Source organism: Bacillus sp. FSL E2-8868, assembly GCF_038005505.1.
GTDB classification, from domain to species: Bacteria; Bacillota; Bacilli; order Bacillales; family Bacillaceae_G; genus Bacillus_A; species Bacillus_A mycoides.
Genome location: NZ_JBBOTI010000002.1, coordinates 461,373 through 1,384,118 on the forward strand (window position 1 = coordinate 461,373; position 922,746 = coordinate 1,384,118).

Consider the following 922,746-nt stretch of genomic DNA (forward strand, 5'->3'; position numbering starts at 1 on the left):
TTCCTACTTACCTCTTAGATTACTATTATACTGCATTAAAATGAAGGAACTCCTTTTCTTTAACATAAAAATGAATTAGAAAAGATAATAAAATTAGGAGGATTACGATGCCCCAGCTTGATTCATTACATCCCATAGTAGAAAGAATAGTCAACAATATTGAAAAATTAATGGTCGGAAAGCGAAAAGAAACGATCTTAGCTTTGACAGCTCTCTTAGCTGAAGGTCATGTACTATTAGAAGATGTTCCTGGCGTTGGGAAAACAATGTTAGTACGTGCTCTTTCTAAATCTATTGATGCTGATTACAAGCGCATTCAATTCACACCTGATTTACTGCCGTCAGATGTAACAGGAGTTTCTATTTATAATCCGAAAGAGCTCCAATTTGAGTTCAAGCCTGGACCAATCATAGGGAATTTTATACTTGCTGATGAAATTAATCGTACATCTCCCAAAACACAATCTGCCTTACTTGAAAGTATGGAAGAAGGCAATATTACAATAGATGGCATGACAAGACCGTTACCAAAACCGTTCTTTGTAATGGCTACACAAAATCCGGTCGAATATGAGGGAACATATCCTTTACCAGAAGCACAGCTCGATCGTTTCTTATTGAAACTAAAAATGGGATATCCTACACCAGAAGAAGAGTTTGAAATTTTAAACCGGATGGAAAAAACAAATCCACTCTCTCATTTACAAGCTATTACTACAATAAAAGAATTACTTTATTTACAACAAAGCGTACGGGAAGTAAGCATGGACAAAGCAATCAAGCATTACATTGTAAAACTTGTTACTCAGACGCGTTCTTATAGTTCTATACAGCTAGGTGCAAGTCCACGCGGCTCAATCGCTTTAATGAAAGCTTCACAAGCTTATGCATTCATCCATGGCAGAAATTATGTTATTCCAGACGATGTTAAATTTTTAGCTCCTTACGTTTTAGCTCACAGACTCATTCTAAAAATGGAAGCAAGATTTGAAGGAATAACAGGAGAACAAGTTATCGCCAAAATCGTTGCACGAACTACCGTGCCGACTCAAAGGACGAAAAACCTTTGATGAAACGAATACTACGAGCACTATATCACGTTACGAAGTTATTGCTAATCCCTTTATGCCTAGTCTTAACATTTGTGTACGCTATGCTTCAAGGAGGATTTGTAAGTTGGTTTTTGTTTTACAGTACGATTCCTATTGGTCTTTATTCACTATTACTTCCCTTCTACGCTTTACGAGACGCTGAAGTAAAACGAATAACAAACCAAAATGAATATGCAGCAGGAGAACAATTTTTAAGCACCATTACAATAAAAAGAAGATTTCCTTTTCCCTTACTTTATTTAATTATAGAAGATGAACTGCCATCACAATTTACAAATTGTAGACAAACGAAGGTGAATAAGGTAATACTCTTTCCAGGATTGAAACGAAATATTTCATTTCAATATGCAATTGACACAATCCCTAGAGGAGAGCACACTTTTTCAAGCGTACGTGTCAAAACTGGTGATCTATTCGGTATGATGGAGAAAGAAGTAACTTTTTCAGTTCTAGATACATTTTTAGTCTATCCCCAGTACGTAGATATAACATATCGACAATTGGAAAATCATTTCGAACAAGGAGCGCTTTCAGCAAATATAAATTTAGCAAAAGACTCTACAATCTCTGTCGGTGTCAGAGACTATAAACCTGGTGACCGCTTTTCATGGATTGATTGGAAAACAACTGCCCGAACAAACAATATTATGACGAAAGAGTTTGAACAACAGCGCAGCCATAATATCATGATATTTATGGACAGAACTGAGTCCCCTCTATTCGAATCAGTCGTAACATTTTCCGCCTCTATTGTAAGGGCTGTCTTGAAGCAAAATTCACCAGCGTCATTCGTGTCTGTCGGAAAAGAACGAACTTTTTTCCCTTTAGACAATGGTGATACGCAGTTACAACAAATCTTTTGTCATCTAGCGAAAGTACAAGCAGACAGTGTATTCCCGCTCTCCCGGAGTGTAGAAATGGAATTAAGAAAAATTTATGAGCCCGTAACGATTATACTCGTAACAAGCGATCTTTCTCCCGATATTCAAAAGGCGGCTGACTTTGCTGCTATAAAAAACAGAAAATTAATGGTGTTTGTCGTGAAAGAAAAAGCAAATCAACTCTCACATCGAGAACTAAGTATTCTAGAAACTCTACAAAAACGAAAAATATTTGTAAATGTGGTTTATGGGAACCGGTATACAAACGTGTTTTTTGAGGTGAGCAAATGATAACATTACGAACAAAATACAAATGGGATATGAGCAGATTCTTCATGCATGTATGTGCATTTCTACTTTTACTAGAATGGCTAAGACCCCTTATAGGTATTACAAACGTAGGTAGATTAGATATTTTTGTAATATTTATAGGAATTTGCTTCACTCTCTCTTTTTTTCAAACAAGGTGGCAGATTCCAATAAAGATCGTCACGATCTTATTCATCATTCATTTCCTGTATTATAAAAATGCTTTTATAAATCCATCTTGGCTAACGAAATTTTTTGCTGATATTTCTCGAAATTCCTCTCTGTTTTTCCAGGGGAATTTGCTAGATATTTCTCCCGTTTTTCCAACACTTTTATTTTTTTTATCCTTTTGGTTTTTGAGTGCTTTCATCTCTTTTTGGATGATTCATAAAAAACGTGGGTTGTTATTTCTTATATTGACTATTATTTATATCACCATTTTTCATAACTTACATTTATACAATGCAAACTACGCTATTATTCGTACTATTGTCATCGGCTTTTTTATGCTTAGTCTTCTTCGCATAGAACGAATAAGAGAGATGGAACACTTACAAAATTTTGCTAGAGAAATCTCAAAATTACTTAGACCTCTTACAATATTTATTGTATTGTCAGCAACTATCGCATACTTTGCTCCAAAATTTGGCCCTCAATGGCCAAACCCAATGGATTTTTTAAAATTCAACACATCCGAAGCAAGTAAAAAACAAGAAGTTTCTAAAATTGGATATGGTTTAGATGACTCGCGATTAGGCGGTCCTTTTAAGGCAGATCCTACAATTGTTTTCACAGCACAAACGCAAAACAAACAATATTGGAGAGTCGAAACGAAAGATTTTTATACAGGAAAAGGCTGGGAAGTTTCTGAAAATCAAAAAAAGATTTCTTTTAAAAATAAAAACGACGTCGTGAGCTGGTACGAACAAAATACAAAAACGGAGGCCACTGAGGCGACAATCACCATGAAAAAAAGTTATCCACACCTTACCTATCCAGCAGGATTAATATCAGTTGAGGCTTCTTCTAATGTATCATACAGCGTTGACCCCTTTTCAGAAAAAATCTATACGATGGACGGAGATTCTTCTACTATTTTAAATTCATATAAAGTAACATATGGGGTCCCAGAGTTTTCCATAGAAAACTTGAAAGCTGTAAAAACAAATGAAGGTCAAGAATCAAATCCTTATTTCATGACAAAGTACACGCAACTTCCCGAATCATTACCACAGCGAGTAAAAGACTTAGCTGTAAATCTAACAAATGATAAAGACAACCGATATGATAAAGTATTAGCTATTGAAAACTACTTTACCGACCATTCTTTTGTATATGAAACAATGAATGTGTTGTTCCCTTCCAAAAAACAAGATTATGTAGATCAATTCCTTTTCGATACAAAAAGCGGCTACTGTAATAATTTCTCGACGTCTATGATCGTGTTACTTCGTTCTGCCGGGATTCCTGCTCGCTGGGTAAAAGGTTATACAGAAGGAACTCTTGATAATACACTTGCCTCTGCAGAAGGTGAGGATGTTTATAAAATCGCGAACGATAACGCACACTCTTGGGTCGAAGTATATTTCCCAGGATACGGATGGATTCCATTCGAACCAACAAAAGGATTTACTAATCCCTATAATTTTACAAATAATACTCCTGCTTCTACTTCACAAAATAACGAAGTAAATAATTCTAATAACGAGCCAATACACCAACGGAACAATGAAGCAAAGCTCAAAAGTTTAATAGAAAATACAGAAGAAGCCTCTACTAAAAAGATCACAAATTCCAAAAATGATTTTTCTTGGTGGTACGTATTCCTCTCTACGATACCGATTAGTATCATCGGATACATTCTCTTCACCACTAGAATGAAATGGATTATATTTTTAATTATTCTTTTCTATAAATACCGAAAAGATGATGCTGTTTATCAAAAAGCTTACGGTGCACTTTTAAAACAATTTGCGAGAATTGGCATACCACGGGGTGAAAGTCAAACATTCCGAGAATACGCTCTCCACATCGATACACTTTACAATTCGGCCGATATGCAACAACTTACTTTCAGTTATGAGAACGCTATGTATCAAAAGGAACAGGCCGCAGCCGAATGGAAGACATCCGTACACTTATGGGAAGTGCTTATGAAAAAAGCAGCTTCTCTGCCTAAATCAAACGACTACGATAGAGTGATTTAATCTTGATAATGTGAGTTTAAAGAAAACACCTCAAAGAACTACATTGTTCTTTGAGGCGTTTGTTAATAAAGTGAAACTCCTAATTATTCCCCAAGTACCTTCTCAATCTCAACCTCTAAATCCACCGGCTTCGTCTGCGGTGCAAAACGCCCTACTACTTTCCCGTCTTTTCCAATTAAAAACTTAGTAAAGTTCCATTTCACTGCTTTCATACCGAGTAAACCTGGTGCTTGTTCTGTCATGTATGTATATAGTGGATGAGCTTTATCACCTTTCACATCAACCTTTGCAAACATTGGGAAGTTCACACCGTAGTTCAATTCACAAAAACTAGTAATATCAGCTTCTGTGCCTGGTTCTTGTCCCCCAAATTGATTACAAGGGAAACCGAGTATTTCTAGTCCTTGGTCTTTATATTTATCATATACTTCCTGTAACCCTTTATATTGTGGTGTAAATCCACATTTACTAGCTACATTTACAATAAGAAGTGCTTTTCCTTCGTAATCTTTTAACGATTTATCTTCTCCTGTTATTGTTTTAGCTGAAAAATCATAAACTGTCATTGTTCATACCCCTCTCTTCACTATCATTCTATGTTTATACTATACTACATTCGTGAATATACAGCTCTTATTACGTATTCACATACCGTAATGATAGCGCTTTATTTCCGTTCGAAAATTCGACACAATATACTAGACTTTTATGATGGAAAGTTTTACAATTAATTTGTGAACAAAATGTGACAGTTTATATTTCCATTATAATAGAAAAGGATGGTGTTCATTATGAAAACTGCACAACATGAAACGATTTCAAATCGCGAGTTTTATTTCGTACTATATATGATGTTATTGTATGTTATTGGCTGGGTAATCGATGTAAATGGTTTATTTTTAAGCTCCTACTTTAATTTAGCAGGAGAAATTATGCTTCCGATCGTTGGTGGCATTGTTGGACTGTTCGTTATGTCTATCAATAAAGAACAAACGAAATAACTACATTACAAAAGGGCAGAAGACGAGCTTTCGTTTTCTGTCTTTTTCTGTTTTTAGCGTATAATAGATACATACCGTATATAAGGAGTGGTAAGTATGAAAAAAGTAGAACAACTATCTTCTCATCTATATCTTATTGATGATTATGACTTACAACATGATGAACGCACAGGTACATACGTTTTATTAGGTGACGATATTACTTTAATTGAAACTTGTGCGGCCCCTTCTCTTCCCTATATTTTAGACGGCTTACAGCAATTACATATTAATTTAAATGATGTAAAAAACATTATCGTTACACATGTTCATTTAGATCACGCAGGCGCAGCAGGGTTAATGATGGAAAAGTGCCCAAATGCTACTCTATTTGTGCATCCGCGCGGGGCTCGTCATATGATTGATCCAACAAAACTAATTCTTGGCGCAAAAGCTGTGTACAAAGAAGATTTTGATAAACTTTTTGATCCAATTCTTCCAATTGAAGAAGAACGTGTTCATATTGTACAAAATGGTGATACATTAAAAATTGCAGAAGACCGTACACTCACATTTTATGATACACCGGGACATGCGAAGCACCATATTAGCATTCACGATTCATTAACAAACGGCATTTTTACTGGTGATACAATAGGAATTTATTATAGAGAACTCGCAGACCTTGATGTAGAACTATATCTACCATCAACGTCTCCTTCACAATTCCAGCCAGATGCGATGATTGCTTCTAAAAATCATATTCAAAGTATGAATGTAGATACTATTTATTTCGGTCATTACGGCGCATCATCCAATGTTACAGAAGTATATAACCAACTTGAACATTGGTTACCTATTTTCGTTAATACTGGAAATGAAATTTTTCAAAAACATACTGATTTTGATGAGGCTACTAAGGCATTACAATCTTTGCTACTGGAGAAAGTCTCCACTCATCTTACAAAGCTAAATGTTCCATCCAATCATTCTGTTTATAACATTTTACATCTTGATTTAGAAATTAGCGCGATGGGAATTATTGATTACTTAACGAAGCAAACAAAATCCACAATTAACTAATAGAAAACGAAGATATATACAACGCCATTATCGTATATATCTTCGCTCCTTGAATATATTTTTTAATAAAGGATGGTGGAATGGAATGCAAAAAGTGATACTATACCTCTGCTTTACATTATTTATCATCTTATTATTAGTTGTAGGTGTTAAAATTCAATTTTATTTAGATACAGACGCGCAAGTGAACTTTAACGTCTATCCAAGATTATTCTACTTTACACTCTTCCCTCTTATAGTTGGCATTTTATTACGATTCCTTCAATCTATTAATCATTCAATGAATAAACAAAACTGGAGCTTTCAACCGGATAAATTTATTGCTATTACAGTGCCTACACTATTCATTTCCTTTTCCCCTGCATTACTCTTTTCACCACTTGGCGAATACCTACCTTATTTAGCTAATATTATTCTCGTGAACACAACTTTCGTTACTATAATTAGCCTAATTGCGGGTTATTCACTATTAGATTGTTTTATACAAAAGGACAATGCAACTATGAAAAAATATAATTGAGGACCAATTTTTTAAATGTCGTTGGTTACCGTGGTTTATTTATAAGTGCGATATTACTTGTAAGAGTAGCTATTCATGCGGTAAGGAAATTTAAATAATAACAAAACGAGTATGAAATCGCATAGATTTTATACTCGTTTTTTATTGTTCATATATTTAATTGGTAATAGGGAATTTATGTTAAACTAAAGAAAGTCGTGCACTAAATCAAAATACATTTCAAACAAGGGAGACTTATTATGAAATTAGGGACTTTCTCGTTTCTAACGTTTATCGCAAGTATATGTTCTTTCTTTGTTTTAAGAGGACCTAATGCAAATTTAACATTAATTATTGTGCTTCTAAGTACTCTTTCATTACTCGGTATTATTTTTGCGATCGCGTCAAAGAATTGGCTATTTAAAATAGTTGGTACTGCATTAAATGGAGTAATAATAGTATTTGTATATTTCTTATTGCTAGCAAAAGGAATAGGTGGTTAATATATTTACGTTTCAATAAGAAAAGCTCACAGCTTAAGCTATGAGCTTTTTTACTTATCTCACCTTTTCATCTACATACTCCATAAACTGTTCTGCTTTAATAAATCTTTCTTTATAAGCTTCAGGTACTTCTTCTACTGTTATCCCACCTCTCGATTTCGCTTTTACTAATACAGTTTGATATGACATTAACGCTTCCATATATTGTTCATACTCTTCTGAAGTTAATACTTCTTTACTAGATTTATGGCCATTTAATTTATCAAAATACGGCTGAAGTTCCATTTCTACCTTTTTCATTTCCTCTTTTTTAGCTGGTGATAATTGATCATAATCAATATTACCGTTCGAATCCCCGTACTCAAGCTTTGCATTCGTTAATTTCTTTAGTTCTTTTGTAAACTCTTCATATTCCTTCGCACCCATTTCGTCTTTCGCTTGTGATAACTTTGCATTAAAACGCATATACGCTTCTAATGTCATCGCTCCGGCATGTTTTTTTAAGTTCTCAAACGAACCGTATATACCATCCGCCATAATAGATTGGTAAGCAAAACCAGTCGTTGGGATTAAAAATGTGGCTGCAAGCACTCCTGCGATAAGGCGCTTCTTCCTTTTACTTCCCCCGCTCTTCATTTTTATTTGAACAATTACTTTTTCTTTTAACTCCGGCGGGGCAATAATCCCCTTCGCTTCTTCTTGTATAGATTCTCTAACTCTACAATCTAAGCTCATTTCACATTCCCTACCTCTCCTAAAAAGATTTCTTCTACTTGCTCTTTTTGACGTAGTTTCTTTAATGCCGCATGAATTCTAGACTTCACTGTACCGATTGGAATATGTAATATTTGTGCTACTTCTTCTTGAGAGTAATCGTGTAAGTATCTTAAGATAATAACTTGTTTCAATTTATACGGTAACTTATGAATGAGTTCGATTAATTTTTGATTTGATATTTTACTTACAACATCGCTAGAAAAATCAATTTGTACTGGTTTTCTTTGCTCTTCTGCTTTTTTTACAATTCGTAGTCGCATCCACCTCTTTCTTCTATAAGAATGAATTTGTTTAATCGCAAGTCCAATTAACCATGGACGAAATGGCTTCTCGCTATCATATTTACGAAGCGATTCATATAGCTGTATGTATATTTCTTGAACGACATCATCTACATCTGCTTTGTCTTCTATTAAAAAATGTGCTGTCTTATATATTTCTTGAATCGTTTTATCATACAATTCGCTATATGCTTCTTTATTGCCTGATAAAGTTAATTGGATTAAATCTGAATACACTGTTTCCCCCTTCATGTACCATCCCTCCTTTGTCCTACACTATATATTGGCAAGAAAACGATATTTCGTTCGATTTCTTTCAAAGTTTTTTCAAATAAATTAATATAATGATGCAATGACTTCATAAGCTTCACTTATAACCCTGCATAACAATTATATAATTTTCCAATTCTTAATGAAGATTTAAAATGATTTATATAGTCAAATTTAGGAGGATATTATATGAAAGCTATCGTTGTAACTTCGTTCGGTGGTCCTGAAGTGATGAAATATACGGACATGGATATTCCTACAATTTCAGATAATCAAGTTTTAATTCGCGTTGTTGCTACTAGTGTTAATTTCGCCGATATTAAATCACGTTATGGCAAAAAAGGAAACAAAGCATTACCTTTTATTCCAGGTATAGATGTAGCTGGTATTGTAGAACACGTAGGTTCTCAAGTGAAAAATATTCATTCTGGACAACGTGTCATCGCTTTCCCTCAAAACGGATCTTACGCAGAATACGTTGTCGCAAACGAAAATCTTACTTTCGTTTTACCTGATGAAGTTGATTTCCAAACTGCAGCTGCCTGCCCTATCGTATCTTTTACAAGCTATAATTTACTCGCAAATGTTGCAAGGATTCAACAAGGTGAATCTGTTCTAATTCATGCAGCTGCTGGAGGAATTGGTACTACCGCGATTCAACTCGCAAAATTATTAGGGGCTAAAAAAGTAATCGGGACTGTCGGAAGTGAAGCAAAAAGAAAAATTGCTTTAGATGCTGGCGCTGATTATGTTATTTGTCATCAAGATGAAGATTTTGTAGAGAGGGTAAATCAGCTTACACACGGAGAAGGCGTTAATATTGTTTTAGATTCTATTTCTGGAACTGTTTCTGAAAGAAGTTTAAACTGCCTTGCTTATTACGGTCGCCTCGTCCATTTCGGCAATGCTAGCGGAGAAGTTGGTAGTTTTCAAACGAAAGATTTACACGCAAGTTGCCGTTCTATACTCGGTTTCAGCTTTGGCACTACACGGAAAAAACGTCCTGAATTGCTTCAAGAAACTGCGAATGAAGTTTTCCGTTATTTACGCGATGGAAGTTTACAAATTAAAGCTACGAAATCTTTTCCCCTTCAAGATGCAGGGAAAGCACATGAATGGGTCGAAAGTAGACAAAGTACAGGGAAAGTAATACTACACGTTCAGACAGCTCCCTAAAATGAATACATGAAATAGAGGTGTTATTCATGGGATCACGAATTATGCATATCATTATCGCGAGCGGTATTGCTGAGAAACTTTCTATTCAAGATAAAACTTCTTTCTTACTTGGTGGTGTAGCTCCTGATGCTGTTCATTCAAAAAAAGAAAAAGGAACTTCACATTTTTACGCTGGTACAACGAAGAACTATACGAGAAGAATAGATTATGATTCATTTATTCATAAATACGAAGATCATCTGGATTCCCCTTATATTTTAGGTTATTATACCCACCTCATTGCCGATGATAATTGGCTAAGCGGCTTTTTTCTACCTTGGCTTAAAAACAGAATAGAAAACGACGAAACTATCGCACCTATGTACTATAACGATTTTAAATTATTGAACGCACAATTGTTGCATCATTACGATAAAGAACAGCAGCTCTTCGCCCTACTTAATCAAGAGGCTAACATTGTGAATATAGAGGAGATTTCTAGAAAGAATGTTTTAGCTTTTCGGCAATATATTTTTGAAGATATGCTATATCCTGAGCAACACTTGCACGAAAACTTACAAGTGTTTTCATTTGATCAAATCGTTGGTTATATTGAGACTGCAATTGAAAAAGGAACATTTTTTATAGAACAACTCGCTAATAAAAAATTGACTTCAAATATTTAATCCCCCTCATTATTTACGAGGGGGATTTTCACATAACTATATAATTATTTATTTTTTTCCATTACTGCAAAGTAATTCCCTTCACTATCAGCAAAGTTAAATACTTTACAGCCCTTTCCGAACGAGAAAGCCCATCGCCTTTAGGCATGGGCTAAAAGTAAGGTTGGATACGGAGTACCACTAAAAATCGTAAGGTTCATGGTACTTTATGTATACAAAGTATAGGTAGTTTCATTGGATCTTTTTGTTGTGATTTTTCGAAAATAAATGATACATTGTAACTATGGTAAATGATTATAGAAGAACGTTGCAAAGTTTATGGACACGTTCTTATTTTGTTTCTACAGCTAAAAATGTAGCAAATGAAAATATGTTGAAAATCAAAAACAAGGGGTGAAACGTATGTCACAGACCCTAACAGCGAAAGTGAAATTGATTCCAACAAAAGAACAAAGTCGTTTATTGGAAGAAAGTAGTCGTGAGTATATCAAAGTCATGAATATGCTTGTATCAGAAATGGTTGAAGCAAAAAAAAGTACGAAAAAAAGCACAAAAGATATTGAAGCAAATATCCCCAGCGCAGTGAAAAATCAAGCGATTAAAGACGCGAAAAGTTTGTTTGCTACAAAAGTAAAGAAAAGTCATTATAAAATCATTCCAATTATAAAGAGACCTGTTTGTGTATGGAACAATCAAAATTATTCATTTGATCCTACTTATATTTCAATCCCATTTAAGGTAAATGGAAAGTCGACTCGTGTAAAAATCCGAGCTTTATTAAGTGATAAAAACAATCGTAATCTGAATCTGTTAAAACATAAATTAGGTACACTTCGCATTACAAAGAAATCGAATAAGTGGATAGCCCAAATATCTGTCACACTTCCTATCAATAAAAGGACAGGAACGAAAATTTTAGGCATAGACTTAGGTCTCAAGGTCCCTGCAGTAGCAATCACAGATGATGATAAAGTTCGTTTCTTTGGGAATGGTAGGCACAATAAATATAAAAAGCGTAAGTTTCGTAGTGTCCGTAAGGAGTTAGGAAAAGACAAAAAAGTGAAAGCCATTCGAAGAATGGATGATAAAGAGCAAAGATGGATGCAAGATAAAGATCACAAAATAAGTCGTGCGATTATTAATTTTGCGATTGCAAATCATATTTCTGTCATTCGATTAGAACAACTAACGAATATAAGACAGACGGCAAGAACAAGCCGTAAAAACGAAAAAAACCTACACACTTGGTCATTTTATCGTTTGTCACAATTTATTGCCTATAAAGCAATGATAGCTGGTATTCAGATTGAATATGTGAATCCAGCTTATACAAGTCAAAGTTGTCCGAAATGTGCTAAAAAGAATAAGGCTCGAGATAGAAAATATAAGTGTTCGTGTGGGTTTAAGACACATCGTGATATCGTTGGAGCGATGAATATTCGCTACGCAACTGTGATTGATGATAACAGTCAATCAGCCTAAGCACCTTTATGGTCTGGTTTAGGAGGGGCAATGAGATGCCCTTATCTTGAAGGCTGTTCAAAGCAGAAATGGATTGCGAACGATTAGTCATTCAAGAATCCCACCCGTAAATCCGTAAGGATTCGGGCTTGCGACTTTAGTCGTGGGAGTCTCAACAGAAGGCATAGTTACCATCTCGCCAACTGTAACATTTTTATTTTATATGTATTTCTTCACGAAATTTATCAACTGACTCGTTCACTACTTTACCAATAAACATAAAAGACGTAACTACGCATAGTTACGTCTTTCTCATTATTTATCTAGGTTTTTTCTTACCAGTAAAGGCTGGTTTCTTTTTCTTTGGTGCTGGTGGTTTCGATTCTACAAATGTTCCTTTGAACATTTCTTGTTTCGTAAACACGATACCTAATTTTTTCGCAAATTGAAGTAATTTACGCTCTTCTTGTTCTGTTACAAGAGAAACAACTGTTCCTTCTTTGCCCATACGTCCAGTACGTCCTGAGCGGTGAATATATTGGTCTACTGTGTCTGGTAACTCTAAGTGGATTACGTGTGTTAAATCATCGATATCTAATCCACGTGCTGCAATATCAGTAGCAAGTAATATTTCTAATTTCCCGCTACGGAACGCGCGCATCGTTACTTCACGCTCTTGTTTGCTTGCCTCTGCATGAAGTGCTGCTGCTTTCATTTTACGGAACTTCAGTTTTTGAGTAATTTCATCTAAACGGAATGGATCATTTAAGAAGGCAACTGCTTTTACATTTCCCATATGCATAACTCTTCTAATATAATCATTTTTTTCACGACGCTCACAAACGATATACGTATGTTCAACTAGGCTCTGTGCCTCTGAACGTGTTACACGTACTAATTGTGGTTCAACTGTCAAATCACGTGCCGCATCTTCTGCAGCTTTTGTTATTGTCGCCGAGCAGAACACTAATTGACGATCGCGCATCGTTGATTTAATTACATCAAGTACAGCACCCATCATCTTTTGTTTTACAATTTGATCAAACTCATCAAATACAATCGTTTTCACTTCATGCATCTTTAATTTTTTCATGCGAATCAACTCTAAAATACGTCCTGGTGAACCGACAATAACTCTCGGATGTTTCTTTAATTTTTCAACTTGGCGCTTAATATCCGCACCACCAATTAAAGACGCACCTGAAATATCCGTTCCTGCTGTAAACTTTTGAACCTCTTCATGAATTTGCATAACAAGTTCACGAGTTGGCGCTAAAATTACAACTTGAGGTTGTTTAACTTCAGGATTAATTTTATGTAAAAGTGGTAATAAGTACGCTAATGTTTTTCCTGTTCCAGTTGGAGATTCAGCAATAACGTCTTGTCCTTCTAAAATAGTTGGAATCGCTTGTTTTTGAATTTCAGTAAATTCTTTAAAACCAGCCTTTTCCCAAGCTTGTTGTAAAAATGGTTGCATATCTTTTATCATTTGTTTTTCTCCTTTATCTCTATTTTTGAAGAAAATGTTGTATTGTTCGCACCGTTTCTATCATGTGTGAAATAACAGCTATTAAATCATCAACATGGTCTTCTGTAATCGATTTTTGAAATAGAACCTCTACCTTATTATGATATGAAATCGCTCGCTTATTATATTCGTATGAAATTTTTTGCGTAATCATTCGCTCTTTTCCCCATATAGAATGCAATAAAGTTTCAATTTCTTCGCATCCTATCTCTGGTTGCTCCATTTCGAACGAGAATTCCAGCTTCATTTCACAACCTGGTATAAACTGAGGTACTTCTAATATTTCACCTGATAAATTCTTTGCATCAACAGATAGTGAAAATGTCGCCTCTACCATCGTTTTAAATGTTTCTGTTAGTTGAAATGAAATACTATACATACGACTTAATGAAGCAAGGTCCATCACATCTTTTCGATCCGTTACGAGAATATCACCGTGTAAATCGAAATCATAGACAGCTCCTTCCACAATTACCTTTAAATTTTCAAAAGCAGTTGGATCAAACATAATTTCCTCCAAAAAACAGGCGCCTTTCGATGGAAAGGCGCCACTTGATGTATATATAGTTTACAGATAAACGAGATGAATTACAACCTTTTAGAATAAACCTACTGCTTTTCCATCTTCATTTACATCCATTTGCAGCGCAGCTGGCTGTTTTGGAAGGCCTGGCATTGTTAACATTGTTCCTGTTAACGCAACGATAAACCCTGCACCGATAGATGGTTTTAATTCACGAATTGTAACGATAAAGTCAGATGGGCGACCTAATTTTGTTGCATCATCTGAAAGAGAGTATTGTGTTTTCGCCATACAAATCGGTAGGTTACTCCAACCTTCTCCCTCATATTGAGCTAATTGCTTACGTGCTTTCGGAGCAAATTCAATATCTTTTGCGCCGTACACTTTTTGAGCAATTGTACGAATTTTTTCTTCTAATGGTAATTCTAATTCATAAAGTGGTGCGTAGTTGTTTTCACCTTTTTCAATTTCTTTTAACACTTTCTCAGCAAGGTCAACTCCGCCTTGGCCACCTTTCTCCCAAACTTCTGTTAAGGATACTGCATAGCCACGCTCATTGCACCATTCTTGTAAGTATGCAACTTCTGCATCTGTATCAGTAATGAATTTGTTAATGGCAATTACGAAAGGAACACCGAAGCTTTGAATTGTTTCAACATGCTTCTGTAAGTTCTCCATACCTTTTGCTAACGCATCTACATTTTCTTCTTTTAATTGATCTCTCGCCACACCACCGTGCATTTTAAGCGCACGAATAGTCGCAACAATAACTACCGCTTCTGGTTTAATACCAGCTGCACGTGCTTTAATATCTAAAAACTTCTCGGCACCTAAATCTGCACCGAATCCAGCTTCTGTAATAACATAATCACCTAATTTTGCTGCCATTGTCGTAGCGATAACACTGTTACAACCGTGAGCGATATTCGCAAATGGTCCGCCATGAATGATAGCTGGTGTATTTTCTAATGTTTGTACTAAGTTCGGTTTTAATGCATCTTTTAATAGAAGTGTTAACGCTCCTTCTACTCCTAAATCTTTAACTGTTACAGGTTGATTTGAAAAATTATAAGCGACAACAATGCGAGATAGACGTGATTTTAAATCTTGAATATCTGTTGCAAGGCAGAATACGGCCATAATTTCAGATGCTACTGTAATATCAAAGCCATCTTCACGTGGTACACCTTGAACCGGTCCACCAAGGCCAATTACTACATTACGAAGGGCACGATCATTTAAGTCAACACAGCGTTTCCAAACGATTTTACGCGTATCAATTCCAAGTGTGTTTCCTTGTTGGATATGATTATCAATGAACGCCGCTAATGCGTTATTGGCAGTTGTAATCGCATGAATATCTCCAGTAAAGTGAAGGTTAATATCTTCCATTGGTACTACTTGAGAATAACCACCACCTGCTGCTCCGCCTTTTAATCCCATTGTTGGTCCAAGAGATGGTTCGCGAAGTGCAATTACTGTTTTCTTACCAATTTTATTAAAAGCTTGACCTAAACCAACTGTTACTGTTGATTTACCTTCTCCTGCTGGAGTTGGGTTAATCGCTGTTACTAAAACAACTTTACCGTCTTTCTCATCTTGTAAACGCTTAAAAATATCAAGAGATAACTTGCCTTTATAATGTCCGTATGGCTCTAGTTCTTCTTCTAAAATATTTAAATTAGCTGCAATTTCTTGAATCTTCTTCATACTTGCTTCTTGTGCGATTTCAATATCAGATTTAACTGTTGTAGTAGTTGTCATATACCCTAGTCCCCCTTTAATTGATTCTGATGATATTGTATCAGTTTTTTGTATTTTCTGCACTTATTTACCTCCTAAAACCCTTCAATTTTGTTATACGTTTTTTAACATAAATACCCATAAAAATGTTAACGCTTGTTGTAACTCTGTAGGTAGCTGACCTAACATCTTCTCATTTACTCCGCGCTTATATACGCCGGTACCATCTACAACTTCAAATCCTTGTTCTTTTGCTAACTGTTCAAATTCCCAAGGCATCATCGTATTGCAAACAACGTCTTTGCCGTATAGGCGAGGATAACTATTTTCTCTCGGTTTTGCTGTCGGTCCTAAAATTGCAATACATGCGTATCCATCTTTCTTTAAAACACGCTTTATTTCATTTAATGCTCGCAACGGCTCCTCGGTCCATTCTAAAGAATTAATTGCCATAATTGCTTCAAATTTCTCATTTTCAAATGGTAATGAAGAAAGATCACCTTTTATAAAAGATAAGTTTGGGTCTTCTCCGCGCTCCTTACCCTTTTGAATCATAACTTCCGATAAGTCCACCCCAACCGCTTTGTAGCCAGTAAGACTTAATTTATATGTACCATACCCATCACCACAGCCAACATCTAACACTTGTACTTCCTTTTCCACGTACTGCTCAAAAAATGGAATGATTGTAATCCTGCTCCCGCTATCCCACATTTCTTGACTATTTTGATTCCAAAACTCTGCATTGTTATCCCATTTTTTCTCTGCCGATTCATGCCAATTAAACTTCGCCATACATTCCCCTACCTTCACGTATTATCATTCATTTCATTCTACATCATGTTCCAAAATCCCTGTTTATCTTCATAAGGAGATAAAGTGAAACTTTAATCAGTGGGAGTGTTTGTTCGTCCCCCACTGATTATTATTTGAGCAATCGGGCTTTCACTGGCAGCCCGCCTCCCATCTAACTTCTTTGCTCCAGCCGAATTTTGAGGCGGGGGTCTTACTGCACGGCAAATAGCGGGATAAACAGGATGACAACGGAATCTATTTTCTCCAATTTTTGCTTTACTTGGGTTTAACTCATACTCATGTTCTGCTCCTTATGAAAGATACTATAGATACACCCAATTGAAAGAGAGGGATGTACATGCGAAGAAAGAGAAATCATCATTTTAAAAGTGGTGAAAAAAACGAAGAGTATGCAGCTGAAATATCTCCGGCTGGTATTCCGATTAGACATGAGCGCAAAGAAATTGCAAATGAAAGAGAAGGTACAAATACCGGTGCAATGATCGGCTATGTCGCATTATTTCTTTCGTTATTCTCCATTGCTTTTTATCCTGTTACACTCGGCTCCCTTGCTATTTTAGTTGGCTTATTAGCTGTCAATTTTGGAGCGAGAACACTTGGATATACCGCAATTGGTTTTGGTAGTTTTTCTGTTTTATTTACTTTACTCTATCCGCTTGCTTTGTCAGCGTTTTAAAAAAAACACACCAAGTTATACTTGGTGTGTTCATTCGTGATACAACATAATATGACCGCATCCACAACAATGCTTCGCTGTAATTTCTTGAAAAACTGGATAATTTTCTTCATCTCTATGCTCAATAAACACCTTTTCAAATCGGTACATGTTTGGCGCATATGCCCAATCTTGTTTCGTACGTGCATATAATGTTGAAGAAAAAAACTCCTCACCACCACAAACGATACATCCCTTCTTCATCAATACCCCTCCTATGCTTGTCTTACTTCATCTATATGAACATAAGCATAAAAAAAAGACCTTCTATTACTAGAAAGTCTTCTCTGAAACAAAAAGAAATGTACCGAATATACCTACTCCGCTATATTCTTTCGTAACACCAGCTTCTGTTTTATACGTTTGCTTTACAGTCATAAAGAAAACACCATTTCGTGCATCAATACTTTCAAACTGTAATTTCTCTTTTTTTTCATCTACATTTTGCGTGCATTCAAAGCTACTCTCGTCACATTTCAATGCATACTTATCCTCTAAATACAATTTAAAATCTGATTCTTTCGGACAAGTTATAAGTAATATTGCCACGAGAATAATACTTACAATACCCACAATTGTATAATATTTCTTCATTTGTTCTCCTTTCAAAAGACAAGAAAACTTGACTTCATGCGCCAAGTTTTCTTAGTCTACAACCCATTGCCACTCTTGTTCTTTCTTATCAAAAATGAGCCAACCCGTTTCTGTTGCTTCCGCTTTCAATTCATCGATATTATCTAGTACCTCATCCGTACTTTCGAATGATCCTACTACATATACCGGAATTTCAAGACCTCTTCTCGACTCAATTTTCCCCGCTAAATCAATGTATAATCCATCTTCCATTAACGGCATAAGCCCAAGGATAACTTCCTTTGAAATTGCTGGGAAAATTTTTGATTTTTGGAAGAAAGTAAAACGTTTCTTTCCAAACGAACCGAGTTTATATGGAATCACTTTACTCAGCATTCCTACAAAATCACCGATTCTACGGTAATACACTTTGTTGTACCAACCGTCATCATGTGAAAAATAAACGAATCTATTCTTCAACAATGGGAAGAACGTTCTTCCAAGTGGTTCTTTTTTGTGAGCCAAATATAATAATTCTGCAATTTCTTTTGGCTCTAACTCATCTAAATCGCTTGCATCATCGAAATCTACCCAACAAAATTCATCAAATTCATCAATCTCTGCTTGAATGAGTTTATGTATGTTTTCTTCCTCAACATATTCAAATAAAGTATGATAATGAAAATCTGTCCACTCAAAATTATGCTTTAAAAGCAATACTTGATGAAGCGGTGAAGGGATGTTACTTGCAAACTCTTTAAACGTAATTCCAGATGTAATAAAACAATGACCCCGACGATTACCATTAATATATATCATATTGTTTACTTGGTCAGATCCTCCAGACAAAGCACCTAGCCACCTTCGTTTTATATGTTTCAATTCTATAGCATATTTTAACATGAAAAATTTTAGAAACATAGAAAAAACTTCAAAAACTATTTACAATTTCATGTGTTTTATTACATACTGATTACAAGAAAAAACGCCTGCTTATGAGCAGGCGTTTTTAAAGGATTTCATCTGGGTTTTGAGGGTGATGATTTCCCTCTTTCTTTTCATCTGTTTGGAACATCGATTGAATTTTATCAATTGTTTGTGGAGCTAATTCAATTATTTTTTCCGCTAAATGTGTCGCATTTTGTAAATGAAGAATATTTACCCCGTCTTTATTCACGACTAGAAATGCTACTGGTGTAATAGAAACACCACCCGCGCTACCGCCACCAAATGCAGGGTTACCGTTCGCTCTTTGTCCATCATTCGTTTGGAAATCAGAACCTCCTGCTCCAAAACCGAACGCTACTTTAGAAACCGTTAACACCACACCACCGTCAGCCGTTTGAACAGGCTCTCCAACAATCGTATTTACATCAACCATTTCTTTTAAATTTTCCATTGCTGCTTTCATTAACCCTTGAATTGGATGATCCACCGTTCATAACCTCCTTTGTCATATCTTTCCTAGTTTTTCCGAAAGTTTGTGAACTAAACATAAAATTTTATATTGATTTCAAAAAACTTAAGTTGTAATATTTAGAAAAATAAAAAAAGAGGTCGATTCGTTATGATGCGAAAATTAACAAAGAAAGATCATGAACAAGTATTCGCTTACCTAAAAGAAGAAGCAGCCATTAACTTGTTTATTATTGGAGATATTGAAGCTTTCGGTTATGACACAGATTTTCAAGAATTATGGGGCGTATATAAAGAGAATGGAACATTAAAATCGATTTTACTTCGCTTTCACGATACATTTATACCGTATAGTAAAGAAGAGTTTGTGGTTACTGACTATGAGGCACTTCTTTCCGCATATAAGCCGCTTAAACTCTCTGGTAAGTCAACTATTGTAGAAAGATTTGAAACTGCTCCAAGTGTACAACTAGGCGCCAAAAATGAAATGTATTTTTGCGAATGTCTAAATGACAACAACTTACCTAACACACCAATTCATGAAACAATCAAACTTGCCTCACTCGATGATATAGAACGAATTATGAAATTACGAAGTAACATCGCTGAATTCCCAACTGCTAATGAATCAGAGAAAATGTTAAGGCAAGCTATCGAAACTAAAACAGGACGTACATACTATATTGAAAAAGACGGTGTAATCATCGCATCCGCCTCTACATCCGCTGAAAATTCATTATCTGCTATGGTTGTTGGAGTCTGTACACATCCGAATCATCGCGGGAATGGATATGCTTCGCTCATATTACAGAAAATGATTCAAGACTTCACAAATGAAGGCCGAACGCTTTGCTTATTTTATAACAATCCAGCTGCCGGACGAATTTATAAGCGATTAGGGTTTAAAGATATTGGAATGTGGACGATGTATCGATAATAATGCATAATACACGCAGAAGAGGCTGCCTATTATAAGTAGCCTCTTCTGCGTATAACTAATATCTATTCACATGTACTCCGCTTGTCGTTACTATATGATATACTATGAATTTACTTGTTAACTCTTGTTAATTTCTATAACATAAAAAAACAATTTAAATCTTTTATCTTTACAACTGAACCAATTAGGAACGCTTTATCGTTATTCTCTGTTCTTATTTAGATATATTTTTCGACTTGCTACTGAAATTTTCTAATAAATAGGAAATTCCAATACCTACTCCACCAATAATTAGAGCAACAATAGCTGTTAAAACCCTTTTTCCCATTGGCTGCGGAAAGAAGAAGGAAGAAAAAAATAACACTGCGGTAAAGATACACAATAAAATACGCCCTTGTTTAAAACATGCTTGATTGCTCCTTTTTCAATAATCATAATGATTGGTTTCACCTCTTCTAGTTTAACTACTGTTCCAATTGGAGATAGTTTCATAGGTATTTATTCTCCTCTATTTGTAAATTTTTTAGCTAAACGGTCAAATAATACTGAACTTCCATATGCCAACATCCCAATGCCAATCATAGCAATACTGAAAAATAATTTCTGCCATAAATTAAATGGGAAAAACCACCCTGCAATAACAAGTACCATTGTACCAATAATAATAATCATAAATCTGCCTTATTTAAGCATAACTTCGCTCCTCTTTTTCAAAGAAAAAATGAACCCTCCATTACCATGAGGGTAACGTTAAAAGAGGCAACCAGTAGGCCACCTCCCAAGTAAAACTATTAGTCATACATGTTACATATTTTCAGCTGTTATTCCATACAATCTATCTCTATTTTGCCCTCTTCCTTTTTCGATTTCTAAATATAATCTCTAACACTACTACTGTGGTGAATCCTACAGTTAGTTGTAAACCTGTAAACAGCAGTTTATCATTTAAAGGAATATCAGGTGCACTCCACAGTAATACCGGAGGGATAAGTATACCTATGATTACAAGAGTTCTCATTATCTTTCCCCTATCATGTTTTTAAAATCTATATGTATTTTTCATTCTTTTTACAATTCTACTAATTTCTCACGTAGGATCAATTCACTCTCAGTCATATACCCTCTATGCATTTCCTCTATAATCTTGCCATGATTAAATCCCAACACTTTTTCATCACCTAAATATCCAACAGGATAAGGAACACCTACATAGTCAAAATCACGTTTATCTGCCGAGACAGCCATTCTTCCAATTATCATAATTAGGTGTTCTATACCCTCTAGTTTAACAACTGTTCCAATTTGAAAAAGTTTCATAGTTATTTATTCTCCTTCTTCTTATTGAATTTTTCTATGATATTTACAACAACAGAGTTCCACACCAAGGAAATTACAGTAAATAAAATTGCAACCAAAGCAACTACAATTCTATCTTTCCATGTGTCATGTACGACCATTGACAGTATCATCATTATTAGTCCACCAGTACATATAATTATTTTTGTACCTTTACGCATATTCAAGTTATCATCACTCTTCTTTCTGAAATTTAAAAGAAAATCCTCCACCATAACCGTTAGGAGCTACTGCGGACAAAGCAAATTCTTGACCTGCACGGATTTTATAACCAAATCCACCAAGTATTAATTCTCCTTTAACGGTGATATCATAGTCACCAATTCCAGGGATAAAATCAGGGATCTTAATTCTACTAACTTCAGCTTCGTACGTTTGTACAGCGACCATCACTTCACTCTTAGCAGTAAAACCCTCAAGTCCCTGTACATAAGAAGCTGTCCCTTGTTTACTAGTGAAAGTAACACTCTCACCAAGACCTTTGGGTGAATTATAATTATAGACAATAGACTCTTCCGCAACTGCACCTTCCAATTTTATTCCTATCATATTTTTTTGCAAAACGTCTTCTTTAATAGAATTTAAAGTGTAAGGTAGATTCATCTCACCCGAGCCAGTAAGCGCTTTGAATGTAAAGTTTGTTTTATCAGACAGTGTATGCTTGGAAGTCATTACAGTTCCGTTAAGCTTTGCACTAAATCTGCCATCCTTTAGCGCTTCTGCACTACCTTGGAAATACTCGACATCATTTTGAGATTTTGCCTTCGCTATCATATAATTCATTTGATCCACTTCATAGAAACAATTTTTATCAATACTAATAAATGCACCGATAGCTGATAAAGAGTATAAGGGGAATTCTGGTGTTAACCCTAGATTATTTGTACAAAAAAAGAGAAACCGGTGTGGGTTACTCCTCTTGAAATCACTCTTAATAGGTACTATTATCATGATGATTTTCCCCTATTGTATTAGCCTTATTTATGTTTAAATTTACTATACGTTCGTTCGTGAAGTTTATTAGAACCAAGGGCACATGCTCCTAAAATAAGAACACCTATAATAAATCCAATCTTTTTAGGTAATTCATAAGGAGACATAATAGCGACTACAAGAAATATAGCAATTGCGACATATGTAATATATTTTCCAGTCTTAAATGGTTGCATATTAATATGCTCCTCTCTTAATCTTCAAACTTAATGGTACCACCTAGTCCATAACCATCTCCAACATATAATACCGTTTCTTATCCTAATTATTATTGGATTATCCCTATCCTTTTTCAAACTTTATTATTGTTTAAATTTGTTATGTATTCGTCCTACCACTTTATTGGCCCCCAACGAAATAGCTCCTAAAATAAAAACAAAAATAATAAGAGCAATCTTTTTAGATAGGCTATATGGCAATAACATAGAAAATATAAGAAGTATCGCGACTGCAACATATGTAATATATTTCCCCATTTTAATTGGATCCATCTCAACTTCCCTCCTTTGTTTTTTCAACTTTAATAAATCCTCCAAGTCCAAATGCTTCTCCAAAGTAACCGTCTGTCTCAGCATCTAATTGCACCCTAGAGCCAGATGAACCTAGTTCAACTTCTCCTATTGCTATCAGATTATGATCTCCTATAACTAGAGTGAAATCTAATATAAGAAAAGATTTCATTCAACTTCTTACTTATTAACCGGAACTTCTATTGCTAGTTTGGCTGTCTACATAGTCAAAATTACATTTATCTGCCGATTCAAGCATTCTACCAATAATTATAAAGATTGTTTTATTTCGTTTAGTTTCAATACTGCTCCAATCGGAAAAAGTTCATTCATTTCACTTTTTATGTATCTTTTGATAAACTCGTTCAAATAGAACTGAAGACCCCACAGCTATTACACCAAATAAAAATACTACAAGTACATTTATTAATCTTGTTTTATTTTCTGCAGGCACCATAAAACTCGCGATGAGTGTTACTAATGTGCCAATAATAATTATAATTCTTCCTTGTTTTAACATTCAGTTACTCCTTTTTCTTTGTCCAAGCTACCTTTATAGCCATATTAACTGAATTTGTATTCATCTATATTTAGAATAATCTCAGAAATATCTATTTTTCTTCATTTCAATTTATAGAAAAGAAATGCTCGTGTAACTCTCCTTCTATAGAAATACTCATCAATCCAAGTTTCATTTATTTATCCTCCTGCTAATATAATCCATTAAAGTAATAGCTCCGATCCCCATAGCTCCCCAGAAAACCATACTAAATGTATATATTACCTTTTCCTTAATTGAATATGGACCCATTAGTCCAACAATGATTGAAATTACAACTCCTATAATCATTACAATTTTCGCAATTTTCATCATCCTACTGCCCCTTATCCATCTTCTTATTAAATTTTTGATTCACCATAATTAATTTATTAGCAGGATATACCTATAATAAATTAGATCCTTCCTTTCTTAAACAAACTAATTATTTCTATCTCTCTCTAAATTTATTAGTTATATATTCTACTAAGCTTGTAGTCCTAAGAGACATTACACCCAATACAAGTATAAAAGTGAAAGTAATAATTTTCCCTTTTAAATCGAAAGGAAAAAACAAACTAGCAATAGCCATTGCTATAAACCCAACAATTTTAATAATTTTTGACGATTTAAACATTCTCTTATTCCTCTCCCAAATATTCTTGAATTTTGCGAACAACCCACCAACTACTTTTCAACTTGGTAAAATTTTTATTTATTCCTCTTTTCTTTGCTTTTTAATAATGTAATCTAATAAAGTAATTCCACCTAACCCGATTGCACCATAAAAGACCATACCTAGTGTATGTACTATCTTTTCTTTTAACGAAAATGGAGCTATTAGTCCTGCAATGATTACTATTACAATTGCTATTATCATTACGATTCTTGCAATTTTTATCATCCTATTACTCCTTATCCGTCTTCTCAAGATTTACAAATCTACACCTTTGGGTTTTATTACTGTTCCCACTTGTAAAAGCTTCATAGTCACTCTCTTTCAGTTTTTATTTCCCTAATAAATTCCATTATGTATGTAAATCCAATTGCTAATCCGCAAAAAACAAGTACAAAAAAAAAGTAAGAATATGATCCCCTAATGACTGCGGAAAAAATAATGAAAGTAATGCAATAATAGGTACTGTTATTAAATATATAGTTCTCATATGTTTAAAAGGGCGCATTTATTTACTCCTTTTTCTATTGAATTTCTCCATAATATTTATAACAATTGAGTTCCATACTAGTGAAACCCCAGTAAATATAAGAACAGCTAGCGAAATAACAATTTTATCTTTCCACGTTTCTCCATTTATCATAGCGAGTGTAATGAATAATACTGCAGCAATACATATTACTATTCGTGTTACTCTACGCATTTTAATCCCATCCTCACTCTTCTCTCTTTAATTTAAATGAGAATCCTCCACCATATTCATTAGGTGCTGTTGCGGAAAAGCCTGATTCTTCACCTGCACGGATTTTATAACCATACCCACCCAGTATGATTTCACCTGTAACATTTATATCATGAAATACTGATATAAGGATAAAATCAGGGATCTTAATCTTCGTAATTTCCGCTTCGTATACTTGCAAAGCTATCATGTTTTTTTCTTCATATTTATAGTAATTTTTGCTACTTTCCCTCAATTTTCACCCCTATTATATCTTTTTCAAAAAATCTTATTTAACTGCATTCCAACTATTAGATAAATTAAATTCAACAAGAGCACTTCCCGCCGGAAATATTTCTCTCACTTCAAAGTCATAATTACCTGTCTTTCAACAAACCCAAAATCTTCGTACATCTCTTTTGCAAAATTCCCAGCAAATACATTCAAACGAATTTCGGAATACTTCTCCTTCAATTCCTTAATGCCAGCCTCCATCAATTCTCGTGATAATCCTCTCCCGCGATATTCCGGGAAAACGTATAACTCATATATAAATCCAAGTTTTTCACGAGAAAAATAATCAGTATTTTCCCCTATTAATATCCAACCCATTACTTTATTTGCTTCTTTAACGACTAAATAATATGCTCCCTTTTCTATAATTGGCTCTGTAATTTCAATCGCTTTCTCCGTACTTAACTGACAATTTCCTCTCGTCCCTTCAAAAAGCGATTGAGCTGCATATTTTAATATTTCATTTGTATCTTCTTGATTTGCCTTTATTATCATTTTTCACAACTCCCCTTGAATAATAGGCATTATTATCGCTTGTTCAAGATTCTCCACTTCCATAACAATTGCCATCAAGCCCTTTTCCGTACTCGTCTCATGTAACTCACCCTTCTCCCAAAATACAGCTTGTCCAGCTTCTACCTTCACTTTTTCTTTATCTGCCCCGCATACATATCCTTCACCATCCACAATAAGAAGCAGTTGAGATACAACTGCTTCATGATATCCGATGATTCCATTCTCTTGTAGATGCATAGAACCGATATGTATATTCCCTTGATGTTTTAATATTTTTGACATTATAAAGTTAGATTGAAATGCTGATATATGCTCTCCCACTTTTTCACTGAAATCAAAAATTTTCATTTCTGATCCTCCTTATATGTATAAAACCATTCTCACTGTTTGCAGCATATGTCCTTCGAAATCTTCTTCAAATTGCTCTAAAGCCGCAAAACCTTTTGCTTCATAAAATCGTTTTCCTTTTTCATTTTCCGCTTCTACATGAATGTACATTTTTCGAATCCCTTTTAACGTCGTGATCCCTTTTTGTAACAAAGCTGTCCCTATCCCTTTCCCTTGCTGATCTGGCAACAAATAAATTGCACCTAATTCTGCTTCGTTTTGCAGTCTAATTGGTGAAAAATTTGCAAAGCCAATTACTTCTCCCTCTTCTTCCGCAACAAATAAATGTGTATTTTCAAGGCGATATTTCATTTTTTCATCGGAATACGCTTCATTTAAAAAGTTGTCTTGAATCTCTCCCGGAATAATTCCTTCGTAAGTATCATGCCAAGCTATTTTCGCTACGTTTTGTACAGCATGAATATCTTCTTGCTTCATTTCTCTAATTACATATGTCATCTCGATGTCTCCATTCTCTTTAAATTACACTCTGCTAAAATACTAGAAGAAACGGCAAAACCATCTTCATAATTTACCTTAATTAATTTTAACTTCTCAATCGAAGCTAGTGTAACATCAAACTTTTCATATATATATTCCATTACACTTAAAAATTGATTTGAATTTAACCCATTAGCAATCGTGCAATGTGGAACCCATTTTCCTGGTACGTAATATGACTGTAGATTATCATGAAAAACTTTGAAATAATCATGATAAGAATGATGAAGTCTTAATAACTCATCAGTAATGGTTGGTGCTAGAAAGATCGTTCCGTTAGTAGGAAAAGTTCCAACTGAAGGAAAAGTTACAGCGGAGATGTTCTCTTGAAAAACTACAAACTCCTCTAATTTCTTCGTGTATAAATTAACATCTAACTCATTATAATCAGCCAATGTAATATGTGGTTCTACTCCAGCTAGTTGATTTATTCCAATTATATTTGTTAATTCATTTTGCAATTCTCTAATTTTATTAGTGAACACACAATCAAATGTAGCAATAATAGCGTACATGCTTCCTCACCCCTTCGTTACACATAGCACTTCCCATTCTTCACGAATCATTCCCATCCGAATAGAATCATAGTATGTCCCGTTATAATATCGACATTTTCTCATTCTACCTTCTAATCTCATTCCTATTTTTTCTGCTACTTTTATCATTCGTTCATTGCCAGACCAAGTCGTGAGCCCCACTCTACCAATCTCCATATTTTCAAATAGTAAATCTCTATATAGTGTTAATGCTTCTGTACCGTAGCCACCATTCCAGTATGCTGGATCATAAATAACGATGCCCATCTCTAACCAACGCGTCGGTTTATGTTCCCAATAAAAACCTACTGTCCCAATGATTTGACCGTCATTTTCGACAATTAAATTCGATAGCGGTTCTTCTTTTAAACGTTTTTGTGAATTTTCTTTATATGGCGTGTATTCTTGCATTGATATTGGAAAGTATGGTGCATCCCATTTCTTCCATTCTGGGTTTTCTTCTTTATATACAATACTCCATAATGTTTTTATATCTGATTCCTCAATTGTACGAATTGTAACTTTGTTCCCCTTTAATATAACGTTTTGCATAATTTCCTCCTACATCTCTCTTTATTTCATATATAATTATAATGTTTTTTCTGAAAAATCAAAACAAAACTATACTCTATATTGTATAATTTTGTTATAAGATACGAATTATTTATGTAAGTTCGCTAATTTTTTCGAGTTTAATTTAGAAACGGAACTTCGAAAAAAATTAGATGAAGTACGAACTCGTAACATAGTTAATAAAAAACAGGAGGTTATATCCCTCCCATTTTAGCTAAATATTGTATTTCCCTTCTTTTCTACCTCAAGTAGAATTCCTTTCTCTATCCAGCCTTCTACACCATCTTTTTTAATTAAATCATATCCCATGCAGCTACCATCCATTAAAGAAACTGTATCCCCTTTTCTAATACTGATTTGCGCACAAGAAATATCCGTTTTCACTGTATACTCACCTGATTCTAGTTGCTTTATATACTCGTTTTTCACATGAAGTAATTCATTTGTTCCTAGTTGTTTACATACGGTAAAACCTTTCATTCTCTCCACAGGTTCTATGTAATAATGTGGATATGTAACCCCGCCCTGCATTACTGAATTCGCATTAAAATCAGCCAATACTTCATACTGTGGAAAATGATCTACATATGTATAAGAAAACGTATCACCTGAAGTTGTCCTCTGAATAATAAATGCATTTAATTGCCCTGCTTCTTTAATCGCATTACCACCATCAATCGCAATAATTTTTTTCTCCTTATCAATAACTGGATTGTTAGACGGCGCCTCCTCGGAATAGTTCACAACAGGCCAATGTCCAACAATTACGTACTTATCCGCACTATGTGACTTATTAAAAAACTCCGGTATTGCAATTGCATTTTTCCTGTCTGTTTGTCTCCAATTCTCTCTATCTTCAAGGCCAGCATGTACAAAGATATAATCATCAGTTTCAATAGCAGTTGGCAATTCTGTTAGCCACTTTATTTCTTTTAAAAAATGGCTCATCAATATTTTTTTCACTTCACGAATATCACTTTCTTCATTAACGGTAACGTTCAATTTCGCTGACCATTCATTAAAAATTGTATTCTTTCTCGTACATAAATAATTTATTAGCGCAGGATTTTCATTTACAAGCGCTTCAACTACAGCTTCACAATTCCCTTCAATTACATAAACATTTGGCTTGCTAACTACTAGATCCATCACATAGTTTACGACGCCAATGCTATCGTTCCCCTTCTCACAAAGGTCGCCATTTATAATTAAATAATCATCATCTTTAAAATTAACTTTATGTAATAATTCCTTTAAAAGATTTAATTCGCCATGAATATCAGATATTACGATAACTCTTACACCTTTTGGGATTAATAGTTTCTGAATTTTTTCCAAGTATAAACTCCCCTAACCTTCTTTAAATTCAATATTATCGTCTCAATTATAAAGAAACTATTCGACAAAATAAGCAATTAACCCTCTTCATCTTATACTTCTAAATAAAAGTAGGTTCTATATGTTATCTCACATAGAACCTACTTAGTATTATAACTCTTTATAAAAAGAATAACTTACCTTATCATAGCCTTCTCTTTCATAAAAACGATGGGCATCAACCCTTGGAAACGCTGATGTAAGAACGATAGAACTGCACCCTTTTTCTTCCCCCCATTTTTCTACATATGATAGCAGAACCTTACCATACCCTTTTGATCTGTGAGCTTTCGCAGTTACAAGATCATATACGAAAACATGTTTCTCATTATAGAAATTCGTACAAATCGCTACACCAGCTAGACTAACAACTTCGTCATCTTCATTCTGTAACGAGAGTAGTTTATAATTTTCGTCTTTCATTTTTTGAAATAAAGAACTTGCTTCTTCTCTTGAAAGTTTCGTTCGTAGTTGCTGTAAAACGGGTAATACTTCATAGAACTCGCCTTCTGTTACTATTTCTCTAATATTCATTATGACTCTCCCCTAACTATTTATAAAATTTTCTAAATGTTATATCATTATTATAAAAAGTAACTGCCCCTTACTTAAGTGACAGTTTGATTCTTTTTTATAAGGCCAATTTTTAAAGGAGAATTCATAAAATGGATCTTACTATCCCATTGCAATTAGAAAGTAAAATACCAATTTACTTACAAATTTACGAATACATGAAACGAGAAATCTCTCAGGGATTACTACCTGCCGGTACACGCCTTCCTTCTCACAGAAATTTAGCGGTACAACTTAATGTTAGCCGTATTACTGTTGAATCTGCTTATCAACAATTACTAGCTGAGGGTTATGTAGAAAGTAAACCGAAACGTGGGATTTTTGTTGCGGAAGTTGATATTGATTTCATTCAAAATAAACAACACGTTGTGTCAAACAGCGCTAACAATATAAAAAAAGTACAATATGACTATGATTGTAGCCAAGGGCTGATTGATCAAAAAGCTTTTCCAATTACAAACTGGAAAAGAGCATTACAAGAAACTTTATTCCAGTATGAAAATGAATTATTTGCTAGAGAAGATCCTCAAGGTGAGTTCGTTTTACGAGAGCATATTTCAAAATATTTATATCATGCCCGCGGGGTACATTCTTCACCTGATCAAATTATTATCGGAGCCGGTACGCAGCCTCTTCTTTGGCTACTACTTCAACTGCTTGGTTCAAAAAAAGAATATGGAATCGAAAACCCTGGATTTCACCGTATAACTGCCATGATTCAAAGTTCTGGTCTTCCTGTTCACCCTATTTCATTAGACGATAAAGGGATTCGTATTTCAGCTTTACGTGAATCACGTTCCAATGTAGCATACGTCACTCCATCACACCAATTTCCTCTTGGAATGATTATGCCATTATCTAGAAGGCTCGAATTATTAAGATGGGCCAATGATTGCGGAGGATATATTATTGAAGATGATTATGACGGAGAATTTCGTTATGTAGGAAAACCTATTCCCTCTTTACAAGGACTAGATTCAAATGAACGCGTTATTTATATGGGAACTTTCTCGAAATCCTTCTTACCTTCTTTGCGAATGGGGTATATCGTTTTACCAACTCATCTATTAAAAATCTATACAGAGCTTGAAGGTATGTTTAAACAAACTGTTTCCACAATACAGCAACTCGCTTTTGCAACCTTTATTCACAATGGTGATTGGGAGCGCCATTTGAACCGTAGTCGTACGTTATATAAAAGAAAGCACACATTACTAGTTAAATCTATCAAAAATGAAATGGGATCTCGTGTTCAAATGCTTGGCGAACAGTCTGGACTGCATATCGTACTTCATGTTCATAATGGTATGAACGAACAAGAACTGATTCATACTGCTGCAAACCAACAAATCAAATTATACCCACTCTCTACATATGATTCTGTACATAATTTAAGCGAGGCGTCATATGTACTACTCGGTTTCGGCAGCATTCCCGAAGATAGTATCGAAATTGTAGTCAAATTACTAAAGGAAGCCTGGTTCCCTAAGTAAAATAACTCCACATAAGTTATACTTATGTGGAGTTATTTTACACACTATTTTTCTGATACGTCTCCTGATCGAGCAGTCCTTCCTGGACGCTTAACACCAGTTGTTTCTGTTGAATAAGAAGCTTCAATTATAGCGGTTGGATCTACAGAGAGAACGAGATCTTTCATTTTTGGATAAATGAAACGGTTTGTAATACAATAAATGATTTTCTTGTGCTCTCCTAAAAAACCACCTTCTCCATGTAGATACGTAACGGATAATTGCAATTCTTTCATAAGCAAATCGCCTATTTCTTTATTTTTCCCAGAAATAATCATAACGCTCTTTCCTTGATTAATACCGTCTAATATGAAATCTATCATCTTCGTAACAATATAGAAAATTGCTAATGAGAACATCGCTTGCTCAATTGAAAATAAAATAGCAACAAATACAAAAATAACCGCATTTACAGCAAGTAAAAATGTACTAATTGGTACTTTAAAATGCTTGTTCATCCAAACAGCTAACATTTCTGATCCATCAATTGCTCCGCCCATTTTTACAACAATCCCAACACCAACACCAAATAGAACTCCTCCATAAAGTACAATTAATAATTCCGAAGTCGTAATTGCTGGAAATGGTTTTAAATAAATCAATCCGAGTGTTGTAACAACATTTGCATAGGATGTACGGATAAAGAACTTCTTACCCATTACTTTTGCAGTAAATAACAAAATAGGAATATTAAGTCCTAAAAACACTCCGTAAAGCGGTAATCCTGCAACTTTATTTGCCATAATAGCAATCGCAGTTACCCCACCGTCTACTAGGCCATTAGGCGCTAAAATAAGTTCTAGTGAGCCCGCTACAATAATGGATCCAATTGTTAATAATACGTATTCGAATAATTTTTTCATTCATTACCCCCAAAACTTATATATTTTCTTAGTATTATTTTAACGTAATTTTACTACTAATTCAAAGATATCAGTTTATATACACAAAAGTTTCACCTTTATAGTGATTTTTTATGTAATTTATTTATAAAAACACACTTACGTATTTCAGTAAGTGTGCTCCAAACATTTATTTAAGTTTTAAGTATGAATTCACTTTCATTTTAAATATTTCATCAACTGCTCTATTATACCCACCAGCATTTCGAAGTGACTCTCCAACTTTACGACTATTTTCCTTAAACGTTACATCATACATTACTTTCTTTACAGTCTCACGTAACAATTCAGAAGTTAATTCTTTACGATTAAGCCTTATTCCAGCTCCTACTTCACTCACTCGTTTCGCAACTAAAGGCTGATCTCCTGTTACCGGAATTACAACTAACGGGACACCGTAATATAGTGCTTCACTCGAACTATTCATACCACCGTGTGTCACGAATACATCAGCGTACTGTAATACTTCTAATTGCGGCACATAATTATACAACTTAAAGTTATTCGGAATGTTTTCAAATTGACTTATATTTATCTTCTTACCAACAACTAATACGACTGTCGCTTCTACATCTTTAAACGCTTCAAAACATTTTTCATATAACTCAGGTTGTTCATTAAAAACTGTTCCCATAGAAATGAAAATCAATTGTTTATCTTTTAAACCTTCCATAGGAAAGCTATCTACTTCTTTTCGAGTAGCAATTGATGGACCGACAAACTTATACGATTCATCGAATACATCTGAACGCGGCTGATATTCCTTTGAAGTATATACAATAGTAATATCACCAGGATGATTCATAATATCATACATATTAATACATTTCATTCCATACTGCCTATTCCATTTTTCCATTCCCGCTAAACAAGATTGATATAATGGATTAGTTTCATCTACTTGTCTCGATTCTTGTTCATCATTAAAAGTAATGTACTGATTAAAAGCAAACGTTGTACAAGAAGAAACGCTAGGTAATTTTAAAACATTCGCTATAATACGTCCTACTGGAAAATGATTATCGTATATCAAGTAATCGTACTTTTCCCCTTTTGTTTCTTCTACAATTTGAGTAACAATACGCTCTGATGCTTCAATCATATGAGATAGCATCGTCAAAGGACTCCCACCTTCATTTACTCGTTCCATAATATTAATTTGAGAGAGGAAATTCTCAAACACTCGGAATTCTGCACCTGTTACTTCAATCTTCTTTCTATAATCTTCAATACAATACGAAACAACCGTTTCCCCTCGCCGAATTAACTCACTTACAATAGCTAAAGTCGGATTTATATGACCTTCTCCAGGGAAATTTATTACGAGTACATTTGCCATCATATTCTCTCCTATCTAATATGATTAATAGTTAATTATATTAATTAATTTAAAACTATTAAGTAATCTATTCTACTTCTTCATATTTTTCTCTTCATTTTATTATTGAGAAATATTTTTCATAACCTACATTATAACTCTTATAAAAGTAAGCTTAACCTTTCATTTATTGAAAAATACGGGATTTACATTCAGGCATTTTTACAGATTTATCATCAGAAACATCATTTTGATAATTCATACAAAACTAGAAAAATATAATTTTCACACTGATTTCTCACCATAAATTTATTTAAGTTCTATGTTGTCCCCATCATTATCCACTTGGTACATATTCTGTTATATAATGAATTTATAGAATTTACAGAATAAGGAGTCCTTTCATGCTACAACAACTATTCATTTCACCTATTATATCTGTTCAAGCACTACATCCGGGCTATGAAGACCATGCAAGCGACGTGTTTCTTGTTAAAACAGAAACTGAAGAAGTTATTGTTCGTTCCTCAAAAATGACTGAAGAGCCCAACAATGATTTTTGGTGGGGATGTAAAAACCTTTTTGGAATTGATCCAAGGCATGTACATCATTTAGAAACAATACACGCATTATTGAAAAAGCATACTACCTTGCCCATCCCGACTATTTTGCAAAAACATGTTTTAAATGAGCGAGAGTATGTAATCGTCGAAAAACTAACCGGAAATACGCTGCAATCATTTTTCGGACAACCTGATTCTATTTTATTCAGCCTTGGAAAAGGCCTAGCAGAAATTCATTCGTTTCAAGCAGAGTTTATAGGAAACCCATCAAATACTTTCCACATTCCACTAGAAGAATTTAAGTCTCACATGTTAAAAGTCAGTAAAGATCTTGTAAATAGGTTCTATTCCGATAACGCGAGCATCCAAAACGCATTTCATACTTTTGAGTCACAGCTCTCTTCCTTGCCGTCACCGAAGGAATCTACACTCGTTTTAATTGATATGGATCCTACCCAGTTTTTATCAGATGATCAATCTATTACTGGTTTAGTAGATACAGAAGCTTATGCAATTGCTCCACGAGAGTTTGATTTTATTGGATTAGAATATGTACTTACAGAAAAAGAGGCTCATGCTTTTAAACAAGGTTACGAAACCATTATGCCCATTCCTCGTCTTGAAGAATGTAGACACCCCTATCGATATTTGTACCGGTTATTATCTGTTCAGGGCAGTGTGGAGTTAGAAAAGTGGCTAAGTCATCCATCCTATTTTTAAATACGAATGAGAGGGATTATGAAATGAATATTGAAAAAAAGAAATCTTTAACAGCAAACGAAATTCAGCAAATGAAAGATTTAGCTCATATTTGCGGACAACACGATCAAATTGATTACTCGTCAGATTTACATGTCAACTTTTTAACTGCCCGTAATAAAGAAAGGATAAATGATTTTATATTTTATGATGGTACTCAATTAATTGGTGCATTAAGTATGTATGACTTTGAAAGACCGGCAAAACTGGAGTTAATAGGGTTTGTTCATCCAAACTATAGGAAACAACATATAGGCACCACTCTTTTACAAACCGCAATGAAAGAAATACGAATAAGAGAGGCAGATGAAGCTCTTCTTATTTTGAATGGGGATTCTGCTTCTGGGAAAGAATTTGCAAAACAAATGAAGTTACCTTATTTATATAGTGAATATAGTATGGAGTTCAAAGCAAAAGAAGTGCAAAAAACAACAAAGAATACTATACAGCTCACTCTTGCATCTTCAGAATCACTTCTTAATCTTATTGAAATTTCCAGTAAAGCCTTTGGAGATTCTGTAGAAAATACCGCTACATGGTTACAGAAAATGATGAATTCACCTTCTCATCAAGTTTACATTGCTCTTATTAATGAAAAAGCAATTGGAACGATTACAGTTACTGAGCAAGAGCAATCTACTACACTATCAGGATTTGCAGTTCATCCTTCTTATCAAGGTAAAGGATATGGTAAAGATATTCTTAGTTATATGGTACATACACTTATTACAGAAGGAGTTTCAACAATTGAACTAGACGTCGAAACGAAAAATAACAATGCTTTAAAACTATATACACAATGTGGTTTTGAAATTAAAAAGAAGCATGACTATTATAATTTAATGAATTTTGAGCAGAATACATATGTCTAAAAAACTAATTTATTCTGATTATGATATTTTTGCAGACATTTATAATAAACATTGGGGACATTTTGCAGAACACTCCTATCCAGCCTATCATAAATTTGTTTTACAAGATGCCGCTTCCCACTCCCGTATATTAGACCTTTGCTGCGGGACTGGTCATCTTACTAGGAAACTAATTGATAATAATTTTATAGTAACTGGTATAGATGGTTCTGCTCAAATGATCGAACACGCACGTCAAAATGCGCCAGATGCAACCTTCATCGTCGATGATGCTCGCTATTTCAATATAAATGAGCAATTCCACTACGTCATCTCAGCCGGTGATAGCTTAAATCACATTATGAAATTAAACGAGCTAAAAGACGCTTTTCATCATGTTTATTCAGCATTATATGATGGAGGTACATTCGCATTTGATATAAATACAGAAAAAGGATTTCTTGAAAACTGGAGTGCTTCTTTTCATATTTCAGAACGAGAATATGTTTGTACCATTGATTCCACGTATGATAGTGAAAGTAACAGAGCAGAAATGAACTTCATACTATTTAAACATGACATAGATGATAGTTGGAAAAGAAGTGACTTTTCTTTTGAGGAAGCCTGTTACTCCAATGAAGAAATAATTTCTTCGTTGGAATCTGTAGGATTTAAAAACATTCAACTACATGGTGCAAATAGAACATTTTTCATTTGTCAAAAATAAAAAAACTGAATCATATCGATTCAGTTTTTTCTTAATATATTTACAATTGCAGTCGTTTCATCATTTTCTTTATAGACACGTGGAATTCTTCTGTCCAACATGCATGTAACTTCATAGTTAATTGTACCTAGCATATCTGCTATTTCTTCTACCGCAATCTCTTCTTCATCTTGTTTGCCGTAGAATACAACTTCGTCTCCTACTTGTACTGGCATTGCATTTGTAACATCTAGCATAAGCTGATCCATACAAACACGGCCAATTACAGGTACTCGTACTCCGTTTATTAGCGCATGCCCTTTATTAGATAGCTGACGATTATAACCATCAGCATAACCAATCGGTACAGTTGCAATCCATTCTTCGCCCGTTGTTACATAAGTATTCCCATAGCTAACACCACGATTTTTCTTCGCATGTTTAACATGAGCTACTTTTGATTTTAAAGACAACGCTGGCTGTAAGGAAGCAACTGTATGATCCACTTCTCTTGAAGGATACATACCGTAAATTCCAATACCGACACGAACCATATTTTGAAATGTGTTACTAAGTTCCATTGATCCTGCACTGTTTGAACTATGAATATATGGAAAATGAATTCCTAATTCTTCCGCTGTATTTACAGCTTTCTCAAACAAACTTGTTTGCATATTTGTATAAGTTTTATCTATTTCATCAGCGGTAGAGTAATGTGTAAACATCCCTACTACTTCTACATATCGCATACGTTTTAACTCTTCAAAAAACGGTTTAACTTCTTCTTCCTGTAAACCAATACGGCTCATTCCTGTATCAATTTTCACATGAATTCGCACTTTCTTTTGAAGATGGTTTGCAACTTCATCTATACCTTGTAAATCTTCTACTCTATAAACAGTCATCATAACGTCATATTGAATTACATCTTCTACAGCTGCTACTGGTGTATATCCTAAAATTAAAATAGGTACAGTGATTCCAGCTTCTCTTAATTCAATTGCTTCATCTACAAATGCAACTGCAAGTTGGTTTATTCCTGCTTCAATAGCCGATTTTGCAACTTCAACTGCCCCATGACCATACCCATTCGCTTTTACAGCAGCCATCATTGCAATATTTTCATCATTCACACGTTTTTTAAATTCTTTTACATTATGTTTTACCGCATTTAAGTCAACTTCAACAATTGTATCTCTTCCATATTTCAAGCTCATTGGTCTAACTCCTAACTCAATAATTACATTCCATTCTATTTCACGTTTCATATGACCTTTTACAATATAATACTTTTCACTATGCTAGTCAAACTACTAGAATTTTCGGAATTTTGAGTATGATATAATACCCTTAAGAAACTATTATATACGGAGGTGAGAATAATTACAATGTTTGTTCCATCTGCATTGAATCAAGTTAAAATTGCTATCGATACTTCCATTCAAATACTGAACCAATATACTGAAAGTGATTTGAAAATAAAGTCGATTGAATCAAAGCGGTCATTATTTGAAATGTGTACACATCTTTCCCTTATTTGCCACGCTGATTTACTCATATTAAATGGTATTACGGAAAAAGACTTACATACCTTTTATATAGAACAAACACCAGAAACAATTACTCAAATACAGCAAACGATGATACAAGGGTACGATTTACTTTCTAAAACTTTTTTATCCTATTCCAATGAAGAATTAGCGGAAATTATGACTGCTTATTGGGGTATTTCTTACTCTCGATTCGAATGGTTGCTTGAAATCGTTGCACATTTTTATCATCATCGCGGGCAAATTCATATTTTATTAGTTGAGCATATTAAAGATCCTTGCATTCCTTTATTCGAATAAAAAGAGTGGAAACAAAACCAATAAAGAGTATCAATCCTAATAAAATAAACGTCTGAGCATAGTCCCCTATTTTCATAAGATAAATAGAAATAATAGGTCCTATACTAGTTCCTAAAAATAAAACGAAAGTATAAATAGAAACTGCTATTCCCCTTGATTTTCCTCCTAATTGGCCGACAAGAGAAACTAAAGACGGAACGGATATAGCAATACCTATTACAAAACAGATACTCATCATTACAAGTAGCGGCAGGTTCGAAATAAAGCCCATTGAACTTAAACTAAAAATAGCAACCAACAATCCGCCCTGAAGAACTTGCCTTACTCCGAACCTCTTTGTTAAACGACCCGCAAGTGGTGACAGCAACATACCAAATAGCCCTGCTAAGCGAAAATAAAGAATTTGTTCTGGAGTTAAATTGTAAGTAGGAGAGCTCAAATAATTCCCTAAAACAGTATACATGTTAACAAAAGCCATTAATAAAACAAATGCAATCATATAGCTCAATACTAAGCTTTTATGTGTAAAAACTTTACCCATCTGTTTAATTGGTCCCAAAATATCAGTATAGGACTGAGATATTTCCCCTTTCGGAAGAGAATAATGAATCCATACAGCAGTAATGATATAGACAATACTAAGAAGAAAGAACACCATATGCCATCCAAAATGCTGACTAACAGCTGTACTTATTACTTGCCCTGCAATTCCAGCTACTAAAAAACCGGTACTAACAAATCCTATTGTTGTAACCTTTTTTTCTACTGGAAACATTTCTACAACGTAAGCTAACGCTACTGGAGAAAATGTAGCTGCTGCTATCCCCTGTAACCCTCGAAGAATAACAAGCCAAAATAAACTATCCACAATCCCTAAGAAAAAAGAAACAATCGACAGTGCAAGCAGTCCAATAAAGATCACTTTTTTTCTCCCATATTTATCAGAGATTGCCCCAAATAACAAACAACCTATAGCAAAGCCAACAGAAAATATACTGCCTGTAGCCGCAGATTGTGCTAATGAAACCTTAAAAAGGTCTGAAAATAGAACGGTTAAAGGAATCGTCACATATAAGCTGGACATAACCACCATGCCCGCCCAACATAACACCGCTGTCATTATTGTGTAATTCCTTTCACTATTTACTTCTTTTGATATTTCCATCATACAATCTCCCCCTTACAATGATTTTCCCCATCGGTTTAAAACATCTAAAGTAAACTACTCAAAACGCCATTCCTTTAACACGTACTTAATTTGTTTACGTTAAAAGACATATCACCACCCTTCATCAAATTAGCTAGACATATAATAAGGTAACCTAATTATTTGTCTAAATAAAAAAGTTGACTCACACAATCAACTTCTTTATCTGCCTTCTCCTAATTTCTTCTGCATAGTTACTTGCATTTTATTTAAGAGCTTCTCTAAAGTTTGACGCTCTTCTTGACTAAAGTCATCAACTAACGACGCGCAAGATAACCAAAAAGTCGGTAAAGAATGCGCAACTAGTTCTTTTCCTTTCGGAGTAATTTTCACCTTTAATCTTCTTCGATCTTCAGAATGATTGAATCTTACGATTAACTCTCGTTTCTCCATCCAATCTAATAAGCCAGTGACAGAAGCACGTGTAATCCCTAATCGGCTCGCAATATCCGAAGGGCTCATGTTCACTTCTCCCCCATTCGATTCCATTTCACGCAAAATAAACAACAGTAAAAAATCTAATTTACTTTCTGAAATACCAAGCGGAGCTAAATCTACGTCAACTGCATCTAGAACATTATCAGACGTCCATAACATTAACAAACCAAGTTTTGCTGCGATTGGATCCGTATCCGCTGATGCTGTCTTTTTTATTAACTCTGCATAAGGCTCAATCCCTAAAGGAAGAGCATCTTTTTTTGAATCCATTCATTTTCACTCTCCTTCCTTTTATTTAATTAGCTTACCTAACTACTTTTCATTATACTCATTTTCTTCCTTCTATTGCAAGAATATTGTTAGACAAAAAAATCCTGTTTTTAAAACAGGATTTTCCACACTGACTAACTAATATTTCTAAATAATCCCAAACTCTTTTAAAGCAACAGAAATGCCACCTTCACTTGATTTCTTTGTAACGAAATCTGCTCTTGTTTTTAACTCTTCTCCGCCATTCCCCATCGCAATTCCTAGTCCTACATACTGTAACATCTCAACATCATTTCCACCGTCACCAAAAGCAATTGCTTCTGATTTACAAATTTCCAGATGTTCCAATACCTTTTGAATTGCAGTTAGCTTCGATACTTTACTATCTTCCAACACATTCATAACGTAACCATGAAAACGTTCAAACGTAAGTGCTGGATATCTTTCAAAGAATTTTTGAGCTTCTGTTTCATCAGCATACAGACATACACAATAAATCTCTTCTGATAAGTTTCTAACTTTGTCAGGATACCGCTCTAAATTTAACGTTTCATTTAATGCTCGTATTACACGTTCGTCTTTTGAGGCAATACCATTCATTACAAATTCCTCTGTAAAATAAGAAACACTGTGACCATGTAATTCAGCGAAATTTGAAATATCATGAACAATTCCACTTGAAAGTACCGATTTATGTATAACTTCATCAGCACATTTTATATGTGCACCATTTGCAGAAATAAACGTATTTATGCCCAGCTCTTTAAATTGTGAGCATAAACTATATGGTCTCCCTGTTGTAACAACTACGTGAATTTCTTTATCTATTAACCTTTGTATCGCTTCTTTTGTGCTTTCATGCATACTTCTATCAATCTCACTTAAAAGAGTACCATCCACATCAAAAAATACAACTTTGTACATATCCTCTTACATTCCCTCTAAATGATTTGTATCATTTATAAAATGAATAGTTTTCTGTTTATCCGTAAGTTCAATCAAACTAATTCCCGTATCTCCCATTTTAAAATAATAGTCCATGCTAATTGGCATTTGGAAAAACGCTCGTAAAATACTATTTATTACACCACCGTGTGCAACAATTGCAATTCGGTCATATGTATTCTCTGTCACGATTTTAGAAAAAATCCCTTCTATTCTCATTCTAAATTCAATAAATGATTCCCCGTTTTCAAAACGATCATGAAGAAATTTTGGCTCTGGATATTTTTTCGCTTCTTCAAATGATAACCCTGCTTGTACCCCATTATTAAACTCCATTAATTCTTCTTCTAGTTGAATTGGGCACCCAATTCCTTCTGCTAATGTTTCACCAGTTTCGCGAGCACGTTTTAATGTGCTTGCCCAAATGAAATCTGGCGGGAAATCTGCTTTCACTTTCTGTACAAGTCTTTGTACTTGCTGTCTTCCCTTTTCTGTTAATTCAAAGTCAGCTCGACCTTCATGTACATTTAAAATATCTGCTTCTGATTCACCGTGGCGTATTAGTAGTATTTGCATGTTTCTTCCGCTCCCTTGTTTTATATTCACAAAACTCCATTATATCACATTCTTAACTTTATATAACAAAAAAGGAACGGTTTCCCGCCCCTCATCCATTCACTTTCTCTGCATCATTCCAATAATACTTACTAAACGCTTCCGTTAACACATCAATAGTATTATATAGTTCGTCTAGCGTATTATCCACACCACCAACTTCAATTAACATCGCATTTTTAGATAAATCTTGATTATAAACGCCATTTCCATCTTTTTTATACTTTGGAAAGATCCCTCTGCTTAACCCGTAATAGTTTTCATCTAAATAACTATTGATTGCTCTTGCAATTTTTTCATTTTCAGCACGCCCTTCATTTTCCATCCCAATTATAAAATATAATCTTGCATACGATTTCCCGTTAATTACTTTTGTTGTTACCTTCTTCCGCTGATCATCACGGTGTATATCAATCGGAAACGCAATTTTATTATTTTGTGCTAATGTTTCTTTTACATATTCATGAGACGCTTTATATGATTGCGGCCATTTCCATTTTTTACTCGCTAATAAATCCCCCATATTCGTTTTATCATGAACTACCGGAATTCCTTGTCCTTCAAGTTGTTCTTTCATACGTTTCCCTAGTAAGGACACATTTACATCTGGACTTGATGGATCGGTAGCCCCTGGTAATAACGGAAAGAACGATTCCCAGCTATGTGTATGATAAATATATACTGCACTTTCACCTTTTTTCGCTCCGTTCTTTTTCTGAACCGGATTATTCTTTTCAGCTTCTGTAACTTTATCTTTTGCTACTTCTCGCTCTTTCGTTACTTCTTCAATCGGTACACTAGATTCATTTGGGATATTCGTAAAGTTTGTCCCTTCCCCAGCTACGATAATGTTAGAGTAATACTTTGACATACCAGGCACTTCTTTACCGACAAACGTTCTTAAATCTTTAATTTTCAAATCCGTCGCAATCGAGAACATTAAATTTCCAAATGACTCCCTTTTATTCTGCTTAAAATAATCAAATCCGTAATAGCGATTCTCACTTTCTATCATTTGAACAAAACCTTGCATCGATACTTTTCCAAACCATTGATTCACGTAATTCGATTTCATTGTATGTAAAAGCGACGTCAAAATCGACGCAATAATAATTATGACTAGTGCATATAGAAAGAGTAACGAGATTAGTTTCTTCCCATGTATACGGGTTGCATACTTCTTCACTGTATCACCTTCTTTATACATGGATATGTACAAGCTTTTCGTAATATACGCAAAAAAAAAAAGAGAAATGGCATCCCATTTCTCTTTCTCACTCTTATTATTCTTTTTCTGTATCTGACGAAGGTAATTTCTTCGCTTGTTTTTCTTTGAAGATTTCCCCAATTGCACCAAGAGTACCAAGTGTTTCAATTGCATTAGACGGAATAAAGACTTTATTCGCTGGTCCTTTTGCAACCTCAATTAATGATTCAAACGATTTATAAGCAAGTACGCGTTCATCTAAATCTGCTGCGCGAAGTAATTCAATTCGGTTTTGTTCTGCTTTTGCGATTTCCTCAATCGCTCTTGCTTCCCCTTGCGCTTCTAATTCTTTTGCTTCTTTTAAACCTTCAGCTTCTCGAATACGCGCTTCTTTATCCCCTTCAGCCATTAAAATTTTACTTTGTTTTTCCCCTTCAGCCCGAAGGACTTTATCTTGTTTCGCTGCTTCAGCTTCTAAAATGATCGCACGTTTATTACGTTCTGCTTTCATTTGTTTTTCCATTGATACTTGCACATCTTTTGGTGGATTAATATCGACTATTTCGACACGCTCAATACGAACGCCCCATTTTTCTGTCGCTTCATCAAGTGCTAAACGAATTTCTGTTGAAATTTTTTCACGACCTGATAATGTTTCATCAAGCTCCATTTTACCAATAATTTGACGCATTGTTGCAGATGTAATATTACGAACACCATATTCATAGTTTGAAATACCATATGTCGCAAGCTCTGGTTCAACAATTTGATAGAAAATAATTGTATCAATTTCTACTTGTACATTATCTTTCGTTATTACCTTTTGTGGTGGTACATTCGTTTGTTGAATACGCAAATCGTGATATACACGAACGCGGTCTACAATTGGGATTAGAATATTTAATCCTGGGTGCATAATCCGTTGAAATTTACCAAACCTTTCAACGACCCCAACTTTTTGCTGAGAAATAATTTTAATTGTCAATGCAATAAATACAACGACAATCAATGCGAAAATAATCGTTAACGTTAATGCTACTGCCATATTTATTCACTCTCCTTTTTCACTTGTAAAATAGTACTATGCCTCTGTATAACAACGACTTTTTCTCCAGCATCAATAGGAGTATCCGAAATAGCTGTCCAAGTATCTCCATCCACTTTCACAATACCGTTCACTTCGCTTGTAATCGTTTGCATAACAATTCCCTTTTTACCAACAAGTTTATCTACTGTATCAGTAAAACCTTTTGCTTCTCGAAAGTTTTTAGAAATTCTTTTCGTAAAGAAAGTCAATGTTAAACTTACAATTGCCCCAACAACAACTTGTAAAAATAGTGCATCAGGAGCAAACAAAGCAATAAGACCTCCGACAACAGCTCCAATTCCAAGCCAAAGCATGTAAAACGTAATCGACAACATTTCTGCAATAAATAAAATACCCGCTATTATAAACCAAATCACCCATCCAGCCATATGCAACCCTCACTTTCTTTCTCATTTTCTATATGTATATGAAGAAAAGAATGGTTTATCCGCCCTTTCTCATAGAGGGGGCGTTTGCTACAAGCTATTATATGTATTCACTGTTACAACAAGCATTAATATAATGCTATATTAATATATTCTTCATTATACACGAAAACCCCTTTCAAAAAATGACAAAAAATTTAATTCTTTCAAAAATATATTTTTCTGATTATAATTTGAAAAATATTATTGATTTGAAGATGGGCTTCTTATTGCCGAAACGTTCACTAGCTTACTATTTAGGCTCCAAAATGTGTATTATCCTCGCTGACATTGTATACAACTAAATCAGCTACAATTACCGATATTTTCGATGTTCGTACTATTTATATTATCGCTTCTTTTCTTATTTTATGTTCTACTTGTTTGTCTTTTCGTTTATTAAAGCATCAGAGATTGCCAAAGAAAGAGATTTCTATTTAACATATTGTATCTAAGTGATTTATTTCTTATATAAGACTTCCAACTAAATAGTCCAATGAATTTATATCAACGATTTTTCAATTATATATATTACAACTTACAATATATCAACGATTCGATATGAGATATCGATTCCTCAAAAGAAATTGACAATACTTTTAGCTATTAATAAGAGCAGGCTGGCCTCCATAAATCCATTTCAGGCAACCTTCTCTCGTTTCTATTTACGATAAGTTTGGCATTTTTCTATGTTTTGTCGCTTGTTCAAAAGCATATGCTAGTTTAATTAATGCCCCTTCACTAAAAGCAGCACTTGCAAGAGTAATTCCAAAAGGCCTCCCATTATCCATATATCCCGCAGGCATTGCTATAGATGGATAACCTGCTTTCGCACATATAGTAGATCCTATATAAGAAGGGAACAGTATCGCATCCAGATTATATTTTTCCAACGCAAAATCAATACCTTGTTTTTGCGAAAAATATATATCTTCTAATCTTGCGTTTAAATATTCTGGATTTCTTAACGTATTAGGAAAATCTTTTCTTCTTTCTAACTTAGTTTGTCCATATTTCAAAGCTCTTTCTGCTATGTTTTTATTAAACTCCATTAACTCCGAAATAGAATGTACTGGAATAGTAGAAGGTAATTTAGAAAGATAGTTATCCAAGCTGTGCTTCAGCTCATAAAGTGGAACTCCCCAACTCCATTCCCTATGAAAAGACGGAATATCAATATCTTCTACTACTGTCGCTCCCTCACTACGTAATACTTGGATCGTTTCCTCAAACAATTTTTCATCGTACTCACCATTTTCGTAATAGTCTTTTGGAGCATTGTTAAATACGCCAATCTTTGCTCCCTTTAATCCATTTACATCGAGATAAGGTGTATAATCTTGATATGCCATTCCTTCACTTTTATGAGTGGCTACATCCATCTCATCCACTCCCGTTAAGTTCCCTAATAGAATTGCAGCATCCGTTACCGTTCTAGCAAATGGCCCAGCTGTATCTTGTGAATAAGTGAAAGGAATAATTCCACTACGACTAATTAATCCAACAGTCGGCTTAATACCTACAACCGAGTTTTGAACAGCTGGACTTAAAATAGAAGCATCTGTCTCTGTTCCAACGGATAATACAGTAAAGTTAGCAGCAACTGCAACGGCAGATCCTGTACTCGATCCACCAACAAACATATCATCCTTTCCTGTACCGTAAGGATTAATCGTTTGACCGCCTCTAGCGCTATATCCAGCCCACATTTCAAAAGACATTGCATTTGCTAGTTCTGTCATATTTGTTTTACCTATTATAATTGCTCCTGCTTCTCGAAGTTTTGTAACGAGAAATGCATCTTCACTACTTATATTTTGTTCCAGGGCAATCGTACCTGCACTTGTATGCATCGAGTCATTCGTTTCAATATTATCCTTAAGTAAAACAGGTATACCATGTAATAGGCCTCTTACACCTTTTGTCTTTCTTTCATGATCTAGCGCTTCTGCAATAAAGATAGCATCCGGATTGATTTCTAAAATAGAATTGATTTTCGGACCATCTTGGTCATACTTTGCGATTCTATGAAGATAATACATGACTAGTTCTTTTGAAGTTAACTTCCCAGCTTCCATTTCCTTTTGAATATCATGAATTGTTAATTCTTTTTGCAATAATGTATTAAACTGAATTTCCATTTTCATTCTCCTTTTATAAGCCCTTATATATATGACGTGTATCTATTACTTTTTCATTTTCTCCGCTCCTCGCATAAACAGCTACAATCCCTTTAAAGAAATTCAACTCACCAGTTTAAAAACCTTTAATTTCCAGAGAAATAAAAAGAGTCTGAAACGAATACAATATCGCCTCAGACTCTTTTTATTATTTTACATATACCTCTTCTAACAAATGTAAAAACTCACCTTGTTTACCTGCTAATTCAGGGCATTTGTTAATATCAACCCATTCATAACAAAATACTAAACCTTTGTCTTCCTCACCAGCACTTACTATATGTTCCCACGTATCTTTCACATCTGTTAATAATGAAATGTGGAAAAAATGACGTTTTTGATATTCCTTTTTTTCTTTCATATAAATAATGTAATCAGAAAGGAAGCGCTCGATACAAAAATGGCGTAGTCCTGACTCTTCTTGTACTTCACGTAAAATTGCTGCCTCTAACGTTTCGCCTTCATCTACCGTCCCGCCTGGCACTTGGATACCAGCCTCTCGTATATCACGATGTTTAAAAACGAGTAGTTGCATAGCCCCTTCTTTTTCTCTCGTAATATATGCATGTACCTTTTTCTTATATAACATCGTCATCTTAGCCCTCTCCCCTCAATTCATTACTGCGTTACTTCTTCAATCGTCAGTTGGTTTTCATATAAATATGTAGCTTGCGGATTCCCAACATACCGTACATGCCACGGTTCATAACGATAACCGGTAATCCCTTCTTTCTCTTTCGTATATCTAATAACAAAACCAAACTTATGGGCATTTTCAGAAAGCCACTTTCCTTCTTTCGTCTCCCCAAAAACAGTTTCTAGCTGAAATTTAGCAGATTGAGATGTAATATCCATAGCTAGTCCTGTTTGATGTTCACTCGTACCAGGGACTGCACTAGACATCGCTGTCTTTGCTTCTCCATCTTGTCTTTTATACATTGTATTTAATGCTTTTTGTCGATCAAAAGATCTAAATCCAGAGACTGCAAAAAGGAAAATCCGCTCATTATTGGCTTGCTGAAACATTTCCTCAAGTGCCACCGCTGCCTCTTTCCTCATCTTTTTTTTCTCTTGATCACCTTCACTAGAGTAACGTACTTTCGGAACAACTAAATCTGGCGGTCTATATCCATCTGGTAAACGCCTATTTTTATTCACAAGTACAAGCATCGAACTTGGATTACTAATGACTGCGATATCCCCATCCATATTAGCAATCGTTTCTTTAGCTTTCGGAAATATATTGTTTACATTTACTTCCTTCGCCTCTTGCTCCTTGTACATCTTATAATTTATTCCTGCTACTCCAATGATCAGTATCATTGCTACGATACCAAGTAGTGCCCATCTTTTTTTCATATAACGACCTCTTATTTTAATAATTTGGCCATTTCATACTCATCGATACCTTTTCCATCGATGATAAGAGCAGATTTTTTGACACCTTCTTGTTCAAATCCAATTTTGCTATATAGTGCCTGAGCTCTTGTATTGTGGGCCATTACCGTTAATTCTAAACGCCATACATCATGTAATCTTGCCCACTTCTCTACTTCTTTAAACAAACTCGTTCCAATACCTCGGCCACTATACTCTTGCAAAATACCAATTACAATGCCTGCCACATGTCTCTTTCTTTGAACATCATTACCATTGGCTAAAATAAATCCAACTACTCTATCATCTTCAACTGCTACAAATATTGTTGCATATTCATTTTCTATAAAACGGTGGACCATCTTTTCTTGTTGCTCTACTGTGGTTTTTCTTTCCCCTGGTTCGTATAACATAAATTTCGTTTCTTCGTCTAACTGCTTACTTAATTGTAAAAATGATGCTGCATCTTCTACTCTAATCTCTCGTATCACCTTGATCCCCTACCCATTCTGTTAGTTAAAAATTTTCCTTGTAAAAAGATTTTCTCTATTTTTGCGAAAATCCCTTTCTAATTCTCCTATTATAAATAGACAAATTTCGATATTACTATAGCAATTACAAATTATGTCTATAATGTGACATCTTATCATCCTCATTTCATGACAAATAAAAAACGTAAGCTGTACACTTACGTTTTCCCCCAATTGATGTAGGCTGATAACCATCGGCAATGCCTACCACTAATTCAAATTTCACTTTATCCATTCACTTTTTCTGCTTGCCAAAAATATTCACCAAATGCTTTAGCAAGTGCATCAATTGATCGATTTAATTCTTCCTCTGTATTATCTACCCCGCCAACTTCAATTAATATCGCTTGTCCTGATAGGTCTTGATTGTAGACTCCATTTCCTGTTTGGAATCCTTTTTGAATTACACCACGGCTCATTCCCGGATATTTCTTACTAATCGTCTCATGTAACGCAGTTGCTAATTGTAAGTTTTTTTCATAGTTTTTGTTACCTTTCCCAATTACAAAAGCAAGCTTAGCATATGATTTATCTCCAATTGTTTTTGTTGTTACATTTTTCCGTGCACTATCACGGTGCAAATCGAAAAAATATTGGAGTTCTTTATTACCAGCCATCGCTTCTTGTACAATTTCTCGTGACAGTTTATAAGAACTATTACTATTTAATCCTTTACTTATTAATTTTTGACCAACATCAGTTTTATCGTTAGTAGCACCGATCCCTTCACTTTCTAACTGTTCTCGCAATCGATCGCCAACTATTGAAATATTCGTTACAGAACTCGTTGCTTTATTTGGATTTGGCTCATTCGTTAAGTTAAGTAACGGCAAATAAGATTCCCAGCTATGTGAATGATAAATCAATGCAACTTGTCTTTTTCCAGTCGTTTGAGCTGGTTGTTTCTTCTCTTTATTCGGATCAGGCTTAGGAACTTGTCCAGCTTCTCCAGTCCGTTCTTTCACTACTTCTTCAAGAGGAACACTCGATTCTATCGGTAAGTTGGAATAATTTGTTCCTTCACCTGCTATAACGATTTCTGTATCATATTTCCCAAATCCCGGAAGTTCTTTCCCGACAAAACTACGTACATCATCAAAACGAATATTCGTAGCCATCGAAAAGAGGAATGAAGAAATAGAAAAGTCTTGATTCAAATTCCGGTACTCCTGTGTAAAATAATGATTCTCCTTCCCAATAACGTACATGTAACCATTCATTGATAACTCATTTAACCAATTATATAAATACGTTGACTTTGTCTCTTTCATGGAAGTTACCATTACACTAATAAGAAAGAAAGTCGCTAATACCGTAGTAATAATAAATATAATTAACTTGCGTACACTTGTTAATTTCACGTAAAAAAAGCCTCGATTCATACTATCACCCTCTCTATTTCAAGTTATGTACAAGCTCTAGAGAATAGACCGCTTAAATTCCGGCTATATTGTTAATGAGGTGAAATGAATTGAAGCTACTTATAGGAACATTACCAATCGTCTTATCATTTATTTTTTATTTGTTTGCTTTACATCCTAAAATTCGTATTGTGCTACACATTTCCGCATACTTAGCACTGTATGTACTCGGGACAATTATTTCTATTAATATATATGATGTTTTAATACAAAATTTAGTTTTCATGACAAGCATTCATGGAATTTTACTGAATCCATTTTTCCTTATTGCAGGAGCGTATATAGGAACATACACTTTATACTTACTTTTGTCTTCCATTATTACAAATATAAAAAATGGAGCGTAATGAAATGCAGCCACCATTCATCTGTCATAAATGCAAAAAAAGAATAACGAGAAGGAAAGATCTTATTACCTCTACATGGCATTTCCGCTTTTATTTGTTTCACAACACTTGTTTCAAAAATCAGCAATTATTTGTCTCACGTTTTATTCCTATAAATACACTCTTTGGTTTCTTTCTTATTACATATGGGCTTATTGCTGGCAGCATTCTAATGTTCACGGAGCCCTCTATCAATTGGCTTATTTTTTTGCTTCCTATTTTATATCGGTTTCTTTCCTATTATTACGTTGAACGTTTTTTCTGTAAATAACTAGTAGATTGACCTCTAGGAATGCTTAAACACTCCCATTCATTTTCTTTTAACATTTTACCAATGTAAATGATTTGTCCAATATGTAAAGCATAATGAGAAATTTGCCTTTCGATCGCTTGCATGACAGTGTGTTCTTCTCCGCGAATGTATACTTTCTGCAAAATCTGCTCTGCTGTTAAAGTATCCATCGTTTTAAAGACATACTCCCACCCTTCTTGCCACGCAGCAAGCGCTTCTTGTTTTGAATTGTAGCCACCTTCAAATTCACCATCTCGGTTACGATCTATTTTTTCGCCATCAGACGTTAAAAATTCCGTCCATCTTGAACGCATATTACCATGTAAATGTTTAATAATAATCGCGATACTATTTGTCTCTTCCTGAGCAGACCACATTATCTGTTCATAAGATAATTGAGATAGTACACGTTCTCCTTGTTTTTGTGTTGCCTTGAAATTCGAAATGGCACATTGTAAATATTCTCGTCCGATATCCATGTTTACCCCTACCTTCACACTAACTAATTTTCGTTCCATTTGGCAATTCCATATTAGGCTGAAGCAACACAACATCACCAGCTTCAGGAACACCACCCAATACAAGCACTTCCGATTTAAATCCTGCCACACGCTTTGGCGGAAAATTTACAACAGCAACAATTTGCTGACCGATTAAGTCTTCTGGATTATATCTCTTCGTAATTTGAGCACTTGACTGCTTGACCCCAAGCTCCCCAAAATCAATTTCTAGTTTAATCGCTGGCACTCTCGCTTCTTTAAATTCCTCTGCCTGTGTTACTGTTCCAATTCTTACATCAAAAGTTAAAAAATCTTCAAAATTAGCCATTTTATCATTCCTCCCAATTATTACTTAGACAAAATACAAAAATCCCCTTTAAAAAAAGAAAGGCGCCTAAGCACCTTTCTTTTGTAATTCACTTAATTCATTTGATTTATAGAAGAAGAAACCGAGAATCCCGCCAATACATGCTGGGATTAACCATCCTATTCCTTCTTTATATAATGGTAACATTTGTAGTACATTTGAAACCCCGTCAATTTTTATGTTCGCACTTTCTAAGCCATTAAATAAACTAATTGACAATGCACCTAATATTGCACCAATATAAATTGTATTTCGCTTTCCAATCCATTTATGGAAATATGAAAGTACGATTAATACGATTGCAACTGGATAAATAATCATTAACACTGGTAAAGTGACTGCGATTAATTGTGTTAAACCTAGGTTAGATACAATTAAACTAAACACACATACCATTGTTACAATCGTTTTATGCGAAAGTTTTGGGAATAAGTTTGTAAAGAAGCCAGCACAAGCTGATGTTAATCCAACAGAAGTTGTTAAACAAGCGAGTATAATAACAAGTCCTAATAAAATTTTACCACTTGTTCCATATAACTCATTTACAACATTCGTTAAAATAAGTCCACCATTCTCTGAGACACCAAGTGATGTACTTGTTGAACCAAGATAAGCAAGTGATAAATAGATTAACGTTAAACCAAGTACAGCAATAATACCTGATACAACTGTTATTTTTGCAATTTGACTACTCTCTTTTATCCCTTTAGAGCGGATAACTTGTACAACGACAATTCCAAATACGAGTGCGCTAATTGCATCCATCGTTAAATATCCTTGAATAAATCCACCAAAGAAAGCATTTTCTTTGTATGCCGCTAGCGGCGCAGCTGGTTCTCCAATCGGATCAATAATTGCCTTTCCGACAATAACAGCAACAATCAATACTAACAATGGTGTAAGAAATTTCCCGAACCAATCCACTAATTTAGATGGATTTAATGATAAATACCACGTTATTCCGAAGAAAACTATAGTGAAAAGAAATAGCATGTACCACTCAGAAACCATTGTCTCTGATAGAAATGGCTTCATACCCATTTCAAATGAAACAGCTCCAGTACGCGGAATCGCGAAAAATGGTCCAATCGCTAAATAACTAATCAATGGGAAAATAAACGCAAATATAGGGTGAACTCTAGAAGATAGCGCTTTCAAGTCCCCCTCTACAAACGCGACAGCTGTTACAGCTAATAGGGGTAATCCGACTCCCGTTACAAGGAATCCAATTGTAGCAATCCAAACATTTTCTCCTGCTTGTTGACCTAAAACTGGCGGGAAAATTAAATTTCCTGCTCCTAAAAATAGTGCAAATAACATTAAACCAATCGCTACCGTATCACCTGGCCTTAAACGTCCCTTCATGCTTTTCATTTGCATAGCACTTTTTCATTGTTTATATCTCTTTTCACAATATGCTATGCATCCTCCTCTCTGCTCAAGATGATAAAATATGCCCCTTACAAAGCAGTGTCTTTCTCCATAATTTCTCCATTCCCCTTATTCTTACTCTAATTATTAATTTTTGATTTTTTCGAAAATTTAACTCATCAGAGTGGTATAACGTGGAGTTTAGTTGTCAGACCTCTTTGTTTTTATCACACATATAGTAACATATTTAGTTGAAAAATAAAAACATATTTTCAATTTGATTTTTTTGAAAATCAAAATTATCTACATATACTTCCTTTATTTATTCTATTACACAAATATTTTTTAAAATTTACGATTCATATATTTTATTATATTTAGATATCTTTATGTGAAAGAAAGTAAAAGCCATCAAAAATAAGATGGCTTTACTTGTTAGTCTATCGTTTCAACTTCACGTGGATTTTTCATCTCTTCAACATACACAACTCTAAATCCATGATCTTCTAAATCCTTTAGCAATGTTTCTAATTCACTATCTTCAAACTCTTCTCCCAATGTAAACATTATTCTACGTACTAATAAAGCATCATTATCAAAAGTCATTAAGCTTTGAATACCAGTGTATTTCTTTAGCACTGTCGATAATTTTTGAATGGCCCCATTATAATCTTGTGTTCCAATCATGACAGAATATTTACTAGAATGGACTCCCCATGCATCTTCTAATAGTTCAAAAACTTTTTTATGAGTTAAAATACCAAGGAAGACCCCTTTTTCATCAACTACTGATAAATACGGTAGTTTTTTAATTGTAAAAAATACTTTAAAGAAGGAAGAGTCTTCTCTCACGTACCCATTTTTATCGTTCAATAATTGTAATACATTATCTTCAAGTGAACCTTTATATTCTAAAATATCTACTTTATATACATTCCCTAAAAACTTCTCTTTTTTTTCATCTAAAACTGGTACACAACGATACCCCGTTTTATTTAAATGTTCCAGCGTTTCCCTTATCGTAATTGAACTTGAGCAAAACAAAACTTCCCTCTTTGGCACATAATTCCCTTTAATCCTCATAAAAAAGCCTCCTTATGCTAAAATACTTTCTGTGCCATAACTATATTATATTTTCAGAAAAAAATAAATATATTATTTTATTTTTCTGAAAATTATTCATTTTTTCGTCATAATTTATTCATGAATCATTCACTTGTACTCTCTTCAGCATCAAAAATCCCTTCTGCATTCTGGATCACTTTACTGCATCATTGTACGGACCTAATTGCTTTTTAGAAAAATAATGATTTGTCTCCTTACTTTTCATTAACATATTTCCTTTTATAATTAAAAAATAGGTTGCTACTAGAAAATAGATCAGCCCTAATATCCAATCCAAATTTGTAGCTAGATTGTGTAAAAGAACATATCTCATATATGCATAACCAATCGGAACATGTAGTAATACAACCGCACCTAATCCCGGATTGTATATTGTTTTAGCTTTTATATTCGCAAAAATACCATGCCATATGAATTGAAAAAACCCCATTAAAATAGGTGCCATCCCAAGCCATATTATATTTTGAAAGAAAACCGGAAGTAAATAAAAAACATACGCAATCAAAATATTTATTACCATAGCAGATTGCGTATTTAATGGATAGCGATCTGGTATATCACTTTTAAATATAACTACATTAAACAGACCAGCGAAATAACCTGGCCAACGATACTCTTCAAATTGATGCACTAAAATGGCTACAAAACTTAACGCTAACAGTACTTTTATTTCACTTATTTCTCCCAAATTCGCGACTAAACAAACAACGACAACAATAGCCACAACTAACCCTATATCATACCAATGCTTTCTAAAGAAACTAACCATCTCTATCACCCACTATCTCAATTTTTATAAAAATAGCGTTCAAATAGGAAATCAATCTGTTTTTCTATAGGCAGTACTCTGATATCTGCTCCTGATTCAAGAATTGGCATCATTAATGCTGGAAGAAAAATGGATCCAAATATTTGCACTGTCATCATCATTAAAATTTCCTGATCCGCTTCATTTGTTATTTCGCTCAAAATATTCTTCACTTTACTAAAACCTAGCCTCTTCAAAAAATCTCCATATTCGTATTGAGATGTAAATACCGTAGTTCCCATTGCAATAATCTTCCTGACTAACTCAGGATATTGCCGAATTACTAGTACATAATCAAATAAAAATATTTTTAATCTTTCTTTCGCTGGTACTGTAATATCATCTAAAATAGAAAAAGTGCCTTGGAAGCTAATTAACAAAACTTTAATCGCCTCACTAATCAACTTTTCTTTTGAACCAAAATGGTAATTTACAAGCGCAATATTTACATCTGACAATGATGCAATTTTCCTTATCGTTACCCTTTCAAAACCTTCGTTTTTAATTAACTCCAAGGTTGTATTTAAAATCTTTTCTTTCGTTGATATGTTTTCATTTCCCCCCAACTTATCTCCCCCTCTAGAATTTATCGATTAAACAATGATTTAAACACTGTTTAACTTTATGGTATCACTTTCCAATTTGAAAAATCAATTTAATCCTTTCGACATTTACCTACATTTCTTTTCATTCATCCCATACAAAAAACGTGAAAATGCTAAACTGTTCACGTTTTTTGTATGGATGCTGTTATATACCCTCTCCTGCTTTATATCCCACACATAAAATAAATTTCTAAAAATAATTTAAAACTATCCATATACCAATAGGTAAAGAAAAATATATTGTAACTTCCCCTGAAAAAAGCTAAAATAAGAATAAGAATTTTCTGAATATTCTAAGAGTAGGTGTTTGTATGTCCTTATTGCGCTCACATATATGTAAATTTATAGCCGGTGTTTTGATTATTTTTGTCATAAGTCCCCTTCCAGCATTATTCATTACACATAATTACTCCTACTTAACTGGATTTGTAAGCATTTTTCATAATTTAGCACAGCCTTCTTCCATTTCAATTCCAACAATTGATTGGATGCATGAGCCTATCCTTTTCTCAGCAAATCAGCTTGTACATACACAAAATATACTACATATCTCTAACCATTCGTCACCACTGTTCCCCTACATATGGGAAATATATTTTTTATCAATCGTTCGTTTCACATTCACTCTTGTAATCGGTTTCTTTATAAGTCTAGGAATTGGCCATCTATTTTTAAAAGCACCAAAATCATTAAAAAAGTGTAGTTCTTTATTTCGCTGGATACCGTATTCTTTTGGCACTGTGATATTACAATGTTCAGTCCTATTATCACTTCTCTACATATCTAAATTCATAAAGTTTCCTTTCTTCTCTTCTTTTATCATCGTATGTAGCACTTCGATGATAATCGTTATGCAAGCAATTAAAAAATGGCTACCGTTCTTAAATACTACTAATGAATACGAAATAAAAAATTCATCTTTCCTTGTTGATACGTTATTTATTGCGCTTACTTCCAATCATAAATCTATTTTGAGTTCCATTATTCTTTCATTCGTTTTTATGGAATGTATTTTTCATACAAACGGACTATTACAATTTATCGTCCAATTTGGTAGAAATGCACCTATAGTTGTCACAATTGGTTTATTACTACTTTATATTCCATATAGCATCTTATCGTTTCTCCAAGCTTTATGGACAACAAACCACTCTAAACAAAACACGTATACTTTAACTAGAAGTATTTCGAAACCATAACATAGAATAACCGTCTACTTAAATTAAAAGTAGACGGTTATTCCTATTATATAGAGGACAAAATAACAGCAAATTAAAAAACTACTATAGAAACCTACCATTATTTACCCATTTTCTTTGACTAATCTTTTCATTTGGATTTATTATAAAAGTATAACATAATTACAGGAGGTGACATCTTTATTCCAAATTAGGAATAAAGAACACACTTGGACATATTAAATATTTTTCTCATCTTTATACTTATCCTTATTTCTGGTTTTTTCGTTGCTTCAGAATTCGCTGTCGTAAAAGTACGAAAAAGTCGAATTGACCAGCTTGCTAATGAAGGTAATAAACAAGCATTAGCTGCAAGAAGCGTTTTATCTAACTTAGACGTTTATTTATCCGCTTGTCAGCTTGGCATTACTATCACCTCTTTAGGACTTGGTTGGCTTGGTGAACCAACTGTGGAACATTTACTGCGACCACTATTTGAAAAAATCAATATTACTGGAACAATGGCTAACACGTTATCCTTTATTATTGCTTTTAGTGTGATTACTTTTTTCCATGTTGTATTAGGCGAGTTAGTTCCTAAGTCTTTCGCAATCCAAAAAGCTGAAGCAATCACATTAAAATTTGCAAAACCACTTATTTTATTTGATAAAATTATGTATCCGTTCATTTGGCTTCTCAATAGTGCAGCTATATTTTTCACAAAATTACTCGGTTTAGAGCCTGCGAAAGAAAATGAACTTGCCCATTCCGAAGAAGAACTACGACTCATTTTAGGTGAAAGCTATAAAAGCGGCGAAATTAATCAAACCGAATATAAATATGTAAATAATATTTTTGAATTTGATGATCGTGTTGCTAAAGAAATTATGGTACCTAGAACTGAAATGGTTTGTTTATCTACTGAAAATACGTTAGAAGAAAATATGAAAATCGTTGCAACTGAAAAGTATACACGTTATCCTATTATTGAAAAGGATAAAGATGATATTATCGGAATGATAAATACGAAAGAGATTTTTCATAATCAAACAAAAGGCATTTACAAACCACTTGATGCCTACATACATCCTGTTTTAACTGTATTTGAAACAGTTCCCATTCGTAAAACGTTAATACACCTCCAAAAGAACCGCGTACAAATGGCGATTGTTATGGATGAATACGGCGGAACTGCTGGCCTTTTAACGATGGAGGATATTCTTGAAGAAATTATCGGAGAAATTCAAGATGAATTTGACGCAGACGAATCACCAATGATTGAAAAGCGTACTCCTAGGCTTACTGTTTTAGATGGGAAAGTACTCATTTCTGAAGTAAATGATATGTTTGGCCTACATATCGATGAAAGTGATTTAGATACAATTGGTGGTTGGCTTCTCTCTCAATCAATTGATTTAAATATTGAGGCTGGCTATTCAGTTGAATATGATGGTTTTCAATTTAAAGCATTAGAACTTGATGGGCATCAAATTAAAAAGATTGCTGTACATAAATTAGATACTACAAAGGAGCTATAAAGTGACTGTTTTACTAACAATTTGTATCATTGCTTGTTTCATTGTTTCATTTCTTGCCTTTATATACCCCATTATCCCTGGCATCCTTGCCGTATGGGCTGGCTATTTCATTTATCATTTTGGAATAAACGGCGGAGAGTTAACGACATCTTTTTGGATTATTCAAGTCATTTTTACACTCTTCATTTTCGTTGCTGACTTTATTGCAAATGGATATTTCCTAAAAAAATACGGAAGTACAAAATCGGGCGAACGTGTTGGTATGGTTTCTATCATTGTCGGATCGTTCTTCTTCCCACCATTCGGGCTTATTATCATACCGTTCTTATCTGTATTTATTACGGAACTAATGCATAAAAAGGCGCCAAAAGACGCCCTTTTAGTCGGAATTGCAACTGTTGTCGGTTTTTTAAGTAGTACAGTAGCCAAAGCCATTCTCCAAATCATTATGATTATCATCTTTGTATGCTATATCATTTTTTAGCCATCCCTATTTTGGGATGGTTTTTTAATATGAAATACCTACTCGGCTTTTCTCGTATAAGCTTTTATTACGTAAACTCCATGTAAACTGAGCTGTATCACCAACTGTGATTTTCGATCCATCTGTTGGCAACATATCTTGTTCAGTTCGATATACACCGGTTACATCACCATCTATTAAATGCGTCGGACAAACAACAGTCCAACATAGTTTACTATTATTCAGCGCTTCATAAGCAGCTAAATGATCTTCCGCAGCTGTTGTCATTTTTCTTTTCGATTCTTTTGATTGGAAACGATATATACTTGGGTTTGTTCGTGCTTGTAAAATACCAGCAGTTCCTATTGTAACAATTTTCTTTATGCCCTCTTCTTCCATTTGCTTTATAATAATCGGTACACTCTTCTCTAACGTCCCATTCCGATCAGTTCCAAGAGCACTAATTACAATATCACATCCTTTAATCGCTTCCTTTATATCATCTCCGCTTAATACATTTCCCTTAATAACTTGCAACCTTACATGCTCTGTTTTCACTCTACTCAAATCACGAACTAATACCGTTACTTCATATGAATCTTGTAATGCCAATTTCATAATGTGTGATCCTACTCTACCTGTCGCTCCTAATATGCATACTTTCATATATTATCCCCTCTTCCATTCTTTCTCTCTATTTTTCCGCAAAACTTACAAATATACAACAAAAAAGCTCCCTCGTATATGTGAGGAAGCTCTGTTATCCATTTATCCCGCTATTTGCGGGCAGTAAATTCGGCGAATGCGAGGAAATTAGGTGGGAGATAACTGCCCGTAAATGCCCGATTGGTGAAGGCTAGTAATCAGTGGGGATGGACAAAATCCCCACTGATTAAAGTTTCACTTTATTTCTTTTCTTTCGAATCAGAAGATTTTTCTGTTCCACTTGTTTCTTTATCTTTCTTTTCATCTTGCTGCGAAGTTGTGTCATCCTCTTTCTTTTTATCCTCATCTTTACTACAACCTACCATTAATAAAGAACTTGCAAGTGCCATAGCAGTTAATGACTTAACCCATTTGTTCATTTGCGTTTCCTCCCTTTGATAGAATATGTACAATCCCATATTACTCTTTTTTTTTAAAGGGAAGATTTAAAAACAGTAAAGATATTGTAAACTTTTGTAAATATTCCGATAACACAACTGGTTTTTCTCAATTCTTCTAATTGAGCCTTTCATTAGACATAAAAAAACTAAGACGCCTTTCATTCCGTCTTAGTTTTTCACGCAAACTTCTCACTTTCATTTTCATATAAATGTTTAATTTTATATTCCTTCTTCACAACATATTGCCAAACACTATAAGCATAACGATTCATTTTCACAAAACAATTTTCCAAGAAAGAACGAAACTCTGGGTTCGCAACTTCCACTGCAACTTGAGCAAACTTTAATGCTAATCGTTTCAAATGTGAAATATAACAAATAGCAATCCCAATATCCCCTGTATACTCATTATCTGTTTCCCTATCCATTTCAGTAAATTCCGGCCACATTTGTTTACAAGTTATATGTTGTATATTTTCTCCTTCTTGAAAATTCACTTGTTCATTATATGCTTGTAACATATACGGCAAATGATGCTGTAATATATCCTTTAATTCTTCATCTCGAACCTTGCTCGTGTATTCTCCAACTTTATATATAAGTGTGTAACTATATGTCATCAATTCTTTCATACAATCCATTAAAGCGCCTCCCTTCCTATTTCATCTCTATACTATAAATATGATGCGATAACATTTGATATTCTTGCTAGAAACCAATCCCATCTACTAATTTTCTCAAAATCTTCTTCAGAAAATCGTTTTGATTTATGAAAGTCTTCTTTTAATCGATTCCATACGTCAGCAACGACTGTCTTATCATATATGAAACAGTTAGATTCGTTATTTAAGTAAAAACTTCTATTATCAAAATTTGCTGTACCAATATCAACCATTTCCTCATCGATGATTGTTACTTTCCCATGAAAAAATCCATTTCGATATTGATAAATCTCCGCTCCAGCATCTAACATGTCTTTCAAATAAGGATAGGCAGCCTGTTTTAGCAATACTGCATCACTTTTAAATGGGACGAGGATTTTTACATGGACACCACGATTTAATGCATCTTTCAGCCCCTTCACCATTTCTTTACTCGGTACAAAATATGGTGTAGCGATAATTAAAGAATGTTTTGCCTTCTTTAAAAACGCTCCATACTCCTTCCATAAACCTTTTCCATTCGAAAATACGTATTGATATTTTACATTTCCTTGTACAGGTAACTCTTGGTGTATAGGAAACTTTTCTCCCGTATCTTCTTGCCAGTCTTCCGCAAACTTCCGTTCCATATCAGTAGCTCCATTCCCTTCGATGCGTACATGATAATCACGCCACGGACCAAATTTAGGATCCTGTCCAAGATATTCCTTTCCGATATTGAAGCCACCAATGTACGAAACTTTCCCATCTATAGTAACAATGCGTCTATGATTACGTTGATGCAAAGAATAAAATAAGTTTTTTAATTTAGGTTTTTTACTAAATGTAAACTTCACGCCTTTTTCTTTTAATTGATTAATTATCTTTTTCTTAAGCTTATATCCGCCAATGCGATCTACTGACAATTTCACATCTACTCCGCTAGATGCTTTTTTCTCTAATAACTGTAAAAACTTTTGGCTTACTTCATCTTTTCCTACAATATAAAAATGAACATACACATTCTTTTCTGCACGATTTATATCCTCAAATAAACTTTTATATAACTCATCACCGTTCGTATATACTTGAAAATCCCCTGATCGGATTTTTTCTAATTCATATCCACTAGCCATTTTCTTCCCCATTTCCACATCAACGTTCATCCATATGAATACACCTATAAAACAAATTATTACAATTAAAAAGCGCTTCATGGATACGTTCCTTTCTCTAACTACTGTTATTCCTATATCTTTCCTTTTTTAAAACATTATCATACAAAAAATATGTCATTGCATGATATACGTCCATATCAAACAGGAGCTCATCTGCATATTGTATGTTGTATCTTAAAATAAAAGGAGGAAATAACAATGGGCTTCGCACATGGTAATGGATTTGCGCTACTAGTCGTATTATTTATCCTCTTAATTATCGTCGGTGCTGCTTGCTTCTGCTAAGCAGTTATTGTAGTACGATATGGGGATGAAAAAACTATAAAAGCGGACACCTATTTTTAGGTGTCCGCTTTTCATTTCAAAAATCTCCTAACCTATTACAAAATAGTACCACTAGGAAAGTATTTTACATCAAAAAGTTAGCAGTGTAGCTACCTTCTTACTCTCTGCCTTACGAATATGGCGCTGTTCTGCACGTAACACAGCAATTCGATGCAATTCTTTCTCCTCTTCTGTCTCAGGGATAACACGCGGTACAGGAACTGGATTATTCTCCTTACTAAGCGCAACAAAAGTAACGAATGAAGTTGCTGCTACACGTTTTTTACCTGAAATTAAATCTTCTGCTACTACTTTCACAAATATCTCCATAGAAGTTCTTCCCGTCCAAATTACGAAAGATTCATAACTAACACAATCTGAAGAACGTACTGGATGTAAGAAATCTACCCAATCCATAGACGCTGTGACACATTCCATTCTCGAGTGTCTCGTTGCTGAAATTGAAGCAACCATATCCATCTCCGCCAATATCTTTCCACCAAATAGCGTGTTATGATCATTTAAATCCGTTGGAAATACTCGACTCGTTTTAAACACCCTTGATTCATTAGCTGTTTTACCCTTTACTTCAGTCATTGTTATCACCCCTTTAATTATTTATCCCTAATATCCCAATATACACTACACCTCATGAACTACACGTTTAATATTAACAATTTTTAGAACTTTTAGTCCATAAAAAAGAACCGATTTTATCAATCGGCTCCTCTAAATACATATTGTTCTTTCGGCTGTTCAACTTTATTCCATTTCGTTACTTCTAACACTGGAATATTCGCATGAAACGGCTGATAAAATTCAGTTGAAATTTCTCCCTCTATCTGAATCCAATCATCATTTTTCCACTCTACACCTTCTGGTTTTTTAACTAACATACCATATACACCCGAATCGGCAACACAATGTATAATGCCGAAACGGAATAAGAAATATTGTTCCTTTTTAGAAGAATCATCTCGGAAAACAAATCCTTTATAAGACAGGGTTTTACCAGTAAATTCACCAGGATAATTATAAATTGTCTCCATACCCTTTAAGAAATCTTCATCTTTTAAAGTGATATTATCTTTCGTAACAAACTCTTTCTTCCCTTTTTCCATTACACCACGATATCCTTCTTTCCCGTAATAAATACTCGTGTCAGGTCTTAGAAATTGCCTTGTCATAAATGGATCTTTACTTTCTGCTTGCGCTACTGGAAAATGGAATCCCTTCGCCTTAACAATATCGGAATCTAATGTTGCAATTGGGAAAAACAATCCTGTAATGATTGGAAAACAGAATAACGTGTAAGAAAACACTTTTTTCCACCATGTATTCTCATCTTTCGAATGATCATGCCCACAATGACTATGATCACAACTACAATCCTGTTTCTCTTTTTCCTTTTGGTGCTCTTTTTGGAAAACGATAATAATTTGTACAATCGTTAAGAAACCTAAAATAATAGCAGCAGTTTTTGATAAATAGGCGTACTTCATATTTATATACTTCGTAATGTTACCGGAAATATGAAGCTGTCCAATTAAAATTGTAAAGCCTAATAATATATATGCTCGAAACATAACCTACCACCCCATCGCATAAATGAGTAGTGAGCTTGCATAAACAACAAGTGTAACTGTAACCGTCACAACAATTACAAATTTCGTTTTAAACGTTGCAAGCATCATAAACATATTTTTAATATCCACCATCGGTCCATATACGAGGAACGCGACAAGTGACGCTGTTGAAAATGTACTTTGGAATGACGAAGCAATAAACGCATCCGCTTCTGAACAAAGTGATAATATGTAAGCAAGCCCCATCATAACAGCTGGTGAAGAGAACGGCCCTTGTCCTATAGCAAGAAGTGTTGAAGTTTGTACGAACGTTTGAACTGCCGCTGCAATTAACGCACCTAATACTAAATATTTTCCCATCGAGAAAAATTCCTCAACAGCATGCGTACATACATCCCACATTTTTTTACGTAATGGACGCTTATGATTCACTTCTGGGAAGTGATCATCTCGTAATTGATGTTCTTTAAACATAAATGATAATATAATTCCAACGATAATTGCTACGATAATCGCTACAATAGAACGATACCATACCATGTGCATACTACTTCCAAAGGCAACGTATGTTGCAAATAATACGACTGGATTAATGATTGGTCCAGTTAACATAAATGCAATCCCGGCATAGGGCGGAACCCCTTTTCCGATTAATCGCCTTACAATCGGAACGATTCCACATTCACAGCCCGGAAACATCATCCCTAAAAAAGTAGCCATTAAAACAGACAGAAATCGATTTTTCGGCATCCATTTTGCTACCATATCTTCTGTTACAAACATTTGAATGAATCCTGAAATAAATACACCAATGAGCACAAAAGGAAGTGCTTCGATCAATATGGAGATAAAAATTGTATTCATTTGCAGGAATGCTTTCGGTAATTGAAACAATTCCATGATGTATTTCCTCCAACTTTTCATTAACAATATGTAATTTTAACCTCATTTTATGAATTGGACAAGACTTATACGGAATTCACCCCTTTCATATACATTACATTTTATAAGTTATATTCTATTCAAAATTTAGGATTTCATAGCAAAAAAGCTGCTCTAGCGCAGTTACACAACTATGCTAGAGCAGCTTTCTTCTCGTTAAAAGTAACGTTTCTTCCAAAAAACAAACGCTAATGTGAAAGATAGTGTTACACATATTATGAGTACAATTACAAAACCATGTGCTTCCCCTTCAAACGGAACCTTTACGTTCATTCCAAAGAAACTAGAAACCATCGTTGGTAACGATAAAATGATTGTAATAGACGTTAACAGTTTCATAACACTATTTAAATTATTTGATATAACAGAGCTAAAAGTATTCATCATTCCACTTAAAATGTGACTATATATTTCCGCCATTTCAATAGCCTGCTTATTTTCAATTAATACATCTTCTAGTAAATCTTGATCGTCTTCATACATTTTTAAAAATGTACTGTTACGCATTAATTTTTGAATTACAATTTTATTCGCCTTTAATGATGTTGTAAAGTAAACTAAACTTTTTTCAAGGCCCAGCAATGTAAAAATTTCTTTATTTTTCATCGACTTATTTAATTGGTGCTCTAAATCGATTGTTTTTCTGTTAATTTGCTTTAAGTATCTTAAATAATAAGTAGAAATCGTATATAAGAGCTGAAGTGCAAAGCGCGTCTTTTTAAACGTATAAAATTCTTTAATACGTTGATTAATAAAGCGTTCAAAAATTGGATTTTCTTCTAAACAAATTGTCACAAAGCAATCTGGCATTACAATCATACCTATTGGAATCGTGTCATAAATCGAATTTCCTTCTTCATCATGTCTAACTGTTGGAATATCCACGATAATTAAAGTATTATTGTCTTCCTTTTCAATACGAGAGCGTTCTTCATCATCTAAAGGGTCTTTAATGAAATCTAAGTCTACATTTAACGTTTGTACTAGATATTGAATTTCTTCTTCCGTTGGATGAAGTACATTAATCCAGCAACCCTTTTGCATTTCCTCAACCTCTTGTAGTTTTCCGTTTCGGTCTGTTAAATAAATATTTAACATACTATCACCCCGATTCTTTTTACATGTAGGAATCTACCTCTCTTACATAACAGTTTTTGAACCGCCATTCTCAGCATATGAAACATACGTTTAAATTTCAATAGAAAAATTATTTTGAAAACGTTTTTATAAGAAAAATATTCTAAACAAAGAAAAAGACAGAGTGCTCTCTGCCTTAAAAAGCTTATGTTGCCTTTATAACATATTTAGAAAGCATCCACAAGTTAAAGCCAACTGAAATCGTATAACCAGCGTATGTTGAAATAATAAAACTTACATAATCGAAATACGGAAGCAATACGATATTTAAAACTATCTTCACAATAATACCAATTACTAATCCTAGCACTGTTTTCTGTTGTTGATTAATTCCTTGTAACATCGCAGCTGTTACTGTAAAAAGCGAAAATAGTATACAGGCAGGAGCATAATACTGTAAAATAACTCTCCCCATCTCCGGATCATTTCCGGCACCAAATAAAAGAGTATATACTGGTTTTGCTAACAACATCATTCCAATCGCCGCTGGTACCGTAATACCTACTACTAATACATTCGTCCTCGTAAAATGTTTGTACAGTAACTTCACATTCCCTGCTGTATAGGCTTTTGTCATCTCAGGTACGAGAGACATACTAAAAGCAGTCGCAACGGAAACCGGGATAAGTACAACCATCTGGACAAGACCAATTATCGCATTAATCTTCTCCGCTTCTCCTTGCATATACCCTATTTGTATAAGTAGTTTATTAATTGTAAATGTATCAATCGTCTGATATAACGGAATCGCTAATCCAACTACAACGAAAGGAATAGAATATGTAAACAGTTCTCTATACAACGAAAAAAAAGTTTTCGTCGTTTGTGGTATACTGGCAATCTCTTTTTTCTTTAAATGTTTTCTCCTTCTTATATAATACGCACTTAAAACACTTAATCCACCTAGTGCTCCCATAAATGCTCCAAACGTTGAAATACCAACTGCCAACGAAACAGAAGCTTTTATAACATATAAAACGACAAAGCTTCCTATCAAAATAGTTAAGACCCGAAAAAATTGCTCTACAACTACACTGAGCGCAGAAGGTCCCATAGATTGAAAACCTTGAAAGAAACCACGTAACAAGCTCATTACAGGAACGAGTATTAACGCAAAACTTACAATTTGAATATTGTGCGTGACAGCTACCACACTATTCCCCGACTGATCATTTCCATCAATCACAAGTTTAGCTAAATGTGGTGCTAACATATATAATGCTAAACAAGAAATAACGCCCATAATGACCATAAAAACGATACCACTCTTTAGCACTCTCTTAACAGTGTGATAATCATTGAGTTGATCATATTTTGAAACCATTTTTGAAACGGCAAGTGGTAATCCCATCGTTGCAATACTAAGCATAATTGTATAAGGACGGTATGCATACGTATATAATACGTACCCACTCGTACCCACCATTGCTGTAAATGGTATAACATATATAAACCCTAACATTTTAGATATCATCGTTGCCATCGTTAAAAATATCGTTCCACGTAAAAACGGTGATCCTTTCATCACATTCCCCCGCTACGCTTTATTATTACACATTATGGACAACTCCTTTTTTTTAGAACTGAAACAATAAAAAAAGCCAATGAAAAATCATTGACTTTAACGCGCTGCTTTTTTCTTTTTTAAATACTTTAAACCGAAGTATAGAGCAACAAAGAGAACAGCCCCTATAATTATGTAATGTGTGTAATCAGATGCATACTCTTTAATGTGTCGCCAATTTCCACCAAGCTTTTCACCTAAGTATATAAATAGTATTGACCATGGAATAATCGCAACTACTGTATATAGTGTAAATAGTTTTAACGGCATTTTAGCTAATCCTGCTGGAATAGAGATTGCATGACGTACTACTGGGATAAAGCGTGCAGAAAAGATTACTCCTGCTCCGTAACGCTTAAACCAACCTTCGGCTATGTCTAAATGGTGTTTATTAATAAGTAGATATTTCCCATATTTCTCTACAACCGGACGCCCTCCGTAATATCCAAGCCAGTATAAAAAGATTTGGGCTAAAGTACCACCAATAGTTCCGGCGATAACTGCACCGACAAAACTAATTTTACCATCCGCTACTAAAAATCCAGCATACGAAAGTACAATTTCACTCGGGATAATTTCAATCATTAAAGCTAGCGCTACTCCAAAGTAACCTAGGCTTGCAAAAAATTGCAATAACTGATCTATTATGCTTGCTAACATTTTATTTTCTATCTCCTTTTTTCTTCACATACCATCCCATTATTACATAAAGGTCGCATTCTGCCAATATCTTCATTTCAACAATATCATCGGCATAAGCATTATTAATCTATTAATGTTTCTTTTTGAGGTTCTTTCATGTAGGCAAACATTTCTTTAATTTGCTCTTCTGTATTTCTAGCAATCGATAAATTAGGCAATTCATTCTCACCAAAAAACTCCACATCTTCTGTTTCAATACTAGTTTTCTTTTCGCCACCAATAATCTTACAGCCAATAAAAATTTTATATACATGTGTTGCTGAAGGCGATGGTTGATGTTTTTCTTTATCAAATATAGCGAGTAGCTTAAAATCATCTACTTCATAGCCCGTCTCCTCTAAAACTTCTTTTGCAGCTACTTCTGTTGGCGTATAACCAACATCAGCCCATCCACCTGGCAATGCCCATTTCCTATCACTTTTTTCTTTCACAAATAATAGTTTTTCATTTTGAAAAATAACTGCCCGTATATCAACTTTAGGTGTTTGATAGCCTGTCTCACTTGCAAATAAATTCTCTACTACTTCCCAATCTGTCTTTGTGTAATGTGACATCATCGAGATGGAAATATCCCGTAATTGTTGGAAACGCTCTATATCATACACATCCTTAGAATACGTTAAACCCGCTTGAGCTATAGATTGTATTTGTTTTACCCAATCAATCCACTTGACCGTCATGTTTCCACATCTCCATTCTTTATTAAGTAAATATTACGTCAATTCAATTGATACATCTTTATTATACAAAAAAAGAGATTGATAATGTTCCAATCTCTTTCAAAATTAATCCAATTCATGTAAGTGGTCTTGTATATACTTCCTTCTTTTATTTATATATTCATCAATCATATCAGCTTCTTGATCAAATGTTTCTAATTTTTCTTTCATATATGGATCTTGTAGTAAATATGGACGAATCGATTCACACAAACCTTCTACTTTCGGCATCATAAACGAAACAGTAAATTGTTCTTCTAATATTTCTTCCAAAATACTTCGGTATTGTTTTCTAAATACAGGTATATCTAACAATCTTGCACTTAACGTATTATAACCTTGAATACGAATATATTCATGATTAAGTGGTCTCCCTTGTACATCTCGCCCCCAAGTCGCATCATAATCCCACGGTATCACTTCAAATAAATTTGTCTCATCGTTATGATATAGTGCATAGTTATGAACGAAACCATCAAAGTTTTGCGTAAAAATAACTCCAGCTAACCATCGTAAATATTTATCTACATGTAGAAACTTCCCGATTTCTTTTTCATAATCTTCCCTCGACAAAGTATTCGCTTGAAATACAAATTCACTCAGTTGTTCTTCACTATTTTTATTCGAATATTTAAATTCATAACCCGCAAAGAGCTCTGTCTTAACATCTTTATCTCGCTCACTCATTAACGAAAAATTCGCATCATCATCTATCGCATAATAAATAGAACCACTCGGTAACCCTCTATTTTTCAAAAAGTTTTCATCAACTGATTCTAACTGTAAATACACACCTTGAATTTGACCATTAATTTTTATAAATACATGTTGTGATTTTGGCGAAAGTACACCAATATCATGAAAAAAATCTAAAGATAATTTATTTCGTATGAGAGACGGATCCATAAACTCAGAATTCAAATGAAACTCTTTCGCGCCTTGAAATTTTTTCGGTTTATAAAACATAACATGATAAGACTTTTTCTCAAATTCGCGAATATGAGCCCCTCGGTATACGATATCAATGTCATACTTCTTTTTTCCATAAGTTAATTTTGCTGGCACTGGACTATCTGACCAAATGTCCTTTTTCAATTCCACTAAGTACATTGGATGAACAAAAAAATCATATGAAGGCAGCATGTTTTCTCATCCCTTCTCAGTTCTCTTCATTCAATGTATGCGCCTTGTCTTGTCCATACATCCGCTATCATCTATTTATATAAAATTACACTCTTGTCCTGTTCAGAAAGAAGTCGAATCTCATATCATGTTAAGGAAAAAGAATACCTTTTCAATTTAACACTCGATAAGGAGGATTTCTATGAAACGTGATATTAGAAAAGCTGTTGAAGAAATCAAAAGTGCTGGTATGGAGGATTTCTTACACCAAGATCCAAGTACTTTTGAGTGCGATGATGATAAATTCTCTCATCATAAATGTACAACAGGGTGTAAATGTACAACTGGGCGTAAATGTACAACTGGGCGTAAATGTCCAAGAACAAGATGTACTCGCGTAAAACATTGTACTTTCGTTACAAAATGTACTCATGTTAAAAAATGGACGTTTGTTACGAAATGCACTCGTGTACGTGTTCAAAAATGGACTTTCGTTACAAAAGTGACGCGTAGAAAAGAATGCGTTTTAGTTACAAAACGTACTCGCAGAAAGCATTGTACGTTCGTTACAAAATGCATACGCTTTGAAAAGAAATTTTTCTGGACAAAACGAAGTTTCTGTAAAAAATGCGAATTCTTCCCTCACGGACACGGTAGCTCTTGCGATGATGATTGTGATCATGGTAAAGACTGTCACGATGACGGGCACAAATGGAATGATTGCAGAGACGGACATAAGTTCCCATCTTGCAAAAACAAGAAATTCGATCACTTCTGGTATAAAAAACGTAATTGCTAGTTTTTTATGTCCACCAAAAAAGGTCGCTTTGCGACCTTTTTTACGTTTACTGAAAATGACTTATATCTGCAAATTGTTTTACTTTACCACGGTTTTCATCAAATTCAATCACACTAAGGCTCGCGCTATGCATAAATGGCTCTTCCCATACATGTTCAATTTCAAAACCTGCAAAATGCCCTACGAGTAATTTCGCTGCTGCAGCATGAGTAACTATTAAAATATTTTCTCCTTTATGCTTTTCTAAAAGAAAGTGTATCCCTTCAATTACTCTTTTATGAACGGCCGCAAAGTTTTCCCCTGATGTTGACTGAAAAAGATGTGGTTCATTCCAAAATAAATGTACTTCTTCTGGATATTGCATTTCCAAGTCAGCAATTGTTTGCCCTTCCCATATCCCCATGTTTATTTCATAGAAACGTTCATCTTCTATAATTGGCAGATCGCGTTCCCCTTTAATCAATTCAGCAGTATGAAGCGTTCTTTCGCTTGGACTACTATATATGGCATGGAGTGGTAAATCCTTCATACGCTCCCCTAATTGTTTCGCTTGTATCATACCATTCTCTGTTAATGCTGAATTTTTCCGTCCTTGCATCCGCCCTGCTACATTCCATTCTGTCTCACCGTGCCTTGTTACATATACCGTTGTCTTCATTTCACATGCCCCCTTACCCTTACCATTTTGGCCGCGATTCCCACGGCTCTACTCTCCCTACAATCCATTCTGTGCATTTACTTTCAATTCCTTTTATAACTCCGTCAGCAATCTCTTCATGAGTAAGCCATCTTGCATATGTATCTTCTAAAATAAACCCTAATATAATTCTATAATAACTACATAATGTCCCACCTATTTTTTGTGACTTCGTACGCGATGCACTACTACCTAATATATGAAATAAACTATACTTTTCCGATGACAATTCAACTTCATTACAAATGAGTCGTAATGCATGCTTTGCACTAGAGTGTATCCAGGCAACAACTAATGTTATTGGACCATTTTGTTCAATTGTATTTGTAATAGATTGCTTTACATCATCGTCATTTTGATAATCTAAAGGAAGGCACGTAATATTTCCCGGTACAGAACTCACTTGCTTAACATTTTCCAATTTCGTACTATCTCGTCCAATAATAGAAACATGAAACCCTTGATCACAAAGCCACATAGAAACTTTCTTTAGCATTCCTGTTCCACCAATTACAAGCGCATGCAACTTCTTCCCCCCTTAGTAAAATGTCATATAAGGTTTCTCATCTCTATAATAATTTAGACGGTCTTGTAACGTCCCTGAATGAAACTCAAATTTATGACCATCAGGATCAACAAAATATATAGACTCACAATCTCTCACATCACGCTCTCTTCCTTGTAAAATATGAACATTATTTTCTTCTAACCGATGTAACAGGCGTTCAAAATCTTTTTGTTCAACAGAAAATGCGAGGTGCGTATAAGATTGATGAATCTCCTTTCTCGGAATATGTGTTTCTTCATTAAGCGCTATCCATACTCCACATATATTAAAATATGCAAGTTTTCTCCCCTTGACTAATAATTCTCCTTCCAATACTTTCTCGTAAAATGTAATAGAGTTTTCTAAATTGGACACTGAAAAACAAAGATGATTGATTCCCTTTAACAACTCTAATTCCTCCTATACAAATAAAAGATGAGCGAAAATTCACTCATCTTTTATTGTACTATTTCTTTGTAATATATGCCCATTTATAACTGAAGTCTCCACCAAACGTATGGTTAGCGATACCTTTTACATATGTCTTCTCTAAATAAGCCGTACTTTGCTGATACGTAGGAGAGATTGCAGCATCTTGACCAATTAAGATTTTTTCAGCTTCCGCAAGTGCTTTCCAGCGTGCTGCATCATCTTTTAATAACTCTCCTTTTGATTTTGCTACTAAATCATCGTACTTCGGATTTGAATAATCCATTTCATTAAATGAGCTTCCAGTAACGAACATATCAATATATGTCATTGGGTCTGGATAATCTGGACTCCATGCAGATAATGAGAATTCATATTCAAATTTCTTTTCTAAATCTAACTTCTGCTTATATGGTTGTTGCTTCAGATTCACTTTAATACCAGGTAAGTTTTTCTCTAATTCTTCTTTAATAAAGTCGCCCACTTTTTTACGACTACCGTTATCATCATTTAGTAATTCTACTGTAATTGTATCTTGACCAAGTTCTTTCTTCGCTTCTTCCCACAGTTTTTTTGCTTTCGCAGCATTATCTTTACTGTCACGGAAATTTTTATTTACAGTACGGAAGTCTTTTCCATCTGGTCCTGTCGTAAACTTTTCAGGTACTAAGAAATACGCCGGCAATGATCCATCATTCAAAATTACATCCGCAATTCCTTTTTTATCGTACGCTAAATCAATCGCCTCACGAACCTTTTGATTTTTAAACGTTGCATTTTTTTGATTAAAACGTAGGAAATACATACGTGGGTCTAGCTTCGTTTTAAATTCATCTGGTTTATTCTTTTTATATTTGTCTACAAACTCAGAACTTAAAATGACACGATCTGCTTGATCACTATCATATAAATTTACCCCAGTACTTGTCTCTTTTACTATACCCACATTAATTTCTTGTAATTTTACAGCATCTTTATCCCAATAATTTGGGTTTTTCTTTAACTGGTAACTTTGTTCATGTTTCCATTCACTCATTGTAAATGGTCCATTGTACAATAATTTATCTGCTTCTAATCCGTATTTATCCCCTTGTCCTTTTACATACTTTTCATTTAATGGGAAGAATGTAGGGAACGAAGTAAGCTCAAGGAAATAAGGTGCTGGTTGCTCTAATTCTACTACCAACGTTTTATCATCCTTCGCTTTAACACCTAATTGATCCGACGGTACTTCTCCTTTATTTACTTTCTGTGCATTTTTCACATCAAATAAAATAAATGCATATTCTGCTGCTATTGCTTTATCTAATGTACGTTGCCATGCATATACAAAATCTTGTGCTCGAACTGGATCACCATTTGACCATTTTGCATCACGTAATTCAAATGTATATGTCTTTTTATCTTCACTAATCTTCACGTCTTTGGCCATACCTGGAGTTGGTTTATTGTCTTTATCTAGACGATATAATCCTTCCATTGCATTTACAAATACACGGAAAGATACAGAATCTGTTGATTTAGATGTATCCATTGAAGGAATTTCAGCTGTTTCTAGTAAGTTTAATACTTGCTTATCCGCTACTCCCTTACCTGCTTCTTTCTTCGTTGTAGATGCCTTCTCCCCATTTCCGCAACCTGCAACCAATACACTAGCCGATAATGCAACTGCAGCAATCGTTGTTACCTTTCTCTTCATTCTTCCTTCCCCCAATCTATATGTATAAGTTAAAACTTGTATAATATATTTTATTATACAAAAAATTCTGATTATTTTAAATATTTATTTTCATAAAAAGAAAAAAAGCGGTCAGAAATTGCTTTCCCTCCGCTTTGTTGAATATCATTTACTTGTAAGCCATCCTCTATATCAAATGGATTTTGAACTTTAAATATTTCCTCCATTATCTTCAAAAACTCTTCTTCATTTTTAGATTCACCGTTAATCGTAAGTGAATATGGTTCCACTTCTCCCAATTTATAATCAACAATAAATTGAATTCTCACCTTTTTCCTTGGCATCTCAGGACTCTCCCCCTGAAATTCTACTAATTCTAATCCTTCCGTTCCCCGATAGTATATCCATCCTGAATTTTGAAAATAATTTTCGAACGATTCACCAATTGAAAAGACTGGATATTCATAAAGCGAGCTTGTACGAACTTTTTGAATAATATCCCGATCAGTTGGGAAAAAGAAATGACTAAACAAAATACTAGTAACTGCTAAAATAGTAACGATTGTTGCTCCCATTTTACTCGTTCCACCACTATCACGGATGAGATAATTTTCAACCGATTCATCTTTAATTCCCCGTGCTTTTATTCGATATATACGCCTTTCTGCAAATTGATAAAATAATCCATTTGCAAAAATCCCCATCCCAAATAGAATGAAAACGAGTAATAAAAACGTGAGAGGCACCATATTAATAATTGGCAATGCTACGTTGAACCCCATATAATAAGAAAATGCATCACATGCTACTAATAACAGTATAAATAAAGCAGCAGGTACGTAATACTTACGATATCCAAGCCAACCTACATTAAAAATAGCAGCCAGACCATTCCAGCTCCACCTAGCAATTCGCTTATTCTCAAGCTCCCATTTTCTTTTGTAATATGGATATTGTCTCCCTACATATACTTCTAATTCTTTGTCTATTAGCGAGCTTTCTTCACCTTGTTCATTATGCAAGTTTCGTTGACAATTTGCACAATTCAGCTGATCATTAATACAAGGTCGCCCACAATTTATACATTTCAAAACAATCCCTCTTTCCATCCATACTTCATTGTGAACTACCCACCACTTAGTATCTCTTACGAGCTTACCCCGAAGTGGGGGCTTCTCGGTTCATCGTTACTTTTGATAGCTAACGAATTTGTCTTAGGACAGCCGAGCTAACTCCCTCGTTCCAAAGGTTGTTTCTTACGATTTATTTAAAATACCTTCATGTTTCAATAACCACTCTTTCCTCCATAAACCACCCGCATACCCAACAAGTTTTCCACTCTTTCCTATTACACGATGGCATGGAACGATAATTGAAATTGGATTCCGGCTATTTGCCCCTCCTATCGCTCGTACAGCTTTCGTATTCCCAACCTTCTCCGCAATATCTAAATATGAAGCACTTACGCCATACGGAACAGTGTAAAGTGCATCCCATACATTCTTTTGGAATGGTGTTCCTTCAGCAGACAATGGAACTGTAAACTCTTTTCTTTTTCCTTCAAAGTATTCATCTAATTCATTTATACATTGTTCAACAAGTTCATTTTTATGTTCTTCTTTTCTATCTTCAACAAATATAACAGACGTAATTCCTTCTTCGTTCGCTGTAATTTCTAACAAACCTAATTCACTATCATAATAAGCCTGGTACATATGTCATCCTCCAATTCATTACATATTATTTATTGTAACACGAATAGACGAAATTTTTCGTATAAGCGTTTTATTAGGGAAACAAAAAAGAGGATGATACAATGTAAGAAAATTCAATCAAGGGGGATATTTAATGGAGTTTCAACTCTTTTCACCTTATACAATTAAGGACGTTACGCTAAAAAACCGTATCATTATGTCACCTATGTGCATGTATTCATCAGAAAATGAGGATGGCCAAGTAACTAATTTTCATCTCGTCCATTATGGAACCAGGGCTGCTGGCCAAGTAGGTTTAGTTATGATTGAAGCAACAGCTGTGTTACCTGAAGGACGAATTTCTAGCAAAGACTTAGGCATTTGGGATGACACTCTAATTGAAGGCTTACATAAAACGACAACATTTATACATAATAACGGTGCAAAAGCAGCCATTCAACTCGCTCACGCCGGAAGAAAGGCTGAATTAGAAACAGATGCTTTCGCTCCCTCAGCAATTCCGTTTAACGATAGAATGAAAATACCAGTAGAAATGAATAAAAAGCAAATTAAAGAAACTGTTTCTGCTTTTCAAAAAGCAGCTTTACGCTCTAAACGAGCGGGGGTTGACGTTATTGAATTACATGGTGCTCACGGTTATCTTATTAATGAATTTCTTTCTCCGCTTTCCAATAAGCGGACTGATGAATACGGGGGATCACCTGAAAATCGCTATCGTTTCTTACGCGAAATCATCGATGCTGTAAATGAAGTTTGGAACGGACCGTTATTTGTTCGTATTTCAGCAAATGATTATCATCCTGACGGGTTAACGGTTCAAGATTATGTGCAGTATACAGGATGGATGAAAGAACAAGGGGTAGATTTAATCGATTGTAGTTCTGGTGCTGTTGTACCCGCACATATTGATGTGTATCCTGGTTACCAAGTACAATATGCTAAACATATTAAGGAGCATGTTGACATCGCGACTGGTACGGTAGGATTAATTACAACCGGATCACAAGCAGAGCAAATTTTAAATAATAACGAAGCAGATTTAATTTTTATCGGACGCGAGTTACTTCGTAATCCATACTTCCCAAGAATAGCTGCCAATGAACTTGGCTTTGAATTACAAGAACCATATCAGTACCGACGAGCACCTGGAAACATTAAAACTAATAAATAAAACCGAGAAGAATATGTAATACTGAATCTAAAATAATTAAAGATATATAAGATATACTACACGACAACACATGTTGTTTAACAATGTAGTTTTAAGGTGTATCAACACTTTGCTCTTTGCTTGATACACCTATTTTTTATGTTTTTTATCACCCATTTATCACTACATTCAAAATCTTTATTACCACTTTTATTACTACATTCATTAAGTCAACAAATATGTTATATCCTTTCTTTTAAAACTGCCCTCTTTACTTTAAGTACAATACTTCACAATTTTTTCACCTAAATAAATTCAATCTCTTAAAAGTGTTATCCATGTAAAAAGATGCCACCTTATTAAAGAAAAGCGCTTTATAGTGGAATAATAAAATAGAGAAATAGAAACAACTTAGGTTATTTCCCTTCAAGTAACGCAACCGTTGTAGCTTAGAAATAAAGTTTGATTAAATTAGACCTTAAAAAATTGAAATTAATACATAATAAAACAACACTTGAAATTATTCATACTTGCTTTAATTGTAATATACGTTCGGACACAATTTAGACACAAAATATCCGATTCCTTGTACGCTAAGGGATCGGGATATTTATTTTACTGTTTTATATAGTTTACAATTTCTCGCTTACGAGGTCTGTGTAGCAACCGAACCAAATCTTACGTTAAGTATTAGTGGACATCAAAAATAGTAATGACTAATCCAGATTAACATCCATCCGATTCACAATTAAATATACCAATATGTTAAACGGCTAAATAATACAAACGGTATGAAGAGAATTTCTACTCTTTTCATACCGTTCTAAATTTGTTTATAAGTTTCATACGAAATTCGTGGAAAGATGGCAGCATCTCTTTTATAAATAAGGCTCAAAAGTTACCATACCTGATAAAGGAAATATTAATGTAACTCTAGTTCCTTTATTCACTTCAGATTCAATGCCAATTTTCAATCCTAATTTTGAACACAGTTTTTCGCATAGATACAAGCCCATTCCTGTACTTTTGCTAAATCTCCTTCCATTCTCTCCAGTAAATCCTTTTTCAAAAACTCTATTTATATCTTTAGTTATTATCCCTACTCCATTATCCTCTATAGTTAGTATTACTGAGTTAGCTTTCTTAATTGAGTATATACGTATCATTTGTTCTTTGTTATTTGAGTACTTTATAGAATTTCCTATTATTTGATTAATAATAAATTCAATCCATTTTCCATCACTATATACGATTTCATCAATATCCTGTATGTCTAATTTTATTCTCTTATGAATAAAATCCCTATAGTTTCTTTTAATTACATTCCTTACTACATTATCAAGGTTGATTGGCTTTATAATATAGTCTTTATTAACGTTATTGCTTCGAGAATAATACAGAACCTGTTCTACAAACCCCTCGATTCGATCCATTTGAGAGTCAATTTTATTAGTTACTTCATTTTGATTATTTTCAATTATTAGCTTTGTAGAAGCTATCGGTGTCTTAATTTCATGCACCCATGTCTCTATATATTCTCTGTAATCTATTTGCATATCTCTATAATATTTTACATTTTCATGCATATCTCTACTTATTTCTTTCAGTATAGCGTTAAGCTTTTCCCCATGTATAAAGTTTGCTTCCTTTACTACCTCTGGAAGTAGGTATTTTTTCTCCAAGTTTTCTAATATACCATTAATCTCATTATAATAATTTTTACATTTTATAAATTCTATAGCCATATATGAAATCAATGGAAAAAACCAAATACAAAAGACAAAGAATATTATAATGAACTGAACATTCGCAGTCAGCAATATACCTGCTAGTATAATAAATACCAGTACATTAGATAGTATTACTACCATTTTATCTTTAAAAAATTCACCTATATTCATGGCATTATATACCCTAACCTTCTTCTTGTTGCAATTGGATTTTCTATACCTATCTCTTCAAGCTTTTTTCTTAATCTATTTATATTAACAGTTAAAGTGCTATCATCCACAAAATAATCAGATTTCCATAAGGTTTCCATGAGTGAATCTCTTTTTACAATATTACCGCGATTATTTATTAAGCATGAGAGTATCTTAACTTCATTTTTAGTTAACTCTACAGACTTGTCTTGATAAGTAACTGTTGCATTTGAAAGATTTAAATTAAAATCTCTATAAATTAAGATATTATTCGTCTTTAAATCTCCAGATGTTCTTCTTAAAATGTTTGTTACTCTTGCTAATAGTATTTCTGTATTATAAGGCTTTGTTATAAAATCATCTGCTCCTAAATTCATACTTATTAGTTCATCTACATCACTATCTCTGCTTGTAACCATGATGATTGGAACATCTGAAGTTTTACGTATTTCTCTGCATATATAATAGCCATCGAACACAGGAAGATTTATGTCTAGTAATATAAGGTCTGCATTCTCACTTTCTATATATTCGATAATATGATTAAAATCTGTGGGAGCCTTTACTTCATATCCATACTTTATAAAAAAATTTTGTAATTCTTCTCTGATGGTTTCATCATCTTCAATAAGAATGATTTTTTTCATGACTTTTCCCTCCCTATACAGAATATAAGGCTATTACATCTTGAGAAACAAGGTGTAATAGCCCTAATAAGCATTATAAAATCAAGTATTACTTTTTACAATATTTTTATACCCGACATATGTCGTGTATAAATATACTACATAAACTACAAGAAATACTAAGCCAGTCATCAATGCTGGTAAAGTAATATCTATTTCTTGAAACGCGTTAATAAAATCATTGACTACATAAATTCCAACTACAGAATGAATTAGGGCAAGAATAACTGGAAGACTAAAGTATACGAAAGTTTGAATAAAAATTGTTTTGTCGATCATTGTTCCGTTTGAACCAATTCTCTTCAAAGATTTATATCGATCTATGCTATCACTGGCTTCCGATAATTGTTGAAGAGCTAATACAGCCATACTCGTTATTAAAAATACAATACCTATATATATCCCAATAAACAGTATGATAGTTTTCAATCCCTTACTTTCTGCACAAACTTCATCCTTTGATTTGCCTGCTATACGATTAATATTTAATTTCGGTCCATTTTCGTCATAAAAGCCCCGTGCAACGTTATCATATTTTTTATTATATTCTTCTCTATTTCCACCTAAATAATTCACATTAAGTACGGATGCAATAATTTTGTAGTCTGATAAAAACTCATCATTTATAACGATTGTGAAGAAATCAAATTGTTCATCAGAAGTGTAAAGATTCTCTTGCATAATTTTAGCGTTTTTCACCAGATATTCTTTTTCTTTAATATTCACCTTATTGCTATTTTTTAATCTTTCATTTATCGAATTAAACAACCGCTTATTATTTGATAAAAGTAAAACTTCATTGTTATTTAAAGTGATTACCTTTTCACCTTTAAGATTTAAAATTTTATTATAATCAGATACTTTAATGAAATTCATACCGCTTTTCTTATAATCTTTACGTACTTCTGGTACTAAGTCCCCCACAGACATCTCTGTTGGATATACATTATAAGATACATATTTTTCGTCTTTACTTATTTTAAAATTAACTTTATTTAATACGTCTTCTATAGTGTAACTTTCATCCTTATTCTCCAATTTAATACTGGCATCAAATGGTGTTGTTTCTTTCATTCTTGCGTCCATAATTCTGTTAAAGCTTATTCCTGTAGATAAAGCCACCATTGTAAGGCATAACATTAAACAGATTAAAGACATGGATATAAAATTTGTATTAACCTTACTATTTATTTGTTTGATGATAAATATATTTAACCCTTTAAAATAAACTTTTTTATTCTTCTTTACAACATATAATATAAATCCAGATAAACTAAAGAAAAACAGAAATGTACCTAATATGCCAAGAATGATTGATACCATGAGCATAGGATTTTTAAAATTCAATCCGATTTTTAGTACAGTCACATATGCATATCCAAGTGACGCTACACACATAATAAATGTGATTACATAGATAAGAGGATTTATAAATTTTACATCTTCGTTTTTTCTACCTGCTGTTAACATATCAATTATTTTGTATTTAGAAACAACATATACATTAAATAACATAACAAGCAAAAACATGATTCCAAAGTATAATACGCTTTTACCTATAGCACCTGTTGAAATTGTAAATTTATATTTATTGATGGACAATTCAAATAACTTTAATGCAAATGTAGATAATCCCTGAGATACTCCAATACCTATTATAAGCCCACTCACTAAAGATATAACACCAACTAGAATTGTCTCTGTTACTAATATTCTAGATATGTTTCTTCTTCCCATACCTAAAGTCATGTATATTCCTAATTCTTTTTTACGTTTTTTGATTAAGAAATTATTTGCATACAATATTAAACCACCTAATATTACCGATACAAATACTGACACATTTGAGATAACACTCATTATTGCAGACACATACTTTCGATCTGAAGCGTTAATTTCCATAAGTGCCTTTTGTGATTCTATTGAGTTAAAGCTATAAAATATACAAACAGCCAGTGTTAGTGTTAAGAAATATATTGCATAATCTTTAAGACTTTTCTTTACATTCCCAATAGCAATCTTAGAGTACATTATTATCGTCACCTCCAAGAAGGGTTATAACTTCGATAATTTTAGTAAAGAATTCTTTTCTGGAATCATTCCCTCTTACCAACTCGATAAATATTTTTCCATCTTTAATAAAAAGAATTCTACGAGCATAGCTTGCTGTAAATGCATCATGAGTAACCATAAGTATTGTAGCTTTTAAATCCTTATTTAGACTTTCAAATCTTTCGAGTAATAATCTAGCTGATTTAGAATCTAACGATCCTGTTGGTTCATCTGCAAGTACTAAAGATGGATCTGTTACGATAGCTCTTGCCGAAGCAACCCTTTGTTTTTGTCCGCCTGACATTTGATAAGGGTATTTGCTTAATACTTGTTCAATGTCTAAATATTTTGCAACTGCTTGTATTTTCCCATCAATTTTTGAACTTTTCTCACCTTTTATTGTTAACGCTAGAGCAATATTTTCATAAGCAGTAAGGGTATCTAATAAATTAAAGTCTTGAAATATAAACCCTAATTCATTTTGTCTAAACTTATCTAGTGACTTTGATTTTAACCGAGTAATGTCACTATTATTTATTATTATTTTTCCCGTAGTAACATTATCAATAGTTGATATACAGTTAAGTAATGTAGTTTTGCCACTTCCTGAAGGCCCCATTATCCCAACAAATTCTCCCTCATCTACCTTAAAACTAATATTATCTATAGCCTTTGTTACATTATCTTTATTACCATAATATTTTTCGATTTTTTCTACACTTAATATATTTCGCATTAATACTTCTCCTTTTTCATTATAAAAATTCTTTAACTCCCATTCATTTATGTAATTCATTTTATATAATTTCATTTATAGTATCGATGGAATTACATTTCATTAACATTACATTTTTGTTATATTGAGCGATACCTCTACATATAAGTTACCAGAAATCGCGATGGTATAAGTAAGGATTATTCGATGCCTTACCAAAGAGGCAGATAAATGTAGGGGTATCGGTTCTGGTGCAAAAACGATAATACTTATGTAATTATAGGTAATAAAAAACTCTAAATTTTCTATGTTACATAGAAAATCTAGAGTTTTCATTCCAAATATTGATTAAACATACTTTATCTACGTTTTACAACCATATTAGAGAAAGAACTTTACTAATAATAAAATATCATTAATTTTCTCCAAAAAAAACATTTTAGATCAAAGGACCAATTATCCATTTCTAATCTAACCTAATCTTAAAGTTCAAATTTTATTTAGAAACCCCCATCTTTTTTTGCTTTTTAAACATAATCCCAATCCTAAACCAATTACCGCAACCACAATTGATTATAAGAAAGTGTCATTGTTCCCAGCAATAAAGGCATCTATTGAAATTGTTTTTTTCAGCTTTTGAATCGCATCAGCTGACATTCCGATCATCTCAGATTTATGTTCTTTTAACATTTCTGTACCATGAAACTGTGTACGATTCGATATCAACGTGACAATAAGACTTGAAGTTATTGCTCCAACTGTTTGCCCTAACGTACTGTTCATCGCAGTACCATGTGATACTTCTTCTGGCTTTAATGCATTGAGTGCATTTGTTTGAAGAGACATTTGAACCATCCCCACGCCAATTAAACGAATAGCATACGTTAAACAAATAACCCACGAAGCGGTTTCTAGTCCTAGATTCCCTAAAATTACAGATGCCACAATCATTAAAGAAAAACCGATTAGGATAAGTGGACGAATTCCAAAACGATCAAATAACTTACCGTTAATTGGTGCTAATAATCCCATAATCATCGCACCTGGAAGCATAATTAATCCTGATTTTAATGCTGTCATGCCTTGAATGTTCTGCAGAAATAACGGTACAGAAATCATCACCGAATACATTGCAAAGATAGTTGTAATTAGCACGAAAATAGATAATGTATATTTAGGGTTTAGGAAGATCTTAAAGTTTAAAATTGGTTTTTCTAAGAAGTTTTGACGAATGACAAAAGCTGCAATTCCTAAAACTCCTGCAATTAAACTAACAATAACTACTGTGGAATCCAAGCCTTCTTTACCCACAGCACTAAAATACCCGAACCAGAACAAAAGCATGAATTACTAAACTATATAGAATGGGCAGAAAAAACGAAGGGATTTTACGAGGAAAAAGGTTTTAATTTGGAAGTAATGAAAATAAAAAAAACCATAAAAATGGTTTAGAGTGTGATTACGAAAAACGAGGGATTACCTCCTTCGAACTAGGTAAAAAAGCAATAGACGCCCTTCTTGCGGAGGGCAAAGAAGTTACCTTGCACAATGTATCTAAAAAGACAAAAGAACTCGATGAACAAGGCCAAGGGATTCATTTTAATACTATAAGAAATCATGAAAAAATCTATGCGTATTATAAAGAAAAGAGTAAGAGTTATAAGAAAAAACAAAAAGAGATCGAAAAGCACCTTCCCTATCGAAAAAATGAAAAACATGCTTTTCACGAGTTTGAACAATTAAAGTCTGACAGGAATTTAAAGAATGTTTACAGACAGTATATACGTCTAACGAAGTCCGAATTAGCAACGCGTTTAATAGAAACTGAGCAGTATATCGCGAAAGGAAATCAGGCGTATTTGAAAAGGTTATTTGAGACGTATGAGGGATAAAAGTGGAATAAAATTGTCGTGATAAAAGGAGTGGATTCCCCACTCCTCTTTCATTTTAATATAAGTGTTAAACAACGTGTATTTACTGTTAATCCAAGCCTAAAACTCTATTTCCTTTGTCTTTCAGTAAAAGTCATTCTTCTCGGTTTTATTTATTCTATCGTTGTAATTTTATTTGAATTATAAATATGAATACCAGATTCTTCACGTAGCGCTGTTATATACATTCCTTTCGCCACATCTTTAGCTGAAATTGGTTTATACTTTTTAAAAGCCCCTTTAAATATAAACGGAAGAATACGAGATAATTTCTCAGCCATTCTTTCCCCAAAACGATATTCTTGTCGATTTCCAACTAATAATGACGGCCTGAAAATATGTATGCCACCAATAACTAACTTTTTCAGCTCCTCTTCCATTTTCCCCTTCACTTGCGAGTAAAAGAAAAATGATTTAGGTTTTGCTCCCATTGATGAAATAACAAGAAAATTTTGCACGCCTTGTTTTTCAGCTAAGCAGGCAGCTCGTAATGTATATTCATAATCTACTTTTTTAAAATTCGACTTCGACTTCGCTTTTTTTATCGTTGTTCCTAAGCAACTAAAAACATCATCTACTGCAAAAAATTCTTTGTATTCCTCTAATACTGAAAAATCCACCTGTTTCTGTTGCAATTTCTCGTGCTGTAATTGTAATTGTAATGGTTCCCTTACAAAAATAGTAACCGAATCGTAGTAATCTGAGTCAAGTAATAGTCGCGTTATTTCTTGTCCAACTAACCCACTTGCGCCAAGTACTAACGCTGTTCGCTTATTCATATATGTGTATACCTCTTTATTTACTATTCTCTCCTATAGCTAATCGTCGCTAACAGGAGTTTCCGTTCTCCCATTTTACCATAAGTAAAGCACTATGCGTATGCATAGTGCTTTACTTACTCTTTTTTCTCTTCTTTTTCTTCCGCTGGCAATTTTGTAATTGTTGTAGCATCCCCTAAATTACTTATTAGTCTTCTTAAAAAAATTAAAACAAAAGATAATGGCAAAACAACCGCAAGTATTAATAAGATAGCTTCCATGAAGTAACCCAAGCGCTCATCCCCTTTTTTCTGCTCCCTCCCAATATATGAAAGTAACATTGTCACATATGCACCAATCATAAAAATTAATACCTTTCTTTTTGACAGATTTATTACAAAATCAAATCGTAATGATTATTATTTATTGCAACTTTCATAAAGATGTATTATACTAGGTTCGCAAACTAAAACGTAATTATTCCGTTTTGTATCAAAACGATATTTTCTTCTTATATTTGGAGAAAATATAATTGTAAAAAAGAAAAGAGGAGAATTATATGCCTAAAAAATTAGCTCTATTTTCATTTATACTTATTTTCACACTCATCTTTGCTGGATGTTCTAACAACAAAGATAGTACAGCGAAAAAAGATGGGAAACTTTCTGTTTATACAACCATTTTCCCACTCGCTGACTTTGCAAAAAAAATCGGTGGTGATTATGTAAATGTAGAAACAATTTACCCACCTGGTGCGGATTCTCATACATTTGAACCAAGTCAAAAGCAGACTGTACAAGTGGCGAAAGCCGATTTATTTGTTTATAACGGCGCAGAATTAGAACCATTTGCCGAAAAAATGGAAAAATCATTAAAAAAAGAAAACGTAAAGATTGTAAATGCATCTAAAGATATCGAACTTCGTGCTTCATCTGAAGAAGAGCAGCACGATCATGGAGACGGTCATAAAGAAGATGAACATCATCACGATAAAGACCCACACGTTTGGATAGACCCTACTCTTGCGATGAAACAAGCAGAAAAAATTAAAAATGCACTTGTAGAATTACAGCCTGAACATAAAAAAGAGTTCGAAAAAAACTTTGCAGCACTACAAACAAAATTTACTGATTTAGATGATCAATTTAAAGCAGTTGTTGCAAATGCAAAAACGAAAGAAATATTAGTTTCACACGCAGCTTACGGCTACTGGGAACAACGATACGGTTTGAAACAAATTCCAATCGCTGGAATTTCAGCATCTGATGAACCATCTCAAAAGCAGCTTGCTGACATTACAAAAACAGTAAAAGAGCACGGTCTACAATATATTTTATTTGAAACATTCTCTACTCCAAAAGTAGCATCAGTTATTCAAAAAGAAACAGGTACAAAAATTTTACGCTTAAATCACCTTGCTACTATTTCTGAGGATGATGCAAAGAACAATAAAGATTACTTCACATTAATGGAAGAAAACGTAAATACTTTAAAAGAAGCAACAAACTAATCAACTATATTTTCTAGGCAGCTGAATATGTCATCCAGCTGCCTTTTTATGTATTTATCCTTGACTTGATCGAAATAACAAGTAGAATTATCCATATTAGCTTGTAAGCTATACTAATTTAGAAGGTGAGTTGGAACTATGAATCTTCACATTTGTGAAGTAACAGCAAATAATTGGCGTTCAGTTGCTGCTTTAGACGTAGCAAAAGACCAGCAGCAGTTTATTGAAAGCAATGCGTTTTCTTTAGCGGAATCATTATATGAAGAAAACGGAACGTCAGTAGGCTTATATGACAAAGAAACACTCGTTGGATACGCAATGTACGGTTGGTATTCCCAAAAACATGAAAGCGTATGGTTAGATCGTTTTATGATTGACCAACAATTTCAAGGAAAAGGATACGCAAAACGTTTCCTTCGCTTACTAATTCAATTCTTGCAACAAAAATTCGAATGTAAAATAATTTATTTAAGTTTACATCCTGACAACAAACACGCAATGGGACTATATGAGTCATTTGGCTTCCGTTTAAATGGGGATATTGATGACGAAGGTCCAGTTGTAGGTGTTGTAATGGAATTACTTATAGATGAAAATACAAGTCTGTGAAAACAGGCTTTTTATTATGCATTTATCAATGTTATGTTTTCTATTTTTAGTTTCGTTCCCTTATTACTTCATTTTTGTAATCTAGTATTATCTCATTAAAATGCTCATAAAAAATAAGCCTGCGATTTACGCAGACTTATTTCACACATTCTTCAAAATGTTCTTGGAACCATTCTTTATTAATATCTCTTCCGATGAAAACTACTTCGCTTACTCGCTCTTCGCCCTCTTGCCACTCTCTATCGTACGAAGCAGCAAATAACGTATGCACACCTTGGAAAACAATACGTTTATCTACTCCATCAATAGATAAAATTCCTTTGTAGCGATATAAATGCTCCCCTAGTTCTTGAACGACAGCTGACATCCACTCATTCAATTTTTGTAAATCTAACGGACGTTCTTCACGTAGTACAAACGATTTTACACCTTCTAGATGGTTATGTTCTGTATGAGGGTAAATTTGCAGCGTATCTTTCGTTTTAAACGTTTGAATTTGTAATAACGATGGAATATCTACCTCACAGTTAGTCGCCTCGATTAACTTTGCAGTCGGGTTAATTCCTTGAAGTTCATGCAAGAGATTTTCTTTCTCATTTTCTTCAATTAAATCTAATTTATTAACTAACACAACATCAGCAAAGGCAATTTGTTCTTTTGCTTCTAGTCCCTTTTCAAAATGTTTATGTATATGATAGCTATCTACAACTGTTACAACACCGTTAATTTGGTATGCAGATTGAATAACTGGATCTAAAAAGAAAGTTTGAATAATCGGACCTGGATTTGCAAGACCTGTTGTTTCGATTACTAATCCATCAAAGTCCATTTTCCCTTCTGCTTTCACATCCAGTAATTGTTTTAAAGCAACAAGTAAATCTTCACGCACAGTACAGCATAAACAACCGTTTGTCATTTCCATAATTTCTTCTTCAACGTTCATAATTAATTGATTATCGATACCAATTTGTCCTATTTCATTTACAATCACTGCTAATTTCTTGCCGTGATCCTCTGATAAAATTCGATTTAATAATGTCGTTTTCCCTGATCCAAGAAAACCAGTTAGTATTGTTACTGGAATCATTCCTTACATCTCCTTATAGCTATATGTTTCTACATTATAGCATACAGAGAAAAACGTTTTTGTAGCAAAACATATTTATTGTATGTACGACCCTGTAACTATATAATAATACGTAGTAAGAAAGCCTTTTCAAAAATATTATTCATTCATATAGGGGGTACTTATAGTGGAACGAGTTCAAATGGCCGAAACGCTAGAATTTTCTCGTATTATTCAAGGTTTTTGGCGTTTAGCAGAATGGAATATGCCAAAGCAAGAGTTACTTTCTTTTATTGAAGACTGTATGGATTTGGGGATTACTACTTTCGATCACGCTGATATTTATGGTGGGTATACGTGTGAAGGATTGTTTGGAGAAGCGTTACAATTAAAGCCTTCCTTACGCGAAAATATGCAAATCATCACTAAATGTGGAATCGCTCCCCCATCACCGAAATTTCCAGAACGATATGTTGCTCACTACAATACGAGTGCTGAACATATCATAAAGAGCGCGGAGGATTCATTACAAAACTTACATACAGATTATATTGATGTATTGCTCATTCATCGTCCTGATCCATTCACGGACCCAAACGAAGTGGCAGAAGCGTTCTCACGCTTAAAGCAAGAAGGAAAAGTTCGTCACTTCGGTGTTTCTAACTTTTTACCTTCTCAATTTAATATGTTAAGTTCATATTTAGATTTCCCGCTCATTACAAATCAAATTGAAGTATCTGCGATGCAAATGGAGCATTTTGAAAAAGGTACGATTGATTTATGCCAAGAAAAACGAATCAATCCAATGATTTGGTCACCTCTTGCTGGTGGAGAAATCTTTACTGGCCAATCAGAACGCGCCGTACGTGTACGTGAAACTTTACAAAAAATTGCTACTGAGCTAGGCGTTGATAGCATCGATACTGTTATGTATGCATGGTTACTTGCTCATCCAGCTAAAATGATGCCAATCGTTGGCTCTGGTAAATTAGATCGAGTAAAAACGGCTGCAATGGCAACAAAAGTTAATTTAGACCGCCAACAATGGTTTACAATTTTCGAAAGCTCTAACGGTCATCCTGTACCATAATAAACAAAAAGAAGAGCTGTTGTATTTTATCAAGACCTAATTTTAAAAAAGATAGAAAAATTAAAGGGTTCTACATATTAGATATGACTAATATGTAGAACCTTTCTTCTTTTACTAAAGCCCCCGTTAGTTGAATAAGTAATTTATCACTTTCGAATATATTTATATACGATATAAAAAAACACCTATTAGAAATATATAAGTCATCCCTAATGATTCTTCAACTTCTTTAAAGTCTTTATATTTCAATAGAATCAATTATTCCCCATTTTATTTGGTTAGAAATGCAGTACACAAGTGTCCTGTTTTTACTTTTAAATAATCAAAAAAAGCGAGTATTTTCTACTCGCTAGTTACCTCCACTGTTGGTTTCTGATTTTCCTCTTCCCTTATGCCCATATCAAATTGAATTTTTTTTAGATGCCTTGGTATTACATAAACATATTCCAAAATTATCTCTGTAAATTTGAATAGGGAACTTACTAATTGTTGATCAAATTCCACATCATCACCGTGTGCAGCTTCGTTGCCAATATCTTTGATGATAGAAGACATTACTGAAAGAATCGGTGGGATTACACCATTATCTGATAAATATTTCAATTTACGATATAGATCTTTCCCTTCCGCACCTTTATCCTTACACATTCTTTCAAGTGTTCTCCTTAAAGCCAGAGATGTTATAGCTCCATCAATATTTCTCACTTTATGTGCTGCTTCAAAAGCCTCTTTCACTCCGGAGGGAAACTTTATTACTTGAGATTCTATTAGAGGATATAATACCTTTTCGCTCCAATATTCTGTTCCATCTGGTCCGCACTCAAAAGTACTTGAGGATTTCAGTTCTAATGTAACTTTCTGACATACTGGACAAAGAAAAAGGTTATAAACATCCCAATATTCCCCGATTTGTATTTCTCCGTAACCTGGTTCATATTCAACTTCAGGAATATTATGTTTATACGTAGTCACTAACTCCATCTGTGTTTTATTTCCACAATGAAAACAAAGTCTAACTTCTTTCATTCCTCCTCACTCTCCTCTCATAAAATTTCTACAATAGGATAGTTTTCCTCTTTAAATATAAAAAAACGAGGAGACACCTATTTTTAGGTCAGTTAACTTGAACGTATCATAATAAAAGATACCCACAAATTAGAACATATCTAATATGTGGGTTATTTTTGGCTTTAAAATTCAACTAAAGCACTCCGTTAGTTGAATAAGAGTTGTAATATCATTACTAATCAAATTTATCTTTATTTAGAAAATACAATTAAATCATTCAATTACAATTACTTCTCCATCCCTTTCCCGTTTATTTGTAAGAGCCCCTCTTATTGGTTATACTAACTTTATTAGGGAAAGTAGTGTTGAGAATGAAAAGAAAAATCTTATTCGGTTCTGCTGCTATTGCCGTTATACTTATTGCCACACTTGGAGTTCGTGAATATGGGGCTCTTAAATATTCAAGCGACAAAGATGACTCAACAAATAGCAACATTGTAGAAGCATCTAAATCCCAAATTTATAATGCTGAAATCGGAGAATGGGTTTCAAAGATGAACGTATTACTTTCCGAACCGATGAACGACCCAAAATTGAAAAAAGCTAGTAACGCTGAAGGTTTCGAGTATTACTTGAAGTCACTAGTAGTCAATGATGAATCACCAATCCATTTAATTAAAGGAAATAAAGAATTGGAAAAAGATTATATAAATTTGTTCCTTTTAACAAGTTATATATCTAATAAGCAAGTTGCCCGTACGGTACATTTAGATCCTAATGGTGAAGCAATGGAATCAACAGATTTAGTTAATCAATGGGCACCTACTGATGAAAATACGCGTATTGCATTCGAATACATGAAGCAAATTATCAATGATTTAGACGTTGTAATTAATCATAATGGAAAAGGTGAACTATATGGTGTGACGCATGTATTGAACACGCGTTTGGCTTCGCAACAAACGAAAAAAAAGCCAGTCCTATTCGCTGTAGGACTGGCTTTCGTGTTGTCTTGCTAAATTTCATAACGTTTCGCACTTAAAGTATATCATGATTTAATTTCTCAATCAAAAGTATTGAGTATTCTTTTATCATACTTGTTACGTAAAAAAAGAACCTCTAAGCATACAAGACTTGAATAATATTTTTGTATATGAAAGATTAGTTCTTTTGAAAAGTTTTTTTAATGTATCATCATATTGTGTAGTGTAGAATGAAAAGAAACCTTATCTAAGGAGAACAAAATGAAAATAGAACGTATGTTAACCATTATTGTGATGTTACTTAATAGAAATCGTATAACAGCCAATGAATTGGCTCAAAAATTTGAAGTGTCGGTTCGGACTATTTACCGAGATATTGAAACAATCAATCTAGCCGGAATTCCTATCATTTCCCACTCTGGAAACAATGGTGGATTCAGCATTTATGAAAATTATAAATTAAATCATCAAGTACTGACTCTTAATAATCTGTCCTCCCTTCTTTCTGTTCTCAAAGATATTAATTCCACGGTTGACGACATTGAGCTAGAATCATCCATAGAAAAGTTAGAAAATATCATTCCTAAAAACAAGGCAGATGAACTAAAGCTGCATATGGAACAAATCATCATTGATTTACATCCTTTTGGAGAATCTCTAGAACAAAAGTCATTAGTTAAAACGCTAAGAAAATCTATTACACAGACTGATATACTGACGATTGACTACAGAAATTATAATAATATTGTCAGCAAAAGACGAGTTGAACCTATGTCACTCATATTTAAAAATTATACTTGGTACTTATTTGCTTATTGTCTTTCAAAAGAAGATTTCAGAATATTTAAAGTTTCCCGTATAAGTGATTGTTATATCGAAAATCAATCATTTGAACGTCGAGAAAAATCGTATCATGAGATTAGGACATTATTAAATGAGCAAACAATAATGACAACAATTGTCTTAAAGATTTCCTCTATAATGCAGTCTCGTGTGGAGGATATTTTTAATAAAGAAGATATTTCGGTGTTAGAAACAGGTGAACTTCTTGTTAAAGCTACACTCCCCGAAAAAGAATGGTTGTTCTCTCTCATATTTAGTTTTGGAGAGCATGTAGAGGTCTTAGCTCCAAAAGAAATGCGTGAAGCAATTGCTTCAAAACTCAGATTGATGGCTGAAAAATATCGTTAATTGCGTTTCTCAAAGTTGACAGACTGTTGTCAAATCACCGTGATAATATTGTTGTTATAAGACACATTTATTTTAATTAGGAGGAACGTTAAATGACAAACAATTATGAATTTCCAACACCAACACTTATCTCAGTTAACGGTGTGAAACTAGAAGTTTTTGAAGCTGGACAAAAAAATTTGGGGCGACCTATCGTTCTCTGCCACGGATGGCCAGAACATGCCTATTCTTGGAGACATCAAGTGACTCCTCTTGTAGAAGCAGGTTATCACGTTATTATTCCCAATCAACGGGGATATGGAGAATCTTCTTGTCCCAAAGAAGTTACAAAATATGATATTAAACATTTAACCGGTGATCTTGTTGCTCTATTGGATCACTATCAGTACAAAGATGCCATTTTTATGGGGCATGATTGGGGTGCAAGTGTTGTTTGGAGCATGGCTTTGCTGCACCCAGAACGTGTTCGTAAAATGATTAACTTATGCTTGCCCTATCAAGTTCGTGGAGAGAAACCTTGGATTGATTTTATGGAAGAAGTTTTTGGAGACGATTACTATTTTGTTCACTTTAACAAACAACCAGGTGTTGCAGATGCTATACTAGATGAAAATTCATCACAATTTCTTAATAACTTATATCGAAAGAATGCTCCATCACAAGTTCCTGGTAAAGGAATGGAAATGATTAATCTAGCTAAAGCAACCAAGCCATTAGGTAAACCTGTTATGAGTGATGAAGATCTTTCTGTTTATATCTCAGGGTTCAATAAGACAGGTTTCACTCCAAGCATCAATTGGTACAGAAATCTAAATCGTAATTGGCATTTATTAGGTGACGTCTCTCCTATTATTCATCAGCCAACATTGATGGTATATGGCGAGAAAGATATTATTCCGCCACTTCAAAATATAAAAGATTTTGTACCTAATATAGACGTTAAGAGTTTGGACACTGGTCATTGGATTCAAGAAGAAAGACCTGAAGAGCTTAATCAAATGATTTTAAAATGGCTGATAAAATGAGTGAAGCCTTATTTTTTATTAATCAAACAGAATTTATTGATTGGTTAGATATTCATCACCAAACAGCTAGTGAGATTTGGGTAGTTTTTTCAAAAAAAAAGACCAATAAAGCTAGTCTTACTTGGTCAGAATCAGTAGATTGTGCACTGTCGTTTGGTTGGATTGATGGGATACGAAAAACAGTTGATGAAGATAGCTATAAAATCCGCTTTACTCCACGTAAGTCTAATAGCCTCTGGAGTAAAGTTAACGTGCAAAAGGTGCATAAATTAATAGAACTTAATCAAATGAAGCCTGAAGGATTGACTATTTTTAATCAAAGAAATGATCAAACAGGTTATTCTTCCGCTAATAGGAACGTTACTTTAATAAAAGAATATGAGGATGAAATTAAAAAAAATCAAAATTCTTGGAAATTCTTTAATCAGCTTCCGGATTCTTACAAAAGAGATTCTATTTGGTGGGTAATGAGTGCCAAAAAAGAAGAAACTAGGCTAAGAAGATTGAATCGATTAATCGATTCATGGAAAGAGGGAGACATGTTAAGACCGTAGTTTTATCAATCAACAGCATTAATTTATATATACCTGGATTGTTTAGAGAGAAGAATATGTAGCTTTTGAATAAAGTTCGATTAAAAGTAAGTTGCAAACGCTGATTTTATACAGAAAGAAACCAACTGTTTTGAAACAAAGTTTGATCAAAACAGTTGGTTCTTTATTTATCTAGTTTGGTTTTTATAATAAAGATTGATTATTTCTGGTTGCGAATCTTCAATTAAAGCACCCTATAGTTTAAGTAGATTTCTTCACAAACTTGTCTTTTTTAAGCCTAATTAATTATTACTATCTAATTAACGAATATAATATGCATAGGAAAAGAGGATATATGCTCATATATTGAACATAATATCCTCTTATTAGTTTAGTCTATATAGTTCTTTACAGCTCTTCTTTTTCATACGTATTTCTCGTCATTGCAAATACACACATATCCCTTAATCCATTTCCATCCACCGCAACACTCGCGCTTTCTAAAGTACCCTCTAATTTAAAGCCTAATTTCTCTGGTATCGCTCTACTCTTCTTATTTAGAGAATCACAACGAATTTCTACCCGGTTTGCTTTCAGTTCAGTGAAAGCATAATCCGTTATTCCTTTTGCAGCCTCTACCATATAGCCCTTTCCACTAAACCTTGAATCAATCCAATACCCGATTTCAAATTGAGGTATATCCCAATTAATACGATGTAATCCGGCAGATGCAATAAATTCACCTGTTTCGTTCGAAAAAACTAGTAATCTCAAATCCTCACGCTGCAAAAATTGAATATGCGATTTTCTAATACTCTCTTCTATTTCTTCCTCTGTTTGCTCTTTTTGTGCAAAGACCATCCAAGGTTTTAATTCTTGTATTGAAGCTTGAATTGCGTCATATACAACTTTACCATCACCTGGTTTTGGCATTCGAATAAAAAGCCTGTCAGTATAAAATTCAGAAGGAAAATCGAATAATAACGGATTCACTGTAAACACTCCCTATAATTCTTTTATATATAATAATATCCATCTCAAGTTATACAGTAAAGAAATTTCTGAATTTTAAACTTTTTGATCATTCACTTCCATCGCCACACGCACTCCGGATTCAATCGCACCTTGAATCCATCCGTGATACAGCGTTGTATGATCTCCGGCAAAGTATATTCTCCCCTCAGGTTTTACAATGACTGGCTGTAATTCAGATTCTTGACCAGCTTGAAATAGTGCAAACCCTCCAAGCGCATATGGATCTAATGTCCAACTTTTTGATATTCCAGACATGAACTCATCATATACTTGACCACCTAATATTGTTGCTAAATTTTGTAGTGTGTAATAGATACGATCCCCCTTTGATAACCCATCCCATAACAACGCATCATAAGACCATGTATAGCTTCCTAACATCATAGCAGGCCCTTTCTCTCCGATTCCATGGCTTGGATAATACGCATAACGTATAGGAAGATCTGTTATAATTCTCCCACCTAATTGCCCTTGTTCCTCCCAAAAACGACTTTTAAATTGAATTCCTATTTTTGTAGCTGGCATATAATGCAATTCGCGAATTGTTTTCCACTTCGCATGAGATATCGAATCAAATGGATCTACTTCTACAAATCGCATTGTTGAAAAAGGAATTGTAACAATAACTAAATCCCCTGTAATACTACTATATTCAAAAGTTTCCTCGTTCCGGTAATAGGCTGTTACACTATTGGCTTGTTGATGAAGCTTCATTAATTTTTGATTATATATAATATTTTCTTCTAATTGTGGTAAAAAAGACTTTGGTAATCTATCATTCCCACCTATTATTTCGCAAAATCCGCTCTCCTCTTGCATAATGTATAAAAAACGTAACGTCTCAACGAATGACCTTTCTAAAAAACCTTCTAAATCTAATAGAACACCTATCATCTCAATCGTTACTGGCGAAAAATACGTATTATATTGATAAGGATGATATTTTAAAAATTGACCTGTAGAATATTTCCCAAAATCCTTTACTACAATATCCCAATTTTTCTCTGGGTTCTTTTTTATAAAATTTATAATGGGCTGTACCGCTAACATTAATAGTTCCTCAGACGTTTTCCCAACTTCATTCATTTCCACTGGATATCTTAAAATACTTGGATCTTTTTCGTATTGTTTTAATGTCGTTTTCCGACCATTTACGTAGATAATATCTGTCTCATTCCTATTAATAAAAGGGCTCACCTGTAGCCCAAACTTTCTTATATATGCCATCGTTAATGTATGCGAATACGGAATTCTCATCGCTCCAACATCTAAATATAATCCGGTATCTTCCATCCTAACTGTCTCTATGCGGCCACCTACACGGTTGTTCGCTTCAAAAACCTTCACTTCATGCCCTGCTGCTTTTAATAAAGATGCCGAAACTAATCCAGCCATACCAGCCCCTACTACAATGATTTGTTTCGGACGTGTCGTCTTCTTCAATCCCTTATTTATAACTTTTAACGTTTCATCCATCTCATTGTTAAACATTATATCTTTCTGCACAATCCCACCCCTTACTTCATGAAATACAAATTAGTGGTTTAGTGCATTTTATTCATAAATTCACTTAAACATAACACCACCACAATTTGAAAATTCACTAAAAATACATAAGGTGCAGCTCTCCCCCTTCCACATGCTTCATATTATAAACATACAGATAGTAACTGTATGGAAAGGATGGATACACATGAAACGTACTTACGATTATCAGGCTACAAAAAAACATTTAGAATTAAAGAAACAGCAGTTATGTAAAAAACTCACTAGCGTTAAACTAACTGAAGAAGAACGCAAGCAAATACATTTAGAAATTGATAACTACGAATATATATTAAACTTAGTCGAAATGAATCATTATGAACGAGGGTTTTCTCATTAAAAGCGGATAAAAAATTATTCACTTTTCCTTTTGAGCATTTCATTACGCATTTTTCGTAAGTAAATATATAATAGGATGTACATTAAGATTGAGAGGTATATTCTATGATCAAATTAAGTGTATTAGACCAATCACCTATTTCAGATGGTAGCACAGCAGCCCAGGCTATTTCGCATACAGTTACGCTTGCACAAGAAGTTGAGAAACTCGGATTCACACGTTTTTGGGTATCCGAGCACCATAATTCAATTAGCTTAGCTGGTTCAAGTCCAGAAATACTCATTTCACATATTGCCGCGAAAACTGACCGTATTAGAGTTGGTTCTGGTGGTGTTATGCTGCCACATTATAGTCCATATAAAGTTGCCGAGAATTTCCGCGTTTTAGAAGCACTTTATAAGGGCCGCATCGACCTTGGTGTCGGGAGAGCGCCTGGTGGTATGCCGATAGCAACTCGCGCACTTCAAGAAGGTAAAATGGTCTCACTTGATCAATATCCAGAACAAATTGCAGATGTTGCTATGTACTTACATGATCAAGTACCAGAAAACCATCATTATGCAAACTTAAAGGCTACTCCAGTTATCCCAACATCTCCTGAAATGTGGATGCTCGGTTCTAGCGGAGAAAGTGCAATGATTGCCGCAAAGCAAGGCGCTTCTTTTGCATTTGCACAGTTCATTAACGGATACGGTGGCCCTGAAGTAATGAAGGCTTACCAAGAACAATTCCAACCTTCCTATTTAGGTGATAAACCAAAATCAATCGTATCTATTTTTGTTATTTGCGGAGAAACAAATGAAGAAGCGGAGAAGATTGCATCAAGCCTTGATTTATCGATTTTACTATTAGAACAAGGAAAACGGACTACTGGTACTCCTTCTATTGAAACTGCTCAAAATTATTCGTATAGTGCTTATGATCTATTCCGTATAAAAGAAAATCGTCAACGTATGATTGTCGGTGATCCGTCTTCTGTGAAAGAAAAAATATTAAACTTAAGCAAAGCGTATAATACTGACGAATTTATGATTGTCACGATTACTCATCAATTTGAACATAAATTAAACTCTTATCGCCTATTGGCAGATGCTTTTAATTTATAATAACGAAAAGGAGATGCATCACATATGATGCATCTCCTTTTCTTACTACCAATCAATTGTTTTTGCTTCCTATATATTCAATAGCTTCTTTTAATAACTCATCAAAATTATGAGGATAATCATGATTTAAGTTAGGCACAACTTTATACTTATGTTCTATATTTTTATCCTTTAATAACGTTACAAATTGCTGTGTACCTTCAAAACAATCTTCATCTTGATCCCCACATATTATATATCCTTTTATGCTTTTATCATGCAATATTCCAATCATTTCTTCCCATTCTTCCATTTCCGGGAGCCACGGTGCCACAAAAATAAAACCGTTCACTTCTATTTCACCTTGTAACATGGAATGTAACGCTACTCTTGCCCCAGCAGAAAAGCCACCAATAATAATATTCCCAAATGTTTTATTCACTTTAATCTTATTGTAATGTCCTTTTAACTCTTCTCTTCCTCTTTCGATATTATCCCAAACATATCCATCTGAAAATTGAATTTGGGAAGATTGAGGCAATGCCAGCATAAAACCTTGTTCCATTACAGAGTTCCAATATGGTTCTATTATTTGTATATTTTCTTGATCCCCATGCAGTGTTATTAGTAGATTTTCATTTTGTTTGCTGTATTTATATTTCACGTCTGCTTGTTCCGATTTCTTTGCTAATTCTTCTCTTTCTTTACATAATTGAACCATTCTATGAAACTCTTCAAATTTATGTAGTGGTTTTAAATCATCATCGGAAATTAAATACTCACTTCCGTACCAAAATCCATTTTCTATAATTGCTTTCTTCATTAAATGCAACGCTTCTTCTTCAAGTCCTGCTGCACTTGCTAATGCATATTTAAAATTATATATTTGTGCTTCATTACCCATTACATCTTTAGCATTATTCATTATATAAGAATACGCTTCAAAACTTCCTTTATTTGCATAACAATGTAACGTTTCATTTAATAACTTAATATAAGTCATATTATTTTCCATATAGGAATTCCCCCGTAACCTTTTATAATAATTGCTTCTCCAATCTTCCTATCATTCTAGGGTCACGGTATAAATAGTTAAATTCTACAATTCAACTTAACAATACCTGATTCTCAGAATGATATTTAATAGTTAATGTATGTATACGCATAATACACCACTCCTTCCTATCCACTAGTTGTAGTATAAAGCTGAATAAACTGAAAAATCAATATTTTAATAAAAAAAAAGACAACAATAATATTATTGTTGTTCTCATAACATCTGCCCACTATTCTTTTTTTTCTTATCTGGTTTACTTGAAACTAAATAATGCTTTTCTGAAATATATAAGTTTCTTTTTAATATACGATTTAAATATGGTCCTAGCTTCACTCCGCATATGAGGCGATCTTCGCTATCTTCAACAATTGGGAACATTTCTTTTTCTGTTACATATTGATCTACGGCCTTTTGTACGATATCAATTTCTTTAACTAGGTTTAAATTTTCTTCTGTATGTTCAAATACTTCAAGCGTTTCCTTCGTTATCAGAAAAAAATTTGTTGGAAATGCAGGTAAATAGGGCTTTAACAAATCATAATTTACTGTGTAATCATCATTTACTAAAACTGTATAAACGATATTAGCATTCGTTTCTAGAAACTTCGCCATCGCTTGTTCTAATTCATCTTTCGTAATTTCCCTATCTTCTTTTCCAGTTCTGAAAAAGCGAAACATTGTATCGCCTCCTTTTTACTATATTATAGCATAAAAGAAAACTGAAAAATTATAAAAAACTCTATTGAAAGAATTTTTCAATAGAGTTTTTCTTTAATCCATTTATGTTTATTTTAAGAATGCACTTAACATCCATACATGTTGTTCTAATGTCGTATGAATTGCTAATAGCATATCAGCCGATGTTTCATCATCAGCTTCATCAGCTACTTCCATACCTTCTTTTAATTCTTGAATAAGTGCAGAAAAATCGTTTACTAAAATTTGCACCATTTCTTCTGCAGACTCTTTGCTTGTCCCTTCGATTACAGTTGAAGTTGCTAAATACTCTTTCATTGTCGCTAACGGTTTTCCTTCTAACGCTAAAATACGCTCTGCTAACTCATCAATGTATGTTCCTGCTTCATTATAAAACTCTTCAAATTTCTCATGTAATGTAAAGAAGTGCGGTCCTGTCACATACCAATGATAATTATGCAGTTTGACATATAATACATTCCAGTTTGCTACCTGCTTGTTTAATACTTCAACAACATTCGTTTTCGTACTCATACAATCCACTCCTCTTATCATGTTACTATCTTTTTAATGACCTAACTTCATTTTACCATACATTCCCTATTCTTTTGAATGAACAGCTTATATGTAACAAAGTTTTAACAACCTTAATATTTCCCTAATATCATATAATTCATGTATCCTTTCAACTACTTCATATGTCTAATTGTCCAAGCTCACACATATGCATAATAGTAAGTCAAGCTCATCATAGAAGAAAGAGGGATAACATGGACAATCAACAATGGCAAGTAGCAAAGAAAGTCGCTGCTACTTATATCGGAACGGTCGTTGGAGCTGGATTTGCTACTGGGCGAGAAATTGTCGAATTTTTTACAGTTAACGGATTGTACGGAACCATTGGCATATGTATAAGTGGATTTTTTTTTATTTGGCTCGGTACAAAAATGATGTTACTTTCATCACAAATCGGGGCATTTTCAGCGCAAGAATTTAATAAATATTTATTTGGGGATGTATTTGGAAATGTCGTAAATACTTTATTATTACTCGTATTATTTGGCGTAACTAGCGTTATGTTATCAGGAGCCGGGGCAGTATTTGAAGAACAACTTCGTCTCCCGAGACAACTTGGTATTTTCATCACAGTCATCGCCTGCCTCATTATTGGGAGCCGGGGATTACAAGGTGTTTTTGAAGTGAATACACTTGTCGTACCTATTATGATGATTTTCATTATCGGACTTGCTATTACAACCTTTATTCATGGTACAACTCCTATTATTGACACCGTTCCTACAGAAAGTTGGAATATGAAATGGATTACTAGCCCTATTACATATGTTGCATTAAATCTTTCTCTCGCCCAAAGTGTTCTCGTCCCATTGGCCAGTGAAGTAAAAGATCGAAAAGCTATTTTATGGGGTGGTATTTTAGGCGGCGCGGGGCTTTGCTTTATTTTATTATGTAGCCATTTAGCAATATTATCAGTTGAACAATTTTATCAATACAACATCCCAATGGCTGAAGTTGTAAGAAGGTTTAATGCAACTTTCCATTTTTTCTTTGTTCTTATCATTTTTGGTGAAGTATTCACAACATTAGTTGGGAATATATTCGGAATGACAAAACAAATGCAATCCATTACCGGATGGAAAAGTAATAACATTATTTACTTCATATTACTAATTAGTTATTGCTTTAGTTTCATTGGATATAGTGAATTACTTCATATTCTATACCCTATTATCGGTTGGGTGAGCATCATTTTACTACCGATTATTGCCTTTAAACAACTTCAAAAAACATAAAAAAACATCCGTGTATACGGATGTTTTTCATCTTCATTCACAGTCTTCACATACTTCCCAGTACGGCCCCATTTCTACTGCAAGATATGGCTTTAATTGCAAACGAATCATTCGACTTGGCATGCGTTCCAATACGAATTGAATGCCGTCTTCCTCTTCATCCAACTCAACTTTTGAAATAGCAATTCTTTGCATAGTAGTAATAGGGCTTCCATCTTTATATAAAGTGATTTTCACCTCATCATACTCATTAAAATACAATTCAACATTCATTTGCTTTTTTAACATTTCATCAACAATTTCATAATTATCATTTTGTTCCTGGATTATATATTTCCAGCCACCTCTATCTAATTTTATCGGAGCAGCTTGGAATAATGTCATCAAATCCTCGTATAGCATAAGATAACCCCTCTCTTACTAAAAAACGATGAGTATTTTATATACCCTTTATCTCTATCACTATCCATGTTTATTGTACCATATATCACAAATCTTACCGCATTCATTTGCTTTATAAACACATACAAAACATATAGTATTTTCAGTTCACTCTCTATTCACTAGTACGTCCTCTTACTGATAACTTATCACTTTCCTTATTTCCTACACACTACTTATAACTCTTAAAAAACCACAAAAAAGAAGAGTAATTTATATCACTCTCCTCATAAGACTTTTCCTGTAGCTGCTAATGCTAACACTATAATTAAACTTGCAAATAATAGTGATACAATTAAACTAAAAATCGGTAATATTTTCTTTTCATTCTTCTTAAATAATAACCTTAAACTAAGAATGATATTTAATGGAACAAATATAAAATAAAAGTATTTAACGATTTGTAATGAGCTATTTGAAAGTGTTTTAAATACAAACACTTCAATTAAAAAAGCAACAAAGAATAAAATGCTTAACCAAAACGAGACATAGCTAAGCCAAGAATGTCTTTTCGTTCCCCAATACACTCCCATACTGATCTCCTTTAAACGTAGTCTATATTATATTAATTATACACCCGCTTAACAAATTCCTCTATTTTTCGACAAACATTAAATACATTGAACCTCTAATCCGTTTATCAGCTAAAAGACTGTCTCTAATAGCACTAATGCTATTTTGAGACAGCCTCCCCTTTTTATACTTTAAATCTTTCAATTAATACTTGTAACTCTTCAGCCATTTGAGATAGTGTACCAGCCGCAGAACCAATTTCTTCCATAGAAGCTAACTGCTCCTCAGCTGACGCTGCAACACTTTGTGTACTCGTCGCATTATTTTGTGCCGTCATAGCAATTTGACCAACCGAAATAGATACTTCATTTGCACCTTTTGACATCCCATTAGCTGTTTCAACCATCGTTTTAATTTGGTCAGCAATTTCATTTGTAGATTGTAAAATTTCAGTGAAATTTTGTTTTGTTTCATTTGCGATAACAAGTCCAGATTGCACTTCTTCATTTACATTATTCATAGATTTTACTGTCTTACTCATATCATCTTGTATTTCACAAATTAATTTACTAATTTCACTTGATGATACACTAGATTGTTCTGCTAATTTTCGTACTTCATCAGCAACAATTGCAAAGCCTCTTCCATGCTCACCAGCTCTTGCAGCCTCAATTGCTGCATTTAAAGCTAGAAGATTTGTCTGATCTGCAATATTTTGAATAACTTCTAAAATATCACCAATTTGCTTTGATTTGTTATTCAACAACTGAATAACAGCATCTGACTGTGAAACAGATTCCGCAATAGATTGCATTTGATTTACTGTTTTTCCAACTAGCTTTCCACCATCTTCTGCTTTTTCGCGAGTGTGAGCAGAAGCAGTATTAATAGATGATGAGCTATTTGCTACATGCTGAATCCCTTCTGTTACATCAAACAGTAACATAGCACCATTTTCTACGCTTGCTGTTTGCGTCGTTGCACCACTTGATATTTCATCCATTGCTGATGTAATTTGTTCAGTCGCTTCACTCGCTTGTCTCACACTTGCTGTTAACTCTTCAGATGCAGCTGCAACATGCCCTGCTGAAGTATTAATTCTTCCAATTAACGTTCTTAGTGAATCTGTCATTTCATTAAAACCTTTTGCAAGTTGACCGATTTCATCGTTTGAATTAATTTCAATTGTTTGCGTTAAATCTCCTTCACTTATTTCTTTAGAAGTGGCAACTAATCTCTTTAAAGGTTTTGTAATAGAAAGAGTTACGAAATAAATAATTGCCCCTCCTACAACTAATGAAATAAGCATAACAATTAACATATTATAAAATACAGGCTGAGCAGCTTCAATTACTTCATTTGAGTACATCGTTCCACCGATTTTCCAACCTGTTTTTAAGTTTGTAGCAAATACCATTTTCTTTTCACTACCATCATACGTGTATGAAAAAGTGCCTTGATTATCTTCGTAGATTCTCTTTGCCCAAGAATCAGCTGCTTTATCTCCTGGTTTTTCTTGAGGATGCGCAATTATTTTTTGTTTTCCATCTAAAATGAAAGTATATCCTTTTTTACCAATATTGATTAACTTTGTTGTTTTCAATAAATTCTCTAAACTTAAATCTACCGCAACAACACCATTTTTATCTTCTGTTTGTTTCGCGATCGTTACGACAATATGTCCATTTCCTTTCGCCTTATACGGTTCAGTGACCACGATTCCACCTTGTTTACTCACTGCATCTTTATACCAAGAACGAGTTGTTGGATCATAATCTGCTGCCATTTGTATATTTGGTTCTTGCACAAACTTCTTATCATTGCCGGCAACATATACTTGTTCAATATCTTTATTTAAATTAATATATTGAGATAATACCTTTCTTAATTCATCTTGATTATCTCCTTGATACATATCACTATGAATCACTCGTGCAAAGTTATTTACTTCGTTAAATTTCGCCTCAATCATTTGATTGATTAAATTATCTAATATTTTTATATTATCGTGAGCACTACTCGTAATTTGTGATTCAAAATTCTTTTTAGCCGTTTGATAAGACATTCCTCCAATAATAGAGACAGCCGCAATTAAAATTATCAAAAATGAAATTAATAGCTTTTTTGCTACTTTTATATCTCGAAACCACCTTAACAGTTTACTCATTATAAACCTCCTACATTTAAATATTAAGTTTTAAAGATAAATAACCAATTATGAATATATCCCATTCCCTATCCTCTATTTTTACAATTCGTTTTTGATAAACACCTTGTAAAGTTTAAACAAATATCCCCCCTTTGTCTATATATATGAATAATATTATTATAAAATTTACAAATACAAAAAACCAAAGGAATAGTCCTTTGGTTTTTTACATTTTTTTATGTTGTTTAGAAATCTTCTTCCATCTATCTCGTTCCGCCCTTGCCAGAGTAATGTTTTGTTTTCTCATAACATATGCCAATTCTCTTTGCAGCTTTTTATAGCTTAGTAAGCGCTCTACGGGTATAGTTCCGTTATCTATAGCATTTCGCACTGCACATCCTGGTTCACCTTCATGTTTACAATCTCGAAAGCGGCAAGTATTTGCAAGATCTTCAATATCGGAAAATGTAGTTTGAATTGCCGTGCTTCCTTCCCAAAGCTGAAGTTCCCTCATACCAGGCGTATCAATTACTAAACCGCCACTCGGTAATTGGAACAATTCACGGTGAGTTGTCGTATGTCTTCCTTTACTATCTTCTTCACGTATATCTCCAGTTTTTGCTACAGCTGTTCCTATTAATGCATTTAATAAAGTAGATTTCCCTGCACCTGAAGATCCAACTAAAGCAATTGTTTTTCCTGGTGAAACAAATTGTTGCAATAATTCTATTCCGACGTACACTAAGCTATCAACAACAAATATAGGAACACCGATTGCTACCGCTTCAGTTTCTGCAATTTTCTGTTCCACATCTTCACATAAACTACTCTTCGTTAAAACAATAACAGGCATTGCACCACTCTCATAAGCCACCAGCAAATAACGTTCCATCCTTCTTACGTTGAAATCATGGTTAAGTGCATTCACTAAAAATAGATAATCTACATTTGTTGCGATAATTTGTTCTTCAGTTCTGTTACCAGCTTCTTGTCTTGAAAAAGAACTTCTTCTCGGAAAAATACGGTGAATAATTGCCTTTTTCTCATTTTCTATTTTCTTTATATATACCCAATCCCCAACTGCCGGATAATCTCCCTTCGTTAACGCTTCATGACGAAACTTCCCAGACAGTTCCGCTACATATTCACCATCATTACAAATAATCCGATATATATGCTTATGCTCAAGTAAAATACGCCCTACTTCATAGTTCTCTACAGCTTGTTCTTCAAAAAAAGAATCCCATCCGAAAGATTCTAAAATATTTTGATCCAAATTGATATCCTCCCTAGTTTGTACTAAGTGGAAGGATTGCGAACTATCTTATATAATATCGCCCTTTCCATCCACCTTTGTATTTAATTTATTATTCATTACAGTCATATTCGCCATAATACATCACTCCGATCTTATTTTAATTACTCTCATTATATGGAATATTGATTTAAAAAGCTACCTCATTTGACGTAATTTTCAAATAACTTTCTTTTTAACATTCTAATTTGTCCACGATGACTAATTTCATCTTCTATCACATGAAACCAAAGATAGTGCTGGTTATACGCTACACCGTTAGGCCACTTTCTTTCTGACATTAGCCATGTATCATCTACTTCACTCAAATACTTTAGCGACTCTTCTCGAACACTTTGCAAAAGTTGTACATAATACTGTATTTCATGACCATGAATCGTTCTCCCAACTTCCCCTAAATACAGTGCATCTTCCCATATTTCTAATTCTTCTTTTGTAAAGTCACGATTTTGAAATGAAATAAGCTGATGGGCTTTTTCTATGGCTGCTATATGTTTTAATAAGGCGCCAATTGAATTCCCACCACTTGGCATAATTAAATCTAATTGCTCAACTGATAGATCGTTTATTTCCTGTAATGTTACAGCCCTCGTATGTTCCAGCATGCTTACTAATTCCCCTATATTTTTTGTATAACCATCTACACTTCTTATTCGATAATCTATATTCATATCACGCACCCCTTTCTACATTCATATTAAGGAATAACCGCTTCATACAATAGACTGAAATATATCAGATTTTTCTGTTAAAATTAAATTGAATACGGAATAAACCTAAACAAACTTTCTCAATATGCTTATATGAAATATTAAAAGGAATCAATATAAAATTATCGAATCTTATTCACTAAAAGGAGTGGATTCGATGGAAATGTATCAATGGCTAACCGCAGTTCTCGTTGGTGGCATTACTGGCTTCGTTTCCCATCTAATCAATAACCAAGGCAAGTTATTGCTTCCACGCCGTTTAAAAACTTTTTTTCATTTTGGATTTTTAACTGATATCTTTACAGGTAGCCTCGCCGCACTTCTTGGACTCGTTTTATTCGATGTCACCTTAATAAAAGAAATTATAAAAGTCTCCATTGTGACCGCTATTTCCGGTCAAACGTTTTTACTTCACCAAGCTCTTGGTGGTGAACAGGCTAAAAATACGCAAATTGGGAAAGCTGATGAGAAAATCCAAGAAATTGACAAACTATTACGACGTTAGTCTATACTTTCTCTAAAAATTATTGTTATAATAAAAAATAAATATTTTCTATTGCGTCGTTTGTCAGAAGAAAGGGTGTTTCGTATGACAAAAAAGAAAATAGAAGATTTCTTAACAAACACCGAAAAAGAGGAACTGCTAGAAAACTATAAATGTTTACGAGAAGCCCGCACAAAAAGCGAAGCTAACTATTTTGGTGAGGCAGTAGACCATCTATTAAATAAAGTAAAAAAACGAATTATTGAAGAAGCAGGAATACATGATGAAAATGCGGCAACAGTTCAATCTAAACGAAAAGCACTGTTTTAGCTAAAACAGTGCTTTTTATTACGGCATTTTTCACATTACTTTCACATCTATTTCACAAATATAAGTATTCCTATATGTTAAACTAAGTATATCCTTTTCCAAGGAACTATATGCCGATATATAAATCCCTATCTCTTTAGGGATTTTTATTTTTTTGGATTTCCCCGATTTATTTTTAAAGGCTTTATGATGCAATTCCTGTTTCACTATCTTCACTAAGCTTTTCACTTTTTCTAAACAAAAATAAAGCTCCTATATATAGTAACGCAGTAAAACTACCTACAAGTATAAAATTGTGAGATGCTGCAAATAACATTCCTGCTATTGCCGCTCCAATCATTTGGCCAATATACATAGAAGCATTAGCAAGAGCGGCTCCTGTTCCTCTTGCTATACTAGACATATTTTGTAAGCGCCCCATCATCAATACAAACAAAATTCCTGTCACAAAAAATAAAACAAAGAATAATAACTCCACAAATATAATGTTCTTTACATGAGGAAGTAATACATATAGCACAGCTGTAAATACAATTCCACCATAGAAAGAAAGGTTATAACCAATTTTATTTACGATTCTTGGGCCAAAAATATTCCCTGTTAAATTTCCTAACCCTAATACGAGCATAGCTGTTCCTATTTCATGGACTTGTAAGCCAAATTGAATGGAAAGCCATACACCAAAAAATGAAAATGCAGCAAAATTACCAGTTTGAAAAACAAAATATGCAAAATAAGAAAGTGAAACCTTTGAATCTGTAAGTAATTGTTTATAGCGCTTTAAGATGTTTGTTTTACTTCCACCTATATGAACCGGTTGTATTTCTGGTAATACTACATAAATAAGAACGACAAGTAGTGCTGATAATATACCAATGACGAAGAATGGTGTTGTATAATGTATCGTTGCTAAATATGCTCCAATTGGCAGGCCTAAAATTTGGGAGATTGATAACCCTGCTGTTGCAATTCCAATTGCTTTTACAATTTGCTTCTTCTCTATAAGGAGCGGAATAGATGCCCATACTTGTGGAGATACAAAAGCTGCACTTACACCTGCTAAAAATCTAAATGTTAGCATCCATAAAAAACTCGGTGCCATTCCACACAAAAATGTACTTAATGCAAAAAAACTCATTCCTAATACCATCAATTTTTTTCTGTTTAAGCCATCTGATATAGGACCAGCGATAAGCGCAAATCCAGCGTATCCTAAAGCATATGAACTCACCATCCATCCTGATAATTCAGTTGATACATGATACACCTGTTGTAATGTCGGCAAAAGTGGTGAAATTAAGAAAGTATCTGTACCAAGCATAAACATTATCGTAAAGAATACAGCTAGCACTCTTTTCATTTAAACCTTCTCCTTTTATATAAAAAGAGGGAACTATCCCTCTTTTTAACTAATCTTCTAAAATAGATTCAATCTCTTTCATAACTTTTTCATTCAATGAAACATCCACTGCTCTTACACTTTCTCTTATTTGCTCCGCTCGTTTCCCACCAGGAATAACAGTATCAATTCCTTTTTTATTTAATAGCCACGCTAAAGCTAAATGTGATACTTCAAGATTCATTTCTTTAGCTAAATCTTTTAACATCTCAACTTTTTTAAAGTTATTTTTATATGTATTTTCTTCAAATAGATTTACACTTTGACGCCAATCGCCTTCGTTTAATTTAAAATTTTCTGTATATTCCCCGCCTAGTATCCCAAAGGCAAGAGGCCCGTACGGTATAAATGAAATACCTGATTCTATACAATATGGCAAAAGTTCTTCCCCAGCAGCACGATCCAACATATTATACGGTGATTGTACAACATCTATATGTCCGTGCTGATTCGCTTCTTTTAGTTGCTCTACATTTACGTTAGATATTCCAATTGAACGAATTTTCCCTTCCTCTTTTAGGCGAGTAAGCTCTCCAATTGAATCTATGTAACTTGTTTCAGGATTTGTAAAATGTAAATAATATAAATCAATATAATCAGTTTGTAATCTTCTTAAGCTATTTTCCACAGCATTTCTTAAATAGCTTCGTTCATTATTAATATGAACCTCTCCATTTAATAACGGCTGAATTCCACCTTTTGTAGCAAGTACAAACTCGTGGCGTTTTCCTTTTAATACTTCTCCTACCAATTCCTCTGATCTACCAAAACCGTATGAATCTGCTGTATCAAAAAATGTAATCCCTTGCTGAATTGCTTCTTCTATTAATCTTTTTCCTTCTTCCTCATTCACATCAGCATATAAATTATGTCCCCCAACAGCGTTTGTTCCTAACCCCAACTTCGAAATATTTAGTCCTGCCTTTTGCAATTTTGTATGCTTCATTTTTTATCCCCCTATATTTCTATTGTTCGATTATATTCGAACAATAGAAATATACCACTTTATATGTTATAGTGCAAATATATTAACTTATACAAGCAGGTGAAAAAATGCGTACTCTCTATCATCCAAATCGAGAAGAAATTCAATTCTCTTCTGTCTTATATGCACTTAGCGATCAAATTCGTTTACAAATTGTAACTATGCTACTAGAGAAAAATGAACAATCTTGTGGTGCGTTAAACATTCCAATTGCGAAATCAACTTTATCTCACCATTTCAAAGTTTTACGTGAATCTGGTGTTATGTTTACACGACTTGAGGGAACGCAACGTTTCATTTCAATTCGTGAAGAAGATTTAAATACTAGATTCCCTGGTTTATTAGATGTTGTAATACATGCGACAGAACCATACTAAAAAACATCTCATATAAATATGAGATGTTTTTTAGTAATTACTATTCTTTTAATAAATCTATTAATCCATTCCCTTCAGATGTACGTTCATACCCTAAAGGTACAGTCCTTTTTATAAGTTGCGCATATATTTCCGGCTCTGATAATTTTCTACCATACTCTCTCTCACACTGCTTTATGAGAAGTGCTAGCGCCCCAGCGACATGCGGCGTCGCCATTGAAGTACCACTTAATACCGCATATTTCCCCTCTGGATACGTAGACAGTATTTCATCACCCGGCGCTACTAAATCAATTTCTTGATTTGAATTACTAAAGCATGAAATTTTCCGCTCTAAATTAACAGCACCTACTTCAATTACTTCAGAATAAGCACCTGGAAAATCTAATTCTTCAGTATCATCGTTACAATCTCCATCATTTCCTGCAGCGCACACGACAAGTACGTCTTGTTTTACCGCATTTTGAATAGCTTCATGTAACTCTGGTACATCTTGCGGACCACCAAGTGACATTGAAATAATTCTTACTTTCTCTTTATTCGGTCCTCTCCAATTTACAGCATAATGAATGGCCTCAATAATTTGCTCATAACTTCCAGAACCATCTCCAGCTAATACTTTTAAAACTAACATTTTAGAAAGTGGTGCGACTCCTAGTACACCCACTCCATTTTCAGTCGCTGCAATTGTCCCCGCTACATGAGTACCATGCCCATTATTATCAAGATAAATATTGGGATTTCCTTCATAATCTTTTGTGAAATTTCTCCCACCAATAATACGATCTTTTAAATCTACATGATTTACATCACAACCTGTATCTAAAACAGCAACGACAATGTCTTTTCCTTTCGCGCTCTTTTCCCATACTTGCGGAGCATGAATCAATTGTACACCTGGTGGAATTTCATTTACTTGTTCAACCACTTTATTTACAGTAAACGGAATTAATTTAATGCCTTTTTGTTTATTCGCTGTACTACTATTCATCGTAATCCCTCCTGAAAATATATTATTTTCATTTCAGACCACTATTGAATGCGTTTAGATTTAACATTCGTTTTATTCGTTCCATTTCCCTTCCTCTCAAATATTTCTCAATAAACAAAAGAAAAGGACCCATTATGGTCCTTTTCTTTTTCAGTTTTTCAAAAGAATAATATAAAGTGAAACTATAATCAGTGGGGGGTGTTCATCCCCCACTGATTATTAGCCCTCATCAATCGGGCTTTTACGGGCAGTTGATCTCCGACCCAACTTCTTTTCTTCAGCCGAGTTTTGAGGTGGGAGTTTTACTGCCCACAAATAGCTGGATAAATTAAGACTAAATCTTACTCTTGTTCAAAAACTGCTCAATTTCTTTTATTACATGTTTTGCGCCTTCTATACTAACAGTAATGTTTCCATTTGCTAATGAAATATTTTGGTCTGAAACATCACCTGTTATTTGACAAGCATTGTAAGGTTGATATTTTTGTAAAATGACTTTGTCTTCTTCTACAAAAATTTCAAGTGGTGATTTGATTTGTATTCCTAATACATCTCGTAATTCTTTAGGAATAACTATCCGTCCCAATTCATCTACTTTTCGAATAATTCCTGTTGCTTTCATGTTACTCCCCCCTTACTCTCTATTATTTTTTTCACCTCGCTATTTTCATTTTATCACTATATATTTGGTAATGCCTTACTCTTTTTAGAAAATATAGTACAAAAGTTAAAAAAAAACATTTAACGAATATTCAATCTTTCTTTCAATTGTTTTAAATAACGCGATCTTATAATTAAGAAGTATACAACTTGAATACCTACGAAAATACTTAATACAATTGTATTTTCTTTAAACAGTGAGTACTCAAACATTTGTCCTAACGCAGTTAATGCTACTGCCCCGTGTAATGTTGCAACTCCAACTGGAACGAAGAATAAAAGCGCTAAGCGGATTGTGACTACTTTCGATAATTCCCCTCTCGTCAATCCAACTTTTCGAATCATTTCAAATAAACGAGTATCGTCCTCCAAATCTGAAAATAAACGGAAGTAAAGGAAGCTTCCTGCACAAACGAAAAATACAATACCAATAAAGAAACCTACAAATAAAATGGGTCCTGCGATTTGTAGACTTTGATTTTGATCGTACTCTTCTGCACTAAACGTTGAATGTTCTTGATAAGGCTTCATCTGAAGCGTAAGTTCCTTACCGACCTCAATTTCATCTTTCGCGGATTGTGTTTTATACATATAATCTTTTTCTTCTTTAAATCCATCTTGTAATGAATCATATTGATTTTTAGAGATTACATACACATTACCTCTTAGTATTTTACTTAATGAAGAAGTATTAACTTTTTTCACATTTAAACGTTCATTCATATTTGGTAAAGTAATTTCTTTTCTTTCTTTCATCGGTGGTCCGGGTATTTCGACTGACAAAAATAAAGCCTCTTTATTTGATACACTATTAAATGGTTCTCCTGTTAACTTTGCATATTCTTTATAATCTGATTCTTTTATAAAAATGGCGCTTCTTAACGACTGCTCCTCCGTTTTCTTCGATGAAATATTTATTTTTGAAGCTGCTATATTATGTTTCTTTAATCCTTCGTCAATGATTTTCAGATGCTGTGACTCATTGCTATTACCTTGCTTAGACTGATAGTGAAACGCAATTGGTCTGTCCATAATTTCTTTCGTCATCGAAGCAAACCCAACCAATGTACCTATTGCTGAAAATGCTACAGTTGAAATAATCGTTACAATAAAGAACATCCTTGCATTATCTCTCATACGGTATGCTAAATCTGACAAAGTAATAATATTTGTCTGTGTCCAATAGAAACGTTTACTTTTTTTACATAATCGAATAATAAAGACACTCAACTGCTTGTACAGCAAATACGTACCAATAATTACTACCGTTGTAACAGGAATCATCATTATAAATACCATTGCACCATGTGACATAAGAGCTCCTGCATAACCAGCACTAAGCAATACTACTGCTAATATAGAAGAAATTATAGATGCCTTCGGTTCTGGCTTCGCCTCTGCTGATCCTCTAAACAATTTCATAATTTTATTTTTACGAACCATTCCTGCACTAAACAATGAAATGATCATAAATAATACGAAAAACATAATACTCGTTACAACAATCGCTTTCATCGGTATGTAATAGGATAAAGAGATATCTAGTTTTAATATCATCGGAGCTACAAATATTAATATTCCTGAAAACAACATACCTGAAAGAATCCCAAAAATTATTGCCCCTATTCCAATCATTATATTTTCAAAGAAGATAAGACGCTTTAATTGATATTTCGTCATACCTAGCATCATTAAAATTCCTAGTTCACGCTTTCTCGTTTTCAAAAACATTCCCATTGAATATAAAATAAAGAAGAATGTAAATAAGTAAATAATAGACTGCGCAAAAGACATACTTACGAATACGTACTGTCCTAATTCTCCAGCACTTAATGCCGGATGAAACGCAAAAAATGAATACACGAAAAAGGCCATAATTGCAAATGCACTACTCAAAAAATAAGCTGAGTATGTTCGTCTATTTCGCGTTACATTTCGAAATGCGAGTTCTCTAATGTTCATACTACTTCTCCGCCCTTCTACTAACTATACTTTTATATTAGTAAAGTTCGGAAATACCTTCCATCGAATCAAATGACAAAAACCTTACATTATTGAAAGATTTTAAACAATTGCTTATATAAAACAGTTTCATTATAATGACTACATTCATACACGCATCCTATTGTATATTCGTTAGTTTTGCGAAATAATAAAGGATAGAAGTATGTACCAATATACATATAAACTTATTTACCGCTTTAATATGAATAGGAGGAAAACATAATGACATTACAAGAACAAATTATGAAAGCATTACATGTTCAGCCTGTAATTGATCCGAAAGTAGAAATTCGTAAACGAATTGATTTCTTAAAAGATTATTTAAAAACTACAGGTGCAAAAGGATTTGTACTTGGAATTAGCGGCGGACAAGACTCTACACTGGCAGGACGTTTAGCACAGCTTGCAGTCGAAGAAGTTCGTAATGAAGGTGGTAACGCAACGTTTATCTCCGTACGTCTTCCATACAAAGTACAAAAAGATGAAGATGATGCACAATTAGCATTACAATTTATTCAAGCTGATCAGTCTGTTGCTTTCGATATCGCTTCAACAGTTGATGCTTTCTCAAATCAATACGAAAACTTATTAGACGAATCATTAACAGATTTCAATAAAGGGAACGTTAAAGCGCGTATCCGTATGGTTACACAATACGCAATCGGCGGACAACAAGGGCTACTCGTTATCGGAACTGATCATGCTGCTGAAGCTGTAACAGGTTTCTTCACAAAATTCGGAGATGGCGGTGCAGATTTATTACCATTAACGGGATTAACGAAACGCCAAGGACGTGATTTATTACAAGAATTAGGTGCAGACGAGCGACTTTACTTAAAAATGCCAACAGCTGATTTATTAGATGAAAAACCAGGTCAAGCTGATGAAACAGAGCTAGGCATTACTTACGATCAATTAGATGACTATTTAGAAGGTAAATCCGTTCCAGCTGACGTTGCTGAAAAAATCGAGAAGCGTTACAAAGTGAGTGAACATAAAAGACAAGTACCAGCGTCAATGTTTGATGATTGGTGGAAATAGAACATAAAAAAGAAGCTAATCTCATTTAGCTTCTTTTTTATACGTTAACGATATACCCCTACTCTTTTCTCTAATAAATCCTGCAAGCAATCTTCATGTTGTTTATTAAACAATGGCGGCATTTTGTCTAAAGGGAAAAACTGCAAATCTAACGTTTCATCACCGTCTATTTTTGTATTCCCTCCAACGATTGAAAACTTAAAGAATATTACAATTGCCTGTGCCTGATCTCCATTCGGATATGCTTGAAAATATTTCGTATACACACCAATGAGCTCATCAATTTTCACATCATATCCTGTTTCTTCTTTTATTTCTCGAATCGCAGTTTCTGCCGCAGATTCCCCGATTTCCATTGCACCGCCTGGAAATCCCCAAGCATTAAAGTCTCCTCTTTTTTGCAGAAGCACTTCACCGAATTCATTAAATACACAACCTCCTGCAAAATTCAAAATAACATAATCATGCCCTATTTTTTCACGTAATTCCTTTATATAATTCGCCATCTGCTTCTCCTTTTTATCCATCTTCCATTATTCTTTTTTATCTTTTTCAAGCAATTCAATAATCCGATCTAACTTCTGATTCATATTAATCACATGTTGTTTTTTCATAGTGTTGTTTTGCAATAATCTTTTAATGAACAGAGTAAATGATACAAAAAACAAAACGATAAGTCCGATTACTAGACAAAAATATATCAATGCAAATATATTATTTTCGAACAAATTCATTCAGCTATCACATCCTCTATTTTCAATTATTTTATCACATAATTCTAAATAGTCACTAGAATTATACTCAAACGTAAAAAGAGCACCTTTTAAAGATGCTCTTTTTCATTAATACGTAAATGTAATTGTCGCTAATGAATAACCTGTCATTGCACTATATGGCGCAACTTGATAAGATACACGCTTTGCACCTTTTGGCCAAGTTATTTCATTTAATACTTTCTTTATATCTTGCATCGTTCCATCCATGGACTGCTTATATCGTACTTCTACTTTTTCTGGCTTGGAAGCAAATTGTTGCTGTAATTTTTTCTTAAACTCATTGTAATTTTCCGCTCCGTATTGTGCAGATAAATACTTTAAATTTGTTTCTTTTAACATTTGTTCATATACAGCAGTTTTTGAACTACCGGCTTTTATTTTGCTTGTTAATTCGTTGAAGTAGCTTGTAGTTGCCGCTGGATATTCACTACGATCCCATTCATGGTCTTTGCTTAATTGTTCATCAGACATATTAAAATATGAATATGTTACGCGCCCAGCTTTATCAGGAACTGGATCATCGAATGTAGTATCAAGGTGGTACCACTTGTTATCAATGTTCACTAAATTCCATGCGTGAGCTTGTCCATTCCCTGTACCTGTTACAATATGATTTTGAATACCTGCTTCTTTTAGTAATTGATATGTTAACAATGTATATCCTTGGCAAACGGCAGAACGATTCGCTAACGCTTCATACGCTGTATATGCTTGATAAGAAGTATCATATGATACTTCTTTCACAACATAATCATGAATAGCTTTCACTTTTTCATGTTCATCCATGCCTTGTTTAATGATAGAATTTACAATTGCTTTCGCCTGAGACTTTACATACTGTGTTTGCTCTTTTGATTCACGATACTTCACTTGTAATGTAAATGTATAATTCCCTGGCATCCCTTTTATAGAATATTTAGTAGACGCTACATTATATTTTACATACTCATCAGCATCTACAATTTTATTAAACTCGCCATACAATTGGTCCATAATATTTCTAGCATTTCTATCTTTTGTTTTATATGTGATTGTAATATTTTCTTCTCTATTATCAATCTGTTTTTTTAATTCTTTTCTGAAATCATTTAACAACTTTGCATCTGATTGTGTTGTCACTGTAGTCGGATTCGTAGCCGCATAAGATACAGCTGACGCCTGTAAGCCTCCCATTACTATAGTTGAACAAAGTGCGGCAGCTGTCACATACTTACTTGTCTTTCCCATCTTGTCACTCCTTACATTCTATAACTATACAAAAAAGTATCGTATAGTTTCAGAGTATACAATACTTTTCAAAATAGGTCATATGAGATTATGCATATTTAACATTTTTAAAAGGGTTGTTCTTTTAGAAAAAGAACAACCCTTTTTTTAGCAAGTTTGTAACACACAGCATGTATTTTCAAAATGGCGATTTTTCAAGTCTTCATTTCCAATACAGAAATAAAGCATCCCTAAATCTCCCCACATCATATTACAATTTTTAGTATCTGAATCAATTTGGAATAAGAGCGTCATATGCTGTGGATCTATCCCCATATATTGTCCAGTCTCGTACAATACCTCATCTTGTACAGAGAATGGTTCTCCAAACATTTGATGATTATCATAGTTGTCTGGGATTAGCTCTTCAAGTAATTGCAAGAAACGATCTGAATCCGCCTCATCTTCAATGAAAAGCTCCGGTAATTTATACGTCAGTTCAAAAGTAATTGCGCACTGGTTATATTTCGCTTGTATTTCATCTGCTCTACGTAATTGCTCTACAGGGATATCATAATAAAGTACACGTCCAGCTTCGGTTGGATCCACATCTTCTTCAAAGTAATTTTCAATACTAAAGAAATATAACATCCCTGTCTTAGGAAGATTATGATCCATACCAACGTTTTGTAAATCACTTAAATTAAATTGTGCGATAAAACGTAACGGATTCTCTTTGTATGTTGGATATTCAAATGTATTTGGCAAATCAGGAACTCCGCCCATTTTCGAACTGCCTATCGCAATTATTTCCTGTTGTTTTGGCACAACTTTTACACAAGGAAATACAGTATTAATAAGTTCCTGTTTCAAATGTGTTAGTTCATATTTATCAATTAATATTTCAATTTTCTGTTCCATAAATTCTCCTTACATTTACATACTTATTTGTATCATAGCACAAAGATTATACTTCATTCATTGTAAATTCAACAAGCCCTCCAAAAAACGGGCTTATCCCTCGTACGCGAACAAGTTTAAAAAAGCATAGTATACATTGTTCCTACAAACACGATAGTTCTTTATTTCTTCCAGTACATTTTCCCCTCGTTCATTTTTATTTTTAATTTAAGGAGGAATTCCACATGGGTTACGGATATAGTTGCGGCGGTTACGGCGGTGGTTACGGTTACGGCGGTAGTTGTGGTGGCGGTTGTGGTTATGGAGGTTTCGCTTTATTAATCGTTTTATTTATCCTTCTAATCATCATCGGAGCTAGCTGTTGGGGCGGCTTTGTAGGCTGCTAGTAAACTTAAAAACTATTGTAAAAAAGCACGTACAATACGTGCTTTTTTTCCATTTTCATTTTTTAGAAAGGAAGTATGTTCAATGAAAATTGATGGTGTTTTTGAAGGAGGCGGTGTACGCGGAATTGCTCATGTAGGGGCAATTTGCGCGTTAGCCGAAAAAGGATATGAATGGGAACGTTTAGCTGGAACATCAGCCGGCGCTATTATTGCAGCTCTTCTAGCAGCAGGATATTCTTGTTCCGAATTAAAGACGATTGTAACAGACATTGATTATGAAAAATTTACCAAAAAAACTTTTCTTGATAAAATCCCCTTTATTGGTAAAGGATTAAGCGCTTGGTCTACTCTAGGTATTTATTCAAATGTATTTCTCGAAGAATGGCTAGAAGACCTGCTTAGAAAAAAAGGAATTCATTTGTTTACAGACTTACCCGATTTGAATAAACTCAAAATTATCGCTTCAGATATAAGCAATGGGAAAATGGTTATTTTTCCCGATGACTTGCCAAACTACGGATTTTTAAATTATCGCTTCTCTATCGCTAAAGCAGTAAGAATGAGTGGAACCATTCCTTTCTTCTTCGAACCAGTGAAATGGAGAACCCCAAAATGGAAACAACCTTGTTATATGGTTGACGGCGGTATTTTAAGTAATTACCCAATTTGGATTTTCGATTCACCGACTTCTCCTCGCTGGCCTACCTTTGGATTTCATTTTGTAAAAGATGAGATTCAAGCTGATCCCGCCCACTATGACGAACCTATTTCCATGTTCAAAGGATTATTTAAAACGATGATGCAAGCTCATGATTTACGTCATTTAGATAAAGAATCAAAGGCTAGAACTATTACAATTCCAACAGGAATCATTACCAGTACTAATTTTCAACTAACTAAAGAAGAGAAAGAATGGCTCTATAACTCTGGTTATAATGCAGCTAATAAGTTTTTACAATCCTGGAACTTCAGACAATATGTTGATGAATATAGAGACGGCAATCAGGATCGAAAAACAAATCGGTATTTCCGCCAACTTGACTCATAATTATATTATTTTCCCTGTCACACTTTAATAGTAAATAAGCCTAATAATATAGTACATTATTAGGCTTATTTACTTCTTATGTACTCTCCCATTATTTAAGGATAAGTTAACCCTTCAGCTTCTTCTGCGGTAATTACTATGTAACGGTTTCCGGTTCTTAATCCTAACAGTTCTGCTTTTTCAACTGCATCCTGTTTTGTCTCTGCATAAGCAGCTAAATATTTATCCCCATCGATAATTTGGCAAATCACATATTGTTTCATGGTTTTCTCCTTTTACCCTTTAATTAATTGCGCAATCTTTTTTATTCCAACTTCAATTTCTTCTACAGTTGCATAGGAATAAGAAAGACGTAAAAATTGGTTAGCACTTCTATCATACAAAGTGCCTGGGTTTAACAACACCTTTTCTTGTAAAGCTTTTTCAAATAAACTACGATTCGAAATTGGTAGATTTATATGTAGCCAAATGTAAAAGCTTCCTACTGGCTCATGCCAAGTTGCAATGCCACTACAATACTTTTCTAACATACTTATCATAAAATCTCTACGTTTTTTCAATGCACTTCTTACAAACTGTAAATGTTCATCATACAATCCATTTTCAAACCACTCCGCTGCAATCTGCTGGGATATAGAACTTGAACCATAATCAGTTTGCATTTTTATATCTGCTAATCTTTGAATAACTGATTCTGATCCAACAACCCACCCAATTCTTAAACCAGGACTAATGACTTTGGACATACTTCCAATATGTAGCACGATACCATTTTTATCATATGCCTTTAAAGGCTTTGAAACTGGTGCATCGAACCATAAATCTTGATATACCGCGTCCTCAATAATAGGTAATCCAATTTCATTACATATCTCCATCACTTCTTCCCTCTTCTTAGCGTTCATACTAAAATTGGTCGGATTATGAAAAGATGGGATTGTATATAAAATAGATGCGTTAAATTGTTTCTTATATTTTGTGATATAGGAAGTATTTATACCATTCTCATTCATTGGTATTCCAATCAAGCGCATTCCTGCTGATTGAAATACATTAAGCGAATATAAATATGATGGTTTTTCTAATAAAATTGACGCTCCTTTCGGAAGAAGCCCCATTGAAATAAGTTGCAGTGCTTGGATTGCTCCCGAAACAATTAAAATAGAGTCAGGAGATACATATACCCCATGCCCTTTTAAATATTCCGCAATTTTTTCTCTTAAATGGAGATTTCCTTTCGGTTCCTCATACCCAAGTGTAACATTTGATTGTAGAATTTTATTAATAATACCCTTCATCTTTTTCTCAGGCAAGAGACTCGGTGAAAGTTCACCTGTTCCTAATCGAATTACATTGGGAGTAAATTCAGCTTGATTAATCTCTTGTACAGCAGGAAGATTCGGATAATGAAGTCCTGTTTCTACATAAGACTGCCAGTTTGGAGGCGGGGCATATGTAGAAGTACTCTCACTATTATTTATAACAATTGTTCCCTTCCGGCCATTCCCCTCAACATACCCTTTTGCTACTAATTCATCGAAAGCCATTACAATTGTACTTCGATTCACTTCAAACGTATGCGCCAAATCTCTTTGTGAAGGTAATTTAGTTCCAATTGTCCATTCCCCATTAACAATTCTCTCTTTTATATAAGATTCTATTTGTTTATACAAAGGAACAGATGAAGACATATTAGGTTTCCAAACGAGCCTTTCCATTATCTCACCTCACATACTTTATGGTTGGTAACCTATCCAACCATATGGATGGATACAAATTTTCATTTCTTCTATACAATATAGACTATCATAATTAATCAAATTAAGTAGGAGGTAATCTGATGAGTGAAGCAATTATTCACGGTATCATCCTTGCATTTGGTCTTATCATTCCATTAGGTGTCCAAAATGTTTTCGTCTTTAACCAAGGCGCTAGTCAACCAAATATTTGGCGAGCTGCTCCTGTAGTCTTGACTGCATCTATATGTGATACATTATTAATATTAATTGCTGTACAAGGTGTCTCCCTTGTCCTCTTAACTTTCTCTTGGTTAACAACCACCTTGTATATGATTGGATTTTTCTTTCTTATGTATATGGGCTTGGTTATTTGGAGAAGCGATCCTTCAAATGATGTAAAACAAGAAAAAAGCATGCCTTTAAAAAATCAAATTATTTTCGCCGCATCAGTTTCATTACTAAATCCACACGCAATTTTAGACACAATTGGTGTAATCGGAACAAACTCTATACAGTACATAGGAAGTGAGAAATGGGCTTTCACTTTTGCAACAATTATAGTTTCTTGGATCTGGTTTATTAGTTTAGCTTTTGCTGGAAAATTTCTTAAAGGATTTGACTCGACAGGAAAAACGATTATAGTATTAAATAAAATTTCAGGGCTAATCATATGGGGAGTCGCACTTTATATGTTAAAACAAGTTATTTTTCCTAACTAATTAAAGAGAATTGCATGTTATGTAATTGGCATGCAATTCTCTTTCGCATTATGAAGTTGGTTCCGGTTTCTGTTTTAACATCATTTTATCTTTTGCTGGTTTAATCCAAATAATTGCTATGACAGCACCAATAGCAGCGAAGATGCTTGTTAAATAAAACACTTCATGGTCTGCCCCTTTCATAAAAAAAGAATACAGGGGTGGTCCAGCTGCTACACCGATAAATCGCATTGAACTATAAAATGACGTAACTGTCCCCCTCTGCTCTTTTTCAATCCCTTGTGTAATAAGAGCATCTAGACATGGTAACGCCATACCAATTCCTCCCCCCATAATAACGAGACAAAGAAGTAGCAAATAGATTCCTTTTAGAAATAAAGGTAAGAAGACAGATGCAGCAGCCAGTAAAAATCCAATATAGATACACTTTTTCATAATATCTTGTTTATCTCCAATTTTTTTACCAGCCATATATGAGCTAAGTGATAGTACAAGTAAAGGAATAGCGAGTACACACCCTTTCCATATACCATGAATATCGTACTTCGACTCCAGTATAGTTGACAGATAAAAAAGTATTCCGAATAAAATAAGCATAATAATTGCACCTAGTATAAAAATGGCAATTAACCATCTTCCCTTTTCTCGAAACGTAGAGATAATAGATTGAATAAATTCCTTAAGTGGTGGGGCTTCTTCTTCTTGTTTCTTCGCCTTTACTAGTACCAGTAGTAAAACAATCGATATTACACATAAAACTGGAATCGCCCAAAATGGTAAGAACCATACAATTGCTGCAAGAGCTGATCCTAATATGGGACTCAATACTTTTCCAAATGTATTTGACGTCTCAATGATTCCTAAACCTGCACTAACCTGTTTTTCATCTTTGTATAAATCACCGACACATGGTATGACAACTGGCATAGCACCAGCAGCACCTATCCCTTGAATTGCTCTTCCGATAAGAATCCAAACATAAGGGTTATCAACTTTCCATGATACCCATCCCGTTATCGCTCCTCCAATAGCTGCAATTAATAAACTTGGAACCATTACCATCTTTCGTCCCCATCTATCTGATAAATAACCAGCAATCGGTATAAGTATAATTGCAATGATAGAATAAATTGTAATTATCATGGATACTTGGAAAGATGAAATATGTAATTTCTTTTCAATGGTTGGCAGGATTGGAATAAGCATTGAATTACCTAGCGTCATAACAAGTGGAACTGATGCAAGTGCAATTAAACAACAGTTTTCTTTTTTTAACATGTTGATTTCGGAACCTTTCATCATATATTTCTTACCATATAATAGCCCTGCTGGAAATTATGTTTACATTCCACCAGGGCTATTTCATCTTTACTACTTTCCATTTACAACAAAAGAAATTGGGTAAATTATAGCATTACTCCTATTCTTTGAATCCTGTTCACAATATATCCATACCAATTAATTGAAAATAAAAAAGAAAGGAAGAATCCTTCCTTTCTCCTATAACCTTCTACATTTAGCGAGTATATCCGCCACCAAGCTGTTGTTCTGCCATCGCTACAAGGCGTTTTGTAATTTCACCGCCTACAGAACCGTTTGCACGTGAAGAAGTATCAGCCCCAAGCTGTACACCAAACTCTTGTGCAATTTCATATTTCATTTGATCTAGAGCTGCTTGTGCTCCATGTGATGCTAATTGATTAGCGTTACGATTTCTAGCCATTACCGATCACCTCCTTATATATATTAAACTGTATCAAATCCGAAATTAAATACATGGTAATTTTTGGTTATTGATAAAAATAAAAAAAGAGTCTCCTAAACGAGACTCTTTCATCATTTCACCTTATGAACTTACTACTTCTAATTTTCTATTCGTTAATGCTTTCATTTCTTCTTTCAATATATCTTTCGCATTATGCCCAAACCATTCAAGCGAAGCAAAATGATCAGTATCTCTCACTTCCCGGATGATTTCATCATAGTTTACAATACCTTCAAATAATGGAACCATTCCTATACGACTTCCAGCAGCGGCATATACATTATTTGGTTCAAACACGTGTAAATACTCCGCTGATGATATATTCTTAAAATGGTAATGTTGTATCCACGGCTTTAATCGATGAAAACTATCTACAGGGTCTGCACCAGACTCCCATATATGAAGAAAATCAAGGTTTATTTTTAAATATGGATGATTTACTTCTTCTAACAATTTCAAAGTAGACGGCAAAGTATCCGTTAACGTATTTGGATGTGTTTCTAATAGTATATACATATTATGCGGAGCAAATAGATCACAAATCATGCGAATTCGCTTCACATACTCTTTTCTCTCTTGTTCCGAGAAATCCTCACTACCTTTTTGCCCGGCAAATGTACGAATTTTATTTGTATTAAACCAATTAGCTAGTATTACCAGCTGTTCACATTTTTCCATCGTTTTTTGAAAATCTGCTGATAATGATATGTCCAAGTAATCACTTATCATCGTGACCTCTAAATTTTTATCCTTTAAATAATCTATTTCTCGTTCTGTCGTTTCACGCTCTTGCATATATAAATTTTGTGCATGGGTCCCCCACAACTCAATTCCTTCAAAACCGTTTTCATATGCAAATTGAACAATATCAGTAAATGAAATTAGTTGATGGCGAAATGAAATTGTACATAGCGAATATTTCATTGGTTTGAACTCCCTTATCTTAAATTCAATGAACTTGTATTAGTTAAGAAAGACTGATTTGTTATCATTTCTTTCCATAACAGAAACTGTTTCTCTAGTTCATCCTTAATTTGCAGTTCAATTGTATTCATTTCATCAAGTTTCTCAACAATTGGTAATAACATATCTTTATTATTTGTCATTGCCATTTTAATAGCACGGTACTGTACATTTGTAAATCCTTGTACAATGTCTTCCACTCGATCACACCAATAATCAAATTCTTGCTCCGAATATTGTAAAGTTTCACGGAAGTATGCAAAGGCATGTTCATAGCTATATTTACGTATTGCCAATACGGGTATTTGCTTTACTGCCGTTACGAGCCCGGAAAGTGAATACCCATCCTCTTCATTTACCATTTTTATTATTAATTTTTTTAATTCCATTGTTAGTTCATTATCATCTTTTTTGAATGTTTCCATGAAATAACTTTCTACCATCTCTTGTGTTGGCTCCTGAATTCCTTCTATATCAATGAAATAGCCTCCACCAAATGGGTTGTCTTTAACAGAATGGAGCACTTTTTCTCTTTCCATATTCCCTTCCCAGCGAAAATCAGGATCAAGCATGAACCATTCCTCTTCTTTCTCTGTCTTCGATATCATTAAGTAATGCGGAAACGGTTTTTGATGAAACTTATTTTCTCTCTCAGGCAATAAAGACATATCAACCATTACAATTACGTAACGATTTTCCGGCTTATTTTCTACTAATTCTAAAAATGTTTCTACATTGCTACTTTTATCTTTTGAATGATCGTACCATTCGTTCACTTTAATGCCATACAATTTTTCATACCAAAGTAAGTAGTTATCATGATTAATGTTTTCGGAATGATAAGAAATAATCCCGCCTTCTGTTATATCAAAATCTCCATCCCATAATCCGAAATAAAATGGACGGAAATCTATATCGCTACGCCTTTTTATAATTTCACAAAAACAACTCACTAAACAGTGAACTTTAATTGAAGTCATACTCTCATCCACTTTCCTAAAAGGTTAGTTATTCACATTTATTTCGTGTAACGGCTGTAACTCTTCCATAAAGTCAAGCAAAGATCCTACAGTAAGAAACGCCTTTGGGTCTATCTCATCCTCTGGAACGCATAGCTTTAAATCCATTTCTATGTATACTATAAGCTGTAACATCATTACCGAATCTATATATAAATCTTGATTTAAACGCATCGTTTCTTCTAAATGCGTTACATTTTTCAGTTCCATTTTTTCTCTCATAATACTTAAAACTGCTTCTTTTAACATTTCACGACTCATGTTGTTATCTCTCCCATCTCTAATAACTTCCGACTTACTTTCCCTGTTTTATTTTTCGGAATCTCTGCTACATTTTCAATTTCATGTGGCACTTTATAAGACGGTAAATGCTGTATGCACCATTCTCGTATTTGTACTGGTTCAATACGAGAGACTACTTTCGCTTTTACTATTTCTCCCATCACAGGATGCTTGCCCCGGTATACAATCGCCTCCTGAATACCTTCTAATCGAAGCATCGTTTCTTCCACTTCTATAGGAAATACCTTTAGACCGGACACATTAATAACATCATCTATTCGCCCCATGAAATGAAGGCCTTGCTCAGATCTATAACCTAAATCTTTTGTATAAATCTCCTTTTCAGCAATTTTCACTACGATTTCTTCAGGTTCATCTTCATTTGAACCTATGTTAATACTTACATGAGGAAGTGGTTTTCCTAAATCCAAATGTGTTTCCATAGTATGACATATACTAATGCAACCAGCTTCAGAACAGCCGTACTGCTGCATCATGTATTTCGTCATGCCCTTTAACTTATAAAATAGCGTTTCTGGCAAAGGTGATCCTGATGTCATAATTTTATGAAACTGAAAAGTCCCTTGTGGAAAACTCCCCATAATATGTAACATAAGTGGTACTGCGTATATGATATGTTTTTCGGTATTACGAACTATATTTAATGCGAATTTAGGGTTTTTATTTGTAATGATTATAGGCTTACTACCTCTCGTAATTGCTGATAACGTGCCACAAATTAATCCGTATGAATGTGAAACTGGAGCCATTACAATTGGCACTTCGTCTTCTTCACATTTTAAAGCTTCATTGTAAGCAGCAATTTCTGTTTCAATTTCCGTCCATGCTCTACGAATCAGTTTTGGCTCTCCTGTTGTACCTGAACTATACTGCAATAAAGACGGTTCTTCTTGTAATAGATTTGGAACTTCTAATTTTGTAAAGTCGTTACTTTCTCCGTATAAAAGTGCAGTACACTTTGCGCGCTTTGCCATTTCAATAGCTGTATCCTTTGGCGTATCTTCATGAATAAGTAGTACAGATGCTCTTTTTTCTTTTAGGAAAAACACAAGCGTAATAATATCGAATGGATTTTTCAGACAAAGTGCAAATCTATTTCCTACTGCTTCTTGAAATTGTTCCACTCCCTCGTAACCTTGTAATCTCAATTCAAAATCATATTTGCTAAATTCTTGTTTATTAACGATTAGCATGATTTCCCCCTGTAACAACTGATTTTTGTATTGTAAGTTGCTTTGCTCTATACAATGGATTTGGAACTTCATGAACAAGCGATTCCATATCCATATATAAACGACGCTTCGTTAATTGCTCTGCATGAAATGTAGGTGCATATAATTGTAATGCTTCAAAACGTTCTTTCAAATGCGAAAATCTTTCAAAATGATCTTCTATTTCTTCAACGAGAATGATCCAAAATTGTTCCTCTTTCAACTGATACTCATCTGCCAGCACGAAAGCCAGTTCACCTAGATTGAATAGGAAAAGCGCATCTAAAACCATTTCTTGTAAACATTCAATACGGTCCATTTCAAAGAAATCATTCATTTGACCATTCGCATATGTTTTATGCATTTTAGTAAAGTCTGGACATTTTTCGAGTTCTTTCAAAAATGGACGATAAAACTCCAGTCCTTCATGAAAATCTTTTAGTGCAATACGGACTGGTATTCCCTCTTCATGAACTAAAATCATGTTTTGTCCATGTGATTCTAATGCGACTCCATGCTCTACAACGAGGTGTACAACTGGGATAATTGCTTTTTGAATAAGCAATTGTAACCAGCTTTCTACTCCATATCTCTTTAACCACAAGTCAATAGTTGGTGTCCCATCTTTTCCCTTGGCATATAAACCGTTAAATGGGATTGCCTCTTCTTTCTTATCTAAATATTTGTGAACGCTTTCGCGCCAAATACATCCTAATGAGCCATACGTAGCTTTTTTATTCGCATCGTACGTAACACTCGAAAATTCATTTAACAAAATTAAACGCGATTCATCCCTTAAATAAGGGTCATGATTTACTATATCTTTTAACCAATTCGATATAGCAGGTGCACTCACAACCGAATGTGGTTTTAATGTACGGATAGTTGAAGTATTGAGTAAATTCATTGATAACTTTACATATGGTTTCTCTCGATTCGTAACATTTCTTAATGTCCGCATCGACTGCTGCGCGCAATAATCATCTTCTGATTTCCCTAAATAAATAATATATTTACCCTGTATATGGTCAGTATAATTCGGAATAATAAAGTTCTCCCACTGCCAAGGATGAACAGGTATAAACATGTACTTCTTCGAATCACAGTCCATTGTTCGAATACGATCCATATACTCTTCGATTTTCTTTTCACCAATTTCTTCTTTAAAGGTACAGTTATAACTCTCTTCACTTTCATATCCTACAGTCGTATATTTCTCATGAACTGCAATCCATATAATTTTCATTGGTTGCATAAATTCAAATCCATATTGAAAATTATCACGATATTGAAACCCAATGCGTGCTTTATAACTAGGATGATACGGGTGTCCATCTATTAAATGACTTTCAAGCTCATCATAAGATTTCGCAAGATAGTCTTCTTCACAACTTCTCTCATATTGTGCAATCGTATCTTTAAAGATTGTTTGTTCTAATTCTTGAATAAAAGAATCCAATTTCGTTCGATTCACTTGAACAATCCGAAAAATCTCCTGTAAAAATTGTGAAACTGATTGTATTTCTTCTTCCTCATCTTGAACTCTCATTATTAATGAGTCATGTAAACAAATACGCCCAAATGTCATACGTTCTTGCCCATAGCATTGGTACATTACATTTTGATCCTTTTCATCAAGACCTTGTATAATAAAAAGTATTTGCTCTCCCTTTTGTATACGAATCGGCGTAATGACTTCTTCATAAATTAACGATTCTACTAATTGCCGGAATACTCTTCTTCTTACTGAAATGTACTCTTTTGATTGGAGTGCCTTCAATATTTTTATGTGATAAACTTCTTCTTTCATAAATCCCTCCGCTATAATACGGAATATCAAATTCCATTATTTGTATTACGTGAAATTTTAGCACTACTTATGAACGAACAGCCACTTCTCTAACGAGTGGATTATCTACTTGTACATAAATTGCTTGCTCTAAAGGATTTGTCAGTTCATCAACATCGAAAAATCTCGTTAGCAAATTTGCTTTACATGCCAATTTATTTTCTTCCAACAATTCACTTAAAAATGTAGAAGGTTCGCGGTTATATGGAAGGAACGCTTCAAGTACAGACCTTAATTCCGAAAGAAGAATTTCCTCCTTTATTAATCCTGCTGTACCAAAACCGTTAATTAGTCCAAACATATGATTAAAAATTAAATAGTAACGAAATCTTTCATCTACAATGTAATCGTCATATAAATTCCCAGTACGTTCGCCAATACCCGCTAGTTCATTATCTAGCACTGACTTCATTGAATTGCAGAAATAAAAACCTTGATTATCACGGAAGTAAAACTTAACTGGATAACCATCTTTCAATTGAACAACACTATTTTGTTGATGCGCTTCTAATGCAACGCCATAACGTAAATACATCCATACCATCGGCTTTAAAGAGATATTCATATATCGTCTAAACCACTCTAAACTTACTTCTTCACAGCTTCTACCTTCTAAATCCGCTAAGCGGTGGATAATATTTGCTAAACGAGTTCTTTCACCCGGAATTGCATCTTGTACTAATCCAGCGATAAGCGTTGCATCATTTTCATTTTCACTATAAAATGTGTTTTCTCGAATAATCACTTCAAATCCAGACTCTTGTGCCCCGTATTTTAAAGTAATAAATGCCGGATCACATATAAAATCAAATCCCGGAAACTTTTCTAGCACCTCTCCAATTTTAGTATTCAATATTTCCTTACCTTCAAGTCCACTCTCAAGTTCCTTCAATTTATTAATACGCATTGAATTCGTGACCTTTACAGGGAATGAAAACTTGAACATATACTTCGAATGAGGATGATATAGCGTTCTAAGTGATGATGTCGCCATATAACACTTACCTACTGGACCGATATATTCAAGTACACCTTGATTCATCCAATTTTGCACATAAGATTGATGTAATAGCCATTCTGCTTGTAGCGGATGGATTGGAATTAATGAATATTCATCTTCTTGACAGTACTCTTCAATAAATTCTTGACCTACCTTTTCATCGTTCTTTAATTCCTTTTTTATCATCGCCGTTGTAGAATCTTGTAACAATGACTTTTCACTTACTATACTTTTATGTGCCCGAAAATAGTGAAGTTGGCACTCCCCTTTTAATTCAGGAGAATACATTGAACTTTTCCAATCCAATATACCTTGTCTACTCTTTGGTGTAGGATGAGTTAAATGTCCAAATAATAAAGATTGCTCCGCCTCTATAAAAGTCGTATGGAAACCATATAATTCAGCTGTATCCTGCTCCCTTCCTTGTATAAACTTCTCAATATTTTGACAACTACAGATAACTCGAAGCATAAGTTCATCAGGATTCGTACCTTCTCCATAGTTAATAGACATTTCCTTTATTAAAAACATAATAACCGTAATATAATCTGCTTTAATAACATTTTTATTTTCGCCAATTTGGTAATAAAATTGTTCTCCAAATAGATGACGGTCCGTTGACGATCTATATATAACTTCCCCATACAAAGTAACGTTTTGTGCCGATAAAGGGCAGCATAAATAAGTGGGGATAGCGTCTCTTTGAAATGAATGGCAGAAAATATTTTCTATCCTTTTATCCTCCGTAATCCATTCTCCACTTCCTGTTTCTCTTAAATAACAATTTAAAAAGCTTTGTATTGTTGCATGTTCCGCGATTTGTTTCGCATGCTGCATACTGCTCCTCCTCTTTTAGACGAACACTATCATTTTTTTGTGAAACTTCTGACAGTTGAATTTTATTATCAACTATGATTTTAATTGATAATGATAATCATTTCAAGATATATTTCAGAATTTTTTTATCTAGCTAAACTTTTCACCTTTTCAAAACATTTAATCCGTCAACAAAAAAATACACCAATATAATAATTGATGTATTTTTTCATTCTCGTAAATTAAGTTTACATAATAAAATTATCGTTTTCTAGATTGATAGTGATTTGTATAAACAATCCATATCTCGCCAAGCATATGCTATTTCTTCTACATTTAGTCTTTCTAAAAGTTTCGTGTCAATTTTTTCCGGATTATATTTTTCATAAAACTTTTTAGAAGGGTTATTAGCAACAACCCAAACTAACAGAGATTGCATATTATCTTTTTTACATTCCGATAGCAATGCTTGAAATAATCTTTGTCCTATCTTCATTCCTTGATATTTTTGTAAAATGTATATTGCATATAATTCTCCATCACAATTATATGCACCTGTTCTTCCAACTCCCCCATCGATAAATCCAATTATTTTACCATTTAACGTTTCTGCTACAAACCTAAATTGATGCCCGTCTTCTTTTTGAAATATACTTTCCCATAGCTTTTCTCGTTGGTCATACGTTATATTGTCTAAAATTTCATTAGAGAATATCCCCTTATACGTTGTTTTCCAACTATCCACATGCACTTTTGCAATTGCCGAAATATCATCTTTTATTGCCCTTCTAATATGTATCTCCACCATACTCATCCCCCTTAGAAAATAATTATAGCAAAATGTTTTGTATGCATTAAAAAAAGAGTGAATTTTCATCACTCTTTTTATCTACTTTCAACTTCTACTGAAACAACATGATCGATTTCTTTTAAAGAACTATATAATTCAGTTGTATATAAATCTTCTGGAGCTAAAATGACCATTTCCAATTGCTGAGATGCCCCATTATCAATATCTTTAATTTTCACTCGTTTCACTTGCATATTTAAATTTTTAATTTGCTTAAAAATCCCGTCTAACTCTCGATGTTTGTTTACGGTAATTTTTATAGATAAGTCCTTTTGTCTTAATGAATAAGGGCCTGCAATTTTCACAATTTGCGGAAGTACGTTAATCGCTAATATAATTAAAATCATAGCAACCGTCGCTTGTATATAAAAACCTGCACCAATCGCAATACCTAGTGCTGAAGCGGCCCATACCATAGAAGCTGTCGTTAATCCTGAAATAACGTCATTATTTCTTCGTAAAATTACCCCTGCCCCAAGAAAACCAATCCCACTAACAATTTGAGCGGCGAGACGCATTGGATCCATGTTTGTATGACCCGGTACAGAATAAACATTCACTGATTCAATTGAAACCATTGTAATTAAACAACTCGCTACGGAAATAACCATACTTGTTTTCACACCAAGCGGTTTATTCTTTAGCTGCCTATCTATTCCGATGAATAATCCTAAAAAGAGTGCTAAACCTAATTTGAATAAAAATTCATATGACATAATTCCTTCTGCTACTAAGAATATAGACAAATGTACATTCTTAGAGTATTCCTGCTTCTGCGTGTCCTGTCTCGCCACTAACTCGCTACTGCAGTTTGCTGTAACACTCCACAGGCATAAATTCCGATGTAGCCCACCGTACATATATACAATCTATTTACGTTAGTATTGTATATTTTTTGCTTGTAAAAGGTTGATTGACGCGTTCAAATCTCTACCTATTACATTTCCACAGTCACATTCATATACTCGTTCGGATAGTTTTAAGTCTACTTTCTTTTGACCACAACATGAGCATAACTTCGACGAGGGATAGAACCTGTCTACTTGACGTAGTTCAATTCCATATTCCTCACATTTCGCCAATAACCATGTTTGAAATGTATAAAAGCATTGCTTCGCAACTGCTTTAGATAGATGTTTGTTCTTCATCATACCTTTCACATTCAAATCTTCTACTGTAATAAATGTTGGCTTGGTTTTCACCACATCATTTACAATAGACTTTACATACGCTAATCGAATATTTGTTAATCTGGCATGTAGTTTTTGCACTCTAAGAATATTTTTATCTATATTCGCTCTTTTGTTAGTAACAGATTTTTCACCTCTCTTTTTTATATTTTCAAATTTACGCGATAAAGAACGTTGCTCACGTCTTAACCGTTTTTCTATCTTTTTTACTCTTATTGTTTTGTTGATGTTTTCATGAACGATACCGTCGCTACGTATAGCGAAATCCTTCACCCCTAAATCAATACCTAAACCTGTTTGCTTGAAAGTTGGCTTCGTTTCTGTTTCTTCCAATTCGCAAAGCACGGATACAAAATATCTTCCTGCTCTTTTACCTATCGTTCCACTTTTTACAATCGCATTTTTGGGAATATACCCATATTCTTTTAACCTTACCCAACCAATTGTGGGGATTTTTACTCTATGCCTTTCTACTGTCCAATCTGTTTGTTGTTTTTAGGAAAATAGCACTTCACATCTTGCTTCTTCTTTTTCTTATATCGTGGAAATTTAGATAAACCCTTAAAAAATCGCTTAAAAGCTTTATCCCCGTTCATAATCGCTTGTTTTACAGCTTTACTTGATACTTCTTTTATCCACTGGTCACATTCTTTTGTATAGACATTGTTCAACCATTTTGAAAAGTCATACCCACTTAAAAACTTTCCTTCGGCTTCATACAACTCTTTGTTTTTAGAGATATACAGGTTGTAAACATATCTGCACACACCAATAGTCTGATTTATTCGAGGTATTTGTTCTTTTGTCGGATGGATTTCTATTAGATATGCTCTTTTCATAAATCTTTATCCTCCGGTATTTTCTTCTTGAATCCCCATATAGTCTTTATACTGTTTATCTGTATAAAATCTTCTTCCTTTAGGGTTTCGGTAAGCAGTCAATACACCCTCGTTATCCTTCTCTGTAAAGTTCTTACAGACACATTGATTATTTCAGCGAATTCTTTTGATTTATATTGTTTCATAGGTAGAATGTAACATATTCATCTGCATTTGCGTATGTTTTATACAACTGTATTGATCTCCTTACTTCCTAATGTTTCCCTTTGAATATTTCACTATAACTCTTTTATGATATCAATTCCAGTCTTTTCTATTCATTTAAAGTAAAAAACCGAAAAAACATTTTTGACAATGTTTCCCCGGCTTTTTATTATAATTAAGATCTTTCTTTATTTTTGTTCTTTAATTTTAATTTGTGCCTCTTTATAAAATGCTAATTTATTATCATTATACTCTTTTGTATGTTTATTAAATTGTTCTTTCGCCTTTTGCGCTTCCACATTTAACTCATTAACAGTTTTAACTTTTTCACCAATTTCTTTTAACTTCGTTTCTTTTACTTTTAACTTTTCATACAGTTCTTTTTCAGTCGCTAACGCCTTCGTGTAATTCTCATTCATCTTTTGGAAGGCATCATAACGATTTTTATACGATTCTTCTACTGTTTTTGCTTGTTTTTGTAATTTCTTATCTTCGAGTTTTTCAATATTATTTTGAACGGATGTCGTTTCTTTCTGCGCTTTTTCTAACTGTTCCTTCTCGTTTTTCAATACTTTTTCACGCTCGTCTACATTTGCAGTAGCTTGCTCTATTTTCTTTGAAACTGCTTCATTATGCTCTTTACCTTCTTGTAAAATTTGAGAATAAAGTTCTTGTCCTTGCTTTTCTAACTTCTCTAATTTTTTTGTGTCATCTGCTAAAGATTTTTCTTGTGTAGATGCTGCTTCAAAAGCCGTAAATAAATTTTCTTCTGGCTTTTCACCGAAACAACCTGATAATAATCCTACTGATAATGCTCCAACTACTGCTACTTTTCCATATTTCAACTTCAATTCCTCCATTACATACGGTTATCATGCCAGAGGTTCACGGGGAAGTGATTCTCTTCATGATATGCTTCAAACTCATAACCCTTTTCTTTTAGACCCTTTAATATTGCTGGCACAGCTGCGACTGATTGCGGATGAATATCATGCATTAAAATGACTTCTTGAGGATTTGTTGCACCAGCTAATACATTTTGAGCGATTTGTGCTGCCGCTGCATCGACTGGTACTTTGTTGTATTTCCAGTCTAAAGAATCAATTGTCCAGTCCCATACTTTAAGACCACCCTCTACTACTTTGTTTCGAAGGTCTTCATTTAAACCAGGCTTCGACCCGTATGGTGGACGTGTTAATTGAGGTGATTTTCCAATAATATTTGCGATCAAGCTTTGATCTTCTTTCATTTCATTAACATATTCGCCATTTTTATATAACTTCGCAAAATTGTGTGTCATGCTATGCATTCCAACATAATGCCCCTCTGCATTTTGACGTTTTACTAAATCAGGAAACGCTTTTACATTCGCTCCTATTAAAAAGAATGTCGCCTTCGCATCATGCTGTTTTAACATATTTAATAATTCAGCCGTATATTTTCCTGGCCCATCATCAAATGTAAGATACGCAACTTTTCTTTCCACTCCGTTAAAACGACTTGGTGCCGTTTTATTCATTTCAACTTTCGATTGTTCACTTGCAAGCTGCACTACATTTTCTTGTTTCGCTACAGCTTTTGCTGGTGAAGTAATAGATTGAAACATGAAATACCCAATAGCTACTATTGCAATCGCTATTAAAACAACTACAACTCGTTTAATTTTAAAAGCCTTTTCCATTCTATCGAATTCCTCTCCCTATTAATCTTATATATAAATCACCCAATATAATTATACATCTATTTATTTTCATTACACTATATAAACATATTTTATATAAATTATAGTGGGAGTTTTATCAAAATTGTTGTTCCTACTCTTTCTCTACTTGTAATACTAAGCGTACCACCATGAAGCTCCACCATTTTCTTTACGATAGCTAATCCAATACCTGCGCCTTCAATATGGTTATTAATCTGATAAAATGACTGCTCTATAAATGGTAGATGCTCTTTAGCAATTCCAATACCTTGATCTGTCACCTTAATCACGGCTTGTCCCTCACTTTTGGTCGCTTCAATGTAAACTGTACTTTTTTCATTTGAATATTTAATAGCATTATGAATAATATTTAGGAAAACTTGTTTTAGTCTATTTCGATCTCCTACTAGTTCTACTCGTTCTAAATTAGCAACTAGATGAATCTGTTTCTCTTCTGATTTAGGAGTTAATTGCCAAATCGTCTCTTCTAGTATATCGTATAATTGCACCTTTTGTTTATATAAATTAAAATGATTTGACTGCAATCTTGAAAAATCTAGTAACTCTTCTACTAAATGAATCAATCGGTCTGTTTCACCTGAAATAATTCCCATACCTACCTTTACTTCTTCATCTGTTAAATGATCTACTGTTTTTAACGTCTCACTCCACCCTTTAATTCCTGTTAAAGGTGTTCGTATTTCATGAGAAATAGAGGCAATAAATTCATTTTTCAGTTGCTCAGCCTTTTCTATTTTATCGGCCATATAATTTAAACTATGCGCTAACTCACCTAATTCACCAGGATAATCCTCTTTAATTTGCTCCTTTAATGTACCTTCCGCAATTTGCGAAGAAGCATGAATAATAGATTCGATAGGTTTCACAAACGAATTCGCCAATCGTCTACTGATTAAGAATACGATACCTGAAATGACAATTCCAACTGAAATAGTAAACAAAATAATTTCAATAATCTTTGCATTTACATGTTTTAAAACAGTCGTATATTTTAAAACACCGATAGTTTGCCCTTGATGAATAAGTGGACTAAATACTTCTAATTGTTTCACGTTATCTTTCGTAGTAATAACTTGGTGATACATTTCCCCCTCTAGTAAAGAATAAGGAATACTCACTTTACCTTCAACCTTTTGCCCACTTGACGATTGTATAATTGTACCGTGACGATCAATCAATTGTAATTCCGTTCCTTCTAATTGGAAACTCTCAATTATTTCTCCGCTATATTCTTGCAAACGAATAAAATATAGTGAATTGTATTCCGAGAAAAAACGTGTACTGGTCTTTGCATGAGATTCAACATATTGCACAATGCCGTTATAATAATATCGATAAATAGAAACTGAAAATGCTACTTCAAATAATACAAGCATTAGTGTAATGACCGTCATAAAATATAAAGTCACTTTCCGTCTCATCTTATAGTTTCCTTCCACACATATCCTTTTCCCCACACAGTATGGATAAACTCTGGTTCTGACGGATTACATTCTATCTTTTGACGTAATCGTCTCATATTTACATCGACTACTTTCGTCTCGCCTACGTAATTGGTTCCCCAAATCATATTTAGAATTTCATCACGCGAGACTGGCTTTGAAGCCTGATTCATTAAATACTGTAATATCATGTACTCTGTAGGGGTTAAATCAACTAATTGTCCACCTTTATATAATCTTTCTTCTATAATATTTAACGAAAACGGACCAGACGTGATTGTATTCGTTTTTTCTTCATGTACTTCTATTCTTCTTAATAAAGATTGTATACGTGCAGTTAACTCTACTGGACTAAACGGCTTTGCGATATAATCATCTGCACCAATTCCTAACCCTTGTACTTTATCTTCATCTTGTACACGTGCGGTTAACATAATAATACCCATTTTTTTATTTTCTTCTCGGATAGCTTTACAAACTTGAAAACCATCAATCCCTGGTAACATAACATCAAGTAACGCTACATCAACAATATGTTCACTTAAAATCTGTAACGCTTCTTCTCCAGTACTAGCTTCTAATACATAAAATCCAGCATGTTTCAAATTTAAGACAATAAAGCTACGGATTGGTATTTCATCTTCTAAAACTAAAATTGTTGACATAATTCCCACCTCCCTACTCTTGTTGATAATCCGCTAGCGGTTTTATATATGCTTTTACCTTTTCAAATTTTGATTGCTTCGGTACTGCATATACATGAGAAGCCGTTTTAACTGCTGCCTCGTATCCTTTTATTTTGAACCATTCTTTCCGCTTAAAAATATGGACTTCAAGCCATGTTTCATTTGTAGTTGCATCTATAAATTTTTGAACATCCGGTGCTTCTTGCTGAACTGGGACAGTTATTTTTCCAATTAGCGCTTGAGGGATTTTGACAAAATAACCTTTCTCTATATTGACATATCTTTCTTCTATCAGTTTAATTCCCTCTTCACTCCACTGTATATAACGCTCAAACATCGTGCTCTCTCCGTACGATACCTCCTCCCAACCTTTTGGACGCACAGTACGAACAAATTCAATAATGCCGTCTTCATTAACGTCTTTACTTTCCACAACATAATCATTGAATAAATCTTCTTTCCCGTCTATAGGTAGCCCCTCATAATGATCCTGATCAAATTTTGCTACATATGTTATACCTGAATGAGCCCCAACTCCTGCATCAATTACAACTGCCTTTGACTTGTTAGAAATACGTCCCATTTGTATTCGTTGAATACTATTTATATATGGATCAAATGTAACTTCAGACATAGTGTTAAACTGTTCAATGAACTCAACTTTCAATTGCTCATCTTTTTTATAAGTAACAAGGCTTATATCATTAAGGCCATTTTTATTTAAATCCTCTATAAATAACTTCGTATATTGCCGATTATAAATCTCCTTCATATCATCATTTTCTTCCGAAAAGACATACATTACATGTTCTAAAGATTCACGACTTACAGAGATTCCAATTAATAACTCTCGCTTCCCGTTCCCTGTAAAATCACCGACTTTAACGATATCTATATTCTCACCATCAAATGTATGAGTGGACTTTAATTTCCAGCCATTGCTGCTTTCCGCATAAATAGCTAAATATATACTCCGATCTTCATTCGGTACTTTATAAAATACGATCGCTTCTTTCTTATTATCTTGTTTAAAATCCATTGACCAAATCATCTGTTTATCTTTATTAGACATTGGAGTAAGCAACCGATAATTAACTGGCAAATCTTTATCTATTTGCTCTTTTAATTCATTAATCCACTTTTCATTTGCAGGAGCTCCCATTAAACTTGTTGGAGCTTCAGACATTTTACATCCAGTCAATATAAAAATGATTCCCAAAATGCTTATCCATTTCTGCATATGATATCTTTCCTTACTACAAATTTTAAGTATTTTTTATACTATGTGCCTCTCCAATATTCTCATACATATGAGTATAGTTTTTCTAATATAAAAAATCGTTACAGAAAAGTTACAACTATATTTCCATAAAAAAAGATTGGCAAAGGCCAATCTTTTTTACTATTCGTTTCGAGCTGGTTTTGGTGTTATACCCAAATGATCATTTAATTTTTTTGAAATATCTTTTACATTTTTTTCGTTTGGACTGTAATAATAAATACCACCAATACGTTTATCAGTACCTTCAATTTGCATTTTTTCCATTTGCAGGTCAGATCCAGCCATATTTTTCGTAATAGCAAGCATATCATCAAACGTTAAGTTTGTTTTCATGTTGTTATCCACTGCATCAAGTAAAGAGCCCATTTTACTAATTGATTGAACAGACATTGCTTTTTTCGCAATTGCTTCAATTACAAGTTGTTGCCTTTGACCACGCATTGTGTCACTGTCAATTTTACGCGTTCTAGCAAGTGCAAGGGCTTGTTCACCATTTAAATGTTGGTAACCTTTTTCTAAATGGATCATACCTGCTTGGTCTTTACTATCTTGTTCTGTGAAAGTAACCGGTACATCAATATCAATACCACCAATTGAATCTACAATTTGTACAAATGACTCAAAGTTAAACTTCACATAATAATCAACTGGAACATTTAAAAATCTTTCCACTGTATCTCTTGTACTTTCAACACCGCCAAATACGTGTGCGTGTGTAATTTTATCTAATTTCTTTCTAGATGGAATATAAACGCGTGAATCACGCGGAATACTTACTAATTTAACGGATTTATCATCTTTATTAATTGTCGCTAATAAAAGTGCATCTGTCCGAACTGCTTCGCCGTATTGGCTTTTTCTCATTTCACTTCCGTCTACACCCATGATTAAAATCGAAATATTATCCTTTAAAGGTTCCACTTCTTTGTCCCTTTTTGATGACTTATCAATTTGTGCATATGCATCACTTACAACAGCTTTTGCTTTGTTATATATAAACGATCCATATCCTACTCCTCCAAAAACAAGTAGGAAAAATGGAATTAAAATGAACCATTTTATTGACTTTCGTTTAGAACGTTTTTTATTGCTTCTCGTATTTTGTTCTAATTCAGAGCTCATACCCATTCGCCTCTCTTTCTCTTTCCCTAGTATAATGTAAGTCTATTAATCTTCATATTGAATTTCCTTTCAATTACCTTACATTTTTGTAAGGTTACTTCTTGAATCCAACATGTATTCCATTTCACATTATACTCTTGTGCTTATTTTTGGCAAGTCACTATTTATCAACTTAAAAAATCCAATACTTCGGAATATTCGAATTTACATATTTATTATTCTGTTATTTGCAGGTAGTAAGATTTTCACCTCACAATTTAGCAAGAATAAAGAGTCAAGTTTGTGCCGTACCATCTTGATTGGTGATGACTAATAATCAGTGAGGGATAAATCCCCCACTGATTAAAGTTTCACTTTATTATTTCTCATTTGGTGTGTATATCATTTGCTTCCCATTATTATTAATTAAAGCTGACTTTGCTTTTATTTTCGTTTTTTCTATTTCTACATCTTTATTTGAGAAATTCACAATGATTTTAATATCTTTTCCATATGAAGTAGATTGTACTAGCTTATCTTCTGACAGATATGCAAAGTTCGTCATTTCTTCTTTTACTGCCTTTTCATGAACTTCATTCCAAACTTTCAGATGCTCTGTAATTTCTTTTTTATGCTTATTCCACTCTACTTCATCTAAATGGTACAACGGAGGAACATTATACAATAACTCATATAACATACGATTTCCAACCTCGTCCTTTACCTTCAAACTTCCCCATTCCCAGTGGTGCGTTGTAATAACCGAATCATTGTATACTAGTTTATATAATGGCACCGAATATACTGGATTTAAATATACTTGCTTATATTCTTCTTTTAACGGTACTTGTTTTGCATATTTTTCTGGAACATTTTGATTTGGTGACCAATATCCACCGACATAATACGGGCTTGTTTTATTTTTTCTCATATCTTCATCGTCCCACTTAATAACTGGTGTTTCAATTCCATGAGCAAATGCAATCGTACTACTTGCAAAATCATTTCCGCCCTCAGAGCCAACTACCATACCTTTTTCTTGTGCAATATAATCCATTCGTTTTAATCTTGCTTGTAAATCTTGTTCTTGTGTCGTTAAATGTTTTGTTGAATAATCATCATAAATTTCGCCCGTCGCGTCACAATCAATAAACCATGAATTATATTTAGGGCCATTTTGTAATATATCGTTCATTCGTTCTTTTACACTAGGAAGTGATAATGTCGGATTTAATTTTCGGCCTCTCCCTAAAAACCCTTGCACTTTCTCACCATTTTTCTTCGTTACAGTGGCTTCTTCATATAACGATGGGTCATTAAAAGAAGCTGTGTTCCAATTTTTATCACCTTTTTCGTGAATAGAATGGTAAGAATCATACGGACCAACTAAATATCCCATTTCCTTAGCTTCTGTAACGAAATTAGGCTGCATAAATCCTTGTTCCCAGTTCGGTAGACCAATCCACGCTTTGTCTATCCCTACTTTTTTCATTTCCTTTATTATATCCGTTCCATCTGCTTTACCCCATTTACTTACTTCTTCAACTGCATCACCGAGTACTGACTTTAATAAATGTTTATTTAAGCTATACAGCTCTGTCTTCGATAAGTGATCTACACCTTTCTTTAATAACACACTAGCTTCCTGATTAACTTTCGGGAAAATATCCTCTTTATACAATTCTTTCATAGATAATACTTCGTTTGTATAGCGTAAAATAACATTTTTTTGGTACTTATCGATAAAGTCTTGTTTACTCACCTGCTCAAATACATTCAATTCCCCAGGCTCTGAACTATTCTTTTGAATAAGGTCTTTTATATGGCTAAACACCGGGCTATTTATTTGCTCTCTTAGCTTCGGCCAATTCACGTTACTTTCTGATAAACCATTTTGATTCCAAAAGTAAAAATGAGCTGCCCCGTAAAGTTTTTCGATTTCTTTATTTTTTCTTGCCTTTTCTTGTAATGTTTTAAATTCACCTTTTCGAGCAATATTATCCTTATACAGTTTAGCAATACTTACTGCATCATTATTTGTCACATATAATTGAAATCCATATGTTTTATTTTTATTTATACTCGGGAATTCATGTGTAAAATCAAACCCTATTTTCGGATCTGAATGAAATTTCAATTCATTATTAAACATATTGTTCGCAATATATACGATCGAATATTTAGAACCATTTAATGCAAAAAACTTCATAGAAAATGATTCAGCAAATGAATATGCATCATCCTTTAAAAACTTCTTCCAATTCTCATCATTACTCGGAATTTGCTTACCTTCCCATAACGGAAGTGTATAATTTTCAGCTTGCACTTTTGGCCATGTAAAACTTTCTGCACCAGTCGATTCCACTTCAATATTTAAGTGGTCTTTTTTCTTTTCTAAATTTACTTTTACTTTTTGATCCGGATATTCCCATGATGTATGATCCTTGTCTTTTTTCAAATTCGATACCTTCATTTTTGGTAACGGTTGTGATGCCTGTTCTTTTACACCATCATGTTCTACAGTTAACGTAAAAGTCTCAGGATTTACATCGTAAGTAAAATCTTTATACGTCGCTTTCTTTATTTTAGACTCTTGTAAAGCATCATTACCTTTTACATCACACCCGACTAAAGTCGAAAGTGACAATGTTGTAAGAAGACATATCGCTATCATTTTTTTCATCTTCTGCACCTCCACCACTGAATATACAGGAGGTTTGTTACAGGAATATGGCAAAAAATAATAGAGCTAGCATTATGCTAGCTCTATTATGAGCAAAAAAAATTTACGTATTACTATAATCTGTTTAAAGAAAATATGTAATACAGGGGGACTTTAATCCTTTTTTTTATTCTCACTAATAATTAGATCAAGCAAATCTAAATTCCATCAAGCTTTCCTTAACTGAAAAAGTAACTATATATAATATATCCTAAAACTAGCACTAAAATTAATATCCCTGTACCTTTCCAATTCATACCACCTGTCATATCAGCGGGGCTACCTGATTCCGCCCTGTTGAGTCCATCATTCAAAGAACCGGTAGGATTATTTTTCAATTCACTTTGTCTCATGCGTTCTCTTTTTTCTTCTGGTGACTCTTTTGAACTCATATAATCACCTCTAAAATTAATGTTCATTCCGAAAAATCCCCTTTAAAATAGATTCTCCATAACGTAAAGAAAGCTAGCGATGCTAGCTTTCTTTATAATCCAATATGTTCTTCCTTATTTACAGTAATCCCTTTATGATCAATTTCAAGCTCACATACTTTCATAGCTGCAAATACTCTCGCTAATTGGTCAGCTATTTCTTTACGCTTCTCGTACGGAGTTAAAATAAAAATGGATGGTCCCGCACCACTAAGCGCTGTTCCATATGCTCCGAATTCTTTTGCACATTTACGAATTGATGGTAATAACGGTACAAGTTCTAAACGATATGGCTCGTGGAAATGATCTCTTTCCATCATTTCACCTACAACTTCCCACTTCTTTTGACATAACGCAGCTACTAATACGTTACTTATCGCACTAGCCTTAACCGCTTCATGAAACGGAAACATCTCTGGTAATACAGATCGACTTTCATCCGTATTTAGCTCTTCATTCGGAATAAGAGAAATTACGCCTAATTCCTTACTTTCAATCCTTACAACCGAAACATTTTTTCCATCAAGTGCTCCGATTACAGTTCCACCTAAAATAGAAGCAGCGACATTATCTGGATGTCCTTCAAAGTTTGTAGCAATTTGAACCTTTTGATCAGTTGTTAAATATAAATTTCCAAGTTGATTCGCAAGCTCTATTCCTGCTACAATCGCTGATGCGCTACTTCCTAGCCCTCTTGTCAGCGGAATATTACTAGTAACTTCTATTATATGGGGTGATAAAGAAGGACATACTTTACATGCCGTGCTAACAATTAAATTTTTATCGTCTTTTGGAATTGAATCGTCAAAAGAATGTATCACTTGCCACTTATCAGCTTCTTCCTTTACACTTACTTCTAAATATAATGACAAAGCTATTCCAACAGAATCAAATCCTGGTCCAACATTCGCTGTACTAGCAGGAACACGAACTCTTAATGGTATCACGACATAATCACCCCTTTAATATGATCTTTAATTTGTTCTATATCATTTGACACACTTGCAATATCAAATTTATTAGAAGAAATTGCGATATCAGGATCTTTTAAACCATTTCCAGTTAAAACTGCAACAACTGTTTCGCCTTTTTTGATTTTTCCAGATTGAACATGTTTAATTACGCCCGCTAATGAAGCATTTGATCCTGGCTCTGCGAAAACTCCTTCAGTTTTTGCTAACAATCTATACGCATGTAAAATCTCCTCATCTGACACCATATCTATTTCACCATTAGACTGTTCGGCAGCCTCTACTGCATACGGCCAACTTGCCGGATTACCGATGCGAATCGCTGTTGCAATCGTTTCAGGTGCCTCAATGACATGTCCTTTTACAATTGCCGCCGCTCCTTCCGCTTCAAAGCCGTGAATTCTGGGCTTCTTATAGCCTTTTTCTTTCTCGTATTCACAGAACCCTTTCCAATATGCTGTAATATTCCCAGCATTTCCAACAGGGATAGCTAGAACATCTGGTGCGTTTTGCAACTGGTCACAAATTTCAAATGCCGCTGTTTTTTGCCCTTCAATTCGGTAAGGATTTACTGAGTTTACTAATGTAATCGGCTCTTCTGCAGCAATATTTCTTACAGCCTTAAGTGCATCATCGAAATTCCCTTCTATTGAAATGATCTCCGCTCCATAAGCAACTGCTTGCGCTAATTTCCCATGCGCAATCTTTCCTTCTGGTATTACGATAATACATTTCATTCCGAGGCGTGCCGCATATGCGGCAGCTGATGCCGATGTATTACCTGTAGATGCACAAATAATTGCCTCTGCCCCTTCTTCTTTCGCCTTTGCAACTGCCATTACCATGCCACGGTCTTTAAAAGAACCTGTTGGATTCGCTCCTTCATATTTCCCGTATAACTGAATTCCTAATTGCTTTGATATATTTAATAATGGAATCAGAGGTGTATTCCCTTCCATTAAGCTGACATCAGGTGTGTTTTCATTCACTGGTAAATAAGAAGCATACTGTTTTAATAGTCCTTTATACATATTGTTTTTCCTCCTCAATAATGTAGTAACTGTTTATTTCACTTGCGACATCTTCTATCGCCCCTAAAACTTGTTCGAATTGATATTTTGAAGTTCGATGCGTCACAACAACGACTTCTGCAAGTTCGCGATTTAAAGGTAATTGAATAACTTCTTTTAAACTTACAGAATAATTAACGAAACATTCCGTTACTTTTCGCAACATCCCTGGCTCATCTCGTAATGAAATACGTAAGAAATATTTCGAAACTACTTCTTCATCTCCTTGTAATTCGTAAGGCTCTGGTTCTTTTAACGCACTTTTATTTTTCGGAACTTGATTCATATTTTTAACGATTGAAATAATATCACTTACTACAGCAGAACCAGTTGGTAACTTCCCAGCTCCAGGTCCGTAAAACATCACTTCCCCTACTGCTTGACCGTGAACATACACCGCATTGAATTCATTATTTACATTCGATAACGGATGATGCCTTGGTAATAAAGTCGGTTCTACACTTAAATGAATGGCTGATCCTTGTTTCTCTGCTTTACCAATTAATTTCATTGTAAATCCTAATTTTTCGGCCATCTCTAAATCTTCTTTTTCAACCTTTCGAATACCTCTAACTTGAACATCATCTAAAGAAACATTCATCGAAAAACCTAAGTTTGCAAGAATTGCTACCTTTCTCGCAGCGTCTAGTCCATCTACATCCGCTGTCGGATCTGATTCTGCAAACCCTAATTTTTGCGCTTCCTGTAAAGCCTCTTCATACGACCATCCATTTTGACTCATCTTTGTTAACATATAATTTGTTGTTCCATTTACGATTCCCATTATTTTTTCAATTTGATCTGAAGCTAGCCCGTCTGATAATCCTCTTAATATTGGAATCCCACCGGCTACACTCGCTTCGTAACATAGGTCACATTCATTTTTATTTGCCAGTTGCAAAAGCTCCGCACCGTATACGGCCATTAAATCTTTATTTGCTGTTACAACATGTTTTTTATTTTGTAAAGCCGTAACAATATGCTGTTTTGCTTCTTCAATTCCGCCCATTACCTCTACTACAATATCAATATTTGAATCATTTAGAACTTCATCTACATTACTTGTTACTACGATTCCATCAATGCAAACATCACGTTCCTTTTCCAAATCACGTACAACGACTGTCTTTACCTTTACTTCATATCCTGTATCAAGAGCGATCTTTCGATAATGTTCTTTCAAAATATGGACAACACCACTTCCGACAGTACCTAATCCTAATACCCCAACATTAATAACGTTATTCATTTTCTAATCTCCTCCTAAATAGTTTAATTGTTACACCTGTGAATCACCTTACTCTGCTTTTTAATCATACAGGTGGTGGTTATTTCCGTACGTACTAATCGTTTCATGTTACCGCACCTCCTTTCAAAGTAATAAAGTGAAACTTTAATCAGTGGGGATTTTGTCCATTCCTCACTGATTATTAGTTGAACCAATCGGGCTTTTACGGACAGTTGATCTCCCGTCTTACTCCCTCGCATCCGCCAAATTTTGAGATGGGAATCTTACTGACCGTTAATGCGGGATAAAAAAACACACTCATCCCTAGGAAAGGGACGAATGTGTTTTCGTGGTTCCACCCTTGTTCCAACCTAGACTTACTTTCTTCTAGATTGCTCAAGTTCAGATAACGGCTGATACCGTCAATAATTACTAGATTACTCGTTCACTATTGAAGTTCAAAGGTGGTAAGATCATTTTTCGTGTTAGGAAGCTCACAGCCTTGTCTTCCCTCTCTGTAAACCGTAAAAATCATCTCATGTCCTTATCGTTACTTTTTCGTTCATGTCTATTTGTTAACTTATTATAGTTATCAACTTTTTAAAAAGCAAGCCTATTTTTCTTCACAATTTTTAAGAATATGAATAATTATATTTTAAAATAATAAATCATCTAATACAGATGTATTCTCTTGCACATATATTCATCACATACAAATTAACAATATTCATAGTTAAAGTCTCACTCTAAAACGTTTAGAGTTTCATACTTCAACACTATATTTAAAAAATAATTTTTAATACAATCTTTCCCTATAACTTTCTTCTAAAGAACGTGCAACTTCCTCTTCTGAAGCATTCACTTTCGCATGCTCCATTAACATTTTCGGTGCTGAAGGTAGCTCTGTTTTATTTAACCATGACTCTGGATCCCACATTTTTGAACGAATAAAAGCTTTTGCACAATGAATATAGCATTCTTCTATTTCAACAACAATTCCAAGTAACGGATTGCGTCCATTCGCCTGCATTTCTTTCAAAATTTCTTCATCGTTCGTAATATATGCTTTACCGTTTATTCGGAGTGTTTCCCCAAGACCCGGAATAAAAAAGATTAACCCTACGTGCGAATTTGAAATTATATTTAAAATAGAGTCTATACGACGATTACCCGGTCTTTCTGGGATGATAATTTTATTTTCATTTAATACATATACAAATCCAGGTGCGTCTCCCCTCGGCGAAGCATCACACTCTCCGAATTTATTTGCAGTAGATAATACTAGAAAAGGCGATTTAGACAGGAAATCTACACAATGGTGATCAAGTGATGAAATAACTTTTTTCAAAGCCCGTTCACTTGGTTGCCCCAATATTTGTCGTAATTCTTCCTCAGTTGAAATTATTGATTTTATTTCCTTATTCTCTATCTTCACTAATAATCACTCCTTTTTCTTTATTTTCCCAAAATTCAATACAAATATTGTATAATAAAATTTGCAGAAAGGGGAATTAAAATGACAGAGTGGTTAACAATATTTGATCCTGAAAGAAATACACTTGGAAAGAAATTACGTGATGACGTGCATCGTGACGGTGATTGGCACGAAACATTTCATTGCTGGTTTGTAGAAAAAGATGCTGAGGATATGTTCTTATATTTCCAATTACGCTCTAATAATAAAAAAGAAGCCCCGGGTATATGGGATATTACATCCGCCGGACATATTATGCATGATGAAGATGTACTAATTGGCGGTCTACGTGAAATTGAGGAAGAACTGGGTCTTTCCTTCCAAACGAATGATTTAACATACAAAGGAATCTATAAAATAGATTATGAAATTTCAAGCCTTACTGATCGTGAGTTTTGTCATATGTATTTCCACAATGTAATAAAACCACTTCCATTTGCACCAGGTGAAGAAGTAGACGATGTGATGAAAGTACATGCGGCTTCTTTTCTACAACTATTAAGAAGAGAGATTTCATCTTTAACGACTAATTCTGTTTTAAACAATAATCCGATAACGATAACATTTGAAGATATTTATCCTTATGATCTTGAATACTATGAATTTGTTATAGTGCAAGGACAAGAATCGCTAAACAAAAATAGTTTATAAAAAAATAGGACTCCCAGCTTACTTTATTCGGGAGTCTTATTTTTTTATTGCTCAAGTATCTTTAATTTTTTCTCTACTCGTATAAATAATCGTATAATTAATAACAGCATAACAATCATAATCGCAATCATTGTATGTGGATATCTAAACAGTATACTAATCACACTTCCAATTAATATCATGATGAATCCATTTTGTTTCATCACTTCTGCACTATACTTGTTACCTGCATCCCATAATTTCTTATTTTTCATAGATCGTTTCGTACGGTAACCATATGCTGCGTTAATATCCGTCGGTGGATTTTTTTGAAGAATAAGTGCCGCAAGTATAAATATAATACCAATCAATATGCTCATTCCTACGTTTACTAGTGCATCCATCAATTATATCCCCCCTAACTTACACCTTCATTATACTATACAACTCTTAAAATTCCAATTATTAACATTTTTATTTTCTCTCTTTAGATGTCTGGAACATACTTGGAAGTGTTACAAAACGTGCCCCTTTCGTTTTTAACTGTGGAATGATTTTGTCTAGCGCATCTACAGATCCTTGTAAGTGTCCACCTGGAGTTGAATGCTGAAGTATGACACTTCCTGGAAATGAATTCCCTAGCACATTATTTGTAATCGTATCCGCACTTACCCCTTTCCAATCAACTGTATCAACACTCCACTGTACAATCATAAAATTTTGCTCCGTCGCCCACTTCAATTGATTTTCAAGTATTTCACCATACGGTGGACGTATAAATTTAGGAGCATAACCAGCTAAACGATTTAATATTTCTTCCGTTTTTATAATTTGATTACGGTACTCAGCCTCATTTACTTTCGCTAAATTCGGATGATTATACGTATGATTACCAATTACATGCCCTTCATTCGCGATACGCTTTACTACATTCGGAAACTTTTCTGCATTTTCACCAAGTAAGAAAAAAGTAGCTTTTACATTATATTGTTTTAACTTATCTAAAATTTTTGGCGTAAATACTAAATCTGGTCCATCATCAAATGTAAGAGCTACTTCCGCTTTATTGTATGGTCCTGAAAATGCATACGCATATTTTTCAACCCATGTAAATGGTGTCCATGACCCTCGATCCTCTTCTTTTATTTGGGCTTCATAATTTTGAGGAACATGTAATGCGTATGGCATCGCATTTACATAGTCTCCATAATAAAATGAATGATATGGCATATAAGCATACGAAATATTGCGTTCTAGCCCCAAAGGAAATGGAACGAACATTTCTGGCGCATAAAAATAATACATGATAAAAACCTCCCTAAAATTTCATATGTGATTCATCTGTACTTTGTTAGAGAAATTCTTATTCATGAACAAAAATAAGACTGTCCGTAATTAGGACAGTCTTACTGCTTTATACAATTAATAAAGTGAAACTTTAATCAGTGGGGGTTTTACTGCCCGTTTATGCGGGATAAATCGATGTACTATCTTTCGGCAAAACTTTCACATGTTTTAAATAGCTTGTCACTTTGTCATCATCATCTTGCGGGTATTGATATCCATATGTGTTAGCAATTTCGTTCGCAACTTCCCTAAATAAATCACCCATTACAAAGAATGACTCCCATATATTTTCATATTCTGCATTTGAAAATGTCTTTCTAAATTGCTCCCACGTATCTTTTTCAACATATTGCTCGAAATGCTTACCAAACTTTCCGGTATTCACTGTAAAATTTGTTTTCATGCCAATATGCCATTCTATCATTACGATTAACATATCTCGCATTGGGCCTTCAAGCATTCCTTTCGCATAAGAAAGTTCCTCTCTCCATAACCCTTTCCCTACATTTGTGCTGCACCACCAAAATTCATTACAGCAATCGAAAAACTCTTTTTCTGTAGGATTTTTTATAACGTAATCTTTATCACTTGCTGGCGGAAATTCTCCAATACAATTGTCTTTATCCAGTAGTAATTCACTTAAACTATCCTGTCCAATAAATTTATTTATTAAATCAACTGGAACTAGCATTAAATCAATTCGATTCCCATCCATGAACTGCATTAAATAAGGAAATTTCCCGTCTTTATCAGCTGGAAGTAACGACATTTCTTCCGGCATTTGCACAATCATTATTTCTCCAAATCTATTAATCCAACTATGATTACACGTAAAAGATTGTATATCTTTTACAACATAAATAATATCATAGTCTTGAAAACAATCTTTTTTCACATTTGGATTCACACGTGACCCATTCATGATGACAGCTCGAATTCTTTCATCCTCTTTTGCTGTATTTATAATTAAGTCTAACATTTCTTTTTCAGTTCTCATCTTCTTATAGCCTCCAAGTTTTTAATATATAATATAAAGCTATGTAAATTGGAGGTCCACGAGCTAAATTCGTTGTACAAGATACACGTTATAATTTTTGAAACTTCTTTTTCATCCCTTTTTCCTCCTTACATTACTCTGTTACGACTGCCATTACAAACCCATCGTACCCTTTACTTCCTACAGTTTGAAGCGCAGTAGCACTTACACGCGGCTCAGCAGCTATTAGCTCATAGAAATGGCGTATCCCTTGTACACGAGGGTCATTACTAGTATTGTCAATAACTTCACCTTCACGTACTACGTTATCCCCAATAATTACAGTACCAGGGCGTGATAGTTTCAGTGCCCATTCAAAATAAGCAGGGTTATTTTGTTTATCCGCATCTATGAAAATAAAATCAAATGGTTCATACTTCTCATTTTCTATTTGTTTTAAAGAATCTAACGCTAATCCTAATCGTATTTCAATTTTATCATTCAAATTGGCACGCTCAATATTGCTCCGTGCAATTTCAGCATGCTTTTCACTTGCTTCTAATGTAACAATTCGCCCTCCAGATGGCAATGCTCTTGCAAGCCATATTGTACTATATCCGCCTAGAGTGCCAATTTCTAATATGTTACGAGCTCCTTGGATTTGTACTAATAGTTGTAAAAACTTCCCTTGCGTTGGCGATACATCATGTGCCGGCAAATTAGCTGAAGCATTTGCTTGAAGAACTTCTTCTAATGTAGAGTCTTTCGGTATTAATACATCACTCATATATTGATCAACAGCCGTCCATTTCTCAATCGTACTCATGTAAATACCATCCCCTTAAAGTTTTTAATACTTATCTACCATTCACATTTAATTATATCGAAAATTCCGTTTCATACACAAAAAATAAAGAAGGGACACCCACTCCATTACAGAATAGATGTCCCTTCTTTGTACTTTATATTTATCCCTTACGGATTAGTAGACCAAAGTCCTGCTGATTTAATAAATGTACGTTTATTTAATTTCAGCTGCGCTACGATAAACTCTGCAATATCTTCCGCTTGCATTACTTTATCAGGATTTCCATCAGTTAATCCTAAGTCTACAGCCATGTCAGTTGCTACTGTACTTGGTGTTAAAGCTGTTACACGGATATTATGTTTACGAACTTCCATCGCTAACGATTCTGTTAAACCAAGAACACCAAATTTAGAAGCACTATATGCACTTGTTACAGGTGCACCTTTTTGTCCTGCTGTAGATGAAATATTAATAATATCACCAGATTGTTGTTCAATCATACTTGGTAAAGCTGCACGAGTTGCATAGTATACACCCATTAAGTTTACTTGAATGATTTTTTCCCAATCAGCAACTTCTAATTCTAAAAACTTACCGAATTTAGAAATACCAGCGTTATTAATTAAAATATCGATAGATCCTAAACCGTTTTTTAATGTTTCAATTGCAGTAGTTACCTCTTCATATGAAGATACGTCAGCAGTCGCAATAACAGCTTTTACGCCTTCTGCTTCTACTTCTTTCGCAACTGCTTTTAAGTTTTCTTCTGAACGAGCTAAAAGACCAACATTTACGCCTTCTTTCGCTAATGCGATCGCTACAGCGCGACCAATCCCTCTACCTGCTCCTGTAATTAAAGCATTTTTTCCTTGTAATAATTCTGCCAAGTGTAACACTCCTTAATCTTCTCAGTTGTTTATTATATTAAAAGTGTAGCTATGTTTATGTAAAAAGGCAATGATGCACTTTTATGTGCGTAGGTTACTTATAGGTAACTATAGTAATGGTAAATGCATTTTTAAAGAAAAATAGTGTTAGAAGGCCTCCTTCTAACACTATTTTTCTTCATGATTTGGAATACGCACAATAAATTCTGTACCATTTCCTTCTACACTCTCAACTTTTATTTTTCCTTGATGAAGGTCGAGTACTTTTTTTACAATTGCTAGACCTAATCCACTTCCTCCATAAGCACGGTTTCGTGAAGAATCCGCTTTATAAAAACGTTCAAAAATATGTTGTTTCTGTTCTTCGGATATACCAATTCCCGTATCATGAATACTTACTTCCAGGAATTCTTTATGTTCTTTTAAATGAATTGTAATCATGCCACCATTTGGTGTGAATTTAATACTGTTATGAATTAAATTAATCCATACTTGGCTCATACTTTCTTTGTCTGCAGTAACACACACTTTATCCATATCAAGATCTAGCTCAAGTCCTTTTTCATCCCAAAGAGGCTCACTATTTAACACAATTTGTTTCAACTGTTGATCTAATCGATAAGTAGCTCTTTCTGGTGAATACTCCTCTGACTCTAAAAGTGTTAGCTTCAATAAATTTTGACTCAATTTAGATAATCGCGTTGTTTCAGTTTCAATAATAGTAAGATAATGTTTTCTTTTTTCAACTGGTAGATTATCATCTTGTAGCGCTCGAGCAAATCCCTTAATAGATGTTAATGGCGACTGTATTTCATGAGAAACATTCGATACAAATTCTTGTCTCATTTTCTCCATTGCATTAAGTTCATCCGTCATATCGTTAATACTTTTTACAAGCACACCAATTTCACCATCATACTTTTCTTCATTCCGTATTTTTACAGAGAAGTCCCCTTTTGCAATTTTTTGTATCGGTTCAATGATCGTCCAAATCATCGCCTCTCGCTTCGGTCTCATTAAAATTCCGATTAATGTCCAAATAAGAACGATAAAAACAAAGCCGACCATATCACTAATTAGAAAAGTAATAAAAGGCGATACGTTTATTTCAAAAGCTTTCATTACACTAGACGATACAAAAAAGGCTATTGACCAAATTATAGTAAGAAAAGCAAAGAGCGCTACTATCGCCCCCATTACTTTTAACATCTTCATCTTACTCATTCTTTCTCTTTTTCTCATTTACTTACCTCTAAGCGATACCCTAAGCCCCTTATCGTCCTTATACTAAACTTTGATAGCTCTTCTTGAAACTTTTCACGCAACCGATTAATATGAACGTCTAGCGTGCGTTCATTCCCTTCAAAATCATATCCCCATACGTCTTCTATTAATTGCTCTCTTGAACAAGTTCTTCCCGCTTTAGATCCTAATGTAAAGAGCAACTCAAATTCTTTTAGCGGCAGCGTCACCGTTTGTTCTCCAACGTTAACTTCAAATGTTTTACGATTTAACAGTACATTCCCAACTTGAATAGATTGCGATACTGTAATTTGGTAACGTTTCAATAATGCCTTCACTCTCACAACTAATTCTAAAGGATCAAATGGTTTTACAAGATAATCATCTGTTCCGAGGTGAAATCCTTTTACTTTTTGAGATGTTTCACCTTTAGCAGTCAGCATAAGAATTGGGATATCATAGTATTTTCTTAATTCATAACATAAATCAAACCCATCCATATTTGGCATCATAATATCAATAATCGCCATTTCGACTTTCACTTCTTCTATTTTTCGAAGAGCATCTAATCCATCAACGGCCTCATATGTTTGAAAACCTTCTCGTTCCAAAAATACAGAAACAAGTTCTCTAATGTGCGGATCATCATCTACAATTAAAATTTTGGGTATCAAGGAATCATATCCTTTCTGCTTAACATACTTTTTAGCACTCTAAAATCAACAAACAGTGAAGTGCCCCTTCACTGTTTGTTTTCATTCTATAATGCTCCTTCTTTAATTTTCAATTGTTGCATTGCAAATTCACGGTACATGTCATGTGTCCGTAATAACTCATCATGTGAGCCACTTCCTGTAAGATTCCCTTTTTCAATAAAGATAATTTTATCTGCATCTACAACAGTAGAAAGTCTATGCGCAATAACTAAAGTTGTTCTACCTTTCATTAAGTTATTTAACGCCTTCTGAACAACCGATTCCGATTTACTATCAAGACTTGACGTCGCTTCATCTAACATAAGGATTTGCGGGTTTCGTAGTAACGCTCGAGCAATCGCAATTCGTTGTCTTTGCCCTCCAGAAAGCTTCACACCACGCTCTCCAACTTCTGTTGCGTATCCACTTGGTAAATCATGAATAAACGCATCAACATACGCCATCGCTGCTACTTTTTCAATTTCTTCATCCGTCACTTCACCCTCAACACCGTAGCAAATATTATCACGAATCGTTCCATCAATTAACGGACTATCTTGTGAAACGTAACCAATTTGACGTCGCCATGATTGTAATGAATATGCTGTAATTGGTTCTTTCCCTAATTTTATGAAACCACTAGTTGGCTCATAAAAACGTTCTAACAGCGAGAATAAAGTTGTTTTTCCGCTACCACTTGGTCCTACAATCGCCGTTACTTTTCCAGATTCAATCGTGAAGTCGATATTTTTCAAGATTTTCTCTTCTTCGTTATACTCAAAATGTACATTTTCAATAACGATCGGCTGCTTCGCATTTGTAACATTCATACCTGTTTCATGATCTTCTACTTCATATTCTAAAATCGTATTAATTCTTTCGGTTGCACCAATTGCTTTTTGGAACTGAGTAAAGAACATTGATAACTGACTCATTGGCATAATAATTTGAACCAAATACAAAATAAATGCTACAAGTTCACCTGTTGTTAATGCACCACTAGAAACTCGCATTCCACCATACCCTACGATAATAACAAGCAATGCCATTAAAACAAACGACATAACAGGTGAAATTAATGCTTGCACTTTTCCTTCTTTCAAACCAAATTGCAATAATTTTTGGATACCTGTATTACCTGTTTCATATTCTTTTTTTTCCGTATTTGAAGATTTTACTAAACGAATTTCTGATAGTACTTGTGTTAATACACTAGTAAAAGAAGCCGTTTCATCTTGAAGTGCTTTTGAAATCTTATACATTTTCCGTCCAAGTGGAACTAAAATTAGTACCGATAATGGAATAACCGTTAAAAGTAAAATTGTCATTTTCCAGTCTAAAACAAATAATACAATTAATGACCCAATAATTGAGATACCGCCTGTTAATAAGTTTGACAAATGCTCAGAAATTAATGTTTTAACAACACCTGTATCATTTGTCATACGACTAATTGTATCTCCCGTTCTGTTTTGATCATAATAAGACACTGGTAAAATAAGTACCTTTTTCCACAATCGTTCTCTAAGTCCAGCTACAATTTTTTGTCCAATATAATTCAGTAAATAAATTGACAATCCTGCAGCAATTGTTTGAATAATAAAGAATGCAATTAATCCAACAATTTGTCCCGTACTAATTGAAGAAAGTGAAAAATTATCAACTAAACCTTTTGTCAGCATTGGAATAAACAAACTCGCTCCAGTAGAAAGTAAGCTCATTATTAATGCAAAAATAAGAATGCCTTTCGGTGGATTTGTATCTTGAATGAGACGTAAAAACTGCCTCCAATTCCCTTTTTTCTTTTCTGTATTCCTAACTTCCATTGTCGTTCATCTCCTCGTTATAAACAAAACTATTCTTTCTAAAACTAGAATACGCTATAAATGTAAACTGAATGTAAACACACTTTTTTCTAATTTTACAAAATATACATATAAACTCATCTTTACAACAAGTATAAATATCTGATATTATTACCTGGTACTTATTATTATTCTATGTAAATTATAGACTACGCATAGAAAATATATAACTAATTTTATCAATTAGCTAATTTAAAACACTATATAAATCTCCAGCATTGAAAGGAGTATCCTTTTTGCAAACAAATACACATTCCGAAAAGGAAACAATCATTTTTATTCATGGATTAGTTGGAAATCGCCGCGCCTTCAAAAAAGAGCATAAACGATTTTCTGCCTCCTACAACATTATAACTTATGATTTATTAGGTCACGGCGACGATAAAGGAGAAGCTATCGACTTTTCAATACAGCGCCTCGTAGATCAATTATTGAACTTGTATGAAAAAGAGGGAATTAAAAAGGCTCATATTTGCGCTCTAAGCTATGGCTGTTATATCTCTACGACATTTGCACAAATGCATCCAGAAAAAGTATTGAGTATTTGTCATATTGGTGGACATTATAATAACCCTTCCCGTTTATATAATGTTTTTCAGAATTTTTGGGAAAAACGTGGTGATGAATATTCATCTTGGCTTTCTCAGTATGCTAGTACTATTTTTCCAAGTGGAATACTAAGGGCAAATCCATTCGCTGTTATTTCACGAAATATTTATTACCGTTTCGGATTACAATTACACTCGTCCATTATTGCTGAGTCATTACGACACCGCTTAGAATTCGACTTAAAATCTAAATTAAAAGCACTTCCCCATCCTATATTATGGGTGATGGGAGAACATGATCATCTCTATAAATCTTGTCTCTTTGATTTGAAGTCCATTCTTCCGAACGTTTTATATAAAGAAATTCCATTAGCAGGTCATGCAGCAAACTTATTCCGTCCAAACTATTTTCATGATTTATATGCTAAGTTTTTGCATGGAAAATTGACATAAAGTGAAACTTTAATCAGCGGGGATTTGTCCATCCCCGCTGATTATTATCCCGCAAATAGCAGGATAAATACTACTATACTGTTAGTTTATCCAACTATGAAAAAGGCTTCCCAAGTTTCCCTGGAAAGCCTTTTCTCTATACGAAAAGTATATAAAATACTTTTTCTTAGTATGCTTTTGTGTAACCTAATAGGTGCTTACTCCAGTAAGAGTTGCTTACAGAGCTAATGCGTACACCAGTTGCGTCAGTTTCTGCACTGATGAACTGTCCATTACCTAAGTAAACGCCCATGTGAGAAGGACCTGATTTATAAGTATTTTGGAAGTATACTAAATCACCTGGTTGTGGACTGTTAGTCTTTGTTTTAGAGCTCCAGTATCCAGCAACTGTTTGACGAGCGCCTTTATGACCAGTTTGATTTAATACGTAGTGAATGAATCCACTGCAGTCAAAACCAGCAGGTGTTGTACCAGCAGTTCTGTATGGTGAACCATTTAAAGATCTAGCGAATCCAGCGATTGAAGATGTATCTCCACCTGTTGGTGCTGTTGGTTTTTGTACTTGGTTCGTACCTTGGTTCGTACCTTGGTTACCACCAGTAACTACATTATTCACTCCGCCTTTTACAAACTTAACAAAGTCTGCACTTACGTAACCAGTGCGGCCATTATGGTTAATTTTATACCAACCATTTTCAGCGCCAGTAACGTTTAATACTGTACCATTTGTTACCCCACCAATTACAGGGTTATATGTAGCTGGACCTGTACGTACTTTTAAAGCACCTGTGTTAACAACATAAGATCCACCAGTTTGAACTGTAGTAGTATTGTTGTTGTTTGTAGTTGGTTGCTGAGTTTCGTTAGATACAGCTGAACCACCTTTTGTTACGAAGTCTTTACTTACGTATCCAGTTCCACCATTGAAGTTAATTTTAAACCAATCTTGAACTTCACCTACAACTTGAACTGTTTTTCCTTTATTTACAGAACCTAAAACAGTATGAGATGCACTTGGGCCTGTACGTACGTTTAATGAAGAAACGTTTACTGTGTAAGTACCTGTTCCTTGCTGAACAGTAGTAGTAGTTCCTTTATTGCCACCAGTTGTTACGAAGTCCCCACTTACATAACCTGTTTGACCATTTACACTAACTTTGAACCAACCGTTTTCTTGTCCAATTACTTGAAGTACTTGACCTGATTTCACTTTGGAAATAACGTTATGTCCTGTACCAGCACCTGAACGTACATTTAATACATCAGCTGTTACTGTGTATTTTAATTCAGAAGTTGTTTCTACCGTTTTTGTTTCAGTTACAGTCGTTTGAGTTTGAGTTTGTCCATTAATTTCTTTTAGCGCATCATTTGAAACTTGTGCATGAGCAGAATCCATTCCAGGAACTGCTACACCTACTACAGATGCTGCTGCTAAACCTGCGATTACTTTTTTCATAAGTTGTCTTTACTTCCTTTCCCTACTATCCTCTTGAGAAAACTATAAACTTAGTACTTTACAATATTATCAAAGTAAAATATTCATCCAGTTCCATTTTTTAGCAAGAGTTTTATTTTTCACACATCGTTTATTTTAAACGATTGAAGTGAATTTAGTGTGAACTTCATGTGAACTTTATCATTAAACAGTGTGTTTTTGCAATGCTTTTTTCAAATTTCTTATGTATTTCATTGAAAATTCGACATTCCATTCATTATCTTAATATATATTTTTCTTTTGCTATCCACTTTAAAAAACTCTATTAATCTAATACAATGCAAAGAATGTATTTTCTAGTAAAGTCCCTTCCATGAAGCATACTCTTATCATGACAAAAAATGCTTTTTTTATCAATAGTATAATATTTTTAGAAAACTATTTTTGATATTATCCATCGTTTTTAAAAGATTTGACGATTTGTAAGATTTAACTCCAAAAATTCTGTTCTAATTTGACGAAAATACACATTCCACTATCTATTTTTCACTATCCATGGAATTTTCAGGATATTTATATTATCATATATAAAGTAGGATTTTAATCCATACAAATTTTATTCACCCCACACTGAAACCAATCGAACTTTTACAGGTCGGTATTCTATACGTATCATTGAATTTTGATATGGAAGCCTTACTGCCCGCAAATAGTGAGATAAAAAAAGGAGATATATTTATGAAAAACATAATAGATGATCCTATAAATAAAAATATAGAACTGTACTATGCTTTTTTTCAATTCGTTTCAATTATAACATTACAAAAAGTATCAACTATTGAAACACGTAAAAACAAATTAAAAAATCAGATGAAAAATTCCTACAAAAAAAATCCTTACTACTTATAAAAGGTGAACAGATTATATCTCTGTTCACCTTTTATTTTTTATTTTATTTGTAAATTTTCACACGAGTTTCTAATGGCTGATATTCTTTATCTCCTGCCGAAACTACCGGTTTACCAAATGGCATTTGCGCAGTTAACTTCCAGTTTTCAGGTACATCCCATTCTTTTTTTACTTCCTCATCAATCAACGGATTATAATGCTGTAGTGTAGCACCAAAACCTTCAATCTCTAATGCTGTCCAAATCGCAAATTGCAACATTCCAGAAGATTGCTGAGACCATGTAGGAAAATTATCTTTATATAGTGCAAAGTTCTCTTGCAAACTTTCTACTACTTTACTATCTTCGAAATACAAAACTGTTCCATAGCCACTTTTAAATGCATTCATTTTCTCTTCAGTAGGTGCAAAATTATTTTCAGGCACAATTTTTCGTAACGTTTCTTTCGTAACATTCCATAATTTGTCGTGTTGTTCACCTAGTAATACAACAACTCTTGCACTTTGAGAATTAAAAGCCGAAGGTGTATGTTTCACAGCATGATAAATCACTTCTTGAATTCTTTCATCAGAAACTACTTGCTCTTTACTAATCGCGTAAATAGATCTTCTGTCTTCAATTGCTGAGTAAAAATCTTTTGCCATTACAATTCCCTCCAATTTTCATTTGAGGCAGTATCATATGTACGAAGCATATAATGCCTCTCGAACTTATTATTAATAAGTTCTTAACTTAATAATATCAACAAACAAAAACAAACTCAAATGATATCACTTGAGTTTCCACTTCCTATACGTCAAAAAATAAAAAAACAGTTTATTGTCACCAAAATCAAGGTTCAATAAACTGTCTGTCTTATTTTTATAACAATCTAAATTACTTCTTTCTTCACCTAATTAAGCAATTGAAATGCATAGGACATTAATTTATTTGTTTCTGTAAAACGTTTTGTTTTACTTTTTGTCCCCATAACAACTGTAATAACACGATTATCGCCTTGTTTTGCAGTACCTGTAAAACAATACCCTGCGCTATCTGTAAACCCTGTTTTTAAACCGTCTATTCCTTCTATATATAAAGCTTTATTATTTTTGTTTAACATCTCATTTGTGTTTGTAACATTAATATTATTAAATGCTAACTGACTTTGACGTAAGTGAGTCACTTCTAATATCTCTGGGTAATCTTTTATAAGATGGTACGCTAATTTCGATACGTCAGCTGCTGTCATTTTCGTTTCACTTCCGTCAGGCTCCTGCAATCCGGAAGCATTCGCGAATTTAGCTTTATCTGACATTTCTAACTGCTTTGCTTTTTCATTCATAAGTTGAACAAAGTTTTTTTCTGTCTTAGCTACATGTTCCGCTAAAGCGACAGCCGAATTATTAGCCGATTCAATCATTAACGCATGATATAAGTCCTTAACAGTTAATGTATCATTTGCTTGCATCGGGATTTTTGCACCCTCTGTTTGTGCCGACTTTGCACTTATTTTCACTGGATCTTCCCAGTGGACTTTCCCATTATGTATACTCTCTAAAACGAGATATGCTGTCATCATTTTTGACATACTAGCAGGGGCAACAGCTTCATTTTCATTATTTTGATAAATAACTTCTCCATTACTCGCATCGATAATAATAGCTGCTTTTGCATCAATTTCTGGTGGTATATATTTTGGTGGAACTACTTTTTCAGATAGCCCTGTTTTAGGTAGCTCTGCCACTTGTAAAGGCTGAGTATCTACATTTGTTTCACTCTTTTGAACTCCTTGGAAAAAGAACCAACATATACCCAGAATTACTACTAACAGGATTGTTAATCTTCCCCATTTTAACCGCTTCATTCTAAAACTCCTTTAACAAACCTTTTATACACTCATGTTTAACCATAACAACAATTACTTTATATCGTCAAGGTAAAAAGCATATTTATTCATCTATAACAATTATAATTTCAACCTCGTTCTCTTTTTCATATGTGTTACACTAAAAACAACGAAATATAAGAATATTCAATTACATTTAAACACAAAAACACTATATAATAGAAAGGATTTATACAAATGATACTTCCAAAAGCATTAAAATATGGCGATACCATTGGCATCTACTCTCCCTCTTCACCAGTAACCTATACTTCTCCAAAGAGATTTGAGCGCGCAAAATTATACTTACAAAAGAAAGGATTTCATATATTAGAAGGTTCACTAACAGGTCAATATGATTATTATCGTTCCGGGAGCATTAAAGAGCGTGCTGAGGAATTAAATGACTTGATTAGAAACCCTAACGTCTCTTGTATCATGTCGACAATCGGGGGACTGAATTCAAATTCATTATTACCTTATATTGATTATGAGACTTTTCAAAAGAATCCTAAAATAATGATTGGCTATTCAGACACAACAGCATTATTACTAGGTATTTATGCAAAAACAGGAATTCCTACATTTTATGGTCCAGCACTTGTTCCTTCTTTTGGTGAATTTGAGCCTTTCGTAGATTGCACGTACAAATATTTTGCGGATACTTTATTAACTGATCAACACCTTCCTTACAACATAAACCAGCCGTTATTTTGGTCAGATGAATTTATTAATTGGGAAGAAAAAACGAAAGAAAAAGATCTTCGACCGAACAATTGGATTTCAGTAATGGGCGGAAAAACTACTGGACGTATTATTGGTGGGAATTTAAACACTATACAAGGTATTTGGGGTAGCCCCTATATGCCACTTATTCAAGATGGTGACATTCTCTTTATTGAAGATAGCTCAAAAGATGCAGCTACTATCGAAAGAAGTTTTTCATCACTTAAAATTAACGGCGTTTTTGATAAAGTTTCAGGTATCATCCTTGGAAAACATGAGCAATTTGATGATTGTGGTACAAATAGAAAACCTTACGAAATATTATTAGAAGTATTACAAAATCAAAAACTTCCTTTTCTAGCCGATTTTGACTGTTGTCATACTCATCCAATGATTACTTTGCCAATAGGTATTCAAGTAGAGATGGATGCAACAAATAAAACGATACAAATTATAGAACAGTGGAAAATCTAACTCTACTAGCTCTATTATTTTCAGCTCTAAAGCTACGCATTGCCTTCTATTGTTTTACATTAGAAGACATGATACTATATATTTTGGAATGTGAAGAAATAAACAAAAATCATTTCAATATGCCTTTTATATATAATAAGAAGCTATTGATTATATACATCGAGTTTACATACGTGTATATAAAGTAAAAGAGAGTGAATATATGAAACCAACTATTAAAAACTATGTATTTCTACATGTAGCCTTCTTGATATATTCTATCATTATGGTTTACATGAAATGGGCATCTCAATTCCCTATTGCATCAATTTCATTTTTTATTGCTTACTTCGGACTTGTTGTACTTTTATTCGGATATGCAATTCTATGGCAACAAGTCATTAAGAACTTTGAAATTTCTAGAGCATATTCACACCGTGGGATTATCATACTATGGTCAATGCTTTGGTCAGTATTCCTGTTTGGAGATACGATACAGTGGAATCACATACTTGGCGCAGCTATTATTATCGTCGGAATTGTGGTGGTGACAAAAGATGAATAGTTATATGTTATTATTGATATTTGGGATAATTTTAGCCAATTACTCACAAATATTATTAAAAAAGGCTACTTTACAACAATACGATTCTAGAATAAAAGAATATGTGAATCCTTATGTTATCATCGGCTACTTTTTATTTGTAATTAATGCCGGATTAAATGTGATCGCCTTAAAGGGCATGGCATTAAAGCAAGCATCTGCATTAGAATCATTAAGTTATATCATCATTTTAATTTTCAGTTGGTACTTCCTAGGGGAGAAAATCACGAAACGAAAAATCATTGGCAACATTATTATTGTCATTGGTGTAATCATCTATTGTATTCAATAACAAAAAGATCCGTTTATGATAAACGGATCTTTTTGTTATTGCCCTAAATTTTGAACCTTATCTTTCAAATCACGAACTTGTTCTATCGTCTGCATAAGCTCAGAGTTTTTAAACTGCTCTACATTCATTTTCCCTTCCTCTATCTTTGTCATAGATGTATCAATTAATGTATTTAACTTTTCATTATACCCGACGATTTGCTGGTGAAGATCCTTCGCTACATCTGGTGGTGTTAATTCATTAAAAGCTGGTATATCTTGTTTAATTTCAGTAAGTTTCGTTTCTAGTTCTTTCCGGGCTTCCCCATCATTAACGGCCTTTTCTGCTAATGCTGGCGCTTCATTTGCAAATGCACTTATTTCATTTACATAGTCTGTCGCTTTTTGAGCGTAATCTATGGAGTTCTTCCCTTCCTCTACTAGCGAACATCCCATCAAACCAATTGAAACTACAATTGAAAGTAACATTGTTTTTGTAAACTTCATTTTTACCTCCTAAATAATTGCCATACTTTTATTCATTTATAAACACTTTATTTTCTTCTTATACACTTTATCACATCATATCTTATTTTTTTAATCTTCCTCTTATACATTCTAGAAAAATCATTATTATCCTGTTCAACATGTACCTCGAAACTATCTTCATTTAAATATAAAAACAGACATACTTATTTTAAGTACGTCTGTTTTCCAGGTACGTATAGCTCTCACTAATTAAAGTTTCTCTTTATCCTCTCACATGCCCTATTACTGTTATAATATCTATGTCTATATGTACACTAATAATATCTTCTATAATGTCCGTATATCCTTGACCTAAAGGTGTTCCGTAATGTAATAAAATTTCTTTTTTTTCATAAACTGACTTCGGTACTGTAAAAATAAATTTCCTCATATTCCGCTCATCAGCAGGCTCCAGTATTAAAACAATGCCATCCTCTTCAAACATATAATCACGCCTTCCAACAATCCATTCACTATGGCTCAAGTATTGCCTTGAAAGGATAGGTTTTAAACACCCTTTCTAACAATATATAACCATTTCATGATCAAATAGCTTATACGGCTTATATGATTTCACCACAAATACAAAAAAACACAAACCTTGAACTACCAAGAATTTGTGTTTTTTTGCATTTCATTCCTATATACCTTTATCAAGCTCATATAACCTACGATATTTCTCATTTTCTTTCAGTAGCTGTTCGTGACTACCTTGCATAGCGATTTGGCCACTATCAAGGAAAATAACTTCATCTACATGTTCAATTCCTACAAGATGATGTGTAATCCAAATAACAGTCTTTTCTTCTGTTGCAGAAAACATTGTTTCTATTAAGGCTAATTCCGTTTTAGGGTCTAAACCGATAGTTGGTTCATCAAGCACAATAATCGATGCTTCTTGCATAAGAGTTCTTGCAAATGCTACCCTTTGCCTTTCTCCGCCAGAAAACCTCTTTCCCATTTCATGCATTTTTGTTTGTAATCCATCAGGAAGAGAAGCAATGTGCGGCGCTAGCTGTGCTTTCTCTAAAGCTTTCCATATCTCTTCATCATTAGCCTCTGGTTTACCGATCCGCACATTATTTCCAATTGTCGTATCGAATAAATGTGGTTTTTGGTTTAATACAGAAATATATTTTGACAAAAAATCCGTATGAGCTTGTTCACCATTCAATATAACTTGCCCACTCACCGGACGTAGCGCACCAGTTAACAGTTTTAGTAAAGTAGATTTTCCTGTTCCACTTCTACCTAAAATAGCAATTTTCTTTCCTGCCTTTATTTGCAATGATACATCTTTTAATACAGGTTCATTACTATCCGGATAATTATACGACACATTACTCAGTTCAATATCTATATGTTTTTGTGCAACGTAATCTTTATCTCCAGGTAACTCATTTCCATCTTGCAAAATGATATCACTTTCTACGCTTTTAAGCCTATGAGCAGATTCTACATAAGATGGAATTCGATCAATAGCATCTGATATAGGGATAAGCGCATTTGTCACAGATAATGTCATTAATACGAAAGCTGCGATAACTGTAGGTGCAATCTGTTCACTTGCCGCTTGATTTCCAGTCCACATAATCATTGAAATAACTACAATGCCGACTATTAAATGAATGATACTGTCTCGAATATGGTACCAGCGTTTCACTCTCTTTTCTGTCTTTAACAACTGGACATTTTGCGCTACATACTCATTAATAAATTCATCTTTTCTACCACTCGCCTGCCAATCAGATAACCCAAATACAGCATCTGTCAATTGTTGATACAAACGATTTCTTCCTCGCTTCAAAGCAACATGATGTCGTTTCATCAAAAGTAGTGATACGAATGGGAGAAGAAAAACAATAACAGCTAACATACAAGCTGCGATAAGTGCAAATACTAAGTCAAATGCACCTATAACAATTACGAAAATGCTATATACAACTAACGCTAATATACTAGGGAATATTGTACGTAAATATAGATTCTGTAAATGTTCTATATCATCAGACAATACACCTAGTACATCACCAGTTTGAAATCGAGAGCGTAAAAATAACGCCTGTGGTTCTACAATTCTATATAGTTTTGTTCTCATTTTTTCTAAAATTCGTAGAACGACGTCATGCCCTACTAAACGTTCTAAATAATGAAAGACAGCTTGCCCTATACTAAACGCACGCGTTGCAACTATAGGAACATATACAGCCATTACATTTTCTGGTCTGAGAGCAGATTTAGAAATTAAATAACCTGAAATGAAAAGTAGCATCGCACCTGAACTAACTCCAAGAAGCCCGAGGAAAATAGTCAACGTCATTCTACCTTTATTTTGCTGTATATAAGGTTTAATCCAATTACTCATCGCTCTCCCCTCTCTTCCCTATGAAAATGTAATGTCTCATTCTTTAAAAGTTCTTCATATGTTCCACTTTCTTTAATTTCCCCTTTATTTAAAATAAGAATATGATCCATTTGCTTCATCCAATGCAGACGATGCGTTGCAAGAAATACTAACTTACCTTCAAACAGACGTAACATCGATTGCTTTATTTCAAATTCAGTTTCAATATCAAGATGTGCTGTAGGTTCATCTAATAAAATGATTGGCTTTTTACTTAAAAGTGCACGTGCCATAGCGACACGTTGTTCTTGTCCGCCACTAAGCATACGTCCACCTTCTCCAATTCTTTCGTACATCCCATGTGGTAATGATGCAACGAGCGAACGAAGACCAACTTCATTAATAACTCTCTCAACTTCTTCATCAATTGTATTCGTTTCATAGAAACAAATATTATCTTTTAATGAAAGCGGAAAAATATAAGGTTGCTGCGGAATATAAGCAATATTTTTTTGCCAATCTTCTCGAGTAGATTCACCAATTTCCACACCATTTACTAACATCTTCCCACCCGAAGGCGGTAGAAATCCTGCTAACACATCGATTAACGTTGATTTCCCTGCCCCACTTTCACCAATAATGCCTATAGCACCGTTACCTTGCCAAGTAAAATCAATTCCCTCTAATATAGCCTTTTCAGATTCATCATTATTTACTTTTACATCTTGTAATTTCAAACTACTAGAAGAATTCCATACTATATCTACATTTGAATCTTTCTTTTCTATTTCTTTTTGTTTCTGTAAAATTTCTTCTATTTGCTCCATTGCAAGTTGTCCATCTAATGTAGCATGATAATTCGCTCCAACTTGCTTAATCGGCAGAAAATATTCCGGCGCTAAAATTAAAATCGTAAGAGCTGGCAACAGTATAATTGTCCCATCTATTAACCGTATCCCTAATCCAACTGCTACAAATGCAATTGATAAACTCGTAAAGAAATCTAATGCAAAAGAAGAAAGAAAAGCAACTCGCAAAGTACGCATCGTTGCTTTTCTATATCGTTTACTTACTTTTTCAATCTTTCCTTCGTGCTGTTTACTTTTCCCTAAATACTTTAATGTTTCTAATCCTTTTAACGTATCTACAAAATGATTAGAAAGTACACGATATGTCTCATATTGGCTATCCGCCATTTTCTGCGCTGCTAATCCTAGAAGGATCATAAATATGATCACAATTGGAATCGTTACAACTAAAATGATTCCAGACTTAATGTCCAGTGTAAAAACATATAGAACAATTAGCCCTGGAACGATACTACTTCTAATCATTTTAGGAATTGTCAATTCAATATATGTTTTAAGTTTCTCAATACCTTCTATCGATAAAGTAACCAGATGACCAGTCCCATTCGTTTGGACAAATCTCGGCCCTAACGTAAAATATGCTTCTATTAACTGTTTACGTAATGCAAATCCTGTTTTTTCAGCGAAACGCTCAACCAATATTTGCGATGTTCGCACTAACATTTGGCGTGCTGCAAACGTGATCCCAAAATAAACAGTTTCATTTAGCACAGCTTGCACTGTTTCTCCATGAAATAAAAATGTGATCGCTCGTGCTAAAAATACTGTCTGCGCAATGATACTACACGCCTCTAAAATGCTAATAAGACTTAAAGTTACATATAAAACTCGGCTACCAGGATACGACGGAAGTCCTCTTTTTCTTTTCATTAGTACTCCAAATCTTTGTCTGACTTAACAGGTTGTCTAAATACATAGAAACTCCATATTTGACTACCGATAACAAACGGTAAAATAGCAAGAGAAAAATAGCTCATCAATTTTAATGCATAAGGTCCTGATGCCGCATTATAAATTGTCAAATCATTTACCGCTCCTAATGAGCTAATCATGACACGCGGGAACATACCGATGAACACACTTGCACTTAACAAAATGATTGTTAAACTCGTCATAAAGAAAGCCCAACCATCTCTTCTTCTTTTATTTAATAAAGTAGAAACAAATAGCGCTACAAAAGCTCCAATTGGAACCATTAGCCACTCTGAACCATGTGCGGTGAAAATATCTGTTTTCCATAACCCTACAGCTGCAAAAACAAGAAGTGTTATTAATGCAAAAGGTGCAATCTTTGTCGCGGCAATACGTGCGCGTTCTCGTAATTTTCCTGTTGTACGTATAGTAAGGAATTGCAAACCATGAACAATACATAGAAGAAGAAACATAACTCCCCCAAGTAACGCAAATGGGTGAAGTAATTTCATAAATCCGCCTACCATATTTTTACTTCCATCAATTGGTACACCTGTCATAAAGTTTGCGATTGCAACTCCCCAAAGTATAGGAGGTAGCAAACTTCCAATAAACATGCCCCAATCCCAGAAACTCTTCCATTTATGATTTTCTATTTTCGCACGGAATTTAAAGGAAACACCTCTTATAATTAATGCAAGAAGCATAAACACAAATGGAATATAAAACCCACTAAATAAAGTTGCATACCAGTGCGGGAATGCCGCAAACATAGCGCCACCAGCACAAACAAGCCATACTTCATTTGCGTGCCAAAACGGCCCAATTGTATTTAAATATATACGTTTTTCCAAATCGTTTTTCCCTAAAAACCTTGAAACGATTCCTACACCAAAATCGAAACCTTCAAGTACAAAGAAGCCAACGAATAAGGTTGAGATAATTAGAAACCACAACTCATTAAGAGATAACATACTCTTCCTCCTTATCAAATGGATCATGGCTTTGATAATCCTTTTTCGTTTTCTTATTCGCATGTCCTTTAATGATACGAACGAATAAGTAAACAGTAATTCCTCCAACAATTAAATATAGTGATGTGAATGAAACAAGAGAGAATAATACTTCTCCAAATGAAACGTTTGGAGATACAGCATCTTCTGTTTTCATAACACCGAAGACAACCCAAGGCTGACGTCCCATTTCAGTCATAATCCAACCTACTGTATTACCGATAAACGGTAGTGCAATTGCATATACCATTATTTTTAAATACCAAGGGTTTTCAGTTAAGCGATCTTTTCTTGATAAGAACCAGCCGTACATTCCTAAAAGAAGCATGAATGTTCCACTCATTACCATCGCTCTAAAACTCCAGAACATAGTATGTACTGGCGGAATATAATCTCCAGGTCCATATTTTTCTTCATATTGTTTTTGAATTTGATTCATCCCTTCAACTTGACCGCTAAATTTATCGTATGACAATAGACTTAGCATATAAGGGATTTGAATTTCAAACGAATTTTCTTTCTTCTCTGTATCAATTTTTGCAAATACTGTAAATGGAGCTGGATCCTCACTCGTATTCCATAATGCTTCAGCTGCTGCCATTTTCATCGGATGTGTCTTAATTAAATTTTGTGCTTGTGCATGACCGAAAAATAATACCAATGCAGTTGTAATTGTTCCAACAACGATAGAAACTCGGAACGATTTTTTAAACACCGCAGTTTCTTGGCCTTTTGATATTTTCCATGCACTTACACCTGCAATAAAGAATGCACCAGTTGCAATCGCCGCTGTAATTGTATGCGGGAATTGCACCCATAATTGTGGATTTTGAATAATCGCCCAAAAATCATTCATTTGTGCACGTCCATCTGCTGCCATTTCATATCCTACTGGGGCATGCATAAATGCACTTGCAGTTAAAATCCAAAATGCTGATAACATTGTTCCTATTGAGAGGAGCCAAATACATAAAAGGTGAACTCGCTTCGGAAGTTTATCCTCACCGAATACCCATAAACCTAGGAATGTAGACTCAATGAAAAATGCTAATAAACCTTCAATTGCAAGTGATGGTCCGAAAACATCACCAACAAAACGTGAATACGTTGACCAGTTCATACCAAACTGAAATTCTTGTAAAATACCTGTTACAACACCTACCGCGAAGTTAACAAGGAATATTTGTGTCCAAAACTTTGTCATCTTCTTATAAATTTCTTGTCCCTTTACCACATACAACGTTTGCATTAACGCAATGATAAAAGCTAAACCTATAGACAGCGGAACGAAAAAGTAATGAAAAATCGTTGTTGATGCAAATTGTATTCGTGCCAATTCGAGCGTTTCCATGCTAAAGTCACTTCCTTCATATTTTTTTATATCGTAATATCGATTGAATTGTATGAATTCATTTCATAACGAACAATTCAATCATTTGGAAATACAAAAAGATAAATTCGTTTATGTACTTTCTGAAAATATAGATTGTCAGTTTTTTAGATAATTACAAAAGAACTTTCTTCATACGATTTACCTTTTCACTATTTCAGTAGTGTTTTATTCGTTAATCGAATTGTATAATATACTTACATAATAAATTCAGGTGATTTTTGACGTATTATTGACAGGATTTTGTCTGAAATATGTCTTTTGTAATTTTTTTGAATTAGATTTCTCACATTTTAAAAACGTACTTTTCAAACATACAACACACTCTTATATCAATTGTTATTATGTTTTTCTCTTCATACACTTGACTTTCTCCTTGAAAAATGTCCTCGAATTAAACCTAGAAATATGCTAGTTTTTTGTCAAGAGAAAAATGTATTTCCAAAATTCAAATCAACAATATTGTTATTCACAAATAGAAAAAAACTCCCCTTTCTCTAGACATAAAATTCGTTTTTTTGTCATTTTTCAAACAGACTAAATAAAAAAGTACCGAGAATAAATTATATTCCCGGTACTTTAATCATTATTTCGTTGTATATTTTCTAACAGCCGGCATAATTTCGGTAGCAATTAATTCAATATTTTTCTCAATCTTATCAAATGGTACACCGCCAAAATCAATCTGTGCCATAAAACGTTGCTGTCCAAATAATTCATATTGATAAAGCATTTTTTCAATAATTTGTTGCGGGCTACCAATCATTAACGCATCACGGTGATCTACTGCGTTAGTAAATTGTTGTTTTGGATACCCACCACCGCGTAGCGCAAGCATACCAGCATTAATATGAGGATAATATTCACTAAGTGCATCTTGTGAATTTTCTGCTGTATAAAATAAACTTGTTGTTGCAATTGGTAATGTTGCTGGGTCAAAACCACTTTGCTCAGCTGCTTCACGATATGCATCAACCGAAACTTTAAAATTAACAGCTGGGCCACCAAGTGTCGTAAGCATCATTGGTACACCTGCGCGTCCTGCCTTAATTGCACTAGCAGGTGGCCCTCCAACAGCACGCCAAATTGGCATATTGTTATTTTTAGCTCTCGGTATAATTGCCGCATGTTCAAGTGGCGTTCTAAACTGCCCTTTCCATGTTACACTTTCTTCTTTATTTATTTTTAATAAAAGATCCATCTTCTCTTCAAATAGTTCTTCATAATAATTTACATCGTAACCAAGTAAACTATATCCCCCAATACGAGATCCACGACCAGCAACGATTTCAGCACGACCATTAGAAATTAAATCAATTGTGGCAAAATCCTCATATACACGAACCGGATCTGACGTGCTTAATACTGTTGCAGAACTCGCGATTTTAATGTTTTTCGTAGCTTGTGCAATAGCTCCTAAAATAACTGTATGAGCTTGCGTTGTAAAATGCGCTTGATGACTTTCACCGACAGCAAACACATCAATTCCAGCTTCATCTGCTAACTTAGCTGTTTCAATTAGTTCATGAATTCTTTTTTCTGCACTTATTTTCGAGCCATCATGCGGATTTAAAATATGATCTCCAATTGAATATAATCCAAATTCAATTCCCTTACTTGTATCAATACGGTATTTTTCCATAGTTGCTCTCTCCCTTTTAATAAAGCGGTATTAATTTCTCTTCAATCTCTTTTCTTCTCTCTTCTAAAAATGGTGGTAAATCCAGCTCTTTTCCTAATTCTTCAACTGTTGAATCTACTGTAAATCCTGGGCCATCCGTCGCAATCTCAAATAAAATGCCATTTGACTCACGGAAATATAAACTTTTAAAATAAAAGCGATCGATAATCCCTGTTGATTGGAACCCTTTATCTTTCACCGCTTCATTCCAATAACTCAGTTCTTCATCATTTTTCACACGAATAGCTAAATGATGAATACTTCCTTTTCCTGGTCTTTCACTCTCTCCATCTTGCTGTTTCACCAAAATTTCTCCAAAAGATTGACCATCAATAGATTGATAAATCCCCTCATCGTCTGAACGAGATACTTCTTTATAACTAAACAAACCTGTTAATGTTTTTGATAATTTATTTAAACTGCGCACTGTCATTTCAACTGTTCCCATGCCTAAAATACGATGATTCTGCTCTACAGAAGATTCATCCCATGCAGTCCAATATTCAGGCACCTCTTCATCTTTATTATTTAACAGCACTAACCGTAGACCATCTGGATCTTCAAGGTGCAGTGCGTCTCTTCCGGCGTAAGTTGTAATTTCCCCATGCGCCACCTGGAGTGACTCAAAACGTCTCTTCCAAAATGTAAGACTTTCTATTGAAGGTACGAGCAAGCCTATTTGTGTTATTGCATTTGTACCACGGATTGTTCTACCTACATTCGGCATTTCAAAAAATGATAATTCAGTTCCGGCACTCCCTGTTAAATCACCATAAAACAAATGATACATAAATGGATTATCTTGATTGACTGTCTTTTTCACCCGGCGTAATCCTAAAACATCTCGATAAAAATTATTATTCGTTTTCGCATTTTTAGTCACCATAGAAATGTGGTGATGTCCTGGAATTGTATACATAAAACTTCCTCCCCTTTATCACTTGATTAGTCAATTGATTAAGTAAAAAAAATTACTCATTCGGTAATTCTTTTTTTTCACTATGCTTATGAACTTTTGACATCAACTCGTATAGTATTTTCTGCTCTTCTTCATTTAATACATCATCAAAAAATGATGATTGAAATGCAAGTTGCTCTGGCAATGCTCTTTCTAAAGCCGCTTCCCCTTGCTCTGTAAGACTAATTGTTTTCGTTTTCCAATCTTGTTTTCGTATAATATATCCTTCTTTTTCAAGACGTGTTAACATTCGAGAAATACCGCCTTGTGTAACGGTAACCTTTTCTGCTAACTCCATTTGTGTTAATGGCTGATAAGTCCGTATTTGCAAAAGCACATCAAATTGGGCTGTTGTTAAATCAAAACGTTTTAAAAACTCATTTGACATTTGATTACTTTGGTTCGTAAATCGTATTAAACGTAGCCATATTAACGATCCTATCGTATTTTCACGCATGTTTCATCACTTCCTAGCGTTGATCTTACTATCACTTTACCACTCAAGTGATAAAAAAGCAAGTAAAGAGTAAATACATATTTAATCCCAAAAATCTTAACCAGCTATTTTTCCAATTAGAAATAATAAATTAGCATCAATTGAACTATTTAATTAACGCAATAGACTTTTATACAAAATAACAATCTCACGAATTCCATACACCCAAGTTCTTTTCTAGAAATGGCAAACCCTCCTTTAGATAAGTTAAAGGAGGGACTTCATATTATATAGCTTCACCTAAAACCTTTTTATCTTATATAGAGCTATTCCTTATTACCAAAACCTTATTCCAAAGGGTTTAAACGTTCTGCTCCACCCCTGTGCTCTTCTCCTTCTTACTTCTTTTAAAATTCTTCAACTTCTTAACTGTTCCAACTAACCCTTTCGGAAAAACTAGTAGCACGATAATGTATAATAAACCAAGAATGATCGTCCATCGTTCAAAAATTGGATATTCCGTCGCTAATTCGGATAAATAATATTTCAATGATTCAATAATCCCAGCTCCAGCGATTGCTCCGATTAAAGTTCCAACTCCCCCAATCATTGTCATCAATAATGCATTTAATGTCATTTCAATTGAAAATACAGTTGTATTAACAAAGCGTAAAGTGATAACAAATAAACCACCGCTAATCGCTGCAACTACTCCTGCAACAACACTAGCAATAATTTTATAATGAAGAACTTTATAGCCAAGTGCTTCAACTCGTTGTTCATTTTGTGAAATCGCCTTTAACACTTTCCCAATTGAAGATTTTGTGAAAAGACGTAACAAAATGAAAATACTGATTAGACATATAAATGTTATATAATAAAATGTAAAACGATCACGGAATATATCTGGTACACGAAATGTAAATCCATCTCCTCCATGAGTCAGTGAACGCCATTTTTCAGCAAGTACAAAAAACAGCTGGGAAATAGCGAGCGTTAACATTGCATAAAAATGACTTTTCAGCCGTAAAGAAAGCAAACCGATTATATAACTAACGATGGCTGATACAATAATTGCGGCTGCTATTCCTATAAAAAAGTTTGTGATAGACACCCCTTGTCGATCAAATAAAAGTGCTACCCCATACGCCCCTATACCAAAGAACATACAATGACCGAATGAAACAATACCTGTATATCCAAGGAGAACATCAAAACTCATAGCGAAAATAGCAAAGATGAAGATTTGAGTGAACAAAATTAACAAGCTCCGTGAATCATTTACGAATGGAAATACACTTAAACAAATGAGCATAAATACTCCGAAGTATACTTTAATTCGATTCGATGTGCTGTTCACCATTTCACCCCTTTTCACCAACAAGTCCCGTTGGCTTCACTATTAAGAAAAATAGTAACATTAACATATTAATTGCAAGAGATAAATCTGGCAAAAAATACGCTGTAAAAGCACCGGCTAATCCGACAATTAAAGATGCTAGCGCTGAACCTTGTACGCTACCTAATCCGCCAATAATAACTACTATAAAAGCTAAAATTGCGTACTGCATACCCATCTCAGCAAAAATAACTCCTGAATATGGTGCTAGTAGAAAACCACCTAACGCCGCCATCCCTGCTCCTAATAAAAAAACAAACGAGAATATCGCTTTTACGTTAATTCCGAGAGCTTGAACCATCTCTTTATCCATTACACCAGCGCGAATCATAAGTCCTATCTTTGTTTTTTTCAGCAGCAATAGTAAAGCGATGTAAATTAGTATCCCAACTAAAATAACGAATAGGCGATATTTTATTAAGATAACTCCTCCAAATGTAAAACTGCCTTGAAGCCATAACGGTAATTTTGCAGCAATTGGATTAGGACCCCAAAATATTTTGATGCACTCGCTAAGAACGAGCATTCCTCCGAGTGTCACGAGAAGCTGCCGCACATGGTTTCCATACACTGGTCTAATAAGAAATCTTTCTAAAATGAAACCGAGGAACATACCCATAGCGACTGCCCCAATTAGCGCTAATAAATAACTATCTGTCATATTAAACAACCAAACGCCTGTAAATGCTCCCCATGCAAATAAACCGCCATGCGCAAAATTTAGTACGCTCATTAAACCGAAAATAAGTGATAGACCAGACGCTAATAAAAAAATAAGCATCCCTGTCGAAACGCCATTTACAAATAAGTTAATTAGCACATCCACGTTCTATCCCCCCGTATCAATGTTAAGAAATACCTAAATATTTATGACATGTTTCCTTATCCTCTCGCAGTTCCTCCATGAAACCGTTATGCACAATGCGCCCATTATCCATAATGTAAAAATAATCACCGATTTGACTAGCCATCATAAAATTTTGTTCAACAAGTAAAACAGTCGTTTTTTCCTTCATTTTCAAAATGGCTATCATTAATTTTTCTATCATAATGGGCGACAAGCCTTTACTCGGCTCATCAATAAGTAATAAACCATCACTATTAATAAATGCTCTTGAAATTGCTAGCATTTGCTTTTGCCCTCCGCTTAAGAGTCCGCTTTTTTTGTGCCAAAATTGCTTTAAATCTGGAAATAATTCAAGCATCCAGTCTATTTTTTCTTCCGCTTCTGCTCCCTTCCCACTAGCAAGAGCGAATGTTTCTTCTACTGTCAGGTCGTGAAAAATACCTTGATTTTCTGGTACATACCCTATTCCTTTCCTTGAAATTAAATGTGTAGATAATCCATTTACTTGTGTACTATCATAATAAATTTCACCATGTGCGATATGGTGAAATCCCATAACCGAACGTAATGTCGTAGTCTTCCCTGCCCCATTTCTTCCAAACAGTACAGTAATCGTTCCTTTCTCAACAGTAAGAGATACCCCTTGTAAAATATGAAACTGATCTAAATACGTCTCTATATTATTCACTTGTAGTAGTGCCACTATATAATCCCCCTAAATAAGCACTTTGTACTCGCTCGTCTTTCATCATTTCTCCCGGCAATCCTTCAGCCAATAACTCCCCATGAAATAAAACGATAAGATGATCTGATAAATCTAGCACCATATCCATTTTGTGTTCGATAAGTACGATTGTGCTCTCTGGATTCTTTTTAATATTTTCGATTACTTGTAATATAGCCGGAACTTCCTCAACAGAAATACCTGCTGTCGGCTCATCTAGTAGTAATACATCCGTTTTTAATGCTAATAACATAGCAAGCTCTAACTTTCGTTTTTCCCCATGCGCTAGATCTTTCGCTAATACATATTCTTTCTCGTGAAGTAATACTGTTTTTAAGAAACGTCTCGCCTCTCCAACTTGTTGCTTAAATTTTGCCGAACTCGGAAAAAAACTATAGTAATCTTGCACAAATGATTGAACACTTAAACGAACATTTTCAAGTACCGTTAACTCTGGGAATATATTTGTAAGTTGAAAAGAACGACCAATTCCTAATCGAGTACGATCCGAAATTGATAAATTTGTAATCTCTTGTCCTTTAAAATATACTTCACCCTTTGTTGGAGAAATTTGTCCACTTAGTAAATTGAATAGCGTTGTCTTTCCAGCACCATTCGGTCCAATTATTGAAATGAGCTTTCCTTTTTGTACCGTTAAATTAACATCCTTAATAACATGATGATCCCCAAAAGATACACAAAGATTTTTCGTCTCTAACAAATGTGTCATAAAATCCCTCCCACTGAAAGCCATGTTTATGAAAGAAACAAGTATAAAGAGGGTATTCCCTCTTCATACAAAGACAACAGAAAATTCAGTCTATTTATTCTGAATTGATGGTTCTGTCTCTTTCATCGTTAATTCTCTCTCTAACACTGGTACTGGATAATCAACACCATCTTGCTTTTTCAGCGTTATAGAATATAGAGTTTGTAATGCTTGATGATCCTTCTCTCTAAATTTCATCTTTCCTTTCGGTGTCTCAAATTCCATCCCTTCCATTTTCTTAATAAGTGTATCTACATCTGTATCGCCCTTCGTTTTCTTTAAAGATTCGACGATAGAAATTGCCGCTGACATTCCTCCTGCTGTAAACAGATCTGGAACAGCACCATTAAAACGTTTTTTATGTTCTTCTACTAGCCAATCGTTCACCTTATTCTTTGGAAGTGAGTGATAATAAACAGAAAACCCTTGCATCCCTATTAGTGCATCCATCGTTTTTAATGCTGGTATATCAGGTGCACCAGTAGAAATTTTAATACCTTGCGCTTCCACATTCATATCTTTCAACTGTTTCCATGGTGAATTCGCACCTGCCCAAACGATAAATAAATAATCTGGCTTTGAGCTAATAATATTTTGAATATTTGCAGTGAAATCAGTTGAATTCGTATCCGCGTATTGCTCGTTTACAATATTCGCACCTAATTTCTTTGCTCCCGCTTTAAATGCTGCAATCCCTTCACGACCGAAAGCATTATCTGGAGCAAACGTCGCAATCTTTACATCTTTTTTAGCAATTGAGGCAGCCCCAGCAATCGCATCTTGCGAAGAGTTTCTACCTGTTCTAAAAATATATTTATTCCAGTTCTTCCCGGTAATACTATCAGCAACTGCTGGTTCTACAACCATTATTTTTTCATATTCCTCTGCAAGTGGTAAAACCGCTAATGTATCACTTGAACTAGACGATCCGACTAAAAAATCGACTTTCTCTTCTTCTAATAACTTCGTAGCTTTTTTAACCGCTACATCAGCTTTCGTTTCCGTATCTTCTACAACAAACTTAATCTTCTTCCCTTCCACTTTCCCAGTTCCACCAGTTGCATAGTCTAACCCTAATTCAAATCCGTTCACTGTTTGTTTTCCATATGATTCTAATGGACCTGTTAATGAAGCAAGAACCCCTACCTTAATCGTCTTTTCATCTTCTGTACTTGTCTTCTTTCCCGAACAAGCTACTGTTACTAATAATGACCCTAAAACACAACCAGTAACCACCGTTCTTAGCCATTTACGTTTTTTCATCGACATTGTGATCCTCCCCATACTTTACTTTCTGATAGAATCAAACACGCCAAATTCCCCTGTCCGTAATCATGACTTTAAAATTGGTAATGGAAAACTCTTGTAGTAACCTCTACATTCGGCACAAATCTATAATCACCTTCCTATTAAATGGAAACGGACATACAATCAATATATATTCCGTTGTTCAAATGAAATTACTGTTTCATTACAGTAATCATCACGCAAAAAGCTGCAAATAATTGACTTAATTCATTAAGTCAATTATTTGCAGCTTACCTAAAAAAATGATTAGAAAAACCGATTAATTATTTTCGACTTTCTCTAACCCCTCAACCAATTGCTTCTTATCTAATCCTTCCCCTATTACTACCAAGTTTGTCGGGAAACCGAAGTCTTGTTCCAGTAAAGTTGGTACGCCAAATGAATATTGGAATAAGTGAGGGTATTTATCTCCATGGAATTTCACAAATCCTTTTACACGATAAATACTATCTGGTAAATTCGAAAGCCATTCGTATAATTTATCTTGATCAATCGATTTCGTAAATTGATACGTCATCGTTTGTATATGTAAATGCTGTTTGACATGTAGTGTCTCATGTTCCCCATCATTCGTAAATTCAGCTTCTTCTATGTCTTCTAAAGATATATTACAATATTTTGTTTCAAACAATTTCGCATGATTATTTATTGCTTTTACTTCTTCAATTACTTTGTTCTTATCCGTATCTGTTAGTAAATCTAATTTATTAATTAAAATGTGGCTACCAAACTTCAGTTGCTCATGTAATAATTGCTGAACGTTTGCACTTAATACACTTCGATTTAACCACCTTACTGCATCTAAAACGACGACAATTGATTTCACTTCAAGGAAAGGAGCTAAAATTGGTGATACACATGCATCTAACACTTCAATTGGATGTGCGACACCTGTTGTTTCTATATAAATTACATCTGGTCTTTCTTGTTGATATAAAGAATGTAATTGAATTTCAAGCTCTTCTTTTAACGTACAACAAATACATCCTTTCAGAAGTTCCCTTAACACATTCTCTTTTCCAATAATATCTGTATCTACCGAGTATTCACCGATTTCATTCATCAAAACTGCAACTTTTCGATTTTTCTTCTTTTCTGCTAATAATAAATTTTGCAGCAATGTTGATTTTCCGCTACCTAAAAAACCACCTAATATATGAATTTCTACTTTACTCATTCGACCGACCATCCATTTCTCTACTTCAAATTTCTTCAAAGCGTAATTATTACGATTTATATTTATCATTTTATTAAAAGAATACCTATTTGTAAACAAAACTGCTAGATTATCGTTTCATTTCCATTCACTTCATGAGCAACTCTAATTCCAGACTCGATTGCCCCTTGCATCCATCCATGTGTTAATGTCGTATGTTCTCCTGCAAAGTGCACTCTACCCGCTGGCGGCGTAATATATGGAAACAATTCAAGCTCTTGCCCTGGTTCAAAAGCTGTAAATGCTCCGCAAGAATACGGATTTTGACTCCAGCTAAAAGATTCTCCCGCAACATACTCACTATAAACCACATTTCCATATATTTGCGCTAAATTTTTCAACGCATAACGAATACGTTCTCTATTCGAGAGACTATCCCACATTAACGCCTCATCTGCCCACGTATAACTCACTAAAACGATAGCCGCCCCTGGTGTATGAATGCCGTAGCTCGGATAATATGTAAAGCGGATAGGTAAATCTGTAATTGACTTACCACCATATTGTCCTGCTCTTTCCCAAAATCTACTTTTAAACTCTATCGCAATTTTAGTTGAAGCAATATAATTTAATTCACGAATTGCCCGCCTTTTATAATAAGAGAATAAATGATATGGCTGAACTTCTACAAATCGCAAAGCTGAAAATGGAATTGTGACAATAGCGATGTCACCAGTTACTATAAATGAATTTAACGTTTGTTCATGTGTTACTTGCATCATTACTTTATTATCTTCCTGTATAATTTTTTCTACTTTATACGACATAAAAATATTATCCTTTAGCTCTGGTAAAAATGAATTTGGTAATTTATCCATTCCGCCCGTTATCTCATAATATTTCGTCGTTGAAGTGAAAAAGATCATTTCGCGTAATACTTCAATTAATGACATTCCCATGTATGCTTCCATATCAAGAAGTACTCCGATCATATCTATTGCCCCATCTGAATAATACTCGGTTAAAAATGAACCGAGCGAATATGTTTTATACTTTTTTTCAACAATAATCCAGTTTTTATTAAGATTTTTCTTAATATAATTAAGTATCGGTTCCAATACCTCTAACATTAACCCTTCTGCTGTTTTCCCTCTTTCTTTATCTAAAACTGGATATCCAAGTACACTTGGATCCTTTTCAAACACATCCAATCTCGTTCTTTTGTTATTCGTATAAATTATATCTGAAGAAGTTTTATTAATAAAAAGGTTTAACGGTAGTTTAAATTTATGAATGTAGGCTAAAGTTAAATCATGAGTATCTGGAATACGCATAGGGCCTGCGTTAAAATATAACCCTGCGCTAAATGGTTCACGAATCGTATACACCCTGCCACCTATTCTGTTATTCGCTTCTATAATCGTTACCTCGTGTCCAGCCTCTTTTAATAAAGATGCTGCAACTAATCCAGACATCCCTGCACCGGCAATTGTAATCCGTTTGGGGTTATTTGTTTTGGCAAGCCCTTCATGAATAATTTGAAGCATTTCTTCCATCGATAATGGATTCCCCATGCCAATTCCCCTTTTATGAAGGATTTTACTGAATTATATTCGTTTAACAGGATTCCTATGTTTCATTCAAGTAATTGAGCGGATACATTTTCAATTACTTGAATATCTTTTATAAAATGTAATAAAATAGATATGAAACTATAGAAGTAAGACGTATTATCTTACATAATAAAATTAATGAAATTGCGAGGAATTTTGAAATGAAAAAAGGTATTAACCGTGTTGTATTAGTAGGAACAGGAGCAGTTGGGTGTAGTTATGCTTACTGCATGATTAACCAAGCTGTAGCTGAAGAATTTGTTTTAGTGGATGTAAATGAAGCAAAAGCTGAAGGAGAAGCAATGGACTTAAGCCATGCCGTTCCTTTCGCACCAGCTCCAACAAAAGTTTGGAAAGGTAGTTATGAAGATTGTAAAGACGCAGACCTTGTTGTAATTACAGCTGGATTGCCACAAAAGCCAGGTGAAACACGCTTAGATTTAGTTGAGAAAAACGCTAAAATTTTCAAGCAAATTGTTCGTAGCATTATGGATAGCGGCTTTGATGGCATCTTCTTAATCGCAACGAACCCTGTAGATATTTTAACTTACGTAACTTGGAAAGAATCTGGTTTACCGAAAGAACGCGTAATCGGTTCTGGTACAACTCTTGACTCAGCTCGTTTCCGCTATATGTTAGGTGAGTACTTCGATATTGGACCTCATAACATTCACGCTTATATTATCGGAGAGCATGGTGATACAGAACTTCCTGTGTGGAGTCACGTATCAATTGGTATTCAAAAACTACAAACGCTTCTTGAAAAAGACAACACATATAACCAAAAAGATTTAGATGATATTTTCGTAAACGTTCGTGATGCAGCTTATCACATTATTGAACGAAAAGGTGCTACATACTACGGCATCGGCATGTCACTTTTACGTGTTACGAAAGCAATCTTAAGCAATGAAAACAGCGTATTAACTGTATCAGCATATCTTGAAGGTCAATACGGCCAACAGGATGTTTATATCGGCGTACCTGCTGTTTTAAACCGCGGCGGTGTTCGGGAAATTTTAGAAGTTGAACTAAGTGAAGAGGAAGAATTAAAATTCGATCACTCTGTTCAAGTGTTGAAAGAAACAATGGCTCCTGTTCTTTAATCATATTTTCCAATCAAAAAAGCAATCCGATTTATATTGGATTGCTTTTTTATACTTTTATAGTTCCCCCTCAATTTAAACGGTAATATTATCTATAAAAAGGGGTGATTTCATGAATGATTCTTTGACGATTGCAATCCTCTTGCTAGCTGTAGCATCCTTAATACTTTTCCTCTTCTTAATCATCAGAACGCTATTTCCAACTAAAAAATATGATAAGAATCTCGGATTGATTCTAATTATTTTAAGCTTGTTAGCAATACCGATAAGTATCTTCCTTGTAGGAGGATGGGCAGGTATGGGAGTTAGTGTAATTGCAGTCTTTATTTTTGCTGCTGTTATTATAGCTTTAATTGCAAATACCTTCATTAAACTACCTCCTCCAAAGAAAAAATAATAAATGACCGATGTTTTCATCAAGAGAAAACATCGGTCATTTTCTATCACTTATTATCTTTAATCGGTTCATCATTATTTACATCAAGTACATCTAATAAAAAGATAAAGATTGGAATCCCAATAATAAGCCCCCATATTCCGAGGAAATGCTCTGAAAAGATAAGAATCATAAATGTATAAAAAACAGGTAAATTCGTTTTTGCAGACATAAATTTTGGATTTAATAAATAACTTTCAAGAGCGTGGATTACTGTAATGAACACTAGTATGTAAACAACATACACAACCCCGCCGACGTTATAGGCAATGATACAAAGTGGAAACAATGAAATGATAACACCAGCAACTGGAATCAAACCGAGTAGAAAGACCATGACAGCCAATACAAGAAGCTGTGGAAATCCTAAAATGACAAGTGCAATTACAGTGAGCACACAATTTACAACCGCAATTAAAAACTGTGCTTCAATCACTTTTCCGAACGATCTTGCAAACCTTTCACCGAAATATGCAATCTCCTCATAAAAAATTTTCAGCTTACTATCTTTAAATTTCGAAGTAAATGCTATAATGCGTTCTTTTTCTAATAAGAAAAATAAGCTTAAAATAAGAGAAAGTAGTATTTGTAAACTGACTTTTCCTATGTTTGCTATCGATTGATAAATGACATCTACACCTTGTTCGATATATTTCGATACTTCCATTCCATTAATTGTCGAAAGTGCATATTTAATTATCTCGTTATCAGGTGGGTTTTGAAAAAACAATTTAAATTGATAAATTAATTGTGAAATTTGTATCGTTAGTACAGGCAAATATTTATATAGTGTAGTTACAATAAACGTCACTAACACAATATATAAACCAGCAATAACCACTTTCCTATTTACTTTCAATTTTTTTGAAATAAACTTTTGAAATCGATCCATCAAAAACGTGAGAATAAACGTAATTAATATTAAATTAATCATACTTTTTAATCCATACAATACAAGCACTAATATTATTAAAACGAGAAACCGTTGAAACCCTCTGCTTCGAAAGAAATTTTTCACTTCATTCATTAAGAATTAACCTCCCCCTTCAATGGATGGAAATTGGATATATTACATTTTATGAACTTCTATAGACAATCTTTCTTACTAATTGGAAAGAATCCTTTTTTTCTTTTTTATTGTCGGATTTTTTTATCTACTACTTTTCTAAAAACTACTTTATCAACTCTATATTTTAGGAGATCGTCTATTTTTAGACTGCTGTTCATACGCATATCCAATATTAAAAAGTTCTTTTTCACCAAACTGTTTCCCAACAAACACTACACCTACCGGCTGACCATCAGAATCATATCCTGCCGGCACTGCTAATTCTGGATAACCAGCCACAGCTGATAGAAGAACTTCATCGTTATTAATCATCACAAGAGCATCCAAACCTTTTTCTACTAAATACCTATCTAGCTCTTTTCTTGCATTTTCTTGACTCGTTTGAACTATTTTTTCAAACTCATCTTTCGTTATAGCAGATTTCTCAGAACCCTCAATTAATGTTTGTCCATACTTTATTCGTCGTTTACTATCCTTTTTATTAAACGCTATAATCTCTTCTAACGATTTTACTGGCACATTTTTTTGCCGTGAAAGATAATCGTTAACATTATGCTTGAACTCATATTCTAATGTTTGCAGATTATCTACACCCTCGCTGTTTAACTGAACATCATCAGTCAATATTGCACCTGCATCTTCAAGGTCCTTTCTAATCTTTTTCGCTACTGCTTTTCTAATTTCATCTTGTTGTTCTATAGAAAAAAGAATCCCTATCTTTTTCCCTTTTAATCCATCTATCGATAACTCCTTCGTATAATCCATTCTATCTCTATCTTTCATTTTTTCTATCATAGCATCTTTTCCATCATAACCTACCATTGAATTAAATAGCGTTGCTGCATCTTTGACCGTTCTTGCCATTGGCCCTGCTGTATCAAGTGTTTCAGCTAACGGGATAATTCCTGTTCTGCTAACCATACCTAAAGACGGACGTAACCCAACTACTGATTGTTGCGTTGCCGGTGCTACTATGGATCCCGTCGTTTCCGTCCCGATTGCAAGCGGTGCAAAATCAGCTGCAACCACTGTAGCAGATCCTGAACTCGATCCTGATGTATCAAATGTAATCGGGCCATATGGATTTAAATTTTGTCCTTTCTTCCCACTATATCCACTTGGCATTGTAAAAGATAAATAATTCGCCCACTCAGACATATTTGCTTTTCCTAAAACAAACGCCCCTTCTTCTTTCAACTTCTTCACAATCATCGCATCTTCATCTGCAATCCAATCTTTTAATACATAAGTTCCAGCACTTGTCGGCATAACATTCGCTGTTTGTACATTATCTTTTACGATGACAGGAATGCCGTATAAGTTCGATTTCTTATTTAAAAATCTCTCTTTATCTAACTGTCGTGCTTCCTCCATTGCATTAGGATTAATCTCTGTAACAGCATTTAATGATATTCCATTTTGATCATGTTCTTGTATTCTAAAAAGATAAATACTCGTTAATTCTTCATATGATAATTTCCCATCATCAACCATTTTTTGAAGCTCATCCACAGTCGCATTTACAACTTCTTTTTCTTTTATCTTTATATTATCTATGTCGATCCCTTTAAGCTGATTATGTATCGGTTTTAACACTCTGTCTTTATCATATACAATACGCTCAGGTTCCTTTGGAAAATAATTTTTATACACGTAATATCCTCCGGCACACACCAATAGAACAATACCTCCAGCGATAGACAACGTTATCTTTACCCATTTTTTCATGTTGCTTCCTCCACTCTAAAAGTTGCTCATTTATATAAAAAAGAGAGTTACCTTTTACTTAACTCTCTCCAATCAAAATGCTAAATGAAAAAATGAAAGATTTCAATCTAATTACTTTTTTTTTGCATTTGCTTTGCTAACAATTCCTTCACCTGATTATATGTTAACCCTGAATTTTTATTTAAACGTTTCACTTCATCAACATCAGTACCGACAACTGTATATTTTTTCTCATCATTCATGTTCCCACTTCCTTTCTCACCAGATTATTTCTTATATTTCTTCCCTAAATGCACATAAATTAACACCAATACGAATAGGGAAGCTGGACTAAATTAAATAGACGAGACAGATGATATAGTATTCAATAACTAAAAGGAGTTCTGTTGCGTAAGAGGAATAGATAAAAATATGTCGAATTTATATACTTATTGAATTTAAGGACATGGAGGATGCATTTTGAAAACATATGAGTTTAAACATAACATTCCAACATTGGAAGAGTACAAATATTTGTGTGATTCTGTTGGATGGACTAATTATATGAATTTTGAAGTAGCGGATACTTCACTGAAGCATTCTATTCACTGCATCACGGTCAAAGATAATGAAAAAATTGTGGGCATGGGGAGAATTGTTGGTGATGTATCTATCTATTTCTATATTCAAGATATAGTGGTTCATCCGGATTATCAGAAACATGGTATTGGGAAAGAAATAATGCATCTTTTGGTTGCATACTTAAATGAGAATGCCCCTGATAAGGCGTTTGTCGGTTTATTTGCATCACAAGGTAAAGAATCGTTCTATGAAAAATTTGATTTTAAAAATTACTCACCAAACATGACGGGGATGTTTACTGTCATTTCAAAAACATGATAGATTTTTAATTGTAGGGAAAACTTCGATTCATATGAAAGAAATTATTCTTGCAGTAACCTTTTCCACAATCGCATTTAAACATTACATACGAAAGGAGAGTACATATATAGCTATATATGTACTCTCCTTTCATTTATTTAACTCTGTATATATTAAATTTCTTAATAAAATTTCACTACATCTTCAGTAGGTAAGAATGTTCTTTCCCCTGGTTGTTCATTTGGCTCACCAAATGGCATTTGTCCTACTAAACTCCACTCCGCTGGAATATTCCATGTTTCTTTCACTTCAGCATCTACGATTGGATTGTAATGTTGTAATGATGCACCAATTCCTTCAGCTGATAATAACATCCATACAGTATGTTGTAGCATTGCATTTCCTTGATGAGACCAGAATGGGAATTGATCTTTATATAACGGTGCATTTTCTTGCATTTTTTCTACAGTTGCTTGATCTTCAAAGAATAAAACGGTACCTACACCTGCATGGAAACCTTTTAGTCTTTCTACAGTCGCTTCAAAGTTTTCTGCTGGTACGCGTGATCTAAGCGTTTCTTTTACGATATCCCAAAACTTTTCATGCTCTCCATCCATTAATACGACCATACGGCCACTTTGCATATTGAAAGAAGTTGGTGCATGTAAAGCTGTTTTTAATACTTCTTCAATTCTTTCCTTTGTAATTGTAGCGTTTTTTGTTACTTTACGAATTGAACGACGGTTCACGATTGCTTCTTTTAAGTTTGTTGTAGTTGCTGACATTTTAATTCCTCCAAATATATGTTTTATTATTTTTATTTAAACAAATCAACTTGAGTCTTTCATGCAAGACGAATTAGCAATATCCATCCGTCTTACATTGCATCCCTTCAAATGAATTTGTTTTATCCTTTTCGATTTCTTTATCAATTACTCTTTCTAGCGTTTCTTTACTAGCAAGTCCTTGAATGACTTCATCTCCAATCATGACAGTTGGAACAGCCATAATATTCGCTTCATCATATGCATGCTGAATTGCTTCTTGATGTTTTTCTTTATATTTACGATTTACTAAAGCATCTTTAAATTCAGCTTCAGGAAGCCCTACTTCTACCGCTAATTTCGTTAATACATCAATATCTTCAATGTTTTGCTCTTCTTGGAAAAACGCAGTAAATACTCGGTGATGATACTCATTTCCAAGTCCACGCTCTTTCGCAAATTGGCACCCTTCAAAAGCTAAATGTGTATATGGATGCGGAGAAACACGTGGCAGACGCATTTCAACCCCTAATTTTTTTGCAGTAGGAAGAATGAAAGAATCCCATGAACCTAACTTATCTGGCTCGTTCCAAGGATCTATTTTAGAATATGGACTTGGACGCAATTCAAATGGCATCCATTCGATTTCTACATCTTTCTCTTTCGCTACTTCATCTAATGGACCTTTTGCTAAAAAGCAAAACGGGCATATAAAATCTGAGTATACTTTCATTTTCACAGTCATATTATTTGCACCTTACCTTCTTTTTATTTTTAGATGTAACCGAAACGGTTACAATTTTGAGAAAAAAATATGCATTCCCTTTTAGAGACTTGCAATTATCATATTATGCATTCATTTTTTGTTGTAAAGATTCAAATAACTGCCCCATCGTAATATTTCTCAACACTTCTTCCATCGCAGATTGCGCCTGAACTAAAATAACCTCTAAAACAGCTTGAATATTCGCCCCAATTGGACAGTCTGGATTCGGTTTTTCATGAATGTGAAATAGTTTGTCTTCTTCCACTACATTCACTGCATGATACACATCTAATAATGTGATTTCATGTAAATCCTTTAATAATCCCGCGCCACCCGGACCGCGTTTGACGTATACAAACTCAGCTTGTTTCAAGTAAGACGTTATTTTTCGAATTACTACCGGATTTGTATTTACACTTTCGGCCATATAGTCCGAAGTACAAACTGAAGATGGATTGTTTTTCAAAATAGATAAAATATGAACAGCTATAGAAAAGCGGCTACTAATTTTCATTGTGATTACCACCTCGATGTAATCATTATAGTTACAACTAGAGTATAAGTCAATCCTTTTTACAAATTTTTTAAAGCAAATAAAAAAGTGCCCCATTACAATATATGAGACACCTCTTCTTATTCTGCAAACAAGTCTTGAAATTCTTCAATAAATAGCTGCACAGCGATTGAAGAATCCTTTAATGAAGGAACAGCTAAAGCAATTTCTCTCCATACTTGTGGTTCCAATTCTCTCGTTTGTATATTCTTTGGTAAACTCGTTAAAGATAACTCAGCCAAAATTGCGATTCCTAATCCTTCTTGAATCATATTTAAAGCTGTTGTAACTGTGGAAATTATATATTCAGCCCGAAGTGGTACGTTCGCTTGTTTAAACATATCGATAATGGGTGGTTCGTACCCACCCTTACATAATATGATCGGTTCATTCTCTAAATCACCTATTGTAATAGAATCATTCTTACAAAGAGGATGATCCTCTCTTAAGACAACAACCATTTTCCCCTTCGTTAAGGGCACGATCTCCATATCTTTATTAGGCAAGATAACAATTCCTATATCAACAACCCTCGATACTAACCAATCTTCAACTTCTTTAATCGTGCCTTCACAAAGAACGACTTCTAAGTTCGGATACTTCTCCTTAAAAAGATTTATCATTTTGGGTAAGAAATGTGCAGAAGCACTCGGAAAACTCCCAATTCGAATCGTCCCAACTTCGTGCCCTTTCTCCATCGCTACTTCTTGTTCAATCTTCTCAACGCCGTTTAAGATTTCTCTAATATGTACAAGAATTCTATTTCCAACATCCGTAACGATTAGCCCTTTTCGTTTATCGCGTATAAGAATGGTAACTCCTAACTCTGACTCAATGCTTGAAATCGCATGACTTACAGCTGGTTGTGTCATATTTAACATCCCGGCAGCCTTCGTAAAACTCCCTAATTCAACCGTTTTAATTAAAACTTGAAGTTGTGTAATGGTCATAACTAATCACTTATACTCCTTATAAAAAAGATTCATTTTATTTATCATAGTCGATATCATATCATAGTGAAATGGAATACAACAAGGAGGGATTACAGTGACACAGCTTTCTCGAACTAAGACGGCCATAATCCTTACATTTCTCGTTATTATGTGGGGAATTAATTGGCCGTTATCAAAATTCGCTCTGCATTACACACCACCCGTACTCTTTGCAGGGATTAGAACATTAATAGGAGGATTTATCTTACTTACTTTCGCATTACCGAAATACAAACAATTAAATTTAAAGGAAACTTGGCATTTATACTTTATTTCATCTTTACTCAATATTATTTTGTTTTACGGACTACAAACTGTCGGACTTCAGTATATGCCCGCCGGACTCTTCTCCGCAATCGTATTTCTCCAACCTGTCTTACTCGGCATTTTCTCATGGATTTGGCTTGAAGAATCTATGTACGGCTTGAAAATTTTCGGACTTATTCTTGGATTTATTGGTGTTGGGGTTATTAGCTCTAGTAGTTTAACTGGACATATTTCTATTATCGGTGTACTACTTGCTTTAGGGTGCGCTATCGGCTGGGCACTCGGCACAGTATTTATTAAGAAAACTGGACACCGCGTTAATGCCATTTGGATGGTAACACTTCAGCTTATTATTGGCGGACTTTGCTTAATCGGATTTGGTTCAGAATTTGAGAGCTGGTCTAACATCGCTTGGAGTATACCATTTGTAAGTGTACTACTATTCATCTCGTTCTTTGTTATTGCAATGGGATGGCTCGCTTACTTTACACTTGTAGGAGCTGGTGAGGCAAGTAAAGTTGGGGCTTATACGTTCCTTATCCCACTGATCGCTATTATTGTAAGCTCTATTTTCTTACATGAGGCCATTACAATTAGCTTATTCATCGGACTTTTATTTATTATCGTAAGCATTTGTTTTGTAAATATAAAGCCGAAAGCACTTGCTGTAAGGCAGCAAGTTGAAGTGAAATAAATAGATATGAGAAAGAGTCTACCACTTTGATATGATCCCCTTATAGTAGACAGGAAAAAGAAAGCACATTAACCTGTTTACTATGGAGGGGATTTTTTCATGGGAAAAATTAGAGTCACTTACGATGTAGAATTTAAGAAACAAGCTATAGATTTATACTTAAAAGAAGGCATGAGCTATAAAACCATTGCGAAAGAATTAGGTATTCATCACTCGGTTGTAAGTCGTTGGGTGAAACACTTTGAAGCTGAAGGAATCAAAGGACTAGAAGAAAAACGCGGTAAAGCGAAAGGACCAGGTTTAGGTAGACCAAGGGTTAGACCCGAAGATCCTGAAGCTAAGATCAGACGATTAGAAGCGGAAAATGAAATGTTAAAAAAGCTCTTAGGGATGTAAAAGGAGGAATGAAAGTCGTATCCAAAATAAAAAAATTCGAAGTCATCCATGAAATGACAAAAACAGGTTATACAGTGACCATTCTATGCGATATTGCTGGTGTAACCAGAAGTGGATACTACAAATGGCTAAAACGGCATACGACGCCTTCTAAAAAACAATCAGAGGATATCGAAATTAAGAAAAAGATATTGGAGTGTCATAAAAAATTAAGAGGAATTTATGGATATAGAAGAATACAAGTGTGGCTGAAAGCCACATATAACCTTCATTTGAACCATAAGCACATCCAAAGATTGATGAGTGAACTAGGTATCAAAGCCGTAATTAGGAAAAAACGACCTTATTACGGAAAAAAAGAAGCTTATGTGATTTCAGAGAACCATCTAAATAGGGAGTTTCAGGCTTCAAAACCGAATGAGAAATGGGTAACCGATATTACCTATTTGATTTTCAATGGACAGCGCTTGTACTTATCCGCTATTAAGGATTTATACAATAATGAAATTGTTGCCTATGAAACCAGTCGTAGAAACGACTTAAAGCTTGTGTTAGATACGCTTAAAAAGGCAAAGAAAAAACGAAATGTGAAGGGAATCCTCTTACATAGTGATCAAGGATCCCAGTATACATCTCGTCAATATAATCAATTACTTAAAAAATATCAGATGAAGGCAAGTATGTCTCGAAGAGGCAACTGTTGGGATAATGCTTGTATGGAAAACTTCTTCAGTCACTTTAAGGCAGAGTGTTTTCATTTATACTCCTTCCGTAAAGCGAATGAGGTCAAACTTGCCGTGCGTAAATATATGCACTTTTATAATCATCAAAGATTTCAAAAGAAATTAAATAACCTGAGTCCATATAAATATAGAACTCAGGTTGCTTAGTTGCGCTTTTTAAATACTGTCTACTTGACAGGGGGCACTGCACTTGTAGGCTCTTTCTTTTTTACCATTTTATCAGTACAGTCACTTAACATCTTAGCAAAAGGAAAATTTTCCTTTTTTATTGTATGATGATAATTAAGTAGAAAATAGTATCTCTAATACATATGTATGGACTAACAATTCTAATCATAAGGGGGAATTATATGGTTTTACAGTATAAGGAATTTGGAGATTCAAGCTCTCCACTTATGGTTTTTATTCATGGGGGCGGAGTCAGTGGATGGATGTGGGACAAACAAATTAAACATTTTACTAACTTTCACTGCCTTGTTCCTGATTTACCCGAGCAAGGGGAAAATAGTAGTAAGGATCATTTTTCAATACACTTTAGTGCTGAAAAAATCATTGAATTAGTTGAAGAAAAAGGACAAGGTAAAACTGTTATAGTAATCGGTTTTTCGTTAGGTGCTCAAGTATTAATTGCAATGCTCAGCATGAAACCAAACTTAATTCAATACGCTATGATAAATAGCGCATTAGTTAAACTAATTCCTTTCGCTAAAACATTAATAAGATCCCTTGGCTTAACCTATCCACTTATAAAGAGTAAGACGTTTTCCAAAATACAAGCAAAATCAATGTACATAGATGAAACAAAATTTGATAACTATTATCATGAAAGTTGTCAAATAAGTAAAAATACATTTGTGAGGATATTAGAAGAAAATATGTCGTTTACAATACCAAAAGGTTTCGAGAATGCTAGTAGCAATATATTAGTGACTGTTGGAGAAAACGAAAAAAGAATCATGAAAGACTCGATGACTGCAATCCTTGAAAGCAATCCTACTTGCACAGGTATTATCATTCCTAAAATCGGTCATGGAATCCCTTTAGCAAATCCCAAACTATTTAATACTTTAATTGAAAACTGGCTTAAGCATGATAACCTACCAGAAGAAGTAATGACAGTCAATTGAGTTCCTTATCTTAATAAACCATGTTGTATTTGTAGCTCTAATCCCCCTCGAAGCTGCTTAATCTCAAAATTTTATTAACAAAGGTCTCATTACTTTCAATGAGACCTTTCAATGTTCCCTACTTTTTACGACGTACTACAAAAACACACGTACCTACGGAAGATACAATCGCTAAAACTGATAAGACAATTGCTATTGTTTGCATATTACTTGTACTTTCATTTTTTTCCACACTAGATACTTCACCATGTTCTCCTGTTAATGATGTACCTTTTGCAATCGTAGTAAGTGAGTGGGGCTTTTCAGCTTTCTCATCGCCTGTCCATTCAACAATTTCTCCATCTTTATATTGTTGATATGCATTCCAAGCTATTTGTTGCTCTTTATCTGGATTTTTAGCAACGAAAGTAAATCGTTGGAACTGACCAGGTAAAATCCCTTCTCCTGTTGCTTCCCATATTACAGTTTTAACTTTTCCAGCTGCATCTTTTTGTTCTTCCACTTTCCACCCTGGCACTGGCTCGTACTGTTGAAACTCGACTCCAGACGGTATTTTCAGTGTGACTTTTGTTGTTGCCATATTCTTTTCAACAGGTACCTTTATTGTATAAGTCTCCCAAGAGCCAACGTCAGAAGTTGCTGGTTTCACAGTTACGTGAGCACTAACAGGTAACGAAAAAATCCCCATTGCAATTATTGTTGCGATCATTGTTGTTCCTAATTTTTTTATACGTTTCATTTTCTATAAACTCCTTTTCATTTATAACGTCTTTTTTATCTGCCACCTACAATAAATTTATAATCCGTATCGAAACTATCAAGAGATTTTGTTAATCCGTGAACTTGTATATTCCAGTTTCCTGTCATGTTAATATACATACCTTCCGCTTCATATTCTCCCGGTGACACTGCCGAAACTTTAAATGAACCTTTGCCCATATTCATATCTAAAGATTGAGTCGTCAATACAATTTGTTCCATATCAGTAACAGGCTGTCCATTCTCATCCTTCAAAGTAATATGAAATGTATTCTGTCCTACCTTATTAGGACTTACATGTAAAGTAAGTTCATATCCATTATCTAATTGTTTACTCTCTGTAAAAGGTCCCGTAGGAGGCATCGGCGGCGTTTGTACATTTGTCATAAACGCTACGATTACAAAAACGATAATTCCAATGATAAACTCTACTTTCACCGTGGCTCCTAACCTTTGCTGCGCTCGCATTCTCCCTTTCACATAATGAATAATTCCCAATATCCCCATACACACGAATAAAAGTATCTTTGCTAATAAGGCCAATCCATACTTCGTATCAAATAGGGAATGGATCGTGGGAATAAAAAATGTACTGTTAAAAAGACCCGTTAATAAAATCACTATGACAGCACCTGTTGCCCATGGCGAAAAACGCTTAATCGCATCCCAATACATAGTCCACTTGTCATCCTCTTTATGTAAAAGAAGAACAATCGATGATAGCCCCCCAATCCATAACGAAGCTGCGAATAAATGTAGAAAGTCCATAACGACAGCAATTTCTTTAAACTTTAATCCATATGCATGACTATTGAAAGCTTTCATAACCAGTAACCCCATAAATAATACAATTGGAATGCTCCATACTTTAAACGACGAAAGCCTCTCACTCTTCACTGCAAAATATGTAACAATTATAATCGTACTAATAAGAGCCATTTGAGTGATCCATACATAACCAAAAACAGATAGCTGTAATGTTTCTTTTAATAATAAAGGATCCAATGCTTCTAACCATGAAACATCAGCATTTATTTTCGCCTGCAATGGTAGATTGAATAGTAAACTAATAAATATCCCAAATAATGATATCCATATTATTCTCTTACTCCTTGATTGAACTGAGGTTGCATTCCCTTTATACATAATAAGATTAAAGAATAGAACTCCTAAAAATAGTGAGAAACTTGTATATAGAACCCCACGTTCCATGATCATATCGATTTGCGGAACATAGCCCATCTCTTCTACTTGTATATCATCTGTTCCCGCTTCTGCTAATCCAATACGGAATGGAATAACTCCTTGAATCGGATGTCCATCAGCTGAAATAGCTTTCCACTGAATAGAGTAAAGACCATTTTTGAGATTCTCTTTTAACCCAGCCTCTAATATTTTTTTGTTTTTCTTATCAATATGTGCATCTTTTAAATCTACTCTTTTACCTGAGGTGTCTCTTACGAACAATGTATTAAAACTTGAAACTTGTATGTCCTCATCGAATTCAATTTTCACAACAGATGGTGCTTTCTTTAACGTTTCATTTTCAGCAGGATTTGATTTCACAACATACGCATGAGCAGATGCGCTTTTTGGTATCAATATGATAAACACGCACGCTATTAATAGCCATGCCCCTAACCTTCGTATTACTTTCACAATCATTTCACTTCTTTCTTCTTTCTCGCTACACTTTCATTACTTTATACTTCCTAGTTTGATTCCCTGACGAAATATTAACCTGATTAAGTATTTTTTTATACAACATGACGCTTTCTTTCTCCCCACCTTTAAACTTCCAATATAATAGCAGCTACTTTAATTAAAACAACTTACATTTTTAAAGTCGATTGTTATTATATCATAAAATATATTTATGTAAGTTTCCTAAGAAGAAAAGTTCTCGTGAATCATTTGTGAAGAAAATGTGAAATACATAAATAAAAAGGTGTTACGTTATTACGTAACACCTTTTTATTTATAAATCGTGCCATTGGAGAAGGTATAGTATTCGTTGGTGTAAGTAATTCAATTCTATCACCATCCACTTCAAGAATGGCTGCTTCTCCTTCCACACCTAGCACCTCACTTACGTAACGCTCTATTACTGTTCCTTACCAAACCTTTTCGTAAAAACGTATAACTATCTAGATCATGAACTACGATACCGCTATCCTAAACAAAATGAAACACTTCTTTAAGTCTCTCCATGATAGAGAACTCCCTTTATATCGCCACTTCTATATCATCGTTTTAATTATAATTAGAAGCTAACCTTTTCTATACAATATATCCTTTTATTTTTTATAGATATTTAAAGAATGCATTTATATGAAACGGCTATTCCTAAAGTATCATATTAGGAATAGCCTCAATAACCAATATCTTATCTATCTTAAAAATTAAATTTGACATTTTCAATTTCTGTATTCTCGATTACTAACCCTTCAATCTCAATATTTTCTAATTTTATTTCTTTATTTGAACTAATCGTGTCTAAGATACCTAAAAAATTCTCCGCTAATTTTTTTATAGTTTCCATTCTATACAAACTACTTGCATATTCAAATTCAAAAAACAACTCTTTTTTTCCTTTTTCTACAAATAAGGTTAAATCAAATTTCGAAATTTTATTTCTATATTGAACAGGCGTCATTTTCAAATTCCCCATTATACTTTCATTGATTTGAGATTCTTGAAAAGCTAACATTGTAGAAAATATAGGGTTTCTCCCTAAGTCTCTCTTAATTTTTAACTTATCAATAATCATATCAAACTGGTAATCTTGATTATCATACGCTTTAATTAACTGTTCTTTAATCTCTGACAAAAATTCCGTAAAGTTTTTTTTCTCAATAGGGAAACTTCTAATTGCAATAGTATTTGCAAACATACCAATGATATTTTTCAAATCAGAATGTGTCCGCCCTAAAATAGGCATTCCTACAATTATATCGTGCTGCGAGGAACATTTTGATAACAAAATACTATAAGCTGCAGACAAAATCATGTATAATGTCGTATCTGTTTCTAAACATAAATTGTCTAAACGTTGCTTTAATTCATTTCCTCCTTCAAAAATAAAACTATTTCCTTCAAAGCTTTGTATAATTGGTCTAGGAAAATCCGTAGGCATATCTAATACTGGAAGATCCCCTGAAAGTACATCTAACCAATATTTTTCTTGTATACTTGCAGCACTTGTCTTTAAAAACTCATTCTGCCAATAAACGAATTCTTTATATTGAATAGGGTTTTCCTGTAACAGTTTTCCTTGATATAATTCTGATAACTCCTGCAGTAAAATATTGACTGAATATCCATCTGAAATCAAATGGTGCATATCTGTTAAGAGCACATGTTTATGACTACTTAAGCGAATGATCCTAACTCTTACTAAAGGGGCTTTACTTAAATCAAAAGGTTCAATAAATTCATCAATTATATTTTCCAGTTCGACATTCAGCTTACTTGATGGATTAGAACATAAATGTTCATCTAAAACAGAATAACTAATTTCTATATCCACTTCTCCCTGAATTCGTTGTTTGGGCACACCATCTACTACTTCAATAGATGTTTGAAATGCCTCATGTCTCTTTACAATCTCACAAAAAGCTTTTTCCAATTTATCCAGATTGATTTCACCTTCTAGTAAGGTTGCTCTTGGCATATTGTAACTAGTTCCAATCCCTTCCATCTGTTGTAGTGTATATATCCTTTTCTGAGCTGAAGAAAGGTCGTAATATTCGCACTTTTCCACAGGTTGTAATGACACATACTTACTTTCAGATCTTTTCTTTATATGCTTACTTATACCTCTTACTGTTGGTGCTTTAAACGCTTCTCTTAACGATATATCTACACTAAACTTTTTGTGAATTTCTGCCATTAAAAGCATTAACGACAATGAATTTCCACCCATTTCAAAAAACGAGTCATTCATACTAATTTGCTTAACATTAAGAGTTTCTTCCCACATTTGTGCAACAGTTTTTTCAATTGGATCCTCAGGCAGTTCATAATTAGTTTTTATCAATAATTCATCCTTAATTTCTGGGAGTGCTTTAACATTTAGCTTACCATTTGGAGTCAAAGGAATTCTATCTAACTTAATAAAGATAGAGGGCATCATGTAGTAAGGAATCTTACTTGAAAGGTATTCCCTTATTCCCCACCCATTCTCATTCTCTTTCAACACAATATAAGCACATAGTATATTATTATTTTCTTTATCTTTTTTTGGAACAACAATTGCATCAAGTATCATATCGTGTTGCAACAGTACTGAATTTATTTCTTCTAACTCCACTCTATATCCTCGAATTTTTAATTGATTGTCAATTCTTCCGAGAAATTCTACTTCTTGATGGCATGTGAGCCTCCCTAAGTCTCCCGTTCTATAGAGTTTGATTTTTTCATGTCCCAAAGGTGAAACCGTAATAAACTTTTCGCTATTTAAATCAATTTGATTCAAATAACCTTCTGTCACTCCTACTCCCCCAATACAAATTTCACCAGCCATTCCAAGTGGAACAAGTTTTTGACCTCTATCCAAAATGAATATTTTCGTGTTATCTACTGGTTTTCCAATAACCGTTCCCTTGGATACAAGGTCAAAATCAGTAGCATTAAATTTGTGAAATAGAGCGCCAATAGTAGTTTCTGTAGGTCCATAGTGATTCATAATTACAGTTTGCGGATACACCCTATTAAACTTACTAATATCAGCTGACTTCACTTCTTCACCGCCCAATACGATTAACCTTAGCGCCATGCAATTCTCATAATCTTCAACCATACGATGGTTAACTAAATAATTAAATAGTGAAGGAGTCAGTTTTATATAACTTATCTTTTTCTCTTTCAAATATGTGATAAGGGTTTCTGGGAGCATATAATGTTCTTTTGGAACTAAATGTAACTCACAGCCATTTAATAAAGCTGTATACAAACTTGTATATCCTAAATCAAATGCAAAGGAAGATAATAGTAGTGTTTTATCCCTATACGTTATACTTGCTTCTCGTGTGAACCATGAAATATAATTTACCAAGCTTTGATTCTTAATCGGTACCCCTTTTGGGAGCCCAGTGGTACCAGATGTATAAATAATATATATTGGATTATCAACTGTACTTCTTTCCTCTATATTTGAAGGACATTCAAAAAATAAGCTCTTATCTTCCAATTCCATAACCTCACAAGTAAAATCATTAGAAGTTACTAAGTGAGACTGGGTCAAAAGAAGAATTGTATCACTGTCTTCAATCATGCTATTTATTCGTTCTAATGGAAACTCCGGATCAAGAGGTAAATAAATTGCCCCGCTTTTAATAATACTCCATAGTCCAATGATCATTTCAATAGAAGGCTCAGCTAATAAAGCGATTACTGTATCACTTCCTGCCCCCTTCTTAATCAAGTGTTTAGCTAATTGATTTGCTTTATCATTTAATTCCTTATAAGTTATTGTTCTCTGTCCAAACACTACAGCAGTACGATTCGGATGTTTTTCCACCAGTTCTTCAAATATACGTTTAATCGTTTTTTCTTCTGGATACAAAGTATCAGTATTATTAAAAACACCTATTCTATTTTTTTCTTTCATGGTTACTAGATCAATTTCCTCAATTGGAATAGTAATGTCCTCTATGATAGTATCAATAATTTTAACGAAATGTTCCGCCATTCGTTCTATCGTTTCTTTACGGAACAAACCTGTACTATATTCAAATATAAAACGAAGTTGTCCATCCTGCTCAGTTACTTTCAGCTCTAAATCAAATTTAGATGTACGATTCGTATACTCGTACGGTTTAATTTCAAAATCACCTATTTCCGCCCTTACTGCATCAACATTTTCAAAAGCAAACATCACATCAAACAGAGGATGACGATTCACATTTTTTCGCAATTGTAGCTTATCAACGAGCATCTCAAATGAATATTCCTGATGTTCGAGAGCTTGAAGTGTGTGGCTTGCAACTTCTTTCAAAAAATCCTCAAACCGTTTCTCTGAAGTAGGATAATTTCTGAGCGCAAGTGTATTAACAAACATACCTACCACATTTTCTAATTCAGAATTCAGTCTTCCTGCTACCGGGCTTCCAATTATAATGTCTTCTTGTCCGCTATATTTAAACAATAGTATATTGAATGCCGAAAGTAATAATGAGTACAGAGTAGCTCCTTTTCGGCTTGAGATTTCATTTAATTTAGATGTATAATATGCATCCAAATTAAATTGAACTACATCACCTTCAAACATTGGCTCATCTAATCTTGGATAATCAGTTGGTAAATTGAGTAATGGTATTTCTTTTGAAAATATTTCAAGCCAGTACAGTTCTTTTAGTTTCCAGTTCCCGGATTCTATCATTTTGTTTTGCCAGTTTGAAAAATCTTTGTATTGAATTCTTACGTCTGGCAAATTATTTTTTTGATAAAGAGATGCAAACTCTCTAATTAAAATTCCCATTGATAAACCATCGGATATAATATGGTGCATATCATAAACAAGCAAATATTTCGATGATGGTAGCACCTCCACAATTGCTGCTCTGAACAAGGGCCCTTTCTCTAAATCAAATGGTCTAATAAATGTTTCAACAACACTCTCAAAATTTTGTTCATCTGCATACAAGTGTTGCATATTCCATTCAGGATTCTGATGGATTTTTTGAACTATTTTCCCTTGTACTTGTTTAAATGATGTTCGCAAGCTTTCATGGCGATTAATTAAAGCTTGCAATGCCTTTTCTATCTGTACTATATTAACTTCCCCTTCAAGAAATACTGCTCCGGTAATATTATAGTTTGTAGATGCACCATTCAATTGACTAACAATATACATACTTTTTTGTGCTGGAGAGACTTCATAATACTCCTGTGGTGGTGCTAGACGAATCGCTTCATATGTTTCTTTTTTCCCCATCATTTCTTCAATGATTACAGCCAATTCCTTAATAGTAGGAAATGCAAATATATTTCCAAGTGGAAGTTCAACTTCAAATTCCCTATGAATTTCAGAAACAAGTGTTATTGCTTTTAATGATTGTCCCCCAATTTCAAAGAAATGATGATTAATGCCTACACCATCAGTTCCCAGTATCTTTCTCCAAATACTTACAAGTTTTTGTTGTATCGTATTATAGGGTTTTTGATACTCTTCATCAAACTCTACTTTAATCTCCATATTTTCTAGGGACTTCCGATCAATTTTTCCATTCGGACTGAGCGGAAGGCTTCCTAGTTGAATAAAATAAGAAGGAATCATATATTCAGGAAGTTTTTTCCGCAAAAAACCCCTTATACTGCATTGATTATTTGTACCATGTGAGAGGGAATCATAGAATGCAACAAGATACTTATCATTTGCTACTCCATTCTTCACGACAACTATAGAGTTTTTTATGTTATCACATTTGTTTAAAACAACTTCAATCTCTCCTATATCAATTCGATGCCCTCGTATTTTTGTTTGGTCATCCTTCCGCCCCAGAACCTCAATGTTACCATCGCAAAGTAATTTCCCCATATCTCCTGTTTTATAAAGCATTTTTCCATAATTATGATAATACGGATCTCGAATAAACTTATCCTTCGTCAACTTAGAATTGTTAATATAACCTCTAGCTAAAGGTATGCCACCTATGAATATTTCCCCCTTCACTCCAATCGGCAAAGGGTGCATGTTCTCATCAAGGATATAAATGCGCCTGTTAGCAAGTGGTTTTCCCACGGGAATAACTTTTAAGTCGGCACTTTTAGTTCCTTTTCCAGACACTTCATATAAAGTACTTGTCATCGCCGTTTCAGCAGGTCCATATGCATTTAACAAAATAATATCTTCTAAAGGTAACTGTTCCCACATCCCTACTTTCTCCGCTGGCATTTGTTCCCCACCAACTATGACGAGTCTGAGGTTACTATCTGGAATTATTTCTGGTCTTGTATACCATTCTTGTACAATTTCGCCCCAATAATTTGTAGGCAGATTAACAACTGAGAGTCCAAGTTCAACACATTTCTGAGAAAACTGATAAGGAGTCCATATATTCTTATCACGCAAAACAAGAGAACTTCCTGCAGCTAGTGTTGTAAAAATCTGTTCAAGTGAAATATCAAAACTTATCGAAGAAAACTGAAGAACACGATCCTCCGGTGTCAGCTCATAACGTTTGCAAATATCAATGGAGTGGCTTACAACTGCTTCATGAGACATCATTACACCTTTTGGTCGACCAGTAGAACCCGAAGTATAGATGATATATGCCAAATTCTGGGGTTCAATTCTAACACTCGGTTGGTTTTTTGGTTCTTCGCGCACTGAATCCCATTCTATATCAAGACAAACGGTATGCCCCTGATAATCTCTAATCTTCGACTGTAAATTATTTTGGGTGAGTAATATAGGTACTTGGGCATCTTTCAACATCAAATTTATTCTTTCGCCAGGATAATCCATATCTATAGGTAGAAAAGCTCCACCAGCTTTTAAAACAGCTAAAATTCCTACAATCATTTTAGGTGAACGTTCAACATACACTCCCACAGGTATTTCAGGCCCTACCCCTAATTTAATGAGCTTATGCGCTAACTGGTTTGAAAGTATATCTAATTCTGTGTAAGATAAACTTTCATTCCCCTGTATAACAGCAGGTTTGTTTAAATTTAATTTTACTTGATCAGTAAATAAATCCTGAAAACATTGATTCTTAGGATAATCCAATGAAGTAGAATTATTATCACTTAAAATATGTGTAAGTTCTTTTTCGGAAATCATTGAGATATTCTCTAACTTACCATCTTCGCTAACAAGCATTTCCCACAAAATATTGATTAAATGTGAAAGTATCTGATTTGCTTCTGTTTCATTTAAAAAGGAACTATTGAATAGTAGCTTCAATTGAAGCTTTGGTTGTAGATTACAATAAACAACCAAAGGATAATCCATTTGTTCATCTATACGTACTGATTTCACTTGTAATGAACCAATTCCGTCTTTCAATTTCACATCGAATGGATAGTTTTCAACAATTACAATACTCTCATACAAATCATATAAGGCAGAGCTTCTTGGCATATCAATCCAACTTCTTATATCAACGAGTGAGGTATATTCATATTGACGCATTTCAACCTGCTTCAGTTGTACATCTTTAAGCCATTTAATCAAATTTACATTTTTATTTATCTTTACCCTAAAAGGAAGAGTATTCATAAAGCAACCAATTATTGAATCCGAACCTTCTAACTCAGCCGGACGCCCTGATGAAGTTACCCCAAAAATAATATCTGTTTCTTGGGAGTAGCGATTTAAAAGAATTGCCCAAGCCCCCTGAATCATAGTATTTAGTGTAATCCGATTCTTTCTAGTAAAGTCTTGAATTATCTGCTGTTTGTCTTCAGATACTTCGTATACTACATCTCCAAAAGCAGATAACTGATTTGAATTTTTTGCAGGAAAAATATTATTGAATCGTATAGGTGTTTTAAATCCATCTAACTCGGTTCTCCAAAATTGTTCCGCTTTCTTCTTGTCTTGCCTACGTAACCAGTCGATATAATCTTTAAATGAATATACATGTCCAAATGTTATCTTTTCGTCAACACATAATGCTTCATAACACTGACCCAGTTCCTTAAAGAGGATGCTATTACACCAACCATCTAACTGAAGGTGATGATGCGTCCATACTACATCATAGGCATACTCTTCTTGCTTAATGACCAAAATTCTCATAAGTGGTGGTTTTGAAAGGTCGAATCCCTTCTTACGATCTTCCTCAATAAGTTGTTCTAACTTTTGCAATCCTTCAGATTTCGAAAAATTTGTCCAATCTAAAACTTGAAAAGGAATTTTTAGATCTTTATGAACAATCTGTACAGCTTCTTCTAGCCCTTCCCAATGATATGATGTTCTTAAACTTTCATGTCTATCTAAAAGTTTTTGCCAAGCCTTTTCAAATATCTCAATATCTAGTTTTGATTTTATTGAAAATATTGTTTGCTCCACAGTTACTGACGATTTTGGTGAATAGATATGATGAAAAACCATACTTTGTTGTACAGGTGAAAGCATGTATATATCTTCTATATTTTTATATACCTCAATCCATTCATCAATTTTCTTTTGATCTATGGAGACAAGTGGGAAATCTGAAGGCGTCAAATATGTACCTTCTTTTGTTTGACAGTGGTCAATTATATTCTTCAAATTGTTGACAAAGTCCTTTGCCAAGCCTTGAATGGTTTCAACCAAATGACTATTCGCACTATATTTCCATTCTACACATAATTTTTTATCAACGATCATACATTCAATTTCAAGCAAGTGACTTCTAATTCCATTCAAATCACGGGTTGGTCCTGTATTCACATCCGCTATATTAAATAACTGCTGTTTTTTAATTGCTTGTTCGAACTGTCCTAAATAATTAAAGCTTATTTGTCCCCTTTTCCTAGACGAAATTTGCCCTCGCATCTCTTTCTCTGCTAAGTAATATAAAATTTCATAACCAATTCCACCATTTGGTATAGCACGATACCGCTCTTTTACTTGCTTCAATATTTCTGCTATGCCCTTCTCTTTTTCAATGTCGCCCATAACAATAGGATATACACAAGTAAACCATCCTACAGTTCTTGAAGTGTCGTACTCTTTTAACAAAGGATTCCTACCATGGCCCTCCAAATCAACTAGTGTTTCACCACTCCAATTTGCTAATGTACTAGAAAGTGCGGAAAGCAGAATATCATCAATTCTCATTTTAAATAATTGATACGTGTCATGCAGTAAATACTTTGTTTCTTTCTCCGTCAACATAAAAGAAAGTGTACGAGCAGAGTTTTCATCATTTCTCCCCCCTTCCATGTCAATAGGTATAGTATTTACAGAAGAAGGGACATTGTTCTTCCAAAAAGCAAGTTCATCTTTTAATTGATTGGAATAAGCATATTCATAGAGATGCTCAGACCATTTTTTAAAAGAGAGGCCTTTCACTGGAAGTTGAACAGAGCCACTATTTGTAAGCTGTTCATATATCATCTGTAGAGTGTCCAGCATAAGTCGCCATGAATATCCGTCTATTACAAGATGATGTACTGTTATAAACAACCTTCCTTTTTCCTGATCCCCAGAATCAAAATATGCAACTTTAATTAATGGCCCATCTGTAATGTTTAATTCATACTGCAATTTTGATAAAATTTCATGCATATGACTATTATTAAAATCATGTAATTCAAATAACACATTCTCATCGGACTCTGAATAAACTTGAATCCATTCTCCAGCCCTTTGATAATAACGGAGCCTAAAACTATCATGATAATTTGTAAGTATACGAAAACTTTCATGCAACAAATTCGGATTTATACCTGCTCGTGTTTCCAATAGCACAGATTGATTCCAATGATGATAATTTTCCAAATCTTGCTCAAAAAACCACTTTTGAATCGGTGTAAGAAGCACTTCTCCAGTCTCAGGTTCTTCTATTTGATCTTCACTATAGCTTTCTTTAATATCTGCAATACAATCCGCCATTTCTGCTATCGTTTGGTTCTCAAACATCTGACTCACGGTAATCTCTATACCCTTTTGAAGCGCTTTACCTACTATTTGAATACTTAAAATTGAGTCTCCTCCCAACTCGAAGAAGTTATCATGTATACCAATCTCCCCCTGATGTAGACCCAATACTGCAGACCATACCTCTACTAGTTCTTCTTGAACTTTATTTTTTGGAGCAACGTAACCTTTATAAGTATGAATTTGAGGAGCCGGTAAGTTCCTTCGATCAAGCTTTCCTATGGAAGTTAAGGGCAGACTCTCTAGCTGAATATAGTATGACGGAAGCATATAATCTGGTAATTCTTTTGCTAAAAATCCCTTAAGTTCCTCCATGTTAACCTGAACATGGGAAACGATATATGCACAGATAACTTTTTTCCCATTATTAATTTCCCAATCAATTACAGCAACATCTTCAATGTAGTTCCTTTTTAATATTAAATTATGAATTTCTGAAAGTTCAATCCGATACCCTCTGATTTTCACCTGATGATCCTCTCTTCCAAGAAACTCGATTTCTCCGTTTGGAAGCCATCTTCCTAAGTCCCCTGTTTTATACATACGATCATTTGGATTAAAGGGATCATTCATAAACTTTTCATTTGTAAATTCTGGTAGATTCAAATACCCTCTTCCTACACCGTCTCCAGCAATATACAACTCACCAGGAACACCTATTGGACTAATATTTTTATCTTTATCTAATATATAACATCTAACATTTGAAATCGGCCGTCCTAAAGAGACGGTATTTTCTGAACATTCAACACTTAAAGCATCCACTGTCGTTTCTGCTGGACCATAATTATTATATAATTTATATCCTCTATCAATCAGTGCATTTTTTAATGATTCTTCTAGTCTTTCTCCACCTGAAATAACTGTGTGTAAACTCTGCAATTTGCGATCATGACATAATAATTCTTTTAATACAGTCGGTATGAAATTAATAATATGAATTTCATGTTGATCAACATAATCACAAAAATGCTTCTTATTTAAAATTAAATTCTTTTCGGCTATATGTAATGTCGCTCCATAAAGTAATGTACCGAAAAAATCCTCAATACTCGGATCAAACACATAATTTGTTAGTTGTAATAGATTTGTTTTTTCCGTTATATTAAATGTTTTTCCAAACCACTGAACAAGATTAACAACATTTCGATTTTCTATCATTACACCTTTAGGTTTTCCTGTAGTACCTGAAGTATACAAAACCGTAAATAAATCATTCGGACTAAGGTTTACTTTTGGTAGAAGAGTCTCACCCGAAATTTTTCTACTATTATCCAATATAAAAATACAATCATTGTTGAATTTTCCAATTACATAGTCGTTTTTATTAATTACATCCTTACTGGTCAATATGAACTTTGTTTGACTATCCTGTATCATATACATTTTCCTTGACTCTGGATATTCTGGATCAATTGGCAAGTATGCAGCTCCGACTTTTAAAATAGCAATTATCCCTATTAGCATTTCAATTGATGGATCCGTCATGATTCCAATAATCTCACCCTTTTTCACTCCTTTTCTAAGCAGTTCATTTGATAAGTTATTGGATATGTCATTTAATTCTTCATAAGTCATAGTCCTATTTTTATATACAATCGCAACATTATCCGGGGTTTTCATCGCTTGTTGCTCAAACAACTGACTAATCGTCAACTGATGTGAATATGTTTTACGAGTATTATTAAATTCCAAAAGGATTTGTTTTTTCTCTTCAATAGATACGATATCAATCTCTTCTATTTTTTTATGAGGATTTTTTATGACTGCTTCTGCAATTATAGTAAAATGCTGAGCTAAACGCTCAATTTTAGATGATTCATATAATTGTTCGTTGTAACTGAAACATATCTCAATATCTTTGTGCAAACTTATACTAATAGATAAGCTATAATTAGTCATTTCAAAGGTGGAATATGAGTTCAAAGCGATTCTATTTTTGTTTGTCAGTATCGTCTGATCTAAAGGGTAGTTTTCAAAAACAACAATAGTATCAAAAAGGTCGATTTCCGTATCCAATTCACTATATTTTTTTATATCTACTAAAGATGATGTCCCATACAATTCCCAATCCTGCAATGTCTTATTTAACTTTTTGATAAGTTCTATAGATGTTTCGCCAGAATCCTTTTTAACTCTTAATGGAACTGTATTTATAAATAGGCCTACCATTTCTTCAATCCCATTAAATGTTCCTGCTCTACCCGAAATAGTTGCGCCAAAAATAATGTCATCGATATTATGATTCTTTTGTAGCACAATTCCCCATAAACTATAAACAAGGGCGGCAAGAGTAACTTCATTTCCCTTCGCAAATCCTTCCAACTTATCCCTTGAAAATTGAATACGATACTGATGATCTTTTCGAATTGATTTATGTTTCTTTTTTGTTACTTCCAATCTATTTTGCGAGTTAAATCCTTTTAAATACTCTTGCCAAAATACTTTCTGCCCTTCTTTATCCTGTTTTTGAATATATTTAATAAAATCTTTATATTTTTTTTTAGTAGGCAGATTGTAAGTTTCTGATTCACTAAGGCATCGATATGCGTTTAGGAATTCTTTTAAAATAATTCCATTACTCCAGCCATCATATATAATATGATGATTACTTATAATCATTTCATGTCTTTCTTCTGCTAATATGCACAAAGTAACCCTGAATGGTATTTCTCGAAGATTAAACTTTTTTTCACGATCTTTAACTTTTATCTCTTCTAGTAAAATATTTTTTCACTTTCACTCTTGTGTGTAAGATCAATTATTTTAATATGAGGGGTATGTTCTTTCAATACTATTTGAACAGGAGTTTTCACTTTTTCCCAACGAAATAGTGTACGTAACTGCTCATTTGTTTGGACAACCGCGTCCCAAGCTTTCGTAAACAATCCTGCATCAACTCTACCTAAAATCCCCAAACATATCTGTTCAAAATACTCATCACTTTGAGGATTTTTTAAGTAGTGAAATAACAACCCTTCCTGTATTGGTGTTAAACCAAGAATATCTTCCAAATTTTGTTTATCCAATTTTATCATCATTGAGCTCCTCCTTGAGACAATCAAATGAATCTAAATAATTATGCTTCTTCATATTTTCTATAATTTCTCCTCTTTCCATCTTGATAACTTTATCCGCGATATGAAAATACCTATCATCATGAGTAATAGCAATGATAGCTTTTCCTTTTTCCTTTAATTCAGCCAATAGTTCTGTATAGAAAAAATGTCTAAATTCAGGGTCTTGATCTGCCGCCCATTCATCAAATAGATAAATAGATTTATCCTCTAAATAGCTAATTAATAGTGCTAGTCTTTTTCGTTGTCCTGTTGAAAGTTTAGTTGTACTAAATTCTCCATTTTGAATTTGTACTTTTTCATCGATACGTAATATTTTCAAATATTTTTTTATTTCTTCTTCCTTTGAGCTATAGTCAATACCATAGACTTTTGTAAACAAATAAAAATCACTAAATATTGCGGAATATAGCTCTCTTAACTGTTCCTGATTTATTTCTTGATTGTTAACAAATATGTTTCCGCTATTTGCAGAATACAAACCTGTAATTAGTTTAGCAAGAGTTGATTTACCACTACCATTGCCACCGGTTATAAATACAACCTCTCCTGATTTAAGTTCAAAATTAATTGGCCCAACTTGAAAAGGTTCTCCATGTTCACTTTCGTATTGATATACTACCTCTTTAATCTCCATGTTTATTTTACTTTGAGGTATCAAAGTACTGTTTACGTCTGTCTTATTAGTTTCGGTTTTTAAATACCTTGAAAAATCATTTATTCTCTTCCAACTAATTTTCATTTGAATCGCATTAGGGATAGTATTGAGTATACTATGTAGAGGTCCTGTCATATAAAGAAAAACAAAAACATAGCTTCTTAAAAACTCACTCTGTACCCCTTTAAATAAAAGCGGAAATAAAAATGTAACAGCCCCAATTACCATAACAAACAGCAATTCACCAATAATAAAAACATTAGCAAACTTAAGACCACCTTGAATCCGCTTATCCTTATAATCCTCACAGCTCTCTTGCATCCCTTGTCCAAACTCTTCTCGTTTTGACTTTCCTATGCTTAACTCTTTATAACCGCCAATGAGATCGTTTATATATCTAAAAAAAGTGTTTTGGATGTTTCTTGTTTGTTCCCAAAGATTATTAGCTGATTTTCCAGCTACATAATACATACCTGCTGCAACCAAAATAACTGCAATAGAAACAAGCAGTCCATAAACATTAATTACTCCCAAATAAACCAAACAACATAAAAGTGTAATTGAATCAGTCAAACCAGTAATTATGGTGGCAGCATAATTACTGATAGCTTCTGTATCATTATTTAAGGTGGTTTGAATTCTTTCTGACTCTATTTTTTCAATTTTTTCATAAGAATTTTTTAATATACCGTTAATTAACTGGATTCTTTTTTCATAAATCAGATTATTTGTAATGGTAATCAACTGCGTCCGTACCAATTTTTGCGCTAATACATAAGTAATAATTCCTAGCAAAAAATATAAAAACAAACTATTGTTGCTTGAATAATTACTTCTAGTTAAAGCTTCATTAATAATAAAAATAATCATCGCATTTCCAAAACCACTGGTTACACTCAACACAAAAATCGGAAAAAAATTTTTCTTATTATGCAAAGGAAAAACAGTTATTAAAGATAAATATAGGCAGAACAGTACAATACTAATTAAAGTAGCACATACCGCAAAACTCATACTGATAGGTAACCAAACATTAACAAAATCCCAAGAAAGTCTCCCGAAAAATACAAATGGAATTTTATAAAGGGCATACCCAGCTAAGAACGCAAACAGAAACGTTATAAAGGGAATACAAATACTTTTAAATTTATTTTTTTCCAACTTCCTTTTTTTCTTATACACCTGAATCATAACTATGAAAATGAAGTATAGAGTAATAATTGAAAAAGGAACCATAAACAAAAGTACAGTAACAGAAAAGGCATCAATACTCTTATACGTATCTTTACCGTTTGTCACCACACTCTCCCCCACAAGTGTGTCCATAATAGCCTGGCCAATATTTTGAGTGTAATCGGAGTTCATGTTAGCCATCACCGCAACTCCTAACTTCTCTTGAGGATGAAATACAACGAAAGAGGAGAAATTCGGATTACTTCCTGCATGTGATATTTCACCAGGACCATTTTGAAAAACTTGCCACCCTCCGGCATAAGAAGAGCCATCCTCAGATGGTGGAACTGATCTGTTTGGTATATGTGTACTATAAATTGCCTTTTGGTGATCATCACTTAGTCCATATATCCCAAGCTGCATACGAAGCCACTTTTCCATGTCTTCATTATTTGAGATAAAATAACCTGCGGGTGTATTTCCTCGATAAATAGGTGCATTAAACTCTATAGGCTTTAAAAAACCTATTTTATATCCCTTTGACATATCATATTTAGCGACATCTTTTCTAAACAAAAAAGTATTACCCATATTAAATTGGTTTAATATATTATTCTGAACGTATTGTTCAAAAGATTGATTGGTAACTTTTTGTATAACTAATCCTAGAATATCGTAGTTAATACTGGCATAATTGAATTGCTCTCCTGGATATGTCTCCAATTTTTGATTTAATATTTCTCTAACTGTATTTTCCAACGCATCATTGTCATTTGAGATAGGTATGTCCCCAATGGTATGAAAAGGGATCCCACTCGTATGATATAAAAGCTGTTCAAGAGTTATTTCAACATTTTTATTAAGTTGTTGTCCTTTATAATTACCTTCATATATCATTTGAAACCACTGCAAATATTTGCTAACAGGGTCCTTTAAATCAATTAACCCCTTTTGAACAAGTTGATATATTGCGAGAGCTGTAAACGCCTTACTATTCGAACCGATTTCAAATAATGTTTTTTCCGTTACACGTTGCTTTGTCTCAAGATTTGAATAGCCAAAACTTTTTTTATATACAGCTTGATCACCTTTGACTACTATCACTGACATTCCAGGAATTTTGGCTTCTTGCATTTGTTTTTTTATAAGCGAGTCTAGTTGTTCTTTATCGTTTTCCGTAAACATTCTATCATTCTCTGCATTTGCTATTTGAATCCCAAATAGCATCTGTACATTTAATAATATTACAAGGGTAATCAAAACAATTTTTACTCTCATCATGATTGAATGACTCCTCTCTAATATCATATATTAAATATATTTTCAAGATCTTCACTCGAGAGGTTTGCCGTTTCAAAATCAGATGGGGTGAATTCAGCATGTTTTCTCTGACAACAATGTTGAATCAAATCTCTCAATTGATTCATATACTCCATGAAAAATTGCGATATTGTTTCTTGTTTAAATTTGTTTTTGCTATACGTAATCGACAAATTCAACTTTTTATCTACTGTATACGCAACGATATCTAGCAAACAATCCATCTCATTTTTATTGCTGTTATCTTGACCGGAATTTTCATACGCAAATTCAAAAATTCCATTGGAAAATGTAGCATTAAAATCACCTAAATAGTTAAAACGAACATACTTTCGAGATTCAGAACTTAATTCCTTCGAAATATACTTTAAAACTCCATAATTTAGACCTTTACTTGGAACGCTACGCAATTGCTCTTTTAATTGTTTAATTTGTTGTGATATATCTACATCCTCAAATTGTAACCGAATTGGAAATAGGCTCGTAAACCATCCAATAGTTCGCGATACATCAATTTCATCATTTAATTCTTCACGCCCATGCCCTTCAATTTCAATAATCACATCATTTGTTTTAATATACTTAGCCATTACCAATGATAGCGCTATAATCATTAGTTCATTACCTTTTGTTCGATAAGCTTCATTTGCTTTTTGTAACAGCTGCATAGTTTCTTCTTCTGTTAACTTCTTAATCATTTTCTCGCAAAATTCCATACGATCCAATCCTAAATCAAAATCATTAAATGAATTCTCTTCATATTGATATACATGCTCCCAGTATCGCTTTTCTGATTCTGGAATTTTTTTACTCATTCTCTTTAACTCAATTGCCCAATCCTGTACCGAATTATCTTTTGGCGGCAAAGAAGTTTTCTGCTTATTTTCTATCTGTTTATATAATTGATTTATATCTTCAAAAATAATTCGCCAAGATATACCATCAACAGCTAAATGATGAGCTGTCATTAATAATCTTTTACCAAAATCGCCCAAATCAAATATACAAACTTTAAGAAGAATTTCATTTTCAATATTAAAGCTCGATTTCAATATTTCTCCAATACTAGCAATACGAATACTTTGCTCTATTTTTGATAATTCGGATAAATCTAATGATTCTATTTTTATTTTTTTATTGTAATTATTTTGATTATAAAATAATTCCTTCGTTTCCATCCGGTAATTCAAGCGAAAAGCGTCGTGATGACAAACTAATAAGCTAAATGCCGATTCAAGTATCCCAACCTCAACGTCATCCTTTACTTTGACTAACACTGACTGTGTATAATGGTTTATATTGTTCAAATCTTGCGAAAAAAACCATGAGATAGATGGTATCGTTTCAATACTACCAACACATTGTTGATTACTCTTCTGCTCTTTTGTGCTAGTCATTTCTAAATATAAAATCATATCTTCAATAACTGGATTAGCCAAAATATCCTTTGTTTTTATTTTAATCCCTTTCTCACGTATCTTAGAAGAAATTTGAATTGCTTTAATGGAATCCCCGCCTAGATGATAGAAGTTGTCTCTTATACTTACTTTTTCAACATTTAATACTTCACGTATAATACCTACTAAATCACTTTCTATCTCACCTTCAGTTTTTTTCTCTATTTTAACTTCAGGTTTCGGCAAGGCCTCTCTATCCAGCTTTCCGTTAAACGTCAACGGTATTTCTTTCAACACAATAAAATACGAAGGAATCATATAAACTGGTAAGATCTCTTTTAAGAATCTAAATAGTTCGGATGTCTTCACCTTAGCATTCTCAGTATAGTAGGCACAAAGATAGCGGTTTCCATCATAATCCTCTTGATCAATCACTACCACTTCCTTAATGCTCGGATATTTTTGCAAGTTTATTTCGATTTCTTTTAGTTCTATGCGGAACCCACGAACTTTTACTTGATCATCTTTCCTTCCCAAATACTCAATCTTATCTCCTTCAATAAATCTAGCTAAATCACCCGATTTATACATCTGCTCTTTTTCCGAATATGGATTTACAATAAATCTCTCTCTTGTTAAATCCTGATTGTTAAAATATCCTCTTGCAACACCTTCCCCAGAAATATAAATTTCTCCAACAACTCCCATTGGTACTGGGCGAAGTTCGGAGTCCAACACATATATTTTCATATTTTGTGCAGGTACACCAATAGGAACAGATACCCCTTTATCTTTTTCAATATCGAATTGATGAATCATACATCCTACAACTGTTTCTGTGGGCCCATATTCATTATATATTTTTGTTTCTCTACCTAATTTTTTCTGTATGTTTGCGGCAAGGTCTACTGTTAAATTTTCTCCACCAACAATAATTTTTTTAATTGAACACCCAACAAAGTCTGAATCTTTCAATAAAAACAGGTGAGATGGAGTTAATTTAATAATACTTGCTTTTTTTTCTTTAAATATTCTATATAATACATATTCGTTTGCATCAGCAGGATAAATAATAATCTGATTACCACTAATTAATGGGGTAAATATAGTTGTAACAGTAAGATCAAAAGCAAGAGATGAATACAATGGGAAAACTTCATTTTCACTTGCGCCTACATATACTTGATTTGCCCAGGAAATATAATTAACCAATCCTTTCTGTTCAATCATTGTACCTTTAGGGTTTCCCGTAGAACCCGATGTATATATGATGTAAGCAAGGTCAGTCGGCTCACTTCTATTTTTAATATTAGAAGTATCTCCCATATAAATATGAGCTGCATTTATATGGATAACCTCAACCGCATACAAAGAAAGATCCCATTGATGCGAAATATCAAAATTAGTGAACAGAATATTGATATCTGAATCTTGCAGCATATAATTGACCCGTTCAGATGGATATTGTGGATCAATAGGTAAATATACCGCTCCTGCTTTTAAAATTCCTAAAATTCCAATAATTGTTTCTAGAGAATGCGTAGTTGATATTCCTATTACTGTACCTTTTGTTACATTTTTCTTTAATATATACCTCGCTAATTGATTAGATCTATCATTCAATTCACGATACGTAAGTTCCTTATCTTCCAGGCAAATCGCAACTCTATCTGGTGTCCTTTCTACTTGTTCTTCAAAAAGCTGATGGATTGTCTTGTCCTTTGGATACTCCCTATTCGTTGCATTAAATTCGTATATCAATTTATTCCACATATCTTCTGGTAAAATTTCTAATTCCATCAACTTTTTATTAGGCGACTCCAACATCTGATTCAGTAAATGACTGATTCCAAGATACATTTGTTCAATTTGCTTTTCTGTATACATATGATCCTTATAATCTATATCTAGATTAAATCCTCCTAATCTAGACCATTCTCGAATAATCAATTGAATTGAATAAATCTGATTCCTATTGTAAAATTCTTCATTTTCTATTGGTGTACCATTAATTTCAGTAGGAAGTTTTGTATTGTAATAGTTAATACATGTATCAAATAAATCACCGTATCCCTTTTTCTTTAATTCCAAATCTTTCACCAATACATCATATGGATATTTTTGATGATAATAACAGCGAACCAATTCACGATTAATGCCTTTTATAAAATCTAAGACTGTCATTTCACTATCAACAGTATGACGAAATGGCATAGTACTTGTTAACATCCCCACAATATTTTTTTCATTTTTCCCCGCTCGATTAAGTACAGGCATTCCAATAATTAAATCATCCTGCCCATTTACTTTATTTAAGTAAATATAATATAGGGCAACAAAGAATGCGTACACAGAAACATTTATGCCAGTAGCAAATTGTTTAATTTCATCCGATTGATTATTTGTTAAAGAATATGTTTTTCTATTTGCCTTTGCACAATCTACTTCGTTCTTCCGCTTCACAATTGGGAGCTTACTAAACTTCTCATTCCAAAAATTTTTATCCTTCATAAATCTTTTTGAAGTTAAATAGGATTCTTCCTTCTCAAGGCAATACATATAGGTACTATTAAGCTGATCTGTTATTTTTTCACCTTTCAAAATTTGAGTGTATGCATTACAAATCTGTTCAGTTAAAAGATTCATAGACCAACCATCAGAAATTATATGATGGACCTTAACGAAATATCCCCCTTCTTTAGTATCTTGTAACTTGAACAAAGCAAAATCAAATAAGTCTTGTTCATTGATATCGAAAGGTTTTGCAGCTTCCTGCTGAACCCAGGCATCTAAATCCTTCTGACTATTAAAAATAGTATATCGAACTTGATATTTATGATATTCCTCCACATATTGATGAACCTTCTCATCCGATTCTACAAATCGATGCCTGATTCCATCATTTTTTTTTATAAAATAATTAATTGCTTTCTCAAGACAAACAAAATCCACTTCTCCTTGTATCTTTACTGTTCCCCCAATATTATGCAATGGCTGATGAGGATTAATTTTCTCCATATACCAAATCCTTTGTTGAGGATGAGTTAGTGAAAAATATTCTCTATACTTCAAATTATCACCCCTTTATATTTAATGTTTTTCGAAATAATTAACTTTTTGACCATATCTAATCATTTTTTTCGTCATTTCATCCGTAATATTATTCCATACAAAACCCGTTTTTCTTAACAGCATATTCGTTTTATCCCCCATTATATGGAATAATGTTTGTTCGACATCATTAAATGTTTTCAATTCATCTCCTATACAATGCAGCTGTAAATTATATATATCTGATGCATATTGATTAAATTGCTTTTCATCAAAGATATAATCTATAAATTTATCAATTGAAGTTTCTTTTACATCTATGTCTAATCCATACGTTGTTAAAAGAGCTGATAAGCTTACATAGTTAGGATTGAAAATGTGATGAGTCTCATTCATTAATTCTTTTTTATTAAACAACTTAATAATTGCCTGACTAACATCATTCACACATGCAAAATCTATATCTCTTTCCATTTCTGGAACCAATCCAATTCTTATATATGATTTCATCATTGAGTATAATGCATTCTGCTCTATGTTTTCTTGAAACCTTCCTGTTTTAGAATCAAAACCAATGTTTCCCACCCGAAAAACATTTACATTTATTCCCTTATCTCTCGTTTCCAGTACAATCTTTTCAGCTTCTAACTTTGTCTTTGGATAAGGATTTTCAATAATTTGCCCTAAATCATTATCATACTCCGTATACAATATATCTTCGTTATTCTTTACTACACCAGAAGCTACAGCCAATGTAGAAATATGATTCACATCTTTCTTTACTCCCTTAAGCGAAAAATCAATTACATTTCTCGTAGCTAGAACGTTTGCTTCATAGGATTTTTCATATTTCCCATAATGACTAACACTGCCTGCTGAATGTATAATACATTGGATTGTTTCACTCAAATATTGATAGTTCGGCAAATCTAAGCCCATATATTTTTTTGTCAGGTCGCCACTATATACAAAAATTCTTTTCTTATACTTATCATAAAAAGATGTTCCAAAATAAGAGCAAACTTTTTCTTTAATGCGATTTTCTGCTTTTATACAATTGTCACTTCTTACAATCAAATGTACATTGCAATCTAATTCAGTTAATAAATCATGTAATAAGTAAACGCCCAAATATCCCGTGCTTCCTGTCAATAGAACTTCCTTATAACCGGTTTGGCAAGAAAGGTTGATTTCGTAATACTTTTTGTTTCTATCATCATATAAACTTCGTATCGCTATGTCGCCTCTTATCTTCTCCTCCATTAACCGATGCCTTTCTCCTCTAGCAATCAGATAAGTTGCTAATGCATCTGGAATGGTCTTCTCCTTTTTATATGTCATATGCTGCGCTAGATCAGAGACTCTAGGGTATTCAAATAAATGATTAATAGAAATATCAAAATCCTTCTGTAAGCTCGAAACAACATTGATAGCCGTTAATGAGCTACCTCCTAATTCAAAGAAATCATCATGGATACTAACTTGTTTTACTCCCGTAACTCTCTTATATGATTCTATAATTTTCCGCTGTTTATCATCTTTCGGAACAACATTCCTCTTTAGCTCTTCTACATAGTCACTTTGCGATAAAGGGGAACTCTCTTCCATTTCAATATCCTTAGAAAGGCTAAAGAACTGCCGTTCAAAAGGATACGTAGGGAGTGGAACACGATATCTTCTTTCTTGCGAAAAATACTTGGACCAGTTAATCTTCACGCCATGAATATGCAACTTACCAATATTTTGAAGCAAGTAATTGTCATCAAAAATTTTTTCTTTAGGATGCCTTACAGTATTAATAATTGGGCATTTTGATTCTCCTTGAGTATGTTGTCTAACAAAACTACTTAATGTTCTACCTGGTCCAACCTCCACAAAAATACTTTCCGTACCCGATAGTAGATGCTTAATGCCCTCAGAAAATTCCACTACATGTCGCAGATGATTCACCCAATAATCTGCACTTTTTGCTTGTTCTTCCGTAATCCATTCTCCTGTAGAATTGGATATAAATGGTATTTTAATGTCCTGGAAATTAATTTCTTTTAACTTCTTTCCATAGGTATCTAAAATTGAGTCCATCATGGATGAATGAAAGGCATGGGAAGTTGTAAGTTTTTTAAACTGAAAACCTTTCCTAATCAATTCCCCCTCAAAAGTATAGATTGCCTCATCAGAACCTGAGATTACGCATGATATTGGACTATTCACTGCGGCAATAGATACATCTTGATTCATTAGTGGTAAAATTTCATTTTCCGAAGCCATTACACTTATCATGCTGCCTTTAGGTAATTGTTGCATTAAGGTCGCCCGCTCATACACCAACTGAAGCGCTTGCTTTAATGAAAACACTCCCGCCAAACAAGCAGCCACATATTCCCCTATACTATGTCCAATCATGCCGTCCGGATAGATGCCCCATTCCATTAGTGTTTTTGCTAATGAGTATTCAAAAATAAATATTGCAGGCTGTGTATTAGATGTTTGATTTATATCATCTCTCATTCTAGCTTCCAGGTCCTTTGGATATAAGACTTCCTTCCAATCAATCCCACTAATCTCTTCTAAAATCTCACAACAAAGATTCACTTCATCTCGAAATCTCTTCTCTTCTTTATATAAATCCAATCCCATATTTACATATTGCGCACCCTGCCCGGGAAACATGAAAATTATTTGCTTACTACCGCCATCACAAATGTTAGTTTGAACCTTAGCAGAATTTTGAATAAAAAATTCTCGCTTCGCTTCCTCTATATCCGAAACCACTAATGCTCTTCGATATTTTAAATTTTTCCTTCCATTTAAAAGTGTATAAGCTACATCAGCCAAATTCACATTATTGTTATGATTTAAATATTCAGCTAACTTTTTAGTTTGCTCTTCAAGAGATTTTTTCGTTTGTGCAGAAAAAGAAAGTAATTGATATCTCCTACTCCGCTCAGAAGCTTCTCTTTGGGGAGGTTCCTCAAGTACAACATGGGCATTTGTTCCTCCCATACCAAATGAACTTACTCCTGCTCTTAAAGGAAACTCTTGGTTCTTCCATTCCGCCAATGTATCCTGTACATAAAATGGACTATTACCAAAATTAATTTTTTCATTTGCTTTCTCGTAGTTAATGCTTGGTGGAATCATGCGATTCTCCAAAGCAACTACAGTTTTTATCAAACCTGCTATACCTGCAGCGTTATCAAGATGACCAATATTCCCTTTAACCGATCCAATACCACAAAAATTATTCTTCTCTGTATTAAATGCCAACTTCAAGGCTTCAACCTCAATCGGGTCACCTAGCATTGTTCCAGTACCATGAGCCTCTACATATGATATACTTTCAGATTCTACCTCGGCCATGTGATGAGCTGCTCTAATAACAGCAGCTTGTCCTTCTACACTTGGCGCATTAAAACTAACCTTATCAGCGCCATCATTATTTATTGCGGATCCTTTCACAACAGCATGGATGAAATCTCCATCAGCAATCGCATCCTCCATACGCTTCAAAACAACAATTCCCGCTCCATTTCCATTGACCGTTCCCCTAGCATTATCATCAAAAGGTCTACAGTGTCCATCTGGTGAAAGAATCATGCCATCCTTGTATAAATACCCTCTTTTCTCAGGTAATGTAAGTGAAACCCCTCCAGCCAAAGCAATGTCACAATCTCCACTTAATAGAGCTTGACATGCCAAGTGCACAGCAACCAATGAAGAGGAACATGCAGTTTGAACTGTATAACTAGGACCTTTCAAATTTAATTTATGTGATAATCTGGTGCCGAAAAATTGAGAACCATTTAAAAATTCTGCTTCTTTTATAAAATCTTTCGCTCCATCATATACCGCTTCTAACCAATATAAGTTTGTAGATGCTCCAATATAAGTACCAATTAAACCATTAAAGGTATCCGAAAAGTAAGCACTACTCTCTAATGCTTCCCAAGCACACTCGTGCAAAATTTTCAGCTGTGGATCCATTACCTCTAATTCCCTAGGTGAGTAATTAAATAATTTATTGTCGAACCATTCTGTTCCTGTAATAGCCCCACCAGCCTTTATATAATTGGGATTTTGGATCGTTTCTAGATCAATTCCTCCTTTCTGTAACTCCTTATCTGTGAAGAAAGTTACCGATTCTACACCATTCTTCAAATTTTCCCAGAATTCATTTATAGTATCTCCACCAGGAAATCTGCAAGACATTCCAATAATAGCAATCTCTATACCATTTCTTATCGGTTCCTGTGCACTATCATTCATTCGAATCCCTCTTTCTTTGACGTCTTTGTTTTAACCTATTTTTCGATTCCTTTATTACCTGAACTCTATTTGAATTCATTTTTTCCTGTACCCTGCTCTCAGCGGTCATCTTTAATTGCTGGGATAGAGAATAAATTGTAGGATATCTAAATAGCATCATTACAGTTATGTCGATGTTCAAATCATTTTTCAACCGTTCATTTATTTGAATAATATTCAGTGAATTCCCACCAAGTTCGAAGAAATGATCATAAATACCGACCTGATTTACCCCAAGTACCTGTTTCCAGATCTCCGCTATCATTTTTTCTAGATTCGTTCCAGGTGCTATATAAGTAGTACCTAACGATATATAATTCTCATCATCCCTTTCTTGCAAGGCTCTTACGTCGACTTTGTCGTTATTCGTTACAGGCATACTCTCTAATTGCACAAAATGTGACGGAATCATATATTCAGGTAACTTATTCCTCAAATACTCCCTTAATTCTGTACTGGTAACCTCTTGGTTTGTAATTAGATACGCACACAAATAGCTTTCATTACTTTGATTTTGTTTCGCAACAACAATTGCATTATCAATATATTCATGATTTAAAATGTGGTTTTTTATTTCATCTGGCTCTACTCGGACTCCCTTAACCTTTACCTGATGGTCAATCCTTCCAATATACTCAATGTCCCCATTAGGGAGCCACCTTGTAAGGTCTCCCGTTTTATACATTTTCTCACCTGGAATAAATGGATTGGACATAAATTTTTCATCTGTCAAATCTGACTTATTGATATATCCCCTTCCTACACCTGCCCCAGCAATATATAACTCCCCAGTCACACCAATAGGTACAGGATAATAATCTTGATTTAAAATATATGCCCTATAGTTACTTAGAGGCTTACCTATTGGTATGCTCGAACCCTCTTCATTTTCACGACAAATATAGTATGTTGAAAAAATCGTCGTCTCGGTTGGACCATACAGATTAATAATCATCTCAGCATTAACAGTACTCTTTAATTGATCATAAAGACTCTTTGTAAAGACCTCACCGGCTACAAGAACATAGTTAAGAGGTTGACTTATGACAATATTATCTATTAAAACTTTCAAATGGGTAGGTACAGCGCCCAAGACATTAATTTTGTTTTTCTCAATAAAGTTCCACATATTTCTTGGCCCAGCGATTAGCTCTTCCTCAGGAATATATAACCTACCCCCAGAGAGAATCGGGAGAAGGATTTGTTGAACAGAAACATCGAATGTGATTTTTGCTAGCAATAAATGATTCATTTCTTGATTAAATTTTAATTTCCGAATGAGTCCTATCAACTGATTCACAATATTCTTGTGTTCGACCATAACCCCTTTAGGGTTACCGGTTGTTCCAGAGGTATAAATTACATATGCCAAATCGTCGGGCTGGTTTATGTTTTCAAGATAACAACCATCTTCTTTACAGTTTATTTCATCATCCAACCTAATTACTTCCTGTTCAAAAGTAAAGCGTTCCTTCATATTATTTCGGGCCAGAACCAACTGACAATCACTGTCTCTCAAAAAATATTTTATCCTGCTTATTGGAAGAGTGGGATCAATCGGTAAAAATGCCCCTCCTGCTTTTAGCACACTGAGAACTCCTATGACCATTTCTAAGGAAGGCTCTGCAATAAGTCCAACAACGCTATTTCTTTGCACTCCCTTTTTTCTTAAAGTGCGGGCCAGTTGATTTGCCCTTGCATCCAGCTCAGAGTACGTTAGTGTCATTTCTTTATACACGATGGCATTTTCTGATGGACCTTCTTTCACTTTCTGCTCAAATATCTCATGCACCGTCATTTGATACGAATATTCATCCGTCGTATTATTAAATTCATAAAGAACGGTTTTCATCTCTGATTCAGACATCATCTGGATATCTTGTAATGGTATATCCATCTTTTCGGTAATCTCATCAAGTAGATAAATAAAATGTTCTGCTAATCTTTGTACTGTATCCTTCTTGAATATATCCTTACGATACTTCCACTTAAAATGCATATCTTCATTAATTTCTAATACATGAATGAACATATCAAATTGAGTCATACTACTTTCAAATGGGAATTTTCGGAAAGTTAATTCCCCTTTATCCTTAAAGAAATACTCATCATTATCCAAAGAAAACATAATATCAAATATTGGATTTCTCCCTGTATTTCGATAAGCATCTACTTGATTTACTAACAATTCAAACGGATATTCCTCATGATCAATGGCTTTTATTGTATTATCCTTCACTTCATCCAGAAAATTCAGAAATGTTTTTTTACGACATGGGAAATTTCTTATTACTACCGTATTCACAAACATACCAATAGTCCGTTCCAAACCTGGACGAGATCGGCCAGCTGTAGGGGTACCAATCGTAATATCTTCTTGACCCGTATATTTTAAAAACAATACATTTAAAGCAGCAAGTAGCACCGTATATAGGGTTGTCCCATTCTCCTTCGCTATCTTTTTCAAACGCTTTGTCAAATCGTATCCCGCCATAATTGGTACATAATCACTATCATAAAGTTGCACCGGGTGTCGTGGATAATCTGTATTTAACTCCAGTAATGGAGGTTCATCTTTAAATATGTTTAGCCAATACTTTTCTTTACTCTTAAAATCATCAGTCTGAAAAAATTCTGCCTGCCATACTGCATAGTCTCTATATTGTAATTTAATCGGAGGCAAATCTTTATTTAAATAACTATCATAAAATTCCTCCATAATTATGTCCATCGATATACCATCAAAGACAATATGGTGAGCATCAGTTAACAGCAAATGCTTATTTTCTCTGATTTTAATAACTTTGATTCTAAATAGAGGAGGTTGTCCCAGATTAAAAGGTGTAGCAAACCCATGTACATACTCCATTAATTCTTCTTCCGATGCTTCAACGATATCAACAATAACCTTTAATTTAGGATGTACATACTGCACCACTTGTCCATTGATGAATGAAAACGATGTACGTAAAGATTCATGACGATCAACAAGATGTTGGAAAGCTCTCACCAACATATCATATTCGAGATCACCCTCTATGATTGTCCCCGACGGTAAATTATAAGCTACTGAATCACGATTAAGTTGCCACATAATAAATAGCCTTTTTTGCTGTGATGAAACAGGATAGTATTCTCTTGCTTCAACAGGTAATATAATTGAACTTTTATGTTGTTCCCCATCCAGTATTAGAGTTGTAAATTCTTTTATAGTTGGCTTTTTAAACATTTCACTTAAGTGTATATTCACGTCAAATTCTTGGTTAACTTTCAATATAATCGAAGCAGCATTTAAAGAATGCCCACCTAACTCAAAAAAATTATCATACACTCCTATCTTTTGAATATTAAGAACATCTCTCCATATATGTGCAACCTTTTTTTCCAATTCGCCTTCTGGTGCAACATAGTCGAAGTCTGATACTGGATCCAAGTTGGACACTGGCAATGCTTTACGATCAATTTTCCCGTTTTGATTGAGTGGCATTTTTTTCAGTTGAGTGAAGTAGGTTGGCACCATGAAATTCGGCAAACTTTTAATAAGGAAATTTCTTAATTCTGAGTTTGTTATATTCACATTGGCAACAAAATAAGCACTTAATACTTTCGTACCGAAAGTATCTTCGATTGCAACAACAACAACCTCATCTACATCTGGATGCTTCATAAGACCAGTCTCTATCTCCCCAACTTCTACCCGAAACCCCCTTATTTTCGTAAGATTATCTTTCCTTCCAATAAATTCAATATTCCCATCAGGCATCCACCTTGCCATATCTCCTGTTTTATAAACTTTTTTTTCGGTAATTTTCGGAAACTCTACAAATTTTTCTCTCGTTAAATCTGGAGCATTATAATACCCACGTGCCAATCCAACCCCAGCAATACACAGTTCTCCTGTTACACCAATAGGTACAAGATTCATTTCTTGATCAACAATGTATATTTCGACATTATTAAGAGGCTTCCCGATTGGAATCACCTTCAATTGTTCTATCTCTTGATTACTAATTCTATAGAAAGCGGCTAAATCCGTGCATTCCGTGGGACCATACGTATTTATAATTTCGCTCTTGAAATTTATTGATTTAACTAAAGGTTTGAGTTTTTTACAATTTATTGATTCACCACCTAAAAAAATACGCTTCAACGTGATTAACCTGCTAAAATTAGTTCTCTCATTATAATCAACCAATGGATAAAAACCACTTGGGGTACAATTAACGCTCGTGATTTTATGAATATTTATATAATCAGACATTTTATTGTAATCATACATACCTGACTCAAAAAGGTGCAATCGCCCCCCTTTTATCAATGGAGCAAATAAATTTTTATGCGCTGTATCGAAACTAATTGGGGCAATTAATAATACATTATCGGTTGGATTCATATCAAATTCATTGGTATACCAGTTGAGCAAATTCATAAATGAATTTCTTTTCACCATAACTCCTTTAGGGTCACCAGTGCTTCCAGATGTATAAAGAACATACATTAAGCTCTCTAATGGGATTTTCAATTCTAAATTCCCACTCATTTCTATAGGTGTACCGTCTCTCAAAGTTGTATCTATATCAATAAATCTAGTGTTTTCATTTATAAAATTAAATTCATTATTGCTGTACTTCAATATGATATCTACATTAGAATTACTTAGAAGATAATTAATTCGTTCATTTGGATAGTTTGGATCAATGGGTAAATATGCAGCTCCTGCCTTTAAAACACCTAATATACCAATTGGAAGTTCGAGCGATCTATCTAACATAATTCCTATTACAGAATCTTTTTTAGCTCCTAATTCAACTAATTTATGTGCTATATGATTTGCTCTTATATTTAATTCCTCGTAAGTTAAATTTTGATTTTGGTAAAAGACTGCTAGCTTATGGGGACTTTTAGCTACTTGAAATTCAAACAAGTCAACAACAGATTGATCCTTAGGAAAACCTGTTTTTGTGTTGTTAAACTCATTTAGAATACGATTTCTCTCATTGGATAAAATATCAATTTCAGAGAGCCTTATACTCGGATTAGCTACTACTGCTTTTAACAAATGAGTCAATTGATTTATAACTCTTTCAATCAAGTCTCCTACACTTTCTTTACAAGTGATACAACACTCTAGTTTATCTCCATGCCATGTAAAATTAAAGACGGTATCTGCATTTGTATAATGATTAGAAATATTATGTTGAATATTTTCAAACTGTATGACTGTACGAGGATTCAGTTTATTAGAATTTGCATTCTCATCTCCTAAAAGTTTTGCTAATCGCTTATGCGATACTTTCTGATTTTTATTTGCCTCTGTAATGTTTTGTTGTACTTTTAATAGAAGCTCTTTAAATGCCATATTACTATGGACATTACTTCTTATAATCAAAAGATGATCATAATATGCTGTGCCAGATTTTGATTGAATTACTGGCGTTCCAATAGAAATATCTTTACTATCCGTGTATATTGAGAGCAAATATTTCACACTAGCAATCAAAATGATAAGCATTCCATATTCAGAATGATTACTTATCTCACTAATTTTATGTGATATGTTTTCTGATAACCTATATGTAAATATTTTTTCTTCCTGATTTTTCACACCAACTTTTTTATTAAAATTTACAAAACTACTCATTTCTAAATCCGTTGATAGTTGATCCAACCAAAACTTCTCCTCTTTAGTTAACAAATCTGCATTATAAACATCATTGCTCATAATAATCTCCTCTCCCAACCAATGTTGAATTAATAAGATTTATAATATCAATGTAATTTTCATTAATAAAAAAGTGATCTCCTGGATAGCCATAAACAACAGTATCTCTCGAAGTAAACTCACACCATTTTTTCATGTATTCCTCAGTAACATCATCCAGCTTACCGTACATTGCAGTAATACACGTATTTAACTTGTACAATTCATTACTGAATTTATATTCTTCTATCAATTTAAAGTCAGATCTTAAAATTGGGATAAATATATCCATTAACTGCTGATTATTAAGAATTTCTTTTGGAGTACCATTTAAATTTAATATCACATCTTTAAATTCTTTTTCTGGTAAGTTAGACACTTTTTGTTCTCTAATAAAATTTGGGGGCTTTACACCTGATAGAAAAATATGCACAGGAGCATTAAGATTTCTACTTTCTATTTCCTTACAAAGTTCATAAGCGATAAGCCCGCCCATACTGTGACCAAAAAACGCGTAATCGCAATTACCTACAACTCTATATATACATTCGAATATATCATTAATCGCGTGATTCATATCATCATAACAATCTTCTTGAAATCTTTTACCCCTTCCTGCGTATTGAATTGGTTTCAATTCAATACTAGGATGTAAGTAATTTTTCCACTTACTATATATCGAACCGGATCCACCAGCATAAGGAAAACAAAAAAGCATCGTGTTATTCATATACTCTCCTTTCCTATGAATCAAAATTATTTACTAAATTTTAAAAGGCTCTATAGAACTTAATTAGCCACCTAACATCTCCTAATTTTTTTTATTAATCTAGCTCCCATTTATATTTTAGGGTGCAATCAGGAATTATCTTTGGTAAACCATTAAATTTCCATACAGCCTATGTAGCACAACATGTATAATGATCTATTTCCCTTTCACTTTATTCCAAAATGGTATCCGTCCTTGTATATCATCTATTACAGAAGAGAATCCTGGTGCAGTGGAAAAAAAGAACCCTGTACAATGATGCGCTTTTTGATATTCTTCATCTTTCATTAAAATAAGATGAGCCTTCTTTATATTAAAGTGTGGAACAGCAGGGAACAAGTGATGTACCAAATGGTATGAGTTTCTATGAGGATGAATGAGAAAACGCTCAAAAAAATTCCCAAAAGAATTTCTTGATGCAAATATCTCATTTTCCGATTCTAGTCCTGCATGTTCGGCCATTTCAGCCCAATATTTTAACATTTGAAAAGTTGTTAAAAACGGAACTACCCAAAATAAAATCAACTCTTGCCAGAAACCGAAAACAATTGAACAAATAATGATAGCGCCCCAATATAGAGTCCTGATTATTTGATCAAATCTAGGTTCCTCTTTTGCATATGCTGTTACTTTGATCATTCCAATCAAATAATTCGGCACATGTACTAAGAACAAAGGCTTTAAGCAATGCTGAATAAAAAATTCCATTTTATTTTTAGTCGGTTTATCTAACCCAACAATTTGATACCTTTGCTTATCAGGGTCTATCTCACTCCATAAATACCTGTGGTGATTCATGTGACTCTTACAATATGCTTTATAAGAAATCATTATCGGATAAGCAGCAAAGAAACATGCAACCCACTTATTTAATTTACGATTTTTAAAAAGCATACGATGACTTGACTCATGCATCATAATATCAAGGCCACGCATACGGCTACCAATGATAACAATACTAATCAAATACATCCACATAGTAGGGATAAAATAATTCAATGCAATTACTAAGGACACAATACCCCAATCCAATCCTATGGCAAAAAAATTATACCAATTGTTGGTTTTTTGTAATTCGCGAATTTCCAAGTTGATTTCTTTCGAAAAACGATGCTTCTCTAACTCTTTCTTTTGACTTTCCCCTAAATCGGTAGTTCCTCTAATCATATTATTAACTCCTTTATATAGAAATTAATGCTGTTGATTTATATCAGGAATCCTTCATTTAAATCCTTAACAAACACCCTTAGGCTCTCAAAATTTATACTCTAATTAATCATTTAAAGCGAACAATCCAACAGTTTTTATAAGCATATTAACTCTTAGTTAAATATTCATATCCTTTTTTATTTTGTAGGTATCAAAAAACATCCATGAATCTCAAAAACTAAATCTTTTTTTCAGAAATTAATTTATCAATCCCACTTTTAAGAGGAACTACATTTCGTTCCACATTAGACATAATATGGAATTGCATCTTAGACTTTGCATTTACAGATGAATGAACCCTCACACCTGGATCAAATCCAAATACAAAATATTTGAGAACCTCATCATTTTCCATTGAAATCCAAACACCATATCCATAATGTAAACTATTATTTTTCACATAAGGAGTTAACAACTGATTAGTGTACTCTTTATTTAGGAGTTTCCCATTAAATAATCCATTCCAAAATTCTCCTAAATCTAAAACTGTTGTAAAAGCCCCTCCATCTGGCCCACCAACTATAGGGACCGAATAGATATTAGTTCTCCAAGTGTTATCATCTTTATTATCTATATATCCAAGTGCAGTTCGTTCCGGCAGTTGATCCATCCGGAAATATCCTGAATCTGACATGCCACAAACCTGAAATATATTCTCTTTTACATATTCTGCAAACTTCATCCCTGTCAATTTTTCTACAATCAACCCAAGTAAAATATAACCTGCATTACTATAAGAAAATTTACTTCCAGGATTAAACTTCATATGATAATTTTGAAACATAGGCAGAAAATCTGCAGGAGATTTAATAGAATACATTGGGGTATCCTTCCATAAATCTTCAAAATCATCCATTTCTTCTTCATCAAAATAATCTGGTATGCCCGAAGTATGAGTTAATAAATGATGAATTGTAATGCCTTCATAAAAATGTGGGAATGAGTCTTCTAAACACTCTTTCAAACAGGTATCAAAAGTTAAAACACCCTTTTCAACTAATTGACATATTGCCACTGCAGTGAAAATTTTACACCCAGAAGCCATACCAAACCGAGTACGTGATGTATTAAAAATTTGTTCACTTCTATTCGCATATCCAAATCCATCTTCAAAGATCTTTTTTTTATTTTGAATTAAAATCGCACCTGAGAATGGTAATTTATCATCATAATTCTTTATAAATTCTTTTATTTCTCCAGAAATTATCACTTACCCAATCCCCTTTTATTTTTCTGATTTTTCCAACTATTAAACAGGATTAATTGTAACTTCATTTAATTTTCAAAGCAATCTAAAATACATAACAAACCTTGAGAAACTTTTTTAATAATTGAATTGACTTCAAAAAAAAAATAAAACATAAGTTTGTTCATTTCTTCAAAATAGCTATACAATAACACTTAATATAATTCACATGATTTCTCAATAAATCTTATATCGCTCTCTATAATTTAATGGTAGTTGATAAATAATAAAATTAATTATACATTTAAATTCTCTTGAGACTATTATTTATATTGTTAGTGAGGTCATTATGAAAAAAATTGATAGTTACTTAGAAATTATTGCAGTTAAATTAGGAATTTTACTACCCTACAAAGACATAGAGCTGAAACTCACAGAATTACCTAAAAATGAAAGGGAAAGAATTTTAAGATTTCATAAATTAGAAGATCAACAAAGAACATTATTAGCTCATCTATGCATCAGAAAACGTTTGCAAAGATTATTGCTCATACCTGCAGATACTATCTCTATTAAAAGAGATCGAACAGGCCGCCCTTTTTTAAATAAATATCATGGTTGGAAGGGGGATTTTAATTTATCTCATTCTGAAGAATGGATTATATGTGGACTTGCTTCAACTGGACGAATTGGTGTAGACATTGAAAAAATTCAACCTATAGATCTTTCCGTAACCGAACTATGCTTTACTCAAGAAGAAATTGACTATTTTCAGTATATTCCTCACGATAGACAGTTATCGTTTTTCTTTGATATTTGGACTCTAAAAGAATCATTTGTTAAAGCAATTGGAAAAGGACTTCTATATCCATTAGATAGTTTTGGCTTCAATATGGACGATTGGTCCCAAAATAAAATAACCTTACGGAACACTAATTCCGATTTTAGTCAATTCTATTTCTGCCTAAATCGGTTAGAGCAAAATTACACTATCGCGGTTTGTTATACAGATTTGGAACAGATAAACAATTCATCTATAAAGATACTAGATTATTCTGAGTTCCTATAATTATTTTACGTTTTTTCTAGAGCAATGATACACCCGTCGTTATAAAAAACTGAAAATACAGAAAAATAACAACTTATAATAATCACTTTAATTATTATAAGCTCAATCTTTTTTAAGTTCATATTTTATTACGTTTTATCTTCTGTATCCAAAAATATTTTAAGCTTCAATCATCGTATAACAATTTAAAAATCACCTATATTGGAGGATTATTAGAATGAGTATTTTAAAGTCATATTGCTCAAGTGAATATAGTACGTTAAAAAAAGTTGTACTATGCGAACCATTATATATGAATATTTCTAGCGGTATAAACAAGACCCAAAAATATTTTATCAATTTAGGCTTTAATGTAAATCTAGCGAGAGAACAATACTCAAAATTTATTGATATACTTAAAGAAAATAGAATACACACTTTAATGCTACCTCCTGAAGTACGCTTTCCCGAACAAGTTTTCACGAGAGATATCGGTTTTACTGTAGGGGAAACTGTTTTCATTTCTAACATGAAAAATGAAGTTCGTAAAGGAGAAGAGCAAATTTTCAAGAAAATATTATTAGAAAAAGATATTACTTATATAGATTGTATTAATAGTCATATAGAAGGCGGCGACGTCATTATCGATCAAGATATTGTATATATTGGCGTAAGCAATCGAACGTTATTTAACTCTGTAATAAAACTTCAACAGTTGCTCACACACTATAAAATAATTCCTGTTCCTTTTTCCAAAGATTTTTTACATTTAGATTGTGTTTTTAATATCATTTCAAAGGAAGAAGCCTTAATATATCCACATGCATTTAGTAATAGTACATTAAAAATGTTATCAGATCGTTATAATTTAATAGAAGTATCTAAAAAAGAGCAATTTACTTTAGCAACCAATGTATTATCTTTAGGCAATAAAAAGATGATTAGTTTACCCATTAATACTACAACAAATAAAGAGCTGAGACTTAGAGGTTATGAGGTTATTGAAATCGACTTTGGAGAAATTATAAAATCTGGCGGATCTTTTCGCTGCTGCACTCTTCCTCTACAAAGGGGATGATTAAAAAACTAAAAATTAAAAGCTCACATTATAAAGGTGTTACGTTATTACGTAACACCTTTTCTCAAGGATAAACTTCCTTTACTTCTCTTCCGGATAATCACAGTACTCAATGATTGTTCCCTCTGTATCCGCTGGGTTAAGATAAATTAATCGTCTACCATGTTTATTAATTCGAAGCGTATGTTCTAACGTTCGAATCCCTTGTTCCTTTAATTCTTCTAAAGCTACATCTAAATCGTCTACACGATACGCAACATGATGGACACCTTTCCCTTTTTGCTTTATAAATCGTGCTATTGGAGAAGTCGAATTATTCGTTGGCGCAAGTAATTCGATTCTATCACCATCAACTTCAAGAATAGCTACTTCGCTTTCAACACCAGGTGCTTCACTTACGTATCGATCTATTAAAGTTCCTGATAAAACCTTTTCATAAAACTGTATCGTACTATCTATATCACGAACTGCGATCCCGATATGGTCAATTGTTTTTTTCATTTTATTTCCCCTATTACTTTATTTTTTCTATTCTTATCAATAGTAACAAAAAAAGTTATAGAATCAAATTCTATAACTTTTTTCATTTAACTTATTTTCTTATTCGCACTAGCTGCTGGGCGAACTCCATTTTTCATTTTCACAACGCTAATGCCGTATCCAATTAATCCACCAATTACTGCTGGTAACACCCAGCCTAATCCAACCTCATGCATTGGAAGTAACTTAGTAAGAATATCGCTCACTACTGCTAATTTCACACCAGCAGCACTTAATCCATCAAACATACTTACAATAAATGTTACTAATAAACTTCCCTGATACACTTCAGCTCTTCCATTGAACAATGGGTGAAGGAACGTTAGGAAAATTAATACGATTGCTAATGGATAAATCGCTGTTAATACAGGAACTGAAATTGAGATTAATTGTGTTAAACCTACATTTGCAACAACTGCACTGAAAACTGATAACATAATTGCAATCGTTTTATATGGAATACTTGGGAATAGCTTATGGAAAAATGAAGAACACGCTGAGACAAGTCCAACACTAGTTGTTAAACACGCTGCTATAACCATTATACCTAATATAACTCCGCCATATGAACCAAAATAATAGCTTGAAACTTTTGCTAACACTGCACCACCGTTATCTAAGTGACCAAGTTTTGCAACACTTGAAGCTCCCATAAATGAAAGTGCTGAATAAATTATTGCTAAAATAGATGCAGCGATCAATGTTGCTTTTGCACAAACAATCATAATTTCTTTTTTTGTTTTTGCGCCCTTTTCTTTAATAGCATTGATAATGATAATACCAAATACGAATGATGCTAACGTATCCATTGTTAAGTATCCTTCTTGGAACCCTTTAAAGAATGCATGTGATGTATAAGCCTCTGCAGGTGCTTGCATTTCTCCCATTGGATGAATAAAAGCAAAGACTACCAAAATTCCAATAAACGTTAATTTAATTGGCGTCAAGATTTTTCCAACAATATCGACAATTTTCGCAGGATTTAGCGAAAAAAAACAAGTGATGCTAAAGAATACAATTGTAAAAAGAATTAGCGCTGTAGAACTTAAGCCTTCTGGCACGAAAGGCTTAATACCAATTTCATAAGAAACGCTTCCTGTTCTAGGAATAGCGAATAACGGACCGATTGCTAAGTATAAAACTGTCGTAAATACAATTCCGAATACTGGATGCACTCGGCTTGCTAATGACTGTAAATCTTCTTTACCTGAAATCCCAAATGCTAATACACCTAGTAATGGTAAACCTACTCCTGTTACTAAAAATCCAGCGTTAGCAATCCATACATTCTCACCAGCTGATTGACCAAGCATTGCTGGGAATATTAAATTCCCTGCTCCAAAAAATAGTGCAAATAACATTAATCCGATAACTACTATGAACGAAAACGGTACTTTATTCGCCATAATATAACCCCCATTCAAAATTTCTTATCTCATTTCCAATTTTAACTAATTGAATTTTCTGAATATTTAATTTAAGTATCAACTATTCTTGAACTCATTATAGTTTGTTATATAATATTTTGCAATACTATTTTCAAACTTTTCATTTATTTTATGAATATACATTTTTTAACATGGAAACTAGACTAAAAAACCAACATGGTCATCCATGTTGGTTTTACATTTACTATCATTAATTAAAATTTCGCCGCTACTTTCTTAACGTTATCTAAACCTTCTTCAACAATTTGCTGTGAACGATCTGGATATTGATTGTGTCCTTCAATTACAACTGTCTCTGGATTTGCAATTCCCCAGAACCCAAGTACGTTTGTAACGTAATTAACAGCCATTTCCATAGGAGCCATTTGTTCAGAAGAGTAATCTGAACCACGAGCACCTAAAACAACTACTTTCTTATCACCAACTAAACCTTCTGGACCGTTCGCTGTATATTTAAACGTTTTTCCCGCTTGAGAAAGATATGAAATATACGTGATTAATGGTGCTGGTACTGTAAAGTTCCATAATGGGAATGCAAATACTACTTTTTCAGCTTCTAAAAACTGGTTTAAGTACTTATCCACTGTAGCAACTGCCTTCTCTTCTTCAGCTGTTATCTCCATTCCTTGACTACGTTTATATCCACCTGAAATAGCGATATTTCCGTAATACGGAAGATCTAATGCGAATAAATCTAACTCCGTAATTTCTGTATTCGGATTTACTTCCTTATAAGCACTTACAAATGTTTCATACATTTTTGAACTAATCGCTTGCTCCGCTGGACGATCGTTCGCTTTTACAAATAATACTTTTGACATAGTTTTATTCTCCTCTACTTTTGTATTTTCTTCTTTTTTACCAAATAACGAGCTAAATAATCCCATTTTCTTCACCTAAACTTTCTTATCATATTCATTATTCATCATCATAAAAATTCTTATTCTAATAAAAAGTTCCAATAGATACCTTAACCTAAGTAACTCAAAACTTTTGTTATTTAATTACCTTATGTAAGTGATTGTAATACACACGCTTACTTTAGTCAAGTAACTTCTCAAAAATAAAAATATCTCGGATTAAAAATAATAAAGAAATATATTTCCTCATTCAAAATGATAAATTCGAAAACACATAAGTGAAATCCCTTGTATAATACAACTAGAGAGAGAAATTCATCTATAGAGAGGATTTATTAATGAGTACTTTAGAAAAGATTCAAACCTTTATCATTCTTGCAGCTGTTATATTCGGGGTTATATTAGGACAATTTAATATGATACATATGTATTCGGAAAAATTTATTGTTCCCTTCTTATTTTTCATGCTTTATGGATTATTCCTCAGCATCCCATTGAAAGAAATAAAAAATGGATTCCGTAATTTAAAATTCGCTGGAACGAGCCTCACCATTAATTTTTTATGGACACCTTTACTCGCTTGGGGGTTAGGAGCACTATTTCTTTCAGATCACCCGGCACTTTGGGTTGGATTTATTATGTTAATGGTTACTCCATGTACAGATTGGTACTTAATCTTTACTGAAATAGCAAAAGGAAATGTAGCACTTTCTACTGCAATTTTACCTGTAAATTTAATATTGCAAGTACTACTCCTTCCCATTTATTTATTTTTATTTGCTGGTGTCATGAAGACTGTAGCGTTTTCTGTTTTAGTGGAAAGCATTGTTATCGTAATCGTCTTACCATTTGTACTTGCACACGCTACAAAATTCATTATGAATAAAATGAAAAAAGCTGAAACACTCGAGAATAAACTCATTCCGTTTTTCAGCTCTGCGCAAATTGTATTTTTAAGTTTAGCAATAGTAGCGATGTTCGCCTCACAAGGTAAGTACTTATTACAAAATATGAATGTTGTTTTATTGTTACTTATACCAGTATTACTGTTCTTCATGATTAACTTTATACTAGGACAGTTTGTAGGACGTATGATGCATTTATCCTATGAAGACACTGCCAGCCTCAGCTTAACAACATTAGCGAGAAACTCGCCTGTTGCACTCGCTATTGCTGTAACAGCTTTTCCAGACGAGCCTCTTATTGCACTTGCACTCGTTATTGGGCCGTTAATTGAGTTGCCCGTTCTGACTTGTGTTTCACAAGTGTTATTGCTTATCAAGAAAAAGCAGCAATACACATAAAAAAGCGTCCTACTTTGGGACGTTTTTTTTGTCGAGAAATTATAGAAGTAACGATAATTATCGGCTTTAAGGATTTTATACGTTATAGAAAATTAATTTATCGTTACATTAACAAAGTCTTTCTAATTAAACATTATAGGAAAAGTAAATATAACGAAAGCTGCCCAAAGTCCGTAGATTGGCAAATACTTCGTAACAGCATCTTGGATAGCTGTCGGTCCTGATTTATTTTGTAGAAAACGCATATAGGAAAACATAATCCAAATGAGATTCGCCCAAATCAGTATGTTTACGCCTAAAACAGCAAGTCTATTAGGTGTAATCCCGAAAGAAGAAAGTCTGAATACGATAGCTGACAAAGCGACAGTGTCAATAATAAGCGCCAGAACAATTAAGGCAAAATTTATATAATCTGAAATGCTCTTTTTCTCATCTGAATCACTCTCAACGATAGAAAATATAGTAACAGCCAGTACACCAAGGAGTATTCCGTTGAAGGCCATTAGGAAATTGCGGTCCAAGAACGGATTTTTCCCGACCCATATAACCGTTATAAGATAGATCAACAATGTGATCAGGACGAGAGGACTAAAAATTTTAGATATGTATGGTGTAATATTTTTAGCAAGTTTAAGATTCAATGATACTAAGTATGCAGCCACTACAGCGAGAGCGGCAGCTCCAAATAAAACAACATTACTAAAATAGAATTCTCCTATATCCAAGTCAACAAAGCTAAATAATCGCATAGTGAATACTGCTAGTATCATTCCGCTCACTGCCATGCTCGCGTAGAGAAGACAATATTCTAAATTAAATTTAATATAAGCTAATCTCGTACTGCCTTTTGAATATTCATTTCCCGTAAACGCAAGTCCCAATAAGACCCATAACAATATAGGAAGATGTAAATAAGCAAGGATACTGCTGTCTTTATAATTTAATGGCAACATATTAAGATACAACCCGGAAATCAGGAATAACGATGCAAGGAAATAAATAATACTTTTTTCCGGAGTATTATTGTAAACAAAATAGGCAGCGATAAAGGGAATTATACCAAAAGCCAGGTTAATTGGAGCAATTGCTTCCTGCTCGACAAAGTGGAAAATGATTCTAGTGCTTATCCCAGCTAGAATAGCTAACATGCCCATGAATAAGAAACCTTTTTGAAACAGCGATATTTTTTCTTTATTTGCCGTCTCCTTGAAATGCAATCTTTCATACCAAGTAGCTAGCACCTGAGAATCAGGGTTTTCATCCCATGCTTGTGAGAATGATTTTTTAAAAGCTTTCGGGTCTTTTCTATACATTCTCTCCAGCTCATGAGGCTTATCAATATTTTCAATAATTAAATTGTTAATGTCCATAGTTATACCTCCTCTAATTTTAAAAACAACGCTGTTACCTTTTCCATAAAAAGCACCTCACTTATTTATTCTGATTTTGATTTTATTATATATTTTATTGTTTTACAATAAAATTTTATTATTTTATATAATATTTTTGTTGTATATTTTTATTCCAAGCAAAAACAAAAAGCATTCCTCATTCAAAGAAATGCTCTATAACTTTTTATAAACATCGGTGTAAGCTACTTTCAGCTGTTCTCTTCATTGCTTGTTTTTATTTTCTAATTTCTTATTTTTCCTTTATATAAAAGAAATGATATAAACGTCCAATTTAATAACACCTTTTCAAACAATTATTTCAAATAAATTTTAGTGCTAGTATACAAAACTCTGTAATTATAAAATAAAAAAGCATGACATAAAATTGTCATGCTTTTTCTTTTATATCTATATTTTTAAACCTAATACAGAACATTTTACTCGGGAAAGAGCTTTTTCATTTGTTGAAACCACTTATGTCCTTATATAAAAAGCTCTTTACTAATAAGTAATGTAATTACTGCGTTTTTCAAATTAGTAAAGAACTTTTTATCCCGGCTCAATTTTTCGTAAGATGTCTTTATTACTTGATTGAAGGCTATTTTTGCTTTGTTCATATCTCCTAATCAACCATTTCCCAAAATTGAGATGCTACTTTGGAAATTCTTTGGTCTTTTAATTTTACTATTACAGGCTCTAACTGAAAATCAAATTGTTTCAATTCAAAAAGCGTTGTATGTTCTAAAAATGATGATGTGTAATCCATTCTTGGAATAACGGATAATCCTAGTCCTCTACTAACAAGTGCTACAACCATCCTTATATCTTTACACTCGATAATGATATTTGGCTTGACTTGATGTTCATCAAATACTTTGAAAAGGTCTTCATTGAAGGAGAGTCCTTCCATTGCTCCTAGCATAATGAATGGAAACTGGGCAATCTGTTCAATCGTCACATACTGTGATGAAAACGATGTTGCCCAACTTGATGGAATAATCACAGCGGTTGGTTGTTTTTTTAATATTTTCATCTCATATTGTTCACTATTGCCCAATCGTAAAAGTAAGGCAACATCAATTTCTCTTTGTTCTAATCTTTTTAATAATTCTTCTGAATTTCCAGTTACTATTTTTATTTTGACATTAGGGTATTGTGTTCTAAACGTACTAACATAGTCAATGAGCATATTCGAACATGTAGACGATACACCGATACTTACTGTTCCGCCTATACCTTGTTCAATTTCTTGAATTTTCTGCTTTACATCTTGAATTTGCATTAACATTTGATTGGCATATTGGTATAGTATTTCACCTGTTGCTGTAAGCTCCCATTTTTGACGATATCGATGAATTAAAGTTGTGCCAAGATCAGTTTCAAGCTTTTTTAATAATTGGCTAAGTGGGGGCTGCGCGATATGGAGCACTTCTGCTGCCTTAGAAATGCTTCCTTGTTTCACAATTTCTTTAAAGTAATATAATTGCCTGAAATCCATTGTATCTCTCCGTCATATGTTTTTTGATATAATTAGTTTATCATATATATATTTTTCATATGTCGAATTTAGCGTTATATTTAATTCTATAGCTATAGTCTTTATATTGCTAATATTAACTAGAAAGTGAGAGATACTATGAATCATTGGAGTAGAACCTTGAAGCGCATCATCTTATACGTGCTCGGGTTATTTTTTATGTCGATTGGCATTAGCATGTCGATTCAAGCAGGATTTGGTGTATCGCCTGTGTCATCATTAGCATATGCAAGTACGCTAACGATTGGTTTATCGGTTGGTGTGACAATGGCGCTTGCAAATGTTTTATACATTATTATTCAAGTGATATTAAGTAAACGAATGGAGTTAAATGAATTTGTGAGTCAATTCATTATTTCGTTTTTATTTGGTTTTTTCATGGATGCAACGCTCTTCCTTGTACAACTTTTCCCTGCACCTGAAACTCTCCTTGCTCGAAGTGTATATTTGATTGTTAGTTTATTTGTTATAGCGGTCGGTTTAATGGGCTATACAACAGCGAAACTGCCATTAATGCCGTATGATGCGTTAACTTATGCAATTAGTGAAAAATTTAATTTAAAATTCGGTAAAGCAAAAATTTTGAGCGATTTAATAAACATTTGTGTGGCTGGTGCAATCTGTATAGTTTTCATTCAATCATTAGGCTCAATCGGAATCGGCACACTAATTGCCGCCTATTTTATCGGCAAAATTTTAGGGTGGATGCTACCGTATTATCAACCACCTCTCCAACAATGGGTATTTAAAACAGAAAAGGCTGTCTAAGGAATCATAATAAAGTACAGGAAAAATAGATGAATCAAATTCCTCAGCCGAAATCAAATAATGAATTTTACACCTTACCAAGTGCCAGTCCACATTAGGAATGGCACTTCTTTATTACTGCCTTTTCTTTGACCTTCTATCACTTTGGTTAAATGATAAAACAAACATTGTATTAAAACTAACCTGCCGTTTAGTTAAAGAAGGATCTTTAAACAACTTTTTTATATTTTAAAAAACTTTATTGCTACTTAACACTATTTCATACCATCTTTTCAAACAATTATTTCAAATAAATTTTAGTGCTAGTATACAAAACTCTGTAATTATAAAATAAAAAAGCATGACATAAAATTAATCTGTACCCTTTGTAAAGGACATTTTGAAAAAAGTTAGGCAACATCAAGGAGATGATTTCTGTATCCAACAGGAGTCATCTTTTTTAAATTCCATTGATATCTATAGTGATTATAGTACGTCATATATTTCTTAATCTCTTGTTTCAACTCAGTAAAAGACTCGCAAGGTTTTATATGTGCTTCATCTTTCAGATGACCAAAAAATGATTCCTGTGGAGCGTTATCCCAACAGTTTCCTCTTCTTGACATAGATTGTCCGAGCTTTAGCTTTTTGACTAATTTTTGGTAGGTAGGGCTTGTGTAGTGGGCTCCTTGATCTGAATGAATATATGCACCGTTAGTCAATCGAATCCTCTTATTCCGTTTTAGTTTATGAAGAGTTGTTGTTACGAGGTCTAATGTCATCTGTTCTGAAACATGGTAAGCTAAAATTTCATTGGTTGAGCTATCTAAAATTGTAGATAAATAAGCTCTTTTATTCTTACCGTAACGTAAACTAAATAAGTGATATCTGTAAGAAGTGTTTTTCCTGGGGTGTTTTGTTTAAATTCTCGATTTAATTGATTCGGCACTACTCGATGTTCTTTTGAAGCTTTCAGCATTCTTTTATAAGGGTTTGCTTTCCGAATCGGACAGACAATCTCATATTTCTTCATGATTCTACGGATACGCTTTAAATTGTAGACAACTTGAAAATGACCCGCCAATGTCATTTTTATTTGACGAGCCCCTTTCTTTCGATTTCTAAATCGAAGTGCTTTTAATATGATTTCTTTCACGATTTCATCTTGATCGTTCTTTTGTTTCCGTTGTTCTTGAGATGAAATGGAAAAATAATTATAGTATCCCGAACGGGATACACCAGCTACTTTACACAAGTAACTCACCATATTTCTTAAGTTATATTTTATGATGACAGAACAAATCAGGATATATTTCTGACTAGGTGATAACGTTATTTCCTTCTCATCCTCCCTTCCATAAGTTTGATCTTTTTTAACAATTCATTTTCTGCCTTTAGTAAGTTCCGTTCGGCTTCTAAACGAGCATACTTCTCTTCTAACGTAAGCTCTCTCTCAAGAGTTCTTCCCGCGTTTTCGGTGCGTGTATCTCGTAAACCAAATACACCATTTTTTCTGTAAGCAGCACGCCATCTACTTCCTGATGACATAATTCGTTTCATTCCAATCATATCTATATCAAAACCACATTCTTCAAAAATATTTCGGGGTAGTTTTCCTTTCGCATTCTCCTCAATAAAAATACGCTTAAATTCATCTGTATAAGTGATACCTTTCTGACTTACAGATTTTATATATGGGTTATTTGATAGAATTTGAATGTCTCTTTCTGTAAATAGCTTTTTTGTCATTTTAAACCTTCTCCGATTCCAATTTTCTCTCATTATACAAGAAATACCCTATAGAATAGACTTTTTTTCAGTGTCTATTCTATAGGGTACATTTTAAATTGTCATGCTTTTTCTTTTCTATCTATATTTTCAAACCTAATACAGCACATTTTACTCGGGAAAGAGCTTTTTCATTTGTTGAAACCACTTAATTCTCAAACACAAAATTAATCTTATTATCTTTCCACTCTAACTTCGCATCAAACGTTTTCTCGCCTTTTTTAAAGCCTTTAATTAAATCGGTCTTCTCACCTTTTAATAGTTTCGTCATGTTTTTTTGCGAAATAGCTTTGCTTAAAATCTTCTTCGAGATGGTAAAGTCACATTGTGTTGTATTGTAGTTAGAACAACCGTAAAACGTCGACTTATCAATAACATCGCCATCGCATTTTTTACAGTTCCCGACCTTTTTACCTGTTGTAAATTTCGATCCTTTTCGCTCAATCGATTCAACATGTAATCCGGTGAAATCCCATTTCTCCGACATTTCTACCGCATCTTCAATAATTTTAGCTGATAGCTTTTTCGTTTGCTCCATAAATGTCGCTGGTGAAGCTGTACCTTCTCCAATTTCCGCAAGGCGTTGCTCCCATTTTGCTGTCATTTCTGGTGAAGCCAGTATTTTATCACCGATTGCTGTAATTAATACTTTCCCTTTATCGGTTGCGTACACTTGGTTTTTCTGTACATCTATATATTTACGGTCTTTCAGCATTGTAATAATACCAGCACGAGTGGCCTCAGTACCTAAACCTTCTGTTTTCTTCAATACTTTCTCAAGCTCTTCATTTTCTAAATACTTACCGGCCGTTTTCATTAACGTAATGAGTTGTCCTTCTGTATAACGTTTCGGTGGCTGTGTTTTTCCTTCTTTCACTTTCACCTTTACAACTTTTCCTTGTTCACCTTCAGCTACAATTGGAAGAATCGTTTCGTCATCTTTATCGTCTTGGAAAATAACTTTACGCCAACCTTCTTGAATTTGCTGTTTTCCTTTCGAAATGAACGCAGCACGTTCGTCTACAAGAGTTGTAATCGTTGTGTAATCAAAGATTGCTACTTCATAATGCGCCGCAATCAGCCTTCTTACGATCATATCGTAAATTTTCTTTTCATCACCTGATAGTTTGCTTGGATTTGTAACTTGCTCTGTCGGTATAATTGCGTAGTGATCTGTAACTTTCTTTTCATTCACATAACGCTTATTATTCATAATCGATTCAATTGGTGCTGGCAATAAACCTTTATATTCATCAAACTGACTTAACTTCTGTAAAATATCAGGGAACGTCGCTGCCTCTCCTTGTGTTACATAGTTAGAATCCGAACGAGGGTAAGAGACAATCCCTTTTTGATATAGTGCTTGCGTTATATCAAGTGTCTTTTTTGGTGAAAATTTAAAGGCTTTATTCGCTGTCGCTTGCAGTGCTGATAAATTAAATAAAAACGGCGGCTGAAACTCTTTACGCTCCGTTTTCATTTCTTTTACTACAGCCGGTTTGTTTTGACAAAACGCTGCAATTTTATTTGCCAAATCAGGGTCATTTAAGCGGGACTCATTATCTTTCTCCCATTTCCCCTCATATTTCTTTCCTTCTATATTAAAGGTTGCGAACACTTCCCAAAACGGCTCTGACTTAAAGTTCTCTATTTCTTTTTCACGCTTTACAATGAGTGCTAATGTTGGTGTTTGTACACGACCAGCGGAAAACACATCATTCATTCCTTTTTTCTTTAGCAAAATACTAAAGACACGCGATGCATTCATACCAACGACCCAGTCAGCGCAAGATCTTGTATATGCTTCGTAATACGTATTAATCGTATCTGCTTCATCTAGTAAGTTTTTAAATCCTTGATAAATAGCTTGCTTCGTTAAAGATGAAATCCAAAGACGCTTCATTGGCTTTTGCACGTTGCAAAGATTAATAATGTTTCTTACGATCAATTCCCCTTCACGCCCAGCATCACCCGCGTGAATAATTTCTGTTACCTGTGGATTATGTAACAGCTGTTTCACAACGTTAAATTGCTTATACTTTGACTTTGTTACCTCAAATTGAAAACGCTCTGGAATCATCGGCAATGTATTAAGTGACCATTTCTTCCACTCAGCGTGATAATGTTCTGGATTACATAACTGCGTCAAATGACCAATTGCCCATGTACAGTACGCTCCATTTGGAAATAACTCATTTGCTTCTACTTCTAAATACCCATCTTTCCGGCGATATTTAAACTGTGAAACAAGAGCCAAACCTTGATCTGGTTTCTCGGCAATAATTAATTTCATCTTCTAACTCCCTATCTGTATTCCAGTGTTACTTTCATTGTCTATATGTTTAGAAGCGATGATAAAACAACCATCTTATTTATCATTCGCGGTTTGCCTCACAAATGGGAGACCTATAATATTATACGCTTATTCTTTATGGCTTCACAATAGAAACTCATTATATAACACTTTCTTTCTCATGCTTATAGACAAAAAAGACGCTCAAAAATCGAACATCTTTTCCATTCACTACTACTTGCTTACATATATTCTCTCAAAATAAAAATACAACAATTCTTTATGAAGCATCGTCCACTAAGAGAACCATCATTATTTGAAAATTATATTGAACTTACCTTTTTTAAATTGTGCAGATAATTTGCAGATATATATTAGCATAAGTACTCTCCATTTGAACATATGATGAAGTGAATGATAGGACAGGGAGGTATCATGATGTTCGCTTATACGTTAACTGCCTTAACACTTTGTTGTATCTCGATTATTATTACATCATATATTTCTAAACGTAAGGGTACCCTAATGGAGTATATGGTATTTATTATGTCTTTTAGTATGTGTATCGGTTTAAGTATAGGTTTTTATTTAGGGATTCTCTTCAAAGGAGAATTACTATATTCTACTTTGCTTGCTATTTTGATTAGTGGGTTTATCGGTTTTTTAGTCGGTCTACGGTTTCACCTATATACTGCTTTAGAAGGACTGTTCTCTGGATTAATGGCAAGTATGATGGGAGCAATGATTACAGAAATGTTAAACGCTCAACAAGCCCACAGTATACTGTTCATTAGTCTTTTACTTACGATAACAATAACTATGTCATGTATAATTCAACTTTTATCAGAAACCTTTTCTACTTTTATCCAACGGCGTTTTTTATTATTACTTTCAATTAGTGTGGTAATTATCGTTGCCGTGTTCGTGACATTCCCCGATCATACTCCCCCATCTTCATCCGGACACGATCAACATATGCATTAACACTTGCAACGAAAATGAATAAGCAGCTATCCATAGGATAACTGCTTCATATTATTCTGGCTTATTAGGAATGTTAGGGTTTGGAACATAATCAGATTTATAATCTGTATATTTCACTTCTGTTACCATCCCCGCTGAAGCATGGTGTAAATCATGACAGTGGAACATCCATTCACCCGGATTGTCTGCTACAAAGGCTACTTCATATTCTTCTCCTGGTTTTAAGTTCAAAGTGTCTTTAACAATTGGAGAACCTTCTACCGGTTTTCCATCTTTACTTAACACCTGGAAGAAATGACCGTGTAAATGCATCGGATGATCGTCCGCTTTAGAGCGATTTACTAATTTTACTTTTACTAAGTCACCCTTTTTCACTGAAATTGGGTCAATATCTGGGAATACCTTTCCGTTAATTGTATATACCATTTCATTTCCATTCATTTGTGTATTCAAGTCCATATTATATGTGGCAATATACTGTTGATTTAACGTGAAACTACCTAATTTTTTAGCACCATATTTCGTCATATCTAATTTCGGTAATTTTTCTTTTTCATCTGCTTTGTCTTTCATCACTTTGCTGCCATCATATTCAATAATAGCTTTCATTCCTTTTGCACCTTTACTTTCTGAATGGTCTTCAACGTACCATTTCCCAGGATTGTTAGCTGTAAATTCAATATCATAACGTTCACCCGGTGCGATTGAAATTACTTTGTCTTTTATAACTTTTGGATCGTTAATTGGTTGACCATCTGTCGCAATTACTTTTATATCATGACCGTGAACATGTATATCATGTGATAGATAACCAGCATTAACGAGTCGAAGACGAACTTTATCCCCTTCATTCACTTTTAACAGCTCTACTAAATCTCCGCTTTTACCATTGATTGTGAATAAGTCATACATACTCATATCATGACCTTCCATCTTCATATTTCCATGGTTCATTCCTGCCATATTACTAGAGTCTTTTTTATCACTGTCCATACCGGAATGATCCATGCCTTTCATATCATCATTCTTTTTCGTATTTTCATTACCCTTAGATTTATTACCTGTTGGCCCTTTTGTCATTTCTTTTAACTGCTTATTAATTTCTTCTTTATCTGTAACCCATTCATCCAACATTAATGTGTAATCTTTATCATATTTTTCATTAGTATCTTCTACAATGAGAGCACCATATAAACCTCTATCTAGTTGATTCACAGAATCTTGATGCGAATGATACCAATATGTTCCTGGTACGTTCGCTTCAAATTCATAGGTAAAACTCTTTCCAGGTTCAACCGCATCTTGCGTCACACCTGGAATTCCATCCATGTTATTTGGGACAGGATACCCATGCCAATGAATAGATACTGGTGCAGATAATTCATTTTTTAATGTCACTTTAACCTTTTCACCTTTTTCCACTCTGATTTCTGGACCTGGGGATGAGCCATTAAATGTCCAGACTGGAACAATAACACCGTTACTTAGCTTTTGCTTTTCTTCTTTCGCTACTAAAGTAACTTCTGGCCCTTTTACAACTTTCAATGGTTTTGTAGCCGTTTCAGTCTGTGTTGTTTTTTTATCGTCCATATTTTTATGATCATTTGTTGTATTTGTGGTCGCAGAACATGCAGCAATTAAAGATATTACGGAGACTGTAACTGCTGTTAATATAAATCTCTTCATTGAAAATCCCTCCTTTTTCTTTTTCAAGATTATTATAGAAGACAATTTTCAAGAAAATATGGAGGTTTAAAATGGCCTAAATAAAAAGACGCCCAAAATTGAGCGCCTCTTCTAATAATTATTTCGTAACAACTTCATCTTCTTTTACATTCACATTATTTTCACTCATAAACTCTTCAATCTCTTCAACTTCTCTAATGATATCTTTTGACAAGTTTTCATACCCATCTTTTGTTACAAGGATATCATCCTCAATACGAATTCCAATTGATTCTTCTTCAATATAAAGACCAGGTTCGATTGTTATAACCATACCTTCTTCTAACACTCTATCTTTGTATGTTCCTACATCGTGAGTATCTAAACCAAGGAAATGGCTGACGCCATGATAATAGTATTTTGATAACTCTTCATCTTCTTGAATTAAACCAATTGCTTTACACTCTTCTGCCAGTACCTTTTTTGTATGCTCATTTAATGCAGTAAACTTTAATCCTGGCTTAATAAGCTCAGTTGTTTCTTTCAATGCTTTTAACACTATATTATATATTTGTTTTTGGCGACTAGAGAATGTTCCACTAGCTGGGAATGTGTAACTAATATCAGCGTTGTAGTAATCTTTTTGAGCACCTAAATCGAGCAGCACTAAATCACCATTTTGAATTTGTGCATCATTATCTTCATAATGAAGGACTGTAGCATTTTTACCACTCGCCAAAATTGTATTGAATGCATGATGTTTAATTCCAGATGATTTAAGCGTAAAATCAAAATGAGCTTCTAATTCATATTCCATCACATCTGCTTTTGCATGCTTCAGCACGTTATAAATACCCTCTTTAGTTACAGCAATCGCTTCTTTAATGATTTCAATTTCTTCTTCCGTTTTAAACACTCGTAATTCACAAATATGCGGATATACATTACCAATTAAAACGTGTGGATACTGTTCTCTTACATATTTAGCAAACGCTAACGTTTTCGTCTCCGTACCCTTCCACTCACGACGCTCTAAATCTAAATACAGATGCTTCACATTTTCTGTGAAAAGTGTATTTGCCATTGTCTTCTCAAAGCTTTCTATATATACAACTTTTTTTATGCCTGAAATTTGTTCTGCATCTTCTTTAGAAACTGTTTTACCGTCCCATTTTTCCATTACTGGATCTGATTTTTCAATGAAAAGAGTTTCTTCCACACTATTTCCAAACTTTTTCAACATGAAAATAACATTTGGCTCATCGATTCCCGTTAAATAGTAAAAATTTCGATTCGGCACAAATTTATAATGTGCATCGGCTGACATATGAGGTGCTTGCCCAGCAAATAAAATAGTAATAGATTCATCCGGTAATGTGTTTACTAATCGTTCTCTATTTTGAGCAAAAAATGTTGATTTCATAATAATCCCCCTAGCATTCTATGTATAATTTTGAAACTGATTATCCAATATAATTCATTCTATTATTGTTATAATTTTTCGTCAATTAATAGTGCTCATAGAGAAAAGAAAATCTTCATTACTAGGGCCCCTTCCACTCTAAATTATGCATACCACTCCACAATTTCTTGACATTTATTCCATATACTTAAAATCTCATATATATGGAAAGGAGTCTACAAAAGTGAAACATTATGTAGCAACAGGGTTAGCAATTACTTCTTTATTCATAATTTCAGGATGTTCTAGCAATGCTGAAACAGCACCAGCTAAAAAAGAAACGGTGCAATCTCAGCCAAAAAATAAAGAAACAGCAAATACGATTCCGCAAAACTTCTATAAAGAAATTACCTCTGGAAAAATCGAGCACATTCATGGAATTGGCTACGCGGGAAATATGCCTGGGGTTTCTATCGCAACTCACAGTGGTATAAAAGTTTATCAAGATGGTAAATGGTTTGAAACTACGACTGAGCTACATGATTACATGGGATTTCAGGCAACAAAGAATGGATTCGTTGCCAGCGGTCATCCTGAACCAGGTGCAAATTTAAAAAATCCTTTAGGGCTAATGAAAAGTTCTGATGGCGGTAATACCCTCGAAAAGCTAGCGTTTTATGGAGAATCTGATTTTCATAACCTTGCTGTCGGATATAATACGGAAGCAATTTATTTATACAATGAGCGTCCAAATTCTAAATTACAACAAGGTTTTTATTTCAGTACGAACAACGGACAAGATTGGAAAAATAGTAAATTAAACGGTCTTTCAAGTACAATCCATTCCTTTTCAGCACATCCAGATCAATCTAGTGTAGTCGCGGTAAGTGCTAAAGACGGTGTATATTTGTCTACAGATTATGGAAATACATTTGAACTATTTTCTAAACCAGTTGAATCGACCGCAGTTACATTAAGTAATGAAGACATTATCTATACCTCTATTAATAAGCAAACTGAGCAACTGATTACGAAGAAATCAATTGCTACAAATGAAGAAACAAACTTACAGATTCCATCTTTAGATTCTAAAGATACAATTATGTACATATCACAAAATCCTCAAAAGTCAGCTGAAATAGTTTTTGCTACAATGAAAGCAAATGTCTTTCTTTCTATGGATGACGGTAAAACGTGGAAGCAGATTACTAAAAATGGAACATTACAATATAACTAGTTAGAAAGGTGAATATAACGTGTTTTCAACAGTTAGCGAGTGGAGTTATCAACTCATGTCTCCTTTAATGGATATCGCGAATGCTACGAAATCAATTCCTCTTTTATTTGCGTTTTTATTAGGCATTGTAGGTACCCTTGCTCCTTGCCAATTAACAGGAAACATTAGCGCTATTACACTTTATCCCGCATTAACGGGCAGTAAAACTCCCACCTCAAAATTCGGATAGTACAAAGAAGTTAGGTGGGATATCAACTGCCCGTAAATGCCCGATTGGTTCAACTAATAATCAGTGGGGGATGAACAAAACCCCCACTGATTAAAGTTTCACTTTATGGCAATCAATCTTTACAAAAGGGACATGCATGGAAACATATATTGTTATTCATTTTAGGAAAAATAATAGCTTTTACGACACTTGGACTATTAGTATGGTTCTTAGGAAAAGAGATTCAGCAAATATTAACTTTGTATTTCCCATGGTTACGAAAAATAATTGGACCTTTATTAATTTTAATGGGGCTAATGTTGGCAGGTATTATAAAAGGAAGAAGTTTCTTCTCAATCAAATTTATACGAAAACAAAATGAGGTTGGCTCATTTTTACTTGGATTCTTTTTTTCCTTAGCCTTCTGTCCGACTATGTTCGTTCTATTTTTCGGAACGTTAATCCCTTTATCTTTCTCATCTAATTATGGATACTTGTTTCCGACATTCTTTTCGATAGGAACTGCTCTACCTATCGTTGTACTTATGTTCATCATCTCCTACCTTGGATTAAATGGGACTTTACTGAAAAAGAGCCGAAAAATAGGAAAAAACATTCAGCGTATAGCCGGTGTTCTCCTTATATTAATCGGGCTTTATGATACTGTCCTATATTGGTAATACACACAAAAGGTAAGCTTCAGTGAAATGAGCTTACCTTTTGTATCATTTTATTCATTTTTTCTTTTGTTGTAGTTGGCTTAGTAAATTCGTAACAAACGCCAGAAACAGTGAGTCATTTTCTTTTTTAGGTGACCATTGCATAATAAGTTGTCGTGCGATTTTAATTTCTATCGGTTGCACAATGAATTCATGAATAATTTGCTTATGTAGTCCTGATACTGGAACAATTGTTATACCGTTAACCTGTAAGGCAAGTGCTAATGCTGAACTAATGGTCTCTGATTCCATCACTTTATTAACTACTATTTCATTTTTCGTCAAATATGGTTCAAGTACTTCTTTACAACCAGAGAGCGGCATTATAAAAGGATAATTTTTCAACTCTTTCATTGTAAGACCAGATGGAACTGACTTAGAAGAAACCATAACATACGGATCTTCACCAATTACATCATAATGAAATCCTGGTATTAAATTTTCTTTTATAGAAATAGAAAAATCTGCACTTCCAGAAGACAGCCAATCTAACACTTCTTGATAGCTTCCTTCTCGAACTGCAAGCACATACTGACTTTGATCAAAATTACCTAGTTCGATACACTCCGCCAAACAATATACAGTAACTGAAGGATATGTAGCTAATACAATCTTATACAAGTTATTATTTTTTAATTGTAAAGCTGTTTCTTCAAGGTTTTCATACTCCATTAGAAGTCGATCTACACAAACTAAAAATTCTTTTCCATTTTCAGTTAAAACAGTTCCTTGTCTAGAGCGATCAAATAATGTTATAGCATATCGTTTCTCTAATTTGTTTACGATATGAGTTATAGCCGGCTGTGTCATATGTAACTCCTTAGCTGCTAAACTAATGCTGTTCAAACGAGCCACGTATTTAAAAACTTTAAAATCAAAAACGTTCATTCTGTTCTCCTTATATAAAAGTTATTTATATCATCTATAAATAAGCTTCATTATATTTATCAACCCACTTCATATACACTAATTATACATCATCAATATTACGAAAAAATAAACATATAAACATTAGAGGAGTGTTGATTAAATGAGTACTTACGTTTTAGTACATGGAGCATGGCAAGGTGAATGGGCATGGGATTTAGTAAAACCTCAACTAGAGGCTTTCGGACATACAGTTATTACACTAGACTTACCTGGAAGTGGGAAAGATACAACTCCATCACAAAATATAACATTAGATTCCTATGTTAATGCAGTAACAACTATTATAAATCAACAAAATGAAAAAGTTATTCTTGTTGGACATAGTATGGGGGGAATTGTGATCACTCAAACCGCTGAGCTTATACCAAATAAAATCGATAAATTAGTATATCTTTGTGCATTCTTGCCACAAAATGGAGAAAGTCTTGGTAGTAAGTTAGACGGAGAAGCTGGCCCACAATTCTCTATAAATGAGAATGACATGACCGCAGAACTTATACCAGAGTTGATTGAACAAACATTTTTAAATGCTACAGAAGACGGTTCTATTAAAGGAGCATCTTTTAATCAAATGCGTCCTCAACCACTAGGACCGTTCCAAAAAGAGCTAAAAATATCAGAAGAGAACTTTGAAACTGTAAATCGTATTTATATCGAAACAACTCTAGATAGAGCGATTCCGATTGATTTTCAGCGCCGAATGCATACAGAAACTACTTGCACAAAAATAATTACTTTGGAAGCTGATCATTCACCATTCTTTTCTAAAACAACAGAACTTGTGAATTGCTTAAATGAGTTAAGCTAAATTTCATTTAATGAAAATAGACACCCGCGGGTGTCTATTTATTATGCTAACTAGGGATTGTATTTTCTTCTCTACATTTGCGTTCCCTTTTTCTTCATCTCCCACTTTTTATACAGTAGTACTACCCCAAATAAGAATACCCCCGCAATGAATGAGCCTACAGGTAACATTTTTATCATTTCATCAGGAAATACGAGCGGAAGTAATGGAAATGCATAAGCTGCTGGAATACGTACTCCAACGATTTTTAATAAAATTAGCATTAATATCATATTTAATAAAGTAACTACAATCCATGAATCAATCGCAAAGTACAATAACGTTCCAACAGTTGCTGATGTAGTTAATACTAGTATTTGTTTAAATGCCATTTTTTCATTGTACATCGGTTTTTGAAGTGATTCATACACAACGACTAGAATTGGCGGAATAACCGCTAATTGTTCATAACCAGTTATCCAACATAAACTGATCCATACAAAATTTAAAAATAGAAATACAACCATATATTTATATTGGATTTTAACTTTTCTCTCAATACCGTTATTCAATTTAAAAATAAGAACACCAATCATTAAAATAAATGTCAAAACGAAGACTGAGATAACAAATGACCATTCCGTCGCATTTGTTACTAATGGTAATAAACCTGTCGCAATAGATGGTGCTAAATTGGATTGAATAACACGTAAAAACAACATCATTAATATAAGTGTTAAGCTAACTTTTCCTATATAGGAAATATCCATTTGATTCACTGCAAAACCAATAACAGCTGTTATTGACGGCGCAATAAAGATTTTTTCTGGTTGTCTTAGCCATCCCGGCTCACGATATACCCATAAAGCTATTGCCATCGCAGCTATTTCCGGCAAAATTACTTCTGGATCATCTAATAGTACACCAGCTGTAACCATCGCTAATATAAATAGAATTGCAATGCTATATGATATGATTGTTTCTTTCCTTGAAATTACTGAATTCATTATTACATACTCCTTTTTGCTTATTACTCTCATAAAGTAAAACAATACCCTATATACCCTACTTAGGTATTGTATATTAACATCTTTTCTATTTCAAGTATTTGTAGTGTTTTCATTCTTTATCACCCCATACACTTACAAAACAAGGAATGTTTATAGGCATTGACACTTATTAAAAGATAGGTTAAAATAACTATACATTAGTAAGTAACTAATGTAATTAAATCTAACTAGAGGTGAAAACAAATGAAAAACATTTTATTCCGTATTAACGAATTATCAAAAAAAGAAAGAACATCTGGATTAACAGTTGATGAAAAACAAGAACAACAAATGTTGCGTCAAAACTATACAAAAACATTTCGCGGGAGCTTAGATTCCATTTTATTAAACACAAAAATCGTTGATCAAAATGGTCTTAACGTTACACCAGTTGCATTACAAGATGCTCAAATCCGTTTAAAATTAAGCAAATGAAATCAAAGCTAAAAAAACAATCGTATAAAACATAAAAAGAGCTGAAATTCCTATATAGAAATTCCAGCTCTTTTTATTGTCTTTTCTAATTTAGTAAACGAGCGATACATCGCAATTCTCCACGATACGATCATCGCAAAAGCGAGTAAGAAAAACATTCCACTTAATTGGGTTAAATCAATCGACTGACTTAAATATGATTTCAATGCTACCCGGACAGCTAATAAACCAACTAAAATAAATATGAACGCTTTTGATGGTTTCATATATATGTCTTCGCCTCTTATTTCGAACTTAGATGTTTTAATAAGAAATATAGAGAAAATAAGTCCTACGCTAATTGCCTCTACTATTTCTAAAGACGTTAATCGAAACTCTGGTAAGAAGTACATCATTGCACCAGTGCTCATAAAAATTGGCGGTAATATAATTTTCTTTTTCGTTACCGGTTTTTTCGCTGACTTAAAGCGAAGAAACATAACTCCAACGGCCATACAAACCGCTACTATACTTGATAAAAGTGCTAAACTCATACTCTCCACTCCTATCTATTTAAAAGATTTTTTGAGCAAAATCATAAACCAAACGAGCCCAACACTTATAATGATATGACCTAATCCAGCCATATGGCTTAAACCATTAAAGTCAGTTCCATTCACTTGTAGAATACCTCTAAATACCATTGTAGCGATTGTAAAAATAAGTCCTATGTTATAAACAACAAACCACGCACGAAAACTTTTTGTTTCACGGACATTAAATACTTTAAATAGAGCTAAAGCGATCAAAAAGAATACGAAGCCGAGCACTAATACGTGTGTATGCACTAATTGCAACATAGTGGATCCTTTAATTCCTTGCGCTTTCGTATACTCTCTTGCAAATACACCTGATAATAAACCAATAATTAAGTAAATGAATGCTGCATTATATAATTTCTTCATCATATTCCTCCTGCTGTAGAACGACAATTTATATCGTCACTTTCCATATTCACTGCAATCATTTTACGCAAAGTTTATGAACGGAATATGAACAGATTATTACATTCTATTATTTGAAATAAAAAAGGCCATTCCACAACTATTCATTGCGGAATGGCCTTTTAACTTATTTTAAATCTTCAATTGAAAAGGCACCAGGCAGTAACTGCTCTACAGTCACTTCTTTTTCATCACCTTTTACATTCGTTAGTAATACAGGCATTTTCGGATCACAAAATTCAGCAATAACTTGTCTACAAGCACCACATGGTGAAATCGGTCCGTCTGTTTCGCCTGTAATGACTAAGTAACTAAAATCGCGCTCACCTTCTGATACGGCTTTAAAGATCGCTGTTCTTTCTGCACAGTTACATAAACCGTAAGAAGCATTTTCTATATTACAACCAGTATAGATTTTACCTTCTTTCGTAACTAATGCTGCACCAACAGGAAATTTAGAATACGGAATATATGCTTTTGACAACATCTTATTTGCTTCTTCGATATATTTTTTCTTATCCATATTATTTCCTCCTCAAAGTAAATGTAATTATGATTAGTCAGTAATAACTGTATGAACTAATTTAGGAGCCACTGCTGTTTCAGCGATAGAAATGTTTTCATAAATTTTAGCTTTTACATCTTCTACATTTTCACGATTTGCATAAATCGTTACGAATGGCTCGCCTTCTTTTACTGCATCACCAACTTTTTTACGTAACATTAATCCTACCGCTAAATCGATTTCATCTTCTTTTGTCGCACGACCTGCACCTAATAACATAGCTGCGATACCGATTTCATCTGCAACAATGTTAGAAATAACACCTGAAGTTTTTGCAGGTACATCAATTACATACTTCGCTTGTGGCATTTTTTCTGGATTGTCTACAATTGAGCTGTCTCCGCCTTGGTTGCTTAAGAACTCTTTAAATTTCTCAGTTGCTTTTCCGTTTTCCATAACTTCAATTAGCATTTCACGAGCTTCTTCTAATGTATTTGCTTTTTTCGCAAGTACGACCATTTGGCTTCCTAATACAAGTACTAATTCTGTTAAATCTTCTGGACCTTCGCCTTTTAAAGTATCAATTGCTTCCTTCACTTCTAGAGCGTTACCAATCGCAAAACCAAGAGGTTGTGACATATCTGAAATTACTGCCATCGTTTGACGTCCAACATTATTTCCGATACGTACCATTGCATGAGCTAATTCTTTTGCATCTTCTTCGGTTTTCATAAATGCACCAGCACCTGTTTTTACATCAAGTACGATTGCATCAGCACCAGCTGCAATTTTTTTACTCATAATTGAACTTGCAATTAGAGGAATTGAATTTACTGTTCCTGTTACATCACGTAATGCATAAATCTTTTTATCAGCAGGTGTTAAGTTTCCTGTCTGTCCGATAACAGCCACTTTGTCACGGTTTACAATATCAATGAACTGTTCTTTCGTAATTTCAACGTGGAATCCTTCTACCGCTTCTAATTTATCAATTGTCCCGCCCGTATGTCCTAAACCACGACCAGACATTTTTGCTACTGGTACATCTAAAGCAGCGACTAATGGTCCTAATACTAATGTTGTTGTATCACCAACACCGCCAGTTGAATGCTTATCTACTTTAATGCCTTCAATTGCTGATAAGTCAATTGTTTCTCCAGACTCAACCATTGCCATCGTTAAATCTGCACGTTCACGATCCGTCATATCTTTAAAGAAAATTGCCATTGCAAGTGCACTCGCTTGATAGTCAGGAATACTTCCGTCTGTATAACCGTTAATAAAGAAATTAATTTCTTCAGTTGTTAATTCTTTTCCATCACGTTTTTTCGCAATAATATCTACCATTCTCATTACAATCACCATTCCTTTTTATATTATATGAATCTGTTAAAATAATAAGCCAACGATTGTTGCTGATAAGAAACTTACTAATGTTGCACCGAAAAGTAATTTCAAACCGAATCTTGCGACTACATTCCCTTGTTTTTCATTTAAGCTCTTAACTGCCCCTGCAATAATCCCGATTGAAGAGAAGTTTGCAAATGAAACTAAGAATACAGATATAATCGCTGTCGTTCTATCTGAGAAATTAAAGTTTCCTTGTGCTAAATCTGTCATCGCAACAAATTCATTTGATACAAGTTTTGTCGCCATAATATTCCCTGCGTTAACTGCTTCATGCCATGGAACACCCATAATAAATGCAAATGGTGCAAATACATAACCAAGAATTTCTTGGAATGAGATACCGATTACACCTTTAAATACTGCATTAATGAATGCGATAAGAGCAACGAAACCAATTAACATAGCTGCCACTGTAATCGCAACTTTAAATCCATCTATAATGTATTCCCCTAATACTTCAAAGAATGTCTTTTTCTCTTCTTCTTGTACTTCTAACATATCTTCTTCTTCAGTAACTTCATACGGGTTAATGATAGAAGCAATAATGAAGCCACCGAATAAGTTAAGCACTAAAGCGGTTACAACATATTGCGGTTTTAATAACACCATATATGATCCAACGATAGACATAGATACTGTAGACATTGCAGATGCACATAATGTATACATTCTTTTCTCTGGCAATAATCCTAGTTGTTTCTTAACTGAAATAAACACTTCAGATTGTCCTAAAATCGCAGAAGCTACCGCGTTATATGATTCGAGTTTCCCCATCCCATTTACTTTACTTAATACTAGACCGATAGATTTCACAATAATAGGTAATACTTTAATGTGTTGCAAAATACCTATTAAAGCTGATATAAATACGATTGGCATTAATACACTTAAAAAGAATGAAAACTCTTTTTGATTTACTAATCCACCAAATACGAAATTCACACCATCAGCGGCATATTTTAATAATTCTCCAAAACCATCTGCTATTCCGCTAATTAATATATTCCCTACGCTTGTATTTAATAATAAAAACCCCAAAATGAATTGTAATATAACCATCGTTATGATTGGGCGATATTTGACTTTCTTTCTATCATTACTAGCAAGCCAAGCGATACCTAAAATCAATACGAGGCCTAAAACACCGATTAAGTATTTCATAAGCCGTCTCCTCCCATTCGTATCCGCTTACATTCTTTTCAATTGTTAAAGCAATAGATACACTTTACTTTAAACGTGTATCTATTGCTTTTCACACTTTATTAATTAGTAATTATCTGTAGCACCTTTTGCATCATTTAATACGATTGCAACACTAGCACTTGCTCCAACGCGAGAAGCTCCAGCCTCTACCATTTTGTCTGCATCTTCACGTGTACGAACGCCGCCAGATGCTTTCACGCCAACGTTTGGTCCAACTGTTTTACGCATTAATGCGATATCTTCTGCAGTCGCTCCGCCAGTTGAGAATCCAGTTGAAGTTTTTACGAAATCAGCGCCAGCTTTTACTGATAATTCACAAGCACGAACTTTTTCTTCATCTGTTAGAAGGCAAGTTTCAATGATTACTTTTACAAGAGCTTTTCCTTTTGCTGCTTGTACTACTTCATAAATGTCTTTTTCAACGAACTCATTGTCGCCATCTTTTAAAGCACCTACGTTGATTACCATATCAACTTCAGTTGCACCTTTTGCGATAGCATCTTTTGTTTCGAATGCTTTTGTTTCAGTAGTGCTTGCTCCTAATGGGAAACCGATTACAGTACAAACGTCTACATCATGTCCAGCTAATTCTTCAGCAGCTAGCTTTACCCATGTAGGATTAATACAAACTGAAGCAAATTTGTATTGCTTTGCCTCTTCGATTACTTTCATAACATCTTCTTTTGTAGAATTTGGTTTTAAAATTGTATGATCAATTAACTTTGCAATGTTCATTATCTTCACTCCTCATATCTTTTAACAACTTCATTCTAACCCTTAGTTGAACAAATGTAAATACACTTTTGAACTTTTGTTCATTCTTTTTCAGAAGGGGATTTCTAGTAATACATTGAAAGTAGTATAAGCTTGTAAATAAAGGATGTGAATCACTTGTTTAAGTCAAAATTCTTTATATTCACATTGCTAGTATGCACCTCACTATCCATATTTATTTTTTATAAAAGAGATGCTATTTTCCAAGAAGGAAACCCAGTTCCATTTGCTTTAGCTATGTCTAAGATGGTTATTCAAGATAAAGAAATGGTGGAAGTAGAACCGATAGATAATCAATACCCCTACTTAGTAAAGCGCGGAAAAATGGAACCTTTTATCGATATGATGGAGCAAGATGGCTGGAGTTTTGTAGATAGAGATATTATGGCTAACTCACTAATTTTTGAAAAAGGAGATCAATCAAAGAGCGTTCCTTACAAATACTTTACAAGGTACTACACATTGATTTATTCATACTAAAAATAAAAGGCTTTCTCAAAATTAATATTTTGAGAAAGCCTTTTATTTCTAACCTTTTTGATAATGTAACAATTCTTTCGCTGTATGCTGATCTATAATTAGTACATTTGCATACCCGCCACGTAACGCACCGTCAATTGCTTTTATTTTTCTATTACCACCTGCAACTAAAATAGAACGTTTCTTTAACTTTAACTCTTCTAACTCAATTCCAATTGTACGCTTATTAATTTCTTCGCTACTAATATTTCCGTCTCCATCAAAGAAACGTGAACAAATGTCACCGACAGCTTGTTCTTTCAAAATGTTCGTTTCATCCTTATCTAAATATCCTAATCGGAATAATAACGCTTCATCACGCACTGTTCCAACAGTGAAAATTGCAATATTTGCTTGTTTCCCCATTTCAATAATGTGATGAATATGTCTATCTTGCTCCACTAATTCTTTTGTCACCGCATTATCAAATATAACTGGAAGAGGTAGATTTCTTGGCGTCGTTTGAAAAGCATCTGCAAATAACGCGATCGTTTCATTCGCATATGTATTTACACTTGAGTGACTAATGCCACCTTTTAACTGGACAACCTCTACACCTTTCACATGTTGCGGTACGATTTTTCTAGCGATTTCATACATCGTCATTCCCCAGCTTACACCAACGATATCACCAGTTTTCACTGTCTTTTCCATATACTCAGCTGCATATTTACTAATATACTCAGTAATCGTTGCATATTCTGGCACTGGAGAAAATACAACATGCGCCTCTAACAAGTTGTACTTTTCTTTAAGTAAGTTCCCGACGTTATCTAAATCAGCAAATGGATCTGCTATACTAATTTGAACAAATCCTTTTTCTTTCGCGTACTTTAATAATCTAGAGATTGTCGGTCTTGAGATATTTAATTTGTTAGCAATTTCTTGCTGACTATAATCTGATTGATAATATAATCTTGCAACTTCAACGCTTAATTGTTGTTTATCCTTATCCATAGTAACTCATTACATATCCTTTCCTGTATTTCCTTTTCGTTACAAGCATTATACAGCTTTATGCAAAAAAATTCGACTACCGAATTTTCTCTAACTGAACTTCTACTACACTTAGTATTTACAATGAAACTTTTATTTTTTAGCTTCATACACTCGATACAAATGATCTTGAATCAGATAAAGTGAAACTTTAATCAGTGGGGGTTTTGTTCATCCCCCACTGATTATTAGCCCTCACCAATCGGGCTTTTACGGGCAGTCCGACTCCCACCTAACTCCCTCGTATTCGCCGAATTTTGAGGTGGGAGTCTTACTGCCCGCAAATAGCGGGATAAATCGATTCATATTTAATTCATTCTTTTTGTTCTTTCTGTAGTAACAATAACAAACATTAAATATCGTTTATGGAACTTCCTTAACGTACGGTAAAGCCAAGTTTTTTAATATAGAAATTCCTTAGCGTGCGAAATTCACGTTTTGATGGCGAGACCCCATCGCCATCAAGCTAAAATTTTATAATACCCCCAGAACGAAATTTTGTGCTACTTGTAACAAAAAAGCACATTTTTTCGTTTTGGGGAGCAACCAAATTCTTAACTTGATGGTGATGGGATATTTACTTTTCTGAGCTTGATAGCGATGGACGATATCCCTATTACGTAATGATTGTTAGACGTCCAATTTGATTACACTCTTCAGCGAACCAAAGATCGCCATCCGGACAAAACGTGATACCATGTGGCTCTGCATTATTTGTAGGTATCGTATATTCCGTAATAACTCCTTCAACTGTAATACGGCTGATTTGGTTACCTCCCCATTCTGTGAACCAAAGATCTCTGTTCTTCCCAGGTATTATGGCATGAGGACGAGCGTTCGGCGTCGGTATAACAAATTCTTTGATCTCACCTTCGAACGTAATTCTACCAATTTTATTGCCTATGATTTGCACAAACCATATTGCTCCATCTGGGCCGCTCGCAATTCCAACTGGCCCGGAGTTGGGTGTTGGGATTGGATATTCTTTGACCTCACCTTTAGTGGTTATTCTCCCAATCCTATTGTTCTGATTCTGTGTAAACCATAATGCACCGTCTGATCCCAGAGTAATAAAAGAGGGAAATGATTTGGAGTTAGGCAATTCAAACTCGGTGATTTCCCCTGACTTTGTTATTCTTCCGATCCTACCATTATTCATTTCTGTAAACCATATTGCTCCATCTGGGCCTTCCGTTATGCCAAAAGGTGCAGCGTTCGTTGTAGGGAGTACATATTCTTCAAAAAGACCGTTCATCGACATTTTACCGATCTTGCTTGAGTTATATTCCGTAAACCATAAGTCACCGGTCTGGTCCGAGATAATTGACATAGCTCCTGCATTTGCTGTCGGAATGGGAAAAGAATTTATTTCACCAGTAGCATTTATTCTACCAATTCGATTCCCTTTCTGTTCCGTAAACCACAATGCTCCGTCTTTTCCTACGGTTATTCCATATGGTCCTGAATCTATTTCATTGACCACATATTCTTGTATCGTGATCCTCATATCATTTCCTCCCATTGAAAATTTCGAGTCTTGTTTTTCGGTATAATTTAGTTTAAAAAAGGACATTCCTGGTATTACAGTGGATGCCCTTTTTGCTAAATTATAAGATATTTTGTTAGAATTCAAAGTCTAGAATCATTTTACTGGTTTGACCTGTAAACTTATAATTATAGGACCCTTTCAGGCTTTCTAATTCACCAGTAGCTTTGATGATTGTTGCAGGGGAATCTAGATTTCCTTTATCAAATATCCCTTGCTCTATAGCTATAAATGTCCCTCGTTTTCCCTTATAAATTCCTTCGAAATGTAAAAATCCAGAAATTTTAGCAGTAGCCAAGTGACCATCATCTATAGTTGATTCTAAATAATATAATAAATATTCAACAAAAGCTTTTCCTTTTAATTCACCGTCAATATCATATTCGACATGGGCAATATTAATAGGGAAATCTTTTCTAGTGTCATTGACTGGCTTTTCATCCCATTTACTTACTGTAAATGTTACTTCCATACGCGTAAACCTCCCTTCATCATTAGATGAGTAATCTACCTCCAGTATATCACCTAAAAAGTACCATCAATAATTATATCTCATAGGAGTGTTTCTAAAGTAACGGATGCTGCTGGTAAGACCCTGTTAAGAGCAAAAGACGACTTATTTTTTGTTCTTCTTATATGACATTGAAAGTAAATTTTTATTTAACAGTTTACTTTCATTTTTATTAAAAAAGAACACGTAGAAATTACTACATGTTCTTTATGAGACGGTTCATTTTTAAATATTACGTATCTTCTAGATTTTTCTTATTATATAGTTGTGTCCTTCTATTTCTTTTCCCTCATTTCAACAGCAAAGTTCATGATCTCTTCCTCTGTTAATTTTTCTTCAGTGGTTAAGATCGGACGGATTACTCTATACGTTTCTTAATTATTTCAATTGTACTAGAAATTGTGAATTAAAAAAGAGAGCCGTAGCCCTCACTTTCAATTAATAGCAATTAAGGATGCTTCGAGGGTATTTAATAGTCTACATTTTAAGGAATGTAGGCTAAGTAATATAAGTTAATCTGTTATTAATTTTGAATAAATACTTAGATCAATAAACTTTTCATTAGATTTTTCACACTTTCTCATCGTCCCTTCGAATGTAAAGTTTAACTTTTGTAAGACTTTTATTGAATTGATGTTTTCAGATTCAACTTTTGCTTCTATTCTATTGAATTCTAAAGTACTAAACGCATAATCCATTAAAGAGAGAATGGCTTCTGGCGCATACCCCTTACCCCAAAAAGCTTTACTAATATCGTAACCAATTTCTGCTTTGGCGTTTTTGAAATCAAATGAATTATAACCACAAGAACCGATAATTTCATTTGATTCTAATTCAATTATTGAATAACGAATAGCTCTGTTTTCCCGAGATAACTTATCAAGCATTTCAATCATATCTACCGCTTGGCTTTCATCAGTAAAACTATTGATATTCATAAATTTTGTAACTTCTGGATCCGCCCAAATTGTAAACATGCTAGCTGAGTCTGATACTTTCATTTTTCTTAAAACTAATCTTTCGGTTTGTAGTTCTGTAATCAATATTTTTACCTCCATTATGTTTTTATTTTGGGGTCAAGATATTGATATCTGCGCATAGTTCAGTCCCTTCGTGTTTCAAGATAATATTATTATAAAAGCTATAAAGGATGAACCAATAAATTTCAAAAATTTGGTTATGTTACAGTTTATGATAACTGCGTAATAAAGAAAAATGAAACAATTGTATTGTGATTTTTAAACATCTTTAATTTTATTCTTATTTACCGTTCGTTGAGAGCAATTATTTTTTAGTTGCTGTATTTCCCATTGCAATAGAAATTCTATTCCAACTGTTGATTTGATTAATTACCAGAACAAGGTCAACATATTGTTTCTCGTCATAGTGTTCACGTACTCGCTTATATAGGTCTTCAGGAACTCTTTTAGTGGGAATTAGAGTAATATGCTCAGATAGTTCAAGAGCAACTTTCTCTTCAGGTGTATAAAAATCACATTCATTCCAAGCATTCAAGCAATAAATTCGTTGTTCGGTTTCACCTATCTTACGGGCATCTGATGTATGCATATCCATGCAGAAAGCACAACCGTTAATTTGAGAGACTCTAATCTTTATAAGTTCTCTAGTAATTCGATTAATTGTAGATTTCTTAGTGTACTTCTCCATATCCATCATAATTTTCATGCCATCAGGTGCAACATCATAGTAGGAAATTCTTTGACTCATAAGGCAAGACCTCCTTTGATTTTAAGATACTTATAATTATACCTTAATACGAACATTCGTGCTATTTTTTTGTTTGTAAAGCATTCGAAATCAAAGAGAATTTCAGTTATAGACAGTGTAATTAGTTGTTTCATGGTACGTAAATATCGCAAATGAGTAACCGTATTTTCCAAACAAATATTTTCACTTTTTAATTACTTTATTATTACCGTCAGAATAAATTGAATAACTCTATTAATTTTTAAATGATTTTATTATAAATGAAACAATTTTATTATCACCAAACAACTACATAATTTTGATCAAACTTTATTCGAAAGCTACAGTGTTTTTATCTTCCTATAGTTATTTATGGGGATTTAGTTAATTTTTTCGTTTTGGAGAACAACTAATTTCTTAGCTTGATAAGCATGTGACGAGACCCCCTGCCCGTCAAGCTAAAGTTTTAATGTACCCCCAAAATAAAAATTTTCTTTCACTACAGTTAATTACTTTGAGAAGTCAGCGGATTTTTTCATTTTAGGGGGATTTTGTTTTGTTAGCTTGATAGTGATGGGATACAGCCAACATTTTGGAAGTTTTATATGCTAAGCGAATTTTAACCTAAAAAAGTCGAATTCCTGTACGTTAAGTGAAGTGGCATTTCATTCACATAATCCCTATTATCTGAAGTTAATAAAGTCTGTTACACTCTCTTCTTTAAAAACGTTTCCATAATATCCTTCTTGAATCTTTTATAATCAAGCTGAAAAGCTACATTATGCGTTTTATAGCCTGGATTAGTAGCAAAACGAAAGTCTGCAATACTTTGACCAAATCCTTCTCCTTGATCAGGAATTACTTTAATGGGTACTCTTGAAAGGCCAACAGCCTCTTGATTCAGCAAATACCACACTGTTACAAAATCATGCATAGGGCTTCCACTTATACCAGGATTAGACTTAGAGTAGAATTTATAATAATAGTCTAACATAGGTTTGATGATGAGTCCTGCAAGATCCTGTGTATTCCGATGAAATGCATCGATTTGCTGGACCATTTCGGGTGTAACAATCGCATGTTGAGTCACATTTAAAGGAATAATTGTCAAGTTCTTTGCATGCTGCAGAATTAAGTTTGCTGCATAAGGGTCTGAGTAAAAGTTAGCTTCAGCCACAGCAGTTACGTTACCTGGATAGAAAAAAGCTCCCCCCATGCAAATACATTCTCTTACGTTTCGCATTGTTTCTAAATTCAACACAAAAGTCGTAGCTAGCGAAGAAAGTCTTCCTAAATTGATAATTGTAAGATCTTCTAAATTTGATTCTATAATTTGATAAATATCATTTAAAGGATACACTGGATATGAAATTTCAGGGGGAATGATAGGTCCTAATCCGACTTTTCCATGTACCTCAGGGAAATACTGAATCAATATACCTGTCAACGGTACAGAAGCACCAAGGAATACGGGTATCTCTTCTCTTCCCGCAATGTACTTCAAATAGTTAATATTTCTTATTGCATTTTCTCTGGATACATTTCCATAATCGGCTACAATTCCTACAAGTTGAATGTCTTTACGAAAAAAAGTGTACAGTATAGCAAACGCATCATCAATCCCCAAATCTGTAAACAGGAGAACCTTTTTTTTCATATCTCTTCCTCCAAAATCTATAGAATCCTACTTTCACTAATGATGTAGTGATCAGACTAAGCTTGTATGTATATATTTTATGTATTCTTAAAGAGTGGATTCTATTCACTTGAAATAGCTTTGCTCATCTAAATTTGATATTATGTTCAAGCGTAAGTTTCTGTTCTTAAGTTCATAGGCATGGTGTGCTATCCCATGCCCATCAACTTAAGAATTTTTTAACACCCCAAAACGAAAAAACAAGTTAAATTCTCATAGATAACTATCTTATAATTAATTATATAATTTATTTTTTAAATATAATAATATAAAGATATTTCTCTTAAAAGGGGGGGATTCAAATTGGTTAAAAACTTACCTTTATACTAATAGTTATTTTAATACTAGATGTAAGTTCTTCTACATTAAGTACGGACGGATACTTTTCTCCAGTTATAGAATGGTCTTTAATGATTATAAGTATTATTTTAAACATTACTGCAGTTATAGGCTTATCACTACACGTCTTTGTATATCAACCTATGAAAAGATTTGAAAAAATTAAAATGAAATCTTCAAATAAAATAATTATATTTGAGGTAACACCACCTCGCCATCGAGTGTTGATTTAGAAAAAAGTTTAATTATAAATATTTTATGATATTCAATAAATTTAACTTATAAAAATATTTTTATTCTTATTCAACTATCCTGCCCCGTTAGTTTAAGTACATTTCTTCACAATTTTTACAGTGATAGTAACATAAATACCCAACAAAAAATCATCTCACCTCTAGAAATCTATAATGATAGTTTTAGAATAAGTGAATAAGAGAAATAACCACCATTGATTATTTCTCTTTTCATATACATATTTATTTTTGGAAAAATAACCTAACTCCAAATACTAACAATACTGCGCCAGTAATACCTTCTATTGTACGGTTCACTTTTTCTTTTCTTAAAAAAGTTCTTAATTGACGTATTAGTGAGATATAAAGTAAATACCATATTGCTGTCAAAGTCGTAAATGTGAGTCCTAACAAAAGAAATTGGAAGAGATGACTTTGATTGTTCACAATAAATTGGGGTAGAAAACTAAGGAAAAATACAGCAGTTTTTGGATTTAAGATTGCCGTGGTAAATCCTTGTCTAAAACTTTTAATCGTTCCAATATCCTTAGAGTTCATTCCCACTGAACCTGACATATCTTCTTTTTTAGAAAAGGCACTTTTAATTGACTTTACAGCTAAGTAAATTAAATAAAAAGCCCCAGCATATTTTATTAATGTAAATAGCATAGCAAATTTCATTAGGATAGCAGAAAGTCCTAGTGTAGCCATTATTGTATGAATCATCATTCCAGATACCGTTCCTAAGACGGTCTTTATCCCACCATTTTTACCATGCGAGATAGTGTTTTTTGTAACTAAGGCAAAACCGGGACCAGGCATTATTATGATTAGGATTGCTGTAAGGATAAATAACAAATAATTTTCCATGTTCTAGTATTTCCTTTCCAATTTTTAGTTTTGCCTATAGTATAGCTTTTTTACTTAAAATATTAAATATAAAAAGCGTGATCAGGAGTTTATCGAGTTTATTAGTATCAATTTGACCAAACATTATCCTAAAGTTACATTGATAAAATGCACGGCAAACTTATGGGTAAAATTACAAGATCGGCTCTCACAAAAAACGGGATAAAAAAATAAACAGTGGAACTACTCCGCTGTTTATTTCGCCACGCCTTCATGTAATTTTTCTGTATAATCTTTTACATCCTTCCAGCTATCTTTCGCTGTATTTAAATCTTCTTTTATAAAGGTAAATTCTTCAGGACTGATTCCTTTTACGTTTTGTAGTAAATTATTATATTTCGCACCTACCGTATACCACTGATTTGATATGTTTTGCAGTGCTGTAATTGCTGCATCAATTGTTTCTGTCATATTAGTCGTTTTATTTTTCACATCTGTCAAAATTGCCACTTCTGCTTGTGCTCCTGAAATTCTATTCTTTAAACTGGCTATTTCTCGTTCTGCATTTGCAATATCTTTTTTCGCAATCGCAATCATCGGTCCGCCAGCAAGACATGTTATTAGCGCTACGCAAAGTACACCACCAGCGATAACCATATCATTACTCTTTTTAATCGAATCATTATATGTATTTATTTGTTGCTCTAATGCTGGAATACCAGCATTCGTACTTGCCAAAATCGCTGTTAATTGATTTGTATCCTCTTTAAAACTATTTGTGTCTTTCGCCATTCTATCGCGAAAAGCTTTCAAATTCCCTAATAATACATCTACCTCATTTTGATTCTTTAAAATGTCCGCATACAACTTTTCTAAATCTGCTTTTAACTTTACGCTATCTTTTTGATCAATCGCTAATAGCATGTCACTATAGTACGCTTGAAAAGTATTGTTGTAATCAATAATATTTTGATCCGTTTTCATAATTTGAGGCTTCATATTATTTAACCAATACGCCGCATTAATTTTTGCATCTTTTTGATGCTGAATCATATTCCCTCTTAAATTACCATTAATTGAACTTATTTTACTCAAATCAGTCTCTTGTTGATTTTGAATTAATTTTGCATATGAATCCATTGCGAATATGCTCGATGTCGTTTGCGCCATTACATCTTGGAGCCCTGCTGGTCCGAGAGAATAATTTTTTGCACTCTCTTGTAATGTTTTTATGTTTTGTTCTGCTGCGAAAGGATGTAAAGGAAATGCATTACTCGTTGCCACTCCAGCAATCATTATCGTTAAAATGCATTTCTTATAAAATCTTTTCTCCATACTTTTCACCTATTCTCTTTATAAGGATATCAAAAGCTCCTGCTCACAACTGAACAGGAGCTTCAACTCATTCATTAATACTTAACGCTCTTACGATTCTTATTCAATTATGCTTTTTTCGTATCTACTACTTTAATATCTTCAGCATAAATCTTTTCTGCATAGTCTTTAATGTTTTTCCAGCTATCTTTAGCTATATTCAAGTCTTCCTTAATGAAAACAAGGTCGTTTGGACTAATAGAGTCTACATTTTGAAGTAATGAATTATATTTCGATCCCATTGTATACCATTGGTTTGAAATATTTTGCAACGCTGTAATTGCTGTATCAATTGTGTTTGTTAAATACTCAGTTTGTGTTTTAATGTTCGTTAGTCCTGCCACTTCTAATTGGGCAGTTGTAACTTGTCCTGTTATCTTTTGAATTTCTGCCTGTGCATTATCAAGCTCTTTCTTCGCTAATACGATTCCAGCTGTTCCACCACCTACAGCTGCTGCACCACCTGCAATTAACGCGACTCCTAGCGGCGTTCCTGCACCTGTAGCAATAACTACTGCACCACCGATAATTGCAATTGGCCCTAGAGCTGTCGCAACTGATGAACCGATAATAATTGCATTATATTTACTAATCGCTTCATTGTACGTTGTAATTTGATTTTGCAGAAGCGGGATTCCTGCATCTTGACTAGCTAATATAGATGTAATTTGATTTGCATCACCTTTGAAGTTTTGCGTATCGGACGTCATTTTGTTTCGGAATTTTTTCAAGTCTTCTACTAACTGATCTACTTGCGCTTTATTTTCATTAATACTACTTGATAATCTAGTTAAACCTTTCGTAAGAGTCGCTTTATCTTTTGCATCTACCGCAGCGACTAAAGTATCATAATAGTTTTGGAATTTCGTATTGTAATTAATAATATTTTGATTCGTTGAAATAAGCTGTGGTTTTAATACATCTAACCATTGCTTCGCATTTCCTCTAGCTGTATCCTGGTGCTGAATCACTTTCCCTTTTAAAGCCGCATCAACAGACGATACATTACCAAAGTTAACATTACCTTGTTTAATAATTGTTAAAGCGTACAGATCCATTACTAAAGCGTTTGAACCCGTTCTTTCCATTGCATCTTTTAGGCCTTCTGGTCCTAATGAGTATTCCTCATAGTCATTATAAGCTTTTGCTACAGCATGAACTGGAGCTTGTTTCACTGTACTTTCAGCTGCATACGTATGGGCCGGCATAATATTCCCTGCTGCAAATACTGCCATAAGTGCTGATAGAGCCATTACTTTATAAGGTTTTTTTGTCATTTTTCTTCTCTCCCTATATCGCTAATTATTTTTCTGTTTAATGTACTTCAACGTTTGTAATGTAATCTTCAAATTGATTTGTTTGCTTATTCATTTCATCACTTACTTTTTTAAGTTGATTGAAATGTTTTTGAAGTAAACTACTGTCTGTATACGTGCCTTCTTCAATATTCGTTTGAATTTGGATCATATTATTATTTAAAACTTTCCAATCCGTTAATAACGTTTCTAAAGTTGCGATTTGGCGATCAATCAGTTCCGTAAAGCTACTTACTTGATCTTCAACGAATGTGATTTGAGTCGCCTCTGATTCAGTTTGTGATAACTTTTGAATAAGTGGTAGTAGCTCTTTTTGTTTTTGCTGAATACGAAGAGCTGCTTCTCTCGTTTGGCTATCTGCAGCATTTACAATTTCATTACTTAAAGTACCGATAGAAACGAAATCAATTGTTTTCGTTTGTGCAGTTTGATTTGTAATTGTAAATACTTGTTTACCAATATTAATAGAACCTTTAATAATTTCTTGAGGTCTATTCAAAATAGTCGTTAATTCCGCTTGAATTTCCCCTTGAATTCTTTTTATGTCTTCTCTTAATTTCACAATATCTCCACTTGATCCTTGCAGTGTTTTTATTGCTTCATCAGCTTTAATTGATAAGTTATTACTATCTTTGTCTAATACCGTTTTAAATCGATTTAACTCTAATAAATCTTGCTCCATACTCTCTTGAATGCTTTGGACCTGCAATTGTAATTTTCCATATGCGTTTGTAAAATCTGCTTTTGCCTGTTCATCTTCATTTACTTTTCCTGCTAGTTCATAGAGCTTACTATAATAGCTATTAAATCTAGTGCTGTATCTCATCATCTCTTGATTTAAGTCGATTAGCTTCGGATTATATTCATCAATCCACTCTCGTACATTCGCCTTTGCAAATTTTTGATGATTCGTCAAACTACTCATCGCATTTACCTTAATGTCTGGCTGTTGCAAAATAACTAATCCGTATGCTTGTATAAGCGGTGACTGTGATCCTAACATTCTAATTGAATTGGATAATGTATTTGGAGCAATTACATTTTGCGCATATACTGTTTTCACTTCTGTTTGCCCCTCCTTAGCGTAAGCGCTTACAGGAACGAAGCAACTCGTAGATACTGCTGTAACCAATAACCCTGTAATTAAAGTCTTTTTCACTTTAACTCCTCCTATGTATTAGCAACTATTACTATCGCATTTTAGTATTCTATTTTCTTGCAAATGATTTGAGATGGTTAAAAATAGAGAACGTTCTCACCGTGAGTCATGTACGAACCACCTCTCTCAAACTTTATTTCTACAGTACTTACTTATTGTTATAAAACAATTCATAACTTTTCAAATGTGCTTAGTATGAATAAAACTGTATAAATTTTCTATTTTATTGCGATTTCCACATTCACACAGTGAATATATTACATGAAAATATTATTCATTTTAAACTAATTAACGTGTGAAAGTATGAAATTTCGTTTTGTTTTCATGTAAGTTTTGTACTGTAAGGTCATTTAAACACAGCTATTTATATAACGTAAAGAAGTATTTTAATTCCCTTTATTTTCAAGCTCTCATGTCCTTATCCCAAAATAAAATTCAATTCACTTTCTCGATTAAACTATCTATATACCACAACAGGAAACACTACATATTCATAACCATTAAAATTATACTAATATATTTTTTAAATCCATATGCAATTATGCATAGCATATACACAAAAAGGATAACTTCACTTTCGTGAAGTTATCCTTTAAAAATTCCCTTACTTTTTCAAATGATACGGTACTGTCGTAATAACAACATTTCTTTTATAGAGTAAATACGCACGAATGAGTAAACTAGACTGATTATGAAGAATGTTATGCCAACCTTTTTTCGGAATAAACTGTGGTATAACGACCGTAACTCGGTAATTTGATTCACTCGCTTTATATTGCACTGTGTCAATAAATTTTGTAAGCGGCTGAATAATGCTTCTATAATGAGAATGTAATGTAACAAGCCTTACTTCAGGTTGCCACTTCTCCCATTTCTCTTCAAATTTCTTTTCCTCTTCTCTGTCAAAAGCAACATATACAGCGATAACTTGATCTGCAGAAAGAGCCTTAGCATAGTTCAGTGAATTTTCTACTACATGAGTCATACCTGCTACAGGAACGACAATTACATTCCCTTCAATCGGAACAAGTGGTTCACAAGTTTTTAAACTTAATTGATCGCCCACTGCATCATAATGCTTCTTAATTCGATGGAACAAGAAGATAATGAAAGGTAAGAAAATAAGGATTGACCAAACTTGTGCGAACTTAGTTAAAAAGAACATGCTCATAACGATAAAACTAATGACTGCACCAATTAAATTAACCGTTAATCTTAAAGCCCATCCTTCAGGCTTTTCACGAAGCCATTTTAGTACCATTCCAGTTTGAGAAAGTGTAAACGGAATAAATACCCCTACTGCATATAGCGGAATCAAGTGTTCTGTTTTCCCCTGAAAAGCTACAATTAAAATAATCGAAGAAATCCCAAGTATAATAATACCGTTTGAATAACCTAGGCGGTCTCCTCTAATCGTAAACATTCTCGGTATGAACTTATCTTTTGCAAGATTAACCGCTAATAGTGGAAATGCAGAATAACCTGTGTTAGCCGCAAGAATTAATATTAAAGCTGTTGTACCTTGTATGAAATAGTACATGAAATTACGTCCAAAAGTTTGTTCAGCAATTTGTGAAACGACTGTTACTTCCTTACTTGGATTAATTCCGTAATAATAAGCTAAAAAGACAATTCCAGAAAATAAAACTGCAAGTAATGCACCCATTGCAAGCAATGTTTTCGCTGCATTGTTAGGTGCAGGATCTTTAAAGTTTGGAATTGCGTTAGATATCGCCTCAACACCCGTTAAAGCAGAGCTTCCTGAAGCAAATGCTCGTAACAGTAAGAACAAACTAATTCCTGCAACTGGCGTTCCAATTGGCGAATGCAAAGCCTGCGAAACGTGTCCCGTTAAAATATTGTATATCCCTACACCAATTAATATAAATAGTGCTAAAACGAATAAATAAACAGGATATGCTAAAACGGAAGCTGATTCCGTTACGCCTCTTAAATTTAAGATGGTAATCAATATGACAAATATAATCGCAATGATTACATTATGTGCATGTAAGCTAGGAAAAGCAGATGTGAGCGCATCTGTACCCGCAGATACACTTACTGCAACCGTTAAAATGTAATCAACTAATAAAGATCCTCCTGCTATTAAGCCTGGATTCATCCCTAAATTCTCTTTTGATACAACATATGCTCCGCCGCCATGAGGGTAAGCAAAAATAATTTGTCGATAAGATAAAATAAGAGCTGTCAATAATACTAATACCCCAATTGCAATCGGAATGGAATACCAATAAGCTACCGCTCCAAGGCCTGCTAGTGCAATTAATATTTGCTCTGGTCCGTATGCGACCGATGACAATGCGTCAGAAGATAAAATGGCTAGCGCCTTTGTTTTATTAAGTTTTTGCTCTCCTAACTCAGTTGATTTTAACGGCCTTCCAATTAAAAACCTTTTGATAGATGAAACCAACGCTGTCCACTCTCCAATAATTTTGCACGAATTTTTCTGCTAATTACAGCGGATAAACTATTTCTTCAGAAAACAAAAAATGTCTACAAGCCATAACGAAATAGACTTGTAGACATTATTTTTTTTGTCGCACAAGCTCCACCTTCCTTCTCAATATAACGCTTACGAGGTTAGCTGTCGGATTCGGGCCTATGAGTAGCCCTACCTTTTTCAAGGATTCACCCCATTGGATTATGTACTAATCCATAAGAACGGGTCCCCCGCACCATGCGGCTTCAGCGATTTAGAAAATTGAAACTGTGGATTATAATACTCCTTTATTTTCAAAAAGTAAACAAAAATTTTAAAAAAGAAAAAAATTAAAACGATTGCGCATAATCCACCGAAAAATATACATAATGAATACTAAAAATCCACAAAGGAGACCCGTATGTCTAAAGAAAAGAAGCCTATTTTTTCCGATTCCTATTTAGATGCATTAGCAAATGAAATTAATCAGTTGTATGGGAAACGCGAACAAGAAATAAACTTGACAGAAAGAGTTAAAAGAAATAAATAATTTGTCATAAAAAATAAAAAAGAAAGCAATACATTTATATATTGCTTTCTTTTTTATTTTTTCATACATCCAATTCTATTGCCGATTTGTTAAAGACCATTTCTTCATACACTTTTAAATTTTGATATACTGCTCCTAATAATGGTGCTTCTTTAGAAAATTGCTCTGCTAAATCCAGTAAATATCCTTGTAAGTACTTCGCTTCAATGGACGAACCTTTTTCCATATCACGCTGCATCGATGACTTCATATCATACGAAATTTTATCAATTGTTTTCATATGTTCCTCAACAATGTTCTCCTTTACCGGAGCTCCTAATGCCCTCATGATTTGCACAGATTCTTCAAATAAGTTTTGGATAAAATCGCGTCCACCTTCGCTTTCGCGAATCGGTCCTATTGGTGCACGCATTAATGTTGTCACACCTGACATTACAGTAATAAATAAATATTTATGCCACATATCTTGCGTAATATTTTCACTTAAAACAAAACTAGATTTCGTACCTGCAAATGCTTTGGAAATATGATTGATTCTCTCAGAATCTTGAGACTTAATTTCTCCAAATACAAGTCTGTTGGCAGCACTCGTTTGTACAATTTCTCCCTGATTGTTTAATGTCGTCTCGATAAAGCATAGACCGCCAATTACTTTCTCTTCACCGAATTCCTTTTGTAATAGTGATAAATGAGCGATACCATTTAACAATGGGATTATTACAGTATTTTTACCTACAAACGGCTTTAAATCTATGGTCGCCTCGTGTAAATGATACGCTTTTGTTGAAAATAAAATCACATCAAATGGAGTCGTTCTATCTTCTTTCGTTACCAATTTCGGTTGAAATGAAAAATCTCCATTAACACTACGAATAACAAGGCCTTTTTCTTCTAATTGCTGTTTTCTTTTGCTGCGAACGAGAAATGTAACATCTTCTCCCTTTTCTACTAATCGGCCACCGAAAAATCCGCCAACGCCCCCAGCTCCTAATACTAAAATACGCATACAACATCCCCCTTTTTCTAACACAATTATACTAATTTTAGTATACATAACATTATACATGTCCTTTGTTAAATAAGCTGAATTTTCATTCTTAATCTAATGAACAAGAGAGGTTATTTTCAAGAAAAATTGGGCATGTTGTTTCTATAGCTTATACGGAAAGGAAACAATGTAAATGGAGGCAATACAAACAATCGAGGAAAAAGATGTAACAACAGCTATATTTCAATTTATATTCCCGTTTTCGTTTAAAACTGGATATGAACAAAATATGTTCCCTTTCTTACAAAAAAATGATTTTCGACCTTTTCGACTCGATCATCTTGAAGATGAAAATACATATTACGGGAAATTTCAAGTTTCACATCAAAATATGGAAGCATACTATCTTTCCTTTACAAATAAAATTCTCTTTCCTCATTCAGAACATCAAAAAGGATTACAGCGCTATTCTAAAGACCTTAATTTAAATGGACATTTAACAACTAACCTTATTTCCGTTCCATTCAAGATACATTCTATTGATGTAACACTTTGTCCTTATGAGCTTGGGTTCTTAACAATTCGGACAGAAATAAAAACCGCTCCTAACATGACATTATCAGAAGCGATTGAATTCGCGGCTCGCTTCCGTGTACTTGAAACTAAAAGTGATACGACTGAGACTATTTGTATTGAATGTGATGGAAAAAAATATTCACAAGTAGAAAAACTTATATTCGGTGATTTATTTCATGGTTTAACAGACTTCTTTGAGAACAAGAGATTGCGGAGTTCTTACTTTCAAACATTCCCTTTCTTTGAAGACCAGCGAATGTATGTACAAACTCTATTATCCATAAACAAAGAGTCAGACCTTCATATAATCGATGTATATCGAGCTTCCAGTCTTTCCGGATTATCAGATGATGGTAAGCCATATATTAGTGCAAATAATGTTCCTTATATTCACGATTATTTAACAAAACATTCTTATCAAAGATGGGCTCCTAACCGTTACTTTATTATGGAAGAACATATTTTCACATGTATTACAAATGAAGGTGAACAAGCAGTCACTAAACTTGCTAGCCAAATGTACGGGGAGTTTTATTACGCTTTATTATTAAATTTATTTCATAAAGTTGTTTTATTAAAGATGGCAAACGCCTATGCTGAATTAAATATTGAGCAAGATACAAATGAGATTGAGAAATTAATTTATTCAATAAATTCGTTTACAGCTAATTATTTTTCTTTAGAATTAGTATCCCAATCACAAAGTGAAGATATTTTCTTTCGTCTAAGAAAACTTTTTAACATTGAAGTACTGTACACGAACGCGAAACAAAATCTCGATAGTTTATTTAAATATCAAGAAAATGTTGCTTCAAAAAAAGATAGCCTCTTATTATTAATTTTAACGCTCTATTCTGTTGTAGGCCAAATGTTAGGGTTTACTATGATTGATCTTTTAAGAAACACCGATTCAAACAAAATATCATCGCCTTTTGAATTTTTTGCTCTATTAATAGCGATTAGTGGCATAGTCATTTCACTTATTTTAGGTATACAAAGTTTATACCAATGGAGTGTACAACATAAACGAAGAAAAGCATGGGTAAAACAAACTGTACTTTCTGCTGTGAAAGAGAAGGATAGTACAAAGTAACTAAAAAACAGATGGCAGCACGATGCTACCATCTGTTTTCTATTATGCTTACTTACCTGCTTCGATTTTTTCTAATGTAGCAGCTACTTGCTCTTCTGTTAATTCGTGTTGCACGATATAACGATTACGTGGGTGTACACGACATTCATGAGAACATGCACGTAAATGTTTTGCTTCACTTTCTTCAGAACATAAAATTTTCTTGTTACATTCAGGGTTTGCACAGTTTACATAGCGCTCACAAGGTTCACCTGTAAAGTGATCTTTACCAACGATAACATGTTCTTTTTGGTTTACTGGTACAGCGATACGCTCATCAAATACGTAACATTGACCATCCCAAAGTTCACCTTGTACTTCTGGATCTTTTCCGTACGTTACAATTCCGCCATGAAGCTGGCTTACATCTTCATAACCTTCACGAACTAACCAACCTGAGAATTTCTCACAACGAATTCCACCTGTACAGTACGTTAAAATCTTTTTACCCTCAAGTGTTTCTTTATTTTCTCTAATCCAATCTGGTAATTCACGGAATGATTCAATATCTGGTTTAATCGCACCTTTGAAGTGTCCTAAATCAAATTCATAATCATTTCGTGCATCAATGATAACTGTATCTTCTTGTTTCATTGCCTCATAAAAATCTTTTGGTTCTAAATACTTCCCAGTAATTTCTTTCGGGTTAATGTCGTCTTCTAGACGAAGTGTAACTAACTCTGAACGAGGACGTACGTGCATTTTCTTGAATGCATGTTCATCTGCCTCATCAATTTTAAATACGATTCCAGCAAAACGTGGATCATTATTCATCGCTTCCACGTATTTTTCTGTTTGCTCAACAGTTCCAGAACAAGTTCCGTTAATTCCTTCTGTCGCTACAAGAATTCTTCCTTTTAACTCAAGTGATTTACAAAATTCTAAATGCTGTTCAGCAAATTCTTCTGGATTTTCAATTGTTGTGTACATGTAATACAGTAATACTCTATATGGTTTTGTAGTTGCCAATGTATTTCTACCACCTATCTAAATTTTAAAATCATGTATAAGTTAACGTTCATATCAAAACATATATAATAAGAAAATACATACTAAATTGTACTTAGCCTATTTTCTTCTATTTACAATTTTTTCTATAAGTTAACAAAAATAAAAACAAGATTACAGAACAAAACACTACGGTTAGGTTGTAATCCCAATATATTATATATCATACAATTTCATTTCCATCAATTAATATGCTGTAATATAGGCTGTATGTTCACATAAATTTCAAAAACAACCCTATAATTTATTATCTTCTCCCTTATTCAACAACCATAAACTCCCAAAATATTTTTGCATCGTCACACCATTCATTGCACACAGTCATATAATTTGCATTAAGGAAACTTTTATGTTCAAATGAAATTGCCACATCATATATCTAAATGTATTGAAATAATGAGTAAAAATAAAGTGAAACTTTAATCAAGTTAAGATTTCAAAGGGGAATACTACTATGAATAAAGATATAACAAAAGATGAACAAGTCCCTTCTCAAAGTACAACAGTTCAATCAGCCCATTTAGCGTTAAGTGGACAAACAAAAGGCTTTAAAAGACTGTTACCATTCTTAGGACCTGCTTTTATCGCATCAGTTGCTTATATTGATCCTGGGAACTTCGCTACAAATATCGCAGCTGGATCACAATATGGGTATTTATTGCTTTGGGTAATACTCGCTTCTAATTTAATGGCTGTATTAATTCAAACTTTATCAGCTAAATTAGGAATCGCTACTGGGAGAAATCTTCCTGAAGTAGCTCGCGAAAACTTCCCCAAACCAGTTTCCATCGGTTTATGGATACAAGGGGAACTCGTTATTATGGCTACAGATTTAGCTGAATTTATTGGGGCAGCACTTGGCTTATACTTACTATTTGGAATTCCGATGTTACCAGCTGCTTTAATTACAGCAGTTGGATCATTTATTATTCTTGAATTTCAACGCAGAGGCTTTCGTCCATTAGAAGCTATTATAACAGGTATGATTTTTATCGTTGTTATCGCTTTTGGTATCCAAGTCTTTTACGCAAAACCGGAATTAAGCCCTCTACTCTCAGGACTTTTCACTCCAAAATTCCAAGGTGTAGATAGCATCCTTTTAGCAGCTGGAATTTTAGGTGCGACAGTAATGCCGCACGCGATATATTTACATTCGGCCTTAACGCAGCGCCGTGTAGTCGGAACAAATGATGAACAAAAGAAAAAGATTTTCCGCTTCGAATTCATCGATATTATTATTGCAATGGTTATCGCTGGAGCAATTAATGCAAGTATGTTAATTGTAGCAGCTGCACTATTCTTTAAAAACGGCTTGCACGTTGAAGACCTTGATGTTGCTTTTAACCAGTTCAGTAATTTAGTCGGTCCTGTATCGGCTGCATTATTTGGGATTGGACTTTTATCAGCAGGTTTATCTAGTTCTTCTGTTGGTACGATGTCTGGTGATATTATTATGCAAGGATTCATTCGAATGCATATTCCGTTATACTTACGCCGATTTATAACAATGATTCCGCCTCTCGTTATTATCGCTTTAGGTGTAAATCCAACTTACGCTCTCGTTATGAGTCAAGTTGTCTTATCTTTCGGTATTGCCTTTGCATTAGTACCACTTATTATGTTTACAAGTAATAAGAAGATTATGGGTGCACTCGTCAACCATCGCATTACAACATTTATCGCGTGGTTAATCGCTGCACTTATTATCGTTTTAAATATTTTCTTACTGTATCAAACATTTGTAGGTTAATAAAAAAGGGTATTCCAAATTTGATTTGGAATACCCTTTTTGTATGAAATGATTTCCTTCTACTTACCACTTATGTATGTCCCTCTTTCCGGCATTATCGCACCTTTTTCAGTTCGAAAATAAAGTGGTAAGCCTTCCGTGAAAAACATACTCACCTTGGATGGATCCTGCCTTTGATGATGGATATGTAAATGTGGTTCACTTGAACTTCCTGAGTTACCGACTTGGGCAAGAACCTCCCCTTCATTTACACGTTCGCCTTCCCTCACTTTAATTGATCCTTTCTTTAAATGGGCAAGAAACAAAAATGTACCTGTTTCATCCAGTCGTAAATAAATATGATTTCCCGCCATCGATTGAAAATCATCCGATCCCGGAACTAAATCTATTTCATCATTTTTAATTGATACAACTGTCCCAGAAGCTGGTGCCATTACTTTCGCTCCATATATTCCATAATCCTCTAACTTACTACTTTTCACTTCAGCTGGTGGAATGAGAATATCGTATGCCCATCGTTCATTTGGTTTTATAACGTGATAGTTCGTTTCTAATTTATCGCCGCCCCAACCTATCAATGCTCGTTCATTCAAAGGAAAACGAACGACTACTTTAGGACTCATAGACTGTACATCTACTGGGTATGCAATTCTCCCAATGTTAGCGAACCATCCCACGGGCCAAGCTCCAATGGTAGAAAACAGAACTATTAATAGTAGCATTCCATCTATCCGCTTTCTAAAAATGCCTTTCCAAACAAACATTACTGCTGAGCCTATTAAGAGAAAAACTGAAATTACACTAAAGGCCTGTATAATCCACCAAACAAAGACTGATGTAACGCCATTACCTAAATAAACTAAACTCCAACTTATAATTAAAAAAGCAACTATAATCGCTAATAAAAATCTCTTCCACATGCTGTATCCCTACTCTCCTATCTTTGTTCCCCATGATACGAAGTAAAAATTACGACATATGAAAGAAATACTTACGACTTTCTTACATTTCTTTATACTGCGGTAAAACGATAGTGAAAACCGTTTCTTTATCGTTACTACGTACAGTGATATCTCCTTTATGAAGTTCCGCTATACTTCTCGCAATTGCAAGCCCCATTCCTTTTCCACCCGTATGAGAGCTACGTGATTTTTCACCACGATAAAACTTTTCAAAAACGTAAGGAAGGTTCTCATTCGGAATGCATTGTCCAAAATTTTTAATTTCTATTTCAACATTCATATCTCTTTTAGAAACTTGAATTAAAAGCTCCTTTCCGTCTTGCCCGTACATAATACTATTACTAATTACATTTTCGAATAGCCTCACCATAACCGCTACATCCATTTCCACATGTAACACCTTATCACCTTTAATACAAAAGCTCATATCAGCATCATCTAGTTGTGGTAAAAAATCAATCATGATTTGTTCAATGAACGCTTTCATATTTATTACACTTTTATGTAATTCGATCTCTCTATAATTTATTTGACAATATTCTAATAAACCATCTACTTGATTTTTTAATTCATAACTTTTTCGCTTTAATATACTTACATACTGTTCACATTCTTCTCTATTTGAATGAAGCTGATTTCCTAACAGGTCCGCGTAACCTATTAGGGATGTTACAGGTGTTCGTAAGTCATGAGAAATATTACTAATCATTTCATTTTTCATTTCTTGCGATTTTTTTTCATTCTCGATAGACTCTTTTAAACTTTTGGCCATTCTATTAACATTCGCTGCTAATTCACCAATCTCGTCATTTTTTGAAATAAGTATATGTATTTCAAAATTACCATTACTTATTTCCTTCAGACTCTTGTTAATTTCAGATAATCTTTTCATCATTGTTTTTGTCATGAATGCAAAGTATATTGTAGTAAAAATTAAAAAAACTATTAAATATAAAAATGAATATTTTTCCTCTAACGCAGTAACATGACTATATATATTTCCAATTACAATTTGAAACGCTATTATACTTACAGTTGCTAACAAAATGCTACATATGAATGCGATAAAAAACTTAGCTCTCATGCCTTGTAATGATTTAATCTTCAATTTTATATCCGACTCCCCAAACATTTTGAATAAACTTCGGCTCTTTTGGATTCTCTTCAATTTTATTTCTTAATCTTGCAATATGAACCATTACTGTATTATTACTTTCATAGGCCCTTTCTTTCCAAACGCTTTCATATATTTCTTCAATAGTAAACACACGATTCATTGCAGCGGCCATTAAGTACAAAATATCATATTCAGTTTTCGTAAGATTGATTGTTTCTCCATATAACATCACTGTTCTCGACACTTCATCTATTTCTAAACCTCTAATGTTTATTTTCTTTTCTATTACTTGAACAGCATTTTGATTGAAGTATGTATACCTTCTTAATTGAGCTTTCACTCTTGCTATAAATTCAATTGTACTGAACGGTTTCACAATATAATCATCTGCCCCAGTACTAAATCCAACGACTTTATCTACGTCCGCTGATTTCGCGCTTAAAAACATAATTGGTAAACTATATTTCTCTCTTATCCTTCTACACAATTCAATCCCATCCATTTGAGGCATCATAACATCAAGGATAGCAAGTTGAACATCATTATTATTCAATACCTCTAACGCCTCTTCTCCGTTGTCAGCACTAAAAACACTAAAACCTTCTTGTTTTAAATTTTCATTAACGAATCGAATAATATCTCGATCATCATCTACAATTAAAATTGAGTTTTTCTCCATATACAAACCTCTTTTTGAAATATATTCCACAATCAATTTTATCACAAATCAAAACCATACTTTCCTCTTGAATAATCTTTATTTTCAGATTAAATTATATAATAACAAATACATTCTAGTTTCATAAGAAATGGAGTGAAAATATGTTTCCTATATTAAAAACCAACCGACTCATTTTACGAGAACTTACCGACGAAGATGCACCGAGTATATTACAGTGCTTTTCTAATACCGATGTCCTGCGCCATTATGGTCAAAAACCATTGAAAAATTTGGATCAAGTAAAACAAATCCTTACTAATTTTAAGTTGGGGTACAACGCAAGAAGCGGCATTAAATGGGGAATCGAATTAAAAGACAAGAAAGGGCTCATTGGAACAATTGGTTTTCATGATTGGTCTTCTGAACATAAACGAGCAAATATAAGTTATGCCTTTTTGCCTGAACACTGGGGAAATGGATATGCTACTGAGGCAGTTTCTGAAATTATATCTTATGGCTTCCATACGCTCCATTTAAAACGTATCGGGGCAATTGTATTTCTTGAAAACGAAGCTTCAAATAAAGTGCTATTAAAATTAGGATTTGAAAAAGAAGGGATTCTAAAAAACTATATGTATCAAGATGATATCCCATATGATACGAATTTTTATTCTTTATTAAAATCCGTTTAATAGATATAATTCCAAAAAAAGAAACCTCACTTTTAAAAGTAAGGTTTCTTTTTTGATTAATAGTTTTACTTATTATCGATATAAGCATTCTTATAAGTATAAACGCCACCAAATTGATGCTTTTCAATTCCTTTTACATAATCCTTTTGTACATAAGCGGAACCAATATGATAAAGCGGTGCTACCGCAGCGTCCTCTAATATGACCTGCTCAGCTTCTCGCAACGCTTCCCATCTTTTCTTTTGATCTAGTATAAGATCATTTTTAGCTTTTTTTATTAGCTCATCGTAATGAGGATTAGAATAATTCATTTTATTATTTGGATTACTTGTCGTAAATAGCTCTAAATAACTAATTGGATCTTTATAATCTGGTCCCCAATTTACCATAGATATATCGTAATCACCTGTTTGTTCTAATTGTAATTTTTGCTTAAATGGCTGTTGTTTAATTTGTATCGTTAATCCATGCAAATTCTTCTCTAAGTCACCTTTTATATATTCCGCCATACGTTTTGCGTTATCTTGTTCAAACGTTAAAAACTCGAGTTTTATTTGTTCTACTCCAACTTCTTTTTTCGCTTCTTCCCAAATCTTTTTCGCATTTTGCAAATCATATGGAGAAAGATCTCCGTTTTCTTTTCTAAAATCTTTACCAGTCTCTTCATTTACATGACCAACTGGTACAAGTCCACTTGCAGGTTTTGCCCCGTTATTAATAAAGTGAGCAACAAAATCCTTCTTATTTAACGCTAATGAAATAGATTGACGTACTTTCTTATTTGCTAACGCATTATTTTTTTCATTAAAACGTAGCATAGCAATTCCAGGATCGCTCGACATATGCAATTGCTTATTCCCTTTATACTTGTCTACAAATTGAGAATTAATTGGTACTCGATCCAAATCGCCAGCTTCATATAAATTTACTGCTGTCACTGTATCCTTCACAATTTGAAAGTTTATTTCTTCTAATTTCACTTTCTTTTTATCCCAATATATATCATTTTTCTTTAATTGAAATTCTTGTTCATGCTTCCACTTCTCTAATACAAATGGACCGTTATATATGAGATTACTAGGTTCCAATGCATAATTCTCTCCTTGTTCTTTTAAAAATGATTCGTGCTGTGGTAAGTATATAGGTAACGCTAACAACTGTAAAAAATACGGAATTGGCTGTTCTAGTTCCACTTCTAACTTATAATCATTTATAACTTTAACCCCAAGTTCATCAAGAGGCATTGTTCCCTTATTTATCTCTTTCGCATTTTTCACGTAAAAGAGCATATACGCATATTGAGACGCTGTTTCATGACTTACCGCCCGTCTCCACGCAAACATAAAATCATTGGCTGTTACACTGTCTCCATTTGACCATTTTGCATCTTTACGCAAATCAAATGTATATTTTTTACCATCTTCACTTCTTTCAAACGATTTTGCTACTGCTGGAATAGGCTGATCTTGATCATCTAATACATATAACCCTTCAAATATGTTTTGCATAACGTGCGCTGATGTACCATCCATCGTTTTTGTAGTATCAAGAGAAGGAATTTCTTCTGATACCGTTACATTTAATACTTGTTTTTTTGCCTCTGTGTCACTTTTATTCGCTTTATTATTACAAGCTGCTAATAATAAAGTTGTAACAAGTGCCATTACTATTAAATGGCTCTTTTTTCGCTTCATGAGTTGTTCTCCTTAAGTATAAAATATTATAAAGCGTTATATATTATAGCAGAAATACTAACAGAAAGATGCGACATTCTTTTGAATATTTATTCGTTCAAGAAAAAAGCTATCCTTTTAAAAAAGGATAGCTTTCTCAACTGATATATAATTACCTATCTTTGTAAACCTCGTTTATAACGACTTGCTTCAAATATAATACGCTCTTCATCTAATGTTTTACATTCACCATTCCAAACGACACGTTTACCATTAATAATTACATCGCTTATATCTTTTCCACTAGCTGCATACACAAGATGTGATAACACTTCATCTGCCGGTTGTAAATGCGGCTTATTAGATGGGTCAATCGTAATAAAATCAGCACACTTTCCAACCTCAAGTGAGCCCGTTTGTTTCATCCCGATTACTTCAGCAGCTCCTTTAGTCGCAAGTGTAAGAGCTGTTTCAACTGGTAACGCTGTTGCATCTTGATGAATACCTTTTTGTAATAATGTTGCAATGCGCATTTCTTCAAACATATCTAAATTGTTGTTAGACGCCACACTATCTGTTGCAATTCCTACTTTTATTCCTGCTTCTAGCATCGCTTTTACATTCGCTATACCAGAACCTAGTTTTAAATTACTATTTGGGTTATGAGCTACTCGAACATCATGTTCTGCTAAAAATGCACGCTCATTTTCATTTAATACTACACCGTGCGCAATAACTGTTGGGCGTTTAAACAATCCGCAACTTGCTGCATATTCTACTGGACGCTTCCCATACTGTGCTTCAATATCACGTACTTCACGCTCTGTTTCAGAAAGATGAATATGAACCATCGTTTGATTTTCTACTGCAATACGAGCACACTCTTCTAACAGTTCTGTGGAACATGTATATGGACTATGCGGTGCAACCATCGTAGTTAACATACCACTTTCGTTATAGTAACGCTTCACATATTTCTCAGCTTCTTCAATTGCTTTCTTTTCATCGTCTTTCGTTCCGAAGCTAAATAAAGTTCTTGAAACAGCAGCACGCATTCCACTCCTTGATACCGTTTCCATAATTGCATCTTGGTCTACTCCAATAGGATTAAACATATCAGAGAATGATGTTGTACCACTTTTCACCATTTCAAGTAATCCTAATTCCGTGCTAGCGACCGCAAGCTCTGGCGTAAACTGACTTTCAAGTGGCCAAATTCTCGTCTCAAGCCATGGCTGCAATAACATATCATCTCCGATACCTCTCAAAAGGCTCATAACAACATGTGTATGTGTATTGACAAGCCCTGGTAAAACCCACTTTCCTTTCATGTCAATTACTTCATCTACTTCAAAATCGTTAGCGAATTCTCCGCTATTTACATCTATAATTTGATCATTTTCTACAATGATATATCCATTTTCTATCACTTCATTTTGTTCATTCATCGTTGCAATTGTAGCGTTTACATAAGTTGTTTTCAAAAGTATTTCCCCTTTCAACTCTATGAAGTCCCCTTTAATTAGTTACCACCATTATAGTAACTTATTGAAGATTAAGAGTCAAAAGATAATTTTAATTCTTTCGTTGTCTTTTCCTTCAAAATGCTATATTGTTTTTCATTTGTATCTGCAAATGCTTCTTCACGGCTCGACTTCATGTCCATATAGTTTAATGTTTCATGAAATTGGGTCCTAGTAAAATCATACCTTTTCCCATCTACTTTATTGTAGAAATGCCATACTTCACCTATCTTCGTCTTTATTATCTCTCCCCCGCACAATTCTTGGACAATAAGGGCCGTTACACCACATTGTCCCTTTGCTGGGCTTTCGCTCGTCCACTTAGAACTCGTTTCTATTGACCAAGATTTTCTTAATGCTTCATATAGTTGTTTAATCTTTATGCTATCCATATTCAGCATCTCCTGACATTAGCAATTTCACACATCATATTATAAAAGCGGTAAAAGGCAATTTTTAAAAATCATTACTATTTGTAACACCGTTCAATATATTGAACGGTGTTACAAATGATTTAATTCACCTTTGCTCCATAACATCTCGCAACTGCAACCGCCTGCGCTATATCTAATTTCACGTTTTTTAAATCAAAAGCTTTAAAATCAAATCTATCAACTACAGCTCCTCTTAAATCCGCCCCACTAAGTTTCACCTTACCTAATTGTGCGCCCGTTAAATCCGCTTCACGCAAATCTGCTTTTTCTAAATTACATTCATATAGGTCAGCTTCAATTAAACGAATACCCTTTAACATTTGTTTACTTAAGTTTGCAAACCTTAAATTCGTATATGACCAATCGCCTGATATAATTGTTATTCCGTCTAAATTCGCCTCTTCGAAATCCGAACCAGTCATTTTACATTCTTCAAACTTAGATACAAATAAATTCGCACCAAAAAACCTACAATTAGCAAACGTAGTTCCTTGATGGATAGAAGCATTAAAAAGAGTACCAGTAAAATCACATTCTATGAAATTACAATTTTTAGTAAAAACTTCTGATGCATCTATCCCTCTAAAACGGCATTTTATGAAGGTACAATTTTTCAATTCCTCTTCTTTTATCCAGACATCTTGAAAATCTATTTCTACATATTCTTTATTTACAAATTCACTCATAATCAATCCTCCAATTTTTCAAAAAACCTCACTTCAGCATGAAGTGAGGTTTCTTCTTATACAATATGCTCATCTAACCATGAAATCAAATCTTGAAATACATCTTCTCTATTCACTTCATGGAACATTTCATGTCTACCATTTTCATATAAACGAAGTGTTACATCTTTCACACCACATTTTTTATAGTTTTCGTATACTTCTTTTACACCTTTCCCCATATCCCCAACAGGATCACAATCACCAGAGAATATATGTATTGGAAGATTTTTTGGTGTCTTCTTGTATTCTTCTATTTTATTTACTTCTAGAACTCCATGAAACAATTCTCGGTAAAAACTAGTCGTGCAAATGAATCCACATAACGTATCCGCAATATACTTATCAACTTGATGAATATCTGAAGATAACCAATCAAATTTCGTACGATTTGGCTTAAAGTGTGAGTTGAAGTTTCCGAAAGATAAGAAGTTCAGCATCGGACTTTTCGTTTTCTTTCCGCGAAGTTTCATCTCAATTGTCGCTACTTTATGACCGATACTTCCTAAAAGCCCTGGATTTCCACCAGTTCCTGAAATAAGGAATCCATCATATAATTCACCTTTAAGTTGTACAGCACGTCTTGATAAAAAAGAACCCATACTATGTCCAAGTAAAAATAACGGGCATGTCTGCTCTTCTTTTATCATTTCCGAAACAAAGATAACATCAGACACAGCCTGATTCCAACCTACATTTGGTTCAAAATGACCATAGTCTTCTTCCCTTTTCACTGTTTTTCCATGCCCTTTATGATCATGAGCATAAACACCATATCCTGCTTCTAATAAAGCATCAATAAATTCTGTATAAACACCTGCATGTTCTGTCATACCATGTGCAATTTGAACAATTCCCCGCGGATTTCCTTCTGGTAACCATTTACGCAAGTAAATTTCCGATTTATCCAATGCCGTAACGAAATTTTCCTGTATGCTCATTCCGACAGCCTCCAAATCTATTATGTATATCTTTTTTTATAATGAATAAACATTCATTATTCTTATTATGTATTATATGCAATTGCTTTCATTATGACAAATGATCTATTTTTCCGATTACATATTAAACTATTATCTTGACGAATTTAAAATAAAATTATATAGTTACTTACATAAAGTAATTAATATATTTTTAGGAGGTTTTAATCATGATGCCCTCACTATTTTTAGCACATGGATCACCTATGCTTGCTATTCAAGATACAGACTATACACGCTTTTTAAAGACACTTGGAGAAACATATAAACCGAAAGCTATTGTTATTTTTACCGCTCACTGGGAAAGTGAAGTATTAACGATCTCCTCTTCAGATGAAGTATATGAAACAATTTATGACTTTGGAGGTTTTCCTCCTGAGTTATACGAAATCAAATATCATGCGAAAGGCTCTTCTAGCATTGCGTCTATGCTAGAAACAAAATTTAAAAACAAAGGCATTCCAGTCCATCATAATATGACGAGAGGTTTAGATCATGGCTCATGGACACTCCTGCATCGTATGTACCCAGAAGCCAATATTCCTGTCGTACAAATATCAGTAAATCCATTCCTTCCTGCAAAAGAACAATTTGAAATTGGAGAAGCACTAAAAGGACTTGGACAAGAAGATATTTTAGTAATCGGCAGCGGAGTTACTGTTCATAATTTACGAGCATTAAAATGGAATGAAACAACTCCGGAACAATGGGCGATTGAATTTGATGATTGGATTATAAATCATATGCATACTAGCGATAAAGATGCATTGTTTAACTGGGAAAGAAATGCTCCTCATGCACAATTAGCTGTACCAAGAGCGGAACATTTTGTTCCTCTATTTATCGCGATGGGTAGTGGTGAGAACGACGGTACGGTCATTCACCGTAGCTACGAGCTTGGTACATTAAGTTATCTTTGCCTTCAATTTTAATGAAAAAGGATGAAGCAATATTGCTTCATCCTTTTTCTGTTTTTCATTCACATAGTTAACTAACTTCCAAATGTCGTTTCTCTGATACCTCTTCGTTCTTACTATGAAAATAAACCCAAATGCACGCAATAAATAATAGTGATGATGTAGAGAAGAAAACATATTGGAAGCCTGCATGAGCTGCAATTTGTCCACCAAGTACTGGCCCAATCATATTTCCTAAAAACTGAAATGATTGATTATATCCAAATATTCGTCCCGTTACATGGGTTGGCGTATGTTGTTTTAGTAGAGTTTGTACGGAAGGTAATAGTCCTGCTTGTGCAATACCTAATAAAAAGCGAAGAATTAATAGTTGCCAAGCTGAGGTTACAAATGCTTGCGGAATAAAAATAATTCCTGCAGCAAACAACGCTACAACTAACGTTTTTTGAGGTCCAATATGATCTGATAATCTTCCTAGCTTAGGAGCTGCTAAAATAACTGCTAATCCTGTCGCAGACATGACTGCACCTGCAAGCATTTCAATATGATCTGTTCCTGGTCCTGCCAAATGCTTTACATACAACGTAATAATAGGTTGAATCGACATATTTGCAAGCTGAATAATAAACGTTGCTACAAATAAACTTATTATTAAATGTTTTGCAGGGACCATCGTCCATACTTTTTTCGGCTGTGCCTTTTTTTCTTTAGCAGAATGTTTCTCCTCATGTAAGAAGAAAAAGACGATAAGAAAGGACAGGAATAAGAAAGCTCCTGTAACTAGAAAAACATGGCGCATTCCGATTAACTCTGACAAATAACCTCCGAGTATCGGCCCAAGTAACGAACCGCTCACGCCTCCAGTTGAGATTGTAGAAATTGCCCAACCTGAATGTTCTTGCGGAGTTTCTGCAGCAATAAGTGTCATCGCTGTAGAAAGGAAACCTGATACCGATCCCATTAAAAACCGAAGTGCGACTAATTGATACACATCTGTCACAAACCCCATAAGCGTCATAATTATCGCCATACCAAGGCTAGCACGTATAAGCATCAATTTCCGTCCATGTATATCACCCAGCTTTCCCCATATCGGTGATACAATCGCACCCATTAAAAATGTTACACCAAATGCAAGTCCCGACCACTGTGCAATACTAGAAGTGCCGGTCACCCCTAATTCCTCAATATAAAAAGATAAAAAAGGAATTACTAAACTCATACCGGCTGCAGTGGTAAAACAACCTAGCCAACAAATCATTAAATTTCGTTTCCAGCTGGCCATTTTCACACCTTCTTTCATTAGATACCCATTCTACACCGTTTCCTGGAAAAAGTTTAGTAATTTGATTTATACATAATAAAACTCTATCCCTTTGCATTCTTTGCAAAGGGATAGAGTTAATTATCTCCTATGGGTATTAAACGTGCATTACAGCACCTCTCATAAAACTCAATCGGACCTGCTTGTCCTATAATTGCATACTCATATCCGCTTTTCTTCATGTTATATAAACAATGATTCAATAACGTCTTCCCAACACCGTTCACACGATTATGTTTCGCTGTACCCATCGGGCCAAACAACCCTTTTTTTCCTCTCACAACATCGTAACAAGCGAAACCAATGATTGCTCCTTCCTGCTCAGCAATAAAAATAGGCAACTCCTCTTTATATGTCCGAAATCCATAATCTAAAGATTTTAACCAACGTTCACCAAATTCATCCTTAACAAAACGTGCCAACTTTTCAAAATCAGAAAAGACAGCTCTTCTAACATTAAAATTTAAATTATTATAAATAGGATTAAATCTTTTTAAATCAACGGTTAAGTCTCTTGACTCAGATGTAATACTCAGCAGCTCTTTTTGCACGTTTTTACTTATAACCTTTTCAATAACTGTATCAACTTGAAACAGTGCATATAAAACATGCCCTTCATTTATTAATACTTGCTGAAAACGGTCCATCCGTTTCTTTGCTACTTGTAAAACTTCTATCGTCTTATTTGAAACTTTAAACTCCCCAACATTTATGTATTCTATTTCATTTGCATAATATTGTTGAAGTAGCGATACCTTTGCTAAAAAATCCATACCCACCGTGTGAAATAAATACATATGTAACTCCGCGCAAACTCCATTACCTTCCTTACAAGCTCCTATAAATAGATGCATAGGATGAATAATACCTTTATTACACTCAACCTCTCGCGTTGCAATCTCCAATATTTTATGTGCACGTTTTGTAAATTGAAATTCCTCCATATACATCCCTTCCCCCTAATAACTTGATATCAAGCCGTAAATATATATAATTGAAACAATTATTCCAACTACTAATATCCCTGGAAGTAAATTTGCTACTTTAATTTTAATGAATCCAAGTAAGTTTAATCCAATTGCAAAAATCATAATACCACCAGTTGCTGTCATTTCAACTATAAATTGATTCATTAATTTCTCTGGTACAAAACTATTAATTTGTGTTGCAAAAACTGCAATACCTCCCTCATATAAAATCACTGGAATTGCTGAAAATACCACTCCAATTCCTAGAGTTGTCGTTAATATAATAGAAATGAATCCATCGATAATCGCCTTTGTAAATAAAATATCATGATTTCCGCGAATCCCACTGTCCAATGCACCAAGTATCCCCATCGCTCCGATTGCAAAAATAAGCGTGGCTGTTACAAAGCCTTCTGATATGCTCCCTTTCCCTTTCGATCCAACTTTATTTTCTAGCCAATCCCCTAACAGTTTTAACCTTTCTTCTAATTGTAGCCATTCTCCGATTACCGTACCAATAACTAAACTTAGTATGACAACAAGAAAATTTTCACTTTTTAATGCCATTTGAAGTCCAAGTACAGTAACCGCTAAACCAATTGCATGCATAATTGTTCCCTTCATACTTTCTGGAATCGCACTAAATAATTTACCAAGTAAAGTACCAAATATAATACAAATCCCATTTACAACTGCTCCTAATATAACCATTTCTCATTCTTCACCCTTCGAATTCTTTATTTCTATATTTTGGTTTATACATTGATTTACAGGTTACCTATATGTTAACGTAATATTGTGAATATTAACAAACGTTTTTCACTACATAACCCGCTATTTTTTTGTAACTATACAAAGACCGATTGCCTTTAGTAGATTCATTGTTAATCTAATTGCGGGATAAACTCAAAAGGGAAGGTATTTATGAAAACTTTACTAAAACGATTTCTGTTAATAGCCTTTTTCATTACACCAATTGTTTTATTAATCAACTACTCTTTTATTTCAAAAGCGAAAGACAAACCTGATATGCAAAACAAATCTAGTAAAACAGCTTCAAAAAGCGAAAAGAAAACCGAAGACCCTGAAATCACACTCACCTTCTCTGGTGATACAATGTTCGATTGGCAATTACGTCCCGTAATCGAAAAAAATGGGGCTGATTATCCATTCCAACACGTAAAAGAAGAAATAACGAAAGCTGATATTTCTTTTGTTAATTTAGAGTCAGCATTTACAACGAGAGAAAAAAGAGTACCTGGGCAACAATTTTGGATTAAAAGTGATCCATCCACACTACAAGCCATTAAAAACACCGGATATGACATCGTGAACATTGGCAATAACCATACGCTTGATTATGGGCAAGATGGACTACTAGACACCATTTCTCACGTCGAAAAATTAAAACTACCTTACACTGGAGCCGGAAAAAATGCTGAAGATGCTTATACTGCTCGTGAACTAACTGTAAAAGGAAAAAAGTTTAAATTTCTTTCCTTTGTACGCTTTATGCCCAACTTTAATTGGGTAGCTGGTGACAATAAACCCGGCGTTGCAAACGGATATGACCTAGATCTTGTAACAAAAACGATTCAAGAGCAAAAGAAAGATGCTGATTATGTAATCGTCTATATGCATTGGGGCGTCGAAAAATCTAATCGTCCAATAGAATACCAGAAACAATATGTTCCAAAAATGGTAGAGGCGGGTGCTGATGCAATCGTTGGAAGTCACCCGCATTGGTTACAAGGATTTGAGTATTACAATAAAGTTCCTATCGCATACTCGTTAGGAAACTTTTTATTCCCGAATTATGTAAATGGAAAGAGTGCCGAAACAGGTGTATTAACTTTAACCTTTAAAGGTAAGGATGTCCAAATGTCATTCAATCCTTACATCATTCGCAACAACCAAGTTTCTCCTGTAAATGAAGAAGAAAAGAAAAAAGCACTGCAATATTTACAAACGGTTTCAACTGATGTAGAAATTGATGATACTGGGAAAATAATAAACAAACGCAACTAAACAGCACGAAATTCATTTCTCTGTAACATACATTACGGGATAGGTGATGAATATGCTGAAAAACTTATTAGAAAATATAAGTCTGTTAGAAAACGTGTATAAAATATCTATAGCGATCCTGCTTTTATGTTCATTTTTTTCTGTTAGACTTCTAAGAAAAATAAGGCGAGAGAGAAAACTTACTCCCTTTGAATTTACAATGTATGTAATCATTCGTATTGCAATACTTTTTTGGTTAACTAGCTTTATCCTTCTTGAATATGGAGCGTATTTCGTTTAACTTTCAAAGAATAAAAAAGATAGAACAAGCAGGATTTCCCTCCTGTATCTATCTTTTTTATTTCAAGTAGAATTGTATGTTAACTCTTTTCTTTTATTAAATAAGTAAATCAAACAGCACAGGATTTTTATTAAGCTCCACGAATTGAATGTTATTTTCTTGAAAACGAGTAATTAAAGCTTCATAGTCTTCCTTATGCTTTAATTCTACCCCCACTAAAGCTGGACCATTTTCTTTATTATGTTTCTTAATATACTCAAAGCGAGTAATATCATCTTCCGGTCCTAATCCTTTATCAAGAAACTCTCGTAGTGCTCCTGAACGTTGCGGAAATTCAATGATGAAATAGTGCTTTAATCCTTCATGAATAAGGGATCGTTCTTTCATTTCTTGCATTCTATCAATATCATTATTTCCACCACTTAACGTGCATACAACTGTTTTTCCCTTTATTTCATCTCTGTATAGATCAAGTGCCGCAATAGAAAGCGCACCAGCTGGCTCTGCTACAATCGCATTTTTCTTATACAGTTCTAAAATCGTTGTACAAACCTTTCCCTCCGGTACTAAAACAATATCATCAATTACATCTTTACATGTTTCAAAAGTTAACTTTCCTACCTTCTTAACAGCTGCTCCATCAACAAAACTATCAATCTTTTCTAATGCAACATTTTCATTTTGAAGAAAAGCTTCTTTCATAGATGCAGCTCCCATCGGTTCTACACCGATTACCTTTGTAGTAGGACTAACCCCCTTTACATATGTACCAATACCAGATGCTAATCCACCACCGCCAATTGCTGTAAATATATAATCAACTGGTTTCTCCATATCATGCATAATTTCAACAGCGACTGTTCCTTGACCAGCAACGACATACGGATCATCAAACGGATGTACAAATGTCATCCTATTTTCTACACAATAGCGCTGCGCCTCTTGGAAAGAACTATCAAATGTATCACCAACTAATACAATGTCTGCGAAATCACCACCGAAAAATTCAACTTGTGATACTTTTTGCTTAGGTGTCGTTGTCGGCATGAAAATTTTTGACGGAATCTTCAATAAATTACACGTATAAGCAACTCCTTGTGCATGATTACCAGCACTTGCACAAACAACACCATTTTGTAACTTTTCTTTCGGTAAACTTTGAATTAAATTATACGCACCACGAATTTTGAAAGAACGAATAACTTGTAAATCTTCTCGCTTAACATATACGTCACATTCATATTTCTCAGATAAAACTGAATCTCGTTGTAACGGTGTTTTAATAACGATATCTTTCATGCAATTATGAGCCATTAAGATATCTTCAATTTTCACTCTCTCCTTTACATTTTGCACCATTTTATATCATCCTTATCTCTTTTTATATTGGCTCAATCAAAATTCGGGATTTTCAGAACTGCACCTGTATTCGCCGATGTTACCATTTGTGCATAACGTCCAAGCCACCCAGTTTTCACTTTTGGTTCTGGTCGTTTCCACCCTTTTTTACGCTTCTCTAATTCCTCATCACTAACTCTCACTTCTAACAAGCGTTCCTCAACATCAATACATACAATATCTCCTTGTTCAAGAAGTGCAATCGTTCCGCCAGCTGCTGCTTCTGGTGAAATGTGCCCTACTGAAATACCACGTGAAGCACCAGAGAAGCGACCATCAGTTAAAAGTGCAACATCTGCTCCTAATCCCATACCAGCAATTGCTGATGTTGGTGCTAACATTTCCGGCATACCAGGTCCGCCTCTTGGTCCTTCATAGCGAATAACAACTACATCTCCTTTCTTAACTTTCCCAAGCATAATGCCGGCAAGCGCCTCATCTTGTGAATTAAAGATAACGCAAGGTCCTTCAAATCGTTTTACTTCTGTTGCTCCGCTTTTAATAACCGCTCCGTCTTTCGCAAGGTTTCCTTTTAATATACGTAATCCTCCTTCTTCACTATGAGGATTTTCTAGAGAATGAATAACTTCCTTATCTTGAATCTCTGCATGAGCAATGTTTTCTCTTAATGTTTGCCCAGTAGCAGTTATACGATCAAGGTGAAGTACCCCTTCTTTTCGGCTCATCTCTTTCAAAATTGCACTAATCCCGCCTGCGCGATCGATATCTTCCATATGCCAATTAGAAGCTGGACTTACTTTACATAAATGCGGTACACGCCTTGAAACTGCATCAATGCGGTTCATATCGTAATCTAACCCCGCCTCTTGTGCGAGTGCTAACGTGTGTAATACTGTATTCGTCGATCCACCCATTGCCATATCAAGTGCAAACGCATCATCAATTGCTTCTTCTGTTACAATGTCGCGTGGTTTAATATCTCTTTCAATTAAAATTTTTAATTTTTCTGCTGCTTGTTTAATTAACTCCTCACGTCTTGGATCAATCGCTAAAATACTCCCGTTACCAGGAAGAGCTAAACCTAACACTTCACATAAACAGTTCATAGAGTTCGCTGTAAACATACCGGAACAAGAACCACAAGATGGACAGCCATGATCTTCAATATCCTTTAATTCTTCTTCTGAAATTTTCCCAGATTGATAGGCTCCTACCCCTTCAAAAACAGAACTTAAATCGACAACTTCCCCTTTAGATGTTTTCCCCGCTGCCATCGGACCACCTGAAACGAAAACAGTTGGAATGTTTATTCGAAGTGCAGCCATCATCATACCTGGTGTAATTTTGTCACAGTTTGGAATACAAATCATTCCATCAAACCAGTGTGCATTTACAACTGTTTCTACTGAATCTGCAATGATTTCACGACTCGGAAGCGAATAACGCATACCGATATGACCCATCGCAATACCGTCATCTACTCCAATTGTATTAAATTCAAATGGAACCATGCCTGCTGCACGTACTGCTTCTTTAACAAGTTTCCCAAACTCGTTCAAGTGCTTATGCCCTGGAATAATTTCAATAAAAGAATTACAAATCGCAATAAACGGTTTATCAAAATCCTCATCTTTCAAACCAGTTGCTTTTAATAAACTACGATGCGGAGCTTTATCAAAACCTTTTTTAATCATGTCACTTCTCATCTTGTCAAATCCCTTCTTACACATTTTTTCTCTTACTTAATCTATTTTTTAAAATAAAAACTCTCACCTCAGCAATCAACTACTACTTAATAGTAGCTTTGATTGCTGAGGCGAGAGTTTCGCGTTACCACTCAGCTTCCTTACACTTCTCACGAAATATAAGCTTTGTAGGTCCAACCAGACCCCCGTCCTTTTACCGGAGACGATACCGCCGCCCTCTACTCAGTTTCCCTTTCGCAAGCGATGCTCCGAGGTGATATTCAATGATTCGATGCTTACTACTCTCGCAGCCTTGAAGTAGCTCTCTGAAACGATCATAATCATCTACTTTCCTCTTCTTTGCATATATATAATATAAAGTCTGAAAATTCATAATTGACTTTTATTTGTTAAACGTATTATAGGACTTTGTTCTTTTCATTGTCAACATTTTTTTAAAAATTCATTTTTAAAGTTCAATTCATACACTAAAAGGTTGTTTATTTTTCTCAAAACAAAATTGGAATGAACTTCTTACACGTACTCATATATTACTTAAGTATGTTTGCTTTTCTACATAAAGAAAAACAACTTAAAACATATAAAAATTTCATGAGGAGATGAGGGAACTATGTTAAAAGGTAAAATAGCATTAGTTACTGGAGCAAGCCGAGGAATCGGACGTGCTATCGCAAAACGTTTAGCAAACGATGGTGCATTAGTTGCTGTTCATTATGGTAACCGAAAAGAAGATGCTGAAGAAACTGTTCATGAAATTCAATCAAATGGCGGATCAGCTTTTTCTATCGGTGCAAATCTTGAATCTTTACACGGTGTAGAAAACCTATATAATTCTTTAGATACTGAATTGCAAAAGCGAACTGGTGGAACGGAATTTGATATTTTAATAAACAACGCTGGAATTGGACCTGGTGCTTTTATTGAAGAAACGACTGAACAATTTTTTGATAGAATCGTTTCAGTAAATGCAAAAGCACCATTCTTCATCATCCAACAAGCTCTACCGCGTTTACGTGACAATAGCCGGATTGTTAATATCTCATCAGCCGCAACTCGCATTTCTTTACCTGATTTCGTTGCATATAGTATGACGAAAGGTGCAATTAACACAATGACTTTCACTCTAGCAAAACAACTTGGCGCACGAGGTATTACTGTAAATGCAATACTTCCAGGCTTCATTAAAACAGATATGAATGCGGAACTCTTGAGCGATCCAATGATGAAACAATATGCTACTAACATTTCAGCTTTCAATCGATTAGGTGAAGTAGAAGACATTGCCGACACTGCTGCATTTCTCGCTTCTCCTGATAGTCGCTGGGTTACTGGACAATTGATTGATGTTAGCGGAGGATCTTGTTTGTAAATTCATTTACAATAAAAAAGCCAGCAAAAATGCTGACTTTTTTATTAGTGTGTAAAACGATATCCTACTCCCCAAATTGTTTCAATGTATGATTTATCAAATGGATCGAGTTCAATTTTTTGACGAATATTTTTCACATGTACAGCAACCGTTGCTGCATCACCAATTACATCCATCCCCCAGACAGTTTCAAAGAGACGATCTTTACTAAATACTTGGTTTGGATGTTCCGCCATACAAGTTAATAAATCAAATTCTTTTCCTGTTAACATGACCTCAGTTCCATTTATAAATACACGTCGTGCCGATTTATCAATAAGCAATCCTCGAATACGAATTTCATCTTTTATTTGTTCTCGCTTCCCTGTTAAACGATCATAACGGGCTAGATGAGCGTTTACACGCGCCACCATTTCACTTGGGCTAAATGGTTTTATAATATAATCATCTGCTCCAAAACCTAACCCTTTAATTTTATCGATTTCCTCTTGTTTTGCGGACACCATAAGTATTGGTATGTCCTTTTTCAATCGAACTTGTTTACAAATTTCATATCCATCTATTCCCGGTAACATTATGTCTAAAATTAACAAGTCATAATCCTCCAGAAGAACTCTTTGTAAACCTTTTTCGCCAGAGTAATCAATATCTACTGTATACCCCGCAACCTCTAAATAATCCTTTTCTAACTCTGCTATAATAGCTTCATCTTCAATAATTAAAATTCTTTTCAAGATGCTCTCCTTTTTCTAATTGATTTTTTGTAATGTAAATGCCAGCGTCGTTCCTTTACCTTTTTTGCTTTCTACCCAAATATCACCACCATGTTGTGTGATAATCTGATGTGCAATTGACAAACCAAGTCCGCTTCCACCCGTTTTAGAATTTCTAGAATGATCTGCACGATAAAATCTTTCAAATATATAAGGCATCGCCTTCTCCTCTATTCCTATCCCATTATCTTTTATGTAAATCGTTACATAATCAATAGATTCGGTCATGCGAATTCCTATATATCCTTCTTCTTTATCCATATACTTCACACTATTCCAAATGATATTTGTAATAACACGACGTAATTTTTCACGATCACCTTTTACCAAAATGGAAGTATCCTTTTGAGCATCCCAACTCACTGCAATTCCCTTATCTTGCAATTCAAGCTGTAGTTCTTCTATACAATCAGATAAGTATTGATTAATTTCAACCTCTTCAAATTGAAACGGTTCCTCTTTCAAATCAAGTTTTGAAAAGAGAAAAAGCTCGTCAATTAATTGATCCATATCAAACACTTTATGATAAATAATCGTTAAATATTTATCTAATTGTTCTGGAGTTCGAGCGATACCTTCTTTAATTCCTTGTACATAACCTTTAATAGCCGTTATTGGCGTCCGTAAATCATGAGAAATATTTGAAAGCAACTCTTTACGATTCTTTTCATATTGCATTTGCAACTCGACCGATTCCTTCAACCTGCCACGCATCTCTTCAAACGATAAACTTAATTCACCTATTTCATCTTTCGCAAGTGGCTTTACTTGAAAATCTAAATCACCCTTTTGAATTCTTTCCGTTGCCTGCTTTAATGAATGCAATGGTTTAATAATACTCCGTGATATAAAATATGTTAATATTCCATTCGTAATAATTAACCCAAGTATTAAAGAGAATACGAAATACGGGAAAAATTCTCTAATCATTTCTTCTAAAGGATTTACATACTCAAATACAAAAATACTAACCTTATCCTTCTCTTCATCGTAGTAATCAAATTGCTTATAGTAAAAAGAATTACCCTCTATTTTCACATCCATTCCCTTTCTTTGTCCTTCCGTTTCAAATGCGGGTAGGTATTTATCAAACGAAGAGATTTTAAAATATGGGGATGAATATTTAAGCTCATCATTTTTTCGAATTAGTAATCCTGCTTGATTATCATTTAATTCTTTATCAGTTTCCTTTAAAAAATTTATATCCTCCAATTTATCTGGAGCATACGATGAAAGAATTTTCAACCTACTAAAAATATCATCTTCATCTTCTTTTGTACGAATAGCTCCCTCCTGCTCTTTATCAATGAGAGAATGACTATTTTGATCAAGACCAATGATTGCTTTTGCAATACGAATATCACCAAATAAAGTAACACTAATTAACATAACTGCTATACCGCAAAAAACGATTGGAATAATTACCATCGCAACATACGACAACAGCAATCTAATACGGATTGACATTACAGAACTCCTATGAACATTATAATTTTAGCTAGTTACAGAATTCACCGGAAACGAAACTTGACTCATCCAAATACCAGCTAATAATACGAGTATAGCTAGAACAATTTCTAAGAGCAATAAACGGCGATTAACTGTTCCGATATCGTTACCCCATGTTTTCGTTTGTCTCCATGCTACAATTGTAATTATACATACAGTAAGAATCTTTATATTTAAAAGGTTCGTCCATATTGAATTAAAATTAAAAAGTACCCAATTCCTCTTCTGTAAAAACACAATTAATTCCCCAGAAAGAAATGCTAGAATAAATGAAGTACCAGCAATAATGCTAAAATGCTTACGGAAACTCTTTTGATCAAATGTAATTTTGTATAATGTTGTCCACGCTATAACAAGAGCTAAATAAATAAGTGCTCCTAGCCACACTGCAATACTCATTACGTGGACCATTCTAATTATAACTGCTGCCCAATTTGGATTAGTAATCCATACATGACCTGTGAAAGAAAAACTCGCAACAAGAAATCCCCAAATTAGCGCATACCATTCGTTCCCCATATGCCGCAAAGACATAAGAACCAATAATAGCAGTTGAATCATAATAATAACTGAAAATGGCGAATGAATAAGTAAACTCTCCTTCGGAATAATTGACTTATACACTATTAATTCGGCTATTAATCCTATTACAAGTATAGAGAAAAAAATCTTTTTCATATTCTTCATTCTTTGCAATATGGAAGGTAATCTATAACGCTTTACAAACATATCGAGCCACTTTACTCCTGCTCCAATTAAAATCATTCCCTCTACAATATAGCGTAGTGTTACTATCATAACATCTGAAAATACTGAGCCACTCCCACTCGCATTTTCCTCTACCACTACATTAGTTTGTACTTCTTCTCCAATTGAAAAGGGATAGCCTCCCTCACTCGGATGTCCGTCTGCAGAAATCATAGACCACCTTACTGTGTAAGTACCATTATTTAAGTTTGGTATTTTCACTTTTATTTTTGCTGGGTTATCTAATATTTCAACCTTTGATACTTGCACTCTCTTTGCACTTGCATCTAGCAATTCAATATTAACTACATTTCCCGCAACTGGTTCACTAAATTCAAGAATAATCTGTTCCGGTTGTACTGTAAGAACCTCACCCTCTTTAGGGGTGGCTCCTACAACACTTGTATGAGCAAATACACTACTATGAGAAAATAAAAATATACTTGTACTTATTACAATAAATACTATCATTCTATAAAGCATGAAAACCTCCGTATTATTATTCTGGATGATTACCCGCGTGATCTCCTGTAGAAAACGGAGTAGTTACCCCCTCATAATTCATCATCGTATGCATTCCTTTTTCCGCATGAACGAGATGATGACAATGAACCATCCATAGTCCACTATTATTTGCCTCTAGAGCAATTTCATATTCTTCTCCCGGAAAAACATTAACTGTATCTAAGTAAATCGGACTTCCCTCCATTGGTTTACCATTTTTAGAAATAACCTGGAATGTGTGTCCATGCAAATGCATTGGATGAATTTCTTCCCCCTTATTTTTAAATCGAATCTTAACTTTATCCCCTTTCTCTACTTTAATTGGTGGAATGTCAGGTGATGTCTTTCCATTAATCGTATACACCCATTTTTCTTGTCCATTTACATCTTTCACACCTTCTGCCAAATCCATATCATAGACTTTTGTAAACTTTGAATCTATCGTAAACTTGCCAACTTCTTTTTCTCCATATTTCGTAAAGTCAAACCATGGATAACTCTTTATATCAACAGGTTTTTTCGGCAAAGAACCGTTCCCAATAGTCGTCGTTAACATTCGATTCATTTTCTTAGATGGATCAACATTAATAAGTTTTACACTCGTTGTTTCTGGCATTTTAAAAACAAGGTCATAACGTTGTGCAGCTCCCATCGGAAGAATTGCTTTATCTAGCTCGTCCCCACCTTTTATGTCACGACCATCTAATGCAATAATTTGAAATGGCGCCCCAACTAATGTCATTAAATGCGTATTATTCCCAGCATTAATTAAGCGAAGGCGTACTGTTTCACCTGGTTTTGCATCCAATCGTAGTCCCTCACTTGTATCATTTAATGTAAATACATCGTAATCATCTCCATCAGATAAATCTTTGAGTTGATCATTACTTGGCATCATTAACGGTCCTTCTAAAGTTTGCGCCTTTTCATTTCGAATATGATTGCTAGGATAGCTATCCCAATCTTTATCTTGTTCGCCATTATGCTTACGGGTTTTTATGGCTCCTGTTTTCCATTCATGGATCGCCACTGTATAATCCTTTTCATATTTTACAGCTGGTTTATTCGGTTCAATAACAATGGTTCCAAATAGTCCCCGTTCCGTTTGTATTGCACTTTTTTGATGTGAATGATACCAATATGTCCCCACCTGATCAGCATTAAATGCGTATGTATATGTTTCACCTGGTTTTATAGCATTTTGCGTAACACCTGGAACACCATCTACCGCCGCAGGAACATCTAATCCGTGCCAATGGATTGTAACCGGTTCTGGTAATTCATTTTTCAAATTTACAACAATACGTTCACCTTGTTTAACTCGAATTTGAGTACCCGGTGATGTTCCATCAAAGGTCCATGCATCTACCTTTTTCCCATTTCCCAAATCTACACTTGCTACTTTCGCCGTAATATTAAAAGTTTTTGTAACCCTTTTTTTGGCATTTGAATTCGTAAGAGATGTAATTGATTCTGAAGTAGATGTTACGTCTCTTAACTTCTTTTTTTCATTTGTACCTGGGTAATTATTAATTAAAAAATATCCGAAAATAACTAACCCTAATAGTAAGCATGCCGCAATCAATATATTTCTTAAATCACTTTGTATAAATTCCTTTTTCATATTAGTCTCTCTTTCATTTTTTGTTGTAAACTATTAATTTTCATACGTGGATTCATTGCCTATCACCTCACATATTCACTTCGATTTACATCATAACACTCAGAAAAAAAGAAACTTTGAAGGAATTTTAAAGACTTTATAAAGAAATATATTTCAATTTTTATTCACTTCTAAATCTTTTTTATTGCGCAATAAAATATTTTATATAATACTGTATAAAACATATATATTTAGGAGGATTACAGCAATGTCTGAAAAAGCATACGAACTGGCAACCTTCGCAGGCGGTTGTTTTTGGTGCATGGTAAAACCATTTGATGAGCTTCCCGGTATTCAAAAAGTACTTTCCGGCTATGCAGGTGGTCATGTAGAAAACCCAACATACGAACAAGTAAAAACTGGAACATCTGGACATTTAGAAGTTGTACAAATTACATTCGATCCTTCTATTTTTCCTTATCAAAAATTACTAGATTTATATTGGCCACAAATTGATCCAACTGATGACGGCGGACAATTTTTCGATCGTGGTCCATCTTACCGCACAGCAATTTTTTATCATAATGAAACACAAAAAGAGCTTGCAGAAAAATCAAAGCAAACTCTAGCAGAAAGCGGTATGTTTAAAGGTCCTATTGTGACTGAAATTCGCTCAGCTGCACCTTTTTATGAAGCAGAGGAATACCACCAGCATTTCTATAAAAAGAATCCAGAGAAATATGCTACTGAGCAAAAAGAATCTGGCCGTGAAGACTTTATAAAAGAAAATTGGCAAAAATAATAATAAAAATGCATCGTACCTTTTAAGTACGATGCATTTTTATCTTTGAAAAAAGTACCATACAATGATGAGAACAACCGCTGTTAATGTCCAAAGTGCTATTTCATTTTTCACTCTACTTTTTTTCTTAGTCATTTCCTCTCCTCCTAATAGCAATACAACGTATTCAAGATTTCCTCTGTTTAATTGTCCACCTTATATACGTGAATACATCCTTACAAATTCTTATAACAAAACCACCGACGATTCCGATTGCAATTGAAATTACTAACATCTGTACAAAACTAAGAGTAGTTGTGTATGTTATGTAGATAACAATGCATACAAGTAAAACATCCGGTAAAGAAAGCAAAAACTTTTTAAGCATTTCTTCAGCTCTCCTATGCTTTATTTGTAATTTATACTTTCTACTGTAGCTTTGAAATAAAGTTTGTTCAAAAATTCCATTTAGACACTCATTTTACGGAAAAAGAATAAGAACCTCTTTTAAAAAGGGATTCTTATCTACATATCCTATTCCATAATTACTCATAAAATAGAATAATATTACTGGTGATTTATTGTAAATTATCTATCAACAAATAGTTATTAAAAACTATTTACCGGGCAATTGGATACTGCGCCAACTACCTACATCGCATTGACCGTATGTATTATCACCTACTGCTACCACCGTGCCATCTAATTTCAGACCGACCGTATGCGCACAACCCGCCGCTATCGCTACAATATCACGCCAATCGCTTACATTACATTGACCATACTCATTCCAGCCGACTGCCACCACGGTACCGTCTGATTTAAGTCCGATTGTATGATTCGTACCAGCTGCTATTGCCATAATATCTTTCCAGCTGCCTACATCACATTGACCAAGTTTATTATTACCCACTGCCATCACTTTGCCATCCGATTTCAAACCAACAGTATGAAGATAACCTGTCGCCAACTCCACCATACCACGCCATCCACTTACATTGCATTGGCCATATCGATTATTACCCACAGTCGTCACTGTGCCGTCTATTTTAAGACCGACTGTATGCCAGTCACCCGCCGTGACCGCCACAATATCTCTCCAGCTACTTATATTACATTCTCCTTCTTTATTTCGCCCCACTGCTATTACTGTGCCATCCGGTTTAAGGCCAATGGTACGACGCCACCCTGCCGCAACCGCTACAACATTATGCCAATCATTCACATCACATTGTTCATGCTTATTCCAACCCACCGCTACCACAGTACTGTCACATGCAAGACCGATTGTATGTGCATTACCCGTGTTCGTCGCCATATGAACATTACCCGCTGCGACTGCTTCAATATCACACCAGCTGCTTACATTGCATTCTCCTTCTTTATTTCGCCCCACTGCTACCACCGTGCCATCCAATTTAAGAGCAACGGTATGACCACGACCTGCCGCTATCGTATCTTTAGGCCACCGTTTCGCTTTTAACATTTCTTTTTTCGGTGAAATGTAATTCATGTTTTACCTCCTTGTATATGAGCAACTGTATCCAAATAGATATTTTTATCTAATTTCATTATAAATGACCCGACTTTTTTTATAAATTTACAGCTACAAAAGAAGCCTATTATTACTTCTTCAAAAAATAAAAACCTCTAGTTTAAATACTAGAGGTTCCTTCTTTATTTCTTCAATCGTTCAATAAAATCGTTCAATTTATCAAGTGATTTCATATTCTGATTACAAGCTACACCATCTTTGCAAATATAGTTTCCCTTTTTCACGAAAGTTCCTGGTATATTACCTTTAATTTCAACTAAAAACATCCCTACTTCTTCATGTCCATGACATAATGAACAAATGCTCTTTTTATTTAAACTTTGGAACGTTCCTTGCAGACCAACAAACTTATTTTTATCATTTTTCGCTATAATAAATTTCCTGCTTGACCCTTTATCAATCCAGCTTAAATAAGATAATTCTTTCATGTCCAGTTCTTCCATATCAGGAAGTTTTAATTTTTTCGCTTTAGGAAATAATTTTTTTAATGTTTGCGCTGTAACTTCCTGAAACGGAATGACATACGGATTTATTTTCAGTAAAAACGATTCTGCATCTTCTCTATTTTGAACTGTTAATACCGTATCAATTAACTCTTTCTGTTCATCTGTTAAATTTTCAAATACATGTATTATTTTTTCAATCGCAAGTGATTTTAATGCTTGAATTACACCTCTATCATTTGCCGTTGCGTGCCCATTTGCTAAAATATAAGCTTGTGACTTTATAAAATTATATTGATCACTTCTAATAAAAGCTTCCATCTTTATCACTCCATACAAATTGTTGATCTAGTCTTATTGTATACAATGATTCAGCTTTTTGATATGTAAAAGATAACTTAGAAATGAACATTACATACTCTGACTATGTTCTACCGAGGCATTTCCTGACAAAAGAAACCATCATCTGTTTTCCATTCTGCATATAATACATCTTCAAATTTAGTAATCCCTTTTTGCTTTATTTGTTTATAAAGCCATCCTTCATCAAAACCTGCTTCCCTCAAATTATCTTTCACTACTTTTCCATCACTAATTAATGAAATCGGTAAGTATACAGGTTTATGTTTTAAACTTAAATCATTTATAGTAGGAGATTCATATTTGCTTTTCTTCAGAACACTTATGTTTCCATTAGGTTCCAAAATCATATATTCAACTTCTCGGATTGAAAATATATCTTTTTGTTGTCTTAGCATTTGTTGTAGTTGATTAATATCCAAATGATTTGAACTTAGTTGTTCCCGGTCAATATATCCATTACGGATAATGATTGACGGAGAGCCTTCAAAAAAACTTCTCGTCCCCCTAAATTTTTGCGTTATCACTTCTATTGTATAAATTAACACTACCCATACAAGTACTGCATATAAAATAGACCATACTTTTATTTCCGGATCATATATAGTATTTCCTACTAATTCTCCGAGAACTATGGCAGAAATAAAATCAAATGGCGTTAACTGAGATATTTGTGTCTTCCCTAATATTTTAGTAGCAATCAATAGCACAAAAAAACCAAAAAATAGTTCTATCGTTATTTGTCCTAGATGATTCATATATGCTCACCTTTCTGCTTTTCACTCAAATGCTCTATATTCTATTTAGTAAAAAGCCGGCACATTTTTTCTATTATCTTGCCCATTCATATCCAATAGATACAAAACAAAAAGAGTCTAGTTCAATTTAATAATTGAACTAGACTCTTTTATTTTCATTTAGAATACACAATCTTTTTAATCGTTTCTCCGGAAAGAAAATGCTCCTCCGCAAGTTGATGAATGGAAATTCCACTTTTAAACGCTTCTTTAATAGCTTTGTTTCTTTCATCTAGTTGTTTTCTTCCTCCAGATTGTGTACCCCATTTATAATGTTTTGTTTCTTGTTTTGGAATGTAAATTGTTTCACCTTGTATATACTTTTGAATTTCAGCAATTAAACTTTCTGGTAAAACCGTCGCAGCTTTAACGTATTTCATTTCTGCTCGCCCCTTATTTTTTATGGTTCATTTCAATAAGGTGCAAAGCCAAATATAAAAAATGATACGAGCTCATTTAGGCGATTGTATATTACTTGTCTACCCCACGCAAAGTATCGCCATTTCCATACTTGGCTTTGCATGAGACGCTGCAGTGTCTGGCAATTGAATTATAATCGCCATATAAACACCTCCTAATATACCTTTTGCATTTTATTATATGATAAATTTCTTCCCCTTGCATCCACATCCTTTTTAAAGCACGAAGTTACTTAGTTTGATATAATACTTTTTAGTCCCATCCAAAAGTATAGTGAGGTTGCGTTATGAAAAAGAATATAATCATTACAATCGTTACATTATTCATTATTACTGTAGCATTATTCGGAACATACAAATTGATGAACACAAGAAGTTTTCAATTGTTTGAAGGTTTAACAAACCGAGTAGAAACAAATGAAAAAGTGATTGCTTTAACTTTTGATGATGGTCCTACTAACAATGTAAAACAAATATTACCGCTACTAGATCGATACAATGCAAAAGCTACTTTCTTTTTAATCGGAAATGAACTAGAGAAAAACCTATCGTTAGGAGAAGATATCGTACAATCTGGACACCAAATTGGAAACCATACATACTCTCATAACAGAATGGTTTTCAAAACTCCTTCTTTTATTAAAGAAGAAATAGAAAAAACGAACTCGATAATCCGTCAAACAGGATATACAGATAAAATTGATTTTAGACCACCTAACGGTAAAAAGCTAATTGGTCTGCCCTATTATTTAAATAAAAACAATATCGAAACAATCACATGGGACCTTGAACCTGATACTTTTTATACATCTACAGCTGATAAAATTGAATATGTTAGTAAAAATGTAAAACCAGGTTCTATCATTTTATTGCACCCTATGTACGATGAATCTAATGAAAATCTGCAAACTATTGAAGGTATTTTAGACTCTTTATCTAAAAAGGGCTATCAGTTCGTAACAGTAAACGAATTACAAAAAAGAGCAAAATAAAGTGAAACTTTAATCAGTGGGGGCTTTGTCCAGCCCCCACTGATTATTAGTTGAACCAATCGGGCTTTTACGGGCAGTTGATCCCCCACCTAAATTCTTCGCTTTCGCTGAGTTTTGAGGCGGGGGTCTTACTGCCCGTTAATACGGGATAAAAAGGTAGCGTATCATATCTCGATACGCTACCTTTCTTTTATATAATTCCAAGCACATTTAGGAATACGATAATAATCGCAATTGGTGCAATATAGCGAAGTAAGAATAACCATAATACGAATAGTTTATAGCCTTTATTTTTACTTACACCAAGCTCTTTCATTAATACATCTTTCTTCATTTTCAACGGAACAAAGATAGAAACTAATAAAACACCAAGCGGCATTAATATGTTACTAACCGCATAGTCTGCTAAATCAAAAATTGTTTTCCCAAATGGTTTCACATCACTTAACAAACCGAATGATAAGGCTGATGGAACCCCTACAACAAAGATTAACAAGCCAACAATTAATGCCATTTTTTCACGTTTCCCTTTACTTTTACCTTTAGTTGTTAAAGACGCAACACTAATTTCTAACATCGAAATTGCTGATGTAATAGTAGCAAAGAAGAATAGTAATAAGAAAACAATGAAGAATAACTTCCCGAACGCCATTTTACTGAAAATAGCTGGCAGTACGATAAATAATAGCCCTGGTCCTTGAGATGGTTCCATCCCAAATGCGAACACTACTGGGAAAATTGCAAGCCCTGCAAGTAATGTAATCACAAGCGTTAAAGCTACGATAGAAAATGCTGAACGTGGTAAGCTTTCTTCTTTCGGTAAGTACGAACTATACGTTACCATAACGGCTACCCCGACAGATAACGAAAAGAACGATTGCCCCATTGCATATAAAATGATTTCTGATGTTACGTTTGAGAAATCAGGTTGTAAGAAGAATCGAACTCCTTCTCCAGCACCATCTAACGTAAGTGCACGAACAATTAATACAAAGAATAAAACGAATAATGCTGGCATGAAATATTTATTTACTTTTTCAACACCATTTTGTACACCTTTACTTACGATAAAAATAGTAATAAGGATGAATAATAGCTGTGATCCAACTGCTAAATACGGATTGGAAATGATTTCACCAAACGTAGCTTCGTATGCTCCATTTCCTTCCCATAGTCTACCTGTAATTGCATTCCATAAGTATAATATAATCCATCCTCCTACAACACTGTAGAAAGAAAGTAATATGAAACATGTTACAATCCCTAACTTCCCTAACCATGGCCATAATGTTTTTGGTGCGATTTCTCTATATGCATCAACGGCCTCTTTTTGTGTACTTCTTCCGATAACGAATTCAGCTAATAATAGCGGTAAACCAATTAATAATGTGAAACCGATGAAAATAAGGAAGAACGCGCCGCCTCCTCCAATTCCGGCCATATACGGGAACTTCCAAATCGCTCCAAGACCAATCGCTGAACCTGCTGCAGCTAATACGAAACCTAATTTCGATGTCCATTGCTGTGAATTCATTTGTTAATCTCCTCTCTTTATCTTTTTCTGTTTTACAATCCGGTATTTATATTGTTCTATCCATACTCTTTTCTAATACGTTCACTTCCTCCCTAATAAAAAACGTCCCTACGTAAATACGTAGGGACGACAAAAATATCGCGGTACCACCCTAGTTGTGAAGATACACCAAAGTTAGGACCTAAATAAAAAACGTCCCTACGCAAATACGTAGGGACGATAAAATATCGCGGTACCACCCTAGTTATGAAGCCACACCAAAATTAGGACCTAAATAAAAAACGTCCCTACGTAAATACGTAGGGACGATAAATATCGCGGTACCACCCTAGTTGTGAAACAATCTTCACCACTTTATTTGATAACGGTATAAACTACCGTCTTTCATTTCCTCAAAACATGAGATTTATGAAAGATGCTCCAGGACGAACTTCATGAATAATCTATATACTGATTCACACCAACCATCAGCTCTCTGAAATAGGGAGATATTCACTACTATACCCTTTCATTGCCCAAATATTATTTTCCGAATTGATTACTATCATTTTTATCATACATTAAAAATAGTGTCAACTTATATTTTGAAATTTTATGCATTACATTCTATTTAAAAATTCAAAATATGACTTTTGTATGAATAGTATTAGAACATTTATGGTTTATACTGTATTAACTTCTCTAGCAGGTTTATAGTAGTATACGATAAATGCAAGACAACACGAGTAGGAGGAAAGAATTTTGTCTACTTCAAAAGTTTTAAAAGGTACCGCTTTATTAAGTGGTGCAACAATGATTTCACGAATTTTAGGTTTTATATACTTTTTCCCCTTTCAATTATTAGTTGGAACGCAAGGGGTCGCTTTATATGGATACGCATACTCTTGGTACGGTATTTTATTAAGCTTTTCAACAGCTGGTATTCCTATTGCCGTCTCAAAATTTGTTGCAAAACATAATGCACTTGGTGATTATAGTACAAGTAAAAAATTGTATAACTCGAGCGTAAAATTAATGATGTTTATGGGCTTTTTAGGATTTTTAACTTTATTTATTGGAGCACCGTACATATCACAATTTATTATTCGCTCGAAAACACCAGATCCACAATTTATCGCAGACGTAACACTTACAATGCGAGCATTAAGCTTCGCGCTTATTATCGTACCAGCTATGAGTGTTACACGTGGTTATTTCCAAGGTTTTCAACATATGAAACCAAGTGCTGTTTCTCAAGTCGTAGAACAAATCGCACGTGTCGTTTTCATTTTAGTTGGTAGTTTTATCGTCTCAAAACTATTAGGAGGTTCAGTAGCTTCTTCTGTTGCAGTTGCTACATTTGGTGCTGTTATCGGGGCACTTGCAAGCGTCTCTATTTTAATGATGTACTGGAAAAAATATAATGGATTAAAACCTCCTGAAGGTGAGCTGAAAACGAGATCATCAAACATTCCGTTAAGAAGTATTTATATGGAATTACTACGTTATGCAATTCCAATTGTATTTGTAGGCATTGCAATCCCGCTCTATACGTTAGTAGATCAATATACCGTAGCTGATGTCCTTAGAGCAATGGGAGAACCTTTAGAAACCGCGAATGCAGTTTTCGCTTATATAACGAACTATGCCCAAAAGTTAATTATGATTCCGGCTTCACTTGCAACTGGATTCTCATTAACAATTATTCCGGCTATAACGAAATCATTTACAAGCGGGAAGCTAGATGAATTACAAGGACAAATTTCAAAGATATTTCAAGTGTTGTTATTCTTCACTATCCCAGCCGCATTCGGTCTTGCTAGTATCGCTTACGATGCATTCCGCATGGTTTATGTAAATCCTGAAATTGCACTTGGTGGATCACAATATTTAATTTCATTTGCACCTTCTGCTGTATTAAGTGCAATTTTCACAGTTTCAGCCGCTATATTACAAGGAATTGATTATCAAAGAAAAACAATGATTGCATTCTCAGCCGGTATTCTCGTTAAAATTGTGGTGAACACACCGCTCTTACATTTATTCGGTGGACATGGTGCTGTACTTGGAACAATTCTTGGATATCTCGTTTCAAATATTATTATGTTGTACTGCATCGTTAAGTTTGCGAAATTTAAAATTGGCGAAACAGCAAAAACAGTATTTCTTATTACGATTTACTCCGCAGCAATGTCTGCTGTTGTGATCGTATTAAGAGCAATTATAAGCTGGATTATTCCTGGACAATCTTATGTAGAATCACTGATCATTGTGTTTATATGCGCCGCAGCAGGAGGACTTGTTTATCTTTTATTCGTATTAACAAGTGGACTTGCTTCGCATATTCTCGGTGATAGGATTCAACGATTACCTGTATTAGGAAAGTTAGTAAAATAAAAAAACAAGAGATGTAACGCGTTGTTATATCTCTTGTTTTTTTACTTCGCATATTGAATGCGCTTTTGTTGTTCAGCAATATTTAATTTTGGGGCATATTGTTCTACTAAATGTAATACCTCTTCGATCAACACTTCTAACTCCTGTACACTATACTCTGGTTCCCCTATCAGCGTATTCGCCATACGCTCATATAGATTTTCAGGTTTAATATTCATACGCTCTACATTATAAGCCATCCATTTAAATGCAGGATGGTGCACGTACATTCTATTCAAACCGAATAAAACACCGAATAAATCCCTTTGTACTTCACAAATAACATCATAAAGCATAAGCCAATCTTTCCGTTTTAAAAGCGCCTCTCGATTATGCCAACGATTACTAAACCAAAGTTTTTCTGAAATCATCCTTTTCGCCAGTTCTTCTGGATATGCTTCAACTCTATCTTTTAGAGCATGTACTTTTACTTCTCCATACAAACTCACACCATCATGAACCGATGATACAATACATTGTTTCTCATAATTTGTATCATACTGCTCTATAACTTCTGAAATAATTTTTTCTACTGTCAATGTTAAAAAGTTACTAATCTCTAGTTTAATTCCTTCTTTCGTCAAATACGTTTCCGACCATTCTTCTTCCTCGTATGGATGATATGACAAAATAGTGCCACCTATAGTTTCGATTGGCTTTTGACGGTCTTTATCCTCAGGTGATGCTGACCATAAAATATGTAATTCGATATCCGAATGTTCATCTTCTAATTTTCTCGCTACAGAGCCTGCTAAAATAATAGCTTCGACTTTCGGATTTCGCCTATAAATCTCCGATATTTCTATCGCTTTCTCTTTTAATCCCATCTCATTTCCCCCCCTATAACTATACCCTTCTCTTTTTTTATATTTATCTATTTCAATTTTACATCTTGTATTCCCTTTACCACTTTCAGTTTTTCAAAATTCACTTAATCAAATTTCTACCCAATAACGCTGCACAATTTCGCCAGAATTAGAAGAAACTACTTCATTTTCTAATACACCGCCAACCTTTTGTATTGTTTTAGCCGAACTGATATTTGATTTATCGCAAGTTATTAATACTTTCTTTAATTCTAATTTTTGCGCCTCAACTAATGAAAGTTGCAGTTGCTCAGTTGCATAACCTTGGCGACGTTTATTTGGATGGACACTATAACCAATATGACCGCTTTCTAGCAATAATTCTGGATTTAATCGATGTCTAATATTCACAAAACCGATAAGTTCTCCTTTTTCAAAACTTAAAAACTGACTAGATGGCACTCGATTTGCTCGTAAGTTTTCTCCTACTTCTTGTATACTCACTTTTTCAAACCATTCATCTAGAGAATCAAAATTTTGTAAAGAGCTACTGCCGTGTGGTTGTTCTCCTGCATGTAAAAATGCCTGCCTATACTCCATAATTTGTTCGCTATATTCGTATGTTGGTTTCAATAGCTTTATTGTCATTCTCCCCACTCACCCATTATCTATTTTTCTAAAAGAAACACCTTAATAGCGGATTTTCATCCTTACTATTAAGGTGCTTCTATCACTTTTATTCAAATAGCCCCATACTTAAATAGCGCTCCCCTGTATCAGGTGCAATACATAAAACCTTTTTACCAGCACCTAAACGCTTCGCTATCATAATCGCAGCGTAAACAGAAGCTCCTGAAGATGGCCCTACTAGTAATCCTTCTTGTCTTGCCAAGTTCCTCATTGTAGTTAATGCCTCTTCATCTGCAATTTGCATAATTTCGTTATACACTTCTGTATTTAAGTTTTTCGGAATAAACCCTGGGCTTGTTCCGACTAGTTTATGAGGGCCTGGAACACCACCAGATAACACTGGTGATCCTTTCGGTTCTACTACGGCAATATATAAGTTTGGTAGTTTCTCTTTTAACGTTTCACCGGTCCCTGTAATTGTTCCACCTGTTCCTGCGGTTGCTACAAATGCATCAAGTTCTCCATCCATTTGTTCATAAATTTCAAGTGCAGTCGTATAACGATGAATATTCGGATTTGCTGGGTTTTCAAATTGCTGCGGAATAAAACTATTTGGAATTTCTTTTTGTAACTCTACCGCCTTCGCAATTGCTCCTGGCATTCTTTGTTCTGCTGGTGTTAAAACTACTTCTGCGCCGTATGCTTTCAATAAATTAATACGCTCTTTGGACATATTATCGGGCATAATTAAAATAGCTTTATATCCTTTAGCAGCTGCATTCATCGCTAAGCCAATTCCTGTATTTCCACTTGTCGGTTCAATAATTGTATCACCTGGCTTAATGAGACCGTGTTCCTCGGCAATATGAATTAAGTTATAGGCAGCACGATCTTTCACACTGCGTGACGGATTAAACATTTCCAGTTTTACATACACATCCGCTGCGTCCTCTGGAATAAATTTAGATAATCGGACAACAGGTGTATCTCCTATTAATTCTGTAACGTTTTCACATAATTTCATAGCGCATCCCCTATTCTATCGTTTTCTTATCATTTGGCAGTAACAATGAAGTAAGTCCAATTAATGGTAAACCACTACATAATAGCATAATAAACTGAAGACTATACATATCAGCTAATTTCCCAAGGACTACAGCACCTAATGCTCCAAGACCAAACGCAAGACCGACAATTAATCCTGACACCATTCCAACTTTCCCTGGAACAAGTTCTTGTGCATATACAACGATTACACTAAAACTACTAGAGCTAATAAATCCAATGCATAAAAATAACGGTACAACCCACATAAGAGAAACGTGAGGTAACAATAGTGCAAGCGGCGCTGAACCGAGCATCGAAAAGACAATAATCTTTTTCTTACCGAATCGATCCGCTAGCGGACCACCAAAGAAAGTACCTAATACACCAGCAATCATAAAAGCGAAGACGAAATACTGTGCATTTTTTATAGATAAACCGTAATGCTCTATTAAATAAAATTGATAGAAATTCCCGATACCAGCACCGTACCAAGAACGTACGAATGTTAGAAAAACAAGAAGTATAATAACAAATTTAATGTGCGTACTTACAATCGCATTTTCAGCCTCAAGTGCAGCCCTCTTTTTCCTTCTTACAGCACCAGTGGCTAATTCATTTTTATACCAATTTGATACGAAAATTAGTAATACAATTCCTACTGCTGCAAAGGCTGTAAAACCTAAAGAACCAATTTGACCGAGCGGAACGAAAATTAATGCTGTAAAAATAGGTGCTAGAGAATTCCCTGTATTTCCCCCCACTTGATAAATCGCTTGTGCTAAACCTCGTTTTGCACCGGCTGCCATGTAAGCAACACGAGCGCCCTCCGGATGAAAGACCGCGGAACCTAATCCAATAAATAAAACAGAAATAATAACAACTATAAAGTTCGGTGCAAATGCGAGTCCAATCATCCCAAGCATACTCGAAAACATACCAAGCGGTAATAAAAATGGTGACGGCTTCTTATCTGAATACATCCCAAAAACCGGCTGCATAATCGATGACGTCATATTTAACGCAAACGCAATCCACCCTACTTGCATATAGGATAAATTCATCGTTTTTTCCAAAATAGGAAACAACGCTGGCACAACTGCTTGCATCGAATCATTCAAAAAATGTCCGAAACTAATCGCAAATAATATTCGATATATTGTCGGTGTTTCTACTGTATTTTTTTGTGAAACTGCCTGCATATGTGTATTTCTCCTTCCTGTACAAAATATATATTTATTACAGTTAGTGTAATAAATTTAGACTTTAATCAGAATAAATTCTGAGTTTTGAAACATTTCTATTCTATACTGGTTTCATTTCTTTTTCCAGAAATATCACTTCATAAATATTAAATTTTCCCTATCTGTTTTATCAGATTTATTCATATGAACTCTCTGTACTTTCTTTTATACTAAGTTAGGACGACGGGAAGGCTTGCAATTATGAAGAAAAAGACGACCCTAAAACATATTAGGATCGCCTTTTTTTATTAAATAGAAAAACGCTTATATTTCTCATAATCACTCGTCTTACATTCTAGTGCCATTTTCGTACCTTCGTTTTCATAACTCGTAGATAAAACGTGTGCATGATTGTTGAAATACGAAACTACCTGCCCTTGATCATACGGAATTAACATTTCACACTTCGTATACTCTTTATAAATGTGTGAACGAACTACTTCTACAAGCTCTTCAATTCCAACATGTTTCTTCGCAGATAGATAAACGCGATCTTCTTGCACTTTCGGAATTTCAACATCTACCAAATCTGATTTGTTATATGCATAAATCGTCGGGATATTTTCCACGCCAATTTTCTTTAACGTTTCATTTGTAATATCAATTAATTGCTCATAATTGGGATTTGAGTAATCTACAACGTGAATAAGTAAATCTGCTTCCGCCACTTCCTCTAGCGTTGAACGGAATGCTTTCACAAGATGATGCGGTAACTTACTTACAAATCCAACAGTATCCGTTAATAAAAATGATTTATTATCCGGCAAATCAATATTTCGTACAGATGTCTCTAACGTCGCAAATAACATATCTTTTTCAAATACTTGTTTCTCTACAGTACCATTAAAAATTTCAAGCATTGTATTCATTATCGTTGATTTGCCTGCATTCGTATATCCTACTAACGACACAACTGGAATTTCATTTTTCTTACGTTGTTTACGCTGCGTTTGGCGCTGTGCAACAAGTGCTTCTAATTCTTTATTTAGAGCCGCAATTTGTTCTTCAATTTTACGACGATCTAATTCCAACTTCTTCTCACCGACACCTTTATTTTTCGTGCCAACTCCCCCGCTTTGTCTTCCTAAAGATTCACGAAGACCGATTAAACGAGGCATCATGTACTGAAGATGGGCCACTTCTACTTGCAACTGCGCTTCTTTCGTTTTCGCACGTTGCGCAAAGATATCTAAAATTAAAATGGTACGATCAATTACTTTACAATCTAAATCCTCTTCTAAATTTCGAATTTGTGAAGGAGATAATTCGTCATTAAAGATGACCATATTTGCATCTGCTTCTTTCACATACGCTGCTACTTCTTCAATCTTCCCTTTTCCAATATAATGCGACGGATTTACTCGTTGTAAATTTTGCGTCACTTGACCGATTACTTCCACATCACAAGCTTCCGTAAGATTTGCTAACTCTTCCATCGAATATGCAAAATCAGCTTCCTTACCTAAATTCACTCCAACTAATATTGCTCTTTGTAATAATTCTTCCATATATTTATTCCTCCATTTCGATTACGCAAAATAAAAAACACAGGTCACTGCCTGTGTTTTCGTAAACGGATAAGGGTTCACCAAAGAAATAGAAGAAAGCAGTGCTTTCGTCCTATACATGGTCAAAAAGTCCCAAGATAGTATACGTATCCAACAAGTGTTCACCTATACTATCCCATTCTATTTATAAAGGCAAAACAAAAAGAGGGCGTATTCGTCCCTCCCTCTTTTTCACATATAAGCTTAATAAAGGGTTCCTTTAAAATAGGCAGACCAATCCCGTTCACTCTGTACACAGACAGAGCCTTTGAGCGCTATTCAATTATTGGCACAAAGTATTGAGACGTAATCTGATTAAGATCAAAGGAAGCCCCTCCGTTCATTTTAAGTTACATAAAGTGTAGCATAAGTAATTCGCTTTCACAAGATTAAACCACCCATAGAAACAGAAAGAAAATCTTTATATTTTTACTTTAATCGTCATTTTTTGCGAGTTCTTCTCACAATAAAAATAACAACAGCAATTAACAATAACACACCTATAGAAATGATAGTTACTTGCCACCAACTTAAACCGCTTACCATTTCATCTTTTAAATCCACTTTCTTCGTCGGAACAGACTCTTTTGCAATATGACTTAAAGCATTTTTCTCAATCTCTGCCTCATCTAATCTCTTCGTTCCACTGCAGATAGATGTCTCTAACTTTTCCTCTCCCCTATAAGAAGAAAAGACTACGTACTCTCCTCCCTCTGCAAAACGAAATGCACAACTACTACTACTGCTTGTATATATAATAATTTGCGAAGAACTTGTCCCTTTCCAAATTTTCTTCACTTCAAATAATGTTTTCATTCTTCCGTCCTTCTCTTGAACTTCTAATACCTTACCTTCAAACACTACATCATTTTGTTGTAACCTCTCTTCTGGTGATGCTTTAGTACAATCACAAGCATAAGATTTCTCTGGTAAAATAAAATAAGTAAAGCTACAAATTAAAACAAGAGACAATACATATACGATTCTTTTCAAGAATCTCAAACCCCTTCATTATCAAATTTAGAAGCTTTCCGTATATTATTTGGATATCACTCCTCAAATCCCTTTCCGTTTATTAAAATATATTAATTTTATTAAACAGAAAATCTTTATCAATATTTTTACGATCTAATATTAGTATCAGATTATAAAAAATAAGTTAGGAGATGTTCTTATGAATTCTCAATCTCGTATTACTGCAATTGGTACTTATGTTCCAGATCAAATATTATCTAATAACGATTTAGAAAAGAAGGAAAATTAAATAATGGAGATACACTTTTACTGTAGGGATTTGGCGATGGATGTATGCATTTAGGACTTATTGTGGAGTGGGATTTAAACTGAAATTTCCTTTTATACAACTAACATTACGGTAAATGAAATTATATCAACGATTCCAGTTAGACTATTAGTTGATCACAAAAAAGCGGCATTCAAAGATTGATTATCTCCCTTTGAACGCCGCTTCTTTTATCTGAATTTTATTTACCTGTCCGAGACCATATCACAACTGGAATAAGCAGTAAGGCTACAGCCCCTCCCGCTAATGATAATGTCGCATAACTTGAATTAGCTACTACCATACCTGACATCGCTCCACCAGAAGCTCCAGCTAACGCAACAAATACATCTATTTTCCCTTGTGTTTTTGCACGTGTAGAAGGTATAGTTGCATCAACAATTTGAGCTGTACCACTTATTAAACCGAGGTTCCACCCTAACCCAAGTAAAGACAGAGCAACAATTAATAATAGTAAAGAATCACTCGGCGCTATCGCAGCTATGACACCCGCCGCTAGTAAAATTACTCCACCAGCTATACTCATCGTAGTTCGGCCGATTTTATCAATTAACATTCCTGTAACGAGAGACGGAAGATACATTGCACCTACATGAAAACCAATTACAAGCCCTATTGCACTTAAACCATGACCATGATGCCCCATATGAACTGGCGTCATCGTCATAATCGCAACCATCACTATTTGAGTAAGTATCATTACGATTGCTCCAACAGTAACACCACGTTTATTTTCTATCATTTCTTCTGTTACTGGTTGCCCTTTATATGTATGTTCTTGTTTATATGTTTCTATTATGTTAGCAATAATTAACGGATCTGGACGAAGCATAACAAAAAGTACAAGACCCGCAAGTATAAATGCCGCTGCTGATAATATGAACGGACCAGCAAGGTTAGGAATTCCAATTGAATGGGCAAAATCTCCCATTACGCCTACTAAATTTGGACCAGCTACCGCACCAAAAGTCGTCATAACCATCGTAATACTAATAGCAGTTGCTCGTTGTTTCTTATCTGCTAAATCGGTACCAGCATAACGAGCTTGTAGATTCGTCGCTGTACCCGCACCATATATGAGTAAAGAAACTAGTAATAGAATAATACTATTTGTTAACGCAGCCAATACAACTCCAATAGCCCCTAGTCCCCCTACTATAAACCCTGTTGCAAGTCCTATTCGGCGACCATATTTTTGCGATAACTTCCCAACAAAGAAAGCGGCTACCGCAGATCCCATTGTAAACATAGCAGCCGGTAATCCTGCATACGCATCCGTCCCAAGCATTTGCTGTGCAAGAAGTGCACCTACTGTAATACCAGCAGCTAATCCCGCTCCGCCAAACATTTGTGAAATACTTACGATTATTAACGTTCGTTTATATAATTTTTGTTGCTCTTCTTCTGTATACATACGCTTACTTATTAAAGCATCTGCTGTATCTATCATTTTTTTCACCTACTTTATATAATGAATTCTCATTGTTAATGTACTATAATTATTGTTTCATATTCAATAATTATGGTAGTTATTACTTCTCTTTGATTCGTCTCATTTAAATACAAATATGCCCTCATTCCTTATTTTAGAAATGAAGGTATTTCTAAAATAAATAGACTTAAAAAATCTCTGAAATTTTAAAACTATATTCTGAAGGTAATTTATCTCGTTTTCTCGAGATTTCTGCTCTGAAACTTTCTCTGCCTTTAATAATAATTTCTTCTTTTTTTATTAATATTTCCCCAAAGCTATAGGGTGCCCAATATGTATCAATAAAGTCAATATGAACAATTTCTATATTCCCTGATTTTAAATCTGTTACTTTAAGTCTATATTCTGCTTTATCGCTAAAATCTTTAGGAACTTTATAAATAACTTCAACCCTGTAGTTTTTATTCTCCTTTTCTGCATAAACTAAATCAATATCTTCTCCATTATTTTTTATATAATTAATTACTTTTTCTATTTTCTCTTTTTCTAAATGATCAAACTCTGCAATTAGTCTCATTCCATCACATACACTCTCAAAAAGCATTTGAGATTTTTCATATTTGTCGCTACATGTATACTTAGATATATTCAATGTAGCATATGTGTATTTATGCCATGTTTCTAATGATATTTCTTGTTTTGCATCTTCTATTGTTTCGCCAATATTAACGTATATTTCACTGTAATTTGGAAGTTTCACCTCGGCACGCCTCAGCAAATTACTAAATAACTCCGAATAGATATAATCAAAAGGTGCTAATATTCCATTTTCAAGTTGGTCATATATCCGAATACCAACTATATTTCTGTTCAATTCCGTTGGATTAGTTTTATACTTATAGATTAAACAATCACTTCGTTTTGCATTATTATAAAATTTCTTTTTTTCTTCTTCTCGAGCATAATCCTTTAGCTCTTCCAAATTTTTCGGTGCTTTTTCAATTGCTTTATAATAATCATTTAAAAGCTCATTCTCTTTATAATCTAAAGGTTCTTTCAACCTAATATGCCGAACTTTTTTTATTGCTTCTTCTATTTTTAATAACGCTATTTGAAATTCCTCAAAATTTAATTTATTACTACTTTTAAAGTCCTCTATTAATTCAATCTCAGCTATTATTTTATAAAGAGATTTATTTTTTAATTTCCGTGTTACAGGTGAATTATTAATAAATCTGACCAGAATTGTATCGAAGGTTTGTCCATGATATTTATCAATTAAGTGTTCGTTTAAAAATGTATCAAGTACATTTAAGGTTTTATTTTTTTCCTCCTTACTTTTCAAATCTTTATATTTAATTAGAAATCTCATATTAACTCCTTTACACATTCTCTTTTTAACAATCTTAATATCAAATCATACTATTTTTCAATTGTCATCTCCCAGTTATTTAAGAAATTTAGAACATATTGATGAAATTGAAAATAACACTTCAATTTTAAATTACGTCGGAATTGATTTTGCTGGTTTTAATAATAAAAGACATTGTAGTAATAAGTTTAATGAACTAAACCCAGATCTTCCATACTAGTGTAAAGAAAAACAGGCTAATTATAGCCTGTTTTTCTTTACACTTCCCCTGCTATTCGTTTGTCTCTTCTGTTACTTAAAGCTTTCCCTTCCCAAAATAACAAACTTACTAAAGCACAAATTAAAATAACTGGAACACTCGCTTTATATAAATCAGTAAAACTCATAGCCATCTTATTTTTGGCATACCGACTTACATCTTTTGAAAATACAAGTACTTCTTTCTTTATACTCTCCTCTTGTTTTTCAACTTCTTTTGTTACTTGATTCGTAATTTCTTCTCTTTTTATATCTCTATATTCTACTGGAACACCACTTAATACTTCATCCACTTTTTGGTGAATTAGTTCGTCTTTTTTCTCTTTACTTAATCCCACCAATGTTTCATTTTGTTTCTTTTCTACATTTGTTTCTATACTTTGTTTCTCTATTTTTTCTTTTGTTACCTGTAATATCTCAGCTTGCTGAGCACTATTCACATGAATATTACGCACTTTTTCTTCTGCATAACGATATACATTCTCTTTATTTAAAGATAAGTTGTGAGTTAAATTAGATACAAATATTGCAACCGCTAATACAATCCCTACTTGCCGCAACATTGATACAACACTTTGAGAAGCAGTTAATAATTCTCCTTCAAACGAAGATGCACTTAAAACTGTAATTGGTCCCACTACTAAACCATATCCAACACCTAATATCATACACGGAATAATAATTTCTATATTTGTTGAATTGACGTCAATCATTTGCAACCAATAGTAGGATAGGCCCATAACAAGAAACCCTGACAAAATAATAGTTACTTTTCCAAATTTTTTAATTAAAGTTGCTGCAACTGGTGAGACAAAAAATATCATCGCTGAAATAGGTGTCACTAAAAAAGCAGCTTCAATTTCCGTTCGGTATTGTATTTTTGTCAAGAATGTTGGAAGTAATACAGTTACTCCAATTAAAAATAAATTACTTAATATAACAACGATAGATGCCCCTACAAACATTCGATCTTTAAATAATTTTAAATTCACCATCGGATTATGAATCTTTCGTTCCACTAAAACAAATAGAATAAGAGAAATAGTGCTAATTGCATAACAAGACCAAGCGATATTACTTTGCCATCCCCACGTATTGCCTTTCACTAATACGAGAGTAAAAGAAAAAATCGCTAAACTACTTAATATGAGTCCAATCCAATCAATTTTTGAAATAATACGTTCTTCATTTTTTACTTGTAACATAATACAGCATAAAATGATTCCAAGAATACAAATCGGAACATTGACGAAGAACACCCATCTCCACCCTACATTTTGCGTAATAATTCCGCCTATTACCGGACCAAGTGCAGCTGACAATCCTTGCGTTACTCCTAAAATAGCAAGTGCAACATGCCTCTTTGCTAACGGCATAGCTGATACACCAATTACCATACTTGTCGGAAATAAAATTGCTGCTCCAACACTTTGTATAAAACGAGAAAAAATAAGGAAGTCACCTGTATTAGCAAAAGCACAAAGCACTGATCCACCACCAAAAATAATTAAACCGAGAATATACACCTTTGCTTTCCCAAAAATATCAGCTATCCGTCCTAGCGGGATTGCGAGTACTGCAATCGTCATTGTATAAACATTTAATACCCAAGACATCTTCTCTAATGAAGTATTTACACTCGATTGTATTGCTGGTAAAGCTATATTCATAATCGTTGTATCAATCATACAAAGAAAAATACCTAAGCACATTAAAAAGACAATCTTAATACCCTTTGACTGCTCCATGTTAATCTACCCCTTTATTTATTGTGAACGTGTTTTTCATTCTTCCGTTTTATTGTTTTCTTTTGCTTCTAATTGCTGTAACTTCCTCTTCAACATCTCTACTTGTGCACTATATGATGCAATACCTACATCGAGCGAAATTTCTTCAACGAAAGTAATACCTTCTCTCCATTTTTCATATTTCAAACGAAGATCCGCAATGTACGCTTCTTTCCTTTCAATTTCGTCTTCAATCCATTTTTTTATCGCCCTATCATCACTATAATTACCAAAATACATCCTCATTAAAAAATCTGAACGTAAAACGTCTTTCTCTACATCCGTTTGCATGTATTTATAAAACTCTTCACGCCCTTCATCTGTAATAAAGTACATTTTCTTATTCGGTTTCCCTTCTTGCATGACAATTTCTTTTTTAATTTTCCCCTCCTTTTCCAATTGTCGTAACGTTGGATAAATCATTCCAAAGCTTCCATCAAAAAAGTAAGTAAATACATCCTCAAACACAATTTTAATGTCATAACCAGACAATTCTTTTTCCATTAATAAACCTAAAACAACATCTCTTCCCTTCAAAATAAGACCCCCACACAGTATATAATCAACAATCATATTAACAATATTAATATGATTGTTGATTATATACCTTATTCTGTAAATTGTAAAATGTTTCTAACTAAAAAAGCTGTCTTGTAATTTGGTAAAACCAAATTACAAGACAGCTTCCCTTCATATTTCCTATACAAACCTTTTTACTATTTGACTCCTGCATCTTGCACAGATCCAATTTTCTTTTTCTTCCCTTCTTTTATTTCATTATAATAAGAAGGTAATTCTATATTATGCTCTAAGAAATAATCCTCAATTAATGAAATAATTACTTTCAATGTTTTCAGACGGGCGTATAATTTATCATTACTCGCGATAATATGCCATTTTGCATTCGGCTTATTTGTATTTTCAAACATGTCTTCTATTGCTTCGACATACTCATCCCATTTTTCACGATTTCGCCAGTCTTCATCTGTAATTTTCCACCTTTTAAGAGGGTTGTTCTCTCTTTCTGTAAATCTCTTTAACTGCTCATCTTTACTAACATGATAGAAAAACTTTCCTATTATGTAATGATCATCTGTTAATAGTTTTTCGAAATCATTAATTTCATCATACGCTCTCGTCCACTCTTCGTTTGTAGCAAAGCCTTCAACACGTTCAACTAATACACGTCCATACCATGAACGGTCGAATATAGTAATTTGCCCATATTGAGGAAGTTTCCGCCAAAAACGTTGTAAATAATGATACCGTTTTTCATGAGGAGCAGGCGCCCCAATTGGATTTACTTGGAATCCACGCGGATCAAGATGTTCAGTTACTCGCTTAATCGCTCCGCCTTTACCTGCCGCATCCCAACCTTCCATAACCATCATAACGGCTATTTTCTCTTCTTTTAATATTTGCTGTAGTGCCAATAAGCGCATTTGATATTTTTCAAGTTTCTTATTGTACTTAGATTTTGATTCAATTTTTTTCGTTAAATCTACTTTAGCAAGATGCTCTTTTTCCATCAAACGAATCCCCCTTGTTATATGACAATGTTATTTTAACATATTTATTGGTAATATTTTCATATTAATATCTCGTTTAACTAATACTCGTACCCCTCCACCTATATCTATCTTTTATAAGTTGGACGCTACTTTATATTAATAAATTAATCCCCCTGATATGCTTTTTCGTATCCTTTAGCAAGCATTTATTATTAATCAAAAAAACAAAATAAGGAAACTATGCCGAAAAATCTCTACACAGTTTCCTTGTTTTTTTAAATGTGCGTGTGACATACTTGGGAAGATTAATAACGAAAAGATAGGAGCTCTATCGATTCACTTATACTACAAACGAATTACAGCCGGAATATCTCCTTCTCGTAAAAAGTAAGCAAACACTGTAAATCCAATAATTAATATTGAAAATAATGTTATTATAATTCCATCTGGTAGTATTAGAAAAATAGTATTCAAGCTACTCTTCATAGGGAAAGCAATCGAGTATATTCCTAGCAGAAGACTGATTATAGCAATAGCCACATAAACCACTACCGCATACCATGGATTGAGTTCCAATAAAACAACAGAAATAAATATATACAAAAATAACAGTTGTAGAAACATGCCGCTTCCCATACTTACTAATTCTTTCAATATACCCTCCCCTAAACTACATGGTATATTATCTTAAAAAGAGAAGATAATAACAAATAAATCCTTTAAAGAATGGGAGCTCTCTAAAGATGAAACGAAAAATATTTTCTCTCTTTGCACTAATCTGCTTAGCACTACCAATACAAGCTAGTGCATACACATTTCAATCACTACCAATTGCGTCAAAGTCTAAACAGTGGTATATCGAAATTGACAAATCTCATAACTCAAACAAGCAAGCCGTGCAGCCAAAACAAGGTGTATATGATACGTATAGTTTACTCTTAAAAAATATTGGTAATGATGTTGCAAATGTATCGGTGGAAATACTTGATAACACACCTACATCTAAAGCTACCTTTAATCCTACTTCATCTAATAACAACGTTTCAAAAAGTCATACAAGCTTTGACTACATGGTATTCCCATTAGACTTTAATAGCCATAATTTTAAAGTTGTCATTACTTGGGAAGAAAAGAATTTCTCTTACAACGGTCATCCAGTACATGAGAGTAAAAAAATGAAGCAAACATTTGTGTTTAATGAAGAGTAAGTCCTAATTTGATTAGGGCTTACTCTTTATTTACAAAACCCGATTGAATTGCTTCTGTCACTTCTTTTGCAATATGTATTTTTGTAGCGTCTACACAGATTTTCTTGTCCCAAACATGTACTGAAGGCTCTTCATTAGACAAATGCTTAATTAAGATGAATCGATTATATGTCATTTTATTTTCTATAGGAGTAGCAATATACACCGTGAAATTCCTTGCTTCAAATACCTTTTCTCCCAAAACGTATTTACATCCCAACTCATGTACTACTAAATCATGTAGGTTTTCTATAGTCATATACCATCCCCCCTTTTTGCCTACATAATCAATCGAACCGCCGAATACTTGGTACAGACAATGCCATTCCAATAGTTATGAGTACTAAAATAGCTAGCATTATAATTGTTATCTTTCCACCTATTACAGTAGCTAACCAGCCTACCACCACATACCCTAATGGTAATAAAGCAAATGAGCCTAACATATCAAGACTTGCCACTCTTCCAAAAGCTTCTTCTGGTACAAGCTCTTGTAAACTTGTTTCCCAAATAAGCCCAAATATCATAATACCGAATCCTTCAATTGCCATTAATCCAATTAAGGCGGGTGCCCAAGAAACGAAAGGCATAATTAATAACGCCATTCCACTAATTAAAACACCACCATACGCAAGTAATCCTCTCTTATGCCACCGCTGCCTCCCACCAAAAATTAGTGCTGCAATTACAGCTCCAGCACCAGAAGCAGCCATACCTAAACCATACACGTAAGCTTCAAAATGATGATGAACATTAAACAACCATGGAATTAATACAACGATAACGCCTGCATAACAAATATTAACGAAAGAAAAGACTAGAATGGTAATCCACAACCACGGATGACTTTTTAAAACTAAAATACCTTCCATAAACTCTTGTTTGTAATCGATCTTACTCTTTTCAATGGGTTTTACTTTTTTAAACTTAATTTCTTTTAAAAATAATAAACATAAAAATGATAACAAATACGTTGCTGCATCTAGTCCGAAGCCTATCCCTGCAGATGTAACTGATACTATTAACCCACCAAGTGCTGGGCCAATTAATCGTATTCCTTGATTACTCATTTGCGTTAATGCATTAGCTGCATTTCGAATTTCCGGTACAAATACTTTCGCTCTTACAGCTGAATATGCCGGCTGAAATATCCCTTCCATAAGTCCATATAATGCAACAAGTACATATAAAAGTGGAATTGTTAAAATGTCCATAAATATAAGTGTTGCAAATAAGAGCATTAATATACAGCGAATTATATCTGTAAATAACATCAATTTCACCCGGTCAATTCGATCCACGACTAATCCAGCAAACGGTAACGCAAGAATATTAGGAAGCATGTATATTGCCATAGTCATTCCCATTACAACTGTTGAACCAGTTAATGAATACACAACGACTGGCAGAATAACCATCGTTATCGAACTACCTAAAGTCGAAAGTAATTGTCCAATCCATAAAAACTTAAAGTGCGGTGACACTTTAACTGGCAATAACAATTTACCGACATAACCTAAATTTTTCTCTGTTGGTATTTCTCCTTGCATATCTCTCTCCTCTTTTCAAATTAAGTTAATACCCGAAGATAAACACAGAAAATTCAATCTTTAATAACTTTAATTATATATGAAACTGTTAAATTATTGGTAGAAATATAAAAAAGAAAATCATAATGAATCTACAAATATTACGTGTTGAATATAAATAAAAAAGGTGTTTTCATATATGAAAACACCTTTCCACTTTATAATTTTAAGTTCTTCTTCAATGTCCAATATTTTTCTGGAGCATTTTCAAGTGAGAATTCTACCCAGCCATTTGGATCTTCACGATATACGTTTACTTTTGTACCATTTTCTAATTTTCCAACTTCATTTTGTGTAACGTTTGGTACACTCTTAATTGGGTTGTTAAACGGGAATGGAACTTGATAGTAAGATCCTACCGACTGAACAGTAGTTTTTGCGTCTTTTGCATAATCTTTATATGGAATTGTTTCGTCTAATGCATCTACATTTAATGTATTAGGGTTTTTCGGTAATCGTTTTACATTTTGATAATCTTTGTTATTGAAAGGCTTAATACGTTCCATAATATTAGCAATTTTTCCAGCCCATGCTTTATCTGTTGCATATTTTTCATTCATATCAGGTAATGTGTAACCATTGAAATGAGGAGCACCTTTCTCTAAGTAGTTCTTTCTTACATAATCAGCATTGTACGAAATACTTTGCCCGTAAGACGTTAAATATTTTGCATTTGCGAATGGATCCCAATCAAATGCCTTTAGCCCAAATAAATTATGTTTACGATATGCAATTTCTGATTTTCCGTACCCAGATTCTAAGATCGCATGTGCTGCTAAATATAAAGCGTTCACACCATACTCATTTTGTGCTTTAATAAAATCTTGTCCATTTCCAATAAGGGGACTGTCAGAATGAAATTCCCCAATAAAATCTTCAATCTCTTGCGCTGTTACATTAGATGGTAACGTTACATCTAGATTGATATATGATGGCTGTTCAACGGGAACATCATTTTTAATTTTCATCGCTTTATATAATAGTTGTGCATAGCTTTCACGTGTTAATACACCTGATGGATCAAATCCCCCAAGCCCATTCCCTACCGATACACCATTGGATTGCAATGCACTAATTGCATCTTTTGCCCACCAGTGTGTTGCATCTATATCATTAAATGTATGTGGTGCTTTTACTTCTAATTTAAATGCTCTTTGCAAAATAACAGACATTTCAGCACGGGTTAATGATTCTTTCGGTCTAAACGTCCCTTTACCATCACCTATGAAAATCCCCATATCTGTTAATGCCAAAATTTCTTTTGGGAACATTGTCGTTCCTGCACTAATATCAGAGTATGGATTTTTATAATCGCTTTTTGCTTCTGGTTTTAATGCGCGATACATTAATGCTGCTACTTGCTCACGAGTCACAACATCTCCAAAGCCAAATTTACCATTATCGTACCCTGCAATAACCCCTTTTGACGTTAAATCAGTAATCGCTTCAAGTGACCAATGATTTTTCGGAACGTCTGGAAATTCTTTTGTAGCTGCAAACGAAGTTGCTGGAGCCATCACTACTTGAAGTGCGACTGTCACTGCTAACACATTAGAAATAACTTTTTTCATAAATTTTTTAACACGTTATATATATGCTTGTCCCGTGTTAACTTGCCTCCCTTTATCGTATAATTTTCCCTATTAAACTAACAAACTCTTAATTAGTCAACAGTAAAAGTATACGTGATAAAAATAAACTAATCTAGCATTATTTTATTCATAATCAGCATAATACGATATATCTTTTTATTCCGATAAAAAATTACAGAAACTTACATAAAAAGCCCATCTCTATATAGACGATGGGCTTAGCAATCAACATTGTTATTTCGTTAAACGAGATTTTGAAACATCAAAACCCTTCCACTCATAATAATCTAAAATCCCCGCATAAATTGCCTCAGCAGCTATTTGTCTTCCAGATTCTGAGGCTAACTTCTCATAATCTGCGCTGTTATCTAAAAATGCTAGCTCCGTTAGCACTGCCGGCATCTCATTTTCTCTTAATACATAAAGATCTCCTTCTCTCACACCACGATCTCTTGTATCTAGAGCTTTAACTAATCTCTTTTGTATTTTATCGGCTAACATATAACTATCTTTTTCACGCTCATTTACTTCTTTCTTTTCAGACCCTTTATAATAAAAAGTTTCTGTTCCATATCCATCATGATTTTTAGAAGCATTTGCATGGATGCTTACAAAAACATCTCCATTATGTTCTTTCGCGAAATCCACACGATTTTTAAGGTCTTCACCTTGCTTTTCACCAAGACGAATATCTGTTTCACGCGTTAACAACACACGGAATGGAGTATGTTTCTCTAGTAAACTTTGTAATCTTTTAGATGTATCTAATACAATATCACTTTCATGTAACCCTTGTGTTGCTTTCCCAGGATCTGTTCCTCCATGACCTGGATCAATAATAATCATCTGTTCTACTAAAGGATTACCTACTTTAAGTGAATCAGCCTTTGCAATAAACTGCGCTGCTTCTGCTTTCGTTACAGTTTTATTAGGTAACCAAGCTGTTTTAGTTATACCTTGTGAAATATTTAATTCTACTAAAATGTTGGCTTTATCTTTTCCCCAACTATCATTTAAATCTGCAAATTTTGTTTGTAACGGTTGTTTTACTTTTGCATCTAATTTATATGCTTCAACAAGCATCGATGCCATTGAAACTCGGTCAATTTTCCCAGTTGGATCAAATACGCCTGGGCCTTTACCTTTAACAACGCCAGCTTTTTCTACAGCTGCGATGAATGGAGTATACCATTCGTTTTGAGAATCACCGAAAGATGGTTTAGCATTATTATCGATTGGTAAGTTTAAAATTCGAGCCATCATTGTAGCTGCTTCTGCACGAGTGATTTCTTTTCCAGGCTCGAACATTCCTTTATCATTACCTTTAACTGCACCTTTCTCTACTAAATAGTAAATAGAATCTTCTGCCCAATGTTTAGCTGGGACATCTGGAAACGTTTTTGTTTGTGCAAAACTACTAGATGAATAAGATAATATACTAGCTGCAATTACTCCTGCTGCGATTATTCTATTTTTCATAGAATATATTCCCCTCTCAAGTACAATGTTTTATGTAACAGAATAATTATAGTTCTGAAAATTAGTAATAGTCAATTGCATTTTGTATAATTTTGTATTATTATTGTATTTTTTGTCATAAATAACTATAGTAAAAAACTATAAGATTTTATAAAAGGAGAGATTCGTATGAGCAAGAATTGGAAAGATATAGAACACCGTATTTATACAATGTGTATGATTCAGCATAATAATGAAGTATTACTAATACAACGCCCCGATCATCTAGGCTTCCCTGGTTACATCGCTCCGGGCGGAAAAGTAGATTTCCCAGAAAGTATCGTTCAAGCCGCTATAAGAGAAGTAAAAGAAGAAACTGGATTACTTGTTTCAAATTTAACTTTTAAGGGATTAGATGAATACGTAAATCCGAAAGAAAATGTTCGATATATGGTATTTAACTATTGGACAGATTCATTTGAAGGTGAACTCCTTTTGAATCCTCCTGAAGGCGAATTATTATGGGTGCCAATTGATACAGCACTCAATCTTCCTATGCAAGATTGGTTTAAAGAGAGATTCCCATTATTTTTTGAAAAAGGTACGTTTGAAATTCAGCGTGTTTGGGACCGAGACTTGAATAAACAAGTTGCTATGACAATTACCCATACATAAAAAAGCTTGGAATCTCTCCAAGCTTTTCTTACTTTCCCTCTATTTTCTTAATCTCATAATCAATTTCTAAAAACTTAACTCCAAATATCCACATTCTATGATTAGCTTCTAATATTTGATCCTTGCTCTCTTTAATAATAAAAGTCTCTGCTAATGGTAAACGTATTGTAAAGAAACGAGTATGTAAATAAATCCCCTCATCTCCCCTGCCATTCTCTCTTAACTTACTTGTAATGATTAAAGCATTATCATCATTGCATAACTTCAAAATACCAGTCATATTTGAATATGGTAACGGTAATGCGATATTCATATATTTATCTTTCTTGTATGTATGCTTTGAATAAAGAGCTACAAAAATTGTCTCCCCTGCTTCATTTTTTCTTAGCCAAGCCCTTACATTTTCTCTTCCATCCTTCTCATCTATTATCCCAATGATAGAGCCATGCATCGTTTCCCACTTGCCGCCCATTCCTAAATGTATTTGTCCTACACGCTTACTCATTTTCTCATAACAAAATGCAACCGGGCGGAACCAACGAGTCCATTTAATATGCGATTGTAACTCATACTCTTTTGTATTTTCATAGAAACGAATAATACTTAAAGGAATCTTCGCCACGTCAAATGCCTCACTATGAAAATCATTCATTTTATCAACTAAACCTTTGTATTCCTTGCTATCTATTAAATTTCTGTTATGTAAAAATACTTCACCAACTGTCGCATTTCCTCTTAACCTGCTCATTGGTTTCCCGTAATATTTATAATTCGGAGTACTCTTTTCAATCATCCAGCCAAAAAATGCTGGTAACGCTACTCCAATTCCATTTACAACACCGTGAATCCAGACCATTTGTGCAATTGTAATCGTCATTACTTGTTTGAAATTTCCGTATGAATATATGAGTGAAAACATTATTGTTACCATAAGTGTACTGGATGAAAGAGTAAGGAGAATCTTTGCACTTATAGCATTGAATTTCGTTCTCCACACGTAAACTCCATATCCATAAATCGCACATAAATATATGAACACTGCAAAAAATTCAAATATCCTTGAGTATGTAATTCCTATCGCAACTGTCATAGGTGAAATGACTATGATAAACATAATAGCATCATACACTTTACTTCTCTTTTCTCTTTTCCTTCCAAGTAAACCAGCTGATAACGGCAATAGAAATGCCGAGTAATGAAAGTGTGCCGCTGTAAGTAAAACAATGTCAGAACTAAAGTGCATAATTGAAACCTTTGCTACTGAAGCAAAAAACCAAAAACCACCTAAAAACAAATAAATAAACGCACTATCGATAGCCGTCTCTTCTATCGGTTTCCATCCTCTTTCTAACAATCTACTTACACCAAATAACGCAACGATTCCTGTATATGCAAACCAAAGTAGCGCAAAGAAATAGTGATTTGTTACGAAAGCTAGCATTGCACTGATTGCTGCGATTGGATATAAAAACGATACAAATTTATAAAATAATGCATACGATCCATTTCTTTTTTTCTTGTCAATAATACAAAAAGACATCGGTATAAATAACAAAATAGATAATAAAATAATTGCTTCAACTGGGTTTACATTTGACCACTCACATATTAGAAAAATAATATAGCAAGCAAGCCCAAATAGTATATTTTTCATATCGTTTATTCCCTTTCCACAAATGTTCCCTTATATGAAAATAACGAACCAATTAACGGATTCCGTACTTGTACATGAATTCGAAAACATTGCAGTGCATCATCATAACTTTCAACAATTTTTGCCTCTCCATATAAAAATTTTGGTAACGGGATTTTTCTTCCAAACATAAAAAACCATTGTTTCTTTGAAGAAATATGCATCCCGCCTTTTTCATCAATATAAAAATTCAATGTAGAAACGAGTAAATGTGGCTCACCAAAATAATCTACAATTTCATTATTCTCTTCATCCAACTGCATAACAGCGTTAAAATATCTTTTCTTATTATGAAAATAAAAAGTACGATTCCACCGTACAAACTCATTTCCATGTTCATCTCGCTCAGCGGTATTATGTATCACAAACGGAACTTTTTGCCCTCGCTCAGAGAAAAACATTCGAAACTTCGATGTAATTTTTAATATTAATTTAACGAAAAAAGATCCTCCATAAATTTCATCCATTTCCCCTTCCCCAATAAAGCTATTTTCCTTTGTTATCGCATATCGTTCCTGCAATTTTGGATGAAGCCTTTTATAAGAATCCCCTAATAATCTTTCATAAATATTAACCATATACTTATCCCTTTCTCGTCCTCTTGCAATTTTTTGCGCTTGGCAAATTCGTGCTATTTATATAACCGACAATCGATAACCCTATTAGAAGAAAATTTAATGTAATCGGATTAAACGGTTGCGTAAAACTAGCGATATTCGTCGATCCTGCCGCTAATGTTAAAACTATCAACAATATAATATGCAATATAAATAGTTTTCGCTTTTGAAGTGGCAATAGCCACATAACACCCCATATTATTTCTAAAAATCCAACTATTTTAAGTATAAAAATACTACTTTCATTCGATCCGATTAGTGCTGAAAGCATCTTTACTTCTTCTGAATGAGTAAACATCAATTTCGGTACAATCCCTTGATATAACCATACGAAAGCAAATAAAAAGCAAACTAGCCAATACGTCATCGTTCTTCTAATTAGCAACTTAGGATGAAGTCCCTTTTCTAACCATAATTTTAAAGCATCAAAACTCCATGCTGTCGCCCAACCTAATAGTGGACGAAAAACATATAAATCTATCACATTTCCTATACGACCAAATCTCGTATCATAATCATATTGCGTTTCAAAATGAATATGTTCTTCATTCGGTGTATACTTCCAATAACCACGCCCTATTTGTATAAGTGATAATTGATTGTCTGTCCAAAATTTTAAAGAGGAAATGCTTTCTCCAGTTTCTTTTCTTATTTCACCTATCGATTCCCCTTCTCCGGCTATTTCAAGTCCAAATCCGATCTTTGTTTTATATAAAAACTTCTGTGGTTCTCCCTCTTTTTTTTCTAAATACGAAATCTCAGTAAAACGAGCATCCCACTCTGTATGTATATCAGGCTCTTGTGTATATGCCCATAGTTTCTCCATTGTTGTGTTCATTTCTGTGGCTACATAAATAGGCTTTTTCTTCCCCATCCTTCCACCTCCCATGCGCTATATTTTCAATGTACATGCAATGAATCGATTTTGCTACATTTTTCACAAACTAATTTAATAAAAAGATAGAATTTCAAAAAAATACAAAAAACACTTGATTCCCTGAAAAATTTAAATTATTATAAAACAAATGTTACCAACAACTTCATAAATCATACACTCTCGCCTAAAACGTGAGATAGAGGTTGCAACGCTTATAAGTATTCTAAAGGAGACACAGAGATGTCTATGATTTTAGAGGAAAGGAAGTGTTGCCGAAATTGATAAATTTCTCTGCATTTATCAATTGGGGCTGTTTTCGAATAGAAACAGAACTGTCATATGTACAGACGTGTACGTATGAAGAGCTATCTACAAAAAAGAGATATCATTTTTATGATATTCCTTTTTTGGCGGTTTTTTTATTAGCTCCGTTTTCTGTTTCCCTTTTCCTGTAACAGCACCATCCTCACTTATTTGAGATGGTGTTTTTTGTTTTTCTCTCTGGTAACTACAGGAATATTGGGATTTGTATATGTCCTAACCTATTCTTAAAAATGGACGAAAGAAGGAATTCGTAATGGAAACGATTGTACAAAAATTTGGCGGTACTTCTGTCGGAAGCGTCGAACGCATTCAACATGTAGCAAATTTAATTATTGAAGAATATGAACGAGGACATAGTATTGTCTCTGTCGTTTCAGCAATGGGAAAAAGTACGGATAAACTTGTAGCACTTGCTAACGCTATTACTGAAAATCCAAGTAAACGTGAAATGGATATGCTCCTATCTACAGGAGAACAAGTAACCATTTCATTATTAACAATGGCACTACAAACAAAAGGTTATAACGCAATTTCATTAACAGGATGGCAAGCTGGTATTACGACAGAATCTGTACATAGTAGTGCACGGATTATTGACATTAACACTACTCGTATTCAGTCTCACCTTACTGAAGGCACGATTGTTATAGTAGCTGGTTTCCAAGGAGTAAGTGAAGAAAATGAAATTACCACACTTGGCCGCGGTGGCTCTGATACGACTGCTGTCGCATTAGCTGCTGCACTAAAAGCAAAAAAATGTGATATTTATACGGATGTGACCGGCGTATATACGACTGATCCACGAGTTGTACAAGATGCTTATAAATTAGATGAAATTTCTTATGACGAAATGTTAGAGCTTGCCAACCTCGGTGCTGGCGTATTACACCCACGCGCTGTTGAATTTGCTAAAAATCATAATGTAATTTTAGAAGTTCGCTCAAGTATGGAACAAGAAAACGGAACAATTGTAAGGGGAGAATGTAACATGGAACAACAATCAATCGTTAAAGGTATTGCATTTGAGGATAATATTACACGCGTCACAATTAAAGGATTAGAACAAGGTGCACTTTCAACAGTTTTCTCTACATTAGCAGCAGCACATATTAATGTGGATATTATTATTCAAAGTATTACAAATGAAGGAACTGTTCACCTCTCATTCTCAATCCATTCTAATGATTTAAGAGAAACATTAGAAGTATTGGAACAAAATCAAGAAGCACTTCACTACGAATCTGTAGAACATGAAAATCATTTAGCAAAAGTATCAATTGTAGGATCTGGTATGGTATCTAACCCAGGAGTTGCTGCGAATATGTTCACTACTTTAAAAGAAGAAGATATTCATATTAAAATGGTAAGTACATCAGAAATTAAAGTATCTGTCGTTATTGACCGTCTTCATTTAGTAACGGGTGTTGAAGCACTTCATCAATCATTTATGGCGAAAATTGAACCTTTAGTGCAAATGATTTAATTTCCACCAGTAAAACTTACAACAAATTATATGAATCTATTTCCTTCCTATATAAATAGAAAGCTGTTTGCATAGTGGAAAGTGAGAAAAAGGTTATTTAGTTTAAAATAAAGTCGTTTGAAGAACAATAAAATTGTTAAAAAACGGAAGCAAGTCATTCTATTCAACAATCGGGCAGTTATCTCCCACCTAACTTCCTCGCATTCGCCGAATTTTGAGGTGGGAGTCTTATTGCCCGCAAATAGCGGGATAAATTTTTACACATAAGGAGATAAAGACTATGGCCAACAACAGATTACTAAGAATGGACAATGTCAGCATCGTTGTAGAATCTCTTGATAACGCAATCTCTTTCTTCAAGGAGATTGGATTAAAACTCGAAGGGCGAGCTACTGTCGAAGGTGAATGGGCTGGTCGCGTAACTAGACTCGGTTCTCAGTGCGTAGAGATTGCTATGATGGTTACGCCAGATGGTCACAGCCGAATTGAACTTTCGCGATTTCTCACCCCACCTACTATAGCAGATCACCGGACAGCTCCTGTAAACGCCCTCGGTTATCTGCGCGTCATGTTCACCGTCGAGGACATTGACGAAATGGTATCCAGACTTACTAAGCATGGTGCTCAGCTCGTTGGAGAAGTAGTTCAGTATGAGAACTCGTATCGACTCTGCTACATTCGTGGAACCGAAGGAATTCTAATCGGTTTGGCGGAACAACTCAGTAACAAATAAGTAAGTGACGTTTTATAAAAGGCCTTTACTGAAATATACATTACTGAAGTAAAAATATTTGAAGAAAATTCTTATTCAATAAAACTTAGATTTTCAACCCCGTCCTAACTTTAGAACGGGGCTATACTCGTTTGAGCTTTTAAAATTAAATAACTTTATTATCATTTTACACATAGATTTCAAGACTCTATACAAACAGCTTTTTAACATATTACCTATATCTAAAAATCATTATAAAACAATTAGATTATTCGTAATACCTTTTCCTAGGAAATATAACGGACTCTTCTCACTTCTTATCATATATATCTTTCCCTTTAAATAACGAGCGAAATTCATGCAAAATAACTTTCTTCACGTCGGAATAAAAGACCATCATGAATAGCGCAGCCCCTAATAAAATCTCTTGAATTCCTTCGTAATCAATGAAAGCACTCATAATTAGCAAACCAAATCCAATATAAAAACCAAACTCATTCTCTTTCTCAAAATCCTCATCTTCTTCATCAATATGTATTTTCTCTTTAAAGTTTTGATTCCCTTTTATTAATTCATCGAGCGTAACGTTGTACATTTCGCTCAATAAAATTAAATTATTAATGTCAGGGTAACTTTTATCATTTTCCCACTTATACACAGCTTGCCTAGTTACCCCAATTTTCTTTGCAACATCCTCTTGCGAAAAACCCTTTGACTCTCGTAATTTTTTTAATTGTTCTCCCAAGTTCATAACGCCCCCTCCTTTAACAAATTATTACATAAAAGGAGATAAAAAAGAAAGAAACTATTAGTAACACTCACTGTAAACCACCAGTTTACACAATAAAAAAGGGAGAGTAACTCTATTTTCGAGCCATTCTCCCTCTCACTTATATTAAAACAAATGAATGTTTTCTTTCTTACAAGCTTCACGTAAATCATCAGGCCATACAGAAGATTGAACTTCACCGATATGTGCTTTACGTAAGAAGTACATACACATTCTTGATTGGCCGATACCACCACCAATTGTTAATGGTAGTACGTCTTCTAAAATACCTTTATGGAAATCATACTCACGTTTGAAGTCTTCACCAGTTTTCGTTAATTGCTCATCAAGTGCTTTACTATCAACACGAATTCCCATTGATGATAATTCGAACGAAGCTTGTAGTACTGGGTGCCAGAATAAAATGTCACCGTTTAATTTCCAATCATCATAATCGGACGCGCGTCCATCGTGCTTTTCACCTGAACGGAGTGCATCACCAATTCCAATAATAAAGACTGCACCGTGTTCTTTCGCAATTGCATGTTCACGATCTTTCGGTGTTAATTCTGGATATTTATCTTCCAGTTCTTGAGAAGTAATGAAAACAATTTCTTCTGGTAAATACTTTCCAAGGAACGGATACTTTTCAAATAAGTGATCTTCCAATTCTTTGAATATTCCATAAATTGTTTGTACTGTTTTTTGTAAGTAATCGATAGTACGCCATTCTTTTTGAACGATTTTTTCCCAATCCCATTGGTCAACATAAATGGAATGCGTTGCATCAAGTTCTTCATCACGACGAATCGCGTTCATGTTTGTATATAAACCTTCACCAGCTTCATATCCGTATTCATGTAATGCGAATCTTTTCCACTTCGCTAGTGAATGTACAATTTCTAATTCTTCTCCTGAATGTAACATATCAAATTCAATTGGACGTTCTACACCGTTTAAGTGATCGTTTAATCCTGATTTCTTCGTTACGAATAATGGTGCAGATACGCGGAATAGTTCAAGTCGTTTTGCTAATTGATCCTCAAAAAATGTTTTAACTTCCTTAATTGCGATTTGAGTCTCTCTTACTGTCATTAATGATTGATACATGGTGGTTTCCTCCTAAAATGTTTGGATGTTGTGAAAAGAAGCCAACAAAAAAAGCCCTTCTTTCCCAAAAAACTGGGACGAAAGACTTTGGTTCCGCGGTACCACCCAAATTAGCAACAGAGGTTGCTCACTTATACAATACGGAGATTAAAAAATCTCGATACTGTTCTTCTTGTAACGGCGAAGTTCCCGGCTAAGTCTACTTTCCTATAAAGGATTTCGGTTAGCGACTCCAGGAGGTTCTTCATAATAGGCTTCGTATCAGGCTCACACCGTCCCTGACTCGCTTAAACTACATCCTACTACTACTCGTCCTTTCATAGTCGTTTTATTGTCACATCTCTGAAACATTTTATTAATGATTATTCTATACAAAAAATCGATAAAGTCAACAAAAAGTTTTAAAATATTTTTCAATTCTTTATTTTATGCCTTTACCGACTGTTCTTAATATAACATTTTTATTTCCTTTGTCTCTTCAATCCAAAAAACATTTCACTAATTGAAACTAACATATATACAACAACTAGTGTGATTGTTCGAAATATAGAATCCGCAGTATTTCTTATTATTTTCATTTTCTTTATAATTCCTTTCAGTTTACTCGCAATTTCATGATATACTATAGCATTCAAGCAGTTTGTTTTTATTTAAAGCAAGCATAGTCATTTATCGATAGTATTTTTCTAAAACATTGGCTATTATCAAATCAGATTTTTTATATAACGGAGTGATCATATGAGTAAAACGAAAGCAAAACCGAAAAAAGGTGTAGGACAAGGTACAGGAAGTAAAGGATGGAACCGTTGGCAATCAAGTGCGAAAAAGAAAGCTGCAAAACCATACAAAAGTAAAGGTACAAAGAAATAAAATAAATAGTGGGAGACGAACAACTCCCACTATTTAAAGTTTCACTTTATCTCTTTACTTTGTACAAAACAAAATATAATTATTACAACAAAAAAGCTATGCTTTCATCTCTATGAAAGCATAGCTTTTTGCATATTAAATCATAAGAATATCGCGGATTTCTTCCTCCGTAATAGAAGATAACTTCTCTTCTCCCGGCTCGATAATTTCAGCGATTAAATTTTTCTTACTCTCTTGTAACTCGTGCATTTTTTCTTCAATTGTTCCATGTGCTACTAACTTAATCACTTGCACTGTATTTTTTTGTCCCATTCGATACGCTCTATCCGCAGCTTGTTGTTCAACAGCTGGATTCCACCACAAGTCGTACAATATAACTGTATCTGCACCTGTTAAATTTAGTCCTGTGCCACCAGCTTTTAACGAAATAAGAAATAGATCCCCTTCTCCTTCGTTAAACCGATTGCATAGCTCTACACGTTCTTGCGCTGGTGTACTCCCGTCTAAATAAAAGTATGGAACTGCTTGACGATTTAATTCACGTCCGATTATCGAAAGCATCTTCGTAAATTGGGAAAAGATAAGAATTCTCTTCCCTGTACTTCTGCATTCCTCCAAAATTTCTAGCAGCTGATCAAATTTAGCTGAACTACCTTTATAGTCATCAACAAACAAAGCAGGATGACAACAAATTTGCCGTAGTCTCGTTAAACCAGCTAAAACCCGAATTTTATTTTTACGTAACGTATCTTTATCCAAATGTTTTAACGTTTCTTCTCTTAACTTTGCTAAATAAGCTGCGTAAAGCCTCTTTTGATCTGGTAAAAGTTCTGATGATTGCAAGTGCTCAATTTTTTCTGGGAGTTCGTGTAATACATCACCCTTTAACCTTCTTAACACGAAAGGTTTTACCCGCTTCGCAATATCTTCACGTCTTAAATCACCGAACTCTTTTCTTCCCGGTAATAATTCTGGGAAGACGACGTGGAAGATAGACCATAGCTCTTCTAATGAATTTTCTACAGGTGTTCCTGTTAATCCAAAACGGTACTCCGCCTGCACTGTTTTTACCGCTCTTGCAGTTTGCGTCGTATGATTTTTAAACGCTTGTGCTTCATCAAGAAATAGCGTATGAAATGGCTGCTCATATAACCTTATATCTCTTCTCAGTAGAGGATATGACGTAATGACAACATCAAATTTCGTTATATCTTTTAAAATTTTTCGGCGCTCTGCTTGATTTCCATCGGCAATAACTGCTCTAATATGTGGAGCGAATTTTTTCAACTCACTAAGCCAGTTGTAAACGAGGGACGACGGAGAAACAACTAATATAGGCAGTTTCTTCTCTCGAATTTCCGGCAAAACAGAGTCTGTAAAAGCAATACTTTGCAACGTTTTCCCCAGTCCCATATCATCAGCTAAAATGCCGCCAAAACGATAATAGGCAAGTGTTTTCATCCACTGGAATCCGTATGTTTGATACTCTCTCATTATCGCATCTAAACCACTTGGCACCGCAAACTTCAGCTTTTTAGGGTTTTGAATGTTCTCTACCAATTCTTGAACAGACTCATCTAAACTTAATACGTTTCCTTCTTGCAGTGAATTCATCCATTTCACACTACGAATAAGAGGGACATCTATTTCTTCGCCCTTTAAAAATCCTTTTCGAATACTAGATTCTTTTATAAACTGATTAATATCATTAAACTCTTTACTCTCAAGTGATAGTAGAGCACCACTTGCTAAACGATAATATTTTCGTTTCTCTTCAAGTGCCACTAATACCCCTTTAATTTCTGCCTCTGGAATACCTTTTATATCAAAGCGAAATGATAACCAATCAATTCTCTCTTTCCTTCTAACTCTTATAAGAGGAGCTGTGTCTCCCTTATGAATTCGTAATTTGATGGCTGACGTCGCATAAATATCAACTAAACCTTTTAACGGTGGAACAGCATGATATAAAAAGTTATACTCAGCTTCTTCATTATGCATAAAATAACCGCCTTCCGTTTTCGCAAAGGCACTTTCACTCATAATGTCTAAAATCTCTTTTTCCTTTTTCTCATCACGATTAAAAACAGATGGCTGCCCATCCTCTTCTAACGGATTAATCACGACGTTTCCATAATGAAATTCGAGACCTGCTAACAAACGATTTTTCACTCGATCTAAATACAATTTTGCTTTTAATGCGGGTGTTTCAACACGATCTGATACTACCTCATCTATTCGCACAGTTCCTAGCTTCATTAACCCTGGTACAACTTTTGCTACAAAGTGCTCCATCTTATCTGCTGGAATATACAATTGGTTACTACTAGAACGATTCATCATTTTTTGTAATTCGATAAGTCGCTTACAATCCTCAGCATTCAACTGATACAGTTTCCCTCCAAATAGAGCATAACTATACGTATCCATTACTTCTACTTGTTGTAAGCCGTCAATATAAAGTGTAAACCCACCGTTACTCCCTTTATTAAACTCAAAATGTAAAGGAAGTAGCCCTTTTGAAATTTGTAAACCGTGAAAAGATTTTCCATCTTGATTAAGTCCCACAAACTCAACTTTAGAAAGTAAAGAAAGCATATCCTTCCATGAAGCTGGCGGTATTAAAATCATACTATCATCTTGTTTTGCATGTACTTCCAGTGTATCCTCATACATTTTTTCATTATGATAAATTTTAATGAGCTGCTGAATAATCGCATCCGTTTCTTGCTTAAAGCTATGTACATCCGGTGTATATGTAAATTTATTCGAACAATTATAGGACTCTCTTTTCTCCACATTGGAAAGAAATTCTCTAATATGATTTACAAAATACATCTTGGCGAGTTTAAACTGAATACCTAGCAGTGCCCCACCATTTTTCGTAACTACTGGCGTACATATAAATTCAACATGAAGTATTTCACGTGTATCAAAACGGTGTTGTTTACTTTTTGGTCTTAATGGTTTTTCTGCAAATAAATGAAACATCCCGCTTGTTAATTGATCATTTCCACTCATATTCCCGCTACTAATAGGCACCATTCCACCGGTTTGCTGATTATAATTTATTTGTATCAATACTGCCGCAACATGTTGACAGTATGTTTGAAAAGACGCTAACGAAGGACAACTACATTTCGCAACAACATCACCTTTTTTAGCTTTTTCTACTGTAACATGAAAATCTTCGTTCCCTTTTACCGTCGCTTCGCAAATTTCTTTATTTTCATCATAATGATTTATTATTACTTTATTTGATTTATAATAAGCTTCGCCTCTTTTATATGAGGTTTCTCCGCATACTTCTTTAATAATCGATTTATTTAATGTAAAACCCATTGTTTTGACACTTCCTTACTTTAAAACCAGTTTCTCTTAACTAACATTTTACATGCTCCAAGAGAAAATATAAAATGTAGATTTAATAAAAAAAGATGCTTGTATATAAGCACCTTTTTTCACTCTATCTCCATCAACCTTTTCGCCTCAAAATACAACACTTGAATAAATTTCTTCGTATTAATTCGTATATGGCCAGAAGTTGCTACTTCATCCTTTGTCATTTCTGTCATTCGTTTTCTAACTACAGTGAAATCAAAAAATTTCGGAGCATAGCTTTCAAATTTCGGATTTGAAAAGTCTGTTAATCCAAGGGAAGCTAAGTGATTCAACGATTGATAAATCGCTCTACGTACCCTTTGTTCAGATGCTTTTCTCTCCTTATCTATATCTGCATCTGAAGCTATATTCTCTAATTTTCTTATAGTTATATGGTGAAAGATATCTTTTAGCGCAGGAAATCCAAATTCAAACGTTTGCTCTTTTTCTTGTCCATATAAATATTCCAACATACTAAGTAAATCTTTACTTCCATTCTCTCCCGCAATACCGAGTTCTGATAATAAATAGCGCCCTGAATCTGCTATTCTTTTTCCTTCCTGCATTGGCTCATTTCGAACTTGCGGCTGTTCCCACTTAAAAACGTTATTCAATGATTTTTGAATATCATGTATAGAGCGCTCTAAACGAATACGTTCCATTACTTTACGTACAACAGATATAACCTCAATTTTATTTAATGGTTTCGTAATATAATATTCAACACCAAGTGTATACGCCTCACCAATAAGCTGTTTCGATTCAACTTGAGAAATCATGATGATTTTCCCTGAAAAAGAGGATGCAATATGGCGAACTGTTTCAATCCCATCTCGCATTGGCATTAATAAATCAATAAATAAAATATCTACTTTTTTAAAATTTAGTTGATCTGCTTCAATAAAATCTCCATCTTCCGACTCTCCAATTACTTCCCCAAGATCTCCATCTTCAATAATTTGTGAAAGCATGGAGCGGAAAACTTCATCATCATCTACGATATAATAAAACAACTTCATTCTCCTTCCCGCTTTAAACTGCACTCCGGTAAACAAACGACAAACTTACACCCTCCGCCAGTTTCTCGGTCTTCTAATCTCACTTCTCCTCCGAGCTCTGTTACCATTTCGTTTATGTAAGAAAGTCCAATTCCTGTTGATGGTGTTCCCGTTTGATCATACTTTGAAGTAAATCCAGGCTTAAATACTAATTTCTTATATTTTTGTGCAATACCAGGTCCATCATCAATTACTTCAAAGAATATATGGTTATCAAGTTTATATAACTTAATAATAATAACGCCATTATCCGCAATTGCTTCAACTGCATTTGCAACTAAATTATTAAAAATTGATAAGACCGTATACACATGATATTCTGCATGCTCACCTTCTATATGTTTAGAAAAACGTATATCTTTTCCCAACATTTCAGCGTACTTCTCATTTATTCTCACAATCATTTCCGCAAGCTCATGTCCTTCTACATACTCAGCCACATTTTTATCTAATAACAGTTTAGATAATCCTGCAAAAATTCTTTGATTATCCTTTTTTATTTCATGTACTTCTCCCGCTATTTTCAATGCTGTTTTACTACTCGAATCATCGTTCGCTTGTAAATTCCGATATAATTGATACGCTGTTTGTGTAATTAACTCCGCATTTTGTAACGTTTTTTTCAAATGAACAGATTCCACATATAAGTTAGAAAGATGCAGCAACATTTTTTCATTTTCTTTTCGCACTTGTGATTCTTTTAATTTTGTTTCATACAAGTTCATCATATTTAAAAAACCAAGCGCAAAGAAACTACGAAAAATAGCAATAATAATTAGTTTATTCACTTCAGAAACTGTTATCGTTGTCCCCAGCACTAACATATGATAAAACGCAAGTTCAGACATACTTGCGATAATTTCAATTGTAATTCCAAGACATCCTATCACAATTGGCTTCTGATGAAACTTATTCACCCTACAAAGCGAAAAAAGACTTCCATAAATAAAATAATAAAAGAACACAGGATAACGCAAATAAAATGATTCTGTCATATGGAATGAACCTTGCAATACCCAGTCAAGACATACACGAAATAAGACTACAGATATACCTACAAGAATACCTGCAGCTGCTGCTGGCACTCTTCTTAAAAATAGTAATAAAAAGAAGAAAAGCGGTGTCCCGAAACTAACACGAAACATATCATTAAAAGGATGAAAATTCAGCTCTCCAGCAATCGGAACAACAACCATTAATATAATTAAAAGATACATATCTTTCTTCCATAATTGATTCCAATTCAAAGGTGCCACTTCCTATGCTTTTTTTCAATTGTAAAAGTGAAAGCCCGCTTATAATTATAAACGGGCTTTATTTCTATATTCTAACCTTTTCTACCGCTTTTATTTGGCGATACTCCGGTTCCCATATTGCTTCTTTTACTGCAATCTTAATATCGTCATCACTTAAGTTCTCTCTAGCAACACCTTCTGCAACTGCGACTTTCGCTACTTCAATCGCAACCAGTTCAGAGATATTACGTAACTCTTCAACTTCTGGCAAAATAGGCGCTCCTGGCTGACTTGTATCTACCATACTTGCAACTGCTTCTGCTGCTGCTGCGAACATTCCATCCGTCATGACGCTTGCACGAACAACAATTGTACCAAGACCTAGTCCTGGGAAAATAAGTGCGTTATTTGACTGTCCAATCACATACGTTACACCGTTATATGTAACCGGTTCAAACGGACTTCCTGTTGCAACTAATGCTTTTCCTTCTGTCCACTCGATTAAATCTGCTGGTTTCGCTTCAGCAAGTGGCGTTGGATTCGACATTGGTAAAATGATTGGTCTTTCTACATGAGAAGCCATTTCTTTAATAATTTCCTCTTTAAATGCGCCTGCAACAGTAGATGTACCAATTAAAATTGTCGGTTTTACATGTTTCACAACTTCAGCAAGTCCGATAGCATCATTTTGTTTCCAATCACTTACTTCAGCTTCTTTTCTTGCATATGGAATTTGGAAATCAAGAAGATCTTCCATATTATCTGTAACCAACCCATTACGGTCAATACACCAGAAACGATTATGTGATTCTTCGTCTGATAAGCCGACACGAACCATTGCATCTCTTACTTGATCTGCGATACCGATTCCAGCCGTACCAGCACCAAACACAACTACACGGTGTTCACTTAACGGTACACCAGAAGCTTTTACTGCCGATAATACAGCAGCAAGTGAAACTGCCCCTGTACCTTGAATATCATCATTAAACGTACAAACGTCATGACGATATTTATCTAAAATTTTTCGTGCATTACGAGAACTGAAGTCTTCCCAATGTAGAAGTGCTTTCGGGAATTGTTTATTTACCGCTTGAACAAACGTATCAATAAATTCATCGTAAGCTTCACCTGTTATACGAGGGTGACGATTTCCAATATAAAATGGATTGTTTAATAATTCCTCACGATTTGTACCTACATCTAAAATTACCGGTAATACACGGCTAGGATCGATTCCAACTGCGGCCGTATATACAGCCAATTTCCCGATTGCGATGTTAATTCCACCAACACCCCAATCACCAATTCCTAATATACCTTCTCCATCCGTTACAACGACTAAATCAATGTTTTCAGCTGTTGCACCGATATTTGCAAATGCATCTTCAATACCTGATGGATCGTTAATTGATAAATAAATGCCACGTGGTTTACGGTATTCATGACTATATCTTTGAATTGCTACACCTACAGTTGGTGTATATACAATCGGTAACATTTCACGTAAATGCTCTGTTAAAATACGATAAAATAACACTTCATTTCGATCATGTAACGCTGTTAAGTATACATTCTTTAATAAATCATCCGGCTGAGAACTAAATTGTTCATATGCTCGGCGTGCTTGTTCTTCTAACGTTAAAACCGCTGGCGGTAATAACCCTTTTAAACCTAACTCTTCTCTTTCCTCTTGTGTGAAAGCTACCCCTTTATTTAAAAGTGGTGTTGATAATACTTCTGCTCCTCTTAATGTTGTTTCTAATGCACCATTAGAAGCCACTGTAAACTTACTCATAACATCCCTACCTCTATTCATATATAGCATTTCTATATTGTAAACAAAAAAGAGGGGATTGTCCCCCTCTTCTTTTAATTTTTCTTTAAAAGAGTTGCTCCTGCAATCCCTGGGTGTGTCATTTCGAATGGATCTAGAATTAACTCTAATTCTTCTTGTGACAATACACCATTTTTCACACATAGTTCTCGAACGGATTGCCCTGTCGCAATTGCTTCTTTCGCAACGCGAGCTGCTGCTTCATAGCCGATATGAGGGTTCACGGCTGTAATAATTCCTACACTCTTCTCAACGTACTCTTTTAAGCGATCTTCATTCGCTTCAATTCCTTTTAAGCAATTATCTGTAAAGGCACGGAAACCGTTATTCATAATGCTAATAGATTGAAGTAAGTTGAAAACAAGTACTGGTTCCATAACATTTAATTCTAATTGTCCTGCTTCTGAAGCAAGGCAAATTGTATGGTCGTTACCAATTACTTGGAACGCAATTTGATTAATTACTTCTGGCATAACAGGGTTTACTTTCCCTGGCATAATAGATGAACCTGGTTGACGAGCTGGTAGCATAATTTCCGCTAATCCAACGCGTGGACCTGATGCCATTAGACGAAGGTCGTTCGCAATTTTAGACATGTTCATCATACATACTTTAAGTGCTGCAGATACTTCAGTGTACGCATCCGTATTTTGAGTTGCATCTACTAAATCTTCTGCACCAACAAGTGGTAGTTCACTAATTGTAGCTAAATGTTTTACAACTGCTTCAATATATTCTGGATCTGCATTTAAGCCTGTACCAACTGCAGTTGCTCCCATATTTACTTCATATAAATGTTGACGTGATTGCTTGATACGTTTCATGTCACGTTCAAGTACGCGGGAGTATGCTTTAAATTCTTGTCCAAGACGAATTGGCACAGCATCTTGTAAATGTGTACGACCCATTTTAATAACATGATCGAACTGTTCTGCTTTTAATTCAAATACATCATGCATATAACCCATTGTTTGTAATAAGCCTTCTAATGCATTTAATGTTGCAATATGAATCGCTGTTGGGAATGCATCGTTTGTTGATTGTGCCATATTTACATGACTGTTTGGACTAATATAATCATAGTCTCCCTTTTCCATTCCTAATAATTCAAGGGCACGATTGGCAATGACTTCATTTGCGTTCATATTCATTGAAGTTCCTGCACCACCTTGAATTGGATCAACGATGAAATGATCATGCCATTTCCCCTCAAGGATTTCTTGTGATGCTTCTGCGATAGCACCACCCTTTTTCAATTCCAATCTTCCTACATCTGCATTAGCAAGTGCTGCCGCTTTTTTTACAATTGCTAACGCTTTAATTAAACCTTCATGAACTTTGTATCCTGTAATCGGGAAATTCTCTACTGCACGCATTGTTTGTACACCGTAGTACGCATAATTTGGTACTTCTTTTTCACCTAAAAAATCTTTTTCAATTCGTACTCCATTTTTAACTTCAGTTAATGTTGCCATGATTACTCACTCCTTAACAATCTCTTACGCTGCTTTTGTTTGTTTGACCGTTTCTACATATTGTTTTGCTTTCTCATCATCGAATTCGCCTTCCCACTTCGACATAACAATGGCAGCTAATGCATTTCCTAATACATTGACAGCTGAGCGAATCATATCTAAAATGCGGTCAATTCCCGCAATTAATGCGATGCCTTCTAGCGGTAAGCCCATTGATCCTAACGTCGCTAATACAACAACGAATGATGCACCCGGAACTCCCGCCATACCTTTGGATGTTAACATGAGAACGAATAATAGCGTTATTTGCTCCGTCAGTGACATGTGTACACCGTACATTTGTGCAACAAACAATGCCGCTAACGCTTGATAAATAGCTGATCCAGTCAAGTTAAATGTATAACCTGTCGGAATTACGAAAGAGGCAACTGCCTTTGGACAACCGAACTCTTCCATTTTTCTCATTATATTAGGTAAAACAGCTTCTGAACTTGCTGTCGTAAATGAAAGAATAAGTTCTTCTTTTAAAATTTTCATTAATGTAAAAATATTTACTCCAACCATTCGCGCATTAATACCTAATACAATCACAACGAATAGTATAACAGTTACGTATACAGCTAGCACTAGTTTTCCTAAAGGAAGTAGTGTTGCTACACCAAATTTTGCAACCGTAACAGCAATTAATGCGAATACACCAAATGGTGCGAATTTCATCACTTGATTTGTAACCCAGAACATCGCTTCGAGCACACCTTCAAAAAAGTTAAAAACAGGCTTTCCTTTTTCTCCGATTGCTGCAACTCCTAAACCGAATAGTACTGAGAAGAATATAATCGGTAATAAGTCACCTTGTGTAATAGACTCAAATATATTTTTCGGTACAATATGAACAATCGTTTCTGCAAAGCCTTTCTTCTCTGTTGCATCTGCTGTTTGTTTATAAGAAGAAATATCACTTTGCTGTAAATTACTCATATCAACGCCAGTACCTGGTTGGAATATATTTGCTGCAAGTAATCCCATTAAAATAGCAATCGTCGTAATAATTTCGAAATAAAGAATTGTCTTACCGCCCAGTTTCCCAAGCTTTTTCATATCACCTACACCAGCTACCGCAACAATTAATGCTGAAATAACAATCGGTACTACAATCATTTTAATTAAATGAATAAATATATCCCCAACTGGTGTGATATAAGAAATCGCCGTTTTATTGCCATAAAAGATTGCCCCTACTACAATCCCTAAAACAAGTGCGACAAAAATTTGTGTTGCCAATCCGAATTTTTTCATTTATGTTCATCCCCTTTTATGCGAACGCTTTCATTTCGTATTTATAAAAGCTTACTCACACATCATATAGGCGAACCTACAAAATCATACAAAAACCTACAAGTTCGTCACAAAAAATTCAAATTTATTTCTTATAATATTCATTGACACTTTTTTATAAAAAAGAAATAAAATAACCTTGATAAAACATCAGATTATTTCGTATAATCTAAAAGATATACGTATTCTAAATAAATGGGGATGAAAAGGAGTGGATGTTATGAAAAATCACGTGAAGAAGTTCATCATATCTATTTCTTTTCTATTTCATTTTCTTACGAAGGAACAAAGGCATTCGCCTTTGTTCCTTTTTTATTGCAATCTATATAGGGGGAATTGTTATGAAACCATATAAACGCGTCCTAATTAAACTAAGTGGCGGCGCACTTGCTGATCAATCTGGAAATAGCTTTAACTCCAAACGATTAGAACATATCGCAAACGAAATAATATCCATTATTGACCTAGATATCGAAGTATCCATTGTCATCGGCGGCGGTAACATTTTCAGAGGTCATCTAGCTGAAGAATGGGGAATTGATCGTGTAGAAGCTGATAATATCGGTACGCTAGGTACGATTATTAACAGCTTAATGCTTCGTGGCGTTTTAACAAGTAAAACAGATAGAGAAGTACGCGTTATGACTTCCATCCCTTTTAATGCAGTAGCTGAACCATATATTCGCCTACGTGCAGTACATCATTTAGATAACGGTTATGTTGTCATATTCGGTGGTGGTAACGGGCAACCATTCGTTACAACAGATTACCCAAGTGTACAAAGAGCCATTGAAATGAATAGCGACGCCATTTTAGTCGCAAAACAAGGAGTAGACGGTGTCTTTACAAGTGATCCGAAACATAACAAATCAGCGAAAATGTACAGTAAACTGAACTATAACGATATTGTTAGGCAAAACATACAAGTAATGGATCAAGCAGCTTTATTGCTTGCTCGAGATTATAATTTACCGGCACACGTCTTTAACTTTGATGAGCCTGGTGTTATGAAAAGAATTTGTTTAGGTGAACATGTTGGGACGTTGATTAATGATGATGTTTCGATGCTTGTGCATGAAAAATAGTTATTCCCATCAAAAAAGGGTGTCCTTTATAGACACCCTTTCTTCCTTAATTATTATAAATAAAAATCAACTAATCCCGCCAACCTCTCCTTAAAACGCTCCCAAAAAGATAAGTTATCAAAAAACTCTTTCGTCATTTCTTTCGAATCATGAAAATCTTGTGTTAACGCCGCATTCACTTCTGATACGATAGATCCACCATGAATATACAAATTCATCTCATCATTAATATAGAAACTACGTGCAGTAAAGTTTGTTGTACCGATAACAGTTAGTTCATTATCAATCAGCATTAACTTTCCATGAAACATACCTTTTTTATAACCATATACCGTAATCCCGTTATTAACAGCTTGACGAATATAAGGATACGCTGCCTCTTTAATAAGAGGAATATCTGGTTTATATGACCATAGTATTTTTACTGTAACACCACGTTTTTGCGCTCCAATTAAAGCATTCATTAATTCTTTATTTTTCGCTATAAAATAAGGTGTTGTAATTACAATTGAATGTTTCGCTTGTTTTATTAACTTTATATATTTTTCAGCGACGTGATGTCCATTGTAGCTAACCATCGTATGTAATGTATTCCCTTTACTCGCTTTATTCGTACTTCTTTTTATATGTTCTTTCGTATCTCGTTTCCAATCTAAAGCGAATTGCTCTTCTAAATCTTTTGCTCCTTCTCCTCTAAGCCGCACATGATAGTCACGCCAATATCCAAATCGCTTATCTTTCCCTAAGTACTCATCCCCCATATTAAAGCCACCCGTATAGCCAATCTCCCCATCAATCGTCGTAATACGACGATGATTACGATGGTGAAGTGAATAAAATCCAAATGGCAATTCCGGTTTTCTACTATATGTAAAATGAACACCACTTTCCCGCAATTCATTTTTCATCTTTCTTTCAAATGATAAATCATTAATTAAATCAACCGATAAATATACGTTTATTCCTTCTTTCGCCTTCTCCTTTAATAAGTTTAAAAAAGTATGGCTACTTTTATCATCCGATAAAATATAAAAATAAGTGTAAATAGATCGCTTCGCTTCTCTTATATCAGTAAACAACTGTTTATAAAACGACTTCCCTTCCACATATAATTGAAAGTCACTATAATGAGGCGCATACTCTGTCGGCATATTTTTCCCGGCTTCCATTTTCCTTCCGAGCGTAACGTCAATATGCATCCAAATTAAAATAACAACGAAAATAGCAATAATAATAGAAGTGACTCGCAATATTTTTTTAATCATTTTGATTTCCTTCCACTCATATTACTTACTATTTCGTAGTGTTTCATTAAAGTATGTTTTCATACAAAATGTATTTCTTACTTTTTGTCGGATGTTAAAAACTTAAAGGAGAGCAGACTATGAAAAGAGCAAAAACTCCTATTATTTTTATCCCAGGTCTTTTCGGTTCAATGAGTAATATTATTATTCCTGGTACCGGTAATTGGAACTTTGGGCTTTCTTCGTTTATTTATGAACCATTCATTATGATGTTAGAAAGTATCGGCTATGAACGAAATAAAAACTTGTTTATCTGTTTTTATGACTGGCGTCAGCGTATTGCTTTTTCCACTCAAAAATATTTATTAAAAACAATTGCCTATGTTAAAGAATTTACAGGGTGCGATAAACTAAATTTAGTTTGTCATAGTATGGGTGGACTTCTTGCACGTTCTTACGTTCAAAGTGAAGAATATGAAAATGATGTGGAGCAACTTATTATACTTTGTACACCAAACGCTGGATCTCCCCCCAATTATAGTTATTGGACTGGAGGTAGTCTCCCAGTACATGCATCTTCTAAAATAAATATTGTTCGTTCCTATATGGAACAGTACATACACTACTTAAGTACCTTGTATAAAATGAATAAAGTCGAAGCGATACACCGTTACTTTCCAGGATTACAAGATGTTATTCCTTGTAAAGATTATGGAAATTATTTATTTATAAGATCAGGCTCTTCTATTACATTTCTTCCTTATAGTAAGATGCAAATGAAAAACCCTTTCCTCGATACATTAAATGAAAATAGATTTATTATACAGAAAAGAAATATTAAAACTACACTTATTGCAGGAGATGGAGTAGAAACGATTCAATATTTACAAGTCGTCCCTTCACATTCAAAACTAGAATGGACAGACGGAAAAGTCGTCGGTGATATACTTACAAAACATGGTGACGGTAACGCTGTTCTACATAGCGTTTTTCTTCTAGAAGGAAATAAATATGTTGTGCATGCTTCACATAACGAAGTGCTCTACAAAAGCATTCCTATATTACAAAAGATACTTTAAATTACGAATACAAAAAAGGTGTGGCATTGCGCCACACCTTTTCATTAAATGAAGTTCCTCGCATCATTATTTCTTCCAAACTTATAAATAGCAATTAAGAAGAATGCTATCGCGAAAGCGAATAAAATTAAAATATTTAAATACAACTCAGAAAATGGAATGCCTTGCTGTAGTTTTGAAATCGTATCTAGTAACCAACGCTGCGGAAGGAAATCAGCTACTTTTTGTACTGCTTTCGGCATAATGTCGTACGGGAAATAACATCCAGCAAGTAAACATGTTGGTACTATTACTATATTTTGCATTGCATTTGAAGCAGTTGAACTTTTTGAAAAAGACACAATGACTAATGATAAACCAATTGCAATTAAAGCGAATATCATAAGCACACCAATCATAACTATGAAAGGCATATTTATAGTTGTGTGAAAAACATTCGTCATAAAGAATACTGCAATTACAATTTGTACTGTTAATATCATCATATTTACTGCGACATTAGATAATATAAATTTCTTTCCGTCAATCGGCGTTGATAATAATCTAAAATACGTTCTGTTCTCTTTTTCTTTTAAAATAAATCCTGATAAGTTCACTGCTGAAAATAACATAAACATAATAAGATAACCCATCGTTTGATTTGTCATATCTTTATTTTTTGAAGTATCTTCAAGTGTCTCAGACTTTACTTTAAATGAACTTTTTTGATAACCCGCGTACATACTATTAAACGTACTTTGATCGGCCCCTGCCACTTTACTAATTGCAGCGATGTTATCAACATAGTTATATAAATACGATTTTATAAATCCTGTTACTTGATCGCCTTTAATCGATGAAATCTCAATATGACTCGGTTTCCCTTCTCGAACACTTTCAGAAAAACCAGACTGTAATGTAATAACACCATCAAGTTTTTTTGAAGTGAGTTTATCTTCCACTTCAGATTCCTTAATTTTACTAACATTTACATGATTGAGTCCTTCTAAAAATTTCACTGTATCATTTGCGATAGGTTGATTTTCTTTATTTATAACCCCAATATTTAACGTTCCTTGCCCTACATTCCCATATATCGAAAAGGAAATGAGCGTTCCTATTATCGGCAAGCTAATAATAATGAGTAACCCCTTTTTATTTTTCAGAAGCACAGATAACGTTTTTTGTATGAGCCATAAAATATCTTTCATACTATAGCCCCTCCCGTCTACGTAATGCAATAATCGCAATTAATAAGAAGATTGCTGAAATCCCAAGATTTAAAGATATTACCGGCAGTGCCGCTCCTACATCATTTGCATAAATAATTTTCATAATAGCTGTGTTTGCCCACGTTAATGGTGATAAATTCGTAACGGAATTTTCTTCCACTACGAAATACGCACCACCAAAAATAGACGCTAATTGCACAACAACCATAATAATCGCTCTAGATGCCTCACCTGTTTTTGTAATATATCCGATTCCTAAACCGAAGCTAATTGCTAAAAAGACTTCTGTTAGTAAAATAATAAATATGATTCCAATATGGTCGCCCCAATTCGCTTGAAAAACAAATTTACTAAATAAAACGACAAGTAATAGACAAAGTGCATTCGCTACAAGACTACCGAGCACTTTCCCAATGAAAATTTCAGCCTTACTTATAGGTGCTGCAATTAAACGATCTCCTGTTTTACGTATTCGTTCTCCTCGAATTAAAAAACTCGCCCCCATTGCAGCGTACAGTGCAATCATCGTCGTCATTACAACCGCATAGTAATCCATAGAACCTGGTTTTTTAGCAGCTTGTAAAGATGTTTCTTTAATATAATCATTATGATTTCCGTTTGAAATAACTGCGCTAACCTTACTCGGATCTACTTTTGCAACTTCGGCCACTACGTTGTACTTATCAACAAATGTTGTAAGCATGCCTTCCACAATACTTCCCTCAATACTACTTTTGTCACTTCCATAAAATTTTGCACCATCTTTATTTAACTCTACATAAGCAGCATATTTATTTTGCTTCACTTCTTCTTTCCCATCTATACCTTCGGAAGCTTTTTTAAAATGAATACCTGATTTATCGACTTCTTTCGTAAATGCTTCAAATGATTGAGAAAACGTGCTACTTGCTTCATCTTTATATAGCACTTGTATATCCTTAAACGATTGACTATCGCTATTAAATGCATTCGTTAACGCTGTTCCTAACACAAGCATAAGTACAATCGGAAATGCTAACATAAAAACTAAAGTTCTTACGTCCCTGAAATCTCTTTTAATGTGCATCACTGCAATGTTAAAGATGTTCAATTGATGAACCTCCCTTTACCTTTTCTTCATTTACCTTTATTTATCTCGTAAGTTTCTTCCAGTTAACGTAAGAAATACTGTTTCTAAGTTTGGAGCCTGCTCCTCTAACGAACGAATTTCAATGTCATGATTAATGAAATGCTGAATAATTTTATTTAAATTATTTAATCCTGCATCCGAGTTTACCTTGATTACGTTCTCTTCAATTTGAACAGCTTTCACACCATTTATCTCTTTTAAATTTTCTACATCTAAATTTTCTACTGACTTTACTTCAATCCAAATATCTTTCGTATCTGTAATAATTGCTTTTAACTGTTCTTTCGTTCCTTCTGCAATTACTTTACCGTGATCGACAATTGCTATTTTCGTACAAATCTCTTCTACTTCTTCCATGTAGTGACTCGTATAAATAATCGTACTTCCCATTTCATTTAATTTTCGGACAGACTGAAGAATGTAGTTCCTTGACTGCGGATCAATTCCAACTGTCGGTTCATCCATAATAATTAACTTCGGTCTATGAGCGATTGCACAAGCGATATTCAGTCTTCGTTTCATCCCGCCAGAAAAGTTTTTCGGATAACTTTTATGTTTATCACTAAGGCCTACAAATTGAAGTGCTTCCTCTACTCTCGCTTTTAGCTCGGCTCCTCGTAATCCATACAATCCAGCAAAGAATTTCACATTTTCATAGGCAGTTAACTCTTCATAAATCGCAATATCTTGCGGAACGATACCGATATTCATTTTCGCAAATCGATTATGTTTCTTTATATTTTTTCCTAATATGCTAATTTCACCTTCATTACTTCTTAACAAACCAGCAATCATATTAATCGTTGTACTTTTACCAGCACCATTTGATCCTAAAAAGCCAAATATCTCTCCTTCTTTAATAGATAAAGACATATTATCTACTGCGATGAAGTCACCAAATTTTTTCGTTAAATTTTTAATTTCCAATGTATTCATCATTTCACCCCTATTTCGGTTTCTCTGCTTTTATTATAAACAAAAAGAATGAACCTGCTCAGTGCAGAAGTTCACCCTTTTCACATGAGATTATTCACTTTTTTCATATGAGATGATTCATCCTCGTCTCATCCTCTTATATCGGCAATAACATTGTTACTGAAAAACCACTTGTTCCATCTACAATAATTTTCCCGTTTACTGATGCTGTTCGCTCCTCCATTCCCATAATACCGAGGCCTTTCTTAACAAGAGCTGCCCCTTTACCATTATCCTTCACTTGTACTTTCACCATCTTGTTCAGTACATGAATATCTATTGAAATGACTGTCGCATCAGCATATTTCATCGCGTTTGTTAATGCCTCCGTAACATTTTCACCAATAATCTTCCACTGAATCGGTGAAATCATATCTAAATTCCCTTTATATACGAAAGGAATATTTATATCATGCTTACCGGCAAATTCCTCTATGAATAATTTCATACGATGAATACCAATTTGCTCAGTTGGTGGCTTCATATTTTTTAATGTAATCCGAATGCTTTCAATTCCATCTTTTGAAATATGAATTGCATTTTGTAATAACTCAGCAGATTTCACTTTATCTATTTCCATTAATCTCTTCGCTGCTTCCATTTGAATTAGTGCACCTGTCATTGAGTGACCGATTTTATCATGAATTTCTTGAGATAGTCGATTTCTTTCCTCTAATTTAAATGTGTATTCAGATTGCCTTATGTAATCTTTATTTTCATTTAAGCTTTTCGTAAGTCTTTGTATGTCTTTTCTCATTTTATCATTTTGCATTTCTAGTTTTAATAATCGTGCTATATAGCGGTGAGCTATCGTTAAGGAAAAAAAACAAAATGCACTAATAAGTCCATACGTCATTTGAATACCTTCACCTATAAAAATAATAGGAAGAATCATAATGAAAAAGATTAACCATTTCTTTTTTATGTAATAATTTGCAATTTCATATAAGTTCAAAGGTAAAAACAAAATAAAAAATGGATGAACCTTCCATGTAAATAACATAACTACGCCAATTGACACACAAGTTAATATGTTTTTGTACGTATCTTTTTTAAATATAGAGATCAACACATTGACAGAAAGATATAAAAGCAAAGTAAGTATAATCCACGGTAAGTTCGTAACATTTAAATGAATGTAGCTAAACACTATATATAAAAAGACAATAAGTTTACTTACAGTTAACCAAAATTCCATAACATTAATCTACTTTCCCTGTTAAGTAATAAATCGCAATTTGTGTGCGATGTTCTAGTCCAGTTTTCCCTAAAACTGATGTAATATAATTTGCAATCGTTCCTTCAGATATGAAAAGTTGCTTCGAAATTTCTTTATTTGAGAAACCTTTCGCAATTAATGCGATAATACTAAGCTCTCTTTCTGTAAAAAGACTCTTATCAATTTTAGATTCTTCCTCTTTACTTTCCATTAAATTAGACTTAATTTTATCAAGCACTACATCTTGCATAACAGTTTGACCGTTATAAACTCCTTTTATCGCATCACGAATACGCTCAGGATCATTATTTTTTAACAAATAACCTTTCGCTCCGTTTTTTACTGCATCCAAAATATATTCATCATCATCAAACGTCGTTAAAATGAGAGGCTTCGTTTTTGTCTCTTCACAAATTAACTTCGTCGCCTCTACCCCGTTCATGTTTGGCATACGAACATCTAAAAGCGCGATATCAACTTCATACTTTTTACAATACGCTACAGCCTCTTTCCCATCATTTACAGTATCTAATACTTCAAACTCTTCGTATGTATTTAAAATAATTTTCATGCCTTCTCTAATAAAAGAATTATCGTCCGCTATTAATATTTTAATTTTCATGTTTGTTAGTATGGACCTTCCCCTACTAACATTCACATCCTTTCTCTGTGTAACATTTCCTTCTTGCTCATTATATACTTCTCTTTACCATTTTTTCACACCTTTTTCATATAGCCCTCCTGCTAAAAATATATTATTCTTTTTTTATAACATGTGTAGGGTGACTTATCATTTCTTACGTCTATATAATAGAATGCGTCAAAAAGGAGGGAGAGACCGATTGAGGAAAAACAATTAGTTGAAAAAGCACAACAAGGAAGCGAACATGCTTTTCGTATCCTTGTACAAACATATCGTCATTATATTTTTCAAGTTATCTTTTCTATTTTAAGACATGAAGAAGATGCTAAAGATGTTACACAAGAAGTATTCGTAAAAATTCACGCCTCTCTCCCAAATTATCAATTTCGCGGATTAAAAACGTGGATGGCACGTATTGCCACCAATCACGCTATTGATTATAAGAGAAAAAAAGCTAGAGAAAACGAAGAACTCTCCTTATGTAAAGAAACTGCGGAAAATATAAAATCCTCTCATAATATTGAGGCTTTATTATTGACGAAAGAGCAAAAATTACTCATTGCTCAAAAACTGCGAGAACTTCCCGACAATTACCGTGACGTCGTTCTCGCACATTACTTAGAAGAAAAAAGTTATCAAGAAATTGCTTTGCAAGAAAATATTGAAGTGAAAACAGTCGAAATGAAACTGTATCGGGCAAGAAAATGGATTAAAAAACATTGGAAGGAGGAAGAGTTTCTATGATGCATTATTCAAAAGAAGATTGGCGCAATTATACATTAGATGTTATATCAAACAATGAACGTGAATCTATGGAAGAACATCTTTATGAATGTGATCATTGTTTAGCACTTTATATGGAAAGTATTGATGAACAACATGAAAACCTTCCAATGATAAATGATGATTCATTTACGAACGAAGTTATGACGCAAATTAATTTTGAAACACTACAATCTAATGAAAATATAAAAACAAACTCACTAAAGCGCACAATTATTCACTACATAATTGCGACTGCGGCTACAATTATTTTTATGGTAAGTGGTTTATTCCAGTATATTTTCACAGCGACATCAAATTTCGAGAAATCTTCAAAACATAACGAGTCTTCTATCTCACAACAAATTGTAAACAAATCGGTAGACACATCAAAAAAGGACGGAGGTTCAAAGCATGAATAAAAATCCCTTTTTAGCACTTGTGTTAGGGCTAATTCCTGGGCTTGGACATTTATATTTAAAGAAATTTGGACGATTTATTTTATATAGCGGCGGGGCTTTATTTCTATTTATCCTTGCAGCATTTTGTACAATAGCATTAGGAGCGCGTGATATTGCTTTTCTTTCTCTATTTTTACTAGTCGTGTTATGGGCGATCAATTTATTAGATTTAGTTATCACTATTATTAATCAATCGAAAAAACAAGCAGCCGGAGAATTTACAGAGTCCTCTAAAGAAAGCGAACGATTTTATATCATTCTTCTATCAATCATTCCTGGGCTTGGTCATTTTCAATTAGGACTTATGCAACGCGGACTTACATTTTTAGTCGCTTGCACAGGAATCGGAAGTATGATTATATTCGTTGCACTCTTAACATCTCAAGGAAGTTTCCTTATCTTTCTTATTACATTACCTGTTTTATGGATTTATAATTTCTTCGATGTTGTTCAACAACTACAGAAAAAAGAACGCGGCGAGCAATTAGTGGATCGTACTATTTTTGAAGAATTTGAAGAGCACCGAGAACAAGGAAAGAAAAATAAAACATTCGCTTCCATTTTAGCAATGTTTCCTGGAGCAGGACATATGTATTTAGGCTTACAGCGCCGTGGTCTTCAGCTTATGGCAGCCTTTTTACTATCTATTTATTTGCTCGACTTATTAAGACTTTCTGCGTTTTTATTTTTAGTACCAATCATTTGGTTCTATAGCTTTTTTGATGCGTTACAGCAAACTGCAAAATACGGAAAAGAACGTGTAAATGACGAACCTATCATTGACTATTTTATCAATCATCAAAGATGGATCGGTATTGGGTTAATTACACTCGGTGGTTATTATTTATTAGATCAAACAGTCCTTCCTATTTTGAATGACTATTTTGCAACTATATTTAATATTCATCTTAGCGAACTATATTATCGCTATTTCCAAACATCTATCGTTGCTCTCCTTTTAATTGGTGGCGGCTTTAAATTGTTACTTGGAAATAAAGAAAACAAAGGTGGTACAAACGAATGAGAACATGGCGCGTTGGAACCTTCTCAATGGGGCTCTCCATTATTACATTAGGTTGCTTTTTACTATTTTCAGTCGTAAAAGGAGTTCAAGCATTAGATACATTAACAGCCTGGTGGCCTGTTTTACTTATCATACTTGGCGCTGAAATTTTACTATACCTTCTATTTTCTAAGAAGGAACATTCATTTATTAAATATGATATTTTTAGTATTTTCTTTATCGGAGTTTTAGGAAGTGTTGGAATTGCTTTTTACTGCTTATTATCAACTGGATTGCTAGAAGAAGTTCGTCATTCTATTAACACAACTAGACAAACGAGTAATATTCCAGACGGACAACTTGATATACCTGAATCTATCAAAAAAATCGTAGTGGATGCGGGGCATCACCCTCTAACGATAGAGGGAGATAATACAAATCAAATTCATCTTTTTGGAACATATGAAATGACGACAAAAACAAATGAAAAACCTAATTTAAAAAGAGATGATTTCCTTTCAGTTCAAACGGCTGGAGAAACGATGTATATAACGTTAAAACCATTACCGGTTCAGCATACGTTTTTTAACTTCGCACCACAGGTGAAACAAACACTCGTTCTTCCGCAAAATAAAAATGTAGAGATCCGCGCTTCGAATAACGAACTATCTCTTTATCCAGGTCAATTACAAAATAATTGGTTTGTACAAAACAGTTCAAACGTATCTGTTCATTTAACTAAAGAAAGTGATGTTTCTTTAACAGCCGTAACAAATCAAAAAGAAACTCACGGAAACACACCTTGGGAACAAGTAGATGATTTAGCGAAAAAAGAAAATAATTCTTCAGAAGAAAATCCAGAATTAAATGGGCAAGAACATTGGTATAAAAACTCGATAAAAACAGGAAATGGAACGTACAAATTAAATATTGAGAAAGCTTATAATTTAAATATGAGCGTTATCGAAAAATAAGAAACCTTCCACAATTGTGGAAGGTTTTTCTCATATAATCGCTTTTATTCCTTCTAAAATTAATCCAATCATAAAACCACAAACAGCCCCGTTCACACGAATCCACTGCAAATCTTTACCGACATTATTTTCAATCATTTCGATTAATGTTTTATCATCTAACTTATCAAGGTTTTCTTGCACAAGCTTTCCAATTTTCGAATGATTCTTTTCAACAATAGTAACAACTTGTTTTTGTAACCAATCTTCTATTTTTTGAACAGTCAATTCGTCTTCTTTTATTTTATTCATTTGTGTTTGTAAGAATGGAACAACATATTTATCAGCAAATTCTTCATTCTTCACAAAAGTAACTGCCCTACTCTGTACTTGCTCTAGCATCTCTTTTATTTTGTCAGTAGCATCCCAATTTGCAATCCATTTTTCTTTCCACTTCTCTAATTCCTGTAATAAAGATTCATTTTCTTTTACATTTATAATCTCTTGACGAATTTTCGCTAATATAAGTTGCCTTGTGCTATTATCTGCATCTTGTAAGCTGTTAATATTGCTAATGATAAACTTCTGCAAAATGCCGCCGATTTTATCCTCATCAACAATATTCATAAACGATTTCAAAGTAAACTGTAGGAATCCATCTACTTTTATGTTTTCCATCGCCTTCATGCCTAAGCTTCCGAGCTGATAACGTGCTTCATCTTGAGCTGTCCAATCTTTCACTTTTACTAATATGTAATCAAGTGTTTTTTCATCATATTCTTGCACTACTAATTGATCCACGAGAACTTGTAATATGTTACTTGTATTAATTGTATGCAAATACGTTTTTAATTCTTTTTCAATAATAACTGCTAATTTTTCCGTATCTATTTGAAGAATCGCTTTCTCAGCAATTGTTACAATCCCTTTTTTCACAGCGTCAGACTGTAACTCTTTCTCAGCAATTTGCAGTACCGTTTGTGCTAGCTGCATTTCTTTTACTTTACTTGTAATACTTTCTTTCGTCAGCCATTCATTTTCTAACGTAGAAACGAGACCCTTTGTTACCCGCTTACGATTTTTCGGTAATAATGCTGTATGTGGAATTGGAATTCCCAACGGATGACGGAATAAAGCTGTAACCGCAAACCAATCCGCAAGTCCACCAACTAACCCAGCTTCAAATCCCCCTTGAATAATCTCCCCAGCTACCGTTCCTTGAAAAGGGATGGAAGCCGCAAAACCTACGCCCATAACCCCAAGCGAAATACCCGCTATATATTTAGTCTGTAATGACATCGTATACACATCCTCTTATTATGTAAAATAAAGCTTTTTGTTATTTTTATTCGATATTAGCAATCCTTTATATCTATACTATAAAGAACTAGTGCGAAAATAACAAAGAATTTTATGTACATGAAAAAAATGAGGCTGTAAATAGCCTCATTTTTATTTACACGTTAATTCCAAACCTTTCTTATAATACCCATTCATCACGTCTTCCGGAACCATACTCCCACCAGTTCCCCACACAATATGAGTACCTTTCTTCACCTTCTCTGTTAACTGTTGTTTTTGTAAATACTCATTTTCAGCTTTACATACATTCAACGGCCCTATCATACCCGCTAATGCAGAAGGCTCTAAATAAATATTTTCAGTATCAGCCAGTTCTTTTAATAATCTATATAACTCTTCATCACTTACTGTATAATTTCCACTCAAAAATGGTTCCATCGTTTTACCGACAAATCCAGATGGTCTTCCTACTGCAAGCCCATCCGCATCAGTTACATTGTCAATCCCGATATCTTGAACGGCAATTTTATCGTGAAGCCCTGTCATTAAACCGAGTAACATACACGGAGAGTGCGTAGGCTCCGCAAAGAAACAGTGCATATTGTCTTTGTACAATAACTTTAAACCAAATGCTACTCCGCCAGGCCCGCCACCTACCCCGCACGGAAGATAAACGAATAAAGGGTGCTCTTCATCTACTACAATTTCTAACTCTTCTAATTGTTTTTGTAAACGTGACGCTGCTACTGCGTATCCTAAAAATAAATCATGTGAGTTTTCATCATCAACAAAATAACAGCTAGGATCTGCATCTGCTTGCAGTCTTCCTTCTTCTACTGCTTTACTATAATCAGCTTCATATTCAATAACGTTTACACCTTTACTTCTTAATAAATCTTTTTTCCATTGTTTTGCGTCTGCTGACATATGGACTGTCACATTGAAACCTAATTTCGCACTCATAATACCGATGCTAAGCCCTAAATTCCCAGTAGAACCTACTGCAATTGAATACTTCGCAAAGAAACCTCTAAATCTATCACTATCTAAAATTGAATAATCATCTTTCTCTGTTAACATTCCATGCTGCAATGCTAATTGCTCTGCATGTTTCAACACTTCATAAATGCCGCCTCTTGCCTTTATTGATCCTGATATCGGAAGATGACTATCACACTTTAATAATAATTCTCCTAAAATAGGCTGCTCGTAATTTTTCTCTAAAGATTGTTTCATAGAAGAGATTTTCACTAAAGGTGATTCTATAATACCGCCTGTTTCTTTCGTTTCAGGAAATACTTTCGCAATATATGGTGCAAAACGCTTTAATCTCTCTTCCGCGTCTTTTACATGTTCTTCATTAAGTGGCGAATTTTTTATTGCTGTTTCATACTTTTCCATATTCGGGTTTACCCAAAATACTTCTTCTGTTGCGATTAAGTTATTTACTAGTGGATATTGCTCTTTTAATGCCTCTATCTCCTTCATTCCTCTTCCTCCTCATATCCTTGTAGATAGCCATATAATAAATTATAATTAAATTAATTTTAATATAGTTTAACATAAATAATTCATTTTAGTTAATTTTAATTTAATTTATTTAAATATAATTTAATAATTATTAAGGAGCATTTATTATGGAAAATATAGATATTGGTAAAAAGATTGAAAAACAAAGAAAAGAAAAAGGATTAACTAGTAAAGAATTAGCAAAGATGGCCGAAATCACACCATCAATGCTTAGTCAAATTGAACGTGGTTCTGCTAACCCTTCTATTCAAACATTAAAGGTACTTGCAAAAGCTCTTGATGTTCCAACATTTAGTTTTTTACTTGAAGAAAATAATACAGACGATTTAATTGTACGTTCTCATAAAAGAAAAAAAATGATTATCGATAATTTATCATATGAATTGTTATCACCTGATTTCACAGGAAATTTAGCAACAGCAATTATGACTATCCCACCAAATACTGCTTCATCAGAAAATGTTCTAGAACATAAAGGTGAAGAATTAGCATTTGTATTAGACGGAAAAATCACATTGCACTTAAATGAAGAAGAATACACATTAGAAACTGGTGATAGCGTAAAAATACCAGCTTATTTAAAACATAAATGGGTAAATCAATTCGAGAAAAATGCGATTGTTTTATTTTCTGTTACTCCGCCGATTTTTTAATTCATATGATGATACAAAAGTAGCCATGCTCTCCGTGCATGGCTACTTTTATTTTTTTGGTACTAACAAAATCCCTAGACTAATAACACAAAAACTGAGTATTTGCTGTATTGAAAGACCAAATAGAACTGAATTTTGTTCACTAATAAGTGAAATAATGATATGAGCAATTCCCTCGCAAATTAGAAAAAAGCTTATATTCTTTCCATTTCCTAATCTTTCATTTTTAATCCATAACGAGCCAATTATACCGAGTGCGAGTATAATCTCATACATGAAAATAGGATGATACAAAAATTTTGATTCATATATTTTCATCCCCCACGGCAGTGTCGTTTGTGCACCTACTTCTTGATGGAATATAAAATAAAAGATTATACTCACGCAAAATCCAAAAGGTAATGTATCAAGTAAAATCCGAAGAGAAAATTGCTCTTTTTTACTTTTCCAAACAATATATATACTCGCAATTACGCACCCTACTATAATATGCTGAATACTTCCTACAGCTAATAATGCTGGCATTGGCGCCCCAATGGCCCATACCGGATTTAAAATTGCCGGTGCGAATTTCCATACTAATACAATGATAAGAAAGCCATTCGTTACTGCATCCATCATTTTTTCATATTTAATATTTTGCTTTTTCATCCTTAGTTTCATTAAAGTAAATCCAAATAAACTTCCTATTATAAGAGAAACGGGTTGTAACCTCACCATCCACTCCATCACTATGAAATCCCCTCTTAATTCTCAATTATTTTCTTAAACTTCTCTTCTAATTGATCTGGAGGTAATACACCTCGTGCATGATCTACAATAATTCCATCTTTATTAACAAAAAATGTTGTTGGTAAAGAAAATACTTTATAATCTATTCCAGCTACTCCGTCCATATCTAATAGAACAGGAAATTTAAATCCGTGACGATCTGCAAATGCGCTCGCTTCTTGTACTGGATCCCCGATTGTTGCATTTACCGCAAAGATTTCAACATCCTCCTTATATTTATCATACAAACGAACTAGATCAGGAGCCTCCATTTCACATGGACCACACCATGATGCCCAAAAATTAATAACATATGGTTTTCCCTTTGCATCATTTAACGAATAAAGCTTCCCGTCCAATCCTTTTAATGTTATGTTCGGCGCTTTAAATCCCACTTGTGGTAATACTTCCTTCTCTTGTAACTCCGCTTGTTTCGCTTTTCTTTCTTTTTCTTCTTTCTTAGTATTATAAAAGTTAACTCCTGCCCAAATTAGTGCCCCAGCTAGTATAATAGCAATTAGTTTCTTCACTTTTTTTCCTCCTCATTTCTAAAATCCCGTAAATCCGCCGAATAGACGAATAAAGAACGCTGTAATTTTCGTCATTTGATTTGTATATAATAAAACCCCTGTTAAAATCATCATTCCACCGCCGATTTTCATCATGACATTGGCATAAGTAACAATCCATTTTACCTTTCCAATAAAAAATGCCATCACGAAAAACGGAACTGCAAAGCCAAGAGTATATGCCGTAATATAAAGAAGCGCACTTTCAGGATTGGTCGCCCCGAGCATAAGCACTGCAGAAAATATCGGACCAACACACGGTGTCCATCCTGCTGCATATGTCATGCCGACCAAAACTGAGCGAATATATCCTGTCGATTTACTTCTATACTGCACTTTTTTCTCTGCCATAAGCCATTTAGGCTGAAACAATCCAGTCATAAATAACCCCATCAAAACAATAAAAACCCCACCAATTTGCTGAATCAATCTTTGATTAGATGAAAAAGTAATCCCAATCCAACTCACCGATAAACCTAACGCATAAAATATAACCGAGAAACCGATCATAAAAAATACTGTATGTATAATCGCTGACTTTTGCATAATCCCACGATTTTCTTTTAAATCTTGAATAGACACACCTGTAATATATGATAAATAAGATGGATATAGCGGTAAAGAACATGGTGATATAAATGAAAGTATCCCAGCCCCTACTACTAGCCAAATTGTTAAATCCGCCGCATTCATTTTATCCCTCCTAAATACACTACAACGTGTAGTGTTAATTATTAAAAAAAGAGGCTATATGCACTCTCCGACAATAAGTACAATCGACATACAAAATAGCCCTAACGTTACATATACTGAATTTGTATGTAATGGTATATTCAGCTTAACAACTTTCTCATTCAACACTTGCTCAATTCGTAAATTAATTGCGGTTTTCGCAAACGACGCTGTAATACATTGATTTTCCATCGTCTTTATTTTAATTAACTTTAATAATGCACTACCTAGCTCAAATGAAGATTTCATTTTTTGCATCGCATATTTATCTGCTGATAGCTCTTGATATACATGATAACGCTGCAACATCCCTTTTAATATAGGAATATACATCATTCCCTCAGCTAACAATGTAAAGAAAAATAACTTTAATGGATCTCGATTTTTTTGATGATATTCCTCATGTAATACAATCGCATCAATTTCTTCCTCAGAAAATGCCTGAAACATTCCTTCTGAAATGACAATTTTCGGTCGAAATAATCCAATTGTAAATGCCGTAATCTGTAACGTTGATAATACGTACACTTGCTTTCCTTTTCTAGTAATAGACACGAGATTTCTTTTCAATCTTTTACTATAAAAAAATTGCTTCCAAATTCTTTTACTCATAATGATTACAGTAAATAACAGTAATCCGGCTATCATTATACGAAGTATTGATAGTTCCCTCATATGTTTTTGTAATTCAAATAAACAAAATTGAGAAAGGAAAAATGCTTTATTTTGAAAAAGAAATGGGTATGTAACGTAGTATACTAACATGCTTAAAAAAAGCACACTAATAGTCACTGCTAACAAAACGATTTTACGCATTTGCCACTTCATTTTATCGGTCCTCTTTTTTTAGCCGACTTAATTTCTCTTCTAATTTTTTTATTAAAGATGGATCAGCTTGTTCTAACTCATCTATCATATGGTTCACAACAAGATCTCCAAATTCACCCATTAATTCCTGTGTCATTTTCTTCGTTTGATTAGATAAAAATTCTTCCTTCGTTTGTGTAGTACGATACATACCACTTCTTTTCACAATATGCTTTTCTAAATGTGCTTTCTCTACTAATCTGTTCATAACTGTCATTACCGTATTAAAATTCACCGGGGATTCTTCACTTAATCTCTGTTGCACATCTTTAATGGTAATACCCTCAGTAGCCCAAACAATTTCCATTATTTTCGCTTCAAGCGGTCCGAAAAAGTGATTTAACCCTTGCTCATTTAACTTGTAGTTTTGAGTAAACATCGTATGGCCCCTTTCACACTACAGATTGTAGTATAAAATATATAGAAGGTCAAACATAAATGATATTAACTGATACTTAAATGAATCCTAATCTCCACTAATTAGTTATCTGTACCACGTTCGATTCATTGTAAACCTAACTTCTCTCCAAATGTATCATAGAGATAATATTCTAATATTTGCACACTAAATTTCTCATTACGCCCAAGTGCAAATAATTCCCGATCTTTAGCTACGATAGTATCTAATGGAATCACCACATTATCCACTATTTTTGTAATTTCAATTATATTACTTTCTACGTTTACTTCTGTTTTAAATTCAATATTTTCTAATACTATATGTGAACGTCTTCCTGATGCAAAAAAAGTAAAGTTAGGGTTTTTAAAAATTCCAATTTCACTCTCTAACGGATATAAATATTTATAAATTATATCTCTGTGTCCATCTTTTATTATTTTTTCATCTTTTTCATCATCTAAATATTCTTTCACCTTCGCTGCGAACTCAAATCGAAAATCCACTCTTTCACGCTCCCTCTTTTTAGTCTACGCTAATAATTATATTGATATAATTTAACTATATTATAAAATAAGTTCCTATAAAAAGTAAAAAACACTTTTGTAAAACTTTTGGTATTCCCTGTACTTTTTAAATATAAATACTCTTTCAACATTCATTAGTACGTCGTTATATTCATTTAAACATATTGTCCCCATATTTTGAAACAATATTTTCCAGTATTATATATCAATAAAGTGAAACTTTAATCAATGGGGATTTTGTTCATCCCCCATTGATTATTAGCCCACACCAATCGGGCGTTTACGGGCAGCAGGGCTCCCACCTAACTGCTTTGCTCCAATCGAATTTTGAGGCGCCCGCAAATAGCGGGATAAACTGCTTCTAATTCCTTTCTATCCACAGCTATCGACTCCTTATGCTATTTCAATATATTGTTCACTTTATTTCCCCTTATTCATTAAATCACAGAAGGAATGTAACTCCCCACTATCGAATTTTTACATAACAAATATTATTAGGTGGTGCTTTACTATGAAATTAGCTGTCATTGGTGGCGGTGATTTACAAGATCCAAATCACTTGCATATTAATGAACGACTTATAGAATTAACGAATAAACAATACCCAAAAGTATTATTCATTCCTACAGCTAGTCGTGATGATGAAGGATATATAAAGTTATTTTTAGCAACATTTGAAAAGCAATTACATTGTGAAGTTCAAATTTTACGCATTTCAACCGAAACACCTACTAAATATGAAATAGATGAGATGATTCATTCTGCCGATTTAATTTACCTTGGCGGTGGAAATTACGTTCACATGCTTGAACAATGGAAAGAACATAAACTAGATGAAAAGTTACTATTTGCTTTAAAACGTGGAACACTTATTGCAGGATATAGTGCCGGTGCTATGTGCTGGTTCACATCTAGCATTCGTTCAGATTATGAAGGTTCCGGTTATATAGAAAGTAGTGGCTGGGGTATTGTTAACAAAAGATTTTGCCCCCATTACAATCAATTAAATAGAATGAATGCCTTCCATACGTTTTTACAAACTCACCAAGGTAATATAGAAGGTATTGCATTAGAGGATAATTGCGCTTTATATATTACAGAAGGTTCATTTGAAATTATCGGTGAGCCAGATACAGCTTGGGAGTTTTATATGAATAATGGAGAACTCATTAGACAACATTTTGACATAACTTTAAAAAGTTATTTATAAGTATTCATAAAAAAATGTCCCTAAGTATAATGACTTAGGGACATTTTCATCTTTTAACTCACTAATCGTGTAATTCGTTTCTTCTGCCATGAAAGCTTATAATATGCATACTGTAATATTAAGCTGACGATGAATGCAGCTGGATACCCAATCCATACCCCTTCTATTCCAAGGCTCGTATGGTAAGAAAGATAATACGCCACAGGTACTTCAACAAGCCAAATTGATACAACACTGATTACAGTTGGCCATAATACAGTACCACTTGCTCGCATTGTCGCACTAATAATTTGTGCATGACCGAAAATTAAGTAGCTCCATAATGTAATCATGATTAGACTATGAGCAATGTCAATTGTATTTTGACTTGTTAAAAATAGTGCTAAAATATCTCTTGAGAACAAGTAAATAAGAGATATTAATACACCACCAATGATATAATTCATAATAATTCCTGCCTTAACAACTTTCTGCAATCGATCAAATTGGTTCGCACCAATTGATTGCGCTGCAAAAATTGATACCGTAATGCCGAGGCTAACTGCTGGCATTTGTACATAACTTGCAACTTGGTTCACAACGCCATACGCCGCTGTTGCATCTGAACCGTACCGATTTACAAATGCGATTACCGCGATCTCTGATAATGAAACTAATATCATATTAATACTCGCTGGAATACCGAGGCGTAACAATAATTTTAATAACTCCCCGTCCATACGAAGATATTTTCTTACTGTAACGTCTAATTGCAGTGGATGATTTTTCTTCTTTAAATACACTAGCATGACAATAAACGTAATAACTGTAGATATAACAGAAGCATATGCTGCTCCATAAACATCTAATTTCGGAGCTCCTAACCAGCCAAAAATAAGAATTGGTAATAAAATCATATTTAGCGCTGTACTTACGATTAAAAAGTAAAATGGCGTTTTTGAATCTCCTGTACCTCTCATAAATGTTGTATATGCAAAATATAAGAATAATACTGGCATAGATATAAATAAAATTCTTGCGTAATGCACACTTATTTCAATAATATTTTCTGGCGTTCCCATAAGACGCATAATATCCATCGCAAAAATACTACCTATTATCGCCAACACGACTCCGATAATAAAAGTAAACGTAAGCGTCGTACCAACGATAGCTTTTAAGCGCTCCTCATTTTTAGCACCAAATGCCTGACCAATTAAAATTGAACTACCAGAACCAATTCCAATTACAAATGAAACGAGTAGGAAAAATAACGGGAAAAATGCCGATATAGCTGCTAGATCATTTACGCCAAGCCATCTTCCTACTACTACCATTCCAAATAACTGTCCAACTGATTGTAATACATTACTTAAAAGTAACGGCACTAAAAACATGGACATCGATTTCCATATCGGCTTATGTTCCGTTTCTGACTTCTGTGACTCTACACCTTCTTTATTGTTATCTGTAGGTGGTTTCAAATTTCATTTCTCCTTTTACTAAAAATCTGTTTTTCAACTTCTATCTCTTTGTATAGTTGTTATAACGATGTGCTTCCATTCATTTTCTTTTCCGTATTATTATAACTTCACCCAATATTGGCTTCCATCAGCTGTTCTATCTAAAAACCCATATTCGATTAAATATCTTCTTAAAGTTACAAAATCCGGGTATACACTTTCTATGACAGTATTTACTTCTTTTTCATTGTACTTTTTATTACTATCAAACTTCGTCACTAAATGGCGTAATATAATTAATTTACGCTTTTGCTTCTTCGGAAATTTAGAAAGCGGTCCATCTAATCCTTCTGTAAAATGTGCTTTTAATACTTCCTCATTTTCTTCTTCCGTAATATTGTAGCGATCATCCACCATCGTTGCTGTTCTATGAATGGGTACAAATTTCGTTTGTACTTTTGATTTTTTTTCTGACAGTTCCATTAACGCTAAAAACACTTTCGCTTGCTTCATTTTTTCTCGAAGTGTAAATCGATGATTACGAATGGTTGATGTACTTCCGCCATCCATCTCTTTTACAATCTCTTTATCATTTAGCCCCATATGGAAAAACTGAACCATTTTCTTTTGCAAATCCGTTAAACCCGTATACTTCTTATCAAGATTTAATAAATAATCAAACATAGACGTATGTTCATTTTGCACATGCAATTGCACAAACTTCTCTGCTTCATACAAAACTTGATTATCTTGATAAATAACCCCCTTAATAAACGCTTCTCCACAAGCTAAACAAATATATTCCTCTGCTTCCGCTTCAAACACATACCCTTTCTTCAATTCCTCAACCGATGCATCCCAAAACTTCTCTGAAATATCACTCACACTAAACACTCCTTCAAAACGTTTATTCAAAAACCAAACAAATCACAATAACGTTTATTACCACTTCACCATCTTAACATAGCACAAACAAACATTTCAACGTTCCGTTTACCCATTTTATAAACTTTTATAAAAAAATCTATTAAACAAATTAAAAAAGGACTTAAAGCAACGAAAAGCGAATGTGTTTAATAAATGAATTTAGGATGTGAAACAAAACATGACTATTCTGCACGACCCTTGGTTTACTGTTAAACAAATCGCTCGAAATACATATGCGATTAGTGAATATGGACATTGGGAGAAAGTACATTCCTTCTTACTTGTAGGCGATACCACCGCACTCCTTATCGATACTGGACTAGGTATCGATAAGATGAAACGTATAACGGACCAACTAACAAACTTACCAATTACAGTTGTCACAACACACGTTCATTGGGATCATATCGGTAGTCACTCACAATATGAAGAAATCTATGTACATGCTTTAGAAGAAGATTGGCTCATTAACGGCATAAAAGGACTTCCTATTACTCAAATTAGACACGACATCGCTCGTGACATTACTAAACCTACACCTAAAACATTTCAACCTGAAACATTCAATCCATTTCAAGGAACACCAACAAAATTACGACAGGATGGAGACATTATTGATATCGGAAATAGGAAAATTCAAATTATACATACTCCAGTTCACTCACCAGGATATATTTGTATATACGATTATGAAACTGCGTTTTTATTCACAGGAGATTTACTTTATGAAGGCACGATTTTTGCGTTTTATCCATCGACAAATCCTGTAGACTTAGTTCAGTCTCTAAACAAAATTACAAACTTCTCTCCTATTAAACAAATTTACGGTTCACATCATACACTTGGTCTTTCTCCTACTATATTGAAAGAAGTAAAATACGCTATTCAATATTTAAGTGATAACAACCTCGTTCAACATGGAACCAACATTCACTCATTCCAAAACTTCAGTATTCAATTTTAACTACAAAAAAGGTGTTTCCACATATAGAAACACCCTTTTTACCCTTTATATATTTTATAAACAACTTCCACTAAAACTTTACTCGCTTGTACAAATACATGTTTTCGCTTTCCATCCCCAGCGAATCTATTTGAGCAGCCATTCATAATCATCATACAACTAATTATGACTAGCACTACACTTCTATTCTTGTTAGTCACTTTATGCCACTCCACTATTAAAAACTTCATTTAAATTTATCCTATCAAAAAATTTTACACGAATAACGAGGTGACTAACTTGAAGTTTAAAGCGAAAAAAAATCCATTTCACGTCATTTTTATTACATTATTTATAATTATTTTTTTCATTTCGCTATTCTTCCAAAACGAAAATTCTATTTTTTTCACTCTTATGATGCTGTTAAACATCGTGAATCTCTCTTCATTCTATTTCTCTCACTACAACATAACGGAATCTTCTCTTATTGTAAAACACGGTTTCATATTACGTACTGAAATTCCATTTGAAGATATTCGTCACATTAAATACTCTGGCAAAACACTCCGTTCAGAAAAATGGACTAGGCAGCAATTAGAAATTGATTATAATTTATTTGACTCTGTGACAACTTTCGTACCACAAGAAGAAGAAAAATTCATTTCACTCTTAAAAGAGAACTGCCCACATATGAAAGTAATGAATACGTCTTCTAACAAATAATATCTTTTGGAGCTTGCAGTAGTACAAGTGGCGGAAACATAAAATAAATATCAAAAAAAGCCAAGATTCTAAACTAAGAACCTTGGCTTTTTCTATTACTCTTTCGGAGCAATCATTTTTTTCGGATCTACAATTTCATCAAATTGCTCTTCTGTTAATAGGCCCGATTGCAATGCTGCTTCTTTTAAAGTTAACCCCTCTTTATGAGCATGCTTCGCAATTTTCGCTGCATTTTCATATCCTATATGCGGGTTTAATGCAGTAACAAGCATTAATGAACGATTCACATTCTCTTTAATTACTTCTTCATCCGCTTCAATGCCAACTGCACAATTATCATTAAATGAAACAATTGCATCTGCTAATAAGTGAGCGGATTGTAAGAAGTTATATGCAATAACTGGTTTAAATACGTTTAGCTCAAAATTACCTTGGCTCGCAGCAAATCCGATTGTTGCGTCATTTCCCATCACTTGCGCTACAACCATCGTTAACGCTTCACTTTGCGTTGGATTTACTTTACCTGGCATAATAGAGCTTCCTGGCTCATTTGCCGGAATAATAATTTCTCCTAGACCACTACGTGGACCACTTGCCAGCCAGCGTACATCGTTAGCGATCTTCATTAAATCAGCTGCTAATGCCTTTAATGCACCATGCGTATATACAACTTCATCATGGCTCGTTAATGCGTGGAACTTATTTGGTGCAGAAATAAATTGCTTACCTGTAAATTGGCTAATTTCCTCTGACACCATCTCACCAAATTTAGGATGAGCATTAATACCTGTTCCAACTGCAGTACCACCAATTGCAAGCTCTTTCATATATGTATTGCTCTCTGCAATCATACGCTCTGTTTTTTCAAGCATACGGTGCCATCCGCTAATTTCTTGTCCTAATGTTAACGGTGTTGCATCTTGTAAGTGTGTACGACCGATTTTAATAATATGTTCAAATGCAGTTACTTTTTCTGCTAATGTTTCTTTTAATTTCGTAATAGCTGGCAATACATGATTTTCTACCGCAATTACACACGCTACATGAAGTGCTGTTGGGAACGTATCATTGGAACTTTGAGACATGTTCACGTCATCATTCGGATGAATATGTACGTCAGATCCCTTTTCTTTCAAAATTTGATTACCGCGGTTTGCAATTACTTCATTTACATTCATATTCGATTGTGTACCACTACCCGTTTGCCATACGACAAGTGGAAAATGTTCATTCCATTTTTCTGCGATAACTTCATCAGCAGCTTCCACAATTGCTTGCGTCTTCTCTTCTGATAGCTTTCCTAAATTTTGATTACTAAGCGCTGCACTCTTCTTTAAAATCGCAAATGCTTTTACAATTTCAAGCGGCATATGCTCTGTTCCAATCGGAAAATTTTCCTTACTACGCTGCGTTTGTGCTGCCCATAATTTATCAGCTGGAACTTTTATTTCTCCTAATGTATCTCTTTCAATTCTGTACTCCATTTTTTCATCCCCTTGAAAATATAATACCTACATCTCTTATATTAACAGACTTTTAATCAAATGATAAGAATTCTCACTCATATATACAAATATTCAATATTTTTTTCATAAATTCCTCTTGACCTAAACTTAGGTTTAGGCTGTATCCTTTCCATTGTAACCTACTATAATGACACTGGAGGAATTCAAAATGAAAAAATATGCTTTCATAACAGGTGCGAATAAAGGGATCGGATATGAATTGGTTCGTCAATTAGCAGAAAAAGACTATCACGTATTTTTAGGTGCTCGTAATAAACAACTTGGACAACAAGCCGTAGAATCTTTAAATGTTTCAAACGTTTCCTATATTCAAGTAGACATTTCTAGTGCTCAATCCATTCAAGAAGCAATCAAAAAAATCCATGAAACGACTGACCACTTAGATTTATTAATCAATAATGCAGGCATAGCACTCGACTTCCATACGCTACCTAGTGAATTAAATATTGAAACTTTACGCCAAGGATTTGAAGTTAACTTTTTTGGAACATTCCAAATGGTGCAAGCCTTTTTACCATTATTAAAGAAATCAAGCAACAGTAAAATTATAAATGTAACAACTGACATGGCCTCACTAACAATGTTTGCTAGCGGTGAAACACACCCAATTAATACATTAGGATACAATTCTTCAAAAACAGCTATTAATGCTTTAACATTAGCATTTAGCAAAGAATTTGGTACTAACGGTCCAGCAATTTTCGGAGTAACCCCTGGTTTTACAACTACTGACCTAAATGGAAATTCCCCAGGTGGCCATACGACCAATGAAAGTGCTAAAATTATTATTAAATATGCATTAAGTGAAACAAACTATAATGGTAAAATACTAAATAAAGACGGCATTATACCTTGGTAATAAAGGGATGAATGATATGTATTATACAATTGGGCAAGTCGCCAAAATGCACCACTTAACTATTTCTCAAATACGTTATTACGATAAACAAGGACTGTTCCCTTTTCTTAAAAGAAATGAAAAAGGAGATCGCGTTTTTGATGAAGAAGCACTGAAATATTTAGAGATGATTTTATGTTTAAAAAACACCAGTATGCCAATTCAAAAAATAAAAAAATTTATCGAATGGTCTATGGTGGGGGAATCTACCATCCTTCAACGGTTGGAATTAATGAAACAACAGGAGACCAATGTCTTACAGCTCATTCAAGACACTGAAAAAAACTTAAAAAAGATACAACAAAAAATTGCTAAATATGAGGACGAAATAACTTCTTCAACTCCTATTATAAAATAAAAAATCACCTTCTACATATTGTAGAAGGTGATTTTTTATTTTATGATGCTTGCTTTCCTTTATCCGCATCATCTACATACCAAATGAACTTGCCTGTATATCCATAAATAACTGCTAAAATGAGTGATACGAAGCTTAGCCACATAAATGGAACGTATGATAATGTTGATACACCTAAAATACCAGCCATAAAAATACCATTATCAGACCATGGAACCATACCAGAAGTCAAAGTTCCACCTACTTCTGAGTTACGTGCTAATACGCGGCGATCTATTTTTAATTTATCATAGCTTTCTTCCATAATTTTTGGTGTTAAAATAAGTGATACGTACATCGCACAACCAAATATGTTAGCTAAAAACGCAACGATTAATGTAGACAATGTTACATTACCTGCAGAATTTAATTTCTTCTCAAATTTCGATACGATTACCTTTAGAACACCTAACTTTTCAAGTAATCCACCAAAACCTAATCCGAAAATAATAACAGCTACTGAACCAAGCATACCATTAATTCCACCACGGTTTAATAACTTATCGACAAACTCGACACCAGATTGAATTGAGAATCCGTTATATGCTGTTCCAATTGCCTCTCCAAAGTTCATTCCTTGGAAAAGTGTTGCCCAAATTGCACCAATTAAAGCTCCCATAGCAATTGTTGGCATAGATGGTTTCTTCATCGCCAATAGCACAATAACAATTACCGCTGGAACAAGCATCCATATTTTAATATCAAAGTGCTTTAATAAAGATTCTTTTAAAAACTCAACTCTATTTAAATCTACATTATCCCCGCCATACATCCATCCAGCAACAGTAAACATAATGCTGGTAATAATATAAGCTGGAACGTCTAATACGAGCATAGCTCGAACGTGAGCAATAACATCTACTTTCGCCATAGAAGCTGCAAGAACTGTGCTATCAGAAAGTGGTGATAATTTGTCTCCGAAATAAGCTCCTGAAAGGACTGCACCCGCAACAAGCGGAAGTGGTAATCCAAGCCCTTCACCTATCGCCATCATAGCAATACCTGCAGTTCCAACTGTTCCCCATGATGTTCCTGTCGCGATAGAAGTGATTGAACAAATAATTAAAGTTGCCAATAAGAATATGCTAGGGTGAATGAATTCTAATCCATAATAAATTAATGTAGGTACAACCCCACCAGCAATCCACGTTCCAATTAAAGCCCCAACTGCAACTAAAATAAGAATTGCTTCTAATCCATTAGAAATCCCTTTCGTAATTGCATCTTGCAATTCTTGATAACGAAATCCTAATCTTAATCCAAGCGCAATAACTAAAAACCATGAAATAAATAGCGCTAATTGAATTGGGAGATCAAAAATCGTTTGGAAGGAAAAGACGACAGCAAGAAATAGGCATAAAAGAATAATAATTTCTAGCATCGATGGTAATCTTACACTTTTCATTTTTTTCTCTCCTTACAAGTCGATAACATGATGTATGTAGTCTTACGTGTATGTAGTATACAATTAGCGAAGACAAAACAAAATTTTCATATTATTTCGATTTATTTTTCCAGTATAATATATTCACAACCCTTTCTATTGTAAAAGTAGATTGCGCTTTTCGCAATGAAAAATATAAAAAATGTTGTATTTTTATTTATTTAGATAAAAACACCTAATGAAATAAAACTTTAATCAATGAGGGTTTTATCCATCCCCACTAATTATTAACCCATAATAACCTTTTTAATATTTGCCTCAACAAAACTTTTTACTACCGCTTTCACCTCATATGTAATAATATATTTCCACATAAAAAAAGAGCATACATCATTTAATCGATGCATGCCCCTCTTTTATTTATACATATTTTGTATCTCTTCTTTATTTTTAAGTATTTCCGAAAACTTATCGCTACAACCTTTCGGAAATAAAACTCCGAGTCCATATGAATGCCCAAACTGAAAATGAGGGTATTTCACCTTGACCTCATCCCAAAACTTATACACACCGAAATCACCGTTTTTAACTTCAATATCATGAAATAATACAATACCGTTTTTCGCAACTTTAGGTAACCATGTTTTATAATCATGAGAAACAGCTTCATACGTATGATAGCCATCAATATGCAAAAGATTTATCGTTTCATCTTGAAACTCATCCAGAGCATCATCAAAAGTAGACCGAATTAAATTCCCTATATTCAGGTAGTTATCCCTCACCACTTTTTCTACTATTTGAAAAACCCCTTCTCCATATGGACCTGTATGCCCATCTCCAGCCCAAGTATCTACAGCAAAACATTTTGTGGCTAACCCACCATCTTTTACCCCCTGGCAAAAACTAAAAAATGAAGCACCTAAATGCGTACCTAACTCAACTAAAGTTGCTGGTTCTTCAAATCTTACTAAATCATATGCGAACTCTAAATGCCCACTCCACGCAGATTGTGACCGAATAATAGGACTAAAATTTTCAAATTCAAACGATGGTTTATGAGTAACCCAGTTCATCACGTATCTCCTTATACACATATTTTTAACAAACCAAATTACTCTTATCTTTATTTTTTTGGCGTCGCGATTATGATTATATTTCATAAAAAGATGATCGTTCTTAATAAAATGAAAATTGAATCAGTGGGGGTTTTTCCATCCTCCACTGATTATTAGCCTCACCAATTGGACTTTTACGAGCAGCACGACTCCCACCTAACTTCCTCGCATTCGCCGAATTTCAAGGTGGGAGTCTTACTGCCCGTTAATGCGGGATAAACAATTTTATTTTAAATTAGAAATTTCAGTTTATTGATATTCCATTCTGTGATATATTGCATATTGTATTCAATATATTTTTTTAAAAAGGAGGACTTATATATTTTATGGATTCAAATCGTTTAAAAGGAATTATTATGGTTGTAATCGGTGCTTGTTTATGGGGCTTATCCGGAACAGCTGCGCAACAACTTTTTCAGTATGAAAACGTTTCTACTGAATGGTTAGTTACAATCCGTTTGCTTATATCCGGTGCTATTTTGCTCATTATGTCATCATTCGGAGCGAACAAAAAAGAAATATTTGGAATTTGGAAACAAAAGTCTGATGCAAATAAGATAATTTTGTTCGGTCTTTTAGGCATGCTTGCTGTACAGTACACGTACTTCGCTTCTATTAAAGAAGGAAACGCTGCTGTTGCAACTTTGTTACAATATTTAGCCCCTATATTTATCACTGTATACTTACTTTTCAAATGGAGCGTTCGTCCATCAAAAATTGATTATATTTCAATTACCCTCTCATTAGTAGGGACTTTTCTCCTATTAACAAACGGTTCTGTTCATAACTTAGCTGTATCTACACCTGCTATCATTTGGGGCGTTTTATCTGGACTATCTCTTGCATTTTATAGTTTGTATTCAAAAGAATTGTTAGAAAAGTGGTCTTCATCCGTTATCGTTGGATGGGGGATGATCATTGGGGGGATTGGCGTAACGATTTTACACTTTATTTCCACAAACGAATTCATTTTATTATCAACTATGAAATATGTAAAACTAAGTACCCTCCCGCTCATTACATTTGTCGTCATTTTCGGGACACTCATCGCATTTTATTTATACTTAGATAGCATAAGATACCTTACGCCTAAAGAAACAACATTATTTGGCTGTACAGAACCACTCGCAGCTATTATTTCTTCTGTGCTTATTTTGCACGTACCGTTTCAATCTTTTCAGTTATTAGGTGCTTTTTGTGTAATTGTAATGGTGCTCATATTAAGCCAAAAACCGGATAAAGGAAAACCAAAATTAAAGCTTGTTAATACGAAAAAGAAACATATACAATGAAAGGATTGAATTCACTATGCCTGTCCCTCAAAATTATAAAAAACCAGGAAGAGTTTCAGCAAAGTCACTCGTTTTAAATCAACTGCAAGATTGGATTATAGAAGGTGTTTTACGACCTGATGAAAAAATAAATGATGGGGAATTGGCAGAAGCACTAGGAGTAAGCAGAACACCTGTTAGAGAAGCTTTACAAATTTTAGAGCTTTCTGGATTAGTTGAAATGGTACCTGGGCAAAAAACGAAAATCGCGCCTATTAAGTTAGACGACGTATCTATCATTTATGAGACGATAGCTGGTCTTCACTCAATTATAGGAAAGCAAGCACTTCAAAAAGTTACAGACGCTGATATTAAACTACTTTCCGAGATAAATGATGCTTTTCAACAATCTATACATGAAAAAGATTCAAAAAAAGCTTTAGAACTAGATATACGATTTCACAATACAATTACTTCTATTGCTAAAAACCGATATATTGAACCTTTTCTAGAAAATATGCAACTTCACATTTTACGCCTTGAATATTTATTTTTCCAAAACTTCGTGCCTGCAAGTCAATCTATTAAAGAACATCACTCTATAATTCAAGCACTACAAAAACAGGATGAAAAACGAATGGAACAAATGATGTCTCAAAACTGGCTCCGTCCAATGAAAGAAATACAAAAAATAATTTCTATGAAATAATAAAGCTGGTTACACAAAAGTGTAACCAGTTCCTTCTTTAATAATCTATATGCTATGCCTGAATATTTGCGTAATCTTCAATATGCTCGTACTCTTTTTCCAATTCCTCTAAAGATAGCTCGTATAATTGTCGGTCGCGAATCTTAAACACCCCTGCTCCAATTAACTCATCAATTAAATGTCTCTTACGATTTTCAACAGCAAAACGGAGTTGACTACTCATCTTTTAAAAAACTCCTTTCTACGATCATTGAAAATGATAATCTTTATCAATTAACACTTTTGATTATAAAAGATGATTCTTAATAAGTAAAGTAATCTTATGAAATATTTACCTTACAAAGTATTTGTGGCCACATTATATATATGTATGCCACGCGAAAAATGTTATGACACTTTTTCATACCCTTTTTCTTTCATACTTTGCAAGTTGTCTCATTATGGTTAAATTCACCTTCTATTTCAACTTGAATGGTGACATGTTCTACATGAAATTTCCCCTTTAATACATCCGTTGCTTCTTTCAATACGCTTTGCGTTTCATTACCTTCGATAATAAGATGGCAAGTTAATACTTGAAAATCTGATGTTACAGACCATATATGTAAATCATGAACTTCTTTTACAATAGTAATATTTAATAATGTATTTTTCACCTCTTCAGCATCTATGTGCTGCGGTGCACCTTCCATTAATATATGAACTGTATCACGTGTTACACGCCATCCACTTATAATGACTAAAATAGACACAAGAATACTAGCAACCGCATCTGCAGCAGTCCATCCAAAAAATTTAATAAGTAACGCAGCAATAATCGCCCCAACTGAACCTAATAAATCGCCTAGTACATGTAAGAACGCACTTCTTAAATTTAAATTACCTTTCACATCTCCGCCTCTCATTAATATCCAAGCTGATACAATATTAATAAGCAGACCAAGCACAGCAATAATGAGCATTCCATTACTAGCGATTTCAACTGGTTCCTTAAAACGACGAATTGCTTCAATAAAAATATATACTGAAATGACAATAAGAACGACACCATTACATAATGCCGCTAACATTTCGACTCGCTTATACCCATATGTTTTCGCAGCCGTTGCCGTTTTTTCCCCAAGCTTGAACGCAAGTAAACTTAAAGCTAAGGATACTGCATCACTTAACATATGCCCTGCGTCAGACAATAGTGCTAAGCTATTTGTTACAAATCCACCAATAACTTCAGCAATCATAAAGCTTGTTGTTAATAAGAAGGCAATTAATAACGCTTTTTTATTTTTTGAATGACCGTGATCATGTGAGTGTCCCATACAAATACTCCTTTAAGTGCAATATCTGTATGTTAGTATGAAACAAATCCCCTATCTTTATCCCCATTAACGCCCGATAGTGAATGCTACTAATCCGTAGAAGATGAACAATATCCCACTGATTAAAGTTTCACTTTATCCCGCTTCCTCTGTATACAAACTTCGCTACTTTTCAAACAAGTCCTTTTTCTCAACTAAAAACAAGACTACTTCTTTTTTATTTTCATATTGTTTACTAATGAAAGAATTTTTAAGGGGGTTACAAAATTGAAACGACTATTTCTCTGCATGGAGCGTGAACTTGTTGTAGTAAAAGAACAATATGGTAACTATGAAACCACATATCATTTACAAAATATGCAACCTACCTGTATTGTGGTTGATCCATTCCAAACAAATCGTGTTTATTGCGGCACATTTGGACGAGGTTTATGGCTAAGTGACGATGGCGGGGATTCGTGGAGACCAATTGGTGATTCATATCGTTACTTTGATTTCCCTAAAGAGGATGGTATTTTACACTCTTCTATTACTTCTATAACGATAAGCTCAAATGAACAAGTTAACGGCTACGGCGTCGTTTATGTCGGCACAGAACCGAGTGCTTTATTCCGTTCAGAAAATGGTGGTGAAACGTGGACTGAACTTAAAAATATGAAATCATTATTATCTTCCTATACGTGGGCTTTTCCGCCTAGACCTTTTACCCATCACGTACGCTGGATTACAGTTGATCCCAACAATCCAAATACACTCCATGTTTCAATCGAAGCTGGTGCTGTTATTCAAAGTAATGATAAAGGGCATACATGGATTGATAAAAAATTCGGTGCTCCTATCGATGCTCATCAATTACTCATGCACCCTGAAGCCCCAAATCGCCTTTATGCATCATGTGGTGACGGATTTATGGGCGGACCTGATCGTGCATATCTTGAAAGTTATAACAGTGGAAACAGCTGGATCTCATGTAGTGACGGACTTGAGCATCATTATTTATACAGCATGGCTATCGATCCAGCTGATTGCGATACAATTCTCGTTTCTGCCGCACCAAGTGCCAACCTTGCTCATCACCGTATTCCTTATGAATCTTATATTTATCGAAAAACGAAAGATACTCCGTTCCAGCAAGTACAGCAAGGTCTACCATCTGCAATTGGTACAGTCATTTCGATGTTTGCTACAAATCCAGCCGAACCACATACGTTTTACACTTTAAATAACAATGGCATCTTTCAATCCACTGATAGCGGTGAAACGTGGGAACAACTAAACATTACATGGAAAGATGAGTATAAAACGCAGCATCCGCATGCATTGCTCGTTACTAGTTCTTAACAAAAAGAGCCTGCCTTCATTTAAGGCAGGCTCTTTATTTATTTCTTTAAATCAATGACAATATCATCTAACACTATATCTTTACTCTTCGCTTCTTTTTTCGGCACTTCTATTTTCTTCTCTTTCCCATTCACATACTCCACTCCACCATGATTTTCAGGTGTATGAACTCGCAAATGCACATGAGGTGTAACGATAAGTTTTGTAGCATTTTCGTTTAACTTTTGGAATGTAGCACTCCAACTACTTTTATGTGGCTCTGCTACTGTACTACTTCCGCCATTTCCTTCACCAGCATAATGATTTCCTAAATCATCTTTTATTTCTAACTCAACATCCGCACTATCCCATATACTTCTTAATGCCTTAGATTCTTCTTGATTGAAAAAAACGATAAATGACATTGGGGTTACTTCCATTTTGTCTATATTTACTTTTATTAATTCATTTTCAGAAACCCTATTAACCTTTACTTCCGTACTATCCATTGCTTTTAAACTAAGCGCGAAATTCCAGTTCCCCTTTATTACATTACCTTCATAATCCAACTCAATTGCCTCTATATCCCACCAAACATTTGCAACATCTAACCTTTCACTACCATGACCACTCATCGTAGTCATACCTACATATTTTCCCTCTCCAACTTTTGAAACGTTCGAACTACCTCCTCCGCCATTAAAGCCCATAACTTGCGGACTTCCAAATAGGAACGGTTTCTCTCCTAAATCTTTTTCACTCTCAATAGAATATGTGATTGTAATTGTTCTACCATCGAACACAGCATCATTAATTGTAACTTTAACCCCCTTACTCTCTCTCGTCATATTCAATTCAGTCGAAAACTCTTTATAATTTTCATATAATCCTGTTCTACCGTTATCTAAAAAGCGGAATATGTCACCTACAATTGGCAATCCTCCAGCATATGTAGGAAATCCGATACCGAGTGTTACAACTGATAATCCTACTAAAATGGATGCAGCAGCGACACCTTTTTTCCAAGTTTTCATCTTTTTCTTCGTACGTATAGATCGTTTTAAATTACGTTTCACTTTTTCTTTTTCAATTTCAGAAGTCTCAAGTTCTTTTTCATCTATATCAATATCATTTAATAGTTCATAAATGTCTTTCATATTGCACTACCTCCAAAACTAATATTCGTAGCATTTTGTTGTAGTTTCTTTTTTCCCCGGTACACACGATTATCGATCGCTGCCCTGGTTAATCCTAACTTGTCACCGATTTCCTCTGTCTTCATGCCGAGGAGATATTTCATAACGAACACCTTTTGATCTAACGGTTCTAATTGATTAATAAGCTTCAATAACTCTTCCCTATCTTCCATAACGATTAATTCATCTTCTGCCGATTTTTCTGTACTAATATGAAACTCATCTGAAATAATTTCTACTGTTCTAGTCGCTTTCCGGTAATAATCAATCGCCTTAAACTTTGCAATCGCTGCAATCCATTTTTTAAAATCATTCGGCTCTCCATGAAATTTATTTGCATTATTCCAAATGGAAAGAAATATATCGTTTACACATTCCTCTATGAGTCCATCATTTTGAACCGGAAGAAGAACTTTGTGCGTTATCCCCTTTATGAGCGGTAAGTATGTATCGACAACAAATTCTAGCGCATCTTCCTTCTGCCGCTGTAATCTTTTTATAAAATTTTTCTCATTTGATTTCATGTAGCGATTCCCCTTATTTTTTTGTAAAAGCTTTTACACCCTATATAACGTCTAAAAAAATATTTTCTCTCATCTTTTTTATTTTTTGTATGTAATGGAATACTTTTCCTTAGCCATTGTCTCATATAAATATAAGCTTGAAGAAAATTTTCTCAAGTCTGTAATTCAATTAGTGTAGTACACTATTTATGCAGACATTCTTTAACCTGATGTACATTTCATTTAATTAATCTATTTTTATAATTTTAAATTAGGAGATGAGATTTGTATGTGTGGAATTACAGGTTGGGTAGATTGGAAGAAAGATCTTTCAAATGAACATGTTATTTTAGAAAAGATGGCGAATAGTATTCAGCATCGCGGTCCTGATGCTGAAGGATTTTGGTTTTCTCCTCGTGCGGCCTTTGCACACCGACGTTTAATTGTTATTGACCCAGAAGGTGGGACGCAGCCGAAGACATTTCGTGCTGGTGATTATACGTATGCTCTTACTTATAATGGAGAAATTTATAATTTTCGTGAGCTGAGAGAGCAGCTTCAAAAATGTGGGCATGCATTTGAAACGCATTCAGATACAGAAGTATTACTACATGCTTATTTAGAATGGAAAGAAGACTGCGTACAACATTTAAACGGAATTTTCGCTTTCGCCTTATGGGATGATCAGAAGCAACAACTGTTTTTAGCACGTGATCATTTAGGCGTAAAGCCACTCTTTTATACAGAAAGAAATGACAGTATTATTTTCGGATCTGAAATAAAGGCATTATTAGCTCATCCATCTGTTCCTGCTGAAATTGATGCGGACGGCATAAATGAAATATTTGGATTAGGCTTATTTCGAACTCCAGGATGTGGCGTCTTTAAACATATCCAAGAAGTTCGTGCTGGACATTCTATAACATTCACACGTGATAAAAAAGTAGTTCAAAAGTATTGGAATTTAGAAAGTAAGATTCATACAGATTCTACTGATGATACATCATCACATATTTTATCTATTTTACAAGATACAGTAAAAAGACAATTAATTGCCGATGTTCCTCTCGTCTGTATGTTATCAGGCGGATTAGACTCTAGCGGTATTACTGCACTTGCGGGTAAAGAATTTGCAGAGGAACACAAAACACTTCACACATATTCAATCGATTTTTTAAATAGCGCGAAAGATTTCGAACTGACATTTGCTCGAACTGGTTTAGACGCTCCTTGGGTAAAACGTGTTTCTGAACATGTAGGGACATCGCATCATGACATTATTGTGAATGCTGAAGAGTTAGCAAATCACTTATTCGTTCCCCTTCACGCGAAAGATTTACCCAGTGCTGGCGAAATGGAAACTTCACTTTATTTACTATTTTGCGAAATGAAAAAAGATGCAACCGTAGCTTTATCTGGAGAATCTGCTGATGAAGTATTCGGGGGATATCCTTGGTTTCATCAAGAAGAACTATTATATGTAGATAAGTTTCCGTGGTTAACAAACTGGAAAAACACATCTTCTCTATTATTAAACGACGTAACAACTCAATGTAATCCTGAGCAGTATATTAATAAACGATTCCATGAAGCTGCTCTTGAAGTACCTACTCTTGAAGGTGAAAGTAAAAAATCCGCGAAACAACGTCAAATGTTTTATTTATTTTTAACACGATTCCTTCCGTTCTTACTCGACCGTAAAGACCGTATGAGTATGGCTGTAGGATTTGAAGTTCGTGTACCGTTTTGCGATTATAGACTAGTTGAATATTTATGGAATGTTCCTTTCAATATTAAAAGTATTGATAATATCGAAAAGGGAATTTTACGTAGAGCGCTGAAACCAGCTTTACCTGATGATGTGCGAAATAGAAGAAAAAGCGCTTACCCTACTTCACAGGATCCACACTATTTACAAACAATCCGCAATTTAACGCTTGATATGTGCAGTAATAAAAACAATCCTGTTTTCTCACTCATTAACCATTCCATATTACTTGCAATTGCTGATCAAAGTAACAAAGGGATTACCAATTTTGAAGCAAGAAGTGCTATGGAGTATATGCTACAAGTAAATGAATGGTTAAAAACGTATCATATTCATATTGCTTAACAAAAAAGAGTTCAAGGACAAAAACCCTTGAACTCTCTTTCATTTATTAATTGGCACATTGTCTATTTTCAGTATCGATGGACCATCCAATAATAGTGGCACAATCTCTACCTTTCCACTGAAGTACATTTGTTAATACAGGCTCAATCTGTAAACAAGATCCGTCGTGTAATATTTCTACTAAAGATTGATCATCATCAAACTTTAGTTTATCACACTCTAAAATACCATCCGTTGCCATTACAATGTGATTCTGACCTTTTTCTAATCCCCTTACCCCTGATGTAAAACAAGGTGTATTCGCTGCAAAAACATTTTTTCTTCCTATATACTCATAGTTCTTACGCTTATTTAGCCTACCTTTTCCATTTTTCGTTTGCTCTGAATGGAATAAATACGCGAAGCAATCACCAACTGATAGCCAATATAAGAACTCGCCTTTTCGTAAACAAATTAAACATGCAAGTTCCTCATCATCTTGGTCACATTTCTCGATAAAGAGCTCATCTGTAAATAACGCTAATAAATACATATGTGTATGATGAAAAGCTAAATGGATTGGGTATGAAAATAACTCTTTTAGTTTTTCTTCTCTTTCTGAAATCGCTTCTATTATATAATGTATATTTTTCGTTTTATGATGTGTATCAAAAATCATAACAAATTCAAATTCTAATTTCGGATCCCACCAAGCTAGCACTGCATCTCCTCTTTCATATGCATCACTCTCTTGATTTCCTCCATATACGCCGACTGAAAGAGGACCACATTTTTCAACATGTATTTGATCTACATACATCTTTTCATGACTAATCCATTTAAATGTATTCACAGCTATCATCCTCTCTCTTGCTAAATGTATACCTTTACACATAGATTACCTTATATTTCAATAAAAATAAACTTTTTCAACATTTTTAATGAAAATAAAAGGATTTTACTTCTGAATCAACGAATATATCTTACTATACGATATAAAAATAGGAGGATTTATCATTATGAAAGACATTAATCAACATTGGGAAAGTATTTATTATCACTTACGATATGAATATGAAGACAACCTTTCTCACCAAGCTATTCGTATTTTACAAATCGTTTCTCGTGAGAAAGATATAACAATTGGAAAAGTTGCTACTGAGCTTAGTCTCTCTCATAACACAGCATCTGAACACGTAAAGCGCCTTATTCAAAAAGGATTTATTATAAAAGAAAGAAACAAACACGATGAAAGGGTTGTAAACCTTACTTTAACGAAAGAAGGCATTGAAGTATTAGAAAAGCATACTTTACTAGATAAAGAAAAGATAAAAATATTAGAATCACAGTTATCAAAAGAAGAACAACAACTAATAGAAAAAGCCTTTTCGTTATTAGCTAAGGAGGCAAAATATGCATTTCCTCGTTAAGGTCATCGTCTCCGCCCTCATTATTGGGGGTGTAACCGAATTTGCCAAATATTTTAGTACGCTTGGTGGCTTTATCGCAGCCCTTCCTCTTATTAGTTTACTTAGTTTATTTTGGATTTCTTTCGAAGGTGGGAGTAAACAAGAATTAAGTCAATTCGCTTTAGGCGTATTATATGGATTTCCTGCATCTGCACTACTATTATTTATTGTTTATATCGGTTTAAAAAACTCCTTTTCACTTAGTACATCTATACTCTTCGGCATATGCGCCTGGTGTATCGTCTTTACTTGCCAAAAAGTATTTCAAGCTTAGGGGGAATTACTATTAATAGATCAGTAGAGATATTTGGACAAACTGTAGAAGTATATATGAGAGGTAGTAGTAAACAAACTGTAGTCATTCAAACAGGAATGGGATGCTCATTTTATGATTGGCTTCCTATTATAGAAAAGCTTTCACAAAAATTCACAGTCATTTCATATCATCGCCCAGGTTACGGAAAAAGTGAGCTAGGAACTAATCGACGTACAACAATGCAAGTTGTAAAAGAACTACATATGTTACTACATGAACTAGATATTTATGAGCCAATCATTTTAATCGGTCATTCCTATGGAGGTTTATGCGCACAACATTTTGCAATGTTACATGAAGATAGGCTGCAAGCACTTCTTTTAGTTGATTCTACTTCCATGAACTTACACCGATTAGATGAACTGCATTTACCGGTTTCTGATCAAACTGATTCTGATGATATGTGGCTACAAAAATATCATACCTACTCCAACATGAATGCAGACGCGCTTTATACTGAACTAAAACCTATGCTCGTCAATACAACAAAACAGCATATCAAATTTTCTACCTCTCCTTCATTATATAAAGCGACAGCTTCTGAACTGTCCGAGTGGAAAAATTGTGCTCGCTCAATAAAAAAACAACATAAAACATTAGAAATACCATTAATTGTTATCAGTAGAGATCCTCAATATTCTATTGCTCAATTGATTGAGGGCGGTATGCCAAAAGAAGAAGCTACACAACTTGAAGATATGTGGCAAGAACTTATTCGTGAACAATTAAATCTCTCAATAAACAGCCAATACATTTTGGCTGAACATGCTAGTCACGGGATAGAAAACGATCGTCCAGATGCTATCATTGAAGCCATTCACTTATTGTAAATAAAAAAAGGAAGCAACTAAAGCTGCTTCCTTACTTATCTATTCATAGTCTTCTTCATCATCGACTTCTTCATAATACGAACTCCCATTGCTTACATATATAGGACCGTTCGCAACATCAATACGTAGTACCCATGCCCATGGCACAGCTAAACGTTTATGTATTGCTCTCCAAAAGTTCATTGATTTTCTTTCGTACTCCTGGAACTCCTGAAGTAACTCTTTATAGGAGGAACCGTCTAACTGAATATTTGCTTCTAATAAACGAGAATGGGCATAGTACTGTAACTCTAGTTCAGCAGCAATCTCCATTTCTTCTTCCGTTGCCATACCTATAATTGCTCCATCTGCTGGTGCGATTTCATATACGTTGTGAACTTCAATAAGCCCTTCTTTCTCTTTCTCAAACATGTAAACAGCCTCCTTTAACCAATATTTTTTATGTTACAAAGTCATACTTCTACAATACCTTCTCCCTTTCCTCTTTTTTTGATAAACTTTTACAAATTATTTATCTGATAATCTGTAGACTGTATTCTTTCAGCAGAACTGAAACAATTATTATCAAAAGTTAATTTATACACATCAGGCATATGAAGGGTTTTCCAAAACTGAAAACCATATTTCGAATCAAAATAATTCATTAGTAATACCATAATATTCCCATGAGTACCTATTACAATATTCTTACCTTTATATTTTTTTAATATACTTTGCATACATATTACAGCGCGTCTTTGCGCTACATCATTTGATTCTCCGCCTTCGTATGCAAAAGTCCAGTCTTCCCATACCTTCTGAATAGCATCGTTAAAATCTGTTACTGGCTCTTTACTTAATAACCTTTCCCGTAAATCTTCTTCCAGTTGTATTGATAAATTATATGTATTCGCAATTCCTTGCACGGTTTGAATCGCCCTTTTATACGGGCTAGAAATAACAACATCAATGTTTTTATCCTTTAACAAACTTGTTACATTACCTGCATCAATCTCTCCTTCTTCAGATAAGGGACGTTCCCTTTCTTCCTTTGTATATGTAGAGTGAGCGTGGCGAACGAAATATACTGTAGTCATTATTCAGCTTCCTTTCTTAGTTTCAATCTATATTCCATGCAGTAAATAGGAAATCCTGTATCATGAATAGAAAAGAGCGCCTTTTAAAAAGCGCTCTTTTGTTTACATAATAAAATTATTCCATTATAACTTTCTTCTGAATTCTTCATCTGTTATAGCATCTTGAATAAAATAATCTATATTATTTCTCAGCTTTTGATATGCAACTTGATCTTCTATATCGTTAAACATAATTACAACTTCTACCTTATTCCCTTTCTTATCTGTAGTATACAAACTTTTTGTCAATACGAATGCGGTAGAACCACCTTTTTGACCAGCATATTCCAACTTACTATTTTCAACTGTTCCTTTAAAAACATTATCAATTTCATCTTGCATTGATTTTGGAAAATAATTTCTACTATTTATCTTTTCCATTAAACTCAAATAATCTTTAGCATTTGCACTCACTAATCGATCTGACCAAATACGCTGGAATTCCATATCTATTTTTAATGGTATATCACGTTTCTTCCATTCACTTTCATCTTTCATCCATTCATGTATTTGTAACACGTGTTTATTATATTCATCATTAGACATGTTACGTATCATTTCTAACGATTGATTTTCTGGCTCATTAAGCTCTTTTTCTACATACCCTCTCATATATAGTGAAGCAGTATACGAAGAGAACTTGTCATGACTAGTAAGTTCTAACTCTTTTAAACTATCATTTACTCTTTCTATTCCAAGCTTATCTAACAAATATGTTGTATTCGCATTAGAACTATAATGAATCATCCCTTTAGCCACTTCTTCTAAAGCAATCTGTCCATTTTGCACTAACTCTCTCACTTTTGAATCTTCTAACCAGTCAGGATGCGCTCCACCATCAGTGTTTTTAACATAATATTTTTCTAAATCCTGCAATGAAATTTGTTCATCTCGACTTATTTTTCCTTCTGACACTTGCTTAGCAAATTCAACTGCTATGACGATTTTTGCCGTACTCGCTAATGGCAATTTTACATTTTCATTTATAGATGTTAATACTTCCCCATTTTTTCTAATTAGTAATGAACACGTTTCATCACCTTTATGTTCTTTTATGTAGTTTAATACGTAATCAGGATCTTCTTTTGACAAATAGTACTTCATAATAACAAAGAAAGCTATAACAGCTACTATAATGACTCCTGCAACAATTCCTATAATCTTTAATATGTTCACAATATGCCCCCTCTATAAATTCCCTTCTATATAATAATTATAACGAATAAAAATACAAAATTATACAAAACAGAGTAACTCTTCCTAAAAAAAGAAAGAGTTACTCTATTTCACATGATGTTATTTGTCCATTTAACGTAACAACTATATTTGAGTCGTCACTTTCTTTAACGCTATTTAGTCGATTTGAGTTAGGAGGACCAATTACAACTGACTCCTTAATTGGCGAAAGGTCCTTTCCTAATTTTTCTGCACTTACACCGTATGCAGCTTGAAATACTTCTGGCGGTGTTAATCTAAGTATGTCTGATCCCTCTGCTGTTTCAAACTGATCGTTATTAAAGAACAAATGTAATTGTACTTCTTCTGTTACCGCTGTAATCCAATGCCACCATCCCATTGGAATAAAGACAGTTTGTCCCGCTTTCACATGATAATTTTGCAATTGATTCGTTTCGGGATTTAAAATGGATGTAACTGCTTCTCCTGATACAACAACATCTAATTCCCACGCATTCGGATGCCAATGTGGTTCCCGCATATGCCCTTTCGTCATAAATAAATCAACAAACGCCCCTCCTATCATCGCAGGTAACTGCGTTGAGGTAACTTCATATGCAACGTTTTTCTCATCTCTTTTAAAAAAGACATTTTTTCTCGAATCAAAGAAAAGATTTGGCGTTCCTGAGCTTTTCTTTAAATTTTTATTATCTGTAACATAACCTGAACTACTCATTCAATCCCTCTTTCCCGCTCCGAACATTTCTGATTTTACACTGTATCGTATGGAAAAAATGTATGAATGTGCCTATCATTCACATAACAAAAAAACATGCCTTCATGATGAGAGCATGTTTTGTGATTTTTTTCACATTATTTAGTTAAAAAATAAACTTTTTACTTACCATGATGTAACATTAAATCACTAAGTTCTTCTTCAATGTGATTTAATTTCGCAACTCCTTCTTTCCACTTATGAATATAACGCGATACCCCGACAATAAATAAAACAATAATTGTAGAAAGAATAATACCATATACGATTGTTACAGTACTCATAGTTACACTTCCTTATAATTAGTAATGTTGTTATTAGTTATATTTTTATTATAAACCTTTTTCTTTTAAAATACTTCGATTTCAACTTTTTGTAACAAAATTGATTTTTCTAATATTTCGTTCATAAAAATGGAATATTTTTCACAAATTATACAAAACTTCACCATATGTACTATTGCCACCTGAGTTATATTGTTAAATAGGATAAAGTGAAATTTTAGTCAGTACGGGGTATCTATCCCACACTGATTATTAGCCCGCACCAACCAGGATTTTACGGACCGTTACTGTGGGATAAAGGGGATGAAATACTATGACGACTTGGTTTATTGTAATGTTAGTTGTATTTGGAGCATTTAAAATTATTGTTTCTAGCCTTCCTAACTCTGCTATTGAATCCATTATTAGCAAGTACGAAACACATCCACAACTTGAAGAAGAGAATGTGACTGTTACAATCAATGGAAATAACTTAGAAGGCGAAAAGAAATCCAAAATTATTCATGATTTTAACGAAGGATTATTTTTAGATCGCTATTATGCACCACCACACAATGAAGGCACTCCTTTAATTATCAATGCAAAACGTGGCAAAAAAGATTTTACATTTTATATTTATAGTCATGAAGAGCATGTTGATGTAGTAAAACAACATAAAAAGAAGGTAGTTGCTTATAGTTTACGCTCTAAAAACCTTCAAAATAATGATATGTTCGTGTCAGCTGATTTAGCTTAATGCTCATATATTAGAAGAAGGAATCCATGGCACATAGATTCCTTCTTTCCTATTTACTGAAAAATAAGCTCTGTCTTCAAACTATCTTTCGGTAACAACCATCCTTTTTGTTCTAAACTCTTCATTAATAATTCTCTTTGTTTTGTTGCAATACTTTCCTCATTTGTTTTAAACGACACTTCTATTACGAAATCATCTTCTATTTTCCCTGTATTACTTAGTGGCCAAACTTCAATATTCGTTTTTATATTTTCAAACTCCCCTGTATACCGTTTCATTAATACAGGACCGTAAATACGAGAATTCTTGAGCATTTCTTCTCCCCAATTCGTATACAACCATTTGTTCATTTTCCCTGGCAACTTTTCTATTAACATGTTTTGAGCGGCTCGTTCGTTTGGTAAATCAAGTACTCCATACCCTTTAGCACTGTAACTTTTCTTATTTGAAATACTTAACGTTTTTTTCTCAAATCCCCAATCTATTTCTGCCTCATAGTTATCAGTTTTACTATCAAATCCATCCTTCTTAGCTACTTCTAATGCATCTTGAATCATACCATTTTGAATCGGGTATCTCTTTTTATATGTTAGCTCAAAATCTTTACTAAATTCTTTCTTTCGAATCCTCGCAAACCAACCTTCATTACTTAAACTTTTATTCGCCGTATCTAAAAATTGCACTTGTATTCTTTCATAATTTGTACCAGCCTGGAAATGTTCTAGTACCTCTTGCTTCATCTCTTTGTTATAACCTAATACTTGTTCTGGCTTTAATAATAACTTCACTTCAAAGCTAGGTTTCATTGGACTAGCAGCAAAACCTTCCTTAACGTTATAAAGGAAACAACAAAAGAAAATACTTACGAATACAAATACTTTTTTCATATACCGATCTCCTTTACATTTTAAATTACTTCTATACGTTCCATTGCAAGTGAATATATATTTTCATATCCTGCTGTACTAAGCTTTTGCTGTAATCGATCCGTATCCTCTTTCAGTGCGTGTACTAACACCGTATGTTCTGGTAATAATGTATTTAACATCGCCTTAACGTCACTTATACTTTGATGAACCTTATATGGAACTCGCTCTACCCTACATTCTCTACTTACACATTCTTTCATCACCTTTTCTGCAAAACTCCCTTTAGCAATATGTCCAGTAAAGATAATGGAATTTCGTTCTTCATGCCGAAGCTGTTCATAATACAACTGTGCTCGTTTCGTTTGCATATTCGCATCACTCATTACAACTATTCCGTAACTATTTTGCATACAAATGTCATTATCCATAACTATTATGTTTCTTTTTAAAACCTCCACAACCCGTTCAAGTTTTTCTTTATTTTTTAACCAATCTTTATATATGAACATCTCTTCAAATCCAGCCAAAATTTCTTTATCTACTATAATTGGAAGTTCTTTATATCGTTCATATAAATAAAATACTATATCTTGCGCCCTACCAAGTGAGGGCAGTGGTAGTAATACTGTTCCTTTATTTTGAGCAACTCGTTCAATTTCTGCACATAATTCGTCTACTCGTTCCTTTTGTGAAACATCATCAGTGTGATAAGCGGCATCTACAATTGCAATTTTTATATCGCTTCGCAAATTTTCAGGTAAATTAGCTCGTAGTATATTAGATTCTGCTGAATAATCACCAGAATAAAATACGTATGTATTACACATATCCACTAAAAACCAAACAGCTCCTAATACATGCCCACTATACCCCCATTGAAACCTCAACGTCGGTGTAATCTGTATCCATTCATTTGGATTACTAATCTCATCAATACATACATAATTTAAATCTTTAATATTTTGATCGTTATAAGGTAAATTCCACCCTTTTGAAAGATTGTAGTTTCCCCATTTTTCAAAATAAGCTGGAAGTTGCTCCTTCGTATAACGAGTCGTCCAAATTTTTTTCTTATATCCATACTTCGTCAATAAAGGTAAACCCATCGTATGGTCTTCATGAATATGTGATAAAAATACTGCATCCAAAAATGGAACAACTTCTCTTTCTATTTTGGGATAACTATCCTCATATGATCGATTAATACCACAATCAAATACTATTTTTGTCTCTTTATTTTTTACAAAATAGCAGGAACGACCGTATTCTCCCGCTCCTCCCCATACTTCCATCCTCATCATGCTACCCCTTTTCGTTTTTGCTCCATATGTTGCAGAAGTAATAAGCACATTGTTGTAAGCCCCACAGAAACAACAGCCATTGCCATTCCTATAGATACTTCTCCTTGTTCAAATTGAGCAAAAATAAACGTTGCTGACGTTTCTACTGATGGAGGTAGTACGAGAAGCGATGCTACTAACTCTCGTATCGAAATCGTAAATGTCATCGCCCATCCAGCAAGAATTCCTGGAATAATAAGCGGCAATATTATTTTTCTAAAAATATAAATGTAATTCCCGGAAAAAATACTTCCTGCCTGTACAAGAGAATCATCAATTTGTCCGAGCGATGCTTTTACATACTGCACCGTATAAGGTAAAAAGAGAACAACATACGTTACGATAACCATGACTGGTGTATTGTAAATTGACATAGGCATATAGGGTGAATTCCAAAATAAAATAAGCCCTACAACCATCACTATTCCTGGTACCATATTCGGTAACATGCCGCACATATCAAGCCATTTTTCAGAGGACTTTTTCCCCTTTCGAATCATAAGCGCCAAAAATACGCCAATAATTACAGCAACAATCGCCGTTACGAGTGAAAAAAGAAAACTGTTCCATAAAGCTTCTAATCCCGGAGAACCAATTGTAAATAATGCTTCATAATGGCTTGTTGTAAAGTTATTAAAATGTAAGCCACCGCCTCTTAACTTCGACAAAGAAGCAATAAGTATAGAAAAGTATGGGATTCCAATTGCTACTATTAGTAAGCCAATTACATAAACCCATGCTATAACGCGCGCAAATATAGACAAAGTATACCTTTTAGATTTCACACCTTTTCCACTAACCATTGCATATGTATACTTTCGATTCAATACATTTTGCATATACCAAATGAGCATACACGCACTAAGTAATAAAGAAGATAGTGCTGTGGCACTGCCAAAATCAATCGGCCAACTAGAGATAAATTTATGAATCTCAGATGTTAACACATGGAATCCTATTCTACGTCCGAATGTAGCTGGTGTTCCAAATTCAGCAATCGTCTTTACGAAAATGAGTAAAGCACCCATTACATAACTTGATAACAATAACGGTAGTATTATTTTTCTTAAACGATAGAAAAAACTTCCACCATGAACTGCTGCCGCTTCTTCTTTACTACTCCCAATCTGAAGTAACGTGTTTTTCAACATGAAGTAAAGGAATGGGAATAAATGCAGACTCATAATTAAAACCATACCGCCTAAACTAAAAAACGATGATGAAATCGGCTTTAAAGCCGGAAAAAATTGTTCAAAATAACCGTTAGGTTGCATGAACAAAATCCATCCCATCGATCCGATATAGGGCGGGGTCATAAATGGGATCATAAAAACAATATCTAACTTACTATACTTTCCTACATCTGTTTTGCTCATAATGAACGCCAATGGAAACGCAAATATTGTAGCTCCTATTACAACGAGTACACCTAGAAGCATCGAATTTAGAAAAATCCCAGCTAATCCACCACTCTGCATGACTTCAAAAGGCTTTAAAAAATTCCAACTGCTATTTTCATATACACTAGAAAATAAAATGAGAAAAAGCGGAATGACGATTAACATCGCCACAAGTAACAACGCTACTGTCATTCCAACTTGTCTTACTGATACGAATCGATTTACCATGTAATCACCATCTTATTGAAATACTTTCTTAAATTGTTTTGCTATTTCATCTTGTTCTTTCTCAACTGTTTTCCAATCAATATTTAATACTGGAATCTCTTCTACATTCGGTCTATTTTCAGCTTTTATATCTTTTCTACCGGGCAACAAATACGCTTTAGAAACTTGTTTTTGCACATCATCTGATAATAAATAATCAATAAACTCTTTTGCACCTTCTACATTTTTACTATCCTTCATAATGCCTGCTGCACGTGGACTAATGACTGTTCCGCTTTTTGGATATACGATATCAACCGGTTCACCCTTTGCTTTTGCACTGTACGTCATATAGTCAACACCCGCAATTACCATATCTTTCGCACCTGTTACAACTGGGTCTAACGCTTCTTGGTTTGCCCCAGCTACTGTAACTTCATTTTTCTTAAGCTGTTCAAATAAATTCCATCCATCTTGTCCATTCTTTTTCACATATCCTGTTACAAAGTCTAAAGCTGAACCTGAAAGTGCTGGATCTGGAAGATTCACTTTCCCTTTCCATTCTCCTTTCGTTATATCGCTCCAATCTTCAGGTGCTGTCTTCACATTTTTTGTGTTATACACAATTCCTAATGCTGAAGCACTATATCCAAAATAATGTCCTTTATCATCCGACCATTCAGAACGAAGCTTATCAGCTTGTTTTGCTTCTTTATAAGCTAACGTTTGCCCATCTTTTTTTAATCCTTCCATCGCTGGTAAAGAAGCAAGTACGACAACGTCAACGACTGGATTTTTCTTTTCAGCCTCCATTCTTGCTAAAATCTTACCTGTTGTTCCTTGAAACATTTCTACTTTTATCCCTGTTTTCTTTTCAAAGTCCTTTTGAATTTTTTCTGCTAATCCTTTTGGTCCTGCACTATATACAACGATTTTTTTTTCATTAGCGTTTTTATTTTTTGCATCTACACTGCCTGTCTTTGAGCTACAACCTGTTACTACAGCAGAAAATAGTAAAGTACATACAAATAAAGACTTAAGCGAACTGAATTTCTTCATACGATTCTCCCCCTATATGATGAATACATTTTTTTGGTACATATAACGATACCGGTTTACCAACGCTTAGCTTACTATTGTGATAAGCTGTCCATACACCGAGTGTCCCCATGTTTACTTTCACTTCATAACGTTCTCCTACATATGTAACGTGCTGAACTTCACCTGTATACATTTCGCATAAGTCATTTTTTGTCCAGCTCACATGCTCTGGACGAATCATTTTTTTCCCCTCTACAAGCCAATTTGCCTTACCAACAAATTTTGCAACAAATTCATGAGACGGTTTCACATAAATGTCTTCTGGTGTTCCTTTTTGTAATACTTCACCCTGCTTCATGACAATAATTTGGTCTGACATTGACATAGCTTCTGTTTGATCATGTGTTACATACAATGCCGTTAAACCAATTGAATGAACGATGTCCATAAGTTCTAATCGCATTTCTTCTCGCAAAATTGCATCGAGTGCACTTAACGGTTCATCGAACAAAATAAAATGAGGTTTCGTTACAATTGCTCTAGCAAATGCGACACGTTGCTGCTGTCCACCTGAGAGTTCATGCGGATATCTTTTCTCCATACCTTGCAAACGAACTCGCTTTATCGCATCTTCTACCTTTTCTCTTAATTGATTCGTTTGCTTTGTAGCCCTTAAACCAAATGCAACATTTTCAAATACAGTCATATGCGGCCATAAAGCAAAATCTTGAAATACCATGCCGATATTCCGTTCATGAGGAGATGTTTTTATCTTTTTAGCAGAAGAATACATGCACTTATCTCCAAAATATATTTCACCTTTATCCGGTTCCTCAAGCCCTGCAATCATTCTAAGTAAAGTCGTTTTCCCGCATCCTGAAGGTCCTAAAAGTGTGGTGAATTCCCCTTTTTTCATTACAATCTGTAACGGCTTTAACGCCTGTGTTTTCACAAATGCCTTTTCTAATCCATGAATTTTAATATCCATCGTTTCACCTCTCTCCCCTCATTCTTAACCTGCTTTCATTCTATCTGGAAGTTTTATACTGAATGTTAATGTACTGTAAAGATTAAATTAAAAAATCTCTAATAAACTATTTATTTCTATAGATTTTTTCTATAGTTAGAAGAAAAAGGGGCCAACTTATCATGAATCTCTTAAAATTAGAAATTGTAGTGCTTATTAAGAAATACAAAAAGCTTACTATTGTTGCAGAAAAACTTGGCGTTAAACAACCTACTATTACGTTTCATATAAAAAGCTTAGAAGAGGAACTTGGTGTGCCTTTATTTGAATTACGTTCCGGAAGGTATTTCTTAACAGAAGCTGGTGAAGCGTTGCATCATTATGCTTGTAAAATAGATGCACTTATGAAAGAAGCTAGGCGGGTCACACAAGAGTTTAAAGATTTTAATAAAGGCGCTATAACAATTGGTGCTAGTTATGTACCCGCGACTTATCTTTTACCAGAAGTTGTTCACCAATTTCAATGCGAATTTCCAAATATAAAAATAACACTCATAGTAAAAACAGCTCCTGAAATTCGAACGATGCTACAAAATCATGAAATTGATCTTGGGATAATTTCTGCGGCACCGTTTGACGAACCACTTCTAAAACAAATGAATGTAACGCCTGATACACTTGTTCTTGCCTTTTCCAAAGAACATCACCTTTCTAAAAGAACAAATGTATCATTACAAGATATCGAAAAAGAACGTATATTATTGCATCGTAACCCATCTACAACGAGAGATTTACTTACACAATGGACGTTAGCACATAACATTACATTCCAATCAGAAATTGAACTAGATTCATTAGAAACGATGAAACAAATTTTAAAATATGGTAATGGGGTTGCCTTTATTTCAAAACTTGCTATTGAGCAAGAAGTACAACGAAATGAGCTATGCTATATACCGATCCCTGATTTTGAATTTCAGCGTAATATTTATACCATTCATCATGAGGACAGATGGAATTCTAAAATAATTTCTTTTTTACTACACAGCATTACTTCTTTTGCAGAAAAAAATTAAAAGGCTGTCGTTATACACGACAGCCTTTTAAACTATAACTCTATTTGTTTTTCTTATCCTCAATTTTTGCTTGTGCCTCTTCAGCCTTATCTAATGCTTCTGAAACTTTTTTCTCTTTTTCTTTTACATCATCTATACTATCAACAGCTTTAATTAATTTATCGATTCCTTCTTCATTTACCTTTTTTCGTTTCGCTACTCTTTCATTTACTTTCTCTTCCACATCTTTTGCTTTTTGAAGCATATTCTCTGCATTTGATGTCACAGCTTTTTCAAGTGCATCATCTTTTTTCTTTTGTAACACTTCATTTGCAATATCTTTCGTTTCTAAATACTTACCGTCTTTTAATGCTGTCGCACCACGATCTAGTAACTGAGCGACTTCTTTATATGCCTTCGCTTCATTTCCTGATTTCTCTTTTTCCGCTTTTTCAAACCACATAATCGCATCACTATATTTTTCATTTTTCAATGATTGCATACCTGTTTCAATATACGTGTCATAATTACTACATCCAGTCATTACGACTAACAGAAAAAGCATTACAAAACTTAATTTTCTCATGATGTTTTCTCCTTTTCTTTGCCTGCTCACTTTACTGTAACATACATGAAAAGGAGTTTCAAAAACTAAAATACTAATATGGTCATTTTTATATTGTTAAAATTTTCTTTTAAACCGATACATCCACTTGTTTTTTCGCCATATGCTGCTTTACTCCAACTAATACAACTAACAATAATCCTCCACCTAATGTCATCATAACAATGCTAGTCGGTAACATATCTAATAATAATCCATATACAATCATTCCAAGCGGTGCGATTGCAGTAGAAATTGTTTCAAGTAGACCGAATACACGTCCTAAATAGTTTGGATCTGTCGTCTTTTGCATATGTACTTGCATCGGGATATTTACAACCATCATTGATATACCGGTTAAAATCATAAAAGTGATATAGTAAATAAAACTTGCTACTTTCGGAATGATAACTAATAACGGAAAGACTGTGCATAAACTCAAGCCCGCAAATAAAAACAGTCCAATATAAACAGAGCGAAACGGATTATTCACTTCTTTACGTACTGATAAAACAATTGCACCAATTAGCATCCCGACTGCTAACATTCCCTCTACAACACCGAGTTGCTTCGAGGATAAATGCAAATTTTTAATAATAATATATGGAAGCGAAACGAAAAGTGCACTCGCAAAAAAGTTTACCCCTACTGCAATTTTCATTAAACCATATATTTCATGCTGTCGTTTCACATATGAAAAACCTTCTTTTATACTCGTCAAGAAATGCTCTTTACTTTCGGCCAATTCTTTTTTATATAAATCAAATACGATGAATAATTGTACAATAACTGCTAAAAAGAATGTAATACTATTTAACAGGAAAAATGTTTTGATTGAAAAGAAACCAAATACAACTCCTCCAATAATCGGCGCTAAAATATTCGATAAAGATGATGCCGTCTGATTTAAAGCACTCGCTTTTTGAATACGCTCCTCATCTACTAAATTAGGAATAGACGAAGTTAATGAAACAGAATAAAAACTTGCACAAATTGATAATAATGCCGCTGATACATAAATAAACAGAAGTGATGGTCCAAATATAGTAGCAAGAATAAACATGATAAGCATTGTTAAGCTACTTAATAAATCAGTGCCAATTACAAGCCATCTTCGGTTCACACGGTCAGCTACAGCACCTGCAATTGGGCCACAGATCATTCTTGGTATTGATCCGCAAATAAGAGTAGTTGCAAACCCCATTCCTGAACCAGTTGTCTTTAATACGTATAATCCCATTGCAAACGTATAAATACCCGCCCCTAACAAGGACGTCATTTTTCCAATCATCATTAAAATAATATTTCTCGTTGCAATCTTCATTTTCCAATCATTTTGACCTATACTTACATCCCCCATTATGACACTCTCCCTTTAAAAGTTAAATTGTGTTAAACTTATTATATATAAAACTTTCCAATTTTTACAACGAAAAGTTTAATTATATTTAACTTTTTGATTATAAAGGAGCATATGATGGCTACTCTCGGCGAGAAAATTAAAACGTTACGAAAAGAAAAAAAGCTTACTCAAACTGAATTAGCAGGTTCAGAACTGACAAAAAGTATGTTAAGTCAAATTGAAAATGGAAAAGCTACACCTTCCATGAAAACATTACAATACATCGCTGAAAAACTTGGATGCGAAACGAGTTTTTTACTAGAAGAAGATGATGTAGAAATTGTAGAAATCATTCAACAAATGGAACAACTAATAAAGGCAAATAAATGTGATGAAGTATATGAGACTTTACTACCTATCGTTCAAAAAGAGCTACCTTCTACTTTAAATACCGCTCGTTTATATAAACAATTTGTAACAGCTGCGGCGATTATGAAAGATTACAACATTGAATATTACGTTGAAAAGGCTACTTCTATTTTTGAAAAATATACGTTATACCGGGACAGTACGGAAACAAAATTAAAATTATCCTTTACGATATTCACACGTAAAAAGTATGGTGAATGTTTACAACTTATAGCTAGTATTAGAAATGATTATGAAGAGAAACATTTAGAAATGGATCTCATTATACATATCGAGTTATGTTTATATGAAGCCATCATTTTACTAGCATGCGGCGATTATGAAACATGTGAAAAAACAATATTAGAGGCACTCGAGTTTTCAAAAAAGCATCAAGTATATTTTAAAACAGACGAATTTTATCGGATTTTATCTTACCAAAAAGTCATTACAGCTGATAAAGAACAATATTTATATTACATAAAAAAATCTGAGCAATTTGCCATTTTTACAGAAGATACTCTATCCATTGCGATTATTGATATTTTAAAAGCTTACTACTACAACACGATTACTAATGAATATACAATCGCATTAAAACATCTAGAACAATTTCGAGAGAAACTAAAAGATGAGCCACTTTTTCAAGACGACGGATTGTATTATCTTGAAAAAGGAAAAGCTTTATACGGATTGAAACGTTACGAGGAAGCTTTACAAGCATTGCAACGTGATATCATGCCGGATTATATGAACCATCCACTTGATCAAGCGTGGCTTACAACAGCAGGTGCATATCGTGCCCTTTGTTATGTAAAACTTAACGATAAAAAAAGGGCTCTGGAGGAAGCTACAGAAGCCGCTCAAAAGATACAATCCTACCCGGATTCCATCTTTTCTTCTTTTATTAAAGAAACATTACAAATAATACAAAAACTTTAAAAATGTCTCGAAATGGTATATTATTCCTCCTTTCTTGCAAAGATAATAATGATGGGAGGAATATAAATGAATATACAACGCGCAAAAGAGCTTTCCGAGTCATCTGAAGAAGCCAATGTCAGTTTTCAAGGCATGCCTGTTATGATTCAACACGTCGATGAAAGCAACGAAACCGCCCGCATATATGAAGTAACAAATCCAAAACGCGAATTAACGGTTCCAGTTAATAGCTTAGAGGAAATATAAAAAATGCCACTTCGATTTTGAAGTGGCATTTTTCTTACTTTAGATTACTTAATATAAATCCCTTCTATCCTCTGTTTTACAACACCTAAAAAAAATAAGAATCTTCTACTTCTTTTTTTAACCTGCTAAAATACAAACTATGAATTAATTATTCGCACTATACATTAAGGGGGGAAAATAATGAAATATGATTTAGAAAAAAACAAGCCCTATTATGCAGTTATATTCACTTCTAACCTATCAAATGATACAACAGACTATAGTACCGTTGCTGAAAAAATGGAAGACCTTGCGAAACAGCAACCTGGATTTTTAGGTGTCGAAAGTGCACGTGATAATTCCGGACTCGGAATTACAATTTCTTATTGGGAGTCACTTGAAGCAATTGAAAATTGGAAAAGGAACGCCTTACATAAAGAAGCGAAAAAAAGAGGCCGTGAGCAATGGTATGAAAATTTCCACCTGCGCATCTGCCTTGTTGAGAAAGAATATAAGTTTCATAGAGGCACATTGTAACTATGAAGAAAAAACTAGCTCTCGTTGTTGTTCATGAAATATACGGTGTGAATGATCATATGCATCGTGTTATAGACCACTTCACTACATCTCATATAGATGTATTCTGTCCTAACCTTCTACAATTACAAAGTGCATTTCATTATAGTGATGAAGAAAAAGCATATCAACATTTTATGAACCATATTGGATTTGATAATGGAAAAGAGCAAATTGAAGAATTCATTACTTGCCTTTCCAATAGTTACACACATATTGGACTTATTGGCTTTAGCGTTGGAGCTACCATCTCATGGCTATGTAATAACAATCCTAGAATAGATTTTATCATTGGATGTTATGGTTCCCGTATACGTGACTATGTTCACATTAAACCTACATGTGCTACATTACTTATTTTCCCTGAACAAGAAGCTAGTTTTTCAGTATCCTCTTTAATCCAAACATTGCAGCAACAAAATAATCCTTTATTAGAAATAAATCAACTACACGGTGAACATGGATTTTTAAATCCGTACACTGAAAAATATAACGAGCACTCTACAAAGCAAGCATACAACCTAATAGATTCGTTTCTTACGCAAACAATATGATAAAGGAGTTTTATATGTCACTTACATTACTTTTACGCATATTCCTAATAATTCCCTTCATTTCAGCAATAGCTCTCATTTTTATGACGGTTAAAAAAGGAACTTTTCTAAACCGACCACACTTACAATCATTTATCGTATGCACTCTATTCTTTGCGAATTGGATATTATATTTAACAAATTTTTATTCATTACTACCTGAGAAAGTTAGTCAATTTATATTCCTACCCATTTGGTTTTTCCTTTGCGTTTTAGGTTTAATCGTTTTCACACGCGAATGGAAAAACAATCGTGTTTTTTCCATATCTATCGGTTTTCTTTCTTTTATCCCGCATTAACGGGCAGTAAAACTCCCACCTCAAAATTCGGCTGAAGCAAAGAAGTTAGGTGAGAGATTAACTGCCCGTAAACGCCCGATTGGTGAAGGCTAATAATCAGTGGGGGATAAACAACCCCCCACTGATTAAAGTTTCACTTTATTAGTTTTCTATTTGGATTATTGTTGTTAGTTCTTTCGGGAATGTAAAAATAGAAGGAAGAAAAGCCCAACATCAACTTTTCTTCCTTCTATTTTTACCTTTAGATTTTATTGTCATAGTTTCACAAGGTGTATAATAAATTTGAGGTGTCGCCTTATCAACAAACATCATAAACGTAATAAAACCGATAATAAAAAAAATAAACAACGTTAACAATATTGCTCCTATCGTTAAAAGTATCATAACACCACCCCTATATATTTCATGTTATTACACCTTTCGCTATTATATGAGCTGAATCCTTTTTAGAAAAATAAACGTAACAAAATAATTACAATGACTCCTGTTAATACTGTTCCTAATAAACTACGAGTATATATCGCTACGAAAAATGTAGGAATTGCCGCAATGATATAATCCCACTGCACTGTCTTATGCATAAATAATACTTGTGCTAAAAGTGCTGCTAATATCGCAATTGGTATGTAATTTAACCATTTTAAACCCCAGTCTGGAATTTGTAGTTTACTAAATACGAGAAGAGGTAAAATACGTGGTACGAGTGTGACAGCTCCTGCTGCTAGTAAAAGGAATAATACGTCCAATCTTACTTCCATTTTTCAATCACCACCCCGATTGTCGCAGCTAACAGCGTCGCGATAATAACTGCTATACTATCTGGCATAAATAAGTGTGAAACGTATGCGATAATAATTGCTACAATTGCAACACTTAGATGAATGGCTAGTTTCGGTTTACTACTTATTAGCTGAAGTACAAATAATCCGATAAACATCGCTGGTAACGCATAATCCATTCCGTACGTATGAGGATCTGGTATCCACTCTCCAAAAAGTCCTCCGAGAACTGTAGCTAAAATCCAATTTAAATATGCTGTTACATTAAGTCCCATCATCCATTTCTCGCCTAAATGGCCTTTTTGTGCTGCTTGTTGCACTGCAACGCCGAAAGTTTCATCTGTAATTTGCGAACCAATTATTAAATTTTTAAAAAGAGGTATCTTGGTGAAGTAAGGTGCGAGTGCAGCACTCATTAATAAGTGACGTAAATTAACAAAGAACACAGTAAAAATAATTGCCGAGGCTGGGGCACCCGCTGCATACATACCCGCTAATATAAACTGAGCAGAACCTGCGTAAATTAATGTGGACATAAAAGCAATTTCTATGATCGAGAAACCTGCTGTTTTCGCAATAACACCAGCCGCTATACCGATGCTCAAATATCCAAATACAGTTGGTAAACAATCCTTTACACCTTGCTGAAATGAATCATCGCTCTGCAGTGTCATATGTGCTTGAGCTTTATTCACCATTATCTCCCTCCATTTCTTCCATAGTACGTTTTCCTGTTACGACATGAACTAAATCTATGTTTTCACGCCATAATGTATCTAATTTATCAGCTCCAAACTCCTTCGTAATCTCCTCCACCATAATGTCGTGCCGAACATATTCTGTAGCGACGAGAACTAAAGCTGGATCATACGTTGTAACGGCCCATGAAGTGCTATCATTTGAAAAATTAGCAATTAATACTTCTTCCCCATCACGCGCGATAACAGTTAAATGACCACCCATTCTCTTTTCAACGACGTGAGGTGTCATATAATTATGGTGAAATGTCGCTCCTATTTTTGTTTCTGGAGCACCAAATAAAATTGAAAAAATATGTACGCCTTCCGCTTCCTTTTGATGAATGAACGGCTCAATCTCGTGCACTTGATTTTCCCATACAGAAATCCATAACTCTTCTTTTGCTCTATTAATTATATTGCATATTTCTTTCAAAACACGATCATTTGAGCGAATATGCGAAATTACATCAATTTGTCGCTCTTGTTCTAAACAATTTAATTTTCGGTCTAAAAATTCAAAGGACTTTTCAAAATCTTTTCGCATTCGATCCATTAATTCCGTAGCTGGCACTGGTACATATTTCACTGGTTCAGAAGGAACGATATGCACCGCTCCTTTATCCATCAACTTGCCAAGTACTTCATAAATCATTGAACGGGGTACTCCTGTTTGTTTACTAACTTCATAACCTGTTACTGGATAATGTTTTAATAGTCCAATATACGCTTTACATTCATACTGGGAAAAACCTAACTTTTGTAACTCCTTTATTATTTCATCCATCGGTAACCCCTCACAATTTATATAGCTCTAATTTCAAAATGACGATCTCATTTTCCATTAGTAGTTATTGTTATACCTACTAATATAAAAAAGAAGCCTCCACAAGTCAACTGACAATTCTGAATTTTAACTCGAAATAAAAAGCCTTCTTTTTAAAGGCTTTTTGTGCATAATGAATTATTTCAACTGTAGAGCATTTGATATATTACCCTCCAAATGTTCACGCAAGGTTGAACCTGTATACTCTTCTCTAAATACACCTGCTCTCACGAATAAAGGAATGACTTCACTAAAGAATAAATCCAATGATTTTGGAGGACCGCCTGGAATTGCAATAAATCCATCTAGTGCCCCTGCTTCAAATCTTTCTATAATTTGCTTACAAACATCTTGTGGTGTGCCTATAGCGACCCAATGAGCAGAACCAACAACTTCTGGTCGTTCTAGTATTTGCTCAACAGTTGGTTCATTTTTTATGATGAAATTCCGTAATAATTCGGCATGCGTTTTACTACGTACAGCTTGATTTCTACTTGGTAGCATATGTTCAGTAACCTTACTTTCTAATGGCATCCCTCTAACATCTAATCCGAGAACCATTTCGAGTAAAGCGTATCTCTTCTCTTTTGTTAGATGTTGATGAGCTTGTCTGTGCATTTCTAGTGCTTCTTCATATGAATCACCAATAAAGAAATATAAACCAGGCAATACACGTATATCATCTTGCTTTCGGCCATGCTTTTCTGCTCTTCTTCTTAAATCTTGACGAAGTTCGATTCCTGATTCTACATCTGGCATTGCGGCAAAAATCGCATCCGCAACAGAAGCAGCGAAATTCCGGCCAGACTCTGAAGCACCCGCTTGAAATAAAGGCATTTCCCCAGAAATATGTTGCGGGATATTAAGTGGACCTTTCACCTCAAAATGCTCACCACGATGCTCAATTGGCTGTACCATCTCTCTAATTACATCTGCGTTGTCTTCTTTCAAAACTTCATAAGGATGACTCCTCCAAAGTTTTCTTACTAACTCTGTACATTCTGCGGCTTTTGCGTATCGTTCCTCAGATGGTGGCATCCCTGCCTCACCAAAGTTTTCAGCACCATCAATTGATGTGACAATGTTCCATCCTACTCGGCCGTTACTAATCCAATTTAAAGATTGTAGTTGCCTCGCTAGTATATATGGTGGATAAAATGATGTTGAAGCGGTCGTAACGACTCCAATCTTTTCTGTTGCATACGCAATAGCAGTAAACAATAATGTCGGATCTAAAATTACATTCCCCTTATTACGAGCAATTAAATCGGGATGCGCTACTAAATAGTCAGCTTTAAAAACAAAATCTAACTTCGATTTTTCTGCTTGTTTTGCTAACTCTACTTGTTCATCTATCCCTGAATTAAACATACTCTCTTGTTCTTTCTTTCTAGAAATCAAACATAGTCCAATGCAAAGCTGTTTTTTTGTAGACATATGTACACACCTTCCCGATACGATAAACTTAACTAAATCTATACAATTCAATCAAATTTACACAAGTTAGTGCTTCATCGTGTTCTCGCAACCCCGAAGGGACGAGGGGTATAACACTCCACACGAGGTAGTATCGTTACCTCCTATTATCAAGCATTTATTTTACCCATCTTGATAAATTTATCGAAGCATTTAAATCCCTATCGTGATGGCTATTGCACCCAACACAACACCACTCACGTATTTTTAAACTCCACTGTCCTTCTGGTTGAACTGAATGGTCGTATTTAACTCCACAATTTGAGCAAATCTTGCTTGAAGCGAACCATTTATCAGCTTTTACATATTCAATGCCGTACTTCTCACACTTGTATGATAAACATTGAAAGAAGAAGTTTAATTTTTGAAATGAAAATGCTTTCGATAGTTTTTTGTTTTTTAACAGGTTTGAGATAGGTAAGTCTTCCACAACAATCCTCATTGGTTTGGTTTTCACCAATTTAGCTGTTGCTTGATGGATATGGTTATTTCGGATATTCGTAATTTTCCTAGATAACCGCAGGTGCTCAGTTTTAGCTTTTTCATATCCGGCAGATTGAAATTTCACACCTTTTTTAAATCTCCTAGACATATCTCTTTGCGCTAACTTTTTCCTTTTCAAAAGTTTTTTAACCTTAGCATCTTTGTTTATATTTCGTTCTTTCGTACCATTAGAAGCTACAAATAACTCTTTTAAACCAACATCCACACCAATCGACTCATTGGTTAGTTCTTGCGGTTCGAATTCTTCTTTGAACCCTACACTAATCCACCAGTGACGACCATCAAATGTAACTCTTGGATTTGATGGTTTTTTGTTTCTTGGTAGTTGTTGGCTTGTTTTCACTTCTCCAATGGACTGAATATCAACTACTTTCTTTCCTATAATCAGTCTTTCATAATTGGCATAAAATCCTTGGATTAAATCTTTTTGGTTTTATAAGAAGTGTGATAGCCATTTTTGTACTTTTCGAACGAATTTTTTCTCGCCTTGTCAAAATCTTTTGAAGCCTGTTTGGGAACTTGTGCGTTGATGTCTTTTAACCACTCATATCGCTTTCGCTTCTTGATCTTTGTAAATCGTTTCTGTAAAGCTAACTGTGAAACAGATTTTCCAAATAGCTTATAGTATCTATCACTCATTCTTTTACAATAGTTATAAGCGAATCTTGAAGCTCCAGCATGGTTTCTCAGCACTTTTTCTTGTTCAGGCGTTGGAATCAGTCTGACTTTCTTCGCCAATATCATCAGAAGTCAACTCCTTGATTATCTGTTTAGTCTTTTTAGAGCGCTTGCCTTGAAGTTTACAACTAAATACTGTAATGATTTGAACAAGGTCTTCTACGACCTCCTGTTCTTCTGTTTTAGCAGTATTGTCAATTACTTCAATCGCTGTTCCGTGTAGTTGACAGATCTTTTCAACCAACTCATAACCGAACCTCACAAGCCTATCTTTGTGCATGATAACAACTTTTTCAACCTCATTGTTCTCAATGCGTTCCATTAACTTGTTAAAGCCTTTTTTCTTATAATTGATCCCAGAGCCAATATCTTCAATAATTTCAAATTGATAACCTCGTGCGATGAGATATTGCTTCATTCTATCGACTTGTCTTTCTAGGTCATTTTTTTGACTCGAAGAACTAACTCTACAATAGCCAATTATGATGCGGTTATTCGGTCGCTCACCTTTTAGATAATGAATGATTTGTTCTTCTGAATAATAGCGTGTTTTGCCAGCAGTAATCTTTTCAGGCACTAATTCACCACTTTGGTGCATTCTCCTGAGACTACTCGGATGCAAACCTGTTAATTCTGATACTTGACTAACTCGTAAAAATTTCATTATTATTCTCACCTCATTGAATCCGCAATAGTACATACATTCGATAGATTCAATGAAGTTTGATAGATTTAATTAAATTTATCTCGTTCAACTAAGGGCGCAATTCCTTAGCCAGTTCTCTTATGAACTTCTCATGTTTTCACATGAGCGCAGACTATATGTTTATCTCTTTAGAGATAGAGGATTTTTCCATCACCATAGGCTTGTGATGTACTCTCGTCAGTTATACGAGATAGTCGTTGAACGTTCATCTTATCAATTTTGACTTAGACGATTCGATGCGGAAGACCCATTATTCTAGTGTTTAGGATTTAACCGTGCACGATCTGATTGATTTTTTCTGCTTTCGCGACATTCACGCTCGCTATTTCTAGCCACGTTGTAGTTCAATCAGCTTTAGGGATTGCCCGCAGTTAACCCTCACTACTAGCCAATCACTTGACTAGCAGGGCTTACTGATATATTTAATTACCTTTAGTTATAATTGGTTAAATAAATCGTAACAGTTAATTACCCTTATTTTAATTCACCTAGTTAACCAAAGACTGATACAATCACAACGTCCATTCTTTTTAAAGAATAACAATAATGATAATGATATCGATAATCATTATCATTTTATGATGTTACTGAAATAAAAGCAACAAAAAAAGACTCCCACTAATGGGAAGTCCTTTATCTCAATATTTCATTCGCTTCTTTTTCATAAATTTTATCAAACGAAGTCATGATGCGTTGCGATGCTTGAATCATTTTTTGATTCGTCATAAGGTCAGCCATTTCTTTCGTCATATCCACATTTGAATTTTCTAGCATATGATTACGTACTGCCCCTGTTCCATTCGGTAAATCAGCGAGGTTACCTTCTGCTAGTGTAAAACTTTTATTTTCACGTTGCATGAGGCGAGCGTTCGCTTCTGCGTCTACTGTTTTCGTTTGCAATTGTGCAATTACTATTCTCTTAATATCTGGATCTTGCAGCGTTCCTTCGTTAATTTCTCTATAAATTTCTCCATTATTAGATACGAAGAAATCAACATTTTCAGGAATACGAATACGTTCATTATTTACATCCATAACATAAGCACCTGCAGATGTTTGTAAATAACGATCACTATTTAATGTAAAACTACCGTCTCTCGTTAAAAATGTTTCATCATTTTTAGATGTAACGAAAAATGATGATGTGCCAGCCGCACCGTCGTCTAAAAAGAAATCTGTAGCACTATTTGTCATTTGTACATTTCCTTGTACTAAGTTCACATGCGTCGCAGCTGGTACGACAGCGTAATCGACCGAGCCGATATTTGTCGCCGATCCGTCTCCGCGGCGATATGTGTCTTGCACATCAAATACTTTAGACGTCATGTTTTCTGCTTTAAATCCTGTCGTTTGGGCATTTGCGACGTTATTCGAATGAACATTAATATGCTGCATGTAATTCATCATACCCATAGAGCCTATATAAAGACCGTTCATACTCGTTTGAATAAGGCAAGCGCCTTATTCTTCACCTCTTTTCTTACGATGTTTGTAACATTTGTTTTGCTAAATGTTCAGCTGTAGCGATATGTATATGTTGCTTCACGTCTTGTCCGTCTGTCATTAATACAATTGGAGCTGATGATACAGCTGGAATTTTCAACAATTCACCGCTGCTCGCTGTTTCATCAAATTTCGTAAACACGATACCATCAATATGAATATCTTTAAAGTTCGTAATGATTTCAATCATATCTTTACTTTTCATAGAAGCTGATAATGTTAAACAAATATAATCTGGCTCTACTTGTCCCATCGTTTCAATCATTTCTTCAACCGTTTCTGACGTACGATAATTCTTCCCTGCTGTATCTATTAATATATAATCGACGCGTGCTTCTTCTTTAAAATAAGTGAGCGCCCTTGTCATAGCTGCTTCATCTCGCACAGCTATTACTTCTGACCCAATTGTTTTTACGTAATCTTGTAATTGCTGCACTGTTCCAATGCGAGAGTGGTCCGTCGTAATAAAACCAACTGTTTTTCTCTTAGCATGAAACTGCCACGCCATTTTCGCAAGTGTCGTCGTTTTTCCAACGCCAGTTGGACCGATTAATGCAATTGTTTGTACCTCTTTTTCAAAGACGTTTTCAGTATTGAAATGAGATCTCATATCTTCCAATATGTATCCGATGACTCCTTCTTCTGTAATCATCGTTGCATTCTCAAACTTCACTTTTAATTTTTCAGCATATGCATGAATGAAATATTGTTCCACATCGTTTTGTTCTAACATCCGAATTACTTTTTGAATAATAAATGGTACAGATTCCTGTTTTTCTTTTTTTATAACTACTTCTTCTTTCTTTACAGGAATAGCTTGTTTCACAACAGGCTGTTTTTTAGCTACTTTCGTCTCCTCCGTACGTTTCACAACGACAATACCTTTTTCAAACAGTTGTAATAGTTTCTCTTTTTTTCTTGCCCATTCTTCACTATTGCCTGTTTGCATCGCTGCGTATGACATAGAAGTCGTTACGTTTTCTAAATTGTGCAAGACAGATTGAATTCCATTCACCTTCACGATTTCTTCTGAAGATTCACCTACAACATCCATTAATTGTTCATGAAATTGAGTTGTTCCTTCGCTATTTTCATCCTGTTTACCTTCAGGAAAAGCGACTAACATTTCATAATTCTTTTTCCAAAAAAACGGGATATTTCGTTTTACACTTTCATCGACAACGTAGTAATAATCTGTACCATATTGGTCAAATAATTTTCGATACAATTCATTTTTCGAAGCTGCTTTTATTCGCATTAACGCTTCTTTTTTTTCTGTACTTTCCATTACTTCACCTCCTACTATTCAATATAAGCAATTTGATCTACAACAATTTCTGGTGCTAATTCACTAATACATAATACTTTAGCTTCTATTTGATAACGTTCAAGAAGTCTCACAATCGCAAACCTGAAATCTTTTCTACGCGTTAATAATACTGGCTCTCGTCCCATTAAACGAGCTTGTTTGAAAACGCGCTGTACTTGTTCTACTACACGCGTTTCTAAATCTAAATCCCAGTTTAATAAATAACCTTGGTATGAATTATTAACAACATCTGCATCTAACTCAAGCGAATCAGCGAAAAGTGCTGCATAAATTTTCCCATCAGGATTTTTCGCACTCTCACAAATAACTTTTGAAATACATTCACGTACAAATGCAGTGACACCATCAACATGGTTTTGATAAATTTCTTTCCCGTCAATAATACCTTCAATAATCGTTGGTAAATCACGGATTGAAATTCCTTCTTTTAGCAATTGTTTAATAACATTTTGAACGAGTGATAAATCGATTTCTTTCTTTTTAATTTCTTCTAATAAAACGCCATTATCTGTTTCAAGCGAGTGAATCAAGTCTTTTACATGTTGACGCTGAATTAACTCATGAAGGTTACGTCTAACGACAACATCTAAATGCGTAATTAATATGCTAAGCGGCTCTAACACTTGATACCCTTTCATTTGTGCATCTTGTACCATATGCTCCAAAATCCAATATCCATCTTCACCAAAAATTGGATCTTTCGCTGGTTCTGCATCTAAATCAGCCATTACGTTCGGTGTTTTCAGTGCTAGTAAATAACCTGATTTTAAAACACCTTCAGCAGCTTTCGCACCTTTAATACGAATAATGTAACGTCCGCGCGGTCTAAAACTCGTATTATCTTTAAAGTTAATTCCAGGAACGTTAATACCAAGGTCGGTAATAATTGATTTCCTCATTAGAACAACTTTATCACGAGCTGTTTCCCCGTTAATTTTCTGCTTTACAAGTGCCGCTAAATCTAAACCGAGCTCTACAATAATTGGATATTTATCTGTAAAAACTCCGAATGAATCTTCCACTTGTTGCAGTTGCTCTTCATCGCCTTGAATCATTTCTAATTCTTTTTGAAGCTCGTCTTCTTTTTCTTTCTTTATTCGCTTTTTATTACGAACTCCTAAGAAAATAATCGTGCCTCCAACGAGAGCAAATGGTAAAAATGGTAGCGGTGTAAAAACACCCATTGCGATAAATAAACCACCGAGTGCATATACAACAACTTCATGCGCTAATAACTCTTTAAAGATTCCTTCAGTTACTGTATCTGCTGAACCGTCAAATACACGCGTTACGATAATACCTGTTGAAATCGCAAGCATTAACGAACCGATTTGGTTTACAATTCCGTCACCGACAGTTAACAGTGTATAGTGAATAGCCGCATCTGCAAAGCTCATTCCTTGCTGCATTATACCAACAATTAAGCCGAAAATAATGTTTACGAATAAAATGACAATCCCGAAAATAACGTCCCCTTTAATGAACTTTCCGGCACCATCCATCGCTCCGTAAAACTCTGTTTCCATATTTAATTTTTTTCGTTTCGCCTGTGCATCTTTTTCTGTAATAAGACGCTGATTCAAGTCAGCATCGATAGACATTTGTTTCCCTGGTAAAGAATCAAGTGTAAAACGAGCTGCTACTTCAGCTGTACGAGACGCACCGTTTGCAACGATAAACTGGAATATGATTAATACTATAAAAATAACGATACCAATTAATAAGTTCCCGCCAATTACGAACTGGCCGAACTCTTCAATAACATGACCCGCATTTCCGTCTGTTAAAATCGCTCGCGTCGTCGAAACGTTAATCGATACGCGGAAAATCCCGATTAATAACAACATCGTCGGAAATGACTTTAATTCATCCCACTCGTTAATACTTGTAGCTCGCATATAAATAAGCACTGACATACTTAGTAGAAAAACGATAACGATATCAAGTATAAATGGTGGAAGTGGAATTAAGAGCGCCACAACGAATGACGCTGCTAAAAAGATAGAAAAATAGGTTCTTGCAGAATCCATCTTAAACAAAGAGATCCCCTCCAAACGCGCTATTATACTTCAAGTTCTTTCGTTTGAATTAAATAGCGCATAACTTCAATTACAGCTACATATAAATCTTCTGGAATCGTCTCATCTTCCTCGACTTGATAATATAAAGAACGAGCGAGCGGACGGTTCTCTACCATTGGTATTTCTTGTTCACGGGCAAGCGTTCGTATATATAATGCGAGCTCATCTTCCCCTTTTGCAACGACAATAGGCGCTGCATCAACTTGTTTATTGTAACGAAGCACAACTGAAATGTGCGTCGGGTTGTTCACAATAAACGTTGCGCCATCCATCTTCTTCGCAATTGTCCCTTGCAAGATGGCATGCATAAAGTTTTTTCGTTTCCCCTTTACTTGCGGGTCCCCTTCATTATCTTTATGCTCCCTTTTCACTTCTTCTTTTTTCATCTTAATATCTTGTTCGTACTCCCATTTTTGATAAATGAAATCAATAATAGAAAGAATGATTAAAATAATTAAAATGGCTAAAAAGATAAATTTAATTTGGCTAATAATTTCAGTAAGTGACGCTGTCCAGTTAAATCCAATCATACTAACAATCTTCTCTAAATTCTTTTTAAAGAGAACGTACGAAACGTAACCGATTAATCCCATATAAAATAGTGATTTCAAAATATCTACTAAACTTTTACGACTAAACAATCTCGTAAAATAGTTTTTCGGATTAATACGTGATGCTTTCGGCTTAAGTACTTTAGAAGAAAATAAGAAACCAACTTGAATCATATAATTGAACAAATGAAAAGCATATACAAGTATTAATATAGGAGCCGATACTTTCAGAAGTAATATGCCCATTAAATAAAAATACTCGGTCGAATCTGTATTTTTTCCAATTTGATTAAACAGTACCGCTACGGAATGTGCGATTTCATAACCGAGCCAATCTCCGAAAAAGTAAACGACAACTGCTAATACAAGAATGGAAAATAAATTATTTAAATCTTTACTCCGGGCGATATTCCCTTCTTCACGCGATTTTTTACGCTTCTGCGGGGTGGCCTTTTCTGTTTTATTATCCTTTGCCATGCGCGTCCCCCTACTTCGTTAAGAAAAAGTTAAATAGTTTCGTATACTCTTCCAGTAATACGTCTGTCATATTTTTAAACACATAACCGAGCATCGGTACACTCATCGCAATAAACAAAATACCACACGTTATTTTAATTACGTACGCATTCATAAAAACGTTTAATTGTGGTGCATTTTTTGCAATTAAAATAAGGACGAAATTAATAATGAATAGACTGCCCATAAGTGGCAAAGCAATTTCAACCGCTGATGTAATTGCAAATAATAACGTTGCGAGTAGACTATCTAAAAAACTAGTCGTCAACAATTTTGAAATCGCCTCTGTATATTGAAACGACTTTAAAATCGTGGCAACGAAATAGTTAATGCCGCCCAGTGAAATAAAAATAATAAGAAAAAATATATCAAAAATTGTTGATAGTAAAGTAGACTGTGACCCTGCATTTACATCAAATAAACTCGCCTGCGATAAACCGATATCAAAGTCTAAAATATGCCCTGCCATTTTCGGAATGTTCCACAGCATCTCTACAATTTTTGAAAGTGATAATCCAATTACAATTTGCGTTCCTGCATAAGCTGCTACATCCCAAACTGTCTTTATGTGAGAGACATCCACTTGATCTGCCACTGTAATCGATAGAGCGAGTCCAAATGTAACCTTTGCCATCGCCGGAATTGATCGCCCTGAGAAAAACGGTAGAAAATATAAAAATGAAGTAATGCGACAAAACGCAAAAAACGTCGCCGCCCATAATTCCATATTCATTTCAGTTCACCTATCTTAGTACGAACGCAATAGCGATGGGATTTTATCAAATAAATCTAAAATAAGCATCGTTAACTCTTGAAACATCCACGGACCTAAAATGATAATAACGAGCACAATACTCGCCATTTTCGGTAAAAACGTCAGCGTTTGCTCTTGAATTTGCATCATCGCCATAATAACGGCGATAATAATAACGACAATCATACTTACAACGGCAATCGGCATTAAAATCATAACCCCTTTATAAAAAAAGGTTTGGAAAATATCTATAATTGGTGACGTATTCATTTATATGACTCCTATCACATAGCATCAAACGCTTCAGGCGACTGTTTTAAACATAATATCGACGATTTTTGTATATCCACCTAAATATACGAAAACGAGTATTTTAAATGGTAAACTTAAAATCATCGGCGGTACCATCATCATCCCAAGGTACATTAAAAGTGTACTAATAATTAAATCAATAAATACAAACGCTAAATAAATGAACATCCCTGTAAGTAAACCTTTTTGAATTTGTGTTAACGTAAAGGATGGCACAAGCGTAAACAATGAAAGATCCTTTAAATCTTTCGGCAACTCTTCTCCGCGCACTTTCAGCATCATTTTCAAATCGTGCTTATACGTATGCTTCGACATATAATCTTTCATAATCGGAGCTGTCGTCTCCGCAGCTTGACTTACTGTTATTTTTTCTTTCGTCATCGGGTCCCACACATCACTCTTTAATTGACCAAGCACTGGCTGCATTGTAAACAGCGATAAAAATAATGCGAGTCCAACTAGCACTTGGTTCGGTGGTAAATTCATAACCCCAAGCCCTTGACGAGTAATCCCAAGAACAATCATAAAATAAGTAAAATGCGTAAATAAAAGAACGATAGAAGAAGATAATGATAGAAGGGTAACGAGCGCGAATAGTTGTACACTTGAATTACTCGTAAACTCTTTTCCATTTTCGAAATTAATAAAGCCGTTCGGGGCTGCATACGCTGGATTTACAAAAACAAATGAAAAAATAATAGAAAATGCGAAAATAACGGCAAATAACGATAACTGTTTCTTTATTCTCATGATGGATCCTCTACTTTTTTCGTTTCACTCTTCACCGCGTCTTCTAGCGCTTGTTGAAACTGATTTCCTGTTCCTGTTAATTGCACAGACTGCACACCATTATTACTAATAACAGTGAATACTTGCTTGCCATCCACTTCAAATAAAAAAGCACTCGTTTGATGATTTAAATATACACCGTCTTTTACTTGAATATGGCCATTTTCACCTTGCTTAAAAAACTGCTGTTTGCGCGTCTTTTTCGTCATATAATATGCACCATAGCCGAGCGCACCAAACAGTAAAACGACTTGAAATAAGGTCGTCATATACGACATATGACTCCTCCTCTACTCTTTATCTTGCATTTGATTTTGCGCCTTCATAAGCGCCGCGTGTTTCTTGTCAGCTTCAATTTCAGAAATAATAATGCCAAACTTCTCGTCCATTACTATAGCTTCACCAATACCGACCTTCATATCACTTAAATATACATCTACTTTATGACCTAAATTTTTCTCTACTTCAAGAACATCGCCAACTTTTAATTGTTTCACATCGCCAAGCTGAATCGATGACTTCCCAAGCTTTACACCAAGTTCAATCGAAATATCCGAAACGGTATCAATATGTGCTTTACCTGCTTCATTTCGCTTCCCTGCAAATTCTTCTAATCCCATTAATGACACAGGAGATACTTCATGCTTCATATGGATCCTCCTACTCTATAAAACTTTTAAATAGGAGCGCCTTACGCGTTCCATCTTTCCCGATAAAACAATTAAATTTATGTTTCCCATCTACATAACCACGTAGTTGATCTGAAACTTTCGTATGAAGCGGAATAATATCGCCTTCTTCAATTTTCTCAATCTCACCAATCGTCATCTTTTGCTCACCAATCGCAACGTGAACAGGTTTGTACACTTGATTTACTTTCACTTCTACTTCAGACGTATACTTTTTACGCTTATCCGAAGAATGTTCGACAATATTTTCAGACGTTAACTTATCCATAATTTCTTCAACAGATAAGAACGGAATTCCAATACGAACCGTCGTATTCCAAAACTCTGTTTTCATATTTACGTTCAGTAATGAAATAATATCGCTCGCTGTAGTAATCTTTAGCGCATTCGGATCTGTCTCCGTCGTTACAAACTTCGGTTCAATCGCAACAACGCTTTCAAATGATTGCTCTAAATTTTTACAAAGAAGCAAGAATATATTATCAAGCGTTAAAAATTCAAACGCCGTTAACGGTCTACGCATCGTAAAGTTACGCTTACTATCTCCGCCAAGCCAGCATTCATGAATATATATAACGAACGCTAAATCAATCTCAATAACAATTTCTCCAAGCTCTGGTAAACCGAGATCTATCACGCAATATAAATAATAATCTTTCGGCATTTTCTCTACATACTCACTCGTAAATGGAACTTGCTCAACCGTTGAAGGCTCTAGTTCAATTGGAATACGCATACGAGCTGACAACGTCTGTGACGTCTGCTTTCCAAATGTAGACGCAATCGCCTGCAAACTACGTAAATGTTCAACACCAAACTTCTCTGGTCTATTAAAATCATACTCTTGAAATTTATCTTGCTTCCCTGCTTCTTGTGCGAAAGCTGGCATTTCCTCGCCTTCATTCACCGCCTTCAGCAGGGCATCAATTTGCTCTTGGCTTAATTTTTCGCCACTCATGACAATCCCCTTCCCTACCTTTTCAATTCAACGATTTCAACGTACATTTTCCCATTCTTCGTCAAAATCTTTCCGGTTCCAATCTCTTCATTCTCAAGCATAAGACGCACCGTATTTTTCGTTGAATTTTCAAGACGATACAATGTACCTTTCGTAATATGAAGCAGATCTTCAATTTTCTTTTTCGTATTTCCGATTTCAAAATAAATTGTTAACGGAATATCATCTTGTAATTTCAAATCTAGCCAACTCCCATATCATGTTCACGAAAATTTCATGTTCTCTCTATATATGAAATTTCTTATTTTGAAACGTCGATATTTAATATTTTTTTAATATATCCTTGCGTTTCTTTAAATGGTGGTACGCCTCCGTACTTTCTCACATTACCAGGGCCAGCATTATAAGAAGCAAGCGCCAATACGAGATCACCGTTATTTTTCTTTAAATAACCGCTCAACTCTTTCACACCGCCCTCAATACTTTCAGCTGGTGAAAATGGATTTTTTATACCCATCTCTTTCACATTCGCTGGCATAAGTTGCATAAGCCCCATCGCCCCTGCATGTGACACCGTTTTCGGATTAAAATTAGACTCCACTTCAATCATTTTTTGAATTAACGTTTTCGGAATTCCGTATGTATGACTAGCGCGATCAATAATATCCTCATACTTACCTTCATTGGAAGAACGTATTTTTTGAATATTATACTTCTTCGTTAATCCCCACGTATCAGCAGGCTCATTTTTCGTTTCTGGGAAACGTCGTTCAAACTCTTTTTGTGCGACATGCACTTCATCTACTTTCTTCGTTTCAGCTTTCTCCGTCTCCTCAGGCTTACTCGCTTCCTCTACTCTATTAATAGATTCTTCCGGTTTATTAACAACCGTTTCTATTTTCGTAGATTGTACCGGCTGACTCATATCCTCTACTTTTGCCGGCTCTTTAGCAACTTTCGACTCCTTCGCAGGTTCACTCTGCAATTGATCTTGAAAACGGCTACTAACGAATGCTTGCGGACTACTTAACTTCTCCTGAAATTGTCCTTTTTTATATGCAAGAACTTCTTTTACTATATTTCCAACTACCATAATATCACCTTTTCGGTAAACAAAGATAATCTAATATTAGAGTTTTTTTAAAAAGTTTGCAATAATCCTTTTAATAATATTTTAATAAAAAAATGAATAGATTGTTAAACTGTTATTTTTTTATATTCATTAATTCGAATTTTTAGTTGACACCCGTTGTAGCAAGGATTACAATAAATCTCGAAATCGATTTTTTCGCATATTACCGTTTTTCAATTTGCAGAAAAGTCAATATAAAAAAATGGGGGTTCTTAACATGAGAATCAATACAAATATTAACAGCATGCGTACTCAAGAGTACATGCGCCAAAACCAAGCAAAAATGAGTAACGCTATGGACCGTTTATCAAGCGGTAAACGTATCAACAACGCTTCTGACGATGCAGCAGGTCTTGCTATCGCAACTCGTATGCGTGCTCGTGAAAGCGGATTAGGAGTTGCAGCTAACAACACACAAGACGGTATTTCATTAATCCGTACAGCTGATTCAGCAATGAACTCAGTATCTAACATCTTACTTCGTATGCGTGACCTTGCAAACCAATCTGCAAATGGTACAAATACTAATGAAAACCAAGCTGCATTAAACAAAGAATTTGATGCATTAAAAGAGCAAATCAATTATATTTCTACAAACACTGAGTTCAATGACAAAAAATTATTAGATGGTTCAAATACAGAAATCGCAATTCAAACATTAGATAACGCTGATACAAGTAAACAAATTAACATTAACTTATCTAATGTATCCACTAAAGAATTAAAACTTGATACTTTATCTATCGGAACTGATAAAGTTAACAAAGCAACATATGAGGCAACTACACTAGCATTTACTAATCTTGGAACAAAGACAGGAACTGACAAAGCAGCACTTGATCCAGAGGTAACTAAAACTATGAAAGAATTTGACAAGGTTAAATCTTTCATGTCTGCAGACGATGTAAAGAAAATTGAAGAAAAACTTGCAGACTATACTAAAGCAGATGATACTGGAGCAGAAGCTGCAGCACAAGCATTAGGTAAAGAATTTGCTAAATTAACAAAACTGGAAACTTCAGATCTTAAAGCTGATGCTTCTGGTGCAATCGCGTCTATCGATACAGCACTAAAAGACATTGCATCTAACCGTGCAACTCTAGGTGCTACATTAAACCGTCTTGACTTTAACGTAAACAACCTGAAGAGCCAATCTTCTTCTATGGCTTCAGCTGCTTCTCAAATCGAAGACGCTGACATGGCGAAAGAAATGTCTGAAATGACTAAGTTCAAAATCTTGAACGAAGCTGGTATCAGCATGCTTTCTCAAGCAAACCAAACTCCTCAAATGGTTTCTAAATTATTACAATAAGCCATTTGAGTTAGTTTCATGAATGAACCACTCTGCTTGCGGAGTGGTTCATTTTTTCTATATAAATGAATTATTTGTAAAACCTATCTTTTTTTAGGTGGAAGAGAGAATCCGCGATGTGTAGAAGCGGTCAGTTCCTATCTCTATCCCCTCTCATGTTTAAACATAATAGGAGCTAAGCATAATTCCCTTTTTCTTTTTATAGCCATTTATTGACTTTAAGACCATATATGAATCTATAAGGAGTGTCCATTATGCGTATTGGTACGAATGTTTTGAGTATGAATGCTAGGCAGTCGTTGTATGAGAATGAGAAGCGTATGAATGTTGCGATGGATCATTTGGCGACTGGTAAGAAGTTAAATGCTGCTTCTGATAATCCGGCGAACATTGCAATTGTGACTCGTATGCATGCGAGAGTGAGTGGTATGCGCGTTGCGATTCGTAATAATGAAGATGCGATATCGATGCTTCGTACATCGGGAGCTGCTCTTCAAACTGTTACAAATATTTTGCAACGTATGCGTGATTTAGCTGTTCAATCTGCGAACGGTACAAATTCAAATAAAAACCGTGATTCGCTGAACAAAGAGTTTCAATCTTTAACAGAACAAATTGGCTATATTGGTGAGACAACTGAGTTTAATGATTTATCCGTATTTGATGGTCAAAACCATCCTGTTACATTAGACGATATCGGCCATACCGTAGATATCACGAAACATATTCCCCCTTCCCCTACACAACATGACATCAAGATTTCAACTGAGCAAGAAGCAAGGGCGGCGATTCGTAAAATTGAAGAGGCTTTACAAAATGTATCACTTCATCGTGCTGATCTTGGGGCTATGATGAATCGTTTACAGTTTAATATTGAAAATTTAAATAGCCAAAGTATGGCCCTAACAGATGCTGCATCTCGAATTGAAGATGCGGATATGGCGCAGGAAATGAGCGATTTTTTAAAGTTTAAATTGTTAACTGAAGTTGCGCTTAGTATGGTTTCACAAGCAAATCAAATTCCGCAAATGGTTTCTAAGTTACTACAATCTTAAATATACTTTCATATTTATTGGAATGATTCATAAAAAAGTAAGAGGGAGATACATAGCGTTTATGTATCTCCCTTTTACTTTTACACTAGTTTATTCATTATAAATAATATCCTCAGCTAAAGAAGTAAATATCTCCCCAACGATCGAGTCTTCGTCATATACACATGAGCCTTTATTTTCTTCACGCTTTGCAAAAGGTATTTGGGCGATTACCTCTGTTTGCAGTTGTTCTGCTAACATTTCGCCGCCACCTTTTCCGAAGAGATAGTTTATTGAACCCTCTTGTTCTTCGTAATATGCCATATTTTCAATGATACCTAAAATATCGTGTTTCGTATGTTTTGCCATTACTCCTACTCTAGACGCGACAAATGAAGCTACGTTATGAGGAGTTGTAACGATAATTTCCTTCGCTTGTGGGATCATCGCAGCGACATCTATCGCAACGTCTCCTGTTCCAGGTGGTAAATCCAGAAGAAGATAGTCTAATTCTCCCCAGTGCGTATTCGCAAGGAAGTTTTGAATCCATTTGTTTAACATCGGTCCGCGCCACATAACTGGGTTGTTTCCTTCTGTGAAGAATCCCATCGACATAATTTTAACACCGTGACTAACGACTGGAATTGCTGTTTGATCGATCATTGTTGGTTTTTCATTCGTTTCCATCATTGCCGGGATGCTAAATCCATATATATCTGCATCTAAAATTGCAACCTTTTTCCCCATACGTGCTAAAGCAGTAGCAAGGTTAATCGTCACAGTTGATTTACCAACTCCTCCTTTTCCGCTCGTTACAGTAATAAAACGTACACCCGAATCAGGTCGAAGCATACTAGGCATTCCTGTTTCTGTTCTAGCCTCTTTCTTTAAAGACGCTGTTAATGCTGCTCGTTCTTCTGGCGTCATTGAACCGAATGTTAAGGAAACCTTCGACGCTCCAATGTTTCTAAGTGAGTCTTCAATATCTTGTTGTATTTTTGCTTTCAGCGGACAACCTTGAATTGTTAAAACTATTTCTAGCCCAACTTCTGTGCCATCTATTTTTATATTTCTAACCATATTTAGTTCCACAATACTTTTGTGTAACTCTGGATCTTCTACATGGCTTAACGCGTTCATAATCTGTTCGTGAGTAATCATCATATACATTCCTTCCATTCTAATTATTTTACCTTGTGAAAAAAGTCTCCGCTTTTCCCACCCGTTTTTTGAACTAAATATGTTTCTTTCATAACCATCGTTTTATCAACAGCTTTACACATATCGTAAAAAGTAAGGGCGGCGATTGATACGGCCGTTAATGCTTCCATTTCTACTCCTGTTTTCCCACTGCATTTTACTGTCGCTCGTATGATTAATTCATAGCCATCAGTTTTCTTTTCATAATGAAACGTAAAGTCTGTTCCTTGGATTAATATCGGGTGACACATCGGGATTATATCCGCTGTTTTTTTAGCACCAATTATACCAGCAACTTGTGCTACTTGAAGCGGGTCTCCTTTTTTCAACCCACCACTTTGAATTGCTTCAAATAATTCATTTGATAAAGAAATTGTACTTTGCGCAACAGCTGTGCGTGTTGAAATGTCCTTTTGAGAAATATCAACCATTTTAGCTCTTCCCTCTTCATTCCAGTGCGAAAATTCACTCATAATGATCCTCCTTAACGTATGAAAATTTTGATACTCGAATAGAAAAAATTAACCTCCACTTACAGGCGGGATAAACGCGACAGTATCTCCAGCTCTTACAATATTTTCGTCCGTTACAAATTCTTCATTAATTGCCACCATAACTGTATCCAGCGTCTGTAATTGAAAGTAATCTTTCAGCCATTTTTTCAATTGCTGAACATTCATCTCTCGATTTTCTATTATTACTAATCTCTCTAAACCAACTTCTTCTCGTAAATTTGCAAACAGTAAAATTGTTATCATTCTCTCATTCTTCTTTCTCTGGTTTTCCTTCTGGATAGGGAGTATTTTCAAGTTGATCACCAATCCACTCCGTTCCATCTTCCCAAAATTCTTTTTTCCAAATTGGGACGATTCTCTTTATACGTTCAATTGCGTATTCATTCGCTTCGTACGCTACTTTACGATGCGGCGACGATACTGCAATGACAACGGCGATATCCATTATTTCTAGTCTTCCTACTCGGTGCGTAATTGCTATTTTTGCATCTGGCCACTGTTTCTTAATTTCTTCTCCAATTTCATTAAGCTTTTTTACTGCCATCGGTTTATATGCTTCATAATCAAGATGTAACGTTCGTTTTCCTTTCGTTAATTCTCTAACCGTTCCTATAAAAGTTGTAATGGCTCCTGCTTCTCGTCTTGCTACTTTATTCGTTACTTCTTGAACTACAATCGGAATATCTACAATTTCAAATCGTGCTTGTCCCATCAAAACCTCTCCCCACTTTTCGGAATGTCCAAGGCCATTCACTACCTTCGTTATCTTCTAATAAAAGAACGTCCACAAACATCCCTTTCTCATATCCTCTCGTACCACCTAGTAATACGATAAAAATGTTTGATTCTGCTAATGAAGAGACGGAACTAGATTTATCAAATCCTGATGGATAAGCGATTAGTTGTCCTTCGTTATACTTCAGCTTACCTCGTACAAATCTTGTAAATGGATTAGGTTTTAGAAAGTCTTCTCCGAGCATTGCTTTTTCTCGTTTTACATGTGGTGTTTCGCTAAACATATACGCACGAATGCTAGGTTTTACGAATAATTCAAAGCCTACGTAACAAGCAGATGGATTACCTGATAATCCGCATAATAATTTTCCGTTTAATTGCGCTACAGTCGTGACACTTCCCGGCCGCATGGCTACTTTATTAAAAAGAACCGACGCACCTAACTTTTCGTATATAGCTGGAAAATAATCATAATCTCCTACTGAAACACCACCAGTTGTAATTAACATATCCACTTCGCTTAACGCTCTTTTCACTGCTTCGTAGCACGTATTAAAATCGTCGCTAAACTTCCCAAAGTATTTTACTCTTCCACCAGCTCTTCGAATTTGAGACGATATCATATACGTATTACTATTTCGAATTTTTCCGGGCTGTAATGATTCATCAACATCGAGAAGCTCACTCCCAGTCCCTAACAGTCCAATGACAGGCTTTTTCGCGACGGGCACTTCGCTATAACCGAATGTAGCAAGAAGAGCAGAAATACCTGGATTAATGTAACAACCCCTTTTTGCGAGAACGGTTCCTTTACGTGCATCTTCACCTTGAAAGGATATATTGTCCCCTTCTTTAAATGAGCGTTTCACTTCCATATAGCATTTTCCGATATTCTCATATTGACGATGACGAGTCAGTTCTAGCATGACGACCGCGTTACATCCTTTCGGAATTTGTGTCCCTGTCATAATTCGAACAGCTTGAAACGCTCCTACTTCTTTAGGAAATACGGAACCTGCTCCAATTTCACCGATGACTTCAAATACAATTGGATTCTCACGACTTGCAAGCGAAGTATCTTCTGCTCTAATAGCATATCCATCATATGGCGAGCGGTCGAAAGAAGGCACATCGTGATCCGCTACTATATCGTCTGCTAACGTCCGTCCGTATGCTAATTCCAGTGGTACTAGTTCTTTTACACCACAATTAGCAAATTCCATCACTTTACGAACAGCCTCTTCAACTGTAATTGGCACTCTTCTTTCCATCATTACCAATCCCTCTCTATTATCCTAATAACCGATAGTATAGTTGTTTCGCTTTTTGAATTTCATTCGTGCCATGAATAAATACACGACCATCATGAAAAATGACGATGCGATACTCTTCTAATTGGCAAGAGAGCAAATACGGATTCCGATCAACTTTCCCGTGGTTCTTTAATACTTTTTCTAACTCATCAAAGTTGTAATGTCTATTATGCGCCGGTCTAATTTGAACTGTATTTCTTCCACATAAAACAGCTGTCTTCGTTTGATTTTCGTATGATAAATAAGGATAAGTTCTATTTGTTCCGCACGAAGGACAGTCTTCCGTTTTGATTTTTCCTAGTTTGATAGAATGATGTTGATTACTCCATATATCAAACATTAAAAATGTTTTCCTAACCGCTTCATAGTCTTCTACTAAAATTTTGAATGCTTCTGCCACTTGGTACGCTGCAACGATTTGAACAGCTGGACTAATAATTCCAACTGTGTCACACGTCGCCCCTGTAACAGGAACACTTTTCAACACACAATGTAAGCACGGTGTTTTCTTCGGAATAATTGTATAGCTCATGCCATAACTTCCGACACAAGAACCGTAAATCCAAGGGATATTGTGTTTTTGTGATATTTCATTAATCACGAACCGAATATCGAAATTATCTGTTGCATCAATAATGATATCGACACCACCTAATAAAGCTTCCATATTATCTACTCTTGCATCCATTACTAGCGCTTGAATTTGCACGTCTGAATTAATTTGTTTGAGACGATTCTGCGCTGCAATTGCTTTTGGCAACTTTTCTATCGCATCTTGTTCAGCGTAAAGTTGTTGCCGCTGTAAATTACTCCATTCTACGTAATCGCGATCAATAATCGTTAATTTCCCGATACCTGCACGTACAAACGCCTCTGCACTTGCACTTCCTAACGCACCTGCCCCTATTATTAATACATGCTTATTTCTAATCTTCTCTTGCCCTTCTTTTCCAATAGGAGTGAACAACTGTTGTCGTGAATACCGCTCTATCATGAGGTGCCTTCCTTTCAAATACTGTTATTTTTTCAATACATCTTCTTCGATAGCACTTTGTTTCTGATAACAAGAAAAATAAGCGAATCCAACAAATCCCGCTCCGCCAATTACATTTCCGATAAAGACAGGCACAAAGTTTTTCGCAAGATCCATCCACGTAAGGTGACCCGCAAAAATCACGGCTGAAATGACAAACATATTTGCTACTACTTGTTGAAATCCAATTACGACAAATGCCATAATCGGAATCCAAATTCCAACAATCTTCCCAATTAAATCGTTCGTTCCGTATGCTAACCAAATCGCAAGGCAAACGAGCCAGTTACAGCCAATTGCTAAAATTAACGTTCTCCCAAAAGATTCATGTAACTTATCTTGAGCTATCGCTATCGTTTTATTTAAATACGCTCCCTCAGTTAACCCGCCAAGATGACCGAAACAATACGCTACGAAAAGTGCACCTACAAAGTTAGTTAAAGTAATCCAGGCCCAATTGTGTAACACATGTTTCAATGAAATTTTCCGTGCATAAAGTGCCATAGACATTGACATCATATTTCCCGTAATTAATTCTCCTCCTGTTAACACAACTAGCATCAGTCCGATAGGAAAAACCGCTCCTCCTATAAAATTGACTAAACTTCCCCATTGCTCCGGTACATTACCGAGAACACGAATATTAAGTAAAAATCCTATCGAAATGAATGCTCCTCCTAAAAAACCAAGGATAAGCATAGCTGATAGCGGTTGCCTTACCTTTTGAACACCGGATTCAATCACAAGCGCAGCAATTTGTTCCGGTTTATGAAATGCCATAACCAATTCCTCCATTTTTCTCATCTAAAAAAAGCAGCACCAAAAACCCTTATCATCGTAAGGATTTTTGAATGCTGCTTAATCTCTCTGCATATCTCTTACAGAAATATCAATCATCATTTTTACTATACTCATAGAAAGTGTACAAAACTTGCACATTTCCCACTATTTACGTTAACAAAGAGAATCTACATTCTTAGTAGCTTCTCAGCCACCGATATGCGACATTTCAATTTTCGGCATTGCTTTTTTATTCGTATTGCTTAACCGTTCATCTGAATAACGGTCTGAACGATTATTCCAAATGTCACGAATAACATTAGTAATCTCCTCATCCGTATATCCAAAGCGAAGTAATTCTTTAAGATTGTTTCCTTTAGACGCAAACAAACATGTATACAATTTTCCTTCTGCTGAAATACGCGCTCTTGTACATGATGAACAGAACGAATCTGTTACAGATGAAATAATTCCTATTTCTTCATCACTACCGCTATAGCGATAACGTGTCGCAACTTCACCAGGATAGTTCGCCTCAATACGTTCAAGCGGCATCACTTTATGAATCATCTCTACTATTTCTTGCTTAGAAACTACTTCGCCTAATTCCCAGCCATTAAAATTTCCGACATCCATATATTCAATGAACCGAAGGATATGCTTATTCTCTTTAAAGTACTCTGCCATCTGAACGATGTCTTGTTCATTTTTCCCTTTTTGAACAACCATGTTCATTTTAATTTTCATTCCGGCTTCCGCCGCAGCCTGTATTCCTGCAAGAACCGTTTTTACTTTACTTCTATTCCCATTTAAATAAGAGAAACGTTCTTCATTTAACGAGTCTAAACTAACTGTTACACGAGATAAACCCGCCTTATATAAATCTGGAGCAAACTTTTTAAGTAATGATCCATTTGTCGTTAAACCGATATCCTCTACTCCATCAATTTCGTTTAACCGCTGTATGAGTTCAGGTAAGTCTTTTCGAAGTAAAGGCTCTCCTCCGGTAATACGTAACTTTCTTACACCTAAAGAAACGAAAATACGTGTAATCCTTTCAATTTCATCAAAAGATAAAATTTTATCATTAGACAAAAAAGAATAATCCCGACCAAATATTTCTTCTGGCATACAATATCGACAGCGAAAATTACAGCGATCAGTAACAGAAATACGTAAATCCTTTAAAGGACGATCTAATTTGTCTAATGTAACAGATTTCATGATTATTGCCTCGTTTCTACTTATTTTATATTTATAATCCGCTCTGGATGCGTATATACATTTAAAGATTTATTACGAATGAAGCCTATTGTAGTAATCCCTAACTGCTCCGCTAGTTCTAATGCTAACTCAGTTGGAGCTGATTTTGACAATATTACTTCACAGCCAATTTTCGCAACTTTTAATAGAATTTCAGAAGAGATACGTCCACTAAAAACAATAATTTTATCACCAATCGAAATGTTATTTTTTAAACAATAGCCGTAAATTTTGTCTAAAGCGTTATGTCTTCCTATATCCATGCGGCTTAAAACAATTCCACTCACATTACATAAAGCTGCATTATGAACGCCGCCTGTATGTTGAAACGTAGACGCAGATTGCTGCATATCATTCATTAACCGAAAACAATCCTCGGCAGAGATCTTTACGCGAATATCATTCATTTCTTTCGCAGTCAGCGCATCGTTCGTAAAAACAAACCCTTGCCTACTCATTCCACAGCACGAAGTAATATAACGTTTGTTTTGTATGTCACGATAATAAGGATTGATTTTCGTCGTTTTTACATGTACATAGCCTTCTTTTTCTTGCATCCATATTTCATCAATATCTTCATACTTTCGGATAATGCCTTCAGAGGCTAAAAAACCAATTACCATGTCTTCAATATACTCTGGAGTACTAACCATTGTAACAAATTCCTGGCCGTTAATTTTAACCGTAACAGGAAACTCTGTTACAATGCTGTCCTCTATATGTTTAAATTCCCCTTGCTCATATTTGAAAATTTTCCGTTCCACCTGAATCGATTTCACGATGAGCATCCTTCTCTCACGTTATATTTTTATCAAAAACAAACACGGAAACTGCAATATCTTCATCTACTTTCATATCAGAAAACAGATGAACTAACTTCGCACCAACAAGTTCTTCTAAATGTTCATGAGGATTAGCCACATACACTTCTTGAATCATTTTCGTTCGAGCCATATGAACCATTTCCGCCCCATCCGTAGTTCCCGAAATAAATTTCTCAGTAGGTGTTAAATTCCCATAAAGTGTTGCAATAGCCATGTTCTCGGTAAATACAGTATGAATTCTTTCCGGCCCTTTCCCGAACAACTCTTTTCGAAGCTTTCGGATCATATCATTAAATTCATGTACCATTTTTGACATACTCTCATTCCTTCCTAGTTATTCCATCACAACTATTTTAACAAAATGATCATTTCGTCTAAACTATTTAATAATGAGACGAAATGGATCACCTTTTACAATTATCTCAAGTACGTAAACAACATATGAAATACTATTATTGTTGCTTATCTATTCTTCTTTTAACCCTTTACCCATACCTTTTAAGAAATGAAGACCAAATCCGATAGCACGATTAATATCTGGATCCTTCAGTACTTTCATAAGGTCTAATATTCCTACTTTTTTATTGCTTTGCAAATGCTGGTTTCCTTCATCCATACCTGTTAATACACTACCTATAAGCTTTTTCGTAAGTGCCGGATCAAGTTCTGTTAAAGCTCCTGCAGCGCCCATCATATTATTAATTAAATTTGTAACTGGTTCACGAGTGACTTGGCCTAGAACGATTTTTGCGATTGGTTCTTTCGCTTTCAGCATAGAATTTGCAGCTTCCAGCATCCCGATGTCATTTAGTTCACCTACTATATTAAACATTTGATTTAAAGCATCTTCATTATTAGCTAGCAGTTCTTTTAAAGCTTCGAGTTTTTGTTGTTTAAGTTCTTCCTCGGTTAGCTCCTGCTTCTGGATCGCTTGAATAGGTGCTGCCATATTCTTTTCTCCCCCTTAGTTATCCCGCATTAACGGGCAGTAAGAACCCTACCTCAAAATTCAGCGAAAGCAAAGAATTTAGGTGGGGGATCAACTGCCCGTAAACGCCCGATTGGTTCAACTAATAATCAGTGGGTAATAAAGAAAACCCCCACTGATTAAAGTTTCACTTTATCCGTTAAATGTACGTATCCTGGACGATCCCACTTACGATTTACCTCAATACCGTTTTGAGGGTGACGCTTTTTATTACGCGGGTTCGTTTTTGGCATCGGATTTTCGCCATCAACTTGTAACACTTCCATACGCACTTTCGTTTGTTTATATGCAGGCGTATTCGTACGTTGATCGACCGCAGGACCTGTTAAGAAATTAATCGCCGTTTCATTATCTGTCGAGTTCATCGGTAAATACAGCTCATTCGCTTTTACACGATCCGTTACGAGTGCACGTAATTTAAGTGCTCCGAATGGAGAAACAAGACGTACTAACGAACCAGTTTTCACTCCACGTTCCCTTGCCAATTCTGGAGAAACTTCGACGAAAACACCTGGTACTTTCGATTGAATACCAGTTGATTTATTTGTCATGTTCCCTTCATGGAAATGTTCAAGCATACGACCGTTATTAATGTGAAGATCGTATTCTGCTGGAAATTCAGCAGGACGTACCCAATCAGCTATCGCAAAACGAGCCTTTTTGTCCGGGAAGTTAAATCCATCTTTGAATAGAAGCGGTGTATTCGTTCCATCAAAACTTCCCCAGTGGAAACTGTTCCACCCTTCAAGCACTTCATAGTTTGCGTGTGCAAATAGTGGTGATAAGCTTGCCATTTCCGCAAAGATTTCACTTGGATGACCATAGTTCCAATTTGCACCTAATTTATTAGCAATTGCCTGCACGATCCACCAGTCTGGTTTCGCATCTCCTAGCGTTGGAAGCACTTGATATAATCTTTGTACACGACGCTCTGTATTTGTAAAAGTACCTTTTTTCTCAAGAGATGGCGCTGCCGGTAATACGACATCAGCGTATTGAGCTGTTTTAGAAAAGAACACATCTTGAACGACAAAGAATTCAAGGCTTGATAACACTTCATGTACGTGATTTGCGTTCGAGTCTACAAGAGCCATATCTTCTCCAACAAGATACATAGCTTTCATTTTTCCTTCATCAATTGCGTGAAGCATTTCAATGTTATTAAGACCTGGTTTGTTATCAATTTTTACTCCGTAAGCTATTTCAAATTTCGCACGCTCTACATCGTCAGTAACGTGCTGATATCCTGGAAGCCAGCCTGGAAGTGTTCCCATATCACAAGCCCCTTGTACGTTATTATGACCTCGAAGCGGATATGCACCAGCACCTGAACGGCGATAGTTTCCTGTTGCAAGAAGTAAGTTTGAAATCGCAGCGGAAGTATCTGAACCACCTGTATTTTGCGTTACGCCCATTCCCCAAAGAATACACGTACCGTCTGCATCACGAATCATTTCTGCCATTTTAACGAGCGTTTCTGTTGAAATGCCTGTAATCTCTTCTGCATATTCAAGCGTATATTCCGCGAGACTATCTTTGAAATCATCAAAGAAGTTTACATTCTCATCGATGAACTGCTGATCGTGCCAACCTTGATCAATCATATATTTCGTAACAGCCATTAACCATACTTGGTCTGTTCCTTGCTTTGGACTAATAAAGATATCCGAACGCTCTGCCATTTCAGTTTTACGAAGATCTGCGACAATTAGTTTTTGACCGTGAAGTTTATGCGCACGTTTCACACGAGTCGCTAACACAGGATGACCTTCTGTTGGATTACAACCAACGATTATAACAAGACCTGATTGCGCAATATCTTTAATCGTTCCTGCATCTCCGCCCATTCCAATAGTGCGGAACAATCCATCTGTTGCTGGCGATTGACAATAGCGTGAGCAGTTATCAATGTTGTTCGTTTCAAACACTTGTCGAGCTAATTTTTGAATGACATAGTTGTCTTCATTCGTAATTTTAGAAGAAGAAATAAAGCCGATAGAACCTTTACCGTACTCTTCTTTAATAGAGCCCAATTTATTCGCCACTACATGAAGCGCTTCTTCCCAAGTTGATTCCACGAACACTCCATTTTTACGAATTAAAGGTTTCGTAATTCGTTTTTCGGAATTCACGAAATCCCAACCAAACTTTCCTTTTACACAAGTAGAAATCGCATTAACTGGTGCTTCAGAAGATGGTTGCACTTTTAAAATTTCACGGCCCTTCGTCCACACTTCAAATGAACAACCTACACCACAAAACGTACATACTGTTTTCGTCTTCTTCGTACGAGTGTCACGCATCGCAGCTTCTACTTCTGACACAGCGAAAATACCGCTATATCCAGGTTCAACCTCTTTAATAAGATCGACCATAGGTTCAAGAATATCCGGCTTCAGCCCAGTCATAAATCCAGCTTCACCAAGCATCGATTTCTCCATTAAAGCATTACAAGGACAAATCGTTACACATTGACCGCAGCTTACACATGAAGAATCGTTAATATCTACTCCTTCATCCCAAATAACACGTGGGCGCTCTGCCTCCCAATCAATAGATAACGTTTCATTAACTTGTAAGTTTTGACATACCTCTACACATTGACCGCACGCGATACATTGATTCGGGTCATAGCGATAAAATGGATGGGACATATCAACTTCGCCTGTATCAACTTTTGGCTCATAAGGATATTTTTGATGCTCAATTTCCATTAATTCTGCCGTATTATGCAGTTTACAATTCCCGTTATTGTTGTCACAAACCGTACAGTAAAGTAAATGATTTTCTAGTAAACGGTCCATCGCCTCATGTTGTGCTGCCTTCGCACTAGTAGAGGACAGCTCAATATTCATACCGCTCGTCACTACAGTAGAACAGGATCGCACAAGCTTTCCGTTAACTTCTACAATACAAGTATCACACGTTTGAATAGGATTCACTTCCGGCACATAACAAATTTGTGGATGCTCAATTCCGTTCTCATTAATAATGCCCAGTATAGTTGAACCAGGCTCAGCATTATACTCTTTGCCGTTAATTGTAATATGAACCATGCTGTCGTTCATGGTTACTCCCCCTTTTTGAGAATAAAAAAACTCCACCACGAAAATATACGCACCACATTTTTGGCACGTTATCATCATGGTGGAGTAGTTTATTAGCACATCTTGCTAAAATACCAGTCCATTTATTCATAAATAAAATGATAGATTCATAACAGGTCATATCACGATTCCATCTTTAACACTGTAATTATAGCGTTAAATCGAAAAATACACAATATAATTATCATTACAAAGGACAAAGCACATAATGCTCTGACCTTTGTATTACATTTTAGGATTATTCTGAGATGACTTACTTCCCGGTGCAAACCAACCAATTAGTGCGATGGCAACTAATACTCCGTAGAAGATTAAAGTCCAAGTTGTACTGTGTGGAAAATCATGATCTAAAATACCTATATCCTCATGGGCAAGTGTAATTACAGCAAGTTTGACGCCGACCCAGGCAACAATTGCATATGCTGTTGTTTCTAGTGCTGGACGTTTCTCCAGTAATTGTACAAACCAAGTTGCCGCAAATTTAATTAAAATAAGTCCAGCTATCCCTCCAAGAAGTACAACAATGAACTGTCCTCCATCCATACCTCCGAAATCGTCAAGCGGAGAATCCGGAAGACCGAGGGCAAGAGCGACTGCGGCTAATATTGAATCAATCGCAAAGGCAAGGTCAGCTAATGCAATCTTTCCTACTGTGAACCAGTAGCTTTTTCCTGCTGCTTCCTTTTCATCTTCCTTGTTAATATTTTGATTATTTTTTCCGAATTGCGCCTGAATGACATGCTTTAATCCTAAGTAAAGAAGATAAGCTGCTCCTATCGCCTGTATTTGCCAAACATTTGCAATAAATGATATAGCAAAAAGGGCTGCGAATCGAAAAACAAAGGCCATAATAATTCCGTAATTTATAGCTCTTTTTTTCTCTTCTTCGGGTAAATGCTTGGCTATAACTGCTAGTACAAGGGCATTGTCAGCCGATAACAATCCTTCTAATCCGATTAAAATTAACAATGCCCAAGCATACTCTAGCCATATTGAATCCATCCGCTTCTCTCCTTTCTAAAACTAAAATCAGATAAGGTCTTTGCTCATTAGAATTTCCTATTAAGCCAAATTAAATGCTAAAACATTTTGGCAGTTACTTTGCTGTCCTCTATTTGTTATAATTTCAACAAAAAACAAATCTAGATTGTGGTTTTCTTAGAAAAGGTGACGCGACATTGTGCTTAAAAACTTGATGAATTCATCTTCACTTACAGGTTTACTGTAGTAATAGCCCTGAATTAGATAACATGCGTTACGTTGTAACACTGTTAATTGTTCCTTCGTTTCCACCCCTTCTGCGATCACTTTCATGTTTAAAGTATGCGCTAGTGAAATAATGGTATGAATAATTTCATTTCCATCAGTAGAATTTCCGATCCTATTAACAAATTCTCTTGGAATTTTTAAGGTATCAATTGGATACAAAGGGAGATATGCTAATGAAGAATACCCTGTGCCAAAATCGTCAATTGATAAATGTACACCATATGATTTTAATGCTTTTAACTTCGCTAACGTTTCTTTTTCATCTACCATTGCTATCCGCTCAGTTAATTCTAAATCGATCGAACTAGCAGGTACCCCTACTTCTTCTATAGTAGATATGATTGTTTGAACAAAGTCCTTCTGTTCAAACTCTATAGCTGATAAATTTATCCCCATTTTTAGATTTGAATAGCCCGCAGAATGCCATTCTTTCAGTTGTCGACACGCTTCCTGTAACGTCCATTTCCCAATTGAAATAATCTGCGATGTTTCTTCCGCGATAGGTATAAATTCAAAAGGAGAAATAAGTCCCAGTTCTGGATGTTGCCAACGAATTAAAGCCTCTGCACCAATAACCATACCAGTCTTACTGTCAACTTGTGGTTGATATAATAAAAACAACTCATTATTTTCTAATGCCTTCGGTAAATCCTGTTCTAATCGTAATCGTCTTGTTATTTTTTTTGATAATGTCTCGTCATACATGCAAACAGCATTATTACCTTTTTCCTTTGCACTATACATAGCAATATCAGCATGTTGTAAAAGTGTAGTAGTATTTATTCCTCCAAACGGATACACCGCTATTCCTATACTAAGAGATAAATAAAAACTATGTTGATTAACTACAAATGGTTCTTCAGTTATACGAAATAGAGTTTCACACAAATCCAATAGCTGTTGCTCTGTGTGGTTATGGACTATGATCGCAAACTCATCTCCCCCTATTCTCGCTAGAGGAATAGCCGGTGACAGACATGTCCTAAAACGTTTAGCAACTTCTTTTAAAACACTGTCACCAATTGAATGTCCCAGTGTATCGTTAATGGTTTTAAAACGATTTAAATCTATATACAAGAGTCCAAATTCACCCTGCGTTTTTCGTGCACGCCCAATGGATTTTTCTAATTCTTGTTGGAAGAATATTCGATTTCCAATCCCCGTCACTGTATCATGGAATGCTAGATAATTTATCTCATCTTGTTGTTGCTTCATTCTCGTAATGTCTTTTACCATTACATAACTCCCAAAAGTTTGCCCTTCTATCATAATAGGAACAATGGTGACGTACCAAAAATGAATGTCCTTCTCATTATTATTTTTCACACGTAATTGTAACGAAGCCGAACTGCATCGTTTCCCTTCCTGTAGAGCCGCTTCCAATTCAGATCTATCTTCATCTAAAAAAATTGAGAAGCACTCTTTACCTATTAATTCATCGCTGTTTTTTCCTAATAACATACTTCCAGCCTGGTTTATATTTAACACAGTACCATTTGAATTAATCGTTAAAATAGGATCTGGATGATACTCATATAATGACTTAAATCTCTCTTGATTTTTGACCAAGTCATTGGATTTGTTTATTAAATCTTCTGTTCTTTGAGATACTTTTTGTTCTAATTGATTATTAAACACTTTTAACATTTCGGTTAAATCGCTGTTTTGCATTCGTACGATAGTATGACGAATCAGCACAAATACAAATGCAATACAATTCCCAGTAATAAGTGTAGCCGAGGAAGTTTGCTCTTTTAAAGTAAAGCCAATTAATACCGCAACTGCAAGATAAGGAAATATAACAAGAAGTTTCTTCCCAAATGTGGGATTGATAATGAAATAATTCCTTCTAGAAGATGCATTCTTTGAGATCGAAGCAGCAATAGCAATTAATAATAGGAAAACTCTATACAAACACCTTAATAATAAAAGTGAACGATCTGACAAATCATCTTGTAAGTAAAAATACAAGTAGTCCGTAATAGCCAATCCAGTTAATACGAGAATAAAAATAAATAATTTACTTTTCGCATTAAAAATAGCTGGTCGAAAGATCAGGCTAATTCCTAGTAAAAGAAGCAATAAATCTATAATCGGAAAAATAAATGAAAGAAAAACATCTCCAATTGATAAGAATAAGATATTTGCAGAAGGTTTATTAAACAGGTACCACTCTAATGTAAAAATGGCAGTAACAACAATACATAAATCACAAATTAAATACGCTTTTTCCCACTTGTTACATTCCATAATGATTTTATAAAAGAATGCAAAGAGAAAGAAGAATAAGAAAAACAACAAAAACACATCAGAGATATTAAAATTTTGTATCGGCAATTCTACATTAAGTACTTGAAAAGCGGATATAAAATTCCCTATCAAGAAACACCCTATTGCAATAGTAATGCAAACCCAGAATACTCCTAACTTAATTTTTCCGGATAATATAGAATAAAGTAATGAGATAAATACAGTAGTTTCAACAACTAAGGATGATAGTCGGATATTAAAATCTGATACAAAATAATGATTCGGAAAAACAAATAAAAATATAAAACAAAAGCTTATATAGAATATTAGAGCTATTGTTAATAAGATAAATTGCAAATGTGAATGTTTAAGCAATATATTCACCTTCTTAAGTCTTTCATCATTTTTAAAAAATTTGTTTCTAATTATTATTCATATTATGACCATTTCAAAAGATTTCTTTCAAAATAAAGCAGCCTTACATTACACCTGCAAATATTTAACAATTCCATAACAGGAATTACAAAAAAATATGAACAGCTATGTCCTTAACACTATCAATTATTGTTATACGATCTATTTATGTAACAAGTAGATTTAATAGCTAATTAGTTCAAAGAATGTTTTCTTTGAACTAATTGTATACTGCCCATCTGAATCATATAACTTAACTATTTTCAAATTAAAATTTCACGTAAAAATAATGAATGTAGGTGTATGCCCCTATCTATTTATCTTTTTTTCTTCATAACTTCTATAGTATTCATTAAGTACGCTAACTTAAACACTGACTTATTTATAATCCTTAATAAGTCGGTGCTAGTATGCACTATAAAACTAAAACACATTTCAAATAACAAAACTATACTTTAGCAATTTATAAATCTCATATTCCTAGAATTACTAAACTTTCTTTTACCTATTACAATCTATATTCAGATACATTATTTCCTTTCCATTCATAATAATCTAAAACCCCTTCATAAATGGCTTCTGCTGCAATCTGTCTGCCGTTTGCCGTAGATAGTTTACTGTAATCGATACCATTATCTATAAAAGCCAGTTCCGTTAACACAGCTGGCATGTCGTTTTCTCTTATAACATGAAGATCTCCATGTTTAACGCCTCTATCACGTGTTTGAAGAGCCTCTACTAAACGTGTTTGAATTTTTTCCGCTAACACACGACTTTCTTCCACATGAGGATTTGTTTTTTCGGATTCAGAAGATTTATAGTAGTATGTTTCTGTCCCTTTTGCATTACCATTAAAAGCATTTGCATGAATGCTTATAAAGATATCCCCCTCATTTTGCTTAGCAAATTTAACACGTTCCTGTAAAGAGCTTTTTTGGTCATGTCCAGGTCTAGTATCAGATTCACGAGTTAGTAAAACTGTAAATGGTGTATGTTTTTCGAGCAATTGTTGTAGGCGTAAGGAAGTGTCTAATACGATTTTACTTTCAGGCAATCCTTTTGTGGACTTTCCGGGATCTGCACCACCATGTCCAGGATCAATAATGATTGTTTTACTTTCTAAAGGGTTTTTCGGACTGTATTGAAGGGTATCTGTTTTGGCAGTAAGTTGTGCTGCTTCTGCACGTGTTATGAATTTATTTGGTTGCCAGCCATTATCTGTACCAACTGAAATTTTTAAATCAATTAAAATATTGGCGAATTTTTCACCCCAATGCCCTTTTAAATCTTCAAATTTACTTTGTCCATTGCTAGTGCTTATATTTTGTAATTTATATGCATTCACTAGCATGGTAGCCATAGCAGCACGAGTAACTTTTCCAGAAGGATTAAATATTCCATTTCCTTCACCTTTAATTATTCCTGCTTTTTCAGCTGCGGCAATGTATGGCGTTCCCCAGTGGTTTTGTGAATCTGTAAAAGATGGTTTTGCATTTAAGTCAATATGTATACCAAGGGCCTTTGTCATAATTGTTGCCGCAGAAGCCCTATCTAATGTATCACTTGAACCAAAAGTTCCATCTGGATAACCACTCAATACTTTTTTATCAACTAAATAATTAACGGATTTGTCAGCCCATGCAGGAACATCTGAGAATTTATGAGTATTTGCAAATGCACTAGATGAGTAGGATAGTAGACTTCCAGCAAGAATTCCTGTAGCAATTAATTTTTTCTTCAAAATTTAGCACCTCTAAAAAATTATTACAAGTTGGTAAATATATCATTTATAGTTAATTTTCAAATCATACGACCTAGAGTAAAGAACAGATTTATTATGTATTACCACTATATTACATATAACAAATTTAAAATCGAACTATTATTCCGAAAAGAATCCTCAGACATACACTTATAGATAGCGACTATTAAATATATTCACCAACATCGTGTAACCAGTATAGTTACTTGTATGTACGAGTGTCAATTAAAAAAACCTTACATTTTTGTAAGATAACCATGTTAATAATGTAGTAAGTAATTATTATATAATGTGAATAATTACTCGGTATAATAAAATAGTAATCTTATATTTTAAACAAATATTGATTATCTTGGTAGGCAAATAACTTATAACAGCCACCTTTTTGGCCATGCTTTGGAATCCTACTTTACTCTTCAATTCTCCGTATTAAAAGTTGGTTGATGAAATGTAATAACAACTGTACGATTATACAACTTATTCACCTCAATTAAATCAGTTAAATCTTGATGAAGAGTCGGTTTATCTTTAAAATCATTATGTATTAAGTCCTTTCACAGTGACAATACGCATATTCCTAGTATTTTTCTGATGACAATACTACAAAGTAAGACCTAGCTCCTTCCTTTTGTACAAATTTTTGATTTACTAAAATTAATTGTAACTTTTCCTCTGTCCGAAACGATTCCATACAAAACAAAAGGGAAATACATATACACTATGTATCTCCCTTTTATTTTGTACCCAATTTTTTTATTGTGTTACGGTCATAACTTGTCCACTACGGTCAACCATAATTTTCATTTTTCCGTCTTGAGCGTTATATAACCCTAGCTTATGTAGATCTTGTTTGCATTCTTTTACGAAGTAAGGCAATGTACGAATTTGATCGATATCAGAGCTCGTAATAAAATGAATTAAATGATGCGTCATCTCTTTAATATCATGAACGAGTTCTTCCTTCTCTCGTTTTAATCTTTCATTTTCAGCTCGTAATGAATGTAATTCACCTTCAAGACCACGTGCATTCTTTTCATCTTTTGAACGCTCTGCTGCCATACTGGAAAGCTTATAGATTCCCTCCATGAACTGATGCAATTCGTGTTCTCTCTTTTCACTACATTGACTAATTGTTTCAAAGTTATCCACGATGCCAGACATAACTGTTACGAGGCTTTTTTCATCTTCTTCATTTCGAACGTCTTCATTTACTTCCTGCTTGCTTTCTTGTTTTGTCTCAACAATTGTCTCTTTTACAGGTGTATACTTACGTTTTCGCCCCGGCTTTTGCTTTTCAATATTTTCAAACGGCATCTCTTGTTTTTTTAATTTATAATACGTGTTTTGCAATTGACTTTCCGTTTTTCGGAAAAGATTCATTTCATTTTTACTAACATATTTTGAAATATTTGCGATGTTTAAGCCATGACGTTGACAAAATTGATACACTTCATACAATAGTTCTAGTTCAGACTTCAACCAAGTAATCGCTGATTTTTCATATACTCGCATACCGCCATTTTTTTCTATATCTATTTGAAATAATACCATTCTATTATATAAATCGATTAGCTCTTCATACCTGACTTGGAATTGTTTCTCTATTTTTTTAAATTCCGCCTCTAATTTCATTTCGTTCGTTTTATTATTTGACATGTTTTGTAAAAGACTTAATACATTGATTGCTGTGTGGTGATACATAATATGTGTCACTCCCCCTCATCCTTTCACAATTCTCATCTGACTCCCATGTCTTTTAAGAAAATAGAAATTTCCACATATCCATATTATAACATTTCGAAATTATCTGTCAAATAATTAACATACAAAAAGGTATAAAAAGTATCGAAATAAAAAATGATTTTTAACAAATATTAAAAAATAAAAAATAGCTAAGCAAAATATTATATCAGAAAAATTCTACTTAATTATATTATATGGTATTTCTAATATATTTTCACCGAAAAAGCTTGCGTCACCACGAAATCTTATAGATGAAATAATTGAACATCATGTAAGAAAACCCTCACCTTTATAGTAAAGGTGAGGGTTTTACACAACGCTAACTAATTAACCGAAAGAATGACCATTATTACCACGGTGGCTACAGAAATACAAAAATATCTCAGAAACACTCAACCTTTCTGTCTTTATACACATGGCTGGCTCCTCTCTTCCAACTAAAAGAAGCTTTATAGTACTAACTTATCAACTAGCCCGATTAACTCTTGAATATCAGGCTTACTCACTTGAGCATTCGCTCCAACTGCCTCACCTTTATGGAACAACTCATTTGTAATTAATGAAGAGAAAATAATGACTGGTAATTGATTCATTACTTCACTATCTTTAATTACTTTCGTTAAATGGTGTCCATCCATTTTCGGCATTTCAATATCTGTAATAAGCAGGTGAATATGTTCATACATTTTTTCACCTTGCTCTTTTGCTAATTTTTCAATTTGAGCTAATGCTTCTGCACCATTGCTGAAGAAGTTCATTTTCGTATATCCAGCTGATGATAATGTTTCTTCTAGTATTTGACGAAGCATCGCTGAATCTTCTGCAATATAAATAACTTTTTCAGCTCGATCTGTTTTTTGCTCTAATCCTGCAAGTGATTTATTGTCATAACCAGTACCGCTAATTTCACATACAATTTTTTCATAATCTAATAATAAGATGATTTTCCCATCTAGCTTTACAATTCCAGACGTCGTTTCTTCTAGTCCCATAGATAATGAAGCTGGCTCATCAATTTGTTCCCATGAAATACGTTGAATACGATGCACTTCATCAACACGGAAAATAACTTTCATTTGGTTTAATTCTGAAATGATAAATTTCGTTTGATCAAGTGGTTTTATAGATTTTAAATTAAGAGCCGTTGCTAAGTTAATAACAGGTAAAATTTCACCACGTACTTGAACAACACCTTCAACTGCATGATGAGATTCTGGCACAGTTGTAACAGGGAATGGATTAATAATTTCACGCACTTTCATTACATTGATGCTAAATAAATTTTCACCAACAGTATAAGTTACGATTTCTAATTCGTTTGTTCCACTTTCTAATAAAATACTTTGTGCTTGTGACATAAAGGTGTCGCTCCCCTTTCATTAATTCCGTATATTTAATTATTAAGCTTTATTAAAACCAAAAAGTCAACTACCTATATGAAAAATATAGATAGTTGAGTGATCCTCACAGTTTTAAAGTAGAAATACTACCAGTAAAACTTAATCTTGTATAAACGAAGCAAGTGCCTCTAATAACACTTCTTGTGCTCCTACAATTTCTGTCGGCATCGCTTCCCATTTTTTTGAAAGCTCTGTTTCCACTCTCATTCTTAGCTCTGGACCCATTTCTCCTAGCACATATTCTTTCGTCGCTATATCAACATCAAGGAGTGCAAGTGCATATAATTCCGGATCGTTTATTTTTTTAAATAATTGTTTCAATACCGCCGGTGCTATATGTTTTAACTTTTCAATGTGAATTTCCTTATCCGAAAATAGTAATTCATATTGAATATACGTAACATTTTCTTTAATAACTTTAAAATAGCAATTATTTTTTTTATCATTTACAAAATAACCGTTCGGATCTGCAATAATACTCTCTACTTGACGTATTAAATTAGGTAAACTACTCGCCGCCATTACAGTACGTTGCTCAACCTCACTTGGCGAAATGAATGTAACGCGATACTTATTCTGCGCCATCCTCCTCACCTCTCCTTTTATATAAACTTAGTCTAATTGTACAATATCTTAATTAATCTAAATCTATTTCAAATCAATGCTTCTAGACTCGGATAAATCCTCTCTCCCAAAAGTGAAGAGGCACCACCTAAACACTTGGCTTTTGGCCTCTTCAACTACCTTAGAACCACTCCACACCTCTCGTCTTACAATGTACGAGCCGCTCATAGGCAACTTGACCTCTACTACACTCAGCTAGGTCCTCGCCCCTCTTCAACTAACCTAGAACCACTCCATATCTCTGTTCTCACAATGCCCGAGCCACTCATAAGCACTAACCGCTACTTACACATCGCTGGGTCCTCTCTCAACACCTTAAAAGAAAGCTTTTAAGCCCCTTTCAACAGCTCAATGTTATTGAACCAAAAAGCAAGCTGCTGATCCGTAATATCCGGCAACATAACGAAAAACTCACGGCACTTCATCTCATCTTTAAACAGTTGATACTTCCAAACACTATCGCTACCAATACTTACGAAATAAAACTCGTGTATACGGCCAATGATTGCTTGTTTTTCACCAAACGAATATGGAGGCACTTGTTTGATTTCAAATTGATCTGGTAAATATACATGCTCTTCTCGTTCTATTTTTAACACTTGCTCAGCAAGCTCACGTTTATTTTCGAAAAAAGGCAATTGTAAAATTCGCTCTTGTCTTGTCATACGAATATAAAACCCTTTCTACTACGTTACAATTTTTCTTTACGATTTATTATCGAATTAAGTTTACAACTTCATTTAATACTTCATCTGAAATTTTGATTACTTTCGCATTTCCTTGGAATCCGCGTTGGTATAACATTAAATCAACGAATTCTACAGATAAATCTACGTTTGCACCTTCTTGTGCACCACCACGTATTTTTCCTGCACCGTTTTGGCCAGATGCACCTAACGCTAAAATACCAGTTGTATTCGTCGCTGTATAGTTACCATTTCCAGTTTTCATCAAACCGCCTTCATTCGGGAACATCGCAACAGCTAATTGACCAGCAGATTTCATACTTCCATCAGAATATTTTACCATCACATATCCACCGTCAGCAATAAAGCAATCTTTAACAGTCGCCGCCGCTCTACCATCTACGTTTGTTACTGATAATGTTTTATCTGTCGGATGATTCGTTAAATGACTTAAGTCTAACTTTATAGAGCCACCATCAAATGGAATATTGGCCCCTTGCTCTTTCGGATTTGGATTTCCAACAGCATCAAATGTCATATTACCACCTGCACCTGGAACATCCTCAAACTTTGTATCCTTTTTCGAGTCATTACGCATCTGTACTTTATATGTATAATTGTGTTCGCTTGTTTGTGTAAATTCTACACGCATTGTCCATGTATTACCGGCATTATCGTATACAGGTAAGTCTTGCGTAATTTGTTTTTCACCAGTTGGAATATTCCCTTTAATTGTCCCTTGCGATGTTCGAATACCACCAATTGCCGTCCCCATTGGAATTTGCAATGGGCCTGGAATACCAGATAAATCAACTTCACCAGTCGCCTCATTAGCAGGGTATGCGAATACGTATTGACCTTCTGTGTTCGTAATATAATAATCTGAAGATATTCCAAACGTACCTTTACGCGTAAATTCCATGTTTCCGCCTTTTGAATCACCTACAACGAAGAAACCATTACCTTCCATTGCAGCTTGTGTTTTGCCACCTGTTAACGTAATTGTACCATCACTGTAATCCGTAACCGTACCACTCATTTTCACACCGTTACCGATACTTTTCGGATTCGTTCCTGCGTATTTACCGTCACCTTTTGCACCGATTGAATTGTTATATAGTAAATCATCAAACATTGCTTTTTGTTTTTTATAACCAACCGTTTGTGCATTGGCAATATTATTTGAAGTTACACTTAATGCATTTTGTGTTGCGTTCATTCCTGTAATACTTGTATATAACGCTTTAATCATAACGTATGTACACTCCTTATGAATTTGTAGTTTTTACTTCTTCAGTTACTTTTTGATCGTCTTTCTTTGCATCTTCTGGATTCGTTTCTCCAATCGGTTTATCAGACACCCTCTCAACAAAGCGAAGAGATACAATCTTATTATCAATAACGAGCTGTACATCGTTATTTTCCGCAAGGCGAACTGTCTCTACTTGACCAGTTACTTTTTTACCGTCACCGTCGATCCCTCTTACGTATTTCCCTAAAAACTTCATTCCGCCATCAAGCGCTGTCGAATACATCGTCGTTCTTAAAGAATCAACTGCTTTTGTCATATTTTGCACTTGTTCCATAAGAGATAACTGCGCTGTCTGATTCATCATTTGATTCATATCCATCGCATTGAATGGATCTTGGTGCTGAAAACTTGATAAAAACAATTTTAGAAAATCATCTTTCCCCATTACACCAGGAGTCTTTTGCTCTCCTGCTGAAACTCCATTTGTTTGTTGAACTGGCGATTGTACACCGTTAACAGGTACATTACTTTTTTGCGCTCCTGCTTGTAACGGAATATGATTTGTACTCGTTGTATTTAATCCAACTGTTGGCACGCTTTATTCCTCCAATAATCCCGCAAATTCTTTTGATTGTTGTTTTTCATGTTTCGTATTTGCTAATTTTTGTTTTTGCCTTTGCTCTTGTTCTCGCTGTTCTTTACGTTGTTCATCTTTTTCTGAATAACTTATTTGAATATTAATTTCTTTTTCTTTTAATTTCAGCTTCAATTCGTCAAAAATTATTTCAACACGCTTTTTCGCATCGTGTTTTTCCATTTCTACATGGACTTCAATTTGATCTCCATGCTTTTTCATAAATACAGTTAATGAACCAAGTTTCTCTGGATTTAGCTGGAATAAAACACGTTCTTGTTTCACTACAAACTTTTGCAGAGCCTCTACTTGTGCTTCCATTTTCTTGCCTAAGTCAGGTAATGTAACCTTCTCAGCTCCACTATTTTGTTTTCCTATTTGGTCAGTACCCGTTGCTTTATTTAATAACTCAGCTCCGGCCGAACTTGAGTCATTTAACTGATCGACTTTTGGTAACTCTACCTTCACATCATCGCTCTCTGCTTTCGGGAGTTCTACTTCCTTAGACTCCTCTTGTTTCTTTGCAATATTACAAGTTTCTGATTCTACGACTTTTAATACTTGCAACGTCTGCTCTGGCATCGTCACCTTGACTAGCGCCATTTGCATTGTATCTTCTAAACATATGGCATTTTTAATATTCATGTTAGAAAAAAGCTCTTGTAATTGCTGTAATTCAGCTGCGGGCAATTCGTTCAGTTTAATATTTCCGTATTCTTTATATAACGCCTGTATTTTTTGTATGTATTGATATAACAATTCTGGCTGCACACGCAATTGCTCAATTGCAACCATCTGCTCAGATACAGCTAACAATAACTGTTCTGTCTCTTTCTTTTCTTCTTTCTTTACAATCGGCTCTTCTTTCGTTACCGTTTTTTTTGCGAGAATATATTCTTTCTTCTCTTCTTCTGGTGCTTCTTCTCGTTTCGTTTTCTCCGTTTTCGGCTGTTTTTTATTTTCAATTCTCATTGTATTATCGAATGAAGAATTTTCATTTTTCGATTGTACTTCTAGCCCTTTTTCTTTTTGCGGAGGTAAACTTTGCTGCACCGGTAATACAAACTGTATCACTACATCCACCTCATCCGTTCATACACATTTTTAAATCAAGAAGCATTTTTTCTTCCAGCTTTTCTTTTACTTTCGCAAGCTTCTTACAATCTTCTTCATACATTTCATCAATGACACGTTCTTTTTCTTTTATTTGCTCTAAAAAGCTTTCATTTTTTTGAATAAAACCTTCTGTTTTTTTAATTTTTCGATTCCATTCTTCTATTCTTTCAGGTGAAAATGTATGTGATGAAAGCATACCAGCCATAATACGTTGTCCCGTTTGTACAACCTTATTGCGTGATTTCACAACATATAGATCATATTCTTTTTTTCGTTCTATTTTTCTTTTTTCAGCTGTTAGTTCGTACACTTCTTTCAAGATATGTTCTTTCTCTTGATTAATCTGCAATTTAATCGTGTCGTACTGCTGCTTATCCACCCGTTTTCATAGCCCCTTCCTATTATAACGTTACCTTTTTCTATTATATAGTTTTTTTACAAAAAAATCTGTGAAATATTAAAATCAAAAAAATAAGACCTCAAGGGCGAGGTCCTATACAATATGGTGCATCGCTTGGACAACATCTTCAAAATGAAAACTATCCGTTCGACCTTGTTTTAAAAACGTATTTATAGCTTCTACTTTATTTTTACATTCAAAAATATAAGCATTTTCTTCATTCTCTTGAATTGTTCCTAGTTTAAAATACAATTCATTCTCTTTATAAATAGATAGAATTTTTCTCATTTCATTTGCAAGTTGCCAATGATTCGGCGATACGATTTCTTCCATAATCCTACTTACCGAATCTAATACCGAAATGGCAGGGTAATGACTAAGAGTTGCGAGCTCACGTTTTAATACAATATGTCCATCTAAAATACCACGAGCTAAATCTGGTACAGGACCATTTAAATCATCACCATCAACTAACACTGTATAAATACCTGTTATTGACCCTTTTTGCGTTTTTCCTGATCGTTCTAATAACTTTTTCATATAACTTTCCATTAACAGTGTTTTACCACCGATCGGTAATTCCTTTACCGCAATATCAACACTTCGGCGTGCATCAGCAAAACGAGTGACAGAATCCATCATAAGTAATACGTTATTACCTTGGTCACGGAAATATTCAGCAATAGATGTTGCAAGCTTAGCCGCACGAAGTTGCATAAGGTGACTTTCATCTGACGTTGCTACAACAACGACACTTTTTTTCATACCTTCTTCGCCTAATTCTTTTCGAATAAAGTCTTTTACTTCTCGGCCACGTTCTCCTACTAAACTAATAACGTTAATATCAGCTTTTGCGTTTTTCGCAATCATTCCAAGCAAGGTAGATTTACCAACACCCGATCCTGCGAAAATACCAATCTTTTGACCAATCCCAATCGTTAACATGGAATCAATCGATTTAATTCCCGTTTCAAATACATCTGTAATTTCTTCACGCTCAAATGCATGAATCGGCGGTGCATCTAATTTTATTTTTTGTAGTGGAATGTTTTCAGTGTTCTCATTTAACACTTCACCATTCGCACTTAACACTTTCCCAAGTAAATGATTACCACGAGGTACAACAACATCTTCTTCAATTAATGTAACTGCATCTCCGTAACATACTTTTTCTGTCTGTCCAAATGGAAGTAGCATATTATTTTCTTTTTCAATCGCAATTACTTCACATAAGACACTATGTTCTCCAACGAGACAAACATCTCCAATCTTTGCTTTCGGACCTTTCGCTACAAAAAACTGCTCTTGTACACTATGAACTTTGCCAACTTTCGTATAAAACGGTGTTTCAATAAATGTATTCCATTTATTATGTTCATTCATTAGCTCGTTGTTCATACATTTTGCTCCTCAAACAACTTCTCTTCTTCCCACCTGTGACGAAGCTTCGCAAATATAGGCGCAAATTTAAACTCAAAAAACTCTTTCTCTTCTTCCAGAACAAATTCGCCAAACTGTAAAGAAAAATCATACTTCCATTCTACTAATTGTAGTAGCCAATACTCTTTCGTATTTTCTTTCTCTTCTTGTATACGTTCAAATGTTTCTGGATGAACCGTTATAATTAATTTTTCAAATGAAGTAGGCAATGTTTGCACGATGCCTGTTAAAATCGGCAAAACGTCTAATAAGCGCGAATCTACCGCTTGATTCACTACTTTTTCTGCTAACTGAAAAGATTGATTCCATAATAACTCTGTCCATTCGTATGCTGTTTCTTGTTGTTCTTTTTGAAACTGTATACGCGCTGCTTCCATCTGTTCCATTTGTTCATGAATATGCATTTGAAACTGTTCTTTATCTTGCAACAACTGCTGACGCTCTCGTTCTAGCATTTGCTGCTGCTGCCTTAGCTGATTCATTTCAATATGTAATGCATCTTGCTGTGCAAGAAGTTCTGCATGATCCACTTGTATCTCTTCTTCAATGTGAACTGATACTGGTTTCGGAAATTGTAATTCATACGTTTCTTCAGAAAAAGAAACAGAATTCTTCGGAATTCTGTTTTTAAATAAGGACATCATCTTCACCTCTTTGAACGATAATTCTTCCTTCTTTTTCTAACTTTTTCACCGTACCTGTAATCGTTTGTTGTGCTTTTTCAGCATCCGTCATCTTAAGCGGTCCTAAGCCATCTAACTCTTCAAGAATCATCTCTCTACGGTTTGAAGACATACATGTAAATAGTTTCTCTTTAATTTCTTCTTTTGCAATTTTAAGTGCTTTCGCGATAACACCGTTATCTGTAATTTCCTCTAATACACGGCGAAGCGCAAGATCCTCAAGACCAAGTAAGTCTTCAAAGACAAACATATTTTCTTTAATTTTCTCAGATAACTCATAATCGACTTCATCCAGCTTTTGAAAGACTGTTTTTTCAACACCTCGTGAAACATTATTTAAAATGTTCACTATTGTTTTCAATCCATCTGTTTTATTAATAGCACTAAATGCCATATTATTTAATTTTGCTTTTAATAACTCACCAATTTGATTAATTAATTCACCATCTACTTGTTCAAGCTTTGCAATACCCATTACCGTCTCTACACGTTTATGATCTGGTAATCTCTCAATTAACTGAGAAGCAAGTTGCGGCTTAATATAAGAAGCAATAATCGCTATCGTTTGTGGCGATTCATCATTAAGCACTGTAAGAAGTGGCTCTAAATCTGTAAGGGAATTTAAGAATTCAAATGGATTATCTTTGTTATACCAAAGGTCTTCCAATAATTTTTCCAACTCGTCTTCTGGCATATTTTTAAATATACGACGAATGTATTCTTTATCTGGAGTTACTAAATTCAACTCTTTTACATTTAGTTCGTACAAAAACTCCCCTAGTACATTTTCTAACGTTTCTGGTTTATATACACGAAACTTCGCGATTTCGCGAAGTAACACTTCTTTTTCCTCAGCCGTCATATATTCAATGACTTTTGCTGCCACCTCTTCGTTTAATGTACGAATGAGGATGGCAGCTTTCTCTTTGGAGGAGATTTCATCTAACATTGTTTTTCCTCCCTTACTGTCCGTTTAACCATTTTTTAATTACTTTTGCAGTACCTTCTACATGCTCTTTCGTAGCTTCCTGCACTTGATCATCTAATGTAGGTTCTGATGGTTCTACCGGTTCTGGCTTTGGCTCTGGTACTATTTTTTCTTCAGGAATTTCCAGGATACTTTCATTACTTGCAGCAATTTCTTCTTCTGCTAAGTATTCTTCATATTCCTCTTCCTCTCTCTTTTTCTTACGTCTTGCTAAGAAGAACCATACTAGGCCAATTAGTGCTAGCAAGCCAGCTGTAATTCCACCGAATAACCACCAGTTCATACCACTTTTTTCTGGCTCTTTCTCTTTTTCAACTTTCGGCTGGTCGAACTGAACAGTTACAACGTTAACTTGACCGTTTGTAAAGTTTCCATTCGGATCAGCTTGCAGCCCAGCTGCTGTGCCAATCGCTTCTTTAAATGTTGTCATATCAATTTTTCGTTTTACTAACGTATCGTTATCTACCCATACAACAACATTTGTTTTTGTTAATTCCGGATGTTTCTTAATTGTTTCAACTGTTTTATCTATTTCATAGTTTTCAATTTTGTTACCATTTTTATTATCGTAGACAACTTTACCGTTTTGATTATTGTTCGTACCGTAGTTCGGCACTTCACCGTTCGCTGTAATACCCGCACCTTGCTTCGTATCTGCTCCTTCTTGCGCAGTAGAACTTTCCTCTTGCTCTTGTTTACTGCGAAGTACACCTTTATCGCCATATTTTTCTGACTGACGTGTAACTTCATCGTAGTTTACAGACACTTTCGTATTCACTTTATATTCATTTGATTTAAACATCGTCATTAACGTTGCGTCAATATCTTGCTTTAATTTACCTTCAATTTGATGCTGCATCTCTACTTCTTTTTCATAAGAAGAGGAACTGTTAGAATGCGCTTCATCTGTTCCTTTTGAGATGATACCTTTTTTACTATCAATAACACTTACTTCTTCTGCTTTCACGCCAGGAACTGCCGCACTAATCATTTGCTGTATACCCGCAACTTGATCAGCTGTTAATAGTTGTCCACGTTTCACACCAACAGTAATTGCCGCTGTCCCTTTCGCTTTTTCCTCATCAAAAATTGTTTCTTTTTCAGGTAATGTAATTTGCACATTTGCCGTTTCAACTGTCGCGAAGTTTCGTACAATATCTTGCTCCAATTGCTTTTTCGTGCCGACAATCTGCTTCATTTTCTTATCTTGTTCACTTGAACCGAGTGAGCTTTCTAATAGAATTTCCTCACCGCTTTTTGAATTAAACGGCAAGCCCATTCCATTCATTTCTTTTCGAACCCATGGAGCATCGTTCTTTTGCACTCGAATCGAACCATCGGCTGCTAATTGGTAATCAACACCTAGCTTCGATAATTCTGCTGTAATCTCTTGCTTATCTGTATCATTTAAATTTTGATATACAACAACATATTTATCTGGCAAGGTGAAGTATAAAAGTGCTCCTGTTGCAATCGCTAAAAGCGCAGCACCAATCACTAACTTATGCCACGTTTTCAGCGATTGGAAAACATTTTTTATCTTTTCCATTTAAATACACCCGTCCATTTTCCTAAATTTGCATATTAATTAGTGACTTATAATTTTCAATAAGATTATCGCGTACGAGAGCAGCTGTTTTCATTTGTGATTCAGCTTTCTTCTGCTGAATTAAAACGTCATGCGTTTCTCCTACCCCTTTTGTCAGTAAATCATATACTGCTGTTTGGGCATTATTTTGCGTTTGATTCATATCTTCCAATAAATCAATAAACTTTTTGCCTTCAACTACAGATGTTTCTGAAGTTTTCTGTGTGCCAATCGGCTGAATCGCTCCAAATGGCTGTGTATTTAACATTGGTTGAATTTTCATATTTCCCCTCTTCCCTCTTATCCTCGGCCGATTTCTAAATCTTTATCGAGCATTTTTTTGTTCGCATTTAATACGCTTGTATTTGCTTCATACATTTTTTGAGCAACCATTACATTCGTCATCTCAGCTGTCACATCAATGTTCGGATAACGTACATATCCTTCTTCATTTGCATGCGGATGCGTCGGATCATACACAAGATTTTCATTTCGATCCGTTTCAATACTTTTTATTTTCACTCCGTTAGTAGGAGCTCCATCTAGCATGCTTGCAAAACTATTATTTGATTCCAACACCACACTTCGGCGGTGATACGGCTCTGCGCCCGGTGCTCCCGTCGTATTTGCATTTACGATATTGTTAGAAGTAACTTCCATCCATTTTCTCGCTGTAGTTAGCCCTGAGCCACTTGCATTAATTGCCTGAAACATCGTTGTCTCCCCTTTTACTATTAACGTCCACGTGCTGCTTGGTTAATAGCGTATTGCGTATTAATTGCATTAATTGAAACACCGTATAATTGGTTTGTTTTCATTAAATCTAGCATTTCTGTCGTTACATCAACACTGTTTCCATCTTTATTCGTTTGCATTGATTTCGTTTGAATCTTTGCGTATGTATTTTTCATATTTGCTGTCGGTAAGTGCATTACATTCGTTTGATATAAATCTGGATTACTCTTTAAATCCGCAGCATTTTTTTTGTATAATGCACTGCTCATATTCATTTTCTCAGCAAATGTTACATCTTGTGCTTTATAGCCAGGTGTATTCGCATTTGCAATATTACTAGAAACGGTATTTCGCTTCGTTACTAAATAGTTCATATAATGACTTACATCACTAACTAAATCTGGCATATTCCACACCCTTCCTTTTCCATCATGCTCGTTTAGCGCATGATCATCCACTGATGGAAGTTTCACTTTATTATTCATTTTCCTATATGTATTTATTTATTAAAATATTATCTATTATGTACCCTTACATATTTTATTCCATTTTTCCATTGTTGTCTTTAGAAAAATACAAAAATATAAAAAAGAATATAAAAAACTGTATACGCGTAGTAATCCATGTAACATTTTGATATATAAACAATAAAAAAAGAGCTTCCATACACTTCTCTCTATAAAATAAAGACATCTTATTTTTCATTGTTTGGATTATTACCATTCTTTTTATTACAGTCATAAAGTGAAACCTCAATCAGCGGAACGCCTTATTCAAACAATGGAATGGATCCCCTTTTAAAAGGGGTATCCATTTCCGTAATTTACCATTAAAATTTACCGTAAAACGAATTCGCTTTCATTCGTCCATCATTTGTCATAATCATTTCTTCCAAAAATTTTTGCTTATCTCGAATATGCTGTGCTGCCTTAATTATTAATGGACTCACTTCCGCTGCAACATCTGCGCGCGTCTCTTCATCCAATGTCATCATCCAGCGATTTAACATTGCACTCTTCTCAGCAAATTCCCCATCTGATACTTGCAATTCACCGATTTCATTAAAACAGCCGACAAACGCTCGATAAATATCATTGTTCATTTTCGAGTGCTCCGCGGTAACCGTCTATTAAATCTTGTAACACTTGTACAATCGCATCCATGTCTTTTGCTTCACGCGTTACTTTCATCGTCTGAATTTGAATGCTAATCCAATCGTATAAACCGAATAGACTATCGTATAAATCTTTAGTAATCTCAGGATTTAATTGAAGCTTTAACTCTTCAAAAATACGTTCTAATTTTTCAAGAAGCGCATCTCCTTCTTGTAGTTTAAAAGTATTTAAAAGTTCTTCTAAATTACGAAACTCAACGATACATCTTTCATAAATAAAAATTGTATTTTTAATTGGATTACTCGTCATAATATCATTTTGCATATAACGTTGCCATGCTTGCATACAATCACTTCCTTAACTTTCATTAATCATCACTTTTTTGTTTTGTCATTGCTTTAATTGTTTTTAGTTGGCTATCTAGCGCCGCTAATGTACTTTCTAGCTTTTGATACTTCTTCACAATCTCATCTTGTTTTTGCAGATTTTGTGTTTCAATATCTTTAATCTTTTTATCTAAATCACTTACACGTGAATCGATGTTTTTTACACGCTCTCCGACTACACCTTTATCACCAAATAGTTTATCAAGTGGTTCTTCCATCATCTTCCCTAAACCGTTAGAACCAAAGAAAAATTGCTTCGCTGCATCCGGCTTGTCTTTTAACGCTTTTGTTAATTGTTCATCATTAACTTCCATCGTCCCGTCTTGCTTTAATTGGATACCAAATGAGAATAAATAATTACCGTCTTGAGAAAATGTCACGACATTATTCATCGCTTGACGTACACTTTGCATAATAGCTTGACCTTGGAAAGCTCCACCTTTCCCAGCAAAAATATCTACTGTAGAAACAGCTTTATTATAATCCGCCACCATCTTTTTAATAACATTCGATGCATCTGTTACGTTTGAGTCACTTACTGTAAACTTCAGATCTATACCTTTTGCTTTTGGATCTGTTGTTGTACCTGCATCTGGTGTTCCTTCTGCTTTCGGCTCAGTTACTTTTAACAATTCAATTTTCACGCCCGGAAGAGCTTCAATTGTATTGGTAAAACTTTCAGTTTCAATACCATTAATACTATATTTGGCATTTTGCGCTTCATTAATTGTATTGACTGCTGTCCCATCCGCCTTAGCTAAACCAATATCTTGAAACAGTGTAGATGTGTTCCCCTTAAAATTAATTTCTCCATCTGTTCCTTCTTTTTTCGAGGACATAAAGATTTTATCTCCAAGTGTATAAGCCGATACACCATAATCTCCGTCATTAATTTTGTTAATTAAATCTTTATATGTCATATCAGTTGTTACTTTTAGTTCTTTACCGCCTAGTTGTAATGTTTCATCTTTAGGAAGCTTCGCATTTATATCAGCAATCTTATTAGAGGCTATTTGATGACGTTGTGCAAGCTGTGTAATCGTCATATTAAAAGTTCCTGCAATCGCTCCACCATCAGCTTTTACATTAATATAACCGTCTTGTGATGTTGTTACCTTTTTCTCATTTCCTTTAAAAGCTGCTAAGTTTTTAAAAGTTTGTGTGAAAGAACTAAATTCTGATTTTAAGCTTGTATATAATAGTTTATCTTGTGAAAGTTGGTTCTTTTCATTAGTATATGGTGTTTTTCTCATATCTAACGCTTGCATTTCTAATTCTACAAAGTTAGAAGTATCGATCATATTATTTCCGAGGTTCCAAATCTGTTGTCTACCACCAATACCTGTTAACGTCCCTGCCATATTTCTCACTCCTTATTGTTTACATGTAATCTAAAATGCTCGTTTTACTCATCGTACTAACTGCTTTAAGCGTTGCTTCATAAGTTGCATTAATATACGCTAGGTCAGAAATTGCTACCGCTAAATCAACATCTTCAATTTCTTTACGATTTTCTTGAAGCGCTAAATTTTGCTCGCTTAAAATCGTTTTAAACGTCTCCATTGTGTTCATAGTTGAACCAACTTCAGTTGTACGGTTAATGACGCTATCTAAGTTTTTCTTATTTTCTCCTAATAACGGTTGCAAAGCTTTTTGATCACCGTTATTCAGTGCTTCACTCATCTGTTTTAACGTTTTTATAACTGGGGATAATAATTCTTCTCCGTTACGAAATGCTTTTAATTGATAACCGTCATTTAGTTGCCAGTTCACATCATTTTTTCCACCTTGATACGTACCATCTTCTGTAAATGGAGCTTGTTCAGCACTATCCCCACCGAAAATATAACGGCCTTGCTCTTTCGTATTCGCTAAATATACAACTTGTTTTAAAATTTGATCAATCTCTGCACCGATTGCCTTCAATTCTTTTTCACTATTCGTCCCATTTAGCGCTTGTACTGTTAATTGATCCGCTCTTGTTAAAGATTTAAAAACACCCTGTAATGTATTTTCAGTTTGTGTTAATACATTTTTCGAATCCGCTAAATCTTTTTGCATTTGTTCAATATTTGCTAACGAATGCTGAATCGCAAATGATTTACTTGCCGCAAGTGGGTCTTCGCTCATAAAAAGATTTTTCTTACCTGAAGTTACTTGATTTCGATGATATTGCTGTTGCACATTCAAATCCATCATCTGATTCTTTGCCCAGTTTGCATTTTGAAATGTAGATACTCTCATCTTTACCTTCTCCTTTATCTATATTTGAATTGGTGCGGGGAAGCAACCACAACTATATACGGCTCTCTGCTTCTACACTACGACGGATACTCTCTTTCCTCATAAAAGAGAGCTTTGTCATTTTTATTTAACACGAGGGCGATGCATTCACTAAACATGGCTTTCCTCTTAGCTAACTTACCCTTCAACCATCTCATATCTCTGGTCTCACATCGATTGGGCCACTAATAGGCACTGACCGTCTCTACCCTTCGCGGGTCCTCTCTCCAACCATAAAAGAAAGATGGGTTCGCTTTTATTACTCATTATCTAATAATCGAAAACAAACTATCAAACACTTCATTCATCGTCGTAATAGCTTTAGAGTTTGCAACAAAATATTTTTGGAAAGCCATTAAATTAACCATTTCTTCTTCCATATTTACGCCTTCAATACTCATTTTTTCTTGTTGAATACCTTCTAATAAATCTTTATGAATATTTTGATAAGCATTCACTGCACTTTTATCAGAAGCTACACCAACTATAAATTGGTCTAATGCTTGTTTATAAGAAAGACCTTCTTTATAATCTCCATCTGTAATTCCTGCTAGTTTATTTGCTGTTTCAGCGGAGATTTTCATTTTCGAAACATCTTTTGCGAATTCAGGGTTTAACTGAATATCTTTCGCATGATCTCCAACGAAGAAATCTTTTCCCATCACTGTATTCACTTGACCTTTTACAGAACTCATTAATTCTTCAAGGTTTTTCTTATAACTAGCAATCTTCGCTTTCGTATCTATCGCTGATTGAATTGCTCCACCATTTAAAGGAATATCCGATCCATAAATCGCAACAGACATTGGTTCTTTTTCTTTATTTAATTGAAGTGGATATGTATCTTGTCCATTTACTGTTAAAACACCATTCATTCTAACACTCGCGATATTAGGATTCATAGATTCATAAGATACTTCAATATTGGCATACTTAGACATCTCTGTAACGATGCGATCACGTTCGTCTAATAGTTGATTAGGTACTTGTGTCCCTGCTTGCCCAATTTTTTTATTCGCCTCTGCTAAACTAGCACCAAGACGATTAAATTCATTCACATGTGCTTCAATATCTTCTGTCGTCTGTGCTTCTGCTGTATCTAAGTTTTTCGCAAGACGATTTATCTGACTTGTGAACTTCCCAGTTTCAGAAACTAATGTATCGTAGTAGTTTGGTTGTTCTGGATTTTTTGCAACTTCACGAAAAGCATTGAAGAATCCATCCATTAAACTAGATAATGAATTTTTCCCTGTCGTTCCTACCATAGACTCTACTCGTGATAAAGTAGAATTCATATATGCGTAGTAAGAGAACTGTGACAACTGATCATTAAATTGCTTCGTTTTCACTTCATCTGTAATACGGTCAACTCCTAATGTTTGTACACCATAACCGATTCTCTGTTCAGGCGTATGACCGTTACTTGCTCCAACAGATCCGTAATTTACCATTTGACGAACATAACCCGGCGTATGAATGTTAGATAAGTTTTGTTTTGTCGTTTGTAATCCCATTTGGGCCGCTAGCATACCAGATAACGGCGTATTATAATCAGATAATCTCATAATGCTTCACTTCTCCTTTACAATAGTTCATTCATAAAGATTTGCGAATTATTGTTTTTCTCCAAATTGTATTCAGAAACGGAATCCACAATACTTTCTGTAGTTTTTAATAGTACGTTTAAGTAATATTGATTTTTCAAAAGAATCATTTTTACATTTTCTTCTAATTCATTTAAACTTTTTTGTAATTCTTCCATTTTTTCATTTTCTTCCTGTGAAAAATACGAAAATAGCGAACGCATACGCAACGGTTCAACTTGTTTTTCTTTACAAAGCTGAACAACCATTTCCTCAAAAGATCGCGATAATCCTTTAACACCTTCTATGTACTGCAATTGCTCTACTTGCAACTTTTGAACTGCATTTACATTTTTATTTTTTAAATTCTCATATATTTGTTCCCCAAGCGTTTGAATATTTTCATATGCCTTTTGAATAATAACGAGCTTTTCATATAATTGTATGTACATATAGCTTCCTTTCCTTTACAAGACTAAATTTACAATTAAACCATGAATTTCTCCAATTTGATTTAACATTTCTAAATGCCCTGTTTTCGTATTAATTAAATTCATAACATCTTCTAACTCAGTTAATCCCATTTCAGCTTGTTTTACGATCGTCATTTTCTGCGAATATCCGTAACGCGGATGACGAGACATAACATCTTTATACTGCAATACGTTATCAACGTAAAAATTCAAAAATGATTTTACAGTATTTTTGTATTCCATTACATTATCGAGCGTTAACTCTAATTCGATTTTCTCTTTAATTTCTCCAATGTTATCAACAAGTGCTTCCATTTGTTCTAACAATTTATCGTTTTTCGGATCTGCATGCAAATTATCCGAAAAAGCAAGTCCTGTCCTGACATTTGCTTCTTTCGGCATTTGAGTAGCAGGCGGTATATGCGATAAAATTGGATTATGCGAGATAGAACGCAGCATATATATCACCTATTTATTTTTTTATTTCCTTCTAAACTTAATCGTAAAATCTAGTTATTTATAATTATACTCTGTACAATGATATTTTGCAGTTATTTTTTATAGAAGATATGTTACAATTTAGCATGAGGTGGCACAAATCTATGAATATTTTTCTTTGTGGTTCAAATCAATTAACAGCATTAGATCAGGAAGAAATAAAAAAATTTTTAATTGACTATGCTCACAAACATAAAATTTACATATTATGTTATAAATCTATTGAAAATGAGGTTCTTCGTTTTTTCATTGAAAATGAAAGGCTCGCTCAAAATTTATGCCTTTACACACTGCAACCGTTACATGTATTAACAGACGAATTTCAAGAAGTCGTTGATTATTTAAAAAAACACGGAGCAGAGTATATTGCTTTTGATCATCCTTCCGACTCCATTTATCGATCAGATTATATGTTTTTTGTAAAGCAAATTATCGAAGATACCGATTTAGTTCTCTGTTTTTATAACGGCGATAAACATACGTCTGTTATTCCCGTTGACGTTGCAAAAGAAGCAGGAATTGATGCTGTTATTTATGATTTACCAGGCTTACATGAAAAGCAGATGAAAAAAAGCTTTGAACAAAAAATTCGTATGATGTAAAGGGGGAGGCACAATATCGTTATTGTGCCTATTGTAAATATGATAACTGAACAAGATTATAATCAATTTGTCGTAAGTTTTAAACAGCACTTTAATATGGATATCGCTTCCTATAAGCAAGATAGAATGCGCCGAAGAATCGACGCTTTCATTTCGAGAAAAGGTTTTGAAAATTACACAAATTTTTTAAATAATTTACGCACCGATCAAACGTTATTTTTAAGTTTTATTGACTATATTACAATTAACGTATCAGAGTTTTTCAGAAATAAAGAGCGCTGGCAAACGTTAGAGACGAAAGCTCTACCAAAGCTACTTGAACAAAATAACGGTAAATTAAAAATTTGGAGTGCTGCTTGCGCTGCCGGTGAAGAACCGTATACACTTTCTTTAATATTATCGAAGCATCTAGCTCCGTTTCGTTATGACATTCAAGCAACGGATCTTGATTTTCATGTTTTAGAAACTGCAAAACGTGGTCAATATACAGAACGCTCTTTGAAAGAATTACCTAATGATTTAAAACAACGTCATTTCACAAAAGAAGATGATACATATATATTGCATCAAAATATTAAACAGCAAGTTACATTTAAACAACATGATTTATTAATGCAGACATTTGATACGAACTACGATTTAATTATTTGTCGAAATGTAATGATTTACTTTACAGAAGAAGCAAGAATAAAGCTTTATGAAAAGTTTAGTCGTTCTTTACGAAAAGGCGGCGTACTATTCGTTGGTAGCACAGAACAAATTTTAACACCCGAACGCTACAACCTTCAGCGTTTTGATACATTCTTCTACGAAAAAATATAGAAAAAGGTCGTCATAATTGAAATGACGACCTTTTTTTATTATATAATACGAATCAATATAATACCTATAACCCATATAAAGAGAAATAGAGCTGTAACAGACCATTTATGCTCTTGAATCGTATGTTTCAACGCATGCGATAATTGCGTCATATTCATTTCTGCAAGTGCTCTCCACACACTCACATCACGTTCTTTAGAAATACGATCCGTACCGCTAATTAAAATTGTTTCGTTAGACAATTTTGTCATGTAAGCTGTAATAACTGTTATCATTAAATTCGTATTTCCTTCTGATGTATCTTGTTCCACTCTAGAAATGAGCGCACTTACATCAAGTAACGGAATATGCACTTTTCTTCCAAACGAAAGCTGCACTTCAGCGAAATCATACGTTCCGTCTAATAACGGAACTCCCTTTATATGAGCTTGTTTAATAAGCCCCTGCAAACTTTTAACAATTTGTTCATATATTTTTTCCGATTGCTTTCCTTCCTCAGACAACATATGTAGCTTTGAAAACAACTGCAACACCGTATCCATTTCCTTAGAAAGCATATCTTTTACAATCTTTCCATCACCTAAACTCGCAAGTAGAATCCCTATTTCATTATTTTTCGAAATGATTTGGGACCGCCCGGTAAACACAAGATTACTCCGTTTTCGCTCTTTTTGAATTTCATGTTCTGAAATAGCTGCAGGCTGTTTTAATGGGTGTAGCGTCTTATTTTCAATTGTAGTACGTTTAATTTCCATCTAAGCGCCTCCACTACTATCAAATTATTAGCCCCACTCTTTATTACTCTTTAAAACTAAAAATAGTACAAATAATCCTGACATAACAGCAAACACATTAGAAGCCTGTACTCCCTGCTCACTTTTTTCCTCTTTCTTTTCTTGTTGTTCTTCTATTTTCTCTTTCTTTTTAGAAACGACTTGATTGTCATTTCCGCTTTTTTTCTCTTTATGAACCTTCACATTATTTACTTCCTTGTTGTCTGTTAACGACTCTTTTATAACGTAGTTGATTACCTCTTTTTCTTTCAACGGCTCTTTTATATAAGAGTTCACTTTCTCTTCTTGCTTTGGAATTTGAACAACTGGAAGTTTTTCTTCTGGAAGCGGCATCTCTATTTTCGGATCTTCCTGCTTCTCAATTTCTTTCTTATCTTCTACTTCATTTTGATTCTCTTGCTCTTCTATCTTTTCATCATCTTTCACTTTTTGTTCGATGATAGAAACGATATATTCACTCTCTGTCACAAGTTTGTTACCTGCCCCATCTGTTACTTCCACAATAAGTTGATGCGGCCCAACAGGTAAAGCTTCTGTTATTTCAAATATTTTCTGCCAATCCATGTCGCGTTTATTATAGTCTAATAAAAAAGTAATATCGTTACCGTCTTCTTTTCCTTTTAATATAACGCGCACTTCTTTAACAACCGATTCTTTATCTACCGTTTGTACTCGTATATGAACGGATTCTCCCTTTTTCCGTTCAATTAAGTTCCCTTTTGCCTCATCAATACTAACTTTCTCTAACTTTGGCAATTCTTTATCTATAGTTGGTGCTTCATTGTTTATACGAATGAGCGGGACATTTAATTCGTTCTCTATTACTTCTTCCTTCTCATCTTCTTTATAGCTTTCAACAAGCCTAAGGTTCCAATCACCTTGTAAATCATATATTCCGGCCTTATAATTAGCGATCCATCGCTTCGTTTCTTCTTCATACTCAAAAGATATTATTCTCTCTTGTCTGTACTGCTCACCATTTTTTTGTAATTGTAATATACCTTTTACACTTTGAATGTTTTTTTCATTTGATTCTACAGCAATCCGCACTTCTTCGCCAACCTTTAGCTCCTGCTTATTAACTGTAATAACCCCTCGGTCTGTTTCTATCGTTCTTTCTTCTTTTTTTTCTTTCCCTTGCTCATTTTCTACTGCTTTTTTTTCATCTTCAACCGAGGGCATTTCCACTTGTTCTGGCTGTTCCTGAACTTCTTTATTTTTTCCCTCTTGGTCATTCATTTCGCTTATATTTTGATCTTGTACACTTTTTTCTTCTGCCTGCCCTTGCGATGGTAAAATTATACATATATGTAAGAATAGCCAACTAACTAGAAAAAACTTTACGTTTTTCATCTATTTGTTCAAACTCCTATTTTGACGCCTTATAGCGATTTCGTCATTTTTACTCCGAAAAACCCATCTACATTTACAAGTTCTCCATACGCCACTAATACATCGTTCACATAAATTTGAATCGGTTCATCAATATCTTCATCAAGTACGACCGCTTCATTTTCTTGTAGACTTAAAATATCTTGAATTGTTCTCACTGTACTTCCAAATACAAATTTAACATTCATTTCTACATTTTGTAGAATAGATGTATCCATATATACTGGCTCAACTTGCTTGACTTCTTTATATTCAATTGGCTGTACGACTGGTGCAGGAATTTCTTCCTCTTCAACAACTTCCTCAACTATTTCTTCTTGCTCTTCCACCATCGGATATAGAAGTCTTCTAACCATTTCTTTCGCTTCTGATATCGGTAGTATTTGATACATCTTTGATTGAAGGAGATCACCAATTTCAAGATTAAAAGTAATTTGAACGAGTTCGTCAACTGCCATCGACTCTCCCAAATATTCCATTTCTTCTTTTAAAGAAACAAATTTAACGTCTGGTGGTGTCATATCCATTTTTTCTTTAAACATTTCTGACATCGCTGTTGCAGCATGCCCCATCATTTGGTTCATAATTTCTTTAATGCCACTTAACTCTAATTCACTTAGCTCTTTCTCCGGATCAATTTCACCCGTTCCCATCATCATTAAATCTACCATTGTTAAAGCAACATCTTTCGTAAATACGAATACATTCTCATTTTTTAGTCCTTCAACAAAATCGACATTTAAAATAACAAACGGAACCGGTACTCCTTCATAATGACGAACATTAATCGCCTCTACATTTGGTGTACTAATAGTGACAGGCTGATTTAAAAGCGTCGATAGTACTGTTGAAGCCGAACCGATTGAAATATTCGCAATTTCACCAAGCACATCTTTCTCTTCTTGTGTTAATTGCTCTTTTTCTACATGCTCTTCTACAATCTCAGTTTCCTGCACTTCCGCCGGCTCATCTATTTCTTCTTCCACACCACCAGATAATTGTAACAATTTATTTATCATTCGCTTCGCATGTTCAACTGAAACAACCTGTACAAGCTGAGAATTCACAAGATTATCTATTTTTAATTCAAACGATACTTTAACAACCATATTATTCCCATTAATACCAGAAATCTTCTCCATCTCTTCTGTAAGTTGCACAACTTTAATTGTTGGCGGAGACATGTCTACCGTATCTTGGAAGAATTCTGACATAGATGTTGCTGCGAATCCCATCATTTGATTCATAGCTTCTTGTACTGCACTTAGCTCTAATTCACCAAGCTCTTTTCCCTCTTCAACTTCACCTGTTCCCATCATCATTAAATCAGCAATAGATAAAGCAACATCTTGTTGAAGAACAAGAAGATTTTCCATATCTAATCCTTTTGTGAAATGGATATTTAATACAACATGTGGAATTTCAACATCACTTGTATCATATAAATCTACCAATTCTACTTGAGGAGCAGTAATACTTACTTGCCTATTTAAAATTGTTGATAATACAGTCGAAGCTGAACCAAATGATATATTAGCAATCTCACCAAGAATATCGCATTCTTGAGGCGTTAAATGTTCATTTTCTTTTTCTAGCACAATTGTGCCAGTATCCCCTTTTGTGTGTTGCTCAGGCATTTTTCCTGCCTCCTCATTTTTGTTTTTCTATCAAATGATTTAAACTCTCTATTACACTCGTTATATTTTACCAAACTTATCATCCGAATTGTGAACATGTATTTATTTCCACAATATGTGTAAACGACGGTTTTCATATACTTATATTATTAGTTCTACCCAAAAAGCTCCCCAATTGTATACAAGTGGGGAGCTTCCTTCATTCCTATTATAAACCTTCTGGGTTTAAAATGAGGACCACTCGTCCATCACCGAGAATTGTCGCACCAGAGAAATAGTTAGAGCTCTCTGCAAAGAAATCACCTAATGACTTTAAAACTATTTCTCTTTGACCGATAATTGTGTTTACGATAAGTCCATAGCTACGATGTGTATTACGAACAATTAACACAGGAACCATTTGACTATCATATGATGCGAACGCCTCATCTACTGTTTTTTCACCAAATACAGTACTTAAATGTTTCACTTCAATAATTTGATTGCGATAGTTTAAAACGTCTTTTCCTTGTAACGATTGTATGTCTTCTTTCTTAATTCGAATGGCTTCAGCAATATTGCCAAGAGGCAAGGCATAACGCTTATCATTTGTTTGAACAAGCATTGATTGAATAATAGACAATGTTAAAGGAAGTTCAATTCTGAATGTACTTCCTTTTCCTTCTTCAGAATCAATAATTAAATGCCCACCTAAACTATGAATCGTATGTTTAACAACATCTAATCCAACCCCACGTCCAGAAAGGTCAGATACAACTTCCGCTGTACTAAATCCCGGTTGGAAGATAAGATCAAACACTTCACGATCCGTTAATTTATTTGCCTCTGATTCCGTTACAACACCATTTTTTATCGCTTTTTCTAATACTTTTCCTTTATGAATACCATTTCCATCATCAGTAATTTGAATTACGACATGATTTCCACTATGAAACGCCTCTAATTTAATAGTACCTGTCTCATTTTTCCCGGCATCACGTCGGTTTTCGACAGTTTCAATACCATGATCAATTGCATTACGAATTAAATGAACGAGTGGATCACCAATTTCGTCAATAACAATTTTATCAACTTCAGTATCTTCACCTTTAATTTGTAAATCGATTTTTTTACCTAAATCTTTCGCTAACATACGTACCATACGCGGAAAACGATTGAAAACCGTTTCAATCGGTACCATACGCATATTTAATAATACATTTTGGATATCTTTTGAAATATCCCCTAATCGATTTAAATGCTCGATTAACTCTTTATTTTGAATCGTTTCTGCTAATTCATCAATTCGTCCACGCTCAATTACACTTTCTTCAAACATATTCATTAATCTTTCGATTTTTTCTAACTGAACACGAATAGAACGATTCTCTACTTTAGCATTTTTCGTTTTTGTAGTACTTTTAGCCGGTGTAGTACTAGCTGTTGGAGTTCGTGCCTCTAGAGATGGATCCAGCTGCGTTGCTGCAATAGATTGTACGATTCCTTCTTCAGCTATATTTCCTTGCTTCACTTCTACTTTCTCAATTTCAGAAACGTGAAGCACCACCTGTTTCAATTCTTCAACACTACGATCAGTATCCATATATACTGTAAACTCAAATCCAAAAGCATCCGCTTCGATTTCTTCAATGCTTGGAACCGTTTTTTGTATATCCCCTACATTTTGTAATGCTTCAATACACATAATGGCACGTACTGCTTTTAAAATGGCTTGTTGTTCGACGGTTATATATACTTCATGTGAAACTGTATCATCATTGTTTATACTACTTTGCTCTACTTGTTCCATAGAAGCTTCTACATTCCCATTTAATAATGCTTCTAATTTATGCTTTGTAGATACAACATCAATATTACCCATTCCGCCCTGCTGCACATCTGTAACCATCTTTTCTAAATTATCAATGCACTCAAAAATAACATCAATAATATTAGCATTCACCATCATATTTCCGTGACGGATTTCGTCTAAAACATTTTCCATCTTATGAGTTAAATCTGCCATTTCTGCAAATTCCATACTCGCAGACATACCTTTAAATGTATGAGCTGAGCGGAATATTTCCCCTACAACACCCATATCGGCAGGATTCTGTTCTAAATTTAGCACATTTTCATTTAGCGACTGTAAATGTTCTTCTGCTTCTTCAAAAAATATATTTAATAGATCTGTTTGCATTTTAATCCCCTACCTGTCTAACAAACATTTCATTTATGTATAACAATTTAGTGTTTTATAACGAGAAAAAAGGGGGCCACACGTCTATCCGCTATCATTGATTTGATTCTTTGTGGCACCCCTTCTATATTAGCTATTTGCTACTTTTGTTAAAGCTTCGATAACACGATCGGCTTGGAATGGCTTTACAATAAAGTCTTTTGCCCCGCCTTTAATTGCATCTAATACCATACCTTGTTGTCCCATTGCAGAACAAATAACAACCTTTGCACTCGAATCAATTTTCATAATTTCTTTTAATGCTTCAAGTCCGTCCATTTCTGGCATAGTAATATCTAGTGTTACAATATCAGGTTGAAGTTCTTTATACTTTTGAATCGCTTCTACCCCATTCTCTGCTTCACCGATAACTTCAAATTCTGAATTACTTTTTAATAAGTTTTTAATCATTGTTCGCATAAACATTGCATCGTCTACAACTAAAATTTTATGTGCCATTCTTTTTGGTTCTCTCCCTCTATGTATAAATATATCTTAATATTTCACCTTATCATTCTCACTCATTATACAAAATAAAACGAGAAAATTTAATATTTTTTTAAAAGAATTTCTGTATTTTTATTATTTTATTAATAAAATGGAAATATATTATTCTTTAATATATATTACAACGCGCCGGTTTTTCTCCCAATTTTGCGGTGAATCATTTGATGCTACTGGTTTTGTGTCCGCATATCCTACCGCTGCTAATCGTTTATCATCTACATTATACACTTCAATTAAGTGGTGAATCATATTAGCTGCTCGTGCTGAAGATAATTCCCAGTTGGAAGGAAATTTTTCATTATGAATCGGTCTACTATCTGTATGTCCTTCTACAACAATTGGGTTTGGTACCGATTGAAAGAACCCTACTAATTGACTAATTACTTCTTTTGCTTCCGGCTTAACATTCGCATCACCTGTATCGAATATTAAGTTATCTACTATAACGATGCTAACACCTGTATCTTCTCGATATACATTCACTTGACTAACACCATTATTATCTACATATGCTTTTAACTTTTTATACAATTCATCCATTCGTTTTTTTGAAACTGCTTTTTCGTCATTTTTTTCATGTGAAATATCTGGTATTGTACCTTCCATTACTTTCGCATCCACTTGTTCTGCATCACTAAACTTTTCAAGCATCTTCGATAATTTTACTGTATCTTGTTTTGATGTAGCAACTAATAGTACAAAAAAAGTCAATAACAACATCGTTAAATCAGTAAAAGTCGTCATCCAACGAGGCGATCCTTTTTGCGGTCGTTTTATCATCACCATACCACTCCTTGAAATATTAGGCTGCTCGTTTTTCTTTTTTTATCTTCGTTTCATATACGTATGTATCAAGTTTTAACTTTAACTTAGAAGGAATTTGTCCTCGGTAAAGCTCTGTGATTGCTTCTATTACAAACTTCTTCTCTGTATACAAATCTTCAATGCCACGATACACTTTTTCAGATAACGGTATTGCAATCATGTTTGCAATAACAGATCCATACAATGTCGTCAACATAGCAACTGCCATTCCTGTACCAATTTGCGATGTATCTTGCAAGTTTTGAAGCATAATAATAAGACCAATTAAAGTTCCTATCATACCCCACGCTGGAGCGAAATCACCAATCTTATCTAATAATGTTGCTCCTTTTCTTAACTCATATACTTCTGTTTCAACATCTCTCATTAATACTTCTTTTAATTCTGCTTCATCATATCCACTTAACATTAAACGAATCCCCTTTTGAATAAAAGGATTGTCTACTTGCTCTCCATCAACTTCTAACGAGAGTAAACCATGTTTTTTAGACTTCTTTGAAAAATCAACGAACAAATCCGTTAACTGTTCTAGATTTTCCTCTCTTCTATGTAAAACAGTAAAAATACTTTTCGTATATTTTTTTATTTCTCCAAATCTATATGCCACAATAATTGTCGCTGTTGTTCCCCCTATAACGATCAAAATAGATGAAACATCTAAGAAATTTTTAAAAGCTTTTATTCCACCACCGCCAAGCATGATCGCTGCAATTAAAATAACGAAACCTACTACAATGCCAAAGGGGCTAGAAATATCAAACTTCCTTTTTTTCCTTTGCGGTCTAGCTAATCCTTGATTTTCGTCTCCCATATTCCTACCCTTCCTTTTTCGTTTTCGTAAAACATTTTTTTATTTTAATAATGCGTTTTCACATATAACAATCATTATACGCGTATCATCTATTTATCGCAATATACTCATTAAATTGACACATTTCATTTCTATATTAGAATTATAGTATGGAAATATGAGGAGGATCACGATGGAACATAACATTTTACAAGTCATTGCATTAGCAGAAAAACTAAAATATGAAATGCGACATAGTTGGCTTTCTAACGGACGTCAAGAAAGTGTTGCTGAACATACGTGGCGTATGTCCCTAATGGCTATCTTAGTTGAGCCTTATTTGGATCAAAAAGTAAATATAGAAAAATTACTTAAAATGGTTATTATTCATGACCTTGTCGAAGCAGAAGCTGGTGATATTCCTGCCTTTGATACGATGAATAGCCGTGAATTACAATTACAAAAACAAAAAAATGAGCAAAAGGCTATTTCAAATATTAAACGTACACTAGAAGGTTCTCTCGGCGTGGAATTATACGATTTATGGATGGAGTTCGAAGCGAAAGAAACGTATGAAGCAAAAGTTGCTAACGCACTTGATAAACTTGAAGTAAAAATTCAGCATAACGAAGCTGATATTGATACTTGGCTACCAATTGAGCATAAAATGACTTTCCAAGTTGGTAAACATACAGATTTTGACTCTTTCTTATCTAGATTACAAAAAATCATTGAACAAGACGGAGAAAAAAAATTACTAGCTGCTGGCATTGACGTTGAAGCATGTAAACAATAACCATTTAATTATGAAATAAGACACTCAAAATGAGTGTCTTATTTCATAATTGTTGATATTGCCTGCTTATAAATAAGTTGTTGTTTTCCATCTACTAATATTAATACTGTAAATCTATCTACTCCAACTACTTCCCCTACTATTCTTACTCCGCTCTTTAAAAATATAGTAACTGCACCTTTTTCTTCTTTTATTTGTTTATACAACTCTTCTTGTAAATGTTCCAATAACTGTTCTCTCCTTTATCAGTAAATAATCCTAATATAAAAAATTAAAGATTAATCACTTACATACTTTGTCTTTTATATTCATAAACTTATTAATTAGTATATCTAAATCTCGACTAAATAACAAAACTTTATCATGATCTAATCCATGCCTAGCAACAAGTTGAATTAACTCTTTCTTTTTGTGTTCTATTTTATTGTGTAATTGTCCCATCTCCATCTCTATACTAAAACTCCCTTTTCCCATAATATTACTTGTAAAATTATAGTACATTTCCACTCATAAAAAAATAAAAAAATGGATTTTTTTACAAATTTTATATTTATGAAAAGAAATTTTAATGTAATTGTAAGTTACATACCCCTTTCATTTGCAATACATTCACCTAGTATACACTTCCATATTGTTTTACCATTTTAAAAAAAGCGCTATGAAACAAAGTAAATATCACATTTAAATCCGATCACAGGCTCTTGTCTAATTAGAAGTAAGACTTGCTCCTTTTCTAAATAAAAACATATCTTATAAAGTAATCCATTAGTTATATAGATTAATTTCCTAAAAAGGAGGAAAAAACATGAGCTTTGGTGGTAGTTGCGCTGGTTTCGGCGGTGGATTTGCTTTACTCATCGTGCTATTCATCCTTCTAATCATTATCGGATGTAGCTGTTGGGGTGGCGGCGGAGGGTTTTAAATATAATACGTATCCTTTTCGCTAAACTCTAAATGAATGAAATAGGTTAATTAAAAACTATACGAAAACAGCTCATATTTGAGCTGTTTTTTCATACTTTCGTATGAATTTATGTCCATCTTTTTTGTGATTTCAACTAACAAGAAATCGTTTACTATGGAATAAGAAACATTTTTACTAAGGAGGATTATAATGATTAAAGGTCTTTATGAAGCACATTTACCTGTCTGTAATTTAGAAATTTCGATACCTTTTTATGAATCACTGGGGTTAAAATTATATAAAAGAGACAACGATATCGCCTTCTTTTGGATTGTAGAAAATGAAAGTTGGATTGGTCTTTGGGAAGGAAAAGAATACAAAGTCAATTATCATCCATCCTTACGACATATCGCTTTCCAAGTAAGCTTACACGATTTAGAAAACGCAATACACTGGCTCAAACAGAAAGGAATTCCAGCGCGAAAAGACTTTGGAATGGAGCCAATTGAGCCAATCGTTTTTCCAGAATTAGCACACGCCTCCGTATATTTTAACGATCCTGATGGAAATAGTTTAGAATTCATTGCACAATTACCTGTTGGACTACCTAAAGCAGAGAAAATGTATTTAAGTGAATGGAAAAAACAAGTACAGGCATCACTTATAGATAAGGTTTAATTTCTCATGTCAATTTCTTATTACAGGCTTCTTAAAACAAATACAAACTTCAAAAGACTATTTTTTGGTCAAACATTAAGTGTACTTGGGGATTGGTTTCATACTGTCGCTTTATTAACACTCGTCTATAGCATAACAGAATCTTCATTTATGTTAGCACTCACCTTTATGAGCAAAGGGTTACCTCAACTTCTTCTGAGCCCATTCATAGGCGGAATTGTAGACCGTTTTTCAAAAAAGAAAATTATGATTTTTACCGATATTTTACGAGGAATTATCGTCCTCACTTATTTATTAGCATTCTACAAAATTGAAATTATTTTCGTTTCTAATATATGTTTAGCGGTACTCTCTTGCTTATTCGAGCCTGCTAAGCAATCAACCCTAAAAAATATCGTACATCAAAAGCATTTAGTAACCGCTAACTCTCTTTCTAGTACAATCAATGGTTTTATGTCTATTATGGGAGCCTCTTTAGGTGGGCTCATTGCACAATCTTTAAGTATCGAGATTGCCTTTTTTATTAATAGCCTATCATACTTTATTTCAGCCTATATTATTTATAAAATAAAGATCCCTTCTCGTGACACTTTTAGCACGAAAAAAGCATTTTTTACTGATATAAAAGATGGTTATACATACATATTACAAAGAAAAATTATTTTATCATTAATTCTCGTCGGAATTTCATGGGGAATTATTGGAGGTGCTTATCAACTACTCTTAACAATCTATGCCGAAAGAATTTTCCACTCTAACATTGGAATTTTATATACGGTTCAAGGGGCTGGACTTATGATTGGTAGCCTTCTCGTTAACCTATATATATCTAAAAATGAAGACAAAATGAAAAGAGCATTTGGTTGGGCCTATTTACTACAAGGAATTTTCTTTCTCGGATTCGTTCTATCCGATCAACTTATTATCGGTATCATTACATTACTCTGTATGCGTATAGCAGGAGGAATCATCGTTCCACTTGATACGACATTGCTACAAATGTATACAGAAGAAAACATGATTGGTAAAGTTTTTTCATTTCATTATTCCATTTATGGATCTCTTATTCAGTTATCTATGTTTATAACAGGATGGCTTTTAGAAATTCTTTCTCCGCAAGTTATTGGTAGCCTGTTAGCTATATGCTGTATTTTTGTTAGTTTTATATGGCTTTTCTTGTTTTATCGCGGTGAGTTTGGTGAAGAATCTATTGATAATCAATAGATTCTTCACCAAATTTTATTTGATCTCATTTATTAGCGCTGCGTAACAATACAATTATTTGAAAATGTCAACCATATTCGTTAATGGGCCCTATACGTGAATGCTATTTGAGAAGAAACTAAGTTTTTATGTTAAAATAAAAATAAGATTGTGAAACATTGCACTTATGCTATAGGCTCAAAATAGCTAAATTCGATTTTCATGGTATTAAAATATTTATTGTATTTGATTAAATAGGAGGGCTATTTTGGAGATTACATTAAGTTTCATATGTATTATATTGGTGGCTTCTGTTTTGCAAACAAGTACAGGTTTTGGCTTTTCCATAATGGCAACACCTTTTTTACTAATGTTATTCTTACCACAAGAAGCTATACAAATTAATATTATTTTATCATTAGTTATTTCAATATCACTCATTTGGAAAATAAGAATGGACATTGACTTTATTCTACTGAAAAGGTTAACTATTGGAAGTATAGTTGGTGTACCTTTTGGTATTTTACTCTTCATTTCCATTAATATAAACGCTTTTAAATTAGCAATTAGCATCCTGCTCTTACTATTAACATTGATGCTAATATGCAACTTTAAGGTTAAATCAACACCATTTAGAGATTTTATAGTTGGTGGATTATCAGGGCTTTTAACGACCAGTATCGGTATGCCAGGACCACCCCTGTTACTTTACTTTACAGGAACTGATACGAAAAAAGAGACGTTGAGAGCAACTACTTTAGCTTTTTATCTATTTATATATTTCATTAGTCTACTAACTCAAATACTCTTTACTGGCACAAACAAAACAATTTGGGAATCAAGTTTTTATGCTATTCCAATCGTATTTCTAGGTTTGTATATAGGTCAAATTATTTTCAAATGGCTTAATCAACGGATTTTCAAAATATTTACGTACATCCTTTTAAGTTGTACGGGGGTTTATCTTCTTATTGAAAGTTTGAACTTGTTATAGAGGGTGCTTTAGGTAGTGCACAATAATAGATAGGTTCAAACGAAATTATTGCTGCATTTTCAAGTGCGATGGGGCATTCTATATCAAAACTCAAATAACTTTATTGGCAGTTTACAATTAGCAATAATCGTTCTTTCATAAGACAAATATTTTAAATCGAGTACTAAATAAAACGATAAAAAGCGGCTATTATGCCGCTTTTTACATTAAATATTTTATAAAGCAAAGACCTGCACTTACTATCACGAATATATTAAAAAATAAGAAAAACCCTTTTTATTTAAATCTTGCACTATTTCCATAATCTCTTCTTCTTGTTCTATTTCATAACTATCATGGATACCTTTATCTATTTCTGCGTCTTTATCCATTTTGTTCTCTCTATATACTTTCTTTTTATATTCCAATGCCTTTAATTTAGTAATACCAATCATCCAAGATTTTAAGTTTCCCTTTGCTATATCAAATTGGTCGATATTAAACCAAATGATAGTAAATACATCGTTATAACAATCATCTACATATTGTTTCTCAATAGGGGTACTTAATGATTTATGAATAATGTATAAAACTAATTTTCCATATTGATCAATGACTTCTTTCAAAGCATCTTGATCACGTTTTTTCATAGCTATAATTAAATCCTCTTCAGAATTAAAAATCATAAACATCTTCCTTCCTCAGTTCCCCTTTAGCAGCTGCTTTTACTTACTATTGGCATTTCATTCTCATTTTCTATCACTTTTGTAAAAAATTATTAATTTTTATTTCTATGTATATGATAGAAAAAAAATACATTTCTCCTCCAAAAAAGACAAACCCGCATTCCAGGTTTGCCTTTTTACTTATTTCTTATTTAATCCTTTTTCATTTAAAAACTCTTTCATATGCATTCTTTTCTCTTTGGACATAAATGAGCTCATTGATTCCGTCCATGTTACGTTTTTTTGATTTGACGATCTTTCTTTGTAATACGCACTCATCGTTTCATCATATTCGTTTAATAATTCATCATATTTCTTTTCATCGTATCCATTTTCATGAAGAATGGCCGCTACCGGTAAACGTGGCTTAACTCCATGATCTTCATTTGGTACGCCCACTGTCATTCCGAATACCGGATATACTTTATCCGGTAAATGAAGCAATTCACTCACTTCTTTCGGGTTATTACGAATTCCGCCAATATAACAAATGCCGTATCCTAATGATTCAGCTGCAAGTGCTAAGTTTTGTGCAAATAATGAGGCATCTACTGTTGCTACAATAAAGTCCTCTACTCCCTCATGTTTAATTTCTGTTCCATGTTTCTCACATGCAGTTTCTAGACGTTTTAAATCCGCACAGCATACAAAGAATGCTGCGCAGTCTTTCACATGACGATTCCCGGATAATTCAGCTAGTTTAGCCTTTAGTTCCTGATCTGTTACATATATAAGAGAATACGCCTGTACAAAATGTGAGGAAGCTGCATGCTGCGCAGCTTGCACCAGTCTTTCTACTATCTCTTTTGAAATTGGTTCTTCTTTATATTTACGAACTGAAACGTGTTGCTCCATTTTATGTATCATCTCATTCATAAAAACCACTCCTTTTTTCTCTTCATAATAAAAAATTAACATATCTTTTTCATTATTCACAACTTATAAGCAAAAAAAGAGCACTCCTTTGTGAGTTGCTCTTTTTTAAATACATATTAATATGGTAAATGAAATTATATCGACTTTACACACATAACGACAACGTTAAGCTGCTTTCAATACTTTAATACCTTTAACAATATTCCAAATGAAGTAGTAAATCCCTACAAGAATAAACACTGCATACGTTATAACCATCCCAATTCCAACGCTCTCAGACTGATTGAAACTTAAACCGTATACTCCTGATAAAGCTAACCCTCCAAATAAAATTGCATATGGGAAAACATGTGACCAAAATGCTTTTTTCGCATGATATTTCACTTCATCTTCCGCAACGAAGTACACGATAATTGGTAGTAAAAATGGTGCAAAAAAGATACTAAAGTAACATAGCGAAGATAAAATATTATTTCCTTTCAACCGAATCACCTCTAAAGTTTTTGTTACCTTCATTATGTCAGGAAACCTTTCCAGAAACTATCGCTTTACCTTTCATGAACATGACATTTTTGTAAGATTTCCCTCGAAATAAATCCCGCCTCAAATTTCGGGCGGGATTACTTTAACTATATTCGATTCATAAACCAATATTGTGTAATCGCTAAATATTCTCGTACATTCGATGGAATGATAATTGGCTTCGGTGTTTTGGCCGGAAGCCCTTCTAATTGCAAACCTTGTTTTGCAGCTATTTTTTTCGCTCTAAACATATGGAAATCGTTTGTTACGATCATACCTTTTTTCATATTGGCTGGAATTAACGGTTTTGAGAATTTAATATTTTCATCTGTGCTCGTCGACTTATCTTCCATTATAATACGGTCTTCTGCAATATTTTGTTTCATTAATCCTTGTTTCATCGCTAATGCTTCTGTAATATCTTCACCTTTTCCTTGGCCTCCAGATACAATAGCAATTGTTTTATCATGTAATTTTAAATACTCAGCTGCTTTATCAATACGATATTGCAATGAATAAGAAGGTTTTGTTCCATTTACTTTCGATCCTAGTACAATTATATAATCCGCATCATCAATTGCATTCATATGCCCATGCTTATAAATGTTATATTGTAAAAACCCCGCATATACGGCGCAAATCATTATAACAACTAAAATATACTTGATTATTTTCTTCTTTCTCATATCCATATACCCCTATTCCCTTTACTCCCTTCATCATAATATCCATTTATTCGTTTGTATACAGACGAATTCCAATTAAGCCTAATTTATCCTCCAAAAGGTAATATTTCTATTAATTTCGGGAATAGTAAGTACAACTTCGCACGAAGGAGTGTCCCTATTGCTTCTCTTTTTATGTAACGTATCATTCTTTTTTATCTTATTTTTACTATCACTTAAGCTACTTGGTAAATCTGCATTAGCACAACTAACTCCTCATGATTTTGGGGCTATTATCTTTTTATCTTATTTAGCTTTTCAAGCCATACCAGTCGCTGGTGCTTTACAAGCATTTCTCGGTATGGTCGTTATTACATGTTTGCATTTGCTTCTTACAAAATTAAGCCTACTCAACAAACTAAATCGTTTTATTCTCGGACACCCCATTATTTTAATTAAACATGGTGATATTATTTTTGAGAACTTACAAAAAAGTAGATATCCGATCCCTGAATTGCTTTCTAACCTTCGCGTCGCAGGATATCCAAGTGTTCATGAAATTGAGTATGCGATATTAGAAGCGAATGGAGCTATTAGTATTTTACCAAAAAGAGAACTTGTGCCTCTGACTCCAAAAGATTTGAATATAAATGTTAAGTATGCAGGCTTACCAATTGCTCTTATCGTTGATTCACAAATTCAATACGATAACTTAAAATTAATCCATAAAAATGAAAAGTGGTTACATGCAGAGTTAATGGAGAAAGGCGTTACAAATATTAAAAATGTGGCTTTCGCTTCTGTGCAGGAGACAGATGGATCTTTTGCGATTAGTTTAAAAGAATGAAAAAAAATCCCCTTACTTGTTCAAGGGGATTTTCTTCACTATATTGCTTTTTTCTCTCTCGCCATGTTTAACGGAACAGGATGTTTCATACGATTCATCGTAAATACGATAATTGCTGTCAATACTTCCGCTACTGGCATAACGAGCCAAATTCCGTTTATACCAAATACTTTTGGCATAATCCATAACAATGGGATAACAAATAGTAAACCTCGGCTCATTATTATAAGTACTGATTTTTTCGTTTGTCGCACTGATTGGAAATACTCTCCATACACAATGTTATATCCTAAAAATACATATTGAATAAAGAATAAACTAATACCTGTTAACGTTAACTCCAATAGTTCTGGCGATTGAACATTAAATAAACCTATAATATATTTCCCGAAGAATAAACCGACAACAATCGCAATGCCTCCGAGTACAAGCGCAATTTTCACAGCAAACTGTAATCCTTCACGCAATCTTTCTGATAAGTTTGCACCGTAATGGAAACTAGCGATTGGTTGTAATGCTGCACCAACACCGAAGAATAATAGTAATGTCATTGCATGAATACTATTCACCATCGCATAAGAAGCTACACCTAGTTCTCCTGCATATTGAACGAATGCAATGTTAAAACCGATCGTTACGATTGCAACTGTACTTTCTGCTGTAAAGCTTGGGAAACCGATCACCATAATTTGTTTAACCGTATCCCATTCAAAATGGAATTTCGTCCATTTTAAAATACTACTTTTTCTAAAGAAGTGAGTTAATAATACAAGGAAACCAATTGCCGCTGAAAGAATAGTAGCTGAAGCAGCACCAGTTACACCCCATCCAAAGATGAAAATAAAAATATAGTCGAACACTATATTTAATACAGCCGTTACAACAAGACCTGCCATTGCTAAATTAGGATTTCCGTCATTTCGTATAAATGTACTTAAAATATTTTCTAAAACGTATATCATTCCAAATGTTAATAACACCTGTAAATAGTCTAATGCGTATGGTAAAATCACTTCATTCGCACCAAATAAATATGCTAAATCTTCTATTCTCCATAAGCAAATAGCCGCTAAAACGCCAACGATAACAACTGCTACTGTCATAGATTGAGTAAAGATAGACCTTGCTCTTTCCAGTTTATTTTCACCTAGTGCAATGGAATATAGCGTTGCTCCGCCCATTCCAATCCATAATGAAATAGAGAAGAAAATTGAAAAGGCTGGAATAGCTACGTTTACTCCGGCTAAACCGTTCGCTCCAACTCCTCTACTAATCATGACTGCATCAATCACAATATTAACCGACATTAATACCATCCCAAGAACAGCTGGTATTAAATACGTAATAAATAAACTTTTAATTGGTTTTTCTCTTAATTTTTCTGTTGTTTCCATCATATAAATGCTCCTTTTTCAATGCTCTGTTCACAGTTTAAACCTTAAAGTTACTTGAAGGTCAATAGAGAATCAAAAAATATATAAGCCTATTTTTTAACAACAGGTATTTGAATTTCCGTTACTTGCTCCTTCGGATTTTCTGTTACGGACCAATCAATTAATGCAAGTTCCAGTGCATCTCCGCACACTTCATATCCTTCGTTATCAATGTGCTTTAATAATTCCGTATACGTTGCGTCTGTTTCTTCATATGGTCCATGGTGATAAGAACAGGCAAATATCCCTTCTTTTATTTCATCTGAAGTATGCGCTTCAAAAGGCATGTAATCCAATAAAATAAACACACTGTTATATGCTTGAAACTCATTTTGCATTAATGCTTTTTTTGAAACTGTTACACCGATATCACCTGAAAATAAACTATTATCAATTTGCTTCATATTTTTTTGCAACGAATGGATATAATATTCAAACATATCATCCGTTGTATTTGGTGCAACTGCAATTGCTGTAATTTTTCGTTTCGGTATCTTTTTATAAATAATTTGATTTGCTTCAGATTTCGTCGCTTTCTTCATTAAATGGATTTTATGTTCCATTTTTGCCAAAGCATACTCGATTTCTCTTTGTTTTTTCAGCATCATTTCTTGTTGTTTTTCAAGTAAATTCAGCGCATAAGATGGATTTCGTTCATCAATATATTTCTTTATTTCCTTTAACGGGATGTTCAATTGGCGTAAAAATTTAATCGTATCTAATAGTGAAAACTGATCAATTGTGTAATAACGATAATTCGTTTGAGGGTCAACAATTGACGGATGAAAAATCCCTTTTTCATCATAATAACGTAATGTAGATTCCGCTATATTATGCATTTTCGCCATTTCCCCAATTGTAAAACGTTGATTTAATAACATTTTTCTTTCTCCATTCATTATATGTAAACTTTATTACTTCCTATTATATATCTATATCCCCCGTTTCTAAAACGAATCCTCTCATGAAAATCTGCTATTTTTTCATTGATTTTTAATAAATTTTATTATATATTAATTACAGGTTCAAATTACAAGTTCAAAAGAACTCGTAATAAGACCCTTTGTTTAATGGATCTTTACATATTATCATTAGGCAAATTCCGAGAAATCGTATGATAAAAATAAAAAATGATGAGGAGAGGATCAAATGGAATTCGAATTTTTCTTTCAGATTGCACTTATTTTATTAAGTACAAAGCTCGCTGGTGACCTTAGTGTTAGATTAGGTCAACCTTCTGTACTCGGTAAATTAATTGTTGGTATCGTTATCGGTCCAGCTATATTCGGATGGATTGAAAATTCAGAGCTTCTAACACAATTAAGTAATGTCGGAGTTATTCTTTTAATGTTTATGGCAGGACTTGAAACAGACTTAGAAGAATTAAACGCAAATCGTAATTCTTCTTTAGCTGTTGCACTTGGAGGTATCGTTCTTCCATTCGTAGGTGGTTACGTTGCCGGTCTTGTTGTCGGTATGGAACAAGGGAATGCTGTCTTTTTAGGATTACTTCTATGTGCAACAAGTGTTAGTATTTCCGTTCAAACACTTCGTGATTTAGGTAAAATGAAAACAAGTGAAAGTACGACGATGCTTGGAGCCGCTGTATTTGATGACATTCTTGTTGTTATTTTATTAGCATTTGCAATGAGCTTCTTAGGCACAGATGACGTTAACTTAACAATGATTATCTTGAAGAAAGTAGTATTCTTTGCTTCTATCATTTTAATTGGTTGGAAGGGTGTTCCAGCAATCATGCGTTGGTTATCACCGCTTCGCGTATCTGAGTCTATCGTTAGTGCTGCGCTTATCATCTGTTTCTCATTCGCATACTTCGGCGAACTATTAGGAATTGCTGGTATTATCGGTGCTTTCGCAGCTGGTATCGCTATTTCTCAAACGAACTACAAACATGAAGTAGAAAAGAAAGTAGAACCAATTGCTTACGCTATGTTCGTTCCAGTATTCTTTGTTAGTATCGGTATGAATATTACATTTGACGGTATTGGCGATCAAATTTGGTTCATCTTAGCATTAACAGTTATCGCTGTATTCACAAAACTAATCGGTTGTGGATTCGGTGCACGAATCACTGGATTTGATGCAAAGTCTTCTGCAATTATCGGTGCTGGTATGGTTTCTCGTGGTGAAGTTGCACTTATCATCGCAGGAACAGGACTTTCTTCTGGCCTATTAGCACAAGATTACTTTACAGCAATCGTTATCGTAGTTATTTTAACAACGATGATTACACCACCAATGTTAAAATACACTTTTGGTGCAAAAGATAAAGCAATGAAAGCAAGTAAATAAGTTTACTATAATAAAAGGAGATTGCTATCTTAAAAGATAGCAATCTCCTTTTTCATTTTCTCTTTAAACAATTCCATTCGTTTTTAACCATTTTTCAAAAATGGAGCGTGCTTCTTCATCATCGATATCATCACGAAATGAATAGACTTTAATGCCGTAATCATCTATATATTCACCTAGCTTCATTTCCTCCACTTTTTTGTAAAAATCATCTACCTCATAGTGTGGAATATAGGCATCCCAAATTGGTTCATTTATTTTTTTATACGCTGTCACTTCTAAATCATATCCATCTTCATAATATCCGATGTGATAATGTTTACTAGGGTCATATTTCTCCATTAATATCCCTTCCTTTAAAAAGCTATCCTATTTCACGTAATAAACAAAAGCGAGCTGTATATTACAGCTCGCTCAATTAATTAAATACGCTCCATCGCCGTCTTCAACGTACCAACAACGAAAGCAATTTCTTCACTTGATATAACGAGCGGCGGTGCCAATGTTAAGACATTATTATATCCTGCTGTTGTCATACCGTTACGCCCAATAATGAGCCCTTTTTCTTTACAAGCATTTACAACACTTGCAATTTTGTCATTATCAATTGGTTCTTTCGTCGCTTTATCATTTACTAGTTCGATTCCAACTAATAGCCCTTTCCCTCTAATATTACCAACAAGTGGATGTTCTCCGATTTCTTCTTTTAATTGATTTAATAAAAGCGAACCCATTTGTGCAGAGCGCTCAATTAAATTTTCATTTTCCATAATCTCTAAGTTTTTAAGCGCTAATGCACAAGCCGCTGGATTTCCACCAAATGTATTAATATGGCGGAAGAATTCATATTCTCCTGTTCCTTTAAATGCCTCATAAATTTCTTTTTTTACAGCTGTTGCTGATAATGGTAAATATGCGCTCGTAATACCTTTTGCCATCGTAACGATATCAGGCTTAACGTCATAGTTCATAAACCCAAATGCTTTTCCTGTACGCCCGAAACCACAAATAACTTCATCACTTATAAGTAGTGCTCCGTGTTTTTGACACGTTTCATGAACAGCTTTCATATAGTCTTGTGGCGGCATTAAAATACCTCCGCCTGTAATAATTGGCTCCATAATAAATGCTGCTATCGTTTCACTTAATTCCCATGTCATAACACGATCTACTTCTTTTACGCATTCTACATCATAAATATTTTGTGGTTCCATTTCTGGCATGCGGTAACAATCTGGAGGCGTTACGTGTAAAAAACCTGAAGCAAATGGCTCATATTGGTATCTACGTTGTGCTTGGCCAGTTGCCGCCATCGTTGCCATTGTGTTTCCGTGATAACCACGATAACGTGACATAAATTTGTAACGATGCGGTTCACCTTTTTGAGCATAATATTGTCTTGCTATTTTAAAAGCGGTTTCATTCGCTTCTGATCCACTATTAGAGAAGAAAATAACATACTCTCCACCAAGCCACTCGTTTAACTTTTCAGCGAGCTTAATTGCTGGTTCATGTGATTGTGACATCGGAAAATATGATAATGTTTGCAATTGCTTATAAGCTGCCTCTGCAAGCTCTTTTCTTCCATATCCGCTATTTACACACCAAAGACCACTCATACCATCTAAGTATCTTTTTCCTTGTATATCTTCAACCCAGCACCCTTCTGCTTTTGCCCCTACCATTGTACTACTTGGACTAAAGGGACGCATTCCGTGCCACACATATTGCTCATCTTTTGCTAATAATTCATCGGTTTGTTTTGTCTTCATCATTTCTTCCACCTTCCATAACAACTTATTTTTCACAAAGCTGCGTTGGTGCCATGATGAGTTAAATTTCTCCCTGCCTATTTTCATTCCACAAACACAAGACAAATCCTACCAAAATTTAAGTAATATTTATAAGAAAATGTCAAAAGAAAGAGGAGCTTTTCTTATATTTCGAAAAGCTCCTCTTTTTTAATGCGAAGATGCATCACTAATACCATGACCAGTATTAGATTTCACAAGAATTTCATCAAATTTCGCTGCATCTTCTTTCTTACTAGAGAAAACAGTTCCTAAATATGCTGCAAGAAACCCGAGTGGGATCGAAATAATTCCAGGTGTCGTATATGGGAATATCGCTTCTCCAACAAAAATAGCTTTTCCAGCTACTGGGTTCCAAACATTTGGACTTAACGCTACAAGAACAATCGCTGATACAAGACCAACAATCATACCAGAAATTGCTCCTGTTGTATTAAAACGCTTCCAATAGATTGTAAATAATATAACCGGTAAATTTGCACTCGCTGCAACCGCAAATGCTAGTGATACTAAAAATGCTACGTTTAATGTCTGAGCAAATAAAGCAAGTATAATAGATACTATCGCTACTCCAATAGACGCATAACGAGCCATTGACACTTGCTCTTTTTCCGTTGATTTTCCTTTACGGATAATCTCATTATAAAAATCATGCGCGAATGCTGATGCTGCTGTTAACACAAGTCCTGCTACTACAGCTAAAATAGTTGCAAAAGCAATTGCTGATACGAAAGCAAATAAGAAATCTCCGCCTAATGCTTTTGCTAATAAAGGTGCTGCCATATTACCAGCAGGGTTTGCTTTAATAATCGCCTCATTTCCTACAAACGCTGCTGCTCCAAACCCTAAGAAAATTGTCATAATATAAAACGCGCCAATTAACCACGTCGCATATACAACAGATTGACGTGCAGTTTTTGCATCACGTACTGTAAAAAAGCGGACAAGAATATGTGGTAATCCCGCTGTACCAAGGACTAGTCCTAAATTTAAAGAAAGTGTATCAAGACCATCCTTATACTTTACTCCTGGATTTAAAAACGAATCTTTTAATGGAGTAGCTGTTTTCATGTGAGCGAACATTTCAGTCACACTGAAATTAAATTTGGAGAAAACGATAACAGAAATAATAAATGTCCCTGCCATAAGTAGTACAGCCTTTACAATTTGAACCCAGCTCGTAGCTGTCATTCCTCCAAAAATAACATACACAGTCATAAGTGTACCTACGATTAATACAGATGTTGTATATTCAATACCTAATAATAGTTTAATAAGTGCACCCGCACCAACTAATTGTGCAATCATATAAAAAATTGAAATCGTCATCGTATTAAGCGCTGCTATACCACGAACTTTTTTCGCATCAAAACGTGCCGCAATCATATCCGCTAACGTGTACTTCCCTAAATTTCTAAGCGGTTCTGCGACAAGATATAGAACAACTAAATAAGCAACTAAAAAGCCGATACTATAAAAGAACCCATCAAACCCAGTTAACGCTATCGCTCCGGCTATACCAAGAAATGACGCAGCAGACATGTAATCCCCAGCAATAGCCAGACCATTTTGCCAGCCAGTTAATCCCCCTCCAGCCGTATAAAATTCACTCGCATTTTTCGTTTTTTTTGATGCAAAATAGGTTATGACGAGCGTACCAAGGACAATAATTAAAAATAGTGCAAACGCAGTAGTATTCAAATTCAGCCCCTCCCTTTTTGCATATCTTGCAGAATTTTTTGCGAAATTTCATCAAAGGATTCGGCTTTCTTGCTGTAAATCATACATAATGACCATGTCATAATAAATTGCGCAAAAGCAAATACCCATGCCCATGTCACATCACCAAACGCCGGTGTATTAAGCACCTTTGAATACGATGTTAAAATAGGTAGTGCTATAAAAAAACTTAAAAAGAAAATACTCATTGGAATGATAAACTTCTTTTTCGTATTTAATAACAATTGAAACTCTTCAGACTGAACAACTTCTGTATAATTCACCTCATTTTTTAACTTACGTGCTGACGTATCATCTCGTTTCATTCTCTGGTCCCCTCTCTTAACTTAAAATACAATTCCCCTTGCATACACAAAGACTAAATTTTATAAATATTCAGAAACTTATTTTCATTTTAGACAATCCGTACATTCCTGCAAAGATTTTTCGATAGACATTTTTCGTCATTTTCTCTTAAATTCCCAATATACTTTTTTAACATAAAATTTGATTGATTCGATTAAACTTTTATTCCCATTAAAATAGAAGAAAGAAGTAGTGCTTATCGCACTACTTCTTTCTTTGTCTCCTTTTCTAAATTACGAGCTGTTTCACTTAATTCAACGTCTTTTCCATCTTTAAGTGTTCCAAATATAAAATCGAATACTGGATTTGAAACTCCGAACCAAAACTTTTCATTTTTATAATGGTGTAATATGTGCTGTTTTTTTAGCCATCTTCCAAACTTAGTGAAGGGACGAATCGGTTTATGTGCAATATAATGTTTCCATTCATAAACGAGGAGCATGATAATCATTCCGATTCCGAATGAAAGTGTAACAGTAACACTTTTTGTAATACCATACGTTATAAGTAAATATATAGTAAAGCTAGGTATACTAAACCATACAGGCAAAAATAAAAGTTTTAAATCATCTGGATATACGTGATGATCATAATGTAATCTTCTTAACATTTTTAATAAAAATGCGTTTTTAGGCGGCTTTAAATGGAATAAAAAACGGTGTGTCATATATTCGTTAAACGTATAAAAAACAATCCCAAACATACACGCTAACATACCAATCCATGTGAAAAATTGCATTTTTAAAATAATAATAAAAATTAATAGAACACTATACATAATAACAATATCATGTTGTAAAAAAAACTCTTTCACCACTCTCTTCATCTTACTTCCCCCTTTTCCACAAAAACAGCCGCAACATATCGTTACGACCATTTTTTTCTATTTCATTCTTATTCTATTCACTTTACAAATTTGCCTGCTGTTCTATTGTCGAGAAAAAAGTGTTCGGACCAAATATATTTTGCTTCGGAATAATGTGTTCTACTGCAAACACTGTTACTTCTCCTCTTTGTACTTCTCCAATAATGAGACCAAATACTTCATGATTTACCGCAAACGTTGGTTGTTTCGTTTGCAGTAACCTTGCTGCATTTTTAAATACCGCTTCATATAGTGGATTCCTATCAGTAATTTCTTTTCGGATTTTTGGTGCTAAAGTGATGATAATTTCTTTTCCGTCAATAGTGGTTCGATACATAAAAATCTCCCCTTCAATCTTATATGAACAACTGTAAAGCTTTGTATGCAAAATGGATAGAATATCCTACTAAAATAATACCTGCTCCGGCTGTAATATAGCCAAGTGCTTTTTTCTTTAATAAAGTTCTTCCAAAATGTACAGAAAAAGCAATATTTAAATTCCACAAAATAATACCAACAATAATACAAAGACTGTACAAAAAAGCTTCTTGTTTCGTTACCTTTGTAAGCAACGAGCTAAGTGTACTTCCATATATACCAAACCAAAAAACGAGATTTAATGGATTGGATATCGCAATTAGAAATCCTGCCATAAAAGATTGTTTAAGTCCACCTATCTCTTCTTGTTTATATTCCATATTAGAGTGAGAAATTCCTTGTTTTACACTTTGAAACCCTAAATAAAACAACAAGAAAAAACCAGCGCAATACATAAAAGCTTGTACATATGTATACATAAACACAGAAGATAAACCAAAATAAATAAGCAGCATAAACAAAATATCAGCAGTCATTCCTCCGATTCCAACAATCCACGCATGCCAAAATCCACGTTCAATTCCTCGTTTTAACATTTCAATATTAATCGGACCTACAGGTGCAGCTAATGAAATACCTAATACTATTTGTTGTATAATTGCTCCAAACATCACTCTATCCTTTCTACTTCTTTTACTATTAAGTAATGATGCAAATAAAGAAAATAGACTAGCTTTCATAAAAATTATTCACTAATACAATACCCTTTTTTATCCAAAATATGCAAAAGAGCCATCCAATTGATGGCTCTTATTTCTCTACTCTATGATGAAAAGGACATTTACCTTTAATCGGCTCAATATCATCCCCTATGAAATATTGTTTCCATTCACGATGATTAGGATCGCCGTAGTGACTAATGTTAGGGTGCTTCGGCAACTGATCCCACTTTTCAACTCGTTCACGGACCATTTGTCTTGAATACGACCCTTTAGGACGATCTCCTTCTAATCCATCGAAAATAGTTCGTGGCTGGAATCCAATAACGAGAGAATTTCCTAAATGCCTAGTCTTTCGCTGTTTATAAGCTGGCGCATTCCCAAATGCAAATATTGGTTCACCACCAAATGAAAATTCCCATAAATGATGGTCTGGATTTTTCGGGATTTGCTTTGGCCATAATTGATTATCTTGTTCATGCAAATATTGTAGTACTTTCCAAAAATAATCTCGATAATATTCGATTGATTTTTCTTCACATTCCGGTTCCACAAAAAGAAAAAATCCTCTTCTTACAATCGGCCGCTCTTTCATTAGCTCCAAAAAAGTTAACATTGTATTGGGCAAATGACTCCAATCATTATGAGAGAGAAATGAATAACGAAGTTCATTCTTCTTCAAAGCTGTTAAACCGAAATAACACGGGAAGGTTGGTTCTAACACGACACTCGAAAAATCATGAAATTCTTTTGCAACCCAATTTGGTATGTCGACTCTATTTTTCATCCCTTCATTATCTAATAAATAAGACTTATCCATTCTTTCACCTCATTATGTACAGCATTCACTTAAGAATATTACATACTCGGCTTGTCCTATACCTTTTTAAAAATTCGAGAAAAATTAATTCAAAATACAAAATTTTAAAAACGCTTACTTGACTAAATTCTACCAATTCATGTATATTTAAATTAATCATTTAGCAGAATATTCGATAATATAGCATTTTTTATTTTTATTATTTTTTAATGAATTTCACTAAATGAAAAAAGGAATCGTTTTTAGGAGGAATTGTGACATGCAAGGAAAAGTAAAATGGTTTAACAATGAAAAAGGTTTTGGATTTATCGAAATGGAAGGCTCTGAAGATGTATTCGTACATTTCTCTGCTATTCAAAGCGACGGCTACAAAGCTTTAGAGGAAGGTCAAGAAGTATCTTTCGACATTACTGAAGGAAACCGTGGACCTCAAGCTGCTAACGTAGCAAAACTTTAATCCCACATATGACAGGAGGTTACCTTACTTGGTAACCTCCTTTGTTATTCCTTTGTATATTTCCGTTTTCCAGAGCAAAAACTATGTGAAATGCGCAAAATACAAAGGAGGCAATAACAATGGGGTCACATGTAAATGATTTTGAAGAAGTAAAATTCCGTGTAGAAACTGCACAAAAAATGGTAGGTTCTGCAACAATTTCAATGGATCCAGACACATTAGAGCATGCCACTACTGCAGTAGAATCGGCTCGTTCTCAGCTTGAAATCATGAAATCCGTTGCAACGGATTTAGATGAGCCATTTCTAATGAATGAAGAAAAAAAATTAAGTAAATGCGAGCATCAATTACACGAAGCGAAGCACTAAAAAACATCCAGAGAAAATTCTCTGGATGTTTTTTTATGACAATTGCTCCCCATACTTTTTCAACTTCTCTCCAACCGTACATTGCCGTATACAAAAAGAATGGGCATAGTATTTACTATGATTTTTCCGATTATGTTCTTGCAGGAAACACCCTCCGCAATACGTTTCTAATAAGTCATTTACCTCTGTAATGAGTTGCTTCTTCTTCACGTGTGCACCTCTCTATTCGGTTATTTCTTTATGACTATCAATTGTCGTCCCTTCTAATGCTTGCGCTGCTAATTGATGTGCCTCTTTATTTTGTTTTCTAGATATCGGTTCACAAATAAGCTTTAATTTCATTTGCTTCGCTTTTTGTTCAATTTGATCTAAGTAATGATTTAAATGTTCATCATAGCAAGGCCATTCACCAGCTAATTGCTGCAGTACAACTTGAGAATCTCCACGAAGTGTAACTGCTTCATATTTAATTCCTAATTCCTCGAGTGTATTCATCCCGTATAATAATGCTGCATACTCTGCTTCGTTATTATCATATATACCTTCTATGTATGCATTGCGACGAATTCGGTAATTTGTATTTCCTTTTTTATAGTATACACATATACCAACCCCAGATTCTTTCGTCTGTACATCATAACCACCATCAAAATAAACTTGAATTTCTTGCGGATCTTCCTCCACTTGCTTACTCAGTTTTTTCATTTCTTTTAATGACCATTCCGCGTCCATTTCATCGAAAAATAAAAGTTCTTTCACCCTACCTGTTTTCTCAAAATCCTCCGCAAATTGAAGCACTTCTTCTATGTTCATATAATCTGTTGTTAATTCAGTTTGTAAACCACGCTTCGTTTTATACAACCAATGTATTTTATATTTCATACTAGATTCCCCTTTTATAAGACTTCTTATATTTATCCCGCATGAACGGTCAGTAAGACTCCCACCTTAAAATTTAACGAAAGCAAAGAAGTTAGGCGGGAGTCGGGCTGTCCGTAAATGCCCGATTGGTGCGGGCTAATAATCAGTGGGGTCCCCCCACTGATTAAAGTTTCACTTTATTTTATTATATTTTATCAAGAGTCACAGTATTATATACAATTTAATCACATACAAAAAGAGCCATCCTAAGTAAGGACAGCTCTTTCATCTATTGCATAAATCTTTCAAATTGCACTCGCTTATTAATCCAGTACATTACAGGCATACCAATTGCCATTACAACAAATTCACCAACTGCACAAGTTAGCCATGTCAATAAAAATGGCAGATCAAACGCAAGATGAAGTTCAATTGCAATCATAAACATTGTGACTGTAAAAATAACTGTATTAAAAATCATACGAGCCCAAACACCTTTAATGAAGCGCATAGAAATAATAGTTGCAAGTAATGCAAGAATTGATTGCCCTACTCCAAATACTAAATCATAAGCGATCATAGGTGAGAAAAAGAGATTCGTTAAAAATACACCTAATACAATCCCGTAAATTGCTTTCTTATTGAATACAACGAGATGATTAAACATCTCTGAAATACGAAACTGTACACTCGTAAAGCCAAATGGCTGAATAAGCATAGAAACAGCAATATATAATGCCGCTAAAATACCATTACCGACTAATGTTCTTATATTCATGACAAAATCTCCTTAGTTTTTTTACGTGGGATGGTTTCGAACCACGTTATTCGTTTTTTAAGCAACAAGATTATATTTTACGCAATAGACACTCTCTCGTCAATAGATTCCTATCATTAACTACCTTTTTTCTTTTAGAAAACGTATAATAAAACATATGAAAGTTTTAGGAGGTTTCACTTCATGACAGCAACAATTCAAAATGAAAAAGTGATCGTTTCCATTTCTGACAAAGGTGCAGAATTACAAAGCGTTCGCTTAAAAGAAGATAACACTGAATACTTGTGGCAAGGCGATTCTACTTATTGGGGGCGCCGCGCACCAATTTTATTCCCAATTGTCGGCCGATTAGTAGATAATACATACTACGTGGATGGTAAACCGTATTCTTTAACACAACACGGCTTTGCTCGTGATCTTACATTCTCTGTACAAGAACAAAGTGAAACGAAAATCACTTATATTGTAACTAGCAATGAAGAAACATTAAAAAAATACCCATACGAATTCGAATTACTCGTTTCTTATGAGCTAGACGGACAAATCGTCCATGTAACATATGAAGTAAATAATCCTGCTTCAAAAGAGATGTTCTTCTCAATCGGAGCACATCCTGGTTTCAACTTCCCCTTATTAGAGGGCGAATCATTTACTGATTATCATTTAGCATTTAATGGTTCTGAACGCTTAGAAACAAGCGTATTAGAAGGACCTTATCTTTCAAGTAAAAAGCAATTAATTGCTGAAAATACGAATGAATTACCACTTACATACGATTTATTCAAAAATGATGCGCTTATTTTTGAAAATATGAATACGGATGAAATCTCTATTCGTTCTCATAAACATAATAAATTTGTAAAAGTAGAATTTGACGGATTCCCATTTGTCGGCGTATGGACACCAGGCGAAAACGCACCTTTCTTATGTATTGAACCTTGGTACGGTATTGCTGATGAAGTAAATCCGGCAAAAGATTTCAAGGAAAAAAAAGGAATTCAATCTTTACAAGCGAATGAAACATTTACATGTCGTTATAGTATTACAATCGGCTAAAGTACTCTATCCCCTACTTCAAAGAAACATATAAGTAGGGGATCATCTTATAATTTGGAGGTTTCTCATTTTGATTGAAGTATATATTGATGGTGCATCAAAAGGAAATCCTGGTCCTTCTGGTGCAGGAGTGTTTATTAAAGGCGTGCAACCAGCTGTACAGTTATCATTGCCCCTTGGGACAATGTCCAATCATGAAGCAGAATACCACGCTTTACTTGCGGCATTAAAATATTGCACGGAGCATAATTATAACATTGTCTCTTTTCGTACCGATTCGCAGCTTGTCGAGCGAGCTGTCGAAAAAGAATACGCAAAAAATAAAATATTTGCACCACTATTAGAGGAAGCATTGCAGTACATAAAAAGTTTCGATCTCTTTTTTATTAAGTGGATTCCAAGTAGTCAAAATAAAGTTGCTGATGAATTGGCTAGGAAAGCTATCTTACAAAATTAACGGGGGTATGAGTGTGAAAAAGGATTGGATTGCTCCTCTTGCTTTATTATTTGTCTCTTTTATTTGGGGAGCTACGTTTGTTGTCGTCCAAAATGCTATGTCTTTCGTTGGTCCATTTACTTTTAATGGGATTCGCTTTTTATTCGCTGGAATTATTTTATTATTCGTTCAAATGATTTTCTCAAAAAAAGCTTCAAAACAAGATATAAAACAGAGTAGTCTCGCTGGATTGATTGTTGGATTCTTTTTATGTGTTGGCTATGTATTACAAACATTCGGCTTACTTTATACAACTTCTTCAAAAGCTGGTTTCTTAACAGGGCTTAGTATCGTTATGGTACCAATTTTGTCTTTTATCTTTTTAAAACAAAAAGCTACCATTTTCATCGTACTTGGCATTGCTGTAGCAACAGCAGGTTTATACTTATTAACGGCTGGTGATTCTTTTCAATTAAACATTGGAGATATACTCGTTCTCGGTTGTGCAGTTGCTTTTGCTGCCCATATTCTTGTTAACGGTTTCTTTTCTAAGAAAATATCACCTTTATTACTAAGCACCTCTCAAGTATTAGCTGTCGGTATATTTTCTTCTATTTGCGCTTTTTTGTTTGAAGATTGGGAAAAATTATTTTCAGTTTCACTATGGACGAATCAATCCTTTTTATTCGCTCTATTTCTAACTTCCCTATTTGCGACATCCATTGCTTTTTTCATTCAAACATCGGCACAAAAACATACTTCTCCAACAAGAGTAGCAATTATTTTCGCAATGGAGCCCGTTTTTGCTGCATTAACAGGCGTTCTAGTTGCAAATGAACAGCTTTCTATTTCTGCTATTATTGGATGTCTATGTATTTTCCTAGGTATGGTTTTTGTTGAATTACCTTCCAAAACAAAAAAAGAAGCGCAGGCTGCGTGAAGTTACGCTTGTAACTTCCGCATAAAAGCCTTAGCGCTTTTTTTATCTGTAATTTCTTCTTCTTTCAATCGTTCTAATAACGCGACAAAATAACTGCCATCAAACTGTAATTGATGTTTAATCGTCGCTTCTATTGCTACGTTCACAATCCCATCAGATGCAGCAGTATATCCTTGTCCGAACATAATAAATCCTTGTGCTTCCTCTGATAATTTAAATCCTTTCGTATGTAAGAATGAAAGATAATCTTCTACTGTTTGCATGATATTCCCACCTACTCAAAAATTCTCCACTTCTTATCATACATGTTTTTATACTCTATGAGAATGAAATTTATTTGACAACTTTGTAAATCTATCGTCTACTTCTTAGAAAAAAGAGGAGTTCCTTACAATATAAAAGAATATGTAAAGTGGAATTTATTTTATATTAAAGGGGATATCGAATGAAACAAGCACTATTAATTATCGATGCTCAGCAAGAATTAATGGATGGAAATGAACAAGAAAATGAAGTTTTTCGTAAAACCGAGCTATTATCTACACTAAATACAGCCGTACAGAAAGCAATAGATGCAAATGCCCTTACTGTTTTCGTAAGAGATATCGATGTTGCTTCTGGTAGCGGAGAAGGATTTGAAGTACATAATCAAATTAAAGTACCTCAGTCTGCAATCCTTATTAATAAAGCAGCAACAAACTCATTCTATGGCACTTCTTTACTTGAACTTTTAAAAGAAGAAAAAATTAATCATATTGTTATAGGTGGATGTAAAACAGAACATTGCATTGACACCGCAGTTAGAACAGCTACTGTACAAGGATTTGACGTTACATTAATTAAAAATGGTCATTCCACAACTGATTCTGACGTATTGTCTGCAGAGCAAATTATTGGTCATCATAATAAAACTCTACACGGTCATTATAATGTTGATCATTTTTCTATGGTGAGAGATATCGAGGAAGATCTCTTTCAGCCAACTCACGACCAATATCGTGATTAACGAAAAAGAATCCTTTTCACAAAAGGATTCTTTTTTATCCAAAAATTTGCGCTGCAATACTGTATAGTTCTCCATTTCTTTTCAAAAATTGATCACTATTTTTTATCATAATTGGTGGGGTATTAACCTTTTGAAAACCAGTAATCTCTAATTCTTTCATGAAACCTTTCTTTCCTTCTGGTACATCAATTCTTAATTTACCATGATGCTCTCTTGCTAAATAATGTACCATTCTCATTGCCATCGCATCATTTTTAGCAACGACCGGTCCTATTATTTTATTTTCTGGCGTTTGTATACTTAAACCGTAACCTAATACATTTTGTTGTGCATCCTTTGTAACAATACATTGTTCAATTTGAATAATTCGATACTTTAAAAACTCTTCTCTATTTGTTCCAAATGCATCTTTATCTATTTGTATTATTTCTTCTAAATCACGTTCTTCATAATTCACAATATACTCTTCATTTCCTACACAATGGTAGTTCGCATTGTACGAGTTACATATGTATTTAGAAACATAACTAACAGCCCTGAATCCTAGTTTTTCATATAAAATTTTTCCCTCATCCGTGGCAATAAGCATAATGGGGGTTTGAGTTAATACGCTTTTAACACATAAATCCGTTATTATCTTTCCAATCCCTCTTCTTTTATAATCTGGATGTACAATTACCATTCCAATTGAGGCTAATCTCTCCCCGTATAGTATAATTGCTGCGCTAGCAATAAGCTCTTCTCTCTCATTTACTACACCATATACTATACCCGTATTCAAAATCATCTCAATTTCCTCTCTCTTGTAATCCCAGCCAATATGAGAAGATAATGCTACAATATCCTCTATTCTCCCTTTCCTAAGACGCTCCACCCTAATCTCCACTTCAATCATTCCCCATCTCCTTCTTTAGACGTTTGAACCATTCTGCATGAATCAACTTGTACATGTTTCCCTTTATCACTCACACACATATCCTATTTTGACCAAGACTATATTGTAAATGAGGTGACAACATGCCCATTACGAATCGATTTTCTACCACCACTAACGGCGCACTCGCTATTACAGGAAATACACTAGGCTTAAGTAAAATTAGTAATCTAAACCGTGCTGGTACAATCGGGGCAATTGGTGCATTCGTAACTACGAATACTGCTTTACAAGTACCTACTTTTCCTGCTGGTACAACGTTAAACTATACACAAAATAGTTCTACCGCTCTTTTAAATATCCCTGCTGGTAGCACTATTCTTTACGCAGAACTTGTTTGGGGTGGAAACTATTTATCTCGTGATCAAAACATTACGAGTGTATTAGGAAACCCAGTTTCTTTTACAACACCTGTGTCAACATACTCGATTACCCCTTCAGCTGTTACAGCTTCAAATCAAACATTCGTTTCTGGATCTGTCACATTTGGATTTTATACACGATCAGCGGATGTAACATCACTCGTTCAAGCTGCTGGATCTGGATCTTATACAACAGGTTCTGTTCCTGGACTTGTAGATCCTTTAGACGCTTCTAATGGAGCCATTAATTCTGCAGGATGGACGCTTATTGTCGCTTATCAAAACGGTTCATTACCCGCAAGAAATTTAACAATTTACGTAGCTGGTAACCGTGTTTCTGTAGAAACCGGTAGTGCAGATGTATCTGTCTCAGGGTTTTTAACACCTGCCGGGGGACCTGTAAGCGGGAGATTATTTTTAAGTTCTACTGAAGGGGATGCTGATTTAACTGGGGATCAAGCTTTATTTGGACCAAATTTCAGTTCATTAAATGCATTATCTGGGCCAAATAATGCTGTTAATAATTTCTTCGGTTCTCAAATTAATAATGCTGCAGGGAACTTAGATACAACTGGTACATTTGGAACGCGAAACCAGAGTGCCTCTACAAGTACAAATATCTCCGCTGGAAGACAAGGATGGGACATTACTTCCATTGATATTTCTCCTTATTTAACAAATTCCCAAGTATCTGCCGCAATTCGTTTAACTACTAACGGGGATGCATATATGTTAAATACAGTCGGTTTACAAATCAATATAAACTCACCTAATATACAAGCAACTAAAAGCGTGAATAAAAGTGTCGCTACAATTGGAGATATTCTAACCTATACAGTTACTGTTCCTAACACCGGGCTTCTTCCTGCAAATAACGTTACTTTTACAGATGTTCTCCCTAACGGTACTTCCTTTATACCTGGAAGCGTAACGATAGATAACGTACCACAAACAAACGCAAATCCGGTCGCCGGTATATCTCTGGGGACAATTAATAATGGCTCTTCTCGTACAGTAGCTTTCCAAGCGACTGTCGTTTCTCTTCCAAGTCAAAATCCTATCTCTAACACTGCTAATATTACATTTCAATATACACCGATTGCCGGAGGAACGACTTTTAACGGTCTTGCAACAAGTAACTCTGCAGGAACACAAATTAACCTCGCAGATATTAATGGCACAAAATCAGTTAACAAACTTTTTACCGATATTGGTGAAACGTTAACTTACAGTATTGCCTTAGCTAATATAGGAAATATCGCTGCAACTAATGTTATATATACAGATCCGATTCCTAGCGGGACTACTTTCATTCCAGGGAGTGTAACTGTTAACGGAGTTACTCAAGGGGGAGCAAATCCCGCTAATGGTATATCAATTGGATCTATTGCTGCAAATTCTACTACTACTATTTCCTTTCAAGTATTCGTTCCTTCTATCCCACAAACAAATCCAATATTAAATAGTGGTACAACAACATATCAATACATTCCTGTACCAAACCAGCCGGCAGTAAGCGGGACTGACACGACGAATATTGTCTCCACGCAAGTGAATAATGCTACTGTAACAATGACAAAAGCAGTAGATAAAAACTATGCAGATATTGGCGATACACTGACTTACACTGTTGCCTTTACAGGAACAGGTAATACGAATGCGAACAATGTTATTTTTACAGATGTCATTCCTACAGGAACAACTTTTGTCCTAAACAGTTTAACAATAGATGGTACGACACAAGTTGGAGCAAATCCGGCTAACGGTGTGAATATAGGATCCATCGCAACTGGCACAACCAAAAACGTTTCATTTCAAGTAGTAGTTAATACAATACCCGCGTCAAATGTCGTATCTAACGGATCAAGCGCTTCTTATCAGTACACCGTCAACCCTAGCCAATCGCCCGTTACGAAAAACATTTCTTCTAATCTCGTTTCTACTCAAATTAATAATGCGAATTTATCATTAACAAAATCTACAAATAAACAATTTGCCACAATTGGCGAAACGATAAGTTATACAATCCTTATTACAAACAGTGGAAATACGCCCGCTAATAACGTTCAACTAACAGATCCACTTCCAAACGGAACGATATTAACATTAGGTTCTGTAACGCTCAACGGCGTTTTGCAAAATGTAGATTCTCTCGTTGCTTTACCTATCGGCACAATTCCTGGTGGAGCTACTTTCACCTTATCCTTCCAAGTAACAGTCATTAACATTACTGCACAAAACCCTATCATTAATAACGCTTTCTCCTCTTATATTTACACTGTAAATCCAAGCCTGCCACCAACTTCAAAAACAGCAAATTCTAATTCTGTTACATCAACAATTAGACTAGCAAATCTTCATGCTAATAAATCTGTAAGTCAAACGTTTGCGGAAGTTGGAGATGTATTAACTTACACCTTTGCTCTTACAAACGCTGGAAATGTTACAGCGGACAATGTATTACTATCCGATTCCATTGCGAATGGCACTTCCTTTGTACCGAACAGTGTTATAGTTAACGGTGTTACTCAGCCGGGCGCAACACCAGCTAGCATCAATATTGGTAGCATCAATGCTAATACTACAATTACAGCTTCATTCCAAATATTAATAACTAGTATTCCAAATCCTAATCCTATTTTGAATAGCGCTTCCATCTCCTATAACTTTATCGTTGATCCAAACGCTTCTCCTGTAAGTACAAACACAACTACAAACACTACATTTATCCAAGTTAATGATGCAAATGTAATTTCGGCAAAATCAGTGGATCGAGCGTTCGCTACTGTTGGAGATATATTAACTTATACCGTTATTTTAACGAATGCAGGAAGCGTTTCTGCTGATAATCCTACTTTCATAGATATAAATCCAGATGGTACTACCTTTATTCCAAATACTTTTCTTATTAATGGCGTTTTGCAAAACAATGCAGATCCAAATATCGGTGTCCTGTTACCTTCTATTCCTGCTAGCGGATTAATTACCGTTTCTTATCAAGTAACTGTCACTGCTTTACCAGCCCAAAATCCAACAACTAATTCATCGAGTACACAGTATAGTTTCGTTCTAAATCCAGGTGATCCACCAATTATAGAAACATCTTTAAGTAATACTGTAAGTACACAAATTAATTTAGCAAATGTAGTTATTGTCAAAGAGGTAGATTTAACTATTGCCGATGTCGGGCAACCAATCACATATACAATTTCCTTAGCTAACCTTGGGAATACTACAGCAAACAATGTTGTTGTTACCGATATAATCCCTCCCGGCACCACTATCGTACCAAATAGTATTTTTATAGGTGGCGCTTTACAGCTAGGTGCAGACCCAAGTACCGGCCTTCAAGTCGGCTCCATTCCTGCAGGTGGTTTTACAACGATTGTTTTTCAAATAAGTGCAAATGGGCTACCTTCACCAAATCCAATTCAAAATAGCGCTTCACTTCAATATAACTTTATCGCTGATCCAAATTTACCTGTTGTTGTGAAAAACGCTACTAGTAATATAGTAACTACACAAATTAATACTGCTAATATTGTTGCTACAAAACTAACGAGCACAAATTTCGCTGATGTTGGTGATGTCATATTATATGCGACTATTTTAACAAATAACGGGAATATCCCTGCTTCTAATGTAACGTTTACAGATATCATTCCAGCGGGTACCCTGTTCATTCCTAATACTGTAACGATTAACAATGTCCCTATAGCAAATGCAAATCCTGCTAACGGTATTTTTATCGGTACGATAGGAGCGAATTCATCACGAACCGTTGCATTCCAGGTTCTTGTACCAACTATCCCTGCTGTAAATCCGATTACGAATCAATCAAGCACAACATTCCAATATACGTACGATCCATCCAAACCAGCTGTAATGCAGATGGTGGCTTCTAACACGGTACAGACAACTATTAATAACGCCTCAATTGCCGCTACAAAATCTGCAGATAAACAGTTTGCTAACGTAAATGATATTATTACGTACACGACTACTTTAACAAATAGCGGGAATACACTTGCATCAAATATAGTATTTACAGATGCCATTCCAAGTGGGACTTCATTTATTCCAAATAGTGTAACAGTAAATGGTACTACACTCCCTAATATAAATCCAGCAAATGGCGTAGCAATTGATCCAATAAACCCCAATACAAATACAACAATCTCATTTCAAGTAATAGTAAATTCCATCCCTAATCCAAATCCAATCCCGAACCAAAGTAATACAACGTACCAATATTTCGTAAATCCTAACTTACCTCCAGCATCCGCCAATGCGTTAAGTAACGTAATAACAACTCAAATTAATAACGCTACGATCGTCGCTACTAAATCAGTGAATACACCGACAGCTGCAATTGGAGATATCGTTACCTATACGATTGCAGTTACAAACACAGGTAATATCCCTGCTAGTGCAAATGTTTTAACGGATGGACTTGGCGCAGGAGCTTCATTTATCCAAAACTCCGTAACTATCAATAATGTTCCACAACCAGGATTAGATCCATCACTTGGTATTCACTTAGCAGATATTCCACCAGGTAATACTGTATTTATTTCTTTTCAAGCACAAATTTTAGCGATACCGCCTAGTGGCACATTAACAAATAACGCCCTTGTAAATTATGAATATACAGTGAATCCAAACCAATCACCTGCTGTTGGTAGTACAATTACAAACACAACAGTTACTCCAATCATTGATGCTACTCTATCTATAAATAAAACTGTCAATTCAACATTCGCTACTATTGGAGATACACTTACTTTCACTTCCACCATTACTAATTCCGGTAACACTACCGCAAACAATGTTATTTTTACAGATTTAATTCCAGATGGCACAACGTTTATTCCAAATAGTTTTACAGTAAATGGAACAACCATTCCTAATGCAAATCCACAAAATGGTATCAATATCGGTAACATAAATTCAAATGCATCAGTTATACTCAGCTTTCAAGTAAACATTACAACGCTTCCAAATCCTAATCCAATCCCTAATAAATCATCGCTTCAATATAGTTTTATTATAGATATTAATGAACCACCTGTTTCACGAACAGTTAAATCCAATAAAACTTTTACACAAGTAAATACTGCTTCCGTTATCGCAACAAAAACTGCGAGTAGTGCATTTGCTGCTGTTGGCGATACAATTACGTATACAACTACTCTCACTAATAACGGAAATACAACTGCAAACACACCTGTTTTTATCGATATATTACCACCTGAACTTTCATTCGTTCCTGATAGCGTACAAATTAATACCACCCCACAACTCGGATTTAGGCCAGATAACGGGGTTCCTTTAGACCCAATTCCAGTTGGAGGAACGACAACCATCAGCTTCCAAGCTATTGTCGGTTCAATACCAGCTTCAAACCCTACGATGAACCAATCTAGTACAACATACTCTATTATTATTGATCCTACCGAGCCGCCTGTTACAGAAACGGCTACTAGTAACCCCGTCTTAGTTCAAATAAATGAAGCAATCATTCAAGCAACGAAAAGTGTGGATCGTATCTTTTCTGACGTAGCACCTGGAAATTCATTTTTAACGTATACTGTTTTATTAGAAAATATAGGGAACACGACTGCTACTAATATCATTTTTACAGATCCGATTCCAAATAATACAGTATTTATAGAAGATAGCGTTCGAGTAGGTGGGGTTTTATTACCTGGAGTAAATCCAGCGAATGGGATACCAATTGGAGATATTATTGCAGGAGATTTTATAAACGTCACCTTCCGCGTGCAAGTAGTTAGTATTCCAAATCCAATTTTCACAATTGGGCCTGGGGGACCAAACTCACCGGTTGTAAACGGTGCTTCTATTAATTATCAATTTATGACAGGACCTAACTTACCACTCGTTTCACGAAGTACAACATCCAATTCTGTTTCGACACAAATAAATTCCGGGGAAATTGCAGCGGTTAAATCTACGGATAAAAATTTCGCAAAGATCGGCGATACCATTTCTTATACAATTACATTAAATAACCCTGGAAATGTCACTTCACAAAATATAATTTTCACGGATATTTTGCCTGATGGAACGACATTTATTTCCGGGACTCTTACAAGCGATTCTGGTACACAGCAAATTGGAAATCCAGCTAGCGGGATACAGATTGAAAATATAAATCCAGGTGGAACGGCCATTATTACTCTCAACGTACTTGTTACAAACATTCCAAGTATAAATCCAATTTCTAATTTTAGTTCTGTACAATTTGCACATGTGGTCGATCCTAGCCAACCTGCCGTATCACAAACGAATGTATCTAATGCGGTTTCGACAACTATTAATAGTGCAATTTTAACAACCCAAAAAAGTGCTGATAAATCTATAGTTTCAGTTGGAGATACGATTACGTATACCACTACTATTACAAATACAGGGAATACAGCAGCAACGAATATAACATTCACAAGCGCTATTCCAGCTAGCACTACATTCATACCAAATTCAGTTACAGTAAATGGAGTTCAGCAACCTGGTGCGCAACCAGCACTTGGAGTAAATTTACCAAATATCGCTCCTGGCGCGACAGTAACCGTTACTTTCCAAGTAAATGTTATTTCTGTGCCCCCTTCAAGCTCGATTATGGGTAACGATACAATTTTATATTCTTATACTGTTGATCCAAGCGGAACTCCTACTACAACTTCTACTTCAACGAATATTGTTACAAATCCTGTACTAGATGCCATGATAACGATGATTAAATCAGTCGATCAAACGCTTGTAACACTAGGTGATGCCATTACCTATACGACCATTTTAAAGAATAGTGGTAATACAAATGCAACTAACATTACTTTCACTGACCTTATTCCAGATGGTACAACGTTTATTACTGATAGCGTTACAATAGATGGCATCACACAAATTGGTCTTAATCCTAATACAGGTATAACGATTGGATCAATTGCTCCTAACAGCTCAATATCTATTGCATTTCAAGTTACCGCTACTTCTACACCAGCCCAAAATCCTATTGCCAATTCCGCGACTGCTTCTTACACATTTATCGCTGATCCAAATGCACCAATTGTTTCAAGAAATGTTACTTCAAACACAACGTTTACTACAATTAATACAGCTACCATTCTTTCATCAAAGCAAGTTGATAAAGCATTTAGCCATATCGGAGACACACTCACTTATACTGTCACTTTAACAAACAATGGAAATTCCTCCGCACAAAATGTTATATTCACAGATACCGTGCCGAGCGGAACTACTTTTATTGCAAACACATTTTCTATCAATGGAATTCCTCAAAGTGGTGCGAACCCAACGAACGGTGTAAATATTGGGCCTATAACAGCTGGGTCTACAGTAAATGTTTCCTTCCAAGTAAACGTGACCTCATTACCAACTGAAAATCCAATTGTAAATTTCTCATCGACATCGTACCAATTAGTCTCACCGCCTGATGCAGAAACTTCAATTAGTAATCCTGTTTCAACACAAATTAGAGAAGCTATATTATCTATGACGAAAAATGAAAGTGTATCCTTTGCAGATGTCGGGCAAACTGCTTTTTACACTACTTCTATTGCCAATGTAGGCAATACGGATGCAACTAATATTGTATTCACAGATGTATTACCAAGTGGACTCACATTTATTCCTAACACATTAACTGTCGATGGCATTTTACAACCTAATGCGGATCCAAATACAGGTGTATTACTTGCAGCACTTCCACCAAATGAAATATATAGTATCGTCTTTCAAGTTACAGTGAACAGCATTCCACCTATTAATCCAGCACCGAATACAGCATCAACGACATATGAGTTTACTGTTGATTCAGGTAATCCGCCGGTATCGAATACAGCTAGCTCCAACACTACACTTCTTCAAATAAACAACGCAAATATTATTAGCACAAAAACAGCAAATCTTACTTTTTCGGATGTTGGTAATACAATAACATTTACACTTAACCTTCCTAATACCGGGAATGTGGCTGCTACTGATGTTACCGTTATCGATATACTTGATAGCAATTTAAGTTTCATTCCAAACAGTTTCACAGTTAATGGGCAAACCATTCCAAACGCTGATTTATCTACTGGTGTAAATATAGGTTCAATTAATGGTGGTAATGCGGCAATCGTCACATTCCAAGCAACTGTTACTACACTTCCAACACTTAATCCAATTTCTAATTTTGCTTCTACCACATATCATTATGTCGTTGATCCTAGCCAGTCACCTATTACAACTTCCAATCAATCGAATACAACGACAACTCAAATTAATAGTGCTATCCTTACTGCACAAAAAAATTCAAATGCGGAAACGGTAGATATCGGGCAAGATATCGTCTACTCCGTTACAATTACAAATAGCGGAAATGTTAGTGCAACGAATGTTATTTTTACCGACCTTATTCCAGCCGGAACTTCCTTTGAACCTAATAGTTTTACACTTAACGGAATTAGCATCCCAAATGCAAATATAATTACAGGTGTTCCAATTGGTGATATCGCGCCAAACGAATCTGTCATCGTAGCATTTCATATTAATGCCAATGAAATTCCGCCTATAAATCCAATTTCCAACCAAGCTAGCGTTAGCTTCCAACATATCGTTAATCCAGCAAATCCTCCAGTTTCAAAAAATATTACTTCTAATAGCATTACAACAAAAATTGAAAGTGCTATTTTAAACACTATTAAAATAGGAGATAAAGCTTTTGCAACGATCGGTGATACGATTACGTATACAACCACTATTACGAATACAGGAAATATCTCTGCTAACAACGTTGTTTTCTCAGACCCTATACCGACATGGACACAATTTGTTGCAGGATCAGTCATTGTTGATGGCACTTCATTACCATCCGCTTCTATTATTAGTGGTGTTGGCATAAATACAATAACTCCAAATCAAATCGTAACAATTATGTTCCAAGTCCAAATAATAAGCAATCCAACAACCTTCACACCTGAACTCCAAAACTTAGGATTTGTTAACTTCCAATATAACGTAGGCAATTCATTACAGGCTCAGCCTGGCAATGTGGAGACGAACGTCTTCGTTACTTCTATTAATTCAGCAATACTTTCAGCTGTAAAAACTGCTAATACAGCCTTTGCGAATATCGGAGACACAATCACTTATACAGTTTTGATTCAAAACAGCGGCAATACAACCGCTACGAATTTAAATTTCTCAGATCTTATTCCAGCTGGAACGACCTTTGTTGAAAATAGTTTTGCTGTAAATGGAAGTATCATTCCAGGGGCAAATCCAAATAACGGAGTTAATATCGGAACCGTTAGCGCGGGTAGTACCTTAACTGTTACTTTTCAAGTCATAGTTACATCTACTCCACCTTCAAACCCAATTACAAACGTAGCATCTATTCAATACGCGTTTATTGTTGACCCGGCAGCTCCTCCTGTTACAAGCACAATAAATTCTAATGGCGCTTCAACACAAATTAATAACGCTACCGTTACTACTGTTTTAGAAGCAAATCGAGCGATCGTATCTATCGGAGATATAATTACGTATACAGCAACATTAACGAATACCGGAAACTTCCCTGCAAATTCTGTATTACTCATTAACGGAGTTCCTGAAGGGGCATTATTCGTTCCAAATAGTGTTACACTCAACGGGATTTCACTTCCAGACGCAAGTCCCACTCTCGGTATTCCAGTTGGTATTATCGCACCAGGTGATTCTGCTACTATTACGTTCCAATTTCTTGCAAGTTCTATTCCACCGCAAGGGACGATTATAAATCAAGCCATTACAAGTTACACGTATATTGTCGATCCAAATCAACCTCCAGTTACAGCAACATCCTCATCTAATACGGTTAATACAGCTGTCGTTGATGCATCGTTATCCGCAATTAAAAATACAGATTCTCTCGTACAATCTACCGACGGTACAATCACTTACACAGTAGTCGTTCAAAATAACGGAAATACTACTGCAAATACAGTTACTTTAACAGATTTGGTCCCAGAAGGAACTGCATTTATTCCGAATAGCGTGACCATTAATGGCGTTTCAGTTCCAGGTGCCGATCCAAACGTAGGAATACCATTAAACTCCGTTGCGCCGTCAGAAATCGTCACCGTCACATTCCAGGTTATCGTTCAATCCATTCCAAACGTAAATCCAATTTCTAATATAGCCCGTATTGACTATACTTTTATCGCCGATCCAACCTCTCCTATCATCTCTCGAACAATTACGTCTAATCCAGCTTTCACACAAATTTCGGATACGAATGTTCTTTCTTTAAAAGCTGTCAATGCACAACAAGCAACAACCGGTGACATTTTGACCTATACGATAACGCTAGAAAATACCGGAAATATTCCAGCTACTAATCTCATATTTTCAGATACACTTCCAGAAGGGACTACATTCGTAGAAAATAGTTTTACACTTAATGGAACAGCTATACTTGGTGCAAATCCAAATGTAGGGGTTGCTTTGCCTAACCTAGTAGCAAACGCTACTCACCTTATTTCGTTTCAAATTCTTATTAACGATTCATTCTCGCAACAATCGATTACAAATCAATCCAATACAACATATTCAATTCAACCAGATCCAAGCCAGCCGCCTATTACTGAAACATCTACAAGTAATATTGTCATTACAAATTTCGTGCAAGCACAATTGACAATTACAAAAACATCCAATCCAATAACTGTAGATATTGGCGGAACTATACTTTATATTTCTGAAGTGAAAAATATCGGCAATGTTGACGCAATAAATATTATTTTTACAGATTCTATTCCAGCTGGGACTACATTCGTTTCCGATAGTGTCACAATTAACGGTGTCCTGCAGCCAGGTGTAAATCCAGAAAACGGAATACCACTTGGAACAATTCCAGCAAACAGTTCCAAAACGATACTATTTCAAGTGCAAACAAACAATCCACCTACTGAAACCGAAATTGTAAATCAATCTTCTGCAAATTACCAATATGTAAGTATTCCTACAGCTCCACCGGTGAATCGCTCTGCAAATTCTAACATTGTTACAACATCACTTCAAAATGCAAATATTATTTCTGTTAAAAGCGCGGATGTAACTTTCGTATCAATTGGGCAAATTATTACCTACACAAATACACTACAAAATATAGGAACCATTCCAGCTAACAATACCGTGTTTATTGATAACATTCCAGAAGGTACTATATTCATTGAAGATAGCTTATCAATAAATAATGTGATTCAGCCTGGCGCGAATCCTGAAAACGGAGTAACTCTCAGCACGATACAACCAAATGAAACAGTCACTATTTCATTCCAAGTACAACTTACAAATATACCGTCCGGCAATACAGTCATTAATATTTCAGACACTTCGTACGAATACCAAATTGACCCTAGCTCTCCGATTATTCAGCGTAGATCGTTATCAAATGCAGTAAACACGGAAGTGCGGACGGCAAATGTTAGTGCAATTAAATCCGCCAATAGATCCATTACACGCATCGGTCAAATCATCACATATACAGTCGCCGTTACAAACGCTGGTACAGTACCTATTACAAATACTCTCCTAATTGACGCAATTGCTGCTGGCACCACATTCGTTCCAAATAGCATCCTTGTAGATGGCATACCAAGACCTAACGAAAATCCAATTACCGGTATCAATCTTGGTATTATCCTTCCAAATAATACGATTATTGTTACGTTCCAAGTAAATGTAGTCTCTATACCTGCACAAAATACTATTAATAATATCGCTGTTATACACTATGAATATCAACCGGAACCAAGCGCACCACCAATTTCAGAAACGACCTCTTCCAATACTACAAATATACAATTTATTGATGCTATTCTTATCGCTACAAAATCTGCTAATAAAGTATTAGCTAACATTGATGACACCATTGAATATACAGTATTCATTCAAAATAACGGATCTACTACAACTAACTCCATCTTTTTTACAGATACTATAGAAGATGGAACAGTATTTATTCCGGGAAGTGCAACAGTTAACAACACTGTACTTCCTGCAGCAGATCCGAATATCGGCTTTTTCATTCCTAATATTGCGTCAGGTCAATCGACAACAATAACGTTCCAAGTTTCCGTTACGAATTTACCAGCTTTAAATCCAACGCCTAATACTGCAAACATCGTCTACGACTTTATTTTCAATCCTGACTTTGCACCAATTCAAAAATCTACTACTTCCAATACTACTTTCGTCCAAATTAATGATGCCGATATCGTTTCACTGAAAACTGTTAATTCGACTTCTGTAACGATTGGCGACATTTTAACTTATACAACAACTTTAACGAATATAGGAAATACAGATGCTACTGCTGTTGTATTTACAGACAACATACCTGATGGAACAACCTTTATAGACGGTAGCGTTTTAGTAAATAATATTCCTCAGCTTAACGCGAATCCAAGTACTGGTATACTTGTAGGAACGATTGCACCTAACGTTTCTATCCCAGTCACGTTTTCCGTTACTGTATTAGCTCTTCCAGCTAGCGGTCGTATTCAAAATCAATCCACTTCTCGTTATACAATTAATGGTGAAGAACAAATATCGACTAGTAATATTACCTTCACTGAAGTTATTTCTGCTAATGTAATTGCAACAAAAACAACGCCTATCCAATATGCTGACCTACAAACTATCATCCCTTACACAATTTCCATCACAAACAATGGGAATATACAAGTAGAAAACATTATCGTTACTGATATCATCCCAGCAAATACGAGCTTTATAGAGAACAGTGTTATTGTGAATGGCACCGCTCGTCCAAATGACAATCCACTTAGCGGTATACAAATTGATAACATTCCGCCTAATACGACAGCAACTATTCTATTCCAAGTCCGGGTTACTTCCATTCCGCAAACAAATCCAATCTCTAACACGAGTACAATTGAATATGAATACACGGTACCAGATAGGCCACCTATTACCGCAACTATTATTTCATCAGCTGCCGTAACAGAAATTCATCACGCGAATTTAAATAGCAATAAAACTGTTGACCTTGCATTTGCAACGGTCGGTGATACGTTAACGTATACGATTACACTAAATCAAACTGGTAATGTTTCAGCAGATGATGTAGTCATTCAAGATATTATTCCTCAAGGTACTACGTTTATAGAAAATAGTGTCATTGTAAACGGAGAAACTGTTCCGGGAGTTAATCCAGTAAGCGGCATACCAATTGGTACTATAATTGTAGGTGGAGATGCCATCGCTTCATTCCAAGTAACTGTAACTTCTATTCCAACACCAAATGAACTCAACAACAAAGCAATTACTACTTTTAACTATATAGTCAATCCAAATAACTTACCTGTTACAAATACGACTACAACAAATACTGTCACAACAACTGTCCAAAATGATAATGTCGTTGCCATAAAATCTGTTAATGCCACGAATGCATTACCTAGTCAAACTTTAACGTATACAATTACAATTACTAATAGCGGTAATGTAACGATTGAAGACCTTCTTGCCATAGACACCGTACCAGTAGATACAATTTTCATTACTGGCAGTGTTACGATTAACGGGATCAATCAGCCTAATGCGAATCCTGAAAATGGTATTCCATTAGGAAACCTTGCTCCTAATGAATCTGTTGTCATTACGTTCCAAGTAACAATATCTTCTTCGACTCTTCAAACTGCTATCAATAACGACGCTTCTGTTTCCTATACTGTTACCATTGATCCGAATGAACCACCTATTACAATTACACAGCAAACAAATACCGTTACAACAACGATCGTTGATCCAATGGTGCGCATTGAGAAAAACGCTGACAAATCTTCTGTCGTTATAGGAGATATTATTACATTCACATTAGAGGTATTTAATCATTCCCCAATTCCTACAGTAAGTACTTCCGTTTTAGATATGATTCCAGCTGGTACAACATTTATAGAAAACAGTGTAACAATTAACGGTACTCCGGTTCCAAATATTCGACCAGACACTGGTATTAACATTGGTTCCTTATCGGCAGATGGAGTAGCAACTATAACATTTAAAGTTCTCGTAACTTCTATCCCTTCAAACAGTACAATTATCAATTCCGCAACAGTTACAGCTGCTTTCCAATTGACACCACAGGATCCGATTATTACTTTCATCGTTAATTCGAACATTGTTCGCATACCAGTTCAATTTATAACTGCAACTGTGCTTAAAAACGCTTCCGTTAGCTCAGCTTATTTAAACCAATATTTTGATTATACAGTGCGTATTACGAATACTTCCGAGATTTCACTTTCAAATATTTCATTACAAGACACCATTCCAGCAGGTTTACAATTTATGAACGGTACGGTCTTCATTAATGGGGAACGCTCTCCACTAGCGAATCCGAATATCGGTTTCCTAGTCGCTACTAATTTGGAACCGAACGAAACAATTATCGTGTTATTCACAGTACAAGTGATAAGTCCACCTATTAATAATGAATTTAAAAACAAGGCAAACGTTTCTTTACAACTTCAAGTCTCTCCTACCGATCCACCAATCACAGTAACCATTACAAGTAACGAAAACATCGTCACCTTCATTCCAGAAAATCCAGATGAAACACTTCCAAATTTAAATTGTTTCTTTGACGGTGAACGTTTCATACGCATTACTCCTCGAAATATACGAAATTACTTTTGGACTTGGATTTGGTGGCGTTAATCAAAAAAGAAAAAGCTTGTAGTTCGGATAATATCCAAACTACAAGCTTTTTTCATAAACAAAATTATCAATTGCTAGCAGCACTATATGCTACATGTCGTTTCTCAATCCGTTCTTCAATTTCTTTCATATTCTCTTTATTAGTTAGTAGGGATTGTTTATTTTCTATTAATAATTGTTTAAAGGATTTTCTCACTTTTTTTCGCATGTTTATTTTCCTCCTTGGGGGATGGTTTATATAAAAGATAACTTGAAACTTTAATCAATGAGAGGATTTACCCTCACTAATTATTAGCCTACATCAATCGGGCTTTTACAGGGAGTTACTCTTCCATCATCACTCTTTATTCAGCTATAATACTGAGATAGAAGTCCTATCTCCCGTTAATGTGGGATAAGGATTTATCTGTGTGTCCTTATAATAATTGATTGTTGTGAATTCCATTTGAACTTCAGATGAAAATTCCGTTTATTTTCTGACAACTTTGTGAACAAAAAAAAGAAAGGTTAATCAAAAATATATTTGATCAACCTTTCCATGCTCTTTAAAGCATATTAATTAATATTTCAGGTCTTCCCCAATTCATTTCGTTACAAACAAAGCGTAGTTTTTCTTCGTCCATTGTGTGTAACCCTTCTTCTAATAAGCATGAAATTGGAACTTCACAATGAATTTGCGCTAATTGTAAAGAGATATTTAAATTCTCTAAATCACTTTCAATTTTTGTGCGCTGCGCTTTCGTTAATGATGCTATATTTTCTAGCACTGCCGATACTGTCCCGTATTCTTGAATCAGCTTATACGCTGTTTTTTCACCAATACCTTTTACACCCGGATAATTATCACTTGTATCTCCCATGAAAGCTTTCGCATGAACAATTTGCCAAGGTTCTACACCTTTCTCTTCCATGATTTTTTCCGGTGTGTAATACTCGTAATTTCCAATTCCTTTACGAAGAAGCATAACTGTAACATTCGTATCAACAAGTTGAAGTAAATCTGTATCACCTGTCAAAATATAAACTTCCGCTTCATTGCAATATTGTTTTGCAAGCGTACCGATACAATCATCCGCTTCATAACCTTTCATACCGATTACAGGCATAGATAATTTCGCAGTCATTTCTTGCACTAAATCAAATTGCGGAATTAATTCTTCCGGCGGTGCTGCACGATTTGCTTTATAATTCGAGAAAGATTCCGTTCTAAATGTCGTACTTCCCATATCCCAGCACGTTACAATGTGCGTTGGTTCGATTGCTTGTGTTGCTGTTAATAAATGCTTCATATAACCATGAATCCCATTCGTCGGGGTACCATCTTGTCGTTTCATAAATTGTCCATATACACTTGTTGCGTAAAAAGCACGAAATAATAGTGCCATACCATCAACTAATAATACTTTTTTCATAATTCCTCTCCTACTAACAAAAAATAATAACCTCACGTTATCACGTAAGGTTATATATAGATTACCATTCTACGTTTTTGTTCAACTTTGTCTATTATACATTGTTTTTGTATATTTAGCATCATTAACACATTAAGGCATTCTACCGCAACAAGTATGAAGTATTCCTGAATACGTATTTTTACCTGTCGAAACAACTACAGCCTTTGCATTTCCGTCAACAATATACGTACCTTTGAAACATACATTTTCAAGTTCAAGTGGATTATAGTCTTTCATCCGTTTTAATGGAATAAATCGTTTACGTTCAAGATGATAGCAACTTTCAAATTTCTCAATACTAGCATCGTTTCCTGTCAGCATAGATTCATTTACTAATAAATCATTTGCATAAATAATACGTACATCTGCTGGCACTGTATCGCCCTCTGCAAGAAAAATCATATCTCCAGGTACAAGCTCTTGTACTGGTAATTTCATCATTTTTAGTTCACTGTTTAGCCCTGTTACGCTACAGCCAGCTACTCTAGAAACAGTAACTGTTTCACATTGTAATTCATCACCCATATTTTGTTTTGAAAGACCTGGGATCATTCCACTTAGCTTCATCATTACTTCCGCAATACGCGCTCTTTTTGAAGTTAATTCATTTCGTCCGTATACTTGAATACGCTTTTGTGCCTCTTTCATAGATAGTCCGTCTCTTGTTGTTTTAAAATACGCAAATACAGATTTTACATCTCTTGTTGCGATTTCAATTAATAAATCTTTATTTTTTTGAAGCATTGTTTGTTCTTTCATTGCTTTTTTACTTAATTTATACGAAGTGTTACCCACACTTTTATTTACATATAACATATTATCGTCTCCTCCTTTACAACATAGGAAGAAACGCTTTGTTTCTCAATTTATCCACTTTACTGTGAAAGTGTCTAGCGCTTAAATACTCGAATAAACGCTACATTATGATAAATATAGAGGGAGGAACAAGTCGTTTCCTGCCTACATCATATATTTTTGATTTGAAGTATATGGGTAACGGAACCGAGTCAGAATTTGACATGCTCCTCACCTCCTCTTTAATTTTTTAGTTATAATCTATACTATGAAATTACTCATAGTTTGCTAACAAAAAAGACCCTTACTCATAAGAGAGCAAAGGTCATTGCATACACAAATAAGCGATTCCTAATATAATACAATTAGAAATCTATGGACCTCTCCCTCGCCGAGTTTTAGCACTGTATAGCATAGGTTCATTACCAGCTACGTTAAGAAAAACCTTAATTCGATCATTCCTGTTGACCCATTGGCGTCTCTCGACATTTTTGGGCAGTAGCATTTCTCTATACAGGAGCCTCACCTAACAGAGACTTATTATAATTACATAGAAAATGTTACTCTTATTTAAAATAGATGTCAACACTTTGTATGGAAACTTGTCCTTATTACAATAACTATCTCGAGTTTAGTACACTAATACGCATCCTGCTCAGCGTTCGGCTACATAAATTAATTGAACACATATTGCAAAAAATTAGCAAATGAAAAATAAAACCCTTACGTTAAAATGTAAGGGTTTTAATACGTTACACAACCAGCAATTACAATTCCGATGGAAAGTGATAAAAACATAAGGAAAAGACCAACTGCTTGATTATCTTCTTCAAGACTTTTATTAATATTAAAACGTGGTGTAAGCCATTCCGCTAAATAAAAGACAATAATTTGAGCTAAGATCCCAACAGCTCCCCATGAAACCATATCAAGAATTGAAATAGAATTAGCAGCCGTTGAATATAAAACGATAGCAAGACCAAGTAGTCTTCCTCCAAGTACATAGCTTACCGCTTTATTCCCTTGAGCCATTAACTTAAATTCCTTAACTTTCGTTGTCACTTCCATAAGAAAAAGACCGATACACAAAAGTACAAGTGATACTGCTAAATATAGTAAAAAATTAATCATTTATTTTCCTCCTTCTTAATACCTACCGGTAAATAATACGATTCATTTCCCGTAATTTTTTCTCCGGCACGTATACCGATGCTGCTCGCTTTTCCAGCAATTAAAAAAGCCCCAAACACGTACGACAGCTTCTCAATTCCTTTTTCAGTTTCCAAAAATACAACTGGAAGCTCTGTATATTTCTGAAATATAGGCAGTGACGATTTATACGTTTTATGTGCATTTCGAATCATAATATTTGTATCCTTATTACGAATCGTAATCGTGTCACCTTCCCTACCGAACGAAGGTTTTTGAACGAAAGGACTTTTCCCCAAAAATAAATCTGGCTCTAAATATGTAGGAAGCATATATTCTTTAATCCACTTTTGTTCCTCACTTGTGTAAAAAGCACCTTCTTCTGCTAATCCCCAAATAAGACATTGAATTGATTTCGGCTGAAGTAAAAAGGCCGACAAAGGATTTATAATAAAAAGCTTTCCTTCTTTTACAAGTTGCAAAAGTTCTACTCCCACCAAATCCCCCGTTTCGGGATCTTGATCTTCAATTAAGTCTTCAATTGGATATGTTTGGCGATACAAAACATCAATTGGTACACCATCTCTATCTACTAAAGCATCATCTGTAATTCTAAGTTCTGTCATTGGCATCACTTTATTTTCAACATGGCATAGCCCACTCAAATACATAGTCGTATTCCAATCTTCTATATGTTCAGGATGAGCTGTGAAAACAACATTTGGATCTTCCATTCCTTTTGTAAACTCCATTACGGCTTTTGTAATACCAGAAGAAAGTAAGCGCTCTTGATTTGCATTTGGATCATCATAGCCTAATTCTTCACAAACTTTTCCATTCATTTGAAAGCATTCCACAATAAAAGTTGGAGTATCACTATTAAACTCAAGCATTTTAATACGATTATCCTCTGTTAAAGCAAAATCAAATCGTGAAATAACAGATTCAGGATACATCCCTTTCAGTCTAATAAAAGGCAAGCTTGCAGTTGGAAAACCGAGTTCAAGAAGCTGTTCATTAGATACATTCCGAAGAAGTCTAGCAGTCTTAAAAAATATTTTCCCCATTCGTTCAGTTGCTACTTGTAATTGTTTCATCGTTTGCTCTGTTATCGGGAAAACATGAAACAAACTATACTCACATTCATATAAATCCGACCAGAAATGAGGATAATTCGAATAAAATTCTTTTCGTTTCTTTATGTATTGCGACATATTTCAACCTCCAAATCCACCTTTTGAACCGCTTCCAATTCCACCTTTAAATTCGGCCGAAGATTGATAAGTTTTAAACTCTGATGAATTTTTGAAGGTGGATTTATTTTGATAGTATGTACCACCATAAAAGTAATGTCCACGATAACCTGAACTACTATCATCACACTGCCAAACACCAAGTTCATCATCCCAATCCCAATCAGAACAACTATTATCATTCGGTTCGGGGGGAATATCTTGCGCGCAGCCAAATAAAGTGCCCGTCATTAAAGATGTTAGGACACTACCTACTAGCCATTTCGTTTTTGTCACCTTTGCACTCCCCTTTTTAAATTATATTTCTATTATATAAGATGTCATGATAAAGTAGAAGAAAAAGGAAGAAGAGGGATAAAATGCGATTGGAATATCGGCTCAATGATGAAACAAACGGGTATCCAGCTTTATGGAACTACGCAAATATTTCTAATTCTGAAATTGTCGCGCGCATGACTTGTGAATATTTTATAAAAGATGGAAATACATATATCGTTACTGCAACTTCAGTAGATCCAGACGGGACAGCAGTGTTATATATACAAAAAGAAGTTTTTTCCAACGACCCTTCAGATCCTACATACTCGCACATAGGTTTTGAAATTAGAGAGCTAAAGGAAACCTGCTCAATTATGATAGAAAGTAAAGATATTTGGAATTACGAGGATATCTTACCCTCTCTCCATTCAGATATTATATATATTCAACGGGATGGAATACATTTGGAATTCACCCTCGATTCAAGAGAAATTGATGAAGACCGCAAGTGCTATATTTATTATGGGAACTTTACAGGTAAATCGAGATAACATGAGTATATTTATTCAACAAAAAAACCTTACGTATAAAACGTAAGGTTTTTTATATAGTCCCACATATGCCGTTATCTATAGATGTCCATAAACCTGCTCTCACAGGTGGATGTTCTCACAAATGTTTGTAACTTCCTTCTTAAAAAGATGGCCTGCTATCTACATTTAAATATTGAACTTCCGCATTATACTTATTGGTTTAAGACATACACAAGCTACGTACACCGTAGGAATTTTATATACTATTAGTTGAAATAAGACCCCCGCAAGTGCCGTCTCTCGTAAATGTCCAAAAACCCGCTACTCGCAGGTGGATGCCCTCACAGTTACCGTATATCTTCCTCCACAAGGAAGGCTTGATAATGGTCACTAAATATTGAGCTTCCGTAAAACTAACATCGGTTTTAGACATAAATAAGTTACGCACACCGCAGGATGTATTATTTACTTGTCGTTATATTATCACATTGTTTCCAATGTGTAAAATATAATTTTTTTGAAGCAATCTCTTGCTTGTGACCTTATTTTAATACAAATTATTTTTGCATGCAAGTGATTAATCTTCTTCTTTTGCAATTTGATTTTCTGGATAAGAAATCCAATCACTCCAGCTACCTGTATACAATTTAACATTTTGAAAACCAGCTAATTTTAATGCAACTATGTTCGGACACGCTGTAACACCAGAACCACAATATACGATTGTTTCCTTCTCTTTATCAAGATTTTGGAAACGCCCTTGCTGTTCCTCTTCGTTTTTAAAGTGTCCCGATTCTAAAATCCCATCTTTCCAAAAATAGTTTACTGCCGTCGGAATATGCCCTGCCTTCGAATCAACGAGCTCTTCCGCACCAGCATAACGTTTTGGTTCCCTAGAATCAATTAATGTCATATTTGCACCTGCACGAATTTCCCCTCTCACATCTTCCATCGTTACAAGCATATTTTCTTGTATTTCCGGTATAAAAGGTTTTCGTGCAATAACTGGGATATTCGGCGTTGTGTGTAATCCATTCTCTTTCCAAGCTGGAAATCCACCGTCTAATATATACACTTTCTCATGTCCTACATAGTTTAATAACCACCATAAACGAGAAGCCATTGCACCAGCTTGACTGTCATACGCAATCACTGTCGTATGTTCATCAATTCCGGCCTGTGAAAGCTTGTCTGCAAACTCCTCAATATTTGGCAACGGATGGCGGCCACCATGTTCTGCTACAGGACTTGATAAATCTAAATTTAAATCAAAATATAACGCATGAGGAATATGTTCTTCCTCATACTTCTCTCTACCCCAATTAGGATTCGCTAAATCAAATCGACAATCGATTATACGGACATTCTCATCTTCTATATGCTCACGTAACCATTCGACTGTAACAACCATCTTTAACGACCTTCTTTCTCTTGCAAACGACCTACATACTCCATAACCATATCTTTTGTAACAAGTTTACGCTGCAGTGTAACACCATTTTTTGCAAGATCATTAATTTGCTTTGTTACAACATTAATGATATCAACCGAAAATTCTTTCCCCTTTGACGCAAGAGATACGGCTGCTTCAATAGCTGCTTCACGCTGCGCATCTAATTGTAAACATGCTTTTACACTTTCATTTTGTTTACGAGAATGTGCTGTAATTGCTTTATGTACTTCCATCTTCTCTTCCCCCTAAATAAGTTATACGTTCTTATTCAATTCCATTGCAAGCCGAATCATATCACGACATACAATCCCATTTTCAATAATCTCTTCTTCATAATGCTTTGAAAAGTAATCAAAATCAATAGAAAAAATACGAAATCCACATTTTTGATATAAAGCAAGTTGTGAAACACTAGAATTGCCTGTACCAACTTCAAGTTTTGACATACCATATCCTTTAGCAGTTTCTATGGCATGACTTAATAGCTTCTTTCCAATCCCTTTTCCTTGCAAATGCTCTACAACCGCAACGTTCATAATTTCCATCGTCTTCGGCCTTGTTTCCAAAAGAACATATACACCGATAACACTCTCCTCTTGCTTAGCTACATATGTTAAGCCTCTTTGTGCATATGCATCAATTTGCTGCTCACTTGGATCAGCAAGCAATAATAAAGGTTTCGGTATAGCTTCTTTCGAAATATACTCTATTACTACGCCCATAAAAAATTCCCCTTTCTCTATTGTTCTAATCCCTCCTTGTCTACCATAAATAATAGAAAGGAGGGATTCATCATGGACAACAATGAAAAAAAGTGCAACGTCATCTCTATTGATGGAAAGAAGAAGAAAAGCGACACGTATTCCTACCCAAAATTAGTAGTAGAAAACAAAACATATGAATTTTCTTCATTCGTCTTATGCGGTGAAACACCAGACGGCAGACGCCTCGTTCTTACTCATATGATTTCTACCGATGAATTTGCTGGGTTTGTAAAATCTTTAGATACTGTACTACAAAAGAAAATTGAACGAATCTTTTTTTCATAACAGCTATTTAATATAAATTTCTTTTTCAATTTCTACTAACTGCCTTTGTAGCTCTTCTTTACTTTGTTCGTATAGTGATACATCAATTGTTTCAGCTAAAGCGAATAATATACTTTCATAATAATTCTCAACATCTTGCTGCATCACTTTTTGGAATAGGTTCCATTTTGCATCCCACTCTTGCTTATAATGATGAACGAATAAATCTTCTTCATCAACTACATAGTTTGATACGAAAGGTTCTAACACTCCTTTAGCGTCTTCTTGCATAAAAGCTTTATCATTTTTTTCAAAAAAGCTTTTCTCATTTTTAAAATGTGCTAGTGCCTTTTTAAAATCTTTTATTTCTATTGAAGGAAACGGCTCTTTATGTGTAATAATTTTATATTCATAATCCACTGTTCCACCCATAGAAATCGATTCATTTTCCACTTTGCAATTCACAACAATTTCATCCTTTGCACGCTTCATCGCTTCATCTATCCATTTTTCAAGACGTAATGATGTCGCACGCATTTCTTGTAATAAATCATGTTGAATAAATGAAACTAATTCCATTACACATTGCTGCAACTGCATTTTCACATTCCCATCTGTTCGTAACGACGCCGGATTAATAAATTCAGTAAACACATCGTTATAGCGTAAAAATAGACGTTGGTGTACATAATAAAGCAATTCTTTCACTTCATTTTGCATTGCTTGCTCTTCAGCAAGTACACTATATGATGAAATAATATGAAGTAGCTGATTACGCTCTGCTTCATATTTTTTTGTTTGCTTCTCTTTCTCATCATTTCCCTGCTTTGCGCCATTTATCATATTTACAAGAAGCTGATTCGCTCCTTGCAATGCACCATATAAAGCATGCACAGATACAAGCATTAAATCCCTCATCATAAAGGACGTAAATGATTCTTCAAACTTAGTAATCCCGGAGTTTTGTAAAATACCATACTTTTCTTTATCAATACTTTTCCCTTGCTTTTCTTCAAGCGCACATAAACTTGAAATTGCAAATAAACGTGGATTTCTAATACCGTATTGCAGGAGCTGATCCGCAATATAACCTTTTACCATTTCAAGTTCTTCTTCAGATTGTGCTAAATCGGCAGCATTTATTAAGAAGAACATTTTATCAAGTGCAAATGTATCCTTTACACGACCGAGCTGAATTAAAAATTCACGATCTGCACGAGAGAAAACATGATTATAGTATGTTACGAATAAAATAGCATCTGCGTTTTTAATATACTGGAATGCAACATCCGTATGGCGCGCGTTAATAGAATCCGCCCCTGGTGTATCTACAAGAGCTACTCCTTGCCTTGTTAAAGCACAATCATAATAAAGCTCCATATACTCAACAAAGCATGATTTTTCTTCATTAGCTACATAATCAGAGAACTCCTCTAACGTAACTTGTAATTGTTCCCCTAAATGATTAGCAACTGCCTCATATCCTTTTTGTACCGCTCGCAAAAAGCTAAATGTTGTTTTTTGCTTCCCGCTTGGTGAAGGGTATTTCATAATTTGATCAATTTTCGTTAACGCTTCTTCCAATGTAGCAATTTCATAATGAAACATTTTATAAACAGCTTTCATATCTTCTAACAGCGCTTGCTCTGATTTAAACTGGACAATTACCGTTCCATGTTGTTTATCTTCTGTAACTGGCAAAATTTGATTTATTGTTGCTGTCGTTGGGTTTGGCGATACAGGAAGCACCTTTTCACCGAGCAATGCGTTAGCAAATGATGATTTCCCAGCACTAAAAGCTCCAAATAACGCTACTGTAAATTGCTTCGTTTCTACACGCTGTCTTTTTCCAACTACTTCTTGCTGTAGATGTTTCAGTGTAGGCAATGGATCTAATATCGTTTCGGCTTTCTTCACTTTTTCTAATATACGCTGAATATTTAAAGCTTTCGTTCCTTTAATCTCTTCTGCACTAGCCGCTACGTTATCATTTACAATTTCTTGCTCTTGTAGTTTAAACTTCTCACTAACAACTTGTTTTTTACTTTGTAATATTTCGTCTATTTGCAATCCATCTGGTATAGAAACATTTTCATTCCAAATATCTCCTAAATAGCTCTCATATTCCTCATACGTCTTAATGTACTGTAATTTTGTTTCTTTTGCTGTTTGTAACATCGTGTATTTTTCAATTTCTTCTTCAATACGAGCAATCTCTATCTTCACTTTCTTCTGCAATATACCCGTACTTTTTCCAAAGATTTGCTGTGATTTCATAAAGTATCTTTTCTTTAACTCATTTGCAACGTCAGCAGTATAAAGAAGTAAGTAATCACCGGTAAATCCAGCCCCCTGTTTAATTGTTTCAGCCAACACTTCCGGTCCGAAAGCAATTTCTAACGCATATATGTCTTTCCCTATTTCCTCTGTAAATAACCCTTCTTCTTTTAAGAAGGATACAATAAATTCTTTCACATGAAAATCAAGTTGCGTTTCAACAGTCTTTTGAAGAGCAGAATAAAAAGCATCTACACGTCTCTGTTTTTCTTGCTCCGTCTTTCCTTTCGCAAATAACAAGCCAACTTTAAACTTCGTTAATTTCGTTTCTAAATATTTATTTGCCAATTCTCTCATTTCAAATGGCATTAAATACGCGTTATCTAATATGTCTTGTAAACCTTTTATAAATTCATTTCTCACATCAGATTCTTTACTAGCCACCCGATTTTTATTTTCAGTTAACTCTTCCTTTTTTTCAACTATCTCTGAAAGTGACAGTGGTGATGTTAATTCTTCTTCATATTTCATGAGATGTTTTTCATTTTCAGAAAGAATAAACGAACAATGTTCTTGCAGTAAATATTCTGTTTCTCGCTCCATTCCCTTTCTTACATACTGCTCTTTTTCTTTCATGATAGAAAAGATTAATGCTTCTAAACTTTGAATTTCATTGTATGGATGATTCATCATTCGCAATGATGTATAGAAAATACCATCTACTTCAATATCCCAGTTAGAAAAAGACTGTTTTACACTATCTCTATACTCTTCAAACGATAACTCATTTGCTTTATGTTTATCTATTTGGTTTACAACGAGATAAACCGTTTTATTACGTTGTTTCAATTCTTTAACAAACTGTAAGTTAACCTCTGATTGGACATGGTTATAATCCATCATATAGAAAATAACATCTGCTAGATGCAGTGTTGATTCCGTCGCTAATTGGTGGGCATCATCCGTAGAATCAATTCCGGGCGTATCAACTAACATAACCCCATCAGGAATTGGCGCATCATTTCGATAAATATGAACACCAATTACTTCATCACCGTCTTTACATATTTGTTTTAATTCTTCTGCTGAATATGCGCCGTCATATTCATACTGTTCTCCTGACTTAATCGTTACAACAACACGATCAGATCCTCTTTCAATTTTAACAACGTTAGCACTCGTTGGAATCGGACTTGTCGGTAATAATTGCGCTTTATATAGGTGATTCATCATTGTCGATTTCCCCGCAGAAAAATGACCACAAAAAGCTAGCATAAGCTGCTCTTGTTTATATTTTTGAATCACTTCAAACAACTTCAAACTATTCTCTACATCGCCGTTTTTTTGCCACTCTTCATAAAAACAAACAAGTTTTTTCATACCGTTTGTCTGTACTATGTTTGTCATCCCCTTGTTCCCCTTTATCCAAGATGTATATACTTTATCCCGCTATTTGTGGGCAGTAAAAACCCGTTTCGTGCGGGCTAGTAATCAGTGAGGGATAGACCTCCCCGCTGATTAAAGTTTCACTTTATTATCATACTAAATTTTCAGCATATTCACATCAAAAATAAAAAATCCCTTTCATTCTTTTTACAAATGAAAGGGATTTTATGTAATATTATTCATTTTGTTGTTCCTACTCCATTTAAAACATACTTTGTAACACCAACATATATAGCAATCGTTCCTGCAACAAGTGCATACACCATATTAACACACCAACCTTTTTTGATAATGATTATCACTTTTGAATACATTTTATCATTAAAGAGAATCATTATCAACAAATTTCTAAAAAAAGAAAGCTCCTTCGGGAAAAGGAGCTTTACTGCCTGTTTTAAAGAAGTTTAAAACTTGCTGTGCACTCTTATTATATCTCATAATACACATCTTAGCAGTTTTAAAAATTGGAAATAACCTATATACCCTCCTCTTTACATTTTGTATAATAGAGTGAAACTGTAATTAGTGGGGATATTTCCCATCCCCACTAATTATTAGTTGAACCAATCGGGCTTTTACAAGCAGCCCGACTCCCACCTAACTTCCTCGTATTCACTGAATTTTGAGGTGGGAGTCTTACTGCTTGTTAATGCGGGATAAAAGGGAATTACTTAATAAGGAGGAAAATAATGACACAAAATATTTCACAAGGCGAGAGGATACATTCCATCGATATTATTAGAGGAATAGCTGTACTAGGTATTTTTCTTGTTAACTGGCCTGTTATCGCTGGGATCGACTCACGTGATCTTTCAGGAGTCTATGAGGGGCTAAATAGCTATATCCGTCTATTTTACGATATGTTTATTCAAACAAAGTTTTATACTATCTTTTCGTTTTTATTCGGCCTAGGCTTTTACATTTTTATGACTCGTGCTGAAGCGAAAACGGATCGCCCAAAAACTTTATTTGTTCGTCGCTTGCTCATTTTATTATTATTTGGTTTCTTGCATTACGTTCTTTTATGGGACGGAGACATCTTACATAGTTATGCCATCGCTGGATTTTTCTTATTGTTATTTTATAAGAGAGAGCCTCGTACTATTTTAATATGGGCAATCGTTTTATTAAGTATTTTTCAATTTCTTATGCTAATTGCTAGTATTGGTATTGCCTTCATGCCAAAGGATGAACTTGGGTTATCCTTACCAATCATGCCACTTGAAGACTGGGTGTCACAAATACAAAATCGTTTCCATGCATTTTATGCTGATGGAATTGGACTAAACGCATTCATGCTCCCAGAAACAGTTGGGCTATTTTTACTTGGTTTATATGCCGGTAAAAAGGATATTTTCCGCCGTACGAAAGAGTTAGATCCAAAGCTTAAAAAATGGCAAATTATTATGTTCATTTTAACATTGCCAATGTGGTTCTTCATGGTCCGCTATTTCTTATCAAAACCATCTTATGAACCAATTTATATGCAGGGCTTTACAATGTTTAGCGGAAAAACATTATTCATCTTCTACATTTTCACGCTTATGCGTTTATTACAGAAAGAAAAATGGCAAACATTATTACGACCATTCCAATATGTTGGTCGAATGGCGTTAACAAATTACATCTCGCATACAATTGTTACGTTACTTGTATTCGGACTATTGTTCAAAAATGATTATCTTGCTCCATTATGGGTAGGTCCTCTATTTTGCATTAGTTTCTATACGTTACAAATCTTTATTAGCCGCTGGTGGCTATCACGTTATCAATACGGGCCACTTGAGTACATTTGGCGTCTTGGTACGTACGGGAAAATGATGCCACTTAAAAAGAAAAGCAAGGTCTCGTAACGAGACCTTGCTTTTTTACGCTTCCCTTACTGCACTTTGCATAGACACTGGCTCTTCTTTTACTTTCACTTTACGTTGCGGCACCATATTAAATACGATATTTAAAAGTACTGCTGACGCACTTCCAAGTACAATTCCGTTATCTGTTAAAATACGAATGTTTTCAGGAAGTTGTGAGAATAATGTAGGAACAACTGTAACCCCAAGCCCAATTCCTACAGAACATGCAACGATTAATAAGTTTTCTTGTTTACCAAAATCAACGCTACTTAACATTTTAATACCATATGCCATTACCATACCGAACATCGCTAACATTGCACCGCCAAGTACTGATTTCGGGATAATAGTTGTAATAGCTGCGATTTTAGGAATGAATCCAAGAACGATTAACATACCACCACAAGTATAAATAATAACGCGATTTCTTACTCCAGTTAATTGAACAAGTCCTACGTTTTGAGAGTATGTTGTATATGGGAACGCGTTGAAAATACCACCTAACACCATCGCTAATCCTTCTGCGCGATAGCCTTTTGTTAATTCTTTTTCACCGATCTTTTTATTGCAAATATCAGATAATGCGAAATATACACCTGTTGCTTCTACAATCCCTACGCAAGCAACTAAAATCATCGTAATAATTGGCGTTAATTCAAATGTTGGTGTACCGAAGTAAAATGGCTGAATACCGTGGAACCAATCCGCTTCTCCAACCGCTTGCAAACTTACTTTCCCCATAAATGCTGCAACGATTGTACCGAACAATAGACCTAGTAAAATAGAGATTGAACGAATAAATCCGTCAAAGAAACGATACATAATGATGATAAATAATAATACACCAAATGCTAACGCTAAATTTTCAAGACTACCGAAATCTTTACTTCCTACTCCTCCAGCCATATCATTAATTGCTGCTGGAACAAGTGTAACTCCAATTACGGTAACGACAGATCCTGTTACGACAGGTGGAAACAGCTTTACAAGCTTTCCAAATAATTTCGCAAAAATAACAACGAATAACCCAGCAGCAATAATCGCTCCATAAATAGAAGACACCCCGTATTGTTTTCCGATTGCAATCATCGGTCCAACCGCTGTAAATGTACAACCAAGTACAACCGGAAGCCCAATACCGAAAAAGCGATTTGATAATGCTTGTAAAATCGTTGCTACGCCGCACATTAATAAGTCAATCGATACTAAATACGTTAATTCTTGTTGATTTAAACCAAGTCCCCCGCCGACAATAAGAGGAACAATAATTGCACCAGCATACATAGCAAGCATATGCTGCATACCAAGCGATGCGATTTTAAATGGATGTTGCTTCATCGTTTATTTCACCTCCGCAGTTTCTTGCTGTACAAATGTAACTGTGCCGTTATCAAGTGATGCAATTTCTGCTAGTGACTCAACACGAACTCCTTGTTCGCGAAGCTTCTTTCCTCCATCTTGAAATGCTTTTTCAATAACAATACCAATTCCTGCAATACTTGCTCCAGATTGCTCTACTAAACTCATTAAACCTAAAGCAGCCTGACCGTTTGCTAAAAAGTCATCGATAATTAAAACGCGATCATTTTCATCGATATGATTTCGAGATAATGAAATTTCATTCGTTTCTTGTTTCGTAAATGAGTATACGTTTGCAACGTACATATTATCTTGTAACGTTAACGATTTACGTTTTCTTGCAAAGATTACTTTTACACCAAGCTCTAATGCAGCCATAACTGCTGGTGCAATGCCTGAAGATTCAATCGTCACGATTTTTGTAATGTTCTCTTCTTTAAAACGTTTAGCAAATTCTTTTCCGATCTCTTGCATAAGTACTGGGTCAATTTGATGATTTAAAAATGCATCTACCTTTAATACGTCACCAGATAAAACCTTTCCTTCGTTCAAAATCTTTTCTTGTAATACTTTCATGTTTGTTCCCCCTCTTATGCAATAAAAAAACTCCAAAAGCCGCCACCACTCGTTACAAGTGAGAGACGCGCTTTTGGAGTTTCGCAAAAAAGAATGCTAAACAAGCAAATATATTCGTCCTCACTCATAGTCAAAGTATTTACGGTACTTCGGTAGAAACTTGCAGGCCATATCCCCGCGATTATATGAGTGTAGCTAACTATTTATTTTATAGAAGGATTATAACGCACTTTTTAAATTTTGGAAAGCATTTATTAAAAAAACACGTACGAATTTTATGAAAATACTATTTTCGTTCGAGTTTTGCAAACTCTTACATTTCATATTTAAGCGTCGTTAAAATGATTGGACCATCTTTTGTAATCGCAATTGTATGCTCATATTGAGCTGATAATTTACCGTCCATCGTTCTTGCAGTCCACCCATTTAAATCTACTTTAGAATATCGCATACCTACATTTACTATGGGCTCAATTGTAATTACCATTCCTTCTTGTAACTCAGGCCCTTGTCCTTGTTTACCAAAATGAAAAATCGCTGGTTCTTCATGAATCTCTTTACCGATCCCGTGTCCCGTAAAGTCTCTTGCGACAGAAAAACCTTCAGAGGCTACATAACTTTCAATTGCGTATCCAATATCTCCAACATGGTTACCACTTATTGCTTGCTCAATCCCTTTATATAAAGCACTCTCTGCTACTAACAATAACCTTTTTGCTTCATCAGAAATATCTCCAACTATATACGTCCATGCAGAATCCGAGAGCGCACCATTTAAGTTTACTACCATGTCAATTGTCACAATATCTCCTTCCTGTAAAGGTACATCACTAGGGAAACCGTGACACATTTCATCGTTTACAGATGCACATATCGCATATGGATACCCGTTGTAACCTTTCTGTTCAGATGTTGCACCATGCTTTTCTAAATACGCTTCAACAAACGTATCAATTTCTTGTGTCGTTATTCCTGGTTTCATCATTTTTGCAATTTCTCTATGACAAGAAGCTAGTAACTTCCCAGATTCATGCATCAAATCTATTTCATTTTTCGTTTTAATTGTAATCATACTACCTCTCCTTACTAAACTTGCTATTTGCTACTAAACTTCAATCATACACATCCTCTTCCAAAATTTCAAAACTTCTAATTACAACAAGTACAAAAACAAACATCATTTATTTCTACATCAAAATAAAAAAACAGAAGCTCTTCTCTGTTTTTTAATCATTTTTACATATATAATTCATTTTCAAAAACTCAAAACAACTACCATTTGTTTTCTGTATAAACGTTCCAACAGCTTCGAATCCTGCTCTTTTATACACGTTAATCGCTCTTTCATTAAATGTCGCTACTGATAGTGTTATATAATTGCATCCGTATTTTTCTTTACTAAAAGCTAGTCCAACTTTTACGAACTGTAGACCAAATCCATTCCCAGTTATATCAGGTCTCATTCCAAGACCTATATCAACCGTTTGATTATTTATGTTACTAAAACTAAAGAAACCAATGAAAGTACCATTTTCCTTCACAGAAAATGTATGATTCCCTCTACTCTCATCCTCTAAAAACTCAGCTAAATCTTCTTCATCTGCCTCTATATCATAAAAGGAATACTCCCCTTCATAATGCCAGTTATATGCAATTTCTTCTGCTTCCGCTTGCGACATTACTGTAAACATATAGCCCATTTCTCTCACTCCCTCATAAAAAAAAGCTGCAATTAAGCAGCTCCTGTTTTATAACTCATAAATCTCTTTATATTTAGCTTCTAAATAATCTGCTAAGTAGTTTGCATTTAAACCTTCACCTGTCACATCTTTTAAAATTTCAAGTGGTTTTTTCGTTTTGCCATATTGGTGAATATTCTCTGTTAACCATTCACGAATTGGTGTCACGTTTCCTTCTTCTAATAATGCATCAAAGTTTGGAATATCCTTTAGCATCCTATGTTTAAATTGCGCTGCATACATATAACCAAGCGCATAAGATGGGAAGTATCCAAATGAACCACCAGCCCAGTGAACATCTTGCAATACACCTTGTGCATCGTTTTCCGGACGAATTCCTAAATATGCTTCCATCTTATCATTCCAAGCCGCTGGCAAATCCTTCACTTGTAATGTACCATCAAATAATTCTTTCTCAAGTTCATAACGAACCATGACGTGAAGCGGATATGTAAGCTCATCTGCTTCTATACGAATAAACGATGGCTTCGATTCGTTAATCGCATCATAAAACTCGTCTACTGATATATCATTGAATTGACCATCGCTATACTCTTTTAATAAATCATAATTTTTCTTCCAGAATGATTTATTACGACCGATAAAGTTCTCAAAGAATAATGATTGTGACTCATGAATACCCATAGAAGTTCCACTACATAGCGGTGTACCTTCAAATTCCTCTGCAATATTTTGTTCATATACAGCATGACCACATTCATGAATCGTACCGAAAACAGCCATACGGAAGTCTTTCTCATCGTAACGAGTCGTAATACGAACATCCCCTCTATTTAATGTAATTTCAAAAGGATGTACCGTTTCATCAAGACGACCCGCTTCAAAGTTATAGTTCAATTGTTTTAATAACTCTAAAGTAAAATTCTTTTGTTTTTCTTTTGAAAAATGTTCAGCTAAAGCATTTGTTTTTAATTCTTTTTTAGACTCAGAAATTTCTTTCACAAGCGGAACGATACGTTCACGTAGTTGACCAAATACATGATCTAACACTTCTACTGTGATTCCCGGCTCATACATGTCTAATAGCGTGTTATATTTGTACGTTTCGTAACCCCAATATGTAATAAACTTTTTTTTGAATTCAACAATTTTTTCTAAATACGGACGGAACATTTCGAAGTCAGATTTTTCGCGAGCTTCTTCCCATACACTTTCCGCTTTCGCTTCTAATTTCACATACGCTTCATATTCCGCTTGTGGAATTTTCTTATTTCTATCATATTCTTTACGACACTCTTCAACCATTTTCTTTGTCGTTTCAGAAAGTTTATTTTCAACAATTAAAGATTCTAGTTCAGTTAAATAGTTCCCCATCTCATCTGAAGTCGACATCGCAAACACTTCGGATGAAAGCATTCCAATTACTTCTGAACGCTGGTCTACTCCTTGCTTTGGTGCACCTGTTCTTAAATCCCAAAACATTAAACTTAATGCCTCTCCGTAATTCTCTATCTTCTTCACATATGTTAAAAATTGTTTTTCCACTTCATATGTAGCAACTGTCATAGTATAAAAAACCTCCTTTTTCTACCTCAAACTTATTTCGACACTGAAACATAAATTCCTTTTCTAATAGAAAAAAAGCTTGGCAAATGCCAAACTTTTCCCTACAACATTTTTTCGCTTAAAGTACTTTTCCTTCTACCGGAAGTACTTTCTTCACTGCTTCTATCACTTTTTCATCTTCATTATCTGATAAGAATAATGATATAGCACCTTTATCTTCACTTGTACGAATTAAACGTCCAATTCCTTGGCGAAGACGTAAAATCATATAAGGCACATCTACGTCCCAGAATGGATCATTCACATGTTTACGCTTCGCCTCAAACACAGGATCGTTTGGAGGGAATGGTAATGACCAAATAATAACATGTGATAATGATGAACCTGGAATGTCTAAACCTTCCCATAAATGAACGGCACAAAGTACAGTCTCTTCTTCATTTTGGAAACGAGAAACGAGCTGACTAATTTCTTGATCTCCTTCATATAGGAACGGAACTGACATTTGCTCTTTACTTACATATTCTTTAAACGCTGCAAGTTCTTGCGTTGTACGGAATAATACGAGTGTACGTCCATTTGTTTTTTGTATATTTTCAAGTGTATATTGACACTTTCTTTCCCATTCATTTTCTTTCGTATACGGAAGTAAGTTTACTGTCATTTGCTCTTCATAATCAAACGGCGAAGCAACTGAGAATGATAAGTAATCTTTTACCCCTAGACTATTTGCAGTAAATGCGAACGAATCATTGTCAGATAATGTCGCAGAAGAGAAAATATATGGAATCTTCTTCGAGAATACTTTTTCTTGTAACACTTCTTCAACTGCACGCGGCATAATAACTAACGTGAAAGCACCATCGCCTTCTTCACCCCACGTAATTACATTTTTCTCGTGCATGAAAAGACGAAGTGAATGCTCTAACACATCTAAATGCTCATCAACAATATTTAAATCGTATGTGTTTACTGTATGCATTTCACTTTCAAATACTAATGCATCACCGACTTCACCGATTTTCGCATAAAGTCTTTTCGCTTCTGCAGTTACCTTTTCTGTCACAGTAATTTCTAAACGATCAGAACCTTCAATTTCCTTTTTATTCTCTTGTAGTACCCCAAAGAATTGTTCAGTTTGCCAAATTGTTTCTTCTACTAAATGTGCGAACTCTTCACGAATATCATTTTGTAATAATCTCGTTAAAAGTTGCTCCATCATCGTTTGTTTTAAACGGTACGTTAAAGCTTTTTGAGCTGCATATTCTACAAGATGCCCTTCATCGAATACAACGCAACTACTTTCTGGTAATAACGGAATTTGCCCTTCACGTTTGCGAGCTTCGTACGTCCAAATATGATCCATATAGAAATCTTGAGAACAAATGATTAAATCTGCCGCTTTACGATAATGCTCGCGCGAAAGAGTTTGACCACAACGATGACGAGAATCACAAGTGAAGCAATCTTGGAAGTAATCCCAGTTTACCTTTGACCATTCCTCGTCATTTAACAGTGGAAATTCTTTTCGATCACCATAGTGAGTAAAGTTCTGCATCGTACCATGATCAAATACGAACTGAGGTAATTCGTAATATACATCTTCAATTACTTCTGGAGCTCGTCCACTCATAACATCTTCAAGTTTACGTAAACATAAATAATTATCCATTGACTTCGCAAGTCTAACATCAACAGATAGCCCTAATGCTTCAGATAACTTAGCAATGTCTCCTTCTTCTTTCACAAGCTGCTCAATTAACGTTTCATCTGCACAAGCGATAATAGCCGGCTTCCCTGTATAACGTGCATAACAAATTGCATATAGAAGATATACAATTGTTTTCCCTGTTCCTACACCTGCTTCTGCAAACATAACTTTCTTCTCTTGGAAAGCGCGCTCTAACTGAAACGCCATAAAAATCTGTTCATCACGCTCTTCAAAGCCTTTTTCCGGAAGAATGTCGTAAAACACATCTCCAATCCACTCATTCAACTTATCATAAAAATTATCTTGTTTTCCTACTTCAAATGGTAACCTATTCTCAGTAAACATCCTTAGCCTCCAACCAAACAGTTTTTCTATAAAAAGATATAGCAACTGCTACTCACATGTGTGCAGCCACTTTCCCCTGTTACAATACATAGAAATACACGAAAAAAAATTTCCCTTTCGAAAAAGGAAAATTTTTTTCTATATTAATGACCTTAAATAACGTTTATCAATCGCTGTTTCATGTGAAAGAGCTGACAAATATTCTTCCTGCGCTTTTTGTATTCCATCTACAATTGCACCTTGACTATCCACTTCTTTTCCGAGCTCATCATACGTACGGTGAATAGCTTTTTGAATCATCGATAATTGGAAACTATCCATATCACTTCCTCCTTTACGCATTACATAATAGCCAGTATATGCGTGCTGGAGGAGTTTTATACTATGAATTACGCGGTGGACGCTTTCCGAAGTATTGATAGTAATCTGTACGGATAAATCCGTTAAACAGTTTACGCTTTTTCGATGCATCTTTCCCATAACATTTCTCAAATGCTTCATAACTTGTTAATAAATACATTGACCACGTATCTAATGGGCGGAATACCTCTCCCATTTCTTTATATAATTTTTCAACAAGCGCTCTTTCACTTAAACGTTCTCCGTATGGAGGATTCGTTACAACATAGCCATATTCCTCTTTTGTCGTGAAATCTTTTACTTGCATTTGTTTAAATGATATAAGATCCCCTAATCCAACTTCTTCTGCGTTATCTTGGGCAACTCTTATCATACGGTGATCGATATCTGATCCAATGATTTGCAATGGTTGATTATAATTAGCTAAATCTTCAGCTTCTTGACGAGCTTCGCGCCAATTTTGTTTACCAACCCAGCCCCATTCATCCGATGCAAAGCCTCGGTTAAATCCTGGTGCGATATTTTGTCCAATTAATGCAGCTTCAATTGGAATTGTACCAGATCCACAGAAAGGATCAACGAAAGGACGATCCGCCTTCCAGTTTGTTAACTTAATTAAAGACGCAGCTAATGTTTCTTTTAAAGGCGCTTCACCTTGCTCAAGACGGTATCCACGTTTATGAAGACCTACACCACTCGCATCGATTGTTAACGTCGCAATATCCTTGAGCATTGCAATTTCAATACGGAATAACGGTCCATCTTCTTCAAACCAAGTTGTGCGTCTATACGTTGTTTTTAATTTCTCAACAACAGCCTTTTTAACGATACGTTGGCAGTCTGAAACGCTAAATAATGTTGATTTCAAAGATTTCCCAATAACAGGAAATTCTCCGTTCTCTGGAATATAATCTCCCCAGTTTAACGCTTTTGTTTTTTCAAATAACTCATCGAATGTTGTTGCTTTAAATTCGCCGACTTTAATTTTCACACGGTCTGCAGTACGTAACCATAAATTCGTACGACAAATCGCTTTTTCATCCGCTTCAAACGTTACCTTTCCGTTTTCCACTTCACATTCATAACCAAGATCGCGAACTTCTCGGGCAACTAACGCTTCAATACCCATTGCCGCTGTTGCAATTAAAGTAACTTTTCCCATTTGCATTCACCTCTTATGTATAATCAAACAATAATTAATAACATGTTGTCCTATTAATTATCACATATTACGAAGAATATTCTCACTTACCATTTTAACTCACAACTTATAACTTCATACAAATAAAAAGCCCTCCTCTAACAAAGGAGAGCTGAGTTATTTCATAGTTGGTTCATAACGTTCTGTAAGCCATGTTCTGTTCCTTTGTACTGCAAACGGCCCACGCCTCGTACTCCGGTGGTAATCATCTATCTACAGGTTACGAAAACCTGTCCTTTTCCGTCGTTCATTTCCTTGGAAAAGATTCCCCTACCATTATTTGGGTTTCTCGCTCGTGGGGTTTACCTCGTTCCACTCCTATCATTTCTTCAAGGACTTCGTCACTGTGGCACTTTAAAGGTAGTCAAACCATATCCGAAAGGACTTAGGTTTTTTCCCTGCCGTTAAACCAGCCTTGCAGCCAGAATACCCTAGCTTATGACTTGGCTAGGCACGAACACTACAGCCATCTCAGGCCGTGCGAGCATGGACTTTCCTCTACAACGTTGGCGTTGCAGCGATTACCCAAACGTTATGACAAACATTAGTATAGTGGAAACAAAAAGATTTTGCAATGTTTTTTTCTATGTAAAATGCTTTAACCTTTTTGTTACCTTAATTTATTCGTATAACTTACTTCCAAATACAGCTTTTTCTAAATTAGATAGACGTTTTAAAATATCCGTATTCGTATTGTTATACACTGGTTGTGCAACTGGTGTTTGTACCGGTTGTTGCGGAACTTGTGTTGCCGCTACTTTTTGTTCTTCTAATTCACGTTTCAAACGAGCATTTTGTTGTTTTAATTGATCAAATTCCTTATGAAAAGCTTCATAATCTTTAATAATCATATCAAGAAACTTATCTACTTCTTCTTGTTGATAACCTCTCATACCTGTTTTAAATTCTTTTTCTAAAATATCTTTCGCTGTTAATTTAATTTTATCCGAAATCATTTTCTTCACCTCAAATTTTTGCCAAAGCTTTCATTAACTAAATTTTTTCAGAAACAACGCCTTTTGTCAATCAAATATACGAGTACTATATTACATATTACTCTGCATTATTCCACTGTTCCTCTTCCATTATATCTTGTAAATCAGAAAAAAGAATGAAATAACTGTGATAATTTTCTATTTCTCCTTTTTTCTTAGCTGCTTCTACAATATATTTAGGGCTCCCAGACTTTTCTTCATCATATACAGCTAAAAGTGCATCGCTTTTTTCAATAAAAAATTGATTCTTTAATTTAAATTGCTCTGGGCTTTCGTACTTCCGTTTCGTAATACTATCAATATGATCTGCTTGTGAAAGAATAAATTCGTAATATTCACGGTTATCTTCCTTCCAATTTTCCTCTTGTTCTAAAAAAGGAGTAAATACAGCTAATTTTAAATTTGGATATTCTACTTGAATTTCAAAAACAACTTCAGCAGCCCATAGCTCTACTCCTAACTGACCACTTATAATAACCCACTCCAAACCTTCTTCTACAAAAACAGTTAATTTACGACGCAGCGCCTTTTTTATACACTCTACTCCTGGATGATCATTTTTAAATATTCCAAGTTCAAACGGCTTATATCCTGTTACAGCAACAACCTTCATATCAACACTCCAATTACAAAAAAAGAACTAGCATTTCGCTAGTTCTAACATATCATTTACTTTTTAAACATTCCACCAACGTTTGGTCCGATATTTGGTCCAAATGGTGATACATTCGGTCCTGGTCCAAATGGTGATACGTTCGGTCCTGGTCCATATGGTGATACATTCGGTCCTGGTCCAAATGGTGATATTTGATGCCCATGGTGATGATGGCCATGACCGCATGGTCCACATCCACCGCCAAATCCACCAACAGATCCACCGCCAAATCCTGGATCACCAGGATCTACAACGTTTACGTTCGAGTTTGTTTGTGGGAAGAAGCCTTGATTTTTAATTTGTTGATGATGAACATGCGTTGTATGGGTTGGAAAAATGTGTGGCACCACCGTTGTTGAAAAAGAATGTGTTACGCATTGTTTCGTTGGATGAATGACAGGAGCTGTCGTACAAATAGGTCCTACAGGCTTATGCCCTCCAAAGCAAGGATGACAATGATGCATAGTTTTTTCTCTCCTCTCTCATTAAAAAAATCTGACTACACTTTACAATATGAGCGAGGGGCTAAAGCCGCTTGTTATATATACCCATTTATTTCATGGAAATTTGTCTAGTATCCAATTTCATACGTAATACCTATTATAGACAACCCCCTACTATTATTTACCAAAAAAGCCCCCGACTTGCTTAACAATCCCTGTTACTTGATTCATCGCGTTCATCATTTGTCCAGCTGTGTTCATCATTTTATTTACATCGTAGTTACCATCTGATGATTTAAATTGTGAAACAAAACTAGAAAACTGACTTGGTTGCTGTTGCTGTTGCTTTTGTTTATTCATCGTTGGATATGGTTGTTTTGGTGGATAAAACATAGCTTGTTGATTTACATATTGAGCTGGCGACATGTAGTTTTGTGAATTCATATACGCTTGCTGTGGTTGATTCGTATACATTTGCTGCGGCTGATTCATATGCGGTTGTTGCGACTGATCCATGTGCGGTTGTTGCGGTTGATTCATATACGCTTGTTGCGACTGATTCATGTGCGGTTGTTGCGGTTGATTCATATGCGCTTGCTGTGGTTGATTCGTATATGCTTGTTGCGGTTGATTCATATGCGCTTGCTGCGGTTGATTCCCAAAAGACACTTCAAATGGTTGATAATAATTTTGGTTTCCATAATGAGGCTCGAAAGGATACATATTATATCGCAAATATGTATCCTCATTATATTGGTACATATTTTGCTGTGCATATGGATTTGCTTGCTGATATACATTAGGTTGTTGAAACATGCATTCTCTCCTCCTTGGCATAAGTTTCTACATATAGAATATGTACCTATAAAATAAAATGTGTGACGGAGTACCTGTCTGTTTTTGTCGGAAGTTTAAATTTTTAAAAAAATTAGAAAGTAAACCCTTCCATGCTATGATAATAAGGAAGAAGATTCTCATGGGGGAGGAATCAACATGGTATTAGGGGATTTAAAACAAGCGTTTTCTCAAAAAAAGGGGTATTACACAGAAAATTCGAATGAACTGTTAGACTTTGCAAGACATTGTTATCTTGAAGGAAAAGTATGCATATCAGATTACCGAACATTAATACGAGAGTTAGAAATAAACGGTGCAACAAAACCTACAACAGTGACAGAGGCATAAAAAAACAAGAGGGTTTTCCCTCTTGTTATTTACATTGATCTACGATATTTTGCAAAGTATACGAAATAGCTTGATGAGTTTCAAAGAAACGTTTGCCTTTTCCCTTATTAACAAAACATTGTAGCACATTAGTTTGTAAATTATCATACACTTGATCAATTTGTTGTACATGTATATACTTAGGTTGTTCTTCCTTTATCCACCTATAAGCTAATTCTTTCCACATCTCTAACTCCGCATCTACAATATCAACAAATGGCTTCATATCCTTATAAAAATCATATTCAGCCATCTCTCTTTTTTTCACATTCGCTTCATCATTATACTGCATTAACTTCTCCGAAGACTGGATTAATGCTTCATGTCCCATTTTGTTCCCACCTTATTATGCACTCACTACGACGTTTTGAAATGTCTTTACCCAGCTCCCTTTTTCTTCGTGATGCACTAATTTATTTTCCATATGTTCTATATGCATTTCTGTTATTTCTATCTTATTGCATATTTTTTCACCTTTATCCTTCAATGCATGATTCATTCTAATCCCAATCTTCATTTCCAGCAAATCGAGAGAACTTAACATTTGATCCATTTTTTTCATAACATCTTCCTTCTGAACCATCGCCATATTTAAAACGCCCCCTTCTTTGCCTTTCCTTTGTCATGTAATTTCGCCGATTGATTAATTACTCCTTCTCACATGACAAAACTAGTTGATATTCGTCAAAGAAATCATTTAGTATGCCATTTTTAGAAATGGTAACAATACAAAAAGGAGGTGTATTACGATGACAAAAAATAAAAACGAAAAAAAGAAAAAGCAAAACAAACAACAAAACAAACCTGAGACTGGTAATCCAAAGCTTGATGGTCCAAATTTCCCCGCTACATAAAGTGAAACTTTAATCAGTGGGGTTTTGTTCATCTCCCACTGATTATCAGCCCGCACCAATCGGGTGTTTACGGACAGCAGGGCTTCCACCTACCTTCTTTGCTCCAGCCAAATTTTGAGGTGGGAGTTTTACTGTCCGCAAATAGCGGGATAAAATGACACTTTAACCAAAGTGGCTTTTACAAACAACTATTTTCTAGTCTACCTTACCTCTTCGCTTTCGATAAGTGTTGAAGTTAAAGTCGTACTGCTGGCAAATAGCCGATTAGAAAGTAACTTGTTGTAGAGCATATTACTTTTAATAAAGAAGTCCCGCCTTCATTTAAGAAGGCGGGACTTCTTTATTATATCATGAACTCATCTATTCTTTTAACAAAACTACTTAATATAGAAAGAGTATGTATTTGCTCCCTCTTCTTTCTATACCATTCTGTTATATTAATTTTCCCCTTAGGTTTTTCAAGTAAAAATAATGAATCTATTTCCAACCCTTCACTAAACCAATCTTTTTCAATTAATTTTTCATGAGTGACAATAGAATACACTTCCCGAAGAGCCGGCGTACATGATTTTCTAATTCCCCTTATATTACATTCATAATCCATTCTTGACCCTGTATGCCTAGTTTGCACTGCAAATTTATAAAAAGAAGACTTATACTTTGAATGAAATAGTAACCAAGCTAATTGCTTCCCCAGTTCTATACGTTTTTGCAACGTTTCAAATTGATAAACTGAAAATCCATACATTCCCCCTTCCACCGTTGGAAAAATAACTGCACTAACATGAAATATTTCTTGAAATTTGAACAGTGCAGTATCAAATACGTGTTTTTGAAAGTATGCATTCTCAATTACTGGTTTTTGAATTTTATTTTGTTCATTAATAATAAGTGCCGTCATAAGCCTATTTATATCTTTTTTCTCCCAAAACGCGACCCATTCTTTTTCCATAAAAATTGATATGTTGAAAAATTGTAACAAATGGAAGAGCGGCGCACATCTCTTTTTACTTTCCTCATACAGTAATAGTTGAGGAAATGCATCTAAGAAAATGAGCCAATTGGCTTTCTCATACAAAAGAAATAATCGTCTCTTAACTGTTTGAGATAAAAGATTAGAATAATATTCTCCTTCTAAATCTGTCATGTTCCATCCCCCATTCCTTGAAACCATACTCGCTAAAAAAGACCATCTAATTTCTCTATTTCTCAAATAATATTCTTGGTAAGATTGTGTACGTGAAATATTATCTACGTTAGCTACATCCGTGCTCTCCTTAATAGTAAGAACTATAGCTTTTTCCTCTTCTGTACAAAAAATATCATTACGGGTCTGTTTAATTTTTTCGTAATCATTCCATCGAAACATGAGTAAGTCACCATACCTTTCTTGAAAAAGGTCACATCTTTTTTCATTTTTTGATATAATCACCTTTGTAAGTAATTCTTATCAAGTTGGGAGTGGACAAAATATGACCATTCGTTACCCAAATGGAAAAAGGTACGATCAAGCTTCACAACCTCATAAAACACCAATAAAAAAACATACTTACAGTAATAGAGGTATGTCCCTTGAAGAGGAATTGAATGAAACCAATCAATATTACTTAACCCATAATATTGCATGCGTACATAAAAAACCTACACCTCTTCAAATTGTAAAAGTAGATTACCCCGCTCGAAGTGCTGCAGTGGTAAAAGAAGCGTATTTCAAACAACCTTCTACAACAGATTACAACGGTGTATACAAAGGGAAATACATCGATTTTGAAGCGAAAGAAACTAAAAATAAAACCAGTTTTCCACTTCAAAACTTCCACCTTCATCAAATTGAACATATGAAGCAAGTAGTCGCTCATAATGGAATTGCATTTGTTATTATTAAATTTACACTTTTTGATGAATTTTATTTATTAGATGCAAAACATATTATTGCATTTTGGAATCGTCAAAATACTGGTGGACGTAAATCGATTACAAAACAAGAAATAGAAGAGCATGGGTCTTTATTATCATGCGGTTATCACCCTCGAATTGATTATATCCGCGTACTAGACACGGTTTATTTTTCGTGATAGAGTCATCACTAAGGCTCTTTTTTCGACTTTTGGGGGAGAGAATGAAAGGTAGGAGAAAGTATAATGTCAGATAATTATCGTTCTCGTACAGAACGAAATCATGTAAAAAATCAAACGAAAGAAACAAATAATAAAGAAGAAAAACCAAAGAAAAAAGGTTCCTTTTTCAAGAGATTTCTTATAGGTTGTCTACTTCTTGGTATCGTCGGTCTCGTAGCTGGCGTTTCGGCCTTCTTTGTTATGGTAAAGGACGCTCCAAAACTAGACAAATCAAAGCTAGTCAATCCTTTATCAACAAAATTCCTTGATAAAAACGGGAATTTCTTCTATGAATACGGTGCTGAAAAACGAACCCATGTTACATACGATCAAATTCCAAAAGTAATTGAAAGTGCATTCCTTGCGACTGAGGATGCTCGTTTCTACGATCATAATGGAATTGATTTTAGACGTACTGGAATGGCAGTCATGGAAAATGTCACTGGTGGTTTTGGATCACAAGGTGGTAGTACGATTACACAGCAAGTAGTTAAAAACTATTTTCTAACGATGGACAAAACTGCAAAGAGAAAAGTGCAGGAATGGTACTTATCTTATAAGTTAGAGCAACAGTACTCAAAACATGAAATTTTAGAAATGTACTTAAATAAGATTAACTTAGGTAATCGCTCTTATGGTATTTCCACAGCTGCCAAAAAATATTACGGCAAAGATTTAAAAGACATACAACTACACGAAGCTGCAATGCTCGCTGGTTTACCCCAAGGTCCTAACATTTATGATCCAACAAAACCAGATAACGTTGATAGAGCAACGAAACGTCGTAATATCGTATTAACATTAATGAACCGACACGGGTATATAACGAAACAAGAAATGAATGATGCAATGCAAATCCCTGTAACACAAGGACTTCTTCCATCTTCAGAAGTGACTGAAATGAAGTATCAGGCATTTATAGATGCTGTTGTAAAGGAAGTTGAAAAAGAATACCCTGATATAAATATCGGTTCAGACGGTTTAACGATTCATACAACACTTGATCAAGATGCTCAGGATTACGCTGAAAAAATTATGGATGGGAATCTCATCAAGTATCCAAACGATCAATTCCAAGGATCATTCGTATTTATGGATACTCAGTCTGGAGAAGTTCGAGCAATCGGCGCTGGTCGTAAAGAAAGTAAGTCTACTTTCAAAGGTCATAATATGGCAGTTGATTTAAAACGCCAAGTTGGTTCAACAATGAAACCAATTTTCGACTATGGTCCTGCAATTGAAAACCTTCAATGGTCTACTTATCATCAATTAAATGACTCTGAATATACTTACTCTGATGGCACAAAGATTAAAAATGCTACAGGTAATTTTAAAGGTGACGTTTCACTTCGTGAAGCATTGAAGAAGTCATTAAACATCCCGGCTTTAAAAACAGCTCAAGCAGTCGGTATTCCTAAGGCACAAGAGTTTGCTGAAGGTTTAGGAATGACGTTTAAAGATGGGAAAGCATATGAATCTACTGCAATCGGTAGTAATGAAGGCTCTCCGTTAGATGTCGCTGGAGCTTATGCAGCATTTGGAAATGACGGTGTTTATAATAAACCTCACTTCGTAAAAGAAGTCATCTTCCCAGACGGGAAAAAGAAAAGCTTTAAACCGAAAGAACAACGTGCAATGCACGACCATACAGCTTACATGGTTACTGATGTTCTTCGTGACGTAGTAAAACCTGGTTCTGGCGGTACAGGGCCAACAGCATATGTTTCTGGATTCGACGTTGCTGGTAAAACAGGAACACAAAACTTTGATGCAAAAGATATAAAAAAATATGGCATCCCAGCTGATGCGAACAGAGATAGCTGGTTCGCTGGATATACACCACAATATACGATGGCTGTGTGGACTGGTTACGAAAAGAATGGTCCAGAAAATTACATTAGCGATCGTTATACTAAAATTGCACAACAAATGTTCCAAGTAATGATGAGCAAATTCGCTACAGATAAATCTCGTTTCGAACGTCCTTCTTCTGTTCAAGAAATAAACGGAGAATTGTACGTAAAAGGTGCGAAAAAAGATGCAGTTAAAGAAATTAAAGTAGATCCACCTAGTGGCCTTAATGTCGCTTTCGATGGCGCTAGCACAGTGACACTGAACTGGTCTGGACCATCATCAGATGTTGATGCATACGCAGCAAGCTATAAAGCTACTGACGGTTCTAGTGGTAGCTTATCAGTAAGCGGTACGACAGCTACTCTTGGTGGTATTAAACCAGGTGTTACTTACAGTTTCTCTGTAGTAGCGAAAAAGGGTACTGGAACAAGCCCTGCAGTTGGTGCATCCTTCACTGCCCCTGGCGGAACTCCAGATGCGAAAAAAGCTGACGAAGAGGCTAAGAAGAAGGCTGACGAAGAGGCCTTGAAAAAGGCCAATGAAGATAAACTAAAACAAGAAGAAGCTAAGAAAAAAGCTGATGAAGATCAGCGTAAACAGCAAGAACAGCAGCAACAGCAACAACAACAAGAACAACAACGTAAACAACAAGAACAACAGCAGCAACAAGAACAACAACGTAAACAGCAAGAAGAAGCTCAAAAGAAAGCCGCTGACGAAGAGGCTAAGAAGAAAGCTGACGAAGAAGCTAAGAGAAAAGCCGACGAAGAAGCTAAAAGAAAAGCTGACGAAGAAGCTAAAAGAAAAGCTGACGAAGAAGCTAGAAAAAAAGCTGAAGAGCAACAACAGCAACAAAATACCGGAGGAGATATACCTCACGCGGACGGAAATGTTGTTACAACAGAGTCTTAATAAACAAAAAAAGAAGTCGGTTTCTCTTAATGAGAAATCGACTTCTTTTTTGTTATCATTTTCTTTACATATAGCTTTTCTATTTCGATATACAACTGTACTAATTGAATATACGAATGGTAATTACTCGGTTTCTTTATAATAAATGAATATCGCTCCATAAAATTAACAGGTTGTACTTCCAATTTATTCGTATTTACTTGCATCTCATTCAAACTATGAACAGGCTGCTCATTTAACCAATATATAACCGATAGAAAGTGCGCTGCAAAAAGAATCATCGGACCCTCAGCTTCTTGTTTTTTTCTGTTCCGAAATAGTATAGCAATTTCTTCATGCTTGCTTTTCCATATATTTAACACCGCTGGAATACTTGTTTCAATTTCATTCCATGGCTCATATTTTCTTTCAATATCAAATATAAAGTAAGTATTTTGTATTATTTCTTCAAAAGATTGGTCTGTGTGATACGTAATCGAATTTGCACTCTCTTTAAAAAATGGTACGCACCGAAACTCTTTCGGTATTTCTATAACTCGCTCCATCCTTTATTTCCCCTTCATTCGTTTCTTTCCTTCGCGACATATTTCTAGTAATCGACACTCTTCACATTGTGGTCGCTGCGCCTTACAGTAATAACGTCCGAAGAAAATCATACGGTGGTGTGTAACTCCCCACTCATCCATTGGAATCTTCTTCATCAATGTCTTTTCCACTTCTAACACAGAATCTTTCCATCTACAAATTGCTAACCGTTTACTCACTCTCTCTACATGCGTATCAACAGCAATCGCTGGAATCCCAAATGCTACCGAAACAACTACATTCGCTGTCTTTCTCCCTACTCCTGGTAATTTCGTCAGCTCATCACGGTCTTCTGGAACTTTCCCGTTATAATCATCTAGTAACATCCGGCACAATTTTTGAATATTTTTCGCCTTATTTCTAAACAATCCAATGGAACGTATATCTTGTTGTAATTCTTCTAAAGACACACTTAAATAATCTTCTGGTGTTTTATATTTTTGAAATAAGTTTTTCGTCACTTTATTCACAAGTGCATCTGTACATTGCGCAGATAATGCCACTGCGATTACAAGTTCAAATGGATTATCATGAATTAATTCACAATGCGCTTCTGGATACATATCCGCCATTGTATCTAAACAATAACGAATTTGCGTTTTGTTCAACATATCTTTCCTCCTACACTACTGCTCCAACCAATTATAAAAAGGCACTTTCCCAGTAAATTTCGTCTCTTGTTTTGTCGTTTGCTGTGTGCGTTGTTGATTCGCTCTAAATTTCTGGCCTTGATTTTGCGCTTGATCTACCGTTTTAATTCCGTTCTTTTTCCACTCAAACAAAATACGATCAATATACCGGAAATTAAGTTTACCACTCATAACAGCTTCACGAAGAGCCGCTTGAATTAAATTCGGATGGTGTTGATCTTGATCTTCCCACATCCCTAATGTTTCACATTCAAATGGCGAAAGTGGTCTTCCGAATTCTTTTTCAAATACTGTATATAAATTTACTTGAATTTGCTTTTGTTCTTTTTGCTCTTCCTCTATAGATTCATTCATTAAAAAGTGCAATATTTTTTCCCACAGTGGTTGTAAAGAATAACTTTCACACATCATCGCTTCAGATCTTCGTCCACCTTCTAGTGCTAAAAAACCTTTTTGGATTAAAGTCTGAATCACTTCCATGCATTTCATTTCTGTTATCGTCATCCGTTCTGAAATCTCTGAAGGAGTCGGGAACGAATTACCTGATTCTAAAAATGTGTGTACATGAAGTACTACCATAAATTCCGTCTCATTTAAACCTAGCTTTTTATAATGCATCATAAGCAATTTAGGAATCGCTATGCTTCCCTGTTCAAACCATTGTAACATCATTTTCTTTTTCATCACCAAACACCTCGTTCTCTAGTATAACACACCTTTAGCCATTTCTTTTTGCCACAATTCGTCAAAAAAACCTCCCTATATATAGGGAGGTTTTTTGCCATTTACTACAAGAAACAGACGATTAAGCCTGTACTTTACTTTTCATGAACGTATGAATTCGTTCTAATGCTTTCTCAACTTGCTCAAGAGATGTCGCATACGATAATCGAACGTTATTTGGTGCACCAAATCCTGTACCTGGAACAAGAGCCACCTTTTCTTCTTCTAATAATGCTTTTGCCCACTCATCAACTGTATCATACCCAGCTAACGCTACGGCTTCTTTTACATTTGGGAATAAGTAAAAAGCACCTTGTGGCTTAATGCAAGTGAAACCAGGAATTTGAATTAATTTATCATAAATAATGTTCAATCTTTCTTCAAACGCTTGACGCATTGTTTCTACAGGTTCTTGTGAGCCTGCATACGCAGCAATTGCACCGTATTGAGCAATTGAAGTAGGGTTTGACGTACTATGACTCGCTAAGTTCGTCATCGCTTTAATAAGCTGCTTATTTCCTGCTGCATATCCAATACGCCAACCTGTCATAGAATGTGATTTAGATACACCATTAATAATAAGTGTTTGTTCTTTTAATACATTAGAAAGCTGGGCAATTGAAGTATATTCCGCGTCACCATAAATTAATTTTTCATAAATCTCATCTGAAACGATTAAGATATCATGCTCTAAACATACTTCTCCAAGCTGTTGTAATTCTTCTTTGCTGTAAATCATCCCTGTTGGATTGCTCGGTGAATTAATAATAACAGCTTTCGTTTTCTCTGTAATTGCCTCACGCAGCTGCTTTGCTGTAATTTTGTACTCATTGCCTTCTAGACCTTCTACATAAACTGGCTTACCACCAGCAAGCTTTACTTGCTCAGGATAACTTACCCAATAAGGAGTTGGGATGATAACTTCATCTCCTTCATCAAGTAACACTTGGAATAATGTATATAATGCATGCTTGGCACCATTACATACAATAATTTCAGATGGATCATACGCAATTCCTTGATCACGAGTAAACTTCTTCACAATTTCTTGTTTTAACGCTTGTAATCCACCTGTTGGTGTATATTTCGTATGTCCTTCTAACATCGCTTTATGCGCAGCATCCATAATATGTTTTGGCGTATTAAAGTCAGGTTCTCCTGCTCCTAATCCAATTACATCATGACCTTCTGCTTTTAATGCTTGTGCCTTTGCTGTAATTTCTAAAGTTGCAGATGGTGTTAAAGCAGCTACTCGCTTTGCTAATTTCATTTGTAGTTCCCCCTACATCTATTTTTCAATGCTGTATCGTCTTAAAAAGTTCCCATCTTTAAATTCAAGATAGTAGTAACTATAACGATTGTCATCATCAATATATGTAACTTCCCATAATGGTATATTATTTTCAAAGCCTAATTTTGCTTTTAAAATTTCTTTCGGCTTACTTTTGGGTTCTTTACTTTCATCTCCGACTTGTTCAATCGTTCTTTGTAAAGCATCTTTTTCAGAAATACCTTCGCTCTTTTTCCTTACTATAGTTTCCCCTTTTTTCTCAGGCACCCAAACGATAAGTTGTTCTCCTTTTTCATCTGTACCTTGTACGACTGTATATGAAGATTTTCCATTATAATAATCAACAGTATTTACCTTTGTAAGCTTTGCCTTTTCTTTCGCAATTTCTACAGACTTTGACTCTTTTGGAATTTTCTTTTCCATCGCTTTATTATAAACATATGCCCCATATATTCCGCTAGCAACGATAACGATAATGATTGTAAAGATCCACTTTTTCATTGTATCACTACGTTCTGTAAATCGTAAATACAGCTGTTTCTTTATCTTTTTCGTCTAATGCTAATCCGAACATGAGGTCCTGCTCTTTTAACGTACGATTCAAACCATCAACAATTTTATACAAGTCAGACGAATATTTAATACGCGTCGTTGATAGGACTTCGATTTTCTTATCCATGAAAAAACTCCTCCGTTACACAAAAATTTCTAATTATAGAAGAACGCAATGCGGTTACAATAAGAGTACATTCTTTACAACCCCTGCTTCATCACCCATCTATTATAGCAGGACATGTACAGCAAAAAAAGGTTTCAAATCGAAAAGCAATATATTTTGTATACAAGAAGTAAGAAAAATAAAATTCCTCCTACCCACATTTTTTACGCCTGAAGTTTAAATGTACTTCAGGCGTATTTTTCTTCCAATTTTATTCATTTGACGATTCTTCTAACTGTACTAACAATTCTTCTAACGGTCCTTCATAGAGCGGTACAGTTGGGATTGATTGTAAAAATCGTTTTCCATAGGAAGAACTTGTCAAACGACGATCTAATACAAATACAGTTCCCGTATCTGTATTTGTTCTAATAAGACGACCAAACCCTTGTTTGAAACGCAAGATTGCTTGCGGGAGCGCCAACTTATCGAATACGTCTTCTCCTTGATTTTTTAACCACTCTCCTTTTGCTTCCATCATCGGCTGATGAGGAGGGGTAAAAGGCAGACGGACAATGACAAGACAGCTTAGGGCATCTCCAGGTATATCTATCCCTTCCCAAAAACTACTTGTTCCTAACAAAATCGATTTGTCGAACTCCTGGAATTTGCGGATTAGACGACTTCGGCTCTTATTATTCACACTTTGCGTTAATAATAAATATCCTTCTAATGTCTCATCATTTTTCAAATTCGTATACGCTTCTTTCAACATTTCATACGAAGTGAATAAAACGAGCATTCTACCTTTTGTAGCTTTCGCTATTTTCGCAATATGTGCCGATATAGACTCAATATATTCTTCATTACTTGCTTTCTTAATAAAAGGTACATCCGTTGAAACCATTAATTTCATTTGCTCTTCAAAACGGAATGGTGATGGAACCTTTAATGTATTGGGAGCAAAATCATGTAAACCTAGCTCCTCTTTTATATAGTCGAATGAATCATTAACTGTTAACGTTGCTGATGTGAAAATAACACTCTTTTTCTGGGTTAAAAATTCATCAGCAAATCTTTCACCAATATGAACAGGCTGCGCATATAGAACTGTTGAATGAATCGTTCCCTTCGTTTCAGTCTCCATCCATGTCACGTATGAATTTTTTTCTAAAATGAGTAATTGTAAAGATTGTGCCATCTTTCTCAACAACTCAATTAAATGCATAAATTCACCTGTAACGACATGCATCTCCCATTCTAATTTACTTTGCAATATTTCAGCTTGCTTCTCAAGTGTAGTCAATAACTTTCTTACATCATACACAAATCGATTTGTTAACTCGGTAATGCTATCCCATAACTTACCTTTCTCTACTTCCGTGTTATATCGATAAATGAGTGGCATATTGCTCATCCCTTGTTCCTGCTTTGTTTGTTTAAATACGAAAGTCCGTAACATTTGAAATAGTTCATCCGCATCAAATTTCAATTCCTTCAAACTATGACTCACCATACGGAAAGTCGAACGCGATGCTTGCTCTGATTTTTTCATCATTTTATATACTTTAGAAAGTACATCATCTGTTTCTAGCGTACCAAGACGAGATAAAGCTAATTGAAAATACATGCATGAGAACTGTTCACCTAATGTTCTACTCGCCGCTTCCTCGATATGATGAGCTTCATCAAAAATAATATGTTCACATGAAGCAAATAGTGGTTCTTCACTTGAAAAATCTTGAAATAATAACGCATGATTTGTAATAACGATATCTGCAAATAATGCTTTATTCTTTGCTCTTTGATAAAAACAACGACTATACCAGTTACTTTGCATCCCGCCTGGACTATGTACATCACTACAAATACGGTTCCAAAGTAACTTGCCGCCCTCAGGAATATTCAATTCATCACGATCGCCAGTTTCCGTTTGCAATAACCACACTAAAATTTTTGCCTTTGTGAGCGCCATATCATAATTTTTCTCTTCCTCTTGCAAAGCATATTCAAATTTGTGTAGACAAAGGTAATGCTTTCTTCCTTTCAGAAGAGCTACTTCAAATGAAAATGGCATTATTTTCTTTAATAAAGGAATTTCTTTTTCTAGTATTTGTTGTTGCAATTGTACAGTTTGTGTACTTATAATGACAGGCTCTTCTTTTTTCTTTGCGAAATAAATACTTGGAAGTAAATATGCAAGCGTCTTCCCCGTACCTGTTCCTGCTTCAATCAGTGAAAACCTAGAATCTCTTAGCGCTGTATATATTTCCTTCATCATAATTTGTTGGCTTTCTCTTTTTTCAAACTTTGGCATATTCAATTCAAGTTTATCGATTGTCTTATGTAAGAAAGCATCAAATTTAGATGAGTATGTTTCACTGAGGCTTAAAGAATAATTCCGCTTTCGAAGCGCAATATTTCGATACACCTCACACTCCTCTGCCTCTTCTTTACCATGCATCATTTTCTTTAAAATATTTTCAGAAAGTACATCAGCTATATCACTTTGGAAAACATCACTTAATTCATAAAGCGATTGTAATGTGACAAGTGGTAACTTTTCAATTTCACTTAAAAATTGTAAAAACAACTCCGCTGTTGCAAGAGCATCACTATCCGCACGATGTGGTTGATCGTGCTCTAGTTCATGCTGCTTAGCTAGATCACGTAATTTATAACTATCAGCTGTTGGCAAAAGAATTTGCGCCAATTCAACTGTATCAATTTTAGGACAATGTACTTCTGTATATCCAGCCTGCCTTAATTCTTCATTTAAAAAATTCCAATCAAAGTGAACGTTATGTGCAACAAAAGCCGCACCTTGTAATAGCTCAACAATCATCGGGGCTACATCTCGAAATAACGGGGCTTGTTTTACAAGATTTTCATCAATCCCAGTTAATTCTGTAATAAATAGGGGAATCTCTCTCTTCGGATTAATAAAAGATGAAAAAATCTCTAATATCTCTCCATCTTCCACTACAACAGCTGCAATTTGGGTGATTTTATCCTTCCCATCCTTCCAGGAGTTCCCTGTCGTCTCTAAATCAACAACGACATAACGCTTACTCATATATGTAACACCTCAATTTCTTACCTATCAAACACAAAAATTATATAATGTTACTATACCACGTTTTACCTCATCTTAATGAAAAGATGCACAAAAAAGCTATCTCCTTAATTAGAGATAGCCTTCCTACTTATAATATCGTGCCAGCTTTTTCAGCACCTAACATTTCAATAATTTGATTATCATCGTCTAATACTGCAATTTTCGGCTCTTGTTTATGAATATTTTCTTCTGCCACTAAACCATAGCAAATAATAATAACTTTATCACCCGGTTGTACAAGCCTTGCAGCTGCACCATTTAAACACACAACACCGCTACCGCGCTCTCCTTTAATAACATATGTCTCTAAGCGAGCTCCATTGTTATTATTTACAATTTGTACTTTTTCATTTTCTACAATATTTACCGCATCCATTAAATCTTCATCAATTGTAATACTACCTACATAATTTAAATTTGCTTCTGTTACAGTTGCACGATGTAACTTCGCTCTCATCATTGTGCGAAACATAGATGCTCCCCCTTATTTCCCCATTAATGTTATATTGTCAATTAATCGTACATTTTCAAACTTAACTGCAATCGCTAAAATGATTCTTCCTTCAATTTTATTTATTGCTTTTAATGAAGGATATGCATATAAATCAGCATAATCTACAGTGCCTTTCGTATACTTCTCAATATGCTCTTTCACAAGATTCATAATGATTTCCGGATTACGTTCGCCTGCCTCAATTCGTTCTTTCGCTATACATAGACTGCCGTATAAATGAGGAGCCTCTTCACGTTCTTCTAGTGATAAATACACATTACGAGAACTTTTCGCTAATCCATCTTCTTCCCTTACAATATCAACTGGTACGATCGTAACGGGAATATTAAAATCAGTTACGAATCCTTCAATTACAGCTACTTGCTGTGCATCTTTCATACCGAAATAAGCACGCGTTGGCAATGTAATATTAAATAGTTTCATTAGTACAGTCGCAACACCAGCGAAATGACCAGGTCTTTGTTTGCCACATAATACGTCGGTACGCTTCACAACTTCTACTGTTGTCGTTTGTTCTGCTGGATACATCTCTTCTACACTCGGATAAAATAAATAATCAACACCATTTTCTTTTGCTACATTTTCATCTCTATCAATATCACGTGGGTATCGATCTAAATCTTCATTTGGTCCAAATTGTAGTGGATTTACAAATACACTTAAAACTACAATTTCATTTTCTTCCCTTGCCTTACGTAGTAACGTAGCATGCCCTTCGTGTAAATACCCCATCGTTGGAACAAAACCGATACTTTTTCCACTTGCATGCAGTTCGTTTGTAATTTGCTGCATCTCTTGCACTGTAGTTATGATTTTCATTATTGTTTTCCTCCGTATAACGCTAAGCACTCTTCCTCTTTCATTGTAAATGAATGTTTTTCTTCAGGAAATTGCCCTGTCTTTACTTCAGTAACGTATTGCGAAATCCCTCGCACAATCTCCTCTTGAACAGACGTATATTGCTTCACAAATTTCGGAACACGATTTACGCCGTACGAGATAAGATCGTGGTATACAAGAACTTGCCCATCTACTTTTTGTCCTGCTCCAATTCCAATTGTAGGAATTGTTAACTGCTCTGAAATAAGTTCTGCTAATTGCATTGGCACACATTCTAGCACAAGTGCTATCGCACCAGCTTCCTCACATTTCTTTGCATCTTCTATTAATTTTTTTGCACTTTCAGCATCTTTCCCTTGTACTTTATACCCACCTAGCACTCCTACAGATTGAGGAGTTAAACCTAAATGCGCCACAACGGGAATTCCCGCATTCGTTAAGTAGTGAATAGTTGATATAACTTCTCCAGCACCTTCTACCTTTAATGCATGTGCCCCGCTCTCTTGAACAATGCGACGTGCATTAATCATCGTATCTTGCAATGAGACATGATAAGACATAAATGGCATATCAGTTACAATAAAAGTCTCTTTCGCTCCGCGGCGTACAGCTTTCGTATGATGAATCATATCCTCTACTGTTACTGGAACTGTTGAATCATACCCAAGTACAACCATTCCTAGAGAATCACCCACTAAAATCATATCGACTTTAGCTTCTTCTGCTAATTTAGCAGATGGATAATCATACGCCGTTAGCATTGTAATCGGCTCACCTTGCTCTTTCATTTTCAAAAAATCTGTTTTTGTTTTCAAAAACTACTCCTCCTTTATGCAGGAGAGAGGAGATGGCCGAAATCATATAAAAAACCCCTCTGGCCATAAAAGGGCAGAAGGGTTGTGTGTTAGTCGGCATTATTCATCCCTCTGTCCCAGTCCATTATTGGATCAAGGCAGAATCCAAATTATTATTTTTTCATACTGCGTAAAATAATGGTGCAGTTCGCTTTGATACTGCCCATATTCGAACTAATTATAGCAAACTCTGAAAAGGAATTGCTACATTTTTTCGAAAAAATAATTTTTTATCCCTATTACGGTATGTGAAATTTATTAGTATCTAAATGACAAAAAGAAGCTCCAAAATAGGAACTTCTTTTACTTAATTTCTATATCAGCAGAATGAATGTGGTGCACTTGTCCTTGATGATCCTCAAGTAACAATACACCATCCTCCGTAATTCCTTTTGCTAGCCCATTAATAGTTTCCTTCATCGTTCGAGCTGTAATTTCTTTTCCGATACTTACTGCGTAACTTTCCCAAAGAATTTTAATAACAGAGAAGCCATTTTTTAAATACTCTTCATACAATTTCTCTAGTTGCAAGAAAATTTGTTGCATAAGTTCCGCACGAACAATCGGCTTACCCGATTCAATTGCTAATGAAGTTGCAATTTGCTGAATTTCCTCATCAAAATGTTCTTGTTTCTGATTTGCATTAATGCCAATTCCCATAATAACAGCATTAATTTTATCTGGATCAGCTTGCATCTCCGTTAATATACCGACAGCTTTTTTACCTTGAATTAAAATATCATTCGGCCACTTAATCCCTACGTTTACACCGGTACATTTTTCAATTGCTTGCGCTACGCTAACCGCTGCTAATAAAGTAAGCTGTGGTGCATGATGAACTGGAATCGAGGGACGCAAAATAATACTCATCCAAATTCCTGTTCCTTTTGGGGAATACCATTTTCTACTTAAACGTCCTCTACCTGCTGTTTGTTCTTCAGCAACGACAATTGTTCCCTCTTCTGCGCCTTCATAAGCAAGTCTCGCTGCAATATGCTGAGTAGACTCAACCGATTCTTCAAAATAAACCGTTCTACCGATACGCTCTGTTTGTAATCCTAATTGAATCTCATTCGCAGTTACTTTATCTGGTTTACTAGCAATTCGGTACCCTAAGCGGCGTACAGCTTCTAGTTCATACCCTTCATTACGAAGGTCCTCCATATGCTTCCATACAGCGGTTCTCGAACAACCAAGTTTGTCACTAAGTATTTGACCAGATACAAATGCACCATCTGCTTCAGAAAAAACTTGTAATAACTGCTTTCTTATAGTAGATTGCATCTTTGTAGCCACTCCCTTATATCCTCTTTCTTATTAACTAAATCTCCTTGTACGATTGCTTCTTCAATATTTTGAAGCATTTCGGCAACCCACGGACCTGGCTTTTTATCTGTCCAGCTTAATAAATCATTACCAGTCACATTCATTTCTTGACGATTTTTTATCGGCAATGCATGAAATAATGATTGTACTTGCTTAACAGACGCACTATTATAACTTTCTATTATCACTTCATATACTCTTTCCGCCATCTCAGCGATGCGAATCCCAGTTTTATAAAGAAGGATTGTATCCCACTCCTTCTCCTTTCTAGAACGAATTGCTAATAAAACCGCTACGATATCTTTAATCTTTTTATTCGAGAACTTCCATTGACGCAGAAAGACAGATGGATGCTCTTCTCCGATACAATATAGGAAAAATGCCCACGCCTCAACGTCTGTTTCGAAAGAATCCCATTTATACTGCGTAGCTTTCAAGAGTCTTTCTTCTGACATTTGCAAATATGGCAGATGAGAAAATAGCTTAGTTTCTACTAACTCTTGAAGACCATTCACACAATATGTACCGGTCAACAATTTTTCAAATTCAACTGTAATTCTTTCAATCGCTATATGTTCGAGCAAATGCCCATACGTTTCAATTGCTTGTTTCGTCTTTATTTCCAAAGAGAAACCTAACGTACTTACGAACCGAATACCACGCATCATTCGCAGTGCATCTTCTTGAAAACGGTCTGCAGCATCTCCAACCGTTGTAATTTCCTTCAGACGAATCGCTTCTTTCCCAGCAAATAAATCAACCATTTCGCCTTCCTCTGTCATTGCAATTGCATTCATCGTGAAATCACGTCGTTTTAAATCCTCTTCTAATGAACGGACAAATTGAACACTACTAGGTCTTCGAAAATCTTCATATTCGCTTTCTGTTCGAAAAGTAGTTACCTCATACGGTTCACCATTTTCTACAACAATTACAGTTCCATGCTCAAGACCAACCGGAACATGTCTTGGGAAAATAGCCGTTACTTCTTCTGGTAAAGCAGATGTTGCGATATCGATATCTCCAATCGGTCTATCGATAATAAGATCGCGTACACTTCCACCAACGAAGTAAGCCTCATGTCCGTGCTGTTTTAACATCTCAATAATTGAACTAGCTTTTTTAAATCTTTCCATTCTTGTCATCCCTTAGTATGTCATAATAAATCGCCTCATACTGTGAAACGATTTTTTCCGAACGAAACTGCTCATATACAGATTTCATCGCTCGCTCTCCCATATTACGGTGAAGTTCTTCATTTTCTAGTAGCTGAATTGCTTGCTTAGCGATTCCGTCTGTATCTCCAACTTCACATATATATCCTGTTTCACCATGTTGAATGACCTCTGGAATGCCCCCAACCCTCGTTCCGATACTAGGCACACCACACGCCATCGCTTCTAATATAACAAGACCAAAACTTTCCTTTTCTGATAAAAGTAGCATTAAATCACTCATCGCAAGAAGCTCTGCAACATTATCTTGCTTTCCTAGGAATAAGACACGTTCCTCAATATGTAAACTTTTCACCAATTGTAAAATAGTACAGAACTCTGGTCCATCACCAACAAGAAGCAATTTCGCATCTACTTCCTTTACAATTTTGGCAAATGACTGCACAACATCCTGTACACGCTTAACCTTTCGGAAATTTGAAATATGAATCAACACTTTTTCATTTTCTCGTATACCATATTCTTTTTTTAATTGAGACATATCACGTTTGAAATAAACACGTTCATCTACAAAATTGTATACCGTCTCAATTTCTTTATCTGGTTTTACAAGTTCATTTGTTTCTTCAATTAACGAATGTGACACAGCTGTAACAACATCAGATTGTTCAATACCAAAGCGAATTAAATTATTTAACGAAGGGTCGGAACCTAATACAGTAATATCCGTTCCATGTAAGGTCGTAACAATTTTAATACGCTCCCCAATCATTTGTTTTGCTAAATATGCACAAATAGCATGCGGGATTGCATAATGCACATGTAAAATATCAAGGTTTTCTCTTTGAGCAACCTCTGCCATTTTACTCGCTAATGCTAAATCGTAAGGTGGATATTGAAAAACAGAATATTGATTTACTGTTACTTCGTGAAAATAAATGTTCGGGTACACTTTATTCAACCGAAATGGTACACCCGATGTAATAAAATGAATTTCATGCCCGCGTTCCGCCAATTGCTTTCCTAACTCTGTCCCAACAACCCCAGAACCACCTACAGAAGGATAACATGTAATACCTATCTTCAATTTCATTTACATCCCCCTATTAAATCAGCATGTAATAAAACCGGTTTCTTACTCATAAATCCTTCGGCATACAGCACTCCAACTTCTTTCCCAAACATCTTCTCCCGAGCGATTACAGTTTCAACGTATCCTTCGGTTAATGGCGTCTTAACACCATCACTCCCTGTTGAAAACTGACTTTCATACGCTTCTAACGCTTCCACCTTTTTAGAAAGGTATTCACTAATATCTATACAAAAATTCGGTTTATGAAAACCATTAATCATATAATTATAAAAAGACTCTACACGGTGCGGCGGAAGTTCAGGCATATATTTACGAATTCCCGCTGAAAAGATAGCTTCTTCCACAAGTTTCGCGCAATTAGCATGGTCTGGATGACGATCTTCGTAATATGGTGCGAAAATTAGTGTTGGTTTATATGTACGAATAATCTTTACAATTTCACGTATATATTCTTCTTTCATATACAAACCACGGTCTGGCATTGCTAAATTAATTCTCGTTTTTACTCCCATAATACGAGCTGCAGCCTTTGCTTCTTCTTTTCTTAGTTCTACCGTTCCATTTGAAGAAAGATCAGCTTCTGTTAAATCGCAAATGCCTACTTCATATCCTTGCTTCGTATACTTTGCAATGGTACCTGCCATGCCGATTTCAACATCATCGGCATGAGCACCAAACGCTAATATATGTAATCCACTCATAATTGTTCCCCTCATTTTCTTAACTTTCGGTAATCTAAATCTCCCCGCTCTAATGCATGCATTAGCATTTCAGCACTTGCCATATTTGTTGCTAATGGGATGGCGTATACATCACATAAACGAAGTAACGCATTAACATCTGGTTCATGCGGCTGGGCTGTTAGTGGATCCCGGAAAAAAATCACCATATCCATCTCATTTTTTGCAATCATTGCACCAATTTCTTGATCGCCACCAAGAGGACCGGATTGATATCTTGTTACAACTAAACCAGTTGCCTCCATAATACGAAGTCCTGTCGTTCCTGTTGCAAAAAGTTCATGTTTTTCAAAAATTGGTTTATATGCGTATGCGAACGAAACCATATCATCTTTCTTTTTGTCATGTGCGATTAAGGCAATTTTCATCCGTTGTCTCCCCTTTAGTCGATAATATTTTCTAAACCGTACACAAGATGATCAAGGTTCATTACTGTTTCAATTGATAGTTTTACACCTGACATAAATGATGCACGGTTGAATGAATCATGACGAACTGTTAACATTTGTCCATCTCCGCCGAACATTACTTCTTGGTGTGCAATAAGCCCTGGTAGACGTACGCTATGAATGTGAATACCGTCTACATTTGCACCACGTGCCCCTTCTAATTGTTCCGTTTCATTAGGGTGCCCTTGCTCTTTTGGTACACGATTTTGACGGATTAATTCTACTGTTTTTACAGCTGTACCAGATGGTGCGTCTAATTTTTGATCATGGTGTAATTCAATTACTTCAACATCTTGGAAGTACTTCGCTGCCATTTGAGAGAACTTCATCATAAGAACTGCACCAATCGCAAAATTTGGAGCGATAATTGTTCCTACTTCTTTTTCTTTTGCATTTTCTGTTAATTGCTTTAGTTCTTCTTCAGTAAATCCAGTTGTACCAATAACTGATCGAAGTCCACGTTCAACTGCAAGTGTCACATGTTTCTTTCCAATTTCTGGTGTTGTTAAATCTAACAATACATCTGCTTCTACTTCATCTAAACAAGTATGTAAATCCGCGTAAATAGGTGCATCTAGCGCTGGCATTCCCGGTAAATCAGAAATTTTTTCTCCGCCATGCTTATAATCAATTGCTGCTACTAAATTGAAATGCGCTGTTCTTTCCATAAGAAGGACTGCTTCATATCCCATGCGTCCTCGTGGTCCAGCGATAATTACTTTAATTTCTTTCATGCGTCTTTCTCTCCCTCATCAATACGTGTCCAACGATCTTTATCACGTGTATTAAATTTATTCATTACAATGTTATGCGCTGTTTCTAAATCAATATTTAAACTATTTGCCATACAAATCATAACAAATAAAACATCTCCAAGCTCTTCCTCAACACTTCGTTCTTTCTCAGTCGTTTTCTTTGGTTTCTCACCATAATAATGATTAACCTCTCTTGCAAGCTCTCCCATTTCTTCAGTTAAACGAGCCATCATTGCAAGCGGACTAAAATAACCTTCTTTAAATTGACCGATATATGCATCTACTTCTTTCTGCATATCTTTCATCGTTTTTGCTTCCATACTAGTCACCTCTTATTCCTTCCTCTTTCATGTTAGCCAATTCATCGCGATTTGACAAATATTATTCCCTCATATCACTATTTACGACTCTTTTTAGGATAGACTATAATAAAGTGAAACTTTCTTTTGCAGTTTTTCCGCACAATATCAGGCTGAACTAATTAAGCTCTTATACCATTCTCTATTTTTACTATCAACTAGAAATAACTTATTATTATGTTCTATCGTTTAAGAGGAGCAATGCAATCATTACATAATTAGGGGGATTTCTAAATGACATCAAATTTGAAGATTCGGAATATCATTTTTATTTTAATCGGTTCCGCTATTTTTTCTTTCGGTATTGTGAATATCAATATTGAAAATCATCTTGCAGAGGGTGGATTTACCGGCATTACGCTATTATTATATTTTAAATTTTCACTTGATCCTTCCTATACAAACTTAATTTTAAACGTCCCTCTATTTTTCATTGGCTGGAAATTACTCGGCCGAACAACATTTTTATACACATTAATCGGTACATTTAGCGTCTCTTTATTCCTTTGGGTGTTTCAGCGCTACGAGGTTCTCAACTTACATTTAAACTTGCAAAATGATATGACACTGGCTGCTTTATTCGCTGGGGCATTTATCGGCATAGGACTTGGAATTATATTCAAATACGGCGGGACTACTGGCGGTGTTGATATTATCGCAAGGCTAGCTCACAAATATGTTGGCTGGAGTATGGGAAAAACGATGTTTATGTTTGATGCGGTCGTTATCATTATCTCTATTCTTACATATTTATCATATCGCGAGGGCATGTATACGTTAGTTGCTGTTTTTATCGGGGCTAAGGTTATTGATTTCATGCAAGAAGGTGCTTATGCAGCAAAAGGAGCAACTATTATTTCTGATAAAAACGATGAAATTGCTTCAAAAATTTTATCAGAAATGGAGCGCGGAGCAACCTTTTTAAAAGCAGTTGGATCCTATACAAAAATAGAACGTAATGTACTATATTGTGTTGTTGCTAAAAATGAAATCGTAAAATTAAAAAATATCATTATTTCAGTAGATCCACATGCCTTTGTCGCTGTAAGTGATGTACACGATGTTGTTGGTGAAGGATTTACATTAGATGAAAATAAAAAACCGTTACATAATTAAATTCAGCTAGAAAAGCTCTGTAGCTTTTCTAGTTTTTTATTATAAATCTTTTAAGTTTCTCCAAATCCTCATAAATAAGCTCCAACAAACTCCGATTATAGAAAATAGAAGCTGGATGAAAGGTCGGAAAAATATGATATTCTTTTTCTGACCAAATAAATTCTGTACTGCTGCTATCTTTCAATCGCTGCACAGGTTGCTTTAACAATTCTCCATGAACATCCGTAATTTTATTATTTTTACCAACTAAACGCTGTAATGCAATATTACCAAGTGTGACAATAACCGGCTGCTGTATAAATTCCAGTTCATAATCTAGCAAAGGTGCATGGGCAAGTATCTCACCTTGATTCGGTGTTCTATTGTACTTCTTCTGTATTATTTCGCCATTTTGTTCCCTTTTCTCTCTCCATTTATAAGGTCTACTCCGGACCGCACTCGTAATATATACTTCTTCCCTTGTAACGTGAATACGTTCTAAAAATTCCATTAAATGTTTTCCCGCTCTCCCACTAAATGGAATCCCATTATGAATTTCTGTTTCACCAGGTGCTTCTCCAACAAGCATTAATTTCGGGTTTTTAGGGCCCTGTCCACTTAAAAAACCTTCTAATTGGTATATAGCACTACACTCCTTCACTTGTTTAACTAAATGATATGGATATTCTATGTCCGTCACCTTCTTTCATCATTCCATACTTATCTTTATTTTAACTAGTTCTATACCCCATATTCTCTCTATTATTTCCATTTGTAACATATTATAAGATTCAATCCACAAAACAAAAAAAGACTATCAAAATTGATAGTCTTTAATCGTCGCTACGCTGCATACCAGTATAAATTAATACGAGACGTAATAATTCAAATACTGCTACAGCAGCTGCTGCTACATATGTTAATGCTGCCGCATTTAATACTTTACGAGCTTGACCGTACTCATCTGTTGATACGATACCAAGTGCTTCAATTTGTTGCATTGCGCGTTTTGATGCATCAAACTCAACTGGTAATGTAACAAGTTGGAAAATAACACCTGCTGCCATTAAAATAATCCCTAGTAACAACAAACCAGACATTTGTGCAAATACACCAATTAGGACAAAAACCCATGACATGTTTGAACCAAAATTAGCAACTGGCACTAACGAATGGCGTACACGCATAAAGTTATAATCTTTCGCATCTTGAATTGCGTGTCCTACTTCATGTGCTGCTACAGCTGTACCAGCAACTGAATGACCATAATAGTTATCTGTCGATAATCTAACCGTCTTTACACGCGGGTCATAATGATCTGACAAATGACCTGGCGTTTCTTCTACGGCTACATTGTACAATCCATTTTCATCTAAAATTTTTCGAGCCACTTCCGCTCCTGTCATACCTGATGTTGAATAAACTTGTGAATACTTGCTATAGGCACTACGTACTTTTGACTGTGCATACAACGGTATGATCAAAATGATCGCGAAGTAAATTAAATAAAACATCATAAACCTCCATTGAAGTTTTAATTATAGTACTTCTCATTCTATTTTTTTCTTCCACCGTTGTCAATAAATAAACCTTACAATCCGTATCTTTATTTATGCGTATTATCTATCTTTAGAATGCAAGTTGCTTCTCCGCTTCTCTCTCTCCCCTTTATACTTTCTCCATCCAACATACGTTAAAGTGAACAAAATAAGTCCTCCAGTAATTGTCATAAACCAAATGAGAGAGGGAGCAATCTCATCTTTTTTTACTGTATGAAATATTTTTTGCAAATCACCTTTAATAATCCCTAGTTGCATTTGTCCACCTTTCGTTTTTAACATAACGTTACGAAATTCATCCAAATAAGATAAATGTGCATTTACACGCTGCGCTTCGTTTTCTGGCAGAGCAATCATTAAACTAGGATAAATAATATTAAATTCATTTAAAAATGTATTTAGCGTCTGTTGGAACTGTCCATCATCGTCTTTTTCCATCGCCTTTTCTACTTGAGAAAAAGCATTCATTATCTTTCTTTCTCTTTCCATCCAAAGTGGCTGATATTTAGATACTTGTGCATCAACAGCAAGTTGTAACGCTAACATATTATCCACTTTAACTTGCCTATCTGAATCTTCCGCGAGAGATTGTTTCGCCTTATCGTATGCTAAAGAAACGACTCTAATTTGTCCCGGAGTTACTTTTGAATTATTTTCATTCTCCTTTGATAGAAATTGCTCTGAGAAATGGTACAGTACTTGTATTGCCTTTTCATCTTCTTTTTTCTTCACTAACTGCAAAGAGTCATCTAGCAATCCAGTTAGTTCACTCCACTCTTCAGCATATATACGTACTGGAAACATTATAATTAGAAATGCTATCAGTCCAATTAATGTTCTCTTCATCCCGGTCCCCCCTATAACTACTAGTACAAAATATGTGGAATTGGACAAGAATAGAACAGAACAAAACCAAAAAATATATTATCTCTATGAAAACAAAAAAATTCTCTTTAAACAGAGAATTTTTTCTTTGAAACCCTTTTCTTTTTCACTAAATATTTATACACACCGTAACAAAGCATGCTACCACCTAAAATCAATAATAAAATAATACATGCAGCATGCATAAAGAATTCTTCCGGTAACATTAAAATAACCGGATCTGTTTCAATATCAAACATCCAATAATCATTGCTAAATAAAAGCTTATGAAATAATACGAAACTCTTTTCAAAATTAATAGCAATTGGTAACGTAAGAGCTATTGGAAAAATAATTGTAAGAATCGCTCCGTGAAGTAAAAACTTTTCCTTTTTCTTTTTTAATAAATACGCTCCTCCTAATACAGCAATTACAATCGTTCCATACATTATATATTGAATCTTGACTACAATATTTTTAACATCTACAAAATGAATGCGTCCATTTGTGGACATATCTAATGTCGGCAATTGTAATGTACCTTCATAAAACGGCGATAAATATGTAATAAGCACATCATAGTTTCTCTTAATTTCATCTTTCGTCATATCCGCTAAATCTGGAATATTTAAAAAATCAATTTCAAAATAATACAACCATTTTCCATATATAACTACCGTTGTCGCGAGAGCGAAAACAGAAAATGCTATGCTATAGGAAACTACTAAAGTGATCAATCGATCCAATATGTTTATACCGCTCTTATTTTTCTTCATTTTCTCCCCCTAAATGTTCTCACCATCATAAAGAAAACTGTTTTCGGTTCTCACGTAAGCAATAATAATATGTAATACACAGTACAGCAATACTTAACCAAAACGTAAAATAACCAATTTTCTCTACAAATAAATGCATAATCCCATATCTCGGCATTTGCCAAAATAAATAATCAATTGCATCATTATGTAATGTCCATATGCCAGCTACAGTGAAGTGCCATTTTTTTATCCGATAAAACGGAGCATATAACATTCCCTGCACTGCCATCGCAAAATGAGATAACATTAACATATATCCCATAAGGCCAATAGGGCCTTTTACATAAATCATAATTGCATTTACAACAACAGCCCAAACACCATATTTTATTAAAGTAACTATCGCTAGCGCTTCTATTAACCCCCAGTTCTTCTTCATCAAGAAAGCAATTAAAACAAAGACAAAAAAGAGAGTCGCCATAGGGCTATCTGGTACAAACGGCCAAAATATAGGTGAGGTTTCTTTTAATTGATTTCCATACCATATGAATCCGTAAATTGTACCTAATATGTTAACAACCAATAAAAATAATAGTACCGAACGTTGCCTTAACATTGCATACAAGTAAGCCAATCTGTATGTCCAACACCTTTCAAACAAAGTAATTCTTTCATCGAACTCTACTCTATTATATAGCAAACTTTCCGTCATCGTAGAGTAGAAAACTGAAACAGATTAAATTTTCTTTAGAGATGGCTTTGCTATCCCTTTTCTGTTTCAGCTTCCCCTCATCAAACCGTACGTGAGGTTTTCCCTCATACGGCTTTCCGATGCTCTTCCTTCTTTAGCTTTCAGTTTGTTCTAGCTTCCTACTTTCACGAGTGTGTATGTTATTTTCTTCATCAAGTCCTTGATACGACCATGTTTCTTTCGAACATTTCTTTTCTTATTCCAAAAAAGGTTAAGCCGTTCTAAGACGTACCAATCTATTTTACCGAGCCACTTCTGTCCAATTGAAGATAGGCTATAATAATTTTTGAATCCTTGTAGAATTCTATTTAAACCTTTCACCATCAAACAGTGCCCAGCTTAGCTGGGCACGCAAAATAAAAAGCTGACTACAGATTTTGTAGTCAGCTTTTCTATTATTTTTTATTATACTTTGCAACGAATTCCGAAAGCTTTTTCAGTTCCTCATCTGTACCTTTAAATACACCTTTAGGCATTGAACCTTTTCCATCTTTCGCAATTTTAGCGATTTCTTCTGGTTTTAAAGTTAAGTTTTGTAAAGCCGGTGCTGCCGCTCCGCCCTGTAAATTGTCACCATGACATGTTAAACAAGTATTTTTTTGCATCAACTTGTAGCCGTCATCATTTTTATCAACTGGTGCTGTTTTTACAATTGCTCCTTGTTTTTTTGCAGCTTCCCAATCGTGGTGTGCTACAGATTCCCAAGTTAAAAAAATAATCGATGCAATTGCTAAAAGCATAAACCCCGTTGCTACAGGACGCTTCAATGGTGCTCTTTCTGGGCCTCGATCTAGAAACGGAGCTAATAGTAACGCTCCAAACGCAATCCCCGGCATAATAAACGCACCAATTACAGTAAATGAGCCTGAAGCATACGAATACTTTAATAACTGATACAAGAATAAGAAATACCAATCTGGAAGTGGTATATATCCTGCATCTGTAGGATCCGCCATTCTCTCAAGCGGTGACGGATGCGCCACTGTTAAACATAAATAACCGACTAAAAAAACTGCACCAACCATCCATTCTTTTAACAAGAAATTCGGCCAAAACGCTTCTGTTTTCCCTGGATATTCAGAATAATCTTTTGGAATATTTGGTTTCCGGGCTACTGGTACCCGAGAATCTCCTACAAACTTCATCCCTTTGCCGCGATGCATAATCTCCCTCCTTTTGTTCTTTCCCCTTTAATTTAGCAATCTCTTATAGCGGACCGGAAATACCTTGTTTGCGAATCATGATGAAGTGGAAGGCCATTAAACCTAGAAGTGCTGCTGGTAAGAAGAAGACGTGAATAGCAAAGAAGCGAGTTAATGTTTGAGCGCCAACGATTTCGGAATGACCAGCGAGTAATGTTTTAATATAAGGACCAATGAGCGGCGTTTGCTCTGCAATTTGAATCCCTACTTTCGTAGCAAATAACGCTTTCATATCCCACGGTAATAAATATCCGGTAAAACCAAGACCTAACATAACAAAGAAAATAAGAACACCAACAATCCAGTTTAACTCACGAGGCTTTTTATACGCACCTTGGAAGAAAACTCTGAGTGTATGTAAAAACATCATTACAATTACGAGACTAGCACCCCAGTGATGCATACCACGAACAATTTGCCCGTAAGCTACTTCATTTTGTAAATAATAAACCGACTCCCAAGCATTTTTAATATCCGGCACATAATACATCGTCAAAAACATTCCGGACAAAATTTGAATTACTGTAACGAAAAAGGTAAGTCCTCCAAAGCAATAGACGAATGCAGAAAAGTGATGTGCCGGGTTAACATGCTCAGGTACTTCATGATCAGCGATATCACGCCATATCGGTGTAATATCTAAACGTTCGTCCACCCAATCATAAATTTTATTTAACATCTACTTTGCACCCCCTCTTGGCTTCGCTTTTCCTAAATACAGCGTTCCATCTTTCACTTTAGACTCGTACACATCAAGCGGAGCAAGAGGCGGTGTGCCTTTAATGTTCATCCCATCTTTTGTGTAACGTCCCCCGTGACATGGGCAAAAGAATTGATTAGGATGTGCTTTGTCCGAATTCCAGTTCACTGTGCAACCTAAATGTTTACACACTGGAGAAAATGCAACAATGTCTCCGCTTTCATCTTTATGCACCCAAGCAGATTTTGGCTCTTCAGACTTGTACCATCCGTCAACCTGCTTCACCTTAAAATCGAAGCGCTTCGGCTCTGTTGTAATATCCTTTACTTGTCCAACAGCAACCATATCTGTTCCCACTTCTTTTCTTAACACCGGATCAAGCGCAAACCTCGTCATCGGCATTAAAATACCCGCCGCCATAAAGCCTCCTACCCCTGTAAGTGTGTAATTTAAAAACTGTCTTCTTGACACACGATGTTCTTTCTCGCTCACGAAAATTTCCCCCCTCTATCAGAAATTGTCCCCTCGTGAAAAAATTATATAAAAAATAAAAACTAGGACACTATCATGATATAATACCCTCTTGCATAGGTCAATATCATACTACTCATAATAATAAGAACTTTCTGTTTATTATTATTTTATCCATCTTTCTTCCAACATTTCCATAATATTTTTTATGTGTGCACGAATAACTTCCCTTTTCGCTTGGTCACTAAATTGCTCTAATGATAACGATGGAAACCAAAATAAATCACCCTGCACATCTCTCATATCTTCTTTCCATGAAAAGTCACTTGTCACATAGGCAATATGCTTAAAACCTTGCCTTTTTAAATGATCTGTCCATTCTTGCAAACGGTCTTTTTCATTCTTTTGGCTCTCTACCAAATACGTAAATGCGGGCAGTAAAAGCACTCTTCCTTTATACTCCCTTTCCAACTCCATACTCAAAGCCTCAATAAATTCACCTTGCTCTACAACCATTTTCATCTCTTTTGCTGCCGAAATAGACAAAAGGGGTATAATCCCTGTATCTACATACTCCCTCGCTTGCTCAAACTGTTCTACATCTTTTACAATCCATTTCACCTTTTCTCCCCTCCTCCATTCGAAATAACAGAACTTTCACTTTATATATATTAAACCATACTAAAAGAGGTAAAAAAAGAAAAACTACCTATTATTAAGTAGTTTTTCTTAAAAAGTCTGAATTTCGTAAAGATTACATAATCAAAATGAATTCTATAAAATTTTCAACTCTGCTGTTAACCTATGAAATGCTTCCTTATCTTGCTTATCCAAAGCTTCATCAATTTGTTTCAAAAGACGTTCTCTTCTAAATGAGAATACACTTTCTTCTAAAAATCGTTCTGCAAGCAATCGATCTTTTTCATTCACTTCAATATGCTTTGGCAAATATGGGTTTTCTTCTAATACAGCTACATAGTTTGCATTTTGGAACGATGATTTAAAATTAAGCTGAATATAAATATCCTCATCTCGATTCAAACGAATATCATGAAACGATTTTTCTGCATCTGTTGTCATTACATTTTGTTTGAAAAAGTGAAACGGTGTGTCTTTCACACAATTTGCTGACATTACTAAGCCACGCGGACAATATTTTGCATGTTCTACGAAGTGGACTTTATGCATTAATTGATCGTGACTCATTAAATAATTCAAAATCCATACACATTCACGCTGTTTCAGTTGGTAATTATTCAAAAACCATTTTACAAAATCCTTCTTCTCGTTTACAGAAACAGGGGTATTCATAGCGATTAAGTCCCTCCTCTGTCTTTCTCTTTTCTTTTTAGATTCAAGAAGCGGCATTCAGTTTCCTTCCAACTTATGAAAAATCCTCTAAATTATATAACAATTCTTCAATATGAATTTGTGTCGGGTCTAGTTGTATTAACTGCGTAAATACTTCTTTCGCCTCTTTTCGCATTCCTTCTTCTAATAAGAAATAACCGTACTCTTCCAAGAAATCTGGATGATTCTTAAAAGAAGTATATGCACTTTCATAGTGTTTTAATGCATCCGAATACATTTCTAATTGTTTTTTTGCAAATGCAAGATCCCAAAGTAGTTGTGTATCTGGTTCTCCACTGTCAATTGCACGCTCTACAACTGCAATTAGCTCTTCGTATTTCTCTTGTTCTTTTAAAATATACGCATATTTTAATATCGCACCTAAATGTCCCGGATCTAGCTCCAGCGCTTTTTGAAGCACTTCTTCTGCCTCCGCTATTTTACCTAATTTCGCCGCAATATTCGCTAATTCTACATAGAAAGGAACAGACAGCTCATCTACTTTAATTCCTTCTTGAAGTGTTTCATAACTTTCTTGAAGCATGCCTTCTTTTTCATAGCTTTTCGCTAAATACATGTATAACGATGCGTATTCAGGATCTAATTCTTTTAATTCTTGCCAAGCACCAATTGCTCTTTGATATTCTTCTCCTTGGTATAATGTGAAGGCATATCCAAATAATGAGTGAATATCTTTTTGCTCTTCTAACCCCGCTTCATAGTAAGAGATTGCCTCTTCCCAGTTTCCAATAGCACTTAAAGTTTCTGCTAGACGAAGCGCAATGACAACACCACCCATAACTTTATGTTCTGCTAGTAACGATTCATAATAAGTGATCGCCTTTTGCTCTTCACCTTTACTACTATATAATTCTGCTAACCCAAACGTAATAACAGGTTCGTCTGGCATCATTTCTTTCGCCTTTAATAGTTTTTGTTCTGCTACATCATCAAAACCTTGCATTTGGAATAAATCCGCTACAAGTAATAACGATTGAACATATAAATCATCGTTTTCTGGAATATCATGAAGCACTTCAATCGCTTCATCTTCTTTATCTAAATCAATATATAATTCTGCTAAAAATACCGTAAATTCACTTTCTTCCGGATATAGCAAGCGTAAGTCTTCAGTAATTGCTAACGCCTCATCCATAAACCCAAGTGTATGATAGTAACGAGCGATATCATACTTCTCTTCATCATTAGCAACTCGTAGTTGTTCTTTTAATAATTGTAATCCTTTTTCAGCTTCACCGTTTTCAATATAAGAAACAGCCTGTTCAAACTTTTGCATAAACGTCTCCTTTAATTCAAAAAATATTCTCTTCTGTTCATTTATCATAAGCAACTAGGTGTAAGAACGCAACCTTTTGAGTGAGCTACCTCTTCCTATACTTTCTCTCATAGCGCAGCTAATTGTTCGAAAAATTCCGGATACGATACAGCGACCGCATCACTATTCTCTATTTTCACTTCTCCATCTATAATACACGATGCGATTGCAAGCATCATCCCAATACGATGATCGCCGTGACTATTAACAGTATTTCCTTTTAAACTTTGTTTACCATATATAATCATACCATCTGGTGTAGCTTCAATCTTCGCACCTAATTTGCCTAATTCATCTACAACCGTATCGATACGATTTGTTTCTTTTACTTTTAACTCCTCAGCGTTTTTAATAACAGTAATTCCTTCTGCCTGCGTTGCCAATAAAGCAATTACAGGAATTTCATCAATTAATCTTGGAATAAGAGTTCCACCAATTTCTATTCCTTTTAGTTTAGATGTTTCAATCGTAATATCCCCGCACGGTTCAAACTCTTCATTTCTAATATGATCGATAGAAATAAGTGCACCCATCTTTGTTAATACCTCTAAAACCCCTGTTCTCGTCGGATTTAAACCAACGTTTTCCAATACAAGCTTACTATTTGGGACAATTGCACCAGCTACTAAGAAAAATGCCGCCGAAGAAATATCTCCTGGAACTTCTATGTCTGCACCTTTAAGTTGTTGTCCACCTTGTAATGAAACAGTCCGTCCATTAACATCTACGGTACAACCGAATGCACGCAACATTCTTTCCGTATGATCACGAGATTGCATAGGCTCTGTTACCGTAGTAATCCCTTCCCCTTGCAAACCCGCAAGTAAAACTGCTGACTTCACTTGTGCGCTTGCTACTGGTGAATGGTAATGCATACCTTTTACCTTACCACCGCGAATAGATAAAGGTGTATATTGTCCGTTTTCTCTACCATCAATTTGAGCATTCATCTTACTAAGCGGGTCTGTAACACGTTTCATAGGACGTTTTCCAATTGATGCATCACCAATTATCGTACTATGGAACGGCGTATTTGCTAAAATCCCAAGCATAAGACGAATAGTCGTCCCTGAATTCCCCACATCTAATACTTCTTTCGGTTCTTGTAAATTATGTAATCCTTTACCGTAAATCGTGACATCGTTACCAAACTGTTCAATCTGGACACCTAGTTTTTGAAAACATGCAATTGTACTTAAACAATCTTCTCCTAATAAAAAATTTGATACTTTCGTCGTCCCTTCCGCTATCGCTCCAAACATAACAGAGCGATGCGAAATAGATTTATCTCCTGGAACAACAATTTTCCCATTCAAACTATTTTTTCGTCCTACTAGTTTCAAACTGTATCCTCCTCACATTTTAAATAAGTTATATGTACAATAGTTCTTCTTATACGTCTACTTCTATTGTAACGTTTTCTTTCTTGAACGTGCAAACAACTCCCCTTATTGCAGTTCAAATGAAAAAGGCTCCTGTAACAGGAGCCTCCACCATTTCTTAAGAATACGTTTCTTCTTTCTTCACTTGTTCTTTTACAAGTTCCGTAAGTAATTCAATAATCTCATCATTTTCTTCTTTTAATCCAACAGTAATACGAATACCATCATGCATACCAAATGCTGCACCAGAACGAACGATATATCCTTTTTTCATTAATCGTTCGAAAGCTTCATTACCAGGTATACCAAGTTTCAAGAAAATGAAATTCGTTTGAGATGGATAGTAGAATACGTTATATTCCTTACAAAATGCATAATATTGATTTAATCCTCTGGCATTTTTCTTCACACACTCTTGTAAAAACTGTTGATCCTCTATTGCCGCTAATGCTACCGCTTGGGCGATAGTTGATGTGTTAAATGGTAGTCTTGCTACCTCTAGCTGCCCAATAAGCTTTGCATCACCAATCGCATATCCAATACGAAAAGCAGCTAATCCATATGCTTTTGAGAATGTGCGTAGCACCATAAGATTTTCGTACTTTTCAAGAAGAGGTAATGTTTGCGGATAATCTTCTGCCCCAGCATATTCATAATATGCTTCGTCCATAATAACGAGCGCTGACTTTGGAACTGATTCTAAAAATGAAAGTAATTTTTGTTTTTCTACATATGTACCTGTCGGATTATTCGGATTACAAACCCATACAATCTTCGTTTTCTCATCTACTTGTTGTAACATTGCATCTAAATCGTGAATGCCATCTTTAAGTGGTACTTCACGAACTTCTGCTCCTTCAATAACAGCATGGTGATGGTATTGCGAGAACGTAGGGTTCGCCATTACAACATTTGTTCCATTATGTAGCAAAGCACGACTAATCATTTGAATGACTTCATCTAGCCCACTACCAAATAAAAGTTGTTCCGCTTTTACACCTAAATGCTCTGCTACTTTCTCACGAAGCTCAAATGCCGCCCCGTCCGGATAGAGTGCATATTGATTAGCTAACGAAGTTAATACTTCTGTCACACGCGCAGAGCAGCCAAACGGATTTTCATTCGATGCTAGTTTTACAATTTTTGATAATCCGTATTCTCTTTTTACTTCCTCAATATTTTTCCCAGGTACATATGCTCTCAAAGTTAACAATTGCTCTTTTACTCTCACTTTTCTTCCCCCAGTCATTGATATGATTTATAATGTCTTACTGTCATCTTTAATCATAACCGTCACCATTACGAGAATACCTTTAAATATGCATTTCATACCTGTTCTATGACTTTTTACACCATATCCTTTTGAAATGCTTCTAACGCAATATGAACAGTCTCATCTGAAATAGATACGACATTCACTCCCCCATATTCCTGCATAAGCACCATATGAATTGTTCCAGCATTTGCTTTTTTATCTTGTTTCATCAACTGAACGAGACGTTCTACATTCAAGTCACTTGGCATTTTTGGATAACCGTATTTCAAGAACCACTGCTTCATTTCTTCATAAGAAAGATCAACTTTGTACACTTGCTCACTTAAAAACATAGCAAATAGCATGCCAACCGCTACTCCATCACCGTGAGTAATATTCCCATATCCTAACTCTTTTTCAAGAGCATGTCCTAACGTATGCCCAAAATTCAAATGGGCACGTACACCTTTTTCTGTTTCATCTTGCGACACAATATTCGCTTTCACAGGAATCGCCTTCGTTAATATATGAATTAACTTTTCATCACGAAGATCCGTTAACGTTTGCACTTCTTCTTTTAACCAATGATATAGCTCTACATCACCAATAAGAGCATGCTTTATCACTTCTGCATAACCTGATCGCCACTCTTTTTCAGGAAGTGAATGTAAAAATGGCGTATGATATACAACAGCTTCTGGCTGATGAAATGCTCCAATCATATTTTTTCCTAGTGGATGGTTAATTGCTACTTTCCCGCCTACTGCGCTATCGTGAGCTAATAAAGTCGTTGGCACTTGGACAAAGCGAATACCACGCATAAACGACGCGGCAACAAATCCAGCCAAATCTCCAATCATCCCGCCTCCAAGTGCGATGATTAAAGAATTTCTATCTAATTTATTTTCAAGAGCCGAAGTGTGAGCCTCATAGAAATTTTCAAAAGACTTCTCTTTTTCGCCACTCGGTACAACAAACGAAAATACTTTTTGCTCTACTTGCAATGCATCAACAACTGTCTGTAAATGCAGTGATGCAACAGCTTCATCAGAAATGATCATTATGTTAGATACTGCAGGATTCATTTTTTGAATAAGCGTTGTTAAGTGTGACAACGCCTCCCTTCCAACATGTACATCATATTCTTTTGATTTCGTTTGAATATGTATGTTCTCCATTAAAATCCCCTCGCATATTCATTATGTTTCTCAATATTTTCACGTATAAGATCGATACGATCTAATCCAAATTGTTCAATTAAAGCTGTTGCGAGCTCCCAAGCCACAACAGCTTCAGCCACAACGCTAGCTGCTGGCACTGCACAACTATCTGAACGTTCAATACTCGCTGTAAAAGGTTCTTTCGTATCAATATCAACACTTTGAAGCGGTTTATATAATGTCGGTATCGGTTTCATAACACCGCGCACAACAACCGGCATACCAGTTGTCATGCCACCTTCTAATCCACCTGCATTGTTCGTTTTTCTTCTGTAACCTTGCACTTCATCCCAAAGGATTTCATCATGCACTTCACTTCCAGGTCTATGTGCTGCTTCAAAACCAATTCCAATTTCAACACCTTTAAAAGCGTTAATACTCATAATTGCCGCTGCTAATTTTGCATCTAATTTTCTATCATAATGTACATAGCTACCTACTCCAATTGGCATTCCTTCTACAACTACTTCAACAATACCACCGATAGAATCACCATTTGCCTTCGCATCATCAATTGCTTGCATCATCTTTTTACCGGCCTCTTCATCTAAACAACGTACAGGAGATGCTTCTGTAGTACTTTGTAATTCCACAATAGAGTTATATTTAATATTTGCTGCCTGTACACCACCAATCTCGATAACATGTCCCGCTACTTGTATACCTAATTCCGCTAATATTTTTTTTGCAACTGCACCAGCTGCAACACGAACTGTCGTTTCACGTGCTGAAGAACGCTCTAATACATTCCTCATATCTCTATGACCATATTTAATCGCACCATTTAAATCTGCGTGTCCAGGTCTAGGTTTCGTAACTTGCCTTTTCATTTCTTTCTCTTCCTGCTCAGTTAACAGCTCTGCACCCATAACCTTTGTCCAATGTGTAAAATCACGATTTTCAACAACAAGTGCAATCGGTGACCCCATCGTCTTCCCATGCCTAACACCACTTACAATTTGCACTTGGTCTTTCTCAATTTGCATGCGTCTACCGCGTCCATATCCTTTTTGTCTTCTAGCTAATTCTTCATTTATATCATTCGCTACTAAAGATAACCCTGCCGGAACACCTTCTAAAATTGTCGTAAGTTGCGGACCATGGGATTCACCAGCTGTAATATATCGCATACGTTATTCCTCTTTTCGCATATGTATTTATCCCGCTACATAAAGCAGCTATATTACCTTCCATCACTCTTTAAAATACAAAGAAATTATATAGTAAATCGAATGTTTGCTTTCACTACTTGTAATTGTTCGATTATTTTCATAATAGTAGACCTTTTACTTTACATACCAATATATCATAACAGTCCTAACTTCGTAACTGATCGAAATAAAAAAAGTGCAAGAAGAATACCCCTATTCTTCTCGCACTTTTTACTATTATCACAGTTATTAAAGCGTTTACAAATTATTTCAAAATAATTAGTAAATCCATTGATTCATTAATTTTGAGTAGTCTACTAATTCTTCTTCCTTAAAGAAAATAGCAATCTCGCGTTCTGCACTTTCTAAAGAATCCGAACCGTGGATAATGTTTTTCGCAACAGTTACACCGAAATCTCCACGAATTGTTCCAGGAGCAGCTTCATGTGGTCGTGTTTTACCCATCATATTGCGTGCTGTATCTACTACACCTTCACCTTGCCATACCATTGCGAATACAGGACCAGATGTAATAAAGTCTACTAATTCACCAAAGAAAGGTCTTTCTTTATGCTCACCGTAGTGTTGTTCAGCAATTTCCGGAGTAACTTGCATTAATTTTGCACCAACTAATTGAAAGCCCTTTTTCTCAAAACGAGCTACAATTTCCCCAATGAAGGCACGTTGTACACCGTCTGGTTTTACCATTAGAAATGTTTTTTCCATAAAAAATCTCTCCACTTCTGAATTATGTATGTAATTGTATATCCCCACACACATATTAACACCCTTATCACAATTGCGCAATAGTTTTGAAATAGAGAGATTATTTTATTTTTTAGACAAAACACTAAAATTTTCGTTTTCCAATATACTTTGCGACATTTTGCAACGCATACTTCGCCTGTCCACGAGGGAGTGGTTTTATTATTTCTAATGCTTTATGTAAATAACGTTCACTAAACGAAAATGCTTTATCAATAGCTTCGCTCGCTTTAATATCATCAATAATTTCTTTCATTTCACTTGCTGTTGTATTTTCATGCACAGATGTAATTTTTTGACGAAGAACTGGATCTTCCATGGCATACAAAACAGGTAATGTAATGTTACCTTGTAATAAATCACCACCAGCAGGCTTTCCAAGCTTCTCTTCTGTCGATACGAAATCTAAAATATCATCAATAATTTGATAAGACATACCAACAAAATATCCGTACCAAAATAGACGATTTACAGTATCACGATTAGCACCAGCAGCAATCGCTCCCAACTGACAACTTGCGGCGATTAACAATGCTGTTTTTCGTTTTATCCTTCTTAAATACGTTCTTAAATTTTGATCATAGTTATACTTATCTTTAATTTGTTCGATTTCACCTTTACAAACTTCTAAAATTGTATGAGACAACGCTTGATGTGCATCTGGAATTTCTATATTTGTTATACATTCAAGAGACTTTGCAAACAAGTAGTCTCCTGTATACATTGCAATACGATCTCCCCATTTCGCATTCACTGTTGCGCTACCGCGTCGTAAAAACGCAGCATCAATGACATCATCGTGAACAAGCGAAGCCATATGAATTAGTTCTAATGCAACCGCAACATGCTTAATTGCATCTAACTTATAATCCCCAAATTTCCCTGCAAGCAAAACAAAAACAGGGCGAATCCGCTTCCCGCCTGCTTCAATAAGCTGTAATGCCGCTTCTTCTACTAACGGCTGCTCAGAAGCAACTGTCTTCTTCAATTCTTTTTCTATAACATTAATATCCGATCGTAAAAAAGAGTACATAAGTTGTAACTTCATATTGTTCACCTTAACCTAAAACGTCTTTTTTCTTTTTTCTTTTTTCTTTTTTCTATTTTGATTCTGGTTTAATACCTAAATGCATAGCTGCTACACCAAAAGTAAATGGTTTCACTTGCACATTCTTAAGCCCAGCTTCTTCAAACATACATGCTAACTCTTTCATCCCTGGGAATGTACTAGCAGATTCCTGAAGCCATGAATATTCTTTATAACTTTTCGCAAACATCTTTCCAAATAACGGCATGATATATTTAAAGTATAAGACATACCCTTGACGAAAACCTATCATCGTTGGTTGAGATGTTTCCAGGCAAATTACTTTTCCACCAGGCTTTACTACACGCGTCATTTCTTTTAATACTTGCATGTAATCCGGAACGTTACGTAACCCAAAACCAATTGTTACATAATCAAACGTATTATCTTCATAAGGAAGTTCCATTGCATTTCCATGTATAAGTTCTACTTGCTTTAATTCTAAAGCTTCTACCTTTTGTTTACCGACAGCTAGCATATTTTCGCTAAAGTCTAAACCGTAAACCTTCCCATCTTCACCTACAGCTCCCGCTAGTGCAATTGTCCAATCTGCCGTCCCGCAGCATACATCAAGTGCCTTACTCCCGGGTTTCACATCCATAATTCGCATCGTTTCTTTGCGCCATGCCTTATGCCTTTGAAAACTAATTACAGAATTCATCACATCGTATTTATCAGAAATTTTCTCAAATACGTCATGTACTCTTTCTTCTTTTGATTGTTGCATGCTCGTACCTTCTTCCAATGTAAAGTTGCTTATGTCCTTGATTTATCTCTTAACATAGAAATTATCTCATTAACTTCTGTATGATTCTCTAAAAAATTTTCTTCCTGCTTTCTCATTTCCATAAGCCATTCATTAATAACTGTTTCCAAATTTTTATCATTATCCAATGAGATTTTTTGGACTGCTTGAAAAACAGGTGAATTTTGTTTATCAGCATACAATTGACACTCTTTTTGAAGACGATTTTTTCCTAACACATAAGTTATATATGGTTTCCAATTAGATAACTGAAAATGATCACATGTTTTTTGCAAAAGCGCAGATTCAATTATTACTACACTTTCCATTATGTCTTGAATCGTCACATGTGCTTTTTGATATAGCATAATTTTATGTTCATTAATCTCCTTAATTCCTTCAGCAAGTGCACGAATTAAGATAATATCACAATTCATTGACAATAAGTAATAGTATAGACCACTATAATAATCCCCTGCAAGAACTGTCAATTGACGACGCTTATGGAATCCACTCGTCTCTTCGTTTGCTTTATTTGATACTTTTTCATGTGTATCAAGAGCAATTTGTACAAGCATAATCGTTACGACATAATGATCAATTTGTTCTTTATGTATATTTGCACTTTTTAATGCACCGTATAACAGCGCTATTTTTTCTTCATCAATAAATGGTTCTTCAATATAGTTTATAAAATAAGGATGGCGTAATTTCTCCATCAATTTCTCTTTAATACCCGCATACCCTCCGTAGATGTCACACACAAAAAATCACCCTTGTTTTCTAATTCATAAAATTTATTATAACACATACATTCTATTTTCTATAATCAAAACTTGGCTACTTCTGCCAAACTGCCACCGAATAAAGCCTCAACTTTTATTCATACAAATTATCTTCGTCTCTAACAACTACAAACATTCATTTACACAAAAGGCAGAAGTAATTTTCAACCTTTATATTCTTGCTCTTTAACATTAAAACTATATCATTTTTTTGTATATAAAAAAAAGAAAAGCAGTTTCCCGCTCTTCTTTAATTCGTCTTAATAAACGATAAAATTTCACTACGTGCTGCTGCATCATTTTCTAACACGCCGCGCACTGCAGTCGTTACTGTTTTCGCACCAGGCTTTTTCACACCACGCATCGTCATACACATATGCTCTGCTTCTACTACTACCATTACACCATGCGGCTCTAGTACTTCCATAATAGAGTTAGCTACTGTTGATGTAATACGTTCTTGTAGTTGCGGACGACGCGCAATTGTGTCTACAGTACGAGCTAATTTACTTAGTCCCGTTACTTTTCCACCTTGCGGAATATATGCAACGTGAGCAACTCCATAAAACGGAACAAGATGATGCTCACACATCGAATAGAATGGTATATCTTTTACTAGCACAAGCTCTTCGTGGTCTTCTCCGAATACTTTGTGTAAATGCTCTTTCGGATCCTCATGCATTCCTGAGAATACTTCTGCGTACATTTTCGCAACACGTTTCGGTGTATCAAGTACTCCCTCGCGATTTGGGTCATCTCCGATTGCCTCTAAAATAAGACGTACTGCATGTTCAATTTGTTCTAAATTAACTTTTGCCATCCGCTAGCCCTCCCGAAAAACCTAAAAGTGATACGAACACATTCTAGCATATTTATGTTTTTAAAAGCAAAAAGAAGAGTTTCCAAAAAGGAAACTCTTCTTCCCTGTTAATATGTAAGGATTATTTAACCGCATCTTTTAACGCTTTACCAGGTTTGAATGCAGGTACTTTACTTGCAGCGATTTCAATCTCCTCACCTGTTTGTGGGTTACGACCTTTACGAGCCGCACGCTCACGAACTTCGAAGTTACCGAATCCGATTAGTTGTACTTTATCACCTTGTTTTAAAGCTTCTAAGATAGAATCAAAAACAGCGTCCACTGCTTTTGTTGCGTCCTTTTTAGAAAGGGAACTTGCTTCTGCAACAGCATTGATTAAATCTGTCTTGTTCATGCCATTCACCTCCTCCCAAAGATAAGACTGTATAATGATCATAAAATGAGTCTTACTTTCATTTGTAGGCAATTTTTACAAATTCTATACTACAAAGATGTAGATAAATCATTATCAACGCCTATATTATACGATTCTCCTTTATAATTCAATATTTTTAAGGAAATTGTTACTCTAAAAATGTGAAATTCTGATGAAACTTGACAATTTACAACAAAATATTAGATAATGACTGTTTATTTTTCTATTACGTACTCAAAAAGAAAAAAATCCCTCTACAATTAGAGGGATTTTTTTCTTATAATATAATCGCAATTAATCCGCCAGATCCTTCATTAATAATTCTTTCTAGCGTTTCTTTTAATTTATAACGAGCGTTTTCTGGCATTAGAGATAACTTCGCTTGAATTCCTTCTCTAACAATAGAGCTAAGAGAGCGCCCAAATATATCAGAATTCCAAATTGATAGCGGGTCATCTTCAAAATCTTGCATCAAGTAACGAACTAGTTCTTCACTTTGTTTTTCAGTACCGATAATTGGTTCAAATGTTGATTCTACATCCACTTTAATCATATGAATAGACGGCGCAACCGCTTTTAATTTAACACCGAACCTTGAGCCGTGACGAATAATTTCCGGTTCATCTAAGCTCATATCAGCTAATGCAGGCGCTGCTACTCCATATCCGGTTTGTTTTACCATCCGCAAGGCATCCGCCACTTGGTCATATTCTGTTTTCGCATGAGATAAATCGAGCATAAGCTTTAATAAATGATCTTTCCCTCGAATCTCTACTCCTACTACTTCTTTTAAAATTTGATCATACAATTCATCTGGCGCATATAAATCAATCTCTGCCACACCTTGCCCCATATCGATGCCAGCTAGACTTGCTCGATCAATAAATTCATATTGACTAAACTGCCAAACGACACGGTCCACATCACGAAGACGTTTTATATCCTTTACAGTCTCTTGAACCGCTTCCTGATAACTTTGGCGTAACCAATGCCCTTCATTTAGCACCATTACCCAGCTTGGAAGGTTTACATTCACTTCTAAAACCGGGAACTCGAATAATGCTTCTCGCAGTACGTTATACACATCTGTTTCTCTTAAACTCTCTACACTCATCGCAATTACTGGGATATCATATTCTTCTGATAAACTTTGACGTAACTGCTCCGTATCTGGATGGTATGGCTGTACAGTATTGATAATCATAATGAAAGGCTTTCCTACTTCTTTTAACTCATTTACAACGCGTTCTTCTGCCTCTATATAATCTCTTCTTGGAATTTCACCAATTGTTCCATCTGTTGTAATAACGACACCAATTGTTGAATGCTCTTGAATTACTTTACGTGTTCCGATTTCTGCAGCTTCATGGAATGGAATAGGCTCTTCATACCAAGGAGTATTAATCATGCGCGGACCATTCTCATCTTCATACCCTTTTGCTCCTGGAACCGTATATCCAACACAATCTACTAATCGAATATTCACTTCAAGACCTTCATCTACTTCGATAGAAACCGCTTGGTTTGGAACAAACTTCGGTTCCGTCGTCATTATTGTACGACCAGCAGCACTTTGAGGCAGTTCATCCTGCGCTCTTTGACGGTCTGACTCATTTTCAATATTGGGAATAACAACAAGTTCCATAAATTTTTTAATAAATGTTGATTTCCCTGTTCGAACAGCTCCTACAACTCCAAAATAAATATCACCGCCTGTGCGTTCCGCAATATCTTTAAAAATATCTACCTTTTCCAAGTGATTCCCTCCCTCAATATTTTTGGGAATAATTCCACGTTTATAGTCAACTAATACCTTCTCTAATGTTGCCTATAATATCTGATATAATATAATGGTATTCTAGAAGTTCGGACAATATATCATATAATTTTGTCCAATTTCATATGACTATTTAAAAATACCTTTTGTTTGCATCGCAAGTTGTATAACATAAAAAACCTTTCTTCTAGAACTTATTCACTAAAAGAAAGGTTCATGACTTATGATTTTAAAAAAATTGGTTCTCCATTTTTTACTGTATACGGCAAAGAGTATGCAGGAACAAACGGGGAATCCTTCGATAGTATACTCCGGATATCTTCACCTTCTTTAAATTGTCCTTCATTTTTTTTCAACGCTTCATATAAGTCGATTCTATAATCAACAAACAATTCTCCTTTTTCATTAATTACAAGAGGGAGACCTTTTCCTGAGTACGGACTTGTCACTTGTGGTACATCTTTATATCCTAGTTTTTTGAAGTCTAATTCATAAACACCATCTGTGATCACTTTTTTAAAAGGTGGATATTGATGTTCATCACGATACATTCTTAGCTTCAATGCCACTTCTTGAATTTGTTCCGCCATTCTCACATCAATTAACTTTACTGTCGGATTTTTTTCAACATCTATTAATACATATTGATATACTCCACCACTTTCATACGCATTCCCTGGTGCCTCTTGTATGTACCTTGGAGCAATTTTTTGAAAATCAATTGGATACTTCTGATAAATCGGCGTACTCATATCACGCGTCTTAATTGGTAATAAACCATCCGTTTGCTCCTTATATGTATTAATGGCTTTTTGTACAACTTGCAACTGGTCTTCATAAGGAATAGCACTTTGTTTCATATTTTCTCTTGGATACATACACCCTGTTAAAATGCTCATGCAACAAAATATTAAAATAATATGGATTTTTTTCACTGACAATCACCTTTTCATGCTAGTATGGACTGTTGCTTTTGTAACATTTACCGACTACACATCCTTTATTGCTCAATAGGGCCACTAAATACAACAAGGAAAATAACAATTCCCGATACAATCATGAGGGTGTACGCTACTAAAGCTGTAATCCCTTTCAAAAATTTATTCTTCATTTTATGCCTACTCAATAAAATAAAACTTACTGCAAGAAACATAAATCCAATTGCCCCTAAAGCAAACCACATTTTCATAAGTCCTTCCGACATATATACACCCCTTTACTTTCAATCTATTTTTATACTATTTTAACAAATTAAAATCTTTAAACAAATAAAAATCATCATTTTTCCGTGAATTGATGATTTTTATTTAAAATAATAAAACCGAAGCACGAAATGATGCGCTTCGGTTGACCAAATATGCCCTTAACAGCTCTATTCCCATTCTTTCATAACTATCATATGCATTCTCTAAACTCTTTGTTTCTCATAATTTATTTTTTAAACATTTTACTTAACGAACCAAAATCCGCCGGCATATTATTGTTAATAATCGCTTTTACAATTTGATCCTCTTGCTCTTTCGGCACTTCGCGTCCTGCCATTAGAGCAACTTGATGAATCAATTGGCGAAGCACTGTCTCATCACGTAAGTTCGCATTTTGAACAGACGACGCTAATTTAAAAATATCTTCTTTGTTCACTTTCGCTTCTTTTTCAATGTTATTAAAAATGTTGTTATCCATTCTTTTCACCCTCTCCTCAAGTTACTCTTCATCCTATGCAGAGATGAAAAATTGGTGAAAAGACCCATAAAAAATAAAAAACGGTAGAAGTACGAAATGTACTTCTACCGCTTTCTTTATAACAAATCAGGTATCGCTTCAACTTCATGTTTTCGAACACGTCCCATCAATGAGCCTACTGCGTCTTTCACATTATTCCCATTGAACAGCACGTCATATAAAGCAGCTGTAATCGGCATTTCAACTTCCATTTTCTCTGCCAATTCATGAGCAGCTTTCGTTGTTCTTACACCTTCTACAACCATACCCATACTTTCTAGCACTTCTTCTAAAGAGTGCCCTTTTCCAAGCATATTTCCAGCGCGCCAATTTCGGCTATGCACACTTGTACAAGTTACAATTAAGTCTCCCATACCAGTTAGACCAGCAAATGTTAACGGATTTCCGCCCATTTTTCTTCCTAAACGAGCAATCTCTGTTAAACCACGTGTCATTAATGCCGCTTTCGCATTATCACCTAATCCAAGCCCGTCAGATATCCCCGCAGCTAGTGCAATAATATTTTTTAAAGCACCACCAAGTTCAACTCCAACGATATCTGGGTTTGTATATACACGGAAATAGCTATTCATAAACAAATCTTGTACTCCCTCAGCCGCTTCCATACGCTTTGCTGCAGACGTAACAGTTGTCGCTTGACGCAATCCAACTTCTTCAGCGTGACTCGGCCCAGATAGTACAACAACATCCTTAATCAAGCTCTCTGGAATTTCTTCCTCAATCACTTCCGAAATACGTTTTGACGTACCTGGTTCGATTCCTTTACTTGCATGAATCCAAGTAATTGGCTCTGTAACAATTTCTTTCATCTCTTGCAATACGTCTCGGTACGCTTTCGTCGGTACTACTAGCAGTACTGTATTTACATCTACTAATGCTTCTTCTAAAGAAGAGTAGGCTACGATTGTGCTTGGCAATGTAATCCCTGGAAGATATCTACTGTTCTCACGCTTCGTATTAATTTCATTCATGAGTTCAGGACGGTTTCCCCAAATACGTACATCATGCCCATTGTCAGCTAATACCATCGCTAACGCTGTTCCCCAGCTACCTGCTCCTATTACTGTGATTTTTGTCATAAAATCACATCCTCTCCATTAGTCTCTTGCTCTAGCGATAATGTGAATCGGCGTTCCTACAAAACCGAACGCTTCACGTAAACGGTTCTTTAAGAAGCGCTCATATGAAAAGTGCATTAATTCTGTATCGTTTACAAATATAACAAATGTTGGTGGTTTTACCGCAACTTGTGTCGCATAGAAGATTTTCAGACGGCTACCATTATGTGTCGGCGTTGGATTCATCGCTACCGCATCCATAATTACATCATTTAATACATTCGTTTGTACACGGATGCTATGGCTTTCATTTACCTCATTGATAACCGGTAATAACGTTTGTGTACGCTTTTTCGTTTTCGCAGATAAGAATACAATCGGTGCATACTCTAAAAATTGGAAATGAGCACGGATGTTTTCTTCAAATGCTTTCATTGTTTTTTCATCTTTTTTCACTGCATCCCATTTGTTTACAACGATAATAACAGCTCGTCCTGAATCATGAGCATATCCAGCGATTTTTTTATCTTGCTCAATAATTCCTTCTTCTCCGTCTAAAACGACTAAAACAACGTCAGAACGTTCAATCGCTCTAAGTGCACGAAGTACACTATACTTTTCTGTACTTTCGTATACTTTCCCTTTTTTACGCATACCAGCTGTATCGATGATTACATAATCTTGATCATCTTTACTATATGGTGTATCAACAGCATCACGTGTCGTTCCCGCTATATTACTTACAATTACACGTTCTTGACCAAGAAGTGCATTTACAAGTGATGATTTCCCTACGTTTGGACGTCCAATTAAAGAGAAACGGATTGTTTCATCGTCATACGCTTCTTCTTCAATCTTTGGAAAATGATTTGCAGCTTCATCTAACAAATCACCAAGTCCTAAACCGTGTGTACCTGAAATCGGGAATGGCTCGCCAAATCCTAATGCATAAAAATCATAAATATCACTACGCATGTCTGGATTATCAACCTTATTTACCGCAAGTACAATTGGTTTTTTAGAACGGTATAAAATTTTAGCAACTTCTTCATCTGCTGCAGTTACACCATCGCGACCATTCGTCATAAAAATGATAACATCTGCTTCATCAATCGCTACTTCCGCCTGTTGACGAATTTGTGTCAAGAACGGCTCGTCTCCAATATCAATTCCACCTGTATCAATAATGTTAAACTCATGATTTAACCATTCTCCCGCACTATAAATACGGTCTCGCGTTATACCTGGTATATCTTCTACGATTGAAACTCTTTCTCCAACAATTCTATTGAAAATAGTAGATTTCCCTACGTTCGGGCGGCCTACTATCGCTATTACTGGTTTCGGCATATACTTTCATCCTTTCAACTTGCTTCTGTTTATTATGTAAAAAACCCTTCTTTGTGCAAGAAGGGATTTGCATTCCAGAATATTTCTCAACGTATCAAAACACCTCACATTATACCACACGTTACTAATGTTTCACAATAATATATACATTATCTTGTAAGCGATGTGCAATACCATCTAAAATAGCCTCTAAATTATTTGCAACAAATTCCAGTTCCTCTGTCGACTCGCAAATAAATAAAGGGGCACCACCTGCAAATTTCTCTGGCGTTGTTGTAATGACTGCGAGAATAACACTTTCTAACATCATCTCTTATCTCCCCTTCCTTTCGGAGCTTCTGATGACATATGAACAGCACTCTCTAATGTTGGTACATTTCCGATTACCCCTATCGCTTTTTCTGCATCTTGATCTTGCGGCAGAACAAAAATCCCAACTCTCCCATCCTCTAAATCACGCTTCGCTAACGGTACAAGTGCCGGCGTTCCAGAATCTCTATATATTCCTAAAGCAACCGAAACATCATGTAAAATAGCTTGCCGTTGTCCTAAGTTTGAGATTGTAACCATCGCATCTATCGATTTCGGTTTTAAAATAAATCCCATTCCATATTTCATAATTTCTTCTTGCCTTGCTGGCAATCCAATATTCATAATGTAAATATTATCAATATAAAGTCCCGCTCCTTCAAAACGAAGTGGAACGTGCTCTATTTCTACAAGGTCATGAAGTCTTTTACCTGACATTAATTTTTTCGCAATGAAAAAACTTACTATACCAGTAATTACCCCGGCAATCCATGAATCGAATCCTATATACGCAAACGTTGTTACAAACGACGTTAACATCGCCAAGTAGTTACGACTTTCAAATACTAATGCAATTCCTTCAATGTATGTATTACCACGTGGTACGAGCTCATATCCATCTAATTGTTGAAGCGTATTTCTTTCCATATTGCGCACATCACGAAATTGCGTCGCTGCTAACGTAAGAAATGTAATTGCAGAGAAATCTTTTTTCAAAACAGACGGAATCGCAATTGCTCCTAAGGCAGCCGCAATTAATCCCATCGCGATATGAATAATTTTCCCGTGAAGCCTCGTCGGATATTGCCTCGTATCGGTACGAAGCATTAACAACCTAGTTATTGTACCTGCAATTACGCCACATAAAATAGCTGGTGTATATTCAGTCATGTATTACCCTCGCCTTTCTTTTACGTGTTTTCCTCTTAAATTGTTCCATATATACCGATGCCTTTGTAATCCAAAGTAAAATCGCCATAAATAAAGTGGAAACAGCAGCAACATCTAAAAAAGCTAAACTGCCGTATTCATAAGGAAAATGTAATTTACGAAAAATCAGCGTCACCAATAATTCTCCTTGTAACATCCCTATATATAAGGAGCATAATCGTAATATGCGATCCCCGTGCAATAAAACCGATGCATACACAAGTGCACCACTTAACAGCAACAACCTATCAACCACAATCCAAATTGGATCATATACTTCTAACAAATGAAAGCTTGTATATAACATTGCAATAATAAGTGCCGAAAGTAAGGTATATAATTTTTTCCAAATAGAATATAACGCGATACCTACAAAAGAAATAATACAAAGCAAAAGGGCATTTACCGATATTGTGAAAGAAGCAATCGTCACATTTAACGGAGAACAAATAATAAAAATTAATATACAAGCACTTATCTTCCAACGAATAGATTCCTTTTTCATAAAAAAGGTCACGACAATCCACCCTATCCAAGCAACAAAATAAAAAGTACTCCCATCCATCATTTCACCTCCTATGATTTCCATTATGGGAACTTTTTATGAAAGTTAATCCTCCTTTTCTTTGTGCATAGTTTTTCTCATAACAGCAAAACTTTTAATAAGGAGGTGTAACTCACAATGGGTAAAGATCGCCAAGAACGAAAGCTAAGAGAATCACGCCGCGTTGAATCTGATCGCGACCAATCACTTCAATATCCCGGTGCAACAAGTCTTGATACACCAGAGCAAGCTCGAAAGCAGAATCAGCATTAAATAAAGTGAAACTTCAGTGGGGGATTATTAGTCCACACCAATCAAGCTGCCCTCAAATAGGCAATACAAAAAGACGGTTTCGATATTGTACGAAACCGTCTTTTTACACAATTATTTTATTTATTTCTACTCGTAATATAATTCTTTTGTTTTCGCATTATAAACCCTATCACTCAACGAGGCATCAATCGTAACTACACCTGTTGGTTTTTTAGAATATGTAATAACATAATACGTATGTAGAGAAGGATCTTTACTCTTTACCTCTACACGTACATAATCCATCTCTCCTATCTCATTTAACTTTCGCTCAACCTCTTTTTTCGCACCTACAATATCTTCTTTTTCTCCTTTAATTTCCCTACTCACAATGGTATTTCCTTGATCAGAAAGTAATACTACTTCAGCATTACTTAAACTCGCTTCATTTGGTATATTCAAATAATAAATTACATACGAATCTTCCGATGGATTTTTGTCTTCTCCTAATTCCCTTGGCAAAATTAGTGCTTCTATTCCACTTCCTGCATTCACCGTTGGATTCCTATACAATTTATTCCCGACTGCGATTGCAATATTTGCCGTTTTAATTGCTGATTGCGCTGTTGTTGAACTAGAATCTCCTTCTCTTACATTTGAAGTTAATGAAATTTCAACCTTTTTATTATATCCAGAAACCGCTGTATCTTCTCTTATATTTCGTGCATGGATGTTAAAATATTCACTATTATATGTAATGCGTCCTATTGAATTTTTACTATTTGAAGATACATTATCTCCTTTTTTATTAACATCCTCATCCCCAAAATTATCGTAAATTTTCCCTTGTTTCTTTTGACTCTTAAATAGCAATCTCTTATCTTGTTTTATCGCTAACCAGCTATATAGAGAAGAATACCTTCTTACTTTTATCATGTTTTTCCATAAAATATTTATATATACTTTTATTATAATGTAAATTCTCTCTTTTTTCCATTTATAGAATTATATAGAATGATAACTTCTCGCCCTCCCTCTTCATTTTACGAAAATAAAACGCAAAAAAATCAACCGGATGGTTGATTTTTTATCGCCTACTATAATGTACAGTGTCAATCCCTCGCTGCGCTAACCAATGGTACGTTTCACCTTTTACAACAAGAGGTACAGATTGTAACTCTTCTATCGTCTTCACGCCAAGAGCTGTCATAATAAATTTTAAATCTGTATGTAAAAGATCAATTTCATCCACTAAATTCTCAACACCATCTTGCATTAAAATACGTAAAAAGTATCCAGCAAACGCAGTTGTATTCGCCCCTAATGCGATTGCCTTCGCCACGTCAAGTGCTGTTTGTATACCCCCAGATGCAATAAAAGAGAGGTTATTATTTGTAGAGGTTGCTTCAATAATCGAGGTAGCTGTTTGTATGCCCCAGTTATTAAAATAAGAAAGCATTCGCTGTCTTCTTTCATTTTCAACAGCAGCAAAATTCGTACCACCTTGTCCGCCAATATCAATTGCTGTTATACCTATATTCGCTAACTGTTGTACTGTTTCCTTACTCATTCCAAAACCGACTTCTTTTACGATGACAGGTACTTTACTTTTTAAAACTATTTTCTCAATCCGCTGAAGTACACCAGTAAAATCACGGTCTCCTTCTGGCATCGTTAACTCCTGTATGACATTTAAATGAATTTGCAGTGCATTCGCTTCAATCATATCAACGGCACGCTCTGCCTGTTCGACAGTTGCCTCACTTCCTAAGTTTGCGAAAAAAATCCCATTCGGATTTACTTTCCTAACAACTTTATACGAAGCCGCTTCACTTTCATCTTTTAAAGCTGCCATTTGCGAACCTACAGCCATAGCAAGGTTATGATGTTTCGCTACATATGCTAATTGCTCATTAATATGTAATGTTTGCTCTCCTCCACCACCAGTCATCGCATTGATAAAAATCGGCGAACTTAGTGAAAGTTCGCCGATTTTTGTTTCACATGTTATAGTGTCATAACTTGAATTTGGCAAGCTTTGATGCACAAAATCAATATCATGAAAGCCATGCGTACGAGACTGACCAGTAGAAAGAGCATATTCAATATGATCTAATTTACGTTTTGCCCTTACCACTTGTACCCCTCTTTATTTCTTTAATTTTTTCAGTTGTTCACCAATAATATCACTTAACTGGAAAGTAGCCGAATCAGCATTTGGCTCATATTGGCTATAATCTTCTGTTACATTATTTTCTTCAAGCGTTTCTTTTATGCTTAAAGAAATACGTTTTTCTGCTACATGGACTTCAAGTACTTTCACTTTTACTTCTTGTCCCATTTCCAATACTTCATTTGGATTTTTCACGTGACGATTTGCAATTTGAGATACATGTACAAGCCCTTCAACACCAGGTAAAATTTCAACAAACGCACCGAATGTAACAAGGCGTTTTACTACTCCCTCACGAATATCTCCAGCTTTTATTTCGCCAGCAACATTTTCCCAAGGTCCTGGCTGAGCTGCTTTAATTGATAAAGAAATACGTTGCGTATCAGCATCAACAGATAACACTTTTACCTTTACCTTTTGACCTTGCTCTAATACCTCAGAAGGTTGCTCTACACGTTCGTGTGAAATTTGTGAAATGTGAACTAAACCGTCCACACCACCAACGTTAACGAAAGCACCAAAATCCGTTAATCGTTGTACTGTTCCTTCAACAATGTCCCCTTCTTTTAACGAAGAGATTGCTTCTTTTTTCTTAGAATCTAGTTCTAGTTCTACTACCGCTTTATGTGAAAGAATAACACGATTTTTTTCACGGTCTAATTCAACAATTTTCACCGCTAATGTTTTTCCTTTATAGTCAGCAAAGTCTTCTACATAATGTACTTCTACAAGTGAAGCTGGGATAAAACCACGAACACCAAGGTCCACAACTAACCCACCATTCACGATATCTTTTACAATAACATCAAATACATGACCAGAATTAAATTTTTCTTGTAATTCTACCCACGCTTTTTCTGCGTCAACAGCTCTCTTAGATAAAACAAGATCATCATCTTCTAATTTAATAATTTTCAATTCAAGTGTTTGATCTAATTCTACAACATCGCTTGCTTTTTCAATATGAACGTTAGCTAATTCACTAATCGGAATTACGCCATCTGTTTTGTATCCAACATTTACAAGAACTTGTTTCTCTTCAACTTTCGTTACAGAACCTGTAACAACGTCACCAACTTGTAATTCTTTTGAATTCATAACTTCTTCATTCATTTTCTCTACCATGGAAATACCTCCCTACAGAATTGACAAAGCATTTTTATGTATATACGAAATGAAAACAAATGTTTTCATTTGCATGTTTAAGAATTTATCATCACATATTCTGTTTCAATACAGTTCACAAGAAACTATATTAAATCTATATAAATAGTATACAGCAAAATCATCTTGAAGAAAGTATGATTTGAAATATAATAGCGAATATATTCTGACATTTTTTCCCCTATGTAACTAACTTCTTACAAATTAGCCCATTTGTCAAGAAAAGAGACTTATAATTCACTTATCCTTTACATTTCAAAAAAAAAAAAAAAGAAAGAGGATAGTCCTCTTTCTTTATTTCGCAAATACTCCTGAAACAATACCCATAATTTTTTGGACAACTTCTTCAATTGATAAAGAAGTTGTATCTAATTCCAATGCATCATCAGCTTTTTTCAAAGGAGAAACTTCGCGTTCTGAATCTAATTTATCACGCCTAGCAATTTCTTCTCTTAACTGCTCTAAATTAGAATCGAAACCTTTATTCATATTTTCTAAATGTCTTCTTTCCGCTCTTTCTTCTACAGAAGCAAGCATAAAGATTTTCACTTCAGCATCCGGTAGTACATGTGTACCAATATCACGGCCATCCATTACTACGCCGCCTTTTTTAGCTAATCCTTGTTGACGACGTACCATTTCTTCACGAACAAGACGATGCTTTGCTACAATAGATACACGATTCGTCACATCTGGCGTACGAATCACTTCAGAAACATCTTGTCCATTTAAAAATACAAGTTGTGTATTTTCCCCTTGCTGAAATTCAATATTTACATTTTTTACAACTTCCATTAACTTTTCTTCATTTTCAATATCCACTTTTTGTTCAAGGGCTGCATATGTAATAGTACGGTACATTGCGCCTGTATCAATGTAAACATATGAAAGTTTTTTTGCAACAACTTTTGCCACTGTACTTTTCCCAGCAGCCGCTGGACCATCTATAGCAATCGAAATTCGTTTATCCATTGTAACACCTCATTTTTCACTTATAAAACAAAACGAAAAGCAGGTATTTTCCCCCTGCTTCTTCTCATTTGCCTCACGTCATTAAATCCTCAATAATTGTAGCATAATCCATCATAGAAGAAAATGAAAACTACTTATTCACCTGTAAGATTTCCGCCTTATTTTTCGTGACGACACCTTCGTAATAAACAATTTTCGATAAATATTTCACTGAAGATTTATGTATAAAAAGCAGTTGGACGACAGAAAGAAAAATAAATTGAATCAGTAATATACGAATTATAATTTTCTCCACTTTTTTCAAAAAAACTCACTCCTTCCCTCTCTACACTTACACATCCACTCTCATAAATTTCCATAAACAAAACCTAACCTAATAACCACTTACCGGAGCACACTTAAGGTAATTTATTTTATTGTCATTTTCTAAGCATACTTTTATACATTTTCATTGTCGAATTTACTCAAAACATGTTATGTTCTAAATGTATTTTTCAACTTGAAAGGGGTATAAGCATTGAAAAGAATCCTAGTTTTACACACAGGTGGAACAATTGCAATGGAGGAAGATAAAGAAACTGGGGTCGTACAACCAGGTAAAAAGAATCCTCTTTTAAAATTCATTCCTGATTTAGAAGGCGATGTTGATTTAATTGTCGAAGATGTGTTCCATCTTCCATCTCCTCACATGACTCCTAGCGAAATGCTACAATTGCAAGTCATCATTGACGAAAGAGTAAAACAAGACGATATTCACGGCGTAGTCATCACGCATGGTACCGATACATTAGAAGAGACAGCTTATTTTCTTGATTTAACAGTTCAAGCAACTATCCCAATCGTTGTGACAGGGGCAATGCGTTCTAGTAATGAATTAGGTGCCGATGGTCTATATAATTTCTTATCAGCTGTAAAAGTTGCTAGTAGTAATGAAGCTGCTGAAAAAGGCATTCTAGTCGTATTAAATGACGAAATACATTGTGCTACAAATGTAACAAAAACGCACACAAGTAATGTCGCGACATTCCAAAGTCCACAGTACGGACCAATTGGCATGGTAACAAAACGTGGTGTTGTTTTCCATCATGCTTTAGTGCATCACGAAACATGCACAGTACGACAGATTTCTAAAAACGTTGTCGTTCTAAAAGCATACGCAGGTATGGATGATACATTATTATCAGCAATCGAAACACTACCAGTAGACGGCATTGTTATTGAAGCACTTGGACAAGGTAATTTACCTCCAAGAACACTTCCTAGTCTAGGGCGATTAATAGAAAAGGGCATTCCAATTGTATTAGTTTCACGCTGCTTTAACGGTATCGTTCAAGACGTATACTCTTATGAAGGTGGCGGAAAACAATTAAAAGATATGGGCATTGTTTTCACCTACGGTTTAAACGCTCAAAAGGCGCGAATTAAATTACTAGTCGCACTAGAAAACACAAACTCTCACGAAACAATCCAACATATGTTTATGCACGATTAAAAAGAAGCTGTCGAAGATTTCGACAGCTTCTTTTTATTCTTCTCTTGATGCAATGGTTTGCGCAATCGCATCTCCATGGAATCTACCGTTCTCGATAAATATTTCATTTGCGTTATTCCCCGCAGCAATTACACCTGCAATAAAAATATTTTCAGCGTTTGTTTCCATACTACCCTCTATATAAATCGGGCGCCCTGTTTCTTCATCAATCCGAACTCCCATTTTTGTTAAGAAGCTGTGGTCTGGATGGTAACCCGTCATAGCAAATACAAAATCGTTTTGAATTGTATTTGCCTCACCATCTACTGTATACGTCAACGTATGCTCAGTAATTTCTTTTACATGCGCATGGAAATGCATTTGAATTGTCCCATTTCGTACTAACGCCTCAAATTCCGGCAAAATCCACGGCTTAATACTTGGCGAGTATTCCCCACCACGGTATAGAACTGTTACACGTGCACCCGATTTAACAAGCTCTAACGCTGCATCTATACTTGAATTTTTACCACCTATTACAACGACATCTCGATCAAAATAAGGGTGTCCTTCTTTGAAGTAATGAGCTACTTTCTCAAGTTTCTCACCAGGTACATTCATATAATTCGGATTATCATAATATCCAGTTGCGACAACAATGTATTTCGCAACATATATTTCTTTATTTCCATCACGCTTCGTCGTTTCAACTTTAAAAACATCACCATCTTTTTGAACTTGTTCCACTCGTTCAAATGCATTTACACGTATAGATTTACGCTTTACTACTTCACGATAATACGCAAGCGCCTGATTACGAAATGGCTTACGATTTTCTGTAATAAAAGCAACTTCACCAATTTCTAATTTTTCACTAGAGGAGAAAAATGTTTGATGAGTTGGATAATTATAAATTGCATTTACAATGTTTCCTTTTTCGATTACTAACGGATTTAACCCCACTTTTTGCAACGAAATCGCCGCTGCTAATCCGCATGGACCGCCTCCGATAATAATAACTGTTTCTTTTTGCATACTTAGTTCACTCCTAGTCTTCTACCTCTGCTCTATTTATATAAACAAGAAAAAACCTACTTACAGCAGTAGGCATCTATCTTTATTGTATTCATTTTTCATATATTTGTCATCTAAACGAAACATACATCCGATAGACATCTGCTAAAAACTGCTGAAATTTAATTCCTTGTTGCCCTAATACATTCTCAGGATCGATTTTCCGAGTAGGATCCAACGTTTTGTGTGACACAATAGCCTTTTTAGGATTTAAACCGAAATTTTGACATAAATAAGCGTGATACCACGTAAAACGAGTATACGCCTCCCAAAAGTTTACGTCGCCACCATAGCAAAGTTCAACCCCAATTGCAGCCTTATTCGCATCATAACCGAATAACTCATTATCCGTTGGCACATTGTATCGAACATGGTACGCAACTTCATTTATAGGGACAATTTCTAATATTGTTTTATCATCAATAAATGTATGCGCTGAAGCTTTCGGTTGTATTTCATTAAAGTAATCCCGATTTCCTATCGCATTGCTACCAGGGTTCCCCGTGTCATGACTTACAATAAATCTTACTTTTGAAAGAGGAATTCCTGGTCGTGAATTTCCATACCCAATATAGTTACGCTCTATAGGGAACATCGAAAATATTTGATGTGAATACCATAAATAATACAATACTTACAGCCACTCCGTAAAAACCGTAAAACCAAATACAATCTTCTTTCGTATCTAAACCGAAAAATTTATTTACCGATTGTAATAATGTGCCACGCTTGCTTTGTTTGTTTCGTAATACTTCCACTCGTTCTACAACATCTGCTGGCATCATAAATCTTTGGTCTACTGTCATTTTCATCATTTATCTCTCCTTAAAATCATTTCCGTTTTGCTTATCTAAGGAAAGTATAGCACGTTTGTTCGTGTAGAACAAGCGTTCTTTTTTATTTTTTATTCTATTTTTCACCAAACCAAGTAATAATTGTGAATATAAACGCGATAATTGGTCCAACTACAACTGCACCAAATATTAAAAATAATAATCCTTCGCCGAACACCCGAACGACACTTGTTTTTCGGGCTCTCTTAGCTCTTGCAAGTTCACCCTCTAACACCTTAACCTTTTCTTCTAATTGGTCTACTCGTTCCATTATTTCATTCCCCATATACAACACCTCATTTAATACTTCAACAAAAAAACGCGATTCCCTCGAAAGGAAATCACGTTTTCTCAAAACATTATATATTATACCCAACCTCTGAAGCGACTAGCCTCAGCCATTTTACGAACACCAATCATGTATGCAGCTAAGCGCATGTTCACTTTACGAACTTGTGATGTTTCATAAATTGAATCGAATGATTTTACCATTACTTTTTCTAAACGTTGTTCTACTTCTTCTTCAGTCCAGTAGTAACCTTGGTTATTTTGTACCCACTCAAAGTAAGATACCGTAACGCCACCAGCACTTGCTAATACGTCTGGAACAAGTAAGATACCACGATCTGTTAAGATTTTTGTTGCTTCTAATGTAGTTGGACCATTTGCAGCTTCAACCACAATTTTCGCTTTAATCTTATCAGCATTTTCTTCTGTAATTTGGTTCTCAATTGCAGCAGGAACTAAAATGTCGCAATCAAGTTCTAACAGTTCTGTATTTGAAATTGTATTATTAAATAGTTTTGTTACAGTACCAAAGCTATCGCGACGATCTAGTAAGTAGTCAATATCTAATCCATTCGGATCATGTAATGCACCGTAAGCATCTGAAATTGCAATTACTTTCGCGCCTGCATCATGCATAAATTTAGCTAAGAAGCTACCCGCATTACCAAATCCTTGAACAACAACGCGTGCACCTTTAATATCAATGTCACGTTTTTTCGCAGCTTCACGAATACAAATTGTTACACCTTTTGCAGTCGCTGTTTCACGTCCGTGTGATCCACCTAATACAAGTGGTTTACCTGTAATAAATCCTGGTGAATTAAATTCATCGATACGGCTATACTCATCCATCATCCATGCCATAATTTGTGAGTTTGTAAATACATCTGGAGCCGGAATATCTTTTGTCGGACCAACAATTTGGCTAATTGCTCGTACATAACCGCGGCTTAATCTTTCTAATTCACGGAAAGACATCTCACGTGGGTCACAAATGATTCCACCTTTACCTCCACCATATGGTAAATCAACAATACCACATTTTAAACTCATCCAAATAGAAAGTGCTTTCACTTCATTTTCTGTTACGTTTGGATGGAAGCGAATTCCACCTTTCGTTGGACCAACAGCATCATTATGTTGTGCACGATATCCTGTAAATATTTTAACAGTCCCGTCATCCATACGAACTGGAATTTTCACTGTCATCATACGAATTGGTTCTTTCAATAATTCATATACTTCGTTTGGATAACCCAATTTTTCTAATGCTTCATTAATTACAATTTGTGTTGAATTTAACAATTCAAAATGTTGTTCCCCTTGTTGTTGTGTTTTCGTTTGAGTTCCCTTTTCGGCTACCATAGTAAGTAAACCCCCTGTAATTTCACTTGTTTAGTAAACCTTCATTGCCTAGTATACACCGTTAAATTTGGAATGCAATAGAAAACGCTAACAAATATATACAAACTATTTTGTATTGCAAGCGTTTTCACTATTATTATAGTCCTTTTATTGCTTTTAGAAAAGTAAAATACTTAAATATTTAAATATTTTTTATTTTCATCAAAATACATTCGATAAAACCATTATTTCATCAAGAAATACTGATTACATTTTAACATACAGATCGGCTAGTCTTGTTACCTACACTTCGTTTTATAGATTTTAGATTTTCAGCTGAATAAAAATAAAACCTCAAGCTACGTTACATTAGCTGAGGTTTTGTTTTTTCACAAAGTAATTGTATATTTGTTCAATCGCTTGAGAATCCATTAATTCTTTACCATATTCCATTACGCGGTAAATTGTTGCTGTTGACGGATTACCGTACTCCGCTAAAATAGCTATAAAATCCGCCTTCAATAATTGAAATTGCTCTTCTTCTTCTATCCAAAGATAAAAACGATCATCCCACGTATACAACTTCCCATCAGTTACACCAAGGTTATATAAGCGATTTGACAAATTGATTACATCATCTAATGTAGCAAACTCGTAAAGTATATGTTCACTTTCATCAAGAGTCACTTGCATTTCAATAAACTCGTCACGGAACTCATCTTCTGTGTCCACTTCGTGATTTTCTTTTGTTACAATTACAACCATACCTTGAGCTTGTAGAGAAAATACTTCAACAGCAATCGGTCCATCCGCTTCAAACCCTAATTCTGTATTTGCTTCTTGCATCATATCACGGAATAGTTGCTGTACTTTCGGTGCATTTCTCCACAAATCTTCTTTCGTTAATCCTCGTTCAGATAAATCATCAAATGTTAGGAAAATTTTAATCTTATTATAATTTAAACGTTCCAGTCTCATCTCATACCCTCCCTACGTAACCATTGCATCTAATTTTTATTATATGAAATAGAAAATAGATGGTTCTTTTCGAACGACTATTCCGACATCTTTAACCATCCATCCCATTCTTCTTTCGTGTTACCAATTAGGATATTTTGAAGATTTAATTGATCTCCAATGCCTTTTCTTCCTATAAAACCACCAGAGATGTTTTCATTTTTTTCTTGCAACAAGTCAATAAACTCTACTGCCTCTTCAAGTTCTCGTTCATCATCAAAAGATATAAACAAATATTTAGGTTGTAATTGTTCAATAGCTAGTAAAATACCTTCTTCATCTAAACTTGTCCCCATATACATTGTTTGATATCCTTTTAGTCGTAAATACGTCGCGAAAATAAATCCTTTTAATATATTATTTTCTAAAACGAAAACTTTGTTAACGGAAGAATACACCGACGCATTATGATAGATCATTCCTAAACGTGTTTGTAAGAATGATACAACATATTTGAATTGCGACATTGTAATCTCATTATTACTTTTTAAAGTTAACAACTTGTTTGCCACTTGAAGAATGATGCTTGCAACAACCTTTTCCGTTGAATATATACTAAAAACCTCGTTTAATAATGCAGAAATTGTAATTTCATCAAATTCTAACAAAGCTTGTAGTATATCGTCCACTAAAACAACTTCTGTATCAGTAATTTTTTCTTTTTGAACGTTGTTCTGCAACCGATTCCCTTCTAATAACTGAACTGCTTGTCCAATCATCATCCCCTCAGAAACTTTGTTCATTAACCATTTCAAAATATGAATATGCTCTTCTGTATATAAACGATGCCCCGCACGATTTCTCTTTGGGGCAATAATATGATAGCGTCTTTCCCATGCGCGAAGTGTACTCGGTTGAATTCCGAGTATATTTGAGACAGCTTTTATATTATATTTTCCATTTGAATTCGGCATTATTTCCCTCCGCATAACGTAATGATATGTGTTTGGGAAGGTGCCCGAAAACGAAGAGGGAACAATGTTGTTCCATACCCATTACTAACAAAGAGAGTCGTATTAGAATGCTTATATACGCCACCCTTTAAATACTTTTCAGATGGAAACAACCGAATCTGGCCTCCATGTGTATGTCCACTTAATACGAGCGAAATTTGTTCATTACCAGACATTTTCTTTATTATATCTGGGTTGTGACTAATTAAAATGCGAAAACCTTCTTCTTTACAATCAGACAACGCTAAATCTAAACGATCTCGTTCTAATCCAACATCATCGATACCGAGTAAGCAAATTTTCTCTCCTAATTCAGACTCAAATACAACTCTTGTATTATCTAATACCTTCACATTATTTTCTATTAATAAAGCATCTAATTCGTGATATTCAATTTCATAGTCATTATTTCCCCATACAAAATATACAGGGGCTATTTCTCTTAACTTTTGAATATTTAAAGAGATTTGCGATAAAGGTACTCCTTTTTCAGCTAAATCACCGCCAATAATTACGATATCTGCTTTTCCTTTCACTCGTTCAATTAGCGAGCTAGAAATGATCCTTCTATGAATATCCGAAATAAAAAAAACTTTAACTTTTTGAAAACTTTCCGGAAATTCTTCGAACACTAAAGTATGTTCCAACACTGTATTACGCATCGCTTCTTTATACATTCCAAAAAGACATACAAAACCAATGCATATGAGAGTACATAATAATATAATCCATGACATATATTTTTTACTCTCCCTCCTCGTAAAGTATAGTCCTTAATTTTATGTGGAGCTATATATCACTCATTTAGCTAGCTCTCATACTTCGTGGACTTATCTTTTATAGGAATTTTCAATTCTTGTCCTACCTTCACTTCGTCTTCTTGTAAATCATTATACTTTTTTATTATTTCTATCCCATCTTCATCTGAGAAATATTGCTTCGCTATACTTTCTAAAGTTTCTCCATCTTTCACAACATGAGTTGCTACTTTCTCAGACTGCTTCTTTGATTCAGTCTTAGCGGAATCAAAGAAAATTACTTCAAACGCACTTTTCTCAGCATTATTACTATCACTTTTTACCTGTATATACTTATCCGTATACCATAGGATACTAATAGGTAACAATATGAACAAAAATGTTAACACTCGGACGAAAATGTGATTCATTTTAAACTTTGGTTTGTTCTCTTTATTTCTATGAATTTCACTACGCGGCGGTAAACTTTCATCTTCTTCCACTTGCTCAACTTCTAACTCCTCTTCAAAATCAGGAATTCGTTTTCTCATGTTGTTCACCACCACCTTCCATTTATTTTCTTAATTGGAGCCCCATTATAAAATCAACAAGAAAGTGTGCAAAGATTGTTATAAACAAATTTCCTGTCCACTCGAATACATAACCAAAAACAAAACTAATAAAGCAGACGAAACAAAACAAAAAAGGCTTCGTTATATACCGAATATGTAACACAGCAAAAATTAAACTCGCTATTACAATTCCGAAATGAGTCTGCACTACACCTCTAAATAAAAACTCTTCCGCAAAGCCAATAATAAACGTGATAACGAGTAAATGCATGACAGAAATCCCTTGAAACATTCTATCGTTAATGCCACCATCATCAAACCAAGATTCTGGAAACACTCGCATTGCAACATAATCTAATAACACAATACAAATCGCTAACAAGCTACCTATTAAAAGTATAGAAACCGGTTCCCATTTCCATAAACTATAAACTTCTCTTTTATCTTGAAATAATATATATGCTAGTAAACAACCGATACCAATAATGATTAGTTGTGTTATGTAGAGATTCAGTCTTATTTCTCTCGGACTCATATCTTCAACATTATGCCTTTGAATGTTCATCATTCCTCCATCTTTCTTAGGCCGAAAAGCTTTTGTAACTCTGTTTCCCAATTATAGTCGAAAACTAACTGTTGCGCTCGTCTTTTTTTATAATCCGTTTTTGTAATACCACAGTAATCACAACAGTTTTCTATCTCTTTTTCTTTTCTATAACCGAATTGTTGTAATAAATATTCACGTCTACATCCTTGAACTTGTATCCATGACTTCATATTTTCTAACTCACTATATTTATTACGCATTCTCACTTCCACTTCCGCTATTAATCTGTGCATTATTTCATCTGACAAGCTCTCTAACATGAGATTCCGCTGTTGTATGATTCCAAGATGTTCGAGATGATAACGTGTAAAGCGCCAATACTGTTCATTAAATCTTGCTGCATTATAACAAATTTCTTCTACATCTTCTAATGGTAATACTTTCGTTTGAAACATTCTTTCTTGTAGTAACGAAAATAAAAATTGTATTTGCGATTTACTTGGTAATTCATCTTCAATGATTGAAATTGGCAAATCGTGATCCAATGGACTACATAATAAAATGGCTATACTCAATTCTCCATCTCTTCCGGCTCTTCCAATTTCTTGTAAATAGGAAGCTACATTTGTCGGATATTGAAAATGAATAATATATCTTGTATTCGCCTTATTTACCCCCATCCCAAAAGCACTTGTACATATTACAATTTGCAACTGGTCATTCATAAACTGTTGTTGAATTAACATACGCTCTTCATGTTCCATACCACCATGATAAAAAGCTACACCTGTAATTCCTTTTCCTCTTAAATACTCGGTTAAACGCTCTGTCCAGGCCCTACTTGAACAATAAACAATACCAGGCCCTTGCAAATACATTACATGCTCAAAAAGCGCCTCTTTTTTTTCTTCTATTGTTTCCACAAATTGCACTTCCATCGCAATATTTGGACGATCAATTGAGTACACATGCTCAGCAATATTTTTTAGATTTAAACTTTCCGCTATATCTCGCAGTACATCCTTTGTCGCAGTTGCTGTTAATGCTAGTACTGTCGGAGATCCGATACTCTCAATTACTTTATCTAATTTTTTATAATCTGGCCGAAAATCATAGCCCCATTGTGAAATACAATGCGCTTCATCTACGACAAATAATGAAATATGAATTTTTTTCAATTCTCTTATTAGAAGTTCCGACTGCAACATCTCTGGCGATACGAAAACAAATTTATAAAAAGATAGCTTTTTCATTGCTTCTCTTTTTTCAATTAACGTCCGAAAACTATTCAATGCAATAACTCGATTTTTCACGACATACTTTAATTGCGTAACTTGGTCTTCCATTAAAGATAATAATGGTGATACAACAAGCACCGTACCCTCTTGCAGAAGCCCCGGAAGTTGATAACACATTGACTTTCCCCTTCCAGTCGGAAGCATTGCTACAACATCTTTTCCTTCCAATAAGTCCGTAATAACTCCTTTTTGCCCCGGACGAAATTCAGAATATCCAAACCACTTATATAAATATTCCTCAAGCTTCATTTATACCCTCCATCCGTGCCAATACAAGACGTACTTCAAAATAAGAGATTTCCTCTCCAACCGCTTGCTTCAACACACGCAATTTACGTGTTTGTAATGCTTCAATTACTTTTGTTACTTTTTCCATTTTTTCTTTTTCCATAAACATTTCAATAGAAAATTCTTTTTCTCGTAAAGCAATTTCTACAAAATGGTCTTCTATCGTGGCAACCTTCAAATTCCGAATTGTTGCTATTTCTTCTAAAGAGCGTCCTTGTCTCCAAAGATTATATGTTTTTTTTGTTGATAAACTAAATAAATCAGCTTTCTCATTTGGATAAGATATAATTTCAGCTAATAATGGAAACTCATTTTCTTTATTGCGAACTTCTTGAATAAGGAAATGAATTGTACCCCAAAATAAAAAATACACTCGAAATATATCTTGTTTCGTAATTTCCGCTAATTGTTGTAAAGTACACCCAATACGTTTATACCCAGTTAACCGATATATTACGATTGTCGCCTCTACTGGATTATTTTTTTGTAAAAGAGTATGCATTTCCTTCCATAATCTTTTAGCCAATTCACTTCTCATATACGGTATTCCAGTGAGAAAACGTTTCACCCACATCATTATTTCTGTATCCTGTTGAATTGGAATAAATTTCGTATTCGCCTGTTGTAAATTCGAAATGGTTTGAACGATCAATGATAATCTCTTCCAAAATGTTTCACCTATTTCACCATAGTGTAAACCATTTAAATATGTCGGAAAGGCAAAGTCACCTTCCCATTTGTTTAATTGCACGTTACCAGCAGTCGTTAACACATATGTATTATCATGTATACCTTGAACTAAATCCGTTTGTAACAACTTTGCAACTTCTTGATTATAATCAGCTCTATTTAATGACTTATAAATCCCAAACAAAAAAGAAATTTGAAACATATTCCCATCTTGTAATGTTTGCGACGATCTCTTTCCTTTTAATAAATAATAAATCGAAGAAACGGTTCTTTCACCATTCAATTGTTTTAAACAATATAATAAAGTATATTGTAGCTGCATTACCGCTTCCACCTCTCAGTCTAACTTCATTCCTTTTTCAATACGATTGCACATTAACTGCTATTCATTGAACTTATCATATTCACACTACATGCTTGTATATATTCTATTGTATCAAACGAAATAACATTTAAGTATTTTGAAAATCTTATGAAATAATTCAAAAATAAGTTGACACTCTAATTGATAAGCATTATCATTATAATTTTATGTTGAAAAGTTTTTAAAACCGTTTTACAATAAGATTATAATTTTTTGGCGAACTTTTCACATACATATTATCAGGAGGGAAAAAATATGGCAAAATATACAATCGTTGACAAAGATACTTGTATTGCATGCGGTGCTTGTGGTGCTGCTGCACCAGACATTTATGACTATGATGATGAAGGCATTGCATTTGTAACATTAGACGATAACCAAGGTATCGTTGAAATTCCAGATGTATTAATTGAAGATATGATGGATGCATTCGAAGGTTGTCCAACTGACTCAATTAAAGTTGCTGACGAATCATTTGATGGCGACTCTTTAAAATTCGAATAGTCTTTTATTAACTTCAAAAAATCCCCCTCATACTTATGAGGGGGATTTTTTGAACTCTTTTTCATTCTCACTAACAAAAAAACCATTAGCAGTTACGCTGCCAATGGTTTAATATTTTTAAGCATTTTTCATTTTTGCAAATACCCATACTTTCAAGCGTGAAAATAATGCTACAAATACAATTGTTACAACAATTCCTTTAATTACATTAAACGGTAATATCGCCGTTACAATAGTTTGTCGCATAATATCACTAGACATAGCTGGTGAATTTAAAAACCAAGTGTACGCTGGTAAAATAATAAAGTAGTTTAACACACTCATAATAACTGTCATAGTAATTGTACCTAGCATTAATCCTGTCGTTAAACTTTTTACTGTGCGATACTTTCGGAATAAGAATGCTGCTGGACCAATAAATAAACATCCCGCTATAAAGTTTGCTACTTCTCCTACTGGTACTCCCGTTAAACTTCCTTGAATTCCGTAATGCAAAATATTTTTTATCGCTTCTACAATTACACCTGCAATTGGACTAAAAATTATCGCCGCAATTAAAGCTGGCACATCACTAAAATCAATTTTTAAAAATGGCGGAAGCCCTGGGAATGGAAAATCCAACATCATTAGTAAATACGCAATACTACTTAGCATCGCTACACTCACCATCTGCACTACACTGTTTTTTTGTTTCATCTTTCTCTCTCCTTTTCCATCGATCTTCTCATGGAAAGTGGAAAGGTTCTGCTATGCCTATTTTTTCATAGAACGAAAAAACCCTTTGTGATTTACACAAAGGGAGAATTTTAAGGCACATCAAACAGACGTTCAAATACTTATCTTTTTTGAACGCTTGAACCTCCATCTTCTCCCATCCAGACTGTACTGTCGGCTTTGGAATCACACCAAATCCTGCCTTAACGGCTCGCGGGCTTAGAACGAAATTATTAAATGTTCATCACCGCCGGTCGGGATTTTCACCCTGCCCCGAAGATAGACCGATATTCTATTTTCCACTTCATTATACAACAACATGATCGTATTGTGAACAAAAAAAGTGTAACTTACTAAAAATAAGTTATTAATTTTATATAATTAAAGAAACGATCACTATATTTTACAATACAACCCATATTTTTTATAATTCGGTATTTCTCTTATGAATCCCCCTAGTCATATGTCGTCAAAAGTGATAAGATGTTGAATTGTTAAGATAAGAACATTTTCTGAGTTATGGAGGAAATGTCATGAAGAAAGATAAAAGACACTCTATTCGAGAAGCAATGAAAAAGAACTTAAGAAAAGAATACTTTTATTTGAAAAAAGAATTACTTTTCTACTGTCCAATTGATCTAGGCACATTCTCAAGAGAGACATACTACGCTACTTTTGACCAAGATGGCATAAGTATTTATCAGTATGATAAAAAAACAGAAAGTAAATTAAAATTGTGTGAGCGTCATCCATGGAAGAGTTGGAATAAGGTAAAAGTTGATCACTATTTAACAACTTCTCAATTTATTTTCCAAGGTGAGCGAAACTGGATTTTATCCCTTTTCCAAAAAGGAAAAGAAGCTCAAAAAATAATTGAAGAACATACATCTTTACAAACGGAAGTTGTTTCCCGTCCGTTTTCCAAAAAACTTCCTGGTTTCCGTTCTGATACACCATTGAATAAATACATCGGTTGCATTTGTTACACTGCACTTATTGCATTTTTATTAAAATGGATGATTCCATTTCAAGCACCACAAATCGCCCTGTATTCTCTTTCAATTGGCTTTATGCTTCTTGGTTTACTTTGTCTTACAATTGGTCTAATCGAACCAACTATCGTACTATTTCGGACAAAAGAAAAAACAAGAACAAAAGTCTTTTACTTATATAGCTACTTAGCTATTACTGGATTTATATGTGTCTTTATTTTTTGGTAAAAGAAGCCGTCCCAAAAGATCTTTTGGGACGGTTTTTCGTTAGGAATAGGTTGCTCTTACTGTCGCATTTTATTGTTAGTCGACATTTCTTGTCGAAATGTCGATATAATAATAGCTATGTTCGATATAAATTTGCGTCGATATAATTTCATTTACTATCGCAATCTTAAATAAGAAAAAAATAAATTTATTCAAAAGTTATGCTTTGGGGACGTTGCCTTTACTTGACGTATAGTTGTTGGTTCGGATAGATTTGCTCTTGTCGCAATCCATTCCTCACTTTAATTTCCTCAACTGTCATACTAAATTTCCGGGCAATACCAACTAAAGTATCACCTTTTTGTACAATATATAGTGATGATGACACAACTTGATTTTTTTGTTCATTTAAAACAAGCAACGGATTCATCGCATTCCTTTTCTCCATCGTCCATCTCCCTTGATGCACTTCTAAATGTAAATGCGCTCCTCGCGATTCTCCTGTATTCCCTACCTCTCCAATTAGCTCTCCTTTTGAAATGTTATCACCTTGAACTACATATCTCTTATTTAAATGCGCATAAACAGCCTCATATTCTCCATGTTTAATAAACACAACATTTCCATAACTACTTGAAAAATAAGACTTTGTCACCTTACCATTTTGAATAGCTGCAACAGGCGTTCCAATAGGCGCAGCTATATCAATACCATAGTGTTTCCCATGTCTTGTCCCAAAATAATCACTTATCTGCCCATCAACAGGCCATATCCACTGATTCCCTTCAGCGTAAACATGTAATTGAGATAAAAATAATACACTCAATATCACCACGCCACATTTTAACGCTTTCATATACATCCTCCGTTTTCTAATAGCCGTCATACCTTCTCTATTGTGGGATATTACAGAAAAAAGTATACAAAAAAAAGAAAGTGTATTACTCCACTTCCTTCTCTTCTTTATTACGAAAAACAAGTGCACTGCGGTTATACTCCACATCTTTCACTTGTAAACGCGCATTTATTACTCTAGCAAGCGCAAATAAATAATCAGATAACCTATTTACATACTTTAGAACAATTTCATTGGTTTCTCCTTCTTTTTGCAATGACACTATACAACGTTCTGCTCTTCTTATAACTGTACGTGCAATGTGTAGTGCAGCCGATATCTCGCTACCGCCTGGTAAAATAAAACGCTCTAAAGGCGGCGCTTCTTCTGTATACGAATCAATTCGTCTCTCTAAATACTCGACCATCTCTATCGTTACTTTATAAGGGATTTTCTTCTCTACTATTGCTAAATCCCCTCCACAATCAAATAGTTCATGTTGAATATTTTCAAGTTCGTTATAAATGTTACGAAAACATTCCTCTTGTAATTTAGACATGGCATATCCGATATGAGAATTTGCCTCATCAATTGTTCCATAAGCTTCTACACGTATATGATCTTTATCCACTCGGCCACCTATGACACTCGTTTCCCCTTTATCACCTGTTTTTGTATAAAGTTTCATTTCATTATGACACCTCTCTTTTTATTTTCATTCTGATTATTAAAGAAAAAAACTCTACCATTCTTTATTTAATTGCACTTACAAAAAAATAAAAAAACAGTAAAGCTTTTATTCATAATCAACTTTTAAAAAACATATATATCTAAATTATACGATTTGGTAAATATACAGAGAATGTAGTTCCTTCTCCAACGACACTTGATACAAAAATCTTCCCGTCATGACCTTGAACAATATTTTTAGCAATCGCAAGCCCGAGTCCTGTTCCAATTTTTTTTCCGCGAGTTCTCGCTTTATCAGCTTTATAGAATCGATCGAACAAGAACGGAATATCTTCTTCTGGAATACCAGCACCTGAATCTTGCACTTCGAAAGTAAGGCCACTATTTTTCGTATTAATTACAAGTGTAACATGTCCACCTGCATTTGTATGACGGATTGCATTATCAATTAAATTCGTCAGTACCTGTTCCATACGGTCTGCATCAAACGGATATTGTTCAATTGGACTTTGGAAATCCACTGTTAATTGGACTTCTTTATCCTTTGCAATCCCCTGGAATTTACGGCCAATTTTTTCGACAAATGGATGAATATCTACTTCACCTATATGTAACTCTACATGTCCACTTTCCATACGGGCTAAATCTAATAACTCATTTACAAGTTTACCTAAACGAACAGATTCATCATAAATAATTTGAACAAACTCATTAATTTCTTCTTTCGTTTGCACAATATCATCTAAAATTGCTTCACTATATCCTTGAAGCATTACCATCGGTGTACGAAGTTCATGTGATACATTCGCAATAAAGTCTTGACGCATTTTCTCAAGACGACGCTCCTCCGTCATATCTCGCAATACTGCTACAGCTCCACGAATTTTTGTTTGATTGTAAAGCGGTGTCATAAGAACTACGTAGTTACCTTTTTGCAAATTAATTTCAACAACTTGTTGTTGCTCACTTTTTACAACGAGATGGAATAGTTCAACAAGTTCAGAAGGCAGTTTTTTAATTAACTCTACTTCTTTTTCTTCTTGCCAAACTTGTAAGAAGTGTTCTGCCGGTGGGTTGATAACAACGACTTCACCTTCTTGATTTAACGTAACAACACCATCTGCCATACTACTCAAAATGCTAGCTAACTGCTCTTTTTCTTGCTGCAGGGCATTCATATTAAACTTCAACTGTTTTCCCATTTGATTTAAAGCAGTTGCAAGCTCACCAATTTCGTCCTGCGACACCATAGGGGCTTTCGTATCAAATTTCCCGCGCGCTACCTCAAATGCAACCTCACGCATTTTACGAAGTGGTGCCGTAATTCGAGTAGATAAGAAAAATGCAAAGAAAGTCGTTAAAATAATCGCAATCCCGGCTGATAAGAAAATAAAATCAGTCGTTCTCTCCATACCTTGTATTGGAACTTGCAATGATTCATATACAAACACTGCACTTTGATTTTTTGACTGTACTGGCTTCCCGACGATCATAATATCATTTTCAGTATTTTTATTCTTCCTACTATTAGAAGCTTTTCTAATATTATTCTTAATATCCTTTTTATCTGTAAAAACAGCTGCTAATTCTTTATCATTTTTCAAATCATCTATTGTAAGAGTAACTAATCCTTCTTGTTTCGGCGAAGAAGAAATTTCCTTACCGTCTTCTACAATGATAATCCTTGAAAGTGGATCAGAAAATTTGTAAGCAATATCCTCAATCGTTTTTACATCGGCACCTTCTTCAATTAATTCCGTGACACTTGTTGCAACTTTCTGAAGCCTAGCTTCACTCATATCAACATAATACGTTCTAAAAAACTGTGAAAGTAAAATAGCAACAAATCCAAGAACAAACGAAACGAGAAGTAATATGGTCATCCATAACTTCCCTACTACACTTCTCCAAAGCATCAGTCGTTCACAACCTCAAACTTGTAACCTACGCCCCAAACGGTAACAATCATTTTCGCTGCATCTGGTGATTGTTTACTTAACTTTTCACGTAAACGCTTTACATGCGTATCAACTGTACGTAAATCTCCGAAGAACTCATATTGCCATACTTCTTTTAACAATTGCTCACGGTCAAAAACTTTATCCGGGGATTTCGCTAAGAATAATAGTAATTCATATTCTTTCGGTGTTAAGTTTACTTCATTACCATCCGCTGTAACGCGGTGCGCATCATTATCAATTGTTAAATGAGGGAAAACAGTAACATCTTTCGTCGTTGTATCTTGTGTAAAGAATGTCGTTGGTACAGCGCGGCGTAATACCGCTTTCACACGAAGTACTACTTCACGCGGGCTAAACGGCTTTACAATATAATCATCAGTTCCAACTTCAAACCCTTGTACCCTATTTACTTCTTCACCTTTTGCTGTCAGCATAATAATTGGCGTCGCTTTCTTCTCACGAATCCCTTTACACACTTCGATACCATCTTTACCAGGCATCATAATATCCAGTAGGATTAAATCATAATCATTTTGTAACGCCATTTCTAAAGCTGTATCACCATTATCCGCTTCTTCAATTGTGTATTGCTCTCTTTCTAAATACATCTTTAATAAACGACGAATACGATCCTCATCGTCTACAATTAAAATTCTTGATTCATTTTCCATTTCTACCCGCTGCGTACTTTTACCACAACGGTTTACACCTACCCTTCTACAATATAATGTTGCACCTATCCTCGTTTAATTAAGCATTTTTTAACGTTCCACTTCCCATATTATGCTTCACAAGAATAATAAAGTTTGTTCATTTTTTTTCCAAAACTATGTATTTTTTTTGAACAGTATATTTGGTCCTCGACATCATTTTACAGAATCAACCGCTACTTTGTCATGTTTTTCTCAAAAAAGAAGAAAATTTGACAAAAATAAAATAGGAAAGTGACATACACTTTCCTATTTTATTTCTCTATGCATATGAATGTAAACCCGCGATAATTAAGTTTACTACAATAAAGTTAAACATAATGATTGCAAAACCAATCACTGCAAGCCAGGCGGATTTTTCTCCATGCCATCCTTTAGATAAACGTAAATGTAATACCGCAGCATAAAAGAGCCAAGTAATAAGCGCCCAAACTTCTTTTGGATCCCAACCCCAAAAGCGCGTCCAAGCGATTTGAGCCCAGATCATTGCAAAGATTAATGCTCCTAATGTAAACACCGGGAATCCTATCGCAATAGAACGATATCCGATTTCATCTAATAAATCACTATTCGTATTCTTTACTAACGGCTGAAGTGCCGCTGACACTCGCTTACGTAAAACAAGTCTTAATACAATATAAAGTAGCGTTCCCACTAACACTGACCAAATAACAGTATTTAATTTTTTCGCATTTACAATCGCTGGAACTTCAACTGTTGGCTCTAATTTATTTTCTGTCATTAACTTCCCTTCATGCGGTCCAACTAAAGCAGGGAGATTATACTTCATTTCAACTTGTTGTTCATTTTTATCAATCCATTGAAACTTCGCTTCGTATTTCATACTAGAAAATACCGTTGTTATTCCAATAAACCCAACTGTACAAACAAGTGTGAAAACTACTGTCTCTAACCAAAATGTACGCTTACTTCTTGTTGATTGATCTACATTTTTCAGTAAATACATTACGCCTGTAATAAAACTAATTGCTAATATTGCTTGTCCCGCTGCCGCTGTCGTTACATGAATATGTAGCCAATTACTCTTTAAAGATGGGATAAGCGGCGAAATTTCTCTCGGGAACATACTTGCATAAGCGATTAATAAAAGAGCTACCGGTAAAGCAAATAAACCAATAATACTTACACGATATACAAAGTACATAATGATAAAAGCTCCCACAAGCATCATGCCAAAAAATGTACCAAATTCAAAAAAGTTACTAACCGGTGCATGTCCTGATGCGATCCATCTTGTAACAAAATATACTATTTGTGCAATAAACCCCAAAATTGTTATAGTTATACCTATATTTGCCCACTTGTTACCTTTTTCTTTAATTGCTCCTCCAAAAAATAAAGTTGCAATTAAATATAAGATAAACGCCGCGAACAGAAAATTACTACTTATTTGTACCATATCGTTTCCCCACCTTAACTAATTTTTTTCATTCATTTTATCGTGTGGTTGTGGAATCGCTGTTCCTTCTAGTACTCTTTCAATATCTTTCTTTAAGCCGAACCAATTTTTATTCGTATGGCCTGCAACCCACCATTCATCATTAACACGTTGTATCCAAATACGGCGATGGTTCCAATACATACCTTGAATCACACCAACCATAAATATAAATCCTCCAATACCGAGAATCCAAAGCGTCAAATCTTTTCTTACTGTAAGAGCTGTTGCATTTTGCATTTCCACACCTGCAAATGACATTTTATATTTATTATTCCCGTCAGGCTCTATGTTTTGCTGAATACCGACGAAACTAACTTCACCATCTGGTGTTTCCGGGGTAAACATTTTAAAGACGAATGCAGGATTATTCGGTAATTTTGTTTTCGTATTCGGCCTTCCATTCTCATCAAAATAAAAATCAGGAAAATAGCTTAATAGTTCTAGAGAATACCCATTTCCTAAATCATATTTTTCTGTAGGATTCGCTAAATCTACTTTAATCGGTCCCAACTTTTGATTATTTTCTTTGTTTTGCAAATGGAAAGACATGCTTTTAAATTCACTTTCTTTGTAATCCACTTGATAAACAGCAAATTGATCAAATTTCAGTGGCTCATTCACTCGAATTTCAGCTTCTTTTACCTTTTCTAATTTTGGTTTTTGACCCGCTATATTTTCTCCTACCGCTTTATATAATACAGCATTTGTTTGGAAGTTTTTCGCAATCATTTTATCACCAACACGATCAATTGCTTCATCAAAAACTTCTTTATCCTTACTCTTATCATAAACTTCCTTGATAAACTTTTCGTTTTTCAAATAGTATTGACCATCTGTTCCTGGTATTTCTTTCGTTTCACCATCACGTAACCAAAGTGCTTCATCTACATACATACTCGGTAAAAAACGTAGCATTGCACCGAATAGAAAGATAATAAGACCAATATGGTTTACATATGGACCCCAACGTGAAAAACGTCCCTTTTCCGCTAAAACGTTCCCGTCTTCCACTTTTACATTATAATTACGTTTCTTTAAATTAATTTGAACTCGTTCTAAGTCACCTTCATGCGGCGTACCAGTCCCGTGCACTCTCTGTCTTTTCAAAAAACTTGGGTGTCTTTTCACCCCTTGTTTTTTTAAAGCTTTATAAAGAGGAATGACACGGTCTAAACTACATATAACAAGTGAAATACCAATGGAAGCAATTAAAATCATGTACCACCATGATCCATATAAATTATTAAATCCTAATTGATAGTATAATTGTCCTAAAAATCCATACTCGGTCTTATAATATTCAGCTGGTTCGATTCCTGGAGTTATGTACATTTCTTGGGGAAAGATAGTTCCTATTGCCGATGAAGCTAAAGTTATTACGATTAACCATACACCTACTTTTACAGAAGAGAAAAAACTCCAAATTTTATCGACTATCGTTTTTGTATGTGTGAGAGATCTCCGAGCACTCCCCTCATATCTCATATCCAATAATTTTATATTTTCATTACTTTCAAATGGTTTCCCACATGCTTCACAAAAAATGGTTCCTATCGGATTAACATGTCCACATTCACACTTAATTTCTTTCAAAGCTCTCACCGCCCTTTTATCTATATGTACTATTGTATATTCCAGCCTAGAGTTACCGCAATACTCAGAATTTTTAAAGCGAAGGCGCTATACGTAAGCACCTCTTATGTAAAGGCTTTCTTAATTATGGAGTGATTTTCTTTAAGTACTCTTCCAATTGTTCCTTCGTTTGCTCACCTATAATTTGCTCTACTACTTTGCCTTCTTTATCAATTAAAAAGGTTGTTGGTAATGGTCCCACTCCATATGTACCTATGATTTTTTGCCCTTTATCAATTGCAACTGGGAATTTCAAATCATATTGTTGCACAAAGTTCTTCACTGCGATATCCGTTTCATCTGCATCTAAGGCAATAATTTCAACGCCTTTTTCTTTATATTTCGGATATAACTCATTCATATAAGGCATTTCTTTTTCACAAGGTTTACACCAAGTTCCCCAAAAATTTAAAAATACACCTTTTCCCTTTAAATCTTTTAATTCAATATTCTTTCCTTCTAAATCAGTTACAACAAAGTTAGGTGCTTCTTTTCCAATTTGCATTTTCTCTTTATCAGTAAAAAATCCTTGATATAGCGTAAACCCTACCGCACCGCTTAAAATGAGCAAAATGATAACACGAAATAATAAGCGATTTTTTTTCATGTTGTCTCCCCTCTCTTCGACGAGTGATAAATATATGTATTTTTTAATAAATCACCAGCGGAGCATTCCACTGGTGAAAGTTTCACAATATAGATTAGCGAGGCTTTGTAGAAGCCAATGCACGTAATTGTTTCACCTCATGTGGTGTCAATTCTCTTGCATCGCCAGGACGCAAACTACCCACTTCTAAAAAGGCATACCGTTCACGTTTTAATTTCATTACTTTACAATCTAACGCTTCAAACATGCGGCGTACTTGACGGTTACGTCCTTCATGAATCGTTAATTGTACAATTGCCATCTCTTTACGCTTGTCCCAAGAAATAATTTTCGCTTGTGCTGGTGCTGTTTTCCCATCTTCTAATGCAACACCTCGTTCTAACATGCGAATTTTCTCACCTGTTAATGGCCCTTTAATTTTCGCAACATACGTTTTTTCAACTTTATATCTCGGATGCATTAATACATTTGCAAATTCACCATCATTTGTCATCAATAATACGCCAGACGTATCATAATCTAAGCGTCCGATTGGGAATAAACGTTGTCTAATTTCAGGGAAAAAGTCTGTTACAACATTTCTTCCTTTATCATCTGATACACTTGAAATTACACCAGTTGGTTTATATAGTAAAAAATAAACAGGTTCTTCTTTTTCAAGAGGGATGTTATTTACTTCCACTTTATCTTGAGGAGTTACTTTTGTTCCTAACTCCTTCACTATTTTCCCATTAACTTTCACTTTCCCTTGCTGAATTAATTCCTCAGCCTTTCTTCTCGATGCAATACCTGCTTGCGCAATCACTTTTTGTAATCGTTCCATTTCTTTTTTTCACCTCAAATTTATCTTACCTTACATTAGAAAGACTTGGCAACCGCCTAAGCTTTATGCCATTTACTTCGCCTATCTTTAACAACATAGCAATGATGATAAACGTCTAAAGGCATATCACGTTTTCACCCTTTATTATTGTTTACACTTTTTCATGTTGTCCACGATAAAAGTTCATCATTTTGTCAAAAACACCGCATAAAAAAACCACTATTAAACTACACGTTAATAGTGGTCGTATACGTATTATAAGCTAAATAGCGCAAAAAATGAATAGCATTACTGAAACAATAGGGAAACAAACACAATTGAACAAATAATTCCGATTAAATCTGCAAAAAGTCCTACCTTTAATGCATCTCCCATTTTTCTAATACCGACAGCCCCAAAGTATACTGTTAATATATAAAAAGTCGTATCTGTGCTACCTTGCATCGTTGAAGCTAACCTACCAATAAACGAGTCTGGCCCATATGTAGCGATTAAGTCGGTCGTAATACTTAAACCAGCAGATCCCGAAATCGGACGTATAAGTGCAAGTGGAACGATTTCGGCTGGTACATGAATAAAGTCTAACATCGGCTTCATTACCGATATCATCGCATCTAAAGCACCTGATGCCCGGAAAATAGAAATAGATACAAGCATTCCAACCATAAACGGCAAAATGGAAACCGCAATTTGAATCCCTTCTTTTCCGCCCTCAACGAACGATTCGTACGTTGGAACTTTCTTTATCGTGCCATACAAAAGGATAAAACCAATTACACAAGGAATTACCCATAATGAAATTGTATTTACAATACTCATTTTTTCCGCCCCTTTCTACTCCTTCTCCGGTAAAAATAGCGGTCAATCCAAATCGCTCCAATCATCGATAACACTTGTGCTATAAATGTTACGCCAACGATTTCAGTAGGGTTTGCTGATTCATAAGTCATTCGAATCGAAATGACAGTAGTCGGAATTAATGTAATCGCTGAAGTATTTAATGCTAGAAACGTCACCATAGAACGACTTGCTGAATCCTTTCCACCATTTAACTCTTTCAGTTGTTCCATTGCTTTAATACCTAAAGGTGTTGCTGCATTACCTAACCCAAAAAAGTTCGCCATCATATTTGATAAAATGAATCCCATTGACGGGTGATCCTTCGGTATTTCTGGAAATAATCTTTTTACTATCGGCATAAAAAGTGATACTAACTTCTTTAACAATCCAGCTTCCTCAGCAATTTTCATTAAACCGAGCCAAAATACTAAAACACTAATAAGTCCAATACAAATCGTTACAGCATCTTTTGACCCTTCAAACACTGCTTTGGTCACTTCTTCCATCGTTCCATTTATCATGGCATACACAATCCCTATAACTGCCATCGCTGCCCATACGAGATTAACCATCTATCCCAACACCTATCATGTAAGAGAAGATTTCTTTTACGTTATTCCAATACATTCCCGTTGTAGCTACTAACTTTCGTTTACTGTAAAACAAATTTCGTTCTCCAACTTTCTCGTTCCCTACATAAATTTCTGTCTTCCCAATCTTTACTCCATCCGTAAGTTTTGCACTTTTATCGAGCTCAACTTTCAATAACACGCTCTTTCTTTCCTCTTCAGTTAAAGGTACAGAAAAACTATTTTTCGTATAAACATGATTGGCATATTTCTTTTCATTTATTTCAGCGAGTGCGCCTTGTCCTAAAACTTTCGCTTGCTTATAGCGTTCAAAGCCTTTATCAAACAAATTCATATGATCATCCCAGTCACTAGAAGCACTCAAAGTTACGACAATTAAATCTAGTCCATCTTTTGAAGCTGTTGTGACAAGCGTCCGTCCTGCTTTCTTCGTAAAACCTGTCTTTCCCCCTGTTGCAAATTCATAATAAGATGTCACAAGCTTATGTTTATTTTTCCACGGATAATCCCAAGAATCTGATTTATACGTTTTTGTTCCAAAAATTTTCTTAAAGGTCTCGTTCCCCATTGCATATTTCGTTAATAATGCCATGTCATAAGCCGACGAATAATGCGATCCATCCCCATCCAAGCCATGCGGGTTTGAGAAATGCGTATCTTTCATTCCGATTTCTCTCGCCTTTTCATTCATTAAATATACAAATCCTTCTATACTCCCTCCCACATTTTCAGCAATTACTTGTGCTGCATCATTACCAGATCTAAGCATTAATCCGTAAACTAAATCTTCTAACTTAACTTTTTGTCCAGGTTTTAAATAAATTGCCGATCCTTCTACTCGTACCGCTTCATTACTAACCGATACTAACTCTTTCATTTTTCCTGATTCAGCAGCTAACAATGCTGTCATAATTTTTGTTATACTAGCAATTTTTTGTGGCTCATGTTCTAATTTCCCATATAGCACACGACCGGATTGTTGTTCCATTAAGACTGCGTTACGAGCACTAACACCACCGTTCATTTTTGCATATGCAGGAATTGGCATAACGCTTGCGTACATTATAATTAGCGTAATTATTATACAAATTCGTCTCATATTTCCCCCCACGTCCTTTTGGCACTTTTTGTACAAGTGTATGCTTGGCCTTTTAAAATATGAACGAAATCTTCCTTCCACCTCCACTAAAAAAGACGCATGAGATATGCGTCTAATACGGTGTCCATTCAATTTGCTTCGCACTTTCAAATCTCTTTTCTACATCTGGCCAATTTACAACATTCCACCAATTTTTAATATATTCATCTTTTCGATTTTGATATTGTAAATAATACGCATGTTCCCATACATCCAGTACAAGGAGTGGTATCGTATCCCACTGTGTAAACAATTGATGAAGCGTGCTTTGCAAAATTTCTAACCTTCCTGAACGGGGTACCCATACAAGAATTGCCCATCCTGAACCTTCCACTTTAGAAGCGGCTTCCGTGAAATGCTTTTGAAAACGTAAAAAACTTCCGAAATCTTGCTCAATTTGTTGTGAAAAAGCCCCTCTCGGACTTCCACCCCCATCTTTTTTCATGTTATTCCAAAATATCGTGTGTAAGTAATGACCTGATCCATGAAAAGCCGCTTCTCTTTCCCAATGCTTAATTAAATCAAATTGATTTGTTTTTCTCGCTTCTTCCATCATCTTCTCTGCTTTATTTAATCCTTCCACGTAACTACGATGGTGTTTATCATGGTGTAACATCATAATTTCTCGTGAAATGTACGGTTCTAGCGCATTATATGGATAAGGTAATGGCGGAAGGGTATGCCCCCCAATCGGAACAGCTCGTTCGCTATCCCCTCTTTCACATAGTTCATATTCCTCTCCTTCTTGCATAAATACTTCCTGTAAATGGTGTTGAATATGTTCTACATCATCACTTATTTCATACATAAACTCGGCATCTGTGTCGTATTCATGCTCTTTCATACGCTCTAATAACGTTTGAATTTTATAAGCAAGCATATGGACATCATACACTTCCATTGCACGGCTATCTAATACTTGAAGAACACTTTCACACCAGCTTTCTACTTCATGAAAGTAATCTGTAAATACACCTTGCTGACTCATGTCACACCTCCTTGATGCTATCCACTTTAACTATATTCAATTAAAATCCCTTATATAACTGGACAAAAGGAAAAGAAGCTAAGTATCCTTAGCTTCTTTTCCTTAATTAGTATTTGTGCAACATTTTTGTTTGGTAATCTGTCTCATAATATTCTAGTTCTTCACGCATCAATTGAAATTTCCCTTCTAAATCCTTCATCATTCGTTCTATAGATTCAGGGGGGATTTGCTGAAAAACAATAGAATTTTTCCCTGTATAAGCAGAACGACTATTTTCATACCAATGATCATTCTTTGGCGAAAAAAACTCTGCAATTACTTGATGGTAAATCTTATATAAAACTGTTTCAGCTGCGGTCTTTCGAAATGGTTGGCTATTCAACAAAACAAAACATGCATCAAGTCCTTCTTCACAAAAAACAAGAAGTCTTCTTATTGATGCTAATATCCCTTTATAGTATTGCTCGTTTCCTGTTGGTGTCTCCTCCAATAAAGAAGGTAACGTATGATAATTTACATAATTAGTTATCAAGGAAATTACATCTTCTAAAAATATAGAAACTTGTTCTGTTTGATTCTCAACCATCAAATTAGACATGGCTTCTCTCTCCTTTGCCGTTTTACGCTATTTCTACTCTTTTATTTTTATGTAATTCAGCTAATATTTCTTGTACTTTCACCACTGTTCCCTCATCAAAGTATCGTTGAAAGTCTGTTACTTCATTGAGATACAAGCGCTTCTGCGCGCGTAGCTCTTTATCCTTCACTAAACAAGCGATCGCTACAATATCTCGTAAATATACGTCTTGTTCTTCTACTTTATAAACTGGATTTCCTTCAAAAGGGATAATTTCTTGTAAAATTCCTTCAAAATATCGAACATATAAGACAGAAAAGGTTTTCTCTTGATTATTTAATATATATGTTACTTCAGATCTATTAAAAAAATCTTCTGATGTATTCGGTTTTGCTTTTTCTAACTCATATCCTGCATAACCTATTATAATCATCTACTTCCCCTCTCTTCCTTCTTTCACCTTATCTTAACTCAATTTTCTAATAAACGAAATATTCTTTTAAATATAACCTATATAAAAAATAGCTTCCCTATACAGGAATTTACCTTTTTATTTTTCTTGAAGTTTGTCATAATAATATTATTGTCTCAGTTTTCTTACACAAGGAGAGTTGTATTTATGTCGTTTTCATGGAAACGTTTCTTACAAATCGGGAAAATAATCTTCCCATTTGTTGTCTTAACAATTGTTTTCTTTCAAGCTAAAAAAGAATTAGCAGGCATTTCTTTTTTAGAAGCAATTGAAACAATTAAAAACATTCCAACTGGTGGGGTATTTTTAGCGATTACACTCGGTGCATTTGCCGTTTCAACAATGTTCTTTTATGACTTTGTTATGCTTCGTTACTTAAAAGCAGATATACCTGTACAAAAGATCTTCCGCATCTCATGGATTGCCAACACTTTAAATGGATTTATCGGTTTTGGTGGTCTTGTTGGTGCCGGTGTACGTACAATGCTATATCGTCCGCATATAAAAGATAATGGAAAACTTATTAAAAGTATTGCTTGGATGACAACCGCTTTTATTAACGGATTAGCCATTCTGTCATTCCTCGGCCTTATTGGAATATTAGACACTAGTTTTATTCTGCACGAAAAACCGTGGTTATGGCCTGTTCTTATCTTCTTTGCTCTTTTCGTTCCTATATATATTGGGTTTTCTAAAATTAAAAATAGAAAAACAAAACAGCTAGACGGACAAGAGGAAGAAGAAGAAGAGAAAAATCCAACTGTTTTATATTCATTAGTTTCATTAGTCGAGTGGGTATCTGCCGGTATCGTTATGTACGTCATTTTAATATTGTTTGGAATTGATATCGAATTTCAAAAGTTTTTAGGTGTTTACGTAATTGCTGCTTTAGCTGGTGTCGTAAGTCTTGTTCCTGGTGGCCTTGGTTCATTTGACCTTGTTTTCTTAACTGGACTAGGACAATACGGCGTTGATACAGGCGTATTACTACCTGCTATGTTATTATACCGACTTGTCTATTACATCTTACCATTCTGCCTAGGTCTCATTTTTGCAGCCTTTGAAATGACAGGAGCTGCCATAAAAAAAATTGAAGATAAACCATTTATTGCACCTGCGTTAGAAACAACTGGTGTAATTTGGACTTTACAACGTGATTTTTTAGGGAAATTAGGTTCATGGGCATCCGCCGCTTTAACAGTATTCGCTGGCTTAATGGTTATTCTATCAACAATTTTACCGACTAGTATAAATCGAGCTCACGCCTTACATATTTTAGCTCCAAAGCACCTTATTCAATTTTCTTTTAGCTTATCATTAACATTCGGTATTCTCCTCCTGATTCTTTCGCGAGGCATATATTATGGAACAAAGCGTTCTTACTATATGACGATTGTTTCTTTAATTGGAGCAGCAATCTTTAATACCCTAAAAGGAATTGACATTGAAGAAACCTTTATTTTATTAATCGTACTTGCTGTGTTGTATATGCTTCGTAAAAGATTTATACGCGAGAAAATGGAAGTCTCACTTTCTGATATCGTAAAAGTATTTATCTTCTTATTACTTACGCTATATTTATATAAAAACTTAGGTATTTTATTTGCGGGTGCAAAAGAAGCGTTCCAACCTGATTTTGTCGTTCGAAATATTACACAAGTTAAACGAAGTGCATTAGCAGCAGCCTTTTTCGTTCCTACTTTTTTACTTATCGGCTCACTAATTGCCAATCGTTACCGTAGTCAATTTCCCGGGCAACCAGCTAATGATAAAAGGTTAGAAAACTTCTTAGATGAACATGGCGGGAATGTACTTAGTCATTTAGGTTTTTTAGGAGATAAACAGTTCTTCTTCAGTAGTGACGGAAAAGCACTTCTTCTCTTTTCAATTACTGGAAAACGTCTTGTTGTACTAGGTGATCCAATTGGTGATCCATCCTCCTACCGCACTGTGTTGCAAGAATTTTTAACTGAAGCTGATCGATTTGGGTATATTTGCGTATTCTATCAAATTGAAAGCAAATGGATGAGCTTATACCACGATTTTGGCTACAACTTCTTTAAACTTGGTGAAGAGGCTGTCGTTGATTTAAATACGTTTACAATAACAGGAAAGAAACGTGCTGGTATGCGAGCCACTTTCAACCGTTTTGAACGAGAAGGTTATACATTCTCTATTCATCAGCCACCATTCTCAGACGAATTATACGAGGAATTAAAGAAAGTTTCTGATGCTTGGCTCGGCGGAAAAAAAGAGAAAGGATTTTCACTTGGGTACTTCGATCGTGAGTATATTAGTCGTGCCCCTATCGCTACATTATCTGATGCAGAAGGAAAAATCATTGCATTCACAACCTTTATGCCAGTATATCAAAGTGGCATATTATCTGTTGATTTAATGCGTTATTATCCAGATGCCCCTAGCGGAATTATGGATGCAATTTTTATCCACTTATTCCACTGGGCAAAAGAAAATGAATACCATTCCTTTAATATTGGTATGGCACCACTCTCAAATGTCGGTTTATCAACGCAATCGTTCTGGTCTGAACGAGTTGCTGCTGCAATATTTAATAACGTTCGTTACACATATAGCTTCAGCGGTTTACGACATTTTAAAGAAAAATACAAACCTGCATGGAGTGGAAAGTATTTAGCATTTCGAAAGAATCATTCTTTACCAATTACAATGCTCTCTGTAACAAAATTAATAGGAAAACGAAAAAACAGCTAAGTACTTAGCTGTTTTTTCGTTTTTGCACTTGTATACTAAACTCCTTTTCATACTTCTTACCATTTATATAGAAATCCCCCCATATTTTATATGTTCCTTCTTCTGGAAATGTAATACGATATTGTAATTGCTCATCCGTATCAACAGGAATGGCATATAAAAAATGTCCCCTCGTTTCATCAACGATATACAGCGCGTTGACTTCACCTCTCCCTGAATTTAATTTCAGTTTTTCTCCCTTTTTCGCTTGAAACTGAAATGTTAATGTCGTTGCCTCATTCGGATGTAATGCACCAAATAAAAGAGACACTTGATGCTCTCCTATATTTTTTGTGAGTACAGTATCGACAGGTAGTTTCTTTTTATTCTTGTCCTTGTTTTTCTCCTTTTTTTCTTCACCAAAATCTTGCTTAGAAAATGATTCCACGGACTTGTTTTCATCTTCATACAAAAATATCGTGTGCTCTTCACCTTTTGCTACATCTGAAGATAGCTTATACGATCCATTTCCAGCAAATATAGGCTTCGTTTGTTGTATGTTTTTCAAATTCCCATCCACTATCACTGCTCGAATTTGATCGTTCACACCACGAACTTCATTATTCATTTTATTTAGCAATTGAAACGAAATATCGACTTTTTCATTTCCTTCTTTATTCTTCACATCCCATTTCACTTCTTGAACATCTCCGGTCGTTTCTGCAGTTTCTTGATATTTTTTTATGTAAAATCCTCCTGCCACAATAAGTACTAGTGCAATAAGCCCAATGACAAGATTTTTCAAAATATCACCTACCATTTTTATTTTCTTTATCCATGCAAAACCTCTTAAATATATATTCTAGATTATGATTTATGAAATCCTCCTCTTTTGCACATATTACAAATAAAAAAGATTTTAATTGAAAGGAGTCGTAGTGTATAATGCAAATGATATTGATTTCTATCAATACATTATAAGGAGGATTTTTCATGAGTGTACATATTGAAGCAAAACAAGGCGAAATTGCTGAATCTATTCTATTACCTGGTGATCCATTACGTGCAAAATATATTGCTGAAACATTTTTAGAGGATGTTACTTGTTATAATAACGTGCGTGGCATGTTAGGTTTCACTGGAACTTACAAAGGAAAGCGTGTATCTGTTCAAGGTACAGGCATGGGTGTTCCTTCTATTTCTATTTATGTAAACGAATTAATTCAAAGCTACGGAGTGAAAAATTTAATTCGTGTTGGGACATGTGGTGCAATTCAAAAAGATGTTAAGGTACGTGACGTTATTATTGCGATGACGGCTTGTACAGATTCTAATATGAATCGCTTAACATTCCCGGGTTTTGATTTTGCTCCTGCTGCAAACTTTGATCTTTTAAAGAAAGCCTACGATGCTGGAACAGAAAAAGGATTACACGTTCGTGTTGGTAACGTATTAACAGCAGATGTATTTTATCGTGAGAGCATGGACATGGTTAAAAAACTTGCAGATTACGGTGTATTAGCAGTAGAGATGGAGACGACTGCTCTTTACACATTAGCAGCTAAATATGGTGTAAATGCATTATCTGTATTAACAGTAAGCGACCATATCTTCACTGGTGAAGAAACTACATCTGAAGAGCGTCAAACTACATTTAACGAAATGATTGAAATCGCTTTAGATGCAGCAATTCAGCAATAGTACACTAAAGAACTCGTCATACGTCTGGCGAGTTCTTTTTTATGCTAAAATACTTCTATAGTCACTGCACCTTCTCTTTATGTGACTTTCTATAAAAAACTACTTTAGAGAGAGACAGATTTATCTCCTCTACTTTTTTGTAACCTTTGTTATAATTAAGAAATCATTTGTATTACAGTATTTTTCATACGAGGTGAAACAGTGAAGAACAGAAGCATCGTCTTTAAACTATTTTTATTAACATCAACTTTATTTACAATCATATTTCTCCTTTTTTTCCTTGGACAATCTCTATTTTTAGAGAAGTTTTATATTAATAAAAAAATAAAAACCGTTCAAACGGCTTTTGAAAAATTCGTAGATAATTATGAAAAAAGCGACAAAAGTTTTGAGGAAATCAGAAAGCTAAAACAAGAATTTCACGATAAAACGAATGCTGAAATGCAATTTTTAGATTCTAACGGCATTATTAAAAGTGAAAACAATTACTACATTGAGGTAATTAACCCTAATAACAATAAAACCTATTCCATCCCACTTAATAATCTTTTAACACCCGAAGAATATAATAAATTCGAAAATTTAGGCTTAAAAAAAGAGGGCATGATTCACGTAGAGGGATTTTTACAAGATAATATAATAACGCCACTAGAACTGACGACTAATTATAATCGATGGCGAAATGAAAATGGCAATTCGGATTTTCAATCAATTAGTGGTAACCCCTCTAAAAATAGACTCACAAATCGATATAAAACTACGTCTCAGATCAGTTTTACCGGTGTGATATCTAAATTACATATCCCTTCCAAATCTGAGGTTCGCCTTGCAAATGATTTTGAAACATTACAAGCTGTTGAATATTTTGCAAGTACTATTAGACAAGGTACTTCTAATTCAAATCAATTAAACACGTATATTTTAGATAGTGGGGAAAATATAAAAAACAGTGTCTTTGTAAAGCCTATTATGGAAAACGGAAAAATTAAGGATTACGCTTTTGTGATAGCATCTTTACAACCTGTTAATGAAGCGATGCTCGTTTTAAAAGATTATTATGTCTATGCCTTAATTATCGTGTTTCTCGTTATTATTTTGTTATCCTTCTACTACTCAAAAATCATTGTTAAACCATTAATTAAGATAAATCGTGTTACAAAAAAAATGGCAAACTTTGATTTTAGCGAGAAGTTACCTGTTACGGCAGACGATGAAATTGGCGGGTTATCAAGTGGTATTAATACACTCTCTGTAAATTTAAAAGATCGAATCGACCGATTAAATGTTGCCAATACAAAATTACAACAAGATATTGAACGCGAACGTCAATTGGAAAAAACGAGAAAAGAATTCATTTCTGGTGTATCTCATGAATTAAAAACACCACTTAGTGTTATTCGTAGCTTCGCTGAAGGTATTCAAGATGGCGTAAGTAAAGATACGACATATTATACAAATGTTATTTTGGAAGAGACAGATAATATGAACAGGCTCATTGTTGAAATGTTAGAATTAGCAAAACTAGAATCAGGTACGTACAAACTAGAAATGTCGACATTCTCGATTGGTGAATTAATTCAACAAGTCTATACAAAATTATTATTTAGCATGGAGGAAAAACATTTACAAGTAGACATCCATGCTGACTCTTCTCTATTTGTTAAAGCAAATCGTAGCCGTATTGAGCAAGTCGTTGTAAACTTACTTAGCAATGCAATTCGATATACTCCAGATGGTGAAAAAATACACGTCTCTGTTATAGAAACGGAAGATACAGTGAAAATCAAAATTGAAAACACAGGTAATCCTATTCCAGAAGAAAGCCTTGAAAAAATTTGGGATCGCTTCTACCGTTTAGACGCTTCTCGTAGCCGTCATACTGGGGGTACTGGCCTTGGGTTATCCATTGTGAAAAACATTTTAGATCTCCATCACGCTGAATACGGCGTGTATAATACCACTAATAGCGTTGTATTTTATTTTAATTTACAAAAAGTAAAAGAAGTCAAATAATTTGTCTTAATTTCACTAGGAGTTCACATGAAATTCACACTCTCCCTTTATAGTAAGAAACAAGTTAATCCTTTCCTTTACACATATAAAAGAGGAGAGTGCGTGAAATGAAACAAGCAGGACAACCTATTCAAAATGAAAAACAATTAGAAACTATCAAAAATATACTTTTACAATCTTCGAAACGTGATGGCTTATTATTCGTATTAGCTGTAAATTCTGGCTTAAAAGTAAGTGAAATCTTACAATTAAAAGTTAGTGATGTAATCGATGAAGACGAAAATGTTCGCCATTCCATTTTATTTTACAATGAAAAAGTAAAGAAACATAAATGGTTTGCTGTAAATGAAGACTTACAGCACGCAATCGAAGACTACATGAAAGAACGTAAAACTTGGAAACGTAATGAACCATTATTAAAGTCTCAAAAAGGAACAAAGTCTATTACGAGACAACATGCATGGTACATTTTAAACAAAGCTGCAAAAGAAGTTGGATTAGAAGGGATTAGCTCACATACACTTCGAAAAACTTGGGGCTATTGTGCATACAAATCAGGTGTTGATATTGCATTTTTACAACACTTCTTTGATCACAGTACTCCATCCAAAACTTTAAAGTATATCGGTATTGCTTAATAACTCTTATACATAAAAAGGTTACCATTTGTAAATTTGGTAACCTTTTTTATGTTTCATATTCTCTTTTCTTGTCTTGTCTCTCCTATACTGTAGTGGTACTCTAATAGTAAGGGGGAGAAATTATGAACACATTAACAATTGAATTACCGAAAGAAACGGCTGAAAAACTTGATTTATTAAAGAAATCTTATGAAAAGAAAACAGGTGCTACAATTTCTGAAAGCACTCTCGTTCAAACACTTATCTCAAAGGAATTTATCCAAGCGATAACTCCTTTTGATTTACAACAAATCATCAATGGAAAAGAACAGCAGTAATTGCTGTTCTTTTTTTATTACTATTTAAAATATAAAATGAAACTTTAATCAGTGGGGGTTTTACTGCCGCAAATAGCGGGATAAAAATTTTTTTACTTATTTTCCGAAAAACCATTGACAATGATAATGATAACCATTATCATTTATTATGAAGCCAACAATTGATGAATCAACCAAACGCTCAGTAACATTGTTACCCCTCTTTTTCATATAGAAAGGCACTGTACATTCCCCCTGTTTGTACAGTGCCTTTCTTGTTTATCATCATTCAAACAAATTTAATTGCTCAGGCTTCGGCTCACCGTATGTAATGTTCATCATTTTCATAAGCTGTTTCGCATTATCCGCTGCATCTCCACCCGAATTATTATTAAACAATACAAATATATCCTTCGTCTTCTTTTTCAATCGCTCTAATCGTTCTACCCATTCCGCCAATTCTTTACTATTATAACGATATAAACAGCGAACCGATCTCCAATTTCCTCCTTTATCCAGCCAACCATGAACATTTCGGCCATGAAAACGTATTAACGCCATGTCCGAGTTTGTTGCATCTAATATAAGCGGTACTGATCCTATTCCAGCCTGAGGCTCATCGCAAATTGTATGAATCCAGTTTTCTTTTTCTAAAAACTGTAACGTCTTATCTCTCATTTCTGGATAAAACCATGTTTGATTTCGAAATTCTATTGCACATGGTAAATCTTCCATTTTTTCTTTCGTGTATCGAAGTAAATCTACATTTTTCACTTTACAATCAAACCATGGTGGATATTGAAATAAAATCATTTTTAATTTATTTGTTTCTATTAAAGGAAGAATGGATTGTTTATACACATCAAACATCTCATCGAACGTAGAAAAAGGGATTTCCCCTTTCATATGTCCTGTCATTCCTTGATAGGCTTTTACTATAAAAGAAAAATCTTTCGGCGTTTCCATCGCCCATTTTGTATAATTCCGCGCAGGTTGTATCGCATAAAATGAACTATCTACTTCCACAATGGGAAAATGTTCACTATAAGTTCGCAATTTATTTCTATTTTCATAGGGATTTATATATAAAGAATCATGATCTCCCCACCCTGTCACTCCAATGAAAAGCAAATATATCCCTCCCTTTTTAACTTCACCTTCTATCCATTCTACTCACTTCCCGGACATTTCAGCTAATCAATTTCATTAAGTAGCCCCTTCTTTAAGAGTATCCGTATAAAAATATGATATACTAAATGGAAGAATTTTTAAATTGAGGGGTTATTTATTTATGCTTCCAAACGATGATATTGTATCTCATGAAAAACGAATAGAAGAACTAGAAAATAAAGTGCGGTTATATGAAGAGCTTGTGAATCAATTACCACATCATTTCACATACAAAAATCCACATATTGGTTTACAAATAAAGAAAACGAGAACGACTCACTCCATTCAAAACATACAAAAAGAGAATAAAAAGGCTGATTTTCAACTTACTTGCGATTCATTATTTTTATTTGAACAACTTGAAACATACTTTGTTCATATTTTTGATGCTTTTTCACATCATGTCACCTTTGTTGATAGTAAAGGAAATATAACTTTATGTAATCAAGCTGCAGCAGATGATTTTGGTGTAGTACGAAATGATATAATTGGAAAGCCAATTCAACAATTACTAAACTTGCCAGAAGAACAAATTAAAGCGATTGAAACATTAAGAACAGGAACAGAAATATATAATGAAGAAGTGTTAGACAAAAACTATGGTATTTTAAACAATCGAATTATTCGGGATTATAACGGAGAGATTTTTAGAGTTATTAGTGTCTTCCATTATTTAAACACAGAACGTGATGCAGAAAAATTTTCATTAGCAGGACGAATCGCAGCTGGGATTGCTCATGAAGTACGAAATCCCCTTACAACGGTACGTGGATACTTGCAATTTCTACAAGATAACGTTTCTCCATCCAATAAAGAATTGTTTAAAAGTCTACTCATTCCTGAACTAGATCGTGCAAATAGTATTATCACAAAATTTTTAGCCATTTCAAAAACACGTGAATTTACTAGAGAACCTTTTCCCATCAATACGTTTTTACGCGAATATATTCAACAACTACTTGCTAGTGAAGTTTTTTTACACAATATTTCTATTGACTATGAATTTTCTACGGAATTAGATGGTGTACTTGTCAATATCGATCGTCATGAACTTGTGCAAGTTTTTTTAAATTTATTTCAAAATGCTATCGATGCTCGAGGCGAAAGACCTCTTTCCATTCAAATCTCTAGTTATCGCCTAGATAACTTTGTTCGGATTACTTTCACAGATAACGGAACTGGGGTTCCTCCAGCTATTCAAGAATATATCTTTGATCCATTCTTCTCAACAAAAGATTCAGGAACAGGACTGGGCTTGTCAGTAACGAAGAAAATTATTCAAAATCATAACGGTACATTAAAAGTTACTAGTAATCACAGTGGGACAACTTTTACAATATCTATCCCATCGTTGCCCAAAAGAGATAGTTAAAGTGTCGATAAACAAAAACAGTGGGGGCAGTTTTTAACTGCCCCCACTGTTTTTGTTTAACTCATCATTTTCCTAAAAAACTATACAAAATGAAACTTTAATCAGCGTTTTTTGCATCTCCTACTGCTTATTAACCCTAACTAATCAGCCTTTTGCTAGATAGAAATCTTTCAATCTCTTTAATTCCCCTTACTAAGTAGGTAAAACCCTTATTTTTTTTGAAATAGTAGTTTGTCCATCACGAATTTAGTTTTATTTTCATTTTATTATATTGAGACTATTTATTCTATAAAAGAAAGGAATGAAAAGATGAACAATAAAAATAGAGGGAAAGTATTCTTCGGTAACGATTGTTGCGAAGTCCGGGCTTGTAGTTTTATTAACATCTCTAAATCTGAACTTAAAGAATTTATTAAAATCCTTCAAGCTCTTGGACAAAATATTAAAGATATATTCCAAAATCCTTCTCAAAGTAATATTGATAAACTTATAGCTACCCTAGATAATCTACAAAAATCCCTCAAATGTTTAGACTTATCACCTGCACAAGAAAAAATCGGAACTTCTATTATTACTCACCTATTAACTATTCTAAAAACAAAACCTTTCTCGTGCGGAGCATTATACGTTGAACTGCAAAGCCTGCTTAATTTTTTACTGTATATCGCTAAGTTATTTAAAGTTAATTGCTGTACTATAGACAAACTTATTAAGCTGATTATAGAAATCCAAACCATTTTAGTTAAATATGGCTCTGGTTGCCTTGGTGGAGGTGCTACTGGTGCTACCGGCGCTACTGGACCTCAAGGACTTCGTGGGGCTACTGGCGCTACTGGACCTCAAGGACTTCGTGGCGTTACTGGCGCTACTGGACCTCAAGGACTTCGTGGCGTTACTGGTGCTACCGGCGCTACTGGACCTCAAGGACTTCGTGGGGCTACTGGCGCTACTGGACCTCAAGGACTTCGTGGGGCTACTGGCGCTACCGGCGCTACTGGACCTCAAGGACTTCGTGGGGCTACTGGTGCTACCGGCGCTACTGGACCTCAAGGACTTCGTGGCGTTACTGGCGCTACCGGCGCTACTGGACCTCAAGGACTTCGTGGCGTTACTGGCGCTACCGGCGCTACTGGACCTCAAGGACTTCGTGGCGTTACTGGCGCTACCGGCGCTACTGGACCTCAAGGACTTCGTGGCGTTACTGGCGCTACCGGCGCTACTGGACCTCAAGGACTTCGTGGCGTTACTGGCGCTACCAGCGCTACTGGACCTCAAGGACTTCGTGGCGTTACTGGCGTTACTGGCGCTACCGGCGCTACCGGCGCTACTGGACCTCAAGGACTTCGTGGGGCTACTGGACCATCGGGCAAACCACTCCCTGTAACTATAGCAGCAATAGGAAATTCTAATCCACAAACTATATCACCTGGAACGAATATCCAATTTAATCAAGTTTTCGAACTAAATAATCTCATTTTTAATGACACTTCAGATACTTTAACTATTTTAGAAACAGGAGTATACGATATTAGTTTCTCAGCATCTACAACCTTCCCGGGTTCTTCACCATTTGGATTCGGTATTTCATTCAACGGTCAACCACCTACTCGTAATTTTTCAACTAACGTTATCGGTAGTGCGGTTTCTTTCTCCACAATTGTTACTTTAACAGCTGGTACAACAATCTCTGTACAACCTACAGTAAATACTATTTCCATCCCTAACACTGGTGACACAACAGCTACACTATCAGTCTTCCGAATTTACTAATTTTAGTTTTCATTTTATTTTTGAACGACCAAGAATGTTTGATTTATAGTAATTTGTATTATTTTGATTGTATGTTAAATCTTTCTTTTAATAAAAAGGAGCACTTATTTTGGAGGATAAGTGCTCCTTCTTTACGTTTCTTTACTTCAAATTTACTCTAGCTTAATCCTCTTTTTGTATGATGAATAGTGAAGACAAAGACATGAAAGAGGGATGACAATGCGAATTATATCACTGACACGTTTTTGGTTTGTTCTTATGGTATGCATAATTTTATGTATAGGGTTTCTTTTAACTCTAAACTATTCAAATGTTTCAAAAGCAGAAAGAAAAACAATTCCATACGAACTTCTGTATACAAAACAAAACAACATCCCGTATTCCTCTTCCACACAAAATGAAAAAAAAGTTATAAAAGGAATGCTTATTACAGAAGCTTCTAGTTATGAAAACCTACTTCAAATCGCTGAAACGATTAAAGATCAATATAAAAATAAAGACGTTGATGAAATAACACTCTCTATCCATAATGAAAATACTGGAAATTTCGAAGAGGAATTGCCATATGAACCTATTAGTAAAGGAATAATAACCGTCACGTATGATTCTCAATCCTTCGATAGGACCAATGTTACGCTAAATAAATAAACTGAAGCTTTAATCCGTGGCGCTTTTCCCATCCCCACGGATTATTAAGTTAAACCCATCAAATTTTTATAGGCAGCTCGATTCTCACCTAACTTCTTTTCTGTTGCCACATTTTGAACCGAGATAAAACCGCTCATTTCTCATAAAAAAGAGGCGAACTCGTTATTCGCCTCTTTTTTTACCAAAATGGAATCCACTCTTTCACTTTATCTATCCATTCATTTTGCTGTTCTTTTCTTTGTTGTTCCTCTTCTTTTCGTTTTTTCTCTTCTTCTTTCCTTCGTTTTTCTTCCTCAATCGTTTTTAATTGTTTTGTATAATCCGCCTCAGGTATTAGTGATAACTGAAATGCCTTTTGAGTTGGATTTCCATTCGCTTTCTTCATAATATCCCGGAACATTGTCGTTGTAATTTGGCTGCCTCCTGGCACATAATGCTCACTATCCGTTTTATCATACCCTACCCAAATCGCACCTACTAAATCCGGTGTGTATCCAACAAACCACGAATCCTTCGCACCAGTGCTTGGTCCATTTACAAGCTGGGTAGTCCCTGTCTTGCCTGCGGTATCGATATTATTAACTTTCGCTTTTTCACCTGTTCCCCTTTCAATAACACCTTTTAATAAGTATGTCATCTTTTGGGCAACTTTCTCGTTCGTCACACGAGTTTCTTTCTTATACCATTTTCCAATTGTTTCCCCTTCAGCATTTTGGATTTCTCTAATGGCATGAGCTTCTACTTGGACACCATCATTTGCAAGTGCGCTATACGCTTGAGCCATTACAAATGGTGAAGTCCCTACATGCATACCTCCTAAAGCAATCGGATACGTATGGTCTTCAGGCTCTAATGGAATACCAAACCGCTCTAAAGATTTCAATCCTTTATCTAATCCAATTTTCTCTAATAGCCAAACTGCTGAAACATTATATGACTTTGCCACCGCTTCATACATCGTCACATTACCATGGAACGTATGATCACTATTTTGTGGTGCATATTCTTTAATATTAAACGGTTCATCTTTTAAGACATCGTATACTTCATATCCTTGTTCTAACGCTGGTACATACACTGCAAGAGGCTTTAACGTTGAACCTGGCTGTCTTTTTAATTGTGTTGCATGATTAAACTGCAAAAATTGATAAGGACCTCTGCCTCCAACTAAAGCCGGAACACCGCCAGTTTTTGGATTCATAAGGACCACTCCAGTTTGCATAAGCTGATCTGAGCCACTATCTTTAAAATAACTATCATTATTCACAACATCTTCAACCGCTTGTTGTTTTTTCGAGTCAAGTTCCGTATAAATACGATAGCCACCTGCTAAAATTTCATTTTGTGTTAATTCATACTTGTCCATCGCTTCTCTAACAATATAATCTACGTATTGAGAATATTTCCCCTTATATTTATCGTCAACACCACGTCGTAATACAAGACCTGATTCTTTCTCCTGATTATATTGTTCTTCAGAAATATATCCTTGCTCCTTCATTAAACCTAATACGACATTACGTCTTTCAATTGATTTATTAAAGTTTTTATACGGCGAATACGCAGATGGCGCTTTAATTAATCCTGCAATCGTTGCGGCTTCTGAAATCGTTAAGTCTTTTACTTCTTTATCAAAATAAGATTTAGCTGCTCTTTTTATCCCCCAAGCACCTTCACCAAAATAAATTTGATTCATATACATTTCAACAATTTCATCTTTCGTATAAGTACGTTCTATTTTTTTCGTTAGAAAGTATTCCTTTATTTTACGCGAGAATGTACGGTCTTGCGTTAAAAATACATTTTTCGCAAGTTGCTGTGTAATTGTACTACCACCTGCCACAACTTCACCGGCTGTAATGTTCTTAAATACAGCACTTATAATTCCACTATAGTAAATACCATGATGACTAAAAAATTCCTTATCTTCTACTGCAACAATTGCTTGAACCATAATATCAGGAATATCTTTCCTTTTGACCCCTTCTGTTTTAGAAGAAGCTAATTTAGTCGCAACTTCATTATTTGCATCATAAATTAAAGTCGGTTGTGGAACAGCTTGTTTTAATTCAGATATATCTTGAATGGAAATTATTATATTTACAACAATAAATAGAGTAGCAAGTAAACTCCCCAATACAATTAATGAATTGCGTAGTTTCTTCCTCTTATTGAACCACTCAAGCGTTTTTTTAAAGTGAGTGTTCTTCAATTTCATTGGTTCACTTCCTTCATTTGTTTACACTCTTCTTTTTAAAAGGAAGAATATACCTCCTTTTAAATTTATTATAATAACGTAGTCGTTCCTATAGTGTAAAGCTTTTCTTTCACATTCATACTTTTTGCAAGAAAAGGACATTCTACAAGTAAGATATTCATCGTTGAGTATTAATATTATTAATACAACAATGAGAGTTATGTTAAGTTTTTGTAAACTTTTCGATAAAATGTTTTAAAAAACGACAGTTTTTTGTTAGAATTGATTAGCCAATATATTTTACATATATTACTTTTGTGGGGGTAACAATAATGGTCTTTAAATCAAAAAAAGATAAATTTTCTGAAATGCTTATGAACGTTTCCGAAAATTTAAAAGAAGGCGCGCAGTTTTTCGTGGAGTATAAAATTAAAAATGCTAGCGATTTAAAAGAGTTTTCTATGCGCATGAAAGAGTATGAGTCAAAAGGTGACTCATTCATTCACGAAATCATTATGGAGCTAAACAAAGCGTTTATTACTCCTATTGAACGTGAAGACATCCTACAACTTGCAATGAGTATGGATGATGTATTAGACGGATTAGATCACAGTGCTAGTCTATTCGAAATGTATTCTATTACAGAAGCTGATGAATACATGATTAAATTCGTTGAAGCAATTAATCAATGTGCGATTGAGATTGCAAATTCTGTTGAACTACTTTCTAAAAAGAAATTAGTCGATATTCGTACAAATGCGATCAAGATTAAGGATTACGAGTCACAATGTGATGATATTCGCCGTCATGCGATTAAGCACTTATTCTCTCGTGAGAAAGATCCGATTAAGATTATTCAATTTAAAGAGATTTACGAAGAGCTTGAAGAAGTAGCTGATAGCTGTCAAAGCGTTGCAAACGTATTAGAAACAATCATTATGAAGAACGCGTAAGGAGTTTGATCATGGATACACTCTTGATACTGACCGTTTTAGTAGTCATTTGCGCTTTAGCTTTTGACTTTATCAATGGATTTCACGATACAGCAAACGCTATTGCAACGGCTGTTTCAACGAAAGCTCTAAAGCCTAGACATGCAATTGTTATGGCAGCTATTATGAACTTTTTAGGTGCGATGACATTTACAGGTGTAGCAAAAACGATTACAAAAGATATTGTTGACCCGTTTGCTTTGCAAAATGGTTCTCTTGTAATTTTAGCTGCTTTGCTTGCGGCAATAGTCTGGAATTTGATCACTTGGTACTATGGCATTCCAAGTAGTTCTTCGCATGCAATCATTGGCGCAATCGCTGGTGCAGCAATTGCTGCTGCTGGTATTAGCGCATTGAACTATAAAGGGTTTATAAAAATTCTTGAAGCTTTAATCATTTCACCGATCATCGCTTTTGTTATTGGTTACATCGTATATAGTATTTTTAAAGTGGTATTTAAAAACTTTAACTTAACGAAAACGAACAAGAACTTCCGTATATTCCAGATTTTCACCGCTGCATTGCAAGCTTATACGCACGGTACGAATGATGCACAAAAAGCAATGGGAATCATTACGATGGCTCTTATGGCCAATAACTATCATACTTCTGGCGATATCCCTTTCTGGGTACAATTATCTTGTGCAATCGCAATGGGTCTTGGTACTTCTGTCGGTGGTTGGAAAATTATTAAAACTGTCGGTGGACAAATTATGAAAATTCGTCCTGTAAATGGTGTAGCTGCCGATTTATCATCATCACTTGTTATTTTCGGCGCAACATTTATTCACTTACCGGTTAGTACGACGCACGTTATCTCTTCTTCTATTTTAGGAGTTGGTGCTTCACATCGCGTGAAAGGTGTAAAATGGGGAACTGCAAAACGCATGTTAATTACATGGGTTATTACACTTCCTATTTCAGCTTCTTTAGCTGCATTATTTTACTACTTATTACACTTAATCTTTTAATCAAAAGTCGTCTTCCTTATTTTTCTAGGAAGACGACTTTTTTGTGAACAAGCCTATTTCTTATTAAAAAGCGTGTATAATGATTGATGGATAAGTTATATAGAGGAGTTGGCAATTTTGGAATACATCACGTTACTTTTCATCGGATTAATCGCCGGGACAGTCGGGAGCCTAGTCGGACTTGGAGGCGGAATTATTATCGTTCCGTTATTAATTGGATTACACAGTTTATCACCACAACTCGCAGTAGGAACTTCTATGGTAACAGTCGTTTTTACAGGGCTGGCTTCTACCCTTACTTATATGAAACATAAACGGGTAGATTATAAAAGTGGACTTATTTTATTTATCGGGAGTGGCCCTGGTGGTATTATCGGATCATGGGCAAACAAATTTTTAAACCAAGATACATTTTCTTTATACTTTGGGATTTTTCTTATATTCGTCTCCATTCTTCTTATACTACGAGACAAATTGAAACCTCTTTCCCTATCAAATATGACTGTAATTAAGCGATCTTTTACAGATAACGAAGGAAATACTGTAGACTATCAATTTCCACCATTTCTCGCTATCTTTATTGCCTTTATAGTTGGATTTATATCCGGATTATTTGGAATCGGTGGTGGTGCCTTACTTGTGCCAGCGATGATGCTCCTTTTTGCGTTCCCAGCACACATTGCTGTAGCAACTTCAATGTTTATCGTATTTCTCTCAGCAATTGTAAGTTCTTTAACTCACATCTCTCTAGGAAATGTCAGCTGGGCTTATGCATTAATTCTTATTCCTGGTGCATGGATTGGCGGAAAAATCGGGGCTTATATTAACACAAAATTAAGCGGTAATGCAGTAATTAATTTATTACGTATCACATTAATTATTCTTGGAACTAGATTAATCATTACTTCATTTTTATAACGCGTTCTTTCTAGAATGCGTTTTTTCTTATACACATGAATATAAAAAGGCTCCTAGGAGAACAAATAAAACTAAACAAACACTTAATAGCATAAAATTTGAAATATGTAATTTCTTCAAGTTGATCACTCCTATAGCTATGACTGTTATCTTTATGATAGCGAAAAAACAGTTATCTTACAGTTACAAAGCGCTAACAATGCAAAATCATTTATTACAAATTTTATCCTTATATTTCATTTCTTTGTACAATCTATCGATTCAATAAAAAAAGATGTCATATTGACATCTTTTTAGTGAAGAAGTGACCATCCCATAAAGTCTTCATGTACCTGGCACGCCCTCTTATCGTTTCGATCATATAATTCAGCATAACTATCTGTTTCTTCATCATAAGCCATCGTATAAATAATTTGGCCGTCTATTTCAACGGATAAAACGACTCCACCTTTCATCTCTTCCACATGAATGATAGCATTCGCCGGAATTCTCATATCCGTCATCTTCATCGCATCTAACAATATACTAAACCCCCTACAGCGTATTCATTGCTAGTACTATTACACACTAAATAGTATACTACTGTAATAGCATACATTTCGTCAATGAAATTGCTGTTTAAAAAGCATATTGTCTTTATACATATACGCTAAAATATAAGAAATAGAAATGTTTTAATGGGGGGCTAACATTGATTCTACATAAGGGAGATGTATTATTCCGTCAAGGTGAGGACGGTCCATTATATTTTATAAAAACAGGTTTATTAAAAGTTATTCGGTTAGAAGAAGACGGAACACCTTTTTTATTTAATATTATCGTTCCTGGTGAAACGATACCTCACCATTCTTTAATTTCACCGAAGGAATATCACGGTACAGCTATCGCTTTAATGAAAACAGAAGTGGAGCCTATAATTAGCAATGAATGGTACGACAAACTTCAGGCAAATCCTGCATCATATGAAAATATCGCTATACAATTACAATCGAAGTTAAGAATGATGCAACAGCGTATCGATCAATTGACAACTGTCTCTCCTAAAGAGCGCCTTCATCGTTTACAAGAGTGGTTCACCTTTTATTTAGGTGACATCCCTATTTATGAAATATTAACACAAACTGAAATTGGTCAGCTCATAGGTGTACGCCGCGAAACAGTAAATCGCTTACTTAGAGAACAAGCAAAAAACGAGGTAAAATAATACCTCGTTTTTTGCTTGGCAACGTTAACCTATTGTAAGCTTGCTGCGGGACCGAAAAATTCATAATGAATGTTCTCTTGTTTAACACCCAAATCAATTAATGCAGCATTTATATGCTTCATAAATGGTACTGGACCGCAAAAATAAAATTCTGCTTCAGTTGTTGGAATAATAGTTTGTAACCATTCACGTTCAATGAATCCTTCTTTATCAAAATTCTTCATTTCCACATCTTGCTCTGTCGGTGAAGAATAGCAAGTATATGCTTTAACTTGTTCATACTCTTTTTCTACTGTCTCAACATGCTCTTTCATCGCATGTGTATTACTATTTATCGCCGCATGAACAAAGCATACATTACGCTTTGATTCTTGTTCAATTAGCGTATTTAACATGCTCATCATCGGTGTAATACCTACCCCACCACTAATTAGTACAACAGGTAATGTTGAATCCATATTTAAAACGAAATCTCCCGCTGGTGCACTTACTGGTAAGACATCTCCTTCCCCTACATGATCATGTAAGTAATTAGATACTTTACCATCTGGTGTATCTACACCTTTTTCTTCCTTTACACTAATACGATAATATTCTTTTCCTGGAGCATCAGACAAGCTATATTGACGATTATGTGTATATGTCTCACCTTTAATATTTATTTGAATCGTTACATATTGTCCTGGGATGAATGAAGAAACTTTCCCGCCATCTTCAGGTTTTAAATAAAATGATGTAATAACGTCGCTTTCCTTCACTTTTTTAACAATCACAAAGTTGCGGAAATCTTTCCATCCACCTTCTTTATGTGCAGCTTCTTCATACATACCCGCTTCAATGCTAATGAATGCATCAGCAATGACGCCATACGCTTCTCCCCATGCATTTAAAACTTCATCAGGTGCGCCTGCGACCTCTTTAATCGCTCGTAGTAAGCATGTACCTACTATTGGATAATGCTCTGCTTTAATACCTAAACTTCTATGCTTATGACCGATTTGTTTTACAACTGGAATAATAGCTTCTAAATTATCAATGTACATTGCAGCTGCATAAACAGCATTTGCTAATGCTTGTTGTTGTCTTCCTTTTTTCTGGTTCGTATGGTTGAAAATATTCAATAACTCCGGATGCTCCAAAAATAAAATTTGATAAAATCTCGTTGTAATCTCAACGCCTTTTTCTTGTAATAACGGTACTGTTGACTTTACGATTTCAATTGTTTTTGCACTTAACATTGTATCCCACTCCTCTATTTCCTTAACTGTTTTTAGTTTAACTGAATTGTATAATACATATTGTGATTTTAATCACTATTAACATGGTGTTTTTGTGAAAAATATATGAACAATGCACATATTAAGTAAATTTTAATTAGCCATCATTAATAGTGCTCAAAAAAAAGCTAACTAGAATTCTAGCTAGCCTACTACTTCGTTTGTATTGCTTGTTCAATTACTCTTATATTCTGCCCATCTCCAAACTCGGTATACCCCCATACATTCGTCTCACCTTTATATTTATTTACAAGTATATCCAAGTCATGATATACGCGATGAGCATAGATTACATACTCCATATTCTGAAGCTCCACACCTTTTTTTACAATTTCATAACTTCTATTCACATCGCGTTTTATTTTTTCATTTTTTATTTCTTTATGTATATTTTTTAAAGAGGCTTCTTGCTCTTGAAACCATTGTTTAAAATGTTTCCAATCCCCATCTGTATATTTCTCTGCCTTGCCATAATTCAAGAAATTATTATAACTTTCATGTGTCGTACGAACAAAATCGAGTGTCTTCTTCTTCTCTTGCACCTCTTCTATTTGTGCTACTGTATTTACTCCAGCAGACTTATTCGCATAATATAATAGTACTTTCATAAGACTATAGCTCGCTATTGCCATCACAGTAATAGTTACCAATACACTTAACAATTTCTTCATATACAGAACCCCTTTTCTACTATGAATATTACAATGTACTGTTACACTTGTAACATTCTCTCGTAGAAATGTAATTCCTGTTTAAATCCTCCTTTTCATTTCGACACTATTTTTCTACAAACTTCTCCTTGGTAAATGCTCTTGTAAAACAACATAACCTTCATAAGCTGTATAACCGAGTATAGCCATTAATCCGATATAACAAGCAAATACTGTCCATTTCGTTTTCGTATCGACTTTATAATAATTTTCTTGTTGTTCCTTTTCTGTTTCCCATTCATTTAATTTTCTTTCTGACATTTCAAATGCTTCTCTTATATGAATTGTATGCATTTCTTTTTCATCTTCATATGGGATATAATCAAGTGGCTCAAATTTTGGTAAAAGGTAATCTAGCACTTCAATCTTTTGAAGTTCTCCTGTTTTTAATTCTTTTTCACGTTCTCTTTGTCTTAATACATTCATTTCATGGTGAATCATATAAATCGTTCGATGCACCGCACCAGTTTCTTTTAATTCCTCTTCAAGCCTAGCAGCATATTCTTTCATTCCATCGATTTTATATCCTAATTCCTTAATCGGCTCATCTCTCTTTATTACTCTATATAGTTCCATACAGCCGATAATAAAAATAAATCCTCCTAAAATACTTTTGAAGTAAATAGAATAGCCGAGTAGTAAAACTAGCCCTGCTCCCCAAATTTTCGTGCTTACAACTGAAATTATTCGTCCACCATCTAATGGAGAAACTGGAATTAAGTTAAAGAAATTAATCATACTTCCAAGTAAAATAATAAGCGCCCAAAACGGCTCTTTCGTGATTATATACAGTGGGATCGCGGGTAAAAATGAAAGCAACCCGAAAAGAGGTCCCATATATGCAATGTAAGCTTCATCTTTTGCATTTTTCGGCATCTCTTTCATCCCAATAAGAGCTCCCATAAATGGTATGAAGATTGCCGGCGATGTTGGTATCCCTTTCTTTCTCGCTGCCCATAAATGCCCCATCTCATGTACAAACAATAAATATACGAGTGCTACCCCAAACTTCCAACCATATATGACTGCGTATGCACCAAGCGATAAAAACATACTAAATACTGTTGAAAATTTTGCTAACTTAAAAATTGCAAATACCCATTTTAACTTAGATAGTAAAAATAACCCTATTGCAACGATAACTCCCCATAATCCTTTTTTATTATTTTTCATATTCCTCTCCTTTATCTCGCTTTATTGAGCCATATACACTCATCAAAACTTATTCTTTTTCTCTATTATGACATATTTTTTTCTATTGTTAGAAATAATGTTTATTCCATCCATTTTTAGCCAAAAATAAAAATAAAAGGAGGTAAATACAAATGAAATTACAATCTCTTATGATAGGCGCTCTATCGTTTTTAGCTTCAACTCTTATTTTTTATACCGTCAGCTACGTATTATTATTAGATTGGTTGCCAAATCACTTATTTATAGCCCTTATTATTCTTTCTGCTCTTATGATTTCCTTTCTAATTACACGAAAATCAATGAATGAGCCATCTGCAAAAGCAAAATAATAGAGGGGATCTTTCCCCTCTATTATCATTTCCTAGGAAAGGCCATATAGACTTTATGATTCTTACTGCCCGCTATTTACGGGCAGTAAGAATCCCACCTCAAAATTCGGCTGGAGCAAAGAATTTAGGTAGGAGTCGTGCTAATAATCAGCGGGGGATGCCCCCGCTGATTAAAATTTCACTTTATCTTTGTAAATTCATTTTTTCACCATACTCTTTAACAATTTGAATAATGTTTTGAAATGCTCCTACTTTTTCTTTCTTACTATTTAATATTTGTAAATCGTGATTATCATAATAGGTTTCTAGGGATTTTAATTGTGATTCTGAAGCATCTTTTATCGGAACAGTAACATTCAACTCATACTGTTTATACCCTTCCTTTACTTTTTCAGCTGAAATTATCTCACTCTCTTTTGCGCCAATTAATTTTTGGACCTTTTCTGGGAAAATTAATTGCAAATAATATTCTTGTTCCTTTGCTAACTTATTATATAGTGATTGTGAAATCGTATAACGTACTGTATAATTCATTTTTTGATCACCTGCTTTAATATGAAACGCAGTAATCTGCATGTCTTTTTTTGTTACTTCCGTTAAAGTACCTACCTGCATCTCATCTTCTTTTTGTTCTGGAATCTTTGGAAAGATAGCCAAAAGCTTTTCCGTATCTTTTTCGTTAAGCATATACATATCTTTCTTATATTGAATCCATCCTCGGCGATCTTCTCCTCTTAACCATGCATAATATGTTTCTTTTTTTCCATCACTACTAATTTGTATTTCATATTCCGGTTCACCAAAACTACCCGTTACTTCTTGTTTTTCCGCTTTGTTTATAATATCCACCACCAACTCCGCATCCATTTTCTTTAAATTTTTTTCTTCTTTACCTTTTTGCATAACAGTTACTTGTAATGGTTCTCTCATTTCATTCACTGTCTCCTCTACTTGTTTCGGTTCTTTCTTTTGCTCGGATTGACCACACGACGCGAGTAAAATAACACATAAAAACATTAAATATTTCCCTTTCAAATCGATTCTCCTTTTCCAATAAGAAATCCTTATAATCCTCATGCATAAAACAAAAACGTTACATTATATAGAATGAGCTATACTATAAACTGAAGGGAGGATTTTACAATGTCCATTAATTTTCATGATGCAAATAATAAGTATACGTATGCAAATCGTAACGCACATATTTCATGGCAGGAAACAATAAACAATATTGTAGATGTACAAAACAAACAAATAATTGATATAGGTTGTGGTGGAGGCATTTATACGAAAGAACTTGCTCTTATGGGAGCCAAAAATGTTGTTGGGCTTGATTTTTCAAAAGAAATATTACAAGCTGCAAAAGAAAATTGTAATACCTTCCCAAACATTTCATTCATTCACGGTGATGCACATAATATCTCATTCCCTAATGAAACATTCGACCTTGTCATTTCTCGTGCAGTCATTCATCATTTGCATGATATTCCCACATTTATACGAGAGGCTTCTCGTATATTAAAAAAAGACGGTCTACTTATTTTACAAGACCGGACCATTGAAGATTGTATAATCCCAGGAAGTCCTGAACACCTTCGTGGATATTTTTTCTCGGTCTTTCCAAAACTCATTGAAACAGAAGCGCAAAGAAGACCAAAAACCACTACTATACAGCAATTATTACAAACATATCCTCTTCAAGCGCTCCCTATTCAAACACAATGGGAAGTACGAAAAGTACATGATTCTGTAGAGGCTTTGCTACAAGATTTATCTCCTCGAACAGGCCGATCCATTCTATATGAACTAACAGATAATGAACTTTCTCAGCTTCTACATCATATCCAAACGGCATTACAAAACGTCTCTCCTATCATCGAAAGAGATCGTTGGACAATTTGGAGCGCGAAAAAATTGTAAGGAAGGAAGCCTCACAAAATAATGTGAGGCTTCCTTCTTTCATAATCTAATTTTGCAACACTCTTGATATCCTCCACTCCTGGCCTGTGCACTTCCACACTTCGGACATACTAAATATCTAGACTGATTTGTCAACAAACTACCTTTTTGAAAGAGTAAAACTTCTGCTTGTTTAAACGAACGCGAATAATATAACCACATAAAACCAATTATAGCAATAATGCCAAATAATACTCCCATCGCAAGCATTTCAGTCACCTCTTTTGGTTTGTTCTTTCCAGCAAGTGGATTGTTGTATTATTCTCTGCAAATTCAAACAATTCCTTCCTTACTCCTATAAATATCGATTTTCTCCATAAACTTTACAATTCTCTATAATGTTTTACAGCATTTTTACAAATAGTATTAACCCTTATATTCTCAGCTATATTTCTACAGGAAAGTGTATTTCTCAAAAAATATGTTGACTTTCTAAAAAAAACATGTAAAAATGTTGTCAGAATACTTGAATAAAAATTCATTGACGAGAACGAGTATGTTATAGAGCTGTTCCCCAGAGAGTTGGTATTTTGCTGAAAGCCAACGCTCAGTTCGTAACCGAAAATCATCTCCGAGAAGTAGAACCGAATGCTAAAGTAAGTTCTTACCGGTCGTCCCCCGTTACAAGGAACACGTATCATGTTGTACGTTGTAAAGCCGTATACATATAGATATATTTCTACATGTATAAATTAGGGTGGTATCGCGGGTAAATATAACTCGTCCCTTTCTTAAGGGGCGAGTTTTTTGTGTTCTTACAATGAATTTACAAAAAAGGAGGAAAAAAACAATGAACACTGTATCAAAAAAACATGTTTTTTTCACAGGTCTTATGCTATTTTCTTTATTTTTTGGAGCAGGAAATTTAATTTTCCCTCCAATGCTTGGACAAAATGCTGGTGAAAACTTTTGGCCAGCAATGATTGGTTTTTTACTAACAGGAGTCGGCTTACCACTACTTACTGTTATCGCTATTTCTCTATCAGGAAATGGAATGCAACAACTTGCAAGTCATGTACACCCATTATTCGGAATATTCTTTACGGTAGTTGTATACATTGCAATCGGTCCATCTATGGGCATCCCACGTGTTGCTAATGTCGCTTATGAAATGGGAATTAGTTCTTTCTTACCAGAAACTATTCGCTCTAGCAGCCTAGTGCTATTTTTATACACAGTCATCTTCTTTGCTATCGTATTTTGGCTTAGTTTAAACCCTTCTAAGCTCGTCGATCGTATCGGAAGTATATTAACACCTATTTTATTACTCTCTATTTTTTTATTATTCGTTAAGAGTGTATTTACACCCCTCGGGCAATCTGGACCAGCAATGCAAGAGTATCAAACTTCTCCAATTTTCAAAGGTTTTATGGAAGGATACTTAACGATGGATACCATTTCAGCACTTGCATTTGGGATTATCGTTGTAAATGCAATTCGCTCAAAAGGTGTGAGTGATCGTAAATCAATTGCCATCGCAACAGCAAAAGCAGGACTTATTGCCGCTACTGGTCTCGTACTTGTATATGGTGCACTTGGCTGGCTCGGTACAACTAGTGTCTCTCTCGGATACGCAACAAACGGCGGACAGCTACTTACCGTTATCGTACAACAATTACTCGGTCCATATGGTCTAATTCTATTATCTCTTATCGTTACACTCGCTTGCTTAACAACATGTATTGGACTTGTATCTGCATGCAGTCAATACTTCTCAACATTATTAACGAAATTTTCATACACAACGTTAGCAAGTGTCATTTGCACATTAGGATTATTAGTTGCCAACTTAGGTTTAACAAAAATTATCGCAATCTCTGTTCCTATTTTACTTGTTGTATATCCAATTGCGATTGTACTCGTATTACTATCATTACTTCATAAATATTTCGGTGGATATCGTTCTGTTTATGTAGGTGCGTTAATTGGTTCTGCAGTTGTGAGCGTATTTGATGGATTAAAACAAGGGAATATTCCTGTTTCATCTATCACATCTTATTTCGAGTTTATTCCATTATATAATGAAGGAATCGGCTGGTTAGTACCAGCATTAGTTGGGGCTATTATCGGTTTTGCTATCGCAAAATTAAGTGGCGCCAAAGCAGTACCATTAACGGATCATTCACCTGAATCGAAAGTATCATAAAAAAACTCCCATTTCGGGAGTTTTTTACATTTGATAAGAAGTATGATTAAAGCTACTTACTTTATAAGCTTTCGTATAGTAATCAATATTTGTATCTACTGTTTCTACTTTTACAACATCATAGCAATCTTCTTGCTTCACTAGAAATAAATAATATTCTTCTGTTGCCTCAATAATTGCAATACGATCTGTTTCAATATCATATTGTTCACAAAGTGCTTGCAACGCATTCACATAGTTGCCTAATTTTTTCGTTTCATCCATTCCAAATATCGTTTGAACTAACATACACTCTCTCCCCTTTGTATGTACTGTTAACACCTTAACGATAACGCTTACATTAATAACCGTCAATAAAAAGCTTTGACCATATATAGTCAAAGCTTCCTTCTTATTTCGTCAATTGGTGTCTAAACGCATAAATAACCGCCTGTGTCCGGTCACTTACATTTAGCTTATTTAATATATTACTCACATGTGTCTTTACTGTTTTAAGGGCAATAAACAACTCATCTGCAATCTCTTGATTACTTTTCCCCTCTGCAATTAATAACAAAATTTCAGACTCTCTTTCTGTTAGCTCCTCATGCAAAGGTTGTTCTTTCTTCTGACGCATACGAGACATCATTTTGCCAGTAACTTTCGGCTCTAATACCGTTTCCCCATCATAAGTAGCTCTTACAGCATCTGCAATATCACTCGCTCTTGATGTTTTTAATAAATAACTTGTCGCCCCCGCCTCAATAACAGGATATAACTTTTCATCATCTAAAAAGCTCGTGACAACTACAATTTTCGCTTCTGGCCATTCTTGAATAATAGCACGTGTCGCTTCAACCCCATCCATCTCATCCATAACAAGGTCCATTAAAATAATATCCGGTCTTAATTGCAACGCTAACTCTGAACCTTTTCTTCCATTTTCAGCTTCTCCAACTACTTCAATATCTGGCTGCGTTGATAAATATGCTGATACACCCATTCGAACCATTTCATGATCATCAACTAGTAATACTTTTATCATGATTCTCCCCCTCTCTCAATCATAATAGGTACTTTCACTTCTATTTGCGTACCTTTATTCGGAAAACTAAGAACTTTTAATGTACCACCAATTTCATGAACTCGCTCTTGCATTGACCTTAAACCGTATGAACCAGCCTTATTAACACCAACTTTAAACCCAACACCGTCATCAATAATTTTCAAAATCGCATATTGATCAATTTTCCGAAGGCGTACTTCGGTTTTCTTTGCCTTCGCATGCCGTAAAGTATTAGACAGCGCCTCTTGTACAATACGGAATAAATGATCCTCTACACCTTTTTTTAATTGAATCGGTTCAATTAACCATTCAATTTTCATATGTTGCTTTCTAGACAGTTCTGTTAATAATTCTTCTATACCCTCTGTTAGTTTCTTACCTTCTAACTGCACTGGGCGTAAATGAAGGAGCAATGCTCTCATTTCTGATTGTGCATTTACAACCATATTCTCAACAAGCTGCAACTGTTTTTTCGTCGTGTCTGGAATTTCAGCTGCTTGCTCATTAATGGCTGACATCATCATCGACATTGCAAAAAGCTGCTGACTTACAGAATCGTGCAGCTCTCTCGCTAATCGATGCCTTTCTTGAGAAATCGCTTCTTGTCTCATCTCTTCATTCCAATGGGCTCGTTCATTCGTTACTTTTTGAAATAGCCCAGCTTGCTCCTCTAAGCGCCGAGCAAGACCAATTACTTTTCGTTCCACTTCATGAAATTCATCGTCCGCAGTAAATGAAACATCACTCGGAAAATTCCCTCGCTCTACTTCAAATAGAAAAGTATTTAATCCTTGTATACGCTGTTCTATATAATAACCGATTGCATATCCTACAATTCCTCCGATAAGAAGACTCGTACTCATAATAAACAAGCCAATTGGAACAGAAGCAATGGATTCTTTCCAGAGTAAATCATAAACTTGTTGCTCGCTTTTCCATACATATACAATTGTACAAATAAGTGCGATACTCACAGAGGACAACATAGAATAACGAATATACATCCACGAAATATTCCTTTGTTTTTTCATTATACTTTCCTCACTTCCGTATCGCCTACGACAAGCGAAGAAATAATTTTAATACGACGAGGGGCTTCTTTATACTGTTCTGTTCTAAACGTAACATTACGGTTAAATCCAGTTTCTTCGTGTCCTGGCAGGAGCACTCGCCCAACAATAACAGAATGATTTAAAGACAATTCAATATCATATGGTACATATAAGCGAATATTACCAATGACGCCCCGAATCACAATAACTGTTTCTCCCTCTGGAATCATAGCAGTTGTTAAATCAATCTCGACGTCACAAGCACCATATTGGACGTTAATATCCTCTATTTCATAAATATGATCCATCATTCGTACATTACCTACAAACATATTTTTTATATACGGTTCTGTACGATATATTTGTTTTTCTTCATTTATATATCCTTTTTCTTTAATTTCAACTTTCATTGCTTTTTGCCGATGTCCTTGTTGAATAAGTTGATAACCAATTAAAGCTAAACAAGCAAACACAACAAGTACGAATGCCGCTGATGAAAATAAGAAGAATAAGAAGACAATACCACCGACAAATAAAAATACATTCCCTCTTACATAACGGTTCTTCTTTCGATAATGTCTTCCAAACATAATCATAATAAATGCAAATATTAGACCACCTGGTTCAAAATGTCCAAGTATCATATCAAGAAAAAGACCGAATCCAAATATGATGAGGAGCATCCCCATAAATTGTGTTTTTGAAAATTGCTTCTTCATTTCAGCTCCCCCCTCCTTGTCACATATACATAGAAGAAAAGGCATTGCTTTCCAACACCTTTTCTCCTATCACTATATCATAAGCCTGTTTTATTATATACTACAATTATTTTGTTACTTCTTTCGTTAACGATACTTCATTTTTCTCTTTCATTTCACTCTCTAGTTTTGCAATTTTCATATCAAATGTATCACGCTCATGCTCTTCATTTATACGAAGCTCTATGTCACGAATGTGATCTTCAATTTCTTCGAATCGTAAGAACGGATTATTTTCATCCATTTTATGCATAGCAGTATTCATACGGCGGTTTGCATGCGCCATATTTTCACGTGCCATTAATTCCATACGCTTTGCGTTCATTTCTTTTAATTTATTTTTCATTTCTGAAAGACGACGCTCTAACTCATCAATTTGCTCTACAACACCAGCATACATTTCTTCTAAGCGAGTTACTTGCCCTTCATAATACGCTACTTCTTCTAATGCACGTTCATGCAATTGCAATTCGCCTGCTTCTTGTGCGATGATAGCTTGCTTTGATCTTTTATTAACGAAATAACGTGCTTGCTCAAGCTCACGAGCGAAGTTAGATTTTAATGCTTTATGACGCTGAATTAACTTCTCAATTTTTGTTATTTCACGCTCACTATCGCGTAAATATTGGTTTAACATAGCAATTGGATTTTTTCTTTCTTTCTCATCTAACACATTATGAAAATCAGCTAAAATTGCATCGCGTACACGTCCGAATAAAGATTGTTTCATTATAATCTTCCTCTCTTCTACTTTATAATTTGATTTATTTTATATTAGTTTTTCATTAACTTGTTCCACTCATCTTCAAAGTTGCTATATGGTTTAGCACTTTCTGGAGCAGAATCAACAACTACATTTTTTCCTTTTTTCCACTCACGGTATCCGTAGTATAAAACTACTAATGCTGCGATACCGATTAATGCTGGGGAATGAGAAAGTGCAATGGACAAACCGATTAAACCAACAATACCCCAAGCTAACTTTCCAAAGAATGATTTAGCTCGCACAAATGATTTATAGCTCCAGTACACAACTCCTGCTCCAATGGCGAATCCTACAATACCAGCAAGACTACCAAGAGCAATTAAAGCCAAAATACCGGCTGCGATAAACGCTAGAAATTGTTTCATCTTGTGCTTGCCTCCCTTCGATTTGATACTCTTATCTTAACTATTTTTTCATTTTTTCATAACGAGCTTAAGAACTGTTTTCGACTCAGACTTAAGACTGAGTTGCATTCAGCCTTTTGCAAAACGAACATGGATGCGATGCGTATAGATACAGAAAAATTCTTATTCAATAACGGATGAAAATCTCAACTTGCGCGTCCAAAAAATTAGCAATACATACAAACGTTTATTAAATTACATTAAATATATTATTAAGAAAATTATGTTAAAATAAATCAGAAGGCTACATTTAAATTAAAGGGGATATATCATGAATTTACACATTACGAAAGAAATCAATACCGCCGCTAAAAACTATATAAACAATCAGCTTTATGAATATAATTTAAAGCACTTTCCATCTGATTTAAGAGACAGATACTTAGAGATTCATTTATTTCTTAAGGATGAAAATGGTAAAATATGCGGGGGAATATTAGGTGAAGTCTGTTGGAATTGGTTAGAGATTCACTCTTTTATCATCGATGAAGATATACGTGCATTAGGGTATGGAACTAAACTGTTATTAGAAGTAGAAAAAATCGCTTTAGAAAGAAATTGTGATTTTATAAAAGTTGACACTTTAAGCTTTCAAGCATTAGATTTCTATAAAAAATATGGTTATAAAGAGTATGGTATCCTCGATAACGTAGGAAGAGATTATAAACACTACTATTTGAAAAAGGATTTATAAATAATAAAAAACGCTCAGAGAATGTTCTCCGAGCGTTTTCAACTGCTAATAATAAATGTCTCTTTATGTTATGCAGTTTTATGATACTCTTTTTTTTCCGCCACTTTAGAAAATCTCGGGAAACCAATTAATATAGAAATGATTCCACATACTCCAACTAAAATTGGATAAAATGCATATGGTAACAATTCGACCGGAGATAACGCAGCAAATCCTGCCGCTGTTAACATTTGAGCACCATATGGGATTAACCCCTGTACACAGCAAGAGAAAAGATCCAGTACACTCGCTGATTTACGGGGATCAATTTCATACTGATCCGCAATATTTTTCGCAAGCGGACCTGTAAAAATGATAGAAATTGTATTATTTGCTGTACACATATTCGTCATACTCACTAAGCCAGCAATACCAAACTCTGCTCCTTTTTTCGAACGAATATTACGTGTTAAAAGATTCATTAAATATTGAATGCCACCATTATATTGGATAAGTTCAACCATACCACCGATTAATATAGCAAGTAGTACTAGCTCCATCATACCGCCCATTCCAGTCGTTACACTTTTAAAGAAACTCTCTAACGTGTAACTTCCATCTATAAGGCCGATAGCACCTGATAATATTGTTCCACCAGTTAACACAATAAGTACATTCCAGCCAAGTAGTGCTGTAATAAGTACTCCTGCATACGGTAAAATCTTTATCCAGTCAAAACTATGGGCTTTAACTTGTGTATCACTTCCTAAAGTAATTATTACTAATAGTACAATTGTAATAATAGCGGCTGGTAATACAATTAAAAAGTTCGTTTTAAACTTATCTTTCATTTCTGTTCCTTGTGAACGAACAGCAGCAATTGTTGTATCTGAAATAAATGATAAATTATCACCAAACATCGCTCCGCCCACAACAGTAGCCATCGCAAGTGCTATTGAGATATCAGTTTGCCCACTAATACCTACAGCAATCGGTGCTAGTGCTGCAATTGTTCCCATTGAAGTTCCCATCGCTAATGAAATAAATGCCCCTATAACAAAAATTCCAGCAACGATAAATCCTGGTGGCAAAATAGATAACGCTAAGTTAACAGTGGAATCAACTCCGCCCATTCCTTTTGCTGTTTCAGAAAACGCCCCTGCAAGTACAAAAATTAATACCATAATCATAATATCAGGGTTTCCTGCACCTTTAGCAAATCGTTCTACTTTCACATTAAAGCTTTCCTTACGATTCATCACTAAAGCAATTCCTACGGCAATTGAAATTGCTACAAGTATCGGCAATTTATAGAAATCACCTGTAATAATTCCAGAACCAATAAATAGCGCCAAAAATATTCCAAGTGGTAATAACGCTAAACCATTTCCTCTCGTTTCTTTCAAAGTATCATCTCTCCCTAGTTTTAAACCTTTTCTAATGAACAACAAAAGACCTCTTCCGATGAGAAGAGGTCTTATACATCTATAAGAAACACTCTTCTCATCTTTCAAGCACATGCTTGCTGGATTTGGCACAGCACTCTGAAATCGAGTCCGCTGCCGAGGCATCGTAGGGCCAGTCCCTCCGCCTCTCTTTATAAGAAGGTTTCATATTTATTTTTTAATAATAATTTCTTTCCTAACTTTACTCGCTTACAAAACAAAAGTCAATTATTTTTTGTATAGATTTTTTTGGTAATTATACAAAAATATGAATAAACCAATCATTTTAACTTTTCGATTTCTTTATCCAATATTGAGATCCAATAAAATTTTCTATTTTTTATCGTCGCGATAATCCATTTTGTTGTATTCCATGCTAACTCATATTCTTCTTTTGTAACATCACCAATTTTATAGGCATCCTCTAACTCGTCTTCATCCAGTACATAGATCTCACCGTTCGGTAACAATACTACATCTAAATATAAATCATCAAAATAAGGTAAACCACGCTCGTCTATTTTATATTCTTTCGTCACGTCGATATAATATTGTACTAATTGTTTTTGATTGTCTAACATAGCTGTAATTGCAAAGTTTTTCCCGTTTATAAAATATTGCATCCATGTATACCCATCACCTGCAATGCAAAGCTGTTTACCATTGTATTCTTTATGACTAGGTTCCCTCACTTTTTTTATGTCCAGTATTCCTAACATTCCATCCTCTACTTGCTTAACCCTATAATCCTTCTCTATTAGTCGCTTCCACGAAGAACCGTCACCATATTTACGTTTCATTACGTCCGCTCCTCTTCTATATATAGAAAAGCCCCCACATATTATGTGAGAGCTTTTTCATATTATAATTAAGCTGCTTGACCCTTTTCAGATATCTCTTTTAAATAGGCTTGTCCTTTTTCAGCGTCATATTGACCTTCCCACTTAGACATAACTACAGCCGCTAAAGAGTTACCTACAACGTTAACTGCTGTACGAGCCATATCTAGAATACGGTCAATACCTGCAATAAACGCTAAACCTTCAGCTGGAATACCTACTGTACCAAGTGTTGCTAATAATACAACGAATGATACGCCCGGTACACCCGCGATACCTTTTGATGTAACCATTAATACAAGTAATAACGTAATTTGTTGTGTAATGGATAATTCAATACCGTACATTTGCGCTAAGAAAATTGCCGCAATTGCTTGATATAAAGTTGATCCATCTAAGTTAAATGAATAACCCGTTGGAATAACGAAAGATGTAATTGCTTTCGGACAACCGAATTTCTCCATTTTCTCCATAATTTTCGGTAAAACCGTTTCTGAACTTGCTGTAGAGTACGCTAAGATCAGCTCGTCTTTTAAAATTTTAAAGAATTGGAAAATGTTAATACCGAATATTTTCGCTGTAAGTCCTAATACAACTACAACGAAGAAGATCATTGCTCCGTATACTACAATGAGTAATTTTCCTAATGGAATTAATGAAGCTAATCCGAATGTAGAAACTGTAACACCAATTAATGCGAATACACCAAATGGTGCAAACTTCATAACTTGGTTCGTTACATAAAACATTGCATCTGCTACACCTTGGAAAAATTGTAGAACTGGTTTGCCACGCTCACCAATTGCTGCTACACCTAAACCAAATAATACTGAGAAGAAGATAATAGCAAGCATATCACCTTCAGCTAATGATTTCATAATGTTCGTCGGAACAATATTTACAAACGTATCTGCGAACGAATGACTTTGTACTTGCTCTGTCGTATGTGTATATTTAGAAATATCTGTTTTTGTTAACTTATCCATATCAACGCCTTTTCCAGGTTGGAAAATGTTTGCTATTAATAGACCGACAGCAATTGCAATCGTTGTAATAATTTCAAAGTAAATAATTGTTTTTCCGCCTAGTCGACCTAACTTTTTAATATCGCCAACACCAGCAACCCCAACAACAATACTCGCTACAACAATCGGTACAACAATCATCTTAATTAATCGGATGAAAATATCACCAATTGGTTGTAAGTACTTCACCACTTCCTGATTGCCAAAGAAAATCGCCCCAACTGCAATACCAAGCGCAAGTCCTATTAAAATTTGCCATGCAAGTCCTATTCTTTTCATACTTGTGGTAACCCCCTCTTCGATGTGTCACTCTATCTCTCATTCTATCTCTATAAAACTTGAAATTAAGAGTATTACATATTATTCGACAATTCACTACATTTTGTCCCTGTTGAAAATCATAAATCAAAATTTAAAATCTGACAACAAAATAAGTTTGCACGAATGCAAATAATTTTCTTGACAAAAACAAACTTCATGTCAGAAAACCTCACATGAAATCGATTCCTTACTAGTGATTGATAGGTTTTTAAAATACTGTTTCATTACGGAGAATTCCATCATTTCCCATGTTTTTTTAAAAAAAATATAGAAATTGATATCTTTTTCTATACATTCAAGAATTTTAAATTTATGACAAACACTACGAAAAGATACTAAATTCCGACAAAACTTAGCAAAATTATAAAATTTTCTTTACATTATGATTACAACGATAGACACTCTTCTTCTTATGATATATAACATTCATAGGGAAAGGAGCAAGACAACCATGAAAAAGAAATTTGCAGCATTTAGTGTTTTAGCAGCTGGAACGATTTTCGTTTCCCCGTTACTTTCACCCGTATACGCTGAAACGAATGAGAATAAATTATCTAATATTCAATCCGAATTAGAAGGCAAACAAAATGACTTACAAAATAAATCAGCTGAGAAAGAACAAATAGAAAAAGAAATCCTGGAATTACAAAAGAAAATCGACGAATTAACTACTTCTATTAATAAAAACGAAGCTGAATTAAACGATACAAAAAAAGAAATTAGCAACACACAGCAAGTTATTACTGAAAAAAAGAAACATATAGAGCAATTACAAACGAACATAGATACACGGCAGGAAGTTATTAAACAACGACTACAATCTATGCAAGAAAAGCCTCGTACGAGTATCATTACAGAAGTAATAACAAGTTCTGCAAATATTGCCGATCTTGTTGATAATATGTATTCTGTAAGTTTAATTTTAAATAACGATACAGATATTGTGAAAAAACAAACAAGCGATCAAAATGCTGTGACGACAGAAAAAGAAGCTGTTGAGAAAAAAGAGCAACAATTGAAAGAATCCGAGCAAAAATTAGTACAAAAACAACAAGAGTTACAAAGTAATCAACAACAGCAACAAACTTTTATTAACGATCTACATACGAAAGTAGCAAAAGTAGATTCAGAGATTGAAGGGTTAGAAGAATCAAAAGGCATTTTAGAAAACCAGCGTCAAGCTGTTCAAAAAGCAATTGAAGAAGAAAAACGTGCAGAAGAAGCGCGTAAAGCTGAAGAGGCACGTAAGGCTGAGGAAGCAAAAAAACAAGCCGCCGCTTCTGCTAAAGAAAGCACACAATCCGCACCAACACCGCAAGATACGAACAAAGGTGGATTTATTAAACCTGCCGCTGGATCGAAAACTTCAGGATTTGGTACACGTTCTTTAGATAACCATAAAGGAATCGATATCGCAGCTTCAGGAACAGTGCCAATTATTGCCGCTGCAGATGGCGTCGTTATCCGTTCAGAATTATCATCTAGTTACGGAAATGTTGTATACTTATCTCACCGTATAAACGGAAAAACATATACAACTGTATATGCACATATGAGTAGCCGTTCTGTATCTAATGGACAAACTGTAAAACAAGGCACTCAACTTGGCTTTATGGGGAACACTGGCCAATCATACGGACAACATTTACACTTCGAACTTCACCTTGGGGAATGGAATGTTGGTAAGACAAACGCAGTTGATCCGTCTCCTTATATCGGATTATAAAAAACTCGGTGCATACCGAGTTTTTTTTACTACTTCACACTTTTTAGGCGTTTTACATAAACTACAACTAAATGCCTATATTTTGCGGGGTGATAAATATGAATACACAATTACAAGAAGAAATAGAAGAAGCTAGAGAAACATACATTGGCCGGCTATTTACATTCGGCGGCTCAGCGTTATTTTTAATTGGATCATTTATCGCAGTTGTCACAGCTTATAAAGCATATAATCGCTTATTAAATACTGCTACAACATAATAAAAAGACGGAGAAATCTCCGTCTTTTTATTATGCAAACATTTTAAATACGCCTATCGCATTTAAAAATACGATAATTACAGTTACCGGAATAACATAACGAAGTAAGAAGAACCAAATGTTAAATAATGTTTTCCCTTTCGTTTCCGTAACTTCTAATTCTTTCATTAATAACTCTTTACTCATTTTATTTGGTACGAATAGCGAAATGGCTAGCACTCCGAGTGGCAGTAATACATTACTTACCGAAAAATCGACGAAATCAAAGAATGTCTTACCAAATATTTTTACATCACTCATAATTCCAAACGATAACGCTGATGGAATTCCAACTGCAAAAATAAGAATACCAATTAATAACGAAGCTGACGGACGCTTCTTCTCATTATCTTTCGCAACAGATGCTACTACAATTTCAAGCATTGAAATCGCAGATGTTAAAGTCGCAAAGAAGAATAAAACTAAAAACATAATGAAGAAAAATTGTCCAAATGGAATTTTTGCAAAGACAGCAGGAAGAACGATAAACAGTAGCCCTGGTCCTTCTGTCGGTTTAACTCCTAATGCGAAAATCGCCGGAAAAATCGCTAATCCTGCAAGTACTGTAATAAATACAGTTAAACTTACAATAGATGTTGCTGATTTAGCTAAATGCTCTTCTTTCTTTAAATACGAACTATACGTTACCATTACCGAGGCACCTACCGTTAGTGAGAAGAAAGATTGCCCCATCGCATATAAAATAGTATCTGCTGTAAGCTTTGAAAAATCTGGTTTTAAGAAGAACTCTACCCCAGCCATAGCACCATCAAGTGTTAACGCACGAATAATGATAGCAATAAATAAAATGAATAATAGCGGCATCATGTACTTACTTGCTTTTTCTATGCCTTTTTCCACACCTTTACTAACAACAAAAATCGTACAAAGCATAAAGATGAATTGCGCCCCAATCGCACTTACTGGATTTGAAATTGTTTCAGCAAACAATTGTCCATAATCGACTACTCCGTTCCAGAAACTACCTGTGACACTATAGTATAAATAAAGTAAAATCCATCCACCTACAACACTATAAAAAGATAGTACGCTAAAACAAGTAACAACCCCCATACGACCAATCCAAGGATATAACTTGCTATTCGGTACTAATACTTTATAAGCTGTAACGGCCTCTTTTTGAGTACTACGGCCAATAACAAATTCAGCTAAAAGAAGAGGCATACCAATAAATAAAGTTAATAGTAAGAATACAAGGAAGAATGCGCCTCCCCCACCATTACCTGCAACATATGGAAACTTCCATATTGCACCAAGACCTACTGCGGCTCCGGCTGCTGCGAGTACAAAGCCAATTTTCGACGTCCATTGCTGTGTTTCTTTCATCATAAATTCTCCTTTTCTGAATATTATAACTTTTATCAATTATACACTTTCATTTCATACTCGCACACCTCCTTTAGAAAATAAAAAAGTCCCCTACACGCAAATATGCATGTAGAGGACGATATATGTAATAGAATACCGTGGTACCACCTCAATTGGATCAATAAATCCCACTTGTTCAGGTACAGGAAAATTCCGATACCCTATCCTTTTAACGGCGGAACCCGGGTTGCCTACTGCAATGTTCAGCATACCTCTCGCAAGCCCATTCTGTATATTTTATCGTACCGGGCTCACACCTTACCCCAGCTCTCTGAACGCATCAAATATACGTACTCTTCTTGCTCATCGATTTCATCTTTTGAAGTTACTTGTGATTATAAATTATATTTTTATATTTGTAAAGCACAATTCGCTCACTATCCTATATAAATTCCCCTCTCTAATTCTTGTAAAAAAAGCTCTCTTTTTTGTTCACTTTGAACATATATCGACTTTAATACTTCTTGTAACAATATATTTTTTTGCCTTTTCTCTACTTGTAATTCTTTCACTTTTAGTCTAACTTCATATAAAAAATCAAGATACGATTCATACTTCTCATCATATTTATTTGCGATATCATCACGAATTTTTTTTGCAAGTTTCGGACTTGCCCCTCCAGTAGAAACAGCTACATTAAGCAATCCACGATGAATTGCCGCCGGAAAATGAACATTTCCACTTTCCGGATTCGTAATAACATTTACCAATTGATTCACTGCGGCATCTTCAGCAATTTGTTCATTTAGTACCGAATTACTAGTCGCTGCAACTACTAAAAAAGCATCTTTAATATCACTTTTCTCATACTCTCTTTGATACCAACGAATTTGCTTTTCTTCTACAAGTTTCACTAAATTTGCATCTAATTCTGTACTTACTACAACAATATCCGCACCTTGTTTTAGTAAAGGAATAATTTTAAACCCCGCTACTTTCCCTCCACCAATGACAACAACACGTTTCTTATCAACTCGCACTGTAAGTGGATACATATTGATCTCCCTTCAATATTTCCTCTGTTTTCTGAATTAACATCTCTCGAAACGCTACATTCTTTCCTAAATAGGGACTTATTTTTATCTCTTCCGACTCATATTGACGCACTTCTTTCTCAACATGTTTCATGAGTAAGCCTGTAAATAATAAGTAAGGTAACACAACAATGTTCCGTTCTTTTTGTTCTACAATTTCTTTCAACCTCTCATCAAACTTCGGCTCCGCGGCTGCTAAATAACAAACTTCCACCTCTTTAATGTTCTCTTCTTTTTGAAATAAAGAAGAAATCCACTTTATGTCTTGTAAAGTTTCCGGATCACTACTCCCTCTTGCAACGAGCAAAAGTGTTACTTCTTCTTTATAGTCTTTAATACCACTTCCGTTATATACCGCTTTTACAAGCACTTCTGATACACCAAATGGATTACCATACACTATTTTGATATCCGGATATTCCTCGTTTAACTTTCGTAATTCAAACGGAATATCTTTCTTTACATGTCCTGCCGCTAATAAAAAAACAGGAATAGCGACAATCTCTGTAGCACCACGCTTCACACATGTACGAAATCCTTCTTCAATAGAAGGATTCGCTAGCTCTAAAAAACAAATTTCTTGAATATTTGCCTCTACACGGTTCATACATGACGTAATAAATGCAACCGCTTCTTCTTTTGCTGCTTTCAAACGGCTTCCATGACATATATATATAACAGCCTTCATTTTACAATACTCCGCTTACTTGATATGCATTTTCCGTTTGTTTCTCAAACCAATGTATCTTTTCTCTAAAACGGACAACTTCTCCAATAACAATCATACTTGGATTTTGAATTCGTTCTTTTTTGGCAACATCTACAATTGTTCCTAACGTCGCTGTAACAGTACGTTGCATAGATGTCGTTCCCCACTCAATGATAGCGGCAGGTGTACTTTGATCTTTTCCATGTTTTATTAGTTGTTCACATATGTAAGGTAAATTACTAACCCCCATATAGACCGCTAATGTATCTACACCTTTCGCTAAACTTTCCCACTTCACTTCCTCTTCAGCCCCTTCTTTCCGGTGCCCTGTCACAACAGCAAAACTTGCGCTTGCATCGCGATGCGTTACTGGAATTCCAGCATAAGCAGGAGCAGCTATACCAGCTGAAATACCAGGAATAATTTCAAATGGGATACTTTGCTTCGCTAACGCTTCAGCTTCTTCTCCACCTCTTCCAAATACAAATGGATCTCCGCCCTTAAGTCTCGTTACAACTTTTCCTTTTTTCGCATATTTAATAAGAAATGTGTTAATTGTCTCTTGCTTCATCGTGTGATAATTTGGGAGTTTCCCGCAATAAATTAAATCCGCTTCAGGCTTTGCATGAGAAAGCAATTCTTTATTTACGAGACGGTCGTACAATATAACATCAGCCTTCTCGATGCATCTCAACCCTTTAACAGTAATTAAATCCGGATCACCAGGACCCGCCCCGACGATATAAACCTTCCCCATAATCTCTCCTCATTTCTACTATAAAATGAAACTTCCACTCTTAATCACGAATGGAAGTTACTATTATTTCGTATTACATGTTCTCTACTCATGAATAACAAATGCCGCCCCTTTTCGAATCTTCTTTTTTTCAAACAAAGAAATCTCTTTCACTTCTGGTAACGGTAAAAAATGTTTTTCAAGCTCAATTTCCGCAAGCTTAAATGCCTGTTCTTCACTCTGAGCAACGACAACAATTGGAACAATACTATTTACTAATACAGCTTCAAATCGATATAAGTCCATATTGCCCCTCCTAAGATGCTATTACTTCTTCTAATACACGATTTAGTACAATTTGTAATTCTTCCACTCCAACACGTCCTACGAAATCATAAAACGTTTCGGCTAGTAATTTGTTCTTTTGGAAATAACTTAAAAAGGACACGAGAACATCCGGCAAATCTTCTCCATCTATTTTCCCTTTTAACTTTTCGTTATATGCTCCTCCGTCTAATAGTGTTCCGCCCACATATATTTCAAACGCCTCAACGATTCCCTTTTCCTTCGTTTTCAGTTTTATCCCTTGCAAACCAATATCAGCAATTTGACGTTGACCACATGAGTTCGGGCATCCTACCATATGAATTCGAACTGGAACATCGAGTGCAATTTGTGTATCTAAGTACTCTGCGATTTTGCGTAATCTTTCTTTCGTTTCTACTAACGCAAGATTGCAATACTCAATGCCAGTACATGAAACCGCATGACCGATAAACGATTTCGGATTTGCTGAAATTGCTTCAAACAACGGTTCACTTAATAATCCTGCAACATTTTCTGGCGGAACATTCGGAATAATGAAGTTTTGCGAGTTACAAGTTCGAATTTGCCCGTTTCCATATTTCTTTGCAATTCTTGCAATCTCAAACATTTCCTCTGCGTGTAAACGCCCTACTGGTACATTAAAGCCGACATACTTTAATCCTGCTTGTTTTTGATCTTGAACGCCATAAAAGTATCCTGCATTCCAGCCTTTGAGAGCACTTTCCCCTTTACTTTGCAATGATCCTGTATACTCTACTAGTTTCTCTTTAAATTTCTCCGCACCCCAGTCAGCAACAAGAAATTTCAAACGTGCTAAATGACGCTTTTCACGATATCCAAAATCACGGAATATAGTAGCAATTGCAATTGCTATCCCCTTCACTTCTTCTGGTAAAACGAATACATCTAATTCTTCCGCTAAGTACGGACGAGCTGATAAGCCTCCCCCTACTTTTATATGAAAACCAATTTTTTTCTCACCATCTATTTCTTTCGTAGCGGGTGTAAATGCCATACAGTTAATCTCTGCATTTGCTGAATTATAAATGTTAGAACTAATAGACATTTTGAATTTACGTGGTAGATTAGAAAACTCTTCATTATGTTGGAAGTAATCGTATATTTCTTTAACAATCGATGTTGTATCAAATAGTTCATTCGCATCAATTCCAGCAAGTGGATTACCTGTAATATTACGCGTAATATCACCACATGCCCCTGCTGAAGATAAACCAACTCTCGCTAATCTTTTAAAAATATCCGGAATTTGCCCAATTTCTAACCAATGAAACTGAATCGCCTGTCTTGTCGTAATATCTAACACATCACGCCCATAATCTTCAGCGATAGAAGCAAGTGCTTCTGCCTGTGCATTTGTAATAATTCCAGAAGGAATGTTGACACGCATCATAAAATAGCCCGCTTCTTTCGGTCTTTGCAAATACAATCCCGCCCATTTAAAAGCGTCCCACTCTTCTTTCGGAATAGATTCAAATCCATTCTCCGCATAGTAAGGAATATCATTAAAGATTTCTAATCCGTCTTTCTCTAATTTCTTTTTCTCTGTTTGATTTAATTTTTCATTATTAGCCCACACTTTTTCATAACTCATCTTTTATCCCCCTATATGAAACTACGCTCTTGCAAGTACTTCACAATTTGCTCTGCACATTCTTCAATAGAATACTTGTGCGTTTCTACAATTAATTCTGCTTGTTTTGGTTCCTCATACGGTGAATCAACACCAGTAAACTCTTTAATATCACCTTGTCTCGCTTTTTTGTATAACCCTTTTGGATCACGTTTTTCACACTCTTCAATTGGACATTTTACAAACACTTCTATAAACTCATCTGCCGCTAATAAATCCCTAACTTGTTTTCGATCTACTTGAAATGGTGAAATAAACGCTGTAAGGACAACAGTACCTTGATCTACAAATAGCTTCGCCACTTCGCCAATACGTCTTATATTTTCCATACGATCACTTTCAGAAAAACCTAAGTCTTTATTTAAACCGTGCCGAATGTTATCCCCATCTAGCACATAATTTCCGATATTCTTTTCAAATAGTTTACGAGCAACCGCATTCGCTACTGTAGATTTGCCCGAAGCTGATAAACCAGTAAACCAAACTACAAAACTGTGATGCCCATTCTTCACTCTTCTCTCATCTTTTGAAACAGAAGCTGTATGCCAAGTAATATTCGTATCCATCTCATTCTCTCCCTATTCTGTTACTACTTCTTTTTTCAAACCTTTAATTAGCACTTCCACTACTTCTTTACGACTAAATGTACTTGGCGGAATCTCACCATTTCTTAACATTTCTCGTACTTTCGTACCCGATAAGATGACACGGTCTTCTTTTCCATGCGGACATGTTTTCGTTGAAGCCATTGCTTCACATTTCGTGCAGTAAAAACTATGTTCAAAAAATAACGGCGTAATCCCTAACTCTTCTACTGTAAAATTCGTAAAGATTTCCTGCGCTTCATATGTTCCGTAATAGTCCCCTACCCCAGCATGATCACGCCCTACAATAAAGTGGGTACAACCAAAGTTCTTTCTTACTAGTGCATGAAATATCGCTTCCCTTGGTCCTGCGTAACGCATTGCTGCAGGAAATACACCTAAAAAGACACGATCTTTCGGATAATAGTTTTGAAGTAATACTTCATAGCTTTCCATCCTTACATCAGCAGGAATATCATCTGACTTCGTTTCCCCAACGAGCGGATTTAAAAAGAGACCATCTACAATTTCAAGGGCAGATTTTTGAATATACTCATGGGCACGATGTACTGGGTTTCTCGTTTGAAATCCAACTACTGTTTTCCAACCGCGTTTTTTAAATTCTTCTCTCGTTTCAATTGGATCTAAATGATAAGAAGGAAACGGATTATTTCCAAAGCGTTTTGTAAGAATAATAGCTCCTCCAACGTAAACGTTTGGTCGTTCATATAATTTTTTCACCCCTGGATGTGCTTCATCCGTCGTTTTATATACAAGTAACGCTTCTTTTTCTTTATCTGGTACAAAAATATCTTCTATTTGAATAACACCATATACATTTCCGGCGTTGACAAGTTTTACTTCCTCTCCAGCCTGCAGTTTCTCGGCTACTTCTTCTGTTACCGGTAGTGTAATCGGTATACTCCATACGCTACCATTTGCTAAACGAAGCGTTTCTACTACTGAATCATAATCTCTCTTCCCTAAAAATCCTGTAAGAGGGCTATATCCTCCTGTCGCCAAAAGTTCTAAATCACTAAGTGCAATTTTGTCTATCTCGATTTCCTTTACAATGTTCGATATTTCATATGTTTCATCAATGCGGTTTACTAATTCATTTGTTGTACTCATCTTCTTATATCCCTTCTTAGCTTTATTTCAAAATCTATCTCATTGAAAGTGAAGGCCACATTCCGTCTTCATTTTCCCAGCCCATCTTCCATCTCTTGAGTTGCCACCATCACCTACAGGTAATGTACATTTCTCACACCCAATACTCGGATAGCCAACATCATGCAATGGGTTATACGGCAAACTATGTTTATATACATATCGCCAAACTTCTTTCCAAGTCCAATGAATGAGCGGACAAACTTTAATAGATTGAAAACGACGATCTTGATTTATAAACTGTGTATGCTTACGCGTTTCTGATTGTTCCCTTCTTAAGCCTGATATCCACGCTTTTTCCGCTGCTAATGATTTTTCTAACGGTAAAATTTTTCTAATACTACAGCAAAGATTCGGATTACTTTCCCATAACTTCTCTCCATGAAGCTTCGCTTGTTCATCGAGTGTAAGTTCTGGCTGTTTTTCTATAATATTTAATGAAGGAAATCTCTCGCGTACCTTCTTAATTAATTCGTACGTTTCTTGAAAATGAACATTTGTATCCAAAAATACAACTTTAGCAGATGGATTTACTTGGTTTATAAGATGCAATAAAACCATTCCCTCCACCCCAAAGCTACATGCATATACAATTTCATCTTTATATTCGTTATAAGCCCAACTTAATACTGATAGCGCGCCTTTCGTTTCATCTTCTTCAGAAAATGAAACACTATTTTCTTTCCACGTTTCGTACGTCAACATGTTTTTTCCCCCTGTAAAAGCAAAAAGACGGCTTTAACCTATTAAAAATAGATTAAAACCGCCTCTAGTTTTTCTAGTCAGCGCTTTTTACTTTAAACGAACCTTTTCACTTTTTTCTAATTGAATCACTTTTCCATCTTGCACAACAATTGTAATGGAACCATATTTCATATCAGCAAGCATCGCTTGAATTTTCTCAGATACTTCATCAAAATGCTCCCGTACGCTCACGCAAACAGCCCCCCTTTTTATTCATAAAAAAAATCTTTCCCATTTCGAAAAGACTGTTCGGTAATATATTTTACCTTATCTTTCAAAATGGATTCCATTTTGCTGGATTTAGCACCTTGCTTTCTATAAGCAGGTTGCCGAGCTTCGTAGGGCCAGTTCCCTCAGCTTCTCTTGATAAGCTTTGTATTTGTATTTTATCACAATTCTGATTTTTTTCAATCCTAGTTTTCCGATATATTTAATTATTTTTCTTTTTTTAAAAGGAGTTGCCTTTACTAGACAACTCCTTCTTTCTCATTCACACCAGCTCTTTAATACGTATGCGATCGTTCCCAATGATATTTTCATATGTTTCACGTTCTACGACAATTTGTGACGTCCCGCCTTTTGCAAAGACGACAGCTGGTCTACGAATACGATTATAATTATTCGCCATCGAGTACCCATATGCCCCCGTACAAGAAATTGCTAGTAAATCAGAAGAAGCAACTTGCGGTAAGTTAATATCCCAAATCAGCATATCTCCACTTTCACAGCATTTCCCAGCAATCGAAACGAGTTCCTCATTCTCATCATTCCCTCGATTCGCCAACATCGCCTCATAACGGGCTCCGTATAGAGCTGGTCTTAAATTATCTGTCATTCCACCATCGACTGAAACATATTTCCGAATGCCAGGAATCTCTTTCACCGCTCCGACTGTATAAAGTGTTGTTCCCGCATCACCTACGATACTACGACCTGGTTCAACCCATATTTCTGGAAGCGGATATTCACATAATGTAAATTGTTCTCTTATCGTACTTGTTACAGCGTGCACATACGTTTCAAGTGTTAACGGTGTATCTGAATCCGTATAACGTATACCGAAACCTCCGCCCACATTTAATACTTTCATCACATAATGTGTTCGCTCTCTCACTTCTTCTAAAAATTGGCGGAGTACTTCAATTGCTCGAACAAATCCAGCCGTTTCAAATATTTGTGATCCGATGTGCGAGTGAATTCCTAGCACATTATAATTTGATTTTTGCAAGGCAAGCTCAATTGCTTGCATCGCTTGACCATTTGAAACACCAAATCCAAATTTCGAATCCTCTTGACCTGTTGTTATATATTCGTGTGTATGTGCCTCTACTCCAGGCGTTACACGGATTAATATGTTCACAAATTTCCCATGTTGCATTGCTAAATCATGTAAGATTTCTAATTCTAAGAAATTATCTACTACAAAACAACCGATATTCGCCTGAAGAGCCATAATCATTTCTTCTTCTGTTTTATTATTTCCGTGAAAATGAATACGCGATGCCGGAAAACCAGCTTGGAGCGCAGTATATAATTCTCCTCCAGAAACAACATCTAAAGACATATTCTCTTCACGAGCTACTCGGCACATCTCCATGCACAAGAACGCCTTGCTTGCATATGCTACTTGATAAGAGAAACCACTTTCTTTAAAAGCACGATGAAACGCGCGGCACTTTCCTCGAATAGACTCTTCATCGTATACATAAAGTGGTGTTCCGTATTGTTTTGCTAGTTGCGTCGTATCGCACCCACCAATTTCTAAGTGTCCTTGCCCATTGATTCGGCTTGTGCCGTGTAAATACATTTAAATTCCTCCCTTATTTCCTCTAAAACTCATAACCCCAATCTTCTATTCATTGCAGCACGCTTTTAGATAGACAAAAAACGCGCGGAACAATGTTCACACGCGTTTCTTATTAGGAAAAATATATATTGAAAAAATAAACGAGTTGTTATCTCCTCAAAATAAGAAACCGCATCAACATCTCCAAATAGCTCTTCATAAAATAAATCTTATGACAGTACTACATTTATTCAATGCAGTCCCAATATATGAATAAGATGGTTATTCTTACATTTCGGCAATAGTCCCTTTCAACCTATGATCACAGATTCCATTAAATCTCCCATAGCTTACTCTTTCCTATCGCGGCCTCTACCTTTGAGAGTAGATGAGGTAAGTCTATTTAATTTTCAAACATCTAATTGTTGCTATTAACAATACCAAAGGACCATTTTATTTGTCAAACAATTTTTTATATTGTTTTTTTACAGTTTAATTTTGTATCATTTGGTAAGCGCTTTACTGAAACCTTTGTCACTTCCCATTCGCCCTCTTCGTTATTAAATGTAATCGTTACCTTCTCAAATGGTGGAACAATTTTCCCACCAACCTGTTCATACTTCGTTACTTCAATACTCGCTTGAAATAAATATGTACCACTATACACTTTTTTTAAACTAATAATTTTAGGACATTGATAAGACTTCAAGCTCCCATATTGTTTTTCAATTGCCTTATTTATTTTTGGAAATAAAACAGAATAAAGGGCATCTTCCATAAGGGGTGCATCATATTGTGCTACCGACACACTCGGTGAAGCAAAAAGTATAACACTACTGCATACTATAAAATATAATAATTTTCGCATTATAACCTCCGTTTTATTACTCGATTCTTTTTGCGCACGATAATTATCATACATAGAAACTCCGTTTTATTGTCTCCCACTGCCCTTTTTCTACTCAATTATTATAAAAAAGCCCACAACTCTCTTTTATTTTCGTATAATGATACTCATAGTATAATAAACATAATAATAAAGGACTGTTCGTATATATAAAATGAGGCGCTAATCAAACCGGCTCACAAGAACCGTCATGCTTTTAGGAGAGGAGTATATTATGCTACAAAATCTGTTTCCAAAACTGCGATTTGCACTAGTTGCAGTCGTTTTATTATGGATAAAAACATATATTGTGTACAAGCTAGCATTTGATATTAGAATTGATAACTTCTTTGAAGAGTTTATGCTTTTTATTAACCCACTAGCTTCGTTACTTTTATTTTTTGGTTTCGCTTTACTTGCATCTAAGTACCGAAACCGAATTATTATTGTAATTAGTTTTATACTGTCATTTATTTTATTTGGAAATGCAATGTTTTACGGGTTCTATAACGATTTTGTTACTTTCCCTGTCTTATTCCAAACAAATAATATGGCTGACTTAGGGACGAGTATAAAAGAACTATTTACGTATAAAACATTACTTTTATTTGCAGACGCAATTATTTTAATGTTTATTTCGCGTAAATTCCCATCATTTGGTGATAAAACACCCCTTTCTCGCTCTGAGAAGCGAACTTTCTTTAGCGGTGTAACAGTATTATTAGCACTACAAATTGTTGTTTCAGTTATATATAAACCACAAATGTTCTCACGCTCATTTGATCGTCAAACTGTCGTGAAAAATTTAGGGTTATACACATATCATCTATTTGATATTACACTTCAATCTAAGTCTTCAGCTGAGCGTGTATTTGCAAGTGGAGACGGGTTCTCTGAAATTAAAAACTATACAGACTCAAAAGATAAACAAGTTGATAAAAACTTATTTGGAGCTGCAAAGGGTAAAAATGTAATTTTAATTTCAATGGAATCTACACAAAGTTTTGTTATTAATAAAAAAATAAATGGAAAAGAGATTACTCCATTTTTAAATGAGTTTATTAAAGATAGTTTTTATTTCGATAACTTCTATCATCAAACGGGACAAGGTAAAACTTCTGATGCTGAATTTATCGTTGAAAATTCCCTTTATCCGTTAGACCGTGGTTCTGTATTCTTTACTCATGCAACAAATGAATACACTGCCACACCAGAACAATTAAAGAAATACGGATATTCTTCTGCTGTCTTCCATTCAAACGATAAAACGTTTTGGAATCGTGACGTAATGTATCCTGCGCTTGGATATGATCGTTACTTTAATTTAAATGATTACGTAGGAACGGAACAAATGTCTGTCGGTTGGGGATTAAAAGATAAAGAGTTCTTTGAGCAATCTATTCCAAAGTTAAAATCTTTACCACAACCGTTCTATACAAAATTCATTACGTTAACAAACCATTTTCCATTTCTTCTAAATCCAGAAGATCAATATGTTGATGAATTTAATTCCGAAAGTGGTGTTTTAAATCGCTACTTCCCAACCGTTCGTTACACGGATGAAGCTCTTAAATTATTTATTAAACAATTGAAAGACGAAGGACTATATGATAATTCCGTTATTGTCATTTATGGTGATCATTACGGCATTTCTGAAAACCATAATACAGCTATGGCTCAGTTCCTTGGGAAAGACGCTATTACACCGTTTGATTCTATGCAATTACAACGCGTCCCTCTCATTATTCATGTGCCTGGCCAAGAAGGAAAAGTCATCTCTAAAGTATCTGGTCAAATTGATATTAAACCAACGTTACTTCATTTACTTGGTATTAAAACAAATCAATCCGTAGAATTTGGAACAGACTTATTTACGAAAGAAAAAGACCCTCTTATGGTAATGCGGGACGGCAGTTTTGTTTCGGAAGATTATGTTTATACAAAAAATATGTGCTATAAAAGAAGCACAGGTGAAGAAGCTGATTTAACACTATGTCAGCCTTATATTGAAAAAGCAAAAACAGAATTAAAATTATCCGACAAACTCATTTATGGAGATTTATTAAGATTTGATCCTAACAATCGATATAAAACCGGAACGATGACAACGAAATTTGAATAGTGTAGGAAGCAACTTTACAAAAGTTGCTTCCTTTTTTTACTTATTTTTCAAATTTCTCTTCTATACAATCTTTCACAAATTGGGAATTTTTTTCGTATGAGAAAGAAATTTATGGTATGATAAAATAAGTAAACTTTCATACACTAATTAAGAATTTATAACAGAAAGCAAGGGATCAGATTTTGTATAGAGCAGCTATTCCAAACTTATTTACGCTCGGGAATTTATATAGCGGATTTTTGTCAATCGGCTATGCATCTTTAGGATATTATAAATCAGCTGCTATTTTAGTACTGATCGGGATGATGTTAGATAGTCTTGATGGTCGTGTCGCTCGTTTATTACGCGTTGATTCACAAATGGGAAAAGAGCTTGATTCACTCGCGGATGTTGTAACATTTGGCGCAGCACCTGCTGTTTTAATGTATTACACATCTTTTTCCAACTACGGAATCATTGGACTATACATAGCGGGATTATTCCCTCTGTTCGGAGCATATCGCTTAGCACGATTTAATGTAACACCATCTTCTACTTCTATGAAATATTTCACTGGAGTTCCGATTACTGCAGCAGGAGGGCTTGTTGCTTTCTTAACATTATTTTCACATACCATTCCAAAAATCGTTCTCATTACCGTATTCGTAACGTTCGCATTTTTAATGGTGAGCCGTGTTCGTATCCCAAGTTTAAAAGATGTACCAATTCCACGATATAGCATAATTATTACACTATTTTTAGTTGGAATTATTATCACAATGTACCAAACAAGTTTTGGCAACATTTCTGTTTTCTTATTCATTGCCATTCCACTATACATTTTGTATATGTTATCTCAATTTATTAGACAAAGACCTTCTAAAAAAGCGAATAAAGAAAAATAAAAAAACCTTCCGTATTTCGGAAGGTTTCTTTTTTATTTTGTAACTAATACTTTTTGATTTACAGGTGTTACAGGTTCTTCACCATTTAATACAGCTAAAATATTTCTTACTGCCATTTCAGCCATTGCATCACGTGTTTCGAATGTTGCATTCCCCACGTGAGGAGCAAGTACTACATTCTTTAATCCTTTTAGCTCTTCTGTAATTTTCGGTTCAAATTCAAATACGTCAAGAGCTGCACCTTCAATTTCATTCGTTTTTAGTGCATGAGCAAGTGCTGATTCATTCATAATTGGTCCACGTGAAGCATTTATAATATATGCTGTTTTCTTCATCATTTTAAACTGTTCTTCATCAATCATATGATGTAATTTCGGATTATAAGCACAGTTAATTGTAATAAAGTCCGCTGTTTGTAATAATTCTTCCAACGTTACGTATGTCGCTTCCAGTTCACTTTCAGCTTCAGGCTTTCGATTTGGTCCTGTATATAAAACATTCATTCCAAATGCTCTCGCACGCTTTGCAACTGCCTTCCCGATTTCTCCAAGGCCAATAATTCCGATTGTCTTACCGTGTACTTCGCGACCCAAGAAGAATAACGGTGCCCATCCGTTAAATCCAGTTGTACGACATAACGTATCACCTTCAGGAATTCTACGTGCAGCTGCTAAAAGAAGTGCAAACGTTAATCCTGCTGTTGCCTCTGTAGATACTTTCGGCGTATTTGTAACAGCAATACCCTTTTCTCCAGCATATGTGTAATCAATATTATCGTAACCAGCACCATAATTTGCGATAATTTTCAAGTTTGGTGCTGCGTCAATAACCTCTTTCGATACCTTCGTAGAAAGTAAGCTTAAAAGTGCATCTTTATCTTTTACACGTTCTCCTAACTCTTCTACACTAATTAATTCTTCTTTATTGTACATTTCTACATCATGATTTTTCAATAATTCTAATCCGATTTCTGGAATTTTTCCTGCTACTAATATTTTCGACACTACTAACACCTCTTCTATACAAAATATGATATCTCTTATATTTCATTGTAAGAAATCTACATATAAAAACCAAGGAATTTGATTATAGTTTTGAAAATCGACACTTTTCCATAAAAAAAGAGGAGATGCAACTCTCCCCTCTTTTTACGCTTTTTCTTGCGATTCTTTCCCAAGCTTCGCATCGATTGTTCCTTCTGCAACTGTATCGCTAATTTGTTCCTCAATAACTGAGTTAGCAGTATTATTTGTTTCAGAAGTATAGGCTTGATCTGCCGCTTGTACGTTTTGTTTATTTTGTTGTTTCGCCATTTTTCATCCTCCTTTTCATTCTTTCTTATTTTGAACAAAAAGGGTGATTTTCATCAAAAAATCGTGTTTCATTTTGAAATTATTCCTTCTTCTTCAAGCAATCTCATCGTTCTTACTCGTTTCGTAAATGTAGCTATGTGAGAAATATCATGATTGCGTAATGTCTTTATATTCTCTTCCACATACTTTCCTAAATCATTCGGATAATGGGCATCTGAGGATAGAGTAATCGGAACTCCATGCTTAGCTAATACTTGTAAATAAAGCGGACTTGGGCACATTTCGCGCACAGGATATCGATAGTACAATCCCGCATTTATTTCTGTTGCTGTATTTGTTTCCACTAACGCACGAGCAATTTCCTTATAATAAGAAAGCTGTTCATTCTCATCTAACCGGTAATTAAATACTTTTATGTTATCGAGGTGAGCTATAATATCAAAAAGCTCGGAACGAACAGCACTTTCAACTGTAGCGAAAAACGTGTGATATAAAGTATGTAACTCATGCGTACCAAAATACTCTTTCGTATCTGGATTATCAAATCCCCATCCATCTATAAAATGGACCGAACCGATTACATAATCAAAGTCTCCTAATGCTAGTAAACCTTTTAACTCTTGTTCACCCCCAATAAAATAATCCGCTTCAATTCCAAGTTTGAGCGTTATCCCTCGTTTACTCCATCGCTCTTTTGCCTCTTCAATCGCCTTTGTAAAATCATAAATAGACGTTACTCTTACTTGATCTAACCATTCTTTTTGCAGGCGACCAAGCTTAGAATCACTAATATCTACATACTTTTCATAATATCCTTTCGCTTCATGAAAACGATATAAATGATCGACAATACCAACTTCTTTTATACCTTTTCGCACAGCTTCTTCTAAATATAAATCAATCCATTTCGCTGTAAATGGACCTTCCTTCACACGTCTTTGCAGGCGTTCTTGTGTTTTCATAAGCCATTCCATAGAATGTTTTTCTTCTTTAAGCGGTTCAAAATATTGTAGCGCATCATTTATTTTAGCTAGCCACCCTATTGAATATGGTCCTTCTTCTAAATGAATGTGATAGTCCACTTTCATCCATATTCCCCCTTATAATGTATCTATTTCTCTTCTGTCCCCTACTCGCGAAAGCTTTCCATTTCTTTCTTTCACTTCTTGCATGACATCTTCTAATGGAATATTTTTTTCGGCTAATAGAACAAAACAGTGATAGAACACATCAACCATTTCTTTTACTATTTCTTCTTTATCATTATTTTTAGACGCAATAATTACTTCGGTGCACTCCTCACCAATTTTCTTTAAAATTTTATCTTCACCTTTTGAAAATAAATAATTCGTATATGATTCAGAGAGTGGATTTTTCTTTCGTTCTTCAATTGTTTCAAATAATAACTTAAGGATATCTTCCATATGTATCCCCCTATATAATTTTGTAGTGAAAACACGTTTTTTCTCCCGTATGGCAAGCAGGCCCTACTTGCTTTACGACAACAACGATTGCATCTTGATCACAGTCTAAATAAAGTGATTGCACATATTGGACATTTCCCGATGTACCTCCTTTATTCCATAACGATTGTCTCGAACGGGAATAAAACCATGTTCTTTTCGTTTCCAGCGTCTTGTCATACGCTTCTTCATTCATATAAGCTAACATTAAAACTTCTTTCGTATCTTCCTCGATAACAACAGCTGGTATCAATCCTTTTGCAAAATTAGGTTTCATAACCGCACCTCAACGTTTGCTTCTCTTAATTTTCTCTTTACATCTTGTACAGTCGCTTCACCATAATGAAAGATTGATGCCGCTAATGCTGCATCAACTGTTGTCTTTTGAAATACTTCTATAATGTGATCCACATGACCACATCCACCTGATGCGATTACTGGAACAGAAACGCTGTTTGAAATTGCTCCTGTTAAACGAAGATCATATCCGTTTTTCATTCCATCTGCATCCATACTCGTCAACAAAATTTCTCCTGCCCCGAGCTTAACAACGCGCTTCGCCCATTCGATTGCATCCATCCCTGTATCGACTCTTCCGCCGTTCACGTATACATTCCATTTATCTTCCTCTACTTTTCTAGCATCAATTGCTACGACAATACATTGTGAGCCAAAATGTTCCGCACCTTCCTGGATTAACTTCGGATTGCTCACTGCCGCTGAGTTTATTGAAACTTTATCTGCTCCAGCTCTTAGTAAATTGTACATATCTTTAACACTTGAAATCCCCCCGCCAACTGTAAGAGGAATAAACACCTTTGAGGCTGTTTGTTCTACAACATCTATAATCGTTTTTCGCCCTTCATGCGTCGCAGTGATGTCTAAAAATACGATTTCATCTGCTCCCGCATCATTATATAATGCGGCTATTTCAACAGGATTACCGACGTCTTGTAACCCTATAAAATTCACACCCTTTACTACCCGCCCTTCTTTCACATCTAGACATGGAATAATTCGTTTTGCTAACATAGTTTTGTTACCTGTAACACTTTTTCTAAATCAATCGTTTTCTCGTAAAGTGCCTTCCCAATAATGACGCCATATATGTTCATATCATTTAATCTTTTCACATCTTGAATAGATGCGACACCTCCAGATGCAATCACACGAATACCCACGCTTTTTTGCAGTAACTCTAATTGCTCAAAATTTGGTCCTGCAAGTGTCCCATCTTTTGAAATGTCCGTAAACACAATCGTTTGAACACCTACACTTTCCATTTGCTTCGCTAAATCGATGTACGAAATTTCAGACACATCTAACCAGCCCCTCGTTGCTACGAAACCATTTTTCGCATCAATTCCAACTATGATTTGCTCCTTATATAGACGAACCGCTTCTTCTAAAAATGATTTATCGTAAAGGGCAGCCGTTCCTAATATCACTTTTTCTACACCTACTGACAACAACTTCTCCACTGCCGCGAGTGACCGAACTCCTCCTCCAATTTGCACCGGAATACGTACCGCCTTGCATATTTTTTCAATGACAGGTAAATTTACTGACTCCCCAACAATTGCTCCATCTAAATCAACAACGTGTAGTATTTTCGCTCCAAGTTTTTCAAATATGATTGCTTGTGCGACTGGATCTTCATTCATCACCGTTTCTTTACTAAACTCTCCTTGATAAAGCCTGACGCATCGTCCTTCTTTTAAATCGATAGCTGGGAAGATTTCCATGCTTCTACCACCCCTTTGAAATTTTTTAACATTCGCATCCCAATTTCCCCACTTTTTTCAGGATGAAACTGTGCGCCAAATATATTTCCTTTTGCTACAAAACCAGGTACTTTCACTCCATATTCACTTGCCCCATACACAATTTCATTCGGACAATCTGCATAATAAGAGTGGACATAATATACGAAAGAACCGTCCTCTACTCCATTCCAAAGCGATATTTCTCCTTCTTTTTTTAATTCATTCCACCCCATATGTGGAATTTTATAAGGAACTTTTAACTTTCGAATAACACCTGGCAATAAATTTAATCCGTTACAATTTTGTAGTTCCTCACTTTTTTCAAATAAAAGCTGCATTCCTAAGCAAATACCCAGAAGCGGTTTTCCTAAGCTCCCAACTTCTTTTAGCACACATACTAAATCTTTTTCTTCTAAAACGCCCATCGCTTTCGGAAATGTGCCTACTCCTGGTAAAATAACTCCATCACTTCTCAATATTTCTTTTTTATCATCCGTTATGATGTACTCTGTTCCAATATATTTTAATGCTTGTTCCACACTACGAATATTTCCCATTCCATAATCTATAATTGCAATCAATTACAACATCCCTTTCGTTGAATTTACACCATTAATATTGGCATTTTTATCGACTGCCTCTCTAAGCGCTCGACCGAACGCTTTAAATAAAGCTTCAATTTTGTGATGTGTATTGCTTCCGTATAAAATGCGAGCATGTAACGTAATATTTGCAGCATGAGCAACTGCTCTAAAAAATTCTTCCGTTAATTCTGTGTCAAAATCCCCTAGCTTCGGATTTGTTAATTCACCTTGAAATACAATATATGAGCGCCCGCTTATATCAATCGCGACAAATCCTAAAGATTCATCCATCGGTACATACGCTGAGCCGTAACGGTTAATCCCTTCTTTATTTTGCAATGATTCTTTCAAGCAAGTTCCGAGTACAATTCCAACATCTTCAACCGTATGATGAGCATCAACGAATACATCACCTTCAGCTTCAATTTGCAAACCAAATCTTCCGTGTCTAGCAAATAAAGTTAGCATATGATCAAAAAATCCAACTCCTGTTTGCACAGAAACATTCGTACTTTCATCAAGTTGCAAACTTAATTTAATTTTTGTTTCCGTCGTCTCACGTACTTGACTAGACTCGCGCATTATTCTTCCTCCTTAAACCTAATTTGGATTGCTCTTGCGTGTGCATGTAAACCTTCTTTATTTGCAAGTTCTACAATATGATGCTGTACACTTCTTAACGCTTCTTCCGTATACGAAACGAAGCTTGATTTTTTTACGAAATCATCGACGGATAACGGAGAAAAAAATCTTGCCGTTCCACTTGTCGGTAATACGTGATTCGGCCCCGCCAAATAATCTCCGAGCGGTTCAGGTGCATATGGACCAAGAAAAATTGATCCAGCATGCTTTACATAAGCTAGAGCATTCATTGGCTCTTTTATGTGTAACTCTAAATGTTCTGGAGCGATTTCATTTGATAAATGAAACGCCTCTTCTAAAGAAGGGACAATAAAAATTGCTCCATTTCTTTTTATGGATTCACGAGCGATTTCACTTCTAGGCAACGTCTCTAGCTGCCTTTCTATTTCTCTTTCTACTTCTTTAGCAAGCTTTATATTTGTTGTAATACACATAGCTGTTGCCCTCTCGTCATGTTCTGCCTGTGATAATAAATCAGCAGCAATATATTCGGCATTTCCTGTTTCATCTGCGATAACTACAATTTCTGATGGTCCAGCAATCATATCGATATTGACTATCCCATATACTTCTCTCTTCGCTAGCGCGACATATAAATTCCCTGGCCCAACTATTTTATCTACTTTAGGAATCGATTCCGTTCCATATGCTAGAGCAGCAATTACTTGAGCACCACCGGCCATATATATTTCATCTACACCTGCAAGACTTGCAGCAGCTAAAATATGCGGATCAATTCCTCCTTGCTTCGGCGGTGTTACCATTACAATTTTTTTCACTCCTGCGAGTTTTGCTGGCAATACATTCATTAATACTGATGAAGGATACGAAGCAGTCCCGCCCGGCACATATACACCTACATTTTCTAACGGACGAATAAGCTGCCCTCTAATTACCCCTTCACTCACGCAATCAAACATAGATTGTCTTTTTTGCTTTTCGTGATACGAGATAATATTTTTCTTCGCCTCTTTTAACGCTTCTAAAAAAGCTTGTTCTACAAACTTACTTGCTTGTTTTATTTCTTCCTCACTTACACGAAAATCTTTTGTCTCTACACCATCAAACTTTTTTGTATAGAACGATAAAGCCTCATCTTTACTCTTCCTTACGTTTTGAACAATTTTACTTACACTTCTTTGAACAGTTTCTTCTATTATATTAGCGCTTTCTCGTAGCGATTTTATTTTCGATAAAGCCTCTTGGAAATCTTCAAAAACTATCTCCATTTAAAGTCCCCCTATTTCCCTGACAAAATTTCTTGTTCCATCATATTTATAATACAGAATATTTCGTCTTTTTTAGTTTTCAATGCAGCCTTATTCACAATCATTCGAGCTGATATGGAGCACATTTCCTCAAATACAATTAACCCGTTTTCTTGTAATGTTTTTCCTGTTTCAACAATATCAACAATGGCATCTGCCAAACCTAGAAGTGGAGCAATCTCTACAGATCCTTCTATTTTAATAATTTCTACATCCTCCCCTTTATCATGAAAATATGTAGAAGTAATGTGCGGATATTTCGTAGCAATTCGTTTTTTTCGATAACTCTTCGGATTATACGTAGGAATAGAAGCGACACAAAATTTACACACGCCCACTCCTAAATCGACCATCTCATATATATCTTTCTCAAATTCCATTAATATATCTTTTCCAACGACTCCAATATCAGCTACGCCATGTTCTACATAAGTAGCAACATCTACCGCTTTCACTAAAATAAATGAAATGTTTGTGTTTTTACTTTTAAACACAAGTTTTCTTCCTTTATCTTTGAGCTCTGAACAATCAATTCCAATTTTTTCAAACAGTGGAATAACATGCTTTTCTAATCTTCCTTTCGTTAACGCAATTTGAATGTTACGCATGAAGCCTCCCCTTCTTTCTGGATGATCCATTTCTCTCTCCATACATATTCCACTAGTGACTCACTCTTCGCCTCAACGACTGTCATTATTTTATTCTTGTTTGCAAATTGAAAAGTATCGTTTAAATTAGAGAATAAAGATAACTGGGCATTCTTCCCGTCCTTTTGAAGTAAATTTCGTAACCTTTCCGCTTCTGCTAATCTATTTAACTCATAATGAATCATAATATCTATTCTCTTTCGTTTATATGGTTCTTGCTGCTCTTGAAGTGCCTTAACTATTTGATTTACTTGCACCGCGAGCCCAACCGCTGGCATCATCTCTCCAAAATTTCCAATTAACTCATCATATCTTCCGCCACTAACAATCTCTTCTCCAATTTCATATATATACCCTTTGAAAATAACACCCGTATAATAATCCAAATGTTGAACCATACCTAAATCAATTGATATGTAAGAGCCATATCCTAACTGTTCAATTGTTTCATATATTTCTTTCACTCTCGCAATGGCCATTTTCATTTCATTACTTGAGGCGAGTTTTTCTGCTTCCTCAACAACATCTAAACTCCCGAATAACCTTGGTAGTTTCTCAAGTAACCTTACTGTTTCATCACACCGATTTAATTTCTTTTCTTCTATAAAGTGTGAGAGTGCGGCATAATTTTTACTTTCAATATACGTTCTAAGTAACTTCTCTTCTTCATCATTAATGGGGAGCTTTTTTACGATACATTTATATAACTGCACTTGCCCAATCTCAATTGTGAAAGATTGCACCTTTAATTTTTGAAGTGCTTGAATTACGCTTATCACACATTCAATTTCAGCCCTTACATTTTCAATCCCGATAATTTCAATACCACTTTGCACTATTTCATTATATTTCCCAGTAAGGGACTCATTCGCCCGAAATACATTCCCGCTATAAGTTACTTTAAGAGGAATATCTCCTCTCTGTGTTCCAATTACTCTTGCTAAAGGAATTGTCATATCTGGGCGTAAAACGATAATCCGTCCTTTTTCATCGAAAAATTTATACATCTTTTCTTCATCTATCGGCCTGTTTTGAAATGCAAAAACATCATAAAATTCAATTGTAGGTGTCCTTATTTCTTCATAACCTCTCTCTAAAAAGGTCCGTCTTAATTTTTGTTCCACTTCTTCAATTAACGTACATTCTTCGAATAAGTAATCTCTCGTTCCATTCGGATTTGCCCGTTTCCACTTTGTCATCTGAATTCACACACCCTTCCCTCTTTAATTTATGCCCATTCCATCCACCCAAACCGAAAATAAAAAGAGCCTTGTAGACAAAATACCTACAAGGCTCTTTAGTAGAGTGTAGGTACAACGGGAATAACCCTTGTGCCTACACGTTTTCACGTTAGGTTCAAGGGTTTCATGTATGATGATGTAATTTTGTAAGCATTTTAATAGATTGCACGATATTCATAATACTTACTCCCTTTCTCCTCTGATTTTTTACATATTATATAACAGTTAATTCTGAATGTAAATACATTTCGAATATTCTACTTTTAGTTAATATGAAGCTACTTTTCTTTCATACTCTTCAATTTCTTGTTCATATTGCATTGTAATGCTGATTTCATCTAGACCATTTAATAATTTTTCTTTCCACATTTTCTCGATTGTAAAATGAAACCTGTGCGTATTCGTAATAATTACTTCATTCTCTAAATCAACTTCCATTTGATCTCTCGCATTCGTTTTGGCAAGTTGTTCACGCATCTCTTTATCCATTACAATCGGTAACATACCATTCTTCATACAATTCATATAAAAAATATCTGCAAATCCTCCGGCGATAATAACGCGGAAACCATAATCCGCAAGCGCCCACGGAGCATGTTCTCTTGAAGAACCACATCCAAAATTATCACCTGTAATTAATATACTTGCTCCTTTTCGTTCTTGTGCATTAAGGGGGAAATTAGGATTTTCATGGCGCTCATTATCGTAACGCCACTCATCAAATAAATATTTTCCAAATCCCGTCCTTTCAATTCTCTTCAAATATTGCTTCGGAATAATTTGATCTGTATCAATGTTATCATTCATAAGTACTGCGGCAATACCTTTATGAATATGAAATGGTTCCATCGTAACCCTCCTTTCTAATATCAACAAAATGACCATATAACGCAGCTGCTGCAGCCATAGCTGGACTTACTAAATGTGTTCGTGCTCCTTTCCCTTGCCTTCCTTCAAAATTACGATTTGAAGTAGAAGCACAATGTTCTCCTTCAGGTACTTGATCTGGATTCATCCCAAGACACATTGAACATCCAGGCTCTCTCCATTCAAATCCCGCTTCTTCAAATATGCGATGTAAGCCTTTTTGCATCGCCCGCTCTCTCACACTTTTTGATCCTGGTACAACGAGTGCTCGCACACCTTCTTTTACCTTTTTCCCTTTTACAACAGATGCAGCAATTTCTAAGTCAGATAAACGTGAATTTGTACAAGAACCAATGAAGACATGCTTAACAGGAATTTCAAACGTACTTTGCCCAGGGCTCAATCCCATATATGAAAATGCTCTTTCATCATTTTCGTTATGCTTCTCTGGTAATTTTTCATCAATAGGAACACCCATACTAGGATTTGTTCCCCAAGTGACATACGGTGCTAAATCCGTAACATCTACCGAAATATGTAAATCATAAATTGCATCTGAATCTGTATAAAGCTCCGACCATTTCCCCGTAAACGTTTCATAGTCTTTCGGTGCATATTCACGCCCTTTTACATAAGAAAATGTTTTCTCATCTGGTGCAATGATGCCAGCTTTCGCTCCCCCTTCAATTGCCATATTGCAAAGTGTCATTCTCTCTTCCATACCCATATCACGAATCGTCTCTCCGTAGAATTCCATTACATGCCCCGTTCCAACCGCTACACCGTACTTTGAGAGAAGATGCAAAATAATATCCTTTGCATAAACGCCTTTCGGTAACTTTCCTTTTAATTCAATCCCCATCGCTTTCGGTTTTCGTTGCCACAGCGTTTGAGTTGCTAATACATGTTCTACTTCACTCGTACCAATACCAAACGCTAAAGCACCGAAAGCACCGTGGGTTGCTGTATGGCTATCACCGCATACAATCGTTTTCCCCGGTTGTGTGAGCCCAAGTTCTGGTCCTATAACGTGAACGATTCCTTGCTCTTCATCACCAATATCGGCTAATCGCACCTTAAATTGTTTACAATTGTCACGAAGTGTATCCAATTGCTGCTTCGCAATGCGATCGGTAATATTCCAAACATCTTTCGTTGGAATATTATGATCCATCGTTGCAAACGTTAATTCCGGTCTCCGAACAGTTCGATTTGCAAGCCGCAAGCCTTCAAAGGCTTGCGGTGACGTTACTTCATGAACGAGATGAAGATCGATATATAATAAATCCAATCCATTTTCATTCGTTACAACTACATGTCTTTCCCAAAGCTTATCTAGTAACCTTTTCCCCATTATCTTCCTCTCCCTACTAGTGCCTGCTCTTCCATTTCTTGAATAACTGCCCTCGTAAATGAAGTTGTCGTCTCATTCCCCCCAATATCAGCTGTACATTTCCCAGATTGAAGAACTGCAGAAATTGCCTCTTCAATCGCATACCCTTCTCTCGTTAATCCAAATGATTGCCCAAGCATCATCGCTACTGAACGCATCATCGCAATTGGATTCGCTTTATTTTTACCTGCAATATCTGGCGCTGATCCGTGAATAGGCTCATATAAAGACGGCCCGTTTTCCGCATGGCTCGCTGATGGAAGCATTCCTAATGACCCTGCTAATACAGAAGCCTCGTCGCTCAAAATATCACCAAATAAATTTTCTGTTACGATAACGTCAAATCTCCTTGGGTTTCGAATTAACTCCATAGCAGCTGCATCTACTAAAATGTGCTCTAATTCAACATTAGGATAACGAAGAGCTACTTCTTCCGTAACAGCTCTCCACAATTTACTAGATTCTAAAACATTCGCTTTATCAATAGAGGTTACTTTTTTCTCTCTCTTACTCGCTAATTGAAAAGCATACGACACGATACGTTCAATTTCATGACGATGGTACGTAAGTGTATCAGTTGCCGATTCTTCCGTTCTTTCTTTCGGATAAGAGAAATAAATACCGCCTGTTAGTTCACGAACGACAACGAAGTCAATTTCATCTGCGTTTTTTAATGGCGATAAATGTGCAGTTGCGCTTTCTACTGTTACAGGACGAACGTTCGCAAATACACCAAGTCCTTTTCTTAAAGCTAATAATCCTTTCTCTGGCCTTTCTTTCGCATCATCCCACCGCGGTCCACCAACCGCTCCAAGTAAAACCGCATCACTCGCTAAACAAGCGGCAAGTGTTCGCTGTGGTAATGGTTGCCCATTTAAATCGATAGCCGCTCCGCCAAAGTACTCATCTTGTAAATGAAAGTGATGTCCATATAGCCTCTCTACCATATGCAATACTTCCTTCGCGCTTTCCATAATTTCCGGACCAACACCATCACCCGCTAAACAAACGATACGTTTTTCCAATTAAAACACTCCTTTTTATCTGAATTTTCAGAAATATATTTTGATAAGTAAGGGACGATCCCCTCACTTATCAAACAGTTACTTCACAAGAGTAATAAAAGATTTTAATTTTCCGGCCGCATGAACATACGCTCTCGCCGATGCTTCTAATACGTCTTGCGCAACACCAAAACCTGATACTTGATGAGTTCCTTCTTTTAATTCAACATGAACATGTGCAAGTGCATCTTGACCTTGCGTTATAGATTGTATGCGATAATCCGCTAAGTCACATTCTAATCCTAAAATTCTTTGAATTGCATTATAGATCGCTTCAATACTTCCAGAACCAGTTGCTGCATCTTCGTACATATTTCCTTCCTCATCTTTTAGTACAACCGTTGCACACTGTGTACTATTTGATACGAAATGTACTTGCAATTGAGTAATGCTATATTGCTGGGCCGCAAATGCTGCTTCACCAAGCATAAGCGCACGTAAATCTTCTTCTGTAATTTCTTTTTTACGGTCAGCCAAGTTTTTAAATGCTTCAAACACCACATCTCGTTCTTCTTTTGTAAACTCATAACCAAGTTCTTTCATTTTTTCAGTAAACGCATGGCGCCCGGAATGCTTTCCTAATACAAATAAATTTTGTGACTCTCCAATCAGTGATGGTTCAATAATTTCATACGTCGTTACTTCTTTTAATACACCGTCTTGATGAATACCTGATTCGTGAGCAAAAGCATTTGCTCCAACAATCGCCTTATTTTTCGGTACAACCATACCCGTTAACCGACTTACTAACGTACTCGTCGCTTTAATTTCTTTTAATGTCATAGAGGATTCTGCTTCATAGAAATCTTTTCTAATATGGAGAGCAACCGCGACTTCTTCTAGCGCCGCATTCCCCGCTCTTTCTCCAATTCCATTAATCGTTCCTTCTACTTGTAACGCTCCGCCTTCAACCGCAGCTAACGAATTCGCTACTGCCATCCCAAGATCATCGTGACAATGACAAGAGAAAATTGCTTTTTCATACGACGGAACGGATTCTTGTAAGTATTTAAAGAGAGAATAATATTCTTCTGGATTCGTATATCCAACTGTATCAGGAATATTGATTACATTCGCTCCTGCGCGAATCGCGACTTCTACTGCTTCCGCTAAAAATGCTCTCGATGTTCTTGTTGCATCTTCTGCTGAAAATTGAACTGTTGGAAATAGTGATTTCCCGAGCGTAACCGAGCGATGTATGCTATCTAATACATCTTCTTTTGACATACAAAGCTTATATTTCATATGAATGTCACTCGTAGCTAAAAATACGTGTAAACGAGGAGAGACAGCGCCTTTCACAGCTTCATAGGCTCTTCGAATATCACTTTCTTTCGCTCTAGCTAAACTCATAACCGTAGCATTTTGAATGGTATTTGCGATACGTTTTACCGATTGAAAATCACCTTCAGAAGCTGCTGCGAATCCAGCTTCCATTACATTAATACCAAGTCTCTCTAGTTGCCTCGCAATCTGTAATTTCTCTTGTTCATTTAAATTAACTCCTGGTGATTGTTCGCCATCACGTAGCGTCGTATCCATGAACAAAATTTGCTTCATATTATTTGACCCCTGCCTTTACTCGGGGCTGTACGAAAGGCATCATTTCACGTAATTTACGTCCAACTACTTCGATTTCATGTTCATTTTCTTTCTCATTTGTCGCATGGAAATTTGGTTTTCCTGCTTTATGCTCTGCAATCCAGCCTCTTGCAAATGTACCATCTTGAATTTCTGCTAGCACTGCACCCATCGCTTTCTTCGTATCTTCCGTTACAACGCGTGGTCCTGATACGAAGTCGCCCCACTGCGCTGTATCTGAAACTGAATATCTCATATTTTCAAGTCCGCCTTCATACATAAGGTCAACGATTAGTTTTAGTTCATGTAAACATTCAAAATATGCAACTTCCGGTTGATAACCAGCATCAACTAACGTTTCAAACCCAGCTTTTACTAGTGCAGTCACTCCGCCGCAAAGTACAGCTTGCTCTCCAAATAAATCTGTTTCTGTTTCTTCTTTAAACGTTGTTTCTAATACACCTGCTCTCGTCGCCCCAATTCCATCTGCATATGAAAGTGCATTTTCAGTCGCAACTCCTGTTGCATCTTGATATACTGCAAATAATGCAGGAACAGCTCCCCCTTCCGCAAACGTACGACGTACTAGATGCCCTGGACCTTTCGGTGCTACTAGAAATACATCTACATTAGCTGGCGGTTTTACTTGATCAAAGTGAACATTAAATCCATGCGCGAAAACGAGAGAATTACCGCCTTGTAAGTTTGGTGCAATTTCAGCTTCATATACTTCCGGCTGTAATTCATCAGGTAGTAGAATCATTACTACATCTGCTTTTTCTGCTGCTTCCGCTACTGTATATACAGAAAAACCGTCTTCTTTCGCCTTATCCCATGACTTCCCTTTCCTCAGTCCTACTACCACATCAAATCCGTTATCACGTAAGTTTTGCGCATGCGCATGGCCTTGCGATCCATATCCGATGATTGCTACTTTCTTTTCCTTTAATACATTTACCGTTACGTCTTTTTCATAATAAACTTTCGCCATTTTCATTTCCCCCTATTTTTTAAATAATTATTGAATTAACATAACTTGTTTATCTTGTTTTTTCATACTACGTGTAAATGCTGTTACACCTGTTCTAGCAATTTCTTTCAAACCATATGGACGAAGTAATTCAATTAACGCTTCTACTTTCTCCTGGGTACCTGTTACTTGCACCACTATGGAATCCTTCCCAACGTCTATTACAGCGGCTCGGAACGGTTCAATTAAACTATATAATTCTGCTCTTGCTACAGACGTTGCTACTTTAATAAGTGCAAGTTCTCTAGCGATCATCGCTTCTTCTGTAATATCTGATACTTTCAGTACATCGATTTGCTTATGAAGTTGTTTAATTAACTGCTCAACTTGCTGTTCATTTTCAACGTGTACAACAATCGTCATTCTCGAAATATCCGATGATTCCGTATGACCTACTGAAATACTTTCAATATTAAAATGTCTACGTGTCATAACACCTGTAATTCGATTTAACACACCGCTTTGATTTCGAACTGTCGCTGTTACAATTCTCTTCACCTTTTCTCCACTCCCTCCATTTGATGAACGCCTTTTCCTGGGGCAACCATCGGCATTACCTTTTCCGATTGAAGTACGCGGCAATCAATTACAACAGGCTCTCTTAACTCAATTGCATACTGTAATTGTTGCTTTGCAAGAAGTGGGTCTTCAATACGAACACCTTTTATGCCATAAGCATTAGCAAGCGCAACAAAATCTGGTTGGCATGAAAGTAAGGAGTGCGAATATCGCCCATTATAAAATTCCTCTTGCCATTGTCTTACCATCCCTAAAGCTTCATTATTTAAAATAAAAACTTTAACTGGTAAAGAATGCTCTTTTAACACACTAAGTTCTTGCAGGGTCATTTGAAATCCAGCATCACCGACAATTGCAATAACTAGTTCTTCAGGCTTTGCGATTTGTGCACCTATTGCTGCTGGAAATCCGAAGCCCATTGTTCCTAAGCCTCCAGAAGTTACCCATTTATCTGGATTTTTCAGCGGATAATATTGAGCTGCCCACATTTGATGTTGCCCAACATCTGTCGTTACAATCGCTTCCCCTTTCGTAATTTCGTATAGCATATCAATTGCATATTGAGGTTTAATACGCTCTGCATGTTCTTTGTAAGAAAGAGGGTACTTTTCTTTTCTACTATTCAATAACGAAAGCCAATCATTGTGATGTACTTCCCCTTCTTTAAAGTTGAGTAGAGCTTCTAATGCTTGCTTTGCACTCGCAACAATAGGGATTTCAGTCGGCACATTTTTCCCAATTTCCGCTGGATCAATATCTATATGTGCGACAATCGCCTCTTTAGCAAAATAAGCTAAATTTCCAGTAAGACGATCATCAAACCTTGCACCTATATTAATAAGTAAGTCACATTCGTATAACGCCATATTTGCGGTGTATGAACCGTGCATTCCTCCCATCCCTAGAAATAGTTCATCATCTGGCGGAAACCCACCAAGACCAAGTAATGTATGAACAACTGGAATATGATATTTGCGAGCAAAACTTGTTAATTCTTTCGATGCTTTCGCATGCAATACACCTGCTCCAGCTAAAATTAACGGTTTTTTTGAAGTCGCAATCGCTTGTAATAATTTGTTTATTTGTAGTAGATTCGGTTCGTAATTAGGCTGGTATCCTGGTAAATCCATTTGTACATCACTACATCGCTCACCTTTCTCTACTACCATATCTTTCGGAAGGTCAATTACGACTGGGCCTGGTCTTCCTGTTCTAGCGATATGAAATGCTTCTTTAATAATTCGGGGTAAATCCGATGCTTTTCGTACTTGATAATTATGTTTTGTCACCGGCATCGTAAGCCCCATAATATCAGCTTCTTGGAAAGCATCACTCCCGATTAACGTTGTTGCTACTTGCCCTGTAAATACAACAAGTGGCAATGAATCAATCATCGCGTCAGCTAGACCAGTAATAACATTTGTAGCACCCGGTCCACTTGTTGCAATTACCACTCCTGGATTTCCTGTAATTCTTGCATATCCTTCAGCAGCATGAATTGCACCTTGCTCATGCCTCGTTAAAATATGCGGAATTTCACAATCATAAAGCGCATCATATAGAGGTAAAACCGCACCACCTGGATAACCAAAAATCACCTCTACTCCTTCCTTTTCTAGCGCTTCTAACAATAGCTGTGCACCAGTTGCCAGTTTCTCTTCCGTTTTTGAAGACATTTTTCTTATAAGCCCCCTTTTTTAAAACATTTATAAAATAAAAAAATCCTACGTCCACACTCCAGCTATGTGCTGAAGGGACGAAAGATTTCGCGGTACCACCCTTCTTTGCAAGATTACTCTTGCCTCAGTGACTCGGGATATGAGTCTAGCTAATAACGGAGCTACCGTCTAAGCCTAAACAAACGTTTCAGCTTAGCACTCAAGGGTGATGTTCGTCGACGTGAACCATCGGTTTCCAGCAACCACCGACTCTCTGTGAGGCTTCACAGTCAACTACTCCTCCCTATCAACGCTTTATCATGTCATAAGAGCTATTATCCAACTTTATTTTCTTCGTAAATTTTCTCTCCATCTTCTACAACTAATTTACGGAATTCTTCTAATAAACGATTCGTATGTGGCCCTGTTCTACCTAAACCAATCGTTCTTCCATCTACTGTCGTAACAGCAATTACTTCAGCAGCTGTTCCTGTTAAAAACACTTCATCAGCTACATATACATCATGCCTTGTAAATAATTCTTCTCTTACGTCATATCCAAGCTTTTCGCCGATTTCTAAAATCGCGTTTCGTGTAATACCTTCTAACGCTCCAGCAGAACTTGGTGGTGTAATTAATTTATTTCCCTTCACAATAAATACATTATCTCCAGAGCCTTCAGCTACATATCCTTGGTCATTTAACATAAGTGCTTCTTGTACTCCAGCTAATTTCGCCTCAATGCGAACTAAAATATTATTTAAGTAATTTAAAGATTTTACTTGAGGCGATAAAACATCCGGGCGATTGCGACGCGTTGCAACTGTTATAATCGGAATCCCTTTTTCATAATATTCTTGTGGAAATAAAGATAATTGCTCTGCAATTACTACTACATTTGGTTTCGTACAAGAATCGGGATCTAATCCCAAGTTCCCAGGTCCTCTTGATACAACGAGGCGGATATATCCATTAGATAGTTTGTTTTGTCGAATCGTTTCAACAACGATTTTCATTGCTTCTTCTAACGTATATGGAATTTCTAACATGATGGATTTCGCTGATTCATATAACCGGACAAGATGCTCTCTCAAACGGAAAACATTACCGCTATATACCCTAATTCCTTCGAACACTCCATCGCCATATAAATAGCCATGATCATATACTGAAACCTTTGCTTCGTCTTTTGGAACAAATTCTCCATTTAAGAAAATCCACTGCTCGTTCACTTGAAAGCGCCCCCTATGTTCTATGAGTTTTTTATTGTTTCCTAGTCTACTCTCCTTTTCAAATAAATCAAGTGAATTTTTAGAAAATTTTTAATTTTTAATCGTACGTACATCTTTGTTTATATTGATTTAATAACATTGTTAACGTTTACAAAAAGTCAAAAAAATTTTTTCGTCAAATTCTACTAAAAAAATATTTGTTTAAAAGAAGGGTTTTCGCCAATTGATACGAATCTATTGTATTCAATAAACGGACGTCCGATTTTATAAATCCGGGAATATACAACGACTTTTGGTGAAAAAGGGGGAAAATAACAAAAATAACGCTGTCTAAAAATAACATTCATATTTTTCATTTAGTAATCATAATCCTATTTTTAAAAAACAATTTGTCAAATTGAAGGAGGAAATAACAATGGCGTGTGTACAAATTAAAGGAACGAGACAAGAGGTAGTAGAAATGCTACAACTATTTGATCTAATGGATACGAAAGGATTTTGTAAATTCAATAATTACGTTGAAGTAGAACCAAATAGTAGGAAACATAACAACTACACAGCTTCAATCGATATTCAGTCTAATAACAGCTCAGCACAAGATACATTAAATGATCAATTCGTTAGTCAAATGCTTACTGGTGTATATAACGACTAAACAAATATTCTCTTCCTACCATTTTTTCATAAATATATGCTATGGACTTGAGCATACTAGCAACTAGATGGTAGGAGGTGAAAATTATGGCTAGAATTGGTGTTGAGAACTCTTTAACAGATGTTCAACAAGCTCTTCAGCAACAAGGACATGAAGTCGTTTCACTTAACTCTGAAAATGATGCACATGGGTGTGATTGTTGCGTTGTAACCGGGCAAGATTCTAATATGATGGGTATTGCAGATACATCGATAAAAGGATCTGTAATTAAAGCACATGGTTTAACAACAGATGAAATTTGTCAGCAAGTTGAAAACCGCACTTAATCATTTTTATCACATTATTTGTGAGCTAACATGTAAAGGGAATGGAATGGTCCCACTGATTATAGTTTCAATTTATTTATAGAAAGAGGGCTCCTTTTCAAAAGGAGCCCTCTTTTTTATATTCACCTAACGGGAAAGTAACATATACTGGATGAAAGCCCTACCTCTCTCTCATCATTACGGTTCCACTGACCGCTCCTTGATTCACTAGTATACATATAAAGCTTACATATACAATTTATAGGGTTTGTTCACAAAAGTTGTTGGTAAGACTACCCGATCTTTCGCAAACTTTTCGTATTATATTCATAAGATTTATTTACTTTACACTAGCTTTAACCGAGACACGAATTAAAATTCTAACACCAATACAATAACTTGTCAACATTTTTTACAAATTAAAAACAGACATTAACGGTTTGTCTGTTTTAGAATGGAGCTTTTTCTTTTATTACATATACAACAAAACCGCTTACTAACATACATAAGCCAACTACTAAGTTTTTGATATTAATCATAAATTCCTCTCCCTTATTCCACACATCATATATATTTACAGTTCAATTATTCCGATCGTCATAAAGCGCACTTTTTCTAATATATCATAATTCCTAAAAAATGCAAGTTCACTTTTGGCGACCATTCACAAATTTATCCACAGTGCTTGGCACAGTATTTAACGCTTTTTCAATTAAATGTGTACTACTATTGAGATGCAACACTTGCACACCGTTAGAACCAACTACTAAAAAAGCAACTGGGCTAATAGAAACCCCAGCCCCGCTTCCGCCTCCGAATGGATGACTTTGCTTGTTCTCTTTATGCTGCCCTTGTCCGCCGTTATGTTTTTCGGAAATAAAATCACCTTTAAAGTCACTTCCACCAGCTCCAAAACCAAAAGCCACTTGAGATACTGTTAATACTACATTTCCGTCAGCTGTTGAAACCGGACTTCCAACAATCGTATTTACATCTACCATCTCTTTTAAATTTGTCATTGCTGTTTTCATTAAATTTTCAATTGGATGTTCCATTATGTACTACACCCTTTCCTCATTATTCTTTTTTATACTTTCCAAAATAGAGGAAGTCATACTAAGTTTTCCTATTTTGAAAAAACATTTCCCACTTTCCAATTGGATATTACTCCCTGTACAAGTTCGGATAAAGTGAAACTTTAATCAGTGGAGGCTTTGTTCATCCCCCACTGATTATTAGCCCACACCAATCGGGCGTTCACGAGCCGCAGGGCTCCAGCCAAATTTTGAGGTGGGAGTCTTACTGCTCGAAAATAGCGGGATAAAAACAGTAAAGAGAAACATACTACTATTGAACCTTGTTATGAAAGGAGTCCTTACTTTGACTGAGAAATTTGATGAATATAAAAAAAGAGATCGAATAGATAGTGATTATAAAGAAGAATACGCAGCTGAAGTTGCACCACAGCGTATCGATTATGATGATAAAGATAACGATGATGTAAGATCGTCTGCAGCTGGATCGACTGCTGGTTTCATTGCTCTTGCCTTAGCAATATTATCATTATTCACATTCCCAACACTATTTGGTCTTGTTTCTGTTCTACTTGGTATTTACGCTTATAATCGCGGGGCTACTGTAACTGGCGGTACCGCTGCCATTGTGGGTGGTATCGCTGCACTCATTGCGATTTTATTCCGAGTGGCGCTTATTGGTTTATTGTTCTCTCTTTTTTAAAAAGAAAAAGGTATCTCGCTTTATGCGGGATACCTTATCCTGTAAATACATCTTCTGATGGATATTTAATTTTTTGTTTTGCTGGTCGTGCCAAAGAGAACACAAGTGTTAACGGTCCGATTAATCCACAAAACATAACAAACATAATAATACATTTTCCAAACGCCGATAGCTTCGCAGTAATCCCCATTGTTAACCCTACTGTACCAAACGCTGAAATTGTCTCAAATAATAACTGAATAAAACTGAAGTCTTCTGTAAGCATTAATACAAATACCGCTGTAAAAATAAGTATTTGACTAGCAACGACAATTGCTAACGCTCTCGTTACTGTCGACATTTTAATCGTACGCTGAAATAAAACAAAATCCTCTTTCTTTCTAAAGAAAGAAAGAACTGATGTAATTAAAATAACGAATGTCGTTAACTTAATTCCACCGCCTGTCGATACACTTCCCGCACCAATAAACATTAATACCATTGTAAATAGTATCGATGACTCTTCCATCCCCCCATAATCTACCGTGTTAAAACCAGCTGTACGAGGTGTAATTCCTTGGAAGAACGAAGCCCATAATTTTTCATTTAAAGATAAGTGCCCCAAAGTCTTCACATTATTATATTCCAATACAAAAATCACAATCATCGCAATAACATTAAGTGCTATCGTTCCAACAATCATGATTTTGGAGTGCAGTGATAATTTTCGGAAACTACGGCTATACCATATATCAATTAATACCGTAAATCCTAACCCTCCTATTACAATTAAAGAACAAATCCCAATATTAATAATAGGATCTCCTACGTATCTTGTTAAATTATCTGGCCAAAGCGCAAAGCCGGCATTATTATATGACGCAATAACGTGAAAAATACTATAGTATAAACCTTTTCCAAAACCAAACTCTGGAATAAAGCGAATCGATAAAAAGATAACTCCAATTAGCTCAATACAAATAGAAAAAATAAAAACACGTTTTACTAATTTCACAAGACCACCAATATTTGTTTGATTAAATGCTTCTCCAATTAATAATCGGTGGCGTAAACCAATTTTTTTCCCTAATACCCAAACAATTAAAATGGCTATCGTCATAAGACCGAGACCACCCGTTTGAATTAAAAACATAATAACAATTTCACCAAACATCGTAAACGTACTCGCAGTATCTACAACACCTAAACCGGTTACAGTCGCTGCCGACGTAGCTGTAAAGAAAGCATCTACCCAACTAATATGTACTTTCGTTGCAAACGGTAACTTTAATAACAATCCTCCGACCACAATTAAACAAAAAAAGCCTAATGCTAAAATTTGTGGTGGATTCAATCGTATAAAACGATTATACAACCCTTGTTTTTTTGCTACTTCCATATCACTAACTCCCTTTATCAAGTGAAGCTTTTATCCCCTCATAAATAAAGACTCTTTAAGAGCCTACAAGTAGCGGGATAAACCTTATATTCTTATAATATAGTTGAGCATAATCCTTTTTTTCATAGATTTCAACTTTTATTTATATTCAGACTCCTATCGTTTTACAAAAGAATATTTTCTATTATATCTCCACTTATACTATGACTCTTACAACAACTATTTTATCCCTTTTCAAATTCCCATATCTTTCACTCCAAGTTCACACGAGGGTCACATCTACCTTTTATAGTATATGTATCGGAGCTGTTCCTCCCTAATTTATAAGACATTCCCCAGTGTCTTGAACAGCTTTCCATCCCTAATTAAATTGACATAAATTGTCCCCTTCCTTGACCATCCTATATGTGATGGTCTTATTTTTTTATTCTTTCTATCTTTTATTTGAAACTCCCTCTCTCTTTCACTCCATGTTCACAAGAGGATCACATCCACCTTTTATAGTATATGTATCGAAGCTGTTCCTCCCTAATTTATAAGACATTCCCCAGTGTCTTTGAATAGCTTCCATCCCTAATTAAATTGACATAAATTGTCCCCTTCCCTTGACCATCCTATATGTGATGGTCTTATTTTTTATGCTCTCTTTCTTCTTACTTAAAACTCCCTCTCTCTTTCACTCTATGTTCACACCAAGGTCACATCCAACTTTTATAGTATATGTATCGAAGCTGTTCCTCCCTAATTTATAAGACATTCCCCAGTGTCTTGAACAGCTTTCCATCCCTAATTAAATTGACATAAATTGTCCCCTTCCTTTGACCATCCTATATGTGATGGTCTTATTTTTTTGTTTACTCTATCTTTTATTTAAAACTCCCTCTCTCTTTCACTCCATGTTCACACGAGGATCACATCTACCTTTTATAGTATACGTATCGGAGCTGTTCCTCCCTAATTTATAAGACATTCCCCAGTGTCTTGAACAGCTTTCCATCCCTAATTAAATTGACATAAATTGTCCCCTTCCTTTGACCATCCTATATGTGATGGTCTTATTTTTTTATTCTCTCTTTCTTCTTACTTAAAACTCCCTCTCTCTTTCACTCTATGTTCACATCTATCTTTTATAGTATATGTATCGAAGCTGTTCTTCCCTAATTTATAAGACATTCCCCAGTGTCTTTGAATAGCTTCCATCCCTAATTAAATTGATATAAATTGTCCCCTTCCCTAGGCCATCATGTGATGGTCTATTTTTTTTCCAAATACATAAATGTATTCTTTCCACATATTTCAGCAAAACTGGACTATATACATTGAAACAGACATTTTTATACTAAATATTCAGAAAATATTGTCAAAATAGGTATTTTTTCGGTATAATTAATTTAGAAAGCAATTTTACAAAAACAAAAGGGGGGTTTTTATTGAAACAAACAAAGGCAATCTTAATTGCATTATTTCTCGGTCTAGTTGTCGGACTCACTTTAAATTTAGCTGCTCCATCTATTTTTGAGCCATTGAATCAATATGCATTCAATCCACTTGGTCAACTGTTTATTCGCCTTATTAAAATGCTAGTTGTTCCTGTTGTGTTCATTTCTATCGTACTTGGGGCTGCTGGTCTTGGAGATCCGAAACAACTTGGAAGAATTGGTTTAAAATCAATTTCATTCTTTCTCGTAACAACAGCTGTCGCTATCTCTATTGCAGTTACATTTGCACTTATCATAAAACCAGGAGCTGGCGGTAACTTTAAAACAGACGGGCTTAAGTATGAAGGTGCAAAAACTGAAACATCTTTCGTTGATACATTGCTGAATATTGTGCCAGATAATCCAGCAAAAGCGATGGCTGATGGGAACATGCTACAAATTATTGCCTTTGCCGCATTGATCGGACTCGGTTTAGCTGTTTTAGGAAAACGAGTTCAAGGTGTCCATTCATTACTTGAACAGGGCAACGAATTAATGATGTATCTTGTTAATCTCGTCATGAAATTAGCTCCAATCGGAACATTCGGGTTGCTCGCTTCGTCCGTTGGTAAAATGGGTCTTGCAGGCGTCGCTGCGATGTTCAAGTATATGATTGTCGTTATGTTGGTACTCATTATTCACGGTGTCTTCGTATACGGCGGCTTATTAAAGGTACTAGCCAAAGAAAGTATTATTCGTTTCTTTAAACATTTCGCTCCGGTAATGGCAATTGGGTTTAGTACATCTAGCTCTAATGCGTCCCTTCCATTTGCCATGAAAACCGCCCAAGAAAAACTTGGAGTTCCAAAAGCGATAAGCTCTTTTGTACAACCACTAGGTGCAACGATTAATATGGATGGTACTGCTATTATGCAAGGGGTAGCAACTGTATTTATCGCTCAAGTATACGGCGTTGAACTTACATTACCACAATTAGCTATGGTCGTATTAACTGCTGTACTAGCTAGTATCGGTACTGCAGGTGTACCAGGTGTTGGACTAGTAATGCTTACGATGGTTTTAAATCAAGTAAATCTACCAGTAGAAGGCATTGCTTTAATTATCGGTATTGACCGCATTCTAGATATGTCTAGAACTGCTGTAAATATTTCCGGTGATGCAATTTGTGCAATGATTGTTGCAAAATCAGAAGAAAAATATAATACGGATCAATCTGCAGCATCTTAAATCAAAAAAGGAGTGAATCATTTCACTCCTTTTTTGATTTACTTCCTTTTTTCGAACGATATTCTTTTCCTTTATTATCATTTCCCGTTTCAAATTCAGTACTAAACTCCTGCTGGAATTGCCCTGATTTTGGTGAACCTTGATTTCCACTTCCTTGACTACCATTACGATTCGTCATATTTCTCCCTCCTTCCTTTATTAGTAGTATGGCGCTCTATCTTTTTTCATACACATTTTATTTTTTATCATCTATTACACACAGAAGAAGACCTTCCATATATGAGGAAGATCTTCTTTTTAATTAGGTAAGCGTTTTCTTATTTGTAATTATTTAAATAAGTTTTTTAGAAATAGATATCATTATATCCATTTCATCTTCTGAAAGTGCGGAAAATCTTTCTTGTAAATATTTCTTTTTCTCACCTTCCATTTTCGCAACTAACTCTTTCCCTTGTTCTGTAATCTCTAAATATACAACTCGGCGATCTGATGTAGAACGTGAACGAGTTACAAAGCCTTTATTAATTAATTTTTCTGTAACAGCTGTAATATGACTATTCGACACATTTAACTCATTAGCTACACGTGAGACCATTTCTTTATTCGTACGGTTCAATATTCTAAGGACAATGAACTCATTCCACGGTATGTAACCACCAAATATTTTTCCAATATCATTACGCAACGTGCGAAACATTGCAAAAACATTTGTCGATAGTTCTTCCATTAATTGTTCTCGATTTTGAGACAACTTTGACAGCCCCTTTTATTTAATTTAGTTAAATAAAAACCTTATTAATAATTTTACACGAAATCTTACTTTTTGTCACCTTATTTCCCCATAATTCGTAGTTTTTTAATAGATATTTCATGGTACAATGAAATTGATTTTCCAGAAAAAGGAGTTGGGGCAATGAGTGAAGAAGACAAACTTTCTAGTCTCAGTCTAAAAGATAAGACTATTATTATTAGTGTTGTTATTCTTATTCTCATTATATTCTTTGCATTTATATTTTTTGTATATGTAGGAATCTTTCATATTACAGGTATAGAATATTCATCAAGAACAGCTCTACTACTCTTTTTTTTACTCATTCTTTTATTAGACGGTATTACATATTTTATATTCATTTTCTTTAAAGTGCTCCTACATCCAATGATGACAAGTATGCCCAATTGGCTCTCAATTGCTCTGCTCTCTATAATTGAAATTACGTTAGATTGGTTTGTCATACATACCGCCGATGACTGGATAGAGAGTGTACAAATGCCCAACATAGCTGAATTATGTGTCGCACTATTCCTTTACACACTAAATAAATTATTTAGTGATAAGAAAGAGTAAGAATACAAGCTTTTCTATATAAAAATTGGTACAATAAAAATAAATCATACTAAAGAGGTGTTACTTATGAACTTACTACAATGGGCTGATAAAGGCATGTCCTTTGATACATATGTGAATGAAATGAAAGTAAACCAATACGAGCTACTACACATTTACAATAACTTTTTAATTCCAAATGAATTACTTCCAGTTTTAGAAGAACGTCAAAATGATGGCTGGCGCGTTATCGTATTAACAGCTGACTGGTGCGGCGACGCTCTTTTATGTGTACCTGTTATGAAACGAATTTCTGAAGTTGCAAATATTGATATGCGTTTATTAATTCGCGATGAAAACTTAGAGTTAATGGATCAATACTTAACAAACGGAACAGCACGTGCGATTCCAATCTTTATTTTCATTGATAAAGACGGAAATGAACAAGCCGTCTTTGGACCACGCGCTCCAAAAGTACAAGAATTAGTAACTTCAATGCGCGCTACATTACCTGAAAAAGAAGATCCAACATTCGAAGAGAAACAAAAAGAAATGTATGCTAATTTCCGTGCTACATTAGCTGATGATACTTCTCTTTGGGAACATGTAATGGAAAGCATGATTGAGAAAGTAGTAAAATAAAAAACCTGCCGATTTCGGCAGGTTTTTTATTTTACTAAATTATAATCCTTTTTTCTGAGAATATACAGCATCTACGCACGCTGCTAAACGTTCCATTTCACCCATGTATATTCCACGTGTCATCCACCCAGTCAACTTGTACATAATCTTATATAAAAAATTCTTCGGTTCAAATTCTACGATTAAAGTAAGAGATGTACCTCCTTCATCCTCTTCTAACATATAAGTTGCAGCTGTATAACCTTGCTTCATCTCACATCCAACTGAAACGATATACGGTTCATCATACTCTAAAATTTCCGCCTCAAATTCATATATTTTCTTCCCCATCTTTTGCACAGATATATATTTGTCACCTTCACGAGGGTTTTCAACATCTATATTTGAAGGATACCTATTTTCTACCATAAAGGTACTCCATTCTAGTATTTTCTCGTCATTGTGTACATAATCAAATACAACATCAATTGGTGCTGGAATTACTATTTCTATTGCAAAACTCACTAAATTGCTCCTCTCAAATACCCTATCGATTTCCTTAAAATTATTATAACGAAATCATTATGGCATATTTCACATGGTGAAATACAAGTAATTGAAGGTAAAAGTTTCATTTTTCTCTCTCTATAAAAAAATACCCTACAGAGTAGACTTTTTTTTCAAGTGTCTATTCTATAGGGTATTGCTGATATTTTATACTTACATAATGAAGAAATAGAATACCGCAGCTAAAATGAAACGGTAGTAAGCGAACGGTGTTAGTTTTACACGACCTAATAATTTTAAGAATGAAACAATTGCAAGCATCGCAACAACGAATGCTGTAATAAATCCAGTTGCAAATAACGGTATATCAGCCACGCTTAATATATCCCAGCTTTTAATTAAATCTAAGGCACTTGCAGCTACCATCATTGGCACCGCTAGAATAAATGTATATTCCGCTGCCGCTGTATGCGAAACACGTGCTAATAAACCACCACTTATTGTTGATCCAGAACGAGAAAATCCTGGCCAAAGTGCTAAACATTGGAACATTCCGATTGTAAATGCTTGCTTATATGTGATTTCATCTAACGTTCTTGCTGTACTTGGTTTTGAAAACTTCTCAGCAACAATCATTAAAATACCACCAGCTACTAAACTAATAACAACCGGTCCTGGACCGAATAAAACTTCTTTAATTGCGCTATGGAATAGTACGCCGAGTATGCCGGCAGGAATCATCCCGATAATAATATGTAATAGATTTAAAGATGGTCCATCAGTTACTTTCCCTATTCCAACTAATGACCATAAACGTTTCCAAAATATAACAACAACTGCTAAAATCGATCCCAACTGAATAACAACTTCGAAAACTTTCGCTCTATCGTCTTCAAATCCAATTAAGTGTCCTGTTAAAATCATATGTCCTGTTGATGATACTGGTAAAAACTCTGTTAAACCTTCAACAGCACCCATGATTAATCCAATTAACCAATCAGCCACAAGTAGTGCCTCCTTAATAACGAATATGTAATTTTTCACACCTTATCATAATACCTTATCCCTTTTCAAAGTGCATCCTTTTTTTATTGATTTCATTTGTTGTATACGCTTATTTCTTTTCTATTTTCTGATTAAATTGTATGATAATAAGAGTTTGTTTTTTACGTTGAAAGGGGATTTTATGAAAGAAACTACTTCATTCTCACAAAAGTTAAAGCAATTTTTATTACTCTTTTTCCCGATTTTTGTAACGCAAATGTCATTATTTGCGATGAGCTTTTTTGATACGACAATGTCAGGACATGCGAGTCCTATTGATTTAGCGGGTGTTGCTATCGGAACAAGTATATGGCTTCCCGTTAGTACCGGCTTAACAGGAATTTTAATGGCTACTACTCCTATTGTTGCACAGCTCGTTGGATCAAAGAAAAAGGAGGACGTTCCCCACATTGTCATTCAAGCAGTATATTTAGCAATTTGTGCTAGTTTCGTTGTTATCCTTATCGGATTCTTCGCTGTTTCACCTATTTTAAATGGCATGCAATTAGAAGAACCCGTGGAACGTATTGCAGCACAATTTTTAATTATTATTGCAATTGGAATTATCCCTTTATTTACTTACACTGTTTTACGCGGGTTTATTGATGCATTAGGAAAAACTCGAACAACGATGATTATTACATTACTATCATTACCAATTAATGTAGTATTAAATTACTTATTAATTTTTGGTCACTTTGGCTTTCCAAAACTCGGTGGTGTTGGTGCGGCAATCGCTTCTGCAGCAACCTATTGGTGTATTTTAATTATTACGGTTATTATTATTCGTACGAAAGAGCCTTTCGCTTCTTTCAATATCTTTAAACAGTTATACCGCCCTTCCTTTACAATCTGGAAGGAATTCCTGAAACTTGGCGTCCCTATCGGATTTGCTATCTTTTTTGAGACGAGTATTTTCGCTGCGGTAACACTTATGATGAGTAATTTTAGTACGACAACAATAGCAGCACATCAAGCAGCTATGAACTTTGCTTCCTTGTTATATATGACTCCTTTAAGTTTAGCAATGGCAATGACGATAGCCGTTGGATTTGAAGTTGGAGCAAAACGATACAATAATGCGAAACAATATGGGTTTATCGGAATTGGGTTAGCCCTTGCTTTCGCTCTTTTATATTCAATCCTTCTTTATTTCTTTGATGATGAAATTGCTTCTATTTATACGACAAATGCAAATGTCCATCATTTAGCTAAAGAATTTCTTATATTCGCGATTTTATTTCAAATTTCAGATGCGATTGCAACTCCAGTACAAGGAGCACTTCGTGGTTATAAAGACGTAAATGTTGCCTTAATTATGACATTAATAGCTTATTGGGTAATAGGTCTACCTCTTGGCTACATGTTAGCAACTTATACTGACTGGGCAGCAAAAGGTTATTGGATCGGTCTTATTATCGGTCTAGCATTTGGAGCAATCTTCCTGCTTATCCGTCTCTTTCAAGTACAAAGAAAATATACAACGCAAAGCAGCCGCTAATGATATAGCGGCTGTTTTCTTCATGCATATTTTTTCTTGTAACGTGTAACATAATGAAAAAGAAAGGTGGATACATATGGACGAAAAACAAAAGAAACAATCATTCGATGAAGAATTCGCCCCTGAAATTTCACCTGGATATCGGCAAGATGTACATAAGCCACCTAAATATAAAAATACTTCTTTTTTAATGGGCATTACCATTTTCGCAGCTGTATTACTCGTGCTCATCATTTTCGTCTATTTTTAAGGAAGGGTGGTCTATTATATGAAGAAACAAGATTCAAATCGTTCAAAAAGAACTGTTAAAACAGAAAAAGGATATGCAGGAGATTCTGTTCATACACTGAAACAAGTTGAGCAAGGAAATTTATACATTGCTCAAAAAGAACTTGGTCAACAAAATGAAAATCTTTAAAGTCCCTCTGCTTCTAGAGGGTTTTTTATTGTACGTACTGTTTTTGATCTAACACCATAAATATATTATTAACCTTTACAATTTTCATGTCATAATTTAATTTCATTTCACTTCTCTTACCATTTTCAATACCAGCAACGTACGCTACAGCATGATAGCGAAAACTCTCATCTGTCTCTTCACGTATCTCTTCGTTTGTAAATTTATACTCTAAATCCCGAAAACGGTTTGGGTAATAATTTTCTATTAACTGTTCATACCCTCTATTTACAAATATTTCTTCACCTTTTCGTTTCACATCTTCTTTATTATTAAACTCAAACACTGATAGTTGCACTGTCACAAAGTGTTCTCCTATCATTTTCATTTCTTTATCAGTTAAAGTTTCTATACTTTTGTTCTTTAATTCCTTATTTAACTCGTAGCGATCTATCGGTTTAAAGGTAGCAAAAACCTCCTCTTTATATGGCCAAAACAATCCAAAAGCGATACATAGAGAAATGATTAATATTCTTTTCTTCGTAATGCACCCCACCCTCCTCCATAATGATAGTTATATTTTAACATATAGAAAGAAAATTCTGATATCATAAAGTGGAATAACCTACCTTTAACTTAGAAACGAGGAACAATTATGGACTCTTACAAACAATATATAAAAGAAGCTCTACCAGATCTTTCTATACATTCATATATGCAAAATGAAGAAGGGTGGGATAATATAACGGTTATTATAAATGATGAACTACTATTTCGTTTCCCACGAAAACTTGAATATGCAAACCGAATTCCGTTAGAAAAAGAACTGTGCACAATTCTTTCTCATTCATTACAAGAAATCGAGATTCCTAAGTATCATTTATTGTATAAGAATGATTGTAATACTGTTCCATTTTGCAGCTATTATCCTCTCATTCATGGTGAACCGTTAACAAGTGAACTAGTTGCAAAGCTAGAGAAAAAAGAACTTGAAGTAATTATTACACAATTAGCCACTTTCCTTGCGACTTTACATAGTATTCCTTTAAAACGTGTTGAAACGCTAGGATTCCCTATTGAAAAAACACTTATCTACTGGAAAGAGCTACAAACAAAATTAAATCAATATCTTACTAACAATCTTACTTCATTACAGAAATCAGCCTTAAATCGTTTATTCGAAAATTCCTTTGCCAATATAGCTAAATCTACCTTTCAAAATACAATCATTCATGCTGACTTTACACATCATCACATTTTATTTAATACGCAGAACAAAACCATTTCAGGTGTTATCGATTTTGGAGATGCTCAAATTGGCGATCCCGCTTTTGATTTTGCTGGGCTATATTATGATTTCGGTCATGAGTTTACTACATCTGTATATGAACAATACAGTGCACTTATTTCTCACCGCGATCCATTACTCATTCACCGCATCACTACCTTTTATCAATACAGCCCTTTACTACATAACCTTATTTATAACATTGAAACAAACAACGAAATAACATTAAAGAAGAATGAAGAACAGCTTAAAGCAATACTACAGGGACGAGATTAAATTCTCTCCCTATACTCTCTCTCCTCATACATCATTAACTTTTTATCCATTTCAACAATAACTTTATACAATTGAAATGCCTGTAAAATTTGCAGTTGAATTCCAAAAGGAGCATTCTGTTCTTTTAACCATTGAAATACTGCCGTTTCATCTTTCATTGATTATTCCTCCTCTTATTAAAATCTGCTACTCATATACCGTAAATGATGAAAAGCTTTTCATGTCAATAATAAAAAGGATGCAACATTGCATCCTTTAATGTACTATATTTTTCTTCTGCTTCGCTTCTTTCTTTACTTCTTCCCTTTGGCATTCACTACGAAACGCACAACTCATACACTCAGAACGAAAATGACGCTCTGTATAGTGCTCAGGTTGCTGCAACATTTCTTTCATTCTAAATAAATCATCCATTCCAGTTATAATATCTTCCTGCTTTGGAATGTACTCATACTTAGTTCCTTCTATTAAATTAATAACTTCAATTTTCCCCGGAAGAATACCGAAAGCTTTATAACTGAATACTGTCATTAGCTTCTGACAAAGAGCAAGCATTTCCTCATCCGCATCGACAACATACTTTTTAATTACAAACGATTCAGCACTCCACTCACCAACTTCAAATGTCAATGACATGTGGACACCTAACTCTTCCATATATGTTTGAAACTTCTCATATAAAAATAACGGCGGTGCCTGACTATCATCCCTTTCAACAAACTGTAATAAGTGATCAGTTAGCTTCGCTAAAACAATATAGTACTCCGCCTTTGAAGCAAACATATTGATTCTTACTTTTTTCCAATACTTTTCTATTAATATTAAAAGTACAATTTTCGTTTGTTGGCCCGCAGGTAGCGTGTAATATTCATTAATAATTTGATTCACAATCATTTGCGCTATTTGTTGCCATTCAAATGAAGAAGGTTCTCTTCTTTTTATATGACGGAAATAAAATTTATGCGGACAACGCATAAAATCATACAAATGGTAATCTGTCATCGTTTTGATTGAGATTTTCTCATGCAATTGCTCTTCATCTCCCTTCTGCCATTAAGAAAGGTGTTTTACGAATTCAGCTCCAAACTGTAAACATTTTTCTACATCTTCATCTTCTGGCGTTAATTCTACTTTCAATCCTTCTAACACAACTGCTGCCCCGCGCTCCTGCAGCTTTTCTATTAAAATATCAACCGCTACCCCGTATTTCGGATAAGCCGAATCACAAGAACCGAATGCAGCTGCTTTTTTACCAGTTAAGTTAATAGAATCCATTGCATCATAAAAATCTAAAAAATCATCAGGAAGATCACCATCTCCCCAAGTATAAGCGCCTAAAATAATCCCGTCATATTGCTCTAATATAGAAGCTTCTGGTGTATCCATAATATCAATTACTTCAATCTCATTTTCTGTTTCACGAATCGCACCCGCAATATGGTCAGCCATTTCCTCTGTATTTCCACTCATACTTGCAAAAATCATTACTAACTTACTCAACTGAACCTCTCCTTTTACCTTGTATCTCTTTTTCGGTTTGAAGCGTACTCTTCTCATCTACATATTCAGAACGAATTACATTTCGTTGCCATTCAATATGCTTATCAACATCTTTATTTTTTAATCCCCTTCGTAAAAGGTGAAATGTTTTTCTCATTAAGGTTCCTCATCTGTTTCATTGATAATAATTATCAATTTCAATTATACCATTAGATTAATTGAAATTGATTATCAAAGTCAATAACTATTTTTTAAAAAATAGTTAAAATGTACAAGCTTGTCCGTTAGCTATTCATATACTATAAATGAGCATAGTTCTTTCTCAGCCCTCTCTGACGGAAGAAATAAAAGCAACTGCAATAGAGTGCAGTTGCCTTTTTTTATGCTTTATCAGTTTCTAGTAGTCTTATAGTTGTCTCTAAAAATAGTTCCACTCCATTAATTAAAGCCGATTCATCCACATCAAATTTCGGATGATGATGTGGATAACAAGTATCAATATTTTTATTCCCTGTTCCTAATTTAATGAAACAACCAGGTGCTTTTCTTAAATACGCTGAAAAATCTTCTCCTCCCATAGAAGGTTCAAGATGCACAATACGCTGATTTCCGAACAATTTTATCGCACTTTTTTCTACTATTTTCGTAATGTACTCATTATTAACAACTGGATCATATCCGTAACGATACGTATATGTATAATCTCCCCCATGTGCTTCTGTAATTCCTTTTACAATTTGCTCAATTTTCTCTTTTGCTTCCTCTCTTAATGTTTGATTAAAAGATCGAACAGTTCCCATTAAAGCTGCTGCACTAGGAATGATATTATCGGCCATCCCCCCATGAAATTGTGTAACTGACACTACTCTATGCATAAAAGCACTTGTATTTCTTGATACGATATGTTGTAAATTTGTAATAATTTGTGCTCCGATAGCAATAGGATCTATCGTTTCTTCTGGTCGTGCCGCGTGACCACCCTTTCCTAAAATTTCAATTGTAAATACGTCTGGTGCTGCCATCATAGGGCCATATACAATTCCTATCTTTCCACTTTCTAATCCAGACATAACGTGCAAACCTACTACATAATCGACGCCGTCCATAACACCGGCCTCCACCATTTCTTGTCCACCACCGGGATACACTTCCTCTGCGTGCTGAAAGAACAGACGGATTTCGCCTGCAAAATCTTCCTTCATATTTGCTATCGTCTCTGCTGTACTTAATAAAATAGCTGCGTGAGCATCATGCCCGCATGCGTGCATTACACCTTTATTAACCGATCCATATGGCTTTAGTGTCTCTTCTTGAATTGGTAATGCGTCTATATCCGCTCGAACAGCAACTACTTTTCCTTTTTTCACGCTCCTTTTAATTGCTAGTACACTGTACTTAGTCGGTCTTGTTACTTCAAAATAAGAAAATGAACATAATGTATCATATATAAATTGCGAAGTTTCTTTTTCATGAAATGATAATTCAGGATATGTATGGAGATACCGTCTCCATTTAATGATATTTTCCTCTGAAATAAAACTCCTCCACTCTCTTTTCATAATAATTACCTCCTTTTAAAAGGCTCTATACCTTGAAAATGTACTAAGTACCCAGTGATTATTAACCCACTCCAATTCAGGAATAACAAAACAAATATTATATTTTCCCGCCTTCTCACAATCCACTTTTATACATTCACACAATCCACTTCCTATTTACATGTCAAACCCATTACAAATTTATGCTGAATGTAATATAATTGCTAAGTTAGGGATTTTCTTTTTTAGTATTTAGTGCTAATATCAGAAAAGAGCCTTTTGACTTATTTTTACCTAAAATGTGGGATTTTGTTTTTTTCACAATAATGTAGGACATGATACCTACAAAGAGCTATTATTTCATTAAGCGAGGGAAAGACATGGAAAGATTAAAAGAGATATGGTCTCAACCACTCACACAATGGGTTGCAAAGACGGTTTATTACCTTGCAATTTTATTTGCATTGCTTTGGTTGTATGGATTCCATGATACAAACACAAGTACATTTATTTACAACGAATTTTAGGGTGGGAACGTTATGAAGTTATTAGAACAAATTGAAAAGTGGGCTGTAGAAACGCCTGATCAAACCGCTTTTGTTTGGCGAGATGCGAAAATTACGTACAAACAATTAAAGGAAGATTCTGATGCGTTAGCACATTGGATTTCTTCTGAGTATCCAGATGATCGTTCACCAATTATGGTTTATGGCCATATGCAACCTGAAATGATTATTAACTTTTTAGGTTGTGTAAAAGCTGGACATGCTTACATTCCTGTAGATTTATCTATCCCAGCTGATCGCGTACAACGTATCGCTGAAAATTCTGGTGCGAAATTACTTTTATCAGGAACTGAAGTAACTGTAACTGATTTACCAGTTCGCATTGTAAGTGAAGACAACTTAAAAGATATTTTCTTTACTCATAAAGGGAACATTCCAAATCCTGAACATGCGGTAAAAGGTGATGAGAACTTCTACATTATTTACACATCAGGAAGTACAGGTAATCCGAAAGGGGTTCAGATTACTTATAACTGTCTTGTTAGCTTTACAAAATGGGCTGTAGAAGATTTCAACTTACAAACAGGGCAAGTATTCTTAAACCAAGCACCTTTCTCATTCGATTTATCTGTAATGGATATTTACCCATCGTTAGTAACAGGTGGTACACTTTGGGCAATCGATAAAGATATGATTGCACGTCCAAAAGACTTGTTTGCTTCTTTAGAGCAATCGGATATACAAGTATGGACTTCGACACCATCTTTCGCAGAAATGTGTTTAATGGAAGCCTCTTTCTCTGAAAGTATGCTACCAAACATGAAAACATTCTTATTCTGCGGTGAAGTGTTACCAAATGAAGTAGCTAGAAAATTAATTGAGCGTTTCCCGAAAGCAGCAATTATGAATACGTACGGTCCAACAGAAGCTACTGTTGCTGTAACAGGCATTCACGTTACAGAAGAAGTGCTTGATCAATACAAATCACTTCCAGTTGGCTACTGTAAATCAGACTGTCGCCTTCTTATTATGAAAGAAGATGGTACAATTGCACCTGACGGTGAAAAAGGTGAAATCGTAATTGTCGGTCCAAGCGTAAGCGTTGGCTATTTAGGAAGCCCTGAATTAACAGAAAAAGTATTTACCATGATTGATGGTGAGCGTGCCTATAAAACAGGTGATGCTGGCTATGTAGAAAATGGTCTTCTATTCTATAATGGTCGTCTTGATTTCCAAATTAAGCTTCATGGTTATCGAATGGAATTAGAAGAAATCGAACATCATCTTCGCGCGTGTTCTTACGTAGAAGGTGCAGTTGTTGTTCCAATTAAAAAAGGTGAAAAGTATGATTACTTATTAGCGGTTGTTGTTCCTGGAGAGCATTCGTTTGAAAAAGAATTCAAATTAACATCTGCAATCAAAAAAGAACTCAATGAGCGATTACCAAATTACATGATTCCACGTAAATTCATGTATCACTCTTCTATTCCAATGACACCAAATGGAAAGGTAGATCGCAAAAAATTATTGAGTGAGGTTACAGCATGACCGCATATGGATCATTTTATTTTTTCGCTATAGTAGGCATTTTATTAATACCTACTATCATAGCTGGATTAAAAGGTAAAATGTTGCGTAAATATAATGCCGTTTTAACATTAGTAATGCTCGTTATTATCTTCTCTGATAAACCGAAGCAAGCAATCATGTTAGCCGCATTTATTATTTGGCAATATGCCCTTATTAAAGGCTATTTAATTTTAAGAAAACAAAATAATAGTACATTCACGTTTTGTATAGCTGTTATTTTATCGATTTTACCGCTTATTTTGGCAAAAATTGCACCGTTTGTACCTGAATTGCATTTTATTGTTTTCGCAGGTATGTCTTACGTAACATTTAGAGCTGTACAGATGGTCTTTGAAGTTCGTGATAATTTAATTAAAGAACTTTCCTTCTTTAATTTCTGGGAATTCGTTTTATTCTTCCCTGCGATTTCAAGTGGACCTATCGATCGTTACCGTAGATTCCAAAAAGATATTCAAAAGCCGCCTAGTGCTGAGGAATATCAAAAGTTACTATATACAGGGATTAACCGTATTTTCCAAGGTTTTCTGTATAAATTTATAATCGCGCACTTGATAACAACATATCTTGTAAAGGCAGTATTCGCCAATCAAGATACACTTTTATCTAATGTGATTTTTATGTACGCTACTAGCATGCAGTTATTCTTTGACTTTGCAGGTTATAGTGCATTCGTAATTGGTATCAGTTACATGATGGGAATTAAAACTCCAGAAAACTTTAATAAGCCATTCCTTAGTCGTAACATTAAAGACTTCTGGAACCGCTGGCATATGAGTTTATCATTCTGGTTCCGTGATTTTATTTACATGCGTTTCGTCTTTTTTGCAACGAAGAAAAAGTTAATTAAGAACCGTTACACAATTTCGTATATCGGTGCATTTTTAAACTTTTTCATTATGGGAATTTGGCACATCCAAGGAAGCGCTGTTGCGCAATATGTTATTTATGGTCTATATCATGCCGCACTGTTTATTTTATTCGATATTTTCGAACGAAAAAACAAGAAGCATAAGTTTTGGCCAAACAATAAATTTACACACGTCCTTGCGATTGTAATTACGTTCCACGTTGTATGTTTCGGTTTCCTGATCTTCTCTGGACACCTTAACAGATACTTTTAATGCACCCTTCTTATACTATTAAGAAGTTGCACATATAATATATTTCGGATATAAAGGAGATTTTAAAAATGGCAGAATTCAAAGAGCAAGTATTAGATATTTTAGAAGAAGTATGTGAAAACGATATTGTGAAAGAAAACTTAGATGTTCAATTATTTGAAGAAGGTATTCTTGATTCTTTCGCTGTAGTATCTTTATTAGTAGAATTCCAAGAGCGTTTAGAGATTGAAGTTTCTATTTCTGATTTTGACCGCGATGAGTGGGCTACACCAAATATGGTTATTAAAAAGTTAGAAGAAATCCGATGAACAAAGTGAAATTTGGTCCGATGCTTTTAGCATTGGCCCTTTTTGCTGTATTCTTACTTATTCCTACGCGCTTCCTACTCCCACTTTTAAGTGATGAGAAAGTAGAACAAGCTGCGACTTCTTTAAAAGAAGAAAAGATTCAAAGTATGATTTTACAGCAAAAGATGTTAGCAGACCCGAAATATCTTCCGATGTACGGTTCATCGGAATTCGCACGTATGGATGCTTTCCATCCATCGAATTATTTCAAAGTAAAGCCTGAAGGATTCACACCATTCCTACTTGGGCGCGGTGGAACACAAGACCTTGTACATGTATTAAACTTCACATCTACAATGGATCAATTGAAAGATAAGAAAATGATATTCGTTCTTTCTCCGCAATGGTTTGTACCACAAGGTATTGATGAGACACACTTTGCACCTAACTTTTCAAAACAACAAGGTTACCACTTCATTTTCAACGATGATTTAAAACCTGAAATGAAAAAACAAATTGCAAAACGCTTATTAAACTTTGAGATTGTTAAAAAAGAAACTTTATTAAAAATTTCGCTTGAAGGTATCGCCTACGATGATACAAAGTATAAAGTAAAAGCACTTGCTGCTAAACCTTTCGCTTATATTTATCGTAACATTCTAGATCGTAAAGATTTATTTACAGTTATGTTTAATATTAAGCCGCATAAAGAACAGCTTGATCCATCATTGAAACAAATGAACTGGGAAGAAGCTCGTAAGCATGCTGATCAAACAGGTGCAGTAGAATCAAGCTCTAACGAATATGGCATCGAAGATGATTACTTCAATAGCAAAATTAAGAAGAAATTAAAACAACGTGAAGGTTACTTAAAAAATGATGCTTATGACCAATCACCAGAATATGAAGATTTACAAATTGTACTTGATTTATTAAAACAATCTGGCGCAAAACCGCTCTTCATTTCTGTTCCTGTAAAAGGTCCTTGGTATGATTACGCTGGCTTCCCGAAAGAAAAACGCGAATTATACTACAATAAAGTTCATGAGCAAATTAAGCAAGCTGGCTATCCAATTGCTGATTTCTCAAATCATGAATATGATAAGTACTTCTTAAAAGATCATATGCACTTAGGTTGGAAAGGCTGGGTTTACATCGACGAAGCTATCCAACAATTTTATAAAGCAAACTAACGAAAAGACCGCTTGAATTATTCAAGTGGTCTTTTTTTATATACATCTTGTAATTGTTCAATTACGTTCTCTGCTTCTTTCATGACACGTTTCACTACGTGCTGAGCTGATTCCGTTCGTGCTAATGATGATGCTTGTCCCGCCCAAAGCGACATATACTCTTCCTTATTTTGCTTCGCTGCTTCTTGACGTATTTTTGAAGTTAATACGTTTTGCACTGGATACATCGGTAAATTCTCTTCTCTTCCTTCATGTTTCTCTATAAATTCATTACGAATACCCCGTGCATATTTCCCGGAAAACGCACGGGTTACCGTTGTACTCGTATCTGTACTATGTAAAATCGCCTCTTTATACACGTCATGCGTAATACTTTCTTCACTCGTTAAAAAGGCTGATCCCATTTGAACAGCCTCTGCCCCTAACGCAAATGCCGCAACAAGCCCTTGCCCATTCATTACACCACCTGCTGCAACAATCGGGATATGAGGTACTTCCGCTACTAATTGCGGGATTAATGCAAATGTACCAATCATCGCATCTTGTTCTTTCCCAATAAACGTTCCTCTATGCCCTCCTGCCTCGCTACCTTGCCCGACAATAATATCTACCCCTAACTTAGCAAGTGCTTTCGCTTCCGCTACATGGGTAGCTGTTCCGATAACTTTTATCCCTTCCTTTTTCAAATCATCTATTTCTTCTTTTTCTAACGTTTGAAATGCAAAACTAACGACTGGTACCTTTTCCTCTAATAATACTTGTAATTGTTCTTTATAGCTTTTTGGAAGTTTTAAAGTCTTTTCTTCCTCTATACCTAATTCTCTATTCACTCCACTAAGTAATACTTTCGCCTCGTTTACCTTCTCTTCTTCTATCTGTATCTCTTTCGTTAAAAGTAAATTAACACCGAAAGGCTTATTTGTTAGTTCCCTTATTTTATAAATCGCTTCACGGATTTGTTCTGGGCTCATATACCCTGCTCCAAGCGTACCTAATCCTCCGCTATTACTCACAGCTGCAACAAGTTCTGACGTTGTAATCGCTCCTGCCATACCTGCTTGAATGATCGGATACTTAATTTGTAATATATCTATTACTCGACTTGTAAACATCATTTTCCCTCCTACTTTCCCTATACCTTCTTTATATGACATGCTTTCCCCTTCTTTTACAAGGATTGAACTTTCGCTCAAGCGAATATATTGAAAGAGAAGGAGGCTGAGAACAATGATTTATCCAAATGCGTTGCAAAAAGGTGATACAGTAATGGTTATTGCACCGTCTGGTCCACCAACACTTGAGAATATATTAAAAGGTGTGAACGTATTACAAGAGATGGGATTATCCGTAATAATTGGAAAGAGTGTTTATGAAAAATATGGATATTTAGCTGGAAGTGATCAAGTTCGTCTTGATGATATACATGAAGCATTTACAAATACTGAGGTCAAAGCAGTCTTTTGTGCACGAGGTGGTTACGGCAGCGCTCGTCTCCTCCCTTACATTCAATATGAAATCATTCAACGGAATCCAAAGATTTTTTGGGGATATAGCGATATTACGGCTTTACATACTGCCTTTTCACGTTATGCGGAGCTGGTTACTTTTCATGGTCCAATGATTGAAGAATTAGGAAAAGGTATAGATTCTCTCTCCTTATCTTCTTTCAATCAACTATTCCATCCGTATTCATCTATCTTATATGCATCAGAATGTATCGTACCTACCTCTCCATGTACAGTTACAGGCACATTAGTTGGAGGGAATTTAACTGTGTTAACAAGTATAATTGGCTCGCCCTATGAGATAAATACGTCAAATAAACTTTTATTGCTTGAAGATATTGGTGAAGAACCGTACCGCATTGACCGGATGTTAAATCAACTACTTTTATCTGGACAGTTTAATGAATGCAGCGGCGTTATTTTTACAAGTTGTCACGACTGCAACCCTTCTAAGCCATCTCAATCATTGCAAACAATATTATATGAATATTTCACGCCATATAATATACCTGTGTTATTCGGTTTACCGATTGGACATATAAGTCCAAATATCGGTATTCCCCTCGGAGCTACAGCAACAATAAATACAACTAACAAAACTGTTTCTATTTCTTCTGGTATAGCCACTCCATGTTCAAATTAAAAAGGAAAAGCTTAGCAGCTTTTCCTTTTACTTATAATAATTAAAGATTCGTCCTGATGCTATCTCTGCAATTTCTTCTGGAATAAATGTTTTACTCATATCTGTTCCAACATTTAATACAGCTGTCGCATCTTTCTCGATGCTACCCAATAATTCTTTTCCACGTATCGTAATAAGGGGTGTACCTTCTGGCAACACATCTTTTACAAATTTCAATTGTGTAAAGAACGGAACGATCCATCTACCCTCTCCTTGGAAATGACGCAAACGAAGTGTTCCTTCCGTTGCCCCGTCTTCTGCTTCAAGTGAGCCAGCAACATAAAACTCCGTTGTTAAGAGCAATTCATAAAATTCCTTTTGCTTTTGTTTATCATCTCCTGCTAAAACGAGTACTTCTTCTATTTTCTTTACTGGAATTTGCTCCATATGATGCCACCCCTATTTTCAAAATGATTATACTTAGATTATACGAAATATTCTTATTTTTTTCTACATAATTCCACAATTATTTTCTTAAAATAATTTTAAAACACCTTCAGTCGTAACGATTTTGGCAAATTCATCATGTAAGTTTACAAGTGTTATATTGTGAATGTCCTCTGCACTATACTCTGTCCCGTCCAGACCTTTACGATTGAATGTAGCCGTCGCATCGCTCACTAAATACGTTGTAAGCCCTAAATTACCTGCCATCCGTGTTGTAGTCTCCACACAATGATTTGTTGTTAATCCTACAATCACTACCGTATTACAATTTTGTTCTCTTAATTGTTCTTCCAAATTTGTCCCAATGAACGCGCTATTAACGGATTTCTGGATAATTATTTCATCTGGCATTGGTTGCACTTCTTCTTTAAAGTTTACCGTTTCCGCATGTTGATAAAACATCGATTGAACATTTTCTTTATTTACATGTTGAATATGAAAAACTGGTAGTTTTCTTTTTCTCCATTCTTCTAACAAACTTTTCATATTTTCTTCCGCCAAAAGGTTATTCCTCACGCCCCAGTATGGTAAGTTGAATGCTTCCTGTACATCAATGATTATAAGTGCTGCTTGATTAAGCATAATATCCTCCTAATTAATTGGGCTGTAATTGAAACAGAAAACCAAGTTGCTGTGAAGCAGTAATAAAACAAATATAGGCACAAAGCTCTACAATTTCTTTTTCAGTCCAATATTGTTTTAATATATGAAACATATTATCATCTATCGCCTTTTGGTCATGAACAAATGCATGCGCAAAAGTAACGGCTACGCTAATTTCTTCTATTTTTTGTATATCATCCGGCTTTCCCTTTGCCATACAGTACGGACATTCATTCCCAAACGCTAATGTTCTTCTTACTTGCTCCTTTAACTCTACGGAAAGGGCCCCTGTACTATACAGTGTATTCTCTAACGTACTCCACGAATTTAATATATCTGGATTATGACCTAATAATTTTTGAAACTTTGTATCTCCTACATTTGATAATGTAATTCTCTCCATCATTTCCCCTCCTATTTCCTTCTTTTTTATTGTAAAATAAATAAAGTTCACTTTACATTTCATATGAATCTTAATTTTAAATTTTGCTTTACAAAAATTATCATTTTACTGGAGGTATATTTACAAATGCAATTAGACCGTGTTGATCGAAAAATTTTAAATGAATTATATAATGATAGCCGCCTTTCGATGCGTGAATTAGCAAAACGAGTAAACTTATCGGCTCCGTCTACTACAGAACGTGTACGTAAACTTGAAAGTGAGGGGATTATTCAAAAATACACAATCGATATCAATTATAAAAAAGCAGGACTTGTTTTAGATTGTATTTTAGAAATCACTTTAAAAAATGGTGATACAACACGTATGCAACAGTTTATTCAGTCTTATCCATCTGCAAGTTTTTGTTACCGAGTAACAGGAAGCTTATGCTACATTGTAAAAATCTCTGTTCCTTCACTCGTTGAACTTGAAGAATTTATCAATGATGTTTCTTCATATGCAACGACAGTTTCTCATATCGTATTATCAGAAGTAGCTCTTACTCCGGACATTGAACATATATTCCCAGAAGTTTAATTCATCTTTATTCACAAAAAGAGTAAAAACCCCTTACATTAAGAATAAAAATGATATATCATGTATTAAAATACATAAAGTTCGAGAAAGGGGCTTTACATTGAAAATCTGGTTTTATGAAAAAACGGCACAATTAGATGACTTGCTTGGTATTTGGGACAATGTTCCGACCATCCCTCGAATTGGTGAAAAAGTTGAACTTCTAAAAACCGTTCGGATCGTTACAGATATTAAATATGTAAAGAACGGTAATAATTTTCGTGTAGAGATTATTACAAATTAAAAAGTAGCTCTTTAGGAGCTACTTTTTAATTATCTATTATGCGCTTTCTTTATAACAATTTTATCTTCTTCTACAGAAACTGTTACATAATCATTTTCTTCTAACCGAAGCTTATTTACAGCTTCATCAGGTAGTTCTACAGCCATCAATCTATCTGTTACTATCACTTGGCTATATATTTCATTTTCTTCTGATGTATTCACTACTTTTTCTTCATTTATGAAACGAATCGGTGGCACACCAACTTCTTTTACTGTACGCCATTGGTTCCAAGTAAAAGGAATGAACCATAATAAACCGATAATCACAAGACCAATGCCGATCCATAAATTACTTTGTGCTTGTAATTCAGTAATCGAGATTGCGTCACTTCCATCTCCACCTACAAATTGCATACTCGTTGCAATCAAATTATTTAGAGCATGCACAGCAATATTCGTCCATATATTTTTTGTCTTTATGTATAGAAGGCACATAATAACACCGAACATGAAAGCACCGATAACATCAAAATGTCCTAGTCCAAAAATAAGAGAGGATATAATAACCGCTCGTTTAATCCCCCATTTGTACGCCATTCGCTGCAAGAAAAAACCTCTAAAAATAACCTCTTCCATTATTGGGGCTAATACACATGCTGAAATGAAAGTAAATATCGTCATGTATATGTTACTCGTATTAATTACATTTCCATCTTCTAACATGGTAACTAAGAAATTAGGTAAAGTATGTGCTAAAATATAAAATTGAATTTGGGATATACCGACTGCAAAAATCATTCCCATGATCGTTGCTAATACAATTAACCCCCAATGTAAACGTCCAGGCTTATCAAAAAAGCTTTTAAAAACAACATTATTTTTACTTGTTTTTAAATATAGCCACAATAGTGGAAATGCAAAAAATATTGATATTTGTGACAGTAACTCTATCGTATTGTCAGAAGCACCTGATAACCTTAATGGAATCATCGTCAGGAACATCCCTATAATCATCCATCCAAAAAAACTACGTAGCCTTATACGTGAAAATGCATGTTGCATATGGAACACCTCCAGAGATGATATAAAGTGAAACTTTATTCAGTATTTTATGGGTAGCCCTTCTCCACAAATGGCCGGATAACTAAATTATAATATGAATATAGTTGAAAATCTTCCTATTTTTCTCACTTTTTTCCGAATAATATACGTATTAAATTATATAATAACGATCCTATTTGATATACCATATCAATGTTCTTCAACTTAGTTACAATTATGTTCCTAAGTAAATATGTATCTGCCACACTTAAAAGCTACATAAATCAAAAAAGCTGGTTAATAAAAATCCCCGTTAACACGGGGATTTTTTCGATTATAATACGTCACGTTTTTGGAATAATACACTTGATGCTACAAGTAATACAGCAAAGTATGCAACTACAAGTAATAATGAAGTTATAAACGTAAATTCTGTAAATGGTGGTTCTACTCCGCCACTTACTAATTTATTGCTGTCGTACACACTTAAATTTAAATGCGAGAATACAACAAACTTTGCAACACCTTTAGCAAACATCATAAGCACCATTGTAATTGCACTTTGTAAGAAGAATAAGAACAACGAAATAATTAATGGTAATACAGAATTTCTAAATACATTAGCTAAGCAAAATGAAAGAGTTGCAAAGAAGAACGGTGAAAGTACTTGATATAAAATGGACTTCATTACGATTCCTAACGTTACTCCTGTTTTACTACCATCCATTACAATCCCGCCAATAATCATTGAGATTAACGTGCTAGCAAATATGATAAATAATATAGTAAGTAACACTGTAATATATTTAGAGAACAAAACTGTAATTCGTTTTCTCGGACGGATTAATAACTGCTTAATTGTACCTTTTTGGAACTCATCAGTAATTGTACGAGACGCAATCGTAATTCCAAAAATTGTTGCAAATAAGGTAATTAAACCAATCTCTGAACTTACAAAATCTAAATATGATCCTTTAAACTCATTTCCTCCTCCCCATTTCAGCATCGCTAAAACTCCCAAAATCTCCAATGCTGCAATTACACCTATTAAAATGTACATACCTTTTTTCGCATGTAACTTTAAAAATTCATTTTGAATTAATTTAAACATTACGCTTTCACTCCCCCTGTAATCGCTAAGAACTCATCCTCTAACGTTTTATTTTGAACAGTAACACCATATACGAGTACATCAGCATTCACTAACTGTTTTACAATTTGCGGAATCTCTTCTTTCATTACAGATGCCACAGCTACATTTCCTTGTACTTTACCTTTAATAATTTCGTTCGCTTTTTGAACTTGATCTACTTCAAATGCAACTACAACTGTTTCATCATGCTTCGCTTGTTCATGTAAGTTATACTCTTGTACAAACTCACCTTGCTTTATAATAACTACACGATCACACATTAATTCAATTTCACTTAATAAATGACTTGATACAATGACTGCAATATTTTCTTCTTTCGCTAATCGTTGTAAATAATCACGAATTTGGCGAATACCAGCTGGATCTAATCCATTTGTCGGTTCATCTAAAATTAAGATTTTCGGCTGATGAAGTAACGCCTGCGCAATTCCTAAACGCTGTTTCATACCAAGTGAGTATGTTTTCACCTTTTTATGAATCGCATGCTCTAATTCAACAAGCTTTACAATTTCAGCGATGCGCTCTTTACTAATTGGGGTAATCGCCATGTTCGCAAAATGCTTTAAATTTTGCATTCCAGTCATATAATCATATAGCTCGGGATTTTCTACAATCGCTCCAATTTGCTCTAGCGCCTTTTCACGCTCTGTGCGAATACTATGACCACAAATTGTAATATCGCCTTCTGTCATAGAAATAAGACCTGTCATCATACGAATTGTCGTCGTCTTACCGCTACCGTTCGGTCCAAGGAATCCGTATACCTCTCCTTCACGAACCTCAAATGATAAGCCCCGAATAATTTCTGTTCTACCGATTTTTTTTCGGACATTTTCTAATTTCACTACTACATTTCCCAATGATGATTCCTCCTTTAAACTTCTAGTTTTTTGTCGATGATGCGACCTGTAACTACTAATAATATAATTGTTAATAAACAGTTAAAACATAGATTTAAAACTGTAATATCTGTACCAGAATAAAATGATGTATTTAAAAAGCCGTTTTGATCTATAAATCCAATATTATTTATGGCAAACACATACTTTTCTATTTGCTGAAAGATATACGTTATTCCCCCATTAAATGCGATAAAAACAACGAATAAGATTACGCAAACAATCTTACTCATCGATGATTTCACATTGAATAGCTTCGTAATTACTATAATTAAATAAATAGAAACTAGCATATTAACAAAATCTAGTCCCCATAAGAAAATAGATAACATATGATGTAATATTCCATAATCATATAAACTGTGGATTGCTTGCTGAACACCTAAATCTGTTTTTCCATTATAAATATTTAAAGAAAAATAGTATAGAAAAATGATTCCTATTCCTAGCAAAATCATAAAGAGTAGTACACAAAATAAAACATTTGCACATATATACTTTTGTGCTGAAATAGAAGTACAACGTAGCATAGAGTTTTTTAGCATTTTTCGAAAAGACGATATACCTGTTAGAAGAATTGCGAATCCATTTATACCTAGTACGATAAAAAATATAATAATGATTATATCTTGCCTACCTGAAATTCTAGCTCCTGAAACTCCTTTCATGTTAAATAAAAGAATTAATGAAACTGTAATAAATCCGAAGTAAATAATGGCTATTTTTCTCTTATTACAATTATACAGATAAAGAAAAAGCTGACTCATTTCTCATAGGCCTCCTTAAACAGCTCATGTACTGCTTTCCCCTTTTGAAATCGTAGTTCTTCCACATTTTCATGCAATATTATTTCTCCATCTTTCAAAAAGATTACTTCATCAAATATATTTTCGATTTCTCTTATTAAATGAGTTGATATAAGCAGCGTACAATCTTCACGATAAAATTTAAGGATTAGCTCAAGTACATGCTCCCTAGAAACGAGATCAATCCCGCCAAGCGGTTCATCCAGTACGTATAACTTCGCTTTTCGAGAAAATGTTAAAATAATTTGCAGCTTCTCAATCATCCCTTTTGACAATGCTTTAATTTTTTCTTCTAACGGTATTTTGAATTCCACAATCGTATCTACTGCTTTTTGAATATCGAAGTCTTTATAAAAATCTCTATAGAAAAATAAAGCATCTTTTACAGTCATCCAATCATCAAAGACTGGCTTATCGGACATAAATGAAACGATTTTTTTCGTCTCTAATCCTACCTTTTTACCATCTATTGTAATACTACCTTCAGAAGGGTGCTGCAAGCCTGCAATCATTTTCAATAACGTCGTTTTCCCGCTCCCGTTATCTCCAACAAGCCCAACGATTTTCCCTTCTGTAATCTCTATGTTTAATTCCCGGATTACTGCTTTCAATCCGTATCGCTTCCATAGATTTTCTATTCTTAATAGCTCTGTCATTCGTTCTCCTCCCTTTTCTTATTTAATGAAGAACTAAGAATTGAAAGAATTTCTTCTTCTGAAAAACCTAAATTGTCCATTCCATTTATAAAAGAATGAAGCAATTCTTTCGCCATATCTTTTCGCAGCTCCATAATTTTCTCCCCTTCATTCGTTACATATCGCCCCATTCCTCTACGTGTTACAACAACTCCATCCCGTTCTAGTTCTTGAAATGTGCGTTGAATCGTATTTGGATTTACTTGTAATTCACTCGCTAATTCACGTACGGAGGGAATTTTATCGCCAGGCAATAAATGACCCGTTACAATTTCTTTCTTTGTGTATTCCATTACCTGAATGTAAATTGGTGTATTTGGAGAAAACTCGATTTTCATTTCTCCACTCCTGTCTTAGTGTGTTAGTTAAATAGTACACTAAGACAAATTATATGTAAATACTCAACAACAAAAAATGTAATAAAAAGGCAGTGTAACTTTTCGTTACACTGCCTTCCTGTAATAAAATACAGGTAAATCTATTCTAATTATAGTTTCAATCGTTTGAATTCACATATAACCTTATGCGAAATTTATTTTACTTTTACTTGAGCTAGCACAGATTTAAACGTATTAATAACTGTATCTACTTCTTCATAACTAATTGTAAGGGATGGTTCAATACGAATTGTTTTTGAGTTAATTAATGTTCCCGCAACAAGAATACCTTGATCAAACATCGCCTTTGACACTTCATAACCAATCTCGTCTTTATGGAATTCAATCCCAATCATTAAACCTTGACCACGAATTTCAAAGATTTTATCTTCGTGCCCTTCTGCAGCTTGTTTCAATCCATTTAAGAAATACTCCCCAACTTCCATAGCTCGTTCCGGTAATTTCTCTTCCAATAATACATGGATTGTTGCAATTGCAGCAGCACATGCAAGTGGATTTCCTCCAAATGTTGTTGTATGCATAAATGGATTTTCAAACCAACTTTTGAATACTGTTTCTTTCGCAACAATAGCTCCCGCTGGCATTACACCTCCACCAAACGCCTTCGCAAGACAAATAATATCCGGCACGACATCATATAATTCTGCAGCAAACATTTTTCCTGTACGTCCCATTCCAGTTTGTACTTCATCAAAAATAAGGAGTGATCCAAACTCATCACAAAGCTCTCGTACTTGTTTCAAATAATTTTCTGGAGGTAAAATAATACCGCCCTCTCCTTGAATTGGTTCTAAAATAACTGCTGCAACATCTTCTCCCACTAATGCACATGTCTCAAATGTTTTTCTCATCATATCAATATCGCCAAACGGAACATGACGGAAACCCGGAATTAATGGTAAAAATGGCTTACGGAACATTCCTTTTGCCGTCCCAGATAAAGCACCAAGGCTCTTACCATGGAAAGCACGCGTTGTAGCAATGAAAGTTGTTCGTTCACTATACATTTTTGCTAGTTTTAATGCTGCCTCTACGCTTTCTGTTCCACTATTTGTGAAGAAGGCATATTTCAAATCACCAGGTGTAATATCCGCTAAAATCTTTGCAAGCATTGCTCGAAGTGGATCTAGTAAGTCCTGACTATGCAATGCTTGACGCTTTAATTGATCCGTTACAGCTTTTACCACTTTCGGATTACGGTGACCAACATTATAAATTCCAAATCCACCTAAACAGTCAATATACTTTTTACCATTAATATCCATGAAGCAAGATCCTTCATCTGACCATTCTACTGCTGCAAATTGTCCATCTTTTGTTACTGTTTTTCTATAAGCAAGAAAACCAGGGTTTACATGCTCTCTAAATCCATCTACTGTTTCTTTTTGAATCCAGTTTGCCTCTTCTTCAGTAACCTTTTCTTTTTCAATTAACTGTAGTACTTTCGTAATATACTCATTTACATTTGATTCTTTCTCATTCAATTTATTTTTCACGTTCGTTTCCATCTAATTCACCTCTACATTTTTTTTATTTGCAAACCAACCAATAGGTTCTACTTCTAGATTTATATTAATCTGCTTAATCTCTTGAAATTCTTCTAAACCAAACGTTCCTAGACTACGACCTATACCACTTTGCTTATATCCGCCCCAAGGCGCCTCATTGTATGTTGGATGATAGCTATTAATCCACGTAATTCCTGCGCGAAGTTTGCGAATCACACGCATTGCTTTTGCACCATCGACTGTAAATACTCCTCCAGCCAAACCATAGTCTGTACCATTTGCCAACTCAATTGCTTCCTGTTCGTCTTTAAACTTTTGAATTACTACAACAGGACCGAAGATTTCTTCCTGGACAATGCGCATATCAGGTTTTACATTGACAAAGACTGTTGGTTCAATAAAGAAACCATCACCTTTTCCATCCTCCATTATTCGTCTACCTCCGCAAGCAACGTTTGCACCTTCGTCTTTCCCAATTTCAATATAGCGTAATACTTTTTCCATATGTTCTTGACTTACAAGTGGCCCCATTTCTGATTCTGGATTATCACCAGGTCCAACGTTAATTTGCTGTGCTCGCTCTACAAAACTATTAACAAATTTATCATAAATCTTTTCTTCGACAAGGATTCTTGATCCCGCTGAACATACTTGTCCGCTACCTGCATAAATACCGAATAGAGCATAATCAATAGCGGTCTCAAAATCTGCATCTGCAAAAATAATATTTGGAGATTTCCCTCCAAGTTCTAACGAAATCTTTTTCATATTATCTGCCGCTGTTCTCATAATGTGCTTACCTGTTTTTGTTCCACCTGTAAAGGAAATCATATCCACTTTATTACTCGCTGCAATTTCATTTCCTACTATTGGACCGGCCCCCATTACCATATTGGCAACACCTTTTGGTATCCCTACTTTTTCAAGGATTTCGAATAGCTTTGTTGCAGTGATTGGTGTCACTTCAGAAGGTTTAAACACAATTGTATTTCCAGCTGCTAAAGCAGGTGCAATTTTCCATACACTCATCAATAGCGGATAATTCCATGGAACAATTAATCCACAAACACCGACTGGCTCTCTTACAACCATCGCTTGCATCGGATCGGCTACATGATATGTTTGACCATCTGGCTTTGTAATCAATCCGGCATAATAGCGAAAACAAGCCGCTGCATCTCCAATATCTCCTTCTGCCTCACGGTACGTTTTTCCATTATCCATTGTTTCAAGGTATACTAATTCTTCCATATTTTTATCAATTTCATCTGCTATTTTAAATAAATATGATGCCCTTTCAGCAGTCGATGTCTCTGACCAAATTCCGCTATCAAAAGCCGTTCTTGCCACTTCTATCGCGTATTTTGCATCCTCAATCGTCCCCTCAGGTGCATATGCTATACCCTTGCCATTCGCAGGGTTAATAATCGTTCTTTTTTCTTGATCACTAGAGTCTCTCCATTCACCGTTTACATACATTTTTAAATCTAGCACTATATTGAATCCTCCTTTATCGATCGTTTATATATTTATAAGCAATTTCCATGCCAATATTTAAAATTCAAAAGAATCATACATAAAGTGAAACTTTAATTAGCCCTCACCAATCGGGCGTTTACGAACAGCAGGGCTTCTACCTAACTTCTTTGCTCCACCTGAATTTTGAGGTGGGAGTTTTACTGCCCACAAATATCGGGATAAACTGACTATTTTCTTAAAAACAACAAACATTTTATGCATTTCCGCATACACTATTCCATTTTGCATAAAGTGAAACTTTAATCATTTCCGCTACCGCCTTCACCACTCGGGACTTGAATCCCAGAGAATATGTACATGCTGAGCGCACACAAAAAGGAGAAGTCTATGTGACCTTCTCCTTTTTTAGGAATATGAGATGATATCAGCCGCTATCTCTTTTTCACTAACAATCTTTTGATATTTACGACTCACTGAAGATTGGCTGATTCCAAGAGCTTTTGCAGCCTTAGTCGTTGTTTTATACTGCTTCATTGCAAGCAAAATCAATTGTTCTTCTACAGAATGTAGTGCTTCTTGTAATGGTAATACTCTTGTAATAACTGGTTTTGATTTATTAAAGTCATAACCGGGTGTTAAAAACTTACTAACAAACTCCGCTTCAATTACTGGATCGTCTGCTGATACTACTAAACGTTCAATCATATTTTGTAATTCACGGACATTTCCTGGCCATGAATAGAACTCTAGTAAATTAAGTGCATCTGGAGTTAAATGATAATTTTTATTATATTTTTCATTTAACTGTTGTAAGAAATGAAAGGCAAGTACCGGAACATCTTCCATTCGCTCTCGTAAAGAAGGAACTCGCAGTGGAATTACATTGAGGCGATAAAATAAATCTTCACGGAATGTTCCAGATTCGACCATCTTTTCAAGGCTCTTATTTGTAGCAGCAATAATTTGTACATTTATTTTCATAGGTGTTGTACTTCCAATAGGAATTACTTCTTGTTCCTGCAGGACTCTAAGCAATTTTACTTGCAAATGTAAAGGCATTTCTCCAATTTCATCTAAAAATAAAATACCTTGATCAGCTCGCTTAAAATATCCTTCTTTTCCATTTTTATCGGCTCCTGTAAAAGCACCTTTCGTATAACCAAATAGTTCACTTTCTAGCAAAGTTTCTGGAATTGCACCACAATTTAATTTTAAAAATGGCTTTGAAGATCGGTTTCCAAGTTGATGAATTGCCTGAGCAATTACTTCTTTTCCGACGCCAGATTCTCCAGAAATAAGAACATTGGAAGAAAAATCTGCTATTTTTTTAGCTTGGTTAATAATTTGCTCCATTTTCGGACTACAGTAAATAAGCTTCTTAAGAAAACGATCTTTATTTTTAAAGTCATCTAACTCCTTCTTATATTGCTCTGATATCTTCTTTATTTCATGTAATTCCGTCTTCAATCTCGTTGCTTCGGTAATATCCCTGGAGGCAATAATAATACGATGAAGCTCTCCGTTTTCATTAAATACAGGGTTTCCAACTGCTAATATTTTTCTTCCGCTTTTTGTTTCTTGTACAACTGATACCTTTTTTTGTTTTTCCAACACTAATCGCGTAACCGATGGACTAAATAATCCTTTCTTTTCTAGGTCTAAAAGATTTTTTCCTAACAAGTCCTTCAAATTACTCCCCCAAAAATCATTGATAACAGTTTCACTATAACGAATTAATTCCCCTTTATGATTAACAACTAATATTTCATCATAAATGCTAGACAAAATTGCATGTAAATCTTTATTTAAATCCTTTATATATTCAATTTCCATCGCCATGTCCTCGACCATCGGCAAATCTTGCACAATAATAACCATTCCTTCAATACTTTGATCAAAGTTTGGAATCGGACTATAGTCAACTAATACACCCATCTCATTTGTGATTTGTAATTGATTCAAGATCGTTTTTCCCTTTGTAAATACGTTATTAATGTGTTCTCCATTAAAAATCAGTTCTGCTGGTACATTCATAACTTTTTCAGGAGTCGATTTAATCATCTTCAAACCAGATTCATTACAATTTACAATTTTCTTTTCTCGATCTACTACAAAAATCCCCATTGGAATAGACGTTAAAATAATTTTCAATATATCAACACTCTGATTTTCTTGTTTAAATAGTTCTGCAAAAACATCCTCTCTTCTTATATATCCTGTTAGCTCATCCACTTCATTTTTTACTATGGCAATCGGCGCTCCAATAATTTGAAAAAGAGCTGTTAAAGAAATATCTTTACTAAGATGACATATTGTATCTAGTGAAACAGCATTTGAAAGTAATAGCTTAGAAGTTAATTCCTTACTATTTGATAGCAGATCCTTCACATGAACGTATGCAAATAATCTCTCTCCTCTTTTTAAAAATAGAAACGATTCTTTTATATTTTTAACATCTATATTCCATTCCTTTTCAGATTGATCGATAGGTAGAGAAACTATGGGTCTAATTTTTGTATGAGCGATGGAAAACATTCTGCTATTCCTCCTTTGAACTATTTAATTTGTATTGTATCATTAAATACAGATTTTTTTAATTAATCTGAAAATAAAACATTTCTTTCTTTATTTAATAAAAAAAGGAAGATGAGTGCCTCCATCTTCCTCATAGTTCTATCATTAATCACTACCACTAACGAAAAGATCTTCTTGAATATAAGCTAATACCATACCTGGAATTACTTTATCTCCCGCTTCTACTTCTAAAGATTGAACTTCTCCACTACATCCCATCTTAATTACTTCCAGTTTACCATTCATATCTTTAATAGCGAATAATGGCTCCCATTCATAAATTCGAGAATCCTTATCGATAGACACTTTTTCAATTATTCCATAACACGGACTCGTAATAATATCATAATACATAATCAATCATCCCTTTCTTTTATTCTATTAATATTGTTCTTCTAACCTTTGTGACTGAAGAATCATATAGAAAAAGCTTTGAAACTCTTCTATGTCCTCTACCTCAATGCCTAGCCTTGTTGCCCAATATTGTTCCTCTCCAATATCTTCTTGGCTTAATAAAACCATTCTCCCATTTTGAATTGAGGTAACCATTGCTTTTCCAAGAAACTGTTGCGAATACGTAACAGCTATATCGTAACGATGACTATTCGACACAATACAGTAATAACCGATTTGTTGTCTCTCCACTTCTTCTAATAAAATATCCAGTTTCATTTTAGCCCTCCCTTTAGGTTAAAAATGCAACCAACCTCTTAGGCGCGATGCTTCTACAATCTTGCGAACCCCTTCCATATAGGCAGCAATTTTCATATTTACTCCATAGCGTTTAGAAGTATCAAGTACGTTAGAAAAACTAGATGTAATTTTCTCCTTTAAACATTGATCAACATATTGCTCCGTCCAGTAATATCCTTGGTTATTTTGACACCATTCAAAATATGAAACAATCACGCCACCAGAGTTTGCTAAAATATCTGGAACAACCAAAATTCCCTTTTCTTCTAACATGGTTATAGCCTCTTTTGTTGTTGGTCCATTTGCAGCCTCAATGATAATCTTACATCCAAGCTTTCCTGCATTATGTTTTGTAATGACTCCTCCAATTGCCGCCGGAATGAGTACATCACATTCTTTTTCTAACAACTCCTGATTAGAAATTGTTTTACTAAAGAGATTCGATACTACACCGAAAGAATCTCTGTTTTCTAGTAAATAAGGAACATCTAGACCGTCTGGATTATAAATTCCTCCTATAGCATCTGATACCCCGACTATTTTCACACCAATATCATATAAATATTTTGCCAAATAACCTCCAACATTCCCAAACCCTTGAATAATAACTCCCATATTTTGTAGCGGAATTTGTTTTAACTCACTTACTAACTGAAGTGTATACAATACACCTTTAGACGTTGCTGTTTCCCGCCCTTGTGATCCTCCTAGCATTAATGGCTTCCCGGTTATAAATCCTGGAGAGTCAAACTCCCTGATATGGTCATATTCATCTAGCATCCAAGCCATAATTTGCGCATTTGTATACATATCAGGTGCTGGAATATCTTTCGTCGGCCCCACAATTTGACTTACTGCTCTTACATACCCACGACTCAGTAACTCTAGTTCTCTAAAACTCAACTCCTGTGGATTACAAATAATCCCGCCCTTTGCGCCTCCATATGGCAGTCCTGTCACTCCACATTTCAAGCTCATCCAGCCAGCAAGTGCTTTTACTTCTTCTGCCGTAACATCTGGATGAAATCTAATACCACCTTTTGTTGGCCCTGCTGCGTCGTTATGCTGAGCGCGATACCCTTGAAATACCTTTGTTGTTCCATCATCCATTCGAACAGGAATGCTTACTTCTAAAAAACGCATTGGTTTTTTCAGAAATTCGAATACTTCTTCTGGATAACTTAAAAAATGAAGCGCCTCTTTTAATATAGCTTGAAATTCCTCTAAAGGATTTTCAACTTCAACTGTATTTGTATGTTTTTCTGATTGAATCGGCACGATAACACCCCTCTTTATACTTTTACTAATTGTACAAAGCAATAATCGTGCCAAGTGAAAATACTACGTTAATCATATCGTGTCATCCCCTTTACTTATGAATCTTTGAGTGACTTATGCAATGCTGCATGATTATCAAATATAAAAAGAAAAAGGCATCGGAACTTATCCGATGCCTTTTTCTTTTTATATTTCCTGTGCTTCTTCAAAATGCATTTGCGGAGGAGCTGAACGGAACATATTTGTAACATATAGAAGGTACCCAATTCCAATAGCAGCCCAGCAAAGTCCCAAAATAAGTGAATGGATATTGAGATTAAACCATAGTACGGCTACAGTAGCAGCACCCAAAATAGGCATAACTAAGTAATTTAAGAAATCTTTTATCGTCTTATATCTTTTTTGCTTGATTATATAGTAAGAAATTACAGACAAATTAACAAATGTAAATGCAATCAGTGCTCCAAAGTTAATAAGAGATGCTGCTGTTTCTAAATCAATGAATATAGCGAAGAGCGAAATAATTCCTACAAAAATAATATTATATACTGGAGTTCGCCAGCGAGGATGAATGTACCCGAATATTTTTTTCGGAATTACATTATCTCGCCCCATTACGTATAATAACCTGGATACACTTGTATGAGAAGCTAAACCAGACGCAAGTGTCCCCATAAGGGTTCCTACTAAAAAGAAAGCTTGAAATAATTTCCCACCAACATATAGCGCAATTTCTGGAGATGCTGATTCTTGATTTTTAAATACAGATGTATCTGGAAAAATAGATTGTGTAAAATACGTTGTAGTAATGAATAAAACTCCGCCGATTAAAGCAGTAAGAAAAATAGCTCGAGGAATTGTTTTTTTGGCGTTTGGTGTCTCTTCTGAAAATGTAGTTACTGCATCAAAACCTAAAAATGAGAAACAAAGAATTGTTGCACCTGCAACTAACGATGATATTTGTATATCTGATTGAAAAAACGGCTGAATGGAAAAAACTTCTCCTGTTCCCTCTCCCGCTAATAAGCCTTTTATAACTAGAAAAACAAATACGGCCATTACTAACACTTGAAATATTACTAAGAACGTATTGAAATTAGCAGTAACATTTACGCTAATCATATTTATTAATGTAACCAGGAGAACAAAGCCAATGACCCATACCCAACTAGGAACACTTGGGAAAAATGCTGACATATAAATTCTCGTTAATAGTGCGTTCACCATTGGTAGAAACAAATAATCCAATAACGCGGACCATCCAACAAGAAACCCAAGCCTTGCACTAATTGTCTTCTGTGTATACGTATAAGCAGATCCTGCGGTAGGAAAAGCCTTTACCATTTTGCCGTAGCTTGCAGCGGTAAACAACATCCCCGCTAATGCAATAAGATAAGCTCCTGGAACATGACCACCCGTTTTTTCAGAAACGATTCCAAATGTATCAAACCCAACCATCGGTGTCATATACCCGACCCCTAGCATAACAATTGACCAAAGCCCTAATGAACGTTTTAAACCAACTACTTTCCCCACCTATCATTCCTCCTACGTTCTCTATCTAATTTCCATTTAAAAATCGACAATCAAAAGGAAGCGTTTTCAAATAACTATATATCACACCGAGTATTACCTCCCTTTTTGTTACTTTTTAAATATTCATGCAATTTTCAAGCCAAAATTTCTAGCATTTGAAAATTCAATACTAGAAAGAACGTATAGGTGGAGTTGGTCCTCATTTCTTCTCATTTTTTATTCATTTTGACATAAGTTATTCAATCTCTCATACGACTAAATATGAAAAATACAACTTTAATCCTTGTTTTTTCATTCCCACTTCCTCAAAAATTGGGCTTTTACAAGATTAAAATATTCCCATGAAATAATAACATTATGTAAACTATTCATAGCAAAAAAGCTGTCTTTTCTATAAAGACAGCTTTTTCTATAACACTATATTAAAAATTGAATACGAAGTCATCGTCTGCTAACTTTTCAACATTCGTTGCTTTTACGTAACCATTTCCTTTTACAGAGAAGAAGTCATGGTTTTTCGTATCTGTACGTAAACCATTTAAAACGATTGGGTTAATTTCTTCTTCCTCAAACTTCGGCTCAAGTCCTAAGTTCATAAGTCCTTTATTCGCATTGTAACGAACGAAACGATTTACATCCTCTACAAGACCGATAGAAGTGTAAATTTCTTCTGTATATGCCAATTCAATTTCATACAGTTCCATTAATAACTCTTGCGTTTCCGTTTGTACTTCTTGTTGCTCTTCTGCAGAAAGTTCTGTGAAGATTTGTTGTGCTAAAATACCAACGAATACGCCGTGAATTGACTCGTCACGAATTATTAAGTTAATAATCTCACCACTTGCCGTCAATTTACCTTGACCCGCTAAGTAAAGTGGATAGAAGAATCCACTATAGAATAAGTAACTTTCTAAGAACACACTTGCTACCATTGCCATGTATAACTCTTTTTTCGTTACTTCAGGCTTTAATAAGCGACGATAGTAACTAGTAACAATACCAGCTTTTTTCTCAAGTAATGGATGGTTATCTACCCATTCAAAAATATCATCAATTTCTTCTTCAGTAGCTAACGTTGTGAAAATATGGCTGTAACTCTTCGCATGTACTTCTTCCATAGCGCCCATGAAAGCTAATACACTTTTCGCTTGTAAATTTTCAAGATGAACAAGTACAAGTGGCATCCCTTCGCCACCTTGTTTCGTATCTAAAAGTGTTAAACCACCTAATACACGCTTATAAGCAATTTGCTCTTCTTTTGATAATTGTGCCCAAGTATTTTTGTCAGAAGACACTGCGATTTCTTCTTCTGTCCAAAACTGAGCGATGTTTTGCTTCCAAAACATTAAACTAAAATCATCTTCTTTTTTGTTCCAGTTTACCGCACGCATTAAATCGCCCCTTCTCTAAATAAACATAAAAAATTGATAACTAAGCATGAGCAGGGTTCAGAAAAACCCTGCTCATAATGTCTCACTTTTTATATTAAACGGTACAAGCCACGCACTCTTCCACGCTTAATTTACGTGTTCTCGTATAATAAAGACTCTTCAAGCCTTTTTTATGTGCATAAATGTAGTAACGTGCTAACTCACGTGTTGAAATATCACTATTAACATAAAGAATTGTACTAATTCCTTGGTCAATATGTTCTTGAACTTCTGCGATTAAATCAATTAATTTAAACTGATTCATATCATAAGAAGATTTATAGTACCAGAACGTATCTTTTGATAAATACGGCATTGGATAATATGTTGTCGCATTCGCATACGTTCTTGATTCAATTTGACTTACGATTGGCATTACGCTTGAAGTTGCATTTTGAACGTAACTGATCGATTGTGTCGGAGCGATTGCAAGACGATATGAGTTGTATAAACCATTCTTCTGTACTTGCTCTTTTAAACTTGTCCAATCTTCTTTTGTTGGAATATGAATTCCTTCAAATAATTGCTGAATTTTTTCAGTTACTGGGCTGTAATCTGTCGTTTCATACTTTTCAAAGTATGTGCCGTTTGCATAATCAGACTTATCGAAGTCTTTAAATGTTTCGCCTTTTTCTTTAGCGATCTCCATACTTTTCTCAATCGAGTAGTAATTTAACATCATAAAGAATGTACGAGCGAATTCTTTCGCTTCAGCACTTTCATAAGCGATTTTATTTTTTGCTAAATATCCATGTAAGTTCATTGCTCCAAGTCCAACTGAATGAAGCTCATCATTTGCTTTTTTCACAGTTGGGGCATTCGGAATGATCGTCATATCAGAAACAGCTGTTAAAGCTTCCATTCCCGCATGAACTGCTTCACGAATTTCTTTATTTTCCATTACGTTTACGATATTTAACGATCCTAAGTTACAGTTAATATCACGGCGGATAATGTCTTCTGTACCGTAATCATTTATTTCAGAAGTTTCTTGTAGCTGGAAGATTTCTGTACATAAGTTCGACATCTTCACAGTTCCAATATCCTTCAGTGGATGCTGGTTATTTGCATTTGATTTAAACATTAAGTATGGGTAACCAGACTCAAGCTGAATCATAGCAATTTTAATAAGCATATCACGCGCACTAATATCTAGTGGCTTCTTCTTCACTTTCGGATTGCTCATTAATTCATCGTACATTTCGTCGATATCTATATCATCTAAATGTTTTCCGTACTCTTTAAATACTGTATAAGGCGCGAAAACATGGAAAGGTTCGTTTTTCTCAGCAAGCTCAAAGAACTTACTTGGAACGATAATTCCGATTGATAGAGACTGAATACGGCTCTTCTCATCGGCATTTATTTTTTTGGTATCAAGGAATTCAATAATATCCCAATGGAAAATGTTTAAGTATACTGCACCTGCACCTTTTCGTTGCATATTGTTACTCCATATCGTCAAAACGTATGGGGGATAGTCATTTCTGCTATCCTCTCTATATCGCTATAGAGTTCAGACCATATCTTCTTCTCGCCAAATTCTTCATTTAACCATTTATCATATGTTTGATGCACATGAATATGGCATAAACTATAATAAATGTATACACCCTTTGAATTTGTTTGTTTTGAGAAGCCAGGTTCGAGCTACTTAGTCACCTACATAGCCACTTGGTCGTTGAACCTTCTCCTTATCTAATAAATTTAGGAGCTCGGCTGCTGATTTCCTGCAATCTTGGATTTTCAGGGTTCGCTACGTAATTTCTTCGTAGTATCCTACCTTGATATACTCAGGCGTTCCAGCAATTGACCTGGTTTTATAGTTGAGCCATAAAGTTAACCCAACTGATTCGCATACGAAAACGAATCTTCAAGTAATTTCATAACAGGTACTACACCACTTGCGGCGTTATCAATACCTTTAATTTGCTCACCACGTGCACGTAGCTTAGATAAGTTTAAAGCTACTCCACCACCGATTTTCGATAATTGCATTGCAGTATTAATGTTAAAGCCGATTGAATTTAAGCTATCATCCATCTCTAACAAGAAACAAGACACCATTTCTCCTCTTCTGCTTCGTCCCGCATTTAAAAAGGTTGGTGTCGCTGGTTGGTAGTTTTGTTTTACAATCATGCTTGCGAAGTGTTTTGCCTTCGCAACATCACCGCGTCCTAAGTATAATGACACAATTGCTACACGATCTTCATAGCTTTCTAAGTATTGTTTTTGATCATTCGTTTTTAACGCATAATCTTTATAGAACTTAGATGCTGCCATATAAGATTGGAACTCGAAGTTTTCACCATAAGCGATGTTATAAACTCCTTCTACTTCCTCCAAGCTATACTCGTCCAGAACGTTGTAATAGTAATCATGTTCTTTCATATACTCCATTCGCTCTGCCACGCTATTAAAATGAACGGTATTCTCTCTAGCTTCTTCCATAAAGACTTCTAATGCCTCTTTATCTTTATGAAGCTGATAAAAACCGTCCTGCATTTGCGTGATTTCATTATTCAGTTCAATGTGTCGCAATCTCCCGCACCCTTTCTTTAAAATATTCTACATCATTATTTGTTCCAGATAACTCAAATTTTGATACAATAGGCACTTCATATTTAGTAGAGATTTTGTCAGCACTTGCACCAAACATGTCTCCCCAATTACGATTGCCACTTGCAGATACGCCTTTTAATTTTTCATTATTGCGTTCTAAAAAGTCTAAAACACGTTCCGGTACATTTCCAAAACCTGTTGTATACGTAATAAGAATAAAGTCTTCATCTAATACTAGAGCTTCATCAATTTGAACGGCCGGCATATTTAATTTGTGAATGAAACGCTTCACGTTTCCTGTCATAGAATCATATGCAACTAACATTTCCGACCCTCCCTCTCCAATCTATATTCTCTGTATGTCGTTTCTTGATTTCTCTATATATTGTATTACGTTTCAAAATAAGACACAAGATATATGTATAAATTCTTTCTTTTTTTAAATTTTACTTTTCGACATGACCGTCGATTTTTTTCAATACAAAGACTATGAAACAACATTCTAAAACTCATGTCAATAAAGTGCTTTTCAAAAAAGTTGTCAACGAATTTAACCTTATTTTTAAAAAAGTTACCAATATTTTTTGTCATAAAACAGTAAATGCTGGAGTAATATATTTCTCCAGCATCACGCAAAAAAGAACAGATATTAAACGATAATCTGTTCTAACAAACGATTACATTTATCAATTTTACTTTATTAAATATTATACATATTCTTTCGTTCCTCGTTACATACTAAAAGATAACTATTATAGAAAAAGATTATTATTATGGAACTTCAATTTATTTATGAAAAAAATTATTCAGGGTGCTCAATACGCAAAATATCTCTTACAAATATATGATGTGGATTCTCATCTTTATCGAGCATTGTACATATAGGAGCTTCTTCATCAAAGTATACGATCATTCCTTCTACGTACTGATATGTATGTTGAACTTGTACCGTTACTTTAATTTCTACTGCTTGTTCATACGCCCTTTTTATTTTCTGAAGCATTTTTGCTGAACATTTTCGTTTCTCTGGATACATAACCATTCCCATAAACCTATTCCCAGCTCTATCTTTCCACATATAATCCCAATGTGGCAATATGCCTTGTTTAAAATCCCCCATAATTCTCCTCTCCTTTATCTTCTATTTATGAACGTGGTGTTTCTGAATATGTATAAATTACCTGTCCACCGCGCTGTGCGTTCCCGATAATATGTTTAAAATCTTCTCGATTCACAACAACTTCTCTGAACGTATAAAATACATCTTTCGTCGCAACATACTCCTTTATTTCATCATTTTTCAGCTGATCCAAAATTGTATTTGCTAATTGTTTATCCATGTATTTCACCTCTCTGCAATATTTTATTCTATCGCATCTTCTATAGGTCCACAACGGTAAAATTATCCCGTTACTATTATGTAATTCACTTTCATTATTTTTATATCTATATCACTTTATTATATTCGCACTAAATATCATATACTAACATAGCTACTTCTCTATATCAAACTTTTTGATGCCCTGTATAACAAAGTTCCAAATCACTGTTTGATATTTTATTTTATGCTACAATATACATTTAGAACTAGGAGGGATACTATGATTCGGAAAGCAAAAAAGACAGATGCGGTAGAAGTAGCACCTTTATTGTATAACGCTCTGCACGAAATTGCTGAAAAAATCACAGGTAGCACAGTTGAAGCAAAAGTAATACTAGGACTTGAAACATGGTTCGTAAAAGAAAATAATCGATTGAGCTATGAAAACTGTTTAGTGGCTGAACAAGGTGGAAAGGTAGTTGGGGTTATTGTCGTTTATCACGGTAGTGACGCTGAACAACTTGATGCACCAATCCTACACTACTTAAGAGAACTACATGAAGACGAATCCATTACGTTAGAAAAAGAAGCTGAACTTGATGAGTATTATATTGACACGTTGTCAGTTTCAAGTATTTACAGTGGACGTGGTATTGGCTCTAAATTAATCGATGCAGCTGAACTTCATGCAACTGAAAAAGGGCATGAAAAAATCGCCTTACTTGTTAATTTAGAAAACAAACGCGCTTTTTCACTATATGAAAAACTTGGTTTCAAAGAAGATAAAACCGTTATGCTCGTCGGTGAACCGTATGCCCATCTAATAAAACCATTACGGTCATTGGTTTCTATATCTTAAAAGGACAATTCTTTTTTACTTGTTATGCAGAGAAAGAGGCTGCCAAAGGGACAGCCTCTTTTAAATTAATTTTGTATTTAATACATTTCCATCCATCGCCTCATGAAATGTATACGTTGTACACCCCCATGGCTTCCTATGGAAAATAGGCGAACCAGACCACCCCATTGCCCTCAGTTCAGTCCCAATCATCGCATTAAAATAACTATGACCTACAAGGGCAATATGTCCATGTACGAGCGCATAGCGGTGCAACATATTAGTGGCTTGCCTTGCTCTTTCTCGTACTTCCTTATAAGACTCAACCTCTTTGCTATAACCAACTATCCATCGTGTACGTCCAATAAACATCCATACATTCGGTTTACATTTCAACCATTTTGGAGCATAAAAACTCGTTGGAACTTCAGCTTCCCTAAAAAGAGGATTTTGCACAAAAGATAGGGAATCCAATAACTCAGCCGCTGACTGTACAGCGCGCCTTTGATCACTCGTTACAACCAGTTTCGCTGATTCAATCGCCTCAATTGTTTCAATTGGTATAGGAGTTTCTTTTACTGTAGTCCCTAAATCATATTGCTTCATCCATTCACGAAATGAAATAATTGTCATTGGCTCTATAGTACTGTCCAAACGACCATGACGAATAAAAGAAATTCGCATTCTTTCCACTCCCCATTCATCACTTACGAACTATATTACGTACTATTTCTTCTTGCCATCATACCATGCATAAAAAGAAAGTTATATATCCCCACCACTATCATGTGTTATCGAAGTGTGCACACCATCCAGTCCATCAAAATATGTAGTTGTTTCATGATGACGCACTTTCTTCAACTGTATATATGAAAATAAAAATAATAAAATCGCTATAAAGCTCCCCACAATTTCAAACATCATTTTCCAGCCCCTAATTTCTCCCACTTTAGTAGGTCATTGTATCTTTTATTATACTCCCGTATAAAGATGTATGCATTTTCATCATTCTTCTCCTAAACAATATTTTTTACATATTTCCTTACAAAAAGTGAATATTTTTCGAATTTTTACTTTGGAAACATTTACAAAGTAGTAAATATAGTTCAAAATAAGAAGAAATAAAAAAGCCCAAATTATTCTTTTTTTGGGAAAACTGGAACAAGGAGAGTTGCTTATGCAGATCGCAGAAACTGGAGATATCATTGAATTTAAAGGTGGAATGCAAGGCCGTGTTCAAAAGGTAAATCAAAACTCCGTTATTGTTGATATAACAATTATGGAGAATTTTAGAGAACTAGATATGGAACCTCTTACAGTTGTAAGCCATAAAAACTATACTGTCATTAATCAACATGCATAATATAATAGAAAGAAAGGATCTGTATATCATACAGATCCTTTCTTTCTATATTAACGATTATCGATCTTTTCTGGATATAAATCGTGATTCATCATGCGGTAGTCTGCCATTTTCTCATACTTAGTTCCTGGGCGGCCGTAGTTACAGTAAGGATCGATTGAAATACCACCACGTGGTGTAAATTTCCCCCATACCTCAATATAGCGTGGATCCATTAATTTAATTAAATCATTCATAATAACGTTCATGCAATCTTCGTGGAAGTCACCATGATTTCGGAAGCTAAATAAATATAGCTTTAAAGATTTACTCTCTACCATTCTTTGTTCTGGAATGTAGCTAATATAAATTGTTGCAAAATCTGGTTGTCCTGTTTTCGGACATAAACTTGTAAATTCAGGACAATTGAATTTTACAAAGTAATCACGGTTTGGATGGTTATTATCAAATACCTCTAAAATTTCCGGGCTATATTCAAATACATATTTTGTATTTTGATTTCCTAATAATGTTACATCTTTTAAATCTTCATCTAATCTTCCTGCCATTTTAAACATCCCTTCTCATTATACCCCTCGTTTATTTCCCCATACTAACGCATGAAGCTGAGGCAGTACTTTCGCATCATTCATTTCTTTACAATTCACAGCTTTTTCAATAAGCCACTCATATTTTTCTAATAGTTTTTTTATAAGCACCGCATCATCCACTGTTTTCGTATCATCATTCCCTACTTGTAAGAAAAATGGTACATTCGGATAACGCTCGTGCATCTTAACTGCATATTCAAAATCTTGATCATCGAATACTACTACTTTTAAACTAAAATCTTTCCCTGCTAGTTTATGAATAACAGAATCTAACATATGAAAATCTGTTTTCATAGTTGAACTTGGTGGTTTTGGAGAAATCGTTACCTCATCAATTTGAAGCAACCAATCTTGCCATTTACTCCCTTGCGTTTCTACCGCTGTTCGCATTCCATTCTCCTTTAATATAGAAAGAAGAAATTGCATATTTTTCAGCAAAACAGGATTTCCACCCGAAATCGTAACATGAGAAAAATTTTCTCCACCAATTTCTACAAGCTCATTCCAAATGTCTTCCGGTGTCATTTGTTTAATTTGATCTTTGGCCGATCCATCCCATGTAAAAGCAGAATCACACCAAGCACAGCTATAATCACAGCCCGCTGTACGGATAAACATTGTCTTTTGTCCTACAACCATCCCTTCTCCTTGAATGGTTGGACCAAATATTTCTAAGACGGGGATTTTACTCATCGAGCATCCACTCCCGTCTTACTTCCGCATAACTAGTCGGCGTCTCAAAAAGACGAACAAATTCAACACGAGCTCCCTTATATTCGTTCGCACGATTATCTTTCGTTAATGCTTCTGCCATCTTTTCATAAATCCAAACGACCATATTTTCAGCAGTCGTATTCATTTCTGGCAATGTTTCGTTTAAATAACGATGATCTAAATAAATTTCTATTTCATTTTTCCAAATCTCTTTTATATCTCCAAAGTCAATTGCAAGGCCTATTTCATTTACATATCCGCTAATTCCAAATACGACTTTATATGTGTGTCCATGTAAATTTTTACATTTCCCTTCATAGCAGTGTAAATGGTGCGCTGCGTCAAATGTAAATTCCTTGCTGACCATTACTCTTTTATTATGATATTTGAGTTGTTCACGCTGAATATCCTTGTCCATTTTTTGCAAATTTTCTACGATGCGAAATCCAAAAAAGTTATCCATTAGTTGCTCGCTCCTTCGCGTTCTTGTAGATACGTATCTAATCCCGCTTTACGAAGTTGACATGCTGGACATTCACCGCAACCATCACCAATGATTCCGTTATAACATGTTAATGTTTTTTCTCTAACAAACTCAAATGCTCCAAGTTCATCAGATAATTTCCATGTCTCTGCTTTATCAATCCACATAAGTGGTGTATGAATAACAAACGGATAATCCATAGATAAATTTAATGTAACGTTTAATGATTTCACAAACACGTCACGACAATCTGGATAACCACTGAAATCAGTTTCACATACACCCGTTACAATATGACGTGCTCCAACTTGTTTTGCTAATACAGCCGCAAATGATAAAAATAGTAAATTTCGTCCATCTACAAATGTTGATGGCAATTCACCTTCTTCATGTGTAATCTCCATATCCGTTCTCGTTAACGCATTTGGAGCAAGTTGATTTAATAGGCTCATATCTAGTATCGTATGTTTAATTCCTAGCTCTTTCGCAATTTCCGCTGCACAATCAATTTCTAATTTATGACGTTGATTGTAGTTAAATGTTACAGCTTCCACTTCTTCAAACTGCTGTATCGCCCAAAATAAACATGTTGTACTATCTTGTCCACCACTAAAAACAACAACTGCTTTTTCTTTTTTCATTTCACTCATTCTCCTTCTCTACTACGAATAAGAAGAAAGAACGTTCTTGAACTGTCACAATAAAAAAACAAAACAATACCTAATGATATTGTTGTTTCCATAGTTTTTTATAGAGGGAGTTCGCGAACCTCTCCCATGCAGTGCACGGAATTTCTTCTTTCATTGACAAAGATTATTGTAACATATTGTATACTACCAGAAAAAATTTCTGATTTTTTCCGCTATTTCGCATTTCATTTATTTCATTTTATAGTATGATTAATTTAATGTTAAAAGAGAGGAGGCATCCCACTGGAACTCTTTATTATTTACCTCTTTTTAAATATATTATCTATTCTCGTTACAATGCTCGTATATCATTTATTTTGGAATCAGAAAGGGAAACGATCTCCTAAATTAAATTCAGCCATATTTATTGTATTGTGTTGCCTCGCTACCATACTATGTATCACTTTCGCAGCAAAAACAAATAATGGTTTTCAGTTCGACATGCGACATATCGTATTAATTGTCGGCACGTTAACGGGAGGGCCTATTGCTGGTGGTTCTATTTTAGCTGTATTAAACATTTATCGCTTTTTATTGGGAGGAATAGGTGCGTTTCCATCCTTTATCGCTTCTATTCTCCTATTTATTGTTCTACTATTAACATACAAATTTTTCAATCGAAGTTCTAATCATATAAAAATAACACTTGCTATTTTTTACAGTCTTACTTATGGATTTGGTTGGATACCATTTTTCCTTGCAAGTGTTACAAATGAGGCAGATTATATACCACATATCATTGTGTACGAACTATGTACGATGATTGGTACAATCCTTATTTTATATTTACTACACATATTACAAATGCAAGTTCGTCTCCAAAATGAACTTATGAACGCTGAGAAATTTCATTTAATCGGCGAAATGGCAGCTTCTATCTCTCATGAAATTCGTAATCCTTTAACTGCAACGAAAGGTTTTTTACAACTTTTACAGTCAGATGCATGTTCTGAGAAAGAACGAAAATTATATATCGACATAGCCATTAATGGTATCGAACAAGCAAATCACGTTCTTACAGACTACTTAACTTTTGCAAAACCGAGTATTGAAAAAGAACAAAAATTACAAGTAGAGGAAGAATTACTTCATGCGTTGTCTTTGATCACACCTCTCGCCAATTTAGCAAATGTTCGTATAAATTATATAAAACAAAGTACATCTTTCTTTATCGCTGGCGAAAAGCAAAAACTGAACCAATGTTTATTAAATATTTTTAAAAATTGTATTGAGGCTATGCCTACAGGTGGCGACCTTATTCTTACATTAGTTCCAGACCATAAACATATACAATTATATATAAAAGATACAGGAGTTGGTATGGATCAAGAACAAATAAAACGCCTTGGATCACCTTTCTACTCAACGAAAGAAAAAGGTACCGGACTCGGAATGATGGTCGTCTTCAGCGTCATTCAAGCAATGGATGGAAAGATTGATATTATGAGCGAAAAAGGTACAGGTACAACTTTCTTATTAACTTTCCCACTCATACAAAAAACGTGATGAACTTCATCACGTTTTTTCTGTTCCTTCAACTAATTCTGCAAAAGCTTTCACTTTCCCATGCGGCTTTTGATTTTCTTTCCGAGCTTTCCAGGCGCGCTCTTCTTCTCTCTTTTTCTTTGACATGCTTTTCAACTCCTTCTTTTCTTTTCTCCATGTAGTATTCCAAAATGAGAAAGAAAACTATGCATGAGTAAAAAAGAAAAGAAGCGGTTCCCCACTTCTTTCATTTTAACGCTGTAAAATTGCATGTTTCGCTTCTTTTAGCTGTGTAAGATGTCTTTGTTCGTGTAAATCTAGAAATTGAACCCATTGATATAAATTCAAATCATTAAAAATAGGATGTTTTAATCCATTTTCAAATAATTCTTTTTCATCTATTACACTATGAAGGGCATGTAATAATTCTTGTCGTGAATGTTCTAGTAATTGAATTCCTTGCAGTTTTTTCATTAATGTTTCTGTTGGTTTCATTTGTTGAGGAGCTTCCCTTTTATGTGTGCGATCAAGCGTAAGTTGGAGGTCTTTAAATGGAGCAAGTTTTCTTTCTTTTTTTTGCAAAGCATATACAAGGGCAGATGTGACAGACTGTTCAACTAAATGCAAATGATGCAAAATTTGAATAATACTCCATTTATCACGGCGTGGCTTTACATTCACCTCCGTATCATTTAACATTTCAATTTCTGATAACAGCGTGCTTCGTGTAGACTGTAATGAGTGGACTAAAGTTTCTAAACTAACATCCATATTAGATTGAAGCATAGTGCTTTCCCCCCTTTTGTTGGTGAAAAGGGGCGCTCCCCATTAGAAACACCCCTAAAATAATTCTGAATTTTCTTTTATTATCTCATCATTTTTCTATTATGTCGATGTTAAACATAGGAAAAAAGTGCATGTTTTTTACAATTTTGTGTCGTCAACAGCACGTAACCACGCTTCAATTTCTGTAATTACACTTTTTACACACCCTTCAGCGAATGGTGATGTTAAATTTGCAACTTCTACTAATTCTAAGAATGATTTACTTCCACCTTGTTGACAAAGATTCACATAATCTTCCCAAGCCTCTTGTCTATTATCTCTTGCACGTTTCCAAAATTGCAGTGCACAAATTTGAGCTAACGTGTAGTCAATATAATAGAAAGGTGAGCTATAAATATGACCTTGACGTTGCCAGAAACCACCACGCTCTAAATAATCATTATCTTCATAATCACGATGTGGTAAATACTTCTTCTCTATGTTACGCCATGCTGACTTACGTTCTGCTGGCGATGCTTCTGGATTTTCATATACATAATGTTGATATTCATCTACAGATACACCGTACGGTAAAAATAGAAGTGCTGAACTTAAGTGTGAGAAATAATATTTATCCGCATCTTCTTCAAAGAATAACTTCATCCATGGCCATGTAAAGAATTCCATACTCATTGAATGGATTTCACATGCTTCATATGTTGGCCAATTATATTCTGGAATTTCATACTTACGACTTTCATATACTTGGAAAGCATGACCAGCTTCATGTGTTAATACATCAATGTCCCCAGACGTTCCATTAAAGTTTGAGAAGATGAATGGCGCTTTATAATTCTCGATATATGTACAATATCCACCACCAGCTTTTCCTTTTTTCGCAACTAAATCTAATAAATCATTATCGAGCATGAAATTAAAAAACTCATCTGTTTCAGCTGATAATTCTTTATACATTGTTTTCCCGTGATTAATAATCCAATCGGCATCGCCTTTTGGAGTTGGATTACCTGTAGCAAACTCAAAGTTTTCATCATAATAAGCGAGCTTTTCTACACCAATGCGTGCTTTTTGTCTATTTCTTAACTCGGTTGCAACTGGAACGATATAATCTAATACTTGCTGACGATAGTTCGCTACCATTTCAGCATTATAATCTGTACGATACATTCTTGCATATCCTAATTCAACAAAGTTTTTAAAACCAAGTGTTTTTGCGATTTTCGTTCTCACTTTAACAAGCTCATCATAAATACGATCTAACTCTTCCTCGTTCTCAGCTAAAAATCCGTAGTATGCTTCACTTGCTGCTTTGCGTTCACTTCTTTCTTTTCCTTGCATAAACGGAATAAGTTGCGATAACGTTCTTTCTTCTCCTGCAAAGTCAATCTTTGCAGATGCTAATAACTGTGTATATTGCGAAGACAATTTATTCTCTAATTGTAAATCTTTCACTACTTCATCTGAATATGTTTTTAAATCACATTCAGCTAGAGCAAATAATTGCTTTCCATAATACGCTTCTAATTCTTCGCGGAATGGAGAATGAATTAACACATTATAATACTTTGTACCATACCCTTGTACAACTGGAGAGAATTCATCAAAGAAATCCTGCTCATCCTTATAAAAGGCATCTGTCGTATCAACAGAATGACGAATGTAACAAAGGTTCCCCATTGTACCAAAGTCATTACGAATTTCGTTAATTGAATTGATAACTTGTTTTTGTTCTTCTACAGTTTTTGCGTTATCAAACTTCTCTAAAGCAACAGTAAATTTCCCTTTTAATTCTTCAATATTTGGCCGTTTATATTCATAGTCTTTAAATGACATGAACGAGCCCCCTCTCCATTATATGCATCATTATTATAATTCAATTCTTACTTACAAATCTCCTCTTATTCTTCAGCAAAATGCGGTAGATGCTGTCATAAATACATGCACACAAAAAAGCCTTGGATTTCTTTATCCAAAGCTCCTTTGGAACATATCATCATTTTTCATACTTTCCAATTTTTTTCAATAGCTCGAGTAATTCATCCTTCTCATCCTTCGTTAACATTTCAAAAGACTGATATATAACTTGCTCATGACCTGGAAAAATAGAAGCAATAAAGCTCTCTCCAGACTCCGTTAATTGTGCATAAATAACACGCCTATCATTTGGGCATGGAATTCGTTTTACAAGCCCTTTTTTCTCTAGCTTATCTACAACGTATGTAATGCTGCCACTAGCTATTAAAATACGCTCACCGATTTGCTGAAGTGGTTGGCCTCCTTTATGATATAGTAATTCTAATACAGCAAACTCAGTTGGATTTAATCCGTTACTTTGTATGGATTTATTTGTAGTATCCATAACAGAACGATGTACACGGGATAATGCAATAAATACTTTTAAAGATTGAGAAATGTCTTCTCGCTCATTATTTGATGTCATACCATTTCAACCCTTCACTTAAATTCTCCGCAACAAAAAGAAAAGCAACGTAGCACTTCATTACAACTTCCGAATGAATATTCACTCATTCCTTTTCCTTTCCCTAATGTAATGCAAATGATTCTTGAATAAAAACATGACAATTTTAACATAGTTTATATATAATGATAATAAAAAAAGAAGGAGTACCAAATTTGAAAGTCAAATTACAAAGCATAGTTTTTTACATACTGCTTGTTATACTGCCAACGATAGGGATTGGTGCCACATTTTTTTCATATCACACTTATCAAATGAAACAGGCAAACAAACTATCTGCTCACACTGTTCTCTTTTTATATAGAGACTATTTAGACCATCACCTTGGTGAAGCTATATCTGCCTTAGAAATGCTCGCAAAAGTCGTAGGGACCGAAACTGGAAACATCAATGGGATTAAACAGATTGTACATGATACCGATGGAAATGATGAACGTTTTTCCGGTCTATATTACGCTACGACAGATGGGATGATTACACTCGCATCCCAAGGCGATTCGCCGCCTATTGACGTTTCTGACCGCCAATACATCCAAGATGCTTTGCAATCTAAGAAAACAACTGTATCATCAGTTATTACAGATCGCGTTCTTGGACATCAAGCTATTATGATTGCGTCTCCAATATTTAATAGACAAAAGGAACTCTCAGGCTTATTATTAGCAAGTTTACGCTTTGACTACATTTCAGCCTCTTTAAATGCTATTAAACCACAATATCATTTCGAAGTGACTGATAAACATGATGTAGTTTTTCTAACCGATGATAATAACGAAACAAGCGATGGGCATTCTAACATGCTTACTACCCCACTCCAAAGATTAAATTGGAAAGTCTCTGTTTCTCCGTTACCTATTCATCAACAAACTTTATACCAGTTAGTTTCAATAGAGTGTATAGCTACTTTATTTTTAATGTCTATTTTATTTTTACTTGCTCAATATATGTTATTAAAACGTCAAACAAAACTAGAAAGACAACAAAATGAACTACAAAAAATTGAATTGGTTGGAACTTTTGCAGCTAGTACAGCTCATGAAATCCGTAACCCTCTTACTGGAATTAAAGGACTCGTTGCTCTGTTAAAAGAGAAATATAAAGATGAACAGGATCAGTTCTACTTTTCCGTAATCGAGCAAGAAATAGAGCGGATTAATGAAATTGTAAGCGAATTTCTTATTCTTGGAAAACCAACTGCCATCATTGAACAAACATATGATGTAAGAACGATTCTTAATGAGGTAGCATTAATTATCCAATCTGAATCGAATCTACATAACATTGTATTTCATTTACATTTGCCAGACCATCCTGTTCATATACGTTGCTCAAAAGACCATATGAAACAAGTGGTTTTAAACATTACAAAAAATGCAATTGAAGCCATGGCTTCTGGTGATACATTAACCATTGTAGTAACAAACAACGAAAAACACGCACACTTGCAAATTATTGATACTGGAAAAGGGATTCCTAAACATATTCAAAAACACCTCTTTCATCCGTTCTTTACTAATAAAGATACTGGAACAGGTCTTGGGCTTGTTATATGTAAACGAATTGTAGAGATGTACAATGGGCATATATTTATTGATAGTAAAGAAAACAAAGGAACGACAGTTCATATAGAGATTCCATTACACATAGTATAATTATCCTTATCCTAAAAGGGTAATTATACTTATTTCATAAAACCAGCTACAAACATTCTCCAAAAATTGTTTGATTTCCCTTCATACTCAATTTGAAAAATAGGAACCTTTATAATTGAAAACCATTTCGGTGTTTGTTTTTCTTTGTAACGCTGATACTGTACGATAAGCTTGTCCAATTCTTGACTAACTTGAATTGTCTCCATACTATTTAACCCACTTGTTAATCCTAAATGAATCATTTCTTCACGTTTCATATGAATATCATGCGAAAGCTTTTCTAATGTGTACTTCCTTTTTACAGTAAACATCCATATCCCCCTTATTTTTCTTCCATACTCTCAACGCCTCATCTACTTTAGCCCTTTAAACACTTAATTCTATTTAAAATTGAAGAATCAGAAAATTTAACATTTTTCCCCTGTAATTTACAAATCTTTACCCTCACTTTGAGAATTATTACAAATTATTCTATCTTTGTAAATACATTCGCAATAATAGACATTTTTTTCATCTTCTTTTTTGTAAATACTCAGTAAACAGTGGATTCTCTATTTTCAATGTACTTTTCTTCGACATTTTTTGTTTAATTTATGTAAAAACGCAAAACATAATGATGATTGATAAAGTGAACTTTAATCAGTGGGGGTTTTGTCCATCCCCCACTAATTATTAGGCTTCACCAATCGGGCGTTTACGGGCAGTGGATTTTCCACCTAACTTCTTTACTCCAGCCAAATTTTGAGGTGGGAGTCTTACTGTCCGCAAATAGCGGGATAAAATAGAAAGGAAATATTTATATGCGCAAATATACTATTACAGTTCTCATCTTCACCCTGTTCATACCATTCTTCCTCTTTCCTATTCAAGCAAACGCTCATACGAATAAAGTTGCTATTGTCATCGATGATTTCGGCAATAATATGAAAGGCACAGATAAGATGTTATCACTTCCTATTCCACTCACTGTTGCTGTTATGCCATTTCTTCCTTCTACTAAACAAGATGCAATAGCTGCCCATAAAAAAGGGCATGAAGTTATTATACATATGCCAATGGAACCAATTAGAGGAAAAAAAGAGTGGCTTGGACCAAAAGCGATTACAACAGATTTAAGCGATGAAGAAATAAACAACCGACTCGAACAAGCAATTCAAGAAATACCTCATGCAATAGGAATGAACAATCATATGGGATCAAAAGTAACCGCTGATGAAAGGATTGTACGTCTTATACTTTCTGCCTGTAAAAAGCACGGTTTATTTTATTTAGATAGTAAAACAAACCCTAATAGTGTTGTCCCAAAAATCGGTAAAGAATTAGGCGTTCCTATTATTGAAAACCAATTATTTTTTGATGATGTATATACGGTAAGTCACATTTCAAAACAAGCACAATTACTCATAAAAAAAATCCAAGACAAACCCATTATGGTAGCTATCGGACACGTTGGGGCTCCAGGTGAAATTACATCACGTATTATCGAAACTTCTATTCCTAAAATTCGTGAGCATGCAGACTTTATTTTTTTATCTGATTTAGCATTATCTCCACCTTCTGTTTCAAAATAAAATTCATTTCTCGTACTAAAAAAGATACCTATCTACACATAGCAGATAGGTACCTTTCCTTTTCAACTTAAATATAATCTACATGACTCACCCTAAATCCCTTTTTCTCTATCTTTTCAATTAATTGCTTTAATTTTTTTTCATTTAACTCATCCGATATATTTACGATAACACGGCGAATATATTGATCACCGTTATCAAGCGTAAACAGTCCACCGATATTATATGCTTTTAATAATGTCCCAAGCTCTTTAATTGTTCCCTTACAATCTTGTGTTGCAATTGTTAATATATAACCACCCGTCCGCATACCGAACGAATCCTCAATAACATCAAATACATTAGAGTGTGTTAAAATGCCGACAAATTCATTATACTCATTTAAAACCGCTAAAAACGGGAGACGACGAATAACGTAAAAAGCTCTAAAAAAAGAATCCTTTTCAAAAATAAACGAATTTGGATTTTCCAGTACATCTTCTGTACTTACATCCTCTAATCTGCTATTACACTTCTTTTCTAAAAGATCTACTTTATAAATAATCCCCGTGAATTCCTTCTCATTTTCTGCTAATACAGGGATTGCGCGAAATCCCGTTTCATTCATAATTTGTAACGCCTTTTCACCAGAATCATTCGTTTTGCAAAATGTCACCTGCTGTTTTGGCAGAAAATGATATTTAACTCGCAAAATATGTTCCTCCTTACATGTCAACATGTAATCTATATATAATAAGGAGACCTATATTTTATGAGTGAAATTTCTTTTTAAAACGCTTTCATTTTTAGGGGATGGTAATCTCTGTGAATACATCTTTATATAACAGAACTTTTTGCCCCTTTTATCATTAAAAGCTTTACGTGATAGTTCATTAAATACTCTATACCTTCCAACCATTTTTTCGCTTCTTCTGGAGTTTTCCCCCACACGATCATTCCGTAATTATGAACAAGGACTACTCCTCCACCTTCAATAAAATTCGGAACATTATTTTCTAATAAATTAGCGAATTTCTTTTCATCTTCTACAATTGGAATTGTCATTTCTGTAATACCGTCTTTTCCAAAAACACGTTCCACACTACGTTTTTCGAATGTTACTTCTCCTTCTTTCCCATATAGCTCTGACATTAAATGACTATCTACAGTCTGTACTTGTAAAATGCATTCTGCACTACTTTTTTTATAAATATCCGCATGCATAAATGACTCTATAGCTGGTTTTTCTTCGTTTTCAAATACTGGCTCACACATGCAATTTACGACAATAAAATCTTCTTCAGAAAATACCCCTTTATCTCTTCCCTCTACATTCACTAAAAATGTTAATGGCTCTTTTGACGTACACATCGATAAACTAATTTTCGTACCATAAAACCAATCGCGAAGTGCCAATTCTGCTTTCACATCTTTTAATTCGTTCCATTTTTTCAGAAAAAATAACATTTCGTCACCCCCGGCGTAATATTAATATAATATTCAAATCCTTTCTATATAAAAGGAATGTTTTTTGATTATTCTAAAAATTTAATTGAATTATCACACGAGAATGCCTTTTTGTCAATATGGTTTCAGCACCTATCGGAAAAATAGGCCTATCACATGTAAACACTCCTGTCTATTTAGCACTTGATTTTGTACATATAAAAAATACGTTATTCTTCTTATTAAAGAATAACGTATTTTTCTCATTTATTATTTTTTTATTGCCCTATACAGAAATTGCGCATATTGCTCACGTGTTACGAAATCATCCCCTAAAAAGTTCCCATTCCCGTCACCTTTTGATATATTATTATCCACTAATGCTTTCACATATCCTTCTGCCCAATGACCTGTTGGTACGTCTGTAAAGTTCTCCAAATTATTTTCATTTTCATTTAACTGAAATACTTTTTGTAATACTACTGACATCTCGTACCTAGTTAATACTCCTTCTGGACGAAACTTACCTGTACCATCTCCTTGCATAATTCCTGCTTGTGCAACTGTAGCAATATCTTGCTCAAACATATGCCCTTTCGTATCAGTAAACATCTCTTTCTGCTCTACTTTATTTTCTAATTTCAAGTACCTTTGTACTAAAGACGCAACTTGTCCACGAGTAATACTATCCCCAAATCCAAATTGTCCATTTCCATATCCCTTGAAAATATTTTCTTTCGCTAAATAATGAATTGCTTCTTCTGACCAATGTCCTTTTGGTACATCTTTAAATTCTACTACCTCTACTTTCTCATCTTCTTTAGAAGTATTGTCTTCTTTAGAATTGTTGTCCCCTTTACTTTCTACTACATTTTGAATTACAGATCCTGTAAAGAAGATTCCTGTATCCGCAAATGGATCTTTCACTCCAAATTCATATACTTTCTCACCTGGTGTACTCCATTTCACTACACCATTACTATACGTACCACCATCACTCTTCAGACGGATTTTTGTAGATACCTCGCCGTCTTTTTCGTATATAGGTACTTTTACTTCTTTATTTACTTCTGTATCCTCTAAAAAGACTTTTTGGTTTTGGACATTAATATAAGCTTTCTTACTTAGTTCTATTACTGGTCTAACATCGCGGATTTCATTTGCAACAAAACTTAAATATACTAACTTATTCAACTTACTAACTGGCGATAAGTCTGAAATATAATTTGCTTCTAAATCAAGTTTTTGTAAGTTTACTAGATTTGATAATGGAGTAATATCCTTTAACTCATTATTAGGTAAATCTAATTCTGTAAGCTGAGTCATTTTAGCAAGTGTTGTCACATCTTCAATTTGATTTTTACCGATAAATAATTTATTTAATTGATTCATTTGATCAATACCCGATAAATCTTTAACCTTATTACGCGTTAATACTAAGTCCTTTAAAGGTAATGAATATAACGGTTTAATATCTTCAATTTGATTACCTGCTAAAGTTAAGTATGTTACATTTTTCAATGCGCTTAATGGAGCAACATCCGTAATTTTATTATTTGCTAAATTCAAGTAATTTAGTTGTTCCATTTTCGCTAATGCTGTTACATCTTCTATTTGGTTGCCTGATAGATATAAACTTTTTACATTTTTCATTTCAATTAGTGGTGCAACGTTTGTAATTTTATTATTACTCAAATCAAGAGATTCTAAATTTTCCATCTTAACAAGTGGTGTTACATCTGAAAATTCATTACCACGCAAAGCTAAATGATTTAATTGCTTTAAATTCGCAAAGAACGACGGATCTGTTATCTTCGCATTCGCAACTGTTAAAGATTTTAAATTTGGCATATATTTTAATGCACTATAATCCAGAATCTCATTCGTGTTTAAAAACAAGTCCTTTACTTGTAATAACTCTTCTTTCGTAATTGGTGTATTTAAATCTTTTCTATTAAATACTTTTTTATTAACAAGTTCTCTTAATTTGTTATCTATTATCATATTTTGATTATCAACTGGATTATCTGTTTCCGTATTGCCTGAATTAGAGTTATCATCTGGTTTCTCTGTTTCTTTTTCACCTACAGTTGGATCTTTAATTTCAAATTGAACTTGATATTTGTGATCATATCCAATAGCCGGAATAAATATATGCATTTGCATATTGTGCTTCTGCTCAAATTCGCCAATTTCAAATTGGACTACTTTCGTTCCATTTTTTCTTTTATCTTCTGACAGAACTTTCACATCATGAAATACACCAGGTTGATTTCTATCTTCTATTCTAAGATATTGAAAATAATCGCTATCTTGTATTGTTACAGTAACGATTTTTTTCCCATCTTCAATTGCTACTTTAGGATTTTTTATGTACTGAGAAACCATAGATGGCTCATCTTTTTGATCCTTATATATTTTAATCTCAGTATCATACGTGCGATCACTGGCTGCTGCTACCGACTGGTTTGCTTCAATTTTTATTGCTGCTAACGCTGGAGTAGAATACGCAGCAAATGGAATAGCTAATGTTGTTGCTACTACTAGAGCTTTAATATAACTTTTTTTCAAAATAATATCCCCTTATCTTATATATATTCCAATTGATAATTACTATCAATCGCTAACATAATAAATGATAATGAATCTCATTATCATTGTCAACAAGAATATTACATTAAGTTTATATTTCCATAGATAAAAAATAAAAAACCCTTTACTCAAAGGGCTTTTTTGCCTATCGTATGAAGGATTTCACTTTTTTCTTTTTCATTAATAACACCAATTTTTTGCAAAATGTTTGCATACAATACAAGTTTATTATATATCCGTTCCGACATACTTTCCCTTCTTTCCTTCGACCAACTTTTTTTGTATTGGTAAATTATATGAACGAGATGAGAAAATGTGTCCACTTTTTGCATAAATACAAAGCTTTTATTTTTTTACTTGCTGATAGTAAAACTCCCACCTAAAAATTAGGTGGGAGTTTTAACGTATTCAATTCATTTAGCAAACTGTCCATTGAATATTATGCTTTTTGACTTCTTCTTCAAAACTATAGGGCATTTTCTTATCACAAATAATATGTTGAATACGAGAAAATCCTGCTATTCGGTAGTTCCCTTTTACGCCTACCTTTGTATGATCGCATAAAATATACGTTTTCTCAGCTAATTTCATCATCGCTTCTGACAGTTTCGCCTTTTCTAATTCAAAGCTAGAAACCCCAAAACCTTGCAACAACCCATCAATCGAAACGAATGCTTTATGAAAATGAAATTGATGAATTACTTGCTGTGAAATAGACCCCGACACACGTGAATGTTTTGGAGATACTTTCCCGCCTATAAATAAAACTTCACCGTGAAACATCTTTTTATTAATAGAAGAAATTAATTGTGTTGCTACTGGAAATGAACTTGTTACAATCGTTAAATTTTTACGATGAACAAGATATGGCACCATTTGAAGTGGTGTACTTCCATCATCAATCGCAATAACATCTCCATCTTCCACAAACGTTGCTGCTTTATACCCAATTCTTTTCTTCTCTTCTATATGCAGCATCTCTCGTTCTAACATCGGTGCCTCTATCCCAGCTCCCGGAAGTTGAACGGCTCCACCGTACACTTTCTTCAATTTTTTTTCACGATCTAATTCTTCTAAATACCGACGAATCGTCTCTGTTGATACTGCGAACTCTCTCGCTAATTCTGAAACTTTTACTTTTCCTTTAAACTCTACCTTCTCAAGAATTGTCCTCTTTCTCTCTTCACCTACTACAGACATAGCCTCACCCCATTTATATCTACCTCATAAACTGTCTTACTTATACAAAGTTATAATTTTCTTTTTCAGTGAAAATCTCTTCATGAATATAAATACCGCGCTTTTCTAGTTCGTCAAAAATAATTTGTGGATTTTCGAAAGCTTCTTCAGGAGTAATAACACCGACTTTATTAACTACTCCTTTTGCAATTAACTCTGTAGCGATTCCAAATGGGATACCAACATTTCTTGTATAGGCCCTTAATTTCTCCCAACCTACTACAGAACCGTCAGATAGCGGATGCGTATGGTATAACACATGCCTTTGTTTTTGATTATTTTTCATACCTACTACTTCTACATGAAGTGCATAACCATAAAGCTCTGTTGCTTGTCCTTCTTTCGATTTTAATAGATACTTCGAAATACAATCCATAATACCAATTTCTTTACCGTTTATTTCAATTTGATCATTACGCAATATACCATAATCATATAAAGCACGAACGAGCTGCATATTTTGCTCTGGCCAAGTTCCTCTTGTTTCAATAAGCTGTACACCTTTATCTTCCAGTGCCTTCGCTAACGTAATCGTTTCTGAATGCGGGATTATATACTGCATTGTTTTTCCGTAAGGCGCTGGTAATTCAATTTCTCTCGGGCGCGCAAACGGAGGTACTTGCTTAAATTCATCTTCCTCATACACTGTACGCGTCGGCAAATGTGGATCATATTCATATGTCGTTGTCTCTGTAATTGATGCAGAAAAAGCAATTGGACGATACGAGCCATGACTTACTCGAACTGACTCTACAGTATCTAACTGATTTGCTGCATACATGGCCATCATTTGCGTTACACCTGGTGTCATACCAAATCCAGGTAAACATGTTGTTCCATGTTGGACAAATTTAGAGTGGGATTCATTTTCTTCACCAAATCCATTTAAGTTCACACCGTGACAACCGGCATCTGCGATACAGCGAGTAGACAATCCATTTAACTTTATCGTCGTACCATCCATTACAATGTTATAGCCCTTCATTTTTGCGACCGTATCCTCATGATTTGTCACATCGACTTTCACAAAATCAACACGAGGATCATTTAACCACTCTACTACTTTTCGGCCTTCCTCTTCATTAAAATCGGCTACCGTAATCGTCTCAAAAGATGAAAATTGAACTAAATCTAAAATTGCTTCACGACAAATTTTACCTGCTCCACCTAAGCAAAATACTTTCACCCTATAACAACCCCTTTAGCAATACTATCAACTAAGCGATTAATATCGTCTTCATGTACATCACCGATATTTCCAATGCGGAACGTATCTACTTTCGAAATTTTACCTGGATAAATAACAAATCCATATCGCTTTAATTCATTATATAGCTGCAAAAATTCAAATCCTGCTTCTGGATAAATGAAAGATGTAATAATAGGAGATTGATATTTTTCATCTACTAATGGCTTAAAGCCCATTTCTTTCATTTTGTGCACTAGCAGTTTTTGATTGCTATAATATCGATTGTAACGGGCTCTTACCCCGCCTTCTTCTTCTAATTCAAGCAATGCCTGATAAAAAGCATGTACAACATGTGTAGGTGAAGTAAAGCGCCATTTCCCATTTTGCTCTTCCATCGTTTCCCACTGATCATATAAATCTAATGATAAAGAACGAGCTTGCCCTTTACATTTCAATAGTTCATCACGATTTGCGATGACAAAACCGAATCCGGGAACACCTTGAATACATTTATTCGCACTACTAATTAGAAAGTCAATTTGCAACTCAGCGATATCTATTTCAATACCACCGAAACTACTCATTGCGTCAACCAGTGTAACTTTTCCATATTGTTTTCCCAATTTACATACGTCTACAATTGGATTAATAATACCTGTAGTTGTTTCACAATGAACAACTACAATATGCGTAATCTCTTTATCTTGTTGTAATAACTGTTCTACTTCTGCAATATTAGTAGGCTCCCACTCTTCTGTTTGACTGACCACCACATCTATATGTAACATCTCTGCCATTTGTACAATACGCTTACCATACGCACCATTTGTACAAACTAGCAGCTTTCCTTTTCTAGGAATAACAGAACCAATTACTGCTTCAACCGAAAACGTACCGCTTCCTTGCATTAAAACTGTTGTGTACTTTTCTTCTTCCTTTGTCGCTAACGATACAAGCCTATTTCTTACATCTTGCACCATCGTGTTATATTCAACATCCCACGTACACCAATCGTATAACATAACTTCTTTTACAGTTTTTGTTGTCGTTAATGGTCCTGGTGTTAATAATAAATAGTGATTTTCATTCATGATCGTGTGCCCCCCTTTATGAAATAATAAGTTCTTGTTTCTCGATATGTTCAATTACGTTTTCGAGCTCCTGCATCGTTTCAATTGTAAAATGAGCCCCATTTTCAATGAAACGATTACGAACTACTTCTATTTTTTCACGAAGCTCTAACGGATCCATATTCTCAACTTCCTCTTCCGTTAAACCGAGCTCACTACTACCGAGGATTACACCAACTGTCCACATTCCAGCATTTCTTCCCTCTTTCATATCTGACACGGTGTCTCCAATTTTTATCATATGATTCATTGGGTATACACAGAGTTCCATCGCATTTTTATAACACATCCACGGATATGGACGACCTGCTGGAACATCATTTGGCGTCACAAGAAAATCAGGTTTATACCCTTGTATTTCTGCTTCTTTTGCAACAATGTCCATCATTTCTCTCGTATAACCAGTTGTTGATCCAATTTTAATACCTCTTTCACGTAGTGAAGAAACCACTTCTTTTACCCCATCAATTGGCGTGGCATAGTACGGTAAAATAGCAAAGAGAATTTCTTCAAACTCTTCATACATCTCATGAATATCTTCTTCTGTTGGTAATTGTCCGAAGACATGCTTCCACTCATTCGAAATACGGGGCATTTCCGTTAATACCCTAATATGATCAATCTTCAATAACCCCATTGGTTTGCGAGCTTCTTCTGCTGTAATTTCAACACCGCGTTTATGAAAAATCTTCATGAATACTTCTAATGGTGCAAAACATCCGTAATCAACTGTCGTACCTGCCCAATCAAAAATAACTGCTTCAATTTTCATTCTATCCATCACCTTTCTTACTTATCTTTTTTGCCATTGTGACGTTCGGTTACGAAGTGCTTTCGTTCCCCATTCATATACAACCCTCACTACAATATTTGTAACAACAATAAGTACACTCATTGCAGCTGCTGGTGCTACATTTCCTGCATCGTCCATATTTACAATTGATACAGCAGCTAGTTTAAAATCAGCCGCATATAAGAACACTACTGCCGATACAGTCACCATTGAATTTACGAAATAGTACATAACCATTTCTAAAATAGCTGGTAAACACATCGGTACTGTTACTCGAAAGAAAGTTTTATAAAACGGTACGCTCATCGACTGTGAAACAAGTTCAAACTCTCGGTCTAGTTTCTTTAAAGCAGTCGTTGCGGTAACAAACGTTACAGAGTAAAAATGAATGATATTTACTAATACTAAAACAGCAATTGTGCCATATAAGGAATGAAACGGATTTGTTACTGAAAGTCCTAGAATTTGAATTGTTGGTTGACTAAAGAAAAAGACATATCCTAATCCAAGTACTAATCCAGGAATCGCTAACGGTACAATAGAGAAAAAGTAGCCTACTTTTCTGAAAAACTGTAGCTGTTCTATTTTTTCAATCGCATAAGCGAACACAAATGTTAAAATCGCCCCGATAACTGCCGTAATAGCTGAGACAATTACACTATTTTTAAATGCTTCAATTCCGTCTCCTGTCAAACTTGAAAAATTAAAATGCTCAAGTGTAAAACTCATATTATATGGCCATACTTTCACACTTGCAGCAATACCAACTGCCACAAATAAAAGAATGATCATAAACGTGACTATGCTACAATATACGAATGAAATAACATCTCTTTTCTTATTATTTATTATTCTGTAAGGTACTGCTTTTGAAGATAAGAGATTCGCCTGTTTTCTTTGCGTAATACGATCAACTGCAAATGCGAAAATAGCTGGGATCAATAAAATCATTCCGACAGTTGCGCCCATGGACATATTTTGCTGTCCAATTACTTGCTTATATACGTCAGTAGCAAGTACGTTATATTGTCCTCCAACAATTTTAGGTGCCCCAAAATCAGTGAAACTAAGTGTAAATACAACGAACATCGCACTAATTAATCCGTATTTCACACTAGGTAAAGTAACCGTAAAAAACTGTTTCACTTTACTTGCACCCAACATATTAGAAGCTTCATATAAACGATAATCAGAACCTTGGAGAGCAATTAATAAAATAAGGAATGCTTGCGGAAATGTATACATAACTTCAGCCATTACAATTCCTACTGGTCCGTATAACGGTATTTGTATTCCTTCAAATAAACCAAACATTCCTTTTGTTATTAACCCTTGATTACCAAATAAATATGTAAGCGCAATACCGTGCATCATCGTTGGTGCGAATAATGGTAATAATGCTATGTATTGAAATACGCGCTTTCCAAAAACATTTGTACGAGCGATCGCATATGCGTAAGCGAAAGCGAGTGTAACCGAAATAATTGTTGTAGCGCCCGAAATCCATATCGTATTTTGTAGTGATTGAACTAGCGTTGGTGTTGTGAAATATTTACTGAAATTCGCAACACCAACAAAAGCTCCATCTTTATCATAAAAGGCTTGTGTAAACAGTTGTAATAAAGGCAATACAAGCATGATAAAAAATGAAAGAAGCATACCAATAATTAATAGTCTTTGTATCCACTCTTCTTTACCGATACGTCTCTTAATCTTTTTTTTTGTACTTTCTGCCTTAAAGTTTTCTAACATCTCCATCTATACAATGACCTTCTTTCCATATGACAACATATGATTTTCTGAGAAAGAGATTTGAATTGGCTTTCCTTTTCTAATAGCAGTTTCCTCTACTTCTGATGCCAATATATCCACTACAATTTTCTCATTATAAAGGTGTGTTTTCTCTTCTATGACCCGCACTTCCATCCGGTATACAGAACCGCGAAATTCCATGCTTTCTACAACTGTTTTAATACCATTATTTTGTACAACTGTTACATGTTCAGGACGAATCGCATGTTCTTCGTTATTTTTCGAAAAGAAATTAATAGAACCAATAAAATCTGCCACAAACGGATTGGCTGGTCTTTGATAAATCTCCTCTGGTGTTCCAATCTGCATAATTTCCGCATGATTCATTACAACAATTTTATCAGCCATCGTTAATGCCTCTTCTTGATCATGCGTTACCATAATAGTTGTTACTCCCACTTTTTCTTGCAAATCACGCATTTCTCTGCGCAACTTTTCACGCACTTTTGCATCTAAAGCAGATAACGGCTCATCAAGTAACAAAATATCGGGAGACAGAGCGAGCGCACGTGCAAGTGCTACTCGCTGCTGTTGTCCACCAGACATTTGAGCAGGATATTTATCTTTTACATTCAGCAAATCAACAAGTTCTAACGCCGATAGCGCTTTTTCTTTTACTTCTGCTTTTCCATATTTTTTTGTTTTTAAGCCGTATTCAATGTTTTCAAGTGCAGTTAAATTCGGAAATAATGCATACGATTGAAAAACCATTCCGAAGTTCCTCTTTCCAGGTGGTAATGCTGTAATATCTTTTCCATTCACAGCAATACTACCTGTTGTTGCCTCTTCTAGCCCCGCTAAAATTCGGAGCAATGTCGTTTTCCCACAACCACTTGGGCCTAATAAACAAACAAACTCATTTTTTTTCACAGTAAAAGAAATATCCTTTAACGCTGTAAATGCATCAAACTGTTTTTGGATGTGTTGAATTGATAAATATTCGCTCATTTTTCTCTCTCCCACTCACTTACTTTTTCGGTTCTGCTTTTTGGCCAAACTCTTTTTCCCATTTTTCTAAAATTTTGTCACGATTTTCTGCTGCCCATTTAAAGTCATTCTTTTTATATAACTTTTCTGTCACATCTTTAGGGAATCCATCTGGAAGTTTATAATCATTTTTAATTGTCGCAAATCCATTTTTCTCGAAGTATAACTTCATTACATCATCTGTAATTGCCCAATCTAAAAATGCTTGCGCTAATTTATCATTTTTAGCATTATCTTTTTTAATAAGTGCGTTCGCTTCTACTTCCCAGCCTAATCCTTCTTTCGGCAGTACAACTTCAACTGGTGCACCTTTTTGTTTCTCTTTCAAAGCACTATAAACCATTGATACACCAACTGGATATTCACCTGCGCCTGCTAATTTCGCTGGTTTTGAACCTGAATGAGTATAAGTTGCCATATTATCATGAAGTTTCTTCATGTAATCCCAGCCCTTATCTTCTCCCATAATTTGTAGCCATGCAGAAACTGTTAAAAATCCTGTTCCAGAAGAAGCCGGATGCGGCATAACTAGCGTTCCTTTATATTCTGGTTTCGTTAAATCTTCATATGATTCTGGCATCGGTAAATTTTTCTTCTTCAATTCTTCTTTATTTACAGCAATCCCCGTCATAAATGCAGTATTTCCTACCCATTTTTCTGGTTTCTTATCGTCTTTAAATTGCGAAAGGACACGATCTGCTCCTTTTGGAGAGTATCCTTTTAACATATCTTTTTTCTCTAAAGCTAATAGACTAGACGCTGCAGTTCCCCATACAACATCTGCTTGTGTATTTTTTCCTTCAGCTAGCAATTTCGCTGTAATAACTCCTGTTGAATCACGAACAATGTTCAACTTCACGTCTGGGTACTTCTGTTTAAAAGAATCAAGATAAATCGGTACAAGCTCTTCTTCAATCGCTGTGTAAACAGTTAATGATCCAGATAATTTATCATCTTTTACTTTTGCTCCAGCACTTTCTTCTTTCTTTGCACCACACCCCATTAATAACGAAAATACCATTCCAGTTGCTACAGCTTTAAAGATTGTTTTTTTCACTGTCTCTCTCTCCTTTTACAAATCTTATGTACAACTCTAATATAAACAACTAGTGTAAAAGCAGTATTAAACCAACATTAATCTTTTGTTTGTTGTTTGTTTTTGTGTAATACGTTGCTACTTCTATGTTTTTTCGCATTTTTCTGCTAATATCAAACGTGAAATTTACAAATAATTAAAAAAACCTTTATAATCCCACAAAAAAATGAGGCGTTTGTAAAAAACGCCTCATTTTTGTTTACCTTTTTTTGAATTACGATTTGCATACTTCGCACTATTTTCTCCTTCATACTCTAATGCAAATTCTGCATCTGGTAAGCTTTCTTTCGGAGTTTTATTATTATTAATTGCTGCATTTTGTTTTACTTTTCTTTTTACCAACATATTCACCTGCTCTCACGAAATAACTTTCTATTCTAGTTTGAAACAACTTACAGTAATTATTACTGGGAAGTGTTAACAAGTACATAAGAGCTTATAGATGGAAATACTACATACGAACAAGCCATTACAAAAAGGAGCGATTACTTTGAAAGAAAAAGAAACGATACAATCGCCAATTTTAGACGAGACGCTCCCTCATCAAATGAACTTTCCTTCTTTTAAAGGCACAGGCAAAAAGATGCAACAACCTTTTATAAATCAATATGATGTTGTAATTGGAGACAGTAAATACGATTCCACTAACAGTCCTCTTAATAATTGGAGTGATGAGGTAGATCCTGCTATTATGGCTGGGGAAGAATGGATCCATCCTACAAATGATATCGGATGGATTGCAGAAGAAAATCAAGAATTACTTAAAAACGAAGTTGATAATAAAAATGATGCTTTTATGCATCCCCAATTCGGAATTAACGACTAAAAAACCATTCTACCTAACGCAGGTAGAATGGTTTCATACTATCCAATAATAATTCTCTCTTTCGGATATTTATAGCGAGGCGGTTGCTCTCTTCCGCCACTAGCTAAAATAAATGTCAAAATACCGACGCGTCCGATAAACATAAGTACAATAAGTACAAGTTTACCAACAGTTGTTAAATCAGGAGTAACACCTGTTGATAGTCCCGTCGTCCCGAAAGCAGAACAAACTTCAACGATTAAGCTCATAAGCGGTACATTTTCCGTAATAGATAAAATGAATAGCGCTGAGGCACATAATAAAATCCCCATCGTCATAACGACAGATGCTTTCAACACGTCCTCTTCATGTAGCTGACGTTTGAAAACTCGGACTGTTCTCCCGCCTCTTGCAAATGTATATAACGATAATATACTAACTGCAAATGTTGTTGTACGTATTCCGCCCCCAACTGAACTTGGAGATGCCCCAATGAACATTAATATACTCATAAATAAAAGCGTTGGTTGTGATAATTCACGTATGTCCATTGTAGCCAGTCCTCCACTTCGCGTCGTCACAGATTGGAATAATGTATAAAATACAGTTTCATGCCATGACTTTCCTACTAAAAAATGATTTCGTTCCAATAGAAAAATCATAATTGTTCCAACAATAACGAGTACAAAAAATGTCGTTGTCGTCAATTTTGTAAATAACGAAAAGCGAAATAGTTGTTGTCGTCTTTTACTAAGGAATTGTTTTACTTCCATTAACACTGGGAAACCGATAGCTCCTAAAATAATAAGCAACATATGAATCATTTGAACAATATAATCTTTTTTGTACGGAATAAGTGATTGTCCTGTTAAATCAAATCCTCCGTTCGTTGTTGCGCTCACAGCGGCAAAGAAACCGTGAAAATAAGCTTCTTGCCAAGTCGGGAAATATAGTAAGAACCTTGTACCTAACAGTATTGCTCCAATGAGTTCTATCGAAATAATTACAATTAAAATAGAACGCATCAATTCTACAAGGCCCGATAAATTCCCTTGGTTATGGTCTGCCATAATTAATCTTCTTCTTTGCAAACCAATCTTTTTCCCCGTTATAATCCAGACGAATGTACCAAGCGCCATAATTCCTAATCCGCCTAATTGTAAAATAAGGGCTAAAGCAATAATTCCTGCCGTTGTAAACGTATCTGAAATCGTAACAACAGACAGTCCCGTAACACTTACCGCACTAACAGATGTAAATAGTGCATCGATAAATGTCCATTTCACTTCAGGCTTCGTAACAAATGGTAAACTAAGCAAAATTACCGATACGACTACTGCTAGTAAATAAAATACAACGATAAGTTGTACGGGACGTAACTTTTGTAAAAACTTTTTTATATCTCTCATTCCATCACTTCGCTACCTTTTTTCTATCGATTAAATAAAGAAAAATCATCACTTTCTTCATTTGTAAATAACTGCTGAAATAGTTTCGCAAATACCATTCCGTATACAGTTCCATTTCCCCCATACGGCAGTGCGTAATATAAATTATGTATTTTTTTATCTTCTTTTAAAATAGGAAGACCGTCATGACTGCCACCAAATGCTGCTGCCCAATAGTACTCTGCCCGTATATTTTTATACTGCGGGAACATTTCTTTTACAATGTTAATAAGAAGATCACGCTTATGCAATAATTTCGTATCGCCGATTTTTTGAATTTTCAGCGCCTCATCTAATCCGCCTATAACAATGCGGTTTTGATACGTTCGACTATACAAATACGGACGTGCTGTTTCCCAAATTAACGATTGCTCATGCCAGCCTTCAAAATAATCTATCTTATTTGTCACAACGGCATAAGACGTTTCTACTGTTGTATTTTTTTCTTTCTTTCCAAAAATTGCTTCATAACCTGTCGCCATAATAATATTCTTTGCTACTATTTTATTTCCTGTATTCGTGTAACAAATTAAATCATTTTGGATTTGTTTAATATGTAATGCCTCTGTATGTTCGTATATAGTAGCGCCCATTTGTTTCGCTTTATGCAAAAGACTATGCGCTAATAAATACGGATTCACTTCTGCATCACCGCTTGTATATAACGCTGCTTGTTTTGCAAATGAATAACGTTTCTTAATATCAGACTCTGTAAAATATTCAACCGGAAATCCATAATGGCGTAACGTATTATATTCTTCTTGTAAAAATGAAACATCCTCATCTCTACTTGCATAATACAAACTATTTCGCGGAATAAAATGGGGATCAATATCGAGAGTTGGCACAACCTTCTCCATTGTTTGCAGCGCTTCATAACAAAGTCTATATGCTCGTACCCCTTTCTCTTCACCAAATGTATGAATAAGAGAGGTTAACGATTTATCATGAACAAATTGTAATAATCCTGTATTTGCAGCTGTGCTACCACATGCAATTGCTCTTTTTTCAATGAGCATAACACGCATTCCAATTTTAGCTAACGAATACGCTATATGAGCACCTGCTTCTCCACTTCCAATTACTAGTACATCACATATCATATCATTTTCTAACGTTGGATAACAAGGTACAGAAACTCCAGCATTCCAAAACAACTTACCAGTCATAAGCTTCATAATTATACTCCTACAATGTAATTTTCTCCTTTCTATGTTTCGTCATTTTCCATAAAAAAATCCAACTAACATACGCTAGTTGGATTTCTTCTCTTTAATTAGAACGCTCTTCCAGCCAATTTCCAACCGTCGGATATGTTTGCTTTACAGCCGTTCCACCATACACGATAGACATATGTCCTGTCGGTAAACATACATACTGTTTATCTGTGCTAGAAATATGATCAAGTAAAGCTTCTACTTGACATGGCAGAGCAATGTGATCACGTTTCGCAGAAATATTTAAGACATTCGCCTTAATATTTGCAAGGTCTACCTTTTGTCCGCGAATAACGAGTTCACCCTTCACTAATTTATTATTTTGATAAAAATCACGAATCCATTGTCTATACGATTCACCTGGGAACGGAATACCATCGCCTACCCACTTTTGAACTAATTTCCAACTTTCGACGAAGCGCTCATTTTCTGAACGATCGACTAAAGCAACATATGGACCGACAAAGTTTGTAATTGGTTTTAACATCTTATTTCCGAAATCAATCATTTCTGGCGGAATATTTCCGAATGTATCAACCGCTTTATCTAAATTGAAATATTTCTCATCTAATAAAGGACCGTATAATCCTGTTTCAGAGAAATCAAAAGGACTTGTCATAAAAATCAAGTTACGAATTGGCATGTCCGGATGAAGCGCTGCATAAATAGATGTTAACGTTCCACCCATGCAATAACCAAGTAAAGAAATCTCGTCCGATTTTGCAGTTCTCATTACTTTTTTCACTGCTTTTGCAATATAATCGAACACGAAATCATCAAACTTCAAATGACTATCTTCTAAACCGAATGTGCCCCAATCAAGCATATACACATCAAAACCACGATCTACTAAATATTCCACTAAACTATTTCCTGGAGTTAAATCCATAATATACGGTTTATTAATAAGAGCGTATATTAATAAGATTGGAACTCTCTGGGTTTTTTCTTGTTTTGGAATGTAACGATACAGCTTCGTTTTATTCTTCGTCCAAATAACCTCTTTCGGTGTTAAACCAACTTGTGGTTCTGGTTCGCGTAATAAAACTTCGCTCGCTCTTTTCACACGGCGATATGCTTTACGATATTCTTCTGGGTACAACTCCAATTGCTTTTCCCATTCCGTTACGAATGTAGTCATTTTTCCTATCTCCTTTTTGGTCAATTTCTTTCTAAAAAAAGAAGTGCATTCCTGCTATGGATATGCACTTTTTTCTTACTTCATTACATGTATAATCCGCCGTTAATGTTTAATTGCTGACCTGTGATATACGCACCGTCACGGCATAGATATACTACACCTTTTGCAATTTCATCAGCTTGACCAAAACGTTTTTTCGGGATTTTCGCAACGATTTTTTGACGCACTTCTTCTGGTACTTCTGCTACCATTTCAGTATCAATAAATCCTGGGCAAATTGCGTTTACAGTTACATTTGTTCTTGCAAGTTCTAACGCTAATGATTTTGTAAATCCTAGCATACCTGCTTTTGCTGCTGAGTAGTTTGTTTGTCCAAATCCACCAGCTTGGCCAATAATAGAAGAAATACTAATGATTCTTCCTTCTTCTGCTTCCGATATGTATGGAAGTACCGCGCTTGTCGTATTAAATACACTGCTTAAGTTCACGTCAATTACGCGCTCCCAATCTTCACGATTTAACTTCTTGAATGTACGATCTCTTGTAATACCAGCATTATTAACAAGAATATCAACTTGACCAAAATGATTCACAGCTTCTTCTACAAGTCTGTTTGCATCTTCTACTTTAGAAACATCCGCTTGAACTGCATAAACGTCATGTCCTTCTTTTCCTAATTCATTTACTAAGTTTTCAGCTGCTTCTTTACTGCTGTTATAGTTAATAACTACTTTTGCTCCCTCTTGTGCTAATGCTACTGTGATTGCTTTTCCAATTCCTTTTGCCCCACCTGTTACGATTGCTACTTTGCCATTTAATTGAACCATTTCTTTTCCCCCTTAAATGAATTTGTGAACGATTGTTATGAATCATTTTGGTACTCATACTAATTGAGTCCATATATTAATTATGTTTCGTTGTTTATACATGAAAAGAGATTCTCCCTCCCTCTTTTACACGTTATAAACAAACGCCATTATCATTTTTTATTTTCTGGCTTATTTACAGGCTTTACTTCTTCTTTTACAGGTACTTGTAGTTTAGCTAGTACTGCATTTTGCTTTTCTAGCAATTCTAAAATTTGATCAACTTTCGTTTCTAACGTGCGCATATCTTGTTTTACTTTCGTAACATCACGCTTTAATGTAGGAGCTTGTCCTAATGAATCCACTTTCTCTTCTAGAATTTCCTCGATGTTATCAACTTTATTTTCTAAGTTAATAACAAGCGTAGCTACTCTAGCGATATCCTCTCTCGTCGGCACATTCACCTGTTCTAAATAATTTTTTGTCGTATCATTTAATGCTTTTTGATAAAACAAATTCAAATCTAGAACGCTGCCCATCCAAGCAGAATATTCTTCTGTTTTAATTGTTTCATTGAGCGCTTTTCCCCAAAATGTTTCGGTTTGTTCATAAGCATTTTTCCATGCTTGCAATGGATCGAATTTTTGATCAATCACTTCGACTACACTCCCTTTTTCGTTTTTGAAACAATTCAACCTATTCACTATTTTCTAATATTCCGAATAAAACTTCAAGTATATATTTTATTTTTCTTTATTTTCTAACAAATGTATTGACATTAAAAACAGATAGGTGTAAATTGCACTTATAAGCAAAAAATTCCATCTAACTGATTCATGAGGTGATGTACAATCATGCTACATAATGAACCAGAACACCCAGAAAGTTTGGAAAAAAACCAAGCGAAACAACCAAACTCCATGCCAAAAAACTTCTTAGTTCCTTTCTTACTTCTCTGTCTAAAAGACTGGAGTCTTCATGGTTACAAACTTATTCAAATGCTAATGGACATCGGCTTTTCTTCTGTTGACCAAGGTAATGTGTATAGGACACTACGCAAATTAGAAAAAGAAAATCTTATTTCTTCTACTTGGGATACAAGCGAAGGCGGGCCAGCGAAACGAATTTATTCTTTAACAGAATATGGAGAGCAATATTTAACAACATGTGCGACTTCTTTTGAACATTATCAAAATATGTTGCGGACGTTTTTCACGTTATACACCAATGCATTCTTTCCATTTTCTACTTCTCCAGAAAAGGATGAAAAGGATTCTTCATCTTCACCTGGTGGTACAGCAGAGTAATCTGCGTTCACAATATGCAAAAAAACATTTGGAGGTCAAACAATGGAAACTAAGCCATACGAATTAGTCGATGCATTTTGGAAAAACTGGTCTCAATCTCTTTCCCTCTTCTCTTCAGCTGGGAAACAATTAGAGCAACTTACTTTAGAAACGTTAAAACAACAACAAGACGCTTTGCATAAATTAACATCAGGAGTAGATGAACTAGAAAAAGAACTACACCAATTCACTGCTCAGTTCAATAACCAATATACAGACTATGTGAAGCAATTAACTGGAAACTCCTTAAATGATCAAATTAACGAGTGGCAAGAAAAGTGGAATGAGCTTTCTAATCAAATGCACCAACTTACTGTTTCGCCTACGAAAACATCTTTGTCTATTCTTACTCAAACTAGCGGCCAATTTGAAGAAACAACAAAACACTTTATCGAACAACAACAGTCGCAACGTGAAGAGGTTCAAAAACAGTTAGAAGTTTTTTTGGGAGAGTTCAAGTCCAAACAACTAGAACTCGCAAAGCAGTTCGAGGAAAACTCAAAAAATCTATTTACTTCCATCAAGTAAGAAAAATGTGGCAACTAACTGCAGCACAAACAAAACTCTTTCTTCCTCCTACTACATCAAGATGGCTTACATTTTTCGATATGGAAAAGAAGGAGGACAAAATGAATCCATTTCAAGAAGCACAAACTGTTCCGGAGCTTCGTTACGATGAGATTCAAGTCGGTGATCAAGCATCACTTACAAAAAAAATTACGGATGAGGACGTTATCAATTTTGCAAAATTGACTGGAGATGTAAATCCTATTCACATTCTAGACTCTTTTGCAAAAACGACAATGTTCAAAGAACGTATTGCCCATGGCATGCTCGTTTCAAGTTTTATTTCTACCATTCTTGGAACGAAACTTCCTGGCAAAAATACGATTTATTTATCACAAAACGTTTCATTCCGTGCTCCTGTCAAAATCGGTGATACACTTCGCGTTGTGGCAGAAGTTATTAAAAAACGGGACGATAAAAAAATTATCACATTGCAAACAAACATATATAATCAATCTGATGATATTGTCGTAGAAGGTACAGCGACAATACTGAAAAAAGAGTAGCAAATTTGCTACTCTTTTTTCTATCCAAGAACTTCTAATCACACCGTTTACTTCCGTGTATGAGTACGTCGTTTACACATAAAATAACATTACCAGATAGCACTTAGCTAAACTGGATTACTCTTTAAGGATGTGTATCAACATGGTGAAAACAAACAAATTACTAGTTCCGGGTGCAGAGCAAGCACTTGAACAATTCAAATATGAAATCGCACAAGAATTCGGTGTAAGCTTAGGATCTAATACAGCATCTCGTTCTAACGGATCAGTTGGTGGTGAAGTAACGAAACGTCTTGTTGCTTTAGCTCAACAACAATTACGCGGATAACTATATAACCTATGGCTTAGAGGCAGATATTCTCTGCCTCTTTCTTTTTTAACATACATAATAGTGCTTCTTCACATACTAGTAAGAGCAAATCGAAAGGAACGATATGTGAAATGAAACGGATTAACATTAGCATGAGTCCTCCCCGTGTTCTTACTGTATCTTTTATTATGCTATCAATTATCGGTACAGGCCTATTGAAATTGCCAATTGCTACAACAACGTCTATTTCATGGCTCGATGCTTTATTTACAACGGTTTCTGCTTGTACGGTTACAGGGCTTGGTGTTGTGGACACTGGTAAAGTATTTACCTTATTTGGCCAATGTGTCATTTTAACACTTATACAAGTTGGCGGGCTTGGCATTATGAGCTTTGCTGTTTTAATCGCAATTATGCTCGGTAGAAAAATCGGCCTTCAAAACCGGATTTTATTACAACAAGCATTAAATCAAACAAATGTCGGCGGAATCATTCGTCTTGCAAAAGCATTATTTTTATTTTCTTTTACTGTAGAATGTATCGCTACTTTACTTCTCTCTTTTGAATGGGTACCAAAATACGGGGTTGCCAAAGGTATATATTATAGCTTTTTTCATTCTATCTCAGCCTTTAACAATGCTGGGTTTTCTGTGTGGAGCGATAATTTAATGTCGCACTCCCATAGCATTCTCGTCAATCTCGTTATTTCTTCCCTCATTATTTTAGGTGGGATTGGTTTTACGGTTATCGTAGATATAAAAAGAAAGAAAAACTTTAAAAACCTTACTTTGCACTCAAAGCTTATGCTCTCTTCTACTCTAATCGTCAATATTATTGCTACAGCTTTTATCTTTATATTTGAGTTCCATAATTCAATTTCCATGAGAGGTTTTACACCATTTGAAGAAGGTATGGCTGCTTATTTTCAAGCGGTTTCAACACGTACTGCCGGGTTTAATACTGTTGATATCTCTGCATTATCAAAACCTTCACTTTTATTAATGATGCTTCTTATGTTTATTGGTGCTGGCAGTGCTTCAACTGGTGGTGGGATTAAATTAACGACTTTTTTGATTATGTTTTTCGGCGTATTTAAATTTTTGCAAGAACAAGATGATATTGTCGTGTTTAAAAAATCCATTAAAGATACGCTCATTGTCAAATCATTAACGATTACTATTATTTCAATTTCGTTTATTTTTCTTTCCATTTTAATTTTAAGCATCACTGAGAAGGTTCCTTTATTAATGAGTGCTTTTGAAGTATTTTCAGCATTTGGAACTGTCGGCCTTAGCATGAATTTGACGCCACACTTAACAATTATCGGCAAAACAATTATTATCTTTATGATGTTTTTTGGAAAGATGGGGCCTTTAACATTAGCCTTTTCATTTGCACGTAAAAAACAAAGAAAAATAAAATATCCCAACGAAGATATTTTAACAGGTTGACAACCGTATAAATTATCCATATAATGAGAGTACAATAGCATATCTCCAAAGGGGAGTAGCGTCCAAGAACTATTTCTTGGAAACAAAGTCGTCATTACGTAGAACTTAGTTCTTCCGGCTTTGTTGGCATTTTCATTACATATGTCTAGCAAGACCTTTGCCTATCAACGGCAGAGGTCTTTTTTGTTTTCAAATTCCTTCCACCGTTGATACGCAGGAGTATGGGGAAACTAAACAGTGGGGAACTTCTTCACTTGTTTAGTCTTTATAGAAATGAGAGGAGAATGTACATGGATGTATCATTATTATTGGAGTATGGTTGGGTATTACTCATCCTAATTGCACTAGAGGGGATTTTAGCGGCTGATAACGCTCTCGTTCTCGCAATTATGGTAAAACATTTACCAGAAGAAAAACGAAAGAAAGCACTATTTTATGGATTAGCAGGAGCGTTCGTTTTCCGCTTCGGATCACTATTTATGATTTCGTTCCTAGTAGATGTATGGCAAGTGCAAGCAATTGGTGCGATTTATCTTATGTTTATCGCGGGGAATCACTTATTTAAAACGTATGTTAAAAAGAATACACATGAAGAAACAGAAGAAAAAGAAGCAAAGAAAAAACAAGAGAACTTTTGGTGGACTGTATTTAAAGTCGAAGTTGCTGATATCGCCTTCGCAGTTGATTCAATTTTAGCTGCTGTTGCATTAGCAGTGACTTTACCGAAAACAGGATTAGGTACGATTGGTAGTCTTGATACAGGTCAATTTATCGTTATCTTTACAGGTGGACTTATCGGATTAGTTATAATGCGATTTGCAGCAACTGCTTTCGTACAAATATTAAAACGTAAACCAGGACTTGAAACTGCAGCATTTTTAATTGTAGGTTGGGTTGGTGTAAAATTAACAGTTTATACGCTAGCACACCCTGCTTTAAATGTCCTTCCGCATTCATTCCCAGAATCCACTCCGTGGAAGCTTACATTCTGGATTGTATTAGTTGGAATCGCAGTTTGCGGTTGGTTCTTCTCGAAAGAAGTAGAAGTAAAAGTAGAAAAGAATTTAGACGAAAAAGCGCTGTAATTACAGCGCTTTTTCTTTTTTCTCGTTTCAATTCCCCTCTCTATTTTTAGAAAAAATTCCATTATACTACCTTTTGTAAACGCTTCCTTTCTAGATGTATGTCCTTTTTGTGAAATATTGCACAAACTTATTGAAACTATGAACAAATCCATGTACCTTATTCATATAAGGAGTATTTATAGACGATGTATTAAAGGAGCGTATTACTCATGCTAGAACAAGGATTAGATTACGTTGTAAAACTGGCTAAGAGCAAAAAACAAATGCTAGATATAAATCCAATGCAATATTTCATTCGTGCTGCACTTGCGGGCATTTATATCGGTTTTATTATTGTACTATGTTTTAAATTAGGTAACTTTTTTCATATTGCAGATTCACCAGCAACATATTTAGCTTCCTCCATGTTTTTCGGAATTGCTCTCGTACTTATTATATATGGCGGCGCTGAATTATTTACTGGCAATACGATGTACTTCACAGTGGCAACTTTAAGAAAAGAAACAACGATTTCTGATACACTTCGTAACTGGGTTGCTTGTTATGCAGGTAACTTAGCTGGCGCTTTATTCTTTGCCTTACTATTTTACGCAACTGGAATTTTCGAAGCAATTGATCACAGTCATTTAATGAATAAAGTTGTTGAAGGAAAGATGAATACACCTACAATGCAATTATTCTTTAAAGCGATTTTATGTAACTGGCTCGTATGTCTTGCCTGCTTCTTACCTTCTCAAGTGAAAGGTGACACAGCAAAAATATTAATGATGATGATGCTCGTTTTCACTTTCTTTTTATCTGGTTATGAGCATAGCATTGCAAACTTATCACTGTTTGCTTTATCTTTAGTATCACCACATCCTGAGACAATTTCTTTTGCGGGCGCTATTCATAACTTAATTCCAGTTACAATCGGTAACATTATTGGCGGATCCGTATTTGTCGGTATGGTATATCATTACTTAACAAAGAAAGCACCTGTTGTTGAACAAGAGAAAACTCAATTAGTTGGAGCTCAAACGGAGGAAATTATTCCTTTACAAGCACATATGAAACATTAAAAACTCCAAAGTTTTACTTTGGAGTTTTTAGCTCCCTACATATTTCAAGGCAATATAAGGATTAATTTCCCCGTTTTCCTTCCCTCTCTCTATGCTCTTTTTCATCTGATGCATACCGATGACATCATTTGTATGAAGGTGAATTTCATTAACATATAAACCTTCGTTGCAGAAAGCTTCTACGAAATCTAACCCACTTTTTTCTCCCCATCCCATATTAAAATCAAGGGAAAGAATATTTACATCATAATCCCGAACCATTTGCAAAGCACATTCTACTGTAGTGGCGAGTACATACCCGTATGGACAACTTCTTTGATCATCCATATATACATTCATGTTCTATCCCCTCTCTATTTTGTATACGTGACCAGCATGTAACATATTGCTCCAAGACTAATAAAAGGACCAAACGGAATTTGGCTCCTCTTTTTCATACGTTTTAATACTATACCAGCTCCAAAGAAACAAAGGCTAAAGCAAGATGCTAAAAATAAAATCATAAAAATCCCTTTCAGTCCCACTATAAATCCAAGCAGCGAAAGTAATTTTATATCCCCTCCACCAAGCCCTTCTGGATATATCTTTTGCATGCAATATAACAAAATGAATATAGTTCCACTACCAGCTAAACTATCTATCCAAGTAACTAACGGTACAAAAATACATTCTAAAATAAGCAAAAGTGCAAACCAAATTAAAATACGATTAGGTATTAACATATATACTAAATCTGTAACTGAAATAATTAGAAGTAACGAAAAAAGCGATAAAATGATGATGAGCTCTCTTTCCATTCCTATTACATATACAGTAAGAAAAAATAAACTGCCTGTAACAAATTCAAATACTATGTACAAACTTGAGATTTTGCTCTTACAATTCGTACAACGCCCTTTTTGTATACAAAATGAAATGATTGGAATAAGTTCTTTCGGCTGTAACGTATACTTGCAGTAATGACAGTACGAACGCGGTGTAATAATAGATTCCCCTACTGGAACTCTCATCGCAATCACCATAAAAAAAGAACCAAACACCATACCTATTAACAATGCATATAAATAAGTGAACATCCCTTCCTCTCCTTTCCAAAAGAACATAACAAAAAAAGGAGAGAACTTCTACTTCATATTATCTTTATTCTATTAAAAAAGCAGGCCGTTTTCCGGCCTGCTTTCCCCTATTTTATACGATGAAATATACTGCTTTTAACGGCCCGTGTACTCCGACAACAAGATTCATTTCAATATCCGCAGAGTTACTTGGTCCTGTAATAAAGTTAATACAAGATGCGACTGCTTCACCTTTTTCCACACGTGAGTTCATATCCTGAACTGCTTGCGTAATACGAGGTACAAGTGTTTCACGTGGAATAATAGCAAAGTATACAGTCGGTAAAAAGTGTAAAGAACGCCCTTGTCCTTTATGACTTTGTACAACAATCGTACCAGATTCAGCTAAAGTATAATCACTAAATGCAATACCGATATTCGCTTTTTCCGCTATACGCATATTCTCTTCTTTTTTCTCAGGATCCCATACATTTACCTCAACATTTTGCTTTGGAAGCTCTTCTTTAAATAAAGAAGTCAATCCATAGGAATCAAAACGTTCATCTGCTGATAATATAATAGGTCCTCCACCGTTTTCAACGATTATTTTTTGAATATCTTCACGTAAGCGGTCGTTTGTCGTTTCCACAACAGTTGTATGAATGTTTGTACATTGCTTTTTAAATACTTCTAACAATTCTTCTTGTGAATAATCTTTTAACGTTTCTACATTCACATTACTTTTCCATGCTGGACGTTCTACGCCTTCTGTTTTACGCGCGCGCCCAAGTTCTTTTGCGATATTATCTAGAAAGGACTCACGGTTTTGAATTAATCCTGTCATTATTTGTCCCCGCCTTTCTTATGATCTTTATACCAATCACGGAATCGTTCTTTACTTGGAGCTGGGAATTCACGAATATCCGTCCAGTTTTTAAGTGGTCCAACACCTTTTGATACACGGTTACCAGATGTAAATGGACTCATTGCTGCCGGTGCCATTTTCGATCCCATTTTATATAAAGCTGCTGAAGAAGCACCCATACTAAACATTTTCATTGCTAATTTTTCTGCAAGTGGGGCACGACCTTCTTGCTCAACGATGACTTGACGATGTTTTAATAATAAATCATGTAATGGAATTTTTACTGGACAAGCTTCTGTACATGCTCCGCATAAACTAGATGCATAAGGAAGCTCTTTGTAATCGTCATACCCACCTAAAAGTGGTGTTAATACCGCACCGATTGGTCCTGAATAAATAGATCCATACGAATGTCCACCAACGTGACGATATACGGGACATACGTTAACACAAGCGGCACAACGAATACATTGCAATATTGAACGGAATTCCGATCCAAGAATTTGAGAGCGGCCATTATCAACAACGACTAAATGAAACTCTTCCGGTCCATCTACCTCTTCCTCTTGAATTGGTCCTGCTACTGTTACATAACTTGTTAATTTTTGACCTACCGCACTACGACATAGTAAACCAACTAAAACATCTAATTCTTCCATTGTCGGAACCATACGTTCCATACCCATTACTGCAATTTGTGTTTTCGGAATCGACATGACAAGATCGGCATTACCTTCGTTCGTCACTAAACAAAGAGAGCCAGTATTTGCAACAGCGAAGTTACAACCTGTCACACCAATTTCTGCATCCATAAATTTCTCACGAAGTTGTTTACGAACAAACTTTGTCATTTCGTATGGATCATCAGAATTTTCATATCCAAGTTTTTCTTTAAATACATCACGAATTTGCGTTCTGTTTTTATGAAGTGCAGGCGCAATAATATGTGATGGTGGGTCGTTATCTACTTGCAAGATATACTCTCCTAAGTCACTCTCTAACACTTCACAACCAATCTCTTCAAGGGCATGATTCATACTAATTTCTTCAGTTACCATTGATTTTGATTTTACAACTTTCTTCGCTTGTTTCTTTTTTGCAACGTCTTGAATATACTTTGCTGCATCCTCTTTCGTTTTCGCAAAGTAAACGTGACCGCCTCTTTTTGATACATTTTCACTTAACTGCATTAAATAATAATCAAGATTTTCTAACGTATGTTGACGAATTTGTTCACCTAGTTCACGCCACTCTTCCCAGTTTCCCAACTCGTCAGCTGCTTTTAATCGATTTGTATATAAACGCGTTTGTGCAGAAGATACCGCTCCGCGCATAAACGAATCTTGAATTCCATCGCCAACGCGATCATTAAATTTTTTCTCACTGATTTTCATAGACATAGCTTATGTTCCCCCTTCATGAGCGACTATTCAAGACCTCAGCAATATGCATTACTTTTACTTCTTTTCCTAAACGCTCAATACGTCCGCCAATGTTTAACAAACACCCACAATCTGCACCGATTAAATAATCAGCACCTGTTTCCATTACACTATCTACTTTTTCATCTACCATTTGCTCAGAAATTGGAGTCATCTTAACTGAAAACGTTCCCCCAAACCCACAACAATTTTGCACGTTCGGCAGTTCTCTCACAATTAATCCTTTTACGCTTGATAATAAAATTCCTGGTGCCTCTTTTACTCCAAGCAGGCGTGTCATATGACAAGATTTATGAATAGTAGCTATCCCTGGTAAACTTGCACCAACATCTGTAACTTTTAAAACATCTACAATAAATTGTGTAAATTCATATGTTTTATCAGCAACCTTTTGTGCACGTTTAGCCCACTTCGGATCATCTTTAAAAACATGCGGATACTCATGAAACATTGTCGCACAAGATCCAGATGGCGTAACGATATATTCTGCATCTTCGAAAGTTTCAATCATATGTTTCATCGCTTCTTTTGCTGCTTCTACATGGCCGCTATTATAAGCAGGCTGACCACAACAAACTTGTGCTTCTGGAAATTCAATTTCACAACCTAAACGCTCCAATACTTCAACTGTTGCTTTACCGACGTTTGTTTCAAACATATCGACTAAACAAGTAACAAATAAAGTAACTTTCATAACTATAATTCCCCCTCATTACAACTCCGCCAAAAATCATATGGTCATCAGATGACTAAGATTAGAAGAAGTAGGCTCAACCATGGCCTATCCTCTCCCTCTTCTAAAGAAAACGCTTACTTAATCTCTCTATTTTATCAGAAAATTAGATTTTTAAAAGATTAAATTACGAATTTATATCGCTTTTACCTGTGACAATATGTTCTACATTTGTTAAATGATCTAGCATCGCTTGCTGCGCTAATTCCACATCTTGCTTTAACACCGCATCATATATAGATTGATGCTCTTCTAAAAGTCGTTCTGATGTTGTTTGTTCACCATATAAAATAATGCGTCTTGATTCACCAATCGTTTCAGCAATCATCTCTGAAACATGATTCATGAGCTCAAGCAAGATGTTATTATGCGAAGATTCTGCAATTCCCATGTGAAAATGAAAGTCTGCTTTTTCGCCAGCCTTCTCATCTCCAATGCTCTTTGCCATTTCATCTAACCACTGCTTCATATTTTGCAAATTAGCTTCCGTACGTTTTGCCGCTGCCGCTCGAACTGCCCCCACTTCGAGCACCTTCCGTACTTCTAATAAATTCAAAATATCCTCTTTCTTCATTAATAACTTGTTATTTAGTGATTTTGTTAATGAAGAAGGATCGAAATTCCTTACATATGTACCTTCTCCTTGTTTCATTTCAATTAAGCCCATTGCTCTTAGCGCACTTAGCGCTTCACGAACAGCAGATCTGCCAACTTGAAACTGCTCAGCTAATTGATGAACAGGAAGTAGTTTGTCACCAGGTTTTAACGTACCATTTTTAATCATTGTTAAAATAGCTTCAGATACTTCTTCGTAAATTTTTTTCGGTTTAATAGATTTGTACTCCAGTTAAATCACCTCAGTATCTTCCAAACAACAATTGTAACGTTTTATAAGAACTTAGCATCCATAACTATTTTAGAACGAATTAGTAAGAAGTACAAATGTTTTGTTCATAAAATAGTCAAATTTTTGATATTTGTTTGATATTAATTAATACATTTACGCGTAACTATTTACCTTCAATATGAAGAGCATATTCCAAAAGTTAGAATATGCTCTCCTCATCTTGTGCTTTTAATTTAATACTAACTGTCGTGCCCTTACCTTTTTCACTTTCTATTCTCCACTCACCGTCATGTATATGAACAATTTGCCTTACAATTGCAAGACCTAAACCTGTTCCACCGTGTTGACGACTTCTCGCTTTATCTACTCGGTAAAAGCGTTCCCCCAGATTTTCTAAATGCTCTCTATCAATACCTATTCCTGTATCTTTTATGTGCAATTCACAATAATCATCGATTTGCTTTAATGTTATTATGATATCCCCGTTTTGATTTGTATAACGTATCGCATTATCTAATACATTATGAAGTACTTGTTGCATACGATCCTCATCAATCATTACGATAATTTCAGGATTTAAATTCGTTGAAATACGAAGGTTTTTTTCTACAAACTGTAACTCGTACGTATTTAGTACATCTTCAATAAGCTGTGAAAAAACGATAGGTTGTTTCTTTAAGGGAAAGTGTTCACCTTCTAGCTGCGCTAGATCTAATAAATCATGAACGAGGCGCTGCATGCGACCTGCTTCTTTATGAATAAGTTGCGTTACTTTTTCCTGCTGCGGCCCCTTCGCTACACCGTCTAAAATAGCTTCACTATATCCTTTAATATAACTAAGCGGTGTTCTAAGTTCATGCGAAACATTAGCTAAAAATTCCTTACGCTTTACATCTTCTGTTTCTAAGGAATTTGCCATTTTATTAAAGGCTTTTCCCAATCGTCCAATTTCATCTTCTGAAGAAATTGTAATCCGCTCTGAGAAATCTCCAGTAGCCAAATGATTTGCAACTCGTTCCATTTGCGAAAGCGGTCTCGTAATGGCGATAATAATTTTTCTACCAATCCATATTGTAATTAAAATCATTGCAAGTGCTAACGGCGCTAAAATAAGACCCATATCAAATATTAAGTCTTTTATACTTTTTAAAGGAATATAAGAGTATACAATACCAACTAATTTTTTATTATCTAAAACAGGGATGACAACACCCATAATATTACGATCAAAATGTTCTTCATACCCTATCTTTGTCACTGTTTTCCCATCTAATAGCGCCTGTCTATCCCCTTCACTTATAAGAGAATGATGGTGAACATCAAAAGGCAAACATGCGCTTAAATCACGCGGATTGTATACGAAAAGGACATCTGAACTAGATATTTGATCATATGCCCTTACTTTCTCTTCAAAAGTGGATACTCCTTCACGTTTATCATATTGCGTGGCAAGACGTTTCCCTTCCATTACTAATGAATCTTTTAAATTATCAACGTATAACTTTTCATATGAGTATAAAGATACAAAATAAAGAAAGGAAACTGTTACACATACTGCACATACTACTGTAAGCCAAAGCTTTTGTACCATCGTAAACATACGTTACACCTCAAATTTATAACCTACACCCCAAACGGTTTGAATGTAGTTTCCACTTTCTCCTAGCTTTAGACGCATCGTTTTCACATGCGTATCTACCGTTCTTGTACTTCCTGCATAATCATATCCCCACACCTTTTCAAGCAATTGTTCCCGGCTAAATACTTGTCCATTATGTTGGCAAAGAAAATATAGTAAATCGAACTCTTTTACCGTAAGAGGAATCGTCTCACCATTCGTCTCGACCCTCCTACTTTTTTCATTAATAAGAATCGGTCCAAATTGAATCTCTTCTTGCTGTTCTTGCTTTGTATATCGTCTTAAAACAGCTTCCATACGAGCAATTAGTTCCCCGGGACTAAATGGTTTTACAATATAATCATCTGCTCCCATACGTAAGCCGTTCACCCTATTCCACTCTTCACCTTTTGCTGTTAAAAATATAATAGGTACATCCGACGTTTTTCGAATCTCTTTACAAACTGAAAGCCCATCCATCTCAGGCATCATAATATCTAGTACAACGAAATCGTAATGATCCGTCTCTAATTTTCGAAGTGCCTCTTTTCCATTTTCAGCTTCTCCCCACTCGTATCCGAAGTTATCTAAGTACATTCCGACAAGTTGCCTCATATCACTTTCGTCATCTACGACTAGCACGTTATATTTACTCATTGTCCTTCCCCTTCTCTCTCTATGAGTTGAAACGGTCCTTTTCCGACTTTAATTGTTTGTTTTATTTTCATATTCTTCATATCCATTACGCATACTTCATCGCTATCATAACTAGCTACATATCCTTCTGCACCGCTTTTCAAAAATGCAAATGGATTAGATCCTACTTCTACAAATCCTACCTCTTGATACGTACTTGCATCAAACTTTCTAAGCGTATTTGAACCGTGACTTAGCGCATATACATACTTATCATCCTTTGTTATATTCACAGGCATAAACGGAGCATGTAAAGAACGCATCATCTCTCCGCTCTGTAAAGAATACACTAATACTTTCTCATTCACTTGACTTCCATCACCATGTCCACCAATCCATATTTCTTTCCCATCAGCGCTAACCGTTGCTCCTGTTGATGCTGGTGGAATCATAAAGGACTGTATCACTTCTTTTTTCTTTGTATCAATGGTCGTTAGTTTCGTATCATAAAAGTTGAGTACAGATAACTGGTTATGATGCTCTACCATCGTTATCGGCCCTTTTCCTGTTGAAACACTCCCTGTCTCTTTTCCTTTTATCGCAAAGAACCTTACCTTTTGTTCATTTTGATCGGCAGCAAATAATTGTGTTCCATCATCTGATGCGATAACATTAGCAATTCCTTTTCCAGTCTTATATTTGTCCACTTGTCTTCCTTCTGCTAGTGAATATACATACATATATTCTAATTGCTTACCATAAACAAGTATTTCCTCACCATTTGGAAGTAGCGTAACCCCCGCAATCGGCTCATTTAATTCCCATGTTGTTAATAGCTTCTTTGTTTTTTTATCAATAAAACTAATACTACCTTCCTTTATATTCGTTGTTATAATAACACTTTTATCTTTAGCAATCGGTGTATACGAACTTCCTTGACACCCTACTAATAGAAATAAAAAACAGAGAAGAAAAACATACTTTCTCAAAAGATTCCCTCCATCTTCGGATGATTTCGTTATAATTGTAAAATAACAAATAAATGTGTGGAAAATGTGAAATCTTCCTTTATTAATAAAGTGAAACTTTAATCAGTGGGGGTTTTCTTCATCCACCACTGATTATTAGTTGAACCAATCGGGCTTTTATGGGCAGTTGATCCCCCATCTAACTTCTTTGCTTTCGCTGAATTTTGAGGTGGGGGTCTTACTGCCCATTAATGCGGGATAAACTTACATATATAATGTACAACAAATAGAATTTGAGGTGTGTAAATTATGCTTTTTCCTGATTTAGCGAATAAAATTGTACGTGAAGTACGCAGATTAATTACTGAAAACATTATTATTATTAATATACAAGGCGTTATTATCGCAAGTACAGATGCGGAAAGAATCGGTCAATTTCATGAAGGTGCACTCCGCTGTGCGAAACAAAAGAAAACTGTCATTATTACAAAAGACGATGAACGACGACTGCAAGGTGTAAAAGCTGGGATGAACCTTCCTTTACTATTCCATGACGAAGTAATCGGCGTGATTGGAATTACAGGAGAACCTGAAAATATTTCACAATACGGAGAAATATTACGTAAGATGACCGAATTATTAATTCATGAAAACTACTTTTTAGAACAACTAGAACTTGAGCACCGTTCTTATGAAGCATTTGTCTTTGATTGGCTTCAAAATACAGACTGGTCTCCAAGTTTTCTCGATCGTGCAAAAACGCTTGGCATTGATTTATATAAGAAGAAACAACTTATTTTATTATCAATCGCCCAAGATAATACGATGCTCCAGCGTAAAATTTGGCAACATATGCGCAACATTTTAGCAAAAGAAAATTTATTTGTTCGCTGGGGAAATGATCGGTTTATTTTGTTTACAACAATCCAATCCAAAGAGCAAACCTTTCAATTTTTAAAACGGTTAAAACAAGACTGTGAAACTTTATTTTCTATTACTTTATATATCGGGATTGGACAAACAGTTACGCCAAGCAATATGAACTTATCGTACGAACAAGCATTACGCGCCCTTTCAGTATCACTTGAAACGAAAAAAATTGTATTTAATGAAGATTTACGTTTAGAAATGTGTTTACAAGATATTTCTACTGAAACTCGAGAACAGTTTCTAGAGCGTACCATTGAAAACTTAGTATCATCTCCTGAGCTTATGCACACTTTACGTTTATTTATCGATTATAACCAATCTTATAAGCAGACAGCTGAGCAATTACATATACACATTAACACATTGCATTACAGGCTAAAAAAGATTGAAGAACATACAGGACTTGACCCGAAACAATTCAAAGATTTAAATGTTTTATACTTCGCACTCCTCTTATTAGATAATCATACAAAAAATAACGATAAAATTGATTAATCTTTAGATGATTGTACATAGAAAGAATCCTCCAACTTTTTTATCATTATAATGAAAGCACTGTTACAACGTTTTTTATTATGACGAAATACGTTAACAGTTTGAGGGGGATTTCCAATGTTAGAAAAGCAAATTATTGATTCATTCGTATCTATTGTTGGCGAAGATAATGTAGATACATCCAATATGGGGCGTTTAACTTATAGTTATGATGCCACTCCAAACTTCCAAGCGATGCCTGATGCAGTCATTGCTCCTCGTAATACAAATGAAATAGCAGACGTGTTAAAAGTGTGTAACACTCATAAAATCCCAGTATACGTTCGCGGGTCTGGAACAAATCTTTGCGCTGGAACGTGTCCACTTGAAGGTGGTATCGTCCTTATTTTCCGCCATATGAACAATATTTTAGAAATTGACGAAGAGAATTTAACAATTACTGTACAAGCTGGTGTTATTACACTTGATATTATTAAAGCAGTAGAAGAAAAAGGTTTATTTTATCCACCAGATCCAAGCTCTATGAAAATTTCTACAATCGGCGGTAACATTAATGAAAACTCCGGCGGATTACGTGGTTTAAAATATGGCGTAACACGTGATTATGTAATGGGGCTTGAACTTGTCTTACCGAACGGCGATATCATTCGTACTGGTGGTAAATTAGCAAAAGATGTCGCTGGTTATGATTTAACTCGTTTATTTATTGGTTCTGAAGGAACACTTGGTGTTGTTACGGAAGCTATATTAAAACTTGTCCCTATGCCTGAAACGAAGAAAACGATGCTTGCGCTATATGAAGATATTAACGAAGCTGCTCGAGCTGTTTCTGCTATTATTGCAAATAAAATTATTCCGGCGACACTTGAGTTTTTAGACCAACCAACAATTGAAGTTGTAGAAGAGTTTGCACAAATCGGTTTACCAACTGACGTTAAAGCAATTTTATTAATTGAACAAGATGGCCCGCCCGAGGTTGTCAATCGAGATATCGAAAAAATGGCTAACGTTTGCCGTGCTATGAATGCGGTCGATGTTCGCGTTGCAAAAGATGAAGCCGAAGCAGATGCGCTTCGTACAGCACGCCGGAGTGCACTATCAGCACTTGCAAGACTAAAACCGACAACAATATTAGAAGATGCAACTGTACCACGTTCACAAATCGCTCCAATGGTTGAAGCAATTAATGCAATTGCAAAGAAATATAATATTCCTATTTGTACTTTTGGTCATGCTGGTGATGGTAACTTGCATCCGACTTGTATGACAGATGCCCGTAATGAAGAAGAAATGCATCGTGCCGAACAAGCTTTTGCTGAAATATTTGCGAAAGCGATTGAGCTTGGTGGTACGATTACTGGTGAACATGGTGTTGGCGCAATGAAAGCTCCGTATTTAGAAATGAAATTAGGTAAAGAAGGTATCGCTGCTATGCAAGGGATTAAACAAGCCTTCGACCCAAACAACATTATGAATCCTGGAAAGATGTTCGCGAAAGACTCTCGTAAAAGAGTGGTGGTTGAGCGATGACCACATTAAATAAAGAAAACATTCAAAAGGAATTTAAAGAACGATTAAGTGAAGATGAACTACTAAACTGTATGCGATGCGGCTTTTGTTTACCAACTTGCCCTACTTACATTCAATCTGGGTATAAAGAATCACATTCCCCACGCGGACGTATCGCCTTAATGAAAGCCGTCGTTGATGGTTTAATTGAGCCGGATGAAGATGTTGAAGATACATTAAATGTTTGCCTTGGCTGCCGCGCTTGTGAACCTGTTTGTCCATCTGGTGTGAATTATGGACATTTATTAGAAGAAGCTCGTGATATTATTAATCAAAATAAAAAGTTCTCCATGCCCGTGAGAGCTGTTCGTAAAGTTGTTTTTGAAGGACTATTCCCGCATCAAAACCGAATGCGAACATTAACAGGACTAATCGGATTTTACCAGCGTTCTGGTTTACAAACGCTAACACATAAAACAGGTATTATGAAGTTATTCCCTGAAACACTTGCAACGATGGACCTCGTTTTGCCAAAAGTCCCTAAAATGAAAGCAATGAAAGATCGTCCTGAATTTTTACCTGCTGAGGTGGCAAAGAAGAAACAAGTTGCATTCTTCACAGGCTGTTTAATGGATACGATGTTTTTAGAAACAAATAACGCAACGATGAAACTTCTTCAGTTAGCTGGTTGTGATATCGTTATTCCGAAAACACAAAGTTGCTGCGGGGCATTACATGGGCATGCTGGTGAAAAGAGTGGAGCAAAAGAATTAGCAAAACGAAATATAGAAGCATTCGAAGATTTAAACATCGACTATATTATTACGAATGCAGGTGGTTGCGGAGCTTACCTCGTAGACTATGATTATCTGTTAAAAGATGATCCCAAATGGGCTGAACGCGCAAAGCAATTTGTTTCTAAAATTAAAGATATTACTGCTATACTAGTAGAACTAGATTTCCATAAACGTAATGACTTACGACTCACGCCGCAAATCATTACGTATCAAGACTCTTGTCATTTACGCAATGTTATGCGAACATCTTCGGAACCTCGTATGTTACTAGAGGCCATTCAAGGCGCAACATACCGCGAAATGAAAGATGCGGACCGTTGCTGTGGTTCTGCTGGTATTTATAATATTGTCCATTCGGAGTTATCAATGGAATTTCTAGATTACAAAATGGACCGTGTACATGAAACAGATGCAGCGACAATTGTTACTGCAAACCCTGGATGTCTATTACAAATGAAACTAGGTATTGAACGTGAAGGTCTTTCTCATAAAATGAGAGGAATTCACATTGTTGATCTATTATTAGAAGCAATTGAAACCAACTCGTAATAACTCGTAACATACGTAATAATAGGAAAACGGCTATCTCCTTCGTCTACGTAAAGAGATAGCCGCTTTTTTGTCCGCTACAACATTAAAAATATGTTACTTTATTATAAAAAAGAACAACAGAAACATTACAGTTTTGTAAAAATACATCCAGTATATTCCTCAAAAAAATGCTAAAATCATTGATACAATAGGATTCTTCATTTTTAATATAGGTACATTTATCCAAAAACCCCCTCTTAAAACCAAGTATAAAAATGCTAAAAATTCCTTTTATACTCTATGTTTCTCTTATTTCATCCCTTTCCTCCTCTTAGGATAAATTAGGAAATTTTTAAGTCTATGAATTTTTTTCCATCTTTTTTCTCGCAAATTGTATGCTACGATGAATTGGTCAGTCAGACAGGCTGTCAAAAACAAATCGTGTGAAAACAAATTAAAACTTTATATAGGGGGACACACATCATGAAAAAGCGTGTTTTATTATCTGTAGCTGCTGCAACAGCTCTTACTTTAGGAGTATCTTCTTTAGATGCACAAGCTGCAACAGTACAACCATCTAACATAAAGGTTCAAAATATTCAGCATTCAAAAATGATGATGAAGCAAATGAGCCAACAAGAATTACAAGCATTCTTACAATCTATGGGAGTTGAATCATTAGCACAATGGAACCAAGGACAATTCCAACAAGATTGCTTCATTCCTGGTCAACAGCCTACTGAAAATGTTGTTACTGAACAACCAACAGCTAAGCCAGAAGCTCAAAAGCCTGCTGAGGAAACTCAAAAACCAGCTGAACAAAAGCCTGCTGAAGAAGTTGCTAAACCAGAAGCTCAAAAACCTGCTGAAAACAACAATACTCAAAACGAAACACAAAAGCCTGCTGAAGAAGCAAAATCTTTAAGCGAATTCGAACAACGCGTTGTTGAATTAACAAACGCAGAGCGTACAAAACAAGGCTTATCAGCATTACAAATCGATACTGAATTAAGCAAAGTAGCACGCATTAAGTCTGAAGATATGCAAAAAAACAACTACTTTGATCATAACAGCCCTACATACGGGTCTCCGTTTGACATGATGAAGAAATTTGGTATTTCTTATAAATCTGCAGGTGAAAACATCGCCCAAGGACAACGTACTCCAGAAGAAGTTGTACAAGCTTGGATGAACAGTGCCGGACACCGTGCAAACATCTTAAATAGTGGCTTCACTCATATCGGTGTTGGCTATGTAGAAAGCGGCAACTACTGGACACAACAATTTATTACGAAGTAAATAAAAAGAGAGTCTTCTAGGTAATCTGTACCCTTTGTAAAGGACATTTTGAAAAAAGTTAGGCAACATCAAGGAGATGATTTCTGTATCCAACAGGAGTCATCTTTTTTAAATTCCATTGATATCTATAGTGATTATAGTACGTCATATATTTCTTAATCTCTTGTTTCAACTCAGTAAAAGACTCGCAAGGTTTTATATGTGCTTCATCTTTCAGATGACCAAAAAATGATTCCTGTGGAGCGTTATCCCAACAGTTTCCTCTTCTTGACATAGATTGTCCGAGCTTTAGCTTTTTGACTAATTTTTGGTAGGTAGGGCTTGTGTAGTGGGCTCCTTGATCTGAATGAATATATGCACCGTTAGTCAATCGAATCCTCTTATTCCGTTTTAGTTTATGAAGAGTTGTTGTTACGAGGTCTAATGTCATCTGTTCTGAAACATGGTAAGCTAAAATTTCATTGGTTGAGCTATCTAAAATTGTAGATAAATAAGCTCTTTTATTCTTACCGTAACGTAAACTAAATAAGTGATATCTGTAAGAAGTGTTTTTCCTGGGGTGTTTTGTTTAAATTCTCGATTTAATTGATTCGGCACTACTCGATGTTCTTTTGAAGCTTTCAGCATTCTTTTATAAGGGTTTGCTTTCCGAATCGGACAGACAATCTCATATTTCTTCATGATTCTACGGATACGCTTTAAATTGTAGACAACTTGAAAATGACCCGCCAATGTCATTTTTATTTGACGAGCCCCTTTCTTTCGATTTCTAAATCGAAGTGCTTTTAATATGATTTCTTTCACGATTTCATCTTGATCGTTCTTTTGTTTCCGTTGTTCTTGAGATGAAATGGAAAAATAATTATAGTATCCCGAACGGGATACACCAGCTACTTTACACAAGTAACTCACCATATTTCTTAAGTTATATTTTATGATGACAGAACAAATCAGGATATATTTCTGACTAGGTGATAACGTTATTTCCTTCTCATCCTCCCTTCCATAAGTTTGATCTTTTTTAACAATTCATTTTCTGCCTTTAGTAAGTTCCGTTCGGCTTCTAAACGAGCATACTTCTCTTCTAACGTAAGCTCTCTCTCAAGAGTTCTTCCCGCGTTTTCGGTGCGTGTATCTCGTAAACCAAATACACCATTTTTTCTGTAAGCAGCACGCCATCTACTTCCTGATGACATAATTCGTTTCATTCCAATCATATCTATATCAAAACCACATTCTTCAAAAATATTTCGGGGTAGTTTTCCTTTCGCATTCTCCTCAATAAAAATACGCTTAAATTCATCTGTATAAGTGATACCTTTCTGACTTACAGATTTTATATATGGGTTATTTGATAGAATTTGAATGTCTCTTTCTGTAAATAGCTTTTTTGTCATTTTAAACCTTCTCCGATTCCAATTTTCTCTCATTATACAAGAAATACCCTATAGAATAGACTTTTTTTCAGTGTCTATTCTATAGGGTACATTTTAAGGAGAAGACTCTTTTTTTATGTTTCATAGCTTTCTAATATGTATGCGTATAAAATGTAGAACATAAACAAAATAGACCCGCAGCTTATTACACTAATTAACAAGTAAAATCCCCACTTCAGGCTCAAAAGCAGCGAAAATAATATGCTACATGCCATCACTTGAAAGATTCGCCTACTAACTAAACGGATTTTTTGTAATTTGATCGGTTCTTTCTATCTATCCTTCACCTTTTTAAACACTTTACTAAACATAAAAAGAAACATACTAATTCCAATCGTTAGTCCTGTCTGAAAGGATATAATACTTCCCAAATTAATAAAGAGAATTAGTAGATGGACAAACATCATAAATAAAGTAATACTCTTTATAAATCCATTTATAATGAAATACTCCCCTTCATTAAACTTATATATATTATGTAAAATAACATATACTAATCCATGTAAAATAATAATAAGGACAGGGATAAATAATGCGACAACTTGTTTACTCATAAACTCGTTCGCTCCACCATTCTCGTTCCAATGCACTGCCATACGAGTTGGTAAATATGGATAAATACATAGAGTAAGTAAAAGACAAGCGAAAAATATCCCTAGCATATATTTATATTTGATCAAGTAATTCTCACCTCTCTTTTCTCTTAACGGCTTCGCCTCTTTCAGAGAAATCCCTGCAAAAATCTACCTTTTTCAACTTTAAACTTACACTTTACCTATTTTCTCTTTCAAATTTTTTCATTGTATCGTTTAAATTTGTAGGGAAAGGTACGTCAACAACGATCTCTTCTTTCGTAATCGGATGCAAAAAATTAATCTTCATCGCATGTAACGCTTGCCCGGACATATATGTTGTTTGCCCACCATATAATACATCCCCAACTAATGGATTTCCATTATAGCTCATATGAACGCGAATTTGATGTGTTCTACCGGTTTCTAACTGTAACGTTACGAGTGTCGCATTTTGTTTTTTAAAATATTTCTCTACTTTATAGTACGTTATAGCTTGGTCTCCCTTTGGAGAAACACGGCGCCTTGTAGCATGATGTCGATCTCTTCCGATGGCCGCGTCAATTGTCCCCTGCTTCTTTTTTACTTTTCCTTCAACAAGTGCCATATACGTTCTTTTGATTTTCCGTTCCATTAATAAACGATCCATAATTGCACCCGCAATTCTATGTTTTGCGAATACAACACCACCTGTCGTATCTTTATCTAATCTATGGATATGCCGAACCTTCGTCTCTAAACCTTGCATTTGAAAATGAAAAGCAACAAGATTGGCAAGTGTTCCCGTCCCATTTTTTTCAGAAGGATGTGTATCCATTTGCCCCTGCTTATTTACAATGAGTACGTGATCGTCTTCAAACACTACATTTAATTCACCATATTCCGGCTCTACGCCGTACTCCTCCTTCATAAACATATGAACTTGTAACTTATCTCCTTCTTTTAAAAGTTCATTCCATCTCCTTTGTTCTCCGTTAACCGTAACACCTTTTTCCATACGAAGCTGATGTAATAACTTTTTTGGTACTTCCCATTCCATTTTTAACAACGACTCAATACTTATACCATTCCACGTCGCTGGAACTGTAATTTCGCACCATTCGCCCTTTTTCTTTGTTTCCATACTATAATCACCTTATTTCTATTGATTCTCTCATTGTAACGGAAAACATAATTTGATGCACCGTCAAAAATAGAGGACAGTCTTATAATCGACTGTCCCCTCACGCTCTAAGCCTTTTCATCTCCTGCAACACTTCTTCAGCTTTTTGTTCATACAACAAATCTTTAAAGAAATCCGCCAATCGTTTATAGTCGTTGTACGTATCTAATAAGTCGTCTATTTTCTCTCCTTTCATAACTTGCTGCTTTTGCTTCATTTTTACTGGATAACGATACCCCGATACTTCTTGTATTTTGTAATACTCATCCTCTACTTGAATGACTTTTACAATTTCTTCTTCTTCCGCATCCATCGTATACCCGTCAAAGTCTCTAAGTAGTTCATAAATAATATGAGTCCATTCATCTTTTGGGTAAAACCCTTTTTCTAACCGATAACCGACAATGCGATACATATGCCCATCGTTTTCAGCAAACTGTACTGTATCATTTAGCTTAAACTTAAAATAACGAAACATTGCCTTCACCTACTTGTATGTAATGTTCTTATCACATACTATGCGCAAAATATGGGCCCTGCTATTCATAAAAAAAACTCATCTTATAGATGAGTTTTTTTTACGATGATTTTTCTCTTTTCTTTCGAAATGGTAGCCACCAGTTCCAATCCCCAAACAATTTCATTAAACTTGGTACGAGCATAAGACGGATAATTGTTGCATCAAGAAATATTGCTAATGCAACCCCAAGCCCCATCTGCTTTACTGGTAAAATATCAGTAAAGGCGAACGCACCGGTAACAACAATCATAATTAAAGCGGCGGACGTAATAATTCTACTTGTCGAAACAAGTCCTTCTAACGTTGCTTGATCGTTATCTCCTGTTTCTTCATAAAGCTCATGAATACGTGAAATAAGAAATACTTCATAATCCATGCTAAGCCCAAATACGAGGCCGAAAATAAAGATTGGTAATACAAATAAAACTGAACTCTCTTCTAATCCGAAATGACCACCTTCAAATAACCAAATAACAATTCCAATTGTTGCACTTAAACTAAGTACGTTCATAATAATAGCTTTAATTGGAATGAGTATAGAGCGGAATGCGAATAATAAAATGACAAAGGTTGATCCAAATATAACAGACATACCAATTGCAACTTTATCTTTAATTTCATCTTCTAACTCTTGCTGGAACGTCGTCATACCGCCCAAATAATAAGTAACATCATTTTCTTTATAATTCTTTTTGAAATCACGAACCCATTGTTTTGCGGTTTCTGTACTTGGCTTAGTATCCAAAAAGACTTCCATTGTTGTTTTATTCCCTTTCGTATACGCTTCAAATACAGGAGCTATTTTCGCAGCTTCTGGCGACTGTAACATTCCAGCAACTTGATCTGCTTTCATTCCATTTAGCCCGTCATATACACTTTTCACCTTATATACTTGCTTATCGTCTTTTAACTTTTGAACAACAGCTTCTATCTTTTGTAAACTTTCTTTTTCTGTTATATCTTTCTTCGTCTCTACTACTAATGTAACATCAGCGTGTGTTTGGACAGTTTTATTAAAGGCTTCTTCATACTTCTCAAATGCAACTCTCGTATCACTCTTTTCAGGTAACGCTTCAACACCAGGAAACTGCAAGTTAGCTGTACGTAGCGGTAATAAACAAATAACAATAAATGTTGTAACAACAATAATCATGACGATTGGATGTTTCATTACAAACTGTGCAAATTTACGCCATACATTTGATGGGGTAGGCGCCGCCTGATTCTTTTTTAATATCCTTTTACCAATTAAAGATAATAACGCCGGAAGAAGTGTGAGCGAAAACAAAATGCTCATAATAACGACAATCATCCCACTAATAGCAACAGACTGAATATAATCTATCTTAAAGAAAAATAAGCCTGATAAACCGACGAATACACATAACCCTGAAAATACGATAGCACGCCCTGCCGTTTGATACGTAATCGCTATCGCTTCTTTCACTGTTCTCTTCGCAACTTCCTCTCGAAAACGATTTACAAATAACAGTGCGAAATCAATTGATAATGCGAGTCCAATCATCGGTGCAACATTTAACACGAAAATAGATAGCTCTTTATCACTACCTATAAAATATAAAATCCCCATCGTACTAATGACACTAAGCGCGCCATTTACAATCGGTAAAATAGACGCAATCAGACTACCAAATGAGAATAATAGTACGAGAAAAGCAATAGGTAATCCAATCATCTCTGCTACTTTTAAATCATTTTGCGTTCTTTCATTAATCTCTTGATTAATTTTCGGATATCCTGTCGGTGTTACTTTTAATACGCTATTACTTTCCTTCTCGATTTTTCCGGCAAATTGTAATGTCTTTTCCATTCGTTCTTTATTTGTTTTCCCGGAAAATAAAATCGTCGCATAACCGATACCATCTTGTAGCATCTCTTTATTTTGCATTGGATGATGGAAAGATTCGTATTTTTCTTTCTCTTCAATTTGATTTATTATCCCCTCTATACGCTTTTGGAAATCCTCATGCGAAGTATCCTTTTCCTTCTCAAAAACGAGTAAAAGTGTATCTTGAGACTGCTTAAAATCTTTATCTAAAATTTCTTTCGTCTTTTGATAATCCCCTTCTGTTTGGAAACCATCACCGCCCAATACTCCTGGAAGTTTTGGAGCAAAAATTCCGAGCACTATCGCAAGTAGTAGTAATACTACAATTACCGTATAACGAAATTGATACAAAAAAGTTCCTAACTTCCCCCACTTATCAATTTTATGTACATTTGTCTTCACACAGTTTCACCTACTTTATATAATTCACTTGTCATTTATACTTTATCACATCTCCCCATAAACAAAAAACGTCTAGAAAAACTATAATACTAGTTTTTCTAGACGTTTTTTTATCTCTCGTTATTAAGTCCCAATCTCTCGGTAAGTAAACGATGACAATAAATTGCGATGATTAACAAAATGCCACCTGCGCAGTAACCAGCTAAAATATCAGTCGGGTAATGAACATTTAAAATAACTCTACTTAATCCAATCAATATAATTAATATGCCCATCGAAATCGTAATACCACATTTTCCAGCTATGCTTTTCAAATTGGCAGCAATGATATAGGCAAGAAAACCGAATGTTATAATAGATAGCATTGCATGTCCGCTTGGGAAGCTATACCCAAGTGCGTCAAGTGCCTCATTTAATGATGGGCGGTCTCTTTTTACAATTTCTTTTATCCCTTTATTAACAAGGTGTGTCGTTAATATAGCCATTGGATACACAATCATAGCAGCATAATAACGCTTTTTCCAAAAAACGAGCAAGCTTATAATTAGTGTCGTTATAACTCCAATTGCAGATCCTAACTTTGTAAAATATGTGAAGAATGTAACTGAGCTTTCTGTTTGTAATCCTTTTACCATATCACGTACGTATGTATCCATCATTGTAACACCACCTACATGTACCCTCCAAGCGATGATGCTAAATAGAACAAACAATAAAATGATACACATTAACTCATACTGATGTAACTTTTTCTTCAATCGATTTCCTCCTACTATGAAAAAATGCGATTTCTACTTTAGAAACCGCATTTTCTTACTTATTTACCTTTTGTTTTCAGCTCTGTCCAGTAGCGATCGTAGTCTTTTAACTTATCGTCTACATCAACAAGCCATTCTGTACGATCTAATTCTTCTTTTGTTAAGAAGATCATGTGATTATCACGATATTCTTTACTATGAAGAGGATGAGCTTTTTCATTTGGATTACTGTAACCAATTGACTCGTAGTTTTTCACACTTACTTTTTCATCTAATAAGTAGTTCATAAACTTCTCTGCAAGTTCTTTATTTTTCGCACCTTTTGGAATTGCTAACGTATCAGCCCAAATTGTGCCACCTTCTTTTGGTACAACGTATCCTACATCTTTATTGTCTTTCGCAATGAATGCTGCGTCTCCAGACCAAACTGTCCCGATCCAAGCATCTTCTGTAATGAATTTTTGTTTAATGTTATCTGTATCGAATGCTAATAAGTTTGGAAGTAGCTTCTGCAAATCAGCAGACGCTGTCTTTAGCTGTGCATCCTCTTTCGTGCTATTAGAGAAACCGTTTTTCTTAAGTCCCATTCCTAATACTTCACGAGAATCGTTTAATAAAGTAACATGTCCTTTATACTTCTCGTTCCATAAATCATTCCAGCTTGTAGGTGTTTCTTTCACATACTTTTTATTGTATGCAATTCCTGTTACACCCCAAGTATATACTAGAGAATACTTATTCTCTGGATCAAACGCAGGTGTTTTAAAATTAGAAACAAGGTTCTCGATGTTCGGGATATTCTTCTTATCTAAAGGCGCTAATAAGTCCATCTTCGCCATCGTTTTCACCATGTAATCAGATGGCTGAATTAAATCATATGTCGCGCCACCAGCTTGTAATTTCGCAAGCATTTCTTCATTACTTGCATATTTATCGTAGTTAATTTTCACGTTATATTTCTTTTCAAAATCTTTTAAAACTTGCTCATCAAAATTGTCAGCCCAGCTATAAATGTTTAATTCTTCTTTTTTCTCACCACAACCAGCAAGTACACCTGCAGCAAGACTGAAGCTAATTGCTATACCAGCTAATCTCTTCACTAATTTCATCGGTTTATTACCTCCTCGTTCTTTCTATATCATTCGTATTATAAAGGAAGGTGTCCTCCAGAGTTCTCTTCACCGTCTGCACCTTTATTACGGAAGATTTCCGATAGCACCATTAATCCTACAATTACAACAATTAATATTGTAGAAAGAGCATTAATTTCAGGTGATACTCCACGCTTAACCATACTATAAATGTATAATGGCAATGTTGTTGATCCTGGTCCTGATACGAAGAAACTAATTACAAAATCATCAATCGATAATGTGAATGTTAATAATGCGGCTGAAATAACTCCTGGTGCAATTGCTGGAAACGTTACATAACGAAACGTTTGCCACGGCGTTGCTCCTAAATCGTTTGCAGCCTCTTCTAAATCACGTCCCATACCAGAAAGACGTGCCGCTAAAATAACAACAACAAATGAAATACTGAATGTAATGTGTGCAATAATAATTGTTGTTTTTCCAAGTTCCATACCTAATTGACTAAATAGGATAAGTAAAGATAATCCCATTAAAATATCAGGAATTAAAATTGGTAAATATACAAGACCGTTAATGGCCCCTTCAAAACGATATTTGTAACGGTGTAATGCAATAGCAAAAATCACACCCAGAACTGTCGTCACAATTGTCGTTATAACAGCAATCGTCATACTATTTACAAACGCATCAATAACATCTTGTTTTTGAAATAAATCTGTATACCAATGGAGTGTAAAGCCCTCCCATTCCGCATTAATGCGAGAATCGTTGAAGGAATATACCATTAAAACCATCATTGGAAAATACAAAAACAATAAGATTAACCAAGAATAAGAAACTAAAAACTTCTTCATTTTTGCCTATTCCCCTCCGTTTCCATCATATTTATATACTTTCGTTGCACGATAATATAAGTAAATTAACAGAACAGAGAATAGAACAACAATCATAGATAACGCGGAACCAAACGGCCAGTCACGTGAACCTAAGAATTGGTTTTGAATTACGTTTCCGATTAATGCTACTTTCGATCCACCCATAACGTCTGATACAACAAACATTCCGATAGAAGAAACGAATACTAAAATAGAACCAGTTGTAATCCCTGACATCGTCATCGGTACTGTTACATTCCAAAATGCCTTTACTGGTGTTGCTCCTAAATCATAAGCCGCCTCTAGCTTACGCTTATCAAGCTGCTCAATTGCTGCATACACTGGTAAAATCATAAATGGTAATAAAGAATATACCATTCCGAGTATTACAGAAGGCGTATTATATAGCAGATTTAAAGGTTCACTAATAATACCTAGTTTCAATAGCAATGTGTTTACAAGTCCTTGTGAACGTAAAATAACAATCCATGCGTATGAACGAACAAGAAAGTTAATCCAGAACGGAATCGTTGCCAATAATAGAAGGATAGAACGATATTTACGATCAACAATTGTAATTGTATAGGCGAATGGATAACCGATTAATAAACATAGTACTGTCGTAATAACAGCTATCTTCACTGTTTCCCATAACGTCCCCATATATAATGGGTCAAACACACGTGCTATGTTATCTAATGTAAATTTCATTTCCACTGTCCCGTATGCTCCACGCTGCATGAAGGCAAATGCTAATACGAACAGAAGTGGAATTAGGAAGAAGAGTAACAGCCATACGACTGTAGGTAATGCGAGTAATTTCCCTTTCTTCAATTTAAGGTCACCTCGTCCTCTTGCTCCCAGCCTACATATACATTATCTCCAATGCTCCACTGCGTTGCTTCTTCAGCAGTTTGGTATGCCATTAGTAATTCCGCTGTTTTCTCCTCACGTACATATAGCTTTTCCATATTTCCAACAAATTCAATATCTTCAATATGTCCAAGATGGTATTCTTTTAAAATTGGTTCTTCAACCGAGCGAACTTTTACATTTTCAGGGCGAACTGCTACGTAGTTTTCCCCATTTTTCACGATATTATTTTCACCGATGAACGTCGCAACAAACAATGTTTTCGGCTTATTGTAAATTTCCTTAGGCGTGCCGACTTGTTCGATATGCCCTTTATTCATAACGACAATACGATCACTCATACTCATCGCTTCTTCTTGATCGTGCGTTACATATATGAACGTAATTCCTAAATTACGTTGTAAGTTTTTCAATTCACGTTGCAAATCTTTTCTTAACTTAAAGTCAAGCGCTCCAAGTGGCTCATCTAATAGTAATACACGTGGATTGTTTACAATTGCTCTTGCAATTGCTACACGCTGCTGCTGTCCACCAGAAAGCTTCGAAGGTTTACGATTACGGAACTCAAGTAACTGCGTTAAACGCATTGCCTCTTCCGCACGTTCTTTCTGCTTTGCTGCTGATACTTTTTGCATTTTCATACCGAAACAAATATTTTTTTCAACATTCATATGTGGGAATAGTGCGTAATGTTGGAACACTAAATTCATATGACGCTTGTATGGCGGCAAATCGTTAATCTTTTCATCATCTAATAAAAGATTCCCTTTAGTTGGGGTTTCAAATCCTGCGATCATACGAAGTAAAGTCGTTTTCCCGCAACCACTCGGTCCTAAAATTGTTAAAAATTCTCCTTCTTTAATATCTAAAGAAAGAGGGGGGATAATCACTTGATTTCCAAAATGTTTTTCTACTGCTTCAACTTTAATAATCTTTTTCATTTTCCCGTCCTATCTACCTTAAATTTTAATTTTTATATTCATGAATAAATATTTATGTTCTATAGACTATTTTTTTGTTTCGATCCAAACAAAAATGGTTGTTTAGCAGCGTTCTCTTCTATTCTTTATGTAGTATGTTTGATTCATTTTCGCACGATACATATGTCGAACAGAAAAACCCCTTCAGTTGCGAAGGGGTTTTTATCATACGGCTACGCCTACTGATAAACACCATCATCATTTTAACAACTTTCGTATGAATTTTAAAGCACTTTTTGTAGAAGAGTAACGAATTTTCATGTCGAATGCTGTAGATTGGGACAAAATGCTTTTATAATGGGAAAAAGTCCGAAAACTTTGTTCACCATGATAGCTGCCTAATCCACTACTTCCAACGCCCCCAAAAGGTAAATATGGCGTTGCAAGATGATATACGACATCATTTATACATCCTCCGCCATATGAAATATTACTCGTCACTTTCTCTTGCACTTTTCTATCTTCAGAAAATACATATAGTGCTAACGGCTTTGGATGGTGCTGAATCGTTTCAATTACCTCTTCTATTTTGTCATATTCTATAATTGGTAAAATCGGCCCAAAAATTTCATCTTCCATAACAGCACTTTGCCATGTAACATTCGTTAATACTGTCGGCTCGATGTGTAATGTTTCTTTCGTATAATTCCCGCCAATCACAGGTTTACCGTCTTTTAAAAATGTACATAGACGTTCAAAATGACGCTCACTCACAATTCGCACATAATTTTCATTTTGCAAAGCATCTTTTCCATATTGCTCTGCGATTTCATGTCGTAATGCCTCGATTAACTGCTCTTTCACTGAAGAATGAACGTACATATAATCAGGCGCTACACACGTCTGCCCAGCATTCAAAAACTTGCCCCAAACGATACGTCTTGCGGTTACATCTAGCTTTGCATCTTTATGTACAATACATGGGCTTTTCCCGCCAAGCTCTAACGTAAGAGGCGTTAATTTTTTCGCCGCTGCTTCCATCACAACTTTTCCAACACCAACACTACCTGTAAAGAAAATATAGTCAAACGGTTCCTTTAAAAGTGCAGTGCTTTCCTGAGCGCCGCCTTCTACTACCGATACAAGCTCTTCTGGGAATAATTCACCTAACATTCTCGTAAGCACTTTTGAAACGTTTGGCGTTAACTCTGACGGCTTTAAAACGACTGTATTGCCAGCTGCCAATGCTCCTACGAGTGGCGCAATTGCTAATTGAAACGGATAGTTCCACGGTGCGATAATAAGCGTCACACCATACGGTTCTGGCACCACTTTCCCCTTCGATCCAAAATGAGTAAGAGCTGTGCGAACACGCTTTGGTTTACTCCAAGATGAAATATGCTTCATTTGAAAAGAAATCTCTTTTAGTACATATCCAATTTCTGTTGTAAATGATTCGTGAACTGATTTATTCAAATCTAATTTCAACGCTTGAAAAATCTCCTCCTCAAAACGCTGAATTCCATCATAAAGCTTTTTTAAATTATTTTTTCTTGTTTCTATACTTCTCGTATATCCATTATAAAAATATTGCTTTTGTTTATTTACAATAGAAGAAATGCTCATCTATTCACCTTCTCCCACTATTTTTATCCAATTCTTTCATTATTTATATAGACTTCATATGTAACAAATTTCTATTCTTAAAGTTACATTATATATAACTTTTCCCTTTATATAAAATTCATTGCTCACAAAAAAACTACCGAAAGAAAATCTCCCGGTAGTTTTACTGTATTAACGATATAAACGAACAGCACCTGCAGAGTTATCATCAGCTTGTCCTACTACTTCAAACTTCAGACCAAGCTTCGGTAAAATACGTCCTGCATCTGGAATTTGCTCATTAATATACTTTTTAGAGTCATCAAACTTCGGTACTCCTGGTAATCCATCGTATACGAATGTTCCACGCGTTGGAGATACCACTTTCCAAGCTGGTGTTTTGTCGAATGAGAACGCCGAATCAGCAATTTGGAATCGCGTACTGCTTTTAAATGTTGGTTTGCCATTTAAAGTTCCTGCAATTGCTTCTGGATGAGAGTCAACTACACCAAGGAAACCATGTCCTGGATGTACGCCAACCCAGTTATCTGTGTAAGCTGAATCCGCATACCATACAACCATACCAGTGTTATATACTGGACCGCGAGCAAATTTCAATGCGTTATCTGAACCCGCATAGTTTCTCCACTCTACATAGTAGTTATGCTTTTTCTTATCCATTCCGTTAGATGCAACGAAACCGTCCAATTTGAATTGTGGTGTACCTTCTGCATCATCAGAGAATGCAACATTTCCATCTACAGTTAGTGACGCATTATCAAGTGTAAATCCATTTAACGCCAATCCACCGTCTGTAATATATTCAAATACTAGTTTCACTTTCTTACCTTTGAATTGACTTAAATCATATGATTTATCAACCCATTTTCCATTTGTCGTAGCTGCATTTCCACTATTTGCTTTCTCACCAATTCTTTCAATCAACGTTTTTTGTCCATCTTCTGTTACAGCGTGTACTTCAAGGAAATCGTACTCTGCTTCGATTTCATACAATGACTTATAATCGAATTTTGCAGTCGTTGCTTTCGTTAAATCGAATAGTGGCGTTTCCATCGTTGTATGAAGGTCATCACCTTTTGTGCTGTAGTAATACTGTTTACCAAATGCAGGCTGAATTCCTTTTACATCTTTATCTGGTAAGTTAACACGAATCAGACCTGGACGATCTGACTTCGTAACACTTTGGTCTAAGTATGTTGCAAGACCGATACCTTTATTTAATTTCTCGTAATCTACTTCTACGATGTTCGCCCAGTTACCACCGATTGTTTTTTGGAAAAACTCTTTATTTTGTGGTGATAAACTCGTTGGCGTTGTTCCTGCGATTTTACCAGCCCAGCTTCCGCCACTCATAATAGACCAAGCTTCAACCGGTTCACCCTGACCGCTATACTGTGTATCATACTCATCTGGAAGACCTAAATCATGGCCATATTCATGTGCGAATACACCAACCGCGCCATCTTCTGGTTCAATTGTGTAGTCGAATGCTGCCATATTTCCGCCCCAATATGGAACTTTCGCTTTTGTACCTTCAATTGCGAATGGTTTTGGTCCAACTGTCCAGCGATGTGACCAAATTGCATCATCACCTAATTTACCACCGCCAGCTTCTTGTCCAACACCTGCATGAATAATCATTAAGTGATCGATTAAACCGTCCGGTTGATTTTGATTCCCATCACCATTGACATCATATTGATCGAACTGATCAAACTGTGATAAATCAAGGCCGCTATCTACAGCTGCTTTTAATGCATCTTTTACTAGATCACGTGGTCCTTTTGGTCCTTTATTATCATGACCTGTACCAGCATCAGCGCCGTAATCAGCTGCTTTACCTGGAACTGTTAACCATTTTGTAACTGTTCCGTCCACTGTGTAACTACCACCAGATTGCTCTTCATAATATTGTTTAAACGTTTCAATTTTACTTCCATCATCTAACGTAAACGGCTCGTTACCGAATAACATTTTTTCATAATGCTCTTTATTAAAATCGTTCGAATACATATAGCCAGGCTCTTTATCAATATTGTTATGTTTGAAATCAGCGTACTCTACAAGTAAAACGAGTACTTTGTCTTTACGAACTTCACCGTTATATCCTTTTTGTTTTGCTGGTGAAGTTGGTACTTTACCATTTAAGCCCCCTTTAACTGGACCTGTTCCTGCTGCAGTCCCGTTTGCTGGTTGCTCTGATTTTTCTTTCGTTTCTGCTTTCGCATCTTTCACTTTCTTTAAAAAGTCAGATGCATCTTTCGTAAGTTGGTCCCCATTTGTCGCTTCTTTTCCAGGATTTTCACCCTTTTTCTTCTCTACATACTTTTCGACAGCTTTCTTTGTTTCTGTCTCTGAAGCCGACGAATCAATTACCCCACGTTCTTTTAGCGCATTTGCTAATCTCTCTTCTGGGATTAAGTGATCATCAACTGGGCTTGTAGCTGTCTTGTTCTCCGGCGTTTCAGCATATACAGACTGGCTTCCAGCACCAAACGACAAGCCTAGAACAGCTGTCAAAGCAATTGATGATAACACTTTAAATGGTTTCTTGTTCATCCCTTATTGCCTCCCCTAATATAAAATATGTATTACATACTCTATATTATTAAAAATTCAATATATTTTCAATATTTAGTTATATTATGTAATTTTTTTAATATATTTGTAAAAATTTCATAGTTAGTATACGAATATATCACAATTCAACAATGTTTTCAGAAAATATTGAAAATATTTGTCAGAAACTTTATAATCGCCATAGAGGGAATTTAATGGGGATTTTATCTTTGTTTCATCTACAAAATATTTGATAATTCACTATATAAAATACAAAATCCGATTGCATTATCATATATTCTGTAGCAGCAATTATGACCAATAATTAGGGAGGAATTACATTTGTACAAAGATAAGACTGACTCACTAGATCAAGAATGGATTGATTTAATACTTGAAGCTCTAGATGCTGGCATTGCCCTGCAAGATATTGAACACTTTTTCCAACGTATGAAGCATACGAGCCAGGCTCAATAGCCTCGTTCTTTTTAACGAAGTTTATGTTATAATAATCACATCATAAGACGACTACATATTGATAGAAAGGTGCGCAAATATGATAGGAGAACGTATAAAACGCCTTCGTTTACAAAAGGGCATTTCACTAACAGAACTCGCCGAAAAAGCTGGTGTAGCTAAATCTTACATTAGTTCTATAGAACGAAATTTACAAAAAAACCCTTCCATTCAGTTTCTCGAAAAAATTTCAGCTGTTCTACAAATTCCAGTTGATACGTTACTTCACGATGAAACAACAACAGAAAGTCATCTAGACTCCGAATGGACACAACTCGTTAAAGATGCGATGAGCTCCGGTGTCTCAAAAGAACAGTTTCGTGAATTTCTTGAATTTACACAATGGAAGAAAAATCAACAATAATATATATGAAAGAGTGCTTAAAACGGGCACTTCTTTTTTTCTTTATAAAAAAAAGCGGGGAATCCCCCGCTTTTTTTATTTATTATTTTTCTTCTCCATCTGTTTGGTTAGCATTGAATGTCCATTCTAAGTTCAATGAATCGCCTTGGAATTTATTTTGATCTTGACCATTCTCTTCGAATACAAATTGTACCCATAGATAGTCCTCTGTACCAGCTTCTAAGCCACCTTTTTCTCCCCACTCAGGAGCAAAGATGTCTTTAGCTAAAAGATCTGGATCAGCATTTTGTAAATCAGCTAAAGTTGTTTCATATACAGGCTCGCTTTGTTTATCCCAGTTCCAAAGGAATTTCACTTTAATATGCTTACCGAAGTCTTCACCAGCATTATCGCCCTTTGCATCTGCAACAGTGTACTTTGTAGCTAATTTAACATCTTTAATTGCTAACGTACCGTCGTTCTTTAATAAGAACTCTTTCTTAACAGAATCCCCTGGTTTTAAATCTTTAATATCTACAAGCGTTTTAGGGTTTAATGTAAGATCTAACGTCCCAGCTGCAAATGTATTGTTCGATACTTCTTTATCACTAAAGAATGCAAATGTTCCTCCACCAATTAAAGATAACCCCAATGCTGCTGATGCAACTCCCATACCTAATTTCTTTTTCAGACTCACAATCAATTCCCCCTAGCTGTTTTTTGTATTTTTATCTCTTATTTCAAAATAAGAGGTGTAACTAAAACTATATTAGCTTAGCTAATATTTGTTCTTTTTTTAAAACCTTAAGTTCATTATAACGAACAAGACTATATAAATACAATATATATTTTGATTATTTTTATTTCTCAACATTTTTTCCTTTTTTTCAGAAAAGTATTGAGAAATAAAGTGAAACTTTAATCAGAGTTTTTCTGTCCATCCCCACTGATCATTAACCTTCACCTAGCGGTGGGCTGCCAACTAACTTCCTCGCATTCGTTAAATTTTTAGGTGAAGACCTTATACCCACGAATAGTGAAATAAGAAAAACAAAGCAAATAGGTGAGTCGTAGGGCTCTCTCACCTATTTGTCTTATCATTGTATTTATTCCTTCCGAAATGCTGCTGTATTTTACTTACTATTCCTTCTGTTCTTCTTGCTTCTTACTCTCTTCTAGTTTTTTCGCCTCTTCTTGCTTCTTACTCTCTTCTAGTTTTTTCGCCTCTTCCTGCTTCTTACTCTCTTCTAGTTTTTTCGCCTCTTCCTGCTTCTTACTCTCTTCTAGCTTTTTCGCTTCTTCTTGTTTCTTACTCTCTTCTAGTTTTTTCGCTTCTTCTTGTTTCTTACTCTCTTCTAGCTTTTTCGCCTCTTCCTGTTTCTTGCTCTCTTCTAATTTCTTTTTCTTCTCTGCCTCACTCACTTGCTTTGCTGTTTCATCTACTAATGATTTCTCAAAAGCTTGAATTTGTTTATCAATCTCCTGTAAATTAACCTCTTTATCCACATACTCGCAGTATTCTTTAACTATATGAAAACCAGCATTCACATACGAGAATACTTGCTTATTAGATTCACTTTTATCTCCAGTTAACTCTTCTTTCACTTTGTTATAGGGATTTTCTATTGATTCATATACTTTTTGTAACAACTCTCTCTCAGCAGCTATTTTCTCACGCCCTTGCTTCCACGTAACAAGCACCTGTTCTAACTCTTGAGTGGAAGTGAAAGTTACTTTCGATTTCATCTCTTCATACTCATGCAAAATAACTTCCTTATGTTGCTTAGCTTTTTCTGTCAACTGATCAACTGTTTTTGGAAAAATACTTGCTGTCGAAATAGTAGCCTGCACTTTCGTCTCATGAATGAAAGTTGCCTCTGTATAAGTCATCATTTGAGAGCCTAAATAAAAAGTAATAGAGCACAAACATGGCAATATAAGCATCTTTTTGAATTTGCGAGGTGTCTTCAGCATTTTAATCTCTCCTATCGAACATCTTGTTCTTTATCAAGAACTATAACCTTATTATAATAAAGCGAATTACAAAATGATATAAAAATTATGTTTCTTTTTACATTTCTCTTTTAACACAAAAAGAGACTACCACTTTTGCAGTGACCCCTGTCAAGTAGACAGTATTTAAAAAGCGCAACTAAGCAACCTGAGTTCTATATTTATATGGACTCAGGTTATTTAATTTCTTTTGAAATCTTTGATGATTATAAAAGTGCATATATTTACGCACGGCAAGTTTGACCTCATTCGCTTTACGGAAGGAGTATAAATGAAAACACTCTGCCTTAAAGTGACTGAAGAAGTTTTCCATACAAGCATTATCCCAACAGTTGCCTCTTCGAGACATACTTGCCTTCATCTGATATTTTTTAAGTAATTGATTATATTGACGAGATGTATACTGGGATCCTTGATCACTATGTAAGAGGATTCCCTTCACATTTCGTTTTTTCTTTGCCTTTTTAAGCGTATCTAACACAAGCTTTAAGTCGTTTCTACGACTGGTTTCATAGGCAACAATTTCATTATTGTATAAATCCTTAATAGCGGATAAGTACAAGCGCTGTCCATTGAAAATCAAATAGGTAATATCGGTTACCCATTTCTCATTCGGTTTTGAAGCCTGAAACTCCCTATTTAGATGGTTCTCTGAAATCACATAAGCTTCTTTTTTTCCGTAATAAGGTCGTTTTTTCCTAATTACGGCTTTGATACCTAGTTCACTCATCAATCTTTGGATGTGCTTATGGTTCAAATGAAGGTTATATGTGGCTTTCAGCCACACTTGTATTCTTCTATATCCATAAATTCCTCTTAATTTTTTATGACACTCCAATATCTTTTTCTTAATTTCGATATCCTCTGATTGTTTTTTAGAAGGCGTCGTATGCCGTTTTAGCCATTTGTAGTATCCACTTCTGGTTACACCAGCAATATCGCATAGAATGGTCACTGTATAACCTGTTTTTGTCATTTCATGGATGACTTCGAATTTTTTTATTTTGGATACGACTTTCATTCCTCCTTTTACATCCCTAAGAGCTTTTTTAACATTTCATTTTCCGCTTCTAATCGTCTGATCTTAGCTTCAGGATCTTCGGGTCTAACCCTTGGTCTACCTAAACCTGGTCCTTTCGCTTTACCGCGTTTTTCTTCTAGTCCTTTGATTCCTTCAGCTTCAAAGTGTTTCACCCAACGACTTACAACCGAGTGATGAATACCTAATTCTTTCGCAATGGTTTTATAGCTCATGCCTTCTTTTAAGTATAAATCTATAGCTTGTTTCTTAAATTCTACATCGTAAGTGACTCTAATTTTTCCCATGAAAAAATCCCCTCCATAGTAAACAGGTTAATGTGCTTTCTTTTTCCTGTCTACTATAAGGGGATCATATCACTTTTGATAGTCTCTTTTTGTTGTCATTATTATTTCGTTTCACCATCGCCTTGCTGTGCATCAAACGTCCAAGTTAATTGTAACTTATCGCCTTGGAATTCATTTTGATCTTTTTTATTATCAACGAATTCAAATTTCACTTTGAATTTATCAGATTTACCTGCAGAAATACCTTTTTCATCCCAGAACCAAGCAGCTAAATCATTATTTACTGCTGTAAGTGTATCACCCTTCAATTTATCTAATGTAGTTTCTTTCACAATCGTCTCATGCTTATCTACATTTTTTAAGAATGTTACTTTAATATGTTTACCAAAATCATCTTTATTATCTTTCTTCGTATCTTCTACATTATAGTCTGTTTTTAATAGAACCTTTTTAATATCTAAAGAGCCTTTATTTTCTAGTTTAAATTCTTTTTCAATTGTATCACCAGGTTTTAAATTCGATACATTAACAACTGTTGATGGATTTAATGATAAATCAAGCGTACCAGCCGCAAATGTATTATTTGACACTTCTTTATCGCTAAAGAATGCAAATGTTCCTCCACCAACTAATGCTGCTCCTAATACTGCTGATGCGATACCCATTCCTAATTTTTTCTTTAAAGTCATGTCCATATCCCCTTAATATATATATATATATATTTGTTAACTTCCTAAACGGAAAGTATAACCAAACGAACTAGACGGATTGTTCTACTTTTTTATCTTTCTTTTCTCCGTCAATGCTACGAATAGCGCCAAAAATAGAAATTGCGGAATAGCCAAGTAAAAAGACTCCAGGAATAATGAGAAGTAATGCTGCTCCCGCTTTTGAACTCGCATAATTCAGTCCATAACCAACGTATGGAACTGTAATATCTGCATACTTTCCAATTACATTCTCTGCAAGTACTGGTGCTAAATCTGGTCCGTTGTTGTTATCCCCTTTTGTTTCATACATTACTTTTCCATTTGTATCTTTCACACCGATAATACGGTGAGTGATAATTTTGTCATCTTTCTCTTTAAACGTAATAACATCACCTTTTTTATATTTAGAACCATCTTTCGTTGGCTCTATCGCAATGATTGATCCTGTTAAAAATGTTGGTTCCATCGATCCTGAAAGAACGCTCTTAAATTGATATCCCATCACTGTTGGATCCCCGCCACTCGCTTTTGAAGAAATAACTACAAAAGCTAAACAAACCATTACCGCAAATAAAACAAATGAGATAACGTTGCTAATCACCTTCCAAATTAATTTCATCGTCTCTCTCCCTCTCCGTTGTTTTATGTTATTTGAAGTATACAATATCCATTTCAGTTCTCTAACAAGAACACAAGTAAATAATATAACGAACGATTTGGAAATGCAATAAGAAAATTTACAATTATTAGTTAAATCATTTTTGAAATGCATACAAAAAAGACCGTGACAAAATCTCATCACGGTCTACTAGCAATTTATTTTTCTTCTGATTTCATCCCTTGGTTATTTCGGCGCAGCACTACATATAAAATCGCTCCAAATAATAAAATCGCACCTATTCCAACACTTATCACTTTCACATTTGATTCCTTTACTTCAGGTGCAACTGTATCTTTTTTAGGCATCGCAAAAGTAACATCTTCTTTTGAAAGAACATTTATAGTCGCAATCGTTTGATTATTCTTTATAATATCTACCGCACCAACTACTTCACCGCGATGAATTCCTTTTTGATACAAAGATTCTTTATCCACTGAATTAACCCGAAAAGCCGTTTTTATATTTTTCCCTTCATCTTTCTTTAGCATAAGCTCTGCACTTTTTTCCAGCTCAGAATCAACATCTTTATTTAAATACTTTGCCTTTTGGTGCCAACTATGTTTATCTAGTACAGTTTGCTTCGTAAATTGCCCAAAAGAATATTCCGCCATCTGCTTCAAATCTTCATAAATTTCAGGTCTTTGAGAAGCCATTACTACATTTATAATACGATTACCATCCTTCTCATTTAATAAAACGAGCGTATTGCGTGCTTCATTCGTAAATCCTGTCTTACCACCCATGCTATATGGATTTTCAAAATAAGTAGACTTATTAAAAATAGAAACTGTTTGCGTAGATGTCGTAACCGTCGTTCTTTTCGTATTCATCGCTTGTAAAATTTCAGGATACTTTTGCACACCTCTCGTAATCATGGCCATATCATATGGCGTCGTATAATGATTTGGATCATGCAATCCATTTGGCGTTACAAAATGACTATCTTTAGCCCCTAATTGCTTCGCCCTTTCATTCATCATATTGGCGAAGTTTTCAACACTTCCTCCAATACGCTCCGCAATCGCATACGACACATCATTCGCACTCAGCACCATTAAAATCATAAGTGCAGTATTTCTATTAATAGTCTCACCAGGGTGAAACTCAATTTGATAATTACTCTTCTCTTGATCTAATGCTAATTGTGAAAACGTAAATTGATCCTCTGGCTTCGTATGCTCCATCAGTAAAATCGCCGTTAACACTTTCGTCATACTAGCGGGGAACGCACGATGATGTGCATTTTTGTCGTACAACATATCTCCTGTTTTCGCATCAATCGTAGTCGCAAACTGACTAAAAACATTCGGCCCTTCCGCAGGTGGAGGTGCCACTTGCTCCGGATTTACTCCAATATTCGTCTCAGCATATAACGTCATAGGTGTCAAAAAAAATAAACAAATAACCATAACAAAAACCGAAATTTTCTTAAAATTTACCATATGACTCTCCCTTTTCCCTTTACTTTCACATTCTATAAAATACCTCTACCAACCTATATGTAATTTGTATTAATTTGGAAGAATATTCACTTTTTTTACTATATCACACTTTTACGATTAGGAACATAAATATACAACAAAAAATAAGAAGGAATTACTCTTTCTTATCCTTCTCATCAATCAACGAATCTATTAACTTTTGCCCAGCTTCTTCGGGCGTAATCTCGTCCGTCATACCCATAAACGACCAACCTTTAGAATCGACCCACTCAACGAACTCTTGTAAAAACTCATCATGCGTCACATCCACATCAAGAATCGAACCATCAATCGAAATCGTTCTATTTCTAGACACACGCATCTTAAACGTTTTTCTTACCATTACAATTATTCTCCCTCTACTCCTGAATATTTATAAATATCTTGTACTTCTTTTATACATGATTTCTTAAAAATTGTAAAAAGGATATATTGGCCAATTTGCATATTAAAAATGAAAATCTCTTATTATATAACCCTCACACTACATTCATTTAGTCATAAATTACGGAATACATCCATATAAAAAAACAAACCACCTTATATTCTATCACACTAAATACACTTGACTTTAGTACAATCAAATGGAATATATTAGAAAACACCTTAAAATGAGGAGGAACTCCATGGCGCGTTGTACATATTGTAAAACGAAGTGGAAAGTAAAAGATGTATGGTCGATACTCGTAACATTTGAAAAAGATTGTCCGTATTGTTTCGGAAGACAATATATGTCAAAGAAAACATTGAACGCTATGCCAGAACTTATAAGCTTACCTTTACACTTCTTATTCCCTTTTCTTGTTGACTTAAGCGATGAAGGTCCTTTGGATTGGTATCGAAAATCATAATATACCCGGTTTATTCAAAATTCACTTTCAATTAAATGCTCTTCTTATATATTCCTTAATACGCTACTAGCGTGATTCCAAATACTTTACCTTTAAAAGATTACCACAAAAATATTGTAAAATTTCAGTTAATTATATATAATTGCTTTAGCATAATGATTAAAGATGCTGTTACATAAGCATTTATTGAAGATCCCGTAGCTCAGCAGGGAGAGCGCCACCTTGACAGGGTGGAGGTCGTGAGTTCGAGCCTCTCCGGGGTCATAAAAAAGAGATACCATATCAACCTATTAGGTGATATGGTATCTCTTTTTATCCAAGTCACTTCTTATAAAAACTAAAAATCTTTCCAGTTAATCACTTCCCACCAAACATCTTCTCCAAAGACTTCGCATTAGCAAACAATACTTCTTTCAAGTTATCATCTGCAACGATTTTATAGTCGCCATCATTGTTCTTCTTTAAGTTCAATGTAACTTCGCGAGTTGCCATGATTGCATCTTTATCTGATAAGTGTTTGACGATTGCTGATGTCATCGTTTTTTCAATCGCTTTTTCAGATTGTTCTTTGTCTTCACTAAAGGCACTAGCGAACGCCATTGGCATAACTTCTCCCACTGCTTTTGTTACAGCAACGGATAGATCTGCAGATGTAATTTTCACTTTCACTTCTGCTTTGTCATCCTTTTTCGATACTTCTTCTGGCTTTTCAAATTTAAAGTTTTTCGTAATTGCACTCAGCATTGCTTTTGCCTCAGCATCATCTGTTTTTTCATTTAGTTTATTAAATTCCTTGTCACTCTCAACAAATGTACGAGCCTTTTCTACATCACCTTTTTGTATCGCTGTTAAAAATTCTTCTGTAGTATCTTTCGGATTTGCACACCCTGCTAAAACACCTACTGTTAATCCTACTACCATCATTAACAGCAATAATTTTTGTATCTTTTTCACGTTCATTCTCCTCTTATCTTTTCTAGTAAGTCAGCATTATACAATAGTATGAAACTGACATTACAAACATTTTTTAGTATAGCATTTATATGATTTGTTTTCTATTCATTCCCAAAAGATAACGGGCCTTGTAGCATTTCTACAAAGCCCCCTCTTCTATCAATCCGTATCCGTAGCACAAACTAACCACATTTTATGCTCCTTACTATCTAACACCATCCAAGTATTATCCCATGCAACATCGTAAAACCAGTCTGTCCAAGGGCTTTGACTTTCGAACACTATAATATCCTCATAACGATCTTCGAACATGTATTGGCATACATCGCTCGCTAATTGCTTCGCAACTACCATTCTCTCTGAAAAATATTTATATGCTCCGCCTCTTATAATTTGAAATGCAATACTCCCATCAAGTATTACCGCACTATTATATTTAAATTGAAACTTATATTTTTTTGATGTATGTATTTTTAATTCCTCTAAGTTATTGATTATATCTAAAGAGTTGAAGACTTTTTTGAAAAAGTGCTCGTATCTATCTATTTCATAAGGTATTTCTTTGAAAAAATTTTCGTTATGTACTTTAAAACAGCTTATTACTGCTCCACCATTTAAGTTTTGTTGCTTAAATGTGTTTATAAGTTGCTCAATAGATGAGTCATTCGTTTCTATTTTTTCAAAAGTTCCTGCTTTCCATCTCATAACGCTCACTACTCTCTATTAAAAATTTGTTTCTTCATTATTATAGTACTTACTTTAACATCGGCCTTACTACTCCACATTCTTCACTATGAGGCTCTTTTACGGGTATGGGCAGCCTTTCATCCTCTTCTTCTAAAATCATTTCAAATACTTCTGTTTTTTCTTCTAATATGCTGGATTCACTATCTTTAGTAGGCTTTTTGCCCAACTTCTTCTGCTTTGGCAGGTTCATTCGTAACGTAGTATTCTTGGTTCTCCCATACTAACATAGGTGGCACTTGTTCTCGTTTGTTACATATTATATAAGTAATACTAGCTATAAGTAGTAGACATGTTAATTAAAAGAAGATAGCTTTTTTGTTCATATACTATTCTCCTTATCTATCATTTTATTGGATTATATAATAGGAAATATAGTCACTAAATAGTTTTCATGGTATTTTTTAGTATTAATTTCAAATAGAAAAACCTTACTATAAAGTAAGGTTCCGTTTTTAAGTTCTATAATGTTTTATTAATTAAAACGATCATTACGATAATCGCTATAAACATAACAACTAAGCAGCCGATCATTTTATAAAATCCTCGTTTCGTTAACGTTCCACCCTGAACGTCTTTACGAATGAATAGGAACACCCCTAAAAATAAAACAAGCCCCATGCCAAAAGCGTACATCATTTGCATATGTTAATCTTCCTTTCTCTCTTACATCTTAATATCTTTTCGATAAAACAACAAACGATATAAAAACTGTACTCATCGTAAGTGCCATAAGTATGTTCAATAGTTCAGTAGCAGATAGTGTAATTATTTTTAAGTTTAAGCCGAAAGAGAAAAGAAGATAATATGCGGTTAATGCAAAAAAGCTGAAGAACATTCCTTTATAACGAATAAGTTTCATTCGCTCATCTTTTTCTTTAAATTGCGGGTGTAAGTAACTTAAGCAAAAACACATAATCATCATCGCAAGCAATGTATACGTTGGAGCCGGTGGTGCAGAATGCGTCATTATACCTGTTAATATCATAAATCCACTCATAAATAGAAAAATAATTCCCATAATAACGAAGTACTTTTGTGAATAATTCATCCTTTCTCCCCCTCTTCTTTTCCTTCATAAATAAATACATGTTCTATCGTTGTCTGAAATGCTTTTGCAATTTCAAATGCTAACGGAAGTGATGGATCATATTTTCCTTTTTCAATTGAAATGATGGTTTGTCTGGAAACTCCAAGTTTCTCAGCCAATTTTTCTTGAGATAGTCCAAATTTTTTTCGGTATTCAACCATTTTATTTTCCAAGGAAATTTCTCCCTCCTTCCTTATACCGAGTATACATGTAAAGGAAACTTTACGTCAAGTTTCCTTTACATGTATTTCGTCTATTTTTCATTCTATTTATATAGAAGAAACTTTTTCAAATTCAGCACGTCTATTTTGAAATGAAACATGGAACAATGTATATAGCCGTTACTATATCTCCTCTCCGTTTTTATGAAAATTTAATATCTCCATATTTGTTTTATCCTTTTAAAATGTTTCATTCTGCTCTTTATCGGGTGAAATGCGCTATTGTTTTTACGTTGTTTTTCGCCATATTTATAGAAACTAACGATTTATGAAGCATTTTTTATGTTTAGCCACTTTTTTTGTAGAAATCCTTCATTTTCCTTTCGATATTTAACACTATCGATATAAAGTTTATGGTAAATTCATAATTTTTTATTTTTTATACTATATTCCGTTATATTGTTGTATAATATCAATGAAAGCGCTTATTATTCCAATATACATAATTCGAACTAAACTTTATCGAAACATTCTGATAGTTATACTTATATTTAAATGCAACAATTATAGTTATTAATGTAGGTATACCAAATATATCCACCCCGTTTTCCCGTGAAATTACTTTATAACATGAAAGATTAACTTGGGTGATAAGTTATTGTGAATGTTTTTTTACAAAACAGATAAGTAATAGTGTTTGGTATTATGTAAATTATTGTAATAACATAAGAGTAAAGAAAAACATTTACATTGATTATTGGTTCATCAATTATTGAAAAGAGCAAAATGCACCTTTTTGTATGGAAAAAGGATTATATGCATTGGGAGGTTTAAACAAATGACGAGGAAGAATACAACGACAAACCCTTGGGCCAAGTTCCATGGTCCGAACCTTGGTTATGTTATTGAGCAGTATGATCTTTACGTAACTGGAGCAGGTTCTGTTGATCCGGAATTACAAGAGCTTTTTGAAATTTTTGGAGCTCCTTCGTTTCAAGATGATGTCGTAACAGGGGACAACACAGCAACACATTTTTCTCCTCAAAACACAGGGAACATTGAAAAGATTCTTAAAGTCGTTCAACTTGTTGAACAGATCCGTTCTTTCGGGCATACATTGGCTCACATTAATCCGATGGAAGATGCTGCAAACGGACAATCTCTTATAGAGAAAACAATGAACGAACTGAGCGATGCTGACTTGAAAGCGATTCCAGCAAAAACAGTATGGCAAGATGCACCAGAGGGCATTCACACTGCACTTGATGTAATTCATAGATTAAAAGACGTTTATACAAAATCTTTAGCTTATGAATTCTCACATATACAAGATAGTGAAGAACGCGCGTGGTTGCATCAAATGGTGGAATCAAATTCATTGCGTCAACCATTATCAAATAAAAAACGAACTGCTCTTTTAAAACGTTTAACTGCTGTTGAAGGTTTCGAGCAATTCTTGCATAAAACATTCGTTGGTCAAAAACGTTTCTCTATAGAGGGCGTTGATATGCTTGTACCTGTACTAGATGAAATTGTTTCAGAAGGTGCTAAAGGCGGAGTAGAAGATGTCATGATTGGTATGGCTCACCGTGGTCGTCTAAGCGTACTCGCTCACGTATTAGAAAAGCCATATAGTCACATGTTTGCTGAATTCAAACATGCAAAAATAGAAGGTGCAGTGGCAAATGCTGGCTGGACTGGCGACGTGAAATACCATTTAGGTAGAGAACAAGTCGTTGGTAATGAAGAAGTTAGCACTCGTGTTACATTAGCAAATAATCCGAGTCATCTTGAGTTCGTTAACCCTGTTGTTGAAGGTTTCGCACGTGCAGCTCAAGAGAATCGTAAAAAATCTGGTCTTCCAGAACAAGATACTACAAAATCATTCGTAATTTTAGTTCATGGTGATGCTGCATTCCCTGGTCAAGGTGTTGTGTCTGAGACACTCAACTTAAGTAGATTGAATGCGTACCAAACTGGCGGAACTATTCATGTTATCGCAAATAATGCAGTCGGCTTTACGACTGATAGCTATGATTCTCGTTCTACTAAATATTCAAGCGATCTTGCAAAAGGTTTCGATATTCCGATTGTCCACGTGAATGCTGATGATCCGGAAGCTTGTCTTGCTGCTGCAAACCTTGCGATCCAATATCGTACGCTGTTCAAAAAGGACTTCTTAATCGATTTAATCGGTTACCGCCGATATGGTCATAACGAAATGGATGATCCAGCAGTTACGCAACCACAAGTGTACAAAAAAATTAAAAATCACCCAACTGTAAGAGCAATTTATGCAGATCAATTACAATCTGCTGGCGTTCTGAATGCAGATGAGGTTGAAACAATTACTCAGTTTATGCAAGAGGAATTAAAGGCTGAATACGCACAAGTGCCACCAGCTGATACGAGTGCTGCAACAATTCACGTTAAAGTTCCAGAGGTTGTTGCAAAAGGAATTCAACCGATTGACACTGGTGTTTCAATTGAATCACTTCGTGCAATTAATGAAGGACTATTGTCTTGGCCTGAAGGCTTTAACGTATATCCAAAAGTGAAGAAAATTCTTGAGCGCCGTAAAGATGCTCTTGAAGAGAACGGTAAAATTGAATGGGCACTTGCTGAATCGTTAGCATTCGCTTCTATTTTGCAAGAAGGTACGCCAATTCGTTTAACTGGTCAAGATTCACAGCGTGGTACATTCGCGCACCGTCATATCGTATTACACGATACTGATACAAACGAAACATATTCACCATTACACCGTTTACCGAACATTAACGCATCATTCTCTGTTCATAACAGTCCGTTATCAGAAGCTGCTGTTGTTGGTTACGAATATGGTTACAACGTATTTGCTCCAGAAACTCTTGTGATGTGGGAAGCTCAATACGGTGACTTCTCAAATACTGCGCAAGCATTATTTGATCAATATGTTTCAGCAGGAAGAGCAAAATGGGGTCAAAAATCTGGTTTAGTTCTTCTATTACCACACGGTTATGAAGGTCAAGGGCCAGAACACTCTAGTGCACGTCCAGAGCGTTTCTTACAATTAGCTGCTGAGAACAACTGGACAGTTGCAAACTTAACGAGCGCGGCACAATACTTCCATATTTTACGTCGTCAAGCATCTATCTTAGGAACAGAAGCTGTTCGACCGTTAGTGCTTATGACACCAAAGAGTTTATTACGTCATCCACTTACGCTTTCAACTGCTAGTCAGTTAAGCGAAGGACGTTTCCAACCTGCTTTAGAACAAGAAAACCTTGGTGCAAAACCAAACAAAGTAAAACGTCTTGTTTTAAGTACAGGTAAAATGGCAATTGACTTAGCAGCAGAAATCGAAAGTGGTAAGCATGAGTACAGCCTAGATGAAGTTCATATGGTTCGTGTCGAGCAGTTGTACCCATTCCCTGCTGAAAAAGTTCAATCTATTATTAAACGCTTTAAAAACTTAGAAGAAATCATTTGGGTTCAAGAAGAACCTCGTAATATGGGCGCATGGCATTACATGGCTCCAATTCTGTTCGAACTAGCTGGGGATAAAGTGAAAACAGGTTACATTGGACGCCCGGATCGTTCTAGCCCATCTGGTGGCGATCCATTCGCTCACAAAGCTGAGCAAGAATTAATCGTTGCACACGCTTTAGATGTGAAGTACAACTTCCGTCAAGATAAACAAGAAATTGAAGTTTTCAGCAACTGAAAGTAACAATGAGTTTTTCAGGCTTGGCTGAGGCAGATAGTCTGCCTCAGCCAGGCTAACAAATGGAGATTACCGAAGATTAAAGAAGACAAAACACACCGTTAGGCAAATAAGGGGAGGACATTTAAAATGATCGAAATTAAAGTACCTGAGCTTGCAGAATCTATTTCAGAAGGAACTATTTCACAATGGCTTATCAACGTAGGCGACAAAGTTGAGAAAGGTGGCAGCGTTGTTGAGCTTGAGACTGACAAAGTCAATGTAGAAATCATTGCAGAAGATTCAGGTATTGTATCGAAGTTACTAGGCGAACCTGGGGATACAGTTGAAGTTGGCGCTACTATCGCAATTTTAGATGCCAATGGCGCAGCAGCTGCAGTAAGCACACCAGCACCACCTGCTGAGCAACCAAAACAAGAAACTACTGAAGCACCGAAAGCAGCAGCTCCAAGTGCTGAACAAAATAAAGCGTTGCAAGGTTTACCAAATACAAATCGTCCTATCGCATCACCAGCTGCTCGCAAAATGGCTCGTGAATTAGGAATCGATTTAAACGAAGTACGTAGCACAGATCCACTTGGACGTGTGAGACCACATGATGTACAAGCTCACGCTGCAGCGCCAAAAGAAGCACCAGCTGCTCCAAAACAAAGTCCGGCTCCAGTTGCAAAAACTGAATTTGAAAAACCAGTTGAGCGTGTGAAAATGTCCCGCCGCCGTCAAACAATTGCAAAACGTCTTGTAGAAGTTCAACAAACATCTGCAATGTTAACTACATTTAACGAAGTTGATATGAGTGCAATCATGGAATTACGTAAAGAACGCAAAGATGCTTTCGAGAAAAAACATGATGTACGTCTTGGCTTTATGTCATTCTTCACAAAAGCAGTTGTTGCAGCATTAAAACAGTTCCCATTATTAAATGCTGAAATTCAAGGCGATGAGCTTATCATTAAAAAATTCTATGATATCGGTATTGCAGTAGCAGCTCCAGATGGATTAGTTGTTCCAGTTGTACGCGATGCTAACCAATTGAACTTCGCTGAAATTGAAAGCGAGATTCGTAATTTAGGTCTGAAAGCACGCGATAATAAACTTTCATTAAAAGAGCTACAAGGTGGTACATTTACGATTACAAATGGTGGCGTGTTCGGTTCTCTAATGTCAACACCAATCCTAAATAGTCCACAAGTAGGTATTCTAGGGATGCATAAAATCCAAGTACGTCCAGTTGCAATTGATGCAGAGCGTATGGAAAACCGTCCAATGATGTACCTTGCACTATCTTACGATCACCGTATTGTTGATGGTAAAGAAGCAGTTAGCTTCCTTGTTGCTGTTAAAGATATGCTTGAAGATCCAAAATCATTATTATTAGAAGGTTGATAGATTATTAATCTATTAAAGGCTGTAGAATGAATCATTCTACAGCCTTTTTTCATTATGTTCATACGGGACAAATCACACTACATAGACTAACAATGTATGCCTAAAACGTAAGGGGGATAAACATGAATAACCTTCCAGTTCATGCAAAACTTAAAGCAAATAAGGATACTTTCTTCCTCCCCGATTCAAACGGGGGTGTTTACTTTCGAAATAACTCCAGTTCATTCCGTATGGATGGTGATGGAATTTATGACTGGATTGAGAAATTAATGCCTATGTTTAACGGTAATCATTCTTTGACAGAGATAACCGATGGTCTCCCTCTCCCCTATCAAAATCGTGTATTTGAAATTGGAGAGATTTTATATGAAAATGGTTTCATTCGTGATGTAAGCCAAGATGCTCCCCACGAATTAACCAGTGCATTACTCGACAGATATGCTTCGCAAATTGAGTTTTTAGAAGCTGATTCCCATTCAGGCGCTTTAAAATTCGAAACGTACCGCGCAGCAAATGTGCTTATAATTGGTTCTGGCGATATGCTTACTTCCCTAGTTTCTTCTTTATTAGAATCTGGTTTACCTACATTCCATTATCTTGTTACAGATCGTGCTGAAACAAACTACGATCGAATTCATGAACTAAGCGAACGTGCATATGCAAATGATGACAATGTACTTATTCAAGAAATAGATATTACAATTGATCGCCCTTTACATGAAGTATTCGAGCCTTTCGACTGGATTTTATACGTTTCCCAAAATGGAGATATTGAAAGTTTAAGAGCAATCCATACTATTTGTAGAGAGTTTAAGAAAAATTTCATACCAGCTATTTGCTTATCAAGAATTGGTTTAGCTGGACCCGTCGTAACCAGAGACCGTGAAGAATGCTGGGAATCAGCTTGGCATCGTCTACACGAAACTACTTTACAAAGTGAAAATCCACCTGAACCTTTCTCACCAATTGCATCTGCAATGTTAGCAAATGTTATCGTTTTTGAGTTATTTAAACATGTCGCTGAAGATTCACATAGGCAGCATAATCCTCAATTCTTTTTATTAAACTTGGAAACACTTGAAGGAAAGTGGCACCCTTTCATAAAACATCTTCTCGCAACCGATGAAATCTTTACAATTGATACGGTGCAAAATCTTCAAGAAAACCTTGCCCATCGTTCCGGACAATATACTTCAACTGAACTTTTTCGTTTTTTTGATACGTTAACTTCTAAAGAAGCTGGCATATTTCACATGTGGGATGAACAAGATTTACACCAATTGCCTTTATCACAGTGCAATATTCAAGTTGCAAATCCATTATCAGACGGACCTACCTCTCCCCTTCCTACTATAACTTGCGGTGGATTAACTCATAATGAAGCACGCCGCGAAGCTGGTTTAACAGGAGTTGAAACATATGTAGCTGAAATGATTCATCGTCTTATCCCCGAACATACTGATATCGGTATTGGTGCTGGGGAAACGATGACAGAAGGTGTATACCGAGCACTCCAAAAACATTTAAATAATAAGCTATATGAACGCCAATCACATATGCTAGAAGAGATTACAGAACTTTATTTAACCGAAATTCATGATAAACATTGTAGGTTTTACTACGATGCTCTCTCTACAATTCATGAAATACCTAAAGTAGGAATGAGTGAGGAGTTACTTGGTTTTCCTGTCGTTTGGATCGGTATTAATGATAGATGGTATGGTGCGGCAAATATTAATATAACACTCGCATTAAGAAATGCTCTGCAACAAGCACTCCTTCATATTCAAAATGAAGAGATTCCTTATAAAGCTAATATGTTACCGGAATCATCCATTGTTTTATATAGCACGGATTCTGTTAGAGTAGCAATACAAGAAGAGGAAGAAATTCCAGGCGTACAGTCTTTACAAGTTGCTTTGCAAAATTTAGCGGAAAACAACTTGTATCCATTCGTTTTTGATTTAGCTATTGAGTCATTTTTAAGAGACAGCTTAGACGGTGTATATGGAGTATTAATTGCAAAGGAGGATGACCAATGACTCAAAACATACTACTTATAGGAGATGGCCTACTCACAGACTATGTACATGAGCAATTGTGTAAGCAATATTCACTCATCCGCCAGCATACAATTACAGAAGCTCTTCCTGAAAACATTCATCTTGCTCTCGTTTTACATGACGGGTCTCCTTCTTCCGTACATCATGATGCTGAGCTTATCTTTCGCTCAAATAATATTCCGTGGCTTCGCGCGTTTACTTCGTTTGGTGAAGGTATTATCGGTCCTTACGTGAAGCCTCTTACAACTGGATGTTCCCACTGCGCTGATGGACGCCGGTTTATAGCTGGCTTTGATCAAAGAGAAATGTGGGAACTACAACGAAAATATGCATTAAAAGCAGATAACGTGACGAGGCGTGATGTACGCGCCACCCAAAATGGAATGCTACAAATGTGCCAGCTCATTCATGCTGAAACAGAGAAAATATTAGCTCATGGATATTCTTCTTTAGAAAACGAACTCATTTTACTGGACTTACAAACGTTACAATGTACCCGGAATTCGTTTCTTCCAGACCCTCTCTGTCCGGTATGCAGCAATTTGCCTGACGATACAGCAGATGCAGCGCAAATTTCTTTACAACCAAGTTTGAAAACGAGTACTGAAACGTATCGCTGTCGTTCCATTCATGAGCTAAACACATTTTTAACGAGAGACTATTTAGATTACCGGACTGGTATTTTAAACGGCCAAATGCAACATTCTTTATTACCGTTTGCTGATGTCATTATAAACATGCCGTTACTGTTTGGAAATGAAGGTGTCGCGGGCCGGACTCATTCATTTTCACTTAGTGAAGCAACCGCTATTTTAGAAGGATTAGAACGCTATTGCGGTATGTCGCCTCGTGGGAAAAAAACAAATGTACATGGCAGTTTTCGTGAGCTAGAAGATGTTGCACTGAATCCCCTCACACTTGGTGTACATACAAATGAGCATTACAATCGTGATAGTTTTCCATTTAAGCCGTTTGATCCTGATTATGAGCAAAACTGGGTATGGGGATATTCTTTATTACAAAGCAGGCCCCTTCTAGTTCCAGAATCAATCGCTTATTATAGCCTTGGTCATAGAGATGCTTTCGTGTATGAAACATCAAATGGATGTGCCATTGGTGGTAGTTTAGAAGAAGCAATTTTTCACGGCATTTTAGAAATTGTAGAGCGTGACGCCTTTTTGCTCACTTGGTATGCCGAATTACCTCTTCCCCGTCTCGATCTTAGTTCAGCCAATGATACTGAATTGCAACTAATGTTGGAACGCTTACGCACAATTACTGGATATGAATTATACGTTTTCAACGCGACGATGGAACATGGTATTCCGAGCATATGGGTCATTGCGAAAAATACAAGGCAAGATGGTATGAATCTCGTCTGTGCTGGCGGCGCACATATGGAACCAATTCGAGCTATAAAAAATGCAATTCATGAAATAGCGGGCATGTTACTTATAACAGATGAAGAGCTTGAACAAAAAAGAGAGAAATATGAAAACTGTTTACAAGATCCATATCTTGTTTCGCAAATGGAAGACCATAGTATGCTGTATGGATTGAAAGAAGCGGAAGAACGTCTTCACTTCCTTTTACGTGATGATGCTCCGGTGCAAACGTTCCAAGAAATGAATGCATTACAATCATTTGATATGGATTTAACATCTGATCTTCATCAACTTTTAAACAGGTTACATCAATCCGGACTTGAAGTAATTGTTGTAGATCAAACGGTCCCCCTTATAGAAAAGAACGGCTTACATTGTGTAAAAGTAATTATTCCAGGCATGTTACCGATGACGTTCGGTCACCATCTCACTCGGGTTACAGGACTGGATAGAGTGTATACCGTACCGATGACACTTGGATATTGGGCTGAGCCTTTAACGAATGAAAGTTTAAATCCACATCCGCATCCGTTTCCATAATTCATAGTGAGGGGGAAATTTGATGCAACCTGATACTTTTTTACATCATCTCCATTTTTCTATTAATGAAATTATGTCGTCCGATAAAGAGATTGACTGGGAAGACGCACCACTTCCTTATAAATTATATCGAAATTTACCAGTAATCCCTCTCTCTTTAGAAATCCCATTAACTTTGCGGAATTCTTCTACTAAACCTAACTTAGAGGAAATCGGTCATTATCTTTGGTACTCATTTGGTTTAACACAATTATGTCAGCCTACTACCAACCTAGAAAATAATAAAACAACGACTCTATTTCGAAGATTCATCCCTTCTGGGGGTGCTTTATATCCGAATGAATTATATATGTATTTAAAAATTGATCATTATCCAGACGGCATTTACCATTACGACGCCGCGCATCACCGTCTTATCTTACTTCGCGAAGGAAATTTCGATTCTTATCTTACAGAAGCACTCGGCAATCGTTGTAACGTACATTCTTGTTTTGGTGCTGCATTTGTATCCACTATGTTTTGGAAAAACTTCTTTAAATACAATAACTTTTCGTATCGTCTTCAAGGATTAGATAGCGGTGTTCTAATCGGTCAATTACTTGAATGCGCAAAACAATTTGGTTATACAAATGGTGTATATTTTCAGTTTCTAGATCGGGCAATGAATCATTTACTTGGACTGTCAGAAGGTGAAGAAAGTGTGTATGCTGTTATTCCTTTAAGTACAGAACCGAATACAGATTGGTTTCATGATGATCATCGTAAAAATAAAACTATTACTTCTCATGACTTGTTGCAACAAATCCCGCCGTTAACACATGAGCATTTCGTTCGCTCAAAATATGTAGATGAATATCCGATGATAAAAAAAATAAACGCGGCTTCTATGATTGAATCAACAGAACACTTCCAAACATTTACCTGTGAAGAACGACAACAATATAGTGCACACGCTATGCAGCTACCTAAAGTGGAACGTTTATCATATGATTTTTTACAACTTTGTAAAAAACGATATTCACCTGATTCTGACTTCATTTTAACGAAATGGGATGCAGCCGAGCTCGCTACTTTACTACAAGAAGCGAGCCTCTCCTTCCCTTATTACAACGACCTTGATGGCAAATATTTAAATGAAAACGCACGAGTCTCACTATATGGATGTTTTTATAACGTAAAAGACATAGAAAACGGCGCTTACGCTTATAACAGTAGGACACATTCCATACAGCCAATTCGGTACGGAGACCTTCGTTATTCTCTGCAATCCAGTATGACGATGGATAACGTAAACCTTTTTCAAGTACCACTTTGTCTACATGTAATCGGAAATAAAGATTACTATAAAAACAAATTAGGTTATAGAGGATATCGCATTCATCAAATGGAAGCTGGCATGCTCGTTCATAAACTCGTTTTAGCTGCGACAGCTATGGGGATGGGCGGGCACCCTTTACTTAGTTTTGATACAAATTCATGTGATCAGTTGTACGGGATAGATGCTGGAAATGAAACTTCACTCATTCAAATTCCTGTTGGGGCTTACAGGGCGCGAAATTGGCTAAAAGGGTCCTTGCATAATTAGAAGCACGCCGATTAATGGCGTGCTTTTTTTAAAGGAGTTAAATTATTAAAAGCGAAATAAATACATATTCTTATATAAAAGGAGAGTTTGAATTGAGTATTTTACAAAGATTAATCGAGCAAGCGAAAAATCCTCGCGGGACAATTGGTTCCTCTATGCTTTGCATTATGAATGCTGCGCATACGAGACTAACAAATTGGGCTTTACAAAAAATACATATACGTGAAAATGCAGTTATTTTAGATATTGGTTGTGGGGGTGGTAAAACCATACAGACTCTTTCAAAACAAACTCCGCTTGGGAAAATATACGGGATCGACTACTCCAATCAAGCTGTTGAAAACTCAAAGAAAGCAAATATGAAGGATGTCAAAGCAGCGAAAGTAATTATTCATCAAGCAAGCGTCTCCTCTATTCCATATCATCCGGACTTCTTTGATCTCATTACCGCTTTTCAAACCCACTACTTTTGGCCTGATGTTGAGAATGATATGAAAGAAGTATTTCGCGTCTTAAAACCGAATGGCTCCTTTTTACTAGTCGCTGAAACTTTCAAAATCCAATATCATATGGATAAATTTAAGACGACCGAAGAATTAGTAAACCTTTTTTATAAGACGGGATTTACAAGCGTGAAATGTTACGAAGAAAGAGGGTGCCTTTGTTTAATAGGAAATAAGTAAAAAAACAGACCTTTCAAGGTCTGCTTTTTTACTAGATTACTTTAAAAATACTCTTAATTTGTCTTGCAAATAACCAGTTTTTCGTACCGTAGTTATCATTTAGACTATCTAAATTAATAGCTTTCCCGTTAGAAAACTTTAGTTCTAACGTTGTATTTTTGTCATTTGTTTTTAAGTTGCTATTTGTAATGTCATCATACTTTAATTTTTCAATCTCAATATACTCTTCCTTCTCTTCTCCGATAACGACGTGATCTTGGAAGAAGAAGAATACTTCTACTTTCTTACCGAAACAAAATACGTTTTTCGTATAAATTAATGTCGCGTTATCAAGTCCGACACATACTTCTTTCATCTCTTCAACAACGTTTCCTAAGTCTTCTTCGTTTCTTGCATTTGATTCAGCAATCCATTCTTCGATTGTATTCATGTTAATTGCCATACTGTGCCCCCTGGTTCGTTCATTGCTTTATTAAAAAATAAATACTATATGACAATATAAGCGATACGTACTATGTTTTCAAGGGTGAACGGTATATTCAAAATAAAGCGAAAATTTAATTAGTGGAGGTTTTCTTCATCCCCCACTGATTATCAGCCCTCACTAATCGGGCTCTTACTGCCCGCAAATAGCGGGATAAAGTTAAATTTCAAAGTAATCTACTAGGGGCACCGATTTTATTATATTTTAAACGTTTGAACGAGACATTCTTCATCATCGATTAACTGTGTTTTCTCATCAAATTCGATGTTTAGCTCCCTATATACTTTCTTCCAAAAAGAAACTGCTGGTATATTTTTCACAAGTTCGATAACGAAATATTGCCCTCTTTTCTCTTTTAATACATTCTCAATAACTTGTTTACCGATTCCTTTTCCTTTGTACTGATTCAATATGAAAATGTCATTTATACCAAAGTCGTTTTCCTTCTTCAAAAACGGGCGTTCCAATAGTAATAAAAATCCTACGATATCAGTATCACTTTTAATAAAATACGGAGTGATTCCATCATTTACCCAAAACATATGCAAATCTTCGTATTCAAAAAATCCATTTGCCCCAATCTTTATATTAGGAGTGAATGTAGAGAGGTCATGAAGATATAGTGCATACAAATTACGTAATATTTCTTTTTCTGATTCTTGAACTGTTTGAAGTGTTACAAACATTTTTAATAATCCCCTTCCCTATATGTAACTGTTTCTCCCTCTTTATTATTCGCTAAAAAGTTTACCTACCTTTGCAAAAAAAAATAGCACTTAAAAAGTGCTATTCCGCTCTCCTTGCTGCTTGTTGAATTGGATCCCAAACGCTGTTATATGGTGGTGCGTAACTTAAGTCGACATCTTCTAAATCGTGAATACTCATTTTATTGAAAAGTGCCATCGCGATAACATCAATACGTTTATCTACGCCCTCTTCTCCAATTACTTGACCGCCTAATAATTGTTTCGTATCGGCGTGATATAGTAATTTCAAGTGAAGTGGCGAAGCACTCGGGTAATAGCCTGCCATATTTGTTGAATCTACTTTGACCGTCTTATACGGGATGTTTAGCCCTTTCGCTTCTTTTTCATTTAAGCCTGTTCTTGCGAGCGTCAGATTCATAAATTTAATAATGCCCGTACCTAACGTACCTTTAAATGCTCTTCGTTTATCAACCATATTGAGTCCGGCAAGTCGCCCTTGTTTATTCGCAGTCGTTCCGAGCGGGATATGGTCATGAGTTTCCTTTATAACATGGTAATGCGTTGCACAATCACCAGCAGCGTATACGTCTTTCACATTTGTTTGCATATAAGCATTTACTTCAATTGCACCTTTATGAGTTTTACGTATATTTGTCCCTTCAAGAAAATCAGTATTTGGCTGTACACCGACAGATACTAAAACGAGATCTGTTTTATACGTACCTTTATCTGTTTCAATTTGTTCCACTCTTTCTTTTCCTTTAAATGCTTTCACATTTTCATTCGTTAAAATTTCAATATTGTGTCTATCTGCTTCTTTATGTATATATTCAGCCATATCTGCATCATAAATTGTGCCAATATGATCATTTCGCTCAATCATTCTTACTTTCTTACCAAGTTCGACGAATGTTTCTGCCATCTCTAGTCCAATTGCACCGCCGCCAATAATAGTTACATCCTCAACTTTATTCGTTTCTAGCGTTTTTAATATGCGCTCAGCATCCGGAATTGTTTTTAAAAGATGAACGCCTTGCAAATCTCGCCCTTCCCATTCTGGCATAACAGGACGCACTCCAGTCGCAATTAATAAACGGTCATACGGAAATTCAAAAACATCTTTCGTCTCCGTATGCTCTGCGTACACCATTTTCTTTTCCGTATCTACTTTCGTTACTTCATGACGTACTTTCGCATCAATTCCATATTTATCACGAAACGTCTTTACATCGCGTGCAATTAACTTTTCAGTAGAAGCAATAACACCACTAATCACATACGGTAATCCGCACTGAGCGTATGAATAGATTTCACCTTTTTCTAACGTTACAACATTTGCAGTTTCATCGTTTCTAACAATTTGCATTGCTGCACTCATACCTGCTGCATCTCCGCCAATAATGACATAGTTCACTTTACCACTCCTTCTTTTTTACATACTCTTTACGATTTCCATATTTTATAGAAATAACACCTACCTCTATTGTAAAGAATGAGACTTCCATCTTCAAATTTGGTGCACTTACCTATGCTTTACTAGGTAAGTGTCGTGTCTTATAAACAACATGTTTAATATGCTATAACAGTAACTATTGAAAGTAGGTGAAACATACATGTGCGCCGGCCTTCTCGTCCAGCTTCCAGAGGAACCGATAGAACCGAGACCAGCCCTCCCGCTTGAACAAGAGTTTACCGTTAGTGTAACTTTATACAGTGCACGTGCTTGGTTATCTGATAATGACACTTTCTCACAAACTATTTGGAAATCGACTCGCTTTGCTTCTGCCTCACACGCTCGCAAATCCATCTTCCCAGTTGGTACTGTTAAAATTGTGAACTTTTCTGAGGATACAATAACGGTTACTATATCATCAGAATCAGATGATGCACTCAAAATAGTCGTTCCCCCTCGTTCTGAAGCTGCTTTAACGTCTAGTTCTTTATCTGATGTGCAAGCAAGTACATCAGGAGGAGCAAGTAAAGTCACATTCCTCTTTCATATCTTTTTCTCAAGGGATCCTGGTCCAGCTAAATAACCATCGAAAAGGTACAGCTATGCACTGTACCTTTTTCACGTGTTTATTCTCTTGATTTGATCAATTCAACATTATAAGTTTCAATATCTGTTAGCTTTCCTGTAAAATACGGATTTTCTCTATACCAAGACTGTTTTGAAAAATACGCTTGCATATCCTTCGTTTGAAACATATGTCCATGTCTTGCGTATATTTCGTTTCTTGCTATTTTCAATTGTTCTTTCGATAAATATGTTAAGTCCGTACTCGTTAATTTTCGAATATCACTATCAGGGAAGATGAAACCATTATATACATACCCAGTCGTAGGCGGAGTAACATTGTAAACAACTGTTTTTTCTATACTTTTCTTTTGGAATGGAAGATTATAAGCCGACAGTGCCGTTACCGTTTCTACCTTTGTCGTTTCCCTACCGTTTTCTCCATTTCGTTCTAAATAAATCGCCGCACTTCCATCAGTCGCTATCGGTCCCCACGTAATTTCTTCTCCGGTCAACGCTGTAACTGGCTTTTGATTCACGTATAATGTCGCACCAGATTCATTCGTTTGAACTGTAATATATTGCCCTTGCAACGTTAAATCTACCGTTACATTATTTTGACTTTGTTTCATAAGTACAACCTTTTCCTCACGTGATAGTTTTACATAGTCATTTTTATATTCAGATTGAAATACTTGAGTTCCAGGAAGAAACGGTCCATATTGCTTCTCAAACTTTTTGTCATTTGTCTTATCAATTTCTTTTCCGTTCAATTTTAAAGATGTACCTTTTTCATTTGTAAGCAGAGTCGTATAATACGTCTTTGCTTTCAATTTATACCGATCAAATAAAAAGAAATGTTTCCCATCTTTCGTTAAAGAAAAATCTGCTCTTTCTATTCCATCCCCTTGTTTTTCACCTTGCCTCAAATATTCTTTCAATTCATTCACATAAGATGGATTTTCTTTTATATATGAAAATAGAGGCGTTAAACTCTCTCTCGTTACAATAACGGCTGGATCATCTGTCGTGACGATTTCAGCTAATTTCTCCCCGTTCCTCTCTTGTAAAATAGTAATCATTCGGTCTACTTGTGCCGTCTGCTTATAATACGATGATCCATACAAATACAATCCAACAATTACTATAACAAGTAATGTTAAGAGTGTAATGCCAACTTTTGTACCGCCGCTCATTTTCTTCTTTACTACAAGACTTTCCCTCCTCATCCCGCAGTTTTGGCAAAATTGCACTCCATCTTCATACTGAGCTCCGCATTTTGTACATACATTCATCCATTCAACCACCTTTTCGTTAGAAGCCTGTTAATCCCCCGATAAAGGTTTGGATTATCGTTTTAATGTAAGACCAAAACACGATAAACGTTGCAATTCCGATTAAAACATTTGCGATAATAAGTGTGTAAACAGGATCTACTCCGCCGTTGTCTAGTTTTAATATAGCTACAATTATACTAATTCCCATATATGTTGTAGCCAGCCCTAATAAGATTGGTAAAAAAAAGATCAATAGGAAACTAAATAGAAAAGAAAGAACTAGTATAGCAATAGCTGGCGTCGCTATCGTCCCCCATATACCGAATGCTTCAAGAAAAGAAAAAGATGATTTCATCATCTTACCACTTACAAAAATAATAAATCCGACAAATAAAGTTAAAATTAATAAAAAGAAAAAGACCATTACAGATTCTCCAAAGAAAGTAGGAGTAGCTATATCTGGCACTAATGTCCTCGTAACAGTCGCCGCTGCGCTCATCATTCTATAAAAAATACATGCTCCTAAAAAGCAAATAAGCACAAGACTTACAATTCCATTTCGCACTTCAATATTTCCACTTTCCATAATGGCCGATGGTGATTTAAAAGCATTTTTAAAGAACTGAAAATAGCCACTTGCAAATTGTTTCACTTGCTCTACCGTTTCATTCGGACGAGTTTCCTTTACTCGTGCCGGGCGCGATAGCTGCCCTTCTTCCTGCCCACCACTCGCTACCACTTCTTCCGTTAACGAATGTCCACAATTTCCGCAAAACCTTGCTTCCGCTGCATTTTCAGTATTACATGCCGGACATTTCATTCTCTCATCCCTCCTTAAGCATATACCTTATAGGGTGTTACAAATTCAATATATGACTTTGTACATAAAACATGACTACAAGAAAAAGAATATGAAATCCTTCTTTTAAACGAAACTATGTGTGCTAGTATTATAGAAAAATAATGGTATTATGAAACAGAGCAAATAAAGTGAAACTTTAAACAGATTGGATGAAGACAGTGGAATTTGTAAACTCGATTTTTCAAACACTCCTTACAAGCGTGATCCAATTATTTTCTTTAATTGGTGTCATCATTGTAATTGGATTTATATTAGGTTATTTAGAATCTCTCACACGAACGTATTGGTCGAGAGCTTTTGGTAGGAAGGGATTTCTTTTAACTGCATGGATCGGTGTTCCCGTTCATGAGCTTGGACATGCAATTATGTGTCTATTATTCCGCCATAAAATTGTAGCAACTCAGTTCTTCCCGACAGATACAAGTCAAGGAGCTTTAGGTTACGTCCAACATCAATACAATCAAAAAAGCGTATATCAACGGATCGGTAATTTCTTTATCGGCATCGGTCCTATTATTTCTGGTATTACTGCCTTAATACTTTTAATGCGCTATTTCGTACCAGAGTCATATTATTTATTTAATACGAATCTGGAAAAAACTGTTACATCGACTTCTATTAACTTAGACATGATCCAAAACATGCTACTATCGACGTTTGTATTATTGAAAAGCTTATTTACATTTAACAATTTATTGAATCCTTCATTTTGGTTATTTTTATTTATCGCCATTTGTATTTCTGCACATATCGCTTTAAGTAAACCAGACATTAAAGGATCAATAGACGGTGTTATCGTCATGTTTATCATGTTATTTTTATTCAATATAATTGCAGGACTTTTTCAGTACGATAGTAACCAACTAATCGGAAAAATGATGAAGTATAATATGTATCTCATTGCGTTTTCTAGTGTGGCGCTTCTTTTCTCTTGTATTTCTACACTTGTGAGTTTTGTGTTTTATAAAATGAGAGGAGGACGTTCGTTTTGAACGTCCTCTTCTCATCAATTATTTCTCTTATAATCACAATGCTCAACCGGAACACGAGCATGCCCTTCTTCATCCGTACACCATGACTGTGACTGAAAGGCAAGAAAAATACCAATCCACTCTTCCTTCTTCTCAAAGTGAATCAATATCCCACCGTCTTGCCATTTGCCATCATCACCTTGCCATTTCTCTACATTCCCTTGATTCATATGAATATCGTGTATACCGTTTCCAGGTGTAAAGTGGAAATACGAATCCGGAACCTTTTCTTCTGGTCCCCACCTTTCACCAAACGCGTAAATAATTGCTTTTTCTTCTATTGCTCGTTTTATATAACGTTCTATTTTTTCATTTAAATCATTATCCAATCCTGTTTTTTCAGCAGGTAAAGGAATCATTTGTTTTGAATCAAATACATTACCTCTTACGTAGTCTAAAGCTACTTTCGGTTCATTGTTTTTTATTTCTGTAAAACCGAATGGTAATGTCGGTAAAATGTGAATAGCTTCTGAATCAATATGTTCGCTTGCAAAATATAAAACTTCTGACGGATAACTTTGCGACTTTACGTTAATTGCAATACGATAATCTACTTCTGCTTCGCCTTGTAAATGAACTTGATAATGAGGTGTTTTCCCTTTTCCAATCTTAGATTGTACAACTGTACCTTTTAATACACCGTAGTTTTTTAAGGGCATCTCTTTCATCTCCTATTCATTTAGTAGAAGCTGTTCATACTTTAGGCATTATCCATATAAAAAGAAAATCCTCCTTTCCCAGGAGGATTTCTTATTTTCTCAACATATACCAAACAATAACCTCCACCACTACAAGCAACACCGCACCAAAAATCATTAACGTCGTCTTCTTTAATAGTTCATTTTCACGATAAGGGATATTACATAAATACGCGCCTAGTGTAATCCGTGATGGACAAGCGATTGTGGCTACTGATGATGCGGTGTTTTGGAGCGTTGTGACGTATTGCCACGGGAGTGCTACGTTTTGCGCTGTTTGCATTTGTAGCTTTATAAACATCGCATTTGATCCTGCGTTACTACCTGTTAAAAAGCCTCCGATTCCCCCAATAAACGGAGCAACGAAAACGAAAAACGTACCAAATGTTTCACCAGCTGTTTTTGCGAGTAATGAATGCATACCAGATGCGCCCATTAGTTCTGAAATGGCGATGAACATCGTCGTTGTAATTGCGAATGGAATCCATTGTCTTATCGTTTGCGAGAGTGATTGTTTCATAATATTAGATGGAATGCGGAAGAAAATAATTGTAAATAAACAAGTCATGGCGAGCCAAAACCCTGGCGAATATAGTAACTCTAGTTTGTAAGAGTATGATTTTAAATCGAGAACTGCATATGACCTAAGAAAATCATGTAATGCTGGAACGAGGCGAGAAAGTAAAATACAAACTGTTAAGAATATATAAGGGCTAATAATTTTTATAATAGATACTTCTCTCTCTACAGCCGCAGCATGTTCTGTTATAAAGTTTTGCTCACTTTTCCCTTTTAATTTAATGATTAGAAAGCCAAATGTAATGGTAACGATAGAACTTAATATCCCTGCTAGTTCAACACTTACGTATGCGTTAGAAAGATAGATTCCGAGAGAAAATAATAGAAAGAATCCTACTCCTTCCTTCCACTTTTCTATAACTGCCTGCCAGCCACCGACAACGTATAAAGAAAGGAAGATAAAATATGCGAAAATCGGGATGCTTAATAATGCTGTATTTGTACCAAGAATTGTGAGCGGCATGTTAATAAGCTGAGAACCGATAATCGTACCCGTTGCCATTGCGCCCCATGAACTTGCAAGTAAACCGATAAACGATAGTAGCACAGCTTGAAACGGTTTATAACCGAGCGAAAGAAAAATAGGTGCTGCGACCATAAAACCAATTCCGAATCCACTCACTGATTCAATAAGTGGACAAATACCAAAACACATAAGAAGCATTTGCAATAATCGATCGCGCGTGACTTGTTCTAGAAATCGTGCTACTTGATCGATGTATCCCATTTTGTTCATGAGGTGAAATAAAAAAATACCGAAAAATAAAACGTATCCGACAATAAAACAAATTAACCACCCTTTAATTGTTGCGTGTACAGTTTCACTTATCCCTAATTGAAACGTTGGCGAGAGTAAAACGATTCCGACAGAAACGGCATAAGAGATTAATGAGGCTCTTAATGACGTTTGTTTAAACAAAAACAAACAAATAAAAATCATCATAATCGGGATAAGTGCCAACAATATGGCCATGCTATCATCTCTTTTCGTAAAAATTGCAATTTTTAACTATTATATAACAGATGTTATGATTTTCAATTATTTTTATAACAGATTTAAAAAAGGAGCTGCTTGGCTCCTTTTTTGAATAACTAATATTTTATCTTTTATCCTGAAAAACCGTCTGCTGTCCAATCATTTTTTCTAGTACAACAAACACAATATAAGCACATATTACTTGCAATACAATATTCCCAAGTTTTATTAATTCAAATGAATGGATCCATTGGAATAATTCACTTAATAATACAATCGAAACGATACTAAATAGTTCTATACTAACCGAAAATATACATACTTCTAAAATAGATTGCTCTTGTATTCGATTTAATTGGGAAAAGATGAATACATATCCTAAAAACAGAGCCATCAACTCTATTTTCGTCATGCTAATGAGCCAAGCGTATAATGGTACAGTTAAAAGAAGATATAATAGTTTACGTCTTAGCATGCCTTCTCACCCTCTAAGTTATAAGTATTTTCTGTATATTTTAACATTTATTACACAAAAGAAACAGAAGAGACTTAAGCCTCTTCTGTTTCTTTTACTGCATGTATTAACTCACAAATTTCTTCTCGCTTTTCATTTTCTAACAGCTCAATGACTTTACTTCCAACGACAACGCCGTCACATATTGTAATCATTTCTTCAATTTGTTCTCGTGTTGAAATACCGAATCCTGCGACTACTGGTAAGTGGACGTGTTCTTTTACTTTTTCTAAGTAACTACGAATCTCATCTTTAAAGTTTTGACGTACTCCCGTTACGCCCGCTACTGTAACGGCGTAGACGAATCCTTGTGATTCACTCGTAATTTTTTCGATTCGTTCAATAGGGCTCGTTACGGTAACGAGTGGAATTAAAGCGATATTCGCCACGCGAAGGAGCGGTGCAATAATGTCTTGTTCTTCATACGGTAAGTCCGGAACGATAATACCGTCCACTCCTGCTTCAAGACAGCTCTCAATGAAACGTTCCTTTCCGAATGCGAGTACTGGATTTAAATATGTCATAAGTACAAATGGAATTTGAACTTCTTGCCTCACCTCTATTAATGCTTGAAAAATACCTTTCAATGTTACACCGCTATCTAATGCTCTTTTTCCTGCCCTTTGAATAGTTGGACCGTCTGCGACTGGATCTGAAAATGGGATACCAATTTCAACGATGCTTGCTCCTGCTTCATCAAGAAAACGAATTCTTTCTTTTAACTTTTCAAGTCCACCATCTCCGCCCATTACATACGGAATAAATGCTTTCTTGCCATTTTCAAACGCTGCTATAATTTTTTCTACTCCCATTTTTTACACCTCTTCCATATAACGTTTTATACTCTCTACATCTTTATCACCGCGGCCGGATAAACAAATGACAAGTCCTTCGTCTTTCTTCATTTGCGGCGCTAGTTTTAAAGCGTATGCAACAGCATGTGAACTTTCTAATGCCGGGATAATCCCTTCTTTTTTCGTTAATAATTGAAATGCTTCTAACGCTTCTTCATCTGTAATGGAATGATAAGAAACGCGGCCAATATCTTTTAGCAAGCTATGTTCTGGCCCAACACCTGGGTAATCCAGCCCTGCCGAAATAGAGTGCGCTTCTTGAATTTGCCCTTCTTCATTTTGCAGAAGGTACATCATCGATCCGTGTAAAACACCGACACTTCCTTTCGTTAAAGTGGCTGCGTGCTTTTCTGTGTGAACACCTTTTCCAGCTGCTTCAACACCGTAAAGAGCAACTTCTTCATCGTGTACGAACGGATAAAACATTCCCATTGCATTACTACCACCGCCAATACAAGCAACGACTGCTTCTGGTAATTTCCCTTCTAACGCTTCGTATTGCTTTTTCGTTTCTTTCCCAATTACACTTTGGAAATCACGAACAATTTGCGGGAATGGATGTGGCCCGAGAACTGATCCCATAATGTAGTGCGTATCGTGTACATGTGAAACCCAGTAACGAAGCGCCTCGTTTACCGCATCTTTCAACGTGCCGCTACCTGCCGCAACGCTTTCTACTTTTGCTCCGAGTAATTCCATTCGAAACACGTTTAATTTTTGTCGTCTCACATCTTCTTCTCCCATGAAGATGACGCATTCTAAACCGAAAAGTGCACATACAGTAGCTGTTGCAACTCCGTGTTGTCCTGCTCCTGTTTCAGCGACAACTTTCTTCTTACCCATTCTTACCGCAAGAAGTGCCTGACCGATTGTATTGTTAATTTTATGAGCTCCCGTATGGTTCAAATCTTCACGTTTCAAATAGATTTTTGCTCCGCCGCAATACTTCGTCATATTTTCAGCGAAATAAAGCGGTGTTTCTCTTCCAACATACGTTTGTAAATAATGATTTAATTCCTTTTGAAACGCTTCATCTTGCATCGCTTCTTTATATGCTTCTTCTAATTCTAATACGGATTGCATTAACGTTTCTGGAACGTATCGTCCTCCGTATATACCGTAATGACCTTTTTCATCTGGATATGCGTAGTTCATTTTGAACACTCCTTCGCTTTTTTAATAAATTGTTTTATTTTCTTTAGATCTTTCTTTCCTTCTGTCTCTACTCCGCTGCTCACATCGATCATATATGGCTGAACGGTTCGAATTGCTTCTTCTATATTAAGGATGTTTAATCCGCCAGCTAATATCGTTTTCTCTCGCAACTCGTTTGGCATATGTGCGAGTAACTCCCATGAGAATGTCTTTCCGTTTCCTCCGTGGAACTTTTCCTTCGGGCTATCAAATAGCAGATAATCTGTATCGTATTTTTTCGCACATTCAATATCTTTCTCTAAAGCTACTCCTACCGCTTTTATAGACGGAATATTCAATCTCCTAATTTGATGATTGTCTTCATCCCCATGTAGTTGCACATGCGTTAACCCGCACTCCTCTGCAATTTTCTGGATCACTTCTACTGATTCATTTACGAAAACACCTACCTTGAAAACGTGGACTGGAATTTCCCCAATAATTTCTTTCGCTAGCCCTGGGGTGATTTTCCGCTTACTTTCTGCAAAAACAAATCCAATTGCATCTGCTCCGTATTCGCAAGCATGTTTTGCTGTTTCAACATCAGTGATGCCGCAAATTTTCACTTTCATATGTTCACCTTACAGTCTTCGAAAAAGTTACTTATAGAAGATGATGTCATAAGTGCTTCTCCAACTAATACACCTTTTGCACCAGCTCGTTTGACGCGAATAATATCTTCTTTTGAATGAATGCCGCTTTCACTAATCCAAAGTAGGTTTTCCTCATTCAGTCGTTTTCCGAGCTTTTCAGTTTGGCTTAAATCTACTTCAAATGTTTTTAAATTACGGTTGTTAATACCGATAACGTGCGGATTTAATCGGATTGCAATTTCTAATTCCTGTTCATCATGAACTTCAACAATCGCTTCTAATCCTTTTTCTAGCACGTAGTTATAAAGCTCGTTTAATTTCTCTTTTGACAATGCTGCAACAATTAATAAAATAAGATCTGCACCAGCTTCATACGCTCTATCAATTTGGATTTTATCGATTATAAAATCTTTACATAAAAGCGGAATGTTACTTTCTGCTCTTGCCGTTTGTAAGTCGTGAAACGACCCTTTAAAAAATTGACCGTCTGTTAAAACCGAAACTGCTCCAGCACCGCATTCTTCATATGTTTTCACTTGTTTTGGCACATCAACGTGTAAATTAATATCGCCTTTTGATGGAGACGCTCGCTTTACCTCTGCTATTACAGTAAACCGCTCTAAAGCTTTTACAAGTGAGTGTGTTTTCCTTTTTTCTTTCACTGGTGAATATGTTTCATATAACTCCGCAACTTCTACTTTCTTTTGCTCTACAATTTTGTCTAAAATCGTCCCCATTTTAATTCACCCTTTCTAATTTTTCATGGCTTGCTGCAATTAATAAGTTTAGTTTGGCTAATGCTTTTCCAGAGTCAATGCTATGTGCCGCTAGTGTAATTCCTTCTTCAATCGTTTCTGCTCTTCCATTTGCGAAAAGGGCTAGACCTGCATTTAATAAAACAGTATCGCGATAGACACTCTTTTCTCCGCTTAATACTCCGAGCGTAATCTTTGCATTTTCTTTTGAATTCCCACCTCTAATTTCTTCATTTTTCACTCTTGAAAAACCATACTTTTCTGGATCAATACTCATTTCTACTATTTCATTATCTTTTAAAACGACGACATGATTTTCTCCCTGTAATGATGCTTCATCTAAAAAGCCACTTCCGTTTACGACGAGCGCTTGTTTTCTGCCAAGTTTCTGCAATACTTCCGCTACTGGCAATAACATATCTCGCTTATAAATACCGACAAATTGTGTTTCTAAATTAACCGGATTCGTCAACGGTCCAATTAAGTTAAAGATCGTCGGAACGTTTAATTCTTTTCTTATTTTCATAATGCGTCTTAATGCTGGATGCATCGCTGGTGCGAATAAGAAGGCAATACCTACATTCTCTAATAAATAGTCAATCTCACCCGGCGTACAGCTTATGTTTACACCGAGTTCTTCTAATAAATCAGCACTTCCTGTTTTACTAGAAACAGCGCGGTTTCCATGCTTCGCAACCTTTACACCAGCTCCGGCAAGTACAAATGCCGATGTTGTACTAATATTGAATGTTTGCGCACCGTCACCACCCGTTCCGCAATTGTCCATCGCGCCTTTTATATGATTTAAAAACGGTAATGCCTTTTCGCGAAGAGCACGAACGAGACCGTATATTTCTTCTGCTGTTTCGCCTTTCGCTTTCAGCAATACTAAGAAAGCTGCAACTTCACTTTCCAATATGTTGTCACTTAATAAAAGAAGTCCCGCTTCATACATTTCTTCTTCTGTTAAATGTTGTCCCTCTACTAATTTTCGAAGATAACTGTTCATACTCTCTCCTCCTCTTTCACTTCTGCTAAAAAGGCACGTATTAACTTTCCGCCTTCTTCTGTTGCAATTGATTCTGGGTGAAACTGTAATCCGAAGAGCGGATAATAGTTGTGACGAACTGCCATGATTTCTCCGTCATCCATCGCTGTCGCAAGTATGTCAAAACACTGCGGCAAACTATTTTGCACTGCGACGAGTGAATGGTAACGCATTGCTGTTAGCGGCTGCGTTACGTATGAAAAGATTGACGTTCCGTTATGTTTCACACGCGATGTTTTTCCGTGTTTAATGCGCTCTGCTCTAACAATTTCTCCTCCAAATGCGGATATGATTGCTTGATGGCCAAGACAAATTCCTAAGATGGGAACGTTCTTATAAAAATGACGAATAACATCGATACAAATTCCAGCATCTTCTGGTTTCCCAGGTCCTGGTGAGAGCACAATTCCTTTCGGCTTCATCTCCTCTAATTGTTCAATTGTTATTTGATCATTTCTTACGACAACAATTTCTTTCTCGTACTCGCCTAATAGTTGATACAAGTTATATGTGAACGAATCATAATTATCAATAAGTACAATCATTTCATAACCTCCAAAAGCGCTCTCGCTTTATTTAATGTTTCTTCATATTCAGCAACCGGGTCTGAATCGTAGACGATACCCGCTCCTGCCTGAACGTACGCTTTCTCGTCTTTTACAACCATCGTTCGAATTGCTAGCGCCATATCAAGGTTTCCTGAGAATGAAATATATCCAACCGCTCCGGCATATACATTTCTTTTTTCATGCTCTAACGTATTAATAATTTCCATCGCCCTTATTTTCGGAGCACCTGATACTGTACCAGCTGGTAAACAATACGCTAATGCATCAAATCCACTTGTTTGTTTTCGCAATGTTCCGTAAACTTCAGATACAATGTGCATAACGTGAGAGTATTTTTCTACTTTCATATATTTATCTATCGTCACAGAGCCAATTTCACTTACTCTGCCAATATCATTTCGTCCTAGGTCCACAAGCATCATATGCTCTGCTCGCTCTTTCTCATTTCCTAACAGTTCTTTTTCGATTTCCTCATCTTCCTGCTTCGTTTTCCCTCTCGGCCTCGTACCAGCAATTGGGTTTGTCATCACTTTATCCTCTCTTACTGATAACAAACTTTCCGGCGAAGAGCCAAGTACAACATAATCTTGAAAATCGATATAGAACATATATGGTGATGGATTTGCAATTCGAAGTTTCCGGTATAATGCAAATGGATCTCCAATACATTCACTTTGCAAACGCTGGGATAATACAACTTGGAAAATATCTCCGGCCCGAATGTATTCTTTCGCTGTTTCTACCATTTCACAAAATTCTTTTTCAGTTATTGAAGAAGTGAATGATAATATTGATTGTATTTCATTTACTTCCGCTTCTTCTCCCTTTAGCACTTCCTCTTTGTATACTTGCAATCTTTCGCATACTTCTTCATAAGAAGCTGAATCGTCTTCCCTGCATACATATACAAATGACAACTTTTGGCGTAAATGATCGTAAACGGTAAACTCACGATATAGTAAAAGGTGTACTTCTGGAATATTTAATGGATCGTGTAAATCTGCTCCAATGTTTTCATACTGCCGAATGACGTCATAGCCAATATATCCAACTGCTCCCCCGCAAAACGGAAATGGACTGTCTACTTGCGCTGGTGCGATTACCTCTTCTAGCATTTGCAGTACGTTACCCTGCCGCTTTTCTTTTTTCCCATACATCATTCGCTCTACTTCTATACCAACGCTTTTCACTTCTCCATAAGGATTACACCCTAAGTAAGAATAGCGCCCTTTATCTTGATGAAGCTGCGAACTTTCTAATAAAAACTTTTTCTTTCCCTTCATACGTCTATATAAAGAAATTGGCGTAATGCTATCTCCTTCTTCTTCAGCAATTACTAAAAATGTGTTTCTTTGTTCTTTTTGCTTCATAAATTCCTCTTTTGTCATCATGCCTTTCACCTCACTCTGAAAAATAAAAAAGTCCCCTACATATCGAAATATGTAGAGGACGATAAATTTACCGTGGTACCACCTCAGGTTGGACGCAAAAGCATCCCGCTTTATTCAGGTACAAAATATATACCTTATCCTTGTAACGGCGGAACCCGGGTTGCCTACTGAAAATAATTGTTCAGCATACCTCTCGTAAGCCCATTCCGTATATGGCACCGCACCGGGCTCCCACCTGTCCCCGACTCTCTGAAACGTCTCCAATATACGTACTCTTCTTACTTAAACGATTTAACATATTTAATTTTTTGTACACAAAAAGGGAGTACTCATCCTATAGAAAGGACGGGTACTCCCGTGGTGCCACCTTAATTCGTTACGAATGTAACGCACTTTGCCGTATCAAAAAATAATACGTGTCTCTTGTATCGATGAGATCATGTCGCCAAAGCCTACTTCTTTCGTTTCGGTTTGGAAGCTCCGAAGCCCATTCCACATCAATCCCATACTGATTCGCACCAACCATCAGCTCTCTGACATGTTCATCATGTGTACTCTTCTTCATCAACGCTTGCATTTTTTTAAGTTGCACTCATTATAGACCTAAATTTTTTCACAAGTCAATACTTTTTTTAAAAAAATATTTCTCCCTTCTTTCAATATTATATTGACAAAACAACGTGTTTTTATGTAAATATAATAAATACTCTATTAAAATTAAGGTTTTTTCGTCTGAAATTTATATATTTAAAAAGTAAAACGATGTCAAAAAACGCTTACATTTCTGAAAATTCGTATTTCTGTATGGATTTTTCAGAATAATCATGATAGATTATAAATATGCATAACGCATCAAAAGACATGACAAAAGGAAGGGGAACTACATGAGTACGCAGATGTTAACTTTAACTTCTATCTCTATTTACATGCTCGGGATGTTAGTAATCGGCTATTTCGCCTACAAACGAACGTCCAACTTAACAGATTATATGCTTGGCGGGCGTACACTAGGCCCCGCAGTAACAGCATTAAGTGCTGGAGCATCTGATATGAGTGGTTGGCTTTTAATGGGATTACCCGGTGCAATGTTTAGCGTTGGATTAAGTAGTAGTTGGATTGCGATCGGCCTAACACTAGGCGCATACGCAAACTGGCTTTATGTCGCTCCTCGCTTACGTACCTACTCTGAAATTGCAAACAACTCTATTACTATTCCAGAATTTTTGGAACACCGTTTCCACGACAAATCTCACATGCTACGCTTAGTATCCGGACTTGTTATTATGATTTTCTTTACTTTCTATGTAGCTTCAGGATTAGTTTCAGGCGCTGTATTATTTGAAAATTCATTTGGTATGAACTATCATGTTGGATTACTCATTGTAGCAGGCGTTGTTGTAGCTTACACATTATTTGGTGGTTTCTTAGCAGTAAGTTGGACAGACTTCGTGCAAGGAATCATTATGGTAGTTGCCCTTATTCTTGTTCCTATCGTAACAATTATGAATACAAACGGACTTGGACCTGCATTTGATACAATTCGATCTGTAGATCCAACACGTCTAGATATTTTTAAAGGTGCCTCTACTTTAGGAATGATTTCTTTATTCGCATGGGGCCTTGGTTATGTTGGACAACCTCATATTATCGTACGCTTTATGGCTATTTCGTCTGTAAAAGAAATTAAAAGCGCGCGAAGAATTGGTATGAGCTGGATGATTTTCTCTGTTGTCGGAGCTATGTTTACTGGCCTTATCGGTATTGCTTACTATTCACAACAAGGTTTGACATTATCTAACCCAGAGACAATTTTCCTTGAACTTGGAAAAATTTTATTCCATCCACTTATTACTGGATTTTTATTAGCCGCTATTTTAGCCGCTATTATGAGTACAATTTCTTCTCAGCTTCTCGTTACTTCAAGTGCAGTAACAGAAGACTTATATAGAACATTCTTTAAGCGTTCTGCTTCTGATAAAGAACTTGTATTTGTCGGTCGTATGGCTGTTCTTGGTGTTGCTTTAATTGGGTGTGCATTAGCGCTTAAACAAAATGATACGATTTTAGCTCTTGTTGGATATGCTTGGGCTGGATTTGGTTCTTCATTTGGACCTGCTATTTTATTAAGCTTATATTGGAAACGTATGACGAAATGGGGCGCGCTTGCTGGTATGATTTCAGGTGCAGCCACAGTAATTATTTGGACACAGTTTAAGTTCCTAAAAGATTTCTTATATGAAATGATTCCTGGTTTCGCTATTAGTTTAATAGTGATCATAATTGTTAGTTTACTAACTAAACCTTCAAAAGAAGTTGAAGAGCAATTTGAGAATTTTGAAAAACAACATATTCATAATCTATAAAAAGAAAGCTCTGCTGTTACGATAACAGCAGAGCTTTCTTTTAACCGCATTTCGACAATATTCTTCTCGAATTTAACAATTTCTTTATGTTTCGTTAAATTTACTATAACATTCTTCCTTTATATTATTAGTATCGACACCTATACAGAAAGGGGACTCCACAATGTTAGCATCTTTACAGCAACAACATATAAGAAAATTTTCACCTATCACAAACACTTCTACTTCTCTTTTAAACATACAACCTAATCCATCCAAAATTTCAATTGCTCCTTCTGTTATATCTGTAATTGGTATTCATATACAGAAAAATAAGCTTAAAATAAAAACCGGACAAAGTGCCGATTTATCAGCTTCCGTTTTGCCAATGCAGGCAAAAAATCAAGAGCTTATTTGGACAAATATGAACTCCGACGTCATCACCATCTATCCGAAAGGTGAGACAGTAACGATTACTGGAAAAAGTGCAGGAAGAGCAGTAGTAATTGTCACAACTGCTGAAGGAAAATTCCGCGACTTATGTGTCGTTCACGTGCAACCTTATATGACAAATCCAAAGTGACATAAAGAGAGTAGATATGAATCCACTCTCTTACTTTATTTCAATCCCAGGATTTTTTCTTTTTAACAACAAAATAAATTCTTCTTTATTTCTTGGAGAAATAAGTTCTGTTTCATATGATCCGTAAACAATTTCTAATCGATCGAATGATAGTGCATGAGCTGCGATTGGATTTTTTGTATTGGAAATTCGTTTTATGTCTCGTATAAATATACGTTTTTTAACGGGACCTGATGTAATTATAATTATTTCTTCCTTAACGATATATTTTGTTGAAAACCAACTCCAACTAAACAGTATAGCCAACGGAATTGTAAAAAATAAGAGAAAATATTCTCTCCCTGCAAATATGGGAGCAAAACACGCTCCAATGACAACGAAAAAAATCGGATATAACCATACATCTTTTTTTGATAGAAATTCCACTAAACTTCCTCTCCCTTGATTTAAGTCAATGAATCTCCTCCTCTTCCCTATTACAATGAAAACAACATTAGAATAGGAGGACGTATTATGACTGAGCGAAATTTTGCCTTATTTGCAGGCACTTCTCTTCTTATCATGGCATTCACTGCATTTTTTTCTTACGGTTTTGTTCACGGAAATCTCGTTGTACCAAGTAATGCGAGCACGACACTCCATAATATTCAAACTTCAAGTTCACTTTTCAAAGCAGAAATTTTCGGATGGATTATCATTTTTATTACGGATATTATCGCCTCGTGGGCTCTTTATTTCTTTCTAAAACCTATCCATACTAGCCTCTCATTGCTAGCTACCTGTCTTCGTCTTATGTATACAGCTATACTTGGTATTGCTATATTCAATTTAACATTTGTATTACTTCTTTCAAAAAGCACAGTTGCTAATTCAGAAGCATATACAATGTTATTTCTAGAAGCTTTTGAATACATTTGGTCTGTTGGATTAATCATTTTCGGCTTACATCTTCTTACCTTAGGATACGTAACCCTTCAATCTAAAAACATACCGAAGACTATTAGTATATTACTGCTCATTGCTGCAATCGGCTATATCATCATTAACGTAATGAATACGATGTTTTCACAATATGATGCGATTATTTCCATTCTTAACGTTGTCTTTCAACTACCGATGATCACAGGTGAACTAGGATTTAGTATATGGCTATTGCTTAGAGGTGGAAAAAACTCTACTGTTTGAGTCGTTTCTTAATTCTGCTTAATGATTCTGGCGTAATACCTAGATAACTTGCCAATTGATATTGAGGAACACGATCGATTAAATGCGGTCGTTTTTGTAATAATGATTTGTAGCGCTCTTCTGGTGTCAATGCAATAAATAATGTAAGTTCTTCTTGTACTTCACCAAAATTGTATTCAATCATTTGGCGCGTCATTTCTTCTAACTGTGAATATTTCTTATACATGTCCTTTTCACTATACAGATCGCCAACTACAACTAGACAATCTTCTAGGCACGTTAACGTATGTGGGGATAATTTATCTTGTTTATGATGATTGAAATTTGCGATTGCTTGTTCTTCTGTATAAAAATTTGATGTAACTTCTTTTCCAGATTCATCTATACAATGTTGCCTCACGCATCCTTTTAATACAAAATAACATTTAGACGGAACATCTCCTTGCCTTAAGAGCACTGTTCCTTTTTTATACTCTTCAATTTGTAATTCTTCTACGATCATGCGCTGCTGCTCTTCACTTAATGTTGTAAGATTTGTCATGTATTTCATTAAAATCTCTTTCATTTGGTCTCTCCTTCCCCCTCTATATTTGTATGAGAAACGTATGATGTAACTCCACTATATATTATCTTTTTTCATGCTACATGGCGGGAATTCCCCTATTAATCTGTTTTATTTTCTGCATGGAACAAAAAAAAAGAGAAGTTACCAATAACTTCTCTTTTCGTATATTAGAATAAACTCGTTATAATTCCTGTGTATAAGCCGGTTCATTCACCACATTTTTTGCTGTTCGCTTTTGTTGCTGTAGTAAGAAAACAGATACACCAAACAATACGAGCATGCTACCGATAATTTGCATTGCATTTAATTTTTCTCCAAGTAAGAAGAACGCTAGTATAGATGCCCCAACTGGTTCTCCTAAAATGCTCATTGAAATCGTTGTTGCATTTACGTAATTTAATAACCAATTATTAATGACGTGTGACACTGTCGGTACAATCGCAAGTAAAAGAAAAATACTCCAATCCCACTTCGTATAGCCTGTAAATGGCACTTGAAGTATAACGTTATAAATCGCTATAAATATACCAGCGAAGGCAAATACAGTGAAACTATAAATCCAATGAGATACTTTCTTTACTGTCGTTTGTCCGATAAATAAATAACCGACAACTGCTATTACACTTAAAAAGGATAATATATCCCCATAAATTGCTTGCTCACTTAGCCCTAAATCTCCCCAGCCAATACACATTACGCCTAGTATCGCAATTCCCATCGTCGCAATTGCTGAATAGGTTGTTCTTTCTTTAAATAAGAAAAAACCTCCCACTAAAGATACGATCGGTTGAAGTGCTAAAATAATCGTCGAACTAGCAACTGTCGTATGCTTTAAGGATTCAAACCATAGAAGAAAATGAAGAGCTAAAAAGAAACCAGATCCAATTAAAAATCCCCAATCTTTTATTTGAATCCTACTAAACTCTTCCCGTTTTTTCCAAACGATCGGCAGCATAATAAGTACGATAATCCATAATCGATACATACTTAAAACGGAAGATGGTGCTGAGGACATCTTTGCAAAAACAGCTGCGAATGAAATTGCTATAATGGAAATTGCTAGTGGTAGTGCGATTGATCTTTCTTGTTTCAAATCCTGTCTCCCCTCTCACCTGTAAAAAATCCCACTTCATTATATCCGTTTTCTTTCACAACTTAAATACTAATTTTTTAGATTCTTCGTACCATTATGGTAAAATAGAAATTAAGGCACCTATTAGTGATTATTTCTTTCCTTTTCACTACAAGCGTTGCTCTTACAATCATTACAGTAAATTTTTATTTAGGGGGATATACATGAATCAAACAATAGGGAGAATTGAAGAAATTTCATTTTTTAGTACATCACTTCAAGAGGAGCTTACACTTCTTGTTTATTTACCAGTAAATTACACACCTCTCCATAAGCATACGGTTGTTATTGCACAAGATGGTAGAGATTATTTTCAGCTTGGTAAAGCGCACCGTGTAATTGAGCGGCTTCGTGAAACTGAAGAAATCGACCGCACAATTATTGTCGGTATTCCATATAAAAATGTACACGATCGTAAGGAAAAATATTTCCCAAATGATGTAAAGAATGCTGCTTACATTCGTTTCCTTGCTCATGAGCTTGCTCCATATATTGATGCAAATTATCCAACATATCAAATGGGTAAAGGACGCGTTTTAATTGGAGATTCTCTCGGCGGTACAGTTTCCTTCATGACCGCACTTATGTATCCGCATACATTTGGTAAGATCGTTATGCAATCACCATTTGTTGATGAAACAGTCATGAACTTAGCAAAAGATTTCAAAAATCCGGGGGCGCTAGATCTTTATCACGTAATTGGGACCGAAGAAACAGCTGTCAAGCGTACAGACGGACAAGTATCTGATTTCGTAGAACCGAATCGCGAGTTAAATAAACTACTTACAGATAGAAATTTCATCACGCATTATGAAGAGTTTGAAGGGAATCACACATGGAAATATTGGCAAGCAGATTTACCAAAAGCATTTTCTCATATTCTATCAATGAAATAATAGAGAGCGGTATTCAGAATAATTTGATATAATAGATAAAGAGATTTATTCTCAAAATCTAACTAGACTTGCAAAGGGAGGAATTGGAACATGAAATTAGGAATTGTAATTTTCCCATCAAAAATGATTCAAGATAAAGCGAACGGATTACGTAAACGTTATGATCCGCATTACGCATTAGTTCCGCCACATATTACATTGAAAACACCCTTTGAGACGCAAGATGAACAATTAGAATCGATTGTGAATGAGTTACATACAATCGCAAATAAAACGAACCCTTTCACCCTTCATGTTGGGAAAGTCGGTTCATTCGCACCTGTTAATAATGTTCTTTATTTTAAAGTAGAAAAAACACCTGAACTTACTTTCTTAAATGAAGAAATGCATAATGGTTTCTTTACACAAGAGCGCGAGTACTCTTTCGTACCTCATTTAACAATCGGTCAAGACTTATCAGACGCAGAGCACGCTGATGTATTAGGTCGATTACGTATGAAAGATTTCTATTATGAGCAACCAATCGATCGTTTCCACCTTCTATACCAATTAGAAAATGGAACGTGGACTGTACATGAAACATTCCACCTTGGAAAGGAGAACAACTAATTTGCACGCACAAATCGTACAAACGGACGAACAACTAAGAGATGCATTCTCTGTACGTAAGCAAGTATTTGTAAATGAGCAACGTGTTTCTGCAGAAGAAGAGTATGATGAGTTTGAAGAGATTTCAACACACGTTGTTATATATGATAATGATGTTCCAGTTGGTGCTGGTCGCTTCCGCATCGTTGATGGAATAGGAAAAATGGAGCGCATTTGCGTACTAGCTTCACATCGTAAAAAAGGCATTGGTAAAATCATTATGGATGCACTTGAAGCGTATGCGAAGGAAGAGTCTCTACCGAAATTGAAACTCCATGCTCAAACACATGCTGAATTTTTCTATAAAAAGCTAGGATACGTGACGGCTTCTGATGTGTTTATGGAAGCAAATATCCCACACGTCGTAATGATAAAAGAATTATAATTTTGTAGCAGGAGGTAGCCCCTCCTGTTTTTTACATTGCTATTTTCTTTTTCTTCCGCTAAAGTTAAATGTTGATGCTATAGTTTTGAAGGTGAATATATGACACAAGAAAAATTTTCACAAAAACCGTTAACACACGCTGGCATTCCGCAAGCGGCGTATCATATTCCGAAAACATCTACCCATTTAATTATGGAAGAAGATGCAGATGCGGCGTATTTCCGCGCTTTAGAACAGCAAGGTGTTTATTTAAATGAAAAACAGTTAGAAGCAGTGCAAACGACAGAAGGACCTGTCCTTACACTAGCTGGTGCTGGAAGTGGTAAAACATCTGTTTTAACAACTCGCGTTGGTTATTTAGTTAATGTAAAACATGTCCATCCGCGAAATATTTTACTGCTGACGTTTACACAAAAAGCAGCTGAAGAAATTCGAAGCCGTGTAGCGAATTTACCTGGTATGAATCATGCCGCAAGTAGCTATGTCGTTGCTGGTACATTCCACTCTGTCTTTTTAAAATTGCTTCGTAGTCAAGGATATAATCAGCAAATTTTAGCAAATGAAAAACATAAACAAATTATGATAAAGAAAATTTTGAAAGAATTGCGCTTAAAAGACGATTATGATGCCGAAACGATACTCGCTATGATTTCACTTGAGAAAAACAACTTGAATCGTCCGAAAGATGTAAAAGCGAAAACACCGGTTGAACAAGAGTTCAAAGAAGTATACGAACGTTTCGAAGAGGTAAAACAACGACACAATTATATCGATTTTGACGACATCTTATTAGAAATGTATTATATGTTAGAAAATAACGCTCCCCTGCTTACTCAATTACAAGAGCGTTTTCATTACATTGAAGTAGATGAGTTTCAAGATACGTCGTATGCACAATATGAAATTGTAAAATTGTTAGCCACGCCGAGAAATAATTTATTTATCGCAGGTGATGACGATCAAGCGATTTACGGCTGGCGAGGGGCAAGTCACCAAATTATTTTATCTTTTCCAAAGGAATTTGATAATACTACGATTATCGCACTTAATACGAATTATCGATCTAATCCATTTATCGTAGGACTTGGAAATGAAGTTATTAAGCTCAATCAAGAACGTTTTGATAAAGAGCTATATTCTGTTCGTAACGATGGCATACAGCCGTTTTATGCACGACCTGTGACAACTCTTGATGAAGCAAATCAAATTTTGCAACTCATTCAGGAAAAAGTAGATAGTGGTGAACGAAATTATAAAGATTTTTGTTTATTATATCGTACACATTCTGTAAGCCGTTCTTTACTTGATCAGCTTACAATTCATAAGATTCCATTTATTAAACATGGAGCGAGCCAATCGTTCTACGAACATTCTTTAATTAGGCCCGTATTAGATCACTTACGACTCGTGCTTGAACCGTTCCGCCTCGAATCACTTTCAAATATATTACCAACAATGTATATTGGCCGTGATGAGTGCATTTCATTTATTGAACGTGAACAATGGAAATATGGTGAGGGCCGTTTCCCTTCTCTTCTTCATTTTCTATTACTAAACCCAAGCTTGAAACCTTTTCAAGTTAAAAAAGTAAATGAGCGAATCGATTTTATTAAGTTTATAAAAGAACTTGAACCGAAAAAAGCATTGAAAGAAATTATTCATGGTAAAGGAAAGTATTTAGAGTACTTACAAAGTAATGATCGTTCTTCCTTTACGATGCATAAGGACATACAAGAAGAAATGTTAGAAGAATTAATGGAATCAGCAACTCGCTTTACGGATATTCCAGCTTACTTACAATTTATTAACGAGGCCATTCAAGGTCAAAAAGAAATGGAAGCATTAAAAACAATGCCGCAAAAAGATGCTGTATCGCTTATGTCAATTCATAACGCGAAAGGCCTTGAGTTTCCATGCGTCTTTTTACTCGGAGCAAGCGATGGTATATTGCCGCATACTTCTTCTTTAAAAGATGCAAATGACCGTGTGACGGAGACTTCTGAAGCATTAGAAGAAGAACGACGATTACTCTATGTCGCCATTACACGCGCAAAAGAAGAACTTTACATTTCCTCCCCGCAATTTTTCAGAGGAAAGAAACTAGATATATCTCGTTTTCTATATACTGCGCAAAAAGATTTACCTGAAAAGACATCCATTAAATAATGGGTGTCTTTTTCCATATCACGATATGTACATCCCCTCTATATAAATTCCCTGTTTCTATCCTGAGAATTAACGTAATATCAACCATATCCCGTTCATATTGTAATAGTGTATGTCAGAACTCACGATAAGGAGTGAACATAATGAGCTGCAATTGTAATGAAGATCATCAACACCATGATTGTGATTTCAACTGTGTATCTAATGTCGTTCGTTTTATACATGAACTACAAGAATGTGCAACCACAACATGTGGATCTGGTTGCGAAGTTCCATTTTTAGGAGCACATAACACTGCATCAGTAGCGAATACACGTCCTTTTATTTTATACACAAAAGCTGGAACACCTTTTGAAGCATTTGCACCATCTGCAAGCCTTACTAGCTGCCAATCTCCAATTTTCCGTGTAGAGAGTATAGATGATGATGACTGTGCTGTATTGCGTGTATTAACTGTAGTTTTAGGTGATGGTACCTCTGTACCACCTGGTGATGATCCAATCTGTACATTTTTAGCTGTACCAAATGCAAGATTAGTATCAACCTCCTCTTGTATTACTGTTGATTTAAGTTGCTTCTGCGCTATTCAATGCTTACGCGATGTTTCTATATAAAACTGAATACTAATTTAAGCATGGATTGGGTGGCAGATGATTCTGCCACCCAATCCATGCTTAAAAGGTATTATTATGTATTTTTTATAAAATTGGGAACTTGTCTAGAACATAGAACCTGTCCTTTTCATTAACTAAAAGTAGAAACAGATAAAGGAGTGAAAAACATGTTCTCTTCTGATTGCGAATTTAATAACATTGATTGTGAGGCGAAACCAGCTAGTACACTACCTGCCTTCGGTTTTGCTTTCAACGCTTCTGCACCTCAGTTCGCTTCACTATTCACACCACTACTATTACCTAGCGTAAGTCCAAACCCAAATATTACTGTTCCTGTAATAAATAATACAGTAAGTGTCGGAGACGGTATTCGAATTCAAGTAGCTGGTATTTATCAAATCAGTTATACATTAACGATCAGTCTTGATAACGTTCCTACTGCACCAGAAGCTGGTCGTTTCTTCTTATCATTAGGTACACCAGCTAACATTATTCCTGGATCAGGTACAGCGGTTCGCTCTAACGTTATTGGTACTGGTGAAGTAGACGTATCCAGTGGTGTTATTCTTATTAACTTAAACCCTGGTGACTTAATTCAAATTGTACCAGTTGAACTGCTTGGAACTGTAGACATCCGTGCTGCAGCATTAACAGTTGCACAAATTAGCTAGTAAAAAGCGGTATTTCTTAATTGAAATACCGCTTTTTATTTTTACAATAAAAAACACTCACCGTAACATGAGTGTTTCATTCTTCATATTGTTTTATTGTATTCTTCTTTTTCCCACAGTTGCATCCCTTTTTTTTCACAAATCCTTGTTGCTGTAACTGTTCTTGATATGCCTGTTGGTGTGCTTGTTGCTGTTGCTGTATGTTATACCACTGCTGTAGATCATATGAATTTTGCCTTGGATTATTGCTCACAGCAAACATCTCCTCTACTGTCAATTCTGTCTATTTACTATATGAACAACTCTTTATTTCCGTTCCCGCATCCTCTTAAACTCCGCTTTTTCTAACATCATGAAGATTTATCCCGATTGGTGCGGGCTGATAATTAGCGGGGGATGCCCCACACTGATTAAATTTTCACTTTATTATTCTCCCATAAAATATCCTGTAATTGTTTCAATGATCGCTGCTGCACCTGCAATGGCTAATAATGCTAGTACAGGCTCTGCAACAATAGGAATCCATTTATATAAAACTAATAAAAAAGCACTAACCCACACACCTGTACACCAATAGCAGCTTAATAATTCTCCCATCCACTTTCTTAATCCTTTCCCTTTCACCTTTGTAAAAGTCGATACACTTCCATCAGGCTCTGTAATCTCTAACTCATCAATAAACGGTCTTCGCAAAAAAGCTGTAATTTTATCATAAACAATAAGACGAGTTAACCTAAATGCAGCTAGCGCAAAAATAAAAAATAAAAGCCAGCTTGTAAATAACATAATTCCACCTTCCCTATCCTCTTTAGCCTATTTAAAAAAAAAGGTCTTAAGATTGTGACCAAATCTCCCCCACTCCAATATCTTATTAATGTAAATACAAACAAGAAGATAAGGAGTGACATTAATGAGTTGTAACGAAAATAAACACCATAGCTCTTCTCACTGCGTAGTTGACGTCGTAAAATTCATCAATGAACTACAAGATTGCTCTAGTTCAACATGTGGTTCTGGTTGTGAAATTCCATTTTTAGGAGCACACAATACAGCAGCAGTAGCAAATACACGCCCTTTTATTTTATACACAAAAGCTGGAACGCCATTTGAGGCATTTGCACCATCTTCAAGCCTTACTAACTGCCAATCTCCAATTTTCCGTGTAGAAAGCGTAGATGACGATAGCTGTGCTGTCCTACGTGTGTTAACTGTAGTATTAGGTGATGGGTCTCCTGTACCACCTGGCGACGATCCAATTTGTACGTTTTTAGCTATACCAAATGCAAGATTAATCTCGACATCTACTTGCATTACTGTTGATTTAAGCTGCTTCTGTGCTATTCAGTGCTTACGCGACGTTTCTATAGTTAAGTAAACTAAAAAACTATTGGGGTGGTAGAAGCTTTCTACCACCTTTACATATTTAAAAGCCGGCCATATCAATCGTTTTGATGTCTTCTATAGATAATCGAATATCTCTCATACTATTTGGTGGCATAATGGATACAATGCCATTACGGTAAGATATAATCGATCCTATATATGAGACGGTCGTCGTTCTTATTCTACATCTTACTTTTGGAATGTAATGAGGACGATTTAATAAAAAATGAATTTTTTCTTCATTATTCATATCCTTAAAGGATTTATTGTAAGGGACCGTTCTCACTTGCTCTTCCTCTTCCTCTACTTTTTCTTCCACCTCCACTTGAGGCTCCTCTCGTGGTTCTTGTTTCTCTTGTTCTACCACTTCTTCCACAGCACTACTTACAATACTTTCATTTCTATTACTTTGCTCTTTTTGATCCTCATCTTCGAAATTCGTTAAAATAATTCTTTTTATTTTCGGTGCAGCGAGTTCTAAATTTACTTGTGCAATATATAACAACGGTTTTCCAACTGTTGAACTTTTATTTTTATTCTTCACACTCGTCCCTCCCACTTCCATACGTAGCTGGATAAATCGTGTACTATTATAGTTATATTCATAACGTGGCTAGAACTTTCGTTAAAAATCGTTCTTTCTGGGAACAATTAAAAAGGACAGTCTCAACGTTTAGAGACTGTCCTTTTTAAACTTTAATTCCTATTATATTTATCCTAAAATATGATATCCTGAATCAACATGAATGTTTTCACCTGTTACTCCGCGTGCTAAATCACTGAATAAGAATACTGCTGTATCTCCAACTTCTTCTGGAGTCGTCGCACGACGAAGTGGTGCGCGTTCCTCAATTTCTTTTAAGATTGAGTTAAAGTCGCCTACACCTTTCGCAGATAACGTACGAATTGGTCCTGCAGAAATAGCGTTAACGCGAATGCCATGTTGTCCTAAATCGTTCGCTAAATATTTCACGCTAGCTTCTAACGAAGCTTTCGCAACACCCATAACGTTATAATTTTTCACAACGCGCTCGCCGCCAAGGTATGTTAAAGTTAAAATATTTCCGCCTTCTGTCATCACTTTCTTCGCTTCTCTTGCTACAGCTGTTAAAGAGAATGCACTAATATTTTGTGCAAGTAAAAATCCATCGCGAGAAGTATCTACAAATTCGCCTTTTAAATCATCACGATTTGCAAAAGCAATACAGTGTGCAACACCGTGAATTGTACCAACTTCTTGCTTAATAGTTTCAAAGCAAGCTGTAAGTTCTTCATCATTCGTTACATCACAAGGTAATACAAGTGATTCTTGTCCTTCTAATGTTTCCGCTAGTTCACGAACATTTCTTTCTAAACGCTCTCCTGCATATGTGAATATTAATTTTGCACCTGCATTATGCAAAGAGCGAGCAATTCCCCATGCAATACTTCTTTGGTTCGCAACGCCCATAACAACAAATGTTTTCCCTTGTAATAGTTCCATGATATATCCTCCCAGAAATACTTATACTTGTTATTAGTACCTGATACTATAATTATAGTACCATAAAACCTCTTAAAGGCAAACAAAAAAGTCACTAACATAAATTTGTTAATGACTTTTTGTTTCTATAAAAAACCTTTCTAATCCTTCTTCCCAAGTAGGCATTTGTAAAAAACCATTTAATCGTAGCATGTTATGTTGAAAAATAGAATATTTTGGTCTCGCAGCCGCCGATCCGAATTCTTCAGTTGAAACAGGTAATACATTCACTTTCATATTTGCATACGAAAATATTTTTTGGGCAAATTCAAACCAAGAACATGATCCTCTATTGGATACGTGATACGTACCGTATAAAGAAGTGTGAATGAGCTTATTAATCATCATATTTAAATCTGCCACGTACGTAGGAGAGCCAATTTGATCCGCTACAACAGATATGTTTTCTCTCTCTTTTCCTAATCGTAGCATCGTTTTCACAAAATTATTTCCATACTTACCATACAACCACGATGTACGAACTATAAAATATTTATTATGTAACTCTTTTACGAACTGCTCTCCTGCAAATTTAGAAGCTCCATATATATTTATCGGTGCTGGATTATGAAATTCATGATAGCCATCCGGTTTGTCACCTGGAAATACATAATCGGTACTGACATACACTAACTTAGCCCCTACTAATTGTGAAGCAACCGCTACATTTCGAGCTCCAATCGCATTTATTAAGTAAGCAAGATCCTGTTCTTTCTCAGCACCATCTACCTTCGTATACGCTGCACAATGAACAATTGTATGTGGCTTTATTTCTTGTACCACTTGCTTAATTCGGGATATATTTGTTACATCTAATAACTTTTTATCAAATGGATATATGTCATATTCCTCAGAATTCAACTCTTCTTGTAGTTGCTTCCCTAGCTGACCGTTCGCTCCCGTTATGATAATCCGTTCTTTCATCTACATGCCCCTTACTTTTCTTTTAGTGGTTTCCACCAGTCCACATTGTTTTTATACCATTCCACCGTTTCTTTTAATCCTTGTTCGAACGTATACTTCGGTTCCCATTCAAACTCATTCTTCATTTTTTGTGCATCAATCGCATAACGACGGTCGTGACCTAAACGGTCTGTTACAAATTCAATATCTTTTTTCGTTTTTCCTAAAAGTTTTATAATTTGTTCCACAACATCTACATTTGTTTTTTCGTTATTTCCGCCGATATTATACACCTCTCCTACACATCCCTTATGCAAAACGGTGTCAATTGCACTACAATGATCCGTTACATGCAGCCAATCCCTTACATTCAATCCATCACCATATAATGGTAGTTTCTTTCCTTCAAGAGCATTCGTAACCATTAACGGAATTAATTTCTCAGGATATTGGTACGGTCCGTAGTTATTAGAACAACGCGTTATAATAACCGGTAATTGATACGTTTCATAATAAGATAGGGCTATCATGTCGCTACTCGCTTTACTTGAAGAATATGGACTATTAGGAGCTAGCGGGGTTTCCTCGGTAAACTTTCCTGTTTTCCCTAAAGAACCGTATACTTCATCTGTTGATACTTGCACGAGTTTAATATGTGAATATTTTTTCACTAACTCCAACAGCGTGACTGTACCTATTACATTCGTATCATAAAAAGGAATTGGGTTTTCAATACTACGATCCACATGTGATTCAGCTGCGAAATTTACAATTACTTGCACGTCACATTCCTTAACAACATGTTCCAGCAGCTCTCCATTTTGGATTTTCCCTTTTACAAATGAGTAGTTAGGATTTTCTTGAATAGACTTTACATTATTTAAATTCCCGCTATATGTTAATGCATCGTAATTAATGATTTTATATGTTTCATAGTTTTTTAACATATAGTGAATGAAATTACTTCCAATAAATCCAGCTCCACCTGTAACTAATATATTCATAAACAACTCTCCTACTTAAAAACTATCTTCATATTCCTGAAGTAATGGTAATATTCGATCCTTATCGGACAAGATAGGATTTGTTACCGGCCATGGAATTGATAATTCTTTATCTTCCCAAAGCAAACCGGAATCGTGATCAGCACTATAATACTCATCTACTTTATACATAACAATTGTATGAGGTACAAGTGTACAAAAACCATGAGCAAATCCTTTCGGCACTAATAATTGCCTATGATTATCCGCACTTAAAATATAACCTCTCCACTTTTTAAATGTAGGTGAATCTTTTCGCAAATCAACGATAACATCATATATTGCACCTTGCATAACTTGAATGAGTTTCGTTTGTGCTTTCGGATTTTTTTGAAAGTGTAGCCCTCGAATCGTCCCCGAATGCGCTGAATAAGATACGTTATCTTGCACAAATGAATGCGTAATCCCTAACGATTCTAGCATCTTCTTATTATAACTTTCAGTAAAAAAACCTCGCTCGTCTTCAAACAATCTCGGTTCTAACAATTTCGCATCGGTAAAATTTATTTCTACAACTTTCATATTTTCACCTATTCTCCATTAAACTGTTTCCCAAAGTTTATATCCCGCGCTAACGTATTCGCTCTTTGAAGAGAAGCATGCGTTCCCGCATCAGTCCACCAGCCGCTCATTTCATTATAAGTAAGTACTCCTCGTTTTAAATACCAATTATTTATATCTGTAATTTCAAGTTCCCCTCTTGCGGAAGGTTTTAATTCTTTTATATAAGAAAAGACTTTCGAATCATACAAATAAATTCCCGTAACAGCATAAGAACTTTTCGGCTCATTCGGCTTTTCTTCAATTCCAATTATTTTTCGGCCTTGAATATGCGCTACACCAAATCGCTCGGGATCTTCTACAGATTGAAGCAGCACTTTAGCCCCTTCTTTTTGACTTGTAAACTCTTTAACATACGGGCAAATATCATCTGAAAAGATATTATCTCCTAATATAACTACCATCCGATCATTTCCTACGAAATCTTCACAAAGTCCTAGCGCCTGCGCAATCCCACCCGCCTTATCTTGCACACGATACGTAAAGGATACACCAAACTCTTGACCACTTCCTAGAAAGCTCACAACATCTCCCATATGCTCTTTACCGGTAATAATCATAATATCTGTAATTTCACATCGCTTCAGCTTATATACCGCATGATAAATCATCGGATACCGCCCAACGGGAAGTAAATGTTTATTCGTTACTTTCGTTATTGGATATAATCTCGATCCTGTCCCGCCTGCTAAAATAATCCCTTTCATCCTTCATCTCTCCCTTATGATGGAGATAGCACCTCTTTATAATGTTCCACAAAAATCCCCCGGTATTTCTCATATGTATCCGCATCAAACTCATCTCCGTTGTAATGAATACACCATAGATTTGCTTGATTAGGGATACCAATTAAATATCCAGCCTTTTGAAATTCTAAAGACTGTGACACATCATAGAAATGGAATCCTTGAAACAAATCCTCTCGCCACGGAATATCATACTGCGTTGCCATGAGTAAACCATCGATTGCTTGCACTGACATAAAAGATTGATTTCCATAAAACCCCTGATCTAAATTTAATAATTGATAATTCTGTCTTCTGTACTCAATCACTTTCCCTACTAAATTTTTTCCTTCCCACCATATCCCGTTACTCGGTAAAAACTGAGCACCAGCTACTCCAATTAAACCAAGCTTTTCATTTTCTTTAAAAAGCGAAATGAGGGTACAAAACATATCACGATTAATAAGGTAAGTATCTTGATGTATATATACTTTATATTTCGCCGGATATGAAAGCGCTCGATTGTACGCACTTGCCATACTTTTCGCATCTCGTATCGGAAAAATTTGCACTACATAGCCAGGGGGAACAACAATGTTTCTTATTTGCCTTTCGCATTGCTCGAAAAGCTCTTCATTATTTACACAAACAACGACTAATATTGTATGATCTTTCATTTTGTAGCCCTCTATTCTTCCTTATTCACATCTGACATATAGTTCTCTACAAATACTTTTCTATACTTTTCATAGTTCGTCATATTTACATCAAAATGATAATGAATACACCAAGCATCACGCTGCACAGGGACACCGACTGTATACCCAGCTTTTTTAAATTCAAAAGATTGGGATACATCATAAAAATCAAACCCATCAAATAAGTCCTCTCGCCACGGAATATCATATTGTGTCGCCATCAATAAACCGTCAATACATTCCACAGGAATAAACGTTTTCGATTCATGAAATGGTTGCTCTAAACTTGCCATATAAAACAAATCGTTCATATAACCAATGACTTTCCCGACAATCCCACGCCCTTCGTTCCATACACCATTTGGAGGAACATATTGGGATCCAACCATCCCAATCATCCCAAGATGTTCATGCTCCTCAAATAATTGAATTAATCCGTATAGAAAGGCTCCATTTATAATAAAGACATCTTGGTGTAAATACACTTTATACTTCGCTGGATGTGAAATGGCTTGATTGTATCCGCTCGTCATACTTTTTGCATTTCGAATCGGCATAAATTGTATAGTATACCCAGGAGGTACTGCCAATTTCAATATATGTCGCGCACATTGTGCATACAATTTCCGATCATTTATACATGTAACAAATAGTATTGTTTTTTCTGCAGCACTCATAATTGTGATTTTTCTGCTTCAATAATATATTGAAATACAACTGTCTCAGCCATGAAGCCACTTCCAAGACGATACTTTTTACAAATTCCATATAACTCTTCAATAAGTGGCTCATATATTTTATGATCAACATATACACGATCTACTTTACTAATAGAATATCCTGCTTTTAAAAACATTCTTAGCATTTCATTAAAAGTAAAGAAACGAATATGCGTTTTATCTAATAATCCATATTCTGTATACGTCCAATTTCCAGCGAGTAAGGGAGCTAATACTGAAATGTGCGCAACGTTTGGTATGCTAGCTAAAATCACACCATTTTCTTTTATATATGGCTTTACTTTCTTTATAACAGCCCACGGATCAAATAAATGCTCTAATACATCCCCGAATATGACACAATCAAATTGTTCCTTCTCATAAGGAAGATCCATTGTTTCTATATCACCTAAAATAACATGATCTAGTTTTTCTTTCGCCTTTTCGGCAGCCTCTGGGAACGCCTCAATTCCTGATACACGTGCTCCATTTTCTTTTATAGCCGCTCCTAATGCACCGCTCGAGCAACCAATATCAAGAACTTCTTGCCATTCCTTTTTTATATGCTTGAATAAATTAGGATTTATCGCATTATAATAATGTTCAGATTTTTCTTCGTATAAAGAACTTTTCTCCCGATTCATTTCACACACTCCTTATGCAAATTGAATTTGAAATATAAACAAAAGATATTCTACAAAGGATGCCATCTCTATTGGTTACATTACCGATAATCTAATATATAGCCATTCTACTATCATTAGAATAGCGACAAGTCATTTCCTAAAAATAGAACAAATTACATTTTATATTGTTTATCATAGATGCCTCTAAAATATTTACGGTTATATTCAATCGCAGCATTATTCGGAACATAAGAAGCTGCCAATTCATTATAATAATAAGCTTTATCTTGATCTCCTAATCTGCTATAACAAATACACATTTGTAAATATGGAATCCACGTATAACTAGCCGGACTGTGAAAAGGACTATCCTCTGCTAGCGGCACTTCAGTTGCTAGCTTAAACCAAAATATCGCTTCATTATACTTTTGTTGTTCCATATATATATATCCTATTCTTGTACAATTCTCTCCTCTAGGAATACCATAACGAAACGACTTCGTACAAGTTTCAACTGCCTTCTCCCAGTCTCCTAACTTCGCATAACAATCTCCTAACTTACCACATGCATAAATTTTCTCTTCATGCCATCCTTCCTCTTGATTAAGAAATGTTTCATACAGAAGAACCGCATCGTCGTATTTTTGATTATCCATAGATTCATTACCGTAATAAAATAAATCTCTCGGGCTTAATTCTTCTCCAGCTGCTACAGCATTTTGAAAAATTTTCAAATTACGATTCGTTATTTCTTTTTCTTTCTTATGTGTAATGGCGACATTACTATTGTAAATCTCACCAGAAACAGCTAAATACTCATGCACCTTTCCAAACCATTGAAATTGTTTTTCACGCTTTACAAGTCGATATCTTCTTGTGCAATATAAAGGTTTCCCATTAGAATCCATTACAAGATAATAAGGCATAGAAACAGCGTCAACTTTACCATCTAACTCTCGTTTTAATGTTTTCAGTGATTCTTGAGCTTCCTCTAATAACACATCATCAGCATCTAACCATAATATATATTCTTGCGTTGCTTTTGAAAACGCAAAATTTCTAGCTGCCGCAAAGTCATCAATCCACGGAAAATCGTGTATGTTAGAAGTGTATTTTGCTACAATTTCCTTCGTTCGATCAGTGGATCCTGTATCAACTACAATAATTTCATCAACAATTTTTTCTACCGCGTCCAAACATCGATCTATTGTATTTTCCTCATCGCGAACAATCATACATAGACTAATTGTAATTCCTTGCTTGTTCAACATAATCACCCTCTTCCAACTCAATCATATGTTATACATACAATAAACTTTCCATTTTTTTAACTTGTTCAAGCTATTTAAGATTTCTTTTTAATAATTCAAATGTCCGTGTCATTTTCTTGTGATTTTGCATCTACTATATAATGAAAGCTTTATGGAGGTGAATTTATGTCAAATAATAATTATTCAGATGGCTTAAATCCTGATGAATTCTTATCAGCTAGTGCATTTGATCCTAATCTTGTAGGTCCAACTTTACCACCAATACCACCGTTTACACTTCCAACCGGGCCTACTGGACCGACTGGGCCTACTGGACCTACTGGACCTACCGTACCTACTGGGCCAACTGGGCCTACTGGACCGACTGGACCGACTGGACCGACTGGGCCTACTGGACCGACTGGGCCTACTGGACCGACTGGGCCTACTGGAGACACTGGTACAACTGGCGCGACTGGAGACACTGGCGCGACTGGAGACACTGGCGCAACTGGACCTACCGGGCCGACTGGAGACACTGGTGCAACTGGACCGACTGGGCCGACTGGAGACACTGGCGCAACTGGACCTACCGGGCCGACTGGAGACACTGGCGCAACTGGACCTACTGGGCCGACTGGAGACACTGGTGCAACTGGTGCGACTGGTGCGACTGGACCGACTGGGCCTACTGGGCCTACTGGGCCATCTGGATTAGGACTTCCAGCAGGATTGTATGCATTTAACTCTGCTACAGTTTCTTTAGCTCTTGGAATTAATGATCCTGTACCGTTTAACACGGTTGGATCTCAGTTTGGTACAGCAATTTCTCAATTAGACGCTGATACTTTCATCATAAGTGAAACTGGATTCTATAAAATTACTGTTATCGCATATACTGCAGCAGTAAGTATATTAGGTAGCCTTGCAATTCAAGTGAACGGCGTTAATATACCTGGCGCTGGAACAAGTTTAATCTCACTTGGAGCGCCTCTCGTTATCCAGGCAATTACACAAATTACAATAACGCCATCAATGGTTGAAGCTGTCGTTACAGGACTTGGATTATCTCTAGCTCTTGGTACAAGTGCATCCATTATTATTGAAAAAATCGCTTAATTTTTTTACTTAGCAGTAAAACTGATATCAGTTTTACTGCTTTTTCAATTATGAATTCAAGCATGAAACTTTCACTATCTACATAATCATATTGTTGTATGACATTTTGCAGGAGGCACAAATATGGAAAATAAATTTGCTGTTCAGCTTTATCTCGAGTTGTTAAAGAAAACAATTTTATTTGAAATATGGCTAGAGTATGAGCCATATTTACCTGCTTCATTACATATTTCTAAGGAACTTCCATATGAACCAGTTACCGTACCACTTCCTTTATTCATTAAGCAATATGCTGAAAACCATAACTTGAAAATTGTAAAACCAGATGTTTTAAAAAGTGAACGTCAAGATGGGATGGATTGGCCAAGAGCAGCACACAGTATGATCGGCCGGGAACGAATGAATCAATTACATGAAGCACTAGAAACAGTTGTCCGTGAAAATATAGAAGGTGATTTTATTGAAACAGGTGTGTGGCGCGGGGGATCGTGCATTTTTATGAATGGTTTTTTACAGGCAAATAACATTACTAATCGTAATGTGTGGGTTGCAGATTCATTTGAAGGTTTGCCAACACCGAATTTAGAACACTATCCGAAAGATTACGGAGATTATTTACACTCTTTCGATTACTTACGCGTTTCTTTAGAACAAGTACAAGAGAATTTTAGAAAATATGATTTATTAAATGATCAAGTAAAATTTTTAAAAGGCTGGTTTAAAGATACTTTACCAACAGCACCAATAGAAAAAATTGCAATTGCACGCCTTGACGGTGATATGTACGAATCCACAATGGATGGTCTCGTGAACTTATACGATAAAGTTTCTAAGGGCGGCTATATTATTATTGATGACTATGGACTACCAGCTTGTGCAGAGGCCGTGACAGACTTTAGAAATCAAAGAAACTTAAAAGCTCCTATTACTAAAATTGATGTATTCGGGGTTTATTGGCGAAAAGAATAGGGCGAAACTTTATTCAGTTAGGGTTTCTCCATCTCACACTAATTATTAGCCTTCGCCAATAGCATGATAAATAAAAACAAAAGCTCCCATTACTATTTCCAGTTGTTCTAGGGAGCTTTTTACATATCGCAACAGTTCTAATATCGTTTCCCCTCCCACTATAAAATGTTAGCTGCATATTAAAAATGTTGGTTCCCTATTTACTACAAGGAAGGAGTGAAATTATGAGCGAGCTTGAAAAAAAAATCGCATTAATCCCACCTCCCGAACTCGTCCAATATGTAGGTGGCGACTTTCAAAAGGTTGGAAAAGAATTCATAAAGCATTTTATTCAAATTGGCAGTTTAAAATCCAATGAAACAGTGTTAGATGTAGGTTGTGGTGTCGGTCGAATGGCGGTTCCATTAATGAATTACTTAGGTGATGATGGAGCTTATTATGGATTTGATTTATTTAAAGATGGCATTACATGGTGCAAAAATAATATTTCAACTGCCCGTAGTAATTTCCATTTTGAACACGTTGATATATATAATCAATTCTACAACCCAGAAGGAAAAGAAGATGCTTCTCAATACAAATTTCCATATGAAGACGATTCATTCGATTTTATTTTTTTAACTTCTGTATTTACCCATCTCCTTCCGAAAGAATTAGAACATTACGTATCTGAGATTGTACGTGTTCTAAAAAAAGATGGGAGATGTTTTATTACCTTCTTTCTCATTAACCCTGAATCATCCTATTACTTAAATTCTGGGCTAAGTACATTAGGTTTTTATCATCAAATTGAAAATTGTTATGTTGTGAATAAAGATATTCCTAATTTCGCAGTTGCCTATCCTGAAGAAGATATCCGCACCTTATTAAATAAACATGGCTTAGAGGTAATTAATAAACCGCATTATGGTTTATGGTGCGGCAGAAATGAGTATACAAGTTATCAAGATATCGTTCTTACAAAAAAAGCTTCTGAAAGGTAGTTTCGTATGAATAATAAAAAAAAGTCACCTCTCGTTTCCATCCTTATTCCCACTTATAATCGACCACATTATTTCAAAATTGCTCTAGAAAGTGCATTAGCACAAACTTATCCAAACATTGAAATTATTATAGGAGACGATAGTACAAATGATGAAACAGAAATCTTAATAAATGAACAGTATTTACCTAATTATAAAAACATAACATACATTCGAAATACCACTACTTTAGGACAATTTCATAACGATCTTATGCTCTTAGAGAAATCTAATGGGGAGTATATAAATTTTTTAATGGACGATGATGTGTTTTATAATCATAAAATACAAAAAATGATGGCTTATTTTGAGCAAGACACAAATAAAAATCTCGCTCTTATAACTTCTTATCGAGTACGTATTGATGATCACGGGAATTTAATTGGAGATGCTCATCCAACACAAAGATTATATAGCGAAGACATTCAATTAAACGGAATATTTTTAGGCGACTGGATGTTAAAAGGTGGACATAACATTATCGGTGAACCTACAACTATTCTGTTTAGAAAACAGTTACTCACTGAACCTTTCGGCACGCTAAAAGGAAGGCACTATTCTTGTAGTGTCGATATGGCATCATGGATTTCCTTACTTTCTAAAGGAGACGCAGTATACATATCCGAACCTTTAAGCCAATTTCGCTACCATACTGGGCAACAAATACACAGCAAGCTCCTTGAAGGATCTGAGGATTTTACGCACCTCGTTATAACTTCAAAAGAATACGGATTTTTACAAGATAATACAGATTATAGACTAGGTCTAATTAGCGCTTATAAATGGTGTAAAGGTTCCTTAGAATATTATAGCCAGCTACCAAACCTCATTCCAGATGCACATGTACGTCTTTCCCATTGTTTGGACATAATTATAAAAGAGCTACATCATTAGTCTATTCTGCGAAAATAAAATGTGTGAGCTTTACGTGAATAATGCGTATAGTTCATACATTCTTTTTAAACTATGTGATGCACCAACTAAAACCCACTAATATAGAGAGCAGTAGAAAGGAATTCATACAGTGAAAGATCCGAACACTCAATATCAAATAGACTACATATTAATATTCATTTTATTTGCCATTGGGATTGTTAGCTGCTTCGCTATCGCAAGTGCACAAGCTTCTTTACCACCATTTTTACAAAACGTAAATTTTGTATTAAAACAAATCCAATGGTATGCCATTGGATTTATCGCCATTGGTGTTATTATGGTTATTGATTTCGATCGCTATAAACAAATTGCTTGGTATTTATATAGCTTTGCACTCATACTTCTAATTGGCCTAGAACTTCAAGTTCCTGGCGCCGTTACAATTAAAGGGGCTACCGCGTGGTACAGACTTCCAGGCATCGGAAACTTTCAGCCTTCTGAAATTATGAAATTATTTTTGATTATCGTCGTTGGACGAATTATAGCGAATCATAATGAAAAATACCTTTTTCGGACAACTCGTGAAGATTTCATTTTACTTTTAAAAATATTTGCAGCTAGTTTACCTCCACTACTTCTAATCGCAAAAGAACCTGATTTAGGAAACACAATGGTCATTTCAGCGATGCTTGCAACAATGGTTTTAGTTTCTGGTATACGTTGGCGCTTTATCCTCGGATTAACCTCCGGTATTTTCGCCATAGGCTCTACTTTAACATATATTTATTTCACGCATACAGAGTTCTTTAAAGAGCACATTCTAAAAGAATATCAATTAAATCGCTTCTATGGTTGGCTTGCACCTTATGAATATGACGCACAAGGATACCAATTAAGACAAGCATTTTTAGCTACTGGATCAGGAGAGATGCAAGGAAAAGGATGGGAAAATAGACAAGTATATTTTCCAGAGCCACATACAGATTTTATTTTTACAAATATCGCTGAACAATTCGGTTTTTTAGGAGCAAGTGTTATTATTTCATTTTTTTTCTTACTCATTTACCGAATGATCCATATCGCTTTAGAAAGCAATGAACCTTTCGGTAGTTATATTTGCGCTGGTACAATTGGAATGTTTACGTTCCAAGTATTCCAAAATATTGGGATGACAATTGGTTTACTCCCTATTACAGGAATAACGTTACCGCTTATGAGCTACGGCGGGAGTTCACTGCTCACATATATGGTTGCTATCGGATTTATTTTAAACGTACGCTCAAGAACTAAAATCTTTATGTTTAAATGAACCATATCGAAAAACGGTATGGTTTTTTTCTATGTCCATTTTAGATATACTAATGAAAAAATGAGCTGGAGGTTTAAATATGAAATATGACATTATAGGTGATATTCACGGATGCTTCCAAGAGTTTCAAGATTTAACAACGAAACTAGGGTATAGCTGGGATAGTGGTATCCCAATTCATAACGCAAAACGAAGGCTTGCATTCGTTGGTGATATTACAGACCGAGGTCCTCATTCATTACGGATGATTGAAATTGTATGGGAGCTCGTAATAAATAGAAAAGATGCTTATTATGCTCCAGGGAATCACTGTAATAAACTGTATCGTTTCTTCCTTGGACGTAATGTTACAATCGCTCATGGGCTCGAAACAACTGTTGCAGAATATGAAGCATTGCCTTCTAATAAGCAACAAATAATAAAAGAAAAATTCATTACTCTTTACGAACAATCACCGCTATATCACATACTGGATGAAAAAAATTTAACCGTCTGTCACGCTGGTATTCGGCAAGATTACATAGGAAGACAAGATAAAAAAGTACAAACCTTTGTATTATATGGTGATATTACAGGCGAAAAACACCCTGACGGCTCACCTGTCCGCCAAGATTGGGCGAAAGAGTATAAGGGTGAAACATGGATTGTTTATGGACATACACCTGTCAATGAACCTCGCTTTGTGAATCATACAGTCAATATTGATACTGGTGCTGTATTTGGTGGTAAACTAACTGGACTACGTTACCCTGAGTTGGAGACCGTTTCTGTCCCTTCTTCCCTACCTTTTGTCCCTGAAAAGTTCCGCCCAATTTCATAAAGTGAAACTTTAATCAGTGGGGGTTTTGTTCATCCGCCACTAATTATTAGCCCGCACCAATCGGGATAAATACCTCTACTTAATACAATTCACGATTTGCAGAGGATCATGGTGTTTTCTAGACATATTCCACACTAAAACTAGATAAAGCAATTAAAAAAAGATGCAATAAAGTGCATCTTTTTTTAATTGCACGGCATATACTGTCGCAGGAGGTGACGGAATGAAGAAAAAATCTTCTAAACAAAAAAGAAAATTCCACCCTTTATACCATCCCATGTATGGAATTAACAACTGGTGCAGTATTCGAGCTGCAGCTATAGAAGAAATAGAAGAACAAGAGTCATCAAAAAAAAGCAAACCGAGAGAAACATATGTCTCTTTAGAAAATGCTGTTATGAGGCGAATTATAGATAGCAGGAAAATAAAAGCAAAACAAAAAAAGAAGCTCGCTTCTAATAATGATGAACCTGTGCTTAATTCGGAAAAGATACAAGAAAATATAGAAGAAAACATTCCTGCAGCAATAAAGGAAAAAGTACAACCAGAAATTCCAGCTACTATTATAAATCAAGTAAAAAAAATAAAAGAAGCATTAATCTCGGGCAACGATGTACAAATAGAAAGATCCGCCCCTATTCAGGCTCCTGTACCTACACCTATAAAAAAAGAAAATAACAAAGGAGCTCGTCACGCATATAAAGAAGGACTTCACTCTAAAGCTGATGGAATCGCTTCACATGCAGAAGGGCTTCTTACACATGCAACGGGTCCCTTTTCTCATGCAGAAGGGACAAAAACAAAGGCAACTGGACATAGTTCGCATAGCGAAGGAAGTGAAACGACAGCAGGTGGCTCTTATTCTCATGCAGAAGGAAAACATGCAATTGCTTTGGGCGAAGCAGCACATGCAGAAGGAACCGCAACTATCGCTAACGGATTCTCATCTCATGCGGAAGGAAATCATACATCAACAGCTAATTTTGCAGGCAGCCATATTATGGGTAAATTTGGTACAGCAGAAGAAGCTTATTCCTGGTTTATCGCAAATGGGACAAATGACACTGATTATAATATAGGTGCCAAATGGCTTGCCCATAACGGAGAAATGTATATCGATGGTGCTTCTTACAATGCAGGTGGTACTGATTTTGCACAAATGTTTGAGGCAGCAGATCATAGCCCTATTGATATCGGCTATTTCATTACATTTAGTAGCGAAGAAAAAATTCGAAAAGCTACTTCAAATGATTCATTCATATTAGGAATATCTAGCGCTACCCCCGCTCTCATAGGAAATAGCGGTGCTTTAAGTTGGCAAAAACGCTATAAAACAGACAGCTTCGGAAAACGTCAATATACGCGTACGGATACGCAAGAAATACGACCTCTTTTAAATACAGAATGGGATCCAGCTTGTAAGTATATATCAAGAAGAGACCGTACTGAGTGGCTTCCTGTCGGATTAATTGGACAAATGTTAGTACGTGATGACGGCACTTGCGAAACACACGGATATTGTCGTCCGAATGATGACGGCATTGCCACGAAAGCTGAAAGTGGCTTTTTCGTTATAAAACGTACTGGTGAAAATCAAATTTTAATATTATTCCGCTAAAAAAAGGGAACAAAATTCTTTTTATGATAAGAATTTTGTTCCCTTTTAATTGTTATGTAAAGCGTATTGCATATCCTCTGGGATACTTACGGTAAAAGTCATTCCCTTTTCTAAAATAGGATGATAAAACGTCAAAGATGTACTATGCAGCGCTTGACGTTTTATCACATCTCTTCGGCCACCGTATAGATCATCCCCAAGTAGCGGATGTCCTATATATGCCATATGTACACGAATTTGATGTGTTCTTCCCGTCTCGAGCTCAAGCGCTACATGCGTCTTATCGGAAGAACTCTCCATCACTCTAAAATGAGTAACAGCTCTTTGACCATCTTCACAAACAGTTCGCTCGATAATACTATCCGCTTTTCGTCCGATTGGCGCGTCAATCGTTCCTACTTCTTCTAAAATAGTCCCATGAACGATTGCCTCATACGTTCGTTTCACCCCTTTTTGTTGATGCTGCTTCGATAAAAGATGGTGAACGAATCTATTTTTCGCAATTAACATAAGCCCTGAAGTATCACGGTCTAACCTCGTCACAATGTGCACCGTACTTGCAAGATTTTGTTTATCATAATGATATAAAAGAGCGTTTGCAATACTTCCTGACGGGTGCTCCCTAGACGGAATCGTCGACATATTTGCTTCTTTATTTATAACAAGAACCGCATCATCTTCATATACGATACATAAAGGGATATCTTCCACTTCCATCCCTTCACTTCTTTCCTCCACTGGAAAAAAGATTTGTAACTCTTCACCAGCTTGTAACTTGTGACGAACACTTGTGTGTTGACCGTTTACTTCAATTGCTCCCCCGCGGTACTTTATATCCGTTAAAGCAGCTTTCGAAATCCCTTTTGTTTTCAAAAATTCTCTAACTAAAGTTCCCTCTTCAGCCAGCCCTATATCCCATTTCAATGTAAATCTGTTCAAATATATAAACCCTCTCTATTTATCTGCAACAAACGAGTCACGAACACGTTTCCAGAATGGGAACGGACGGAAACGAACAAATCGTACTTTCTCGTTTGCAACGCGATACTGAATTGATTTCACATCTTGATGAACCATCGTCAAATGATCCACGGTAATTTGCATGTTCATTCCTGCAGCCGGCTTTAAAACGCATGTATGATGCTTCGGCAGTACGAGCGGCGAACCTACCGTACGAAATACACGATTGTTGATAGATGCCATTTCTGCAATTTGAATCGCTTCAATAGAAGGGTGAATAATTGCTCCGCCAAGCGCCTTATTATACGCGGTACTTCCTGAAGGAGTAGAAATACAAAGACCATCTCCGCGAAACGTTTCGAAATACTCTCCGCGTATTTCCACTTCTGTTACTAATGTACCTTCTGCACTTTTTACAGTCGCTTCATTCATCGCTAAATACTGCGACTCTTTACTACCATTCACATAGCGAATAATCACTTCTAAAAGTGGATATTCAACCACTTGGAACGGTGTTTTAGCGATTGCAATCACCAACTTCTCTACTTCCGTCGGTAACCAATCTGCATAGAAACCTAAATGCCCTGTATGTACACCAACAAATGCGGTTTCATCTAATCGATTATAGTAACGATGGAATGCATATAAAAGCGTTCCATCTCCCCCAACAGAAATTACAATATCAGGTTCCTTTTCATCCATTGTAAACCCAAAATCTAACAAGTATTCTTTCATCGTACTTGCTAGTGTATCTGATGATTGATCTCCCTTTGACATAATTGTAAATTTCATCGCCCAACACCCTTTAGTTTATGATTCAGAATCTTTCGTTTCCTGCTTTCGTGAAAAGACCTTTTGCGCTTCTTGAATTTCAAGACGAATGGAAGACATTTCTTCATCTAATAAAAACGCCGCTTCCGCTGCACGTTGTAAGCGTATTTTAATATCTTCAGGAAAACGTCCACTATATTTGTAATTTAAAGAATGCTCAATCGTTGCCCAAAAATTCATTGCTAACGTGCGAATTTGAATTTCAACTAACACTTTTTTCTCCCCCTGTATCGTTTGAACAGGATAACTAATGACAACGTGGTAAGAGCGATAGCCGCTATCTTTCTTTTGCGTTACATAATCACGTTCTTCTACAATGTCAAAATCATTTCGTTTTCGAAGATATTCTACAACAGGCTTAATCTCATCTACGAATTGACACATCATTCGAAGGCCCGCGATGTCCTGCATATCTTCTCTAATTCGGTCTAGCGGTACATTTCTCTTCTCCGCTTTATCAATAATACTTGCAACCGACTTTACCCTTCCTGTTACAAACTCAATTGGAGAATGCTCCGTTAACATTGCAAATTGAGTACGCATTCCTTTTAGTTTCACTTTCAGCTCCGCCACCGCTTGGTGATACGGTGCTAAAAATTCTTCCCAATTACGATTCATTTCAACCACCACCAAAATCAATCCATTTGCTTATAGAAACACTTTTTCTACAGCAGTTACTAGTTCTTCTCCGTAATTTGCATTACCTTCAATATTTTCAACTAAATATTCTACTTCTTCTTTTAATCCTTCTAATTCTATTTCAACATCATTCACGCGAATAAACATCGCTGTATCTTTATTCATCGCTTCATGCACTGCTTCCCAGCATGTATGCGGAATACTTACATAAATGAAAGATGATTCATTTTCTAAGATATATAAAAATGATAAATTGTCTGAGTCTACAAGTACGTGATTACGCGCACTTAACTCCTTTACCTCTATTTCAGTATTTTCCGCACAAAAAATAAGCGCATTCTCTCTCGTTTCTACGCTCTTAACTTGAATTTTATTTTGCATACTCGAACTCCTCCATCTCAACTTCCTGTCTTACTTAACAGTATTATTGTATCATAACATGGACGCAAACAAATAAAACATTGAACCAAATTTGCGAAAAAGCGATAATGTGGAAAGAATTATTTTTCAAAAGGAGCGCATACAATGACACAAGAAATTGAAATTGAATTTAAAAATATGGTTACAGAGGAAGAATTCCAAACATTATGCAAATCTTTTTCTATTGAAGCATTTACAAAACAAGTAAATCACTACTTTGAAACGCCTCACTCCTCTTTAAAAGATACGGGCTCTGCACTTCGTATTCGTCATAAAGATGGAACTTATACATTAACATTAAAACAACCTGCTGAAATTGGTTTATTAGAAACTCATCAGTCTGTAACAGAAAAAGAAGCACAACTTATGATGGAAACAAACACAATCATTCAAGGAACTGTAATGGATCAGCTACACAAATTACAAATTCCCGTTTCCTCTTTAACTTATATGGGTAGTTTAACAACAGAAAGAGCTGAAATATTATTTGAAGGCGGAACGCTTGTCTTTGATCATAGTTTCTATTACAATCACGATGATTATGAAATTGAATACGAAGTGCAAGATGAAAAGACCGGTAAAGCAGCATTTATAAGGTTATTAAAGCAACATAACGTACCAGTTCGTCATACAAACAACAAAGTAAAACGCTTTTTCCTTGCCAAACAAAACGAAGAGCGCTAAAGTAAAATTTCCATCAGTCAAGAAGAGCTGTACTTACGGCTACATTTCACCTTTTTGAAAAGTAAAAGATTTATTAGCAACATATAGAATAAGCAAAGAATGTTATGAAGGCTGTTTAGTTGCTCTTCATAACATTCCATTGCTACAATAGATATACATTTCATGGAAAAAGGGGTTTATAAAGGATGAGCAAGCAACCGATGACACCATTTGAAGCAATCGGCGGTGAACAATGCATTGCAACATTAGTGGATACATTTTATTCCTATGTCAGTGAACACCCTGACTTATCTCCGATCTTCCCGGATGATTTAACAGAAACTGCTAGGAAGCAGAAACAATTTTTAACACAATATTTAGGTGGTCCTAATTTATACACTGAAGAACATGGGCATCCTATGCTAAGAGCACGCCATCTTCCGTTTGAGATTACTCCAAAACGCGCAGAAGCTTGGCTGTCATGTATGGAGCAAGCAATGGATGATACAGGAGTGCACGGTCATATAAGAGAGTTTGTTTTTGAACGTTTAGCATTAACTGCTCAACATATGGTCAATACTCCAAATGAAACAGGTGAAGTGTAATGGATAAGCAGGAAGCAAAGCATATAAATATGCCTTCTCCTTCCACATGCGAGCATAAATCTGTAGAAGCATATTTATTTATTGATCCACTTTGTAAAGATTGCTGGGATATCGAGCCATTTATTATTAAACTATGGCTTGAGTATGGGAAATACTTCTCTATTCGTCATATAGTAACAGGAAAAGTGGACGGGGCAAACGCTTCCTCACACAAATGGAATAAACCTGCTAATATTCGATTTGTGTGGGAAAAGACAACAAGTTTACAAGGTTTTTCATGTGATGGAAAAGTACATATGCAAGAGGCGTCGTCAACACCGTATTTAGTTTCGATGGCAATTAAGGCGGCGGAGTTGCAAGGCCGAAAAGCAGGTTCGAAGTTTTTGCGAAAACTCCAAGAATACATTTCCCTTGAAAATGTATCAAACCCTGACTGTGAATTATTGCTTACATGTGCTAAAGATAGTGGCATTGATGTAGAGGAATTTAAAAAAGACCTACACTCAGTTAGCGCAAAAAAAGCTTTCCAATGCGACCTAAAATTCACAAATGAGATGCATATTACAGAAATACCTTCCCTCCTATTTTTTCATGCAAATTCAGATGAGGAAGGTATTAAAATCACAGGGATTTATTCCTATGATGTATACGTACAGCTATTAAAAGAACTGGTAAAATGCGAAATTGAGCCAGAACCATTACCTCCTTTAGAAGTATTACTAGAAGCAACACAATTTATTTCTTCAAAGGAAATCTCATTTATATATGACTGCCCTCAACAAGAAATAGAGCGTGAACTAAAAAAATTACAACTAAAACGAAAAGTACAAATGATTGAAGTGAAGTGCGAGCGTTATTGGAAATGGATAGCAAAAGAAAAAGACCTGGTGTAAACACCAGGTCTTTTTCTTTACGGCTTATAAAAATATTAAAGGGGATGGGAGAAATTTTCACGTTCAAACAAAGGGGTATATGTTTGTATGTGAATTCGTTCACGCTTATTATATTACAAGATTCGACGTCAGATGACAACCCCTTTTGTCGAATTTCACATTTTTGTCACATTCTAAACGTTTTCATTTTTGAATAAGCTATAAAAAAGAACATTTAGGAGGTTTTATTAATGAAAAAGTCTCATATCGCGCTAATTTTTCTAGCTTTCATTGTTTCTTTTTTCTTGTACATCCTTTCTCTACTACAAGCTTTTCCTAAAATTATTGCCTTCCCTCTTTTATTCGGAGTTATCGTCATCGCTGTCTCTTATTTCAACTATAGAAAACGATTTAAAGGATTTTAATTACAAAAATCAACTGTAAAACTGCCTTCTAATTTAGAAAAAGTAAGGAAATCCCCCTTATTTTATCGACAAATATCGACAAAATACATTTTCAAACAAAAAAGACGAGGATAAAATCCCTCGTCTTTTCTCATTACTTTTCTTCAAATAATAACGCTTCTAATTCATTTAATTTCTCTTCAAATACTTGAAGTGCCTCTTTCACTGGTTCAGGAGATGCCATATCAACTCCTGCTTTTTTCAACACTTCAATTGGATAATCGGAGCTTCCCGCTTTTAAGAATTCGTTAATGTAACGTTCTACTGCTGGTTGCCCTTCTTCTAAAATTTGTTTAGATAACGCAGTCGCTGCACTAAATCCTGTTGCGTATTGATATACGTAATAGTTGTAATAGAAGTGCGGAATACGAGACCATTCTAAACCGATTTCTTTATCGATTACTAAAGCATCCCCGAAATATTTCTTATTTAAATCGTAGTAGATCTCCGTTAACATATCTGGCGTAACCGCATGTCCTTCTTGTACTTTTTTATGAATGATATGCTCGAACTCTGCAAACATTGTTTGACGGAATACAGTACCACGGAATCCTTCTAAATAATGATTTAATAAATATAGACGCTCTTTTTTATCTTCTGTCGTTTTTAATAAATAATCATTTAGAAGCGCTTCATTACAAGTTGATGCTACCTCTGCAACGAAGATTGAATAATCACCGTATACGTGTGGCTGTGTCTTTCTTGTGTAATAACTATGCACCGAATGACCAAACTCATGAGCAAGTGTATATAAATTATTTACATTATCATGCCAGTTCATTAAAATATACGGATTTGTTCCGTATGCACCAGATGAATATGCTCCGCTTCGTTTGCCTTTATTCTCGTACACATCTACCCAGCGATTTTCATATGCTTCTTTTAAAATTTCAACATATTCATCACCAAGTACGTTTAAAGATTTTAATAACAGGTCTTGCGCTTCCTCATACGTCACATTCATTTTCACTTCTTGTACAAGTGGTGTATATAAATCGTACATATGAAGCTCATCAAGTCCTAGTGCACGCTTACGAATATCAATGTAACGGTGTAATAAATGTAAGTTGTCATTTACCGTTTCAACGAGTTGATCGTATACTGCTTCAGGAATATTATTATTACTTAATGCTGCTTGGCGAGCAGAGTCATATTTACGAATACGTGCATTGAAATTATTACGTTTCACTGCCCCGCTTAACGTACTTGCAAATGTGTTCTTAAATTTCCCATACGTTTCAAATACAGCTTTGAATGCATCTTCGCGAACACGACGATCATCACTTTCTAAAAACTGAATGTAACGGCCATGTGTTATTTCTACCTCTTCTCCATCCTCACCTTTAATAGATGGGAATTTCAAATCCGCATTATTCAACATACCGAATGTATTACTTGATGCACTCATCACTTCAGATGCTTCTGCTAATAACGCTTCCTCTGCCTCAGATAATACGTGCGGGCGTTGACGTGTAATTTCTTCTAATGCATGCTCATATACACTTAGTTCTCGATTTTCTTGTAAGAATGTTTGCAATGTATCTTCTGAAATAGATAAAATTTCAGGTACGATATACGCTGTGCTACTAGATACTTGTGAGTATAAATTTGTTGCGCGATCATTCAGTGCTTGATACACAGAGTTTGTTGTATCTTGATCGTAACGCATATGTGCATATGTATATAGCTTACCTAATCGCATTGAAATTTCATCTTCATATTGCAATGCCTCAAGCAAATTGTCTGCAGAGTCGCCAAGCTTCCCTTTAAATTCAGTTAACTTTGGCAATAGCTCTTTAATAGCTTGGAATTCTTTTTCCCATTCTGCATCTGTTTGGAAAATATCTTCTAATCGCCATGTGCTTGCTTCTTCAATCTCATTGCGATCTGGTAATGTTTTTGCTTTATTTTGTTCAGACATTCTGTAAGCCCTCCTTTAAATATCTCTACTTAAGTACAATTCTGTTTTTCTTATGTAATTCCTTCACGTTCATTCTTTATTATATCCCCTTTTTCTTCTCTCATGTTGAACTTTGTCTCAAATAGAGATAGTGCATGTGCTAAGCAAATTTCATCATATTTCATAATTTCTCCCTCTGTTTTTACCAACACAACATCTCTTATTTTTCGATACTTATTAATACCTATTTTTATTAATACACCTGCATAACATAAAAATGTCATATACTCCGAAACTGCTACCTTCCATATATGTTGTGCAAAATACGGAAGTAGACGCCTCTTCGTATATTTTGCTACATAGTTACATACGTATTGCAGAGAAATATACTCCCCTACCTTAAGCATACCTATACACTTCAAATAAAGAGAAGCTTGCCATATAAATGGATTTGTTTGAAAAGCAAACGCGGATGGGAGCGGAACACCGATTTCAGAAGGAAAGCTCGCTGGGGTACATTTATATTGATATAAGAGGCGGAGTAGTGACTTATGATTATAATTCCAGATAGATAGAGCGTTTTGCCGAAAATGGTTCTTTTTTCTCTTCCATTCTTGTCCTAATACCTCTTTTTGGAAAGGAACAGAGGAAAAGAGCATGTCAACAGTAGTCGTATCAGTTGGTAAATAAATAGTATGTGAGAAAGAGACATTTGTAGAAAACGGAGTGATAAATGCGCATTTCATAAACGATTTTTGTTTCGGACAGAAGAAAATAAGAAATGGCTGAGGATAAGGTTGTAAGGAGAAAGCCATAAGGGAGGAGAATGTCATCCAATAGGCGGATTGCTTTTTCAACTGATTTCCACCGATTATCCAGATGACTTGTATACTAGCTTGCCAATACGAATATGTTCGCTTATAAAGCTGCTCTACGGAGAGATTTGCACATTGATATTCAATCGCAATTTTTCTATCCGCTCTCTCTACGTAAATATCTGGCCGTTGCTTGATTACTGGCAGATAATGCTCTATATCGACATGAAAATCTTGATGTTTTAACCATCTATATAACAATTCTTTACCTTGCATATGATACATAGATTCTGCTTCATAATAGGTAAGACATGAATCCACTTTCTTATGAGCAAAATGCCAGCTCTTTTGTGTTCCTAATTTCATTTGCACTTCTTTTCCGCAAGCTGTACAAAAGAATTTTTCTCGTTTACGCATTTCGCGTAAACGTTCTTCATCCCGGTTATATAATAGATGAATTTTCTCTCCGTTTTCTCTCCTTGCAATAAACATCCACCATCACACCCTTTCAACTTCTTGTATTCTACAATTTACTACAAATTCCTCTTAAAAAAAAAGATGTCCTAAATTAGGACATCTCTTTCTATAATAAAGGTGATAATAACCGATACGTCGATTCAACAATCCGCCTATGAAGACGTCTCTTATGAAATCGGTCAACATGAATTTCACTGGATTCTTCTAAATCGTCTTTAAAATCTTGAACGAGCTTTCGAATGCTACCTGTATCATATAAAAAGGCATTTACTTCAAAGTTTAAATGAAAACTTCTCATATCCATATTAGCTGTCCCAATTGATGCGAGATCAGAATCCACGATGACAACTTTACTATGAAGAAAACCTTTTTCATATTCATATATTTTTACTCCTGCATCTAATAACTCCGGAAAGTACGATCTTGATGCATAAAAGACAGTCCGCTTATCTGGCTTACTTGGCATTAACAAACGAACATCAATACCTGCAAGTGCAGCTACTTTTAATGCAGATAAAATATCATCATCTGGGATAAAGTATGGTGTTGCAATCCAAATCGATTTCCTAGCTGAAGCAATCATTGCAAAATATAAATGTTTAATTGTTTCCCATTTATTATCCGGTCCACCTCCAACAAGTTGGACTCCGCCCCAATGATCACCCTCAACTGCTTCCGCTTGTAAATATTCAGGTGCTAATACCGCCTCACCAGTCATATAAAACCAGTCTTGAAGGAAAATTAGCTGTAAACTTTGAACTGCTTCACCGCGTAAATATAAATGCGTGTCTCGCCAAAAACCGAAATATTTATCCTTCCCTAAATACTCATCACCAATATTTAATCCACCTACAAACCCTTCATTTCCATCTATAATAACGATTTTTCGGTGGTTTCGATAATTAATTTTATCGTTTAAAATTGGAAAGCGCACAGGGAAAAATGGAATCATTTCTACTCCTGCATCATTCAATTCTTCAATATACGAATTTGATAATTTAAAGCTTCCAACCGCGTCGTATAAAAAACGAACGACAACGCCTTCTTTTGATTTTTTTATTAAAATATCTTTAATTTCTGTACCGAGCTTGTCATCACGCACAATGTAATACTCCATATGAATGTGGTGTTTCGCTCGATTTAACCCATCTAAAATTTCCTGAAACGTTTCGTCTCCATTTGTTAATGTCCTCGTTTCAGTTTGAAATGAAATATTTAAAGCACCTAATCGATCTGCTAAACGAAATAACAATTCTTGATGCTTATGATTTCGTAAAATCCGTTCTTCGTAATCTTCGTGTCCCTTATATTGTAAAAACGCCTGTTCATCGAGTAATGCCTTCTTTTGGAACATTCTTTTTCTACGAAAATTTTGTCCAAATAAAAGATAAGCAAAGAAACCGAACACCGGAAAAATACCTAGTACGATTAACCACGTAAGTGTTTTAGACGGATGGCGGTTTTCTAAGAAAATAACACATCCAATTAAAAATGCGGAAACCGTAAATAAAATACTAATAATACCTAAAATAGAAACATCCTTTATCCCAATGACATCCGAATAAAATGCTACATCAATAAACATGCGTAATGAAACAAATAATGCGAACAATAGTAGAAAAAAGAAAAGTAGTTTTAACGTGTTTTTCATCTCTTACCTCCTTACTAAGAAAGCCTTCCTATTCTTCATAAAAAAAGCCGATTTCATACTATAGAAATCGGCCTACATTTTAGGAGGGAAATTGTTGCGAATTGTCTCAAGCGCACGCTCTTTCACAACCTGTTTCCCATACTCACTTACACGGTGAATCGTTAAAGTAGATTCTTCTCCATATTCTAAAACAATACTTAAAATACGATCAATTTCTTCTTCATCATGTAGCACTTCATCGAATTCCACATATACATAATATCGGTCCTCAAATGAATGTAATTCATCTTTTATATCTTCAAAGATAAGACGATGACTTAATGAAATAACATCTTCAAAATCATTAAACTTAATTAAAAAGCCAAACGTACCATCTTCATTAAAGTTTGTTCCTATTTGTTCTTCTACCTCTTCCACTAATTCTTGCTGGAATAATGATTCGATGCCTTCATCTAGAGGAATGTCTATAATTTTGTCTACACCTATTGGTAGTTCCAGCTTTTGTCCATCCTTTGAAAGCTCCGCTTTCGTTACAAGTACTTCAATCCCTTTATCGACTGCTTGCACTTGGATCCATAACGGCCCATCGATAAAGAAATCATCATGATCACGAGCTTCGTCCATCATCTCCCAAAAGAGCTCTTCACTTCGTTCGCGATCATACCAAATTTCTTCACGATTAAACCCTCTGTCCTCTATATCAATGTACGTAATAAAAAATTTCATCGTATGGTCATTAATTCTTTCAATATCCAAAATACAACGCTCCCTTCCTGCTTAGAATTGTTATGAAGGGATTCCCCACTCATATGACAAAACAATAGATTCTTGTACTCTCATTTTATGATAAGATTCTCCAGAAGGGAAATAAAATCGATTTATTTTACAAAAATAGTTATATACCTATCTGTATTCGACTTTTTACATAAAGTGAAACAATAATCAGTATTTTTTTCATCCTCCACTGATTATTAGCTCGCACCAATCGGAATAAATATACCATTATACCAATTCACTGCTCACAAAAAATTTGGACATACATTCCCATATTCCCTCGTACACTGTAATAAAGTGAAACTTCTATTAGAGGTGATTATTTTGTCCCTGGGAACGCGGGATCAAAACTAGACAAACTTTCTTCACCACATACATATATTTCGCTTATTAAAACATCATAAATGGAGGCAGACGAATGGACTTAGAGTTTTTAACATCTGTACTAATGATTGTCGGTATCGATGTTGTACTAGGTGGCGATAACGCAATTGTCATCGCACTAGCTAGCCGAAATTTACCTGAAGCAAAACGAAATAAAGCCATTTTGATTGGTACTATGTTAGCAATTGTGCTACGAATTCTCCTCACGATACTAGCTGTCTATTTACTTGATATCCCATTTTTACAACTCACCGGCGGAATTTTACTTACATTAATTGCGGTCAATTTACTCACTGATAATAACAACGATCTTTCTTCTATCAAAGGAAAAACGACTTTATTCCAAGCTGTGCGTACAATTGTATTCGCGGATCTCGTTATGGGGTTTGACAATGTTATTGCCATTGCAGGAGCAGCTCACGGAAGACTTTCACTCGTAATTATCGGTTTATTCATTTCTATCCCGATTATCATTTGGGGAAGCAAACTTATTTTAATACTCATGGAACGCTTTCCATTTCTCATTTATTGCGGAGCAGCAGTTCTCGCCTATACAGCAGGAAAAATGATTACACATGAAGACAGACTTGCAACGTTTTTTCATCATAATCCTAGTTTTGCCACAAGTATCCCTTATTTGTTCATTTTCACAATTTTATGCATAGGCTTTATCGTTCAACAAGTGCGATTACGTAATGTTAAACAGTAAAAAAAAACCTTCTACTCTATAATAGGTAGAAGGTTTTCATATTATTATAATTAATTTACAAGACGCTGTGCTTCACGTAATTGGAACGTTCTTACTGTACGTGGTAAGAAACGACGGATTTCATCTTCGTTGTAACCTACTTGAAGGCGTTTTTCGTCAATCATAATTGGACGACGTAAAATACCTGGATAGTCACGAATCATCTTATATAAATCTTGAAGTGGTAAAGACTCTAAGTTCACATTCAATTCTTGGAAAACTTTTGAACGAGTAGAAATAATCTCATCCGTTCCGCTTTCTGTCATACGTAAAATCTCTTTAATCTCATCAATCGTTAATGGATCTGAGAAAATATTACGTTCTGTATAAGGAATATGATTTTCCTCTAGCCATAATTTCGCCTTTCTACAAGACGTACAGCTTGGAGAACTATATAATGTTACCATACAAAGCTCACTCTCCTTAAAGAGTACAAATTCTGTACTAATTACAGTTTAAATTTCTAACTTCCGCAATTTTTCGCGATAACTTGTCTTATAGCAAAGTAAAAAATCGCAATTCATGTAAGCAACAATAATTACTTTTAATAAGTAACTTCTATAATCATTATACAATAGTTTTTGCAAGAAATATACAGTGAATTTACTGCTAGTTGAGAAAATTCCTCCGTGTACTCCACTGCTATGCAACATGATTATACTCAGTAAAACTGTCCTTTAACAACGGTCCTCAACCCTTTTGATACTTACTTTCTACAATAATCTTCACTTGATATACAATTACAGTTTCATAATCTTCCCCATTAAAAAGAGAGCGTTTTCTTACCTTTTCCCGACAAAACAATTGAGAAATGTAAGACTCTAAAGGTTAGAAGCAAAAGGAACATTTGTTCTCATTTTAACAAATCTCTCCGCTCATGTCTATATGCTTTCTAAAGTAAATCGAATATTTTTCTGACATTTCTTTCTTTTTTACCATTTATCTCATACAATAAAAATACAGACAGACAAAGGGGGAATTTGCATATGATCGCTTTTTTTACTGATTTTATCATTGTTGCTACCCTCATCATCGGAATAACAGCATTGATTGGTGTCATTACAAATAGCATCGGTGAAAAACTCTTTGGTGGGAAAGAAAAAATGAAGTTTGTTAATAAAAGTTTAGATGTACAATCTGGCTGGAACCAAGTTGGCGGAAAAGGCATTTATAAAAAACGTACGTACTAAAAAAAGCAGGTAATCACCTGCTTTTTTTGTTATTTTCCTACTGATGCCCATTTGAAGCTTACTTCCCCGCCATACTTATGGTTGTACATATCTTTAATTGTTTCTCTTTGTAAATATGCTCTACCACGTTGATATACTGGAACAATCGCAGCGTCATCAAGTAACATTTTTTCTGCTTCAAGTAAGTTTTTCCAACGAGCATTTACGTCGCTTCCATCTTTCTTCGCTTTCATAATAATCTCATCGTACTTCGGATTAGAATACTTCATTTTATTTTGTGCCCCATCAGTTACGAACATATCAAGATATGTAACTGGATCTGGGAAGTCTGCACTCCATCCAGAGAATGACATTACAAAGTCGCCCGCATCTTCTAATTTTAGTTTTTGCGCGAATGGTTGTTGTTTAATTTTCACTGTTAAACCTGGTAAATTCTTTTCTAACTCACCTTTTAAATATTCACCAGTTTTCTTCGATAATTCAACGTCTTCATTTAATAGCTCTAATTCAATTTCGTTTTTACCAAGCTCTTTTTTACCAGCTTCCCAATACTTTTTCGCTTCTTTTACATTTGGTTTTACAATATCTCCATTTTCAACACGGAAATCTTTTTTATCCGGTCCTTTAATGAAATTGTCAGGAATTAATCCCGTCGCTGGCTTAGAACCGTTATTTAATAATGTATCAACGAATGGTTTACGGTCAAAACCAAGAGAAATTGCTTTACGAATATTTTTATTTGCTAAAGCTGGGTCTTTTTGATTTAAGCGAAGGAAGAATACAGATGTATCTTCTACCGTTTTGAAATCTGGTTTTCCTTTATATTTATCGATGAACTCTGCTAATAACGTCGCTCGATCGACTGCGTTTGTTTCATATAAATTAATTGGCGTAGACGTATCTTTTACAATATTAAAGTTCACTTCCTCAAGCTTCACTTCTTTATTGTCCCAATATGATGAGCTCTTTGTCATTTTGAAGCTACGTTCATGTTGCCAATCACTTAATGTAAATGGTCCGTTATAAAGTGTTGTATTTGCTTCTAAACCAAACTTCGTCCCTTGCTCTTTCACATACTTTTCATTAACAGGATAGAAGATCGGATAGACCATTAAATCAACAAGATATGGAATAGAATTATCTAATTCTACTTCTAGCGTATGATCATCAATCGCTTTTACACCTAATTGGTCTGGACTCATCTCTTTTTTATTAATTTTCTCAGCATTTTTTATATCGTACATAATGTACGCCGATTTCGCAGCTGTATCTGGATTAATTGCTCTTTGCCATGCATACACGAAATCTTTCGCCGTTACAGGTTCACCATTTGACCATTTTGCATCTTCACGTAATTTAAATGTATACTTTTTACCATCTTCTGACTTTTGGAATTCCTTCGCTACACCTGGAACTAATTTATCGTCTTTCCCAAGGCGGTATAGGCCTTCCATCGTATTGTTCATTACTTTTGAAGAAACTGCATCAGCTGATAACGCTGGGTCCATCGTTGGAATTTCTTGTGTTTCAATTAAGTTAATAACTTGCTTCGCACCGCTTTTCCCGCTATCCCCTTTTGCGTTCGCTTGCGGTTCATCTTTTTGGTAGCCACATGCCCCTAAAATCATGCTCATTGCTACTGTTGATGCTACAAAAACTGGTATCTTTTTTTTCATACTTCCACCCTCCAAAAAAAATGTTAGCCCTTTCATTTTCAAACAGAAAGAAATATATATATGTTCTAATAATTCATATTATACACATAAATATATTCTTTGTATATTTATATTTCTATTTTATTAAAATTTTCTGTTAACACCACATGCCTTTGTAAACGTTTCACACTGCGTTTTTATTGAACTAAAGTGTTAAAAATGACCATTTTTATACTTTTCTAAATTATCAGAGAAAAATAAATTTTATATTCTATAATATCTTACGCATAATTATTCCTCCTTTTTTGTCATAAAATGAAGGTTTATTCATATTGAAAATATGTAGGCTAAAATAAGTGCAAAGGATATGAAAGTGTGTTACGATACACTTTGCTAAAAATAGATATCGGTAAAGAGGGGACGGACATGACAGCAATTCGCTCAAAAAACGGGCCAACAGAGAAATTAAGTTTATTCTTATTAACATGGCCTATTTTTCTAGAAGTTTTTCTTTTTATGCTGATGGGGATCGCTGATACTTTCATGTTAAGTGCATTATCAGACGATGCTGTATCTGGGGTTGGTGCAGCGAATCAATACCTTCATATCGCGATTTTAGTACTAGAAGTCATAGGGAATGGTGCAGCTATCGTTGTATCCCAATACCTCGGTTCTAAACGCTTTATGGAAGCATCAAAAATATCAGCATTAGCCGTCACATTAAATTTAGTGGTCGGACTCATTATAAGCGCTGGTTTTCTTTTATTTTCAAAACATATGATGACGGCAATGAATTTACAAGACGATGTACTAACGTATGCACAAAGCTATCTATCCATCGTCGGAGGAGCTATTTTCCTTCAAGCTATTATTAACTCATTAGCCGCAATTATCCGCGTTCACGGCTTTACAAAGCAAGCAATGTTTGTTTCGCTTGGAATGAATATTATTCATATCGCCGGAAACTACGTACTTATTTTCGGGAAATTCGGTTTTCCTGAACTTGGTGTGCAAGGAGCCGCGATTTCTTCCGCTGTCAGCCGGTTAATCGCACTTATCGTTTTCTTCTGGTTACTGTACCGCGTTATGGAATACCGTGTGAAATTACAATATTACTTCACTTTATCAAAAGAATACGTTGGCAAAATTTTAAAGATCGGCATTCCATCTGCATTCGAACAAGTCATGTATCAAGCTTGTCAAATTGTCTTCTTATATTACGCAACATACTTAGGTACGGAATCGTTAGCTGCAAGACAATACGCTACTAACATTTCCATGTTCACTTATTTATTCGCCATTGCTATCGGTATGGGAACAGCTATTATCGTTGGACGCCTAGTTGGCGGAAATGAAAAGGATGAAGCTTACACACGCGTATGGAAAAGTGTACAATGGGCGATTGGCGTAACTTTATTTATGGTCATGCTCGTTGTTACATTCCGCACACAATTAATGGGACTATTTACGGATAATCCTCATATTATCGCTCTAGGGGCAAGCGTTCTTTTACTAAGTGTACTACTTGAAACAGGACGGACGATGAACATCGTCATCATTAATTCACTTCGTGCAGCTGGCGATGCAAAATACCCTGTTTTAATCGGCGCATTCTCCATGGTGTTAATGAGCTTACCACTCGGTTACTTTTTCGCCTTCCATTTAGACATGGGGCTCGTTGGTATTTGGCTAGCGATTGCTATCGACGAATGGACGCGAGCAATTATTATGTTCTTCCGCTGGAGAAGTAGATCGTGGGAAAATTATGCACTTGTTAAACCAAATGAGCAAGATGAGAGTGTTTCTGTTCAGGCGCAGTAAAATAAAAGTGTTTCTAAATGAAGAAAAAGGCGGCTGGATTTCAGTCGCCTTTTCTTCATTCTTGGAAACTCTTAATTTGCTGTCTTTAAACCGAAAAAGAACTTGGATAAAATCTCTTTATACTAAATTAAGTTTAATTAGTATAAAAAAATAGAGCCATCCTTCTGTAATAGAAGAATGGCTCTACTTTATTATTGATAGATTTCTTTATATTTCTTATACTCTGCTTCAGAACATAATACAAAATGTCCTGGGCGAATTTCACGCATTGTTGGTGCTTCCTCACCATATTGATGTTGAGATGGATCGTATACGATACGTTTACGATTGCGCTCATAATCTGGATCTGGAAGCGGAATTGCAGATAGTAGTGATTTTGTATATGGATGCATTGGATTCGCATATAACTCTTCACTTGTTGTCAACTCAACGATTTGACCACGGTACATTACACCAATGCGATCACTAATGTATTTTACCATTGATAAATCATGGGCGATGAATAAGTATGTTAAACCTTTTTCTCTTTGTAACTGTTTCAGTAAGTTTACAACTTGCGCCTGAATCGATACGTCAAGTGCTGAGATTGGTTCATCAGCAATGATAAATTCAGGTTCTACAGCTAGCGCACGAGCGATACCGATACGTTGACGTTGTCCGCCTGAGAATTCATGCGGGAAACGGTTTGCGTGCTCTTTATTTAAACCAACTGTATTTAATAATTCATGAACACGGTCCATACGCTCTTTTTTGCCTTTTGCTAGTCCGTGAATATCAATACCTTCTGCAATAATATCTCCTACTGTCATACGAGGATTTAATGATGCATATGGATCTTGGAAAATCATTTGCATTTTACGGTTGAACTTCTTCAGCTCGGCACGTGATTTTTTACCATGTACATTTTCACCATCGAACAACACTTCACCAGCAGTTGCATCATATAAACGAATAATCGTTCTTCCAGTTGTCGATTTACCACAACCTGATTCTCCTACAAGACCAAATGTTTCTCCGCGGTAAATATCAAATGAAATATCATTAACCGCTTTGACAACACCACCACTCACGTCGAAGTGCTGCTTTACATTTTTTACTTCAATTAATTTCTCACGTTGTTTAGTCATGTTGTTCACCTGCTTTCATTTGAAGAATGCGTTTTTCAACGACTGCCGGTGGTTTTACTTCTGGAGCTTGCTCGTGAAGTAACCAAGTTGCCGCATAGTGTGTATCACTTACTTTAAATAAAGGTGGGTCCATTTCAAAATCAATTTTCAATGCCTGCGGGTTACGTGGTGCAAAAGCATCACCCTTTGGCGGTTTTAATAAGTCTGGAGGCGTTCCTGGAATCGCATATAGCTCGTCCTCTGCACCATCTAAGCTTGGCATAGATGCGATTAAGCCCCATGTGTATGGATGTTTTGGATTGTAGAAAATTTCATCAACAGTTCCAATTTCAACAACTTTACCAGCGTACATAACCGCAACTCGGTCTGCAACGTTTGCCACTACACCTAAGTCATGCGTAATGAAAATGATTGCTGCTTCTGTTTTTTGCTGAATGTCCTTCATAAGTTCTAAAATTTGCGCCTGAATTGTAACGTCTAGCGCTGTTGTCGGCTCATCGGCAATTAATAATTTCGGGTTACAAGCTAACGCCATCGCAATAACTACACGCTGTCTCATACCACCTGAGAATTGGTGCGGATATTGTTTTAAGCGCGCTTCTGGATTCGGAATACCTACAAGGTCGATTAATTCTAACGCAACTTTACGTGCATCTGCTTTACTCATCCCTTGGTGTTTAATAAGACCTTCCATAATCTGATTACCAATAGTCATCGTTGGATTTAATGATGTCATTGGATCTTGGAAAATCATCGCAATATCTTTACCGCGTACTTGCTGCATTTCTTTTTCTGTTAGTTTCGTTAAGTCACGACCTTCAAATATGATTTCACCGTTTTTAATACGTCCTGGAGGATTCGGAATTAATCCCATTAACGCTTTAGAAGTAACTGATTTACCAGAACCAGATTCTCCTACAATCGCTAATGTCTCTCCTTTTTTCAAATCAAAAGTAACACCGCGTACAGCTTGTACTTCACCTGCATGTGTATCAAAGGAGACTTGCAAATCTTTTACCTCTAGCAATGTTTTCATTTTTACTTCTCCCCTCTTTTACTTACGCATTTTTGGATCTAACGCGTCGCGTAATCCGTCTGCAATTAAGTTGAATGCTAAGATTAACATACTGATGACAACCGCTGGGATGAACATCATATGTGGATACGTTTGAATTGATTTATAACCATCATTTACAAGAGAACCAAGTGATGCGAATGGTGGCTGAATACCTAGTCCGATGAAGCTTAAGAATGCTTCACCAAATACCGCTGTTGGAATTGTAAACATTGTCATTACGATAATTGGTCCCATTACGTTCGGAATTAAGTGCTTCACAATTAACTGTGTATTCGTTGCCCCTAATGTACGAGATGCTAATACATATTCTTGGTTTTTTAATTTTAGGATCTGTCCACGAACGATACGCGACATCCCTATCCAACCTGTAATTGCCATCGCAAGTGTAATTGACCAAATACCTGATCCCATAATGATTACCATTAAAATAACGATGATTAAGTATGGAATACCGTTAATGATCTCCATAATACGTTGCATAATATTATCTACTCTGCCGCCATAGAAAGCTGAAATACCTCCATATGCAACCCCAATTACTAAGTCAATCGCTGCTGCTAAAAGAGCGATATATAATGATACTCGTGTACCTTCCCATGTTCTTGTCCATAAATCACGGCCAAGATCATCTGTACCAAACCAGAAGTACTCTTTAATATCACGTTTTTCATATTGGTCAACACCATATTGATCTGTACCGTCAAATGGTAGCCAATGAACATTTTCAATCACTGGAATTTTCGGTGGCATTTTCGCACGACCTAAATCCTGCTCTTTATAAGAATGCTTACTTACCATCGGTCCTAAAATTGCTAGTAGTACAATAAGCATTAATAATATGAAACCAAACATTGCACCTTTATGTTGGAACAAACGTCTTCTTACATCTTGCCAAAACGTTAAGCTTGGACGGGCAATGACTTCATTATCAACATTACTCTGATTGGCTGGTTGAAATAAATCTGGAGATAATTTTTGTACATCTTTCATCATTTTTTCCCTCCCGCTAAACGAATACGAGGATCAATAATTCCGTATAAAATATCGACAATGAAAATAACTAAGATGAAGATCGCACTATAGAAAATTGTAGTTCCCATAATAACTGTATAGTCATTCACTGTAATCGATTTAACGAATTGTTCCCCAAGTCCAGGTACAGCGTAAATTTGCTCAATAACTAGTGTCCCTGTAATTAATCCTGCAACCATTGGTCCTAAAATTGTTACAACTGGAATTAATGCGTTACGCAGTGCGTGCTTGATAATGATAACGCCTTGGCTAATTCCTTTCGCTTTCGCTGTTAAAATGTAGTCTGCTTGCATAACCTCAATTAACTCTGCACGAGCGAAACGTGCGATTGTTGCGATAACTGCCATCGATAAGGCAATTGTAGGCATTACTGTAAACTCCGGTCCTTTCCAGAATGCTACTGGGAACCAACCAAGTTTTACCCCTACGAAATATTGTAGTAATGCGGCGAATACGAATGAGGGTACCGACATCCCGAGTACGGAAATAATTGTCGCCCCATAATCGACCCACGTATTGTTACGAAGCGCCGCAACGATTCCTAAAATTAAACCGATAAATGTTCCTAATATAATCGCTTGTAAACCAAGTTGTGCTGATGGTCCAATACGATCCACAATCATATCTGTTACTGGGCGGTTATCATATTGGAATGATACCCCTAAATCACCTTTTGCTAAGTTACCTAAGTAACGTGCATATTGAACTGGTACTGGATCATTTAATCCATATTTTTCAAGAATGATTTCTTTTTGTGCCGGTGATAGCTTCTCCTGGTTTTTAAGCGGAGAACCCGGTAGTAATTTCATCAAAAAGAAAGTCAGTGTAGTAATTAAAAATAATGTCAAAGCCATGTACACGAAACGTTTTAATACATAACGTCCCATAGTCAAGCACCTCCCCGTTTTTCTCAAAAGCAATAAGATAGTTTGAAATATTCTTACTTTTATTTTTTTAAAATAAGAGCACATGCCCATCATAGGCATATACCCTTGTAAACGATGGAAAAAAGATTATTTTTGTTCAACAGATGCCCATTTGTAAGTTAATTTACCACCGTAGTTAATCGGGATAATATCTTTTACAGCACCTTTTACTACATACGCTGAACCTTTTTGATAGACTGGAGCAATAACTGCATCCTCTTTAATTAACATCTTCTCTACCTCTAAAAGGTTGTTCCAGCGAGCCTGTAAATCTTTTGTATCTGTTTTTGCTTTTAGAATTAGTTCATCATATTTCGGATTAGAATATCCCGTTTTGTTTTGTGAACCATTCGTAACAAACATATCTAAATATGAGACTGGATCTGGGAAATCTGGACCCCAAACACCAAACGCCATATCATATTCCTGAGAGTCTTCTAACTTATTTTTTTGTGCGAATGGCTGCTGTTTAATTTTGATCGATAAACCAGGTAAGTTCTTTTCCATCTCACCTTTTAAGAATTCGCCAATTTTTTTCGCATCTTCATTATCGAAGCTTAAGAATTCTAATTCGATTTTATCAGTGCCAAGCTCTTTCTTCGCTGTTTCCCAAAGTTTTTTCGCTTCTTTTGAATCCGTTTCAACTAGCTTTCCATTTTCAGCACGGAAGTCTTTTTTATTCGGACCTTCAGCGAAATCTTTTCCAACAAATCCGTAAGCACCAATTGCGCCGTTGTTTAAAATAACTTTTGCAATGTTATCACGGTCAAAGGACATTGAAATTGCTTTTCTTAAGTTTTTATTACTCAAATACTTATTATTTTGATTAAATCTTAAGTAGGCAACTCCTGCTTCTTGTCGTGTTTGGAACTCTGGAGTTTGTCTAAATTTATCAACAAATTCCGATGTTAGAGCCGCACGATCAATCGCATTTGTCTCATATAAATTTACATCAGTCGATGTGTTTTTCACAATATTGAAATTTATTTCTTCGATTTTAACCGTCTTGTTATCCCAATATGATGGGTTCTTCTTAAATTGGAAGCTTTGTTCATGTTTCCAATCACTCATAACGAATGGCCCGTTATATAATGTTGTATTTGCCTCTAAACCAAACTTATCACCTTGTGATTTCACAAAGTTCTCATTTAGTGGGTAGAACACCGGATAAACCGTTAAATCAATAAAGTAAGGAACGGGATTGTCTAATTCCACTTCTAATGTATAATCATCAATCGCCTTTACACCTAATTGGTCAGCAGGTAATTCTTTTTTATGAATTTTTTCTGCATTTTTAATATCGAACATAATGTATGAATACGTCGCTTTTGTATCTGGATTTACTGCTCTTTTCCATGAATACACAAAGTCTTTCGCTGTTACAGGTTCCCCATTCGACCATTTCGCATCTTTTCTTAACTTAAATATGTATTTCTTCCCATCATCTAGCTTTTGGACATCTTCAGCAATCCCAGGCATTCTCTTTTGATCTTTGCCAGTACGATATAAACCTTCCATCGTATTATTTAATGCTGTTGAAGATGCAGAATCTGATGCTAACGATGCATCCATTGATGGAATTTCAGATAACTCTGTTAAATTAAGAATCTGTTTTCCGTTACTACTACTAGTAGTGTTTTCTTTTCCTTTTGCTTTAGCGTCCTCTTTCTGGTAGCTACACGCGCCAAGCAACATACTTGCAGTTAAAGTTGATGCAAGTAATAACGGTATCTTTTTCTTCATGTTGTGTTGCCTCCCCTAATTGCACTTACTGTACCCTCACTTGTAGAAAAGTAGAATTGAAAGAATAATCTCCAAGTTTCTACAATTTTCATTATACATATAATATGACGATTGTGAATATAGTTTTTTGTTTTTTTGTTAAAATTTTTAATAAAATGTTTATATTTTTAATTTTTTGTAAAGGGATACGTTAACATTGCTACCATCATCTTGAAATTAGAACCTCAATTGCGTATAATTTTCAAAAAATTATTTATATTACTTATTATAACTTTTATAGTATAATAATTCTAGTAATATTTTGACGGAGGGGAATATTTTGAATAAAGTTTTTTTTCATACTTGTATACTATTTTTGGTTGCGATAATCGCTTCTAGTGTGGGCGCATTCCTCGTTTCATCTCATTTTTTGTTGAATTTTGTCAACATCTCATTCTATATTGCATTGTTTTTTATTCTTATAGGTGGTTTTTTATTCATATTTCAAAACGGATTTTTTAACGTAACAATTTACGCATTCCAAAGAGTATTTGGTACGAATAAAAAAATTGACTCTTTAATTGAAGAAGCAGAGGAACCTATCGATAAGAAAGAACGTATTTATAAAACATATTCATTCAAATGGACGTATCCGATTTGTATTACCGGTATCGTACTTGGGTTGTTCTCGATCCTCATTAGCTTTACTATTTTGATGTAGTTTGCAAACACTATCCCATATGATATAATAATCAGCAAAACATTTTGTTATAAAACTTTAGTTCTTTCATATTAAAAGAGCTTAGGTAACAATAAATAAATTTATATGTATGCGATGATAAAGAAGAGTACATATTGAGGCAATTTCAGAGAGCTTGTGGCTGGTGTGAACAAGTAATTGCGCAGTATGGAATGGGCTTTTGAGCACCAAACCGAACCGAAAGTAGTAGGCTTTGGCGTTATATCCAGACGTTATTATGGATCTTGAGAGATTTCACAGCTGTGAAATAATTAGGGTGGTACCGCGGTCCATTCGTCCCTATGTAATTTGGGATGAATGGGCTTTTTTGTATGCCTTCTCTTCCCCATCGCACATTCAATTTTAGGAGGAATTACTTATGTCAGTTATCTTTTCTGGTATTCAGCCAAGCGGAACGATTACACTTGGAAACTATTTAGGAGCTATGAAGCAATTTACAGAGCTTCAAAATGAACACGACTGTTATTTCTGTATTGTAAACCAACATGCGATTACAGTACCTCAAGATCCCGTACAACTTCGTAAAAACATTCGCAGTCTTGCTGCACTTTATGTAGCATGCGGCATCGATCCTGAAAAAGCTACTTTATTTGTACAATCAGAAGTACCAGCACACGCTCAACTAGGATGGATTATGCAATCAGTTGCTTACGTTGGAGAATTAGAGCGTATGACGCAATATAAAGATAAATCTTCTGGTAGAGATTCAGTTCCAGCTGGATTACTAACGTATCCACCATTAATGGCTGCTGATATTTTACTTTACAACACTGAAATCGTACCTGTTGGTGATGATCAAAAACAACATATGGAATTAACACGCGACCTAGCAGAGCGTTTCAACAAACGCTTCCGTGAAGTGTTCACTGTTCCTGAAATTCGTATTCCAAAAGTAGGAGCTCGCGTTATGTCATTAACAGAACCTACGAAAAAAATGAGTAAATCTGATCCGAATCCAAAAGCAATGATCAGTATGCTTGATGAACCAAAAACAATTGAAAAGAAAATTAAAAGTGCTGTAACTGATTCTGAAGGTATCGTGAAATTTGATAAAGAAAACAAACCTGGAATCTCTAACTTATTAACAATCTACTCTTCATTCTCTGGAAAAACAGTTGAAGAAATAGAAGCAATGTACGAAGAAAAAGGATACGGGGACTTCAAAGGCGACCTAGCACAAGTAGTCGTAGAAGCAATTCGTCCAATCCAAGACAAATATAACGAACTAATCAACTCACCAGAACTAGACGAAATTCTAGACAAAGGTGCAGAAAAAGCAAACCGCGTTGCATTCAAACAACTACGCAAAGTAGAAAACGCAATGGGATTAAGTAGAAAACGTAGGTAACTTATAAAGCGGAGGCAGCTCGTTCAGCTCTGACTGGCTAAGGTTCTTTCGCATAGAAGACGCTTTTTGTCTTCTTATGCGGAAGGTTCTTAGACACGAAGAGCTTGCTGCCAGAGCTGGATTACTACAAAAAGCGGAAGCGGCTCGTTCAGAATGTGAGGGGGATGGAGCTCCTGACGTAGAGGTGGGTTTTGCCTCGCAGGAAGGCGCGAAGCCACCGAACATTCTTGTCACCTCCATAAAAAAAACCGCCAATTGGCGGTTTTTTTAATTTACCTTCTGCTCATTTTCCATTTCCCATAACTTTTCAAAAAACGGCTGTCCTTTTACAAGGCGCTCACATAATTGCTCGTGCTTCTCAGACCATCCAGTTTTCGCTTCATCATAAAGTTTAGCCCAAACATCTTCAAACTCCATATGTTGGACCATTCCGTACGCTGATGGATCCCATTCTGTGAACCAATAGCGAATTTCAGCTGGATTTTTCGTTGTATGTAATTGATCTAATGCCATAAATAATAATTGTTTTAACTGTCTTTCTTTACGAGTTAGGCCGTTCATAATGAAAGGCGACGGTGATAAAATATGATGTTCTTTTTCAATCTCTTCCACTTGGAACTCATACTTTTCTGCTTGCACATTCTCTACCATCTCATATACCATCTGTTCTTGACGCGGTATAAGCCTACTTTTTCTAATTGGCACATTATAGCCGATTGAATCAATCGCAATAATTCCTTTTCCATCTGTAACTACAAAACAATATTCTTGTTGCAAACGTTCGTGATTTTTACGAATATAAGCCTTATGATATACGTCTTCCAATAATTTTTGCGGAAGCTCTAATAATTCGTTCTCGATGTAATGATATAATGTGGCATCTACTTTTAATAATGGCACTTGATCTAATAGCTCAATCGTATCATCTTTCCGCCATTCGTAAAAATGACAAACGTTATACCCATTCTCTTCACCTTCAAACCAATTTACCCATACATCATGTAGATATAACATTCACTACCCCTCACTTCACTACTGTTTGTACCAATCATTATGTTCAGTTTCGCTTAACTTTATTCCACTTGAGGAAATATATTCTAATTATTATTTTTTCTTCTATAATATAAAAAAACAGGAGATAGCTCCCCTGTTTTTCATGAAACATGAAATGTATTTGCTTTATTCAATATTTCTTTCGCATCTATAGATAATAAAGAAAGTGTATTTTCTCCTTCAAATGCTACACAATCTTTCACAATATGAAATCCAAGTGCATAGCCAAGCATTTTCGGATACGAGTGCAGTCCATTTAATAAAACATCATGCTCCCTCGTACCTCTCTTTACGCCTATTCGTTCTTGTATTGAATTCCTCCAATAATAAATAGCATCTTCTTTTGAAATGTAAGTAGTCCACGGTGCACATCTTTTTTCTGTATACCTTTCATACACAGCTTGCTCAGCTAACCCTTCCATAATCATCGTATCAAGTAATGTATACTCTGTTTCTTTCGTCTCAATTTGATGTAACCTACATATATGATGGTATTCATGCGTTAATAAAGCTTTTAGTTCCTCTACTGAATTACGTCCACATACGAATAAGAAAATAACGTGACGCATAGATAAGCCAGCCTTCCCGTTATATTCCTCTTGTACAGTTCGATTGTATGAATCTGATAATAAAATAAAGATAGGGACATCTGGACCTTTTAGCCAACCTTTCAATTTTTCATACTCCATGCTAAGTTCTTTCCAAATTTCTTTCTTCTCTAACTCTTTAATTTCCTGCTCCCCCCGCATTACTGGGCGATACATACCTTTAGAGATTAAAAAGCGATACAGTCTCTCTTTTGGCAATGGAATATACTTTGTAAATTTCTCACAAAGCTTCTCTGGACGTCCATAATACAGATGTAACCATTCTGCCGTTTCAACAACCCCCAACCTTCATCCCTCCTTTTCTTATGTATATGCAAAAAAGAAAGGAACGTAAAGGTGATTAAAAATAAATAAGGTGTCTTTTCGTAATACTTTACGAAAAGACACCTTATTATACATATTATTTATATGCTTTAAATACTAATACTGCGTTATGACCACCGAATCCTAATGAATTACTTAATACAGCTCGCACTTCTTGATGCCTCGCTGTATTTGGTACATAATCTAAATCACATTCTGGATCTGGTGTTTCATAGTTAATCGTCGGAGGAATTACTCCGTCTGTAATTGATTTAATAGAGAAGATCGCTTCAACAGCACCAGCTGCTCCTAATAAATGACCTGTCATTGATTTCGTTGAGCTAATCGCTACTTTATATGCATGCTCACCGAAAGTTTCTTTAATTGCCATCGTTTCATACTTTTCATTTGCATCTGTACTTGTACCATGTGCATTAATGTAATCAATATCTTTTGGCTCTAGACCTGCATCAGCTAAAGCTTGACGCATCGCACGAACTCCGCCTTCACCGCCAGGAGCAGGCATTGTAATATGGAACGCATCACCAGTTGCACCATAACCAGCAATTTCCGCATAAATGTGAGCACCACGTGCTAATGCGTGCTCTAATTCTTCAAGAATAAGAATTCCTGATCCTTCACCCATTACGAAACCGCTACGATTTTTATCGAATGGGCGGCAAGCCGTTGCTGGATCTTCATTGAATGTTAATGCTTTCGCTGAGCTAAACCCAGCGAATGCCATACTTGTTAATGGCGCTTCTGCTCCGCCTGTTATCATCGCATCAGCATCACCGCGCTGGATTACTTTAAACGCATCACCAATTGAGTTTGCTCCAGATGCACAAGCTGTTACAGAGCAAGTATTAATTCCTTTCGCTCCTGTAGCGATTGACACTTGACCTGCTGCCATATCTGGAATCATCATTGGTACGAAGAATGGGCTCACGCGGCGCGGACCTTTTTCAGTAAAAATCTTAAATTGTTCTTCGTATGTTTCCATACCACCAATACCAGAACCAACCCATACACCAATGCGTGGTGCATTTTCTTCTGTAATTTCAAGCTTCGCATCTGCAACTGCCATTTTCGCTGCTGCTACTGCATATTGCGTAAAGCGGTCCATACGGCGCGCTTCTTTTTTATCTATATATTTTTCGACTTCAAAGTCGTTAATTTCTGCTGCTACTTTTGCAGGAATTTGTTCTGAATCTATTCTTGTAAGTCGTCCGATTCCGGATACACCGTTTTTAATGTTTTCCCAAGCTGTTTCAACATCTGTTCCGATCGGTGTAACAGCTCCTAGCCCTGTAATTACGACCCTCTTTTTTTCCATACAAAATACACTCCTTTTTTTCTCTCAGTCCTTATTTACCCCAACGAAGAGCTACTGCTCCCCATGTTAACCCGCCGCCAAAACCGACTAGTATAATTAAATCACCATCTTGAATACGTCCATTTTGCAATTCCTCTACCATTGCAATTGGAATTGAAGAAGCCGATGTATTACCGAACTTTTCAATTGTCATACTCATTTTTTCTTTCGGTAAATTTAATCTTTCTCTTGCAGATTCCATAATACGAATATTCGCTTGATGTGGTACTAAGAAGTCCACATCCTCTTTCGTAAGTCCCGCTTTTTCTAACACGCGAAGACAGGAATCACCAAGTTGGCGAACAGCAAATTTAAAGACTTCTCTGCCGTTCATCATAACATACTCGTCTTGATAAAGATGCTTACCGCCACTTCCGTCCGCTCCTAATTCAAAAGAAAGTACACCTTTTCCTTCCGAAACAGCTCCCATTACGATAGCACCTGCTCCGTCCCCAAATAGTACCGCTGTATTTCGATCGTTCCAGTCTACAATTTTAGATAGTTTGTCACTACCAACTACTAATACATTTTTATAAGTTCCCGTTTGAATAAATTGCTGCGCTGTAATCATTCCGTACATAAAGCCAGCACACGCTGCACTTAAATCCATTGCGGCTGCGTGTTTTGCGCCAATTGCTTCTTGGATTACACAAGCTACTGCTGGGAATGCGCGATCTGGCGTTACTGTTGCCACTAAAATAAGATCGATATCCTCTCCGCTAATCCCGGCATCTTCAAGTGCTTTTTTAGAAGCCTCTACCGCCATATATGAAGTATCTATTGTATCATCGGCAATGCGTCTTTCTGCAATTCCCGTTCTCGTACGAATCCATTCATCAGATGTATCTACGATTTTCTCTAAATCGTAATTTGTGACTACTTTTTCTGGCACATATCTTCCGATCCCTAAAATGCCCACGTTCACATCGCAGCCCTCCGTTTTATATCAATTATTATGACTTGGTACTAATTTTAAAACATAAATGTACTTTTGTCTAGAATATATTTCAGCTAAAAAAATAAGACAGCGTATTACTAACTTTATTTTTCATTAAAAGAAACAGAAAAATTCCTATCCTTTCAAAAGATAAACTTCCCAATACTTTTGACCTTACTCCGCTCGAAACAAAAAAAGCCCTTTCCGCTTCTATCCACAGCTCGAGCCTCTCTCCCATCAAAAAAGAAGATTTTTATTCTTTATCTGCTTTCCCTTCAAAACTAAGACCTTCTCCTCATAACCTTCCACTTTAGCCTCATCATCCCTCTGGTCTTACCTCGCTCGAAATAAAAAAAGGCCCTTACCGCTTCTATCCACGGTTCGAGCCTCTCTTCCATCAAAAAAGAAGGTTTTTTTATTCTTTATCTGCTTTCCCAAGCTCATATGCTTCGCCCATTACTTTCATCAATAGCTCTAACACCGGCTGTGCTTTCTCCATATCAAGTGCAATTCCATTAGAATCTAAAATTGCCTTTGCTTCTGGTAAATGCTTCATTGCGATTTGTAAAAATTGCATACTTTTTTCGTTCATGTAATCTCTTCCTCTCCATTAAAGCTTTTCAATCAATTATCCATACAATAGTGTAACACGCATGCTACCCTTCGTATAACTCTTTATATTTTTTCATATGTGCCAATTGTTTATTTAAACCGAATTCTACTGGTGTATTTTTTTGAATAGAAATAACCTCTACAGCTTCATCTCTTACTTCCACATTTTTGTTATTTACTTTATCATCTGCATGTAAAAGACTCATACCCTTTTCCCATAACTCTTCTTTTCCACTAAGTAAATTATATATACCGAGGTGTTTTACATTCATTCCATTTTCCCATAAATATTCACATACATCTTCAACGTAAAGTAAATCACTTCCTTTTTCTCCATTTATACAACGGCACTCTTTTTCATCAAGTTCTGATAAAATAAGCTGATGATACATCATAAACGACGGTTGCCATGGCCCATATAATGTAGGAACTCGATATGCACTATATTGTAATTCGCCTTTTTTCAACCCTTCTTCCACTTTCGAAAATAGATGTTTGTTTTCGGATTCTTCAGTGCTTCCTATTTCAATAGAAGAAATTAGATTTAACTTTACTTTATTTTTTTCACACATCCTTACGATTCGTTTTAAATATTGTAATATGACCCTTTCATTCCGAAATCCACTTTGCTGATTCGGCTCATACAAGCAAAAATAAACTGTATCGAAACTCTCTTCCTCTACCGATCGCCATCCGTCTTCATCCCTTATAGAATAGTACGTAAATAACGCATTCCGCCCAATCAACAATAATTTCTCTTCATTAATTTTTGTCATACTATCAAATTCATCAAAATCAAGACCATATACTTCTACTTCTTCTGCAATCATTTTATTCACAAGGTGATAACCTACAAACGTAAGTGCACCTATAATCAGCACGCGTTTCATACCACCAACCCTTTCCCCTTGAAACAAATAGCTCCTCATTTATGTATATGGGAGCTTCACAATTCTTCTTCATATTTTTTAAAGAAATCAGTCGTTTGTCTAACCATTTTATATTTCACATCTTGCAGATGGAATAAAACAGAAGTATCGCATTGATTGAATTGCCTCATTTTCTCGTATTTACGTAACAATTGTTTTCTTCCTCTTTTTTCCTGTGTTGAGACAAAAACTTTAACAGGTACACAAGACGGCAGAAGCGCAAATGATTTCTTATTTATTTTTGATTCTAATTCTTCTTCTTTGGAATCATACGCCAAACTTAATTCCTTCACTAATCTTTTGTAAAAAAACTTATGCTCTTTCTCAAAATCCACATATTCTGGTAAATCTAAACACGGATTTAACATAACGACAGAACGTATACATTCAGGGTATTTGTTCATCATCTCCAGTGCTACAAGCGCTCCCATACCATCTGCCATAATGTGCATTTTCGCATTCAACGTCTCTTTTCTTAGAACGACATCATACAAACGTTTTGCAAGACGAACAGCTCGATCGTTTCCCCAATGCCTTCCGTATAAGTTAGATGAAAAGACCGTATAGCCTTTTTCAATAAGGCCCTGTAAAAAATAAGCTCTCCCTGCATGCTGTGTCCATAAACTTGTACCATTCTCAATAAAATAGTTATAATCTCCTAGGAGCATAACAGAAAATCCATTTGGCTTTTCCGGTAAATAAATTACACATGGTTCTTTTTCTAAGTAAAAAAAACGTTCCGTAATACTCATTTTTCCCCCGCCTTATTTTCTAAACGTATAAAAGTACTCTTTTATAATGTATGAACAGAATGCAAATTTGCGTTGAAAAATCTACAAATATTTTTCTATATTCTTTTTTCAATTGTGTTACAATAAGGACAGATTGAACGAATAGAGGTGTAAAATATGCGTTTCATTTGGGCATTAATTTGGTCGTTCGCGCTTGTACATATGATGAGCTACGTAATCGGCTCTATGACTGGCGGTACATACGATTTTAACCAAGCGTCTATTTTCTCAGTTGTTCTTGCGGTATTAGTATTAGCGATTGCAGCTGCGATTCCAAACGAGCCAGTAGAACAACACTAAAAAGAGTCCGGATTTTATCCGAACTCTTTTTTACTTCACACGCACGACTAATTCGTTATTTTCTACATCAACCACTACGTGACTATTGTCAGTAATCGCTCCTGCAATTAATTCTCTCGCTAATTTCGTCTCAACTTGACGCTGTACGTATCGTTTTAACGGACGAGCTCCGTACAGCGGATCGAATCCAGCTTCTACAACAAATTCTTTTGCAGATTCCGTCAATTCTAATGATATGTGGCGATCTGCTAAACGCCCTTGTAATTCTTGTACAATCTTATCAACAATACCTTTAATTTCATTCCTTGTAAGAGGTTTGAATAAAATAATTTCATCGACACGGTTTAAGAATTCTGGTCGGAAATGTCCTCTTAATTGTCCCATTACAAGTTCTCTTGACTCTTCTTTAATAGAACCATCTTCTTCTAGCCCTTCTAATAAGTGAGCAGATCCAATATTTGAAGTCATAATAATAACCGTATTTTTAAAGTCTACTGTACGTCCTTGTGAATCTGTAATGCGTCCATCGTCTAACATTTGTAATAAAATGTTGAATACTTCTGGATGTGCTTTTTCGATTTCATCTAACAAAATAACAGAATACGGTTTACGTCTTACTGCTTCTGTTAATTGACCACCTTCTTCATATCCAACATATCCAGGAGGCGCTCCAATTAAGCGTGACACCGCGTGTTTCTCCATATACTCAGACATATCGATACGAATCATTTGCTCTTCACTGTCAAATAATGTTTGCGCTAACGTTTTTGCAAGCTCAGTTTTACCAACACCTGTAGGACCTAAGAAAATAAATGAACCAATTGGACGATTCGGATCTTTAATACCAGCGCGAGCACGAAGTACTGCGTCTGATACAAGGCTTACCGCTTCCTCTTGACCGATAACACGCTCTGATAAAATTTGTTCAAGACGTAATAATTTCTCACGTTCACCTTCAACGAGTTTTGCGACAGGAATACCAGTCCACCTTGAAACAATGTCTGCAATTTCTTCTTCACTTACTTCCTCGCGTAATAAACGATTCTCTTGTTTATTATGTGCACCCATCTCTTCCGCTTCTTTTAACTCTTTTTCGATAGCTGGAATTTTCCCGTGGCGAAGCTCAGCTGCTTTATTTAAATCGTAATTTCCTTCTGCTTCTTCTAACTCACGGCGCAAGCGCTCTAAATGTTCACGTAAGTCACGCACTTTATGAATGTCTTCTTTTTCTTTCTCCCATTTCGCTCTCATACTACTTGCAACTTCTTTTAAATCCGATAATTCACGTTGCAATGTTTTTAGGCGCTCTTGACTACCTAAGTCCTTTTCTTTCCCAAGAGCAGCTTCTTCAATTTCCAGCTGCATAATGCGGCGCGTTACTTCATCTAGTTCTGTTGGCATAGAATCAATTTCTGTTCGAATTGTTGCACAAGCTTCATCAACAAGATCAATTGCTTTATCGGGCAAGAAACGATCCGAAATATATCGATCTGATAAAACAGATGCCGCTACAATCGCGCGATCATGAATATTTACACCGTGATAAATTTCAAAACGCTCTTTTAAACCACGTAAAATGGAAATTGTATCCTCAACAGTTGGCTCTTCTGCTAACACTTGTTGGAAACGTCTTTCTAACGCTGGATCTTTCTCAATATATTTACGGTATTCATCTAATGTCGTTGCCCCGATACAATGCAGTTCACCACGCGCTAGCATTGGTTTTAACATATTTCCCGCATCCATCGCTCCTTCTGTTTTACCAGCGCCGACGATTGTATGAAGTTCATCAATGAATAATAAAATGCGACCTTCACTCTTTTTAATTTCATTTAATACAGCTTGCAGACGTTCTTCAAACTCACCGCGGAATTTTGCTCCGGCCACAAGTGCACTCATATCTAAAGCGAAAATTGTTCTATCTTTTAATCCTTCTGGGACATCTTTTTTCACAATACGCTGCGCTAATCCTTCAACGATTGCTGTTTTACCAACACCTGGCTCTCCGATTAAAACGGGGTTATTTTTCGTTTTGCGTGAAAGAATGCGGATCACGCGGCGAATTTCACTATCTCTGCCAATTACAGGATCAATTTTTCCCGCTCTTACTTCAGCCACTAAATCACGGCCATATTTTTCTAACGCTTCATAAGTTGCTTCTGGATTTTGACTAGTCACTCTTTGATTCCCCCGAACTGTCATTAAAGACTGTAATAAGTTATCTTTCGTAATATAAAATTTTGCGAATAATTGATTTATATCGCCTTTTTCTTCAGAAAAAGCAAGTAATACATGTTCGATTGAAATGTAGTCATCCTGCAATTTCTCCGCTTCTTTTCCTGCTCTTACAAGCAGTTGTTGCAAAGCACCTGTTACATATAATTTCCCTGCCTCTGCCCCGCTTCCAGTTACAGAAGGCTTTTTCTTAATTAAACTTTCGGCGCCTTGCTTTAACGCTTCTATATCGACATTCATTTTTTGAAAAATACGTACCGTTAATCCGTCTTGCTGCTCTAATAACGTAAGCAATAGATGAACAGTATCTACTTCTTGATGATGATGAGATACCGCTAAAGATTGAGCACTCATAATCGCTTCCTGTGTTTTCGTTGTCATTTGATTTAAGTCCATCTTTACAGCCCTCCAAATGTTTGACTTTCTTTGACCTTTGATTTGATTATACGCCAACTGACTTTTTTATACAATAATTTTGCTTATGTAGTTTAAACTTATTATTGGAAAAAGAAAAAAGTAACATTCATTTTCCTAATCAAAAAAGCCGCAATAACGATTGCGGCTTCTGTTACGGTTTTCTTTTATATGTCCACTGACGGTTATGATTTGCGTTCTCTGGAAACTTTTCACCGGCAGTTAATTGTACCATTTGCGGATTTTTCACCATACTTCCCGTTTCACCAATTTCTACGTAAATGCCATCATTTGGCGCCTTTTGCCCTGAACGAAACCTGCGATTTTGTCCCATTTCCATTCTCCTTCCATGACGTCTTGCCTCATTAGTATATCCATTTTAAAAGAAAGCTTTTCTGTCATGTTTAGGAAACAAGTACTACGGTTTACCCATGTACATATATATAATTACACAAGCTTAAGCAGGAATTATTGGCATATTTGTTGAAAAAAAAGAAACCAACCTACTTTAGGCCAGTTTCAAAGGAGAGTCAAACATATACGAGAAGATTACATGTTCATTATAAGTCGCATCATTCAAACAATGTAACCCTTTTCACAAATTGTACATAATGAAAGAAACATTGTTTGAACTTTCTAAAAAGATATTGACTTTCCCTAATTTCCAACGAGAAATAGTAGACACCACAGCGCTTCGCGACGTAAGATGGATATATAGTGAAACTTTCATCTACAGTAGTTTCACCCAGTCTAACCTCTTATTTCTGCATATTAAAAACGGAAATACAGATAGAATCAAAAAATTTATTATAAGAGGTGAAATTATGAACAAACAACATTTAATCGCATTAGACTTAGACGGAACTTTATTAACAGACAACAAAATAATTTCTCCAAGAACGAAAAACACAATTGCAAAAGCAAAAGAACAAGGACATATTGTCGTTATTTCAACGGGGCGTCCATTCCGCGCTAGTTACGATTATTATAAAGAACTTAGCCTTAACACACCAATCGTAAACTTTAATGGAGCTTACGTGCATCACCCTCTTGATTCAAGTTGGGGAACACATCACTCTCCTCTTGAACTTTCAACAGCGCAAGAAATCGTCCGAGCTTGCTTTGATTTCGGCGTGAAAAATGTCTATGCTGAAGTCATCGATGATGTGTATGTCCGTGAAATTGATGAAGATAAAAAACATATTTTTGAATTCGGTTCTCCAAAGATTTTCACAGGAGATTTATTAAATATTTTAAACGACCATCCAACTTGCTTATTAATCGATGCACATGACGAGCATTCTGCTGCAATTCGCCAACATTTAACAGATATGCATGCTGAAGTCATCGACCATAGAAAATGGGGTGCGCCTTGGCCAATTATTGAAATTGTAAAAAGCGGATTAAATAAAGCTGTCGGATTACAAAAAATTTCAGGCCATTATAATATTCCTAAAGAGCGAATTATCGCTTTTGGTGATGAGGATAACGACTTTGAAATGATCGAATTTGCTGGTCATGGAATCGCAATGGGTAATGCGATTCCTGAATTAAAATCACTCGCAAATCATACGACATTAACGAATGAAGAAGATGGTATCGCTCTATATTTAGAAGAGGTTCTTGGATTGTAATCTAAAAATTCCCTGCTTATAGTTTCTCGCCAAACGCTCATACTATTATTAGACGCAAGAGAAAGCGCGTCAATTGTTTTCAGCTAAATAAAGGGGGTTTTTCGAATGGGTAAAAAGAACAAATCAAAGCGTTTTATCCAGCAAGGAGCCGATGCTGTTATGAAGCATGATGCAAGATTCCCGTACAGAGGTACATTAGCTGAGGCAGAAAAAGCGAGAAGTAACTCTTCATTTGGAGGGGTTTAAATGGGGAACTTACTATTCCAACAAGCTAGAGACGCTGTTTCAAGTGCCGTTTCTTGTTCAAGTGGCGCTGAACAACAGGAACTCGTTTATAGAGCAAAAAACTCTTTACACTCTGCTTATGCAAACTCTTCAACTGCTGAAAAAGTTCAGCTACGTGAAATGCAGGAGCAATTGCAAAACATTACGAATTCGCATTAAAAAAGGAGGACCAGCTTTGGTCCTCCTTAATCTTTTCTAAACAATCCAAACACACCGACCGTTTGCAGTATATTTGTAAATGCACCTGGGTCCACTTGTTTAATAACCCTCTCTAATTCATACAACTCGTAACGAGTAATAACAATCATTAACATTTCTTTATTTTCATTTGTATAAGCACCTGTTGCTGGTATAGTTGTAATCCCCCTCACTAAGCGAGAGTGAATTGCTTTTCGCACATCTGCCCCGTTCTTTGTAACAATTAATGCCGTAATCTTCACATGACGGGTATGAATCGCATCAATAATTCTCGTTGATACATACAAAGTGACTAAAGTATATAATGCCTTTTCCCATCCATACACGTAGCCAGCAGCGATAATGATAAGTGCATTAAAGAAGAAAAAATACGTGCCGACAGGCTTATCTTTTATTTTTGATAAAATCATAGCAATAATATCTAGACCACCTGTAGAAGCCCCCCACTTTAAAGCAACCCCTACCCCAATCGCTGAAATAATCCCACCAAAAATCGCATTCAATATAATATCGTGCGAAACCGCTCTAACTGGGATAATTTCTAAAAACAAAGTCATAAATACAACACAAAGAAAACTAAAAAATGTAAAGGCCTTCCCAACCTTTTTCCACGCTAAAATAACGACAGGAATATTAAATAAACTAAACAATACCCCCGTAGATATATGAATAGATAAAAAGTCACCTAATATTTGTGACAATAATTGAGACAATCCAGCAAAACCACTCGCATACACTTTCGCTGGTGTTAAAAATAAATTCATCCCAATCGCATTTAATAAACCCGCAATAATTACAACGACTAACTTCTTAATAAGTTCAGTATAATTCAGCTTCAAATCCATTTCTAATCCACCTTTAGTATTCATGAATGCACCGCTATACATAGTCTTTACGAAAAAGGAAATGATAAACATACAACGTTTAGAAATGGAGTTGATACATATGCCACATACTAGTGATAACGACAAAAAAGCACGCGACAATAATGCAAAGCGCACTCAAAAAAATGAACAAGAGCAAAAAAATATTCAGCAAGGAAAACGTGCATATTCTAAGAAAACCGATCACCTTTGATTACATCGTACATCAACGTTAATGTTGATGTACTTTTTTTACATTTTACAGGGAAAAAACATTAAAAATTCACTTCATGTTCACTTCTATATTCTACAATAGCGATAACATATTCGGATGAGGTGTTAGCATGAAAGGAAAAAGTACATTCATTATCACTGCACTAATAAGTATATTAATGCTATCTGCTTGCGGACAAAAAAATGACTCGGCCACAATCGCTACAACAACAAACTCAACAATTACAAAGAGCGATTTCGAAAAACAATTGAAAGATCGATACGGAAAAGACACGCTATACGAAATGGTAGCACAAGATGTTATTACTAAAAAATATAAAGTATCTGATGATGCAGTAGATAAAGAAGTAGAAAAAGCAAAAGATCAATATGGAGAACAATTCAAAGCAACACTAGAAAATAATCGTTTAAAAGATGAAGAAGATTTCAAAAATCAAATTAAATTCAAACTTGCATTGAATGAAGCGATTAAACAAAGCGTTACAGAAAAAGATGTGAAAGACCACTATAAACCAGAAATTAAAGCTAGTCACATTTTAGTAAGTAACGAAAATGAAGCGAAAGAGATAAAGAAGAAATTAGATACCGGCACTTCATTTGAAGAATTAGCAAAACAAGAATCTCAAGATTTAGCATCAAAAGATAATGGCGGAGACCTCGGATACTTCGGGGCAGGAAAAATGACACCTGAATTTGAAAAAGCTGCCTACAAATTAAAGCCCGGCCAAATTAGCAATCCCGTAAAATCACCAAACGGCTATCACATTATTAAACTAACTGATAAAAAAGATTTACAACCTTACGATAAAGTGAAAGACTCTATACGTAAAGACTTAGAAGAAGAACGTCTTGCCGACCCTTCCTTCGGTCAAAAATTATTACAAGATGAATTAAAAAAGGCGGATATTAAAATAAACGATAGTGACTTGAAAGATACATTTTCTCATCTTTTTGGGAAAGAGAACTAAAATAAAGCACGATCTTATTGAAAAAATAAGATCGTGCTTTTTTAATCTTCTATCAACATTTTTAACTTTTTCTTCAAGATTTTATAATGCCAAGTGATATGATCTAATTCTACCTCCATTTTAATTCGATGCTTATACCTCTTTCTCTAACAAGTTATATGCATTTCAAAATTAACCACGGATACCACAATACCTCTTCTGCCTCAATTTCCCCATCATCAATTAAATGGATAATCTGCTTTGCATCTTCATACTTATCAACAAGTGATAATTCATTTAATTTCTTACCAAAATCCTCTTGTAAATTATTATGAATAAAAGAATAAAAATTATTGTTACTAAAACCACATATATCAAATCCTAATATTTCATCGTTCTCAACATCAGCAGGTAATGCACTTTCGATAAAATCATATATAGAAACTTCAAAATCATTTTCTTCTCGCTCATTCATTAAGAAATCCGTCCGATACTCTTCTGAAAGATGCAAACTAATAATCTCTAAATTTTCTATCCCTTTTAAATAATTTCGCTTAAAGAATCTCGCATCTTCTAAATTTTTAAAAGCATTCGGCCACGAGAACTTTTCTTCTTCCATTAGTGTATCTAAAAAAGATTGTCCACTTTCACGTTCCTCTTTACTAATCTTCAACCTTCCATTTATCATCTGAGCAATAGGATCATTTTTATTTGAATTACACCAAGGGAAAAACCAATAATCCGGAAATGTAGGCCGAATCCCATTACATATTGTTAAAATCTTTTGTGATAGCCCCTCAATATTGCATTCTTTATAGATAAGTTCCCTATCGTAGGAAATTATGAGGTATCCGGAACTATAATATTTCATTTACATACCTCATTTCTTTTCAATCAAAATTAAATTCAAACTCTCTCTCATATAGATATAACTATCTATCCCTTCTATATTTTTAAAAATATTCCTCTTCCAATGATTCTCTTACTCCCTTTCTCCTTTTGTGCCGAACGTAAAAAGAACTACCTCCTCCCTAATAAACTTAGAGAAAAAATAGTTCTTTTTCATTTATCTTATTTCTTAAAGTAAGTCCAGCCTTCTTCTTGGTAAATCTTTTCTTCTTTCATCAGTTTACCAAGTGCGCGCTTAAAGGCAGCTTTACTCATATTGAAACGTTCTTTAATGTCTTCTGGGTTGCTCTTATCCCAAAACGGCATCGCTCCGCCTCGTTCTTCCATATATGCATAAAGTACTGCTGCATCATCTTCCATTCCTTCTTCTTTACGAGGAAGAAGTGAAATGTTAATTGTACCGTCGTCTTTCACGTCAATAATACGACCTGTTACGCGCTCACCGATGCGGACTTGTTCTTTTCTTTCTGTATGGTGTAAGAAAGCACGGAAATGCTCGTCAGTTAGTATGAATGAACCAACTTGAAGTGAGCGATACACACGTCCATTTACGTTTTTATTACGCATAGATGGCGTTGCATCTACGATAATTTCTTGCATATCACTGTCTCTTGCCGGAAGAGCAATTAAACGATCACGATTCGTTAATTTTAACGTACAATATAATTCGTCGCCTTCTTGAGGCCATACTGGCATATAAATTGGAAACTCATCAAGTGGAATTAGTATATCTTTTGATACACCAATATCAACAAACACACCTAAACTAGGAATAACTTCTACAACCTTTACCCAATTCCAATCATGTGTTGTAATAATTGGTTCCTTCATTGTTGCTGAAATACGATTTTGGTGATCAAGGTATAAGAATACATCAATCGTATCGCCTTCTGCAATTTCTCCAGCTAATTCGTTTTTATGTAGGAAGATTTCTTCCTCTTCGTTTCCAACCATATATCCGATTTCCGTTTCGCGTAAAACAGTTACCTGTTCAATCGATCCTAATTGCAAATACATATTTTTTAATTCCCTTCTCTATATATAAAGTTATCTTTTTTATCATTCCAAACAAAAGTTAATTATAACACGATTTTTCCTTTATTTGTCCAACTGCCCAAAATTCACTATAATTAAATAAAGACTGTATCTATAGGACTATATTCCCCTACGGATGATCCGTCAAAACACTTAAGTTGCAACACTCTATCTAATCGATGTATTTTCCGCTATACTTTAATATGTATATTACATAGCCTATTTAGGTGCATGAAAAGATAGAAATTTATTTGGAGGTGCTAACTATGGCAAAAGAGAGTTCTTTTGACATCGTTTCGAAAGTAGAATTACCTGAAGTAACAAACGCAATTAACATCGCATTAAAGGAAATCCAAAACCGATATGACTTTAAAGGTAGTAAAAGTGATATTAAATTAGAAAAAGAAGTACTTGTTTTAACTTCTGATGACGCGTTCAAATTAGACCAAGTAAAAGACGTTCTAATTTCTAAGCTTGTAAAACGTAACGTTCCAATTAAAAACTTGGACTACGGAAAAGTTGAAACTGCATCTGGTAATACTGTTCGCCAACGTGCAACTCTGCAACAAGGTATCGATAAAGATAACGCGAAAAAAATTAACAACATCATTAAAGAAATGAAATTAAAAGTAAAAACGCAAGTACAAGATGACCAAGTACGCGTAACAGCGAAAAGCCGTGATGACTTACAAGCAGTAATCGCAGCCGTTCGCAGCGTCGACTTACCAATCGACGTACAGTTCATTAACTACCGCTAAGAAAAAAAGATCCTCTATCTATACAGAGGATCTTTTCTTTTTAACCGCAATTAAAAAAGCAATAAATAATACGTTCACACCGACTATTAAGGAGATAAACAACCAATTCACACCTGTTTCTTCGCTAACTTTATACACATTCGACTCTTCGCGCTTTAAAACAAGATAAAACTTTCCGTTTTCTTCTCTTATAATTTCGTCTTCTAACAATCCTCTTAACTCTTGTTTTTCACCAATTGCACTTACAGGTAAGGAAACCTTTTTCGTCTCTTTCGTATTATTAATCGCTACTAGTGTTACTTCATCTTTATACTTTCGTTTTAATATACTCATTCCATCTTTATCATATAGAAGTTCAAACGTACCACGTCGTAAAGATGGTCTCGCTTGTCTAAGTTCACCTAGCTTCGTTATGTGCTGCATAAACTTTTCATCAGATTTGAAATCCATTAATCGTCTATTATCTGGAGCATCTCCCCCATCTAATGCGATTTCAGTTCCGTAATAAAAATTCGGTATCCCCGGGGATGTTAATAAGTAAGTGATCGCTAGTTTTAAACGAGACGGTGGGTAATACATATTTTCTTTTGCAATACGTGCAAATCGCTTTGTTTCTTGATTATCTAAAAACGTAGCGAATTCCTCTTCTTTTCCACTCACATCATATAAAGGTTTCACAGACATATCTGCTTTTGAAAATGACTCTACTATTTTTTTATAGTACTCATTATCTTCCTTTGTCATAATGTGAAAATCTTTCTTTACCTTCTGCAAATCCTTTTGCACTTCATCCCAAAAAGCACGCGGCTTTTTTTCACTATGTATCACATAACTTCCGTCTAAATCGACTTCTTTTATCCACCATTTCATCGAGTCTATTAATTGTTGTTCATTTTCTTCATACGGAAATTGAAAGACAACTTTCATTCCTTTTTTGTGAGCCTCATTTACAAGTTCTTTCACATCATTTTCTGTTCCGAAATGTTCATTTACTTTTTGAAAATTTCGAACGCTTAATCCGTCATACTTTTCACTTTCAAAAAGTGGCGAAAGCATAATAGTAGTAAATCCCATTTCTTTTATGTAGTCCAATCTTTTTATAATCCCACGTATATCTCCGCCCTGATACCCTTCTAAATTACCAACGTCTAACTGTTTGTCATTTTTCGATTCTCCGTTATTAAAGCGATCAATCATAATGGAATATATAACTTCATCTCGCCATTCCCTTTTTTCTTCCGCAAAAGTATGTACTGGTACAAACAAAATAACAGCTAAACAAAAACAAATGAATAGTTCCTTAGTCCATATTTTTTTCACACGCATCCCCCAAACTTCCAATTGTAAGAATATTATACCAATTTTTAGAGCAAATCGCATACGTTGATTTTATCCCCCAAAAATACATTATGTTAGGTTTTCTAACATCACCTAAAAAGTTTTCTGAATTTTTAGTTGATTTTTCTTTTTATTTCGAATATGATATGAAACATAACATATAGATGTTATTTTTTCTAACATCATAGGAGGAGAGAGAATGAATACGGGAGATACAGTTTTTATTTTTGTAACGACAGTAATGGTCATGTTGATGACACCAGGATTGGCACTTTTTTATGGGGGTATGGTTCGCAGTAAAAACGTACTCAGCACGACAATGCACAGTTATAGCGCAATGGCTATCGTTTCGATTCAATGGATTGTTATCGGTTATTCTTTATCATTCGGGCCAGATTGGCACGGACTTATCGGCAATCTCGATTGGTTCGGTCTAAACGGAGTTACCTACGCACCAAACCCAGACTACTCATCTACTATTCCTCACAATTTATTTATGATGTTCCAACTCATGTTCGCTATTTTAACTCCCGCTTTAATTTCAGGGGCATTCGCCGAAAGAATGCGATTTTCTGCCTTTCTTATTTTTATCCTTCTTTGGACAACAATCGTTTACAATCCTGTCGCTCATTGGGTATGGGGCGTTGGCGGATGGCTGAGAGAACTCGGCGCGTTAGACTTCGCTGGTGGTAATGTCGTTCATATCACATCTGGCGTTGCTGGTCTTGTATTAGCTATTTTCCTTGGAAAACGAAAAAACATAAGCGGTACCTCCCCTCATCATTTACCATTTACAATGTTAGGCGCAGGCTTACTCTGGTTCGGCTGGTTCGGTTTCAACGTCGGTAGTGCATTATCTTTAAATGACGTAGCTTTAACTGCATTTATTAATACAAATATAGCCGCCGCTGCCTCAGCTCTAACTTGGATGCTTTCTGAATGGTTCTTCCAATCAAAACCGACCGCGATGGGAGCTGCTTCCGGGGTTGTTTCTGGTTTAGTCGCAATTACGCCGGCTTGTGGATTCGTTACACCTTTCTCCGCTCTTCTTATCGGAGCAATCGGCGGTATATTATGCTTCGGAGCTGTCTTCTTCTTAAAAAACAAATTCGGATACGACGATACACTCGATGCATTTGGATGCCACGGCATTGGAGGAACTTGGGGCGGTATTGCAACTGGACTATTTGCTACTACTACTATAAATAGCGATGGTGCTAACGGATTATTTTACGGAAACGCCACTCTCCTTTTCAAACAACTTGTAGCAATCGGAGCAACATATGCATTCACAATCATAATGACGTACGCCATTATTAAGGCTATTAACTTCTTCCTTCCTGTTCGCGTCGATGAGCACGAAGAACAAATGGGGCTTGATATTTCGATGCATGGGGAGAAAGCTTATGAGTATACTGAGCGAGTAAATTAAAAAAGAGATGCAATCTATTAATAGTAGATTGCATCTCTTTTATCGCACTGATTAGCACACCCCATCCTGTATTCCCATAAATTTATCGATCGTTTCTTTCAATATATCGATTTACCGACGAATTCCGACATAGCTAAAACGCAAAATACCCTGCATGATTTTACACAAAAAAGACGACCGTTTAACAGTCGTCTTTTCCTATTTACTTCGGAACATTCCCTACATACTGCGTAATATCAACATTTAACGCCCCTGCTAAACGCATTCCGTAGTCATGATCTGCGCGGAAGAAGTTGCAAATAGCTAGTAATTTCGTTTGCTCATTTACGCCTTTTAAGTCGTTTGTTAAGTTCGCAATTAAGTTGTCTTGCTCTTCTTTAGAGAACGAACGGTAACGCTCACCCGCTTGTTTGAAGTCATTTGGTTTTTCAATTTTTTCACGAGATACGTAGCCTTCTACTTTCATAGTTGAATCGCGGTAAGCTGGATCCTCAACTGGATTTTCAGTATGACGGCTCGGTTCGTAGTTTATTGTAGATGGGTTTTGATCCACTTGCATCGCACCATCACGTTGTTGATTACGAACAGCAGCGTATGGGCAGTTTACAGGAATTTGTAAATAGTTTGCACCAAGGCGATAACGCTGCGTATCTGGGTAAGAGAATAAACGACCTTGTAATAATTTATCTTCAGATGGTTCAATACCATTTACAGTTGCACTTGGAGTAAACGCCGCTTGTTCTACTTCCGCAAAGAAGTTTTTCGGGTTACGATTTAACGTCATTGTCCCTACTTCAATTAATGGAAAGCGATCTTCCGGCCATACTTTCGTCGGATCTAGTGGATCGAAATCTAAAGAATCCGTTTCATCTAGTTGCATTACTTGTACGTGTAAATCCCATTTCGGATAGTTTCCTTTTTCGATTGCATCGAATAAATCACGAGTTGCATGATTGAAGTCTTTACCTTGCACTTGCTCGACTTCTTTTGCACTTAAGTTACGCACACCTTGCTGTGGCTTCCAATGATATTTAATGTAAACGATTTTACCTTCTGCATTAATCCATTTAAATGAATGTACGCCGAAACCTTCCATTTCACGGTAGTTTGCCGGTGTACCATAATCAGAAAATACCCATGTCATCATATGTGTAGATTCTGGAGTTAACGTCATGAAATCCCAGTAACGATCTGGCGTTTGAACATTTGTATCAGGTGCTGGCTTTAAAGAATGCACCATGTCAGGGAATTTAATTGCGTCACGAATGAAGAAAACTGGTAAGTGGTTACCTACGATATCGTAGTTTCCTTCTCCTGTATAAAATTTAACAGCGAACCCACGCGGATCACGAGCTGTCTCTGGAGAACCTTGACCATGAATAACCGTTGAGAAACGAACGAATACAGGTGTTTCAGTTCCTTCATTTTGTAAAAACGCTGCTTTCGTATATTGCTGCATGCTGTTTTTCGTTACGAATACACCGTGAGCACCTGCACCACGTGCATGCACAACACGCTCAGGAATACGTTCACGATCAAAGTGAGCAAGTTTTTCTACTAAATGATAGTCTTCTAACAATACCGGTCCACGGCGACCAGCTGTACGAGAGTTTTGGTTATCTCCAACTGGAGCACCTTGGTTTGTTGTTAAGCGCTTATTTGGATTCATCAAGGGTGATCCTCCTCTTTCCTTCATAGTAATTATTATTTATTTAAAATTATTATAAACTAATTATTATTCAAAATTAAATCCTTGTCAACTATTTCCTTCATTTTTTTGGAAACAATTTCAGCTAAACAAGCAATAAATACAGATTGTGAATTGGGCATATTTAGTCTAAATATGCGGCATTTAATTCATCAGTTACAACTTTACATTCATAATCGATGTCATATAAAACTCCTAAATCGAGCAATGTGTTTTAAACCTAAGTAACAAAAAAATTCATACTCTGTAAACATTTTATTCATTGAATCTGTTAATTTATGCGCCTGCTCTTTCATTATTTTCCCAAGCGGTGAAATTCCACCAATTGCTTTATACCGTCCGATTAAATTTTGGAGCGCTTCTTCAGACGGCTTACGCCCGTGACGAATGCGAGTATACATCATCTAATGACTCCGGCGTTCCATACGCCATCACAAGCAAACCTATTTTCTTCGTCATCTATATAGCACCTCAATTTTGGAAATGAGAATCTTTTTCAAGAACATTTGTTTCCAATTATAACAAGCAATAATAAGTACTTCAAAATAATAATTCTAAATAAGTATTGTTTCTAATATGATTTCGAATTTTATATGACAATTTATTTAAGAAAAAGAGCGGCTCACATAAATATAAGCCGCTCTTTCCCTATTCCTTAATATTTACCCCATACTCTTTAAACCAAACATGAATTTGCGCTAAATGAGCTAAAAGCTGCGGCCCAGTCATTAATTGACCAAACCACGGTTTTTGAAATGCACTGCCGCCAGACTGGATCAATCCGCTCAATTGCTCCTTATCGAACAATTCATGCAAAATTGAGCCTTTATCCGTTAATAAATCTTGGAGCCATACTGTGACTGCTTTCGTATAGTGCGGGTTATGCGTTTTCGGATACGGACTTTTCTTTCTATACAATATATCATTTGGAAGTAATCCTTCTAAAGCCTTACGCAATAGACCTTTTTCGCGGTTTTTATACATTTTCATTTCCCAAGGAATATTCCACGCATATTCGACAAGTCGGTGGTCCGCAAATGGAACGCGTACTTCTAAGCTTGCCCCCATACTCATACGGTCTTTTCTGTCTAATAATGTTGTCATAAACCATACCATGTTTAAATAAAATAATTGTCGTCTCTTCGCTTCTAATGGGCTTTCTCCCTCTAAAATAGGAACTTCTTGAATGGATTCTTCATAGCGTTGTTGTACATATTGTTGTAAATTTAATTTATTTCTCCATTCTTTCTTCAGAAGTTGTTCACGCGCTTCTGTAGAACGCATCCACGGAAATGTACTTGATTGTAAATCATCTTCTCTATAAAACCACGGATAACCGCCGAATATTTCATCTGCACATTCTCCAGATAAACCGACGACAAAATCTTGTTTTATTTCACGGCAAAACCATAATAATGAAGAATCAATATCTGCCATACCAGGCAAATCGCGAACGAGTACTGCTTCTGTTAAATACTGTGCTAGTTGTTCATTAGAAATGACGCAGCGATGATGAATTGTTTGAAATGTCTCTGTCATTAAATTAATAAATGGTGCATCTGAATTCGGCTGAAACGCATTCGCTTTAAAATATTTGTCGTTATCTTCATAGTCAACAGAATACGTGTGCAATTGACCTTTCCCTGATCTTTCATACTCTTTCGCGGCAATTGCTGTGATAGCACTTGAATCTACACCTCCTGATAAAAAAGTGCATAGTGGTACGTCAGAAACTAATTGTCTCGTAATCGCATCTTGTAATAAAAAACGAGTTTTCTCTACTGTTTCTTCAAATGAATCTTCATGTTTTTTACTTTCTACATTCCAATATCTCCATATGCATAAACCGTCTTTTGAGAACGTCATTGCATGACCCGGACGCAGTTCTTGAATACCAGCATATACACCGTGACCAGGCGTTCTAGATGGTCCGAGGCCAAATATTTCTGACAACCCTTCTAACGTTACTTCCGCCTTCACATCTGGATGCGCTAGTATCGCTTTTAACTCTGAACCAAATAATAATCGTCCGCTATCATATTTATAAAAAAGCGGTTTTACACCTAATCGATCTCTGGCAATAAAGACTCGTTCATTTTTCTCATCCCATACTGCAAACGCATATATACCGTTTAAATGATCGACACATTCTTCTTTCCATTCAATATAAGATGCCAATAGTACTTCTGTATCGGAATGCCCTTTAAATGTATAACCTCTTCTTAATAACTCTTTGCGAATATCTTCTGTATTGTAGAGCTCTCCGTTATAGCAAATCGCATAACTCGTTTCGTCTTTTAAACAAGTCATGGGTTGTTTACCACCTTCAGGATCTACAACGATTAACCGTTTATGCCCAAATGCGACGTTCCCTTTAATCCAAACTTTATTATCATCTGGACCGCGTTTCGCTAGCGTTTCCGCCATCTTCGTCACGATGCCCCTTTCCCCTTCTAATGAGCGTTTATAATCCACCCATCCTGTAATCCCGCACATAAGAATCATCCTTCCTAATCTAATATCTGTTTCTGAACGTGCAGTAATCCCCACCCTATGAGTGCGGATACATAAAAACAACAAACTTGACGATAACTAACTATCCACATATGGAATAGCAGTTTCACAGTGTAAAGCGTGTTTTATTGTATGCCCATCTATCTTTAGGTGTGTCTAGTTATAAAGAACGTACGAACTGTCCATAACAAGAATAACTATTTCTATAAAAGGAGAAATGAACTATGATACAACGCAAACATATTTTGTATAATCAACCGCGCGCTCATACAGTCGGTAATGTAGAATATATAAACAAAGAATGGGTATTCTTTGATGATGAAAATGATGAGGCTTTTCTATTAGAAGATATTGCTGAAGATGGTTTTGAAATTTTATATAACAACAATTGGCTACCAGCTCGTTTTTATGAACAAGACATATTACAAATTGCAAATGAACAACATTCTCTCCAAAACGGGGAAATGATACGAATTCGAAAAAAATTACTTCTTAGCTATAATGAATGGCTTGAGGAATTACCTGACTCTGTCTTTACATTATTAACCGAATCATTGCAATCACTTAATTACTCTTTATATGATTGCATGTATTGTCATAATTATTTATCCTTCTTGCCAAAAGAGGAAGCATGCGAAGGAGTAAATATTCTTTTATTCGATAACGACGAAATGATTTGTACATTGCAGCATCATTTTGTACGCCACTCTTCCTCTAATAAAAATATTTTGCGATTTACGAAAGTAAACGGAGAAGAGTTGCATATTGATGCGACATAAAATAAAAACCACCTTATCTCCCAAATATTTGAGATCATAAGGTGGTTTTATTTTTATTTGAATACGTACCAGCCAAGCGGTAATTTTAGTCCTAAGTATAATACCGCTACTAGCGCGACAATAAATAAGCCCCAAACCGCCCCTGTTGGTTTGTTTTTGCTCATTTTCACAAGAACCATTTCCATTCCAGCGATTACTAATATACCAGCTAGCATTTTCATGCCGTACCACATGTGCATGCTACCTGTTGCCGTCTTCACAATACTCATGTACAACATGAAACCTGTCACAATAATGATGATATACATAAGGCGAAGCCCCATATGTACACCTTTACCTTTTCTTCCTGCTGAATAAAGTGAATACGCAACGAAGAATAAAATTAATCCTAACGCCCATGCTGTAATATGCATATGTACCATCGTATCCCTGCCTCCTCTTTTTCACACTTTTTCACTCTATATGATAACATGTTCATATATTTTCAGGAAATGTTTCGCTTTTTTATATTTAAATGCTATAATATTTAGAGTATTTACAAACTTCTTGTAATAACAAAAGGGGGAACAATCATGATTCAAACTAAGGATATTATCGAACTTACAGACACATACGGGGCAAATAACTACCATCCACTTCCAATCGTTATTTCTAAAGCAGAAGGCGTTTGGGTAGAAGATCCTGAAGGAAACCGCTATATGGACTTATTAAGTGCATATTCTGCAGTAAACCAAGGTCATCGTCATCCAAAAATCATTAACGCTTTAATTGACCAAGCTAATCGAGTGACGTTAACTTCTCGTGCTTTCCATAGCGATCAATTAGGTCCTTGGTACGAAAAAGTTGCGAAACTAACAAATAAAAATATGGTACTTCCTATGAATACAGGTGCAGAGGCTGTTGAAACTGCAATTAAAACAGCTCGTCGCTGGGCTTATGATGTGAAAAAGGTAGAAGCAAACCGTGCAGAAATCATCGTTTGTGAAGATAACTTCCACGGACGTACAATGGGTGCTGTTTCTATGTCATCAAACGAAGAGTACAAGCGCGGCTTCGGTCCAATGCTTCCTGGCATTATTGTAATTCCTTATGGTGATTTAGAAGCGTTAAAAGCTGCGATTACACCAAATACAGCTGCATTCATTTTAGAGCCAATCCAAGGTGAAGCAGGAATTAACATTCCACCAGCTGGTTTCTTACAAGAAGCTTTTGAAGTATGTAAAAAAGAAAACGTTTTATTCGTAGCAGATGAAATCCAAACAGGCTTAGGCCGTACGGGTAAAGTATTTGCTTGCGACTGGGACAATGTAACTCCTGACATGTACATACTTGGTAAAGCACTTGGCGGCGGCGTATTCCCAATCTCTTGTGTTGCAGCAAACAGCGACATTTTAGGTGTATTCGAGCCAGGTTCTCACGGTTCTACATTCGGTGGTAACCCACTTGCATGTGCTGTTTCTATTGCAGCTCTTGAAGTATTAGAAGAAGAAAAATTAACAGAGCGTTCTCTTCAATTAGGAGAAAAACTAGTTGGGCAATTAAAAGAAATTGATAACCCAATGATTACTGACATTCGCGGTAAAGGTTTATTCATCGGTATCGAATTAAACGAGCCAGCTCGTCCTTACTGTGAACAACTAAAAGCAGCTGGTCTATTATGTAAAGAAACACACGAAAACGTAATTCGTATTGCACCACCTCTAGTAATCTCTGAAGAAGATTTAGAGTGGGCGTTCCAAAAAATTAAAGCTGTACTATCTTAATCATAGTGAGGTTGTCCTAAATATAGGACAACCTCTTTCTTTTTTTAATAGTTTATCGTAAAATAAAATTGAATATTCTGTTTTTGTTAAAAAGGGGGTAACTGTATGCTATTGAAATACGGTAAACACATTAATAATTTAGCTACAATTTTTATTTCTATGACATTCATCGGCTTCATATTATCTACAACTTTACTCAGTCATTATTCAACTCCTAATACATTCACACTACTCAAAACATCATTTTGGGCTGCTGTTTTCCTTACAATTATCGGTTTTGGCCGTGAGAGAAGCGCACTTGCAGTTATGCTAATTGGAATTTGTACTTTAGCATTAATCGGATTGTATATTTTCGCCATCATAGATTACTCCGTTAATCCACGCCCATAGAAAAGAGCTATCTTTTCACAAGATAGCTCTTTTTTCATTTCACTATATTTCTTAACGTACCAATTCCCTCTACTGTAATAACAACTTCATCACCAGCATGTAAAAACTTCGGTGGTGTAAAACCTTTACCAACACCAGCTGGTGTCCCTGTTGCAATGATATCTCCTGGCTCTAATGTCATGCCTTTACTTATAGTTGAAATAATTTCTTCTACTGAAAAAATCATTTCTCTCGTATTTGAAGTTTGCCTTACTTCTCCATTTACCACTGTTTCAACGTGTAATGCATTCGGCGTTCTAACCATCGATTTATGAATTAAATACGGTCCCATCGGACAAAATGTATCGAAACTTTTCCCTAGGAAAAATTGTTTATGTTTCCTTTGAATATCCCGAGCAGTTACATCATTTATAACTGTATATCCAAAAACATGATCAAGAGCTTTTTCTATTTTTATTTGTTTCCCTCGCTTACCGATAACGATTGCTAGTTCACCTTCGTAATCAAGTTCATTCGTCGCGTGAGGGTGACCATTAATTTGCTCATCAATTCCAATCACTGTTGTTGGCGCCTTTGTAAAAATCATTATATTTTCAGGGATAGACTCTACTCCGCCCATTTCTACCGCATGCTCACGATAGTTCTTTCCAACACAAAGAATATTTTTTCTCGGCCTTGGAATCGGTGCTAATATTTTCACCTCTGCTAACGGATAATACGCCGATCCCGCATTTTCCTTCGCCCAATTTACAATATCGTACACTTTCTCAAGACATTCGCTTCCTCTTTCAATACACTCTAACATGGTAATTGGGATAGTAACCTTTTCCCCTTTTTGTCTTTGCGCTTCTCTTAAATGTAATACCTTTTCTTCCTCTTCATCCACAATACCTACAAATACTTTTTCTTCTTTCTTCGCCGTTACAAAACGCAACATTTCCACTCTCCATCCTAAAACTCATACCCTATAATTGTATTCGCATCCTTAAGAAAAAAACCTTCTTATACACGCTAATTTTTACAATATTCAACCATTATTATATTTGTTCCTCATCCGTTATTTGACATAAAATGTAGAAATTATACTTTTTTTAGCGAAGATGTTTCTTTTTTATGGGATTTTTGTATAATATGTACTACATATATACATAAAATTTATTGAGAGATGGAGCCGATTTCAATGTTTGAGCAAGCTATCGAAAAAAAACGCGAAAAAATGATCTATTTTGCTGAACGCTACGGAATGACTTCTCAAAAAACAGTAGATTGTAGCCAGGAATTGGACAGGCTCTTAAATGTTGTTTGGCCTATACATACAGATTGCACACATACTCAAATGTTCGAAACACATACGCAATAACGTATGTGTTTCTTTTATTTCGAAAAAATACACATTTTATTGAAAACGCCCATACAATAGTAGAAAAGAAAATTTTAAAAACGAAAGGTGTTTTGTATGCCAGCTATGGTCGGACATATTCGTATCGTTAACATTGGATCAAGTGGTATTTTTCATATTGGAGATGTATTTGCGATTAGGCCTATTAGTTATTCACGCGCTTTTGCCGGAGCCGGTTCATTTAATGTTGGGGATAACGTCTCTGTCTACAATTATCAAAGCTCAACGACCGTCAATGATTCAGATGTAATTGATCAAGCAATAATTGGTTCGAACTAAAGGGGGCGATTGCATTGAATTTTTATGTGAACCAAAGTATCATCATTAACAGCATTAAAATCGATAGCATTACGACCTCTTCCGTTTTTCAAATTGGAACTGCAGGTAGTATTAAAGCTCTTTCTAAATTCTCAAATTCTGGCGGATTTACAGAACCTCTTCGTCCATTACAGGCGAAAGGACAAATTATTTCCATCAAACCATCAACTAGTTCTTCTTAAGGTATCCTTGTCATAAATATATAGCAGGAATATATTTCCCCTCCCTATTGAAAAGGAGGTTTCACAAATGAATCAAGATATATATACTTACCTACACCAACTTCAACAAGCTCTCCAAATACAGCAGCAAACTATTCTAAATCTTGAAGAGCAAGTTCGCCTACTACAAGAAGAGCTTAATGAGTTAAAAAGTCGTCCCTCCTCTTCTATAGGAAAAGTGGAATATAAATTCGATCAATTAAAAGTAGAAAATTTAAACGGCACTTTAAATATTGGCTTGAATCCATTTTCAACAAAAGGGCAACAAATTGAAGATTTTCAAGTGGATACAGAAACATTAAAAGTAAATCCTGAAACAGAAACAAATCCAGATTTTTATCAAGGTATCCTTCAAGAAATGCATCGCTATTTAGATGAAGAAGCATATAGTCGAATTCTCCATTTTGAACAAGAAGAGAGAACGCCGCTTGATGAGATGTATCGACAAATGATGGTGGATGACATAAAAAAACAGATGGAACATAGACTTCCATATTATTTATCACAAGTTCAATCGTATGAGGGTATTTCCTCAGATCCCGATTATTTACGAGACGTCATTATTCAAGCGATGAAACAAGATATTGACAAGGCGTTCCTTTCCTTTATTCAACACATACCGGGTAATTTCCGAAAGGAGTAAGTATGTATGAATTTAAATGTTGTGAACCGCGAGTTAAAAGTAGGGCAGATTAAAATGACCGGGGTTTCTTCTTCCGCATTATTTTTAATTGGAGATGCTAACCTTCTCATCCTTTCTTCTATTCTTGATACGCCATTCGAATCCGTTACAGAGGGGCCATTTGTACCATTAGTAACAGATGTCCCTCCGACTCCAGGTTGAGGAGAGGAAAAATTATGCTCCGTCATACTTCAATTGTACAAAATGTTTCTATCGTTTCTATGGGTGTTGCAGCCGTCTTCCAGGTCGGGGATGCTAATCAAATAGAATTAAAAAATAGAGCGCTTATCGTTCACCGAGAAATCCCTTGTTATATAAAAGGTGAAGGTCGTTTTGATGCGTTTGAAATCTTTACAGATGAATACATTACAATTCCAAAGCGAACAACAGATGTAAAAATGAATATTGTAAATGAGTGCCCTTTTATTGAAGTAAATGATGTTCACTTGCGAACAATTTTAAATTCCGCGTGCTTCCAAATCGGCAATGTTGACTATGTTTTTAATAATTCTCGTACGCTACAAATCCGCCAATTTATTACTGATGAACCTTCCTCTAAATAATTCATATAGTAATTAAAAAGCTTAGCAAAGTAGGTGGATGGTATGCCTTCGGTTGTAGGAAATCTCGTCGTTCAAAACAGTAACGGCTCTTTCAACTTAGGAGATTTTTATAACGTGTCTCCGAAAGAAAATACGAAAGCTTATAACGGATCTGGGGCTTCCAATGTCGGATTTGTCGTTAACACTTTTAGCGGCGTTAGTGCAACAAATACATTCGATTCGGACGTTGCAGACCAAGATCAAATTGGAACAGCGTAAAAAAGAAACAGCTTTAGCTCTATTTTGTGTAGAGCTAGGGCTGTTTCTTTTAATTTTAACATCTTACATATTTACGTTTGAATCCCAGTCTTCCTCTATCAAGTTCTTTATGAATACTTTCGTAAGCATTTAGAAAACTGCTTTTCTTGTTGTCTCGTTTTAGTTCTACTATGCCTACTTCCTTTGCGGTTTCAACTGCCTTTTCATGTAGCGGCACATATGAAATCCCCACAGTGTTTAGAAAATTATTCATAGCGCATTTCGTTCGTTCTGGCGCATCGTGAATTGTATTTTTCACAACTTCTAGCATATTGGCAATCTTACCTTCGGAAAATTCATTGTCTTTTCGATTCCCTAAAAGCCAGCAGTAGCAACTCCAGCCCGCTGACATTCTTAGTTCGTCACCACTTGCAATCCATTTATCAGCAACGTCTTGGGCAAAATCTGATTCTGATAAAGTTACTGCCACCACATAATCGGACAGCATATAAAAGTACGCCCCATCCATCCAACGATCAAAATCCGATTCATTCATAGTTTTTGGGTCTGCAATAATGCCTGCAAAGTACATTGCATCGTAGTTACCTGTAGCATAAAGCTCTTCAGCTAAACTTTGATTGATTTTTATTTTCTTCGCGATTGGTTTCATAGCACCTGTAGCTACTCCAAAAAGTGGCTCCTTTGCACCATTGGATATGTATATTTTTTTAGTTCGTTCCTTGCTGAGAGTTTCAAGCTCTTGCATTACTGTTTCAAAATCCATCGTGTTGCACTTCCTTCCTCAATATTATAATCAATTCGCTTATCTTCTTTATCAAGTTCTCTATACTTCATAACTCCATCTTTTAAAGCGTTTTGTCCATCGATTTACGATTTTCAAAATGAGATTTCGTTATATGCGTTTATCCAGCTAATTAATACCGATTATATAAACTAATCATTAGTTAAGATGCCACTCCTCGCTAATGATTAGTTTTTCTTTATTTAAATGATAATCCCTTATCTTCTAAAGCCGCTCTCAATTTAGGTAAAGATGCTGGCCCTATACCGTGCAGTTTTAAAATTTCTTTTTCACTATACTTTGAAAGTTCTTCTAAAGTATGAATTCCATGGTGCTCTAACGCTCGTCTTGCTGGTGCTGAAAGAAGAGAAAGAAAGCCTTCTTTTGGCTTTCTCTCTTTCTCACAGGTTGGGCAAGTTGGACAATCGCTACTTTTGTAGTACTCGTGTCCTTGATCACAAGTTCTTAACGTCGCCATACTCCATAACCCCTCTCTAAGCTCTATTCCTCAATATTTACAACATGATTCCCATCAAAGAAGTATAAACATTTCTCTTTCACAGGATGTTTTAAGCTTTTCTCGAGTGCTTTTGCATATAGTGAAAGCTGCACTTTGTATCGGTCTTCTAAAGTTGGTTTCGCTTGATCAAATCCGCCTGGGAACTTTCCTTCAATCGTATCTGTTTTAAAGTCGATTAAAGTAATTCCATCTTCCTCTTCGATCATGCAGTCGATAACCCCTTGGACAAGTATTGATTCACCTTTCTTCCCTTGCCAATCTTGATATGCTTCTTCTGCTGAAAGCATCATCGTAAATGGTACTTCACGTTCAACACTTTTTGCTGCTAATACCCTTTTACCTAAGTCACTGTCAAAGAATGAAATTACTTTTTCAATCGCTATTTCTTCAGCTTGTTCAAATGTTAATAGTTCTTTATTTACCATTCTTGCAATTTGTTCTTGAAGAACTTCAATCGTAATTGGTTTCTTCAAATCTACATGCTGCATAACGGCATGAACTGCTGTCCCTCGCTCTGCGTATGTTAGCCCTTTTTTCTCCATAAAGCGCGGACGTGTTTTAATTGGTGCACGGAGTTTCTTAATAAAGGCGTTATCGCTACCTTCTTCAGATTGATAATTTCTCTTTATTTCTGTAACAGACTGTTTCGCACGGTGAGATGTTGCGTCCTCATACCCGTATTTCCACATTAATCTGTCGTACACTTCTTCTTTCCGTTCACTTTCTAACGGAACAGCTTTTTTATCGCGAAGCGCTTCTAATAACTCTTGTTTCTCTTCTTGAACTGGTTCTGGTGCAAGTAGATCTTTTCCTTCAACAACTTCTACTTTCCAGCTAGCACTATATTCATAAATTTCGCCTGGAATATTCCCTTGTCCTAATTCAAGAAGCATTTCACTATCACGGTGTCTATATAATGAAGGTGCAATCCAATCTAAATAACATGACGCTCCGGCACGTATATGATCTGGTAATAACCATTCACTATGCTCTCTTGCATCGAGCCATTTTTCCATTTCTTTATTTGCATCTTTAACCGTTCCAATTAAAATTAACTTCTCTTTTGCACGTGTTAACGCTACGTATAGTACGCGCATTTCTTCCGCAATTAATTCCATCTTCATTTTACGCTTAATCGCTAGTTGCGATAATGTCGTATATTTAATTCGTTTACGCGGATCGATAAATTGTGAACCGAAACCGAAATCTTTATGAAGTAAGAAACGCTTCATTAAATCTTGTGTATTAAAACGGCGACCAAGTCCAGCTACAAATACGACTGGGAACTCTAGCCCTTTACTTTTATGAATCGTCATAATGCGAACAACGTCTTCTTGTTCCCCAAGAGCTCTCGCCGTTCCCATATCATCTCCGCGTTCTAAAATACGCTCAATAAAGCGCAAGAAGCGGAATAATCCTCTAAACGATGTTGCTTCATATTGTCTTGCGCGATCATATAGTACGCGTAAGTTTGCCTGCCTTTGCTTTCCGGCTGGTAAACCGCCGACAAAGTCGTAATAGCCTGTCTCACCGTACACTTTCCAAATTAAATCGGAAAGAGATTGTTGACGCGCAAATTCACGCCATCCTTGCAGTAATTTATAAAACCACTCTAATTTATCATGCAGTTCTTGTTCTTCTTCAAGCGGCGCTCCTTTTAAGAATGAGCTCATTACTTCATAAAACGAGCCTTTCTTTCCGTGAGCACGAAGCGTCGCAAGTTCTTCGTCATTTAGTCCAACGATCGGTGAACGAAGTACAGCTGCAAGCGGAATATCTTGCATCGGGTTATCAATGACGCGGAATACGTTCATCATAATATTTACTTCTGTCGCTTCAAAGTAACCAGTCGCAAGGTCAGCATATACCGGAATTCCTTGTAGTTTTAACTCTTCCATAATTTGCGGCGCCCATGGCATGGAGCGAAGTAAAATAACGAAATCACGATATTGCACTGGGCGCATACTATCAGTTTTACGATCATACACTGCATAGCCTGAATCGACCATTGCTTTAATACGCTGCGCCATAAGACGAGCTTCAAGCTGCGCTTTTTCTACTTCGGCACCTTCTTCACCGTCTTGCACTTCTTCCTCAGTTTGCTGAATACATAATAGCTCTGCCGCTACATCTTCACCTTCTGGATAGCTAGCACCTAGCTTTAATTCAGCGTCAGCATCATAATCGATTTCGCCGACTTCTTCGCCCATAATTTGTTTGAAAATAAAGTTCGTACCTGCTAGCACTTCATGACGGCTACGGAAGTTTTTCGCTAAGTCAATCTTCATTCCGCCGCCCGATCCTTCTTGTGTGAAACGTTTATATTTTCCTAAGAATAAACCAGGCTCTGCTAGTCGGAAACGATAGATTGACTGTTTTACGTCACCAACCATGAACAAGTTTCCTTCACTCTCAAAATCTTTCGTTACGAATTTAATAATTGATTCCTGTACGAAGTTCGTATCTTGATATTCATCAACTAGTACTTCAGCAAATTTATTACGATATTGAAGTGCTACTGCTGACAGCTTCATTTCACCGTCTTCACTTTGCTCGCTTAAAATTTGCAAACAGAAATGCTCTAAATCTGTGAAATCGACCATTCCTTTATCTCGCTTAATCGCTTGGAAACGCTCTGTAAATACTTTTACAAGCTTCACGAGTTTTTCTAATACAGGATGCATATCTTGAAAATCTCGTAAGAAACTTTCGGGTCTGCGGCTAAATAGCTCTTCTTGTAATTTCTTCACTTCATCTTTCGCTTTATTACGAAGAGAATCTACTTGTTTTACAACATCTTCGTTGTAATCACTTTTTTTAATACGCTTTAACGTTTGCCACGATACATTTTGCATCGCTTCATAAACGCTTGTCCACGATCCACGCGCTGCTGAGGATAACGTTCCAAGTAAAGCTAAATCCGCTTGTAAAGTTTCAACGCGAGGCGCTGGACCATCAGGAAGCATTGCGAGTTCAGTCGCCTTACGAATATGCTTTTCCGCTGTTTCAAGCTGAAACTTCACATCTTCTAATAAGTAAGAAGCGTACACTAAATCTTCAATCGTCTTTCCTTCAACGTCGTATGCTTCTACTAATTTATCAAGCCACTTCTCCGGTTTTGGATGCGCTCTTGATTCTGTATGAAGCGCTAAAATCATTCGTTGTAAGTCATCGTCACTACGGTCACTCGTATAACGATCAACTAGTTCAAAGAAAATACTATTATCTTCGATTCCATATTCTTCTTCTAATATGTCATCTAGCACTTCTTCTTTTAATAACTCATTTTCTGTTTGGTTCGCAATACGAAAACGAGGATCGACATCAAGCATGTAATAATATCCTCTAATAACTTGTAAACAAAATGAATGAATTGTAGAAATGGAAGCTTTATTTAATAAGCTAAGCTGCTTTCTTATATGCTGTGAACCTGGCCCATCAATTAATACTTTTTCTAACGCTTCCCCAATTCGATTTTTCATTTCTTGCGCTGCTGCATTCGTAAATGTTACAACGAGCAGGCGGTCGACATCGACTGGATTTTCCTCCCTTATAATCTTTTTAATAATACGTTCAACTAATACCGCTGTTTTCCCTGATCCAGCTGCCGCTGCGACTAAAATATCACGTCCGTTCGCTACAACCGCTTTCCACTGGTCATCTGTCCATTGACTACC

Annotated in this window: 929 protein-coding genes, 1 tRNA gene, 3 other RNA genes, 19 pseudogenes, 11 riboswitches and 10 other annotated features (1 of these 973 cut by a window edge); of the genes and pseudogenes, 252 read left to right on the top strand and 700 right to left on the bottom strand. The window is 35.0% G+C overall.

Features of this window, described 5'->3' with window-relative positions:
- Positions 1–107: 107 nt before the first annotated feature.
- Genes NSS74_RS13275 through NSS74_RS13285 form a run of 3 tightly spaced genes read left to right on the top strand, consistent with a single transcriptional unit; the run spans position 108 to position 4,509 of the window.
- On the top strand, positions 108–1,070 hold the full coding sequence (locus NSS74_RS13275) for an AAA family ATPase (protein WP_340813757.1): 963 nt from the start codon (positions 108–110) through the stop codon (positions 1,068–1,070).
- Complete coding sequence (locus tag NSS74_RS13280; protein ID WP_061689848.1) at positions 1,070–2,284, top strand: DUF58 domain-containing protein; 1,215 nt, start codon at positions 1,070–1,072, stop codon at positions 2,282–2,284. The genes NSS74_RS13275 and NSS74_RS13280 overlap by 1 nt, the downstream gene beginning before the upstream one ends.
- A complete protein-coding gene (locus NSS74_RS13285) occupies positions 2,281–4,509 on the top strand; it encodes a transglutaminase TgpA family protein (protein ID WP_340813759.1) in 2,229 nt (742 codons plus the stop codon). Before NSS74_RS13280 ends, NSS74_RS13285 begins: the two co-directional genes overlap by 4 nt.
- A gap of 83 nt (positions 4,510–4,592) precedes the next feature.
- Here NSS74_RS13285 and bsaA read toward each other — a convergent pair whose 3' ends face one another.
- Entirely contained in the window at positions 4,593–5,075 is a 483-nt protein-coding gene (bsaA, locus tag NSS74_RS13290) for a glutathione peroxidase (protein ID WP_000219426.1), read from the bottom strand.
- A 225-nt stretch (positions 5,076–5,300) separates the two neighbouring features.
- On the opposite strand from bsaA, the gene NSS74_RS13295 reads away from it, so the two are divergent.
- From NSS74_RS13295 to NSS74_RS13310, 4 genes are all read left to right on the top strand, one after another.
- Positions 5,301–5,510: a DUF3925 family protein gene (locus NSS74_RS13295; protein WP_002127081.1), complete on the top strand. Its 210-nt coding sequence runs from the start codon at positions 5,301–5,303 to the stop codon at positions 5,508–5,510.
- Positions 5,511–5,606: 96 nt separating this feature from the next.
- Positions 5,607–6,572, top strand: a complete 966-nt coding sequence (locus NSS74_RS13300) for an MBL fold metallo-hydrolase (protein WP_002141446.1) — start codon at positions 5,607–5,609, stop codon at positions 6,570–6,572.
- A gap of 85 nt (positions 6,573–6,657) precedes the next feature.
- The gene (locus NSS74_RS13305; RefSeq protein ID WP_061689845.1) at positions 6,658–7,092 is read left to right on the top strand and encodes a hypothetical protein; all 435 of its coding nucleotides are present in this window, start codon (positions 6,658–6,660) and stop codon (positions 7,090–7,092) included.
- A 239-nt stretch (positions 7,093–7,331) separates the two neighbouring features.
- Entirely contained in the window at positions 7,332–7,574 is a 243-nt protein-coding gene (locus NSS74_RS13310; RefSeq protein WP_061675499.1) for a hypothetical protein, read from the top strand.
- A gap of 54 nt (positions 7,575–7,628) precedes the next feature.
- Here the strand turns inward: NSS74_RS13310 and NSS74_RS13315 are convergent, their stop codons facing one another.
- The gene (locus NSS74_RS13315; RefSeq protein WP_340813762.1) at positions 7,629–8,309 is read right to left on the bottom strand and encodes a DUF3600 domain-containing protein; all 681 of its coding nucleotides are present in this window, start codon (positions 8,307–8,309) and stop codon (positions 7,629–7,631) included.
- Positions 8,306–8,884, bottom strand: coding sequence for a sigma-70 family RNA polymerase sigma factor (locus tag NSS74_RS13320; RefSeq protein WP_002165914.1), 579 nt, complete (start codon positions 8,882–8,884; stop codon positions 8,306–8,308). Before NSS74_RS13320 ends, NSS74_RS13315 begins: the two co-directional genes overlap by 4 nt.
- A 207-nt stretch (positions 8,885–9,091) precedes the next feature.
- Here NSS74_RS13320 and NSS74_RS13325 point away from each other — a divergent pair, with 207 nt between their 5' ends.
- Positions 9,092–10,078, top strand: coding sequence for a quinone oxidoreductase family protein (locus NSS74_RS13325; RefSeq protein ID WP_340813764.1), 987 nt, complete (start codon positions 9,092–9,094; stop codon positions 10,076–10,078).
- Between the two features lie 29 nt (positions 10,079–10,107).
- Entirely contained in the window at positions 10,108–10,746 is a 639-nt protein-coding gene (locus NSS74_RS13330; RefSeq protein WP_340813767.1) for a zinc dependent phospholipase C family protein, read from the top strand.
- Between the two features lie 44 nt (positions 10,747–10,790).
- Here NSS74_RS13330 and NSS74_RS13335 read toward each other — a convergent pair.
- A pseudogene (locus NSS74_RS13335) lies at positions 10,791–10,853 on the bottom strand (VOC family protein); the annotation flags it as partial.
- Positions 10,854–11,148: 295 nt separating this feature from the next.
- Between NSS74_RS13335 and NSS74_RS13340 the strand changes: the two are divergent.
- Positions 11,149–12,228, top strand: a complete 1,080-nt coding sequence (locus NSS74_RS13340; RefSeq protein ID WP_002085987.1) for an RNA-guided endonuclease InsQ/TnpB family protein — start codon at positions 11,149–11,151, stop codon at positions 12,226–12,228.
- A gap of 298 nt (positions 12,229–12,526) precedes the next feature.
- Here the strand turns inward: NSS74_RS13340 and NSS74_RS13345 are convergent, their stop codons facing one another.
- The 4 genes from NSS74_RS13345 to NSS74_RS13360 all read right to left on the bottom strand — a co-directional run bounded on the left by NSS74_RS13345 (position 12,527) and on the right by NSS74_RS13360 (position 16,796).
- Positions 12,527–13,696: a DEAD/DEAH box helicase gene (locus NSS74_RS13345; RefSeq protein WP_002012513.1), complete on the bottom strand. Its 1,170-nt coding sequence runs from the start codon at positions 13,694–13,696 to the stop codon at positions 12,527–12,529.
- Positions 13,697–13,715: 19 nt separating this feature from the next.
- On the bottom strand, positions 13,716–14,243 hold the full coding sequence (locus NSS74_RS13350; protein WP_061689841.1) for a hypothetical protein: 528 nt from the start codon (positions 14,241–14,243) through the stop codon (positions 13,716–13,718).
- A 90-nt stretch (positions 14,244–14,333) separates the two neighbouring features.
- Positions 14,334–16,022 (bottom strand): formate--tetrahydrofolate ligase, encoded by a 1,689-nt coding sequence (locus tag NSS74_RS13355; RefSeq protein ID WP_002031556.1) that lies wholly within the window; start codon positions 16,020–16,022, stop codon positions 14,334–14,336.
- Positions 16,023–16,115: 93 nt separating this feature from the next.
- On the bottom strand, positions 16,116–16,796 hold the full coding sequence (locus tag NSS74_RS13360) for a class I SAM-dependent methyltransferase (RefSeq protein ID WP_340813770.1): 681 nt from the start codon (positions 16,794–16,796) through the stop codon (positions 16,116–16,118).
- Positions 16,797–17,154: 358 nt separating this feature from the next.
- Between NSS74_RS13360 and NSS74_RS13365 the strand changes: the two genes are divergently transcribed.
- A complete protein-coding gene (locus NSS74_RS13365; RefSeq protein WP_340813772.1) occupies positions 17,155–17,493 on the top strand; it encodes a permease in 339 nt (112 codons plus the stop codon).
- Positions 17,494–17,523: 30 nt separating this feature from the next.
- On the opposite strand, the gene NSS74_RS13370 is transcribed toward NSS74_RS13365, so the two are convergent.
- The 4 genes from NSS74_RS13370 to ytfJ (NSS74_RS13385) form a co-directional block, all read right to left on the bottom strand.
- The gene (locus NSS74_RS13370) at positions 17,524–17,736 is read right to left on the bottom strand and encodes a hypothetical protein (RefSeq protein WP_002012518.1); all 213 of its coding nucleotides are present in this window, start codon (positions 17,734–17,736) and stop codon (positions 17,524–17,526) included.
- Positions 17,737–17,805: 69 nt separating this feature from the next.
- Complete coding sequence (locus NSS74_RS13375) at positions 17,806–18,126, bottom strand: hypothetical protein (RefSeq protein WP_002118741.1); 321 nt, start codon at positions 18,124–18,126, stop codon at positions 17,806–17,808.
- A 51-nt stretch (positions 18,127–18,177) separates the two neighbouring features.
- Positions 18,178–18,954 (bottom strand): hypothetical protein, encoded by a 777-nt coding sequence (locus tag NSS74_RS13380; RefSeq protein WP_002085994.1) that lies wholly within the window; start codon positions 18,952–18,954, stop codon positions 18,178–18,180.
- A gap of 160 nt (positions 18,955–19,114) precedes the next feature.
- The gene (ytfJ, locus tag NSS74_RS13385) at positions 19,115–19,540 is read right to left on the bottom strand and encodes a GerW family sporulation protein (protein WP_002127061.1); all 426 of its coding nucleotides are present in this window, start codon (positions 19,538–19,540) and stop codon (positions 19,115–19,117) included.
- A 132-nt stretch (positions 19,541–19,672) separates the two neighbouring features.
- On the opposite strand from ytfJ (NSS74_RS13385), the gene NSS74_RS13390 reads away from it, so the two are divergent.
- Positions 19,673–20,458: a GNAT family N-acetyltransferase gene (locus NSS74_RS13390; RefSeq protein ID WP_061689839.1), complete on the top strand. Its 786-nt coding sequence runs from the start codon at positions 19,673–19,675 to the stop codon at positions 20,456–20,458.
- Between the two features lie 312 nt (positions 20,459–20,770).
- On the opposite strand, the gene NSS74_RS13395 is transcribed toward NSS74_RS13390, so the two are convergent.
- The 22 genes and pseudogenes from NSS74_RS13395 to NSS74_RS13500 form a co-directional block, all read right to left on the bottom strand.
- The gene (locus NSS74_RS13395; RefSeq protein WP_061675493.1) at positions 20,771–20,953 is read right to left on the bottom strand and encodes a hypothetical protein; all 183 of its coding nucleotides are present in this window, start codon (positions 20,951–20,953) and stop codon (positions 20,771–20,773) included.
- A gap of 6 nt (positions 20,954–20,959) precedes the next feature.
- Positions 20,960–21,133: a hypothetical protein gene (locus NSS74_RS13400; RefSeq protein ID WP_154696156.1), complete on the bottom strand. Its 174-nt coding sequence runs from the start codon at positions 21,131–21,133 to the stop codon at positions 20,960–20,962.
- Between the two features lie 169 nt (positions 21,134–21,302).
- Complete coding sequence (locus NSS74_RS13405) at positions 21,303–21,479, bottom strand: hypothetical protein (RefSeq protein WP_172796676.1); 177 nt, start codon at positions 21,477–21,479, stop codon at positions 21,303–21,305.
- Positions 21,480–21,529: 50 nt separating this feature from the next.
- Positions 21,530–21,778, bottom strand: coding sequence for a DUF4176 domain-containing protein (locus NSS74_RS13410; protein WP_340813775.1), 249 nt, complete (start codon positions 21,776–21,778; stop codon positions 21,530–21,532).
- A gap of 2 nt (positions 21,779–21,780) precedes the next feature.
- The gene (locus tag NSS74_RS13415) at positions 21,781–21,933 is read right to left on the bottom strand and encodes a hypothetical protein (RefSeq protein WP_235707023.1); all 153 of its coding nucleotides are present in this window, start codon (positions 21,931–21,933) and stop codon (positions 21,781–21,783) included.
- Between the two features lie 58 nt (positions 21,934–21,991).
- Positions 21,992–22,768: a hypothetical protein gene (locus NSS74_RS13420; RefSeq protein ID WP_061689838.1), complete on the bottom strand. Its 777-nt coding sequence runs from the start codon at positions 22,766–22,768 to the stop codon at positions 21,992–21,994.
- A gap of 26 nt (positions 22,769–22,794) precedes the next feature.
- Positions 22,795–22,986, bottom strand: a complete 192-nt coding sequence (locus NSS74_RS13425; RefSeq protein WP_061675491.1) for a hypothetical protein — start codon at positions 22,984–22,986, stop codon at positions 22,795–22,797.
- A 126-nt stretch (positions 22,987–23,112) separates the two neighbouring features.
- Positions 23,113–23,301 carry a hypothetical protein gene (locus NSS74_RS13430; RefSeq protein ID WP_061675490.1) on the bottom strand — a complete coding sequence of 63 codons (189 nt, stop codon included), beginning with the start codon at positions 23,299–23,301 and terminating at the stop codon, positions 23,113–23,115.
- Position 23,302: 1 nt separating this feature from the next.
- Positions 23,303–23,491, bottom strand: coding sequence for a hypothetical protein (locus tag NSS74_RS13435; protein ID WP_061675489.1), 189 nt, complete (start codon positions 23,489–23,491; stop codon positions 23,303–23,305).
- A gap of 162 nt (positions 23,492–23,653) precedes the next feature.
- Positions 23,654–23,839 (bottom strand): hypothetical protein, encoded by a 186-nt coding sequence (locus NSS74_RS13440; RefSeq protein WP_061675488.1) that lies wholly within the window; start codon positions 23,837–23,839, stop codon positions 23,654–23,656.
- Between the two features lie 171 nt (positions 23,840–24,010).
- Positions 24,011–24,190 carry a hypothetical protein gene (locus tag NSS74_RS13445; RefSeq protein WP_061675524.1) on the bottom strand — a complete coding sequence of 60 codons (180 nt, stop codon included), beginning with the start codon at positions 24,188–24,190 and terminating at the stop codon, positions 24,011–24,013.
- A gap of 382 nt (positions 24,191–24,572) precedes the next feature.
- Positions 24,573–24,761, bottom strand: a complete 189-nt coding sequence (locus NSS74_RS13450) for a hypothetical protein (RefSeq protein ID WP_061675486.1) — start codon at positions 24,759–24,761, stop codon at positions 24,573–24,575.
- Positions 24,762–24,847: 86 nt separating this feature from the next.
- Positions 24,848–25,041, bottom strand: a pseudogene (locus NSS74_RS13455) (hypothetical protein).
- Positions 25,042–25,236: a hypothetical protein gene (locus NSS74_RS13460; RefSeq protein WP_061675484.1), complete on the bottom strand. Its 195-nt coding sequence runs from the start codon at positions 25,234–25,236 to the stop codon at positions 25,042–25,044.
- Between the two features lie 13 nt (positions 25,237–25,249).
- Positions 25,250–25,465 carry a hypothetical protein gene (locus NSS74_RS13465; RefSeq protein ID WP_061675523.1) on the bottom strand — a complete coding sequence of 72 codons (216 nt, stop codon included), beginning with the start codon at positions 25,463–25,465 and terminating at the stop codon, positions 25,250–25,252.
- Between the two features lie 149 nt (positions 25,466–25,614).
- Positions 25,615–26,043 carry a GNAT family N-acetyltransferase gene (locus tag NSS74_RS13470; protein WP_061675483.1) on the bottom strand — a complete coding sequence of 143 codons (429 nt, stop codon included), beginning with the start codon at positions 26,041–26,043 and terminating at the stop codon, positions 25,615–25,617.
- 3 nt (positions 26,044–26,046) lie between these two features.
- Positions 26,047–26,412: a cupin domain-containing protein gene (locus NSS74_RS13475; RefSeq protein WP_061675482.1), complete on the bottom strand. Its 366-nt coding sequence runs from the start codon at positions 26,410–26,412 to the stop codon at positions 26,047–26,049.
- Between the two features lie 12 nt (positions 26,413–26,424).
- Complete coding sequence (locus tag NSS74_RS13480) at positions 26,425–26,910, bottom strand: GNAT family N-acetyltransferase (RefSeq protein ID WP_002127033.1); 486 nt, start codon at positions 26,908–26,910, stop codon at positions 26,425–26,427.
- Positions 26,907–27,467 carry a 2'-5' RNA ligase family protein gene (locus NSS74_RS13485; RefSeq protein ID WP_061675481.1) on the bottom strand — a complete coding sequence of 187 codons (561 nt, stop codon included), beginning with the start codon at positions 27,465–27,467 and terminating at the stop codon, positions 26,907–26,909. The genes NSS74_RS13480 and NSS74_RS13485 overlap by 4 nt, the downstream gene beginning before the upstream one ends.
- Before the next feature lie 6 nt (positions 27,468–27,473).
- Positions 27,474–28,040 carry a GNAT family N-acetyltransferase gene (locus NSS74_RS13490; protein ID WP_340813778.1) on the bottom strand — a complete coding sequence of 189 codons (567 nt, stop codon included), beginning with the start codon at positions 28,038–28,040 and terminating at the stop codon, positions 27,474–27,476.
- A gap of 231 nt (positions 28,041–28,271) precedes the next feature.
- A complete protein-coding gene (locus tag NSS74_RS13495) occupies positions 28,272–29,399 on the bottom strand; it encodes a metallophosphoesterase (RefSeq protein ID WP_340813779.1) in 1,128 nt (375 codons plus the stop codon).
- A 150-nt stretch (positions 29,400–29,549) separates the two neighbouring features.
- Positions 29,550–29,972 carry a GNAT family N-acetyltransferase gene (locus NSS74_RS13500; RefSeq protein ID WP_340813780.1) on the bottom strand — a complete coding sequence of 141 codons (423 nt, stop codon included), beginning with the start codon at positions 29,970–29,972 and terminating at the stop codon, positions 29,550–29,552.
- 131 nt (positions 29,973–30,103) lie between these two features.
- Here NSS74_RS13500 and pdxR point away from each other — a divergent pair, with 131 nt between their 5' ends.
- A complete protein-coding gene (gene pdxR, locus NSS74_RS13505) occupies positions 30,104–31,504 on the top strand; it encodes a MocR-like pyridoxine biosynthesis transcription factor PdxR (protein ID WP_340813782.1) in 1,401 nt (466 codons plus the stop codon).
- 44 nt (positions 31,505–31,548) lie between these two features.
- Here the strand turns inward: pdxR and NSS74_RS13510 are convergent, their stop codons facing one another.
- Both NSS74_RS13510 and NSS74_RS13515 read right to left on the bottom strand, forming a co-directional pair.
- Positions 31,549–32,406: a YitT family protein gene (locus NSS74_RS13510; protein ID WP_060749812.1), complete on the bottom strand. Its 858-nt coding sequence runs from the start codon at positions 32,404–32,406 to the stop codon at positions 31,549–31,551.
- A 169-nt stretch (positions 32,407–32,575) separates the two neighbouring features.
- On the bottom strand, positions 32,576–33,784 hold the full coding sequence (locus tag NSS74_RS13515; RefSeq protein WP_340813785.1) for a macrolide family glycosyltransferase: 1,209 nt from the start codon (positions 33,782–33,784) through the stop codon (positions 32,576–32,578).
- 383 nt (positions 33,785–34,167) lie between these two features.
- Here NSS74_RS13515 and NSS74_RS13520 point away from each other — a divergent pair, with 383 nt between their 5' ends.
- From NSS74_RS13520 to NSS74_RS13530, 3 genes are read left to right on the top strand one after another with little or no spacing between them, the layout of a single operon-like run.
- Positions 34,168–35,046: a phosphotransferase gene (locus NSS74_RS13520; RefSeq protein WP_159146482.1), complete on the top strand. Its 879-nt coding sequence runs from the start codon at positions 34,168–34,170 to the stop codon at positions 35,044–35,046.
- Between the two features lie 23 nt (positions 35,047–35,069).
- Positions 35,070–35,957, top strand: a complete 888-nt coding sequence (locus NSS74_RS13525; RefSeq protein WP_159146481.1) for a GNAT family N-acetyltransferase — start codon at positions 35,070–35,072, stop codon at positions 35,955–35,957.
- Entirely contained in the window at positions 35,950–36,663 is a 714-nt protein-coding gene (locus NSS74_RS13530; RefSeq protein ID WP_002189385.1) for a class I SAM-dependent methyltransferase, read from the top strand. The genes NSS74_RS13525 and NSS74_RS13530 overlap by 8 nt, the downstream gene beginning before the upstream one ends.
- Before the next feature lie 20 nt (positions 36,664–36,683).
- Here the strand turns inward: NSS74_RS13530 and alr are convergent, their stop codons facing one another.
- Complete coding sequence (alr, locus tag NSS74_RS13535; RefSeq protein WP_002141421.1) at positions 36,684–37,859, bottom strand: alanine racemase; 1,176 nt, start codon at positions 37,857–37,859, stop codon at positions 36,684–36,686.
- Between the two features lie 171 nt (positions 37,860–38,030).
- Here alr and NSS74_RS13540 point away from each other — a divergent pair, with 171 nt between their 5' ends.
- Positions 38,031–38,492 carry a DinB family protein gene (locus tag NSS74_RS13540; RefSeq protein ID WP_002141420.1) on the top strand — a complete coding sequence of 154 codons (462 nt, stop codon included), beginning with the start codon at positions 38,031–38,033 and terminating at the stop codon, positions 38,490–38,492.
- Here the strand turns inward: NSS74_RS13540 and NSS74_RS13545 are convergent.
- The 7 genes from NSS74_RS13545 to NSS74_RS13575 all read right to left on the bottom strand — a co-directional run bounded on the left by NSS74_RS13545 (position 38,461) and on the right by NSS74_RS13575 (position 44,650).
- Complete coding sequence (locus NSS74_RS13545; protein ID WP_002141419.1) at positions 38,461–39,657, bottom strand: MFS transporter; 1,197 nt, start codon at positions 39,655–39,657, stop codon at positions 38,461–38,463. The genes NSS74_RS13540 and NSS74_RS13545 overlap by 32 nt on opposite strands.
- Before the next feature lie 204 nt (positions 39,658–39,861).
- Positions 39,862–40,407, bottom strand: a complete 546-nt coding sequence (locus NSS74_RS13550; protein ID WP_002141418.1) for a MarR family winged helix-turn-helix transcriptional regulator — start codon at positions 40,405–40,407, stop codon at positions 39,862–39,864.
- A gap of 147 nt (positions 40,408–40,554) precedes the next feature.
- A complete protein-coding gene (locus tag NSS74_RS13555; RefSeq protein ID WP_002141417.1) occupies positions 40,555–41,331 on the bottom strand; it encodes a Cof-type HAD-IIB family hydrolase in 777 nt (258 codons plus the stop codon).
- A gap of 6 nt (positions 41,332–41,337) precedes the next feature.
- Positions 41,338–41,928 (bottom strand): histidine phosphatase family protein, encoded by a 591-nt coding sequence (locus NSS74_RS13560; protein ID WP_002141416.1) that lies wholly within the window; start codon positions 41,926–41,928, stop codon positions 41,338–41,340.
- 91 nt (positions 41,929–42,019) lie between these two features.
- Positions 42,020–43,174, bottom strand: a complete 1,155-nt coding sequence (gene spoIIP, locus NSS74_RS13565) for a stage II sporulation protein P (protein ID WP_033716336.1) — start codon at positions 43,172–43,174, stop codon at positions 42,020–42,022.
- A 76-nt stretch (positions 43,175–43,250) separates the two neighbouring features.
- Positions 43,251–44,219: an SPFH domain-containing protein gene (locus NSS74_RS13570; RefSeq protein ID WP_002031527.1), complete on the bottom strand. Its 969-nt coding sequence runs from the start codon at positions 44,217–44,219 to the stop codon at positions 43,251–43,253.
- 2 nt (positions 44,220–44,221) lie between these two features.
- Positions 44,222–44,650, bottom strand: coding sequence for an NfeD family protein (locus tag NSS74_RS13575; RefSeq protein ID WP_002012470.1), 429 nt, complete (start codon positions 44,648–44,650; stop codon positions 44,222–44,224).
- Between the two features lie 351 nt (positions 44,651–45,001).
- Between NSS74_RS13575 and NSS74_RS13580 the strand changes: the two are divergent.
- Positions 45,002–45,127, top strand: a pseudogene (locus tag NSS74_RS13580) (MFS transporter); the annotation flags it as partial.
- 224 nt (positions 45,128–45,351) lie between these two features.
- Here NSS74_RS13580 and NSS74_RS13585 read toward each other — a convergent pair.
- The 5 genes from NSS74_RS13585 to spoIIP (NSS74_RS13605) form a co-directional block, all read right to left on the bottom strand.
- Positions 45,352–46,827 (bottom strand): amidase family protein, encoded by a 1,476-nt coding sequence (locus NSS74_RS13585; RefSeq protein ID WP_340813793.1) that lies wholly within the window; start codon positions 46,825–46,827, stop codon positions 45,352–45,354.
- Positions 46,828–47,014: 187 nt separating this feature from the next.
- Positions 47,015–47,461, bottom strand: coding sequence for an NUDIX hydrolase (locus tag NSS74_RS13590; protein WP_002086031.1), 447 nt, complete (start codon positions 47,459–47,461; stop codon positions 47,015–47,017).
- A 23-nt stretch (positions 47,462–47,484) separates the two neighbouring features.
- Complete coding sequence (locus tag NSS74_RS13595) at positions 47,485–48,225, bottom strand: M15 family metallopeptidase (protein ID WP_002031537.1); 741 nt, start codon at positions 48,223–48,225, stop codon at positions 47,485–47,487.
- Between the two features lie 11 nt (positions 48,226–48,236).
- The gene (locus NSS74_RS13600; protein WP_002031539.1) at positions 48,237–48,734 is read right to left on the bottom strand and encodes a GNAT family N-acetyltransferase; all 498 of its coding nucleotides are present in this window, start codon (positions 48,732–48,734) and stop codon (positions 48,237–48,239) included.
- A gap of 266 nt (positions 48,735–49,000) precedes the next feature.
- A complete protein-coding gene (spoIIP, locus tag NSS74_RS13605) occupies positions 49,001–50,155 on the bottom strand; it encodes a stage II sporulation protein P (RefSeq protein ID WP_215587678.1) in 1,155 nt (384 codons plus the stop codon).
- Between the two features lie 89 nt (positions 50,156–50,244).
- On the opposite strand from spoIIP (NSS74_RS13605), the gene NSS74_RS13610 reads away from it, so the two are divergent.
- Together NSS74_RS13610 and NSS74_RS13615 are read left to right on the top strand one after the other, a co-directional pair.
- Positions 50,245–50,541 (top strand): hypothetical protein, encoded by a 297-nt coding sequence (locus NSS74_RS13610; RefSeq protein WP_340813796.1) that lies wholly within the window; start codon positions 50,245–50,247, stop codon positions 50,539–50,541.
- A gap of 4 nt (positions 50,542–50,545) precedes the next feature.
- Entirely contained in the window at positions 50,546–50,851 is a 306-nt protein-coding gene (locus NSS74_RS13615; protein ID WP_078178819.1) for a permease, read from the top strand.
- Here NSS74_RS13615 and NSS74_RS13620 read toward each other — a convergent pair.
- The 6 genes from NSS74_RS13620 to NSS74_RS13645 all read right to left on the bottom strand — a co-directional run bounded on the left by NSS74_RS13620 (position 50,824) and on the right by NSS74_RS13645 (position 55,609).
- Positions 50,824–51,390, bottom strand: coding sequence for a DUF1572 domain-containing protein (locus NSS74_RS13620; protein WP_002193071.1), 567 nt, complete (start codon positions 51,388–51,390; stop codon positions 50,824–50,826). The genes NSS74_RS13615 and NSS74_RS13620 overlap by 28 nt on opposite strands.
- Entirely contained in the window at positions 51,371–51,700 is a 330-nt protein-coding gene (gene csaA / locus NSS74_RS13625) for a chaperone CsaA (protein WP_001263027.1), read from the bottom strand. The genes NSS74_RS13620 and csaA overlap by 20 nt, the downstream gene beginning before the upstream one ends.
- 66 nt (positions 51,701–51,766) lie before the next feature.
- The gene (gene brnQ4 / locus NSS74_RS13630) at positions 51,767–53,104 is read right to left on the bottom strand and encodes a branched-chain amino acid transport system II carrier protein BrnQ4 (RefSeq protein WP_407707965.1); all 1,338 of its coding nucleotides are present in this window, start codon (positions 53,102–53,104) and stop codon (positions 51,767–51,769) included.
- A gap of 441 nt (positions 53,105–53,545) precedes the next feature.
- The gene (gene cbpA / locus NSS74_RS13635; RefSeq protein WP_002086040.1) at positions 53,546–54,193 is read right to left on the bottom strand and encodes a cyclic di-AMP binding protein CbpA; all 648 of its coding nucleotides are present in this window, start codon (positions 54,191–54,193) and stop codon (positions 53,546–53,548) included.
- Positions 54,194–54,368: 175 nt separating this feature from the next.
- Entirely contained in the window at positions 54,369–55,013 is a 645-nt protein-coding gene (locus tag NSS74_RS13640) for an HXXEE domain-containing protein (protein ID WP_002148541.1), read from the bottom strand.
- Between the two features lie 8 nt (positions 55,014–55,021).
- Positions 55,022–55,609 carry a TetR/AcrR family transcriptional regulator gene (locus tag NSS74_RS13645; protein WP_002012456.1) on the bottom strand — a complete coding sequence of 196 codons (588 nt, stop codon included), beginning with the start codon at positions 55,607–55,609 and terminating at the stop codon, positions 55,022–55,024.
- Positions 55,610–55,959: 350 nt separating this feature from the next.
- On the opposite strand from NSS74_RS13645, the gene NSS74_RS13650 reads away from it, so the two are divergent.
- The 3 genes from NSS74_RS13650 (at position 55,960) to NSS74_RS13660 (ending at position 58,848) form a co-directional block, all read left to right on the top strand.
- A complete protein-coding gene (locus NSS74_RS13650; RefSeq protein ID WP_193653181.1) occupies positions 55,960–56,847 on the top strand; it encodes a hypothetical protein in 888 nt (295 codons plus the stop codon).
- Positions 56,848–57,056: 209 nt separating this feature from the next.
- Positions 57,057–58,364: a hemolysin family protein gene (locus tag NSS74_RS13655; protein ID WP_002086044.1), complete on the top strand. Its 1,308-nt coding sequence runs from the start codon at positions 57,057–57,059 to the stop codon at positions 58,362–58,364.
- A gap of 1 nt (position 58,365) precedes the next feature.
- On the top strand, positions 58,366–58,848 hold the full coding sequence (locus NSS74_RS13660; protein WP_000217328.1) for a DUF456 domain-containing protein: 483 nt from the start codon (positions 58,366–58,368) through the stop codon (positions 58,846–58,848).
- A 24-nt stretch (positions 58,849–58,872) separates the two neighbouring features.
- On the opposite strand, the gene NSS74_RS13665 is transcribed toward NSS74_RS13660, so the two are convergent.
- From NSS74_RS13665 to cls (NSS74_RS13680), 4 genes are all read right to left on the bottom strand, one after another.
- Positions 58,873–59,493: an NAD(P)-dependent oxidoreductase gene (locus NSS74_RS13665; RefSeq protein WP_340813802.1), complete on the bottom strand. Its 621-nt coding sequence runs from the start codon at positions 59,491–59,493 to the stop codon at positions 58,873–58,875.
- A gap of 239 nt (positions 59,494–59,732) precedes the next feature.
- The gene (locus NSS74_RS13670; RefSeq protein WP_002086048.1) at positions 59,733–59,912 is read right to left on the bottom strand and encodes a hypothetical protein; all 180 of its coding nucleotides are present in this window, start codon (positions 59,910–59,912) and stop codon (positions 59,733–59,735) included.
- A gap of 197 nt (positions 59,913–60,109) precedes the next feature.
- On the bottom strand, positions 60,110–60,574 hold the full coding sequence (locus NSS74_RS13675) for a spore coat protein (protein WP_002012450.1): 465 nt from the start codon (positions 60,572–60,574) through the stop codon (positions 60,110–60,112).
- Between the two features lie 32 nt (positions 60,575–60,606).
- Positions 60,607–61,791 (bottom strand): cardiolipin synthase, encoded by a 1,185-nt coding sequence (cls, locus tag NSS74_RS13680; RefSeq protein ID WP_002141405.1) that lies wholly within the window; start codon positions 61,789–61,791, stop codon positions 60,607–60,609.
- A gap of 159 nt (positions 61,792–61,950) precedes the next feature.
- Here cls (NSS74_RS13680) and NSS74_RS13685 point away from each other — a divergent pair, with 159 nt between their 5' ends.
- Positions 61,951–62,037 (top strand): YjcZ family sporulation protein, encoded by an 87-nt coding sequence (locus NSS74_RS13685; protein WP_000505094.1) that lies wholly within the window; start codon positions 61,951–61,953, stop codon positions 62,035–62,037.
- A 129-nt stretch (positions 62,038–62,166) separates the two neighbouring features.
- Here the strand turns inward: NSS74_RS13685 and NSS74_RS13690 are convergent, their stop codons facing one another.
- The 8 genes from NSS74_RS13690 to cotH all read right to left on the bottom strand — a co-directional run bounded on the left by NSS74_RS13690 (position 62,167) and on the right by cotH (position 69,869).
- Positions 62,167–62,673, bottom strand: a complete 507-nt coding sequence (locus NSS74_RS13690; RefSeq protein WP_002012448.1) for an acyl-CoA thioesterase — start codon at positions 62,671–62,673, stop codon at positions 62,167–62,169.
- A gap of 119 nt (positions 62,674–62,792) precedes the next feature.
- Positions 62,793–63,662 (bottom strand): TIGR03943 family putative permease subunit, encoded by an 870-nt coding sequence (locus NSS74_RS13695; protein WP_340813804.1) that lies wholly within the window; start codon positions 63,660–63,662, stop codon positions 62,793–62,795.
- Between the two features lie 3 nt (positions 63,663–63,665).
- Positions 63,666–64,562 carry a permease gene (locus NSS74_RS13700; RefSeq protein ID WP_000418724.1) on the bottom strand — a complete coding sequence of 299 codons (897 nt, stop codon included), beginning with the start codon at positions 64,560–64,562 and terminating at the stop codon, positions 63,666–63,668.
- Between the two features lie 198 nt (positions 64,563–64,760).
- Complete coding sequence (locus tag NSS74_RS13705; protein ID WP_000932392.1) at positions 64,761–65,702, bottom strand: magnesium transporter CorA family protein; 942 nt, start codon at positions 65,700–65,702, stop codon at positions 64,761–64,763.
- A 184-nt stretch (positions 65,703–65,886) separates the two neighbouring features.
- A complete protein-coding gene (locus NSS74_RS13710) occupies positions 65,887–67,266 on the bottom strand; it encodes a putative polysaccharide biosynthesis protein (protein ID WP_002086052.1) in 1,380 nt (459 codons plus the stop codon).
- A gap of 96 nt (positions 67,267–67,362) precedes the next feature.
- On the bottom strand, positions 67,363–67,965 hold the full coding sequence (locus NSS74_RS13715) for a DedA family protein (protein WP_000881203.1): 603 nt from the start codon (positions 67,963–67,965) through the stop codon (positions 67,363–67,365).
- Between the two features lie 104 nt (positions 67,966–68,069).
- Complete coding sequence (locus NSS74_RS13720) at positions 68,070–68,687, bottom strand: NUDIX hydrolase N-terminal domain-containing protein (RefSeq protein WP_061675463.1); 618 nt, start codon at positions 68,685–68,687, stop codon at positions 68,070–68,072.
- A 105-nt stretch (positions 68,688–68,792) separates the two neighbouring features.
- Positions 68,793–69,869, bottom strand: a complete 1,077-nt coding sequence (gene cotH, locus NSS74_RS13725; RefSeq protein WP_000937998.1) for a spore coat protein CotH — start codon at positions 69,867–69,869, stop codon at positions 68,793–68,795.
- A 181-nt stretch (positions 69,870–70,050) separates the two neighbouring features.
- Here cotH and exsB point away from each other — a divergent pair, with 181 nt between their 5' ends.
- The gene (exsB, locus tag NSS74_RS13730) at positions 70,051–70,647 is read left to right on the top strand and encodes an exosporium protein ExsB (RefSeq protein ID WP_002193076.1); all 597 of its coding nucleotides are present in this window, start codon (positions 70,051–70,053) and stop codon (positions 70,645–70,647) included.
- A 46-nt stretch (positions 70,648–70,693) separates the two neighbouring features.
- Here exsB and NSS74_RS13735 read toward each other — a convergent pair whose 3' ends face one another.
- The 6 genes from NSS74_RS13735 to NSS74_RS13760 all read right to left on the bottom strand — a co-directional run bounded on the left by NSS74_RS13735 (position 70,694) and on the right by NSS74_RS13760 (position 75,713).
- Complete coding sequence (locus tag NSS74_RS13735) at positions 70,694–71,305, bottom strand: phosphoserine phosphatase 1 (RefSeq protein WP_002012438.1); 612 nt, start codon at positions 71,303–71,305, stop codon at positions 70,694–70,696.
- A 19-nt stretch (positions 71,306–71,324) separates the two neighbouring features.
- Positions 71,325–71,870, bottom strand: coding sequence for a short-chain dehydrogenase (locus NSS74_RS13740; protein WP_002012437.1), 546 nt, complete (start codon positions 71,868–71,870; stop codon positions 71,325–71,327).
- A 12-nt stretch (positions 71,871–71,882) separates the two neighbouring features.
- Positions 71,883–72,299 carry a FosBx1 family fosfomycin resistance bacillithiol transferase gene (gene fosB / locus NSS74_RS13745; protein ID WP_340813806.1) on the bottom strand — a complete coding sequence of 139 codons (417 nt, stop codon included), beginning with the start codon at positions 72,297–72,299 and terminating at the stop codon, positions 71,883–71,885.
- A 58-nt stretch (positions 72,300–72,357) separates the two neighbouring features.
- Positions 72,358–74,019: a peptide ABC transporter substrate-binding protein gene (locus NSS74_RS13750; protein ID WP_012260774.1), complete on the bottom strand. Its 1,662-nt coding sequence runs from the start codon at positions 74,017–74,019 to the stop codon at positions 72,358–72,360.
- 71 nt (positions 74,020–74,090) lie between these two features.
- Positions 74,091–75,089 (bottom strand): DUF2628 domain-containing protein, encoded by a 999-nt coding sequence (locus NSS74_RS13755; protein ID WP_340813809.1) that lies wholly within the window; start codon positions 75,087–75,089, stop codon positions 74,091–74,093.
- 165 nt (positions 75,090–75,254) lie between these two features.
- The gene (locus tag NSS74_RS13760; protein ID WP_002086069.1) at positions 75,255–75,713 is read right to left on the bottom strand and encodes a methylated-DNA--[protein]-cysteine S-methyltransferase; all 459 of its coding nucleotides are present in this window, start codon (positions 75,711–75,713) and stop codon (positions 75,255–75,257) included.
- A gap of 133 nt (positions 75,714–75,846) precedes the next feature.
- On the opposite strand from NSS74_RS13760, the gene namA reads away from it, so the two are divergent.
- A complete protein-coding gene (gene namA, locus NSS74_RS13765) occupies positions 75,847–76,884 on the top strand; it encodes an NADPH dehydrogenase NamA (protein WP_002141397.1) in 1,038 nt (345 codons plus the stop codon).
- An 857-nt stretch (positions 76,885–77,741) separates the two neighbouring features.
- Here namA and NSS74_RS13770 read toward each other — a convergent pair.
- The 5 genes from NSS74_RS13770 to NSS74_RS13790 all read right to left on the bottom strand — a co-directional run bounded on the left by NSS74_RS13770 (position 77,742) and on the right by NSS74_RS13790 (position 83,534).
- Positions 77,742–78,764 carry a sensor histidine kinase gene (locus NSS74_RS13770; RefSeq protein ID WP_061675457.1) on the bottom strand — a complete coding sequence of 341 codons (1,023 nt, stop codon included), beginning with the start codon at positions 78,762–78,764 and terminating at the stop codon, positions 77,742–77,744.
- Positions 78,761–79,432: a response regulator transcription factor gene (locus NSS74_RS13775; protein WP_201051939.1), complete on the bottom strand. Its 672-nt coding sequence runs from the start codon at positions 79,430–79,432 to the stop codon at positions 78,761–78,763. The genes NSS74_RS13770 and NSS74_RS13775 overlap by 4 nt, the downstream gene beginning before the upstream one ends.
- An 81-nt stretch (positions 79,433–79,513) precedes the next feature.
- A complete protein-coding gene (locus NSS74_RS13780) occupies positions 79,514–81,502 on the bottom strand; it encodes an ABC transporter permease (RefSeq protein ID WP_340813811.1) in 1,989 nt (662 codons plus the stop codon).
- On the bottom strand, positions 81,492–82,259 hold the full coding sequence (locus tag NSS74_RS13785) for an ABC transporter ATP-binding protein (RefSeq protein ID WP_061675454.1): 768 nt from the start codon (positions 82,257–82,259) through the stop codon (positions 81,492–81,494). The genes NSS74_RS13780 and NSS74_RS13785 overlap by 11 nt, the downstream gene beginning before the upstream one ends.
- 552 nt (positions 82,260–82,811) lie before the next feature.
- Positions 82,812–83,534, bottom strand: coding sequence for an MFS transporter (locus NSS74_RS13790; protein WP_340813812.1), 723 nt, complete (start codon positions 83,532–83,534; stop codon positions 82,812–82,814).
- Between the two features lie 245 nt (positions 83,535–83,779).
- On the opposite strand from NSS74_RS13790, the gene NSS74_RS13795 reads away from it, so the two are divergent.
- Positions 83,780–84,130, top strand: a complete 351-nt coding sequence (locus tag NSS74_RS13795; protein ID WP_340813813.1) for a hypothetical protein — start codon at positions 83,780–83,782, stop codon at positions 84,128–84,130.
- 152 nt (positions 84,131–84,282) lie between these two features.
- On the opposite strand, the gene NSS74_RS13800 is transcribed toward NSS74_RS13795, so the two are convergent.
- Both NSS74_RS13800 and NSS74_RS13805 read right to left on the bottom strand, forming a co-directional pair.
- On the bottom strand, positions 84,283–84,948 hold the full coding sequence (locus NSS74_RS13800; protein ID WP_201051934.1) for an oxidoreductase: 666 nt from the start codon (positions 84,946–84,948) through the stop codon (positions 84,283–84,285).
- Positions 84,949–85,064: 116 nt separating this feature from the next.
- The gene (locus NSS74_RS13805) at positions 85,065–85,289 is read right to left on the bottom strand and encodes a hypothetical protein (RefSeq protein WP_002012427.1); all 225 of its coding nucleotides are present in this window, start codon (positions 85,287–85,289) and stop codon (positions 85,065–85,067) included.
- 197 nt (positions 85,290–85,486) lie between these two features.
- On the opposite strand from NSS74_RS13805, the gene NSS74_RS13810 reads away from it, so the two are divergent.
- Both NSS74_RS13810 and NSS74_RS13815 read left to right on the top strand, forming a co-directional pair.
- On the top strand, positions 85,487–86,437 hold the full coding sequence (locus tag NSS74_RS13810; protein WP_201051929.1) for a metal ABC transporter substrate-binding protein: 951 nt from the start codon (positions 85,487–85,489) through the stop codon (positions 86,435–86,437).
- Positions 86,438–86,575: 138 nt separating this feature from the next.
- Positions 86,576–87,046, top strand: coding sequence for a GNAT family N-acetyltransferase (locus NSS74_RS13815; RefSeq protein WP_002012425.1), 471 nt, complete (start codon positions 86,576–86,578; stop codon positions 87,044–87,046).
- 136 nt (positions 87,047–87,182) lie between these two features.
- Here NSS74_RS13815 and NSS74_RS13820 read toward each other — a convergent pair whose 3' ends face one another.
- Positions 87,183–88,133: a CobW family GTP-binding protein gene (locus NSS74_RS13820; protein WP_002086082.1), complete on the bottom strand. Its 951-nt coding sequence runs from the start codon at positions 88,131–88,133 to the stop codon at positions 87,183–87,185.
- Positions 88,134–88,299: 166 nt separating this feature from the next.
- On the opposite strand from NSS74_RS13820, the gene NSS74_RS13825 reads away from it, so the two are divergent.
- Entirely contained in the window at positions 88,300–89,202 is a 903-nt protein-coding gene (locus NSS74_RS13825) for an aldo/keto reductase (protein ID WP_002141394.1), read from the top strand.
- Between the two features lie 342 nt (positions 89,203–89,544).
- Here NSS74_RS13825 and NSS74_RS13830 read toward each other — a convergent pair whose 3' ends face one another.
- Positions 89,545–90,228, bottom strand: a complete 684-nt coding sequence (locus tag NSS74_RS13830) for a DUF4145 domain-containing protein (protein WP_085310583.1) — start codon at positions 90,226–90,228, stop codon at positions 89,545–89,547.
- Positions 90,229–90,581: 353 nt separating this feature from the next.
- Between NSS74_RS13830 and NSS74_RS13835 the strand changes: the two genes are divergently transcribed.
- The 4 genes from NSS74_RS13835 (at position 90,582) to NSS74_RS13850 (ending at position 93,963) form a co-directional block, all read left to right on the top strand.
- Positions 90,582–91,229: a hypothetical protein gene (locus NSS74_RS13835; RefSeq protein WP_133116640.1), complete on the top strand. Its 648-nt coding sequence runs from the start codon at positions 90,582–90,584 to the stop codon at positions 91,227–91,229.
- Positions 91,230–91,454: 225 nt separating this feature from the next.
- Complete coding sequence (locus NSS74_RS13840; protein ID WP_061675446.1) at positions 91,455–92,384, top strand: helix-turn-helix transcriptional regulator; 930 nt, start codon at positions 91,455–91,457, stop codon at positions 92,382–92,384.
- 92 nt (positions 92,385–92,476) lie between these two features.
- Positions 92,477–93,409, top strand: coding sequence for an alpha/beta fold hydrolase (locus tag NSS74_RS13845; protein WP_340813817.1), 933 nt, complete (start codon positions 92,477–92,479; stop codon positions 93,407–93,409).
- Positions 93,394–93,963 carry a YdeI/OmpD-associated family protein gene (locus NSS74_RS13850; RefSeq protein ID WP_234816581.1) on the top strand — a complete coding sequence of 190 codons (570 nt, stop codon included), beginning with the start codon at positions 93,394–93,396 and terminating at the stop codon, positions 93,961–93,963. Before NSS74_RS13845 ends, NSS74_RS13850 begins: the two co-directional genes overlap by 16 nt.
- Positions 93,964–94,350: 387 nt before the next feature.
- On the opposite strand, the gene NSS74_RS13855 is transcribed toward NSS74_RS13850, so the two are convergent.
- Together NSS74_RS13855 and NSS74_RS13860 are read right to left on the bottom strand one after the other, a co-directional pair.
- Positions 94,351–94,935 carry a GNAT family N-acetyltransferase gene (locus NSS74_RS13855; RefSeq protein WP_002126982.1) on the bottom strand — a complete coding sequence of 195 codons (585 nt, stop codon included), beginning with the start codon at positions 94,933–94,935 and terminating at the stop codon, positions 94,351–94,353.
- Positions 94,936–95,010: 75 nt separating this feature from the next.
- Entirely contained in the window at positions 95,011–96,483 is a 1,473-nt protein-coding gene (locus NSS74_RS13860; protein WP_201038386.1) for a flavin monoamine oxidase family protein, read from the bottom strand.
- 187 nt (positions 96,484–96,670) lie between these two features.
- Here NSS74_RS13860 and NSS74_RS13865 point away from each other — a divergent pair, with 187 nt between their 5' ends.
- Both NSS74_RS13865 and NSS74_RS13870 read left to right on the top strand, forming a co-directional pair.
- Positions 96,671–96,862 carry a DUF3896 family protein gene (locus tag NSS74_RS13865; protein WP_002012420.1) on the top strand — a complete coding sequence of 64 codons (192 nt, stop codon included), beginning with the start codon at positions 96,671–96,673 and terminating at the stop codon, positions 96,860–96,862.
- Between the two features lie 104 nt (positions 96,863–96,966).
- Positions 96,967–97,968 carry an LLM class flavin-dependent oxidoreductase gene (locus NSS74_RS13870; protein WP_002141391.1) on the top strand — a complete coding sequence of 334 codons (1,002 nt, stop codon included), beginning with the start codon at positions 96,967–96,969 and terminating at the stop codon, positions 97,966–97,968.
- A 52-nt stretch (positions 97,969–98,020) separates the two neighbouring features.
- Here the strand turns inward: NSS74_RS13870 and NSS74_RS13875 are convergent, their stop codons facing one another.
- From NSS74_RS13875 to NSS74_RS13885, 3 genes are all read right to left on the bottom strand, one after another.
- The gene (locus NSS74_RS13875) at positions 98,021–98,962 is read right to left on the bottom strand and encodes an alpha/beta hydrolase (RefSeq protein WP_002189348.1); all 942 of its coding nucleotides are present in this window, start codon (positions 98,960–98,962) and stop codon (positions 98,021–98,023) included.
- 255 nt (positions 98,963–99,217) lie between these two features.
- Entirely contained in the window at positions 99,218–99,682 is a 465-nt protein-coding gene (locus NSS74_RS13880) for a DUF3939 domain-containing protein (protein ID WP_000488199.1), read from the bottom strand.
- Positions 99,683–99,790: 108 nt separating this feature from the next.
- Positions 99,791–100,234 carry a Dps family protein gene (locus tag NSS74_RS13885; protein ID WP_002012416.1) on the bottom strand — a complete coding sequence of 148 codons (444 nt, stop codon included), beginning with the start codon at positions 100,232–100,234 and terminating at the stop codon, positions 99,791–99,793.
- 236 nt (positions 100,235–100,470) lie between these two features.
- Between NSS74_RS13885 and NSS74_RS13890 the strand changes: the two genes are divergently transcribed.
- On the top strand, positions 100,471–101,511 hold the full coding sequence (locus tag NSS74_RS13890) for a YkvI family membrane protein (protein ID WP_002031445.1): 1,041 nt from the start codon (positions 100,471–100,473) through the stop codon (positions 101,509–101,511).
- Between the two features lie 33 nt (positions 101,512–101,544).
- On the opposite strand, the gene NSS74_RS13895 is transcribed toward NSS74_RS13890, so the two are convergent.
- The 6 genes and pseudogenes from NSS74_RS13895 to NSS74_RS13915 all read right to left on the bottom strand — a co-directional run bounded on the left by NSS74_RS13895 (position 101,545) and on the right by NSS74_RS13915 (position 106,600).
- Positions 101,545–101,913 carry a DUF3979 family protein gene (locus tag NSS74_RS13895; RefSeq protein ID WP_002126974.1) on the bottom strand — a complete coding sequence of 123 codons (369 nt, stop codon included), beginning with the start codon at positions 101,911–101,913 and terminating at the stop codon, positions 101,545–101,547.
- A 266-nt stretch (positions 101,914–102,179) separates the two neighbouring features.
- Positions 102,180–102,485: a hypothetical protein gene (locus tag NSS74_RS13900; RefSeq protein WP_002012413.1), complete on the bottom strand. Its 306-nt coding sequence runs from the start codon at positions 102,483–102,485 to the stop codon at positions 102,180–102,182.
- Positions 102,486–102,649: 164 nt separating this feature from the next.
- Positions 102,650–103,597, bottom strand: a complete 948-nt coding sequence (locus NSS74_RS27950; protein ID WP_445661827.1) for a methyl-accepting chemotaxis protein — start codon at positions 103,595–103,597, stop codon at positions 102,650–102,652.
- Positions 103,592–104,632: pseudogene (locus NSS74_RS27955) on the bottom strand (HAMP domain-containing protein); the annotation flags it as partial. The gene NSS74_RS27950 and the pseudogene NSS74_RS27955, both read right to left, overlap by 6 nt.
- A 208-nt stretch (positions 104,633–104,840) precedes the next feature.
- Positions 104,841–105,890 carry a ribosome small subunit-dependent GTPase A gene (gene rsgA / locus NSS74_RS13910; protein ID WP_016102176.1) on the bottom strand — a complete coding sequence of 350 codons (1,050 nt, stop codon included), beginning with the start codon at positions 105,888–105,890 and terminating at the stop codon, positions 104,841–104,843.
- 182 nt (positions 105,891–106,072) lie between these two features.
- Complete coding sequence (locus NSS74_RS13915) at positions 106,073–106,600, bottom strand: DinB family protein (protein WP_044444235.1); 528 nt, start codon at positions 106,598–106,600, stop codon at positions 106,073–106,075.
- Positions 106,601–106,796: 196 nt separating this feature from the next.
- Here NSS74_RS13915 and NSS74_RS13920 point away from each other — a divergent pair, with 196 nt between their 5' ends.
- Positions 106,797–107,144 (top strand): DUF4257 domain-containing protein, encoded by a 348-nt coding sequence (locus NSS74_RS13920; protein ID WP_000426320.1) that lies wholly within the window; start codon positions 106,797–106,799, stop codon positions 107,142–107,144.
- An 84-nt stretch (positions 107,145–107,228) separates the two neighbouring features.
- On the top strand, positions 107,229–107,453 hold the full coding sequence (locus NSS74_RS13925; RefSeq protein WP_002012407.1) for a hypothetical protein: 225 nt from the start codon (positions 107,229–107,231) through the stop codon (positions 107,451–107,453).
- Between the two features lie 184 nt (positions 107,454–107,637).
- Here the strand turns inward: NSS74_RS13925 and NSS74_RS13930 are convergent, their stop codons facing one another.
- The gene (locus tag NSS74_RS13930) at positions 107,638–108,813 is read right to left on the bottom strand and encodes an MFS transporter (protein WP_340813820.1); all 1,176 of its coding nucleotides are present in this window, start codon (positions 108,811–108,813) and stop codon (positions 107,638–107,640) included.
- A gap of 49 nt (positions 108,814–108,862) precedes the next feature.
- Positions 108,863–109,798: an aldo/keto reductase gene (locus NSS74_RS13935; RefSeq protein ID WP_340813821.1), complete on the bottom strand. Its 936-nt coding sequence runs from the start codon at positions 109,796–109,798 to the stop codon at positions 108,863–108,865.
- Positions 109,799–109,905: 107 nt separating this feature from the next.
- On the opposite strand from NSS74_RS13935, the gene NSS74_RS13940 reads away from it, so the two are divergent.
- Positions 109,906–110,214 carry an ArsR/SmtB family transcription factor gene (locus NSS74_RS13940; protein ID WP_340813822.1) on the top strand — a complete coding sequence of 103 codons (309 nt, stop codon included), beginning with the start codon at positions 109,906–109,908 and terminating at the stop codon, positions 110,212–110,214.
- A 40-nt stretch (positions 110,215–110,254) separates the two neighbouring features.
- Here the strand turns inward: NSS74_RS13940 and NSS74_RS13945 are convergent, their stop codons facing one another.
- The 3 genes from NSS74_RS13945 to NSS74_RS13955 all read right to left on the bottom strand — a co-directional run bounded on the left by NSS74_RS13945 (position 110,255) and on the right by NSS74_RS13955 (position 113,827).
- The gene (locus NSS74_RS13945) at positions 110,255–111,205 is read right to left on the bottom strand and encodes a serine protease (RefSeq protein WP_002012402.1); all 951 of its coding nucleotides are present in this window, start codon (positions 111,203–111,205) and stop codon (positions 110,255–110,257) included.
- A 334-nt stretch (positions 111,206–111,539) separates the two neighbouring features.
- Positions 111,540–111,827 carry an AbrB/MazE/SpoVT family DNA-binding domain-containing protein gene (locus tag NSS74_RS13950; protein ID WP_002012401.1) on the bottom strand — a complete coding sequence of 96 codons (288 nt, stop codon included), beginning with the start codon at positions 111,825–111,827 and terminating at the stop codon, positions 111,540–111,542.
- Positions 111,828–111,946: 119 nt separating this feature from the next.
- A complete protein-coding gene (locus NSS74_RS13955; RefSeq protein WP_061689803.1) occupies positions 111,947–113,827 on the bottom strand; it encodes an FtsX-like permease family protein in 1,881 nt (626 codons plus the stop codon).
- Between the two features lie 264 nt (positions 113,828–114,091).
- On the opposite strand from NSS74_RS13955, the gene nadE reads away from it, so the two are divergent.
- On the top strand, positions 114,092–114,910 hold the full coding sequence (gene nadE, locus NSS74_RS13960; RefSeq protein ID WP_002031433.1) for an ammonia-dependent NAD(+) synthetase: 819 nt from the start codon (positions 114,092–114,094) through the stop codon (positions 114,908–114,910).
- Positions 114,911–114,954: 44 nt separating this feature from the next.
- Here the strand turns inward: nadE and NSS74_RS13965 are convergent, their stop codons facing one another.
- The 4 genes from NSS74_RS13965 to NSS74_RS13980 form a co-directional block, all read right to left on the bottom strand.
- Entirely contained in the window at positions 114,955–115,416 is a 462-nt protein-coding gene (locus NSS74_RS13965; RefSeq protein WP_002141378.1) for an NUDIX hydrolase, read from the bottom strand.
- A 27-nt stretch (positions 115,417–115,443) separates the two neighbouring features.
- Positions 115,444–115,644, bottom strand: a complete 201-nt coding sequence (locus NSS74_RS13970; protein WP_002141377.1) for a DUF4083 domain-containing protein — start codon at positions 115,642–115,644, stop codon at positions 115,444–115,446.
- Between the two features lie 108 nt (positions 115,645–115,752).
- The gene (locus tag NSS74_RS13975; protein WP_044444241.1) at positions 115,753–116,913 is read right to left on the bottom strand and encodes a transglutaminase domain-containing protein; all 1,161 of its coding nucleotides are present in this window, start codon (positions 116,911–116,913) and stop codon (positions 115,753–115,755) included.
- Positions 116,914–117,060: 147 nt separating this feature from the next.
- Positions 117,061–117,813: a YwqG family protein gene (locus NSS74_RS13980; protein WP_002141373.1), complete on the bottom strand. Its 753-nt coding sequence runs from the start codon at positions 117,811–117,813 to the stop codon at positions 117,061–117,063.
- A gap of 224 nt (positions 117,814–118,037) precedes the next feature.
- Here NSS74_RS13980 and NSS74_RS13985 point away from each other — a divergent pair, with 224 nt between their 5' ends.
- Positions 118,038–118,199, top strand: a complete 162-nt coding sequence (locus tag NSS74_RS13985; protein ID WP_002012392.1) for a YjcZ family sporulation protein — start codon at positions 118,038–118,040, stop codon at positions 118,197–118,199.
- Positions 118,200–118,281: 82 nt separating this feature from the next.
- Positions 118,282–119,247 (top strand): patatin-like phospholipase family protein, encoded by a 966-nt coding sequence (locus NSS74_RS13990; RefSeq protein ID WP_002141372.1) that lies wholly within the window; start codon positions 118,282–118,284, stop codon positions 119,245–119,247.
- Between the two features lie 95 nt (positions 119,248–119,342).
- Here the strand turns inward: NSS74_RS13990 and NSS74_RS13995 are convergent, their stop codons facing one another.
- Positions 119,343–119,510: a DUF3933 family protein gene (locus NSS74_RS13995; protein WP_002012388.1), complete on the bottom strand. Its 168-nt coding sequence runs from the start codon at positions 119,508–119,510 to the stop codon at positions 119,343–119,345.
- Positions 119,511–119,522: 12 nt separating this feature from the next.
- A complete protein-coding gene (locus tag NSS74_RS14000; protein ID WP_061689802.1) occupies positions 119,523–120,965 on the bottom strand; it encodes an aminotransferase-like domain-containing protein in 1,443 nt (480 codons plus the stop codon).
- A 122-nt stretch (positions 120,966–121,087) separates the two neighbouring features.
- On the opposite strand from NSS74_RS14000, the gene NSS74_RS14005 reads away from it, so the two are divergent.
- The gene (locus tag NSS74_RS14005) at positions 121,088–121,705 is read left to right on the top strand and encodes a LysE/ArgO family amino acid transporter (protein WP_340813823.1); all 618 of its coding nucleotides are present in this window, start codon (positions 121,088–121,090) and stop codon (positions 121,703–121,705) included.
- 48 nt (positions 121,706–121,753) lie between these two features.
- Here the strand turns inward: NSS74_RS14005 and NSS74_RS14010 are convergent, their stop codons facing one another.
- The 24 genes and pseudogenes from NSS74_RS14010 to NSS74_RS14125 form a co-directional block, all read right to left on the bottom strand.
- Positions 121,754–123,004 carry an MFS transporter gene (locus NSS74_RS14010; protein WP_078176796.1) on the bottom strand — a complete coding sequence of 417 codons (1,251 nt, stop codon included), beginning with the start codon at positions 123,002–123,004 and terminating at the stop codon, positions 121,754–121,756.
- A gap of 217 nt (positions 123,005–123,221) precedes the next feature.
- Positions 123,222–123,428, bottom strand: a complete 207-nt coding sequence (locus tag NSS74_RS14015; RefSeq protein ID WP_000113539.1) for an alpha/beta-type small acid-soluble spore protein — start codon at positions 123,426–123,428, stop codon at positions 123,222–123,224.
- Between the two features lie 123 nt (positions 123,429–123,551).
- Positions 123,552–124,394: a sugar phosphate isomerase/epimerase family protein gene (locus NSS74_RS14020; RefSeq protein WP_061689799.1), complete on the bottom strand. Its 843-nt coding sequence runs from the start codon at positions 124,392–124,394 to the stop codon at positions 123,552–123,554.
- Between the two features lie 14 nt (positions 124,395–124,408).
- Complete coding sequence (locus NSS74_RS14025) at positions 124,409–125,413, bottom strand: DUF6005 family protein (protein ID WP_061675416.1); 1,005 nt, start codon at positions 125,411–125,413, stop codon at positions 124,409–124,411.
- Between the two features lie 24 nt (positions 125,414–125,437).
- Positions 125,438–125,713, bottom strand: coding sequence for a petrobactin biosynthesis protein AsbD (asbD, locus tag NSS74_RS14030; RefSeq protein ID WP_002064932.1), 276 nt, complete (start codon positions 125,711–125,713; stop codon positions 125,438–125,440).
- A complete protein-coding gene (locus NSS74_RS14035; protein ID WP_149190410.1) occupies positions 125,710–126,948 on the bottom strand; it encodes an AMP-binding protein in 1,239 nt (412 codons plus the stop codon). Before NSS74_RS14035 ends, asbD begins: the two co-directional genes overlap by 4 nt.
- The gene (locus NSS74_RS14040) at positions 126,935–128,776 is read right to left on the bottom strand and encodes an IucA/IucC family protein (RefSeq protein WP_340813825.1); all 1,842 of its coding nucleotides are present in this window, start codon (positions 128,774–128,776) and stop codon (positions 126,935–126,937) included. Before NSS74_RS14040 ends, NSS74_RS14035 begins: the two co-directional genes overlap by 14 nt.
- Before the next feature lie 67 nt (positions 128,777–128,843).
- On the bottom strand, positions 128,844–130,652 hold the full coding sequence (locus NSS74_RS14045) for an IucA/IucC family protein (RefSeq protein WP_061689797.1): 1,809 nt from the start codon (positions 130,650–130,652) through the stop codon (positions 128,844–128,846).
- 250 nt (positions 130,653–130,902) lie between these two features.
- Complete coding sequence (locus NSS74_RS14050) at positions 130,903–131,439, bottom strand: GNAT family N-acetyltransferase (protein ID WP_149190408.1); 537 nt, start codon at positions 131,437–131,439, stop codon at positions 130,903–130,905.
- 77 nt (positions 131,440–131,516) lie between these two features.
- Positions 131,517–132,197, bottom strand: coding sequence for an MgtC/SapB family protein (locus NSS74_RS14055; RefSeq protein ID WP_002012374.1), 681 nt, complete (start codon positions 132,195–132,197; stop codon positions 131,517–131,519).
- A gap of 157 nt (positions 132,198–132,354) precedes the next feature.
- A pseudogene (locus tag NSS74_RS14060) lies at positions 132,355–133,510 on the bottom strand (RNA-guided endonuclease InsQ/TnpB family protein).
- 32 nt (positions 133,511–133,542) lie between these two features.
- Positions 133,543–133,695 (bottom strand): annotated as a pseudogene (locus NSS74_RS14065) (MerR family transcriptional regulator); the annotation flags it as partial.
- A 207-nt stretch (positions 133,696–133,902) separates the two neighbouring features.
- Positions 133,903–134,559 carry a YkyA family protein gene (locus NSS74_RS14070; protein ID WP_002189314.1) on the bottom strand — a complete coding sequence of 219 codons (657 nt, stop codon included), beginning with the start codon at positions 134,557–134,559 and terminating at the stop codon, positions 133,903–133,905.
- Positions 134,560–134,573: 14 nt separating this feature from the next.
- On the bottom strand, positions 134,574–135,395 hold the full coding sequence (locus NSS74_RS14075) for a peptidoglycan-N-acetylglucosamine deacetylase (protein WP_002189313.1): 822 nt from the start codon (positions 135,393–135,395) through the stop codon (positions 134,574–134,576).
- Positions 135,396–135,496: 101 nt separating this feature from the next.
- The gene (locus NSS74_RS14080) at positions 135,497–136,858 is read right to left on the bottom strand and encodes a sensor histidine kinase (RefSeq protein WP_002189312.1); all 1,362 of its coding nucleotides are present in this window, start codon (positions 136,856–136,858) and stop codon (positions 135,497–135,499) included.
- Positions 136,855–137,544, bottom strand: coding sequence for a response regulator transcription factor (locus NSS74_RS14085; protein ID WP_002189311.1), 690 nt, complete (start codon positions 137,542–137,544; stop codon positions 136,855–136,857). Before NSS74_RS14085 ends, NSS74_RS14080 begins: the two co-directional genes overlap by 4 nt.
- A gap of 13 nt (positions 137,545–137,557) precedes the next feature.
- Positions 137,558–138,805, bottom strand: coding sequence for a hypothetical protein (locus tag NSS74_RS14090; protein ID WP_002189310.1), 1,248 nt, complete (start codon positions 138,803–138,805; stop codon positions 137,558–137,560).
- 162 nt (positions 138,806–138,967) lie between these two features.
- The gene (locus NSS74_RS14095; protein ID WP_340813831.1) at positions 138,968–139,969 is read right to left on the bottom strand and encodes an LCP family protein; all 1,002 of its coding nucleotides are present in this window, start codon (positions 139,967–139,969) and stop codon (positions 138,968–138,970) included.
- 358 nt (positions 139,970–140,327) lie between these two features.
- Complete coding sequence (locus NSS74_RS14100) at positions 140,328–142,631, bottom strand: glycoside hydrolase (RefSeq protein WP_016102199.1); 2,304 nt, start codon at positions 142,629–142,631, stop codon at positions 140,328–140,330.
- 218 nt (positions 142,632–142,849) lie between these two features.
- Positions 142,850–143,062 carry a DUF6366 family protein gene (locus NSS74_RS14105; protein WP_002031378.1) on the bottom strand — a complete coding sequence of 71 codons (213 nt, stop codon included), beginning with the start codon at positions 143,060–143,062 and terminating at the stop codon, positions 142,850–142,852.
- Between the two features lie 92 nt (positions 143,063–143,154).
- Positions 143,155–144,048 (bottom strand): homoserine kinase, encoded by an 894-nt coding sequence (gene thrB / locus NSS74_RS14110; protein WP_002189304.1) that lies wholly within the window; start codon positions 144,046–144,048, stop codon positions 143,155–143,157.
- On the bottom strand, positions 144,045–145,103 hold the full coding sequence (gene thrC, locus NSS74_RS14115; RefSeq protein ID WP_340813832.1) for a threonine synthase: 1,059 nt from the start codon (positions 145,101–145,103) through the stop codon (positions 144,045–144,047). The genes thrB and thrC overlap by 4 nt, the downstream gene beginning before the upstream one ends.
- Complete coding sequence (locus tag NSS74_RS14120) at positions 145,096–146,391, bottom strand: homoserine dehydrogenase (protein ID WP_149190403.1); 1,296 nt, start codon at positions 146,389–146,391, stop codon at positions 145,096–145,098. The genes thrC and NSS74_RS14120 overlap by 8 nt, the downstream gene beginning before the upstream one ends.
- Positions 146,392–146,698: 307 nt before the next feature.
- Positions 146,699–146,930: a binding site (T-box leader), on the bottom strand.
- Positions 146,931–147,166: 236 nt separating this feature from the next.
- A complete protein-coding gene (locus NSS74_RS14125) occupies positions 147,167–147,805 on the bottom strand; it encodes a pyridoxamine 5'-phosphate oxidase family protein (protein WP_002012360.1) in 639 nt (212 codons plus the stop codon).
- Positions 147,806–147,886: 81 nt separating this feature from the next.
- On the opposite strand from NSS74_RS14125, the gene NSS74_RS14130 reads away from it, so the two are divergent.
- Positions 147,887–148,495, top strand: coding sequence for an NUDIX hydrolase (locus tag NSS74_RS14130; protein ID WP_215601043.1), 609 nt, complete (start codon positions 147,887–147,889; stop codon positions 148,493–148,495).
- Between the two features lie 44 nt (positions 148,496–148,539).
- On the opposite strand, the gene NSS74_RS14135 is transcribed toward NSS74_RS14130, so the two are convergent.
- The 8 genes from NSS74_RS14135 to NSS74_RS14170 form a co-directional block, all read right to left on the bottom strand.
- Positions 148,540–148,878, bottom strand: coding sequence for an SdpI family protein (locus NSS74_RS14135; RefSeq protein WP_002086147.1), 339 nt, complete (start codon positions 148,876–148,878; stop codon positions 148,540–148,542).
- A 70-nt stretch (positions 148,879–148,948) separates the two neighbouring features.
- A complete protein-coding gene (locus tag NSS74_RS14140) occupies positions 148,949–149,779 on the bottom strand; it encodes a peptidoglycan-N-acetylglucosamine deacetylase (protein ID WP_215601042.1) in 831 nt (276 codons plus the stop codon).
- Between the two features lie 160 nt (positions 149,780–149,939).
- Positions 149,940–150,818: an aminoglycoside 6-adenylyltransferase gene (locus NSS74_RS14145; RefSeq protein ID WP_061674172.1), complete on the bottom strand. Its 879-nt coding sequence runs from the start codon at positions 150,816–150,818 to the stop codon at positions 149,940–149,942.
- Positions 150,819–150,951: 133 nt separating this feature from the next.
- A complete protein-coding gene (locus NSS74_RS14150) occupies positions 150,952–151,623 on the bottom strand; it encodes an O-methyltransferase (RefSeq protein ID WP_088039228.1) in 672 nt (223 codons plus the stop codon).
- Positions 151,624–151,772: 149 nt separating this feature from the next.
- A complete protein-coding gene (locus NSS74_RS14155; RefSeq protein WP_002012353.1) occupies positions 151,773–152,492 on the bottom strand; it encodes a 3-ketoacyl-ACP reductase in 720 nt (239 codons plus the stop codon).
- A gap of 168 nt (positions 152,493–152,660) precedes the next feature.
- A complete protein-coding gene (hitS, locus tag NSS74_RS14160) occupies positions 152,661–153,734 on the bottom strand; it encodes an envelope stress sensor histidine kinase HitS (RefSeq protein ID WP_012260763.1) in 1,074 nt (357 codons plus the stop codon).
- Positions 153,731–154,408 carry an envelope stress response regulator transcription factor HitR gene (gene hitR / locus NSS74_RS14165; protein ID WP_002031358.1) on the bottom strand — a complete coding sequence of 226 codons (678 nt, stop codon included), beginning with the start codon at positions 154,406–154,408 and terminating at the stop codon, positions 153,731–153,733. The genes hitS and hitR overlap by 4 nt, the downstream gene beginning before the upstream one ends.
- An 86-nt stretch (positions 154,409–154,494) precedes the next feature.
- On the bottom strand, positions 154,495–156,255 hold the full coding sequence (locus NSS74_RS14170) for an ABC transporter ATP-binding protein (RefSeq protein WP_002031356.1): 1,761 nt from the start codon (positions 156,253–156,255) through the stop codon (positions 154,495–154,497).
- 275 nt (positions 156,256–156,530) lie between these two features.
- Between NSS74_RS14170 and NSS74_RS14175 the strand changes: the two genes are divergently transcribed.
- Positions 156,531–157,295, top strand: a complete 765-nt coding sequence (locus NSS74_RS14175; protein ID WP_002141349.1) for an alpha/beta fold hydrolase — start codon at positions 156,531–156,533, stop codon at positions 157,293–157,295.
- Between the two features lie 166 nt (positions 157,296–157,461).
- On the opposite strand, the gene entFM is transcribed toward NSS74_RS14175, so the two are convergent.
- Entirely contained in the window at positions 157,462–158,751 is a 1,290-nt protein-coding gene (entFM, locus tag NSS74_RS14180; protein WP_002141348.1) for an enterotoxin EntFM, read from the bottom strand.
- A gap of 717 nt (positions 158,752–159,468) precedes the next feature.
- On the opposite strand from entFM, the gene NSS74_RS14185 reads away from it, so the two are divergent.
- On the top strand, positions 159,469–159,639 hold the full coding sequence (locus NSS74_RS14185) for a hypothetical protein (RefSeq protein WP_002086168.1): 171 nt from the start codon (positions 159,469–159,471) through the stop codon (positions 159,637–159,639).
- Between the two features lie 43 nt (positions 159,640–159,682).
- On the opposite strand, the gene NSS74_RS14190 is transcribed toward NSS74_RS14185, so the two are convergent.
- Together NSS74_RS14190 and NSS74_RS14195 are read right to left on the bottom strand one after the other, a co-directional pair.
- Entirely contained in the window at positions 159,683–160,282 is a 600-nt protein-coding gene (locus tag NSS74_RS14190; protein WP_002141347.1) for a nitroreductase family protein, read from the bottom strand.
- Positions 160,283–160,530: 248 nt separating this feature from the next.
- Positions 160,531–161,484, bottom strand: a complete 954-nt coding sequence (locus tag NSS74_RS14195) for a D-alanyl-D-alanine carboxypeptidase family protein (RefSeq protein WP_002031349.1) — start codon at positions 161,482–161,484, stop codon at positions 160,531–160,533.
- A gap of 219 nt (positions 161,485–161,703) precedes the next feature.
- Between NSS74_RS14195 and NSS74_RS14200 the strand changes: the two genes are divergently transcribed.
- The 3 genes from NSS74_RS14200 (at position 161,704) to NSS74_RS14210 (ending at position 163,580) form a co-directional block, all read left to right on the top strand.
- Complete coding sequence (locus NSS74_RS14200; protein WP_002141346.1) at positions 161,704–162,705, top strand: S66 family peptidase; 1,002 nt, start codon at positions 161,704–161,706, stop codon at positions 162,703–162,705.
- A 202-nt stretch (positions 162,706–162,907) separates the two neighbouring features.
- Positions 162,908–163,249 (top strand): EamA family transporter, encoded by a 342-nt coding sequence (locus tag NSS74_RS14205; RefSeq protein WP_002086172.1) that lies wholly within the window; start codon positions 162,908–162,910, stop codon positions 163,247–163,249.
- Positions 163,242–163,580: an EamA family transporter gene (locus NSS74_RS14210; protein ID WP_002135751.1), complete on the top strand. Its 339-nt coding sequence runs from the start codon at positions 163,242–163,244 to the stop codon at positions 163,578–163,580. The genes NSS74_RS14205 and NSS74_RS14210 overlap by 8 nt, the downstream gene beginning before the upstream one ends.
- Positions 163,581–163,615: 35 nt before the next feature.
- Here the strand turns inward: NSS74_RS14210 and NSS74_RS14215 are convergent, their stop codons facing one another.
- The 16 genes from NSS74_RS14215 to NSS74_RS14290 all read right to left on the bottom strand — a co-directional run bounded on the left by NSS74_RS14215 (position 163,616) and on the right by NSS74_RS14290 (position 181,466).
- Positions 163,616–164,065 carry a DUF6376 family protein gene (locus tag NSS74_RS14215; protein ID WP_002012340.1) on the bottom strand — a complete coding sequence of 150 codons (450 nt, stop codon included), beginning with the start codon at positions 164,063–164,065 and terminating at the stop codon, positions 163,616–163,618.
- 244 nt (positions 164,066–164,309) lie between these two features.
- Complete coding sequence (locus tag NSS74_RS14220) at positions 164,310–164,531, bottom strand: hypothetical protein (RefSeq protein ID WP_002031341.1); 222 nt, start codon at positions 164,529–164,531, stop codon at positions 164,310–164,312.
- A gap of 195 nt (positions 164,532–164,726) precedes the next feature.
- The gene (cydC, locus tag NSS74_RS14225; RefSeq protein WP_002141344.1) at positions 164,727–166,451 is read right to left on the bottom strand and encodes a thiol reductant ABC exporter subunit CydC; all 1,725 of its coding nucleotides are present in this window, start codon (positions 166,449–166,451) and stop codon (positions 164,727–164,729) included.
- Positions 166,448–168,169: a thiol reductant ABC exporter subunit CydD gene (gene cydD, locus NSS74_RS14230; RefSeq protein WP_002031336.1), complete on the bottom strand. Its 1,722-nt coding sequence runs from the start codon at positions 168,167–168,169 to the stop codon at positions 166,448–166,450. Before cydD ends, cydC begins: the two co-directional genes overlap by 4 nt.
- The gene (gene cydB / locus NSS74_RS14235; RefSeq protein WP_002141342.1) at positions 168,169–169,185 is read right to left on the bottom strand and encodes a cytochrome d ubiquinol oxidase subunit II; all 1,017 of its coding nucleotides are present in this window, start codon (positions 169,183–169,185) and stop codon (positions 168,169–168,171) included. Before cydB ends, cydD begins: the two co-directional genes overlap by 1 nt.
- Entirely contained in the window at positions 169,172–170,575 is a 1,404-nt protein-coding gene (gene cydA, locus NSS74_RS14240) for a cytochrome ubiquinol oxidase subunit I (RefSeq protein WP_002012335.1), read from the bottom strand. The genes cydB and cydA overlap by 14 nt, the downstream gene beginning before the upstream one ends.
- Positions 170,576–171,200: 625 nt before the next feature.
- Positions 171,201–172,256 carry an LLM class flavin-dependent oxidoreductase gene (locus tag NSS74_RS14245; RefSeq protein ID WP_002031331.1) on the bottom strand — a complete coding sequence of 352 codons (1,056 nt, stop codon included), beginning with the start codon at positions 172,254–172,256 and terminating at the stop codon, positions 171,201–171,203.
- Between the two features lie 16 nt (positions 172,257–172,272).
- On the bottom strand, positions 172,273–173,214 hold the full coding sequence (locus NSS74_RS14250; RefSeq protein ID WP_002141341.1) for a ring-cleaving dioxygenase: 942 nt from the start codon (positions 173,212–173,214) through the stop codon (positions 172,273–172,275).
- A gap of 52 nt (positions 173,215–173,266) precedes the next feature.
- Positions 173,267–173,710, bottom strand: coding sequence for a MarR family winged helix-turn-helix transcriptional regulator (locus NSS74_RS14255; protein WP_002012331.1), 444 nt, complete (start codon positions 173,708–173,710; stop codon positions 173,267–173,269).
- A 340-nt stretch (positions 173,711–174,050) separates the two neighbouring features.
- Complete coding sequence (locus NSS74_RS14260) at positions 174,051–175,004, bottom strand: branched-chain amino acid ABC transporter permease (RefSeq protein ID WP_002126891.1); 954 nt, start codon at positions 175,002–175,004, stop codon at positions 174,051–174,053.
- 49 nt (positions 175,005–175,053) lie between these two features.
- Positions 175,054–175,914 (bottom strand): branched-chain amino acid ABC transporter permease, encoded by an 861-nt coding sequence (locus NSS74_RS14265; RefSeq protein ID WP_002141340.1) that lies wholly within the window; start codon positions 175,912–175,914, stop codon positions 175,054–175,056.
- A gap of 22 nt (positions 175,915–175,936) precedes the next feature.
- Positions 175,937–176,638 carry a branched-chain amino acid ABC transporter ATP-binding protein gene (locus NSS74_RS14270; RefSeq protein ID WP_002141339.1) on the bottom strand — a complete coding sequence of 234 codons (702 nt, stop codon included), beginning with the start codon at positions 176,636–176,638 and terminating at the stop codon, positions 175,937–175,939.
- Positions 176,616–177,389 (bottom strand): ABC transporter ATP-binding protein, encoded by a 774-nt coding sequence (locus tag NSS74_RS14275; protein WP_340813835.1) that lies wholly within the window; start codon positions 177,387–177,389, stop codon positions 176,616–176,618. The genes NSS74_RS14270 and NSS74_RS14275 overlap by 23 nt, the downstream gene beginning before the upstream one ends.
- 90 nt (positions 177,390–177,479) lie before the next feature.
- On the bottom strand, positions 177,480–178,697 hold the full coding sequence (locus NSS74_RS14280) for a substrate-binding domain-containing protein (protein WP_002031313.1): 1,218 nt from the start codon (positions 178,695–178,697) through the stop codon (positions 177,480–177,482).
- A gap of 298 nt (positions 178,698–178,995) precedes the next feature.
- Positions 178,996–179,913, bottom strand: a complete 918-nt coding sequence (locus NSS74_RS14285; protein ID WP_193339770.1) for a CobW family GTP-binding protein — start codon at positions 179,911–179,913, stop codon at positions 178,996–178,998.
- Between the two features lie 104 nt (positions 179,914–180,017).
- The gene (locus tag NSS74_RS14290) at positions 180,018–181,466 is read right to left on the bottom strand and encodes a flavin monoamine oxidase family protein (RefSeq protein ID WP_002141335.1); all 1,449 of its coding nucleotides are present in this window, start codon (positions 181,464–181,466) and stop codon (positions 180,018–180,020) included.
- 200 nt (positions 181,467–181,666) lie between these two features.
- Here NSS74_RS14290 and NSS74_RS14295 point away from each other — a divergent pair, with 200 nt between their 5' ends.
- Positions 181,667–182,611, top strand: a complete 945-nt coding sequence (locus NSS74_RS14295) for an L-lactate dehydrogenase (RefSeq protein ID WP_002012312.1) — start codon at positions 181,667–181,669, stop codon at positions 182,609–182,611.
- A gap of 112 nt (positions 182,612–182,723) precedes the next feature.
- Positions 182,724–183,008 (top strand): YesK family protein, encoded by a 285-nt coding sequence (locus NSS74_RS14300; protein WP_002086206.1) that lies wholly within the window; start codon positions 182,724–182,726, stop codon positions 183,006–183,008.
- A 46-nt stretch (positions 183,009–183,054) separates the two neighbouring features.
- Here NSS74_RS14300 and NSS74_RS14305 read toward each other — a convergent pair whose 3' ends face one another.
- The 3 genes from NSS74_RS14305 to NSS74_RS14315 form a co-directional block, all read right to left on the bottom strand.
- Entirely contained in the window at positions 183,055–184,074 is a 1,020-nt protein-coding gene (locus NSS74_RS14305; protein ID WP_002031308.1) for an AI-2E family transporter, read from the bottom strand.
- Positions 184,075–184,233: 159 nt separating this feature from the next.
- Positions 184,234–185,844, bottom strand: coding sequence for an amidase family protein (locus tag NSS74_RS14310; protein ID WP_002141334.1), 1,611 nt, complete (start codon positions 185,842–185,844; stop codon positions 184,234–184,236).
- A gap of 107 nt (positions 185,845–185,951) precedes the next feature.
- Positions 185,952–186,086, bottom strand: coding sequence for a hypothetical protein (locus tag NSS74_RS14315; protein ID WP_002012306.1), 135 nt, complete (start codon positions 186,084–186,086; stop codon positions 185,952–185,954).
- Between the two features lie 217 nt (positions 186,087–186,303).
- On the opposite strand from NSS74_RS14315, the gene NSS74_RS14320 reads away from it, so the two are divergent.
- Positions 186,304–186,723 (top strand): GNAT family N-acetyltransferase, encoded by a 420-nt coding sequence (locus NSS74_RS14320; RefSeq protein ID WP_340813839.1) that lies wholly within the window; start codon positions 186,304–186,306, stop codon positions 186,721–186,723.
- Positions 186,724–186,887: 164 nt separating this feature from the next.
- Here NSS74_RS14320 and NSS74_RS14325 read toward each other — a convergent pair whose 3' ends face one another.
- The 4 genes from NSS74_RS14325 to NSS74_RS14340 form a co-directional block, all read right to left on the bottom strand.
- Positions 186,888–187,490 carry a nitroreductase family protein gene (locus NSS74_RS14325; RefSeq protein WP_002012304.1) on the bottom strand — a complete coding sequence of 201 codons (603 nt, stop codon included), beginning with the start codon at positions 187,488–187,490 and terminating at the stop codon, positions 186,888–186,890.
- Positions 187,491–187,563: 73 nt separating this feature from the next.
- Positions 187,564–188,214: a DsbA family oxidoreductase gene (locus NSS74_RS14330; RefSeq protein WP_002064866.1), complete on the bottom strand. Its 651-nt coding sequence runs from the start codon at positions 188,212–188,214 to the stop codon at positions 187,564–187,566.
- A 103-nt stretch (positions 188,215–188,317) separates the two neighbouring features.
- Positions 188,318–188,749 (bottom strand): Rrf2 family transcriptional regulator, encoded by a 432-nt coding sequence (locus NSS74_RS14335; RefSeq protein ID WP_002012300.1) that lies wholly within the window; start codon positions 188,747–188,749, stop codon positions 188,318–188,320.
- Between the two features lie 119 nt (positions 188,750–188,868).
- Positions 188,869–189,738, bottom strand: coding sequence for a LysR family transcriptional regulator (locus NSS74_RS14340; protein WP_002012297.1), 870 nt, complete (start codon positions 189,736–189,738; stop codon positions 188,869–188,871).
- Between the two features lie 97 nt (positions 189,739–189,835).
- Between NSS74_RS14340 and NSS74_RS14345 the strand changes: the two genes are divergently transcribed.
- The 4 genes from NSS74_RS14345 (at position 189,836) to NSS74_RS14360 (ending at position 193,007) form a co-directional block, all read left to right on the top strand.
- The gene (locus NSS74_RS14345) at positions 189,836–190,741 is read left to right on the top strand and encodes a DMT family transporter (protein WP_002086216.1); all 906 of its coding nucleotides are present in this window, start codon (positions 189,836–189,838) and stop codon (positions 190,739–190,741) included.
- Between the two features lie 99 nt (positions 190,742–190,840).
- Positions 190,841–191,137, top strand: coding sequence for a transposase (locus NSS74_RS14350; protein WP_002135468.1), 297 nt, complete (start codon positions 190,841–190,843; stop codon positions 191,135–191,137).
- 8 nt (positions 191,138–191,145) lie between these two features.
- Complete coding sequence (locus NSS74_RS14355; protein ID WP_002140633.1) at positions 191,146–192,027, top strand: IS3 family transposase; 882 nt, start codon at positions 191,146–191,148, stop codon at positions 192,025–192,027.
- Positions 192,028–192,230: 203 nt separating this feature from the next.
- Complete coding sequence (locus NSS74_RS14360) at positions 192,231–193,007, top strand: alpha/beta fold hydrolase (RefSeq protein WP_002141333.1); 777 nt, start codon at positions 192,231–192,233, stop codon at positions 193,005–193,007.
- A gap of 118 nt (positions 193,008–193,125) precedes the next feature.
- Here the strand turns inward: NSS74_RS14360 and NSS74_RS14365 are convergent, their stop codons facing one another.
- From NSS74_RS14365 to NSS74_RS14420, 12 genes and pseudogenes are all read right to left on the bottom strand, one after another.
- The gene (locus NSS74_RS14365; protein WP_002031295.1) at positions 193,126–193,746 is read right to left on the bottom strand and encodes a YcnI family copper-binding membrane protein; all 621 of its coding nucleotides are present in this window, start codon (positions 193,744–193,746) and stop codon (positions 193,126–193,128) included.
- A 35-nt stretch (positions 193,747–193,781) separates the two neighbouring features.
- Complete coding sequence (locus NSS74_RS14370) at positions 193,782–195,431, bottom strand: copper resistance CopC/CopD family protein (protein ID WP_002141330.1); 1,650 nt, start codon at positions 195,429–195,431, stop codon at positions 193,782–193,784.
- 305 nt (positions 195,432–195,736) lie between these two features.
- Positions 195,737–195,932: pseudogene (locus NSS74_RS14375) on the bottom strand (glyoxalase); the annotation flags it as partial.
- Between the two features lie 229 nt (positions 195,933–196,161).
- Positions 196,162–208,089 (bottom strand): amino acid adenylation domain-containing protein, encoded by an 11,928-nt coding sequence (locus tag NSS74_RS14380; RefSeq protein ID WP_340814216.1) that lies wholly within the window; start codon positions 208,087–208,089, stop codon positions 196,162–196,164.
- A complete protein-coding gene (locus tag NSS74_RS14385) occupies positions 208,080–208,403 on the bottom strand; it encodes a condensation domain-containing protein (protein WP_340813842.1) in 324 nt (107 codons plus the stop codon). Before NSS74_RS14385 ends, NSS74_RS14380 begins: the two co-directional genes overlap by 10 nt.
- Positions 208,384–211,551, bottom strand: coding sequence for a cyclic peptide export ABC transporter (locus NSS74_RS14390; protein ID WP_340813844.1), 3,168 nt, complete (start codon positions 211,549–211,551; stop codon positions 208,384–208,386). The genes NSS74_RS14385 and NSS74_RS14390 overlap by 20 nt, the downstream gene beginning before the upstream one ends.
- Before the next feature lie 23 nt (positions 211,552–211,574).
- A complete protein-coding gene (locus NSS74_RS14395; protein WP_080019759.1) occupies positions 211,575–216,059 on the bottom strand; it encodes a non-ribosomal peptide synthetase in 4,485 nt (1,494 codons plus the stop codon).
- Between the two features lie 18 nt (positions 216,060–216,077).
- A complete protein-coding gene (locus NSS74_RS14400; RefSeq protein ID WP_002141325.1) occupies positions 216,078–220,304 on the bottom strand; it encodes a type I polyketide synthase in 4,227 nt (1,408 codons plus the stop codon).
- Positions 220,297–226,065 (bottom strand): non-ribosomal peptide synthetase, encoded by a 5,769-nt coding sequence (locus tag NSS74_RS14405; RefSeq protein WP_002141324.1) that lies wholly within the window; start codon positions 226,063–226,065, stop codon positions 220,297–220,299. Before NSS74_RS14405 ends, NSS74_RS14400 begins: the two co-directional genes overlap by 8 nt.
- The gene (locus NSS74_RS14410) at positions 226,055–226,774 is read right to left on the bottom strand and encodes a thioesterase II family protein (protein WP_002141321.1); all 720 of its coding nucleotides are present in this window, start codon (positions 226,772–226,774) and stop codon (positions 226,055–226,057) included. Before NSS74_RS14410 ends, NSS74_RS14405 begins: the two co-directional genes overlap by 11 nt.
- 195 nt (positions 226,775–226,969) lie before the next feature.
- Positions 226,970–227,980, bottom strand: a complete 1,011-nt coding sequence (locus tag NSS74_RS14415; protein ID WP_002141320.1) for a fatty acid desaturase family protein — start codon at positions 227,978–227,980, stop codon at positions 226,970–226,972.
- Between the two features lie 220 nt (positions 227,981–228,200).
- Complete coding sequence (locus tag NSS74_RS14420; RefSeq protein WP_002141319.1) at positions 228,201–229,232, bottom strand: serine hydrolase domain-containing protein; 1,032 nt, start codon at positions 229,230–229,232, stop codon at positions 228,201–228,203.
- Positions 229,233–229,557: 325 nt separating this feature from the next.
- Here NSS74_RS14420 and NSS74_RS14425 point away from each other — a divergent pair, with 325 nt between their 5' ends.
- Entirely contained in the window at positions 229,558–230,277 is a 720-nt protein-coding gene (locus tag NSS74_RS14425; protein ID WP_002141318.1) for a 4'-phosphopantetheinyl transferase family protein, read from the top strand.
- A gap of 217 nt (positions 230,278–230,494) precedes the next feature.
- On the top strand, positions 230,495–231,334 hold the full coding sequence (locus NSS74_RS14430; RefSeq protein WP_002141317.1) for a dimethylarginine dimethylaminohydrolase family protein: 840 nt from the start codon (positions 230,495–230,497) through the stop codon (positions 231,332–231,334).
- Positions 231,335–231,415: 81 nt separating this feature from the next.
- Here the strand turns inward: NSS74_RS14430 and NSS74_RS14435 are convergent, their stop codons facing one another.
- From NSS74_RS14435 to NSS74_RS14445, 3 genes are all read right to left on the bottom strand, one after another.
- Complete coding sequence (locus NSS74_RS14435; protein WP_002141316.1) at positions 231,416–231,835, bottom strand: VOC family protein; 420 nt, start codon at positions 231,833–231,835, stop codon at positions 231,416–231,418.
- A gap of 86 nt (positions 231,836–231,921) precedes the next feature.
- Positions 231,922–233,280, bottom strand: a complete 1,359-nt coding sequence (gene brnQ, locus NSS74_RS14440; RefSeq protein WP_002141315.1) for a branched-chain amino acid transport system II carrier protein — start codon at positions 233,278–233,280, stop codon at positions 231,922–231,924.
- A 236-nt stretch (positions 233,281–233,516) separates the two neighbouring features.
- Positions 233,517–234,209: an FMN-dependent NADH-azoreductase gene (locus NSS74_RS14445; protein WP_002141314.1), complete on the bottom strand. Its 693-nt coding sequence runs from the start codon at positions 234,207–234,209 to the stop codon at positions 233,517–233,519.
- A gap of 311 nt (positions 234,210–234,520) precedes the next feature.
- Between NSS74_RS14445 and NSS74_RS14450 the strand changes: the two genes are divergently transcribed.
- On the top strand, positions 234,521–235,486 hold the full coding sequence (locus NSS74_RS14450; RefSeq protein ID WP_002141313.1) for an arsenic resistance protein: 966 nt from the start codon (positions 234,521–234,523) through the stop codon (positions 235,484–235,486).
- Positions 235,487–235,608: 122 nt separating this feature from the next.
- Here NSS74_RS14450 and NSS74_RS14455 read toward each other — a convergent pair whose 3' ends face one another.
- Both NSS74_RS14455 and NSS74_RS14460 read right to left on the bottom strand, forming a co-directional pair.
- Entirely contained in the window at positions 235,609–236,856 is a 1,248-nt protein-coding gene (locus tag NSS74_RS14455) for a DUF4153 domain-containing protein (protein ID WP_002141312.1), read from the bottom strand.
- A gap of 643 nt (positions 236,857–237,499) precedes the next feature.
- Positions 237,500–238,375 carry a LysR family transcriptional regulator gene (locus NSS74_RS14460; RefSeq protein ID WP_002031259.1) on the bottom strand — a complete coding sequence of 292 codons (876 nt, stop codon included), beginning with the start codon at positions 238,373–238,375 and terminating at the stop codon, positions 237,500–237,502.
- Between the two features lie 138 nt (positions 238,376–238,513).
- On the opposite strand from NSS74_RS14460, the gene NSS74_RS14465 reads away from it, so the two are divergent.
- Positions 238,514–239,182, top strand: coding sequence for a YczE/YyaS/YitT family protein (locus NSS74_RS14465; RefSeq protein ID WP_033708993.1), 669 nt, complete (start codon positions 238,514–238,516; stop codon positions 239,180–239,182).
- A gap of 389 nt (positions 239,183–239,571) precedes the next feature.
- On the opposite strand, the pseudogene NSS74_RS14470 reads toward NSS74_RS14465, so the two are convergent.
- Together NSS74_RS14470 and topB are read right to left on the bottom strand one after the other, a co-directional pair.
- A pseudogene (locus tag NSS74_RS14470) lies at positions 239,572–240,910 on the bottom strand (IS3 family transposase).
- Positions 240,911–241,097: 187 nt separating this feature from the next.
- Complete coding sequence (gene topB, locus NSS74_RS14475; RefSeq protein WP_002012275.1) at positions 241,098–243,242, bottom strand: DNA topoisomerase III; 2,145 nt, start codon at positions 243,240–243,242, stop codon at positions 241,098–241,100.
- Positions 243,243–243,680: 438 nt separating this feature from the next.
- Between topB and NSS74_RS14480 the strand changes: the two genes are divergently transcribed.
- The gene (locus NSS74_RS14480) at positions 243,681–244,226 is read left to right on the top strand and encodes a hypothetical protein (protein WP_002141309.1); all 546 of its coding nucleotides are present in this window, start codon (positions 243,681–243,683) and stop codon (positions 244,224–244,226) included.
- Between the two features lie 51 nt (positions 244,227–244,277).
- Here NSS74_RS14480 and NSS74_RS14485 read toward each other — a convergent pair whose 3' ends face one another.
- Both NSS74_RS14485 and NSS74_RS14490 read right to left on the bottom strand, forming a co-directional pair.
- Positions 244,278–245,912, bottom strand: a complete 1,635-nt coding sequence (locus NSS74_RS14485; protein WP_340813847.1) for a multicopper oxidase family protein — start codon at positions 245,910–245,912, stop codon at positions 244,278–244,280.
- A 118-nt stretch (positions 245,913–246,030) separates the two neighbouring features.
- Complete coding sequence (locus NSS74_RS14490; RefSeq protein ID WP_002012280.1) at positions 246,031–247,314, bottom strand: aminopeptidase P family protein; 1,284 nt, start codon at positions 247,312–247,314, stop codon at positions 246,031–246,033.
- 223 nt (positions 247,315–247,537) lie between these two features.
- Between NSS74_RS14490 and NSS74_RS14495 the strand changes: the two genes are divergently transcribed.
- A complete protein-coding gene (locus tag NSS74_RS14495; protein ID WP_002141305.1) occupies positions 247,538–248,530 on the top strand; it encodes a F510_1955 family glycosylhydrolase in 993 nt (330 codons plus the stop codon).
- A 19-nt stretch (positions 248,531–248,549) separates the two neighbouring features.
- A pseudogene (locus NSS74_RS14505) lies at positions 248,550–249,418 on the top strand (urease accessory protein UreH domain-containing protein).
- A 54-nt stretch (positions 249,419–249,472) separates the two neighbouring features.
- Here the strand turns inward: NSS74_RS14505 and NSS74_RS14510 are convergent.
- Positions 249,473–250,345 (bottom strand): LysR family transcriptional regulator, encoded by an 873-nt coding sequence (locus NSS74_RS14510; protein WP_002141303.1) that lies wholly within the window; start codon positions 250,343–250,345, stop codon positions 249,473–249,475.
- A 142-nt stretch (positions 250,346–250,487) separates the two neighbouring features.
- Between NSS74_RS14510 and NSS74_RS14515 the strand changes: the two genes are divergently transcribed.
- Positions 250,488–251,195, top strand: coding sequence for an alpha/beta fold hydrolase (locus NSS74_RS14515; RefSeq protein WP_002141302.1), 708 nt, complete (start codon positions 250,488–250,490; stop codon positions 251,193–251,195).
- A gap of 71 nt (positions 251,196–251,266) precedes the next feature.
- On the opposite strand, the gene NSS74_RS14520 is transcribed toward NSS74_RS14515, so the two are convergent.
- Positions 251,267–252,181 (bottom strand): HPP family protein, encoded by a 915-nt coding sequence (locus tag NSS74_RS14520; protein ID WP_002141300.1) that lies wholly within the window; start codon positions 252,179–252,181, stop codon positions 251,267–251,269.
- Between the two features lie 246 nt (positions 252,182–252,427).
- On the opposite strand from NSS74_RS14520, the gene NSS74_RS14525 reads away from it, so the two are divergent.
- Positions 252,428–252,658: a DUF896 domain-containing protein gene (locus NSS74_RS14525; protein WP_002035023.1), complete on the top strand. Its 231-nt coding sequence runs from the start codon at positions 252,428–252,430 to the stop codon at positions 252,656–252,658.
- Positions 252,659–252,708: 50 nt separating this feature from the next.
- On the opposite strand, the gene NSS74_RS14530 is transcribed toward NSS74_RS14525, so the two are convergent.
- The 6 genes from NSS74_RS14530 to deoC form a co-directional block, all read right to left on the bottom strand.
- Entirely contained in the window at positions 252,709–253,191 is a 483-nt protein-coding gene (locus tag NSS74_RS14530; RefSeq protein WP_002012104.1) for a CcdC family protein, read from the bottom strand.
- Positions 253,192–253,206: 15 nt separating this feature from the next.
- Positions 253,207–253,602, bottom strand: a complete 396-nt coding sequence (locus NSS74_RS14535) for a DUF2871 domain-containing protein (RefSeq protein WP_002141299.1) — start codon at positions 253,600–253,602, stop codon at positions 253,207–253,209.
- 166 nt (positions 253,603–253,768) lie between these two features.
- Positions 253,769–254,164: a cytidine deaminase gene (locus tag NSS74_RS14540; RefSeq protein WP_000358532.1), complete on the bottom strand. Its 396-nt coding sequence runs from the start codon at positions 254,162–254,164 to the stop codon at positions 253,769–253,771.
- Positions 254,165–254,197: 33 nt separating this feature from the next.
- Complete coding sequence (locus NSS74_RS14545) at positions 254,198–255,499, bottom strand: pyrimidine-nucleoside phosphorylase (RefSeq protein ID WP_002141297.1); 1,302 nt, start codon at positions 255,497–255,499, stop codon at positions 254,198–254,200.
- A 36-nt stretch (positions 255,500–255,535) separates the two neighbouring features.
- On the bottom strand, positions 255,536–256,717 hold the full coding sequence (locus tag NSS74_RS14550; RefSeq protein WP_002035026.1) for a NupC/NupG family nucleoside CNT transporter: 1,182 nt from the start codon (positions 256,715–256,717) through the stop codon (positions 255,536–255,538).
- A 105-nt stretch (positions 256,718–256,822) separates the two neighbouring features.
- Positions 256,823–257,494 (bottom strand): deoxyribose-phosphate aldolase, encoded by a 672-nt coding sequence (deoC, locus tag NSS74_RS14555; protein ID WP_002012110.1) that lies wholly within the window; start codon positions 257,492–257,494, stop codon positions 256,823–256,825.
- 156 nt (positions 257,495–257,650) lie between these two features.
- Between deoC and NSS74_RS14560 the strand changes: the two genes are divergently transcribed.
- Complete coding sequence (locus NSS74_RS14560; protein ID WP_002141296.1) at positions 257,651–258,013, top strand: hypothetical protein; 363 nt, start codon at positions 257,651–257,653, stop codon at positions 258,011–258,013.
- A gap of 48 nt (positions 258,014–258,061) precedes the next feature.
- Here the strand turns inward: NSS74_RS14560 and NSS74_RS14565 are convergent, their stop codons facing one another.
- From NSS74_RS14565 to NSS74_RS14590, 6 genes are all read right to left on the bottom strand, one after another.
- The gene (locus NSS74_RS14565) at positions 258,062–259,009 is read right to left on the bottom strand and encodes a sugar-binding transcriptional regulator (protein ID WP_000356572.1); all 948 of its coding nucleotides are present in this window, start codon (positions 259,007–259,009) and stop codon (positions 258,062–258,064) included.
- 655 nt (positions 259,010–259,664) lie between these two features.
- Positions 259,665–260,555, bottom strand: a complete 891-nt coding sequence (locus NSS74_RS14570) for a Vgb family protein (RefSeq protein ID WP_001223216.1) — start codon at positions 260,553–260,555, stop codon at positions 259,665–259,667.
- 115 nt (positions 260,556–260,670) lie between these two features.
- Positions 260,671–261,066 carry a DUF3224 domain-containing protein gene (locus NSS74_RS14575; RefSeq protein WP_002141295.1) on the bottom strand — a complete coding sequence of 132 codons (396 nt, stop codon included), beginning with the start codon at positions 261,064–261,066 and terminating at the stop codon, positions 260,671–260,673.
- A gap of 551 nt (positions 261,067–261,617) precedes the next feature.
- Positions 261,618–262,148, bottom strand: coding sequence for a GNAT family N-acetyltransferase (locus NSS74_RS14580; protein ID WP_002126830.1), 531 nt, complete (start codon positions 262,146–262,148; stop codon positions 261,618–261,620).
- Positions 262,149–262,389: 241 nt separating this feature from the next.
- Positions 262,390–262,833 (bottom strand): carboxymuconolactone decarboxylase family protein, encoded by a 444-nt coding sequence (locus NSS74_RS14585; RefSeq protein ID WP_000083030.1) that lies wholly within the window; start codon positions 262,831–262,833, stop codon positions 262,390–262,392.
- 685 nt (positions 262,834–263,518) lie between these two features.
- Entirely contained in the window at positions 263,519–264,469 is a 951-nt protein-coding gene (locus NSS74_RS14590) for a nucleoside hydrolase (RefSeq protein ID WP_002126827.1), read from the bottom strand.
- A 342-nt stretch (positions 264,470–264,811) separates the two neighbouring features.
- Here NSS74_RS14590 and NSS74_RS14595 point away from each other — a divergent pair.
- A pseudogene (locus NSS74_RS14595) lies at positions 264,812–265,080 on the top strand (hypothetical protein).
- 243 nt (positions 265,081–265,323) lie between these two features.
- Here the strand turns inward: NSS74_RS14595 and NSS74_RS14600 are convergent.
- The 5 genes from NSS74_RS14600 to NSS74_RS14620 all read right to left on the bottom strand — a co-directional run bounded on the left by NSS74_RS14600 (position 265,324) and on the right by NSS74_RS14620 (position 272,209).
- Positions 265,324–265,950 carry a LysE family translocator gene (locus tag NSS74_RS14600; protein WP_002031156.1) on the bottom strand — a complete coding sequence of 209 codons (627 nt, stop codon included), beginning with the start codon at positions 265,948–265,950 and terminating at the stop codon, positions 265,324–265,326.
- 234 nt (positions 265,951–266,184) lie between these two features.
- Complete coding sequence (nheC, locus tag NSS74_RS14605; protein ID WP_002141292.1) at positions 266,185–267,264, bottom strand: non-hemolytic enterotoxin subunit C; 1,080 nt, start codon at positions 267,262–267,264, stop codon at positions 266,185–266,187.
- Between the two features lie 107 nt (positions 267,265–267,371).
- Positions 267,372–268,580, bottom strand: coding sequence for a non-hemolytic enterotoxin NHE subunit B (nheB, locus tag NSS74_RS14610; RefSeq protein ID WP_000162968.1), 1,209 nt, complete (start codon positions 268,578–268,580; stop codon positions 267,372–267,374).
- 37 nt (positions 268,581–268,617) lie between these two features.
- Positions 268,618–269,778, bottom strand: a complete 1,161-nt coding sequence (nheA, locus tag NSS74_RS14615; RefSeq protein ID WP_002141291.1) for a non-hemolytic enterotoxin NHE subunit A — start codon at positions 269,776–269,778, stop codon at positions 268,618–268,620.
- Positions 269,779–270,382: 604 nt separating this feature from the next.
- Complete coding sequence (locus NSS74_RS14620) at positions 270,383–272,209, bottom strand: APC family permease (protein ID WP_002141290.1); 1,827 nt, start codon at positions 272,207–272,209, stop codon at positions 270,383–270,385.
- A 144-nt stretch (positions 272,210–272,353) separates the two neighbouring features.
- A riboswitch (cyclic di-AMP (ydaO/yuaA leader) is annotated at positions 272,354–272,500 on the bottom strand.
- Between the two features lie 139 nt (positions 272,501–272,639).
- On the opposite strand from NSS74_RS14620, the gene NSS74_RS14625 reads away from it, so the two are divergent.
- On the top strand, positions 272,640–272,768 hold the full coding sequence (locus tag NSS74_RS14625) for a hypothetical protein (RefSeq protein WP_000031870.1): 129 nt from the start codon (positions 272,640–272,642) through the stop codon (positions 272,766–272,768).
- Between the two features lie 61 nt (positions 272,769–272,829).
- Here the strand turns inward: NSS74_RS14625 and panE are convergent, their stop codons facing one another.
- On the bottom strand, positions 272,830–273,774 hold the full coding sequence (gene panE / locus NSS74_RS14630; protein ID WP_002141289.1) for a 2-dehydropantoate 2-reductase: 945 nt from the start codon (positions 273,772–273,774) through the stop codon (positions 272,830–272,832).
- Positions 273,775–273,949: 175 nt separating this feature from the next.
- Between panE and NSS74_RS14635 the strand changes: the two genes are divergently transcribed.
- Complete coding sequence (locus tag NSS74_RS14635) at positions 273,950–275,425, top strand: hypothetical protein (RefSeq protein WP_012260743.1); 1,476 nt, start codon at positions 273,950–273,952, stop codon at positions 275,423–275,425.
- 48 nt (positions 275,426–275,473) lie between these two features.
- Here NSS74_RS14635 and trhO read toward each other — a convergent pair whose 3' ends face one another.
- A complete protein-coding gene (trhO, locus tag NSS74_RS14640; RefSeq protein WP_002086277.1) occupies positions 275,474–276,433 on the bottom strand; it encodes an oxygen-dependent tRNA uridine(34) hydroxylase TrhO in 960 nt (319 codons plus the stop codon).
- A gap of 493 nt (positions 276,434–276,926) precedes the next feature.
- On the opposite strand from trhO, the gene NSS74_RS14645 reads away from it, so the two are divergent.
- A complete protein-coding gene (locus tag NSS74_RS14645; protein ID WP_001030684.1) occupies positions 276,927–278,222 on the top strand; it encodes an Nramp family divalent metal transporter in 1,296 nt (431 codons plus the stop codon).
- A gap of 59 nt (positions 278,223–278,281) precedes the next feature.
- On the opposite strand, the gene NSS74_RS14650 is transcribed toward NSS74_RS14645, so the two are convergent.
- From NSS74_RS14650 to NSS74_RS14660, 3 genes are all read right to left on the bottom strand, one after another.
- Entirely contained in the window at positions 278,282–279,142 is an 861-nt protein-coding gene (locus NSS74_RS14650; RefSeq protein WP_002141286.1) for a M23 family metallopeptidase, read from the bottom strand.
- 82 nt (positions 279,143–279,224) lie between these two features.
- Positions 279,225–280,292: a sensor histidine kinase gene (locus tag NSS74_RS14655; RefSeq protein ID WP_002141285.1), complete on the bottom strand. Its 1,068-nt coding sequence runs from the start codon at positions 280,290–280,292 to the stop codon at positions 279,225–279,227.
- Complete coding sequence (locus tag NSS74_RS14660) at positions 280,282–280,980, bottom strand: response regulator transcription factor (RefSeq protein ID WP_340813854.1); 699 nt, start codon at positions 280,978–280,980, stop codon at positions 280,282–280,284. The genes NSS74_RS14655 and NSS74_RS14660 overlap by 11 nt, the downstream gene beginning before the upstream one ends.
- 143 nt (positions 280,981–281,123) lie before the next feature.
- On the opposite strand from NSS74_RS14660, the gene NSS74_RS14665 reads away from it, so the two are divergent.
- Positions 281,124–281,654, top strand: coding sequence for a GNAT family N-acetyltransferase (locus NSS74_RS14665; RefSeq protein WP_002141281.1), 531 nt, complete (start codon positions 281,124–281,126; stop codon positions 281,652–281,654).
- A gap of 65 nt (positions 281,655–281,719) precedes the next feature.
- On the opposite strand, the gene NSS74_RS14670 is transcribed toward NSS74_RS14665, so the two are convergent.
- The 5 genes from NSS74_RS14670 to NSS74_RS14690 form a co-directional block, all read right to left on the bottom strand.
- The gene (locus NSS74_RS14670; RefSeq protein WP_002141280.1) at positions 281,720–283,348 is read right to left on the bottom strand and encodes a peptide ABC transporter substrate-binding protein; all 1,629 of its coding nucleotides are present in this window, start codon (positions 283,346–283,348) and stop codon (positions 281,720–281,722) included.
- Between the two features lie 155 nt (positions 283,349–283,503).
- Positions 283,504–284,829, bottom strand: a complete 1,326-nt coding sequence (locus NSS74_RS14675) for a bifunctional S-methyl-5'-thioadenosine deaminase/S-adenosylhomocysteine deaminase (RefSeq protein ID WP_002141279.1) — start codon at positions 284,827–284,829, stop codon at positions 283,504–283,506.
- 53 nt (positions 284,830–284,882) lie between these two features.
- A complete protein-coding gene (locus tag NSS74_RS14680) occupies positions 284,883–285,242 on the bottom strand; it encodes a YunG family protein (RefSeq protein WP_002086281.1) in 360 nt (119 codons plus the stop codon).
- A 122-nt stretch (positions 285,243–285,364) separates the two neighbouring features.
- Positions 285,365–285,970, bottom strand: coding sequence for a pentapeptide repeat-containing protein (locus tag NSS74_RS14685; protein ID WP_002141278.1), 606 nt, complete (start codon positions 285,968–285,970; stop codon positions 285,365–285,367).
- Positions 285,971–286,026: 56 nt separating this feature from the next.
- The gene (locus NSS74_RS14690; protein ID WP_002141277.1) at positions 286,027–286,950 is read right to left on the bottom strand and encodes an alpha/beta fold hydrolase; all 924 of its coding nucleotides are present in this window, start codon (positions 286,948–286,950) and stop codon (positions 286,027–286,029) included.
- A 209-nt stretch (positions 286,951–287,159) separates the two neighbouring features.
- On the opposite strand from NSS74_RS14690, the gene NSS74_RS14695 reads away from it, so the two are divergent.
- Positions 287,160–287,921, top strand: a complete 762-nt coding sequence (locus NSS74_RS14695) for a DODA-type extradiol aromatic ring-opening family dioxygenase (protein ID WP_002012144.1) — start codon at positions 287,160–287,162, stop codon at positions 287,919–287,921.
- Positions 287,922–287,976: 55 nt separating this feature from the next.
- Here NSS74_RS14695 and NSS74_RS14700 read toward each other — a convergent pair whose 3' ends face one another.
- From NSS74_RS14700 to NSS74_RS14710, 3 genes are all read right to left on the bottom strand, one after another.
- Positions 287,977–289,191, bottom strand: coding sequence for a multidrug efflux MFS transporter (locus NSS74_RS14700; RefSeq protein WP_002086285.1), 1,215 nt, complete (start codon positions 289,189–289,191; stop codon positions 287,977–287,979).
- A 116-nt stretch (positions 289,192–289,307) separates the two neighbouring features.
- Complete coding sequence (locus NSS74_RS14705; protein ID WP_033715330.1) at positions 289,308–290,174, bottom strand: GNAT family N-acetyltransferase; 867 nt, start codon at positions 290,172–290,174, stop codon at positions 289,308–289,310.
- A gap of 15 nt (positions 290,175–290,189) precedes the next feature.
- Positions 290,190–290,909, bottom strand: coding sequence for a DUF554 domain-containing protein (locus tag NSS74_RS14710; RefSeq protein WP_002031194.1), 720 nt, complete (start codon positions 290,907–290,909; stop codon positions 290,190–290,192).
- A 213-nt stretch (positions 290,910–291,122) separates the two neighbouring features.
- Here NSS74_RS14710 and NSS74_RS14715 point away from each other — a divergent pair, with 213 nt between their 5' ends.
- Positions 291,123–292,226: a CapA family protein gene (locus NSS74_RS14715; protein ID WP_002141275.1), complete on the top strand. Its 1,104-nt coding sequence runs from the start codon at positions 291,123–291,125 to the stop codon at positions 292,224–292,226.
- Between the two features lie 52 nt (positions 292,227–292,278).
- A complete protein-coding gene (locus tag NSS74_RS14720) occupies positions 292,279–292,506 on the top strand; it encodes a hypothetical protein (protein ID WP_033716333.1) in 228 nt (75 codons plus the stop codon).
- A 96-nt stretch (positions 292,507–292,602) separates the two neighbouring features.
- On the opposite strand, the gene ilvA is transcribed toward NSS74_RS14720, so the two are convergent.
- The gene (gene ilvA / locus NSS74_RS14725) at positions 292,603–293,865 is read right to left on the bottom strand and encodes a threonine ammonia-lyase IlvA (RefSeq protein ID WP_002012149.1); all 1,263 of its coding nucleotides are present in this window, start codon (positions 293,863–293,865) and stop codon (positions 292,603–292,605) included.
- 32 nt (positions 293,866–293,897) lie between these two features.
- On the bottom strand, positions 293,898–295,571 hold the full coding sequence (gene ilvD, locus NSS74_RS14730; protein ID WP_002012150.1) for a dihydroxy-acid dehydratase: 1,674 nt from the start codon (positions 295,569–295,571) through the stop codon (positions 293,898–293,900).
- Positions 295,572–295,674: 103 nt separating this feature from the next.
- Positions 295,675–295,920: a binding site (T-box leader), on the bottom strand.
- A gap of 261 nt (positions 295,921–296,181) precedes the next feature.
- Here ilvD and NSS74_RS14735 point away from each other — a divergent pair.
- Entirely contained in the window at positions 296,182–296,940 is a 759-nt protein-coding gene (locus NSS74_RS14735; protein ID WP_002141274.1) for an SDR family oxidoreductase, read from the top strand.
- 44 nt (positions 296,941–296,984) lie between these two features.
- On the opposite strand, the gene NSS74_RS14740 is transcribed toward NSS74_RS14735, so the two are convergent.
- Genes NSS74_RS14740 through NSS74_RS14755 form a run of 4 tightly spaced genes read right to left on the bottom strand, consistent with a single transcriptional unit; the run spans position 296,985 to position 302,097 of the window.
- Entirely contained in the window at positions 296,985–297,674 is a 690-nt protein-coding gene (locus tag NSS74_RS14740; RefSeq protein ID WP_002031197.1) for a response regulator transcription factor, read from the bottom strand.
- Positions 297,675–297,689: 15 nt separating this feature from the next.
- Positions 297,690–299,180 (bottom strand): sensor histidine kinase, encoded by a 1,491-nt coding sequence (locus NSS74_RS14745; protein ID WP_002141272.1) that lies wholly within the window; start codon positions 299,178–299,180, stop codon positions 297,690–297,692.
- A 27-nt stretch (positions 299,181–299,207) separates the two neighbouring features.
- A complete protein-coding gene (locus tag NSS74_RS14750) occupies positions 299,208–300,452 on the bottom strand; it encodes a copper resistance CopC/CopD family protein (protein ID WP_002141271.1) in 1,245 nt (414 codons plus the stop codon).
- Positions 300,453–300,468: 16 nt separating this feature from the next.
- Positions 300,469–302,097, bottom strand: a complete 1,629-nt coding sequence (locus NSS74_RS14755; protein WP_002141270.1) for a multicopper oxidase family protein — start codon at positions 302,095–302,097, stop codon at positions 300,469–300,471.
- Positions 302,098–302,344: 247 nt separating this feature from the next.
- Here NSS74_RS14755 and msrA point away from each other — a divergent pair, with 247 nt between their 5' ends.
- Positions 302,345–302,878: a peptide-methionine (S)-S-oxide reductase MsrA gene (gene msrA / locus NSS74_RS14760; protein ID WP_002031203.1), complete on the top strand. Its 534-nt coding sequence runs from the start codon at positions 302,345–302,347 to the stop codon at positions 302,876–302,878.
- Positions 302,879–303,044: 166 nt separating this feature from the next.
- Here msrA and NSS74_RS14765 read toward each other — a convergent pair whose 3' ends face one another.
- The 5 genes from NSS74_RS14765 to NSS74_RS14785 form a co-directional block, all read right to left on the bottom strand.
- The gene (locus NSS74_RS14765; protein ID WP_002141267.1) at positions 303,045–303,245 is read right to left on the bottom strand and encodes a hypothetical protein; all 201 of its coding nucleotides are present in this window, start codon (positions 303,243–303,245) and stop codon (positions 303,045–303,047) included.
- 228 nt (positions 303,246–303,473) lie between these two features.
- Positions 303,474–304,370 (bottom strand): RCC1 domain-containing protein, encoded by an 897-nt coding sequence (locus tag NSS74_RS14770; RefSeq protein WP_002141266.1) that lies wholly within the window; start codon positions 304,368–304,370, stop codon positions 303,474–303,476.
- A 164-nt stretch (positions 304,371–304,534) separates the two neighbouring features.
- Positions 304,535–305,176 (bottom strand): FusB/FusC family EF-G-binding protein, encoded by a 642-nt coding sequence (locus NSS74_RS14775; protein WP_002012159.1) that lies wholly within the window; start codon positions 305,174–305,176, stop codon positions 304,535–304,537.
- A 110-nt stretch (positions 305,177–305,286) separates the two neighbouring features.
- Positions 305,287–305,973 carry a DUF421 domain-containing protein gene (locus tag NSS74_RS14780; protein ID WP_002126773.1) on the bottom strand — a complete coding sequence of 229 codons (687 nt, stop codon included), beginning with the start codon at positions 305,971–305,973 and terminating at the stop codon, positions 305,287–305,289.
- 155 nt (positions 305,974–306,128) lie between these two features.
- The gene (locus NSS74_RS14785; protein WP_002012161.1) at positions 306,129–306,392 is read right to left on the bottom strand and encodes a CD3324 family protein; all 264 of its coding nucleotides are present in this window, start codon (positions 306,390–306,392) and stop codon (positions 306,129–306,131) included.
- A gap of 326 nt (positions 306,393–306,718) precedes the next feature.
- Between NSS74_RS14785 and NSS74_RS14790 the strand changes: the two genes are divergently transcribed.
- The gene (locus tag NSS74_RS14790; protein ID WP_002141264.1) at positions 306,719–307,423 is read left to right on the top strand and encodes a polysaccharide deacetylase family protein; all 705 of its coding nucleotides are present in this window, start codon (positions 306,719–306,721) and stop codon (positions 307,421–307,423) included.
- Positions 307,424–307,613: 190 nt separating this feature from the next.
- Here the strand turns inward: NSS74_RS14790 and NSS74_RS14795 are convergent, their stop codons facing one another.
- Positions 307,614–308,957 carry a sodium-dependent transporter gene (locus NSS74_RS14795; protein ID WP_002012165.1) on the bottom strand — a complete coding sequence of 448 codons (1,344 nt, stop codon included), beginning with the start codon at positions 308,955–308,957 and terminating at the stop codon, positions 307,614–307,616.
- Between the two features lie 298 nt (positions 308,958–309,255).
- Positions 309,256–309,478, bottom strand: a binding site (T-box leader).
- Positions 309,479–309,698: 220 nt separating this feature from the next.
- On the opposite strand from NSS74_RS14795, the gene NSS74_RS14800 reads away from it, so the two are divergent.
- Positions 309,699–311,333, top strand: coding sequence for a putative polysaccharide biosynthesis protein (locus NSS74_RS14800; protein WP_002141263.1), 1,635 nt, complete (start codon positions 309,699–309,701; stop codon positions 311,331–311,333).
- Positions 311,334–311,374: 41 nt separating this feature from the next.
- Here NSS74_RS14800 and NSS74_RS14805 read toward each other — a convergent pair whose 3' ends face one another.
- The 6 genes from NSS74_RS14805 to NSS74_RS14830 all read right to left on the bottom strand — a co-directional run bounded on the left by NSS74_RS14805 (position 311,375) and on the right by NSS74_RS14830 (position 317,636).
- Complete coding sequence (locus tag NSS74_RS14805) at positions 311,375–312,199, bottom strand: DUF4037 domain-containing protein (protein WP_002141262.1); 825 nt, start codon at positions 312,197–312,199, stop codon at positions 311,375–311,377.
- Positions 312,200–312,307: 108 nt separating this feature from the next.
- Entirely contained in the window at positions 312,308–312,820 is a 513-nt protein-coding gene (locus tag NSS74_RS14810; protein WP_033708989.1) for a GNAT family N-acetyltransferase, read from the bottom strand.
- Positions 312,821–312,914: 94 nt separating this feature from the next.
- Entirely contained in the window at positions 312,915–313,832 is a 918-nt protein-coding gene (gene cysK, locus NSS74_RS14815) for a cysteine synthase A (RefSeq protein WP_002012169.1), read from the bottom strand.
- 10 nt (positions 313,833–313,842) lie between these two features.
- Entirely contained in the window at positions 313,843–315,054 is a 1,212-nt protein-coding gene (locus NSS74_RS14820; RefSeq protein ID WP_002012170.1) for an MFS transporter, read from the bottom strand.
- A 290-nt stretch (positions 315,055–315,344) separates the two neighbouring features.
- Positions 315,345–316,604: a GTPase HflX gene (gene hflX / locus NSS74_RS14825; protein ID WP_002012171.1), complete on the bottom strand. Its 1,260-nt coding sequence runs from the start codon at positions 316,602–316,604 to the stop codon at positions 315,345–315,347.
- Positions 316,605–317,084: 480 nt separating this feature from the next.
- Positions 317,085–317,636: a cobalt transporter CbiN gene (locus NSS74_RS14830; RefSeq protein WP_002141259.1), complete on the bottom strand. Its 552-nt coding sequence runs from the start codon at positions 317,634–317,636 to the stop codon at positions 317,085–317,087.
- A gap of 181 nt (positions 317,637–317,817) precedes the next feature.
- Between NSS74_RS14830 and NSS74_RS14835 the strand changes: the two are divergent.
- Positions 317,818–317,895 (top strand): annotated as a pseudogene (locus tag NSS74_RS14835) (3-oxoacyl-ACP synthase); the annotation flags it as partial.
- A gap of 232 nt (positions 317,896–318,127) precedes the next feature.
- On the opposite strand, the gene NSS74_RS14845 reads toward NSS74_RS14835, so the two are convergent.
- The 6 genes from NSS74_RS14845 to NSS74_RS14870 all read right to left on the bottom strand — a co-directional run bounded on the left by NSS74_RS14845 (position 318,128) and on the right by NSS74_RS14870 (position 324,960).
- On the bottom strand, positions 318,128–319,396 hold the full coding sequence (locus tag NSS74_RS14845) for an MFS transporter (protein ID WP_340813863.1): 1,269 nt from the start codon (positions 319,394–319,396) through the stop codon (positions 318,128–318,130).
- 169 nt (positions 319,397–319,565) lie between these two features.
- Positions 319,566–320,750 carry a hypothetical protein gene (locus NSS74_RS14850; RefSeq protein WP_002141255.1) on the bottom strand — a complete coding sequence of 395 codons (1,185 nt, stop codon included), beginning with the start codon at positions 320,748–320,750 and terminating at the stop codon, positions 319,566–319,568.
- A 257-nt stretch (positions 320,751–321,007) separates the two neighbouring features.
- Positions 321,008–322,756 carry an MFS transporter gene (locus NSS74_RS14855; protein WP_340813866.1) on the bottom strand — a complete coding sequence of 583 codons (1,749 nt, stop codon included), beginning with the start codon at positions 322,754–322,756 and terminating at the stop codon, positions 321,008–321,010.
- Positions 322,757–322,792: 36 nt separating this feature from the next.
- Entirely contained in the window at positions 322,793–323,332 is a 540-nt protein-coding gene (locus NSS74_RS14860; protein ID WP_002086322.1) for a PadR family transcriptional regulator, read from the bottom strand.
- A 179-nt stretch (positions 323,333–323,511) separates the two neighbouring features.
- Entirely contained in the window at positions 323,512–324,324 is an 813-nt protein-coding gene (locus tag NSS74_RS14865; RefSeq protein WP_159146437.1) for a polyphosphate kinase 2 family protein, read from the bottom strand.
- 327 nt (positions 324,325–324,651) lie between these two features.
- Positions 324,652–324,960: a hypothetical protein gene (locus tag NSS74_RS14870; RefSeq protein WP_033708992.1), complete on the bottom strand. Its 309-nt coding sequence runs from the start codon at positions 324,958–324,960 to the stop codon at positions 324,652–324,654.
- Positions 324,961–325,049: 89 nt separating this feature from the next.
- Here NSS74_RS14870 and NSS74_RS14875 point away from each other — a divergent pair, with 89 nt between their 5' ends.
- On the top strand, positions 325,050–325,514 hold the full coding sequence (locus NSS74_RS14875) for a hypothetical protein (protein ID WP_002086342.1): 465 nt from the start codon (positions 325,050–325,052) through the stop codon (positions 325,512–325,514).
- Positions 325,515–325,533: 19 nt separating this feature from the next.
- On the opposite strand, the gene NSS74_RS14880 is transcribed toward NSS74_RS14875, so the two are convergent.
- The 4 genes from NSS74_RS14880 to NSS74_RS14895 form a co-directional block, all read right to left on the bottom strand.
- The gene (locus tag NSS74_RS14880; protein WP_002135550.1) at positions 325,534–325,812 is read right to left on the bottom strand and encodes a hypothetical protein; all 279 of its coding nucleotides are present in this window, start codon (positions 325,810–325,812) and stop codon (positions 325,534–325,536) included.
- Between the two features lie 28 nt (positions 325,813–325,840).
- A complete protein-coding gene (locus NSS74_RS14885; protein WP_002193108.1) occupies positions 325,841–327,103 on the bottom strand; it encodes an MFS transporter in 1,263 nt (420 codons plus the stop codon).
- A gap of 197 nt (positions 327,104–327,300) precedes the next feature.
- The gene (locus NSS74_RS14890) at positions 327,301–328,713 is read right to left on the bottom strand and encodes an S-layer homology domain-containing protein (RefSeq protein WP_149190342.1); all 1,413 of its coding nucleotides are present in this window, start codon (positions 328,711–328,713) and stop codon (positions 327,301–327,303) included.
- Between the two features lie 255 nt (positions 328,714–328,968).
- Positions 328,969–330,213: an N-acetylmuramoyl-L-alanine amidase gene (locus tag NSS74_RS14895; RefSeq protein WP_002031248.1), complete on the bottom strand. Its 1,245-nt coding sequence runs from the start codon at positions 330,211–330,213 to the stop codon at positions 328,969–328,971.
- Between the two features lie 168 nt (positions 330,214–330,381).
- Here NSS74_RS14895 and NSS74_RS14900 point away from each other — a divergent pair, with 168 nt between their 5' ends.
- A complete protein-coding gene (locus NSS74_RS14900; protein WP_215601025.1) occupies positions 330,382–330,867 on the top strand; it encodes an 8-oxo-dGTP diphosphatase in 486 nt (161 codons plus the stop codon).
- Between the two features lie 28 nt (positions 330,868–330,895).
- On the opposite strand, the gene NSS74_RS14905 is transcribed toward NSS74_RS14900, so the two are convergent.
- The 3 genes from NSS74_RS14905 to NSS74_RS14915 are packed head-to-tail and all read right to left on the bottom strand — an operon-like array spanning position 330,896 to position 334,051.
- Positions 330,896–332,521, bottom strand: coding sequence for a YndJ family protein (locus tag NSS74_RS14905; RefSeq protein WP_340813870.1), 1,626 nt, complete (start codon positions 332,519–332,521; stop codon positions 330,896–330,898).
- A gap of 5 nt (positions 332,522–332,526) precedes the next feature.
- Positions 332,527–333,138 (bottom strand): DUF4166 domain-containing protein, encoded by a 612-nt coding sequence (locus NSS74_RS14910; RefSeq protein ID WP_002141241.1) that lies wholly within the window; start codon positions 333,136–333,138, stop codon positions 332,527–332,529.
- 4 nt (positions 333,139–333,142) lie between these two features.
- Entirely contained in the window at positions 333,143–334,051 is a 909-nt protein-coding gene (locus NSS74_RS14915) for a DoxX-like family protein (protein ID WP_149190339.1), read from the bottom strand.
- A 192-nt stretch (positions 334,052–334,243) separates the two neighbouring features.
- Positions 334,244–334,430, top strand: a riboswitch (Lysine riboswitch).
- 201 nt (positions 334,431–334,631) lie between these two features.
- Here NSS74_RS14915 and NSS74_RS14920 point away from each other — a divergent pair.
- Positions 334,632–335,861, top strand: coding sequence for an aspartate kinase (locus NSS74_RS14920; protein WP_002141239.1), 1,230 nt, complete (start codon positions 334,632–334,634; stop codon positions 335,859–335,861).
- A gap of 280 nt (positions 335,862–336,141) precedes the next feature.
- A complete protein-coding gene (locus tag NSS74_RS14925) occupies positions 336,142–336,594 on the top strand; it encodes a VOC family protein (RefSeq protein ID WP_340813872.1) in 453 nt (150 codons plus the stop codon).
- 289 nt (positions 336,595–336,883) lie between these two features.
- On the opposite strand, the gene NSS74_RS14930 is transcribed toward NSS74_RS14925, so the two are convergent.
- On the bottom strand, positions 336,884–337,324 hold the full coding sequence (locus tag NSS74_RS14930; protein WP_149190338.1) for a helix-turn-helix domain-containing protein: 441 nt from the start codon (positions 337,322–337,324) through the stop codon (positions 336,884–336,886).
- Positions 337,325–337,468: 144 nt separating this feature from the next.
- Positions 337,469–338,452: an aspartate--ammonia ligase gene (gene asnA, locus NSS74_RS14935; RefSeq protein WP_002126735.1), complete on the bottom strand. Its 984-nt coding sequence runs from the start codon at positions 338,450–338,452 to the stop codon at positions 337,469–337,471.
- Positions 338,453–338,522: 70 nt separating this feature from the next.
- Positions 338,523–338,782 (bottom strand) — a binding site (T-box leader).
- A 408-nt stretch (positions 338,783–339,190) separates the two neighbouring features.
- On the opposite strand from asnA, the gene NSS74_RS14940 reads away from it, so the two are divergent.
- Complete coding sequence (locus NSS74_RS14940; protein ID WP_000047589.1) at positions 339,191–339,322, top strand: DUF3934 family protein; 132 nt, start codon at positions 339,191–339,193, stop codon at positions 339,320–339,322.
- Between the two features lie 135 nt (positions 339,323–339,457).
- On the opposite strand, the gene NSS74_RS14945 is transcribed toward NSS74_RS14940, so the two are convergent.
- The 6 genes from NSS74_RS14945 to NSS74_RS14970 form a co-directional block, all read right to left on the bottom strand.
- Entirely contained in the window at positions 339,458–342,664 is a 3,207-nt protein-coding gene (locus tag NSS74_RS14945; protein ID WP_016103109.1) for a DEAD/DEAH box helicase, read from the bottom strand.
- 119 nt (positions 342,665–342,783) lie between these two features.
- Entirely contained in the window at positions 342,784–343,716 is a 933-nt protein-coding gene (locus NSS74_RS14950; RefSeq protein WP_340814221.1) for a response regulator, read from the bottom strand.
- 2 nt (positions 343,717–343,718) lie between these two features.
- Positions 343,719–345,017 carry an ATP-binding protein gene (locus tag NSS74_RS14955; RefSeq protein WP_088031582.1) on the bottom strand — a complete coding sequence of 433 codons (1,299 nt, stop codon included), beginning with the start codon at positions 345,015–345,017 and terminating at the stop codon, positions 343,719–343,721.
- Between the two features lie 64 nt (positions 345,018–345,081).
- Entirely contained in the window at positions 345,082–346,794 is a 1,713-nt protein-coding gene (gene malS, locus NSS74_RS14960; protein ID WP_002012227.1) for an oxaloacetate-decarboxylating malate dehydrogenase, read from the bottom strand.
- A 74-nt stretch (positions 346,795–346,868) separates the two neighbouring features.
- Positions 346,869–348,308, bottom strand: a complete 1,440-nt coding sequence (gene aspA / locus NSS74_RS14965) for an aspartate ammonia-lyase (RefSeq protein WP_002012229.1) — start codon at positions 348,306–348,308, stop codon at positions 346,869–346,871.
- A 24-nt stretch (positions 348,309–348,332) separates the two neighbouring features.
- The gene (locus NSS74_RS14970) at positions 348,333–349,604 is read right to left on the bottom strand and encodes a cation:dicarboxylate symporter family transporter (protein ID WP_002012230.1); all 1,272 of its coding nucleotides are present in this window, start codon (positions 349,602–349,604) and stop codon (positions 348,333–348,335) included.
- A gap of 380 nt (positions 349,605–349,984) precedes the next feature.
- Here NSS74_RS14970 and pyrH point away from each other — a divergent pair, with 380 nt between their 5' ends.
- Positions 349,985–350,728, top strand: coding sequence for a UMP kinase (gene pyrH, locus NSS74_RS14975; protein WP_002012233.1), 744 nt, complete (start codon positions 349,985–349,987; stop codon positions 350,726–350,728).
- Positions 350,729–350,781: 53 nt separating this feature from the next.
- Here the strand turns inward: pyrH and cls (NSS74_RS14980) are convergent, their stop codons facing one another.
- Positions 350,782–351,993: a cardiolipin synthase gene (gene cls, locus NSS74_RS14980; protein WP_012260712.1), complete on the bottom strand. Its 1,212-nt coding sequence runs from the start codon at positions 351,991–351,993 to the stop codon at positions 350,782–350,784.
- Between the two features lie 119 nt (positions 351,994–352,112).
- On the opposite strand from cls (NSS74_RS14980), the gene NSS74_RS14985 reads away from it, so the two are divergent.
- The gene (locus NSS74_RS14985; RefSeq protein WP_215588921.1) at positions 352,113–353,051 is read left to right on the top strand and encodes an esterase/lipase family protein; all 939 of its coding nucleotides are present in this window, start codon (positions 352,113–352,115) and stop codon (positions 353,049–353,051) included.
- A 44-nt stretch (positions 353,052–353,095) separates the two neighbouring features.
- On the opposite strand, the gene NSS74_RS14990 is transcribed toward NSS74_RS14985, so the two are convergent.
- The 5 genes from NSS74_RS14990 to NSS74_RS15010 form a co-directional block, all read right to left on the bottom strand.
- Positions 353,096–354,241, bottom strand: coding sequence for an ABC transporter permease (locus NSS74_RS14990; protein ID WP_002086373.1), 1,146 nt, complete (start codon positions 354,239–354,241; stop codon positions 353,096–353,098).
- A gap of 1 nt (position 354,242) precedes the next feature.
- Complete coding sequence (locus NSS74_RS14995; protein ID WP_002086376.1) at positions 354,243–355,352, bottom strand: ABC transporter permease; 1,110 nt, start codon at positions 355,350–355,352, stop codon at positions 354,243–354,245.
- Between the two features lie 36 nt (positions 355,353–355,388).
- On the bottom strand, positions 355,389–356,327 hold the full coding sequence (locus tag NSS74_RS15000; RefSeq protein ID WP_002086377.1) for an ABC transporter ATP-binding protein: 939 nt from the start codon (positions 356,325–356,327) through the stop codon (positions 355,389–355,391).
- A gap of 136 nt (positions 356,328–356,463) precedes the next feature.
- Positions 356,464–357,564 (bottom strand): sensor histidine kinase, encoded by a 1,101-nt coding sequence (locus NSS74_RS15005; protein ID WP_002031110.1) that lies wholly within the window; start codon positions 357,562–357,564, stop codon positions 356,464–356,466.
- A 4-nt stretch (positions 357,565–357,568) separates the two neighbouring features.
- Positions 357,569–358,207 carry a response regulator transcription factor gene (locus NSS74_RS15010; protein WP_002012250.1) on the bottom strand — a complete coding sequence of 213 codons (639 nt, stop codon included), beginning with the start codon at positions 358,205–358,207 and terminating at the stop codon, positions 357,569–357,571.
- 276 nt (positions 358,208–358,483) lie between these two features.
- Between NSS74_RS15010 and NSS74_RS15015 the strand changes: the two genes are divergently transcribed.
- Genes NSS74_RS15015 through exsE form a run of 4 tightly spaced genes read left to right on the top strand, consistent with a single transcriptional unit; the run spans position 358,484 to position 361,428 of the window.
- The gene (locus tag NSS74_RS15015; RefSeq protein WP_080019334.1) at positions 358,484–358,972 is read left to right on the top strand and encodes an RNA polymerase sigma factor; all 489 of its coding nucleotides are present in this window, start codon (positions 358,484–358,486) and stop codon (positions 358,970–358,972) included.
- Positions 358,969–359,412: a hypothetical protein gene (locus NSS74_RS15020; RefSeq protein ID WP_002086380.1), complete on the top strand. Its 444-nt coding sequence runs from the start codon at positions 358,969–358,971 to the stop codon at positions 359,410–359,412. Before NSS74_RS15015 ends, NSS74_RS15020 begins: the two co-directional genes overlap by 4 nt.
- A complete protein-coding gene (locus NSS74_RS15025) occupies positions 359,405–360,475 on the top strand; it encodes a hypothetical protein (protein ID WP_002086382.1) in 1,071 nt (356 codons plus the stop codon). The genes NSS74_RS15020 and NSS74_RS15025 overlap by 8 nt, the downstream gene beginning before the upstream one ends.
- Complete coding sequence (gene exsE, locus NSS74_RS15030; RefSeq protein ID WP_340813884.1) at positions 360,472–361,428, top strand: exosporium protein ExsE; 957 nt, start codon at positions 360,472–360,474, stop codon at positions 361,426–361,428. Before NSS74_RS15025 ends, exsE begins: the two co-directional genes overlap by 4 nt.
- A gap of 30 nt (positions 361,429–361,458) precedes the next feature.
- Here exsE and NSS74_RS15035 read toward each other — a convergent pair whose 3' ends face one another.
- A complete protein-coding gene (locus tag NSS74_RS15035; protein ID WP_002189122.1) occupies positions 361,459–362,706 on the bottom strand; it encodes a DUF445 domain-containing protein in 1,248 nt (415 codons plus the stop codon).
- A gap of 153 nt (positions 362,707–362,859) precedes the next feature.
- Complete coding sequence (locus NSS74_RS15040; RefSeq protein ID WP_016103104.1) at positions 362,860–364,197, bottom strand: D-serine ammonia-lyase; 1,338 nt, start codon at positions 364,195–364,197, stop codon at positions 362,860–362,862.
- A gap of 149 nt (positions 364,198–364,346) precedes the next feature.
- On the opposite strand from NSS74_RS15040, the gene NSS74_RS15045 reads away from it, so the two are divergent.
- Positions 364,347–364,892, top strand: a complete 546-nt coding sequence (locus tag NSS74_RS15045) for a helix-turn-helix domain-containing protein (protein ID WP_002012259.1) — start codon at positions 364,347–364,349, stop codon at positions 364,890–364,892.
- Positions 364,893–364,940: 48 nt separating this feature from the next.
- On the opposite strand, the gene NSS74_RS15050 is transcribed toward NSS74_RS15045, so the two are convergent.
- From NSS74_RS15050 to NSS74_RS15075, 6 genes are all read right to left on the bottom strand, one after another.
- Positions 364,941–365,621, bottom strand: a complete 681-nt coding sequence (locus tag NSS74_RS15050) for a prolipoprotein diacylglyceryl transferase family protein (protein WP_215589098.1) — start codon at positions 365,619–365,621, stop codon at positions 364,941–364,943.
- Positions 365,622–365,638: 17 nt separating this feature from the next.
- Positions 365,639–366,193 carry a TlpA family protein disulfide reductase gene (locus tag NSS74_RS15055; protein WP_002031090.1) on the bottom strand — a complete coding sequence of 185 codons (555 nt, stop codon included), beginning with the start codon at positions 366,191–366,193 and terminating at the stop codon, positions 365,639–365,641.
- A gap of 18 nt (positions 366,194–366,211) precedes the next feature.
- A complete protein-coding gene (gene ccdA, locus NSS74_RS15060; RefSeq protein ID WP_002031088.1) occupies positions 366,212–366,925 on the bottom strand; it encodes a cytochrome c-type biogenesis protein CcdA in 714 nt (237 codons plus the stop codon).
- Positions 366,926–366,979: 54 nt separating this feature from the next.
- A complete protein-coding gene (locus NSS74_RS15065; RefSeq protein ID WP_002126694.1) occupies positions 366,980–367,792 on the bottom strand; it encodes a M56 family metallopeptidase in 813 nt (270 codons plus the stop codon).
- Position 367,793: 1 nt separating this feature from the next.
- A complete protein-coding gene (locus NSS74_RS15070) occupies positions 367,794–368,210 on the bottom strand; it encodes a BlaI/MecI/CopY family transcriptional regulator (RefSeq protein WP_002031086.1) in 417 nt (138 codons plus the stop codon).
- A 125-nt stretch (positions 368,211–368,335) separates the two neighbouring features.
- Positions 368,336–368,734: a DUF3942 family protein gene (locus NSS74_RS15075; RefSeq protein ID WP_002031084.1), complete on the bottom strand. Its 399-nt coding sequence runs from the start codon at positions 368,732–368,734 to the stop codon at positions 368,336–368,338.
- Positions 368,735–369,266: 532 nt separating this feature from the next.
- Here NSS74_RS15075 and NSS74_RS15080 point away from each other — a divergent pair.
- Positions 369,267–369,965, top strand: coding sequence for a peptidase E (locus tag NSS74_RS15080; protein WP_002031081.1), 699 nt, complete (start codon positions 369,267–369,269; stop codon positions 369,963–369,965).
- Positions 369,966–370,018: 53 nt separating this feature from the next.
- Here the strand turns inward: NSS74_RS15080 and NSS74_RS15085 are convergent, their stop codons facing one another.
- Together NSS74_RS15085 and NSS74_RS15090 are read right to left on the bottom strand one after the other, a co-directional pair.
- Entirely contained in the window at positions 370,019–371,428 is a 1,410-nt protein-coding gene (locus NSS74_RS15085) for an MATE family efflux transporter (protein WP_340813885.1), read from the bottom strand.
- Between the two features lie 99 nt (positions 371,429–371,527).
- A complete protein-coding gene (locus NSS74_RS15090; RefSeq protein ID WP_002141210.1) occupies positions 371,528–372,292 on the bottom strand; it encodes a DUF2087 domain-containing protein in 765 nt (254 codons plus the stop codon).
- A gap of 220 nt (positions 372,293–372,512) precedes the next feature.
- Here NSS74_RS15090 and NSS74_RS15095 point away from each other — a divergent pair, with 220 nt between their 5' ends.
- Complete coding sequence (locus NSS74_RS15095; protein ID WP_002141209.1) at positions 372,513–373,298, top strand: MBL fold metallo-hydrolase; 786 nt, start codon at positions 372,513–372,515, stop codon at positions 373,296–373,298.
- Positions 373,299–373,336: 38 nt separating this feature from the next.
- Here NSS74_RS15095 and NSS74_RS15100 read toward each other — a convergent pair whose 3' ends face one another.
- Positions 373,337–373,528, bottom strand: a complete 192-nt coding sequence (locus tag NSS74_RS15100; RefSeq protein ID WP_016103101.1) for a hypothetical protein — start codon at positions 373,526–373,528, stop codon at positions 373,337–373,339.
- A 49-nt stretch (positions 373,529–373,577) separates the two neighbouring features.
- Here NSS74_RS15100 and NSS74_RS15105 point away from each other — a divergent pair, with 49 nt between their 5' ends.
- On the top strand, positions 373,578–374,000 hold the full coding sequence (locus NSS74_RS15105) for a PH domain-containing protein (RefSeq protein ID WP_044441536.1): 423 nt from the start codon (positions 373,578–373,580) through the stop codon (positions 373,998–374,000).
- 95 nt (positions 374,001–374,095) lie between these two features.
- Here the strand turns inward: NSS74_RS15105 and fumC are convergent, their stop codons facing one another.
- On the bottom strand, positions 374,096–375,484 hold the full coding sequence (gene fumC, locus NSS74_RS15110) for a class II fumarate hydratase (protein WP_002141206.1): 1,389 nt from the start codon (positions 375,482–375,484) through the stop codon (positions 374,096–374,098).
- Positions 375,485–375,674: 190 nt separating this feature from the next.
- Here fumC and NSS74_RS15115 point away from each other — a divergent pair, with 190 nt between their 5' ends.
- Both NSS74_RS15115 and NSS74_RS15120 read left to right on the top strand, forming a co-directional pair.
- Complete coding sequence (locus tag NSS74_RS15115; RefSeq protein ID WP_088039152.1) at positions 375,675–376,385, top strand: SDR family NAD(P)-dependent oxidoreductase; 711 nt, start codon at positions 375,675–375,677, stop codon at positions 376,383–376,385.
- Positions 376,386–376,392: 7 nt separating this feature from the next.
- Positions 376,393–376,782: a MerR family transcriptional regulator gene (locus tag NSS74_RS15120; RefSeq protein ID WP_215588917.1), complete on the top strand. Its 390-nt coding sequence runs from the start codon at positions 376,393–376,395 to the stop codon at positions 376,780–376,782.
- 40 nt (positions 376,783–376,822) lie between these two features.
- On the opposite strand, the gene nhaC is transcribed toward NSS74_RS15120, so the two are convergent.
- Both nhaC and NSS74_RS15130 read right to left on the bottom strand, forming a co-directional pair.
- Positions 376,823–378,226, bottom strand: a complete 1,404-nt coding sequence (gene nhaC, locus NSS74_RS15125) for a Na+/H+ antiporter NhaC (protein WP_002135474.1) — start codon at positions 378,224–378,226, stop codon at positions 376,823–376,825.
- Positions 378,227–378,621: 395 nt separating this feature from the next.
- Positions 378,622–379,281 carry a class I SAM-dependent methyltransferase gene (locus NSS74_RS15130; protein ID WP_098636137.1) on the bottom strand — a complete coding sequence of 220 codons (660 nt, stop codon included), beginning with the start codon at positions 379,279–379,281 and terminating at the stop codon, positions 378,622–378,624.
- Positions 379,282–379,649: 368 nt separating this feature from the next.
- Here NSS74_RS15130 and NSS74_RS15135 point away from each other — a divergent pair, with 368 nt between their 5' ends.
- Together NSS74_RS15135 and NSS74_RS15140 are read left to right on the top strand one after the other, a co-directional pair.
- Positions 379,650–380,615, top strand: coding sequence for a DMT family transporter (locus tag NSS74_RS15135; RefSeq protein ID WP_002030982.1), 966 nt, complete (start codon positions 379,650–379,652; stop codon positions 380,613–380,615).
- Between the two features lie 16 nt (positions 380,616–380,631).
- Entirely contained in the window at positions 380,632–381,303 is a 672-nt protein-coding gene (locus NSS74_RS15140) for a GntR family transcriptional regulator (RefSeq protein WP_002030983.1), read from the top strand.
- A gap of 52 nt (positions 381,304–381,355) precedes the next feature.
- On the opposite strand, the gene fbpA is transcribed toward NSS74_RS15140, so the two are convergent.
- Positions 381,356–381,526, bottom strand: a complete 171-nt coding sequence (fbpA, locus tag NSS74_RS15145) for a Fur-regulated basic protein FbpA (protein ID WP_002012091.1) — start codon at positions 381,524–381,526, stop codon at positions 381,356–381,358.
- A 193-nt stretch (positions 381,527–381,719) separates the two neighbouring features.
- Positions 381,720–382,619, bottom strand: a complete 900-nt coding sequence (locus NSS74_RS15150) for a cation diffusion facilitator family transporter (protein WP_002012090.1) — start codon at positions 382,617–382,619, stop codon at positions 381,720–381,722.
- Between the two features lie 267 nt (positions 382,620–382,886).
- Between NSS74_RS15150 and NSS74_RS15155 the strand changes: the two genes are divergently transcribed.
- Positions 382,887–383,960, top strand: coding sequence for a glycosyl hydrolase (locus NSS74_RS15155; RefSeq protein WP_340813891.1), 1,074 nt, complete (start codon positions 382,887–382,889; stop codon positions 383,958–383,960).
- A gap of 38 nt (positions 383,961–383,998) precedes the next feature.
- Here NSS74_RS15155 and NSS74_RS15160 read toward each other — a convergent pair whose 3' ends face one another.
- Both NSS74_RS15160 and NSS74_RS15165 read right to left on the bottom strand, forming a co-directional pair.
- Positions 383,999–385,096 carry a DUF4179 domain-containing protein gene (locus NSS74_RS15160; RefSeq protein ID WP_215588915.1) on the bottom strand — a complete coding sequence of 366 codons (1,098 nt, stop codon included), beginning with the start codon at positions 385,094–385,096 and terminating at the stop codon, positions 383,999–384,001.
- Positions 385,093–385,659: a sigma-70 family RNA polymerase sigma factor gene (locus NSS74_RS15165; protein WP_149190329.1), complete on the bottom strand. Its 567-nt coding sequence runs from the start codon at positions 385,657–385,659 to the stop codon at positions 385,093–385,095. Before NSS74_RS15165 ends, NSS74_RS15160 begins: the two co-directional genes overlap by 4 nt.
- Positions 385,660–385,927: 268 nt before the next feature.
- Here NSS74_RS15165 and asnB (NSS74_RS15170) point away from each other — a divergent pair, with 268 nt between their 5' ends.
- Complete coding sequence (gene asnB / locus NSS74_RS15170; protein ID WP_340813893.1) at positions 385,928–387,751, top strand: asparagine synthase (glutamine-hydrolyzing); 1,824 nt, start codon at positions 385,928–385,930, stop codon at positions 387,749–387,751.
- A 46-nt stretch (positions 387,752–387,797) separates the two neighbouring features.
- Here the strand turns inward: asnB (NSS74_RS15170) and NSS74_RS15175 are convergent, their stop codons facing one another.
- Positions 387,798–388,625 (bottom strand): protein phosphatase 2C domain-containing protein, encoded by an 828-nt coding sequence (locus tag NSS74_RS15175; protein WP_002012083.1) that lies wholly within the window; start codon positions 388,623–388,625, stop codon positions 387,798–387,800.
- 124 nt (positions 388,626–388,749) lie between these two features.
- Between NSS74_RS15175 and NSS74_RS15180 the strand changes: the two genes are divergently transcribed.
- The 3 genes from NSS74_RS15180 to NSS74_RS15190 are packed head-to-tail and all read left to right on the top strand — an operon-like array spanning position 388,750 to position 390,345.
- Positions 388,750–389,160: a MarR family winged helix-turn-helix transcriptional regulator gene (locus tag NSS74_RS15180; protein WP_002030991.1), complete on the top strand. Its 411-nt coding sequence runs from the start codon at positions 388,750–388,752 to the stop codon at positions 389,158–389,160.
- A complete protein-coding gene (locus NSS74_RS15185) occupies positions 389,144–389,473 on the top strand; it encodes a DUF3147 family protein (protein ID WP_088292887.1) in 330 nt (109 codons plus the stop codon). Before NSS74_RS15180 ends, NSS74_RS15185 begins: the two co-directional genes overlap by 17 nt.
- Positions 389,425–390,345 (top strand): alpha/beta fold hydrolase, encoded by a 921-nt coding sequence (locus tag NSS74_RS15190; protein WP_340813894.1) that lies wholly within the window; start codon positions 389,425–389,427, stop codon positions 390,343–390,345. Before NSS74_RS15185 ends, NSS74_RS15190 begins: the two co-directional genes overlap by 49 nt.
- 39 nt (positions 390,346–390,384) lie before the next feature.
- On the opposite strand, the gene NSS74_RS15195 is transcribed toward NSS74_RS15190, so the two are convergent.
- The 6 genes from NSS74_RS15195 to NSS74_RS15220 all read right to left on the bottom strand — a co-directional run bounded on the left by NSS74_RS15195 (position 390,385) and on the right by NSS74_RS15220 (position 393,877).
- Positions 390,385–390,756: a hypothetical protein gene (locus NSS74_RS15195; RefSeq protein ID WP_000461762.1), complete on the bottom strand. Its 372-nt coding sequence runs from the start codon at positions 390,754–390,756 to the stop codon at positions 390,385–390,387.
- An 89-nt stretch (positions 390,757–390,845) separates the two neighbouring features.
- Entirely contained in the window at positions 390,846–391,421 is a 576-nt protein-coding gene (locus NSS74_RS15200; protein WP_002030998.1) for a histidine phosphatase family protein, read from the bottom strand.
- Between the two features lie 123 nt (positions 391,422–391,544).
- Positions 391,545–392,636 carry a serine hydrolase gene (locus tag NSS74_RS15205; protein WP_340813896.1) on the bottom strand — a complete coding sequence of 364 codons (1,092 nt, stop codon included), beginning with the start codon at positions 392,634–392,636 and terminating at the stop codon, positions 391,545–391,547.
- A 100-nt stretch (positions 392,637–392,736) separates the two neighbouring features.
- The gene (locus tag NSS74_RS15210; protein WP_305927317.1) at positions 392,737–393,372 is read right to left on the bottom strand and encodes a cupin domain-containing protein; all 636 of its coding nucleotides are present in this window, start codon (positions 393,370–393,372) and stop codon (positions 392,737–392,739) included.
- Between the two features lie 161 nt (positions 393,373–393,533).
- Positions 393,534–393,695: a hypothetical protein gene (locus NSS74_RS15215; RefSeq protein WP_000109008.1), complete on the bottom strand. Its 162-nt coding sequence runs from the start codon at positions 393,693–393,695 to the stop codon at positions 393,534–393,536.
- 65 nt (positions 393,696–393,760) lie between these two features.
- Complete coding sequence (locus NSS74_RS15220) at positions 393,761–393,877, bottom strand: hypothetical protein (protein ID WP_002031004.1); 117 nt, start codon at positions 393,875–393,877, stop codon at positions 393,761–393,763.
- A 131-nt stretch (positions 393,878–394,008) separates the two neighbouring features.
- Between NSS74_RS15220 and NSS74_RS15225 the strand changes: the two genes are divergently transcribed.
- A complete protein-coding gene (locus tag NSS74_RS15225; RefSeq protein ID WP_002011948.1) occupies positions 394,009–394,431 on the top strand; it encodes a YfmQ family protein in 423 nt (140 codons plus the stop codon).
- 53 nt (positions 394,432–394,484) lie between these two features.
- Here NSS74_RS15225 and NSS74_RS15230 read toward each other — a convergent pair whose 3' ends face one another.
- From NSS74_RS15230 to NSS74_RS15250, 5 genes are read right to left on the bottom strand one after another with little or no spacing between them, the layout of a single operon-like run.
- Positions 394,485–395,318, bottom strand: a complete 834-nt coding sequence (locus NSS74_RS15230; protein WP_340813899.1) for a hypothetical protein — start codon at positions 395,316–395,318, stop codon at positions 394,485–394,487.
- Between the two features lie 20 nt (positions 395,319–395,338).
- Positions 395,339–396,601, bottom strand: a complete 1,263-nt coding sequence (locus NSS74_RS15235; protein WP_340813900.1) for an MBL fold metallo-hydrolase — start codon at positions 396,599–396,601, stop codon at positions 395,339–395,341.
- Positions 396,598–398,268 (bottom strand): ABC transporter permease, encoded by a 1,671-nt coding sequence (locus NSS74_RS15240; RefSeq protein ID WP_002031009.1) that lies wholly within the window; start codon positions 398,266–398,268, stop codon positions 396,598–396,600. The genes NSS74_RS15235 and NSS74_RS15240 overlap by 4 nt, the downstream gene beginning before the upstream one ends.
- Positions 398,269–398,280: 12 nt before the next feature.
- A complete protein-coding gene (locus tag NSS74_RS15245; protein ID WP_002086426.1) occupies positions 398,281–399,306 on the bottom strand; it encodes an ABC transporter substrate-binding protein in 1,026 nt (341 codons plus the stop codon).
- Positions 399,284–400,276: an ABC transporter ATP-binding protein gene (locus NSS74_RS15250; RefSeq protein WP_340813902.1), complete on the bottom strand. Its 993-nt coding sequence runs from the start codon at positions 400,274–400,276 to the stop codon at positions 399,284–399,286. Before NSS74_RS15250 ends, NSS74_RS15245 begins: the two co-directional genes overlap by 23 nt.
- Before the next feature lie 161 nt (positions 400,277–400,437).
- Between NSS74_RS15250 and NSS74_RS15255 the strand changes: the two genes are divergently transcribed.
- Positions 400,438–401,331: a LysR family transcriptional regulator gene (locus tag NSS74_RS15255; protein WP_012260691.1), complete on the top strand. Its 894-nt coding sequence runs from the start codon at positions 400,438–400,440 to the stop codon at positions 401,329–401,331.
- 40 nt (positions 401,332–401,371) lie between these two features.
- Here the strand turns inward: NSS74_RS15255 and NSS74_RS15260 are convergent, their stop codons facing one another.
- Positions 401,372–401,896 carry a DUF4398 domain-containing protein gene (locus NSS74_RS15260; protein ID WP_002086429.1) on the bottom strand — a complete coding sequence of 175 codons (525 nt, stop codon included), beginning with the start codon at positions 401,894–401,896 and terminating at the stop codon, positions 401,372–401,374.
- A gap of 109 nt (positions 401,897–402,005) precedes the next feature.
- Positions 402,006–403,274 carry an MFS transporter gene (locus tag NSS74_RS15265; protein WP_002031019.1) on the bottom strand — a complete coding sequence of 423 codons (1,269 nt, stop codon included), beginning with the start codon at positions 403,272–403,274 and terminating at the stop codon, positions 402,006–402,008.
- Between the two features lie 117 nt (positions 403,275–403,391).
- On the opposite strand from NSS74_RS15265, the gene NSS74_RS15270 reads away from it, so the two are divergent.
- The 5 genes from NSS74_RS15270 (at position 403,392) to NSS74_RS15290 (ending at position 406,299) form a co-directional block, all read left to right on the top strand.
- Positions 403,392–404,606, top strand: coding sequence for a helix-turn-helix domain-containing protein (locus NSS74_RS15270; protein ID WP_016092904.1), 1,215 nt, complete (start codon positions 403,392–403,394; stop codon positions 404,604–404,606).
- 66 nt (positions 404,607–404,672) lie between these two features.
- Positions 404,673–404,852: an H-type small acid-soluble spore protein gene (locus tag NSS74_RS15275; protein ID WP_001025736.1), complete on the top strand. Its 180-nt coding sequence runs from the start codon at positions 404,673–404,675 to the stop codon at positions 404,850–404,852.
- A gap of 180 nt (positions 404,853–405,032) precedes the next feature.
- A complete protein-coding gene (locus NSS74_RS15280) occupies positions 405,033–405,368 on the top strand; it encodes an antibiotic biosynthesis monooxygenase family protein (protein WP_098636150.1) in 336 nt (111 codons plus the stop codon).
- 2 nt (positions 405,369–405,370) lie between these two features.
- A complete protein-coding gene (locus tag NSS74_RS15285; RefSeq protein WP_002086433.1) occupies positions 405,371–405,961 on the top strand; it encodes a dienelactone hydrolase family protein in 591 nt (196 codons plus the stop codon).
- Between the two features lie 14 nt (positions 405,962–405,975).
- A complete protein-coding gene (locus NSS74_RS15290) occupies positions 405,976–406,299 on the top strand; it encodes a hypothetical protein (RefSeq protein WP_215588910.1) in 324 nt (107 codons plus the stop codon).
- Between the two features lie 213 nt (positions 406,300–406,512).
- On the opposite strand, the gene NSS74_RS15295 is transcribed toward NSS74_RS15290, so the two are convergent.
- The 19 genes and pseudogenes from NSS74_RS15295 to NSS74_RS15385 all read right to left on the bottom strand — a co-directional run bounded on the left by NSS74_RS15295 (position 406,513) and on the right by NSS74_RS15385 (position 422,581).
- Positions 406,513–406,683 (bottom strand): DUF3951 domain-containing protein, encoded by a 171-nt coding sequence (locus NSS74_RS15295; protein ID WP_002011981.1) that lies wholly within the window; start codon positions 406,681–406,683, stop codon positions 406,513–406,515.
- A 62-nt stretch (positions 406,684–406,745) separates the two neighbouring features.
- Positions 406,746–407,057 (bottom strand): AzlD domain-containing protein, encoded by a 312-nt coding sequence (locus NSS74_RS15300; RefSeq protein ID WP_159146419.1) that lies wholly within the window; start codon positions 407,055–407,057, stop codon positions 406,746–406,748.
- Entirely contained in the window at positions 407,048–407,776 is a 729-nt protein-coding gene (locus tag NSS74_RS15305; RefSeq protein ID WP_002126646.1) for an AzlC family ABC transporter permease, read from the bottom strand. Before NSS74_RS15305 ends, NSS74_RS15300 begins: the two co-directional genes overlap by 10 nt.
- Positions 407,766–408,602, bottom strand: a complete 837-nt coding sequence (locus NSS74_RS15310) for a TrmB family transcriptional regulator (protein WP_002189088.1) — start codon at positions 408,600–408,602, stop codon at positions 407,766–407,768. The genes NSS74_RS15305 and NSS74_RS15310 overlap by 11 nt, the downstream gene beginning before the upstream one ends.
- 177 nt (positions 408,603–408,779) lie before the next feature.
- Positions 408,780–410,078, bottom strand: coding sequence for an NtaA/DmoA family FMN-dependent monooxygenase (locus NSS74_RS15315; RefSeq protein WP_159146418.1), 1,299 nt, complete (start codon positions 410,076–410,078; stop codon positions 408,780–408,782).
- 157 nt (positions 410,079–410,235) lie between these two features.
- Positions 410,236–411,365, bottom strand: a pseudogene (locus tag NSS74_RS15320) (RNA-guided endonuclease InsQ/TnpB family protein).
- Positions 411,325–411,963, bottom strand: coding sequence for an IS607 family transposase (locus NSS74_RS15325; RefSeq protein ID WP_016103084.1), 639 nt, complete (start codon positions 411,961–411,963; stop codon positions 411,325–411,327). Before NSS74_RS15325 ends, NSS74_RS15320 begins: the two are co-directional and overlap by 41 nt.
- A 675-nt stretch (positions 411,964–412,638) precedes the next feature.
- On the bottom strand, positions 412,639–413,442 hold the full coding sequence (locus tag NSS74_RS15330) for a flagellar basal-body rod protein FlgG (protein ID WP_033715343.1): 804 nt from the start codon (positions 413,440–413,442) through the stop codon (positions 412,639–412,641).
- A 43-nt stretch (positions 413,443–413,485) separates the two neighbouring features.
- On the bottom strand, positions 413,486–414,796 hold the full coding sequence (gene flhF / locus NSS74_RS15335) for a flagellar biosynthesis protein FlhF (protein WP_159146416.1): 1,311 nt from the start codon (positions 414,794–414,796) through the stop codon (positions 413,486–413,488).
- Positions 414,797–414,810: 14 nt separating this feature from the next.
- Entirely contained in the window at positions 414,811–416,877 is a 2,067-nt protein-coding gene (flhA, locus tag NSS74_RS15340) for a flagellar biosynthesis protein FlhA (protein WP_159146415.1), read from the bottom strand.
- 23 nt (positions 416,878–416,900) lie between these two features.
- Positions 416,901–417,947 carry a flagellar type III secretion system protein FlhB gene (gene flhB / locus NSS74_RS15345; RefSeq protein ID WP_002141149.1) on the bottom strand — a complete coding sequence of 349 codons (1,047 nt, stop codon included), beginning with the start codon at positions 417,945–417,947 and terminating at the stop codon, positions 416,901–416,903.
- Between the two features lie 10 nt (positions 417,948–417,957).
- The gene (locus NSS74_RS15350) at positions 417,958–418,719 is read right to left on the bottom strand and encodes a flagellar biosynthetic protein FliR (protein WP_001055697.1); all 762 of its coding nucleotides are present in this window, start codon (positions 418,717–418,719) and stop codon (positions 417,958–417,960) included.
- Positions 418,720–418,734: 15 nt separating this feature from the next.
- A complete protein-coding gene (locus NSS74_RS15355; protein ID WP_002011993.1) occupies positions 418,735–419,010 on the bottom strand; it encodes a flagellar biosynthetic protein FliQ in 276 nt (91 codons plus the stop codon).
- 33 nt (positions 419,011–419,043) lie between these two features.
- Positions 419,044–419,802 carry a flagellar type III secretion system pore protein FliP gene (locus NSS74_RS15360; protein WP_002126633.1) on the bottom strand — a complete coding sequence of 253 codons (759 nt, stop codon included), beginning with the start codon at positions 419,800–419,802 and terminating at the stop codon, positions 419,044–419,046.
- Positions 419,799–420,119 (bottom strand): hypothetical protein, encoded by a 321-nt coding sequence (locus NSS74_RS15365; RefSeq protein WP_000121176.1) that lies wholly within the window; start codon positions 420,117–420,119, stop codon positions 419,799–419,801. Before NSS74_RS15365 ends, NSS74_RS15360 begins: the two co-directional genes overlap by 4 nt.
- A gap of 12 nt (positions 420,120–420,131) precedes the next feature.
- Entirely contained in the window at positions 420,132–420,491 is a 360-nt protein-coding gene (fliN, locus tag NSS74_RS15370) for a flagellar motor switch protein FliN (protein WP_002064660.1), read from the bottom strand.
- A gap of 10 nt (positions 420,492–420,501) precedes the next feature.
- Complete coding sequence (gene fliM / locus NSS74_RS15375; RefSeq protein ID WP_002141147.1) at positions 420,502–421,488, bottom strand: flagellar motor switch protein FliM; 987 nt, start codon at positions 421,486–421,488, stop codon at positions 420,502–420,504.
- Between the two features lie 14 nt (positions 421,489–421,502).
- Positions 421,503–421,727 carry a flagellar motor switch protein FliN gene (locus NSS74_RS15380; RefSeq protein ID WP_000775712.1) on the bottom strand — a complete coding sequence of 75 codons (225 nt, stop codon included), beginning with the start codon at positions 421,725–421,727 and terminating at the stop codon, positions 421,503–421,505.
- A 62-nt stretch (positions 421,728–421,789) separates the two neighbouring features.
- Positions 421,790–422,581 carry a lytic transglycosylase domain-containing protein gene (locus NSS74_RS15385; protein ID WP_340813905.1) on the bottom strand — a complete coding sequence of 264 codons (792 nt, stop codon included), beginning with the start codon at positions 422,579–422,581 and terminating at the stop codon, positions 421,790–421,792.
- 256 nt (positions 422,582–422,837) lie between these two features.
- Here NSS74_RS15385 and NSS74_RS15390 point away from each other — a divergent pair, with 256 nt between their 5' ends.
- A complete protein-coding gene (locus tag NSS74_RS15390; protein ID WP_340814223.1) occupies positions 422,838–423,932 on the top strand; it encodes a flagellin N-terminal helical domain-containing protein in 1,095 nt (364 codons plus the stop codon).
- A gap of 254 nt (positions 423,933–424,186) precedes the next feature.
- A complete protein-coding gene (locus NSS74_RS15395; protein WP_340813906.1) occupies positions 424,187–424,987 on the top strand; it encodes a flagellin N-terminal helical domain-containing protein in 801 nt (266 codons plus the stop codon).
- Between the two features lie 90 nt (positions 424,988–425,077).
- On the opposite strand, the gene NSS74_RS15400 is transcribed toward NSS74_RS15395, so the two are convergent.
- From NSS74_RS15400 to NSS74_RS15585, 39 genes and pseudogenes are all read right to left on the bottom strand, one after another.
- Positions 425,078–426,130, bottom strand: coding sequence for a P-loop NTPase (locus NSS74_RS15400; RefSeq protein WP_340813908.1), 1,053 nt, complete (start codon positions 426,128–426,130; stop codon positions 425,078–425,080).
- 20 nt (positions 426,131–426,150) lie between these two features.
- Positions 426,151–426,639: a cyclic pyranopterin monophosphate synthase MoaC gene (moaC, locus tag NSS74_RS15405; protein WP_025150807.1), complete on the bottom strand. Its 489-nt coding sequence runs from the start codon at positions 426,637–426,639 to the stop codon at positions 426,151–426,153.
- A gap of 48 nt (positions 426,640–426,687) precedes the next feature.
- Positions 426,688–426,924 (bottom strand): molybdopterin converting factor subunit 1, encoded by a 237-nt coding sequence (moaD, locus tag NSS74_RS15410; RefSeq protein ID WP_340813911.1) that lies wholly within the window; start codon positions 426,922–426,924, stop codon positions 426,688–426,690.
- A 4-nt stretch (positions 426,925–426,928) separates the two neighbouring features.
- The gene (locus NSS74_RS15415; RefSeq protein ID WP_340813912.1) at positions 426,929–427,393 is read right to left on the bottom strand and encodes a molybdenum cofactor biosynthesis protein MoaE; all 465 of its coding nucleotides are present in this window, start codon (positions 427,391–427,393) and stop codon (positions 426,929–426,931) included.
- Positions 427,374–428,687: a molybdopterin molybdotransferase MoeA gene (locus NSS74_RS15420; RefSeq protein ID WP_340814224.1), complete on the bottom strand. Its 1,314-nt coding sequence runs from the start codon at positions 428,685–428,687 to the stop codon at positions 427,374–427,376. Before NSS74_RS15420 ends, NSS74_RS15415 begins: the two co-directional genes overlap by 20 nt.
- Positions 428,688–428,706: 19 nt before the next feature.
- A complete protein-coding gene (locus tag NSS74_RS15425; RefSeq protein WP_340813914.1) occupies positions 428,707–429,723 on the bottom strand; it encodes a molybdopterin-synthase adenylyltransferase MoeB in 1,017 nt (338 codons plus the stop codon).
- Positions 429,724–429,747: 24 nt separating this feature from the next.
- Entirely contained in the window at positions 429,748–430,542 is a 795-nt protein-coding gene (locus NSS74_RS15430) for a formate/nitrite transporter family protein (RefSeq protein WP_002126614.1), read from the bottom strand.
- A gap of 207 nt (positions 430,543–430,749) precedes the next feature.
- Positions 430,750–431,766 carry a GTP 3',8-cyclase MoaA gene (moaA, locus tag NSS74_RS15435; protein WP_340813916.1) on the bottom strand — a complete coding sequence of 339 codons (1,017 nt, stop codon included), beginning with the start codon at positions 431,764–431,766 and terminating at the stop codon, positions 430,750–430,752.
- 20 nt (positions 431,767–431,786) lie between these two features.
- The gene (fdhD, locus tag NSS74_RS15440) at positions 431,787–432,584 is read right to left on the bottom strand and encodes a formate dehydrogenase accessory sulfurtransferase FdhD (RefSeq protein WP_340813918.1); all 798 of its coding nucleotides are present in this window, start codon (positions 432,582–432,584) and stop codon (positions 431,787–431,789) included.
- A 16-nt stretch (positions 432,585–432,600) separates the two neighbouring features.
- Positions 432,601–432,945, bottom strand: a complete 345-nt coding sequence (locus NSS74_RS15445; protein ID WP_002012015.1) for a DUF2294 domain-containing protein — start codon at positions 432,943–432,945, stop codon at positions 432,601–432,603.
- A gap of 150 nt (positions 432,946–433,095) precedes the next feature.
- Positions 433,096–433,578 carry a DUF1641 domain-containing protein gene (locus NSS74_RS15450; protein WP_242246485.1) on the bottom strand — a complete coding sequence of 161 codons (483 nt, stop codon included), beginning with the start codon at positions 433,576–433,578 and terminating at the stop codon, positions 433,096–433,098.
- A 158-nt stretch (positions 433,579–433,736) separates the two neighbouring features.
- Positions 433,737–436,685, bottom strand: coding sequence for a formate dehydrogenase subunit alpha (gene fdhF, locus NSS74_RS15455; protein WP_340813922.1), 2,949 nt, complete (start codon positions 436,683–436,685; stop codon positions 433,737–433,739).
- A complete protein-coding gene (locus NSS74_RS15460; protein WP_002149117.1) occupies positions 436,654–436,845 on the bottom strand; it encodes a hypothetical protein in 192 nt (63 codons plus the stop codon). Before NSS74_RS15460 ends, fdhF begins: the two co-directional genes overlap by 32 nt.
- 104 nt (positions 436,846–436,949) lie before the next feature.
- Complete coding sequence (locus tag NSS74_RS15465; protein ID WP_002168733.1) at positions 436,950–437,726, bottom strand: TerC family protein; 777 nt, start codon at positions 437,724–437,726, stop codon at positions 436,950–436,952.
- Between the two features lie 156 nt (positions 437,727–437,882).
- Positions 437,883–440,618 (bottom strand): sensor domain-containing protein, encoded by a 2,736-nt coding sequence (locus tag NSS74_RS15470; RefSeq protein WP_340813925.1) that lies wholly within the window; start codon positions 440,616–440,618, stop codon positions 437,883–437,885.
- Between the two features lie 547 nt (positions 440,619–441,165).
- A complete protein-coding gene (locus NSS74_RS15475) occupies positions 441,166–442,398 on the bottom strand; it encodes an N-acetylmuramoyl-L-alanine amidase (protein ID WP_340813926.1) in 1,233 nt (410 codons plus the stop codon).
- A 449-nt stretch (positions 442,399–442,847) separates the two neighbouring features.
- Positions 442,848–443,089 (bottom strand): annotated as a pseudogene (locus tag NSS74_RS27960) (Ger(x)C family spore germination protein); the annotation flags it as partial.
- An 83-nt stretch (positions 443,090–443,172) separates the two neighbouring features.
- A complete protein-coding gene (locus NSS74_RS15480) occupies positions 443,173–444,120 on the bottom strand; it encodes a DNA-binding domain-containing protein (RefSeq protein WP_340814226.1) in 948 nt (315 codons plus the stop codon).
- 491 nt (positions 444,121–444,611) lie between these two features.
- Positions 444,612–445,520: a chemotaxis protein gene (locus tag NSS74_RS15485; protein ID WP_002030950.1), complete on the bottom strand. Its 909-nt coding sequence runs from the start codon at positions 445,518–445,520 to the stop codon at positions 444,612–444,614.
- A 141-nt stretch (positions 445,521–445,661) separates the two neighbouring features.
- On the bottom strand, positions 445,662–446,147 hold the full coding sequence (locus tag NSS74_RS15490; RefSeq protein ID WP_002141122.1) for a hypothetical protein: 486 nt from the start codon (positions 446,145–446,147) through the stop codon (positions 445,662–445,664).
- Positions 446,148–446,515: 368 nt separating this feature from the next.
- The gene (locus NSS74_RS15495) at positions 446,516–446,851 is read right to left on the bottom strand and encodes a DUF3964 family protein (RefSeq protein ID WP_002012031.1); all 336 of its coding nucleotides are present in this window, start codon (positions 446,849–446,851) and stop codon (positions 446,516–446,518) included.
- 49 nt (positions 446,852–446,900) lie between these two features.
- The gene (locus NSS74_RS15500) at positions 446,901–448,124 is read right to left on the bottom strand and encodes a flagellar hook protein FlgE (protein WP_002012032.1); all 1,224 of its coding nucleotides are present in this window, start codon (positions 448,122–448,124) and stop codon (positions 446,901–446,903) included.
- Positions 448,125–448,140: 16 nt separating this feature from the next.
- A complete protein-coding gene (locus tag NSS74_RS15505; protein WP_002012033.1) occupies positions 448,141–448,719 on the bottom strand; it encodes a flagellar hook assembly protein FlgD in 579 nt (192 codons plus the stop codon).
- Positions 448,720–448,722: 3 nt separating this feature from the next.
- Positions 448,723–449,832: a flagellar hook-length control protein FliK gene (locus NSS74_RS15510; protein WP_016103062.1), complete on the bottom strand. Its 1,110-nt coding sequence runs from the start codon at positions 449,830–449,832 to the stop codon at positions 448,723–448,725.
- A 10-nt stretch (positions 449,833–449,842) separates the two neighbouring features.
- Entirely contained in the window at positions 449,843–450,253 is a 411-nt protein-coding gene (locus NSS74_RS15515) for a cytoplasmic protein (protein WP_098168648.1), read from the bottom strand.
- 114 nt (positions 450,254–450,367) lie between these two features.
- On the bottom strand, positions 450,368–451,672 hold the full coding sequence (gene fliI / locus NSS74_RS15520) for a flagellar protein export ATPase FliI (protein ID WP_016103060.1): 1,305 nt from the start codon (positions 451,670–451,672) through the stop codon (positions 450,368–450,370).
- Positions 451,669–452,355 (bottom strand): FliH/SctL family protein, encoded by a 687-nt coding sequence (locus NSS74_RS15525; protein WP_033715323.1) that lies wholly within the window; start codon positions 452,353–452,355, stop codon positions 451,669–451,671. Before NSS74_RS15525 ends, fliI begins: the two co-directional genes overlap by 4 nt.
- A complete protein-coding gene (fliG, locus tag NSS74_RS15530; protein WP_159146400.1) occupies positions 452,342–453,346 on the bottom strand; it encodes a flagellar motor switch protein FliG in 1,005 nt (334 codons plus the stop codon). Before fliG ends, NSS74_RS15525 begins: the two co-directional genes overlap by 14 nt.
- A 13-nt stretch (positions 453,347–453,359) precedes the next feature.
- Entirely contained in the window at positions 453,360–454,934 is a 1,575-nt protein-coding gene (fliF, locus tag NSS74_RS15535; RefSeq protein WP_085310191.1) for a flagellar basal-body MS-ring/collar protein FliF, read from the bottom strand.
- 22 nt (positions 454,935–454,956) lie between these two features.
- Positions 454,957–455,256, bottom strand: a complete 300-nt coding sequence (gene fliE / locus NSS74_RS15540) for a flagellar hook-basal body complex protein FliE (protein ID WP_002064631.1) — start codon at positions 455,254–455,256, stop codon at positions 454,957–454,959.
- A gap of 17 nt (positions 455,257–455,273) precedes the next feature.
- Entirely contained in the window at positions 455,274–455,687 is a 414-nt protein-coding gene (gene flgC, locus NSS74_RS15545; protein WP_002030933.1) for a flagellar basal body rod protein FlgC, read from the bottom strand.
- Between the two features lie 20 nt (positions 455,688–455,707).
- On the bottom strand, positions 455,708–456,193 hold the full coding sequence (gene flgB / locus NSS74_RS15550; RefSeq protein WP_050551546.1) for a flagellar basal body rod protein FlgB: 486 nt from the start codon (positions 456,191–456,193) through the stop codon (positions 455,708–455,710).
- A 344-nt stretch (positions 456,194–456,537) separates the two neighbouring features.
- Entirely contained in the window at positions 456,538–456,810 is a 273-nt protein-coding gene (locus tag NSS74_RS15555) for a hypothetical protein (RefSeq protein ID WP_002141115.1), read from the bottom strand.
- Complete coding sequence (locus tag NSS74_RS15560) at positions 456,800–457,168, bottom strand: flagellar export chaperone FliS (RefSeq protein WP_002012050.1); 369 nt, start codon at positions 457,166–457,168, stop codon at positions 456,800–456,802. The genes NSS74_RS15555 and NSS74_RS15560 overlap by 11 nt, the downstream gene beginning before the upstream one ends.
- Positions 457,169–457,190: 22 nt before the next feature.
- Positions 457,191–458,570, bottom strand: coding sequence for a flagellar hook-associated protein 2 (locus tag NSS74_RS15565; protein WP_002141111.1), 1,380 nt, complete (start codon positions 458,568–458,570; stop codon positions 457,191–457,193).
- A 19-nt stretch (positions 458,571–458,589) separates the two neighbouring features.
- Complete coding sequence (locus tag NSS74_RS15570) at positions 458,590–459,453, bottom strand: flagellar hook-associated protein 3 (RefSeq protein ID WP_002030927.1); 864 nt, start codon at positions 459,451–459,453, stop codon at positions 458,590–458,592.
- A 305-nt stretch (positions 459,454–459,758) separates the two neighbouring features.
- The gene (flgK, locus tag NSS74_RS15575) at positions 459,759–461,057 is read right to left on the bottom strand and encodes a flagellar hook-associated protein FlgK (RefSeq protein WP_002141110.1); all 1,299 of its coding nucleotides are present in this window, start codon (positions 461,055–461,057) and stop codon (positions 459,759–459,761) included.
- A gap of 17 nt (positions 461,058–461,074) precedes the next feature.
- Complete coding sequence (locus NSS74_RS15580) at positions 461,075–461,527, bottom strand: flagellar export chaperone FlgN (protein ID WP_002064619.1); 453 nt, start codon at positions 461,525–461,527, stop codon at positions 461,075–461,077.
- Positions 461,528–461,542: 15 nt separating this feature from the next.
- On the bottom strand, positions 461,543–462,007 hold the full coding sequence (locus NSS74_RS15585; protein ID WP_002141107.1) for a YaaR family protein: 465 nt from the start codon (positions 462,005–462,007) through the stop codon (positions 461,543–461,545).
- Positions 462,008–462,150: 143 nt separating this feature from the next.
- Between NSS74_RS15585 and NSS74_RS15590 the strand changes: the two genes are divergently transcribed.
- Both NSS74_RS15590 and NSS74_RS15595 read left to right on the top strand, forming a co-directional pair.
- Positions 462,151–462,648 (top strand): flagellar motor switch protein FliG, encoded by a 498-nt coding sequence (locus NSS74_RS15590; protein WP_002141103.1) that lies wholly within the window; start codon positions 462,151–462,153, stop codon positions 462,646–462,648.
- A 39-nt stretch (positions 462,649–462,687) separates the two neighbouring features.
- On the top strand, positions 462,688–463,470 hold the full coding sequence (locus NSS74_RS15595) for a CheR family methyltransferase (protein ID WP_002166047.1): 783 nt from the start codon (positions 462,688–462,690) through the stop codon (positions 463,468–463,470).
- A 38-nt stretch (positions 463,471–463,508) separates the two neighbouring features.
- Here NSS74_RS15595 and NSS74_RS15600 read toward each other — a convergent pair whose 3' ends face one another.
- From NSS74_RS15600 to NSS74_RS15630, 7 genes are all read right to left on the bottom strand, one after another.
- Complete coding sequence (locus tag NSS74_RS15600; RefSeq protein WP_002030922.1) at positions 463,509–464,225, bottom strand: hypothetical protein; 717 nt, start codon at positions 464,223–464,225, stop codon at positions 463,509–463,511.
- Between the two features lie 27 nt (positions 464,226–464,252).
- Complete coding sequence (locus NSS74_RS15605; RefSeq protein ID WP_002141101.1) at positions 464,253–465,617, bottom strand: hypothetical protein; 1,365 nt, start codon at positions 465,615–465,617, stop codon at positions 464,253–464,255.
- A gap of 29 nt (positions 465,618–465,646) precedes the next feature.
- Positions 465,647–467,293 carry a flagellar motor switch protein gene (locus NSS74_RS15610; protein WP_002086512.1) on the bottom strand — a complete coding sequence of 549 codons (1,647 nt, stop codon included), beginning with the start codon at positions 467,291–467,293 and terminating at the stop codon, positions 465,647–465,649.
- 208 nt (positions 467,294–467,501) lie between these two features.
- Positions 467,502–469,472 carry a chemotaxis protein CheA gene (locus NSS74_RS15615; protein ID WP_002141100.1) on the bottom strand — a complete coding sequence of 657 codons (1,971 nt, stop codon included), beginning with the start codon at positions 469,470–469,472 and terminating at the stop codon, positions 467,502–467,504.
- Positions 469,473–469,601: 129 nt separating this feature from the next.
- Positions 469,602–469,970, bottom strand: a complete 369-nt coding sequence (locus tag NSS74_RS15620) for a response regulator (protein ID WP_000940577.1) — start codon at positions 469,968–469,970, stop codon at positions 469,602–469,604.
- A gap of 150 nt (positions 469,971–470,120) precedes the next feature.
- Entirely contained in the window at positions 470,121–470,798 is a 678-nt protein-coding gene (locus NSS74_RS15625; RefSeq protein ID WP_002012067.1) for an OmpA family protein, read from the bottom strand.
- Positions 470,799–470,820: 22 nt separating this feature from the next.
- Complete coding sequence (locus NSS74_RS15630; RefSeq protein WP_002012069.1) at positions 470,821–471,654, bottom strand: flagellar motor protein MotP; 834 nt, start codon at positions 471,652–471,654, stop codon at positions 470,821–470,823.
- Between the two features lie 172 nt (positions 471,655–471,826).
- Between NSS74_RS15630 and NSS74_RS15635 the strand changes: the two genes are divergently transcribed.
- Complete coding sequence (locus NSS74_RS15635) at positions 471,827–472,429, top strand: HD domain-containing protein (protein WP_002141099.1); 603 nt, start codon at positions 471,827–471,829, stop codon at positions 472,427–472,429.
- A gap of 38 nt (positions 472,430–472,467) precedes the next feature.
- Here the strand turns inward: NSS74_RS15635 and hfq are convergent, their stop codons facing one another.
- The gene (gene hfq / locus NSS74_RS15640; RefSeq protein ID WP_002012071.1) at positions 472,468–472,656 is read right to left on the bottom strand and encodes an RNA chaperone Hfq; all 189 of its coding nucleotides are present in this window, start codon (positions 472,654–472,656) and stop codon (positions 472,468–472,470) included.
- Positions 472,657–472,711: 55 nt separating this feature from the next.
- A complete protein-coding gene (locus NSS74_RS15645) occupies positions 472,712–472,930 on the bottom strand; it encodes an aspartyl-phosphate phosphatase Spo0E family protein (protein WP_002189061.1) in 219 nt (72 codons plus the stop codon).
- A gap of 304 nt (positions 472,931–473,234) precedes the next feature.
- Between NSS74_RS15645 and NSS74_RS15650 the strand changes: the two genes are divergently transcribed.
- The 4 genes from NSS74_RS15650 (at position 473,235) to NSS74_RS15665 (ending at position 476,208) form a co-directional block, all read left to right on the top strand.
- Entirely contained in the window at positions 473,235–473,351 is a 117-nt protein-coding gene (locus NSS74_RS15650; RefSeq protein ID WP_000007805.1) for a YjcZ family sporulation protein, read from the top strand.
- A gap of 192 nt (positions 473,352–473,543) precedes the next feature.
- On the top strand, positions 473,544–474,011 hold the full coding sequence (locus tag NSS74_RS15655) for a VOC family protein (RefSeq protein ID WP_002141096.1): 468 nt from the start codon (positions 473,544–473,546) through the stop codon (positions 474,009–474,011).
- 6 nt (positions 474,012–474,017) lie between these two features.
- Positions 474,018–475,235 (top strand): MFS transporter, encoded by a 1,218-nt coding sequence (locus tag NSS74_RS15660; RefSeq protein WP_340813938.1) that lies wholly within the window; start codon positions 474,018–474,020, stop codon positions 475,233–475,235.
- A 247-nt stretch (positions 475,236–475,482) separates the two neighbouring features.
- Entirely contained in the window at positions 475,483–476,208 is a 726-nt protein-coding gene (locus tag NSS74_RS15665) for a sulfite exporter TauE/SafE family protein (protein WP_016103053.1), read from the top strand.
- Between the two features lie 242 nt (positions 476,209–476,450).
- Here NSS74_RS15665 and NSS74_RS15670 read toward each other — a convergent pair whose 3' ends face one another.
- The 4 genes from NSS74_RS15670 to NSS74_RS15685 all read right to left on the bottom strand — a co-directional run bounded on the left by NSS74_RS15670 (position 476,451) and on the right by NSS74_RS15685 (position 478,954).
- Entirely contained in the window at positions 476,451–476,879 is a 429-nt protein-coding gene (locus NSS74_RS15670; RefSeq protein WP_002141087.1) for a sigma factor, read from the bottom strand.
- Between the two features lie 174 nt (positions 476,880–477,053).
- Positions 477,054–477,788, bottom strand: a complete 735-nt coding sequence (nfsA, locus tag NSS74_RS15675; RefSeq protein WP_002141086.1) for an oxygen-insensitive NADPH nitroreductase — start codon at positions 477,786–477,788, stop codon at positions 477,054–477,056.
- A gap of 165 nt (positions 477,789–477,953) precedes the next feature.
- Positions 477,954–478,271, bottom strand: coding sequence for a DUF4870 domain-containing protein (locus NSS74_RS15680; protein ID WP_002011879.1), 318 nt, complete (start codon positions 478,269–478,271; stop codon positions 477,954–477,956).
- A gap of 146 nt (positions 478,272–478,417) precedes the next feature.
- Positions 478,418–478,954, bottom strand: coding sequence for a YdcF family protein (locus tag NSS74_RS15685; protein WP_306475273.1), 537 nt, complete (start codon positions 478,952–478,954; stop codon positions 478,418–478,420).
- Positions 478,955–479,156: 202 nt separating this feature from the next.
- Between NSS74_RS15685 and NSS74_RS15690 the strand changes: the two genes are divergently transcribed.
- Positions 479,157–479,822, top strand: a complete 666-nt coding sequence (locus tag NSS74_RS15690) for a DUF421 domain-containing protein (RefSeq protein WP_002126540.1) — start codon at positions 479,157–479,159, stop codon at positions 479,820–479,822.
- 38 nt (positions 479,823–479,860) lie between these two features.
- Here NSS74_RS15690 and NSS74_RS15695 read toward each other — a convergent pair whose 3' ends face one another.
- The gene (locus NSS74_RS15695) at positions 479,861–481,216 is read right to left on the bottom strand and encodes an MATE family efflux transporter (protein ID WP_033716432.1); all 1,356 of its coding nucleotides are present in this window, start codon (positions 481,214–481,216) and stop codon (positions 479,861–479,863) included.
- Between the two features lie 89 nt (positions 481,217–481,305).
- Positions 481,306–482,136, bottom strand: a complete 831-nt coding sequence (locus NSS74_RS15700) for a MerR family transcriptional regulator (RefSeq protein WP_002086530.1) — start codon at positions 482,134–482,136, stop codon at positions 481,306–481,308.
- 268 nt (positions 482,137–482,404) lie between these two features.
- Here NSS74_RS15700 and NSS74_RS15705 point away from each other — a divergent pair, with 268 nt between their 5' ends.
- Positions 482,405–483,568: a cation:proton antiporter gene (locus NSS74_RS15705; protein WP_340813941.1), complete on the top strand. Its 1,164-nt coding sequence runs from the start codon at positions 482,405–482,407 to the stop codon at positions 483,566–483,568.
- 63 nt (positions 483,569–483,631) lie between these two features.
- On the opposite strand, the gene NSS74_RS15710 is transcribed toward NSS74_RS15705, so the two are convergent.
- The 8 genes from NSS74_RS15710 to NSS74_RS15745 all read right to left on the bottom strand — a co-directional run bounded on the left by NSS74_RS15710 (position 483,632) and on the right by NSS74_RS15745 (position 490,186).
- Complete coding sequence (locus tag NSS74_RS15710) at positions 483,632–483,910, bottom strand: DUF3986 family protein (protein ID WP_002141082.1); 279 nt, start codon at positions 483,908–483,910, stop codon at positions 483,632–483,634.
- 80 nt (positions 483,911–483,990) lie between these two features.
- Positions 483,991–485,340 (bottom strand): aspartate aminotransferase family protein, encoded by a 1,350-nt coding sequence (locus tag NSS74_RS15715; RefSeq protein WP_033716322.1) that lies wholly within the window; start codon positions 485,338–485,340, stop codon positions 483,991–483,993.
- 189 nt (positions 485,341–485,529) lie between these two features.
- On the bottom strand, positions 485,530–487,080 hold the full coding sequence (locus tag NSS74_RS15720; RefSeq protein WP_002011892.1) for a solute symporter family protein: 1,551 nt from the start codon (positions 487,078–487,080) through the stop codon (positions 485,530–485,532).
- Between the two features lie 2 nt (positions 487,081–487,082).
- The gene (locus tag NSS74_RS15725; protein WP_002011894.1) at positions 487,083–487,424 is read right to left on the bottom strand and encodes a DUF485 domain-containing protein; all 342 of its coding nucleotides are present in this window, start codon (positions 487,422–487,424) and stop codon (positions 487,083–487,085) included.
- A gap of 236 nt (positions 487,425–487,660) precedes the next feature.
- Entirely contained in the window at positions 487,661–488,290 is a 630-nt protein-coding gene (locus NSS74_RS15730; RefSeq protein WP_098636196.1) for a sterol desaturase family protein, read from the bottom strand.
- Positions 488,291–488,372: 82 nt separating this feature from the next.
- The gene (locus NSS74_RS15735) at positions 488,373–488,666 is read right to left on the bottom strand and encodes a hypothetical protein (protein WP_002011898.1); all 294 of its coding nucleotides are present in this window, start codon (positions 488,664–488,666) and stop codon (positions 488,373–488,375) included.
- A gap of 19 nt (positions 488,667–488,685) precedes the next feature.
- Complete coding sequence (locus NSS74_RS15740; protein ID WP_002030886.1) at positions 488,686–489,318, bottom strand: LysE family transporter; 633 nt, start codon at positions 489,316–489,318, stop codon at positions 488,686–488,688.
- A gap of 139 nt (positions 489,319–489,457) precedes the next feature.
- On the bottom strand, positions 489,458–490,186 hold the full coding sequence (locus NSS74_RS15745) for a YqcI/YcgG family protein (protein WP_002141079.1): 729 nt from the start codon (positions 490,184–490,186) through the stop codon (positions 489,458–489,460).
- A gap of 259 nt (positions 490,187–490,445) precedes the next feature.
- On the opposite strand from NSS74_RS15745, the gene cspB reads away from it, so the two are divergent.
- Together cspB and NSS74_RS15755 are read left to right on the top strand one after the other, a co-directional pair.
- The gene (gene cspB, locus NSS74_RS15750) at positions 490,446–490,643 is read left to right on the top strand and encodes a cold shock-like protein CspB (RefSeq protein WP_002011904.1); all 198 of its coding nucleotides are present in this window, start codon (positions 490,446–490,448) and stop codon (positions 490,641–490,643) included.
- Positions 490,644–490,762: 119 nt separating this feature from the next.
- A complete protein-coding gene (locus NSS74_RS15755; RefSeq protein ID WP_002011905.1) occupies positions 490,763–491,011 on the top strand; it encodes a DUF2564 family protein in 249 nt (82 codons plus the stop codon).
- Between the two features lie 33 nt (positions 491,012–491,044).
- Here NSS74_RS15755 and NSS74_RS15760 read toward each other — a convergent pair whose 3' ends face one another.
- The 3 genes from NSS74_RS15760 to NSS74_RS15770 all read right to left on the bottom strand — a co-directional run bounded on the left by NSS74_RS15760 (position 491,045) and on the right by NSS74_RS15770 (position 492,650).
- Positions 491,045–491,221: a zinc-finger domain-containing protein gene (locus NSS74_RS15760; protein ID WP_002011906.1), complete on the bottom strand. Its 177-nt coding sequence runs from the start codon at positions 491,219–491,221 to the stop codon at positions 491,045–491,047.
- A gap of 12 nt (positions 491,222–491,233) precedes the next feature.
- Positions 491,234–491,893 carry a ribonuclease H family protein gene (locus NSS74_RS15765; RefSeq protein ID WP_002141078.1) on the bottom strand — a complete coding sequence of 220 codons (660 nt, stop codon included), beginning with the start codon at positions 491,891–491,893 and terminating at the stop codon, positions 491,234–491,236.
- Positions 491,894–492,161: 268 nt separating this feature from the next.
- Positions 492,162–492,650: a QueT transporter family protein gene (locus NSS74_RS15770; RefSeq protein ID WP_002011909.1), complete on the bottom strand. Its 489-nt coding sequence runs from the start codon at positions 492,648–492,650 to the stop codon at positions 492,162–492,164.
- Between the two features lie 6 nt (positions 492,651–492,656).
- Positions 492,657–492,701: riboswitch (PreQ1 riboswitch) on the bottom strand.
- 132 nt (positions 492,702–492,833) lie between these two features.
- Here NSS74_RS15770 and NSS74_RS15775 point away from each other — a divergent pair.
- The 3 genes from NSS74_RS15775 (at position 492,834) to NSS74_RS15785 (ending at position 495,082) form a co-directional block, all read left to right on the top strand.
- Complete coding sequence (locus NSS74_RS15775; RefSeq protein ID WP_002141077.1) at positions 492,834–493,706, top strand: aldose 1-epimerase family protein; 873 nt, start codon at positions 492,834–492,836, stop codon at positions 493,704–493,706.
- Between the two features lie 70 nt (positions 493,707–493,776).
- Entirely contained in the window at positions 493,777–494,163 is a 387-nt protein-coding gene (locus NSS74_RS15780; RefSeq protein ID WP_002011911.1) for a reverse transcriptase-like protein, read from the top strand.
- A 13-nt stretch (positions 494,164–494,176) separates the two neighbouring features.
- Entirely contained in the window at positions 494,177–495,082 is a 906-nt protein-coding gene (locus NSS74_RS15785) for a DMT family transporter (RefSeq protein WP_002141075.1), read from the top strand.
- 2 nt (positions 495,083–495,084) lie between these two features.
- Here NSS74_RS15785 and NSS74_RS15790 read toward each other — a convergent pair whose 3' ends face one another.
- On the bottom strand, positions 495,085–495,345 hold the full coding sequence (locus NSS74_RS15790; protein WP_340813942.1) for a DUF6123 family protein: 261 nt from the start codon (positions 495,343–495,345) through the stop codon (positions 495,085–495,087).
- Positions 495,346–495,527: 182 nt separating this feature from the next.
- On the opposite strand from NSS74_RS15790, the gene NSS74_RS15795 reads away from it, so the two are divergent.
- Complete coding sequence (locus NSS74_RS15795) at positions 495,528–496,088, top strand: cysteine hydrolase family protein (protein WP_002030879.1); 561 nt, start codon at positions 495,528–495,530, stop codon at positions 496,086–496,088.
- A gap of 34 nt (positions 496,089–496,122) precedes the next feature.
- Here the strand turns inward: NSS74_RS15795 and NSS74_RS15800 are convergent, their stop codons facing one another.
- Complete coding sequence (locus NSS74_RS15800) at positions 496,123–496,983, bottom strand: GNAT family N-acetyltransferase (RefSeq protein WP_002141074.1); 861 nt, start codon at positions 496,981–496,983, stop codon at positions 496,123–496,125.
- Positions 496,984–497,105: 122 nt separating this feature from the next.
- Here NSS74_RS15800 and NSS74_RS15805 point away from each other — a divergent pair, with 122 nt between their 5' ends.
- Positions 497,106–512,138 carry a DUF11 domain-containing protein gene (locus tag NSS74_RS15805; RefSeq protein WP_340813947.1) on the top strand — a complete coding sequence of 5,011 codons (15,033 nt, stop codon included), beginning with the start codon at positions 497,106–497,108 and terminating at the stop codon, positions 512,136–512,138.
- A gap of 67 nt (positions 512,139–512,205) precedes the next feature.
- Here NSS74_RS15805 and NSS74_RS15810 read toward each other — a convergent pair whose 3' ends face one another.
- From NSS74_RS15810 to NSS74_RS15835, 6 genes are all read right to left on the bottom strand, one after another.
- Positions 512,206–512,346, bottom strand: coding sequence for an FbpB family small basic protein (locus tag NSS74_RS15810; protein WP_001228051.1), 141 nt, complete (start codon positions 512,344–512,346; stop codon positions 512,206–512,208).
- A 337-nt stretch (positions 512,347–512,683) separates the two neighbouring features.
- On the bottom strand, positions 512,684–513,550 hold the full coding sequence (locus tag NSS74_RS15815; protein WP_002135339.1) for a 5'-3' exonuclease: 867 nt from the start codon (positions 513,548–513,550) through the stop codon (positions 512,684–512,686).
- A gap of 132 nt (positions 513,551–513,682) precedes the next feature.
- Entirely contained in the window at positions 513,683–514,408 is a 726-nt protein-coding gene (locus tag NSS74_RS15820) for a P-type ATPase (RefSeq protein WP_002141062.1), read from the bottom strand.
- Positions 514,409–514,762: 354 nt separating this feature from the next.
- Positions 514,763–514,928: riboswitch (M-box (ykoK) riboswitch) on the bottom strand.
- A 203-nt stretch (positions 514,929–515,131) separates the two neighbouring features.
- Positions 515,132–515,518, bottom strand: coding sequence for a DUF350 domain-containing protein (locus NSS74_RS15825; RefSeq protein ID WP_002086561.1), 387 nt, complete (start codon positions 515,516–515,518; stop codon positions 515,132–515,134).
- Complete coding sequence (locus NSS74_RS15830) at positions 515,515–516,750, bottom strand: glutathionylspermidine synthase family protein (protein WP_002030852.1); 1,236 nt, start codon at positions 516,748–516,750, stop codon at positions 515,515–515,517. The genes NSS74_RS15825 and NSS74_RS15830 overlap by 4 nt, the downstream gene beginning before the upstream one ends.
- A 3-nt stretch (positions 516,751–516,753) precedes the next feature.
- A complete protein-coding gene (locus tag NSS74_RS15835) occupies positions 516,754–517,065 on the bottom strand; it encodes a hypothetical protein (RefSeq protein ID WP_002030849.1) in 312 nt (103 codons plus the stop codon).
- An 83-nt stretch (positions 517,066–517,148) separates the two neighbouring features.
- Between NSS74_RS15835 and NSS74_RS15840 the strand changes: the two genes are divergently transcribed.
- On the top strand, positions 517,149–517,598 hold the full coding sequence (locus NSS74_RS15840; protein WP_002030848.1) for a hypothetical protein: 450 nt from the start codon (positions 517,149–517,151) through the stop codon (positions 517,596–517,598).
- Positions 517,599–517,653: 55 nt separating this feature from the next.
- Here the strand turns inward: NSS74_RS15840 and ssrS (NSS74_RS15845) are convergent.
- From ssrS (NSS74_RS15845) to NSS74_RS15865, 5 genes are all read right to left on the bottom strand, one after another.
- Positions 517,654–517,837: non-coding RNA, 6S RNA (ssrS, locus tag NSS74_RS15845), on the bottom strand.
- Between the two features lie 21 nt (positions 517,838–517,858).
- Positions 517,859–518,041, bottom strand: a non-coding RNA gene (ssrS, locus tag NSS74_RS15850) — 6S RNA.
- Positions 518,042–518,157: 116 nt separating this feature from the next.
- On the bottom strand, positions 518,158–518,991 hold the full coding sequence (locus NSS74_RS15855; protein WP_002030847.1) for a sulfurtransferase: 834 nt from the start codon (positions 518,989–518,991) through the stop codon (positions 518,158–518,160).
- Between the two features lie 2 nt (positions 518,992–518,993).
- A complete protein-coding gene (locus tag NSS74_RS15860; RefSeq protein ID WP_002030845.1) occupies positions 518,994–519,266 on the bottom strand; it encodes a YpbS family protein in 273 nt (90 codons plus the stop codon).
- A 21-nt stretch (positions 519,267–519,287) separates the two neighbouring features.
- Positions 519,288–519,755, bottom strand: a complete 468-nt coding sequence (locus tag NSS74_RS15865; RefSeq protein WP_002030843.1) for a GNAT family N-acetyltransferase — start codon at positions 519,753–519,755, stop codon at positions 519,288–519,290.
- A 72-nt stretch (positions 519,756–519,827) separates the two neighbouring features.
- On the opposite strand from NSS74_RS15865, the gene NSS74_RS15870 reads away from it, so the two are divergent.
- The gene (locus tag NSS74_RS15870; RefSeq protein ID WP_000369740.1) at positions 519,828–520,082 is read left to right on the top strand and encodes a DUF3931 domain-containing protein; all 255 of its coding nucleotides are present in this window, start codon (positions 519,828–519,830) and stop codon (positions 520,080–520,082) included.
- 3 nt (positions 520,083–520,085) lie between these two features.
- Here NSS74_RS15870 and NSS74_RS15875 read toward each other — a convergent pair whose 3' ends face one another.
- Together NSS74_RS15875 and NSS74_RS15880 are read right to left on the bottom strand one after the other, a co-directional pair.
- Positions 520,086–523,745 (bottom strand): dynamin family protein, encoded by a 3,660-nt coding sequence (locus tag NSS74_RS15875; RefSeq protein ID WP_002030841.1) that lies wholly within the window; start codon positions 523,743–523,745, stop codon positions 520,086–520,088.
- Between the two features lie 218 nt (positions 523,746–523,963).
- Entirely contained in the window at positions 523,964–524,119 is a 156-nt protein-coding gene (locus tag NSS74_RS15880) for a hypothetical protein (RefSeq protein WP_002011935.1), read from the bottom strand.
- Positions 524,120–524,473: 354 nt separating this feature from the next.
- Here NSS74_RS15880 and NSS74_RS15885 point away from each other — a divergent pair, with 354 nt between their 5' ends.
- Complete coding sequence (locus tag NSS74_RS15885; protein WP_002030836.1) at positions 524,474–525,637, top strand: DUF418 domain-containing protein; 1,164 nt, start codon at positions 524,474–524,476, stop codon at positions 525,635–525,637.
- A 15-nt stretch (positions 525,638–525,652) separates the two neighbouring features.
- On the opposite strand, the gene pbuX is transcribed toward NSS74_RS15885, so the two are convergent.
- From pbuX to NSS74_RS15950, 13 genes are all read right to left on the bottom strand, one after another.
- Positions 525,653–526,975: a xanthine permease PbuX gene (pbuX, locus tag NSS74_RS15890; RefSeq protein ID WP_002030833.1), complete on the bottom strand. Its 1,323-nt coding sequence runs from the start codon at positions 526,973–526,975 to the stop codon at positions 525,653–525,655.
- Between the two features lie 3 nt (positions 526,976–526,978).
- Positions 526,979–527,572, bottom strand: coding sequence for a xanthine phosphoribosyltransferase (locus NSS74_RS15895; protein WP_002030831.1), 594 nt, complete (start codon positions 527,570–527,572; stop codon positions 526,979–526,981).
- 107 nt (positions 527,573–527,679) lie between these two features.
- Positions 527,680–527,781, bottom strand: a riboswitch (purine riboswitch).
- Positions 527,782–527,885: 104 nt separating this feature from the next.
- Positions 527,886–528,644 carry a type I methionyl aminopeptidase gene (locus NSS74_RS15900; RefSeq protein ID WP_002030829.1) on the bottom strand — a complete coding sequence of 253 codons (759 nt, stop codon included), beginning with the start codon at positions 528,642–528,644 and terminating at the stop codon, positions 527,886–527,888.
- A 154-nt stretch (positions 528,645–528,798) separates the two neighbouring features.
- The gene (locus NSS74_RS15905) at positions 528,799–529,272 is read right to left on the bottom strand and encodes a GNAT family N-acetyltransferase (RefSeq protein WP_340813951.1); all 474 of its coding nucleotides are present in this window, start codon (positions 529,270–529,272) and stop codon (positions 528,799–528,801) included.
- 48 nt (positions 529,273–529,320) lie between these two features.
- Positions 529,321–530,838: a carboxypeptidase gene (gene ypwA, locus NSS74_RS15910; protein WP_002030824.1), complete on the bottom strand. Its 1,518-nt coding sequence runs from the start codon at positions 530,836–530,838 to the stop codon at positions 529,321–529,323.
- A gap of 118 nt (positions 530,839–530,956) precedes the next feature.
- Positions 530,957–532,894 carry an ATP-dependent DNA helicase gene (locus tag NSS74_RS15915; RefSeq protein WP_002011942.1) on the bottom strand — a complete coding sequence of 646 codons (1,938 nt, stop codon included), beginning with the start codon at positions 532,892–532,894 and terminating at the stop codon, positions 530,957–530,959.
- 138 nt (positions 532,895–533,032) lie between these two features.
- Positions 533,033–533,215, bottom strand: coding sequence for a DUF3921 domain-containing protein (locus NSS74_RS15920; RefSeq protein ID WP_002126488.1), 183 nt, complete (start codon positions 533,213–533,215; stop codon positions 533,033–533,035).
- 61 nt (positions 533,216–533,276) lie between these two features.
- Positions 533,277–534,416 carry a THUMP domain-containing class I SAM-dependent RNA methyltransferase gene (locus tag NSS74_RS15925; RefSeq protein WP_002011868.1) on the bottom strand — a complete coding sequence of 380 codons (1,140 nt, stop codon included), beginning with the start codon at positions 534,414–534,416 and terminating at the stop codon, positions 533,277–533,279.
- Between the two features lie 180 nt (positions 534,417–534,596).
- Positions 534,597–534,988: RNase P RNA component class B (rnpB, locus tag NSS74_RS15930), an RNA gene on the bottom strand.
- Between the two features lie 87 nt (positions 534,989–535,075).
- Positions 535,076–535,411 (bottom strand): cell division regulator GpsB, encoded by a 336-nt coding sequence (gpsB, locus tag NSS74_RS15935; RefSeq protein WP_000622426.1) that lies wholly within the window; start codon positions 535,409–535,411, stop codon positions 535,076–535,078.
- A gap of 97 nt (positions 535,412–535,508) precedes the next feature.
- A complete protein-coding gene (locus NSS74_RS15940) occupies positions 535,509–536,063 on the bottom strand; it encodes a DUF1273 domain-containing protein (RefSeq protein WP_002030808.1) in 555 nt (184 codons plus the stop codon).
- Positions 536,064–536,119: 56 nt separating this feature from the next.
- Positions 536,120–536,569 (bottom strand): CotD family spore coat protein, encoded by a 450-nt coding sequence (locus NSS74_RS15945; protein ID WP_002141053.1) that lies wholly within the window; start codon positions 536,567–536,569, stop codon positions 536,120–536,122.
- 156 nt (positions 536,570–536,725) lie between these two features.
- A complete protein-coding gene (locus NSS74_RS15950; protein ID WP_002086577.1) occupies positions 536,726–537,364 on the bottom strand; it encodes a YppG family protein in 639 nt (212 codons plus the stop codon).
- Positions 537,365–537,541: 177 nt separating this feature from the next.
- Between NSS74_RS15950 and NSS74_RS15955 the strand changes: the two genes are divergently transcribed.
- Positions 537,542–537,733 carry a YppF family protein gene (locus tag NSS74_RS15955; protein ID WP_002030817.1) on the top strand — a complete coding sequence of 64 codons (192 nt, stop codon included), beginning with the start codon at positions 537,542–537,544 and terminating at the stop codon, positions 537,731–537,733.
- 25 nt (positions 537,734–537,758) lie between these two features.
- Here the strand turns inward: NSS74_RS15955 and NSS74_RS15960 are convergent, their stop codons facing one another.
- Both NSS74_RS15960 and NSS74_RS15965 read right to left on the bottom strand, forming a co-directional pair.
- Entirely contained in the window at positions 537,759–538,103 is a 345-nt protein-coding gene (locus NSS74_RS15960) for a YppE family protein (RefSeq protein WP_002126482.1), read from the bottom strand.
- A gap of 15 nt (positions 538,104–538,118) precedes the next feature.
- On the bottom strand, positions 538,119–538,361 hold the full coding sequence (locus NSS74_RS15965; RefSeq protein ID WP_002011865.1) for a hypothetical protein: 243 nt from the start codon (positions 538,359–538,361) through the stop codon (positions 538,119–538,121).
- Between the two features lie 118 nt (positions 538,362–538,479).
- Between NSS74_RS15965 and NSS74_RS15970 the strand changes: the two genes are divergently transcribed.
- Positions 538,480–538,626: a phage portal protein gene (locus tag NSS74_RS15970; RefSeq protein ID WP_307838389.1), complete on the top strand. Its 147-nt coding sequence runs from the start codon at positions 538,480–538,482 to the stop codon at positions 538,624–538,626.
- A 343-nt stretch (positions 538,627–538,969) separates the two neighbouring features.
- Here NSS74_RS15970 and NSS74_RS15975 read toward each other — a convergent pair whose 3' ends face one another.
- Complete coding sequence (locus NSS74_RS15975; RefSeq protein ID WP_002141049.1) at positions 538,970–539,995, bottom strand: DUF2515 domain-containing protein; 1,026 nt, start codon at positions 539,993–539,995, stop codon at positions 538,970–538,972.
- A 103-nt stretch (positions 539,996–540,098) separates the two neighbouring features.
- Here NSS74_RS15975 and recU point away from each other — a divergent pair, with 103 nt between their 5' ends.
- A complete protein-coding gene (recU, locus tag NSS74_RS15980) occupies positions 540,099–540,701 on the top strand; it encodes a Holliday junction resolvase RecU (protein WP_000155584.1) in 603 nt (200 codons plus the stop codon).
- A gap of 66 nt (positions 540,702–540,767) precedes the next feature.
- Positions 540,768–543,509, top strand: coding sequence for a PBP1A family penicillin-binding protein (locus NSS74_RS15985; RefSeq protein WP_340813952.1), 2,742 nt, complete (start codon positions 540,768–540,770; stop codon positions 543,507–543,509).
- A gap of 26 nt (positions 543,510–543,535) precedes the next feature.
- On the opposite strand, the gene NSS74_RS15990 is transcribed toward NSS74_RS15985, so the two are convergent.
- The 17 genes from NSS74_RS15990 to NSS74_RS16070 form a co-directional block, all read right to left on the bottom strand.
- Complete coding sequence (locus NSS74_RS15990) at positions 543,536–544,054, bottom strand: YpoC family protein (protein ID WP_002086586.1); 519 nt, start codon at positions 544,052–544,054, stop codon at positions 543,536–543,538.
- A gap of 3 nt (positions 544,055–544,057) precedes the next feature.
- On the bottom strand, positions 544,058–544,705 hold the full coding sequence (gene nth / locus NSS74_RS15995) for an endonuclease III (protein WP_000933020.1): 648 nt from the start codon (positions 544,703–544,705) through the stop codon (positions 544,058–544,060).
- A 15-nt stretch (positions 544,706–544,720) separates the two neighbouring features.
- Positions 544,721–545,428 carry a DNA replication protein DnaD gene (gene dnaD, locus NSS74_RS16000; RefSeq protein WP_000728546.1) on the bottom strand — a complete coding sequence of 236 codons (708 nt, stop codon included), beginning with the start codon at positions 545,426–545,428 and terminating at the stop codon, positions 544,721–544,723.
- A gap of 121 nt (positions 545,429–545,549) precedes the next feature.
- Positions 545,550–546,737 carry an aspartate transaminase AspB gene (gene aspB, locus NSS74_RS16005; protein ID WP_002011860.1) on the bottom strand — a complete coding sequence of 396 codons (1,188 nt, stop codon included), beginning with the start codon at positions 546,735–546,737 and terminating at the stop codon, positions 545,550–545,552.
- A gap of 18 nt (positions 546,738–546,755) precedes the next feature.
- On the bottom strand, positions 546,756–547,259 hold the full coding sequence (locus tag NSS74_RS16010) for a cell wall elongation regulator TseB-like domain-containing protein (protein WP_002030789.1): 504 nt from the start codon (positions 547,257–547,259) through the stop codon (positions 546,756–546,758).
- A gap of 7 nt (positions 547,260–547,266) precedes the next feature.
- Entirely contained in the window at positions 547,267–547,437 is a 171-nt protein-coding gene (locus NSS74_RS16015) for a YpmA family protein (protein WP_002086589.1), read from the bottom strand.
- A gap of 250 nt (positions 547,438–547,687) precedes the next feature.
- Positions 547,688–550,492 (bottom strand): ATP-dependent DNA helicase DinG, encoded by a 2,805-nt coding sequence (gene dinG / locus NSS74_RS16020; protein ID WP_002202599.1) that lies wholly within the window; start codon positions 550,490–550,492, stop codon positions 547,688–547,690.
- 130 nt (positions 550,493–550,622) lie between these two features.
- Positions 550,623–551,006: an aspartate 1-decarboxylase gene (panD, locus tag NSS74_RS16025; protein WP_000490176.1), complete on the bottom strand. Its 384-nt coding sequence runs from the start codon at positions 551,004–551,006 to the stop codon at positions 550,623–550,625.
- Between the two features lie 12 nt (positions 551,007–551,018).
- Positions 551,019–551,867, bottom strand: a complete 849-nt coding sequence (gene panC, locus NSS74_RS16030) for a pantoate--beta-alanine ligase (protein ID WP_002086591.1) — start codon at positions 551,865–551,867, stop codon at positions 551,019–551,021.
- A complete protein-coding gene (gene panB, locus NSS74_RS16035; RefSeq protein ID WP_002011854.1) occupies positions 551,867–552,703 on the bottom strand; it encodes a 3-methyl-2-oxobutanoate hydroxymethyltransferase in 837 nt (278 codons plus the stop codon). The genes panC and panB overlap by 1 nt, the downstream gene beginning before the upstream one ends.
- A gap of 342 nt (positions 552,704–553,045) precedes the next feature.
- Positions 553,046–554,026: a biotin--[acetyl-CoA-carboxylase] ligase gene (locus NSS74_RS16040; RefSeq protein ID WP_002086594.1), complete on the bottom strand. Its 981-nt coding sequence runs from the start codon at positions 554,024–554,026 to the stop codon at positions 553,046–553,048.
- Entirely contained in the window at positions 554,011–555,204 is a 1,194-nt protein-coding gene (locus NSS74_RS16045) for a CCA tRNA nucleotidyltransferase (protein ID WP_340813953.1), read from the bottom strand. Before NSS74_RS16045 ends, NSS74_RS16040 begins: the two co-directional genes overlap by 16 nt.
- Positions 555,191–556,336 carry an N-acetyl-alpha-D-glucosaminyl L-malate synthase BshA gene (gene bshA / locus NSS74_RS16050; RefSeq protein ID WP_002086596.1) on the bottom strand — a complete coding sequence of 382 codons (1,146 nt, stop codon included), beginning with the start codon at positions 556,334–556,336 and terminating at the stop codon, positions 555,191–555,193. Before bshA ends, NSS74_RS16045 begins: the two co-directional genes overlap by 14 nt.
- Positions 556,333–557,037, bottom strand: coding sequence for a bacillithiol biosynthesis deacetylase BshB1 (gene bshB1, locus NSS74_RS16055; RefSeq protein ID WP_002011848.1), 705 nt, complete (start codon positions 557,035–557,037; stop codon positions 556,333–556,335). The genes bshA and bshB1 overlap by 4 nt, the downstream gene beginning before the upstream one ends.
- Before the next feature lie 11 nt (positions 557,038–557,048).
- Positions 557,049–557,444, bottom strand: coding sequence for a methylglyoxal synthase (gene mgsA, locus NSS74_RS16060; RefSeq protein ID WP_000684753.1), 396 nt, complete (start codon positions 557,442–557,444; stop codon positions 557,049–557,051).
- Between the two features lie 14 nt (positions 557,445–557,458).
- Positions 557,459–558,259, bottom strand: a complete 801-nt coding sequence (dapB, locus tag NSS74_RS16065; protein WP_002126457.1) for a dihydrodipicolinate reductase — start codon at positions 558,257–558,259, stop codon at positions 557,459–557,461.
- The gene (locus NSS74_RS16070; RefSeq protein WP_002011846.1) at positions 558,256–558,600 is read right to left on the bottom strand and encodes a nucleotide pyrophosphohydrolase; all 345 of its coding nucleotides are present in this window, start codon (positions 558,598–558,600) and stop codon (positions 558,256–558,258) included. Before NSS74_RS16070 ends, dapB begins: the two co-directional genes overlap by 4 nt.
- Positions 558,601–558,873: 273 nt before the next feature.
- On the opposite strand from NSS74_RS16070, the gene NSS74_RS16075 reads away from it, so the two are divergent.
- Positions 558,874–559,755 (top strand): YitT family protein, encoded by an 882-nt coding sequence (locus NSS74_RS16075; RefSeq protein WP_002011845.1) that lies wholly within the window; start codon positions 558,874–558,876, stop codon positions 559,753–559,755.
- 28 nt (positions 559,756–559,783) lie between these two features.
- Here NSS74_RS16075 and NSS74_RS16080 read toward each other — a convergent pair whose 3' ends face one another.
- The 30 genes from NSS74_RS16080 to NSS74_RS16225 form a co-directional block, all read right to left on the bottom strand.
- The gene (locus tag NSS74_RS16080) at positions 559,784–560,434 is read right to left on the bottom strand and encodes a uracil-DNA glycosylase (protein ID WP_159146389.1); all 651 of its coding nucleotides are present in this window, start codon (positions 560,432–560,434) and stop codon (positions 559,784–559,786) included.
- A gap of 133 nt (positions 560,435–560,567) precedes the next feature.
- The gene (locus NSS74_RS16085) at positions 560,568–561,248 is read right to left on the bottom strand and encodes a zinc metallopeptidase (protein WP_002086606.1); all 681 of its coding nucleotides are present in this window, start codon (positions 561,246–561,248) and stop codon (positions 560,568–560,570) included.
- A gap of 105 nt (positions 561,249–561,353) precedes the next feature.
- Positions 561,354–562,139: a sporulation protein YpjB gene (gene ypjB, locus NSS74_RS16090; RefSeq protein ID WP_002168786.1), complete on the bottom strand. Its 786-nt coding sequence runs from the start codon at positions 562,137–562,139 to the stop codon at positions 561,354–561,356.
- Positions 562,140–562,246: 107 nt separating this feature from the next.
- Entirely contained in the window at positions 562,247–562,933 is a 687-nt protein-coding gene (gene lit / locus NSS74_RS16095) for a lipoprotein intramolecular transacylase Lit (protein ID WP_159146388.1), read from the bottom strand.
- Between the two features lie 25 nt (positions 562,934–562,958).
- Positions 562,959–563,549 carry a DUF1405 domain-containing protein gene (locus NSS74_RS16100; protein WP_002086612.1) on the bottom strand — a complete coding sequence of 197 codons (591 nt, stop codon included), beginning with the start codon at positions 563,547–563,549 and terminating at the stop codon, positions 562,959–562,961.
- A 512-nt stretch (positions 563,550–564,061) separates the two neighbouring features.
- Positions 564,062–564,829, bottom strand: coding sequence for a menaquinol-cytochrome c reductase cytochrome b/c subunit (qcrC, locus tag NSS74_RS16105; RefSeq protein ID WP_002011836.1), 768 nt, complete (start codon positions 564,827–564,829; stop codon positions 564,062–564,064).
- A 43-nt stretch (positions 564,830–564,872) separates the two neighbouring features.
- On the bottom strand, positions 564,873–565,547 hold the full coding sequence (gene qcrB / locus NSS74_RS16110) for a menaquinol-cytochrome c reductase cytochrome b subunit (protein WP_000932700.1): 675 nt from the start codon (positions 565,545–565,547) through the stop codon (positions 564,873–564,875).
- Positions 565,548–566,060, bottom strand: coding sequence for a menaquinol-cytochrome c reductase iron-sulfur subunit (gene qcrA / locus NSS74_RS16115; RefSeq protein WP_002030772.1), 513 nt, complete (start codon positions 566,058–566,060; stop codon positions 565,548–565,550).
- Between the two features lie 144 nt (positions 566,061–566,204).
- Positions 566,205–566,660 carry a YpiF family protein gene (locus NSS74_RS16120; RefSeq protein WP_002030770.1) on the bottom strand — a complete coding sequence of 152 codons (456 nt, stop codon included), beginning with the start codon at positions 566,658–566,660 and terminating at the stop codon, positions 566,205–566,207.
- A 153-nt stretch (positions 566,661–566,813) separates the two neighbouring features.
- Positions 566,814–567,350: a ReoY family proteolytic degradation factor gene (locus NSS74_RS16125; RefSeq protein ID WP_002086615.1), complete on the bottom strand. Its 537-nt coding sequence runs from the start codon at positions 567,348–567,350 to the stop codon at positions 566,814–566,816.
- A 73-nt stretch (positions 567,351–567,423) separates the two neighbouring features.
- On the bottom strand, positions 567,424–568,686 hold the full coding sequence (locus NSS74_RS16130; RefSeq protein ID WP_002086616.1) for a tetratricopeptide repeat protein: 1,263 nt from the start codon (positions 568,684–568,686) through the stop codon (positions 567,424–567,426).
- Positions 568,687–568,793: 107 nt separating this feature from the next.
- Entirely contained in the window at positions 568,794–570,068 is a 1,275-nt protein-coding gene (gene aroA, locus NSS74_RS16135) for a 3-phosphoshikimate 1-carboxyvinyltransferase (protein ID WP_002188990.1), read from the bottom strand.
- Positions 570,069–570,225: 157 nt separating this feature from the next.
- A complete protein-coding gene (gene hisC, locus NSS74_RS16140) occupies positions 570,226–571,338 on the bottom strand; it encodes a histidinol-phosphate transaminase (RefSeq protein ID WP_159146385.1) in 1,113 nt (370 codons plus the stop codon).
- A gap of 116 nt (positions 571,339–571,454) precedes the next feature.
- Positions 571,455–572,540 (bottom strand): 3-dehydroquinate synthase, encoded by a 1,086-nt coding sequence (gene aroB / locus NSS74_RS16145; protein ID WP_002011826.1) that lies wholly within the window; start codon positions 572,538–572,540, stop codon positions 571,455–571,457.
- Positions 572,540–573,712 carry a chorismate synthase gene (gene aroC, locus NSS74_RS16150; protein ID WP_340813955.1) on the bottom strand — a complete coding sequence of 391 codons (1,173 nt, stop codon included), beginning with the start codon at positions 573,710–573,712 and terminating at the stop codon, positions 572,540–572,542. Before aroC ends, aroB begins: the two co-directional genes overlap by 1 nt.
- Positions 573,713–574,012: 300 nt before the next feature.
- Complete coding sequence (gene ndk, locus NSS74_RS16155) at positions 574,013–574,459, bottom strand: nucleoside-diphosphate kinase (RefSeq protein ID WP_000415879.1); 447 nt, start codon at positions 574,457–574,459, stop codon at positions 574,013–574,015.
- Between the two features lie 124 nt (positions 574,460–574,583).
- Complete coding sequence (gene hepT / locus NSS74_RS16160) at positions 574,584–575,546, bottom strand: heptaprenyl diphosphate synthase component II (protein ID WP_002011823.1); 963 nt, start codon at positions 575,544–575,546, stop codon at positions 574,584–574,586.
- Between the two features lie 52 nt (positions 575,547–575,598).
- Positions 575,599–576,312, bottom strand: a complete 714-nt coding sequence (gene menG, locus NSS74_RS16165; protein ID WP_002141031.1) for a 2-heptaprenyl-1,4-naphthoquinone methyltransferase — start codon at positions 576,310–576,312, stop codon at positions 575,599–575,601.
- Between the two features lie 29 nt (positions 576,313–576,341).
- On the bottom strand, positions 576,342–577,094 hold the full coding sequence (locus NSS74_RS16170) for a heptaprenyl diphosphate synthase component 1 (RefSeq protein ID WP_002188985.1): 753 nt from the start codon (positions 577,092–577,094) through the stop codon (positions 576,342–576,344).
- Positions 577,095–577,365: 271 nt separating this feature from the next.
- Positions 577,366–577,935, bottom strand: coding sequence for a GTP cyclohydrolase I FolE (folE, locus tag NSS74_RS16175; RefSeq protein ID WP_002011819.1), 570 nt, complete (start codon positions 577,933–577,935; stop codon positions 577,366–577,368).
- Positions 577,936–578,056: 121 nt separating this feature from the next.
- Complete coding sequence (locus NSS74_RS16180) at positions 578,057–578,329, bottom strand: HU family DNA-binding protein (protein ID WP_001043860.1); 273 nt, start codon at positions 578,327–578,329, stop codon at positions 578,057–578,059.
- A gap of 298 nt (positions 578,330–578,627) precedes the next feature.
- Positions 578,628–580,106 carry a stage IV sporulation protein A gene (gene spoIVA, locus NSS74_RS16185; protein WP_000416521.1) on the bottom strand — a complete coding sequence of 493 codons (1,479 nt, stop codon included), beginning with the start codon at positions 580,104–580,106 and terminating at the stop codon, positions 578,628–578,630.
- Positions 580,107–580,348: 242 nt separating this feature from the next.
- The gene (locus NSS74_RS16190) at positions 580,349–581,062 is read right to left on the bottom strand and encodes a hypothetical protein (protein ID WP_002126422.1); all 714 of its coding nucleotides are present in this window, start codon (positions 581,060–581,062) and stop codon (positions 580,349–580,351) included.
- Positions 581,063–581,127: 65 nt separating this feature from the next.
- Positions 581,128–581,331 (bottom strand): DUF2768 domain-containing protein, encoded by a 204-nt coding sequence (locus NSS74_RS16195; protein WP_002011815.1) that lies wholly within the window; start codon positions 581,329–581,331, stop codon positions 581,128–581,130.
- Between the two features lie 227 nt (positions 581,332–581,558).
- Positions 581,559–581,810: a stage VI sporulation protein F gene (locus NSS74_RS16200; RefSeq protein ID WP_000369753.1), complete on the bottom strand. Its 252-nt coding sequence runs from the start codon at positions 581,808–581,810 to the stop codon at positions 581,559–581,561.
- 116 nt (positions 581,811–581,926) lie between these two features.
- Positions 581,927–582,949, bottom strand: coding sequence for an NAD(P)H-dependent glycerol-3-phosphate dehydrogenase (locus tag NSS74_RS16205; RefSeq protein ID WP_002011813.1), 1,023 nt, complete (start codon positions 582,947–582,949; stop codon positions 581,927–581,929).
- 18 nt (positions 582,950–582,967) lie between these two features.
- Positions 582,968–584,278 carry a ribosome biogenesis GTPase Der gene (gene der, locus NSS74_RS16210; RefSeq protein WP_002011811.1) on the bottom strand — a complete coding sequence of 437 codons (1,311 nt, stop codon included), beginning with the start codon at positions 584,276–584,278 and terminating at the stop codon, positions 582,968–582,970.
- A 124-nt stretch (positions 584,279–584,402) separates the two neighbouring features.
- Positions 584,403–584,588 carry a capping complex subunit for YIEGIA gene (locus NSS74_RS16215; protein WP_002086624.1) on the bottom strand — a complete coding sequence of 62 codons (186 nt, stop codon included), beginning with the start codon at positions 584,586–584,588 and terminating at the stop codon, positions 584,403–584,405.
- Positions 584,585–585,478 carry a YIEGIA family protein gene (locus NSS74_RS16220; protein ID WP_002086625.1) on the bottom strand — a complete coding sequence of 298 codons (894 nt, stop codon included), beginning with the start codon at positions 585,476–585,478 and terminating at the stop codon, positions 584,585–584,587. The genes NSS74_RS16215 and NSS74_RS16220 overlap by 4 nt, the downstream gene beginning before the upstream one ends.
- The gene (locus NSS74_RS16225) at positions 585,471–586,082 is read right to left on the bottom strand and encodes a YphA family membrane protein (protein WP_002086626.1); all 612 of its coding nucleotides are present in this window, start codon (positions 586,080–586,082) and stop codon (positions 585,471–585,473) included. Before NSS74_RS16225 ends, NSS74_RS16220 begins: the two co-directional genes overlap by 8 nt.
- Before the next feature lie 117 nt (positions 586,083–586,199).
- On the opposite strand from NSS74_RS16225, the gene NSS74_RS16230 reads away from it, so the two are divergent.
- Positions 586,200–586,334, top strand: a complete 135-nt coding sequence (locus NSS74_RS16230) for a YpzI family protein (protein ID WP_000513901.1) — start codon at positions 586,200–586,202, stop codon at positions 586,332–586,334.
- Positions 586,335–586,460: 126 nt separating this feature from the next.
- On the opposite strand, the gene NSS74_RS16235 is transcribed toward NSS74_RS16230, so the two are convergent.
- The 5 genes from NSS74_RS16235 to NSS74_RS16255 form a co-directional block, all read right to left on the bottom strand.
- The gene (locus tag NSS74_RS16235) at positions 586,461–587,249 is read right to left on the bottom strand and encodes a hypothetical protein (RefSeq protein ID WP_340813956.1); all 789 of its coding nucleotides are present in this window, start codon (positions 587,247–587,249) and stop codon (positions 586,461–586,463) included.
- Positions 587,250–587,400: 151 nt separating this feature from the next.
- Positions 587,401–588,450 (bottom strand): type 2 isopentenyl-diphosphate Delta-isomerase, encoded by a 1,050-nt coding sequence (locus NSS74_RS16240; protein WP_002141028.1) that lies wholly within the window; start codon positions 588,448–588,450, stop codon positions 587,401–587,403.
- A 12-nt stretch (positions 588,451–588,462) separates the two neighbouring features.
- A complete protein-coding gene (gene rpsA / locus NSS74_RS16245; RefSeq protein ID WP_002126412.1) occupies positions 588,463–589,611 on the bottom strand; it encodes a 30S ribosomal protein S1 in 1,149 nt (382 codons plus the stop codon).
- A gap of 333 nt (positions 589,612–589,944) precedes the next feature.
- Positions 589,945–590,622, bottom strand: a complete 678-nt coding sequence (cmk, locus tag NSS74_RS16250; RefSeq protein WP_002011798.1) for a (d)CMP kinase — start codon at positions 590,620–590,622, stop codon at positions 589,945–589,947.
- 130 nt (positions 590,623–590,752) lie between these two features.
- The gene (locus NSS74_RS16255) at positions 590,753–590,926 is read right to left on the bottom strand and encodes a DUF5359 family protein (RefSeq protein WP_002135263.1); all 174 of its coding nucleotides are present in this window, start codon (positions 590,924–590,926) and stop codon (positions 590,753–590,755) included.
- A gap of 213 nt (positions 590,927–591,139) precedes the next feature.
- On the opposite strand from NSS74_RS16255, the gene ansA reads away from it, so the two are divergent.
- Positions 591,140–592,114 (top strand): asparaginase, encoded by a 975-nt coding sequence (ansA, locus tag NSS74_RS16260; RefSeq protein WP_340813957.1) that lies wholly within the window; start codon positions 591,140–591,142, stop codon positions 592,112–592,114.
- A gap of 33 nt (positions 592,115–592,147) precedes the next feature.
- Here ansA and NSS74_RS16265 read toward each other — a convergent pair whose 3' ends face one another.
- The 12 genes from NSS74_RS16265 to NSS74_RS16320 all read right to left on the bottom strand — a co-directional run bounded on the left by NSS74_RS16265 (position 592,148) and on the right by NSS74_RS16320 (position 602,056).
- Entirely contained in the window at positions 592,148–593,128 is a 981-nt protein-coding gene (locus tag NSS74_RS16265) for a YpdA family putative bacillithiol disulfide reductase (protein WP_002030753.1), read from the bottom strand.
- 109 nt (positions 593,129–593,237) lie between these two features.
- The gene (locus NSS74_RS16270) at positions 593,238–593,762 is read right to left on the bottom strand and encodes a peptidoglycan recognition protein family protein (protein ID WP_340814228.1); all 525 of its coding nucleotides are present in this window, start codon (positions 593,760–593,762) and stop codon (positions 593,238–593,240) included.
- The gene (locus NSS74_RS16275; RefSeq protein WP_340813958.1) at positions 593,743–593,982 is read right to left on the bottom strand and encodes a DUF3961 domain-containing protein; all 240 of its coding nucleotides are present in this window, start codon (positions 593,980–593,982) and stop codon (positions 593,743–593,745) included. The genes NSS74_RS16270 and NSS74_RS16275 overlap by 20 nt, the downstream gene beginning before the upstream one ends.
- A gap of 94 nt (positions 593,983–594,076) precedes the next feature.
- The gene (locus NSS74_RS16280; protein ID WP_002126403.1) at positions 594,077–594,286 is read right to left on the bottom strand and encodes a hypothetical protein; all 210 of its coding nucleotides are present in this window, start codon (positions 594,284–594,286) and stop codon (positions 594,077–594,079) included.
- 80 nt (positions 594,287–594,366) lie between these two features.
- Positions 594,367–595,653, bottom strand: coding sequence for an NAD-specific glutamate dehydrogenase (gene gudB, locus NSS74_RS16285; protein ID WP_000225168.1), 1,287 nt, complete (start codon positions 595,651–595,653; stop codon positions 594,367–594,369).
- Between the two features lie 348 nt (positions 595,654–596,001).
- A complete protein-coding gene (locus NSS74_RS16290; protein WP_002011786.1) occupies positions 596,002–596,610 on the bottom strand; it encodes a genetic competence negative regulator in 609 nt (202 codons plus the stop codon).
- Positions 596,611–596,687: 77 nt separating this feature from the next.
- A complete protein-coding gene (locus NSS74_RS16295) occupies positions 596,688–597,563 on the bottom strand; it encodes a MerR family transcriptional regulator (RefSeq protein ID WP_002166076.1) in 876 nt (291 codons plus the stop codon).
- Complete coding sequence (locus tag NSS74_RS16300; RefSeq protein ID WP_002188977.1) at positions 597,563–598,339, bottom strand: metallophosphoesterase; 777 nt, start codon at positions 598,337–598,339, stop codon at positions 597,563–597,565. The genes NSS74_RS16295 and NSS74_RS16300 overlap by 1 nt, the downstream gene beginning before the upstream one ends.
- A gap of 71 nt (positions 598,340–598,410) precedes the next feature.
- Complete coding sequence (locus tag NSS74_RS16305; RefSeq protein WP_002030746.1) at positions 598,411–598,890, bottom strand: LysM peptidoglycan-binding domain-containing protein; 480 nt, start codon at positions 598,888–598,890, stop codon at positions 598,411–598,413.
- A gap of 22 nt (positions 598,891–598,912) precedes the next feature.
- Positions 598,913–599,476, bottom strand: coding sequence for a CPBP family intramembrane glutamic endopeptidase (locus NSS74_RS16310; protein ID WP_002064506.1), 564 nt, complete (start codon positions 599,474–599,476; stop codon positions 598,913–598,915).
- Positions 599,476–601,005 (bottom strand): RecQ family ATP-dependent DNA helicase, encoded by a 1,530-nt coding sequence (locus NSS74_RS16315; protein ID WP_002188974.1) that lies wholly within the window; start codon positions 601,003–601,005, stop codon positions 599,476–599,478. Before NSS74_RS16315 ends, NSS74_RS16310 begins: the two co-directional genes overlap by 1 nt.
- Positions 600,995–602,056 (bottom strand): helix-turn-helix domain-containing protein, encoded by a 1,062-nt coding sequence (locus NSS74_RS16320; protein WP_002188973.1) that lies wholly within the window; start codon positions 602,054–602,056, stop codon positions 600,995–600,997. The genes NSS74_RS16315 and NSS74_RS16320 overlap by 11 nt, the downstream gene beginning before the upstream one ends.
- Before the next feature lie 297 nt (positions 602,057–602,353).
- On the opposite strand from NSS74_RS16320, the gene NSS74_RS16325 reads away from it, so the two are divergent.
- On the top strand, positions 602,354–602,602 hold the full coding sequence (locus NSS74_RS16325) for a ferredoxin (protein ID WP_001151994.1): 249 nt from the start codon (positions 602,354–602,356) through the stop codon (positions 602,600–602,602).
- Positions 602,603–602,719: 117 nt separating this feature from the next.
- Here NSS74_RS16325 and NSS74_RS16330 read toward each other — a convergent pair whose 3' ends face one another.
- Positions 602,720–603,298: an ECF transporter S component gene (locus NSS74_RS16330; protein ID WP_002011769.1), complete on the bottom strand. Its 579-nt coding sequence runs from the start codon at positions 603,296–603,298 to the stop codon at positions 602,720–602,722.
- A 163-nt stretch (positions 603,299–603,461) separates the two neighbouring features.
- Positions 603,462–603,601, bottom strand: a riboswitch (FMN riboswitch).
- Between the two features lie 248 nt (positions 603,602–603,849).
- Here NSS74_RS16330 and NSS74_RS16335 point away from each other — a divergent pair.
- Positions 603,850–604,536 (top strand): hypothetical protein, encoded by a 687-nt coding sequence (locus NSS74_RS16335; protein WP_002030740.1) that lies wholly within the window; start codon positions 603,850–603,852, stop codon positions 604,534–604,536.
- A gap of 220 nt (positions 604,537–604,756) precedes the next feature.
- On the opposite strand, the gene NSS74_RS16340 is transcribed toward NSS74_RS16335, so the two are convergent.
- The 14 genes from NSS74_RS16340 to NSS74_RS16405 form a co-directional block, all read right to left on the bottom strand.
- Positions 604,757–605,371: a peptidoglycan DD-metalloendopeptidase family protein gene (locus NSS74_RS16340; protein ID WP_002141020.1), complete on the bottom strand. Its 615-nt coding sequence runs from the start codon at positions 605,369–605,371 to the stop codon at positions 604,757–604,759.
- Between the two features lie 85 nt (positions 605,372–605,456).
- Positions 605,457–606,038 carry a cob(I)yrinic acid a,c-diamide adenosyltransferase gene (locus NSS74_RS16345; RefSeq protein WP_002011763.1) on the bottom strand — a complete coding sequence of 194 codons (582 nt, stop codon included), beginning with the start codon at positions 606,036–606,038 and terminating at the stop codon, positions 605,457–605,459.
- A gap of 142 nt (positions 606,039–606,180) precedes the next feature.
- The gene (gene resE / locus NSS74_RS16350; RefSeq protein ID WP_340813959.1) at positions 606,181–607,956 is read right to left on the bottom strand and encodes a sensor histidine kinase ResE; all 1,776 of its coding nucleotides are present in this window, start codon (positions 607,954–607,956) and stop codon (positions 606,181–606,183) included.
- A complete protein-coding gene (gene resD, locus NSS74_RS16355) occupies positions 607,956–608,672 on the bottom strand; it encodes a DNA-binding response regulator ResD (protein ID WP_002011758.1) in 717 nt (238 codons plus the stop codon). The genes resE and resD overlap by 1 nt, the downstream gene beginning before the upstream one ends.
- 301 nt (positions 608,673–608,973) lie before the next feature.
- Positions 608,974–610,131, bottom strand: coding sequence for a cytochrome c biogenesis protein ResC (gene resC / locus NSS74_RS16360; RefSeq protein ID WP_002030737.1), 1,158 nt, complete (start codon positions 610,129–610,131; stop codon positions 608,974–608,976).
- Positions 610,132–610,149: 18 nt separating this feature from the next.
- On the bottom strand, positions 610,150–611,766 hold the full coding sequence (gene resB, locus NSS74_RS16365; RefSeq protein WP_002135242.1) for a cytochrome c biogenesis protein ResB: 1,617 nt from the start codon (positions 611,764–611,766) through the stop codon (positions 610,150–610,152).
- 124 nt (positions 611,767–611,890) lie between these two features.
- Entirely contained in the window at positions 611,891–612,412 is a 522-nt protein-coding gene (gene resA / locus NSS74_RS16370) for a thiol-disulfide oxidoreductase ResA (protein ID WP_002030735.1), read from the bottom strand.
- A gap of 94 nt (positions 612,413–612,506) precedes the next feature.
- Entirely contained in the window at positions 612,507–613,235 is a 729-nt protein-coding gene (rluB, locus tag NSS74_RS16375) for a 23S rRNA pseudouridine(2605) synthase RluB (RefSeq protein WP_002030733.1), read from the bottom strand.
- A 288-nt stretch (positions 613,236–613,523) separates the two neighbouring features.
- A complete protein-coding gene (spmB, locus tag NSS74_RS16380) occupies positions 613,524–614,054 on the bottom strand; it encodes a spore maturation protein SpmB (RefSeq protein ID WP_070141497.1) in 531 nt (176 codons plus the stop codon).
- A complete protein-coding gene (gene spmA / locus NSS74_RS16385) occupies positions 614,051–614,647 on the bottom strand; it encodes a spore maturation protein SpmA (protein WP_002086662.1) in 597 nt (198 codons plus the stop codon). Before spmA ends, spmB begins: the two co-directional genes overlap by 4 nt.
- Positions 614,640–615,764: a D-alanyl-D-alanine carboxypeptidase family protein gene (locus NSS74_RS16390; protein ID WP_215588880.1), complete on the bottom strand. Its 1,125-nt coding sequence runs from the start codon at positions 615,762–615,764 to the stop codon at positions 614,640–614,642. The genes spmA and NSS74_RS16390 overlap by 8 nt, the downstream gene beginning before the upstream one ends.
- A gap of 112 nt (positions 615,765–615,876) precedes the next feature.
- Entirely contained in the window at positions 615,877–616,791 is a 915-nt protein-coding gene (locus tag NSS74_RS16395; RefSeq protein ID WP_002030730.1) for a superoxide dismutase, read from the bottom strand.
- A 106-nt stretch (positions 616,792–616,897) separates the two neighbouring features.
- A complete protein-coding gene (locus tag NSS74_RS16400) occupies positions 616,898–617,389 on the bottom strand; it encodes a YpuI family protein (protein ID WP_340813961.1) in 492 nt (163 codons plus the stop codon).
- A gap of 22 nt (positions 617,390–617,411) precedes the next feature.
- On the bottom strand, positions 617,412–617,801 hold the full coding sequence (locus NSS74_RS16405) for a hypothetical protein (RefSeq protein WP_063218626.1): 390 nt from the start codon (positions 617,799–617,801) through the stop codon (positions 617,412–617,414).
- 186 nt (positions 617,802–617,987) lie between these two features.
- On the opposite strand from NSS74_RS16405, the gene mprF reads away from it, so the two are divergent.
- Positions 617,988–620,573: a bifunctional lysylphosphatidylglycerol flippase/synthetase MprF gene (gene mprF, locus NSS74_RS16410; RefSeq protein WP_002030726.1), complete on the top strand. Its 2,586-nt coding sequence runs from the start codon at positions 617,988–617,990 to the stop codon at positions 620,571–620,573.
- Positions 620,574–620,577: 4 nt separating this feature from the next.
- On the opposite strand, the gene NSS74_RS16415 is transcribed toward mprF, so the two are convergent.
- The gene (locus NSS74_RS16415) at positions 620,578–621,372 is read right to left on the bottom strand and encodes a hypothetical protein (protein WP_002188961.1); all 795 of its coding nucleotides are present in this window, start codon (positions 621,370–621,372) and stop codon (positions 620,578–620,580) included.
- 173 nt (positions 621,373–621,545) lie between these two features.
- On the opposite strand from NSS74_RS16415, the gene deoD reads away from it, so the two are divergent.
- The 4 genes from deoD (at position 621,546) to NSS74_RS16435 (ending at position 625,224) form a co-directional block, all read left to right on the top strand.
- On the top strand, positions 621,546–622,253 hold the full coding sequence (deoD, locus tag NSS74_RS16420; protein WP_000110704.1) for a purine-nucleoside phosphorylase: 708 nt from the start codon (positions 621,546–621,548) through the stop codon (positions 622,251–622,253).
- 201 nt (positions 622,254–622,454) lie between these two features.
- Positions 622,455–624,266 (top strand): sensor histidine kinase, encoded by a 1,812-nt coding sequence (locus tag NSS74_RS16425; RefSeq protein WP_002030723.1) that lies wholly within the window; start codon positions 622,455–622,457, stop codon positions 624,264–624,266.
- Positions 624,267–624,373: 107 nt separating this feature from the next.
- A complete protein-coding gene (locus NSS74_RS16430; protein ID WP_000806230.1) occupies positions 624,374–624,904 on the top strand; it encodes a tyrosine-type recombinase/integrase in 531 nt (176 codons plus the stop codon).
- 125 nt (positions 624,905–625,029) lie between these two features.
- A complete protein-coding gene (locus NSS74_RS16435; protein WP_002011737.1) occupies positions 625,030–625,224 on the top strand; it encodes a DUF3924 family protein in 195 nt (64 codons plus the stop codon).
- A gap of 264 nt (positions 625,225–625,488) precedes the next feature.
- Here the strand turns inward: NSS74_RS16435 and NSS74_RS16440 are convergent, their stop codons facing one another.
- On the bottom strand, positions 625,489–626,334 hold the full coding sequence (locus tag NSS74_RS16440) for a DUF72 domain-containing protein (protein ID WP_340813964.1): 846 nt from the start codon (positions 626,332–626,334) through the stop codon (positions 625,489–625,491).
- Positions 626,335–626,494: 160 nt separating this feature from the next.
- On the opposite strand from NSS74_RS16440, the gene NSS74_RS16445 reads away from it, so the two are divergent.
- The 3 genes from NSS74_RS16445 (at position 626,495) to NSS74_RS16455 (ending at position 630,163) form a co-directional block, all read left to right on the top strand.
- Positions 626,495–627,745, top strand: coding sequence for an ATP-binding protein (locus tag NSS74_RS16445; protein ID WP_002030719.1), 1,251 nt, complete (start codon positions 626,495–626,497; stop codon positions 627,743–627,745).
- Positions 627,746–628,054: 309 nt separating this feature from the next.
- Positions 628,055–629,515: a Gly-Xaa-Xaa repeat protein gene (locus NSS74_RS16450; RefSeq protein WP_340813967.1), complete on the top strand. Its 1,461-nt coding sequence runs from the start codon at positions 628,055–628,057 to the stop codon at positions 629,513–629,515.
- A 219-nt stretch (positions 629,516–629,734) separates the two neighbouring features.
- The gene (locus NSS74_RS16455) at positions 629,735–630,163 is read left to right on the top strand and encodes a hypothetical protein (protein ID WP_340813968.1); all 429 of its coding nucleotides are present in this window, start codon (positions 629,735–629,737) and stop codon (positions 630,161–630,163) included.
- 178 nt (positions 630,164–630,341) lie between these two features.
- On the opposite strand, the gene NSS74_RS16460 is transcribed toward NSS74_RS16455, so the two are convergent.
- Positions 630,342–632,381, bottom strand: coding sequence for a transglycosylase domain-containing protein (locus NSS74_RS16460; RefSeq protein WP_002086687.1), 2,040 nt, complete (start codon positions 632,379–632,381; stop codon positions 630,342–630,344).
- 311 nt (positions 632,382–632,692) lie between these two features.
- On the opposite strand from NSS74_RS16460, the gene NSS74_RS16465 reads away from it, so the two are divergent.
- The 3 genes from NSS74_RS16465 to NSS74_RS16475 all read left to right on the top strand — a co-directional run bounded on the left by NSS74_RS16465 (position 632,693) and on the right by NSS74_RS16475 (position 635,241).
- Entirely contained in the window at positions 632,693–633,313 is a 621-nt protein-coding gene (locus NSS74_RS16465) for a DUF47 domain-containing protein (protein ID WP_002086688.1), read from the top strand.
- 11 nt (positions 633,314–633,324) lie between these two features.
- On the top strand, positions 633,325–634,323 hold the full coding sequence (locus NSS74_RS16470) for an inorganic phosphate transporter (protein WP_002030715.1): 999 nt from the start codon (positions 633,325–633,327) through the stop codon (positions 634,321–634,323).
- A 117-nt stretch (positions 634,324–634,440) separates the two neighbouring features.
- Positions 634,441–635,241, top strand: coding sequence for a sulfite exporter TauE/SafE family protein (locus NSS74_RS16475; protein ID WP_340813971.1), 801 nt, complete (start codon positions 634,441–634,443; stop codon positions 635,239–635,241).
- 293 nt (positions 635,242–635,534) lie between these two features.
- On the opposite strand, the gene NSS74_RS16480 is transcribed toward NSS74_RS16475, so the two are convergent.
- Entirely contained in the window at positions 635,535–635,762 is a 228-nt protein-coding gene (locus NSS74_RS16480; protein ID WP_000883004.1) for a hypothetical protein, read from the bottom strand.
- 170 nt (positions 635,763–635,932) lie between these two features.
- Here NSS74_RS16480 and NSS74_RS16485 point away from each other — a divergent pair, with 170 nt between their 5' ends.
- Positions 635,933–636,445 (top strand): Crp/Fnr family transcriptional regulator, encoded by a 513-nt coding sequence (locus NSS74_RS16485; protein WP_002086692.1) that lies wholly within the window; start codon positions 635,933–635,935, stop codon positions 636,443–636,445.
- Positions 636,446–636,474: 29 nt separating this feature from the next.
- On the opposite strand, the gene hmpA is transcribed toward NSS74_RS16485, so the two are convergent.
- From hmpA to NSS74_RS16500, 3 genes are all read right to left on the bottom strand, one after another.
- Positions 636,475–637,683, bottom strand: coding sequence for an NO-inducible flavohemoprotein (gene hmpA, locus NSS74_RS16490; RefSeq protein ID WP_340813973.1), 1,209 nt, complete (start codon positions 637,681–637,683; stop codon positions 636,475–636,477).
- Positions 637,684–637,874: 191 nt separating this feature from the next.
- Positions 637,875–638,393: a hypothetical protein gene (locus tag NSS74_RS16495; RefSeq protein WP_012260624.1), complete on the bottom strand. Its 519-nt coding sequence runs from the start codon at positions 638,391–638,393 to the stop codon at positions 637,875–637,877.
- A 114-nt stretch (positions 638,394–638,507) separates the two neighbouring features.
- Positions 638,508–639,605, bottom strand: a complete 1,098-nt coding sequence (locus tag NSS74_RS16500) for a site-2 protease family protein (protein ID WP_002030706.1) — start codon at positions 639,603–639,605, stop codon at positions 638,508–638,510.
- A 152-nt stretch (positions 639,606–639,757) separates the two neighbouring features.
- On the opposite strand from NSS74_RS16500, the gene NSS74_RS16505 reads away from it, so the two are divergent.
- A complete protein-coding gene (locus tag NSS74_RS16505; protein ID WP_000776287.1) occupies positions 639,758–639,955 on the top strand; it encodes a hypothetical protein in 198 nt (65 codons plus the stop codon).
- A 183-nt stretch (positions 639,956–640,138) separates the two neighbouring features.
- Here the strand turns inward: NSS74_RS16505 and NSS74_RS16510 are convergent, their stop codons facing one another.
- Positions 640,139–640,990, bottom strand: a complete 852-nt coding sequence (locus tag NSS74_RS16510; RefSeq protein WP_002011668.1) for a hypothetical protein — start codon at positions 640,988–640,990, stop codon at positions 640,139–640,141.
- Between the two features lie 108 nt (positions 640,991–641,098).
- On the opposite strand from NSS74_RS16510, the gene NSS74_RS16515 reads away from it, so the two are divergent.
- Positions 641,099–641,875 carry a class I SAM-dependent methyltransferase gene (locus tag NSS74_RS16515; RefSeq protein ID WP_002030704.1) on the top strand — a complete coding sequence of 259 codons (777 nt, stop codon included), beginning with the start codon at positions 641,099–641,101 and terminating at the stop codon, positions 641,873–641,875.
- Between the two features lie 39 nt (positions 641,876–641,914).
- Here NSS74_RS16515 and NSS74_RS16520 read toward each other — a convergent pair whose 3' ends face one another.
- Positions 641,915–642,124 carry a hypothetical protein gene (locus tag NSS74_RS16520; protein ID WP_000880630.1) on the bottom strand — a complete coding sequence of 70 codons (210 nt, stop codon included), beginning with the start codon at positions 642,122–642,124 and terminating at the stop codon, positions 641,915–641,917.
- Positions 642,125–642,386: 262 nt separating this feature from the next.
- Positions 642,387–642,645: a binding site (T-box leader), on the top strand.
- 59 nt (positions 642,646–642,704) lie between these two features.
- On the opposite strand from NSS74_RS16520, the gene brnQ3 reads away from it, so the two are divergent.
- Positions 642,705–644,060: a branched-chain amino acid transport system II carrier protein BrnQ3 gene (brnQ3, locus tag NSS74_RS16525; protein WP_016101485.1), complete on the top strand. Its 1,356-nt coding sequence runs from the start codon at positions 642,705–642,707 to the stop codon at positions 644,058–644,060.
- A 24-nt stretch (positions 644,061–644,084) separates the two neighbouring features.
- On the opposite strand, the gene NSS74_RS16530 is transcribed toward brnQ3, so the two are convergent.
- From NSS74_RS16530 to NSS74_RS16555, 6 genes are all read right to left on the bottom strand, one after another.
- Positions 644,085–644,441, bottom strand: coding sequence for a DUF3992 domain-containing protein (locus NSS74_RS16530; protein WP_340813976.1), 357 nt, complete (start codon positions 644,439–644,441; stop codon positions 644,085–644,087).
- Between the two features lie 10 nt (positions 644,442–644,451).
- On the bottom strand, positions 644,452–645,084 hold the full coding sequence (locus NSS74_RS16535) for a response regulator (protein ID WP_000598709.1): 633 nt from the start codon (positions 645,082–645,084) through the stop codon (positions 644,452–644,454).
- Positions 645,081–646,136, bottom strand: a complete 1,056-nt coding sequence (locus NSS74_RS16540) for a sensor histidine kinase (RefSeq protein ID WP_002011673.1) — start codon at positions 646,134–646,136, stop codon at positions 645,081–645,083. Before NSS74_RS16540 ends, NSS74_RS16535 begins: the two co-directional genes overlap by 4 nt.
- The gene (gene liaF / locus NSS74_RS16545) at positions 646,136–646,876 is read right to left on the bottom strand and encodes a cell wall-active antibiotics response protein LiaF (protein ID WP_002126337.1); all 741 of its coding nucleotides are present in this window, start codon (positions 646,874–646,876) and stop codon (positions 646,136–646,138) included. The genes NSS74_RS16540 and liaF overlap by 1 nt, the downstream gene beginning before the upstream one ends.
- Before the next feature lie 106 nt (positions 646,877–646,982).
- Positions 646,983–647,645 (bottom strand): PspA/IM30 family protein, encoded by a 663-nt coding sequence (locus NSS74_RS16550; protein WP_002030696.1) that lies wholly within the window; start codon positions 647,643–647,645, stop codon positions 646,983–646,985.
- Between the two features lie 44 nt (positions 647,646–647,689).
- Positions 647,690–648,046, bottom strand: a complete 357-nt coding sequence (locus NSS74_RS16555; protein WP_002011676.1) for a lmo0954 family membrane protein — start codon at positions 648,044–648,046, stop codon at positions 647,690–647,692.
- A gap of 310 nt (positions 648,047–648,356) precedes the next feature.
- On the opposite strand from NSS74_RS16555, the gene NSS74_RS16560 reads away from it, so the two are divergent.
- Positions 648,357–648,779, top strand: a complete 423-nt coding sequence (locus NSS74_RS16560) for a GNAT family N-acetyltransferase (protein WP_002011677.1) — start codon at positions 648,357–648,359, stop codon at positions 648,777–648,779.
- 68 nt (positions 648,780–648,847) lie between these two features.
- Here the strand turns inward: NSS74_RS16560 and NSS74_RS16565 are convergent, their stop codons facing one another.
- The 3 genes from NSS74_RS16565 to gltP all read right to left on the bottom strand — a co-directional run bounded on the left by NSS74_RS16565 (position 648,848) and on the right by gltP (position 652,346).
- On the bottom strand, positions 648,848–650,164 hold the full coding sequence (locus NSS74_RS16565) for a Na+/H+ antiporter NhaC family protein (RefSeq protein WP_033709769.1): 1,317 nt from the start codon (positions 650,162–650,164) through the stop codon (positions 648,848–648,850).
- A gap of 94 nt (positions 650,165–650,258) precedes the next feature.
- Positions 650,259–650,364: riboswitch (SAM riboswitch) on the bottom strand.
- Between the two features lie 120 nt (positions 650,365–650,484).
- Entirely contained in the window at positions 650,485–651,003 is a 519-nt protein-coding gene (locus tag NSS74_RS16570; protein ID WP_002135200.1) for a DUF402 domain-containing protein, read from the bottom strand.
- A 68-nt stretch (positions 651,004–651,071) separates the two neighbouring features.
- Entirely contained in the window at positions 651,072–652,346 is a 1,275-nt protein-coding gene (gene gltP / locus NSS74_RS16575; RefSeq protein WP_002030692.1) for a glutamate/aspartate:proton symporter GltP, read from the bottom strand.
- A 493-nt stretch (positions 652,347–652,839) separates the two neighbouring features.
- Here gltP and NSS74_RS16580 point away from each other — a divergent pair, with 493 nt between their 5' ends.
- Together NSS74_RS16580 and NSS74_RS16585 are read left to right on the top strand one after the other, a co-directional pair.
- Positions 652,840–654,114 carry a murein hydrolase activator EnvC family protein gene (locus NSS74_RS16580; protein WP_340813978.1) on the top strand — a complete coding sequence of 425 codons (1,275 nt, stop codon included), beginning with the start codon at positions 652,840–652,842 and terminating at the stop codon, positions 654,112–654,114.
- A 98-nt stretch (positions 654,115–654,212) separates the two neighbouring features.
- Positions 654,213–654,374 carry a hypothetical protein gene (locus tag NSS74_RS16585; RefSeq protein ID WP_002188935.1) on the top strand — a complete coding sequence of 54 codons (162 nt, stop codon included), beginning with the start codon at positions 654,213–654,215 and terminating at the stop codon, positions 654,372–654,374.
- 30 nt (positions 654,375–654,404) lie between these two features.
- On the opposite strand, the gene NSS74_RS16590 is transcribed toward NSS74_RS16585, so the two are convergent.
- From NSS74_RS16590 to NSS74_RS16645, 12 genes are all read right to left on the bottom strand, one after another.
- Positions 654,405–655,760 carry a sodium-dependent transporter gene (locus NSS74_RS16590; protein ID WP_002140989.1) on the bottom strand — a complete coding sequence of 452 codons (1,356 nt, stop codon included), beginning with the start codon at positions 655,758–655,760 and terminating at the stop codon, positions 654,405–654,407.
- 111 nt (positions 655,761–655,871) lie between these two features.
- Positions 655,872–656,118, bottom strand: a binding site (T-box leader).
- A 61-nt stretch (positions 656,119–656,179) separates the two neighbouring features.
- Positions 656,180–656,797: an NAD(P)-binding protein gene (locus NSS74_RS16595; RefSeq protein WP_002140988.1), complete on the bottom strand. Its 618-nt coding sequence runs from the start codon at positions 656,795–656,797 to the stop codon at positions 656,180–656,182.
- Positions 656,772–657,524: a sirohydrochlorin chelatase gene (locus tag NSS74_RS16600; RefSeq protein WP_002030685.1), complete on the bottom strand. Its 753-nt coding sequence runs from the start codon at positions 657,522–657,524 to the stop codon at positions 656,772–656,774. The genes NSS74_RS16595 and NSS74_RS16600 overlap by 26 nt, the downstream gene beginning before the upstream one ends.
- A 1-nt stretch (position 657,525) precedes the next feature.
- Complete coding sequence (cobA, locus tag NSS74_RS16605) at positions 657,526–658,302, bottom strand: uroporphyrinogen-III C-methyltransferase (protein WP_002030683.1); 777 nt, start codon at positions 658,300–658,302, stop codon at positions 657,526–657,528.
- Positions 658,303–658,386: 84 nt separating this feature from the next.
- Positions 658,387–658,587, bottom strand: a complete 201-nt coding sequence (locus NSS74_RS16610; protein ID WP_000366913.1) for a DUF3906 family protein — start codon at positions 658,585–658,587, stop codon at positions 658,387–658,389.
- Between the two features lie 10 nt (positions 658,588–658,597).
- Positions 658,598–660,220, bottom strand: coding sequence for a nitrite/sulfite reductase (locus NSS74_RS16615; RefSeq protein ID WP_002140986.1), 1,623 nt, complete (start codon positions 660,218–660,220; stop codon positions 658,598–658,600).
- Positions 660,221–660,231: 11 nt separating this feature from the next.
- The gene (cysC, locus tag NSS74_RS16620) at positions 660,232–660,825 is read right to left on the bottom strand and encodes an adenylyl-sulfate kinase (protein WP_002030679.1); all 594 of its coding nucleotides are present in this window, start codon (positions 660,823–660,825) and stop codon (positions 660,232–660,234) included.
- A gap of 12 nt (positions 660,826–660,837) precedes the next feature.
- The gene (gene sat / locus NSS74_RS16625) at positions 660,838–661,974 is read right to left on the bottom strand and encodes a sulfate adenylyltransferase (RefSeq protein WP_002011693.1); all 1,137 of its coding nucleotides are present in this window, start codon (positions 661,972–661,974) and stop codon (positions 660,838–660,840) included.
- A 39-nt stretch (positions 661,975–662,013) separates the two neighbouring features.
- Positions 662,014–662,718 carry a phosphoadenylyl-sulfate reductase gene (locus NSS74_RS16630; protein WP_002011694.1) on the bottom strand — a complete coding sequence of 235 codons (705 nt, stop codon included), beginning with the start codon at positions 662,716–662,718 and terminating at the stop codon, positions 662,014–662,016.
- Positions 662,719–662,805: 87 nt separating this feature from the next.
- The gene (locus NSS74_RS16635; protein WP_000116159.1) at positions 662,806–662,949 is read right to left on the bottom strand and encodes a YezD family protein; all 144 of its coding nucleotides are present in this window, start codon (positions 662,947–662,949) and stop codon (positions 662,806–662,808) included.
- A 72-nt stretch (positions 662,950–663,021) separates the two neighbouring features.
- A riboswitch (SAM riboswitch) is annotated at positions 663,022–663,130 on the bottom strand.
- A gap of 117 nt (positions 663,131–663,247) precedes the next feature.
- The gene (gene lysA / locus NSS74_RS16640; RefSeq protein ID WP_002030676.1) at positions 663,248–664,564 is read right to left on the bottom strand and encodes a diaminopimelate decarboxylase; all 1,317 of its coding nucleotides are present in this window, start codon (positions 664,562–664,564) and stop codon (positions 663,248–663,250) included.
- Positions 664,565–664,744: 180 nt separating this feature from the next.
- Positions 664,745–664,926, bottom strand: a riboswitch (Lysine riboswitch).
- A gap of 89 nt (positions 664,927–665,015) precedes the next feature.
- Positions 665,016–665,411, bottom strand: coding sequence for a DUF3888 domain-containing protein (locus tag NSS74_RS16645; protein WP_193339761.1), 396 nt, complete (start codon positions 665,409–665,411; stop codon positions 665,016–665,018).
- A gap of 253 nt (positions 665,412–665,664) precedes the next feature.
- Between NSS74_RS16645 and NSS74_RS16650 the strand changes: the two genes are divergently transcribed.
- Both NSS74_RS16650 and pssA read left to right on the top strand, forming a co-directional pair.
- Positions 665,665–667,551: an LTA synthase family protein gene (locus NSS74_RS16650; protein WP_002140980.1), complete on the top strand. Its 1,887-nt coding sequence runs from the start codon at positions 665,665–665,667 to the stop codon at positions 667,549–667,551.
- Positions 667,552–667,733: 182 nt separating this feature from the next.
- Entirely contained in the window at positions 667,734–668,435 is a 702-nt protein-coding gene (gene pssA / locus NSS74_RS16655) for a CDP-diacylglycerol--serine O-phosphatidyltransferase (RefSeq protein ID WP_002011698.1), read from the top strand.
- A 32-nt stretch (positions 668,436–668,467) separates the two neighbouring features.
- Here the strand turns inward: pssA and NSS74_RS16660 are convergent, their stop codons facing one another.
- The 20 genes from NSS74_RS16660 to ilvE form a co-directional block, all read right to left on the bottom strand.
- Positions 668,468–669,448: an NAD(P)-dependent oxidoreductase gene (locus NSS74_RS16660; RefSeq protein ID WP_340813981.1), complete on the bottom strand. Its 981-nt coding sequence runs from the start codon at positions 669,446–669,448 to the stop codon at positions 668,468–668,470.
- 135 nt (positions 669,449–669,583) lie between these two features.
- Entirely contained in the window at positions 669,584–669,748 is a 165-nt protein-coding gene (locus tag NSS74_RS16665) for a YozQ family protein (RefSeq protein WP_002030670.1), read from the bottom strand.
- A 68-nt stretch (positions 669,749–669,816) separates the two neighbouring features.
- The gene (locus tag NSS74_RS16670; RefSeq protein WP_002030669.1) at positions 669,817–670,836 is read right to left on the bottom strand and encodes a histidinol phosphate phosphatase domain-containing protein; all 1,020 of its coding nucleotides are present in this window, start codon (positions 670,834–670,836) and stop codon (positions 669,817–669,819) included.
- 12 nt (positions 670,837–670,848) lie between these two features.
- Positions 670,849–671,172, bottom strand: a complete 324-nt coding sequence (hisE, locus tag NSS74_RS16675; protein ID WP_002011702.1) for a phosphoribosyl-ATP diphosphatase — start codon at positions 671,170–671,172, stop codon at positions 670,849–670,851.
- Between the two features lie 10 nt (positions 671,173–671,182).
- Positions 671,183–671,488: a phosphoribosyl-AMP cyclohydrolase gene (gene hisI / locus NSS74_RS16680; RefSeq protein WP_002086731.1), complete on the bottom strand. Its 306-nt coding sequence runs from the start codon at positions 671,486–671,488 to the stop codon at positions 671,183–671,185.
- On the bottom strand, positions 671,485–672,243 hold the full coding sequence (hisF, locus tag NSS74_RS16685) for an imidazole glycerol phosphate synthase subunit HisF (RefSeq protein WP_016101489.1): 759 nt from the start codon (positions 672,241–672,243) through the stop codon (positions 671,485–671,487). Before hisF ends, hisI begins: the two co-directional genes overlap by 4 nt.
- Positions 672,237–672,956 carry a 1-(5-phosphoribosyl)-5-[(5-phosphoribosylamino)methylideneamino]imidazole-4-carboxamide isomerase gene (gene hisA / locus NSS74_RS16690; RefSeq protein WP_002086736.1) on the bottom strand — a complete coding sequence of 240 codons (720 nt, stop codon included), beginning with the start codon at positions 672,954–672,956 and terminating at the stop codon, positions 672,237–672,239. The genes hisF and hisA overlap by 7 nt, the downstream gene beginning before the upstream one ends.
- Positions 672,929–673,558: an imidazole glycerol phosphate synthase subunit HisH gene (gene hisH, locus NSS74_RS16695; protein WP_002011707.1), complete on the bottom strand. Its 630-nt coding sequence runs from the start codon at positions 673,556–673,558 to the stop codon at positions 672,929–672,931. Before hisH ends, hisA begins: the two co-directional genes overlap by 28 nt.
- Positions 673,559–674,143, bottom strand: coding sequence for an imidazoleglycerol-phosphate dehydratase HisB (hisB, locus tag NSS74_RS16700; protein WP_002030662.1), 585 nt, complete (start codon positions 674,141–674,143; stop codon positions 673,559–673,561).
- Positions 674,143–675,432: a histidinol dehydrogenase gene (gene hisD / locus NSS74_RS16705; protein WP_340813984.1), complete on the bottom strand. Its 1,290-nt coding sequence runs from the start codon at positions 675,430–675,432 to the stop codon at positions 674,143–674,145. Before hisD ends, hisB begins: the two co-directional genes overlap by 1 nt.
- A gap of 11 nt (positions 675,433–675,443) precedes the next feature.
- Complete coding sequence (hisG, locus tag NSS74_RS16710) at positions 675,444–676,079, bottom strand: ATP phosphoribosyltransferase (RefSeq protein ID WP_033708301.1); 636 nt, start codon at positions 676,077–676,079, stop codon at positions 675,444–675,446.
- Positions 676,055–677,317 carry an ATP phosphoribosyltransferase regulatory subunit gene (locus NSS74_RS16715; RefSeq protein ID WP_002140970.1) on the bottom strand — a complete coding sequence of 421 codons (1,263 nt, stop codon included), beginning with the start codon at positions 677,315–677,317 and terminating at the stop codon, positions 676,055–676,057. The genes hisG and NSS74_RS16715 overlap by 25 nt, the downstream gene beginning before the upstream one ends.
- Positions 677,318–677,626: 309 nt before the next feature.
- Positions 677,627–678,208 (bottom strand): 3-isopropylmalate dehydratase small subunit, encoded by a 582-nt coding sequence (leuD, locus tag NSS74_RS16720; RefSeq protein WP_340813986.1) that lies wholly within the window; start codon positions 678,206–678,208, stop codon positions 677,627–677,629.
- Complete coding sequence (leuC, locus tag NSS74_RS16725; protein ID WP_340813988.1) at positions 678,186–679,580, bottom strand: 3-isopropylmalate dehydratase large subunit; 1,395 nt, start codon at positions 679,578–679,580, stop codon at positions 678,186–678,188. The genes leuD and leuC overlap by 23 nt, the downstream gene beginning before the upstream one ends.
- A complete protein-coding gene (gene leuB, locus NSS74_RS16730; RefSeq protein ID WP_002011718.1) occupies positions 679,580–680,644 on the bottom strand; it encodes a 3-isopropylmalate dehydrogenase in 1,065 nt (354 codons plus the stop codon). The genes leuC and leuB overlap by 1 nt, the downstream gene beginning before the upstream one ends.
- 78 nt (positions 680,645–680,722) lie before the next feature.
- The gene (leuA, locus tag NSS74_RS16735) at positions 680,723–682,243 is read right to left on the bottom strand and encodes a 2-isopropylmalate synthase (RefSeq protein WP_002064438.1); all 1,521 of its coding nucleotides are present in this window, start codon (positions 682,241–682,243) and stop codon (positions 680,723–680,725) included.
- A gap of 1 nt (position 682,244) precedes the next feature.
- Entirely contained in the window at positions 682,245–683,261 is a 1,017-nt protein-coding gene (gene ilvC / locus NSS74_RS16740; RefSeq protein WP_340813990.1) for a ketol-acid reductoisomerase, read from the bottom strand.
- 21 nt (positions 683,262–683,282) lie between these two features.
- Complete coding sequence (ilvN, locus tag NSS74_RS16745) at positions 683,283–683,792, bottom strand: acetolactate synthase small subunit (RefSeq protein WP_000822948.1); 510 nt, start codon at positions 683,790–683,792, stop codon at positions 683,283–683,285.
- Positions 683,789–685,489, bottom strand: coding sequence for an acetolactate synthase large subunit (gene ilvB / locus NSS74_RS16750; protein WP_002140967.1), 1,701 nt, complete (start codon positions 685,487–685,489; stop codon positions 683,789–683,791). Before ilvB ends, ilvN begins: the two co-directional genes overlap by 4 nt.
- Positions 685,490–685,562: 73 nt before the next feature.
- Positions 685,563–685,791: a binding site (T-box leader), on the bottom strand.
- A gap of 15 nt (positions 685,792–685,806) precedes the next feature.
- On the bottom strand, positions 685,807–686,703 hold the full coding sequence (gene ilvE, locus NSS74_RS16755) for a branched-chain-amino-acid transaminase (protein ID WP_002030649.1): 897 nt from the start codon (positions 686,701–686,703) through the stop codon (positions 685,807–685,809).
- A gap of 415 nt (positions 686,704–687,118) precedes the next feature.
- On the opposite strand from ilvE, the gene NSS74_RS16760 reads away from it, so the two are divergent.
- Both NSS74_RS16760 and NSS74_RS16765 read left to right on the top strand, forming a co-directional pair.
- The gene (locus NSS74_RS16760; protein ID WP_002140966.1) at positions 687,119–687,358 is read left to right on the top strand and encodes a DUF3911 family protein; all 240 of its coding nucleotides are present in this window, start codon (positions 687,119–687,121) and stop codon (positions 687,356–687,358) included.
- Positions 687,359–687,444: 86 nt separating this feature from the next.
- Positions 687,445–687,684: a YkuS family protein gene (locus NSS74_RS16765; RefSeq protein WP_002011725.1), complete on the top strand. Its 240-nt coding sequence runs from the start codon at positions 687,445–687,447 to the stop codon at positions 687,682–687,684.
- 428 nt (positions 687,685–688,112) lie between these two features.
- Here NSS74_RS16765 and NSS74_RS16770 read toward each other — a convergent pair whose 3' ends face one another.
- Together NSS74_RS16770 and ytfJ (NSS74_RS16775) are read right to left on the bottom strand one after the other, a co-directional pair.
- Positions 688,113–688,202, bottom strand: coding sequence for a hypothetical protein (locus NSS74_RS16770; protein ID WP_000608225.1), 90 nt, complete (start codon positions 688,200–688,202; stop codon positions 688,113–688,115).
- 108 nt (positions 688,203–688,310) lie between these two features.
- A complete protein-coding gene (gene ytfJ / locus NSS74_RS16775; protein WP_002030645.1) occupies positions 688,311–688,718 on the bottom strand; it encodes a GerW family sporulation protein in 408 nt (135 codons plus the stop codon).
- A gap of 307 nt (positions 688,719–689,025) precedes the next feature.
- On the opposite strand from ytfJ (NSS74_RS16775), the gene NSS74_RS16780 reads away from it, so the two are divergent.
- Entirely contained in the window at positions 689,026–689,400 is a 375-nt protein-coding gene (locus tag NSS74_RS16780; RefSeq protein WP_002011728.1) for a hypothetical protein, read from the top strand.
- A 34-nt stretch (positions 689,401–689,434) separates the two neighbouring features.
- Here NSS74_RS16780 and NSS74_RS16785 read toward each other — a convergent pair whose 3' ends face one another.
- A complete protein-coding gene (locus NSS74_RS16785) occupies positions 689,435–690,778 on the bottom strand; it encodes a TrkH family potassium uptake protein (protein ID WP_002140965.1) in 1,344 nt (447 codons plus the stop codon).
- A 1,430-nt stretch (positions 690,779–692,208) separates the two neighbouring features.
- On the opposite strand from NSS74_RS16785, the gene NSS74_RS16790 reads away from it, so the two are divergent.
- Positions 692,209–693,444: a dicarboxylate/amino acid:cation symporter gene (locus NSS74_RS16790; protein WP_002140962.1), complete on the top strand. Its 1,236-nt coding sequence runs from the start codon at positions 692,209–692,211 to the stop codon at positions 693,442–693,444.
- Positions 693,445–693,466: 22 nt separating this feature from the next.
- On the opposite strand, the gene NSS74_RS16795 is transcribed toward NSS74_RS16790, so the two are convergent.
- Together NSS74_RS16795 and NSS74_RS16800 are read right to left on the bottom strand one after the other, a co-directional pair.
- Positions 693,467–693,622, bottom strand: a complete 156-nt coding sequence (locus NSS74_RS16795) for a hypothetical protein (RefSeq protein WP_002011733.1) — start codon at positions 693,620–693,622, stop codon at positions 693,467–693,469.
- A gap of 153 nt (positions 693,623–693,775) precedes the next feature.
- The gene (locus NSS74_RS16800) at positions 693,776–694,195 is read right to left on the bottom strand and encodes a MarR family winged helix-turn-helix transcriptional regulator (RefSeq protein WP_002064429.1); all 420 of its coding nucleotides are present in this window, start codon (positions 694,193–694,195) and stop codon (positions 693,776–693,778) included.
- A gap of 162 nt (positions 694,196–694,357) precedes the next feature.
- Between NSS74_RS16800 and NSS74_RS16805 the strand changes: the two genes are divergently transcribed.
- Together NSS74_RS16805 and NSS74_RS16810 are read left to right on the top strand one after the other, a co-directional pair.
- Positions 694,358–694,789: a regulatory YrvL family protein gene (locus NSS74_RS16805; RefSeq protein WP_002140959.1), complete on the top strand. Its 432-nt coding sequence runs from the start codon at positions 694,358–694,360 to the stop codon at positions 694,787–694,789.
- A 33-nt stretch (positions 694,790–694,822) separates the two neighbouring features.
- Positions 694,823–695,410: a thioredoxin family protein gene (locus NSS74_RS16810; RefSeq protein WP_078175613.1), complete on the top strand. Its 588-nt coding sequence runs from the start codon at positions 694,823–694,825 to the stop codon at positions 695,408–695,410.
- Positions 695,411–695,449: 39 nt separating this feature from the next.
- Here the strand turns inward: NSS74_RS16810 and NSS74_RS16815 are convergent, their stop codons facing one another.
- Together NSS74_RS16815 and uppP are read right to left on the bottom strand one after the other, a co-directional pair.
- Positions 695,450–695,914: an SRPBCC family protein gene (locus tag NSS74_RS16815; protein WP_012260608.1), complete on the bottom strand. Its 465-nt coding sequence runs from the start codon at positions 695,912–695,914 to the stop codon at positions 695,450–695,452.
- Between the two features lie 195 nt (positions 695,915–696,109).
- Entirely contained in the window at positions 696,110–696,901 is a 792-nt protein-coding gene (gene uppP, locus NSS74_RS16820; protein WP_002030627.1) for a bacitracin resistance undecaprenyl-diphosphatase, read from the bottom strand.
- 181 nt (positions 696,902–697,082) lie between these two features.
- Here uppP and NSS74_RS16825 point away from each other — a divergent pair, with 181 nt between their 5' ends.
- The 3 genes from NSS74_RS16825 (at position 697,083) to NSS74_RS16835 (ending at position 698,859) form a co-directional block, all read left to right on the top strand.
- Entirely contained in the window at positions 697,083–698,441 is a 1,359-nt protein-coding gene (locus tag NSS74_RS16825; RefSeq protein ID WP_002140955.1) for an MATE family efflux transporter, read from the top strand.
- Between the two features lie 76 nt (positions 698,442–698,517).
- Positions 698,518–698,691: a hypothetical protein gene (locus NSS74_RS16830; RefSeq protein ID WP_000343684.1), complete on the top strand. Its 174-nt coding sequence runs from the start codon at positions 698,518–698,520 to the stop codon at positions 698,689–698,691.
- Between the two features lie 18 nt (positions 698,692–698,709).
- A complete protein-coding gene (locus NSS74_RS16835) occupies positions 698,710–698,859 on the top strand; it encodes a hypothetical protein (protein WP_000743737.1) in 150 nt (49 codons plus the stop codon).
- Between the two features lie 25 nt (positions 698,860–698,884).
- On the opposite strand, the gene NSS74_RS16840 is transcribed toward NSS74_RS16835, so the two are convergent.
- Entirely contained in the window at positions 698,885–699,394 is a 510-nt protein-coding gene (locus NSS74_RS16840; RefSeq protein ID WP_002030623.1) for a hypothetical protein, read from the bottom strand.
- A gap of 99 nt (positions 699,395–699,493) precedes the next feature.
- Between NSS74_RS16840 and NSS74_RS16845 the strand changes: the two genes are divergently transcribed.
- The gene (locus NSS74_RS16845) at positions 699,494–700,402 is read left to right on the top strand and encodes an aminoglycoside phosphotransferase family protein (RefSeq protein ID WP_002140954.1); all 909 of its coding nucleotides are present in this window, start codon (positions 699,494–699,496) and stop codon (positions 700,400–700,402) included.
- On the opposite strand, the gene NSS74_RS16850 is transcribed toward NSS74_RS16845, so the two are convergent.
- The 5 genes from NSS74_RS16850 to NSS74_RS16870 form a co-directional block, all read right to left on the bottom strand.
- Positions 700,399–700,560 carry a hypothetical protein gene (locus NSS74_RS16850; RefSeq protein ID WP_002126244.1) on the bottom strand — a complete coding sequence of 54 codons (162 nt, stop codon included), beginning with the start codon at positions 700,558–700,560 and terminating at the stop codon, positions 700,399–700,401. The two genes, NSS74_RS16845 and NSS74_RS16850, sit on opposite strands and share 4 nt — an antisense overlap.
- Before the next feature lie 97 nt (positions 700,561–700,657).
- Complete coding sequence (locus NSS74_RS16855) at positions 700,658–701,431, bottom strand: hypothetical protein (RefSeq protein ID WP_002140953.1); 774 nt, start codon at positions 701,429–701,431, stop codon at positions 700,658–700,660.
- A gap of 24 nt (positions 701,432–701,455) precedes the next feature.
- Positions 701,456–701,902 carry a flavodoxin gene (locus tag NSS74_RS16860; protein ID WP_002086759.1) on the bottom strand — a complete coding sequence of 149 codons (447 nt, stop codon included), beginning with the start codon at positions 701,900–701,902 and terminating at the stop codon, positions 701,456–701,458.
- Complete coding sequence (locus NSS74_RS16865) at positions 701,895–702,059, bottom strand: hypothetical protein (protein ID WP_002011628.1); 165 nt, start codon at positions 702,057–702,059, stop codon at positions 701,895–701,897. Before NSS74_RS16865 ends, NSS74_RS16860 begins: the two co-directional genes overlap by 8 nt.
- A gap of 223 nt (positions 702,060–702,282) precedes the next feature.
- Positions 702,283–703,461: an amidohydrolase gene (locus NSS74_RS16870; RefSeq protein ID WP_002140952.1), complete on the bottom strand. Its 1,179-nt coding sequence runs from the start codon at positions 703,459–703,461 to the stop codon at positions 702,283–702,285.
- Positions 703,462–703,820: 359 nt separating this feature from the next.
- On the opposite strand from NSS74_RS16870, the gene NSS74_RS16875 reads away from it, so the two are divergent.
- From NSS74_RS16875 to dltD, 5 genes are all read left to right on the top strand, one after another.
- The gene (locus NSS74_RS16875) at positions 703,821–703,967 is read left to right on the top strand and encodes a teichoic acid D-Ala incorporation-associated protein DltX (RefSeq protein ID WP_002011626.1); all 147 of its coding nucleotides are present in this window, start codon (positions 703,821–703,823) and stop codon (positions 703,965–703,967) included.
- Positions 703,968–703,979: 12 nt separating this feature from the next.
- A complete protein-coding gene (dltA, locus tag NSS74_RS16880; protein ID WP_002140951.1) occupies positions 703,980–705,494 on the top strand; it encodes a D-alanine--poly(phosphoribitol) ligase subunit DltA in 1,515 nt (504 codons plus the stop codon).
- Entirely contained in the window at positions 705,491–706,657 is a 1,167-nt protein-coding gene (gene dltB, locus NSS74_RS16885; protein WP_002126234.1) for a D-alanyl-lipoteichoic acid biosynthesis protein DltB, read from the top strand. The genes dltA and dltB overlap by 4 nt, the downstream gene beginning before the upstream one ends.
- Before the next feature lie 68 nt (positions 706,658–706,725).
- Complete coding sequence (gene dltC / locus NSS74_RS16890) at positions 706,726–706,965, top strand: D-alanine--poly(phosphoribitol) ligase subunit DltC (RefSeq protein ID WP_002011622.1); 240 nt, start codon at positions 706,726–706,728, stop codon at positions 706,963–706,965.
- The gene (gene dltD, locus NSS74_RS16895; protein ID WP_002126231.1) at positions 706,962–708,137 is read left to right on the top strand and encodes a D-alanyl-lipoteichoic acid biosynthesis protein DltD; all 1,176 of its coding nucleotides are present in this window, start codon (positions 706,962–706,964) and stop codon (positions 708,135–708,137) included. Before dltC ends, dltD begins: the two co-directional genes overlap by 4 nt.
- Positions 708,138–708,154: 17 nt before the next feature.
- Here dltD and NSS74_RS16900 read toward each other — a convergent pair whose 3' ends face one another.
- The gene (locus NSS74_RS16900; protein ID WP_002140949.1) at positions 708,155–709,291 is read right to left on the bottom strand and encodes an NAD(P)H-dependent flavin oxidoreductase; all 1,137 of its coding nucleotides are present in this window, start codon (positions 709,289–709,291) and stop codon (positions 708,155–708,157) included.
- Between the two features lie 73 nt (positions 709,292–709,364).
- Between NSS74_RS16900 and NSS74_RS16905 the strand changes: the two genes are divergently transcribed.
- A complete protein-coding gene (locus NSS74_RS16905; protein ID WP_002011617.1) occupies positions 709,365–710,285 on the top strand; it encodes a S66 peptidase family protein in 921 nt (306 codons plus the stop codon).
- A gap of 27 nt (positions 710,286–710,312) precedes the next feature.
- Here NSS74_RS16905 and NSS74_RS16910 read toward each other — a convergent pair whose 3' ends face one another.
- The 3 genes from NSS74_RS16910 to NSS74_RS16920 all read right to left on the bottom strand — a co-directional run bounded on the left by NSS74_RS16910 (position 710,313) and on the right by NSS74_RS16920 (position 711,780).
- On the bottom strand, positions 710,313–710,711 hold the full coding sequence (locus NSS74_RS16910; RefSeq protein ID WP_002011614.1) for an SseB family protein: 399 nt from the start codon (positions 710,709–710,711) through the stop codon (positions 710,313–710,315).
- 87 nt (positions 710,712–710,798) lie between these two features.
- Complete coding sequence (locus tag NSS74_RS16915; RefSeq protein WP_002030602.1) at positions 710,799–711,353, bottom strand: cysteine hydrolase family protein; 555 nt, start codon at positions 711,351–711,353, stop codon at positions 710,799–710,801.
- Between the two features lie 13 nt (positions 711,354–711,366).
- The gene (locus NSS74_RS16920) at positions 711,367–711,780 is read right to left on the bottom strand and encodes a carboxymuconolactone decarboxylase family protein (RefSeq protein WP_170935223.1); all 414 of its coding nucleotides are present in this window, start codon (positions 711,778–711,780) and stop codon (positions 711,367–711,369) included.
- Positions 711,781–711,903: 123 nt separating this feature from the next.
- Here NSS74_RS16920 and NSS74_RS16925 point away from each other — a divergent pair, with 123 nt between their 5' ends.
- Both NSS74_RS16925 and NSS74_RS16930 read left to right on the top strand, forming a co-directional pair.
- Positions 711,904–712,356, top strand: coding sequence for an Lrp/AsnC family transcriptional regulator (locus NSS74_RS16925; RefSeq protein WP_002030598.1), 453 nt, complete (start codon positions 711,904–711,906; stop codon positions 712,354–712,356).
- A gap of 100 nt (positions 712,357–712,456) precedes the next feature.
- A complete protein-coding gene (locus tag NSS74_RS16930) occupies positions 712,457–712,639 on the top strand; it encodes a DUF3913 family protein (protein WP_000707108.1) in 183 nt (60 codons plus the stop codon).
- A gap of 29 nt (positions 712,640–712,668) precedes the next feature.
- Here the strand turns inward: NSS74_RS16930 and NSS74_RS16935 are convergent, their stop codons facing one another.
- From NSS74_RS16935 to NSS74_RS17025, 19 genes and pseudogenes are all read right to left on the bottom strand, one after another.
- Entirely contained in the window at positions 712,669–713,682 is a 1,014-nt protein-coding gene (locus NSS74_RS16935) for a CPBP family intramembrane glutamic endopeptidase (RefSeq protein WP_002140948.1), read from the bottom strand.
- A gap of 313 nt (positions 713,683–713,995) precedes the next feature.
- Positions 713,996–714,772 (bottom strand): ABC transporter permease, encoded by a 777-nt coding sequence (locus tag NSS74_RS16940; RefSeq protein WP_002140947.1) that lies wholly within the window; start codon positions 714,770–714,772, stop codon positions 713,996–713,998.
- Entirely contained in the window at positions 714,772–715,674 is a 903-nt protein-coding gene (locus NSS74_RS16945; protein WP_002030591.1) for an ABC transporter ATP-binding protein, read from the bottom strand. The genes NSS74_RS16940 and NSS74_RS16945 overlap by 1 nt, the downstream gene beginning before the upstream one ends.
- A 14-nt stretch (positions 715,675–715,688) precedes the next feature.
- Positions 715,689–716,480 (bottom strand): hypothetical protein, encoded by a 792-nt coding sequence (locus NSS74_RS16950; protein ID WP_002126215.1) that lies wholly within the window; start codon positions 716,478–716,480, stop codon positions 715,689–715,691.
- The gene (locus tag NSS74_RS16955; RefSeq protein ID WP_137076224.1) at positions 716,477–717,175 is read right to left on the bottom strand and encodes an ABC transporter ATP-binding protein; all 699 of its coding nucleotides are present in this window, start codon (positions 717,173–717,175) and stop codon (positions 716,477–716,479) included. Before NSS74_RS16955 ends, NSS74_RS16950 begins: the two co-directional genes overlap by 4 nt.
- Entirely contained in the window at positions 717,172–717,552 is a 381-nt protein-coding gene (locus NSS74_RS16960; RefSeq protein WP_002064403.1) for a GntR family transcriptional regulator, read from the bottom strand. The genes NSS74_RS16955 and NSS74_RS16960 overlap by 4 nt, the downstream gene beginning before the upstream one ends.
- A gap of 194 nt (positions 717,553–717,746) precedes the next feature.
- Entirely contained in the window at positions 717,747–719,120 is a 1,374-nt protein-coding gene (locus NSS74_RS16965) for a putrescine aminotransferase (RefSeq protein ID WP_002140944.1), read from the bottom strand.
- Positions 719,121–720,614 carry an aldehyde dehydrogenase family protein gene (locus NSS74_RS16970; RefSeq protein WP_033708916.1) on the bottom strand — a complete coding sequence of 498 codons (1,494 nt, stop codon included), beginning with the start codon at positions 720,612–720,614 and terminating at the stop codon, positions 719,121–719,123.
- Positions 720,615–721,004: 390 nt separating this feature from the next.
- Positions 721,005–723,134: a sigma 54-interacting transcriptional regulator gene (locus NSS74_RS16975; RefSeq protein ID WP_002030578.1), complete on the bottom strand. Its 2,130-nt coding sequence runs from the start codon at positions 723,132–723,134 to the stop codon at positions 721,005–721,007.
- Between the two features lie 144 nt (positions 723,135–723,278).
- Positions 723,279–723,527 (bottom strand): hypothetical protein, encoded by a 249-nt coding sequence (locus NSS74_RS16980; protein WP_002011502.1) that lies wholly within the window; start codon positions 723,525–723,527, stop codon positions 723,279–723,281.
- A gap of 27 nt (positions 723,528–723,554) precedes the next feature.
- Positions 723,555–723,845, bottom strand: coding sequence for an SAV0927 family protein (locus NSS74_RS16985; protein WP_000762559.1), 291 nt, complete (start codon positions 723,843–723,845; stop codon positions 723,555–723,557).
- Positions 723,846–723,863: 18 nt separating this feature from the next.
- Entirely contained in the window at positions 723,864–725,144 is a 1,281-nt protein-coding gene (locus NSS74_RS16990; RefSeq protein WP_002030573.1) for a Glu/Leu/Phe/Val family dehydrogenase, read from the bottom strand.
- A gap of 186 nt (positions 725,145–725,330) precedes the next feature.
- Complete coding sequence (locus tag NSS74_RS16995; RefSeq protein WP_340813995.1) at positions 725,331–726,680, bottom strand: APC family permease; 1,350 nt, start codon at positions 726,678–726,680, stop codon at positions 725,331–725,333.
- Between the two features lie 422 nt (positions 726,681–727,102).
- On the bottom strand, positions 727,103–728,071 hold the full coding sequence (gene nrdF / locus NSS74_RS17000) for a class 1b ribonucleoside-diphosphate reductase subunit beta (RefSeq protein ID WP_002011508.1): 969 nt from the start codon (positions 728,069–728,071) through the stop codon (positions 727,103–727,105).
- A gap of 94 nt (positions 728,072–728,165) precedes the next feature.
- Positions 728,166–729,551, bottom strand: a pseudogene (locus tag NSS74_RS17005) (ribonucleoside-diphosphate reductase subunit alpha); the annotation flags it as partial.
- 401 nt (positions 729,552–729,952) lie between these two features.
- A pseudogene (locus NSS74_RS17010) lies at positions 729,953–730,651 on the bottom strand (ribonucleotide reductase N-terminal alpha domain-containing protein); the annotation flags it as partial.
- Positions 730,638–730,997, bottom strand: a complete 360-nt coding sequence (gene nrdI / locus NSS74_RS17015) for a class Ib ribonucleoside-diphosphate reductase assembly flavoprotein NrdI (protein ID WP_000959445.1) — start codon at positions 730,995–730,997, stop codon at positions 730,638–730,640. The gene nrdI and the pseudogene NSS74_RS17010, both read right to left, overlap by 14 nt.
- A gap of 477 nt (positions 730,998–731,474) precedes the next feature.
- Positions 731,475–731,792 (bottom strand): hypothetical protein, encoded by a 318-nt coding sequence (locus NSS74_RS17020; protein ID WP_002030565.1) that lies wholly within the window; start codon positions 731,790–731,792, stop codon positions 731,475–731,477.
- 25 nt (positions 731,793–731,817) lie between these two features.
- Positions 731,818–732,012 (bottom strand): hypothetical protein, encoded by a 195-nt coding sequence (locus NSS74_RS17025; RefSeq protein ID WP_002011514.1) that lies wholly within the window; start codon positions 732,010–732,012, stop codon positions 731,818–731,820.
- A gap of 261 nt (positions 732,013–732,273) precedes the next feature.
- Here NSS74_RS17025 and NSS74_RS17030 point away from each other — a divergent pair, with 261 nt between their 5' ends.
- Positions 732,274–732,852, top strand: a complete 579-nt coding sequence (locus tag NSS74_RS17030) for a GNAT family N-acetyltransferase (RefSeq protein ID WP_002140940.1) — start codon at positions 732,274–732,276, stop codon at positions 732,850–732,852.
- Between the two features lie 60 nt (positions 732,853–732,912).
- On the opposite strand, the gene NSS74_RS17035 is transcribed toward NSS74_RS17030, so the two are convergent.
- Together NSS74_RS17035 and NSS74_RS17040 are read right to left on the bottom strand one after the other, a co-directional pair.
- The gene (locus tag NSS74_RS17035) at positions 732,913–733,515 is read right to left on the bottom strand and encodes a histidine phosphatase family protein (RefSeq protein ID WP_002140939.1); all 603 of its coding nucleotides are present in this window, start codon (positions 733,513–733,515) and stop codon (positions 732,913–732,915) included.
- 81 nt (positions 733,516–733,596) lie between these two features.
- Positions 733,597–733,755, bottom strand: a complete 159-nt coding sequence (locus tag NSS74_RS17040; protein WP_002086806.1) for a hypothetical protein — start codon at positions 733,753–733,755, stop codon at positions 733,597–733,599.
- Positions 733,756–734,008: 253 nt separating this feature from the next.
- Between NSS74_RS17040 and NSS74_RS17045 the strand changes: the two genes are divergently transcribed.
- Positions 734,009–734,194, top strand: a complete 186-nt coding sequence (locus NSS74_RS17045; protein ID WP_002064385.1) for a YkvS family protein — start codon at positions 734,009–734,011, stop codon at positions 734,192–734,194.
- A gap of 50 nt (positions 734,195–734,244) precedes the next feature.
- On the opposite strand, the gene queF is transcribed toward NSS74_RS17045, so the two are convergent.
- Genes queF through queC form a run of 4 tightly spaced genes read right to left on the bottom strand, consistent with a single transcriptional unit; the run spans position 734,245 to position 736,623 of the window.
- On the bottom strand, positions 734,245–734,742 hold the full coding sequence (gene queF, locus NSS74_RS17050) for a preQ(1) synthase (protein ID WP_002140938.1): 498 nt from the start codon (positions 734,740–734,742) through the stop codon (positions 734,245–734,247).
- Positions 734,743–734,760: 18 nt separating this feature from the next.
- Entirely contained in the window at positions 734,761–735,477 is a 717-nt protein-coding gene (gene queE, locus NSS74_RS17055; protein WP_002126181.1) for a 7-carboxy-7-deazaguanine synthase QueE, read from the bottom strand.
- Positions 735,470–735,961 carry a 6-carboxytetrahydropterin synthase QueD gene (queD, locus tag NSS74_RS17060; RefSeq protein WP_002011526.1) on the bottom strand — a complete coding sequence of 164 codons (492 nt, stop codon included), beginning with the start codon at positions 735,959–735,961 and terminating at the stop codon, positions 735,470–735,472. The genes queE and queD overlap by 8 nt, the downstream gene beginning before the upstream one ends.
- A complete protein-coding gene (gene queC / locus NSS74_RS17065; RefSeq protein WP_002086813.1) occupies positions 735,961–736,623 on the bottom strand; it encodes a 7-cyano-7-deazaguanine synthase QueC in 663 nt (220 codons plus the stop codon). The genes queD and queC overlap by 1 nt, the downstream gene beginning before the upstream one ends.
- Before the next feature lie 93 nt (positions 736,624–736,716).
- Positions 736,717–736,760, bottom strand: a riboswitch (PreQ1 riboswitch).
- 208 nt (positions 736,761–736,968) lie between these two features.
- Between queC and NSS74_RS17070 the strand changes: the two genes are divergently transcribed.
- Positions 736,969–738,177 carry an ATP-binding protein gene (locus tag NSS74_RS17070; protein ID WP_002140936.1) on the top strand — a complete coding sequence of 403 codons (1,209 nt, stop codon included), beginning with the start codon at positions 736,969–736,971 and terminating at the stop codon, positions 738,175–738,177.
- Positions 738,178–738,186: 9 nt separating this feature from the next.
- Here NSS74_RS17070 and NSS74_RS17075 read toward each other — a convergent pair whose 3' ends face one another.
- From NSS74_RS17075 to NSS74_RS17090, 4 genes are all read right to left on the bottom strand, one after another.
- Positions 738,187–738,303, bottom strand: a complete 117-nt coding sequence (locus NSS74_RS17075; RefSeq protein ID WP_000038354.1) for a DUF6254 family protein — start codon at positions 738,301–738,303, stop codon at positions 738,187–738,189.
- Positions 738,304–738,408: 105 nt separating this feature from the next.
- Positions 738,409–738,942 (bottom strand): DinB family protein, encoded by a 534-nt coding sequence (locus tag NSS74_RS17080; protein WP_002030551.1) that lies wholly within the window; start codon positions 738,940–738,942, stop codon positions 738,409–738,411.
- Between the two features lie 138 nt (positions 738,943–739,080).
- Positions 739,081–740,775 (bottom strand): M3 family oligoendopeptidase, encoded by a 1,695-nt coding sequence (locus tag NSS74_RS17085; protein ID WP_002140935.1) that lies wholly within the window; start codon positions 740,773–740,775, stop codon positions 739,081–739,083.
- 160 nt (positions 740,776–740,935) lie between these two features.
- Entirely contained in the window at positions 740,936–741,382 is a 447-nt protein-coding gene (locus NSS74_RS17090) for a MarR family winged helix-turn-helix transcriptional regulator (RefSeq protein WP_002011538.1), read from the bottom strand.
- Between the two features lie 194 nt (positions 741,383–741,576).
- On the opposite strand from NSS74_RS17090, the gene NSS74_RS17095 reads away from it, so the two are divergent.
- Positions 741,577–743,073 (top strand): DUF3149 domain-containing protein, encoded by a 1,497-nt coding sequence (locus NSS74_RS17095; RefSeq protein ID WP_002140933.1) that lies wholly within the window; start codon positions 741,577–741,579, stop codon positions 743,071–743,073.
- 29 nt (positions 743,074–743,102) lie between these two features.
- Here NSS74_RS17095 and NSS74_RS17100 read toward each other — a convergent pair whose 3' ends face one another.
- Positions 743,103–743,384 carry an aspartyl-phosphate phosphatase Spo0E family protein gene (locus NSS74_RS17100; protein WP_002030543.1) on the bottom strand — a complete coding sequence of 94 codons (282 nt, stop codon included), beginning with the start codon at positions 743,382–743,384 and terminating at the stop codon, positions 743,103–743,105.
- Between the two features lie 489 nt (positions 743,385–743,873).
- On the opposite strand from NSS74_RS17100, the gene NSS74_RS17105 reads away from it, so the two are divergent.
- Entirely contained in the window at positions 743,874–744,644 is a 771-nt protein-coding gene (locus NSS74_RS17105) for a divergent polysaccharide deacetylase family protein (protein WP_002011545.1), read from the top strand.
- Positions 744,645–744,711: 67 nt separating this feature from the next.
- On the opposite strand, the gene cbpA (NSS74_RS17110) is transcribed toward NSS74_RS17105, so the two are convergent.
- From cbpA (NSS74_RS17110) to NSS74_RS17160, 11 genes are all read right to left on the bottom strand, one after another.
- The gene (gene cbpA, locus NSS74_RS17110) at positions 744,712–745,335 is read right to left on the bottom strand and encodes a cyclic di-AMP binding protein CbpA (RefSeq protein WP_002140932.1); all 624 of its coding nucleotides are present in this window, start codon (positions 745,333–745,335) and stop codon (positions 744,712–744,714) included.
- 125 nt (positions 745,336–745,460) lie between these two features.
- Positions 745,461–746,090, bottom strand: a complete 630-nt coding sequence (locus tag NSS74_RS17115; protein ID WP_002011549.1) for a class II aldolase/adducin family protein — start codon at positions 746,088–746,090, stop codon at positions 745,461–745,463.
- 249 nt (positions 746,091–746,339) lie between these two features.
- Entirely contained in the window at positions 746,340–748,640 is a 2,301-nt protein-coding gene (locus tag NSS74_RS17120) for an NEAT domain-containing leucine-rich repeat protein (RefSeq protein ID WP_002140931.1), read from the bottom strand.
- A 438-nt stretch (positions 748,641–749,078) separates the two neighbouring features.
- A complete protein-coding gene (locus NSS74_RS17125; RefSeq protein ID WP_002030497.1) occupies positions 749,079–749,861 on the bottom strand; it encodes a DeoR/GlpR family DNA-binding transcription regulator in 783 nt (260 codons plus the stop codon).
- 40 nt (positions 749,862–749,901) lie between these two features.
- Entirely contained in the window at positions 749,902–751,086 is a 1,185-nt protein-coding gene (locus NSS74_RS17130) for a saccharopine dehydrogenase family protein (RefSeq protein ID WP_002140930.1), read from the bottom strand.
- Positions 751,083–752,180, bottom strand: coding sequence for a 2-aminoethylphosphonate--pyruvate transaminase (gene phnW, locus NSS74_RS17135; protein WP_002140929.1), 1,098 nt, complete (start codon positions 752,178–752,180; stop codon positions 751,083–751,085). The genes NSS74_RS17130 and phnW overlap by 4 nt, the downstream gene beginning before the upstream one ends.
- A gap of 16 nt (positions 752,181–752,196) precedes the next feature.
- A complete protein-coding gene (gene phnX, locus NSS74_RS17140; protein WP_002140928.1) occupies positions 752,197–752,991 on the bottom strand; it encodes a phosphonoacetaldehyde hydrolase in 795 nt (264 codons plus the stop codon).
- A gap of 21 nt (positions 752,992–753,012) precedes the next feature.
- Positions 753,013–754,770, bottom strand: coding sequence for a putative 2-aminoethylphosphonate ABC transporter permease subunit (locus tag NSS74_RS17145; protein ID WP_002126162.1), 1,758 nt, complete (start codon positions 754,768–754,770; stop codon positions 753,013–753,015).
- Entirely contained in the window at positions 754,771–755,772 is a 1,002-nt protein-coding gene (locus NSS74_RS17150; RefSeq protein ID WP_002140926.1) for a putative 2-aminoethylphosphonate ABC transporter ATP-binding protein, read from the bottom strand.
- A 19-nt stretch (positions 755,773–755,791) separates the two neighbouring features.
- Positions 755,792–756,868, bottom strand: a complete 1,077-nt coding sequence (locus NSS74_RS17155; RefSeq protein ID WP_002030507.1) for a putative 2-aminoethylphosphonate ABC transporter substrate-binding protein — start codon at positions 756,866–756,868, stop codon at positions 755,792–755,794.
- A gap of 228 nt (positions 756,869–757,096) precedes the next feature.
- Positions 757,097–757,252, bottom strand: coding sequence for a hypothetical protein (locus tag NSS74_RS17160; protein ID WP_002011566.1), 156 nt, complete (start codon positions 757,250–757,252; stop codon positions 757,097–757,099).
- A gap of 97 nt (positions 757,253–757,349) precedes the next feature.
- Between NSS74_RS17160 and NSS74_RS17165 the strand changes: the two genes are divergently transcribed.
- Positions 757,350–757,733 (top strand): DUF3905 domain-containing protein, encoded by a 384-nt coding sequence (locus NSS74_RS17165; RefSeq protein ID WP_002011568.1) that lies wholly within the window; start codon positions 757,350–757,352, stop codon positions 757,731–757,733.
- Between the two features lie 38 nt (positions 757,734–757,771).
- Here NSS74_RS17165 and NSS74_RS17170 read toward each other — a convergent pair whose 3' ends face one another.
- From NSS74_RS17170 to phaR, 5 genes are all read right to left on the bottom strand, one after another.
- Positions 757,772–759,121 carry a TrkH family potassium uptake protein gene (locus tag NSS74_RS17170; RefSeq protein WP_002140924.1) on the bottom strand — a complete coding sequence of 450 codons (1,350 nt, stop codon included), beginning with the start codon at positions 759,119–759,121 and terminating at the stop codon, positions 757,772–757,774.
- 23 nt (positions 759,122–759,144) lie between these two features.
- Positions 759,145–760,338 carry an NAD(P)/FAD-dependent oxidoreductase gene (locus NSS74_RS17175; RefSeq protein WP_002030511.1) on the bottom strand — a complete coding sequence of 398 codons (1,194 nt, stop codon included), beginning with the start codon at positions 760,336–760,338 and terminating at the stop codon, positions 759,145–759,147.
- Positions 760,339–760,432: 94 nt separating this feature from the next.
- Positions 760,433–761,518 carry a class III poly(R)-hydroxyalkanoic acid synthase subunit PhaC gene (gene phaC, locus NSS74_RS17180; RefSeq protein ID WP_000206840.1) on the bottom strand — a complete coding sequence of 362 codons (1,086 nt, stop codon included), beginning with the start codon at positions 761,516–761,518 and terminating at the stop codon, positions 760,433–760,435.
- An 83-nt stretch (positions 761,519–761,601) separates the two neighbouring features.
- Positions 761,602–762,345 carry an acetoacetyl-CoA reductase gene (locus NSS74_RS17185; protein ID WP_002030515.1) on the bottom strand — a complete coding sequence of 248 codons (744 nt, stop codon included), beginning with the start codon at positions 762,343–762,345 and terminating at the stop codon, positions 761,602–761,604.
- A gap of 152 nt (positions 762,346–762,497) precedes the next feature.
- Positions 762,498–762,980: a polyhydroxyalkanoic acid synthase subunit PhaR gene (gene phaR / locus NSS74_RS17190; protein WP_000566956.1), complete on the bottom strand. Its 483-nt coding sequence runs from the start codon at positions 762,978–762,980 to the stop codon at positions 762,498–762,500.
- A 198-nt stretch (positions 762,981–763,178) separates the two neighbouring features.
- Between phaR and phaQ the strand changes: the two genes are divergently transcribed.
- From phaQ to NSS74_RS17225, 7 genes are all read left to right on the top strand, one after another.
- Positions 763,179–763,631 (top strand): poly-beta-hydroxybutyrate-responsive repressor, encoded by a 453-nt coding sequence (gene phaQ, locus NSS74_RS17195; RefSeq protein ID WP_000903018.1) that lies wholly within the window; start codon positions 763,179–763,181, stop codon positions 763,629–763,631.
- Positions 763,632–763,673: 42 nt separating this feature from the next.
- Positions 763,674–764,198 (top strand): polyhydroxyalkanoic acid inclusion protein PhaP, encoded by a 525-nt coding sequence (phaP, locus tag NSS74_RS17200; RefSeq protein ID WP_002011575.1) that lies wholly within the window; start codon positions 763,674–763,676, stop codon positions 764,196–764,198.
- Positions 764,199–764,299: 101 nt separating this feature from the next.
- A complete protein-coding gene (locus NSS74_RS17205) occupies positions 764,300–764,743 on the top strand; it encodes a MaoC family dehydratase (protein ID WP_001067911.1) in 444 nt (147 codons plus the stop codon).
- 142 nt (positions 764,744–764,885) lie between these two features.
- Positions 764,886–765,071, top strand: a complete 186-nt coding sequence (locus NSS74_RS17210) for an alpha/beta-type small acid-soluble spore protein (RefSeq protein WP_000241212.1) — start codon at positions 764,886–764,888, stop codon at positions 765,069–765,071.
- A 113-nt stretch (positions 765,072–765,184) separates the two neighbouring features.
- Entirely contained in the window at positions 765,185–766,504 is a 1,320-nt protein-coding gene (locus tag NSS74_RS17215) for a TrkH family potassium uptake protein (protein ID WP_002140922.1), read from the top strand.
- Between the two features lie 38 nt (positions 766,505–766,542).
- A riboswitch (yybP-ykoY riboswitch) is annotated at positions 766,543–766,715 on the top strand.
- Between the two features lie 79 nt (positions 766,716–766,794).
- Positions 766,795–767,589 (top strand): TerC family protein, encoded by a 795-nt coding sequence (locus tag NSS74_RS17220; RefSeq protein WP_002011580.1) that lies wholly within the window; start codon positions 766,795–766,797, stop codon positions 767,587–767,589.
- A 209-nt stretch (positions 767,590–767,798) separates the two neighbouring features.
- Positions 767,799–768,650: a formate/nitrite transporter family protein gene (locus NSS74_RS17225; RefSeq protein WP_002011581.1), complete on the top strand. Its 852-nt coding sequence runs from the start codon at positions 767,799–767,801 to the stop codon at positions 768,648–768,650.
- Positions 768,651–768,677: 27 nt separating this feature from the next.
- Here the strand turns inward: NSS74_RS17225 and NSS74_RS17230 are convergent, their stop codons facing one another.
- The 9 genes from NSS74_RS17230 to NSS74_RS17270 form a co-directional block, all read right to left on the bottom strand.
- The gene (locus NSS74_RS17230; RefSeq protein ID WP_002140920.1) at positions 768,678–768,989 is read right to left on the bottom strand and encodes a cyclic-phosphate processing receiver domain-containing protein; all 312 of its coding nucleotides are present in this window, start codon (positions 768,987–768,989) and stop codon (positions 768,678–768,680) included.
- A 14-nt stretch (positions 768,990–769,003) separates the two neighbouring features.
- Positions 769,004–769,726 carry a prepilin peptidase gene (locus NSS74_RS17235; protein ID WP_340814001.1) on the bottom strand — a complete coding sequence of 241 codons (723 nt, stop codon included), beginning with the start codon at positions 769,724–769,726 and terminating at the stop codon, positions 769,004–769,006.
- A gap of 112 nt (positions 769,727–769,838) precedes the next feature.
- Positions 769,839–770,549, bottom strand: coding sequence for a LutC/YkgG family protein (locus NSS74_RS17240; protein ID WP_215588848.1), 711 nt, complete (start codon positions 770,547–770,549; stop codon positions 769,839–769,841).
- Positions 770,549–771,970, bottom strand: a complete 1,422-nt coding sequence (locus tag NSS74_RS17245) for a LutB/LldF family L-lactate oxidation iron-sulfur protein (RefSeq protein ID WP_002011586.1) — start codon at positions 771,968–771,970, stop codon at positions 770,549–770,551. The genes NSS74_RS17240 and NSS74_RS17245 overlap by 1 nt, the downstream gene beginning before the upstream one ends.
- Positions 771,971–771,986: 16 nt before the next feature.
- On the bottom strand, positions 771,987–772,706 hold the full coding sequence (locus tag NSS74_RS17250) for a (Fe-S)-binding protein (protein ID WP_002011587.1): 720 nt from the start codon (positions 772,704–772,706) through the stop codon (positions 771,987–771,989).
- 166 nt (positions 772,707–772,872) lie between these two features.
- The gene (locus NSS74_RS17255) at positions 772,873–773,562 is read right to left on the bottom strand and encodes a FadR/GntR family transcriptional regulator (protein ID WP_201053587.1); all 690 of its coding nucleotides are present in this window, start codon (positions 773,560–773,562) and stop codon (positions 772,873–772,875) included.
- Positions 773,563–773,791: 229 nt separating this feature from the next.
- The gene (locus NSS74_RS17260) at positions 773,792–775,192 is read right to left on the bottom strand and encodes a sensor histidine kinase (RefSeq protein ID WP_002011591.1); all 1,401 of its coding nucleotides are present in this window, start codon (positions 775,190–775,192) and stop codon (positions 773,792–773,794) included.
- A gap of 3 nt (positions 775,193–775,195) precedes the next feature.
- Entirely contained in the window at positions 775,196–775,867 is a 672-nt protein-coding gene (locus NSS74_RS17265) for a response regulator transcription factor (RefSeq protein WP_002126137.1), read from the bottom strand.
- Complete coding sequence (locus tag NSS74_RS17270; protein ID WP_002030528.1) at positions 775,864–776,835, bottom strand: YncE family protein; 972 nt, start codon at positions 776,833–776,835, stop codon at positions 775,864–775,866. Before NSS74_RS17270 ends, NSS74_RS17265 begins: the two co-directional genes overlap by 4 nt.
- A gap of 288 nt (positions 776,836–777,123) precedes the next feature.
- On the opposite strand from NSS74_RS17270, the gene NSS74_RS17275 reads away from it, so the two are divergent.
- The 4 genes from NSS74_RS17275 to NSS74_RS17290 all read left to right on the top strand — a co-directional run bounded on the left by NSS74_RS17275 (position 777,124) and on the right by NSS74_RS17290 (position 782,375).
- Positions 777,124–778,239 (top strand): CdaR family transcriptional regulator, encoded by a 1,116-nt coding sequence (locus tag NSS74_RS17275; RefSeq protein ID WP_002140915.1) that lies wholly within the window; start codon positions 777,124–777,126, stop codon positions 778,237–778,239.
- Positions 778,240–778,356: 117 nt separating this feature from the next.
- Positions 778,357–779,769 (top strand): glycolate oxidase subunit GlcD, encoded by a 1,413-nt coding sequence (gene glcD, locus NSS74_RS17280; RefSeq protein ID WP_002030532.1) that lies wholly within the window; start codon positions 778,357–778,359, stop codon positions 779,767–779,769.
- The gene (locus NSS74_RS17285; protein ID WP_002086860.1) at positions 779,766–781,094 is read left to right on the top strand and encodes a (Fe-S)-binding protein; all 1,329 of its coding nucleotides are present in this window, start codon (positions 779,766–779,768) and stop codon (positions 781,092–781,094) included. The genes glcD and NSS74_RS17285 overlap by 4 nt, the downstream gene beginning before the upstream one ends.
- A gap of 465 nt (positions 781,095–781,559) precedes the next feature.
- A complete protein-coding gene (locus tag NSS74_RS17290; protein ID WP_107886980.1) occupies positions 781,560–782,375 on the top strand; it encodes a CAP domain-containing protein in 816 nt (271 codons plus the stop codon).
- A 58-nt stretch (positions 782,376–782,433) separates the two neighbouring features.
- On the opposite strand, the pseudogene NSS74_RS17295 reads toward NSS74_RS17290, so the two are convergent.
- The 12 genes and pseudogenes from NSS74_RS17295 to inhA1 form a co-directional block, all read right to left on the bottom strand.
- Positions 782,434–783,772: pseudogene (locus NSS74_RS17295) on the bottom strand (IS3 family transposase).
- A 113-nt stretch (positions 783,773–783,885) separates the two neighbouring features.
- A pseudogene (locus NSS74_RS17300) lies at positions 783,886–784,491 on the bottom strand (DUF1648 domain-containing protein).
- 91 nt (positions 784,492–784,582) lie between these two features.
- Positions 784,583–785,506, bottom strand: coding sequence for an RluA family pseudouridine synthase (locus tag NSS74_RS17305; protein WP_340814004.1), 924 nt, complete (start codon positions 785,504–785,506; stop codon positions 784,583–784,585).
- Between the two features lie 100 nt (positions 785,507–785,606).
- Complete coding sequence (locus tag NSS74_RS17310; protein ID WP_012260583.1) at positions 785,607–786,023, bottom strand: hypothetical protein; 417 nt, start codon at positions 786,021–786,023, stop codon at positions 785,607–785,609.
- A gap of 100 nt (positions 786,024–786,123) precedes the next feature.
- Entirely contained in the window at positions 786,124–788,316 is a 2,193-nt protein-coding gene (locus tag NSS74_RS17315; protein ID WP_340814006.1) for an MMPL family transporter, read from the bottom strand.
- Positions 788,317–788,426: 110 nt separating this feature from the next.
- A complete protein-coding gene (locus NSS74_RS17320; protein WP_340814007.1) occupies positions 788,427–789,074 on the bottom strand; it encodes a phosphatase PAP2 family protein in 648 nt (215 codons plus the stop codon).
- Positions 789,075–789,133: 59 nt separating this feature from the next.
- On the bottom strand, positions 789,134–790,183 hold the full coding sequence (gene potD / locus NSS74_RS17325; RefSeq protein ID WP_002011485.1) for a spermidine/putrescine ABC transporter substrate-binding protein PotD: 1,050 nt from the start codon (positions 790,181–790,183) through the stop codon (positions 789,134–789,136).
- 38 nt (positions 790,184–790,221) lie between these two features.
- Entirely contained in the window at positions 790,222–791,022 is an 801-nt protein-coding gene (gene potC / locus NSS74_RS17330; RefSeq protein ID WP_002011483.1) for a spermidine/putrescine ABC transporter permease PotC, read from the bottom strand.
- Positions 791,023–791,028: 6 nt separating this feature from the next.
- A complete protein-coding gene (gene potB / locus NSS74_RS17335) occupies positions 791,029–791,877 on the bottom strand; it encodes a spermidine/putrescine ABC transporter permease PotB (RefSeq protein ID WP_002126118.1) in 849 nt (282 codons plus the stop codon).
- Complete coding sequence (potA, locus tag NSS74_RS17340) at positions 791,874–792,857, bottom strand: spermidine/putrescine ABC transporter ATP-binding protein PotA (protein ID WP_061675899.1); 984 nt, start codon at positions 792,855–792,857, stop codon at positions 791,874–791,876. The genes potB and potA overlap by 4 nt, the downstream gene beginning before the upstream one ends.
- A gap of 237 nt (positions 792,858–793,094) precedes the next feature.
- Entirely contained in the window at positions 793,095–794,462 is a 1,368-nt protein-coding gene (locus NSS74_RS17345; RefSeq protein WP_340814008.1) for an aldehyde dehydrogenase, read from the bottom strand.
- A 171-nt stretch (positions 794,463–794,633) separates the two neighbouring features.
- Complete coding sequence (gene inhA1, locus NSS74_RS17350) at positions 794,634–797,021, bottom strand: M6 family metalloprotease immune inhibitor InhA1 (protein WP_061688800.1); 2,388 nt, start codon at positions 797,019–797,021, stop codon at positions 794,634–794,636.
- Positions 797,022–797,363: 342 nt separating this feature from the next.
- Here inhA1 and NSS74_RS17355 point away from each other — a divergent pair, with 342 nt between their 5' ends.
- Together NSS74_RS17355 and NSS74_RS17360 are read left to right on the top strand one after the other, a co-directional pair.
- The gene (locus tag NSS74_RS17355) at positions 797,364–797,498 is read left to right on the top strand and encodes an anti-repressor SinI family protein (RefSeq protein WP_000276220.1); all 135 of its coding nucleotides are present in this window, start codon (positions 797,364–797,366) and stop codon (positions 797,496–797,498) included.
- 79 nt (positions 797,499–797,577) lie between these two features.
- On the top strand, positions 797,578–797,901 hold the full coding sequence (locus NSS74_RS17360) for a helix-turn-helix domain-containing protein (protein ID WP_002064339.1): 324 nt from the start codon (positions 797,578–797,580) through the stop codon (positions 797,899–797,901).
- A gap of 82 nt (positions 797,902–797,983) precedes the next feature.
- Here the strand turns inward: NSS74_RS17360 and calY are convergent, their stop codons facing one another.
- The 8 genes from calY to NSS74_RS17400 all read right to left on the bottom strand — a co-directional run bounded on the left by calY (position 797,984) and on the right by NSS74_RS17400 (position 804,414).
- A complete protein-coding gene (gene calY, locus NSS74_RS17365; protein WP_016101516.1) occupies positions 797,984–798,577 on the bottom strand; it encodes a biofilm matrix protein CalY in 594 nt (197 codons plus the stop codon).
- Between the two features lie 443 nt (positions 798,578–799,020).
- Positions 799,021–799,854 carry a DUF4047 domain-containing protein gene (locus NSS74_RS17370; RefSeq protein WP_002140904.1) on the bottom strand — a complete coding sequence of 278 codons (834 nt, stop codon included), beginning with the start codon at positions 799,852–799,854 and terminating at the stop codon, positions 799,021–799,023.
- A 178-nt stretch (positions 799,855–800,032) separates the two neighbouring features.
- A complete protein-coding gene (locus NSS74_RS17375; RefSeq protein WP_002140633.1) occupies positions 800,033–800,914 on the bottom strand; it encodes an IS3 family transposase in 882 nt (293 codons plus the stop codon).
- Positions 800,915–800,922: 8 nt separating this feature from the next.
- A complete protein-coding gene (locus NSS74_RS17380; protein ID WP_002135468.1) occupies positions 800,923–801,219 on the bottom strand; it encodes a transposase in 297 nt (98 codons plus the stop codon).
- Between the two features lie 101 nt (positions 801,220–801,320).
- The gene (locus NSS74_RS17385; RefSeq protein WP_000172837.1) at positions 801,321–801,908 is read right to left on the bottom strand and encodes a CalY family protein; all 588 of its coding nucleotides are present in this window, start codon (positions 801,906–801,908) and stop codon (positions 801,321–801,323) included.
- A gap of 70 nt (positions 801,909–801,978) precedes the next feature.
- Positions 801,979–802,548, bottom strand: coding sequence for a signal peptidase I SipW (gene sipW / locus NSS74_RS17390; RefSeq protein WP_002064334.1), 570 nt, complete (start codon positions 802,546–802,548; stop codon positions 801,979–801,981).
- A 197-nt stretch (positions 802,549–802,745) separates the two neighbouring features.
- Positions 802,746–804,032 carry a D-alanyl-D-alanine carboxypeptidase family protein gene (locus tag NSS74_RS17395; RefSeq protein ID WP_002126097.1) on the bottom strand — a complete coding sequence of 429 codons (1,287 nt, stop codon included), beginning with the start codon at positions 804,030–804,032 and terminating at the stop codon, positions 802,746–802,748.
- A gap of 154 nt (positions 804,033–804,186) precedes the next feature.
- A complete protein-coding gene (locus NSS74_RS17400) occupies positions 804,187–804,414 on the bottom strand; it encodes a hypothetical protein (protein WP_002135051.1) in 228 nt (75 codons plus the stop codon).
- A 283-nt stretch (positions 804,415–804,697) separates the two neighbouring features.
- Between NSS74_RS17400 and NSS74_RS17405 the strand changes: the two genes are divergently transcribed.
- Positions 804,698–804,922: a hypothetical protein gene (locus NSS74_RS17405; protein WP_002140901.1), complete on the top strand. Its 225-nt coding sequence runs from the start codon at positions 804,698–804,700 to the stop codon at positions 804,920–804,922.
- A 191-nt stretch (positions 804,923–805,113) separates the two neighbouring features.
- Positions 805,114–805,186 (top strand) — tRNA-Val (locus tag NSS74_RS17410).
- Positions 805,187–805,279: 93 nt separating this feature from the next.
- On the opposite strand, the gene NSS74_RS17415 is transcribed toward NSS74_RS17410, so the two are convergent.
- The 6 genes and pseudogenes from NSS74_RS17415 to NSS74_RS17440 all read right to left on the bottom strand — a co-directional run bounded on the left by NSS74_RS17415 (position 805,280) and on the right by NSS74_RS17440 (position 807,883).
- Entirely contained in the window at positions 805,280–805,876 is a 597-nt protein-coding gene (locus NSS74_RS17415) for a hypothetical protein (protein ID WP_002140900.1), read from the bottom strand.
- 159 nt (positions 805,877–806,035) lie between these two features.
- Positions 806,036–806,581: a hypothetical protein gene (locus tag NSS74_RS17420; RefSeq protein WP_002140899.1), complete on the bottom strand. Its 546-nt coding sequence runs from the start codon at positions 806,579–806,581 to the stop codon at positions 806,036–806,038.
- A 49-nt stretch (positions 806,582–806,630) separates the two neighbouring features.
- Positions 806,631–806,901 (bottom strand): annotated as a pseudogene (locus NSS74_RS17425) (hypothetical protein).
- A 181-nt stretch (positions 806,902–807,082) separates the two neighbouring features.
- On the bottom strand, positions 807,083–807,265 hold the full coding sequence (locus tag NSS74_RS17430) for a DUF3976 domain-containing protein (RefSeq protein WP_002140898.1): 183 nt from the start codon (positions 807,263–807,265) through the stop codon (positions 807,083–807,085).
- Positions 807,266–807,293: 28 nt separating this feature from the next.
- Positions 807,294–807,671 carry a hypothetical protein gene (locus NSS74_RS17435; protein WP_002140897.1) on the bottom strand — a complete coding sequence of 126 codons (378 nt, stop codon included), beginning with the start codon at positions 807,669–807,671 and terminating at the stop codon, positions 807,294–807,296.
- Complete coding sequence (locus NSS74_RS17440; RefSeq protein ID WP_002140896.1) at positions 807,668–807,883, bottom strand: helix-turn-helix transcriptional regulator; 216 nt, start codon at positions 807,881–807,883, stop codon at positions 807,668–807,670. Before NSS74_RS17440 ends, NSS74_RS17435 begins: the two co-directional genes overlap by 4 nt.
- A gap of 826 nt (positions 807,884–808,709) precedes the next feature.
- Between NSS74_RS17440 and odhA the strand changes: the two genes are divergently transcribed.
- The 6 genes from odhA to NSS74_RS17470 all read left to right on the top strand — a co-directional run bounded on the left by odhA (position 808,710) and on the right by NSS74_RS17470 (position 819,222).
- Complete coding sequence (gene odhA / locus NSS74_RS17445) at positions 808,710–811,577, top strand: 2-oxoglutarate dehydrogenase E1 component (RefSeq protein ID WP_002140892.1); 2,868 nt, start codon at positions 808,710–808,712, stop codon at positions 811,575–811,577.
- Positions 811,578–811,706: 129 nt separating this feature from the next.
- On the top strand, positions 811,707–812,963 hold the full coding sequence (gene odhB, locus NSS74_RS17450; protein ID WP_002140890.1) for a 2-oxoglutarate dehydrogenase complex dihydrolipoyllysine-residue succinyltransferase: 1,257 nt from the start codon (positions 811,707–811,709) through the stop codon (positions 812,961–812,963).
- Positions 812,964–813,088: 125 nt separating this feature from the next.
- Positions 813,089–815,008: a putative thiazole-containing bacteriocin maturation protein gene (locus NSS74_RS17455; RefSeq protein WP_002140888.1), complete on the top strand. Its 1,920-nt coding sequence runs from the start codon at positions 813,089–813,091 to the stop codon at positions 815,006–815,008.
- A complete protein-coding gene (locus NSS74_RS17460; protein ID WP_012260565.1) occupies positions 815,005–816,954 on the top strand; it encodes a TOMM precursor leader peptide-binding protein in 1,950 nt (649 codons plus the stop codon). Before NSS74_RS17455 ends, NSS74_RS17460 begins: the two co-directional genes overlap by 4 nt.
- A gap of 22 nt (positions 816,955–816,976) precedes the next feature.
- Positions 816,977–818,539, top strand: coding sequence for a SagB family peptide dehydrogenase (locus tag NSS74_RS17465; RefSeq protein ID WP_002140885.1), 1,563 nt, complete (start codon positions 816,977–816,979; stop codon positions 818,537–818,539).
- Between the two features lie 92 nt (positions 818,540–818,631).
- Positions 818,632–819,222 carry a class I SAM-dependent methyltransferase gene (locus NSS74_RS17470; RefSeq protein WP_002140884.1) on the top strand — a complete coding sequence of 197 codons (591 nt, stop codon included), beginning with the start codon at positions 818,632–818,634 and terminating at the stop codon, positions 819,220–819,222.
- Positions 819,223–819,253: 31 nt separating this feature from the next.
- Here the strand turns inward: NSS74_RS17470 and NSS74_RS17475 are convergent, their stop codons facing one another.
- The 3 genes from NSS74_RS17475 to NSS74_RS17485 all read right to left on the bottom strand — a co-directional run bounded on the left by NSS74_RS17475 (position 819,254) and on the right by NSS74_RS17485 (position 821,827).
- Positions 819,254–819,664: a DUF3908 family protein gene (locus NSS74_RS17475; RefSeq protein WP_002030461.1), complete on the bottom strand. Its 411-nt coding sequence runs from the start codon at positions 819,662–819,664 to the stop codon at positions 819,254–819,256.
- Between the two features lie 239 nt (positions 819,665–819,903).
- On the bottom strand, positions 819,904–820,392 hold the full coding sequence (locus NSS74_RS17480) for a GNAT family N-acetyltransferase (protein ID WP_002140882.1): 489 nt from the start codon (positions 820,390–820,392) through the stop codon (positions 819,904–819,906).
- Between the two features lie 100 nt (positions 820,393–820,492).
- Positions 820,493–821,827, bottom strand: a complete 1,335-nt coding sequence (locus NSS74_RS17485) for a CoA-disulfide reductase (protein WP_002140881.1) — start codon at positions 821,825–821,827, stop codon at positions 820,493–820,495.
- A gap of 199 nt (positions 821,828–822,026) precedes the next feature.
- Between NSS74_RS17485 and NSS74_RS17490 the strand changes: the two genes are divergently transcribed.
- Positions 822,027–822,449 (top strand): hypothetical protein, encoded by a 423-nt coding sequence (locus NSS74_RS17490; protein WP_002140880.1) that lies wholly within the window; start codon positions 822,027–822,029, stop codon positions 822,447–822,449.
- 43 nt (positions 822,450–822,492) lie between these two features.
- Here NSS74_RS17490 and NSS74_RS17495 read toward each other — a convergent pair whose 3' ends face one another.
- The gene (locus NSS74_RS17495) at positions 822,493–823,725 is read right to left on the bottom strand and encodes a TcaA 3rd/4th domain-containing protein (protein WP_002140879.1); all 1,233 of its coding nucleotides are present in this window, start codon (positions 823,723–823,725) and stop codon (positions 822,493–822,495) included.
- 19 nt (positions 823,726–823,744) lie between these two features.
- A complete protein-coding gene (locus tag NSS74_RS17500; protein ID WP_002086912.1) occupies positions 823,745–824,527 on the bottom strand; it encodes a zinc ribbon domain-containing protein in 783 nt (260 codons plus the stop codon).
- A gap of 200 nt (positions 824,528–824,727) precedes the next feature.
- Between NSS74_RS17500 and NSS74_RS17505 the strand changes: the two genes are divergently transcribed.
- Entirely contained in the window at positions 824,728–825,561 is an 834-nt protein-coding gene (locus NSS74_RS17505; RefSeq protein WP_002140878.1) for a hypothetical protein, read from the top strand.
- A gap of 14 nt (positions 825,562–825,575) precedes the next feature.
- Here the strand turns inward: NSS74_RS17505 and NSS74_RS17510 are convergent, their stop codons facing one another.
- From NSS74_RS17510 to trpE, 10 genes are all read right to left on the bottom strand, one after another.
- Entirely contained in the window at positions 825,576–826,259 is a 684-nt protein-coding gene (locus NSS74_RS17510; RefSeq protein ID WP_002140873.1) for a DUF2278 family protein, read from the bottom strand.
- Positions 826,260–826,350: 91 nt separating this feature from the next.
- The gene (locus NSS74_RS17515) at positions 826,351–827,850 is read right to left on the bottom strand and encodes an L-lactate permease (protein ID WP_002030479.1); all 1,500 of its coding nucleotides are present in this window, start codon (positions 827,848–827,850) and stop codon (positions 826,351–826,353) included.
- Between the two features lie 127 nt (positions 827,851–827,977).
- Positions 827,978–828,328 carry a DUF4029 domain-containing protein gene (locus NSS74_RS17520; RefSeq protein ID WP_002086916.1) on the bottom strand — a complete coding sequence of 117 codons (351 nt, stop codon included), beginning with the start codon at positions 828,326–828,328 and terminating at the stop codon, positions 827,978–827,980.
- A 74-nt stretch (positions 828,329–828,402) separates the two neighbouring features.
- On the bottom strand, positions 828,403–829,179 hold the full coding sequence (gene trpA / locus NSS74_RS17525; protein ID WP_002140872.1) for a tryptophan synthase subunit alpha: 777 nt from the start codon (positions 829,177–829,179) through the stop codon (positions 828,403–828,405).
- Between the two features lie 3 nt (positions 829,180–829,182).
- On the bottom strand, positions 829,183–830,376 hold the full coding sequence (gene trpB, locus NSS74_RS17530; protein WP_002140871.1) for a tryptophan synthase subunit beta: 1,194 nt from the start codon (positions 830,374–830,376) through the stop codon (positions 829,183–829,185).
- A complete protein-coding gene (locus NSS74_RS17535) occupies positions 830,373–830,987 on the bottom strand; it encodes a phosphoribosylanthranilate isomerase (RefSeq protein WP_002186404.1) in 615 nt (204 codons plus the stop codon). The genes trpB and NSS74_RS17535 overlap by 4 nt, the downstream gene beginning before the upstream one ends.
- Positions 830,984–831,745 carry an indole-3-glycerol phosphate synthase TrpC gene (trpC, locus tag NSS74_RS17540; RefSeq protein WP_078175505.1) on the bottom strand — a complete coding sequence of 254 codons (762 nt, stop codon included), beginning with the start codon at positions 831,743–831,745 and terminating at the stop codon, positions 830,984–830,986. The genes NSS74_RS17535 and trpC overlap by 4 nt, the downstream gene beginning before the upstream one ends.
- 1 nt (position 831,746) lies before the next feature.
- Positions 831,747–832,772 (bottom strand): anthranilate phosphoribosyltransferase, encoded by a 1,026-nt coding sequence (gene trpD / locus NSS74_RS17545; protein ID WP_016101538.1) that lies wholly within the window; start codon positions 832,770–832,772, stop codon positions 831,747–831,749.
- Complete coding sequence (locus NSS74_RS17550) at positions 832,769–833,356, bottom strand: anthranilate synthase component II (RefSeq protein WP_002086924.1); 588 nt, start codon at positions 833,354–833,356, stop codon at positions 832,769–832,771. Before NSS74_RS17550 ends, trpD begins: the two co-directional genes overlap by 4 nt.
- Positions 833,353–834,771 carry an anthranilate synthase component I gene (trpE, locus tag NSS74_RS17555; protein ID WP_016101539.1) on the bottom strand — a complete coding sequence of 473 codons (1,419 nt, stop codon included), beginning with the start codon at positions 834,769–834,771 and terminating at the stop codon, positions 833,353–833,355. The genes NSS74_RS17550 and trpE overlap by 4 nt, the downstream gene beginning before the upstream one ends.
- A 51-nt stretch (positions 834,772–834,822) precedes the next feature.
- Positions 834,823–835,067: a binding site (T-box leader), on the bottom strand.
- A 42-nt stretch (positions 835,068–835,109) separates the two neighbouring features.
- Positions 835,110–835,348, bottom strand: a binding site (T-box leader).
- Positions 835,349–835,655: 307 nt separating this feature from the next.
- Here trpE and putP point away from each other — a divergent pair.
- Positions 835,656–837,134, top strand: coding sequence for a sodium/proline symporter PutP (gene putP, locus NSS74_RS17560; RefSeq protein WP_002086927.1), 1,479 nt, complete (start codon positions 835,656–835,658; stop codon positions 837,132–837,134).
- Between the two features lie 163 nt (positions 837,135–837,297).
- Positions 837,298–837,696, top strand: coding sequence for an Ig-like domain-containing protein (locus NSS74_RS17565; RefSeq protein WP_002011406.1), 399 nt, complete (start codon positions 837,298–837,300; stop codon positions 837,694–837,696).
- Between the two features lie 30 nt (positions 837,697–837,726).
- Here NSS74_RS17565 and NSS74_RS17570 read toward each other — a convergent pair whose 3' ends face one another.
- Entirely contained in the window at positions 837,727–838,122 is a 396-nt protein-coding gene (locus NSS74_RS17570) for a PH domain-containing protein (protein ID WP_002140864.1), read from the bottom strand.
- 87 nt (positions 838,123–838,209) lie between these two features.
- On the opposite strand from NSS74_RS17570, the gene NSS74_RS17575 reads away from it, so the two are divergent.
- Positions 838,210–838,881 (top strand): DUF4386 domain-containing protein, encoded by a 672-nt coding sequence (locus NSS74_RS17575; RefSeq protein ID WP_002140862.1) that lies wholly within the window; start codon positions 838,210–838,212, stop codon positions 838,879–838,881.
- Here the strand turns inward: NSS74_RS17575 and NSS74_RS17580 are convergent.
- Both NSS74_RS17580 and NSS74_RS17585 read right to left on the bottom strand, forming a co-directional pair.
- On the bottom strand, positions 838,871–839,446 hold the full coding sequence (locus NSS74_RS17580; protein ID WP_002140861.1) for a Crp/Fnr family transcriptional regulator: 576 nt from the start codon (positions 839,444–839,446) through the stop codon (positions 838,871–838,873). The two genes, NSS74_RS17575 and NSS74_RS17580, sit on opposite strands and share 11 nt — an antisense overlap.
- A gap of 181 nt (positions 839,447–839,627) precedes the next feature.
- Positions 839,628–840,539 (bottom strand): DMT family transporter, encoded by a 912-nt coding sequence (locus NSS74_RS17585; protein ID WP_002030492.1) that lies wholly within the window; start codon positions 840,537–840,539, stop codon positions 839,628–839,630.
- 203 nt (positions 840,540–840,742) lie between these two features.
- On the opposite strand from NSS74_RS17585, the gene NSS74_RS17590 reads away from it, so the two are divergent.
- The 6 genes from NSS74_RS17590 to exsF all read left to right on the top strand — a co-directional run bounded on the left by NSS74_RS17590 (position 840,743) and on the right by exsF (position 845,958).
- A complete protein-coding gene (locus NSS74_RS17590; protein WP_002140860.1) occupies positions 840,743–841,474 on the top strand; it encodes an alpha/beta hydrolase in 732 nt (243 codons plus the stop codon).
- Positions 841,475–841,564: 90 nt separating this feature from the next.
- Complete coding sequence (locus tag NSS74_RS17595; RefSeq protein ID WP_002011397.1) at positions 841,565–842,083, top strand: YjcG family protein; 519 nt, start codon at positions 841,565–841,567, stop codon at positions 842,081–842,083.
- Between the two features lies 1 nt (position 842,084).
- Entirely contained in the window at positions 842,085–842,507 is a 423-nt protein-coding gene (locus NSS74_RS17600) for a GNAT family N-acetyltransferase (protein ID WP_002064289.1), read from the top strand.
- A 99-nt stretch (positions 842,508–842,606) separates the two neighbouring features.
- Complete coding sequence (locus NSS74_RS17605) at positions 842,607–844,673, top strand: ATP-dependent helicase (RefSeq protein ID WP_002140859.1); 2,067 nt, start codon at positions 842,607–842,609, stop codon at positions 844,671–844,673.
- Between the two features lie 143 nt (positions 844,674–844,816).
- Complete coding sequence (cotY, locus tag NSS74_RS17610) at positions 844,817–845,287, top strand: spore coat protein CotY (RefSeq protein WP_002011392.1); 471 nt, start codon at positions 844,817–844,819, stop codon at positions 845,285–845,287.
- 167 nt (positions 845,288–845,454) lie between these two features.
- Positions 845,455–845,958: an exosporium protein ExsF gene (gene exsF / locus NSS74_RS17615; protein ID WP_002011391.1), complete on the top strand. Its 504-nt coding sequence runs from the start codon at positions 845,455–845,457 to the stop codon at positions 845,956–845,958.
- 76 nt (positions 845,959–846,034) lie between these two features.
- Here exsF and NSS74_RS17620 read toward each other — a convergent pair whose 3' ends face one another.
- Both NSS74_RS17620 and NSS74_RS17625 read right to left on the bottom strand, forming a co-directional pair.
- On the bottom strand, positions 846,035–846,220 hold the full coding sequence (locus NSS74_RS17620; RefSeq protein ID WP_033708144.1) for a hypothetical protein: 186 nt from the start codon (positions 846,218–846,220) through the stop codon (positions 846,035–846,037).
- 164 nt (positions 846,221–846,384) lie between these two features.
- Entirely contained in the window at positions 846,385–846,744 is a 360-nt protein-coding gene (locus tag NSS74_RS17625; RefSeq protein ID WP_002140858.1) for a DUF1360 domain-containing protein, read from the bottom strand.
- Between the two features lie 124 nt (positions 846,745–846,868).
- Between NSS74_RS17625 and exsY the strand changes: the two genes are divergently transcribed.
- Positions 846,869–847,333 (top strand): exosporium assembly protein ExsY, encoded by a 465-nt coding sequence (exsY, locus tag NSS74_RS17630; protein WP_002140857.1) that lies wholly within the window; start codon positions 846,869–846,871, stop codon positions 847,331–847,333.
- Between the two features lie 48 nt (positions 847,334–847,381).
- Here the strand turns inward: exsY and NSS74_RS17635 are convergent, their stop codons facing one another.
- The 10 genes from NSS74_RS17635 to NSS74_RS17680 form a co-directional block, all read right to left on the bottom strand.
- A complete protein-coding gene (locus NSS74_RS17635; RefSeq protein ID WP_172796653.1) occupies positions 847,382–847,906 on the bottom strand; it encodes a CotO family spore coat protein in 525 nt (174 codons plus the stop codon).
- 147 nt (positions 847,907–848,053) lie between these two features.
- Positions 848,054–848,824, bottom strand: a complete 771-nt coding sequence (gene fabI / locus NSS74_RS17640) for an enoyl-ACP reductase FabI (protein WP_002011384.1) — start codon at positions 848,822–848,824, stop codon at positions 848,054–848,056.
- 108 nt (positions 848,825–848,932) lie between these two features.
- Positions 848,933–849,787, bottom strand: coding sequence for a dTDP-4-dehydrorhamnose reductase (gene rfbD, locus NSS74_RS17645; protein ID WP_002011383.1), 855 nt, complete (start codon positions 849,785–849,787; stop codon positions 848,933–848,935).
- 11 nt (positions 849,788–849,798) lie between these two features.
- Complete coding sequence (gene rfbB, locus NSS74_RS17650) at positions 849,799–850,770, bottom strand: dTDP-glucose 4,6-dehydratase (RefSeq protein ID WP_002140855.1); 972 nt, start codon at positions 850,768–850,770, stop codon at positions 849,799–849,801.
- A 15-nt stretch (positions 850,771–850,785) separates the two neighbouring features.
- Positions 850,786–851,331 (bottom strand): dTDP-4-dehydrorhamnose 3,5-epimerase, encoded by a 546-nt coding sequence (gene rfbC / locus NSS74_RS17655; RefSeq protein WP_002140854.1) that lies wholly within the window; start codon positions 851,329–851,331, stop codon positions 850,786–850,788.
- A gap of 8 nt (positions 851,332–851,339) precedes the next feature.
- Positions 851,340–852,077, bottom strand: coding sequence for a sugar phosphate nucleotidyltransferase (locus NSS74_RS17660; RefSeq protein WP_002140853.1), 738 nt, complete (start codon positions 852,075–852,077; stop codon positions 851,340–851,342).
- A gap of 14 nt (positions 852,078–852,091) precedes the next feature.
- Positions 852,092–852,772, bottom strand: coding sequence for a glycosyltransferase family protein (locus tag NSS74_RS17665; RefSeq protein WP_002030417.1), 681 nt, complete (start codon positions 852,770–852,772; stop codon positions 852,092–852,094).
- A gap of 11 nt (positions 852,773–852,783) precedes the next feature.
- Positions 852,784–853,470, bottom strand: coding sequence for a glycosyltransferase family protein (locus tag NSS74_RS17670; protein ID WP_002140852.1), 687 nt, complete (start codon positions 853,468–853,470; stop codon positions 852,784–852,786).
- Entirely contained in the window at positions 853,467–854,156 is a 690-nt protein-coding gene (locus NSS74_RS17675; protein ID WP_002125965.1) for a class I SAM-dependent methyltransferase, read from the bottom strand. Before NSS74_RS17675 ends, NSS74_RS17670 begins: the two co-directional genes overlap by 4 nt.
- A 155-nt stretch (positions 854,157–854,311) precedes the next feature.
- Complete coding sequence (locus NSS74_RS17680; protein ID WP_002140850.1) at positions 854,312–855,409, bottom strand: tetratricopeptide repeat-containing glycosyltransferase family 2 protein; 1,098 nt, start codon at positions 855,407–855,409, stop codon at positions 854,312–854,314.
- A gap of 165 nt (positions 855,410–855,574) precedes the next feature.
- On the opposite strand from NSS74_RS17680, the gene NSS74_RS17685 reads away from it, so the two are divergent.
- From NSS74_RS17685 to NSS74_RS17715, 7 genes are all read left to right on the top strand, one after another.
- Positions 855,575–856,507, top strand: a complete 933-nt coding sequence (locus NSS74_RS17685) for a BclA C-terminal domain-containing protein (RefSeq protein ID WP_340814026.1) — start codon at positions 855,575–855,577, stop codon at positions 856,505–856,507.
- A gap of 123 nt (positions 856,508–856,630) precedes the next feature.
- A complete protein-coding gene (locus NSS74_RS17690) occupies positions 856,631–857,476 on the top strand; it encodes a TylF/MycF family methyltransferase (protein WP_002140846.1) in 846 nt (281 codons plus the stop codon).
- A 224-nt stretch (positions 857,477–857,700) separates the two neighbouring features.
- A complete protein-coding gene (locus tag NSS74_RS17695) occupies positions 857,701–858,459 on the top strand; it encodes a class I SAM-dependent methyltransferase (RefSeq protein ID WP_002030399.1) in 759 nt (252 codons plus the stop codon).
- Between the two features lie 6 nt (positions 858,460–858,465).
- Positions 858,466–859,392 (top strand): glycosyltransferase family 2 protein, encoded by a 927-nt coding sequence (locus NSS74_RS17700; RefSeq protein ID WP_002030400.1) that lies wholly within the window; start codon positions 858,466–858,468, stop codon positions 859,390–859,392.
- Between the two features lie 130 nt (positions 859,393–859,522).
- Complete coding sequence (locus tag NSS74_RS17705) at positions 859,523–860,683, top strand: FtsW/RodA/SpoVE family cell cycle protein (protein WP_002030401.1); 1,161 nt, start codon at positions 859,523–859,525, stop codon at positions 860,681–860,683.
- A gap of 79 nt (positions 860,684–860,762) precedes the next feature.
- Positions 860,763–861,503: a bis(5'-nucleosyl)-tetraphosphatase PrpE gene (gene prpE / locus NSS74_RS17710; protein ID WP_002086958.1), complete on the top strand. Its 741-nt coding sequence runs from the start codon at positions 860,763–860,765 to the stop codon at positions 861,501–861,503.
- Between the two features lie 223 nt (positions 861,504–861,726).
- Entirely contained in the window at positions 861,727–863,121 is a 1,395-nt protein-coding gene (locus tag NSS74_RS17715) for a peptidase G2 autoproteolytic cleavage domain-containing protein (RefSeq protein WP_002140844.1), read from the top strand.
- A 45-nt stretch (positions 863,122–863,166) separates the two neighbouring features.
- Here NSS74_RS17715 and NSS74_RS17720 read toward each other — a convergent pair whose 3' ends face one another.
- From NSS74_RS17720 to NSS74_RS17735, 4 genes are read right to left on the bottom strand one after another with little or no spacing between them, the layout of a single operon-like run.
- Positions 863,167–864,060, bottom strand: a complete 894-nt coding sequence (locus tag NSS74_RS17720) for an RluA family pseudouridine synthase (RefSeq protein WP_002140843.1) — start codon at positions 864,058–864,060, stop codon at positions 863,167–863,169.
- A 15-nt stretch (positions 864,061–864,075) separates the two neighbouring features.
- Positions 864,076–864,873: an NAD kinase gene (locus NSS74_RS17725; protein WP_002011365.1), complete on the bottom strand. Its 798-nt coding sequence runs from the start codon at positions 864,871–864,873 to the stop codon at positions 864,076–864,078.
- Positions 864,874–864,891: 18 nt separating this feature from the next.
- A complete protein-coding gene (locus NSS74_RS17730; RefSeq protein WP_002125951.1) occupies positions 864,892–865,530 on the bottom strand; it encodes a GTP pyrophosphokinase in 639 nt (212 codons plus the stop codon).
- A gap of 30 nt (positions 865,531–865,560) precedes the next feature.
- Positions 865,561–865,932, bottom strand: a complete 372-nt coding sequence (locus NSS74_RS17735) for a UPF0738 family protein (protein ID WP_002030390.1) — start codon at positions 865,930–865,932, stop codon at positions 865,561–865,563.
- 144 nt (positions 865,933–866,076) lie between these two features.
- Between NSS74_RS17735 and NSS74_RS17740 the strand changes: the two genes are divergently transcribed.
- The 4 genes from NSS74_RS17740 to NSS74_RS17755 all read left to right on the top strand — a co-directional run bounded on the left by NSS74_RS17740 (position 866,077) and on the right by NSS74_RS17755 (position 868,536).
- Positions 866,077–866,655 (top strand): CYTH domain-containing protein, encoded by a 579-nt coding sequence (locus NSS74_RS17740; RefSeq protein WP_002140842.1) that lies wholly within the window; start codon positions 866,077–866,079, stop codon positions 866,653–866,655.
- 185 nt (positions 866,656–866,840) lie between these two features.
- Positions 866,841–867,239: a globin domain-containing protein gene (locus NSS74_RS17745; protein WP_000043388.1), complete on the top strand. Its 399-nt coding sequence runs from the start codon at positions 866,841–866,843 to the stop codon at positions 867,237–867,239.
- Positions 867,239–868,132 (top strand): ClpXP adapter SpxH family protein, encoded by an 894-nt coding sequence (locus NSS74_RS17750; RefSeq protein WP_002140839.1) that lies wholly within the window; start codon positions 867,239–867,241, stop codon positions 868,130–868,132. Before NSS74_RS17745 ends, NSS74_RS17750 begins: the two co-directional genes overlap by 1 nt.
- A 230-nt stretch (positions 868,133–868,362) precedes the next feature.
- Positions 868,363–868,536: a hypothetical protein gene (locus NSS74_RS17755; protein WP_002086970.1), complete on the top strand. Its 174-nt coding sequence runs from the start codon at positions 868,363–868,365 to the stop codon at positions 868,534–868,536.
- A gap of 133 nt (positions 868,537–868,669) precedes the next feature.
- On the opposite strand, the gene pepF is transcribed toward NSS74_RS17755, so the two are convergent.
- The 4 genes from pepF to mecA form a co-directional block, all read right to left on the bottom strand.
- Positions 868,670–870,496, bottom strand: a complete 1,827-nt coding sequence (gene pepF, locus NSS74_RS17760; RefSeq protein WP_012260551.1) for an oligoendopeptidase F — start codon at positions 870,494–870,496, stop codon at positions 868,670–868,672.
- A gap of 50 nt (positions 870,497–870,546) precedes the next feature.
- Positions 870,547–871,782, bottom strand: coding sequence for a competence protein CoiA (locus NSS74_RS17765; protein WP_012260550.1), 1,236 nt, complete (start codon positions 871,780–871,782; stop codon positions 870,547–870,549).
- A gap of 91 nt (positions 871,783–871,873) precedes the next feature.
- Positions 871,874–873,418: a cardiolipin synthase gene (locus NSS74_RS17770; RefSeq protein ID WP_012260549.1), complete on the bottom strand. Its 1,545-nt coding sequence runs from the start codon at positions 873,416–873,418 to the stop codon at positions 871,874–871,876.
- A 72-nt stretch (positions 873,419–873,490) separates the two neighbouring features.
- Positions 873,491–874,174: an adaptor protein MecA gene (gene mecA, locus NSS74_RS17775; protein WP_002030378.1), complete on the bottom strand. Its 684-nt coding sequence runs from the start codon at positions 874,172–874,174 to the stop codon at positions 873,491–873,493.
- Between the two features lie 436 nt (positions 874,175–874,610).
- Here mecA and NSS74_RS17780 point away from each other — a divergent pair, with 436 nt between their 5' ends.
- A complete protein-coding gene (locus NSS74_RS17780; protein WP_002011349.1) occupies positions 874,611–875,285 on the top strand; it encodes a TerC family protein in 675 nt (224 codons plus the stop codon).
- A 50-nt stretch (positions 875,286–875,335) separates the two neighbouring features.
- On the opposite strand, the gene spx is transcribed toward NSS74_RS17780, so the two are convergent.
- Positions 875,336–875,731 (bottom strand): transcriptional regulator Spx, encoded by a 396-nt coding sequence (gene spx / locus NSS74_RS17785; protein WP_002011348.1) that lies wholly within the window; start codon positions 875,729–875,731, stop codon positions 875,336–875,338.
- A 579-nt stretch (positions 875,732–876,310) separates the two neighbouring features.
- On the opposite strand from spx, the gene NSS74_RS17790 reads away from it, so the two are divergent.
- Complete coding sequence (locus NSS74_RS17790; protein ID WP_000559981.1) at positions 876,311–876,514, top strand: hypothetical protein; 204 nt, start codon at positions 876,311–876,313, stop codon at positions 876,512–876,514.
- Positions 876,515–876,543: 29 nt separating this feature from the next.
- Here the strand turns inward: NSS74_RS17790 and NSS74_RS17795 are convergent, their stop codons facing one another.
- Positions 876,544–878,190, bottom strand: a complete 1,647-nt coding sequence (locus tag NSS74_RS17795) for a peptide ABC transporter substrate-binding protein (RefSeq protein ID WP_002140829.1) — start codon at positions 878,188–878,190, stop codon at positions 876,544–876,546.
- 354 nt (positions 878,191–878,544) lie between these two features.
- Between NSS74_RS17795 and NSS74_RS17800 the strand changes: the two genes are divergently transcribed.
- Positions 878,545–879,990 carry an MATE family efflux transporter gene (locus NSS74_RS17800; RefSeq protein ID WP_040963045.1) on the top strand — a complete coding sequence of 482 codons (1,446 nt, stop codon included), beginning with the start codon at positions 878,545–878,547 and terminating at the stop codon, positions 879,988–879,990.
- A gap of 191 nt (positions 879,991–880,181) precedes the next feature.
- Here NSS74_RS17800 and NSS74_RS17805 read toward each other — a convergent pair whose 3' ends face one another.
- The 5 genes from NSS74_RS17805 to NSS74_RS17825 all read right to left on the bottom strand — a co-directional run bounded on the left by NSS74_RS17805 (position 880,182) and on the right by NSS74_RS17825 (position 885,896).
- On the bottom strand, positions 880,182–881,117 hold the full coding sequence (locus tag NSS74_RS17805; RefSeq protein ID WP_002086978.1) for an ABC transporter ATP-binding protein: 936 nt from the start codon (positions 881,115–881,117) through the stop codon (positions 880,182–880,184).
- Positions 881,110–882,153, bottom strand: coding sequence for an ABC transporter ATP-binding protein (locus NSS74_RS17810; RefSeq protein WP_012260547.1), 1,044 nt, complete (start codon positions 882,151–882,153; stop codon positions 881,110–881,112). The genes NSS74_RS17805 and NSS74_RS17810 overlap by 8 nt, the downstream gene beginning before the upstream one ends.
- Positions 882,154–882,171: 18 nt before the next feature.
- Positions 882,172–883,188, bottom strand: coding sequence for an oligopeptide ABC transporter permease (gene opp3C / locus NSS74_RS17815; RefSeq protein ID WP_012260546.1), 1,017 nt, complete (start codon positions 883,186–883,188; stop codon positions 882,172–882,174).
- Entirely contained in the window at positions 883,185–884,114 is a 930-nt protein-coding gene (gene opp3b, locus NSS74_RS17820; RefSeq protein ID WP_000534165.1) for an oligopeptide ABC transporter permease, read from the bottom strand. Before opp3b ends, opp3C begins: the two co-directional genes overlap by 4 nt.
- Positions 884,115–884,240: 126 nt before the next feature.
- Positions 884,241–885,896 (bottom strand): peptide ABC transporter substrate-binding protein, encoded by a 1,656-nt coding sequence (locus NSS74_RS17825; RefSeq protein WP_002140825.1) that lies wholly within the window; start codon positions 885,894–885,896, stop codon positions 884,241–884,243.
- A gap of 319 nt (positions 885,897–886,215) precedes the next feature.
- Here NSS74_RS17825 and NSS74_RS17830 point away from each other — a divergent pair, with 319 nt between their 5' ends.
- Complete coding sequence (locus NSS74_RS17830) at positions 886,216–886,596, top strand: DUF3899 domain-containing protein (protein WP_002125921.1); 381 nt, start codon at positions 886,216–886,218, stop codon at positions 886,594–886,596.
- Positions 886,597–886,701: 105 nt separating this feature from the next.
- Positions 886,702–886,919: a binding site (T-box leader), on the top strand.
- A 74-nt stretch (positions 886,920–886,993) separates the two neighbouring features.
- Positions 886,994–887,983 (top strand): tryptophan--tRNA ligase, encoded by a 990-nt coding sequence (gene trpS, locus NSS74_RS17835; protein WP_002140824.1) that lies wholly within the window; start codon positions 886,994–886,996, stop codon positions 887,981–887,983.
- A gap of 267 nt (positions 887,984–888,250) precedes the next feature.
- On the opposite strand, the gene NSS74_RS17840 is transcribed toward trpS, so the two are convergent.
- From NSS74_RS17840 to NSS74_RS17870, 7 genes are all read right to left on the bottom strand, one after another.
- The gene (locus tag NSS74_RS17840; protein ID WP_002030367.1) at positions 888,251–888,997 is read right to left on the bottom strand and encodes a YjbA family protein; all 747 of its coding nucleotides are present in this window, start codon (positions 888,995–888,997) and stop codon (positions 888,251–888,253) included.
- A 140-nt stretch (positions 888,998–889,137) separates the two neighbouring features.
- Positions 889,138–889,929 carry a DUF2268 domain-containing protein gene (locus tag NSS74_RS17845; RefSeq protein WP_002030365.1) on the bottom strand — a complete coding sequence of 264 codons (792 nt, stop codon included), beginning with the start codon at positions 889,927–889,929 and terminating at the stop codon, positions 889,138–889,140.
- A gap of 115 nt (positions 889,930–890,044) precedes the next feature.
- Entirely contained in the window at positions 890,045–891,283 is a 1,239-nt protein-coding gene (fabF, locus tag NSS74_RS17850) for a beta-ketoacyl-ACP synthase II (protein ID WP_002030364.1), read from the bottom strand.
- Positions 891,284–891,314: 31 nt separating this feature from the next.
- Positions 891,315–892,247 (bottom strand): beta-ketoacyl-ACP synthase III, encoded by a 933-nt coding sequence (fabH, locus tag NSS74_RS17855; protein ID WP_002140823.1) that lies wholly within the window; start codon positions 892,245–892,247, stop codon positions 891,315–891,317.
- A 427-nt stretch (positions 892,248–892,674) separates the two neighbouring features.
- A complete protein-coding gene (locus NSS74_RS17860; RefSeq protein ID WP_002011319.1) occupies positions 892,675–892,851 on the bottom strand; it encodes a ComZ family protein in 177 nt (58 codons plus the stop codon).
- A 64-nt stretch (positions 892,852–892,915) separates the two neighbouring features.
- Positions 892,916–893,788 (bottom strand): NAD-dependent epimerase/dehydratase family protein, encoded by an 873-nt coding sequence (locus NSS74_RS17865; protein WP_002086991.1) that lies wholly within the window; start codon positions 893,786–893,788, stop codon positions 892,916–892,918.
- Positions 893,789–893,817: 29 nt separating this feature from the next.
- Positions 893,818–894,552 (bottom strand): hydrolase, encoded by a 735-nt coding sequence (locus NSS74_RS17870; RefSeq protein WP_002030268.1) that lies wholly within the window; start codon positions 894,550–894,552, stop codon positions 893,818–893,820.
- A gap of 156 nt (positions 894,553–894,708) precedes the next feature.
- Here NSS74_RS17870 and NSS74_RS17875 point away from each other — a divergent pair, with 156 nt between their 5' ends.
- Complete coding sequence (locus tag NSS74_RS17875) at positions 894,709–894,891, top strand: YjzD family protein (protein WP_001211111.1); 183 nt, start codon at positions 894,709–894,711, stop codon at positions 894,889–894,891.
- A gap of 30 nt (positions 894,892–894,921) precedes the next feature.
- On the opposite strand, the gene clpB is transcribed toward NSS74_RS17875, so the two are convergent.
- Together clpB and NSS74_RS17885 are read right to left on the bottom strand one after the other, a co-directional pair.
- The gene (gene clpB, locus NSS74_RS17880) at positions 894,922–897,522 is read right to left on the bottom strand and encodes an ATP-dependent chaperone ClpB (protein ID WP_002140822.1); all 2,601 of its coding nucleotides are present in this window, start codon (positions 897,520–897,522) and stop codon (positions 894,922–894,924) included.
- Positions 897,523–897,694: 172 nt separating this feature from the next.
- The gene (locus NSS74_RS17885; protein WP_002086997.1) at positions 897,695–897,874 is read right to left on the bottom strand and encodes a YjzC family protein; all 180 of its coding nucleotides are present in this window, start codon (positions 897,872–897,874) and stop codon (positions 897,695–897,697) included.
- Between the two features lie 490 nt (positions 897,875–898,364).
- Here NSS74_RS17885 and NSS74_RS17890 point away from each other — a divergent pair, with 490 nt between their 5' ends.
- The 3 genes from NSS74_RS17890 to NSS74_RS17900 all read left to right on the top strand — a co-directional run bounded on the left by NSS74_RS17890 (position 898,365) and on the right by NSS74_RS17900 (position 899,618).
- A complete protein-coding gene (locus NSS74_RS17890; protein WP_002030271.1) occupies positions 898,365–899,174 on the top strand; it encodes a Cof-type HAD-IIB family hydrolase in 810 nt (269 codons plus the stop codon).
- Between the two features lie 105 nt (positions 899,175–899,279).
- A complete protein-coding gene (locus NSS74_RS17895; protein WP_000516816.1) occupies positions 899,280–899,420 on the top strand; it encodes a hypothetical protein in 141 nt (46 codons plus the stop codon).
- Positions 899,421–899,618: a DUF3813 domain-containing protein gene (locus tag NSS74_RS17900; RefSeq protein WP_002011309.1), complete on the top strand. Its 198-nt coding sequence runs from the start codon at positions 899,421–899,423 to the stop codon at positions 899,616–899,618.
- A 26-nt stretch (positions 899,619–899,644) separates the two neighbouring features.
- On the opposite strand, the gene NSS74_RS17905 is transcribed toward NSS74_RS17900, so the two are convergent.
- The gene (locus NSS74_RS17905) at positions 899,645–900,502 is read right to left on the bottom strand and encodes a YitT family protein (protein WP_002125914.1); all 858 of its coding nucleotides are present in this window, start codon (positions 900,500–900,502) and stop codon (positions 899,645–899,647) included.
- Positions 900,503–900,602: 100 nt separating this feature from the next.
- Between NSS74_RS17905 and NSS74_RS17910 the strand changes: the two genes are divergently transcribed.
- Both NSS74_RS17910 and prsA read left to right on the top strand, forming a co-directional pair.
- Complete coding sequence (locus NSS74_RS17910; RefSeq protein ID WP_001120851.1) at positions 900,603–900,734, top strand: DUF3941 domain-containing protein; 132 nt, start codon at positions 900,603–900,605, stop codon at positions 900,732–900,734.
- Between the two features lie 130 nt (positions 900,735–900,864).
- Complete coding sequence (gene prsA, locus NSS74_RS17915) at positions 900,865–901,722, top strand: peptidylprolyl isomerase PrsA (RefSeq protein WP_002011303.1); 858 nt, start codon at positions 900,865–900,867, stop codon at positions 901,720–901,722.
- Between the two features lie 154 nt (positions 901,723–901,876).
- On the opposite strand, the gene NSS74_RS17920 is transcribed toward prsA, so the two are convergent.
- Positions 901,877–902,572 (bottom strand): hypothetical protein, encoded by a 696-nt coding sequence (locus NSS74_RS17920; protein WP_002140821.1) that lies wholly within the window; start codon positions 902,570–902,572, stop codon positions 901,877–901,879.
- A 200-nt stretch (positions 902,573–902,772) separates the two neighbouring features.
- A complete protein-coding gene (locus tag NSS74_RS17925) occupies positions 902,773–903,627 on the bottom strand; it encodes a CvfB family protein (RefSeq protein ID WP_002011240.1) in 855 nt (284 codons plus the stop codon).
- A 284-nt stretch (positions 903,628–903,911) separates the two neighbouring features.
- Here NSS74_RS17925 and NSS74_RS17930 point away from each other — a divergent pair, with 284 nt between their 5' ends.
- Complete coding sequence (locus tag NSS74_RS17930) at positions 903,912–904,403, top strand: YajQ family cyclic di-GMP-binding protein (RefSeq protein WP_002140817.1); 492 nt, start codon at positions 903,912–903,914, stop codon at positions 904,401–904,403.
- An 18-nt stretch (positions 904,404–904,421) separates the two neighbouring features.
- Here NSS74_RS17930 and NSS74_RS17935 read toward each other — a convergent pair whose 3' ends face one another.
- Positions 904,422–905,783: an alpha-amylase family glycosyl hydrolase gene (locus tag NSS74_RS17935; RefSeq protein ID WP_002140815.1), complete on the bottom strand. Its 1,362-nt coding sequence runs from the start codon at positions 905,781–905,783 to the stop codon at positions 904,422–904,424.
- Between the two features lie 157 nt (positions 905,784–905,940).
- Between NSS74_RS17935 and NSS74_RS17940 the strand changes: the two genes are divergently transcribed.
- A complete protein-coding gene (locus NSS74_RS17940) occupies positions 905,941–907,173 on the top strand; it encodes an ammonium transporter (RefSeq protein WP_002011245.1) in 1,233 nt (410 codons plus the stop codon).
- 202 nt (positions 907,174–907,375) lie between these two features.
- Here NSS74_RS17940 and katB read toward each other — a convergent pair whose 3' ends face one another.
- The 3 genes and pseudogenes from katB to asnB (NSS74_RS17955) form a co-directional block, all read right to left on the bottom strand.
- The gene (katB, locus tag NSS74_RS17945; RefSeq protein ID WP_002140813.1) at positions 907,376–908,842 is read right to left on the bottom strand and encodes a catalase KatB; all 1,467 of its coding nucleotides are present in this window, start codon (positions 908,840–908,842) and stop codon (positions 907,376–907,378) included.
- A gap of 236 nt (positions 908,843–909,078) precedes the next feature.
- Positions 909,079–909,340, bottom strand: a pseudogene (locus NSS74_RS27965) (ferrochelatase); the annotation flags it as partial.
- A gap of 189 nt (positions 909,341–909,529) precedes the next feature.
- Positions 909,530–911,377: an asparagine synthase (glutamine-hydrolyzing) gene (gene asnB / locus NSS74_RS17955; protein WP_002140811.1), complete on the bottom strand. Its 1,848-nt coding sequence runs from the start codon at positions 911,375–911,377 to the stop codon at positions 909,530–909,532.
- Positions 911,378–911,619: 242 nt separating this feature from the next.
- Here asnB (NSS74_RS17955) and NSS74_RS17960 point away from each other — a divergent pair, with 242 nt between their 5' ends.
- Positions 911,620–912,174: a DUF2777 domain-containing protein gene (locus NSS74_RS17960; protein WP_002140810.1), complete on the top strand. Its 555-nt coding sequence runs from the start codon at positions 911,620–911,622 to the stop codon at positions 912,172–912,174.
- 53 nt (positions 912,175–912,227) lie between these two features.
- Here NSS74_RS17960 and NSS74_RS17965 read toward each other — a convergent pair whose 3' ends face one another.
- Complete coding sequence (locus NSS74_RS17965; protein WP_002011256.1) at positions 912,228–912,596, bottom strand: YisL family protein; 369 nt, start codon at positions 912,594–912,596, stop codon at positions 912,228–912,230.
- A gap of 150 nt (positions 912,597–912,746) precedes the next feature.
- On the opposite strand from NSS74_RS17965, the gene rocD reads away from it, so the two are divergent.
- Together rocD and NSS74_RS17975 are read left to right on the top strand one after the other, a co-directional pair.
- On the top strand, positions 912,747–913,937 hold the full coding sequence (gene rocD, locus NSS74_RS17970) for an ornithine aminotransferase (RefSeq protein ID WP_000616665.1): 1,191 nt from the start codon (positions 912,747–912,749) through the stop codon (positions 913,935–913,937).
- Between the two features lie 105 nt (positions 913,938–914,042).
- Positions 914,043–914,327 (top strand): hypothetical protein, encoded by a 285-nt coding sequence (locus NSS74_RS17975; protein ID WP_000925332.1) that lies wholly within the window; start codon positions 914,043–914,045, stop codon positions 914,325–914,327.
- 34 nt (positions 914,328–914,361) lie between these two features.
- Here NSS74_RS17975 and NSS74_RS17980 read toward each other — a convergent pair whose 3' ends face one another.
- The gene (locus NSS74_RS17980; RefSeq protein WP_002140809.1) at positions 914,362–915,264 is read right to left on the bottom strand and encodes a fumarylacetoacetate hydrolase family protein; all 903 of its coding nucleotides are present in this window, start codon (positions 915,262–915,264) and stop codon (positions 914,362–914,364) included.
- Positions 915,265–915,507: 243 nt separating this feature from the next.
- On the opposite strand from NSS74_RS17980, the gene NSS74_RS17985 reads away from it, so the two are divergent.
- The 7 genes from NSS74_RS17985 (at position 915,508) to gerPF (ending at position 917,768) form a co-directional block, all read left to right on the top strand.
- The gene (locus NSS74_RS17985; protein WP_002087032.1) at positions 915,508–915,687 is read left to right on the top strand and encodes an aspartyl-phosphate phosphatase Spo0E family protein; all 180 of its coding nucleotides are present in this window, start codon (positions 915,508–915,510) and stop codon (positions 915,685–915,687) included.
- A 96-nt stretch (positions 915,688–915,783) separates the two neighbouring features.
- Entirely contained in the window at positions 915,784–916,005 is a 222-nt protein-coding gene (gene gerPA, locus NSS74_RS17990; protein ID WP_001111190.1) for a spore germination protein GerPA, read from the top strand.
- Between the two features lie 14 nt (positions 916,006–916,019).
- Positions 916,020–916,226 carry a spore germination protein GerPB gene (gene gerPB, locus NSS74_RS17995; protein WP_001012506.1) on the top strand — a complete coding sequence of 69 codons (207 nt, stop codon included), beginning with the start codon at positions 916,020–916,022 and terminating at the stop codon, positions 916,224–916,226.
- A gap of 67 nt (positions 916,227–916,293) precedes the next feature.
- The gene (locus NSS74_RS18000) at positions 916,294–916,908 is read left to right on the top strand and encodes a spore germination protein GerPC (protein WP_002087034.1); all 615 of its coding nucleotides are present in this window, start codon (positions 916,294–916,296) and stop codon (positions 916,906–916,908) included.
- Positions 916,909–916,914: 6 nt separating this feature from the next.
- Positions 916,915–917,109, top strand: coding sequence for a spore germination protein GerPD (gene gerPD / locus NSS74_RS18005; RefSeq protein WP_002087035.1), 195 nt, complete (start codon positions 916,915–916,917; stop codon positions 917,107–917,109).
- 14 nt (positions 917,110–917,123) lie between these two features.
- Positions 917,124–917,510 carry a spore germination protein GerPE gene (locus tag NSS74_RS18010; protein WP_002140807.1) on the top strand — a complete coding sequence of 129 codons (387 nt, stop codon included), beginning with the start codon at positions 917,124–917,126 and terminating at the stop codon, positions 917,508–917,510.
- A 42-nt stretch (positions 917,511–917,552) separates the two neighbouring features.
- Positions 917,553–917,768: a spore germination protein GerPF gene (gerPF, locus tag NSS74_RS18015; RefSeq protein WP_001141570.1), complete on the top strand. Its 216-nt coding sequence runs from the start codon at positions 917,553–917,555 to the stop codon at positions 917,766–917,768.
- Positions 917,769–917,823: 55 nt separating this feature from the next.
- On the opposite strand, the gene NSS74_RS18020 is transcribed toward gerPF, so the two are convergent.
- The 3 genes from NSS74_RS18020 to addA all read right to left on the bottom strand — a co-directional run.
- On the bottom strand, positions 917,824–918,531 hold the full coding sequence (locus tag NSS74_RS18020; protein WP_002140805.1) for a DNA alkylation repair protein: 708 nt from the start codon (positions 918,529–918,531) through the stop codon (positions 917,824–917,826).
- Between the two features lie 217 nt (positions 918,532–918,748).
- Positions 918,749–919,027, bottom strand: coding sequence for an RNA polymerase alpha subunit C-terminal domain-containing protein (locus NSS74_RS18025; RefSeq protein WP_002140804.1), 279 nt, complete (start codon positions 919,025–919,027; stop codon positions 918,749–918,751).
- Between the two features lie 23 nt (positions 919,028–919,050).
- Positions 919,051–922,746 carry the 3' portion of a helicase-exonuclease AddAB subunit AddA gene (addA, locus tag NSS74_RS18030; protein WP_340814036.1) on the bottom strand. 30 nt of this gene lie beyond the right edge of the window, so the window shows 3,696 of its 3,726 coding nt (coding positions 31–3,726); its start codon lies off the right edge, out of view; its stop codon occupies positions 919,051–919,053.

Bases quoted from the DNA above. Each gene is read 5' to 3' on its own strand.
- NSS74_RS13275 (WP_340813757.1), top strand. From the start codon at position 108: ATGCCCCAGCTTGATTCATTACATCCCATAGTAGAAAGAATAGTCAAC.
- NSS74_RS13280 (WP_061689848.1), top strand. From the start codon at position 1,070: ATGAAACGAATACTACGAGCACTATATCACGTTACGAAGTTATTGCTA.
- NSS74_RS13285 (WP_340813759.1), top strand. From the start codon at position 2,281: ATGATAACATTACGAACAAAATACAAATGGGATATGAGCAGATTCTTC.
- bsaA (WP_000219426.1), bottom strand. From the start codon at position 5,075: ATGACAGTTTATGATTTTTCAGCTAAAACAATAACAGGAGAAGATAAA.
- NSS74_RS13295 (WP_002127081.1), top strand. From the start codon at position 5,301: ATGAAAACTGCACAACATGAAACGATTTCAAATCGCGAGTTTTATTTC.
- NSS74_RS13300 (WP_002141446.1), top strand. From the start codon at position 5,607: ATGAAAAAAGTAGAACAACTATCTTCTCATCTATATCTTATTGATGAT.
- NSS74_RS13305 (WP_061689845.1), top strand. From the start codon at position 6,658: ATGCAAAAAGTGATACTATACCTCTGCTTTACATTATTTATCATCTTA.
- NSS74_RS13310 (WP_061675499.1), top strand. From the start codon at position 7,332: ATGAAATTAGGGACTTTCTCGTTTCTAACGTTTATCGCAAGTATATGT.
- NSS74_RS13315 (WP_340813762.1), bottom strand. From the start codon at position 8,309: ATGAGCTTAGATTGTAGAGTTAGAGAATCTATACAAGAAGAAGCGAAG.
- NSS74_RS13320 (WP_002165914.1), bottom strand. From the start codon at position 8,884: ATGAAGGGGGAAACAGTGTATTCAGATTTAATCCAATTAACTTTATCA.
- NSS74_RS13325 (WP_340813764.1), top strand. From the start codon at position 9,092: ATGAAAGCTATCGTTGTAACTTCGTTCGGTGGTCCTGAAGTGATGAAA.
- NSS74_RS13330 (WP_340813767.1), top strand. From the start codon at position 10,108: ATGGGATCACGAATTATGCATATCATTATCGCGAGCGGTATTGCTGAG.
- NSS74_RS13340 (WP_002085987.1), top strand. From the start codon at position 11,149: ATGTCACAGACCCTAACAGCGAAAGTGAAATTGATTCCAACAAAAGAA.
- NSS74_RS13345 (WP_002012513.1), bottom strand. From the start codon at position 13,696: ATGATAAAAGATATGCAACCATTTTTACAACAAGCTTGGGAAAAGGCT.
- NSS74_RS13350 (WP_061689841.1), bottom strand. From the start codon at position 14,243: ATGTTTGATCCAACTGCTTTTGAAAATTTAAAGGTAATTGTGGAAGGA.
- NSS74_RS13355 (WP_002031556.1), bottom strand. From the start codon at position 16,022: ATGACAACTACTACAACAGTTAAATCTGATATTGAAATCGCACAAGAA.
- NSS74_RS13360 (WP_340813770.1), bottom strand. From the start codon at position 16,796: ATGGCGAAGTTTAATTGGCATGAATCGGCAGAGAAAAAATGGGATAAC.
- NSS74_RS13365 (WP_340813772.1), top strand. From the start codon at position 17,155: ATGCGAAGAAAGAGAAATCATCATTTTAAAAGTGGTGAAAAAAACGAA.
- NSS74_RS13370 (WP_002012518.1), bottom strand. From the start codon at position 17,736: ATGAAGAAGGGATGTATCGTTTGTGGTGGTGAGGAGTTTTTTTCTTCA.
- NSS74_RS13375 (WP_002118741.1), bottom strand. From the start codon at position 18,126: ATGAAGAAATATTATACAATTGTGGGTATTGTAAGTATTATTCTCGTG.
- NSS74_RS13390 (WP_061689839.1), top strand. From the start codon at position 19,673: ATGATGCGAAAATTAACAAAGAAAGATCATGAACAAGTATTCGCTTAC.
- NSS74_RS13395 (WP_061675493.1), bottom strand. From the start codon at position 20,953: ATGAAACTATCTCCAATTGGAACAGTAGTTAAACTAGAAGAGGTGAAA.
- NSS74_RS13400 (WP_154696156.1), bottom strand. From the start codon at position 21,133: ATGATTATTATTATTGGTACAATGGTACTTGTTATTGCAGGGTGGTTT.
- NSS74_RS13405 (WP_172796676.1), bottom strand. From the start codon at position 21,479: ATGAGAACTCTTGTAATCATAGGTATACTTATCCCTCCGGTATTACTG.
- NSS74_RS13410 (WP_340813775.1), bottom strand. From the start codon at position 21,778: ATGAAACTTTTTCAAATTGGAACAGTTGTTAAACTAGAGGGTATAGAA.
- NSS74_RS13415 (WP_235707023.1), bottom strand. From the start codon at position 21,933: ATGATGATACTGTCAATGGTCGTACATGACACATGGAAAGATAGAATT.
- NSS74_RS13420 (WP_061689838.1), bottom strand. From the start codon at position 22,768: ATGATAATAGTACCTATTAAGAGTGATTTCAAGAGGAGTAACCCACAC.
- NSS74_RS13425 (WP_061675491.1), bottom strand. From the start codon at position 22,986: ATGCAACCATTTAAGACTGGAAAATATATTACATATGTCGCAATTGCT.
- NSS74_RS13430 (WP_061675490.1), bottom strand. From the start codon at position 23,301: ATGGATCCAATTAAAATGGGGAAATATATTACATATGTTGCAGTCGCG.
- NSS74_RS13435 (WP_061675489.1), bottom strand. From the start codon at position 23,491: ATGAAATCTTTTCTTATATTAGATTTCACTCTAGTTATAGGAGATCAT.
- NSS74_RS13440 (WP_061675488.1), bottom strand. From the start codon at position 23,839: ATGTTAAAACAAGGAAGAATTATAATTATTATTGGCACATTAGTAACA.
- NSS74_RS13445 (WP_061675524.1), bottom strand. From the start codon at position 24,190: ATGAAAATTGCGAAAATTGTAATGATTATAGGAGTTGTAATTTCAATC.
- NSS74_RS13450 (WP_061675486.1), bottom strand. From the start codon at position 24,761: ATGATAAAAATTGCAAGAATCGTAATGATAATAGCAATTGTAATAGTA.
- NSS74_RS13460 (WP_061675484.1), bottom strand. From the start codon at position 25,236: ATGCGTAGAGTAACACGAATAGTAATATGTATTGCTGCAGTATTATTC.
- NSS74_RS13465 (WP_061675523.1), bottom strand. From the start codon at position 25,465: ATGATAGCTTTGCAAGTATACGAAGCGGAAATTACGAAGATTAAGATC.
- NSS74_RS13470 (WP_061675483.1), bottom strand. From the start codon at position 26,043: ATGATAATAAAGGCAAATCAAGAAGATACAAATGAAATATTAAAATAT.
- NSS74_RS13475 (WP_061675482.1), bottom strand. From the start codon at position 26,412: ATGAAAATTTTTGATTTCAGTGAAAAAGTGGGAGAGCATATATCAGCA.
- NSS74_RS13480 (WP_002127033.1), bottom strand. From the start codon at position 26,910: ATGACATATGTAATTAGAGAAATGAAGCAAGAAGATATTCATGCTGTA.
- NSS74_RS13485 (WP_061675481.1), bottom strand. From the start codon at position 27,467: ATGTACGCTATTATTGCTACATTTGATTGTGTGTTCACTAATAAAATT.
- NSS74_RS13490 (WP_340813778.1), bottom strand. From the start codon at position 28,040: ATGCAAAACGTTATATTAAAGGGGAACAAAGTTACAATTCGTACAATT.
- NSS74_RS13500 (WP_340813780.1), bottom strand. From the start codon at position 29,972: ATGAATATTAGAGAAATAGTAACAGAAGGCGAGTTCTATGAAGTATTA.
- pdxR (WP_340813782.1), top strand. From the start codon at position 30,104: ATGGATCTTACTATCCCATTGCAATTAGAAAGTAAAATACCAATTTAC.
- NSS74_RS13510 (WP_060749812.1), bottom strand. From the start codon at position 32,406: ATGAAAAAATTATTCGAATACGTATTATTAACAATTGGATCCATTATT.
- NSS74_RS13515 (WP_340813785.1), bottom strand. From the start codon at position 33,784: ATGGCAAATGTACTCGTAATAAATTTCCCTGGAGAAGGTCATATAAAT.
- NSS74_RS13520 (WP_159146482.1), top strand. From the start codon at position 34,168: ATGCTACAACAACTATTCATTTCACCTATTATATCTGTTCAAGCACTA.
- NSS74_RS13525 (WP_159146481.1), top strand. From the start codon at position 35,070: ATGAATATTGAAAAAAAGAAATCTTTAACAGCAAACGAAATTCAGCAA.
- NSS74_RS13530 (WP_002189385.1), top strand. From the start codon at position 35,950: ATGTCTAAAAAACTAATTTATTCTGATTATGATATTTTTGCAGACATT.
- alr (WP_002141421.1), bottom strand. From the start codon at position 37,859: ATGAGCTTGAAATATGGAAGAGATACAATTGTTGAAGTTGACTTAAAT.
- NSS74_RS13540 (WP_002141420.1), top strand. From the start codon at position 38,031: ATGTTTGTTCCATCTGCATTGAATCAAGTTAAAATTGCTATCGATACT.
- NSS74_RS13545 (WP_002141419.1), bottom strand. From the start codon at position 39,657: ATGGAAATATCAAAAGAAGTAAATAGTGAAAGGAATTACACAATAATG.
- NSS74_RS13550 (WP_002141418.1), bottom strand. From the start codon at position 40,407: ATGGATTCAAAAAAAGATGCTCTTCCTTTAGGGATTGAGCCTTATGCA.
- NSS74_RS13555 (WP_002141417.1), bottom strand. From the start codon at position 41,331: ATGTACAAAGTTGTATTTTTTGATGTGGATGGTACTCTTTTAAGTGAG.
- NSS74_RS13560 (WP_002141416.1), bottom strand. From the start codon at position 41,928: ATGCAAATACTACTAATACGCCACGGTGAATCAGAAGCAGATATTTTA.
- spoIIP (WP_033716336.1), bottom strand. From the start codon at position 43,174: ATGTATAAAGAAGGTGATACAGTGAAGAAGTATGCAACCCGTATACAT.
- NSS74_RS13570 (WP_002031527.1), bottom strand. From the start codon at position 44,219: ATGGCAGTAGCATTAACGTTAACGATTATTTTCGCATTGATTGTCGTT.
- NSS74_RS13575 (WP_002012470.1), bottom strand. From the start codon at position 44,650: ATGGCTGGATGGGTGATTTGGTTTATAATAGCGGGTATTTTATTTATT.
- NSS74_RS13585 (WP_340813793.1), bottom strand. From the start codon at position 46,827: ATGGAAATTCAGTTTAATACATTATTGCAAAAAGAATTAACAATTCAT.
- NSS74_RS13590 (WP_002086031.1), bottom strand. From the start codon at position 47,461: ATGACGATGTTATATAAGAAAAAGGTACATGCATATATTACGAGAGAA.
- NSS74_RS13595 (WP_002031537.1), bottom strand. From the start codon at position 48,225: ATGAAAAAAAGATGGGCACTACTTGGTATCGTAGCAATGATACTGATC.
- spoIIP (WP_215587678.1), bottom strand. From the start codon at position 50,155: ATGAATCGAGGCTTTTTTTACGTGAAATTAACAAGTGTACGCAAGTTA.
- NSS74_RS13615 (WP_078178819.1), top strand. From the start codon at position 50,546: ATGCAGCCACCATTCATCTGTCATAAATGCAAAAAAAGAATAACGAGA.
- NSS74_RS13620 (WP_002193071.1), bottom strand. From the start codon at position 51,390: ATGGAACGAAAATTAGTTAGTGTGAAGGTAGGGGTAAACATGGATATC.
- csaA (WP_001263027.1), bottom strand. From the start codon at position 51,700: ATGGCTAATTTTGAAGATTTTTTAACTTTTGATGTAAGAATTGGAACA.
- brnQ4 (WP_407707965.1), bottom strand. From the start codon at position 53,104: ATGAAGGGACGTTTAAGGCCAGGTGATACGGTAGCGATTGGTTTAATG.
- cbpA (WP_002086040.1), bottom strand. From the start codon at position 54,193: ATGAGGATTAAAGGGAATTATGTGCCAAAGAGGGAAGTTTTGTTTTGC.
- NSS74_RS13650 (WP_193653181.1), top strand. From the start codon at position 55,960: ATGTCCTTATTGCGCTCACATATATGTAAATTTATAGCCGGTGTTTTG.
- NSS74_RS13665 (WP_340813802.1), bottom strand. From the start codon at position 59,493: ATGAAAGTATGCATATTAGGAGCGACAGGTAGAGTAGGATCACACATT.
- NSS74_RS13670 (WP_002086048.1), bottom strand. From the start codon at position 59,912: ATGAACAAATGGGTTAAGTCATTAACTGCTATGGCACTTGCAAGTTCT.
- NSS74_RS13675 (WP_002012450.1), bottom strand. From the start codon at position 60,574: ATGGATTGTATGAAAGAATTGATGACATATAGTTACACACTTATATAT.
- cls (WP_002141405.1), bottom strand. From the start codon at position 61,791: ATGAAGCGCTTTTTAATTGTAATAATTTGTTTTATAGGTGTATTCATA.
- NSS74_RS13685 (WP_000505094.1), top strand. From the start codon at position 61,951: ATGGGCTTCGCACATGGTAATGGATTTGCGCTACTAGTCGTATTATTT.
- NSS74_RS13690 (WP_002012448.1), bottom strand. From the start codon at position 62,673: ATGACTGAAGTAAAGGGTAAAACAGCTAATGAATCAAGGGTGTTTAAA.
- NSS74_RS13695 (WP_340813804.1), bottom strand. From the start codon at position 63,662: ATGTTTCGAGCATATATATTATTAGGCTTTACAATTTTAATTGGACAG.
- NSS74_RS13700 (WP_000418724.1), bottom strand. From the start codon at position 64,562: ATGGAATTGTTTCAATTACCGAAAGCATTCCTGCAAATGAATACAATT.
- NSS74_RS13705 (WP_000932392.1), bottom strand. From the start codon at position 65,702: ATGTTAAATATTTATTTAACAGACCGAAACGGAAAACTACAAGAGGTT.
- NSS74_RS13710 (WP_002086052.1), bottom strand. From the start codon at position 67,266: ATGAAAGGATCACCGTTTTTACGTGGAACGATATTTTTAACGATGGCA.
- NSS74_RS13715 (WP_000881203.1), bottom strand. From the start codon at position 67,965: ATGTTAGCAAGCATAATAGATCAGTTATTGCAATTTTTTGCAAGCCTA.
- NSS74_RS13720 (WP_061675463.1), bottom strand. From the start codon at position 68,687: ATGACGGTCAAGTGGATTGATTGGGTAAAACAAATACAATCTATAGCT.
- cotH (WP_000937998.1), bottom strand. From the start codon at position 69,869: ATGCTGCCTTCATATGATTTTTTTGTTCATCCAATGTACTTAGTGGAA.
- exsB (WP_002193076.1), top strand. From the start codon at position 70,051: ATGAAACGTGATATTAGAAAAGCTGTTGAAGAAATCAAAAGTGCTGGT.
- NSS74_RS13735 (WP_002012438.1), bottom strand. From the start codon at position 71,305: ATGAAGACAACGGTATATGTAACAAGGCACGGTGAGACAGAATGGAAT.
- NSS74_RS13750 (WP_012260774.1), bottom strand. From the start codon at position 74,019: ATGAAGAGAAAGGTAACAACGATTGCTGCAGTTGCATTATCGGCTAGT.
- NSS74_RS13760 (WP_002086069.1), bottom strand. From the start codon at position 75,713: ATGTACCAGGCTTATTATGATAGTGAATTAGGTTTGTTAGAAATTACA.
- namA (WP_002141397.1), top strand. From the start codon at position 75,847: ATGGAGTTTCAACTCTTTTCACCTTATACAATTAAGGACGTTACGCTA.
- NSS74_RS13770 (WP_061675457.1), bottom strand. From the start codon at position 78,764: ATGAATATAGGTGAATTTTTTAAAGATAAAATGGTAGTAATACTATCT.
- NSS74_RS13775 (WP_201051939.1), bottom strand. From the start codon at position 79,432: ATGAAAAAAATCATTCTTATTGAAGATGATGAAACCATCAGAGAAGAA.
- NSS74_RS13780 (WP_340813811.1), bottom strand. From the start codon at position 81,502: ATGTACTCTAAGATTGCTATTGGGAATGTAAAGAAAAGTCTTAAAGAT.
- NSS74_RS13785 (WP_061675454.1), bottom strand. From the start codon at position 82,259: ATGCGAAATATATTAAGTGTAGAAAAAATCGAAAAATATTATGGTAAT.
- NSS74_RS13800 (WP_201051934.1), bottom strand. From the start codon at position 84,948: ATGAATAAGCGAACAGCGTTAGTACTTGGCGCAAGTGGGTTAGTTGGA.
- NSS74_RS13805 (WP_002012427.1), bottom strand. From the start codon at position 85,289: ATGATTGGTGCATATGTGACAATGTTACTTTCATATATTGGGAGGGAG.
- NSS74_RS13810 (WP_201051929.1), top strand. From the start codon at position 85,487: ATGCCTAAAAAATTAGCTCTATTTTCATTTATACTTATTTTCACACTC.
- NSS74_RS13815 (WP_002012425.1), top strand. From the start codon at position 86,576: ATGAATCTTCACATTTGTGAAGTAACAGCAAATAATTGGCGTTCAGTT.
- NSS74_RS13820 (WP_002086082.1), bottom strand. From the start codon at position 88,133: ATGATTCCAGTAACAATACTAACTGGTTTTCTTGGATCAGGGAAAACG.
- NSS74_RS13830 (WP_085310583.1), bottom strand. From the start codon at position 90,228: ATGAAAGAAGTTAGACTTTGTTTTCATTGTGGAAATAAAACACAGATG.
- NSS74_RS13835 (WP_133116640.1), top strand. From the start codon at position 90,582: ATGAAAAGAAAAATCTTATTCGGTTCTGCTGCTATTGCCGTTATACTT.
- NSS74_RS13840 (WP_061675446.1), top strand. From the start codon at position 91,455: ATGAAAATAGAACGTATGTTAACCATTATTGTGATGTTACTTAATAGA.
- NSS74_RS13845 (WP_340813817.1), top strand. From the start codon at position 92,477: ATGACAAACAATTATGAATTTCCAACACCAACACTTATCTCAGTTAAC.
- NSS74_RS13850 (WP_234816581.1), top strand. From the start codon at position 93,394: ATGGCTGATAAAATGAGTGAAGCCTTATTTTTTATTAATCAAACAGAA.
- NSS74_RS13865 (WP_002012420.1), top strand. From the start codon at position 96,671: ATGAAACGTACTTACGATTATCAGGCTACAAAAAAACATTTAGAATTA.
- NSS74_RS13870 (WP_002141391.1), top strand. From the start codon at position 96,967: ATGATCAAATTAAGTGTATTAGACCAATCACCTATTTCAGATGGTAGC.
- NSS74_RS13875 (WP_002189348.1), bottom strand. From the start codon at position 98,962: ATGGAAAATAATATGACTTATATTAAGTTATTAAATGAAACGTTACAT.
- NSS74_RS13880 (WP_000488199.1), bottom strand. From the start codon at position 99,682: ATGTTTCGCTTTTTCAGAACTGGAAAAGAAGATAGGGAAATTACGAAA.
- NSS74_RS13885 (WP_002012416.1), bottom strand. From the start codon at position 100,234: ATGAGTACGAAAACGAATGTTGTTGAAGTATTAAACAAGCAGGTAGCA.
- NSS74_RS13890 (WP_002031445.1), top strand. From the start codon at position 100,471: ATGGACAATCAACAATGGCAAGTAGCAAAGAAAGTCGCTGCTACTTAT.
- NSS74_RS13895 (WP_002126974.1), bottom strand. From the start codon at position 101,913: ATGCTATACGAGGATTTGATGACATTATTCCAAGCTGCTCCGATAAAA.
- NSS74_RS13900 (WP_002012413.1), bottom strand. From the start codon at position 102,485: ATGGGAGTGTATTGGGGAACGAAAAGACATTCTTGGCTTAGCTATGTC.
- NSS74_RS27950 (WP_445661827.1), bottom strand. From the start codon at position 103,597: ATGACAGATTCACTAAGAACGTTAATTGGAAGAATTAATACTTCAGCA.
- NSS74_RS13915 (WP_044444235.1), bottom strand. From the start codon at position 106,600: ATGAATATAGATTATCGAATAAGAAGTGTAGATGGTTATACAAAAAAT.
- NSS74_RS13920 (WP_000426320.1), top strand. From the start codon at position 106,797: ATGGAAATGTATCAATGGCTAACCGCAGTTCTCGTTGGTGGCATTACT.
- NSS74_RS13925 (WP_002012407.1), top strand. From the start codon at position 107,229: ATGACAAAAAAGAAAATAGAAGATTTCTTAACAAACACCGAAAAAGAG.
- NSS74_RS13930 (WP_340813820.1), bottom strand. From the start codon at position 108,813: ATGAAAAGAGTGCTAGCTGTATTCTTTACGATAATGTTTATGCTTGGT.
- NSS74_RS13935 (WP_340813821.1), bottom strand. From the start codon at position 109,798: ATGAAGCATACAAAATTGCAAAAGGCAGGACTAAATATTTCGAAGTTG.
- NSS74_RS13940 (WP_340813822.1), top strand. From the start codon at position 109,906: ATGCGTACTCTCTATCATCCAAATCGAGAAGAAATTCAATTCTCTTCT.
- NSS74_RS13945 (WP_002012402.1), bottom strand. From the start codon at position 111,205: ATGAATAGTAGTACAGCGAATAAACAAAAAGGCATTAAATTAATTCCG.
- NSS74_RS13950 (WP_002012401.1), bottom strand. From the start codon at position 111,827: ATGAAAGCAACAGGAATTATTCGAAAAGTAGATGAATTGGGACGGATA.
- NSS74_RS13955 (WP_061689803.1), bottom strand. From the start codon at position 113,827: ATGAACATTAGAGAACTCGCATTTCGAAATGTAACGCGAAATAGACGA.
- nadE (WP_002031433.1), top strand. From the start codon at position 114,092: ATGACATTACAAGAACAAATTATGAAAGCATTACATGTTCAGCCTGTA.
- NSS74_RS13965 (WP_002141378.1), bottom strand. From the start codon at position 115,416: ATGGCGAATTATATAAAGGAATTACGTGAAAAAATAGGGCATGATTAT.
- NSS74_RS13970 (WP_002141377.1), bottom strand. From the start codon at position 115,644: ATGAATTTGTTCGAAAATAATATATTTGCATTGATATATTTTTGTCTA.
- NSS74_RS13975 (WP_044444241.1), bottom strand. From the start codon at position 116,913: ATGGGAAAGACAAGTAAGTATGTGACAGCTGCCGCACTTTGTTCAACT.
- NSS74_RS13980 (WP_002141373.1), bottom strand. From the start codon at position 117,813: ATGGAACAGAAAATTGAAATATTAATTGATAAATATGAACTAACACAT.
- NSS74_RS13985 (WP_002012392.1), top strand. From the start codon at position 118,038: ATGGGTTACGGATATAGTTGCGGCGGTTACGGCGGTGGTTACGGTTAC.
- NSS74_RS13990 (WP_002141372.1), top strand. From the start codon at position 118,282: ATGAAAATTGATGGTGTTTTTGAAGGAGGCGGTGTACGCGGAATTGCT.
- NSS74_RS13995 (WP_002012388.1), bottom strand. From the start codon at position 119,510: ATGAAACAATATGTGATTTGCCAAATTATCGATGGGGATAAATATTTA.
- NSS74_RS14000 (WP_061689802.1), bottom strand. From the start codon at position 120,965: ATGGAAAGGCTCGTTTGGAAACCTAATATGTCTTCATCTGTTCCTTTG.
- NSS74_RS14005 (WP_340813823.1), top strand. From the start codon at position 121,088: ATGAGTGAAGCAATTATTCACGGTATCATCCTTGCATTTGGTCTTATC.
- NSS74_RS14010 (WP_078176796.1), bottom strand. From the start codon at position 123,004: ATGAAAGGTTCCGAAATCAACATGTTAAAAAAAGAAAACTGTTGTTTA.
- NSS74_RS14015 (WP_000113539.1), bottom strand. From the start codon at position 123,428: ATGGCTAGAAATCGTAACGCTAATCAATTAGCATCACATGGAGCACAA.
- NSS74_RS14020 (WP_061689799.1), bottom strand. From the start codon at position 124,394: ATGAAATATTCGCTATGTACAATTTCATTTCGCCATCAACTAATTTCA.
- NSS74_RS14025 (WP_061675416.1), bottom strand. From the start codon at position 125,413: ATGACTTCAATTAAAGTTCACTGTTTAGTGAGTTGTTTTTGTGAAATT.
- asbD (WP_002064932.1), bottom strand. From the start codon at position 125,713: ATGAGTCGTGAAATGTTAAAAGAAGCAGTTTTAAGTATTATGAGAGAA.
- NSS74_RS14035 (WP_149190410.1), bottom strand. From the start codon at position 126,948: ATGCTAATCGTTAATAAACAAGAATTTAGCAAATATGATTTTGAATTG.
- NSS74_RS14040 (WP_340813825.1), bottom strand. From the start codon at position 128,776: ATGAAAGAAGAAGTTTATCACATAAAAATATTGAAGGCACTCCAATCA.
- NSS74_RS14045 (WP_061689797.1), bottom strand. From the start codon at position 130,652: ATGCAGCATGCGAAACAAATCGCGGAACATGCAACAATACAAAGCTTT.
- NSS74_RS14050 (WP_149190408.1), bottom strand. From the start codon at position 131,439: ATGGTGGAGATACATATTAGAAGGGCAATAAAAGATGATATTTCGGCA.
- NSS74_RS14055 (WP_002012374.1), bottom strand. From the start codon at position 132,197: ATGTCATATGAATTTTTATTCAAATTAGGTTTAGCACTCTTTTTAGGA.
- NSS74_RS14075 (WP_002189313.1), bottom strand. From the start codon at position 135,395: ATGGAAAAGGCTTTTAAAATTAAACGAGTTGTAGTTGTTTTAATAGCG.
- NSS74_RS14080 (WP_002189312.1), bottom strand. From the start codon at position 136,858: ATGAGACGGAAAGTGACTTTATATTTTATGACGGTCATTACACTAATG.
- NSS74_RS14085 (WP_002189311.1), bottom strand. From the start codon at position 137,544: ATGTCAACAATTTTAGTTTTAGAAGATGAAATACCAATCCGTAGCTTT.
- NSS74_RS14090 (WP_002189310.1), bottom strand. From the start codon at position 138,805: ATGCAGAAATGGATAAGCATTTTGGGAATCATTTTTATATTGACTGGA.
- NSS74_RS14095 (WP_340813831.1), bottom strand. From the start codon at position 139,969: ATGAGCTCTGAATTAGAACAAAATACGAGAAGCAATAAAAAACGTTCT.
- NSS74_RS14100 (WP_016102199.1), bottom strand. From the start codon at position 142,631: ATGAAAAAAATGATAGCGATATGTCTTCTTACAACATTGTCACTTTCG.
- NSS74_RS14105 (WP_002031378.1), bottom strand. From the start codon at position 143,062: ATGAGTTCAAAAGAGTCACCAGAAGAAAAAAGAGAACGCATGAGACAA.
- thrC (WP_340813832.1), bottom strand. From the start codon at position 145,103: ATGTATAAAGGACTATTAAAACAGTATGCTTCTTATTTACCAGTGAAT.
- NSS74_RS14120 (WP_149190403.1), bottom strand. From the start codon at position 146,391: ATGAATAACGTTATTAATGTTGGGGTATTAGGATTAGGTACTGTCGGA.
- NSS74_RS14130 (WP_215601043.1), top strand. From the start codon at position 147,887: ATGACAGAGTGGTTAACAATATTTGATCCTGAAAGAAATACACTTGGA.
- NSS74_RS14135 (WP_002086147.1), bottom strand. From the start codon at position 148,878: ATGGATGCACTAGTAAACGTAGGAATGAGCATATTGATTGGTATTATA.
- NSS74_RS14140 (WP_215601042.1), bottom strand. From the start codon at position 149,779: ATGTATTATTTTTATGCGCCAGAAATGTTCGTTCCATTTCCTTTGGGG.
- NSS74_RS14145 (WP_061674172.1), bottom strand. From the start codon at position 150,818: ATGAGAACTGAAAAAGAAATGTTAGACTTAATTATAAATACAGCAAAA.
- NSS74_RS14150 (WP_088039228.1), bottom strand. From the start codon at position 151,623: ATGAGTACGATTGAGAAATGGACGGCTGTTGATCAATATATGAGTGAT.
- hitS (WP_012260763.1), bottom strand. From the start codon at position 153,734: ATGAGAAAAAGAGAAAGAATGAGTAAGATGAAGATGTTAAAAGTAATG.
- NSS74_RS14170 (WP_002031356.1), bottom strand. From the start codon at position 156,255: ATGGAAGTTAGGAATACAGAAAAGAAAAAAGGGAATTGGAGGCAGTTT.
- entFM (WP_002141348.1), bottom strand. From the start codon at position 158,751: ATGAAAAAAGTAATCGCAGGTTTAGCAGCAGCATCTGTAGTAGGTGTA.
- NSS74_RS14185 (WP_002086168.1), top strand. From the start codon at position 159,469: ATGAAAAACATAATAGATGATCCTATAAATAAAAATATAGAACTGTAC.
- NSS74_RS14190 (WP_002141347.1), bottom strand. From the start codon at position 160,282: ATGGCAAAAGATTTTTACTCAGCAATTGAAGACAGAAGATCTATTTAC.
- NSS74_RS14195 (WP_002031349.1), bottom strand. From the start codon at position 161,484: ATGAAGCGGTTAAAATGGGGAAGATTAACAATCCTGTTAGTAGTAATT.
- NSS74_RS14200 (WP_002141346.1), top strand. From the start codon at position 161,704: ATGATACTTCCAAAAGCATTAAAATATGGCGATACCATTGGCATCTAC.
- NSS74_RS14205 (WP_002086172.1), top strand. From the start codon at position 162,908: ATGAAACCAACTATTAAAAACTATGTATTTCTACATGTAGCCTTCTTG.
- NSS74_RS14210 (WP_002135751.1), top strand. From the start codon at position 163,242: ATGAATAGTTATATGTTATTATTGATATTTGGGATAATTTTAGCCAAT.
- NSS74_RS14215 (WP_002012340.1), bottom strand. From the start codon at position 164,065: ATGAAGTTTACAAAAACAATGTTACTTTCAATTGTAGTTTCAATTGGT.
- NSS74_RS14220 (WP_002031341.1), bottom strand. From the start codon at position 164,531: ATGTTTGAAGAGGATGGCATTGTTTTAATACTGGAGCCTGCTGATGAG.
- cydC (WP_002141344.1), bottom strand. From the start codon at position 166,451: ATGAGTAATTGGATTAAACCTTATATACAGCAAAATAAAGGTAGAATG.
- cydD (WP_002031336.1), bottom strand. From the start codon at position 168,169: ATGAAAAGAAAAAGAGGACTTCCGTCGTATCCTGGTAGCCGAGTTTTA.
- cydB (WP_002141342.1), bottom strand. From the start codon at position 169,185: ATGTTATCTCTTAATGAGTTGTGGTTTCTAATTATCTCAACCTTATTC.
- cydA (WP_002012335.1), bottom strand. From the start codon at position 170,575: ATGGAAACGCTCGAATTGGCACGAATACAATTTGCATCAACAACGATT.
- NSS74_RS14245 (WP_002031331.1), bottom strand. From the start codon at position 172,256: ATGGAAAAATACCGTATTGATACAAGTAAGGGAATTGAATTTGGATTA.
- NSS74_RS14250 (WP_002141341.1), bottom strand. From the start codon at position 173,214: ATGTATACAATTCCAGGACATCACCACATTTCTATGGTGACTAAAAAT.
- NSS74_RS14255 (WP_002012331.1), bottom strand. From the start codon at position 173,710: ATGCGTGAAAATACGATAGGATCGTTAATATGGCTACGTTTAATACGA.
- NSS74_RS14260 (WP_002126891.1), bottom strand. From the start codon at position 175,004: ATGCTCATTTGTTTAAGTGTATTTCCATTCGTAAATGATTCACGGAGC.
- NSS74_RS14275 (WP_340813835.1), bottom strand. From the start codon at position 177,389: ATGACACATTTGTTAGAGACGAAAAATCTTTGTGTATCTTTTGGGGAT.
- NSS74_RS14280 (WP_002031313.1), bottom strand. From the start codon at position 178,697: ATGTCGATGAAAAAACGTAAATGGCTAAGAACGGTGGTTACTGGTTGT.
- NSS74_RS14285 (WP_193339770.1), bottom strand. From the start codon at position 179,913: ATGAGTAAAGTAGAAATTCATATATTAGGTGGTTTTTTAGGTAGCGGA.
- NSS74_RS14290 (WP_002141335.1), bottom strand. From the start codon at position 181,466: ATGGGGAATCCATTATCGATGGAAGAAATGCTTCAAATTATTCATGAA.
- NSS74_RS14295 (WP_002012312.1), top strand. From the start codon at position 181,667: ATGAAAAAAGGTATTAACCGTGTTGTATTAGTAGGAACAGGAGCAGTT.
- NSS74_RS14300 (WP_002086206.1), top strand. From the start codon at position 182,724: ATGAATGATTCTTTGACGATTGCAATCCTCTTGCTAGCTGTAGCATCC.
- NSS74_RS14305 (WP_002031308.1), bottom strand. From the start codon at position 184,074: ATGAATGAAGTGAAAAATTTCTTTCGAAGCAGAGGGTTTCAACGGTTT.
- NSS74_RS14310 (WP_002141334.1), bottom strand. From the start codon at position 185,844: ATGAAAAAATGGGTAAAGATAACGTTGTCTATCGCTGGAGGTATTGTT.
- NSS74_RS14315 (WP_002012306.1), bottom strand. From the start codon at position 186,086: ATGAATGATGAGAAAAAATATACAGTTGTCGGTACTGATGTTGATGAA.
- NSS74_RS14325 (WP_002012304.1), bottom strand. From the start codon at position 187,490: ATGTCAGCAACTACAACAAACTTAAAAGAAGCAATCGTGAACCGTCGT.
- NSS74_RS14330 (WP_002064866.1), bottom strand. From the start codon at position 188,214: ATGACTGTGAAAATGAAAGTATACTCAGATTTTATATGCCCGTTTTGC.
- NSS74_RS14335 (WP_002012300.1), bottom strand. From the start codon at position 188,749: ATGAAAATTAGTAGCCGCTTTTCTATAGCTGTTCATATTTTATCTATT.
- NSS74_RS14340 (WP_002012297.1), bottom strand. From the start codon at position 189,738: ATGACCATTACACAACTTCAAGTTTTAATTAAAACGGTTGAATTAGGG.
- NSS74_RS14350 (WP_002135468.1), top strand. From the start codon at position 190,841: ATGGGAAAAATTAGAGTCACTTACGATGTAGAATTTAAGAAACAAGCT.
- NSS74_RS14355 (WP_002140633.1), top strand. From the start codon at position 191,146: ATGAAAGTCGTATCCAAAATAAAAAAATTCGAAGTCATCCATGAAATG.
- NSS74_RS14360 (WP_002141333.1), top strand. From the start codon at position 192,231: ATGGTTTTACAGTATAAGGAATTTGGAGATTCAAGCTCTCCACTTATG.
- NSS74_RS14365 (WP_002031295.1), bottom strand. From the start codon at position 193,746: ATGAAACGTATAAAAAAATTAGGAACAACAATGATCGCAACAATAATT.
- NSS74_RS14370 (WP_002141330.1), bottom strand. From the start codon at position 195,431: ATGATTGTGAAAGTAATACGAAGGTTAGGGGCATGGCTATTAATAGCG.
- NSS74_RS14385 (WP_340813842.1), bottom strand. From the start codon at position 208,403: ATGATGATAAAATTGGATAAACAAAATTTGGAAGATATTCTTGGTTTA.
- NSS74_RS14390 (WP_340813844.1), bottom strand. From the start codon at position 211,551: ATGATGAGAGTAAAAATTGTTTTGATTACCCTTGTAATATTATTAAAT.
- NSS74_RS14400 (WP_002141325.1), bottom strand. From the start codon at position 220,304: ATGAATGATAGTGCACAGGAACCGATAAGAAATGGTATAGAGATTGCT.
- NSS74_RS14405 (WP_002141324.1), bottom strand. From the start codon at position 226,065: ATGAGCAATGATGTTTATAATGCAGATTTGTTAACTAAAGAGGAGAAG.
- NSS74_RS14410 (WP_002141321.1), bottom strand. From the start codon at position 226,774: ATGAATAACACGATGCTTTTTTGTTTTCCTTATGCTGGTGGATCCGGT.
- NSS74_RS14415 (WP_002141320.1), bottom strand. From the start codon at position 227,980: ATGATTAGAGGAACTACCGATTTAGGGGAAAGTCAAAAGAAAGAGTTA.
- NSS74_RS14425 (WP_002141318.1), top strand. From the start codon at position 229,558: ATGAAAAAAATTGATAGTTACTTAGAAATTATTGCAGTTAAATTAGGA.
- NSS74_RS14430 (WP_002141317.1), top strand. From the start codon at position 230,495: ATGAGTATTTTAAAGTCATATTGCTCAAGTGAATATAGTACGTTAAAA.
- NSS74_RS14435 (WP_002141316.1), bottom strand. From the start codon at position 231,835: ATGAAAAAAACAATTGACCATATCGGGATCGCAGTTCGTGATATAGAT.
- brnQ (WP_002141315.1), bottom strand. From the start codon at position 233,280: ATGGCGAATAAAGTACCGTTTTCGTTCATAGTAGTTATCGGATTAATG.
- NSS74_RS14445 (WP_002141314.1), bottom strand. From the start codon at position 234,209: ATGGGATTATTTAGCTCGTTATTTGGTAAAAAAGAAGAAAATACAAAA.
- NSS74_RS14450 (WP_002141313.1), top strand. From the start codon at position 234,521: ATGAGTACTTTAGAAAAGATTCAAACCTTTATCATTCTTGCAGCTGTT.
- NSS74_RS14455 (WP_002141312.1), bottom strand. From the start codon at position 236,856: ATGGACATTAACAATTTAATTATTGAAAATATTGATAAGCCTCATGAG.
- NSS74_RS14460 (WP_002031259.1), bottom strand. From the start codon at position 238,375: ATGGATTTCAGGCAATTATATTACTTTAAAGAAATTGTGAAACAAGGA.
- NSS74_RS14465 (WP_033708993.1), top strand. From the start codon at position 238,514: ATGAATCATTGGAGTAGAACCTTGAAGCGCATCATCTTATACGTGCTC.
- topB (WP_002012275.1), bottom strand. From the start codon at position 243,242: ATGAAATTAATTATTGCCGAGAAACCAGATCAAGGTTTGGCTCTTGTT.
- NSS74_RS14480 (WP_002141309.1), top strand. From the start codon at position 243,681: ATGTTCGCTTATACGTTAACTGCCTTAACACTTTGTTGTATCTCGATT.
- NSS74_RS14485 (WP_340813847.1), bottom strand. From the start codon at position 245,912: ATGAAGAGATTTATATTAACAGCAGTTACAGTCTCCGTAATATCTTTA.
- NSS74_RS14490 (WP_002012280.1), bottom strand. From the start codon at position 247,314: ATGAAATCAACATTTTTTGCTCAAAATAGAGAACGATTAGTAAACACA.
- NSS74_RS14510 (WP_002141303.1), bottom strand. From the start codon at position 250,345: ATGAACGTTTTTGATTTTAAAGTTTTTAAATACGTGGCTCGTTTGAAC.
- NSS74_RS14515 (WP_002141302.1), top strand. From the start codon at position 250,488: ATGAGTACTTACGTTTTAGTACATGGAGCATGGCAAGGTGAATGGGCA.
- NSS74_RS14520 (WP_002141300.1), bottom strand. From the start codon at position 252,181: ATGAATTCAGTAATTTCAAGGAAAGAAACAATCATATCATATAGCATT.
- NSS74_RS14525 (WP_002035023.1), top strand. From the start codon at position 252,428: ATGAAAAACATTTTATTCCGTATTAACGAATTATCAAAAAAAGAAAGA.
- NSS74_RS14530 (WP_002012104.1), bottom strand. From the start codon at position 253,191: ATGAGTTTAGCACTTTTATCAAGTATAGTAGCGGTTTGTATGGCCGTT.
- NSS74_RS14535 (WP_002141299.1), bottom strand. From the start codon at position 253,602: ATGAAGAAATTATATAATGCAGCATTCATTTACTTAATTATTGGTTTA.
- NSS74_RS14540 (WP_000358532.1), bottom strand. From the start codon at position 254,164: ATGGATAAGAAAAAATATATCGAAGAAGCAAATAAGATGTTGTCAAAA.
- NSS74_RS14545 (WP_002141297.1), bottom strand. From the start codon at position 255,499: ATGAGAATGGTAGATATTATTGCGAAAAAACGTGATGGAAAAGAATTA.
- NSS74_RS14550 (WP_002035026.1), bottom strand. From the start codon at position 256,717: ATGAAATACTTAATCGGTGTTTTAGGCCTCGTATTGATTTTAGGTATC.
- deoC (WP_002012110.1), bottom strand. From the start codon at position 257,494: ATGAACATTGCAAAGTTAATTGATCATACAATTTTAAAACCAAATTCT.
- NSS74_RS14565 (WP_000356572.1), bottom strand. From the start codon at position 259,009: ATGGATAAGGATAAACAACAATTAAGCGTTGAAGTTGCAAGATTATAT.
- NSS74_RS14570 (WP_001223216.1), bottom strand. From the start codon at position 260,555: ATGAGGATCACGATACAAGAATATGTGGTCAATGAAATAGATTCAGGA.
- NSS74_RS14575 (WP_002141295.1), bottom strand. From the start codon at position 261,066: ATGGAAGTAACATTTACAGTAAGTAAATGGGATGAAAAGCCAGTCAAT.
- NSS74_RS14585 (WP_000083030.1), bottom strand. From the start codon at position 262,833: ATGAGTCAAAGAATTTCCTACTATGATGTTGCACCTGATGGCATGAAA.
- NSS74_RS14590 (WP_002126827.1), bottom strand. From the start codon at position 264,469: ATGAAAAAAAAGGTTCTCCTGTTTACAGATTTGGGGATTGATGATGCG.
- NSS74_RS14600 (WP_002031156.1), bottom strand. From the start codon at position 265,950: ATGGAAAATTATTTGTTATTTATCCTTACAGCAATCCTAATCATAATA.
- nheC (WP_002141292.1), bottom strand. From the start codon at position 267,264: ATGGAGAAAAGATTTTATAAGAAATGCATTTTAACGATAATGATTGCT.
- nheB (WP_000162968.1), bottom strand. From the start codon at position 268,580: ATGACAAAAAAACCTTATAAAGTAATGGCTCTATCAGCACTTATGGCA.
- NSS74_RS14625 (WP_000031870.1), top strand. From the start codon at position 272,640: ATGTCTAAAGAAAAGAAGCCTATTTTTTCCGATTCCTATTTAGATGCA.
- panE (WP_002141289.1), bottom strand. From the start codon at position 273,774: ATGCGTATTTTAGTATTAGGAGCTGGGGGCGTTGGCGGATTTTTCGGT.
- NSS74_RS14635 (WP_012260743.1), top strand. From the start codon at position 273,950: ATGGAGGCAATACAAACAATCGAGGAAAAAGATGTAACAACAGCTATA.
- NSS74_RS14645 (WP_001030684.1), top strand. From the start codon at position 276,927: ATGAATAAAGATATAACAAAAGATGAACAAGTCCCTTCTCAAAGTACA.
- NSS74_RS14650 (WP_002141286.1), bottom strand. From the start codon at position 279,142: ATGTGGAAGAGATTTTTATTAGCGATTATAGTTGCTTTTTTAATTATA.
- NSS74_RS14660 (WP_340813854.1), bottom strand. From the start codon at position 280,980: ATGGAGAAAAACTCAATTTTAATTGTAGATGATGATCGAGATATTATT.
- NSS74_RS14665 (WP_002141281.1), top strand. From the start codon at position 281,124: ATGTTTCCTATATTAAAAACCAACCGACTCATTTTACGAGAACTTACC.
- NSS74_RS14670 (WP_002141280.1), bottom strand. From the start codon at position 283,348: ATGAAGCGAAAAAAGAGCCATTTAATAGTAATGGCACTTGTTACAACT.
- NSS74_RS14680 (WP_002086281.1), bottom strand. From the start codon at position 285,242: ATGGATAGCATAAAGATTAAACAACTATATGAAGCATTAAGAAAATCT.
- NSS74_RS14685 (WP_002141278.1), bottom strand. From the start codon at position 285,970: ATGAGTGAATTTGTAAATAAAGAATATGTAGAAATAGATTTTCAAGAT.
- NSS74_RS14690 (WP_002141277.1), bottom strand. From the start codon at position 286,950: ATGAGCATACAGGAAAATTTCGTTACGGCATTGGATAAATCGGAAATT.
- NSS74_RS14695 (WP_002012144.1), top strand. From the start codon at position 287,160: ATGATGCCCTCACTATTTTTAGCACATGGATCACCTATGCTTGCTATT.
- NSS74_RS14700 (WP_002086285.1), bottom strand. From the start codon at position 289,191: ATGGCCAGCTGGAAACGAAATTTAATGATTTGTTGGCTAGGTTGTTTT.
- NSS74_RS14705 (WP_033715330.1), bottom strand. From the start codon at position 290,174: ATGGAGGAATTTCAATTTACAAAACGTGCACATAAAATATTGGAGATT.
- NSS74_RS14710 (WP_002031194.1), bottom strand. From the start codon at position 290,909: ATGGTTATATTAGGAGCAGTTGTAAATGGGATTTGTATTATATTTGGT.
- NSS74_RS14715 (WP_002141275.1), top strand. From the start codon at position 291,123: ATGAAAACTTTACTAAAACGATTTCTGTTAATAGCCTTTTTCATTACA.
- NSS74_RS14720 (WP_033716333.1), top strand. From the start codon at position 292,279: ATGCTGAAAAACTTATTAGAAAATATAAGTCTGTTAGAAAACGTGTAT.
- ilvA (WP_002012149.1), bottom strand. From the start codon at position 293,865: ATGGTGCAAAATGTAAAGGAGAGAGTGAAAATTGAAGATATCTTAATG.
- ilvD (WP_002012150.1), bottom strand. From the start codon at position 295,571: ATGAGAAGTGACATGATTAAAAAAGGTTTTGATAAAGCTCCGCATCGT.
- NSS74_RS14735 (WP_002141274.1), top strand. From the start codon at position 296,182: ATGTTAAAAGGTAAAATAGCATTAGTTACTGGAGCAAGCCGAGGAATC.
- NSS74_RS14745 (WP_002141272.1), bottom strand. From the start codon at position 299,180: ATGTCAATCCGTATTAGATTGCTGTTGTCGTATGTTGCGATGGTAATT.
- NSS74_RS14750 (WP_002141271.1), bottom strand. From the start codon at position 300,452: ATGCTTTATAGAATGATAGTATTTATTGTAATAAGTACAAGTATATTT.
- NSS74_RS14755 (WP_002141270.1), bottom strand. From the start codon at position 302,097: ATGAAAAAGGAATTTATACAAAGTGATTTAAGAAATATATTGATTGCG.
- msrA (WP_002031203.1), top strand. From the start codon at position 302,345: ATGTCTGAAAAAGCATACGAACTGGCAACCTTCGCAGGCGGTTGTTTT.
- NSS74_RS14765 (WP_002141267.1), bottom strand. From the start codon at position 303,245: ATGCTTAAAAAGTTTTTGCTTTCTTTACCGGATGTTTTACTTGTATGC.
- NSS74_RS14770 (WP_002141266.1), bottom strand. From the start codon at position 304,370: ATGAATTACATTTCACCGAAAAAAGAAATGTTAAAAGCGAAACGGTGG.
- NSS74_RS14775 (WP_002012159.1), bottom strand. From the start codon at position 305,176: ATGGAAGCTTTTATTAGAAGTGATCAATATAATTTTATAAAGTCACAA.
- NSS74_RS14780 (WP_002126773.1), bottom strand. From the start codon at position 305,973: ATGAATCATCTAGGACAAATAACGATAGAACTATTTTTTGGTTTTTTT.
- NSS74_RS14785 (WP_002012161.1), bottom strand. From the start codon at position 306,392: ATGAAATACGTTAAAGCTGCGACGGTTTTACCAGAAAGTTTAATTGCT.
- NSS74_RS14790 (WP_002141264.1), top strand. From the start codon at position 306,719: ATGAAAAAGAATATAATCATTACAATCGTTACATTATTCATTATTACT.
- NSS74_RS14795 (WP_002012165.1), bottom strand. From the start codon at position 308,957: ATGAATTCACAGCAATGGACATCGAAATTAGGTTTCGTATTAGCTGCA.
- NSS74_RS14805 (WP_002141262.1), bottom strand. From the start codon at position 312,199: ATGGGATTAAAAGAGAAAGCGATAGAAATATCGGAGATTTATAGGCGA.
- cysK (WP_002012169.1), bottom strand. From the start codon at position 313,832: ATGAAATTATGTGAAAACGTTACAGAATTAATAGGAGATACACCTGTT.
- NSS74_RS14820 (WP_002012170.1), bottom strand. From the start codon at position 315,054: ATGCAGGCAGTTTCACAAAAAAATACAGTAGAAACACCGACAATATAT.
- hflX (WP_002012171.1), bottom strand. From the start codon at position 316,604: ATGGAAGAATTATTACAAAGAGCAATATTAGTTGGAGTGAATTTAGGT.
- NSS74_RS14845 (WP_340813863.1), bottom strand. From the start codon at position 319,396: ATGATAGATACAGCAGATGCTTTAATAAGTAAGCGTATGTATACAGAA.
- NSS74_RS14850 (WP_002141255.1), bottom strand. From the start codon at position 320,750: ATGAGATTTCTAATTAAATATAAAGATTTGAAAAGTAAGGAGGAAAAA.
- NSS74_RS14855 (WP_340813866.1), bottom strand. From the start codon at position 322,756: ATGGAGCAGTCAAAGGGTATTAAGATTGTCTTTTTAATGTGCTTAGGT.
- NSS74_RS14865 (WP_159146437.1), bottom strand. From the start codon at position 324,324: ATGGAAAAAGAGCATCTTGCTAAAGTAGATTTAACGAAAAAAATTGAA.
- NSS74_RS14875 (WP_002086342.1), top strand. From the start codon at position 325,050: ATGAAACGAAAAATATTTTCTCTCTTTGCACTAATCTGCTTAGCACTA.
- NSS74_RS14880 (WP_002135550.1), bottom strand. From the start codon at position 325,812: ATGACTATAGAAAACCTACATGATTTAGTAGTACATGAGTTGGGATGT.
- NSS74_RS14885 (WP_002193108.1), bottom strand. From the start codon at position 327,103: ATGCAAGGAGAAATACCAACAGAGAAAAATTTAGGTTATGTCGGTAAA.
- NSS74_RS14890 (WP_149190342.1), bottom strand. From the start codon at position 328,713: ATGAAAAAAGTTATTTCTAATGTGTTAGCAGTGACAGTCGCACTTCAA.
- NSS74_RS14895 (WP_002031248.1), bottom strand. From the start codon at position 330,213: ATGAAAAATAGAATAATCGCAGCAGGAGTAATTGCAGCTAGTATATTA.
- NSS74_RS14900 (WP_215601025.1), top strand. From the start codon at position 330,382: ATGAGCAAGAATTGGAAAGATATAGAACACCGTATTTATACAATGTGT.
- NSS74_RS14905 (WP_340813870.1), bottom strand. From the start codon at position 332,521: ATGAAAAATATACTATTTGGGCTTGCTTGCTATATTATTTTTCTAATA.
- NSS74_RS14910 (WP_002141241.1), bottom strand. From the start codon at position 333,138: ATGGTTAATATTTATGAAAGATTATTAGGGGATTCTTATAAAAGGCTT.
- NSS74_RS14915 (WP_149190339.1), bottom strand. From the start codon at position 334,051: ATGGGGAAGAAAAAGCCTATTTATGTAGCCACAGAAATGAACACAACA.
- NSS74_RS14920 (WP_002141239.1), top strand. From the start codon at position 334,632: ATGGAAACGATTGTACAAAAATTTGGCGGTACTTCTGTCGGAAGCGTC.
- NSS74_RS14925 (WP_340813872.1), top strand. From the start codon at position 336,142: ATGGCCAACAACAGATTACTAAGAATGGACAATGTCAGCATCGTTGTA.
- NSS74_RS14930 (WP_149190338.1), bottom strand. From the start codon at position 337,324: ATGAACTTGGGAGAACAATTAAAAAAATTACGAGAGTCAAAGGGTTTT.
- asnA (WP_002126735.1), bottom strand. From the start codon at position 338,452: ATGTATCAATCATTAATGACAGTAAGAGAGACTCAAATCGCAATTAAG.
- NSS74_RS14940 (WP_000047589.1), top strand. From the start codon at position 339,191: ATGAGTAAAACGAAAGCAAAACCGAAAAAAGGTGTAGGACAAGGTACA.
- NSS74_RS14945 (WP_016103109.1), bottom strand. From the start codon at position 342,664: ATGGGTTTTACATTAAATAAATCGATTATTAAAGAAGTATGCGGAGAA.
- malS (WP_002012227.1), bottom strand. From the start codon at position 346,794: ATGAGTAAGTTTACAGTGGCTTCTAATGGTGCATTAGAAACAACATTA.
- aspA (WP_002012229.1), bottom strand. From the start codon at position 348,308: ATGGCAACATTAACTGAAGTTAAAAATGGAGTACGAATTGAAAAAGAT.
- NSS74_RS14970 (WP_002012230.1), bottom strand. From the start codon at position 349,604: ATGAAAAAATTCGGATTGGCAACACAAATTTTTGTCGCACTTGTTTTA.
- pyrH (WP_002012233.1), top strand. From the start codon at position 349,985: ATGAAACCATATAAACGCGTCCTAATTAAACTAAGTGGCGGCGCACTT.
- cls (WP_012260712.1), bottom strand. From the start codon at position 351,993: ATGATTAAAAAAATATTGCGAGTCACTTCTATTATTATTGCTATTTTC.
- NSS74_RS14985 (WP_215588921.1), top strand. From the start codon at position 352,113: ATGAAAAGAGCAAAAACTCCTATTATTTTTATCCCAGGTCTTTTCGGT.
- NSS74_RS14990 (WP_002086373.1), bottom strand. From the start codon at position 354,241: ATGAAAGATATTTTATGGCTCATACAAAAAACGTTATCTGTGCTTCTG.
- NSS74_RS15000 (WP_002086377.1), bottom strand. From the start codon at position 356,327: ATGAATACATTGGAAATTAAAAATTTAACGAAAAAATTTGGTGACTTC.
- NSS74_RS15005 (WP_002031110.1), bottom strand. From the start codon at position 357,564: ATGGAATTTTGGTTAACTGTAAGTAAACTTATTGTCTTTTTATATATA.
- NSS74_RS15010 (WP_002012250.1), bottom strand. From the start codon at position 358,207: ATGAAAATTAAAATATTAATAGCGGACGATAATTCTTTTATTAGAGAA.
- NSS74_RS15020 (WP_002086380.1), top strand. From the start codon at position 358,969: ATGATGCATTATTCAAAAGAAGATTGGCGCAATTATACATTAGATGTT.
- NSS74_RS15025 (WP_002086382.1), top strand. From the start codon at position 359,405: ATGAATAAAAATCCCTTTTTAGCACTTGTGTTAGGGCTAATTCCTGGG.
- exsE (WP_340813884.1), top strand. From the start codon at position 360,472: ATGAGAACATGGCGCGTTGGAACCTTCTCAATGGGGCTCTCCATTATT.
- NSS74_RS15035 (WP_002189122.1), bottom strand. From the start codon at position 362,706: ATGTCATTACAGACTAAATATATAGCGGGTATTTCGCTTGGGGTTATG.
- NSS74_RS15040 (WP_016103104.1), bottom strand. From the start codon at position 364,197: ATGAAGGAGATAGAGGCATTAAAAGAGCAATATCCACTAGTAAATAAC.
- NSS74_RS15045 (WP_002012259.1), top strand. From the start codon at position 364,347: ATGGAAAATATAGATATTGGTAAAAAGATTGAAAAACAAAGAAAAGAA.
- NSS74_RS15050 (WP_215589098.1), bottom strand. From the start codon at position 365,621: ATGGAGTGGATGGTGAGGTTACAACCCGTTTCTCTTATAATAGGAAGT.
- ccdA (WP_002031088.1), bottom strand. From the start codon at position 366,925: ATGAATGCGGCGGATTTAACAATTTGGCTAGTAGTAGGGGCTGGGATA.
- NSS74_RS15065 (WP_002126694.1), bottom strand. From the start codon at position 367,792: ATGAAGTGGCAAATGCGTAAAATCGTTTTGTTAGCAGTGACTATTAGT.
- NSS74_RS15070 (WP_002031086.1), bottom strand. From the start codon at position 368,210: ATGTTTACTCAAAACTACAAGTTAAATGAGCAAGGGTTAAATCACTTT.
- NSS74_RS15080 (WP_002031081.1), top strand. From the start codon at position 369,267: ATGAAATTAGCTGTCATTGGTGGCGGTGATTTACAAGATCCAAATCAC.
- NSS74_RS15095 (WP_002141209.1), top strand. From the start codon at position 372,513: ATGACTATTCTGCACGACCCTTGGTTTACTGTTAAACAAATCGCTCGA.
- NSS74_RS15100 (WP_016103101.1), bottom strand. From the start codon at position 373,528: ATGAAGTTTTTAATAGTGGAGTGGCATAAAGTGACTAACAAGAATAGA.
- fumC (WP_002141206.1), bottom strand. From the start codon at position 375,484: ATGGAGTACAGAATTGAAAGAGATACATTAGGAGAAATAAAAGTTCCA.
- NSS74_RS15115 (WP_088039152.1), top strand. From the start codon at position 375,675: ATGAAAAAATATGCTTTCATAACAGGTGCGAATAAAGGGATCGGATAT.
- NSS74_RS15120 (WP_215588917.1), top strand. From the start codon at position 376,393: ATGAATGATATGTATTATACAATTGGGCAAGTCGCCAAAATGCACCAC.
- nhaC (WP_002135474.1), bottom strand. From the start codon at position 378,226: ATGAAAAGTGTAAGATTACCATCGATGCTAGAAATTATTATTCTTTTA.
- NSS74_RS15130 (WP_098636137.1), bottom strand. From the start codon at position 379,281: ATGAACTGGGTTACTCATAAACCATCGTTTGAATTTGAAAATTTTAGT.
- NSS74_RS15135 (WP_002030982.1), top strand. From the start codon at position 379,650: ATGGATTCAAATCGTTTAAAAGGAATTATTATGGTTGTAATCGGTGCT.
- NSS74_RS15140 (WP_002030983.1), top strand. From the start codon at position 380,632: ATGCCTGTCCCTCAAAATTATAAAAAACCAGGAAGAGTTTCAGCAAAG.
- fbpA (WP_002012091.1), bottom strand. From the start codon at position 381,526: ATGAGTAGTCAACTCCGTTTTGCTGTTGAAAATCGTAAGAGACATTTA.
- NSS74_RS15150 (WP_002012090.1), bottom strand. From the start codon at position 382,619: ATGGGACACTCACATGATCACGGTCATTCAAAAAATAAAAAAGCGTTA.
- NSS74_RS15160 (WP_215588915.1), bottom strand. From the start codon at position 385,096: ATGAAAGACATTTATGAACTATTAAATGATATTGATATAGATGAAAAA.
- NSS74_RS15165 (WP_149190329.1), bottom strand. From the start codon at position 385,659: ATGAAATCAAATGAGAAAAATTTTATAAAAAGATTACAGCGGCAGAAG.
- asnB (WP_340813893.1), top strand. From the start codon at position 385,928: ATGTGTGGAATTACAGGTTGGGTAGATTGGAAGAAAGATCTTTCAAAT.
- NSS74_RS15175 (WP_002012083.1), bottom strand. From the start codon at position 388,625: ATGTGTAAAGGTATACATTTAGCAAGAGAGAGGATGATAGCTGTGAAT.
- NSS74_RS15180 (WP_002030991.1), top strand. From the start codon at position 388,750: ATGAAAGACATTAATCAACATTGGGAAAGTATTTATTATCACTTACGA.
- NSS74_RS15185 (WP_088292887.1), top strand. From the start codon at position 389,144: ATGCATTTCCTCGTTAAGGTCATCGTCTCCGCCCTCATTATTGGGGGT.
- NSS74_RS15190 (WP_340813894.1), top strand. From the start codon at position 389,425: ATGCGCCTGGTGTATCGTCTTTACTTGCCAAAAAGTATTTCAAGCTTA.
- NSS74_RS15195 (WP_000461762.1), bottom strand. From the start codon at position 390,756: ATGTTTGAGAAAGAGAAAGAAGGGCTTATTGAAGTTCACAACGTATAT.
- NSS74_RS15200 (WP_002030998.1), bottom strand. From the start codon at position 391,421: ATGACTACAGTATATTTCGTTCGCCACGCTCACTCTACATATACAAAG.
- NSS74_RS15210 (WP_305927317.1), bottom strand. From the start codon at position 393,372: ATGAGTAGTTCAGGTTATGTTACAGATAATAAAAATTTAAAGAAAAGC.
- NSS74_RS15215 (WP_000109008.1), bottom strand. From the start codon at position 393,695: ATGAGTACTGTAACAATCGTATATGGTATTATTCTTTCTACAATTATT.
- NSS74_RS15225 (WP_002011948.1), top strand. From the start codon at position 394,009: ATGACGACTTGGTTTATTGTAATGTTAGTTGTATTTGGAGCATTTAAA.
- NSS74_RS15230 (WP_340813899.1), bottom strand. From the start codon at position 395,318: ATGAAAAAAGTATTTGTATTCGTAAGTATTTTCTTTTGTTGTTTCCTT.
- NSS74_RS15235 (WP_340813900.1), bottom strand. From the start codon at position 396,601: ATGATGAGGATGGAAGTATGGGGAGGAGCGGGAGAATACGGTCGTTCC.
- NSS74_RS15240 (WP_002031009.1), bottom strand. From the start codon at position 398,268: ATGGTAAATCGATTCGTATCAGTAAGACAAGTTGGAATGACAGTAGCG.
- NSS74_RS15245 (WP_002086426.1), bottom strand. From the start codon at position 399,306: ATGAAGAAATTCAGTTCGCTTAAGTCTTTATTTGTATGTACTTTACTA.
- NSS74_RS15250 (WP_340813902.1), bottom strand. From the start codon at position 400,276: ATGGATATTAAAATTCATGGATTAGAAAAGGCATTTGTGAAAACACAG.
- NSS74_RS15255 (WP_012260691.1), top strand. From the start codon at position 400,438: ATGAATCTCTTAAAATTAGAAATTGTAGTGCTTATTAAGAAATACAAA.
- NSS74_RS15260 (WP_002086429.1), bottom strand. From the start codon at position 401,896: ATGAGAAAATTAAGTTTTGTAATGCTTTTTCTGTTAGTCGTAATGACT.
- NSS74_RS15265 (WP_002031019.1), bottom strand. From the start codon at position 403,274: ATGGGGGATGTAAGTATAGGTCAAAATGATTGGAAAATGAAGATTGCA.
- NSS74_RS15270 (WP_016092904.1), top strand. From the start codon at position 403,392: ATGGCTACTCTCGGCGAGAAAATTAAAACGTTACGAAAAGAAAAAAAG.
- NSS74_RS15275 (WP_001025736.1), top strand. From the start codon at position 404,673: ATGAATATACAACGCGCAAAAGAGCTTTCCGAGTCATCTGAAGAAGCC.
- NSS74_RS15280 (WP_098636150.1), top strand. From the start codon at position 405,033: ATGAAATATGATTTAGAAAAAAACAAGCCCTATTATGCAGTTATATTC.
- NSS74_RS15285 (WP_002086433.1), top strand. From the start codon at position 405,371: ATGAAGAAAAAACTAGCTCTCGTTGTTGTTCATGAAATATACGGTGTG.
- NSS74_RS15290 (WP_215588910.1), top strand. From the start codon at position 405,976: ATGTCACTTACATTACTTTTACGCATATTCCTAATAATTCCCTTCATT.
- NSS74_RS15295 (WP_002011981.1), bottom strand. From the start codon at position 406,683: ATGATACTTTTAACGATAGGAGCAATATTGTTAACGTTGTTTATTTTT.
- NSS74_RS15300 (WP_159146419.1), bottom strand. From the start codon at position 407,057: ATGGAAGTAAGATTGGACGTATTATTCCTTTTACTAGCAGCAGGAGCT.
- NSS74_RS15305 (WP_002126646.1), bottom strand. From the start codon at position 407,776: ATGGTGAATAAAGCTCAAGCACATATGACACTGCAGAGCGATGATTCA.
- NSS74_RS15310 (WP_002189088.1), bottom strand. From the start codon at position 408,602: ATGGATGAAATAATAAAGGAGTTACAAAAGTTAGGTTTTTCCCAGTAT.
- NSS74_RS15315 (WP_159146418.1), bottom strand. From the start codon at position 410,078: ATGTCTACAAAAAAACAGCTTTGCATTGGACTATGTTTGATTTCTAGA.
- NSS74_RS15325 (WP_016103084.1), bottom strand. From the start codon at position 411,963: ATGAAATTTTTACGAGTTAGTCAAGTATCAGAATTAACAGGTTTGCAT.
- NSS74_RS15330 (WP_033715343.1), bottom strand. From the start codon at position 413,442: ATGAACGGTCTTTATATAGGCTCTATGGGTATGATGAATTACATGCAG.
- flhF (WP_159146416.1), bottom strand. From the start codon at position 414,796: ATGGAAAGTACAGAAAAAAAAGAAGCGTTAATGCGAATAAAAGCAGCT.
- flhB (WP_002141149.1), bottom strand. From the start codon at position 417,947: ATGGCAAAGGATAATAAAACAGAAAAGGCCACCCCGCAGAAGCGTAAA.
- NSS74_RS15350 (WP_001055697.1), bottom strand. From the start codon at position 418,719: ATGAATATGGAATTATGGGCGGCGACGTTTTTTGCGTTTTGTCGCATT.
- NSS74_RS15355 (WP_002011993.1), bottom strand. From the start codon at position 419,010: ATGAATACGTCACCAATTATAGATATTTTCCAAACCTTTTTTTATAAA.
- NSS74_RS15360 (WP_002126633.1), bottom strand. From the start codon at position 419,802: ATGAGAATAAAGAAACAGTTATCGTTATTTGCCGTTATTTTCGCATTT.
- NSS74_RS15365 (WP_000121176.1), bottom strand. From the start codon at position 420,119: ATGTCGTATATGACGACCTTATTTCAAGTCGTTTTACTGTTTGGTGCG.
- fliN (WP_002064660.1), bottom strand. From the start codon at position 420,491: ATGAAGCATGAAGTATCTCCTGTGTCATTAATGGGATTAGAAGAATTT.
- fliM (WP_002141147.1), bottom strand. From the start codon at position 421,488: ATGAGTGGCGAAAAATTAAGCCAAGAGCAAATTGATGCCCTGCTGAAG.
- NSS74_RS15385 (WP_340813905.1), bottom strand. From the start codon at position 422,581: ATGGTAGTTGGAAATATAGTAAAAGAAGTTCTTGCATATAAAAAAGGA.
- NSS74_RS15390 (WP_340814223.1), top strand. From the start codon at position 422,838: ATGAGAATCAATACAAATATTAACAGCATGCGTACTCAAGAGTACATG.
- NSS74_RS15395 (WP_340813906.1), top strand. From the start codon at position 424,187: ATGCGTATTGGTACGAATGTTTTGAGTATGAATGCTAGGCAGTCGTTG.
- NSS74_RS15400 (WP_340813908.1), bottom strand. From the start codon at position 426,130: ATGATGATTACTCACGAACAGATTATGAACGCGTTAAGCCATGTAGAA.
- moaC (WP_025150807.1), bottom strand. From the start codon at position 426,639: ATGAGTGAATTTTCGCACTGGAATGAAGAGGGAAGAGCTAAAATGGTT.
- moaD (WP_340813911.1), bottom strand. From the start codon at position 426,924: ATGATAACAATTTTACTGTTTGCAAATTTACGAGAAGAAGTTGGTTTA.
- NSS74_RS15415 (WP_340813912.1), bottom strand. From the start codon at position 427,393: ATGGGACAAGCACGATTTGAAATTGTAGATATTCCGATTGTAGTTCAA.
- NSS74_RS15420 (WP_340814224.1), bottom strand. From the start codon at position 428,687: ATGGAAAGAAGAGTGCCAATTACAGTTGAAGAGGCTGTTCGTAAAGTG.
- NSS74_RS15425 (WP_340813914.1), bottom strand. From the start codon at position 429,723: ATGATAGAGCGGTATTCACGACAACAGTTGTTCACTCCTATTGGAAAA.
- NSS74_RS15430 (WP_002126614.1), bottom strand. From the start codon at position 430,542: ATGGCATTTCATAAACCGGAACAAATTGCTGCGCTTGTGATTGAATCC.
- moaA (WP_340813916.1), bottom strand. From the start codon at position 431,766: ATGAAATCTGTTACATTAGACAAATTAGATCGTCCTTTAAAGGATTTA.
- NSS74_RS15445 (WP_002012015.1), bottom strand. From the start codon at position 432,945: ATGTCAAAAATGGTACATGAATTTAATGATATGATCCGAAAGCTTCGA.
- NSS74_RS15450 (WP_242246485.1), bottom strand. From the start codon at position 433,578: ATGGCAGCACCTATTCAAGCGATCCAGAAGCAGGAGCTAACCGAGGAA.
- fdhF (WP_340813922.1), bottom strand. From the start codon at position 436,685: ATGAACGACAGCATGGTTCATATTACAATTAACGGCAAAGAGTATAAT.
- NSS74_RS15460 (WP_002149117.1), bottom strand. From the start codon at position 436,845: ATGACCTGTTATGAATCTATCATTTTATTTATGAATAAATGGACTGGT.
- NSS74_RS15465 (WP_002168733.1), bottom strand. From the start codon at position 437,726: ATGGATTCAATATGGCTAGAGTATGCTTGGGCATTGTTAATTTTAATC.
- NSS74_RS15480 (WP_340814226.1), bottom strand. From the start codon at position 444,120: ATGTATCACCACACAGCAATCAATGTATTAAGTCTTTTACAAAACATG.
- NSS74_RS15485 (WP_002030950.1), bottom strand. From the start codon at position 445,520: ATGTCACAAGCACAAAGTATTTTATTAGAAAGTGGAACAAACGAATTA.
- NSS74_RS15490 (WP_002141122.1), bottom strand. From the start codon at position 446,147: ATGGCGCAGAATAAGTATCGCGTTACATTCATTTCGCCAAGTGAGGTT.
- NSS74_RS15495 (WP_002012031.1), bottom strand. From the start codon at position 446,851: ATGACAAGACAAGAGCGAATTTTACAATTGCCTTTTTTCGAAAATAAA.
- NSS74_RS15500 (WP_002012032.1), bottom strand. From the start codon at position 448,124: ATGATTAAAGCGTTATATACAAGTATTACAGGAATGAACGCAACACAA.
- fliI (WP_016103060.1), bottom strand. From the start codon at position 451,672: ATGAACAACGAGCTAATGAATGAACATAATAAATGGAATACATTTATT.
- NSS74_RS15525 (WP_033715323.1), bottom strand. From the start codon at position 452,355: ATGTCCTTATTTAAAAACAGAATTCCGAAGAATTCTGTTTCTTTTTCT.
- fliG (WP_159146400.1), bottom strand. From the start codon at position 453,346: ATGTTAGATGAAATCTCCTCCAAAGAGAAAGCTGCCATCCTCATTCGT.
- fliF (WP_085310191.1), bottom strand. From the start codon at position 454,934: ATGGAAAAGATAAAAAATGTTTTCCAATCGCTGAAAACGTGGCATAAG.
- fliE (WP_002064631.1), bottom strand. From the start codon at position 455,256: ATGAAAATTCAACCAATGTTAAATACACAGCCATTTGGAGCGATTCAG.
- flgC (WP_002030933.1), bottom strand. From the start codon at position 455,687: ATGTTTCAGGCAATTAATGCAAGTGGCTCAGGGCTAACTACAGCGAGA.
- flgB (WP_050551546.1), bottom strand. From the start codon at position 456,193: ATGAATAATAAAGTGAAACTTCCATCAGTGGATGATCATGCGCTAAAC.
- NSS74_RS15555 (WP_002141115.1), bottom strand. From the start codon at position 456,810: ATGAACAATGATATTTATCGAGCGTTTGTCGGCTGTTTTAATGAAATC.
- NSS74_RS15560 (WP_002012050.1), bottom strand. From the start codon at position 457,168: ATGCAAGCATGGCAACGTTATATGCAAAATGATATTATGACGAGTAAT.
- NSS74_RS15565 (WP_002141111.1), bottom strand. From the start codon at position 458,570: ATGGCAGGGACGTTAACAGGTATTGGTGGTAGACAACAGATTTGGAAC.
- NSS74_RS15570 (WP_002030927.1), bottom strand. From the start codon at position 459,453: ATGAGAGTATCTACATTTCAAAATGCAAACTGGGCAAAGAATCAGATG.
- flgK (WP_002141110.1), bottom strand. From the start codon at position 461,057: ATGAGATTATCTGATTATAATACGCCGTTATCTGGTATGCTAGCGGCC.
- NSS74_RS15580 (WP_002064619.1), bottom strand. From the start codon at position 461,527: ATGTACATACAATTATATGAAAAGCTCGTTATTATTCAAAAGGCATAT.
- NSS74_RS15585 (WP_002141107.1), bottom strand. From the start codon at position 462,007: ATGCTGCGTTCTATCTCGCATAATCCAATTTTATCGCATATACCGCCT.
- NSS74_RS15590 (WP_002141103.1), top strand. From the start codon at position 462,151: ATGAATATTTTTCTTTGTGGTTCAAATCAATTAACAGCATTAGATCAG.
- NSS74_RS15595 (WP_002166047.1), top strand. From the start codon at position 462,688: ATGATAACTGAACAAGATTATAATCAATTTGTCGTAAGTTTTAAACAG.
- NSS74_RS15600 (WP_002030922.1), bottom strand. From the start codon at position 464,225: ATGGAAATTAAACGTACTACAATTGAAAATAAGACGCTACACCCATTA.
- NSS74_RS15605 (WP_002141101.1), bottom strand. From the start codon at position 465,617: ATGAAAAACGTAAAGTTTTTTCTAGTTAGTTGGCTATTCTTACATATA.
- NSS74_RS15610 (WP_002086512.1), bottom strand. From the start codon at position 467,293: ATGCCTGAGCAACACACAAAAGGGGATACTGGCACAATTGTGCTAGAA.
- NSS74_RS15615 (WP_002141100.1), bottom strand. From the start codon at position 469,472: ATGCAAACAGATCTATTAAATATATTTTTTGAAGAAGCAGAAGAACAT.
- NSS74_RS15620 (WP_000940577.1), bottom strand. From the start codon at position 469,970: ATGGCACATAAAATTTTAGTTGTAGACGATGCAATGTTTATGCGAACA.
- NSS74_RS15625 (WP_002012067.1), bottom strand. From the start codon at position 470,798: ATGATAAAACGACCGCAAAAAGGATCGCCTCGTTGGATGACGACTTTT.
- NSS74_RS15630 (WP_002012069.1), bottom strand. From the start codon at position 471,654: ATGGGAGACGAAAATCAAGGATTAGCTAGACCGCAAAGGAAAAAAAGG.
- NSS74_RS15635 (WP_002141099.1), top strand. From the start codon at position 471,827: ATGGAACATAACATTTTACAAGTCATTGCATTAGCAGAAAAACTAAAA.
- NSS74_RS15645 (WP_002189061.1), bottom strand. From the start codon at position 472,930: ATGTACTATAATTTTACAAGTAATATTATGGGAAAAGGGAGTTTTAGT.
- NSS74_RS15650 (WP_000007805.1), top strand. From the start codon at position 473,235: ATGAGCTTTGGTGGTAGTTGCGCTGGTTTCGGCGGTGGATTTGCTTTA.
- NSS74_RS15655 (WP_002141096.1), top strand. From the start codon at position 473,544: ATGATTAAAGGTCTTTATGAAGCACATTTACCTGTCTGTAATTTAGAA.
- NSS74_RS15660 (WP_340813938.1), top strand. From the start codon at position 474,018: ATGTCAATTTCTTATTACAGGCTTCTTAAAACAAATACAAACTTCAAA.
- NSS74_RS15670 (WP_002141087.1), bottom strand. From the start codon at position 476,879: ATGTTTATGATTTTTAATTCTGAAGAGGATTTAATTATAGCTATGAAA.
- nfsA (WP_002141086.1), bottom strand. From the start codon at position 477,788: ATGAATGAGATGATACATAAAATGGAGCAACACGTTTCAGTTCGTAAA.
- NSS74_RS15685 (WP_306475273.1), bottom strand. From the start codon at position 478,954: ATGATTTGCGCCGTATATGCGGGGTTTTTACAATATAACATTTATAAG.
- NSS74_RS15695 (WP_033716432.1), bottom strand. From the start codon at position 481,216: ATGGAAACAACAGAAAAATTAAGAGAAAAACCAATTAAAAGTTTATTT.
- NSS74_RS15700 (WP_002086530.1), bottom strand. From the start codon at position 482,136: ATGTTATTAAATCAACGTTTTACAATTGGGGAAATGGCGAAAATGCAT.
- NSS74_RS15705 (WP_340813941.1), top strand. From the start codon at position 482,405: ATGGAATTCGAATTTTTCTTTCAGATTGCACTTATTTTATTAAGTACA.
- NSS74_RS15710 (WP_002141082.1), bottom strand. From the start codon at position 483,910: ATGGAGAAATATGACCCTAGTAAACATTATCACATCGGATATTATGAA.
- NSS74_RS15715 (WP_033716322.1), bottom strand. From the start codon at position 485,340: ATGAAGACAAAACAAACCGATGAATTATTAGCAAAAGATGAGCAATAT.
- NSS74_RS15725 (WP_002011894.1), bottom strand. From the start codon at position 487,424: ATGAAACGAGATGATACGTCAGCACGTAAGTTAAAAAATGAGGTGAAT.
- NSS74_RS15730 (WP_098636196.1), bottom strand. From the start codon at position 488,290: ATGAAGAGAGTGGTGAAAGAGTTTTTTTTACAACATGATATTGTTATT.
- NSS74_RS15735 (WP_002011898.1), bottom strand. From the start codon at position 488,666: ATGTATCGAACCACTATTGACGGAAAAGAAATTATCATCACTTTAGCA.
- NSS74_RS15740 (WP_002030886.1), bottom strand. From the start codon at position 489,318: ATGTTTGGAGCAATTATACAACAAATAGTATTAGGTATTTCATTAGCT.
- NSS74_RS15745 (WP_002141079.1), bottom strand. From the start codon at position 490,186: ATGGATAAGTCTTATTTATTAGATAATGAAGGGATGAAAAATAGAGTC.
- cspB (WP_002011904.1), top strand. From the start codon at position 490,446: ATGCAAGGAAAAGTAAAATGGTTTAACAATGAAAAAGGTTTTGGATTT.
- NSS74_RS15755 (WP_002011905.1), top strand. From the start codon at position 490,763: ATGGGGTCACATGTAAATGATTTTGAAGAAGTAAAATTCCGTGTAGAA.
- NSS74_RS15765 (WP_002141078.1), bottom strand. From the start codon at position 491,893: ATGAAATATAAAATACATTGGTTGTATAAAACGAAGCGTGGTTTACAA.
- NSS74_RS15770 (WP_002011909.1), bottom strand. From the start codon at position 492,650: ATGAATATAAGAACATTAGTCGGTAATGGTATTTTAGCGGCATTATAT.
- NSS74_RS15775 (WP_002141077.1), top strand. From the start codon at position 492,834: ATGACAGCAACAATTCAAAATGAAAAAGTGATCGTTTCCATTTCTGAC.
- NSS74_RS15790 (WP_340813942.1), bottom strand. From the start codon at position 495,345: ATGCAAACAGTAGAAGATTATCTTTCATTCTTACATACGAAAGGATTT.
- NSS74_RS15795 (WP_002030879.1), top strand. From the start codon at position 495,528: ATGAAACAAGCACTATTAATTATCGATGCTCAGCAAGAATTAATGGAT.
- NSS74_RS15800 (WP_002141074.1), bottom strand. From the start codon at position 496,983: ATGATTGAAGTGGAGATTAGGGTGGAGCGTCTTAGGAAAGGGAGAATA.
- NSS74_RS15805 (WP_340813947.1), top strand. From the start codon at position 497,106: ATGCCCATTACGAATCGATTTTCTACCACCACTAACGGCGCACTCGCT.
- NSS74_RS15810 (WP_001228051.1), bottom strand. From the start codon at position 512,346: ATGCGAAAAAAAGTGAGAAAATCCTTTAAACAATTATTAATAGAAAAT.
- NSS74_RS15815 (WP_002135339.1), bottom strand. From the start codon at position 513,550: ATGAAAAAAGTATTATTAGTTGATGGTATGGCACTATTATTTCGTGCT.
- NSS74_RS15820 (WP_002141062.1), bottom strand. From the start codon at position 514,408: ATGTTATATGTAAATAAAAGTGTGGGTAACACTTCGTATAAATTAAGT.
- NSS74_RS15825 (WP_002086561.1), bottom strand. From the start codon at position 515,518: ATGATTAATTTTTTACTATATTTAGCAGTATCACTTGTACTTTTGTGT.
- NSS74_RS15830 (WP_002030852.1), bottom strand. From the start codon at position 516,750: ATGTCGCAATACATAAAGAAACGAAAAGAATTTTATTCGAATTATCCT.
- NSS74_RS15840 (WP_002030848.1), top strand. From the start codon at position 517,149: ATGCGATTGGAATATCGGCTCAATGATGAAACAAACGGGTATCCAGCT.
- NSS74_RS15855 (WP_002030847.1), bottom strand. From the start codon at position 518,991: ATGGTTGTTACAGTCGAATGGTTACGTGAGCATATAGAAGATGAGAAT.
- NSS74_RS15860 (WP_002030845.1), bottom strand. From the start codon at position 519,266: ATGGAAGTACATAAAGCAATTACAGCACATTCTCGTAAACAAAATGAA.
- NSS74_RS15865 (WP_002030843.1), bottom strand. From the start codon at position 519,755: ATGGGCGTAGTAATAGAGTATATTTCGAAAGAAGCTATACCGAAACCT.
- NSS74_RS15870 (WP_000369740.1), top strand. From the start codon at position 519,828: ATGGACAACAATGAAAAAAAGTGCAACGTCATCTCTATTGATGGAAAG.
- NSS74_RS15875 (WP_002030841.1), bottom strand. From the start codon at position 523,745: ATGACAAACATAGTACAGACAAACGGTATGAAAAAACTTGTTTGTTTT.
- NSS74_RS15880 (WP_002011935.1), bottom strand. From the start codon at position 524,119: ATGATTCTCTTTAATGATAAAATGTATTCAAAAGTGATAATCATTATC.
- NSS74_RS15885 (WP_002030836.1), top strand. From the start codon at position 524,474: ATGACACAAAATATTTCACAAGGCGAGAGGATACATTCCATCGATATT.
- pbuX (WP_002030833.1), bottom strand. From the start codon at position 526,975: ATGAAGCAACATCCATTTAAAATCGCATCGCTTGGTATGCAGCATATG.
- NSS74_RS15895 (WP_002030831.1), bottom strand. From the start codon at position 527,572: ATGAAAGTATTACAAGAAAAGATTTTGAACGAAGGAAAGGTTTTATCT.
- NSS74_RS15900 (WP_002030829.1), bottom strand. From the start codon at position 528,644: ATGATTACAATTAAAACGAAAAATGAAATAGATTTGATGCATGAATCT.
- NSS74_RS15905 (WP_340813951.1), bottom strand. From the start codon at position 529,272: ATGGGCTATATGTTTACAGTAATGTCGCAAGCGGAAGCAGAAGAAATT.
- ypwA (WP_002030824.1), bottom strand. From the start codon at position 530,838: ATGACAGTTGCTACATATGAAGTGGAAAAACAATTTTTAACATATGTG.
- NSS74_RS15915 (WP_002011942.1), bottom strand. From the start codon at position 532,894: ATGTTTACTGAGAATAGGTTACCATTTGAAGTAGGAAAACAAGATAAT.
- NSS74_RS15920 (WP_002126488.1), bottom strand. From the start codon at position 533,215: ATGGATAGTTTCCAATTATCGATGATTCAAAAAGCTATTCACCGTACG.
- NSS74_RS15925 (WP_002011868.1), bottom strand. From the start codon at position 534,416: ATGGGAAAAGTTACTTTAATTGCAACAGCGGCAATGGGTATTGAAGCG.
- gpsB (WP_000622426.1), bottom strand. From the start codon at position 535,411: ATGATTTCGGATAAAATTAAATTAACAGCGAAAGATATTTTAGAAAAA.
- NSS74_RS15940 (WP_002030808.1), bottom strand. From the start codon at position 536,063: ATGAAGGTTGTTGCTGTAACAGGATATAAGCCGTTTGAACTTGGAATA.
- NSS74_RS15945 (WP_002141053.1), bottom strand. From the start codon at position 536,569: ATGCATCATTGTCATCCTTGCTTTGGAGGGCATAAGCCTGTAGGACCT.
- NSS74_RS15950 (WP_002086577.1), bottom strand. From the start codon at position 537,364: ATGTTTCAACAACCTAATGTATATCAGCAAGCAAATCCATATGCACAG.
- NSS74_RS15955 (WP_002030817.1), top strand. From the start codon at position 537,542: ATGGTATTAGGGGATTTAAAACAAGCGTTTTCTCAAAAAAAGGGGTAT.
- NSS74_RS15960 (WP_002126482.1), bottom strand. From the start codon at position 538,103: ATGGGACATGAAGCATTAATCCAGTCTTCGGAGAAGTTAATGCAGTAT.
- NSS74_RS15965 (WP_002011865.1), bottom strand. From the start codon at position 538,361: ATGGCGATGGTTCAGAAGGAAGATGTTATGAAAAAAATGGATCAAATG.
- NSS74_RS15975 (WP_002141049.1), bottom strand. From the start codon at position 539,995: ATGTTTCGATGGAATGATTACGAAAAAATTAAACAGACCCGTAATGAT.
- recU (WP_000155584.1), top strand. From the start codon at position 540,099: ATGACCATTCGTTACCCAAATGGAAAAAGGTACGATCAAGCTTCACAA.
- NSS74_RS15985 (WP_340813952.1), top strand. From the start codon at position 540,768: ATGTCAGATAATTATCGTTCTCGTACAGAACGAAATCATGTAAAAAAT.
- NSS74_RS15990 (WP_002086586.1), bottom strand. From the start codon at position 544,054: ATGGAGCGAGTTATAGAAATACCGAAAGAGTTTCGGTGCGTACCATTT.
- nth (WP_000933020.1), bottom strand. From the start codon at position 544,705: ATGTTGAACAAAACGCAAATTCGTTATTGTTTAGATACAATGGCGGAT.
- dnaD (WP_000728546.1), bottom strand. From the start codon at position 545,428: ATGAAAAAGAAAATGATGTTACAATGGTTTGAACAGGGAAGCATAGCG.
- aspB (WP_002011860.1), bottom strand. From the start codon at position 546,737: ATGAAATTAGCAAAGCGAGTAGCTGCTTTAACACCATCTGCAACTTTA.
- NSS74_RS16010 (WP_002030789.1), bottom strand. From the start codon at position 547,259: ATGAAAAAGTGGATCTTTACAATCATTATCGTTATCGTTGCTAGCGGA.
- NSS74_RS16015 (WP_002086589.1), bottom strand. From the start codon at position 547,437: ATGGATAAGAAAATCGAAGTCCTATCAACGACGCGTATTAAATATTCG.
- dinG (WP_002202599.1), bottom strand. From the start codon at position 550,492: ATGAGTAAGCGTTATGTCGTTGTTGATTTAGAGACGACAGGGAACTCC.
- panD (WP_000490176.1), bottom strand. From the start codon at position 551,006: ATGTTTCGCACAATGATGAGAGCGAAGTTACATCGTGCAACTGTAACA.
- panC (WP_002086591.1), bottom strand. From the start codon at position 551,867: ATGAAAATCATAACTACAGTGCAAGAGATGCAGCAAATTACAAACGAA.
- NSS74_RS16040 (WP_002086594.1), bottom strand. From the start codon at position 554,026: ATGCAATCTACTATAAGAAAGCAGTTATTACAAGTTTTTTCTGAAGCA.
- NSS74_RS16045 (WP_340813953.1), bottom strand. From the start codon at position 555,204: ATGGAAAGATTTAAAAAAGCTAGTTCAATTATTGAGATGTTAAAACAG.
- bshA (WP_002086596.1), bottom strand. From the start codon at position 556,336: ATGAAATTGAAGATAGGTATTACATGTTATCCTTCTGTAGGTGGTTCT.
- bshB1 (WP_002011848.1), bottom strand. From the start codon at position 557,037: ATGAGTGGATTACATATATTAGCGTTTGGTGCTCATGCCGATGATGTT.
- mgsA (WP_000684753.1), bottom strand. From the start codon at position 557,444: ATGAAAATTGCCTTAATCGCACATGACAAAAAGAAAGATGATATGGTT.
- dapB (WP_002126457.1), bottom strand. From the start codon at position 558,259: ATGAAAGAAATTAAAGTAATTATCGCTGGACCACGAGGACGCATGGGA.
- NSS74_RS16070 (WP_002011846.1), bottom strand. From the start codon at position 558,600: ATGGAAGCAAAAACGATGAAAGATATGCAGAAAGAAGTAGATGCATAT.
- NSS74_RS16075 (WP_002011845.1), top strand. From the start codon at position 558,874: ATGACATCAAATTTGAAGATTCGGAATATCATTTTTATTTTAATCGGT.
- NSS74_RS16085 (WP_002086606.1), bottom strand. From the start codon at position 561,248: ATGTTTTATTTAATTTACTTCGCGATCATTTTGATCATACCGTTGTAT.
- ypjB (WP_002168786.1), bottom strand. From the start codon at position 562,139: ATGAAGAGAACATTAATTGGACTGATAGCATTTCTAATTATAATGTTT.
- lit (WP_159146388.1), bottom strand. From the start codon at position 562,933: ATGAAGAAAAATAAGAGCGGTATAAACATATTGGATCGATTGATCACT.
- qcrC (WP_002011836.1), bottom strand. From the start codon at position 564,829: ATGCATCGCGGCAAAGGGATGAAGTTTGTAGGAGATTCTCGGGTACCA.
- qcrB (WP_000932700.1), bottom strand. From the start codon at position 565,547: ATGTTAAATAAAATTTATGATTGGGTGGACGAACGTTTAGATATTACA.
- NSS74_RS16125 (WP_002086615.1), bottom strand. From the start codon at position 567,350: ATGAATACCCCTGTTTCTGTAAACGAGAAGAAGGATTTTGTAAAATGG.
- NSS74_RS16130 (WP_002086616.1), bottom strand. From the start codon at position 568,686: ATGCAAAAGTTTGAACAGGCTGTTTCTTATATTGAAAACGGTGAAGCT.
- aroB (WP_002011826.1), bottom strand. From the start codon at position 572,540: ATGGAGAACATACATATTCAAACGAAATCAAAAGAATATGATGTACAT.
- aroC (WP_340813955.1), bottom strand. From the start codon at position 573,712: ATGCGATATATTACAGCTGGTGAATCCCATGGTCCGCAACTTACGACA.
- ndk (WP_000415879.1), bottom strand. From the start codon at position 574,459: ATGGAAAAAACATTTCTAATGGTAAAACCAGACGGTGTACAACGTGCC.
- hepT (WP_002011823.1), bottom strand. From the start codon at position 575,546: ATGAAGTTACAACTTATGTACTCTTTTTTACGATCGGATATTAATGTT.
- menG (WP_002141031.1), bottom strand. From the start codon at position 576,312: ATGCAACAATCAAAAGAAGAAAGAGTACATGACGTATTTGAGAAAATT.
- folE (WP_002011819.1), bottom strand. From the start codon at position 577,935: ATGGCAAAAGTTAATTTAGAACAAATTGAACATGCAGTACGTCTTATT.
- NSS74_RS16180 (WP_001043860.1), bottom strand. From the start codon at position 578,329: ATGAACAAGACAGATTTAATCAATGCTGTTGCAGAAGCAAGTTCCCTT.
- NSS74_RS16195 (WP_002011815.1), bottom strand. From the start codon at position 581,331: ATGTCGGAAGGACTTATGAAAATGTGGTTTGCTTTAGGGGCAATTGGA.
- NSS74_RS16200 (WP_000369753.1), bottom strand. From the start codon at position 581,810: ATGGATAACAACATTTTTAATAACATTGAAAAAGAAGCGAAAGTGAAC.
- NSS74_RS16205 (WP_002011813.1), bottom strand. From the start codon at position 582,949: ATGACAAAAATCACAGTAATAGGAGCAGGTAGCTGGGGAACAGCGTTA.
- der (WP_002011811.1), bottom strand. From the start codon at position 584,278: ATGCCGAAACCAGTAATAGCGATAGTAGGCCGCCCGAACGTAGGGAAA.
- NSS74_RS16215 (WP_002086624.1), bottom strand. From the start codon at position 584,588: ATGATGTTAGAAAGTGTTATTCTCGCAGTCATTACAACAACGCCAGAG.
- NSS74_RS16220 (WP_002086625.1), bottom strand. From the start codon at position 585,478: ATGACTGAATATACACCAGCTATTTTATGTGGCGTAATTGCAGGTACA.
- NSS74_RS16225 (WP_002086626.1), bottom strand. From the start codon at position 586,082: ATGGATGGGAGTACTTTTTATTTTGTTGCTTGGATAGGGTGGATTGTC.
- NSS74_RS16230 (WP_000513901.1), top strand. From the start codon at position 586,200: ATGGGTAAAGATCGCCAAGAACGAAAGCTAAGAGAATCACGCCGCGTT.
- NSS74_RS16235 (WP_340813956.1), bottom strand. From the start codon at position 587,249: ATGATAAAAGTAAGAAGGTATTCTTCTCTATATAGCTGGTTAGCGATA.
- rpsA (WP_002126412.1), bottom strand. From the start codon at position 589,611: ATGGTAGAGAAAATGAATGAAGAAGTTATGAATTCAAAAGAATTACAA.
- cmk (WP_002011798.1), bottom strand. From the start codon at position 590,622: ATGGATAAACGAATTTCGATTGCTATAGATGGTCCAGCGGCTGCTGGG.
- NSS74_RS16265 (WP_002030753.1), bottom strand. From the start codon at position 593,128: ATGCAAAAAGAAACAGTTATTATTATCGGAGGCGGTCCATGCGGATTA.
- NSS74_RS16270 (WP_340814228.1), bottom strand. From the start codon at position 593,762: ATGTTCCCTATAGAGCGTAACTATATTGGGTATGGAAATTCACGACCA.
- NSS74_RS16275 (WP_340813958.1), bottom strand. From the start codon at position 593,982: ATGATGAAAATGACAGTAGACCAAAGATTTATGATGCCAGCAGATGTT.
- NSS74_RS16280 (WP_002126403.1), bottom strand. From the start codon at position 594,286: ATGGGGAATGAAATAATGGAACGAGTAGACCAATTAGAAGAAAAGGTT.
- gudB (WP_000225168.1), bottom strand. From the start codon at position 595,653: ATGGTAGCCGAAAAGGGAACTCAAACGAAAACACAACAACAAGGGGAA.
- NSS74_RS16290 (WP_002011786.1), bottom strand. From the start codon at position 596,610: ATGAGACTGGAACGTTTAAATTATAATAAGATTAAAATTTTCCTAACA.
- NSS74_RS16295 (WP_002166076.1), bottom strand. From the start codon at position 597,563: ATGCCGAATTCAAATGGAAAATATAATATAAAAGCTGTCTCAAATATA.
- NSS74_RS16300 (WP_002188977.1), bottom strand. From the start codon at position 598,339: ATGTCATGGATTATATTATTATGTACTCTCATATGCATTGGTTTTGTA.
- NSS74_RS16305 (WP_002030746.1), bottom strand. From the start codon at position 598,890: ATGAGAAAACGAATTCCTGATTTTGAAGAGGAGTTAGAAGTTGAGCAA.
- NSS74_RS16310 (WP_002064506.1), bottom strand. From the start codon at position 599,476: ATGAACATTCAAAGGCATAATGTTGAAGATATGAGTCCGAGAGAAATA.
- NSS74_RS16315 (WP_002188974.1), bottom strand. From the start codon at position 601,005: ATGAAGCTTGAGGAATATTTATATAAGTGGTTTGGATATTCTGAATTT.
- NSS74_RS16320 (WP_002188973.1), bottom strand. From the start codon at position 602,056: ATGCAGCTACAATATACTTTATTATATTGTTTAAAACAATTGAATGGT.
- NSS74_RS16325 (WP_001151994.1), top strand. From the start codon at position 602,354: ATGGCAAAATATACAATCGTTGACAAAGATACTTGTATTGCATGCGGT.
- NSS74_RS16330 (WP_002011769.1), bottom strand. From the start codon at position 603,298: ATGAAACAAAAAAACAGTGTAGTGCAGATGGTGAGTGTAGCGATGCTA.
- NSS74_RS16335 (WP_002030740.1), top strand. From the start codon at position 603,850: ATGAAGAAAGATAAAAGACACTCTATTCGAGAAGCAATGAAAAAGAAC.
- NSS74_RS16340 (WP_002141020.1), bottom strand. From the start codon at position 605,371: ATGAAAGCGTTAAAATGTGGCGTGGTGATATTGAGTGTATTATTTTTA.
- NSS74_RS16345 (WP_002011763.1), bottom strand. From the start codon at position 606,038: ATGAAACTTTATACAAAAACAGGTGATAAAGGGGAAACGAGTGTCATA.
- resE (WP_340813959.1), bottom strand. From the start codon at position 607,956: ATGCTTTGGAGAAGTGTAGTAGGGAAGTTATGGATGACCATATTACTT.
- resD (WP_002011758.1), bottom strand. From the start codon at position 608,672: ATGGAAAATGAATCAAGAATTTTAATTGTAGACGATGAGGATCGTATT.
- resC (WP_002030737.1), bottom strand. From the start codon at position 610,131: ATGGTACAAATAAGTAGTAATTTTCTGTTCGCGGCGTTTATCTTATAT.
- resA (WP_002030735.1), bottom strand. From the start codon at position 612,412: ATGAAAAAAAATCGCTTATTATTTCGTGTTATCATTTTGCTCATTTTA.
- rluB (WP_002030733.1), bottom strand. From the start codon at position 613,235: ATGGAACGATTACAAAAAGTGATTGCGCAAGCAGGTATTGCATCGAGA.
- spmB (WP_070141497.1), bottom strand. From the start codon at position 614,054: ATGAGTATTGTAAATACAATTTCATTATGGGTAATTCCTTGTGTAATT.
- spmA (WP_002086662.1), bottom strand. From the start codon at position 614,647: ATGGTTAATCTCGTATGGGCAGCGATGGCAGTTATAGGGATTGTGTAT.
- NSS74_RS16390 (WP_215588880.1), bottom strand. From the start codon at position 615,764: ATGAGACGAATTTGTATAATAATTACGCTAATTATAATGTACGCAAGC.
- NSS74_RS16395 (WP_002030730.1), bottom strand. From the start codon at position 616,791: ATGAGTCAGCAAGGTGTATTTACAGATTACTTTCATGAAGTAGAAAGC.
- NSS74_RS16400 (WP_340813961.1), bottom strand. From the start codon at position 617,389: ATGTCTAATTTGATGGTTGAGAATCAAACAGAACAAGTTTCTATATTT.
- NSS74_RS16405 (WP_063218626.1), bottom strand. From the start codon at position 617,801: ATGATTATAATAGGTTATGCAGGATATGAGTTAGAAAAAGCAAAACCG.
- mprF (WP_002030726.1), top strand. From the start codon at position 617,988: ATGTCGTTTTCATGGAAACGTTTCTTACAAATCGGGAAAATAATCTTC.
- NSS74_RS16415 (WP_002188961.1), bottom strand. From the start codon at position 621,372: ATGGTAGGTGATATTTTGAAAAATCTTGTCATTGGGCTTATTGCACTA.
- deoD (WP_000110704.1), top strand. From the start codon at position 621,546: ATGAGTGTACATATTGAAGCAAAACAAGGCGAAATTGCTGAATCTATT.
- NSS74_RS16430 (WP_000806230.1), top strand. From the start codon at position 624,374: ATGAAACAAGCAGGACAACCTATTCAAAATGAAAAACAATTAGAAACT.
- NSS74_RS16435 (WP_002011737.1), top strand. From the start codon at position 625,030: ATGAACACATTAACAATTGAATTACCGAAAGAAACGGCTGAAAAACTT.
- NSS74_RS16445 (WP_002030719.1), top strand. From the start codon at position 626,495: ATGCTTCCAAACGATGATATTGTATCTCATGAAAAACGAATAGAAGAA.
- NSS74_RS16450 (WP_340813967.1), top strand. From the start codon at position 628,055: ATGAACAATAAAAATAGAGGGAAAGTATTCTTCGGTAACGATTGTTGC.
- NSS74_RS16455 (WP_340813968.1), top strand. From the start codon at position 629,735: ATGCGAATTATATCACTGACACGTTTTTGGTTTGTTCTTATGGTATGC.
- NSS74_RS16460 (WP_002086687.1), bottom strand. From the start codon at position 632,381: ATGAAATTGAAGAACACTCACTTTAAAAAAACGCTTGAGTGGTTCAAT.
- NSS74_RS16465 (WP_002086688.1), top strand. From the start codon at position 632,693: ATGGTCTTTAAATCAAAAAAAGATAAATTTTCTGAAATGCTTATGAAC.
- NSS74_RS16470 (WP_002030715.1), top strand. From the start codon at position 633,325: ATGGATACACTCTTGATACTGACCGTTTTAGTAGTCATTTGCGCTTTA.
- hmpA (WP_340813973.1), bottom strand. From the start codon at position 637,683: ATGTTAAGTGCAAAAACAATTGAAATCGTAAAGTCAACAGTACCGTTA.
- NSS74_RS16495 (WP_012260624.1), bottom strand. From the start codon at position 638,393: ATGAAGAAATTGTTAAGTGTATTGGTAACTATTACTGTGATGGCAATA.
- NSS74_RS16500 (WP_002030706.1), bottom strand. From the start codon at position 639,605: ATGAAAAATAATAAAAAAGGATTATGGGGAGTTATCGTTGCAATAGGG.
- NSS74_RS16505 (WP_000776287.1), top strand. From the start codon at position 639,758: ATGAAATTACAATCTCTTATGATAGGCGCTCTATCGTTTTTAGCTTCA.
- NSS74_RS16515 (WP_002030704.1), top strand. From the start codon at position 641,099: ATGTCCATTAATTTTCATGATGCAAATAATAAGTATACGTATGCAAAT.
- NSS74_RS16520 (WP_000880630.1), bottom strand. From the start codon at position 642,124: ATGCTTGCGATGGGAGTATTATTTGGCATTATTGCTATAATTGGTTTT.
- brnQ3 (WP_016101485.1), top strand. From the start codon at position 642,705: ATGAACACTGTATCAAAAAAACATGTTTTTTTCACAGGTCTTATGCTA.
- NSS74_RS16535 (WP_000598709.1), bottom strand. From the start codon at position 645,084: ATGATAAAAGTATTACTAGTTGATGATCATGAAATGGTTCGAATGGGT.
- NSS74_RS16540 (WP_002011673.1), bottom strand. From the start codon at position 646,136: ATGAAAAAACAAAGGAATATTTCGTGGATGTATATTCGTTATTCTATG.
- liaF (WP_002126337.1), bottom strand. From the start codon at position 646,876: ATGAAGAAGCAATTTTCAAAAACACAATTTATGGGGATGCTCCTCATC.
- NSS74_RS16550 (WP_002030696.1), bottom strand. From the start codon at position 647,645: ATGAAACAATCTTTATTCGGACGTGTACGCGATGCAATTTTAGCTGAT.
- NSS74_RS16555 (WP_002011676.1), bottom strand. From the start codon at position 648,046: ATGAAACAATTTCTAGCGTTTATCGCAGCCGGTATTTTGGCTTTAATT.
- NSS74_RS16560 (WP_002011677.1), top strand. From the start codon at position 648,357: ATGAATTTACACATTACGAAAGAAATCAATACCGCCGCTAAAAACTAT.
- NSS74_RS16570 (WP_002135200.1), bottom strand. From the start codon at position 651,003: ATGAAACGTAAATATGGTGACGGTTCTTCGTGGAAGCGACTAATAGAG.
- gltP (WP_002030692.1), bottom strand. From the start codon at position 652,346: ATGAAAAGAATAGGACTTGCATGGCAAATTTTAATAGGACTTGCGCTT.
- NSS74_RS16580 (WP_340813978.1), top strand. From the start codon at position 652,840: ATGAAAAAGAAATTTGCAGCATTTAGTGTTTTAGCAGCTGGAACGATT.
- NSS74_RS16585 (WP_002188935.1), top strand. From the start codon at position 654,213: ATGAATACACAATTACAAGAAGAAATAGAAGAAGCTAGAGAAACATAC.
- NSS74_RS16590 (WP_002140989.1), bottom strand. From the start codon at position 655,760: ATGAAAGAAACACAGCAATGGACGTCGAAAATTGGCTTTGTACTCGCA.
- NSS74_RS16595 (WP_002140988.1), bottom strand. From the start codon at position 656,797: ATGTATCCACTTACAGTGCGAGTTGATAAGAAACGTGTTGTTGTCATT.
- NSS74_RS16600 (WP_002030685.1), bottom strand. From the start codon at position 657,524: ATGAAGGCTGTTATATATATATGTCATGGAAGCCGTTTGAAAGCAGCA.
- cobA (WP_002030683.1), bottom strand. From the start codon at position 658,302: ATGGGGAAGGTTTATATCGTCGGGGCGGGTCCTGGTGATCCGGATTTA.
- NSS74_RS16610 (WP_000366913.1), bottom strand. From the start codon at position 658,587: ATGGACTTATATCGATTTGAAGCTGTATTAGTAAATAGTATTGTTCCA.
- NSS74_RS16615 (WP_002140986.1), bottom strand. From the start codon at position 660,220: ATGAGTTATGAAAAAGTGTGGGCTAATAATGAAAAATTAAATCAAACA.
- cysC (WP_002030679.1), bottom strand. From the start codon at position 660,825: ATGGATACGAATATTACTTGGCATACAGCTTCTGTTTCAAAAGATGAG.
- sat (WP_002011693.1), bottom strand. From the start codon at position 661,974: ATGAGTACAACAAATGAATTAGTAAACCGCATTGATGAAACATATGAA.
- NSS74_RS16630 (WP_002011694.1), bottom strand. From the start codon at position 662,718: ATGTTGACGTACGAAACGTGGAAAGAAAATAGTGTTTCATTTTCTGAA.
- lysA (WP_002030676.1), bottom strand. From the start codon at position 664,564: ATGTATTTACACGGCACAAGCCGAATCAATGGGCAAGGACACTTAGAA.
- NSS74_RS16645 (WP_193339761.1), bottom strand. From the start codon at position 665,411: ATGCGAAAATTATTATATTTTATAGTATGCAGTAGTGTTATACTTTTT.
- NSS74_RS16650 (WP_002140980.1), top strand. From the start codon at position 665,665: ATGCTACAAAATCTGTTTCCAAAACTGCGATTTGCACTAGTTGCAGTC.
- NSS74_RS16665 (WP_002030670.1), bottom strand. From the start codon at position 669,748: ATGGCGAAACAACAAAATAAACAAAACGTACAAGCGGCAGATCAAGCC.
- NSS74_RS16670 (WP_002030669.1), bottom strand. From the start codon at position 670,836: ATGAAAGTGGACTATCACATTCATTTAGAAGAAGGACCATATTCAATA.
- hisE (WP_002011702.1), bottom strand. From the start codon at position 671,172: ATGGAAGATATCCTTAAGTTATTATTTGAAACAATTGAAGAACGAAAG.
- hisI (WP_002086731.1), bottom strand. From the start codon at position 671,488: ATGAAACCTAATTTTGCAAAAGGATTGATACCAGCTGTTGTTATCGAG.
- hisF (WP_016101489.1), bottom strand. From the start codon at position 672,243: ATGTTAGCAAAACGAATTATTCCATGTCTAGATGTGAAAGAAGGGCGG.
- hisA (WP_002086736.1), bottom strand. From the start codon at position 672,956: ATGGAAATCTTCCCAGCTATCGATTTAAAAGAAGGACGATGCGTCAGG.
- hisB (WP_002030662.1), bottom strand. From the start codon at position 674,143: ATGCGCGAGTCTAGTCAAGTACGTGAGACGACGGAAACAAAAATTAAA.
- hisD (WP_340813984.1), bottom strand. From the start codon at position 675,432: ATGGAGATAGTTTTTGAAGATTTCCAAGAGGCTTTATCGAAAATAAAA.
- hisG (WP_033708301.1), bottom strand. From the start codon at position 676,079: ATGCGTAACATTCAAATTGCGTTAACGAAAGGAAGATTAGAAAAGCAT.
- NSS74_RS16715 (WP_002140970.1), bottom strand. From the start codon at position 677,317: ATGACAAAGTGGAAACGGGCAAATCCGAATGGAACGAGAGATTACTTA.
- leuD (WP_340813986.1), bottom strand. From the start codon at position 678,208: ATGGAACCATTTCATATTCATAAAGGTATTGCCGCAGTACTTATGAAT.
- leuC (WP_340813988.1), bottom strand. From the start codon at position 679,580: ATGGGGAAAAGGTTACTAGATAAGCTTTGGGAAAGACATGTAGTTGTA.
- leuA (WP_002064438.1), bottom strand. From the start codon at position 682,243: ATGAAGCAAATTTTGTTCATGGATACGACGCTACGTGATGGCGAACAA.
- ilvC (WP_340813990.1), bottom strand. From the start codon at position 683,261: ATGAAAATGGCGAAAGTTTATTATGAAAAAGACGTAACGGTAAATGTA.
- ilvB (WP_002140967.1), bottom strand. From the start codon at position 685,489: ATGTCTTCAAAAACGGAAGAGAAACTGGCAACTGGTGCACAGCTATTG.
- NSS74_RS16760 (WP_002140966.1), top strand. From the start codon at position 687,119: ATGGCGTGTGTACAAATTAAAGGAACGAGACAAGAGGTAGTAGAAATG.
- NSS74_RS16765 (WP_002011725.1), top strand. From the start codon at position 687,445: ATGGCTAGAATTGGTGTTGAGAACTCTTTAACAGATGTTCAACAAGCT.
- NSS74_RS16770 (WP_000608225.1), bottom strand. From the start codon at position 688,202: ATGATTAATATCAAAAACTTAGTAGTTGGCTTATGTATGTTAGTAAGC.
- ytfJ (WP_002030645.1), bottom strand. From the start codon at position 688,718: ATGGAACATCCAATTGAAAATTTAATGAAAACAGCAATGACAAATTTA.
- NSS74_RS16780 (WP_002011728.1), top strand. From the start codon at position 689,026: ATGAAAGGAGTCCTTACTTTGACTGAGAAATTTGATGAATATAAAAAA.
- NSS74_RS16785 (WP_002140965.1), bottom strand. From the start codon at position 690,778: ATGGAAGTAGCAAAAAAACAAGGGTTGTATAATCGTTTTATACGATTG.
- NSS74_RS16795 (WP_002011733.1), bottom strand. From the start codon at position 693,622: ATGACGAATCGTAATGGTAGTCAAGGAAGTGGAAATCAAGGTTCACCA.
- NSS74_RS16805 (WP_002140959.1), top strand. From the start codon at position 694,358: ATGAGTGAAGAAGACAAACTTTCTAGTCTCAGTCTAAAAGATAAGACT.
- NSS74_RS16825 (WP_002140955.1), top strand. From the start codon at position 697,083: ATGAAAGAAACTACTTCATTCTCACAAAAGTTAAAGCAATTTTTATTA.
- NSS74_RS16830 (WP_000343684.1), top strand. From the start codon at position 698,518: ATGGACGAAAAACAAAAGAAACAATCATTCGATGAAGAATTCGCCCCT.
- NSS74_RS16835 (WP_000743737.1), top strand. From the start codon at position 698,710: ATGAAGAAACAAGATTCAAATCGTTCAAAAAGAACTGTTAAAACAGAA.
- NSS74_RS16845 (WP_002140954.1), top strand. From the start codon at position 699,494: ATGGACTCTTACAAACAATATATAAAAGAAGCTCTACCAGATCTTTCT.
- NSS74_RS16850 (WP_002126244.1), bottom strand. From the start codon at position 700,560: ATGAAAGATGAAACGGCAGTATTTCAATGGTTAAAAGAACAGAATGCT.
- NSS74_RS16865 (WP_002011628.1), bottom strand. From the start codon at position 702,059: ATGAGAAAAACATTTCACCTTTTACGAAGGGGATTAAAAAATAAAGAT.
- NSS74_RS16870 (WP_002140952.1), bottom strand. From the start codon at position 703,461: ATGAAAAGAGAGTGGAGGAGTTTTATTTCAGAGGAAAATATCATTAAA.
- NSS74_RS16875 (WP_002011626.1), top strand. From the start codon at position 703,821: ATGGAAAGATTAAAAGAGATATGGTCTCAACCACTCACACAATGGGTT.
- dltA (WP_002140951.1), top strand. From the start codon at position 703,980: ATGAAGTTATTAGAACAAATTGAAAAGTGGGCTGTAGAAACGCCTGAT.
- dltB (WP_002126234.1), top strand. From the start codon at position 705,491: ATGACCGCATATGGATCATTTTATTTTTTCGCTATAGTAGGCATTTTA.
- dltC (WP_002011622.1), top strand. From the start codon at position 706,726: ATGGCAGAATTCAAAGAGCAAGTATTAGATATTTTAGAAGAAGTATGT.
- dltD (WP_002126231.1), top strand. From the start codon at position 706,962: ATGAACAAAGTGAAATTTGGTCCGATGCTTTTAGCATTGGCCCTTTTT.
- NSS74_RS16900 (WP_002140949.1), bottom strand. From the start codon at position 709,291: ATGTCATATAAAGAAGGTATAGGGAAAGTAGGAGGGAAAATGATGTTT.
- NSS74_RS16905 (WP_002011617.1), top strand. From the start codon at position 709,365: ATGATTTATCCAAATGCGTTGCAAAAAGGTGATACAGTAATGGTTATT.
- NSS74_RS16910 (WP_002011614.1), bottom strand. From the start codon at position 710,711: ATGGAGCAAATTCCAGTAAAGAAAATAGAAGAAGTACTCGTTTTAGCA.
- NSS74_RS16915 (WP_002030602.1), bottom strand. From the start codon at position 711,353: ATGCTTAATCAAGCAGCACTTATAATCATTGATGTACAGGAAGCATTC.
- NSS74_RS16920 (WP_170935223.1), bottom strand. From the start codon at position 711,780: ATGATGGAGAGAATTACATTATCAAATGTAGGAGATACAAAGTTTCAA.
- NSS74_RS16925 (WP_002030598.1), top strand. From the start codon at position 711,904: ATGCAATTAGACCGTGTTGATCGAAAAATTTTAAATGAATTATATAAT.
- NSS74_RS16935 (WP_002140948.1), bottom strand. From the start codon at position 713,682: ATGCAACATGCATTTTCACGTATAAGGCTACGTAGTTTTTTTGGATGG.
- NSS74_RS16940 (WP_002140947.1), bottom strand. From the start codon at position 714,772: ATGTTTAAATTAATTCAAAATGAATTTTTAAAGTTACATGCGAAAAAA.
- NSS74_RS16950 (WP_002126215.1), bottom strand. From the start codon at position 716,480: ATGAGTCAGCTTTTTCTTTATCTGTATAATTGTAATAAGAGAAAAATA.
- NSS74_RS16955 (WP_137076224.1), bottom strand. From the start codon at position 717,175: ATGACAGAGCTATTAAGAATAGAAAATCTATGGAAGCGATACGGATTG.
- NSS74_RS16960 (WP_002064403.1), bottom strand. From the start codon at position 717,552: ATGAAAATCGAGTTTTCTCCAAATACACCAATTTACATTCAGGTAATG.
- NSS74_RS16965 (WP_002140944.1), bottom strand. From the start codon at position 719,120: ATGGAAACGAACGTGAAAAATAAATTGAATGAGAAAGAATCAAATGTA.
- NSS74_RS16975 (WP_002030578.1), bottom strand. From the start codon at position 723,134: ATGTTTTCCATCGCTCATACAAAAATTAGACCCATAGTTTCTCTACCT.
- NSS74_RS16980 (WP_002011502.1), bottom strand. From the start codon at position 723,527: ATGTATTATGATATTATTACGAGTCCGTGTTATGGAATAATTGAAAAA.
- NSS74_RS16985 (WP_000762559.1), bottom strand. From the start codon at position 723,845: ATGAAACTGGATATTTTATTAGAAGAAGTGGAGAGACAACAAATCGGT.
- nrdF (WP_002011508.1), bottom strand. From the start codon at position 728,071: ATGCGTGCGGTAAACTGGAACAAAAAAGAAGATGATTTTAGTTTAATG.
- nrdI (WP_000959445.1), bottom strand. From the start codon at position 730,997: ATGTTAGTTGCATATGATTCTATGACAGGAAACGTGAAGCGTTTCATT.
- NSS74_RS17020 (WP_002030565.1), bottom strand. From the start codon at position 731,792: ATGGGGGATTTTAAACAAGGCATATTGCCACATTGGGATTATATGTGG.
- NSS74_RS17025 (WP_002011514.1), bottom strand. From the start codon at position 732,012: ATGGATAAACAATTAGCAAATACAATTTTGGATCAGCTGAAAAATGAT.
- NSS74_RS17030 (WP_002140940.1), top strand. From the start codon at position 732,274: ATGATTCGGAAAGCAAAAAAGACAGATGCGGTAGAAGTAGCACCTTTA.
- NSS74_RS17035 (WP_002140939.1), bottom strand. From the start codon at position 733,515: ATGCGAATTTCTTTTATTCGTCATGGTCGTTTGGACAGTACTATAGAG.
- NSS74_RS17040 (WP_002086806.1), bottom strand. From the start codon at position 733,755: ATGATGTTTGAAATTGTGGGGAGCTTTATAGCGATTTTATTATTTTTA.
- NSS74_RS17045 (WP_002064385.1), top strand. From the start codon at position 734,009: ATGCAGATCGCAGAAACTGGAGATATCATTGAATTTAAAGGTGGAATG.
- queF (WP_002140938.1), bottom strand. From the start codon at position 734,742: ATGGCAGGAAGATTAGATGAAGATTTAAAAGATGTAACATTATTAGGA.
- queE (WP_002126181.1), bottom strand. From the start codon at position 735,477: ATGAGTAAAATCCCCGTCTTAGAAATATTTGGTCCAACCATTCAAGGA.
- queD (WP_002011526.1), bottom strand. From the start codon at position 735,961: ATGGATAACTTTTTTGGATTTCGCATCGTAGAAAATTTGCAAAAAATG.
- queC (WP_002086813.1), bottom strand. From the start codon at position 736,623: ATGAAAAAAGAAAAAGCAGTTGTTGTTTTTAGTGGTGGACAAGATAGT.
- NSS74_RS17070 (WP_002140936.1), top strand. From the start codon at position 736,969: ATGCTCGTATATCATTTATTTTGGAATCAGAAAGGGAAACGATCTCCT.
- NSS74_RS17075 (WP_000038354.1), bottom strand. From the start codon at position 738,303: ATGTCAAAGAAAAAGAGAGAAGAAGAGCGCGCCTGGAAAGCTCGGAAA.
- NSS74_RS17080 (WP_002030551.1), bottom strand. From the start codon at position 738,942: ATGCTTCAATCTAATATGGATGTTAGTTTAGAAACTTTAGTCCACTCA.
- NSS74_RS17085 (WP_002140935.1), bottom strand. From the start codon at position 740,775: ATGTCATTTAAAGACTATGAATATAAACGGCCAAATATTGAAGAATTA.
- NSS74_RS17090 (WP_002011538.1), bottom strand. From the start codon at position 741,382: ATGACATCAAATAATGAGCGAGAAGACATTTCTCAATCTTTAAAAGTA.
- NSS74_RS17100 (WP_002030543.1), bottom strand. From the start codon at position 743,384: ATGTTTACTGTAAAAAGGAAGTACACATTAGAAAAGCTTTCGCATGAT.
- NSS74_RS17105 (WP_002011545.1), top strand. From the start codon at position 743,874: ATGCGCAAATATACTATTACAGTTCTCATCTTCACCCTGTTCATACCA.
- NSS74_RS17115 (WP_002011549.1), bottom strand. From the start codon at position 746,090: ATGTTATTTTTTCTGAAAAAATGGAACGAATTAAAAGATGTGAAAGCA.
- NSS74_RS17125 (WP_002030497.1), bottom strand. From the start codon at position 749,861: ATGTCTGTAGTAGGTGAAGAGAGAAAGAGGACAATTCTTGAGAAGGTA.
- phnW (WP_002140929.1), bottom strand. From the start codon at position 752,180: ATGAATGAAAATCACTATTTATTATTAACACCAGGACCATTAACGACA.
- phnX (WP_002140928.1), bottom strand. From the start codon at position 752,991: ATGAAAATTGAAGCAGTTATTTTTGATTGGGCAGGTACGACAGTTGAT.
- NSS74_RS17145 (WP_002126162.1), bottom strand. From the start codon at position 754,770: ATGGAGATGTTAGAAAACTTTAAGGCAGAAAGTACAAAAAAAAAGATT.
- NSS74_RS17150 (WP_002140926.1), bottom strand. From the start codon at position 755,772: ATGAGCGAATATTTATCAATTCAACACATCCAAAAACAGTTTGATGCA.
- NSS74_RS17160 (WP_002011566.1), bottom strand. From the start codon at position 757,252: ATGTTGGTAAAAAGAAAAGTAAAACAAAATGCAGCAATTAATAATAAT.
- NSS74_RS17165 (WP_002011568.1), top strand. From the start codon at position 757,350: ATGGAAATACTACATACGAACAAGCCATTACAAAAAGGAGCGATTACT.
- NSS74_RS17170 (WP_002140924.1), bottom strand. From the start codon at position 759,121: ATGAGAGATATAAAAAAGTTTTTACAAAAGTTACGTCCCGTACAACTT.
- NSS74_RS17175 (WP_002030511.1), bottom strand. From the start codon at position 760,338: ATGAAGCTTATGACTGGTAAGTTGTTTTGGAATGCTGGAGTTTCTGTA.
- phaC (WP_000206840.1), bottom strand. From the start codon at position 761,518: ATGACTACATTCGTAACGGAATGGGAAAAGCAATTGGAGTTGTACCCA.
- NSS74_RS17185 (WP_002030515.1), bottom strand. From the start codon at position 762,345: ATGGTTCAATTAAATGGCAAAGTAGCAATCGTAACAGGTGGGGCAAAA.
- phaQ (WP_000903018.1), top strand. From the start codon at position 763,179: ATGCTACATAATGAACCAGAACACCCAGAAAGTTTGGAAAAAAACCAA.
- phaP (WP_002011575.1), top strand. From the start codon at position 763,674: ATGGAAACTAAGCCATACGAATTAGTCGATGCATTTTGGAAAAACTGG.
- NSS74_RS17205 (WP_001067911.1), top strand. From the start codon at position 764,300: ATGAATCCATTTCAAGAAGCACAAACTGTTCCGGAGCTTCGTTACGAT.
- NSS74_RS17210 (WP_000241212.1), top strand. From the start codon at position 764,886: ATGGTGAAAACAAACAAATTACTAGTTCCGGGTGCAGAGCAAGCACTT.
- NSS74_RS17215 (WP_002140922.1), top strand. From the start codon at position 765,185: ATGAAACGGATTAACATTAGCATGAGTCCTCCCCGTGTTCTTACTGTA.
- NSS74_RS17220 (WP_002011580.1), top strand. From the start codon at position 766,795: ATGGATGTATCATTATTATTGGAGTATGGTTGGGTATTACTCATCCTA.
- NSS74_RS17225 (WP_002011581.1), top strand. From the start codon at position 767,799: ATGCTAGAACAAGGATTAGATTACGTTGTAAAACTGGCTAAGAGCAAA.
- NSS74_RS17230 (WP_002140920.1), bottom strand. From the start codon at position 768,989: ATGAATGTATATATGGATGATCAAAGAAGTTGTCCATACGGGTATGTA.
- NSS74_RS17235 (WP_340814001.1), bottom strand. From the start codon at position 769,726: ATGTTCACTTATTTATATGCATTGTTAATAGGTATGGTGTTTGGTTCT.
- NSS74_RS17240 (WP_215588848.1), bottom strand. From the start codon at position 770,549: ATGACAGGATTAATTCAAAACCGTGAGTCCTTTCTAGATAATATCGCA.
- NSS74_RS17245 (WP_002011586.1), bottom strand. From the start codon at position 771,970: ATGTCTATGAAAATCAGTGAGAAAAAATTTAATGATCGCGTTGGCGAT.
- NSS74_RS17250 (WP_002011587.1), bottom strand. From the start codon at position 772,706: ATGAAAGTTACTTTATTTGTTACTTGTTTAGTCGATATGTTTGAAACA.
- NSS74_RS17260 (WP_002011591.1), bottom strand. From the start codon at position 775,192: ATGTTTACGATGGTACAAAAGCTTTGGCTTACAGTAGTATGTGCAGTA.
- NSS74_RS17265 (WP_002126137.1), bottom strand. From the start codon at position 775,867: ATGAGTAAATATAACGTGCTAGTCGTAGATGACGAAAGTGATATGAGG.
- NSS74_RS17275 (WP_002140915.1), top strand. From the start codon at position 777,124: ATGCTTTTTCCTGATTTAGCGAATAAAATTGTACGTGAAGTACGCAGA.
- glcD (WP_002030532.1), top strand. From the start codon at position 778,357: ATGTTAGAAAAGCAAATTATTGATTCATTCGTATCTATTGTTGGCGAA.
- NSS74_RS17285 (WP_002086860.1), top strand. From the start codon at position 779,766: ATGACCACATTAAATAAAGAAAACATTCAAAAGGAATTTAAAGAACGA.
- NSS74_RS17290 (WP_107886980.1), top strand. From the start codon at position 781,560: ATGAAAAAGCGTGTTTTATTATCTGTAGCTGCTGCAACAGCTCTTACT.
- NSS74_RS17305 (WP_340814004.1), bottom strand. From the start codon at position 785,506: ATGGAAACAAAGAAAAAGGGCGAATGGTGCGAAATTACAGTTCCAGCG.
- NSS74_RS17310 (WP_012260583.1), bottom strand. From the start codon at position 786,023: ATGTTTCGTTATTTTAAGTTTAAGCTAAATGATACAGTACAGTTTGCT.
- potD (WP_002011485.1), bottom strand. From the start codon at position 790,183: ATGAAATTAGTGAAGAGATTAGCTGGTATAGCAATTAGCTTCAGTCTT.
- potC (WP_002011483.1), bottom strand. From the start codon at position 791,022: ATGAAGAAGTTTTTAGTTTCTTATTCTTGGTTAATCTTATTGTTTTTG.
- potA (WP_061675899.1), bottom strand. From the start codon at position 792,857: ATGAAAAAGATTATTAAAGTTGAAGCAGTAGAAAAACATTTTGGAAAT.
- NSS74_RS17345 (WP_340814008.1), bottom strand. From the start codon at position 794,462: ATGAGCATTTCTTCTATTGTAAATAAACAAAAGCAATATTTTTATAAT.
- inhA1 (WP_061688800.1), bottom strand. From the start codon at position 797,021: ATGAACAAGAAACCATTTAAAGTGTTATCATCAATTGCTTTGACAGCT.
- NSS74_RS17360 (WP_002064339.1), top strand. From the start codon at position 797,578: ATGATAGGAGAACGTATAAAACGCCTTCGTTTACAAAAGGGCATTTCA.
- NSS74_RS17370 (WP_002140904.1), bottom strand. From the start codon at position 799,854: ATGCTGAAGACACCTCGCAAATTCAAAAAGATGCTTATATTGCCATGT.
- NSS74_RS17375 (WP_002140633.1), bottom strand. From the start codon at position 800,914: ATGAAAGTCGTATCCAAAATAAAAAAATTCGAAGTCATCCATGAAATG.
- NSS74_RS17380 (WP_002135468.1), bottom strand. From the start codon at position 801,219: ATGGGAAAAATTAGAGTCACTTACGATGTAGAATTTAAGAAACAAGCT.
- NSS74_RS17385 (WP_000172837.1), bottom strand. From the start codon at position 801,908: ATGACTTTAAAGAAAAAATTAGGAATGGGTATCGCATCAGCAGTATTA.
- sipW (WP_002064334.1), bottom strand. From the start codon at position 802,548: ATGAAATTAATTTGGAAGGTGATTAGCAACGTTATCTCATTTGTTTTA.
- NSS74_RS17395 (WP_002126097.1), bottom strand. From the start codon at position 804,032: ATGGTAAATTTTAAGAAAATTTCGGTTTTTGTTATGGTTATTTGTTTA.
- NSS74_RS17400 (WP_002135051.1), bottom strand. From the start codon at position 804,414: ATGGTAAGAAAAACGTTTAAGATGCGTGTGTCTAGAAATAGAACGATT.
- NSS74_RS17405 (WP_002140901.1), top strand. From the start codon at position 804,698: ATGGCGCGTTGTACATATTGTAAAACGAAGTGGAAAGTAAAAGATGTA.
- NSS74_RS17420 (WP_002140899.1), bottom strand. From the start codon at position 806,581: ATGAGATGGAAAGCAGGAACTTTTGAAAAAATAGAAACGAATGACTCA.
- NSS74_RS17430 (WP_002140898.1), bottom strand. From the start codon at position 807,265: ATGCAAATGATGTACGCTTTTGGCATGGGGCTTGTTTTATTTTTAGGG.
- NSS74_RS17435 (WP_002140897.1), bottom strand. From the start codon at position 807,671: ATGAATTATTCACAAAAGTACTTCGTTATTATGGGAATTATTTTTCTA.
- odhA (WP_002140892.1), top strand. From the start codon at position 808,710: ATGACGAGGAAGAATACAACGACAAACCCTTGGGCCAAGTTCCATGGT.
- odhB (WP_002140890.1), top strand. From the start codon at position 811,707: ATGATCGAAATTAAAGTACCTGAGCTTGCAGAATCTATTTCAGAAGGA.
- NSS74_RS17455 (WP_002140888.1), top strand. From the start codon at position 813,089: ATGAATAACCTTCCAGTTCATGCAAAACTTAAAGCAAATAAGGATACT.
- NSS74_RS17460 (WP_012260565.1), top strand. From the start codon at position 815,005: ATGACTCAAAACATACTACTTATAGGAGATGGCCTACTCACAGACTAT.
- NSS74_RS17465 (WP_002140885.1), top strand. From the start codon at position 816,977: ATGCAACCTGATACTTTTTTACATCATCTCCATTTTTCTATTAATGAA.
- NSS74_RS17475 (WP_002030461.1), bottom strand. From the start codon at position 819,664: ATGGCAATTAACATGAATACAATCGAAGAATGGATTGCTGAATCAAAT.
- NSS74_RS17480 (WP_002140882.1), bottom strand. From the start codon at position 820,392: ATGTTTGTAACACTTCAAACAGTTCAAGAATCAGAAAAAGAAATATTA.
- NSS74_RS17490 (WP_002140880.1), top strand. From the start codon at position 822,027: ATGTGCGCCGGCCTTCTCGTCCAGCTTCCAGAGGAACCGATAGAACCG.
- NSS74_RS17495 (WP_002140879.1), bottom strand. From the start codon at position 823,725: ATGAATGTATGTACAAAATGCGGAGCTCAGTATGAAGATGGAGTGCAA.
- NSS74_RS17500 (WP_002086912.1), bottom strand. From the start codon at position 824,527: ATGAAATGTCCGGCATGTAATACTGAAAATGCAGCGGAAGCAAGGTTT.
- NSS74_RS17510 (WP_002140873.1), bottom strand. From the start codon at position 826,259: ATGCCCTTAAAAAACTACGGTGTATTAAAAGGTACAGTTGTACAATCT.
- NSS74_RS17515 (WP_002030479.1), bottom strand. From the start codon at position 827,850: ATGGCCATATTGTTGGCACTTATCCCGATTATGATGATTTTTATTTGT.
- NSS74_RS17520 (WP_002086916.1), bottom strand. From the start codon at position 828,328: ATGCTAAGACGTAAACTATTATATCTTCTTTTAACTGTACCATTATAC.
- trpA (WP_002140872.1), bottom strand. From the start codon at position 829,179: ATGGGAGTAGAAAAAATTATAGCAGCGTTTGAAAATGGCAAGAAAGCA.
- trpB (WP_002140871.1), bottom strand. From the start codon at position 830,376: ATGAACTACGCATATCCAGATGAAAAAGGTCATTACGGTATATACGGA.
- NSS74_RS17535 (WP_002186404.1), bottom strand. From the start codon at position 830,987: ATGAAAGTGAAAATTTGCGGCATCACTGATGTTGAAACAGCAAAACAT.
- trpC (WP_078175505.1), bottom strand. From the start codon at position 831,745: ATGGGGACGATTTTAGACAAAATTGTAGAGCAAAAGAAAGTAGAAGTT.
- trpD (WP_016101538.1), bottom strand. From the start codon at position 832,772: ATGAACAGTTATCTTCGAAAATTAGTAGAGGGACAACATTTAACAGAA.
- NSS74_RS17550 (WP_002086924.1), bottom strand. From the start codon at position 833,356: ATGATTGTACTTATTGATAATTATGATTCGTTCACATATAACTTGTAT.
- trpE (WP_016101539.1), bottom strand. From the start codon at position 834,771: ATGATGACAAAAGAGGAATTTATGAAGCAAAAAGAACAAAGAAACACA.
- putP (WP_002086927.1), top strand. From the start codon at position 835,656: ATGAGTACGCAGATGTTAACTTTAACTTCTATCTCTATTTACATGCTC.
- NSS74_RS17565 (WP_002011406.1), top strand. From the start codon at position 837,298: ATGTTAGCATCTTTACAGCAACAACATATAAGAAAATTTTCACCTATC.
- NSS74_RS17575 (WP_002140862.1), top strand. From the start codon at position 838,210: ATGACTGAGCGAAATTTTGCCTTATTTGCAGGCACTTCTCTTCTTATC.
- NSS74_RS17580 (WP_002140861.1), bottom strand. From the start codon at position 839,446: ATGAAAGAGATTTTAATGAAATACATGACAAATCTTACAACATTAAGT.
- NSS74_RS17590 (WP_002140860.1), top strand. From the start codon at position 840,743: ATGAATCAAACAATAGGGAGAATTGAAGAAATTTCATTTTTTAGTACA.
- NSS74_RS17595 (WP_002011397.1), top strand. From the start codon at position 841,565: ATGAAATTAGGAATTGTAATTTTCCCATCAAAAATGATTCAAGATAAA.
- NSS74_RS17605 (WP_002140859.1), top strand. From the start codon at position 842,607: ATGACACAAGAAAAATTTTCACAAAAACCGTTAACACACGCTGGCATT.
- cotY (WP_002011392.1), top strand. From the start codon at position 844,817: ATGAGCTGCAATTGTAATGAAGATCATCAACACCATGATTGTGATTTC.
- exsF (WP_002011391.1), top strand. From the start codon at position 845,455: ATGTTCTCTTCTGATTGCGAATTTAATAACATTGATTGTGAGGCGAAA.
- NSS74_RS17620 (WP_033708144.1), bottom strand. From the start codon at position 846,220: ATGTTTGCTGTGAGCAATAATCCAAGGCAAAATTCATATGATCTACAG.
- NSS74_RS17625 (WP_002140858.1), bottom strand. From the start codon at position 846,744: ATGTTATTTACAAGCTGGCTTTTATTTTTTATTTTTGCGCTAGCTGCA.
- exsY (WP_002140857.1), top strand. From the start codon at position 846,869: ATGAGTTGTAACGAAAATAAACACCATAGCTCTTCTCACTGCGTAGTT.
- NSS74_RS17635 (WP_172796653.1), bottom strand. From the start codon at position 847,906: ATGGAAGTGGGAGGGACGAGTGTGAAGAATAAAAATAAAAGTTCAACA.
- fabI (WP_002011384.1), bottom strand. From the start codon at position 848,824: ATGGAACTATTACAAGGGAAAACATTTGTTGTTATGGGCGTTGCGAAC.
- rfbD (WP_002011383.1), bottom strand. From the start codon at position 849,787: ATGAAAGAACGGATTATCATAACGGGAGCGAACGGTCAGCTAGGGAAG.
- rfbB (WP_002140855.1), bottom strand. From the start codon at position 850,770: ATGAATATATTAGTTACAGGTGGAGCTGGATTTATTGGAAGTAATTTC.
- rfbC (WP_002140854.1), bottom strand. From the start codon at position 851,331: ATGAAAGTTGTAGAAATAAATTTTACCGATGCGAAATTGTTAGAACCG.
- NSS74_RS17660 (WP_002140853.1), bottom strand. From the start codon at position 852,077: ATGAAAGGGATTATTTTAGCAGGCGGGACAGGATCGAGATTATATCCA.
- NSS74_RS17665 (WP_002030417.1), bottom strand. From the start codon at position 852,772: ATGAAAGATCATACAATATTAGTCGTTGTTTGTGTAAATAATGAAGAG.
- NSS74_RS17670 (WP_002140852.1), bottom strand. From the start codon at position 853,470: ATGAGTGCTGCAGAAAAAACAATACTATTTGTTACATGTATAAATGAT.
- NSS74_RS17675 (WP_002125965.1), bottom strand. From the start codon at position 854,156: ATGAATCGGGAGAAAAGTTCTTTATACGAAGAAAAATCTGAACATTAT.
- NSS74_RS17680 (WP_002140850.1), bottom strand. From the start codon at position 855,409: ATGTTGAACAAGCAAGGAATTACAATTAGTCTATGTATGATTGTTCGC.
- NSS74_RS17685 (WP_340814026.1), top strand. From the start codon at position 855,575: ATGTCAAATAATAATTATTCAGATGGCTTAAATCCTGATGAATTCTTA.
- NSS74_RS17690 (WP_002140846.1), top strand. From the start codon at position 856,631: ATGGAAAATAAATTTGCTGTTCAGCTTTATCTCGAGTTGTTAAAGAAA.
- NSS74_RS17695 (WP_002030399.1), top strand. From the start codon at position 857,701: ATGAGCGAGCTTGAAAAAAAAATCGCATTAATCCCACCTCCCGAACTC.
- NSS74_RS17700 (WP_002030400.1), top strand. From the start codon at position 858,466: ATGAATAATAAAAAAAAGTCACCTCTCGTTTCCATCCTTATTCCCACT.
- prpE (WP_002086958.1), top strand. From the start codon at position 860,763: ATGAAATATGACATTATAGGTGATATTCACGGATGCTTCCAAGAGTTT.
- NSS74_RS17715 (WP_002140844.1), top strand. From the start codon at position 861,727: ATGAAGAAAAAATCTTCTAAACAAAAAAGAAAATTCCACCCTTTATAC.
- NSS74_RS17725 (WP_002011365.1), bottom strand. From the start codon at position 864,873: ATGAAATTTACAATTATGTCAAAGGGAGATCAATCATCAGATACACTA.
- NSS74_RS17730 (WP_002125951.1), bottom strand. From the start codon at position 865,530: ATGAATCGTAATTGGGAAGAATTTTTAGCACCGTATCACCAAGCGGTG.
- NSS74_RS17735 (WP_002030390.1), bottom strand. From the start codon at position 865,932: ATGCAAAATAAAATTCAAGTTAAGAGCGTAGAAACGAGAGAGAATGCG.
- NSS74_RS17740 (WP_002140842.1), top strand. From the start codon at position 866,077: ATGACACAAGAAATTGAAATTGAATTTAAAAATATGGTTACAGAGGAA.
- NSS74_RS17745 (WP_000043388.1), top strand. From the start codon at position 866,841: ATGAGCAAGCAACCGATGACACCATTTGAAGCAATCGGCGGTGAACAA.
- NSS74_RS17750 (WP_002140839.1), top strand. From the start codon at position 867,239: ATGGATAAGCAGGAAGCAAAGCATATAAATATGCCTTCTCCTTCCACA.
- NSS74_RS17755 (WP_002086970.1), top strand. From the start codon at position 868,363: ATGAAAAAGTCTCATATCGCGCTAATTTTTCTAGCTTTCATTGTTTCT.
- pepF (WP_012260551.1), bottom strand. From the start codon at position 870,496: ATGTCTGAACAAAATAAAGCAAAAACATTACCAGATCGCAATGAGATT.
- NSS74_RS17765 (WP_012260550.1), bottom strand. From the start codon at position 871,782: ATGTTTATTGCAAGGAGAGAAAACGGAGAGAAAATTCATCTATTATAT.
- NSS74_RS17770 (WP_012260549.1), bottom strand. From the start codon at position 873,418: ATGAAAAACACGTTAAAACTACTTTTCTTTTTTCTACTATTGTTCGCA.
- NSS74_RS17780 (WP_002011349.1), top strand. From the start codon at position 874,611: ATGGACTTAGAGTTTTTAACATCTGTACTAATGATTGTCGGTATCGAT.
- spx (WP_002011348.1), bottom strand. From the start codon at position 875,731: ATGGTAACATTATATAGTTCTCCAAGCTGTACGTCTTGTAGAAAGGCG.
- NSS74_RS17790 (WP_000559981.1), top strand. From the start codon at position 876,311: ATGATCGCTTTTTTTACTGATTTTATCATTGTTGCTACCCTCATCATC.
- NSS74_RS17795 (WP_002140829.1), bottom strand. From the start codon at position 878,190: ATGAAAAAAAAGATACCAGTTTTTGTAGCATCAACAGTAGCAATGAGC.
- NSS74_RS17805 (WP_002086978.1), bottom strand. From the start codon at position 881,117: ATGACTAAACAACGTGAGAAATTAATTGAAGTAAAAAATGTAAAGCAG.
- NSS74_RS17810 (WP_012260547.1), bottom strand. From the start codon at position 882,153: ATGAAAACATTGCTAGAGGTAAAAGATTTGCAAGTCTCCTTTGATACA.
- opp3C (WP_012260546.1), bottom strand. From the start codon at position 883,188: ATGATGAAAGATGTACAAAAATTATCTCCAGATTTATTTCAACCAGCC.
- opp3b (WP_000534165.1), bottom strand. From the start codon at position 884,114: ATGGGACGTTATGTATTAAAACGTTTCGTGTACATGGCTTTGACATTA.
- NSS74_RS17825 (WP_002140825.1), bottom strand. From the start codon at position 885,896: ATGAAGAAAAAGATACCGTTATTACTTGCATCAACTTTAACTGCAAGT.
- trpS (WP_002140824.1), top strand. From the start codon at position 886,994: ATGTCAGTTATCTTTTCTGGTATTCAGCCAAGCGGAACGATTACACTT.
- NSS74_RS17840 (WP_002030367.1), bottom strand. From the start codon at position 888,997: ATGTTATATCTACATGATGTATGGGTAAATTGGTTTGAAGGTGAAGAG.
- fabF (WP_002030364.1), bottom strand. From the start codon at position 891,283: ATGGAAAAAAAGAGGGTCGTAATTACAGGGCTAGGAGCTGTTACACCG.
- NSS74_RS17860 (WP_002011319.1), bottom strand. From the start codon at position 892,851: ATGAACGAAAAAAGTATGCAATTTTTACAAATCGCAATGAAGCATTTA.
- NSS74_RS17870 (WP_002030268.1), bottom strand. From the start codon at position 894,552: ATGAGTATTACGGAACGTTTTTTTTACTTAGAAAAAGAACCATGTGTA.
- NSS74_RS17875 (WP_001211111.1), top strand. From the start codon at position 894,709: ATGCGTTTCATTTGGGCATTAATTTGGTCGTTCGCGCTTGTACATATG.
- clpB (WP_002140822.1), bottom strand. From the start codon at position 897,522: ATGGACTTAAATCAAATGACAACGAAAACACAGGAAGCGATTATGAGT.
- NSS74_RS17885 (WP_002086997.1), bottom strand. From the start codon at position 897,874: ATGGGACAAAATCGCAGGTTTCGTTCAGGGCAAAAGGCGCCAAATGAT.
- NSS74_RS17890 (WP_002030271.1), top strand. From the start codon at position 898,365: ATGAACAAACAACATTTAATCGCATTAGACTTAGACGGAACTTTATTA.
- NSS74_RS17895 (WP_000516816.1), top strand. From the start codon at position 899,280: ATGGGTAAAAAGAACAAATCAAAGCGTTTTATCCAGCAAGGAGCCGAT.
- NSS74_RS17900 (WP_002011309.1), top strand. From the start codon at position 899,421: ATGGGGAACTTACTATTCCAACAAGCTAGAGACGCTGTTTCAAGTGCC.
- NSS74_RS17905 (WP_002125914.1), bottom strand. From the start codon at position 900,502: ATGGATTTGAAGCTGAATTATACTGAACTTATTAAGAAGTTAGTCGTT.
- NSS74_RS17910 (WP_001120851.1), top strand. From the start codon at position 900,603: ATGCCACATACTAGTGATAACGACAAAAAAGCACGCGACAATAATGCA.
- prsA (WP_002011303.1), top strand. From the start codon at position 900,865: ATGAAAGGAAAAAGTACATTCATTATCACTGCACTAATAAGTATATTA.
- NSS74_RS17920 (WP_002140821.1), bottom strand. From the start codon at position 902,572: ATGAAATATTATAGTTCCGGATACCTCATAATTTCCTACGATAGGGAA.
- NSS74_RS17925 (WP_002011240.1), bottom strand. From the start codon at position 903,627: ATGTATTTGCAATTAGGATCGATTGAACAGGTAACTGTTTTACGCGAA.
- NSS74_RS17930 (WP_002140817.1), top strand. From the start codon at position 903,912: ATGGCAAAAGAGAGTTCTTTTGACATCGTTTCGAAAGTAGAATTACCT.
- NSS74_RS17935 (WP_002140815.1), bottom strand. From the start codon at position 905,783: ATGCGATTTGCTCTAAAAATTGGTATAATATTCTTACAATTGGAAGTT.
- NSS74_RS17940 (WP_002011245.1), top strand. From the start codon at position 905,941: ATGAATACGGGAGATACAGTTTTTATTTTTGTAACGACAGTAATGGTC.
- katB (WP_002140813.1), bottom strand. From the start codon at position 908,842: ATGAATCCAAATAAGCGCTTAACAACAAACCAAGGTGCTCCAGTTGGA.
- asnB (WP_002140811.1), bottom strand. From the start codon at position 911,377: ATGTGCGGGATTACAGGATGGGTGGATTATAAACGCTCATTAGAAGGG.
- NSS74_RS17960 (WP_002140810.1), top strand. From the start codon at position 911,620: ATGATACAACGCAAACATATTTTGTATAATCAACCGCGCGCTCATACA.
- NSS74_RS17965 (WP_002011256.1), bottom strand. From the start codon at position 912,596: ATGGTACATATGCATATTACAGCATGGGCGTTAGGATTAATTTTATTC.
- rocD (WP_000616665.1), top strand. From the start codon at position 912,747: ATGATTCAAACTAAGGATATTATCGAACTTACAGACACATACGGGGCA.
- NSS74_RS17975 (WP_000925332.1), top strand. From the start codon at position 914,043: ATGCTATTGAAATACGGTAAACACATTAATAATTTAGCTACAATTTTT.
- NSS74_RS17980 (WP_002140809.1), bottom strand. From the start codon at position 915,264: ATGTTGCGTTTTGTAACGGCGAAGAAAGAAGAAAAAGTATTTGTAGGT.
- NSS74_RS17985 (WP_002087032.1), top strand. From the start codon at position 915,508: ATGTTTGAGCAAGCTATCGAAAAAAAACGCGAAAAAATGATCTATTTT.
- gerPA (WP_001111190.1), top strand. From the start codon at position 915,784: ATGCCAGCTATGGTCGGACATATTCGTATCGTTAACATTGGATCAAGT.
- NSS74_RS18000 (WP_002087034.1), top strand. From the start codon at position 916,294: ATGAATCAAGATATATATACTTACCTACACCAACTTCAACAAGCTCTC.
- gerPD (WP_002087035.1), top strand. From the start codon at position 916,915: ATGAATTTAAATGTTGTGAACCGCGAGTTAAAAGTAGGGCAGATTAAA.
- NSS74_RS18010 (WP_002140807.1), top strand. From the start codon at position 917,124: ATGCTCCGTCATACTTCAATTGTACAAAATGTTTCTATCGTTTCTATG.
- gerPF (WP_001141570.1), top strand. From the start codon at position 917,553: ATGCCTTCGGTTGTAGGAAATCTCGTCGTTCAAAACAGTAACGGCTCT.
- NSS74_RS18020 (WP_002140805.1), bottom strand. From the start codon at position 918,531: ATGGATTTTGAAACAGTAATGCAAGAGCTTGAAACTCTCAGCAAGGAA.
- NSS74_RS18025 (WP_002140804.1), bottom strand. From the start codon at position 919,027: ATGGCGACGTTAAGAACTTGTGATCAAGGACACGAGTACTACAAAAGT.